Origin of the sequence: Pleomorphomonas sp. PLEO, from assembly GCF_041320595.1 — a bacterium.
In the GTDB taxonomy this organism is placed as follows: domain Bacteria; phylum Pseudomonadota; class Alphaproteobacteria; order Rhizobiales; family Pleomorphomonadaceae; genus Pleomorphomonas.
The window spans coordinates 1,692,832-2,535,000 of sequence record NZ_CP166625.1 but is presented as its reverse complement, the minus strand read 5'-3'; the positions used below and the strand labels follow the sequence as shown (position 1 = coordinate 2,535,000).

Sequence of the window (842,169 nt, the reverse complement as noted above, 5' to 3'; positions counted from 1 at the left end):
TCGACTTCGTTATCCTGTTCGTGCCGATCGAGCCGGCCTTCCTGGTGGCCATCACCCGCGATGCCGAACTGTGGCACCAGGCCTGGGAGAAGAACATCCTCTTGGTCAGCCCGTCATCACTGCTGTTCGTCGTCCGCATCGTCGCTCAGCTTTGGCAGAAGGAACAGCAGAGCAAGAACGCCCAGGACATCGCCAAGCGCGGCGCCGAGCTCTACGACAAATTCGTCGGCTTCGTCGAAGACCTGGAAAAGGTGGGCAAAGGCCTCAAGGATGCCCAGGGCGCCTATGACCGCGCCTACGGCAAGTTCGCCACCGGTCGCGGCAACGTCATCCGCCAGGCGGAGATGCTGCGCGCCCTCGGCCTCAAGACGGCGAAGCGGCTCGATGCCGGCCTGTTGGAATCCGCCGATACCGACGAGGAGACGGGCGCCCTGCCCGCGCCCGAGGATCAGTTGTCGTAATCGGGATCGGCGGCAAAGCGAGGCAGATCGTCGGCAAGGCACAGCCAGCTCGGACGAGCGCTGTCCCAGCCATGGGCGGCCGGCACCACCGCGTCCTTGTCGTCGAGCGTGCCGACGGTGACGCCGACCGAGCGCCCCTCGGCGTCGGTCATATAAAGCTGGCTGCCGCAGGCCGAGCAGAAATGCCGGATCATCTTCTCTGACGAAGCATAGGCCACCGCCTCACCGGCCGTGACGCGGAAGCGGCTCGGATGCACCTGCATCCAGGCGACGGTAGCGCCGCCCGTCGAGCGGCGGCATGTGTCGCAGTGGCAGTAGTCGACGATGGCGCCGTCGCGTTCCACCTCGTAGCGAACACGGCCGCACAGGCAACCGCCGACGATGAGCGCCATGGTCTCACTCCTCGCCCGCCGGCCGTTGACGGTCGCGCTTGACGGCGCCGCGCTTGGTCTTGGCATCGACGCGGCGCACCTTGCTCGCCCGCGTCGGCTTGGTGGCGACGCGCGGCTTCGGCGGCACCGCCGCTTCGGCGAGAATGGTCTTCAACCGCTCAATGGCATCGTCGCGATTGCGCTCCTGCGAGCGGAAGCGCTGGGCCTGGATGATGATCTCGCCGGCCTGCGTCAGCCGCGACGGGCCGGCGATGCGCGACGCCCGCACCTTGGTTTCCCAAGGAATTCCCGAGGCGTTGTAAAGGTCGTAGCGCAGCGCCACCGCCGTCGCCACCTTGTTGACGTTCTGCCCGCCCGGGCCGGACGCCAGGACGTAAGTGAAGGACAGGTCCTTCTCATCGATGTAGAGCCGGTCGGTCACGTAGATCATGGCGCGAAGATAAAGGGCGGCACCCGCATCTGCCAACCCTCTTCCTCACGCTTTCAGGAAGCGTCCGCTCACCGCCACGCCGATCAGCGATACCGAAACGATCAGGAAGGCGGTCGGCAGCGAAGCGACATGAGCGACGAAGCCGATGGCCGCCGGTCCCATCAGGATGCCGGCATAGCCGAGCGTCGTTATCGCCGGCACGGCAACGCTCTCCGGCATCAGCGTCTGCTTGCCGATGGCGCTGTAGAGCACCGGCACGATGTTGGAGCAGCCGGCGCCAACCAGCGCAAAGCCGACCAGCGCTGCGAGCACCGATGGCACCAGCGTTGCAACCAACAAACCTGACGCGGCGAGAAGCCCACCGACCAGAATGATCGTCGTGCGGCTGACCCGCCGGACGATGGCGTCACCCGAGAGGCGGCCAATAGTCATGGTCGTGGCAAAGGCGGCGTAGCCGAGGCCGGCATGAGCCGGGTCGGCGGCGCGCGTGGAAGTCAGGAACACCGCGCTCCAGTCGAGAATGGAGCCTTCGGTCAGGAAGACAATGAAGCAGAGAATGCCGATGAACAGCACCACGCCATGCGGCAGCGCGAAGGCTGGCCCCGAGGTATCGCCGCCATAGGTGAGAAAATGCGGGGCGGCCCACGCCAGCATCGCCGCCGTGAAGACGAAGGCGACGAGCGACACGATGACCGGCGAACCGCCAAGGCTGAGAATGACGGAGCAACCGCCGGCGCCTGCGATGCCGCCGACACTGAACAAGCCATGAAAGCCGCTCATCAGCGCCCGCCCGGCCGCCCGCTCGACGATCACCGCCTGAATGTTGATCACACAATCGACCGAGCCAACACCGGCGCCCAGCACGAACAGCGCGGCGGCGAGCAGCATGGGGCTCGATAAAGTGGCCAACGCCGGCAAGGCGACGCAGACCATCAGCGAGGTGGCGATCAGCACTCGGCGGCAGCCGTATTTTCCGGCCAGCGCCCCGGCAAGCGGCATGGCGATGATCGAGCCGATGCCGAAGGAGAGCAGCAACAGGCCGAGACCACCTGCCTCAAGGCCCGCCCGCGTCTTGGCAAACGGCACCAGCCCCGCCCAGACGGCGCCGCCGAAACCGGCAATGAAAAAGGCGACACGGGTCGAGAACTGTTCGGCGCGGCCGATGCTGTCGGACGTCAGGCTGGCGGCGGTGGACATGGTGAACGACGGCTCCTCACGAGAACGGCCGCCTTCTCCCCGGAATGACCCAAGACGACGCGGCAATTGATTCGATTCATATGGCGTTCGTCAAGGGGGAGCGAGCGCGCCGCGCGTTTTGCCGCCGGGCTGTGACATCGGCGCTCAGGGAGCAGCGGGCAGCGGGCAGAGCAACGTCCTCGCCCGTTTTCCGGAACCGGATGGTCGGCGAGGCGTTTTCGCTAGGAGGACAGGACGCAACGGCGAGCTACGCCTGGAATTTCGCAGGACAATTTCGCCCGTCGCCCCGTCAGCAGTCCCGCCCGGCGCCGGGACACGTCCAGAACGCCTGTCCGTACGGAGGCGAACGCATGCCCATCCTCTACACGACGCACCGGCCACCTTGGCTGGTCCTTCTCCTCGCCCTGGTGATTGGCCTGATCGGCCTCGTTCTGCTCATCGGCGGCGCCTATCTCGCCTATGTTGGCGGCTCGCCCTATTACGCCCTCGCCGGCCTCGGGCTTTTGGCGACCTCTTGGCTGCTTTGGCGCGGCAACGCGCTGGCGCTGTGGTTCTACATTCTCGTCTACGCCGCCACACTGGTGTGGGCGGTATGGGAAGCCGGCCTTGATGGCTGGGCGCTGCTGCCGCGCGTCGTCGCCCCCACGGTCATGCTGCTGTTCGTTGTGCTGGCCATACCCGCGCTATCCCCCCGACGCGGCGGCTGGCGGGTGGCGTTTCTCGCCGCCCTGGTGATCCTCTTCTCGGCGGGCATCATCGGCCTGACGCTGCCGAACGCCAATGTCACCAGTTACACCGGCGACCTGCCCCCGGCTGGCTCCGCCAACGCCATGGCCGACCCATCGTTGCGTCAGGCCGGCCCCGACTGGCCGACCTATGGCGGCAGCGAAAGCGCCCGCCGCTATTCGCCGCTCGATCAGATCACACCGGACAATGCCGGCAAGCTCAAACGCGTTTGGGACATCCACACCGGCGACCTGCCTCAGTCGGCCTTTGCCAAGGGCAAATACGGCGCCGAGACGACACCGCTCAAGATCGGCAACGCGCTCTACCTCTGCACTCCGAAGAACATCATCCTTTCGCTCGACCCGGCCACCGGCAAGGAGCGCTGGCGCTACGACCCCAAGGTCAGCGACGACTGGATTCCCTACACCGCCGCCTGTCGCGGCGTCAGCTATTACCAGGTGCCAAATGCCCCCGCCGATGAGGCCTGCGCCAGCCGCATCATCGAAGGCACGCTCGACGCCCGCCTGATCGCCGTCGATGCCAACACCGGCGTCCCCTGCCCCGGCTTCGGCGCCGATGGCGCCGTCGACACCAAAGCCGGCATGGGCGAAGTCAATCCCGGCATGCTGTCGATCACCGCCGCGCCGACCATCGTGCGCGGCGTTATCGTCACCGGCCACCAGGTGCTCGATGGCCAGATCCGCAGCGCGCCCTCCGGCGCGATCCAGGGCTATGACGCCGTCACCGGCGTGCTGCGCTGGGCCTGGGACATGAAGCAGCCGGATTTGACTGGCGTTCCGCCGGCCGGCCAAACCTACGCGCGTGGCACGCCTAACATGTGGACGGCGGCCAGCGGCGACGAGCAGCTCGGCCTCGTCTACTTGCCCTTGGGCAACTCGGCCGTCGACTATTGGAGCAGCCAGCGCAGCGACGTCGAGAACGAGTTCGCCAATTCGCTGGTGGCAATTGACGTCGGCACCGGCAAACCCGTCTGGCATTTCCAGACGGTGCACAAGGACGTCTGGGACTATGACCTGGGGTCGCAGGCGACGCTGATCGACTTCCCGGCCGACGGCGGCACCGTGCCGGCTCTGGTTCTGCCCTCAAAGCAAGGCGACATCTACATTCTCGATCGTCGCACCGGCAAGGTCCTGACGCCAATGGAGGAACAGGCGGCACCTACCGGCGGCGTCGAGCCCGAGCAGCGTTCGCCCACCCAGCCGCACTCGCTCTACCACACGCTACGCAAGGCCAACCTCACAGAGAAGGACATGTGGGGCATGTCGCCGATCGACCAGATGGTCTGTCGCATTCAGTTCCGCACGGCGAGCTACAAAGGCTACTTCACGCCCCCGGTGTCGGCCGGCCACAGCATCGAATATCCCGGCTACAACGGCGGTTCGGATTGGGGCGGCATCGCCGTCGATCCGGGGCGCGGCATCATCGTCGCCAACTATAACGACATGCCCAATTACGTGAATCTGGTACCCCGTGACGAAGCCGACCGCCTGGGTTGGGCACCGCGCGGCCAGGAGCGCGGCAAGATCGGCGGCGCGGAAGGCGCCGGCGATCCGCAGGCCGAAACGCCGTTCGCCGTCAACGTCAATGCCGGCTGGCGCCTGCCGTTCACCGGCCTGCTCTGCAAGGAGCCTCCCTATGGCGGCATCCGGGCGATCGACCTCAAGAGCGGCAAGACGCTGTGGGACCGGCCCTTCGGAACCGCCCGTACCAACGGCCCGTTCGGCATCCCCTCCTTGTTGCCCGTCGACATCGGCACGCCCAACAACGGCGGCGCGGTGGTGACGGCCGGTGGGGTGGTGTTCATCGCCGCCGCCACCGACAACCTCATCCGCGCCATCGACCTCAAGACCGGCAAGACACTGTGGACCGACACGCTGCCGGGCGGCGGACAGGCGACGCCGATGACCTACGAGGCGAATGGCAAGCAGTATGTGGCGATCATGGCCGGCGGCCATCACTTCATGGAAACGCCGATCAGCGACGAGGTGATCGCCTATGCACTGCCTTGATCGCGCATGAGAGTCTAAAATTCGGCCAGGTGCTTGGCATCCGGCCCACCGAGCCCCGCGAACCCGGTGGAGGCTAAACTGTCGCTTTTCCAAGTCTTCGCGCTGCTGATCGTCACCACCGCCGGCTTCAGTTGGCTGAACCGTCGCTTCATCGGACTGCCCGAGCATATCGCGCTGTTGCTGATGGGCCTCGGCGCGGCGGTTGCGCTGGTGCTGGTGGAGCGGATCGTACCGTCACTGTGGCCGGTCACCGCCGTCGAGGCGATGCTGCGTCAGATCGACTTCGGGGCGACGCTGCTGCAGGGCGTGCTCGCCTTCTTGCTGTTCGCCGCCGCCATCACGGTGGACTGGGAGGAACTCAAGCAACGCAGCCTTGCCATTGCCTTGCTCGCCACCATTGGCGTGGCGCTGTCGGCAGGGCTGGTGGCCGCCATGCTTTGGGGGGTCGCGGCATTGGCCGGCCTTTCGATTTCCTTCGCCTGGTGCCTGGTGTTCGGCGCGCTGATTGCCCCGACCGATCCCATTGCCGTATCGGCGGCACTCCAACATCTGGCGCTGCCGGATCGGCTGCGCATCGACGTCACCGGCGAGTCCCTATTCAACGACGGCGTCGGCGTTGTGCTGTTCACGCTGGCACTGTCGATGGCCACCGGCGACGGCCAAGCCGGTATCGCCATCGCCGGGGTGCATATGCTGTTCGAGATTGCCGGCGCCCTGCTGCTCGGCGTCGTGGCCGCCAGCATCGCCGTGCGCGCCTTCCGTGGCATCGACGACTATTCGGTTGAGATTCTGATCTCGCTGGCGCTGGCCATGGGCGGTTATGCGCTGGCTGACGCCATCGGCGTCAGTGGGCCGATCACCGTCGTCGCGTCGGGCGTGTTGATCGGCAACCTCGGCGCGCCACGCGCCATGAGCGAGCGCACGCGCGCCTATTTCTACGGTTTCTGGCGCCTGATCGACGACCTGCTCAACGCTGCCCTGTTCGTGCTGCTCGGCCTCGAAGTGCTGGTGCTGCACCTTCAGCTGGCGCCCCTCATGTTCGGCCTGATCGCCGTGCCGGTGGTGCTGATCGCCCGTTCGGTCACCGTCGCCGCCACGCTCGCCACGCTGGGAAGCTGGCTGCGCTTTGATCGCGGCGCCGGCATCATCCTCACCTGGGCGGCGGTGCGCGGCGCCATCTCGGCGGCGCTGGCCCTATCGGTGCCCTACGGGCCGGAGCGTGAGCTGATCCTGGCGGCAACCTACGCGGTGATCCTGTTTTCCTCGATCGTCCAGGGCTTGTCGCTGGAGCGTGTCATCCGCCTGACGACAAACGTTTCGTCGGCCGCCGTATCTCCAACGCAGCCGGCCGACCGGCAACCGCCACCGGTCGAAAAAAAATGATGCATTCGCCTGTGGTGCCCGGAGCCAACCGCGTCCTTCCGTGTTATTACGGAGGCGGGGGCTACGTGCGGCCGCGGGTTACCGCGCGCCGTGGGATGTTCGCATGTCTTATTTGAAGCATCGCCCTGAAATGAATTTCTTGTCCATTTTCAGACGCCTTATGCCCAGCGGACCCCGCTTCGCCCGTCTGCGTTCGGCCTCGATCCTCCTAGGTTTCACCCTGCTCTCGGCCGGGTGCCGGTTCGCGGTGCTGGACCCGAGCGGCCCGATCGCCGCCAAGGAGAAACAGCTCATCCTCATCTCCACGGCGCTGATGCTGCTGGTGGTGGTGCCGGTCATCATCCTGACGCTGGTCTTTGCCTTCTGGTATCGCGCTTCCAACACACGCGCCAACGCCATGCCCAATTGGGCACATTCCAACGCCATCGAGGTGGTGGTGTGGACCGTGCCGCTGCTCATCGTCATCACGCTCGGCTGGCTCGCCTGGACCACGACCCATGCCCTCGATCCCTACCGACCGATCGAAGGCAACGGAAAACCGACGCTGGAGATCGACGTCGTGGCGCTCGATTGGAAATGGCTGTTCATCTACCCGGAGCAGAACATCGCTTCCGTCAACGAGGTGGCCTTCCCCGTCGACACGCCGGTGCACTTCAAGATCACCTCCGACACGGTGATGAACTCCTTCTTCATCCCCGGACTTGCCGGCCAGATCTATGCCATGGCCGGCATGCGGACCGAACTCAGCCTGATCGCCAACAAGCCGGGCACCTTCGAGGGCATGTCGGCCAACTACAGCGGCGCCGGCTTTTCGGGCATGAAGTTCAAGGCGCTCGCCAGCTCGGATGCCGATTTCGAAGCCTGGACGCGCAAAGTCGCCGCCAGCGGCCATCCGCTCGATGAGCCCACCTATGCCGACCTCGCCAAACAGCGGGAGAACAGCCCGGTCATCTATTACGCGCCAGGCAATGCCGGCCTGCTGCGAAGCCTCATCGACAAATACCGCCATACACCGCCGCCGGAGCACACTGGCAGCCAGGTCAATGCGTCCGCCACAAAGTGACGGCAGCTGTGGAGAGCGCGACGTGAACCCACTTCTTGGAAAGCTTACCCTTGAGCAAATCCCCTACACCGAGCCCATCATCATGGGGGCCGTCGGGGTCGGCGCACTGTTGGTCCTCGGCGTCGCGGCAGCCATAACCTATTACGGTCGCTGGCAATGGCTGTGGTCGGAATATCTCACCTCCGTCGATCACAAGAGGATCGGCATCATGTATGTGCTGCTCGCTCTGGTCATGCTGGTGCGCGGCTTCACCGACGCCGCCATGATGCGCACCCAGCAGGCCCTCGCCTTCGGGCCCAATCCGGGCTACCTGCCGCCACATCATTACGACCAGATCTTTTCCGCGCATGGCGTCATCATGATCTTCTTCGTGGCGATGCCACTGGTCGTCGGCCTGATGAACATCGCCGTGCCCTTGCAGATCGGCGCGCGCGACGTCGCCTTTCCCTTCCTGAATTCGCTGAGCTTCTGGCTGACTTTTTCGGGCGCCATCCTGATCAACGCCTCGCTGCTATTCGGCGAATTCGCCAAGACCGGTTGGGCCGCCTACCCGCCACTGTCCGAACTGTCCTTCAGCCCAGACGTCGGCGTCGACTATTACATCTGGAGCCTGCAGATCAGCGGCATCGGCACGTTGCTCACCGGGGTGAACTTCCTCACCACTATTCTGCGCATGCGGGCGCCGGGCATGAAGATGATGCGCATGCCGATCTTCACCTGGACGGCCTTCTGCACCAACGTGCTGATCGTCGCCGCCTTTCCCATCCTCACCGTCACGCTGGCGCTGCTTGGCCTTGACCGCTACATCGGCACGCATTTCTTCACCAACGACGGCGGCGGCGAACAGATGATGTATGTCAATCTGTTCTGGGCCTGGGGTCACCCCGAGGTTTATATCCTCGTCCTGCCAGCTTTCGGGGTATTCTCCGAAGTCGTCTCTACTTTTTCAGGCAAGCCGATTTTTGGCTACAAGTCGATGGTATGGGCGACCGTCGCCATTACCTTCTTCTCTTTCGTTGTCTGGCTGCACCATTTCTTCACCATGGGTGCCGGCGCCAACGTCAATGCCTTCTTCGGCATCGCCACCATGATCATCGCCGTGCCCACCGGCGTGAAAATGTTCAACTGGCTATTCACGATGTTCCGGGGCCGGGTGCGCTTTTCGGTGCCCATGCTGTGGACCATCGGCTTCATGATCACCTTCACCATTGGCGGCATGACCGGCGTGCTGCTGGCCATGCCGGGCGCCGATTTCGTGCTGCACAACTCCCTGTTCCTGGTCGCCCACTTCCACAACACCATCATCGGCGGCGTGGTATTCGGCATGTTCGCCGGCATCACCTACTGGTTCCCAAAGGCCACCGGCATCCGCCTGCACGAGCCGCTCGGCAAGGCCGCCTTCTGGTGCTGGATCGTCGGTTTCTATGTGGCGTTCATGCCGCTTTACGTGCTCGGCTTCATGGGCATGACGCGGCGGCTCAACCACTATGACAATCCCGATTGGCACCCCTGGCTGCTGGTCGCCGCCGGTGGCGCGGCCATCATCGCGCTCGGCATCGTCTTCAACATCTTGCAGATCGCCTACAGCATTTGGAAGCGCGACGAACTGCGCGACCTCACAGGCGATCCCTGGAACGGACGCACGCTCGAATGGTCCACGTCGTCACCACCGCCGATCTACAATTTCGCCGAAACGCCGCGCGTCACCGAGATCGACGCCTGGGCCAATATGAAGGCGGACGGCGGCGGTATGTTCGTGCGGTCGACGCCCTATGACGACATCCACATGCCGAAAAACACAGCGGCCGGTTTCCTGATGGGTATCTTCAGCATCGGCCTCGGCTTCGGCCTCGTCTGGCATATCTGGTGGATGGTCGCCGCCGGCGCGCTCGCCATGTTGGCAGCGCTTATCTACCGCCTGTTCCAGGACGAGATCGCCTTCATCATCCCGGCCGCCGAGGTGAAGGATATCGAGATGCGCCGCATGGAAGGAGCCAGCCAGCCATGACCATTCTCGACCTTCCCGAAGCTCACTCGCTTCACGCCACGCAACACCCGGCCGCTTCCACGCACGACGCCGAGCTGACCGAGAAAACCGTCTTCGGCTTCTGGCTCTACCTGATGAGCGACGTCGTGCTGTTCGCAGCCTTGTTCGCGGTCTTCGCCGTGGTCGGCCGCAGCTACGCCGGCGGGCCGACCGGCCAGGAACTGTTCGACCTCGGCTATGTGCTAGCCGAAACCGGCGTCCTGCTCTTGAGCTCGGTTACCTTCGGCTTCGTCACGCTCGCCGCTCAAGATAACCGCAAGCGGGCAACCCTTGTGTGGATGGCGGTGACCTTCGCCATCGGCGCCGTGTTCATCGTCATGGAAATCTACGAGTTCCACCACCTGATCGCAGAAGGGGCAGGCCCCAGCCGCAGCGCCTTCCTGTCGGCCTATTTCACGCTTGTGGGTACCCATGGCCTGCACGTTGCCACCGGCCTCCTCTGGATGATCATCATGGCCTTCCAGCTCACCCGCCAAGGCCTCACAGCAACGGTGCAACGCCGCCTGGGCCTCCTCGGCCTGTTCTGGCACTTCCTCGACGTGATCTGGATCGTCGTCTTCACCGAAGTCTATCTGATCGGAGTGCTCTGACATGGCTGATCAAAAGACCGAGCACCTCCCGGGCGCCGGCGCCACTTTCCACCATTACTTCCGTGGCATGCTGTTGTCGGTCATCTTGACCGGAGCGGCTTTCGCGCTGGTGATGACCCATGCGCTGCCACGCAACGCCACCATCGCCGTCATCCTGGCGCTCGCCGCCGTGCAAATCTTCGTTCACATCGTCGACTTCCTGCACATCGACAGCTCACTCGAACAACGCTGGAACGTCTACGCCGCGCTGTTCGCGCTGCTGGTGGTCGGCATCCTGGTCGGCGGCAGCATCTGGATCATGTTCAGTGCCCACGCCAACATGGGCGTTGGCATGCCGGGCATGACCATGACGCCCGAGGCGTTCTAAGGTGACGACGCTCAGTCGCAACCCCTATGTCAGCCTTGTGAAACCCGGCATCGTCGGGGGCAACCTGATCTCCACGGCCGGCGGCTTCCTGCTGGCGGCGCGCGGCGTGGTGGATTTCAGGCTGTTCGCCGCCACGCTGCTCGGCGTGGCGCTGGTGGTGGCGGGCGGCTGCGTCGTCAACAACGTCATCGACCGCGACATCGACGCGCGGATGACCCGTACGGCACGCCGGCCGATGGTGACCGGCGCGGTCGGCGTCCCCATGGCCATGACCTACGGCGGCTTGCTGGCCGGCAGCGGGTTGCTGTTGCTCGCCCTGATCTGCGGTGCGCTCGCAGTAACGGTGGCCGCCTTCGGCCTCGTCATCTATGTCGGTCCCTACAGTATGTGGTTCAAGCGGCGCTCACCGGTCAGCGTGCTGGTCGGCAGCCTCGCCGGAGCGACGCCACCCGTCATCGGCTATTGCGCCGTCACCGGCCGGTTGGATGGCGCCGCCGTCATCCTGTTCCTGATGTTCGCGCTGTGGCAGATCCCCCATTCCGACGCCATCGCGGTTCTCCGCCGCCAGGATTATGCCGCCGCCGGCGTACCCACCTACCCGTTCCGCCACGGCATCGCCGCCACCAAGCAGCGCATCCTCGTTTCCATCAGTGCCTTTGGCGTTGTGTCCGTGGCACTGCCCTTCGCCGGCTTCACCGGCCTCGCCTATCTCTGCACAGCCGTGGCCTGCGGCGGCTACTGGCTGCATGTCGCCGCTTCCGGTCCGGCAATGGACGATCGCGGCTGGGCCAAGCGCATCTTCCTAGCCTCGCTCGGCTGCCTTCTGGCGCTCTGCGTGCTGATGGCCGTGGACTTCCGCTGATCCCAGTCAATTCTGCTCGGTCAAAGCCAGCTTGACGCCCAGCAACACGAAGGCGCCGGCGAACAGGCGACGCATCATGGCCAGCACCGAAGGCCGCGACAGGACCTGATCGCGCACGGTAGCAGCGGCAACCCCATAGACCACGAACACGGCAAACGTCATCGCCATGAACACGCCGCCGAGCTCGATGAAGCGCAGCGTCGGATGGGCGTCAATGTGCCCAACGAACTGCGGCAGGAAGGCGAGGAAGAACACTGTGAGTTTGGGATTGAGCAGGTTGAGCAGGATCGCCCTGATGGTGATATCGAGCGCTGAGGCATCGCGCCCGTCAGCCGCCACGGCCAGCGCGCCGGTCTCCTTCAGCGTCATCCAGGCCATGTAGAGCAGATAGGCGACACCGGCCACCCGGAGAATCTCGAAGGCGAGAACGCTGGTTTGCATCATGGCGGAGAGGCCGAATACGGCGGCGGCGAGATGCGGCAGGATGCCCAGCGTGCAGCCAAAGGCGGCGATCACCGAGGCGCGGGCACCGCGCCCGAGGCCGGCGCCGAGGGTGTAGAGCACGCCGGTGCCGGGCGAGGCGACGACGATCAGCGAAGTGAGGAGAAATTCGGGGGACATGAGAACGGACATCGAAGGGCTCCTGTAGGTTCGCCCTACCCTGCCGCTGCCCAATGGCTGCCGCCACCCGATTTCTCAGAGCAACCACGCCATGACTGCCCCGGCGCCGATATTGAGTGCCGACCGGAAAGCGGTGGGGCTAGACGCACTTATTGCCCAGGTGAGCGCTCCTCAAAACGAAACCGGGCGACCTTTCGGCCGCCCGGTTCATTCATTCAACTGCGACCGTCGTTCAGACGAGCGACTTGTAGACCGGCGACCACACCTTGGCCTTGATGGCGGCCTTGATGGCAGCATCGTCCATCTTCGGCGCCAGGCCCTCGGCCATCGCCTGCTTGGCAACGGCGACGGCGATGTGCGAGGAGACCTCGCGCATGCGGTCGAGCGTCGGCAGCAGCTTGTCGCCCGGCTTGGCCTTGGCCGGCGACAGCTCGGCGAGCGAGCGGGCAGCGGCCAGGAACATGGCATCGGTCACGCGCTTGGCGCCAACGGCCAGCGTGCCCAAGCCAACACCCGGGAAGATGTAGGAGTTGTTGGTCTGGGCGAAGTGGTAGGTCTTGCCCTCGTACTCGAAGGGCAGGAACGGCGAGCCCGTGCCGATGATGGCGCGGCCTTCGGTCCACTTGATGATGTCCGACGGCTGAGCCTCGACGCAAGAGGTCGGGTTCGACAGCGGGAAGACGATCGGCCGCTCGGTGTGCTTGGCGATCTCGCGGATGATTTCTTCCGTGAAGATGCCCGGCTGACCGGACACGCCGACCAGCACGGTCGGCTTGGCGTTCTTGATCACTTCATAGAGCGACGCCTTGCCGGCTTCGGCAACGTCCCAGCCGTCGATGAGCTTGCTGTCCTGGCGGAAGCCCAGCTGGAAGGTGTCGAGGTTCGGGGTCTTCTCGGTGACCAGGCCGTAGCGGCCAACGATGAAGAAGCGCTTGCGGGCTTCTTCGTCCGACAGGCCTTCGGCCACCATGGCCATGCGGATCAGGTCGGCGATGCCGACGCCGGCCGAACCGCCGCCGAGGATGGCGACGCGCTGGTCTTTCAGCGACTTACCGGTGATCTGGATGGCCGACAGCAGCGTGCCGGTGGCGACCGAAGCGGTGCCCTGGATATCGTCGTTGAACGTGCAGAGCGCGTCACGATACTTGTCCAGAAGGCGGTTGGCGTTGTTCTTGTGGAAGTCTTCCCACTGCAGCAGAACGTTCGGCCAGCGCTTCTTCACGGCTTGGACGAACTGATCGATGAAGTTGTCGTATTCCTCGCCCCGGATGCGCTCGTTCTTCCAGCCGAAGTACAGCGGATCGGCGATGCGCTCGGCATTGTTGGTGCCGGTGTCGAGCGTGATCGGCAGCACGGTGTCGGGGGCAATGCCGCCGCAGCCGGTGTAGATGGCCAGCTTGCCGACCGGGATACCCATGCCGCCGACGCCCTGGTCGCCCAGGCCGAGGATGCGCTCGCCGTCGGTGACGACGATGCACTCGACGTTGTCATAGCGCGGATTGGCGAGGATCTCGTCCATCTTGGCGCGGTTGGGATAGGAGATGAACAGGCCGCGCGGACGGCGGATGATGTGATGATACTGCTGGCAGCCGGCGCCGACGGTCGGCGTGTAGATCATCGGCAGCAGTTCGTCGAGATTGCGGGTGATCACCGCGAAGTAAAGCGTCTCGTTGTTGTCCTGCAGCTCGCGCAGGTAGACGTAACGGTCGAGGTTGGTCGGCAGCGCGCGGATGGTCTCGAGGCTGCGGCCGACCTGCGTGTCGAGCGTCTCGACTGCGTCGCCGAAATAGCCGTTGAGCTTGAAAGCATCGCGCTCGGCCTGGGTGAAAGCCGTGCCCTTGTTCAGCAACGGGTCTTCGATGAGGGCCTGGCTCGTGGGGATCGCCTTTACAGCGTCCTTGAGGATCACGTCGGTCATCTGCTGCTCCATCCTTCTCAGTGTCGAACCGGGCCCGCCATTTTGGCAGAACACCCGCGGGTGAGGCGCGGTCGCCGCTCCCGCTTTTCGGGGACTTAGTGCCTCTTTTGCGTCAGAAAATCTTCCGTAGAAACACGACGTCGTCTTTGCCCGCAGGAGCTTAATCGCGTAAATCCGCCAGTGAAGGGCTACTATATCGATGTAGTTGGCAATCCTTGTCACAAACGCGACATCGTTCTGGCGGGAATTGTCCAGTCGGCAGGGCGTCTTTCTTCAGGAAAACCCCGGATATCAAGGGCTCATCACGGCTTGGCAAGGTGATTGCACGTAACAGAGGCAACTCGACACGGATACCGGAGAGAAACCATGCCGCCCGGCGATCACCGCATCAACGACCGATACGTCACCTTCGAGGGTATCGACTTCGACGGCAACATGGAAGCGGTGCTCGCCCACCTCGGCCGCTACATCGACACCCCCGCCTTCGCCAACCCCTTCTGGGAGCGTTTCCGCCAGCGGCTCACTGACGCCGAGCTCTCGGAACGGCCAGCCGCCGACCGGCTGCTGTTGATGCACGCCCACGTCTACTACATGGCCGAACTGTTCGAGGACAATGAGGATGCCGATGCCCTCGCCGCGCTTCATCGCCTGGAAGAAGAATGCTTCTAAGCTTCATTAGCACTACAACTTACTGTCATCAAACACCTCAAAAGCCAACATAGGCAGAATCTTTCTCTTTGTATGTCATATAAAATTCATATGATTACTTAGGAGTATTTATTCCTCGTTAAGTCGAGATCGGCTTATTCAGCACGAAACGCGACAGAACTGAGGTTAATACGATGCGATCAGGCCAAAGCATCACCGCGCAGCTTTTCTTTTTCGCACTCCTGCTGGTCCTGCTCGCCGGTGCTGCCGGCGGAACCGGCTTTTTCGGCCTGATGCGCACCGGCGCTGCGATCGACGCGGTCACCGACGTGTCGACGGCCCTCACCGAGATCAACACCGCCACCGCCGCCATTCAGTCGCTCTATGCGTCCGGCAAGTCGGACGACGCCGACGCGGCGCTCGCAGGCATAACCGCCGTCGAGCAAGGCACGGTCGGTACGCTGGCCGGCGTCACCTCGGGTCTTGCCAACGCGGTCCGCGAACTCTCCTCCGGCTGGCAGGATATCAACACCGCCAGTGCCGACATCGAACGCGCTTTCGCAGCGCTTGCCGCCACCGCCGCCAAACTCGAGGCGCGCGCCGTCGAGGATCTCGGCAAGTCCGAGGACGATCTCGACACGATCAACGCCGAGCTGGACGGCACGCGCGCCATCGTGTCCGGTCTGACCGACGCCGAACTGCGGCTGAGCAGAGGACGGGCCGCCTTCGAAGCCTATCTGCGCACCGGCGATTTCTTTCAGCTGACGGCGGGCCAGAACGCGCTGTCCACCGCCGCCCGCCTCGTCGAGGATACCCGCGTCCAGAATGAGAACCCGGCCTTCGCCGAGGCACTCAAGGCCATCTCCAGCCTTGCCGGCGACCTCTACCAGACCGTGGCCCGCAAGGGCGACAACAGCCAGTTCATCGACCTCGCCGCCGAGTGGCCGCGCCTGTCGCCGCGTCTTGCCACCATCGACCAGCGCATCGACGCGGTGAACGCCGAGGCGCGCGCCAGCGCCGACAAGGCATTCAGTCGCGCCGCCGGCCTGTCGATCCGCCGCGACCACGCCGCCGCCTTCGGCGCGGCGGTTCGCGATTTCCGCACCGCCGCCTATGAACTGCTGCTCGCCACCGAGGACTACCGGCTCCGCCCGGATGCCGGACACGGCAAGGCGATCGACACTGCTCTTGATCGGGTAGGCAGCACCATCACCGCGCTCGGCGCCGACGCCGCCAAGGACGTGGCCGCGCCGTTTGCCGATTATCGCAAGGCCGCCACCGGTCTTCGTCGGGCGACGGAGGCGCTGGAAGCGGCCCGCGCCGACGCGACACGCTTGTCGGCCACCGCCGCCGACGGCCTGCATCAGACGGCCGACGACGTGGCGAACGCCGCGCGAGCCGACCGCGACCGCGTCAGCCTGATCGTCCTCTCGGTGATCATCGGCATTGTCGGCGTGGCCGTCGTGGTGACGCTGCTTCTCAACCGTCGCATCGCCCGCCCCTTGCGCGCCCTCACCCAGGTGATGCACGCGCTGGCCCACGGCGACCTCGATGTCATCGTTCCCGTACGCAAGGGAGGCGACGAGATCGCCGCCATGGGCGAGGCGCTTTTGGTGTTCCAGGCAAGTGGCCGCGAACGCGAGGACCTACGCCGTGCCGCCGAGCGCGATCATGCCCAGCGTGAGGAGCGCCGCGCCGCCCTGGAGACGGCGATCGCCGCCTTTGACGGCGCCGCCGCCGGCGTGATCAGTTCCGTCGAGGATCTGGCAGGCAAGCTCGGTCGCGGCACCGCCGATCTCTCCGGCGCCGCCTCGCATGCGGCGGAACTCGCCCAGCGCACCTCGCTTGCCGCCGGCAGCGCCGCCGAAAGCGTCCGCACCATGGCCTCAGCCGCCAGCGAGCTTGCCCGCTCGCAGGCCGTCGCCCGCGATCAGGCCAACGCCGCCGTCACCGTCGCCGGCAGCGGCACCAAGCACGCCCGCACCGCGAGCGGCGTCATTGCAGGCCTGTCGGAAACCACCTCCCGCGTCGGCGAAGTGGTCGACCTGATCGGCTCGATCGCCGCCCAGACCAACCTTCTGGCGCTCAATGCCACCATCGAAGCGGCGCGGGCCGGCGAGATGGGCCGTGGGTTCGCTGTGGTGGCCGGTGAGGTGAAGAGCCTCGCCAATCAGACGACCCACGCCACCGACGATATCCGCTCGCTGATCGACGGCATCGGCAACGCCACCCGTTCGGCGGTCGAACTCATCCGCCACATCGCAGCCTCCATGGCCGATATCGACACCGCCGCCGGTGCACTGTCGGAATCGGTGGTTGGCCAGGGCGACGCGACGGCCGAGATCTCTGGCAGCGCCGCCATGGCGGCCTCTTCCACCGACGACATGGCCGCCGGAACGAAGGATCTGGCGACCGCCGCCGACCACACGCGCGCCGTCGCCGGTGACGTCACCGCCACCGCCGGCACCATTCATGCCGAGATCGTCCGAATGCGCGGTCTGATCGAATCCTTCTCCCGCGACGCTCGCGCCGCGTGAGAAGGAGAGCGGATCAACGAGCGCGCGGCGGCCGACGCGTCTGTCCACCGGCCGATGCGCTGCCAAAGGTACCCTTGGTCAGGAACTTCTGCGTGCCGTTCTTGGCACCGACGCGACGCCCCTCGCCGCCGCCAAGCCCAGTGCCGGCCGGTTGGAACGTCGGGATCAGGTGATGCTTGCCGTTGCCGATCAGGTCGGCGCGGCCCATCGTCTTCAGCGCCTCGCGCAACAGCGGCCAGTTCTCCGGGTCGTGGTAGCGCAGGAAGGCCTTGTGCAGGCGGCGCTGCTTGAGGCCCTTCACCGTCTCCACCCGCTCCGAGCCGCCGCGCCTGACCGCCTTCAGCGGGTTGACGCCGGAATGATACATGGCGGTCGAAAGCGCCATCGGCGACGGCAGGAAGGTCTGCACCTGATCGGCGCGATAACCGTTCCTCTTCAGCCACAGCGCCAGGTTCAACATGTCCAGGTCGGACGTGCCGGGATGGGCCGCGATGAAATAGGGGATCAGGAAGTATTTCTTGCCGGCTTCCGCCGCCGCCGCGTCGAACAGCTGTTTGAAGCGATCGTAGGCGCCGATGCCCGGCTTCATCATCTTGGAGAGCGGCCCCTCCTCGGTATGCTCGGGCGCGATCTTCAGGTAGCCGCCGACGTGGTGGCGCACCAGCTCCTTGATGTAAGTCGGGCTCTTGACGGCAAGGTCGTAGCGGACGCCGGAGGCGACCATCACCTTCTTGACGCCCGGCACCGCCCGCACCTTGCGATAGAGCTGGATCAGCGCCTCATGGCTGGTGTTGAGGTTGGGACAGATATCCGGATAGACGCAGGACGGCTTGCGGCAGGCGCTCTCGATCTTCGGATCCTTGCAAGCGATCCGGTACATGTTGGCGGTGGGGCCGCCAATGTCGGAGATGATGCCGGTGAAGCCCTCGGTCTTGTCGCGGATCTTCTCGATCTCCTTGACGATCGAGTCTTCCGAGCGGTTCTGGATCACCCGCCCCTCATGCTCGGTGATCGAGCAGAACGAACAGCCGCCGAAGCAGCCGCGCATGATGGTCACCGAAAAGCGGATCATCTCCCAGGCGGGAATCTTGGCGTCGCCATAGGCCGGATGCGGCGCCCGCGCATAGGGCAGCTCGTAGACGCCATCCATCTCCTCGGTGGAGAGCGGGATCGGCGGCGGCGTCACCCACAGTTCGCGGTCGCCATGCCGCTGCACCAGCGGCCGGGCATTGCCGGGATTGCTCTCGCGATGAAGAACGCGACTGGCGCGGGCATAAGTCTCGGCGTCGGCCTCTACCTGCTCGAAAGCCGGCAAGCGCAGCACCGTGTGCGGTCCGAGCTGACGGGCGCCCTCGTCGGCGCTGTCGATGTCGTCGGCATGAGCTTCCGTCCAGCCGTCGGGCACCGCGTGCTTCATCAGCGCCACGCCGCGCACATCGTCGAAGGTCTGGGGATCGCCACCCTTGGCGATGCGGTGCGCCACCTCGACGATGGCCCGCTCGGCATTGCCGTAGAGCAGGATGTCCGCCTTGGAGTCGACCAGGACCGACCGGCGCACCTTGTCCGACCAGTAATCGTAATGAGCGATGCGCCTCAGCGACGCCTCGATGCCCCCGAGCACGATCGGCACGTCGCGAAAGGCCTCGCGGCAGCGCTGCGAATAGACGATGACGGCGCGATCGGGACGCTTGTCGCCCTCGTTGTTCGGCGTGTAGCTGTCGTTGTGGCGAATGCGGCGGTCGGACGTGTAGCGATTGACCATCGAATCCATGTTGCCGGAGGTCACGCCCCAGAACAGGTTCGGCCTGCCGAGCACCTTGAAGGCATCGGCATTGCGCCAATCCGGCTGGGCAATGATGCCCACACGGAAGCCCTGCGATTCCAGAAGACGACCGATCACCGCCATGCCGAAAGACGGGTGGTCGACATAGGCATCGCCTGTGACGACGATCACGTCGCAGCTGTCCCAGCCGAGCAAATCCATCTCGGCGCGGCTTTGTGGCAGGAACGGCGCCGTGCCGAAGCGGGCAGCCCAGTGTTTCCGGTAGGAGAAGATTGGCTTGATTACGTCCATCATGGCCCTGGCGTTAACAGATTTGCGGCGGCGAGGAAACGCCGACAACGCCTCGCCAATCGGCAGCGAGCGGTTGGCTGTCGGCGGTAAGTCGCTGGGAAACAGCCCTTCATAGGCAGAGACGGCTTACACGTAAAATCCCTAATAGGAAAAACATGCAAAAAATAACGTGCCGCGCGGCTGAAACCCTTTGTGCTGGCAGTCATCCTTTGGTATTATTAAGCCATGGTGAATTTTTAGACACCGCAATAGACATATTATAAAAAAGAAGTCGTTCAGGAAACGCCTTAGGCCAAACGAAACAGAAAAGAACGATACCAAAGTTCAAATTTCATGACGTAAAGCTAGACGCCCCGAGCGAGCATATATATTTTAGGTAATAGTGATAGAAAAGCCGGAACAGTTTTGTTCCGGCTTTTATTTTTGCCGATGATCTGCCCAGAAGAAGCGAGCGCGCATCGCGGCGGCGGCGAAGCCTGTCATCTTTTCAGTGAACCACGCATCAAAATCGGCCAATAGCCGGTCGTTGAGGGTGATCATACGCCAGGCCGATGCTTCGGCTTTGAGCAATCCCTGAGCCTGCGCCGCGTGAAGCAAATTCCACAGCTGGCTCTTCGACACGCAAAAGGCCGAGGCGGTGGTAACGACGTCGAAGGCAACGCGCGTCGAGCCGTTTTTCTGCCATTCCCGCAGCAGCTCCAGCAGCATCGAGTAGCCACCATCGTGCATGATGAAAAATCCGATGGTCGGGTGGCGTGCGACGAAATCGGTCACTTCGTCGGGTGTCACCGCCCAGGCGGCGCGGAACGCCAGCGCGAAATCCGGCGTCGAGCGCTCGGCTTCGGTCAGATGGAACAGCCCCAGCGGCCCCAGCGGCGCCAGCTGCGTCATCAGCCAGCGATGGTCCTCGATCACCATCTTATCGGTCGGCTCGAGGATGCGCTGTCGTCGATCGCTGGCCGGTCGCGTATCGAGAAAACCGAGCTTGCGTAATAGCAGCGCTTGCGCTGCCACCCGCCCGGGGCTCAAGCCACGATAGTCGGCCGACAGCTTCTGCAGGCGCGTGAGCGTCAGCGCCGGCGTGGAAGGATCGAAGGCATTCTGAGCATAAACATGCAAAGCGCAGCCGAAAATGACGTGGCGTGGGAGGGTGTTGATCGCCTTGTTGAGAAGACCGGTATTTCGATAGAGCGCGCTCGCTCCCTCGATATAGATGGCCCTCGCTTTCGCAAATCCCATGACCACCCCGCCAACAGCATCAGGCCTCATACCCTAGCTTAACGGTCATGTTTATCAAAGTGTATCCTGCATGTTTCAAAGCATGTCTATCATGCAGTTGCCTAGTCCGGCGGCAACCCTCTCGCAGATTCCGCTTGCACCGGCATGGCCGACGCCGCACATGCTCCTCTCTTGAAGAGGCGAGGTAGTGATGGTGGATGTGGCGATCGTCGGTGGCGGACCGGCCGGTCTGATGGCGGCGGAGATCTTGGCGACGGCGGGCTGCCGCGTTACCGTCTATGACGGTATGCCGAGCCTTGGCCGCAAGTTCCTTTTGGCAGGCAAGAGCGGCCTCAACCTAACCCATGCCGAGCCCTATGAGCGCTTCGTCACGCGCTATCACCCCTTGGCGCCGGCGCTGAGGAACGCGCTCGACGCCTTCCGCCCCGACGATCTTGTCGCGTGGGCCAATGGGCTCGGCGCCGACACCTTCGTCGGCTCGTCCGGCCGGGTGTTTCCCAAGGCGATGAAGGCCTCGCCGCTGTTGCGCGCCTGGCTGCGGCGGCTGGGCGGCCTCGGCGTCACGGTGAAGACGCGCCATCGTTGGACCGGCTTTTCGCAACACGGCCTTGTCTTCGAGACGATGGACGGCGCGGTCGACGTGTCAGCCGACGCCGCGCTGTTTGCCCTCGGCGGCGCCTCCTGGCCGCGCCTCGGCTCGAACGCCCAGTGGGTCGAGCCTTTCAGAGCGGCCGGCGCCGAAGTCGCCGACCTGAAACCGGCCAACGTCGGCTTCGATGTCGATTGGGACGCACCCTTTATCGAACGTTTCGCCGGCACACCGGTCAAGTCGGTGACCGCCACCTCCGACGCGGGAACCGCTCCCGGCGAGTTCGTCGTCTCTCGTCATGGCATCGAGGGCGGCCTCGTCTACGCCCATTCGGCCGCTTTGCGCGACCGCCTCGAGCGTGACGGCAAGGCCAACTTCGTGATCGATCTCGCGCCCGGACGCAGTGCCGAGCGTCTCGCCCACGATCTAGCCCGGCAGGACGCCAAGGCGTCGTTCAGCAACCGCCTGCGCAAAGGCGCCGGCCTCGACGGCGTCAAGGCGACGCTCGTCAGGCTGTTTTCGTCAGAAGAAGAGCGGCGCGATGCCCTGAGGCTTGCCGCTCGCCTCAAGGCGCTGCCGATCCCGCTCATCCGGATCCGGCCGATCGAGGAGGCGATTTCCTCGGCCGGTGGCATCCGCTTCGACAGCATCGACGACCGCTTCATGCTCAAGGCGCGGCCGGGCGTCTTCGTCGCCGGCGAGATGCTCGATTGGGAGGCGCCGACCGGTGGCTACCTCCTCAACGGATGTTTTGCCACCGGCCGCGCGGCGGCCAGCGGCATCATGGACTGGCTGGAGAGCCGCTGACCTTCACTTGCCGGCAGCGATCCGCCGGGCCGCCGAATCCAGCGTGTTCAGCATCAGGCAGGCGATAGTCATCGGTCCCACGCCCTTCGGCACCGGCGTGATGAAGCCGGCGACTTCCACCACCGATGCGAAATCGACATCGCCAACCAGCTTGCCCTTGCCGTCGACCTCGATGCGGTTGATGCCGACATCGATCACCACGGCGCCCGGCTTCACCCAGTCGCCCGTCACCATCAGCGGCCGTCCCACGGCGGCGATCAGCACGTCCGCCGTGCGGCAGAGGCCCGGCAGGTCGGCCGTCTTGGAATGGGCGATGGTGACGGTGGCGTTCTTCTGCAGGAGTAGCTGTGCCATCGGCTTGCCGACGATGTTGGAGCGGCCGATCACCACCGCATGCTTGCCAGCAAGGTTGGGCAGTACCCGATCGATCAGGATCTGCGAGCCACGCGGCGTGCAGGGCACGAAGCCCGGCAGGCCGATGGACAGGCGCCCGGCGTTGACCGGGTGGAAGCCGTCGACGTCCTTGTCGGGGTCGATCAGGCCCAGCACCTTGTCGGCGTCGATCTGCTTGGGCAGCGGCAGCTGCACCAGGATGCCATGCACCCCCGGATCGGCATTGAGCTTGCCGACCAGAGCGAGCAGATCGGCTTCCGAAGTGTTGGCCGGCAGGATGTGCTCGACGCTACGCAGACCGCACTCGGCGGTCGCCTTCAACTTGTTGCGCACGTAGACGCCGCTCGCCGGATCGTCACCGACCAGGACCACGGCCAGACCGGGAACGACGCCATGCGTCTCTTTCATCTCGGCGGCGCGGGCGGCGATATCCTGGCGGAGCTCGGCGGCGATGGCGAAGCCATCGATAATCTGTGCGACCATGGCGGTGTCCCCTCGTGGCTGGAGACCGGGCCTAACCAGATAAGCCCGGCAAATGCAAGCAGCTCAAAGGGATCAATCGATGAAGGTGACCTTATGTTTCCAGCGCACCGCCATCCTTCGCCGTTACCGAGCGCGTGTCTCCGACGATCTTCACCAGATCATCTCTCACGCGGATGGCGCGGGCGAGCACGCGGGTCAGCACCAGGCCCGACGCCACGGCATGCACCGGTACAACGGCCGAAAGGTCGCCCGGCACCGGGATCAGCTCGGCGATGAGTTGCCCCGCCTTGACCACATCGCCCGGCTTTACATGAAAGAAGACCATGCCGCCGACCGGGGCACGGACCATCTCGACATAGGATTGCGGCACGCCCTTGCCGGTAAACGGCCCCACCGGCGCCGCCGATGTGTCGGCAATCACCCCGCGCCCGACCAGGAAGCGATAAAGGCCATCGCCGTCCTTCGCCGCCGTTTCCGGTCCGACGTCTTGGATGCCCTTCAGCTCCACCGTCGCCACGACGCGGCGCTCGAAGTTTCCGGACGAAAGATGGGGGCGAAAAGCCGCCTCGTCGAAGGAGGCGTCGGTCCCGCCCTCGAAGGTCAGCACGGCGCCGCAGTCGAGCGCGGCCGCGAGATCGGCGCTGTGCGGCCATAGCTCGGCCGGCATGTAGAGATAATTCGGCCCGTCATTGTCGCAGTGGAGATCGAGAACCAGGTCGGCGTCGAGCGACAGTCTCTGCAGCGTTGTCTTCAGGCGCTTGTCGCAGGAAACGCCGTCGGCGTCGTCCGTCAGCAATGCCGGGTCGGGCCGGTCAATGAGCGCGAAAGCACGGTTGAAGTTGGTGCGGCTGCCGTAGAAGAAACGGCCCTGGTGGTCGTCCCACTGGAACTGGTTGAGGCCGATCGGATTGGCGAACGGCACGACGGTGACCGCCCCCGTGAGCCGGCCTTCCGCCTCGGCCGCCTTGAGCTTGGGGATCAACACGTGCAGCGCCGCGACACCCGGTAGCTCGTTGCCATGCAGCGCCGCCTGAAGATAGGCGGCGGGCGCTGCCGGGTCAGAACCGGCAAAGCGCAGTACCGTCAGGCAATAGCTGAGGCCCGGCATGTCACCGGGGATGGTCAAAATCGTCTTATCCATGCCGTCCGCCATCGTTGGAAAATGTGCGGGAGTCCTAACATCCCGGGCAGCGGCAAAGCGATGAAAAACAACAGCCTCAGGAGACGCTGACAGTCTCGGCTGGCGCGCCGACTGCCAGCGTTCCCGTCGCAAACACCTTGCCGATGCCGATCACCAGCGGCTGGTCGGTGGGCACCGAGCCGAGCGTCAGGAGGTCGGCGAGGCGATGGCGTTCGAGCCGTTGCCCTTTCTGGCCGACGCCAAAGCCAAAGGCCACCGGCGTCTCAGGCGCAAGCCCTTCGGCGATCAGTCGGGCGGCGAGCCGGCCGGCGGTGCGCCCGCCCATGTAGACCACCAGCGTCGTGTCGGGATCGGCGAGGCCCTTCCAGTCGAGCCCCTCGTCGAGTTCGCCGCTCTTGGCGTGGCCGGTGACAAAGCGCAACGAATGGGCGGCATCGCGATGGGTGAGTGAGGCACCAAGCGCGGCGGCCAACGCGATGCCGGCCGAGATACCCGGGACCACGTCGACGGCGATGCCCTCGGCAACGAGCCTGTCGATTTCCTCGCCGGCCCGGCCGAACACCATGGGATCGCCGGCCTTGAGGCGAACGACCCGCTCGCCGGCTCGCGCCAGCTCGACCATCAGGTCGTTGATGTCTTCCTGCTTGCAGGAGGCCTTGCCACCGCGTTTACCGACGACGACCCGCCGCGCCTCACGGCGAGCCAGCTCCAGCACATCGGGTGAAACCAGGTCGTCGTAGAGCACCACGTCGGCCGATTGCAGCGCCCGCACCGCCTTGAGGGTAAGCAGCTCTGGCTCGCCAGGCCCGGCGCCAACCAGGATCACCCGGCCGGTCTGCTCGCTCGCCCCCGGTGCGCCCTCCGCCTCGGCGATCAGCCTGAGAGCATCGCCCTCTTCCGGCGCCGGCCCGAAAGCCCGCTCTGCAAAGCGTTCCCAGAAATTGCGCCGCGCCGCGCCGGGGGCGAGGCGGGAGGTGACGGCTTCGCGGATGCGGCCGGCCAGCGCGCCCCAGGCGGCCAGTGTCGGCGGCAACAGCGTTTCGATGCGGCGGCGGATCGCCTGCCCCACCACCGGCGCGGCACCGTCGGTGGAGATGCCGATCACCACCGGCGAGCGGTTGACGATGGAGCCGAACAGCACGTCGCAGGCGGCGGGCTTGTCGATGACATTGACCAGGGCCGCTGCGGCATGACCCGCGGCTTGAAAGACGGCGATTTCTTCAGGATCGTCACTGTCCAGCACGGCAAGGACGCTGCCCGCGACATCCGCCTCGGTCCAGCCGCGCCGATGCAGCGTCAGCCGGCCCGGCGGCGTGCCGCGCTCCACCACGGCGACCAGTTCGACATCCGGCGCCTCGGCGAACACATGGACGTCGCCACCGGCCGCCGAAAACAGTTCCGCCTTCCAAGCCGCCGCCTCCGAAGCACCCGCGACCACCACGCGCCGTCCCGTCAGATCGACGAACAGCGGCAGCCGGGAAAGCGGCTGCATGCGGGCCGGGAATGTGCGGAGCGGGGCGCGTGCGTCGCGCTCGGTCATATCGGGCATCCTGGTCAGGGTTTTGGGAAGGGTCATCCCCTCAAGTATTCCATCAGTGGCCGTCCGGCAGAAGAACCGCCGTGCCAAACTCCGTCCATAACCGGATTTTCATTACCCGAATACTGGGATCGACAATCAGGTTTTTCTCGCCCCGCCAAACGTGGGTCGCCGGTGCCCGCCACCGTCATCAAAATTTCGCCGCCGGCTGTCGTCGCCCGGGAGACGGAGCGCCAATTGCCGACGGCGATGTGTTTGACCCAGTTGTTTGGGTCGGTTCCCTTGGAAGATGCGCCGTGCTCGGCCCACTCGCAGTCTTAAAAGCAGGAAGCGTGCCAGCCTCGGCGCCGGGCAATTTACCCGCGAAGACGCGCGACGCATAAAAACCGCCGCCTTCTTCACAGGCATTTGCCCAAAGATCAGACAGAAGCGCCCATCGAAAGGTCGGCCAGGAGATTCATGTCGATCAGCGCCCCACGCGCCTGGATCACGCGCGCCGCCACGGCATGGCCGTGCCGCGCCGCCTCGGCGGGCGAACGGCCGCCAGCAAGGCGGGCCGCGAGATAGCCGGCATTGAAGCTGTCACCGGCACCGGTGGTGTCCACCGGTTGATCGACGCGTTCGGCGGCCACCCAGCTGTCGACGCCGCCGGCCCGCACCAGTGTCGGATCGGCGCCGGCCTTGACGACGATCTCTGCGACGCCCAGGGCGGAGATGCGGTCGGCGGTACCCACCGCGTCGGCGTCGCCATAGAGGTCGGCATCGTCGGGCGAGGTCGGCAAGGCAATGGTCGCGGCGCGATAGCCTTCGATGATCGCCGCCGCCATGGTCGACCGGTCGGGCCAGAGGCGCGGCCGAAGATTGGGGTCGAACACAACGACGCCACCGCGCGCCCGCACCTTGGCAAGCGACATGAACAGCGTGCGCCGATGCTCCGACGACAGGATAGCCAGCGTGATGCCGGAGAAATAGACGACCTCGACGTCGGCGAGCGCCGCGTCGAGCCGGGCGCCAACCGAGGCGACGAGCTTGGCAGCCGACTCGTTTCGCCAATAGGTGAAGGAGCGTTCCGCGCCATGGAGCGTGATGAGATAGAGCCCGACGGTACGGTCGGCGATCCGCTCGATAGCCGAGGTATCAATGCCGGCGTCGGCGATGAAGCGGACCATCTCGTCGGAGAGCGTGTCGGTGCCGGCTCCGGTCACATATTTGACCAATGACTCCCGGCGATCGAGAAGCGCCCTCAGATACCAGGCGGTGTTGAGCGTGTCCCCGGCAAAACCCCGCCGATAGAGACCGCTCGCCTGCGGCGCCAGTTCGACCATGCATTCGCCGATGCTGGCAAAGCGTGCGGCCATCGTTTCCTCCCCCGAATGGACGGCAGACCCTATGTTGACGCCAGGATGCGATCAAGGTCGAAACCTGACGTATGGGGTCTGCTCAGCAATCCACAAGGAGAAATCTTCAAAAAACGGCGACGCGCCGGGCGGGGCACCCGGCGCGTCGATGGTCGGCATTAGGCGGGACGGGGGAGGAGTACACCCACCTCAGAGCACGACCAGCGTTTTTTCGATGTTGCCACGCGTCGCATGGCTGTAGGGGCAGACCACGTCGGCCTTCTTGACCAGATCCTCGACCACGGCGCGGTCGACGCCCGGCACCTTGATCTCGAGCTTGGCGGTGATGCCGAAGCCGGTACCGTCATCGCGCGGGCCGATGCCGATATGGGCATCGATCGACGCCTCGGCGGGAATGGTCACCTTTTCCTTGGATGCCACGAACTTCAGAGCGCCCATGAAGCAGGCCGAATAACCGGCCGCGAACAGCTGCTCGGGATTGGTGCCCGGACCGTTGTCGCCACCCAGCTCTTTCGGGCTCGACAGATCGACCTTGAGACGGCCATCGGAGGTTTCCGAATGGCCGGTACGGCCGCCGATCGTGTGGGCATGGGCAGTATATAGAACGTTCATGGCTTCCTCGCCTGGTTGGTGTTCCGTTACCTATATAAATTGCGCGCAATTTGATTTCGAGCAATTCACATTTGCGTGATCGTACGCGATTTCCACTGGGGAAATAGCTGCTGCGCCGTATATTGATTTCTGTGGTCGGCGAGAAAACGCCGAAGGCCACCAAAGGTTCCAACTTCGGATCGATATGACCAGCGCCCCAAAGCTCTCCGATCAGCTCTGCTTTGCCGCCTATTCCTTCACCCACGCCCTTAATCGCGCCTACAGGCCGCTGCTCGAGCCGCTCGGCCTCACCTATCCGCAATATCTGGTCATGCTGGTGTTGTGGGAGGCTGACGGGCAGACGGTGAAGGAAATCGGCGAGCGCCTGAAACTCGACTCCGGCACACTGACGCCGCTCCTGAAACGCCTCGAGGTGGGCGGCTACGTCACGCGCCGGCGCGGCAAGGAAGACGAGCGGCAGGTGATCGTCCATCTCACCGGCGAAGGACGGGCGCTCTCGCATCAGGCAGCGGGCATACCGGTCGAACTCGGCTGCGCCATGGGCGCCGAATTGGGCGAAATCGCCGAGCTGCGCGAGCGTCTCCTGGCGTTGCGCGATCGCCTGGGCGACACCGGCTGCGCGGTGGGCGAGCCGGAGGCGTGAAGGGCCATGGCAGCCTGAATCGGAATTCGAAATTGCCTTAGGCTTTGGTCCCCTCGTCGCTGCTGCGAAGCGCATTGGCGGGATCGGCTTTTGCCACCGCCGCCGACAGTTGCGATAAAAGCCGGCTGATATAGGCCGCGCTGAGGGGCGTACTCAAAACGCCATCGACTGACTTTTGTCGCTGCTCTTCCGCCGTCAGCGGCTTTTGGTAGTCGGGCGAGCTTTTCCACTCCTCCGCTGCCTTTTGAATGGCCTCTCGTACTTCCGCGGGAACTTTCTCGGGTGGAATAATCTTGAGGCGATCAGACGGTATCCGCCGGCCGACCAGAAAATCCTCGGGGCTGAGATGGTCTCGATCGGCGTCTGGGCGGATCATGTAAACAGGGTCGGAATCAGCGCTTTTTCCTTCAAGCGAACGGGTCCGCCGCAGGGTGCTTTCGGCCTCCATTTCGTCCTTGGAAAGAAAGCCGTCCCCGTCGACGTCGGCTCGCGCAAAAAGTGAATCGACGACGCGCTTGTCGTCCTCAGATCGTGTCGTTGCGTCCGCCTTGCCATATTCTTGCCAGTCGAGCATAGGTCCAAGCATTTCCACATCCAGCGGCGAGGACGGAAGCTCAGACGAGCTGAGATTCTGATCACCATCTTTATCAAACGACCGGATGATTTGCTCGATATCGGCGTTATCTTTAAAACCCGCCTTCAAAGTATCCAACTCAGCTTTACTCAGGTTATTATCTGAGTTGGTATCACCTTGCCGGACAAGGCGCTGCCAGATTTGGCTCGTGATACCGGAGGATCCCGCGGCGGAACTCATTTGCTAGCCTCACATTGAACGTCTCCAGCGCGCCGAAGCAGGATGCAGGCCATTTTCCCGAGCTTTACTGCATGCCCACGGAGAACAACGACACGATCGACGAACCGTCATGCCAGAAAGGCGTAAAGCCATGATTCAATGTGTCTTTCAACGACATCTATGGTCGGCGATCACATCTATTTTTGCCGGCGCCCAGAGAAATAAGCGTCCCTGCGATTGCCACGGTTAAGACAACGAGCGGAGCGAGGAAGCCAGAGGCCGGCAAAGGTTACCCGCAATTGTTTCCGCTAGGCATAAATTGTCACCCATGGTTACACAGGGCATCCAACACGCTCCGCCACAGCGCCTCCGCATGGCTCTCATGTCGTGCCTTGCCTTGACTTCCAGCGCTCTAGGCCTCATGTGAATAGTGAACGGGCGGCAAACCACCGCCCCCTTGCGGTCGCGTGAGCGGATCGGTTTCGATCCTTTGGCCGTTCCTCCCCTAAGAATTGGCCCGATCACGCGGGGCCGGTTGCCCCCGCGAACGCTACCGGCTTTTCCGCCGGCGGTGACGCTTGGTTTTGAAAGCAGTTTTCCTTTGACGTCCTTTTCCGATTTCGGCCTTGCCGAGACCCTGACCCGCGCGCTTGTCGACGCGGGATATGAAACCCCCACCCCCATCCAGACCCAGGCGATCCCCGACCTTCTGAAGGGTCGCGACCTCCTCGGCATTGCCCAGACCGGCACCGGCAAGACCGCCGCCTTTGCCCTTCCCATCCTGCAGCGCCTCGCCGCCGGCCGCCCGGCCCAGCCGCGCCGCGTCCGCGCTCTGATCCTGTCGCCGACCCGCGAACTGGCCACCCAGATCGCCGAGAGCTTCAAGACCTACGCTCGCTACATGAACCACATGTCGGTCGCCGTGGTGTTCGGCGGCGTCGGCCACCGTCCCCAGGAAGACCGCCTGAAGCGCGGCGTCGACATTCTCGTCGCCACCCCCGGCCGTTTGATGGATCACATGGCCGCCGGCATGGTCTCCCTTGAAACCACCGAGATCTTCGTGCTCGACGAAGCCGACCAGATGCTCGACATGGGCTTCGTCCAGCCGGTGCGCCGCATCGTCAAGACGCTTCCCAAGGCGCGGCAGAGCCTGTTCTTCTCGGCCACCATGCCGAAGGAAATCGGCCAGCTGGCCGGCGAGATGCTGTTCAACCCGGTCACCGTCTCCGTCGCGCCGACCGGCACCACCGTCGAGCGCGTCGAGCAGCGAGTGATCCACGTTGAGACCGCCGCCAAGCGCCGGCTGCTGCTCGATGTCATCGTCGCTGAGAAGCCCGAACGCGCCTTGATCTTCACCCGTACCAAGCACGGCGCCGACCGCGTCGTCCGCCAGCTCGGTCAGGACGGCGTCGAAGCGGCGGCGATCCACGGCAACAAGAGCCAGGCCCAGCGCGAGAAGGCACTCGCCACCTTCAAGGCCGGCTCGACGCCGATCCTCGTCGCCACCGACATTGCCGCTCGCGGCATTGATGTCACCGGCGTCAGCCATGTCATCAACTACGACCTGCCGAACATTCCCGAGAGCTACGTCCACCGCATCGGCCGCACCGCGCGTGCCGGCGCCTCCGGCGTCGCCATCTCTTTCTGCTCGGACGAAGAGCGGGCCTATCTCAAGGATATTGAGAAGATCACCCGCCAGAAGATCCCCGCCGACGATCGTCGCGGCACCATCGCCCTCAGCGAGAAGGCCGACAGCTCCGAGCGCGGCGAACGCCCGTCCGGCAAGCGGCCGCAGCCGCGCGGTCGTCGCCCTGCCCCGGCTCCGGTCTCGGCCGAGCAGCAGCGGCGCGACGTCATGCCCGCCGTCAAGGCGCGCCAGCCGGGAGCTGCCAAGCCCTCGCACGCCGCCCACGGCAAGCCGGGCCAGGCCAAGCCTTCCCAGCGCGCCGCTCATCGCGACACGGGCGCCGCCGAGGAGACCCTCGGTCGCGTTGGCTTCCTGGCAGGCGGCCGCGACGGCATGAAGCGTCGGCCGAGCAACGAAAATCGTGGCGCCCGCGACGGAAGGTAACTTCTTCTGTCAGGCATTATTGCCCCTCGCTCGCCTCCGGTCCTATAACCGCGAGGCAAGCGAGGGAGCGACAAGATGACCTATGAGGCGCGGACCAACCGTTACGACGAGATGATTTACCGCCGCGTCGGGCGGTCCGGCCTGAAGCTGCCGGCCATATCGCTCGGCCTCTGGCAGAACTTCGGCGAGAATGCCCCCATCGAGCGCGGCCGCGCCATCTGCCGTACGGCCTTTGACCTCGGCATCACCCACTTCGATCTCGCCAACAACTACGGCCCGCCGCCCGGCACCGCCGAGGAAGCCTTCGGCAAGCTCATCGCCAGCGATTTCCGGCCCTACCGCGACGAGATGATCATCTCCACCAAGGCCGGCTACGGCATGTGGCCCGGCCCTTACGGCGAATGGGGCAGCCGCAAATACCTGATCGCCTCGCTCGACCAGAGCTTGAAGCGGCTCGGCCTCGACTATGTCGACATCTTCTATTCCCACCGCTTCGACCCCGAGACGCCGCTCGAGGAAACCATGGGCGCGCTCGACCATATCGTCCGCTCGGGACGCGCGCTTTACGTCGGCATATCCTCGTATAATTCCAAGCGTACCCGCGAGGCTGTCGCCATCCTGAAGGCGCTCGGCACGCCCTGCCTCATCCACCAGCCTAGCTATTCGATGATCAACCGCTGGGTGGAGGAGGACGACCTGCTCGACACCATCGACGAACTCGGCGTCGGCGCCATCGCCTTTTCGCCGCTCGCCCAGGGCATGCTGACCGACAAGTACCTGAAGGGCGACGTGCCCGAAGGAAGCCGCGGCGCGCGCAAGGGGCCGCTGAAGCCCACCTTCCTCAGCGAGGACAACCTCGCCCGAATCCGCGCCCTTGATGCGATGGCGAAAGCGCGCGGTCAGAGCCTGGCCCAGATGGCGATTGCCTGGGTGTTGCGCAGCGGCCGTGTCGCCTCGGCGCTGATCGGCGCCAGCCGGCCGGAACAGGTGGCCGATTGCGTCGGCGCCCTCAAGAACCTGGAATTCTCAGTGGCCGAGCTGGCCGAGATCGACGCCCACGCGCCCGATCTCAACGTCAACATCTGGGCCGCTTCGGCGGAACTGCGGGGACCCTCGCGCTGACCTCAGTCAAAAGAAAGGCCCGGACGAACCGGGCCTTTCCCTCAAACCCCGAAGGGAATGATATTACCACACGCGGACGAGGCGGGTGACGGCGGCGAGCTGGTTCCAGTCGTTCTGAGAACCGTAATCGACTTCGCCCTGCAGGTTGAGGCCCGGAGCCAAGGCGTAGTTGACGCCGAGGTTGCCGTAAACGAAGTCATCGGCGACGCTGCCGGAAGCGGCATCGACCATCTGGTAACGAACGCCGGCGTAGACGGCCATCGGATCGGTGACCTGGTAGGAAGCGGCCAGAGCAACGTCGGTGATGTTCTCGGAAGCCTTGCCAGCAAGGTTGGTCAGGCGCGAGCCCTTGCCACCATCGGTATAGGCGGCCCAAGCGCGCAGCGACAGCTTGTCGACGAGCTTCAGGTTGGCAGTCGCCTTGACGCCGAAGACGTCGTTATCGTCGCGATCATAGGTCCGGTAGACACCCGACACGTCGAAGCTACCCCAGGACTGGCCGGTGATACCGACGATACCCGAAGCCTGCAGACCAGCCTGCGAACCAGCCGACCAGATGGTCGGGCGGCTGATGGTGTCGTCGTTGCCGTAAACGCCGGCGCCGACATAGAAGCCGCCACCAAGGTTATCAACCAGGACGCTGGCACCGGTGGACGTGAAGTCGCCGGGGCCCCAGGTCGAGTCGTTAATGCCATAGAGGCCGTCGCCATCGGCGACTTCGTCCTGACGGCCGACCGTCACGTAGCCGACCTGAATGAAGGCCTGGCTGATGGTGATGCCATTGGTCGAGTTAGTCTGGACTTCGAAATACGAACGAACGGTGCCGAGGTCGGAAGCCGTACGAGCATCGAAACCAACGTAGGCGTCGGCACGGAAAGCAACGTTGTCGGCGCCCGTATTCAGATTGCCACCATTGTTGGTGTAGGTCATGCTGGAACGAACGCGACCCTTGATACGCAGACAGGTCTCACTGCCGGGGATGTAGAAGAAGCTGGCGCCGTAGGCGTCGCAAACCTTCACGTAGTCAACGGCGGCCGGAGCAGCATCGCCCGGCAGGTCGGCAGCGTAAGCGCCCGTGGCGACCATCAGGCCGGCGGCGGTACCAAACAGAATGCTTTTCAAGTTCATTTTTCTCTCCAAAACCGTGAGCGGAGCCTCCCCCCGCCGGCAAGCAGCGTGGCAAGCGATCATCGCGGAATGACCCCGTTTACGACCGCACCCCGGCCGTCCGGCTCCCCAGCCCGACCTATCCGAAAGCGGCGGCGAGTTTCGCGTCAACGAAGCTCACCGCCGCTTGTTTACCCATCCAGACATAACCTGCAATGTCATAATTCACGAACCAACGTCACATTTTGAGTCAAATAATCCATGTTGTAAAAATACAACTTAAAGAGATTAGCCGTGAAACTTTCCCGGCGAGGAAGGCTAATCCATCAACTTGACGGCGCAACAGCGAGCCTACATTGAGAAATTCTCAATATACACACATCTACGTACGCGACATGCGCGCGAGATTCGGCAATATAATGGAGATATACATAAAATAAGAAGACGAAATCGCGCCTATTTTGGCGGATTCAGCCAATTTCGTCGTGTATCTATTTTTATATATTCGGAAGACATAGATCCGTATCCAGAGATACGGACACCTAGGATGACAGAAAAATCTATGTATTATTCTGCCGGGAATCGCACGGATTCCCTGGTCGCGCGACGCTCAACGCGCAGGCACGGCGACAGCAATCACCTGCCGTCGGTATGCCCAACAGGACTACCGATGGCAGACCGATATGACAGCCGCGTAACAAGCCGGGAGGAAAATTCCGCTTTCAACGCTTAATGTTGGCAAAACAAGCCAAGCGCAGCGAACAGGAGACGAAGATCGAGGTTTTCGGGCCTCATTCCGCGGCGAGCGACGTCCGCATGGAGGCGGTAGCCTCGATGAACCCGCCACCTAAAACGCGCGCCTCGTCGCCGGGCGCGTCATAGAGCACACAGGCTTGACCAGGGGCGATTCCCTGCTCGCCGTCCAAGAGCTCAACGGCAACCCGCCCATCCTGGCGGACGATCATCGCCGCCTGCGGCGGTCGCGACGAGCGCACCTTGGCAAATACCGTACGGCCGCTGTCGATCTCGGCGTCCAGCGTGGTGCTGCCGATCCAGTTGAGATCGCGCAACCCTAGACGATGGGTGATCAGCGCCTCGCGCGGCCCCACCACCACTTGGCGGCTCGCCGCATCGAGCCTGATGACGAACAGCGGCTCGCCGGTGGCAACGCCAAGCCCCTTCCGCTGACCGACGGTGAAATGGATGATGCCGGTATGCCGACCGAGCACCCGGCCGTCGACGTGAACGATATCGCCGGCGGCCACCGCTTCCGGCTTCAGCTTTTCGATGACATCGGCATATTTGCCCTGCGGCACGAAGCAAATGTCCTGGCTGTCATGTTTTTCGGCGACTTCCAGACCAAGGTCGCGAGCGACCGCCCGCGTTTCCGGCTTGGTCAGACCGCCGAGCGGGAAACGCAGGAAATCGAGCTGTTCCTGCGTCGTGGCGAACAGGAAATAGCTCTGGTCGCGATCGAGATCGACCGGCCGATACATGGCGCGATGACCATCCACCAGTCGAGACCGCACATAGTGGCCAGTAGCCAATGCCTGAGCGCCGAGATGACGCGCCGTATCCAGGAGATCGGAGAACTTGACCGTCTGGTTGCAGGCGACACAGGGCACCGGAGTCTCGCCGGCGATGTAGCTCTCGGCAAAGCGATCGATCACCGCCTCGCGGAACCGGCTCTCATAGTCAAGAACGTAATGGGGAATGCCGAGTCTTGCGGCCACGTCACGGGCGTCGTGAATATCCTGGCCGGCGCAACAGGCACCCTTGCGATGAACGGCCTCGCCATGATCGTAGAGCTGCAGCGTCACGCCGACGACATCATAGCCCTCGCGTTTCAGAAGACCGGCGACGACTGAAGAATCGACGCCGCCGGACATGGCGACGACGATACGGGTGTCCTCTGGGCGGCCTTCGAGATCGAGCGAATTCAGCATGACGTCTTTCCCGCGGAGGATTAGCACCGGCACTGACGGCCCGCTCCGCTCACAACTCGTTCCTAATAGCTGCTTTAGCCACCAAGCTCCAGAGCCGCGCCGGCATGGCAGGGTCAATTCTGCCGGGTAGCGGCAAAGCTTGCCGACCGGCTAGGCCACGTCTGTAACACCCACCCAAGGAGGTCGCGGATAAAATTCTTTCTTATGAATGACTTGGCTAGCATGCACTTAGGCCAAATCGTTGGCCTCATCTTTGCACTTCAACGGGTAAATGAGTTTGTCTCGCGTGTAACGGATCCGTCCATGGCCATTGTCGCTCCCGTTCTGTCGCTTCCCCAGACCGCCGCCTCGTCACAGGCGGCGAGTTCCAGCGTCGCCGTCGTCAAGAACGTCGGCAACGATTTCCGCGACATGGTGGCCGACGCAACCGACAACGAGCCATCTACCCAGTCGACATCCCCCCGCGACACCACCACGTCCCAACGGACCAGCAACGCCGATAGCTCCTCCGGGCGTCGCACCAACCGCGCCGATAACGCCTCTGACCGCCGCGCCGACCGGGCCGACGACGACTCCGATCGCAGCGCCGACCGTGGCGACGCCACCTCGACGCGCCGTGGAGGCCGGCGTGACCAGACCGCCGCCGATGCCGCTGGGGATGCCAGCACCGATACGAGCGATGCCGACCTTCAAGACGCTGCCCCCGATGAGGCCACCAAGGCCGACCCGGCCGCCGACGCCGACCTCGCCGCCATACCTCTCGACCTCGCCAATTTCTGGTCCGCCTATACCGGGCTGCAATCGGATGGTGGCGGCGATGCTGTCGCCGCGCTCAATGCAGCCGCCGCCACACCAGCAGTGGCGACACCGGCGTCCCAGACGCCCGCATCCGCCGAAGGTTTCCAGCAAGCGCTTGCCGAAGCCACCGCTGGCGCCGCGACCCCGCCGCAGCCGCAACAGGTCGCCGGAAACACCGACGCGGCGGCTGCGACGTCGGCCGCTGCCTCGATCGCCAACGCCGCCGCGTCCTCATCAAGTGATGACGCAGCCCTCGCCGCGCTCAAAGCCGCCATGACAGCCGCCGCTCCCCAGCAGCCGGCCGAGACGGACGCCCCTGCGACCCAGGCCACCACGGCGCAAATCAGCGTGCCACAGCCCACCGCGCCGCGTACCGAGACGACGCCGGCCGTGGCGATCCCCGCTGCGACCACGACAAAAGCCACCGATACCACTGTGTCGGCTGCCGTCACACCGGCCGTAGCCATGCCGGCCTCGTCCCCCGTCGACGACACAACGATCGCACCCGTTGCCGCCCCCAATCTCGCCGCCACGTCGGACACCGTCGAGACGCCCGTGTCACCGGCCGTGCCGCAGAGCACGACTGCGGCCTCGCGGTCCGGCACCACGCCGACGACGCCGACAGTCGCCATGACCGCGACGCGCGCACCTTCCACTCAAGCAGCCGCCCCTGCCCTCACCAAGCCATCCGACGACACGCAGCCCAACGCCGCGACACAGACAGCCACGGCCGCATCGACCGACAAGCCGGTTACCGACGCACCAAAAGCGACCGTCGCGCCGTCGGTCACCGCTTCGACCACCAGCGGCGCCGCTACCACGGCTGCCACCGCCCTGCCGGTCGTCGACGCCAATGCCGCCGCCGCGCCACGGGCGAACGTCTCCGACGCCTCTGCCAGTGTCATGCCGAAGCCTGTGACCGACACCGATAAGCCGGTGGCGGCAACGACAACCGCCGCGTCCACCGATGACAGCACGGCACCAGCCGACGACGCCAATCAGGCGGCGACGACGGCGCGCGTCGCGTTGCCGCAACAGCCCGCCAATATCGCATCGTCGTCTTCGATCGGCGCGACCGCCGCCTCTACCGATGTTGCCGCTAGCGATGCAACCGCCGCCGCTGGCGCGGTGGCAGCGGCCGCCAGCATCAAGCCGGCGAGTACCAAGGCCACCACGACCGGCACCTCGGCCCGGGCCACCGATGCGACAAGTGAACGCACTTCGGCCAGCGAAAACGGCACCGCGCCCAACCAGGCCGCCGACAACGGCCTTTCCAAGGCCAAGACGGTGAGCGGCGTTTCGAGCGCCGCCCGCGCCTTTGCCGATCGCCTGCGTGACGTCAATGGCAGTGCGACGCAGACCGACACGACCACCGGCACCCAGACCGCCGCTTTGCCCGCCGGTCAGACCAGCGCCACCGCCGCCACGACACAAACCGTCACGGCACCGACGACCGGCACAGCCGTCAAGCTGGACGACGTGGGGGCGACGATCGCCCGTCACGTCAAAGCCGGCGATACCAGCTTCTCGGTGCGGCTCGACCCGGCCGAACTTGGCAAGGTCGACGTCAAGGTCGACTTCTCCGCCGATGGCAGCGCCAAGGCCCATCTTGTCGTCGAGCGTAGCGACACCTTCGATGCCTTGTCGCGTGACCAGCGCAACATCGAGCAGACGCTGCGCGATGCTGGCTTCCAGGTGAAGGAAGGCTCGGTGTCGATGTCCATGCGTCAGGATGGCGGTCAGCAGGATCGCTCGGCCTCCTTCACCCGTCAGGACCAGCAACAGCAACAACAGCAGCAGCACCAGTCCCGCCAGACACAGACGGACAGTACCGTCAAGGTCAAGACCGAGGATGATACCCAGACGAGCATTCGACCGAGAGTCTATCGCCCGCGTGGCAGTAGCCATATCGACATCAGCGTCTGACGAGAGTTTTGGGAGACCATCATGAGTGTGTCCGGCACCGCCGCCTCCTCAAATAGCTCGAGCAGCTCGAGCAGCACCAGCTCAGCCTCTTCGGCAACCAGTTCGCTGACGTCAAATTACTCGACGTTCCTGACGCTGCTCACCACCCAGCTCAAGACGCAGAGCCCTCTCTCGCCGATGGACGTCAACAGCTTCACCCAACAGCTCGTTCAATATTCGTCGGTCGAGCAACAGATCCAGACCAACTCCAACCTCAAGTCGATGATGGATACGCTGACCTCAAGCGCCGCGCTCCAGCTCGTCAACTACGTCGGCAAGTCGGTCACCGCCTATTCCGACACCACTAAAATGGAAAGTGGCAAGGCCAACTGGACGGTCAACTCGTCCTCCGCCGCGCCGGGCTCCAAGGTGACCATCACAGATGAGAACGGTGGCGTGGTCTACCAGGGCAGTACCGACCTAAACGCCGGCAACAACACCTTCACTTGGGATGGCAAGGGCACCAACGGCGCCGACTACAGCTCGTCCACCGGTGCCTTCACCATCGCGGTCAACGGCACTGATAGCACCGGCAAGGCCGTCACCATCACCACCGAGATCACCGGCAAGGTGCAGGCGGTCGATACCTCCTCCCAACAGCCCTATATCAAGGTGAACGGCCGCCTGTTGCCGCTGTCGGCGCTGACCGAGGTCTCCGTCTGACCGGACACCACCTTTTTCGTCTTTTGAAGCCACTGCCGGCCACTGGAGCCTTCCGATCGGGTTGAAGAGACTCATCGGAGAGCCCCCGGCTCGACGGTGGCTTTTCGCCGTCGCCACAGCCGCCCGGCGTGCATATACGTATTTCTCCTTATGATTCCGCATTGATCCGCAACGGACCAGCGTGCCGCCAACACGCCGCCGCGATAGCTCCTTTGAGCGCGCCCGTTAATCTTTCAGGGCGAAAAGCGCATCATTTCCGGGGCGCGAGGGTCCAATTCCTAAAGCGCAGTAAACGGCGCACTTTCGGCAAGTCGTTCAAAATCTTACTGAATTCTTGCGATGAAGTTAGGCGTTTTTTAAACGGCTTGATTTAGGATGCTCTCCTGAAGGTCAGATTTGTGTGAGAGTAGAATGACCGAACAGATGCGTCCGCGCGTAAAGTACGTCATCGGGCCCGATGGGAGCCCGCTGACGATTGCCGATTTACCTCCCGAGGGCACCCAGCGTTGGGTGATCCGCCGGAAGGCCGAGGTTGTCGCCGCTGTCCGCGGTGGCCTCCTGTCGCTGGAGGAGGCCTGTAAGCGCTACACCCTTACCGTCGAAGAATTTCTGTCCTGGCAGCAATCCATCGACAAGCATGGGCTAGCCGGCCTCCGGGCGACGCGCGTCCAGCAATATCGCCCCTGAACGGGTCATATCTGGTTGCTATTTGAAGGGCGGTCGGTCCGAATGGATCGGTCGCCCTTGCTTTTTGCGACACCTTTTGGCCACGCCCGGCAAAAAATGCCGTGAATAATGCAAATCTTCATAAACCGGTTTTGGCGGTTTTCCGCCAATCGCTCCGGATGGGCCGCCGGGCGTTAATAACTTGTTTACCATAAGCGTGTGGAAATAATTGCCGCGTTGGTCCGCGGCGGCGATGACGATTCCTGCCGCGTCGAACAATGGGGAATTGGCGTGGGTGGATTTGGAGAATTCTTCAAAACTTTGGGGCCAAGCCGGCTGGCGGCGATGGGCGCCGTCGCGCTTGGCCTCATCGGCTTCTTCGTCTTCATCGTACTCCGCTTCTCCGCCATCCAGCAGGTGCCGCTCTATACCGGCCTCAGCATGGACGACTCGGCATCCATCGTTCAGCAGCTCACCTCGGCCAACACCGCCTTCACCTTGAAGGACAATGGCACCACCATTCTGGTCGACGAGACCAAGCTCGACCAGACACGCATGAGCCTTGCCCAGCAAGGCCTGCCCGCCGGCGATAGCGTCGGCTACGAGATTTTCGACAAGACCGACGCCCTCGGCACCACCTCCTTCGTGCAGTCGGTCAACGCGCTGCGCGCCCTCGAAGGCGAGCTGTCGCGCACCATCCGCACCATCCGCCAGGTCGATCAGGCGCGCGTGCATCTGGTGCTGCCGGAGAAGCAGCTATTTCGCAAGGACGAGCAGAAGCCCACCGCCTCCATCGTTTTGAAGACGCGCGGCACGCTCGATCCCGGCCAGATTCGCGCCATCCAGCATCTCGTCGCCTCGGCCGTTTCCGGCCTCGACCCGTCGCGCATTTCGGTGATCGACGAGACCGGCCGGCTGCTCGCCCAAGGCAACGGCGATGAGACCAGCGCGTCATACCTCGCCAGCAACGCCGACGAGCGCACCAACGCCTACCAGAACCAGGTGGAAAGCCGCGTTCGCGACATCGTCGAGAGCATTGTCGGAGCCGGCCGCGCCCGCGTTCGTGTCTCCGCCGAGATGGACTTCAATCGCGTTCAGGAAACGCAGGACACCTTCGACCCCAATGGCCAGGTCGTCCGCTCCACCCAGACGCGCGAGGAAAAGTCGCTGAGCCAGGACAACCAGGGCAACCCGCCTGTCTCTGCCGGCAACCAGATCCCCAACGCCAATCAGCAGCAGAACCCGAACGCGGCCCAGACCTCCGACAACACCCAGACCACCGACGAAACGGTCAACTACGAGATCTCCAAGACCAGCCGCACCCAGGTGACCGAAGTCGGTGGCGTCAAGCGCCTGTCCGTCGCCGTGTTGGTGGATGGCCGCTACACGCCCGACGCCAAGGGCGTCATGGTCTACGCACCGCGGCCACAGGCCGAACTCGACCAGATCACCTCGCTGGTGCGGACCGCCATGGGCTTTGACGACAAGCGCGCCGATCAGCTGCAGGTGGTCAATCTCCAGTTCGCCGACAGCCCGCCCAACCCGACCGACCTCGCCACCACGCCGACCTCGATGTTCGACTTCTCGCGCGAAGACATCATGCGCTTCGCCGAGATGGGCGTGTTGATCCTGGTGACGCTCTTGGTGCTGCTGTTTGCCGTCCGTCCGCTGATCCGCCGCATCCTCGGCTCAGACATCGACGCCGAGACGCTGCCGGCCATTACCTCCGCCCTCAGCGAGGCCGCCGCCGCCGGCCGCAACGCGGTAACGGTAATGCTCGATTCCTCCGGCAGGCCGGTGGTGATGGGCCCCGACGGCCTCGAGGTTCCCATTGAGGAGCCGGAGACCGTCATCCCCCAGGATACCCGCATCGAAAGTGCCAAGGCGCTGGGCGCCCTGCAGGTCGACCAGGTGCGTAAGGTGGGCGACCTCGTCACCGGCAATCCCAACGAGGCAGCTCTCATCATCCGTAACTGGCTATCGGAGGCCGCAGCATAAATGGCCATGTCCCCGACCGCGCTGGTTGCCAAGGGCACCGCGCTTACCATCTCCACCGACGGCGAAAACCGGGCGCTGAACGGCCCCGAGAAGGCGGCTGTGATGATGCTGGCGCTCGGCGACCGCTTCGGCGGGCCGATCTGGAAGCTGCTCGACGAGATCGAGATCAAGCAGCTCTCCGTCGCCATGTCCAAGCTCGGGCCGATCACCCCCAGCATGCTCGACGACCTTCTGGTCGAATTCGTCACTCACGTCTCCTCCTCGGGGGCGCTGATGGGCAATTTCGACACCACCGAGCGCCTGCTTCTCTCCGTGCTGCCGCAGGACAAGGTCAACGCCATCATGGACGAGATCCGTGGTCCGGCCGGCCGTAACATGTGGGAGAAGCTCTCCAACGTGCAGGAGAACGTGCTCGCCAACTACCTCAAGAACGAATATCCTCAGACCGTCGCCGTCGTCCTCTCCAAGATCAACTCCGACCACGCGGCGCGCGTCCTGTCCAAGCTGCCCGACGAATTCGCCCTCGAAGTGGTCGACCGCATGCTAAAGATGGAGGCGGTGCAGAAGGACATCCTCGAAAAGGTCGAGCAGACGCTGCGCGTCGAGTTCATGTCCAACCTCACCAATACCCAGCGGCGCGACGCCCACGAGCTGATGGCCGAGATCTTCAACTCCTTCGATCGCAACACCGAGGCCAAGTTCATCGCCGCTCTCGAGGAGCACAATCGCGACGCCGCCGACCGCATCAAGGCCTTGATGTTCACCTTCGACGATCTGGGCAAGCTCGACGCCGGCGCCATCCAAACCGTGTTGCGGCAGGTCGAAAAGGACAAGCTGGCCCTGGCGCTGAAGGGTGCCAAGGAGGGGGTGCGCGACGTGTTCTTCGCCAACATGTCGGCCCGCGCCTCCGCGATGCTGAAGGAAGACATGGAAGCCATGGGCGCAGTACGCCTGCGCGATGTCGATGAAGCTCAGGCCGCCCTGATCAATCTCGCCAAGGATCTCGCCGCCAAGGGCGAGATCATGATTTCCAAGAATAAATCCGAAGATGAGCTCGTCATGTGACGAGCATCTTTGCGAAGGAGTATCCGCTGATGGCGGCACCGGCCCGCTTCCTGTTCGACAACGACTTCTCGGCCCCGGCCTCGCGCGCCGACGGCTCGCCGACGACCGTGATGATTCCCGAGCCGGAGCATCTGGCGCGTCTCACCGAAGCAGAGGACGCCGCCTATCAGCGGGGCCTTGCCGCCGGACGCGAGTCCGCCGAGGCCCAAGCCGCCGACAGAACCGCCCGCGAAGCGACGCGCCTTTCCGACGAGGCCCAGCGCCTCGCCAGCGCCGCCCAGTCCATCCTCGCCGTTCTCGACACCGAGCGCGCGCGCATCGAGGCCGACGCCGTGCGTCTGGCCGAGACGGTGGCCATCAAGATCGCCGGTTCACTGGTCGATCGACAGCCGCGCGAGCGCATCCTCGGCCTCTTGGAAGACTGTTTCTCACCATTGCGCGCCGCCCCTCACCTCGTCATCCGCCTGTCGGATACCGACGCCGAGCCGATCCAGAGCGAACTGAAGCGCCTCGTCGCTGAGCGCGGCTTTGAAGGCCGCCTCGTGGTGCTGGGCGAACCCGGCATGGCGCGCGGCGACTGCCGTATCGAATGGGCGGATGGCGGCATCGTGCTTGACCACGCCGCCATCATCGCCGGCATCGAGGCGGCGATCGCCCGTCACCTGCCGGTCACCGAACCGACCAACCTCACGTCCAAGAGCGGAGCCACCACATGACCCCCGCCGACGAGCCCTCGGGCATCGACCTCGAGTCCCATGCCGCCGAGCGCCGGCGCGGTGGCGACGACGGCGAGGATCAGGCCATCACCCGCTCGGCGGCCGAGCTTGAGGCGGTGTTCGACGTTCCCGTGCGCGTCTCGGCCATTCTCGGCCGCGCCCGCCTCGGCGTCAGCGACCTCCTTCAGCTCGCCCCCGGCTCCGTTCTGGAGCTCGACCGCAAGGTCGGCGAAGCCATCGACATCTACGTCAACGACCGCCTCGTCGCCCGTGGCGAAGTGGTGCTGGTCGAAGACAAGCTCGGCGTGACGATGACAGAAATCGTCAAAGCCGAGCGCTGACCGGAGATAGACCAATGCGCCTTCTAATTGTCGGCTCTCTCAACGGGCAGCTCACCGCCGCTACCCGCATCGCCATGGACAAGGGGGCGTCGGTATTGCAGGCCGACACCATAGACACCGCCCTCCGGACGCTGCGTTCGGGGCGCGGCGCCGATCTGGTCATGATCGACGTGTCACTGCCGATCCAGCGGCTGATTACCTCGCTGGAAGAGGAACGCATCCACGTTCCCGTCGTCGCCTGCGGCATCGCCACCGACGCCAAGGCGGCCGTCGCCGCCATCCGGGCCGGCGCCAAGGAATATATCCCGCTGCCACCCGACGCCGAGCTGATCGCCGCCGTGCTGGCCGCCGTCGCCGCCGACAGCCGCGACCTCGTGGTGCGAGACGAGGCAATGCTGGCGGTGCTGAAGCTCGCCGACCAGGTGGCGCCCAGCGAGGCGTCGATCCTGATCACCGGTGAGAGCGGCACCGGCAAGGAAGTGCTCGCCCGCTACGTCCACCGCAAGTCGGCGCGCGTCGACAAGCCCTTCGTCTCCGTCAATTGCGCCGCCATCCCGGAGAACCTGCTGGAATCGGAACTGTTCGGCCACGAGAAGGGCGCCTTTACCGGCGCCGTCGCCCGCCGGATCGGCAAGTTCGAGGAAGCCACCGGCGGCACGCTGCTGCTCGACGAAATTTCCGAGATGGATGTTCGCTTGCAGGCCAAATTGCTGCGCGCCATTCAGGAACGGGTGATCGACCGCGTCGGCGGCGGCAAACCGGTGCCGGTGGACATCCGCATCATCGCCACCAGCAACCGCAACCTCGCCGACGCCGTCAAGGAAGGCCGCTTCCGCGAGGACCTGCTCTACCGCCTCAACGTCGTCAACCTGAAGATCCCTTCGCTGCGCGACCGTCCCGCCGACATCCTGGCGCTGGCCGAGCATTTCACCCGCAAGTATGCCGAGATCAACGGCATGCCGGAACGGCCGCTCTCCGCCGACGCCAAACGCGAGCTGATCGCCGCCCGCTGGCCGGGCAACGTCCGCGAACTTGAGAACACCATCCACCGTGCCGTGCTGCTCGCCAGCGGCCCCGAGATTGGCGTCGAGGCCATTCGCTTGCCCGATGGAGGCCGCATGGAGGCCGCGGTGCCGCGCTCGGCCGACCCGGTCGCCCGTGCCGCCCAGACGGCGGAAGCGGTGACGCGTGCGCTGGTCGGCCGCACCGTCGCCGAGGTGGAGCGCGACCTCATCCTCGATACGCTCGACCACTGCCTCGGCAACCGCACCCACGCCGCCAAGATCCTCGGCATCTCCATCCGAACCCTTCGAAACAAGCTCAACGAGTACGAGGCCGACGGCATAGACGTGCCCGATCCCGGCACCAGCCGAATCGCGACGGCGTAACCAGAGTGGGCGGCTCAGCCGCCCGTGCCTTCTTGCGTATCAGTCCAACGGGCAGGATGAAAACCAGGAAGGCAAGGCCTTATGACGCTGGATGAGCTTTACGTCACACTACCAAACGGGTTTCACGACGCGGAGATCAAGAGAACAGTTCTTGATTATGAAAACGGAACGGCCAGCCTGACGCTCGACATGTTTGTCGGCGCGGTAGACGCGAAGCCAAGCGAACGCGAACTCTATCGGTTGGCCGAGCTGACTCTCGAAGGTTTGGCTTTCTGGATCATTGAACCGCCGAGCTCCAACTACCTGTCATGGTATCCTGGGCCGGTCAGGATCGACATTCATGGCGCTGAGCACATTCCCTTGGCGATCCGCGAGCTTCCTGTTCCTGCTGGTTCTTTTTTGAATACGATCTATGTCTTCTACTGGAACAGCTTCATCTATCTAGCCGCTCAGAACGCTCGCTTCACCTGGTTGGCCGATGCCTCCCTAAGAGACTAGGAAGGCCCTGGGCCTTGGAACAAGTATTAGCGGGCTGAAAGCAGTCGAAGACACACACCGCCGCGCCTTTCGTCAGGCCCCCCGCTTGAGCTCGGCATTTTCCCGGTAGAGCGCCATAAGCTGGCTGAACGGCCCATCGACGTAGGCCTGAAATGTCGGCAACTGCTCCGGCGCCGGCCCACCGTCCTTGACGAAGTGGGCGATGATGTCATCCGACTCCGTCATGTAGGTGTTGCCCAGGCGCAGCGTGGGATAGCTGACCTTGGCAAGGTGAGGCGACAGCTCCGCCTTCATGGCCTCCTCCTCCTCGGGCGAGCGGCTTTCCCGCAAGGTGACGGTATCGATGAGGCCGGCTTCCAGAAGATAAAGGCGGACCTTCAGGCAGAACGGGCAACCGTGCTTGACGAACAGGACGGGATTTTCTGAAATCAGTGACATGCGGACCTCCGATTGCGGTTTAGCTTGAGGGAACCGTCTTGCCCTGTGGATGTTCCCGATCTCGCCGCTCATCCTTCATCCACGAGCGGAATCGTGATCGACATATTCGACGACCGTCCCATCGGCATGCTGGAAGCGGGTCTTGCGCCCCACCGGCGTCTTCTGGATCGGCTCCAGCTGTCGGCCGCCGGCCTTGCCCATTATAGTGATATAGGGCTCCAGCCGATCGACCTGGATCGTCAGCCGCGCCGCTTCAAACGGGGCGCGGCGTTCGGGTGGGCCGGCAATGATCAGCACGGAAAGTTTGGCCGAAGAAACGGCGGCAAGCTCGAGACCAGCCTCGGGATAGGCAAACCGCAGCGTTTCCTTGCCGGAAAGCAGATCGACGTAGAAGGCGATGGTTCGATCGAACGCGTCGCCGTCGACGAAGACGCGCGTAAAGACCTCCAAGATCACTGGACCGTTCCCTGGGTAGAAAGCCCCACCGTTTGAGAGGTCGCGACTGAATGCGCCTGGGAGACGACTGCCGTGGGCGGCAGCAAAAGGACAGCGTGCGGCTTGGGCGTGGCTGTCACCTGCGACTGTGCAACGGCAGCGGCCGGCTGAGACGCCTTGGGAGCGACCGTCGTCTGGGACTGTGCAACAGCGGCGGCCGCCTGAGGCGTCTTGGGAGCTACCTTCATCTGCGACTGGGCAACGGCAGCAGGCGGCTGAGGCGCCTTGGGAGCGACCGTCGTCTGCGACTGGGCAACGGCAGCGGCCGGCTGTGATGCCTTGGGAGCTACCGTCATCTGCGGCTGGGCAAGGGCAGCGGCCGGCTGTGATGCCTTGGGAGCTACCTTCATCTGCGACTGCGCGACGGCGGCAGGCGGCTGAGGCGCCTTGGGAGCGATTGTCGTTTGCGATTGCGCTACGGCAGCGGCCGGTTGAGGCGCCTTGGGAGCGATCGTCGTTTGCGATTGCGCTACGGCGGCGGACGGCTGAGTAGCCTTAGGCGCGACCTTCGTTTGCGATTGCGCTACGGCAGCGGGCGGCTGAGACGCCTTGGGAGCGACCTTCGTTTGCGATTGCGCTACGGCAGCGGGCGGCTGAGACGCCTTGGGAGCGATCGTCGTTTGCGATTGCGCTACGGCGGCGGGCGGCTGAGACGCCTTGGGAGCGACCTTCATCTGCGACTGTGCAACGGCGGCGAGCGGCTGAGATGTCTTCGGGGCCGGCGCCCCCGTGACCGTAGCCGACGGCTCGCCCATGAAATCCAGAATCGCCTTGAGATATTGCTTGGGATCCTGCGAATGGGCGGGATGACCGACATCCTTCAGCACGACGAGTTTGGCGCCGGGAATGATATGGGCGATGTGGGCGATGTGGTCGGGGCGGATGACTGGATCGTGGTCGCCGATAACGATCGCCGTCGGCACATGGATCTTGGCGAGATCGTCATCCGAATAGTTCGGCTCGGTCGCCCATAGCCGCCGAAACACGCGCTCGCGCGCCACCTGCCGATTGCGCGCCTTTTCAATCTCGGGATCCGCCTCAAAGGCCCCGCTGAGCGACAGATTGTCGGAGAGCGGCGGTGGATCGATATCGGGGATTGACGTCAAACCGCCCGGCGTGACGTTGGGGGCCTGCGCAAACAGCCGATCGAGCAGTTTGGGATGATACATGGCGATGTCGATGCCGATGATGCCACCGTCGCTCCAGCCGACCAACGTTACCCTGTCGATCTTCAGCTGGGCGAGCAGTGCCACATAGTCCTCTGCCATCCGGTGGTAGGTCAGCCAGGCAAGGCCACGCGTCGACCGTCCCTGACCACGGCTATCGGCAACGATCACCTCGTGGCTCTGGGCCAATGTCGGCACCTCGAAGCTCCAGACATCGCTGCTCGACATGCCGCCGTGGATCAACAGGATGGGCGATCCCTTGCCCTTGCCATAGACCGAATAGAACATGCTGATGCCGCGAACATCGGCAAAGCCAGTTTGGTCGGCCCGCGGCATGGGCGGCGGAGCCGGAAACTGCTGCCACTTCGGCAGCGCCTGCGCCGGCATGGCGACCACGAGCAGCAGGCAGATGGCTCCCAGGAAACGTCGCAACATCGACAAGGCTCCGTCTCGTTGAATGCCCTATTGAATGCCCAAAAGGCCGGCCTTGCAAATCTAGCTGCGACACGCTCGCAATGCTGATCAAACAATTGTCATCGACCACAGGAAGCGAGATCGCCGACGCGATGACTTCTCACCGCTGTTCGAAACCGGACATGAGCACACCCAGTGCAATAATAAATTCGAATGTTTACAACTTCGGCAAGTACTGGTCCGAATGAAAAGATCGTGCTAATTTTTCAATGATAACGCATGGTTGTGGGGGCAGCCTGCATGAGAACGTCTGCTCTGATGTTCCTGTTGGGCGTCCTGGCCGGGTTTTGTTGCGATCCCGCGCTAGCACACATGCCCTATTTTTCTCAGGCGGAATCCATCCCCACCACGGGATATGAAGCCGTCACACTCAGGCTTTTGCATGGCGACGGCATTTTCCTTTCCGATCCGGCAAGGGCGGTGGTCATCAGCGGGGACGGAAGACTGCTCGCCACGTCTCCCGTTTCGATGTCCCTGCGGATCATCTGCGAAGGGACCGATCTCCTTCGCAAATGCCAGGCTTATGACGATCTCACCCGCACGGTTTACCAGCCGGATGAGCGGCAATGGAGAGATAGCGGGCTCATCGAAAGAGACGGGCAGCTCCAGAACTTCCCTGCGGAATCGCCATCGGACTTCGGCTTTGTCGCGCGCCCGGCGACCCTCGGTGAAATCGTCCGGTTCGAAGTCACCGGCCTCATGACGTCATGGACAACGACCGGCGCCGCGCTGGCATGGTGGACCGCGTTCTGGCTGCTTCTTCTGCCAGTCGCTCGCTTTCTCGCTGGGCGCGGTAAACCCTCGACCATAACGACGCTGGTGGTGATGCTGCTCAGAACGGCCGGGGCGCTGTTGATGATCCCCATGACCGCCTATGCTTGGCTGATGGCGCCCTACTCCGCCCTCTATCTCGCCTTCGTCGTCGCGTTCGGCGCCATGGCCGCCCATCTGATGATGGGACGACGCCGGCAAACCACCGCGTAAGTCCCTTGAGGTTTCCGCCCCGGCCTCGCAGCCGGAGCGGATAGGTTCCTCACCGTTTCCCGGGCTTGTCTTTGAGGACCGAGCGCACCATCCGGCCGAAGGTCCGGTCGCGTCTGCGCCGATTGACGAGGCTCTCGGAGTTGAAGGCTTCCTCGCGCAACAGCTTCTGCCAGCGAAGCAGCCTTGGCTCGTCAACCTCGCCGGTGGCAATCGCCGCTCGCACCGCGCAGCCCGGTTCATTCTCGTGGCGGCAATCGCTGAAACGGCAGCCCGCCGCGAGATCGGCGAGATCGGAAAACACCTCGGCGATGCCTTCCGCCGCGTCCGCCAGCTGCAGCTCGCGCATGCCCGGCGTGTCGAGCACGGCATAGCCTTCCGGCAGGATATGCAGGTGCCGGCTGGTCGTCGTGTGCCGCCCTCGGGCGTCGTCCTCGCGGACAGCGCCGGTCGCCGCCGTCATCTGTCCGGACAGCGCGTTGACCAGCGTCGACTTGCCGACGCCCGACGAGCCGAGGAAGGCGACGGTGCGGCCCGCCTTGCACCATTGCGCCAGCTTTTCCCTCGGCTCGGACCCGAGCGCATCGAGAATGACGGTCGGCACCGCCACCGCCGCCGCCGCGACGGCGAAGGCATCGGGATCGTCAGCCAGGTCGGCCTTGGTCACCACGATCACCGGCTCGGCGCCGGCCTCGAAGGTCTCCGACACATATCGCTCAAGCCGCGCCACATTGAAATCGCGGTTGCAGGACGTGACGACGAAGACGGTATCGACGTTGGCGGCAATCAGTTGCACGCCGCGACTGGTGCCAGCGATCCGCCGGCGGAACAGGCTCTTGCGCTCAAGCAACCGGCTGGCGCCGGGGCTGACCGCGTCATAGAGCAGCCAGTCGCCGACCGCCACGTCGGCGCGTGGTGGCAGCGCCGCGACAACGCCGTCGCCCTCGGCGCGGAGACCGCTGCGCTCGATGCCGGTGACCCGGACAGGTGGCGTCCGAGCAAGATCGTCGACGCTCACCTGCTGGGCAAAGAAGGCTTGCCAGCCGAGCCGTTCAAGGCCGGAGGGCGTGGGGGTATTGAGATCGTCCGTAAGGGACGGCAGAAAGCGGGAATAGTCCCGTGCCATTGCAGTAGGCTTTCCAATTCGGCCGCGAGCGCATGACGCCCCGGCGGGGAAAAATTCGAAATTGAGGAAAACGCAAGCCACCAAGCACCCGCGATCAACGCCGGGCGGCGATTATGGACAGACTTGCGAGGGGAGGATCTCCGTCCTCCCCGCCTTACCGGGGCATACAGCCTCCTGAAGTGACAATTACAAAATACGCCTGGGGACGGCCGCTGTCAAAGCGCGCCCGTCGGCGCCTCGTTAACCATCCATTAACCATGCACCCGGCAAATTCTGCCGGGTGGCGCAGTGTGCGTCGCGCGACCGGCAACCCTGGAAACGATCGACTTGAGCGACCTCACCTCAGCCCCCGTGACCACGCCGTCCAGGATTCCCTTCGGCCTCAGCGTGCCGACCGGCGCCGACCTGCGTACCAACCTGCTGCGCGGCGACATCGGTTTGGCCGTCGGCATCATGGCCATCATGGTCATCCTGATTCTGCCGATGCCGGCCATGCTGCTCGACTTCATGCTGGCGGTGTCGATCATCTTTTCGGTGCTGATCATGATGACGGCGCTGTTCATCCAGACGCCGCTGGAATTTACCGCCTTCCCAACCATCCTGCTGATTTCGACGATGTTGCGTCTGTCGCTCAACCTCGCGTCGACGCGCCTCATCCTCAGCCATGGTCACGAGGGAACCGACGCGGCCGGCCACGTCATCGAGGCCTTCGGCGGCTTCGTGATGGGCGGCAACTTCGTCATCGGCATCATCGTTTTCGGCATCCTGGTCATCGTCAACTTCGTGGTCATCACCAAGGGTTCAGGCCGCATCGCCGAGGTGGCCGCCCGTTTCAACCTCGACGCCATGCCCGGCAAGCAGATGGCCATCGACGCCGACCTGTCGTCGGGCCTGATCAAGGAAGACGAAGCGCGGAAGCGGCGCAAAGACCTGGAATCGGAAAGCGCCTTCTTCGGCGCCATGGACGGTGCCTCGAAATTCGTGCGCGGCGATGCCATTGCCGGCCTGCTGATCACCTTCATCAATGTCGTCGGCGGCATCATCATCGGCACGATGCAGATGGGCATCACGCTGTCGGAAGCCGGCCACTCCTACACCATCCTGTCGGTCGGTGATGGCCTCGTCAGCCAGATCCCGGCGCTGATCGTCTCCACCGCCGCCGGCCTCTTGGTGTCCAAGGCGGGCGTCTCCGGCGCGGCCGACAAGGCGCTGTCCGGCCAGCTCACCGGCTACCCCGCCGCGCTCGGCCTGTCGGGCACGGTCATGGTCCTCCTGTCGCTTCTGCCGGGTCTGCCCTTCCTGCCGTTCGCCGCTCTCGGTGCCGGCGCCGGCGGCCTCGCCCTTTGGGCCAAGCGGGAAAATCTCAAGCGCCGGGTCGCCGTTGTCACGGCCAAGGCGGAAGCCGACGCGCCGCCGCCGCCGCCGGCCGAGGAGCCGATCGCCACTGCCCTCAAGATGGACGACCTGCGCGTCGAGCTCGGCTACGGCTTGCTGCCGCTGATCAACGACAACGGCAAGGGCGGCGGTGAGAAACTGTCCGATCAGATCAAAGCCCTGCGCCGGCAGATCGCCGCCGACCTCGGCTACATCATGCCGCCGGTCAGACTGCTGGATAATGTGCAGCTCGCCGCCAACGAGTATGTCATCAAGATCAAGGAAGTGGACGCCGGCAAGGGCACGCTGTACCCCGGCCAGTTCATGGTCATGGACCCGATGGGCGGCAAGGTCGCCATCCCCGGCACCCAGACCACCGAACCCACCTTCGGACTGCCCGCCACCTGGGTGGACGGGCGCCTGCGCGAGGAAGCCGCGATCCGCGGTTATACCGTGGTCGATCCGGCCACCGTTCTGTCCACGCATCTTTCGGAAACGCTGAAGACCAACGTCTCCGAGCTCTTGTCCTATGCCGACGTCAAGAAGCTGCTGTCCGAGGTGCCGTCCGACCAGGCCAAGCTGATCGACGAAATCGTACCGAGCCAGATCACCGTCTCCGGCATCCAGCGCATCCTGCAACTGCTGCTCGCCGAGCGCGTGTCGGTCCGCGACCTCGGCACCATCCTGGAAGGCATCGCCGAGGGCATCTCCATCTCGCACGCGACGCAGACCATCGCCGAGCACGTCCGCGCCCGCCTGGCTCGCCAGATCTGCGCCGCCAACCAGGCGCCCGGCGGCTACCTGCCGCTGATCAGCCTGTCGCCGGCCTGGGAGCAAGCCTTCATCGAGAGTATCGTCGGCGAGGGCGATGACCGCCGCCTGGCCATGGCGCCCAGCAAGTTGCAGGAATTCGTCGCCGCCGTCCGCGACCAGTTCGAGGAAGCGGCCAAGAAGGGCGAACTCCCCGTGCTGATGACCAGCCCGATGAACAGGCCCTTCGTCCGCTCCATCGTCGAGCGCTTCCGCGCCCACACCACGGTGATGAGCCAGGCCGAGGTGCACCCCAAGGTCCGCCTCAAGACGATCAGCTCGATCTAGGCATCCGCCCGGAAAGTTGTGCGACTTTTCGGATAAGCGGATGCGTGTGGCAAATATCCGCCCGAAAAGTCGTCGGCTTCTTGCCAAGAGCAGAAGCGTGAAATGGTTACCCCGCTCCTTGCTCGGACATGTTCTCTCCTGAACATCGCTCCACGTCGCGCCACCCTCCAGTCATGAAACTGTTTGAGCCCCCACCGGCAAGCTTTGGGGTTGACGGGCAAAGCCTGTCAAAGCCTACTTGTCATATGTTACGTTATAACATAACTTTTTCGGCGGGGCACGGGTTGAACCCAGAAGGACTCTCCGCATGATCAAACAGCTTTTCGGCGGTCTGCTTGCCGCGTCGGCCCTCCTCGGCGCGGCGAATCTCGCCGAAGCCAAGACGCTGAACGTCGTGGCAAGCTTCGGTGTGCTCGCCGACGTAGTGAAGAATGTCGGCGGCGACAGCGTCAATGTCGTCAGCCTGGTTCCGACCGGCGGTGATCCGCACGTGTTCGAACCGACGCCAACGGACGCCAGGAACATTTCCGGCGCCGACCTCGTCTTCATCAGCGGCTTCGGTTTCGAGGGCTGGATCGAGCGCCTTGTCGAGGCCTCCGGCTATAAGGGCAAGCCAATCGTCGTCTCCGAAGGCATATCGACGCACAAGATGGAGGACGACGGCAAGACCATCACTGACCCGCACGTCTGGAACTCGGCCGCCAACGTCGGCATCTGGATCGGCAATATCGAAAAGGCCCTGGCCAAGGCCGATCCTGAGGACAGCGCCGTCTTCCGCGCCAACGCCGAGCATTACGCCAAGGAGGTCGCCGACCTCGACGCCTATGCCAAGAAGGCCATTTCCGCCGTTCCCAAGGACCGTCGCAAGGTGCTGACTAGCCATGACGCCCTGGGCTATTTCGGCCGCGAATACGGCGTCAAGTTCCTGTCGCCGGTCGGCATTTCGACCGAGGCCGAGGCCTCGGCCGGCGATGTCGCCAGGCTGATCGACCAGATCAAGAAGGAGCACGTGAAGGTCTACTTCTTCGAAAACTCCAACGATCCGCGTCTCGTCCGCCAGATCGCCGACGCCACCGGCGCCCAGCAGGGTGGCGAACTCTTCGTCGAGGCCCTATCGCCGAAAGACGGTCCAGCGCCGGACTACCTCACCATGTTCAAGCACAACGTCGACCTGCTGGTCGCCGGCATGAACCTGTAGCATAGTGAGGGCGGCGGGGTTCTCCGTCGCCCTTCCAACTCATGGGCCCATCTGATCGCGAATGACATTGCCAAACGCCAGGACCCGCCGAATTCGTCGATCCTGGTTCGCCGGTTGTTTTCTGGCGATACCCCTCATCGGAGTCCTATGGACGCCTTCGCTCGGCCACGCCGCCGACGCCACCGGCGCGCAGAAGATCGCCGCCCAGCTGAACATTCCCCGGCGGGCCTGGACGATCTGCACCGTCAATGAGATCGGCCATGCCATTCAGGCTGAGCAAGCCACCGATGTCATGGCGATTGCCGACGGGGCGCTCGTCCACTGCGCCGGCGACGAGCAAGCCCTGCGGACGAAGGCAGTCGAATTGCTGGGCGCCAACGCGGCCGGACGCCTGATGGAAAGGCTTGTGGCCGAAGCGCGCGACGCACTGGTCGGCTCGGCCCGTACGCTCCAGGCCGCCAAAGCCAGCGGAAGCAGCGTCGATCCGGCATGGCCACGCGTTCTCGCCCCCACCCGCTGATCGGCGGGAAACAAGGCCGATGCTCGACAGGAGATGACATGATCATTCAGGCCTGCATCAATGGAAGCAGACACCCGGACTTCCACCCGCGCCTTCCGACTACCAGCGAGGCGATGGTGCGCGACGCCGTGGAGGTGGTGGAAGCCGGCGCGGCCGAACTGCACGTTCACCCTCGCGGCAGCGATGGCCGAGAGAGCCTCGCCGCCGTCGACGAAACGATCATCGCAATCCGCAAGGCCTGCCCCGGCACCCTGATCGGCGTATCGACCGGCGCCTGGATCGAAGGCGACGAACAGCGGACGCGCCAGACAATTTCCCAATGGAACGTCCGGCCGGACTATGCGTCGGTCAACCTCTCGGAAAACGACGCACCGGCCATCATGGATCTCTTGACGAGCAAGAGCATCGGCGTCGAAGCCGGCCTAGCAACGGCGGATGACGCCAGACGCTTCGTTGGCCTTCCCATTTGCGATCGCGCCTTTCGCGTGCTGATCGAACTCGACCACGAAAGAGGGTTGGGTTCAGCGCTCGACACCTATGATGAAATCATCGACGTGCTCCAGCAGGCGTCGGTCGCCCGGCCTATACTGCTGCACGGTTTCAACGACACGGTCTGGCCCTTCGTTGAACGGGCGCGCCAGCAACGCTTTTCGACGCGCGTCGGCCTTGAGGACGGCAAGCACCTGCCCGATGGCTCGGTAGCCCGCGACAATGCCGAGATCGTCGCGGCGGCGGTGGCGATATTCGGGCCTTAACGCAGTTACTCCTGTTCCGGCACCAAGTCCCAGCGACACCGCTTCCGCGGGGTTTAGGGTCCTAATCCGGGATCATGCCCGCCGTCAGGTTCACGTAGGCGGCCGTCATCGAGCGCGCCTTGTCGGACACGAGGAACGCCGCCGTCTGGGCGACATCGTCGAGCGTCGGCAGCCGTCCCAACAGGGTGCTCTGCGCGCCACCGCCGAGCCATTGCTCGACCGACAGGCCCATGGCCTCCGCCTTCGGCGCAAACAGTTCCGCCGTGTAGGAACCGGCCTGCGGCGCATCGGAAATGGCGTGCGGACCGAGGCAGACGACGCGGATGTTGCGCATGCCGAGTTCGGCCGCCAGCACGCGTGAGAAAGCCTCGACACCGGCGCAGGTCACGCTGTAGCCGAGATGCCCCGGCGTGGCCGCCCGGCCCGCCGGTGTGGATAGAGTCAGGATCACGCCCTGCCGCGACTTGCCCATATAGGGCACGACGGCCTTGGTACTGTTAAAAAGTGACCGCAGGAAATTGTCGATCGGGCTCATGAAGGTATCGAGATCGAGACCATCGATGAAAGTACCTTGGTCGTGCATGAAGCTCGTCGCATTGATCGCGACGTCGATTTCGTCGAGGCGCTCGGCAAGAGCCTCCACGGCCCGCCGGGTCGCGTCCTCATCAAGGCAATCGACGGAAAAGGCCTCGGCGATGCCTCCGGTTGACCTGACGGCCTCGGCGGCGGCCGCCAGTCCGTGACTACCGCGCGCGCCCAGATAAACCTTGGCGCCTTCCACCGCGAAGGCTTTCGCCATCGCCGTGCCGATGGCGCCGCTTCCACCCATGATCACGATGCGTTTGCCGCTCAGGAGCATGTCGGGTCCCTCCTTGAAGAATGACGGGGCGTGGCCTGCCGAGGCCGCCTTTATTGATCGCGAAGCCGATCGGTGCTATCCATCAACCAATCGGTTGACGACATAGTCTGTAACTCACATCAAAAGGAGCGTCAACCACTTGGTTGACGACTGTCGATGGTTTCTGCTGAAGAGCGTCTCGACGCGGTGTTTCACGCCTTGTCCAACAAGACGCGGCGCCAGCTGATCGCCGACTTGGCGAAGCACCCGGCCCGCGTCAACGAGCTGGCGCGCCCCTATGACATGTCGGTCAATGCCATCTCCAAGCATCTGTTCGTTCTGGAGAAAGCCGGGCTGCTGGAACGCCGCCAAGACGGCAACACGCAAAGCTGCGCCTTGACGCCTCTCGCCCTTTCCAGCGCTGCCGAATGGATCGAGCACTACCGGCAATACTGGACGAGCCAGTTGGACGCGTTGGCCAGCTTCGTCGAAGGGCACCAGGAATGAAGGCGACGGAGCTTTTCACCTCCCGCATCGTCAAGGCCGGGCGGGAGCGCGTGTTCGCCGCCTGGACGCTGCCAGAGCTGGTAAAGCAGTGGTGGGGGCCGCCGCCCTACACATGCCCGCATGCCGAGATCGACCTCAGGGTCGGCGGCGCCTATCGCTTGGCAAATCTGGGCCCGGATGGCGAGACCATCTGGATCAGCGGCGTCTTCATCCGCGTGGAAGCACCGGCCGCGCTCAGCTACACGTGGAAGCTCAGCACGCAACCAACCGAACCGTCGCTGGTGCATGTGTCCTTTGTCGACCACCCAGAGGGAACCGAGGTGCGTATCCACCATGAGCGCTTCGCCGATCCAGCGGTGCGCGACGAGCACGCCGAGGGTTGGCAAGGCTGCCTCGGCAAGTTCAGCGCCTTCGTCCTCGGTTAGCCGAGCGGCCAGACACCAAGATCAATGGAGTCGGCACATCGAGTACCACCCCCGGTTAACGTAAACCGGACCTTAAACCATCGCCTCTAAACTGAGGGTATGAGACCCTATCGTATTGCGTCCGGTCTGATCTCTCTCATCCTGTCCGCCACTCTGGCGGGCTGCGGCTTCTTCGAGTCGGAGGAGCGCGAGCCTTGGCGCGCCCAGGCGGAAGCCGCCTGTTACGCCCGCAACCTCGTCAAGCTGTCGCCGCTGATCCAGCCGGCCCATGCCATCGAGGGCAAGGGCATCTGCGGCATCGACCGACCGCTCAAGGTGAAGGCGCTTGAAGACGGCACCATCAGCCTCGGTTCCCGCTCGCTGGTGCTCTCTTGCCCGATGACGGCGGCGCTCGAACGCTGGGTCGCCCAATCCGTCATGCCGGCGGCGCTCGCCCGCTACGGCCTGCAGGTGGTCGAGATCAAGAATTTCGGCACCTACAATTGCCGGTCGCGCAACAACATCTCCGGTGCCCGCCTTTCCGAGCATGCCTTTGCCAACGCTTTCGATTTCGCCGGCATCGTCCTGTCCAATGGCTATACCGTCACGGTGAAAGCGGGCTGGAACGGCAACGCAACCGACCGTGCCTTCCTGCGGGAAATCGCACACGGCGCCTGCGGCACCTTCTCCACCGTGCTCGGCCCCGGCGCCGATCGCCAGCACGACAACCACCTGCACCTCGACCTCGCCCGCCACAACAACGCCGGCACCTATCGCTACTGCAAGCCATTCCCTCAGGTGCCACCGCTTGGCGCGCCGATGTTCACGCCCGACCAGAACGTGCCGATGGCGAGCAATCTGCCGGCCAATCCGGTGTGGCCTGCCGCCCAGCCGGCGCCCGCTGCGCCGACCTATGCCAACGGCAACCCGTCGTTCGACGCGCCATTGCCGCCCGCCCCCATCGGCAACGGCAATCAGCCTGCCTATCAGACGGCCCAGCCGACCTATCAGGCACCACAGCAAGCCTATCCCGCGGCACAACCCACCTACACCGACGCGCCGGCCGCCCAGCCGCCCGGTTGCCCAGCCGGCTACATCTGCACGCCGGTGGGCCAAGGCAACTACGTGCCGCCACCGACCGGCAGCGGCAACATCGGCTGGAGCGTCGGCGCCCAACCGGCCCAGAGCTACTCTCCGACCGATATTACCGGCTCGGTTCCGGGGCCCTACTCGGACGATTGAGACAAGTCCAGCTGACTTGCCTCAGCCGCCAAGCTTGAGGCATCATGATTTGTCATGATACATTTGCCTCTGACATGGAGGCACGCATGACGTCCCAGACCCGAAAGAAGTTCGCAACACAGGTCGACTCCGAGATTTTGTCGACCGTGCGGGACATTGCGAAGAGCGAGGGACGCCAGCTCCAAGCACTTGTCGATGAAGCCTTCTCTGATCTGATCGAGAAGCGCAAACACGGCAAGCCACGCCCCAATGTCATGGCCGTCTATCAGGCCAGCCATGAGAAATTCGCGCCGCTTTATAAAAAGCTGGCGGAATGATCGACTATCTGACCACCATTGAAATCCTCGCCATCCACCAAGACCAGTTGGAGCGATACGGCGGCATAGAAGGTGTCCGAGATCCTGGTTTACTGGAAGCCGCTCTGTTTCGCCCCCAGACCGGCTATTATGCCGACTTAATCGAGGAGGCCGCGGCTCTGTGGGAGAGTCTGGCGCAGAACCATCCATTTCTCGATGGCAACAAACGCGTCGCCTTTGCTGCGACCTATACCTTCCTGGCACTCAACGGAACGTGGATCACGGCTGGTGCCGATGAGACCTTCGCATTCATCAATGGTCTTCATCAGTCCGGGACCTTCGAATTCAGGCGTCTTGCGGCTTGGTTACGGACAAACACTGCAACCAGTTAGCAATCATATCCCTTCGTCTTAAGCAATTTCCCGATCACATTTTGCTGAGTCCGGCCGTTCGGGCTGGAAAAAATATCCCTGAAACGCTACAAGATTGGCTCAGGCAGGCCGCATTGATTTGCGCGTCCCGGCATTCTCCGGGCCCTGCTTCCAGCATTTTAGGTTTCATCATGACCACCACGACCGGGCTGCCGGTTCGCCAGGGTCCCGGCTTTGCCGAGACCGTCGCCCTCGTCGCCGCCCTTATGGGCCTGACGGCGCTTGCCATCGACACCATGCTGCCGGCACTGCCGGCCATCGGCGCCACCTTCGGGCTGGTGGATGCCAACGAGCTGCAGCTCGTCGTCTACGCCTATATGATCGGCTTCGGCATCGCCCAGGTGATCTACGGGCCGCTGTCCGACGTCTACGGCCGCCGCCCCCTGGTGATTGCCGGCCTCCTCATCCTGATCGCTGGCGCCATCGTATCGGCGCTGGCCACGAGCTTTGACCACCTGTTGATCGCTCGCATCCTACAGGGCATCGGCGCCGCGGCCCTGCGCGTTATCGCCGTCTCTATCGTCCGCGACCGTTATGCTGGCCGCGAGATGGCCCGCGTCATGAGCTTCACCATGATGGTGTTCATGATCGTTCCGGTTCTGGCGCCCACCTTCGGAACGCTGTTGCTGGCGCTCTCCGGCTGGCGGACGATCTTTGCCACCATGGCCGCCCTGTCGGTCGCCGTCGGCCTATGGTTCTACATCCGCATGCCCGAGACGCTGCATCCGGAGTATCGCCGCGCCCTGTCGGTGCGGTCGATCCTCGACGCGGCGCGCATCTGCTTCACCAACCGCGAGGCGGTCGGCTATTCGCTGGCCATCGGCCTGCTGTTTGCCATGCTGATGGGCTTCATCGGCTCGGCGGAGCAGATCCTCGGCTCCGATGGCTATCGTCTCGGCACGCTGTTCCCGGCGGCCTTCGCCTCGGTGGCCATCACCGGCGGCATCGCCGCCTTCGTCAACAGCCGCATGGTTCGCAGCTGGGGCATGCGCCGCCTGTCGCACGGCAGCCATTTTGCGCATGTCGCGCTGGCGGCGATCTTCTTCATCGTCGCCCATCTGTGGAACGGTATGCCGCCACTCTGGCTGTTCATCGCTCTGATGGTGGGAATGCAGTTCTTCTTTTCGATCGCCATTTCAAACTACAACGCGCTCGCCCTCGACCCGCTCGGCGAAGTGGCCGGCACCGCCTCCTCGCTGATCGGCGCTTTCACGACGCTGATCGGCACCGTTGGCGGCGCACTGATCGGCCAGTCCTTCGACGGAACGGTGACACCGATCTCGGCCGGTTATCTTGGCCTCTCCGCCTTGACGCTGCTGATCGTGTTCTGGACCGAGCGCGGCCGGCTGTTCCAGCCTCACCATGGCGGCGCCATGCCGGCTGTCGCCGAGTGAGCATTGCCGAAGGCTGAAAATTCGCTGGGGCGGGCAGAAATGTCCGCCCCAGTTGCGTTTCCGGGTCTTCACTGCCCGCCTCCCGCTTCCCATATATGAGGAGCCACGTTACGGGGTCCCCAGGCGGACGCCGATCAGGCGTTCGTCCGGGCACTCCGCGAGACAAAGGAGTTAGCCATGGACAAGAAATCCCTGATGCCCTTCGGGCGCGGAACGGCTCCCTCCCGCTCGCACGAGGACACGTTCCTGTCGCTGCGCCGCGAGATGGACCAGCTTTTCGACAGCTTCACCCGCGGCTGGGGCCTGCCTTCACTTGCAGGAAACGAGAGCTTCCTGAGCCCGCGTGTCGACATCGCCGAGACCGACGCCGGTCTCGAGATGACCGCCGAGCTGCCGGGCATCGACCCGAAGGCGATCGAGCTGGAGCTAGATGACGACGTTCTCACCCTCAAGGCCGAACGTAAATCCGAGCGCGAGGAGAAGGACGACAAGCGCCGCTATCACCTGACCGAACGGTCGAGCGGCACCTATATGCGCGCCTTCACCCTGCCCTTCACCCCGGACCGCGACAAGATCACAGCCGACTTCGACAAGGGCGTGCTGAAGGTCATGGTGCCGCGCTCGCCGGATCAGCCCAAGGCGACCAAGCGGATTGAAATCCACCCGGCCGCTTAAGCCTGACAGCCAAGCCAGCAACGATCACGGAGGGGCGCTTCGGCGCCCCTCTCATTTCAGCGCCGAGATGACCGCCTTGTCGGGATAGCAGGTGACGGGAAAGCCATTCTTCGCCTGCCAGCGACCGATCGCAACGCGGGTACGGAAGCCGACGAGGCCGTCGGTGGTGCCGACGTCGTGCCCCATGCCTTCAAGCCGCTTCTGCACCGCCCTGACATCGCTGCGCGTGAAGCCGCCCACCTTTCCCCAACCGCCCCGGATCGTCTGAGCCTTTTCCACACGATCGCCAACCATGCCGATGGTCAGCGCATAGACGTCGGATTCGTTATAGGCCTTCAGCACATAAAAATTGTCCGACACCAGGAAGGCCGGCCCCATCCGCCCGGCCGGCATCAGCAGATGCCCCACCGGGCCAACATCGCCGCTCGCAAGTGGCCGGCCGTCGGCACGCATCACGCCCGCCTTAGCCCAGGCCGACAGCGATTGCCCTTGGTCGGGACCCTCCAGGCTGCAAGCCACCGACGCCGGCAGCCGCACCTCGACGCCCCAGGGTACGCCGGCCTTCCAGCCGCGCGATTTCAGAAAATGGCCGATCGAAGCGAGCACGTCGGGCGTCGAATTCCAGATATCGCGGCGGCCGTCGCCATCGCCGTCGACAGCATCCGTGAGGAACTTGGTCGGCATGAACTGCGGCTGGCCCAGCGCGCCGGCCCAGGAACTCTTCATGGCGGCGCGAGAAATATGTTCCTCTTGCAGGATGACGAGCGCCGCCACCAGCTCGGGGAAGAACTCGTCGCGGCGCGAGCCCATGTAGGCTTGCGTCGCCAGCGTACGAATCGCGTCCTTCTCGATCTTGGCTGCCCCGAAGGCCGATTCCTTACCCCAGACGGCCAGCACGATGCCGGCCGGCACGCCGGTCGCCCGCGCTACCTTGTCGAGCACCGCCTTGTTGGTGGCGTATCGCTTCCTCGCCCCGGCGGCTAAACCATCGAGCTTGTTGTCGGCGAGATAAGCGACTGGGCTCTGGAACTCCGCCTGGAAAGCTTCGCCACCGCCGGTCGGCTTAAGATCGGGCAGGCGAAGATCGGGTTCCAGGCCGGCAACCGCCGCCTCGAAAGTGGTGCGCGTGACGCCGGAGGCCTGAGCCGCCGGCCAGACCTTACTGTCGAGCCAACGGGAGAAGGCGGCATCAGACGCCGCCGCGCCTTGCGTGGAAAGCGCCAGCGCGGTGGCGAAAAAGAGTGCGATTCGTTTCATCACCGGATGGAATCCTCCTTGCCGTCGGGGGTCAAGACCGGTTGGCTAGCGACGTCGGCGCGCAGTTTTCTCGCCCCGTCAAGCACTGCCGGCAAAGGGTGATTACGGGGGGTAATGGCGCTTGACAGCCCCCCTCCCCCGCCCTTATATCGGCGCACTTCCGCTGGCGCGCCGGCGGCGTGTGGCAGTGTAGCTCAGTTGGTTAGAGCGACGGACTCATAACCCGTAGGTCGGCGGTTCAACTCCGCCCGCTGCTACCATACATCCTTAGCTTGGCTTTCCGAGAGACCACTTTTGTGTCCGCCTTCTGTTGGAACTCGCGCGAAGCCAACATTCCTGCACCATCACTAGAATGTTCAAAGCCATCGCCACCGCCTCTTAACGGCCGTGGCGCTAGGGCTGTTTTGTCATGCCCTCCCCTCAAACAGGCGCTAAGTCCGCCACCATCCGCCAGGCCGCCAAAAATAAATGAGCCAGATAATCGATCGACGTTCCGTCCTGAAAGCCATCGCCGCGTCTACCGCCATGGGGCTCATCGCCAGAGGCGGCCCCGCTTTTGCCCAAGCCAAGGGCCTCAAATTCGGAGAGGCGCAAGCTTTTTCCTTCGAGACACTCAAGGCGACCGCCGAGAAGATGGTCGCTGAACCCTACGCCGGGCCGGCCATGCCGGCGCCCGACATCCTCGGCAAGATCGACTACGACGCCTGGGGCAAGATCACCTACGACACCGATCAGGCGCTGTTTGCCAACGGCCCCGGCCGGTTCCCGGTCACCTTCTTCCACCTCGGCATGTACTTCCGCAAGGCCGTCGACATGCACGTCGTCGAGGACGGCAAGGCGCGCCAGATCGTCTACGACCAAACCTATTTCAACATGCCCACAGACTCGGTCGCCCGCCAGTTGCCCGAAGGTGTCGGCTTTGCCGGGTTCCGTCTCCAGGAGCCGCGCGACGGTGCGCTCGACTGGCACAAGAACGACTGGGTGGCCTTCCTGGGCGCCTCCTACTTCCGGGCCATCGGCGAGCTTTATCAGTATGGCCTGTCGGCGCGCGGCCTGTCGGTCGACACGGCCGTTGCCGGGCGACCCGAGGAATTCCCCGACTTCACCAAGATCTATATCGAGACGCCTGCCGACGGCAGCGACAGCGTGACCGTCTGCGCCCTGCTCGAGGGACCGTCGGTGGTCGGCGCCTACCGTTTCGTCATGACCCGCGCCAAGGGCGTGATCATGGACATCGATCAGGTGTTGTTCCTGCGTCGCGACATCGAACGCTTCGGCATTTCACCGCTGACCTCTATGTACTGGTTCTCGGAAACCCAGAAGCCGACGGCCGTCGACTGGCGCCCGGAAGTCCATGATTCGGATGGCCTCGCCATGTGGACGGGCTGGGGCGAACACCTGTGGCGCCCGCTCAACAACCCACCGCATACCACCGCCTCCACCTTTTCCGACGAGAATATCAAGGGTTACGGCCTGCTGCAGCGCGACCGCATGTTCGACCATTATGAAGACGGCGTCTGCTACGAGAAGCGGCCGAGCCTTTGGGTCGAGCCGAAAGGCAATTGGGGCAAGGGCGCCGTCCACCTGATCGAGCTTTCCACCGACGACGAGATCCACGACAACATCGTCGCCACCTGGGTTCCGGCGGAACCGGCCCGGGCGGGCTCGAAATACGAACTGTCCTACCGCCTCTACTGGCAGGCCGACGAGCCGCATCCGACCGATCTCGCCCGCTGCGTCGCCACCCGCCTCAGCAACGGCGGCCAGCCCGGACAGCCGCGCCCCAAGGGCGTGCGCAAGTTTCTGGTCGAATTCCTCGGCGGACCGCTCGTCAACCTACCCTATGGCGTCAAACCCCAGATGGTGCTCACCGCCTCGCGCGGCCGCTTCACCGACTACCAGATGACGGAAGCCGTGCCGGATAGCGTGCCGGGGCACTGGCGCGCCCAGTTCGACCTCGCCGACGTCGAGGGCACGGACCCGGTGGAGATGAAGCTGCAGTTGAAGCTCGACGGCAAGATCATCAGCGAAACCTGGATGTTCCAATACCACCCGTTTTGACGGGCCGCCCCCATCGCCTGACATGTCGGGCAATCCTTGGGGGCCAGCCAGCCGATGGCGTGTGGCAGCTTGGCTCAGTCGGCATGAGCGATGGACTCATGACCATAGGTCGGCGGTTCGATTCCGCCGCTGCGACCGCTCCTGCCCTTGGATGACGAAATGGAACTCAATGTACGTCGAATCGAACGGCAGCTGGTTGCGATCCGCCCGATCAAGCGGCCCGGACGCCGCAACATCCAAAACGCAAGATGAGAGCCCTCATTCAGCCGGCCGACTGTCGCACGGCAATGCCATCAAGGATCAGTTCGAGCTTGCGGCGCCACCACGTCTTGGGTGATCCGGTGAGGGCGCCGGCCATCAGTTCGCCGTACTCCGTCCAATCGGCATGAGCTGCGAACTCAGACTCCAACGCGTGTCGCATTTTATCAGCGACCAGGGGGCCAGTGGCTGTGGGAGCCAATAGGCGGCGCCAGCCAACGGCGGAATCGTTGGTCATGTCCATGACGCTGTCGGCAGCCAGCACGGCATCGGCGGCGGAAAGGCCCGCCGTCCTGAGCTCGCCGCAGATGACGACGAAGGCGCGGATGACTGATGAGGGCATAGCGTCCAGCGTACGGATCGTCTCGGCAACGCCCGGATTGGCCTCGTAGACGTCCCATACCGCCTCGGCGACGCGGGCGAGATAGCCCCGCCAGTCATCGTCCGCATCGCGGTGCCAGGAAACGTCGTCAAGCGCCTGGTCGACCGCCGCCGTCATCAGATCGTCGCGGCTCCGGACGTGTCGGTAGAGCGAGGAGTGATCGACGCCCAGCTCCCGGCCGATCAGCACCAGCGTCGCCTTGTCGAGACCGATGCGCAGCGCGGCATCGGCGATCGTCGCCCGGTTGACGCGCGGCGGGCGACCGGCACCGCGCTTGCCGGTGGGGCTGTTGTCCGACATGGGAATCCCCGAGAGGAGGGCAAAGAACGCCAGCACCGTTCCGACAATGGGCCTGCTTCGTCAACCCGTCATTTGATGCGCCAGCCCGCCGCGCGGCTGCGCGTCTGCCATAGTCGATGGTAAAGCCCCTCCCCCTCGAGCAACTGGTCGTGGCTTCCCCGCTCGACGATGCGGCCGCCGTCGAGAACCAGGATCTGGTCGGCGGCACGGATGGTCGAGAGCTTGTGGGCGACGACCACCAGCGTCTTCTCCGCGACGAGGCGAGCCAGCGCCTTCTGGATGGCGAGTTCGTTCGTCGGATCGATCGCCGCCGTCGCTTCGTCGAGAAGGACGATCGGCGCGTCCTTCAGGATGGCCCGGGCGATGGAGATCCGCTGTCGCTCGCCGCCGGACAGCGTCGCGCCGCCCTCGCCGACCCTCGTCGCGTAGCCGTTCGGCAGGGCGGCGATGAAATCGTGCGCCTGAGCGGCGCGGGCGGCGGCTTCCACTTCGGCCCGCGATGCGCCGGAGCGGCCGAAGGCGATGTTGTCGAAAATGGTACCTGCGAACAGATAGACGTCCTGGAACACCACTGTGATCAGCGACGCCAGTTTCTCTTCCGAAATGGTCCGAATGTCGACGCCGCCAATGGAGATCGAGCCGCCCGATACATCCCAGAAGCGGGCGATCAGGCTGAGAATGGTGCTCTTGCCGGAACCGGAGGGGCCGACGATCGCCATCATCGACCGCTCGGGAGCCTCGAAGCCGACGGCAGATAACACAGGCCGATCCTCCCGGTAGGAAAAGTCGACGGCATCGAACTTGAGCGCGAACCCCCGGGGTTCCGAGGACACGACCGCCGTCGGCAACGGCCTTGCGGTCAGGATGCGATCCATGCGCGTCAGCGAAGCGTCGGCCATGCGGACGAGTTCCATCACTTGGCTGAGCCCGAGCAGCGGCGAATAGACGGCGAAGACGAGCACCAGGGCGGCGATCAGCGTCGCCATGTCAATGGCGCCCGCGCCGTGCCTCAGGCTGGCGACCACCAGCACAATCGGAACGCCGGCCATGACGGTGGCACCGAACAGCGCCATCGGCAGGGAGAGGCGCGCCACCATGTGAATGGAAAGGTCGCGGAAGGCCTCGAGCGCGGCCCGGAAGCTCTCCTCGCCCTTGGCGAGACGGTTGAAAGCGCGGATGGTGGCGATGCCTTGGACGAACTCGATCATGCGGGCGCCGGCCGCCGCCTGCAGATCCTGACGGACGACGCCAAGGCGAGCGAGCCGCCGGCTGGACCACAGGAACACCGGCAGCGCCGCTGCCATCGACGCCAGCATGGCAAGTCCGACCGCCCAATCGCGGCTGAGGAACCACAGGACGGCGACGATCGGCAGGCCAAAGGCCTGGGCGATGCGCCCCAGAGCGTCGGACAGGAAGCTCTCCAGCATCTGCATGTCGGTGGTGAGGGCCGTCACGGTGTCGCCGCGATGGCGCGACAGGTGGAAGCCCATCGGCAGCCGGCGCAAGTGGTCGAGGATGGAAAGGCGGAGATCGCCGGCCAGCTCGAAGCTCGCGAGCCAGCTGTCCCGCGCCGCGAGATAGCCGAACAGCAGCTGTCCGCACAGCGAGACGGCCATCAGCCCGGTCAATTCAAGAGCCCAGCCGACATCCATCGCCCGGCCCTCGGAAAGACCGGTCACCGTCCAGACGACACCACCAAAGGCAAGGCCCAGACTGAGCGACTGCAGGAAGCGGAAGGCGACGCCGCGTGCCACCTTGCCGCGCAACGGGCCGGCAAGGCGCCAGACGCGAAGCAGACTGGCAAGATCGGAATGGACATCGGCGGCGGCGGCTTCACCGACCGGAACGAGCGGATCGATGGCGGTCATGACAGGCATTCCTCATTGATTGTCTGATGGGAAATGCCGGCCGGCTTGAGAACGACATCACGCGCTTCGTTGTAGTCCCGCCACAGCCGGGCGTAGAGGCCACCGCTCTCGACGAGTTCATCGTGACGACCGGCCTCGGCGATGCGTCCGCCATCGACCACGAGGATCTGGTCGGCGGACATGATGGTGTGGAGCCGATGGGCGACGACGAGCAGCGTCCGCCCCGTCGTCAGCTCACCGATGGCCTCCTGAATGGCCGCCTCGTTGTCCGGATCGGCGAAGGCTGTCGCCTCGTCCAGCACGATGACCGGAGCGTTCTTCAGGATGGCCCGGGCAATGGCGATGCGTTGCCGTTCGCCGCCGGACAGCAGTTGCCCCCGGTCGCCGAGGCGGGTGGCATATCCGTCGGGAAAGGCCATGATGAAGTCGTGCGCCCTGGCGGCGCGGGCGGCGGCCTCCACGTCGGCGTCACTCGCATCGGGATTGCCGAAACGGATGTTGGCGGCGATCGTGTCGGAGAACAGGAAGCTGTCCTGGAAGACGAAGGCTACCTTGTCCATCAACTGCTCGAGGCCGATCTCCCGGAGATCGACGCCGCCGAGCATGACGCGGCCCGATCGCGGCTCCCAAAAGCGAGCGACGAGGCTCGCCACCGTACTCTTGCCGGCGCCGGATGGACCAACCAGCGCGGTGACCGAGCCGGTCCGGGCTGTGAAGCTCACCTGGTGCAGGACTTCTTCCTCGCCATAGCCGAAGGACACCTCGTCGAAGACCACGTCATGGGAGGAGAGTGCGACCTCTCGAGCACTGTCGGCCTGCGGCACGGCGGCAAGCGCCTCGGCGATCCGCGTCGACCCCATGGAAATGTGGGCCAGCGTATGAAACTGGTTGAACAGCTTCATCAGTGGCTGGCTGTAGTTGGCGCCCAGGATGACGAAGAGGACGAGCGTCGGCAGGTCGAGCGAGCCCGCCGCCACCAGGAAGGCCCCGACGGGCAGGATGACCACCACGTTGGTGAGTACCAGGGCGTGGAAGGTTCCGCCGAGCGGCAGATAGTCCTTTGCCCAGGCAGTCTCCACCTCCGCGTAGGCCCGCACGGCGCGGGCCGTTTCCGCGAAGCTCTCGCCGGTCCGGTTGAATATCTTGACCACGGCCATGCCGGCCAGGAACTCGACGACCGACGCATTCATGCGAGCGCCGGCGCGCTGGTAATCGGCCGCCCAACGAGCGCCCCTGGCCATGCCGGCGGAGATCAGAACGAAGGCGATCGGCGTTACCGCGACCGTGGCGAGCGCCATGCGCCAGTCTATCGCGAAGAGCCAGACGGACACGGCGAGCCAGCTGGCGAGCGCACTGGCTCCTTCGGGAATGCCATGGGCGAAGATCAGCTCCATGCTCTCGGGTTCGTCGATGATGAGCTTCTTGGCGTCCCCGCTCTTGCGGTCGGCGAACCAGCCGATCGGCAGCCGCGCCAGATGACGGGCAAGGGCAAGGCGTAGGCGGCAGAGCACGTCGAAGGCGACCACATGCGACAGACCGACCGCCAGCCCCATCAGCGCATAACCAACAACGACCGCGAGAAGAGCCAGACCGGCCGCGCCGATGAGATAGGCCGGATCAAGCATGCCGGACAGCGCCGCCATGACGACCTTGTAAATCACCAAGATCGGCGCCAGCTCGAAGGCGACGGCGGCGGTCGCGAGACCGAACGCCCCGACCATGGCGAGCCTCGATCCCGGAAGAAAACGGCTCAGCAACTTCAGGCTGGCGAGATAGTCGGGTCCGCCGGTCTCAGACTTGCGGCTCTCGTCGGCGCCATCCAGCAACGCGCCTTCGACGGAAATGTCCGTCATGTCGACATCCTCTAGCAACGGCCGCCTGACGGACGGCCACGGGCCGACGCTATTCGGTGTGACAATCATTAGCAACATAATGTTGCAAATTAGGTGTTGCTACGACGGCTTCCCCGGCAATGTCGCGCCGAAGGTGGAAAGCCAGTTTCAGACACCCAGCACGGTCGTTGGAGGGTCGAGGAAATCAGCAAAAGCCGATATCGCGTCGAGGTAGCCCACAATCCTCAGGCAAGCTGCCACGGACGAACCAAAGCGGGTCTCATGCCACTTACCTCGTTTATCCATTTGCCGCATTGCTTGCCTATGACAGGATGGTTGCGACAAAGGAGGATAAGATGCGCCATCAGGACGGCAGCGCCGGCGATGCCGATTACGGCCGGATCGGACAATCCTATAGCGCCTACCGCCAGCCCGATCCGCGCATCGCCGCCAGGATCGTGGAGGCGCTCGGCCCGGCTGGAACGGTGCTCAACATCGGGGCCGGCGCCGGCTCCTATGAGCCTGAAGATCGCGAGGTCACCGCCGTCGAGCCATCGGCTTCGATGCGGGCGCAGCGACCGGCACACCTCGCCCCAGCCATCGATGCCACCGCCGAGCACCTGCCGTTCGCCGACGACAGCTTCGACGCGGCCATGGCGAGCTTCACCATCCACCAGTGGACCGACCTAGCGGCCGGCCTGCGCGAAGTGCGCCGCGTCACCCGTGGGCCGGTGGTCATCCTCACCTGCGATCCTCAGGAGGTGGAAGCCTTCTGGTTGAACGATTACGCGCCGAAAGTGCTCGCCACCGAGGCACGCCGCTATCCCACGTTTGAAAGAATAGCCGAGGGCCTCGGCACTCCGATCGAACGCATCGCCGTACCGATCCCCTTCGATTGCCGCGACGGCTTCAACGAAGCCTATTACGGCCGGCCGGAGAAGCTGCTCGAACCGGCGGCGCGCCTGTCCTGCTCGGCCTGGAGCTTCATCACCCCCGAAGAGGCGAACGCCGCCGTCGCCACCCTCGCCGCCGACCTCAAGTCTGGTGCCTGGGACGCGAAATATGGCGCCTTGCGTCAGCAGCCCACCTACCTCGGCTCGCTCTACCTGCTGGTTTCGGCCGGCAAACCATAGCTCCGCTAGCCGGCTGCCCATTGGCTCGTCGAGGAAATAGTCAGCACCACGCGCAATCCGCCGCTAGCCGCCGGCTCCGCCGTCGCGGTGCCGCCGTGCCGTTCGATCGCCTGACGGGCAATGGCCAGCCCAAGGCCGTGGCCTGGGGTGGATAGATTGTCCGATGCCCGCGCAAAGACGCGGAAAATGCTCTCGAGTTCTTCCTCCCGGACACCCGGGCCATTGTCGCAAACCTCCAGTTTGAGACAGCCGCCCTCGACCGATGTACGGACCATGACCTCGGCATCCGGGTTGGAGAACTTGACGGCGTTGCGGATCACATTCTCGATGGCCCGATAGATCAGCTCGCCATTGACGTCGGCGATAAACGAGGCGACGCCCTGGTAAGTCACCGTGACGCCCCGAGCGCCCCCCTCAAAGCACGCATCCTCGATGATCTCGGTGACCAGATCGATGATGTCCAGTTTCTGGCGCGAAAGCCCCTTGCTGTCGGAAGCGCTGAGGCGCGCCAACGTCAGAATCTCCTCGACCAATTCGTCAAGCCGTCCGATTTCCCCTTCCATGCGATCGAGCATGTCCTCAAGGCGCGTCGGGCTCTTCCTCAGCACACCGATAACCGCTTGCAGACGCGATAGCGGCGAACGCAGTTCATGGGAGACGTAGTGGAACAATCGTTCTCTGCCCTGCTGGAACTCCTGCAGGCGGGCCGCCGTCTGGTCGAAATCGCGGCCGAGCATGGCCAGTTCGTCCCGCTGCTTGGGGTCGGGGGCGATGCGGCGGCTGAAGTCGCCACGGGCCAAGCCGCTGAGACCGTCGCTGAGCTTGCCGAGCGGCCCCATGAAGTATCGGACGATCCAGAAGGCCGCGCCAAGGCTGGTCAGGACCGACACCAAAAGTGGCGCCAGCTTGGGAATCTGCGCGGACAGCCAGCTCTCTCGCGGAGCATTCAACCTCAACCGCCAGCAGACATCATCGCGCAGGACCAACCGTTGAGCGGTTTCGTCGTCAACAGAACCGCTGCAAGCCGAAGGCAAAGCTTCCTGGGAGAGAACAAGGCGCACCGAAGGATCGACGGCTGCGGTTTGACGCGCAAAGGCAACCACCGCCCCTTGTCCATCGAGGACCAGAAGCTTGGCGGCCGTTGCCAGGACAAACTCCTGTTTTGCCAGGATTTTCTGGTCATTGGGAGGAAAGACCCCAACCGCGTAGCTAATCCCGAACACGAGGGCGGTTGCCAAGGCGGTGACCAGCCAGACGACGACCGAAAGCCTCAGGAACAATCGGCTCATTGGGGCAAACCGTCCTTGATCAGCTGATAGCCTTGGCCGCGAACGGCGCGAATCCACGACTGTCCGTCCGGATGCAACCCTAGCTTCTGGCGGACGGAGCTGATGTGAACGTCGATCCGCCGGTCGAACGGCGTCAGCGGCCGGCCGAACGCCCGTTTCGACAAATCCTGCTTTGACACCAACTGGCCGGCGCTGCGCGCCAGCACCTCAAGGAGGTTGAACTCCGCGCCGGTGAGTTCGAGCGGATGGCTGCACCATTCCGCCGTCCGCTTACCCGGCATGAGAATGAGCGGCCCGGCCCGAACGATCTCCACGGCATCCTCGTGCCCAGGGGACTGCGCCGTCCGGCGCAAAATCGCCCGAAGGCGAGCGGCGAGTTCGCCCGGCGAGCACGGCTTGGGCACATAGTCGTCGGCGCCCAGGTTGAGGCCGGAAATACGATCGACCTCGTCGCCGCGTGCCGTCAGCATCAACACAGGGACATTGCTGGTCCGGCGGATCCGCTGGAGCGCTTCTATACCATTCATGCGTGGCATCATCACATCGAGGACGACGATATCGACCGTTTCCGCCTGCAGAAAATCGAGGCCCTTCTTGGCATCCTCAAAACAAGTAACCTCGAAATCCTCGGCGCAGAGATAGTCTCTGAGCAAAGTCGTAAGCTCGTTGTCGTCGTCTATGAGGAGAACTTTCACCATGGCGGACCCGAAGTCATAACGCTTCCATCAGGTCTCGATCGTTTCCACCAGTGGCAGACGGAAACAGGATGTTCGACCGGTCACGACTTGTCGGGCCAAATCCTGCTCTGTCCGGGGCGGTCCCGATTGAGCGATAAGCGTATCATATTTCTCAGCGACAATAGCTGCTTCGCGGCCGCCGGTCGCAAACTTTACATATCTTTTCCTTGCCCTTACCGCACTTAACATACGCCCTGCTATCGGTTCGTCGCGACCTTATCGGGAATGAACCAAATGAAAATCGAGCTCGCCTGGCTGACCTCGGCTGCCCTCGTCGCAGGCTGCGCAAATCTGCCAATGGCCGAGCCGCCCAAATTGGACCTGTCCGCAAATTGGCATGCAACACTTCCCCACCAGGGAAAGACCGCTAACCTGGTCGCCTGGTGGGGAAGCTTCAAAGATCCGGCACTGACCGAGTTGATGGCGGTGGCCGAGGCTAACAGCCCGAGCCTTGAATCGGCTGTGGCGGCGATCGACAAGGCAAGGGCGACCGAAGCCTCGACACGCTCCGGCTTGCTTCCGTCTCTGACCGGCAGTGGATCGTTCGAGCGTAGCGGCACCAGCGGCTCGGCCGAAAACAAGATAGCGGCGTCGAATACGAGCAGCGGCGGTCTCGACTCCTCCTGGGAGATCGATCTTTTTGGCAAGACGCGCGCGCAAGCCTCGGCTGACCATGCCCGTATCGAGGAAAAGGTCGCCGATTGGCACGACGCCCGCGTTTCGCTGGCGGCGGAAATCGCCGACGACTATGTCCAATACCGCGGCTGCCGCCTTCTCGAGCAGGCCTATCGGCAAGAGCTCCAGTCTCAGCGGGAGACAATTTCCGCCACGCAGACCTCGACGGAATCGGGGTTCAAATCCACGTCCGACCTTGCCCTCGCCCGTGCCAGCGCGGCCAGCTCCTCGTCGACGCTGATCTCGCAACAGGCCGAATGCGACGTTCTGGTCAAGACGCTGTCCGAACTCGCCGCGGTCGACGAAACCAAGGTGCGCAAGATCCTCGGCTCGCAGACCGGACGCATTCCCACCCCACCCCACATCCAGGTGACCAGCGTTCCCGCCGATCTTCTGCGCCAGCGGCCCGACGTCGCCAGCTACGAGCGGGAGATGGCAGCCACTCTGTATGAGGTCGGCTATGCGAAGGCGGACCTCTATCCAAGCCTGTCTCTGTCGGGCGACCTGACGATCAGCCATTCCACCCTGACCGGCCAATCCATTCCGTGGTCGTTCGGCCCGTCGGTGTCCATTCCGCTGTTCGATGGCGGCTCCCGCCGCGCCGCCGTCAAGAGCGCCGAAGCCGCCTATCGCTCGGCGGTCGCCAGCTACAAGTCCGGCGTTCTCTCCGCCGTCGACGACGTGGAAACGGCGATGGTGCGGGTGGACTCCACCACCCGCCGCATTGGCGACAGCGCGAGCGCCGCCAGCAATTACCGAACCTATTTCAAGGCCATCGACGACAACTGGCGCGCCGGCGGAACAAGCCTTCTCGATCGAGAATCGGCGCGGCGCGACGCCCTGTCGGCCGAAGTGACGCTGATCGAGGTGAGGCGGGACGCCGTGCGCTACTGGATCGCGCTCTACAAGGCGCTCGGCGGTGGTTGGCAAAAGTCTCCCATCACCTTGGCTGCCGTGCCATCCGAGTCTCAAGGAACATCCGAATGAACCCGCGCGTCCTTGTTTCCACGTTGCTCGTCTCGATCGCGGCTTGTGGTCTTCTGCCCGCCGCAAACGCCCAGCAGGCCGACACCACCGCTTCGAGCAGCGCCCTCACCGTGCGCACGGTGCAGCCTCAGGTCATGCAGTGGGCGGAATCGGTGCCGGCCAGCGGTTGGCTCAAGGCCTGGCATGAAGCACAGATCGAAGCCGAAATCGGTGGCTACCGGATTACCGACGTTCTGGTGGATGTAGGAAGCGTCGTCACCAAGGGCCAGGAACTCGCACATCTGTCCCAGGACGCGGTTCTGGCCGATCTGCATAAGCAGGAGGCGGCCGTGGCCAAGGCCACCGCCGATCTCGCCAAAGCCAAGACCGACGCCGATCGGGCGCGCCAGGTAACCGGCACCGGCGCGCTGTCGGCCCAGCAGATCAACGAATACATCATCACCGAACAGACGGCCCAGGCGACTCTGGACTCCGAGAAGGCGGCGTTGGATAGCGAACAGATCAAACTCTCTCAGACGGTCATCCGGGCCGTTGACGACGGAATGATCTCCTCGCGATCGGCAACGCTGGGTGCCGTGGTTTCCTCGGGAACCGAGCTGTTCCGTCTCATCAGGCAGCAGCGGGTGGAGTGGCAGGCCGAGGTCGCAGCACGCGATCTTCTCAACGTTCACGCCGGCCTCGGCGCCCACATCGACGTACCCAACGGCACGAAGATCGAAGGGCGCGTCCGGCTGGTGTCGCCAACCGTCGACACCGACACGGGACGCTCGGTCATCTACGTGGAGCTGCCGGTCGACAATATCGCCCGGGTTGGCCTGTTCGCTTCTGGCGGCATCGATCTCGCGACGACCCCCGCCCTAACCGTGCCGGAGACCGCGCTCGTCTTCCGCGACGGGCTCAATTACGTCTTCACGGTCGATGGCAATCGCAAGGCGAACCGGATCCTGGTCGAGATTGGACGTCGGCAGCAGGATCGCGTCGAGATCGTCTCGGGTCTCGCGGCCGACGCCAACGTGATCGAGTCGGGCGGCGCTTTCCTCTCGGACGGCGTTGAGGTCGACGTGGAGAACAGCGGCAAATGAATATCTCCGCCTGGTCGATCCGCAACCCTGTTCCGCCCATCCTACTGTTTATCCTGCTGACCGCCTGCGGGTTGTTGGCCTTCGACCGGCTGGCCGTCCAGAAGTTCCCCGACATGGACCTGCCGACGGTCAAGATCTCGGCGTCCCTGGAAAGCGCGGCGCCAGCCCAGCTTGAGACGGAAGTGGCGCGCAAGATCGAGGACGAACTCGCCTCGCTCAGCAAGCTCGACCACATCACCACCACGATCACCGACGGCTCCGTCTCGATCAGCGTGTCCTTCCAACTTGAAAAGGACGGCGAAGAAGCCCTCAACGAGGTCCGAAACGCCGTCGACAGCGTCACCGACCTGCCCGCGTCCATGGAGACGCCGAGCGTTTCCAAGGTGACGGTCCAGAACTCGCCTCTCTTGGTCTACGCTGTAAAGTCGTCGAAACTGAACGAGACGGAACTTTCCTGGCTCATCGACAACGATTTCAAGAAGGCGCTGCTCGCCGTGCACGGCGTCGGCGACGTCAAACGGGTGGGTGGCATCGACCGCGAAGTCCATGTCGACCTCGATCCGGTGATCGCGGCCTCGCTCGGGGTGACGGCGTCCGACATTTCCGACCAGTTGAAGTCGGTCCAGGTCAATTCCTCCGGCGGACGCGGCGAGATCGGCGGCTTGCGCCAGACCATCCGTACGCTCGGCGCGGTCGCTTCGGTTCAGGAAATCGCCGCTCTTCCGATACCCTTAGCCAACGGCAAGCAGGTACGGCTCGACCAGATCGCAACGGTCAGCGACAGTTTCTCCGATCGGAGCTCGCTTGCCTATTTCGATGGCCAGCCGGTGATCGCGGTCGAGGTCTATAGATCGAACGGCTATAGCGACTACGGCGTCAACAATGACCTCGGCTCGGTGATCGCCGACTTTGCAAAGGCGCATCCGGAGATATCGCTCACCCCCGCCTACACGACGGTGACGCCGATCATCTCCAACTACGACAGTTCCATGGAGATGCTCTACGAAGGCGCCATCCTGGCCGTCATCGTCGTCTTCGCCTTCCTGCGCGACTGGCGTGCGACGATATTGTCGGCCGTCGCCTTGCCGCTGTCGATCATCCCGACCTTCCTGGCGATGTATTTCTTCGGCTACAGCCTGAACACGGTGTCGCTGCTGTCGCTGTCGCTGGTGGTGGGCATTTTGGTCGACGACGCCATCGTCGAGATCGAAAACATCTCTCGTCACTTGCGCATGGGCAAGAAGCCCTTTGACGCGGCAATGGAAGCAGCCGACGAAATCGGCATGGCGGTGATCGCCACCACCTTCACGCTGGTCGCGGTCTTCTTGCCGACCGCCTTCATGAGCGGCATCCCCGGCCTGATCTTCCGGCAATTTGGTATTACCGCCTCGGTGGCCGTCCTGGCCTCGCTGTTGGTTGCGCGCTTTCTGACGCCAATGATGGCCGCCTACACGCTCAAGCCCACGGCGGAGACCGAGAAAACCGGATGGGTGATGCACACCTATCTCCGCCTTGTGAAGGCCTGCCTGCGTTTTCGTTTTATCACCATGCTTGGCGTCGCCTTGTTCGTGGCTCTGTCGTTCAGCGCCATTCCGCTGCTCAAGACCGGGTTTATGACGGCGTCCGACGACGCGCAGACCAAGGTCACGCTGACCCTACCTCCCGGCAGCCGGCTCGAACAAACCGATAAGGTCGCCATGCTCGCCGCCGACCTTGTGTCCAGTGTCGCCGAGGTCCGGCAGGTCTTCGTCGCGGTCGGCACCGCCTCAAGTGGCGGCGGCCCGGATTCCTCGTCGACCTCCGATGTGACTTCGGCAACGCTGACGATCGACCTCACGCCCCTCAGCAAACGCAAACTCACTCAAGCACAGGTCGAAGACGAAGTGCGGCGCGCACTGAAACAGGTACCTGGCGTGCAGATCGAAGTGGGCAGCGGCGGCAGCGGCACCAAGCTTGAGCTGACGCTGGCCAGCGACGATTCCAGCGTTCTCGACCAGGCGGCGACCGAACTGGAAACCGAGTTACGAGGCCTCAAGGGCATCGGCGCCGTGACCTCCAGCGCCTCCCAGCAGGCGCCGGAAGTGCAGATCGTTCCCGATTTCGCTCGCGCCGCCAAGCTCGGCATCACCTCGGAGGCGATCGCAAAGGCAGTGCGCGTCGCCACCAACGGCGACTATTCGACCTCGATGTCCAAGCTCAATCTGCCGCAGCGGCAGATATCGATCCGCGTCCGCTTCGCGCCCAAGACGAAAACCGATCTCCAGTCGATTTCCCAAATCCGCATCGCCGGAACCAACGGTAAAGTAACGCTCGGCTCCATCGCTGCTATCCACATCGGCGGCAGCCCGGCGGAAATCGACCGTATCGATCGGTCGCGCAATGTCACGCTCACCGTCGAGCTCAACGGGCGGACATTGGGCGAGGTGAACACCGAGGCCAAGGCGCTTCCGGTCATGCGCAACCTTCCCACCGGCGTTCATCTCGTCGAGCAGGGCGAACTCCAGCGCATGTCCGAACTGTTCACCAGCTTCGGCACGGCGATGGCCATCGGCATCTTCTGCGTCTACGCGGTGCTGGTGCTTCTGTTCCACGACTTCCTCCAGCCCGTCACCATCCTGATGGCGCTGCCCTTGGCGCTTGGCGGTGCGCTTCTGCCCCTCCTCCTCACCGACACGAGCTTCTCGATGGCGGCGGTCATCGGCCTGCTCCTTCTCATGGGTGTCGTGACCAAGAACTCCATCCTGCTGGTGGAATATGCGATCGTCTCCCGACGCGGAGGCCTGGACCGGATCGAAGCCCTGGTCGACGCCTGCCACAAGCGAGCCCGCCCCATTGTCATGACGACCATCGCCATGGCCGCCGGCATGGCGCCAGCGGCCCTCAGCCTGGGCGGCAGCGACCCCAGCTTCCGTCAGCCGATGGCCATCGTCGTCATCGGCGGGGTGATCACTTCGACCATACTCAGCCTGATCGTCATCCCCGTTATCTTCACCTTCATCGACGATTTCCTCGGCGTCATCCGCCGGCTGTTCGGCAAGAAACAGACGGTATGAACTAGCCCGGTCGCGTAAGGTCGCCGTGTTGAAGTCGCGGCGACCTTACGCGACCGGCGGAAATAACCTGGCGTGGCCGACGGGGCGCCGTCCCGCTTGGCCCGCGGCCTCGCAAGCAGCGAACGCCGCCATCTCCTCGCCGAACTCAAGTCCGGCGCCTCGAATGCCGATCGCCGTGCCCTGACCCGGCAGCTCCCCGCCCCCCTGCCTCTTGATCTCCACCGGCAAAGCTGGCTGACGCGCGCGTGACGGGCCTGCCCGACGGCGAACCGGCTACGCATTTCAATGGCTTCGAGTTGGGGCCAGCCTGCACACGCAAGACGGCCATCCATCATGGACCGCCACGCGGGGCGCCTTCACGCCCCCCAATGCCGCCTAAGTGAAAATGCGAACGAATCGCAGTTGACAAGATATCGATTTCACGTACTCTGAAATCGATATCTGAGCGGGGTACACATGACAAACGCGTCTCCCTCCACCGTCAGCGGCGCCCAAGATTATCTCTCCGGAAAGCCTCGAGCCCTCGGTCGTGGCAAGCGTATCGGCATCACTTCGATCGTTGTTTTCGCAGTCGCCGCACTGGCCGCCTACATCATGACCAGCGGCGCCTTCAACTGGACGATCATCTGGGCGTTCCTCCTCCACCCGGCGATCCTGTCCGGGCTGGTGATGACGCTGGAACTGACGGCGCTGTCGATGATCGTCGGCGTCCTGCTCGGCGTCGCTCTGGCGGTCATGGCCGTCTCGCGTTATCCGGCGGTCTCGGCCGCTTCGATGCTCTACGTCTGGATGTTCCGAGGCACGCCGCTGCTGGTGCAGCTGATCTTCTGGTTCAACATCGCGCTGGTGTTCCCCACCGTCGGCTTCGGTGGCTGGTCGATCTCGGTCAATATGCTGGTGACGCCCTTCATGGCCGCACTGTTGGGGCTGGGCCTCAACGAAGCCGCTTACATGTCGGAAATCGTCCGCGCCGGCATCAGCTCGGTCGACAAGGGGCAGCGTGAGGCCGCCCAGAGCGTCGGCCTCGGGGGCGGACAGGTGATGGCGCACATCATCCTGCCCCAGGCATTGAAGGTGATCATTCCACCGACCGCCAACCAGACCATCGGCATGCTGAAGAACACATCCCTGGTCTCGGTCATCGGCGCCCAGGAGCTGCTGACCAAGAGCGAGGACATTTACGCTCGCAATTTCCAGGTTATCGAGCTCTTGATCGTCGCTTCGCTCTGGTACCTGGCGCTGACCACCATTGCCTCGGGCATCCAGTTCTGGCTGGAGCGCCGCTTCGGGGACGACCGGGCCATCCGACGTGTCGTGGGAGAACTGCCATGAACGCGCTGGCTCCCGCCATCACCGCCCGTACGGTCGACGCCCCCGTCATGCTGCGTGCCCGCGACATCACCAAGTCTTTCGGAGAGCATCTGGTTCTCAAAGGGGTTTCCCTCGAGGTCAAACGGGGCGAGGTCGTCTGCATCATCGGTCCCTCAGGCTCGGGCAAGAGCACGTTCCTGCGCTGCCTCAACTTCCTCGAAACGCCCGATCTGGGCGGCGTCTGGGTCGATGGCGAGCGTGTCGCCTGCCAGGAGATCGACGGCGTGCTCTGGGAAGTACCGGCAGCGGTGTTCGCCCGGCAGCGGGCGGCCATCGGCATGGTATTCCAGCGCTTCAATCTGTTTTCCAACCTGACCGCCGAGGACAACGTTGCCTTGGCACTGCGCTTGGTCAAGCGGATGCCGCGCCTCAAGGCCCGGGAGATCGCGCGATCGGTGCTGGCGTCCGTCGGTCTCGAACGCTTCATCCATCATCGTCCCTCGCAGCTGTCCGGCGGACAGCAGCAGCGCGTCGCCATCGCCCGCGCCGTGGCGATGGAACCCAAGGTGTTGCTGTTCGACGAGCCAACCTCGGCGCTCGATCCCGAACTCGTCCACGAGGTGCTGTCGGTGATGACCGGCCTCGCGCAGTCAGGGATGACCATGGTGGTGGTCACCCATGAAATCGGCTTTGCCCGCGAAGTCAGCGACCGCGTCGTGTTCATGGACGGTGGCGCCATCGTCGAGCAGGGCGTCTCGGGCGAGCTGCTCGCCAACCCAACCGAGCCGAGAACCAAAGCCTTTCTGTCGAAAATCAAGTGAATCCTCTTTCGTTTGGAGTGGCGAAGAATGGCCTCCAAGAGCATCGCAGTCGTTGGAGTTGGCGCCATGGGCAGCATGGCGCTGTGGCAGCTGGCCAAACGGGGATACCAGGTGGCGGGTTTCGACCGCATGGGCGTTCCCCACGACATGAGCGCCCATGGCGCCGAATCCAGGATCTTCCGCCTCGCCTACCGGGAGGGCCAACAGTACATCCCCCTGCTCAAGCAGTCGCTGGAGCTGTGGAAGGAATTGCAGGCCGGATCGGACCGCAAATTCCATTATCCCACCGGGTGCCTCTACATCGGCGATCGGGACGCCGACTGGCTCCTCGGCACCATTGAAGGCGCCCGCCAACACGATGTTCGCCACGAGGTTCTCGACGAGGCGGAACTGCATCACCGCTTCCCGCAGCACCGGCTGTCCGGCGGCGAGTTCGCGCTGTTCGACATCGACGGCGCCCTGCTTCGTCCCGAGTTGGGCGTTCGGGCGGCGGTCAAGGCAGCCAAGGCGGCGGGCGCCACCCTCACCGAAGGATGCGAGGTCGAGCGCATCGAGCCGGTCGCCGACGGCGTCGACATTACCGTGGACGGCACGACCCGGCGTTTCGACGCGGCGGTGGTCACTTGCGGCGCCTGGGGCACCCGGGCGATTTCCGTGCCGTCGCCGCGCTTCATCGCCCGGCGGCTGGTGGGAACCTGGTTCGGCGTCGACGATGTCAGAGCCTACCTGCCGGACCGCTTCCCGGTCTGTCTTCGGCGCACTTCAGAAATCGATTACTCAGGCTTTCCGTCGATGGACGGCTGGACGATCAAGATTATGCCGCCGGTCAATTTCCTGAGCAACATCAACCCTGACGAGGTCATTCGAACCGTCAGTCACGCCGACACGGCCATCATGCGCAAGGTTGCCCAGACACTGCTTGAAGGCGTCGATCCGGAGCCGGCCCGGTCCGGCGTCTATCTCGACGGCTTCACCACCGACGACCATCCGATCATCGATCACCACCCGGCAAGTGAGCGGATCGTCATTGCCGCCGGCTTCTCCGGCCACGGCTACAAGATGGCGCCCGCCGTCGGCGTTGCCATCGCCGATCTCATCGATGGCGGCGATGCCAGCTACATCAAGGCGCATTTCTCCGCCGATCGTCCCGCCCTATCGGCGTGATCGCGATCCAAAGACGATCGCGAATACCAAGAAATAAAAAAGGCCGCCAATAGGCCTGTCTACGCAGGGTCCAACAAAACCAGAGGAGAACGAAAATGCCAGCACTGAAATACTCGGCCGCCGCACTTGCATCCTTCGTCGTTTTGATGAGCAGCACCTACACGGCACTGGCCGAAGACTTGAAAATCGGCCCGACCGGCGAGACTCTATCCGTCGAAGCCTCTCCGGCCCTCGCCGAGAAACTGCCTGCCGATCTACGGGGCGGAACGCTGAAGATCGTCACCGATCCGAGCGCGCCTCCCTACACGTTCTACCAGGCCGACGGCTCGACGCTGACCGGCTCGGACGTTGACCTCGGCAACGCCATCGCCGCCAAGCTGGGGCTCAAGGCGGAATGGTCGACCGTCAAATTCCCCGGCATCATCGCCTCCATCGAGGCGGGACGCTTCGATCTGGCGATCACCTCCATGGGCGATACGCCGGCCCGCGAGCAGAAGGTCGACTTCGTCGACTATTCCACCGACGGCAATGCCATCGTCGTGGCGAAGGGCAATCCGCTCGGCATCAAGACCATCGCCGACCTCTGCGGCAAGAGCGCCGCCGTTCTCCAAGGCTCCGTCATGCAGGGGCTGGTCGAAAAGCAGAACGAGAAGTGCGGCGATAAGCCGATCAAGATCCAGGTGTTCCCCGACATCAACCAGGCCCTGCTTCAGGTGCGCACGCAACGCGCCGACGCCTCCATGTACCAGTACGGCGTCGCCGCCTACATCATCAAGACTTCGCCGGATGCGGCCAACCTCGAAGTTCTGTCCTTCGAGCAATACGGCAGCGGCTACAACGCCATGCCGTTCAAGAAGACCTCCACGGCCCTTCGCGACGCGGTCCAGGCCGCGCTCACCGAGATGAAGGCCGAGGGCAGCTACGGCAAGATCCTGGCCGCCTGGGGGATGGAGGCCAACGGCCTCGACAAGATCACAGTCAATGACGGTCTGCGCTTCAATCAGCCAAGCAACTGATCGGGCATACCGTCGCGCAGAGGAGAGTATATAATGGTAGTTCGCGTCCTGTACTGTGGAGATACCCAAGCCGAAACGCTGATCACGGCGAAAGGCATGGACACTTTCATCCACAACTACTATCGAGACTCGGCAAGAGTTCTGCGCGAGGCGCTCGCACCACGTCCGGGAATTGCGCTCACCCACATGCCGGCCGACAAGATCCGGGCTGATTTTCCGATGACGCCGGAGCAGTTCGCGCAATGGGACGTGATCATCCTCAGCGATGTCGGCTACAACAACTTCGCGCTTCTGCCCGGCAACCGGGAGCGCATCGTTCCCATGGGCCCGGACCGGGTGGGCAACTTCCGCAAGTGGGTGGAGAACGGCGGCGGCCTGATCATGGCCGGCGGCTACACCACCTTCTCGGGAATTGAAGGCAAGGGCATCTGGGGCGGCACGCCGATCGAGAAGGTCCTGCCGGTGCTCATCCAGCGTGGTATCGACGATCGCATCGAAACGCCCGATGGCGCCAAGCTCGACGTGCTCGTCACCGACCATCCGATCCTGAAGGACGTCACGTTCGACCCCGAACGCGTCATCCTCGGCTATAATCAGGTCGAGGCCAAACCCGAGGCGGACGTCCTGATGAAGGTGCGCGGCGACGTATTCATGGCCGTGGCCGAGTTCGGCAAGGGCCGGTCGATCGCCTACACCACCGACCCCGTCTATCACTGGTGCGGAAATCTCCACGAATGGGAGAATTACGGCCTTCTGTGGGAGCGGATGTGCAAGTGGGCGGCGCGTGAAATTTAGCGCCGGTTCTTGTAGAAATAGAATCGACCGGCCTTGATGGGGCCGGTCGATCGTTGATCTCGATCGCTGGGGTGAGGGCGTGACCGCCACAATCTACGACGTAGCCCGCCATGCCGGCGTATCGGTTGCAACGGTGTCGCGCGTTCTCAACGGTCTCAAGGTCCGCGAGGATCTGGTGGAGCGCGTCCAGGCGACGGTTTCCAGGCTCAACTACACGCCGAGCCGCACCGCGCAACGCATGCGAAAATCGACGTCGCACCTTTGGGCCCTGATCGTCCCGGATTTCGAAAACACCTTCTTCACCCGACTTGCCCGCGGTGTGGAGGAAATATGCCAGCCCCGCGACACCTGCGTGTTCATCGGCAGCTCCGACGACGATCCGGAGAAGGAACGCCGCTATCTGGAAGTGGCGCTGGCCGAACGGGTCGGCGGCGTGGTGATCGCCCCCTCCTCCGACACCACCGATCTCCAGCGGATTGTCGGTGCCGGCATTCCGGTGGTGGTGGTCGACCGGGCCGTGCCGAACGGCGCCTTTGACACCATCCTGACCGACAACACGGCGGGTGGACAGCTTGCCGCACAACATCTGCTCGCAGAGGGCTCCAAGGCTGTGGCTTGCGTGGTCGGCCCTGAAAATCCGACAAGTCAGGCCCGTCTGGACGGATTTCTCAGTTCCGCCAAGGCAAACCCACCGATCGAAGTCGTGAGAATAGAGCGCGGCAACAATCGCCTGGATGGCGGCTACCGGGCGATGCAGCGCATCATTCAATCGGGTGTGGCGTTCGATGCGATTTTCGTCACCAACAACCTGATGGCCGTCGGCGTCATCAAGGCGCTTGGCGACATGCTGCCCGAACGCAAGAACGACATCGCCATCGCCGGCTTCGATCTCAATGAGATCCCGTTGCTCAGCGGCGCCTATATCGCCTCCATCAATCAAGACCCCCACGAGATCGGCCGTATCGCCGGTGAGCGCATCCTGTTGCAACAGACCGGCGCACCGCCCGTTTGCTCGATTGCCCTTCGTCCAACGCTCGTGGCCGCCGCCGCCGAATTTGGCTGTCCGTAAAGCGGACGCGCAATTCATTCAGAGGCTCTCGCCCGACCCCAACCAGTTTTCGACTTTGAGCCCCTCAACCCGAGAGAACTCGCCGACATTGGCCGTCACCAGCACGGCGCCGAGCGTCAGCGCATGGGCGGCGATCAGCAGGTCGTTGGGGCCGATGGGGCGGCCAGCTTGTTCGAACTGGGCGCGGACGGCACCGTATTCGGCGTCAACAGGCACGTCGAGCGCCGCCACTTGCAAGCCGCCGAGGATTGCTTCGATCTGGGCCGTGAGCTTGGCTGAACCTTTCTTGGCGCAGCCATAACGCAGCTCCGCCGCCGTGATGATGCTGACGCAGATCGCGTCCGGCCCCACCGCCGCGATGCGTTCGGTCACAACGCCCTGCGGGTTGCGGGCAAGCTCGGACACGATGTTGGTGTCGAGCATGTAGATCACAGGTCGATATCCTTGACCGGCAGTAGCGTGGCATCGATCTCCGGGAACCGGTCGGCATCGGCAAGCGGCTGAAGCCCGGCCAACACGTCCAACAGGCTCTTGCGCGGCATCGGTTCGAGGATCAACCGGTCACCGTCGCGGTGGATCATGACCCGATCACCCGGCAGCTCGAAATCGGCCGGGATGCGTACGGCTTGGCTCTTGTTGTTGCGAAACAGCTTGGCCTCGCGAGGCGAAGCTGGTTCCTGGTGGCGCAGCTTGGACATACCGCCCCCTTTGCATATGCAAGTACATATACAAATTGCGACCGATATCGGCAAGCGATGCTTCCGTCTCGGCGCTTACTTCGGCACGCTGACCGGCTCCAGCGCGTAGAGGCTGACGTCGATCCGCCCAGTCCGGAAACCCGCCTCGCAATAGGCGAGGTAATAGGACCACAGGCGCTTGAAGGCGGCGGAATGGCCAAGGTCGGCGATCCTAGGCCATGCCGCCTCGAAGCGGTGCCGCCAGTCGGCGAGTGTCCTGGCGTAGGAGAGGCCGAAATCCAGCCTGTCGCGCAAGGCAAAGCCCGCCTCTTCGGCCACTTCGGCGAACACCGCCTTGCTGGGCAGCATGCCGCCGGGAAACACCATGGTCTGGATCATGTCGGGATGGCTGCGGTAATGCTCGAAGCGGTCGTCGGCGATGGTGATCACCTGCACCACGGCCCGGCCACCCGGCGTCAACGCCTCACGCAGCTTGTCGAAATAGCCGCGCCAATAGGCCTCGCCCACCGCCTCGAACATTTCGATCGACACGATGCGGTCGTATTGCCCTTGCACGTCGCGATAGTCGCGCAACTCCAGCGACACGCACTCGGCAAGGCCGCGCTCCTGCACCCTATCCTGACCGATGGCCAGTTGGGCCGGCGACAGCGTGATACCCTCGACCGACTGAGCACCGGCACCGACGAGATAGGCGGCAAGCCCGCCCCAGCCGCAGCCGATCTCCAGCACCGATTGGCCGCCGTCGAGCTGGAGCATGTCGGCGATGCGCTGAAACTTGCGCCTCTGGGCGGCTTCGAGATCGTCGCCCTGCTCGTAGAGCGCCGAGGAATAGATCATCTCCCGATCGAGCCACTCGGCATAGAAGGCATTGCCGAGGTCGTAGTGAGCCATGATGTTGCGCCGGCTGCCGCTCTTGGAATTGCGGCGCATCAGCATCAACAGGCGCTGGGTCAGCCGCACCGGCAGCGACGCCTCGGCAACCTTGACCAAGGTATCGAGATTGTCGGCGCACAGCGTGACGAACGCGACGAGATCGGGCGTATCCCAATCGCCGTCGACATAGGACTCGGCAAAGCCGACATCGCCGCCGGTCAGCAAACGCCCGACCGCCCGCCAGCGCAGGATCCTGAGTTCGGCCGTCGCCCCAGGCAGATGCCCGACCGCGGTAAGACAGGTGCCGTCGGGCAGCACGACCGACAGACGCCCGCGCTCGACCTTGCCAAGCATGCGCTTGACGAAGGCGACGCGCAGCGGGGTCGGTAACGCCAGGCTGACGATCGACGGGGCGAGCGTGGAGAGTGACGTCATCCGGAAGACCTTTCCGTGGGATTGAAGCCTTTGGGACCGCCACCGGGGCGGGGATGGAAGGGGACGCGCTTCAGCCACAGCTTCAGCGCCTCCCAGTGGATGCCGGCCACCACCTTCAGCGTCATCAACGGGAAGCGGACGAGCAGACGGGCGATGGCGCGATCGGTGAGGTCTTCGCGCCTCAGGGCCATCGAGGCGGAGAGCATCAGGCCCTCGCCATCGTGATCCTCGATGGCGACGGTGAAGCGCTCGGCCGGCGGCTTGACGTGGAAGCGGTAGTGCATCGCCATCGGCAGGAAGGGCGAGACGTAGAAATCCTTGGTCGCCGAATGATGGATGGTGCCGGCCGTATCAAGCCCGACGTTGGCGGCATAGTGGTGCATGCCGCCGAAGGTGTTGCGGACCTCGTAGATCAGCGCCGCCAGCCGACCGTCGGCGTTGCGGCAGAAATAGACGCTGAACGGATTGAACACGAAGCCGAGAAGGCGTGGCATGGCGATCAGCGTCAGGCCGGCGCCATCCCATTCGAGGCGATGCTCGAGAGCAAGACTCCGGATGCGCGCGGCAAGAGCGCCCTCCCCGGCCGGCCCGTGGTCGGCTTCGTGGAAGGACAGAATATTCCAGCGGTTGACCGACAGGAAGCGGCAAGCCCGGCCGAGATCGCCTAGCCGACGGAGATCGGCATGCAGCATGTAGACGCCGTATTTGAGGCTATGCGGCGCCGGGCGAAGCCGTCGATGAAAGACCTGGCCGGCGTAGAGGGCTGAGGTCATGCTGCCGCCTCGCCCCAAATGCCAGGACCCAAATGGATGCGGCCGGATTCGCTCTCAACCGACCATGGCCGGCGTACGCCGCCCATCGCCTCGGCGGCGGCAAGGCCCGCTTGCAAGCCGTCCTCGTGGAAACCGGCCCCGAAATAGGCGCCGGCGTACCAGACGTTGCCGACACCCTGGATCGTCCACAGTTGCCTCTGCGCCTCGATGGCCGGCTGGTCGAACAACGGATGCTCGTAGTCGAACTGGCAGTAGATCCGGTCGGGGCTCGGCTCAACGAGCGGGTTGAGCGTCACGAACAGCGGTACCGAGGGGTCGATATGCTGCAACCGGTTCATCCAGTAGGTGACCGACGGGCCGGACGAGTGGTCGCTGGTCGCCAGATAGTTCCAGGCCGACCAGGCGGCGCGGCGGCGCGGCATCAGGCGCGGATCGCCATGCAGAACGGCAAGGTTGCGGCTGTAGCGGAAGGCGCCGAGAACGCGACGCTCCACCTCGGTGGGCGCTTTGACGACCGCCAATGCCTGATCGGCATGGCAGGCGAGGAGCACCTTGTCGAACCGACGCTGGCTCGCTCCATCCTCGATCACCACGCCGGCGGCCGAGCGCTCGACGATCTTCACGTCGCGGCCGATCATCATCCGTCCGGTGAGCGGTTCGGACAGCCGCGACACATAAGCGCGGCTGCCGCCCTTCACCGTTCGCCATTGCGGTCGGTCGCGCAGCTTTAGCAGGCCATGGTTGTCGCAGAAGCGGATGAAGGCCTCGGCCGGGTAGGCGCCGACGTCGGCGGCGGGCGTCGACCAGATGGCCGCCGCCATCGGATAGAGATGATCCTCGCGGAAGGCGCGGCCATAACCGTTGGCATCGAGATAGGCGGCGAGCGTCATCCCGTCGAGCTGGTCGACATCGCGCGGCGCACGCCGGTAGAACCGCAGGAGATCGGCGATCATGGCGTAGAAGCGTGGCCGCAGAATATTGACAGGCTGGGCGAACAGGCCGGCAAGATCGGAGCCGGCGTATTCCAGACGGCCGTCGTCGATCGACACCGCGAACGACATTTCGGTCGCCTCCGTCTCGACGCCGAGATGGCGAAACATCGCCGTGAGGTTGGGATATGTCGGCTCGTTGTAGACGATGAAGCCGGTATCGACCGGGATGGAGGCGCCCTCGGTCGGGGCCAGCACGGTATTGCTGTGGCCGCCCAGCCGGCGGTCTACCTCATAGACCGTCACGTCGTGGCGGCTGGCAAGCAGCCAGGCCGCCGACAGGCCGGCGATGCCTGATCCAACGACCGCGATCTCGAGCCGTTTGTCGACTCTTGTCTCTTCGACCATGTGAACACCCGCTTGTCCCTGAATTTGCTGTACGATCCATTTTACGATGCTCCCACTGCGAGAGATCACCTGCCTGGAGACGAATTTTATCGGAAGTGAACCACGAGTGATCCATCGCCGCGGGCGACGCGTAGAAAAGGCATGAGACGTGGACGGGCAAATTCATTTCTTCTCAGGGCAACCGTTGAAACGGCGGTCAGTTCCATGAGACCGGCAGATGCCAAGACGCAGCCGCTCGATGGCGAGGAAGCCGCGCGCCTTGTGGCGGCCATCGCGGAGGCCGGCGACCGGCAGGCCTTTGCCCGGCTATTTTCCCACTACGCGCCGCGCCTCAAGACTTTCCTCAGCCGGCAGGGCTTCGGCGCCAGCGACTGCGACGACCTGATCCAGGACACCATGCTGGCCGTCTGGCGCAAGGCTGGGCAGTTCGACGCCAAATCCGGCGCCGTTTCCACTTGGATCTTCACCATCTCGCGCAATCTCGGCATCGATCGCCGCCGCCGGGTCGCCCGCCGCCTTCGCGACGATGATCTGCCACCCAGCGACGTCGACCCCAGCCCGTCGGCCGAAGGCGAAATCATCACCCGCGAGGACGAAACACGGGTGCGCCGCGCCCTCGACAGACTGCCGACCGAACAGGCGGACGTCATCGCCCTGTCCTTCTTCTCCCAATCGCCGCAGAGCGAAATCGCGTCAGCGCTTGGCATCCCGCTCGGCACCGTCAAGTCGCGCATCCGCCTCGCCATGAATCGCCTGCGCCAAATGCTCGACGAGTCGTCATGATTGCCAGCCGCCACCCAAGCCCCGAACTGCTCGCCCGCTTCGCGGCCGGATCGCTATCACCCAGCGCCGCGCTGGTGGTGGAGAGCCATCTCGCGCTCTGCGACAGCTGCGCCGCCGCTCATCGCGACATGCTGGCCCTTGGTGGGGCGCTCATCGAACGCCTGTCGCCCGCCGAACTCGACGCCCGCCTGTTCGAACGGACGCTGGCTCGGCTCGACGAAAAACGCCCCGCCCCCGCGCCATCGAGGCGGCGACCGGTGCATAATCTCGGTATCGATCTGCCCGCCCCGATCGCCGAGCGAGCAACCTCCGGCTGGCGCTGGATGGGGCCGGGCATGGCCTTCGCCCGCCTCGACGTCCCCGAGGATCGTCGCATCAGCCTGGTTCTGCTGAAGATCGCCGCCGGACAGCGCATACCGACCCATGGTCATTCCGGGGAAGAGTTGACGCTGGTGCTGCGGGGCGCCTTCGCCGACGAGCACGGGCGGGTTGCCGCCGGTGATCTGGCCGAGGAGGACGACGACACTCACCATACGCCGGTGGTGACCGGCGATGAGACCTGCATCTGCCTTGCATCGATCGAGGGGCGGCTGAGGCCGCACGGCCTGATCGCCCGCATGGCAACGGCATTGATAGGACTATAGCCATGCTGATCGGCGCCGGTCTGTCGCTCGTGATCCTGATGGTGGCCATGGCGGCGGCGTCGCTCATCGCCGAACGCACTCGCCGCTCTGGCTTCATCGACGGCATCTGGGCGCTGGCGACCGGCATCGCAGCGCTGGTGATGATCCTTCTTCTGCCGGGTCCTATCGAACGTCCGCTGATCGTTGCCTTGATGATCGCCGTCTGGGCGGTTCGCCTTAGTCGGCATCTCGTCGGCCGCACGCTGGGCGCCGGTGTCGATGACCCGCGCTATGCCGCCCTTCGTCGTCAATGGGGAGAGACCGCGCCACGCCGCCTGTTCCTCTTCCTGCAAATGCAGGCCATAGCCGGTTGGCTGCTGGCGCTGGCGGCCGCTGCCGCCGCCGCGCGCGTTGGCCCACTCGGCTGGCAGGACGCTTGCGCCGCCGCCGTCGTCCTGCTGGCGCTCATTGGCGAGTGGCATTCCGACCGCACCCTCGCCGCCTTCCGGCGCGATCGGCCGGGCGAGGTCTGCGATCGGGGGCTATGGGGCTGGTCGCGCCACCCCAATTATTTCTTCGAGTGGCTGTTCTGGGTGGGCATCGCCGTGATCGGCATCAACGGCCTGCATTGGCAGACCGCCCTCGTTCTCGTCGCACCGATCTCCATCTACTGGCTGCTGGTGCACGTGTCGGGCATTCCGCCGCTCGAACGCCACATGCTGGAAAGCCGGGGCGAGCCGTTCCGCGCTTATCAGGCGCGCGTCTCGCCCTTCTTTCCCTGGCCTCCCAAGATAGGTCAGGACAACCAGCGCGACAGCACCAGATAGCTGATCAGCGCGGCAAGACCGCTGGCCACCGTTCCCCAGGCGAGATCGACGACAGTGATCACCATCGGCCAGGCGCGAACGGTCGCCTGATTGGTGAGGTCGTAGGTCGCGTAGGCGACAAAGCCCAGCGCGGCGCCTGATATCAGTGCCGTCGACCATTTGCCCGACGCGAGCGCCGGCTGGATGGCGAAATAGGCGAGGCCGGCGGCATAGATCAGGTAGAAGATGACCGCCGGCACCGGCTGAAAGGGATCGGCGACGAGGTCACCCATCGCCGGCTTGTAGAGACGTGGCACCATGGTGCCGAGCCAGATGGCGTCGAGGGCGAGAAAGCTGATCAGTCCGGCCGCGTAGATGGCGATGGCGTTGGGCATGACGACCTCCGTTGTCTCATGTCAATACGCGCGAGGACGCCCTTCAGATCAGTGATGCCGCAAAGAAACGTGAGGGAACGATCGGCCCGGTGAACGGTTGTCCCTGGTGGCCGGCAGAGCCGGCCCAGCCCCGGACATCCCTATCGATCCCCATGTCTGGGATCACAAGGAGGCCGTCATGGACGACAACACCAAGGACACCGAACACCCCGAGCAGGACCCGGCCGAAGGTTCGCGCGAGGTCATCGACCGCGAACTGAAGCGCCAGGGCAACAAGACCGGGCGAGAGCCAACAGCCGGTCGCCCCGCCGATCGCCCGACAGGTGGCAGTCCGCAGAAATGAGGAGCCCATCCGCTCGGATGTGAATTGGCCTGGATGCCGCTCTTGGACAGGACCTTATGGCTCGGATTGGTTCAACCCGAGCCAAAAATCAGGCTTTCACATCGCCCGCGGTCATATCTCGCTCGATGCTGTCCAGGCACGCCTTGAGATCGTCGAACTTGGACGACGCGTGGGTTGCCTGGGCGAGCATCTGCCGCACCGTCATCAGCGAGAAGGCCAGGACGTAACGATCTTTATCGGCCAGCTGCAGATGTTCGCGGGAATAGTTCGCCAGCGCCCTGATCTCCGGAGACTGAACCGAGTCGGCCTCGTAGAGCTTGTGCTTGTTCACCAGGAAGCTGGGGCGGGAAATGTCGGTCTGCTCGACCGTCAGGCGAAGCTTGTAGCGGTACTTTCGCTCGCCGGATGCATCGGCCTGCGCCATCAATGGGCTCCACTGGTGTCGATCGGCCCCTTTGGTCGGGGCGCCAGCCACGGAAGCATGGCGGCAAAGACAAATACCACGGTTATCACTGAGAACATATCCAGCGTCGCCAGCAGCACGCTCTGCTGCTCGACGACGCGGGTGAGACTGGCGACGGCGACCTCGGGCGAGCTGCCGCCCGCCACCATGCCGGCAATCACCTGATCGCTGTTGTGCATGGCGCTGACCAGTTCGGTCTGGTTGACGCGCGCCGAGTTGGCCCAGCCGGTTTGCACCAGCGAGGTGGCAAAGGCGCCGGCCAGCGTGCGCATGAAATTGGAAAGGCCGGCGGCGTTGGCCTGTTCCTCCGGACTGACGCTGGCGATGGCGAGGCCGGTCACCGGCACAAAGAACATCACCATGAACGGCCCGGTAAGCAGCGTCGGCCAGGCCATCTGCGTGAACGTCACATCTGAATTGAAGCTCATGCGCCAGGCCGTCATGGCGCCAAGGCCGAGAATGCCAATCGACAGGATGGCGCGCGGATCAAACTTCTCCGTCGCCTTGCCGACGATCGGCGCCGATATGATGGCCAACAGGCCCATGATGCCGGTGGCATAGCCGGCCCAGGTGGCCGTGTAGCCCATATTCTGCTGCAGCCAGAGCGGCAGGATGACGATAGCTGCGAAGAAGGCCCCGAAGCCGCCGGCAAAGGTGACGGCCGCCGCCGTGAAACCGCGATGACGGAAGATCCTGAGGTCGACGATCGGCTGTGCCTCGGTCAGTTCGTAAATCACGAAGGCAATGAAACCGATCACCGCGACGACCGCGAGGATCCTGATTTCGTCGGCGGCGAACCAGTCGTGATTGCGTCCCTCGTCCAGCATGATCTGCAAGGCGCCGACCCACAGGACCAGAAGCGCCAGACCGATCTTGTCGATGGTGGCTTTGCCGGTCGGATCCGCCAGCCCCCTGGTGGTGAAGAAGACGATGATGCCGCCGACGATGGCGATCGGTACCTTCATGAAGAAGATCCACTGCCAGCCGATGCCGTCGCAGATGATACCGCCGAGAATGGGGCCGACGATCGGACCGATCAGCGATGTCATGGCCCAGATGATCGAGGCGATGGTCGCCTGCTTGGGCGGGAAGATGCGCATCAGCAACATCTGCGACAGCGGCATGATCGGTCCGCCGAACAGGCCGAGCAACACGCGCCCGCCGATCAGCATGCCGATGGATTGCGACAGGCCGCAAAGCACCGAGATGGCGGCGAAGGCGAAAAAGCAGGTGAGGAAGACGCGCATGGCGCCGAACCGCCGGCTGAGCCAGCCGGTGAGTGGCACCGTGATCGCCTCGGCCACGGCGTAGGAGGTGATGACCCACGACCCCTGGGACGTGGAGACGCCCAGGGAGCCGGCAATGGTCGGCACCGACACATTTGCGATGGTACTATCCAGCACCACCAGAAAATTGCCGGTACCGATGGCAAGCGCGGCCACCAGCAGGCGAGCGCCTGTCAGTGGCGCGGCGTGTTCCAATGCAGGCGCAGTCATCGTGTCACCTCAAGCAATTCCGGCAAAACCTGGCGATTTTGCTTCGGCAACCGCGGTGGGGAGAGAGCTTAGGCCGGTTCAGTTGGCGATCGCGATGTCAGTGGTCATCGACAGGCCGACCTGCAGCGGATGCGCCTTGAGTTCGGCCGGATCGAGCGCGATGCGGACCGGCAGGCGCTGCACCACCTTGATCCAGTTGCCGGTGGCGTTCTGGGCCGGCACCAAGGAGAAGGCGGCACCGGTTCCACCGGAGAAGCCGATCACCGTGCCGGTGAACGGCACGTCGCTGCCGTAGAGGTCGGAGACCAGCGTCACCTTCTGGCCAGCCTTGACGTGGGCGAGCTGCACTTCCTTGTAGTTGGCGTCGACGTAGGCATCCAGGAGCGGAACCACCACCATCAGCGTCATGCCGGGTTGAACGCGCTGGCCGACCTGCACCTGACGGCGCGAGATGACGCCATCGACAGGTGCCCGCATGACCGTGCGTTCCAGATTGACCTGGGCCTGATCGCGCGTCGACCGGGCGGCGAGCACTTCCGGATTATCGTCGATGCCGGCGCCGGAGATCAGGGCGGCGTTGGCTTCCTTGGCAGCGGCGGTTGCATCGCGGGCGGCGATGGCACCGGCGGCGCCGGCCACTGCGGACGCCATGCTCGCCTCGGTCGTCTTGAGCGCCGTCTCGACGGCGGTGACCTCGTCACCCGACACCGAGCCCTTGTCGGCCAGGGTCTTGCGGCGATCGAGATCGATCTTGGCCTTTTCAAAGTTGGCCTGGGCGGAGGCGAGCTGCGCCGCCGCCTGGGCCCGGTCGGCCTCGCGACCGGCGATCTGAGCGGTATACGCCTTGTCGTTGGCAACCAGCGCGGTCACGCGGCGGATGGCGCTCTGGTAGTTTGCCTCGGCCAGCGCCAGGGCCAACTTGGCGTCGGTGTCATCGAGGCGAACGAGAACGTCGCCCTTCCTCACCATCTCGGTGTCGGCGACGAGCACTTCCGTTACCGGCGCGGCCACCAGCGGCGTGATCGACGCCACGTCGGCGCCCACATAGGCGTTGTCGGTCACCGCGTGCTTGGACGCGTAGAGCGTGTCGTAGGCATAGTAGCCGCCACCACAGGCGGCCACCGCGACGAACAGGCCGAAAAACAGCGGACCGCGCTTCTTGGGGTTGACCGCGGCCTGGGTGACGTGGTCGGCGTCGGCATCGATCTTGCTCATGTCGTTCACGACTGCTTCTCCGTGCTGCGGAACCCGCCGCCGAGGGCGCGAACCATTGCAATGTCGAGGGTAAAGGCACGGGCCTGCAGAGTGGCAGTCGCCCGGCGGGCGGTGATCAGGGCGTCTTCGGCGGTCAGCACTTCCAGATAGGTGGCAAGGCCGCCGTTGTAGCGATCGCTGACAACCCGCCATGCCTTTTCGGCGGCGGCCATCGAACGCTGGGTTTCCGCCAGTTGCCGCGTCAGTTCGCGCTTGCTCACCACGGCGTCGGCCACCTGATGCAGGGCATCGGTCAGCGTCTGGTCGTAGGTAGCAACGGCGATTTCATGTTGCGACACGGCGGAACGCTCGCCGGCACGCAGGCGGCCACCATCGAAGATCGGCAACGAAATGGCCGGCCCGATCGAACCCAGCGTCGAACCGGAGTCGGTCAGCATGTTGAGCCCGAGCGCCTGCTTGCCGATCATCGCCGCCAGATTGACGTTGGGATAGTAGGACGCCTTGGCGGCATCGATGTCCTTGGAAGCGGCTTCGGCGGTGTAGCGGGCGGCCAGGATATCGGGGCGGCGCCCCAGGAATTCGATTGGCAGGCTTGAGGGAACGCCGATGAAGCGGCCGCCCCGCACCTTCGGCCGGGCGATGGACAAGCCACGATCCGGCCCGGCGCCGAGCAGCGCGGCGAGCTGGTTCTTGGCAAGGCCGATTCCCTCATCGATCTCGGCGAGCTGCGCCTCCGACCCGGCTTCCGCCGAGCGCGAACGTTCCAGCGCGCCCTCGTTTTCGAGGCCCTTGCCGTAGCGGTCGCTCATCAGCGACAGGGTCTGTTTGCGCACGCTGATGGCACTGACAGCGGAATCGCGGTCGGCATAGAGCGAGGCGAGTCGTCCATAGACGTCGGCGATGCCGGTCGAAAGGGCAAGACGGGTGGCGGCGGCTTCCGCCTCGGCGGCGGCGGCTTTGCCCTTGGCGGCGGCCAGCGCCGCCCGATTCTTGCCCCAGAAGTCGATTTCCCAATCGAACGACAGAGTGCCTACGCCCGCGTCTTTCCAACCCTTGGGAACAAAGTCCTTACTGATCAGGTAGTTATAAGACTGGCGTTCGCTATCGGCCTTGACCGAGGCACCGACGGTCGGCATCAGCGAGGCCTGGGAGGCGCCAACACCGGCATAGGCCAGCGCCACGCGCGCGGCGGCGATCCGCATATCGGACGCGCCATTGAGGCCTTCGGTGATCAGCGTCGCAAGCTGCGGGTCGCCATAGGCCTGCCACCAGTTCTCCGACGGCCAGGCCGCGTCTTTGGCGGAAGCGAGGCTCTTGTCGGACGCGTAGTCCGACATCGGCTTTGCCGAGGAGATGGCAGCGTTTTCCGGCAGCATGGCGCAACCGCCATAAAGCGCCGACACACAGAGCAGAACGCTGACGGAATAGCCCTTTTGACCCAGCCTCGAACGCATGCTGCACCCTTATAACCGTACGGTACGGTTTAATTATAAAGACCACTTGCGGGCGTCAAGCACGAAACCTACGTTGATGATCACGAATGGGAGAGTGGTATGCGATCGAAAACCGATGAGAAGCGGAACGCCATCATCGCGGCTGCGACGGCTGTTTTCGAAGAAGTCGGCTATCAGCGCGCCAGCATGACGATGATCGCGGCCCGGCTCGGTGGGTCGAAGGCAACGCTCTATGGCTACTTCCACTCCAAGGAGCAGTTGTTCGCCACCGTGGTGATCTCCGCGCTGGAGGAAACCGGCGAAGAACTCCAATCGTCTCTCGCCTCGCGGGGCGACGTCGCGACGGTTCTCGCCCGCTATGGCCGGATCTATCTGGCGCTTGTCACGCGGCCTGAAATCATGGCGATCCAGCGCACCGTGTTGAGCGAAGGCCAGGGCACCACCCTGGGCAAAGAGGTTTACGAACTTGGCCCCAAACGCGGCCTCATCGACCTCACCGAGTTTCTGCAAACGCGAGCCAACGCAGGCGAACTGGACCTCGCCTCGCCGGAGGTGGCCGCCTTTCACTTGAAGGGGCTTTTGGAAGCCGGCGTCACCGAACCGCTTCTTTTTGGCCTCACCGAGACGCGCGACAAGGACGAGTCAGTTAAAACCGCCGTCGCGGCGTTCATGCGGATCTACGGCAAGCCCTGATCGGCGGCGGCTACCGCCGTTTGCCTTGGTGGCGCCGAATGACTACATCTGACAAACCCTAGCATTCAACAGCGCCCGCCGCCCGGCAGCGCGAGACGCCCAGAAGCGCCCAGAACCGCCATGACCGAAACCGACGCGCCGCGACGCGGCATTCCCATGGGATCGATCGACGAGGACAGCATCCACGCGCTGGTCCACGGCTTCTACGGCAAGGTGATGGCCGACCCGGACCTTGTCTCCATTTTCGGTCGCGAGATCGACAAAGACGAGTGGCCTGCACATTTGGAAAAAATGTGCGCTTTCTGGTCTTCGGTGCTGCTGCGCTCCGGCCGTTACGAAGGCCGACCAATGAGGCCGCACCTCCAGATCCGCGACATCGAGGACAAGCACTTCCAGCGCTGGCTGACGCTGTTTGCCGAGACGGCGCGTCAGGTGTTCGACGCGCGCGACGCCGATGGCGTCATCGCCACGGCCGAGCGCATCGGTCACAACTTCCGCCTCGCCCGCGCTCAGAACCGGGGTTTGGACAGCGTCGGCCTTGAGATGATCCGCGCCGAGGCGGACAGCCTGCGGGAGAAAGCGATCTGGAGCCCGCCGCGGTAGACTTTCCAGACCGCGCTAACCACGGCCGCGATAAGTCGCGACGCCCTGATCGGGAAGCCAAAGATCCCTAGGTGGCGCGCCCGTTTGCCAGAAGACGTCGATCGGGATCCCGCCCCTCGGATACCAGTAGCCGCCAATCCTGAGCCAGCGCGGCGCCAGGCGTTCGACCAGCCGGCGCGCAATCATGATGGTGCAGTCTTCATGAAAGGAACCGTGGTTGCGAAACGACGTCAGGAACAGCTTCAGGGACTTGGATTCGACGAGCCACTGATCGGGAACATAATCGATCACCAGGTGAGCAAAATCCGGCTGCCCTGTCACAGGGCAAAGGGAGGTAAACTCCGGCGCGGTAAAACGAGCGAGATAATCGATATCGGGATGAGGATTGGGCACGCGATCAAGGATCGCCTCGTCAGGCGAAAGGGGCGTCGCGGTCGCCGTCCCAAGCTGATGAGCGCCCGTTGCATCACTTGTCATTTCTGAGGTCCCTTGAGCGATTTGGCTGTCAAATCGAGGAAACCGAACGCTAATCGAAAAGGGCTGGAATTCAAAATCTGGCTTCAGGTGTGGCTCCTGGCATCCGCCAACCCAAAGAGCGCTGCCCACGGTTCGACCTCGTGACGCCGAGCGCGTTGCGCCGAAAGCTAGGTCTCAGGCCACGTCCGTCAGAAAGTTGGAGAAAAACTCCAAGTCTTGCCGATCGGCGGGAACCCCTTCCACTCGGTTCCTGCCCTTTTTCTTGGCCAAATACATGCAGCCGTCGGCGCGCGCGAGGGCCGACACCGGACTATCGTCCGGCTTTGCCGTGGCATAGCCAATACTGACGGTGCAGATGCCATGGGGGGAGAAGAGATGCGGAATACCGATCTCTTCAATGGTTTTCCTCAACCCCTCCAAATGTTGCGATACCATCTGCCGATCCGTCTCCACCAGGATCAGGGTGAATTCCTCGCCGCCATACCGCGCCGCGATCTCGCCTGCTCGACAGGCAAATTTCCAGATCGTCGCGCCGATCGCCTGCAAAACATCGTCGCCAGTGCCATGCCCATAATGGTCGTTGAACAGCTTGAACTCGTCGATGTCGATCATGACGACGGTAAAGCCGACGCCTTGGCTCTTCAGCCGATCGAGACTATCTTGCAAGACCTTGTCGAGGGCCCGCCGATTGGCAAGGCCGGTCAGCGCATCGCTGTGAACGGACGCTTCCAAGCTGTCGAGCATCATGTTGACGGATCGCCCGACCAAAGCCAGGTCGGGCAAGAGGGATTTCTGGGTGATCCGGGAGGTCCAGTCGCCGGCGGAGACGCGTTCGGCAACGTGAACGACCTGCCTCAATCCCCGCAGCACCAGCCATTCGAGCAAGCCGAGCACGGCCGAGGCTATGCCGACAGCAACGATTGCGACCAGTATCAGCCGTTCAATCATCGCGTGGGTCGCGGCGGCGCGAATTTTATCGGTTGATATGGCAAAGCCAATTCGGTTGGAAATCCCCGGCAGCAAAGCGGCGCCGAATACATTTCCCCCCGCTCCATAGGTTCCAGGCATGACGAGCCCGGTTCCCAGCTCGGCCAGCCGCTTGGTGGTTATGTCGGAGAGCGAAACGTCGACCCCTGGCATCGCGCCACCGCCGAGCAACTTTCCATCGGCGTCCAAAAGCATGGCATAGGTCAGTGGAAACTCGAACTGATCGAGGACCATTTGGCGCAGGTAAGCCGTGTTGAGCGTGATCAGCAGCACAAGATCGACGTGATTGCCTGTCCGCAGGGCCTGGGCGGACTTCGTATTCACCGTTCCCGTGACGCGGCTTAAGGCAAAATCGCTCCAGACGACGTCCCTCGATGCAAGGGCGGCGGAGAAATAGTCCCTGTCGTCAATTTTGATGCCGATCGCTCTCGGATCCGTGGAGCAGTAAATCTCACCCTCGGGCGAAACCAGCGAAATACGCTCGATCTTTTGCTGAACGGCGAGGAAGCGCGACAGGCTTTCATTGCAAGTCGCCGGAGACATATGCCTGATGCCGTCGTAGAGCGCGATCGTCTCGGATAATCTTTCGACCTCAAGACGCGCCTCGACGAAAGCTTTCTGGCCGCGGGCAAGCGAAACCAGCATGCTCTTGTTGATGGCCTCGATCTGCCCCGCCATGTCGGCACGCGTGCGAACGAGCTCGCTGACCACAAAGGGTACCAAGCCGATAAAAACCGCGGCCAAGATGACGATGCGAATCTGCAGCAGCCTCAACATGGGATTCCGATTGGCGAGTTAGCCAAACAATATATCCCGCGATTTATATACAAATCTCTAATTGTATATCTTGTATATTGCTTTCTACATTTGCCTCTTCGCTCATGAACAGTGCAACAGCATTTTCTAATAAATATAGATCAAAAATAAACAATCGAAATACATCACAATCAATCTAAAGTTGATGCGACCGAATACTCGTCCACTAGGATTGAACAGGGAAGGAAACCTCAGCTGAAAGGCTCTGGTTCAGGGCTCCAGATCGAAATCGCCGAGTTCCTCATGAATGGCGGCAACGATCTCGGCCCGCTGTTCGGCGCCTTGCCCGCCGATCGAGGCAAGCGTCAGACACAGAAGGCGCAGCACGCTCGCCACCGCCGTATGCGACGGCCCCAGCGCGAAGCTCGCGGCATGGCACGGCAGAACCACCTTGGAATGCCGCTGCAATTCCAGCATCGACGAACGATCGGTCACCGTGACGACGTTGAGGCGGCTGGTGGCAGCGTAGGCGAGGATCGGCTTGAGCACCGCCTGATGCGGCGGCAGGGTGACCAGCAGCAGCGCGTCCTTGGGACCGGCCATGGCCAGATCCTCAGCCCATGAACCCTGGTTGATACCGAGGATCATCACCGAGTGCCGGAGGCGGGCGAGCAGCAGGCGGACGTAGCGGGCAAAGCCCTCGTCGATGCCGAGGCCGAGCACCCAGACATGCGGCGCTCGATAGATGAGTTCCGCCGCTTGCCGCACCTTGTCCGAGCGCATCTCCTCGAAGGTCCGGGTCAGGTTGCTGAGTTCCAATTCCAGATGCGTGCTGAGGCTGCGCCCCAGCGCCACCTCGGTCGACTGGGTGACCGACAGCTCGTAGGGCTCGGTGCGGTTGCGCTCCTCGCGCGATTGCAGGCGCACCTCGTTGAAATCGGTGTAGCCGAGATGCTGGAAGAAGCGCGCCGCCGTCGCCTTGGAAACCCCCGCCATCTCGGCGATTTCGGTGGCCGAATAGGCGAGGATGTCGTCGGAACGGTCGAGGATCAGCCGGGCGAGCTTCTGCTCGCCAGCCGTCAGGCGGGCAAAGCGTTCCTGAATACGTAAGACCAGCCTCGATGCCATCCCGATCCGCCTCCGATGTCGCGGCGTACAAAAAAACAATAGCACCCCACTTGCAATGATGAAACTGCTGTTTCATTCTTAGTGAAACAATGAAACTGAGGGGGTACGGCAGGTGCGGCAATCACGCCTCATCCGACAGCGGATCTGGGACCGGCTCAAGGAAGTCGCCGTTCCCGACGCCCGCTTTCACACCGATTTCTCCAGTTTCATTCCCGACTTCGCCGGCTCCGGCGAGGCAACCGAGCGACTGATCGCCCATGCGGCGGCCGCTGGCGACGGCCTCGCCTTCGTCACACCCGACAATTCCATGGCCGCCCTGCGCGTCGCCCTGGCTAAGGCGGGCCGTCCCTTCGTCGTCTCCACCTACAACATCAAGCGCGGCTTTCTGCTGCTCGAAGCCGGCGCGCTGACGCCGGAGCTCGCCTTCGCCGCTGCCTGGCTCGACGGCATCGAGCATTTCGCCCGCCCCATCACGCTGAGGGAAATCTGCGATTTCGAGCGCTTCGCCTTCCTCGCCACCGGCGCCTCGGCGGTTACCACCGACGGGCTGCGCTTCGGCAAGGGCCACGGCTACTTCGATCTCGAATGGGGCATGTTCTCCGACGTCGGCCTCGTCGCCGATACCACGCCAGTGTTCGCGGTCGTCCATGACGTCCAGGTCGTCGACGATCGGCTACCGCCCAGTGCCACCGATATCGCCGTCGATTTCATCGCCACGCCGAGCCGGCTTGTTACCGTGGAGCGCCAGCACCGCCGGCCGCGCGGCATCCGCTGGGAGCTGCTCGCGCCCGACGAAATTGCCGGCAATCCGCCGCTTGCCGAACTGGCGCGCCTCAGAGGCGTTGCCTGATCCCATCCCCTCCGGGGATGCCTGAGACAAAGAAAAACGGGGAACAAAACGATGACACCAGCTTTGAATCGACGCCACTTCCTGGCGCTTACCGGTGCCGCCGCCACGCTGCCGCTCGTCGGTCGCCGCGCCCTCGCCGCCACGCCATTCACCTTCCAGGCCTCCTGGATCAACGACGCCGAATTCACCGGCTATTTCACCGCCCTCGACAAGGGTTACTTTGCCGCCGAGGGCCTTGATCTCAATTATCTGCCGGGAGGTCCCGACGTCATTCCCGAGAGCGCGCTGATCGCAGGCAAGGCCGACCTGACGCTGACCACGCCCGACACCACCATTCAGGCGATCGTCGACCAGGGCGCGCCCTTCAAGATCATCGGCGCCCAATACCAGAAGAACCCGCTCGGCGTCGTATCGCTAGCCAAGAACCCCATCAACAAGCCGGAGGATCTGATCGGCAAGACGCTGGCCGTGCCACCGGTCAACGTCATTTCCGTCGAGGCGATGCTGAAGATCTCCGGCGTCGATCGCAGCAAGGTCAACATCGTTCCCTACGCCTACGACCCGACGCCGCTGATCAAGGGTGAAATCGACGCCTCGGTCGATTTCACCACCAACGTGCCCTACACCATCGAGCAATCGGGCGAGAAGGCGACCTCCTTCCTGCTCTACGATTTTGGCTTCACCATCTTCAACGACACGGTGGTGGTCACCGAGGAGACGCTGAAGACCAAGCGCAAGGAAATCGTCGCCTTCCTGCGCGCCAGCCGCAAGGGCTGGGTCGAGGCGCTGAAAGACCCCGCCGCCTACCCGCCGACCTTCAAGGACAGCTGGTTCAAGGGCACCGGCCGCTCGATCGACAACGAGGTCTATTTCAACACCGCCCAGAAGCCGCTGATCGACAGCCCGGCCGGCATCTTCGCCATGACCGAGGAGGCGATCGCCGCCAACATCAAGGCGCTCGCCGCCGTCGGCATCACCGCCAAGCGCGAGTATTTCGACACCACCCTCGCCCAGGAAATCTGATGGCGGGCTCGTCAGGCATCCATCTCAGCGGGTTGTCGCGCATGTTCACCATGCGCGGCGACACCGTCACCGCGCTGTCCGACGTCAGCCTCGACTGCCCGGTCGGCTCGTTCACGGCGCTGATCGGCCCCTCCGGCTGCGGCAAGTCGACGCTGCTGCGCATCGCGCTCGGCCTCGACGAGCCAGACGCCGGTCACGTCAGCCTGCTCGGCAAGCCGCCCCGGCAGGCGGCCAAGGAAGGGCTGACCGGCATCGCCTTTCAGGACAGCGCGCTGATGCCCTGGCGCTCCGTCGAAGGCAACATCGCCCTGCCCCTCGACGTACTCGGCCGCAAGCGCGCCGCATCGGCTGAAAAGATCGCCCATCTCATCGACCTCGTCGGCCTCAAGGGCTTCGAAGCGTCGCTGCCGGGCGAACTCTCCGGCGGCATGCGCCAGCGCGTCGCCATCGCCCGTGCCTTGGTCACCGATCCCTCCATCCTGTTCCTCGACGAGCCGTTCGGCGCGCTCGACCAGATCCTGCGCCGCCAGATGAACCTCGAACTGCAGCGCATATGGCTCGAAGGACGCGCGACCACGCTACTCGTCACCCACGGCATCGACGAAGCGGTGTTCCTCGCCGATCGCGTCGTGGTCATGCAAAGCAAGCCGGGCCGAATTTCCGAGATCATCGACATCCCCTTCGCCCGCCCGCGCCTGCCCAGCCTGTTCTTCGACCCCGCCTTCCATGCCCTCGAAGACCGGATCGCGGAGGCGCTGCATGGCCGCTGATCGCCGCGCGCGACGCCTCGTCCTCGATCTCGCCATGCTCCTCGTCGTCTGGGAGATCGTCGGCCAATGGAAGCTGGTGGCCGGCGGCGCCCTGCCCGCACCGAGTGCCATCGTCAGTCGCTTCATCGCCGATTTCGCCGACTATCCGCCGCATATCCTGGCAACGCTGGCCGGTGCCAGCGCCGGCTTCGTCATCGGCAACCTGATCGCCGTCGTAGCCGGCGTCGTCTTTTCCCTGTGGCCGCTCACCGCTCGATTGAGCCGAGGCCTCAACATCGCCCTGTTCGCGCTGCCGCCGATCGCCATATCGCCCATCCTGGTGCTGACGCTGTCGGGCATGGCGCCGCGCATCGTGCTCGCCGCCCTCGGCTGCTACTTCGTCACCATGACGGCGACGGTGACCGGCATCGGTCAGACAGACCGCCGCCTCCTCGATCTCGTCTCGGCCTATGGCGGGGGACGGCTCACCACCTTCCGCCTGGTACAGTTGCGCAGCGCCCTGCCGGTGATCGTCGCCGGCCTCAGGATAGCCGCGCCCAACGCCGTGCTCGGCTCGATCCTCGCCGAATTCGGCGGCGGCGGCCGCTATGGCCTCGGCGCCTATCTGATCGGTTCGCTCGGCCGCGCCGACCCTCCCCGCCTCTGGGGCATCGGCCTCTCCGCCACGCTGATCGCCGGCCTCGCCTACGGCCTGTTCGCGCTTCTCACCTGGAAGATCGCCGGCAACGGCGCCGCCGTCACCCTGTCGCCCAACGCGCCCAGCGATGAGCAAAAGCCGGAAACCGTGGGACAGCGGGCGCTGCTAGCCTTGGGATCGCTGGCCCTGCCCTTCCTCGTGTGGTGGCTGGTGCTCACCGCGCTCGGCGTACCCTCGATGATCGCCAAGACGCCGATCGGCCTGTTCGAATATCTGTTCCTGGCGCCCGCATCGCCAACCGCCCAGCATCGGTTGCTCGCCGCCTTCGGCCAGACGTTGCCGCTGACGCTGATCGGACTCACCGCCGGCCTTGGCTTTGCCTTCCTGCTGGCTCTTGCCTCGGTGCTGAAGCCGGCGCTCGTCCGCTCTTTCCTGCCGGTGGCGCTGGTCACCCAGACCATGCCGTTGGTGGCGCTGACGCCGCTGTTGGTGCTGATCCTCGGGCGCGGCCCGTCGGTGATCCTGTGGATCACCGTCTCGGTCACCTTCTTCCCCGCCTTCGTCACGCTGGCCCAGGGGCTGTCCATGGTGCCGCGCACCGCGCTCGACGTGCCCAGGGCCTATGGCGGCGGCCCATGGACGACCCTGCGCCTCGTGGCGCTGCCGGCCTCGTTGCCCTTCCTGTTCGCCGCCACCCGGTTGACCGTTCCGCGCGCCCTGCTCGGGGTGATGATCGCCGAATGGCTCGCCACCGGCACCGGCCTCGGCAACCTCCTCAACCAGTCTCGCGGCTATCTCGACTACGGCATGATCTGGTCGGTCGCCGTGCTGTCGGTGGTGGTGGCCGTCATCTTCTATCAGATCGTTCTGACGATCGAACACCGGACGCTCCGGCGTCTCGGCATGCCATCCGCCGGATGAGGGAGCACACCATGGATATCGTCGCACACAAGGCCGCCATCCGCGAGCGCGTCTGGGCGGAGCTGCGCAAGGTCGCCGTGCCCGACAGCCGCTTCCACTATAATTTCGGCGAGTTCATCGCCGACTTCGAAGGCGGCGAGAAAGCCGTCGACAGGCTGATAGACCATCCCTTCTACAAGGACGCTAACTTCATCTTCATCACGCCGGACAACTGCCTCGACCGGCTGCGCCTCAAGGCGCTGCAGGACGGCAAGACGGTGCTGATCACCACCTATTCGATCAAGCGCGGTTTCTGGATTCTCGACCCCAAGGTCATACCGCCCGACCTCTACCTCTATGCCGCGACGCTAGACGGCATGGAGCGCGTCGGCCGTCCGGTCAGCCTCGCCGACATCGCCCAGATGCCGACGGTCGACTACATGGTCACTGGCACCGGCGCCATCAATCTCGACGGCGTGCGCTTCGGCAAGGGCCACGGCTTCTTCGATGCCGAATGGGGCATGCTCTACACCATCGGCCGCATCACCACGGCAACCCCCTGCGCCGCCGTCGTCCACGACTGCCAGCTCCTATCGGAGAAACTGACGCCCGACGTCTACGACACGGTGGTCGACGCCATCTTCACGCCAACCCAAACGGTGGAAGTACCCGCCCCGCACAAGCCGACCTGCGGCATCCTGTGGGACCGCCTCGATACCGTGATGTTCGACACCATCCCGCCGCTTCAGGAGCTGAAGGCCATGGCGATCTGAGTACGAAAAGAGCCACCGCCCAAAGGGTTGGTGGCTCTTCCTCATTGTCTCACCACGATGGCAAAGGCTCAGGCGGCAAGCTCGAACCGGATCGGCTGCGCGCCCTTCCAAAGGCACATCTTGCCAAGTTCGGGGAGATGCTCCAGCCCGGAGGTGACCGTGATGAAATGGTTGCCGGCAAGCTGGCCGACCTTCGAGGCGAAGTCCACACCACCGTAGGCGAGCAGGATTTCCGTCTCGCTGATGCCACCGGGATAGAGGATGAACTGGCCCGGAGCCGGATGGCTGGTGTGGTTTTCATAGGTCACGCCGAAATCATAATCGCCAAGCGGAATCCACACGCCTTCGCCGGACCAACGCACGTGAACGATCTGCCCCTCGAAGGGCAGGCGCTGCAGGAAGGCGGCCGAAGTCTTCGGCGCCAGTTCGGTTTCAAGCCTAGCGTCGAAGGTGAACGGTCCGGCGGTGATCTTGAGCTTCATGGTCACAGGAACTCCCTGTCGAAAATCAGACTGTCCGTGCGCCTCAAGCATTCGATCGGCAATAACGCCATCGCCCTTCGTCCCACCAGACCGCCATCCTCTAGCATGACTTTGCAACCGAGTCGCACCATGCGCTGGTAAAAATCACGCGTGAGCGTCGGAAGCGGAGAAGCCCCCATCGGACGCAGCTGGGCAGTTTTCCACACGAGCTCTCAAGCCGCAAAAGTCGAGATTACCCGTTCCTGATGATCGACGAACAGCGCCGACATGCCCAAGCGACGGGCCAGCGCCACGCCCTCGTCAAGCCCGCGCACCAACAGCGCCGTCGCCCAGGCATCGGCCGCCATGCAGTTCTCGGCGATGACGGTGACGGCGGCGACGCCATTGTCGAGCGGCTCGCCCGAGCGCGGGTCCATGGTGTGCGACACGGTGCGGCCGCCCACCTCGTGGCAGTGCCGATAGCCGCCGGAGGTCGCCACCGCGACGTCCTCGAGTTCCAGCACGCCCATCAGATCCCGCTCACCGATAACAGGGCGCTCGTGGCCGACCGCCCATGTGCTGCCGTCGGGCTTGCGGCCACGCGCGCGCATCTCGCCGTCGATGCCGACCAGCCAGGATGTGACGCCGAACGTCTCCATCGTCTCGCCAAGCCGGTCGACGCCATAGCCCTTGGCGATGCCGGACAGGTCGAGCCTGAGCGGCGCCCGCTTGCGGGCCCGCCGGTTGGCAACGTCGAGATCGAGGGTCTTGAGAGCGACGGCCTGCAACGCCGAACCGCTGCCGTCGGCACCGTCGCGGGCACCGGCGCCGAAGCCCCAGGCGGCGACCAGATCGCCGACACCGACGTCAAAGGCGCCGCCCGAAGCCTCACCGATCGCCAGCGCCGCCTCGATCACCGCCACCGTCTCGGCCGGCAGGTCGACCCATATGCCGACCGGCGCCGCGTTGAGTCGGTTGAGATCGGAATCCGCCCGGTAGGTGGACATCTGCCGGTCGACCTCATCGACCGCCGCCTGCAAGGCCAGCTGCAAATCGTCATGCCAGCCGGGGAGATTGCCGTAGAACACCGCCGACCAGCGCGCACCCATGGTCGGGCCGCTGAACGCCAGCTTCACCAGAGCATCAGTAGACATCTTCGACATAGCGTCCATCCGATTTGAGGGTGGCAAGATCGATACCGAGCGGCCGCACGACGCCACCGAGCGCCTGGGTGACCGCGTCAGCCATGTCGCGGCCGCCGCACACCAGCACCTGGGCGCCATGGCGGATCAGCTCGCGCAGCTTGGGCGCGTCGGCGGCGAGCCGGTCCTGGATGTAGCTGCCATCCGGCCCACGCGAGAAGCTGGTGGTCAGCGAGGTCAGACGCTTCTCGGCCAGATGCTCGGCCAGCTCATGCTCGTAGAGGAAGTCCGACGACGGGCTGCGGCCACCCCAGTAAAGGTGCACGGGACGGCGGTCGTCGTTGGCGCGCACGAAACCGGTCAGCGGCCCGATGCCGGCGCCGGCGCCGATCAGGATCAGCGGCGCCCGACCCATGATCGGCCGGAAGCGAGCGTTGGTGCGAACGAAGGCGGCGATGCTCTCGCCCGGCTCCATGCCATGCAGGTAGGACGAGCAGACGCCCCCCTGACGCAGACGGACGCAGATCTCCAGGAAGCCGTCGCGTGCCGACGACGCCAGCGAATAAAAGCGCGGCATGGTTTCGCCCGGCGGCAGTACGCCCAGGATGTCGCCGGCCTCAAAGTCGGGCGACCGGCGGTCGGTGGCAAAGCGAAGGATCGCCACGGGGGCGCCGACCGCTTCGCCATAGAGCTCGCTCGACAACAGTTCGAACGGCGCGGTCTTCGGCAGACGGGCGCGATGGGAGAGTTCCAGCTCGTGGCCGAGCACCGTGCCGAGGTCGCGGCCCCAGGCGGCAAATTCCTGCGCCGACTGGCGATCGATACGCTTCAGCGCCATCATTACCGGCCAGCCCTTGGCGGCCACCGCTTCCGACACCTCTTGCCCGAAGCGGCTGAAATGCGGGAAGCCACGGTCGCCGAAGCCGAGAACGGCCACCGGCACGTTCCCTTTGAGACCGGCGAGGCGAGCCAGAAACTTGTCGGCCGAGGCCGGGGCAGCACCGTCGCCGTAGGTTGCCGTCAGGATCAGCATCCGCTCGGCGCCGAGATGAACTGAAGACAGAGCGTTCATCGGCGCGGTGTGGACGCGATGGCCAGCGGCGGTCAGGGCGGCGTGCAGCGTGCCGGCAAAGCCCCAGGTGGTGTTACCCTCGCTGCCGACCAGGATCACCGTGTCAGCCATGCGGGCAGCAACGTTGCCAGCGATCGCTGGCCGGCTCGACCGACGGCGCCACCACATCAAGACGCCAGTGACGCCGAGCAGCGGCACCGAGCCAGAGGCCGCGCCGAGCAGCAGGCCAAGCGCCCAGGCCCCGCGTCCGGTGTGCAGCATGATGATCGTTTCGCGAGCGCGGTCCCAGGCATTCGCCGGGGTAAAGGCCAGCACGGCACCGGTCGACGCATCGACGCTGGCCTCGCCCTGCGTGGTAACCGCCGTATAAACGTCAGTGGGGTCGTTCGGCGCCGGGAAAGTCAGCTCGCGGAGGTCGGCGACGGAGATCGATTGCAGGCCGAAAAGGCCGCCAACCGGCGCCACCGAGCCGCCGCTGCCCGACACCATGGCCGGCATGGCGCTGGCCGAGGGATCGGGAATGAAGCCGAAGGTATCGGCCGACATGAACAGGCCCGACAGCGACGACAGCATCAGACCGATAACGGCAAAGCGGCTGATCTCACCGTGCAGGCGCGTCAAGAGGTTGCCCCGGATCGGCGCGAAATAGCCGCGCCAGCCACCCAGCGAGCGCATCAGCAGTAAGATGCCGGACAGGCTCAGCGCCAGCATGGCGATGGCGGCGACGCCGGTGCCGATCTTGCCGCTATCGCCGAGGAACAGCGAGCGGTGCAGCTCGGTCATCCAGCGGACCGGCGCCGACAGGGGCTGAGGCGCACCGAGCGAGGCACCCGTGGCAGGATCGACCAGTTCCGTACCGGAAGCGCCGTTATCGGCATAGGACACCGTCACCGCGCCGCTTGGCCGCACCGAGATCTTGTCGATTTCCTGATGGCGCGCACTGACGGCCTCGGCCAGCGTGGCGACGCTGACCTCGGAGGAAACCGCCGGGTTCGCCAGCCGGTCGAGCGCCGGAGTAACCGACAGGAAGGCGCCGGAGACGGCGATCACCGTCAGAACAATGGCGAACACGACACCGGGCAGCGAGTGGATGCGACGCAACATGGCAGAGACCCCGGAACGCTGTCAGTAGGAAACGGTGAGCGACTTGACGTAGCCCTGCCCGGGCGCCGGCTTGCCAACCGACCCGGCAGCGAGCGGAGCGGCGGCGTCGGCCGTAAAGGCGTAGCCACCCTCGGAGGCCGTATCGATCTGCACCTTGTAGCCGGCGTCGAGCATGGCGTCGGCGACCTCGGCGGTCACCTTCAGCGTGCCGCCGGAACCGATGCTGGCACCGGTCAGGCCATCGATCGGGCCACGGGCACTGCGTGCCCAACCTGCGAGTTCACGGTAGTAGCGCGCCTTGGAGCCGGCGACGTGCAGCGTCTGCACCACCTTGCCCTGGGCATCGGTGATATAGACCGCCGCGTAGGCGTTGTAGCCGCCGTAGTCGGCGAACTGGGCCGTGACGGTGACCGGCTTGGCCATGGCAAGCGTCGGCAGCGCGACGGCGGCGACCAACCCAAGCGGCAGGGCATAATAAGGTTTCATGGCGAACACTCCTGTGGCGATGCGACAGGAGATCAATGCGCTGAGGACCTGACGGCTACCTGACAGGCGAGCGGAAAGCTGTTCAGCTGGCTGTCAGCTTCGTTAAGCGGACGTCTTGCCGGAAAGACCGGTGACGCGCACCGAGAAGCCATTCGGCCAGCCATCGACCGGCGAGGTGATCTTCAGTTCCAGCCCGGCGCCCCGGCAGACGGCGGCGACGATGGCAAGGCCGAGGCCGGAGCCGTCGGACCGGCTGGTCCCACGTTCGAACGGGCGCATCAGCCGATCAACCTCGTCGGCCGCCACCACCGGGCCGTGATTGCGGACGGTGAGGCTGTCGCGATCCAGCACGATCTCCACCGCGTCGTCGGGCGCGCCATGCTTGAGGGCATTCTCGATCAGATTGCGGGCCAGCACGGCAAAGGCGTCGGGATCGACATCGGACGGCACGCCCTCATCGGGAGTGGTCAGATCGATGCGGTCGTCCTCATCGCTCGATCGGCCGATCTCGTCGACCACCAGCGCCAGCACACCGGAAAGATCGGACGGCTGTTCGGCGAGCAGGCCGCCACCTTCCGCCTTGGCCAGTTGCAGCAGCTTTTCCGACAGGCGCGCCAGACGCCGGAGCGCGCTTTCGATGGAGCGGGCACGCTCGCGATTGGCGTCCGGCATTTCGGCGATCAGCCGCTGCGTCTGGGCCAGCGCGGCGGCGATCGGCGTTCTGAGTTCGTGGGCGCTGTTGGCGGTAAAACTGCGCTCGGCTTCCAGCGCGCTGCGCAGACGGGCCAGAAGCGCGTTGACCGAGCCGGCCACCGGCGCCAACTCGCTCGGCAGACCGCCGCCATCCACCGGCGTCAGGTTGCCGCGCCCGCGCTGCTCGATGGCATCGCGGAAGACGATGGCCGGCCGGAACGACAGGTGGATGCCCAGCCAGACCACCAGCACGGTGAGCGGCAGCAGGGCGACGAGCGGCCAGACGAACACCGTCGCGGCGTTGGCAAAGACATGTTGGCGGTGCGCCAGATATTCGGCCGTGGTGACGACGATGGTGCCCTGCACCGCCGTTTCCGTGTAGGTGCGCAGGGTCTCGGTGGTGGCAAAACCGGGAGAAAGGCCGGCGGGAATATGCATGTCGTCGGCTGAACTCGACCGTAGCAGCTCGCGGCCGCTGCCATCGCGCACCACATAGGAGATGAACTCGTGCGTGCCGACCGGCGGCAGGCGCAGGCCGCCGCTGCCGCCGTCCTCGTCGGCCAGCATCTGTTCATAGGCCAGCGGCAGGATCCGCTCGGCAACCTCGCGCAGGGCGCTGTCGAACACTTCGTCGGTCTCGTGGCGCAATACGTGTCCGGCGAACAACGAGGCGCCGATCCACAGCACCGCGAGGCTGACGGACAGACCGATGGCGAGCCGGACGCGCAGGCTTTTCGGCAGAAGGCGCGGCAAGACCATCAGCCCGCTCCCACCGGAACGCCCAGGCGATAGCCGAGGCCGCGCACCGTCTCGATGACATCGGACCCCAGCTTCTTGCGCAGCCGGCCGACATAGACCTCGATAGTGTTGCTCTCGATCTCCTCCGAGAAGGAATAAAGGTGTTCCTCGATCTGCGCCTTGGACAGCAGCACGTTGGGCCGTTGCACGAAGGCCTCGAACAGCGCCCATTCGCGAGCGGTGAGCCGCACCGGCTTGCCGGCCCGGCGCAGCGTGCGGGCGGCAAGGTCGATATCGAGGTCGCCGATCTTGACCAACGGATTGGGATTGCCGCCGTAGCGCCGGCCGACGGCGCGGATGCGGGCGGACAGTTCGAACAGGTCGAACGGCTTGACCAGGTAGTCGTCGGCGCCGGCGTTGAGGCCGGCAATGCGGTCGGAAATCTGGTCACGCGCCGTCAGGATGATCACCGGCGTCACGTCGCCGGCCACGCGGCGGGCTTTCAGAAAATCGAGCCCCCGTCCGTCCGGCAGCATCAGATCGAGCAGCACGAGATCGTAGGCGGCGGCCAGCACGGCGTCGCCAGCGTCCGCGATGCGCTGCGCCCAGTCGACCGAATGGCCGTCGGCGACGATCTGGTCGCGCACCGCCATCCCCAGCACCGCGTCGTCCTCTACCAGCAGAATCCGCATCGCCACTTTCCTGTCGCGTCAACGCCAAACGAATTGAGCGCGGAAGCGCCGTTCAGGTTGCCGTCAGATGGACATGGGATAATCTAGGACGGGAAAAAGTAAATCCCGCCCATTGAACGAGGAATTAGGTCGATGCCCCACCGCCTTGGTCTCGCCGCGACGCTTGCGGGCAGCCTGCTCTTCGTCCTGTCGTCGGGTATGGCGTGGGCCGACAGTGACGACTACGCGCGTTGCAACGTGCCGCTCAGCGACTGGAAGCCGCGCGCCGCCGTCGAAGAGGCGCTTCAGGCCAAGGGCTGGACAGTCCAGTCGATCCGCTCGGACGACGGCTGCTACAAGGTGAAGGTCATCACCGAGACAGGCGAGAAGCAGCGCATCAAGCTCAACCCCGAGACGCTGGAGCCGGTCGATGAGGCGGATTGAGCTGAGCCGCCCCAGAATTTGCAATGAGCCGACTCCATCCGCCGCTTGAGTGTCATTGCTGACGAGCCCAACGTTGCCAGGGATGCTCAGAAGTGCTTTGGTCGACTACCGTGGCAGTTGGGGGCGGTGGTGTGATGGCGGTTCTTGTGCAGGCTCTTCGAGTATTTTTCGCCGCCATCAAATGTTGTGCCGTTGAGATCCGTCACCCCCGATCCGTCTCTCGCTTGCTACTCTTGCCGCTCTTCATCGCCTTTACTTCCCCGGCCCTCGCCTCCACCGGCGGCCACGGTCTCGACGGCGCGGCGCTCGGCGTGGTGTGGGCGGCGCCTTTCGTCGGCATGCTCCTGTCGATCGCGCTGCTGCCGCTCTTGGCGCCGCGCTTCTGGCACCATCATTTCGGCAAGGTCGCCGCCGCCTGGGCGCTCGCCTTCGTGCTGCCCTTCACGCTCCTCAATGGCGAGGGTATCGTCGAGCCCCTGGCCGAAACGGCGCTGCTCGACTATCTGCCCTTCGTCATCCTGCTCGGAACGCTGTTCACCATCGCCGGCGGCATCCTGGTCACCGGCAATCTGCACGGCTCGCCAAAGACCAATCTGGCGCTCCTCACCATCGGCACGCTGCTCGCTTCGGTGATCGGCACCACCGGCGCCTCCATGGTGATGATCCGACCGCTGATCCGCGCCAACGACGGCCGTCGCCACAACGTCCACGTCATCGTCTTCTTCATCTTCCTGGTGTCCAACATCGGCGGCTCGCTGACCCCGCTCGGCGATCCGCCGCTGTTCCTCGGCTATCTCAGGGGCGTCGGCTTCTTCTGGACCACGCTGCACATGCTGAAGGAGACGGGCTTTGCCGCCGTGGTGCTGCTCGCCCTGTTCTGGCTCATCGACCGCAGGCTCTACCGCGACGACGCCGATTTCCGCGGCAAGTATGACCCGACGCCCGATACCGGCCGCGTCGGCGTCGAGGGGCGGCTCAACATCGCGTTGCTGGCCGTCGTGGTCGGCGCCGTGCTGCTGTCGGGCTCGTGGAAGCCGAGCATCGGCTTTCCTGTATTCGGTGTCGAAGTGGAGTTGCAGAACCTTTCCCGCGACCTGATCCTGATCGCCGCCGCGCTCGTCTCGCTGCGCCTGACGCCAAGGACGCTGCGTGCCCGCAACGGCTTCGAATGGGGGCCGATTCTCGAGGTGGCCAAACTGTTCGCCGGCATCTTCGTGACCATCATTCCCGTGCTGGCCATGCTGAAGGCGGCCCACGAGGGCGCCTTCGCGCCGCTGGTCGGCCTTGTCACCAGCGCCGACGGCGCACCGGTCAACGCCATGTATTTCTGGGCGACCGGACTGCTGTCGTCCTTCCTGGACAACGCGCCGACCTATCTGGTGTTCTTCAATCTGGCCGGCGGCGATGCCCAGCATTTGATGGGCGAGATGTCGACGACGCTGGTAGCCATCTCGGCCGGCGCCGTGTTCATGGGCGCCAACAGCTACATCGGCAACGCCCCCAACTTCATGGTCAAGTCGATCGCCGAGGGGGCGGGCGTGAAGACGCCCTCCTTCTTCGGCTACATGGCTTGGTCCTGCGGCATCCTCATCCCGCTGTTCCTGATCATGACGGTGCTGTTCTTCGCCTGAGACAGCGCGATGTCGCTGCCGGACCTCAGAGGGAGAGTTCGGCCGGAGCAACATTCCAGGCCTTGACCGAGAAGCCAAAGCCATCGCCGATGAGATGGGCAACGGCGCCGGTGTTCATCTTGGCCGCCGCCGCCGACAGGCCCAGGCTCTTGGCGATCAGCCGGAAGATACCGTTCGACGACACCACCAGCACGACGGAGTCGTCCGCGTTCTCCTTGCGGATACGAACGAGCAACCGCTTCCAGCCGGTTATGACGCCAGCCTCACCAGGTTGCCAGCCGCAGCCTTCCGGCCAGATCGAACGTTTCTGCCAGTCGTCGATGACCTGATCGCCGACCTCGGCGCGAATCTCCTCGTTGGAGCGCGCCTCCCAGCTGCCATAGTCGATCTCGCGCAGATCGTCGCTGAGAACGATATGACTGGCCTCAAGCCCGTGATCCGCTGAGATGATCTCGGCCGTCTGGCGCGTGCGCTTCAAGGGGCCGGCATAAATGCGCGACGGCCGCAGCCCGGCCCTGGCAAGACCGGCGGCGACGGCAGCCGCTTGCTCGCGGCCCTTTTCCACCAGATCGAGATCGGTGCGCGCACCAACCCAGACGACCTTGTCGGCGGGGCCGAAGGTGTTGCCATGACGAACCAGGATCAGATGCATCTTTCACCCCTCGTTATCAAACCAGCTCGCCCTCACGAGCAATCAGTTGCTCGACGACGGCGATGTCCTCCGGCGTGTCGACCGAGGCATGCGTCCGTCCCCGATAATCGACCTCGACGACGCGAACCGTCATGCCGTTTTCGAGCGCGCGCAGCTGCTCGAGACCTTCGGTGTTTTCCAGCGGCGACGGCGGCAGCGCGACGTAGCGCTTCAAGCCGGTGAGCGTGTAGCCGTAAAGGCCGATATGGCGGTAGACGCTGGTGAAACCCGGCTTGCGAATGAAGGGAATGATCTGCTTGGAGAAGTAGAGCGCGTTGTGATTGAGGTCGAAGGTCACGGTGGTGCCGCTGGAGGGAGCCTTCTCCTTGTGAACACGCAGTTCGGCGAGCATGTCGTCGGTCAGCCGCACCGCCGGCGTGACGATGTCGAAGCTGGCCGGCGAGGAGAACTCGGCGATCATCTCCTCAAGGATCCACGGCGGCGTCAGTACGGCATCACCCTGAAAATTGATCACGCCTTCTTCGACAATTCCGGCGGCTTCGATCGCCTCGGCCACCCGCTCCGTGCCGTTGCGGCAGCTCTCCGATGTCATCACCGCTTCCGCGCCGAAGCCACGGGCAAATGTCGCCACGCGCTCATCCTCGGTGGCCACCACCACGCGCGAGGCGCCCTTGGCTGCGCGGGCGATGCGCCAGACACGTTCCAACAGGCTGACGCCGGCGATGTTCAGCATCGGCTTGCCCTGCAGGCGCTGGGAACCGTAACGGGCGGGAATGACGATGGCGACTGACATGGTTGGTTACTCTCTCCAGGTGGCACCTCACTATTACAGCTTGCAACCTCTGTCGAGAAAGCAGGCGCCCTCTCGGATCTTAACAGAGCAGGTCGCAGGACGATTGACAGGCCAAGAAAAAGAGCCGGCAGGCGATGATGCCAACCGGCTCAACGGCGCGTCTGTCTGTTGCTGCTTTCACATCAGAAGGTTGGGCAGGAACAGCGATATCTGCGGGAACAGGATCAGGATTGCCACCAGGATCAGGATGGTCGCGATATGCGGCAGCGCCTCGACGAAATACTCGTCGATCGTGCAGTCCAGTAGGCCGCAGACGGTGAACATGGCGACGCCGACCGGTGGTGTCATGCCGCCGAAGGTAACCATGGTCATCATGACGATACCGAAATGCACCGGGTCGACGCCGAGCTGCAGCACGATCGGCAGGAAGATCGGCGTCAAGAGCAGCACCAGCACCGTCGCTTCGATGAAGCAGCCGGCAATCAGCAAGAACAGCACGATCAGGAACAGGATGGCGACCGGATTGTGGGTGAGGCCGAGCATGCCCGAGGCGATCGCCTGCGGCGCCTGATCGAAGATGATCGCGTAGCCCACCATGCCCGAGAACATGATGATCAGCACGATCAAGCCGTTGTCGGTCACGCCGTGCAGCAGCGCCTCCATGGCGCCCTGCCAAGTCAGCTCGCGGTGGAACAGCACGCCGACCACCACCGCGTAGACGACGGCAAAGGCGCCGACTTCCGACGGCGTGAACATGCCGCTGCGAATGGAAATCAACAGGGCAACGGGGAAGAACAGCGCCCACTTGGCGTCCCACACCGCGGCACCGATGGCTTTCCAGCTCGGCTTGACAGCGGTTGCCGAACGGTAGCCGCGCCGCCGCGACACCACCCACACCGTGAACATCAACCCGGCCATCATCATCAGGCCGGGAATGACGCCGGCCAGGAACAGGCGGCCGATGGAGACGTTGCCGACGAAGCCATAGAGGATCAGCCCCAGGCTCGGCGGAATGGTGGCGGTGATCAGCGAGCCCACCGCGATGGTGGCGGCGGTGAAACCCTTGGAATAGCCGTTGCGCACCAGATCCGGCCCGAGGATGCGCGCCTCCATGGCGGCGTCCGCCACGGCCGAGCCGGAGACACCGCCCATCAGCGTCGACAGCACGATGCACACCTGCGCCATGCCGCCCGACATCCAGGAGACCAGTACCTCCGAACAGCGGATCAGGCGCGTGGTGATGCCGGTCTTGTTCATCATGTGGCCGGCCAGCACGAAGAACGGCACGGCGAGCAGCGGAAAGCTCTGCGAGGCCGAGGCCACCTGCTGCACGCCGATCGACGCCGGCATCACCTGCGATATGACGAAGAAGGAAAAGCCGGAAATCCCGATGGCAAAGGCCACCGGCGCCCCGACGATCAACAGACCGAAGAACAGTCCGGCCAGAAGCAGCATCTCTCCCGTCATAGTTCGCTCTCCCCGGCGGCGGCGATCGCCTCTTGCTTGCTTCGGATCGGCGTGAAGATGAGGACAGGACTGCCGGTTGCCGTGCGCAGGGCCTGGAGAATTTGCCCCGACAGCGTGATGGCGAGCAGCAGGCAGCCGATGGGAACCGCGGCGGTGACATAGGCATAGCTGATGCCGCTGTCACCGAATTGCCGCTCGAGGTTGAGCATCACCAGCTTGTAGCCGAGAGTGCTGAGCGTCAGCAGGAAGGCGAGGATCAGCAATCCGGTGGCGATGTCGAGATAGACCCGGTAGCGCGTCGGAATCCAGCGCACGAACAGGTCGACGGCGATCAGGCCGCGCCGGCGCATCGCCATGTCGGCGCCGATGAACGAGGCCCAGACGAAGAGCAGTTGCGCCACGTCCATCGACCACACGAGTGGGTATCCGAACCAGCGCATGACGCCGGCCATGAAGACGAGACCGACCATGGCCGCGAGCAGAGCTCGGGCCACGACGGACTCCACGCGCATGATCAAAGATGACATAGCGCAGGCTCCAGTGTCTTGTTGTGGATTACTCGGCGAGAATGGCGTCGACTTGCTTCTTGAGGTCGGTGTAGCCGAGCTTCTCGTAGACTCCGGCGGTCGCTTCCTTGAACGGCGTTGTGTCGATCTCGTTGATGGTCATGCCGGCTGCCGTCATCTTGGCCTCGATGTCGGCGATGGCCGCCTCGGTGCCGTGCGACGCCACGTCGCCGGATTTCAGCGCCTCTTCCTTCAGGATAGTCTGAAGATCGGGCGGCAGCGCGTCAAACCAGGCAGCCGAGGTGACGAGGCCGGTGATCAGGTTGAAGTGGCCGGTCTTGGTCAGGTACTTTGTGACCTCATAGAGACGCGAGCCATAGGCGGCGGGGTCCTGTGCCTCAACGGCGTCGATCACCTGCGTCTGCAAGGCCGAGTAGACGTCGGCCCAGGCCATCGGTGCCGGAGTGGCGCCCATCGCCTTGACGGTCTCGGTCCATACCGGCGCCCCGGGCGTGCGCATGCGAACACCCGAGAGATCGGCAGGCACCTTGATTGGCTTGTTGGTGAGGAGATGCCGTTCCCCCTGCCACCAGTTGAACGACAGCACCTGAAGCTGGGCGCCGTCGTGCAGCTTCTTGGCCATCTCGTCGAGCAGCGGCGAGGTCACCACCTTGCGGATGCCGTCATAGCCCGAGGCGAGATAAGGACCGGAAAGAACGCCGAAATCCTTGACGTAAACCGCGAGGCGGCCACCATCGACCACCACGGCATTGCCGGCGCCGGCCCGCGCCTGTTCCAGCACGTCCTCGTCCTTGCCGAGCTGCGAGCCGGGAAACAGGCGGATGGCCAGTTTGCCTTCAGAGCGGGCCTCGACGTTTTTCCGCAGATCCTCGAGCCCCTTGTAGAGCGGATCGGACGTGGTGAGCGCCGTGTTGATGTTGAGCGTGTAATCGGCGGCCAAGGCAACGCCGAGCGACGAAGCAGCAAAAGCCAGCCCGCAGACAGCCGTCAATGCGGCCCGAGACATCAATCCCATGGGTTCCTCCCAAACGATACGGCGCGCGCCGTTCCTCCACCACGCGCCTCGTTGACGAGTAGTATGGTAGACGTCTAGAATGGTATCGGCAATCGAAAACTGAAGGCCGGCGTCCACTCGGAGGAGACAGGCCCACGGGCCGAGGACGGAGGAGCCTCCAGCAACCACAAGGATGGACCGACCCATTTGTGAATGGGCGGGGCGGTGAAAACCGTATTTGGTGCCGGAGAGGAAAGCAGTTGTCTCGCCGGTCCCAAAACGGCGAGGCAGGATGGGAGTTTGAGACCAATGTCCGAGGCGTTCACCCTTCACCCCGACCGGTTGTTTCCGGCAGACCCGGCGACGCGCGCCATCGCGCGCGATCTTTATGCCGGCGTCGCCAATCTGCCGATCGTCAGCCCGCACGGCCATACCGACCCATCCTGGTTTGCCGACGACCAGCCCTTCGCCGATCCGGCGACGCTGTTCGTCATCCCCGATCATTACGTCCACCGCATGCTCTATTCCCAAGGCATCCGGCCGGAACAGGTCGGCGTACCCCGCCTCGACGGCGGGCCGGTGGAGACCGACAAGCGCAAGATCTGGCGCATCCTCGCCGAGAACTTCCACCTCTATCGCGGCACCCCCTCCTATATCTGGCTGACCCACGCCTTCCAGACGGTGTTCGGCATCACCGAAGTGCCATCGGCTCACAACGCCGACCGGCTCTACGACACCATCGCCGCCGCGCTGGACAAGCCGGAGTTCCGGCCGCGCGCCCTGTTCGAGCGCTTCAACATCGAGGTGATCGCCACCACCGAAAGCCCGCTCGACGATCTCCGCCATCACCGCAAGATCCGTCAGAGCGGCTGGAAGGGACGCGTCGTCACCGCCTTCCGGCCCGACCCGGTGGTCGATCCGGCCTTCCCTAGCTTTGCCGACAATCTTCAAACGCTCGGCCGCATCACCGGCCAGGACACCTCGAGCTATCAAGGCTATCTCGCCGCGCTCGCCGACCGCCGCCGCTATTTCATCGAGGTGGGCGGAGCCACGTCGAGCGACCATGGCCACCCGACGGCCCGCACCGCCGACCTTCAGGCCGAAGATGCCGCCGCGCTCTACGCCCGCGTTCGCGCCGGTGGCGCATCGGCCGAGGACGCCGAATTATTCCGCGGACAGATGCTGACCGAGATGGTTCAGATGTCCACCGTCGACGGCTTGGTCATACAGATCCACCCGGGTTCTCGGCGCGACCACAACCCGGAGATATACAGCACCTTCGGCAAGGACAAGGGCGCCGACATCCCCGGCCCCACCGGCTATGTCGAGGAATTGAGGCCGCTGTTGGCCCGCTTCGGCAATCGGGCCGACCTCACCATCATCGTCTTCACGCTCGACGAGACGGTCTATGCCCGCGAACTGGCACCGCTGGCCGGCCATTACCCTGCCCTGCGCCTCGGCCCGGCCTGGTGGTTCCACGACAGCCCCGAGGGCATGCGCCGCTACCGCGAGCAGGTGACGGAGACGGCGGGCTTCTACAACACCGTCGGCTTCAACGACGACACCCGCGCCTTCCTGTCGATCCCGGCCCGCCACGACGTTTCCCGCCGCGTCGACTGCGGTTTCCTCGCCCGTCTCGTCGCCGAGCATCGGCTGGGCCTCGACGACGCGCGCGAAGTGGCGCACGACCTTGCGTACCGCCTCGCTAAAAAGGCCTATCGTCTCTAGACCATGTGAAGAGCGGGCCCCGCCGGGCCGCCACCACTCAGGACTCAATCAAATGTCCAGTTCCAAGCCGAAGCCTACCGCTGCCAAGCGCCTCGGCAATGCCCGCCTCGCCAAGCTTCCCGCCGCCGTCGCCCGTCCCGGTTACGACAGGAAGAAGGTGACGGCCGGTATCGTCCACCTGGGGCTCGGCGCCTTCTGCCGATCCCATCTCGGCGTCTATACCGATGATGTCTTGGCGCTAGGGGCCACCGATTGGGGAATCGTGGGCGTCAATTTCCGCTCGCCCGAGATCATCGAGGCCCTCAAGCCGCAAGACGGGCTCTACACGCTGCTGTCCCGCGAAGACGGCGTCGACAAGCTCCGGGTGATCGGCGCCTTCCTGGACGTCATGAGTGCTGGCGATCAGTTCGACGAAGTGCTGGCGCTGATGGTCAAACCCGAGATCCGCGTCGTCACCATCACCGTGACCGAAAAGGGCTATTGCTACGATCCGGCCACCGGCCGCCTCAACGAGGCGCATCCGATGGTCACGGCCGATCTCGCCGATCCCACGCGGCCGCGCAGCCTGCCCGGTCTGATCGCCGAGGCGTTGCGCCTCAGACGGAAGGCCGGCGTGCCGCCGTTTACCGTGCTTTCCTGCGACAATCTGCCGCAAAACGGCAAGGTCACCCGGGCCGTGGTGGCCCGCTTTGCCGAACTCAGCGATCCCGACCTCGGCGAGTGGATCGCCGACCACGTTGCCTTTCCCTCGTCGATGGTCGACCGCATCACCCCGGCCACCAACGATACCGATCGGGCCATTGTGACCGCCGGACTCGGCATGACCGACGCGTGGCCGGTGGTGGCCGAGCCGTTCCACCAGTGGGTGATCGAGGACAATTTCCCCAACGGTCGGCCGGCCTGGGATCAGGTCGGCGCCATCCTGACCGCCAACGTCCATCCCTTCGAGACGATGAAGCTCCGCTGCCTCAACGGCGCCCATTCGACGCTGGCCTATCTCAGCGTGCTCGCCGGCATTGAAACCGTCGCCGACGCCATGGCCGATCCGCTGCTGCCCAAGGTGATCCGTCACCTGTGGGACGACGACCTCATCCCCACCGTGCCGCCAGTGCCGGGCACCGACGTTGTCGCCTATACCGGCGACCTCGAGGCGCGCTTCCGCAATCCCGGCATCCGCCACCTCACCTTGCAGATATCGTCCGACGGCTCGCAGAAGCTCGGGCCGCGCCTGCTCGTTCCGGCAACCACGCGCATCGCCGAAGGCAAGGCGCCACGGGTGGTGCCGCTGACGGTTGCCGCCTGGATGGCCTTCCTGCGTGGGTCCGACGGCAACGGGCGGAGCTGGACGGTGGCCGACCCCATGGCCGCGCGCCTGACGGCGATCGCCGGCGAGCATGGCGACGACCCGGTGGCGCTGGCCGACGCGCTGTTCGCCATAAGCGAGATCTTCCCGGCCGCGATATCCGGCAACGCCCCGTTCCGCAAGGCGACGACCCAACACCTCAGAAGCCTTCTCACCCGTGGCGTACCCGCCACGCTCACCGCTTTCCTGTTCCGCTGATTTCAGGCGATCCGTTTTTCTGGAGGACCCCACCATGATCGAGACCTGGCGCTGGTTCGGCCCCGATGACCCCGTCAGCCTTCAGAAGGCGCGGCAGGCGGGCGCCACCGGCATCGTCACTGCCCTCCACCACATGAACCAGGGGCAGGTGTGGTCGGTGGACGAGATCGAAAAGCGCAAGGCCGTTGTGGAATCCGCTGGGCTCACCTGGTCGGTGGTCGAAAGCATCGGCGTCGGCGAGGAGATCAAGACCCGCACCGGCAACTACCGGGAAAAGATCGACAATTACAAGCAGTCGATCCGCAACGTCGCCCGGTCCGGCATCAAGACCATCTGCTACAACTTCATGGTCATCACCGACTGGAGCCGTACCAACCTGATGTTCAAGCTGCCCAACGGCGGCTTCGCGCTCCGCTACGACAAGGTGGATTTCGCCGCTTATGATCTGTTCGTGCTGAAGCGCAAGGCGGCCGAGGCGAGCTACAGCACCCACCTGATCGCCGCCGCCAAGGCACGCTTCGATGCCAAGAGCGCCGATCAAGTCGCCGAGCTGGAGCGCAACCTGATCGACTGGCTGCCGGCCCGCGACTTCGCCTACACCCGCGACAGCTTCCGCGACATGCTGGAACTCTATTCGGGCATCAGCCCCGACGACCTGCGCGCCAACCTCACCGAATTCCTGCGCGAGATCACGCCGGTGGCCGAGGAGGAAGGCGCCCGCCTGTGCATCCACGCCGACGATCCGTCCTTCCCGATTTTCGGCCTGCCGCGCGTCATGTCGACGGCCGAGGACGTCAGGGCGATGTTCAAGGCTGTGCCTCAGGAGGCCTGCGGCCTGACGCTCTGCACCGGCTCCTTCGGCTCCAATCTCGACAACGACCTCGTCGCCATGGCCAAGGAATTTGCCCCGCGCATCCACTTTGTCCACCTCCGCAACGTTACCCACGAGTCGGACGGTTCCTTCTACGAGGCCGACCATCTCGGCGGCGACACCGATCTGATTTCCGTCGCGGCGGCTATCCTGAGCGAGGAGGAGCGCCGCCGGTCGGTCGGTCGGACGGACGCCCAGATCCCCTTCCGGCCCGACCACGGCCATCTGATGGGCGACGACATCGGCCAGAAATCCAATCCCGGCTATTCCTTCGTCGGCCGCCTGAAGGGGCTCGCCGAACTCAGGGGGGCCATCAAGACCATCGAGGCCTTCCGCTCCGGCCGCGTCTCCTGACGCGGCGGAGGACGGCTGGCGTTTGTTCGGATTCCGATATTTGCCGAAGCGGTGTATCGAGCGGCGGCAGATATCGGCGACGACCATTGCCGGCTTTCGTCCCTCGCCGGTTTTGACCGTTATACCAACAGCTTCGCCGGCCTCCGCCCTATCGGCGCGATCCAGCTGGACGGCCTCCATGGCTTATGCCATGGTAGTATCTCAATGGAGAACGCACGTGCTGCCAACTGCCGCCGCCGGTTACGAGCTCGACCCCAAGCAGCCCATCGGGGCTCAGGTCTACAGCCTCTTGAAGCGGATGATCATCTGTCTCGCCTTCAAGCCCAACGAGGCCCTGAGCGAGAAGGAACTGGCGTTGCGCCTCGGCGTCAGCCGCACGCCGGTGCGTGAAGCGCTCATTCGCCTGGCCGACGAGACCCTGGTCGACGTTTTTCCGCAGCGCGGCACCGTCGTGTCGCCGATCAAGGTCGCCGAGGTCATGGAGGCGCAGTTCCTGAGGGAAGCCCTGGAGGCCGCCGTCGCCCGCCGGGCCGCCGAACAGCCTTCGCCGGCCCTGATCCGCGACTTGTCTCGCCTGCTCGACGCGCAGCATCAGGCTGCCACCGCCGGCCTGCCGGAAGACTACATGCCGCTCGACGAGGCCTTTCACCGCGCCATCAGCGAAGGCACCGGCATGCCCCGGGCCTGGCGCCTCATCCAGAGCGTCAAGGGGCAGATGGACCGCGTCCGCTTCCTCAGCCTTCCCAACAAGGCGCACCTTCTGCTGCTCACTGACCAGCACGCCGAAATCTTCAAGGCGATCGAAACGCAAGACCCCGACCGCGCCGAGGCGGCCATGCGCCATCACCTCAAGGAAGTGCTGAAGACCATCCAGGAACTCGCCGCCGAAATGCCCGCCATTTTCGCCTGAGCTATAGGTGAGCGAGAGGCGGGGCAGTGCCCCGCGCGCTCAGAACGAACGCGTCATACCAAGATGCATTGAAAATGCCTCTTGGTATTCTGCTTGCCGATTTCTCATGCCCCTGATGCAAATGAGAAATCGGCGATGGCTCAATGAGCGGATGCGTCAGCATCTTCGCGAATTGCTATCACACGTCCTGATACGACTTGGCCCAATCGAAGACGGCTTGCTGCTGTTCCCGCATGAAGGTCATATCGTCCTCGACCACATAGCCGAGGTCGGCCGCGGCGGTCACAAATCCCTTGCGCGCTGCCGGGTCCATCTCACCGCTTTTGAGCTTCTGCTGGTTGACGATGATGGCGCTGAGCAGCGGCCAGCCCTTGCGGTGCGAGAATTCAAGCAAGCTGATGAGATGCCCGGTCATGGCAGAGCGCTTTTTCGACCAATCGACGCCGCTCTCCTCGGCAAGCTGCGCGTAGGAAAGATAACTTCCAGCGCGCGCCGCCTTCAGCACGGCATGCATCGTCTTGTCGAATTCGAGGCCACCACCCTTGCGGCGTCCCTTGTCCTCCAGCGCCTGGAGATAATAGGGGTCGGAGGTCAGCTCCTTGCGACGATAGTTGTCGATGATGTTCTGAAGTTCGCTGTCCGTCCATTCGGCAACCGGCTTGGCCATCTTCGTCTCCGCTAATTACGAGACGGCGGCCTTCCTGAGGCTCAGGCGGTAATGCGCCGGCACGACCTCTTCAAATAGCACAGTATCGCCGACAACGGCGCCGGTTCGTTCGAAAAAGCTCTTAACGAAGCCATGCTCGCGAAAAAACTTGCGCGGCCGGCCATGCCGAGACTTCGGAATCTCGGCATTGACCTTGAGATCGTTGAATTCGAGGCGGATCGACTTCGGCATCGGCTTGGCCTTGGCCGGCGCGTCCGGCGACGGATCGCTTGCCGGCGGCGTCAGATGCCCGAGAATGGCCGTGATATAGATATGGTAATTCTTGAGGTTCCCCTCCGTAAGCTGGCTTTCGTAGACGGTCATGCTTCTATCTTCCTGGCTCACGCCGGCTTGGGTGCCACGCCCATTCGGCGCGGATGCGATCGAGCAGGATGCTGGCTGGTGCGTCGTTCAGGTTCTGGGAATGAATTCGCCAGGAAAGCCGTGGCGAGCACAGCCATGGCTGGAGCGACCGGAAGGGCATAATAGCACGTCAAAGCTGGGTAGAAGAGGGAAGCCAAAAATTTAGGTACCCATCCCACTCTTGACTTGGACCGGCCCCAACCACTTCCCAGGAGCCGCCGCGAACAGCTGTCGCGGGCAGCATAAGTGCCAATCGGCCGCCGTTCCCAGCCGCCGCCACATGGAAAGCCAGCGACGAGATATCAACCGACACAAGCGTTTACCGACATCGCCATCCGGAATTCCGCGTAATTGACTTGCCGGTCCGCGATCCGCCATTCATCGCTGATGCAAATAAGACGCAAAAGCAATCTGCGACCGACCATTCTGCCGCTGTCGGTGTTGATCATCTGGCTGGTCGCCTCCTCGGCCGGCATGACCAACGCCTACCTGTTGCCGTCTCCAGGGCGCATCGCCGAAGCGGCCGGCGAACTTATCGCCAACGGAGAGCTTTTCCGGCACATCGGCGCCAGTCTGTGGCGGGTGCTGTTCGGCTTTGCCCTCACCGCCGCCCTCGCCCTGCCGCTTGCCTTTCTGACCGGCATCTTCGCGCCGCTCGGCGGCTATCTCAGCTGGGTTCTCGAAGCGCTGCGCGTCACGCCCCCGCTGGCGCTGGTGCCGCTGCTGATTCTCTGGCTGGGCATCGGTGAGGCGTCCAAGCTCACCATCGTCGTGCTGGCAAGCTTCTTTCCCGTCTACATGAATGCTCTTGCCGGCATCCGCGAGGCCGACGGCAAGCTGATCGAACTGGCCCGCACGCTCGACCTCACCCGCCGCGAAACGGCCCTGCACGTCTTTCTGCCGGCGGCGTTGCCCGGCATCGTCAACGGCCTGAGGCTCGGCTTCGGCTACAGCTGGCGGGCGCTGGTCGGCGCCGAACTGGTCGCCGCCTCGGCAGGCCTCGGCTACCTGATCATCGACGCCAGCGAAATGGCCCGCACCGACCGCGTCTTCGTCGGCATCTTCGCCATCGCCGCGCTCGGCGCCCTGACGGACTGGCTGTTCCGCCGTGCCGCCGCCCGGCTGATGCCATGGCGAAGCGAAGCTGGCCAGAGCAGCGGGCTGGAGGGCTGAGCCATGTACGCCCTGACCATCGCCGGCCTCCGCCGCCGCTTCGAGATTTCCGGCCGGGCGATCGATGCGCTCGCCGGCATCGACCTTGCCATTGCCGCGGGCGAACTTCTGGCGGTGGTCGGTCACAGCGGCTGCGGCAAGACCACGCTACTGCACCACGTCGCCGGCCTGCAAAGCCCCGATGCCGGCTCGATCACCTTCCACGCGCCGGACGGCCCCACCCACGACGCCCGGATCGGCATGGTTTTTCAGGAGCCGCGCCTCATGCCGTGGAAGACGGTGCGCGGCAACCTTGCCCTGGCGCTGAAGCGCTTCGCCAGCGGCACCGAGGCCGAGCGGCGGATCGGCGACGCCCTCGATATGGTCGGCCTCGGCGCATTCGCCGACGCCTGGCCGCACCAGCTGTCGGGCGGCATGGCCCAGCGCGTCTCGCTCGCCCGCGCCCTCTGCCGCGATCCGGACATCCTGCTGCTGGACGAACCGTTCGGCGCCCTCGACGCGCTGACGCGCAGCCGCGTCCACGGCGAATTCGCCGCCATCCGGCTACGGCGCCCGCTGACCACCATCCTGGTCACCCACGACATCGCCGAGGCGGTGCGCCTTGCCGACCGCGTCGCCGTCATGCAGGCGGGCCGCCTCACCGCCGTCTTCGACATCGACCTCCCCCACCCCCGGCCGCTGGCCGCGCCCGGCCTTGCCGAGCAGGTGGCGGCGATCACCGCCGCCGTTCTCGGCGAACCCGTTTCATGACCGCCCCCCAACCACCAAAACCAAAAGCGCTAGGAGAAACGCCCGTGCTGAAATCCCTCGTCCGCCTCGCCGCCACGGCCGCCATGGCAGCCCTGTTCGCCGGCAGCGCATTCGCCGCCGAACCACTGAAGGAAATCAACATTTCCTATGTCGAGTCGCCCTTCAACCTGCAGACCATCGTCATGCGCAAGCAGGAGCTGCTGGAGAAGGAATTCGCCGCCGACGGCGTCAAGATCAACTGGCACACCATCAACTCCGGCGCCCAGCAGGCCCAGGCGATGGCCGCCGGCTCGCTCGACATCGGCGGCGTCATGAACACCACCTCGATATTGCTCGCCAATGCCGGCGGCAACCCGGTGCTGATCGCCGCCGGCGTCAGCCGCCCGGCCCAGACCTACGCCATCATGGGCAAGGCCGGCGGGCCGAAGACCATCGCCGACCTCCGGGGTAAGCAGGTGGTCGGGCCGCGCGGCACCGTGCTGCACCAGATCCTGGCCGCCGCTCTCGTCTCCGAGGGCATGACCCTCTCGGACGTCGAATTCATCGGCATGGACCTGCCCAAGGCGCAGGCGGCCTTGATCGCCGGCCAGACCGACGCGGCGCTGCTCGCCGCCAGCCTGAAGATCAAGGCGGAAGCGGCCGGCGCCACGGTGATCGCTACCGGCGACGGCCTCGTCAATCCGGTTCTGGTGGTGGGCGTTTCCAAGGCCTTCGCCGATGCGCACCCCGATGCCGCGGCCCGCGTGCAGCGCGTCAACAAGGAGGCGACCGCCTGGGTACTCGCCCATCTCGATGAAGCCACCGAGATCGGCGCCAAGGAACAGGGCATTCCGCTCGAGGATGGCAAGAAGCTCGCCGCCTGGGGCAACTTCACCGACACGCTGACCGAAAAGGACATCGCCAGCATCAAGGACGACATCAAGTTCCTCAACGACAACGACATGATGAAGGGCACGGTCGACGTCGAAGCGCTGATGCTGCCGGGCGCCCTCGCGGGGAACGCCCAGTGAAGACCTTTCTCGAAGTTCGCGAACGCGACGGCGCGTTCGCCATCCGCCACGACGATCTCTTGGCCTACACCGGGCCGTCCCAACTCATCGCCTGCACGCTGACATTCCTGCTGTTCGAGCGAGCCTTCGCCGACCTATCGCCAGGCGTGCCGCCGCGCCGCGACGACATCCGCCTGCGCACCGCCTTTCCCGGCGACGGTGTCCACGCCGCCATGGAAATGGTGGCGCGGGCTGTCACCGACGGGCGGCTCGTGGTCGACACGCGCCTCGGCCCGCCGGAGGCGCCGGCCGCCCCGGCCGGACGCTTCTATTTCGAGGTGGCCATCGGCGACGCCGCGCGGGCCTACTGGCCCAAGCCGGGCTTCTTCGATGCCCGGTTCATCGACATGGTGGTGAACTATCAGGAAGGTAGCGGCGGACCGAAGGCGCAGGCCGACTACCTCGCCTTCAAGCATGAGCTGATCGCCCGCCTGCGGGGCATGCCGATCGGCGAACTGTTCGAAAGCCGGGAAATCCCCGCCTGGACCGTTCCGCCACCGCCGGCGCCGATCGAGGTCATCGACCACGGCACGCTCTTGCGCGTCTCCTTCACCGATTGCCTCGCCTATCACGGCCGCACCAGCATCGGCGGTCTGGCGCTGGGATACCGGCTGTTGCAGCACGCCTTCGCGACACTCAGCCCCGGCAAGGCGCCCGACCGCGACAGCGTGCGCGTCTTCACCGCCTTCCCCGGTCCCGGCCTCAGGGATGCGCTGGAGCTGGTTACCCGAGTGGTGACACGCGGCGCCTACACCGCCGACCCGGCCGCCGACGTACCCGGCCCGGAGGGCGTCACCGGTCGCATGTATTTCGAGGTGGAGGTCGGCGACCGGCGATTGCGCCTCGCGCTCATCGATGGCGCCATCGAGCCGGAGTTCATCCGTCTCGGCCGCAAGAGCAAGGCCGGCGAGGCCACACCCGAAGACGAAGCCCGCTGGACCGAGCTCAAGGAAGCGCTCGCCGTCACCGTGCTATCGACGCCCGCCGCCGACCTGTTCGTCGAGCATTGAAAGACAAGGGTCGCGCGGTCAGGCCGCGCGGCCCACCCATCACGCTTCCGGCGCCAGGACTCCGCCCGTTCACCCCGCCGCGCGCTTCGGCTCGTAATTCAATATCGGCGCCAGCCACCGCTCCGCCGTCTTCACGTCCCAGCCCTTGCGGGCGGCGTAGTCGGCGACCTGGTCGGCGTCGATCTTGCCGACGCCGAAATACTGGCTGTCGGGGTGGCTGAAGTAGAGGCCGGAGACGGCGGCGCCCGGCCACATGGCGAAGTTCTCGGTCAGCTGGATGCCGACTTTCTCGGTGGCCTGAAGCAGCGAGAACAGCGTCGCCTTTTCCGTGTGGTCGGGCTGGGCCGGATAGCCGGGGGCCGGCCGGATGCCGCGATATTTCTCGGCGATGATGTCGTCGGTGGTCAGCGCCTCGTCGGCGGCGTAGCCCCAGAACTCGCGGCGCACCAGGGCGTGCATGCGCTCGGCGAAGGCCTCGGCGAGGCGGTCGGCTAGCGACTGGCTGAGGATCTTGGAATAATCGTCGTTGGCACGGGCAAAGCGCTCGGCCACTACGTCCTCGCCGAAGCCGGTGCTGACGGCGAAGCCGCCGATAAAGTCGGCGAGGCCGCTCTCCTTCGGCGCCACGAAGTCGGCGATGGCGAAATTGGCCCGTGCCGAGCCACGCGCCATCTGCTGGCGCAGGCTATGGAAGGTGGCGAGGCGTTCGGCACGGCTGTCGTCGGTGTAGAGTTCGATGTCGTCGCCGACGGCATTGGCCGGCCAGAAGCCGATCACCGCCTTGGCGGTCAGCCACTTTTCGTCGACCATCTGCTTCAGCATGGCCCGCGCGTCCTCATAGAGCGGCCGCGCCGCCTCGCCATAGACGGCGTCGTCGAGGATCTGCGGGAAATGGCCGCGCATCTCCCAGGTGGAGAAGAACGGCGTCCAGTCGATATAGGGCACGAGGTCGGCAAGGTCGTGGCTTTCGAACACCCGTGTGCCGAGGAAACTCGGCTTGGGCGGCGTGTAGCCCGTCCATTCCGGCACGAAGCGATTGGCGCGCGCATCGGCGATGGTAAGGCGCCGACGATCCTCGCGGCCGCGGGCATGCTCCTCGGCAATGCGGGCGTATTCGGTCCGGAGATCGTCGATGTAGACCACCTTGCGGTCCGAGAGCAGCGACGACGCCACGCCGACGGCACGGCTGGCGTCCGTCACATAGACCGCCTGCCCCCTGTTGTAGTTGGGATGGATCTTGACGGCGGTGTGGACGCGGCTGGTGGTGGCGCCGCCGATCATCAGCGGCAGTTCGAAGCCCTGCCGCTCCATCTCGGCCGCCACATGGCACATCTCGTCCAGCGACGGCGTGATCAGGCCTGATAGCCCGATGATATCCGCCTTCACCTCGCGCGCGGTGTCCAGGATCTTCTGCGCCGGCACCATCACGCCGAGGTCGATCACCCGGAAGTTGTTGCAGGCCAGCACGACGCCGACGATGTTCTTGCCGATGTCGTGCACGTCGCCCTTCACCGTCGCCATCAGAATGGTGCCGGCCGAGGAATCCTCGGTGATCCCCAGCTCTTCCTTTTCCTTCTCCATGAAGGGCATCAGCCAGGCCACCGCCTGCTTCATGACACGCGCCGATTTCACCACCTGCGGCAGGAACATCTTGCCGGCGCCGAACAGGTCGCCGACCACGTTCATGCCGGCCATCAGCGGCCCCTCGATGACGTGCAACGGCCGGGCGACGGAAAGCCGCGCTTCCTCGGTGTCCTCGGTGATGAACTCGGTGATGCCGTGGACGAGCGCGTGCTCCAGCCGCTTGGCCACCGGCAGCTGCCGCCAGGCGAGATCGACCACCCGCTCCTTGGCGCCGGTGCCGGCATAGCGCGCCGCCGCGTCGACGAGGCGCTCGGTGGCGTCCGGCCGACGGTTGAGGACGACGTCCTCGCACAGCTCCTTCAGCTCCGGGTCAAGCTGGTCATAGACGCCGAGCTGGCCGGCGTTGACGATGCCGAAATCCATGCCGGCGGCGATGGCGTGGTAGAGGAACACGGTGTGCATCGCCTCGCGCACCGGCTCGTTGCCACGGAAGGAGAAGCTGAGGTTGGAGACACCGCCCGACACGTGGGCGCCGACAAGGTTCTGCCGGATCCAGCGCGTCGCCTCGATGAAGTCGACGCCGTAGTTGTTGTGCTCCTCGATGCCGGTGGCCACCGCGAAGATGTTGGGATCGAAGATGATATCCTCGGGCGGCACGCCCACCTGTTCGGTCAAAATCTTGTAGCAGCGGGCGCAGATCTCGGTCTTGCGCTTATAGGTGTCGGCCTGTCCGACCTCGTCGAAGGCCATCACCACCATGGCGGCGCCGTAGCGGCGCACCAGCTTGGCATGGTGGATGAAGGCCTCTTCGCCTTCCTTCAGCGAGATCGAATTGACGATGCCCTTGCCCTGCAGGCACTTGAGACCCGCCTCGATCACCGTCCATTTGGAGCTGTCGACCATCACCGGCACACGGGCGATGTCCGGCTCGGCCGCCATCAGGTTGAGGAAGTTGACCATGGCCGCTTCGCTGTCGAGCAGGCCCTCGTCCATGTTGACGTCGATGACCGTCGCCCCGCCTTCTACCTGGTCGCGCGCCACCGCCAGCGCCGCCGGATAATCGCCCTCGCGGATCAGCTTGCGGAAGCGCGCCGAGCCCGTGACGTTGGTCCGTTCGCCGACCATGACGAAGCTGGCGGATGAGGCGGAAGTGTCGGTCATGGCAAGGATTATCCTTGGAAAGCGGAGCAGCGTGTCAGCATTAAGCGGTTCGGTCGGGGCCGGCTAGGCCCCGATCACCGTCGGCTCGAGGCCGGAGAGGCGCAGGCGCGGTTCGATCGTCGGCGGCACGCGCGGGGCAACACCCTTCACCGCCTCGGCGATCGCTTTGATGTGTGGCGGCGTGGTGCCACAGCAGCCGCCGACGATGTTGACGAGGCCGGAGCGGGCGAACTCGCCGACCAGCGCCGCCATCGCCTCAGGGCTCTCGTCATATTCGCCGAACTCGTTGGGCAGGCCGGCGTTGGGATAAGCGCAGATCAGCGTGTCGGAAACGCGAGCGAGATCGGCGATGTGGGCGCGCATCTCGCGCGCGCCCAGGGCGCAGTTGAGGCCGATGGACAGAAGGCCGGCATGCCGCACCGAATACCAGAAAGCCTCAGCCGTCTGGCCGGACAGCGTGCGTCCCGAGAGGTCGGTGATGGTGCCGGACACCGAGATCGGCAGCCGAATGCCGCGTTCCTCGAACACCTCCTCGGTGGCGAACAGCGCCGCCTTGGCGTTCAGCGTATCGAACACCGTCTCGATCATGATGATGTCGGCGCCGCCGTCGATCTGGCCGCGTACCGCCTCGGCATAGGCGCGGCGCAGGTCGTCGAAGGTGATCGCCCGGAAGCCAGGGTTGTTGACGTCGGGCGACAGCGAAGCGGTGCGGTTGGTCGGTCCCAGCGCGCCAGCAACAAAACGCGGCTTGCTCGGGTCCTTGGCTGTGAAGACGTCGGCGGCGCGGCGGGCAACGCGGGCGGATTCAAGGTTCAGCTCGTAGGCCAGCTCTTCCATGCCGTAGTCGGCCTGGGCGACAAAGGTCGAGGAGAAGGTGTTGGTCTCAAGGATGTCGGCGCCTGCCGCGAGATACTGGCTGTGGATGTCGAAGATCACGTCGGGCCGGGTGATCGAAAGGAGGTCGTTGTTGCCCTTGAGGTCTTTCGGCCAGTCCTTGAACCGCTCGCCCCGGAAGTCGGCTTCCGTCAGCTTGCAGCGCTGGATCATCGTGCCCATGGCGCCATCGATCACCAGGATGCGCTCGGAGGCGAGCTCGCGCAGGCGGCGCTCGGTCGGAGATGTCTCGGTCATGGCGGTTCTCCTTGGGTGTAGGTGTGGTCAGGCGGGGACGGCGACGGTCGGCTCGGTCTTGGCTCCAGAGCCTGTCTCGAAACTCGCTGGGGTGTGGCAGATAGCGACGAGTTCGAGAACCGGAGCGGAGCGAACTTACTGTTCGTGAGCACCGGAAGCGGAGAGCTCTAGGCTAGATGCCCGCCCCAGTAGAGTTTCGGGAGAGGCTCTGAGACCCATCATGTGGCAGATGGCGTACACCAGATCGGCCCGGTTCATGGTGTAGAAGTGGAAGTTGCGGAAGCCGCGATCGATCAGGTCCATCACCTGCTCGGCGCAGACGGCCGCCGCCACCAATTGGCGTGTCGCCGGATCGTTTTCCAGCCCATCGAAGCGGTGGGCGAGCCAGCCGGGCACCGAGGCGCCGGCCTTCTTGGCGAAGGCGGCCGACTGCTCGAAGTTCACCACCGGCACGATGCCCGGCACGATCGGCACGTCGATGCCGGCGGCGCGCACCCGCTCGACGTAGCGCTCGAACTTGTCGTTGTCGAAGAAGAACTGGCTGATGGCGCGGGTCGCCCCGGCCTCCACCTTGCGCTTCAAAATGGCGATGTCGGCGGCGACATCGGGGCTTTCGGGATGCTTTTCCGGATAGGCGGAAACGGAAATCTCGAAGTCGCCGATCGCCTTGATGCCGGCGATCAGGTCGGTGGTCGAGGCGTAGCCTTGGGGATGCGGCTGGTAGGCCGTGCCGAGGCCGCCGGCCGGATCGCCACGCAGCGCCACGATATGGCGGACGCCGGCATCGCGATAGCCGCGCACCACGTCGTCGATCTCGGCGCGGCTGGCGCCGACGCAGGTGAGATGGGCGGCCGGCTTGAGGTTCGTCTCGCGGACGATGCGGGCGACGGTGGCATGCGTACGTTCGCGCGTCGAGCCGCCGGCGCCGTAGGTGACCGACACGAAGCGCGGGCCGAGCGGCGCCAGACGGGTGATCGATGCCCACAACGCCTCTTCCATCTTCTCCGTCTTGGGCGGGAAGAATTCGAAGGAAACGCCGAGGTCGAGGGCGCCGATATTGTGACTGAACCGCATGATGGAATGTCCCGAAAAATCGTGTCGTGTCAGGCGATACGCTGAAGATTGGTCATGTCGACGCGGCGGTCGGCGGCAAGGAACAGCGACACAGTCAAGCCATCCGCCGTCTCCGGTGGCAGGTCGCGCACCGTGTCGAAGGCAAGGCCCGCCGCCTCGATCCAGCCGCGCATCTGCTCGTGGCTGAAGCCGAGCCGGCGGTGGGCGTGATCGGCGCGCAAGAATTCATGGTCGTGCGGCGCAAAATCGACGATCAGCAGACGACCACCGGGCGCCAGCGCCGCCGCCGCCTCACGCAGAGCCCGCGCCGGATCGTCGAGATAATGCAGCACCTGATGGATCACCACCAGATCGAAGCCGGCGCCGACCGACAGCGCCGTCACGTCGCCCTGGCGGACGTGGGCATTGTCGATGCCGGCCGCTGCCAGATTGGCGCGCGCCACCGACAGCATGTCGTGGCTCATATCGATGCCGACGGCGCGGCCGTAGCAATCGGCCAGCAACGTCAGCATGCGCCCGGTACCGGTGCCGACGTCGAGCATGTTGAAGATCGGCCGGTTGCCAACGGTGGCGCGGATCGCCGCCTCCACGTCATGCTCGGCGACATGCAGCGTCCTGAGACGGTCCCAGCCCTCTGCGTTCTGGGCGAAATAGCGCTGGGCCTCGGCGGCATGCGCCGCCTTGATGGCATCGAGCCGGCGCCGATCGGATTCCACGGCCGGATCGGCGGGGTCGATGGCGGCGATCAGCGTGCGCGTCAGCGCGGCCGCCGGCCCTTCGTCGACCAGACGATAATAGGCCCAGGCGCCTTCCGGCAGCCGCTCGACGAGCCCGGCCTCGGTGAGCAGCTTGAGATGACGCGACACGCGCGGCTGGCTCTGCGCCAGCACCTCGGTGAGATCCTTCACGGTGGCTTCGCCGAGCGACAGCAGCGCCAGAAGGCGCAGCCGCGTCGGCTCGCCAGCGCTGCGCAGCACCGACACCACATCGTCGAAGGAAGCAGCCGACACCTCGGCCATACGAACGCTAGACATAAAGATATGTTTATGTCGAATGGCAAAGCGTTGCAAGAGGCGCGATGGCCAGCGGCATCGAAAGCGCCATCAACGCCCCTCCGGCAAGCAGCGCCAGCGGCTTCAAGCCAGCCGGCGCCGACCGGTATGGACGATCATGCGTCCGTCTTCAGCCCTTCTTCTGGCTGAAGAGTGCGTAATATTCGTCGGCCATCTTTCTGAGCGAGCGTCCGATGGACGCATACTCAAACTCGTTGAGATTGGCGAGCGACGCCCGCCCGGACGGGTGCCGCGTTCCAAAGCCGCGCCCCGGCAGCAGCACGATCCCCGTCTCATCGGCAATCCGGAATAGAAGTTCGTTGGCGGTGAACGTCTTCTCCACCCATGCGGCGAATTCGGCGCCGTAGAGCTTGTGCGAAATCTTCTCGAGATCGAGCAGCGTGTAGTAGTCGACCGAATTGTCGTCGTCGGGCGTTTCGATGCCCAGTTCGGCATAGAGCGCGGCCTGACGGCGGCGAATGACGTGTTTCAGCGTTGCCTTGTAGCCGCCGTGCTCGTCCATCAGCGCAAACAGCGAGAACAGCACCATCTGGACCTGCTGCGGCGTCGACAGCCCGGCCGTGTGGTTCAGCGCCACCGTGCGGCTGTCGGCCACCAGACGGTCGATGAATTTCAATTTCGAGACGTCGGTGACGATCGACGCGTATCGCCGCTCCAGAAGCGTTTTGGCCACCATGGGCAACTTCGCCAGCGCGGTATCGAGGACATTGTCCTGGTGAAGCGCCACGGCGCCAAGCCGCCACCCCGTCGCGCCGAAATACTTGGAGTAGGAGTAAACCAGGATCGTGTTGTTTGGGCACACGGCAAACAGCGACCGGAAATCGTCGGCAAACGTGCCGTAGACGTCGTCGGTCAGGATGATCAAATCGGGCCGATCGTTCTTCACGATATCGGCGATCTTGGTCAGGCTGCGTTCGTCAAGCTTCACCGAGGGCGGATTGCTCGGATTGATGCAGAAGAAGATCTTGATCGAGGGATCCTTCAGCTTCTCCAGTTCGGCATCCGGATACTGCCAGCCGGCCTCCGGATCGGCATTGATCGCCACCTCCGTCAACCCATAGACGTCGAGCTCGGGGATCTCGATATAGGGAGTGAAGACCGGTAAACCAATCGCCACCTTGTCCCCTTTCTTGACGAGCTGGTTCTTTTTCAGTGTATCGAAGATGTAAGTCATCGCCGCGGTTCCGCCCTCGACGGCGAAAACGTCCACATCCGCGGCCGAAACGCGCCCGCCAACCATCTCCTTCATCAGATAATGACGGACGATCTGTTCGCTGATGCGCAGCATGCGCGGCGGAACGGGATAGTTGCAGCCGAGGATGCCCTCGACCATCTCGTGCAGAAAGTCAGAGGCCGAGAGGCCGAGCTGATCGCGGACAAAGCTCAGGGCGCGGCGCAGAAAGTCGACGCCCTCCTGCTCGTGGTTCTCGGTGGTGAAGCGCTCGAAGCGCCCTTCGATGCCGTCGATGCGCGGCAGCCCGCCGACCCCTTCCTGCATGTAGGAGAAGGAGAGTTCCGACTCCGCCACGGCGAACAGGCCAAGCCGGAAGAAGCCTCGGCGCGGAAGCGTTGCCAGGAAATTGGGATTGCCGCGCCCGGCATTCAGCATCGTCATGTCGGCCTTGCTGGATGCCAACTTGATGAGTTCATCCTTCAGCTCGAAGGGGCTCAGTTTCGCGAACTGGCTGTAGTTGTTCATTTCGGTCCTCGGATTTGGTCAGCGCAAATCCTGCAAAAGCGGATGCGGCTTTGCGTCAGAATGTGTTTAAAAACAAATAGATAGATTATCACGGCGAGCTTTTCTCGCCGCGATGGCCTTAGACGAAGGCGACGACGAGCGGGCCAAGCAGCGTCAGGAAGACGTTTGCCAGCGCGTAGGTGATGGCGAACGGTGTTGTCGGGATCGCGTTGCCGGCCTTGTCCAGAACTTCGCCGAAGGCCGGATTGGCACTGCGCGAACCGGCCAGGGCACCGGCGAACACCGCCACATTTTCATAACCCAACACATAGCGACCAACGAGCATGGTAATCAGAAGCGGCAGAACGGTCACCACCACGCCGATCAGGAAGATCGACAAGCCGCTGTGAATGATCGTCTGGATCGCCTGCTGTCCCGATTGCAGCCCGACCACCGCCACGAAGCCGGCAAGGCCGAGATCGCGCAGCAGCGTCGAGGCGGCCGTCGGCATGTTGCCCATGGTCATGTGCCGGCTGCGATACCAGCCGAAGGCGAGCCCTGAAAGAAGCGCGCCGCCGCCGGCGCCCAGAGTGAGCGGAATGGAGCCGATCCGAAGCACCAACAGGCCGATGAGCAGACCGACGACCAGACCAACCCCATGGAAGACGAAATCGGTCTTGTCGCTGGCGACGATGGCCGGGCCGACGTGGCTGGCAAGTCGCTGCAAATCCTCCTGCACGCCATGAACGGTGACCACATCGCCAGCCTCTATGACGGTGTCATTGAAGAGGTCGACCTTGGCACCGCCACGCGTGACGGCCAGCACGTAGATGCCATGACGCAGATTGCTGCTTGCGGCCAGAATCTGCCCGACCGTATGCCCGACGAAGTCCTTGCCGGTGATGGCCACGTCACGGGTCGTCACGACCAGTTCCATGCCGTCGGCGCCAGTCGACTCCGGGCCCAGCCTGTCTTCCAGGCCCACCACGCCCAACCGGCGACCGACAATCAGGACAAGATCGCCGGATTGAAGTTTCAGGCCGGGCTCCACGCCGATGATCTTGCCGCCGCGCTTGACCCGCTCGATGGTGATCATGCCGCCGGAAGCGGCAGCCTCGATGGTGGAAACCGTTTGTCCGGACGCGGCCTCGATCCTATAGACGCGGCCGACGAGGTCCGGCAGCGCCGGTTCCTCCCCTGCCCGGTATATCCGGGCGCCTTTCAGCATCTCCGCTTCGGCTTTCACCGCGTCGTCGCGAATGCCGCGCCCCATGAACCAGGGCAGGACGTTGACACAGATGATGATGGCGCCGAACGAGCCGAATATGTAGGTGACGGCATATCCGATCGCCACGTTCGCTTGCAGCCGCTGCGCTTCGTCGGCGCCCAGACCCAGCTTATCGATGGCGGAACTTGCAGTGCCGATAATCGCCGATTGCGTCAGTCCACCGGCCGCGATCCCCGCCGCAATGCCCTTATCCAGGCCGAACAGCTTGGCAAACACGATCACGGTGGCCAGGCCACTGACCGCCAGCACGACGGCCATCACGATCTCGCGGATGGATTGCCGGCCCAGTGAGCGCAGGAATTGTGGGCCGCTCTCGAAACCGACGGCATAGATGAACAGCGCGAAGAGGATGGCTTTGACGCCGTTGTCGATATGCACGCCGAACTGACTGATCAGCACGGCCGCCAACAGCGAACCGGCGACGCCGCCGAGCTGAAATGTGCCGAACTTGAATTTCCCGATCCAGTAGCCAATTGCCAGCGCCAGAAAGAGAGCGGCTTCCGGCGATTGCCGGAAGATGTCGGCGACGAAGGTCATGTTGCCTCGCTTGTTTGGTCGGCAACGGGACTGTCTCTGGCCCTCGGACGGCCGGACTCCGATGTCATCACGGCAACAATTCAGAACGTTCACGGTTCCCGCTGAAATACACGGTAGGTGATTGTGCATACCCTCTGATTGTCATCTCCCTATTTCGTTGAAGTGGGTGATGACGCTCGCTGAATGGCTGGTTCAGGCGATAATTTGGCCCGCCGGAAAGCCGTCCATAGCTCGCCCCCCGTTCTCCCCATCCGTTCCTCACACTGGAACGTGATCGCATCATTCTTGACCGATCAGTCCACAACGGCTACGTCTTCGGACATGGCAAGACCACGGGAGTTCGACAAGGAGGCCGCGCTGGCGGCGGCGATCAACGTATTCTGGGCCAAGGGCTTCGCGGCGACGTCGACGGAGGACTTGGTGCAGGCGATGGGTATTGGCCGGCAGAGTTTCTACAACGCCTTCGGCGACAAGCGTCGGCTCTATCTGGAAGCTTTGCAGACCTACCAACGAAACGCCACGAGCTGCCATCTCGAACGGCTGACCAAACCGGCCTCACCGCTGACGGGCCTTCTCGATCTGCTCGTCGGCCTCATTCCCGATGACGACAGCCTGCGCTGCATGGGCTGCATGGGTGTGGGTTCCGTTGGCGAGTTCGGCACCACCGACCCCGAGTTGATGGAGATGCGGGAGAAGATGATCGCGGTCTTCCACGCCAAGGTGGAGGAGCGCATCCAGGAGGGACAGAAGCTGGGAGAAGTCGATCCCAACGTCGATGCAGATCAGGCGGCCTCCTTTATCGAGATCACCATAAGCGGTTTCCAGCTCGCGGCGAGAGGCGGAGCGGGAGCGGCTGAACTGCACGCCCTTGCCGCCTTCGCGGTGGAGCGCCTCCGCGCAAAATAGCACGCAAAGTTGGCCCACGACCCTCTTCTTGATCAATTATGGACTAATCAGTCAAAAATGGAGAAGACAATGAGCGATGTTCGTAAAGTAGCGCTGGTGTTCGGCGGTTCGCGTGGCATTGGCGCCGCCATCGTCGAGCGGCTGGCCGAGGACGGGTACACCGTGCCCTTCACCTATGTGTCGCGAGAGGATGCCGCCAACGAGTTGGCCGGCAAGGTGGGCAACGCCGGTGGTCAAGCATTGGCGATCAAAGCCGACAGCGCCAAGCCGGAGGATCTCACCGCCGCCGTCGGCACTACAATCGACCGCTTCGGCCGGCTGGACGTCGTCGTCGTCAACGCCGGCGTGGCGCGCATGGGGCTGGTAGACACGGTCCCTCTTGAAGATCTCGACCTGCAGCTCGACGTCAACGTGCGCGGCGTCTTCCTCGCCATCCAGGCGGCCCTGCCGCACCTCAAAGAGGGCGGACGCATCATCACCATCGGCAGCAACATCGCGCTGCGCAGCGGCTTCCCCGGCGCCAGCGTCTATCAGACCACCAAGGCGGCGGTGGCCGGCATGGTCAAGGGCCTCGCCCTCGATCTGGCGCCGCGCGGCATCACCATCAACAACGTCCAGCCAGGCCCGACCAAAACCGACATGATCGGCGCCCTCGGCAACGAGGGAATGGACATGGTGATGGGCATGGTGCCGCTGAAGCGCATGGCCGAGCCGAAGGAAATCGCCGGCCTCGTCTCCTACATCGCGCGTGACGAAGCCGGTTACGTCACCGGCGCCAGCCTGACCATCGACGGCGGCTTCGCGCTCTAAAGGTGAACCGCTTTTACGAAAGCCAAATCGGACAGGGGCGCTCCGTAGCGCCCCTTCCTGCATGAACGAACCGAGATGGCCGCTTATGGGCGCCGTTGGTCCCGCTCACTTCGGCGGCGCGCATGAATGCCCGATCACCAGCTTCTGCTCGGCAACGTGACAGCGCCGCTCCCCTCCCGTGACCGCCTCCCCGCGAACATGCTCCATCATCCACAGTGAGGCGACACGGGCCAGTTCCTCGATGGGCTGCTCGACCGTGGTGATCCGGGGCATGACGAGGCTGCTCCACGGCACGACGTCGATGCCGGCGATGGATACGTCCTCCGGACAGCGGAAGCCGAGATCGGTGACCGCCTGCAACGCCCCGATGGCCATGTAGTTGTTGGCGGCCAGAATGGCAGTCGGCCGCTCGGCAGCCGACATCAGCCGAATGACGTTTTCATAGGCAAGCTCCGCGCTATAGTCGGCAACGATCTCCAGCTCCGGTTCGACCGGCAGCCCCGCCTGGGCCATGGCCGAGCGAAACCCATCCAGACGGCGCATGGCCACCCACATGCTCTTCTGGCCGCCGATATAGGCGATGCGGCGATGGCCGAGCCGCGCCAGATATTCGGTCAGCATCGCCGTGCCGCGATGATGGTCGGAGGTGACGAAGTCGAGGCGAGTGCCATCGACATCCTGATCGACCAGCACGACGGGAACGTCGATCTCATTGAGATAGGCGGCAAACTCGGGATCGTTGCGCAACGGCGTCATGATGATGCCCGCCACCCGATGGCGCTTCAGCAGATTGAGCGTGCGCAGCTCGCGATCCGGGTGCGAGTCCAGGTTGGCGACGATCAGCATATGCTCGGAGCCCGAAACATACCTGTCGATCGTGCCGAAAAGCCGGCCGAAGAACGGGTTTCCGGCATCGCCCAACACCATGCCGACCAGCTTGGACTGGCCGCGTTTCAGATTCTGCGCCATCAGGTTCGGCGAATAGCGCACCGCGGCCACCGCCGCCTCAATGCGGGCGCGCGTTTCCTCGCTGACCGGTCCCGTCCCGTTGAGGGCCAGGGAAACCGTGGAAATGGAGACGCCCGCGTGACGGGCCACATCCCTGATCGTCGCCAACTCGCTTGCCCCTTCCCGCCCAATCCAATCTATCGAACCGTTTTTATCAGCTACCGCTCCAGGTACGCATACGCGTGGTGGAACAGCGGCACAATCGCCAATTCGCTCTCATAGAACAGGTGAAATCAAGTCGAATATCGCTGTTCGATGATAGTTCGATGCTTGTCAAGCCAGAAAGACGATTATAGGGTTTAGTCGAAACGGTTTGATACTAATGCCCGGACGGGTATCCGCGCCAAGACGGAAATCGTTCTTCGTTTCGATCCAGAGGGTTAGGGAGATTTCTATGCAATTTCGGTTGAATGGAGAGTTGCGCCTGATCGCAGGCGCCGTTTTAAGCGCGGCCGTGCTTGTTTCTCAGGCACATGCCCAAGACATAGTCCTCAAGATGTGGACCCTCGACAACAACGGCTATAAGGAATTCATTGCCGAAGCCGCGCAAGCCTTCAAGGCGACGCATCCGGACGTCACCATCGATCACCAGATCTTCCCAGGCGATCCCTACAAGACGGCTCTGAAGGTGGCGCTTGTCGGCTCGGATGGTCCCGACGTGTTCTTCAACTGGTCCGGCGACCGGGCCAAGCAGTTGGTGAAGGACAAGCTGGCGCTCGACATCACCGACCTCGGCAATGCGCCCGACGGTTTTGCCAAGGTGCTTCCCGAAGGATGGCTCGACGCCTTCCGCTACGATGGTCGCCTCTACGGTGTCGCAATGGACGCCGTCTCGAAGTTCGTTTTCTATGACAAAGCCTACTTCACCGAGCACAAGCTTGAGATTCCGAAGACGCTCGGCGAGCTGGGCAACCTGTGCAAGGCGGTCCGCAAGATCGACCCCAACACCGTTCCGATGCCGCTCGGCAACAAAACCCGCTGGACCGCCATCCACTGGATGACGATGCTCAACGAGCGCGCCATGGGTGTCGCCGGAACCGCCGCCGACTACGACCTGTCGCGGCCGGCCGACCAGCTCTATACCGACCCCGGCTATGCCAAGGCATTCCAGGCCTTGGTCGATCTGCAGGACGACGGTTGCTTCGAGGATGCCCCGAACGCCACCGAATATGCCATCGCCGACTCCATGTTCGCCACCAAAGCCTCGCCGATGGAGTATTGCGGCACCTGGTGCACCTCCGGTCTCGATACGGCGGGCTTCACCGACTACGGCTTCTTCCGTCTCCCCGTGATGGATGGTGGCAAGGGCAGCGCCGATGCCAATTTCCTGGTGCCGGAGGGCTATCAGGTGTCCGCCAAGACCGCCCATCCCAAGGAAGCGGTGGAATGGCTGAGCTTCCTGGTTTCCGCCGAGCAAGGGCTGAAATTTGCCGAAAAGGTGCAGTTTCTCCCCTCCAACGCCAAGCTGATCGACCAGGCGGCGGGGCTTCCCCAAAGCTTCAAGGACATCGCGCGTGACGTCGGCACGCTGAAGCAGGGCGTCAACGTGCTTGATGCGCTGCTCGATGCCACGGTGGCCGACGCCTACATGAATGCCACGGTGGAAGTGCTGAACCGCACGCTGACGCCCGAGCAGGCGGTGGCCAAGATCCGCGAAACGGCGCTCGTCGCTCAGGCCAAGCAGTAACCCGCCCCCGCCCCGCTGGCCGCAGGCCGGTCGGGGCGGAGCGTCGCCTGACTCTCTCGTTCGATCCTTGTTGACCGGCCACCGACTGACGCGATGGCCGCTGGGGTAGCAACATGGCCTTCCCACCAATGTCCACGCCTGTCGCCGCGATGAAGCGGCCGGCCTTGCGCGCCGACAATGTTTCCGCCTCGGCCATGATGGCCCCGGCCCTCATTCTGGTCGGCGTCTTCATTCTGATCCCGGCCGTGGTCGCCGTGATCGGCTCGTTCTTCGATTTCTCAATGACGTCGAGCTCGTGGACCTTCGTGGGCGGCGCCAACTATCGGCACGCCGCCACCGACCCGCTGTTCTGGCTCGCCATCTCCAACAACATCTTCATCGTCATCGGATCGGTGATCTCCCAAGTCGGCGGCGGCGCCATTCTGGCGGCCATCCTCGATCGGGGCATCCGGCGCGGCAGCGTCGTCTACCGCACTATCATCTTCATGCCCGTCGTTATCTCGTCGATCGCCGTCGCCTTCGTCTGGATGCTGATCCTGGATCCCAACGTCGGCCCGCTCAATGCCATCGTCAAGACGCTCGGGCTAACGCCGCCACGGCTCGGCTGGCTCGGCGATCCCTCGATCTCGCTATGGATGCTGCTGCTCATCGCCGCCTGGCAGAACGTCGGCTTCCAGATGATGCTGATCCTTGCCGGCCTGCAGGCCATTCCCAAGGAGAACTACGAGGCCGCCTCGCTCGACGGCGCCCGTGGGCTCACGGCGTTCTGGTACATCACGCTTCCCGGCATCCGCAACGTACTGGTCCTGGCGACGCTGATCACCGTGATCGGCGGCTTCAAGGTGTTCGATCTGGTGTTCGTCACCACCGGCGGCGGCCCGGCCAACGCCACCCAGGTCCTGGGCACCTACACCTACACCCAGGCCTTCGCCTTCGGAAACATGGGCTATGCCAACGCCATGGCCGTCGTTCTGCTGGTCACCGCCGCGCTGCTCGGCTGGCTGCAGGTCCGGCTGTCGCACCGGGCGTAAGGAGCCAGAGGCCATGACCCCCAAATCCCGCACCATCGCCATCGGCCTGCACGCCGTCGTTTCGCTGTGGACGCTGTTCGTGCTGCTCCCCGTCTTCGTGATGGTCATCTCCGCCTTCAAGAGTCAGGCCGAGCTGTTCACACGCCCGCTCGCCCTACCCAAACAGTTCAGCTTCGCCGCCTTCGAGCGCGCCTGGGGCATCGGCATCAGCGGCTTCCTGGTCAATTCGCTGCTGGTCACCGCGCTGTCGGTGTTCATCATCATCCTCACCTCCAGCCTGGCGGCCTATGTCCTGGCCCGCTCGGAACGGCCGGTGATGCGGTGGGTCTACGTTGCCATCGTCGCCGGCTTCGCGGTGCCCTTGCAAAGCGTGATGGTGCCGCTCTACCAACTGGTCTCCAGCGCCGGGTTGCTCAACTCGCGCCTTGCCATCGCGCTGCCTTACGCGGCCTACGGCATCCCGTTCACCACCATGTTGTTCTACACGTTCTTCCTTGAGTTCCCGCGCGAGCTGGAGGAGGCGGCGCGTCTGGATGGCTGCGGCCGTATCGAGGTGTTCTTCCGCATCGTTCTGCCGCTATCCGGGCCGGCGATCGCCAGCGGCGCCATCTTCCAGGCCGTCTTCAACTGGAACGAATTCATCCTCGCCCTGCTGATGCTCACCCGGACCGATGTGCGGACGCTGCCCGTCGGCATCTACGGCCTGACAGGACAATACAGCGCCGACTGGCCGGCGCTGATGGCCGGTCTCGCCATCGCCACCGTTCCCCTCATCATCATCTTCCTGCTGGCCCAGCGCCATTTCGTGCGCAGCCTCGCCGGCCTCGGCAAATAGAGGTTCAGCCATGTCCCATCTCGAAGTTCGCGACGTCGTCAAGCGCTACGCCAAGTTCACGGCGTTGTCGGGCGTGTCATTTGCCGCCGAGCGCGGCGAGTTCGTCGTCATGGTCGGCCCATCGGGCTGCGGCAAATCGACGCTGTTGCGATCGATCGCCGGCCTGGAGGACATCTCCTCCGGCTCCGTCAGCATCGCCGGTCACGACATCACCCAGGCCGAACCGTCCGATCGCGGCGTCGCCATGGTGTTCCAGAACTATGCGCTCTATCCGCATATGACGGTGGCCCAGAACATGGGCTTTGCCCTCAAGGTGGCGCGCCGGCCAAAGAGCGAGATCAGCGCCGCCGTCACCCGCGCCGCCGAGATCCTGCGCATCACCGACCACCTGGCCAAATATCCCAAGGCCCTGTCGGGCGGCCAAAAGCAGCGGGTGGCCATCGGCCGCGCCATCACCCGCTCCCCCGAGGTGTTTCTGTTCGACGAACCGCTCAGCAATCTCGACGCCGCGCTCCGCTCGCAGATGCGCATCGAACTCAGCCGCCTGCATCGCGAGCTCGGCGCCACCATGCTCTACGTCACCCACGACCAGACCGAGGCCATGACCATGGCCGACCGCATCATCGTCATGAACGGCGGCAACATCGAGCAGATCGGCTCGCCGCTCGAACTCTACAACCGGCCGGCGACACGCTTCGTGGCCGGCTTCATCGGTTCACCGCGCATGAATTTCGTCGCCGCCTGGGTCATCGCCAATGCCGGCCGGTCGGTGAGCTTCTCCTTCGACGCGGCACTGCCGCCGATCCAGCTGGAATTCGCCCCCGGCGAGGCCCGCCCCTCCGTCGGCGATGCGGTCGTCCTGGGCATTCGGCCGGAGGCGCTCGGCGACGCCGGCGAAATCCACCTTGCCGACGCCGAGGTGGCGGTCGTCGAAGCGCTGGGGCGCGAAACCCTCGTCTATTCTGACGCCCATGCGCTGAGGACCACGGATTCCGAATCCCTCGACGGCTATTTCGCCCAGCTTGTGCCGAGCCAATCGGACAAGCGCCCCGGCCAGCCCGTCAGTCTGTGGGCCGACCGCTCGGCTTTCGTGGTTTTCGCCGCCGATGGCACCACGCTTCACGACGCCTCCCACGCCCTCGCCCCTCACAAGTGACGTGCCCCACCATGCGCTTTCGCCAGATCCATCTCGACTTTCACACATCCGGCCTGATCGGGGGCATTGGCTCCCGCTTCGATGCGCGGGACTTCGCGCGCGCCTTCAAAGCCGCCCATGTCGATTCCGTCACCGTCTTTTCCAAGTGTCATCACGGGCTTTCCTATCACCCGACCAAGATCGGGCGGATGCACCCCGGTCTCGATTTCGATCTGCTGCGGGCCCAGATCGACGCGTTGCACGCCGAAGGCATCGCCGCGCCGATCTATCTGTCGGCGGCCTGGGACGAGCATGCCGCCTTCACGCATGCCGATTGGCGGATCGTGACGCCGGACGGCCACCTGCCGCAGTCGCGCAATGAGCCCACCGGTTGGGCCTTCCTCGATTTCGCCTCCCCCTATCTCGACTATCTGTGCGCCCAGATCGACGAAGTCCTCGAACTCTATCCCGACGGCGACGGCATCTTCATCGACATCTGCAGCCAGCTGCCGTCGATCTCCCCTTACGCCAAGGCCAAGATGGAGGCGCGCGGCCTCGACTGGACCTCGACCGAGGACCGGACCCGTTTCGGCGCCGAAGCGCTGGAAATCTTTTATCGCCGGCTGACCGACACGGTGCGCGCCCGCGCGCCCGGCAAGTCGCTGTTCTTCAATTCGGGCCATATCCGACGCGGTAACCGCGATCATGTGCGCAAATATTACAGCCATCTCGAACTGGAGTCGCTGCCGACGGCCGGCTGGGGATACGACCACTTTCCCATCAGCGCCCGCTATGTCGATCCGCTCGGCATCCCCTTCCTGGGCATGACGGGCAAATTCCATTTCACCTGGGGCGAAATCGGCGGCTACAAGCGCCCGGAAGCGCTGGTCTACGAATGCGCCGCCATGCTGGCGCACGGGGCCCGCTGTTCGATCGGCGACCACCTGCATCCCACCGGCTTCGTCGACGCCTCGACCATGTCGATCATCGGCGCCGCCTATGATTGGGTGGAGAGGCGAGAGAGCTGGGTCGTCGATAGCGTCAACCGCGCCGAGATTGGCTTGCTCTCGCTCGAAGCGGCGCGACATAACGCTGCCGACATCGAGGCGCCGGCTCGCCAGCAGGCGACCGACGACGGCGCAACGCGCATGCTGCTCGAGGCTGGCCTGACCTTCGACGTCCTTGACCTCGAAAGCGATTTTACTCCCTACCGCCTGCTCATCCTGCCGGATGCCGTGCCGATCGGCGCCGACCTCAAGGGCAAGCTGGAAACCTACCTCGCCAACGGCGGCCGCCTGCTGATGACCGGCCGCAGCGGCATCGATGCCACCACCGGCTTTGTCCTCGACGTCGGCGCCGTCTGGGAAGGGACGTCGCCCATGGCCGGCGGCGACTACCTGCTGCCGACAGCCGATTGGCGGGCCGACGGCATCGACGAGCCGAATTTCATGTATGGCCCCTCCGAGCGCATCCGGGTGAGCGACGGCCAGTCCATGGGCAGCATCTACGAGCCCTATTTCGATCGGACGCCGCTGCACTTCTCCGGCCATATCAACGTGCCCCGCCAGCCCGACCCCAGCGGCTATGATGGCGGCAGCGCAAAGGGGCCGATCACCTATCTCGCCCACCCGGTGTTCGCCATCTACACGCAAGTCGGCGCCGTGCGCATGTTGGAAATGATCGAACGCGCCATCGCCAACGCCCTCGGCGGCGATCGGCTGATCAAGACGAACCTGCCGCGCGCCGGCCGGGTCACCGTCCGCCGCCAGCCGGCCCATAACCGGGACGTCGTCTATCTTCTCCACGCGACGCCGGCTCTGCGCGGCTATCTGTGGGACAGCAACATCCAGCCGATCCAGGATCTCGTGACCTTGCGCGACATCACCGTTTCGCTGGAGGCCGACCGCCCGGTCGACGCGGTGCGTCTGATCCCCGCCGGCCCCGCGCTGCCCTTCACCGTTGCCAATGGGCGCGTGTCCTTCACCGCGCCGGAAGTGACCGGCGTCGCCATGATCGAAGTCGCGTATCGGTCGGCACCGGCGGCGGACTGATCATGAGACAGAGGGCACCCAACCGTGCCCTCTGTTTCCCTAGGCAATTGGGCGTCAGGCTGCGCTTTCTTCTCGCTTATCCGCAATGAAAAAGCACCCTCCCGCCTCCATCAGCTTGCGCATGAGGTCGGTGTTCGGTGCTGCGTCACTGACCAGTTCGTGGACGTCCTCAAGGCCTCCCAGCTTCACCAGCGCCCGACGGCCGAACTTGCTGCTATCAACGGCGAGAATGATCGTTTCGGCCTGCTTCATGGCGGCCTGCACGGCAGCCACTTCGGCATGATCGTCGTCACCGATATCCCCCGCCGAGTCGACACCGCTCACCGAGATGATGGCGGTATCGAACTTGAACTTGCCGATGAATTCCGGCGTGTCCTGGCGGAACACGCCGCTGTCGACCCGCCGGACGAAGCCACCGGGTACCGCCACCGTGAAATCCGTGCCTTCGCTGAGGGTCGTTGCGACCCTGAGGCTGTAGGTCACGACCCTCAGTTCCTTATGCCGAAGCAAGGCCTTTGCGATGGCCTCGCAGGTCGTGCCGGTATCGATGAAGATCGCCGAACCGTTCCGGATTCGCCCCGCGACGGCTGCGCCGATGCGCTCCTTGGCGTCGGCATTTTCGACGCGTCGGGCACGCAGAACGCCGGGATCGATCGGATGCGCCGCCGTCGCGCCGCCATGCAGCCGGCGCACCTTGCCGGCCATCTCCAGCTCTTGAATATCCCGCCGCGCCGTTTGCGTGGTGACGGCAAAGCGCGTGGCGATCTCCTCCAGCGAGATGTAGTTATATTGTTCGAGATGCTGCATCAGGCTTCTTTGGCGGCGTGTCTTCTTGTCCATCGTCTTTTCCGGTTCCCCCGCCGGCCGGCCTGTGCCGATCTCTTTTCAGAGGGAAGCATATCGCCGGCAAAATGCAAGTAACCGGCGAGGTTGTCCAACGAACAACAACGGCGGGCCTCGACCCGCCGTTGCTTTCACGCTGACTGCCTCGGATCAGAACTTCAGCTTGAAGCCCGCGTTGACGCCATGGTCCGGCCCGCCTGAGGCAAACTCGCCGACATAGTTGACGAAGACCGTGGAGTCCTTGGTGAGGTCGACGTCGATACCGGCCTTGACCACCGCCGTGTCGCGGGCGGCCGAAGCGCCCTTGACGTCGAAAGCCGAACCGCCGGAAAGCGCCATGGATGTCTCAGGCGTCACGTCGCCGAAGGCATGGCGCCAGGCGGCTTCGCCCTTCAGGTGCACGGTGATGCCGTTGATATCCACGGACGTGGCCGCGCGCAGACCGATATTGGTGTAGGTCAGGTCGTAGCCATTGTCGTCGACCGAAAGCGCAGCCGCGCCGCCCTGTTCCCTGAAGCCATCCGTCGATACATGCACCTGGGCAAGACCGGCGAAGGGTTCGATCATCGCCTCGCCGAGATCCACCCGATAGGCCGCCTCGCCGAACAGCTGCGCCGTCGCCGCCGTGTAGTCTGAATGCAGGCTATCGGTGAAGCTGCTGAACGCGACGTCACGATCAGCCTTGATCGAGCTCAGGGCAAAGCTGCCACCGAAGCTCAGGCGCACGGCGTCGAGCGCCGTCGAGCCATAGAAGCCGAGGAGGTAGTTGTCGGCATTGGCCGACGCCGACGAGCCATCCTCGGAGAAGGAGGACCGGCCGTAGCCACCGAAGAAACCAAGGCGCAGCTTATCCGAAAGTACGCCGTCGGCACCCATCAACAGGCCACCGGTGCGGCGGTCGAGCGCGTCGACACCACTACCGTCCGTCGAGCCCTTGGAACCGAAGCCCTGGCTCCAGGCTTGATAGTCCGACGTGGCCTGCCCCGCTTGATCGGCAGCGCGAGCCACGGCTTTCGTACTGCTCAGCCGCTGTTCGACGGCATCGCGGACGAAGCGGCTATCCTCGGCCAGGGCACCGACGATCGAGGGATAAATCTCCCCGGAAACCTGACGGAAGGCTTGGTCGGCGGTGGCCGCGTTGAGGCTCAGGACGGCATCGTAGAGCGCATTGCCGCTGCCCAGACTTTCGATGCCGCCAGCGGCCGCCACACGGTTCCTCGTCGTACCGGCACTGGCAAAACCAAGACCGTTGCGGTTGACCTTGAAGCTGATGCCGGAAGCCGAATAGACGAGATCCGGTGAGAGGAAAGCGAAATCCGACACGATGCTGTCGAACTGACCGCTGACACCCGCCGGCGCTGACAGAAGCTCATAATTGGTGAACAGCCGATAATTGCTGTTCGCCGCCAGCGACAAGCGCGCGCCGCTGTCGATGGTGATCGAACCGGTCGCCTTGAGCAGATCGGCGTGGCCTGCGGTGTCGACTTCCGCCTCGTAGACCGAACCGTTCTGGAGGGTCACGTTGCCCGCCACGTTCAGCTGGCCAATGGAGTTGCCCGGAGCCACCTTGCCCCCGGACGCCACGACAAGATTGCCCACCGTGCCATTGCCGCCGAGCGTGCCACCATCGCCAACGGTTGTCAGCACGGAGGTCGCGATCGACCCGTTGACGGCCAGACGACCGCCCTCGACAAATGTCTGGCCGGTATAAGTATTTTGGGTTCCGGTCACATTCAGCGTGCCGGCGCCGGCCTTGGTGAGCGAACCGCTACCGGAAATCACCTGAGCCATCGTCACCTTGTTGGTGGCGTCGTCGACATCGATGGTACCGCCGCCGCTCTCCAGAACAACAGAGCGATCGAGCGCGGTCATGGTCGTGCCGGCAATCTTCAAGGTGCCATCGTCGAGGCGCAGGGCTGCCGCCGACGTACCAAGCGCGGCATCCTCATCGACGATGACCGTACCGCCGTCCTTGACCAGCGTTTCGCCGATGAAGCTGTGGTCGTCGATGCAATAATCCTGGATCGCCTGCTGGAAGCGCGGATCGCTGCTCTTGCAGTCGAGCAGCGTTTTCTTCTCGGTATCAGTCAGCCCGGTCAGGAGCGGCATGCCGTTATCGTCGGAAATCTGCCCGAGGTAGAGGTCGGTGCGCATGTTGTTGCGCGTGAGGTAGAACACCTTGCCCTTGTCCTGGAAGACAGCGGCCTCTGTGCCCCAAACGAGGCGCGTCTGATCGGCGGCGCCACCTCCAACGGCGTATTTTTCAAGCGCTGGCCCGATCCACTTCATGGTGTGGGCAACCGGCTCGTGGTCGGAAAGCGTGGTGGTGCCATCATTGGCGTAGCCAACCCCATCGAGAACGCCGAGATAAGGGTCAGAGGGGCTGTCGGCGAGCGTCCACCACTTTCCATAGGGGCGCGAGACAAGGAAGTGGTCGATCGTCACGCGATCCCAGCTCGTCCAGGTATTGGTCGCATCCTCGCCGCGCGACGGCCAGGTGGTGCTGCCGTCGCCAAGACCATGCGGCGCAAAGGGTTCACGCTCGCTGGAGTTCTGCAGCACCATAAATTGCTTCTTCAGAACGTTCAGCGTTTGCGGCGTGTTGGAGGCGACGGGATAGGTCTCGTCGTTGAAGGTCAGGCCTTGACTGGCCATGTCCTTGGCGACGATGTCCTCCCACTGGCGCCAGCTCATGTTGGAGATGCTATCGACGCCCGGATACTCGCTCCGGTGAGCATCGAAATAGGCCTGGATGACGTTGCGATAGTGGGCGCTGCCATTGTCGTCGACCACGTGCATGCTGTCGACATAGGCCTGGAATTCGGCCTCTCGGCCCGCCGGCGTATATTCGCTGGCAAGGTTCTGCCACAGGGACGAACTGCCGCTGTCGATGATGGTGCGCGCGTAAAGGTAGGCCTGTTGCTGGGCACTGTGCAGACCGCGCTCGGAGACGTCGCCGGCGTTGAAATCGCCGGTGATGATCAACGGCCCGCCGACGCCCTTCGCCCAATCGTTCAGCGCCTTGGCTTCAGCGACACGGCTATCGGATTCGTCGGCATAATCGAGATGCACCGTCCCGATCATCGTCTCGGGTAGCCCGGTTACACCCTGGACGGTCGTGGTGCTGACGAACCGACCCTGACTGTTCAGGTCCGGCATCGTTTGAGAGCCGAATGTGCCGGGAAGGCGAGATATGACGCCGACATCTCCGATCTGGGTGCTGCCGTAGGTACCAAGCCCGGCGCCGCTGAGGATACCCGGGATCTGAGCCAAATAGGTGCTGTTGCTCCTGAGTTCCTGGAAGGTCATGACATCGTAATTGCCATTGATCAGGAAGTCGGAAATCTGGGATGCGTCCGGCTTGAAGCGGTCGATCCAGGTGTTGAGCGTCAGAAGACGGAACGTCCCCGCATCGGCTGCCAGCACAGGGCTGAGTGAGGCGCTCAGAAAAGCCGCGCTACAAAGCAGTGCGCCAAAGCGACGTCGCAGATGAGGTGCAGATACATTCCCTGCGCAAAAATGATGTTTTTTTGACATTTTATCACCATGGCGAACTATTTTTTGACAAGAACTGGGCTTTCCCCTGTTCGCCAGCGGTTATTTCAGAGTCAAATGTAACCTTTGTGACATTTACGGATGTAACAGGCGACTTCGGGCGGACTGCTGGGTCCGCGCGCCCGCCGCCCCGGGCAGGCAAACCAACCGACCCGAAGGGTGTGGTCAGCAGACTGCCGAGGCTTGCCAAGACCTTCTTTTTTCAGACCGCGCCTTGCTGAAGTTTCGCCGACAAGCCTCGGCGTTGCCTTGAGGCGCGTCAGGCCCATCGCACGAAAAAGGGGGCGTCCGACGACGCCCCCTTTCAGGTCTTGCAAGGTAAAAGTAGCCCCGCCCCTCAGGCGATGGCCGCCGCTTCACGTTGCAGGTTTTCCGTGGCGGTATGGATCGACCGCACCGAGCGGCTGATCTCGCCCAGGGAAACGGCGATGCTCTCGACACCATGAGCGGCCGTCTGCATGTTGCCCGACATGTCCTGCGTCACGGCCGCCTGTTCCTCGACCGCGCTGGCGATCGACGACGAAACGCCGTTGATGCGGGTGATGGTCGCCGATATGCCGGCAATCGTCTGCACCGCCTCGGAGGTGATCGTCTGCACGCCGGCAATCTCGGCGGCGATCTCTTCGGTCGCTTTCGAAGTCTGGGCGGCCAATTGCTTGACCTCCGAAGCCACGACGGCGAAGCCCTTGCCCATCTCGCCGGCCCGCGCCGCTTCGATGGTGGCATTGAGAGCGAGCAAGTTGGTCTGACCGGCGATATTGTTGATGAGCTCCACCACCTGGTCGATCTTCTGGGCGGCGGTGGCAAGACCCGACACCACCTTGGTGGCGGTCTCGGCCTGCTTGACGGCCTCTTCGGATACCGTCAGCGCGACGCTCACCTGGCGACTGATCTCCGCCACGGACGCGGCGAGCTCCTCGGCGCCGGCGGCGACGGCCTGCACATTCGAAGCGGTGGTCCCGGCGATGCCGTTGGCACTCTCGGCCTCCTGGTTGGAGAGAGCGACCATGCCGGCCACCTCGTTCAGATCATTGATGATCCCGGTTTGCGCCGCCTGACGGGCCTGGCGGCGTATGACCACCGCGGTGATGTCGATCGCAAACTTGGTCACCTTGATCAGTCGGCCGTTCATGTCGAAGATCGGGTTATAGGTCGCCTGGATGTAGACGTCCTGGCCGTTCTTGCCGATGCGGCGGAACTCGTCGGATTTGAACTTCCCGGCCCTGAGATCGTCCCAGAAGGCTCTATAAGCCGGCGTGTTGCGCTCTTCGGCGGCGACGAACATCGAGTGATGCTTGCCGACGATGTCATCGAGACGGTAGCCCAGCGCCTTCAGGAAATTGTCGTTGGCATCGATCACCGTTCCGTCCGGCTTGAAGGAGATCACAGCCTGGGCGCGGTTGATGGCGGCGATCTGGCCACGAATGTCGGCGTCGGCCAGCTTGCGATCGGTGATGTCGGTGGCGAACTTCATCACACGGACGACCTGGCCCGACTTGTTGAGAATCGGATTGTAGGTCGCCTGGATCCACACTTCGCGGCCGCCCTTGCCGATGCGCTTGAACTCGGCCGACTGATAGCGACCGGCGGCAAGCTCGCGCCAGAAGGTAGCGTAAGCCGCGGTATTCACCTCGGAGGGATCGACGAACATCGAATGGTGCTTGCCGACGATTTCGCCGAGCTCATAGCCCAGCACTTTCAGGAAGTTACCATTGGCGGTGACGATCTTTCCATTCGGTTCGAACTCGATGACTGCCAGAGACCGATCAAGAGCTTCAAGCACGGCGGACGAGTGATTGGAAAACGGCCACATTTACTTGACTCCACCGGTGTTATTGTCGTTATCGAGGAAAAACAAAACAAATAATCTCGACGACGCTCTCAACTTCGACGCAGGATAGGATACAGCCATTAATAGAAGATGTACGTATACCAAACTGATCTTGTTATACGTTCATCGTTACCCTCGCATAATCACATAGATATTTCCCGCAATAGTAGAAATAAAAAAGAAAGGATAAGTCCATTGCACGCTTAGTGTGTGCCATGGCCCAGAACATCGGATCGCGGCGCTTACCAGGAAGCTCACCCGCCGGAATGAAATGAAGATCGAAACGAGGATGCTTTGCCAACAAATATTGGCCGCCGCGAAGGTAGCGCAGGCAAACATCGTCGACCGATCCAGCCTCGCTTGAAGCGGCTCGGCCACTGAAACAAAGCGGCGGCCCAACCGGATCTCCGGTGAGCCGCCGCTTCGACAAAAATCAGTCCCAGGCCTTAGCCGACCGAACGCAGACCGCGCGAAGCGGTGACGCGGGCGCGGGCAACGCGCGGATCGATCTGCTGGAAATGGGCAAGCGCGTCGTTGCGCTGCCAGTTGTCGAGCCGGTGCTTCCACGGCCCGCATTTCAGCATTTCCTGCACGGTGCCGAATCTCAGGCCGAGTGCCCGAGCCATCACCACGAAGGGTTCGGTGTCGACGCGGACCAGCCAATGCTTGGCTTCCTCGATATCGAGGTCGGTGAGCAGCGAGAAGGTCGCCACCACATCGGCGAAACGATCCTCCACGGCATATTGGCAGAGCAATTCTTCGGAGACGATGCGCCGTCCGCCCTGTTGGCCGATGCGTTCCCAGGCCGATTCGAAATCGTAGAGGCCGAGCCAGTAGGAGTTGGAGAGCCGTGCCTCGGCCAGCCGCGCCGCTTCGGCGAGATTGGCCTCAAGGTCATCGTCGGCTTGGCCCATCACCGTGCTGCGCACCTGGTCGACGGCCTTGCCGATCACCTCGGAGATGATGGAATCCGGCGTATCGGGGCGACGGCCAAGAATTTCGGCGGTGCGTGGATCGGACAGCGCCTGCTGCACGATGCAGGCAAGCGCGATCTCGCTGAGCCGGGCGCCATAGTTACCGGCCACCAGCCGGCGAACCTCGACGTTGCCACGACTGACGACGATATCGGCTACCCGCTCGCTCAGCACCGACCGCTGGGCGATCGCCTTGAGATGGTCGGGGCCTTTCTTCTCAGCGATCGCCGCGAGGTCATGATCGTTGAGCACCGGCGACTGTCGGAGCACTGGCGAGGCCACGGCAGGCGCATCGTCCTGGGCGAACTTGCGCACCGCCCGCTCCGGAGCGCGGCGGAGCGGAGCGATTTTTTCAGCGGCGAAGATGCGCGCCTCGATTTCGACCATCTCCGACAAGCGGGTGATGACGTCATCGTAAATCTCGATCTGCTCAAGCGTGCAGCGCTCGGACGTGAAAGCGAAGAGCGAGGAGACGCCCTTCAGAAGTTCGTTCTTGCGGTCGGGAGAGGGATCGAGCGCAAGACTCTTGAAATCAACCAGATTTGTTTCGAGCATTCCGGCACCACCCACAGAAAGCGTAGAATCCAACCTAGCCCCGATTGATGGAGATCGGTTTCACGAAATACCTACGATTTTATGGAATTTGCGATCTGGCCCTCGGAGATCTGACAAGGGAGGCTCGGTGCCAGGAACCGGTTAGGCATTCGATCCGGCCAATCAGACCTTCGGAGCTGATTTTGAAAACGCGCCCTCAGCCTTCGACCAAGGCGCCGTCATAGCCAAAAAAGCGGCCCGACGTTTCGAGCGTCAGGGCGTCGATCACACTGATAATGCCACGGGCGCTATCGGCAAGGCTGAGTGTCGCCTCCCCGCCATCGGGCGCCGGGCCGACCGCGCCGGGATGAATGAGCGCCACCGCGACGCCAGCCGACTTGAGGTCGCTGGCCAGCGATTGCATGACCCTCACCACCGCCGCCTTGGCCGCCTGGCGGGCGTCGGAATCGAGAAGGTCGAGGCTCCGGACGTCGCCGATCGGCAGGATGGTGGCGATCTTGCCGCCGCGCGTCATGTTGGACAACGCCGACTGCGCCACGAACAGCGGCCCGGTAGCATTGACCTGCAGGGTGGAACGAAGGCTGCCGCCGACAAAGTTGCCGGACGGCGCATAGCCGGTTCCCATCAGCATGCCGGTGTTGTTGACGAGGATGTCGATCCGCTCTGACAACCTCGCCGCCAAATTGACGACGGCGCTGGAGGCACGGACGTCGAGGGCGATCAGCCGCATGTGGTCGGCATGGGCGGCATAGAGCGCGGCCAGCGCGTCCGGCACCGTCGGTCCCGGCCGATGGATGGCGAGCACGCGGGCATCACGCGCCAGATAGTGGCGAACGAGTTCCAGGCCGACACCTCGGCTTGCGCCCGTAATCAGGACCGTCGGTGTCATCGTTCCTCCACTCAACAAGCCAAGACGACAGGCCAATGTTCCAGCCGTTCCCCGGGCATGAAACATCAACGACAAGACAGCCTGACGGCGCGATCGCCTGCCGTGGCAACCACCACGCTGAACAGGCGACTGGCATCATGGCGGGCTGCAATCGCCCGCGCATGAGTGGAAAGACTTATCGGAACATTACGATAGTGGAAGAAACGGAGGCTGAGGATTTTCAGCAACGGTCCCGCACCACTTCTGGTTTCAGGGCGCCGGCTCCTCATCCGCCGCGCCCCACGGCCACGGGCCGTTGGCGTCCCGGATGCGCTTGCGCGCGCCCTTCAGGATCTTGTCGAAATTGTCGTCGAGCGGCTCGTCGAGCGCCTGTTCCAAGAGAATCAGCACCGTGTCGAGCGCCCATACCTCGGCGTCGTCTTCAAGCGTATCCTCGATGCCCTCGGCGTTCTCGTCGTCAACGACGCGGGCCAGCCATTCGTGCAGCACGACGGCCTCGTCGCGACTGATGGTAAGCGTAACAGTGTCGGCCATGATCTACCTCGTCGCCACGATGAAAAGTCTCGGAAATCTCAGGAGCACGCCGCCGCCGGCAAGCGGCAGATAGGCTTCGGCCACCTTCTCGGTATAGGCGGCGAGGAAATCGGCCCGCTCGCCATCGTCGAGCGGATCAAGAAATGGCTTAAGGCCGGTCGAACGCACCCACTCCACCACCGCCGCCGCGTCCGTGAGCGGATGATTGTAGATGCTGTGCCAGATGTCGAGGCGGCGACAATGCGGCTTCAGCGCCTCGTAATAGCGCCTGACCGGCGGCAGCGGCGCGCGGGCGGCATCCCGGAGCTTGCTGGCCCAGCGCCCCGAGGCAGCCACTTCGCCCATCAGCCTGTGCGTCGGTTCGGCAAGATTGTCCGGCATCTGCGCGGCGAGGACGCCGCCGGGCGCCAGCTCATCGAGCAGGCGAACAAAGACGTCGATGTGATCGGGCAGCCACTGAAACACCGCGTTGGCGAACATCAGATCTGGCGGCATATCCGGCTTGAAGCTGGCGGCGTCGGCCTGAAGGAACACCGTACCCGGCAGCCGCGCCCGCGCCTTGTCCAGCATGGCCGGCGAGGTATCGATGCCGAGATGCCGCGCATGCGGGAAACGCTCCACCAGAAGTTCGGTGGAATTGCCCGGCCCGCAGCCGATATCGATCACCAGGGATGGTTCAGCAAGCGGGACCGCGTTGAGAAGATCACGAGCCGGCCGCGTCCGCTCGTCCTCGAACTTCAGGTAGGTGTCGGGCGACCAGTCGGCCATGCGCGTATCCTCATTGGAGCATCGGCGCTTCCCGCGCTGGTGCGTTTCAAGCACCTTCGGCTAACCCCCGTCATTTGTTTCGTCAACGAGCCTAGAGCAAAAGCCGTCTCCCACCAAGCCATACGCGCCGATATGTCCGTCGCCATTGGAGCCAGATATTGCCGAAGCGGACAAATGCCCTTACATTATAGGCGAACGCCCAAGGAGGTCCGATGTCAATCGAAGCAGTCAAAGTTGTTGAGATCATCGGCGGAGAGCGGACGGTTGGCAAAGTCATTCGAAACACGGGTGACCTGATTGCCGCCGTTCGGGCAGGGCTTCCGACTGCCACGGTCCAGCACTTCGTCGATGCCGGGAAGATGTCGCTCACGGAGATCGACTTCGCCATCATGCCACGAAAAACCCTGACGCGGCGCAAGAAGGCAGGGATACTGACGGCCGAACAGTCGGATCGCCTGGTCCGGGCTGCCAAGGTTATCGCCCTCGCCGAGGAGACCTTCGGCTCTCCGGAGAAGGCTACGGCTTGGCTCCGCAGGGAGACAAGCCCGCTTGGCGGCGTATCCCCAATGTCGCTCCTTGATACGACCGAGGGCGCGACGCAGGTGGAGCATCTTCTCAACCGCATCGCCTACGGCATCGCAGCGTGAGCCTCGTCTGCTGGCGCATCGCACGGGGTGTCCACGCCGATCTGAGCGGCTACGGAGCGCTGCTCACCGGAGGACGCTGGAACTCGCCCGGCCGGCCCGTCGTTTACACCGCCTCGGAAGCAAGCCTTGCCGTGCTCGAAGTCCGCGTCCACCTCGATCTGCCGCCGAACCTTCTGCCCGACGATTACGTTCTCATGCGAATAGAGGCCGCCACATCCCCCTCCATAGAGCGTGTGGATGTGGCACCCGCCGACCCCAAAGCGTTCGGTGACGACTGGCTTGCATCCGGCAGGACGGCCGCCCTCGACGCGCCGTCGGCCATCGTCCCCGAGAGCCGGAATCTTCTCATCAACCCGGCGCACCCTGAGGCCCGCGCCTTCTCGATTGTCGACAAGCGGCCGTTCGACTTCGATAGCCGCCTGTGGCTCGACGGCTAGAACTTCTTGTTTATACCAGCCTGCTTCATGATCTCGTTCGCTGTGTGCCGCGACAAGCACCCACGATCGACCGCAAAGGTGCGGTTGGTAATTGGACTGAACCAAATCTGATGATCACCTTTGCCGTTGCGCCTGAACGCGCAGCCGGCTTCGGTTAGGGCTGCCACTATATCGGCATAGAAGCCCCGAACCATTTATGCGGCGTGCCTTCCGTCAAGCTTGAGCTCGGAAAGAACGCACATGTTCACAACACCACCCGACAATTGTTCGTCATTGAGCAGATGCACGTTGTCTTCCAGAAGCTCCGGAACAACAGCCAGTATGCGTTCCCTCAGAAGATCGAGATTGGGCGCTTCCGTTACGAGACCAGGGATATCGTCGCTCGTTGCAACCCAAACTTCGGCCTCGTCGTCCCACGTAGCGGTAACGAGAAACTCGGTTTTCATGGGCGGCCTCTTACTCCGAACAGCACTCCAAACACAGTGTAGCCTATCATGTTTGTGCATCCTGCCTAGTGAACAAGGCGTGAATGTATATTTGAGCGCTTCATAGAGGTTACAGCTGGCGCGAAACACGCTCCCGAGCGAAAAAAGCTTGTCGCTGAAACGTCGCGATTGAATCCTCAATCCGAGGAAGAGGCTTCGTGCCGAACGATGGAGCACCTTCAACGAACGATGCCCGAAGCTCACCGCTTCTGTGGCTCCGGATCAATGATGTGTGCAAATGGTGGCCGAGCGATCCATAGGCCGGTGAAAAGGGCCCAGCCGTTCACTCAGAAAGCGCCCTTGGTCATGGGGCCCCTCACCTTTCATGATTGGCCCGCCACGCACATGCGGCGGGCCGATCTTGTCACCGCGTCAGCGGCTTGTATTTCACCCGGTGTGGGTTGACGGCGTCGGCGCCGAGGCGGCGCTTCTTGTCTTCCTCGTAGGAATCGAAGTTGCCCTCGAACCATTCGACGTGGCTGTCGCCCTCGAAGGCCAGGATATGCGTGGCGAGGCGGTCGAGGAACATACGATCATGGCTGATGATCACGGCGCAGCCGGCGAAATCCTCCAGCGCGTCTTCCAAAGCCGCCAGCGTTTCGGTGTCGAGATCGTTGGTCGGTTCGTCGAGCAGCAGCACGTTGGAGCCCGACTTGATCATCTTGGCCATGTGCACGCGGTTGCGCTGGCCGCCGGACAGCGAGCCTACCTTCTGCTGCTGGTCGCCACCCTTGAAGTTGAACGACGAGCAGTAGGCGCGCGAGTTCACTTCCTTCTTGCCGAGATAGATGACGTCGGCGCCGCCGGAGATTTCCTCCCAGACGGTCTTGTTGGGGTCGAGCGCATCGCGGCTCTGGTCGACATAGCCGAGCTTCACCGTCTCGCCGACGGCGATGGAGCCGCCATCCGGCGTCTCCTGACCGGTGATCATGCGGAACAGCGTCGTCTTGCCGGCGCCGTTGGGGCCGATGATGCCGACGATGCCGCCCGGCGGCAGCGCGAAGCTGAGATCGTCGATCAGCAGGCGATCGCCGTAGCCCTTGGACAGGCCCTGGACGGTGATGACATTGTCGCCGAGACGCGGACCGGGCGGAATGACGATCTGCACGTTGGAGACCGTCTGTCGCTCCTCGTTGCGCCTGAGCAACTCGTCATAGGACTTGATACGAGCCTTCGACTTGGCCTGACGCGCCTTGGGGCTGGCGCTGATCCATTCGCGCTCGTTCTCGAGCGCCCGCTGCTGGGCGGCCGACTCGCGGCCTTCCTGCTCGAGGCGCTTGGATTTGGCGGTCAGATAGGCCGAATAGTTGCCCTCGTAGGGGATGCCGCGGCCGCGATCGAGTTCCAGAATCCAGCCGGTGACATTGTCGAGGAAGTAGCGATCGTGGGTGACGATCAAGACGGCGCCGGGGAATTCGCGCAGGTGCTTTTCCAGCCAGGCGACCGACTCGGCATCGAGATGGTTGGTCGGCTCGTCGAGCAGCAACAGGTCGTGGTTTTCGAGCAGCAGCTTGGCCAGCGCCACGCGGCGCTTTTCGCCGCCCGACAGCGTCGACACGTCGGCATCGCCCGGCGGGCAGCGCAGCGCGTCCATCGCCATCTCGACCTTGCCGTCGAGATCCCACAAGTTCTTGGCGTCGATGATATCCTGGATCTTGGTGGCCTTCTCGGCATTCTCGTCCGAGTAGTCCATCATCAGGGCGTTGTATTCGTCGATCAGCGCCTTGTCCTTAGCGACGCCCAGCATGACGTTGCCGAACACGTCGAGGGTCGGATCGAGCTGCGGCTCCTGCGACAGGAAACCGACCGTGGCGCCCTTGGCGAGCCAGGCTTCGCCGGTGAATTCCTTGTCGAGCCCGGCCATGATCCTCAGCAGAGTCGACTTGCCCGAGCCGTTGGGGCCGAGCACGCCGATCTTGGCGTCCGGGTAGAACTGCAAGTGGATGTTATCGAGAACTTTCTTGCCGCCACCATAAGACTTGGTGGTGCCGTGCATGTAGTAAATGAACTCGCGCGCCATGGAGCAACCTTCGGGTGAGCGGGTAAGGGTTTAGCCGGGGTTCTAGCCCGCACGGCTCGCAAGGGAAAGCAAAAAAGCCGGACATCGGCGGATGCTCGGGGTCAAACCCCAACCGCTATGACAAATCCGCTTCAAACCACCGGCCCGCTATCCCTTCTGGACACCAAAGAGTCCGGACCGTAATAGTCGGATCGATTTTGCGCGCCCGCGCCATCAACCTATATAACGAACAGCTGCGATCCGCTTCAAAAGCCAGGCTTTGATTGAGAGTTTTGCGACAAGCGAAGCAATAAGGCGATGCCCTATGCCCTTTAGCGACCCTCTCGATCCCCTGTGGCAAACAGCCAATTTGCGTCGCGCCATCCACGCGGCGGGCGTCGCCTTGTGGGCATGGAACGTCAACGACGATCGCTTTACCATGGACGAGCAGGGCTTCAGACTTTGGGGGCTGGTGAAAGACGGAGAGGTCAAGTTCGAGGATCTGTCCGCTCATATTCACCCGGCCGACCGGGATCGCGTGCGTGCGGCCTTCATTGGTACGCGCGGCATTGTCGGGCCTTACGAAATCGACTTTCGAATCATGGCGGAAGAGGAGATCCGCTGGATCTCGGCGCGCGGCCTGGGTGACGACGTCGCCGATCGCGATGATCAGGTGTTTGGGATTTTCCTGGATGTGACCGGACGCAAACAAGCCGAAGAAGGCAACGAGTTGCTGGCCGGTGAAATGAGTCACCGGGTCAAGAACCTTCTGGCCATTGCGACGGGTCTGACCAACATCACCTCGCAGTCGACTACGACCGCCAAGGAGATGGCGCAAGAGTTGACCGGGCGCCTGGCAGCCCTTGGCCGGGCGCATGATCTGGTGCGGCCACTTCCCGGCGCTCAGGGACGGTCGGCCCTCCTCGGCGACCTTCTGTCGGTTCTGCTCTCCCCTTACGAAGACTTGGCAGCCTTCAGCGGTCGCATCCGCGTCGCGGTCCCGCGCATGGGCGTGGGCGATGCCGCTGCGACGACGCTGTCTCTCGTCATTCACGAGCTGGCGACAAATTCCCTGAAATACGGCGCGCTCTCCGTCGACACGGGAACGCTCGACCTTTCAGGCAACAGCGTTGGTCCTGACTTGGAACTCACATGGGTGGAACGCGGCGGACCACAGGTGGAACCTCTGGCAGCCGCGGAAGGCTATGGAAGCAAGCTGGTCCGCCGAAGCGTCTCAGGACTCGGAGGGACGGTCACCTACGACTGGTCCGCCGAGGGCGTGATCGTCGTTCTTAACCTGAAAGGCGACAGGCTGGCTGTTTAGGCAGATCGTTCACTTCACTCACCTCCTCTCCCCTCGCCGCCAAGCGAATGCTTGGGATCAGGATGGGTCGACCCGATTGGCTGTCTCGGTTGGTCCGACCGGAGCGATGCGAACGCGCGCTCAACAGAGGCGATCAGTCACAAATCAAACAAGATTTTCGCCACTCCAAGAGAGCAGGCCACAAGACAATTTCAGGTACTGCAAAACTGAAGCTTGACCGTCCTAACCAAATCGCCTATACAATCGCTCATCGATCTTTTGCTGCCGAGCTTTGGTTACAATGCGATTTCGATCGCGTTTTGAACGAATCCTCCCTTTAAAGCATCGTTATCACCCGCCGCGGCGCTTCTGCGCCACGGTTTTCAATCATGCTAGGAAAGGGTTCATCATGACCACTGGCACCGTAAAATGGTTCAACTCCACCAAGGGCTTCGGTTTCATTCAGCCGGATAACGGCGGCCCGGACGCTTTCGTCCACATCTCGGCCGTCGAACGCGCTGGCATGCGCGAACTCGTCGAAGGCCAGAAGGTCAGCTACGACATGGAAACCGACCGCAAGTCGGGCAAGATGTCGGCCAGCAATCTGCAGGCGGCCTGATATATCCGGGATCTGCTTTCCATTGACCACGGATATACTGGCATTGCCGAGAGCATGAGACCAAAACGAGGTCAGGCAATTTGCCTGGCCTTTTTTATTGCCACCCAACCGGTGAGCAGCCCACGAGGACTCCGATGACCGAGCAATACAGCAAGCCGCGTCAGCAGGCAGAGATCGCGTTCGGCAAGACACAGTCACAGTTCTTTGCGCGCGGACGCGCCTTCGAAGAGCTTGACTCGATCGCCGTCGCCCGCAACGAGAAGACGACGCGGTTGCGCGAGGCCCGTCTTGCCAAAGAACAGCAGGACAGCGTCGCCCTGGCAGCCAAGCCCGCCACCAAGCGAGCCGGCAGGTCCTGACCGCGTCGGTAACACCCTGAGACAGGACTAGATATTTGAAAACCGTCAAGAACAAAGACCTTAACGACCGTCGTAGCGCCGCCAAAGACGCCAAAGCGGCCCAGCTCGAGGCCTATCGCGCCGCCATCGCAGCGGCCGCGCCGGAGCGCGAAGCCAAGCAGGCCGAACGCCTGGCGATTGCCGAAGCCCGGGAAGCGCGCCGCGCCGAACGCGAGCGGATCAAGCTGGAAGAACAGAACCGCATCGCCGCTGAAGCGGCCGAGCGCGAAGCCGCCATCGCAGCGGCAGCCCGAGCCGAAGCCGAAGAGCGCGAAGCCACCAACAAGGCGCGTATCGCCCGCGTCTTCGAGGACGAAGCGGCCCGCAAAGCCGAGCGCGACCGGCGCTACGCCAACCGCAAAGCTCGTCAGGCCTGATACCCAGTTCGCCCGCCAAATTTCCGGATCGAAACCGCCGCGCTCACAGCGGCGGTTGCTCCGTCATGTCCCGCCGGAGGGCGATGCCCCCGCGTCGGTCCAGCTCGGCGGCACGCCGACTTCGTTGCCAATCGTCCCGATGAGTCCCGGGCTGCGGCCGAAAGCTTTGCAGGCGGCATATTTCGGGTCCTTGCCGAAGTAGGTGCCGATCTCCTGCATCGAAGGAAGGCTAGGCATCCCCTCAAACGGTGAGAGTCCGGTCACCAGCAGGGTGCCGAAGTCGCTGCCGAAAGCCCCGGCCAGAGTATAGGCGTCGCCGTTGTCGGCAACCGGGCCGGGATCGGTCAACGCATTGGCGCCCCGTGCCCAGACCATGCCGGCCAATTGCCTGCCCGTTGCATCCGTGGCCTCGGCTTCGAGAGACAGACTGCCCAAGCCAATGGGAATGCGGGGAATCGGAACCGGCACCTCGGGCAGCAGCACCATCGCCGCCACCGACGCGCCCTTGGAAAGGCCGGCGGTGACTTTGCCGGTCGGCGTCATATGGGTGATGGTGGCGTGAACGGTGACGTCCGCCGGCGCCGAGAGCGGGACGACCGTGAAGCGCTCGCTCAACCCCTCGCAAAGACTACGATCGACGGCATTGGCGACCAGTCCGCGCTGCTCGGCTGTAAACGGCGGCTCGCTATGGCTGGAAAAGGCCGTCGGCAGGATATTGACCGTCGTGGCGGCAAGGACGCGGGGCTTGTCGACGGAGATGAGCGACTTGGTCAGCAGCCCGTTTTCCTGTTTGAGATCGGCGTAGGATCGAAGATATCCCGCTTCGTCCAGCGTCGCGCTGGCGCACCCGGTCAGCAACAGGCCGGATGCCACCGCCAACATCGTCCGCCCGGCGATCCGCCCGCCCGGCAAATGCCGACCGGCTGACTTTTCCTGACGATCCGTTGCCTTATTCATCATGATCCATGCCCTCCGGGCGGGAAAGAGCGGGACGGAGGTCGTCTCCTGCTCTGGTCGGGGTCGATCGCATCGCAAGGCGCGCGGCTTGCCGCCGCTCACGGTGCGTCAGGAGGAAAGGAATGGCCGGCAGCAGCAACAGCGCCAACACGATGGCCGCCGTCAGCCCGCCAATCACAGCGAAGGGCATCGTCCCCCAGAAGATCTCAAGCGAGATCGGCAACAGGGCCAGGATGCCGGCCGAGGCGGTGAGCAAGATCGGCCAGCTCGCAGCCAACCGCCCTTCCTCACAATCTTTTGCCTCAGTCGCCTTCATGATGACTGCCTGATTGGCAACGGGCTGGGGGCACTCATGTCCTTTGGCCCTCGCCCGTTGCGTCGGCGGGCCTTGCCACCTTCGCCCGCCGCTGCTCGTAGCTCGTCAGGGCGAATAGAACCGCCGGCAGCAGCGTCAGCGTCAGCACGGTGGCCGCCGTCAAACCGCCGATCACAGCGAAGGCCATCGGGCCCCAGAAGGTTTCAAGCGAGATCGGCAGCATGCCGAGGATGGCGGCGAGAGCCGTCAGCAGAATGGGCCTGGAACGGTGGCGGGCAGCCCGTGTCACCGCCTCGCGAGCCTCGAGCCCGGCCGCCCGGTTGGTCTCAACTTCCTGGATCAGGATCACGGCGTTGCGGATGATCATGCCGGCCAACGCAATGACGCCGAGCTGGGCGACGAACCCCATGGCGCTGCCCGAGGGCAGCATGGCGCCAACCACGCCGATCAGGCCGAACGGCGCCATCAACAGGGCAATCGTCGTTCGCGTGAAGCTCCGGAGCTGCAGCATCAGCAGCGTGATCATGACGGCCAGCATCATCGGCACCACGGCGAGGATCGACTGGTTGCCCTTGTCCGCCTCCTCCACCGTGCCGCCCACTGCCACGTCATAGCCTTGCGGCAAGCCGGCGCGGAATTGCGCGATCGCCGGCCCCAGATCGCTCACCACGGTCGCCGCCTCGGCGCCGGCAACCGTATCGGCCTCAACGGTGATGATCGGCTCGCGCTGCCGCCGCCAGATGATGGGATCCTCGACGCCATAGGAGAGGGTCGCAATCTGCCGCAACGGGATGCTGCGGCCGTTGGCGCCGGTGATCTGCAGATTGGCGATGGTGCCGATATCGCGCCGGGCGTCCGGCGTAGCGCGCACCACCACCGGAACGAAGCGATCGCCGTCGCGCACTTCGGTCACCGTGGTGCCCGAGAAGATGACGGCCAGCGTGCTGGCGATATCCTGGGACGACAGCCCGACGGCACGGGCTTCCGTCTGGTTGACGGCAACCTGCACCGCCTTCTGCGGTTCGCCGGATGTCAGAGTGACGCCACGGCTGAGCGGACTCTTGGCCACGATGTTGGCAAGCTGCATCGCGTAATCGCGCACCTTGGCGATGTCCGGCCCGGTGACACGATACTTGACGGGCCAGCCGACCGGCGGCCCGAGTTCGAGCTGGCTGACGCGCGCCGTGATGTCGCGGAAATCGGCCTTGAACGCGGTCTCGAGCCTCGCCCTCAGCGCGTCTCTCTGCTCGGCGTCCTTGGCCACCACGACGATCTGCGAAATGTTGTCGTTATCGAGCAGCACATCCATCGGCAGATAGAAGCGGATGGCGCCCGAGCCGACGTAAGTGGAGAAATGGTCCACCTCGGGATCGCCGCGCAGCATCGCCTCGACGCGCCGGGTCGCCCGGTCGGTGGCCTCCAGCGAGGCGTTTTGCGGCAAGGTCAGATCGACCAGAAGTTCGGGCCGGTCGGAAAGCGGAAAGAACTGCTGCTGAAGCTTGGTCGCACCGTAGAGCGAGAGCCCCAGGAGAGCGATGGCGGCGATGCCCGTCGTCAGCCCATGATCGAGGAGCCTCTCGACGAGACGGCCGTAGAAGCGCCCGAGCCGCCCCTCGCCATGCCCGGCCCCATCGATCCGCTTCGGCAGCGCCCAGGTTCCGATCAGCGGCGAAAACACCACGGCGACAATCCAGGACGCCGTCAGCGAGATCAGCACCACCATGAACAGCGAGTAGCAATATTCGCCGGCGCTCGAAGCGGCAAAGCCGACCGGCAGGAAGCCGGCGATGGTCACCAGCGTGCCGGTCAGCATCGGGAAGGCCGTCGATTCATAGGCATAGCTGGCGGCGCGTGTTGGCTCCCAGCCAAGTTCGAGGCGCGACACCATCGCCTCGACGGTGATCATCGCATCGTCCACCAGAAGGCCGAGCGCGATGATCAGCGCCCCCAGCGAAATGCGCTGCAGGCCGATGCCGAAAAGCTGCATGCCGACGAAGGTCAGGGCCAGCACAAGAGGAATGGACAGCGTCACCACCAGGCCGGCGCGGGTGCCGAGCGACAGGAAGGACACGGCGAGAACGATGACGATCGCTTCGGCCAGCACCTTCACGAAGCCATTGACCGCCCCTTCCACCACCTTGGACTGGTCGGCCACCAGATGGACGTCGATGCCATAGGGCAGCTTCGCCTCGATGCTGGCCATGCGCGCCTTCAGGGCGGCGCCGAACTGGGTGATATTGCCGGTCGGCGCCATGGAAATGGCAAGGCCCAGCGCCTTCTCGCCGTTGCTGCGAAACAGCGGGGATGGCGGGTCGGTGGCAACGCGGGCGATGGTGGCAAGATCGGACAGCGGCACGAAACGGTCGCCGAGACGCAGCGTCACCGCCTTGAGACTTTCCTCCGAGGCAAAGGCGCCACTGACGCGCAGCGACACCTTCTCGTCGGGATAGCGGATGATGCCGGCCGGCGTCACGGCGTTCTGCGCGCTGAGCGCCGCCATGATCTTTTCCGGATCGAGCCCGTAAGCGGCGAGCTTGGCCGGTACGAAGGTGACATCGATCTGCTCCTCCTGGGCGCCGATCAGCTGCACCTTGCCGACATCCGGCGTCTCCAGGAGGGCCTTGCGGATCTCATTGACCCGGTCGCGAAGCTCGCGATCGGAAAAGCCCTCGGCGGTAAAGGCGTAGATGGTGCCGAAGGTGTCGCCGAACTCGTCGTCAAAGAACGGCCCGTTGATGCCGCTCGGCAGCGACGGCGCGAGATCGGCGACCTTCTTGCGCACCTGATACCAGATGTTGGCCACGTCGCCGGGCGGGGTTTCGTCGCGCAGGTTGACCATGACCACCGCCTCGCCGCCGCGCGTATAGCTGTCGAGGCGATCGAGCCAGGGCGTCTCCTCCAGCTTCTCCTCGATCTTGTCGGTGAGCAGATTGGCGGTGTCGGTGACCGTTGCGCCCGGCCAGGCCGCGGAGACAACCATGGTCTTGATGGTAAAGGGCGGATCCTCGTTGCGGCCGAGGTGGAGGTAGCTCCAGGCACCGGCGGCGAGCGTCATCAGCATCAGGAAGACGACGAGCGTCTGCTGCTGGAGCGCCCAGGCCGACAGGTTGAATCCGCCGCTGGCGCGCTCGGACGATTGCGGGTCGGTCATTGCGCGGCCCCCTCCAGCGAGACGATCTGGCCGGGTCTCAGCTTGCTGACACCGGCGATGACGACGCGCTCGCCGGCGTCGAGCCCTTTGGAAATCAAGACGTTGTCTTGACCGTAGCGGTCGACGGTCACCGGCTTCAGCGACAGGCGGCCGGTCGCCGTGTCGACCACGAACACCGCCGGTTTGCCGTCCACACCGCTGATGGAAGCTGCCGGAAGCTCGACCTCCGGAACCCCGGGCGCCACGATGGACCCGGTCACCGTGGCGCCGAGGTTCATCGCTTCGGGAGCATTCGGGAGGGCCACCTTGACCCGATAGGAACGCGTGGCGTCATCGGCCGATGGGCTGATCTCGCGCACCTTGCCCAGTGTCGACGCGGAGGCGTCGGCGAGCAGGGTGACGCGCACCGGCACATCGGCGGGGATCGTATTGATGACGCTTTCGGCCACGTCGAAGCTGGCGTCCTTGTCCGTGTCGGATGCGAGACGAACCACCATCTGCCCGGCACCGACCACCTGCCCGGCGTTGGCGCCGGTGGCGGTGACGACGCCCGATATCGTCGCCCGGAGATCGGCATAGCCAAGCTTGTTGCGCGCATTCGCCAGTGTCGCCGTCGCCGCGTCGCGCTTGGCAACCGCTCCCTTCCAGTCGGACTCGGCGGTCTCGACACTCACCTTGGCGACGATCTGGCGGTCGAACAGCCAGCGCTGACGATCAAGATTGCTTTGAGCGACAGTCGCGGCCGCGCTGGAACTGGCGACATCGGCCTCGGCCGTCTTCACCTCATTCAAGATATCGCTCGGGTCGATAGCCGCGATGAGATCGCCCGCCTTGATCCGAGCGCCAACATCGACGGCCCGACGCAGCAGCCGGCCGGACACCTGAAAGCCGAGATCCGTCTCAAGGCGCGGCGTCACCGTGCCCGTCTGCATCATCGTTTGGCGACCGTCGACGAACGCGACGGCAACCGTGCGCACCGGCCTTGAGCTTTCCGGACTGGCGGATTTTTCCTCGCACGCGGCGAGCAGCAGCAGGCCGAGCGGCAGGCTCCATACGAAAGCGGCTCGTCTCATTTGGAAGGTCCGGGTTGGGAAAGGCCGGCGAGCGTGGTTTGCGCCGCGAGATCGGCAAGGCCGGCGACATCTCCGAAATCCATCGGGTCGATGTTTTCCGCCAGCGTCAGTACGCCGTGAACGCTTGCCCAGAGGATTTGCGCGGCGATGTCGGGCGCCATCGGCTTCAGTGCCCCGGCATCGATGGCGGCAGCCACTTGATCGCGAAAGATGTGGAACGGTGCGAGGAGCGCTACGCTCCTGCCGAATTCACCGAGCTCGCCGTGGTCGTTCTCAAGGAACATGGTGCGAAAGCGCGGTCGATCTTGAAGGGCGAAGGCAACGTAGGCGCGGGCCATTTTCAGCAGGCATTCGCGCGGATCGGCAACGTCTCCGGCAATCTGCGACAGCTCCGACTGCAGCGCGCCAATCGACTCCGACCAGTACCCCACCAACAGTGCGTGCTTGGTCGGAAAGTAGCGATAGAGAGCGCCGGCGGTCAGCCCGACCTCCTTGGCGAGCTGCCGCATGGAGAAAGCGGCATAGCCACTCTCCGCCACCAACTTGGCCATCGCAGCCAGCAAACGGGCGCGTGTGGCATCGAGATCTTCATCGGACAAAGGGGGACGTGGCATGGGTGCCTCTTTCACTATACGCGTTCAATAAACGCGTTTACAAAAAGAGGCAAGAGGTCGCGATGGCCAATTTCGCGATGGTAAATAAAATGTGGCGGCGCCGTCCGCCGGCCTTGGGACGCCCTAGCCCCGCGGGATCTCCGCCAGCGAGGCGCTGCTTTGCTCGGCCTCCGACAGGTCGAGTTCGGCCTCGATTTCACTGAGATGATCGATCATCAGCGCCTTGGCGCGCACGGCGTCGCCGCTGCCGATGGCTTCGGTGATCAGCCGGTGGTGGTCGCCCGACAGACCACCGCCGGACTGATGGCGTTATGTCCCTGAGGTCAGCAGCCCGGCATAGAGCCCGGGCGCCGAGCCCTCGATCGGGATGGCACCAACGGCGCGACGATAGAAGGCCACCGGACCGGCACCGCCGATAACGGCATAGCCGTAGCCTTCGGCGCGCATGGCGAAAAGCGCCTTGAGCAGCAAAGCCTTCCCGATGCCCTGCCCACGCTCGCTATCCAGAACCCCGGTTGGACCGAAGAACCCGCGCGCGGTCGCGTCATGGCAGGCAAATCCGAGCAACTGTCGTCCCCGCACGGCGATCTGACAACCGACCGGCTGCCGGCAGATGGCGACTGTCGCCTCGCTGGCCCAGCCTTGGCCGAACTGCGCGACGATCCACTCCGTAACCAAGTGCAATTCCGGCGGCAGCGCCGGCCGCAGTGTGATGCCAGCGGCGGCGAGCCGTGCATCGAGGGCAGCGTCGGCGGTGAGGTCGTAGAGCTTGACCAGCAGATCCATGGTCAGGGGTGCCTCCTTGAAAGGTCCGAAGCGGTATCGAGGGCCGCGGGCCGGCTGCGGTCCGGATCCGGTACGGCGGCCAGCAGCGCACGGGTGTATTCATGGCGGGGATCGGCGACGATCGCGGCCGCCGGCCCTTCCTCCACCAACTCGCCCTTGTGCATCACGGCGATGCGGTCGGCGATGTGATGGGCCGTGGCGAGGTCGTGCGTGATATAAAGGAGCGCCACGTTTCGCTCGCGCTTCAGCCGCTGGAAGATGCCGAGCACATCGAGCCGCAGCGACACGTCGAGCATCGAGGTCGGTTCATCGGCGATCAACACTTCCGGCTCCGCCGCGAGGGCCCGCGCGATATTGACGCGCTGCCGCTGGCCGCCCGACAGCTGGTGGGGATAGCGCTGCATCATCTCAGCATCGAGCCCGACGTCGCCAAGCAGCTCGGCGACCCGCTCCCGCAGAGCGCCAGCGGATCGGCGTCCGTGATAGCGCAAGAGCGGTCGTGCCAGATGGTGATGGATGGTGTGGACGGGGTTGAGAACGGCGAAAGGGTCCTGAAACACAATCTGCACGGCGCGGGCGAACGTCCGCCGCGCTGCGAGACCGGAGGTGGCGTGCCAGTCCTTCCCCTTGAACAGCACTCGACCGCGCGTTGGGGCCTCAAGACCGGTCAGGAGGCGGGCGCAGGTGGTCTTGCCGCTGCCCGAACCACCGACCAGCGCCAGCGCCATTCCCGGCATGAGCGCCAGACTGACACCAGAGAGCGCCCGCACCGCGCGCGGCTCCCGGCCATAGACCTTGTCGACGCCATCCAGCGCGAGCAGGCTTGAGGTGATGGTCATCAGCGGCCTCCCGCCAAGAACGGGGGCTGACCAGACCGGGGCAAGCGCGGCAGCGACGCCCACAAGTTTTGGGTATAGGGGTGCTCCGGCGCACGGTGGATACGTTGCGCCGCCCCCTGTTCGACGATGCGTCCCTTCCGCATGACGGCGATCCGATCGCAATACTCAACCATCAGGCCGAGGTCGTGGGTGATGAACAGGATGGAAAAGCCGAAGCGGGCCCTGAGGTCGGCGATCTTGTCCAGGATCTCCCGCTGGACGATGACGTCGAGCGCGGTGGTCGGCTCGTCCATGATGACGAGGCGCGGATTGAGCGCCAACGCGATGGCGATGACGATGCGCTGGCGCATGCCGCCGGAGAACTGGTGCGGATAGTCCCGCAAACGGTCTGGCGCGATATCGACCAGCCGCAGCAGCTCGGCTGCCCTCTCGCGAGCGTCGGCCCGGCCGAGCCCGGCATGCGCGGCCAGCACGTCGCGGAACTGCGCCTCTATGGTGGTAACCGGATTGAGCGCGTTCATGGCGCTCTGGAACACCATGGAAATGCGCGACCAGCGGACACCGGCCATCTCCACGGGCGACAATTCGAGCAGATCGCGCCCCTCGAAGCGGATTTCACCGTCGGCGATCACCGCTGGTGCCTTGAGCAGCCGGCAGATGGAATAGGCGATGGTGCTCTTGCCACAGCCGGACTCGCCGGCCAGACCGAACACCTCGCCGGGAGCGATGTCGAAACTCACGTGGTCGACGACGGTGGTGTCCGTTTGTGGCCCGACATAGTCGACCGTCAGGTCACGGACGGCGAGCAGAGAGTCGGTGGCGTTCATGCGGCACCTCGTGCGCGCGCCAGGCGCGCCAGCCAACGGCGATGGACCACGCCGGTACGCAGGCGCGGATTGGAGATTTCATCGACGGCGAAATTGATCAGCGATAACCCGACACCGAGCAGGACCAACGCCGCCGACGGCGCCAACACCTCCCACCAGGCGCCAACGGCCATGGCGGCGGAATTCTGGGCGTTGTAGAGCATGGTGCCCCAGGACACCGCCTGCGGATTGCCCAGGCCGAGGAATTCCAGCGTCGCCTCGGTCATCACCGAATAAGTGATCGAGCCGATGAGATTGATGGCAACGATGGAGATCAGATTGGGCAGCAGTTCCACCAGCAGAATGCGCCAAGTGGGTTCGGCGCCAATCTCCGAGATGCGAATGAAGTCCTTTTCGCGCAAGGACATCACCTGAGCGCGTGTAACGCGCGCGCCCCAGGCCCAGGCGGTAGAGGCGATGATCAGCACGATCACGCCCGGCCCCACCGATCCGAGAAAAGCCGACAGAACCAGCAGCAGCGGCAGGTTGGGGATCACCAGCACCACATTGGTGGCGGTGTTGATGGCACCATCGACACGACCGCCGAAATAGCCGGCGACCAGACCGAGCAGCGTGCCGATCACAGTGATCAGCGTGCCGGCGGCGAACCCGACCGCGAGCGACGTGCGACTGCCGTAGACCAGCTGACTCCACACGTCCTGGCCCATGCGGGTGGTGCCGAGCAGATGGGCCAGCCCCGGCGCCTCGTGCGGATGACCAATGCGGCGCATGGGTTCGAAGGGGGCGAACACGGGCGCCGCCAGCGCCAGCAGGATCAGGACGGCGACGATGACGAGGCCGCACAGCGCCTTGCGGTTACGGACCAGGATCCGAAGCGAACCGTCCATGGTCAGGCCCTCCTCAGACGCGGATCGATCAGCACGTAGCTGAGGTCGGCGATGAAATTGGCGGCCAGCATGGCGGCGGTCATCACGATGAGCTGGCCTTGGATCAGGGGATAATCGCGGGCGAGGATCGCCACATAAAGCGTATTGCCGACGCCGGGGTAGTTGAACACAACCTCCGTCACCAGCGAGCCGGCGAACACTTGACCGATGGTAATGGCGAGATTGGTGACGGTCGGCAACAGCGCGTTGCGTAAGCCATAGCCGATCAAGATCTTGCGCTCGGACAGCCCCTTGGCCTCGGCCATCACCAGATAGTCGTCGCCGATCAGGTTGATGATGTTGTTGCGCATGTTGATGAGAAAGCCGCCGGTCAGCACGATCGACAACGCCGCCACCGGCATCACGGCGTGGGCGATCACGCTGCCGACAAAGGCGAATGACCAGGCCGGGTCGAGCGCCGTGTCATAGGCGTAGCCGGTCGGCAGAAGCCTCAGCGAGATGCCGAAACAGAACAGGATGAGCATCGCCAGCACGACCGCCGGAACGGCGTTGGCGATCACGCCCCAAGTGGTGGCGATCAGATCGAAAACGCCGTCGCGCCGCCAGGCGGCCCGGGCGCCGATCAGCGAGCCGATCAGAAAGCTCAAAAGCGTCGAGACCCCGACCAACAGCAGCGTCCAAACCAGAGCGTGGCCGAGAACGGTCGTGACCGGCGCCGGATAGAACTTGATGGACAGCCCGAGGTCGCCGGTGAGCACGCTTCTGAGATAGGCGAGATACTGCAGCGGCAGCGGGCCGTCGACGAAGCCGAAGGTCTTGCGCAAGGCGGCGATGTTGTCGGGCGACAGCCGGTCGCTTGAATGGGCGAACATCATCGCCACCGGGTCGCCCGGCATCAGGCGCGGCAGAAAGAAATTGACGGTGGCGGCAACCCAAAAGGCCATCAGGTAGTAGCCGAACCGCCGGAAGACGAAGGACATGGTGCCTCTCCTCGCAAGGATCCGCCGGGGCCAGAGGAACCCCGGCGGTCACGCGGGCCGAAAATTCCGGACGGGCGTGGGGGAGCCGCCCGGATACGGGCTCGGCTCACATTCCGGTCGGCTTCAACGCCAGCAACTGCAGCAGGCGATAATGCTCCGAATAGGACGAGGGATCGATCCAGGGGTTGTCCTTGTCGGCCCAGCCGGTGAAGTGGCGCGACGAATATTCGTACCAGATCGGGTTGTTGAACACCGGCAGGAACGGTAGCGCATCGGCGATCTTGGCCTGCAGCTGATGAACGATGTCATGCTGCTTGGCACTGTCGGCGGTCGCCTCATACGCCGCGAGCAACTGCTGCACTGCGTCGTCATGATACCGATGACCGGCGAAGCGGGTCTTGCCGATGCTCCCCTCGTTGAAGGCTTCGTAATAGGTGTAGAAGGGCGTCGCCCGGCTGTGCCAGGAATTGATCGCCATCTGGAAGCTGCCGTCGGCGATCTGGCTCTGCCAGACCGCGCTTTCTGGCGTCACCATCTTGGCGTCGATGCCGATGGCATTCATGCCCTCGACGGCGATTTGCACGGTGCTGACCCAGTCGGTCCAGCCGTTGGGGACGATGACGTCGAACTTGATCTTGCTACCATCGGGATTGTCGACGAAGCCGTCTCCATCCTTGTCCACGTAGCCAGCGTCGGCCAAAGCCTTCTTGGCCGCGTCGACATCATATGTCATCTCGGCCTTGTGCTTGTCGACGACGGCCTGATCCGTCCAGGTCGGGAAGGAAGCGCCGATGCCGCTCGCATCGGTGTTGGGCGTCGGATAGCCATAGGCGGCGACGTTGACCATGGCATCGCGGTCGAAAGCCATCGACACGGCACGGCGGAACTTTATGTCGTCGAAGGCTTTGCGGTTGCCGGGGTCGCTGCTTTCCAGGTTGAAGATGAAGCCGACCAGCGTGCCCGGCGGGAACCAATAATGGAAGTGATCGGGGTCGGCAGCGATATAGGTCTTTTGGATTTCGGGTATGAAGGCCGCGCCCCAGTCGAGATCGCCGCTGGCCAGAGCCGTCAGCATCTGGTCGTTGGTGCCGAGTTCGGGGAAACGCAGGCAGTCGACCTTGAGATTGGCGGCATCCCAGTAATGCGGGTTGCGGCATTGGTCGTAGGTCTGTTCGGTGAAGCGCGGGATTTCGGTCATCGGACCGCTGCCGACCGGGGTGTCGTTGGCGAAGGTCGCCGGATTGGCCACGTCCTTCCAGACGTGTTCTGGCACGATCGGCACGTCGTTGATCTTGGCGGCGGCGAGCGAACTCGGCGCCTTGAAAGTAAACTTGACCTGATCGGTCCCAACCGCCTCGACCGTGTCGAGCTTGGCCCAAATGCCGGTGGCGTCCAGCGCCGGCGTCTTCTTGATGAAGGCGTAGGTGAACAGAACGTCCTTGATGGTCAGGGGCTGGCCATCCGACCACAGGACGCCGTCGCGGAAGGTGAAGGTGACACTCTTGAGATCGTCTGACAGCGCATAGGCCGTGGCCAGCCGGTAAGTCACCTTGTCGTTCTGGTATTTGTTGAAGATCATCAAGGGCTCATAGATGAAGTCCAGCGTACTTTCGCGCGCCGTTCCCACCATGAACGGATTGAAATTGCGCACCCAACTGGTGGCATCCTCGATGTTGACGGTCAGCGGTCGGCTGTCGGCCAAGGCTCCACCGGCCAGAAGTGATAGAAAACTCGCGGCCAAGGCCGCTGTCTTGATCTGTTTCATAATGTCCCTCTCTGGTTATTATCGCCGACACTTGGTGGCCAGCGTTGTTCGCGGTCATGACACGCGCCGCTACCCGACGGCGCCGCGTCATCCCATGATTTCCGTCACTTGTGGCCGGAAGGTCCCTGCCCCCCGGACCAGCCTTCAAATGCCCGCGACATGGAAGATCGCTTCCACTTCCCGATGCAAACTGGTGTAGTCGACCTTGGTCTGGCCGCGCCGGGCGTCGGCCGCGGCCAGCCTGACGGTCGCCGCCTGCGTCAACGGCCGGGCCGCGGCGGCGGCCCTTTGCATCTCCGGCAACTCACCGTGGCAATGCAGGGCGATGTCGCAGCCGCCGTCCAGTACCTGGGTGACGCGCTCGTGCACTGGGCCTTGAAGCGAATTCATGAACACGCAATCGGATATCAGCACGCCGGCATATCCGAGCTGGCCGCGAATAACGTCGTTGATGATGGTCGGCGAGACCGAGGCCGGCAGGTCGGCGTCGAAGGCCGCGTAGACCACATGGGAAACCATCGCCCAGGGCGTATCGTTCAATCTGGCAAACGGGGCGAAATCGGTAGCTGTCAGCTCGGCGCCACTCGCGTTCACCACGGGTCGCATCTTGTGGCTGTCGCCAGTGGCGCGGCCGTGGCCGGGAATGTGCTTCATGATCGGCAGCACACCGACCTCCAGGAAGGCATCGATCACGACCCGGCCGAAGGCCGTGACAACCTCCGGATCGGGGCTAAAGGCGCGGGTGCCGATCACCGGGTCGGCATCGGGCATGCGCAGGTCGAGCACCGGCGAGCAGCCACTGTCCAGACCGACTTCGGCCATCATCTGGCCCATGGCCAGCGTCGATAGACGCATGGCCTGCAGCGCCACCTCCATGCCGGCCTTGTCGGCCAGCGCGCCGAATTCGGCGAACGGGCGAAACAGCGGCCAGGCGCCGGAGTCGAGGTGCGAAATCTTGCCGCCTTCCTGGTCGGTGAGAATGGGGGCGTCAGGCCTGCCAACCGCCTCGCGGAACCGGGCGCACAACTCGCGCGTCTGCTCGATGGTTCGCATGTTGCGGCGTGCCAGCAGCAGCCCGAGCGGATTGGCCTCGCGGAAGAAGGCAAACTCGTCGTCCGAAATTGCTGGCCTCTGAATGCCAAGCACCAGCGCTAGCGGCGGCCTGGATTCCGGTTGAGTGATGGCGGGCTGGCTTGTCACGACCTCGGCGCTCCTGTTCTCGACAACCTACGATGACCCGTTCGCGGACAGGTTATCCTGCCGACGTTCCGAAGCCCTCAAGGTGCGGGCCGATCAAATCTCGGAAAGTTTCATGTTTCTAAATTACATTTACCACAAAATTGGCGCCCTGCAAGCGACATTTCATGTTGCTTAATTACATTTGTGTTGAAAATCCTGACAAAGCTGGATTCTGCATATTGTTTAGGCTATCTGCGAAGCGTTCTGCCCTCGATCCAATATCGTCGAAATGCAGGAAAGTTTCATGCCGCTCCAGGGCGGCACTGGCCATTCCGAACCATGGAGCCGCGCGTGAGCGTTATCGTCGACATCGTCGCCCGGATCCGGGAGTTGGCGGAAACCGGCTCCCGTTCGGATCGCCGCATCGCCGCCGTGGTGCTGGCCGATCTCGACTGGGCAACCAACGCGCCGATCGCCGAGATTGCCGCCCGCGCCGACGTCAGCGAGCCGACCGTCACCCGCTTCTGCCGTACGCTCGGTTGCGACGGCATCCGCGCCTTCAAGCTGCTGCTGGCGCAGGCGCTTGCCGTGGGCGGCGCCTATCTGCGCGCGGACGCGCAGGAGCCGGCCCATAGCGACAGTTGGCTGGTTGAAAATGTTTGCGATGGCGCGGTCGAGGCGGTGCAGCGCCTGCGGACCACTCTCGATCCGGAAGCGCTCAAGCGCACCGGCAGTCTGATCGCCGGCGCCGGTCTGGTGCTGGCCTTTGGCTCGGGCGGCACCTCGTCGATGGCCGCCGTCGAACTGCAGAACCGGCTGTTCCGCCTGGGTCTGCACGCCGTCGCCCACGTGGACGGCGAGATGCAACGCATGACCGCCGCGTCCGGTAACAATCGGACAGTACTGGTGGTTTTCTCGATTTCCGGCGCGGTAAAATCGCAAAAGGACGCGGCCTGGATCACCCAGCAATACGGTGGCCGCGTGATCGCCGTCACCGCGACAGGCTCGGAACTGGCCGCGGGCTCGGATCTCGTCATTCCTTTCGCGGTGCAGGAGGACGGCGGCCTCTATCGCCCGTCGTCGTCGCGCTTCGCCATGCTGGCGGTGGTCGACATGCTGGCGATGGCGACCGCCGAGGCGATCGGGCCGTCGAGCCTCGAAACCCTGCGCCGGATCAAGCAGAATCTCAACGTCCTCAAAGTCGACGACCCGCGACTGCCGATCGGCGATTAACCGCGGCCGCCGCCGATCAGTCCATTCGGGTCGACAGTCCGAAGGTCCCGTCGTGAGGTCGCGCTCCGCAAAGCGGATGTTCGCCACGTCGCCGATGGTGAGGTCGATATCCTCCGACGACCTCGAAGCGCCCATCGCCGAGCCGGCGATGTCGGCCGCCTGTTCCTCGGCTAGCTTATTGGGCAGGGCCATAGCAATGGTCGAGATAGGCGTTGGCCACCCGCTCATCGATATCGCGCGGCACCGGGACGACGCAGCTCGTGGCATCGACGCGGCGCAGCGCCACCGCTTCAAGGCAGCGCGCCTGAAGGGCAAAGCCGAGGTCCATGGACTCGATGGAGTTGCCTAGGGGACGGGCGCCCGCCAGATTGAACATGTGTCCCTCGGCGATGATGTGGATGGTGCGGCCGTCCCTCAGCGTCAGGCTGGCGATGCCGTCGGAAAACACGTCCGTCGAGACGACCTCGGGGCTGCCGGTGATCGCGGCATTGTTGATCTCCGTCGGGAAATGACCGGCGTTGGCCAGGATGACGTTGCTCTTGAACAGCGGCAAGTCGCTGGCGCTCTGCACCTCGCCGCCACCGGTCACGGTGACGATGAAGTCGGCGCTGGCGATCGCCTCGTCCCGGGAGGGCGTGTCATAACCGTCGAGATGGGCTTGCAGCCGCTTGAGCGGATCCCGGTCGACGACGCTGACCTTGGCATGCGCGCCCTTGAAATTCTCCGCCACGCCGCGCCCGCAGGCGCCATAGCCAAACACGGTCACCCGTTGGCCATTGGTTACCCGGTTGGTGATGCGCATGTAGGACTCAAGAACGCTCTGGCCGACGGCGTGTTCGTTTTCCGCGAACTGCTTGATCGGGCTGTCGTTGATGACGAGGATCGGCAAGTTGAGCGAGGACCGCAGCGGCTCGAGGCGCGCCCTGCCCGATGTCGTCTCTTCCGTGCCGCCGAGAAGGTTGCCGTTCGGGTTTTGCCGCCACAGGTCGAACAGGTCGCCGCCGTTGTCGAGCAGAATGTCCGGCTTGCTCGCCAAAACTTCCTTGAGGAATCCCAGGTGCTTGATCGGGTCGCGCGTCGCTTCGCCGATGACGGTGATGCCGCGCTCGCGCAGATAGGCGACGGCGTCGGCCTGCGTCGTGTTGAGGTTGCCCGTCGCCACCAGCTTGGCGCCGCCCTCCTTAAGCGTAAGCAGGAGAGCCACGGTCTTCGGCTCAAGATGGATGCCGGTGCCGATGGTCATGCCGGCGAAGGGCTGTGTACCGCGAAATTCCTCGGCGATCTGCCGTAAAAGGCGGGTGTTCGAACCCACCCATTCGATCCTGGTTGCCATGGGTTTCCCTCCGAGTGTGCACTGGCGTTCGGTCCGATCCGATGCCGCCAAGGTTAGTCAAACGTATGACGCTAGTCAAACGTATGATGTGGCTGTTCACAAGCAGCCTATCCCTGCGCTATGTCTGCGAGACCGGGCATGGGAACAGGCGGCGGGCAAAGGGGACCTCATTTGGCCGGAAGCGACAAGACCAGCCCACTGGTGACCAGCCTCGACGTCGCCAGGGAAACCAACGTTTCGCAGTCGACGGTGTCCCTGGTCTTGAATGGCAAGGCCGAGGGCCGCGTGTCGCCGGCGACGCGCGAACTTGTTCGAGAGGCCGCCGCCCGTCTGGGCTACCGGCCGAACGTCTCGGCCCAGACGCTGCGCACGGGCGTTGGCAAAACGCTGGCCTTCGCCGTCCCTGATATCAAGCAGCCGTTTTTCGGTGAGGTGCTGGTCGCCGCCGAGATCGCAGCCCGCGAGCAAGGCTATTCGGTTCTCTTGGTCGACACGATGACCGATCCGCTGTGGAGCGAGCGCTTGGTCGGCATGATCCGTGGCCGGATGATTGCCGGATGCATCACCTACTCACCGGACGCGGAGGCGGAAGCAAGGTTTGTCGACGTGAGCGACCGCGTCGTCATGGTCGAGAGCGATACGCCCGCCCTGTCGGGTGTCGACCTGTCGATCGACGCGGCGATGAAATCGGTGGTCGGCCATCTTACCGACCTCGGGCATCGCAAGATCGGCCATTTTGCCGCCGAGTATCCAAAACTGACCTTCCGCAATCGCCGGGTGTCGTTCCTGGCGGAGCTCGAACGCGTCGGTATCAAAACCAATCCCCAATGGCACGTTGCCTCGACCTTCGACATCGACGCCGCCACCGAGGCGGCAAAGCGTCTGATCGAAACGGGCGTCACCGCCATTGCCTGCGACGACGATCTGCTTGCCGGAGCGGCCTACCGCGCGGCAAGGCAGCTTGGCCTATCCATTCCGAACGAGCTTTCAGTCGTCGGCTTCAATGATATCGAGTTCGCCCGCCTGCTCGCCCCAGAACTGACGACGGTCAATATTCCCGCCGACACGCTGGGGCGCGAGGCAACGCAGCGCCTTTTGAACAAGCTGGCCGGCAAAGCGGCGCCATCCAAGCGGACGGTGGTAAAGCTGCGCCTGATCGTCCGCCAGTCGACGGTGCGTCCGAGAACGACCGAATTCTAGATACTTTTTGGAAACTATTTCCTCTTAAAAATTGCACAACCTGCTATCGCTCGCCGAGGCTGTATAACCAAGCCCAACGCCAATTTGCCGCGTTACCGCATTCGCCTATCAGCCTCGATCACCAGATCGCCAAGTGAGCATCGCAAGTGCATTTGTCGGAGCGGATACTTTTCGCTCAGTTTTCAACGCCTTGAGCGACGGCGCTCTAGCTAGTTATTCATATCACCCTCCTGCGTATTCATTGCGTGAAGGGAAATTTTAAAATGCAGACGTTATTGAAACTTACGCAAAATGAAATTATAGGCGATCGACAAATATACTCAATGATCGCAATTTACATCCTATCCGCAAACATCATTCTGATTCCGGCCGGACATATATTTGAAAATCTTTTTATAGAATATACTATCAGCTTAGTGATACTCGATATAGTTACCTTACCGGCCATCATCATCGCCGGACTGCTGATACGATCCATATTGGCCGATCCACACCATCCAACGGATTGGCTCCGCTCCCGTATCGACAGAAGGCGTGCCGCGCGCATCTTGGCGGGCCTTGTGTTGCTTCTAGCCTTCGTCCCCTTCATGGCGACATTCACGGCGATGAAATCCTTCATCGGCCTCAGCGGATTCACGGCCGATGTCCCGCTCGCGGACCTCGATCGCTGGTTGCATCTAGGAGTTGATCCGGCGGTTTTCCTCCATCGCGTCTTTGACTATGGCGTCGTCTGGCGCTTTTTCGCGGCTATCTACGGACCCGGCTGGATGCTGTGGGTCGACGGCTTCGTCTTCTGGATGGCGGTGGCAGCCCCAACCCCGGACATCCGTAAGCGGTTCTTCATCGGCTACATTTTCGCCTGGGCGGTGCTCGGCAATGTCGTGGCATGGCTCGCCATCAGTGCCGGCCCGGCCTTCTTCGCACAAGTCACCGGTAACGCGGATCGCTTCGCATCGGTGCTGGCCGCCGTTGGCGCCCACACACTTCCAGACGGAAGCGGCATCCGCGACATACAAACCTATCTCTGGGACCTCTACGTTTCCCGATCGTCAGGCTTCGGCATGGGCATTTCGGCTTTTCCAAGCCTGCATGTAGCCATGGTGACGCTCTGCGCTTTGGTCGCCTTTGAGATCAGTCGGATCTTGGCCATTGTCGGTGTGATCATCGTGATCCTCATCGAAATGGGATCGGTGCTGTTCGGCTGGCATTATGCCATCGACGGTTATTTCTCAATCGCCGTCATGGCAGCGGTCTGGGGGATCCTTCGCCGTCCCTATCTGTTGGGTCGGCCTTCGATCGATCAGTCTCGCGCGGCTCTGCATCATCTTGCCGAGTACCCCGAGCCGGATCGTCGGCAGCCTCGCGGCGCGCCTGATACCAAGATGCATTGAAAATGCCTCTTGGTATTCTGCTTGTCGATTTCTCATGCCACTGATGCAAATGAGAAATCGACAATGGTTCAATGAGCGGATGCGTCAGCATCTTCGCAAATTGGTATGAGCTGCCTGATCCATGATCCCACTTCAATCAGGGACTGACGGACAAGCCTTCAGCGCCGACGACGTGCCGAAGATCTCGGATATTGCCGCTTTCTCGCATGCCGGCCAATGACAGAAAGCAAAAGGCCAGAGCCCTCATTGGCTTGCGGGTTCTGCCAGGTAAGCAGGTGCCGGCCATTGGCCGGTCCAACTCGATGGTAATCGGAAAGAAGCGCTCGTAGAGCGAATTGGGAGTTTGAGGCCCTGCTGACACAGGCGCCCCACTTGCTCCGAGACGGCATCAGCCGATGCCAATGCCGCGGGCGGTAGAACCGCTACTTCTGCGCCACCTTGGCCGTAAACGTGGCGACGCTCTGCCTCAGCACGCCCGCCTGTTCGACAAGCTCGTGCGAAATGGACGACACGCGCTCCGCCGAGCTGGTGGTCTTGTGGCCCGCGCTCACCAGTTCGCCGATCGCCGCGCCGATGACGTCCGAGGACTTGGAGACGCCCATCGCCGAGTTGGCGATATCGGCGGTAGCCGCCGACTGCTCCTCGACAGCGGCGGCGATGGCCGTGCCGATACGCGACACTTCCGCGATGGTGTCGGTGATGCCGGAGATGTCGTTGACCGATTGCTGCGTCGCCTGCTGGATGGCGGCGATCTGGCCGGTGATCTCCTCGGTGGCTTGCGCCGTCTGGGAGGCGAGCGACTTCACTTCGGACGCCACGACGGCAAATCCCCGCCCGGCTTCGCCGGCCCGCGCTGCCTCGATGGTGGCGTTGAGCGCCAGAAGATTGGTCTGGGCGGCGATGGAGGAGATCAGTTCCACCACCGAGCCGATCTTGTCGACGGCGTCGGAAAGTCCCTTCACCGAAGCGGCGGTCTGGCGAGCGCCTTCCACGGCCTTGGAGGAGACCGTCAGCGATACCTCGGCCTGACGGCCGATCTCGCCGATCGAGGCGTGCAGTTCCTCGGTGGCGGCGGCGGTGGTGGAAATAGCATTACCCGCGGCCTCCTGCGAGGTGCTAATGCTATCGCATCGAGAGGTCACCGCCGATGCCTGTTCCTCCAGCTCGCCGGAGCTGCTGCCGAGGTCGGATGTCATTTTGCCGAGCTTGCCGAGCAAGCAGTTGATCTGGGAATCGAAATCGCCGATCGCCTCCTGCACGCGCTGCTGCCGATCGGTGATCTGCTGGATCAGCGTCTCGCCGTAGACGGAGACGGCGATGTCCATGTCGAGCATCACGGCCTTGGTGACGGCGGAGATCATCCGTGCCGCCTTGGCGCCGGAGAAGCGGGCTCGCTGGCCCAGGATGGCCGAGATCTGCTCCAGCACATGATTGTAGCCGGAAATGTACCAGTGCGGCTCCAGCCCGATGCGGACGTGGGCGAGACCGACACGGTGCACGCTCTCGAAATAGTCGCGGTCAAAGCGCGCCGAGAACAGCCGCTTCCAGTGGTCGTATTGCGCCTTCTTGAGGTGATCGACCCGGCCGCGCACCAGGCCGGCCAGCTTCGGCTCCCGCTCCCAGCGCTGATAGAAGACGGAGAGAATGTCGCCCATCTTGGGATCGAGGATCGCCCAGGCAGCACGAAGTTCGGCGCTCGCCGCCTCATCGATCGAGTAGGCTTTCGTATGGCCCTGAAAGTCGTCCCACGCCGCCATTCGCCCCTCCGACATCCGTAACACAATTCATTTGAATCCTGACTCCGATCACTATCTATGCGGGTGGTTTACAAACCCTGAATTTGGCGCAGCCGCTTGTACACTTTTAGCCACATCCACAAGAAGACGACTGCAGGTTGTTTGCAGAAAAAGGGCGTTTCCTGCATGTTTTGACAGGAAGGGCAATTTTGACAGGGTTGGAAACCGGGGCTAGGCTGATCCAAGACCGACCAGCCACCGGATGTAGGGAGCTACACGCAGACATGGCAAAGATCGCCGCTATCCTCTACCCGCCCGGAACCGACATTGATGCGTTGCTGGCCGGTGTCGCGCGCGACCTCAGCGCCGCCGGCATCCGGGTCGGCGGCGTGGTTCAGACGCGCGATGTGGGGGGAGCCAAGGGCATGGCGGTCGTCGATCTCGGGGACGGCCAGATCAGGTCGATCGCCCAGAACCTCGGACCGCTCTCCACCTCCTGCAAGCTCGACACGGCGGCGATGGCTGAGATCGCCGGCGATCTCGAACGGCAGATCGACGCCGGCCTCGACCTTCTGATCCTGAGCCGCTTCGGCAAGACGGAGATCGATGGCGGCGGCTTCCGCTCGCTGTTCGGCCGGGCGATGCTGGCCGGCACGCCGCTGCTCACCGGCGTCCGCGACGAGCATGCCGCCGCCTGGGCGACATTCAGCGGCGGCCTCGGCGCCACCCTGCCGCCGGACAAAAACCGCGCCCTCGCCTGGGCGAAGGACGCGGCTGTCTGAGTTTTGGCTGCCCGTCAGGCGGCGTTCAGGTCGGCGATGAAGCTCTGCACCTGCTCGCGCAGCTTGGCCGACTCGCCGTTGAGGTTTTCCGACAGGCTCATCAGCTGCGTCGCGGCGGCGCCGGTCATCTCGGCGGCGGTGCCGACGCCGGCGATGTTCTGCGTCACATCGGTGGTTCCGCTGGCGGCGCGCTGCGTGTTGGCGGCAATCTCGCTGGTGGCCGTGCCCTGCTCTTCGACGGCGCCGGCGATCGCCTGGGACGTCGACTGTATCGTGCCGATCGTATCGACGATGCGCGAGATCGACTCCACCGCGACGCCGGTTGCCGACTGGATCTCGCCGATCTTGCTGCCGATCTCGCTGGTGGCCTTGGCCGTCTGGTCGGCGAGCTGCTTCACCTCGGCGGCGACGACGGCAAAGCCCTTGCCCGCCTCGCCGGCCCGCGCCGCCTCGATGGTGGCGTTCAGCGCCAGAAGGTTGGTCTGCGCCGCGATGTTGGAGATCAGCACGACCACCTCGCCGATCTGCTGCGCCGAAGACGACAGCGACTGGATATTGATGGCCGACGTTTCCGCCTCGTGCGCCGCCTCGCGGGCAATCCGGGACGAATGCTCCACCTGCTTGGCGATTTCCTGGATGGAGGCCGACAGTTCCTCGGTGCCGGCCGCCGCGGTCTGAACGTTGGCGGACGCTTCCTCCGCTGCCCCGGCCACCGATTGAGCCTGGCGGGAGGTTTCCTCGGCGGTCGCCGACAGGTTCTTGGCGGAATCGGCCACCTCGGTGGACGAGCGCGCAAAGGCTTCCGACAGGTGGCTCATGTCGGCGACGAACCGGTCGATGACGGTGGCGCGGCGTTCGACGGTCCGCCGGTCGCTGATGTCGCGCTGCTTCTGTGCTTCCTCGAGGCGGCGGCCGTCGGCCAGCTTGTCGCGCATGTAGACGACGCTCTTGGCAATCGCGCCGATCTCGTCCTGGCGCTCCGACATGGCAACCTGGACATCCAGATCACCATCCGCCAACCGGCGCACATCGACGGACAGTTCCCCCAGCGGCCGGGTGATCGAGCGGATGAAGAACAGGCCGACGCCACACAGGACCATGACCAGAACCAGGATGCCGCCGCCGATCGACACCAGCCGGTCGTAGAACGCGTTGTCGATGTCATCGACATAGACACCGGAAGCCACCACCCAGTTCCAAGGGGTAAACGGCGCATCATAAGTGATCTTCTCGTAGGGCGTCTTGTCGTTGCCCGGCTTGGGATAGAAATAGCTGGTGAAGCCGCCGCCCGCCTTGGCCTTGTCGATTTGATCGCGGATGAAGGCAAAGCCATTGGCATCCACCTCATTCATCCGCTGTTGGCCCTCAAGCTCGGGCTTTGTGCCGTGCAGCTCCGTCACGCCATTGTAGTTGTAAATGAAGAGGTAGCTGTTGCCGGCATAGCGCAGGGTATGCACGAGATCGGCCACGCGCTGCTTGGCTACATCCTCGGTGATCGCCCCCTTTTGGGTTGCGTCATAAAACCCCTGGATCTGGGATACTGCGCCCTCAACGACCTGCTGGATCGCTTGCTTGCGCTCGGCAAGCATAGAGGCGCGGAGATCGATAAAACAGATAACCGCAACCAAGACGAGTCCGAGTGAAAACGATACGATTTGAAGCGTTATCTTGGCCTTGATCGTCAATGAACGCATGCTCACTCCTCCGAGGACTTCGCTCCCTGACATCAGATCAGGTCGTGGTCCATTCCCCTTATCGAAGGAATTTAATGCACGTGTTACTTATCAACTCGTAAATAGCCGCTGTTAACATGTGAATTTTCTCTAGGCGTCCTCCACGCGCGGCAAATTCAGGATCGGAATGACGGGCGGTTCCAGCATTTGCCCCGCCCGATACCACCCTCAAACGAAAACCGCGCCCCTCACGTTAGGGAGGGACGCGGCCTTGAAGAGAGTCCTTGCGAGCCAGCCTCAGGCGGCGGCCGAGTTGGTGAGGTACTCCTCGACGATGTCGCCGAATTCGCGGATGCCCTGCCCCACCGTGTGGGCGGTGGCGTTGACCCGGTTGGCAACCGTGACTGTTTCCGCCGAGGCAGCTTCCACGGTCTCCACTTCGCCGGCCACCATCTTGGTCCCTTCGGCGGCGGTGGCGATCGACTGGCTGATTTCGCCGGTCGCCACGGCCTGCTGAGCCACGGCGGCGTCGATGGCATCGGCGAGCGCTTTCACCGAACCGATTTTGACCGTAATGCCCTGGATCGCTTCGACGGCCGTGCGTGTGCTGCTCTGGATCTGCGCCACCTGGGAAGCGATGTCGTCGGTCGCCTTTGCGGTCTGCCCGGCGAGGTCCTTGACCTCGGAGGCCACCACCGCGAAGCCCCTGCCGGCCTCGCCGGCGCGGGCGGCCTCGATGGTGGCGTTGAGCGCCAGCAGGTTGGTCTGCGCGGCAATGCCCCGGATCAGGTCGACGACGGCGCCGATACGATCGGCGGCCTCGCTGAGCGCGGCGATCTGCCCCGAGGAGGAGGCCGCTTCGGCATCGACCTCGGCGACGGCCTCAGTCGACTTGCGGATCTGATCGCCGATTTCCTGGATGGAGCTCGAGAGCCCCTCGGCCGCCTCGGCGACGGTGCGTACGTTCGACGACGCCGAGTTCGACGTCTCGCGCATCGCCTCGGCCCGGCGCCGGGTATCGCTTGACGTCGTCGACAACCCTTCCGCCGTCGCCTTCAGCGCGGTCATCTGCTGATCGACCGTACCCTGCATGCGGGTTGCTGCGTCATGGAACGCCTGCGACAGATCTCTCAATCGCTGGTCGCGGCTGCGATGCTGCTCGACACTCCGCCGCTGCTCGTCTTCGAGGCGCATCCGGTCCTGCACGCCGAGGCGCAACACCTCGACGGCGGCGGCAATCTCGCCGATTTCATCGGCCCGCCCACGGTAGGGAACTTCGAGATCCGAACGGCCACTCGCCAGCAAACCGATACTTTGCTTGAGCAAACCGAGGGGACGCGTGATCACCCGCCCCATGAAAATCAGGACGATGACGATCATCGCGACGGCGCCACCCAACAGCGACAGCGCAACCCGGATCGTCAGCGCATTGATATAGGCCGACAGAGTATCTGTGCGCCAGGCGACGACCAGATGCCCCAGCGGGCTGCCGGCCTTGTCCTTGCCAACCGGCGCAACGATCAGCACGGCGCCACTCACCACGCGAGATGACCTGTCGTTGGGGCTGGCCTTGATCATCTCGTCAGCCTGGGCGTCGAACGTGGCGGTGTCGGCATTGCCCGCGAAATCGGAAATCGCCGAGCCGTCAGCCGCCAGCACGCGCACGCGCAGCAGCGGTGGCGTCGGCTCTTGGATGAACTCGGCATAGGCCTGGGAAACGACGTCCTTCTTCTTCCATTTGACGCCACCTTCCGCCGCCGCCGCGATCAAGTCGGTCATCTGGAGGCGGGCGTCGGTGAACTCCTCGCCCATGATTGTGGTGGTGCTACGCAGCGACACCAGGGCCGTCGCGAGGATCACCAGCAGGATCACCGCCGTCAGGATGGCAGCAATCTTGGCCTTCAGCGAGAAATTGGAAAAAGTCCGCGGCATGATGGATTTCTTCTCCGCAACAGGGAGCGCGCCCCGCTGGCTCGGGGCGCATTCTTCTGGCTCGCACCGGCGGCGCAATCACGCGAGCGACTGCGCCTTGCCGATGCGGAGGCCTTTTCGGCCAACCAAGCGCTGGGTCAGAGACCGTCGACGTTCAGCCCGACGGTGATCGCGCCGATCGCCACGCCGGTCTTCGGGTCGGAGATGGTGGCGCTTACCTGCGTCTGCAGCTGCTGCGTCGACTCGTCCTTCTCGACGGCGTCGACGAAAATGGTGCCCGGACCGACCTGGAAGGACTTCTGCCATTTAGCTTCGTCGCCCTGCCAATAGTCCGACGTCGGATCGCTCTGTCCGACATTGAGCCCCTTGTTGTCGGTGATGAACAGCTCGGTGATCGCCCCACTCGACTTCTCCTCCTGCTCCTTCAGGAACTTGGAGAGGGGAGACGACAGCGCCTCGTTGATCATCGGCTTGTCGGCGGCATCAACCTCGGCCCGCCATTTCTTGTCGAGCGCATCGACATCGGCCTGCTGCAATCCGGCATACTTGGCGTTCTGCGCGTTGATCGCGTCGACCACCAGAGGATCGGACAGGAATGGAACCACATGCTGTTCCACGTAGGCCCGGGCGGCGGCGGCATAGTCGTCCCCCGCGAGGGCCTGATTCACCCCCGCCGAGGAGCATACAAGAAGACCAAGAGCTATATATCGGCCAATCGTCATGGCACCCTCCAAACAATTACCAGCAATCAATTCCACAACCCCGGTTACTGACGCGCTAACTTTTCTGACGAACGACGAAAAATACATCAGATCGGAAAGCATAATCTGAGATAATTAAACATATATATTTGACATCGATATTTTTAACTAGAGCATGCAAGAGCATAGACTAAGGATCTAGTCATTTTCGACAGGTGATCTGCGGAACGAGTGCCATGCCACGGCCCTCCGCGCAAAATCCGTGGACGTTTCATTGGCGCGCCGCCGACTTTGGCAGCCGCGCAAAACGATCGCCGGCGCAAATATCGGCGCCGCCCCAGTGGGAGGCCGCCGCTCTCAGGCAACGACTCCCGCCGAATACTCCCAATTCGCGAAGATGCTGACGCATCCGCTCATTGACGTCAGTGCCGATTTCTCATTTGCATCAGGGACATGAGAAATCGGCAAGCAGAATGCGAAGAGGCATTTTCAATGCGTCTTGGTATAATCCATCGCTTCGAGGTCCTCGATCAGACCGGGGCCGGCCGGCGTCCACCCCAGCCGCTGGCGGGTCAATTCGCTCGAAGCCGGCATGTCGAGGCCGGCAAAAAGAGCAAACCAGCCGAAATAGCCCGGCGCCTCATCGGGTGAGAGCGACTTGACCGGCACGCCAAGGCCGGCGCCAACCACTTCGGCCACTTGCCGCGCCGAGATGCCCTCCTCCGCCACGGCATGATAGCGCTCGCCGCGCCGGCCCTTGTCGAGCACCAGGGCGTAGAGCTTGGCGACGTCGCCAACATGCGCCGCCGACCAACGGTTGAGGCCTTCGCCGAGATAGGCGGCAAAGCCTCTTTCGCGGACAATGCCGATGAACGGCGTGATCAGCCCCTGCTTGGTCGTGTCGTGGACCTGGGGAAGACGAACGACGCGCACATCCACGCCGCTCTCAAGCGCGGCGTTGCCGGCCTGTTCGGAGGCGATGCGAGGATTGGCATGGGTGAGGTTGAACACCGTCTCGACAGCCGGCGCCCCATGCTCGCGCTCGCCCATGCCGACGCCCGACGTGATGATCAGCGGCCGATCCGAACCCTTGAGCTCATCGCCCAGCGCCCCGATCACCCGCCGATCCTTCTCGCAATTGTCCACGAACCGGCTGAAATCATGGTCGAACGCCGTATGGATCACCGCGTCCGCCTGGGCCGCGCCGGCCCGAATGCTGGCGACATCCTCCAGCTCGCCGCGATGAACCGCGACACCCGCCGCCGCCAGCGCCTCGGCGCCCTTGTCGGACCGGGTCATGCCCAGAACCTCATGCCCGGCGGCCAGAAGTTCCGAGATAACATGCGAGCCAATAAAGCCCGTCGCGCCTGTCAGAAATACACGCATGGCAGCACTCTCCACTGTTGTGATGCGGAGAGAGTACGCGGCGCCTCATACCTGTAAAAGTAGTGACCTTATAGGGGTATGAGATCTAACAGGGTGAGTGGGAACGTGATCGGCTCAATTCATCCGGCGCGTCTGAGGCGCGGGGCATACCGTCCGAGCCATATGAGCTCGCCCCGTAGGGTGAGCCCATAGGCGGAGCAAAATACAGGGACGAAGGCAGGCTACCATGCCGTCCACCCCCTCAATATGGCATCGCGTAGCCGATCGGATACAGCGGATGACGCGTATCGTGCGGGACATCGGATTTCTGCGCCAACACATCGGCCATCGAGGACGGCAGCTCGAAAGGTAGCTTGCCTTCCGCCTTCTGCTTTCCTTCGATCACATCGAACAGGGCTTCGTCGGCGGCACCGAAATTACCGATTAGGGCGCCGGCTTGGTCGGCAATGCCGGTGAGGATGGCTGGCCGCCCCAGATAGACGGTGACGATGGTCGGAACCTCTTTCGCGGCGCTCTTGAAGGCCTCGAAATCGGCATTGCCGTCCTTGAAGTCGAGATCGCCTTCCTGATGCCGCGAGCCGAAGAAATAGTTCATATGCGGCTGCTGATAGGGCGCATTCAGGCGCACCAGCGCAAAGTCGGCCTCGTGAGCGGTCTGAACGACCGTGAAGCCGCGCGCCGTGGCCACCTTCGGGTCGACACCGTAGAGGAACACCTTCTGGCCCGCCTTGACCGGCAAAAGCTTGGCCTTGTTGTCGAGCAGCACCATGGCGCGGGCCTGCGCGGCGGCGGCCTCAGCGGCGAAGGTCGGGTTGCCGACGATCGCTTGGGCCTTTTGCGGATCGACATACGGATTCTCGAACAGGCCTTGCTCGAACTTCTGGATCAGGATCCGGGTTGCCGATTCATCCAGGCGCTGCTCGCCGATCTTGTTCTGCTTGACGGCCTCCACGAGAAGATCCGACGAGGTCACGCCGCCGAACTGGTCGACGCCGGCATTGACGGCCTTTGCAAAGCGATCGACGCGGCTCATATCTTCGACACCCCAGGGCATGCCGAAGGTCTCTTCGTTCAAGGTCGGCTTCACGCCCGGCTTCTCGCCGTCAAGGCAGGCGCCTTTGCAGTCATTGGTGATCAGCCAGTCGGTGAGAACGACGCCATCAAAGCCATAGTGGCCGCGCAAGAGATCGGTCAGAAGCTGCTTGCTGTAGCCGGCGCCAACCGGCTCAAGCGGTTTGCCATCGAGGACGACGCCGTCGAGGATCGAATAGGTCGGCATGACACCGCCGACCTTCGCCTTGAAGGCGCCCTCGAAGGCAATGAGATGCTCGGCGAAATTGCTTCCGGGGAACGTGGCATGCCGGCCATAGGCGTTGTGGCTGTCATAGCCGTCCTTCGCCGCGCCGTAGCCGACCCAATGCTTGGCGACGGCGATGACGCTGTCACGGTTTATGCCGGCCTCGCCATTCTGGAATCCGGCCACATAGGCTTCGGCCATAGCCTTGGCTATTCCCGCATCCTCGCCAAAGGTGCCGTTGATGCGCGGCCAGCGCGGTTCGCTGGCCAGATCGATCTGGGGAGACAGCGCTTCCTGGATGCCGACGGCGCGGTATTCCTGCCGGGCGATATCGCCGAACCGCCGAACCAGCGCCGCGTCGCCGATCGCCGCGAAACCCAAGGTCTCCGGCCATTTCCAGAAGCCACCGGCCGCGACGCTTGCACCGAGCACGAACTGGAAATGGTTGCGCGGATCGGTGCTGATGGTCGCCGGAATGCCAAGACGACCCGCCTCGGCTATTTCCTGCAGCTTGTTGTTTTCACCGGCCAGAACGGCGGGGTCGCCACCAAGCCGGGTGATGAAGGTGACGACCTTTTTCCCGTCGATCATGTCCTTGGCGCGGTCGAGATCATAGCCGGAACCGACCCCCATGCCCGCGCCGGCGCCGATGGATGGAGCAGTGCCATGCATCATCAGCCCGGCCTTCTCCTCAAGCGTCATGCGCTTCACGAGATCGGCGGCGCGTTCGGACGCCGGCAGGCGCCAATCCTCATAAGGATCAAGCCCGCCGTTGCGATCGAGATCCTTGAACGACAACCCGTCCAACGCCAGCGTCTTGGCCACTTGGGCCGAGAGAATGGGCTGGTCCTGCGCCCAAGCCACCGAGGCGAGCAAAGATCCGGCTGTGCCGATGGCAACGAGGTATTTCATGACGTCTCTCCCCTCCCAAGGAATTTGCGCGCCGCCACTGAAAAGAGCCTACAGGGAGACGCTACGCCTGCCGATTGCAAAATGAATTGGCACATTTCCGGAGTCACCGGAAGTAAGGCTCTGGTTCATCAGTGTTTGAATATAGCCTGCCGATACCGAATGCGCTGGCAGCGGGTTTCGAGCGTGCGCTCTCGATGACCAACAGTCATTCACGGCGTGGGGCGTACCAGCTGAGGAGGACATGCTGATGAAGCGCATCCATCATGACGTCACGTCCATCTGCGCGTTTATTTCGACCCGCAAACTCGTCATAACCAAGATAAGAGCAGGAAAACAGAGATTTAAGGAAACAGCATCACCGCACGATTTGGCAGAAATGCTTGAAAAATCGAACACTCTATGGGGAACAAAACTGGATTATTTCTTCTTTGTCTCCGACGGGGATGCTCCAGACAATATCGATTTGGCAAACGTCGTAAGCTCCGTTGAATCGGGAGCCATCCCTGGGTTCATACTCGTTGCCTATCAGGATGGCGGAGTGATTTCCGTGTCGAACAAGCCGTATCCTTTTCAAGAGGATGCAGAGCCGGCCGCCTGGTGGTATGTTTTATAATCCACTACGCTGGGCTGTTTCCGAGATGACGAAATCAAATATCGCCGTAGCTCAGCATTACCCGACCGGTCCAAACGATGAGATCTTGGCCTGCGACTGGTGTGACGATGCCGGACTCATTGTCCTTGTCCGGAAGCAAGACACCTCGGTCGCCATCGTCTCAAGTGAGCGGACAATCCCAATCCCAGATGAGTGGCGTGAACACGTGTTTGATTTGGTGGCATTCTCCAGCGAGCGATTGATTGTTTCGCCGATCGAGGAAATGCGCGGCGAGCAGTGTAAGGTCGGCATTTTCGAGGGAGGATGCTGGTCGATCTCAGCCATCGGCATTCCCTTATACATAGCCTCAAATGACAAGTATCTCGCAGTTTCGTACAGCGAAGTACGGGTCTCGTATAAGGATGACGGAACTCTTCTTTCAGATATGTGTTCGATCTACGACGCCAGAACCATGACAAGGCTGTCAGGCGTTGGATCACAGGTACGCAAGGCAAATTACGAAGGATCACTTATGGAAGTGGAGGTTTGTTGTTTCAACGACCAACATGAGTTGTATTTTATACTCTACGACACCCCACACATTTGGTCGTATGATGTGATCGGCGACAGTGTGAAATTCGATCCGATGCCCGTGGCTCCAAGCTATGTTTGCGCGGTCACTGCCAAAGAAAAGGGCGTCCACCTCATCGTAAAGGACCAGGGCTCGCTCCGTGTCTATTCAAAACAGCATGGGCAGACGGAATGGACCGACAGACCTCTACCAAATTCAGATGTGCTCGGGGTGATGGAGATGAGCAAAGCAACTCTGCTGGGAAAACCCGGCGGAAAGCTCTTGGCCTATACTGAAAAGATAGCCGTAGTCCTAGACATCCGGCAGTTTCAGGTCTGACGGGCATTTGCCCAACGGTCACCGCCTGCCGTCACCATTCCCTGGGAATCCAGTTTATGCGGTTTTTAGTTAATACGTGGAGACAAAGCATGATTGAGTCTGACTGGGGGATGTTATTTTCTGAAATAAGGCAACGGTTCACCGAGCTTTCAAGTAGTGAATCCCGGCAAGAGAAATTCCTGTCTCACGTTCGTAACCTTGGCGCATGGGAGAACGATCCCATGGATTATCCCGATGCTGATGCCGATTTCCCGGAGTATGTTTATGTCTCTTATGCGGTTTGTCATACCGATTGTGGAACTCGCGAGTTAATCGTGGAGGGGAGCACCCAAGAATGCCAAACTTGCGGCCGGTTGATGTATCGGGTGGAAACTCATAAATATATTAGGTCGCCAGAGCAAGAAACTCACTCTTCTGATATTTGAGAATTATTTCAGAATAACGAAGTTGGCGGGAACGACGGTGGCGCCAACTATGACTGAGTGGCGACAAACCCTGCCAAGCGCGCGATGCGTCAAACCAGCCGCAACTGGCTTATTACACTGAGGGAGAGCGACTACTCGGTAGTTCGTCGTCATCGCTATTCTACGGCGTTGACCAGCTCGGTTCGGTGCGTCGGGTGTTCGCGAGCCCGACCAGCGCTCCCGCCTATGGCTACGACCCTTACGGCGTGCCGCAGCAAACGACTGCCCCGCTGACCGACTTCGGCTATGCCGACCTCATCACCGAGCCGGATAGCGGGCTGGGGTTGGCGACCTATCGGGCGTACGATCCAAGGGTTGGAAGGTGGATTAGCAGGGATCCGATTGGGGAAAGGGGAGATCCAGCGGGAATCTATACGCATATGTCCAGGGAGATCCGATAAACTCCATCGATCCGCTCGGTTGGTACCCCAGTTCTCCGACCAGCCTCACTATCCCGCCTGTCCCACCGCCGGGATCATCAAATTGCGGTAGTGCTCCGGTACAGGTGGCGGGAAACTGGGGTGAAAGGGTGTTGGCGTATCCAGGGGCCAATATGACTGCCGTTGCGATCTACGATTTTGGCACATTTCAGGTATCCGTACAATTTGTTCAGCGTATCCCCCCAGACGCTCTGCACTATACGAGCCCGTTGATCCAAGGAGGTTCTCTCCTAAACGACAACATGAGGAGATGAACATGTCCAACGATTTTCGGCTCTCCATTTCTGACGAGGCAAAGAATAAAATCGATAATCTAATTGCCGAGCATAAAATAAGATACAATAAGGAAGGTATTCCTGCGCTTGTTTGGATCGACTCGGAGTTCAATAATGGAATGGTCGAGTCACAGCCTGCGATTGGATTTTACTTAAATAGAGATGACATCGTTCCAGCTGATTTTCTTATTCTTGGTGGCATAGAGATCGCACTTACGGTTCCGGACGAATATATATCCCGATTTCAAGACAAGACCCTAGATTACGAGAATGATCGTTTTGTACTGAGGTAAGGCCGTCTCCGGCAACGGCGCCGAGACCTTCGCTTACGATGCCCTTGGCCGCCTGAGCGAACATGACAGCGACCTCGGCGCCTTTACGCTCAGCTATCTCGGCGAAACCGGGCAGCCGGTTCTGCGCAAGCTCGGCGGCACGGGCGCAACGCTCCAGACCGCCTGGGGCTATCTGCCGAACAGCGGCGATCGTCGCCTCGCATCAATCGGCAACACCGGCCTGACAGCCGGCCAGTATTCCAACTTCGCCTTCGACACGACGCCGGAAAACCAGATTACCGGCATCACCGAGACCAGCGACACCGCCACGGCCTATCCGCCGGCCGGCACGCAGACGGCGACCTACAATGCCGTCAATGAGCTCACCGACCTCACCGGGCAGGCCTTCACCTACGACGCCAACGGCAACCTGACCTCGGACGGAACGCGCAGCTATAGCTGGGATGCCGACAACCGGCTGATCGGCATCGCCTATCCGGCCACGCCCGGCAAGGCGACGACCTTTGCCTACGACGGGCTTGGCCGGCGTACAACCATCAGCCATACACCGGCCGGCGGCGGAGCGGCGGTTGCCAGCAACTACGTTTGGTGCGGCGACAAACCCTGCCAGGCGCGCGACGCGTCCAACCAGCCGCAGCGAGCCTACTACACCGAGGGCGAGCGGCTGCTCGGCAGTTCACCGGAGTCGCTGTTCTACGGCGTCGACCAGCTCGGTTCGGTGCGTCGGGCGTTCGCGAGCCCGACCAGCGCTCCCGCCTATAGCTACGATCCCTATGGCATGCCGCTGCAAACGACCGCTTCGCTGGCCGACTTCGGCTATGCCGGCCTGCTTAACGAACCGGATAGCGGGCTGGGACTGGCGACCTATCGCGCGTATGATCCGAAAGTTGGAAGGTGGATCAGTCGGGATCCTATTGGAGAAAGGGGAGATCCGGCGAGGAATCTCTATGGATATGTCGGGGAAGACCCGATTAATCACTTCGATCCGCTCGGCTTGTGGACAGTAAATATAGGCATTTCCGGGAGCATCAACATTCCGCTCTACGGTCCGGTCGGGATTGGTGGGGTGGGTTTTGGTGGAATTGCCTTTGATAGCAATGGCAACGTTGGGTGGTATTATGGTGGTGGAGGTGGGCCTGGCGGCGGCGCAGGTATATCAGGGGGCATTCAAGTCGGTGGTTCGAACGGAGCGACCATTTGCGATTTGCGTGGACCGTTTGGTGCCCTTGGTGGGGCCGCGGGTGAAGGCATAGTCGGCGGTGGTGATGTATACACTGGCAGCGGGGTCACTGGAGGAAACGTTTATTTAGGCCTAGGTGCTGGTACTCCGGTTTCTGGAACTGGCGGTGTAACATTAACTTATGTAAATTAATGGTAAATATACATCAGACAAACACTGGTATCAATATGAAAACACTTAGGCTACTCTCCGGTGTATTGGCACTTTGTTTCTGGTTCACATCATTTTTTGTTTGGTGGCACTTTGATACTCACTACGATAGAAACGCGTCTCCCGATAGTGGAAGAATTTATCCTCTAAATACTCACGGATCTGTTGTGTATTTAACAGAAAGTGAGAATTATTTCTTGTACGGCCTGATCTTTACTGGTACAGCATTTTTTTGCTGACTGCTATCCTGTTTTACTTAGGAAGCAGGCGTTCATAACTCTCGCGCCCCACCGAGTGATCTCCGGAACCGTTCACTGAATTAAATTTTTGGGCGCTTTGTTGTTGGCGTAGACTTTCTTCAAGCCGAAGCCCGCGTTCTTATGGATGGCTCCATAGGAGCGGTACTTTCCTAAAACCTGAAGAGATAAGCGTGTAGGTCTTGAGCTGTGGCTCATTTTCCTCACCCAACGAAAACCGCGCCCCTCACTTCCGTGAAGAACGCGGCTTCCTATTCCTTCCCACCCCATCCTCACTCGGCGGCGAGCGGCATCCCGTCGGGGCCGAGCAGCTTGGGACTAGGGCCCAGCGGCGCCGATGACGTCACGAGATGCGGCCGCGCCGGTGCTGGCGGCGCGTCGTGGGCGTCCCGAACCTCGTCCCTCATCTCGTGCTCATCCGACTCGTTCGGCGAGGCGAGCTTGCCGAACAGCCAGGCGGTGGCGCGGTTGAGGCGGTTGATCATCAGGTAGAACGAGGGGATGAACACCAGCGACAGCACGGTCGACACCAGAAGGCCGCCGATCACCGCGGTGGCCATCGGCGCCATGAACTCGGCGCCCTGGCCGGTGCCGCGCGCCGCCGGGTACATGCCGGCCACCATGGCGATGGTGGTCATGATGATCGGGCGGGCGCGTTTGCGGCCGGCGTCGATGATCGCTTCGGCTTCGCTGAGGCCGTGCTTCTGCCGCTCGACGGCGAAATCCACCAGCATGATGGCGTTCTTGGTCACGATGCCCATCAGCATGAGGATGCCGATGATCACCGGCATCGACACCGCGTAGCCGCTGACAAGCAACGCCACCACCACGCCACCGATCGACAGCGGAATGGAGCCCAGGATGGTGATCGGCTGGAACACGCTGTTGAACAGCAGGATCAGCACGATGAACACGATGGTCAGGCCGGAGATCATCGCCACCGCGAAGGCCTCGAAGATCTCCTGCTGGATCTCGGCATCGCCGGTGTTCTGGATGGAGACGCCAGCCGGGAAGGCCTTCACCGCCGGCAGCGCGGCAATCCTGTCGAGGCCCTGGCCCGAGGTATAGCCCGCCATCATATCGGTGCCCACCTTGACGAGGCGCGCCCGGTCATAGCGGTCGATGGTCGACGGCCCCTGGCCGAAGCCAATGTCGGCCACCGCCGACAGCGGCACCGGCGTGCCGGAGGCGGTGGGGATCTTCAAGGCGGCCAGCGTCTCGATGTTGCCGCGCGCCGCCGTGTCGAGCTCGACGCGCACCGGGATCTGCCGGTCGCCGTCGGTGAACTTGGCGAGGTTGGCATCGACATCGCCGACGGTGGCGACGCGCAAGGTCTGCGACAGCGCATCCGTCGACACGCCGAGATCGGAGGCGATGTCGGGGCGCGGCGTCACGCGGATCTCCGGCCGGGCAAAGGACGACAGCGCCGACGGGTTGGAGAACATCGGGTCGCCCCGCATGTCGTTCTCCAGCGCGGTGGCGGCCTTGGCCACGGCACCACCGTCCTTGCCGAGCACGCCGACGGTCGCCTCGCGGTCGCCACGCTCGTTGACGAAGAAGAAGCGGATGTCGGGGATGGTGCGCAGCACTTGCTGCGTCTTGTATTCCATCTGCTTCTGCGTCTGCGTGCGCTCATCGCGCGGCACCAGGTGAACGATGACGGCGGCGCGGCGCGTTTCCAGCGTACCGGTCGGCGAGGTGCCGCCCATCACGAACACGCTCTTCACTTCCGGGAGGGCGTGCATGCGCTGGCTGATCGTATCGGTCACGCCTTGGGTGTCGTCGAGCGTCGAGCCCGGCGGCAGTTCGATGGAGGTAACGATGCGCGCCTGATCGCCCGGCGCGAACAGCTCGGTCGGCAGCTTGGCGGCCTGCCCCATGGCGAACACGAAGGTGGCAAGGCAGGCGACGATGGTGACGGCCGGCATCACCGGCACACTCAGCACGTGGCCGCGCACTTTCACCCTCGGCGACCATAGCGTCACCTTCAGGAAAGCGGCATAGGCGCGCACGAACGGCCCGCCCTCGTGCTCTTCGGGGTGCGGCCGGGTGAGCCAGGCTGAGAACAGCGCGAAGAACACCACGCCGACAGCCACCCACAGCGCCGTCATCTCGCCGCCGGAATGGGTCAGGAAATCGACGCTGGCGTCGATGCCCTCGAAGATGCCGGACTTGTCGCCCAGCGGTCCGTGATCCCCAAGCCAGTTGATGCCGAGATAGGCGAGCACGCCGAGCGGCACGAACCAGATCAGCCGACGCAGCGCCGTGCGCACGAAGCCGCGATAGACGGGCCGGCCATCCTCGCCGTCGCCGGTGTAGGGCGTCTTCATGAAATAGGCGGCCAGCATCGGCGTGATCAGGCGGGCGGTCAGCAGCGAGAAGAACACCGCGATGGCCACCGTCAGGCCGAACTGCCGGAAATACTGGCCGGGGATGCCGGGCATGAAGCTGACCGGCGAGAAGATGGCGATGATGGTCGTCGAAATGGCGATCACCGCCAGGCCGATCTCGTCGGCCGCTTCCACGGCGGCGCGATAGGGCTTCTTGCCGGTGCGGATGTGGCGGACGATGTTCTCGATCTCGACGATGGCATCGTCGACCAGGATGCCGGTCACCAGCGTGATGCCGAGCAAGCTCACCATGTTGAGCGAGAAGCCCAGGATGTCGAGCGCAAAGAAGGTGGGAATGGCCGACAGCGGCAGCGCGATGGCCGAGATGATGGTGGCGCGCATGTCGCGCAGGAACAGCAAGACGACGATGACGGCGAGCAGCGCGCCCTCGATCAGCGTCTTCATCGAGTTCTCGAAGCTGTTGTAGGTCTGCACCGTGGAATCGTCGATGCGCTTCATCTGCACATCGGGGTATTGCTTGGAAAGCTTGTCGACCACCTTGCCCACGGCGACCGACACGGAGGCATCGCTTGCCCCCTTGGCGCGGTAGATGGCAAAAGCCACGGCCGGCCGGCCGTCGAGCCGGGCGAACGACTTCGGCTCGGCCCAAAGGTCGACCACCTTGCCGACGTCGGAAAGGCGAATGTTGCGGCCGTCGCTGAGCGGCAGCCGCGTCGCCGCGAGATCGGCGAGCGAATGGGCGCTGGCCAGCGTGCGCACGGCCTGCGTCTGGCCGCCCACTTCGCCCTTGCCACCGGACAGGTCGATGTTGACCGCCTTCAGCGCCGAATTGACTTGCGCGGCGGTGATGCCGAGCGCCATCAGCCGGTCGGGGTCGATCTGCACCTGGATCTCGCGCTTGACGCCGCCCATGCGTTCGACACGGCCGACGCCGGTCACTGATTGCAGGTCGCGGATCACCTTGTCGTCGACGAACCAGGACAGTTCCTCGGGCGTCATGGCCGGCGAGGCCGCCGCGTAGGTGATGATCGCCTGGCCCTCGACGTCGATGCGGCGGCTGATCGGTTCGTCGATCGTCCCCGGCAGATCGCTACGGATCTCTGCGACGGCGTCCTTGACGTCATTGAGCGCCCGGTCGGTCGCGACATCGAGGTTGAACTCGACCACCGTGGTCGACGCGCCATCGGTAATCGTCGAGGTGATGTGGCGCACGCCGCTGACGCCGGCGAGCGCATCCTCCACCGGCTTGGTCACCTGCGTTTCCAGCTCCGACGGCGCCGAACCGGAATCGGTGATGGTCACCGAGATCAGCGGCAGGTCGATGTTGGGCATCAAGGTGATCGGCAGCCGAGCGAAGGAATAGAGCCCCAGCGCGATCAGGCAGACGAACAGCAGGATGGGTGGAACGGGATTGCGGATCGCCCAGGCGGAAAAATTCCAGTTCATCCCTTCACTCCCATGCCCTCGACGATCTGAGGCTTCACCTTGTCGCCGCCCCTCAGGAACGTACCGGCCTTGGAAACCACCAGTTCACCCTCGGCGACACCGTCCTTCACTTCGACGAGGCCGGCATCGGTAAGGCCGGTCTTGACCTTGCGCGTATCGACGACACCATCTTTCACCACCTGCACCGTCGGCACGCCCTCTTGGTCGGTCACCGCCGTCACCGGCAGCACCAGTCCCTCGGTGTGGGCCACCTCGACCGTGCCGCGCGCAAAAGCGCCGACCCTGAGGCCCTTGCCGTCCGGCAGCGCGATGCGCGCCTTGCCAAGGCGGGTGGTGGCGTTGATCTCCGGCTGCACCAGGCGCACGACGCCGTCCACCGAGGCGACAGAGCCGGACGACTGCACCGCCACCTTCTGGCCGACGCTGAGCTCGGGCAGCAGCGTCTCGGTCACGTCGGCATCGAGTTCGATGTCGCCGTTCTCGGCAATGACGAACAGCGGGGTGCCGCTGGCCGCCGCCACCTGCCCAACCACGGCGCTGCGGCTGAGGATGAGGCCGGCGCGCGGCGCCTTGATTTCGGTCTTGGAGCGGCGCAGTTCGAGCTCGGCCCGCTGCGCTTCCACGAGCTTGCGCCCGGCTTCGGCGGAGGCCAGCGTCTCCCGGGCGACCAGCACCTGCGCTTTTGCCTGCGCGGTCGCCAACTGCCGCTGGTCGAAATCTTCCTTGGCGATGGCGTTGGTTTTCACCAAGTCCTGCCCGCGCTGGAAGGCCTGGGCCGTCTGGGTCGCCGACGCCTCGGCGGAGGTGATCTGGGCACGCGCCTGGGCGATCTGGGCATCGGCGGAGGCAAGCTGCGAGGTGTTCTGGGCCAGTTGCACGTCGATGGTATCGACGGCGAGGCGCGCCAGCACAGCGCCCTCCTCCACCCGGTCACCGGCGTCGAAGGCGATGCTCTCGATCTTCAGCCCCTCGATGCCCGGTGTCACCAGCACCTGTTCGCGCGCCACCAGCGTTCCGGTGACGACCACCTTCTGGCTGAGCGCCTGCCGGCCGGCTTTGACGACGCTGACGGTCGGCACCACCTGTTGGGTCGCCGGCGCGCCGACGGTGTCTTCGGCCAGCGCCGGCAACGTTACGATCGTGGTTGCCAGCAACGCGCCGGCCAGAGGCATGACCCAGAACTTCATTGGTGAACGTCCCCGTGACCGATCCGTGCCGGCCACAAAACATGAACAAAAGTTAATCCGCGAACACATGTGGCTTCATCCCCGGCTTTCCAAGGGGAACGGGCCCACCGACGCTTCATTTTCCAATACCGCCGTGACGACGCGCGACAGGATGGTCTCGGCGCGCTCCACATCGTAGTCGGGGTTGAGGCCCATGCGCAGGATGACGCCATCGGCAAAAGCGACCAGCGTCATCATGATGGTGTCGACATCGGCGTCGGCGGCGATCTCGCCCGTCGCCTTGGACTCGGCGAAGACGGAGTACATCAGCTTGCGGTTTTCCTCTTCGCACTTGGCAAAAAAGGCGCCGACCGCCGTGTTGCGCATGCTCTCGACATAGACCTCGAGCATCATCTGCACCGCCCGGCGGTCGCGCATCTGGTCGATGTAGGCAAGGCCGCAGCGCAGCAGGCGGTCGTGCAGCGTGCCCGGTTCCAGCATCACTTCCAGAATGCGCCGGCCGGCCCGCTGCTCCTCCTCGGCGATCGCCTCGATGATGGCGTCCTTGGAAACGAAATAGCGGTAGAGCCCGCCGGGGCTCATCTTCGCCTCGGCGCAGATCTCCTGCATCGACGTGCGATGAAAGCCGGCCCGCGAGAAGCACGTGCGCGCCGCGTCCAGAATATGGGCGCGTCGCTCGTCCTGCTGCGTGGATTGGACCTCGGATCGCTGAGGCGCAGTGAAGTTCATGAAGGCTCCCCCAAGAGCGCCCGAAAATGAGAACGAACGTTCGTTCGTATAAAATCGTGTCCAGATAACGTCAATGCAAGGGGATAGCCGGCTGATCGTTCACCCGGCATTGCCGATGAGGTGCGCTGACATCGGGCCGGCGTAACTTGAACGTTAACGGCTTGTGTCAGTTTGATTTATCGCCGCGGCCCCGCGATCGCACTCCGCCTAGCAATGGGTCTGATCGAATACGGATAACGACAGTCAGCTTTGCTTTTTGACTTGCAGCCTTTTGAAATCGGGTTCATGCTCCTGTTTGTCTGCAACAAACGAAAGGAGGTGACCGGTGAACTTACGCAATCGATCCTCGATTGAGGCAAGAATTCGCTGGACATTAACTTCCTTGAGTGACCTCCAGAACTGAAAATTGCCTGCCTGTCGTTGCGGTAATCCCATGAGCGCCGCACGAAGACTGATCGTCGCGCCCCCTTTATTTAGAGTGGGTCGCGTCATCGGGTCGAGGAAACGCATGCCTCGTTCCATCCCATCCAGATGGAGCGGGGCATGTTGTTATGGGCGGAGTAGCATTCAACTTCCCGTGATCGACTGATATCCACCGTGCCGTGGCTTCGCTATGAGCGCGCCCAACCGAGCGCGCCGTTGTGCGGCGGGTTGGCAAGGCGGGATCGCGGTTTACGCGCCGGCTATCGCCCGGCAGCGTTCGTTCGGGCAGATATCGGCGGATCTCCGACGACCAACTGCCCCACCCTCTACCCTTCTGTGATGCCACAGCCGGACGCCACACGCGGCAGGACGCACACCCGCAGCTATGACTGGCAGCTGACCTTGCGACTTCTACGTGCTGCCAATTGATAGGATGCGTCTTCGACGGAATGATCGCACACTGTCCGCGTTGTTTGTGTTGGCAGACGACGTCCCGCAAACGGTCGTTGGCGGGTGGGCGGCAGTAGAATTCCGCGATCATCCGGAAAAAATTGAGATTTATTCCGGAACGTCAAGTCACTCCAATACTGCGATGTGACCGACCGTCGCATCAACGCCCTCGCAAAACCCAAAAAGATCGGGAGGCCAATCATGGGTTTATATACAAAGAATGGACTTCCACTTCAGGAGGACGAGTTCTACATCTTCACCAGCTCCGGCATGGCGGTTGGCCAGCGTCGCGGTGACAAGGTCTTCGGCCCGCACGGCCGTTACGTCGGCACGATTGTGGACGACAGGCTGGTCTACAGACAGGCCGACAGCCGGTGCATCGGAGCACCGTTTTCGATCTCCGATCGTATGGGCTACGACGCCCAGCAGGCGGCAAGCTCGGCGACCTTGGGAGACGAGCCGCGTATTCCGCAATAGTCGTCATCGAAGGTGTGGTCCACCTTCAAGCATCGCCGAGATGAGTTCTCAGCGCTGCTCGAAGCCATTGAAAACGCCGGCCATCATGACCGGCGTTTTTTGCATTGGAATGAAACGACACTCCACCGGCTCTCAGTGCCCGACCCAGTAGAATTTCGAGACTGGCTCTCAGGGAAAAAACACCGCGTCGAGTGGCAGCATGGCGGCGCCGGCCGCCGCTGGATCGACATTGGCTTCCGACAGAACCAGTTTCGGCAGCGCCTGCGCCACGCCATAGCGCCAGCCGCCCCAGTGGGTCGTGCGCTCGATCAGCATCTGCCCCAATTCGCGCGGGATCTGGCCGCCGTAGACGATGGCTTCCGGATCCACCACGCCGGTAACCGCGTTCACGGCGCGATCGAGCTGCGGCATGACACGCTCGACCCAGGCCTCTACGCCAGGCCAAGAGGGATCAAAGCGCTCCTTGAGGTCGGCGACGGAATCGATCCGGATGCCGTTCCGGCGGAGTTCGTCGATCAGATACCTGAGGGCGGGCCGGTTCTCTCCCTCGTCGTCGGGGCGGTACATCCGCATCTCGCCGGCGTTGCGATGGGAGCCGAAATAGGGCTTGCCGTCCAGGATCAACCCCATGCCGAAGCCGTAGTTGAAGGAGAAATAGGCAAAGCTGCGCGCCCACAGTCCGGCACCGCGCATCTTTTCACCGATGGCGCCGGTGGTCGCGTTGTTCTCCACCCAGATCGGTAGCCGGAAATAGGCTTCGAACTCCGGCTTCAGGTCGACGAGCGACCAGTCTCGCAAGGGTTCCGGGGCATTAATACCCCCGTCGGGTACAAAATAACCTGATATGGCAAACCCGATGCCGATGATCCTCTCGGACGCCACCGCGTTGCGGCGCACGATGCGATCGATGGCATCCCTGATCGCCTCCAGCGACACGCCGCGGCTGAGCGGTGGTTCGCGCAGAGTGATCTGCTCCACCGTTCGACAGGCCAGATCGACCAGGCAGATGGTGATCGAATCGGTATTCACCGAGATGCCGATCGAGAAGACGGCATCACGCTGGAGTTCCAGCACCGCGCTCGGCTGGCCACGGCCGCGCTTCAACGGCGCCCCCGCCCGCACCAGCCCGCGCCCGACCAGCGTTTCGACGATGCGATGCACCGACTGCTGGGCCAGATCGACGTGTTGCGTCAGGTCGGAGCGGGCGATCGGCTCGAACCGCCGGATGACGTCCAGCACCCAGCGTTCACTGGAGGGCAGAGGAGATGGCGGACTGGCGACGCTGCTGATCACTGAGAGACTCGTTGGCTTTAGGACAAACTACCCGCGCCGGTGATTTATGTCACCTGCCACAGCGAGCCCTGCCAATGACGGCAAAATCAACCCGCGCCGCCAGCGATCTCACCCCATAGGAACGGCTCTTCACCGCCTCGGAAGAAGCGTCATATAAATATTACATACGATGGGTAGTAATCATCGGCAGCCGCCCAACCCACCCCGGGAGCCCACGATGAACCGTCTCACCGCCTTTGCCCTCGCAACCACCTGTTTGATCGCCACTCCGTCGCTGGCCGATGCCCAGCCCGGCCTGAAGCACGCCAGCCCCGAGCTGGCGGCCGTCACCCGCGACACCTTCTATGACGTGGTCGTTCCGCTCGCCAAAGCCGAGGGCACCGTTGTCATGTACAACTTCGCCGGCAGCTTTGCCGACACCTGGAATGAAGGTCTTCTCAAGCGCTTTGAAGCCAAATACGGCATCAAGGTCGTCTATTCCGACGTGAAGGGCGATCAGGCCGACCAGCAACTGATCGCCGTCCAGAAGGCCGGGCAGGACTCGCCGGTCGATGCCTATTTCGCCGGTGGTGGCGACTATCCCATCCTGGCGCCGTCCGGCGTGATCGGCAACGTCAACCTCGGCGCCATCCTGCCCAACCTTGCCACCGTTCAGAGCCAGTTCAAGGACGTGGTGTTCGGCGTCGATGTGCACGGCACCTACCCGATCGTTCATCGCAACCAGACCGCCATCGGCTACGACAGCGCCGTGGTGTCGGACGCCGACCTGCCCAAGGATTTCGACGCGCTGCTCGCCTGGTCGACCAGCCATCCGCACCAATTTGCCATGACGCTGCCGGCCAAGGGTGGTTCGGGCGGCGGCTTCCTGTTCTCGGCGGCGCTCAACTACACCACCGGCGACTGTCGGGCCCGCCTTCTCGACTACAGCAAGACCAAGGACGACAACGAGGATTTCGCCCTCAACGACACCTGCCTCACCCCGGTGTGGGATTATTTCGGCAAGCTGCTCGATAGCGCCGAGCTGACCAACGGCAACGCCGACACGCTCAACCTGATCAACAACAAGCAGGCTGCGATCGGCACCGTCTGGGAAGATCAGGTGCTGACCTTCCTGCGCGCCAAGCAGCTGCCGGAAAGCTTCCGCCTGACGCTGTTGAAAAACGGCCAGGTCGGCAGCGGCGATGCCTTCTTCGTTCCGACCAACGCCGTGCATCCGGCGGCGGCCATGTTGCTGATCAACGAAGCCTTCGGCATGGAGTTCCAGGCCTACAAGATGGAAACCAAGGCGTCGCGCTCACCACGCAACGATTTCGACGCCACCAAGGTATCGGCCGAAACGCGCAAGTATCTGTTGCCCGACGCGGTCTACCCGTCTCTGTCGGTGCCGGCCAACTGGCCGATGGCCAACGCGCTGGCCAAGGCGCTCGACGAGAAGATCCTGTCCAAGCGCTGACGTCGCCTTCCCCCTGAAGTCCCGCCAAACGGGATGGAGGCCATCGCCCCCATCCCTTCATGGCAATTTGAGACGAGACCCATGGCCGAGCTTCAGCTCCATTCCGTCGGCAAGCGCTTCGGCGACACCGTCGCCCTGCACCCCACCTCCCTTGAGGTCGAAAAGGGCGAATTCGTCACGGTCCTCGGCCCATCCGGTTGCGGCAAGTCGACGCTCTTGCGCATCCTCATGGGCATCACCGAGGCATCGAGCGGCGAGATCGTCCTCGCCGGCAAGCGCATCGACGCGCTGCCGCCCGACAAGCGCGACATCGCCATGGTCTTCCAGTCCTATGCGTTGTTCCCGCACATGTCGGTGCGCAAGAACCTCGCCTTCGGGCTGGAGATGCGCAAGGTGCCACGGGAGGAGCAGCGCCGCCGCCTCGAGCATGCGCTCGAAATCTGCAATCTCGCCGCCTACGTCGACCGCATGCCGCGCCAATTGTCTGGCGGCCAGCAGCAGCGCGTGGCACTGGCTCGCGCCATCGTCATGCAGCCGGCCCTGATGCTGCTCGACGAGCCGCTCAGCAATCTCGACGCCAAGCTGCGCGACAGCCTGCGCCACGATCTGGTGGCGCTGCATCGCCAGACCGGCTCGACCAGCCTCTACGTCACCCACGATCAGGCGGAGGCCATGGCGATGTCGGACCGCATCGTGGTGATGAACGCCGGTGAAGTGGTGGAGATCGGCACGCCGGTTTCGCTCTATCGCAACCCGCGCCACGTGTTCACCGCCAGCTTTCTCGGCCAGACCAACCTGTTGCCGGTTGACACCGCGAGCCGGCAGGCGCGCCTGCCCTGGGGCGACGGGGTGCCGCTCGACAGCGATCACCGGGGGCCGGCCGTCGTGTCGCTGCGCCCCGAGAACCTGGCGCTCGCCCCGGACGCCGGCGGACATGGCGAAATCACCGCCGTCTCCTTCATGGGCGCGCAGGCCAACTATGTGGTGCGCATCGCCGATTTCAACCTGAAGGCCAGCCGCTCCGGCGGCGAGGCGCTGTTGGAGATCGGCGCCCGCGTGGCCGTGAGCGTGACCGGACCGGTATCGCTTCTGGCCGAAACGGCGGGAGCGGCGGCATGATCGGCCTCCATCGCCGTCCGCGCCTTGAGCTCGCGCTATTGCTGCTGCCCGGCGCCGGCTTCCTCATCGCGCTGTTCGGATTTCCCTTGCTGACGGCGCTGCTGGGCAGCTTCGGCCTCGTCGGCGACGATCCGGCCCTCACCCTCAAGTTCTACGCCCGCATCTTCACCAGCGCGGTCTTGCTGCGCAGCCTCGCCACCTCGCTCTACTACGGGGTGGTGCCGGTCGTCGTCACGCTGGTGCTGGCGATCGGGCTGGCGCTGGCACTGCGACGGCATTTTGCCGGCCGAAAGCTGTTCAACGGCCTCTACAAGATCCCGATGGCGGTGCCCGGCATCATCGTCGCGCTCCTGGTGCTGACGCTGATCGAACAGGGCGGCTTTTTTGATCGTCTGCTGCTGCCGCTTGGCCTCAAGCTACCCAAGATGGTTCGCGACCCCTGGGGCATCGGCGTCATCGCCGCCACCACCTGGAAGCAGCTGCCGTTCATGACGCTGGTGATCACCGGCGCCTTCGCCGCCATTCCCGAGGACATCCGCCAGGCCGCTCGCACGCTCGGCGCCGGCTCGATCCGCACCTTCCTGCGCGTCGAGCTGCCGCTGGCCCTGCCGGGCATCACGGCGGCGGTGCTTCTGACCTTCATCGGCTCCATGGGCTCGTTTGCCATCCCCGACCTGGTCGGTGCCCCCAACCCGCTGCCGCTGTCGGTGCGCATGGTGCGCGCTTTCGCCGAGGGCGACATGGGCCAGGTTTTCGCCATCGGCATGGTGCTGTCGGCCTTCGCCTTCGCCGTTCTCATCGCCTACTACGCCCTGACCTCCAACGTCGGCGCGGCCAAGGGAGACAGTCGATGACCGACCGTTCGCCGACGATGGAACCCCGGCGGCCGCTGGTCGCCACCACCCTGTTCCTGGCGCTCGCCGTCACCGTCGCTCTGCCGGTAATCCTGCTGGTCGTCTGGAGCCTCTCTGGACGCTGGAGCTACCCCAATCTGCTGCCGGATACGCTCTCGCTCGACAACTGGCGACAGGTTCTCGGCGATGACGGCATCGGTCGCGCCACGTTCAACAGCCTGCTGATCGCCGTCGGCGTCACCCTTCTCACCACCGCCCTTGCCCTGCCCACCGCCTGGGCCATGGCCAAGACACCGATGCGCGGCAAGCGGGCGCTGGAACTATTCATCCTGGCGCCGAGCATCATCCCCGGCATCGTCGTCGGCGTCAGCGTCGGCCAGGTGCTGCTGACGCTCGGCATCGCCTACACGACCTTCGGGGTGATCCTGGTTCAGACCATCGGCACGCTACCGCTGATGATCCGCCTGATGACCGCCAGTTTCGAGACGCTGCCGGACGAGTTGATCCATGCCGCCCGATCGCTGGGCGCCGGTCCCCTGGCCATTCTCCACCGCCTGATCCTGCCGCTGGCCGTTCCCGGCCTGATGGCCGGCGGCCTCCTGTCCTTCGTCGGTTCCTTTGAGGAATTCGACAAGACCTTCGTCACCGGCGCGCCGGTCATTCAGACGCTGCCGACCAAGCTCTACACCTACCTCGACCCCTATTCGCTCCAGTTCCCGCTGGCCGCCATCGTGTCGCTCATCCTGCTGCTGCCGGTCCTTGTGGTGTTCATCGCCGCCGGCCGCATCATGCGCGACGATCTGATGGCCGGCGGCATGGGCAAACTCTGAGAGCCTGAGCGGAAATTCTACTGGGGCGGGCATTTGGCTTAGTCTTCTGCGCTTCCGGTGCTCACGGACAGGAAGTCCGCTGCGCTCCGGTTCTCGAAGCCGTCGCCACCTGCCGCACCCCAGCGAATTTCAGCTCAGGCTCTGAAACCTATCATCCTCCAACTAGCAAGGCTGTTTTCGCTCCCATGTCCGCACAGAATCCTTTTGTCGTCGAGCGCCTGATCGCCCATCGCGGCGCCAGCGCCCACGCCCCCGAGAACACGCTCGCCGCCATGCGCGAGGCCAAACGGCGCGGCGCCGAATGGGTGGAAATCGACGTCAAGCTGACGCGCGACCAGCGCCCCGTCATCATCCATGACGACACCGTCGACCGCACCACCGACGGCCACGGCCTTGTCGCCGGCATGACGTTTGACGAGATCCGCAAGCTAGACGCCGGCAGCTGGTTCGCGCCGGAATTTGCCGGCGAGCGCATCCCGACCTTCGCGGAGCTGCTTGAAACCGTGCTGGAAGAGGACCTGTCGTTGCAGGTCGAGCTGAAGCCGACGGCCGGCGACGACTGGGAGACCGCCGAGATCGCCTGCACTGAGCTCAAGCGGCTGTGGCCCGAGGGGCGCGGACGCCTGTTCATCACCAGCTTCTCGCGCGTCGCCCTGGCGCGGGCCGCCGAACTGCTGCCGGACGTGCCGCGCGCCTTCGCCGTGGTGGTCCCGCCCAAGGACCCCGAGGCGCTGCTCCGCGCCGTCAACTGCCAGATCCTCCATTGCACCAGCGACCTTCTGGATGCCGAGGCCCTGGCGCGCCTTAACGCCAGCGGCATCGAGTTTGCCACCGCAACCATCGACGACCTCGCCGAGGCGCGCCGTCTGATCGCCGGGGGCGTGCAGACCATTCTCTCCAACGTCGCCGATCTCCGCCCATGACCCGCCCGCTCTCTGCAAGGCACGCGGCGGCCAACGCGCTGATGGCCGAAGCCGGCCGGCGCGCCCTGCGCCTGTTTCAGGCCCGGGAAGACCTTAGCCTCTCCGCCAAGGCGCCGATGGACTTCGTCTCCGAAGCCGATCGCGACATCGAGCGCTTCTTCAAGTGCGAATTAAGGATAGCCTTTCCCGGTCAGCCGCTGGTGGGCGAGGAATACGGTGGCGAGGCGTCCGACGACTGCTGGGTGGTCGACCCGATCGACGGCACGGCCAACTTCCTGCGCGGCAGCCCGCTGTGGGGCATTTCGCTGGCCCACATGCGCGACGGCCAGCCCGACCTCGGCGTCATCCACTATCCGGTCCTCGGCCTGACGCTGTCGGCCGAGACGGGCTCCGGCCTCTGGGTGGACGGCAAGCCGGCCAGCCGCGACGCCCGCTTCGACGCGGCGCGCGTGGTCGCCGTCGGCGAGAACACCCGCTGGACGCCGGAAGCCATCGCCGAAGTGGAGCTTCATCTGCGCAAGGCGCGCTGGGGGGTGACCGGCTTCCGCTGCGCCTCAATCTCGCTGGGCTTTGCCGCCCTTGGCCGCGTCGATGGCTACATCGAGCGCTACACCAGCCTTTGGGATCTGGCCGGCGGCGTCGTCATTTGCGCCGAAGCGGGCCTCAACGTCCGCTGGGGCGGCGAACTCAAACCGCAGGGCCTCTGGGTCATGGCCGGCACCCCGGCCCTGATGGACCAGATCGCCCCCATTCAAACCTCAATCACGGACTGACGAAAATGGCGATTTCCACGGTAAAGCCGCTCGATGTCGGGCGGAAATTCCACGCGGACGGCAAGGTCCGCACCTATCCGGGCAGCACCATCGTCTGTCATGTCGCCGCCGAGCGGGCGCTGGTGGAAAAGCTCGACCGCCTCTACGACCGCCTGCGAGCGGCATCGGCATCCCACGCTTACACGCTGCTGCCGCCCTCCAGCTGGCACATGACGCTGTTCGTCGGCATCTGCGATCAGGATCGCCGCCCCGATCGCTGGCCGGATCGCATCGCGCTCGATGCCCCCCTCGATGAGGTGACAGCCACCATCGGCGAACGGCTACGCCAGGAACCATTCGGCGGACCACAGCGCTTCCGCATGCGTGTGGCGCGCTTCGCCCCGCTCACCGACGCCCTCATCCTGCGCCTCGAACCGGCCTGCGCCGATGACAATGCCGCCATCCGCCAGTTACGAGACAGGATCGCCGACCGCATCGGCATGCGCCTTGACGGCCACGCCGACTACACCTTCCACATCACCATCGGCTATTTCGTCGCCGAGCCGACCGACGATGCCTTCGTCGAACTGGCCGACCTCCTCGCCGAGGAACTCGCCGACATGCGCGCAAGCCTCCCGCCCTTCGAGGTCGGCCCCGGCGAGTATTGCCTGTTCAACGACATGTTCTGCTTCCAGCGGCAGTTCTTCCTGGAATAGCGGATAAGCGGACACCGGTTGTCGCAGCCGGCGTCCAAGCCTTTCAAGCCCAACCGAGCTGCCTTGCCTGCGAACCGCTGTCGCGCGGGCCATGGCGGCTTCCCGGCCGATTGGATCAGCGTGACGAACAGCGGAGCCTTGACCCAGCCCTGACGCATGACCGGTCCAGCAAACAGCGCCGCCTCAGGTCCCAACAGCCGATCGGTTTCTCAGTAAAAACCGCAGCAACACGATGAAGAGGCCCAGCGCCAAGACGCCGATTGAAGAACCGAACCACATGGTCGCCTGCGCATCGCTACACTGATGGCCAAAAGGGCAAACATGTAGCGAGTCAGCCCAGGCTGCCAACGCGGCTAGAGAGAATAGCGCCGAAACTGGCAACAGAACGCAACATGAAACACCTGCCACAAAAAAGCAGAAAACCTTCAGTGCGGGCGAAAATAGATCGAACGCGGATTCATAATCATCGTCGAACTGGTTCGCCGGTTTGTTCAAAAATGACCTCAGGGAATAAATCAGAGCCGAAAGCACGAGAACGGCAGCCAAAGCGTACAGCACTCGGACCCATGGCTGATTGTAGCAGGCCGTGCCAAAAGCGCCCGCCGTTCCTTCAGGATACTCTTCCAAACAGATGGCTTCCGCTTCGCTATTCTCCCCCGACCCCAGTGCGGCAAATGAAAACACGATGAAGAGCAGCAGAAGCAGCTCGTTGACCACGAACCGGCAAATTCCGACGAGGGCTTTCTTGTAGGTCGCAGCCTGCATGTTCCTAATAGCCTTTTTCACATCGCCGAGGCGGTGCAGCCGAGAAAGCAGGCGATGGACGAATAGCGACTATCTCTACCCTCCCTGGCGCGCACCTCAGCAATGCTCGTCAAGGCTGAACGTACATCGGCAACTTCATCGCGGGCAACATCAAGCTCGGCGCGCCCCCACTTTTGTCTTGAAACGCCATCATCCGTGGTTACGATGTCTTGGCCCCGCTCGGGCCGACCGAGGGGGCATTGTTGAATCGAGCCCGAGGTCCGGATGTCCAGCACCGCCAAGCCGACGCGTTTTTCCGTCAAGCCCCTGCACCTGTTGACCCGTCGCCTCGCCGACGTGGCGTCCGGCCGCGCCGATCCAGACATGGTGATCACCGGTGCCCGTGTCCTGTCCACCTATTCCGACCGCATCTTGAATGAACGCGAGATCTGGGTTTCCGGCGGCCGCATCGCCGCCGTCTTGCCGGCCGGCAGCTACCGGGGCGGCGCGGCAACGATCTATGACGCCCGTGGTGGCATCATCGGACCGGGCCTGATCGATCCGCATATCCACATCGAAAGCTCGATGGTGACGGCCTGCGCCTATGCCGAGGCCGCGCTTTTGAACGGCACCACCACCATCTTCTGCGACAGCCACGAGATCGGCAACGTGATGGACGTCGCCGGCATCGAGGCGATGATGGAGGATGCCCGCGAGGCGCCGCTGTCCATCTTCCATACGCTGGCCTCCACGGTGCCCGCCACCTCGCCCGAGATGGAAACGGCCGGCGGCGACCTGACGCCGGAGAAGATCGCCGCCCTGTTCGACAAGTGGCCGGAAGCGGTCGCCCTCGGCGAGAAGATGGACTTCGTGCCCGTCACCATGGGTGACGAGCGCAGCCACGCCATCATCGCCGCCGCCCTGTCGCGCGGCCGGCCGGTGTCCGGCCACGTCTACGGCCGCGAGTTCGTCGCCGCCTATGCCGCCTCCGGCGTCACCGACACCCACGAGGCCACCGACCGCGACATCGCCGACGACCTGCTGGAAGCCGGCGTCTGGATCTTCCTGCGCGGCGGCCCGCCGACCACGCCCTGGCACTCGCTGCCCGAGGCGATCAAGACGATGACCGAGCTCGGCGCCTCGCCGCGCCGCATCGCCGTCTGCACCGACGACCGCGACGCCGAGGACCTCCTGGCCTTCGGCCTCGACTGGGTGGTGCGGCAGGCCTACAAGATCGGCGTTCCACGCACCACAGCCTGGGCGCTGGGCTCGATCTCCGGCGCCACGCGCTATGCCATGGATGGCGAGATCGGCGGCCTCGGCGGCGGCCGGCGCGCCGACCTGGTGCTACTCGACGACGATCTGGTACCGCAGAGCACCTGGTACGGCGGCGAGCTGATGGTCGACCACCGCTCGATCACCCCGACGCTGGAAGCCAGCCTCGAAGCGCGCTACCGCTACCCGGACGCCGCTTACGCCACCGTGCATCTGCCGAAGACGCTGAAGCTGACGCCCGAACTGCCGACCGCGCCGCTCACCGCCAACGTCATCCGCACCGAGCTGCCGGGCATCGTGCTGAAGCACGTCAAGCTCGAGCTCGAGCCGGCCAACGACTGGCAGACGCTGTTCGACCGCCACGACCTCGCCTTCGTCACCGTCGTCGAGCGGCATGGCAAGTCGGACGGCAACATCGCCCATGGCCTGTTGCAGAACTTCGGCCTGAAGCACGGCGCCGTCGCCTCCTCGGTCGGCCACGACAGCCACAACATCATCGTCGCCGGCACCAACGAGGCCGACATGCGCGTGGCGCTTCAAGCCATCGAGGCCGAGCGCGGCGGCATCTGCGTCGTCCGCGACGGCGTGGTGACGGCCATGGTGCCGCTGCCGGTCGCCGGCCTGATGTCCGACAAGCGCGTGCATGTCGTCGCCGGCGAAGTGCAGGCGCTGAAGGCCGAGTGGGAAAAGGCGGGCTGCACCCTGCCCTACATGGGCTTCAACCTGATCCCGCTGTCGGTCATCCCGGAAATCCGCATCACCGACAAGGGCATGGTGCTGGTGCCGGAAATGACCCAGGTGCCGCTGTTTGAGGCGGCGGAGTAATAAGCCCCCGCTTCGATCGTGCCGGATCGCGACCGAAGCGGATTGTGTTGTTAAATCAGATATATAAACTGTCTTCCTCTGCGAAGGCAGAGGACCTCGGGCAGGATAGAGCGGGCGGCCGGTATAGATCTCCAGGGATGAGAACCCCCCTGTGATTACCCCGCGCCTCTTTCTGCCTGAGGTGGTCCGCCTTCGCGGACCATGACAGATTATATATATAGAGCAAACACATAGGCACGGCTCCACACATCAGGACCTTTGGAGGATAGAGGACGTCTCTATCTCCTGGCGTACACGGGATGGACTATGGAAGCGGTCGCGATTGCACTCGTCTTGTTGCTGGCCGTCGTCATCAGCGGTGTGCTCTCGCGCATGTCGCCCATTTCCCTGCCGCTGCCGCTCTACCAGATCGCGCTGGGCGCCTGCGTTGCCTCGGTGGCCGACCTGGGCGTCGAGCTGCAACCCGATCTGTTCTTCCTGCTGTTTCTGCCGCCGCTGCTGTTTCTCGATGGCTGGCGCATCCCCAAAGAGGGCCTGTTCCGCGACAAGGGCACGATCCTGGAACTCGCCCTCGGCCTTGTCGTCTTCACGGTGGTCGGCGTCGGCTTCTTTATCAACTGGCTGATTCCGGCCATGCCGCTGGCCGTTGCCTTCGCGCTCGCTGCCATCCTGTCGCCCACCGACCCCATCGCCGTGTCGGCCATTGCCAAGCGGGTGCCGATCCCCAAACGGCTGATGCACATTCTCGAAGGCGAGTCGCTGCTCAACGACGCCTCGGGTCTGGTCTGCATGCGCTTTGCCGTGGCGACGGCACTCACCGGCACCTTCTCGCTTCCCAGCGCTTTCGCCACCTTCCTGTGGCTGGCCATCGGCGGCATCGCCATCGGCACCGCCGTCACCTGGGGAACGACGAAAGCCAAGAACTGGCTGTCGAAACGGTTCGGCGAGGATAGCGGCTCGCAGATCCTGGTCAGCCTGCTCATTCCCTTTGCCAGTTACCTCCTGGCCGAGCATTTCCACTGCTCGGGCATCCTCGCCGCCGTCGCCGCCGGCATCACGATGAGCTACGCCGAGCAGTCCGGCCAAGCGCTCGCCGTCACCCGCGTGAGGCGCAGCGCCGTCTGGGACACCGTGCATTTCGCCGCCAACGGCATCATCTTCGTGCTGCTCGGCGAACAGCTTCCCCAGATCGTCGCCGGCGCCGCGCGGGTCGTCCAGGAAACCGGCCATCACGACCCGGCGTGGCTCTTTGTCTATATCGTGGCCATTAACCTGGCGCTGGCCGCCCTGCGCCTGTTGTGGGCCTGGACCTCGCTACGCTTCGTCCTGTTCAAGGCGGCGCGCCAGGGCAGAACCTTGGAGACGCCGAGCTGGCGCCTGGTGGTGGCAACCTCGCTGGCCGGCGTGCGTGGCACCATAACGCTGGCCGGCGTGCTGACGCTGCCGCTCACCATGAACGACGGGTCGCCCTTCCCGGCGCGCGACCTGGCCATATTGCTCGCCGCCGGTGTGATCATCGTGTCGCTGGTCGCCGCGAGCGTCGCGCTGCCGCATCTTTTGAAGAACATCAAACTGCCGCCGGAGCCGTCAAACCAGGAAGCTGAGGATGGCGCCCGCACGGCAGCGGCCGAGGCGGCGATCAAGGCCATCGAACAGGCCCAGCACGAGATGGGCGAAGGCCGCGCCGACGCCGATCTCTATATCGATGCCGGCGCGCGGATCATGGAGCTCTATCGGCAGCGCATCGACGGCCGCGCCAAGACCGGCGACGAGCGGGAACTGGCGCGCAGGATTGACGACATCGAGCGCAAGCTCCGCCTCGCCGGGCTGCACGCCGAACGCGACGAGATCTACCGTAAAGCCCGCGCTCGCAAGATTTCCGATGTGGCGGCCCGCAAGCTGGTCAGGGAAGTCGACCTCCTGGAAGCACGGCTCGGCGGCTCGACATAGATAGCTGGGTGAGCCAGGAAAGAGGCGAGCAAGATGCGCAGTCTATTGATCGCCCTGCTGTCTCTGATGACGATGGCCGGGCTAGCCGCCAGCTCATCGGCGAAAATGCTGCCGCCGTTCTCGCCGCGTTCGCCCAGCGATTTTGCCATTGGAAAAGAGTGCGCCGCGCCACCAGCGCCGGTCGTCAACCTTAAGGTCATCTCGAAATACGGCAACGACGGCCCTGAGCGCGACACGGTCGACCCTGAGGCCGATCGTGCGTTCCAGGCGCAGATGGCCCCCATCCGGGCGTTCTCCCAAACCGTCGTCAAGATGGCCAATCGCTACACCGAGCATGGCGGAGCCGCCGACGCGCGCTGCGCCCTCACATGGCTGCGGGCTTGGGCTGAGGGGCAGGCTCTGTCGCGGATGGACAACCCCAATGCCGAATTCGAACGGGCGCAAATCCTCGCCGGCCTCGGCATGGCCCTGATCCAGATTTCGCCGGCCGTCGAAGGGGACGCGCGCCTCGCCTCCGTCACAAAGTGGATGGCCGAGCTCGCAACCTCCACCGACACGTTCTTCGGCGCCACCCGCGACAAGCTCAGGGGATCGCGCAACAATCACGCCTATTGGGCAGCTCTTGCCTCGGCAGCGGTGGCCGTGGCGGCCGACGATCGGAAACTATTGGATTGGGCCGTGGAGACCTACAAAGCCGGTGTCCGCGGCGCCACCGCGCAAGGCGGCTTGCCGCTGGAGCTGGCGCGCGGCAAGAAGGCCCGCGAGTACCACCTCTTCGCCCTGAACGCCCTGGTGCCGGTCGCTGCCTTCGCCGAGGCCAACGGCATCCCGGCCTACAATGTCTGCGACGGTGCCTTGCACAAGATCGTGCACTTCACGCTGCAATCAATCGCCAATCCAGCCACGATGACCGCCGCCGCCGGCAAGGCGCAGGAGCCTTTCCCCAAGGGATTGCCGCCCGCCCAGAGCGTGGCGTTCCTGGAGCTCTATCATCGAGCCTTTCCGGGCACGGCACCGATGGAACCGCAACTTCTCGCCTTGCGCCCGTTCATCGCCACCAATCTCGGCGGCAACCAAACTCTTTTATATGGCCGATAATGTCGGTGGCCTGATCCTCGGACACCTCGCTCCTATGCCGTCCGCTCCTCTCTTAAAAACCGCGAGCGATACTCCGTCGGCGTCAGGCCCACCTTTTTGCGGAAATGATGGCGCAGGGCATGGGTGCTGCCGAAACCCACCGTCGCCGCCACCGCTTCGATAGCGTGATCGTCCGACGATAGCAGCCCCTTGGCCGCCTCGACGCGCTCGGCGATCAGCCAGTCGCCGGGGCTGCTGCCGGTGGCTTCCTGGAAGCGGCGCAGGAAGGTGCGGAGACTCATCCGGCAATCGCGCGCCATCGCCTCGGTGGTCCAGTCCTCGTCCAACGTCTCGCGCATCCGGTCGAGCAGCGGCGCCACTTCGCCGGTGGGGCGCTGGGGCACCGGCCGTTCGAGAAACTGCGCCTGCCCGCCGGAGCGATGCGCCGGCACCACCAGACGGCGCGCCACCGAGTTGGCGGCGTCGGCCCCGAAATCCCGCCGCACGATCTCGATCAGCAGGTCGATGCCCGCCGCGCTGCCGGCCGAGGTGAACACGCGGTCATGCTCGCGGTAGAGCGAGGCGGCGTCGACCGTGACAGCCGGAAAGCGCCGTCGCAGCGCCTCGGCATAACGCCAGTGGGTCGAAACGGTGCCGCCATCGAGAAGGCCGGTCGCCGTCAGCACGAAGGCGCCCGAGCAGATCGACATCAGCCGCGCGCCTCTGGCATGCGCCGCCCTCAGCCTATCGCACAGCGCTTGCGGCACCGGCACGTCGGCGCCCTTCCAGCCGGGAACGACGATGATATCCGCCTGATCGATCAGGTCAGGCCCCTCGTCGGGCATCAGGGTGAAGCCGCCATGCGCCCGGAGAGGCCCAGGCTCGATGGCGCAGCTGGCGAAGCGGTACCAGCCCGGCCCCATCTCGGGGCGGTAAAGGCCAAACACCTCGGAGACGATACCAAACTCGAAGGTGCAGAGACCATCGTAGAGCAGCGCCACGGCGAGCGGCCCTTGTGATGTGATGCGGGAGGGTTTGGCGTCGATTGGCATGATATTTACCTACATTGTCATTCACGCCAATTGCAAGCGCCGGAGGCCAACGGCAACATCCTGCCAACAGCCCAGGGCAGGAGACGATCATGAAATCAGGCGTTACCGAGACACCCGCCGCGCCGAGCGACATCGCCCGCGAGCATTTCGCGGCCGAGTTCACCTTCGAGACCGATTGCTGGGACGTGCATGACGCGCTCGCAAAGGGCGCCGACTTCGTGCTGCTCGATGTGCGCAGCCCAACCCTGTTCGGCAAGGGGCATGTGCCCGGCGCCATCAACCTGCCGCACGGCAAGATCATCCGCTCCAAGCTCAGCGCCTGGCCGGAGGAGACGCTATTCGTCACCTATTGCGCCGGCCCCCACTGCAACGGCGCCGCCCGTGGCGCGCTGCGCCTCGCCGATCTCGGCCGACCGGTGAAGATCATGGCCGGCGGCCTCACCGGCTGGATCGACGAGGGCTTTGAACTTGCCACCGGCGAGGCTTGACGGCGAGCCGGCCAGCACCACTTGCCGGCCGTTCACCGGCCTCTTCTCCGAGGCACGCGCAACAGCCCGCCCTCAGGGTCTCAGGCTGGCACGAACCGCCTCGGAAATTTTACCCGAGCGGGTAGTGCCGCTTGTGCTGGCGACGCGGTCGAGTTCGGACAACAGGCGCTCGTCCATGGTGATCTGCACGGGGACCGACTTGCCAGGCAGATCCACCGGCACCGCCGCGATGATGGCCCCATCGAGGTTCTCCGTCCGCCGGATATCATCGACCCTACGGATCACCGGAAAGGTCTCGTTATTCTCGACTTTGTGTTTAACGTGGGCGGCCAATGTCTTGGCGCCCCGGGTGATCACATCGTCCATATTGTAGGCTGCGGAGACGCACCCGGGGAAATCCGGAAACGAAATGCCCAAAATACCGTCTTTTTCTTCCCGAATGAGTGCGACGACGTAGGTCACAGGTGCCTCCTTGGCCCGATGCACGAACCGCTTTAGGCTTTCGTTCAAACGCATGTCGTTGGCGTAAAACCGCTTCTGAGCGTCTGCCCCATATGCTCAAGGGCAATTCCAGCAAAATTTGGTTGCGGCTTCACATTGCCAATCGCGCTCGAACAATGGGACGGGGCGCTTCCGGTAGCCCCAACTCCAACAGGACGCTCGCATGGCGACACAATAAAGGCGGAAGCCGTTTCCGCCCTTAGCTGGCACCGCCACCGATGATCTTCTTCAGAAGCTCCGGCGTGTAGGGATCGGCCAGCGCCGCGTCCGGCTGACTGACCGGCGTTTTGTCCGAGGTCATCTTGGACAGGCGCGAAGCGCCCTTGTCCTGGAGGATGGCGCGGAAGGCCGGGTGCATGCCGCCGTCGACATAGGACATGGCCGGCACGACGGGATTGGCGGCAACGATGGCAGCGGTGGCAGCGTCGTCCTTGGCAGCTTTCTCCGCGATGGCGGCGGCCAGCGCCGCGTCCGTCTCAAGTGGCGGGCAGGCGGCGAGCGGGTCGACCGTCGCGTCGAGATTGGCGGCGTTGAACACGTAGCGCGCCCCGCAATAGCCGACGCGCGGCTCCCGACGCGTCAGCTCGAAGGCGTCGCTACCCTCCTTGAGATTGCGCCAGAACGGCATGTTGGGATCGTCGCGGTGCAGGGCGAAGTTGGCCGGCGTCATGCGGAACGGCAGCGCCTCCACCTGGAAGGCCGGCTGGCCACCCCGGATGGCCTCGCGCGCCACGGAATAGATCTCGAAAGCCGCGTCGTCGGTCACCGCGTAGCAGCCGCGCGACGAGCAGGCGCCATGGATCATCAGGTAGGAGCCCTGATAGCCGAGCGCTGCCTCCAGGCGATTGGGGAAGCCGAGATTGAAGGAGAGGTAATAGCGACTGTCCGGGTTCATCTGCGACGGCGCGATGGAATAAAAGCCTTCCGGCGTCTGTCGGTCGCCCTCCACCTTCTTCGGTCCCAGCTTTCCCGACCAGCGGCAGATGGGATAGGTCTTCAAGAGCGCGTAACGGCCGTCGCGCCCCATCTTCCACAGTTCGAGTTCGCTCTCCTGCTTGAAGACCCGGATCAGGATCGGTGCCGCGAGGCCGAGCCCCCGGCTGTTCATCTCGGCGACGAGCTTGGGCGGCACCGGCCGCTCCGACCGCTTGAGATCGTAGCCGAACAGCGCGCAGCCGGAGAGAACCGCCATGGCGCTAAGGAGGAACGCGGCCGAACGCAATTTCACGGGGAAAGCCTTTCATCGAGCCGGGTGCGGGGACAGTGCCCCGCACCTATTGCCAAGGCGCTATCCCAATCGAGTGTGATTTGGCAACGGCCCTGACAACGGGCGGCTCGTCTTGTCGAGAGCCACTGATTTGACGGCCCCCTTTGGCAGAGAACTCCGGTCAGAGTATGACGCGAGGCGGGTTTGGCGCCTCACACCCTCAAGCTGGCGCGAATAGCCTCGGCAATCTTCTCCGAGCGGGTAACGCCGCTTGCCCTGGCGGCTTGATCGAGCGCGGCAAGCAGATGCTCGTTGATGGAGATCTGCACGGCGATGGATTTTCCCGGTAGATCCACCGGCACGGCGGCGATGATCGCCTCATGAATTTCCAGCGTCCGGCGGATATCGTCGATCGTCCTGAGCGCCGGCAGGGCCTGGTTATGCTCGCCCATGCTTTTGACATGGGCGGCCAGCGCCACGGCGGCCCGGGCGATCGCGTCGTTGAGGTTGGTCGCAGCCGAGCTGCAACCAGGGAAGTCCGGGAAGGAAACGCCAAAACTGCTGTTTTGTTCTTCGCGAATGAGAGCGACAGCGTGGGCCATGTCAGCCTCCTTGCTCTGATGCCGAGAGAGAGGACTTCCACGACTGGAAGGCTTCCAGGCATGAGCAGCCAATCATATAAGCCCCCCGTATGAACGGAGGCCCCCAAGTCGAATATGGCACGCCCTGTTTCGACCTAAGACAGTCGACGCTCGCAAAACATGGTAAACGAAATGTTAACATGAGGGGAAAAGTCATTTATTTTTGGCACGCCGCGAGGGCCTGAGCCGAAATTCACTGGTGTCAGGCAGATGGCGACGGGTTCGAGAACCGGAGCGGAGCGAACCCGAGCAAATCCAGCAAAAGTGCCATGCCGTTTTGCGCCCGCAGTTGCGCTGAGCAAAGAACAGTTCGCGAGCACGGCAAGCGCGGAACGCTAAGCCAGATGCCCGCCCCGGATGGTGCCCCGTGAGGGCCTGAGCCGAAATTCACTGGTGTCAGGCGGATGGCGACGGGTTCGAGAACCGGAGCGGAGCGAACTTCCTGTTCGTGAGTACCGGAAGCGCAGAACGCTAAGCCAGATGCCCGCCCCAGCGAATTTCCGGTCAGGCCCGGTCAGGCCCTCAATCCTTGGCACCGTAATAGGTCATGAACACATCGAGGCCGTTGTCGACGATCCGCTCGACACCCTCCTGCGTCGGCCGAAGCTGACAGCCGAACAGCGACTTCTTCATCAATTCGGCGGTGCACAGCGCCATGAAGTGCTGGGCGGCGACGGTCGGGTCGCAGGGCTTTATGCGGCCGTCCTTGATGGCTTGATCGAACACGTCGGTCAGCCGCGTGGTACCGCGCTCGGCACCGGCTCGAAAGAACATGGCGCCGACAGCGGGAAACTTTTCCACCGCGCCGACGACCATGCGGATCGATGACATGTGGCTTTCAGTGGTCAGAAGCTCATTCAAGTTGATGGCAAAGGCGCGCAGATTGTCGCGAAAACTCTCGGCCGAGGGTTGGAACGCGTCGAGGGCTGCGGCCAATTCCCGCTTCTCGTCGGCGATCAGCTCGGCGAACAGCTCGTCCTTGTTGGTGAAGTAGACGTAGAGCGTGCCCTTGGAAACGCCCGCCGCCTTGGCGATGCCGTCCATCGAGGCGCCCTCGTAACCCTTTGCGCGAAACACCTCGCGGGCGCCTTCCAGAATCTGCCGCCGTTTTTCGCTGTCATGCCCTTCCGGGCCAGCCCCTGCTTCGCTGGGCCGCGCCGCAATCTTGCTCATCCACCCCTGCCCTCGCGGCTATCTGTTGCCCGCGTTGTTTCATTGTCGGCGTTCAGAGCCACGCAAGCCATCCTGCCTTTTGGCGATCGGTCTTCACGCGAACTCGCGGACGATCACATTTTGCTGAGAGTGCCTCTGAACGGAGGGAATCGTCAACCAAGCGCCACTACGAGATATTGACCGAACGGTTCGGTCATGAGATAACACTTTCGACGATCAGGAACAATACTGACCCAAGTTTATTGCAAGGCGCTGACACGCGGCGCAGTCCCCTCCGGCAGGGCCGGCGGTGGATAGATGGAGATCAAAATGGCCAAGCGCGAAGCCAACGCCGCTCACGAGAGCGACGGCTCGGAAGCCACTGTTACAGCGATCCGTCCGGCCGCCGAGGCCGCGCCGCAGCGCGTCCATGAAGCGCCCGGCGCACCGCAGCACGCCGCCCCGGAAAGCAAGGCGGCTCCCGCCAAGAAGAAGAGCGGCATCGCCAGCCGTGTCATCTTCGTTGCGCTGCTCGGCGCCGCCGCCTGGTTCGGTGGCAACTACGGCTATTCCTGGTGGATCGACGGTCGTTTCCTGATCACCACCGACGACGCCTACATCGCCGCCGACATCACCACGCTGGCCGCCAAGGCGTCCGGCTACGTCACCGATGTGATGGTCGCCGACAATCAGGTGGTGAAGAAGGGCGACGTCATCGCCCGCATCGACAGCGGCGACTACACGCTGGCCGTTGCCCAGGCGCAAAACGCGCTCTCCGGCAACATCGCCACCATCGCCCGCATCGACAAGCAGATCGCCGCCGGCGAAGCGCAGGTGGCGCAGGCCAAGGCCGGCGTTGCATCGGCCCAGGCGACGCTGGAATCCAAGGATATCAACTTCACCCGCCAGTCGACGCTGGTCACCAACAAGGTGTCGGCGCAGTCGCAGCTTGACGACGCCCGCACCGACCGCGACGCGGCGCGCGCCTCCGTCGCCTCCGCCGACGCGGCCGTGGCTGTCGCAGAGGCCAACATCGAAGTGCTGAAGGCCCAGAAGGCCGAGTCGGAAGCCACCGGCAAATCGTTGCAGACCGCCCTCGACAAGGCCAACCGCGACCTGTCGTTCACCGAGGTTCGCGCGCCGATCGACGGCGTCGTCGGCAACAAGGCGATGGAGGTCGGCACCTACGTGACGCCCGGCCAGCAGCTCGCCTCGCTGGTGGCCACCGGCAGTGCCCATATCGAAGCCAACTACAAGGAAACGCAGCTGGCCAAGCTGGTTCCGGGCGAGACCGTCCGCATCACCGTCGATGCGCTGGGCGAGGAAGAAACCATCCTCGGCAAGGTCGACAGCCTGTCGCCGGCCACCGGCTCGGTGTTCAGCCTGCTGCCGGCCAACAACGCCACCGGCAACTTCACCAAGGTGGTGCAGCGCCTGCCGGTACGCATCTCGGTGCCCGCCGACGTAGCGGTGAGCGGCAAGCTCCGCCCCGGCCTGTCGGTGGTGGTCTCCGCCGATCCGCGCACCGCGCCGGCCAGCTGAAACATTGAACGGTCGATCCCTAGCGGATCGATCGCGCTCCCTTTTTCGACCGGCGCCGCGCGGACGTTCCCTCCGCGCCTTCGGCCGACAGAGCATTCCCATCCTCAAGACGCAATTCCGGACGCAAAACCGGACCCACTTTTGCTGGAATTGCTCCGAGATCGGTCACCGTCCATGTCCGCCATCGCCTCGCCCGCCGCCGCCGGCCCCACCTTTACCACGCGTCGGCTGTTCACCTTCATCTGCATGGTGTTCGGCATGTTCATGGCGATCCTGGACATCCAGATCGTCTCGGCGTCGCTGTCCGAGATCCAGGCCGGCCTCGGTGCCGCCAACGACGAGATCTCCTGGGTTCAGACATCCTATCTGATCGCCGAAGTGATCATGATTCCGCTGTCGGGCTACCTGTCGCGCATGATCTCGACGCGCTGGATGTTCGTCATCGCCGCCGGCGGCTTCACCTTCGCCTCGATGATGTGCGCCTTCGCCTCGACGATCAACGACATGATCCTTTGGCGCGCCGTGCAAGGCTTCATCGGCGGCGGCATGATCCCCACGGTGTTCGCCGCCGCCTACACCATCTTTCCGAAAAACAAGATGGGCCTGGTGACGCCGATCATCGGCCTCGTCGCCACGCTGGCGCCGACCATCGGCCCCACCGTCGGTGGCTATCTCACCGAGCTGTTCTCCTGGCACTGGCTGTTCCTGGTCAACATTCTGCCCGGCATCTTCGTGACGGTGACCAGCTACTTCCTGATCGACTTCGACGAGCCGGATTTCAGTCTGTTCAAGGTGTTCGACTGGTGGGGCCTCGCCGCCATGGCCGCCTTCCTGGGATCGATGGAATACGTGTTGGAGGAAGGCCCCAGCAAGGACTGGCTGCAGGACGATCGCATCGCCGTCCTCACCGCCGTGATGACGATCGCCGGCATCGTGTTCTTCTTCCGGGCGCTCACCCGTGCCAACCCGATCGTCGACCTCAAGGCCTTTACCAACCGCAACTTCTCTTTCGGCAGCGCCTTCTCCTTCTGCCTCGGCATCGGTCTTTACGGCCTTACCTACCTCTATCCGCTCTATCTTGCGCGCATCCGCGGCTTTTCGGCGCTGCAGATCGGCGAGACCATGTTCGTCTCCGGTATCGGCATGCTGATCGCCGCGCCGATCGCCGGCCGCCTGGCGACCAAGCTCGACCCGCGCGTCATGATGGGCATCGGCTTCCTCGGCGTCGCCACCGCCACCTGGCTATCGACCGGCTTTACCGCCGACTGGGATTTCGCCGAGTTGTTCTGGCCGCAGATCTTCCGTGGCGTATTCATGATGATCTGCATGATCCCCATCAACAACATCGCGCTCGGCACCCTGCCGCCAGCCGAGATGAAGAACGCCTCGGGCCTGTTCAACCTCACCCGCAACCTCGGCGGCGCCGTCGGTCTGGCCCTGATCAATCAGATCATGACCAACCGCTCCGACCTGCACTTCGACCGGCTGCGCGACGCGGTGAACATCACCAGTTCCACCGCCATGTCGACGATCAACGGCTTGGAACATAGCCTGTCGGGCCTCGGCAGCAACGCCCATATGGCCGCCATCTCCAAGGTGACCGGCCTGGCTCAGCAGCAGTCGACCATCATGGCCTTCAACGACATCTTCATACTCCTGACGGTCATCTTCGTTGCCCTCGTCCTCGCCCTGCCCTTCGTCAAGAAGCCGGCTGCCCAGGGTGGCGGCGGTGGCGGGCACTGAAGGCACGTGAAGCAAACCGCTAGAGCGCTTTTACCGGCCCGAAAGTTGAGAGACTTTCGGGCCGTTTTCATTGCGTCATAAATTAGTGCGCCGATCTCTGGCAGCATGTCCACCGCCCGTGCATCAAGGCCGATCTCGGAGTATGAGCATTTCGGAATAGGCATTTGAATACCCGCTGCTCGCTGGGCGCCCTTAGCTTTGCGGGCAGAGTTAGTCACCCCTCTTTCATGACCGACGGCAACGGCTTTGGTTGGAATTCATCGGGCTTCGGAAGGACTAGTATGTCAGGCACGTCTCCAGCCGGCCCAACCGTACCTCAGGGGCGCCCCACCGCGATCCTTGATCGCTTGCAGGAAGAGCTCGACGCCCTGCCAAGTGCGCTGGCGAGGATCGCCAAATACATTCTCGAAAATCCGGAGAAGGTCCTGCACCAGTCCGTCGCCCAGCTCGGCGAATTCTCCGGAAGTGGTGAGGCGAGCATCGTTCGCTTGTGCCGCCATTTCGGCTTTTCAGGGTTTCGCGATTTCAAGCTGGCTCTCGCCGCCGAGGTCGGCCGGCCCAAGATCGCCATGGCGAGCGCATCGAATCCTGATGCCGCCATCCAGGGCTTGCGCGAGCAGATACTGGAAAGCCTGAATTTCGCCCATGAGCACATCGATACGGGCGCCTGTCAAAAGATAGCGTTGGCGCTTCTCGGCAGCCGGCGCATCGACCTTTACGGGTCCGGCATGTCCGGCATCACCGCCGAACTGCTCGCTTATCGCCTTCTTCGCGCCGGGCTGACCGCGGTCACTTTCCGCAACGCCTACATGGCCCATGAACTCGCCAATGGCCTCGAACCGGGGTGTATTGCCATCGGCGTTTCCATTTCCGGCCTGAGCGAAGATACCATCCAGTTCCTGAAAGGCGCCCGCGCCGCCGGCGCGACGACCATCGCCATCACCAATCGCCCGCGCAGTCCGCTCGCCGCCGCCGCCGACCTCGTGTTGCAGGCCGGCGGGCTGCGGGATCAGCCGATCGGCGGCACGTTGACCGTCATGGCGGGAAATATCTTCGTCATCGAATGCTTGCTGCTGGCCCTCAGCCGCCTGACGAAGGAGACCCGAGCCGGATGAAAGCGCCCGCATCAAAGCTCGGCTTGGTCGACCAAGCGGCCCGGTTGGTCGAACGGGGCTCGCCGGCCATGGCGCGGGCGGCGTCCTTTGTCTCGCAGAACGCCGAGCAAGTGGTGCGCTCCTCCATCGCCGACATCAGCCGGGCCTGCGGGGCGGGCGAGTCGACCATCATCCGTCTGTGTCAGACGCTCGGTTTCGATGGCTTCGGCGCGTTCAAGCTGGCGCTGGCCGGAGAAATCGAACGCGAGCGGGTTCTGCATGTCGCCCGTGGTCCCTCACCGGAACCGCGCGCGCGGATGAAAGCTGCCGGAGACGCGCGGCTTGCCGACATCGCGGCCGAGCTGATCTCCACCGTGCAGAGTTCAGCCAGCCGCATCGATCCCGGCGAAATGGCAAAGCTGGCCGAGCTGTTGCGGCGGGCAAAGCGGGTCGTTGCCTATGGCATCTCCATCTCGGGCATCTGCGCGGAAGTCTTTGCCACACGCCTTGCCTATCGCGGGATCATTGTGCACGTCCCCCGCTCGGGCGACCTCGCCCATGCGGCGGCGGCCACATTGGTGGAAGGCGATGTCGCCATCGGCATCTCCTATAACGGGCTCAGCGAGGAGACCGTCGCCTTCCTGAAACGGGCCCATGATCAGCGCTGCCACACCTTCGCGGTGACGACGCAAAAGGAGAGCCCGCTCGCAAAGGCCGCGCAAACGGTCATCGAACTCTCCATTTTCGGAGCGTGGCCCAAGGAGGGCTCGTCGCGCCTGCTGCCTTCGATGCTGCTGCTGACCGAGTTCGTCGCCACACTCATCGAGCAGTGAAGCACGGCGCCCACGGGCGGTCAGCTCCTTTTGGAGTTTTGCTCCAAATGTCATCTATTTGAAATTTAGCTCCGATACATCCGTTCCAACGAAAGGTGGATCGGATGGCGGGCCTCTCAATATCCCTCAATGGCATTATCAAGTCTTTCGGCCGCGAAGCGGTCCTGAAATCCGTCGATCTCACGATCGAGGCGGGCGAACTCGTCTGCCTGCTCGGCCCGTCGGGCTGTGGCAAGTCGACCCTGCTGCGGATCATTGCCGGACTGGAGCGGGCGCAATCGGGCTCCATCAAGCTGGGCGGCGAATCGGTCGATGCGACGCCGGCCGGAAGCCGCGACCTCGCCATGGTCTTTCAGTCCTACGCGCTCTATCCGCACATGAACGTGGCCGAGAACATCGGCCTGTCGCTCGAAATGACCGAGCTTTCCTGGGACCAACGTCTGCCACTGATCGGCCCTCTCATGCCCGGCTCTCGCGCCGTCCGCCGGTCGATCGCCGAGCGGGTGGTTCGCACGGCCGACATCGTGGAAATCGGCCAGCTTCTCAAGCGTCGACCGGCACAGCTTTCCGGCGGGCAGCGTCAGCGCGTCGCGCTTGCCCGCGCCATGGCGCGCGAGCCCGGCGTCTTCCTGATGGACGAGCCGCTCTCCAATCTCGACGCCAAGCTGCGCGTGAGCATGCGCGACGAGATCATCGCCCTCAACAAGCGCCTCGGCGCCACATTTCTCTTCGTGACCCATGACCAGGCCGACGCGATCGCCATGTCGGATCGCATCGCGCTGATGTTCGAGGGAAAAATCCGCCAGATCGGAACGCCACGGGAAATCTACGGCGCCCCTGGCCATATCGATGTTGCGACCTTCATCGGGTACCCGGCGATCAACCTGTTCCCGGTCGAGATCGACGAAGCCGGCCGGATCAACGGAGAAGATGGGCGCTTCCCCTTCGTCGTCGACGGACCGGCCGTCGGCAGCGGGCAGCTTGCCGTCCGCGCCGAAGCGTTCGAGCCGATCCCCTCCGGCGTATCCGGGGGCGACTTCGCCCTGCCCGTACGCCTCGATCGCATTGAGCGCATGGGCCACGAAAGCCTTCTGCGCTGCCGCGTCACGACAACCGGCCGCGCCGCGACCTGCCGCCTGACCGAGGATCGTCTCGCCGACATGCAGGCGAGCGGATTGCTCGCAGGCGACTTCAGCCTCGCCGCTCACGGGCGCGGCGCGCATCTGTTCGGCCAAGACGGCAATGCGGTGCCCCTTCAGCCGCTGATGCGGATCGAATGCGAGGCGGCGCAATGAACTCCACCGTCGCCTTTCTCCAGGCACCGCTCCGGAGCGCCGGATTGCCGATGGCCATCTGCGTCATTCCGGCCCTGCTGCTGCTGATTGCAACGACACTCTTTCCGCTTCTGGCCGTCCTGTTGCTGTCGTTCTCCGATTACCAGCTTGGCGGCCTCAGCCTTCACTGGATCGGCCTCACAAACTTCGAGCGGATCGCGACCAGCGACACCGCCAGCCGGGCGATCGTCAACACGCTGATCTTCACGGCGATGGTGGTCCCCGCCTCGGTCGGCCTCGGGCTGTTGCTGGCGCTGCTCGTGCGAGGCCGCAACCGAACGCGCCGTCTCTACGAATTGCTGCTGTTTCTGCCGCTGACGGCGACGATGACCGTGATGGCCATCGTGTGGAGCCTGCTGCTGCATGAGCGGATCGGCCCGGTCAACGCGGTCCTGAAAGCGCTGGGGCTGGCGCCGATCGCCTTCCTGTCCGATGTCGAGACGGTCCTGCCGAGCCTGGCCCTGATCGCCATCTGGCAGCAGGCAAGCTTCTGCTTCGTCTTCTTCCTGGCCGGCCTCACCGCCATCCCCGGCGAGCTCTACGAGGCGGCCGCCCTCGACCGCGTCGGTAGCGGCTGGGAGCGTTTCCGCCGCATCACCTGGCCGCTTCTCGCCCCGACGACGCTCGTCGTCGTGCTCTTGACCACCATAAAAGCCTTCCAGGCCTTCGACCTCGTGGCGGTGTTGACCCAGGGCGGCCCGCAGGATGCGAGCCTGGTCTTGCTCTACGAGACTTATCTGGAGGCCTTCTCCTATTTCCGCATCGGCTACGGCAGCGCGCTCACCATGCTGTTCGTCGTCTTCGTCGGCGCCGTCTCCGCGCTTCAGATGTGGTCCGCTCGCCGGGAGATTGCCCGATGAATCCCCTGTCCCACTCGCTGTCGAGCCGCGCTCAAGCCATTCTGGCCCACGCGGTGATCTGGGCCGCCGTCGCCTTCGCCGCGCTGCCCTTCGCCTGGATGGTGCTGACCTCGCTGCGCGATCCGTCCGAGATCTTCGATACCTCCCGGCTGTTCGTGCCCCAGCATTTCGCGGTCGCCGCCAACTACGGGCAGGCCCTCAGCGGAACGCCGCTCATCCGCTTCATGGCGAACGGCGCCATCGTCTGCGGTCTGATCCTCTTCGCCCAGATCGTCACGGCGCTGCCCTGCGCCTATGCCATTGCCAAGCTGCCCTTTCGCCACAAGTCGTCGCTGCTGGCGCTGGTGGTCCTCGGCCTGCTTGTGCCGTTCCAGGCGACGGCGCTGCCGATGTTCCTCGGCCTCGCCTGGATGAACGCACTCGACAGCTACTTCGCGCTGGTGGCGCCGTTTCTCGTCTCGCCCTTCGCCATCCTGTTGTTCAGCCAGTTCCTGCGCGCCTTTCCCAACGAGGTGATCGAGGCGGCGCGGCTCGACCGCTGCTCGCACGCCACGATCCTCCTGCGCATCATCCTGCCGGCGGCGATGCCGGCCATCGCGGCCTTCGCCGTGTTCTCGGTCACCTTCCACTGGAACGACCTCTACTGGCCGATGATCGCCATCTCGTCGACGGACCTTGCTCCTCCGACGCTCGGCATCCTGTTCTTTCGCGGCGCGGACGGCGGCGACTCCTACGGCGCGCTGATGGCCGCCGCCACGCTGATCACCTTGCCGCTCGTGATCGTCTTCATGTTGGCCCAAAAGCGCTTCGTCGAGGGGATCACGATGGGCGCCGTCAAATGATGGTTTGTCCCGACCTGCCGCTGCAACGGCCGGTCGGGACCTCTTGCGCCTTGCGGCGCTTTTCACCAGGAGACCTGAAGTCCATGTTCAGTCGTACACTCAAGCAGCTCGGCTTGGCGGCCGCGCTCGCCTCGGCTCCCCTCGCCTCCGCTTTCGCGGACACAACGCTGGAAGTCCTGCACGCCTGGCCCGGCGACCACGGCAACTATCAGCCGCTCGCCGATGCCTTCATGAAAGCACATCCCGGCGTGAAGATCGAGTTCCGCGTTTCGCCGCCGGACTACAACGAAGCCAATCTCGTCGTCACGCGCAACGCGATGACCGGCAACATGCCGGATGTCTATTTCTCCGGCTTCTCGGTCCTGCGTCCGCTCATTGGGACGCTGAGCCCGCGCGGACAGGCCGTGCCGCTAACGCCCTTCATCGAGGCCGAGGGCAAACAGTGGCTCGACGAGAACTATTCGCCCGCCATCCTGTCCCTCGGTCAGGTTGACGGCGTGCAATACGGCATCCCGTTCAATGCCTCGACCCCCATCGTCTATTTCAACGCCGACCTCGTGAAACAGGCCGGTGGCGATCCCGAGCATTTCCCTGGGGATTGGGAAGGCATGATCGCGCTCGCCAACAAGATCAACGCTCTCGGCGGCGACGTCCGGGGCATGGACTATTCCGTCGCCTCGATCGAAAGCGACTGGCTCTGGCAAGCGGCCATCCAGGAGCGCGGCGGCAAGATGCTGTCGGACGACGGCAAATCCGTCGGCTACGATAACGCCCTCGGGCTCGACGCGATGAAGGCGCTACGCCATGTCGCCGAGGCGACCAAGATGGATGTCGCCAGCTCGGCCGATTCCTACAAGCAGGCCTTCTTTGCCGGCAAGCTCGGCTTCTACATCACCTCGCCGTCGGCCGTTCGCTCGTTCATGGAGACCATCGGCAGCCGCTTCCAGATGCGCACCGCCCCCTACCCGCTCGCCGACAAGGTGAACGGCCGCCTGCCCTCCGGCGGCAATGCCGCCGTCATCCTGGCCAAGGACCCGGAAAAGCAGAAGCTCGCCTGGGAGTTCGTCAAGTTCATGACCGGGCCTGAATCGGAGGCCACCGTCGCCAAGGGAACGGGCTATATGCCCACCAACAAGAAGGCGGCGGATGTGCTCGCCTCCTTCTACTCGGAAAACCCCAACTACCGCACCGCGGCCGGCCAGACCGGCATCGCCGCGCCCTGGTATGCCTATCCCGGCCCGAACAGCGTCGAGATCTGGCGCGCTCAGCGCAAGGTGATCGATCTGGTCCAGCGCGGCGAGCTGTCGCCCGAGGACGGCCTGAAGCGCATCGCCAGCGAGACGGCAAACCTCCTGAAATGAGCCATCGTCCGGCCCCTCGTCGAGGGGGGCCGGACCTTGCCCGCCAATATCCCCGATGTCGGTGAAATCCGCGCAGAAACGAGAACGTGCCATGCAGATCAAACTTGCGAGCTATAATATCCAGTACGGCGTTGGAAAGGACGAGCAACTCGATCTCGGCCGCATCGTCGCCGAACTCGGCGACGCCGACATCATCGCCCTGCAGGAAGTCGAAGCCAACAACCCGGCCAGGGAGTTGCTCGATCAGCCCGCCGAGATTGCACGCCTCTGCGGCCTCGATCACAGCTTCTACGGCAGCGGCATCGATCTCTACCTCGATGAAAGCCTGACCGGCGGGCGGCGCGGGCTGCGGCTCGGGTTCGGCAACATGATCCTGTCGCGGTGGCCGATCCTCAGCGTCACCAACCACACGCTGCCCAAGATCGGGCTTCACGGCACCTTGCATCTCCAGCGCACCATGATCGAGGCGGTGATCGGCACCCCGGCTGGCGCGCTGCGCGTCTGCTGTACCCATCTCGACCATGTCTCGCCTCTCAACCGCCTGCCGCAGGTCGAAACGCTACGCACGCTCATGCTCGATGCGGGCCGACGCGGCGGACCGTGGGGCGGCGCCCCGGCCGAACAGATGGGCTTTGCCACCCCGGCACCGGTATGGCCGCGCGGCGGCATCCTGATGGGTGACTTGAACTTCCTCCCCGGCACGCAGGAATATCAGCAACTCGCAGGCGACGTTTCGCCGATCCTCGGCCGGCGCGTCTTTCCCTTGGAGGGGCTGTTCGATGCATGGACCCTGACCGGCCACGCGGAGACCGAAGGCAGCACCTTCGACAAGAAAGGCAGGCCGATGCGCTTTGACTACTGCTTCGTCACGTCGGACTATCTGTCGTCCGTGCAGTCGATGTGGATCGATGAGCAAGCGGTCGGCTCGGACCACCAGCCGATTTTCGTCACGCTTGACCTCGCAGCTTGAGGCGCCGCCGGAATGAAAGAACATGGCGGACCCTTTTCCCTCAATCCACCCAAGTTGGTCATATTCGACTTCGACGGAACGCTGGCCGAAACCGAAGTGGTCGCCGCCCGCCTCATTTCTGACAGGCTGGCGGCGCTCGGCAGCCACCAGTCGCCGGCGGACATCGCCGCGACGCTGTCGGGCGTATCACGCGCGCGGGAACGCGAGCTGCTGGAAGATCTCACCGGCCTCAGTCTGAACGACACTTTCTTTGACGATATCTATGAAGCTTGGCGCGAGGCGATGCTTTCGGGCGTCTCTCCCACACCGGGCACCGTCGAGGTGCTGGAGGGCCTGACCGTGCCGTTCTGCGTCGCCTCGAATTCCTCGCGAAAGGATCTGATCCTGCGCATGAAGTCCGCCGGCATCTTCAACCTGATCGGGTCGCGGTTCTTCTCATCCCACGACATCGGCCTGCATAAACCCGACCCGGCGGTCTTCCTTCTGGCGGCGGAAGCCATGGGGGTCGCACCGGCCGACTGCGTCGTCATCGAGGACAGCACGACCGGACTTGAAGCCGCCCACCGCGCCGGCATGCGCTGCTGTGCCTTCGTCGGCGCGGCCCATCAATCCGAGCGGATGTACGCAGCCCTGGAGGGATGCCGACCCGACGCCGTGCTGACGAAAATGTCCGACCTGCTGCGCCTCGTTCAGGGTCGCGTCACGCCCCACTGACACCGCCCCAAGGGGGCTCAAGCTAGATCCTCGCCTTGGCCGAGACCATGGCGAGGATCGTCTCGATGTTGAAGCGAAGGCGGGCGGCAAAGGCCTCCGCCGTTGCCATGTCGCGCTCGTAGACGATGGACGCCGTGTAGCGGTTGGTCAGGTAATAGTAGCCGATGGCGCTGATGGTGATGTTGAGCTGCACCGGATCGATGCCGGGGCGGAACAGGCCGGCAGCGACACCGCGATCGAGGATGCGCGCCACCAGATCGAGCGACTGTCGGGCCTTGGGACCAACGGTTTCCGTCTGCCGGAAATGCCGCGCCGCGAGCAGATTCTCGTGGCTGAGCAGTGTCATGAACTCGGGATGGGCGAGGTAATAGTCCCAGGTGAAGGTGACGAGCCCGGCCAGCGCCGCGTCGGGGGACAGGTCGTCAAGATCGAGCGCCGCCTCGGCCTCCCACACATCGGTGTAGACGGTTTCGAGCACCGCCTGGAACAGCTCCTCCTTGCTGCCGAAATAGTGGTAGAGCATCCGCTTGTTGAAGCCCGCCCGCGCGGCAATCTCGTCGACGCGCGCGCCCGTCAGCCCCTTCTCGGCGAACTCGACAATGGCGGCCTGCAGCACCTTGGCGCGCGTGGCATCGGCGTCGCGCGGCTTGCCGGCCGGCTTGGCGCGTTCGGCCTTTTTCTCCTCGGTGGGCCGTCGCCGGATCTTGGGCCTCGGCGGCTTGGCAGCACGCCCGGAAGCCTCGCCGGTGAGGGTTGTCTGGTCGTCGCGCTCGCCGGTCATCCTGGCCTTACCTGATCAAGCGGAATGTCTTCCCAGCCTCGACCCCGGCTGAGGCGGCGAACTGACCGGAAGCCGGCCTTGGCGATCGCCTCCAGCGAGGCCGTCAACCCAACGCCGACCGTGTCGGGGCCGTGGCTGTCGTCGCCGAGCGTGACGCCGATGCCCATGCGGCAGGCTATCTCCAGCAGGGGGAGTTGCGGATAAGGCGCGCCATAGCCGTTGCGGACCGGCGCGCAGTTGACGTCGAGCGCCGACCCGGCCGCCCGCGCCGCGTCCAGCAGCCCCTCGGCGGCCCTGAGCGCGGCGGGGCTGAAGGCGAAGTCGGGCGGCTCGAATTTGCGGATGAGATCAATATGGCCGACCACGTCGGGCTTGAGAAGCCGCACCATGTCGGCCAGCCGCTCGAACCAGGTTACGTGCAGAGCCTCCGCGCCGAATTCGGCCTTCAGCTCATCCGTCATTGCCGGCTTGAAGTCGACCCAGCGGCCGTCGATGTCGTGCATGCTGCCAACGAAATAGTCGAACGGGTAGGACCGCCGGAGTTCGCGCATTCTCTCGGGCCAGATGTCGGGCGGCAGCGCCTCCGTTTCGAAGCCGACCAGCAGCTCGATCCGGTCGGCATAGCGCTCCTGAAGCTCGAACGCCGCGCGGGCGTAATCCTCAAAGGCGCGGATCAGTCCTTCGGTCCCCAGATGCTCTTCGCCGGGGAAAAGATCCTGCTCGCGATAGCGCGGCACGTGCTCGCTGAGGCCGTAATGGGTGAAGCCACGGGCGATGGCGGTTTCAACCACCTCTTCGAGGGTGCCCTTGGCGTGGGCGCAGAACGAACCGCTGTGCCCGCCGTGAAAGCTGAACCAGGTCATTTGCTCGGTGCCGGATAAAGAGTGCCGTTGAAGTCCTCGATATAGAAGGGTTCGAGGCCGGGTGCCGGATCGAAAGCGACGCTGAAGCCGTCGTCCGTCAGATCGAGATAGGTCACGCCAAGCATCTCGGCTCCGTTCTGGGGCGGCATCGACGTATCGCGCGTCAGGAAACTGGTGGCCGGCACCCAAAACAGTGCCGGCCCGTCCGACGATACGGCCGAAAGCGCCCGGTGCATATGGGCGCTGAGGATGGCCAGCGTGCCGGCGCGGGTCGTGAGCTCCAGAAGACGATGGCGCGCCGTGGCCACGCTCGCCCAATAGGGACGGTCGCCTTCCCGCCGGTGTTCGAGGAACAGCGGCTGGTGGGTGAAGACGATGGTGCGGCGATCCGTGACCAGGGCCTGTTCCAGAAAGCGCCACTGCTCGATTTCCTCGGGCAGCCCCGTTCCAAGGATTTGGGCATTGAGCCCGATCAGGCGCCAGCCGTCGATCTCGTCCGACACCCAGCGATCGGCGCCGAAGGTGCGCACCCAGCGGGCGAGCCGCTCCGCGTTGGCCGGCTGACGACTCCCCCGGTCGGTATCGCCGACGTCATGGTTGCCCGGCAGCACGAGACAGGGGCTCTTGAGATCGGCCAGCGCCTCCCTGGCAAAGGCGCAGTCGGCGTCGGAATTGGCGCCATCGAAAGTAAGGTCGCCGAGGATGACGGTGAGGTCCGGCCGGCGGTCGTTGACGCGCTGCGCGGCCCGCCGCCAGTTGTCGACGAAGTTCGGTTTGCTCACCCCGATATGGGTATCGGCAATCACGGCGATGCGGGTCAAAAGCCTTACTCCCTGTTGGGCCGCCATTGTCAATCGGCTCGTTCAATTTCGTATTTGTAACCAACTAGTTATTTAATAATCAAGCTGTTTTTTCTTTGTAATTCAAATGTTTGTTTCGCTTTTGTCATCATCCCTTCACAAGGCCGATGTTAGGGCATGGCCATGTTACCTGGCCAAGTCACCTCTCACGGAACCGCTTTTCCAGCGCTCCGCCCCCTTGTCGGTGAACAGCCGGAAAATAGGATTTGAAATGCAATTGCGCGGTCAATCGGTCAGCCTCACGGGCTTGCGGAAACGGTTCGGCAACCGGGAGATCATCCGTGATGCCAGCCTCGATATCCGTCCAGGCGAGTTCGTGACGCTGCTTGGCCCGTCCGGCTGCGGCAAGTCGACGCTGCTCAGGCTGATCGCCGGCTTCGAGGCGCCCGACGAGGGAACCATTGAAATCGGCGATCGGGATGTCCGAGCCGTCTCGCCCAAGGACCGCGACCTTGCCATGGTCTTCCAGTCCTATGCCCTCTACCCGCATATGTCGGTTGCCCAGAACATCGCGACCCCCTTGGTGATGCGGCGCTTGAGCTTTCTGCAAAGAGCGCCAGGCCTTGGCCGGCTGTTCTCCTCGACGCGCCGCGAGATGCGCGACATCCGCGCCGAAGTCGGCCGGGTGGCGGCCATGTTGGGCATGACCTCCATGCTCAACCGCCTGCCCTCGCAACTGTCCGGCGGCCAGCGCCAGCGCGTTGCCGTGGGACGGGCACTGGCCCGTTCGCCGGGCGTCTTCCTGATGGACGAGCCGCTGTCCAACCTCGACGCCGCGCTCAAGGAGCAGATCCGCGAAGAGCTGACCGAACTGCACCGCCGCACCGGCATCACCTTCATCTACGTGACGCACGATCAGGCCGAGGCCATGTCGCTGTCCGACCGGATCGCGGTGATTGAGGACGGCCAAATCCTTCAATACGGCACGCCGGAGGCGCTGCTCGATGCGCCCGAGTCGCTGGCCGTCGCCCGCTTCATCGGTACGGTCCCCATGAACATTGTGGAGGTCACGGTCAGGGCGGGCAGGCTGTTTTCAGGCGATCAGCCTCTCCGCGTCTGGTCACCCGAACTCGACGATGGGCGGTTCCATCTCGGTGTCCGGCCCGAGGCGCTATCGCCCGTCGCGCATGGAACGGGAGGCGGCCATTTCCGGCTGCCGCTGGCTCATATCGAGCGCAGCGGCTCGGGTGCGCTGTTGCGCTGCGATGGCACCGGGCTGGGCACGCCCTGGATCCGCCTGTTCCAGCCCTTGGAAAAATACCCAGCCTACCGGAGCCAACAGGCAGAGGGCGTCGAGTTGCCACTGCGCATCTCGCTCAGCGAGGCGCATGTCTTCGCCGCCGATGGCCGGCGGCTCGCGGTGTCTCTCCACGACGTGGCGGTCGAGGAGGTGCGTCATGGCTTTGGCAGCTGACGCGGCCTCCACCCGCCGAGGAGTGAGGCCGGCAAGCAAGCCCCTCGCCTATGCCTCCTGGGCCTATCTCTTGTCGGCGCCGGCCTTTCTGCTGACGGTGGCGACCATCGTCGCGCCGCTGATCATCGTCGCCGCCATCAGCCTGACCAACTACAAGTTCGGCCGCCCGACGATGAAATTCGTCGGCCTCGACAACTACGGCCAGCTGTTCTCCGATCCCGACTTCTGGAACGCGCTCAGGAACAGCGCCACCTATTCGGCCATCGTGGTTCCCGTGTCGGTGCTGCTGGCCTTCGTGCTGGCGGCGCTGGTCAAGAGCCGGACGCGGAGCAAGCGCTTCTACGAAATCGTGTTTTTCCTGCCGGTCGCCAGCACGCTGACGGCGATGTCGATCGTCTGGAGCTACATTCTCAATGGCCGGATCGGCCCCGTCGCCGACCTGACCGAAGCGATCGGTCTCGGCCGTCCGGACTTCTTCTCCGATCCGCGCCTGGCCCTTATCGGCTTGGCCATCATCGGCATCTGGCAGTTGCTCGGCTTCAACTTCATCCTGTTCCTGGCCGGCTTCACCACTATTCCCAAGGAGGTGGAGGAAGCGGCGGCGCTCGACGGCATCGACCGCTTCTGGGATCGCGCCCGCTACGTTTTCCTGCCGATGCTGGCGCCCACCACCTTCGTCGTCCTGCTGTTGAGCCTCATCCAGACCTTCCAGGTGTTCGACACCATCGCGGTGCTGACCAACGGCGGCCCCAACGGCGCCACCGACGTGCTGCTCTACAAGATCCAGCGCGACAGCTTCGTTTCGCTGAAGGTCGGCTACGGCAGCGCGCTGACCGTCGTCTTTCTCATCCTGCTCGGGCTATTCGCCGTCGCGCAGGGTCTCGCCAGCCGCAAGCGGGAGGGTTGATCATGACCGCTCTCCTCCGCTTCATCCGGCGCCTCGCCCCGCATGCCATCCTGCTGCCGGCCGCGCTCGCGATGGTCTATCCCTTTTTCTGGATGGTGCGCGCCTCGCTGCGCACCAGCGCCGAGGTGTTCGGCGCGGTGCCCGACGCGCCGCCGATCTGGCAGAGCGCCGCGGAGAACTACGGCCGGGCGCTGATCGAAAGCCCGGTGCTACAGTTCATCGCCAACGGGCTGCTGGTCACCACGATCATTCTCGGGTTGCAGGTCGTCACGTCGGTGATGACAGCCTATGCGCTGGCCAAGCTGCGCTTCCGGGGCGCAGGACTTCTGATGGCGCTGGTCGTGCTGGCCATGGCCATTCCGCCGCAGGTGCCGGCCTTCCCGCTATTCCTGACGCTGGCCAGGATGCGGATGCTCGACAGCTACTTCGCCCTGATCCTGCCCTACATGACGTCGGCCTTCGCGATCATCATGTTCCGTCAGTTCATCGTCGGCATCCCCGACGACATCATCCTCGCCGCCCGCCAGGACGGCATGAACGAGGCCGACATCGTCATGCGGATCGTGGTGCCGGCGTTGAAGCCGGCCATCGCCGCCTTCGCCATCTTCTCGGTCACCTTCCACTGGAACGATCTCTACTGGCCGATGATCGTCATCAAGTCGACCAACTTCGCGCCGCCGACCTTGGGAATTCTCTATTTCCGCAGTCAGGACGGCGGCAACGATTTTGGCCCGCTCATGGCGAGCGCAACGCTCGTCACCCTGCCGATGATCGCATTGTTCCTTGCCCTGCAAAGACAGTTCGTTCGCGGCGTAACCATGAGTGGCGTCAAATAAAGAGGGCGCGGAAAGCGGCAACTTTCCACACCCTCAGAATGATCGCAACACGCACAGGATAATGGCAATGCGCAAATCATATCGTTCGGTAGCCTTGGCGGCCACCCTTGCTATGACGTTTCCCGTTCTAGCTGAGGCGGCACAACCTGTCACCCTCAATTTCTTTCACGCTTCTGCCAGCACGGCCAACTTCCTTCGTCCGGTGGTGGCGAAGTTCATGGCGGCGAACCCCGACATCAAGATCAACATGATGGTGCCGGCCACCAACTATTCGGAAGCCCATCAGGCCGTATTGCGCGACATCGCCGCCGGTACGCTGCCCGACGTCTACCTCGCCTCCTATTCCTCGCTGGGTTCGCTGGTCAGCGCCCTCAAGGACAACGGCAAGGCCGTGGCTCTCGACCCGTTCATGAAGGGCGAAGGCGAGGGCTGGGTGTCCGCCAACTACGGCGAGGCGCTGTTGAAGCTCGGCCAGTCCGAGGGGACGCAGTATGGCATTCCCTTCAACGCCTCGACGCCCATCCTCTACGTCAACGAGGATCTGGTGACCAAGGCCGGCGGCTCGATGCAGTCCTTCCCAGTTAGCTGGGACGGCGTCGCCGACCTTGCCGCCAAGATCACCGCCGCCGATCCGTCGGTCGCCGGCCTCAACTTCTCGGTCGGCGGCCTCAGCGACGACTGGTACTGGCAGATGATGGTCATGTCGGTCGGCGCGCCGATGCTCAACGCCGAACAGACCGCCATCGGCTATAACGATGACAAGGGCCTCAAGGCCCTTGAGATGACCCAGAACATGGCCGTCAAGTCGAACATGACGGTCGACACCACGCCCGAGCCGTCGCAGCAGCAGTTCTTTGCCGGCAAGCTCGGCATGGTCGTCGGCTCGCCGTCCGATCTCTCCGACTTTACCAAGGCGATCGGCGGCCGCTTCCACCTTGCCACCGCTAAATTCCCCATGGCCGACAAGGAGCACGGCGGCCTACCGACCGGCGGCAACGCCATGACCATCCTCGCCCAGGACCCGGCGACGCAACAGGCCGCCTGGACCTTCGTCAAATACATGACCGGCCCCGAAGCTCAGGCCGACATCTCCAAGGCCACCGGCTACATGCCCACCAACAAGAACTCGGCGGCCACCCTTGCCGACTTCTACGCCGCCAACCCCAACTACCGCACGGTGTTCGAGCAGATGTCCTACGCCGCTCCCTGGTTCTCCTACCCGCGCGACACCGGCGCCGATATCTGGAAGACGCAGTCGGCGCTTCTCGACAAACTGCAGCGCGGTCAGGTCACCCCCAAGGATGCGCTTGCCGAAATGGCGGCGGATGCCGAACGCGTGCTGAAGGCGGAGTAACAGGTTCCGCGCCCGACAAGACGCACGCCGGACAAATCCCGGCGTGCGTTATCCGGCAACCACCGCCGGGAAACCCTCGTACCATTCGGCATGGCTGCCGGCGTGGTTGTCCATGCCGGGCTTGGTCAGGCAGCCCTTCTTGCCCGCCTTCTGCGGTTCGTCACAGAAGCCGTTGACGGCGCACGGCCGAAAAACAGAGCAGATACAATGAGGCGCGCACCACCTGCATGGCACCTCGTCCGGCAGCGCGCCGATCAAGTCTGACCGGCGGGAAACGCCCCAGACCCTCCCCCGAGAATGCTACTCCAAAGAACGAAAGGAAGTAATTCTCCCATATTTATTGACAGAAATCCGGTTCGCCTCAGCCATCACCTGATCTCTGTGCGTATTAATATTCTATTAACTAATAATTTCTCGCTTCTCGGCGAATTTAAAAAACCTTTCATGGTCTATAAACAAACATAGGCAATTATTCACCACGAATATCAACTTCGTGTGAAACGGTGGACCAAATTGTCATACGCCAATCTTTCACTCATGGCCAAGGTGGTCAGCCTGCTGATGCTGCTCGGCGTGGGCGCTTTGTTCGGCGCTGGCTACGCCGGCTACAACATGATCAAGATCGATACGGACTACAGTAATCTGATCGCCGGTCCGATGGATGCCTCGGTGAGCATGGTGCGGGCCTCCCGAAGGGTCTCAGAAATCAAAGCGAGCCTGTACTGGAACGCGTCGGCCACCTCGGATGAGGAAAACGCCACCGCCGCCAAAACCAGGGACGAGGCGCTGACCAGTTACGGCAAATACATCGACGAGGCGTTGGCCAACATCCCCGCCGACTTCAAGAGCGGGATCGAGGACTACCGCAATTCTATCCAGTCGGCGATGAGCGGGATTTGCGGCGACGTCGCGAAGATGTCGAGCTCTTCCGACCCGGCCGAGAATGCCAAGGCGCTCGTCAAGCTCAATGCCGAATGCCGGCCGCTTCTCGATTCGATCCAGGACAAAGCCACCAAGCTGAACAATGCCATCCTGGCGGACGTGGCGTCGCGCAGCGACCAGAACACCGCCGTTTCCTGGTCGTCGGTCTGGACAACCCTCATCGTCATCGGCTCCATCGTCGTCGCGGTGATCGGCCTTGCCGTCTGGCTGTTGCGCGGTGGCGTGACGGCACCGATCGCCAAGCTGATCGAGGCCATGAAGTCGATGCAATCGGGTCATTATAGCCTGACTATCGTCGGCATCGACCGCAAGGACGAGGTCGGCGCCATCGCCGGCGGCCTCGAATCCTTCCGCAACAGCCTGATCGAGGCTGAAGCGGCGCGCAAGGCGCAGGAAGCCGCCAAGGCAGCCGAGGACGCGGCGATACGCAAGCGCGCGGCACTTGCGGAGAGCTTCGTCTCTCGCATGGAAGATCTTGCCAGCGGCTTTGGCAAATCATCGGGCGAAGTCTCCGATGCCGCCAAGAACCTCTCCGCCACCGCCGAGGAGACGGCGCGTCAGGCGCAGGCCGTGGCCGGCGCTGCCGAGGAAGCGGCCACCAACGTGCAAACCGTCGCCGCCGGTGCCGAGGAACTCTCCGCCTCCATCCAGGAGATTTCCAAGCAGGTCAGCCAGTCGTCGTCGATCGCCCGCGATGCCGCCAGCGAAGCCGAAACCAGTGCGCAAAACGTTCAGACGCTATCGCAAGCCGCCCAGCAGATCGGCGAAGTGGTGGTGCTGATCTCCAACATCGCCGCGCAGACCAATCTGTTGGCACTCAACGCCACCATCGAGGCGGCCCGCGCAGGCGATGCCGGCAAGGGCTTTGCCGTCGTCGCGGCCGAGGTCAAGCAGCTGGCCGACCAGACCGCCAAGGCCACCGACCAGATCGGCCGCAAGATCGGCGAGATCCAGGCGGCGACCGGCAGCACCGTCGATGCCATCTCGCGCATCGTGCGCACCGTCACCAACATCCAGAACTCGTCGGCGGCCATCGCCAGCGCGGTCGAGGAACAGGGGGCGGCGACCAGCGAAATCGCACGCAACACCCAACTCGCCGCGACCGGCACCACCGATGTCACCAACAACATCTCCGGCGTCAGCACCGCCGCCGAAATGACCGGCGCTGCCTCGACCCAGCTGATGACGCTGTCGGATCGGCTGAACGAACAGTCGAGCACGCTGCAGAAGGAAGTGAACGCCTTCGTCTCGAACCTGCGCGCCGCCTGACGGCCGGCGCGCCGCCCAGAGACAGTCACCCTTCACGTAAATCGGCGGGCGCCCTTCTCGGCGCCCGTTGGCGTTTCAGGCGCCTGACAATAGCCGCGCGGCGAAGGGGCCTAAAACGCCAGCGAGGCGGCCTCGGGAAGGAGGTCCGCCTCGCATTCGACGCCGGGGGGCGTAAGGCGCGGGTGGGAAGCGTCCGCGCGTTCTCCGGCGGCGCGGGAGTTATCACCGCCGGAAACTGGGAAAGGATCAGGCGCGGCCTCGCGCTCAACCCCTTCGAATTCTGAAATCCTCTGCCTCTTTTATTTCCTCGAAACGATTCATTGACAAGGCGGAAGTCAAGCCGGGGAGATGGTTCCCCCGGCTACGTGGCTTTTTTGTCGTACTATTACGCGACGGCGCAGGTGCTCTCCATGCGCCACTTCTTCGGCAGCTTGCGCGTCTTGCCGGTGACTTCCACCTTGGTTTTCAGGCGGATGTCGGCGCTGGAGGCGCCGAGCTGCAACTCGTGTTCGCCCGGCTCGACGATGCGGTAGCCCTCGGGGCCGGTGAAGCAGAGCATGTCGACCGGCACGGTGAAGGTGACGGTCTTGGTCTCGCCCGGCTGAAGCTCGACGCGGCCGAACGCCTTCAGCTCCTTGACCGGCCGCACCACCGAGGCGAGCACGTCGCGGATGTAGAGCTGCGGCACGGCGACGCCCTTGCGGCCTCCGGTGTTCTTCACCTTGAAGCTGACGGCGATCTCGCCCGTCTCCACGTCCACCTTGTCGGATGCCAGCTTGATATCCTCGAAGGCGAAGGTGGTGTAGCTGAGGCCGTGGCCGAACGGATACTGGCTGCCGAAGTGGCGAGCGATCGGCGTGCCCGAGCTCTTGAGCTTGTGATTGTAGAAGTAAGGCGAGGCGCCGACGTTGCGCGGCACCGACAGCGTCAGGCGACCCGACGGCTCCACCTTGCCGTTGAGCACATCGAACAGCGCGTTGCCGCCTTCCTGGCCGGCGAAGAAGGTCCACACCTGGGCGGCCAGCTTGTCTTCCAAGCCGCCGAGATTGTACTGGCGACCGGCCGACAGCACCACCACCACCGGCGTACCGGTGGCAACCACCGCCGCGAGCAGCTGCTGCTGCACGCCCGGCAGCTCCAGCGTATCGGCGTCCGAGCCCTCGCCGACGGTACCGGTCTGGAAGATGCCCGAGAGGTCACCGACGCAGACGATGGCGACATCGGCCGCCTTGGCCGCAGCGACGGCGTCGGCGATCATGTCGGTGCGCGTGGAGACGTTAGACACCTGGGTGACCACCGAGGAGTCATCGACATCGCCGGGGAACACCGGCGCGCCGGACTTGCGCTCGTCGAGGATGTTGCAGCCACGGGCATAGATCAGGTTGGCGTTGCCGGCGGCGGCCTGGAAGGCGGCGCGCGGCGTTACCACCGTGGCGGCGCTCTCGTTGGAGTCCGACAGGATCAGGTGCACCGGGAAGGAATAGTCGCCGAGCAGCGCCAGCGGATCGTCGGCCGACGGGCCGATCAGCGCGATCTTCTTCTTGGGATCGAGCGGCAGGATGCCGTTGTTGTCGACAATGGTCACCGACTGCTCGGCCACCTTGCGGGCGAGAGCGATCGCCTCCGGGCTCTTCAGCCGGATCGCCTTGTCATCCGTATAGGGCTTTTCGAACAGGCCGAGACGGAACTTCTCGGTCAGCACGCGGGCCACGATCTCGTCGATCTTCTCCACCGTGATCAGACCACGGTCGAGCGCTTCGCGCAGATGGGTGGCGCAATCCTCGCCCGGCAGCTCCTGATCGAGGCCGGCGTTGAACGACAGCGCCGCCGCCTCGGCTTGGTTGGAGGCAATGCCATGGTGCTGATAGAGCAGGCTGACGCCGATATAGTCGGCGACGATCAGGCCATCAAAGCCCCAGTCCTCGCGCAGCACCTTGGTCAGAAGGTGCTTGCTGGCATGGCTCGGCTCGTTGTCGATGTCATGATAGGCCGGCATCACCGACCCCGCGTTGGCCTCTTTCACCGCCATTTCGAACGGCAGCAGGAAAATGTCGTTGAGTTCGCGCCAGCCAAGATGGATCGGCGCGTGGTTGCGGCCACCTTCCGAGAAGGAATGGCCGGCGTAATGCTTGAGGGTGGCCAGGAAATCGCGCTTCGGTCCCTGCATGCCGCGCACATAGCGAGTGGCCATGACGCCAACCAGATAGGGATCTTCGCCGAAGGTTTCCTCGGTGCGACCCCAGCGGGCGTCGCGGGCGACGTCGAGCACCGGCGCGAGGCCCTGATGGCCGCCGAGCGAGCGTACTTCCTCGCCGATGACCTTGCCGACCTGTTCGATCAGCTCGGGGTTCCAGGTGGCGCCATAGGCGAGCGAGGACGGAAACAGCGTGGCGCCGCGCGCCATCATGCCGGAGAGGCATTCTTCATGGCTGATCGCCGGAATGCCGAGGCGGGTCTCCTCGACCAGGAATTTCTGCAGGCTGTTCAAGGCCCGAACGCCTTCGGCCGGATCGATCGAGCGGGTGCCGAGCGGCCGGGTGATCTGCCCGAGGCCCTTCTTGAGCATGTCGTTCAGCGTCGTCTCGTCGGACTGACCGATGAAGGCGTCCTCGGTGCGCGGGCGATGCTTGCCGTGCTCGTCGAGCACCAGCCACATCGCGTGCATCTGGGCGATCTTCTCTTCGATGGTCATGCGCGCCAGGAGGTCGGCGACGCGATCGGCGATCGGCTTGCTGGGGTCTTTGTAGACAAAGGTCATGATGGGCTCTTTGCGGCCGTTCGGCCGTCCTGCTGAAGATCGGGAAGGATCAAAGGCTGGTGAGATGGGTGAGCGCGATGCCGTCGGCATCGAACAGGTGGCAGCAATCGATGGGCGCCAGATAGCTGGCGCTATCGCCCGCCTTGACGCCGCCATCGCCCGGCACCTTGGCGATCATCGGCGCCGGGGTGCCGCTGTCGAGGTAGACGAAGCTGTATTCGCCGAAATGCTCCACCGCCGACACCTTGCGCGTCAGCGTCTGAGCGGCCGGCGCCGGCACCGGGGCAAGATGTTCCGGCCGGACGCCAAGGGTGACCGGCGCGCCGGCGGCGAGCTTGGAGCCATCGACCGGCACCAGGATTTCCTCGCCGCCCTTAAGCGCCACGCGAGCGCCGCCCTGCTCCTGGGCAACGAAGGTCGCCGGCAGGAAGTTCATGGTCGGCGACCCCAGGAAGCCGGCGACGAACAGGTTGCGCGGCCGGTGATAAAGGTCGAGCGGCTTGCCGACCTGGGCGATCGAGCCGTGCTTCAGCATGTCTTTTCCGGCATGCAGCAGCACGATCTTGTCGGCCAGCGCCATGGCTTCCGTCTGGTCGTGCGTCACGTAGATCATCGACGCCGCCGGGAAGTTGCGGTGCAGCGTGGCAATTTCCGAGCGCATGTGGACGCGCAAGGCGGCGTCGAGGTTGGAAAGCGGCTCGTCGAACAGGAACACTTTGGGCTGGCGGACGATGGCCCGGCCGATGGCGACGCGTTGGCGCTGGCCGCCGGACAGCGCCTTGGGCATGCGCTGAAGAAGCGGTTCGATCTGCAGGATGCGTGCCGCCTCCTGGACGCGGCGCTCGATCTCGTCCTTGGGCGTCTTCGCCTGACGGAGGCCGAAGGCCATGTTCTCGTAGACGGTCATGTGCGGGTAGAGCGCGTAGTTCTGGAACACCATGGCGACCTGCCGGTCGGCCGGTTCCACCTTGTCGACCACCCGGTCGCCGATGCGGATCTGACCGGTGTAGGCCATCTCAAGGCCGGCCACCATGCGCAGCAGCGTCGACTTGCCACAGCCCGATGGTCCGAGAAAGACGCAGAACTCGCCTTCGTCGATCTTGAGATCGACGCCATTGATGACGGGGAAGTTGGCGCCGAAAGACTTGTTGACGCCGGAGAGAGTGATGCTGGTCATGAAAAGGATCTCCGAAGCCTCAGCCCTTGACGGAGCCGGCCATCATGCCCTTGACGATCTTCTCCTGCCCGAAGGCATAGGCGACGACGAGCGGCAGCGATGTGAGGGTGACGACGGCGAGGATCGCCGGGATGTTGGAGGAATACTGGCCCTGGAAGTCCCAGATGGCGAGCGGCAGCGTGCGGGTGCTGGTGGAAGAGGTCAGCACATAGGCGAAGATGAACTCGTTCCACAGCATGATCGCGTTGTAGATGGCGATCGTCGAAAGCCCCGGCCCCGACAGCGGGAAGAAGATCTTGAAGAAGATGGTGAAGGGACCGCAGCCGTCGAGCCGCGCCGCCTCTTCCAGCTCTTTGGGGATCTGCCGCATGAACTCGGTGAGGATGAACACCGAGATCGGCAGCGACGTCGCCACATAGGGGCCGACCAGCGCGAAGGGGCTGTCGTAAAGGCCCATGTCGCGCGTCATCAGGTAGATCGGCACCAGGGTGATGTGGATCGGCACGATCATGCCGGCGACGATCAGCCCGAACAGCGCCTCGTTGAAGCGGAAGCGGATGCGGGCGAAGGCATAGGCGGCCATGGCCGAGATGACGACGATCAGGATGACCGAGATCACCACCACCATCACCGAGTTCTTGAGGTAGGCGAGGAAGGGGCCGGCGAGCACATCGCGATAGTTGACGAAGTTCAAGCTTTCCGGCAGCGCCCAGACGGAGCTGGAATAGGACTCTTCCTGCGTCTTGAAGGTGGTCATCACCATGAACAGGAAGGGCACGGTGGTGACGGCCAGCCAGAACAGGCCAAGGACCGGGACGGCGACGCGGCCGGCGGCGCGGGTGACGGGGGACGATGCCATTGTCAGACCTCCGTCTCGTAGCGTTTGGAAAAGCGCAGCAGCACCGACGCGATGAGGATGACGACGATGAACATCCCCGAGGCCACCGTGCTGCCATAGCCGAGCTGGAACGAGGAAAAGACGTTGCGATACATGTAGGTGGCCATCAGTTCCGACGAGCCTTCCGGTCCGCCGCCGGTCATCACGTAGATCAGGTCGAAGTAGCGCAGCGCGCCGATGACCGAGAGCACCGCGGCGGTCCGCATGGTGCCCTTGAGGTGCGGCAGCTTCATCTTCCAGAAGATGGTCGCCTCCGTGGCACCGTCGAGCTTGGCGGCTTCCGAGATCTCGGCCGGGAAGGAGGCGAGACCGGCCATGAACAGCACCATGTAGAAGGGGATGTACTGCCAGCAGACCACAGCGATCACCGCGCCGAGCGAAAACCGCGTATCGCCGAGCCAGTCCTGGGCCAGGGCGCCGAGGCCGACATAGTCGAGCAGCGCGTTGAGCGGGCCGAAGTTGACGTCGTAGAAGTATTTGAACAGCACGCCCAAGGCGACCGACGACATCAGAAGCGGCAGGAAATACAGGATCTTGAGGATACGCGAGCCCTTGCCGGCATTGTCCAGCACCACCGCCAGCACCACGGCGATCGGCATCTGAATCACCACCGAGAACACGGCGAGCAGGATGTTGTTCCAGGCGGCTTCCCAGAACAGCGTATCGGTGGCGAGCTTCTTCCAGTTGTCGAGCCCGACGAACTTGGCATTGGCGCCGAGGCCGTTCCAGTCGAGCAACGACAGGCGGAAGGTTTCGACCAGCGGATAGAGCAGATAGACGGCCAGCATCAAAATGGCCGGGGCCAGGAAGATGGCCGGGGCCAGTTTTCTTAAAGACAAAGCCGTCCCTCCCGCTCCGCCGCCAGCGGAACGCGTCGATATATCGGTCACGGGAAATCTCCGGTCCTCAGCGCCTGAACAGAAACTCTACTGGGGCGGGCATCCTGGGCATCCGCTTGGCTCGAAAAGTCTGCAACTTTTCGGGCGGATGCCTGAACTTCGAGTTCTGCGCTTCCGGTGCTCACGAACCCCAAGTTCGCTCCGCTCCAGGTCTCGAATTCATCGCCATCTGCCTCACCCCAGCGAGTTTCAGATCAGGCGCTCAGCTCAAGCGCCCCGCCGGCTAATGTCGGCGGGGCTGTTCGCGGGAGGAGGTTACTTCAGCTCCGCCTTGGCGGCAGCCTCGAACTCTTCGGCAACCTGTTCCGGCGTCTTGGAGAGGCCGAACAGCGCCTGAGAGGTGTCCTTATGCAGCTCGCCCAGCTTCGGCGTCAGCTCCTGGTCCCACCACAGCTGCACGCTCGGCGCCTTGGCGGCCAGCGAGTAGACTTCGGTGAGGAAGGCGTTGTCGGTCTTGACGTTCTTGAGCGGCATGACGCGATTGTCGGCGATGCGGCCGGCAGCGGCCGTGTCGTCGGTCAGCGTCTTGATCAGCTCGACAGCCTTCTCCGGCTCCGGGCAAGCCTTGGACACGGAGATGTAGTTGTCGCCGAGCGTGCCGAGCAGCGCGTTCGGGTCGCCCTTGCCACCGGGCACCGACGGGAACTGGAAGAAGCCGAGCTTCTTGGCAAAATCCGGGTTCTCGTTGCCGATGGTCGAGGCTTCCCAGGTGCCCATCAGCTCCATGGCCGCCTTGTCGGTGTACAGCAGACGACGCGAGCCACCGACGTCATAGTCGAGGCCGTTGTAGCCCTTCTGGAAGGCGCCGGCCTTGACCAGCTCCTGCAGACGCTTGCCGGCTTCCACGAACACCGGATCGGCGAACGAACCGCCGTCCTTGCGCTGCGACGCCTTGGCGAAGGCCTCGGGACCGCCGATGCGGTCGACGAGGTAGCCGTAGAACATCGAGCCCGTCCACTTGTTCTTGTTGGCGAGCGCGAAGGGGGCGATGTCGTGTTTCTTGAACACCTCGATGACGTTGAGCAGCTCGTCCCAGGTCTTGGGCGGCGTCACGTTGTACTTGGCGAACAGTTCCTTGTTGTAGAACACCACGGCGATGGCGGTATTCTCGGCCGGCAGGGCGTAGATCTTGCCGTCGATGGTGGAGGCGCCGAAGCTCGCCGGCAGGAAGCGGTCCTTGAAGGCCGGATCCTTGTCGAGATAGGGCGTGAGATCGACCACCTGGTCGGACTTCACATACTCGCGCAGCGGCCCGCCGCCCCAGGAGCTGAACACGCACGGCGGCTCGTTGGCGCCAAAGGCGATCTTGATCTTGGTCTTGTAGGCATCGTTGAGGATATGGGTATCCTCAACCTTGTAGCCGGGATTGGCCTTCTCGAAGCGGTCGGCCGCGTCGCGGATGACCTTGACGGCACCGGCCGTCGTCTGAAGATCCCACTCGGTGATGGTCTTGTCGGCCGCGTGCGCCGCAAACGGCACGGCTGCGACCATGGCGACGCCGCAAGCGAGCGCCGAGAGTTTGGAAACGAAATTCATAGACACCTTCTCCTCCCAAGGATCACGTTGAGCCAGATGGTCGCATCGGATCCCCCGAAAACCGGAATCCACTTTTCAGCCGATGCTCTCAACGGGTGACAGCCGGACGTTAGCGCTAACGTTACGCGACGTCAACACGACCTGTTGGCTGTTGACGGTGCCGTCCCCAAGGCTCTTGCTAGGGCTGTGCATCTCGTCGCGTACTACCAGCAGCAGGCAGTTTTCCGCGCCTTTTCAAGGCACGATGGCCGCCAGCGCAGTTGACAGTCCGTGGGGCATCGGACAAACAGTTTGTAGCCCTGGAAACCATTCGACCAAATGATGAAGCGACAGTACCCCACGTTAGCCGAGGTCGCCAAGGTTGCCGGTGTCTCCCTGATGACGGCCTCGCGGGCGATCAACAACCGCCCCGGCGTCTCGCCCGAAAAGCGCGAGGACATCCTGCGCATCGCCGACGAGATGGGCTACGTCGCCAACCGCGCCGCCCAGAAGCTGACGGGCGCCCGCACGCGCATCATCGGCGTGGTGGCCGAGCTGCACACGCCGTTCACCTCCGACCTGTTGCTCGGCATGGGCGCGGTAGCGCGCGCCGCCGACTATGAAATGCTGGTCTATTCGCTGCCGGTCTGCGACCGCCGGCCGCCGGGCTCCATCATCGATATGCTGCGCCAGATCGCCGATGGCGTCATCGTCATCCTGCCCTATGAGTCCGACTATCTGGAATCGATGACCACCGCCCACATTCCCGTGGTGACCATCGAACAGGGCGTCGAGTCGGCCTTCCCTTCGGTCACCGCCGACAACTACCAGGGCGGCTGTTCGGCGCTCCGGCACCTCATCGAGCTCGGCCATCGCCGCATCGCCTTCATCTCCGGCAACGACCGCCTGACCTCGGCGCGCGATCGCCGCCGCGCCTATCGCGACGTGCTCGCCCAGGCTCGCCTGCCCCACGACCCGGACCTCGAAGTGGACGGCGACTTCCTGCGCAAGAGCGGTTTTGAGGCAGCGCAAAAGCTGCTGGCGCTGACCGACCGGCCCACCGCCATCTTCGCCGCCAACGACGCCTCCGCCTACGGCGCCATCGCCGCCATCCGCGAGGCCGGCCTCAGCGTGCCCGGCGACATCTCCGTCATCGGCTTCGACGACATCCCCATCGCCGCGCAGCTCCACCCCCAGCTCACCACCATCCGCCAGCCGCTCCAACAGATGGCCCGCGCCTCGGTGAACCTGCTCCTAGCCCTCATCGCCGGCCTCGAAGCCCCGTCCGAACAGATCGTGCTGCCGACGCAGCTGATCGTCAGGGAGTCGACGATGGCCCTGAAGGCGAAGAAGAGGAGGGAGGAAGGGGAGAAGGTGGGCGTGGGGAGGTAGGGTATTCGAGGCAGAGCCGCATTTCGATCAGGTTGATCAAACCTGATCTTCGGATACTCAGGTATCCGATGAAGATATTATCTCAACACGAGGCTCATCATCGGCGAGTGGCTCAAAGCGGGCTTTCAGCACTCGAAAGGTGTTTGGGCAATGAATAGGCTGCGACCTAGTGCGCGGTTCCGTTCGTCGATACGCTGCCACGCAACATCATCTGTACAGTTCAAATGACAAAGCATAGGCTCACCACCATGGCGAGCCACAAGTGCACGGATACTGTCTCGTTCTGCTCGGGACCATAACCCAAAATCCAAGACAACATTAACACCAAGATCGAGGCAGCGTGTCCATGTCTTTTGCATCACCGTGGATATACGCCGAGCGTATTCCTGGAAAAGCTCCTCGGGAGGATCATCGCCGAAGAGCTCATTCATCCATTCATCGTGCGTAAAGCGAACAGCATCGTGCTCGCTCTCCAACTTTTTCGCGAGTGTTGTCTTTCCTGTCCCCATGAAACCGTGGAGCAGAAAGGCCTTCGGTTTGGCGGTCATTCCCGTACTGTCTTCCAAACGTCTACTTGCGTCACTGGTAGGTCAAACGCCGGCAGGCAGCCCCGTCAGGCGCCAGACCGCGGCTCACACTACTCCGGCAGCTCCAGAAACGGGTCGATGAGCTTCACCGGAAACACCAAAAAATGCTTCGTGTTTCGCGTGAGCACGATCAAATTGTTTGCCGCCGCCGTGGCGGCAATGGCGGTATCGGGAAATCCCGGTGCCTGCCCCGCCGCCCTCGCCATATCCATGAATTCCCCTGCTTTACGGGCCTCCCGAAGCCCGAATGGCAGAATTCGAGAGCCGTAAAGATGCTCCACCCCGTTCCACCATGCGGAAAGCCCGCTAGCCTTGCTGGTGGAACCTAGCCGCCGGAGCTTGGCAATTCCCGCCGCGACTTCGGCCGCTGTTATGGCGGACAGGTAAAGCTCCGACGAGTGGCGGTCGAGCCACTCGACGAGGGCTGGGCGCGGAATCGGAACGGAGAGATCCGACAGTACATTGGTGTCGACGAGATACATCAGGCGCCGAAATCCCGCATGGGCGTGTCGTCGCGCTCCAGATCCCCGGAGACAAGGCCTGAGGACGCCAGAAGCAGGCCGAACGAGGGCACATTCGACAGCCGCTCATAATCGGCAAATGACAGGAGAACAGCCTCTTTGCGGCCATGCCGGGTGATGATCGCCGGCTCCCCCGCGACGGCCTGGTCGACGACGGCCGACAAGCTCGCTTTCGCGTCTTTCAACTGAATTTCGCGCATCTTGAAACCTCATATGACCATAGTAGTTATTATATGGTGACGGGAGAAGGCAATCAAGAGTCGCCTTCGTTTTGTCGTCTGCGCCCCAGGCACCCGCTTGACTTCGCCTCCGGCCTCTCTCAGAAATTGAGCATGGTCGAACAGGACACCCACATTGTCTCCCGGTTGGCCGGCATCCCCATGGCGGGCTGCCGGGACGTCGACCACGCAAGCTGAACCAGTGGATCGCCAACCCTGGCCTCGCCCTCGCGGACGAGGTTTTTGGCGTTGGGCACGTGCCTCGTCACACCTTTTTCCAAGGAGATGAAAATGGCACAGAATATCTACGACAATCCCGAGTTCTTTTCCGGCTACACCCAGTATCCCCGGCAGGTGATCGGCCTGGAAGGCGCCACCGAGTGGCCGCTGGTCCGCGCCATGCTGCCGCCGCTGGCCGGCAAACGCGTCGCCGATCTCGGCTGCGGCTTCGGCTGGGCTTCGCGCTGGATGCGCGAGCAAGGTGCAGTGTCGGTGCTTGGCTTCGACATTTCGGAGAAGATGCTCGCCCGCGCCCGCCTGGACACCGCCGATCCGGCTATCGACTATCGCGTGGCCGATCTCGAAACGCTGGAGTTGCCTAAGGCGGCGTTCGATCTGGTCTACAGTTCGCTGGCGTTCCACTACGTCAGGGACCTCAGGCGCCTGGTGCGCACCATTCATGATGCGCTGGCGGCGGGTGGCGACCTGGTGTTCACCACCGAGCATCCGATCTACATGGCGCCGGCCCACCCCCGCTGGATAACGGACGAAGACGGCCGCAAGACCTGGCCCGTCAACAGCTATTCGATCGAGGGCGAGCGCCACACCGAGTGGTTCGTGAAGGACGTGCTCAAGTACCACCGGACCATGGCAACCACGCTCAACACCCTGATCGAAGAAGGCTTTACGCTCCGCCGGATCGAGGAGTTCGGCCCGACGCCCGAACAGGTGCGTGAGGCGCCTGATCTGTCCGAGGAGGAGGTGGAACGCCCGATGATGCTCCTGATCTCGGTCCACAAGGCCTGATCCACTGGCATGGGGTCGCCCGCGTCCACATGGGCGGCTCCTCAAGCAAACCCATCCAGCGCCAATCGCATCTCACCATAGCACTGCGGGCCGCCGTGCCCCTCGGACTCCACGATCACTAGACAGCTGGCCGACCAGCGGCGGTGCAGTTCCCAGGCCGTGATCACCGGTGAGCTGATGTCGCGGCGGCCGTGGATCAGAACGGCCGGGATGTGTTCGATCGACGGCAGGCGGTTCAGGATTTCCGCGCCATTCCTGAGGAAGCCGTCGTTGGCCCAGTAGTGGGTCACCAGGGTCGCGAAGACCAATCCTCGCTCCTCGTCGAACCGCTGATCGGTCGGTACCCAATTGGGATCGAGGGAAATGTGGGTGGCTTCCCAGTCGTTCCAGGCATGGGCCGCCCGCAGGCGATCCTCCATGTCGGGCGACGCCAGGCGGCGCGCATAGGCGTCCACCACCCGCTCGCCGGGGCGACGGCCGGAAGCACGCTCGAACCGCTGCCACGCCTCCGGAAAGAACCGGCCGACGCCCTCGGTGATCCAGTCGACCTCAGCTCGGCTGGTGGTGGTCACCGCCGCAAGCACCAGTTCGGTCACCTTGTCCGGATGCGCCTCGGCATAGGCGAGCGACAGCGTCGCGCCCCAGGAAACACCGGCAACCAGCCAGACGGCGATACCAAGATGGCACCGCACCGCTTCGATATCTTCGATCAAAGCTTGCGTCGTATGGCTGGCGAGATCGCTGACCGCCTCGCTGGCCAGCGGGCGGCTGCGCCCGCACCCTCTCTGTTCGATGCCGACGACGCGATATTTCTGTGGATCGAAACGGCGGCGATACTCGCCCCGGCCAAGGCCGCTGCCCGGCCCGCCGTGCAGATAGAGCGCGGGCTTTCCGACGGGATTGCCGGATACTTCCCAATAGATGGAATTGTCATCGGAAACCGGCAAAAGCCCGGTTTCGTAAGGTTCGATCGGGGGATATAGAGTGTCGCTCATCGCAACAGCTTCAGACGGCGATGGCAGCGGCGTCAACCGGCGTCGCCAAGCCGCAACCGCAAACTCCGCCGATCGAGGATTAGCACCCTAGAGTTTTCACTCTATTGCCGGAAACGTTCAGAACGTATTTTACGCGGCGGACGCGTGGTGTCTGTGTGGGGGCGTGCGTGCATTTCGCCGGCTGTTTGCTTTGGTGTGCGTTGGGTGGGGGCTGGACGGCACTGTTCTGGCTGATCGGCGCCGCTGTCTTCTCGCTGACCACCTTTGGCCGGCCGCTGGCACGGGCAGCCATCGAGATGGCTGGGCTCAGCCTCTCTCCCTTCGGCAGGGATGCCGTGCACATCCGCGATCTCGGCGGGCAGGATCCGGTGCCCACAACAGCCATCGCAAGCGTACTCGGCTTCTTCCTCAATCCCTTGTGGATGCTGACCTTCGGGCTTCCGCTGTGCGCCGCCTATCTCGTCATCGGCATTTTCTGCTACCTGACGGTGCGTGGCCGCTCTCTGGGCCTTCAATGCTTCAGGATGGCCTACCTGTCGCTCTGGCCGGTCGGCCGGCGCGTCATCAGCACCGACCTCGCCACCGTCCCTTGCCAGCAGGCGGCGGTGGAGCGCTTCGCCCGCGTCCAACTGCGCAAGGCGAGCCAGAACGAACGGACCGACCGGCCGACAAGCGCGCCGTCGACCAGCGCGAGATAGGCCGAACCGGCCTGCAAAGTGGCGCATTGCCGCTCACAAACGACCAGCGGGTTGAGCGGCACGCAGATACGCGCGACGTGAGGGGCGTCAGTTCCGCGCCCGTTAGCCATAATCCAATTCTGATATTGGCCTTGATGGACACGGTTCGAGCGCAAAGCTATACGCAGCCCAGCCGAGCACGTAGGTGTAACAACCTACCTTCCCACTGATCTTCGAGTGCTCAGCACACCCAGCAACGAAACCAAGTCATCCTAGCGAACCAAACATGCCCTCCAGCCCGAATAGATTAAATGCGAGTTCGAAATGGAGAGTTCGAGCTGTATTTAATATCGGCGCGCTGTCTACGGCATTTCTTGGCACAACCTGGGGGATATACTACTTCGCGATAGGCAAAACATACCTCGCTTTCATTCACCTCGCCCTACCTTTCGTCGTCGCCGCGCAGCTTCTCATATTCAAGACTAGAGATCTGTATTTGGAGGGGAAATTCATATCGGGCACCCTCCCCGTGTTCGCGGCGGTCTTGTGCCTGTTCGACACGCCATTTGCAGGAACGTCGAGGTCGGTCCACGTCTATTTCATCCCGCTCGCCGTAGGGATATTTTTCATCTCGCAAGATCGCGGCATGGTTCGGAGATGTCTGATCCCGATTCTTTGCATCGCCGCGTACATCCTCTTCGGATCGACGGACATCGGGATCACCGACCCGAACATATTGCCGCCCCCTGAGCTCAGACTCTATGGCGTGTGGGCCAATCATATCGCGGCCATGGCGTGTCTGGTCGGCATGTTCGCCGTGATGCAAATCGACCTGACCAGCCGAAAAGCGCTCGAAAGGGATCTTCACCGTGCCCTGGCGCAGGGCGCATTCTTCCTTCAGTACCAGCCACAGGTGGAACAATCGGGCCACGTCGTCGGAGTGGAAGCTCTGCTGCGCTGGACGCACCCGACGCGCGGCGCCATTTCGCCGGACGATTTCATCCCGCTTGCCGAAGAAACTGGGCTGATCTTCCCCATCAGCGATTGGGTTCTGCGCGAGGCCTGTGCCCAGCAGGCCAGATGGGCAGAGGATCCACTCACCCAGCATTTGACCGTCTCGATCAACATCAGCTGCGAACAGTTTCGCCGAGCCGACTTCGTTCAGAGTATAGAGACCACGATCCGCGCCAGCGCCGCCGATCCGAAAAAGCTCAAGCTGGAGCTGACCGAAAGCATATTTGTGGATGATGCCGACCAGGCTGCCGCCAAGATGACCGAGCTGCTTCATCTCGGATTCAGCTGGGCGCTCGATGATTTTGGAACCGGCTTTTCTTCGCTGTCGGTATTGAAGAAGCTGCCGCTCGACCAGCTCAAGATCGACAAATCCTTCGTCCGCGACATTTCGCACAGCGCCAAGGGGCAGGCGATCGTCAAGGCCATCATTTCCCTCAGCGCCGAGTTGGGCATCACGACCATCGCCGAGGGCACGGAAACCAGGGAACAGATCGACTGGCTGCAAGCCAACGGCTGCACCGTCTACCAGGGCTTCTACTTCAGCCCTTCCCTCAATGCCCAAAACATACGCCAGTTCATCACCGAGGCCCGCCGGGCGATAGCCTGAGTGCAGGCGCAACCGTCAGGCATCTGATGAGGGGGAGCCAGCCAACCTCACCCCACCGCCGGACCACCGGCCACCGCCAGATAGGCCGAGATCGTCACCACCGACAGCAACGTCGAGGCAAGCACCACCCGCCCCGTGAGCCCCGCTTCCCGGCGGTAGAACTCCGCCAGCATGAACGGGCCGGTGCCGGTCGGCAGCGCGGCGAGCAGCACCACGGTGTGCGCGGCGAGCGTCGGCAGTTGCAGCAGCGGCACGGCGATCAGCCAGGTGATGGCCGGTTGGGCCACCAGCTTCAGCCCCACCAGCACGCCGGTGGTGGACAGCCGCTCGCCGAACTTGCCGGTCTTGGTGCCGGCCAGGAACAGGCCCAGCGCGATCAGCGCGCAGGGCGAGGCCGCCCCGCCCAGGAGCTTGGTGAAGGCGTGGACCGGCGCCGGCAGCGGGAAGCCGGACAGCATCACCAGCGCCCCCAGCGCCGGGGCGACCAGCAGTGGGTTCTTCGCCAGCGAGATCAGCGTCTTATAGGCGATGTCGCGCTTGCGGGTTTCCGATTGCAGCCCGCCCTCGACTAAGATGATGGCGAAGGCGAACAGGATGCACACCGTCAGGATGGTGGCAATCAGCGTCGCGCCCATGCCGGCATCGCCCACCAGCGATAGCACCAGCGGAAAGCCGATGAAGCCGGTGTTGGCATAGCTGGCGTTGAGCGCGTCGATGGCGGCGTCCGACAGGGGACGTCCTCCCGCCATGCGCCACCACAGCGTCACCCCGAAGATCACCGCGCAGCCCGCTATGAAGGCGGCGATGAAGCCCGGCTGCCAGATGTCCGAGAGCTTGGCATTGGCCATGATGTCGAACAAGAGCGCCGGCAGCGCGAGGTAGACGACGAGCCGATTGACCTCCCGCGTCGCATGCCCGCCCAGCGCGCCGGTTTTGCGGGCGATCCAGCCGGCGAGGATCAGGGCGAAGATCGGCAGAACGATGAGCAGGTTATTCAGCATGGCTAGGACTTTCGGTGAGGGCGAGGTTGTCTAGCTCACCAGATCGATATAATCCAATGTCACTTTGATGCTTGATTAATACCTTTGAGGTATCGAATGGATACCCGCCACATGCGCCTGTTCGTGGCCCTCGCCGAGACGCTGCATTTCGGACAGGCGGCGGCGCGCATGAACATGAGCCAGCCGCCGTTCAGCCGGCAGATTTCATCGATCGAGAAGACGCTGGGCGTCCGGCTGTTCGACCGCAATTCCCGCAACGTCAGCCTGACGCTGGCCGGCCGGCACTTTCTCACCGATTGCCGCCGTATCCTCGCCGACTTCGACACCGCCTGCCGCGACGTGCAACTGGTCGCCGATGGCGTGAAGGGCGAATTGCGGCTCGGCTTCATGATGCACGCCGCCCACAGCATCATTCCCGCCCTGGTGCGGCGCTATTCCGAAGCCAAGCCGGACATCCACCTGATCCTGGAAGAGAGCATCCCGACCGACATCGACGCCATGCTGATCGAGGGCAAGCTCGACATCGCCGTTACCTTCGGCAGCCCCTACGCGCCGCACCTCAGAACGCAGCTTCTGGCGCGCGATCGGCTCTGCCTGATCGTGCCGGCGGACCATCCCCTGGCCGCCGCCGATATCGTCGGTCCTCGCGACCTCCAGGGTGAAAAGCTGATCGCCGCCCCCGCCTCGGTGGTGCCGGTGCTGCGCGCGGCGATCGGCATCTATTGCGCCGCCGGCGGCGTGGTGCCGCATTTTGCCTTCGAGCCCCGGCTGCAACACACCATCATCCGGCTGGTCGAAGAAGGGCTCGGCGTGGCGCTGATCCCCCAGTCGCTCTGCACCGGCCTGGGACCCGCCGTGATCGCCAAGGCATTGGTCGATACTCCCGAATTCGATGTCGTGCTGTGTGCGCCGACCACCTCGAAAAACCCGGCCGTTGCGCCGTTTTTCGAGCTGGTGAAATCGTGGGGCGCAACCGGGTGACGTCCCTACCCGCGCGCAAGCCCCTCGCCGCCGCCCTTCTCCGCGCTTGCCGTCTCCCCTCGCGATCCCCACCTACCGCCTGACGGGATGTCCCGCCCTCACCCCAGGGGTCAGTCATGCGCTTTGCCGGCAACGTCATCTGGTTCGTCTTCGGGGGTGCCTATACCGCCCTGTTGTGGTTGCTTGGCGCGGCGGTGTTCGCGCTGTCGATCGTCGGCTTGCCGCTGACGCGAGCCGCCATCGAAATGGCCAAGCTCAGCGCCTTCCCCTTCGGCAAGGATGTGGTCCACGTCCGCGAACTGGACGGCAAGGGGCTTACGCCGACCACCGCCGTCACCGGCACCATCGGCTTCGTGTTCAACGTCCTGTGGCTGCTCACCTTCGGGCTGGCGCTCTGCCTCTCCTACCTGGTGCTCGGGGTGATCTATTGCATCACCATCATCGGCATTCCCTTCGGCATCCAGTGCTTCAAGCTGGCCGGCATTTCGCTGTGGCCGGTTGGCCGGCGCGTCGTCAGCGTGGAACTGGCGGACGCCGCCCGACGGCATGCGGCGGAGGGGAGCTACGCTCGGCATCGGACTGGCTGATCCTCAACCAGCGTTTGACCCAGCCTATTTCCGGAAATAACACCCCCTGCCCTTGAATTTTCGCTTTCGTCACCCATTTGTAATAATGTGAGCTTACAAGCTCCACTAACGCTTCTGATCTTTGACCACGGATGTACTGGCACTGGTTGTTGAGGCGTTGGAGAGAAAGCCGGGTTTGTCCCGGCTTTTTTGCTATCTGGCCCGCCCCGTTCGGAACGAACGCCCGTCGGCCGGCCCCTATCCTTTCCCGCGTCATGACCGAGGCCGCACAACCGGCACCACCCGCGCGTTTCCCCCGTATTGCCAGACAACCAGGACCACCTATGCTCCCGGCGAGAAAACTTGGGTTTTCAGCGGGGGCGCATGCGGTTTGCCGGGAATGCCATCTGGTTTGTTTTCGGCGGCGCTTTCACGGCGCTTGTTTGGCTGATCGGCGCGGCGCTGTTTGCCGTGTCCATCGTCGGCTTGCCACTAACGCGGGCGGCCATCGAAATGGCCAAGCTCAGCGCCTTCCCCTTCGGCAAGGATGTCGTCCATATCCGCGAGCTGGATGGCAAAGGCGTCACGGCGACGACGGCCGTCACCGGCACCATCGGCTTCGTGTTCAATGTCCTGTGGCTTGTGACCTTCGGTCTGGCGCTCTGCCTCTCCTATCTGGTGCTGGGGGTGATCTACTGCGTCACCATCATAGGCATCCCCTTCGGCATCCAGTGCTTCAAGCTAGCCGGCATTTCGCTGTGGCCGATCGGCCGGCGCGTCGTCAGCACCGAATTGGCAACCGTTGCCCGGCAGCAGGCAGCGGTGGAAAGGTTCGCCCGCCATCGCGGCCGAAAGCTCGAGCGCGACAATCGGCAGAGCCTATAATTCGCTCCAGCCGCGCAGCAGCGTAATGGCGGCGATCGCCACCAGCAGCAGGCCTGCCACCCGCCCGACCCAGATCGTCAGGGCGGGATTGGTAATCAGGCCGTCGCGGCCGCGCGCTGCCATCAAGGCCAGCCCGCCATAGACGACGAACTGCACGGCGACCGTCATCACCCCCATTACCAAGGCCTGCGGTACCAGTGGGCCATAGACCGGCGTCATGAACTGCGGGTAGACCGCCAGAATGAACAGCCAGGCCTTGGGATTGAGAAGGCAGGTGACGATGCCCTGCGCGAACACTGCCCGCGAAGAGCGGAGGGCGCCGGCGTCGACCGTGTCGATGACGATGGAACTGCGCGCCAGACTCACGCCGATCCAAGCCATATAGGCCGATCCGATCATCAGCATCGGGCCGTAAATCGCCGGTATCAGCTTGCTGAGGCCCGCCACCGCCACGGTGCCGAACACGGTGTGGCAGGCACCGCCGACCATCAGGCCAAAGGTGGCCGCCAGTCCGGCCCGCCGCCCCCTGGTCAGGGCGTTGGCCAGAACGAACATCATGTCCATGCCCGGCACCACGATGATGCCGGTGAGCAGCAGGAAGAACAGCCAGAGATTTTCCATATAGGTCATGTCAGTTGCCCGCCGCCGCGATTGTCGAGCGGTTGGAAGACCGCCGACTTTTCAATTCCTTGCAGCCGGCCGTATAAATGCTCAGCTGACAGGGATGTGTCAGTGGTCGTGGAATATCCACGTGACTGGCGGTGTGCCGAAAGGCGCGCGTCCTCATACCCCCCTCTTGCCCGAGCACCGCCACGCTCCTCTTTGCCGAGCAATTGTCGGCAAAGACCTGAGCGACACCCTACATAGGGGACGGCCGGGCTGTTGGGTCCGGCAACCGCGATACGGAGCAATCCAATGCAGAATATTGAAAACAAGGTCGTCGTCATCACCGGCGCCAGCAGTGGCCTCGGCGAAGCAACGGCGCGGGAATTGGCCCGCGATGGTGCCAAACTCATCCTCGGCGCCCGTCGGCTCGATCGCCTCGAAAAGCTCGCCAAAGAACTCGGCCTCGATGCCAAGGCCGTGGTGAAGACCGACGTTACCAAGGCCGCTGACGTCAAGGCGCTGGTGGATCGCGCCGTCGAACTGCATGGCCGCGTCGATGTCATCGTCAACAACGCCGGCGTCATGCCCCAGGCGCCGCTCGAACGGCTGCGGATCGACGAGTGGGACCAGATGATCGACGTCAACATCAAGGGCGTGCTCTACGGCATCGCCGCCGTGCTGCCGCACATGACCAAGCAGAAAAGCGGCCACATCATCAATGTGTCGTCGGTGGCCGGTCACAAGGTGATCCCCGGCGGCGTCGTCTATTGCGCCACCAAGCACGCCGTGCGGGCGATTTCCGAAGGCCTCCGGCAGGAAGTAAAACCCCACAACATCCGGACGACCATCATCTCTCCCGGCGCCGTCGACACCGAGCTGCCGAACAGCATCGGCGAGGCCGACGTCGCCGCCGGCGTCAAGCAGTTCTACGAGAAGTTGGCAATCCCCGCCGACTCCTTCGCCCGCTGCGTCGTCTTCGCCATGAGCCAGCCCGACGACGTCGACATCAACGAGATCCTGTTCCGGCCCACCGCGCAGGAGCTGTAAGCTCCGCCTCGCACCGCCGACGCCTTCGCCGACTGGCAGGCTTCCTCACCCAGTCGGCGAAAGCTCCATCTTTCGCCGACTAAACCACAGTCTCATTGGCGTGTGTTGGCGATGTTCCGACCACGGCAACGACATCTTTCCAGGCAGCCAGAAAAGCTGCGACGCAGTCTGGGTCGAAGTGCTTGCCGGCGTTGGTTTCGATGAGCGCGCGAGCGTCTTCAAGTGTCCAGGCGGATTTGTAGGGACGCACCGACGTCAAGGCATCGAAGACATCGGCGACGGCGGCGATACGCCCGCCCAGTGGGATGTCCTTGCCACTGAGACGATGCGGATAGCCCTCGCCGTCCCAGCGTTCATGGTGGCTCAAGGCTATTTCCGCTGCGATCTGGATCAGCTTCGACTTGGAATCCTTGAGGATTTCCCACCCCAGAACCGTGTGTTTTTCCATGATCCGGCGCTCTTGCGCCGTGAAGGCACCGGGCTTGAACAGAACCTCGTCCGGAACGCCGACTTTGCCGATGTCATGCATCGGCGCGGCGAGCTCCATCAGCAGACACTCCTCTTCCGACAGACCGAGCGCCTTGGCGATGAACCCGCTGATGCGCGCCATTCTGGAGATGTGATCGCCGGTCTCGCTATCGCGTCGCTCGGTGGCGCGCGCCAGTCGCCAGATGATTTCCCGCTCGCGATCGGCGAGGTCGAATGTCTTTTGCTCGACCTCGGCATCCAGTTGCTCGGCCAGGGTGGAAAGCCGCTTCTCGGCTTCCCGCAGACGCTCGGCCTCGGCAAGGCCTTGGCGCAGGATCTCCGAGGCGGCGGCGATTTCGCCCACTTCGTCGCGACGATCGGTGCCATCGATCCGCCCCACGGTTTCGCCGGACGCGATCCGTCGCAGCACGCCGGCCAGCGAGACGATCGGCGCGGCGATGGTCTGGCCGACGAGGATCATACCGATCGTCGCCGCCGCCGCGATGGAGATCGACGCGACGATCTGCCAGAAAAGCCCCGCCTTGGCGCGCTCGCTCAGGGCATTGGACAGATTGAGCGCCTCGGCCATCACCACCTGGCGCGGGATGGCGATGATGATCGACCAATGCGCGCCCGTACGCCCGATCTCGATCGGCGCGAACACATGCATCTGGTCGGAATTGTCCTCCTGAATCGCTGCTTCCTGGCCGCCGGCCACGATCTTGATATCGCTCTGCCAGTTGCCATCGATCTTGGACAGCGATTCACCGATGGCCGTTGGATCGAGGCTGGACGCCACGATCAGGCCCTTGTCGGTGACGATGGTCACCTCGCCCTTGCCGGAATAGGCCTTGGCCTTGGCGCTCTCGACCAGGTGCTGGAAGAAGGCCAGGTCGAAGTCGGTACCGGCGACGCCAGCGAACTTGCCGCCAATGATGATCGGCACGGAGATGGTGGCGAGAAAAACCGGTCGGCCTTGTACGATGTAGGGCAGCGGCGCCTCAAGGCTCTCTCGCCCGGTTTCGTGGGGGCCAATGAACCAGCCGCCCTTCATCACGCCGTTGGTATGGAAATCCTTGTTGTCGTAGTCGACGAGCGGCTGAAGCGCGATGTGGCCGGCGCTATCGCGGGTCAGATAGGGAAGCGCCCGCCCGGTGTCATCGGCGCCAACCGCCCTGTCGCCTTTGAACGCGCTGTCACGGCCGTCCAGGGCATTGGGCATCCAAGCGCTGTAGGTCCCGTTGAGCCTGGGGGTGTCGCGCAGAACCCGCTCGAGAAAGCCATTCAGCTGAGCCCGGCGCGCCTCGATCGGCGCCCCACCCTTATCCGGCGCCACCATCGTTGTCTCAAACGCCTTGGCCATGTTGCGCGCCGCGTCCCAAGCCACATTGAGCTCGGCGCTGACGACGCTCGCCTGCTGGCCGGCCAGACGCATGATCGACTCACGTCCGGTTTGATCGAGGAGTTCGCTCACTCGGTTCGAAACGAAGTCGGCGGTCCGCATTTCCAATTGCGTGTTGACGGCGATAATCGCCGTCGTCGCACCGATAATGCACAAGCCCGCAAGGCCCGCGATACGCACCCGAAGGGAGTAGATATTCATGAAGCGGACCCTTGCGGTGGCAGCCGAAAGCTCCCCTTGAGAGGTGCGACAGAGCACTCAGCTGTGACGTGCCGGAGTCTTGTCTAGCATGTTAGCATTGACAAACAGTGCGTTGCGCCAAAGCCCTCTCGGCATCTTTGGGATATGCAAGCGCCGGCCGGATGATTTCCATCCAGCCGGCGCGTTCCGCGTTCAATAAGGCAGGCCGATCAGCCCTTCTTGCCGGCCGGGGCCTTGGTCGGGCTAGCAAAGGGGTTTACCGGCGCGGCGACGGCGGCCTTGACCTGTTTGGGCTTCTTGGCTTCGCGATTACCGCGCTTTTGCTCTTTAGCCACGACCGAATGTCCTCTTGATCAGCATGGCCCTGGTGCCACCGGTCGACGACGCGGTCGCCCGCTCCAGGCTGTCCTGCGGCGCGACCCGCTCGTGGCGCTCTTCTTCGTTGCGGATGCGATATTGCGGCTGGCCATCGGCCGTCGGCAGCGTCGCCGTGATGCGATAGACGCCGGACAGGGAGGCATATTGGAAACTGGGCTTCAAGTGCACCGATTCGCCGATCCTGAAGACATGGGTCGAGGCGTCACTTCCCCTCTGAGGGCTCGAATGGCGGCGCGCGTCTAAAGTCGTCATGATGACTGCCTCCCTTGGGAATATGGCCGGACAGGCCGCGGATGGGCGAAGGGTTTGTTTGCGAAGATCGCCACGGATCTTTCGCCGGCGCGGCAAGCCTCGCCGTAAAGGCTCTCGCCCTTGCCGGTACACCTTGCGGGCGACCAACATATACGTGTTCTTGTTGACTTTCGCAGTCCGATGGGGAGGAAATACTTGCACCTCCAGTTCACTGCGTAAATTTTGCTATCGTCGACCCGAGAAAAAAAAGTTGCCATAGGGCAACGAAAAGCCAAATCTCGGTAAATCAACAGCTTTTATATATGCTCCCCGGCTAAAATAAAGACAAGGCAAGAAGCTGATTTATTTTCAAGGGGTGGTATTTTGACGTGAAACATCATAAAAGGCACGAGTGACGCTGAACAGGGGGCGCTATTTGGGAACCCTCTGTCTGTTCTCGAAACGCTTCTGGTTCGCCTCGCGACCTGCCGGCGCTTGGAAACGGAACCAGTCGATCGCCACCACAGGCCGGTGGCGTCTTGCTCTCCCAATGGATCGGAAAATCAGTGCAGGTTCTCGTTCGAGACAATAACGTCGATCAGGCTCTTCGCGTTCTTAAGAAAAAGATGCAGCGGGAAGGCATTTTCCGTGAGTTGAAGCAGCACCGCGCCTATGAAAAGCCGTCGGAAAAGCGCAAGCGCGAAGCCGCCGACGCCGTCCGGCGCTCTCGCAAGCTCGCCCGCAAGAAAGCCCAGCGCGACGGCCTGCTGCCGATGCCGAAGCCGAAAGAGCGTCCGGCGCGGCCGCGTCCAGTCTCGCTGTCTCTGACGGCGACGGAATAAGTCTTGGAGTTTTGCCCCCCTGAGCAACCCCGAAAACTTCGTTGAATTTGTCGGCGAATTGAAGGGGTCAGCTCAGCGGTCGGGCAATATTTCCAAGCGATCCTTGTAAAATAGCCCCAACCGGTATATCTATTATCGGGTCGATCTTGTTGACGAACGTTGTTTTAGCGCCGACCGGCACTTACGATCTTCCTTATCAATTTCGAGAACTACGGCGCACGGCACATTGCCGGGCGGCGAAAATCTATCTCAATTGAAAGGAATATCATCATGGCTAACGGAACCGTCAAATTCTTCAACACCGTCAAGGGTTTTGGCTTCATCGAGATCGGCAATGGCCAGCCTGATGTGTTCGTTCACATCTCCGCCGTCGAGCGCTCTGGCATGACCACGCTCTCCGATGGCCAGAAGGTCACCTTCGACATCGTGCAGGACAGCCGGACCGGTCGCAACGCGGCCGAGAACCTCAGCGCTGCCTGAGCTGCTTTCGAGCGGCAGGGAAAGACTTCCCAGGCAAACAACGGGGGCGAACACATTCGCCCCTTGAATTTCCGAGAATGTCACCCATCTGTAACAACGTGAGTTTAACACTCATCTGACGCTTCTGATCTTTGACCACGGATGTACTGGCACTGATCATCGAGGCGTTGGAGAAAAGGCCGGGTTCACCCGGCCTTTTTGCTATTCTGAGCCGCCCCGCATGGCGGCAGCGGCCTCACAGGCTCTAGTGGAGCGAATTTGACATTTGAGTCCCGCCTGACATGAAGCTCGCGGTCAAATGTCAAATTCAAAAGCTCCACTAGAAACAATAACTTGCTAGTGGTTCTTATGACTCCGACATTTGCTCCGAGGCCGATATCAGGCGGATGCAAATGTCGGAGTCGAACCACTAGATGCCCGCCCCAGGTGAGTTTCCGGGCAGGCTCTCAGAATGCGGCTCCCTCGAAGCCTCATCGCGGCTGACGGTCGACGTTCGGTCGATGCCACGCCAGCTGACGCGGTCGCGCCCGGCGTCCTTCGCCCGGTAGAGTTCGTGGTCGGCGGCGGCCAGGAGAACGTCGAGACGCTCCAGGCGCCCCTTGGTGGCGCCGCCGATGCTGATGGTCACGCCCGACCCGGCCTCGCCGTCGTTTTCGCCGAGCAGCGCGGCAATCGCCCGCCGCACTTCGTCGGCGACCCGCCAGGCCTCGTCGGCAACTGTATCCGGCATCAACAGCGCGAACTCCTCGCCGCCATAGCGGGCGACGAAATCGTCCGGCCGGCACACGGCAACCAGCGCGCTCGCCACGTCGCGCAGCATGCGGTCGCCGCCGGCATGGCCGACGCGATCGTTGAATTGCTTGAAAAAGTCGATATCGCACAGCGCCAGCGACAGCGGCTTGCCGTCCCGCCCGGCGCGTTCGAACTCTTCGGCGAAGCGCTCGTCGAAATAGCGGCGGTTGGGAATCTCGGTCAGGCCGTCGACATTGGCCAGCGTTTCCAAGAGGCGCTGCTGGCGGGCAAGCCTCAGGTGCACGTTGACGCGCGCCTTGACCACCTGGATGTTGAACGGCTTGGCGATATAGTCGGAGGCGCCCACCGTCAGGCCATGCGCCTCGTCTTCCGGTGTGTCGAGGCCGGTGATGAAGATCACGGCGATAGCCGCCGTGCGCGAGTCGGCGCGCAGGCGCCGCAGCACCTCGTAGCCATCCATCTCCGGCATCACCACGTCGAGCAGGATGACGTCCGGCTGGTGCTGCCCGGCCCGTTCGAGCGCCTGTTCGCCGCTCTTGGCCAGGATGACCGTATGCTCGGCCCGGAACAGATCTCCGAGCACCTGACGATTGACCGCCGCGTCGTCGACGATCAGGATTTTCTGCGGGTTTTTCCAGTTCACGGCTTGTCTCCGGCGACCAGCGTCGCAGTCGCTCCGGCCTCAATGTCCATGCCAAGGCTCGCTGCCAGGGCCTCTAGCAAGATCAATGCCTTGTCATATTCGACTTCGCCGATCTCGATGCGAACGGCTTCCATGCGGTCCGCATGCGCGGTGCCGCTCAGCATGGCCGACAGTTCGGCGGCGGCCTCTTCGGCCAGGCTGTCGTCGGCCCTCAGAAGGGCGGCCAGCCGCTGGAAGCGCCGCGCCAGCTTGGCAAGATCGACGGCGGCGGGATCGGCTGTGCGCGGCTCGGCATCGAAGCCGGCAAGCCCCTCCAGCAGGTTCGCCAGCGTCGTCGTCAGATCGGGGATCAGGGCGAGCGCTTCATCGACGGCGCCTCGCCTGAGGCCCTGCTCCACTTCCTTGGCGAGCCAGGCCATCTTGCCGGCGCCGAGATAGGCGCTCGCCGACTTGAGGCCGTGCGCCAACAGGCGGATGCGGTCGAGATCGCCCGCCGCGTTGGCCTCGCGCAGCGCCTCGACGGTATTGACGAAGTCGCGCCGATAGTTGTGCACCAGCTTGACCAGCAGGGCGGGATTGTAGTTGGTGCGGCGGAGCGCCGTCTGCCAGTCGACATCGGCGATCATCGGCAGTCCGCCAACCGGCAGCGCCGGAGCGGCGGGTTCGGCAGCCGCCTTCGCCGGCGCGGTGCCATCGGCCGGCTTTTCGACGCCCTCGACGTCGATCCAGTGCACCAGGGTCCGCAGCAAATGGGCCTGATCGATCGGCTTGGTCAGGTGGTCGTTCATACCGGCGGCAAGGCTCGCCTCGCGGTCGCCGGCCATGGCGTGGGCCGTCATGGCGATGATCGGCAGCTTCTGGAACTCCGGCTGCTCGCGAATACGCCGCGTCGCCGTCAGGCCGTCCATCACCGGCATCTGCACGTCCATCAGCACGAGGTCGTAATGTTGGGCGCGGACGGCGTCGATCGCCTCCTGGCCGTCTCCGGCGAGATCGACGGTCACCGGCGCCTCGGCCAGAAACTCGATGGCCACCTCGCGATTGAGGGCATTGTCCTCGACCAGCAGCACGCGGGCGCCAGCCAAAGCCGACAGGTCGGGGAAATCGTCGACGAAGCCGGCGATGCGCTCCAATCCATCGCCGTCCCGCTCGGGACGCAGGATCTTCAACAGACCATTGAACAGCAGCGCCGGGTTGACCGGCTTGGACAGAAAGCCGTCGATGGCGACGCCACTTGCCTGCCGGGTCATGTCCTCGCGGCCATAGGCGGATACCATCAAAATGGCCGGCGTCGCCGAGATCCGGGCATCGCTGCGGATGTGGCGGGTGGTCTCGATGCCGTCCCAGCCGGGCATGCGCCAATCCATCAGCACCAGCTCGATGGAATTGCCCGATTCCGACGCCTCCACCAGGGTTTCCAGTGCCCGGAGGCCGGAGGTTGCCGTGAAAACGTCGAGCCCGAAGCCGCGCAGCGTCTCCGACAGCACCTCGACGGCGACGTCGTTGTCGTCGACCACCAGAACGCGGCGGCCGTTGAGCGACACTTGGTCGGCCCGGTGGACGACGACCTCGTCGTCGGCGACCTCGAAACGGGCGGTGAAGCTGAAACGGCTGCCAACGCCGAGCGTGCTTTCGACGCGGATCGCCCCGCCCATCAGCTCGACCAGTTCCTTGGAGATCGCCAGGCCCAGGCCGGTACCGCCATATTTGCGCGTCACCGAGCTGTCGGCCTGCGAGAACGACTTGAACAGGCGCGCCTGCTGCTCGGCGGTCATGCCGATGCCGGTATCCTCGACAGCGAAGATCAGCTCGACACGGCCGGCGTCCTGGGTCTCGACATGGCTCTCGAAGATATCGACGCTGATGACGATCGTGCCGCGATCGGTGAACTTGGCGGCGTTGCCGGTCAGGTTGAGCAGCACCTGCCCGAGGCGCAGCGGGTCGCCGATCAGGTTGGGCAGGTCAGGCGCGACGCGGAACACCACCTCGACGCCCTTGGCTTCCGTCTTGAAGGCGATCAGGCTGGCGAGATTGTCGAGAATGTCGCTGAGGCGGAACGGCACGTGTTCCAGCGTCATCCGCCCGGCCTCGATCTTGGAGAAATCGAGGACATCGTTGACGATGCCCAACAGGTTCTCGGCGGCCGAGAAGATCTTGGTGAGATAGCCGTGCTGGCGGGGGCTGAGTTCGGTCTTGAGGGCGAGCCGGGTCATGCCGATGACGGCGTTCATCGGCGTCCGGATCTCGTGGCTCATGTTGGCGAGGAAGGTCGCCTTGGCGCGCGCCGCGTCCTCGGCAACTTCCTTGGCGGCGGCGATCGCCTGCTCGGCCCGCTTCTGTTCGGTAAGATCGACGTTGACGCCGATATCACGTGCCAACCGGCCTTCGGATGTCAGAATGATTTGGCCGACCGAGGAAATCCAGCGGATATCGCCATCCGGCAGAAGAACGCGATAGGTGACGCTGTAATCGGTGCGCTTGGCCTCGATCGCCCGCCTCACGGCCTCGGCCGCCGCTTGCCGATCCTCGGGATGAACGTGGGGCAGCCAGACATCGTCGCCCTGACCAAAGCCGCCCGGCGGCAGGCCGAACAGCCGCTCGGTCTGCGGCGACCGGTAGAAGACGTCGGAAAGATAATCCTTGTCGTAGATGCCGATGCCGCCGGCATTCTGCGCCAACTCGAGGCGCGCATTGGCAAGGCGGATCTCGGTCTCGATGTGCTTGCGCTCGGTGATGTCGAAGGCGGTCCACACCGTGCCCTTGGAGGGATCGCCTCGGTCGAGCGCCTCGCCATGATCGGCGACCCAGATCGGCGTGCCATCCTTGCGCACCAGCCTGGCGTCGCCGACGAACAGCCCCTCGGCAATCTGCCGGTAGTCGTCGCCGCCGGCTTCATGGGCGGCGTCGCTGTCGTAGAGGATGCGCGTCGACTGGCCGACCGGCTCGCCAGGGCCATACCCGAACAACCGTTCGAAGCCGCGATTGCAGGCGACGATGGTCCGGTCCTTGACCAGGCAGATGCTGACCTGGGCGCGGTCGAGCATGGCCAGCGCCTCGCCGACCGTCCGCTGGGCAGCTTCACCGTCCCGCCTGAGCCGGCGGACCGAACCCAGCAAATACGCGGCCGCGGCGCCGCCGCCGACAGCCACCCCCAGCCCGGCTCCCATGACGAAGGCTGCCAAGTCGATGGTCATCCGCCGCCTCTTCCTTCACGTGGAGCATCCGCCCGGGGATCGCGAAGGCGAAGGGCAAAGACGCTTGAACACCGCCACTTGGAGCGGCAAGTCCGTCTGGACGGATCGCTTGCGCTCCAGCGAGAGCTGCCGCCTATGGTAAGAACAGGCCGCACTATAGTTATAAATTACAGGAAAAACCTTTAATTTCTTATTCCCACATTCCAGAATTTGCAACCTCGGGCGAGCCCGCCTCGTGGCGCGGCATTGCCCGGCGGCTGAGGATCGCGCGTCTTCCTCGTCACAGCTAGACCATGGCCGGCAAGCGCGTCCTGACGCAAAGCCGATCCACTTCTGCTGGAATTACCGGATGTCGCCGACATGTCGGACTTTTGATTGGCTTTTGTGGAGTCCCAAGCTCAGGCTAACACGACTACGCCAAGAACCACCTACGCGTTAGGTATGAGGGAGAGACCATGCTTCACAACCGTATGCCGGCCCTTCTCGCCGCCGCCATCGTCAGCCTGCCGATCGCCGTGGGCCTTGGCTCGCCCGCTTTCGCCGAGGGCGGCAAGACCGATCCTGTTCGCATCCGCGGCGATATCGTCAGCTTCAACGATCCGGCGCTGACGGTGAAGACGCGCGAGGGCGAGACGGTCGATATCGCGCTGGCCCCGAAATGGCAGCTCTCCAGCGTTGCCCGCGCCGCCGTCACCGACATCAAGCCCGGCGATTTTGTCGGCATCGCATCGGCGCCGGCCAAGGATGGCGGCGACGATGCGCTTGAGGTGGTGATCTTTCCGCCAGCCATGAAAGGCACCGGCGAAGGCAGCCGCGGATGGGACCTGAAGCCCAACAGCACCATGACCAACGCCACGGTGGCCGACGCGGTCAAGAGCGTCAACGGCCAGACCGTGACCGTCACCTATCACGGCCAGGAGAAGAAGATCACCATTACCGAGGGCACGCCCATCGTGACCTTCGCGCCGGCCACCAAGGCCGACATGAAGCCGGGGGCGGTGGTCTTCGTCATTGCCGAGAAGGCGATCGATGGCGCCATCACCGCGCAACGCGTCGTCGTCGGCACCAATGGCGTCGTCCCGCCGATGTGACCCCTCTTCACCGGCCCGCGATTTTCAAAAGGCCAGCCTGATACCCGCCCTCACCTGTTGGCTGGCGACGCCGCCGCCGTCGGCCGACAGCTGGTATTCGAGCTCGAGGTTGAGGCCATCGAGCGTCGTCGCGCCAAGGCTGAGGCCGATGGTGGCGCTGTCCTTGGCCGAAGACTCTCCCGAGATCGTATAGCCGAAGCCGCCGACGTCAGCGTAGCCGAGGCCCTGCGTGAAACCGCCGTCAAGAGCATGGCGATATTCCAACCGGGCGCCGGGCGTCAGCGTGCCCCAGCTCATCGGCACCGCATAGGCGGCCTTGAGGCCAGCGACGCCGGCCACCGTCGTCGTATCCATCTCGTCATAAGCGAGCGCCAAGCCGCTGGGTCCGCTCTCGGCATAACCATCGAGCGCCACCTTGACGATGTCGAGGCGGCTGTAGCCGGTCAGCCTGAGGCTGGAGAAATCCTGCGCCGTCGATAGACCGACCGACCCGAACAGGTCGTGGCCATCGCGCGTGCCGTCGAATTGGTTGCCGCTCGACCATCGCTCGCTGTCGAACCTCAACGCTCCGTAGCCGCCGACGACATCGAGCCAGGTCCGCTCAGCCAGCTTGAGACTGGCGTAGATCTGGGCGGTATAGGCCGTGCCGTCGGACGAACTGTTCGAGCCCAAGGTGGTGTGATCGACGGCGAAGCCACCGGCGAGCCCCACGGTCAGGGCGTCGGTCATCCGGCGATCGAGGCCGACGGTGAAGCCGGACGAGGTGAAGCGGTCGTTGCCGTTCGAGTCCGCCCGGCCCCAGTCGACCGAGCCGCCGGACCACAGATGGAACGGCAGGCCGGCCTTGCGCTCGGCCACCTCGATGCCTCTCGACAGCTGGCTGACCGCCTGGCTGGCAGAGGAGTCCGTGCCGGTATTTTCCGATGACGCGCCGCTGCCATAGGCCAGCGCCGAAGCGGCATAGCTGGAGCGGGCGGTCTGGCCGCCGCCACCGTCCGCCGCGCTGGATGCCGGCTCGTCGTGCAGTTGTTCCAGACGCTGGACGGTGTTGGTGATCTGAGTCTGGCCGAAGCGGGCCGAACTGGTCGCCTGCGCGGTGACCATCGCCGTCACCGTCTGATCCTGGCTGGGGTCGGGTCGGACGGCGGCGCTGACGGTGATCGTCACCACCGACGAGGTGACCGCCGCGTTGTTGGTATCGCCCGCGTAGGCGGCGGTGATCGAATGGCTGCCGCTGGCAAGGGCCGAGGTGGCAAAGGACGCCGAACCGCCGGATATCGTATCCGTGCCGAGCGTCGTGCCACCATCCTTGAAAGTGACTGTGCCGCTCGGCGACGCGCCGCCGCTCAGCGTGGCCGTCAACGTCACCGATCCCCCCGAAACAACTGTGGTGGGCGAGGCGGACAGCACGATGGCCGGCGTGACGCTGGCAACCGTGACGACATAGGCCGCGCTTCCGGTATAGCCGCCGGCATCCGTCGCGGTCACGGTGAAATTGAAGGAACCGGCGGTGGCCGGCGTGCCCGACAGAACGCCCGACGTTGCATCGAATGACAGCCCAGCCGGCAAAGTGCCCGCTGTAACCACGTAGCTGTAGGGGGCAGTGCCGCCGGAGGCCGTCAGTGTCTGGCTATAGGCAGTGCCGACGGTGGCGTTCGGCAGGCTCGCTGGCGTCAGGCTGATGGTCGGCGCGCTGACAGTGACGGTCACCGCGCTCGAAGTGGCCGCGATGTTGTTGGTATCGCCGCCGTAGACGGCGGTGATCGCATGCGAGCCGGCGGCAAGAGAGCTCGTCGAATAGCTCGCGGCGCCGCCGGATATCGTATCCGAGCCGAGCGTCGTACCGCCGTCCTTGAAGGTGACCGTGCCGCCTGGTGATACCCCGCCGGACAGCGTGGCCGTGAGGGTTACCGACGTGCCGGCCATCACCGAACTGGGCGAGGCAGATAGCGCGATGGCCGGCGTGACACCGTCAACCGTGATGGCATAGGCCGCGCTTCCGGTGTAGCCGCCGGCATCCGTCGCGGTCACGGTGAAATTGAAGGAACCGGCGGCGGCCGGCGTGCCTGACATAACTCCGGTCGCGACAACGAATGACATACCGGTAGGGAAAACGCCCGTTGTAACCATGTAACTATAGGGGGCGGTGCCACCGGAGGCTGTCAGCGTCTGGCTATAGGCAGTGCCGACGGTGGCATTGGGCAGACTCGACGGCGTCAGGCTGATGGTCGGGGCATTGACGGCGACGGTCACCGCGCTCGATGTCACCGTGTCGTTGTTCGTATCGCCGCCATAGACGGCGGTGATCGTGTGCGACCCGGTGGCAAGCGAGTTCGTCGAATAGCTCGCAGAGCCGCCGGATACCGTATCCGAGCCGAGCGTCGTGCCGCCGTCCTTGAAGGTGACCGTGCCGCTTGGTGACACCCCGCCGGACAGCGTGGCCGTGAGCGTTACGGGCGTGCCGACGACAATCGACGCGGACGAGGCGGATAGCCCGATGGCCGGCGTCGCCAGGCCGACGCTGCCGCTATAGGCCCTCGTGCCGTCAAAGGCGTTGGCGTCCGTCGCGGTTATGTTGAAGTAAAAGGCGCCGACCGCCGTCGGCATACCGGAAAGCGTGCCCGATGACGTGAGGCTCAGACCAGCCGGTAAAGTTCCGGCTGTGACGCCATAGCTGTAGGGCCCCGTGCCACCGGAGGCCGTGATCGTCTGGCTGTAGGCACTGCCGACGACAAGGGCCGGCAGAAGTCCCGGCGACACACTGATCGTCGGCGCGTCAACGCGGACCGTCAATGTGTTGGACGTGGCCGTGTCGTTGTCCGCGTCGCCACCGTAGACCGCGCTTATCGCATGCGTGCCGTAGCTCAGAGAGCTGGTTGAATAGCTCGCGGAACCGCCCGAAATCGTTCCCGTGCCGAGTGTCCCGCTGCTATCGCGGAAGGTGACCGTTCCGCTCGGCGACGCCCCGTCGGACAGCGTCGCCGTGTAGGTTACGGTGTCGCCGTACGTCAGCACAGTGGGACCGGACAGCCTGACGGTGGGTGTCGCCACGGTGGGCGTCACCGCGTTGGAGTCGGCGGAGGCATTGCTCGTGCCGACCTCGTTGGTGGCGCTGACGGAGAAGGTGTAGCTGGTGCCGTTGGTGAGGCCAGTGACGGTGATCGGGCTCGCCGTACCCGTCGCCGTCTTGCCGCCGGGGCTTGAGGTGACGGTATAGCCGGTGATGGCCGATCCGCCATCGCTCGACGGCGCGGTGAAGGTCACGCTCGCAGAGCCGGTGCCGGCCGTCGCCGTGCCGATCGTCGGGGCATCTGGCGCGGACGCATATTTGAAGATGTTGTAAACCGATGTTTGTGAAAGCGGCGTCCAAATCATGACATTGGGGGTACCGGCGGGATGAGCCGGCGTGACCGCGGTGATCTGGGTGTCGGAATCGACAGTGAAGGAGGTCGCTGGATAACCGTAGTCGAAGCGGACGTCGTAGGTACCCGTCAAGTTCGTACCGGTAATGATGACCGTGGTCCCGCCCAGCGTCGATGCGACATTCGGCGATACTGAGTTGATCATCGAGATATCAGCTGCCTCGGCGGAGGAGACAGTCACCAACAAAAGCGCCGCCAAGAGCAGGCAGACGCGCCTAAAACCGCGCCCGAGCCACCCAAAGCCAGCCGATAAGACACAGCCGTATAGACGCGAACCAGCGCGCCGCGCCGTCGACAAATGAAGCCGCATGACCATGTACTCGGAAAGGAATCGTCGACGACGGAAAAGCTGAAATAAGTTATTTTACGAATGCACTAGATCGCTAGATCGCCCACGTCGCCCCTGAAGTCGAGCTTTATTTTCAATTTGACTCGTAATTTTTTACGACCGGGCTGCGAAAACCTACGCGAGCCTCCGCCAAGCGACCTTGGCTTGGTGGCGGGTCGGCAATGGCAAATCGCGGCGGACACGTAACTTTATACAATGTCGCACTTTCGCCAATGTCGCCGAATGAAAAAGCCATGAAGCTGTGTGACCTGTCGATCCTCCGAGGTTTTCTAAGGAAAACAAAATGGTCGACGCAGCTCAGATGCGGTATTCCGCCTCCAAAATGATCTTCTGGAAATGGGCCTTCGGCATTGGCGTCGGCGCCGCCTGCGCCGGCGCGGTCGTCGTGATCGAACGCGGCCCCTCGGTCCCGCCGCCCGTGGTCGTATCGCCGCCCCCGATCGCCGAGCTGTCGCCGCCGATTGAGGCGACCGGCACGGTAAGCATAGGCGGCACCCCGCTGACGACCGCCTCGGTCGACGTGGCGACGGGCATCGAAACGCCGTCGCCGGCGGCGACGTTGCTTCCCCCCGAAAAGCCCAAGAGCGCCGTCAGCAAGATCTTCCGGGTGCGCGAGACGACGCCGACCGGGGTCGCTCATTTCGACACCTGCCTGCCGTCTTGCGAAACGCGGGATCCTCAGGTGGTGGGCCAGGAACAGGCAGACCTTGCGCCGGAGCCGGCCCCCTCCGCCGCCGACATGCCGCCCGTCCCTGTTGGCCCCGTGCCGCCGGCTCTCATCCCGCCGGTTGCCGCCGTCATGCCACCGCCCGCCCCGCCGGTGCTGGAGCCCTTTGACGTGGCGCCTCTGCCACCGCCGAAGGACGTCGTCGGCGCCGCCATCGATGGCGGCAAGCACCTCATCAATCGGGTGGAGAGAACCTCCGACGCCGTCGTAGCCGGCACCAAGCGGGCGCTCGACGTGGCGGTCGATCTGGTGTGGTGACGATGGCCACCGGCGTCAGCCTGCGCGGCAGGGCGTGGGCTCTTTGAGCAAGGTGATCCGTGCGATGAGCCCCCTCGGCGCGCGGTCGATGAGATCCAGCCGGCCACCGTGGGCGTAGGCAATGCTACGGGCGATCGACAGGCCGAGCCCGAGACTGCCGGTGCTGGCGGCTCGCGCCGTATCCGCCTTGAAGAACGGCTCGAAGACCTGCTTCTTGAGATCGTCGGACAGTCCGGGTCCGTCGTCACACACGTCGATGACAATCGAGCCCTCGGCCTCGCCGAGCAACAGCTCGATTTTGCCGGAAACCCGCGAGGCATTGTCGATCAGGTTGGAGATCGCCCGGGTCAGGTTACGCGGCTCGCACATGCAGACGAGCCGTGACGGCCCTGAAAAGACAACGGGCACGCCGACGTCGGCATAATCGGATGCGATCGTCTGCAACAGGCTGCTGAGGTCGACCTTTTTCGGCGGGGCGCCTTCGCCGGGAGACGTGGTCTTCAGATAGGCCATCGTCTCGTCGATCATCGTCGCCAGCATCGAGATGTCGCGCAGCAGCAGCTGCCGCAGCTCCGGCTCATGCGAGCGCTCGACACGCATGCGCAGCCGCGTCAGCGGCGTCCGGAGATCGTGGCCGAGCGAGCGAAGCATGGTCGTCCGCCTTTGGGCCATGTCCCGGATGCGCAATTGCATGGTGTTGAGGGAGTCGCGCAGGCTGCGCACCTCCGAGGCGCCATCGGCCTTGAACAGCTCCTGCGAGTTCTCGTGCCCGCTGATCCGCTGGGCGTCCTCGGCGAATTCGATCAGCGGCCGGGTCAAGCGATGACTGAGGTAATAGGACAGAAGAAGCACCGGCAGGACGACCAGCAACGTCAGCCCCAGGACGTAGACGATCCCGAGAAAATCCGACGAAGCGGCTGGAAAATCGGGATGAAAGACGATGGCGTGGCTATCGTCGATACGAAGGACCACTTGCGCGCCCCGCGCATCGCCGTCCAGCCGCTGGTCGGCAAGCTGCACAAGGTCCCCAACGATGCGGTCGAAAAGAGCGGCATCGATACCGCGCGGCGGGCGCGGATCGATCTCCCGAGAAAACCGCCGATCCGTCAGCTCCACGGTGAGGCCGAGGCGCTTCGCCGTCTCGATCACCCGCGTCGCCTCGACGGGAGAACCGGAAACAAGAGTCTGCTCGGCGACCAGCAGGATCTTGCCCGCCTCGGCTTCCACCCAGGCCCGTTGCCTGGATGCGGTCTCCCGGAACGTGCCATGCACGGACGCGAACGCGCCCAGCAGGAAAATCGGCACCACGGCCAGCAGGAAAATCTGCGTCCGCATGGAGGCGAGGCCAAGGCGCGTGAACATCATGCCCTTTCGACGGCCGGTGTGAACAGGTAGCCGCCGAGGCGCACCGTCTTGATCAGAAGCGGCTCTTTCACATCGGGCTCGATCTTCTGCCGCAATCGGCTGACGTGAACGTCGATGCTACGCAGGATCGGCCCCGCCGCCCCGGCGTGCGTCAACCCCAGGAGCTGCTGGCGCGTCATCACCCGTCCGGGATGCTGGCAGAACGCCAAGAGCAGATCGAACTCGGCCGTCGTCGTGGAGATCTCCACGCCATCCGGATCGTAGAGCTGGCGCGTGACGGGATCGAGCCGCCAGCCGGCAAAGGTCAGGCTGGTAACCGCCTCGTCGGTCTCGCTGCCGTAGGATGCCCGCCGCAGCAGACCCTTGATCCGGGCCAGAAGTTCCCGCGAATTGAAGGGCTTGGTGACATAGTCGTCCGCCCCCAGCTCCAGTCCGAGGATGCGGTCGATGTCCTCGCTGAGCGCGGTCAGCATCAGGATCGGCGTCTTGCCGGTCGCGCGCAGCCGCCGGCAGATGCTGAAACCATCCTCACCCGGCAGCATGGCGTCCAGCACGATGAGGTCGGCGCCGCGCTGGCCGAGCAGGCGGTTCATCTCGCCGCCCGAAATGGCGACGGATGCCTGAAAGCCGCTCTCGGCCATCAGCTCCACCAGCATCTGTGCGATGTCGGGATCGTCCTCGACGATGACGATGCGCGGCGTATCGGAGAGATCGGTCACTGTGTTGGCAGGCATGGCCGCCATGTTTGGTCTCTGTTTCAAGGGTCATGTCGCAGATCGTCGTCAGTCTCACAGCATTTGCCGATCAGGACAGACTAAACCGCAGGCCCTTCAGTCTATGACCAACCGGCGCCTCGTTCTGTTATTTTTTGTTACATGGTTCAGCGACGAAAGAACCATGCCAGCACCACAATAAATCTAAACATTTCAAAACACTGAAAAACAATCGTCGGCCGTAGTCATTCCAACTGACGGACCGGGCACTTGCGTTGCCGTGTCTGGCACGCGCCACACGCTTTCCCACCAGGATCGGTGCGCCCGCCTCTCGACCTTGCATGGAGACACTTCGTGAAGACCGCGAACACCGGCCCCAAACTCGCTCTAGTGGTTCGACTCCGACATTTGCATACGCCTGATATCGGCCTCGGAGCAAATGTCGGAGTCATAAGAACCACTAGCAAGTTATTGGTTCTACTGGATCTTTTGAATTTGACATTTGATCGCAAACTTTATGTCAGGCGGGACTCAAATGTCAAATTCGCTCCACTAGCCCTGCTTTTCGTGATCCTGCCTGCTTGCGCCGGCATCACCCCGGTTGCCTATTCGGGCCTTCAGTCGTCGTCCTATCTTGCGCCCAACCCCAGTGATGATGATGGCCGCATGCCCTATCGCTATGCCGCTCCCGTCGACTGGCGGTCCTACAACAGCGTCATCCTCGACCCGGTGGTCATCTATCGCGGTCCCGACCAGCAATTCGATGGCGTCTCCGACGAAGACAAGCAAACCCTCGCCAGCACCATGCGCGACGCCTTCACGGCCGCGCTCAGCCGGCGCTTCGCCTTTGTCGGTGAGCCGACCCCCAATACCCTGCGCATTCGCCTGACGCTGACCGGCGCCAGCACCAGCACGCCGGTGCTCGGCACGCTGTCCCGCTTCGACCTGGCCGGTGGGGTCTACAACGGCGTCCAGGCGGCGCGCGGCGGCGAAGGCGCGATGACCGGCGCCGTCGTCTTTGCCGTCGAAATCTACGACGCTTCGACCAACACCCTGCTCGCCGCCTATATCGAGAAGCAATACCCCAACCCCTACAACATCTCCGCCAGCTTCGGCGCGCTGTCGGCCGCCAAGGTCGGCATCGAAAAGGGCGCCGAACACTTGGTGGAACGGTTGCGGTGAAGGCTCGGACCGCTCGGGCGATTATACCAACGCCTCGACCACAAGACCGGCATGGGGACATGCGATGACAAAACGCGCCGGAGCGACACTCGCCCTTTGCCTCATGGCGATGACATCATTGGCTCATGCCGCGCCCCCTAGCTTCGACTGTGACGGTAGCCATTCCCAGATCGATGCGATGATTTGCGGCGACGACGCGCTCGCCAGCCTCGACATGCAACTTGCCCGGAGCTTTGCCCGCGCCATGGCCCGGGCAAACGCCGACGAAGTCGCCGGTCTAAAAAGCGACCAACGGGTCTGGCGCGCCCAGTTGCGCAAATGCGGCGGCGTAGCCAGCCCTCGGGCCTGCGTCGTCGATACCTATGAAAGGCGGATCGCAGACTTGCCGACCGGCGCATCCCGCTGAAACGTCCGGCCGGTGATGTCGCTCCTACCCCGCCGACATTGCCTGAGGGCCGTGGGCCGCCACCCCGCCCCCGGTGGAGCCATCCACCTGTTTGCGGAGCATCGCCTCGAACGCCTCGGCCGGCAGCCCTGGGGCGTACAGGAAGCCCTGGGCATAATCGCAGCCGATCGCCTTCAGGATATCGCGCTGCCGCTCGGTCTCGACGCCCTCGGCCACCACGGAGAGGCCCAGGCGGTGAGCCATGCCGATGATCGCCTCGCAGATATCGAGGCCAGCGCCCTCAAGGTCGGACACGAAGGAGCGGTCGACCTTCAGCGTATCGATGTCGAACTTCCTGAGATAGGCGAGCGAGGAATAGCCGGTGCCGAAGTCGTCGATGGCGATCTCGATGCCGGCGTCGCGGAAGGCGATCAGCTTCTGCATCACCTGTGGCTCGGCATGGAGCAGCAGGCCCTCGGTGATCTCGATGCTGATGGCCTGGCCGGTCAATCCGTGCCGCGCCAGCTCGGCCATCCAGCCGAACCCCGAGAAGTCGTTGCTGCGGAACTGCACCGGCGACTGATTTACCGCGATCTGCAAGTCGGGAATGAACAGGTTGCGGCAGCGGGCAACCTCGGCGATCGCCTGCCGCGTCACCCAGTCGCCCAGCGGCACGATCAGCCCGGTCTCCTCGGCCAGCGGAATGAACGTGCCCGGACTGACCAGACCCCGCGTCGGGTGTTGCCAGCGGACCAGCGCTTCGGCCTTGGTGATCAGTCCGCTCTTGAGATCGATGACCGGCTGGTAGTGGACGATAAATTGTTCGTCGGCGATCGCCTGCCGCAGATCGCTGGCAAGTCGCATGCGAACGCTAGCTGCCCGCTGCAGCGCCGACGTGAAGAAATACAGGCAATTGCGGCCGGCCCCCTTGGCGGCATAAAGCGCCTGATCGGCGTTTCTGAGCAGCTCTTCCAGCGATTGCGTATCCTTTGGGAAGAGAGAAATGCCGATGCTGGCGGTGATGAACACCTGTTCGAAATCGACGGGGATGGACGTCTCGAACCGCCGCAGCACATCCTTGGCGATCGCCTCGACCTCGCCGGCATCCGAGATGCCGTTGAGGATCAGCGCGAACTCGTCGCCGCCGATGCGCGCGATGGTATCGCCGGACCGCTCGCACTCCCTGAGGCGATCCGCCACTTCGCCGAGCAGCCGGTCGCCGGTGGTGTGGCCGAGCGTATCGTTGACCTCCTTGAAGCGATCGAGATCGATCATCAACAGCGCCATCATCTTGCCGCTGTCGGCCGCCTGCCGCGCCCCTTGCGCCAACCGGTCGCCGAACATGTGGCGGTTGGGCAAACCGGTGACGCTGTCGTAGTTGGCTTGCCAGCGGATGAGGTTTTCGGCCGCCTTGCGCTCGGTGATGTCGGAAAACACGCTGACGCAGCTTTTCACTTTGCCGAGGGCGTCCTTGACCACCGTGAGGGTCGTTTCCCTGAGGTAATATTCACCGTCCTTGCGCTGGTCCCACAGTTCGCCGGCCCAGTATCCTTCCGCCTCCAGCGTCCGCCAGATCTCGGCGTAAAATGCCTCGTCGTGCCGGTCGGACCGGAACATGCGGAGATCGCGCCCCTCGACCTCGGCCTGCGACCAGCCGGTAAGGCGCGTGAAGGCCGGGTTGATGGCTGCGATTTTGTTGTCGGCATCACTGACCATGATGGCTTCCGACGTCGTCTGGTAGACCGTGCTGGCGATCCGCTCCTGTTCCTGCGCTTTCTTGTGCTCAGTGATGTCGAGAACATAGACCAGCCGGTCGAGTCGCCCGGACCCGGAGGGAAACGATGCCGAGTTCGACCAGATGATGCGCTTGCTGCCATCGCGCCGGACGACGGTCCACTCCCCGCCAAGATAAGTACCGTTGTCGAGAAAATCCTGGTGGCGCACCAGTACCGAGGCACGCGCTTCCTCGGGAAACACCATCAGAAAGCTTTCGCCGAGCATATCGGCGATGGTATAGCCATAAAGGTCGGCATAGGCTGGATTGACCGAAATATAGTGACCGTCATAATCGATCACGGCGATACCGACCGGTGCCCGGCTGAGGATCGCCCGCATCAGCCGATCTGGATCGCGGTCAAGTCCTTGTTTCATGTTTCAGACAGTGCCCCCGCTGCGCCTGAAAGCCTGACTTGAAGATACCAATATTCCGTTACGCGAACGAAGCTATCATTTCGGCTTGTTCAGAACCTGATGCCTATTTGTTTGATTCTACAAGGCTTGCGACTTTTGACCATTGGCTCGCTGTTTGGTGCAAGCGCGGGTTTTCACTGGCGAGTGGCCGCTCCGAACTGGCCGCGAGCATCGATTTCCATAAGCGGCGGCGCCCCTGTAGCCGGAAGCCCCCGATCCGACCGGAAGCGCGCCCCAAGTTGTCAGCGAGCCCGCTTAATCAGCTCCGCGCAGAGGCTTCTCCGCCAAACCATACGGACCCAATAATAATGACAATAATGACGTGAAATACGTGATCGTTCATTTCCAGATAATCAACAAATAGCGCATTATTGGCACTTTTTACAATACAATGATCTGCGTAGTTATAGTTTTATTAACTATAATTTTCCAGAATTAGCCAACCAGAACGAGACACCACCAAAAGGTGTAGTCTCAACTGTGAGGGCAGGTATTTTGTCTTACGCAAATTTGTCAATATTGGCGAAGGTCTCTTCGCTCCTCGTGCTGCTTGGCTTTGGCGCATTGGCAGGTGGCGGCTATGCCGTCAACCAGATGATCGCCATCGACACCAGCTACAGCGATCTCCTCACGGGGCCGTCGGCAGGCAGTCTCAGCTTTGCCCGCGCCAACAGGGCGGTGTCCGATTTGAGCACCTCTCTCTACTGGAACGCTGCCTCGACAACGGATGAAGGCAACCAGGCCGCCACGGCCGCCCGTAATGACGCGCTGACCTCGTTCGACAAGAACATGGATCTGGCCAAGACGGCCGCCTCGGACAAGAAGGCCGGGATTGAAGACATAGCGTCCAGCCTTCATCAGCTCATGGCCGGCGTCTGCGGCGACGTCGTAAAGCTGTCGCAAACGACTGATCCCGCTGCCAACGCCAAGGCTCTCGGCCTGCTTCAGAGCGATTGCTACCCGCAAATCCTCGCCTTGCAAAAGAAGTCGACGGAGCTGAACAACGCCCTGGTTGCCGAAACGAACGCGATAAGCGACGCCAACACGGAAACCTCCTGGGGCGCGGTGTGGATGACTCTCAGCGTCATCGGCCTGACGGTCGTCGCGGTGATCGGGCTGGCGATCTGGGTCCTGTCCAATGGGGTGACGCGGCCAATCGCCAAACTGCTGGAGGCCATGAGGGCCATGCAATCGGGCCATTACGACCTCAGCATTCTTGGCCTCGGTCGCAAAGACGAAGTCGGCGAAATCGCCGCGGGCCTTGAATCCTTCCGCGTCAGCCTGATCGACGCCGAGGCGGCGCGCAAGGCGCAGGAAGCCGCCAAGGCCGCCGAGGACGCGGCGATGCGCAAGCGCTCTGCCATGGCCGACCGCTTCGTGTCGCACATGCAGGACCTGGCCACCGGCTTCGGCGCCTCGTCCACCGAAGTGGCCGACGCCGCCCGCAACCTGTCGGCCACGGCCGAGGAAACCGCCCGGCAGGCGCAGGCCGTCACCGGCGCGGCCGAGGAAGCGGCCACCAACGTGCAGACGGTCGCCGCCGGCGCCGAGGAATTGTCGGCCTCCATCCGCGAGATCTCCTCGCAGATCACCCACTCCTCCACCATCGCCCAAGAGGCGGCAAAGGAAGCGGAAACCAGCTCGCAGAACGTTCAGACGCTGTCGCTGGCCGCCCAGCAGATCGACGAGGTGGTGACGCTGATCTCCAACATCGCCGCCCAGACCAACCTTCTCGCCCTCAACGCCACCATCGAAGCGGCGCGGGCCGGCGAAGCCGGCAAGGGCTTTGCCGTCGTCGCTGCCGAGGTCAAACAGCTCGCCGACCAGACGGCCAAGGCCACCGACCAGATCGGCCGCAAGATCAGCGAAATCCAATCGGCCACCGGCAGCACCGTCGATGCGATCTCCCGCATCGTCAAAACGGTGAGCAACATCCAGGAGTCCTCGGCGGCGATTGCCGGCGCGGTTGAAGAGCAGGGAGCGGCCTCCACCGAGATCGCCCGCAATACCCAGCGGGCGGCGGCCGGCACCACAGACGTTACCGCCAACATCACCGGCGTCAGCACGGCCGCCGAGATGACGGGCGCCGCCTCGACGCAACTGATGACCCTGTCGGACCGACTGAACGAGCAATCGACGGCGCTGCAGAAAGAGGTCTCCGAGTTCGTGCACAGCCTGAACGCCGCGTAATAGGAAGGGGCAGGCACGGCCCATCGGCACCTCTCAAGATATCGAACGAACCCCGTCGGTTTCCGGCGGGGTTTTGTTTTTAGGGCCTGCTTTGGCGGGCCTGAACCGGGCTTCAAGGGCCTCAGCGGCGGGTTTTCCGGCATTCCTGAAGATTTTTTAGACGAAAGTCGCATTGGTTTCGTGATCGACGGACCGGTTCGGCGCGGTCCGCTCGTGAGCGGCTCCGTCTCGGTTTGTCGCGGCACACCGCGCTTTTCCTCATCCCGCCCGCCATCGTTCAACTGACCGCACACGCTTTCGCGATCCGCTCTTCACTTCCCTGGCGCGCACTCGTCAGCGAGGGCCGGTTTCGCCGTGATCGAGCAAGGGGCAAATAACGGTCATCGGCAGCCAACAAGCGCTGCCCCTTCAAACAAACCAAACATGAAGACCGGAGTTTTGATCATGAACAAGTTCCTCGCCGCCGCCGCTTTCGCCGTCGCCCTCGTCCCCGCCATCGCCAATGCCGGCCAGGTCTTCTACGACCCGTCGGTCGATAGCGGCACCTCGCCCTTCATCGCCCTGCCCGCTCAGGTCAATCCCGCCAACGCAGCTGCCGCCGCCGCCGATGCTCAGCGTTACGCCACCGTGGCCGACAGCGCGGTGATCGGTACCCACGGCGTCGCCGCTCAGACGGTCACCGAATATGACCCGGGTGCCTCCGACGGCCAGTCGGCCTTCGTCACCAAGCAGGTCATTCCCGGCGCCACCGCTCCGGTCGTTCATTCCTCGACCGTCGCCTATGCCGACAGTGCCGACCTGATCGGCAACCGCGCCGGTTCCAAGTAACAAGCTCGGCAGTGGAGAGACCTCCCCCGCTGCCATTCCCCAACAAAGCTCCCTGAACACCTTCCGATTGGAGTTATCGAAATGAACAAGTTCCTCGCCGCCGCCGCTTTTGCCGTCGCCCTCGTTCCCGCCATCGCCAATGCCGGCCAGGTCTTCTACGACCCCTCGGTTGATAGCGGCACCTCGCCGTTCGTCGCCGTGCCGACCCAGGTCAACCCGGCCAACGCCGCCGCTGCCGCCGCCGATGCCCAGCGTTACGCCAGCGTTGATGGCAACGCGGTGATTGGTACCCACGGCGTCGCCGCCCAGCCGGTCACCGAATATGATCCAGGTGCCTCCGATGGTCAGTCGGCCTTCTCGACCACGCTGATCATCCCCGGCGCCACGGCTCCCATCGCCCACCCGCACTACGTGCCCTACGCCGACAACAGCGACCTCATCGGTTATTGATGGCGTCCCTTAGTCGCCACAAGCGAGCCACCACCAGAAAGGCCGCCCCCAACCGGGCGGCCTTTTGCCATGGCAAGCACCGGCTATTATCAGCCGTTCCGCTTCGCCAAGATGGCCGCCAAGGGGTTAGGCCGCGCCTCACCCACCCGATGCAGCGTGTTTTTATCCTGATGGGCGAACGGGCTGTCGCGTCCCTCCACCATCAGCTCGGTATCCGTGAGGTAGCTCCATGAGCCGTCGGCGTGGAAGCTGATGGTGATGCGGTAGCTGTCGGTGCGGAAGGCCTCATTGAGAAACGCCGTCGAGCAGATGCCGTTTTCGGTTTCGCCACGCTTGGATGAGACCACGATCTCGTCCGCGTCCGGCGCCGCCTGGCCCGATGCCAGCGCAACCTGACCACGTGGAATGGCGACCGTCTGGAGCACCATCCCGGTCGCCGGTTCCCACAGCCAGTAGCCGACCTGATCGTGGAAGGTGATATCCTCTTCCTCGGTGGTGATGTGAATATGGTAGCGCAGGCCGTAGAGAAGCTGCGGGCCATTGGCCTGTGGATCGATGGCCTGAAAATCGATGGTCTCGATGAACGCGCGCTGTTCCGGCCCGTCGGCTTTCGGGTTGACGTCCACCCCCTTGCGCGCGCGCCAACGGCCGGCAAGCCGACGCAAGGGCCCAAGATTGGCGAGGGTGTCGGGATCGACGTCGCTCGGCTCGGTGAAGATGTCACGGGCTGCTGGTATCACGGCCTACGCTCCCTTGGTTGAAACGACCTCACAAGCGCCCGCGCCTTGCCCGCCCCGAAACCGGGGAGCTTCACACCCATACCGTGTGGAGCCAAGACCGACGCGCGCTTGACCATTGGATAAGGTGACCCTCATACTAAGGTTATCCTGGCATCAGGGCGACCGACACCTCGCGTATGGTAGGCAGCCGATCACGGCGCGCAAGATCAACCGACAGGCACCCCTGCCTCGCCACCCAGGCGACCGGCTCGGCGGACAGGAGGATCAGATGAGCATCATCGAGACCCGTGCGAGCCAGATGTTCCCGGTGCTGACCGCCTCGCAAATGGATGCGGCGCGCCGGTTCGCCAGCGGCCCGGCGACGCGCTTCGATCCCAACGCAATGATCTACGAGATCGGCGGCCACGGCGCGCCAGCATGGCTCGTGCTCGCCGGCACGATCGACGTCGTCCGTCGCGATGGGCTCAGCGCGGAGGCGCCGATCACCACGCACGGCGTAGGCCAGTTCTCCGGCGAAGTGAACCAGCTCGCCGGTCGCCCCTCGATCGCCGCCGGTCGGGCCGGCCCGGATGGCTGCCTCGCCTTGCCCTTCGACGCCGCCCACCTCAGGGCGCTGATGATCGGTTCGGCCGATCTGGGCGAGATCATCATGCGCGCCCTCATCCTGCGCCGGGTCAGCCTGATCGAAGAAGGCGGTGCCGGCACCATCCTGATCGGCCGGCCGAACAGCCCCGACGTCGTGCGGCTGCAGAACTTCCTCAACCGAAGCGGACTACCGAACCTCGTGCTCGACGCCAGCTCGGATGAAGAAGGCCGCGAACTTATCGAACGGACCGGCGTTTCGGCCGAGGACCTGCCGCTGGTCGTCTGCCCCAGCGGCCCCGTGCTGCGCTGCCCCACCGACGAGGAGCTCGCGGCCTGCCTCGGCGTCGTCCCGGACATCGACCCCGACAAGCTATTCGATCTCGCCGTGGTCGGCGCCGGACCGGCCGGTCTGGCAACCGCCGTCTACGCCGCCTCCGAAGGCTTGTCGGTGATCGTCCTCGATGCCCGCGCGATGGGCGGACAGGCCGGGGCATCCGCCCGGATCGAGAACTATCTGGGCTTTCCCACCGGCATTTCCGGCCAGGCGCTGGCCGGGCGGGCGTTCAACCAGGCGCTGAAGTTCGGCGCGGAGATCGCGATCCCCCTGGAAGTCGAGCGGATGGCATGCGACGGGCCGCATCCCGTGCTGATATGCGCCGGTGATCGCCAGGTGACGGCGCGCTTCGTGGTGATCGCGTCGGGCGCGCGCTACCGGCGGCCCAATGTGCCGAACCTCAAAGAGCTCGAGGGGGCGGGCGTTTCCTACTGGGTGTCGGCGATCGAGGCCCGCTTGTGCGCCGGCGAGGAGGTCGCCCTGATTGGCGGCGGCAATTCCGCCGGGCAAGCGATCGTGTTCCTGGCGCCGCAGGTAAAGAAGCTGCATCTGATGGTCCGCCGCGACCTCAAAGAGACGATGTCGCAGTATCTGATCGACCGCATCGCCGCCCTCCCGAACGTCGAGATTCATGTCGGAGAGGAGCTCGTCGCCCTGGAAGGTGATCGAACGAACGGTCTTGCGGCGGCAACCTTTAAGGACAAGCGTGACGGTGGCCATCGTCGCCTGGCGGTGCGGCACCTGTTCCTGTTCGTCGGCGCCGATCCCAATTCCGACTGGGCGCGCGATTGCGTTCAAACCGATACACGTGGCTTTGTGGTCACGGGCGATGGTTCGCTTCCCTTCGAGACCACCATACCCGGTGTGTTCGCGATCGGCGACGTCCGCGCCGGCTCCACCAAGCGCGTGGCGGCGGCCGTGGGAGAAGGCGCCGCCGTCGTCTCGCAGATCCATGCCACGATCGCCGCGCGAGCCATGGGACAGCCCGTGAAGGAGACTGCATGATGGCCTGCGCTCACACCAGCACGATCCGCAAGGTGACGCCCAGCACCCGTGGATGCGAGGAGTGCCTGAAGATCGGCAGTCAATGGCTGCACCTCCGGATTTGCCGCCAGTGCGGGCACGTCGGCTGCTGCGACCAATCCCCGCACCGCCACGCCCGCGCCCATTTCCGCCAAACGGCCCACCCGATCATTGAAGGCTACGATCCGCCGGAGGGCTGGGGATGGTGCTATGTGGATGACGTCGAGGTCGAGCTGGAGGACCAGACGCCCCACGACGGACCGATTCCGCGCTTCTATTGAGCCAGGGCAAGCGCGCCGATCGGCCTTTCAAAGGCGGCTAACGCGCTTTTTCCAGCGTTGATCGAGAAATTTCGGGAAAATTGAGCCAGGGGCACCGCGCATTTCGTGATCGCGGGCAAGGCTCCGTTCACGCGCGTCGCAGCCTTGCGTGAGCAATTTTGCGCCGGTTTCCGGCGGCATACCGGGATTTTCCTTAGCCTCCTCGCGACCGTTCAACTCGCCGCACACGATTTCGCGATCCGCCGTTCAACTTCCGCACTCGCACTCGTCAGCGAGGGCCGGTTTCGCCGTGATCGAGCAAGGGGCAAATAAAGGTCATCGGCAGCGAACAAGAACTCCTCCTCTTCACCGCTGCCCCCCGACAAAGACCACCCCGACAGAAACCGACATCCCAATTCAAGACCGGAGTTACATCATGAACAAGTTCCTCACCGCCGCCGCTTTCGCCCTTGCCCTGGTTCCCGCCGTTGCCAGCGCTGCCACTTCGTTCGATCCGGGTGCTGACAACGCTTCCCCGACGTTCGTCACCGCACCGGCCCAGGTCAATCCGGCCAATGCCGCCGCCGCGGCCGCCGATGCTCAGCGTTATGCCACCGTCGCTGACAGCGCAGTGGTCGGTACCCACGGCGTTTCGCCGAGCACCGTCACTGAATATGATCCGGGCCTGGCCAGCGGCACCGATCTGGTGACCACGACCATCCTGCCGGGTGCCAGCGCGCCGATCGCTCAGCCGCACTACATCCCCTATGCCGCCAACAGCGATGTGATCGGCAACTGATCGCCAGACCAAGCTCAACTGGTCAGCGAAAGCTGACGTTTGTCGGGAAGGCCGCTCCACCGGGAGCGGCCTTTTCCGTTATTGCGGCCTGCATGATCGACGGCCAAAGCAACGATGACGAAGCACTTATAGCCGCGCGCGCTCGAAGACAGAGCTGAAGGCATTGCCCGGCGCAAACGCCTCCCCTTCGGCGTATTTTCAAAGCCGACTAACGCGCATTCTCCGGCATTCGTCGGGAAAATCTCACCCCGAGGCGACGGCCTTTCGTGATCGCCCCTGGGGTTCAGAACCGACAATCCGTGATCGCTCGCCGAACAGTTTCCCGGAGCAGGCCGGGGTTTTTTCGGCGGGTGCAAAAACCGTTCAACTCTCCGAACACGGATTTGCGATCCACCGTTCAACTTTCGCCCTCGCACTCGTCAGCGAGGGCCGGTTTCGCCGTGATCGAGCAAGGGGCACATAAGGGTCATCGGCAGCGAACAAGACCTCCTCCCCGCTGCCCCCCGACAGAAACCGACAACACAACAAGATTGAAGACCGGAGTTACATCATGAACAAGTTCCTCACCGCCGCCGCTTTCGCGCTCGTCCTCGTTCCCGCCGTTGCCAACGCTGCCTCCACCAGCTTTGACCCGGGTGCCGACAACGCTTCCCCGACGTTCGTCACCGCGCCTGCCCAGGTCAATTCGGCCAACGCCGCCGCTGCCGCCGCCGATGCCCAGCGTTACGCCACCGTCGCTGACAGCGCTGTTGTCGGTACCCACGGCGTCTCGCCGAGTACCGTCATCGAATACGATCCGGGCCTGGCCAGCGGCACCGACTTCGTGACCAAGACCATTCTGCCGGGTGCCAGCACCGCGAGTGCCCAGCAGCACTACATCCCCTATGCCGCCAACAGCGATGTGATCGGCAACTGATCGTCAGCCCAAGCTCAACCGGTCAGCGCAAGCTGACGTTTGTCGGGAAGGTCGCCCTGTCGGGGGCGGCCTTTTCCGTTATTGGCGGTCTGCGCGGTCAGATGGCAGCCGCTAAAAGCCTGCCTCGAAACTCGCTGGGGTGAGGCAGATAGCGATGAATTCGAGAACCGGAGCGGAGCGAACTTTGAGCAACTCCAGCAAAAGTGCCCGGCGGTTTTGCGTCCGGAGTTGCGCCGCGCAGCGCCAAAGCGTGCCTTCAAAGCCGGCTAACGCGCATTTTCCAGCATTCGTCGAGAAAATTTAGCACCTGCCAGCGGCCTTTCGTGATCGCTCCTGGGGTTCAGAGCCGATAATCCGTGACCGCGCGCCGGACAGTTTCCCGGAGCATACCGGGCTTTTTCCGGCAGGCGCCAAAACCGTTCAACTCCCCGAACACGGAGTTGCGATCCACCGTTCAACTTTCCCCCTCGCACTCGTCAGCGAGGGCCGGTTTCACCGTGATCGATCAAGGGGCAAATAAGGGTCATCGGCAGCGAACAAGACCTCCTCCTCACCGCTGCCCCCCCGACAAAGACCACCCCAATAAGATTGAAGACCGGAGTTATCACCATGAACAAGTTCCTGATCGCCGCCGCTTTCTCCCTCGTCCTGGCCCCCGTCCTCGCCAATGCCGCCGCTTCCTTCGATCCGGGCGCCGATAACGCTTCCCCGACGTTCGTCACCGTCCCAGCCCAGGTCAATCCGGCCAATGCCGCCGCGGCCGCCGCCGATGCCCAGCGTTACGCCACCGTTGCCAGCAATGTGGTGATCGGCACCCACGGCGTCTCCCCGCAGGGCGTCGTCGAATATGATCCGGGCGCGGCCTCGGGCGACTCGTCCTTCGTGGCCAAGCTGGTCCTTCCCGGCGCCGCCGCTCCGAGTGCCCAGCAGCACTACATCCCCTATGCCGACAACAGCGATGTGATCGGCAACTGATCGTCAGCTCAAGCTCAACCGGTCGGCGAAAGCTGACGTTTGTCGGGAAGGCCGCCCTGTCGGGGGCGGCCTTTTCCGTTATTGGTGGCCTGTCGGAAGCTTGCCCGGTCAATCTGCTTTAGAATTTATAGGCGACGCCCAACGACACCTTGTTCTGGTCGGCCTTGAATTCACCGATACTGCCGCCGAAGTCGACGCTGCCGAAATCGGAATAGCGATATTCGGCGCGGGCCAGGATGTTGTCCGTGATGGCATACTCGGCGCCGACGCCGGCCGTCCAGCCAACAAGAATATCCTCTTTCTTGGTGCGCCCCAGATCGACGCTTCCCGAGGCGGCAGCCAATCCGGCCGTTCCGTAGAACAGGACGCGATCCCAGGCATAGCCGACACGCCCGCGCACCGAACCATCCCAATCCAGCCCGACGGTCTCGCCATCGCTCCAATTATAGTTGACGTCGTTCTCCACACCGACAACGACACCCGAGTAGACAAAGTTGTAGCCGCCAAACATCCCGAAGGAACCGCTTTTCAGGTCCTCGCTATCTGTCAAGCCGATCTGATTGATTACATAGCCTGCCTGGGCACCGACATAGAGGCCGGACCAGTCGAAGGCGGTCGAAGGCAGGCTCGCCGGGTATTCCGGAGCATCAGGTGTGGGCAAGTCCGCCGCGGCAACGGGCGAAATCATAGCGAAATTCATGATTGAAAGTACCAGTACTCGGATGCGCATTGTCGGCCTCTATTGTTTTGTTGATGAGGTAACCTCAGTCACCTTGTCGGCTAGAGACCCAATCGTGTCAGATGGCGTCGTTGCGTTTCGTTCTTTGTTATGAAGTTATGTTGCGGCCGGTGCGCGCCGCCGGTTGAAAGCCCCGCTCCACAGCCGCCGACCCGACCGCATGGTCGGGTGAGAGCACTCCCGCAGAGGCAAAACCCGCTCAGGGCGCCCTTCAAAGGGCGGCTAACACGCTTTTTGCCGCGTTTATCGGAAAAAGTCGGCCTGCACGCGACGGCGTTTCGTGATCATACGTCCGATCACGGCCATCCGCCCGTGACCGCTCGTCGGACGGTTCCCCGCAGCATACCGGGATTTTCCCGACCCCCAGCAAGACCGTTCAACACGCCGCGCACGATTTCGCGATCCACCGTTCACCTTCCTCACTCGCACTCGTCAGCGGGGGCCGGTTTCGCCGTGATCGATCAAGGGGCACATTGAGGTCATCGGCAGCGAACAAGACCTCCTCCTCCTCACCGCTGCCCCCCGACAAATTCCACCCCGACAAAAACCACCCCCAATTCAAGACCCCCAATTCAAGACCGGAGTTACATCATGAACAAGTTCCTCGCCGTCGCCGCTTTCGCCGTTGCCCTGGTTCCCGCTTTCGCCAACGCCGCGTCCACCTTCGACCCGTCGGTCGACAGCGGCTCCTCGCCGTTCATCGCCCAGCCCACCAACGTCAATCCGGCCAATGCCGCCGCCGCTGCCGCCGATGCCCAGCGTTACGCCACCGTCGCTGACGGCGCGGTGATCGGAACCCACGGCGTCTCGCCGCTGACGGTCGTCGAGTATGATCCGGGTTCGGCCGATGGCCAGTCGGCCTTCGTGACCAAGGTGATCCTGTCCGGCGCCAGCGCGCAGGCCGCTCAGCAGTCGTTCGTCCCCTACGCTGCCAACAGCGAAGTGATCGGCAACTGATACGCCACGTTCATCGATCGTCGCGATATGACGATCATCGAAAAGGCCGCCCCCAACCGGGCGGCTTTTTTGTTGCCGGGCCCGTTACCGGCAAAGGTCGTCAATCACTTGCCGCGCCAAATGAATGCCGGCCATCCAAAGGCGGCTAACGCGCATTTTCCAGGCTTTATCGGAAAAATTCGGCCTGCACGCGACGACGTTTCGTGATCGCGCGTCCGATCAAGGCCGTGCGGCCGTGACCGCTCGCCGAACGGTTTCCCACAGCATACCGGGGTTTTCCCTAGGCCTCGCCGCGACAACTCAACGACCGCACACGATTTCGCGATCCGCCGTTCAACTTCCGCGCTCGCACTCGTCAGCGAGGGCCGGTTTCGCCGTGATCGATCAAGGGGCACATTACGGTCATCGGCAGCGAACAACACCTCACCGCTGCCTCCCGACAAAAACCGACAACACAAATTGAAGACCGGAGTTACATCATGAACAAGTTCCTCACCGCCGCCGCTTTCGCCCTCGCCCTCGTTCCCGCCGTCGCCAATGCCGCTTCGACCAGCTTCGATCCGGGCGCCAACAACGCCTCCCCGACCTTCGTCACCGCTCCCGCTGAAGTCAATCCGGCCAATGCCGCCGCCGCTGCCGCCGATGCCCAGCGTTATGCCACCGTCGCCGACAGCGCAGTAGTCGGTACCCACGGCGTCTCGCCGCTGACGGTCGTCGAATATGATCCGGGTTCCGCCGATGGCCAGTCGGCCTTCGTGACCAAGGTGGTCCTGTCCGGCGCCTCGGCGTCAACAGCTCATCAGTCGTTCGTCCCCTACGCTGCCAACAGCGAAGTGATCGGCAACTGATCCTCAGATAGACCCATCGATCGCCAAGAGATGACGATCATCGGAAAGGCCGCCCCCAACCCGGGCGGCTTTTTTGTTGCCCGGGCCGTTGCTGACAAAGGGCGTCAATTGCCTGTCGCGCCAAATGAATGCCCGGCCAGCCCTCAAAGGCGGCTAACGCACATTTTCCGGCGTTTATCGAAAAAACTCAGCCCTGGCGCGACGGCGTTCCGTGATCGCTCGCTGGGTTTAGCCCCCTCCTCCGTGATCGCTCGACCGACGGTTTCCCCTAGCATACCGGGGTTTTCCCTAGACTCGCTGCGACAGGCCAACACGCCGCGCACGATTTCGCGATCCGCCGTTCAACTTCCTCACTCGCACTCGTCAGCGGGGGCCGGTTTCGCCGTGATCGATCAAGGGGCACATTGAGGTCATCGGCAGCGAACAAGACCTCCTCCCCGCTGCCCCCCGACAAAGACCACCCCGACAAAAACCACCCCCAATTCAAGACCCCCAATTCAAGACCGGAGTTACACCATGAACAAGTTCCTCGCCGTCGCCGCTTTCGCCGTTGCCCTGGTTCCCGCCTTTGCCAACGCCGCGTCCACCTTCGACCCGTCGGTCGACAGTGGCTCCTCGCCGTTCATCGCTCAGCCCACCAACGTCAATTCGGCCAATGCCGCCGCCGCGGCCGCCGACGCCCAGCGTTATGCCACCGTCGCTGACGGCGCGGTGATCGGCACCCACGGCGTCTCGCCTCTGACGGTCGTCGAATATGATCCGGGTTCGGCCGATGGCCAGTCGGCCTTCGTGACCAAGGTGATCCTGTCGGGCGCCAGCGCGCAGGTCGCTCAGCAGTCGTTCGTCCCCTACGCTGCCAACAGCGACGTGATCGGCAACTGATCCTCAGCCCAATTCATCGATCGCCAACAGATGACGATCATCGAAAAGGCCGCCCAACCGGGCGGCCTTTAGCTTTTGGGGCGGCGTATAACGAGGTGACTTGACGGCTTGCGTGACCGGCGTCCGTTCGACGTCAGGTCCGCTGATGAATGCCGTCGCGGAGGGCATTGAGCCGAGCCCGCATGACCAGGGTCGCCTCCGTGTCGAGGCCAATGGCCTCGCCGACGGCGCGGGAGATCGAAGCCGCCCTTGCTCTCAGGCTGTTGCCCTCGTCCGTCACCGCCAGCAGCACCTGCCGTTCGTCTTTCGGATTGCGGCACCGCGAGATCAGGCCCGCCGCTTCCAGGCGCTTGAGCAGAGGCGTCAGCGTGCTCGAATCGAGGAACAGCGCCTCGCCAAGTTCTTTCACCGTGCGCCCCTCGCGGCTCCACAGAGCCACCATCACCAGGAACTGCGGATAGGTGAGCCCGATCTCCTCGAGCATGGGCCGATAGAGCTGATTGAAGGCGAGACCGGCCGAATAGATTGAAAAGCACAGGAGATCCCCAATCTGGGGCAGATCGGCATCGACCGTGGCGATCTCGGCGGGCATCGGCATCTCTCCAGAGCCGGCCGGCTTCGCCGACCCGCTCGATCTTCGTATTTTTGGCAATTCCAGCAAAACTTGCGCCGTTTTGCATCAGGAAACGCAGGTAAACAAGAGTGCTATTCCTGACGCGAAACCGCGGCTGGTCATGGCTTCGTCACGTGCCGTCATCAATAATTCGCACGCGATCAATTCGCAAGCGATTGACAGTGCCCTTTCATTCCGGCATATAAATCGTGTGCAAATTAATAGCACACGATGCATTTAACCAAAGGGAGATATCATGAGCCATTTCACCACCGCCGATGGCACCCGCCTGTTCTACAAGGATTGGGGCGCCGGCCAGCCCATCGTCTTCTCGCATGGTTGGCCGCTGTCTTCCGACGCCTGGGACCAGCAGATGCTGTTCTTCGGCCAGCACGGTTTCCGCGTCATTGCCCATGACCGCCGCGGTCACGGCCAGTCCGACCAGACATGGACCGGCAACGACATGGACCGGTACGCCGACGACCTCGCCGAATTGATCGAGGCGCTCGATCTCAAGGACGTCGTGCTGATCGGCCACTCCACCGGCGGCGGCGAAGTCGCTCATTATATCGGTCGCCACGGCACGGACCGGGTCGCCAAGGTCGTCCTGGTCGGCGCGGTGCCGCCGTTGATGCTCAAAACCGAGGCCAACCCGAACGGCACGCCGCTCGCCGCGTTCGACGGCATCCGCGAGGGCACGGCCAAGAACCGCTCGCAGTTCTATTTCGACCTGACAATCCCCTTCTACGGCTTCAACCGCGATGGCGCGAAGGTCAACGAGGGCCTCAGGGAGAACTTCCGCCGCATCGGCCTTCAAGGCGGCATCAAGGGCCAGTTCGACTGCGTGCACGAGTTCTCGGAAGTCGACTACACCAACGACCTCAAGGCCATCGACAAGCCGACGCTGATCATCCACGGCGACGACGACCAGATCGTACCGATCAAGGCCTCGGCCGAATTGTCCGCCAAGCTGGTCGCCGGTGCCACGTTGAAGGTCTACCCCGGCGCGCCACACGGCCTCGCCGAGACGGAAGCCGACCGCTTCAACGCCGACGTCCTCGCCTTCATCCAGGGCTGATCCCGGCGCTGCCGGGCTTCAGGCGGCGAACATCGCCGATCGACACCGATAGACCGGTTCGCGCAAGCGGACCGGTATTTTCGTCTTGTCGCAATAAGTCTTCGCGACCCCGCGCCAGTTTATCACGCGCCCTTACGCCCATGAATCTCCTAGCGTCAGCGACCGGGCTAGGATAAACATTCCATATTGAAATATATAAATATTTTTGTCATTCTTAGAATGCCTCCAACTCAATGGGATCCTGATGTTCAGCAATGTGGCGGCGGAAGATCTCGATCTGAGGGATCTGTTCAATGCGTCGGCCAACGCCTATGTCATTTTTACCCGTGAGCTGGTGATCGCCGGCTGCAATGATGCTTATTTGAAGACTGTTGGCCGCCAGGACCGGGACGAGATCATCGGCCGCCCGCTGTTCGAGGCCTTCCCCGCCGATCCCGCTTCGGACGAATATCGGATTCTGACGACATCGTTCGACCGGGTGCTGTCGACAAACCAGCCCGACCACATCGCGCTAATCCCCTACAACACCTCCCGGCCCGGCGAGCCACCGGTGGTCCGGTTCTGGAGCGCCACCCATACGCCGCTCAGAAACAAGCAGGGCGAGCTCGCCTATATTCTGCAGCACACCCAGGATGTCACGGAACTTCAGACCCTGCGCCAGCGCGATGCGCGCGCCAACATGGCCGAATCCGGCCTGCTGGCGCGGGCGCAAGCCGTGCAGGCGGCAAGCGAGAAGCTGTTCGGCGAAATCGCCCTGTTTCGCGATCTGTTCGAGCAGGCCCCCGGCTTCATCGCCGCGCTGATGGGGCCGACCCACACCTTCCAACTGGCCAACGAAGCCTATCGGCGGCTGGTCGGCCGCGACAACCTGATCGGCCGGGGGATAGCCGAAGCGCTGCCGGAGATCGTCGAGCAGGGCTTCATCGACGTCCTCGATCGCGTCAGGCTGACCGGCAAACCCTATTCGGGACAGGCCGTGCCGGTGCTGCTGCAAGGCGAGGGCAAGACACAGCCCGAACTCAGGCACGTCGACTTCGTCTACCAGCCGATCCGCGATGGCGGCGGCGAGGTGACGGGCATTTTCGTGCAGGGCTACGACGTGACGGAACGCTGGCGCGCCCAGCGCGATCTCCAGCGACAAACCGACTTGCTACAGCTCGCCCAGCAAGGCGGCGGCTTCGGCACCTACGATTGGGACCTCCGGAGCAACCGGGTGCGCGGCACACAGCTGTTCCGCGAACTGTTCCAACTGCCGGATACGCCCGAGGGCGTGTCGATGGACGACGTGTTGAGCCGCATCCACCCCGATGACGCCGTTCGCATGACCGGCCTGGCCAACGGCGTCAGCCCAGATATCGAGATACCCCACGAATTCAAGCTGCTGGTAGGCGATCGGGTCACCTGGATCGGCGCGCGCGGCACCATCGTACGCGATGCCTATGGCCAGCCCGAGCGCGTTCTCGGCGCCGTGCACGACCTGACGCAGAGAAAGCAGATCGAGGAGCGGCTCGATATGGTGGCGCGCGAGAGCGCCCATCGCGTCAAGAACATCCTGACGATCATGCAGATCATCTCCGAGAACACGCTGCGTCGCGCCACATCGCTGGAAATGGCCCGCAAGAGCTTGGTCGAACGCATTTCCGCGCTCAACCAGGCGCAGATGCGCATCCTGGCCGGCCCACAGGACAGCCGCCTTCAGACGATTGTCCGCGACACCTTCACCATCACCTACCAATTGGACGATCGGATCGTCATCGAAGCGGACGGCGACGCCGAGCTGGCGCCGCGCACCGGCCTCGGCGTCGCCCTCGCCCTGCACGAGCTGATCACCAACGCCCTGAAATACGGCGCGCTATCGGTGCCCGAAGGCCGGGTGTTCATCGGTTGGGACATCACCCCCTGCCCCGATCAGGGTGGCGCGCGGGTCACGCTCGACTGGCGCGAAACCGGCGGACCGCCGGTCAAGGATGCCGGCGGCAAGGGCTTCGGCTCGATGCTGATCCGCAACAGCCTCGCCCACGATCCGGCCGGCCGCGCCGACTGGATCGCCGCCCCCGACGGCGTACGCTGCCAGTTCGTCTTCACCGCCAAGGCGATCGTCTAGAGAATTTCCTGGAAAAGCGGGAGCCGGTTTTCCGCGCGGTACTCCAGGCCGGCAGCCGGATTCAGTTCTTGGCCTGGGCATCCATCAGCGCGTTCAGGTAGGCGAGCATGGCCTGCGCCTTGATGATGTTTGCCCGGATACGGGCGTAGCGGGCCGTCATGTTCGTCTTGTAGCTGTCGGCTCTGTCGGTGATGCGCTCGATCTGATTCTGATAGTCGCCATTCTTGTCGGTCAGGTTTGACAAGACCGTGTAGATGGAGCCGGAGCTGGCGTCGGTCGCTCCCTTGGCGGCGTTGAAGATTTGCTCGGCAATGCCGGCGGTCTGCTTGACCGTGACGGTCTGGCTGGTGCTGCCGCTGAACACCAAGGTATAGCCCTCATAGGCCGTCCCCGCCGCGCCTTTGAGGCCGTGCCCCGTGCCGGTGACCGTGAACAGCCCCCGCTCTCCATCGACGGTGACGTCGCTGATCTTGCCGTCGTCGCCAACCGTGATGCCGAGGGTGAAGGTACTGGGCGCCTTGCTGCCCCGATAGAGAATGCCAAGATCGCTCGACGAACTTTCAAATTTATAGGAGAACAGCTGCTGGACGATATCGACATTCTCGTTCAGTGCTTTGTTGAGTGTCGCTTCGTCATATTCCAGATAGTTGCTGCCGTCGAAGCTGAGACCGATCGACGACATGGAAACATCGTCGAAAGAGAAGGCCAGCGCCGAGCCGAGCTGCTGGTTGATGGCGCGAATGGTACTGTCGCCAAACAAAACCGCTTTGCCGGAAGCGCCGCCACTTGAGGCCGTCTCCTGCTGCGACAGCGCCCAGGCGCGATAGGCATTGTAGGCATCGGCGAAGGCCTCCACCGCGTTTTTGACTTCGGAAAGATCCTGGTCAATCTCCAGGTTGACCGCCTGCCCCGTCCCGGTCGTCCCGACGAGATAGAGGGTCAGCCCATCGATCACGTCGTCGACTTCGTTGGACGATCGGGAAACGGTCACCCCGTCGATGGTGAAGATGGCCGGCTTGCCGGCCTGCAGCTCCTCGCTGAAGGCGCCACGATCGTCAACGATGCCGAGATCGGCGAGGACGCCGTCGCCGTCGGAAACCGATAGCGTCTGCCCGGTTTCCAACGTCGAGACGATCAGCTGATAGCTCGCATCCGATACCTTGAGCACGCTTGCCCGCACACCGCTTGCCGCGCTGGTCTGGTTGATCGTGGCGGCGATCTGGGCCAGCGACATATCTTCGTTGATGGCGATCGTGGCGGCCTCCCCGCCTTCGACGCCAATGGCAAAACTGCCCGACAGACCAAGCGCCGACGCCGATGAGCTGAAATCGCCGCTGGCGACCTTGTGGCTGGTCGCCAGCTGATTGACCGCCAGTTCATAGGTGGCCAGCGCCGCGCCCGGCTCGGCGCTCACCGTGACAACCGAACTGGGGTCTGCTCCTCCCGTGCCGGTCAGGTAGGCACTGCGGCCCAGAAAAACGTCGGCGTTGCTGGCCGTCGAATCGGTGACCGCGCGCAAGGTGGACGCAGCGCCCCGCAGCGTCCCCAGCAAATCGATCGCCTCGTTGTAGGCGGAGATCTTGAGGTCGTTGACCGAGATCTTGTCGTCGTAGCCGGAAGTGGCGGAGAGCTTGGCGGAGTAAAGGTCATCGATCAGCCCGCTCCAATCGATCGAGCTTACATCGGATGAAGCGTAACTCGATGCCGACGAAACGGAGCTGATGACGCTGGAAGAAGTCGACATTTTGTATCTGTCCTAGCTCTCGTATGCCACTGAGGTCCCGCGTCCAAACCAATCCCACCACATCGAAATATGAAAATTCAGACTTCAATCTAAAATCATACAAATCAGAAAACATAAGAAATATTAACAGCTTATATGAAATAAAATCAGAAACACGAACCAAAAATGGACACTGATTTACGCATAGTAATCTGCCAACACTCAACACGAAACGCGCAAGAGCACGCCTTACTGTGGCATTAACGTCCACAACGCTTCGCCCCAGGCGAAATAGACCGATGCCACTCGATGGCGTTATTTAGAAAACGTTAATGAGCAGAAGCCGGCAAGGCAGGAGCGGCGCGCGGAGGCTGACGAAGAGGAGTGGCCAATCTCTGAAGCAATTTCCGATATTTGCGGCGGCGCGACGCTGTCATTCTTGGCGCGTTTAATCCAAGCGCAGCCGGAACGCTCCGCGCTGCGAATTGGGAAGGCCATCCGCACATAGCCAGCACGATCGCATTCAGGGATTGAGGATCTCTGGGATTTTACGCATAATAGCGCGGTGGCTATTGCAATCGGTTCCAGGAGTGGCGGTCTGGAGCGCATCTCCTATGCAACAGACCAACCACAGGAAATGGTATGTGACGGAGTGATAGATTTCTGGACCCTACCAGAGCCAAGCTGAAGGACAGGACTACTCCCTAAGACACAGGCCCAATTCAAACATATTTGATTTTTGCGTCGTCACACCAATGCGATATGTGAAATATACTAACCACTAGGAGCATGTAATGAAGGTTCTTATTGTCGCGAATATCCTTTTTTTGAGCACCACAGGCGCCCTTTTCGCCGCGGGAACATCGAACTCAAGCGGCGGGTTCGGTTATGTGCCGATCGGCACCGGACAGTGCCAAGTATTGGCCGATGCAAAATACGAAAAGCCGGTGTTTGAAACCAGCAAACGCGCCCCGCCTAAAGTGGTCATGATCGGCACAAAGACCGACTGCCCCGGCGAATATCAGGGCTTCAAGGTCAATCGGTTGGCGTCTGGATCTGTTGATGGCTTCATATTTAAAGGGCTGCAGGATTCCGGGCGGAAAGTATTCATATACCGCAAATTTGGATCGAGCTTCACTTTCGGGTACGGTCCGGCTCCCAAGAAATAAGGCGATCTAGCCTATAGCTTCGGCTGCGATACCACCAAGATTCAAGGCCTCCGATAAGAGGCCTTGATGACAGCTCGATCACACCCAGCCTCGCCTCCATGCCGGATCACGGATGGTCCTCGCTTGCCTTACGACCGCCTCAAAGTGGGGTGGAAATGTACACTTTCCCCCACGAAACAGGTGGAAACAAGCGTGGGAGCTGGCGGTATGTTCCATTCGATCAAGGCGAGGCTCGCCCTCCTTTTCCTTCTGCCGCTGCTGTTTTCGGCCCTTGCCGCCCAGGCCGAGACGACGATGCCGCCTCCGGCGGAGAAGGTGTTCGTGCTCACCGCCAGCCGGGAAGACGACGGATCGCTCCGCCTCGCCTGGACCGTGGCGCCCAGCACCTACCTCTATCGGAACAGCCTGAAGGCGACGATCGCCGGGCGGGATGTTGCCCTCGCCACGCCAGCCGGCGAGACCAAGGATGATCCCAACTTCGGCCCGGTTGAGGTCTACCACGACGATGTCGCGCTGACGGTGGCCGGCCTGCCGCCAAGCGGCGCGCTCGACGTTACCTACCAGGGGTGCGCCGAGTCCGGCATCTGCTATCCGCCGATCCGTAGCCAGGTCGATCTCGCCGCGCTGGCGGTGACGCCGCGACCGCGCGCCTCGCTGTTGATCGAGGAACCGCCCGCGCCGGACAGCCAAGGCCAAGCCGTGGACGCGACATCGGCGGATGCCGGGGCCGAGGCGGCGCTGTCCGGCAGCCTGCTCACCATCGTGCCCGCCTTCGTCGGCTTTGGCCTGCTGCTCGCCTTCACCCCTTGCGTCTTCCCGATGATCCCCATCCTGTCAGGGCTGCTGGTCGGCGCGGCGGGGCGTCCCTCGGCATGGCGCGGTTTTCGCCTGTCGGCCGCCTATGTGGTGGCCATGGCCTCGGCCTATGGCCTTGCCGGCCTAATCGCCGGCTGGAGCGGCGCCAATCTCCAGGCCGTCCTGCAAACCCCGCTCGTGCTGAGCCTGTCGGCCGCCGTCTTCGTCGCGCTGGCGCTCGCCATGTTCGGGCTGATCGAGCTGTCGCTGCCGGCCTTCATCGCCACCCGCATCGCCAGCCTGCCGGTGCGCGGCGGCTCGATTGGCGGCGCCGCCCTGCTCGGCTTTGGCTCGGCGCTGGTGGTCGGACCCTGCGTCACGCCGCCGCTGGCCGCCGCCATGCTCTATGCGATCGACACCGGCGACGCCGCGCGCGGCGGCGTGGCGCTGTTCGCCCTCGGCCTTGGCATGGGCCTGCCGCTGTTGGCGGCCGGCACGTTCGGGGCGCGCCTCCTGCCAAAGGCCGGCCCCTGGCTGGCCGGTTTCCGGCGAATTTTCGGCTTCATGTTCCTGGCCATCGCCATCATGCTGGGCACGCGGCTCACCCCTCCCCCAGCCGGACTTGCGCTCTGGGGCGTATGGGCCGTCACCTTCGCCGCCTTCCTGGGCGCCTTCGACCGGATCGAGCGGACGAGCTCTTGGCGCCCCCGCCTCGCCAAGGCGGCCGGTCTCTCAGTGGCGCTCTATGGCGCGGTGCTGATCGTCGGCGCGGCCGGTGGCAGCAGCGATCCCTTACGCCCGCTCGCCTTCCTGGCCGGCCGGCAGGCCACCGACACCGCCGCCTTGCACCTGACGCGGCCGGGCGATTTCGATCGAGCCTTCATAGCCGAGGCCGCCGACGGCCGGCCGGTGCTCGTCGTCTTCACCGCCGACTGGTGCACCGTCTGCAAGTCCAACGAAAAGATCCTCGCCCAGCCCGAGTTCAGCGACCGCCTCGCCAAAACACCCCGCATCGCCGTCGACATCACGGCGCAAACCGCCAACGCCAAGGAACTCATGGCACGCTTCCGCGTCGTCGGTCCGCCGGCCCTGTTCCTGCTCGATGCCAACAAGCGGGAAATCCCCGGTTCGCGGCTGGTCGGCGCCATCAGCGCCTCCGATCTGGCCGCGCGGCTCACCGCCGCCGGCGCCTGACAATTCCACGAAGGGATTCCCATGCAACGACGCACATTCCTTGCCGGCGCCACGGCGACACTGGCCGCCGTCCTCGGCATCGGATCTAGTCCGGCCCTCGCCGCGAAAGTGAGCCTTGACGACGTTCTCCACGATCCCGCCACCCCCGAAGGCGGCAATCCCAAGGGGGACCTCACCATCGTCGCCTTCGCCGACTACAACTGCCCGTTCTGCAAGAAGGCCGAGCCGGACCTTGATCGCGCCGTCCGCGAGGATGGCAACATCCGCCTCGTCTACAAGGATTGGCCGATCCTGACGCAGGCGTCGGTCTACGGCGCCCGCCTGGCGTTGGCGGCCCATTACCAGGGCGCCTACGAGCGCGCCCACCACGCGTTGATGACCATGCCTGGCCGCGCCGTGTCGCACGACGATATGCAGCAAGCCATCGCGGCGGCCGGCGTCGACATGCCGCGCCTAAACGCCGATCTGGAAGCCAAGAAGAGTGACATCACCGCTCTCTTGGCCCGCAACATGGATCAGGCCGATGCGCTCGGCCTTCAGGGCACGCCGACTTACCTGATCGGGCCGCTGATCACCTCGACGCTGGATTACGACGGCTTCCGCGCGGCGATCGCCGAAGCCCGCCAACGGCAAGCCTCATCGTCGGGAAACGGCAAATGAGATTTGCCGCGCCCCTCGGAGCCCGACGCGCTGAGGGGCGGCCGATGGCAGTGGGTTCGTCCGTCGGCGCCGGCACGGGCTACTCTACCGCGTAGGCGGCGAGAAAGACGTCGACGCCGGTGGTCACAGCGTGCCGGCGTTCGGCGTCCGACAGGGCCGCCTCGTCGCCCAGCATCGCCCTCAGCTGCAAATCGCCGCGCACCAGACCGATGAAGTGCTTGGCGGCGTCGCGACTGTCGCAACTGCGCAGGAGGCCGGCCGACATGGCCGTCTCGAACAGCGCCGCCAGCCGGCCGTTCAGCCGATCGGGCCCATTGTCGTAGAACAGCTTGCCAAGATCGGGAAACCGCCGGGCCTCGGCGCTGACCATCCGGTTGGACGCCACCGTGTCGGGCGACAGCAGCAGATCGAGCACGGCAAAGCCCAAATGCTCGAGCTTCTTGCGCAAATCCTCGGCGCCGACGCTCCCCGATAGTACGATCGACGAGAAGCGATCGGCGGCCAGTGCCCAGATCACCGCCGCGAACAGCTCATCGCGGCTGCCATAGTGGGAATAGAGCGTCGCCTTGCTGACGCCCGCCTCCTGGGCGATCGCCTCCATCGACGTTTCGGAAACGCCGTGGCTGAGAAAAAGCCGGCGCGCCGCCTCGAAGATGCGCTCCACCGTGCGCGCGCCCCTCGTCCGCACCCTGTCCACGCCCGCCATGCCCACCTCATCTCGCGTTCGTTATTGAACGTGATCGTTCAGTTGTTGACCTTCCATAGCTATACTCCTAGCTTCCTCGCAGACAAAACAAAACGATCCCGTTCGGTATTAAATTCGATACGGACCCGGCAAGGGGCATTGTCGGCGCCACCGGCGGCGCGGGCAGGAGAGCATCATGGGCAACATTATCTGCGACACGCTCGGCATCCGCTATCCGATCCTGCAAGGGCCGATGGCCTGGGCCTCCGACAGCCGGCTGGCCGCCGCCGTCTCGAACGCCGGCGGCCTCGGCATCATGGGCCTGGGCTTTTGCCCGCCCGCCGTCGTGGAGGCCGAAATCCGCGCCGTGAGGGCGCTCACCGCCGCGCCTTTCGGCATGAACATCATCACCTGCCTGCCCGACGCCGACAAGCTGATGGACATCGCGCTGCGCGAGCAGGTCAAGGTGATCGAGATCGAAACCTTCCCCGATTTCTTCCACACGCTGCCCCTGTATGTCGAAGCGCTGAAGCGCCACGGCGTTACCACCATCGGCAAGGTGGCGACGGTGTCGGAAGCGAAAATCTATCAAGAAGCCGGCGTCGACTTCCTGTCGGTCAAAGGCTGCGACGGCGGTGGGCATATCTTCGGCTTCACCGGCACCTTCTCGCTGATCCCGCAGGTGGTCGACGCGGTGTCCGTCCCGGTGATCAATTCCAGCGGCGTCGCCGATGGGCGCGGCGTCGCCGCCTCCTTCATGCTCGGCGCGCTCGGCGTCGAGGTCGGCAGCGCCTTCCTGGTGGCCGAGGAATGCCCCATTCATGCCAACTACAAGATCGCCATCGTCGCCGCCTCGGAGGGCGACACCGTCCTCACCGGCGTTGCCGCTGGCGACGGCGTGCGCGGCATCCGCAACGGCCTGACCGATACGATGCTGCGCATCGAGCGCGAGCTGCCGGAGGCCGAGGCGTCGGCGCGCATTCGCCAGATGGGCAGCGGTTCTCTTCGCAAGGCGGCCATCGACGGCGACACCGTGAACGGCAGCCTCGTCGTCGGCCAGAATCTCGGACTGCTGAGGACCATCGTGCCGGCCGGCACCATCATGGGCGATCTGATCGCCGGCTACCTGAAGATCGCCGCCCTGACCTGACGGTATTTTCCCCGAAACCTCTCACAGGAACACCATCATGAAGACATTTCAGCTCCGCATCTACACCCTGAAATCGGCCCAGGCCGCCGAGGCCTATCGCGCCATCTGGATCAAGCACATCGAAAGCCTCAAGGCATTCGGCATCACCACCCACGGCGTCTTTACCGTTCCCGACGCCCCCACGAAAGTCATCGCGCTCGTCAACTACCCGCAGGGTTCCGACCCAGCGATCGAAAGCGACCGTTACATGACCAGCGACCTGTTCAAGGCCGACATGGTGGGTTTTGATTTTTCCAACTTCGTGTCGGTCGAAACGACGTTGCTCGCTCCCGAGCCATGCTCGCCGCTGATCTGATCGGCACACGAGTACGAGCATTGACCCAGATATGAAAATGGCCCGGCGCATGGCCGGGCCAAATGATGATCTTAGGCGTTTCGGCGTCGATCAGGCGGCGCGCAGCGATTCCACGAACTGCTGGACTTCCGTCTGCAGGCTGGAGGCCTGTGTCGTCAGCTCGTCCGACAGCCGCATCAGCTCGACCGATGAGGCACCGGTCACCTCGGCGGCGCTGCTGACGCCAGAGATGTTGGCCGTGACATCGGTGGTGCCGGTCGCGGCGCGCTGGGTGTTCTGGGCGATTTCCGATGTGGCAACGCCCTGCTGCTCGACCGCCGACGCGATGGCTTGCGAGGCCTGCTGGATCGCCACGATGGTCTTGGTGATCTGCGACATCGATTCCACCGTGGTATGCGTGGCCACCTGAATCTCGCCGACCTTGCGGCCGATCTCCTCGGTGGCCTTGGCGGTCTGGTCGGCCAGTTGCTTCACCTCGGCGGCAACAACAGCGAAGCCCTTGCCCGCCTCCCCGGCGCGGGCCGCCTCGATGGTGGCATTGAGCGCCAGCAGGTTGGTCTGGGCGGCGATGTTGGAAATCAGGTCGACCACCTCGCCGATCTGGTTGGCAGCGGTCGCCAGGCTCTGGATGTTGTCCGCGCTCTGGCCCGCCGCGGTGGCCGCCTCCTGCGAGATGCGGTTGGAGTTGCTGACCTGGCCGGAAATTTCCCGGATGGAGGCCGACAATTCCTCGGTGCCGGCGGCGACGGTCTGCACGTTGGACGCCGCTTCCTCGGCCGCGCCGGCAACCGCCTGCGCCTGACGCGAGGTCTCCTCGGCGGTCGCCGACAGGTTGCGCGCCGCGTCGGCGATGGTGTTCGACGAACGGCCGAACGTCGTGGCGAGGGCCTCCATGCGGCCGACAAAGCGCTCGGCGAGGGTGGCGCGAGCGCGGATCGAAGCTTCGGCCTTTTCCCGGGCGGCTTCCTGCTGCGTGCGCATCTCGGCGGCACGGGCCAGTTCGTCGCGGAAGGCGCTCAGCGCCGCGCTCATGGCGCCGATCTCGTCGGCGCGATCGGCATAGGCGATCTTGACGGTGTAATTGCCCGCCTGCATGTCGCGCATGACATCGATGCTCTCGCGGATCGGCGCGGCGACGCGCCGGTTGAGCAGGAATGCCGAGGCAAGACCGATCAGAAGGCTGAGGAAGATCGAGGTAAAGGTCGCGAACGTGATGGTGCTCTGGGCCGTGCTCATGGCGGCGGCGCGGCTGTCGAGCAACGAGGCCTCGGCGGACTTGAATTCGGAAATGATGCTACGGATCTTGTCGAAGTTCTTCTTGCCCAGACCTTGGCGCTCGATGTCGCGCGCCGCCTCCTGCGTTTCGGGCTTGGCCATCAGCGCGATGGCCTTGTGCGACACGTCGGTCTGCCACGCCTGAACCTCATCGGAAAGGTCGGAAAGGCGCTTCTGCTGGCTCGCATTGTCGCTGGTGAGCTTCTTGGCCAAATCGAACGAGGCTTTGAAATCCGCCTCGCCGGCCTTGAGCGGCTCCAGGTTCCCCTCGTTGCCCGTCACTAGGTAGCCGCGCATGCCGGTCTCCTGATTGACCAGCGTGGCAAGGGTACTGTCAGCGGTTTGCATGACCTCGTAGGTATGGACCGTCCAGTCCACATTCTGCTTCAGGGTCTGGTTGGCCAATTGGACAAATAAACCGCTGCCGAGACCGCCAGCGATGACGACGCCAAATGCTAGCATCAACTGGCCACGAATCTGAAGACGAAACGCCATAAGCCCCTCCTGAGCGAACCAGATCAGGTTCGCACCCCTTCGGCGTCAACGGCGATGTCCGTTGGCACCTGCCCCGCCAACAGATCGGTTTTGTGCACCTTAATCGGTACAAGTCCCAAGCTTGGCCAGTTAGGGTTAACAATAAACAATTGATGCAAAATTAACGCTACGCACTATTAACATCAGCAATCTTTGGTGGTATATTTACTGAGCGCAACTACATCTAGAGCACATGCAAAAGTGGCTATATGTGCAACCCCAAGCAACCACCGCATGATGCCCCTCCCCACACCTTGAAATCCAAAAGGCAGAACAGCGGATCCGTCACCGCCCGATATCGGCAAGTATGGCCGGCGTAACCGAAAATTATATGCCTTCGGCAATAGTACCCCTTCAACACGATACGCTTGGAAACAGCGCTATTTTCAAGGCGGGTAGATCACCGCGATCAAGCCGGGGTTTCAGACATGCTGTCGATCAAGTTCCAGTTGAGATCTCTGCTCGTAGTCTTCACCACCCTTCTGCTCGTTCTATCGCTGGGAACCTGGTATAGCCTGACGTGGATCAGGACGCTTCAGGACGAGGGCGCGACCCTCTCCCTCCACGCCAACGAAGCAGCCGACGCCAGCGCCGTCGGTGCCCGTCTCTACCGCATCATCGCCGATACCGAGATCAACCGCGATCTCGATGTCAGCCGGCGCGACTGGGCCAAGGCCATCGAGTCCGAACGCGGCGTTATCAAGAACCTCAAAACCTGGATCGCAGATCCCGATCAGGCGGCGGCGCTGACCGCCGGCGAGAAGGCCCTCGACCAGTTGGCCTCCATATTCGAAACCGAGATGCTGCCCAAGCTCGACAAGTCCGCGGAGATGACCCAGGACGTTCGCGATCTCGACGGCAAGATCGATGACGTGGTCACCGAAATCGCCACGAATTTTGCCACCCTCAGAACGCTGGCCGAGAAGCAGGCGAAACTGGTCGATCAATCCTTCGACGCCATCACCGCCACTTTCCAGACGGTGACGATCTCCCTCCTGCTGGTGGCCTTCGTTGCCATCTTGATCTTCAGCTTCAAGATTGAACGGAGCGTTTCCAGCGGCGTCCGGACCATCTCTGGCTCGCTTCAGGCCATCGCGCGCGGCGAACTTACCACATCCGGCGACAGCGCCACCCGGCGCGACGAATTCGGCCAGATGGCCACCGAGCTCAGTGTCGTCCGGCGCAACCTTCTGGAAGCCGATCAGCTGCGCAACGACATGTCCAACCGGCAGGCGGTGGAGCGCGAACGCCTGGAGCGGACCGCCGCCCTCACCCGCGATTTCGCCGCCCGCATCGAGGCGCTATCCGACGGCTTCGGCAAATCATCCGGCGAGATGGCCAACAGCGCCCGCGACTTGTCGGCCACCGCCGAGGAAACCGCCATGCAAGCCCAGCAGGTGGCCGGCGCCGCCGAGGAAGCCTCGACCAACGTGCAGACCGTGGCAGCCGGCGCCGAGGAGCTGTCGGCCTCCATCCAGGAAATCTCCAAGCAGGTGTCGCATTCCTCGCAGATCGCCCGTGACGCCGCCGCCGAAGCCGAGACCTCGGCCAAGAACGTCGAGGCCCTGTCGGTCTCCGCCCAGGAGATCGGCGAGGTGGTGACGCTGATCAACAATATCGCCGCGCAGACCAACCTGCTGGCGCTGAACGCCACCATCGAGGCGGCCCGCGCCGGCGAGATGGGCAAGGGCTTTGCCGTCGTCGCCGCCGAGGTCAAGCAGCTCGCCGAGCAGACCGCCAAGGCCACCGGCGAGATCGGCCGCAAGATCGCCGAGGTTCAGTCGGCGACCAACCTCGCCGTCGAGTCCATCTCACGCATCGTCCAGACCATCGACACCATCCAGCACACCTCCGAGGCGATCGCCGGCGCCGTCGAGGAACAGGGCGCCGCCACCGACGAAATCGCCCAGAACACCCAGCGTGCCGCCTCCGGCACCTCCGACGTGACCAACACCATCACCGGCGTCGGCGCCGCCGCCGAACTCACCGGCACCGCCGCCACCCAGCTGATGACCCTCTCCGAGCAGCTCGACACCCAGTCGCGCGACCTCCGGCATCAGGTGCAGGACTTCGTGAAGGAACTGAGCGCGGCGTGAGGGAGCGTCACAATCCTTGAGGACGGGTGCTTCTGGGTTTCGAACTCTGCCAAATGCGTGGTTACCCATGACGCTTACGAAAGCTGAGACCCAGGAACTCCAAGGCAAATACGCCTATCTGACAAACTATGAGGCCGAAGAAGCAGACGCTCCAATCAACCCTCTCACCTATGTGGATTCCAACGGTGACACGTTGCTCCACATCGCAGCTCAGAGAGGAGATATTCGAACGCTAGAGCTTCTGTTGGAAGCCGGTGTCGACGCGAATAAAGCGGGCGACATGGGCAATACCGCCTTGCACTACGCACAAACGGAATATGTTGCCCGCATCCTGCTAAGCCACGGGGCGTCGGCTGACGCATGCAATGAGTTCGGCAAGACACCCTCCTTGAGTGCAGGTAGATAATCGCTCAGGTGCAAGATTTTCCGAAGGAAGTCGCCGCAGGCGAGAGGGCGATGACCTTCACCAGCGTCATGGCCTGGACCGCCCTGGGCGCATCCGTCGGCAGGCTCATGGGCTCGCCCCGCGCCGTTCGCATATTCAATCACGCCATGGCCGGCCTGCTCGTCGTCTCGCTTGTACCGATACTGTGGGAGTGAGGCGACGGGGGGCCGTGTGAACGCGGGAATGGTTCAGGCAGGGGGTCAGGGAGAAAGCGTACAGAGCCCTGCCCTGCGCGCTTCGCGGCAACAATGGGCCGTAAGCGGACAGTCTGGTTTCAGGACGACGGGCCAGATAACGGACCCGTGGGATCGGGCCCATTTCGTCAAAAGCAGCCGTCACTAACTGTTGGATTGTTGCCGCAATCTTAAGATGCTCGCTCGGCCGCAGCGTCTTACCCTTGATGGTCTCATCGGGGTAGTCATAATAAAGGATGACCGTGTCGACGCCTATGGACTTCATCCTGCTCATAAATCGATCCGTTAGCGGGTTTGAAAGGTCAACGGCCTTGTGCTGACCAGTCGATTTGCAATACCCATTCCGCAAAAGCGAGCCCGGGTATTAGAGCTCCAGTCCAAACGAGAGCGGCTAAGAGGAATTTTCTCACGAAGAACCTTCTCCAAATACCTTTCGTTTGTTGAACGGCCCCATTAGAGCATCGTCCGACCGGAGTGAAACGAGGATCGATAAGATGATGCTTCCAAACCAAGAACTTAGAGCGCCGATCTGATTCAATCAGATCGAATAGCGTTCTAAGCTTGCCGCCTATCTCAGCCATTCGCGCGACGTCAGACCTTAGTCAGCAAAAGACCATAGAAAAGGCCCTTTCCGGTGGCGGTCAGACCGGAGTCACTTTCAATCGAGCCGCCGAAGGCCGCCGTCAACGCTTTGAAGACCAGGCCCTTGACGTCCGCCGAAGCACCCTTGTTAAGCTGCACGGAATAGGTCACGTCGGCCCTGATGGCTTGCTGTGTTTGATAAGCCAGCGACCGACGGGAATATTCTCGAACGATGTTTTGGCATGCCGGGCCGAGCTGCGATCGAACGGCTTCAAGGTCGTCCAACGCCAGTTGCTCAACCGTAACGTTGCTCAGTTTTACCGTGATCGAACGGATGTAGGTGAGCTTGGCACCGAGCCCCAGCTTAGCCAGGGTCGAGACGTCCAGTTGGAACGAGCCGGTTAGCTTGCCCGAAGCCTCCGATGTGGCGGCATGGTCGATGATGGCTGGTGGGGCATGGGTAAAATCCGGCCTGCATAGATAAGTCAGCTTCAGCGGCGGCGTCAGGCCATTGCCTTTCGCTGACGTTACCAGGGAGCCCGGCCCATAGGCAGTGGAAGGAAGTGCCAGTGAATCGTAACCAAGGGAGTTGATTGTATCGTTGAGGCTTGCTGCCGATTCTTGCTTGGAGTTGTTTGTGCAAGCTGCAAGCAGCAAAGCACACTGAAGCAGTACAGCAAATTTCCTCATGACGAAAACCCCCGTGCGCTCGACTAGCCGTCGCTGCTTATTTGGTAGTCCGCATTAAAAAGAATTCTGGCTCAAGGCACTATTTCACCGACAGTGTGCACTTCAACTCGTGGGCGAGTCAACAGTAGGAAAGCACGTTATTTTAAATTTCTTCTCAAATCTGAGCGCTGTGAGTTCGGAAAGAACTTCGCTTGGAGACGCAGGCCTTAGGCATCATTGAAGACGGTCAAGCAGAAGAGAAAATGACTGGATCGTTTCAAAAGGTTTTTCACTGGGGTCGACGGCAAACTCTACACGCTGCGATAAGCCCCGACCCGAGTGTCGCTATTGGCAGGCGGCTCAACCCATTGCCGCAGCCCGCGACGTGGTGCACCCGTTGGTAGCGTGAATGTCGTGAAGCACGTTGTCCGTCAGCCGGTGAGGGCAAGGGACTTATCAAAACGTGAAAAGGCACCCAGTATGACGTCCATCAAGTCTTGCGGATTGGCCACTAGGCAAGAATGCGGGCGGGCACGACTTGAAGCTTCAGCCAAAGAACACGTTGGGATTCAGTCTCCGCGATATAGGTCGGTTGGACGCACCGAACAAAGCAGCACAGCGAGAAGGTCTGTTGCCCACGGAAGCCGCCCACCCCATGGCGCAGCCTCGACCTCTAACGCAGTCGTTGGAGAAGTCTGCTTTCGGGCAAGCGCAAGATTGAGCTCTACGACCAAAACGCGGCGCAAAGCTGACGTAATCCACCCCCCTCTTCCAACCCCGCTTCCTCATCCCACCGTCGCCGGCTTAGCCTCGCGCAGCAGGAAGACCATGAGGCCGGCGCCGACGGCGAGGCCGAGCGAGATCAGCCACACGCCCTCGTATCGCACGGTCAGGTCGAAGATGTAGCCGCCGGAATAGGCGCCCGCCGCCGCGCCCAGCGAGTGGCCGGCCGAGATCAGGCCCATGGCAAGGCCCATGGTGCGCAGGCCGATGTGGCTGGCGACGAGGCTGGCGGTCACCGGAACGGTGGCATAGTCGACGGCGCCGAACAGCATCGCGAACACCACCAGCATGTCGTAGCTGGCGCCGACCTTCATCAGAACGAGGAAGGTCAGCCCGCGCAGGATGTAGATCGAGCCGAGCAGCACCACCCGGTTCATGCGGTCGGTCAGCCAGCCGGCGCCGATCATGCCCAGGAGGTTGACCGCCGACAGCACGCCATAGGCCGCCGCGCTCGGCACCGGCCCGAAGCCGCAGAAGGCGGCGTAGGGCAGGAAATGCGTCTCGATCACGCCGGCCGTCGTGTAGCCGCACAAAAGGAAGCTCCAGAACAGCACGTGGAACGCCGGCGTCCTGAGGATCGCCAGGAGATCGTCTCTAAGCGAGGGGACCGGCAGATCGGCGGATGCCTGTTGCCGGGGCGGCTCCTTCGTCGAGAGCGCCCACCACAGGAGCGGGATGAGCATGAGGCAGGCAAGCCCGATGGCAAGAAAGCTCCACCGCCAGCTGAAGGCCGTCAGCACCGCCGCGATCAGCGGCACGATGAGGAATTGCCCGCCCGTTGAGCCGGAGGTGGCGATGCCGGTTGCCAGCCCCCGGTTCGCCTGGAACTGCCGGGCGATGGCCGTCGACACTACATGCGTCGCCACGATGCCGAAGCCGAGCGCCGACACTCCGCTGAAGGCCAGAACGAAGATGGCGGCATGACTGGTGGCCGAGACGACCAGGCAGCCGGACCCGACCAGCGCAAGGCCGAGCGTCAGCGTCGACCGCACGCCGTGCCGGTCGACCAGCCGGCCGGCGAACGGCGCCACCGCCGCCATCACCAGCAGCGCCACCGCCGCCGCCCCCGAGACGAAGCTGCGCGACCAGCCAAGCTCCTGCGACCAGATCGGCATGATCAGGCCAAGCGTTGCCCGCGCCGAGAAGGCGAGCGCCAGCGCCAGGAAGCCGAAGGCGACAACCGCCCATTGCCTGGGGGATGTAGATGATGGCCGCGTGTCCATGACGTGTCTCCGACTGTGGTCATGAGACACTTCCGCCAACGGGCCGCCTTCGACAAACGATGGTTTCATCGAGCAAGTTTACCTGTGCTAAACATGCTCGATGACGATCCCGCTGTTCCTCCTCGAAACTTTCGTCGCCGTGGCCCGATCGGGCCGCATGCGCGATGCCGCCCAATCCCTGTCGCTGACGCCGGGGGCGATCAGCCAACGGGTGCGGGAACTGGAGGACATGACGGGGCAGCGGCTGTTCGTCAGAACGGCCAAGGGCGTGAGCCTGACCGAGGCGGGGCAAGCGCTGTTCACCGCGCTCGACGAGCCCTTCCGCCGCATCGACGAAGCGCGGCGCGGGTTGAGCCAGCCGTCGGCGCATCGTGTCCGGGTCAGCGCCATGGCGTCGTTTGCCGTCAGCTGGCTGGTGCCGCGCCTGCCGCGCTTTTCGGCGCTTCATCCCCATATCGATATCGAACTGGAAACCGATAGCCGCGTCATCGACCTGAAGCGCGAGCCGGTGGACGTGGCGATCCGCCACGGCCTAGGCGACTATCCCGGCCTCGTCTCGGTGCCGCTGATTGCGCCCGAGCTGATCGTCGTCGCCAGCCCGCGCCTTCTGAACGACCGCGCGACTATTAAGACACCCGCCGATTGCCTGGCCTTCCCGCTGCTGCACGACCTTGAGCGGGCGGACTGGCGGCTGTGGTTCGCGGCGCATGGCGTGACGATCCCGGCGCAGCTCCCCGGCTCGGCCTTCTCCGAAGATCATCTGATGGTGCGGGCGGCCGTGGCCGGGCAAGGGCTGGCCCTGGTGCGCGACACCTATGCCGACGACGACCTGCGCGCCGGGCGTCTCATCCGGGCGCTGTCGATCCAGTGGCCGACCGCCTTCGCCTATTACGCCGTGAGCCGGCCGGAGGCCTTGCAGCGGCCCGCCGTGGCGCACTTTCGCGATTGGCTGGTTGAGGAAGCCGGCGCAGCACAAGGTTAGTCCAGCGGCGGATTGCCGCGCTTCTCTGGTCTTTCAGGACGAATTCCGCTGGCTTTCCCGGAAGGCCGCCGGCGGCACGCCATAGGCGCGGGCGAAGGCCCGGTTGAAGGCTGCCTCGGATGAATATCCCGCCGCCTCGGCGACAGAGCCGATCGACGGACTGCCCTGCTTCAGCCGTTCCCGGGCGAGAAACAGACGCCAGTCGCGAATATAGGAGATCGGTCCGGTCCCCAGCATCGTCGTAAAGCGTTCCGAAATCACACTCCGCGAAGCGCCTGCCCCGTCGATCAGAGCCCCGAGGCTCCAGGGCTTTCCGGGATCGTCATGGATGAGTTTCAGGCATCTTCCCAGGATCGGATCCCGGATCGCCGCGAGCCAGCCGATCTCACGGGTTGACTCCGCGCTGAGCTGCCGGCGCAGAACTTCGAGCAAGGCGATTTCGGTCAAGCGTTCCAGGATCGCCGTTCCCCCGCCCCTGGGCATGTCCACTTCGCGCACGATCTGTAAAACGACGCCCGACAGCCAATCTTCGTTCGCGGCTGTGGAAACGTGGATGAATTCCGGCAGCGCCTGGCGGAAGGGCAGAAAGTGCACCGCTTCGCAACGGACGTAGCCGCAGAGGATGCGAACCAGGCGATCGGCATTTCCAAAGCGCAGCATGGGGGTTTCGGGCCACGGCATCGGTGGCAGCGCGCCACCGGGATCGAACACCTGCCCGCCGCTGCCCGCGCCGAGGGTATGCGGCGTGCCGAAGGGGAAGGCCGCGATGTCGCCCTCGCGCAGTGTCGTTCGCCGGCCGCCGAACTCAAGCCAGCAGGTGCCGGTGGCCAGAATGTGAAACCCGATGCCGTCCTTCGGCCTGGACGCGACCGGTGTCGCGTCGGTCTCCCAATCCCCCGACGGCATGTAGCAATACTGCATGGCCTCGGTGATCCGAACGCGCCGCAGCACCTCCCCCAGAAGCGATTGAAAATTCGATTGCTCCACCTTTCGGCATCCCGCCCCAAACAGCCGTGCGTTCGGCCGGAACCTGACGTCCAAATCGAAATACGACCCCGACGAGGATGCCAGGACCAGTCCCGGACTTCCGGTCAAGCAATTCCGAAGCGCGGCCAAATACGCCGCGCGGCGAAGAGGTTATTTCCATCCCATCCGATAACTTAACAACGGAATACAACAAAATGACAGACAAAAAGGAACTCGTCGTCCTCATCACCAAGGGCATCGACAGTGAACTATCTTCCGTGGCTCTGGTGGTCGCCTGCGGCGGCATCACCGCCGGCATGAAGGTGTCGCTCTTTCTCACCTCGAGCGCCATCGATCTCGTCCGCAAACGCGGCGCCGCGATGACGCATGTGCCACCTTTGGAACCGCTCATGACCATGATGGCCGACTTCCTGGGCCGTGGCGGCGAGATATGGGCGTGCCCTCCCTGCGTGAAGGCGCGTGGCTATGAGCAGGCGGACTTGATCGAAGGCGTCGAAATCGTCGGGGCAAGCCGAATGCACGCAGCCATCATCCGGGGCGCCGGGACACTCTCGTTCTAGGCGGCCGGCCAGACGGTGAGAGGCTTCATCGCCCCTCGCCCTCCACGCATTTCCGAGCCAGGAACGCCTCGAAATCGAACGGCCGCGGCGCGCCGGCTCGCTCCGGCGTTCGGTGCCGCTTGCCAGCTCATCCCAGCGGCGGATTGCGGCGTTTGACCGGCTGCGATTTGACAATCGATGTGTTGGTTTCGGCCTTGTCGGCTATTCTGTCCAATATGCTGTCCAACTGCCCGATGGATCGGACATGGAGACGAGCGATGAAACAGTCATCGCCGGTGACCTTATCGCATTCGACGATTTCAGGGATTTCGGTGATCAGCTGCTGCACGATGTGCAGCTTGCCCGGCAACGTTCGAATGCGAACGATGGCTTGCAGCGTATAGCCTAAAGCCTCCGGCGACAGGTCGACGGTGAAGGCGGCAATGACGCCGCAAAATATCATCGAGAAAATCGCTGTTCGGCGACTGGCTTTTGCAACAACTTCGCGACGGTTCTTCGCCAGAAAGAGACGTCTCACCTGAGGCGATGTTCTCTCTCCACCACCACTGGCGGGAAATGCACGATGTCGGCGGCATCAAACACCACGGTAAACTCAGTCCGCTTCTGCTGGGCCCACTGTTTGGCTTCGCCTGCGCTAGCAGCCGGCACCCTTGTCGCCAAGCTACAGTGCGGAGTCCACCCGCCGACACGGTAGTGTTGTTCGCATATGGCCGGGTCGATGTGCCGATGGAGTCTCGCGTGAAGCTTTAGAAGATCATGATCGTCCCTCGGCCTCGCCCAGAGCACCAGAAAATCGTTTTCGAAATATCGGATCTCGACAAAGGGGATGCAAAGGCTGGGTTGCGAGCCGAAAACGTCGTCGAGCACCGCATCGACCCCGGCAAGATTTTCGGTGAGAACAGCCAGCGTGATGTGCGGCGGGTAATTAAGTTGCCTCATCGACGCGACAGACTCAAATGAGCTTGCCTCATCCCAGAGCTTCATGACGGGCGATGCCGTCTCATTGAGGCACTTGATGCTGATCCCCCGCGGCATCGTTCCAGCATCCTTCATTTCAAGGGCGGATCGAACGTTATGCGCAAGCAGATGAGGTTGTCGAGTGACCGCTTCTTTCCCAAAGCGGACATTCACCGGGGCGGTTCTAGAACTTCCCCGTCACCCCGACTTTCGCGCCGGTCGAGGTCTGGCCGTCGCCCTCCACGCCAACGAGAAGACCAAGGTCGAGGTCCCAGGCGTCGGTGGGGCTGTAGGCGATGCCGGCGGTGATGGTGCCGAAGGCGCCGGAGCCATCGAGGCCGGAGAAGCCGGCGGTGGCGCCGACCCGTGGCGTCAATATGCCGCCGTCGTCGAGCTTGATCTGGCGGCTGTAGTCGGCGCCGACGCTGATACGCAGCTGGTCGGTGGTGAAGCCCTTGAGCTCCATCACGTCGCCGTCGGCATTGTCGACCGAATAGTCCTTCACCTGTTCGGAGAAGTAGACGACCCTCAGCTTAGGCGACAGCTTGCCCTCGGCGAATGCCAGTTCGCCCTTCAGCGCCGTGTCCAGCATGTAGCGGCTGGTCTCGAACTCGCCGTCCCAGAAGCTGGCGTCGATGGTGTTCGACGAGCCGCCATAGAGCAGGCTGGTATCCCAGTAGATGCCGTCGGCCATCTCGAACGAGCCATAGGGGCCGGCCAGCCAGCCGTTGCCGGTCAGTTCGCCGTCCTCCTCGGTGGGATCGACCATCCGGTCGTAATGCAGGGATAGGCCGATCAGCGCGTGCTCGGTGAGCAGATAGTCGGCACCGGCCGACAGCATGCCGAAGCTGCCCCAGTTGCCGCCGTTCTCGTCGCGGTCGTGCAACATGAAGGTGCCATTGACCCAAGCATTGAAGTCCGACGATCCCGCCTCGACGCCATCGGCATGGGCCTTGGCCGCCTGAAGCTGCGTCAGGCTGGTGGCAAATGTGGTGGTGAGGCCGGTGTCGCCGGGCGACATCCGGCCAGTGATCGGCGAGCGCGCCTCGGCCATCTGTCGCCGATCGAGAAGCCCCGGCACCGCCACGGTGGTGGCGATCAGGTTCTGCCGCGTCTGCACGAAGCCGTGCACCAGCGTGTCGATGTCCTCCGCCACCTCGCCGGGTTCATAGGCGACGTTGTAGACGACGACGCCGAGGTTGGAGACGCCAAGCGCGCTGGTCAGGCGGTAGCTGACGGTGACCTGGCCCTTGTAGGTCGGGTTGGGGATGAACTTCAGATACCAGCCGAGTGTGCCTACCGGCCCCACCTGCGCGAACTCGCCGTTGACGATGGAGACTGTGCCGGCATTGGGCGGCGACACGCTGACGAGGTCGCTGGTGATGAACGGCCCGCCCGTCGCGCCCTGGGTCAGGTCGACGTTGAGCGGCGCGTCGCCGGCCGGCACGTTGACCACCTTGTCGGTCACCGCGACGGCGCGGGCCTTGACCTTGAGCGTGAAGGAAGCCGTGGCCGTGGCACTGTTGCCGTCGGTCACCTGAAGGGTGAAGCTGTAGTCGCCCACCGTGGCGCTGGCAGCGAGCGGGCCGGTCAGCGCGCCGGTGGAGACGTTCAGCACCAGGCCATCGGGCAGCGTGCCGGAAGCAAGGCTGTAGAGCAGCGAGCCGCTGCCACCGCTGGCCGAGATCGCCTGGCTGTAGTCCTCGCCCACCATGGCCTCGGGCAACGCACCACCCGATGGCGTGAACACGAAGCTGGCCGGCGCCGCGCTGATCGTCAGCGTGTAGGCACGGCCGCCGCTGACGGGGCTGCCGGCGCTGTCGGTGGCGGTCACGGTAAAGCTGGAGTTGCCACTGGCGGTGGGTGTGCCGGACAACACGCCGGCGCCGCTCAGGCTCAGCCCGGATGGCAGCGTGCCGGACGTGATCGCGAAGCTATAGGGCGCGGTGCCGCCGCTGGCACTCAGCGTCTGGCTATAGGCGCTGCCCACCGTCGCCGACGGCAGCGTCGCCGGCGCGACCGTGACCGTGACCGTGACGGCGGCGTCGTCGTTGCTGACGGTACCGGTGCCGGTGGCCCGGGCGATGGTCGCGTTGCTGGCACCGGATAGGTTGACGCTGAAGGCTTCGTCGGGCTCCACCGTGGTGTCGCCGACGATCGCCACCGTGAAGGTCTTCGTGGTGGTGCCGGGCGCAAACGTCAGCGTACCGGAGACGGCAACATAGTCGCTGCCGGCGACGGCGGTGCCATCGGCGGAGGCGTAACCGACCGAGACGGTCTGGCCGCTGGCCGAGCTCAGGCTCACCGTAAAGGTGGCCGTGGTGGTGCCGCTGTTGCCTTCGTTGACGCTGACGTCGTCGATGGACAGCGTCGGCGATCCGTCGTCGTTGACGATGGTGCCCTGACCCTGCGCATCGGCCACGCTGGCGCCGGAGACGTTGGTGACGTTGGCGAAAAAGGTCTCGTTCGGCTCGTTGAGCGTGTCGCCGCTGACCTGAACGGTGAAGGTGGCGCTGCTGGCCCCGGCGGCGATGGTCTGGCCGGCCTGGCTCGCGGCCACGTAGTCGACGCCGGCCGTGGCGGTGCCGTCGGCGGTGGCGATATCGAAGCTGACCCCGCCAGCGCCGGCCGGCTGGCTCAGCGATACGGTGAAGGTGAAGGCGCTGGTGCCGGCGTTGCCTTCGCTGAGCGAGACATCGTTGATCGACAACGACGGCTGCCCGTCGTCGTTGAGGATGGTGCCGGTGCCGGTGGCCTGGGCGATGGTCGCGTTGCTGGCGCCGGATAGGTTGACGCTGAAGGTTTCGCTGGGCTCGATCGCCGTGTCGCCATTGATCGTCACCGCCACGCCCTGCGCGGTGGTGCCGGGCGCAAACGTCAGCGTGCCGGAGCGCGCGACATAGTCGCTGCCGGCGGTGGCGGTGCCATCGGCGGAGGCGTAGTTGACCGAAACGGTCTGGCCGCTGGCCGCGCTCAGGCTCACCGTGAAGGTGGCCGTGGTGGTGCCGCTGTTGCCTTCGTTGACGCTGACGTCGTCGATGGACAGCGTTGGCTGCCCGTCGTCGTTGACGATGGTGCCCTGACCCTGCGCATCGGCCACGCTTGCGCCGGAGACGTTGGAAACGTTGACGAAGAAGGTTTCGTTCGGCTCGTTGAGCGTGTCGCCATTGACCTGGACGGTGAAGGTGGCGCTGCTGCTGCCGGCGGCGATGGTCTGGCCGGTCAGGCTCGAAGCCACGTAGTCCACGCCGCCCGTGGCGGTGCCATCGGCGGTGGCGATATCGAAGCTGACGCCGCCGGCGCCGGCCGGCTGGCTCAGCGATACGGTGAAGGTGGCGGAACTGGTGCCGGCGTCGCCTTCGCTGAGCGAGACGTCGTTGATCGACAATGACGGCTGGTCGTCGTTGAGGATGGTGCCGGTCGCGCTTGAAGGCGAACCGACGCTATAGCCGGAGCCGGCCGCCAGCGTCAGCGCCACGGTTTCGTCCGCCTCGACGGTGCCGTCGGCGGTCGGATTGATGGTGATCGTACCGCTGGTCTGGCCGGCGGCGATCACCAGCGGCGAGCTGACGGCCGCGTAGTCGACGCCCGAGGTGGCGCCGCCGCCGACGCTGAAGCCGACCGATGTCGCGCTCGTCGGCGTCTGGTCCAGCGTGACGGTATAAACCAGGTTCGTGGCGCCGTCCTCGGCCACGGAGGAGGGCGACACGGCAATCGTGGCGGTAGGCACGTCGTCGTTGAGGATGGTGGCGGTGGCACTGCTGGGGCTGCCAATGGAATAGCCGCTGCCACTGGCGACGCTCATGGTCACCGTTTCGTCGGCTTCCACCGTGGCGTCGGCGACCGGGGTGACGGCAAAGGTGGCCGTGCTGGTATTGGCGGCCACCACCACGCTGCTCACCGCGCCGGTGTAATCCGTGCCACTGGTGGCGGTGCCGCTGCGCGTGAGGTTCACCGTGGTCGACGAGGCGTTGGTCTGGCTGAGGGTCACCGTATAGGTAAACGCGGCGCCGCTGTCTTCGTTGCGGCTGGCCGGGCTCACCGCGATGCTGGCCGACGTCGCCGGGTTGATCGTGATGTTGAAGGTGATGGTGTCGCCATCTTCGTCGAAGAAGTAGAAGCTGTCGGACGTCGCGGTATCACCATTGTGGGTATAGGTGACTCTCTCCGTCCCTGCCCCATCTAATTGGCCACTGAGCGAACTTGTGCCGTGCGCCGGATGACTGCTATCCGAACCGAGTCCCACATTGGACGGCCCATCGCAGTTGGTGACGTCGAAGACGACCGAACCGCCCTGGTTCACGGTCGCGGTCTGGGTCGTACAATAGACCGAAGGCGCGGCATAAGCGCCGATCACCGGCATCAGCAGATACAAAAGCGCCGTGGCGATGGCGAGCTGAATGCGGCGAACGGTCCCGGAGACCCGCCGAACAGGTTGAAAAACCACGCCAATGCCCCCGAAGAAAACGCCCGATGAATCGCAAACCAGCGAATATTTTCCATCTAGAATTGCACTGACAACGCGCTGCTCCGCAATCATTAAAGTTGATGCAGACTAGAAACAATCTGAGATGTGGCTAAGTTACATCAATGTTACGGGGAATGGATATTTTATTTATAAATGTTAAATATATCCCCGAGGGCCACGTCAAAGCAGCCCGCATCGACTAGGCGAGACTATCTGATAGCCGCCAGATACCGTCAATGAAACGGGTCAGCTCGGAAATCCGGCCCTCCGTTTTACGACGTGCCCCCTTCGAACCACACCGCCGCGAAGCGCTCGCCCGACCTCTTGTCCGCGGCCCGCCCATGCATGGCGGCAGGCCACAGTCTTGCTGGATAACGGACTTCTTATTGGTATTGCAATGCAATGTCAGGCGATCGGCTTACGGCTAGAGGCGGGTGGATACAGCCACCCGCCCTACCGGCTCTCTCCCCTCAGGCGTCCTCTCGCTCGTTCTGCGGGAACATCGCCTTGCGGGACTGCGCATCGAGGTCGGCCTTGAAGGTGTGGGCCGCCTTCATGTCGAGCGCCCGCTGGATGGCGGGGCGAGCGGCCATGTCGTCCATGAAGCGCTGGACATGGGGGTAAGCGGCCAAACCTTCCGCCCCAAAGATGTATCCGGCCGATGCCGCCCAGCCCCACAGCGCCATGTCGGCAATGGTGTAGCTGTCGCCGGCCAGATACCGGGCCTGCCCCAAGCGCTCGTCTAGCACGGAATAGTGGCGAGCCACCTCTTTCACATAGCGATTGATCGCGTAGGGAAGCTGCTCGGGTGCGTAGTGCAGGAAGTGAACGGCCTGGCCGGAAAACGGCGACAATCCCGTCGCCACCAGTTGCAGCCACGACAACGTGCAGGCGTACGCGGCGCGGTCCTCCGGCACGAAGGCCCGGTGCTTGCCGGCCAGATAGATGAGGATGGCGTGCGAGTCGAAGACGGTTACGCCATCGTCGACGATCGCCGGCACCTTGGCGTTGGGATTGATCGCCTTGAAGGTCGAAGCGTGCTGCTCGCCCTTGAAAATATCGACCGGCTTGACCGTGAACGGCAGGCCAAGCTCCTGCAAGAGCACCGCCACCTTCATCGAATTGGGCGTCGCGTGAAAATAGAAATCGATCATCGTATCTGATCCTCGGTTTGGCCCTCCGCCGACCGGTTGGGCGGCGATCGCGGCTTGGCCCAACCTTGCCTTGCCGCGAGTGGCCCAAACAAATTGATGCTGGGCGTTGGTGCCATCGACCCAAAGAATGGCTGCCCAATCCCCCAAGCCATTAAGCCCGTCGATGGGTCGTATCGAGGATCGGAATTTCAGCCGCGTTTCCCGGTGCCCTAGATCATGGTCCTCGATGATCGAAAGGAACACCACATGATCCGCCGCACTCTCCTGGCCTCCATAGCGATGGCCACCCTGCTCGCCGTCGCCTCGCCGGCCCTGGCGCAGGACATCGCCTTCACCTCGGACAAGTCCTATCCCGAGAGCGTCACCTACTCACCGCACCAGGGCGTGTTTCTGCTGGGTTCGGTGACAGAGGGCCTCGTCGCCAAGCTCGACAAAGCCGGCGCCTACGCCCCGTTCATCACGGATGATCGTCTGGTTTCGACGGTGGGTCTGCTGGTCGACGACGCCAGCAACACGCTTTGGGTGACCAATTCCGATCCCGGCGCCGGCGCCCGCACCGCCGCCGCCACCCAAGGCAAGCTGGCGGCCATCGCCACCTATGACGCCACCACCGGCGCGCCCAAGGCCTACTACGATCTCGGCAGCCTTAGCCCGGGCGCCCATTTTGCCAATGACATCGCGCTCGACGCCGCCGGCAATGCCTATGTCACCGACAGCTTCGCGCCGCTGATCTACAAGATCGACAGCCACGGCAAAGCGTCGATCTTCGCCGAGAGTCCGCTGTTTCTCTCCGGCGAGGGCTTCAACCTCAACGGCATCGCCTGGCACAAGGACGGCTATCTGTTGGTCGGCAAGTACAACAGCGGCGAGCTGTTCCGCATCAGCACGGCCGACCCGACCGACATCCGCAAGGTAAAACTACCCGAGGCGCTGACCGGCGCCGACGGCATCCACCTGATCGACGGCGAGCACCTCTTGGTGGCGCAGAACCTGGCCGCCAACCGGACGGTCGAACTGACCTCCAGCGATGGCTGGCAGTCGGCGACCATCACACGCACGGAGGCCAGCAAGCTCTCCATGCCGACGGCCACTGTCACCGTGGGCAAAGACGTCTACGTCCTTAATTCCCGCCTCGACACGCTGTTCGACCCCAAGGCGGCCAAGGTCGGCGACTACCTGCTGCAGCAGTTCTAATCAGACGGGGGGCCGGGCAGCTTGTCCGGCCTTCCAGCCTGCCCGGCGCTGCGGAGCACTTGCTGGCGCAGCCAGGCGTGCGCCGCGTCGGCGCTCATGCGGGAATGCCAGAACAGGTTCATCTCGAACGGCGCCAGCTCGATCGGGGCGTCGACGAGATCGAGCAGCTGATCGAACCGCTGAAGAAAGCGGCGCGGCAGCGTACAGATCAGGTCGGTGCTGCCGAGGATCAGCGGCGCCAGCGCGTAGCTCTGCACAGAGACGCTGACGCGGCGTTCCCGCCCGATTTCCGCCAGCGCCTGATCGACCATGCCGGCAAAGTGGCCGCCGCTGGTCGAAATCAACAGATGATCGAGGGCGCAGAATTCGTCGAGGGAGAGCGGCCCGTTGCCCCTGGGATGGCCGCGCCGCTGGGCGGTGACGAAACGCTCCTGAAACAGCTTGCGCGCCATCAGCCCCGGCGCGCCATCCTCGGCGACGCCGATGAACACGTCGATCTCGCCCTGTTCGAGCGCTTCGGCGATGCGGGCTTTGTCGGGGCTGGTGAAAGCAATCCTGACCTCGGGCGCCCTAGACTTGATCAGCGGGATCAGGTCGGGCGCCAGGATCGACACCGGATTGTCGGTGGCGGCGATCCGGAAGACGCGCTTGCTGGTGGCCGGATCGAACACCTTGGCCGTGCCGATGAAGTCGCTCAACTGCTCCAAGAGCCGCGTCAGCTCGGGCTGAAGCGCCAGGGCATGCGGCGAGGCGACCATGCCGCGCCCCGAGGTCGAGGGAATGAACAGCGGATCGCCCAGCAACTGCCTGAGCCGCGTCAAACGGGCCGACAGCGCCGATTGCGTGATGTTCAGCCGGGCCGCCGCATGGGTGACGTTCTTGTCCTTGAGCAGGGCATCGAAGGTCAAGAGCAACCCGACATCGAATTCGGCCAGCAAATGGTTCACCGTGGACCCCATCCTCTTGAACGCCAGTGGCCTGAACCACAGTACATCATCCGATTGCCCGTCCGGCAGACCCGTTTTCGCCGCAAAGGCTCGGCACAAGCGCCGCGCCGACGGCCCGCCTTCGCGGACCGCGGCCCCGACGCGCGCGAAATCCTCTAACCTTTGGTCCGGATTTCTGGCAGATGTACGGGAATCCACGAGGACCCCCGATGATCGCAGCCATCCTCATCTTTGCAATGACCTATCTCGTCATGGCCGTCGGCAAGCTGCCCGGCTGGCGGCTCGACCGGGCCGGCGCCGCCCTGCTCGGCGGCAGCCTGATGGTCGGCTGCGGCGTTCTCACCCTCGACGAGGCCTATCGGGCCATCGACATGGAAACGATCACCCTGCTGCTCGGCATGATGATCGTCGTCGCCAACCTGCGGCTATCAGGCTTCTTCCGCCTGGTGAACGGCTTCGTCGTCCCCCGCGCCCACTACCCAATCGTGCTGCTCACCGCCATCGTGCTCACCACCGGCATCCTCTCGGCCTTCCTGGTCAACGACACCATCTGCCTGGTGATGACGCCGCTGGTGGTCGACGTCGTCCAGCGCCTCGAGCGCAACCCGGTGCCCTACCTGCTCGCCGTCGCCCTGGCGTCCAACGCCGGCAGCGTGGCGACCATCACCGGCAACCCGCAGAACATGATCATCGGCTCGCTGGCCCACATCCCCTACGGCACCTTCGTCAGCACGCTGGCGCCGGTCGCCGTCGTCGGCCTGCTCTTGACCATCATCCTCATCGCGCTGATCTATCGCTCCGAGTTCCTGACCAAGCAGAAGCTGGCCGCCGCCGCCCCGCAGCCGAGCCGCTACCACCGCGCCCTGGTGTGGCGCACGGTGCTGACGGTGGTGGCGATGATCGTGCTGTTCTTCGTCGGCCTGCCGATCGCCCAGGTGGCGATCCTGGCCGGCGCGCTGATGCTGGTCACCCGGCGGGTGAAGCCGGAGAAGGTCTATTTCGACATCGATTGGCCGCTCCTGGTGATGTTCATCGGCCTGTTCATCGTGGTCGCCGGCCTGGAAAAAACGGTGCTGACGCCCGACGCCGTGGCTGAGGTCGGCAAGCTCAACCTCGCCAGCCTGCCGATCCTGGCCACCGTGACGGCGGTGCTCTCCAACATCGTCAGCAACGTGCCGGCCGTGCTGGTGCTGAAACCCTTCGTCGCCGGCCTCGCGGACCCAGAGCGCGCCTGGCTCGCCATCGCCATGGCCTCGACGCTGGCCGGCAACTTCACCCTGATCGGCTCCGTCGCCAACCTCATCGTCGCCCAACGCGCCCGCCAACGCGGCATCATCATCGGCTTCTGGCCGTATTTCCGGGTCGGCGCGCCGCTGACGGTGCTGTCGATTGCGTTCGGGGTGGTGTGGTTGGGGTGGATGGGTGGCTAGGGGGAGGCGCGTTGAGAGGCTTTTCTGCCTAAGAACCACAATCTCAGGGCATAATCGACGTAATCCATCGCGAACCAACAGGCACTTTGCTCAATGTGCCAAACACTTGTTTGGAAGAGTCCGTATCGTCTAGCGTGGGCGTCAAATCTGGTATGAGTTGCCCAAACTAGTCGGCCCACGCGTGCAATTTTCCATCGCGTCACCGAACGTATTATCTCTATAAGTTATTATAAAAGTTGCATATCCGCCGGGTTCGCCGTTAAAGCAAAGGGCGAAAGCTCTTTCCTGGGGATGGCTCAAGTTGATGGAATCGCCTAGCAAAACTCGTCGCCGTTTCGATATTGCCGTCGTCATTCCACTCGAAGAAGAATGCGAGCAATTTACAGAAGCCTTTGATTTAGACGAAGATTTTTCGACAGATATACTATTCAGATCATCGGTCGTCATGCCGAACGATGACCTATCCATGATATTTGTAAAGCAAGAGGGCATGGGGCGAACGCACGCTGGCAACGCAGTTGCATCGCTGCTTACAGAATTTGACATCGGACTGGTCATATGCCTTGGAATTGCCGGGTCATTGACTGATGATCTATGCTTAGGCGACGTTTGCTACAGCACTCATGTTTTTGATGTTTTGGATAACGTTAAGGCTAGCGACCTAGAGAACGGTAACTTAAATTTGGAGTTTTCACCGTCTCATTATAAAGCGGACAGACCACTCATCGCCGCCCTAAATTTTATAAGGATGAAAAAAAATCTTAAGCCGCTCTATAAGGAGTGGCAAGCTGGGCGAGGAACATTTGCTGGAAAGTTGGTGCCCGGAGACGTACCCGGAAGAAACGGCCGAAAGGAGACTCTGACCGAGCCTAAGGCGGTAGAAGGTGTCATAGCTTGCGCGTTTGTTACAAAAAGCGAAGAATACAACAAAAAACTAAGAGATGTTGATAGGAAAGTAATGGCCGTTGAGACCGAAAGTGGTTCGGTCTTCGAGAGAGCTTCTCAACATTCAATTAGGGCCCTGGCCATACGCGGCATCTCGGATCACGCCGACACCTCCAAGAACCAGCTTGAATCAGTTTCGAAGGGTGCTGTGAGAAAGATCGCAGCATCGAACGCAGCGCACTTTTTGAAACTTCAATTGGCGAACCCTGAATTCGTTGGCTACGTCACGAAGCTGCGTGAAGGGCTTGGTATTGCGGCCGCGTCCAGTAAAGTTTCTACGGTTATCAAACGCCCTCTCCATGAAGCCTTTGAGGAGGCGGAGCAGGTTATCCGAAATAAGCTTAAGGAGCTCTGCCCCGAATATCAGCTACAACAGAAAGGCTACAGACTCCCAATTCCGAGAGTGCGAAAACTAGATACGGATAAACATATCGAGGAAAGCGACACAAATCAGCCAGAAGATATCGTTGAAATACTACAATCTAAAGATTCATTGATTGTAATTCTGCCTACAACCTATCCGGACGATAGTCTTTCGTGGGTGATCGCCGATCACCTTCTGGCGAACGGCATCGGGAAAGAGCAAGTTCTTCCAGCCGTCATTCATGGAAACAATATAAGCCCTCCAAAAAGCACAATTTCCCACCTAGCATCAAACAATGTCGATGACATCGCGCCTGATGATGGAATACAAGTTGTCTATATTATTGATGGATTACAATATTCATCCAGATCTAAAATGAATTTTCTTAAAGAGGAAATCAAATCGAAACCTGGCGCGAAATTTATTTTTGTTTGCCGAACCGATACGCAGATTGTGGAGCTTACTGAGTTTTCAAACGAGCAATCCGCAGACATTTATCAAATATGCCCGGTTTCATTTCGTGATATTGCCTTATTCTTACAAAAGAACTTTTCCATGTCTCCTCCCGAGGCGGAAGTGGTTGCCTATAGATTGAGCCGAACCTTTAATCAGTTCGAGCTCGCAGCTCATCCAAGCTACTTTGCGGGAATTCCGAGAGAAACACTATCAGCTCTACTGCAGGCAAATCGAAGATCAGAGCTGATTCAGCTTGCCGTTGACGGGTTTCTCACGTTTGTTGTTGCTGACGATAAGTCAGACGTGACATTAAGTCGAACCACAAGGTCTCGGTTCCTACGGAACCTTGTCATTGAAACTAATGTTGAAAAAAGGAATTTCTCGGAGTCGGAACTAATCGAATACACAAGTGAATTCTCAAAAAAATACGATTTTGCCATTACCCCGATACGGTTCATTCAAGGGTTCATTGACAAAGGTATCATTCATTTCGACAGCAGTGGATTCATGAAATTTTCTCTCCCCTTCGTGGAGAGCTATCTATTGGCAAGCGAACTAAGTCAAAAAGATAAATTGGCAAGTCAATATTATGACCTGAAATCGGAAGAATTTGACTTTCATTCATTCGATCTCTACTGCGAGATCGCCCCTTCTGATGCGCTGATCCGCGAATACATGGACACTTTGAAGAGTTTGCTCGATCAGTTTCAGATCCCCCCCGATGAAGAGCATATTTTACTATCCGACAAAATTCATCCGGTAATGTTAGGATCTCAGGATAGACTTCAAATGCTCCAAAAGAAGGTCCGGAAGGCGCAAGAAGATGTCGCTGACGGCAAGGGTGACGTGAAGGCGAAACAGCGCATCCTCGATATAGTAGACCACGTAAAAGTTTCTATCGCAGAGGAAAGTAAAATTGAGGAAGGTGAGCCACCAGAGGATAACGTTGAAGAGGCGGGTGATCAAAAAAACATAAACAGCCTTCAGCACGCGCTTGGTGTGTGGGCGCTGGGCGTCGTAATTCTTGGATCAGGCGCGGAACATCTGACAGGTGAGACAAAGCAAACACTGACAAATGACATTGTACGCCTTGGATCAATGCTGGTTCACAGGTGGACCAAGAATCGTCTTCAGATAGATTTCAAAGACATGAAGCGAAAACTAACTTCAGATGAGAATGTCAGTATTTTCTTCAACGAAAATGGGAAACACATTGAAGATCTAAACGAGGCTAAAAAATTAATTGAGATGATGGTGGACTTAATTGAGTATTACATGCTTTCTCAGCCGTTAAGACGAACACTTGGCCACCTTTGCGAGCAGGCACGGCAAAAGGTTCTAGCGGAAAGCGTGTCAAAGCCGAAATTTGAACACCCAGTGGAAAAGGTGATCCACAGCGCCTGGTTAACTGACATCGAGAGTGGCCGAGGAAAGGAAGCCTTGCATGAGGCCATCCGGGCGTTGCCAGCGTCAATGTTTCTTCGCATCAATCTAGCATCGCATTTTCTAACTCGCGTCCATTGGAATCATTGGAAAAAGGACGACAGACTCGTCTTGCTCGACATGGCTGAGGAAGCAATAAAGCCATTGTCAGTAAGAATTAGGAAGGGAGATATTATGCGAGCAATCGAGAAGGATGCTGAGAACGAGAGTGATAAGCCGCAGAAGCCCGCATAGAGGGATGCATGTGGCGAGTTTAGGCGGTTGTGAGCAAGACGACTGCTAAATAAGCACGGGCTGAAGAGGGGAGCCCAGCAAGCCCTCTTCAGCGTCAAGGCAGAGCTTAGCGATTGAAATGCGCTTCCCCCTACCCCAAATCCCGAAACCGATACCCCACCCCCGGCTCGGTCACGATCAGCCGCACCTCCCCATCGTCCCCCAGCTTCTGCCTTATCTGCCCCACATAAACCCTCAGATACTGCGTATCGCCCTGGTGCTCGTCGCCCCAGATGGTCGAGAGCAACTGCCTATGGGTGAGCACCGTGCCGGCGTTGCGGGCGAGCAGGGCCAGGAGGTCGAATTCCTTGCGTGCCAAGCGCACATCCTTGCCGGCCTTCAGCACTCGGTGGCGGGCGAGGTCGATTTCGAGGTCGCCGGTGGTGATCACCGGGCTTTCCGGCTCGCTGGTTCTCTGGCGGAGCGCCGCGCGCAGGCGGGCGAGCAGTTCGCCGACGCCGAACGGCTTGTTGACGAAGTCGTTGGCGCCGAGGTCGAGCGCCTCGATCTTCTCGGCCTCGCGGTCGCGGGCCGACAGGATGACCACCGGCGTGGTCCGGGTGCGACGGATTTCGGCGAGCACCGCCTTGCCGTCCATGTCCGGCAGGCCGAGGTCGAGAACGACGATGTCGGCCGGCGCCTCGGCCATGGCGTCGAGCGCCTGACGGCCGGTGTCGGCGCGGCGCACGGCGTAACCTTCCAGTTCCAGCACCGGCGCCAGGAAGCGATGGATGGCCGGCTCGTCGTCGACGACCAGTACCATCTTGTCGGGCACCGTCTTGTCGGTCATGTCAGGTCCTCGATCGGCAACGACAGAGTGATCCGCGTGCCGTGGCCGTTGGCAATGGGGCTTTCCGCCTCGGCCGTGCCGGCGTGCAGCTTCACGATGCCCTCGGTGATGGCAAGGCCGAGGCCGCTGCCATCGCCGCCATCGCCGGTGCGCGCCGCGCCGCGCACGAACTTGTCGAACACGCGCGGCAGAAGATCGGCGGCGATGCCGGGGCCGTCGTCCTCGACCACCAGCCGCAGCCAGCCGTCGTCCCGCCGCGCGCCGAGCACGATCGACACCTCACGGCCGCCATGGCGCGCCGCGTTGGCGACGACGTTGGCAAGCGCCTGCTCGATCAGGCTGGCGTCGGCCCTGACCAGCGGCAGGCCCTGGGCCACCGCCAGCTTGATCTTGCCGCCCATCCCCCGCCGTCTGCCCTGATCGACCAGCCGTTCCAAGATCTCGCCGATATCCACCCAGTCCTTGCGCAGATCGAGCGCGCCGGCCTCGAGGCGCGTCATGGAAAGGAGGTTGCGCACCATGCCGTCGAGCCGTTCGCTCTCCTCGCGGATCGAGGAGAGAAGGTCGGCCCGCTGGTCGGGGCGCAGCCGGTCGCCGAAGTCGATCAGGCTGGTCGACGCGCCGAGGATGGAGGCGAGCGGCGTGCGGAAGTCGTGGCTGATCGAGGCGAGCAGCGTGTTGCGGACGCGCTCGGTTTCCGCCTCGGTCCGCGCCCGGTCGGCCTCGCGCGACAGGGCGGCGCGGTCGATGGCCGAAGCCGCCTGCTCGGCCAGCGCATGCAGCAGCGCCACCTCGTCATCGTCGAGTGCGCCCTCATGGTCGACTTCCACACCAAGGACACCCACCGGCCGCCGGCCGATGGTGAGCGGCAGGAACATCCAGGCGCTGTCGCCGTGGAACGGGCTGCCGGCGCCGGCCACTTCCTTGCAGCCGAACGCCCAGTCGGCCGCCGATTGCGCGGTCTCATCGAGCTGCGTCTCGGGCGGCGACACCGCCCTCAGCGCCAGCCGTTCGCCCTCGCCAACCAGCACGGCGCAGCGCTTGGCGGTGATCGCCCGCACCTCGCTGGCCACCACCTCGGCCACCTCGACGCGGTCGGCGGAAAACGACAGCCGGCGGGTGAAGGCATAGAGCCGCTCGATGGCCCGCTCGCGCACCATCGCCACCCGCGCCCGCTCACGCGATTGGCCGGCCAGCGCCGCCGTTAGCACCGCGACCACCAGGAAGGCGACGAGCGCCAAGAGTTCGCGCGGCTGCGACACCGACAGCGTGTAGAGCGGCGTGAGGAAGAAGAAATTGTAGCCGAGGAAGGCGACCAGCGAACCGAGGACGGCCGGCCAGATGCCATAGCGGATCGCCGGGAACAGCACCGAGAGCAGCAGGATCAGCGCGATGTCGGTCAGGTCGAACCAGCGACGGGCGCTGTCGGCCAGGATCAGCCCGACGGAGACGCTGACCAGCGCCTCGACATAGCCGACCAGCGGCCCCGGCCGCAGCCACTCGGCCCGCGTCGCCAGATTGAGGTCGACGGCCGACTGGTTGGCGCTCCCCGGCGCCGGGGGCACGAAGCGTGGTGGGGTCTCGACAACCATGGGCGCGGCGGACTGCCTCCGAAGTCACTTTCAAGTCGTAGCTGGATTTGCTGGCCGCATCAACGAAGGATGGTCTTCATGTTTACTTGGCGCGCGAAAGCCTGACCACCGCTCTGCCGAACGTCCGTTCATTGCAGTTTGCCACGCAGGCCTCGCGCAGGGAACACGCCGTAGCCTTTGCTGGCATCGGCAAGCCCTTCGCAACTGTGCGCGCGGTGATCCGCATTCATTGGATCGCAGTAAGCATCATTCCGAGGTGAAAGAGAAAGGCGAAAGTTGAAACCTGCACGTTAAGCGATTTTTCAATCTTATCATACAAATAATGCGTTCAAATGGAGATCCTCAACATGATGACTGTGAGTAATTTCTTAAGACTGCTGTTTGGTGTGATGCTCACAGTTACCATAGGGGTGCTCAGTCAATCAGCCCTGAGATCGTGGAACGAGCTCAGCGATGCAAGGCGCATCGAAGCAGCAACCAGCGCCTCCTCCAGCCTGTTTGAGGCCATGGCCAACCTGCGCATGGAAGGATCGTTGACCCAGGGAATGCTGGGGCGCCCCGACCCCGCAACGCCGCTGCCCAACTGGGCGCCGGCCCGCGAGGCCCAGGTTAGGAGCATGACCCAGGCCATCGAGGCGATCAAGGGCGCCGACCTCGCCGACAGCGACAAGATCATCAAGCAGCTGCGGGATGAACTGGAAGCGCTGAAGGCACTGCACAAGGCCACGGCCGATGCGATCACCAAGCCAAAGGCGGATCGCCCGGCCGACCTGCAGCAGAAATACACCGATTTCACGACGGCGGCCCGCGCCATGCTGACCGATGTCGGCGGCAAGCTGCAGGCATCGATCATGCTGCAGGATTCGCTGGTCGACCAGTTCGTGTCCCTGCACAATCTCGGCTGGACCATGCGCTCTTCCTCCGGTGAGGCGCTGACCAACATCACCAACAACGTCACCACCATCGGCGATATCCCGGCCACCGCGCTGTCGGACCAGGCGTCCATGCACGGCCGCATCGACTTTATCTGGGCGACGCTCAACGACCGCCTCAAGGCCCTGCCCAAGTCCCCGGAACTGACCAAGGCCCTGGGCGATGCCGAGAGCCAGTATTTCGACCCCGCCTTCCGCGCCACGCAGATCGCCTTCCTCAAGCAGTTGATGGCCGGCCAGAAGCTGGACATGACGCGCGACCAGTGGGACTCGCAGGTCATACCGAGGGTCGCGACGCTGGCCAACGTTGCGCTGGCTCTGATCCAATCCGCCAGCCAGGCGGCCGACGCCAAGGCCGGCTCGGCCCTGGTCAGCCTTGAGATTTCCATTGGCCTGCTCGCGGCGTCGTTGCTCTTCACCCTGGCGGTGTTCCTGGCGATCAGCCGCCGCGTTACCAACCCGCTGCAGAACTTGACGAAGACCATGCAGACCATTGCCGACGGCGCATTGGAGACGGAAATCGTTGGCATCGGTCGCCGCGATGAGATCGGCGCCATGGCCAGCACGCTGGCGATCTTCCGCGACAGTCTCCGGCGCAACCGGGAACTGGAGATCGAAAGCGCCCACGGACGCGAGGCTTCGGAACGCGATCGCAAGGCCATGCTGGCCGATCTGGCCTCCAGGTTCGAAACGGTGGTCGGTGGCATCGTCTCCTCGGTGTCCACCTCGGCCAAGGAACTCGAAGCCGCGGCCAGCACCTTGCAGGATGCCACCGACGAAACCAGCCTGCGCTCCAACAATGTCGCCGCCGCCGCCGAGCAGGCCTCGGCCAACGTGGCCAACGTCGCCGGAGCCGCCGAGGAGCTTGGCGCGTCGGTGCAGGAGATCGGCCGGCAGATCACCAGTTCCGCCGAAATGTCACAGGCTGCCGTGAACGAGGCGCGGACCACCGCCGGACTGGTCAGCGAACTGTCCGAGGCCGCCACGCACATCAGCGACGTGCTCGGCCTGATCTCCAACATTGCCGGCCAGACCAACCTGCTGGCCCTCAACGCCACCATCGAAGCGGCGCGCGCCGGTGAAGCCGGGCGGGGATTCGCGGTCGTCGCGTCCGAGGTCAAGGAGCTGGCAACCCAGACCTCCAAGGCGACGGCGGACATCTCCTCGCAGATCGGCGCCATCCAGGACTCGACCGGCCGGGCCGTCACCGCCATCAGCGGCATCGCCGAGATGATCGGCAACATGAACCGCCTGACGCTTCAGGTGTCGGAGTCGATCGGTGCGCAGAACGCGGCAACCTCAGAGATCGTGCATTCCATCTCGCAGGCCAGCGTCGGCGCGAGCGATGTGACGCACAACATCACCGGCGTCGCGCAGGCGGCGCTGCATTCCGGCGCGACCGGCAAGCAGGTTCTGTCGGCATCGTCCCAGCTCACGGCCCAGGCCAATCAGATGCGCGATGAGGTCGACCGGTTCCTGAAGACGGTTCGCGCCGCCTAATCGCGACAACCGCCTCTGAAATCAGAGATAGCGAGCAGCCTGAAATCGCCCCTCGGCAACGATGGGGCGATTTTTCATTTTGCCGTCCGCAAACCGGCGCCAAGCCACCGCGAAAGCGGGAGAAAACGCGACAAAAAGCGGGCCTTAACAAGGCTTCTCCGCCGCGCTGACGAACTTCAGTTCCATTTCAGTTTGCCGACATATGCCTCGGCGCAGGAAACACGCCGAAGTTGGCCCCGGCTTCGGCAAGCAAGGTGAACTGCGTTCTTTATGGCTGACTTCCTCCCCTTTTCCCGCCCGTCCATGGGCGGGGACGAACTGATCGCCGTCGCCGACGTGCTGCGCTCCGGCTGGATCACCACCGGCCCCAAGACCGCCGAGCTGGAGTTCGACTTCGCAGCGCTGACCGGCGCCCGGCACACGGTGGCCGTCAGCTCGGCCACCGGCGGCATGCACGTGACGCTGATGGCGCTCGGGGTTAAGCCCGGCGACGAGGTGATCACGCCATCGCTCACCTGGGTCTCGACGCTCAACATGATCGAGCTCTTGGGCGCAACGCCGGTGATGATCGATGTCGACCGCGACACGCTGATGGTCACGGCAGAAGCCATCGAAGCCGCCATCACGCCGCGCACCAAGGCGATCGTTCCCGTGCACTATGCCGGCGCGGCGCTTGACCTCGACCCGATCCGCGCCGTCGCCCGTCGCCACGGCATCGCCCTGATCGAGGACGCGGCGCACGCCAGCGGCACGTATTACAAGGGCCGTCATATCGGCGCCCAGGGCACGGCGATCTTCTCCTTCCACGCCATCAAGAACATGACCTGCGCCGAAGGCGGCATGATCGTCACCGACGACGCCGATCTCGCCGCCCGCGTCCGTAGCCTGAAGTTCCACGGCCTCGGCGTCGATGCCTTCGACCGGCTGACGCAAGGGCGGGCGCCGCAGGCCGAGGTGATCCAGCCCGGCTTCAAGTACAATCTCGCCGACATCAACGCCGCCATCGCCCTGGTCCAGCTCAAGACGCTCGCCGCCCACAACGCCCGCCGCGCCGAGCTTGCCACCCGCTATGTCTCGCAATGGGCCGGCCTGCCGCTCACCCCGCTCGCCCTGCCCGCCTGGCCGCAACAGCACGCCTGGCACCTCTACATCATCCGCGTCGACGAAGCGCGCTGCGGCATCGATCGCGACGGGCTGATGGCGGCGCTGAAAGAGCGCGGCATCGGCACCGGCCTGCATTTCCGCGCCGCCCACACCCAGAAATACTACCGCGAGCGCTATCCGACGCTCTGGCTACCCAACACCGAGTGGAACTCGGCGCGCATCTGCTCGCTGCCGCTGTTCCCCGACATGCAGGACGCCGACGTCGACCGGGTGGTCTCCGCGCTGAGGGAGATCGTCAAGCCATGAACCTCTCGGATATGCCCCCGATCACCAAAGTCTCGGTCGTCATTCCCGTGTTCAACGAGCAAGAGTGCCTGCCCGAGCTGATCGCCCGCACCACCGCCGCCTGCAAGCTGCTCGACTGCGATTACGAGATCCTGCTGGTCGACGACGGTAGCTCCGACCGCTCCGCCGCCCTGATGACCGAGGCCGCCGAGGCGCCGGACAGCCGGGTGGTCGCCATCATCCTCAACCGCAATTACGGGCAGCATTCGGCCATCATGGCCGGCTTCGGCCACGTCTCCGGCGATCTGATCATCACGCTGGACGCCGACCTGCAGAACCCACCGGAGGAAATTCCCCATCTGGTGGACATGGCGGCCAAATACGACGTGGTCGGCACCATCCGCGCCAACCGGCGCGACAGCCTGTTCCGCAAGACCGCCTCGCGCATGATCAACCTGTTGATCAAGCGCACCACCGGCAAGGCGATGAGCGACTACGGCTGCATGCTGCGCGCCTACCGCCGGCCGATCGTCGAGGCCATGCTGAACTGCCACGAGCGCAGCACCTTCATTCCCATCCTCGCCAACACCTTCGCCCGCCGCGCCACCGAGATCGAGGTGCGCCACGCCGAGCGCGAGCATGGCACATCCAAGTACAGCTTCATGAAGCTGATCAACCTGATGTACGACCTGGTGACCTGCCTCACCACCACGCCACTGCGCCTGTTGAGCGTCGTCGGCTCGTTCATCGCGCTCGGCGGCTTCGCGCTGACCATCCTGCTGCTGGCGATGCGCCTGTTCCTCGGCGCCACCTGGGCGGCCGAGGGCGTGTTCACGCTGTTCGCCATCCTGTTCTTCTTCATCGGCGCCCAGTTCGTCGCCATGGGGCTGCTCGGCGAATACATCGGCCGCATCTACAACGACGTCCGCGCCCGCCCCCGCTACTTCGTCCACACCATCGTCGGTCAAGACCCGCGTTTTACCGCACAGGGCAACAAACCATGAAAGCTGTCGTATTCGCCTATCACGATCTCGGCTGCGTCGGCCTGAAAGCCCTGGTCGCCGCCGGCTATGCCATCGAGGCGGTGTTCACCCACGCCGACAACCCGCAGGAAAGCCAGTTCTTCGGCTCGGTCGCCCGCGCCGCCGCCGAACTCGGCATTCCCGTCTACGCGCCGGAGGATGTCAATCATCCCCTATGGGTCGAGCGCATCCGGGCGATGGCGCCGGACGTCATCTTCTCCTTCTACTATCGCCACCTCTTGAAGCCCGAGTTGCTGGCCCTGGCGCCCAAGGGCGCCTTCAACCTGCACGGCTCGCTGTTGCCGCGCTATCGCGGCCGGGCGCCGCTCAACTGGGTGCTGGTCAACGGCGAGGCGGAGACCGGCGTCACGCTGCACCGCATGGTGGCCAAAGCCGATGCCGGCGCCATCCTCGCCCAGAAGAAGGTGGCCATCGACGACAACGACACCGCGCTCAGCCTGCACCACAAGCTGAAGGGCGCGGCCAAAAGCCTGCTGACCGACGTGCTGCCCGCCATTGCCGATGGCACCGCCATCGAGGTCGAACAGGACCACGCCAAGGCGACCACCGTCGGCCGCCGTACCCCTGATGACGGGCGGATCGATTGGCGGAAACCGGCGCGCGACATCTACAATCTCATCCGCGCCGTCACCCAGCCGTGGCCCGGCGCCTTCGGCCAGGCCGGCGCCACCAAGTTCATCGTCTGGCAGGCCAAGGTGCGCGACGATTTCGCTCCGGCGCGGCCGGGCACGGTGCTCAGCACCGCCCCCTTCGTGATGGCCTGCGGCACCGGCGCGCTGGAGATCACCACCGGCCAGGGCGACCAGGGCGTCTACCTTCAGGGCGCACAGCTCGCCGAAAGCCTCGGCCTCGTCGCCGGCGCCGTCCTCGCCGATGCGCCGGCGGTCTCGGCCAAGCGGCCGACCCGCGTCTTGATCCTCGGCGTCAACGGCTTCATCGGCAATCACCTGACCGAACGGCTGCTCGCCGAGGATGGCTATGAGGTCTACGGCCTCGACATCGGCTCGGACGCCATCTCGCGCTTCCTTCACAATCCGCGCTTCCATTTCGTCGAGGGCGATATCTCCATTCACAGCGAATGGATCGAGTATCACATCAAGAAATGCGACGTGATCCTGCCGCTGGTGGCGATTGCCACGCCGATCGAATATACGCGCAATCCGCTGCGCGTGTTCGAGCTGGATTTTGAGGAAAACCTCAAGATCGTCCGCTACTGCGTCAAGTACAAGAAGCGGATCATCTTCCCGTCGACCTCCGAGGTCTACGGCATGTGCACCGACCCCAACTTCGACGAGGACACTTCCGATCTAGTGGTCGGCCCCATCAACAAGCAGCGCTGGATCTACTCGGTGTCCAAGCAGTTGCTCGACCGCATCATCTGGGCCTACGGCGAAAAGGAAGGCCTGCGCTTCACCCTGTTCCGGCCGTTCAACTGGATGGGCCCGCGCCTCGACACCCTCAACGCGGCGCGCATCGGCTCGTCGCGCGCCATCACCCAGCTGATCCTCAACCTCGTCGAGGGCACGCCGATCAAATTGATCGACGGCGGCGCCCAGAAGCGCTGCTTCACCGACATCAAGGATGGCATCGAGGCGCTGTTCCGCATCATCGACAACCGCGACGGCGCCTGCGACGGTCAGATCATCAACATCGGCAACCCCGACAACGAGGCGAGCATCCGCGAGCTGGCCGAGATGCTGCTCGACAGCTTCGAGAGGCACCCGCTGCGCCACCAATTCCCGCCGTTCGCCGGCTTCCGCGATGTCGAAAGCAGCAGCTATTACGGCAAGGGCTATCAGGACGTGGAGCACCGCAAGCCGAGCATCCGCAACGCCGAACGCCTGCTGAAATGGCGCCCGAGCATTGACATGACGCACACGGTCGGCGAAACGCTGGATTTCTTCCTGAGGACGGTGGACGGCGACCCTACCGCCAACGGGACGAACTTGACGCTTGACGCCGTTGAAGCAAAGCCGTCCGTTCGGATGGCACATTCAAAAGTCGCTTTTGCAACAGTCAGATGAAGCAAGTCGGCCTGCGTATTGATGTGGATACCTTCCGGGGAACGCGCGACGGCGTGCCCCGCCTGCTCGACCTGCTCGACCGGCACGATGTCAGGGCGAGCTTCTTCTTCTCGGTCGGGCCGGACAACATGGGCCGCCACCTCTGGCGCCTGATGCGCCCGACCTTCCTCAAGAAGATGCTGCGCTCCAACGCCGCCTCGCTCTACGGCTGGGATATCCTGCTCGCCGGCACCGCCTGGCCCGGCCGCTCCATCGGTAGGGCGCACGCCGACATCATCGCCAGATCGGCGGCGGAAGGCCACGAGATCGGCCTGCACGCCTGGGATCATTTCGCCTGGCAGACCTGGGCCGGACTCTGGGATCAGACCCGCATGGCGCGCGATATCCACAAGGGCCTGACGGCGCTGGAGTGCATCGTCGGTCGCCAGATCGACTGTTCGGCGGTTGCCGGCTGGCGGGCCGATCAGACGGCGATCGCGGCCAAGCAGGCTTTGGGCTTCCGCTACAACAGCGACTGTCGCGGCACCGGCCCGTTCCGCCCTCGCCTTGCCGATGGATCGCTCGGCACGCCACAGATTCCGACGACGCTCCCGACCTGGGACGAGGTGGCCGGGCGGCAAACCTCGGCCGCCGACTACAATGCCTTCATTCTCAAGAAGATCGCCGACGATACGGGCACGCCGGTCTACGTCATCCACGCGGAGGTGGAAGGCATCGCCATGGCCGACCAGTTCGGCGACCTCCTGAAGCAAGCCTCGCGGGCCGACATCACCTTTTGCCCCCTCGGCGATTTGCTGCCGGACGATCTCTCCACCCTGCCGGAGGGGTGCGTGACGCGCGGCGCCGTCGCCGGCCGCGATGGCTGGCTGGGCGTACAGCTGCCGGCGGAGACCCCCCGATGATAAAGCGCGGGCCGATGATCAAGCGCTGGCAGGCGTGGCTGTGGTTCGCCCTGATCCCGCTCACTTACGTCCTGCCGCTGCCCGGCCGCCGCCTCTGGCTGCCCGACGAATTGCGCTACGGCGAAATCAGCCAGGAAATGCTGGACGGCGGCAGCTGGATCTCGCCGCATTTCCTGGGGCTTCGCTATTTCGAAAAGCCGGCCGGCGGCCTTTGGGTCAACGCCGTGGGCATGGGGCTGTTCGGCGACAACAATTTCGGCGTCCGGGCCGGCGCTGTGTTCTCGACGCTGCTGGCCGCCGGGTTGGTCTACTGGCTGACCATGCGCCTCTGGCGCGACCGGCGGACGGCGTTTGTCGCCGTTGCCATCTATCTGTCGTCCTTCCTGGTCTACGCCGTCGGCACCTATGGGTCGGTCGATGCCGCCGTGACGCTGTGCCTGGTGGCCGCCATGTGCGCCTTCTGGCTGGCGACCGAGGCGGAGACGCGGAGCGGCCGGATCGGTGGCTACCTTCTGCTCGGCGTTGCCTGCGGCGTCGGCTTCATGACCAAGGGCTTCCTGGCGCTGGCCGTACCGGTGGTCGCCGTGTTGCCCTTCGTCGCCGTCGAGCGCCGCTGGCGGCAGGTGCTGACCTACGGCCCGCTGGCCATCCTGAGCGCCGCCGTGGTGTCGGCGCCCTGGGCGATCGCCGTGTGGCGCGAGCAGCCCGACTTCTGGCATTATTTCTTCTGGGTGGAACACATCCAGCGCTTCGCCGACAGCGCCCACGCCCAGCACAAGCAACCCTTCTGGTTCTACCTTCCGGTGCTCGTCGCCGGCACGCTGCCCTGGCTGGCGCTTCTCCCCGCTTCGCTCACCCTGGGTTGGACCGGCCGGCGCAAGGACCCGGCGCTGATCTATCTCTTGGGCTGGGTGGTGATGCCGCTCCTCTTCTTCAGCCTCGCCGAAGGCAAGCTGCCGACCTACATCCTGCCCTCAATGGCGCCGCTGGCCATGCTGATGGCCCGCCGCGCCGCGACGGCCGGCACGATGAGGCTGTTCGTCGTCAACGGCTGGATCAACCTCGCGCTCGGGCTGGGTCTTGCCCTCACGGTGCTCGTCCTCCTGTCGCCCTGGGCCATCGGCATCAGGTCTCTCTACGCGCCAAGCGAAGCCAACAAGGTGGCGCTCGCCGCCCTCGCCCTGCTTGTCTGGGGCGGCATCGGCTGGCTGTCGCTGAGAAAGCCGGAGCGGCGCTGGCACTGGGCGGCGCTCTGCCCGGTCGGCGTGGCGCTGGTGGTCGGCAGCGTGCTTCCCCAATCGGTCGTCACCGACAAGAACCCGCAATGGTTCATCTCGCAGGTGTCGCCGGAACTTCAGGATAGCAACACCATTCTCGCCTACGGCCCCGCCTGGGCATCAGCCATCGCCTTCGCCGAGGGGCGCGACGATGTGCTGATCTACAGCTGGCCGGGCGAAGTAGCCGACGGCCTGAGCTATCCCGACAGCTCCGACCGTCTCGTTTCCGCCGATGACTTCGAAGACTGGCTGGCCATCCATCGGCACAAGGGAAGCGTGGCGCTCGTCCTGCCGCTGGCAAAGCCGGACCAGCCGATGACCATGACACCGCCTCCCGACCGGGTCATCCGGCAGGGACGCATGGCGCTTCTCTGGTACAAGCAGCAATGATCGACATTCTCGCCGTCAACATCCTGACCTGCGCCGGCCAACTGGCGCAAAAGCAGGCGGCAAGCGGCGAGCCGACGCGAGGTTCCCGCCGCCGCCATGTTCTGATCTGGCTCGGCGTCAGCCTCATCTGCCTGGGGTCGGCCATGCTGCTCTGGCTCGCCGTTCTGCAGCGGGTGCCGGTGGGCGTCGCCTACCCCATGCTCAGCCTCAACTTCATCCTGGTGACGCTGGCCGCCCGCTGGTTCTGGCAGGAAACGATCACCCCGAGGCAATGGATTGGCATCGCGCTGATCGTGCTCGGCGTCATCTTCATGGGGCGCGGCGCATGAGCCTGCCCAAAGGCTCCGGCCCGGCGCTGCTCAGCGTGCTGCTGGCCAGTACCGCCCAGCTGCTGATGAAGGGAGGCATCGCCGCCCTGCCACCGATGGCCGACCTCGCGACCTTCGTTCCGGCGCTCTGGCACGTCTGGCCGGCAACGCTGGCCGTCGCCGCCGGGCTTGTCACCTATGTCGCGTCGATGCTGAGTTGGTATTTCGCCCTGAAATCGCTCCCCCTCAGCATCGCCTACCCGCTGCTCAGCCTCAGCTACGTCATCGTCTGGCTCGCCGCCATCGCCCTCCCCACCTTCCCCGACACCTTCACTCTCGGCAAAGCCGGGGCCATGGCGATGATCATGGCGGGGGTCTATTTGGTGTGCGGGAGGCCGAAAGGGGGATGAACGAACGGGCTGGCGGCATCATCAACCAAGAACGGCTAGATCTATTGCGCGAATAGTGAATTGCGTACCGGCCAGCTTCGACAGAAAATTGAGTTCCAGTCGAGACATCCCATCGGCAGCCAATACGGTGCAGAGTCATTGCTGTCAGAGATCATTATGCATATTCCCATGTCCCAAGGCGTCCGGCTCTCGCATGACATCCCTAGTGAAATAAAGCTCGCCATTGCCGACGCTGTGATCGCCTTTGGCCGTATAGAGCAAGAATTAATAGAAATTGCGTGGATAATTAGTGGCGCAGACTTAAAGCAACGCATTAAAATTGCACGCGCCCCAACGAAAGAAAACTTCACAGAAATCATAGATTCTTTTGAAAAAACACAGCCAGATCTAAAACTCAACGCTCTAAAAGATACCGTTCGGCAGCTTGCAGACGATCGAAACCTGGTGGTTCATGGCGCATGGACAATGGCTGACGACAAGCCCTGGGTAGTCTGGCACAAATTTGCCGAAGACACCGACAGCATAATCGGCGAGTATTTCGAGACGTGGCGTTTCGAAAAATTTATGATCAAAAGCCTACACCTTTTGGAAATGCTACGGCAGTTCCACAACACGCTTGAGGGGCAAACCGGGATAAAGACAACATCGGTTCCGCGTTTAGATCCGACATAATCCGAGCCTTCAGCTGTCCAGAAAACACTGCTCTCGTGGGCCTTCGGCCAAACTTAGCTAAAGCTTTCCGCTTATAAGCTTGGTAATCGTCCCAGCTAAGGCGGCTTCCTCGCCATGAAAGCTCTTCACCATGGCCGCGAGGAAGACATCGGGATCAAGCCCATCCAGGTTGGGGGGATGCCCGGCCTGTAGCGCCAAAACCGTGAAGAACACCAGTTGCGTCCGTCCGTTGCCCTCGCGAAAAGGGTGAACGGCGTTGAGATCGGCGAGGAAATGTGCCGCGCGTGCAGCGAAGTCCGCTGACGGCAGGTCGTGAAAGAAAGCCCCGGACTTAAGCTCACTGAAAAGCTTCCGCATTTCCGATGCGATGTGCTCCGGATAGCAGAACATGTTTCCGCCTTTGGATATCCGGACCGTCCGAAACCGTCCAGCCCACGAGTACACATCTTGGAAAAGATGCCAGTGAATCGCCCGATAATGAGTGACGCTCAACCGACCAATGGGAAGCGGCTCGTTAAAGCGCTGAGCTGTCAGCTCATGCTCAAAGGCATCCAGCTCCGCTTGATCTCTCAACCCCAGGCGATTTTTGAGTACCGTAGTTCCCGAATAGCAGTATGGATCGGGAACAGCATCGTAAAACACCTGGATCAGGCCTTCTTGGCGTGCTTTTTCAGAAGAATCCGACGACGCTCTTCAGCCGAAAGACCGTTTCTGTCGAATTCATCAAACATAGCTTCTGATTTTTGTGAAAGCTTTATACCTTCGACGGCACTGATTTTCCTGAATGCAGCTCGCCCCAGAACGATATTGCTGTTAACGGAAGCCACTGAACTCTTGGATGCTCTCTGTTTCATGCAAGCATCCTAGCACGGAATAGGCCTATTGCCATTCATTTTCGGCCTCAGCAGCGCCGGAGGCCTGGACGACCTCTCACAAGGAAGTATCCCGTACCGGCGCCTTGAAGGACGTCCGCTCGACTGCAAGATCCTTGAGAGGAGACGCCTGCAGCTCGGCCACCAGACGGCTACCGCCGCTCTCGATGCCGTCTTTCCAAGCCTGCTGAAGCCCACGAAGCTTCTCCGCCTCTTGACTATCCTGCCTCTCCAGGAGACGCAGCGCTTCCCGCACCACTTCGCTGGCAGAGGTATAGCGCCCGGAATCCACTTTGCTTTTGACGAACCGCATCAATTCTTCGGTCAGCGAGACATTGAGGTTCAAGGCGATCTCCCTTGGTCGCATCGGACGCGATCAGGTTGCATCCTAATAGGCTTCCAGATCAACGCAATGCGGCTCCCCGTGCGGCCTGCCCAGGGAGCGTCTTTATGTTTTCTTACTTCTCAACTAAAAGCAAATCTGCTTCAAAACCCACCCATCCTCCGTATAAAGAAAACATAAAGAAGATAAGCCCCGCCATAAAGCCAATTTTATTTGCGCCCAGCACAGCGGATATATATCTCCACGGCAAGGACAGTTCGGAGTTAGCCTTGTCATGTCGGGTTCTTCAGCACACGGCCAGCAGGTTCAGAGTTTTTGGGCCTTGGCGCTTGGGTCGATCGGCGTCGTCTACGGCGATATCGGCACCAGCCCGCTCTATGCGCTGAGGGAGTCGCTGAACCATGCCGCCGCCGACGGACTGACGCGCGCCGAGGTGATCGGCATCGTGTCGCTGCTGCTGTGGTCGCTGACGCTGATCGTCACCGTCAAATACGTGCTGTTCATTCTACGCGCCGACAACCGCGGCGAAGGCGGCACGCTGTCGCTGCTGGCGCTCGCCCAGGCGACGATCGGCCGGCGCACGCTGACGCTGACGGTGCTGGGCGTGGTCGGCGCGGCGCTGTTCTATGGCGACGCCATCATCACCCCGGCCATCTCGGTGCTCTCAGCCGTCGAAGGCCTGGAACTCGCCTCACCCGGCTTCAGCCGCTTCGTGCTACCGCTCACCGTCGTCATCCTGATCGGCCTGTTCGCCATCCAGGCGCGCGGTACCGGCAGCGTGTCCAGATGGTTCGGCCCGATCACGCTGGTCTGGTTCGTGGTGATCGCGGTTCTCGGCATCGAGCACATCGGCGACGACGCCTCTATACTCTGGGCGATCAACCCGTTGCAGGCCATCGGTTTTCTCGCCGATCACGGCTTCGGCTCCTTCGCCGTCATGGGCTCAGTGTTCCTTGCCGTCACCGGCGCCGAGGCGCTCTACGCCGACATGGGGCATTTCGGCCGCAAGCCGATCCAGTGGGCCTGGATCGCCGTGGTGTTCCCCTCGCTCGCCCTCAACTACATGGGCCAAGGCGCCATGGTGCTGGCGCACCCTGAGACCATCGAAAACCCGTTCTTCCTGATGGCGCCGCAATGGGCGCTGGTGCCGCTGGCCGTGTTCGCCACGATGGCGACCATCATCGCTAGCCAGGCCGTCATCTCCGGCGCCTTCTCGCTGACCCAGCAGGCGATCCAGCTCGGCCTGTTACCGCGCCTTGAGATCCGCCACACCTCGGCGGCGCAGGTCGGGCAGATCTATATGCCCAAGGTCAACTGGCTGCTGCTGGTCGGCGTCTTGTTCCTGGTGTTCACCTTCCATAGCTCCAGCGAACTCGGCAACGCTTATGGCATCGCCGTCACCGGCACCATGGTCAGCACCTCGCTGATGGCCTTCATCGTGTTCCACTATGCCTGGAAATGGCCGCTGTGGCGGGCCGTGACGATCATCGCGCCCATGCTGGCCGTGGAAATGGTGTTCCTGGCCAGCAACCTGATGAAGCTGTTCGATGGTGGCTACGTGCCGGTGCTGGTCGCCGGCGCCATCGGCTTGACCATCTGGTCGTGGATGCGCGGTACGCGGCTGACGCTCATCAAGGCGCGGGCCGAGGCCATCCCGCTCGGCGATCTCATCGGCATGCTCTCCCGCTCCTCGCCGGCCCGCGCCAAGGGCACCGCCGTGTTCCTGACCGCCGACCCCACCATCGCGCCCAGCGCGCTGATGCATAACCTCAAGCACAATCACGTGCTGCACGAGCACAACCTGATCGTCACCGTCGACTACGCCATGACCCCGCATGTGCCCGAGGACGAGCGGATCGAGGTGCTGCCACTGGACGGCGACTTCAAGCGAATCCACGTCACCTTCGGCTACATGGACGATTCCAACCTGCCGATGGCGCTGGAGAAGGCGCGCAAGTACGGCATCAAGATCGACATCATGTCGACCAGCTTCTTCATCAATCGGCGCTGGTTCCGACCGGCGGTCAACTCGGCGATGCCGCGCTGGCAGAACCGCCTCTACATCTCCCTGACCAAGTCGGCCACCAACGCCTCCGACTTCTTCCGCCTGCCTTCCAACCGGGTGATCGAGATCGGCCAGCAGTTCAGCATTTAGCTGCCGATGTCGGATAGTGGCCAACTTGATAATAGTTATTGGCCCATGCATATTGAGCGCACGGAGAGCATGGCCATGGCGCAAAGTGTCGATCTGGGAAATCTCGAAGGGGTCGTCACCGAGCTGGTGAAATCGGGGCGCTACAACTCCAAGAGTGAAGTCCTGCGGGAAGGCGTTCGCATGGTGCAGGAGCGCGAAATGAAACTCGCCGCTCTCGACACCTCAATCCGGCGAGGCTTGGCCGATTCCGAGGCCGGGCGCGTTAAGCCCGCCAATGAAGTCTTCGACCGCCTCGAAGCGAAATACCGAGCCATGGCGGACGCCAAGCGGCAATGATCGTCGTCATCACCGGCGAGGCGGAAGCCAACCTCGAACAAATTGGCGATTGGATCGCCGAGGATAACCCGCTTCGGGCCGTCACCTTTGTGCAAACCCTGCGGGACAAGTGCCTCGCCCTTGCCGAGGTGCCCTTGGGCTTCCCGCTCGAGCCTCGCTATGAACTCAGCGGCATACGCCGCCGCCCCTTCCGCGACTATTTGATTTTTTACCGCGTCAGAGGCGACGCCCTTGAAATCCTGCATGTTCTGCATGCCGCGCAGGACTATGAGCGGATATTGTTCCCGGACAAGTGACGCTCGCCATGTGGGCCGCCGCATGCCGCGTCAGCAACGCCCTTTGAGATAGGTCGCGCTCCACCGATCTTGCGGTTCACCATGCAATCAGCGGCGACTAACGCAGCCAGGCATCGCCCTCCACCTGATCGAGGACGAAGCGCGCCACGTCGGCCCGCGATATGCCGCCACCATGGAAGCCCGAGAGGTCGGTGAGCACGCGGATTTTATCGCGGCCGGGCTTGTCGCTCTGCACGGCGGGGCGAACCAGCATCCCCCTCTTTTTCTGGAGAGGTCGTCGCGTGGGACGGTCGTGAGACTATCCACCGAGCACCTGCCGGCGCAGGGCACCTTGAGTATTAGGCATTTTTATCAGTAAACATTCAAGTAATTACCACCACCTGAGTGGATCACACACGCAGATGTTGTGCACAACGACGCGATCAATGAAATCAGAAGCGTCGTTTAAGGGAAGTTCAAACAATATATGTTACAACACGCATGCCAGAGAAGAACTACAGAAAACGAGTATAATTTCTACTGATACACTTAACACCCAATTTGCCTTGGGGGCGTATATGGGGGCAAGCGGTTCAGAGGTTTCACAGGGCGGAAACCCCAATGAACGGCCGTATCGCCAGGAGATACGGGCCGAACAGCTGAACATTGCTCTCAACAATCTCCCTACGACCCTGATCGCCTCCATTTTGATATCCGTGTCGGGTTCGATCGTCCTCGATATCGAGTCCGGTTATTCATGGATCCCCTGGTGGCTGGCCGCCGTGATCGGCACATCGGTGCTGCGAGGCATCTGGCTCCTCGTGATTCGCCACAAGTCGGTGACAGTCCGCAATACCGAGAGATGCCTGCTCCAGCTGCGCCTTCTTGCCTTCCTGGCCGGCGTGCCGTGGGCCTGCATGCCGCTTCTGCAGATTGGCCACATCGAAACGCTGTCGGGGGCGATCACGGCGTTCCTCATGGCGGGCATATCCGCCGGCGCGCTCATTCAGAGCATGACCCTTGCCGATCAAGGCATCCTGTTCTTCACGCCCATCCTGCTGGCCACAGCCGGCACCTTCTTTGCCCAGGGTAACCTCGCCTGTGGCGTGATAGGGGCCAACACCCTGCTGCTGCTCACCATGATGGTTCTCCAGGCCCGGCGCGGTTCGGCGCGGTTCTGCAACGGGGAAGAAGCTCGCCTGAGTTCGCTTGCACTTGCCAAAACGATCAACGATTCCAACCGCAAGCTGGACTATCTCGCCAATCACGACAGCCTCACCGGTCTCTATAATCGGGCGGCGTTCAATGCGGAACTATTCGCTCGCTCGGGCAATGGTCCGGCAAAGGGCGCGGGGCTGGCGCTCGCCATCGTCGACCTCGACAACTTCAAGCTGGTCAACGATACGCGCGGACACCTCGTCGGCGACAAGGTGCTGATCGAGGCCGCCACCCGCATCTCCCACGCCTGCCAGCCGACCGAGTTCATCGCCCGGCTCGGGGGCGACGAGTTTGCCATCATCATCGGCTCCACCGATTACGAACAGCGGGCCGAAGCCCTCTGCGAACTGGTGGTGGCCGAGATGGAAAGACCATTTGCCACCGATGGCACCCCATTCGAGATCGGCGCGTCGATCGGCCTCGCCCTCTTCCCGCAGGATGCCGACGAGCTGTCCCAACTGTTCGCCGCCGCCGACATCGCCCTCTATGCGGCCAAGGGAAAGGGCAAGCACCGGGTATCGAGGTTCGACGCCGACCTCCGCGTCAAGCTCGAAAGAAGCCAGCGCATCGAGGCGGAGATTGGCGATGCCCTGGCTGAGGGCCGCCTCCACGTGGTCTTCCAGGGGCAGCACAACCTGATCACCGGCGCCGTCATCGGCCATGAAACCCTGATCCGCTGGACGCATCCCGAACTCGGCGCCATCAGCCCGGCGGAAATCCTGGCGGCGGTGCGCAATGCCGACATGGGCGACCGGCTGACGGAGTTCGTCGCCCGTCAGGCCTGCCGGCTGCTGCGAGCGCTGACCAAGGTGGGAGACGCCACCTCCACGGTGGCCATCAACATCTCGCCGGTCGAGTTCCTGACCGGCAACCCAGTGGGTATTCTGCTCGACACCATCAACCTGCTCGGCATCCGCCCCGACCGCTTCGAGGTGGAAATCACCGAGGACACGATCCAGGACCTGAAGGGCGTCAATGCCGAGCTCAACAGGCTGATGTCCTTCGGCGTCAAGATCGCCATCGACGATTTCGGCGCCGGACACTCCTCCCTCGTCAAGCTGGCGTCGCTCTCCTTCGGCAAGCTGAAGATCGACCGATCCCTGATCTCCGGCATCGACAGCCGGGAGAGAAATGCCCAACTGGTCAGCACCTTGATCAGCTTTGGCGAGCGACTGAAATTCCAGGTACTGGCCGAAGGCGTCGAGACGGCGCAGGAAGCCGAAACGCTGCGGCGCCTGGGCTGCGCCCAGGTCCAGGGCTTCCATTATTCCCGCCCGATGCCGGCACGCGACGTCCTGGCGCGAACCCGCGAAGAGACCACACGGGCAAATCACCTGCGTCACGTTTCCTGATCGTCGATGGAGGCGATCGATCGGCCTCACACCGCCGTCAGGTGCTCGAACAGGATGAACATCCCGAGCCCGCATAGCGCGATGCCAGCGACCACCTCGGCGATCCTGCCGAAGCGTTCGCCGATCAGGCGGCCGATCATCAGGCCGCCGGAGGACATGACGAAGGTGGCAAGGCCGATGGCGATGGCAACGACCATGATGTTGACGTCGAGGAAGGCCAGCGACACGCCCACCGCCATGGCATCCAGGCTTGTGCCGATGGCCGTTGCAATCAGGAGGGCGAGCGACTTGCCGGTCGGCGCCGCCGCGTCTTCCTTGCGGAAGGCGGCGTAGAGCATGTGCAGGCCGACGCCGGCCAGGAGCACGAAGGCGATCCAGTGATCGACCGCCTCCACGTAGCGGGCGGCCGCGAAGCCGGCGGCCCAGCCGATCAGCGGCGTCAGCGCCTCGACGGTGCCGAACACCAGGCCGGTGCGCAGCGCCTCGCGCAAGCGTGGCCGGCCAATGGCGGCGCCCCGCCCGACGGAAACGGCGAAGGCATCGACCGACATGCTGACGGCGAGAACGGCAATGGAAAAGGGCGACATCGATAGGCTCCGACGGACAACAGACCGGGCGCTCCAGCCCCGCTTGTCCGCACAAAGCAGGTGGCGCCACGGTCTTGCCGGGCCGATTTCTCGGCTGATCGTGCCATGCGCATCCACGCAAGCCTGTTGACACGATCCCGCCCAAGGGCGGTGACTACTCCCCGATGGGCGAGGCATGTAGCAGCCAGGGGAACTTTGTCAAGGTTTGCCCTGAGACAGGAATGGTATTAAGAAGCGTTTGCATTTAATATATCTGCTCATCGGCAACGAATAACGCGATTATTCCATGCCAAGACAGGCGATCAATCGAGAAAGTGTAGATTTTTCGGCAACTTATAGACGATTCACAGGTCGCGGAGGGAGCAAGAGACAATGTCTTACTTTGACTGTTACCTGATCCCGGTACCGGAAACCAAACTGGAGACTTACAGGCACTTCTCCAAGAAGATCGCCAGCGTCTATCGCGATTACGGCGCCGTCAGGGTGATCGACTGCGTCCTCGACCCCGACGCGCAGTTTCATGCCGACGAGGCACGGGCCGAGATTGACGCCGCCGCGCTGCGCGACTTCCGAGCCGCCGCCGCCACCAGCCCCGGCGAAGTGGTGGTTCTCTCCTGGACCGAATGGCCGAGCAAAACCGTCCGCGACGAGTGCCTGCCGCACGTCCTGTCCGACCCGCGCATCCAGCCGGAAGACGGCGAGGACGCCATCTTCGAAGGAAAGCGGCTGGTCGCCGGCGGCTTCTTCAAGGTGATGGAGGTTTGAGGCGGCACCGATATGCCACTTGCGTCTCAGACCTGCACCTATGATATATGACTACAGTGGTCATATGGAGGGTCGAATGCGCGAAATCCAGCTTCGGGATGCCAAGGCGTCGCTATCGGCCGTGGTCGATCAGGCTATCGCGGGCTCGCCGGCGGTCATCACCCGGCACGGACGCAAGGCGGCGGTCGTCCTCTCCTGGGAGGAATGGCAGAGGCTTTCGCAGGTGCCGAGTTTCGGCCGCCTGCTCATGTCGTCCGACCTGGAACAGGGCGACATCGCCGAACGCGATCAGTCCTTCCGGGACATCGATCTGTGAAATACCTTGTCGACACCAACATCCTGTCGAGCGCCACAGCGGCACAGCCCCGCCTCGACGTGGTGGAATGGCTGGACAGGCACTCCCCGGAACTGGCGCTCTCGGTCGTCACGGCGTCCGAGATCCTATCCGGCATCGCCAAGCTGCGGCGGGAGGGCGCGACGGCCAAGGCAGCGCGACTGCGGGACTGGTGGGCAACACTCGAACACCTCTACGCCGACCGCATCCTCCCCTTCGGCCTCACCGAAGCCCGGATGGCCGGAGAGCTTGCGGACCGAGCACGTGGCAACGGCCACGCCCCAGGCTTCGCCGACATAGCCATCGCTGCGACGGCGGCGGCGCACGAGCTGACTATACTGACACGCAACATCCGACATTTCGGTGTATTGGGCGTCGCATGCCTCGATCTGTTCGAGACGCTTCCAGCCGATTGAGGCGCCACATAGACAGAGGAGACGCTTTCAATCGAGGTGAGGCATGGGGCCTCCGTCCAGCGGTAAAGTCGCCAACGGCCCGCCGCGTGTTCTGGTTCCGGGTATAAATCGAGAAGAACTCAAGAATACATTAGGCGACACAATTGCCAGAGAAAGTAATGACTCTCGGCACCATTGAAATGGTGGGGACAGAGCTGTTTCAGGATCGCCCGACCTTTCGCCAGTCGATTTCGAACCCAACCTCCTCCAGTTCACGAGCGAGCGCATTGCGCCATCCGCCGCCTTCGTCCAAGGTTTGATAAACTATCCCTGCAAAATCTGACGGCAATTCAATCGCATCGCGCTTCAACACACAGACCTTCTGTCGCCCCAGCTTGGCGATGAAATAACCAAGTTCCAGGATGACGTTCTGACGTGCACGAGGTTTCTGCTCGCCGCCAACCGTCGCCCCCACATCGTCGGGTGTGAGAAGCACAACAGCAAAGTCGACATCGCCGTGCGTCTCAATTTTTTCGATAATCGTTCGTCCCTGGTTGGCTTGCTCATGAAGGATTATAGCCTCAAATCGGATACGCTCTAGAAATCTGGCAACTGTTTCAAGCGTAGCTTTATCGTGACCATGAACAACGAAGACTTTGCGGCTTGCGGAAATCTTGCGACTGACAGACGTGGGTCTAACGGTGGACGCGGAAGTTAACAGCTGCGCTGTGCTTTCATTATCACGCGAAAATATTACGTTTCCCGACTCCGAAACGTCATTCATGGTGCCCGCTGCGCTAGACGCTTTTTTGAAGGCATCTCTCTCCTTCTCACCGATGTTGTTCATGGTACCACTGCGATAGAGTTCACCTGCACGAGCAACAATTGCTGATTGAAGATATATGCCGTCCGGTGTTCGTGCTTCCGGGTTTTCGAGCGCGAAAGTCGCCAAGGACGTTGATCTCGCCGCTAACCCAGCCCCCAGACCGGCATTTGTCTGCAATAAATCGTATTCCAAGCGTAACGCTTCAAAGCCCGAATGCCCTTCGGCTTTGAGCATATTTGCGGCCGCAATAACTAACGCCCTCGACGGGAACGGCGGAAATTTCTTCGTTTGGATTTCGTCTCTCATATGCTCCCCCGCACTTTCACCAGACTCGGCGATCTGGCCGTGTCTAAAGCTATCTCCTATTGGAATAGGTTCGGTAGTCGGCCAGAAGTCTTCGTAGCGGCTATTTGCCCAGCGTTCGACAAACTTTCGCGCTTCGCCAGCGGACACAGGACGGAATGTGTCCACCACTCCAGCGTGATCAGCTTCCACCATAAAAAACGCGCCAGCAGGCGTTCGATAGAGACACCACGCCGCATCCGACAGCTCAGAATCATGGCTTCCACAACCAATCTCCTCCGCCTTGTCTGTGTCATACATGACCCCGTCAATCACCCGCCTCATCTGCCCCTCCAGTCACTGATAAAGGACATTATCAGAGATGAGATGCGGAGCCCGAAAGCCCGACGAAGGAGGTGGCCTTGCTAGAATCCAGTGCGAAACAAAAAAGGCGCCCCTTTTGCTGGTCGCCCCCGTCGTACAGGCAATGTGGATGGAAAAATGAAAATATAACCCGACGTCTTTCGCATCTCATCCCAGCCTTCCCTCGTCGTCGATCACCGTCAGCCGATACCTCCCGCTCTCCACCCACCGCCACAAGACGAGGTTGAGGTCGGTCTCCGTCGAGCCGCGGGCGAAGCTGCGAACCAGCAGCCCCGAGAATCCACGATCGACTAGATCGGCGGCAAAGCCCTGTGTTTTCGATCGGCCCGTTCCCCGCATCTCGTCGCGCCATGTCGTTGCCGCAAGATCGCCCACCGCCAGGCCGCGCTCGGCCAACGCTGCCGTGTCCCGGCTATCAAAGATATCGTCGATATCCGCCTCATAGGCGACCAGCGTCGTCGGTTGCAGGCTGCCGACCTGGTTGGCCTCGCGGATCGCCGAGAGCACGTCGAGCGTCAGATAGAGGGCCGGCGTGCCTTTGGCGTTGAAGCGGCCGCCATAGAGTTGTGCGCCTCGCCCCGACAGCGGCTCCCTGGCATAAACGGGATTGAGGGCGCGGTAGAGGGTACCTTGGAAGCGCATAAGAGCCTCAGGCAAAGACGCCGGCATCCACCGCGTCGATATAGTCGAGCACCTCACCCGCCCGGCCCTGCTGCGTCAGCGCCATCGCCGTGGCGCCGCCGAAGCCGGCAAGCGGCTCCGACCGGTACCAGGCATAGGCGATCAGGGCGGAGCCGAAGCGCGGCTCCACCTTGTTGACGATCTCCACCATCTCGCGCAGGCGCCGCTGGGTCTTGTCCGAGCGAAGGCGGTCGATGCGCAGCACGGCGTCGCGGCCAAGGCCGGCCGAGCGCGCCACCTCGTCCTTGGTCGTCATGAAGGCGTCGGCGATCTTGGTCGCAGCGAACAGGCCGTTGTCGGCATATTGAGCCAGTCCCATCCTTACACCTCGCGCCACATTTATTGACGTGAATATAGGTCGTTTCAAATGGCATAGCAACCATTCGCCGACCAGAAACGATCCGTTGCGGTTTCCAGATGGGAAACTCCATGCAGCCCTTCGCATTGAAAATCATTCGACTAACTACGCGTAATCGCTTACACGCCCCGATGTTTCCAGTTGTATCCTCACCCCAGCGACGGAGGCATTCGGCGGGAGGACTGCGCGCCGGATGACGGCGCGATCGGTACCCAACCCGGAGCCAAACCATGTCACACTGGAAAGCGGGCGCCCTGCTGGCCCTCGGACTCCTCGGCTTTATTCCCGCCGCCCTTGCCGACGCGACGCTGCCGACCAAGGACATCAAGGGCGCCGCCGACAATCCGCTGGTGCCGCGCTACGAGGGGTCGTTCATCGTCAGCTATGCCCAGCAGAAATTCACCGATTTCAATCTGCCGCTGTCGCCGCTGGAGGCCAACGGCAAGCTCGATGCCAGCAACAACAACGTCTACGCGCCCAAGCAATCCAAAGACCTTGAGGGCCAGTTGACGCGGCTCGTCTATATCGAGCCGGAGGATCGCTCGCCGCTCGAGGTGCTGCGCAACTATCAGGACGCGCTGAGGGCGGCCGGCGGCGAGGTGCTGTGGGAGTGCAAGGGCGAGGACTGCGGCGGCTCGTCCACCCGGTCGAGTTCGGGCGGCGGCGGCGACACCAGCCTCACCATGCACTTCTTCACCGAGAGGGACCTGAAGGATGGAGCCTTCTCCAACGGCGCCTGCGCCGTTACCTCATCGATCACCGACCAGCGCTATTTCTCCGGCCGGCTGCCGGGCGACGGCGGCGACAGCTTCCTCGCCGTCCAGACCTACACCATCCCCGATGGCAGCCCCTATTGCGGCGCTTTCAACAATCGCACCATCGCCATCGTCTACATTCTGGAGCCGAAGGCGCGCGAGCAGAAGATGGTGGTGGTCAAAGCCGAGGAGATGGCCAAGGATATCAATGCCTCCGGCCATGTGGCGCTCTACGGCATCCTGTTCGACACCGACAAGGCAACGCTGAAACCCGAGTCCGAACCAACGCTGACCGAGATCGCCAAGCTCTTGTCGGACAACGCCGACCTCAAGGTGGTCATCGTCGGTCACACCGACAACGTCGGCGCCTTCGACTACAACATCGACCTGTCCAAGAAGCGGGCGGCGGCGGTGGTCGGCGCGCTGACCAAGCGCTTCCAGGTTCCGGCCGACCGCATGAAGAGTGCCGGCATCGGCATGGTGGCGCCGGTCGCTACCAACGCCAGCGAGGACGGCCGCGCCAAGAACCGCCGCGTCGAGGTGGTTCGGCTGAACTGAACAACCCGCAAGTGGAGGGCGCCCACCAGCGCCCTTCCCCAGGGTGTCGCCTTTATAAGGCCGGCACCAGATCCTCATTGCGGCAGCCAGCTTGGTCATGGATCGCAGCCGTGCATGGCCGCGAGCAACATCTGCTTCGACAATGGCGCGACATCGCTGCCGTTCGCCGGTAAGCGGGCCTGAAATAGCCGCGAAAAGGGCCTATCGGTTCGCTCCTGACATATGCATCCCTCCGAGACCACCGGCGCGGATCAGGTGTCGGCATGACCGCCGCTCTCCTCACAACGCCCCTCAAGGGGCAGCGCCCGAAAGGCGATGGACAATGGATTTGGCAAACAAGACCTATGCAAATGCCATCCGCATGCTGAGCGTCGACGCCGTTCAGAAGGCGAATTCCGGCCATCCGGGCGCCCCGATGGGCATGGCCGACATGGCCGTGGCGCTGTGGGGCAAGTATCTCAGGCACAATCCCGCCGACCCCGCCTGGATCAACCGCGACCGCTTCGTCCTGTCCAACGGCCATGCGTCGATGCTGCTCTATTCCCTGCTGCATTTGACCGGCTACGACCTGACGATCGACGACATCAAGGGCTTCCGGCAACTGCATTCGAGAACGCCCGGCCATCCCGAATATCGTCAGACACCCGGCGTGGAAACGACGACAGGGCCACTCGGACAGGGCATCGCCAATGCCGTTGGCATGGCCATCGCCGAAAGAACGCTGGCCGCTCACTTCAATCGGCCGGGCCACGCGGTCATCGACCACTTCACCTATTGCTTCCTTGGCGATGGCTGCTTGATGGAAGGCATCTCGCACGAGGCCTGCTCGCTGGCCGGCACGCTCGGCCTCGGCAAGCTGATCGCCTTCTGGGACAACAACCACATTTCCATCGACGGCCGCGTCGACACATGGTTCTCCGAGGATAAGGTGGCGCGTTTCCGCGCTTACGGCTGGCACGTCGTCGAGGACATCGATGGTCAGGATGCCGAGGCCGTCGCCGCGGCGATCGAACTGTCTCATCGGGAAAGCGGCAAGCCGAGCCTTCTGTGCTGCCGCACGACGATCGGCTTCGGCTCGCCCAACAAGGCCGACAGCCATGATGCCCACGGCTCGCCGCTCGGCGTGGCCGAGGTGGCTCTGGTTCGCAAGCAGCTGGGATGGACGGCCGAGCCCTTCGTCATTGCCGATGACATTCTCAAGGCCTGGGACGGCCGCGCCAGGGGGGCCGAGCTCCAGAACGATTGGCAGCGGGCCTTCGACGCCTACGCCCGCGACTATCCCGATCTCGCCAGGGAATTGCTGCGGCGCTCGCACGAAGAGCTTCCCGAAAACTGGGCCGAACATAGCAACGCCTACATCGCCAGCCTGCAGGCCAACCCGGCGTCGCTTGCCACCCGGCAGGCGAGCCAGAACACCATCAAGGCTTTCGCCGAGGTGCTGCCCGAGTTCTTCGGCGGCTCGGCCGACCTGTCTCCGTCGAACCTGACACGGCTGACCAATTCGGTCGACGTCAACGCCGCCACCGCCGACGGCAACTACATCCACTACGGCGTGCGCGAGTTCGGCATGACGGCGATCCTCAGCGGCATCGCCCTGCATGGCGGCTTCGTGCCCTATGGCGGCACCTTCCTGATGTTCATGGAATATGCCCGCAACGCCGTCCGCATGGCGGCGCTGATGAAACTGCGGGTGATCCTCGTTTACACCCACGACAGCATCGGCCTGGGTGAGGATGGCCCGACCCATCAGCCCGTCGAACAGCTCGCATCCCTCAGGATGACGCCCAACGTCGAGACCTGGCGCGGCTGCGATCAGGTTGAGGCGGCGATCGGCTGGCAACAGGCCATCGAAAGAATGGATGGTCCGTCGGCCCTCGTCTTCACGCGCCAGGCGCTGCCGCAGCAGTCCCGCACGCCCGAGCAACTGAAGGCCGTGACGCGCGGCGGTTATGTTCTCGTCGATTGCGAGGGCGTGCCCGAGTTGATCCTGATCTCCAGCGGTTCGGAAGTCGGGTTGGCGGTCGACGCCGCCGCCGAGCTCAAGAAACGGGGCATGCAAGTTCGCGTCGTGTCGATGCCCTGCACACGGCGCTTCGACGACCAGGACAAGGCGTATCGGGACGCGGTGCTGCCGCCAACGGTGCGCAAGCGGGTTGCCATCGAGGCGAGCATCGCTTCGTTCTGGGAGCGCTACGTCGGCCTCGACGGCATGGTCATCGGCATGACCGGCTTCGGGGAGTCGGCGCCGGCCGATGTGTTGTTCGACTATTTCGGCTTCAGCAAGGAAAAAGTCCTGCGCAAGATCGACCAATACCTCGTTTGAGAAGCCGGCTCACGCCGGAAGGTCGCACCGGGATAGGCTCCGGTGTGACCAGAGCATCAATGCTCTCCCCCGCCCGCGTCAGGACCGCCGCCTCTTGCGGCATCCATCGTCGTGCTTACGCAATCGCAACGGACATTGGTATTTGTATCCAGACCTTAACGAAGGCGTTACTTCTACTACAGAATATAAACATTGATAAGAAGATGGAAGCCATGGGGCGGTGATACTGGGGTTTATATCGACGTCCGAGAACCCCCTCCCAAATGCGCGCTCCCATTCGCCGCTTTCATTCTGCCAGTACAGACGCGCGCACCGCCGTGCGGGAATTCCATGACGGCGTCTTCCAGCCCGACATGGCCCTGGTGCTGTTTTTCTGTTCCAGCGCCTATGAACTCGACGACATAGCCGACGAGATGACCCGCCAATTCCCCGGGGTGCAAGTGATCGGCTGCACCACCGCCGGCGAAATCGGCCCCGAGGGTTACCTCAACTATAGCCTCAGCGGCGTCAGCTTGCCCGGCGACAGTTTCGCCGCCGTCGGCCACCTCGTTGCCAACCTGCAGCGGTTCGAGCTGTCCTCGGCCCGCGCCCTCGTCCAGTCGCAGTTGCTGGAACTCGACACCAAGACCGACGCTTGCCCTGAGCTTGCCAACCGCTTCGCGCTGTCGCTGATCGACGGCCTGTCGATCCGCGAGGAACTGGTCTGCCGCGCCTTCCAGACCGCCCTCGACGACGTCTGCCTGGTCGGAGGATCGGCGGGCGACGACCTCAATTTCGTGCGCACCCATGTCTATCACGGCGGGCGCTTCCACACCGACGCGGCGGTGGTGATCCTGGTCGCCACCTCGCGGCCATTCCGTGCCGTCAAGATCCAGAACTTCGTGCCAAACGACGAACGGCTGGTGGTGACGGCCGCCGAGCCGGAGCGCCGCCGCGTGTTGGAGATCAACGGGCTGCCGGCCGCCGAGGAATATGCCCGGGTGATCGACGTCCCCCAGAAGAGCCTTGGCCCGGCCAAGTTCGCCGACGCGCCGATCGTCGTTCTGCTGGCCGGTACCCATTACGTGCGCGCCGTCCAGACGGCTCATCGCGACGGCAGCCTCACCTTCTACTGCGCCATCGACGAGGGTATGGTGTTCCGCATTGCCAGCATGACCGACGTCGTCGCCAACCTGAGCGCGGCGCTCGCCGAGATCCGCAAAGCAATAGGACTGCCCGAATTACTGATAGGGTTTGACTGTATCCTGAGAAAGCTCAATATCTCGAGTAAAACATTAACCAGGGAGGTCGAAAGCATTCTGAGCGAGAATAACGTCATCGGCTTTTCCTGTTATGGTGAGCAGTATAACGGCATTCACGTCAACCATACCCTGACCGGGATTGCGATCGGAGACTTGCCTGGGGACCAACAGGATGGTTGAGCGTCGACCTCTCGGGCCAGAGTCAGATCCCAAACTGCTGCTCCAGGAAATTGCCCGACAGAACAAGGTGATTCATGCGCTGATCAACCGGCTGGAGCGCAACGCCGCCGGTGACTACCGCAGCGAATTCGACGAGCTTCAGACCGCCGTGGCGCTGAAAAGCGAAGTGCGTCGCCGCACCGCCGCGCTGGAAACCGCCCTCGGCGACAACGAGTTGATGACGCGCCAATTGCGCGAGTCCGAATTCAAGCTGCTCAGCGTCGTCAACCAGCCGCTGGTCGGCATCTCCACCTCCGAGGACGGGAAATTCACCTTCGCCAACCAGAAGCTGGCGGACATCTTCGGCTATGAGGCAAGCGAGCTGATCGGCCGCGACATCCTCATCCTGGTGGCCGAGCAAGACCGGCCGATGGTAGCCGAACACACGCGCCAGAGAATGTCCGGCCAAGTGCCCGTCGCCGACTATACGTTTCGCGGGCTGCGCAAGGATGGCGTGGAGATCGATATCGAACTTCACGGCAGCCTGCACCACATTGGAGTGAAGCCGATCGCCGTCTCCGTCATGCTGGACGTCAGCAAGCGCAAGCAGGCGGAACGACGCGCCGAGGACCTGCATGCCCTGCTGCGCGAGCAATCGATCCGCGACGCCCTGACGGGGCTCTACAATCGCCGCTATCTCGACGTGGCGCTGGAAGAAGAATGTAGCCGGGCGCAACGCGATGGAGATGTGTTCAGCATCGTCATGTGCGACATCGACCACTTCAAGTCGGTCAACGACAAATACGGCCATCAGGCGGGCGACGACGTGCTCGCCATCATCGCGGCCCAGCTCGGCAAGCGCTGCGGGCCGGCCGATCAGGCCTTCCGCTATGGCGGCGAGGAGTTTCTCATCGTGCTGCCGGGCCAAACCGACGCCATGGCGGCCAACTGGGCCAACGAACTGCGCGAGACGCTGCGCGAACAGACCATCAAGCCCGGCCGGCAAGCCTTCCGGATCACCGCGTCCTTCGGCGTCGCCGCGTTTCCACACCATGGCCTGTGCTGTACCGAGGTCATCGGCTTTGCCGACAGAGCACTCTACGCCGCCAAGCGCGGCGGCCGCGATCAGGTGCGGATCGCCGACCCCGTGACGACAATACCCAGCCCCGCGCTCGCCCCCGCCAAGTGGCGGCTAGAGCATCGTCCGACCGGCGTGAAACGAGGATCGATAAGATGATGCTTCCAAACCAAGTACTTAGAGCGCCGATCTGATTCAATCAGATCGAATAGCGTTCTAAGGGCCAGCGGCGACGAGCTGGCGGAACGGTGAGGCGCAGCGCCTTGATCCGTTTCTTTCGCCAAACCGCGGCGCGTCGTTGTTGGTGTTGTCCTAACGATACCAGATAGGCCCGATCACGAGCCTATAGATGGAAAACACACTCAGCCCCAAAGCAATCGCCAGGGCCGACCAGAACAGAGTTTCAGCGCCGTGAAAACAGAGCGGAACATACAGGGCGATTGCCACAGGCAACAATATTCCACACACGGTTAGGAACAATGCGCCCCTGACTTTTCTATTGAAGTGTATGTATCCCTTTTCAGCTCCGCAGGAGCGGCATAGAATTTCTTTTCTTGGTACGTTATTTAAGCAATGTGGGCAGTGCGCCATTGTCGAACCTGTAGATTATTATATTGAGCATCCATAAGTCTCAGAAATTGGAGCCCTTCTTTCATGAAGATCTGTTTGTAATTTCCCATTGTCGAATATAGGTATACCAATCGATCTATACGTTTAGATTTATGCAGGAACTCTAGCAGAGCCCAATTTCATCCAAACCCAGGCGACATTGTTCCAATTTCTGCTGGCTTTCGACGGGACTCTCGCGAGAGGTCCACGGAGAGCTGAGCAAGAAACTAATGTACTTATCAAGAGCCGTAAGTTGTTTGATCAGCTCGCGGCGGGCGCGCATCCCTTCTTCGGAAACCACGGGAACCTCGATGACGTAACATACGCTTGCGTGGAACTGCTTCTCGAGGGCATCCGCCTCCCGCTCGCCAAGACACAATACGCCGGCCAGCCGAACACGCCGAGCCATGGCGGCCGATACGGCTTTAATTTCACTATCTATCTCGGCGCATTTTTCGGCGAGCACGCGCCCTCGCCTCTCGAAAATCTTTGGGTGCATAGCATCCTCAAAGCAATGATTGATCGAAATCTTCGAATGAAAACGACAAAAGAAAACGGGAATGAAATCAGCATAAAGCTTGAGATATCTGTCTGACGCGAAATTTCCGGTTATTCGTCTTTGATATCGGACTCGCCTGAATCTCGAATACTATTGCTCAATAGAATCATAGCAATGAGATGGGTGACATTGCGCGCGCCAACACGACGTTTCAGCGCTTCGATCCGATGTTCAACGGTTCTGGGAGAGAGGTTGAGTTCGCGGGCAATTTCCTTGGCGCCATAGCCCGCCGCGAGATATGATACGGTCTCAATCTCCCGCTCATTGAGATGTAGATCAATATCTGATATCATTTCTTTTCGTTTAGTAATTGATAGTAATACTCGTTCTAATATAAAAAAATGTATTTCTTTTCGAAAGAATATTTGATCAATGAAATCTGTTTGGTTCGGCGGTTTTGGCCGAACGGATTCATAGCTAATACCATGCGGCGCCAACGCAGGTGAAAGTTCGTCAGCAGCGGATGGCATATGACTTATCTTGGCTGAAGAAAGATCGATATGCCACTTGTGCCGAGCCATATCCCGGCTCGCGGCATCATATGGCCTGTGAGCCGTCAGCGCGTTTGCGCGACTGACAAAGCGAGCTTTTCGCGAGCTGGCGTCTTGCGCTGCTCTGGGTGGATCTTGGTCCCATTCATGTTTTTTGGCTTGCATGAAGCGACCCTTATTCCCCATTTTCTCGATTTGCCTCGAACAGGCACAATCGATTGCTCCAATAATGATGCAATCTGACTTCTGTGAAAGTTTGAAGTCAACCCATACAAGCCATAACGAAGCCCGTCAGGGGTATATTTACCTGACCGTAGCCGACCCTATACACCAAATATTTGCCGCCTTAGCTTTAATAGAGCATCCATAATACATATTCTGACGAAGATAAAATTCATATATACTTTATTTACGCTAGTAAGTGGGCGGATGTACACAGGGATAAAAATGGGTATTTTTACCTAAGTCAAAAGTATAAGAATCGGCGTTCAGAGCGCCTGCGCACAACCAATAATGATAAAATTTGTCATTGATAATGCATATGATTCGCATTTAGGACAAGCGGATCGATCGCCCCTCTCGTGAATTCGGCTATTGTGAGTTTCATATACCTCGCAAATTCCAGGCGCGACCGGCCGCCGCGCAGACGATAACCTTCAGAGCCCGACTCGAAACTCGCTGGTGGCTAGGTAGATAGCGACAAGCAGCAGAATGAGCATTCAACAATAATTAAGTATAATCGAGTGCCTCACAGCCCCCCGGGAGGCTCGGGGTAGATCTACCCCGTTGCAAACGGCTCTCATTTGACGCAAAACTACCTAGACAAAGACGAGCGCCGCGGGGGCGGTGGGAAGTAACCACAAAATATATTTCGGACTTTTTTTATAAATTTATCCTCGGAAGTTGACATCCGAGGGACTAGCCATAGTTAAAATAGGTCCGCCGTCGACGCCACACGACGGCGGACCATTTCCTGAACAGAAAAATACTTTAAATAGACGAAAGGGAGGATGCCGAGGGTATCCTCCCCCTTCGAAGGGATCAGTGACCACCAATGGGTTCGTCAATCATCCGTGGCGAGCTCGGAAACGATCGCGTTTACACCAATTCGCGAAGATGCTGACGCATCCGCTCATTGACGTCATTGCCGATTTCTCATTTGCATCAGGGGCATGAGAAATCGGCAAGCAGAATACCAAGAGGCATTTTCAATGCATCTTGGTACTAGCCATGCTGGTCGCGGATCATGTTGAGCCCGCGCGGCCCCTCGGGATTGCCGATCGCCGCCAAGGCCGAGAACACCCGCTTTGCCTCTTCCATGGAGCCAAGCTTGACGTAGGCATGGCCGCGCAACGTCATCAGATCCAAGGGCTCGGGCGCCAGAGCGGCCCGCTGATCGAGATAGAGAATGGCTTCCCGGAACCGGTTACCGTCGAAGGCGGCGATGGCCCGGTTGGCCAGAATGATCGTCTGCAGCGTCGCCGCCCGCTCGGGCGACATCGGCGTGCCGGTGGCGGCGATCGCCGCTTCGTCGGTCAGCCCCAGCCGCAGCAAGGCGAGCGCCCGGCCGTAGCTGGCTTCCTCGCGACGGCTGGCCGAGGCACGGGCGGCAACCGCCTCGAAGCTTCTGAGGGCGGACGCCGGCTGTTTGAGGTCCATATAGCACCAGCCCAGACGCAGAGCGGCGGCGTCGGATGTCGGCTGGGACTGCGACGGGGCCGTCACACCCTTGCAATTGCCCGCGCCCGCGCTACGCGGCGTCGAGGCGGAGGCCTCAACGCGCCTGCCTTTCGGTTGCGCCTTGGCGCTCATCGGAGCTGAAAAGGCCACCGTGGACACCGCCGGGCCAACCGGGGCTTGCCCGGCGGCCGGTATGGACCCGGTCACGGCGACATCCCCCTCGATAGCGGCCTTCCGGCCCGGGGCTGGGGCTGGGGCTGGTGCGCGCCCCAGGGCGGCGATGCGGGGTGAGCGATCGGCCCAGGCGTCCCGCAGGCGCGTGGCCGTTGCGACATCGCCGAGATCGAGGCGGGTCAGCGTCAGGCCAAAAGCCGAGGGCTCGTCGTCGGCGGACCAGGACAGCGCCGTCGAAAACCAGTCGGAGGCGGTTTCCAACTGGTGGGCCTGGCGGGCATACCAGCCGAATTGCTGGGCGGCGACGGCATCCCGTTCCGTCAGAACCGCCTCGGCCATGCGTTGCATCACCGCGGCGTCAATTGTTACCGGCGGATTTTGCGACAGAAGGTTGGCCGCCGCCGCCAGATAGGTGGCCATGGTATCCTTCGACGTCTGGCGCCAGCCGTACATGACGGCCTCCCCCTCGGCATATTGCTGTTTGGCAAGCAGCGTCAGCGTGAGACCGACGGCCGCCGACGCCGAATCCTGAAGGGTGCGCGCCCGTTCGAAATAGGCCTGGGCAGCGGGCGAGCGGCCATGCAGCCAGACGTACCAGGCATAATTGAGGACGTCGTCCACCGAACCGCCCTGGTCGGCCATGCTCTTCAGCCGCTCGACATAGGACGCGTCGACGACCAGCTTGGCATCGGCATTGGCATCGCCCACGAAACGGCGGGCAAGGTCGTCCTTGAGGGAGGCGAACTCACCGGTCCCCTCCGCGGCCAGCGGTTCGTCGGCAATCAGCCGCTGCACCGCCGCATAGGGCAACAGCTCCGCCGCCTTCTGGAGCGTGGCGCGGTGGATGTCGCCGCCGCCGCAGGTCTTGAGCACGTAGTCGTAGGCGTCCTCGCCGCGCTTGGCCCGGTCGGTGCGCACGAAGGACTCGGCGACCATCCAGATCACGTTGATCTCGGAACAGGACGTCAGATCCGGCGCGTTGGCGGCGGTTTCCACCACCCTCGCATATTGCTTGAGGTTGTAGGCGTTGGTCAGGCGGCGCCGCGCCTCGCCACGGTCCAGCATGGTCAGGAGGTCGGCGGGCGGTTGCCAGTCGGGCTCGCGCTCCTTGCGGGCGGCGATGGCGGCGCGCGCCTCGGGGAAATGGTCCTGGGAATAGAGCTGCCAGATGGCGTTGAGTTCCCGGTCCGGCGGCTCGGGCGCGTTGGCGGGATCGGTGGGCGGGATCCAATCGGGGTGGAGGGCCTGCAGACGGCTGATTTCCAGGTTGAGGCGGACGCTGTCGCCATTTCGGGCGAAATAGCGAAGCGCGCTGACGTCGACATCGTCCGCCGCCGCGTCGGTCGTCGGCGTCGGGCTGGCGGTCGGTTGCGCTAGATCGCCTGTCCGGTTGGCATCGGCGGCGGCCAGGCTGGTCGGCGCCACGCCCAGCCACAGGGCGGCGGCGACAACGGCGAGGGGGGAGAGTGGGTTCACAGACACTTGGGGTATTTCTCCCTGGCAATGGCCAAGCCGAGAAGTTGCAGCGTGGAGGGATAGTAAAGCGTGGGGGTGAAGGTCCGGCTGGGCTCGGACAGCCGACTGCCGTCGATCGCGCAGGCGGCAAGGTCGACGACCATGCGATAGCCCGGCTCGCTCAGCGAGGCGCGCACCCTGTCGCCGGCAAGATCGAACACCGCCGGATTGCCGTCGTCCGCCGTCATGCCCGCCTTGAGGCGCTTGAGGCGTTCCGGGTCGGTGATGCCGCCGCCGATCAGATAAAGCGGAATCCGGATCGAGTTGTAGCCGAACTCGGGAGGAAAGCCGTCGGCCATGAAATGATGCTCCGGCCCCAGGCTGACCCACTCGGACGGCAGGCGCCGGCGACCGAACTCGCTCTCGTCGATCAGCGCCACACCGCTGTCGCCGAGCGCCTTCCACAGCGGGGACGGCAACAGCTCGGTCATCGCCGGCAGCGCCGCGAACACCCAGTAGGACGGGTTCACCACCGGGCTGTTGTCCGGCCGGTCCTCCGCCGTAAAGCCGCTGGCGCCCGGCAGAAGATAGGGGCGCCCCTTCCACGTCACCACGCAGTGCTCGGCGATCGCGGTGGCGATGGTTCGGCCAAGGGCAAGGTAATCGGGGCGCTGCCAGGCTTTGCCGGCGCTCCACAGAGCATAGGCGATCAACAGATCGCCATCGGTGGCATTGTTGAGGTCCGGCGTGTGGGAACCGGCGCCGGGCACCCATTTCCACACCGACAACCCGTCGTCGCGCAGCAGCATCTCGGTGCGCGTGAAGGTCCAGATGCGTTCGAAGTCATCCGGCCGGCCAGCCAGATAGGCCAGCATCAGCCCGTAGCCCTGGCCTTCGCTGTGGCTGATGCCGCCGTTGCCGGTGTCGACGATGCGGCCCGACGGATCAAGGAAATGCTGCTTGTAGGCGCCCCACTCGGGCTCGGTGAGGGTGGCCCCTCGAACGACCTCGGTTCCCGACACCATGCAGGCAACCGACAGCGCCGCCAAGGCGATCACAGGCGCTTTCATCGATGCCTCCCGAACCGGCGGATCAGCAAGCCCATGCTGACGGCCAACAGGATGCAGAAGAAAATCTGCAGCCCCACATAGATCAGGATGTTGCTCGACAGCCAGTTGGCGGCGATCAGGCGGAAGTTGCCGACATCGAACCGATTGGGCAGCACCACCTCAGTGGAACGCGAGGCCACCGTGATCTTCTGATCGGCGGCGCGCAGGCTGGCGAGCCATCCGCCAAGCTGCCGCCAGTTCCCCTCCCGCGCGAGGAAGCCGACGCCGGCGCTCAATGCGTCGGGGGTGGGCGCGGCGACCAGCAGCCAGTCGGCGGTCGGGCTGGCCGCGACGAGGGTCGAGGTGCCCGGCTCGGGCGCGAAAGCCAGCCCGGCGTCGGACGGCATGTGGAAGAGATCGCCGCTGAGGCCGAAATAGGACGACAGCCATTTCTGGAACCGCTCGAGCGCGCCTGCCACGCCGTTGGCTGGCAGGCGTTCGCTCCAGGCGTCGATGTCGGCGCCCGACGGCGCGGGGGCGCCACGGCCGGTTGCCTCCGCGCTCCAGCGCGCCGCCAGATCGGCCGTCAGATCGAAGGTGGACAGCGAGGCCTCTGGGATTTGACCGCCCGCCGCCACCACGATGGCCGGCGCCTCCGGCTTCAGCTCGCTCACTGAGGTCACCGGATGGATCGCAATGTCGCGTCCGGCCTTGAGCGAGAGCTTGCCGAGCAGCGTGCCGGCCGCTGACAGCTCACCGGGCGCGATCTCGCCCAGCAGCAGGTCGACCGGTTCTTGGGTCGCGGTGAACGGATAGCCGATCTGGGTGAGCGCGGACAGATTGGGCCGTTGGCCGGCCCGGGCATAGTCGGGGAAATCGATGGTGGTGGTGTCGAACAGCACGAAATGGGTTGCCGTGTCGCCGGTATGGCCGGGCGCGCAGGCGACGTCTGCCTCGGTCAACAGGTTGGCCTCGAAGGTGATGATGTTCAGACCCGGCCGGAAATGCCGCATCGGCACCCGCACCGGCAGCTCGCGCATGACGCCGCCGCCGCGCACGTCGATGGGAATGGCCGCCGCCACCTGATCATTGACGAAAATGACCAGACCGCTTCCCGGGAGAACCTCCTTGGTAAAGGCGGTATCCAGGTGGACGACCATGTCGCCATAGGCGTTGGCGTAAAAGTCGCCCGGCAGGCCGACCGCCAAGTCGGTGCGCAGACGCCGGCCGGAAAACTCCTCGGTGCGATAGCCGAGATCGGCCAGCGCCAGACGGCTGTTGCCGGTGATCACCTTCGGTTCGGGCATCAGGAACGCCGCCGTCGGCAGGCTGGCGACAGCCGCCGTCGAGCGTGGCAGCAGGCCGTCGATGGCGACGGAAACCGCCCGCCAGTCCGACCCGCTGATCACTAGAGCCGAGGCGTCGCCGCTCCTGACCATCCGCGCGGCCGGGGTCGCGGCGCCGAGATCGGCCCCACCGGGCAGCAGGGGACGTAGCTCATCGGCTGTTCCGACCAGCACCGACAGATGCCCCGCCTGAGAGGCAGCAACGGTATCGGCGCTGAACGAGACGCTCTGGTTGGGCATGCCGGCGGCGAGCTGCAAGCGCCCGGCCAGGCGCAGCAGCGGCTCGACGGCCGCCATCCCTCTGAGTGCCGGCGCGGTGATCGAGAAGGTCGTCTGACCCTGGCTGTCGGCGCCGATAGAGCGAATGGCCTCGAGCGCATTGCCCGAACTCGACGCTTTCGCCTCGATGAAGGTGGTGGCCGGATCGAGCCGGGTCCACAGCTCGGCGGTGGAGGCGGGGCCGCAATCGGTCCGGTGGCGCTGGGTCGCCTCGATCGACACCCTGTTGCTACCCGGTTTGAGAAGGCCGGCCGGCAGGTCGAAGGACAGGCTCGCCGGCCGCTCGGAGGCTTTCAGCGACGTTTTGCCCACCGGCGTTCCGTTGATCGACAGCGTCAACGCCGAGAACTCCGGCGCCACCGCGATGGCATTCTGGTAGCCGAGCGAAACCGCCTGCCCGGCCTCGGCCTGCTCGGGCGAAAGATAGACCGACCAGGATCGCCTGACCTCCTCGCCTTCCAGCGACAGGGCGCCGGCCGGCAGCAGGTAGGCTCGCCCCGTGGCGGGCGCCGCCACCGGCTCGGCCGGCTTGACGGCCTGAGGTGTTTCGACCACCGGCGGGGTCGTTCTTTCCCCGCTCATGTCGAAGGGGGCCGCCTGCTGGGCGGCGAGCGTTGAGGGCGAAAGGGCGATCAGGCTCGCCAGAAGAAGGGACGAGGGCTTCATGGCGTCTGCTTCTCCACGCTTGCCGACCGCTCGCGGCCGCCGAGGCGACGCAGCTGGTAGCCGAGGCCACGGACGGTATGGAACAGCGCCAGATAGAGGAACCATGCCGAGCCCCTGATGATGCCGAGGTTCCGACGTCTCCCCATCTGGAATTCGGTCCATCGCGCCGAATTGGCAAACACCAGATCGGCAATGCCGCGTCGGTGCTGTGGCTCGCTGGGATCGAACTCGCAGCCGACGACGAACAGCTGGTTGCCCTGCGGGGTGGTGCGCCGAATGGTGATCGGCACGCTGACCTCTTCCTCGCTCTCATGCAGTTGGAAGCTGAGCATCGCCGTGCCGCCGGGCTTGGCTTCGAGCTTGCCGGGATGGAACACATGCAGGCCGGCGCCGAGCGTCGACACGTTGACGATCGATGCGTCGTACCACACGTCGTTCAGCCCGAAGCGGCAGCGCCGGTTGACGGAGACGCGCTGGGCCGCCTGGCGGTTGGCGCGCTCGGACACCACACCCAGGGTGCAGCCGGCAAGAACCAGGTTCAGAAGGTTCCAGCCGCCGACCGTCAGCGTCACGCCCGACTGATAGGGCTGGGTATAGAGGCGATAGATGGTGACGACGACGCCGATGGAGAGCACGCCGAACAGCACGAAGAAGGGTGTGCCGATCTCCGACAGCCGGCTGCTGGTGATGGTTTCGTCCTTGGCCGTCACCTTGAAGGTGGGTTTTCTCGGGTTGAACCAAACCGACACGATGGCCGGCAACAGATGCAGCGTCTGGGCGTATTCGTAGAGTTCTGAGATCCAGGGCCAGCGGAAGGAGCCGTAGAGATAGTTCTGCAGCATCAGGTTGGCGCCGAGATAGACCAGGATATAGGCCATGAAGTCGGTGCCGGAGGCGGCGAAGATCTGAAGATTGAAGAACAGGTAGCACAGCGGCGCCAGAAGGAAGATGGCGCGCGACAGCGGGAAGAACCAGAACAGCGTCGACGACATGTAGCAGATCCGCTGCGGCAGGCTCAGCCCCCGGCGGAAGGCCGGGAAGTGGAAGATCAGGATCTGCATCATGCCCTGCGCCCAGCGGCTGCGCTGGCCGATGAAGCTGGCGAAGGTGGCCGGTTGCAGGCCGGCGATCAGCGGCTTGTCGACATAGACGGAGTTCCAGCCCGCCGCGTGCAGGGCGAGCGCGGTTTCGCAATCCTCGGTGATCGACGAGCCGCTGAAGCCATCGGTGACCGCGAGCGCCTCGCGGCGCAGCACGGCCGCCGAGCCGCAGAAGAACGAGGCGTTCCACTTGTCGAGGCCGCGCTGGATGATGCCGTAGAACATTTCGTTCTCGCTGGGCATCGCATCGAAGGTGTCGAGGTTGCGCTCGATGGGGTCCGGGTTGATGAAGAAATGCGGCGTCTGCACCAGGAACAGCTTGGGATCTTCCTCGAAATAGCCGGTCGTCTCCTTGAGGAACTCGCGGGCCGGCGCGTGATCGGCGTCGAACACGGCCACCAGTTCGCCCGTCGAATGTTCGAGGCCGTTGTTGAGGTTGCCGGCCTTGGCGCGGCTGTTGAGCGGCCGCGTCAGATAGTTGACCCCCAGCTCCCGGCAGAGCGTTTCCATCTCGGCGCGCCGAGCAATGGCCGCCCGCGACTCCAGCACGTTGACCGACTGGCACTTCTGGTCGGTGGCGCCATCATCAAGCAGCCAGACCGTCAGCTTGCCGGCCGGATAATCCATCGCCTTGGCCGACGACAGCGTGTTGGCCAGCAGGCCGACATCCTCATTGTAGGACGGCACGAAAACGTCGACCGTCGGCCATTCCGAGGGGATCGGCGAGGCGCGCGGCGGCAAGGGGCTGGCCACCACGAAAAGGCTGAGCATCAGCATCAGCACATTGTACATTTCGGCCAGATAGAGCAGCAGGCCGGGGATGAAGTTCTCGAGCTGGCTGACCGGCGGCAGGGTCTGCGTCGTCCGCCAATAGACATAGCGCAGCACGATGACGACGCCGAGCGTCAGCGAGAAGAAGCGCCAGCCGCCCTCCGCCTTGATCTGCTTGAGGAGCGCCATCACCAGAATGACCGAAACGCCGGTGACCAGCTGCGTCTGCATGCTGATCGGCAGCGTGGCGACCGCCACGAAGCCCGCCACCGCGATCAGCCAAAGGAGAAACATGCCGAAGGTCTTCATGTCATTGCTCACCTAAGGCTGAGACGCCGAACGGGGAAGCCACAATGGGCGCTTGGCTTTCATGGGGGCAGGCCTTTCCATCACCCGGCGCGCAGTCGGCGCCGGCCGTCGTCTCATGCGGACGCAACGAACTTGGCAGGGCGGAAAGCTCGATCATCCGGGGCGGCTTGGGCGGAACCTCTGATGTCGCCGTCCCGCTGCCGGACGGAGCGCTTCCGGCGTCCTTGGCCTGAAGCGTCGGGCTGGCCAAGCCGCGGGGCGATGGCACCACCGCAACGGGCGCCGCCGAAGGCGAAACCGGCTGGCTGGACGCCAATTCGGAAGGATCTGGCACCGCTCCTAGCGCGGCTTGGCGCGTATCGGGTGCGGGGGCCTTCTTGTTCTGTGGCAACGGCGGCGACAGGGGTGAGGGAATGGCCTGCTCGAACGTCCGCGCCGGCGGCAGCGGCACCGAGCGCGGCGTGACGTCAAGTGAAGCAGGTTGGGGCGAAGTGGCTTGTGGCGCGCCGGCGCTTGCCGCCGCCAACCGGGCGGCCAACTGCGAGGGCGCGAAGATGCACTCGGTCGAGGGGGCAGCGCCCTGCGCGCAGACGGTCGCCCCACCGGCGGGCAGCACAATGCCATCGCCCTGCGGGCCCGTGGTTTGCGCAAAAGCCGCGGCGCCGTAAGGGTTCCACCCTTTGCTGTTGACGGCGGCCGTGATCGTGAAGCCGTACATGACCATCAACAGGTCATGTTCGCTGCGATGGGCGTCGCACATGCGGAAGCGAATCTGGATATCGCCGCGCGAGGTCACCGCCGACTTCTGATCGTCGGACGCCGCGATTTGCTGCCAGGCGTAAAGGCAGGTTTCCCCCGCCGTGCCCCGCCCGGAGGCATAGGAAAACGGGCCAAAGGCGTTTTGCAGGAAAACCGCCGACGGCACCATCGCCACCCCGGGGAAAGCGGCCCGGAGTTCCCGATCGAGGTCGGCCGCGGTCTTGATGGGGCGAGGATCGGGATCCTTGACGTTGGCCACCGCGCCCGAGGACAGGCGGATCTTGAAGTAGTTGTCGCCCGGCGTCGTTGAGGCCGTCGCCAGCATCACCGATTGCTGGAGACCGTCCGGATTGGTGCGTTGGAGCACGGCTGCGATCTCGGGACCACCCGGCGGCGGAAAGATCACCGCCTGCGACACGGCGACGCTTTCCACAGAGGCAAGGCGCACGATATCCGGCTGGCTCGCGCAGCCCGCCACACCCGCCGATACAACCAAAATGAGTAGTAATCTCTGTGTCATCGAAAAATCAATTCTAGGTTCAAGACTTCCACACGCAAATGTTTCAAAGAAACAATTGCAGCAACAAATGCGATATACATGACGAGAACTTGCTAATCATTAATACGAAATTACACTTAACACGACGTTAACCATACTGTTGATTATGGCAAAACGGTTCGCGAAAACTCACGCCGCGGCCATTCATCAGAAGTTGTTTCAAAACAAAAGGATAAGGCGCTTCCGGTGAACCCGTTTCACCAAAAGCGCCCCCATATTCATCCTGCATTCGGCAATAGCCCTGCTTTTTGTGCTGGACGGTCATCGGGTGCCGTCAGGCGGCGCCCCCGCGCGAGGCCGCCGACACGGAGCGCGAGGCGGATCCGGGTTCCCCGGCCGACGGCGCGAGCACCAACGGGCGGACAATCCAGTTTCTGGTGGCCTAAAAGCCAGTAGCGCTTCACATCGCCGAAAATCACCAATATGTCGTGGTTCTGGGTTGGGAGCGTTCACTCGACTCAACCAAGGGAATAAACTACCGCGTAAAAAAACTGCGAAATGCGGCAATTACCGAGGAATGAGGATGACCGAGGACCTTGGCCTTAGCGGACAGCGCTTTGTCCCGACGATTGGCGGCAACATCTTCCTCGAACATATGCATCGCTACCATCTCGCCCAAAATCTTGCCAAAGACAAAGATGTATTGGATATAGCGAGCGGCGAAGGGATAGGCTCCGCACTGCTGGCAAAGACAGCCCGCTCCGTCGTCGGAGTTGATGCGTCTCGCGATGCGGTCCTACAAGCCCAAAGTAAATATAAGAGTGAAAACCTATCTTTTGTGACAGGAGAGTATAGCTCCATACCCTTGCCAGAAAAGTCTATTGATACGGTCGTTGCCTTTGAGGCACAGCAATATATTGTAAATTATGACAAGTTCTTTTCAGAGATTAAGCGCGTTCTACGGGACGGTGGCGCATTGATCATATCAATTCCTGATAATTCCCACCGTGACAAGACAGATTCGCTAAACGAGCCAAGCGTAAGAGAATTATTCAAAGCCGATTTCGAAAAACGACTTCGCACGCATTTCTCTCACGTGACCATGCATGGTCAAAAAATTGGCTTTGGTTCCGTTATCGCCGCTGAAAATGAACCTAGTCTGTTTTTTGAAACCGATTCCAAGAACTATTCAACCACGGCGGGTGTGACAAATCCATCGGTCCTGATCGCGGTCGCATCGAACACTCCGGTACAGAGCGTAAGTGTCGGCGGACTATTCTCCCAGGATATCAAGGATTCCGAGCTGTTCTTGACAGCTCTGGACCTCGAGCGAGCCCAATGGTCCGACACCTTGATAAAAGACATCGACCAGATTACCGACGAAGTGGAGTTTTTGAAGCGAGAGAATTGGATGGGCCGTTCCTCTTTAGGAAGGCTCATCACTCACCTGATCTACGTTCAGTTTCTCTACACCCTATCGAAAATGCGGCTGGTTAGTTCCCGGCGACGGAAGAAATTGCTGAGATCGGCGGAGAAGAGAGATCCGATTTTGTTTTTACGCCGCTTGGATCAATTTTTTACCAACGTCCCCAAGAAAATTTCAAAAAATGAGGTTATCTCAGCGTTCCGTGAAAATATATTTTCGCGCCATGGATTGAGAGTGACGGCTATCGTGCCGAACTACAACCATGCCCGCTATCTCCCCCAAAGGCTCGACAGTATTCTATCGCAGACATATGAGTTGATAGACATCATCGTTCTCGATGATTGCTCTACAGATGACAGCAGATCGGTCATAGATTCTTATGTGGAGCGCTATCCGAAACGGATCCGAACCGTATACAATTCGGAAAACTCTGGAAACGTCTTTCGCCAATGGCAGAAGGGGCATGCGCACGCGACCGGCGATCTGATCTGGATCTGCGAAAGCGACGACTTTTGCGAGCCGACGTTCGTCGAGCGCATGATAGGCGCCTTTCGCGATCCCAGCGTGATGCTGGCCTTCGGCAGAATTCAATTCGCCGATAGTGAGGGGAATTTCATGGCCGGGCTGGACCGTTACCGCGAGGATAGCGAAGCCGGTATCTGGAACACGCCGATCGTTCGCCCCGCCGCGACTTGGTTTCGGGCCGGGTTTGGCGTGAAAAACGTCATTGCCAACGTGGGTGGCAGCCTGTGGCGCCGCTTTGATATTCCTGACCGGGTATGGGAAGAAGCTCGAAACTTCAGGATCATGGGGGATTGGTATCTCTATTCGGCCATAGCCGGTGGCGGCCAGATCGCCTATGAACCGAGCGCGACCAGTTCCTTCCGGATTCACCAGGGTAATACGTCGGGCCACGGCGCACAGTCCAAGCCGGAGTACTGCAAGGAATATTATCGGCTCATGGCGGCGCTGAAAGCGCGATGGGCCATCCCGGACGAAACGGTGGACCGGTTCTTGGCCTCTTGCCGCGGCGTTTTCCTGGCGGCCGGCGGGAGCAGCTCCGTTTTCGATGAGATCCTGGATGCGCCCACTCTCCGCGCCCTGCCCCAAAGCGACGTGCATGTTCTCATCGGAATTCTAAGCTTCTCTTTTGGTGGCGGCGAGATATTCCCCATTCATTTGGCGAACGCACTTCGCAGGCAAGGGATCATGGTGTCGATCCTGCAAATGAACAACATCGACTATCATCCCGACGTAAGATCAATGCTCGATCCGGGAATTCCCATTTACACAGCCAAGGATGTTCGCGAAGTCGGCGTCGAGCAGTTCTTGAAGAATGCCGGCATTTCCATCGTTCATTCGCATGTTGCCAGTGTGGAAGCGTTCCTGCTGGAGCAAAAAGGCGTTTCCATTCCCTATATCGTGACGCTTCATGGATCGTATGAGGCCATGAATATATCAGCGAAAAAGATTAGCCAGTGGAGCAGGAAGATCGACAAACTGGCTTACTTGGCGGACCGCAATCTCACTCCCTTCAAGGGCCTCAAGGTTGAGAGCAGCAAATTCCTGAAGGTGAGAAATGCGATGCCTGTCGATACCGTTCCTTTCCCTGGAGGCCGCCAGAAGCTGGACATACCTGAGGATGCCATTGTCTTTTCACTGGTCGGCCGAGGGGTGGAGGGCAAGGGCTGGGCGGAGGCCGTGAAGGCCTATCTTCTGCTGCGTCAACGGCGGCCGGAGGCGCGGATGGCTCTGCTGATGGCCGGCGAGGGGCCCTCTTCCGAGGCCGCAAGGCGCCTGGCCCAAGCGGATCCGTCGATCCATTTCCTCGGCTTCGTCAAAGAGATCTATGGGCTGTACCGCATGAGCGACGTAGCCCTGGTTCCGACGCGCTTTCCGGGCGAATCCTTCCCTCTTTGCCTGATACAGGCGCTTCAGGTCGGCGTGCCTTGCGTCGCCACGGACATTGGAGAGATCAAGACAATGTCTCAGATCGAGGGCAAGCAAGCCGGCATCATGATTTCAAACAACGCCGATGATGCCCAGTTCGTGGATGAGCTGACGGCGGCCATGGAATCGATATTGGATGTTGAGGTCCGTGCCGAACTTCAGGCCAATGCCAGGGCGCTCAGCGGGACATATGACATAGACGCCCTGGCGGGCGACTATATCGTGGAATATCGCTCTATATTAGAGCAGCGTTTAACTGCGTAATGTGTCGTAGACTAGAGCAATTCCAGCAAAAGTGGGAACCGGTTTTGCGTCTGGAATTGTGTAACAAAGAGACAGAGCTTTCCCCGTGAACTCATTTTCACAGGAGAAGCGCTGGTGGGAGTCCCAATGAAAATACTTGTGCTGGGAGGCGGCGGCTTCATTGGCTTCCATCTTGTCAATGACCTGGTCGCGGCCGGACATGTTGTCAAGGTTCTGGGCAGAAACCGGGTCCCATCTCGTCCATTGTTGCCTGACGTCCAATATATCTCGGGAGACTTGGCGGACAGCAAGCTTTTGCGAGACGCCTTGCAGGACGTCGACGCGGTGGCCCATCTTGCAAGTGGGACGGTGCCCGCCACAGCCGACAAGGATCCGGGCCGGGACATACAGATCAACCTTCTTGGCACCTTGAGCGTTCTGGACGACATGGCGGCGTGCGGGGTTAAGCGCCTGTTGTATGTGTCATCCGGTGGAACCGTTTACGGCAAGCCACAGGAAATTCCGATACCCGAAGGGCACATACTCGACCCGATCTCTTCCTACGGGATCGTGAAAGTCGCCATTGAATCCTACCTCAAGCTTTATGAAACAAAGTTCGGGCTGCGGCCGATCGTGATCCGTGCATCCAACCCCTACGGCCCCTACCAAGGCAATCTCGGTGTGCAAGGCATCATCGGCACCTATCTGAATCGGGCACTGAACCAACAGCCGCTCGAAATATGGGGCGATGGGTCGGCCATAAGAGATTACATCTACATCAAAGACCTTACGAGCCTTTGTGTCGCGGCGTTGGAAAGCGAAAAGATAGGTATCTATAACGGCGGCAGCGGGACAGGAACATCCGTGTCGCACATCGCCGAGGTTATTAGCGAAGTCGTCGGCAGTCCGATACCGATCATCTATAAACCCGCTCGTAGTCTTGATGTCCCCATCTCGGTTCTTGATATCGAGCGCGCCAAGCTGGACTTCAATTGGGATACCAAGATCGGATTGAGGGAAGGCGTAGCCAGTGTCTGGTCATGGCTGAAAGCCAACCATGCCGCTTCGTAGGGCAGTTGGAGGCCTGAACGGGCTGCGTCATGTGGGGCCATGGGCGTTCGCGCATCAATGGACATATTCGGCTGGATAAAACCGGGGCAACGGCGTGGCGGTCTTTGTTTCCGTGATAACGCTGATGAAAAACAAGTCCCTAACCAACTATGTATGCACACTGATCCAAAAGGGCGGATATGCTGGAAGACGGGTAGAGGCGAGCAACGATTTCCATCGGTGAAAGCGGTCAATCTATCTGGTCGATGTGGGGCAATCCTGGAGCCAACCATTCATGCAAATTGCGTCTTTTCCGATTTCTGGTCCGACCCTGATTGTCCATCATCGCAACGTCGATAGCCGTGGATATTTCTTGGAGACCTTTCGACTGGATCTATTTGAGCAAGTGGTCGGGCAGGTTGTCTTCGTTCAGGACAATCAGTCGATGTCAGCCGAGGTTGGAACGGTGCGTGGCCTGCATTTCCAGCTCAATCCGAAGGCGCAGGGCAAGCTTGTCCGCTGCCTTGCCGGCGCGGTCCTGGACATTGCCGTCGATATCCGCCGGGGATCGCCAACCTACGGCCAGCACGTCAAGGTCGAGCTGTCCGCCGAGAATGATCATCAGCTGTGGATACCATCCGGCTTTGCGCATGGGTTCTGCACCTTGGAGCCAAACAGCGTCATCGCCTACAAGGTCACCGATTACTACAGCCCCCAGCATGACCGCGGCCTGCGCTGGAACGACCCGGCGCTCGACATCGACTGGCCGGTGACCGAGGACAAGGCCGTTCTTTCGGCCAAGGATCGGGTGCAACCGCTTCTCGCCGAACTCGATTCCAACTTCGTCTTCGCCGGCTGAGTTCCCGCTGGCCTTTCTTATCTTTTCCTGAGGCAGGGTATTCTCATGCGCGTTCTCGTCACCGGCGGCGCCGGTTTCATTGGGTCAGCCGTCGTCCGCCATCTCGTGCTCGTCAAGGGCTACGAGGTGCTGACCGTCGACAAGCTCACCTACGCCGGCACGCTCACCTCGCTGCGGGCCGTCGACAATCATCCGAACCATCGTTTCCTCAAGGCGGACATCTGCGACCGTCAGGCGATCACCGAGGCCTACGACAGCTTCCGGCCGGACCGGGTGATGCATCTCGCCGCCGAGAGCCACGTCGACCGTTCGATCACCGGCGCGCGCGACTTCGTCGAGACCAACGTCATCGGCACCTTCACCATGCTGGAGGCGGCGCGCCTTTATTGGAATGGTCTTTCCGACGGCGAGAAAGCCGCCTTCCGCTTCCTGCATGTGTCGACCGACGAGGTCTATGGATCGCTTGGAGACGAGGGCCTGTTCACCGAAGAGACCTCTTACGATCCCTCTTCGCCCTATTCGGCGTCGAAGGCATCGTCGGACCATCTGGCCAAGGCCTGGCAGCGGACCTATGGCTTGCCGGTCGTGGTGTCCAATTGCTCCAACAATTACGGCCCCTATCACTTCCCCGAGAAGCTGATCCCGCTGATGATCATCAATGCCCTTGAGGGCAAGCCGCTGCCGGTCTACGGCAACGGCGCCAACATCCGCGACTGGCTGTATGTCGAAGACCACGCCCGCGCGCTCGACCTGATCGCCGAGCGTGGCCGTCCCGGCGAGACCTACAACGTCGGTGGCCGCAACGAGCGGAAGAACCTCGACGTGGTCCAGACGATCTGCGCACTGATGGATCGCCACCACCCGGCCGGCGCCCCGCATGACCGCCTGATCACCTATGTCGCCGATCGTCCCGGCCATGACGTCCGCTACGCCATCGACGCGACAAAGCTGGAAAGGGAACTCGGCTGGAAGGCCGAGGAGAACTTCGAGAGCGGTATCGACAAGACGGTGCGGTGGTATCTTCAGAACGACTGGTGGTGGGCGCCGCTGCGCAAAGGCTATGATGGTAGCCGCCTCGGTCTCCTCAAACCGGCAGAGACGAAGGCATGATCCGCCGCATCCTGGTGACCGGGACCGATGGACAAGTGGTCGGCTCGCTCCTCGAAAAAGCGGCGACACGGACCGACATCGAACTGCTGCCGATCGGCCGACCGGAGCTCGATCTCGCCGCCACGGACAAGATCGCCCCGGCGATCGAAGCGCTGAGGCCCGACGTCATCCTGTCGGTGGCCGCCTATACGGCGGTCGACGCCGCGGAAAGCGACGAAGCGACGGCGCTCGCCGTCAACGGCACGGCGGTCGGCGAGATCGGCAAGGCGGCGGCACGGCTCGGCGTACCGGTGGTGCATCTTTCCACCGACTATGTGTTCTCCGGCGACAAGCCTTCGCCTTATGTCGAGAGCGATCCCACGGGGCCGCTGTCGGCCTATGGCCGCACCAAGCTGGCCGGAGAACTGGCGCTCGCCACCGCCACGGCCAACCATGCCATTCTCAGGACGGCCTGGGTCTACTCGCCCTTCGGCAAGAACTTCGTCAAAACCATGCTGCGGCTTGGCGAAACGCGCGATAGCCTCGGGGTCGTTGCCGACCAGATCGGCAACCCCACCTCGGCGCTGGATATCGCCGACGGTCTTCTCAAGGTGGCGGGCAACCTCATCGCCTCGGGCGACCCGGCCCTGCGCGGCATCTTCCATATGACCGGCGATGGCGAGACGAGCTGGGCGGGCTTTGCGGCGGAAATCTTCCGCCTGTCGGCGGCCCTCGGCGGCAAGTCCGTCACGGTCGATCCGATCCCGACCAGCGCTTATCCGACGCCGGCAAAAAGGCCGGGCAACTCACGGCTCGACTGTGGCAAGATCGAGCGGCTGCACGGCGTTCGCCTGCCAAACTGGCAGGGCTCGACGGAACGGGTCGTCCGGCGGCTCGTCGCCGGCTGACAGAAGAATCATGAACTCGGCGCCACACGGGTTTCAGAGCCTGACTCGAAATTCGCTGGGGTGAGGCAGATGGCGACGAGTTCGAGAACCGGAGCGGAGCGAACTTGAGGTTCGTGAGCACCGGAAGCGCAGAAATCGAAGCTAGATGCCCGCCCCAGTAGAGTTTCGGGGCAGGCTCTCAGGCAGTGACTTAATGGGAGGTCGTTTGATGAAGGGGATCATTCTAGCCGGCGGCTCGGGCACGCGGCTGCATCCGATGACGCTGGTGACATCCAAGCAGCTGATGCCGATCTACGACAAGCCGATGATCTACTATCCGCTGTCCGCCCTGATGCTGGCCGGCATCCGTGACATCCTGATCATCTCGACGCCGCACGACCTGCCGAGCTTCCGCCGGCTGCTGGGCGATGGAGCGCAGTGGGGCATCTCGCTTTCCTATGCCGAGCAGCCGTCGCCGGACGGCCTCGCTCAGGCCTATATCATTGGCGCCGACTTCGTCGGCTCCGAGCCATCCTGCCTGATCCTGGGCGACAACATCTTCCACGGCCACGGCCTCACCGACCTGTTCGCCAGCGCGGCGTCGCGCTCGGAGGGCGCGACGGTGTTCGCCTATCACGTCACCGACCCCGAGCGTTACGGCGTGGTGGAGTTTGACGCGACAATGCGGGCGATGTCGATCGAGGAAAAGCCCGCCAAGCCGAAGTCCAACTGGGCGGTCACCGGGCTCTATTTCTATGACAAGGATGTGGTGGATATCGCCGCCAACTTGAAGCCTTCGGCGCGCGGCGAACTCGAGATCACCGACGTCAACAAGACCTATCTTGAGCGCGGCCGTCTCAATGTCGAGCTGATGGGCCGGGGCTACGCCTGGCTTGATACCGGAACGCCCGACAGCCTTCTGGAGGCAGGCGACTTTGTCGGCACGCTGCAGCGCCGGCAAGGCATCAAGATCGCCTGCCCCGAGGAGATCGCCTTCCGCAACGGCTTCATCGACCACAACCAGCTGGAGGCCCTTGGAAAGAAGCTCGGAAAGAGCGAATACGGCCGGTATCTTCTCAATCTACGCTCCGGGCTGATTTGACCCGAAATGTTTCCGGTGAACTGTTTCACCGGAAACACTCCCGCACGCGACCAGCACCCAATCTCCGACGTTTGAATCGACGGCGCGACGGCTAATGCCAAGGTGCCTTGAAAATAACCCTTGGTATTCTGCTTGTCGATCTCTCATGTCCCTGATGCAAATGAGAAATCGACAATGGTTCAATGAGCGGATGCGTCAGCATCTTCGACAATTGGTATAATCGTCGACGAAAGCAACGTATCTGGGGTATGCGGCCGAGCTTTGCCGCATCGATCGACCTTCTCCCATTCAAACACGCGTTGGCCGGCGCAGTTTGCGCCTGTTACAAACCCCTTCGCTCGCGGCAATTGCGAGCGAAGTGCACGCCTCTATCAAACCGTTCATCCACAGCCCTTGTCACAATCGCAAAATCTAAGCCCAGAGCGACCGATTCAGGCAACACAAGGTTGCGTTTGCGTTGCATTTTGGAAGAAGGAGTGAGAGAAATCGGACGGTGGGATATTTAACGAGTTGGCTTTGGGCGGTGGCACAGATTTTTCTGTCCAACGAGGCGACGAAACAGTTTGGAACAATTCAGCAGCGGAAAGCGTGTTCATCGCGGAAGCTGCAATGATAGCGTGCAAGGCCTATAGCATGATCAGGTAAAAACTAATGTCTCTGAGTATGAGGAATATTTCCTCACCCAGAGACAGCGTTATTCGGAACCTTTTCATATCGACAGCGGTTGTCTAGAGCGCCAGCTACGCGAGCTAAGACTGTTGCCATGCCCCTGGCGGCAACTCATGGAGAATATCTATTGCCAGACGTATGTTTCTCAGTTGTAACGGTGCTCTACAATAGCAATGCTGTTGTCTTTGACATGCTAAGCAGCATTCCGCCGGGAATCGAGATCATACTCGTTGACAATGGAAACGACTCGCCTGATCTATCGAAGTTACCCAGCGGGGCCAAGTACTTTAAAAGTGGCAAGAATATTGGGTTTGGACAGGCCTGCAACTTCGGAGCAGAAGCCGCAACTGGTGATTTTATTCTTTTCCTAAATCCAGATGCAATCCTGATGGGTGGCTTCTTCGATGCATTACGTATTGCTGTAAATAATTACGCTGACTGCTCAGCTTTTTGCGCAGCAACCTATGTACAAAGCCGCCTTCACTTCCAAAACATAACATGGATTGAGTGCAAGCTGAAAGGCGAGCGTCCAGCCATGATATTGGACACCAATTTTTCCGGCGACTGCTGTGTACGTTTTGCCAACGGGGGAGCGTTTGCCATCCGCCGGTCATTGTTTCTTGAGATGGGGGGATTTGATCCAAATATCTTCTTGTATTTTGAGGACGACGACTTGAGTTGGCGCCTCCTGCAAAGCGGCCAGCCTATTATCTTGGTCTCCGATGCCAAGGTTGAGCATGTCCTTGGTAAATCGACCCCCCCGAGCCGGTTCGTGGAATTCTTGCGCGGCTACGGAAAAGAAAGCTCAATAGCCTATCTGAGCTGCAAGTATGGCTTACAAGATAGAGCAAATTTTGTTCTTTTGAAAATCATCAAGAAAATAATCATATCCTCTCTAAGCTTCAATATGCGCCGGCTCTACCACCAGCTTGGACGGTTAAAAGCAAGAATTGAGCGACCGACAACTCAGGTTGATTGAATACGGAGAGCATCCGGTCGACGACCTTCACGTCGAGGTTCGGACGGCTGAGGGTCAGCTTTAGATGTTCGGCGGCTTCGACCGTCCCGGTGGCCCGCCTTAGTCGAGCTTCCTCGCAAAGCCACACGACACGCCGCCGACGGCTCCCAAGCCATCTCTTCGACGCGCATCAATGCCGCGGGTCGCCACCTCAGGAAACATCTCTGGCAAAGGTATAGAAGCGATGGCCGAAATAGCTGACAACGGCCGGCGCCAGCACGCCAATGACGTGAGCGACGTCTTCCGGGTGCCAAATGAACCCGATGGCGGGAAAGACGATTCTGGCCAAGGCAACGCTGATTGACCAGACCATGGCAAGGGACACGAGATTGACCATGGTGAAGCGCCACAATTCCGAGGCTAAAGACCGTCCAGAGGGTACGAAGACAAAGATCCTGGCCAGCACATAGGCGGTCAGCATGCCGAGCAGATAGGCAAGGACGACGGCAATCTCAAACCGGACGAAATAGCTCAGGCCATAGCGACTGCCGAGATTGACAATCGCTGCGACGCCACCGGTCATCAGGAAACGAAGGAACTCTCGCGAAAGCATGCAGGCCTACCCCCACACCGACGGATCGTCGATGGCCGCTGCCATCAACCGGCCATATCGTGCGCCTTCGGAAATGCCCCGGTCTTCCGGATAATAGAAACAAGTGTCGGCGATCTGCAATCCGGCAATGGAGGTCTGGACCGGGGGAATGTGCGCGGCGAACCCGGGCGGGCACACCGGTTGGGCATGGGTCAGCCGCCCGACGCGGGCGGCGATCAGATCGGCGTCGGTCAATTGCGGGTTGACCAGCTTGAGATAACCAAAGGCTTCGGCCAACAGTTCCTCATTCGACATTGCCCACTTCGGGTTGGTCACCGGCATATAATAGGGCACGTAGACGATGGTATCGCCGGTCTGGCGGAGATTGGAAAACTCGACGATGCCGGGGATGGCGATGCGGTTGTCGGTGATGTTGACCCAGAAGTGCGGCGTGACCGACCGCTTCAATTTGAAGATCAGGCAGGCGACGCCGATGTTCAGGATGGCCTCGTAGGCCGCCTTGCTCGCCGCCGGCAAGGTTGGGACAAGGTCCGGTATCAGGGAAATGGGCACGGTTGAGATCACCGCGTCGTAGGCTTCTTCCTGTCCGCCCGCGACCACGCCGGTGACACGACCGCCGATACTGACAATCTCCGACACTGGCGCCGACAGGCGTATTTCACCGCCGAGGCGCTCGATGGCGCCGACCAGCGCCGTCACCAGGGTTTCGCTTCCCCCGTCGATGTAGCCGAGTTCTTCCTGCATCAGGGACCGGCGCGAGGAGCCCACCCGCTTGATGCGGGTCCAGATCCATGCCGCCGAGACATTGTCGGCATATTGATAGAACTTCAGGTCGAACAGCGGCCGCCACAGCTTGTCGTAGACCCGCTTGCCGCACCAACGTTCGATCCACGACTTGGCGGCGGTGGTCTCCAGATTGCCCGGGCTTTTCCGCTTGACGGAAACAAACATCATCAAGCCATAGCGCAGCTTATCGATCAGGTTCAGCGCCGGAAAGCGCAACAAAGCGAGGGGGTTACCCCACTCGTGCAGCGCCCCGTCGACAAAATAGCCCATCGACGTCGGCACCCAGCGCATGCGATCGCCGATCCCGAGTTCCTCCATCAAGTCGAAGGTCGCCTGATCCGGCTTGCACACGAAGTGATAGTAACGTTCGATCGACAGGCCATCGAAATCGAAATGGGCGGCCATGCCGCCAGCCACCGCGTCAGCCTCGTAAACGGTGACGCGATGCCCGGCCTTGACTGCGTGATAGGCAGCGGCCAGCCCCATGGCGCCGCCGCCTATGATTGCGACTCGCTTCACGGCTCAAAACTCCAGCACGATGTCGGAATAGGTCGGATCCTGGAAGGTCTGATGCAGCGCATCCGCCAGAGGCGTCGCTTTCACGCCGAATATCCCCGGCCAGTCGATGACTTCGAACACGTCCGGTGTGACCAGCGCCTTGAGCTGCTGGGTGGTAAAGGGCGGATCGCGATCGACCAGAGCATAGGTCTTGAGCAGCAACCAGAATAGCGAATAGGGAATCCGGACAATGGGGGTCGAGGCGCGGATCGCCGTCTTCACCGCGCGGATCAGATCTATATAGTCGATCTTTTCCTGGCCCGAGATGTTGAACGCCTGGCCCGGTCGGGGCGTTTCGATACAGGAAATGATGATCTCGCACAGATCGCCGACATAAAGCGGCTGGCGCAGGTAACGCCCCGAACCTGGCACCGGGAAGATCGGAGAGCGTTGAATGAAACGGGCGAGCCAGCCGAGGTGCTTGCGATCGAACCAGCCGAACATCAAGGTCGGCCGCAAGACGCAGACCGGCAGGCCGCTGGCGACCACGAGCTTCTCCTGGGCCTTCTTGGATTCGGTGTAGAAGTCGCGGGCTTGCGAATTGACCACCGACGAGCTGATGTGAACCACGTTGGCGACGGCATGACGCAACGCCGCGGCGACGGCATGCTCGCTGGCAGTAATGTTGTTGCTGGTGAAGGGCCGTTCGTCCACCCCGCCGATCTGGGCGTGGTTCAGCACCACGGTGTCGGCCCCGGCGAAGGCGTCTTGCCAAGCACCGGCGTGGGCCATGTCGGCCTCGATCACCTCGACGCCGGGATGCAGTTTCGCCAGGATCGCCGTATTGGCGGGATGTTTGTCGATGGCGACGATATGGCCTATTCCGCGCGCCTCCAGCCGCTGGATCAGATTTTGGCCCACCAGGCCGGCGCCACCGGTAATAACGATCTTTCGCTCGCTCGAAATCGGCACAACAGCCCCCAGAGGTCAGAGTTTGGTCTTGTGGAAGATGGCCGCCGGAACGTTGCGGACAATTGCCATGATGAAGCGCCAGAAGGCTGGGGCATAGACGATCGGCTTCCCCTTGACCGCCGAGGCGACGATGATGGCACCAAGCGTCTCCGGCTTGGCCCACAACAGCCCCTTGCGGGTAATCCCCGCGGTCATCGGCGTGTCAACGAAGCCGGGCTTGATCAACACGGCACGGGCCCCACTGCCAGCCAGACGATGAGCGATACCCTGGACCAGCACGCCAAGGCCGGCCTTCGATGCACCATAAACATAGTTCGACCGCCGCCCGCGATCACCGGCCACCGAGCCTATGACAACAAGAACGCCGAAGCCCTGCCGTTCGAGAACCGTCGCGCCGGCCTGACACCAGGCGGCGGCACTGGTGAAGTTGGTGCGGAACAGATCGGCGGTCGCCTTGGGGTCCGTTTCGAATTCGGCCTGATCGCCGAGCGCGCCATAGGCCAGCAACAGCACATCTAGACCACCGAGCGTCTCGACAAATCCCGTCAACGACGCCACGGCATCGGCGGTGGCACAATCCAGACCGACGGTGGTCGCGCCAGCGGCGCCACGCACCAGCAAGTCCTTGGCGATCGCCTCCAGCCGGGTCACATCGCGTCCGACCAGGATCATCTCGGCGCCTTGCCCGGCCCATCGCCGCGCCGCGGCTTCCGCCATGGCCGAGGTGGCGCCCAGGATCACGATACGCTTCACAACATCAGTCATCGAGTGAGACCCTTCGCCAGAAATCGGAATTCATCTTGGGATCCTTCAAGCCAGCGAAGCGCTGCCAATCGGGAAAGGAACGCCGGAACATGTCGGCGGGCATGCGCCCGTCTTTCGCCGGATAGAGTGCGCCACCGGCATCGGCCACGATCCGGTCGAGCCGGGCCATCAGAGCCAGCGTCTCGACGCCGCGATTGGGAAAGTCGAGGGCCAAGGTGGCACCAGGGCGCGGAAACGACAACAGGCCGGGCGAGGCAACATCGCCGAATGTCTTGAGCACAGCCAGGAACGAGGCCTGACCCGAGCGCGATATTTCGTCGAGAAGAACGCCCATCACGGCGCGGTCGCTGCCGGGTGGAACGACGCACTGGTATTGCATCATGCCGCGCCGACCATAGAGGCGATTCCAGTTCAAGACGGCGTCGAGCGGATAGAAATAGGTCGCATAGTGCTGGCGCTGGTGGCGAGGCTTCATCTTGTGAAGGCGGAAATAGAACTCATTGAAGGCCGCGACCGAAAGGCGATTGAGCGCAAAACCGGGCAGTTCGAGCGGCATGCTCTTCCAGGTTCGGTCGGAATGGATGGTATACGCACCGTCGGAGGCCCAATTGGCGCGGGTGAAGACACCGCGTCCCGTCCGAGCGCCACGGCTCATGCAGTCGATCCAGGCGACGGTATGTTCGTGACTGACCGTGCTTTCGTCAGCCAGAGCCCAGAAGGCACCCAGATTGTCGTAAGGGATGGTTTCGACATCAAGATAGGCGCTGCCTACCCGGACCAGCTGCAACTCGACCCATTCAATCACGCCCGTCAGACCGAGACCGCCGATGGTCGCGGCGAACAAATCCGGCCGGTCGTTCGGGCCGATGGTCAGACGCGCCCCATCGCCGCTGATCAGGCCGAGCGATCGGACACTGCACCCCATGCTGCCGAAGCGATGGTGATTTTTGCCGTGGACGTCGTTGGCAACGGCGCCACCCAACGTAACGAAACGCGTTCCCGGAGTCGTCGGCAAGAACCAACCCTGCGGCACCACGACCTGCAGGATATGCGACAGGCTGATGCCGGCCTCGGCAACCAGTCGACCGGTGTCGCGATCGAAGGAGATGAAGCGATCGACGCCGGTCATGTCGATAAGAAGGCCGGGGCCGTTGAGACAGGAGTCCCCGTAGGATCGGCGCAGACCGGTCGCCAACCGACTGGGCCGCGTGGCGTCAACGGCGAGACCGGAGAGTTGATCGGCAAAGGTCGGATGGGCGAGCCGTTGAGGTTCGCGTCGTACCCTTCCCCAGGAAAAGACGTCGGTGCGGTCGGTGAAGCGGGGTATCGAAGATCTGAGCATGTATGCCTACACCATTGCCGCAACGAATAAGGCCGTCATTGTCGCGCCGTAGAAAAGGGAAACCTTATCCTTCAGCGCGTAGGCGACGGGGTCGTCGTGCAGATCACCCCGATGGCAGACCAACCAGATGCGAGAGAGAAACAGGAAGATGACGATCGGGAAGCCCCAGAGAAAATCGGGCCGATGATAAACCCCTGCCGGGAAGGCATCATCAATGAGATAGAGCACCATGATCAGCACCGTCGCCAAGGTGGATCCGACGCCCAGTGCTAGGACCAGTGGCGCATCGGCGGCTTCATAGCCGCGCCCCAAGGTTCGCTCGAGGCCGTGTTCGGCCATGCGCTTGATCTCGGTCAGACGCTTGGCCAAGGAAAGCGAAAGAAAGGTAAACATGGAGAACACGATCAGCCACGGCGACGGCTTGGCGTGGGTGATGGCAATACCGAGGGCCAGACGAAGACTGAACATCGTGGCGAGGAGAAAGACGTCGATGATCGGCTCGCGCTTGAAGCGGAAAGAATAGGCGAGGCTGATAACGAGGTAGAGCGACAAAACCCCGACCACAGCAGGCCCGAGCGCCAATCCCGCGGCCAGCGAGCCCAGGCCACAGCTGGCAATAAGGGTGACGCCGCCAATAATCGATAGCCGACCGCTGGCCAGGGGACGATTTCGCTTCGACCAGTGCTGGCGATCCTCGGAAAGGTCCCACAAGTCATTGAGAACATAGGTCGCCGACGCAAGCAGGCCGATGGCGATGAAGCCGATCAGCACACGCAGCCAATCCCAGGGGTCGAACAGTTGGCCGCTGAGAATCAACGGCACGAACACCAAGCCGTTCTTGACCCACTGATGCAGACGCAGACTGCGCCGCAGCACGGCAAGTAAGCCGCCGCGGCCCGTGGCGGTATGCAGCCATTGGCCATTTTGAGGAAGCGCCGCTTTTGGACCGGCCGTGGGTCCAACAACAATGGTACCGACGGCCGCTTTCCAGATGGCTGGATCGACCGAAGAATCGCCAGCATAGACAAAGCCTTCTGGAAATCGCTTGGCCAACAGGCTCGCCTTGTCGGCTCCCTTGAGACCGCCGCCTTCGTCGGAAGCGATGATCTCGGCAACGAAGGGGTAGTGCGCGGCCACCCGTTCGGCAATCGCCCGATCCGCCGCCGTCGTCAAGACAACGCGTCGGCCGAGGCTCGCTTCGCGTTCGGCAAAGGCGACGACTTCCGCCACCGACGGAAGATAGGCGATGTCTTCGGCGGTAAGAGATGACAGTATTTGGGTTTTGAAATACCCCCTCCCCCGCATCAACCAGCTAGGCGCCTTGAAAACAGCCAGCCCGCGTCGCCTGATGAAACAGACCACAGCTTCATGGAGCGTATCTGTCGCCAGAAGCGCCCCATCCATATCCAGGACGAGGGGAACAGATAAACCGAAATTCAGAGATGGAATTTTCTCTTCACCCGTTTCCACATCAAAGTCCATTTTACGGCTTTTCTTCTGTTCAGCCCGGCAATCTAAATACCGGATCATCAAAACCACAGGCTATGACTTGAAGTCACCTTGATAAGACGGATTTCGTTCAGAACGACGTCGCGAAATGACGCATTCCGCTTTTCGACTCGCCGAAATCAAGGTCGCTCAGATACCCACCCCAAATCGAATTTAGCGCGCCTTCACCGACGGAGCCACCGCGTTTCAGTTCCACGCCACATCGCAGCCGGAAACCACCGTCCTATTCATTCCAGCTAACAACCCAGTGAATCCAACACTGGAATCGATGAGGCTCTTTTGACCCGGCGGCGTGTCCGACTGACAGACGACGACCGCGCCGATCGGCAGCCCACCAAGGTACGGCTTGGGGTCTTCCAGAATATCTTTCAGACGATCGTCCTTCGCCCAAGACGGGACCATCAAGCTCCGTCTTTCCGCGTAATAGGAAAGCTCCGAGGACCAGTCATAACCAAACCCGATGATAACGCTATCCTGAGGCGTTTTTTCCTTGATGAATCTAGCCAGTTGCATCGTTTGGCTGTCTTGAAGACTAGCCCCGTTCCGCACGGCGTGAAAATAACTCTGGCCGCCGGCAAAGAATACAAACTCGCAACTGATCATCAAGACAAATAAAGAAACAACTCCGAGCAACGGTCGAACTCGTTCGACCTCATGGACAACAAAGGCAACCGCAAGGATCAGATAGATTGAAATGGCATATTGATAATAGTTATGAACAAAATGCAGGTTTGAAAATAGCAAAAGCCCCCCGAAAAATCCAGGGAGCACCAATAGAGCACTCTTCATGCACTTCGGCTTCAGAAAGAAAACAACTCCAAATAATAATATGACGACCTCTAGCGACGCAACGGTTTGTGGGAAAATTCTACTGTGAACCACCAGCCAGAAAGGCCAACTGACCCTTTGCGCCCAGGATCCAAAATTCCAGCTCGTCAAGGCTGCCGACGTAAGGCTGTCTCCGAATGAATTCAGCGCCTTGCTTTGATCGGACCATTTCAACCAAAATTCAAAAAGGACGATGGAGACGATAACAGGCAGTACAAGCGGAAAAAATCTGAATACTTCGAAAATAGCCTTTCGGAAGGTGCGTTCGCCTTCCAGTTTGCTCGGCACGATCCGCCACATATAATCCAGAGCGATAACGCCCGCGACGATCGCCGCGGGTAGGAAAGTTGTGATCTTCTGCAAAGCTGCGAGCGTGGCAAAAAGTGTGGCAAAGGCTAGCTTCAGCAAAGATGGCGCCTGAACCCAGCGGATGACGCACGCAATGAAGCTGAGAGAAGCAAAAAGCGCGACCGATTCAATCATGAAAGTCCGCGACCAAAACAGGTAAATTGGCGATATCAAAAATAATATGACCGAGATTAGAAACACATCGCGCGATTTATAAAAATATCCGCTGATGACGCGCAGGGGTATCAACGTAAGCAAGAAAAATGCATAGGAAACACTTCGGCCGGCCCCATCGAGCGGTAAACCGGAAACTCTGGACACCCCCAGGACCATCCACTGATAAATAGGAAACTCGAACGGAATTGCCCAGGGTGCACCGAGGACTGGCGTTTCATAATTGAGAAGCGCCCCTCCATGACCCATCCAGTAAACCGATAGTGCCGTCTGCGTTTGCCGGAATGCATGCGCATCGAGAATAGGATAAGAAAATCCGAGAATGAATATCCAGACAGACTGAACCGCGGCCAAAAAAACTAAAAAAAGCAAAAATGTCCTTGAGAGGCGCATTTTCAGAAAAAGATTCAGTACATAGCAAGCTTTCGTCCGCATTTATACCGCCTGATCCAGTTTATTTTATTTCGAAACTCTTCGAGATAGAACGAAGAAGACAGCTTGTAGCCACAGTAATATTGCGTAATAATCTCCGCCGAGTGTCACTGGCGAGTCACTATTGCGCATTGATATGTCTGGGTAAGTTAGAGGACAACGGTTCTCCCCTCAAGCGTGTATCGAGCGCGCAGCCCCCCGTAGCCGACACGCCGCCGTTGGTGAGCAAGCTCTGCATGCCACCTTTCGTTCATCCCTGGTTATGAGAGCGATGCCTTTTTCGAAACACACCCGCATTGTTGCGACACCGGAGACACTTTTCTCGATCTCCGGACCGCCGTGCGCGAATGTAGAGATTTCCGGAGTAACACCGAAAGCGCCGTTCAATCAAAGCAGTTGAAAGTGGTGGGCCCGGCAGGACTCGAACCTGCAACCAGACCGTTATGAGCGGCCGGCTCTAACCATTGAGCTACAGGCCCATCAAGTACTTAGCGGATCACCGACAGGTTTTGGACCGTTTATGGATCGCGCTCGTCCCCTTGGGTGCCCGCGTTTTGGCATCTGCGAGACCGTGAAGCAAGCCCCAAACCGATGGGCGAACTCTGCATGCGGCATCCTGGTCAATCAGAAGGCACGGACAACCGCAACGCCTCCTCCATCTGGGCATCACGACGGTTCTTGACGCGCGCCCTGAGGATGTACGTCTTGATGGTCTGGACGTCGCACTCCATGGCCACCGCCATCTCCTCGTATGACATTCCACGACTGCGGAGATCGAATGCCAGGGCCTCATGGTCTGAGTGGCTACCGTTGACAGCAATTGTCTCTCGCGGCCGTGGCGGAGCAAATGGCACGACCCTGATGGCATCGTCGTCGCTAAGGTCGATCAGCTCCAGGACGGCGCCTTCATCAGGACGATCTTCGAACAGCCGCATGACCTCTTCTGTCGGCCTATCCAGGATCACACGACAACCGATTCGGCGCGCTGATTGAAGCGCAGGCTCGGTATAAGCGGATACCACTACAATGGTGCGCCCGAATACCGATCGAGCCGCCCTCGCTATGATTTCTCGTACAGCACCACAACTAGAGAAAAAGAAAATCAAGCGACCACCACCATTAGGTTACGTTTGTAACCTTGATATTTTAGGCGGCTGGTAGTTAACTGGTCTATAAAGAATATATAAATACCGCTAGTTCTCTCAAGAAGATAATGCGCGATAAACGCGGGTTCTGTAACTGCGTATCTGTGGGGGAAGTAATTAACTATGTCTGGTGGTGAGGATAAACTAGAAGGTATTGTGAGCGATGCATTGATTATCGATGATTGCATCTGCATCATCGAAGGTATCGGTCGCATGAATATCGACGAGGAATGCTCTCGGGCTGTCCACCGGGTGATGAGGACATCCGTGGAGCGCATTCTCGTGTCGGTGGATAGGCAGCGAATTGAGCCAGCACGACCTGGGCCGGGCTGAAAACAAAAAGGCCGCCCACCGGTTCCCCGGCAGGCGGCCTACTTTATGACGATCGATGCTCAGTGGATCTTCAGCCCGCTCCGGATAGCCATAGCGATGACATCCCAGAAATAAGCAATGGTCGAAGCGATTATAGCCCCGCCTAAACCAACCAGGGCGAACATGCCCATGCCCATGGCCTTGATTTTTCGCCACTCGGCAATGTCTGGGGATATGTCCTCATCAAGGCGCTTCTCGATTTTCTTGGCATGCTCGCGGGCCTGCGTGCTGATCTCCCCGACTATGACGACATCCTCGCGGAGCTTGCCGATCTCGTCCGCATGGTCCTGGAGCAGGTGATATATGCTCCGACGCCAATCAGCCGCCGATGCGCGGTCCTCCTCGGCTGACTTAATCAATTGCTGCAGGGTACCTTCGACACGCCCGAGCGAGCGCGAGATTCCATCCGGCTCATCCATTCTTTCCCCCGCTCGGCTTGGCGAAGCTGCCCTGCACATCGTCATAGAAAGCTGCACAATCGGCCGTGCGGCGATCTTCATTGTCGGCGACTATCTCCCACCGGCCTTGAACAGCGCGCCACTTCTCGCCCGGCTGTGGCGTCACGCGTCCCATTTTGTCGCGGCACCGCGCCGGGAGCGTCGGGAGATCGATACCAGCATTCTGCCGGCCGATCTCACTTGACGCTGCCGACAGCCGCCCCTCGAGATTTCCGCAGCCAGTCAAGATCGACAGGAGAGACGCGGCAGCCATCATCGCCAGTGTCGGCCGCAACCGCAGCCTCATATTGCTTCCACGCATTGTCCGCCTCCTTACTGGCTGCATCGGCTCGCAATCGGTCACTCTGTGCCGCCGCCTCAGCGAGCTTGGACTGGCGGTTCATTTCATCGATCTGACCCTGGAGGGCCAACTTCTCAGAAGCTGCGACGAAGCCCTCCCGCGCCGCGGTGGCCACGGCCGGATCGTGGAACAACCAGATGTAGAGGCTCATGAGAGCGGCCGTCAGAAGCGCGCCGGCAACAACACCGGCGATAGCGGCAGCCGTGGTTCCGATCTTATCGAGAAGGCCGAACATCACTCATCCTCCCAATCCGGCAGGTCCACCGTCTGGGCAGCGGAACATCAGTCCGCCGCCTTCTACAGATCGCAGCTTGTTGCCGGGGAGGATCATTTCAGACCACTCACGCAAAGCTCGCCTTCGCCGATGCGCTGCGCATCGCCCATTTCGCGCCGACGAACCAGCCCGGTAAGGACTTCGCCACCGGCTCGGTTGAAGGCCGTCTGAGCTTGGCAGGCATCGCGGTAGCGGGCGGCGCGGATCATCCTGGCAGCCGTCGACCGACACCAAGCCACGACGCCGAAGTTGTAGGCGCCGGAGACCATGCTGGCCTGCACCGGGTCAGGGGCGCGTTCGAACCCGGCGGCGCACAGCGTCAGCGGAATGTAAAAGTCCTCGTTGACGCGGCGGTAAAGCATCGCCACGCATTCGCTGTGCGTCTTCTTCATCCCGAGATAGACGCCCTTGGTCTCGCCGAAACAAATCGTCGGAACGCGCACGCTATCAAGGTAGGCAATGAGGCGTTCTTGCTCCCACGGCTTGATCAACGTGTCCGCCGCCATAGTGACGGCTAGAGGATAGGTCTTGCCGTCAGGAGCTTTGGCTACCCAGACGCCACCGACCGACGCAGCCAGCATCATGGCGCCAGCGATCGCCGCCCGAGCCCGAGCGGACGAAACAAGTTTGCCCATGCGGGCCTCCTATGTGTTGAGATTGTCCTGTGCGACGATACGGGCGATCACCACGCCGGCATCGGCCAGATAAGCCAAAGGTTCCGTGATCGCCGCCAGCCAGACCCATTCGATGGGTGCCCAAGCGCTGATCGCCGGGCCGGCGCCGTGCAGCAATCCGGCTGCAACGGCAAAGCGGATCGACCACGCACGGCCCAGAATGGCGCGATGGTTCTCGACGAGCTTCAGGCGCATCGATAGTCCTTATGAGATAAACAGAGGGAAGCAGACGAAGCCGACGATTATGGCGGCGAGGTACAGCAGCCAAAAGGCGACCACCCCCACCAAGATGAAGGGATGCTCCATGGTCGCCTCATGAAAAAGCCCGCGCGAGGCGGGCGAACGTCAGGGAAAAACGGTGGGTTTTCCCGCCTCCGTCTCCCCTGCCTCAGCTATAGACCGCTCTCGCCAGCGTCCGTTCCCAGTCGGCATCGAGCACGCCGATAGGGTCGCGGCCGGTAATCCCAAGGTTTTCGATGAAGCCACGCCCGACTTTGAAGTTGCTCGCCGCCTGTTGCGCGGTGCTCCACACTCCGCCACTCTTCAAGGCATAGGCCCCCGCCGGCCCAAACTTGGGCGTCTTGGCCGCGAAATTAAGAGAGTTCGGCGCGACCGTCGTCGTCCATGAGGTGGAGATGGCCGCAGCGCCGGTTTCGAGGCGCTTGAGGCGGACAAAGAAACCACTCGGTGTAGCCCATGCCGCCAATTGGCACACAGCACCATAATCCGGTGTGGCGGGCGTTATGGCGAGGGTGACCCCTTGGGCTGCATACCCCTGTTTCGCGAACCGCAGAGTTTTGTCAGTTTGCTGTAAAACAGCCAACATGTCGGCATCGGTACCAAATGATTGATCATCATTAGAACACTGAAACAGGGGGAACCGATTGCCATTGCTTGTTTCAGCATTCCAATCCGCGTTGGTTGGCAGCTTGTAATACCCGCACCACAGCCAGAGTTGCGGTGACGGCACAATGACCACTGTCGGGGCGCTGGTGAACGTGGCCGCCGGAGAGGCCACAGCAGTAACAGCACCGCCAACCACCGTGCAGGCCGAGGAGACTGTCACCCCATTCGCCAAGCCACCGCCTATGAACACTGCCGTTGCTTTACCGGCAACGTAGGCGGCGCCTCCGGCCGTGACTGTAACAACGGCCGTGCTGCCTGAAAGAGCTGCCGTTGCCGTGGCACCACTGCCCGTTCCCCAAATCCCCGCTAAAACACTGGCCGGTCCTTGCACATAGCTGTTGCGGTACGTCAGGTCGGAGAAATCGAGCATCTTGCCGACATAGCCAAGCGACTGGCCCGAGGCCTGGACGATGGCACCATCCCCATAGGCGCCAGCTCCGGCTTGCAGATCCTTGACCAGGTCACCGCTATAGGGCGCGCCTTGGCGCGGAAAGCCATACTTGCTGGCGAGATCGAAGCCCCAAAAACCGGCATCGACCCCGTCAATCAAAGCATCGACCTTGGCAAGCGGTAAAGAGGTGTTCGTGGTGGCTGCGTCACTGATGAAACTCGTCGTCATAATGGTCTCCGATCAGGAATAGAGAAGGGCACGCAAGAAGCCCTCGCGAAGAATCTGGTCGCCATTGGTGGCGGTGTGGGCGTCATCGGTCGATGTGAAATACTGCCGGCCGGCATTGCCGTAGTCGGCCGGCGCATCACCGAAATACTGCTGAAAATCGAGGTGTGCCGCCCCATAGGCCTCGGCGAGCGTACGGGCGACATAGCTCCATTGGCTCATCGGCTTGGTCGGGAACGATTGTTGGATCTCCGGCGGTGACACTACCAAAATATCGCCGAACGGGCTGACGATGCGGAGGCGCCGAAGCAACTCGCCAAGCTCGGCGGTCCATTGGTCCAGTGTTCTCTCCGCGCGGTTATTGATACCCAGCATGACAACGTTAAGCGGGGCGCCGAGAGCCTGCATGGCGGCAATCCACGAGGCTTCGTTTTGCGACGTGAACTCCAATGCGCGGCAACCGCCAGACGCGCACTTATTGACGCGCACTCCGTTCTGCGTCTTGCGAGCATCCGGGCCGCCGATGACGCAGGTGCCGGATACGACTTCAATGGTCAGAGCCAACGCACCAGCTGGCGGCGTGGAAAGCGATTTGACCTGGGCACCGCTGCCATCAAGGGCAAGCGTTGTCCATGAACCAGACCCATAGCGGTATCGCACCACCCCATTGCCACCGAGATGATGCAGCGCAATGGAGTCGGCGCCACTGGACGCTGTCAGCGACAATTGGTCACCGGCCGTCGACGAGGTGTAGATCGAGAGGCTCGGGAAAGGCGCCGCGACAGACGGCGTGGTATGATTGGCTGCTTCCGCCACCCATGATCCCGTAGCGGCAAGAGTGGCATCGCCACCAGCCGAACCCTTGCCAGCCCCCACGTAGCCGATGCCGGCATCGCCGAAGGCCGCCTTGAGCTGCTGCGTCAGAGCTTGGCTAAAGTGCGAGCGGTCATCCATCCACGATTCGCCGATGAGGTTTATGGGCAACTGACTGGATGCGACGGAACCCTTGAGGGCCTGCAGCAGCCGCCTCGTTTCCCGCAGGCGCCATGGCGCCATCAGTGGCTCCGTCGTCAAACCGTCGCTACGCAGCGTTTTGTTGAGTTGCGCAGCTGCCGGGACCTCAGCGCCGCCGACCTTGAGAACACCGGCCGTCGTCAGCCCCATTATCCGCCGGCCCGTCGTGTCGACCCACTCGAAAAGGTACCCGCTCATCGCGCCAGGGCGAGTGTCTTGGCTGGCGATCTTCGCGAAGATGCCACCAACGTATTCTGGCAGTGTTTGCCCGAGGAATTCGAACACACCATCGAGCCGGATACCGGCGAGACGCTTCAGGCGCGTTTTGTCGAGCCACTCGAACAGATAGCCGGACGCTTCATCGCCGCCCTGGTCGATACGGGCATTTACCTCGGTTGTGGATGCCTTGGCAGACAGTCCCGTTGACCCAATCCGCAGCCAGCGCGTCCCTCCCCACCCGATGGCCCCATAGTATCTGCCGGCATTCGGAACTTCTGTCCCATCGTATCCGGTTGCCGTCCCGTCCAAGTGGGTGCCCGTATCACTGTCGAGCACCTCGGCACTTTCGCCTTCGACGGTCGCTGTTCGTATAACCAGATCAGTCCACGAGCCAAAAACTCTTGAGGATGCTTGCGCATTGGCGGCGGCAGTTTGAGCCGCATCCGCAGCCTCCTCGGCAACCGCGGCCTTGGCTTCAGCGGTTTGGCCAGCGAGCGCGGCGAGCGCGGCAGCGGCTACGGCCGCATCACGAGCAGCAGCGGCACCGCTTCCAGCGTCCGCGTCCGCCGCCTTCGTCGCCCAATGCCTGGCCGAGTAGAGACCGTCGGCGACAACCTGATCCTCGCCCTTGTTAGCAAAGTCCTTGGCAAGATCACGTGCCGCCTCAGATGCCGTCTGGATAGCAATCGACGTCGTGTCGGTGGCAAGGCGGAGAGTGCTCGCTCCAGCATCCACGCGGCCAAGCAACACCATGCCGGCAGTGATGGCGCCTTCGGACGGCTTCGCTCCACCGGCAGTCCGGATGGCATATGTACTGCCACCGACGACTTCCACCGTGACGTCTTCGGCAGTGTTCGCTTGGAAAGCAGCGAAGCTCACCACGGCGCCATCGGCCGGCAGCCTCGATACAGTGACCTTTATGGCATTTGCGGTGCCGGCCCCAGAGTCAACCGCCAGGATGATTTCATCGGGAAGCTCCGCGATCTTGGTCCATGCTCCTGCCCCCGTCCCTCCGGTAGAATTAGCGTAAAGCCCATTGTAGGCGGCCGTTGGATCTGCCCGCACTTCAGCCTTGGCGGGGAGAACCGCAAGCGCACCGGTTCTGGCGTACAGAGCGGCACGAATGGCAAAAAGCATGCTGCCGCTGTTCTGGCCTGTCTCAACGGCGGCCACGCGCTGTTCGACGATGGTGCCCGCCTGCCTGGCGAGACTCTTCTCGACATCTCCGCCAACCGGGGCGGCAGAGAACGCAGTGTCGAATGCCATTTTGATGCTGCCAGTCATGATGTCCTCACGAGATGGTTCCGGTCACTGGCCCGGCAGGAGTTGAGGTGACGTTGTATTCGTTGGCTGCGACCAACCACCAATCCCAGGCCCCGACACCAGGAGAGTCTTCGATGAAGACCGTCTGATTGGCAGTTGCGAGCACAGGGTCAGAGGCATCAACGGCGGCCTCAAAGTCAGACCCGGCTGGTGCGCGGTAAAGAACGAGGTGGTGGCAGTTGGCGCTATTCGGGGCCGTGCAGGTCAGCGAGGCCAAGCTGTCCACGATCGATAGCGAGTTGATGGTCGGAGTCCCTGGAGCTGTGCCAGTGACTGTGGTCGACACGATCACGTAGGGGTCTGTCCATGCCCCGAGATGTTCCCTCATGGCGACATGGATTGTCGTACCAGACGGCACGTCTGGCACCCTAAGCGTGATCCTTCCCGACACAGCTCCTGGTGGGCTGGAAAACGTCGTGTTGACCCATACCCCTGGAAATCCTGAACCGTCGTTCGCAAGCCGCCACCGGACTATATATTCAAGGTCAGACCGATTAGGGTTGTCGAAAGAGCACTTAAGGGATGTTATCTCGCTATCGGCAGTACTTGTCTTTTCAGCCACAACCTCAAAATCAGATATGACAGTTAGCTCATCATCTGAGTAGGATTGGGGATCTTGCGGCTTCAATTCATGGATAGCCGCCGAGTAATCATTTATCGTTTCTACGGGGACTACATTGAACTCGATTGATATTAGACCCTGAGTTGCGAGTCTGCGATACTTTGTGTTCCTGATCACCAGCCCATTTAGGAACTTTATCTTGTTCGACGAGATCAAAATATCTCGGCAGTCAATGGCGTTCTCTGCGTTCGCGCTCCACTTCCTGATATAGAGGACGCCGCGGATCGGGCTCTTTATGAACTCCATAGCCCCGTAAGATACCCGGCTCGCCTGTCCGTTGGATTGGACGCTTTTCAGCTCGAGAGTGGTAGATCTGATCTTCCCGGCCCGTGACTGGTTAGAGGCGTCGTCAAAGGGGCCTATCTGGACAGTCTCATAACCATGATCTGGCGATGAGTACGAGCACATAAGCCGATTGTAGCGCTCCTTGGCGGCTGTCCCTCCGTAGAAGGTGACGCCAGCAATGTCGGAGTCGGTGATCATGATCTCCGGCCCTGTATAGAGGCCGGCTCTGAACTTGGTGGCGCCATCACCGCGTTCATGCAGCCAGCCGTCGCAGGCCTTCAGCAGTTCGCGGAGGACGTCAACATTTTCGTTTTCAGTCGAGGCAACCCAAGACGCGTGGAACCTCGGCTCAGTGCCCCCGCTCTTTTTCGGGACAAGATCGTCGCAGATGTTAATCTGTTCGATCCAATCATCGAGCAATGGCAGGATGGCTGTCCGGTAGTCTTTCTGAGGCCCATATGGGCAGAAGCACCAGAACCAGATCAGTTGGATAGCGCAGTTCCGCGGTGCGTAGCTCCATGTGTACGAATTATTCGGGTCTTGGCTAGGCTCGCGCGGGTCCCACATCGGGGCGAGGTCGCAGAGCATGGAGAAAGGAGCGCTCGGGTTCAGGATCTCCTTATTGAAATTCTCAGAAGCAGGCTTGGTGATTACTAGGGCCACCGACGCCACACCATTCCCAAGGCATGAGCTATTCCAATAAGCACTGGATGTGCTGGAAGCCCCCCCACTGATCCTGCTGATTATCCAGGAGTACGGCGACTCAGACTCAGTACCGAGCCGCCAGTCAAAGCGGTATCGGCCATTATATCGGCCGTTATTCCCGGTAACCATTTTGTCGGTATATCCATCATCCCCTGAAATGCCTGGTGCTCCAGTCCACATCCCGGCAACCAGCGTTTGCTGTACTGAATCGACATAGGCTCCTGTGATCCCAGAAATCCTGTGGCCAAATAGAGCCCCAATAAAATAACTCCAGCCATTGATGACCTCATCAAGCACCGTAGCTTGGGGAGACATCAGGACAGATCCGGCGCCGTAAGTAATGGGTTGCGTCGATGATTTCCGCTGCATCTTCAGTTCATCTGATGTAGGCGTCTCCGCATTCTTTGCAAAAAGAGCAGAGACACCCCATGAAATCAGAGAGACTGTAAGAGACGTCGCGATCGACGTGGCAACGGCCGCAATAGTTGTCGTCCCGAAGAGGATTGCCTCTCCGAAGATGGCCGTGAAGATCGGGGTAAAAATGGGGTCTGCATGGGCAGAGAATGTCAGCGCGAAAAGGCCTAAGGCGGCGAGCGTGAGTCTGATCAGCAGATTTGCCATGCCAGAACAGGCCTCATTTCAAAGATGTGGTGGCCGGCTTCGGTTTTGATGCACCAGAGCGGTCCAAGGCAGATCGCGCCGACTAATGTTGAGAACACACGCCCATTCGCGGAAAGGTGCGTGGGAGCATCGACAAGGCCGACGTCGCCAGCCTCCGGGTAGGTCGTGAGTGGGAATCCGTGCTTACTCATCTGGCGGGAGATGAGTTCTGCCATGCCGCCATTGCGCTTGATGAGACGATGAGCGCTGCGGAGATCGTGGTATTTCCAGCGGATCTCTGCGGCAGGGTCGACGCCCGTCCTCTGCCATACCCAATTGGCGGCAGCGAGGATGCAATCGGGGCCATCGCCGCCCCAGCGCCAAGCCGCCGCGAGCTGCTGCTCAAGGTAGGTTTCAAGGTCAGTCATGGCTGCCAGATCTTGAGGCGGGTTTGGTTGTAAAGATGGGACCTGAAAAAGAACTGATCGCCCGGATATTCGATCTGCTGTTCGGCCTGCGTGAAAGCTGACTTTCTCGGCGTCCGTCTGGACTCGTTTCCGGTATGCGTGGTCAGCGCCAGTTTGAACCGACGCTGTTCGCCTTCCTTGACGGCCGCGATCTCGTAAGAGACATAGTCGCCCGTACCGGCCCACTCCGGCACGATACGCATGCGGGGCTGCCCACGATGATCCATTGGGCAATAGCCGAGCAGGATATCTGCTCCCTCGACGTTCGGGATCTCCTTGAGATATTCAGTCAGATCCTCAGGGATGCCGCTAATCGACCACTCGACCGTCTCGGCGATTCCATTGAGCAAACCATCGAAGTCAGGGATGTCGAGGATGCGGCCGGCGCCCTTGTATCTGGACCCTCCAGGATCAGTGGCAAAGCCGTATTCGACAGTGTTGATCCCGAAGAACAAGCGCAGGGTTAAGCCATCGCCTAGGACGCGGAAAAAGTAACCGATCGAGCCGGTCCCGCCATCCAGGTTGGCAACCATGGATGCCTCTTCGCTGGTCAGGACCGGCATGTCACCACCCCAACTTTTCGATGAACTTCATCGTTGGCCTGACATCACTGAGCAGAGATCCGCTCGTTTCGTAGAGCAGCTTCTCGCCGTCCTGAATGATGCTGGTGCAGAGGGGGCGAACAAAACGGGCCTCATCGCCTACCGCTACAGGGAAGAATAGCCCTGGCGAGATCCAGCATGTGTAGACGACGCCACCAGCCACGGTCTCCGCATTGTCGACCTGGACGATATCGTGAGGATGATGGCCGAGCTCAGTCGAGAACAGCGAGAACATCTCGCCGCCGACCAGTTGGCCTCCAGTGCTGACCTTTATCTTCAGCGTACCAGCACTGAGCAGCGCAGCCTCTGCTACGAACGCAACGATGGTTTCTCCGGCGAATAGCCCCCCATCAGAGAACGTCCCGCCATCGCTGAAAGATGACCTCGCCCAAACTGGCCCATTTTCGGTGAGCGTCGGGGCGAAGTAATCGGTGATGATTGGGACATGGACAGCGCGTACGCCGCCCTGAGACCATGACCGCATACGGTTATATGCAAGATGGCTTTCGCGCGACCAAAGCCGAATGCTGTCATAGGTGATGGTCATCCGGCCAGGCGAAAACATGACGCCGGCGCCGTCACCGTTTAGCGACTCCGGTGGACGTAGAGCAATCGGGGTTCTTCCGATCGACATATCCTTCGGTGGCAATAGCCGAAGGTCAAACAGGATCGGGGAAGCAGCCATCAGTCCCGCTCCTTCGACATGCCGTAGTAGGAGTTGAAGTTGCGAGCCACATCCCTTTTCGTAGCCGCTTGAGATTGCTCGATCTGAGCCTGCACCTTGGGCCAGATGTCCTCGGTGATGTTGCCCTGGATGACTGTATCGCCGCCGCGGTAGCTCATTGAGCTGCCGCCGCTCATCTTCGAGCCAGCCGCAACCTTTGCCATGGAGCCAATGCTGGCTGCCCAATTGTCGTTTGCACCGCTATTCATCGATACGCCGAGGCGGCCGGAGCTGTCCTTGGACAGCGGCATCACGGCCTCGGCACCAGCCTCGCCCATCACCCCGAAATTGCCGCCATTGCCGAACCTGAACATGGTGGGCGTGTTGACGATGGAATTAGTGAACGCGCCGCCCCCGGCAAATGCAGTCAGCCCGCTAGGCCCAAAGGCGTTTCCTTTGGCGTTGAACAGCGCGCTGAAGATGCTGCTGAAGATGCTGCCCGAATTTTTCACGACGCCGCTGAAAAGATTGCTTAGCGTGCTCCCAATTCCGGAGAAGATGTTCGTGAATAGGCCGGTGGTCCCCGTTGAACCACTACTGGATCCACTGGTGAACTGGCTGAGGTCGAGTGGGCCGCTCGACGCAGACTGCGATGCTGCCGCTGTTGTGGCCCCACCACCGCCAATCAGCGACGATACGCCCCCTGTCGTCGAGCCTCCTTTTATCGTCGAATCAAGCGAGTTTGCTACCTTGCCGACGGTATCATCCATATCGGACAACGAGTTGGTTGCCGTCTCGAGCTTCGAAGTGAACTTGGTGACATACTGCGACCCGGATGTCCCGAGGATGTCGGTAGCGTTTGATCCTGTCGCCATTGGCCGTCCGGTGAACCAGACTGACGCCGCATCGTTTGAATTGCCGTACTTGGCGAGCGAGTTTCCGAACTGCTTGTTGAAGACGGAATCCTGTGCCGACGGCGAGTTCAGGAACTGCTGCGACGACATCGACGTGCCCAAGGCGTCCTTGGTCCATGGGCCGATGTTGTTGCCCATGACCTGGTACTTGCCATAAGCGCGGTCGCCTGAACTTGTCTTGGGGCCGATCGCCGAATAGTCTCCCCCGCTCTCGATCGATCCGATTGCCTCGCGATAGGCAGCCAAGTCGATAACGTTGCTCGCCTGCGCCGAGGAGATGGCTTCGTTGGATGTTGAGCTCGACAGCGTCTTGGAGACCGTGGAGGCCACAGATTCCGTCGAGACAGTCGGCGTTTCCACACCAAGCACTGACGCAATCTTCGGGCCCGCCCACTTCGCCGCGGCATTGACCAGCAGCATGATCACTTCGGTGAGGACAGACTTCCAGTCCTTTGTTTTGGCCAGCGCCTGCCCGATCGACTGCCCAATGGAGGTAAACGCCTCGGAGGCGCTTTTTCCCATCTCCTCGGTCTTGGCCCTCAGCTTGTCGTTTGAGTCGGCAAGCACTGCCTGATCGGATGCGAGTTTGATGATCTCCTTGCGCTGCTCCGGGGTAACCTCGCCGTTCTGAGCCTGCACCTGGTTGAGCAGTTCGAATGCCCGGCGTAGCGCGTCGGCCTCAACAGTGGTGAGCTTGAGCGCTTGCTGCTCCATCTTGAGCTGAGCAGTGGTCTGCCCAGCATTTGCCATGGCAGCATCGTAGGGGTCGATGTAGGAGAGATCCTTGCGCGGGTCGGCGACCGGCCTAGGCGGCGTCGCGCTGTTAAGCTGTTCACGTTCGGCGATCAAGCGGGCCGTGTTGCGAGCGGCCTCTAGGGTGATGCCATTGCCCTGCGCCAGCGCTTCGTTGTAAAGCCGCTGCGCTTCGGCCTCGATGTTCGCCTCATCGGTCGGCACATTGGCCTTAGCCGCTTCACGATCGAGGAAGGCTTTCCCTTGTGCGTCGGCGAATGGGTTGCTGCCAGCGGCGGCAACGGTCGATGTGTCAGGCACGGCGCCGGCAAGCGCATTCGCCATGCGGAGATCTTCAAGATATTTTTGCCGTCTGGCAGCTTCCTCTGGGCTGAAAGGGTCTTGCAGCGCCGCGTTGATCATCCCGAGATTGCCAGAGCCGATCATCTTGTTGATCGTGGCAAACATCTCGGCATAGGCGCGCTTGGCCTCATCTACCGCAGTGGCGGTTTCCTTGGCAGCTACGGACTGCTCAGCAAGCGCGGCCGCAATTTCATTGGCCTGGGGACCAAGTGCGTTGCCGGCCTCCTTCAGGATGCGGGTTTTCTCAGCGAGGACCTGAGATTCCCGCGCAGTGAGCGCCAGTTCAGTCCGGTAATGGATGACATATTCGGCCATCGTGCCGAACTGCTGCGCCGACTCCAGTGCCGACTGCACCGCATCAGAATTGAAGACGCCAACCACCGGTGCCATCATCTGCGAGCGGAAGACAGAACCTTCTTCCTGCTGGAGCTTTTGCAGATACTCCGGGGCCGCCTTAAGCTGGTCGACCAGCTCGCGGGCCTTCCCCGCCATGACATCAAGACCGGAGTCGTTCGTGCGGGATAAGATCCCATCCAAGGCCGAGTTGAACGCGTCGGCGGTGACCTTCCCATCCCGGAAGCCATTGATGAGCTTCTGGAGTTCGGCATATGACGATGCGGCTGGGTTCTCTACCCCAGATATTCCGAACACTCCCCGGTAGTCGCCCATCGAAATGGCGCCGGCCGAATTGGCGATGCCGCCGAGTTCCCCCATACGGTTTCGGATCTGGCCTTCGGCGCCGCGACGCTCTTCGCGGATCGCTTCGATCCTGCGCTCCGATAGCGTCTTCAGCTTCTCGCCGGTCTCGGTAGCCAGCAAGCCCATCTCGCGGAGCTTCTGGTTGAACGCCTCACTCTCAGCGGCGGCGGCGGCGGAGCTTTCAGCCCACATGCCTAAGCCAACGAGCGCCCCGGTGATCGCGACGCCAGTCCAGCCCCCCATGAAGGCAAGTACGGAAGATCCGGCAGCACGAAGACTGTTGAACGCCAAGCCGGTCAGCGAGGCGGCCTTAGCGGCGGCATTGAGGCGCACCGTGGCGGCGTCGAGTTCCTTCGCCATGGCACCATAGGCCGATGTAGTGTCCTTGGCAGTGGCGCCAATGTTGGACCTGCCGCTTACCCCTACGGCGGTCGTGGCGGCCCCGTAGGACGTCCTCCGCGCCGCAATGGCCGCTTCCTGCTCCTCGAGCTGCTGGCGCTTCTGGATCATGGAGCGCGAAATGGCGAGGTGTTCGTTTACGGCGGCTCGATCGCGCTGGGAAGACAGCTTGGAGATCTGTGCTTCATAGTCGCCAACCTCTTTCGCCGCGACCTTTCTCTCGGCAGTGATCGACTTGAGCTCGCTGCGCGATTGAGCCGCCATGAGGCGGGCGTCGGCCATCCAAGCCTTACGCTCGTCTGCACTCGAGAAACTGACGTCTGCGGTCTTCACGTCCTTGCTGTAGAAACGGACATTGCCACGAGCTACCGATTCACGCTGCTGCAGAGCGATCAGGCGCCGTTCGGCCTCCGTCATCTTCGTGGTGAGCGCTACGGCCTTGGTCGACATCTGCGCCGAGGTTGCCATCGCATTGGAGCGTTGCACCTCGAGATTGGACAGATCCTTGACGGTCTGCTCGCGCGCGGCCAAAGCCTTGTTGAGGGCGGCCTCCTGGCGGGCTTGTTCCTTCACGACGTCGATGTCGGCGTACTTGGTCACGTTCATGGACGTGCCGTGCGCGACACCAGAGGTCAGCTGTGCCTTCTCGGCGGTGATGCGGGCGGCAGAGGTCTTCTCGGCCATCTTCGCAACGTCTTCGGTGACGCCGGCAAGCTCTTCCTTCGCCGCCTTGCGCATCGCGGAGAAAGCGGCGGTAAGGCGCACTGGACCGCGAGACACGCCAAGGGCGACGAGTGCAAGGCCGGCATAGCCAGCGGCAGCCCCGATCGTATCAAGGTTCTCGGAGGCGTAAACGATCGCATCGCCGAACTTGCGAGTGAACGCATAGCTCGAGTCGATGCTGGAGATGTATTGGGTGAGATTGTTGTCCGCTATCTGGAAGGCTTGGTCCATTGTCCTTAGGGACTTGGAGAAAGCCTCCTCCACTTCGGGAGCTATGCGCTTCAGGGCGCGGATAACCTGGTTGGCTGTCAGTTCGCCATCGGAGCCCATCTTGCGGAGCTGGCCGATGGTGACACCAAGACCCTTGGCCAGATAGCCACCGAGCGGGGTTTCCAAGACGGCGCGCAGTTCATCGCCAGCCAGCCTGTTCGAGGCGAGACCCTGGCTAAACTGGATCATCGCCGAGGCGGCTTCTTGCGCCGAGGCCCCTCCGAGCTGAAGCCCCTTCTGAATGGTAGAAGTGAGGCTGAATGTGCTCTCAGCGGACTCACTGCTCGACCGGCGAATGCGCGTGTAGAGAATGCCGAAGCTCTCAAGCCGGGCGCGGGCGTTATTGGCCTGCGCGCCGAGCTCCCCGAGTTGCGCTTTCAGATCGGCTGTCGATAAAGAAACCGTCTTGATCTGGTTTGATACCAGCGTCGCCGTATTGGCGTAGCGGAGCAGGACGTTGGTCGCCAGCGCAGTGCCTAGCCCACCCATGACGGCAGTGGTACCGAGCGCGGCGGCACGAAGAAGATTGACCCGATCGGCAGCATTCTCAAAAGCGCGAGATGCCGAGAGAATGCCGCCGAGACGGATACCATTTGGTCCTGTGGAGTGAGACAGGGCTTGGACGGCCCGATCGGTCAGTGCCAAGTCCCGACGGATAGCCGCCGTCGACTTGGCATTCCCCTGCTCGGCGCGGGCCATACCTGTCAAGAACGGCTGGATATCAGCCGTCAAGGAGGCATACATGGACCCGAATTGAACAGCCATGTCACGCCCCCTTGGTGCCAAAGACCTTGTCGAGGACGCGCGCTATCTTCTCTGCGCTCATAGGCTTTTCGCCGCCAGAGCCAGGGAATAGGTCGGATGCGCGTCTCGGGAACTTGTCGGCATCGATCCGCTGCAACCACGCGATTGCCCAGGCTTCCTCGAGGCGACGGCGCGTTGATGCGGAGATGAAAGCCAGGACCTCACACGGGGCGAGATCCCAGAACTCGTTTGGATGTAATCCTGCCCGGAATGCCTGAGCCCTTAGCGCTCCGACGAAGCCTCCGGGTTCCGGGGGGAACCGTCGTCGTCCTCGTCGTCAGGTTCGCCCTTGGCTGCCGCATCGGCTTGTGCCTTGAAGGCGAACTCGACCTGTTCCATGAAGGACCGACCGCAGTAGGCATAGAAATAGGCGTCGCGGAGTTTATCGCGGAGATCGATAAGGGTAAGGTTTTCGATGCCGCCGATATTGATCTTCTGCGACTTGCCACCCCTCTTACCGCCGAGTTCCGCGATAGCAGTGAGAACGTCGAAATCAAACTTGTCGAAGCCGTGATTGACCTTCTGCATCCAATCTTCGCCGAAGCGCGCCTGGACTTGCAGAAAGTCTGCCGTGGTAAGCTTGAGATAGACGTTGTCGCCGGCTTCCGGGAAGTCGACGACGCCAGTGAGTTGGGCTTCCGGATTGGTCACGCTGAATCACCCCACGTCGTGAGGCCGGAGAGGCGGAACGTGCACTCACCGGTAATCTTGCCGCTGGCCTCGCCGGAGATCTCGTTCGACTTCACGAAACCAACACCGGACAGCGTCTTCCCGACGGTGGAGGGGAACACGACCTTGAAGTTCTTCATGGCGCCGCTGGCCAGCCACGACTCAACCCCGGTGGCGCTGTCATGGGTCGCAATCGCCGGGTTGAACTGCAGCGACAGCGCGATCGAGCCAGGGTCGACGAAACCGGGCTTGAACTCCTTCATATCGGAAAGAAGGTGGGTGAACTCGATCTCATCGGCCTGGCGGCCGCTGATCTTGATGCTGGTGACGTCGGCGATTGCCGTGAAGACTTCGGTGGGGGTGCCGCCATCACCAACCTTGAAGCTCATACCTTTCGCGATGACGCCCTGAGTGGCAACCATGATCTCAACCTCCAGGTTTGGTCGCCGAGCAGGCATTCATGTGCCGGTCGGCTTCGGTTTGGACGAGGGTTTCGAAGCCGCACTTGCTGCAGCTCCAGTGCGGGAGACCTGACCAACGGCCCTCGGTCATTCCGCATTCGGGTAGGCCAGAGACAACTTCGCCCGCCGGAGGGGCGGGCGTTGTGGTCTGGGCCGTGATGTCTTGATCGGCGGGGATCGCCGTAGAGAGCTTGCGTCTCATCGTCTCGTCCTAGCGCCTCCAACCATTGAGAGCCTAAGGATCTGCCATGCGAACCGGCCGAGGCGCGAAAGCGTCTCTTCCTTGTTCTGCTCAAAGGCAGGGCGGGCGAACGGCTTGGGCCGGGCACCAGGATGCATCCAGCCGCCGCGATAGTTGGGTTGCCAGTGCGGCGCCGTGCCGTACTCGACCAGATGGGCGATCTTGCGGGCACGTTTGGCGAAGGTGAGCCAGTAGATCCGCTTGGCTCTGCTCCTCGACTTCGGGACAACCGCGACGCCTTGATCCAGATGGCCACCTCTTGGCGTCGGCCCGGGCACCCTAAGCCTGGTGGCATTCGCCACCGTCGCTTCCTTCATGGGCTCCAGCGATGCCACCATGGCGGCATCAAGGCCCTTGCTGGCCATCTCATCGGCCATGCGGCGCAATGCGGCGCGCAGATCCTTGTCTCCGGTGAGCCCGCTAGCCATTGGTCTTCCAGTCGAGGTTGTAATCGATCATCAGGCGGAAGATCGTGAGGTCATCGTTGCTATCCGGGTACTCCGTGCCTTCCTTCTGGAAGTTCGCCCAATAGGTCCCGATCACACCGGTGAAATCGTTCAGAGCGGCCTTGACCGCCTTGCCGATTTGGCGGGCAACAGACGGCGATGATGCGATGCAACTGACCGTCACCCTTGTCTGCGGGAACCCAGAGGCGCCGGATAGCATGTATCCCTCGTCCTCGTTTACCTCCTCGACCTCGATCTTAGATGGGGCTGCCGTTGGGGTGCCATCCTTGACAGAGATCTTGGTGCCAACCAACGCGGCGACGCCGGCATTGGCCTTGAGAACGTCAACTGTGATGGTGATGGCGCTCATGGCGTCCCGCCTTGCTGGGCGTTGTAGATCACGGCATCAACGATGGTGCTCTCATGCTTCATCAGATCCGGCAGGATGGACTTGATCTCGTAGAGCTGGCCATCGAAGTTGATGCGCATCGTGCTGTTGATGCCGTCGACATCCTCATAGCGGAACGTGAACACGGCCGTATCGGCGCTGTAGGAGACGCCATTCTTGAACTGCTCGCCGCCGCGCTTGATGAAGACACTGGCATTGGCCTCAATGAACACTGGCCAGGTAGTCGCAGGCACCCCGTACTCATCAGTAGTGCCTTCCTGCATGTGCAGGATCTGCACCTCAGCCCGGTTACGTCCGCTGCGCATCAGCCTTCTCCAAAGGGTAGCGGCCGGCGAAGCTGCGTGACGAGGAAATCGAAGCCGAAGATGATCTTCTGCGGGACCGAGGCATTCCCGGAACCACCAATGAACTCGGCTTCCCGGTTCTCGTACCAGGCCGCTGCGATCAGCTTGACGAGTCGTTTGAGGTTGTCAGGTACATCGGCTGCCAAGTAGCCAGCGGCAAACGTGATCTTCACGGCCCGGGGATCATCCGGATCTGTCGACGGCCAGTCGACATCGCTGCGCTTGAAGATCTCCGCCTCGATGCTGCCTCGGCGAAGCGTGTAGGCGCTGGAGGAAAGCGTCTGCTCGGTTCCCGCGGAGTCCTTGTAGACGATCGACGTGATGGACCGCACCGGCGGATAGGGCAGGTCGATCACCCCGTTGGGGAATGCCGGGAGGTAGAGGGCATATGTCGTCGGGAGGATCGTGAGATTGAGAACCCCGCTACGCCCGCCGAGAGAAGCGACCGTATCCTTGATCGCGTCTTCACAGTCGGCCAGCACATTGGCGCTGGAACTCGCGACGCGCATGTGGCGGCGCAGCGCATCAACGGAGAGCACATCGAACTCGGCATCCGTGGTAGGCGCCGTGGTGACTTCGATGTCGAGCATGATCTGATCTCCGATATTCAGCGGGTGGGACGATAGGAGCGCCGACCGCCCCACCCGCCTTCTTTCAGCGCGGAAGCCCATGCGCCGAAATCACTCCCAGGACTTGACGCTGTCGATGGCCTGAGTAATCGGCTGGCGATCAGTGCCAAACAGCAGCAACACAGCCGACCATTCGACGGTATCGGTACCAGAGGCGTTCAAATCGGGGGTAACCTGCGCCTGGATGAACTCGCGGGCCGCGGCCAGGTCTACATCGACCTCCACGGTGCCAGTCACCGTGCCGCCGCCGGCAGGACCGGTAGCAACAACCGTCGAGGCGATGGCGTCACCATAGTCGTCAGCGCTGGTGCCAGAGGAGTCCGTGGCATCGCGGAACTGCGCAGCGATGGCGAGCGTCTTCGTCGCCGCCAGCGTAGCCGTATACGCGATTACGAGCTTCGCCGACATGAAGGCGCCGGCATCGGACGGCTTGCGGTCAACCCAGGCGCCATCGACTTCCGTGGCATCACCAGTGCCAGCAGCAGTGGCGGTCTTGTTGATCGCCACGAAGGCGGAACGGCAATAGGCACCGCCATTGTGGAATTTCGGGTTCATGACTTCTCCTGATCTCCGGCTGGCGGCAGTGTCACTGCTCGTTGACCTTCCGGCGTTCGATTTCGGTGGTGATGATCTCGATCGCCCGCGCCTTATCCATCTTCGGCTCATCGGGCTTGAGCTTCTTGGCGAGGGCGATCTGCTGGAGGTGGTGCTCATCGCCCCACCCTTCCGGGATCTCGACGTCGTCGGGATTGACGGTAGGTTTGGGCTCTTGCGGCGGCTTGGGCGGCTTGGCCTTATTTTCCTCGACGGGGGCAGTAGAATCCGCCGTTTCGGTGGGGTCGACGGCGATCTTCTTGTCCTTGAGGGCCTGCGCGATCTTCGGGTCGAACCCGGCAACATTGCCCGGCATGTACGGGCCGTGGCATTTCACGAACCGCACCGAGACCAACTTTTCATCGCTCATGATTTTGCGCTCCTTTTGCCTGATCAGATCAGGCGTTGATCATCAGCCGCCGTACTTGACGGCCGTGAGGGTGTGGACCGCCGGCAGATGGCGCAGCGCGACATCGTGCTGCATCAGGCCGAGGATCAGGGTCTCGCCGCGCTGGAATGCCGACCGCATGGTGCCGCCGGCGTCGTAGTAGGCGGCCTGATCGGAGGCGCGGAACTCGAGCGAGGAAGCCTCGCCGAACAACACGTTGCCGAAGGCGATGAGGGCGATGACACCTTCATTGCTACCGGCGCCCAGGTTCTCGGGCAGGTTCGTGGTGTCGAGCACCGGGATACGCTTCAGCGTCGGGTTCGCGGCCTGCAGCGTCGGGAATACGAAGTTGCCGTTGCCATCGCGAAGGTCTTCCATGTAGCCGATCGTGCGGCGGCCGATCACCCATGCCGCCGACTGCAGCGATACATTGCGCGTGGTAAGATAGTTGATCGCCTTGCGGAGATCGCTATCGATGTTGGCCACAGTCGGGGTGGTCGAGTTTGTCGCGGCATTGGAGCCGATGCCGGGGATGTTGAACAGGCCGAGCGGTCGCCCCTGGAGGCCGTCACCACGGAACATATTCGAGTCCATGGTTTCGGTCAGAGCCTGACGCAGGTCCGCCTCCACGAAGGCGCGAGCGCCAGCAATGGAGAACTGCAGGAACTGGTTCGACATCGGGATCAGCGCCTTGAGCTCCTTGGCGACCATATTGATGTCGCGGAAGGTCTCTTCGGTCGCAGCGGCATTGGAAAGCTCGGTACCGTAGCTCGCCGAAGCCCCGGTGGCGCCGCCGGCCTGCGTGAAGGTGCCGTTCGGCATCGGTACGGGACGCGGGTTGCCGCGAAGGAACGCGGTCTGGGGGCGCAGGAACTCAATGATCTCTTCCGACATATTCTCGGGGATGAGAATTCCACCACCGACAGCCGACGATGCATTCAGAGCCTTCTGACGAGCGGTACTGGCGGAGAACTCATCGGCGAGACCGCCGTAGCCGCCCTTACGCAGAACCTCGAGCGGGTCGGATTTCCCGTTGGCACCCATCGCCGTGGCAATGGCCAGAAGGCCGATCTTGGCCTTGAAGTCATGCCTGTCCTTGACCACGGCGGGCTGCTGATTGGGCTGCTCTATCGACTGATCGGCCGGAGCAGACGATGTCCGGACGAGGGTCTGCTCGGCCTCCTCCAGGGTCTTGATCTGAGCCTCGATCTCCTTGATCTCGGTGTTGATCTCGCCGACCTTCTTGAGGTCTTCGAGCTCGAGCGCTTCCTTCGTGGTAAGCGCCTTCAGACCTTCGCCCAGCTCCTTGATCCGGGCGCGCAGCTTCTTGATCATGATAGTCTCCATGAAAAAGGGCACCTTTCGGCGCCCTGTCTCCCTCGGTTCGTGCCCGGTCGGGATTGGTCAGTCGGTGATGAGGCCAGCGTCCTTGAGCCGCTGGAGGGTTTCGTTCGCGGCCTTCTTCGCTGATGCGATATCGGCTTCGCTGGGAGGCGCCGGCGGTTCCGGCGGCTGAGGTTTCAGGATCTTCGTGATCGCCGTCACGATGCGATGGACGAGGCTATCCTCAGACTTGGCATCTTCGGCCTTCGGCTTGGGCTGGCAGCCGGCCTCATCCATCTCGGGCTCATCGCCCTCACCGCAGCCTTCGCCGCCGTCCTCTTCGCCACCGTCCTTCGCAGCGACTCCAGCCTCGCTGGACTGGTCACCACCCTCCTTGGCGTCGGTCGCCGGCGGAGGAGGAGGCTCATCCGCAGCCTTCGGGATGAGGTCGGCGAAGGCCTTGGCGGAGATCACCTTGTAGGCTGCCTCGTAATCCTTGCGGGGGGTCAGGAGCCTAGTGACCGGGTCAAGAGCCCACGAATCGAGGACTTCTTCGATCTCGAGTCTGGCAAGCTTGGCATCGTGATCCGCCATCTTGGCGAGTGCGCCCGGCTGAGCTGGGATGGTGCAGAGCGAGCACTCGACGAGCTCGCTTTCCGTGATCTCATACCCCGGCCAGTTGCTATCCTCGTCGCGTTCTCGCTGACGGAGCTTCTTCGGTAGAAACCCAATGGAGACCGCCTTGAGAGACCCGGCCGCAACATGGCGAGCACACCGATCGGCGTCTTCGTCTACCTCTTCGGCAAGGAAGTTGAGATCGCCCTCGGTACGCTTGGGCCGGCCGGCAGTGATCAGCGATAGCGCTGACCAGTTGCCGATCGGGAACTCGCTGTAGTGGCGATAGAGCGCCACAGGGTTTTTCAGGAAGTTGGTGAGGTCGATGCCGGCCTGGACGACGATATCGCGATCGCGATCCGGCTCCTCGGTCGACATGATGAAGCGCGCCGTGCGCTTCTCTGGGTCCCAGCTCGGCGGGGCCTTGAAGGCGACCGCCTTGAGCACCGTGCCATCGGAACGACAAAAGTCCTTCCGCTTCTCCCGGTACTCATCGGGGGAAATGATCTTCGGCATGGCGATGGCGCCCTCAGTTGATGGTGAAGGCGCGCACCGTCAGAGCCGCGTTGCCGCTGGCGTAGGCGATGGGGAGATTGCCGGCGGCGTTGCGATAAGCGGAGATCTCATCCGGCGTGAACACGAAGATGCCCGGCTCGCCGGCGGCCAGCACCAGGCTGCGCGTCGGAACGTCCACCTTGCCGACTCCCTCCACCTGGGCCGTGGTCCGCGTGGGGGCGGCCGATACGGTGATCGAGGACGAATGGCCGTTCTGAAACTCCACGACGAGCGTGCCGCCGCGGTAGATGATGACGTCGCCAGCGGGAGCGGAAGCCGCCCAGGCGAGCTCGTTACCGGCGTTATTGATCGCCGTAGGAGTAATGTTTGCCATGTCAGGTCAGCCCTTCACGAGATGGAGCTCAGTCTTCCCTGACTGAGCCGGTTGATCCGGCGCGGGAGTGGTGCCGGCATCGGAGCTTGGCTTGCTGCTGGCCGCCACGACCGTTCCATCCTCTTTGACGAGGGAATAGCCGGAGGGAAGGAGATAGACGTCGCCGTCAGGATCTGGGGAAAGCCCCATCTTCCCACGCGCTTCGTTCCGCTTGATCACCGACCGCTCAACCATCCTGGAAAGACGCTCGGTTTCGGCCTTGTAGTCGGTCAGCAGCAGGGCTTCCCGGTTGTGGCGGATGGTCAGCCCTGCGAGCCGGTCCTTGTCGGAGAGCAATGCGCGGTCGTATCGGCCTTCGTAGCGCTGCAGGAACGGCTCCATGGTGTCGCCGATGTAGCTCTTCTCCATGGTGTCAAGGTTCTCGTACTTGACGTTGACCAGATGGAACATCTTCTGCGGCGGGATACGGAGCAGGCGACCAGTTGCAACGATCTGCGCCTCGAACTGCTTGGTCAGCTCGGCATCCTGTGGATTGCTGGCAATCGGGGAGAACTTCAAGCCCTCCAGGATGATCGGCTCCTTGTTGCGGGAAAACCGGTTCATCATCAGCTTCAACTGCGAGCGGAGGCGGTTGAACACCTCCTCTGGCAGAATGGTGGCCCCGAGTTCCTTTTCGAAGACGCCGCGGATCTCGGCACCATCTGAAAACAGATCGTCGCGATAGGTCTCGATCGCCTCGCCGGTCTGAAGAGTCTTCCGACCAGCCATCATCGTCGAGTAGCCATCGAAGCCATTGAGGATACGGCTCCGGACATGGATCATGTCGCGTTCGGGGACCCGGAGGAATGATCCACCTAGCAGCGCGGCTTCCTGGATGCTTCCTGCTGTGACGTCATAAAATACCGCGCGCCCGGAAAGGATGCTGGACACGTTGCCGAACTGGACCGGGATCAGCTCGAGAGCATCACCATTGGGCGCCCGCTTCACCACCGCGTAGCTGTTCGAGGAGATCGCGCCCCAAAGGCCCATCATCTCCTTGAACTCGAACCATGTGTGCCGATAGTTCGGGTCCAGAGCAAGGAATGCCGCAGCCTCATGCTCCTTGGCCTCCATGACACGATAGGTGCCATTCTTCAGCCGCGTGCAGAGCTGCAGAGGGGCCTTTGCCATATCCTGGGCCAGGATGTCACAGCAGACGAGGAAGGCTGCCTGCTGGAGCGCCTGAGTGATGGAGAAGGCGCCCCACGTCTGCCCGAACGCGGCAACCATGTCCGTCATCGACATCCCGTCGATATCGGTCAGCGCCGAGCCGGAGCTGCCCTGCTTCTCAGAGAGATCCATTGCTCACAGTCTCCGCACCGAGCAGACCCCGCTTGAGGTAGGGGTCGACCACTTCCTTGGACTTCTTGCGCGCCTTGATGCCCTCGGCACCCATGCGCATGGCGTTCGCCATCACCGCGGCCACGAAGCCATCGATCTTGCGCTCGCTGTTCGGGCCGTCCTTCTTGGGTAGGATCGTTCCGTTTGCCCTGATATCGCCGACGGCGTTGAGCATGTGCCAGCGCAGGCACTCGCTACCGTCATGCACCAACTGCCTGCTGGCGATCGATGCCATCAGGTCCTCAGTGGGGACCGTCATCGTGGTTGGCCGGTTCGGGAAATCGAACACGTACTCGATGCCGTCGTCCTCATAGAGCGTCTTGAACAGCTCCGATCCGCCGGCGGCATGGTCGTAACCGATCGATTGGACGTCGAAGACCTCGCAGTAGACGAGGATGTCCCTCCGCAACGCATCGAGATCGATCTTGCCTGTCGGCTGGATGATCAGCTCGCCGCGATCGTGCCAATCCATCATCAGCGCATGCAGATTGGGGCTCTGCAGCGTAGGCGATGACTCCGGCAGGTAGAACCGCCCGAATATCGGGGTCTGATAGCCCAATTCCTCGAACAGGAAGACAATCGCCGTCATGTCCCGGTAATGGCTAAGGTCGACGCCGATCCAACACTTCCGCCCGACCATCGTCTCCAAAGTCACGGTCGGGTCGGCGCATTCGGCCCATGCTTGCGGGTCGACCAGCCCGGTTGCCGCGTTGCTCCAGATATTGAGGCGCGTCCGGAAGAACTCTTCCCTGTCGACCGGCGAGAACCGGGCCTTCTGCGCGAAACTCCTGACCGAGTCCGGATCGATCGAGACGCCCCACATCGGGTTCGCCTTGATCCAGATATCCTCATCGGTGAGAAGCCGCTTCTCGTCCTTCAGATCCTCGTCATCGACGGTGAAGATGAGAGCGAACATGCGATCATCAACGTTTTCGCCCTGCAGAACCCGAATTGCATTGGTTCGCTCCTCCCAGCCAAGCCCCCAGGCCTGCCGGCCTGCGGTGGTGATCTGGAACATGAGCTGGTTCGACCGGGCGCCCATTGCGGACTTGAGCACCTGGTAGAGGCCCGGGTTTTGCGAGTGCAGCTCGTCAAGGATGATCGTGGATGGGTTCCAACCATCCTGGTTCTTGGGGATCGTCGCGAGCTTCTGCATCAATCCCCGGTTCTTGCCGAACCGGATGATCTTCTGCGTCACCTCGATCTTGTGCGTCTCGGCGAGTTCGGTCTCTTCCGAGATGATGCGCGCCGCGGCGTTGAAGACGTACTTGGCCTGGTCCTCGCTCGCGGCGCCGATGATGATGTTCGGCTCTTTCGACAGCGTGAACAGGCCGTCGTAGAGCCCGATAACCGCCGCAGTCCCCGATTTATCGTGCTTTCGAGGGATTTCCAGGTAGACCCAATTTACCCAGCGAGATTGCCAGCGGTCTTTGCGGCGGAACCCATAAATCGAACAGCCGATGAAGACCTGAAACGGCTCCTTCTCGACGTAGTTTTCGCCCCGCCAGTTGTCGCCGACCGGGCACTTCTCCCAGAAGTCCAGGAAGTCGACCGCATGCGCCGGCGAGAAGGTGAACGGCGCATTCGGATCGGCCGCCCTGCGGAGCATCCGCAGATAGCGCTTGCACGCCAGCTTGACGTAGCGGCATGCCGGCTCGCGGCCCTCAACGACCGATTCTGCATAGGCCTTGGCTATGGCCGGGAAGTCAGTGAACTCCTCGACATCGCCATCCACATCGAGATAGATCGGCGGGAACCGGAAATCATCCCTCCTGAGATGACGCAACGGCGCGGATTGAGAAGCCGGTGCGCCGGAAGCGGTTCGACCTTTCTCCCGGGCTGGCAAGGACTGGCGCCTCCTCGGCGATCCGGAGGTCCCGAAGCATCCTCTCCAGCATAAGCGTGGTGGATACCGAAACCGACTTGCCGGCGGTCAGGCGCGAGAACTGCTGACCGTACTGCAGAGCGTATTGCTCGGCGGTCAGCACCGTCGCCATCGTCAGCTTGTTCTGGTCGAAGAGGGTCTTGGTGATCTCGTCGTATTTCTGCCGGGCGATCCCATCAAGCGGCAGGTTTGGCTCCGGTATGGATGACAACCAGGGGCCGGTGACCACCTTGGCGGCAGCCTCGACCTTGTAGACGTCGTCCGATCGGCTTGGCCTAAACGTGCCCTTGGCGATCTTCTCGGCGTCGCTAAGCCGGTTATGGCCACCTGACCCCTTACCACCCATGTTGAACCTCATATGGCTGCCGGCCGGGAGAGGTCAGTTTCCCGGCCGGCAGCACTGACGCGTTTCCAAGGGCTACGCTATCTCCAAACGGCACAGGAACTTACGGACCATCCGGGCACCACAACGCCGGCCTTCACGTAGTGGAATCAGGGTGCGTCTTCACCTGCCTCGGTTGACGTCTGCCGGCGTTATCAAGCCACCTCCGGCTGGGCTACCCGAACAAAGGCTTATCCTTGTCATCAACGGGATCGACATAGAGGACGCGCCGGCTCTTGAGATCGACAACCCGCGCCTTCTCCTGCTTCACGCGGAGGCCAAGATCATGCACCTCGGCATCGAAGCGGCGGCGGGCCGTCAGATGGCCAATCCCGACACCGGCAACAGATGCCAGCACCAGCGCCATGGGTGGGAATGAGTGAACGATGCTGGCCGCCGTGGATATCAGGACGAAACAGGAGATGGCGGCGCCAGCTACATGCCAGGTCTTCATGTCAGAGATCCACCACGGAGCCGTCGGCGAAGGTGATGCTCGCGACCTCGCGGAAATCGCCGTCGTGCGGGTGGATCATCTTGAACCGCGAGGATAGTGCGCCATCGATACCAACCTTCGATACGAAGATTTCAGCTTCGAGCGTTGGCGGCTGGCCAACGGCGAGAAGAAGGTTCGCACGGCGGATGCCTTGGATTGCAAATCCAGATGTTTCCTCAATGAACGATGGATGCCGCTGGCCTTCCGGCCAAGCAATTCGGACGGTGCGCATGGGCTTCGCTCCTTTGCAGGTTTTGGGCTGGTATTTGGCCCAGCATGAAGCCACGCCTACTGACCAGTTTCGCGTCCCCACGGCATCTAGGTTGGCGCCACTCTGCCGTCACGGCTGCGAGAATCTGCCGTCGCCGGCCGGGCCTCGGTCGCAGCACTGTACCCAAGATGCAGCCGGGAAAGCGCGTAAACCCTCCGAACCACCCGTAAGGGCCGGCCAGACGCTACATGGCCGCTTCGTCCGGTATCATGGCCGCATCATTCAATCAGCGAGGCCGGACTTGAAGCCGGCTGGCCCACGGACCAACACACTATCGTAGCTGTCGGGTGGCCGGGATGTGGGTCGCGCGCCCCACCGGTGCCGCGTTTGCTCTCCCTGCACGTCCAATCCGCGGTGCTCGCCGAGCTATTTCGATGCGGACCGGATCATCGCAAGCCCCGCGGCCGCTACTCGGATCTCCCGGCCATTTAACACCTCGCCGCATCGAATTCATCCTATGGTTGATGTATTGCCGTCTTTGGCACCACTACCTCAAATGACTACAACCACAGATCTAACCTAAATTGCCTCGGCCTCGTCTCGGGCCGCCTGCACCAGTCCGGCAACGCGCCCAACTGGCCATTGCCCCGGGCGAACGTCTCCATTCGGCCTTTCCAGCCGTGATGAAGGGTGCAAAGGCTCCAGAGGTTGGACCGCTCATGCACCAAATCCGGGCGATCCTGGACCGGCAGGATGTGGTCGACGACATCAACCAGCGTATCCCGGCCAATCTGCTCGCACGCCTCACAGAACGGATGCTGCCGGCGATATGCCCGCGAGATCCTGTCCCACTCCGCGTCGTATCCGCGATCTCTTGGTGATCCGCGTCCAAACAGGCTCTGTACGACCTTGCCTGCAGCCCGTGGAGGAGCCCAGGGCCGATACTTCGGCGGCCCGTCGGTTCCAGAGGCATTTTTGGACATTGACGTTTTCATGCCTGACGTCTGAGTCCCTGTCAAGCAATTCTCAGAAATGAAAATGAATATGACCAGCCGTAAGAATAGATGGTGCATATCGTCGCTCTTATGGACGAATCAAAAAGTCATTTGCTGCACCGTGAAAGAAATGAGGGCCGAAGCGGTCCCGTGTATCGCGCGCGCATTCGTTAAGCGCGGGGGGGCGGGGTCATACCTCACTGTGAAACACATGTTTCACGTCGTCGTCGACCTCTCGGCCCTCCTCGATGACTCTGCGAGGCGCGGCAAGCCTCAACACCTGGCCTCGATGGACTCTGCCCCTTCCTGCCGTTGCCTTGCGTCAATCGTGAGAATTCTTTGCGTATCTGCATTTTCATTCTTGAAAACGAAAATGGCGTGGCGTATATCGAGGTCATGGGTAGCCGTTGAGGCACCCGCCCCGCCCATCATGGGCAACCATTGAGGATGTCGAGATGTCCAACCTTTCACAGTCTGCCCGCCGCGCCGTCACGTCCGCCCTGATCGCTGCTGAAGCCTATGGCGATGTCGCAGCGGTCTCCCGTGAGATGGAAGGCGATCGCCGCGCCTTTGCCATGAAGTGGCTTGGCTCGTTCGCCGCTGGCACGTGGCAGGCCGAAGCGCTCGCCCGCGTCTGACGTTGCAGCTAGCGGGGCGGGAACAATCCCGCTGCCGCTGCCTCGAACGCCAGATCAACCCGCCCTGATGGGCAAGCACTGAGGCCCGCGACAATGACCTTCACCTCCCCGCTCGCTGCGACCAAGGCTTGGATCAAATTCCTTCGTGACTATTACGAGGGCTGCGAGAACAGCGTTTATCGCGTCGACGAGCCGGCGAGCGGCGGGTATCGCGTCGCAGTGCATAGCGCGACCACGGGCGCCTTTCTCACCTACGTCTGACCACTCGGCAAGGCGGCTTCCCGCAAGGGTGGTGAGCCTTCCCAAGGTGCCAGATACCGGCCCGATACCCCGCCCGCCGTGGGCAGTCTGAGAGGAACCGACCATGACCAAGCACCGCGACCTAACCGATGACGAAGTCGCCGCCCTGCAAGCCTTCGCAGCCGCGCACAAGCGAAAGGCCGATCGTTCGCGAGGCTGTGACAACTGGCGCGACGAATTGAGCATGATCTATTGGTACAACGCCCGCATCTGGATCGGCCCCGTCCCCGGTATGGGAACCCTGCTCCACGGGCTGCGTAACGAGTTCGGCCCCACTTGGCTGTACGACGAATGCAAACTCCCCAAATCGTCCTGACCTTCCGGCAAGGCGGGCGGCTGTTAGCCGCTGCGCCTTCCCTGAGTGTCAATCCCGCCCGCCATGGGCACTATCGAGGACATCCGGCCATGTTGCACTACATCGACGAAACCGCCGCCTACCGCACCCAAGTGCAAGCCACCTACCCGGACGCGAGACTTACCGTCCGCACGGCTCGCGGCATGCTCCAGGGCGGGTTTCTCATTCAGACCGAAGACGGCCACACCCTAGGCGCCGATACCGCCAGCGCCCGCAATGCGTGGATGGATGCCGCCATTCAGGTCTACCGGTCCCGCACAAACGCCCGTTTGAACTGAGGAACCTGCCATGAAAGTCTTTCTTCTCACCGCCGAGCACTTCTCAACCCCCGGCATCGTTATGGACGTCTACGCCAAGTTTGACCGGGCCGAAGATGAGGCAATCAAGCTCGTTAATATCATGCTCGACGACAGCGACAAGCCGCAGGACGCCGACACATCCAACTGGATGGCCAAGGTTGAGGCACTACAGGACGAACACGGCGCGGCTCATTGCTACGTCGAGATCTACGAGAAAGACCTGATCGACGAATGCGAGGAAGTGCCCGCCCCTGATGACGAGGCCTTCAGCCCCGAACAGACGGCGCGTGAATATGGCTGGCTGCCTGATCTGTCCAGCCCCACGCCCGGCGCGGTCTACAAGCGCGACCACGGCGAGACGTTCACCGCCGCCAGTTGGGCTGACGCATGCCACCTCGAATGTATTCGCTAACAGGTTGGCCGGCTACGGCCGGCCCCCTTCACCGCACGCCGGAGAGTCCGACGCGCTGCCAAGGGGGAAGATGATGATCAACAATGAGCTAGCTGAACTTGGCCGGCAGGCCATCGCGCAGCACACCGAAGCAGCCCGCATCGATGATGAGGGGTCGGCCGATATCGGCCTGTTTCACCTTCTCGTGTCGCTTATCGAATTCTGCGACGCCGAGCGCATCGACTTTGACGAGCAAGTGTCGGCCGTGCGCCAGCACTTCGTCGAGTTCGGCCACTGACGCCCCGGCAGGGCGGCCGGCTCCGGCCGGTGCGCCCTTCCCGAGCGCCAATGCTCAAACCCGCCCATCTGGGCAATTCTGAGGACTGAAGACCATGACCATCACCGCTGAAGACCTTGTCCGCCGGGAAGTGCACTACTGCATTTCGTTTCTGGTTTCGACGCTGGCCGGTGGCGACTATCCGCACGGTGCTGATGATCTAGGCGGGTTGATGGACGCCGCCGTTGAGCTTGTCTCCCCTATCCTCGACTACGAGGAAGCCGCCACGGAAGCCGGGTGGGAAGACGTCACCGACACCACCAAATTCCCGCCCAACAGCCAGTTTCGCGACTCCACCGACGGCCAAAGCTGGGCTTGCTCCGGCTGGCAGGAACTTTGCGAAGAATTCGACATCGAGCCGCACGAGTGGGAAGTTTTCGAGCATTGGATTGTGTCCGATTGGCTCGCCGATCGCCTCGCCGAGCATGGCGAGAAGGTCGACAAGGACTTTGCGGGGCTGACCGTCTGGGCTCGCACCTGCACCGGGCAGGGCGTCGCCTCCGATAGCGTGATCGAGAAGATCACCGCCGAACTCAACGCGGCACGGTGACGCCATGCCTCTTTTCCATTGGAACGACTGCCAAATAAACGCCAACTACGGCACCGGCAGCCTTATAGCCCATGGTCGAACGGTAAACGAAGCCCGCGACGCCATCCGGCGGACTGCCAAGACGGCAGAATACGGTTTCGGTCGGATCAAGGATCTTGCCGACACGATCAGCCAGCACGAAACAGCGCTCGCCGACCCTTCAACGTCCATCAGCTACCGCCAATGGATTGAAAGCGAGCTGCCAGACGAACGCCAAGAGTTGGCGGACGCGCTGGCAAAGCTCGAGGTCGACCTAGCCAAGGACCCACTAGTCATCCCGTACGGGGAAGCAATCGGCATCAACGGTTCGGAGTAAAAGCCATGACGCCCGCGGAATCCTGCCGGCTGTTCCTGTCGCTCGCCGCCGCTTGCCTTGCGCGCCGCGACCTCTCCAACGCCTTGGACGCGCTACGGCACGCCCTTGGCAGGGCCAACGCCTGCCACTCGGCACCGCATCGCCGGTTGATCCTGACAGCCATCAACCACACGCGCGCCGCCGCCAGGTCAGGAGGTGTCACGCCATGAGCTGGGCACTTCTCCTTATCCTCGCCGGCCATGTCTACGTGGTCGACCATGGGCTATCCGCCGAAGATTGCGGCGCCGCCCTCGAAACACCTGCTGCCGTTCGCGTGATCGTTGATCGCAACGGCGACGCCGTCCCCATGCCGGCGCCTTATGCGCTCCGGTGCGAACTCCAACTGATGGAGGAATAAACCATGGCAAAATTCACCATCACCCTGACAGAAACCGTAACTTATACGGTCGAGGTCGAAGCCGTCAGCCGTGATGAAGCCGGCGCGGATGCCTGCGAAATGTGGGCTCAGTCAGAAAACCCAACTGAAGATTTCAACGGGATAGGGAACGGTCTCATCGTGAAATCAGTGATGCAGAGGTAATAGCCATGTCGGCAATCACCATCCTTTCTGGCCCAGCCATTGAGCAGGCCATCAGCTCGCCCGCCGGGTTCCCCACCGTCGAAGTTGTCGAGCCGGTATGGCGCGAGGCCGGCGGCGAGAATAACCCGCGATGCGTGCTCAAGGGCATCTGGACCATCAACGGGCTTAGCCTGCACGTCGTCGCCCTGGAATGCCGCCTCATTCGTCCCGCCAGCCACGACAGCGAGACCCAAGAAGACGAAGTCCTTTCATGGGACGAGTTCGGCGGCATCGTTGATTTGTCGCCCGACGTCGAGGGCTACGACATCGGCTGGCTTTGGACCGCCCATGGCATGGAAGGCAACGCCGAGACCGCCATCATCGACGGCCGGCATTACCTGATCTTCGCCTCTCCCTTCTGCACCTAATCCACTTGCCCTCTTGCGATTGATCGCCCGCGCCCGGAGCCGCTTCAAGCGGTGGCCGGGCATAAGGGGGCATAGACGAGGACTTACCCGCCTTGGGCGCGGAGAGCGCGGGCGGAAAGGTCTCTGGATGAGGAGGAATATGGATGAAAGGGATATTGCCGGAGCTGTAGGACCGGCGTTTATCCTTTATATTCTTGGCTACGAATGCTCGTCACTGCCAGCCCGCGAAACCGGTGACGAGCGATCAACAAGACCACATCAAAGAGGAAACCACCATGTACATCACCAAGCACTATATCGCCGGCAACGTCGACCCCCGTTTCTCTCTCGGCAATAACGAGCGAGATGGCCACGCTGAGCTTTTTGAAGTCGAATTGCCTGATGGCTACACCGTCCGCGATACCATCCTCCGCGATCCGGACGGCTACGAGTGCGGCATCTACGTGGGTAAGGGCGGACGCCCGAAAATCAGCAGCAAGGCTGGGAGTTGCCCAGACGTTCAGTTGTGATTGACGGCCACGACTCTAGCCGGTGAATTTCATTTTGCTGCACGTGTGCAGCCCCGCCCGTGATGGGCAATGCAGGAGGATCCATGCCAAAACCTATGACCCCCGCGACGTTCTACGTCGCAAATACAATCCGCCATCAAAACATCCTGCGTGAAACTGTCGGATGGTTTGCTCAATGGGCGGCTCCTGGAATGCAGCCTAGATACATCATGGACGGAGCTACAGAGAAGATATTCCCAACGGAGGAAGAGGCGCTTCAGGCTGCGAGAGCTTGTCTTTTTGATGCACTAAACTCGCGGAAACGCAGCTCATGGAAAGCTGAGAGGGAATTTATGGGAGGAAACGAGCTCTCAAGGCTTTGCGGAGAGATTGGCATCGGCCCGGCCGACTTCGCACTGATCTTTGGTTCCCGCCATGATCGAGTCCTGGATATGTTCTCCGGATCTCGTGAACCGCCGTTCTCTGTTTGGTGGGCGCTGGAACTTTTCAAGACGCCATCGCTGCTCGACAAGGCGAAGAAGATCGCCCGCGAACATACCCGGGATCCACGCGACGAGGAGAACCACGATGTCGGTTGAGATCATCCTTCTGGGCGCCGCTAGCGCCATCCTCGCCCCCGCCATAGGTTGGGAGATCGCCAAGCGCTGGCCCCGTTCCCCGGCCAAGCGTGCAGCCTTCCTGCGCCAAGGGTTCATCAGCCGCCGGCGATCGGAAGGACTGCCGCTCGATAAGATCTTTTCGGAGATGAGCCGGTTTGAAACGCTTGCCCGGATCCGCCGCCGGGCCTCTGACCTGGCGCGGAAGGACGTCGACGCCACTGAGGAAGCTATTCGGGCCGTGGCCAAGGAAGAGCTGCTGAGCATGGCCGCCGCCGGCAACGTGGCCGAGGCGAAGGCAATGGCTAAGGCCGTCAACTCTCTGCGCCTGCAGGATCTCCTTGAGCCTGCCGTCTACGGCGCGTGGATCCACTATCGCCTATCCACGCTGCCAGACAACGTGCGCGGTGACCAGGAAGCAGTGGGGGACGCCATCAACGCCTACACCGGGCGGCTATAGTTCCGTGAGTTATTAATTGACATCACCGGTGATCGGCGGCTTTCGTCCTTGTGCGGCACATTGGCCCTGGGGGATGAAATGCGAAATATCTTGTTGGTAGTCACCGCCCTTGCACTTGCATCCTGCGGGACAGGAAACGGCTTGCTCCTATCCCAACAGGACGTTGGGGTGGTGACCGGCCCGGCCAGCTACCAGCAAACGGCATCCTGTTTATTCGAATATTTCCAGGGGCAATCTGCGCTTACCGATATCCGGAAAACAGATCTCGTCGCCCCGATGAGGTCGGTGATATCCCGCGAGCAGGGCGGCATAACGCTATGGACCATAATAGTCACGCCTGATGGATCTGGCAGCAAAGCGCGGATTACCCAGGCGAAATCAATCTTCGGTAACGGTGCCGGTGTCAGCGACAAGCGCGCCGCGGCTCAACGCTGCTCCAGTTGATCCGTTCACGAGAGCAGAGATCGCGTTGACCATGCGGTGGTAGGTGTCTCCCACAAGGTCGGCCCGGTGCCCGCCCTGGTAATAGGCCGCCGCGTGGGATGCCGCCCGCTTCAGGCGCCGCCCGAGCTCGTCGGTGACACCCCAGCCCTGCTTGTGCATCTCTTTGATGGTGATCCCGTGACCTGCCCATAGCACCAGCACCACCCATTCCTCTGGGTGCATGCCTTGCTCTATGCATCGTATGGTCTGGATTGCCTCGACCTGTGCCGTGTTCTGTGGTGATCGGCCGCCGTCGACATGGGGTTCAAGCGATTGGCTGCGGATTCCGCCCAGGGACAGTTGATAGTCATGTTCGAACCTCTGGCAGGCCTCGCCGAGTTCACGTTGCCACCCATAGCGCTTGACCATGAGGTTGAAGCGGCCGGAGATGCTATCGACCATCACCCTCTCACCGGAGAATGTCTGGGCCAACACCGGAGAGACTTTAAGGTTCGGCATATCGAGTTTGCGCCGGCGCTTCCTCTCCTTTGCCGCCAACTTCGCGGACTCCGCCTCCTCTTCGCGCTCTTTATCCCACCGATCGCTAACCTCTGGCCATGAGGCGGTTCTGCTATCAAGGATATTGAGGGCCTGCGCTTTAGCCAAGGCGGCGCGCTTTGTCACAAGAGCGTCCGCAACTATATCGACGTGTCCTTGGTGAGCGATCTCCTGTTCTCTGACTGCCATTTGTTCGTTATTCAGGTAGATGCGCTTCTTTTTCATGACAGCCTCACTTCTCGATTTCTCTGATGACGCTCAGACGGCCGTTGAATTCGAACTCGCGGATAATGCCATCTTGCCCGCGCCGGCGTTTCAATCCGCACATTTCCACCCGGCCTTTATGCCTGTTGTATTTTTCCCTCCACTTGGACCAATCGGCTTCAGATCCGTTGGTTGGCTCTCGGGTCTTCAACCAGCGGTCCCAGCGCCACATGCCGATTACCCAATCGGCATCCTGTTGAAGTGAACCGCCGCCCTCTGCATCTGTTAGCTGGAGAACAGGGCTATCACGACGCTGAGCTTGCTGGAGAACCTGTGAAAGCAGAACGAAAGTCACGCCTATATCTTTTCCAGCATCCTTCAACCCGCCTGTAATGATCGGGTATTTTTCAAACCGATCATGCATCTTTCCACGCACTTGAACTTTTCGCATATGGTCGATGAACATTGCATGGATACCATGCGAACGTTTGAGCGATCTTGCGCGAGAGATAATCTGGTCAATTGATTGGTTGGTACGATCATCAATGATTATTGGAAGATTGGCCATCGCCTTTACGGCAGCGTCTAGCCGTTCGGCAGCGAAGAAGTCGAAGGCACCCTCCTCAAGCTCTTCCGCTGACATGTCACTTTGTTGAGCCAGCTCTCGGCGGACCATATCGTCGCTGCCCATATCAAGCTGATCGAAAGCCACGGGGCCATAGAGCGCCGCGCGCTTCGCCAATTGGGCGGCAAGTATTGTCTTCCCGTCGCCTTGGGGGGCGATAATTGCCCCAAAATCTCCTTGGTGTATTCGCCCGATCACCTCATCCAGACTGGAGAGCCCTGTATCAAATCCAGGAACAACTCCACCATCGCGTGCGGCTTTACCAGATCGGGCTGCTTTGGCGGCGATCTCTCCTATCCATTGAACACGTTGCGCTTGGCTATTGGCCTCGATCGCCTCAAGACGCCCCTTCAGGTCGGTAATGAGATCGTCGGAGTTGACGCCGGCCTCGACGACTCTCTTCGTCGCCCACTCGACTTGCTCCTTGATCTGCCGCTTACGCCAGCCCTCGATTATGTCTTCAACGAAGGTCTGCCATACCCCGCCGCCTTCGCTGCGTTCCGCATCGTTCAGGAGCGCGCCGAGCAGCATGATGACGCTCTTGCCGTCGTCATACTCCTCGCCGATCAGCGCCACGAGCTTCTGCAAAGAAACCTTCTTGCCTTCGTCGCAAAGCTTCTTGATGGCGGAGAAGATCTTGGAGTGGATGGCGAAGGAGAAGTGCTCCGGCTTGAGCACGCTTTCCACGCTCCAATAGGCGCTATCGGAGAGGAGCAAGGCGCCCAGGACGGCCTTTTCTACGGTAGCGGATGGGGCAAGGGGGTTATGTGGCGCGTTCATTCTGCGGCCTCCAGGAAGAGCGGCATATCTTCTGATTGCCACTTGCGGGGAGCCTGGACGTCGCGCGGTCGGAAATTCGCAGCGACCAACGCAGCAGCCTCCGGCGGGCAGACGCTGTTGCCGCACATATAGCCCTGCTGCTCCAAGGTAAACCGTATGACGTGGCCTAGATCGTCGATGCCATGGTCGATGATGTAGTCGCGCCGGAAACCTTGAGCGTTGAAGCGCTCGCGCGGGGTTAACATGCGCAGGCCGATATCGACCAGCACGCAGGTCACGCCCTCCACCAAGAGAGTGACGAACTCGCCGCCATCCCAGCAGCCATGTGAGCGCAGAAACTCGGCGACCTGACGCGCCCGGGTGTAGTGCTCGGGAGAGAACGGCGGCGCGGCGGCCAGAACCTCGGCAAGACCGAAGCGGGGCTTGGCCGTCTCCGTGCGGCCTGGCTCATCAACGGAGGCCCCGTCATCGTCAGTGCCGTAGTAGACCGTCATCAGCGGCATGCCGATCAGGGCGTCGTGATTGCCTTTGGCCGACCCAGTGCGCGCGGGCTCATCAGCGCCGCTATCCCGGCGAGAGGAGCCACGTAGCGTCATCATCGACGCAGCAACCAAGGTCTGCTGCGAACCGGTGGTGGTGATCGTCGACAGGGGCTCTCTGGTGGGGCGCGAACAGGTGCCCTGGCGAGGCCCATCGTTCTGTTGCGCGATATAGGTGGCAACGAGCTGCGACTTCCCATCGCCGCCGGCCAACAGCGTCCCGCTTGGCGCGCCAGCGTCGTTGGACACCGAGTTACCGAACCGGCGCGCAATGTGCGCCATGATCAGTTGGTGCTGGTCCTTTGGGCTGGCCGTGATGGTTTGGCCCGGCGCATTGGCTGGCCGGTCATTACCGCCGTGCTGCGCATAGGCGATCAGCGGCGCCACCATGCCGAGCGGAGCAGCGCCGCCGCCGTGGTGCTCGCTTGAATGCGCCGTGATAGTGTGCAGCGGTTCCTCCATCGAATGACCGACGGAGTTGCTGCGGAACTTGGTGATGAAGGGCGTGACAATCGCATCGTCTCGCACGCCGGTCATTGCCGACAGGGGTGCGTCTATCGGCCGATCGCGGGCGTCGTCGCGTCGCGTGGTGCTGTGGCTGACCTTCACCATGAACGGCCGGGGCACGCCAAGCACCCGTCGTTTCACGCCCTTGGCAATGCGCGCCATGGTGTTGACGGCGAGCGGCCGCTTGGCGCGAATGCCGTACTTCGCCTTGATCTCTACCGACGTCTCGAAGATCGACGGGCAAGGTAGGCTGAAGTCTAGGCCTTCCGCGACGGTCACCCATTCACGCAACTCGCCGGCCGCGATCCGCGCCGCGTCGATCGGGTCGTTTGGGTTGCCGTGCGAGGGCTCCGGCCAGACGATCGGTTCGCCGTCGCGGCGCATGATCATGTACAGACGGTTGCGGATCGTGCCGGCGCCGGATTTCCATGCCCGCCGCTGACGCCATTCGATGTTTTTATATCCCAGCGCCCGCCACGCGGCGACGAACTGCTTGAAGGTTTCACCCTTGCGCGCCGGGTCGCGCTTGCCGTTGGGCAGCAGCGGCCCCCACTGCTCGTATTCCTCGACGTTTTCCAGGAATACGACGCGCGGACGCTGCCACATCGGCAGTGCTTTCACCCAGCCGACAATGGCCCATCCGATGCCGCGCGTTGTCCGGTCGGCGTCCCGCAGCGGCGCCGAGCCCTTGGCCTTGGAATGGTCGGTGCAGTCCGGCGACATCCAAAGCATGCCGATTGGCTGGCCATCGCAGAGACCGACGGCGTCAACCACCGCCACATCCTGAATAAGATGGTGAGTGCCGGGGTGATTGACGCGATGCATGGCGAGCGCCGCCGCGTCGTGGTTGACGGCGATGTCCGGATCCCGGCCAAGCGCGATCTTGATGCCTTCCGAGGCGCCGCCACCACCGGCGAAGCTGTCGATGATGAGTTCACGCATTGGCTTGGATCTCCTCGATACCGACGACGACTTGCTGTGCCGTCTGTGCCATGGCCACCACCCGGAACTCCCGGAACTGCCCGTCTTTTTCGAGAGAGATCTTCTCACCGAGGCCGGGGATGAAGATCAGCGCCTTGGCCAGATAGTCGACGCCGTCCAGACGGAACAGCACGTTGCGATATGCGCCACGCATCAGGTGCATCAGAGCAATCCTTTCAATGCCTTGAGAATGGTATTTCCGTCGCCGTGGATCGGCTGGTCGTTGATGACGGTCTTGATGCCCATGGCGCCGGTACGCGCTGCGCCAGTCTTGGCGGCCTTCAATCCCGGCGGTTCATCCACGTCTTCTGGATAGGCCTTCTTTTGATTAAAGGCCTTCGCTTCTTGTGAGCCGGCATTCTTGTCTTTGCCGCCTTTTTTAAATCGGCCAAGATCCCCGTCGGGGAAATAGTCGATGCGGTTGACGAAGATGGGGGGGTCGAAGCCGATTATTCCTGATGTCGAGAGCATGGCCCACATCGGATAGGCAAAGCCGTGGAGCACCCAAGTCGACAGCGCGGACTCCACGCCCTCAATGGCCCCGATGCGCGGCCCATCTCCGCCGATCCTGACAGCGCCGCCGCCGGCCGGTCCAAAGCCGAGCTTGGGTTCTGGCACAGCATCAGATTTGTCAGGCTTCACGTGGTCGAGATAGATCTTCCAGATCGCGATGACGGCACCAAAGGCATCGCGCACCGCCATTACAACGGCGGGGTGGCGGCCGAAGCCTTCGCGCTGGAGATCGTAATCAAGCGATGGGTGAAAGCGAATATCGTTTACAGGCGACCATGGCCACTCGCTGACTGGGGGGAGCCCACGCGCGACGACAAGATAGGATTCACCATGGCTGCCAAGAAGGGGAAGGCAGTTATCGAAGATGTCCAATGCGGTTCCCGAGCGCCAAGCGTCATACCGAGCCTTCTCCTTCGCAGCCGCTGCCTGCTTCCGCTCGCTGTCTTCCCGCTCTTTTTGCTGCCTGCGCTCGCGGGTAGCCTTCTCGTCTGGGGTCTCTTCTGGCCTGTCCGATCGGATGCCGAGGAATTCCCGGGCATAGCCGTATGCATCAGCCCAATCGGCCTTGCTTGTCGGGAGGTCACCATTGCGTTCCGCGTAAAAAATCAGGGCGAGTAGATGGCCGCCTTTATGTTGCGAGTGGCGATACCACTGTCCTTTATGTTGGCCGACGAGATCGACTTGAAAGCTGGAGGAAATAATCTTTCCCTTTTGCTTCGGGGTGAGCAGGGCCTTGGTCTTGTTCGGGTTGGTCATCCAGCCGGGGAAATACCTCGTGAGCAGCCCCTCAATGTTCTGCTCAAGCCCCCTCTGAATTTCCGCCTTGTCGTCCCGATACCTGCTCATTTTTGCCCACGCTCATACTTCTTGATGTCTTCGATCAGATTCTCGTTGCGCTTACGGAGGCCATAGATCTCCTGCTTGAGCTCGATATTCTGGAGTTCCATTTCCTCCAGCCATCGCTCGGCGGCGGCGAGGCGAACCGCGTCTTCAGGCTTGATATGCAACCAACACTCATCCGGCGTGTGCCGAGTTAAGTCTTTGTGCTGCTTAACCAAATGCAGTAGAGACGCGCGAACAACCGTAGGGGTGAGCCCTTCCCGAGGGTCCTTGGCCATTACCGGTTGCTCGGCTTGTCCGACTTCCGCATCATCCCGCGCTCAAACGGTCGCAGGGCGTGGGTGCTGGGCCGGGGGCTGCTTTGCGATGGCCGGTGCTGGCAGGCCCGATCGGAGGTGCCGGTATGGAACAGCGCGCCGCATGTGGTGCATTTGATGCGATCGGCGCTGACTTGGACGAAGTTGCATGGGAGCGCGGTCATGGGCGCGGCTCCCTGCTGGCCTTATAGGCGTCTAGGGCGGTATCGACCGCCTCGAACATTTCCCGCAGCCCGCCATAGTCGACGCAATCGCTGCAGGGAGGGTTTACGTGACAAGTGCAGTTCCGCTCCGGCGGTCTCTCGACATTGTCAAAGACTAGGTTCAGCGCCTCCGCCATCTGCTCCTTGACGGGGTCGGCCGACGGCCCAGCCTTCGCCTCGTCGATCATGTCGATGAGATCGCTGATGACCTCGCCATAGGTCTCGGCCGGGGCCCAATCGTGTAGCGGGCTTTCGGGATCGTCGACCTCGCGGCCGATAATGGAAACGATCTCGCGCCCGATCTCGGCATAGTCGGCGTCGCAATCAGCTACGTCGGCCGAGCTATTCGGGATTTCCGAAGCGCTGACGGGCGGCTCGGGAGCGGCGAGAAGCGCACCTTTCCAAAACCTCCGGAAAGCCTGCAGGAATGTGTAGTTGATGTCGTTGGCGGTCACGTCAATACCGACGACGCCAATTTGATCTACCTGCCTTTTTCCGTAATGGGCGCCCGCAGCCGCGTGGGCCATCTCTTTGGTGGGGATCTCCGGCACCAACTTCCACCCGGCGGGGATCATGTTGGTGACGTCACCGGAATGATCTGGGGTAGGAGCATCAACCAGCGCCAACCGGACGCACTTTTCATATTGGGCCTGTGCTTGGACCTTTTTCTGCTCAAGCTGGGGGTCGGCCGCCAGAATCTCTCGAACAAATCCTAGGCTTTCAGCCCTCAACCACCCATAGCCAGTATTGCGCCACCCCAGCGGCTTGATAGCCACGGCCGGCGCTGGCGGGGCGAGATATAGCTCAGTCCCCGGCGGGACCTCGTCCGCAGAGAAAACGGCTAAGGTATTAGCCGAAGTGCAGGTGATCTTCTTCGCCTTCCCGACAGGCTCATCCGAGTGTGCAGCGCGGGCGGCGAGAATGATGCCACCGATAACTTCATCGACGTAGTCGGGGTGAAGTTCAAAGTTGATCTTATGCGAACCGGCTTTACAGAGAGCGTTTAGGCCGGCTTCAATCTCAGCCTTCGATGGAGTGGTCATTTCAGATTCACCCTCCGCGCCATTGATGCGCTTGGAGAAGGAGCCCCAAGCTTCTCAGCCTGGGGCAAGTTTGGGAGGAAAGCCGCCGGCAGGGTCCGGCTCCCGCGTGTGGCCAGGGAGGAGAGTGGTCAGCCCGACGCGGTGGCGGATCTTCCGTCCGGCGTGGGCGGCAGATTGAAAAGGCTGTCGGCAGCGGCGAACCGCTGGGGGAAGAGTTCGCCACGCAACCACCAGGCCACGCCGATAGCCTCACAGGCATCAACGGAAGAAAACGCGATGCCGAGGCGCTTGCACTGTGCGACGGCGGCCTGCTTCGCGTCCTTGGGCGAACCATTGCCCAAGAAGGCCTTGCGCCACTCGCTCTGGTTCACCATGCGCGCCGGGATGCCGAAGCGGGCACAGACCGACAGGGCCAGGAATGACAGCCCGTAGAGCCGATAGATCGTCGCCATGCTGGTGATCGGAACGACCTCCGTCTTGATGGCATTGCCTGCAAATCGAGACGAGGTGTCGACGGTCGTTTTCTTGCGCTTGGCGTCGCTTCGCAGCGGCTGCTCGATCGCGACATACTCGACGCGGTTGTCGACCAGCCATGACCGAAGGTAATCTTCAAACGAACAGCCGATCTGTCCGCTATGGAGAGGGTCGATGTTCTTCTTCTCGTCGTCACCGAAGACGTAGCCCTTGCGCTTCGGCGCCTTCCATGTCGCGGTGATAGCCTTGTCTCCGTCGAGGATAGCGAGGCCAGTGGTGGAGGCGATATCAAGACCGGCGAGGATCATTTGTGCGCTCCGGCTTTTTCTTGGGCGTCGAGACGCTGATCGGTGACGATGGCGTTGATCATTTCGTTATTGCTGCAGTGGTTGATCGCCGCCTGCCACCTCACGAACGCCATGTTCTCCTTGGATAGCCATATGAAAGGGCGTCCACGCTTGGCGGAGAGCGTAATGTTGTTCTCCGCGGCGACTATCCGCACATAGGAGTCATGGACGCCAAGCAGCTCGCCGATCTCCTTGGAGGTCCGCGTATTATCCTTGCGCAGCTCTGCCAGAATGGCTGCTGTCTTTGGTGCTTGGCGTCCCGACATGATCAGAGCTCCGAATTATCCTGGGCCAGATGGCGAGGACGGAGATCGGCATCTTTGCCGGCACCATCGGGCCACTTGATGTCCGGGGCTGGCGCAAGGCCTGCCGGCTCCTCGCCGACGATCTCGATGCCGTTGACGACGCGGCCAGGGCGATCAAACGGGGCACCGTCAGTATCCTGATCGTCGAGATCATCTTCAGGACCAACATCCCCGTCGTCCGCCTCGGCGGCGAGAGCGGCATCAGCATCATCATCGTCGGCGCGCTGTTGCGTTTCGACGGGGCGCAGAATCTTCGTCTCGTTGTTTTTGAGGAAGACCTGCTTGAGTTGGTCCTGGCCCTTGTACCATGCGGCCATCCAGGCTTGGTCAAGCTCGCTGCCGGGATGATGCGGGCTTTGCGGGTTCTTCCCGTTGAGACCGGCGTACTCACCTTCTTCTCCGGCCTTCTCGAGCAAGGTCCTGCGGTCATCATCAAAGAGCGTGGCTTGCGTCCCAACGGGCAGACCTGCCCATGCGGCGCAACGCATCAGGTGCTCAATAGTCTGCTTGACGATCGAGTTGTTTCCGGCGCTGTCAATCTCGATCAGGAGTTTGATGTCCTTCAGCCCGGTGTCGCCGAGATCAGCCTTGATTGACTTGCATGCGTTCTTCAGCGCCGCATCGGCTTCCTTTTTCCTGGCAAGCGCCTCGAGGTAGCGCGTCTTGTAGTGCATGGTGAGAGCGCGTAGCTGCTGGTCGGAGTTGTCCCCGATCGTTCCCGCATTACCACCGCCCACCACGCGCAGCTCTGGCTTCTTGGTCGAAGCCGTCGATGGCTCCGACTTTGGTTTGTTCTTTGATCCACGCGGCCTTGCCATGTGTCGCTCCTTAGGGAAGAGCCTCGCCGAAGAAGTCGGCTGGCTTGATCTCGGCCTGGGCGGGGACCAGTGCCCGTTTGGGTGCTCGGGGCTGGTTGTCGAGGAGACCTGACTGGTTTCCCCATGACGTCCAGCCAGGGCGCGTCTTGCGCGAGAAGAGATCCAGGCGCCGACCATCGGGGCACATGCGCTCGGCCACCGCGTAAGCCTGTTCAGGCTTCACTGAATGGCCTCGTGCTGGGCCTTCGATGACCGTGCGGATGCTCCTCGACTTGATCTCAGGGCTGCCCATGGTAGCGAGCACGAAAGGCTCAGAAGCGCAGCGGAGCCAGTAGCCAGGGCCGAAAGCCAAATTCCCCGTGTAGCTGTTTCGCTTCACCCAGACGCCGGAGGTAACGAACCTCATGCCCCAAGCGGAGATCACCTTCATCTGGCGATCGAGCATAGGATGCGTCATCCAAATGAGGGCGATCGAGTCCTTGGCGAATAGTTGCCCGATCGGCATGTCGCAGGCTTCATCTACCGTCATGGTGTCGTAATAAGCCTGCGGGCTTTTCTCGTTTCCGGTCTCGCTCCAGAGATCAAAAGCCCATGGGAAATCGATCCAGCCGATATCAAAACCGAAGTATGGGAGATCTCCGAAGGGCCAGTTGGTGGACATCACCCTGCCATCCGAAGCGGCGCGCATTGCTGCACAGCACGGACAATGGCGCGATCATGCTCGAGCCTACGCTCCTTCTCGGAGATCTCCTTTTCCAGGGCCGCGGTGAGCTTGAATAGGTTCGACGCGGAGTCCGAAACCGGCTCGCAATACACGAGGCGCTTGAGCCAAGTCCCGAGCCCACGCTCCTTCGCAATATCGGCGATGGCACGCTCTCTGGTGGCCGCGCGCTCCATCCTCAAAATGATGGCGCGTTCGGCGATCGTCCGCATGAACTGGATTGCTCCAGCGGGCGAAGACATAACTTCCATTTTTAATGAAGGATTTTCCGACATTGTAATTTTTCCTAGTGGTAGGTTTTGTTCATCGGCAAACGGAGAACAGAAATGCACCGCTCGAGAGACCCACCATCACCCGGAAATGACGCCCTCTTGGGTATCTACCCAATCGGAACACGTCATCCAGCCACCGGTGAAAGCCTCGATCCTCAAGGCCAGCTCTAGGTCTGGAACACCATTTTCATTCAGCAAGCGCGTTACCGTCGAAGGGCTGCTCTTCACAGAAGAAGCGAACGTCTTCCTGTTGATGCCCTGCTGGATGAGCCAGTCGTTGAGGTTCTTTTTCATGGCTGCATTTTCAGATATGAAAACACGTAAGTCAACATGAATTTTCATTCCCGAAAACGAAAACCATCTCAGCCCTGGGATTTCCACGCCAACCAAAGGAGAATGGTCCGCCAAATTAGAAAGGCTTGACAATGTCAGAAACCGGGAAGCGGCTTGTGATGCTCCGCGCTGAGAGGGGATGGGATCAAACCGCGCTTGCTGAAAGAAGCGGCGTTTCCATCTCGACCATCAGCAGGTTTGAGACCGGCAAGAAAGAACCGACGCTTGAGCAATTGATGGCTCTCGGCCGCGCGTTCGGTGTCACGATCAATATGATCAACCCGACCATCAACCCGGCAAACTTCGACAAGTTCGTCGTCGACTCGATGGCGGCGCAGCAGCCCAAGTTCGCGATCCCTGATGCCAGGCCCGGCAGGATTCCGCTATTCATCCAGAATACGGCCGGACTCCTCGGCGAGTTCGCTCTTCCCGATGCAATGAGATCCGAGACTGATTGCCCGCCGTGGCTCGCCAACGTGCCTGGCGCCTTCGCCATCCAAATCCCCGACATGCACATGAGCCCGCGGTTCCGCGCCGGCGAGACGATTTTCATTCATCCCAAGGCGCCCGTGCGCAAATTTGATGATGTGATTGTTCTCTGGGATCAAATCGAAGGTGAGACCCCGCTGGTCTACGCAGGGCAATACCTCGATGTGGCAGAAGCAGAGTTCTCCGCAGACTTCGACGACTCTCCGAAGCGAGTCGAGCCGGCCTACATTCTCAAGCAGTTCGGTCAGACTCTTGAGCTGAAGATCCCTACCGTAGAGGCCAAGATCATGAAGATCGTTGGGGTTCTCTTGCCTTAATGGCCACTTTCGACATCTCGCGTGGGAGAATCCTTTCCTACCGTAGATCGATAGATCGTAGGTAGGGAAGGATCAGCCGAAGGCGCGCGGAGCGCCCTGCGCCGACCTATTGACCGAAGGAAGGGGCAAGGCGGTAGAGAGTATCTGTGTCTAAGCTATGTGTATCGGGTGCCACAGTGGCACCCTTTACGGTGCCAGACTGACACCCTTTCTCTTCAGAATGGGAGCAACTGAAGGCGATAGCGTCCAGTTCGTTTCAGCCCACCGCCGGGACGCTCATCGACGAGAAACCCTGAGGCTTCCAGCTCACGGAGAGTGCGCTGAACAGTTCTCTCAGAGAGCCGCGACATCTCAACAATCTTGGCAACTCCTGGCCAACAGACATCGCTTTTGGATAGCCCAAAATATTCGACTAATACGAACGAGACGAGGCGCGCGTTTGCGCCCAAGCTCGACTGCAAGATCTGGTCTTTCCACATGAAGCGCGCCTCCCTCTGTTTGGGGAAGTTGACGACGTTCGAAGCCTGTTTGACATCAAGAACACTGTGAGGCATAATTTCAAACGTTCCTTCAGAACACCCTTCGCACGGGTTTATAACCAAAGTTCAAGGCCGCTCCTGTTTGACGACAGGGCGGCCATTTTCTTGTCTTAGGTGGCCCAGCGCTTTTTGTGCTCTCGGCGGCGGGACACGTCAAACCAATTCTCCCACCTGAGAAAAAATTGCAGATCTGAAAATTTCCGCTTGACGACTGAAAATGCCCGGCGCAATATCTGTTGCATCGAACGACGGCTGATCTGCCAACGGCACGAAGACGCCAGAAGTCGAGTAGATCCAGCCCGCAAGGGCAACGAGAGCGGATCGCGTAAGTAGGGCTCCCTGCGGGTTATGCGACGGTGTGGCACCCGGCCCAAGACAGCCAACAGTATCTGCCCGATAGGGCTTCAGACACACAAACCGCAGGCCTTCCCCAACATGGGCTTTCCCGTGAACGGGTGGACTCTGTCCGGAGGTCAACTTGGATCTCATCACCGCCTTGCAGATCACGCCACCATATTTGGCGGCCCGGAGCGTAAAGCCTCCATGCGACGAGATCACCGAGCGCGTGCCTGGCGATGCCAGCCTGAATAGAGCATTGGCGCTGATCTTCGAGTTTCTGCTCGATCAGTCGACGATGACCGGCCGGCTCACCACCATGGACGTCGCACTCGATGCTTGGGGGCGCAACCATGGCCTTTTCTTCGATCGCATAACGAACGGAGAGCCAGTCCGGCAGAGCATGCATGGGTGGAACGAACTGCTCGCTGTGCTCCATCGCTGGCGGGATCAGATCGTGGATGAAATCCATAAACCGGTGCCGCGATCGCCCGTGGCGCCGTTCGTAGTCCCCAATCTTTTCGCGGTTTTCGAACCGGATATCAGTGTCGCCTGAGCTCTCCCCCCGAGCTTAGGCGTGTGGCCGGCTGACCTTCCTCCTCCCAGAGTTGGCCGGCCACATCTTTCCCTTCCCATCCGCGCAGTCCCCGCGCGGACCCGGCGGCGGCCGTCCCCCATGCCCCATTTGTCAGCAGTGCCGCCGCCGGCAACCCTTTTCCGCACATGAGGTCAGAACAATGAGCACGACCACCTTGGCTGACTTGAAAGCCGGCGACGTTGTATCGGCTGATGGCGGCTTTGACTGCCTCGCCGAAGGACCTCACGTCGTCGAGAAAGACGATCACGGCCTCTTCATCAAGTGCCGAGAGGGCAACCACTACCTCGATGGCCAGGAAGATGATGACGGCAACCTCGTCGGCATTTCCAAGCAGTAATCACCACCCCAGAGGTCAGCATGAAGATCATTTCGCTTCGGGCGGAGAACGTTAAGCGTTTGTCTGCCGCGTATATCGAACCGTCGGGCAACCTAGTGGAGATCACCGGCAAAAATGGAGCGGGCAAGACTTCCGTGCTTGATGCCCTGTGGATTGCCCTGAAGGGGCGATCGGTGGCACCACCAAAGCCGATCCGCGAAGGTGCGGAGAAAGCGGTGATCGAGGTCAACCTCGGCAAGTACACGGTGACCCGCACCTTCAACCTGAAGGAAGACGGGGATTACACGACGAGCGTCAAGGTCGAGAACCAGGAAGGCTTCTCCGCCAAGAAGCCACAGGACCTTCTGGACAGCCTGCTTGGACCGCTGACGATCGATCCGCTGGCCTTTGCCAGGATGCCGTCCAAGGACAAGTTTGAGACGCTGAAGGCCATGGTCCCCGGTGTCGATTTCGCGGCCATCGCGGCGGCGAACAAGAAAGACTTCGATGCCCGATCTGACGCCAACCGCCAGGCCGCCAGCTTCTCAGCGCAGGCGACGGCCATCCTGTTGCCCGAAGAGATCCCGGAGCCGATCGATGAGATTGCTCTGGTCGAGAAGGTGGCTGACGCTGCCGGGCACAACGCCGATATCGAACAGCGCCGAGCGCGCCGGCTGGCCGTACAGGCGGGCATCGACGCCAGGACACAACAGATCGCCAGCCTCGAGGAAGAGCTCGCCGAGCTGAAGCAGGCGAATGAGACCGATGTGGCTCGTCTTCAAGCAGCGCCGCCGTTGCCAGACCTGATCGACGTCAGTGATGTTCGTCTGCAGATCGACGCGGCCAGAGCCACCAACGCCATCGCATTCCGGGCCAAGCAGAAGGCGGATCTCCTCGAGAAGGCTGCGGCGCAGCAGAAGCTCTCCGACGAGCTGACGACGGCCATGGCTACCCGCACCACCGAGAAGACCAAGAAGATCGCCGCGGCAGAGCTGCCCGTGCCGGGGCTCACCTTTGGCGACGACGAAACCATCCTGCTCAACGGGGTGCCGTTTGAACAGGGCAGCGATGCCGAGCAGCTTCGCGCTTCCATCGCAATCGCCGCGGCCGTCAACAAGGATCTGAAGATCGTTCGTGTCCGCGACGGCTCTCTCCTCGACGACGACTCCTGGCAGATCCTCAAGGATTTTGCCGAAGCGAACGACGTGCAGGTGTGGGCCGAATGCGTCGACTCCAGCCGACCCGGGGCAATCGTCATCGAAGATGGCAGCGTGGCCGGAATCATCGGGGGCTGATTGATCCAGATGAGCGCCCTCGTCGACCTTACAGGTACTCGCTTCGGTAGGCTTGTTGCCGAGTCCCATACTCGAAAGCCGAGACCATCCGGTGGCTCGTACACTTTCTGGGTTTGCCGGTGCGATTGCGGGGACACCACAACAGTTCGGGCTTCATCTCTTACCGGTGGAGTTACCAAATCGTGTGGATGTCTTTGCAGTGAAGATGTCGCCGAGAGAAGCCGTAGGCATGGGGCATCGAAACGCGGAGAGCATTGGCCGGAATACCATGTCCATCGGTCAATGCTGCAGCGTTGCTACAATCCGAATGCCCACAACTACAGACTATATGGTGCTCGTGGCATCACCATCTGCGATCGATGGCGCTTCGGCGAAGATGGAATGACCGGCTTCGAGTGTTTCATAGCGGACGTTGGACGCCGACCCGCCGATGACCTGCAGATCGAGCGCAACGACAACAATGGCAACTACGAACCATCGAACTGTCGTTGGGCAACAGCGAAAGAGCAGGCCAACAACCGACGGACCAGCCGGCGCAATCGCGCAGCCACTTCGCCGTCGTCAATCGGCACACAAAGCGAGCTCCAATCATGATCAGCCACAGCGAAGTCCGCACCCGCATCCGCGCCGGCACCATCCTTGCCCTGTCCGTGCGCCAGCCGTGGCCGTGGTGCATGTCGATCCCCTGCGATGCCGCCAAGGACATCGAGAACCGGTCATGGCGGACCAACGTGCGCGGGACCGTGCTGGTCCACGCCTCGGGTGGCATGACGCCGGAGGAGTACGAGTTCTGCCTCGCCTACTGCCGTGAGGTAGCCCTCATCCGCCCGTTCCCGTCGGGCCTGACCATGCCGTCGTTCGGCGAGTTCCAGCGCGGCGGCATCGTCGGCGCCGTCGAGATCGTCGACTGCGTCAAGACCTCCGATAGCCCTTGGTTCATGGGGCCATGGGGCTTCGTGCTCCGCAACTACCAGAGCCTGCCGTTCATTCCCTGCCGTGGAATGCCGGGCTTTTTCAAACCTACCCTGACAGAGGCTCAAGCAGCCGAATGAGCACCCTCTTCATCTACGTGATCGGCCCCATCTGCTCGCTCATTATCCTGGCCGTGATGTACGCCGCTATGTCGGCCGGCAGTCGGGCAGATGACGAGAACGAAGCCCTTCACAAAGCCCCCAAGAAGGACCGCGACGAATGAGCATCACCCTGACACCTTGGCACGGCCAGAAGATCGATCGACCAGGTGCCTACATCGGCGTCCCGATGGAGGTCTACCACGGCGATCCATGCGTCGGCCCATCGATCTCCTCGAGCGGGCTGCGGCGGATCTTCACCGCCAGCCTGCGGCACTATTGGGACTCGTCGGTCTACAACCCGAACCGCGAGGAGATGACCTCCACCGACGCCATGGTGCTCGGCCGCGCCGCCCATCACCTCCTGCTTGGCGAGGAGAGCTTTTCCAGCCTCTACATTGTCCGGCCGGAGGAGGCACCCGACGGCCGCGCCTGGAACATGAACAATAAAACATGCAAGGAGTGGGTCGCCGCCCGCGAGGCTGAAGGCCTCACCGTCCTGAAGCCATCCCAGGTCGAGCAGATCCGCGGCATCTCCACAGCCCTCGCTGCGGAACCGATGATCCAGGGCGGCTGCCTGTCCGGCCTGATCGAGGTCAGTTTCTTCTGGCAGGACGACGAGACGGGCATTTGGTGCAAGGCCAGACCCGATGCCGTCCCCGAAGACAGCCTCTCCGTGTTTGACTTGAAGGTCACCGGCGAGATCGGCGACGACGAGCTGCAGCGCAACCTGAGCAACCACGGCTACCACCAGCAGGGCGCCCTGGTCGACGAGGCGTTCACAAAGATCTTCGGCCTCCGCATGACCGATTTCTCACTGGTCTACGCGGAGTCCACGCGCCCGCACTGCGTCCGCATCGAGCGCATCATCGACGAGGATATCGACCTTGGCCACAAGGCCAACCGCGCCGCGCTGCGCGCCTTCGCGTGGGCACTCAAGAACAACGAGTGGCCCGGCCCGAAGAGCCCCACCGGCGACGTCGGCAACATCCGCTTGGCGCCATGGGCTCGTACCCGCGCCGAGGCCCGCGCCACGCGCATGCTCCAGGAGTTCCCTGCATGAGTAGAGAAATTGAAACCTACGCGCCACCAGCGCGCGAGCCTGACGCGATGTGGCGCCCAGGTCTCGCAATCGACCCGGCCCGTCTAGAATACCTCTGGAAGCTATCAGAGCGCATTGCTAGAGCCACCGTTGTCCCCATGAGCCTTCGTGGCATAGGGACCGAAGGGAAGCCCGGCTGGGATCCATTCCAGCCTGAGACGGTCATCGCCAACGTGTTCGCCGTCGTCGAGCAGGCAGACCGCTGGGGCATGAGCCCGTTCTCGCTGCTGCTTTGCTCGGCAATCATCTACGGCAAGCTCGGCTTCGAAGGGAAAGTCATCAACGGCGTGCTCGAGTCCAACTACGGGATCAAGCTAAGTTGGACCTTCAGCGGCGCCGAAGGGACCGATACCCGGGCCATCGAGATGGTAGGCACCAACCCGCTCACCGGCGAGATCCTGCTCAATCACAAGGGCGAGCCGCTGGCCGTAAAGGGGACCGTAGCGGACTGGAAAACCACCGGTAACAATACCCCTTGGAAGCCGCCAACCTACGACAAGATGCTGGTCAACCGCGGCTCACGGGAGTGGGGTCGCATGCACAAGGCATCGGCGATCCTCGGCATCTACTCCTTTGATGAGCTGGAGAGTATCGGGAACGAAGCCCGCGCGCTGTCGGCCAAGGACAAGACGAAGAGCCTTGCCGATCGCTTCGCTCCTGGCGACGGCGCCCGCTCGGGGGGGTTTAGCCCGTCCAATATCAAGCAGCTCGAGGATGCGCGCGGCAGCCAGCAGCTCGCCGGTGCTATGGACCAGGAGCGTCCGAAGGAGACGGTTGCCGCCGGCAAGGGAAAGCCCGCCGAGCAACAGCAAGGCGAACAGCAGGAACGCCAATCCGAGGCTACAGACAAGAAGGTTGAGCCCGACGTCGAACGCCTGCCACGTGCCACGCACGACGATTTCTCAGCCGCGTTGCTGCGCGTGTCGAAGCCCGAGGCCATCAACAAGATGGCCGATGAGTTTTGGCCAACCAACGGCGGTTGGCCGCCAACATCGGTGGCGGACAAGAAGCTCGCCGTCCAGATCGCCAAGGCTCACACAAACCGCACCGAGGGAAAGATCTCCCTCGAGGACATGAAGGTCCACGTCGCCGAGCTCATCGCTGAATCCTACGGGGAGGGTCTGTGACATGGACCCGCTCGAGAACTACTTCGGCGCTCGCAACGCGCTCACCGCCAGCGAGGACCAGCTCAAGGCCAGGGCCGATGAGCACGGGCTCACCGTGATCGAGTTCATCATCCTCGCCATGGTCGGCCGCGGGCGGGATCGCTCCGGCATCATCGCGACGGAGACCGGATATAACCCGACGACGGTTTCCCACAACATCTCCGACCTTGAGGACAGAGATCTCCTGAAGCGGGAGCGCGTCGAGGGTGATGCGCGAGGCTTCAAGCTCTGCCTGACCGAGGCTGGCCGAGCCATCGTTGCCACCATCCCGGAGTCATTCTGATGCGCAGGAACCCACGCCCATTCAGGGCGCGCGATCTGCCACGTCTGTTTGCAGCAGCCATCGCCATCGTCGTCCTAACGGCTTTTGCTGATGCACTGAGCGGGCTTCGTCTCCGGCGGCATGCTGATGCTGTCTACGGTGTGGCAGAGCGCGTCTATGCATGGTCCGGCGTCAAGGCCAGGAGGGAACGGTAATGGCCGCGCTCGTCCTCGACTGCGAGACCTCCGGTCTGTGGCGCAAGGATCTCCAGCTCGGCGACGTCGGACAGCCATGGGTGGTCAAGCTCGCCGCTGGCCACTTCGGAAATGACGCCGCGCTGATAAACGCTTTCGACCTGACCGTTCGGCCAAATGGGCGCCGGATCAAGGAAGCCGCTGAGAAAGTCCACGGCATCTCCGCGATCGATGCCGAGCGCGTCGGGATCTCCGAGAGCTTCGTTCTGCTCACGTTGGCGGATATGGCCGGCAAGGTCGGCCGTGTGGTCACCTTCGGCGACTTCGACCCCATGGTGATCGAGCATCTGCTCGTTCAGCTCGAGCAGAAGACCAACCAGCGCAAATACGTCTGCCGCTGGCGGCGGCCCGGTCTGGAGTTCGTGAACATTCAGCACCCGGCCTGCCAGTTGGTCTGCAACCTGCCGCCGGCGTTCGAAGGTGGCGATCCCGCATGGCCGTCCCTCGATGTGGCTTGCGAGGTGATCCTCGGCATCCCGCCGCGCGAGGGCCACCACCAGCCTTGGGAAGATCTCCGCAGGACGAACCTGCTTTACCGCGAGCTGCTGCGCCGCGGTCATTTCGAGGGAGAGGCGGCATGAGCACCTTTCACGACGAACTCGCCGCCATTTGCTCGGAAGAGGCTATTCGTGCCGATCAGGCCAGCGACCGCCGACTTCCGTACGCCGATATGATTACCGATCTAGCGGCGGCGCTTGGCCGGACTATCGGTTTTGCCACAGGCGGGGACGCCGCCTGCATCGATCGCGTCTTGTTCACCGCGACGAGGAATGTCGCAAAGGAGGCTAAGACAACAGCAGCAAGGCTCAACCTTGCGCGGACAACGCCGGAGGGGCGAGCATGAAGCTCGTATCCCTCAAGGCCTCCTTCGCCAAGGAGTCCGACCTCTGCACCGCGTTCATAGCGGCGCTGCCGGAGGGTTGGACTCCTTATCCGGAGACCGACGGGTTTGACCTCATCCTGGTCAGGGATGATGGCGCTCAGGTCGGGATCGAAGCCAAGCTGGTCCTCAACGCGAAGGTGTTGATCCAGGCCGTCGACCACGTTCACCAGCGCTGGAACGGCGGCGTCGTCGGTCCAGACTTCCTCGCTGTGCTGATCCCGTACGGCCACAAGACGCCGGAAATGGTGACGATCGCGGGGTATCTCGGGCTCGCCGTCATCGAGCAGCATGACGCCGCAACCTTCGAGCAGCGATATCGCTATGAGCGCTTCAAGCTGAAGGCGCCGGATTGCTTCCCATTCAGCCCTGGTCTTCCAGACACCCGGTGGTCGGAAGATGGTTATCGCAATGGCTGGCGCGACCAGATGCCGGCGGAGCGGTGCAAGTTGCCGGCCTATGTGCCTGATGTCGTAGCCGGCGCCTCGGCACCATCTACACTGTCGGAATGGAAGATCAGCGCCATCAAGCTCTGCATCCTCCTGGAGAAGCGTGGAGAGATTACCTCCATGGACTTCAAGACGCTGCATGTCCATCGGCAGCGCTGGCTTGATGGCAAGTGGATCACTCCAACCGATCGGCGCGGTCACTACGTCGTTGGCTCCCGCCCGCTCAATCTCCGAGCCCAACATCCCATCAACTACGCCCAGATCGAAGCCGATTTCGAGAAGTGGGCGCCAGCGGCAGCTCTAGGAGCTACGGCATGAGCAACAAGATCAACGATGGCGGTATGGCCTTTCCTGATCCGAAACGAGTTCTCGTCGGTAGCCCTGTCACACACGATAGTGGCATGTCGTGCCGCGCTTGGTTTGCGGGAAATGCACTTCCGGCGGTGATCAGCCATTACGGCCCGGCTGACTCGGCTGTCGATGAGGCATATCGCCTTGCCGACAAGATGATCGCCCGTATGGACGCCCCTCGGCCTCCTCTAGACCTCGACACTATGGCTTTGGAGCTTGCCAGCGTGATCAACGAGATCCCGCCGGTTACGGCGTATCTCGGCGGAAGCGCGCAACGCGTTTCCCTTATTCAAACCAAGATCAAGAAGGTTCTGGAGGAGGTAGCGCGTGATGGCTGACCATCCCATCCCCCTCAAGGACTTCGAAGTCCGCGCCATCCTCGACGGCCGCAAGACGCAGAAGCGACTGGTATTGACGCCGCAGCCCCTCGATGCCTACGAGCGCGATGTCGATTGGTGGGCTTCCTATGAGCCTGGCACCGAGACGCCGCTTGTGACGCGGATCGCCGTCGGCGATCACCTTTGGGCGCGCGAGACGTGGCGTACGCTGCACACAAACGATTGCCTTGCACCACGGCATCTAGCCGATGACCGATCCAAGATTACCTATGAGGCCGATCCTGAGCGCCGCAATCCTCTGTGGTCTTTCGGCAAGCTCCGCCCATCAACTCACATGCCCCGCTGGGCGTCCCGCCTCACGCTGCTGGTGACCGAAGTTCGCATTCAGCGGCTTCAGGACCTCAGTGAGGCGGACGCCATTGCGGAAGCGCCTCCCTATCAGCAGGGCATGGGGACAAACGTCTCTGCTCAGGTTCGATGCATGCATCTGTGGGAAGCGGAAAACGGCCTAGGAGCATGGTCGAAGAACCCTTGGGTCGTGGCCTGCGCCTTCAGCGCCGCTAAGTCCAACATCGATCATGTCGACGACGAGGTGGAGGCATGACTGGCTTCTTCTCATCCCCGACGCCAACCGCCGTCGAGACGCCAAAGGCCGGCCAACGATACTATGCCGTGCATTTCATCGTCGGTGAAACTGTGCGGATCGATGGATGCGAGGGCACTCCTGGCGTCGTCACCTGTGTCAGCATCTCCTTCGGCATCAGCTACGAAGTCTCGTGGTGGAACGGGCATCAGGAGCAGCGCGCCTGGTTCTCGGTAGATCGGCTGGTGCCGGCATGATCACCCCCTCCGCTCAGCAAGACGCCGCTCTGAAGGCCGTCAGCAAGTGGCTGAAGAAGAACCGCGGCCAGAAGCCATGGTTCTACCTCGGCGGGTTCGCCGGCACAGGCAAGACGACGCTCGCCAAGCGCATCGCTGAAGACGTGAAGGGCAAGGTGACTTTTGGCGCCTTCACCGGCAAGGCTGCCTTGGTACTCAGGTCCAAGGGCTGCGAGCACGCCTCAACCATCCATTCGATGATCTACAAGCCGCGGGAGGATGTCCCCGGCGTGACCGAGTTCGTGATCAACCGGGAGTCTCATATCCGATCGTCGGCGCTGGTCATCATCGACGAAGTCTCGATGGTGGGCGAAGACCTCGGCAAGGATCTGCTGTCGTTTGGCGTGCCCGTGCTGGTGCTGGGTGATCCTGGCCAGCTTCCGCCGGTCAAGAGCGAAGGCTTCTTCACCAAGCACGAGCCGGACTTCATGCTCACCGATGTCCACCGGCAGGCCGCCGAGAACCCGATCATTCGCATGTCCATGGACATCCGCGAAGGGCGCGCTGTCGGGTTCGGCGCCTATGGCGAGAGTCGCGTTATCCCGACCGGCATTATCGGGCGCAAGGAAGTGCTCGCTGCCGACCAAGTGCTTTGCGGCCTCAACCGCACCAGGACCGAGAACAACCAGAAGATCCGTCGCCTCAAGGGTATCGACTCCTTTTGGCCAACCGTTGGCGAACGCATCGTCTGCCTGAAGAACAACCGCGATAAGGGGTTGCTCAATGGAGGCCTCTGGGAAGTGGCGAAGATCGTCGACTCCGACGATGAAGCCATCATCATGATCGTGCTGCCGATCGACGCGGGTATGGTCCAGCAAGGCGTCGAAGTCACGGTCCACCGCGCTTTCTTCGAAGGCACCGAGCGCGAGCTTCCCTGGTATGAGCGCGCCCGCTTCGACGAGTTCGACTTCGGCTATGCGCTCACGGTCCATAAAGCGCAGGGATCGCAGTGGGATGACGTCATCGTCTTCGATGAAAGTCGGTCGTTCCGGGCCGATCATGCACGCTGGCTCTATACGGCCGTCACCCGCGCTGCGGAGAAGGTGACGGTGGTTCGATGATCCATCTCTCCGAAACCCGCCGCATCGAGCTCGCCTTGCCTGCACGCATGCTGGCCTCGCTCTCCATGGGCAACAGCTTCTCCTGCCTCAACCGGATCGGCGGCGTCACGAACAAGCACGACTTCGCCAAGCTGGTCGAGGTCAGGCTCTGGCTCCACATCGCGTTCTGGGAGCCGTTCTCGGATTACGACGAGATGGAGTGCTATCGGGTTCGCCGGCGCCTCGCCAAGCTGCAGGATCTGGTGCTGGCCGAACTCCACGACCAGCCGGGCCTGAAGGCGCTGTATGCCATCCTCTACTGGCTCCAGAGCATCACCAGCGGCGAGAACCCCGTGCTGGTCCTGGTGGCAGGCTCCTATGCCGACAAGGCCGTGACGCGCCTTCTGGCGTGGGGAGAGGCACAAGGCGAGATCACCAAAGGCATCGAGAAGATCGACCGCTCCGCACAGAAGCAGGCGGCGAAGATCGGTGCCCTCCTCAACCACATGGGATTCTACCTTGGAGGCAGTAATGGCTAAGCCCCTACCACCGCGCATAGCGGCCGATATCGAACGCGGCAAGAAGACCGGCTGCCGAGCAGTTTCCGTCTGGATCGAAGATCTGGAGGCGATGGCCGATCGGGCGGAGCGCGCCGAAGCAACGGTGGGAACGCTCAACGGGCTCATCCATGACTTACTGCATATCTCCGTCAGCCTGACGAAGAGCCTCGAGATCTATGCGCCGGCTGTTGGGCAAAAGCTTCGCGCCGAGGCCGAAGAGATCTTCAAGCGGTGGATAGCCATCCGAGACGTTATCCAGCCGAGTGAGCCCGCGAAGGAGCCCACCGATGTCTGAGCCCATCTTCCGCGTCTTCACGACTATCGACGTCCGCGAGATCTCGACACCGACGCCGCGCGCCGCCCGCGATGAAGTCCGGCGCTTGGAGCCCATGGCGCTGATCGTCAAGGTCAAGCGCGTCGATGGCGAAGCGTCGAAGGAGAAGGAGAAAACATGACCGCCGCCTATCCTCTCTCCTGGCCCGACAGCTTCCCGCGCGCCACCCGCCGCGAGAAAGGCCAGTTCCGCACCACGCTCCCCGCCGCGCTGAAGAACGTGCAGGACAGCCTTCGCCTGTTTGGAACCGACAGCGGCAAACGCGTGGAGAACGTCGTGTTGTCGTCGAACGTCTCGCTCGGCGCGGATAAGCCTACCGATCCCGGCGTCGCGGTGTGGTTCGTCTGGGATGGCGAGCAGCGATGCATCCCAGTCGATCGTTACGATACGCCAGCCTCCAACCTGCAGGCGATCCACCACGTGCTCGAGGCACGGCGGGTCGAGCTGCGCCACGGCACTCTTGCCCTGGTGCGCGCCACGTTCCGCGGCTTCACCGCAGCACTGCCGGCGCCCGGAAATCGCGATTGGCGCGATGTCTTGGAGCTACGCACCGTTCCGGCACTCAACATCAGCACAGCGACTATTGAAAATGCGTATCGGACGCTCGCTCGCAAGCGCCATCCGGACGTCGGCGGCAGCAACGCGCTGATGGCAGATCTCAACGCAGCGCGCGATGCCGCTCTCGCCGCTCTGAAGGAGAGTGGCAATGGCTGAGATCTCCCTCATCCCCGACAACGTGCGAGATGTCGCGAAGGCCGCATACGAGGCTGGCACGTTTGAGGCGATTGCCAAAGCCATCCTTGCGGAGCGCGAGCGCATCGCGGCGGCCCTTGATGAGGAGGCCGATCTAATCCCATGCGCCGAGGATGCCATGGTCACCAGGAGCAATGCCCGGCTGGTGCGCGCCGACTTCGATTACGAGGTGGCCGACCATCTCGCCGAGGAGGAGGAACGTCGTGGCTGATCGCACCCACCTGGAACGCTTGACGGCGAAGCTCATCGAAGAAGGCCGGTTAGTTGAAGCCGGCTGGAATGGACTCCGCCTCGCCGCCATCCCGCTCAACACCCCAGCAGAGCGGCTCGAAGAGATGAGGGCGGCTTTCTTCGGCGGCGCCCATCACCTGTTCGCCTCGCTGATGTGCGTGTTCGATGAAGGCGATGAGCCGACGGAAGCCGACCTGCGCAAGGTCGATCTCATCGAGCGCGAACTCGCCGGCTTCATCCGCGACTACGAGATGAAGCACGTAAAGACCGAAGGGAGCGCTTGATCATGCAGATTGGCCGCGTCTCTGGCGCCACGCGCGTCCTCGGCAAGTCGCAGGGCTATCTCGGGCTCCCTGTCCGCGACGAAACCATCAATGACACCGTCAACGGTCCCGGTACGCCGTGCATGGTCACGGCATGGCTGCCAACGCCAGCCGAGATCCTTGCCCTCATGGGCGGAGCCCCGGTGCATGTCCGTATCCTCGGCGCCGAGCACCCGCCCATCATGGTCGAAGTCGGGGAGGTGCCAGATGCGTGAGCCCAAGATTCTGCGCGACCTTGCATGGCAACTGTCCAAAGTAGCCCAAGAGACGAAGCCCTGTCATTGGATATCAACTCCGGACGGCGACCAAGGTGACGATTGGTGCCCAGACTGCGGCAACTACAAGGTCAGGAACCTGCGGCGCCACGATCGCCGCCGCCGCCGGGAATACATCCTAGATGGCGGTTGGTGCACCGATCATGACTCCATGCCGTTCTGCGCAGGATGCGGGTCCATCCTGTCCGGCAGCCTCACCTCCTACGGGAGCGCTGAAGAACTTGCCTATTATCTCGAGAATGGGTTGTCGGAAACCCCGCGCGTTGATGCGATCTATCTGGCCGAGATCATGGAGGCGCTCGTCTACATAGAGATAGCAGATTGCGATCTCAGCAGAATAACCGAAATGGCGCGACAGACCATAGCTGCGGCTGGAGGTGCCAATGGCTGAGATCCTCACCCTGAAACGGTGGACAGCCACCATCGCCTACCGCACGGACGCCGGGCCGAAGAATTCCGTCTACGGCATCGAAGAACTTGGCGAGATCCAGGACATCGTCGAGCGCGGCCCCGACTGGAACTCGATCGACCAGATCACAATCAAGCTGGGCCGCCGGATGGAGCCTCCAACGTTCACCGTCGAGGATGGAGAGCGCAAGTGATGGCTGAGAATTTCTCTGGCGGCAAAGCCAAAATCTACATCGGCGATGAAGCCCAGGAGGTGGAGATCAGTGACTTCCACATGGAAGGCCAACCGCTATACGGCGGCGTTGATCTCGGCGGCGATGATCAAACATCTCTGGTCGCGTGGGGAAAGAGAATAGCAGGCGATCCAGAACTTAAGATCGCTTTCGTTGCGACAATTGATGCTGGTTATGACATCCGCCCGCTCGTCGAATGGCTTTCCGCGGAGATGGCTCGTGTCCTTGGTTGCTCTGTTGAGGAAGCCAGGCAATGCGTCACTACGGCTCTCGGGGTGGACTCCTACGATATTGACGTCGGCCACCGGTCGCCGCTCGGCGTTGGCAAGCTGATCGAGGATGCTCGCCAATTGAAGCCCTACAGCAAAGCCAGGGAGGAATACGTCGGCCCTCTCAAAGACGTCCGCTCCACCAAGGATGCGACTCCCTGGACGCACAAGCGCGAGCCATGGCAGGCGCACCGGCCCAAGAGGAGGAAGCGCTGATGGCCACCGTCCGCGTCCTCTTCCCCTACGGCGAGCGGTACATCCCGGCTCATGCCGATCGGCGCCACGGAGCCACCCTCGGCCACTACGCGCCTGATCCGATCGACGGCTGGGAGATCCTTGAGACGGTCCTCGGCTGGATAGCGATGCGGAAGGAGCTATGACCGATCGCATCCATTGCAGCGTCCCTTTCTGCAAGCGTACGCGCGGCCAGCGGAAGGGCGAACAACCCATCCAGGACGGCGAGCGTTGGGTCTGTGGCGACCACTGGCGCCTTGTGCCTTCCCACATGCGCCACCGACTTACACGGCTCCGCAGGACCTACCGCAAGGGCAAGCACAATCCTTTGCGTGTGGAGAGGATGATCGAGAACGCCTTCTTTCTATGCGAGCGCGCGGCGATCGAGACGGCAGGAGGGCTCCGATGACCGAGCAAGAGAAAGCGGTGATCAAAGCGACGATCGCTCTCTGGAACGCGTTTTGCGCGCTGCCTGTCGAACATCCGGACGATGCTCCCGAAGTTCGGAGCGCCATCCACCTTATTCAGGACAAAGTCCTCTCTCGGCCGGCGCGGCGGGAATGGAACAAGGAGGTAGGATGACCGACGATCAGGCCCTTGCCGAACTCTTCCATCAGGTCAAAGCCGGCGCAAGCATGTTCACGCGCCGTATGGCGATCACCCTTGCCGACATGTTTGGCATGGAGCCGCTGCCGATGGTCGCCAGACTGGAACGAGTGGGGCTACTGAAACCCGGCTCCGAGGATTGGTTCCGCATCCAGGGCGGCATCACGGCCGCGCACATCAAGCAAGTGCGAGAAGAAACCGCTGCCGCGCTGGAGAGGCGCCCATGACCGAGCGCCGCCGCCTCACCACCGTTGACAAGCTGAAAATCATCGTGCGCCAGGCCATGTGCCCGATCTGCGGCGAACGGCTTGGCGGGCTAGATGGTCTCGACTTCGACCATGAACACGCTTTGGCCCGCGGGGGCGCTGACACGATCGAGAACCTTCGGGCCGTGCATCGCGATTGCCATCGCGTCAAAACGTCGGGCGCGAAGGCCACCAGCCACGGCTCCGACATCCATGAGATCGCCAAGACCAAGCGGCTCGCCGCCGGGCAGGAAGAGTTTCGCCGCCGGCTGCTCACCAAAGAGCCGGGCAAAGAAAGTGAACGAAGCAGCAAATGGCCGAGCAGACCACTCGGCGCCAGCAAGAAGGGCAAGAAGAAATGAAGATCGATGGACGACTTGCAAATGGCAATTACCTCGTCTCGATGACCCAAGAAGAGATCGCCAACGTGGCCGGCTATAACTCTGGCTATTCCATTCCGAGCAACCTGCATGAAGATGGCCGAGTTAATGGGCCTCTGGTGCTGGGCACCGAATTTCGGGTCACAAAGGCCTTCCACCAGAACCGCGAGCTATTCGGGCAGGAGAAGAAGGTGCGCGATGCCGCCGGCATGCTCCGTACGCTCGCCGACATGATGGAGGCGGCCGGGCCAAGCGAGATCATCCCGCCCGCAAATGAAGCGCCGGCAGAGTCCGCATAAGGGGGCCGCCATGTGGATCTTCGATCAGCCGGCGCCGCATGAGCGCTTCGTCACCATCGAGCAGGGCGGCACCAGCGTCGTCAAGCTGCAGCCCATGCGCATCATAGCGGCGATCATTGGCGTCAAGACCGGCATCGTGGTCACGTCCACATGGCTGCCCAAGGATGGGCGCTGGGAGTTCATGATCAAGGGCGAGGAGCCGTTGGCGTGGATGCCATACCCGGAGTTCCCGGCGGCGGAGATCGCCGAGAAGGCCACGCCATCCCCTCACCCGATAGAAAATCATGTCTCCAATGGTTGAAATCGCGGATGACACGCCGTTGAGGCTTGCAGATGCCGTCAAGATCGCCTTCCCTATGGGCGGCATGACAGTATCCGGTCTCAGGCGCGAACGCGACGCTGGCCGGCTTGTCGTGAGCAAGGCAGCCGGCAAGGAATTTACGACGCTGGCGGACATCAGGAGAATGATGGAAGAATGCCGCGTCCGTCAAAAGGCCCCCAGCTCTACCTTCGCGCCCGCGCCGGGGCGGAAGCCGTCTGGTACATCAGGGACGGCAAGAAGCTCATCAGCACTGGATGCGCTGCTCGCGACCATCCAGGAGCAGAAAGAGAGCTTGCGAGCTACCTCGGGAAAAAGCACACGCCCACCAGAGGCGAACGGCGGCTCTGTGATATCCCTCTCGAGGACGTGATCTCGATCTATGTTCGGGACGTCATCCCCAAACAATCGAACCAGAAGGCCGCCCTTGGCCGTGCAGCGCGGCTCGGAGTGTGGTGGGCAGGGAAGACGCTGGCCGACGTCAACGGCTTCAATTGCCGCGCCTATGCCGACTCCAGGCCGTCAGACGGCGGTGCCCGCCGAGACCTCCAGGATCTCGCCGCCGCCATCACCCACCATCACAGCGAAGGCTATCACCGGGAAAAGGTGAAGGTGCCCCTGCCGCTGGCCGGGAAGCGCCGCGAGCGCTGGTTGACGAGATCCGAGATCGCCAGCCTCGTCTGGGCGGCATGGACAATGCGCGAGCAGATGCGGCGCTCCCACTCGGACAAGATGGCCGATCGGCTGCCGACGAGGAAGCGAACCGGCAAGCACATCGCCCGCGCCATCATCATGGCCTATTACACCGCCTCGCGCACTGGAGACGTCCTCAACGCCAGCTTCCATGCCGCGGCCGGCCGATCCTACATCGACCTGGACTCCGCCCTCTTCTTCCGCCTCCCCCCGACAAGGTCGAGACCGACAAGAGACAGCCGCCGGTGAAGATCGGGCGCAGGCTCATCTCACACCTCAAGCGCTGGCGCGATACCGGGCAATGCGCGTCGTTTGTCGTCGAGTGGGAGGGCAGGCCGGTGAAGTCCATCAAGAACGGATTTGCATCCGCTGTTGAGTCCGCCAAGCTGGGCGACGGCGTCACACCTTACACGCTACGGCACAGCAGGATCACCCACCAGGTCATGTCGCCTAAGGTGAAACTGTGGGACATCGCCGCTGCCGCTGGCACCTCTGAGGCGATGATCCGCAAGCACTATGGCCATTGGGCGCCGGACCATCTCGACGACGCCGTGAACGCCAGGTGACCACGGATCGTTTATGGATCGCAAACCCCGTGAACAAAACGAGATAAACGATCACGAGCGGCTTCAAAGCTGGCGGTTTTGTGCGGTTCTCAGGGAAGCGGCCACCGTTATGAGCGGCCGGCTCTAACCATTGAGCTACAGGCCCCTTTGGAAGAGAACGTGAACCGACACCCTTACGGCTGTTGGTCCACGCCCGGTTCCAGGGCGCCTGTTTCTGCCATCCCCCATCAGCGGAATCAAGGCCTTCATCAGTCAGGCAGCGCTTGCGGCACAAGCCGGTGAGCGTAAGCGCCCTATCGCCGATGGTCGTCCAACCCCTCGCCCCCTCGATCTGGGCCGCCCTCTCAGCCGCCGATCGGGATCGCAGAGCCGCAATGGCCTGGATGGAGGCGTGTCAGCGGCTAGCCGGGATATTGCGCATGGCGTCCGATAAGCCGAGCTTCACCTCATCATAGAAGGCAGCGCAGTCGCTGATCCTCCGATCCTCGCCGTCGGCGACGATCTGCCAGCGCCCCTGCACGGCGCGCCATTTCTCGCCAGTCTTCGGCGCGACGCGCGACATTTTGTCGCGACAGCGGGTTGGCAATGCCGGAATATTCACTCCGGCGCTCTGGCGGCCGATCTCACTTGACGCCGCCGCCAGCCGCCCCTCGAGATTTCCGCAGCCAGTCAAGATCGCCAGAAGAGACGCGGCAACCATCGTCGCCAGTATCAGCGGCAACGGCCGCCTCATATTGCTTGCCTGCATTGTCCGCTTCCCTGTTCGCCGCCTCGGCCCGTGCCCGCTCGCTCTCGGCCACCGCCTCCGCCAGTTTGAACTGGCGGCGCATCTCGTCGACCTGCCCTTGCAGCGCTTGCTTCTCCGATGCAGCAACAAAACCTTGCCGCGCCGCGGAGGCGACGGCCGGATCATCGATCCAGGCGTCGTAGAGGCCGAGGAGCGAGAAGGTGACGGCCGCGCCAACGATGAGACCGGCAATCGCCGCGGCGGTGGTGCCGATCTTGTCCAAAAGGCCGAGCATCACAGCACCCCCGAGGCGCAGAGTTCGCCTTCGCCAATGCGCGGGACGTCGCCCATGCCGCGCCGCCGGGCGAGGCCGACGATCATCCGTCCACCGGCCCGATTGAAGGCGGTGGCGGCCACGCAACTCTCCTGCCAGCGGCCGGCCCGACCCAGACGCGCGGCCGAAGAGCCACATGCGGCACCGGTGCCGATGTTCCAGGCGAGCGAGTTCATCATGGCGCGCCAGCCCAAAGGCGCCGCCTTCCAGTTGGGGATACAGCCCGTCAGTTTGGCCCGGTAATCGCGCATGATCTTCATGGCGAGGCGCTTGTCACAGCCGGCAGGCGTCTCCACCATGCCCGGCTTCACATCGGTGGTATCGCCATCGCAGATCGTCCAGACCGGCGGCTTGGCGATGGTGTCGAGATAGCCGGTGAGCGACCGCCCCTCCCAAGGCTTAACAAGGACCTCGATAGCGAGCGCCACATCATCGGGCACTGGCGCCGCACCGGGCATCAGCGACACCATGCCGCCGGCACCGGCTGCCAGCACCACGCCGGCGATCGCCGCGCGGGCTCGCTTGGTCGGCGTGAGCTTAGTCGTCGCCATCGTGCAAGGCCTCCTGGAGAACGTAACGGGCAATGAAGGCGGCGAACACCACGCCGAAAGCCACGAAAGGGAAGGCCGAGGGCGGGATCAGGTCGCCGCTGGCGAGATACGGCAGCACGGCCTCGGCGGCGGTGAGAAGGCCGCCGGCGATCAGGATGTGGGACGTGAAGGAATGCCGGAGCACCCTTCGGGCGTTCGGCACGAGTTTCGGTCGCTTCATCCGCTTTACTCCAGCGATTATTGTCGGAGATTAGGCGGAGGCAGGTTTCCGCCGTTACGCTCAGCCGATCCTGAGCCAGTGGCGGACCATCAGGGACGCCTGATCGGAAAACCATGTCAAAGCGGCGCCGACACTGACGCCGCCGAGGGCGAGAAAGCCAACAACGGTGAGGCCGGTCTTTTTCATGTCCCGCCAGTCGTCGACAGCCGGCAGCACGGTTTCCGTCTGGGTCTTGGCAAGGGCCTCGACTACCTGCCGGCTGAGCGCCAGTTCGGTCTTCACATCGGCAAATCCCTGCGCCTGCTCGTCGAGGCGGCGATGCACGGCCGCGCGATTGTCGCGGGCAGCGTTTTTCTCGTCAGCGAAGTCGCGTAGCAGATGCTCGACGCTGGCGCCGAGTTCGCCAAGCTTGATCAGAATTTCTCCGGTGGGATCAGTGTCCTGCAAGAGCGGCTTGGTCATGTTCCCGCCCTATGAGACCGACCAGCCGGCGGCGACGTCGATCGCGTCGAGCGCGGCGGCGTCCTCAGCCGCGAGAGCCGCGTCTTTCAGGTCGCGCCGGTGCTGGATGAGCGCGGCGTAGTAGTCGCCGACCAACGCAGCGAGAGCCAGGCCGGCGGCCGGCGTGGCGAGCGGGATACGGACATTCTCGATCGAGATCCAGCCGCGCGAGTAGCTTTCCGGCCAGGAGACGGCACCGCTGGCCGCCGCTGTGGCCGTGGCCGCCATGGCCGTCAAGTCTGCCCGGCTTCCATCGTCGAGGGCGATATGCAGACCGTCGGACACCGGCGCGCCAACCGAAAGAAGGGCACCGGCCGCCGCCACGATGGCGGCGAGCTTGGCGTCTCGCGCAGAGGCAAATGAAGACAAATGCAGCGCGATCACATTCCCCGCTGCGATCCACTCCGCCAACTGGCGACGGAGGTCCGTATCGGCGGGGAGCGAGGCGTCATCGGTCCACACCGCGCCGTCATCGAGAGTGATGTCGATACGGCTCCCCTCTTTTCCCGTGTACTTCACTTCCGTAATCATTTATACCCTCGCGTTTCCAAATATTCTTTCATTAATAGCAAGTGTGTCTCCACCGGCCGCGCTCACCATCTCCGCTAGGAAAGAGTCTTCAGTCTGGGTCGTATACACCAGACTACCAATATTTGACCTTGTCCCAGGCGTTATACTGATTGATGGATTAGTCCTCATAGTAACAGGAAAATATCCATTTCCGCTATGGACGTTATACGCGGAAGTACAATTAGCTCTGATGCTGAAGACCATTGAGGCATAGTACCTACGACATGCCATCAAATCATCAGCATAGGAACCTAGTTCCCAATCTGGTAATTCAACGCCCTTGTACAGGCCTATGTCACACACCTCGAAAACGTTGTTGATAGCGGACATGCTATTAGTTTGAGCGGATGTCGTAATAAAGTTCCCGGCATTCCACGCTCCCGGCGTCGCCGTTTGCCACGTTGTCCCTGCGGCAAAGCAAATGCGAGCAATTACGCCGGCCCCCGATGTATCTAAGACCCATGTTCCAGACGTATCACCAGGAACAACAGCCGTCACAAGGGTGTCAACGCCACCGGTCGCTATGGTGAACATAGTCACATAGGAGCGAGTAGCGGACTGGTTGTAAAACGACAGGCCGTAAGTACCAGCCGGAAGGTTCACCACTCCACGCCAGACAAAAGACTTGGCGTTTGCCGTACCAAACAATAGGTCGGCAATATTTACGCCTTCGATAGGAAATACGGCCGCATAGTTATCGCTGGCCGCAATCGCGGCGTCCGCCGTCGTAGCGGTGCAGCGTAGGCGGCACGGTGAACCGCCCGGCGATGTCTTCAATGCTTGCTGGCAGGTTAGAGCACCGCCGCCGGAGGCGAAAACGTATGCCCCATCGAATGCGTAAGCCGATCCCGAACTAATGACAGTACTTGCACCTGTCGCCCTGTCTTGACAAACCTGAAAAGCTGGGTTCAGGTGGCGATTGCGCTTGCTCGCCTTGGTCTCCGGCAGAACGGACAGCTTGAAAAGCCTGTTATTCGAGAGATCGGCGCTGCCAGCCTCAACCCCATCGATCATCAACCCTTTACCTACAGAGATGGTGACGCCGGTAGGCTCCGCAACAATAGCCCAGTAAGTTGTGTTCGTCGGCAGAACTGCCGTCGCAGCCTGGACGCAAAAATAGCTGCGGTTGTTGTAGGTGACGATGTCCAACGGCTCATAAGGCGCCGCGGCGCTCCAAGCGCCTCGATGAATGGGGCGGACACGTCCAAGGTCTGAAGTCGTGGTCATGCCGCGTCTCCGTAGCTGATTAGAAGATGGCCGGACGCGTCGCTGACATGGATGTCGCTGATGGCAGTCTCGGCATAGGTGACTTTGAGATGACCGTTGGCGTCGACTGAGAACGCACCGGCAAGCGTCGTCAGCGCGCCGGATAGGGCGAGAAGCGTCGTGGTCGCGCTTTCGGCGGATGAGTGAGCGGCGGCGGCCTGATTGGTTGCCTCGGCAACCGATCCACTGGTCGATACGGCTGCTGCCACCGAAACGTCGGCTGCGGTGGCAGCAGTGATGGCGTTCCCATGGGCCGCCACTACATCGTCCGCAATGTCCGCCACCGTCTGGATATCCGCCGAAATGCCAACCAGAGCCAGCATCTGGGACTGTATCGCTGATAGGGACAGGACGGCAGACGTCAGCGCCTCCGAGGTGATGGACGACGTGACTGGCAGCACCATGGCGCGGGCGATGAGTTCCTTCAGCTGCAGCGACATCTGCGTCTGGAGGTCGATCGCCCGCTCGATCGTTTCGGCGAAATAGGCACCCTGGTTTTCGAGATCGGTTTCCTGGGTAAACGGAACATTCAGGATCAGCGTCACCCGATAGCCCGACGCATAGGCGGTGGCCGTCTGAACAGCCCCGCCGCCGCTGTCGCCGACGCCGGACACGGTGTAGTCGGTTGCCAGCGCCAGCGTCGTCTCGATGCCCAGGGGATCGGTCAGGATGACGCGGATATGCGCCGCGTCGTAGATCCGGAACGCATATGGAAAATGGGTCGTCGCCCCGTTGCAGAGATAGGGGCCGGAGCGGTTTGCTTCGCTCGCAATAGTCATCGGCGGGCCTCACAAAAGCATCGTGCGGAAAAGGGAGAACCGGCTTTCTGCAAAACGATGCGACACCAGGAAAGAAAAGCGCCGCATTGCCTTCGACACAAAGCGCTGGTCCAGCTTTTGCAGACCCTATCTCGCGAGGGTTTGTTTCATTGCGCCGAACACATGTCCGATCGCCAGGGACGGCGGTGCATCGATCAGAAGCGCGGCGGTCATCATGGCCGATCGCGTTGTCTTTTCATCCCCCGCGCCCTCGATATCCTCGGCCAGCGGCGCCCACATGGTCGCCCGGGCCGCGCCGTCCGCCGGGTCGGGCGCGGCATCGCCGATGGCCGGCGCCGATCCGATCAGGCTGAAGCCGCCGTCCGCGCCGCGCGCCGCCGCCAGCATCGCCCGTTCGCGGGCAAACAGCAGGGAAGCGCCGAGGGCGCGCGTGAGGTCGCCCGCCGCGCTCGCCGCGTTGGGATGGGCGTGAAAGAAGGCCGCGACCATCGTCTTCACCGCCGCCTCGGCCTTGCCGCTTGGTGTCGTCCCTGCCCGCCGCGCCCAGCCGTCGCCCTCGGCCACGGCCTTGGCGTCGGTGCCGAACCGGGCAAGCCCTTCGCGGTAGCCGGCGATCCACGCGGGAACATCGATGAAATGCCAGCGGGCGCGACGGATCAGCCAGGCCGCCACATCCTCGAGCCCCGCCGCGCCGCGCTTGGCCGCCGCGGCCCGCCGCCCGGCCATCAGCGTTGACCGCTCGGCAATCCGGTCACCGACGCCGGGGACGAATGAGCCGCTGGCGCCCACCGCGAACGCCGCCTCGCCCAGGGCCGTCATCGCCTCGGGCAAACCGGCCGCCTCCATCAGCGCCGCCGCCATATCCCGCGCAAGCCGCAGGGCCAGGGGATCGCCCCCTTCGGCCGCCGCCATGCGCAGCAGGAAATCCGCCGGCTGGAGATCGCCGGCCGCGACGTCGTCGAGCCAGGCCGCCAGCGTTTCGAGGTCGTCCCCCCGGCCGTTGACGGTGAAAGCCTCGCGCGCCTGCCCCAGCAGTCGCCCGGCGTTGCTCAGCGACTCGGACAGCCAGAGATCATGCAGCAACCGATCGACAAAGGCGTGCAACGCCGTGAGGTCGAGATCGACGACCCCATCCGCCTCGCCACCCTGAACCATCGCCTTGGCAAAGCGGCCGGCCAGCACGTCGGCGGCAAAGTCGCCCTCCACAACCTGCGGATAAAAGCCGCCCTTCAGCGCCACGCCGCCCACGGTCACCGGCCGCGCGTCCCCCCACTTGGGCGACACGCCGGTTACCCGCCGCTGGCAAGCGGCGATCTCGCTCCGGAATCTGTCAAGATAGCCCCACACCGCCGCGATGAAGCGCGCATCCCGCCCGTCGAGCGCGGCAAGCACCATCGCCACCACCTCCGGCGTAAACCCGGCCTCACCGATCAGCCCCGCGTACCCAGCCTCGTTGCCGGCGTTGAGAGCGAGGACGATCATCTCCCAGCGCGACAGCGACCGCCCCAGCGCCGGCAGGAACCGCCGCACGCCCATCGCCCGCCGTTCCCGTCCGTCATAGGGCGCATAGAGCGCCGCGATGTCCGCCGCCGCCTGTTGCCGGCGCTCCTTCAGCGCCTTAAGAGCGGCATCGATAGGCGCCTTCAGCGCGGCAAAAGCCGGCCCGGCATCGCGGCCGTCGATCTCGCGCAACACCTCGGTGGCGGCGCGGCCGAGATCGACCGAGCGGCGCCCCACCCCGCCCTTCGCCCGCGCCAGCGCTTTGGAGATGCCCTTGGCCGCCGTGCCGAGGCTTTGCCGCCCGCGCGCATCCACCAGCGCGTCGTTGCGCCCCATGGCGTGTTCGATGTTGTCGATGGCAGCCACCACCGCCTTGAGCTTGCCGATCGGCAGTTCGCGATAGGGCTTGCTCTCACTATCCGCCAGCACGGCGTCGGCCAGCGCCAATTCGTTCTCCCGCCCCGCCGCCGTCATCGCCTTCACGAAGGCGGCCACCGCGCCACGCGGCGCGGGGTCATCGGTGCGGCGGAACTGATAGCGGTCGAGGATGGCATCGATGGCCGGCCAGCCGTCGACGCCGGTGGTCACCTCCGGCCGCTCGGGCCGGTCGAGACGGCGCACCATCTCCTCCGCCGCCTGGAGATCGTCGGCAATCCGCCGCGCTTCCGCGTAGAGCGCTACGTTGAGCAACTGCCGCCGCCGGGCATCGTAGATCTTCCTGGCCCTCTCCTGATCGTCGCCCGGGGCCGAGAGCTTGGCCACTTCCTCGCCGGCCCGCCGCTCGGCCACCAGATGGCGACGGGCATCAATGGCGTCGCGCACCGGCGTGTCGACCAGGGCATTACGGGCGAATTCCGCCGCCCCCTCGGCGGTGATGGGCTGTGCCTCGCCAGCCGGGCCGGCCAGCGCCTTCAGCTCGGCGGCCAGCCATTCCACCATGCGCCCGCCGTGAATGGCGGCCAGCGCCTTCTCCGGCAATGTGCCGTCAACCAGCGGATCGCCATGGCGCTCCACCATCAGCCGCTTGGCCTCGACCGCAATCGTCGCCTCGCGCTTCGGCACCAGGGCGATCGCCTGGATCATCTCGTCGCCGCTCGAAAAACCGAACAGCCCGGCCGCCTCGTCGGGGTCGACACCGCCCGTCGCGGCATAAGCGGTGAACCGCCCACGCGGCAGTGCGCCGAGCACCGCCTCGCCATAGCGCTCGACCAGAATGGGCCGCGACAGCCTGATCATCGGCAGTGCCGGCGGTTCCCCACCCAACCAGCGACGATTGGTCAGCCACTCGATCGCCCGATAGATCGGCAGCGCGTTGATCCGGCCCTCCGCTTCTCGCGTCGCGGCCGCCAGCTCCTCGCGATACCCCTTCTCCCGCGCCACCCCCACCGGCCGCATTATCTCCCGCGTCAGCCGATCCTCGGCCTCCTCCTCGGCCGCCGCCCGCTTTTCCTTGAGATCCGGCGACACCGGCCCGCGATCGCCGGCCGCCCGGCGTGCCTCGGCCAGCGCCAGCTCGACGGCCAGCAACCGGTCGAACACGTCGGCAACCTCGGGCTTCATGGCAACGCCAAGCCCGCGCATCGTCCGGTAGAGTTCCACCAGCCACGCCTGAAACGAGGGAAAAGCCTCGCGCTGGTCGTCGGCGGGCGTCTTGCCTTTCAGAAGATGGGCCTCGAAGGCACGGGCGAACGGTTCTCCCCTCGTCGCCTGTCCCGGCGCGTTCATGACTGTTGAGGCGAAGAAGTCACCCAGTTCGCCCAGCAACGTCGTGAGATCGGCGCGCTCGAACAACCTGACGATAGACCCATCATAGGCCCCGAACCGGCCGTGCTGTGTCTCAGTCTTCCCAGTGATTTCTGGGTCGTTCGGGGCCGTATATCGGGTTGAGGTCGACGCGCTTTTGGACGTCATTCATCGTCTCCGGCAGGACATTGGGGGGCGCCGCCTTGTCGCGCCCGTCGAGCGCCAGGTGCGAGGTGGAATTCATCAGGCTGTCGCTGTTGAGAGCCGGTATGTCGCTCTGCAGAAGCGCGTCGGGGCTGGCGGGAATGATCGGCGGCATCGGGCTCGTGCCGGCACGCGTGGCCATGGTCTTGTAGAGGGTCGAGCGCAACAGGGCTTCGCTGGCGGCGGCCTCGGGCGAATAACCGGCAGCGCTAAGCTCGGAGATCGTCCCGTCGTGAACCTCCTGGGTGGCGGCGTGGTACGTGTCGTCCTGTTGCGGTGAAGTCGCCTCCGGTGCTGTCGGGGCCGTGTCTGGTACACCCGGGGTCGCGTCCGGCGCTGTCGGGGGCGCATCTGCTGGGTCGACGCGCAGATGCGGCCTCAGCGCCACGTCCGCATCATCGACGATGCGCGTCGCATAGGTCGCCGTGGGGATGCGGAGATCGCCGCTGGCGGCCATCGCTGCAGCAAAATCGGTCCGAGAAACGCCAGTCAACGTATCGATGATCGTCAGCGGATCGATGCCCTGCGATCGGTAATATTGGTCGAACGTCGCGGCGGGAAGGTGAACGTATTCAATCGGCCCGTCCTTACTCAAATGCTTCAGAAAGGACTCAAAGGTTTCCGGAGCCCGCTCGCGTGTCGTCGACCCCGCTGACTCGTCTAAAATTGCCTTTACCACCGCCTGCTTATGCTCGGCGGTCCGAGCATTAGCCTCCCGTCCTGCAAATAATCTGAGCGCGGGTCCTACGGCATCAAACAGCCCAACGGCGGATGCTCCGCCCAAAAAGCTGTTTCCAACCTGGAAATTCCAGCTCCGGTTCGGATCGTAAGTGTTAATCGCAGCGGCATTTTGAAGCCACTGCTGAAAGGCGTTTTTTGTGCCTTCAGTTACGGGTCGTTTGCCGAACCATTCCAGAAAGCCTAGAAAGCGCTCCCCTTTGATGACGGGATCAAAAAGGAGACGCTCGAGAGGTAGCGAGGTAATCGCGCCTGAGAAAAAGCCGCCAGCTGCAGCTTTTGTTTGGGTGCGTTTGTCGGCCCTGGCTTCTTTCGCTTCATTGAGGCTTTTATCGCCGGTCATCATGCCGCCTAGCAAAGCAGCCGAACCAGCCCCTCCAAAAAACCCCGTGAGCCCTAACAAAGCTGCGGTGCCAATTCCGCTGCCAATGGCTTGGGAGATGCTGTTTTCGTAGCCCTCGCCCGTTGAGAAATGCTCGTCGGCAATCTTCTGGACTGTTCCGCCTGCCCGTTGCAGGTCTTTCCCCAACGTATCGAACGGGGAGTCCAGCCAGCGCTGCAAGGAGTCCAACGCCTCGGCTGACTCTATCGCGCCACTCTGCACCTTTTCCAACACCGAGCGTACGACATCCCTATCCGTTCCGGATAGGAGCAGGTCAATATCGCGGTCAATTGCCGCCAGTTCCCGCTTGGATGCAGTTTTCGCCTGACTGATACGCGGTGCAAGGGCGGCGCGCTTGGCAGCTTCCGTTTCTGTAACCTGATACGATAGACCGCCGAACATCGGCTGCAGGAGGTCGAAGGCATCTCTAGGCTGCTTGCTGCCATCCAAGACGTCCGACAGTATCCGTCGCATCATGGCAATCTGTGCGTCCTGCGCTTGCCCGAACGACATCACCCCGGAGGGAGCGTTCTGGGCAGCGAGCCGGTCAATGTCTTGATTGATCGCCTCCACCTCAGCCTGGGGCACATAGCGCGCCCGGCTGATACGTCGCGCGAGATCGAAGTGCCCCTCGACCGTTGGGTAGACAAAGCTGTCCGATAAGGCACTAAGCATATACCCCGCGAAATCGACAGACCCACCTATACCGTCCCCCACGACGGCTTTGAGAGCAGCCTTGCCGGTTTCGGTTAAGGGATCCGAGCTCGGCTGCAACAGGGCTAGTGCGTCCCTCGGACTCTTGCTGCCCTCCAGCACCTCGGACAATGTTCGGCGCATCATGACGATCTGTGCGTCCTGCGCATTACCAAACGACGTAGAAGCATAGGAGGCGCCGGCAGCGGCGAGCTTCTCTATGTCGCGTTTGATCGCCTCGACTTTTGCCTTCGGCATGTAACGCGCCCGACTGATGCGGCGCGGGAGGTCGAAGTTTCCCGAAGCGCTGGAAGAGCCGGTTTGGCTGGAAAGTCGAGAGAGCGGCCGTTCAGTAACCTCAGTCGTCTTGCCTCCTATCGCCGTCAGGTGCTTGACCCAGCCGTCGCGGGCCACCCTCTCGATCCTCGCCAAACTCTCAAGGTCGTCCTTAGATTGGGCGGCGTTGTCGGGATCGATCCACCACTCGGCAGTTTTCGGCGAAGCCGCGAGAATCTTCCGCGCTCGCTCCTGAGCGCTGAGCTGTTGAAAGTCGGTCCGGTATTGGCTGACGAGCGAACGCGGCACCCGATAGCCGGATGCCCGCGACAGTTCGCGGGCGATCCTGACGTCTCGCGCCGCCGCATCCGGGTCATCCCGCTCGGTGTCGAAAACGATCGCGGCGGCGGCGGGGAGTTTCCGGCGCCGCTCCGCGTCGAGCGCGGCAAGTTCGTCTAGGGTGGGCAAGGGCCTGTCTCCGCAAAAGGATCAGGCCGAACGCTAAATCCCCCAGGTTTCCGTGGTGTCCACCGCAAAGGCTTGCTCAATCGGTATTTACCACGACTCACTAAAAGGTTGCAGCCTGTTGCCGACTCGCCTTGGCGAAAGGCATAGTTGGTAACTTGCGGGGGACGGAAGACGACATGGCTTTTCAGGATGGAAGATCATGGATCGTCAGTGCGGCCGTTGCGGCGGCACTTCTGTCAACTCAGGCGGCCCAGGCGGAGAAGATCACGCCCAACGGCGCGTTCGACATGCCCATCGAGTGTCAGTCTCCCGACGACGTTGCCAAGGTCGTGAAGGGCGAAGCGGGCAAGTTCGCCTTTGAAATCCAGGACAGCACGAGCTGCAAGTTCGTCACCGATGTCACCGACAGCCTGATCTTCAAGGTCGAAAGCTGCACGGGCCCCGCGGCATCCGTCCTGTTCTTGACGTCGACCATGGAGTTCAGCCGGCACGCTTTCGTCATGTCGGTGCGCGTCATTCCTTTCCTGGAGGATGAGGTTCTGAAGGCGGCCTGCCGCAAGGAATATCTGGATTGGGTGAAGACCAATCGAAAACAACAGTAAATGAGTGGAGGTAGACGTGCAGGACGCAGCGCAAGAGGCAGCTCAACAGGTTGCCGCGCCAAAGGGCAGCGGCCGAAACAAGTGCATACTCACTCTGTTCGGCCTGTCACTGGTCATAACGGCGGTCATGGCCGTGGCGACAGGCCAGAGCATTCCAGATCGTCCGTTCGGAGTATCAAGGTTCATCGGCGAGCGGGTGGGCTTCACCGTAGGTCTGTTTCTCATCTCACTGCTCTTTTTCGCGATCGTCAGGCGCATGCGGAAGGCATCCGTGCCGACGGCCGGGCTCGGCACAGGCGTCGTCGTCATGCTGATATGGAGCTATCTCGTGTACGTCGGCGCTACGCACCCCTAGGCGTTCGGCTTCCTAGGCACACCGAGTTATTAAGCAAGCAGCGCCAGCCTGCCTGTCTTGAACAGGCTAAGCAGACAGGCGAGCTCTGGCCGGCGTGAAAGCGGGCAGCCAATCGAGACAGGTGGCAACATGACATTTGGCAAGGGAATGTCGGTTTGGAAAGTCGCGATGATGGTGACGCTCCTGTTCGTCAGCTCGGCGCCCGGCGTGCACGCTGACCCCGTCAGCGACCTTGAGAAAGCTCTTAAGGCTCCGAAGCCTCCTGACCCTTATGATCGCCTCCTCGAACTATCGAACGACGATTGGATCATTGCTCCAACCCCCGAGAATATGTACGTCCCGAAGAAATATACCCTGATCGATTATGCGGAGATATCGGCAGCCGGCATCGCCTTAATCGCCTTGATCTACTTTCTGAGGAACCTCATCAAGAAGGGGATCGTCGTCGTCTCCGTCTTCGTCATCAGGCACCTCGTGTCCCTGGTCATATCCATATACGGATACTTCAAGGACATGGTCTTGCAGATCCGGCAAGGAATAAGCAGCAAGAACACCTGAGCAGTCGCTCCGATATGCAGCCTGTCCCCTACCGCCCCTTGAGGGCGGCGTCCCGTCGGATACCCATAGCAACTTCCTCCCGTTTTCTTCGTGTGCCGGCAAAAGGCGACGGCTTGCCCAAAACCATCGCCGCATATTCCGCCCCGACCTGCTTATCGGTCGGCTCCCCATCAAGCTCCCACTGGAGTTCCTTGCGGATCCCGCCGCGCAGGTCGACGGGAATATCCTCCGGCAGGACGTTGACCTCGTAGGTCTGCCCGTCCTTGAGGTGTTTGGCATCGAACAGGCGAGCCGGCGTCTCGCTGTCCCACAGTACGCCGGGCGTCTTGATGAGGATTGGCAGCAACAACTTGTTGATGACCCACCGGAAATCGAGCGGATTGGGTACGTGTCCCGGCTTTTCTGCCTGAAGGGCGGCAATCTCCCCGTAGAGATCGTTCTGGAAGCGGGCCAGCCGCTGGCGGTCCTCTTCGGTTTGCTCCTTCTTGGGTTTCAGCATGCCGGCCGCATCGAGCTGCGTTTGCGCCATGTCGAATGCGGTGACGAGATCCGGCCCCTTCTCGCGCGCCGCGCGATCGTTCTCGATGATGCCGGCTTGCTTCTCGGTCATGTCCCGATAATCGCCGTCGCTCAACGAATGCCTGTAATCGCTGAGGTCGAGATTGGCGAAATACTGCGGCCTCGACGCAGCCGTGAGGCGCAGGTCACGCAGGATTACCGGATCGGTGACGATGGCCTGGTCCGCCAGTTTCTTGCTGTAATAGGTTCGCGCCGCCGTCATCGCATCCATGCCGGCCGCCTGGCGCACGTCGAAGGGAATGTCGTCCGGCGTCGCGCCGCTGTCGATCTGCCGCCACAGCTCGGCCTTGGCCGCCGACTGCCGCTCGCCCTCCTCGCGGCTGCGCAATTCCCAGGCATCGAGGATAGTCTGGCGGGCAAGCTCCCGGCGGCGCGGATCGGGAATGGTCTGGAGATAATCTTCGGCGTTGGCCAACGATGGCATTGCTGCGCGCGCCGACACGCCGTCGGACGCCGCCACCAGCCGCCCGCTATTCGGGTCCCCCGCCTGCAGCCCGATACCGGCGGGCAGACGCAAACCATATTTGCCGGCAGTGCGCAGCGCCCAGTCCTGCACGGCCGACGGCGCCGCATCGAGGCGGTCGCCGTTGAAGGTGAGGTTGGCGGCCCTCGGTGTGTTGGTGGGCGCGTCCGGCTGTCCATCGCCCGCACGGCCCGAGAATTCGAGGCGAAGCCCCGGCCGTATTTCCGCCGGCGCATCCTCGATGAAGGCCGAGAGGTTGCCGGCAAAACCGTTGTCGAGGCCCAGAACCATCGAAGGATCGGTTCCCGCGGCCGCATGATCGAGCAGCGCGGCGCGCTTCAGCGTCGGGCCGGGGCGCTGCGCGTCCGGCTGTTCGCTGTTTGCTGGAGACGGTGCAGCGGTCATATCCGGCGCGTCGGGCGACGCCCGCTTTCCCGATACGAAGGCCAGCGCGCCCCGCCGCGTTTCCTCATCGAGCGCCGCCGCGCCGACGCCGGCATCGAGCCTTTTGCGCGCCTCGTCGGTGAACATCGGCGCGTTTTCCTTGACGAAGGCCATCGCCCCAACCAGATCGGTCGTCGCCTTCTTGAGCGCAATATCCTCGTAGACGCCCGAAACGAGGCCCAACCCCTTGTCGGTCACCTCGCCTTCCGGCCAACCCATCAGCTTGCCGATCTCGCGATACTCGGTGAGCGCGGCGAGAGTGTTCTCGGTCACGGCATTGGGATCATCCCGCTGCGCGACGGCATTGCCCTGGAAGGCCGCGATCCGCGCCTCTCCGGTCTTCACCGTCCACGCCTTGCGCCCTTCCATGGCATGCGCCTCACCGGTGGCGAGCGCCCCCTGAGCCGTGGCATTGGCGGCATCCATGTATTTGGCGAGCGCCAGCGGCGACAACCCCTTGGCGCCATCCTTCACCGCCTGACGCACCGCCGCCTCGTAGCCAGTATAGCCCTCCACCGCGCTGCGGCCGGAGGTGCCGAGATAGCCACCCTCGCCATAGCCGAGCGCGCGCACCTGCTCGATCAGCCCGTTGTGGCTGTCCTTGGCCTCGTTGGTGGCATCGAGATCCTTCACCTCGGCCACGGCACGACCCAGGTCGCCGACACCCTGGCCGGCCTTCACCAGCGCCTCGCCCACCTGGGAGCCAAACATCTCGCCGGTGGCGTGGGTGTTGTCGCGGAAGTTCAGCCCCGGCTGCAGCGCAATGCCACGGTCTTGATAGGTCGGTACAACGGGCATCTCGTCCTCGCATCGCTGGCGCGCCAGGACGCCTGACCGGTCCGACGCTGTCGGCTCGACGCTAAGGATTCGAGGTTTCCGTGGTGGTCTGCGGCGGTGAGCCGGTCAGCAGGCGGCGCCCGAAGCGAGGCCCTGCCCCGCCAACTGGTCGGCATAAAGACGCGCCTGCTCGCCCGCCCGCCCGCCGGCGAACAGCGCCGCGCCCATCACCGCCAGATCGACGCCGAGGCCCGTGAGAAGCTGGAAATGGCCGGCCTCGATGCGCCCGTCGACGGTGGTCGGCAGATGCCGGGGTCGCTCGGCAAGGCGGATGAACGCGGTGTCGTCGAACGCCCCGCCGCCGAGCGGCGCCGTCATGAACAGGATGCCGTCGACGCTTTCCGCCACCTCATCGAGGCGGGCGACCGGCGTGGTGTGGCGGATAGCAGCCAACAGCCGGCCGCCGTTCGAGCGGACGATGGCCGCCGCCTCGGCAAAATCAGCCTCCCCCTCGATGTGAACGGCGATCGAGCGCACGCCCAGCTCGGCATAGCGAACAATGGCGCTACGCGGATCGCTCACCATCAGGTGGACGTCGAGCGGCCTGTTGGTCACCCGTGCCAGATCGCCGATCAGCCGGCCGCTCAGGCCGAACTCGGGGGCGAACACCCCATCCATGATGTCGAGGTGGAAGGACTCGACGTAAGCGGCCACCGCCTCGATCTCCTCGGAGAGGCGCAGCGGATCGGCGGCGAACAGGGAGGCGGACAGGGCCGTCATGCGGCGTGGGCCCAGGCGGCTTCGCGCAGCTTGCCGAGCGACCATTCGCCGATCGGCCTGGTCTCCCCGTCGCAGCGGCCTTGCCGGAAAATGGCGACGCGGTCGCACACCTCCATCAGCTCCTCCTCCTCGCTGGAAACCACGATGATGCAGCGGCCTTCGTCGGCGAGGCGCCGGATGATGTCGTAGATGTCCGACTTGGCGCCGATGTCGACACCCTTGGTCGGCTCGTCGAGCAGCACCAGATCAGCGTTCTGCTCGATGATGCGGCCGAGCAGCACCTTCTGCTGATTGCCGCCCGACAGCGAGCGCGCCGGCGCGTCGAACCGGCCGAGCGTGCCGATCCTGTTCAGCGTCGTCAGCGCCGAGGCATGCGCGCCGGCCACATTGACGAGCCCACCCGAACGGTAGCGGTGAAGCGTCGACAGCACCACGTTCTTCCAAGCCGACATCATCGGCACGAAACCGTCGATCTTGCGCTCCTCGGTCAGGAAGGCGATGCCCTTGGCGATGGCGCCCGCCGCGTTGGTCGGCTTGTAAGGTCGGCCGCCGAGTTCGATGCTGCCGGACAGCACCGGCTCCAAGCCGTAGAGCGAGCGGAGGAAACGGGTACGGCCGGCGCCGACGAGGCCATAGAGGCCGAGCACCTCGCCCCGGCGCGCCTGGAGATCGACGCCCTTGAGCCGCTTGCCGGCGAGCCCGCGCACCGAAACGGCGATCTCGCCCTCGGCAACGCGCCGCCCCGCCTTGGGGCCGGAGCGGGGATGGGCGGCATCGCCGACGATGGCATCGACGATCGCCTGCTTGTTGGCGGCGCCGCCCCGGTCGCGATAGACGACGCGCCCGCCTGAGAGCACGGTGACCTCGTCGGTGACCGGCAGCACCTCATCGAGCTTGTGGGAGACCAGCACGATGCCGATGTGCCGCTCCTCGGCGATACGGCGGACGCTGTCGAGCAAGTCCTTGGACTGGCGGCCGTCGAGCGCCGTGGTCGGCTCGTCGAGGAACAGGAAGCGCGCCTTGCCGTCGAGATTGGCGATCACCTCGATCAGCTGCTTCTCCGGGTGGGAAAGCTCTTTCACCGGCCGCGTCACGTCGATGGCAAGGCCATAGGAGGTCAGCAGATCGCGCGTGTAATCGTTCATGGCGGCGGCGTCTCGGAAGCCGCGCCGTACCCTTTCGCGGCCGAGGAACAGGTTCTCGGCCACCGTCAGGTTGGGGATGAGGCGAAGCTCCTGGTAGACGCAGCCGATCCCCTTGGCGAGCGCCTCGCGCGGCGAACCGAACGACAGTATCTCCTCGCCGATCGACAGCGTGCCGCGATCGAGCGGCTGGGCGCCGGCCAGGATCTTGAGCAGCGTCGACTTGCCGGCGCCGTTGTGGCCGAGAAGGCCGTGGATCGTGCCGGGCCGAACCTCGAAGTCGACGCCGTGCAGCACAACGACGCCGGCAAAGGCCTTCACGATGCCCTCCGCCTTGTAGCTGTTCGCCGTGGTCATGCCCCCGCCCCTCCTCTATCGCGATGATGGGCGCGCGGGCCCTGAGGTCCGCGCGACGCTGTTGCTGGCTCAACGTTTGTTTTGTTCAAAGCCTGGCTCGAAACTCGCTGGAGTGAGGCAGATAGCGATGAGTTCGAGAACCGGAGCGGACTATCTGTCCGTGAGCACCGGAAGCGCAGAGCTCGAAGCTAGATGTCCACTCCAGTAGAGTTTCAGGCGGCTCAGTAGGCTTTGTCGACTGTTTCGGCCGCATTATCCTTGTTGACGAGCAGCGGCGGGCTGTCGACCACCGGGGCCAGCTTCTCGCCAGCGAGATACTTCTTGATGTTCTCCACCTGGATCTGGGCGAGCTTGGCCGGTTCCTGGATGGCGCCGGCCTTCAGGATCGAGTTCTCCTCGATATGCTTGACGCCGAGCTTGTCGACGAAGGCGTAGAGCTTCACGTCCTCGCGGCCGATCTGCTGGATGGCGGCAATCGCGCCGAGGGCGGCCGGCTCGGTGTCGGAGTAGACCACGGTGATGTCGGGGTTGCCCTGCAGCATCTCGGTGGTCACCTTCAGCGAGGTGGTCTCCTCGACCTTGCCGTTGACCAGCGCCACGAACTTGACGTTCGGGTTGGAGGCAAGCGCTTCCTTAAAGCCGTCGTCGCGGGTGTTGGCCGAGACCGACGTCGGCTCGCCGACGATGCCGATGACGGCCTTGCCAGTCGGCCCGATATCCTTCAGCAGCTGCTGGCCGATGTAGACGCCGCCGGCCTTCTGGTCGGTCTGCACGGCCTGCACCACGGTCAGGTTCTGCGCCTTGAGGCCTTCCGGATCGGGCAACAGGTTGATGGTGAACACCGGGATCTTCGCCTGGTTCAGCTCGGCAACCGACGCGACGCACGGGCCGGACGACACGCAGTTGAGGGCCACGGCGGCGATGCCTTGCTGGGCGAAGGTCTGCACCTGCGACAGCTGCTTGGCCTCGTCGTTGTCGGCGATCAGCACGCGCACTTCGAAGCCCTGGGCGTCGCCGTTCTGCTCGAAGCTCTTCTTCATGGCGACGTAATAGGGGTTGGTGAGGTTGGGCAGGGCGACGCCCAACACTGGCTTGTCGGCCGCGTAGGCAGAGGCTGCGAACAGCAGCGACGCGCCGATGGCGGTCAGGGCGGTATTCCTCCAGAGGTCCTTCATCTTACTCCTCCAAGCTTGATGCGCTTTGGTTGTCTGGCGCCGGGAGGGCGCCATTTTCGGGCGGGGTTCATGCCCCGCCGGAAATCTTGCTCTTCAAAAGCCTCACCCAGGAGAGCGACAGGCGGCTCGAAGAGCGCATGGTGTCGAAGGTCACGCCCACCAGAATGATCACGCCGATCACCAGGGGCTGCCAATAAGCGTTGACGTTCAGCACGTTCATGAGGTTGGAAATGGTGGCGATCAGCGTCGCGCCGACCATGGCGCCGTAGATGGTGCCGATGCCGCCGAACAGGCTGACGCCGCCGACCACCGCGCCGGCGATCGAGAAGAACAGCTCGTCGCCCCGGCCGGCCGTCGGATAGCCGGTCATCAGGCGCGAAGCGTAGACCAGTCCGCCACAGGCGCCGCAGAAGCCGGAGATGGCGTAGACCAGCACGGTGATGCGCGAGGTGTTGACGCCGGCCAGCCGCGCCGCCTCGGCATTGCCGCCGACGGCCAGGATGTGGGTACCCGTCACGCTGCGCTTGATGAAGATGGCGGCGGCGGCGATGGCGATGGCCAGCGCGATCACCGGGAAGGGAATGCCGAAGAACCGAGCCTGACCGATCATGCGGAAGCCGAACTGCATGATGCGGATCGACTCGGCGCCGGTGATGATCTGCGGGATCGACGCGGCAACGCCCATCATGGCGAAGGTGACGATGAACGGCGGCACGCCGGTCTTGTCGATGATCAAACCGTTGACCGCGCCGGCCAGCGCACCGACCACCAGCACCATCAGCGCGGCCACCGGCCAGGGCAGGCCCAGCGTTTCCATGAACACGGCGGCCAGCACGCAGGTCATCGCCACCACCGACCCGCAGGACAGGTCGATGCCGCCGGTGAACAGCACGAAGGTCTGTCCGAGACACAGGAAACCGATCACCGCGCCGTTGAGCAGCAGCACGAAGATGTTGGACAGCGTCAGGAAATTCGGCGACGCCAGGGCCCCGCCCGCCAGCACGACCAGCAGCACGAAGGCAATGCCGGCTTCGGCGGGAATCCTGATGGTGTTGGCCGCCTTGGCTGGCGGCTGAATGGCGTTGGTCATAAGTCCTCCCTGGCCTATTCGGCAAGCCGCCGCGCCCGGCGATAGGCCGTCCTCACGCCTTCCGCCTCGGCGGTGGCGTCGGCCTTGGGTTCGGCGACGATCTGGTAGTGTGGCATCCATTCCTCGGCGACCGCCGATGCCGTCCGGCCGGTCACCGCCGCCGCGGCCTGAACGGCGGCGCCGGCCGCCGCCGCCTCCGGCAGATCGCAGGTCCACACCGGCCGTCCGGTGAGGTCGGCGAGAATCTGTCGGTAAGCGCGCGACCGTGAGGCGCCGCCGGTGACGATCAGCCGGCCGTCGGTTCTGAGCCCCTGCGACACCAAGAGGTCTCCTCCTTCCAGAAGGCCGCAGATAACGCCCTCCACCGCCGCGCGGGCCATCTGGCCAGGCGTCACATCGCTGCGCAGCCCGCTCAGCAAGCCGGTGGCGCCCGGCAGATCGGGCGTCCGCTCGCCGTCGAGATAGGGCACCAGCACCAGCCCGCGCGCGCCCGGCGGCGTTTCGAGCGCCAGGGCGTCGAAGGCGTCCACGCCGACGCCGAGGATGCGGCGGAAGGCATCGGTGACCTTGGCGGCGTTGAGCGTCGTCACCATCGGCAGATAGGCCTCGGTGGCGTCGGCATAGCCGTTGATGGCGCCGCTCTCGTCCTTGATGGCCATCGGCGTGCGGCCGTAAATGGTGCCGCTGGTGCCCAAGGAGATGACGAGGTCGCCCTCCTTGATGCCCATGCCCAAGGCGGCGGTCTGGTTGTCGCCCGAACCGGCGGCGGCGACGGCCCCGACCAGCCCGTCGATACCCGCGCAGGCCGCGACCGGGCCGGAAATCTCACTGGAACCGACGATGTCCGGCAACACGCGCTGCCAGTCGATGCCGGGGACGGCGGTATCGGCCAGCTCGAAGTCCCAGGCATTGCGGAACGGATCGAAATAGCCGGTGCCCGAGGAAACGCCCCGCTCGGTGGCGGCGCGTCCCGTGAGGCGGAACAGAATATAGTCGGACGGCAGCATGATATGCCGCGCCCTGGCGACGAGACCGGGATGGACGCGCTCGGTCCAGGCAAGTTTGCTGACGGTCAGCGCCGGCGCCGGGATCGAGCCGGTGCGGTCGGCCCAGGCCTTCGGCGCCAACCTGTCGCGCAGCCGCGCGGCATCGGGCGCCGCCTCGGTGTCGTTCCACAGCTTGGCGTCGCGCAGGGCGACAGCGTTCTCGTCGAGCAGGACGAGGCCGTGGCCCTGGCCGCCCACCGACACGGCGGCGATGGCCGGCAGGAAATCGGCGAGGTCGGCGAAGGCGGCCCGAAGCGCCTGCCACCAGGCCTCGGGCGCCTGCTCGCTACGCGGCGGCGTCGTCGGCGGATGCGGTTTGCGGGCCTCGCCGACCACGGCGCCATCGTCGAGCCGTCTCAGAACGACGGTGCAGGACTGGGTCGAAGAGTCGATACCGGCCACGAGATCGCGGGGCATGGCGTTACCCTCAGTTGCTGCCGAGCCGCTTCAAGGTCTTCTCCGCGTCGCGTCCAACCGCGCCGGAGGGGTGGGTGAACAACAGGTTCTCCCAGGGGTAGCCTCTGGCCACGCGCAGCATCTCGGCCAGCACGTCGGTCACCGCCGCGGCGGCCAGCGAACTGCCGGTGGCGACGACGCCGCCGAGGTCGCCGTCAACAGGCAGCTTCAGGACGATGACGTGATCGGCCATGGCGGCGAGCGGCGAGGCGGGGTCGGCGGTGACGGCGATCAGGCCGGAGCACAGCGTCTTGGCGCGGGCGCAGAAATCGTTGAGTTCGGCCGAGCTGCCACCCTTGGAAAGCGCGAGCACCACATCGTCGGCCTGCAGCACGCCGAGGCCGCCGTGCAGACCGTCGCCGGGCGACAGGTAGAAGGCCGGCGTGCCGCACACCGACAGGATATGCGCACCGCGTGAGGCCACGTTGCCCGAGGTGCCGCTGCCGGTCACCAGGATCTTGCCCCGGCAGGTGGAAAGACGCCGCGCGGCGGCGAGAAAGCTGTCGTCGACACTGTCGAGAATAGACGTGATCGAAGCCGCGTCGGCGCGAACGACGTTCCTGGCCCTGTCGAGCCAATCTTGATCTGACTGCATGTATGCCTCCCTTGGCATGGGTAGTCATACGTGCTCAGGCTTTTGTCGTCAAGTGAGTATATGACCGCTCATTTGAGCGGATACTAGGAGCGTGCTTCCTCCACCAGCCGCCGCGCCACGCTGCTGTCGGTGATCATGGTGGTGACCCAGCCGCCCTTCAGCACCGCCCGGATGGCGTCGACCTTTTCGAGGCCGCCACCGGCGACGATCCGTTCGGGAATGCGCCGCAGCTGTTCGGTGCTGAGGCAGAGACCGGCGGTATCCAGCGGGCTGGGAACGGCCCGCCCCTCGGGGTCGATCAGCGTGGCGCAGATATCGGCCAGCACGTTGTGCTTCAGCGCCTCGCGCCGCCAATCCTCGGGAAAACCGGAGCAAAGGCAGGATTCCTGGGGCCGCCAGGAGCCGACGCCGACCACCAGCGCGTCGATCTTGTCGTAGCGCGACATGGCGTCGGCAATCGACGGTTCGGCCCTCAGCTTGTCGATCAGGCCGGGATCTTCCACCCACATCGGCCCGAACAGCGGATAGGCTTGACCACCGGCGGCGCGGGCGAACCGGTGCACCAGTTCGGTAGGGTTCTGCGACAGATCAAGCCGAGCCGGGCTGCCGGCCGCCTGGACCACATCCACCTTGGGAAGGTTGGACACCGCCTTGGCGGCGGCCGCCAGCGTCCGCCCCCAGGACAGACCGAGCAGTTGCCCGTCAGTCAGCGTCTCCTCGAGAAAATCGGCCACCAGCAGCCCGAGCGGCTCGATCAGCGAGGTCGACGGCAGGTCCGGACCGTCGAGCACCAGCGCCACCTTGAGGCCATAGACCTCGCGCAGCCGCTCGGCCAGCTCGGTGTTGAGCTCGCTCTGGTCGCGGATCTCGATGTGAACGATGCCTTCCTTCAGCGCCGTCTCGATCAACCGCGCCACCTTGAAGCGGGAGATGCCGAGCTTGTCGGCGATTTCCGATTTGGTCTGGTTTTCCAGATAGTACCGGCGCGCCACAAGGGCGGCCTGGAGTTTCTGAAGGGGGCGTTTGGGCATCTGGAAGCATCTCCGCTCATTTGATCGGAACTGCTAGCATATTTGCAAAGCGCCGTGAGCCTTGAGGATGAAAGAAATTGGTCGATACAACCGACAAGTGCCACGCCCCCTATCGCCTTCGGAGCGCTATATCGGCCGATCGCCCCATCCTGCCTGAGGTTCTCTGCCTTCGCAGAGAATGACACTTTATGGGTAGGGGCGCGCCGCTATCTACCTGTTCCATAAATATAATCCTGTCATTCTCTGCGAAGGCAGAGAACCTCAGGCCGAAAGGGGCTCCATGAGCACTATCAGCCGCCCATGTCCTTGGAGCGTCATATCGGCCGATCGCCTCTTCCTGCCTGAGGTCCTCTGCCTTCGCAGAGAATGACACCTTATGGGCAGGTGAAAACGCCGCTATCTAACTGTTTTATATATATAATTCTGTCTTCCTCTGCGCAGGCAGAGGACCTCAGGCCGAAAGGGGCTCCATGAGCACTATCAGCCGCCCATGTCCTTGGAGCGTCATATCGGCCGATCGCCTCTTCCTGCCTGAGGTCCTCTGCCTTCGCAGAGAATGACACCTTATGGGCAGGTGAAAACGCCACTATCTATCTGTTTTATATATAATTTTGTCATCCTCTGCGCAGGCAGAGGACCTCAGGCCGAAAGAGGCTCCGAGGGCACTATCAGCCGCCCATGTCCTCGGAGCCCCGTATCGATCCGCCATCAACCGTCCCGAAGCGCTACGCCGCTTCTACGGCATGCGCTTCCACCAGCTTCCCCAGCGCCGCGAAATCCGTCTTGCCCGAACCGAGCAGCGGCAACCCCGGCACCACCAGCACCTCGCTGGGGACCATCAGTTCCGTCGCGCCGCGCCCGCGTGCGAAGGCCATGAAGGTGTCCCGGTCTGCCCCCGTCTTGTCGGTCACCAGGATGATGCGCTCGCCCTTCTTGGCGTCCGGAACGCTGGCGGCGGCCGAGGCGGCGCCCGGCCAGCAGCCGGCGGCCAGCGCGTCGATGGCGGCCAGCGACACCATCTCGCCGCCGATCTTGGCGAAGCGCTTGGCGCGGCCCTTGATGGCGATGAAGCCGTCGCCGTCGATCGCCACGATGTCGCCGGTGTCGTACCAGCCCTCCTCGGGGGCCTCGAGCACGCCGGGCTTTTCGGTGCGGAGATAGCCGAGCATCACGTTGGGCCCACGCACATGCAGGCGTCCGCCCGCCTCGATGCCGTCCACCGCCTCCAGCCGATGCTCGATGCCGGGCAGCAGGCGGCCGACGCTGCCGGCGCGGTTATACATCGGTGTGTTGAGCGCCAGCACCGGCGCCGTCTCGGTCACGCCATAGCCCTCCAGGATGCGCAGGCCGAACTTCTCCGAATAGAGCTTGCGCGTCGCCTCCTTCACTGCCTCGGCGCCGGCCACCAGCAGGCGCAGCGAGCGGAAATCGTAAGGGTGGGCCATGCGGCCGTAGCCGTTCAAGAACGTGTCGGTACCGAACAGCACGGTGGCGTTGGTCTCGTAGACCAGTTCCGGGATGATCCGGTAGTGCAGCGGTGTCGGGTAGAGGAACACCGACACCCCGGAGACCAGCGGCAGGATCAGCCCGGCGGTGAGCCCGAAGGAGTGGAAGATCGGCAGCGCGTTGAAGGCGGTATCGGGGCGCGAGAAATCTATGCGCGCCGCCACCTGCGCCACGTTGGCCAGGATGTTGCGATGGCTGAGCACCACACCCTTCGGCGTGCCCTCCGACCCCGAGGTGAACAGGATGGCGGCCGGCGTATCCGGGCCGGCATCGGTCTGCCGGCGCGACCAGTTGAGGAGGGCGTCGATCTTGTCGCCCCTGGTCACCGTGGCGCGGAGATCTTCCAGCCAGACGATCCTGAGCTTGTCACCGATGGCGGCGATCACCGGCTCCAGCCGGCCCTTTTCCACGAACACGCGCGAGGTGACGAACACCTTGGCTTCACAGGCGGCACAAGCGGCGAGAATGTTGGTCGGGCCGGCCGTGAAGTTGATCATCGCCGGCACGCGGCCGGTCGCTTGCAGCCCCAGGAAAGCCGCCACGCCGCCGACGGCGTTGGGCACCATCAGCGCCACCGCCTCGCCCGGTGCGGTCAGCGGCATGAGCTTGCGGCCGAGAATGCGCGCGCCCATCAAAAGGCGACGATAGCTGAGCTTGCCGACCACCGGGTCGCTCACCGCCACCCGGCCGGCGCCGTTCTGGCGGCCGGCGGCGACGATCGCCTCGAAAATGCTGAGGTCGGTGTCGGTGGTGCGGAACATCATGTCCGACATGATGCCGTAGAGCGCGTTGCCGGCCGCCTGCCGGCGCAGCTTGCCCTTGAGGGTGTCCGGCAGGCTGAGACGGGCCGGCGGGATGATGGTCACCGTCACCTTGGGGAACCAGCGGCGCTTCACCTGCAGCGAATTCAAACGGCTGAACACCGTCGATTCCAGGCCCGACAGCCGCACCGGCACGATCGGCGCCCCGGACTTCTCGGCGATCAGGCCGACGCCGTCGTAAACCTTCATCAGCGTGCCGGTGACGGTGATCCGCCCCTCGGGGAAGATGATCAGCGTCTCGCCAGCCTTGACGGCGGCGATCAGCGAGCGGGTGGCCAGCGGCCGCGTCGGATCGAGCGGGATGGCGCGGGTAAAGCGCAGGAACGGCTTCACCCACCAGGCCTCGGCGATGGTGTGGTCGATGGCGAACACCGGATCGCGGTCGAGCAAGGATATGGCGACCACGGCATCGAGGAAGCTGGTGTGGTTGAGGGCGATGATCGTCCCCTGCCCGGCCGGCGGAATGTTCTCCGTGCCGGTCACTTCCATGCGGAACACGGCGCGCAGCAGAATGGAGACGAGATCGCTGAGCGGGTTGGTCGGCAGCACGCGGAAAATCCACACCGCCGAACCGAGCGCCACCACGCCGAGCGCCACCAGCACCATCGGCACGGTCGCGCCCAGCATCTGCGCGGCGGCCACCGCGCCGGCGCCAGCCACCATGAACAGGGCCGTCAACGCATTGATGGCGCCGACCACCCGGGCACGGCGGGTCACCGGCGCCCAATGCTGGGCGGCGGCGAACGACGGCACGATGAACACGCCACCGGCGATCGCCAGGGCGGCGAGATCAAGGGCGGCATGGATGGCGCCGGGGTGGCTGAAGAATTCGCGGAGGCTGTCGGTGGCCGGAGCTGGGGCAAGGCCTGACAGCGTTGAGGCAAGATCGAGGGCGGCAAGGCCGATCGCTACCGAGGCGACCGGCACTGGCAACAGCACGATGCGGCCGGCCGACAGCCAGGCGCCGAGGCCGGATCCCAGGGCGATCGACACCGCGAACACCGTCAGATAGGCCGAAACCGCCGCCTCGCGGCCGCCGAGGATATCCTTCACCATGGTCGGCATCAGCGCCATCGCCACCACGCCGAACATCCAGAACAGACTGACCATGACGCCGGTGCGCCACAGGCGCGCCTCCGCCCACAGTTCGCCGATCAGCCGCACGGTGGAACCGAAAACGTTGGCATCAACAGCCGCTTCCGGGCTGGCGGCACCCACCTTGGGCATCGCCAGGGCGGCAAGCCAGCTGCCCACGGCCAGCGTCATCATGGCAACGCCGAACACGATAGGGCCGCCATAGGCGCCGGTGGCAAAACCGCCGGCATAGGTGCCGAGCAGGATCGCGACGAAGGTGGCCCCTTCCACCAGCGCGTTGCCGCGCGCCAGCTCCGAGGGGGCCAGAAGGTCGGGCAGGATGCCGTATTTGATCGGCCCGAACAGGGCGGAGATCACCCCGAACAGCACCAGCGCCGACATCAGCACGCTGACCGACTGGATGGCGAAGCCGAGAACCGCCAGGCCGGCAATGGAAATCTCGACCAGCTTCAACCATTGCGCCACGCGGGCCTTGTCATAGCGGTCGGCCAACTGGCCGCCCAACCCCGACAGGAAGATGAACGGCAGCATCAAGATGCCGCTGGCAATGGTCACCAGCGACTCCCCGCCCTGAACGCCCATCTGGAACAGGATCATGAACACCAGGGCGTTCTTCAGGAAATTGTCGTTGAAGGCGGAAAAGAACTGCACGAGGAACAGCGGCCCGAAACGGCGCTGGATCAGGAGCGACTTGCTCATGGGAACCGATGACCTCCGAGGCGGAAACGCCTGGCGACTGGATAAGGAAGCAAACGCCGCTGAAACGCAAATGACGGGCGGACGCCCACCCCATCAACGCGCTTCAGCTCCGATCGTTCCCGTGGTATGAACATTGTTCATGAGATTTATGTAGCCAAAAAATGAACATCGTTCAACACAAATAATGAACGTCGTTCAAATCGCATCGAAATAGGTAAACGCCGATGAATGCCCCCCTCTCCGAACGGCGTCACGCCCAGCTTTCCGCCCTGATCGACGCCGCCGAACGCCGCATTGCCGAGGGCGGCGCGGCAAGCCTCAGGGCGCGCGACCTCGCCGGCGACATCGGCATCGCCCTGGGTGGCCTCTACAACATCGTCGGAGATCTCGACGAGCTCCTGCTCCGCGTCTCCTCGCGCACCCTCGGCCGCCTCGGCGAGGCGCTGACCGCCACCTCCGATGCCCTGCCGCTCGAAACGAAAGACGACGCGGTGAACCGCCTCGTCGCCATCGCCCACGCCTACCTGCATTTCGCGCGCGACAATCTGCGGCTATGGCGCACCCTGTTCGAACTGCACTTGGCCGACGACATGGTGCTGCCGGCCTGGGCCGCCGACGATCAGCTCCGCCTGTTCCGCCACGTCGCCGCCCCCCTCGCCCTCCTCCTCCCCGACCTCGACGAAACGGCCCAGACCCTCACCGCCCGCACCCTGTTCGCCGCCGTCCACGGCATCGTCACCCTAGGACTGGAGGAGCGGCTGGTGGCGGTGCCGCTCGAAGCGCTGGAAGCGCAGATCGAGTGGCTGGTAAGGGCGACATGCCGGGGGCTGCGGGAGTAAGGGAGCCCGACCCTACCCATGAATTGTCATTCTCTGCGTGAGAAAGAGAACCTCAGGCAGGAAGAGGTGATCGGTCGATATGGCGCTCCAAGGACATGGGCGCCTGATAGTGCCCTCGGAGCCCCTTTCGGCCTGAGGTCCTATGCCTGCGCAGAGGATGACAATTTATATATAAAACAGATAGGTAGCGGCTTTTTCACCTACCCATAAGGTGTCATTCTCTGCGAAGGCAGAGAACCTCAGGCAGGAAGAGGCGATCGGCCGATATGGCGCTCCAAGGACATGGACGCCTGATAGTGCTCATGGAGCCCCTTTCGGCCTGAGGTCCTCAGCCTGCGCGGAGGATGAAAAAATTGTATATATAAAACAGATAGATAGCGGCGCGCCCCTACCCATAAACTGTCATTCTCTGCGAAGGCAGAGAACCTCAGGCAGAATGGGGCATGCCGCAACTATCAGGCTCCCGTGCCGATCCGATCCCTGCCGCCTTGTGAAGGCACTTCCCCCCCTATAACCGCCCCCCTGTTCTCCGATCGTCGCAAAGCGCGGCCTATCATCTCCGGAACGCCCCCCCTTGCCTTCAACGGAGATCGCCTTGCGCCACGTCTTTTTCATCACCCACCCGGAAGTGGTGGTCGATCCCGGCCGTCTCGTCCCGCGCTGGCACCTCGCCGACAGGGGCATCGCGCGGATGCGGGCTTTCGCCGCCTCGCCCGAGATGCAAGCCGTCACCTCGATATGGTCGAGCGATGAAACCAAGGCGATGGAAGCCGCCGGCATCCTGAGCACCACCCTCAACTTGCCCTCTCGCATCCACCCCGACCTGCACGAAAACGACCGCGGCGCCACCAGCTTCCTGCCGCCAGCCGAATTCGAAGACCTCGCCCACCAGTTCTTCGCCACGCCGAACGCCTCCGTGCGCGGCTGGGAACGCGCCATCGACGCCCAGCAACGGGTCCGCGCCGCCTTCGAAGCCATCATCGCGGAAGAAACCAAGGGCGACATTGCCATCGTCGCCCACGGCGGCGTCGGCACCCTGCTGCTCTGCCACCTGCTCGGCACGCCCATCACCCGCGCCCACGACCAACCCTTCCAGGGCCACTACTGGGCCTACGCCCCGGAAAACCAAATCCTCCTCCACCCCTGGCGCCCCATCGCGCCAAGGTAGGAAGCTTGCCCTCCGCCTTCGCTGAAGAAGACAGAATTATATATACGGAATAGACAGATAGCCGCCCGTGTGGCGTCCATACGTGCCCTTCTCTGCGTGAGAAAGAGAACCTCAGGCAGGATGGAGCAAGCGGCCGGCATGGCGCTCGCAGATCGGCAACCATGATCGGCAACCATGATCGGCAATATGTGCTGTAAGTTCCACCTAAACTATTGTATTATTGCCGTTCTAAGACCCACAGAGATCGGCAAAAATGATCGAGACTCCCGACCGCATCGAGCCTTGCTTCTTCGAGGACGACATTCCCAGGGTGTTGGCCGATCTCGCTATCGAAATCCAGCGGGAAGCCGATACCCTCGGCCGGGGATTGCATCCGGATTCCGCCGCTGAGCTGGCCGATCTCATCCGCGTCATGAACTGCTACTACAGCAACCTGATCGAAGGTCACAACACCCGCCCGAAAGACATCGAGCGGGTCCTCAATGGCTTCGATGTGGAGCCGGAGCGGCGGCCGCTGGCGCTCGAAGCTCGCGCCCATGTCATCGTTCAGAGGGAAATCGACGAACTCCACGCGCGCGGCGAACTGCCGTCGCCATCCTCGGCGAGCTTCATCGTCTGGATTCATCGCCGCTTCTATGAAGAGATGCCACCGGAATTCCGTCACGTGACGCATCCCGATGGCCGAATTTCTGAAATCGTGCCGGGCGCATTCAGGTCCAGACCCGACGAAGACGTGGAAGTGGGGCGCCACGTACCGCCGTCGTCGGAGCGCGTAGGCGCCTTCATCACGCATTTCGAGAGGCGTTACGGCGCCGCGGAAAAATGGGCGAGCACACGCATCATTGCCATCGCCGCGGCCCATCATCGCCTCAACTACATCCACCCCTTCGTCGACGGCAACGGCCGCGTCAGTCGCCTGATGTCCCACGCGATGGCCCTCAAGGCGGGCATCGGCGGGGGCGGTTTGTGGTCGATCTCCAGGGGGCTTGCCCGAGGGCTTCGCGATCGGGGCGAGTACAAGCGAATGATGGACTACGCCGACAGCCCCCGTCGCGGAGATCTTGATGGACGAGGAAACCTGTCGGCCCAGGCCCTGGCAGATTTCTGCGAATGGTTCATGTCTGTCGCCCTCGATCAGATCCGCTTCTCCCAGGCGATCTTCGACCTGCCGCGTCTGGAAAGCCGCATTCGAAGCCTCGTATCCGATATCGTCGCAGACCCGCGCGCCCCGGATCTCGCGGCCACCATCCTCAGAATGGGGTCGATGGATCGCGGCGACGCATCCCTTGTGCTCAGAACATCGGAACGTACCGCGCGCAATACGCTGACCGACCTCCTCAAGGCCGGTTTCCTGAAATCGAAAACGCCCAAAGCCCCCGTCAGACTGGCCTTCCCGCTCGACTACCGTGAACGGCTTTTCCCCAACCTTTTCGCGGAAGCCGAATTCACGCCGCCAGAGCCGCCGGCATACCGGGTGCCGTAAGCGAGATAACCGAGTTAGCCTTCGCCATCCCAATTCCAGCTATCGGACTTTTTGCATTGAGAATTCCGCACCCACGGTGGCAAATTTCCACAAGTAAATTTTTCACACTAGCAACTATTTACCAAGTTGCCCGTGACGGCAAAAAGAGGAGATCAAAGGCCTGCTAGGCCATCTCTCCTCCTCACGCTCTTAAAATAATGACCGTACCTTCGCCGCCAGCCTGACAACGTTGTCCAGGCGGACGCGGCCGGTATGAATATTGTCCGGCAGCTTATTTTTACGATGACAGGCGGGAAAGTGCTCAAAGTATCCTGAAGGATTCACGTTCCACAGAAAAGACAATAACGGAACATTGGCATTCCCAGCGCGACATAGATCAACAAATAGACAAATAGCGATGGAGATACACATCGAAAATGCGCGATTTGTCTAAGATGATGAGGCCGTCAGCTCATCCGTCCAGCTTATTGTCACATCCGCAGCAGCCGAAAGACACCGCGTCATAAGACCAATTCGTGCCGGAACAACACGTATTCTTTGGCGCACGAGCGGTTTTTATTAGTTAATTAACGCATTAAGTCACATCCCTTTCCAATGAGAAAAATGTCGGTGCGTCGTGCCGGAGGGCTGCCCCATGAACGTTAGGTCAATCAATTTCCGCATCGTCTCGTTGTCGATCGTCTGTCTTCTGGCGACCGTCGGCGCGGTGGTGGGCTATGGCATGTATTCAAGCCAGACCACCAATGAGGCGAACAATGCCAGCGTGTCCCAGCTGCTGGCGCAAGAAAGCCAGAAGGTTTTGCAGGGAACGGCGGCAACCCAGGCGGGACATATCGGCGAAGAGGTGGATACGGCCTTCAACGCCGCCCGCAACATGGCCAGAGCCTTCGAAACCATGATCGACGGCAAATCGGCCAGCACGCCCGACATCCGCCGCGCCCAGCTCAACGCCACCCTGGAACGCGTCCTGAAGGACAATCCGCGCTTCAACGGCACCTATAGCGCCTGGATGCCGGACGCCATCGACGGCAACGACGCCGCCTTCAAGGGCAAGGCCGAAGCCGGATCGGACCAGACCGGCCGCGCCCTGCCCTATTGGACGCGCGACCCGGCCGGCAAGATCGCCCTCCAACCGCTGGTGGAATACGACAGCAAGGAACTGCACTCCAACGGCATCATGAAGGGCGGCTGGTTCATCGGCCCACAGACCAACGGCAAGGAGAGCATGCTGGCGCCGCTGCCCTATATCGTCCAGGGCAAATCGGTCTATCTGGCCACCATCTCGGTGCCGATCACCGTCGACGGCAAGTTCTACGGCGTCGCCGGCGCCGACTTCAACCTCGACTTCGTGCAGAAGCTCGCCGAGGATGTCGACGCCAAGATCTATGACGGCGCCGGCTCGGTCACCATCGTCACCAAGGACGGCCTCGTCGTCGCCTCCAGCCTCAAGCCGGAAGGCGTCGGCAAGGCGCTGTCCGGCATCGACGAAGACTGGCAGGAAGACGCCAAGAGTGTGGCCGCCGGCACCGAGCAATATTACGTCGACAGCCAGCACGGCGTCATCAAGGCCTTCTTCCCCGTGACGCTCGGCCGAGCCGACTCCTTCTGGTCCATCCTGATCGAAGTGCCTCAGACTGTCGTGATGGCCGACGCCGCCAAGCTCGCCGCCGACACCGCGGAGGCGCAGAGCAATGCCACCGGCAAACAGACGATGGTGTCTCTGCTGGCCGTCCTGGCCGGCCTCATCGTCATGTGGCTGGTGTCGCGGTCGGTCAGCCGTCCCATCCAACTGCTGACCACCGCCATGGAGGGCCTCGCCGGCCGCAAGACCGGCATCGTGGTGCCCGGCACCGAGCGCAAGGATGAAGTCGGCGCCATGGCGCGCACGGTCGGCGTCATCCAGGACAACGCCGTGGTCGATGCCAGGGCGACGACCGAGAAGGCGGCGGCCGACGATGCCCGCGTCGCCGCCGAACGCAGCTCCGCCATGGCGGATATGGCCGACGACTTCGAACGCTCGGTCGGTGCCATCGTCGAGTCGGTGTCATCGGCCTCGACCCATCTCCAGTCCGCCGCCAAAAGCCTGACCAACTCGGCCGAGGATACGTCGGCAAGGTCGACCGAAGTGGCCCGCGCCTCCGAGGAAGCCTCGGCCAACGTCAACACCGTGGCGTCGGCCTCCGAGGAAATGGCCGCCTCCGTGCAGGAAATCAGCCGCCAGGTGGCCGAAAGCGCCCGCATGGCCGCCAGCGCCGTGCAGGAAGCGGCCGGCACCGCCCGCACGGTGAAGGAGCTGTCGGACGCCGCCCAGCGCATCGGCGAGATCGTCGATCTCATCGGCTCCGTTGCCGGGCAGACCAACCTTCTGGCGCTCAATGCCACCATCGAGGCCGCCCGCGCCGGAGAAGCCGGCAAGGGCTTCGCCGTCGTCGCCTCGGAGGTGAAAAACCTCGCCGACCAGACTGCGAAGGCCACCGCCCAGATCTCCGCCCAGATCTCCGCCATCCAGTCGTCCACCGGCACGGCGGTGTCGGCGATCGACAGCATCTCCGGCACCATCCAAAAGATGGACGAGATCGCCGCCATGATCGCCTCGGCCGTCGAGCAACAGGCGGCAACCACGCAGGATATCGCCCACAACGTTCAGAGCGCCTCGGCCGGAACCGCCGGCGTCACCCGCAACATCGAGATGGTGACCAAGGCGGCCTCGGAAACCAGCGTCGCCGCCGAACAGGTGCTGAGCTCGTCGGGCGAACTGTCTCAGCAGTCGGACAAGCTGAAAGTCCAGGTGGAAACCTTCCTCAAGACGGTCCGCGCCGCCTGAGTTCAGAAGAATGCGGCGTGTCCGGCCCCAAGCCGGGCGCGCCGACTGCTTTAATCAGAGCAAACAGCGTCCTGGAACGCGGCGCGCCTCAGCCCCCGCCCTTGGCAACCCGCACCAGCCACGCCCTGACCACTCCCTCCTCCGCCTCGCTCAATCCGTCCAAAAGCGCCCGCTCCAGTCGCTGCACCCGCTCGCGGCAGGCCTTCAGCAGCTCCCCTCCCCCTCCGTCAGCTCGATCTGTAGAATCCGTCCGTGCACGCTGTGCGGCACGCGGTGGATGCTGCCGGCGCGCTCCAGGTTGGCGATGATCACGCTCACCGTCTGCGGCGTCAGCACGGCGAGCCGGGCGACATCGGCGCTGGAGATGCCGGGATAGGCGTTCAGCATGGTCATCACCGCGAACTGCGGCGACGTCACGTCGACATCGGCCAAGGCGCGGTCCATCTGGTGGCGGAAGGCGCCCGCCGCCTGCCGCAGCAGATAACCGAGATGGCCGCCCTCGCCACGCTTGCCTTCGCCCGGTTCCGGCACGGACGCTTCATCAGGACGCTTGCGCATATTATCAGTGCTCTGATATGTTGTTCGTACTCTGATATACCGTACCGGGCGCTCCAGCGCCATCGCCTTGGAGAAATCCTCGTGAGCAGAACCATCTTTCTCGCCGGCGCCACGGGCGCCATTGGCCGCCGCCTTTCGCCGATCCTGGTGGCCGAAGGCTGGCGCGTCGTCGGCGCCACCCGTTCCAGCGACAAGCTCGCCGACCTCCGCGCCCTCGGCGTCGAGCCCGTCGTCGTCGATGTGTTCGACGCGGCCACGCTGACCAAGGTGGTCGCAGAGGCAAAGCCCGACGTCGTCATCCACCAGCTGACCGATCTGCCGCCGGCCCTCGATCCCATCCGCATGCCCGACGCCCTGGTCCGCAACGCCCGAGTTCGCGACGAGGGAACGCGCAATCTGGTGGCCGCCGCGCTGGCCGCCGGCGCCCGGCGCTTCATCGCCCAGAGCATCGCCTTCGCCTATGCCGAGGGGCCCCTGCCCCACAAGGAAGAAGACCCGCTCGCACCGGCGGCGGATGGGCTGAGGGGCGTGTCGGCGCGCGGCGTGGCGAGCTTGGAACGACAGGTGATGGAAGCGCCGCTCGACGGCATCGTGCTGCGCTACGGCTTTTTGTATGGGCCGGGCACCGGCTTCGAGGCGGCGGAAGCGCCAGGGTCTGTTCATGTCGACGCGGCGGCCAAGGCGGCGGCGCTGGCCGTCACGGCCGGCGCGCCCGGCCTCTACAACATCGCCGAGGACGGCGGCGCGGTGACGTCCGACAAGGCCAAGCGGGCCTTCGGCTGGTCGGCGGATTGGCGGAGCGGCGCGGGGCGCTAATCGCGAAGTCTAGGTGCGAGACGGGCGCCGCGCAGGTCTGGAGCGGGGCGGCAAGCGCGGATCACTTTGGATAATCGTAGACGCGGTACATCGTCTTTCCGCCGTTGTACGCGGCCGTCTTTGTGATTGTGCTCGAACCCGAGCTCGGGTTCATCTTCACCGAATTAGCATAAGCACTTCCGAGCCCGCTCACCGTCGTTCCCAGCGCCCCCAGAATCCCCGCCGTGCGGCTGTTCTTGGCCTGCGCGTCATAGAGGCTTGCCTGGTTGCGATAGCTGACGGCCTGGTTGCGCGTGTCGTCGTAATTCCGATAGGCGTTGGTGCGGATGGTCAGCGCGTCGATGGCGCCCTGCTTGGCGGTATCCACCATCAGGTCGAGCGGCGAGCCGAAGGTCACGTCGACGCCGTTGGCCGCCTGCGCCGCCTGCTGCTTGGCCATCAGCTGGCTCGTCTGCGCCTTCTGCTTCTGCTCGTCGCGCGTGCCGGCATCCAGCACATTCCTCGCCTGCCGGTCCGCCAGCTGGGCGTTCTGCCGCTGCACGTCGGCGTTATATTTGGCGGCCTTGGCCTCGGCATTGGAGCTGGCGATCTGGCCGGCTCCGCTCAGCAGCGTCCCACCAACCATCAGCGCTGTTCCGATGTCGCACATGTTATTTCCTCAGCTCAAAGAGAACGAACGGCACGCCGCGAACATCGATGGTGTCAGGGGCGAACTCGGCCCCCAGCCATGTCAGCCAGCGAACGGAAGCTTCGTTGTGGGTGGAGACGACGTTCCTCAACACCGAATAGCGCTCGAACAGTTTGTGCCGTCCCCTGACCGACGCCCGCAGGAACGCCTTGCGGTGAATGAGCAAATCGTCGGTGCCGAGCAGCCAGACGCAACCGACACCGGCGAGAACGTTGAGCGAGCGCGTGCCGAACATGGCCGCCGGCCGGCCGTCGAACAGCGCCGTCGTGGCGTCCGAATTGCGCATCGAATAGCGCAGCGCGCCGATCGGCGAGAACACGCCCATCGCCCGGCATTCCGCCGCGTCGGCCGCCCGCATGTGGCGGCCGATAGAACGGCAGTGCTTGCCGCGCGCTGGCACAAACTCGACGCTGACGCTCATCGTCCCAACGTCACCTCCGGCATGATGGCCAGGATCGACATCGGCAGCGGATCGAACTGTTTGACGAACATCGTGCCGGCGCGGTTCCAGTCGGCCGGCGGGCTCATGTCGATATCGCCGGTGTAAAGGCCGATCGCCTCGTTCCACGCCTCGGTGGAGCGCTGTTTGAACTCGACGATCTTGTCGCTGTCGCGCCCCTCGTCCCGGGGGCCGATGAAGATGCCGCGCGTCTTCTCAACGCGGAGCACCACCTTCGACACCGACTTGAATCGCCCCTGCACCGTGCCGAGATCGTTGACGGTGCCAAGGTCGAGATCCAGCGTCCGCAGTACCGCGCCATAGGGCAAGCCGATATGGATCTTGGCGGCTGCCACCGGCAGGCTCACCGCGCCGCCCTGAACCGTCAGGCCGCGCACCACGTTGCCATCGGCCAGCGCCACCACCTCTTCGCCTTCCAGATGAGACAGCCCGGAGAGATGACTGACCGCCGCGCCGGCGTAGGTCAGCCCGCAATCGACGAAGAAGGCATCCTCCACGCTATCGAACGCCCGGCTGTGCAGCCGCTCGATGTAGCGCTTGGTCTCACCGTTGATGGTCCGCTTCACTACGAAATACGGCACGTCCTCGCCGCCCTCGGCGATGCAGGTGACGTCCTCGAACAACGCCCCGGCGCCGCTGTCATGCCGCGTCCAGGCCCACACCTCGTGTTCCTTCATGTAGGTGAGCGACACCAGCGAGCCGTCGTCGAGCACCACCCAGACGATGGAACTCGGCGCCTGCGCATAGGCCCAGGCCTTGATCGACCGGTTCTCGAACAGGTGGCGGCTCATGATGGTCAGGTCTTTGCCCACCCAGGCGTCGTCGCCGTAGCTGTAGGAAAAGTCGCGGATCACCCCGCCGGAGCGCTGGGCAAACAGCACCGTCTCGCCGACGTTGATCGGCTGCACCGGCGCCGCGCCGCGATAGCCCTGGTTGGCGATGACGATGGCGCTCGGCGTGATGGCGTCCGACGCCGAGCCGCCCGTCACCACCCATTCGGCCGATGATGTCAGAAGCAGCAGGCCATAGCGGGCGGCCAGCATCGAGCGGACGATGTTCACCTGCCGCGCCCGCATGCGGAAGGTGATGGCGTCGCTATCCTTGGCTGGCGAGGCATAGCCGAAATTCTCGTAATTGGCCGTCTGCGACAGGTAGACCGCCTGCGGCTCATTATCCGTCGAGGCCAGCGCCAGCCGCTGCTGGATGAAGGTCACCGCCCTCGGATAATTGCCGGCGCCGGAGAACGGGTTGCGGCCGATCTGCGGCCCGTCGGCGGTGTCGGCGGTGATGTTCTCGTCGTCGAGATAAAGGTCGGTGGTCGAGCCGATATAGCCGAACGAGCCGTTGGAGAATTTATAGAGGACGTATTTGGAAGCGCCCGACACCGCCGACCAGCTGACATGGTTGATGCCGCCGTCGATCGACAGGTCGTTGACGCAGGAACCCTCCGACGACGGCAGGCTTTCCTCGCCGGTCGCCGCGCTCACCGCCGCCACCTTGTAGCGATAGGTGTGCGCCTTATAGCCGGTCTCGCCCGAGGTGCCGCTCAGCACCGCCGCCGTCACCGAGGCGGGCGCCACCATGGCCGGCGCGAATGTCGGCTCGGTCAGCGTCCAGTTGTTGTCGGCGTAGCGGGCGAGCTTCTTCACCGGGTAGTTGGGGTGGACGATGTACATCACGTCCGCTTCCTGGGCGAACACCAGCGCGTCGAGATCGTCGGAGGCATAGGGCGAGGCCAGTTCGTAGACGCCGCCGCCGGAGGCCAGGATCAGCCCGCCATTGCGCCAGAAGCGCAGGCTGCCGTTGCCGAATTCGATGACGTAGGCCTGATCCTCGTTGAACTGGAAGGGGATGAGGCGCGTGTGCTTGCCGCTGTCCTTCACCGCGCCGACAAACTCCAGGCCGGCGCGGTTGCTCGCCCCACCGTGGGCGTGGATGATGAGGTTCCGCGCCGTCTTGAGGCCGACGGAATAGTTCTTGGTGTCGACCCGCGCCCACAACGCCGGCGACAGCTCGCCGCCGACAAAGGCCGGCTGATAGGCCCGGAGCGTCATGCCCGCACCCGCTCGTAATCGGAGGTAAAGCCGCTGCCGGTCCGCTCGTCATTGGCGTCGGCCGCGCTGGCCGCCGCCTGCGTCTGCAGCGCCATCTGGAAGGCCGCCTGGCGCTGGTTGGCGTCGCGCGTCAGCGGCATGGCGAGCCGCGCGGCGAGGTGCCAGGACAGCGCCTCGACGAACAGCGGCGGAAACTTGGTGGGGTCGTCGACCCGGCGAATGTAGCTGAGGCTCACCGGCGACAGGTCGGTGAGCAGACGGTCGCCGAACAGCGCGTAAGGCGCGCCGCCCTCATCCCCGCCCATAAGATCGCCCGGCAGGATCGCACCGGAGAGCGTCCCATCGGGCGGCCGCACCTGCCGCACCCGCAGCAAATCCGCCGGCAGCGCGTAGGTGTGGGTCCACCGGCCGCCGGTAACTCCCGTCACCTCGGCCAGCACCGCCTCATGGCGGGCAAACCGCCACGGCGGCCCGGCGGCCAGCAGCGCATCGAGCGTCTGCGAATAAAAGCGATTGCAAGCGCGGGCCTCGGTACTCGCCTCGGTGAGCGCGTCGATCTTGTCGGCGCCGAGGTGGCCAAGGGCCAGATTGCAGATGGAAACTGTTGATGCCATGGACCACCCCGAAAACCGTGCCGCACTCTAGACAAGGGGTGGTTTGCACGGTGGCGGGGGCATCGGTCGCAGAACCGCCGCAGCGGATTTTCCGTCGCGGCGACCTATAAATTTCGCATCTGGACATCGAACGGCAAGGCGAATGAGCCTGGTTCGAAATTAGCTGGTGGCAAGGCAGATAGCGACGAGCGCGAGAACCGGGGCAGAGCGGACTTTGGGTCCGTGAGCACCGGAAACACAGAAATCGAAGCTAGATGCCCGCCCCAGCAGATTTTTCAGTCAGGCTCGCTAGATGCGTCCCATCACCATCAGCACGACGATGATCAGCAGGATCAGGCCCAAGCCGCCACTGGGGCCATACCCCCACCGCGAGCTATGCGGCCAGGTCGGCAAGGCGCCGATGAGAATCAGAACGAGGACGATCACCAGGATTGTTCCGAGCGTCATGAGCGGTCTCCATAACTCAAGGGGCGGCGCGGCGGGAGAAATCCCAACCGATGACGACCAGCCCACCAACAGCAAATTCGCGAAGGCCCTCAACGGTTCCATGCAGGTGACCGCGGGCTGCGTTTCGTTGCGGTGGGACATGGCGGGAGAGCCATCCAACATGACCCGGGGAGCCCGACATTCGCCCCTTGCTCTTTTCGGTCCGAGATCCTCTGCCTCACGCAGAGGAGGACATCCTATATAATTGTTTTAATTATATAATACCGTCACCCTCTGCGAAGGCAGAGGGCCTCAGGCAGGACAAAGCGGACGGTGAATATCACTCGCCACTTCGCCTTTCAGAACCCGACGAACAGCATGTCCAGCGCATTGCCGATCTCGACATCATGCCCGGCAAGGCTGGCGACCGGCGCTTTCAGGATCGCCACCGGCACCGCCGCCATGAATTGCGTGACCATGACGTGCGGCTCGGCTTCGATATCGAACGTGGGATTAAGCCGCTTGGCCGGCATTGGCGCCGTCGAGATCGACAACAGCGGCACGACGATCCTTGTATTCAAACCGTCGAGAAGATTGGCCTGGACATCCAGCAGGAAGCCGTTGCCATCAGGATTTGGGAAGACGTCGAACCGGGCCATCAGAACTGCCGGTAGCGGTCAAGCGGAAGTCCGTTCGTCTCCACCCAGCGGTTGGAACTGGCAAGCGCCTCGGCGTTGTCGCGCCGCCACTGCTCGGCCCGCGCCTCGGCGACCGCCCGCCGCACGCCAGCCTCGGCCGCCTGGGAGAGGTTCACACTGAGAGCGCGCGCTTCCCGGATGAGATCGGCATCCAGCGACAGGTTTGTCGCCTTGCGCGGGGACTGTTGCGTCGACATAAGGCACCCTCATATTCATGCGCACGGAGTATGCGCATGATATCGGGCGCGGCGCAATCCAGCCATCAGCCGCCCAGAGGCTGAGGCTGACCGAACCTCGAAGACTTCCTCCCTACCGCCCCTGCCTTTCGATAAACGTGCCGATGACCGGCGCCGCGATCAGCGCCACCGCGGCCCAGATCAGGGCCCATTTCAGGCCCTTGCGGCCACCGCGACGGTTTTTCTGCTGCTTTGGTAAATGCATGCCGAACTGGCGGTTTTCCGCCATCTCCTCACGTTACAAGCGCCGCCGAGCCCTCGCCCTGGCGCGTCATGACGACAATGTTTTGGCGCGCCGTCCGGTTCCGGGCGGTTCCGGAATTACATCCAGATTGTATCAAATATGTAATGGAGCTACCTTGAGTTGGCTACCTCACCCCCTGTGGTTGAGGAAGCGGATCGCGTTGGCCCCCATCAGGCCCTCCGCGACGCCAACCGACAGCGAGAGTTTTGAAATTGGCTCGAAACTACGTGATGTGTTGTGAGGCGCTGAAGCTCGCGGCCCGCGCATGGGACTCTCTGGGGGGCCGCGAGGTAGTCGACAAGCAAGAGGCCCTCGCCCTGTTCGCGGACTTGCAATCCGTCGACCGGAATTTCCACGACTACAACGTCTGCAAACTGCTGTTTCAAAAAGGCGACGGCGCCTTTGCTTCGTTTGGCGACCGAAGGTTCGGGCCAACGCAGTTCATCGTCGCGCAAGGCTATCGATTTGGCAGAGGCGTGGCGCCGGATCTCGATCTGGCAAAGCGCCATTACGCGCTCGGCGCTCGCCTCGGCAATATTCCCTGCGCGCTCGCCCTATACGGCCTGCTCCCCGCCCGCGCCAAGCTGGCCAACATTTTCCGAATGCTGTCCTGCTCCATCCGCTTCACCTACATAAACTCCAATTGGCACGACGACACGCGGATCATGTACTGAACCGCTGTATGTGATCTGTCAGAACCTGTAGCCTCAGAGTTCGCTATAACGTTCAACCGTCGCGACCGGAGCACCCGCCGATCAGGTTTGGAACCAGAGGCGGCTGCCGCGGCAAATGCTCAGGAGGGGACCGAGCATGGCAGTCGATCACGATCAAGCGGCGAAAGACGCTTGGCAGGCTACCCTTTATGACACCGTCTACGAGTTCTCCGTGGCGCTCAAAAAACTACATGAGACGAACCCGTGGCCGGAATACCAAGTCGTTCCCATGGCCATCGATACGCTGGCCACAGAGCTTTGGGATCGCTGTTTCAGCCTAACCGAGATTACCACCGCCTTCGTCGATGCTGCGGCCGATCTTCCGCGCTATGCCGGCGGCAAGGAAGTCCGTCCGTAAATGGATGCGGCGAGAGCGAGCCGTTACGTCCGGGCCGTGGCACCCTAAACGTGCGCTCGCTTCTTTTTGCTTCTTGCCCTCTCAGTGGTGGCAGTCCTCGCTCTCGGCATGATGGGCGCAGGTGTTGTCGGAGGTGAAGGCGAGCAGTCCGCCGCTCAGGAAAGCCTCCACCACGCCGCCCACCTTGCGGTGATCGCCGGCATAGAACGGCTGGATGTTCGAGGCGAGAAAGCCGGACAGCGGCCGGGCGCCCATGCCATAGGCGACGATATCGGTCACGCCCCGCTCGGCCAACTGGCGCACCGGCGCCAGGCAGTTGTCATGCGGAGCGGTCGGCAGGATGGCCGTCTCCACCACGCTGCCGCCCTCGATGCGGAACAGCGAGAAGGCATCGCAATGGCCGAAATGGCCGGAGATATCGGCATCGAAGCCGCCGGGGGCGTCGGAGGGAACGGCAAGCAGGGTCATGATCGGTCAGGTCCTTCGAAACTGTTGTTCGGCATATCCCCATCCTCGAAGCTGTCCTTCGGCCGATGACCACACCCGCCATCGCGCGGCCGCGTCACGGCGCCGCCCTCGATGCGCAAGGCCAGCCCACGCGTGAGGGCGGTGGCCGCCGTCCGCCGTGCCTCGGCGAGGATGCGCGACAGCGTCGACCGCGACACGTTCATCCGCCGGGCCGCCTCCTGTTGGTCGAGCCCCTCGACATCCACCAAGCGCAGAGCCTCATAGCCGTCAAGCGTCAGCACGATTTCACTGAGCGACACCAGCGGAATGCCCTGCGGCTTGAAGTAGCTGGCGGGCAGTTCGTCGCTGACGATGCGGGGCTTTTGCGGTCTCGCCATCCGGCCTCCGTTTTGGGAATACACCCATAATATGCGCCGCCGATCCTCGGCGCGACAGTCGGTTATGCACGTATACCCATAATATATGTCGTCGCCCAGGGCGAGAGTGCCCGGCTACAGCCCGCAATCCTCAGCAGTCACCGCCACCTTGCGAAGCGGATCACCGTTGCGGCTGTAGTAGGCCTCTTCGAGAACCGCGCCGGCTCGCAGCAGCACGATGTCCCCCTGGTCAGCGCAGAGCCTCTTGCTGACCGAGCCTGCCAGGTCGAAACCGGCCGGCAGGGTCTCGGCATCGACGACGAAGAACTTTCGATAGGTATCGCCCTCGGCCTCGTGGTCGAAAAGAACGAGTGCGTCATTTATCCGGGCGGGCAGCTTCAGCGTGTGCGTCAGAAACTCCAGCGTCTTCTCCAGGCCATCCTTGTTCACGAGATACTGCAGTTCGAGATCCACCGGCAAAGCACCCTCCTCGATGGCGGCCACCTTGAACCGCTCGACGAGCTTGCCGGTCGCAAAATGGCCCCAGCCCAGAACGCCCAGCCCGGCCAGCACATAGACAAAGCCAAGCCGCTGCCAGAACGGCCTGACGTCGCGAACCTCCTCCCGGGACGGGACCGCCATCAGCCAGACATTGATGAGCGGGATGAAGGCGACCACCGCCGCCTTGGCGTGGCCATAGGCGTCGCGCGATCTCGCCATCGCCAGACGCCAGAGAAAAAAGCCGCAGGCGGCCTGCGCGAGCGCCCAGCAGGCCACAAAGACCCAGACGGTTCCGCCCTCCACCGTCGCCGTCGACGGGATCAGCAGCGCCATGGAAAGCGCCGCCACGAAGACGATGATCGCATTGCCAAGGAAATAGGGCGCCCTGGTCATCAGCCCGGTCGACCGCGACACCAGCGCCGAGAACGCCCCGCCCACCATGCCGAGATAGAGGCTGCTCGACCACAGCTGATGGTCGCTCCGAACGATGAAATCGAGCGCGAAATCGTTGAGCACTTTTCCTCCAGATAACCCGACAGCCGCGATTATCTCTTGCAATCCCCGGCCTTCATGGCCACCGATCCGAGATCGATGCCGAGCCGACCGCGATAGACCTCCCGAATGGTGGCGCCGGCGTCGAGCAGCGCCAGATAGCCCTCGTCGGAACAGATATTCTTCCGGGCCGTGCGAGTCAGCATCGTCGGAGAAGCCTGCTCTATCCCGGCAAGACTCACCGTGCGCGTCAGAACCGCCCCGGCGGCCTCCACCTTCTGTAGAACAAGCCGTTCGTCAATCCTCGCGGAAGACACGGTCAGATGCGAAAGATACTCGAGCGTTCGCTCCATCCCCTCGTTGTTGACGAGATAGCGCATCTGGTCGCTGACGGGCAGCACCTCGCCCTCGATGATCGCCACCCGGATCCGCCGATCCGCCTCCTGGGCCAGCAGCCAGGCAAGCGCGACACATCCCAGCCCCGCCAGCACTGAGAGCCCGGCGCGCGGCGCGCCAGCCAAACGGATTCTCACGACCGCGCCGGGCTCCTCCTTCGGAGGGGCGAGCATCAGCCAGAGATTGGCGAGCGGAATGAACGCCAGCGCCCCGGCCAGCGCATGTCCCAGGGCATCGCGCGACCGCGCCGCCGCGAGGCGCCAGAGCGCGAAGCCGCAAGAAAACTGAACGAAGGCCCAGATCAGGAACCTCACGTTGATCGCCCCGGTATCGAGGACACCCGGCACCGGGATCAAAGCGGCCTCGGCCAGTACCGCCAGCACCAGGATGACGCCATTGCCGAGCACATAGGCCGGTCGCGCCATCCTCGACGTGGAGACGAACAGCAGTGCCGACACCGCGCCGCCCAGAACGGCGAAGCCGAAACCGACAAGGCGGATCAGCCAGTTGTCCTGAACGATGAGGCGCACGGCGAGACCATCCCGCGCCGGCCCTTGCGCCAGATCGGGTGCCTTGCCTTGCGGTGGCATCTGCGCCGTCGGCCCTTGGGCCGGCGTTTCCGGCTGGCTGAAGCTCAAGGCCGGAAGCTTCGACCAGAAGCTGATCGTCGGTGCCAGGCCGCAGTCATCGGCTCTCACGCCCGCCCTCACCATTTCCTGGCCATCGGCATCGTAATAGATGTGCACAAGCGTGGCCCCGGCTCGGAGCAATGGCGCGTTGAAGGGCGTGCTGCAAAGACCCTTCACCATATCGTCCCGCCTGATTCCGAGCAGCTTCATGATGCCGGCGACGCGATAGGTGCTGGTGAGCGTCGTTCCCTCGGCCGTGGCGCTGACCAGCGTCGTCGCCACATCCACCTGCAACGGCGGATCCAGGCCTTCGGCGATGAAAACCAACGTCTCCTCAAGGCCGATATTGTTGATCATGAACTGCGTGAACACGTCGCGCGGCACGTTCAGATCGGCGATGAAAGCCCGCATTCTCTGGTAGCCCATCTCGTACATCGCGGCGTGCGTCAGGCCGAAGAGAACGAATCCGGCAAGCACGCCGACAAATCCGCGCGTCAGCCACACCGTCCGCGGCGCGTTCCCCCGCGACCTGCGGAATTGGAGCCAGAGGTTGCCGAAGGGAATGAAGGCGAGAATGGCACCCCGTGCATGACCGAACGCATCGCGCGACCGCGCGGCCGCGAGGCGCCCGAGCCCAAAGCCGAAGGCCAGCCAGGCGAGCCACGAGGGCAGGATCAACGTCCAGGCCAGCCCGGCCTCGATCGCCCGCGGCGTCCATATTGCGGGCAGATGGACCAGGGAAACCAGAAACAGGCCGAAGGCCGAGCCGAAGAAATAAGGCGCCCGAGCGATGAAAGCGTTCGGGTTAGGAAAGACCACCGAGGCGATCGCCCCTAGGCCCATCAGAATGATGTAGGTACCAACAAGCTGCGTTGGCCCTTGAATGACATAGTTCGTCGCGAAGTCTTCCAGCACCAGTATTCCCCAACCCCTTGCCGCATCGAAACGATTCCGACCCCTCCGCCCTGCCTTAGGGCAAGGGTGAACCAGAATGCGGCAGCAGCCCACGGTAGCAATCTATGAGAGGGGGCATCGGATGGGCAATCGCAGTCCTGCGGACCCGCCGAAAAAGGATCGCGAATGCGGCTACGCGCCAGCCTCCCTCAAAACCTGTTGCGGCGCGATCCTCTGGTCCTGATCGCTCCCATGCGACCCGGCAGCCCACCGGATACGTTTGTTCGCACCATTTGCGTGTACCGCCCCCTTGAGCCGCGGGTGTTCACCACCGGCCATGGCAATCCAGGCGAGGGCCATCAGCGAGACCAGCAAGATCCGGCACGATTTCCGAAAAATGATCATTTACAATGGACTGGTCTGGATGACTGCGTAGCTGACATCGTTCGGCAGCAGTCATTTGCAAGGCAGCATTACCTCCCGGCGCTTCGTCGCCGTCGTCTCGCGAACTAAAAATACAAACGTTAAGGTTGAAATAATCTTCCCGGTGTTTCTAGTTGTCTCCTATGAGCGGGGTGGCGCAATCTGCCGTCCGGACACCTCTGGGGGATTTGAATCATGGCTCTCGTCGATGCGCCGCCCGTCGCCGCGGACGATCTTTCGCGCGCGTCCTTTACCGGCAGCGCCTCGGAATATTTCGGCATCTGGATCGTCAACATCCTGCTGACCATTCTCACGCTCGGCATCTACTCGGCCTGGGCCAAGGTGCGTCGCAAGCGCTACTTCCACGGCAACACCATGCTGCTTGGCCGGACGTTCGAATACCATGCCCGGGGCGGCCAGATCCTCGTCGGCCGGCTGATCGTCGTCGGCGTGCTCGTCGTTCTCAGCGTTCTCAGCCACATTCACCCGGCTTTCGGCCTGGTGACGTGGCTGGTCTACATGGTCGGGCTACCCTGGCTGATCCGCCGCAGCCTGCGCTTCAATGCCCGCGTCACCAGCTATCGCAACGTCCGCTTCGATTTCGTCGGCACCACCGGCGGCGCCTTCGTCGCCGTCACGCTGGGCGGCCTCGTCGCCTTCCTCACGCTCGGCATCCTGGCGCCGCTCGCCAGCCGCTGGCTGTGGCGCTACATCCTCAACAATCTGCGCTATGGCGACCGTGCCTTCAGCGCCGATCCGCGCCTCGGCGCGCTCTACCGAGCCTGGGTGCTGCCCTTCCTGCTGTTCGTTCTCGGCGGCGTCATGGTCGGCGGCGGCGTTGCCGCGATGATAGCCACGCAAACGCATACCTATGACATGCCTTCCGGGGTCGATGTTGCCATCCAGTTCCTACCCTTCCTGTTCCTTCTCTTCCTCGGCTTCATCGGCCTCGTCTATCGCATCGGCGTGCGCAACGTCGTCCTGTCGGCGGCGGTGCTCGATCTCCGTCATCAGCTTCTGAGCGACGTGCCCCGGCTCGGCTACGCCTGGGTCGCCATCTCCAACATCCTCGCCACCATGTTCACCATCGGCCTGATGCGCCCCTGGGCGGCGGTGCGCATGGCGCGCTACACCAACGCGCACACCGGCATCCGTATCCATGGCGACCCCGGCGATGTAATCTCCAATATCGAGGCAAGCGGATCGGCCATTTCCGCCGAATACGTCGACATGGAAGGCTTCGACTTTGGCTTCTGACGCGCCGATCGCCCTCGGCGAATGGCATCCGCCCGGCTCCAGCCACTCGGTTGTCGCCGGGCTTAAGGCGGACGACGACGGGCTGGCGGTGACGGCCGGCGACGTTGTCCTCTCCAGCGGTGAGACCAATCGTGTGGAGATCAGTCCGCGCGTCGGCTCGATCCCCCGCCGGCTGACCTTCCCCGACGGCTCGGTGTTCGAAACCGGCGACAACGACGGCATCGACGCCTGGCTCCGCCGGCACAAGGGCGCGCGCGCCGGGCTGATCCACGGCCTCGAAGCCTTCCGCCCCCGGCTGATCGTCTTCACGCTGGCCGTGGTGCTGCTCACCGTGGCGATCTTCCGCTATGCCGTGCCTGTATTGGTCGAGGTCGCGGTGTGGGTGACCCCGCCCATGGTGCCGGAGATGATCGGCTCGGGCGCCCTCTCCTCGCTCGACAGCACGCTGCTCGAACCCTCAAAGCTCCCAGATGACCGGAAGGCCACCATATCCCAGGAGTTTCAGAAGCTCGCCGCCGTATCCCAAGGCGGTGCCGGCGCCTATCGGCTGGAGTTCCGCGACGGCGGCCCGATCGGCCCCAACGCCTTCGCCCTGCCGAACGGCAGCCTGATCGTCACCGACGACCTGATCAAGCTGGCCGAAGGCGACAACGTCATGGTGCTCGGCGTGCTCGGCCACGAGATCGGCCATGTCGAGCACCAGCACACCCTCCGGCAGATCTACCGCATGGCTGGCGTCACCGCCCTGATCCTGCTGGTGGCCGGCGACGTCGGCTCCAGCGTCCAGGACATATTGACCCAAGGCAGCGCCATCCTGTCGCTCAGCTACTCGCGCGCCGCCGAGGCGGAAGCCGACCGGCGCTCGGTCGAACTCATGCGCGCCGCCGGCTACGACCCCACCGCCCTCGCCCGCTTCTTTACACGCCTCGAGGCGACCACCGGCAACGACAGTGACACCAGCATGCTCTCCACCCACCCCGGCACGCCGGAACGCCAGCGCGCCGTCATCGACTACGCCAACCAACTGGCGAACCGCGCCGGGAAGTAGCGGTAATGGTGATCGCTCAGGCGGAAGCGTCGATGTTCGGCCTCCCGTTACTTCCCCTGCTTGTCGATGTATTTGCCGACGGCCGGCGCCGCGAGAAGCGCCACCGCCGCCCAGACCAGCGCCCATTTCAGACTCCGGCGCCCGCCCCGCAGCCTTCGCAAAACCATGTCCAACATCGCGCCTCTCCCGCCGCCGCCGCTAGAGCAGTTCCAGCAAAAGTGGGAACCGGTTTTGCGCCCGGAACTGCGTCTGAACAATGAGATAGAGCTTTTCCGGTAAACCTGATTTCACCGAATAAGCTCCAGGCCATCGCGGCGTTCCAGGGGACATTGGTTTGGGCGTCGTCAGGTTCCCCTCAACCAACGTCGAGGGTGGATTTCGGCACCATCACTGGTTACACATATCCCACCCCACACGCCCCGCCAGCCCTAGGGTATGACATGCGAGAATTTGCCGCCGCCGCTATGTTCCTCTGCCTTGCCATCCTGCCGGCCGCCGCCAGCTGGGATCACCCGGACCCGTCGAGCCAGTTTCCCGGCTGGTTGTTCCAGATGAATGATGATGATGGGACATTTCGCTACACCTGCGCCGCGCCTCGGATCTGCGGCGAGGGCTCGATCGTCAGCTACCGCCTGCACGCCGCACCGGCGCCCACCGAGGCCGAGATCCGCTCAGCGCAAAAGGAGCCGCGCCTGCCGATCACCTGCCGGCGCATCGGCAACAAAGAGTCCTGCGAATATCCGAACGCCATCGACAGCAACGGTCGCCCTACCCACTGGCGGCCGGCCTCGAACCAGGGCTCGAAGGCCGATATGTTTCACAGCGGCTACCTGTACAAGCGCCTGCCGGACGGCGGGCATTTTCTCTTCACCATCTCCAGCTCGGCCCTGACCGACAAGCAGGCCCGCAAAAACTACGACATGATCAGGTCATCGCTGACCGACGCCAGTCACTAGCCGGCGCCGCAACCGTCACCACGCAGCCAGAAATCCGCGCGACGGCCCGCAATCTCCAGCCATCAGCGTAAGCTTCACCCGCTCGCGCGCGCCCTGGCCCGCTTCTTTGCGCGCCTGGAGGCGACCACCGGCAACCACGGCAACACCGGCATGCTTTCCACCCACTCCGGCACGCCAGCACGCCGTGATCGACTACGCCAGCGACCTGGCGAACCGCGCGGGAAAATAGGCCTGTAGCGGCGAGGCGCAACGCATCGCTCGTTCGCGGGAACCTTCACGATCCCCAAGCAGTTCTGGGCTTATCGCGACCATTTCGAGGAGCCAACCCTAATGACCGATACCCACGCCAGCACGGCAGACCGCGTTTCAGCCAACACCGACGAAGAGATCAACCGCCGCATCCGCCAGGAAACCGAGCGGCGCCTCGCCTATTACGAGCTCCACCCCGAGGAAATTCCGGCGCGATTGGCCGAGCTGGACGACGAATGGGATGTGGAGCGCGCCCTTCAGGCCAATGCCGCCGCTCTCGGCTTCACCGGCTTGGTGCTCGGCTCCACCATCGGCCGCCGCTGGTTCGCCCTGCCCGCTCTGGCCTCCGCCTTCCTGTTCCAGCATGCCGTGCAAGGCTGGTGCCCGCCGCTCACCATTCTCCGCCGCATGGGGTTCCGCACCGCCAAGGAGATCGATCTGGAACGCTATGCGCTGAAAGCGTTGCGCGGCGACTTCGAACCGATCGCCGTGGCAAGCAATAAACTCGCCGCCATCTGGAAAGCCGTCCGCCCGTCACGGTCCTGATGACGAAATGGGTTTACAAAGGTTCGCCGGCCGTCGCCAGGACGGAAGCCAACGAACTGGCAAGCGTGCGGGAAAAATGAGCCCCTAAGGCCATGCCTATCCATCATGCCGCCACCGGCGGCTACAGGGCGACGGAATCCAGTAACGTCCTTGCCGCTTGCCGCACTTCAGCAGAGGGATCCTCAAGGTAGAAAGCGACAAGAGGAACTTCTTGGGGCGTTGCTATTCCGTCCAGTTCGTCCAGCGCGTTCTCTCGGACGATAGGATCACCGTCGCGCAAATGCTCAACCAGTATTGGCAACGAGCAAGCTCCGAGTCTTGCCCTGGCAAACCTCAGAGCTGCTCCGCGCACATAGGCTGATGGATGGCGAAGGGTCGGCTCTATTTTTGGCCAATCGACCGAACCGATACGTTTGAGAGCATCAATCGCAGCCGCGACCACGAACGGATCAGAATCTCCGACATACCTGAAGACGAGGTCGCTGGTCCCATTGTCAGGCGATACTGCCATTCCAAGGCCGCAAATTGCCGCGCGGAGCCTTTTTCCTGACAGGCTTTGGAGTTCCCCCTCGAACCGCTGGCGATCCGCTTTTGCCAGATTGTAGGCTAGGACATCGTAAAAGTCGTCATCGTCGGCGACCTCACAAAGGAATAGCCCCCACAGCTCTTCAAAGGTCTTGCCAAAAATATTGATCGTATCGAGCATTGAAGATGAGTTCCCCGCAGAATCGTCTGCCCTTTGATCTTGCGAACCACTTCTAGCGCGAAGGTAACGACAGCGAGCAGGGCGGCGCGATCCACGCGCTCGCCTCGCCCAGCACCTCGCCAACCAGCCGCGCCACATACTCCGCCCCCGCTCCCTCGCGGCTGAACAGGATGCGGTAGATCACCGGCGCGATCACCCGGTCCATCAGCACCGCCGTGTCGGGTGGGCTGTCGCCCTGGGCGAGCGCCCTGTTGCGGATGATGTCGAGCTGTTGGCCGGTATAGGCCGAACAGGTGCAGGCGTTGTCCGCCCGGTCGGCCGAGAGCACGTCGCGCATCATGGCGCGGCCGGGGTCGGAGGCCATCTCCTCGGCATATTGCTCGAGCCATCCCCTGAGGTCGGCGCGCCAGTCGCCGGTATCCTCCGGCTCGGCATCGGGGCGCAACCGCTTGACGGCCACCTCGGACAGCAGCTCGGCCAACGTGCCCCAGCGCCGATAGATGGTCGACGGTGTCACGCCGGCCCGCGTGGCGATGGCCGGCACGGTCAGCTCCTCGCCCTCCTGCTTCAGTTCGTCCACCGCCTTGAAAATCGCGGCCTGAATGCGGGCGGCGCGGCCACCGGGGCGCGGCAAAGTCCGCGGCGGCGCCTGAGGTCCCCCAGTCATATCGGGTGGTTTTTGATCCATTTTCTCCAGACGTTCCCGATCAGTCACATTCCCGCGAGACTAAAAGCTAATTATTTGCTTTTAGTCTCGCCTCACTCTATAAACGCTAACTCTTCGCTTTTACCATAAGGACCAGACCATGACCATCCGCCCAGATACCAAGGCCGCCGACCCCGGCAAGCGCTCGGGGCTGGCGCTGCATGCGGTCACCCTCATCGCCTTTCTCGCCGCTTCCAGCGCGCCGACGCCGCTTTATCCGCTCTATCAGGCGGTCTGGGGCTTCTCGCCCTTCATGATCACCGTGATCTTCGCCGTCTACGCGGCGGCCCTGCTGATGACGCTGCTGTTCTTCGGCTCGCTGTCCAACCATTGGGGGCGGCGGCCGGTGATCCTCACGGCGCTGGCCGTCGAGCTGTTGGCCATGGCGCTTTTCGCTCTGGCGCAGGATGGCGGCTGGCTGCTCGCCGCCCGCCTCGTCCAGGGCTTTGCCACGGCGCTGGCCACCACCGCGCTCGCCGCCGCCCTGCTTGATCTCGACCACAAGGCTGGCGCCACCATCAATTCCATCGCGCCGATGATCGGCATGGGCGTCGGCGCCCTGGGCTCCGGCCTGTTGGCACAAGTCGCTCCCGCCCCCTTGCGCTTTGTCTACGGGCTGCTGATCGTCGTCTTCCTCATCCAGGTGCTGCGTAGCGCGCTGTCGAAGGAAACAGCGGCCACGCTCTCGGCCAAAAAATGGTCGCCGCGCCCACGCATCGAGGTGCCACAGGCCGCCCGCCAGGCCTTCCTACGCGTCGCCCCGCTCAACATCGCCACCTGGGCGCTCGGCGGCTTCTTCCTGTCGCTGATGCCGTCGCTGATCCGCGAGATGTCCGGCGGCGCTGCCACCTGGCTCGGCGGCGGCGCGGTGGCCGCCCTCACCTTTTCCGGCACCGCCGCCATTCTCGTTTACCGCAACAAGTCGGCCAGCGCCGGCCTTGCCACCGGCGGCCTGACCATCTCTCTCGGCACGGCGGTGATCCTCGGCGGCGCCTATCTCGGCAGTCCCGCCGTGCTGATGGCCGGTGCCGTCCTCTCCGGCATCGGCTTCGGCGCCGGCTTCCTGGGCGCCACCCGCAGCATCGTCGCCCACGTCACGCCGCAGGAGCGCGCCGGCCTGATGTCGGCCTTCTACTTCGAAAGCTACCTCGCCAACGCCCTGCCCGCCATGATCGCCGGCTACGCCGCCCGCCACATCGGCCTTCTGGAAACCGCCACGGCCTTCGGCGCCTTCATCATCGCGCTGGCGCTGCTGTCCCTCGCCCTACCCCTCCCCACCTGCCCGCAAAAAGTCGCTGAACAGGGGGCGTGAAAGAAGAGCGAGACACCCGATACCGGCGCCTCGCCTTCTTCGGCCTGAGATCCTCTGCCTTCGCAGAGGAGGACAACCTATCTATATGTTACGATTATATAAAACTGTCATCCTCTGCGCAGGCAGAGGATCTCAGGAAGGTAGAGCGACCGGCGATTATCGGGCGCCCCTAATCCAACGCGAGGCAGGGAGACCGCTTGGAGATTCGCTCCGGGGAGTCGGCTGGCGAGACTTTCGAGGCCCGTGAGCACCGGAAGCGCAGAAAGTCTCGTTAGACGGCCGCCGGAGTAGAATTTTAGCGCAGTCTCACAAGAACGCCGCCGCAACCGACACCACCAGCACCGCCGCGAACGTCAGGTTCACCGCCCTCCCCACCCTCGGGTTAGTCACGATGCGGCCGAGCAGAGATCCGGCGGCGAGCCAGGCGACGTTGACCGCGACGACCAGCGCCAGGAACAGCGCGCCCTTCAAAAGCTCGTCGGCCACCGGTTGGCCCGGCATCAGCGTGTAGCGCGACACCACCGCCGCCACCGACACATAGGCCTTGGGGTTGGTGAGCGACAGCGTCACCCCCGCCGAAAGGCCGGGCGCGCGGCCGGGCACCGCCGTCGCCCCCAGCGGCGGCGCCGTGGCGATCTTGAAGGCGAGGTAGATCAGATAAAGGCTGGCGGCCACCGTCACCACCGGGCCGACGCCGGGATAGGACAGCATCACCGCCCACAGGCCGGAGCCGACCAGCGCCACCACCACGACCATGCCGAGATCCAGCCCGATCATGTAGGGCACGCCCCGGCGCGTGCCGAAGGCGGCGCCGATCGCCGTGAGACTCAGCGTGTTGGGTCCGGGGCTGGCGACCAGGGCAAGCGAGGTCATGAGAAACAGCGGCGCGGCGTTCATGGGGCCTCCAGTCGCTCGGAAACCCAAGGTTTGATTGAACGGCCGCCGCCGTCAATGCCCAAAGACCGAGACGTCCTCGACGAAGGGCCCATCCGGCGGCCGGACCGGACGCAAAGACCGCCGGCCGCCGGCGTTTTGATCGCCCGCGACACCCGCCCAGCACGCCACCACGAACCCTGCGCGCATCGGAGCGGTTGCGCACAATTAACGATAAGACGGGGTATTTTGTAAAATTTTTGGATTAAGAGGCGTCACTTAAGATTGACATCGCACATATATTGCGCCAATTTTGCAGAAAATAAGGCTTTGCCCGGGTTTCGAGGAATCGCGAGTGGGGCTGTTATTTCAGGAGGAAGGGCGGGCTGCCCTGTCGCCGCACCCGGGTTGGAGCGTTGGTCAGGGCGGAGCTGACTACGCAACAGGTGCGCCCAGACAAAAGAGCAGCTCGTCTCAAGAGAAAAGCAGAGGGAGGATTTGATGAATGCGACTGCGTTGCCACAGGGGAGCGCCGAGATAAGGCAGCCTCTCCTGGAGATGGCGGGCATTTCCAAGACCTTCCCCGGCGTGAAGGCCCTGTCGGAGGTCAAGCTCACCGTCTACCCCGGCGAAGTGCACGCCTTGATGGGCGAGAACGGCGCCGGCAAATCGACGCTGATGAAGATCCTCTCCGGCGCCTATCGCGCCGATCCCGGCGGCGAGATCCGCATCGACGGCCAGCTCGCTCACATCGACGGCCCGCTCAGCGCCAAGATGCTCGGCATCGCCGTCATCTATCAGGAGCTCAGCCTGTCGCCCAACCTGACGGTGGCCGAGAACATCTATCTCGGCCGAGAACTGTCGACCGGTGGGCGGGTCGACCGGTTGCGCATGCGCGCCGAATGTCAGGGCGTGCTCGACCGGCTCGGCGCCACCTTCGGGGCGGCGACCGTGGTGTCGACGCTGTCGATCGCCGAACGGCAGATGGTGGAAATCGCCCGCGCCATCCACGCCAATGCCCGCATCCTGGTGATGGACGAGCCGACGACGGCCTTGTCGTCGCGCGAAACCGACAAGCTGTTCGCGCTCATCCGCACGCTGCGGGCCGACGGCCTTGCCATCATCTACATCTCGCACCGCATGGCCGAGGTCTACGAGCTGGCCGATCACTGTTCGGTACTGCGCGACGGCAGCTATGTCGGCACGCTGATGCGTGACGAGCTCAAGGCCGAGACGCTCGTCAAGATGATGGTCGGCCGCGACCTTTCCAAGTTCTACAAGAAGGACCACGACGCCAAGAACAGCCACGGCGAGGTCATCCTCAAGGTGCGCGACATGAGCGACGGCGGGCGGCGCGTCAACGCCTGCTCCTTCGATCTCCACCGGGGCGAAGTGCTGGCGCTGGCCGGCCTCGTCGGCTCCGGCCGCACCGAACTCGCCCGCCTGGTCTACGGCGCCGACCCGCACGCGACCGGCAGCGTCGAACTCGACGGCAAGCCGCTCGACATCGTCAGGCCGATCCAGGCGGTCAACGCCGGCATCGTCTATCTCACCGAGGACCGCAAGGGACAGGGCCTGTTCCTGGACATGACGGTGCAGGAAAACATCAACCTGCAGGTCGTCGGCCGCGACGCCGGCAAGGGCGGCCTGCTCGACCTCAAGAAGGCCAGGCAGAGAGCGGTCGAGGCGATCAAGGCGCTGTCGATCCGCGTGGCCGGCCCGATCGTCGAAGTCGGCTCGCTCTCCGGCGGCAACCAGCAGAAAGTGCTGCTGTCGCGCCTCTTGGAAACGCGGCCGCGCGTGCTGATCCTCGACGAGCCGACGCGCGGCGTCGACATTGGCGCCAAGTCCGAGATCTACCGCATCATCGACGATCTGGTGAAGGCCGGCGTCGGCGTCCTGGTCATCTCCTCGGAGATGCCGGAGGTGGTCGGCATCGCCGACCGCGTGCTGGTGATGCGCGAGGGCGACATCGTCGGCGAGGTCGGCGGTGCCACCGGCACCGAGATCACCCAGGAAAACATCATCGCTCTGGCCGCCGGTCTCGCCCATGCGAGCGCCGCCGCCTGACGCCATAGCCAACGCAATTCCAGCAAAAATGCCCCCGGGTTTGCGTCCGGAATTGCGTCTTAACAAAGAGATAGAGCCTATTCGGCGAACCTGAATTCGCCGGACAGGGTCTAGCAAGCCAAGAGAACCGTCATGTCCCAGGAAACGTCGGTCGCCATGTTCACCAGCGATAAGGCCGCCGCCAATCGCCAGTTCCGCATCCAGCAGATCATCCGCACCGTCGGCATGCTGCCGATCCTGATCCTGCTCGGCATCGGCTTCCAGCTGATGTCCGGCCGCTTCATCTCGCCGCAGAATCTGTCCATCGTCATGCAGCAGGCGTCGATCAATACCGTGCTCGCCTGCGGCATGACGGCGGTGATCCTCACCGGCGGCATCGACCTGTCCGTCGGCTCCATCCTCGCCGCCTCGGCCATGGCGGCGGTGATCGGCTCGCTGATCCCCGACATGGGCATGATCGGCATTCCCCTGGCGCTGTTCGCCGGCCTCATTTTCGGCCTGATCAACGGTTCCCTGGTCGCCTTCATCGGCCTGCCGCCGTTCATCTCGACGCTTGGCTCGCTGACCGCCGTGCGCGGCGTCGCCCGCCTGCTCGGCGCCGACACCACCGTGTTCAACTCGCAACTGTCGTTCGCCTTCATCGGCAACGGCCACATCCTGGGCATTCCCTGGCTGGTGGTGATCGCCTTCCTGTCGGTCATCGTCACCTGGGTCATCCTGCGACGCACCGTGCTCGGCGTGCACATCTACGCCACCGGCGGCAACGAGAACGCCGCTCGCCTGTCCGGCATCAAGGTTTGGGCGGTGCTGCTGTTCGTCTATGGCTTCTCGGGGCTGATGGCCGGCCTTGGCGGCGTGATGAGCGCGGCCCGTCTGTTCGCGGCCAACGGCACCCAGCTCGGCCAGTCCTACGAGCTCGACGCCATCGCCGCCGTCATCCTGGGCGGCACCTCGTTCACCGGCGGCGTCGGCTCCATCTGGGGCACGCTGATCGGCGCGCTGATCATCGCCGTGCTGTCCAATGGCTTGGTGCTCATCGGTGTCAGCGACATCTGGCAGTACATCATCAAGGGCCTCGTCATCATCATCGCGGTGGCGCTCGACCGCCTCAGGAGCAAAGGCGGCGCCCGTACCTGAAGACCGAGAACTTTGCGGGCGAGCCTTGCCGCCCGTGACGCCCCCAAATCCCACTCGTCTTCATCAAGTTCACGAACATGACGCCGCCGCCAGTCCCGCGACGAACGGTGAGTCACGTTCTGAAGAAAGCCGTCGCGGAGAGGAATCGCGCCGGAAAATCCGCCGTCCACCCGGAAAAACCGGGCGCCCGGCTTCCTTATGGAGGAGTATGACCATGTTGCTTCGTTCTATGCTTTTCGCCTCTGTCGCTCTCGCCCTCGTCGGTACGGCCAGCGCCAAGGATCTCACCAAGATCGGCATCTCCATCGGCTCGATGGGCAATCCGTTCTACGTCGCGCTGGCCAATGGCGCGGCTGCCAAGGCCAAAGAGATCAATCCCAACGTCGAAGTTACCGCCCTCGGCTATGATTACGACCTCAACAAGCAGTTCACCCAGATCGACAACTTCATCGCCGCCGGCGTCGACCTGATCCTGTTCACCCCGGCCGACGCCAAGGCCGTGGCCCCGGCCGTCGCCCGCGCCCAGGCCGCCGGCATCCCGATGGTCGCCGTCGACACCGCCGGCGAGGGCGCCGATGCCACGGTGACCACCGACAACGTCCAGGCCGGCGAGATCGCCTGCCAGTACATCGTCGACAAGCTCGCCGGTAAGGGCGACGTCATCATCCAGAACAGCAACCAGGTCTCGGCCGTCGTCGATCGCGTCAACGGCTGCAAGAAGGTGTTCGCAGCCAACCCCGGCATCAAGGTTCTGTCCGACGATCAGAATGCCCTCGGCTCGCGCGATGGCGGCCTGACCGTCATGCAGTCGATGCTGACGCGCTTTGAAAAGATCGACGCCGTGTTCGCCATCAACGACCCGCAGGCGATCGGCTCCAACCTCGCCGCCAAGCAGGCCGGCCGCGACAACATCATCTTCACCTCGGTTGATGGCGCCCCGGATATCGAAGCCGTCCTGAAGGACCCGGAAAGCCCGATGGTCCAGGCCTCGGCCAGCCAGGACCCCTATGCCATGGCCCAGCTGGCCATCGAGATCGGCGTCGACCTGATCAACGGCAAGGCGCCGGCCCAGAAGCTGACGCTGCTGCCCTCCAAGCTGATCACCCGCGACAACGTCGCCGACTACAAGGGCTGGAACGCGACCCGCTGAGCGCACTCCCCGCCAACAGCGTAGCCAATCCAGACCGACGCCCGGGACTTCATGTCCCGGGCGTTGCTCGTTGGGAGGTGCGAGGGGAAAGCGATGCGAGGATAGAAAAGATGATGCCCCGGCTTCTCATTCCGCTCACATATCGTGTCCCTTGTCCCAGGACGGAGGACACTTCATCGCAAACCGGATGTCTAGAGCCACTCCAGCAAAAGTGGAAACCGGTTTTGCGTCCGGAATTGCGCCTCAAACAACCAGATTGAGCGGTTTTTCGGCCCACAGCGCGATGCTCCGTATCCTCGAGGCAACGCACGTCAGGACGCTGTCCGTAAGTTCAGCTGGCAGCGTGTGGGGCAGACTGCTCACCATTGATGTAGCAGCCTTCTCGCCATTGTTCAGAAGCTGTTCGAGCTCGCCAATGAGCTTGGTTTTGTCAAAGGCGCATCGATCCGCGGTTTGCAGAAAGTGGCGTGGCGTGATGTCGTTGATCTTGTAATGGTTGTTCTTTCCCACCGACATCGCCAGCTTGAACTTGTTGATGCCGACCTGATGCGCGTCGACACTCGGCTGCGCTGTGAGCACGTCATAGAGCGGTGTAAGTTTGAAGCGCGTTCCGGGCATCAGGAAGACGCTGAAATTCTTGGCATGGCCATCCGTTGCACCGATAAGCCAGAAGATGAGCTGCGCCTTCAAATAGGCAAGCTGGTCATCTTCCGGATTATCGGCGCCTTTAAGCAGTTGCATGATGGCCTGATTGTCGGGCCCGCCGTCGGATTGGTATTTGCGGTTGGGTGGCACTGACAGAGCCTGGCACATATCCTCTTGCGGACGGCGCAGCAGGCGGCCATCGCGAGCCCGGATGCGATCGAACCGCTCGACGGCAAGAGCTTTGTTACCAGCGAAGTCCACGATGTCGACATCGGCCACATCGAGTCCGAAAGCCTTGCAGAGCTTCATGCAGAGATATTCGTTCTCGACGCTGTTGCTCAGGTCAATACCGCTAGGGATCTGACCGATCCGTGGCTTTATGATGTGCGTGGTCGGTGTCGTGCCAACCGGGATTTGCCATTTGCCGTCGTGGTAGAGCAGCGCCGTTTTTTCCTGCGCTCCGGCAATCGAAATCCGGAAGCCCTCATTCTCATCCATTCCGAGCGGCGCCGATTTCAGGTCGGCGATCTTCTTGGCGATATCCTCATCGCTGATTGGGCGCCCTTCGATGGCACCGACTTTTCCAACGTCGGCATTGTCCGGCAAGAACTGCAGCGCACCGACGCAATCGGCGCCGATCTTGCTGAGCAGGCTGTAGGCATCCGTACCGCTCGCCTGCACCTTTGCGGCGACGCGATCACGAATGATCTTGTTGTCGGGCAGCAAGTTCTCGAAGACGGCGAGCACCGGCTCGCCGATATAGCGATCCTCGCGCAACGGAAGCGAGAGTGACACCGGGATGGCGTTGTCCCATTCGAGCCATTCCGTCGCATACCGAAAGTCTATGGCGCCGCTGGAAGCGCGAGTCAGCAGGCCGACATCTCTGCCGTTGAGCAACACTCTCAGAGGGGGATTTTTCCTCGTGCGCGCCATCTAGAGCCACTCCAGCAAAAGTGGGAACCGGCTTTGCGTCCGGAGTTGCGTAAAAACAATGGGATAGAGCATGTTGGCGAACCAGAGTTCGCCGGACATAATCTAGAAAAGGTCCTCAATGTCACGTGACGATGTCGAGCGATCCTGGATCACCAATTCGAGGTTCAGTGCGGCCAGAACATCGGTCAACGTTTTGAGCTGAGCGCCGCCCTCGCCGCCTTCCAGCTGCGAGATCGTTGCTTGCCGCAGCTTGGTTTTCTCACCGAGCTGAGCCTGTGTCAGGCCTTTTAGTTTGCGCCGACGCCTGATGGCTGCGCCTATATGGGGCGGTGTACGGACAATGTCGCTCATGCAAGCCTCTCCTCGCATGAATATACGCCTTCGCGTATATATCTTCAATATACGGCCGAGCGCATATTTAGAAAGAATACGCTACAGCGTATAAAATCGAATTATACGCTATAGCGCATAATCAGGACAAGGCACTGCGGATGCAAGATCGCCCCGCGCCATTCACCGCGCCACGTGGACCCTGTCGCGGGTGCGGTCTTCGCCGCCGATCAGTTGCTCTTCGAACACCAGATGCGCGGCACCCAGGATTCCCGCGCGATCGCCGCTGCGCGCCATGACGATTTCCAGGCTCTGCGTGGCCAGCGGCAGGCAGCGCTGATTGACCAGTTCGCGAATGCCGGCGAGCAGGTGTTCGCCGGCTTCCGCCAGGGTACCGCCGACCACGATCAGGTTCGGATTGAGGACGCTGACCACATTGGCCGCCACCTCGCCGAACCCTCTGCCGGCGGCGCGGATCAGCTGGATCGCTTCGGGAACGTTACGTTTGACGATGCTGATAACGTCCCGCGCGTTGCGGGCCTCGATCCCCAGGGCGCGCAGATCGCGGGCGATGGCCCAGCCGGCGGAATAGGCTTCCAGGCACCCCAGCTTGCCGCAACGGCACAGCGGCGGATTGGGAAGGTCGAGCTGAATGTGGCCGATGTCGGCCGCCGCCCCTCGCCCGCCGCGATAAACCTCGCCGCGCGTGATGAAGCCACCGCCGATGCCGGTGCCGGCCTTGAGGAAGAAGAAATAGTCCTCGTCCGGCCAGTAGGTCTTGTATTCCGCCAAGGCCATCAGGTTGACGTCGTTATCGGCAAACACCTTGATCTGATAGCGATCCCAGAACCAGCCGCGAATATCGAGATCGTCCCACCGGTGCATCACCGAGGGACCGAACACGCGCGCATTCGTGTAGTCGATGCGCGAGGGAAGGCTCATCCCGATGCCGATGACATCGCCGATCGGTCGGCCGATCCGTGGCAGCAGACGTTCGGCGCAGGCGGCGATCTGCTCGAGAATGGATAACGGGTCGCCCTCGAGATCGGTTGGAAACACCTCTTCGACCAAGACTTTCGGCGTCAGGTCGGTCAAGGCCACCCGCGTCTGGCTTTCGCCGACATCGACCGCGATGATCAGCGCGAAATCCTCGTTCAGGCTGAGCAGCTTGGAAGGCCGTCCTCCCGTTGGCAGCACCTTCTCGGTCTCGCGAACCAGATTGGCGCTGAACAGCATGCCGAGCCGCGGAGCGACGGTGGTGCGCGAACTGCCGGACAGCTTTTCCAGCTCCGAGCGCGAAACGGCGCCGTTTTTGGCGATCAGCGACAACAGATCCCGGCTTTCCACCGGCAGATGGGTACCACTTGTATCAGTGATAATGTCCCTCGCACTCACCACGGCGTTTCCCTTTTCCAAAATGCTCTAGGCGCCTCTCGTCCCGTCCAGGAAACCGCCGGACCGACCGCATGCACCGGCCGGTTGCGCACCATAGCCGATCGCCTCCATCCGGTAAACGAACGAGCCCGAGGCCATTCTGCAACGGCGTGAATTTCAACGGAAACCACCGCCATTCCGTCCACCTACGCTCAATATACGACGATAAGCGTATTTTTTAGGCCTTTCGGTTATTTATTTTGACTTTTTTCGTACATAACTATAGCGTGTTCAGGCAATTTTCGGTCATTATAAAATTGACCAAGGGAACGCGAGGAGAGTCCACGATGCTGTCACCATTTCCGTCATCCACCGCGCTGGCCGATGCGATTCGCATCCTGACCATCGATGCGGTGCAAGCCGCCGGTTGCGGCCATCCGGGCGCCCCCATGGGCATGGCGGAAATGGGCGTTGCGCTGTGGACCCGTCACCTCAGCCACAACCCGGCCGACCCGAAATGGGTCAACCGCGACCGCTTCGCCCTGTCCAACGGGCATGCGTCGATGCTGATCTATTCCATGCTGCATCTGACCGGTTATGACGTATCGCTGGACGACATCAAAAACTTCCGCAAGCTCGGCGGCCGCCTGCCCGGCCATCCGGAATACGGCCACACCCCCGGCGTCGAGACCACCACCGGCCCGATCGGCCAGGGTCTGGCCAACGCCGTCGGCTTCGCGCTGGCCGAAAAGCTGTTGGGCATCGAGTTCAACCAGCCCGGCTTCCCCATCGTCGACCACTACACCTACGCCTTCGTCGGCGACGGTTGCCTGATGGAAGGCATTTCGCACGAGGCCTGCTCGCTGGCCGGCACCTGGAAGCTCGGAAAGCTGATCGCCTTCTGGGACGACAACGGTATCTCCATCGACGGCCGTGTGGCCGACTGGTTCAGCGACAACACGCCCAAGCGCTTCGAAGCCTATGGCTGGCATGTGATTTCCGGCGTCGACGGCCATGACGTCGAGGCGCTGGACAAGGCGATTCAACAGGCCAAGGCCGAGACCGACAGGCCGACGCTGATCTGCTGCCGCACGATCATCGGCAAGGGCTCGCCCAACCGCCAGGACACCCCAGGCGTTCACGGCAACCCGCTGGGCGACGCCGAAATCGCCGCAACCCGCGCCGCGCTCGGCATCACCTCCGGTCCGTTCGAAATCGCCGCCGACGTCCGCGCGGCGTGGAACGCCCGGGATGTCGGCGCACAGCGGCAGCAAAAGTGGCAGGCGCTGTTCGAAGGCTACCGCGCCGCCTTCCCGGCCAAGGCCGCCGAGTTCGAGCGCCGCGTCAACGGCCGCCTGCCCAAGAACTTCGCTGCCGAAACCGCCAAGCTCCTGGCGACCATCGACGCCGAGGCCAAGAGCGTCGCCACCCGCCACGGCTCGCAGCGGGCGCTCAATGCCTTGGCACCGCTGATGCCGGAGTTCCTGTCCGGTTCGGCCGACCTGCACGCCTGTACCATGACGGAGTGGGACGGCTGCAAGCATCTGCGCGCCGATGCGCTCGAGGAAGGCGGCAACGTCCTCGACTACGGCATCCGCGAGTTCGGCATGACGGCGATCGTCAACGGGCTGGCGCTGCACGGCGGCTTCCTGCCCATCGCCGCCACCTTCCTGGTGTTCTCCGAATATGCCCGCAACGCCATCCGCATGGCGGCGCTGATGAAGATCAACTCGATCTTCGTGCTCACCCATGATTCCATCGGCATGGGCGAGGACGGCCCGACCCATCAGGCGGTCGAGCAGACGGCAACCCTGCGTCTGGTGCCCAACCTCGACGTCTGGCGGCCCTGCGACTCCGTCGAGACCTTCGTCGCCTGGCAGGCGGCGATCGAGCATCGCGACAGCCCGACCGCCCTGGTGCTGACGCGCCAGCGCGTGCCGCATCAGAGCCGCGACGCCGCCCGGATCGAGGCCATCAAGCGCGGCGGCTACGTGCTGAGCGACTGCGCCGGCACGCCCCAGGCGGTGATCATCGCCACCGGGTCCGAGGTGAGCCTCGCCATGGGCGCGCAGGCCAAGCTCGCCGCCGAGGGCGTTGCCGTCCGCGTCGTCTCGCTGCCCTCGCACTTCATCTTCGAACGCCAGGATGCCGCCTACCGCGACGACGTGCTGCCGCGCGGCATCCCGCGCGTCGCCGTCGAAGCGGGCGTCACCGACTACTGGCGCAAGTATGTCGGCCTTGAGGGTGCCGTCATCGGCCTCGACCGGTTCGGCGAATGCGGCCCGGCGCAAGAGGTCTACGAGTTCTTCGGCATCACCACCGACAAGGTCGTCGAAGCGGTGAAGGGTCTCGTGTGAGGATCCCCTGAAAATAGTCGCCGACCGGGCCGAAATGTCCGGTCGGCGAGCGGTCTCGATCACGTTTGCTTGCCCTCTGGGAACCTTCGCCTTCGGCTATTGGTTGGGCAGTCACAGGTAGGCCTAAAGGCCTCCAACGTGAAAGGTGATCGGGCATGTCGGACCTTCCGAGAACTCCCGTGGAAACGCTCCACAACATCGCAACGCTCAGCGAGCAGATGGCCCAGCAGGCCCGGCACGGCGGCCTGCCCTTCATCGCCTACCTGCTCACCATGGCCAGCCAGGAAGCGCATGCCGAGCTGAAGAAGCAGGGCTTCCCCATCCTCCCAGACCGGGCCGCTAGCGGGTCGGATTTGGCGTTTGAATCCCAGCAGACATAAGGTCGAGATCAGCAGCCGGTTCGCAAGAGCTTGGCAATTGCCGGGGCAAGGTGAGCTTGTTCGCCCGCCATCTCGACCGAGATGTATTACCCCCCACTAAATATCTACAAGACTTTGCGCCTTGGCGTGGACGCCCCCGCCGAGCAGGCTGGTCGCTTTTTTAAAAAAATACTGTCACTAATGCGGATGTTCACGGAAAATATCCGCTGAGAAGATGTACATTGTGCAGTTCGTGTTTTATACCTTTGGGTAACCAACGGAGCGAGAAGCCGTTTTCAGCGACAAGCCTTAGTGGCTCGAAGTAAAGTGATAATGTTTTTGCGTTATCACGAGCAATTAGAGCCGACATATATTGCGGAAGTTGCATAAGAACCATGTGGTAGATCCTTTCGGATGAAAGCGTTTTCACCGGAAAAACCCATGAAAGTGAAGTAAATATACGTATATATAAATCCGGGACAAATCATAAATTGCTCAGCAAAAGCCCGATAAAACAAGGATTTATATATAAGGCAGCTTCACCCACTGAAGTTGCTATTTTAATCGTCGATGTATTTTTGATTTTACTTATTGCAACATCGATGTTTGCCGTGACCGCCAAATTGAAAGCCACGGCGATCGAAAGACAACTCAAGATACAAACGACGATTGCCGATGTGACGTCCGATGAAATCAACCGTTCGTTCCAGGCCATGGAACTCGTCCTGATCGGCGTGTCGGATTATATAAAATCCCAAGCCATTGAAGACAAAACCGCTCTGTCCGACGCGATGTCGACGGAGCCGGCAAACGATCTGCTCAGGGCGCGCATTTCCGGCCTCACCTTTCTCGATGCCCTGACCGTGATCGATGAAACCGGGCGCGTTCTGGCCACGACGCGCGTCTGGCCGACACCCGATTTCAATTTCGGCGACCGGCAATATTTCAAGATCATGAAGAGCATGCTCGGGGCGCCAACCTATTTGAGCCCGCCCCTCATCGGCCGGATCGCCGGCCGCCCCAATCTGGTGCTGGCCCATCGCTTGACCACCGCGTCGGGCAAATTTCTCGGCGTGATCAACGCCGCGTCGGAACAGGCGTATTTTACCACGGAGCTGTCAAACATCGATCTGGGCGCCGGCAGCGTCATCGCCTTCATCCTCAACAATGGGACGCTGATGGCCCAGTCGCCGTCCCCACCCTCCGGCCAGCCCCCCGAAACAAGGACTCCGCCTGTCTACGATACGGCAGCCCTGTTTGGCCTGCCAACCGCCGGTGGGCTGATCGCCGCTGGCGTTCTTGACGATCAGCAGCGCTACACGGCCGTCCGCCGCCTCGCCAATTTTCCGGCCGCCATCGTCGTCAGCGTCGCCGCCAAAACCGTCAACGATGAAATCCGCCGAACACTTCTTCCCCTGGTGATCGCTTGCCTGGTGGTGTGCGCGGCGATCGTGATCATCACGGTGTTCTGGAGCCGCCAGCTGCGACGAGATCGCCGGCAGTCCATTGTTCAGTACCATCAAGCGCGAACCGATATGATGACCGGCCTCCCCAACAGGCTGTGCTTCGTCGAGTGGATCGAGAGTCTCAACAAGAACAACCCGGTAAAGCCTTTCGTCCTCTATTTTGTCGATCTCGATTACTTCAAGACCATCAACGATACGCTGGGGCACGACGTCGGCGACAAGTTGCTGATGGCCGTCGCCGACAGGCTGGACGAATGCCTGGGCCCTCTGGACAGGGTCGCGCGCCTTGGCGGCGACGAGTTCGCGGTCATTCGCATGGGCGTTTCCGACGAAGGCGATGCTCTACGCTTCGCCGACATCATCGTTTCCGCCGTCAACAGACAATTCGTGATCGAGGGCCACCAGCTCAACATCACCAGTTCCATCGGCATTTCACTCTGTCCGCGCGACGGGCGCGACCTCGTCTCCTTGCTGAAGAACGCCGACCTTGCCCTGTTCAAGGCCAAGACGGACGGTCGTGGCTTGGCGCGCGCCTTCTCGAAAGATCTGGCCAATGTCGCGGACACCCGCCGCAAGTTGCAGATCGATCTCGAAGAAGCCTGGGAGCTTGGCCAGTTCTACCTGGTGTATCAGCCGATCTTCGAAGCAACCGGCCGACGTCTTTCCGGGTTTGAAGCCTTGCTGCGCTGGAAGCATCCCGAACGCGGCGAGGTGCGGCCGGATGTGTTCATTCCCGTTGCCGAGGAAACGGGCCTGATCGTTCGCCTGGGAGCCTGGGTGCTGGAACAGGCATGCAAGGACGCGATGCGCTGGCCCGCGACGCTGTTCGTTTCGATCAACCTTTCGCCGATCCAGTTTCGCGACAGCGTGGTTGAGGCGCAGGTCTATGGCGCCCTTGAGCGCACGGGATTATCCGGGGACCGGCTGGAGCTGGAAATCACCGAGTCGACGCTGATTCATAAGGTCAATGAAGTGCAGTCGGTCCTGCACAAATTCAGAGACTCCCACATCGCCATCGCGCTCGATGACTTCGGCACCGGCTACTCCTCCTTGAGCTATTTGGTCAACTTCCAGATCGACCGCATAAAGATCGACCGTTACTTTGTGGAAGGCGTGGCCGGCAAGCCGTCCAGTCAGGCGATTATCCAGGCCATCCTGGCATTGGCCTCGACCCTCGGTCTTCAATGCACCGCCGAAGGCATAGAGACCGAAGAGCAGGCCGAAATCCTGATCAACGGCGGCTGCAGCCACCTTCAAGGCTACCTGCTCGCCCGCCCCCTGTCGGCCGACCAAGCCCGCCAGATGGCAGAGGAGGCTGGCGAACGGGTGAAGGCCGGCTGAGCCGCGAGCAACCGCCTAACGCGTCTCGCAGATCTTGCCATTCTCGACCGCCAGGACGCGAGGGGGCGAGTCGTCTTGCGAGCGTATGAACATCGCCCACGCCGGCTGATCGTCCGACGTCATGAAGGACGTCACATAGCGTCCGCCGGACAGCGCAACCGACAGCTCCGGCAGATCGTCATTCTCGCGTGAGAAGAGGACCTCAGGCCGAAAGGGGCTCCGAGAGCACTATCGGCCGATCGCCTCATCCTGCCCCAGTCCCTCCGCCGGCACTGAGGAAGGCATTTTTATATTGAAGAAACAGAGGGGATAGCGCGCCGCCCCTCGCCTTGCTCCCGCCCCCATCAAGCTGTCCTCCTCTGCGAAGGCAGAGGATCTCAGGACGAGAAGATGCTGGGGGATGTATCGGGCTCCCAGTGTGCTTTCCGCCCTATATCGACCGATCGTTTCATCCTGCCTGAGGTCCTCTGCCTTCGCAGAGGAGGACAACCTTATATAGAGGAAACAGAGGGATAGCGCGCCGCCCCTCGCCTTGCTCCCGCCCCCTTCAAGCTGTCCTCCTCTGCGAAGGCAGAGGATCTCAGGACGAGAAGATGCTGGGGGATGTATCGGGCTCCCAGTGTGCTTTCCGCCCTATATCGACCGCTTGTTTCATTCTGCCTGAGGTCCTCTGCCTTCGCAGAGGAGGACAACTTTATATAGAGGAAACAGATGGATAGCGCGCCGCCCCTCGCCTTGCTCCCGCCCCCATCAAGCTGTCTTCCTCTGCGCAGGCAGAGGACCTCAGGCAGAATGAAACGATCGGCCGATATAGCGCTCCACTTCCCCTAACACCGGCAACGGCGGCAGCTTGAAGGTGGCCATCAGGTCGTCGATCGGATCACGCTGGGCGCTACCTTCAGCCACGTCAACGACGATCATTCGAAGGCGCGCGCTCGGCGCTCCCCTCTTTTCGTTTGTGGACATTTTCGCCGCCATGAGACGAAGCGTCTCAAAAAACCAGCGCCTGCTCTATGCGCCGCGCCGCTCGGCATGTACGCATTATGGTTGTCATCGGCGCGCGGCCCCGGTGCCCCGACGTTTTCCGGACACCGCTGGCCGCCGCTCCCCGCCATCGCCATCCGGCCGGACCGCCATCTGAACCACCCCATTGAAATAACGATCGGATTGGCCGTGGCCCTCCTTCCTTCCTGTGCACATGCGACCCAGTCTCAAAGCGGCAAGACGAGCGACCGGCCAGAACCGTCCCCACACGCCCTGCGTGAAAGCGACAAAACGTCTCAAAAACTGTTGCTAACCGAAAAAAGTGAGGTATTATGAAGCATAAGAAAACAACGAAAGTCGACACGACGAAAACGTCGGAGGCTTCGCAAGGGGAGGAGGGCGTCATGACCGACGCCACACCAGGGCCGGAGGAATCCGTGTCTCTGATGACTCGTCTGTCGCAGGCGGATCTCAGTTCCGCCGAAAAGCGACTGATCGAGACCCTCTTCTCCTTGGCCGACTACGAACTTGCCACGCTGACCTCAGCGGCGCTGGCGGAACGGGCCGGCGCCTCGAGAGCGACAGTGGACCGGCTAGCCCGCAGATTTGGATATGCGGGTCAAAAGGAAATGAGACACGCTCTCCTCAGGGAGAGCCGCGCCATGCGGGCCGGCGTCGACGAGATCGTGACGCCGTCCCCACAGATCGCGCTCGGGGATGGACCGTTGGAGATCGCCTACAAGGTGTTCAACAACGCGTCCGTCAGAGCGCTGAAGTTTGCCGAATTGCTGGCCCAGACCGACGTGCTGCCGCGCCTCGTCGCAGCGATGCATGGCGCCCGTTCGATCCAGCTGTTCGGTGCCGGCGCCTCGGCGGTGGTGGCCCTCGACATGCACCAGCGGCTGATCCGCCTGGGGTTGAGGATCAACATGGCCCAGGACGCCCACACCCAGATCGCCCAGGCGGCGCTGATGGGGGAAGGCGATCTGGCGGTGGCCATCTCGTTTTCCGGCATGACCCGCACCACGGTGGAAGCGGCGGCGACCGCCCGTTCGCGCGGCGCCAGTGTGGCGGCCATTTTGGCCAAGGCGCAGTCTCCACTCGGCGATATCGCCGACCTCAAGGTTCTGACGCCCCCCGGCGTCGGGTTGTTCGGCACGGACGCGTCGATGACGCGCATCCTTCAGATGATGCTGAACGAAGTGCTCTTCCACTGCTTGGCAGTGAAGGACGTCAGCCTGCTCGAAAACGTCAGACGGATCGACGCAGTGCTCAACAGCGAGAAAATCGGAGCCGGAGATTTCCGTCGCCGGCATTTAGGGAGCGAGAACCGTGACCGACCAGAAGGACATCGAGAAACTTGAGGCGTCGGCCCGACGAATAAGGGCGCATATCCTGACGCAGATCAACGCGGCCGGTTCCGGCCATCCCGGCGGCAGCATGTCATGCGTCGAGATCCTGACCGCCCTGTTTGCCCACCGCGCCGCCGCCGGCGCCACCTGGTTCGGCCGCAACGCCCGTGACCATGTAATCCTGTCCAAGGGCCACGCCGCGCCGGCCCTTTACGCCACCTTCGCCGAAGTGGGCATGATCCCCGAAGCCGAGCTCCTGACGCTGCGTCAGCTTGGCAGCCGCCTGCAAGGCCACCCCGACCGCACCCGTCTGCCGGAAGTGGAAATGTCCACCGGCTCGCTTGGCCAGGGTCTCTCGGTCAGCCTCGGTATCGCTCTGGCCCTCAAGCTGCGCAACGAACCGTTCTATTCCTACGCCGTCCTCGGCGATGGCGAGATCAACTCCGGCCAGATCTGGGAGGCCATCGCCTATGCCGGAACCAACAAGGTCGACCGCCTCGTCGCCATTCTCGACGCCAACGGCATCCAGAACGACGGCCGCATCGAAGAGGTGCTGGAGCTGCGCCCCTACGCACCGAAACTGGAAGCCTTCGGCTGGGCGGTGCGCGAGTTCGATGGCCAGAACATGGCCGAGGTGGTCGACGCCGTCGACTGGGCCTCGTCGGATGCGCCCGGCAACAAGCCGCGCTTCCTGATTGCCCACACCACCAAGGGCGCGGGCGTTTCCTTCATGTCCGATCGGGCCGACTGGCATAGCCACACGATCAGCGACGAACAATTGAAGGCCGGTCTCAAGGAGGTCATGGGCTGATGGCTGCTACCCCAACCAACGCTCCCGAAGGTTTTGTGTCGCTGCGCGACGTCTTCGGCGATGCCATCATGGCGCTCGGCGCCCGCGATCAGCGCATCCTGATGCTGGATGCCGACCTCGCCAGTTCCACCCGGACGATGAAGTTCAAGAAGACCTATCCGGATCGTCACTACAACTTCGGCATCGCCGAGCAGAACATGGTCGGCGCCGCCGCCGGCTTTGCCATCTCCGGCTACATCCCCTTCGTCAACACCTTCGCGTCCTTCCTGACGCGGCGGGCCTGCGACCAGATCGCCGTCTCGGTCGCCTATCCCAAGCTGAACGTCAAATTCTTCGGCTTCCACGGCGGCATCAACCTCGGCGAAGATGGCGCCACGCAGCAGGCGGTGGAAGATCTCGCCATCATGCAGGGCATTCCCGGCATCCGCTGCTACGCCCCGATCGACGGCAACGACCTGGCCCGCGTCATGAACGAGGTGGCCGATGTCGACGGTCCCACCTATGTCCGCCTGTCGCGTTTCCCCTCGCCGCTGGTGACGCCCCCCGTCGCCTCGGAAACCGAGCGCGCCGCCGCCTACCGGGTGCTCACCGAGGGCAAGGATCTCCTGGTGTTCACCACCTCGACGCTGGCCGCCAAGGTGATCGAGGCCGCCCAAGCCCTCAAAGCCGAGGGCATCGGCATCCGCGTTCTCGGCATCACCCGGCTGAAGCCGCTCGGTGACGAGATCGCCACCGAGGTGCGGACATTCGCCGGCAAGTCGATCGCCGTGGTCGAGGAGCATTCCATCCACGGCGGCCTTGCCGATGGCCTGTCCGCGCTACTCGACGGCGCCGGCATCAGCCACCGCATCGAACGGATCGGCGTGCCCGACCGCTTCGGCGAGTCCGGCCCTCCCGACGCCCTGCTCGAAGCCTTTGGCCTTGCCGGCGCGCCGCTCAGAGCAAGGCTGAAGGCAACGGCCAAGGGGTAAGGCGAACAGTTGAAGGGGTGAGGGAGAAGCACCTCCGACTGCCGTTCGACCCTGCGTTGGCATGAAGACGGCGGCCGGCCCGGAGCCGGCCGCTGAAAGAAAGGTTTTCCTATCGCCTGAATGAAGAGATCGGCGCGCGGCCGGAAAATCCGCGCATCCTTGGGAGGAACAAGACCATGAAAAAAGTGCTGCTATTGGGCGCGACGCTTCTGAGCGCCAGTATCCTGTCGAGTGCCGCCTTCGCGGCCGGCAAGGAAGTGACGGTCTGGTCCTGGTTCATCCAGAGCACCATGCAGAAGTCGATCGACGCCTTCGAGAAGGCGCACCCCGACGTCAAGGTGACCTACACCTATTACAACTACTCGCCGGAATACATTACCGCGCTGAAGGCCGCCGCCGCCTCCGACAGCCTGCCGGATGTCATCGGCCTGCAGCCGGGCTCGCTCACCCAGCAGTATCGCGACCATCTGTCGCCGGTCAACGATCTGGCCGCCAAGGAATGGGGCGCCGACTGGTCCGAAAAGGTGTTCCCGGTCAACCGCAAGCAGATGCTGATGGGCAACCCGGCGGGCGACGCCAACTATTACATGATCCCCCAGGAATCCCAGGTTCTCTGCGTCTGGTACAATCGCAAGACCTTCGAAAAGCTCGGCATCGCCGTGCCCAAGACCTATGACGAGTTGAAGGCCGCCGCCAAGAAGCTCAGCGACGAGGGCTATCTGCCGCTGTTCCAGGGCGCCGCCGACGGCTGGCAGAACGAGAACGTCTACCTGATGCTCGCCAACCAGTTCGCGCCCGGCCTCACCGACAAGGCCCAGGCCGGCGAAGCGCCGTGGACCTCGCCCGAACTCGTCTCGGCCATGAAGGCGTGGAAGGGCCTGTTCGACGACGGCATCTTCCAGAAAGGCGCGCTCGGCGCCCACGCCTATCCCACCGGCGCCCAACTGTTCGCCCAGGGCAAGGTCGGCATGATGGCGCTCGGCTCCTGGTGGATGCAGGAGAGCAAGTTCCCGCCGCCGCTGTCGCAATATGTCACGAACATGGACGCCTTCGACTTCTTCTACCTGCCGGCCGTGCCCGGCGCCAAGACGGCCAGCCCGCCGGTCGGCGGCGTCGACATCGGCTATGGCCTGACCAAGAACGGTGCCAAGAACCCGGAAGCGTGGACCTTCCTCGCCTCGCTCACCAACGGCGAGGGCTTGCAGCAGGCCTTGAACGACCTCAACGACCTGCCGGCCTTCGCCGGGCATGAGCCGCAAGGCGACGTGTCCGATCACGTCAAGGATCTCTACAAGCGCTTCATGGAAGATCTGCCGAAGGCCGAAAACCAGCGCTTCGCCATTCCGGCGATCAGCGAGGCCCTCGACAACGCCCTGGCGGCCGTGGCGGCCGGCAGTACCGAGCCCGAAGCGGCGCTGGCCACGGTGCAGGCGGCGACTGACAAGGCGCTCGGTAAGTAACTAGTGGTTCGACTCCGACATTTGCATCCGCTTGATATCGGCCTCGGAGCAAATGTCGGAGTCATAAGAACCACTAGCAAGTTATTGTTTCTAGTGGAGCTTTTGAATTTGACATTTGACCGCGAGCTTTATGTCAGGCGGGACTCAAATGTCAAATTCGCTCCACTAGCCTCCTCCCCGTTCCGGGGCGCTTTCCGAAGGCAGGGCTTTCAAGGCCCGGCCGAGGCAGGCGCCCCGGAAATGGTGAGAGGCGCCCGATGGGCGTTCGCCGGAAATAGTTGCGTTGGGAGAAGTCATGTCCGCCACATCAGAGCAGGCATCGAAGCGCCATCGCCGCTTCGCGGGGCCGGGAACTTATGTATTCCTGCTGCCGGCCGTCGCGCTGTTCGTCGTCTTCATCGCCTATCCCATCGTCTGGGTGATGGGTGAGAGCATCTTCAGTCAGGGCAATGACCGGATCAGCCGCTTCGTCGGCGTCGACACCTACCTGTCCGTGCTGGCCGATCCGGTGTTCTGGGTCGTCGTCCGCAACATGGTGCTCTGGGGTCTGATCACCATCCCCGTGCAGATGATCATCGGCGGCACCATCGCCTATTTCATCGAGCGGCACACCGACGCCTGGCGCGGCTTCTTCCGCACCATGTTCTTCCTGCCGGTCGTCACCTCCGTGTCGGTGATCAGCCTGGTCTGGGTGCAGATCTACGCGCCCTATTACGGCATCGCCCAACATTACCTCAGCTATGTCGGCGTCGAGATGGCCTCCTCGCCGATCGGCGATCCGTCGACGGCCATCTTCGCGCTGATCATCGTCAACATCTGGCAGTGGACCGGCTTTTCCATGCTGATGTATGTCGCCGGCATCGCCAACCTGCCGACCGAGGTGCTCGACGCGGCGCGCGTCGACGGGGCGCACGGCTTCAGGCTCGCCCATGGCGTCATCATCCCCATGCTGGCGCCGGTCACCAAGTCGCTGCTGCTGCTCGGCGTCATCGGCACGCTGCAGACTTTCCCGATCGTCCAGCTGATGACCGGCGGCGGCCCCAACCACGCCTCGGAAGTGTTCGGCACCTATGTGTTCCGCACCTCCTTCGTGCTGGGCGACACCGGACGCGGCGCCGCCATCTCGGTCATCGTGCTCTTGCTGGCGCTGGTCCTGTCGATCATCCAGATCGTCTATCTCGGCGCCAATCTCTCCCCCTCGGCCAACAAGGAGGAGAGAGCCTGATGCGCCGCCACCGCCCCGCCGTCAGCCGCATCGTCATCCATGTCGTCCTGCTCCTGGTGCTCGCCCTGTGGATGGTCCCCGAACTCTACATGCTGTCGATCGGCCTCAGGACGCCCGACCAAGCCTTCGACGCCACACTGTTCGCCTGGCCGCTGACCTTCGACAACTTCATCACCGTCATCCGCGACAACACCCTGACGACCTTCTTCCTCAACAGCCTGATCGTCACGCTGTCGACGGTGGCGCTGGTGGTTGCCATTTCCTCGCTGTTCGCCTTCGCCTGCGCGGTGTTGCGATTGCGCGGCTCGCTGACGCTCTACGCCACGCTGCTCACCACGCTGATGGTGCCGCTGGCCTCCCTGGTGCTGCCGCTCGCCATCCTGCTCAAGACCTTCGGCTGGGTGAACACCTATGCCGGGCTGATCTTCCCCTACGCCGCCCTCGGCGTGCCCTTCGCGGTGGTGGTGCTCAAAGCCTTCATGGAGGACTCGCCCAAGGAACTGTTCGAGGCGGCGCGGGTTGACGGCTGCAACGCCTGGCAGACCTACTGGCACGTCGCCTTGCCGCTGGTCCGGCCGGCGCTGGTGTTCGTCGGCATCTGGCAGTTCATTTCCACCTGGAACGAATTCTTCCTGGCGCTGATCATCCTCACGCGCGACGAAGTGAAGACGCTGACCATCGTGCCCATGCAATATTCCGGTCTCTACATGGCCAACCCCGGCGCCCTGTTCGCCATCCTCACCCTGATCGCCCTGCCGCTGATCCTGCTCTACGTCTTGGTGCAGCGCGCCTTCGTTCGCGGCCTGTTGGCCGGCGCCGTGAAAGGATGACCCGCCAATGACCCAAGCGATCAAGCTGATCGGCATCGACATCGGAACATCCTCGGTCAAGGCGGTGCGCGTCCGGGCCGACGATGGCGTCGCCGTCGAGGCGGCGGTCTCCAAGCCCTACGCCGCCGACGGCGCGCCGACCCGCGACCCTACCCTGTGGACGCGGCTCGCCGAGGAGGCACTCGACGAACTGACGCGCGGCGAAACCATCGCGGCCATCGGCTTCACCGGCCAGATGCATGCCATGGTCGCCGTCGCCGACGACGGTGCGCTGGCCGCCCCGGTGAAGCTCTGGCTCGACATGGACGGCGCGCCCGATCTCGACGCCTTCGTCGCCGCCTACCCCGGCAGCTTCGCCACTGATACCGGCAACATCCCCCTGCCCGACTTCACGCTGGCCAAGTGGCTGTGGGCGAGCCGGCTCGATCCGCGCCTCGCAAAACGCGTCGGCGGTCTTTACTGCGCCAAGGATTACGTCCGCGCCGCGCTCGACCCGTCCGCCCCCTTCGTGGTCGATCGCAACGAAGCCACGGGCATGCAGGTGTTCGACCCCTTCGCCGACCGCTGGCACGAGGGCATCCTCGAAAGGGCCGGCCTGCCCATGGCCGCCTTGCCGAAACTGGTGTCCGCCACCCAGGCGGCCGGCGCCTGGCGCGGCATTCCCATGGTGGTCGGCGTCGGCGATCAGGCCGCCGCCGCCCGGGCGATCGGCGCGCTGGTGCCCGGCGTCGCCTCCCTGTCGCTCGGCACCTCCGGCGTGCTGTCCATTCCGCTGATGAAATCCGCCCTGCCGGCCAGCTGGGATGGCGCCTTCCACCTGTTCCCCACCGGCTTTGACGACAATTACCAGGTGATCGGCACGGTGCCCGCCTTCGGCGCCACGCTGCGCTGGCTGCAAACCCTGTTCGGCCGCTCGATGGCCGAACTCGACGCCGCCGCCGCTGACCGGCCGATCGGCGAAGGACGGGCGCTGTTCGTGCCCTATCTGGCCGGCGCCGGTGCGCCGCACCCCGATCACGCCCTCGCCGCCGCCCTCTCCGGCCTCACCGTCGACACCGATCTCCCGGCGATCGTCCGCGCCGTCTACGACGGCATGGCGCAGGAACTCGCCGCCATCACCGAGGAAGCGGCAGCGATCGGCGCTCCCACCGACGCCATCCTGCTGTCGGGCGGCGCCACCCACCTGCCCGGCCTCGTCGCCACGCTCGCCGCCTTCCTGCCCTCGGAATGCCGGCTGGTCGACGCGGCGGAAGCCAGCGCCGTTGGCGCGGCGCTCGCCGGCCTCGATCACCTGCGACCGGCCAACCGCCTCAGCCTCACCACCACCGCCGTTCCGCGCGGCCAATCGCACGCCCTCCGCGACGACTGGCGCCGCGCCCGGCAAGCCGCGCTCGCCGGCCGCCATGTTCACCAGAAGGGCTGATCACCATGTCCAAGCTTGAGCTTCAGTCCGTCTCCAAGGCGTTCGGCGCCCTCGAAATCATCCCGCCGCTCGACCTTGCCATCGAGCATGGCGAGTTCTGCGCCCTGGTCGGTCCCTCGGGATGCGGCAAATCCACCCTGCTCCGGATCATCGCCGGTCTCGAACCGGCCACCACCGGCAAGGTGCTGGTCGATGGCGAGGACGTCACCGGCGCCGAGCCGCCCGAGCGCGGCGTCGCCATGGTGTTCCAGTCCTACGCCCTCTATCCGCACATGAACGTCTCCGCCAACATCGGCTTCGGGCTGAAGATCGCCCGCAAGACGGCGGGCGAGATCCGGAGCAAGGTTGGCGCCGCCGCCGAGAAGCTGCGGCTCGACGCGCTGCTCACCCGCATGCCGCGCGAACTGTCCGGTGGCCAGCGCCAGCGCGTCGCCATCGGCCGGGCCATCACCCGCGATCCCCGCATCTTCCTGCTCGACGAACCGCTCAGCAATCTCGACGCGGCGCTTCGCGGCGGCATGCGCGTCGAGATCGCCCGCCTGCGCCAGAACCTCGACGCCACCATGGTCTACGTCACCCACGATCAGGTGGAAGCAATGACGCTGGCCGACCGCATCGTGGTGATGAACAAGGGCCGCATCGAGCAGATCGGCGCGCCGATGGATCTCTACCACCACCCCGCCAACCGCTTCGTCGCCGGCTTCATCGGCTCGCCGCCCATGAACTTCTTTGCGGCGGACATCGCCGGCTACACCCAGAAGGATTGGCTGCTGCGCCTGCCCGACGGCACGGAGATCGTCGCCGACCAGGGCGCCGCGCCGCTGTCGGCCAACCGCGTCACCCTCGGCATCCGGCCCGAGCATATCGAGTTCGGCGACGGCATGGCCGAGGGCAACCGTGTCAGCGGCACCGTGCAGGTGGTCGAGCGCCTCGGCTGCGACACGCTGCTGCACATCGACCTCTCCGGCAGCCCGATGGTGATGCGCCAGCCGCGCGACCTGCCCAACATCCATGCCGGCGAACGCGTCACCTGCCGCTTCCCCACTGAGGCCTGCCACGTATTCACCGACTGACGACGCGGCGTGTGAGGAGACCAGACCATGAGCCGTCGCCAGACCTGCCGCATCGGCATGCATGCCAACCTCTGGACACCCAATTGGACGACAGAGGCCGCCGAGCGCATCCTGCCGGAGGCGGCCGAGCATGGGCTGGAGGTGATCGAAATCTCGCTCGCCGATCCCGACAGCATCGATGCCCGGCACTCCCGCGCGCTGTTCGACAAATACGGGCTGGAGCCCACCGCCTCGATCTGCCTGCCCGACGGTTTTGCCCCGGCGATCAACCCGGACGCCGCCACCGGGCTGCTGCTCAAGGCGCTCGAGACGGCGCATCAGCTCGGCAGCAAGCTGCTGACTGGCGTGTTCTACACCGCCATCAACACCCATTCGGGCGCCTGCCCGACGGCGGAAGAATATGACAGCGCCATCGCCGCGCTGCGGCCGGTCGTCGAACGGGCGCGCGCCCTTGGCATGACGCTGGGGCTGGAACCCTGCAATCGCTATGAGAACCACCTGATCAACACCGCCGCCCAGGGGGTGGAGTTCCTGGAAAAGCTGAGCGGCAGCCATCCCGAGGAAGACGACTTTGCCGATTGCGGCCTGTTCCTGCACCTCGACACCTTCCACATGAACATCGAGGAACGCGGCGTCGGCGCCGGCTTCCGCAAGGCAGGGCCGTGGTGCAGCTATGTGCATCTGTCAGAAAGCGACCGGGGACTGCCCGGCTCGGGCAACGTCGACTGGACCGACGCGTTCCGCGCCATGGCCGAAACCGGCTTTTCCGGCTATCTCGTCGGCGAGATCTTCGCCCCGGAAACCCCCGCCTACGCCGCCGAACTCAGCACCTTCCACGACGCCGTGCCAAGCCGCTTCGACGTGCTGACCAAAGGCGTGCCCTACCTCAAGGCCCTCGCCCGCCAGCACGGCCTTCTGTGACCCTCCGGCAGGCTGGAACCAGTGGCGAACCACCCGCCCAACTTGATTGAAGGCTCCACAATAGCGGCCATCGAACCGGCCATTCATGCGGAAAAAATCTCACGGCAAAATCTGTAAATATATGATAATCATGGGTTTTTATTGATGTCTGTGGCGACCAAGTAAGTGGCCACCGAGGGGTAAGTCGCAGCGACGCCCAAGCGATCCTTTGAGACGTCAATGCCAATATAGAAGAGCGTCCATCCTATCCTTGCGCAGGCGGGCTTGGCTGTGTGCGGCCCAAGCGACTGTTCGGGTTCGATGGAACGGCGGACGAGGCGCCTTGCTCACTCACGGGCTTGGTTTCCCTGAGGGGGCCGGTCTCACGTCCGCCTCCGCTATGCTCCCACCGCTACAATCGCCCGCACCACCAGCGCCACGCGTTCGCCGCGCGCGCCGGGCCTGATGCGGCCGGAGCGTTCGAGTTCGGCGAGCCCATGCAGAGCCGCCCAGAAAGCCTCCGTCACCACCTCCACCTCGGCGCGGAAGGGTGCAACCACCGCCGAAAGGGCATCGAACCCTGCCCGCAATTCCTCTCTGGTGTCCGCTTCGGCGAAGCGCAAATCGGTGGGCAGCACGAACATGGCCTCGTAGAGCGCCGGATGACCGAGCGCAAAATCGAGATAGGCCATGGCGACGGCTTCCACCGCCTGGGTCTGTCCGGTCGAAGCGCCGGCCGCCGCCCGCAGCATGGTGGCGATGTCTTGAAACCCCTCCACCGCCACCGCCGCGACGATCGCCGTTCTGTTCTCGAAATGCGAATAGAGCACCGGCTGGCTATACTCGATTTCCTCGGCGAGGCGGCGGATGGTCACCGCGTCCCAACCCTCCCGCTCGGCAATGGCGCGCGCCGCCGCGACGATGCGCTGCTCACGCTCGGCCCGCTCCCGGCCCTTCCGCTCGGCGATACCCAATCCTCATCTCCCGCTTTTCGAAGGCCGCATCATAGCGCCGTTTGACGTTCTAGCAATGCTAGATTATATAACTAGCGTTGCTAGACGAACTTACATCGCTAGATTGGAGAGTTATGATGCATTGGATGCCCCTCGCAATAGCGGCGCTCCTGGCCCTCGCGATCATCGCGATCGGCTTGCTCTATCTGCTGGCCCCGCTCACCGCGGCGCGCGGCTTCGGCCTGCCGTTTCCCGAGGGCGGCCCCACCATCCCCTGGTGGCTGCGCCTCAAGGGCGTGCGCGACATCACCTCCGGCTTGGTCGTGCTGGCAATGATGATGTGGAGCACGCCCCGCGAGGTCGGCATCGTCCTGCTGGTGGAAACCTTCATTGCCCTCGGCGACATGTCGGTCATTCTCGCCGCCAAAGGCTCGACCAAGGCCGCCCTGGGCATGCACGGTGTCACGGCGGCGGTGATGGTGGCGACCGCCACGCTGTTGATCCTTGGATGAAGCCGAGAGGGCGCCCCATATTTCCCTCGGCGCCTTCTCGTCCTGAGGTCCCCGCCTTCGCGGGGATGACAACTTGATAGAAGCACGCCGCTATCTGATTGTTTCATCTATATAATTCACCTGTCATCCCGGCGAAGGCCGCTTGAATTCACGTGTGAATTCAAGGTGGACCTCAGGAAGGTAGAGCGAGCGACGGATATAGCGCTCCCTCATCCCACCAACAGCATGGAGCGCCGACCCGGCCCAGCCAGATCGGCGCTCCAATGTTTGATAGCTAGCATCCAGAGCCTGAGCCGAAATTCGCTGGGGTGCGGCAGATGGCGACGGCTTCGAGAACCGGAGCGCAGCGGACTTCCTGTCCGTGAACACCGGAAGCGCAGATGACTAAGCCATATGCCCGCCCCAGTAGAATTTCGGGCTGGCTCCAGAGCCTGGATCGAAATTCGCTGGAGCGCGGCAGATGGCGACGGCTTCGAGAACCGGAGCGGAGCGGACTTCCTGTCCGTGAGCACCGGAAGCGCAGCACTCTAAGCTAGCTGCCCGCCCCAGTAGAATTTCGACCAGGCTCTAGCAGGCTGTTGAAAAAGGCCTCGCCTCGTCAATACTGGCATGATTCACTCTGTCCGAACGGTGATTTGGAGGGTGGTGGATGCGGGGTGGAGACGAGCGGAGCGGCGAGCTTTTCAGCTATGTCGATCTTGAGGCGCGGGTTCGGCGGGATCATCCGCTGCGGGTGATCCGGGAGATCGTGAACGCGGCCCTGACGAGCCTGGCAGCAGATTTTGCAGCGCTTTACTCGCCGATCGGGCGGCCCTCTATCCCGCCGGAGAAGCTGTTGCGGGCGATGCTGTTGCAGGCCTTCTATTCGATCCGCTCGGAGCGGCTTTTGATGGAGCGGCTGGAATACGACCTTTTGTTCCGCTGGTTCGTCGGGATCGGCGTGGACGATGCGGCCTGGGATCATTCGGCGTTCTCCAAGAACCGCGACCGGTTGCTGGCAGGGGCCGTCGCGGCGAAGTTCCTCAGGGCGGTTCTGGCGCAGCCCAAGGTGAACAAGCTTCTGTCCACCGATCACTTCTCGGTCGACGGGACGCTGATCGAGGCGTGGGCCTCGATGAAGAGCGTTAGGCCCAGAGACGGATCGGACACGCCGCCTTCGGGTGGTGGTGGCCGCAATGCCGAAGCCGATTTTCATGGGCACAAGCGGACCAATGATACCCATGTCTCCACCACCGATCCGGAGGCGCGGCTCTACAAGAAGGGCAAAGGCAAGGAGGCGAAGCTGTGCTTCATGGGGCACGGCTTGATGGAGAACCGCCACGGTCTTCTGGTCGATGCCAGCCTGACCCAAGCCGATGGCCATGCCGAACGGGTGGCGGGCCTTTGCATGGTCGAACTGCGTGCCGACCGGCCGGAGGCGATCACGCTGGGTGCCGATAAGGCCTACGATAGCGAGGACTTCGTCAACGAGTTGCGGTCGATGAACGTGACGCCGCACGTGGCCCGGAATACCAGCGGGCGAAGCTCGGCCATCGACGGGCGCACGACACGGCATGAGGGTTATGGTGTCAGCCTGCGCATTCGCAAGCGCATCGAGGAAGCCTTTGGCTGGATCAAGACGATCGGCGGGCAGCGCAAGACCAGGTTCCGGGGCATCGACCGCGTCGGATGGGCCTTCACCTTCTGTGCCGCCGCCTACAATCTGGTGCGGTTGCCCAAACTCCTGGCGGTACCCACATGAGCGTGCCAACGGACTGCCAGTTGATCGGCCGCTGGCGCATCATCGAAGCCGACATCTGGGATCGCGATTATCTCGATCTGTGTGGCCCGGCCACAATCACCATCGGGGCCAACAGCCGTGGCGAAATCGCCTTCGGCGCCATGCAGGCCAACCTCGAACTCGGCTGCAGCCGCTCGATGGTCGTCTTCACATGGGCCGGATCAGACGAAATGGACGAGGTCACCGGCGACGGTGACGCCGAATTGCTCGACGATGGCTCCATCGAGGTCACCTTCGCCTATCACAACGGCGACCAAGCCACCCTCAAAGCCATTCGGGTGACTTCTTCAACAGCCTGCTAGAAGAAGCCGAGCTTCTTGGGGCTGTAGCTCACCAGCAAGTTCTTGGTCTGCTGGTAGTGGTCGAGCATCATCGAGTGGGTTTCGCGGCCAATGCCCGACTGCTTGTAGCCGCCGAAGGCCGCGTGCGCCGGGTAGGCGTGGTAGCAGTTGGTCCAGACGCGACCGGCCTGGATGTTGCGCCCGAAGCTGTAGAGACGGTTGGCATCGCGGCTCCATACGCCGGCCCCCAGGCCATAGAGCGTATCGTTGGCGATGCTGAGGGCCTCGTCCTCGCTCTTGAAGGTGGTGACGGAGACCACCGGGCCGAAGATCTCTTCCTGGAACACGCGCATCTTGTTGTTGCCGTGGAAGACGGTCGGGTTGACGTAGAAGCCGCCTTCGAGATCGCCGCCGAGGTAGGCGCGCGTGCCGCCCGTCAGCACTTCAGCGCCCTCCTCGCGGCCGATATCGAAGTAGCCGAGGATCTTGTTCAGCTGCTCCTCGGAGGCCTGGGCGCCGATCATGGTCGCCGGGTCGAGCGGGCTGCCCTGCTTGATGGCATGAACGCGGGTGAGCGCGCGCTCGATGAACTGGTCGTAGATGCTTTCCTGGATCAGGGCGCGGCTCGGACAGGTGCAGACCTCGCCCTGGTTGAGGGCAAACATCACGAAGCCCTCGATGGCCTTGTCGAAGAAGTCGTCATCCTCGGCCAGCACGTCGGCAAAGAAGATGTTGGGCGATTTGCCGCCGAGCTCCAGCGTCACCGGGATGAGGTTCTGGCCGGCATACTGCATGATCAGCCGGCCGGTCGAGGTCTCGCCGGTGAAGGCGATCTTGGCGACGCGCTTGGAGGAGGCCAAGGGCTTGCCCGCCTCAAGGCCGAAGCCGTTGACGACGTTGAGCACGCCGGGCGGCAACAGGTCGCCGATCAGCTCCATCAGCACGAGGATCGAGGCCGGCGTCTGCTCGGCCGGTTTCAGCACCACGCAGTTGCCGGCGGCCAACGCGGGAGCCAGCTTCCATACGGCCATCAGGATCGGGAAGTTCCAGGGGATGATCTGGCCGACCACGCCGAGCGGCTCGTGGAAGTGATAGGCGATGGTGTCGTGGTCGATCTCCGACAGCGTGCCTTCCTGGGCGCGCAGACAGCCGGCGAAATAGCGGAAATGGTCGATGGCCAGCGGCAGGTCGGCGGCCGTGGTCTCGCGTATCGGCTTGCCGTTGTCCCAGGTCTCGGCCAGCGCCAGGCGCCCGAGGTTTTCCTCCATGCGATCGGCGATGCGGTTCAGGATGTAGGCGCGCTGGGCGACGTTGGTCTTGCCCCAGGCCTCGCGCGCCGCGTGCGCCGCATCCAGCGCCAGCTCGATGTCGGCGGCTTCGGAGCGCGCGACTTCGCAGATCTTCTGGCCGGTGATCGGCGACAGGTTGTCGAAGGTGCGTCCGCTCAGCGCGTCCTTGAACTCGCCGCCGATGTAGTTGCCATACTTGGCCCGGAACGGCAGGTCTGTCGCCTTGACGGTGCTCTGATAGGTCATGTTTCCCTCCCACATATGTCGCGCGTTGATCGCGCTGTCGGGAGAATTGCGTAGGAAACACCCGAAAACCAGCCGGCCAGACCTTGTGGAAGGTCGCCAGTGTCTCAGTTCTGCGACAGTCGAATGAAAGTATCTGACAGCCGGAGGCTCAACGCCGAGCCTGACCCGAAATTCGCTGGGGTGCGGCAGATGGCGACGCGTTCGAGAACCAGAGCGGAGCGAACTTAAGGTTCGTGAGCACCGGAAGCGTAGGGCGCTAGGCGGTAAACTCATAAATCCGCTTGGTATTTCACTTTTGTCGTAATTCAAACTTTTCGAACGAAGGAGCCTTGGGTGGCGCGTGGCCGCGAGGAACTCACCAACCACGAATGGTCCAGCATCTCACTGCTGCTGCCGAACAAGCCACGGGGCGTTTCCCGGGTCGGCCACCGCCGTGTGCTGAATGAGGTGGCCTGGGAAAACTGAATAGGCCGGATAGGTGGTTTTTGGCTTTAGAAAACGGCAAGCTTCCAATGGATAGGAGCCAAGATGACGCGACGTCCTCGCCGCAATCACAGCCCTGCGTTCAAGACAAAAGTCGCGCTGGCCGCGATCAAGGGCGGCAAGACGATGGTCGAGCTGGCGCAGGAGTTTGACATGCACGCCAACCAGATCAAGCAGTGGAAAGACTGGTTTCTGGAAAGCTCCGCCAGCAACTTTCCCACCCGCAGCTGGAAAGAAAGTTTACGGCAGGTTATAGCTTGCTTTCACTGTCTTAATGTCACCGGCGCTTAGATGATCGCGCTGCCCAAAGGTTGCTCCCATTTTGGATTCGATTGTTGGAAGACCATTGCAAGAAAATGCTGTTTTCTCATAATGCATAATGGAGTCAAAATCGTAGAGACCCGATTCTGTTTGCTGGGTAACGTGCTGTTGAAATGCATAGGCATATTTCGGCCAGATATTTTCAAAATTCACCTTCACAAATTTGGAGCGATCTGCGCGATTCTGCTCATGGGCAAGACCAATGACATGGCCAATTTCATGAAGAATCTGCCCTAGTCCACACCCACCAACCAAATCTACATATTGTCCCCCACCCTTCATCCCAAGCGCCTCGGAATAGCAGGCGTTCGGATCTGTGCCCCTTCGAAAAACAACATAATTGGGAAAGGTGATTGCGTTGGAATTATCCCGTTTTACAAATTTCAAACCAGTCTTGTCTTGCCAAATCTTCATCGCTTTGCGAACTGTATCGGCGTTAGGAGTGTCGGCATTGATCACGTAAGGAATCACTCCCGAACTCCAACGCCCGCCCTTATTGTTGAGAACGCGATTGACGACGAGCCCGAGCGTCAGCTTGGCTTGTTCCGATTTGTCACCCAGGCTTATGGGACCATCCTTCCCAAGTGCGTTAAGCTCTTCCACACTGCCAAGAACGATATCGCCCTCGAATATGGCACGTCCTCCACTATCAGTATAAAAGATGGTTTGAAGATCGCCCCCCTCCTCCACAAGCACATAATCAGCATTGCCTGCGGCCTGTTCAACGCCGAGAGTTGCGGCAACAACGTCCGGTGCCGGACTTTCGGGGCAGGCAGCGATTGCAGGCGAACTGAAGCTCGCAAATAGGCACATAGCTGTGGCTATCTTGTTTTTCATCTTCATTCATCCGAGCTGGAGAGTTTGACGGAAGCCGGACAAGCTCCCAGCGCCTCAGGGAGGAACATTTCGGGCACCCCATCCTCGTTGCGCCTTTGACCTCTCTTCAGACATTCGAGGGCTTCCTTACCCGTCAGCTTCGGCCGCATCATGCGAAACAGCTGAAAGCCGGCGGCGCAATAAGGTGCGGCCATTGAGGTGCCAGACATTCGCCCGTAAGAAGTTCGGGACAGCTTCTTATCGCTATCAAAAGCAACAACGCTCAGGATATCTACGCCTGGACAGGATAGATCCCCACCCACGTCCGAGAATGGCGCGCGCTTCCCATCCCTATCATGGGCTTCGACCACCACCGCACTGGACGGCTGCCCCGTTTCTCGGGCAACGATTGCGGCCCAGTTCATCGGACTGGAGTATTTTGCGCGAATTGGCGTTTGAAGGCCGGTACTATCGTTTCCTGCAGCGCTAAAGATAAACTTGTCGCGTTGGCTGGCAACGTTGAGCATCGAAAGGAGGATAACCCCCTGTGACTCGACGAGCGCTCGCCAGCCATCGGATTCAGGGGCGTCCGGGTTGATCTTAAAACTCGCCATCCAGTTATAGCCGAGACTGACGTTAAAGGTTTTGACGTCGTCCGCCGTTCCCACAAAATCCTGAAGCGCCGCAAGCACTTGACCGAATGTTACCAGCAACTGCAGTTGTGGCTGTCCCGAACCGGTGTGAGTTACCGAACTGCTGCGCGCCCGAATGAAACAGTTCGGAAGCACTCCATTGACACCCTTGGAATTGTGGCGAGCGCAGGCAATCCCCGCAACATGGTTGCCATGGTCGCTTGCCGCATCTTCATTGAAGTCCACGAAAGAAAGGTCTTCATGACGGCTGAACCCAGTGTCCATTACTCCGAAGACGGTACCGTCTTGCGTTTCCGCCAAATCCCAGTATCGGTCTGCCCCTATGTTGGTCACCCCCCAGTCTACTGTTTTCCCGTCGGACAGAGATTGGGCCCCAATTACACTTTGGGCCATTTCAATGGACTCATTCTCAGGTATGTCTTCCTGTGCTTTCAGGACAAAGTCGGGGGTTGCATTTAGCACCAACGGGTCCTGTTTCATTTCATTCGTGATATGAAGGTATTTCTCCAGGGCATCGGAGGTGGAAATGCTGTTGTTCGGCAGCGTACCGCTGAATTGTCCAAGATCAGTCTCTACCCTCACAGCGCCAATGGAGGGATATGTCTCAACCAGCGTCATATTGTACTTAGAAATATAGTTCTGAATTTCAGCTTGACTTGCCTGAGGCTTGAATTGAATGACAGCGGAGTCCTTACGGGCAATTGGAACTTCCGCCGGCACTTCACCCGCCGAAATGACCGGCGGCCCAGTAGGAACAGTCTCAAGTGCGTCCAAAGTTAGATCAGAGTTGCTCGGCGGAATGATCGTTTGTCCAATTCCGTCAATCGCCGTCTGGGTCTGCCGAGTTGAATCGTGAAATATATCCCACCCATAAGCATTGCTGATAATCAATGCCCAACTGGCAACGACAGAACAAGAATATGCGAGTGTCTTGATCATAACGTAGTCTCCCGATAACCGGTAAAATACGTATTCATGACTCTTATGGTGATGAATGCCTTTCGGCCGTAATTGTCAATACGGATTGCGTCCGACATATTTACAATTTTGAGTGGGATCTCACCGACACATGTGACCAGCCTCTGCCGCAGAGGCTGCCTTAGGCGGTAAACTCATAGATCCGCTTGGTGTTTCGCTTTTGTCGTGATTCAAGGCTCAGCTTATGAGCCTAAGGCCTAAGCTAGATGCCCACCCCAGTAGAATTTCCGGTCAGGCGGAGCTTGTTCAGCTTGCGATGGAGAGTGGCGCGGCTGATACCGAGAAACGCGGCGGCGTGCGACACATTGCCACGCGCCCGGGCGAGGGCCCGCTGCACCACCGCGCGCTCGCCGGCGGCGAGGTCGTCGGCTTCGCGCTCCCGGGCGATCAGGTCGCCGATCGGCGCGTGCCCGTTGATGTCCGCCGCGCTCAGCCCGAGCAACTGCCGGGCGGCGCGGGTGGCGCCGACGATCAGGTCGTCTCCGTCGACGGCCACCAGGGCATCGGCCCGCCCCTCGGGCGAGGGGGCGAGAAGGATGCGTCTCCCCGGGAAGGCGCGGCGAAACAGATCGCACTCGATGCGCCGCGCCGTGTCGATGACCGACTGGGCGATCAGCGTCAGAAAGCCTTCGGTCAGATCGGCCCGGCAGGAGGAAACGTCGATCACCGCCGCCAGTTGGCCGTCGGCGTCGTGGATCGGCGAGGATGTGCAGCTCAAGAGCGCGTTGCAGCTGAAAAAGTGCTGGTCGCGGTGGATGGTCACCGGGCGTTGCTCGGCGATCGCCGTGCCGATGCCGTTGGTGCCCTGGCTGCCTTCGCTCCACTGGGTGCCGACCCACAGGCCCCATTGGCTGAAGGTGGCGTCGTCGCCGGCAGCGCCCCGCCTTTCGAGCGGAACGCCGTTGCGATCGGCCAAAAGCACGCAGCAGCCGACGCCGCCGACGGCGGTGTGCAGGCGGTCCATGGCGCTGGTCGCGCAGGCGATCAACGGCTCCAGCGGCTGCCGGGCCAGCGTGATCTCCTGCTCGCTCAACCGCCAGACGGGCGGGCGCGGCGATGCCGGATCGAGCTTGTGCAACACCTGCGAGCGGTGCCACGACGCGGCCACGACCGAGCGGGCCGCCCCGTCGGCGGCCAGCGTGTCCCTGATGTGCCGTGCGTGAAGTTCATCTGACCTGTCCACGCTTTTCCTCCTCGAGAAGCGTTGGCCACGACGTTCTGAAAGTCCTCCTGCCCTGATCCGTCCTCCGCGTGAGTCACTTGGGGCATCAGCCTGGAGCGCCGATCCGCTTCCGTCCGATCGGCCGGCGCCCTACGGGTAAATCCCGATAGCTGGACAGTTCATAATCCTGTTTTCGGAGGTAGACAATTCGCCCAAAAGACTCGGGAGCGGCCCGCCAGCACGGCCTTGTGTGACCGCCCGGCGGGCCGGAACTGGTGGCGAACCGCCGGATGATCCCTGTCTTCCCTAGTCCCGATCGGCCGAGAAGGCGACGGCGCGCTGGGCTTCCAAGGCGGCCAGCCGCCGCGCCAGGGCTTGCGAGATCGAGGTGTACGCCGTGCTGCCCAGCACAAGCCGCAAGGGCGGCGCCGTCTCGTCGGCCGCCGCGATCATGGCCGCCGCCGTGCGCTTGGCATCGCCCTTCAGCACGAAGCTTCCGCTGGTAATGGCCCGCCTGATCTCGCCGGCCGGCGTGTCGTCATAGACGGCCATCGGCTTGGCGTGAACGAGGTTGGCGCCAAAGCCGGTTGCGGTCGCGCCGGGCTCGGCGATGATGAAGTCGATGCCGAACGGCGCGACCTCCTGGGCAACGGCTTCGATGAAGCCTTCAACGCCCCATTTGCTGGCGTGATAGACGCTGAAATTCGGATAGGCGACCTGCCCACCCTCCGAAGTGACCTGCAGGATCCGTCCGCCGCCTTGCCGGCGCAGATGCGGCAACACGGCGCGGATCAGCTGGAGGGAGCCGACGAGGTTTGTCGCCAGCTGCCGGTCGATCTCGGCGTCGGACACTTCCTCGCCCGCCCCGACAAGGCCGTAGCCGGCATTCTGGACGACAACGTCGATCCGGCCCAGGCGCCCGAAGGCGTCGTCGACCGCCGCGCGAACGCTGGCGATATCCGTCAGATCGAGCGCCGCCAACGTCAGGTGATCGCCGTACCGCCGCTTGAGATCGCCGAGGGTATCGAGGCGGCGGGCCGTTCCGACCACCTTGTCGCCGCGCGCCAGCAGCTGCTCGGTCATTTCCAGGCCGAGACCGGACGACGCGCCGGTGATGAACCATGTCTTGCTCATGAGGTGTTCCTTTCCTGATGGGAACAACATAAGTCCTGCCAATTGGTGCTATTAGTCATCCAATCTGGCATGACCACGTGCGGAAAACACACCAATGACCAAGCCGGCATTAAGCGACCTCGAAGCCTTCGCGGCGATTGCCCACCACCGCAGCTTTCGCAAGGCGGCCGACCAACTGGGCCTGTCGCGCTCCACCCTCAGCCACACCCTGATCGAGCTGGAAAAGACGCTGGGCATTCGCCTGCTGCATCGCACCACGCGCAGCGTCTCGCCGACCGATGCCGGCGCCCGGCTGCTGGAGCGCATCGGCCCCGTCCTCAAGGATCTCGACATGGCCCTCGACGGGCTCGCCGCCGATGTCGGCGAACCGAGCGGCCGGTTGCGCCTCAATGCCAACAAGAGCGCCGCGCGCTTCCTGCTGTCGCACGTCGTGCCGCCGTTCCTGCGGCGCTATCCGCAGGTGGAGCTCGATCTGGTCTCCGAGGGTCGCCTCGTCGACATCGTTCAGGAGGGGTTCGATGCCGGCGTCCGGCTGGCCGAAGCGGTGCCGCAAGACATGATCGCCGTACCCGTGGGCGGCTCCGTCCGCTTCGTCGCCGTCGCCTCGCCGGACTATCTCGGCGCGCACAGCCCGCCGCTGACGCCCGACGACCTGCAACGGCACGTCTGCATCCGCCAGCGCCTGCCGAGCGGCAAGCGCTACCGCTGGGAATTCATCCGCTCCGGCGCGGAGATGGCCGTCGATGTGCCGGGCGCGCTGACGCTCGACGACAGCGACCTGATGGTCGACGCGGCCAAGGACGGGCTCGGCATCGCCTATGTTCCCGAACCCATCGCGCGCCAGGCGCTGGATGCGGGACAACTGGTCATCGTCCTGCCCGACTGGTCGCCGCCGCTGCCCGGCCTGATGCTCTACTACCCGGCCAATCGCCACACGCCCGCGCCGCTCCGGGCGTTCATCGAGCTTTTGAAAGACACCAACCGGCGGCTCACCGGCTGAACAGCAGCCGTCCGGCCAGCGCCAGCAGCAGTGCGCCCATCACCGCGTCCATCCACCGTCGCGCCCGCGCATAGGCCCGCTGCACCGCCGGCAGGGCGAACAGCAGCACCACCGCGCTCCACCAGGCGACCGACACCAGCACCGCCGTCAGGATCGCACCGGCGAACACCGCCGACGGCGCGCTGGCCGGGATCACCACGCCGAACAGGCTGGCGTAATAGGCGGCCACCTTGGGGTTGGAGATGGTGGTGAGGAAGCCGGCGCGCAGCGCCCTTCCCCCTGCGAGTACCGGCCACGAGGCATCGAGCCCCACCGCCTTGCGCTGGAGAACGCCCTTCAAGAGCCCCCAGGCAAGCCAGGTGAGGTACACCGCGCCGACCAGCTTCAGCCCGAAATACAGCCAGCTGACATGGGCGATGACGCCGCCAAGGCCGGCCGCCGTCACGGACGACCAGACCAGCGTTGCCATCACCACGCCGGCCACCACCAGGAAGCCCGAGCGCCTACTACCGGCGACCGATTGGCTCATCACCACCATCAGCGTCGGGCCGGGGCTGGCAACGGCAAGCAGATGGATCACCGCGATGGTCGCGAACAGGCCGAGCGTGCTCATGGCCGCTTTCCTTCCACATGCCGGGCGAAATTGTCGAGGATCGCCTGCCAGCCGGCGCGCTGCTGCTCCTCGGAGTGGGTATCTTCGGCATCGAAGGTCACCCGCACCGTGACGCTGTCGGGCCGTGGGGTGAACGACACCTGCGCCGTCCGGTCGCCGAAGTCGTATTCGATGCGCTCATGCGGCACGATCCTGGTGTAGGTGCCGGCAAAATCGAAACCCATGCTGCCGTCTTTCGCCTCCATGCGCGAGGAAAACGCCCCGCCCTCACGGAGATCGACGCTGGCCGCCGTGGTGTGCCAGTCGTCGGACGCGGCATTCCACGCCTTGATGTCCTCGGGCGTCACATAGGCGCGCCAGACCTCGACGATCGGCGCGGCAACGGTCGTCTCCACAGTGATCTTCATGAAACCCTCCCCTCATATTGGACTAGTTCCAACATGCAGGTGGGACGGTTTCTGTCAGGAGCAAATGAGTCAGGCAGCGGAGCACGCCGATAGTTGTTCCGACGTCCATGCTTTCACCAGAATTCTCTAGTGCTCGATGGGCGAGAACAATCCGATGTCGGAGATGATCTTGAGCCGATCGATGACATGGTCTCGATCGATATCCAGACACAGCTTGTCTTTCGCCGCCTCGGCGGCCTCGGTGTTTTCCCACCTGACCACGCTGATGATATGAATGCTGTCGGCGCTGGCGGGTTGTTCCAGCAGAAGATCGCTGACGAAGCCGGGTTGCTGTCGCAGCGAGGCGTGGACTTGCCTGAGTTGGTCTGCGAACTCGCTGTAAACAGCGTGCGGCAATATGAACCTGTCCATCCGGATGATGGGCTTGTCGGAAATTGCCGGTGAGTTTTCCCGCATAGATTAAATCACAGCCTAAAGGTGGCAGGTCGGGGTTTATCAAGCGCGTCCCATGGCGTTTAGCCATGCCGAACTTCAGCAAGCAGACATCATCTGCGTGATAGCGCGTAAATCATCCCTGAATAAAAACATGCCATTTCTTGGAAAAGTGCAAAAAGCCAGGAATGAGAAGCACCTCGCGTCGGATGACGTGAATCATCTCTCAACGAAAACGCGCATTTCCTAAAAAGACGCCCACGATGGGGAACGGCTTGGCGCCCTATTCCTCCAGCGCCGCCAGGTAGCGGGCGAACGACTGAGTATAACTTCTCAACCACATACCGACCGCCTGCCTAATGTATCTCTGGAAACATGCCGTAGCGCCGTGGTCGCCTGATAAATCCGCTCCGATTGAACGCCTGCGTGGGCCGGAACATCTATCTCGGTTTCCCTAAGCCTCTGTGGAAAGGGACGTTTTCCTCAGCCGACGCTGGCAGCGATGTGGGCCTGCCAGACAATCTGGGCCATCGAGGCGTTGCTGTCGTTCAACCGCCTCACCCTGGGTAGAATCCGACGCTGCACCCCTGGTATTTTTCACAGTAGGCTTGTGTTTCAGCCGTCCACGGACGATGGCGCAAGTGTGGTTGCTATGTCAGACAAATCCCTCTTCCTGTTCCTCCGGCCGGACATCGCCAAGACCGAATGCCTGTTGGCGAAGGCCGCCGCTGCGAAAATCGGCGTTGACGCCATCTCGCTCTCCAAGGCAGCCGGCGGCGGATGGGATGAGCCGCTGATGATCGACAGCACCCTTGCCCCTCACCTGGCAGTGGCGCCATGACGGAAGCCCCCGCTCTTTCTCCGGCACCTGCTTCTCCGGCACCTGCTTCTCCGGCACCCGCTTCTCCGGCACCCGCTTCACCGGCACCTGCTCCCAAGCCCACCAAACGGACGCTTTCCGTTGTCGTCAAGGTGGCGGTCGTCGTGGTGATCATCGCGGCGGGCGCGGGAGCCTGGGGGTGGTGGAAGTATGCCAACCAGGATCCGCTGGCAGGCATTCTGACGGCACAGGTGACGCGGGCCGATATTGAGGTCAACGTGCTTGCCCAGGGCACCTTGCGCCCGACCAAGCTCGTCGCCGTCGGCGCGCAGGTTTCCGGGCGACTGACGTCGATGAAGGTTGCCGTTGGGCAGACCTTGAAGAAGGGCGATCTCATCGCGGAGATCGACGACGTCGCCCAGCAAAACGCCCTGAAGACGAACAGCGCGTCCTTGAAGACGTATCAGGCCTCGCTCGCCGGGACACAGGCGACCTTGACCCACGCGATGGCCGCCGTCGTGCGGGAGAAAATCACCGAAGCCGACAATGCAACCTCCACGGATGCGCTGGAGGTGGCTCAAACACTGGTGACGACGACCCAATACGAAATCGTCTCGTTGCAAGCCCAGATCCTCGTGGCCCAGATTGCGATCGATACCGCCAACGTCGATCTCGCCTATACCCGCATTCTCGCGCCGATCGACGGGATGGTCCTGCTGGTCGCCACGCAGGAAGGGCAGACAGTCAACGCGGCGCAATCCGCCCCCACCATCATCATCATGGGTCAGGTCGACCGGATGAAGGTGCGCGCGGAAATCAACGAAGCCGATGTCACGACGACCAAACCCGGTCAGCCCGTCTATTTCACCATCCTTGGCGATCTCACCAATCGGTGGGACAGCAAACTTGCATCCATCGACCCGGCGCCCGACGCGCTCAGATCGGATTCGACCATCGTGGCAACAACATCGTCGTCGACGAGCAGCAGCTCGTCCTCAACAACGTCGCAGGCCATCTACTATTACGGCAATTTCGACGTCCCCAATCCCGACGGCAAGCTCCTCACCTTCATGACCGCGCAGGTTCGCATCGTGCTCGGCAGCGTCAAGGGCGTGCTCAGCGTTCCCACCTCGGCCGTCTCCGATGCCAACGCCAAGGGTGAGCGAAGCGTCGAGGTCGTCGATGCCAATGACGCCATCACAAGCCGCGCCATCACCACCGGCCTTGATGACAAGGTGCGCATCGAAGTCCTCACCGGGTTGAAAGAGGGCGAGCGCGTCGTCTCGAGCCGCAAGTCAAATGTCGCGTCGACGTCCAGCGCAAGCGCCGGCCCGCCAGGCGGAGGCCTTTGACCGACATGGTGGATCTGAAAGCTCCCGCGCAAGCTCACGACATCGATCGCACGGCGAAAAGCAGTCCGTTGATCGATCTCGACGGCGTCACCCGGGCTTTCCCGTCGGGCGACGATGTGGTCGTCGTCCTGCATGGGCTCACCCTGTCGATTTCCACCGGCGAAATGGTGGCCATTATCGGCGCGTCCGGTTCGGGCAAATCCACCTTGATGAACATTCTCGGCTGCCTGGATCGTCCGACATCCGGCATCTATCGGATCGGCGGGCGCGAAACAGGCTCGCTCGGCCCGGACGAATTGGCTCAATTGCGACGGGAGCATTTCGGCTTCATCTTCCAGCGCTATCATCTGCTGTCGGAACTGACATCGATCGGCAATGTCGAGGTGCCCGCGATCTATTCAGGGGTGCCCGCCGCCAGCAGGATTGCCAGGGCCACCATGCTGTTGACGCGCCTGGGGATGGCCGACCGGCTGCGCTATGCCCCCGGCAAATTGTCCGGTGGGCAGCAGCAACGGGTCTCGATCGCCCGGGCGCTGATGAATGATGCCAATGTCATCCTCGCCGACGAGCCGACCGGGGCGCTCGACCACGCCAGCGGCGAGGAGGTTCTGAAGATCCTGACCGAATTGAACCGGGAGGGCCGCACCGTCATCCTGGTTACCCACGACATGGCGGTCGCCAGCCGGGCCAACCGGATCATCGAGATCGCCGATGGCCGCGTCATCTCGGATCGTCCTGTCGATCATTCGGGCGAGCAACCCGGCGCCGCCCAGGCGATGCAGCCCACATCAACGGCGGCGGCCAAGATCTCCCATGGCCCGTTCCGCGCATGGCGGGCGGCGTTCGACCGCTTCGGCGAGGCCTTCACCATGGCGCTGCTCTCCATGCGGGCGCATGGGCTTCGCACGTTTCTGACCATGCTCGGCATCGTCATCGGCATCGCATCGGTGGTCGCGGTGGAGGCGCTCGGCGAAGGGTCACGCGAGAAGGTTCTTGCCCGCATTTCCAGTCTGGGGACCAATACGCTGGAGATCTTTCCCGGTCTCAACTACGGCGACTTGCGCTCCAGCAAGGTTCAGACGCTGAAGCTCGCCGACGCGCTCGAGATCGCCCGGCAGCCCTATGCGGCGGGGGTGGCCCCAACCGTCAGCTTGTCGAAGACCCTTCGCATTGGCGCGCTGGAACTCAGCGCGCAGATCAACGGGGTTGGCGCCGACTATTTCTCGGTCAAAGGCACGAAGCTCGCCTCGGGCCGCTATTTTACCGGCGACGGCGTGACACACATGGCACAGGACGTCGTCATCGATGACAATACGCGCGCCGCCCTGTTTCCCAATACGAAGGCAAGTCCGCTCGGTCAGATCATCATGATCGGTGACGTTCCGGCGACCGTCGTCGGCGTCTTGCAGAAGCAAACGACCGGGTTCGGCAATGGCACCAGCCTGTCGGTCTATCTGCCCTATACGACCGTGCAGGCTCGATTTACCGGCTCAAACACGCTGCGCAGCATCCTGCTGCTTGTCTCCGACGACACCGATTCCACGCTTGCCGAGCAGGCAGCGATCAAATTTCTCACCGCGCGGCATGGCGTGCTCGATTTCTTCGTCATGAACAATGACGACGTCCGCCAGACCATCACCTCCACCACCGACACGATGACGCTGCTGATCTCGGCCATTGCCGTCATCTCGCTGGTGGTTGGCGGCATCGGCGTGATGAACATCATGCTTGTGTCGGTGTCGGAGCGGGTCAAGGAAATCGGCGTTCGCATGGCGGTCGGGGCGCGGCGCAGCGATATCCTGGAACAGTTCCTGACCGAGGCTGTCCTGGTCTGCCTGGTCGGCGGAGTGCTCGGCATTCTCCTCGCGCTTGCCGCCGGTCAGCTGTTTGCCGCGCTGGGATCCAGTTACACTTTCGTCTATTCGGTATCGTCGATCATCAGCGCCTTCGGAATTTCCTCCCTCATCGGCGTTGCTTTCGGCTACTTGCCGGCTCGCAGCGCAGCCCAGCTCGATCCGGTGGTGGCGCTGGCGCGCGACTAATTTTCCGCAATTCAGCGCGCGTGCAATTTCAGCAAAAGCGGGAACCGGTTGTCACCGGAAAAGCTCTGGAAAGGCGCCCACGATGGGGAATCGCTTGGCGCCCTATCCTTTCAACGCGTCCCGATAGCGCGCAAACGACGCGGCCACCCGCTCCATGGCGTCGCCGATGATCTCCCGCCCCTCGAACGCGCTATAGAGGTCGGTGAAGGCCAGTGGCCCGATCTTCGCCTCCAACCGGCCGAGCGCCTTGGGGCCCAGCGGGATCAGGTTGGGGTAGCTGCGCATGAAGCTGACGAAGCGCCGGTCCATCACCACATAGAGGGCATCGCCGGGGAACAGGCTGCCGCCGGGGCGCGGGCCGTTCTTCCACCACAGCCCGGTGCTGCCGGCAAAATGGCCAGGCAGATGCACCAAATCGAGGGCGCCGGTCAGCGTGAAATGCTCGCCATCCCAGAAGCGCAGGAAGGGGCTGTCGTGGCGCACCCATTCCTCGTCGGCCTCATGCAGATAGATCGGCACGCCGCCGAGCGCCGCGCTCCACTCGTGCATGGCCGAATAAAAATGCGGATGCGAGATGGCGATCGCCTGAACCCCGCCCAGGCCGGCGATCCGTTCCAGCGCCGCGTCGGTGACAGCGGGCAGGCATTCCCACATCACCATACCGCCCTCCTGCGGGATCAGGAAAGCGCGCTGGCCGATAGCGAACTCGGGCTGAAGCGCCATGGTCATCACGCCGGCCGCGTCCTCGAAGCGGATCTGATGGTCGGCGGCGATCTCCGCCGTCGTCGTCCAGCGCTGCCCGGCCCAGCCGACATATTGCCGTTCGTCGCGGCAGACCGGACACTCCGTCATCTGCTCCGCTTCGGGATATTGCGTGCCGCAGGCCACGCAGACCGGGGCACGCGAAAAGCTCGATCGGTCGACCCCGGGCATGACCTCATCTCCATCGCCATCGTTACGGCTGATTACCTCGATACTATCAACACAGGAAGGTCGTTTGGGTTCCGTCAGCGGGCCAAGCAATATCGTGATGAACGAGTGTGGTACGGGCGGGAGACAATAAGAGCGAGCCGTCGGTGCCTCACGACAGGGAGGCGACCATGGGCCAAGCGCGGCAACTCCGGAAATATGGAAAGAAGTCCTTTCAGCCAGCCTTTCGATTGGCTTCCATGTAGCGCCGCAGAACGCTGTTCATGCGGGTTTGGTAGCCACGTTGGCCTTGCGACTTGAACCATTCGACCACGTCGGCATCCAGCCGAATTGTAACCGGCGTTTTGAAGGGGTCGACAAGCTTCACCTTGGCCCACTCGTCATCGGTAAGAGGCAGGCCGTCCTGATCGGACAGCGCGGCGGCTTCGACCTGGTCCTCCGTCATGGCGTCCACACGGCCCCAATCGGAGTTACCCTTGAGGGGCCTCAAAACACCGTCAGGCAAGCTCTCATAGAGAGCATCGCCAATCTTTACGATGTTCACTTGTTTAGAGCTGACCATATTTCCTGGTCTCCCGGTCGTTCGCTTTTCGAAATGAGATGATGCGGACCACGCCAGCGCGGATTGTAAAAGTTACAGCAAAGATACGGTTATTGCTTTCTGCAAGCATATTATACCGCACCTCTCCATAATCTCTTCTGTCGTCTTCCCAAATTTTCCTCTCAACATCAAAAAAAGCAGGGATAGCGTCTTGAAAATCAAGGCCGCGCACCCTGATGTTCTCCGCGCATTTTGTTTCGTCCCACTCGAAGTTCATAGCGACATTGTGCGTAATGTACGTACAATTGTCAATACACCCCTTATCCCGACCACTCCTCCCCCCTAATCCTCGCTCCGCCCCTCGCTCTCGCGGTCGCGCTCGTAGCTGTGCTTGAGGGAGAGCGGTGGCAGCCAGGCCTCGCGGCGGATGGTCCACAGCTCGTAGGTCGGCTGGAACTGGTCGATGTGATCGAGCGTGCCGAGGTTGATCTCGATTTCGTCGTCGCTGCGTCCGAACACCGACGAGCCGCAACGTGGGCAGAAATGCCGCCCGTTGTAATCGGCCGTCTCGCCCTCGATCATCACCGCGTCCTCTGGGAAGATCGCCGAGGCGTGGAACAGCGCCCCGCTATGCTTGCGGCACTCAAGGCAGTGACAGATGCCGACCCGGTAGGGCCGCCCCGTTGCCCGAAGCCGCACGTCGCCGCAAAGGCAACCGCCCTTGACCTCAACCATATCAGCCTCCTTCCGGTGAGGCTTGGATGATCTGCCAACCGGCCCGTTCTGGCAACCGCCCGCTTTGGCGGTTCGTCAGTGTCCAGAAGCCGGCGACGCATATGGGCCAGCCATCCGAAGCGCTACCCCACCCCTCAGGTTTTCGCCCTCACGGCCGCTCCCCCTTCGGCGGCTGGCCCAACGCCCCGGCGATCAGCGTCGACGCCATCCAGCGCAGCACCGCCTCGCCCTCTTGCGTCTCCACCTCGCAGACGTCGCGCAGCACCACCAGCGCTTCGATGCCGGTGAGCAGCGCCAGCGCGTTGACGAGGCGTTCGAAGGCCGGGCGCGGCAGGGCCGGCTCCAGCGGCGCCAGCGCCGCCCTCAGCCAGCCGAGGCGCCGGCCGCCGCGCCGCACCGTGCTGTCGCCGACCGCCGAAGCGCCCAGCAGGGCGCGGAACAGGCTCTCGTTGCTGGTGATCATCTGGAACACGTCGGTGACCAGGCGATCGACCCGCGCCGCCGCCTCCGCCGGTCCGGCACCTTCCGGCGGCGGTTCGACGCGGATGGTGTTGGCGATGCCTTCCAGCACCGCCTCGCGGATGATCTCGTCCGGCGTCGAGAAATAGCGATAGGCGGTGGCGCGCGAAATGCCGGCGCGATCCGCCACCTCGGCGACCGACGGGCGCCCGCCCGCCTCCACGAGCTCCCGCGCGGCGCGCAGCAGCTCGATGCGGGTCCGCTTCTTCTGGTTGGTGCGTTCGAAGGATTTTTCTTGACTGTCCATTCTCGTCTCGTTATGAGAAAACCGTCTCATCAAGAGATGATTGTATCATCCGTTTCCCAAGGCGCAATCATGAATTCCAATCCAGCGGAGCCGATGACGCTGCATTTCCTCGGCAACATATTGACCTTCCGCGCCCGCACGGCCGCGACGGAGGGTCATTTTACCGTCATCGAGGTGCGCACCGCCCCCGGCGCCGGTGCCCCGCCCCACACCCAGACCGACCAGGAATCCTTCCTGGTGCTGGAAGGCGGCTACGAGATCGTCCGCGACGGCGTGGTGCTGACCTGCCAGCCCGGCGACTTCGTGCACGTGCCGCCGGGCATGGTGCATTCCTTCCGCAACCCGACGGACGCGGTGTCGAAAATGCTGCTGATCAACTTCCCCGGCGACCTGCACGAGAAGTTCTTCACGCTGGTGGGCGATCCGCTGGCCCCCGGCAGCACCGACTTCCCGCCGCCCGCCGCCCCCGACATCCCCCACATCCTGGAAGCCGGCCGCGCCTGCGGCATCGAAATCCTCGCCCCCTGATGGAGCCCCCGATGAACACCCTGATCGAACGCCTGACCGCCGCCCCGCCCTTCGCCCTCCTCGCCCGCATCGTGCTGACGCTGATGTTCTGGCTGAGCGGCATCGCCAAGCTGGCCGATTTCCCCGCCGCCATCGCCGAGATGCGCCATTTCGGCCTGGAGCCGGCCGTTCCCATCGCCGTGGCGGTGATCGCCGTGCAGTTGGTCGGCTCGGCGCTGGTCATCTCCGGCCGCCATGTCTGGCTCGGCGCCGGCATGCTCGGCGTCTTCACCGTGCTGACCATCCCGATCGCCCACGCGTTCTGGACGATGGATGGCGAACGCGCCTTCCTGGAAATGATGTTCGCCTTCGAGCACATCAGCGTCATTGGCGGCCTGATGGTGGTCGCCGCCTTCGGCGAGGCGCGGCGCCGCGCGGTGCCTACCAGCGCCCCAGCCTGATCTTGCAAGACGGAGCCACGCCGGCCCCGTCTTGCCCGCCGATCCCACAGTTTCAGGGCGCGCGGCCTATCGCTGATACCTAGCCCTGGGGCGAATGATGTCGCCGCTCTCAGCCTGCTCGATGGCATGGCCGATCCAGCCGGCTAGCCGGCCGGCAGCAAAGATCGTGAAGGCGGCATCCTCGGGCAGGTGGTGAACCATGCTCATCGCCGTCAGCGCCATGTCGATATTGGCTGGCAACCCAAGCCGCTGCGACAAGGCGCCCACCGCGCGCAGAGGCGCGGCGTCGGCCGGCAGGCGCTCAAGCAGCAACCGCGCCCTCGGATCGCCGTCCGGGTAGAGCGGGTGCCCGAAGCCGAAACCATAGGGCGACTGGTCTTGCCGCGCCTTGAGGAACGTCTCCGCCTCCCCGTCCAGCGCGGCCTTGAGCGCCGCCCGCGCCTGCGTCGCCGCCCCGCCATGGCGCGGTCCGGACAGCGTCGCCAGGCCCGACAGCAGCGCCGCCGGCAGACTGGCGCCCGTCGACGCGGCGATCCGCACGGCAAACGTCGATGGATTGAGTTCATGATCGCTGAGCAGCACCAGGGCGCGGCGGAGATCGTCAGCGGCGGCGTCGGAAGCCTGCCACGCCCGGCCAAGGCGCAGATGGATGGGTCCGCCGAGATCGCGGGCCAGCAGCGCGTTGGTCACGCCGGACATCAACCGGCCGCCCAGCGGCGCCCAATCGTCGGCGGCGCGGCTGTCGATTGCCGTCCCCTCCCCGGTCATGTGCACGAGAAAGTCCATCGCCCGACCGACAGGGGTCGACAGCGAACTTGCGCCGCTCACATCGGGACATTCGACCGCGTCGACCTGCCACAGATGCGCGGCCATCTCCTCCAGCGTCATCGTCTCCGCGCAATCCCCGACCGATCGCCCCCGCAGCCAGAGCATGCCCTGCCTGAGCTCGGAGATCGCGGTGACCAGCACGGGATCGCCCCATCGGATCGCCGCTTCCGCCACCTCGGCGCGGGCGCGCGGCCGGCGGTTCTGCTGGGCGAGGGCCTCGACATCCGCCTTGGCATAGAGGCTGCGCCGGCCATCCGTCGTGTCGGCCTGAACGCGCAAAAGCTTGCGGCTGACATAGGCATAGAGCGTCTGCGACCGCACCCCGAGCAGGGCGCAGGCAGTCTCGGCATCGATCCAATCGGCTGAATTCATATTGATTATATTGATCAAGATTTACGGCCGGTCAATCCGGCGCTTTCATCGGGGCAGGAACAGGAGACGGCGATGGCGGACAACTTTGACGGTGAGATCGGCGAGGCGCTCGGGCTTGGGACGACGCCGGCCTTACAGGTGGCGGAAAGCGACCCCGGCGAGCTCGCCTCCTGCTTCCGGGTGTCCGAGCTGGCCGTGGCATCGATGCGCGCCGCCGCCCGCCAGCTGGCCGCCTTCACCGGCACCAGCGAGGTGGCGATCAACCGACGGCGGACGCTGCTGTGGTTCGGCATGACCTTGCGCCCCATCGGCTGGTCGCTGCCATCGGCCTGGGATCCGATTGCCGGCGATTACCGGGCCGCCGATGGCTGGATCAGGCTGCACACCAACGCCCCCCATCACCGGGACGCCGCCCTGGCGGTGATCGGCTGCGCGCCGGAAAAGGCCGCCGTTTCCCAGGCGGTCGGCAGCTGGCAGATCAATCAGCTTGAGGAGGCGGTGGTGGCCGCCGGTGGCGCCGCCGCGGCGATGCACGACATCGACGCATGGGCGCGCCATCCCCAGGGCATCGCCGTCGCGGCGGAGCCGCTGATCGCCTGGCGGGAAACCGGCCACCGGCGCGGGCCGGCGACGCTCAAGGACATCAAAGTGCTCGATCTGACGCGCGTCTTGGCCGGCCCCGTCGCCACGCGCTTTCTGGCCGGCTTTGGCGCAAAGGTGCTGCGCATCGATCCGCCCAGTTGGAACGAGCCGGGCGTCGAGCCGGAAGTGACGCTCGGAAAGCGCCGGGCCGGGCTGGACCTCCACCGCGCCGAGGATCGCCAGACCTTCGAGGCCCTGCTCGCCGGCGCCGACGTACTCGTCCATGGCTACCGCCCCGGCGCGCTGGAGCGGCTCGGCTATGGCGAGGCCGAGCGGCAGGCCCTGTCGCACGGCCTGATCGACGTCAGCCTCAACGCCTATGGCTGGACAGGCCCTTGGACTTCGCGGCGCGGCTTCGACAGCCTGGTGCAGATGAGCACCGGCATCGCATCGGAAGGCATGCGGCGGGCGGCGGCGGAGCGGCCAGTGCCGCTGCCGGTGCAGGCGCTCGACCACGCCACGGGCTACCTGATGGCGGCGGCGGTGCTGAACGCGCTGCGCCGGCGACGGGAGACCGGCATATGCCATTCGGCCCGACTATCGCTCGCCCGCACGGCAGCGCTGCTGCTCTCCGGCGGTGCCAGTGAGTTCCAAGGTTCGGGCGTGAAAGAAACCGACGCGGATCGCAGCCCCCACATCGAACCCACCCCCTGGGGCCCCGCCCACCGCCTCGAATTCCCCGTGAGCCTCGATGGCCAGCCGCCGACATGGCGACATCCGGCGGGACCGCTGAGATCGGATGCGGCGAGCTGGTGAGAACGCAAGTCTGAGGCATAGCGGATTGGCGGGATGGGAGCGCCATATCGGCGGCGTGCCTTCTCGTCCTGAGATCCTCTGCCTTCGCAGAGGAGGACAGCGTGATGGCAGCGGGAGCAAAGCGAAGAGTGGCGCGCCATCCCTCTGTTCCCTCTATATAAAGCTGTCCTCCTCTGCGAAGGCAGAGGATCTCAGGCAGAATGAATCTCCCAGGCGATATAGCGCTCCAAGCGCCTCAGGCACCGGATATATCCCTCCGCGCCCTCTCGCCCCGAGATCCTCTGCCTTCGCAGAGGAGGACAGCGTGATGGCAGCGGGAGCAAAGCGAAGAGTGACGCGCCATCCCTCTGCTCCCATTATATAAATTGTCCTCCTCTGCGTGAGAAAGAGGACCTCAGGACGAGAAATTGATCGGCCAATATCACGCTCCCCTCCCCTCAACCCCGCACCCTCGGCCTGAGCACGATGCCGCCGATCTCCACCTCCAGCGGCTGATCGATGGCGTGGCCACCGCCTCCAGCAAACCGAGTAAAATCCGCCGCGTGACGACTTTCGCGACGGTTCGGCTGGATGCGCAGGTCGCTGCGATGGCATAGAGGAGTCGAGCGCGGCCCCTGAGTTGTTGTCGATCAGGGGGCGCCCCTCAAGCACCCGAGAGGAGCCAACGATGCCCACCCTGGCCGACCCCGCGCGCCCCTTCAAGCAACAGGCCGGAGAGCACGCGGCTGGCCTCGTGCAGTCCGGCATGGTGGTCGGTCTTGGCACCGGATCGACGGCGATCTTTGCCACCCGTGAGATCGCGGCCCGCCTTCAGGCCGGTGATCTCCGGGACATCGTGGCCATTGCAACCTCGCGCGCCACCGACGCCGCCGCCCGCGCGCTTGGCATCCCCATGCTGACCGACGACATCCCCCGCGAGATCGACCTCACCATTGATGGCGCCGACGAGGTCGATCCGGCGATGGACCTGATCAAGGGCGGCGGCGGCGCATTGCTGCGCGAGAAGATCGTGGCTGAGGCCAGCCGTCGAAACGTCATCGTCGTCGATGCGGGCAAGCTGTCGCCTCGGCTCGGCACCCACTGGCCGCTGCCGGTGGAGGTGCTCGAATTCGGCTGGCGCTCGCAGGCGCGGTTTCTGGAAAGCCTGGGCGCGGCCGTCACGCCACGGCCGAGCGACGGCGGCCTTTTCCGCACCGATCAGGGCAACCTCATCCTCGATTGCCGGTTCAAGCCGATCGACGACCCCCTGGGGCTGGCCGGCGAGCTTGAAGCCCGCGCCGGGCTCGTCGAGCACGGGTTGTTCATCGGCATCGCCTCCGACCTGATCGTGGCGGGAGAAGACGGGATACGCCATCTCCGGCGCGGCCAGGAGGTGGCGACGCGTTAGCGCGACGCCCCATGCCGTACCGCAGGAAGAACGCCCCGTCACCTCTTCCTGTCCGAGAAGGTGTACCGGCCGATTTGGCTGCCCTCAATCCTGCGCCGTCGGCCGGATGACGATGCTGCCGATCTCCACCTCCGGCGGCTGATCGATGGCATAGGCGATGGCTTTGGCCACCGCCTCCGGCGGCAGGGCGATCTCGCCCATCCGCGCCTCAATCGCCGCCTTCAGGGCCTGATCCCCCATGGAGTCGGCGAGGTTGGTCGCCACCATACCGGGCGAGATCTCCGTCACCCGCAGCTTGGCGCCGGCCTCCTGGCGCAGCGCCTCGGTCAGCGTCCGCACGGCGTTCTTGGTGGCGGCATAAACGCCCATCGTCGGCACGATCTTGAGACCGGCCGTCGACACGACGTTGACGATGTGGCCGCTCCCCTGCCGCTGAAAGATCGGCAGCACCGCCGCGATGCCATGGAGCACGCCCTTGAGGTTGACGTCGATCATGGCGTCCCAATCGGCCACCTTCACCGCCTCAAAGCGCGACAGCGGACTGACGCCGGCATTGTTGATCATCACGTCGACACGGCCGAAATGCTCGCCCCCCGCCTTCACCAGCGCCTCGACCTCCCCGGCCCGGCTGACGTCAGTGACGCGAAAGATCGCCTCGCCGCCCGCCGCCCGGATGCGCTCGGCCACCTCGGCGATCGGCGCTTCCCGCCGCGCCCCCAGCACCACCTTGGCGCCCCGCGAACCAAGATGCAGCGCCGTGGCGCGACCAATGCCGCTGCCGGCCCCGGTGATGACGACAACCTTGTTCTCGATGGTCATGACGGCGGTCCTTATCGCTGATAACGTGAGTATGCTATCTATGGTACGATAAGGGTGATATCAAGGATCCGATATCAACGATAAGCGGCCACATTTCGCGCTCCAAAGCGTGGGCCGGCGCGGATCATTCCGCCGGGAAATGCCGGGTGGGCATCGGCGGAATGTCGTCTTTGCCGGCCATCACGTTCCAGTAAGCCCACGAGCGGGCATCCATGATGCCGGGCGGGGCCTGTTCCAAGGCTTCCGTAAAGCCGTCCTCATCGACGTAGCGGCGCACCACGGCGAGGTCATCCAGCGTGCCATAGGTCATGACGTAGGCGAGAAACCGCACCGGGTCGGCCAGCGCTTTCTCCGGCGCTTCAAACCAGACCACGCGGGGTGCAACTGCCAAGAGATCGGCGGCATGGGGAAGAGGCTTCATCGCGGCGCGCCTGTAAAGTTACTTAGAACCGAAGCCTACCAATAGTCGAAAATTTTCTGTAATAATCATACCTATGGTTGCCCCGATTGTCATCGTTTGTTTGGTCTGAGCATAGCCTATCGTAAGCTGGAGGTTGCTTTGGATAGAGTTACAGCACGAATTGCCGAACACATATCTGGTGAAAAGCAATATCAAGAGTGCGCTCGGCGGGCCCTTCCCATCCTTGTGCGTCAAGCGGAGGCAGGAAATAGTATCTTCTACTCTGACCTAGCAAAAGAGCTTGGGATGCCAAATCCCCGCAATCTCAATTATGTTTTAGGGAGTATTGGGAGAACAATTGAGAATCTAAGAAAGGAATGGAAAGAGAAAGTTCCGCCAATACAATGCCTCGTCATAAACAAAAGAGAGCATTTACCGGGCGAAGGGATTGGTTGGTTTCTTATTAAGGAAGAGGAATTTCGCAAGCTACCCCCTGCACGGAAGCGGGCTCTCGTCGATGCGGAATTAGCCAAGGTCTATGGATATCCGCGCTGGCGAAAAGTACTACAAACTTTGAATTTGTCTCTTCCCCCTCAGTCATATGAAGAATTAAACAAAGCTGCGGCTAAACTAGGCGGAGGAGAAAGTCAAAGCCACAGGATGATGAAAGAGTTCGTCTCAAGGCATCCTTCTGTCGTAGGCCTTCCGTATTCAACGGGTGAAGGAGAGCTTGAGAAGCCACTTCCATCAGGAGACAGACTGGACGTTTCTTTCTCAACGAAGGCCGGATGGGTGGCGGTGGAGGTCAAATCTGAGATATCCGACGAAGTCGACATCACTCGCGGCCTATACCAATGCGTGAAATATATAGCAGTAATGCAGGCAGTCGAGGCATCAGAGAAACGTGAGATTAACGCACGAGCCTTGCTGGCCATCGCAGGAGAGTTGCCAGAAAAATTAATTCCACTAAGGAATACATTAGGAATAACCGTAGTTGAGAATGTGCCATCGAAGTAGAGAATCACGAATCTCTCTTCTCAAAGCAAGTGATCCCCCATCACCCCACCAGCGTCCCGTTCCACGTCCCCTCTCTCACCAGCCCGATCATCTTCTCCTTCATGACCTCCCCTGCGAACAGCGCCGCCCGCGACACCCGCCGGTCGCGCGGATAGCAGAGCGCCAGTTGGCGCACCGGCGACGGATCGGCGATCGGCGCCAGGGCGAACTGGCCTTCGCCCTGTTCGCGTTCGAAGGCGGTCGCCGGCATGATGGTGTAGCCGTAGCCGGCCCCCACTAGCTCCTTCAGCGAGCCGTAGCCGTCCACCTCCACCACCACGTCGATGTCGATGCCGGCCTGCCGCGCGCAGTCGTCGACCACGGCCCTGAGGTCGTGGCCACGGCTTGGCAGCAGAAAGGGCAGGTCGGCGAGATCCTTGAATTGCACCGGCTTGTCCGGGCTGAGGCCGGAACTGACGGGGCCGATCAGGAACAGGTTCTCGGACAGGATCGGCTCGGTTCTGAGCGCCAGCGTCGCCCGCGCGCTGTAGAGAATGGCGGCGTCGATATCGCCTCGGAACAGGCCGTCGAGCAGATAGCCGGTGTAGGAGGTGACGATGCGCACCCGCACCGCCGGATGGGCGCGGCGGAATTCGGCCACCAGCGGCACCGACAGCGCGTTGGAAATGGTCGGAGACAGCCCCACCGACACGTTGCCGACGATGGCGGCGCTCGGCCCGCCCACCGCCTGGCGCATGTCGTCCAGCTCGCCCAGGATATGCCGCGCGTGCGCCAGCGCCGCGATGCCGTGATCGGTCAGCGTCATGCCGCGCCCGTGCCGGTCGAACAGGCGCACGCCGAGTTCATCCTCCAGCATACGGATCTGTCGGCTCAAGGCTGGTTGGGCGATCCTGAGCCGCCCCGACGCCTTGTTGAGGCTACCGAGATCGGCAACGAACACGAGCGTGCGTAGCTGGGAGATATCCATGAGCTATTAAATATCGGCATAACTGAATGAAGTAAATTGCCGACGATCTATACCAACTAAAGGCGTAGGTTCCGCCCACCAACTGGAATGGGACCATGTCACTCGCATCCCCCCTCGAAGCCTTCCCGACCGACCTCCCCATCGAAAAGCCGCTCAAAAAGCCCGCCGCGCCGACCTTCGTCGTCAAGGGCAGCGCCGCTTACAAGCGCATCAGCCTGGCGCTGTTCCTGGCCGGTTTCTCCACCTTCTCGCTGCTCTATGCGATACAGCCGCTACTGCCGAGCCTGGTTTCCGAATACGGCGTCAGCCCGGCGGAAAGCTCGCTGGCGCTGTCGCTGACCACCGGCAGCCTCGCCATCGCCATCCTCCTGGCCGGCGCCTTTTCCGAAGGCTTCGGCCGGCGCGGCGTGATGTTCGTGTCCATGCTCGGCGCCGCGCTCTGCCACATCGGCGCGGCGCTGTCGCCCGACTGGCATGCGCTGTTGGCGCTGCGGGCGGCCGAGGGCTTCATCCTGGGCGGCGTGCCGGCCGTCGCCATGGCCTATATCTCCGAGGAGATCGAGCCGCGTTCGCTCGGCACCGCCATGGGGCTCTATGTCGGCGGCGTCGCCTTCGGCGGCATGGCCGGCCGCGTCGGCGTCGGCCTGCTGATGGAGTTCTGCTCCTGGCGCCACGCGCTGACGCTGATCGGCCTCATCGACTTGATCGCCGCCGCCGGCTTCGCCCTGCTGCTGCCGCCCTCGCGCAACTTCGTGCGCCGCAAGGGCATGTCGCTTTCCGCCCATTGCGGAACATGGCTCGGCCATCTGCGCACGCCCGGCCTGTCGCTGGTGTTCCTGTGCGGCTTTCTGGCGCTCGGCAGCTTCGTCGCCCTGTTCAACTACCTGACCTTCCGCCTCTCGGCCGCACCCTTCGGCCTGTCGCCGGGCTTCATCAGCGCCATGTTCCTGGTCTACATCGCCGGCGTCGTCGCCTCGCCCTGGGCCGGCATCCTCGCCGACCGCCACGGCCGCATGCCCACACAGCTGCTGGGTGTCGCCATCATGGCCGTGGGCACGCTGATGACGCTGTCGTCCTCGCTTGTGATGATCATCGTCGGCCTCACCGGCATCACCGGCGGCTTCTTCATCATCCATTCGGTTGCCAGCGGCTGGGTCGGGCGGCTGGCGCGCGGCTCCAAGGGCCACGCCTCCTCGCTCTATCTGCTCGCCTATTATGCCGGCTCCTCCAGCATGGGCTCAGGCGGTGGCTGGGTGTGGAGCCTCGGCGGCTGGCCGGCCATCGTCGGCCTGGTCTCGGCGATGCTCGGCCTGATCCTGGTGGCCACGCTCCGCATCGGCGCCTTGGCGGAGGGCGCAGCCGGCTAGCGGCGCTAGCGGCATGCCAATGCCGCTGATAATATGCCAGCCATGACCACCGATTCCGACGACAAATCCGTCCGCCACCGCATTCTCGAAGCGGCCGAGGCGCTGCTCCAGGCGGGCGGGCCGGCGGCGCTCACCACCCGCGCCGTGGCAGCGGCGGCCGGCGTGCAGGCGCCCACCCTCTATCGCCTGTTCCATGACAAGCAAGGCCTGCTCGACGCCACCGCCGACCACGGCCTTGCCAAATACGTGGCGGCCAAATCGACCCGCCGCCTGTCGGCCGACCCGTTGGAAAACTTCCGCCGCGCCTTTGACATGCTGATCGCCTTCGGCGTCGACAACCCCGCCCTGTTCGCCATTTTGACGACGCCGCGCGCCGCGCCATCGCCGGCCGCGAGCGGCTTCAACATGCTCCGCCACTTCGTCCGCGCCCTGGCCGTCGCCGGCCGGCTGAGGATGGAGGAAAGCCGGGCGACGGCGCTGGTCCACGCCGTCGGCACCGGCACCGTGCTGACGCTCAACGCCAGCCCGGCCGAGGCGCGCGATCAGGGCCTTGCCACCACCGCCCGCGAAGCGCTGATCGCGGCGATCACCGCCACCGGCACCGCGCCGGAGGACGGCCCGGCGGTGGCCGCCATCACGCTCCGCGCCAACCTCGACGCCCTCGACGATCTCAGCCCCGGCGAACGCCACCTGATGGCCGAACTGCTCGACCGCATCGCCGGCCGCGCCGGCTCGTCACCGGCGCCGGAGCGATCGGAACGCCCCCAGCCTCAATCGCCCATCGCGTCGAACTGAACCGCCTGATTGCCCTTACGCGCCGGCCATCCGCCGATCGAAGTCTTCGCGCGCCTTTTCCACCTCGGGCAGCTTCTCCAGCGTCCAGGCGTAGAGCGCGCCGAACGGTTCCACCAGCGTGCGGCCGAGCGGGGTGATTTCGTATTCGACGGCCACCGGCGACATCGGCATCACGCGCCGCAGGATCAGGCCGTTGCGCTCGAGTTTGCGCAGGCATTGCGTCAGCGCCTTCTGCGTCACGCCCTCCAGCTGCCGCTTGATGGCGTTGAAGCGGATGGGCCCGCCGCGCAGCACCGTCAGCACCATCATCGACCATTTTTCGGCGATCTGGTCGAACAGCACCCGGCTGGGGCAATCAGACGCGAAGTGGGCGACAGGGCAATCCGGCATGGCAGGTTTCCTCCGATATACCTGAGAGCTCGACCCGAAATTCGCTGGGGCGCGGCAGATAGCGATGAGTTCGAGAACCGGAGCGGAGCGGACTTGAGGGTCCGTGAGCACCGGAAGCGCAGAATTCGAAGCTAGGTGCCCGCCCCAGTAGAATTTCGGGCCGGGCTCTGGGTGATTTAAGGTGCCTCATTGACACCACGTATACGGATTATACCTTGGCTTTCCCTCAACGCAACGGGACCCTGCCTCATGACCTCCGCTGAGACCAGCACGCTGTTTCGCCCCTTTTCCATCAAGAACTTGACCCTGCCCAACCGCATCGTCATGGCACCGATGACCCGCTACATGGCGCCCGACGGCATCCCCGGCGCCGCCAACGCCGCCTATTATCGGCGCCGCGCCGAAGGGGGCGTCGGCCTGATCCTGTCGGAAGGCACGGTGGTCGATCGCCCCGCCTCGCGCAACATGCCCGGCATTCCCTTCTTCCATGGCAACGCCGCGCTCGCCGGCTGGAAGCAGGTGATCGACGCCGTTCACGATGCCGGCGGCCGCATGGGCCCGCAGCTCTGGCACACCGGCTCGACCCGCGCCGGCGAATGGCAGCCCGAGGCGCCGGTGGAAAGCCCCTCCGGCCTGTTGGCGCCCGGCACACCGCGCGGCGTGGCGATGAGCGAAGAGGATATCGCCGACACCGTGGCGGCCTTCGCCAAGGCGGCGGCGGCGGCCAAACGGCTCGGCTTCGACGTGGTCGAGATCCACGGTGCCCACGGCTATCTGATCGACGAGTTCTTCTGGTCCGGCACCAACGAGCGCGCCGACCGCTTCGGCGGCGCCACCATCCGTGAGCGGTCGCGCTTTGCCGGCGAGGTGGTGGCCGCCATCCGCGCCGCCGTCGGCCCCGACTATCCGATCATTCTGCGCGTCAGCCAGTGGAAGCAGCAGGATTACGCGGCGCGCCTTGCCCCGACACCGGCGCTGATGACCGACTGGCTGGCCCCGCTGGTGGAAGCCGGCGTCGACATCCTGCACTGCTCACAGCGTCGTTTCTGGGAGCCGGAATTCCCCGACGTCGACGGCGAGAACGGCCTCAACTTCGCCGGCTGGGCCAAGAAGCTGACCGGCGCCGCCACCATCAGCGTCGGCTCGGTGGGCCTGTCGGGCGAATTCTTCGGCGCCTTCCAGGGCGAAGGTTCGACGGTGGTCGGCCTCGATCGCCTGCTCCAGCGCATTGAGCGCGACGAGTTCGACCTGATCGCCGTGGGCCGCGCCCTGATCTCCGATGCCAACTGGGTCTCCAAGGTGCAAATGGGCGACTCCACCGGCCTGAAGGGCTTCGACCCGGCCGCTCTCAAAGAGCTCGTCTGAAGCGATTCGAACAACGCCGCCCGCCGAACCTCGACGGGCGGTTTGTTTTGTCAGGCGGACACCATGCAGAGAGGCCCCTCGCCTCTTTCAGTTCGTGGTCAATGACAGTTGATCGCGTTTTTGCATAAAAGGACGATGCGGCGCTCCTCTGCGAGGGCCGTCTTGTGGTAGGTCGTCTCTTGCTCCCGACAGAGCCGAGTTACACGAAACGGGGTGAGCCATGTCGATGAAAACAGCCAATCCGGAGCACGCTGATGTTCAAGCGTTCTGCCGGGCAATTTCGCCCTCCGCCCCTGTCTTTGTGAAGATCGCCCCCAAGGAAGATTGCACGCCGAAGGACTGCTTTGTGAATGTCCAGAAGCAGATCGACCGGTTTGGTGGGCAAATGCGCGTCGGCTGGTCAATCGGGAACTGGCCGGGCGCCTATATAGAGGCCGAGCATCACGCGGTTTACGATCCGGGAAACGGAGCCGCCTGGGTTGACGTCACGCCTTCCCTTGATGGCGAAAGCCACCGGCTTTTCCTGCCCGATGAAACCGCCACCTACAACGCGGCAAACCCAGGCGTTCGGCGCGACAACATCCGCAAAGCCCACACCAACGACCCGCTGATTATCGAGCTGTTCAAGGTTGCGGCGGAAAAAACGCGTCTGATGAACATGATCCCGGGCGTCGCCGCGGCTCACGTTCCGCCCGCGCTCAGACAGCCTCTGTCTTTCATCGGGCAGAGGCACGTGCAGCTCTCTATTGAAGTCTCAATGCGCTACACCTCGCGCAACGATCCTTGTTTCTGCGGAAGCGGCAAGAAATTCAAACAGTGCCACGGAGCCAAGTCCGCTTAGCTCGGCCAGCCTTTCCATCAGCACTCCCCCGCGGGCATGACCTCGCGCCAGAGGATAAAGGTCTCATGCGCCCCTCCTCCAGCTCGAAATGGCGCGCGCCCTCAAGCCGGAAGTTCTGCGCCGCGTAGAAGCCGATGGGTTCGTGAAGGCGGGGACCTCAGGACGAGAAAGCGCGACGGCACTATCAGGCGCCTTCCAACCCGAGCTGAAATGCAAAACCGCCCGTCGGGTCTCCCGGCGGGCACACCCACTCGCCCGCCAACAGAAGCGCCCTATATAAGCTGCTCGCTTTATTCTGCCTGAGGTCCTCTGCCTGCGCAGAGGATTGACATTTTATATAATTAGAACAAATGGATAGCTTAGCGATCGTGTCCCTTGGCGTGGTGTAGCTGGCGCTGCTGGTCACCGTTAAGTTCGGCTCGGGCCTGCTTGATCAGTTTGTCACTGCCGGCAAGCTGACGAAGGGATCATTGCCCATCTGCGCGATGGTTTCCAGCGTCATGTATCTAGCGCGTAGGACGGCCCATTCGTCGTTTTGTTCCAGCAGCAAGGCCCCGACGAGACGAACGATCGCTTCGTCATTTGGGAAGATGCCAACCACTTCGGTGCGTCGCTTGATCTCGCCGTTTAGCCGCTCGATCGGGTTGGTGCTATGCAGCTTCGCCCGGTGTTCTTTCGGAAAGGTCATGTAGGCCAGCACATCCTCTTCGGCGTCATCCATGATCGTGGCCAGTTTCGGGACTTTGGGACGGATCTGGTCGGCAACGGCACGCCATTGGGTACTGGCGGCCTCGGCGGTCTCCTGAGCAAAGGCCGTGGCGATGAAGGCAGAGACGACGCGGCGACCGCTCCTGCCGGCATGGGCCAGCACGTTGCGCATGAAGTGGACTCGGCAGCGTTGCCAGGTGGCGCTGAGCACCTTGGAGACGGCCGCCTTGATGCCTTCGTGGGCGTCGGAGATGACCAGCTTGACGCCCCGCAATCCACGTCGGGTCAGCTTGCGCAGGAACTCGGTCCAGATCGGTTCTGCCTCGGAAGTGCCGATCTCCAGCCCCAGAACCTCGCGCCGGCCATCGGTGTTAACGCCGATGGCGATGATGACGGCCACCGAGACGATACGCCCACCTCGGCGAACCTTGAGGTAGGTGGCGTCGATCCACAGGTAAGGCCAGTCGCCTTCAATCGGTCGATCGAGGAAGGCCTTCACCTTGTCGTCGATCTCTTCGCACAATCTCGACACCTGGCTCTTGGAGATGCCGGACATGCCCATGGCCTTGACCAGATCATCGACCGAGCGTGTAGAGATCCCCTGAATGTAGGCTTCCTGGATGACGGCCGTCAGCGCCTTCTCAGCCATGCGGCGAGGTTCGAGAAAGCCTGGGAAATAGCTGCCTTTGCGCAGCTTGGGGATACGGAGCTCGACCGTGCCAGCCCTCGTCTCCCAATCACGCTCGCGGTAGCCGTTGCGCTGGACGCGGCGTGACGGATCCTTCTCTCCATAGCCGGCGCCCGTCACGGTGCCGACCTCCAACTCCATCAGCCGTTCGGCGGCAAAGCCTATCATCTCGCGCAGAATGTCGGCGTCAGGGGCTTGTTCCACGAGGTCGCGGAAGTTCATCATGTCCTTGGTCATCGGTGGTCTCTTCGGTCTGGAGTTGGAGTTAGCAACCAGACCCTACCGAACATTGCCGGTGACCACCTCACTCAGGACCTACACCACGACTATGGACGGCATCTAGCTTAGCGCCCACCCGATCAAGCTGTGATCCCTATATATCAAGCTGGCCTCCTCTGCGAAGGCAGGAAACCTCGGGACGAGAGGACGCAGGGGCCCCTATCAGGCGCCATCCAACCCGCGCTGAAAGGCAAAGCCGCCCGTCGATCTCCCGGCGGGACACCCACTCGCCCGCCAACAGAAGCGCCCTATATAAGCTGCTCGCTTTATTCTGCCTGAGATCCTCCGCCTGCGCAGAGGATGACATTTTATATAATTAGAACAAGTGGATAGATTAGCGCCCACCCGATCAAGCTGTGATCCCTATATATCAAGCTGTCCTCCTCTGCGCAGGCGGGGACCTCGGGACGAGAAAGCGCGACGGCCCTATCAGGCGCCTTCCAACCCGAGCTGAAATGCAAAGCCGCCCGTCGATCTCCCGGCGGGCACACCCACTCGCCCGCCAACAGAAGCGCCCTATATAAGCTGCTCGCTTTATTCTGCCTGAGGTCCTCTGCCTGCGCAGAGGATTGACATTTTATATAATTAGAACAAATGGATAGCTTAGCGCCCACCCGATCAAGCTGTGATCCCTATATATCAAGCTGGCCTCCTCTGCGAAGGCAGGAAACCTCGGGCTGGATGAGGCACCCCGCCGATATCGCGCGCCCTCTCCACCCAGCGGCCTGAAAAGCAGAGCACCACCTAACCGATTGTCACCTCTATATAAATTGTCCTCCTCTGCGAAGGCAGAGGATCTCAGGACGAGAGGACGCAGGTGCCCCTATCAGGCGCCCTTCAGCCCGAGCTGAAAGGCAAAACCGCCCGTCGATCTCCCGGCGATGCCACGCGGCACCGCCTGCGATTAACGGCCAACGAAAGTTCCACCCCATGCGGCGCCTTCCAGTTTGATCTGGTCGTCAACAATGTAGGCCGACTGCGTGGAGGGCAGCGCCATCCTCGCCAGCATCGGGACATTGCCCGTGGCTTTGGTCTTGTCCAAGGTGATCTTTGTCTCGTTTCCAGAACGACAGACGGATGCTTCCCCGGTCAGCCATAGTTTACCGGCTTTGGTGGCTGAGTAGACCAGACCGTTGGCGCCGTCCGTGATGACAATGGTCAGTGGCTTTCCATCATTCTCGGTCGTCTCCTGCCAACTGGCTTTTATGCCATTGGCTTTGATCTCGCTGACGGATGTCAGGCAGGCGGCTTGAGCAATCGTGGGCCCGCCTAGAATGAATAAGCAAACAAGCAATTTGAATGTTGTCGGACCCATGTTCTCCTCCTGGGAGAGCGAACGGCGTGATATCGGTCAAAAAATCCACTGAGTGGCAACAAAGACCGCGTGCAGCCTTGAGCAAGCACAGCTTGATAACCTGCGGATGACAGCCTTTGTTCCTGAAGAATTACGCAATATCAATGAAATGCGAGGAAGAGTTGGCGGAGCAAGGATGGTGAAAATGGGAACTTGGAACGCGTTGTATCATATGTATTTCTAATGACGGCTCAGCAAAAGGCGGCATGATGCGCCCATAATCTTACCTAGCCATATCATTCTCAATTTCAATTTTGTTCAGTACTCAAATCTAGTAGGTAATTCGTCCACGCAAATCCTCAAAAGAAGTCATAATGTTCTCGCGATAAGCTGGAAGCCTTTCCAAATTTTGATACCAGGACATTACATTTGGCATCGATGGATACTCGATTCCCATCTCAAAGTAGCGATAGAGCATAGAACCAGCCGGTATATCGGCAAGACTTAGATCGTCTCCCAGAATATACGCATGGCCTTCAAGCCAACGGTCGAGAAGCTTAAAGTGCTGCGCACACCCCGCCATCTTCTGGCGGATCATAGGCCAGTCTCTTTGTGGCTCCGGCGTACGATAAAAGCCCCAGAACACGCCCATAAAATCTGGCTGCAAGCTGGTCTGCGCCCAATCCATCCAACGATCGGCAAGCGATCTTTCACCCGCATCCTCAGGCCAGAATTTGCTCTTGCCGTATTTTGCCGCAAGATAGCGAAGAATAGAGTGGGATTCCCAAACCACAGTTCCTTGATCGTCAAGCACCGGCACATGTCCATGCGGATTCATGGATAGAAATTCAGGCGTATCGAGGCCTCCATATTTGCCACCAGCGGGAATGGTTTCATAGGCAACGCCTAACTCAGTCGCAAACCAGAGCACTTTCTGAACATTTAGAGAATTGCTGCGCCCCCAAATCTTAAGCATAGTGCACCTCATGGATTGCTGTAGACTATGATTTATCACAATGCTGGCAGCGGTAGAGACACAATGAATTCATTGAGTCCAGAATGAATACCTAATTTATAGACATACTTCATAGCTGAACCCGCCCGCCTTCGCCCAATGGGCTACGTCGTCGCCCCCTTCCCTCGATGCGCGGCAATTTCCAACACGGCAAACCGGCATCAGGGCGTTTTGGGGCGCCCGACATTGGTATATTCTGACTCCGTAAAATTACCGAAAAGACCTGTGATGGCTTGCGGACTCGGCGCGGTTGGATTGTGATTGCCGAATGAGCGGAGGCACATTCTTGAACGGTTCGCAACGCCATCCTTTGTTGTCGCTGGCGCGGTGACCGTCTGGCCAGCAGGGTCCGGCTCGGGGGGAGCATGCGATTTTGCTTTTGGAGGATGACGGTCTGCCGTGCCGGAGGTGAGGACGCCGCATCATCGATCCGCGAAATGTTCAGGGTTGGATGCGGGCAAATTATAGCCAATAAAAACAATAGGTTGGGAGTGAGACACCATGGACGCTGTTGACAAGGAATTCGAGTTCGCCGGCAGTGACGGAGTTCCGATCGCCGCCTATCGCTGGGGGGCGGCAAAGCCGACCGCCGGGGTTGTCCAACTGTCCCACGGCATGGGCGAGCACGCGCCGCGCTACCGTTCGGTCATCGGGCCGCTGCTCGAGGCCGGTTATGTGGTCTATGCCAACGACCACCGCGGACACGGCCGGACCGCGCGCAGCGACGCCGACCTCGGCGACTTCGGCCCCGGCGGTTTCGACGCCCTGGTCGACGATATGGCCGTGCTGTCGCGGCTGATCCGGCGGGAGAACCCTGGGCTGCCCCTGATCCTGCTCGGCCACAGCATGGGCTCTTTCGCCGCCCAGCAGTATATCCTCGACCACGGCGACCTGATCGACGCCGTCGCCCTTTCCGGATCGGGCGCGCTCGACAAGCTGGTGGCGGTGATGCGGGCCGGCGGCGAGCAAGCCTTCGCTGCCTTCAACGCCCCCTTCGAGCCGGCGCGCACGCCGTGCGAGTGGCTGACCCGGGACGCGTCCATCGTCGACGCCTATATCGCCGATCCCCGCTGTGGCTTCGCGCTCAAGCCCGCGTCGATGGAGACCTTCTTCCAGGCCGGCGAGCTGCTGGCCGACCCGAGCGCCCTTCAACGCATCCGCCGCGACCTGCCGCTCTACGTCTTCTCCGGCGACGCCGATCCGGTCAACGGCAAGCTCGAATACACCGACCTGTTGCTGGCGCGCTACCGCAAGGCGGGCCTGACCCAGCTCGCCTCGACCTTCTATCCTCAGGCCCGCCACGAGGTGATGAACGAGACCAACCGCGCCGAGGTCTTCGCCAACCTCCTCGCCTGGATGGCGACGGTCGCCTCCCCGGGGAAGACGGCGAGAACGGCCTCAACTTCGCCGGCTGGGCCAAGAAGCTGACCGGCGCCGCCACCATCAGCGTCGGCTCGGCCGGCCTGTCGGGCGAACGCGTCTGAGAGCCGACCACCCCACAGCAAAACCGCCCGCCGATCACTCGGCGGGCGGCTTGTTTTAAGACTGGCTTACTTCTTCGCCGGTGGTGGGCAACGCTCTGACACAAGACGGTGGAACACCGCCTCGCTCCCCCCACGGAAGCGCCCTATATAGGCCGCTCGCTTTATTCTGCCTGAGATCCTCTGCCTACGCAGAGGAGGACAGTTTTATATAGGGCGAACAGATGGTTAGCGCGTCGCCCTTCGCCTTGCGCCCGTTTCCATCAAGCTGTCCTTCTCTACGTGAGAAAGAGGATCTCGGGACGAGAGGGCGCGGAAGGACGTATCAGGCGCCGGAGGCCCCCATCAAGCTGTCCTCCTCTGCGAAGGCAGAGGATCTCGGGACGAGAGGGCGCGGAGGGACGTATCAGGCGCCGGAGGCCCCCATCAAGCTGTCCTCCTCTGCGAAGGCGTGGGACCTCGGGCAGAACGGAGCACCCGGCCGATATCGGGCGCCCTTCGGCCAGCGCTCAACAACGTGAAACCGCTCGCCGGTCCAGGCGGGCGGTTTGATGTGTGAGTTGCTTTCCGCACCCGCAATAATCAGGGGCGGCGCATGTCAACGTTCGGTCACACATTGCCGGGACTATGGCGCCCACCCCATCAGCCGGCGAGTGCACAGTGCCCCACAGCCCCTTCCGGACCATCTCCGGCCGTTTCTTCCGTTCGGTACTCGCCGACCGGATCGACCACGTGCTCGATCCGCCGGGGCCGACCAGCGCCGGCCGTTATCACCGCCTCGGTCAGCCCACCCTCTACACCAGCGCCAAGCCGGAATGGGCGGTCATCGCCATATCCGGCTACATGCGCGAGGACGGCCGGCCGCGCGTCGTCGTGCCGCTTGTGATCACCGAGGCACAGGTGCTCGACCAGCACGATATTGACGCCTGCGCGGCGCTCGGCATCGACCGCGACCAGTCGAACCAGTCCTGGCGCGCGGCGCTCACCGAGGGGCGCGAGCCACCGTCCTGGCGCAACGCCGATCTGGCGCGCCAAGCCGGCGCCGACGGCATCATCGACCGCTCACGCGGCATACCCGGCGGCTGGCATCTCAACCTGTTCCGCTGGAACACCCTCGGCGGCCCCACCGTCGAAGTCGCTGGCGATCCCGTGCCATTCGAGCTGTCGGAGGGCGGGCCGAAATGGGGGCTGTAGAGCCTGGACTGCTTGCCCTCCACCGCCCCGTCTACTCATTGGCCGATTCAAAATGGCAAACGGGCGCCACAAGGGCGCCCGCCGCGTTTCTTGTCCAAGCCTATGTCAGGCCGCCCGCAGCGAGGTCACGAACTCCGAGACTTCCTTTTGAAGGGTGGAGGACTGGCCATTCAGCCGGTCCGATAGTGTCATCAGCTGGGTCGAGGCGGCGCCGGTCATCTCGGCGGCGGTGCTGACGCCGGAGATGTTGTTGGTCACGTCGGTGGTGCCGGCTGCCGCCAGCTGGGTGTTGCGGGCGATTTCGCCGGTCGCCGCCCCCTGTTCCTCGACCGCGCTGGCGATCGCCGCCGACGAACTCTGGATGTTGGTGACGGTGCGCACGATGCGCGAGATGGCATCGACGGTGCTGCCGGTCGCCGCCTGGATCTCGCCGATCTTGCGGCCGATCTGGTCGGTGGCCTTGGCGGTCTGGTCGGCCAACTGCTTGACCTCGGCGGCCACCACGGCAAAGCCCTTGCCGGCATCGCCGGCGCGGGCCGCCTCGATGGTGGCGTTCAGCGCCAGAAGGTTGGTCTGGGCGGCGATGTTGGAGATCAGCGTCACCACCTCGCCGATCTGCTGGGCGGCTTGCGATAGCGTCTGGACGTTCTGCGAACTGGTTTCCGCTTCGCTGGCCGCATCGCGAGCGATCGCCGACGACTGGGTCACCTGCTTGGAGATCTCCTGGATGGAGGCCGACAATTCCTCGGCTCCGGCGGCAACGGTTTGCACGTTGGCAGCGGCTTCCTCGGCGGCGCCGGCCACGGCCTGCGCCTGGCGCGCCGTCTCCTCGGCGGTGGCCGAAAGGTTCTTGGCGGCGTCCGCCACTTCGCCCGACGATTTGCCGAAGCCTGTGGCCAAATCTTCCATGCGCTTGACGAAATGCTCGGCCAGCCCGGCCCGCTTGCGAACGGCCGCGTCGTCGGCCGCTTTGGCGGCTTCCTGCGCCTTGCGAGCGGTTTCGGCGTCGATCAGGCTGGCGCGGAAGGCTTCGAGGCCACCGGCGATGGCGCCGACTTCGTCCTTGCGCTCGATACCGTGGATGGTCAGGTCATAGTGGCCCGCCTGCATCGACTTCATGGCCTCGATCAGCGTGGCGATCGGCGCGGTCACGCCGCTGCGCAACAGCCACACAGCAAGGCCGATCACCGCGACGACGATAAAGCCGATGACGGTGAGGGTCGTCCAGACCGACGACCAGGAAGCGGCGGTGTTCCGGTCGTTTCGCGCGGTCGCATCCGCCAGGATGGCATTGTTGAGCTTGGTGGCTTTGTCCTGGATCGAATCGAGAAGCGGCCGGCATTCGGTATTGAGTTTGCCGAGCGCCTTGGCGTTCTCAGCCGGATCGGTGGAGTTCGACATCTTCGCGACGTCGCCACAGATCCCGCTCATCGCCGATTGGAAGGAATTACGGTAGTCCTCGATACCACTCTTGAACTCGGCGGAGGCGTTGGTCGACGCCTCGTCGATGTACTTGCCGAAACTGGTCTGCGCCTCATCCCTGGCTTTCACAGCGGCGGCGTTTTCCTCATCCGAGGTCGCAGCCGCGTTCCAGTACATGGTCGCTTTGACTTCGGAAATCCTTCGGGAGGCGCGCACCATGCTCACCGAGGCATCCATCGGACCGGCGATCAGATTACTGTAGTCTGAGTCGATCTTGATCATGTTGTAGCCGGCGTAGCCAGCGCCGAGCAAAGCGCCCACGCCGAGCAGCGTCAGCAGGCTGACCACCTTGGCCATGAGTGAAAGATTTGTAAAAGACACGGTGTCGCCCTCCAAGGCCCATACCGCTTTTAACCAACCGGCAGGATGCAGCTCATCTGGCGATAGTTCCCTACATCATGGTTAATTGAATGTTAACATCCCACGTTCTTCACAGAGGCAAATAGTATTGAGCAATCAACACTGTCATTGCGATGACATTTATACGGACTCATTGCGCTGGGGCGACAGCGCGAGGGATGAAAAGACCAAGCAACCGGCCTCGCGGCGATCGAACCGCGTTACACTTTACGCCGCTGACTTTAGCGCCCTCTCCGCCGCTCCGCGTGAGGCTGGCGAAAAGGCCCTTGCTGGCTTGACCAGACAGAGTTCGGGAAAAGCACCTCTGGCAAGGCGGCACTGTCTGGCCGATCAGGACGGAAGCGAACATACTGGCCATTCAAAGCTCAGCGAACAGGAACAGTCATGACCATCAACGTTGCCTTGTGCGCCTGGGGCATGTCCGGCCGGGAGTTTCACCTGCCACTGATCGAGGCCGAACCGCGCCTGCGGCTCACCAGCCTGCTGCGCCGCTCGGGGCCTGATGGCAGCGAACCCGAGGGCGTCAGGTTCGTTGACGATTTCCAGGCGATCCTCGACGACCCCGAGATCGGGCTCGTCGTCGTCAACACGCCCAACCAGTTGCATTTCCGCATGGCAAGCGCGGCGCTCGCCGCCGGTAAGCACGTGGTGCTGGAAAAGCCCATGACCATCACCGAGGAGGACGCCCATGCCCTGACCGGGCAGGCGCGGGAAACCGGCCGCGTGCTGGCCGTCTTCCACAACCGCCGGCTCGACGCCGACTACCTGACACTCAAGCGCCACCTCGACAGCGGCGATCTCGGCGACCTGGTCGAACTGGAATGGCACTACGACCGCTACCGCGCCCACGTCACCCACAAGCAATGGAAGGAGGACGACCTGCCCGGCGCCGGCACCTGGTTCGACCTCGGCATCCACCTCGTCGACGGCATGATCAACCTGTTCGGCATGCCGCTGTCGGTCACCGCCGACATGGATTCCCTGCGCCGGCCCAATGGCGCCACCGACTTCTTCGACGTCCGCTTCCGCTACCCCGACCATCGCGTGCTCTTGCGCTCCAGCACCTTCGTCCGCGAGCCGGGGCCGGTGATGATCGCCCACGGCAAAATGGGATCGCTGATCATCCCCCATGACAGCGCCCAGGCCAAGGGCGAGGCGCCGATGGCGCTGCTGCGCACCGAACGCGCCGGCAAGGTGGTGCGCGAGCAGGTGCCGCTTGAGCCCGCCCGCCACTATGATTTCTACCGCAACATCGTCGATGCCATCTCCGGCGGCCAAGCCCTCGCCTTCGGCCCCGAGGGCGCCCTCGCGGCGCTCACCCTCATCCACAAGGCGATCGAGGCGGCGGGGGAGCGGGGCTTGGGCTGCGCCTGAGGAGCGCTATATCCGCCCCTTGTCATATCCTGCCTGAGATCCTCTGCCTGCGCAGAGGAAGACAGCTTGATAGCGGCCCTTGCGAGCGGCTATATATCTGTTTCATATATATAATTTTCCTGTCTTCCTCTGCGCAGGCAGAGGACCTCAGGACACGAAAGCGGGGGCGCCAGTATCAGGCTCCCATGAGCACGGTGGTCAGCGCACAGTCGCCACCGACGGCGTGAGCTCGCGGGTGAGGATGAAATTCTCATGCCGCTCGCCCTCCAGCTCGAAATAGTCGGAGCCTTTGCGCTCAAAATGCTGCGCCTGGTAGAAGCGGATGGCCGGCGCGTTCTCATGGTTGACGCACAGCCAGAAGCCTTTGAGGCCACGCCCTCGGCAGATGTTCGAAGCATGAGCCAGAAGGTGCGTGCCGATACCCTGCCGCGCGTGGTGCGCCCGGACATACAGCGTCGCGATCTCGGTCTCGAGCTCGGGGACCGTCGGACAGGGGGCGTTGAAGTCCATCCGGAGATAGCCGAGCAGATGGTCGCCGCGCTCGCACTTGAGAAAAGTATGGCGCTCGCTGGCGATCTGGTCGGCGAACCTGGCGGCGGTGAACTCGCGCAGGACATAGTCCGAAAAAGCCCGGCGGATACCCTCCCTGGCATAGGTGTGCAGCCAGACTTCAATGGAAAGCGCCGCCAGATTTGCCGCGTCGGCGACACCGGCCACGCCATAGCGAAATTCCATTCCGGTTATCCGATCCGACATAATCATCCACCACTTCGGGCATGAGCAGCGTTTGCGACCCATCTGTTCTCAATAAATGCTCCATGGCAACATATACCATGCGGCCAAAACATCCCCAGCCAACACGAAAGGAGAGCCGTATGCACCCGCAAGACCACATGAAACTCTATGAAACCAGAGTTAATCTGCGGCGCTTCGATGAGGTTGCCCCGCTGATATCAGCGGAGGCGATCTTCTGGTTTACCGACGGCACCTATCGCGGGCTCGATGCAATAAAGGCCGCGTTCGAACAAACGTGGCGCACACTTCAAAACGAGGTCTACTGGCTGGAGGACGTCGACTGGATTGGGGTGAGCGATACACTCGCAAGCTGCGCGTATCGCTTCCGATGGAAGGCCGATATTGACGGGAAAACTTACGAAGGCGACGGTCGTGGCACCACCGTATTGCGAAAGGAGGACGCGCAATGGAAGATCATCCACGAGCACCTCAGCCGCTTTCCAAAATGATCAAGCTGCTTTTGACACGGCTGCCGGATTTGGGCAGCAGCGGCAATGGCCGCAATGGTGCCCTATATCTGCGTCATCGTCTCTTTCTGCCTGAGATCCTCTGCCTTCGCAGAGGAGGACAGAATTATATAATAAAAACATATACATAGATTATCATTCTCCGCTTTCTCGCGCGGAAGATGGCAACCTGCGCCCTTTAGCTAAATATTTGTTTTATATATATAATTTACATGTCATCAACTCTGTTGGGCATTGAGGTCTCTCAGTCTTGCATTGAGGATGACGATGATCTTGCGCATGAGGGCTCCGATGGCGACGATTGGCTTCTTTCCGTTTTGAACAAGGCGTTGATAGACCTCACGTAATGGTCCCTTTGCGTGGCTTGCGGCCAGGGCTGCCATGAAGAGGAGACGACGCACCTCAGAGCGTCCACCGCGCATCGTCCTGTGTCCCTTGAACAGACCGCTGTCATTGGCGTGTGGGGCCACGCCGGCCAGCGAGGCCGCCTGCCTTCGCTGCAGGCTGCCCAGCTCTGGCATGTGGGCGAGAAGAGCGATCGCGGTCAGCGACCCGACACCGGGCAAGCTCTGCATTTCCCGGAAGGCAGCCTTGAGCTGCGGGGTTCTGTCGATCAGCGCCTTCGTCTCCGCCTCAATGGCTTTGATCTGGCGGACGATGGCCCGCAGGATGGCGTCACAGGACGCCTTGATCACCTTGCTGGCCGGCGCTCTTGCCCGGTTCTGCTCGGCCACCTTGAGGGCAACCAGGTCCTCGCGCCGGGCAACCAGATCGGTCAAGATCTTCTGGTCGGCCTCTTTCGGCAGGAAGAGGGAAAGCCGATCCCAGCGATCCTGCCCGTAGCGGGCCAGCGCTTCGGCATCGAGAGCGTCCGTCTTGGCCAGGGTGCCGAAGGAGCGGATAAAAGCCTTTACCTTCAAGGCATCCACCCGGTGGCAGGCAATGCCTGCGGCCATCAGTTCGGCCACAAGGACATGCTCATGGCCACCGGTCGGCTCGCAGACCGCAAGGTCTATCCGCTCAAGACTCTTCAGAAAGCGGCGGATGGCGGCGGCGGTATTGTCGATGACGCAAGGCTTCGGACAGGCAGACGAGGAAAGGGCTTGGAAGACCGTCAGCGTGTCCTGGGAGACATCGAAGCCCAGAACGATCTCGGGAGCCTTCTGCAAAAAGGTCATGATGTGCTATCCTTCCCAAGTTAGGCCACCATGAGCTTCGGATTGTTCTCGGGCGTGGGTCTGATCGGCAAGGGTCAGCCCCCAGAGACCCCATCAACTCTCCAAGCGAATGATGGAAGATGGCAGGGAGCCTTGATGACAACGGGTGAAAACCCGATCCTCCGCACGGTCGCCTGCCACCGGCCTCTCCGGGGTCGTCAAACCAACCGGCCGGAGAGGCCGCCTTCATCTTAAGACAACGCAGACGAACAATCCTCTGCGCAGGCAGAGGACCTCAGGCAGGAAGAGACGATCGGCCGATATAGCGCTCCATGGACATGGACGCCTGATAGTGCTCTCGGAGCCCCTTTCGGCCCTGGCGCCTCGCGCGATCAAACCCCACCAAGTCCGCATGGCCGCCAATGGCACCCTATATCGGCGTCATCGCCTCTTTCCGCCTGAGATCCTCTGCCTTCGCAGAGGAGGACAGCGTGATGGCAGCGGGAGCAAAGCAAAGGGCGACGCGCCATCCCTCTGTTCCCTCTATATAAAGCTGTCCTCCTCTGCGTGAGAAAGAGGATCTCAGGCAGGAGGAAGCGAGCGGGGAATATCAGGCGCCTTTCGGCCCTGGCTCGACGACGCCTCCCCCACTCACATCGCCGCTTTCAGCGCCTGTACCACCGCCTGCACGGCCGGCACGGCGTGAAGATCGGTGTGAACGGCGAGCCACACCTCGCGCCGCAGCGGGTCGCGCCCCTCGTCGATCGCCACCAGCCGGGGCTCCGTCTCGGCCATGAAGTCGGGGAGGATGACGATGCCGCCGCCGGCGGCGGCGACCGCCATCTGAAGCTCCGCCGAGCTGGCGAAGAAGCCGATAGGGCGGCCGGCCGCGAACTCCTTCAGGCGGCGCGATTGCGGCGCGTCGTCCATCAAGCCACCGTCATAGGCGATGAACTGCCAATCCGCTGGCGCGGCCGCTGCGAGGTAGCTCTCCGTCGCGTAGAAATGAAAGGCGACGTCGCCGATGCGGCTGATGGTCAGATCGCCCTTGTCGGGCCGCGAAAGCCGCACCGCGACATCGGCCTCGCGGCGATCCAGCGAGGCTTGCCGCGTTTCGCCGACGACGTGGATCGTCAGGTCAGGGTGGCGCTGGCGCAGCCGCGTCAGCGGGCCGATCAGCCGCGCCGCCGTCAACGCCGGTGGCGCGCTGATGGTGACCTTGCCGGAAAGGCCGGTGTGCGAGGCCGAGGCCAGACGCGCCGCGCCCAGGGCCTGCTCTTCCATGCGCAGCGCCACCTCGGCCATGCGCTCGCCGTCGGCGGTGAGCGTCACCTTTTTGCCCCGCCGATCGAGCAGGCGCAAACCGCAGTCCGCCTCTAGCGCCGCGAGCCGTCGGCTGACCGTCGCATGCTCGACGCCAAGCCGGCGCGCCGCTGCCGAGAAGCTGCCCTCGCGGGCCAGGACGGACAGAAAGCGCAGGTTCTCCCAGTCGATCATGTCAATTTTTTCCCATCCAATGATCGAATATAGGGAATTAATGATCAAGCCAAGCCATGCCAACCTGCCCGCCGAACCTCAAGGGAGTTTGAACCATGAGCCTGCGTATGATCGTCCGCCAGCCGGGCGGGCCTGAGTGCCTGATCGCCGAAACCTTCACCCCGCAACCGCCCGGCCCCGGCGAAGTGCTGCTGCGCCAGACCGCCATCGGCGTCAATTTCCTCGACGTCTATCACCGCTCCGGGCTCTATCCCCTGCCTCAGGGCATTCCAGGCGTCGAGGCGGCGGGCATCATCGAGGCGGTCGGCGACGGCGTCAGAGCCTTCTCCCCCGGTGACCGCGTTGTTTATGGCGGCCCGCCGGTCGGCGGCTACACGGAGACGCGGCTGATCAAGGCGGAGCGGCTGCACCTGCTGCCGGCCGACCTATCCGACGACGTCGCGGCGAGCACCTTCTTCAAGGCGCTGACCGCCCACATGCTGCTGACCCGCGTCTTCCCGGTGGCACCGGGAACCCGCCTTCTCGTCCACGCGGCGGCCGGCGGTCTCGGGGTGATCCTGACGCAATGGGCCAAGCTCCTTGGCGCCGAGGTGTTCGCCACGGTGGGCAGCGATGCCAAAGCGGAGCTGGCGCGGGAGGCCGGCGCCGACCACGTCATCACCGGCCGCGATGCCGACTTTCCGGCCGTCATCGCCGGCCTGACGGACGGGCGAGGCGTCGATTTCGCCATCGACGGCATCGGCGGCACCACGCTGGAAAAGACCTTCGCATCCCTGCGCAAATTCGGCACCGTGGCCAGCATCGGCCAGGCGGCCGGCCCCATTCCGCCCGTCGACGTCACCGCCCTCGGCCCCATCCGCTCCATCGCCCTGGCGCGCCCCAGCGTCATGGCCTACGCGGCCGAACCCGACACCTATCGCTCGGCCGGCCAAGCGGTGCTCCAGGCGATCGCCAGCGGCATCACCGCCACCATCGGCCAGACCTACCCCCTGAAAGACGCCGCCACCGCCCACGCCGACCTGGAAAGCGGCAAGACGGCGGGGAGTACGCTGCTGCGACCCTGACGCACCTTGAAAGGCATAGCACTAAGTGCTACCTGAAGACATGCGAGAGCGTACGTTCAAAACGGCTTGGTTCGCCAAGGCCGCCCGTAAGGCAGGGATCTCCGATCGGGAGTTGTGCAAGGCCATCGAGCAAGTCGCGCTCGGTCAGGCTGACGATCTCGGCGGCGGCGTATTCAAGAAGCGGCTCAACGAGAACCGTCATCGTTCGATCGTTCTCGCAAAGGCTGGCGAATTCTGGGTGTTCGCCTACCTGTTCGCCAAGCAGGATCGGGCGAACATCGAAGACGATGAACTGGAGGCGTTCCGCAGGCTCGCGGAGCTCTATCGCCGGAAGACATCTGGGGACTTGGAAGCCGAGCTGAAGGCCGGCGCGTTGATGGAGATTTGCCATGACAGGCAAGCGTAAGTTCAAGAGCGACGCCTTCGAGGCCATCCACAGCGCCGTCCAAGGCATGTACGCGGCGGGGACCATCGATAAGGAAACGATGAAGACCTTCGACGAGACGTGTCTTTCCGCCCCTGCCGCGCTCGCACCGGAAGAGATCAAAGAGCTGAGGGAACGCAACCACGTCAGCCAACCGGTCTTCGCCCGCTATCTCAACACCAGCGAGTCCACGGTGCAGAAGTGGGAAACCGGCGCCAAGCGGCCGAGCGGCCCGGCACTGAAGCTGCTCGGCATCGTCCAGAAGCACGGGCTGCGAATGCTTGCGTGAGCATGAGCGGCGGGACACCCTGCCCCGCCTCGGGTCACGCCACCCACAACCCCAGCCCCACCACATCCGCCGCCGTCGGCGCGCCGGTATCCGTGTCGGCGATGCCGGTGGCGACTCCCATTTGCTCTTGGGCCGACTATCATAAAATGATATAAATGAGGGCAAAGGAGATTGCCCCATGCCGTCCAGCTATACCCTCGGCGACCGCTTCGAAGGCTTCGTCAAGCAACTGGTCGCCAGCGGTCGCTATGCGTCGGCCAGCGAGGTGTTGCGCGATGGGCTGCGCCTCCTCGAGGAGCAGGAAAACCTGAGGCAAGCCAAGCTCGATGCCCTCCGGCGCGATATCGACGAAGGGCTCGGCAGTGGCCCGTCCGAGCCTCTGGATGTGGAAGCGATCATCGAGGAAGCGCGCCAACTCAAAAGGTCAGCAAAGAAGCCTTCACATTGCCGCAATTAGGGGCTCCAGAGGAACCCTTAAGATCATTTTCTATATTCAAAGACCAAGACTACGAGAAAATGAAAGATACATGAGCTTTTATAAAATAAATCGCCAAATTCAAATTTTTGAAATCTTAAGTACGTCGTTAAATAAAAGCCGAAATTCGCGACACCCATCGACGACTCTAGCCCACCCAACCTTATGTACCTTGCAAAATTTACTCCTCCTTAGAGGATTCTTATCAATATTATTGTAACTATCTTTCAGAGGCCTATTTTCGGAAATTTCAAGAGCCGACATAAATTCGTTCACAAGCTCTTCTTGACTAATTACTTCAAAATCTCTTGTTGGCGTCTTGAATGCAGCAACACACCACGTTTCTGTGGATTCAACCGCAGGTGCAAGTACGTGTCGAGAGATATCAGCCTCCGTCATCTCATCAAAACGCGACGAAACCTTTAATATTTTCCGAATTTCGTTGGCACGATCCGCCGACGATGTGGGGGCACTTACTGGGTATTTGTAGTTCTCATGAACATAGGTACAGAATGACAGTTCGCCAAGTATATCTGAATCCATCTGGATCAAAAGGCAGTCTAATTTCGTTCTACCTAAGTTTCCACCAAACAAACCTCCGCCGAAATAATTCCGAATCCGATATTCAGGTGGGTTGCGATCCAACCATGAGAATACATTTCCCCAACCCGCTGAGGGAAGGGTTTGATCCAGGTTCGGTTGAATGGGCTCGAACTCGACTTCAACACCTGACGCTATCAGCGCCTCACCAAGGAAGCCCTCAATGGCGTGGAAATCCGTTGGGCCTTCGCAAACAACCCCGATTCTCACTAAAGATCTCCTAGCGCACCTGGAATGTCCCCATCGAGCCAAATTTGCGAAAGGTTCCGCCCTTTCATCATTCTTTGCCAGTCCTCTCGCGTCGCCCCCTTACTCGGGCACAATCTATCCGCTGTCGTATGCCCCTTCTCATTGCGACGCACAACAAAAACTCTATGCTTTTCATCAAATAGATCAAAAGCATCTAGCGCTGTAGGATTGTGACTGGTAAGAAATACTTGCCTCGCACCAAGAGAAGCGCCATCTGCATTCGCCATAGACACAACACCAACTATAGCCTCGACGAGCTTCCTCGTAAGTCTCGGATTAAGCGCATTATCCACATTATCCAGAGCAAATATCTTTGGAGAATCTGGATGAGAAAGAATTATAGCTACGAATAATAAGAATAACGTCCCCTCACTACTGTCATACACTGACAACCTGTTACGCGCAGCATGCATGAATCGATCAACAAAATAAACAATGTCTTTCGAGACATCCGCCACATCGCGAGAGGTCAGATTAGGTGGGGGCCGGTGTGCACCAAATTGCGATGCCCAGCCTGGGAGCCACACGAGTTGAACGCATTTTTGAAGTATTTGCCACTCGACAGTTTCTCTAGAAGAGTCTTTCAGTGGCTTCGCGCTGTACCGCCTCCAAACAGAGAGGAAACTGGAAACAGCCTCGGAAAGTCCTTCTCCATGCAAACCAATGGGCGGCATGTCTACACGGCCACTCTGACGGCCACGCAGAAAATCGGTTTGTGGCGAGTAAATAACAAAACGAGAAAACTGAGAAAACGCACTGTCCATATCGGCAGGAATATCATAGGTCGCTTTGATTTGGTCCCAAATTCCCCGACCTTTATCTAGCCTGTCGGCATGCGAAACGCCAGTTGCACTGGCACCTCGATTGCTTCTTCCGAAAATTCGCTGGTCTGAAATATAGGAAGCTTCCGAAAAAAAGCGTAACAAAGGATCACTGACTCTGCTTTGAAGAACAGACTTGTAAGTAATTTCCCCAGAAAACTTAGCCGTAAGTTCCAGAGTCTTCGGAAGAACATCATTCTTAAATGAAGACTTCATAAGCTCGGGAGGAGTGATCCGCAGACCCTTCGATCCGATGTCTGGGCCGGAAAGCCCCCTACCTAGACAAGCCGATACAAGCCCAATAGCTTCAAGTATATTCGATTTACCAGAGCCATTTCCCCCGATGAATAAATTAATAGCCCCGAAATTGAGACTCATCTCTCTTATACTTTTAAACCGGACGATTTTAAGCTCTTCTAACATTCCGAGGCCTTCGGTTAGCCCAGTCGGTTACTTGAATGGGGCGAACGGTCAGCGCGCCCCTCAAACGCTAACAGACTTTGTAATCAGAACTTTTAACAGAAGGTAGCCAAACGGTACACAATGCGCGCTTTATTTGCCAAACTTCGTTGATTCTATGCAGAGGTGAGCGCGTAACCAAAGCCAGCGCTCTGGGCCTTGATCGGGTTCAAGAGAGGCTTTCAAATGTCCGCCCCAATCCCCCCTCACGCCACCCACAATCCCAGCCCCACCACATCCGCCGCCGTCAGCGCGCCGGTATCCGCGTCGGCGGCGCCGGTGGTCAGGGCGTAGGCGATGCCGGTGGAGAAATAGTGGCCGATCAGGCCGAGATCGATGTCGAACTCGCGCGATGGCGTCAGGGCAATGGTGACCACCGGCGCGTCGGTGCCCACCGTCGGCGCCGTGGCCTTGTTGTAGAGCTTGAGATAGCGAACCGTCGTCGCCGCGTTGTAGCCGTAGATCTTGTACAGCCGGCCGGCCGACGCCTTGGCCACGGTGGCGTTCACCGAGGCGGCGGCCGACGCCAGCCGGGCGACGGTCGCCAGCGCGCCGGAGCCACTGGAGGCCGCTCCGATAGCGCTCAGCGTGCCCCCGGACAGGGCGGGCGCCATATCCTGCATCATGGCGACGGGGATGGCGCGAATGTTCATCGTGCCCGAGGTGAACGCCGTGGCGCGGGCGCGGACGGCCAGCGCGCCCGGCGCGTAGATCTCATAGGCATTGGCCGAGGCAAGGCTCGAAACCGACGTCACCGGCGATCCGCCGGCGGCCGGCAGCGCCGAGATGGCAACCCAGGTGGTGAGAGAGACCTCGTAACAGGCCTCGAAAGCAAGGCTGATGCCGGAGAACGTGCCCCACCAGGCGAAGACGGCGCCATTGCAGGCGGCGGCCGAAACGCTGACCGACTGCCCGCTCGCCGTGATCGTCCCGATCACCGCGCCCGCCTGCGACGCATCCTCAAACGGCAGCGACCCGCGCGCGCCCATGTAGAGTTTGCCGATGGACTGCACCATGTGTGTCTCCTCAAAGGAAGGCCGAACGGCGCTCGTCGAGCGCGCCCGGAAAATTGATGGAGACAAACTAGGCGTGGGTGGTTTTCACCGTGGCGGCAACACGTCCACTTGCGCCATGAAAACCGGCGGCTCGGCGGCATTTTCGCTTCCCGGCGCCTTCAGCCACACGCGCGGGTTTTCCGGCGACTGAATGCTGGCGATCCTGACGTCCGATTTTTCCGCCGGCAGCAGTTCGTCGGTCAGGTTGTCGAGGATGTAGAAGTTCGGCCCGAAACTGACGACGAGAATGGCATGGAGCTGCCCGCCCTTGGCGACCCCGACGGCAACCCGCGCCCGGTCGCTGCCAAGGCCCGCCGCGATGAGGTCGTGGCGCTTGGTCATCGCGTAGTCCTCGCAGTCGCCATCCCGAGGTCCTATCGTCCAGACATCGGTTCCAGCCGGTTCAGGCTGTGGGCGGATATCCTTGTTGACCTGCCGGTTGATCCGGCTGACGTCGTTAAAGGTCAGGCTCTGGGTCTGGACGACGGGCTGGCACTCCGCCTGTTGCGCGGTGCACAAATCATAGAAGCCAGCCGGCCCTATCGTCTGAGCCGCGGTAAGCCCGGCGAGCAGCGCGAGAACAGAGGTCAAGGAACACCTCGCAAACACGTCGATAAGTGGACTCAGTGAGTAGACTTGACGCATCGCAGCCCTCCCAACACTCGGGAAGACAACGCATCCGGGGCACTACGAGCACCGGCGCATAGATGGTCCAGAGTCTTCTCCGGGCATGTAAATCCCGCGAGTGCCTCTTTGCGGCGCCTGTCGATTTGCGGGCTAGATTGCTTAATAGGTCGTTAAACAACCCTACCCCACCAACCGACCCGGCATTCTTTTCGAAATCAGATCGTCGAGTGTGTCCGTAATGCATGCAAGCATGGCGGATATACTACCCGCGCGACACGCAAAGGAGGTAAAGGCAGCGGAAGAGATCGCTTTCGGCGTCGCGACGGCGCGGCCAATTCCTGTTAGGAGAAGCATCCACCCAGGAGCTCCCGATGGGCCTCGACCTCGCCACCTCCAAGCTGCTCGTCCACGTCGTTTTCATCTCGTTTCACGAGGGTATATCGGCGGAAACGCGCCGCCGGTTTCTGGACCACCACCAATCGCTCGGCACCCGCTGCGGCGGTCCAAACGCCGGCATTTCCTATTGGCAGGTTAGCGAAAACCTCGATCAGCGCAAGAATTGGCACCTCGTCCAATTCTCCGTCTTCCGCGACCGGCAGGCGCTCAGCCAGTTTGCCGAACACCCCGAGCACATCAAGGCCGGCGCCGAGCTGCGCGCGATCGCCGACTGGGTGGTGGGCGATGTGGAGACGATCGGTGGCGCCGGCGCGTTGGGGTGAGTGGCCGGGGCAGGACGACGCGGTTTTCATCTACCGCTAGAGGACGCCCAATAGCGGAAACCAGCCAAACGAGTCCGAGCCGTCAGGTCAGGCCACGGCGGCCGAACGGCACCTTTTCGCGCGGGTAGCGGTGCGCTTCAAAGGGCTGCTGGCGCGGCTTGCGGTTGATGGGCGCCGGAGCTTCCACACGGTTCCGCCGGAAGACATCCCAACGCAGGTTCGGCAGCGGAAGTCCCGGAATGACGAAGGCAGAGAACATGTCCTCGCCGTCGCTCGGCGTGAACTGGAAGATCAACATGGCAAGCGTATTGATCGCGTAGGAAACGACGTCGAAGATCCTGGTCTCGAAGGCATAGGCGAGCATCAGGTTACCGACGTTGATCGCAAGCAGGATCGGAATGATAATGCCACTCTTCCAGCCGATGTCACGAACGCGCACGGCCTGAAGGCTCAGTTCGACCCAGGAGAACACCGCAAACGGCAGGATCAGGATTGTGAAAAACACTGGTTCGGACTTCCAAAAGCCAGAGCCGAACGCGGGGATCAAGAACAGTACGAGCCAGGACAGAAACAGGGCCAGGGGCACGAAGACCCAGCTCAACAGAAAAAACCTGAGACGCCCGATCCTTCCATAGAAAAAGAACAAATGACCGAGCATTGAGCGCCCCTCCACAACCTGTGGAAGAATGTCGTTCATTCCTTTCAGGCTGATGAAGCAGACCGTGACAATTTTAGGTGCCTACCGGATACCCTCCCCACAGGACAGCCGAGCTCGCCGCAGCCGGATATGAAAGAGTGGCCCGAGCCCACCGCCCTCGATTGGATCGGATGTCGGGAGGCGCCCCAGATCGCCCCCTCCGCCTCCACCCACGACGGCTTCAGCCCCTCCCCCATCAGCGCGTCGGGAAGATCAAACGCCTCCCCGGCGTCGCGGATCTTGCCGCCGAAGCAGCCCTTGCTGACCGTGGTGACGCGCATCAGCAGCACGTGCCCTCTGCGGGGCCGGTCAGTTGATCTGTTTCACTCGGCCGTTTGGCGGAGCCATTGGCCAAGGGCGTCAAGATCTGCCTGATCGGATCGTCCTCGGTCTTTCTCCCTGTGGTTTTCGACATACTTGCCGGTCCGGCTCTCCCATTCCGGTGCAAGGGCCACCCAAAGCGGGGTCGATGCTGCTTTCTGAGGCGAGACTGCGAACGGCCTCAGCAGCCGCAACATCATCGCGATCACGCCAGTGGCATTGTCGAGGAAGCCGGAGGCGACGAACCCGGGAGAGACTGCGTTGGCGACCACGCCCGCGCCCTCGAGCTCGCGACCCAGCATCCAGGTCATGAAGCGCAGTGCCTGCTTGGACTGCGTGTAGGCTTTGAAGCCGTTGTAGCGCCGCCGCTTCCATTCGAGGTCGTCGACATCGTAGCCACCCGTCGCAGCCGAGACGATGTTGATAATCCGCGATGGTGCGCCCGCGCGCAGCAGCGGGAGCAGGGATCGGGTCAGAACGTAAGGGCCGAGCATGTTCGTCGCCAGAGTCATCTCGTGCCCGTCGGGCGACAGTCGACGCTCGTTGAACCAGGCGCCAGCGTTATTGACCAAGAGGTTGACCGACGAATGCCGCTCGGCGACGCTGGCCGCGAACTGCCGCGCCGACGCCATGCTGGCTAGATCGAGCGGCAGGATATCGATACGCCCGCCTCCCGGCTCCCGGCCAAGCTCTGCCTGCACCATCTCGCCCTTGCGTGCATCCCTCACGCCGAGGATGACGGTCATGCCGTCGCGGACCAGCCCGCGCGCAATCTCGCGGCCCAGACCTCCGGTTGCGCCCGTCACCACCCCTATGCGGGGGCCGCCCCTATCAATCGACCGCGACATGGCCGAGCCCCCCGTCGATCCGGAGCAACTGGGCGACGGTGAAGGCCGACTCGTCCGAACCGAGATAGACAGCCGCCTTGGCGATCTCCGCCGCTTGGCCATTCCGTCCGATCGGAACCTGGCTGGCGAACTCCCGATACAGGGCTTCGCGCGTCGCCGGATCCAGGGCCCTGAGCGCGTTGGTGACGACCGGGCCCGGACTGATCGCGTTGACGCGAATCCCACGCCCCTTCAGCTCGTAGGACAAGCCGGCTGCCAGGGCCGTCAGACCGGCCTTGGCAGCACCATAGACGGTGGAGTGGCGATGCCCGATCAGGGCGGACACCGAGCCGATCAGAATGATCGAAGCCGGTCGAGCGAAGAACGGCAGCAGCGACTGAATAAGGAAGATCGGGCCTTTCAGATTGGTCGCAATGAGCTGGTCGAAGCGGTCAGGGGTCCATTCCTCCAGCGGCAACTGCGTGGTGTCGGCGGCATTGCACATGAGGATGTCGAGGTTCGGCCAGACACGGAACAGCTCGCCTGCCAGTGTCGCCTGCCCGTCGAGGTCCGACGCGTCGGACCGAAAGGTCAGGAGGGCGTCGCCGAGCTCCCCCTGGCGTGGTCCAGGCCCGCCTGGGTCCGCCCGGTGATCGCGACTTTCGCGCCTTCGGACAAGAACTGGCGCGCCGTTTCGAGCCCGATCCCGCTCGATCCCCCGGTGATCAATGCATGCTTTCCTGCAAGCCGGCCCATCTCGCCCTCCTGACTAGAATGACGACAGAGTAGGCAGCTGAGGCGGTCCGTGCTATGTCACAACGTACCGTATTTGTAGCAGATCGTTCAAAGTTGCGTCGTGGACCCGCTATCCGATCTCCTTCGTTTGCTCAAGATCCGCAGTTATGGAGCGGCCGGCCTCGACGCCGGCGGCGACTGGGCGATCCAATTTCCTGTCCATGACGGGATCAAGTTCTTCGCGGTCGTCGAAGGAATGTGTTCCTTATGGCTCGACGAGGAGGAATCGTCGGTCGAGATCCGAGCGGGCGAATGCTTCCTCGCCACCCAAGGCCTGCCCTTCCGCATAGCCGGCGGCATGGCAGTCGAGCCATTGAGTCTGGAGGCGGTTCTTCCGCCAGCCTTCGACGGGCGTGTCGTGACCATCAATGGCGGCGGCGACTTCCTCGCGGTGGGTGGATTCTTCGCCCTGGCGAGCGGGCAAGCCCATCTGCTTTTCGGCGCGATGCCGCCAGTCGTCCGCTTTCGTGAGGGACAGGACCGAGAGGTGATGGCCTGGTGCGTGGACCGCCTGGCATCGGAACTGCGCACCCCGCGCGCCGGCACCAGTCTTCTTGCCCAGCAGCTGGTGACGATGATGCTGGTGCAGGCGCTTCGCGCCTCGATCGCAGACGCCAGCCATCCACGGACCGGATGGCTCGCCGCCCTGGCCGATACGCGGCTGCGCGCAGCCGTCGGCGCGATGCACGCGGAGCCTCACCACCGATGGACACTCCAGTCGCTCGCCGTCATCAGCGGCATGTCGCGCACCAGCTTCGCGCTGAAGTTCAGGGCAGCGATGGGGATCGCGCCGCTCGACTATCTGACGCGGTGGCGAATGCTGCTCGCGCAAGATCGACTGGCGACGAGCCAGGAATCCGCCGCCGAGATCGGTCTTGCGATTGGCTATGACTGCGAACGATCGTTCGCTCGAGCGTTCAAGCGGATGCACGGCTGTTCCCCACGCCAGTACCGGCTGACTGCGCAGAGCACGCAGCCGACGACGCGGCAGTCGAGCATTTGACTGTCATGAGCCTCTGATGCGGCCATCCCATTTGACGGACCAACCGGGGAGGGCTGGCTGCTGCCGCGAGGGGCCGAGCTCTTCGAAGAGGGGGAACGACGGCGCTCTTTGAAAGCGCGGTTCTAGTGAGACTGCTTAAGTCAAAAACCTAGGCGGGCCGAGGCCCGCCTTTGTCAGTCGCTGATATTTCCCGGGATCCAATCCGGTGGGGGCCCGCCCAGGGCTTCGGTCAGGCCGTTGCCGGGAGGAGCAGGCTCTTCAGTCGAAGCCGCCTTCGGTTTGCGGCCGCGCTTGCGGGGTGTGGGCTCGCCGTCCGGCTCGGCCGAAGCACCACCAGCCTCTCCCTCCGCTTCCACCCACGACGGCTTCAGCCCGTCCGTCATCAGCGCGTCGGGAAGGTCGAAGACCTCCCCGGCGTCGCGGATCTTGCCGCCGAAGTAGCCCTTGCGGACGGCGGTGACGCGCATCAGATGCTCACCCCGTTCGACTGCACGCCGGCGACGATGCCGGCGGTGATCTTGCCGGTGGTGGGCGCCGTGCCTGATACTGTGTACTTCAGGCGGCCATACTGCAGCGTGATGCCGCGCGGCAGGTCGTCGCGGGCGATCTGCATGCCGGCCTTCAGCTGGGCCAGCGTGGCGGTGGCCAGCGGGATCACCTTGTCGGGCGTGAAGGTGGTGGTGCTGTCGAGCTCCAGGTCGATCTGCAGCGAGGTCAGGTTGTTGAAGTCTTCCACCACCTGCACCAAGAGGGCCACCTCGTCGCCCTTGCCGGCATCGAAGTTCTTGATGGCCGGCGAGATGGGGCCGAAGTCGAGGGTGTTGGTGGAGGCTGCCGTCGCGGTGATCGCCTGAGCGTCCGAGAACAGCGCCTGCGTGTCGAGGATCATGGGAGTGTCCTTGAAAAAGCGAGGAGAAAGGCGCCCGCCGGAGCGGGCACTTCAGGATCAACCGGCGTAGGCAGCCAGAGAGGCCTCGGTATTGAGAAGGGCGTCGGTTTCCCGAATGGGAATGCCGCGATAGGTCAGCACTTCCTTGCCCTCGATGCTGTCGCGCTTGAGGCCCGGCGCCGAGTAGTTGTAGCTGCCAGCGTTGGTCACCAGCGACCGGTCGGACGACTGGGCGTCCAGCACTTCCAGCACGTCGCGGTTCATGTAGATGGCGATGCGGCTGGAGGTGGCATTCAGCCGGCGCGACTGCAGGCGATAGTAGGCCTCGCGCAGCAGGCGCCACAGATCCACCGAACCCGCCATCATGTCGGACACGTCGATGTTGGCGATGCGGGCGTTGTAGCGCCAGTCCTTGACGAACATGCCGACGTGCCAGGAGAACAGCGTCGACTTGACGTAGAACTTGTTGCCGGCGGCATCCAGCGTCACTTCCTCGCCCTTGTCGGCCACCTGCACGCCGGTGGGAATGCCCTCGGGCGTCAGCAGCGACGTGGCGTGGTCGCCCCAGGTGACGAACCAGATGGAGGTGTTGTCGGCGCCGCGGCCGCCGCCATCCACCACCTGTCCGGCGGCGATGTTCGGCTTGGTGGCGTTGGGGCCGTCGTAATAGGCGTTGTAGCGGGCGGCGAGGCCCTTGAACTTCTCCGGCGTGGTGGCGACGTCGTGGTAGAAAATGCCGGTCGCCATCTCCTGGTTCATGGCTTCCAGGAACGGCGCGCTGTCGACGAGGCGCTGCTTGGCGGCGTCCTTGGCGAGAGCCAGCAGGCGCACGTCGATCTCAGAACGCGCCTCCAGGAAGCCGGTGGTGTCGTCCACCTGCTGCACGGTGGCTTTGGACTGCGGCACGCCCTTATAGAGGCGCCCCCAGGCGACCGACGGCAGGCCGGTGCGGATCATGTGGCGATGGATGGCCTGCTGGTTGCAGACGGTCACCATCGCGTCGTCCAGCACCGGATTCTGCTGCGACAGGATTTCGAGAACCGTACCCTCGGCGCTCTGCTTCTGCGCGTCGATCAGGTTCGGGTAGTAGGTGCCAACGGTGGCCATGTGTCATTTACCCCTTGGGCTTATCGCTGGGAAACAGCAGATGAGCGGCTTCAAGCGTCTGTCCCGCCCCGCTCCCGCCGCTCTCCGGCCGGTCGTCGGCGATCGCGTTGCCGACGCGCGCCATGAAGCGGATAACCTCGGGGTGGTTTCCGCCGCCACTTTCGGTGAGAAACGCCTTGAGGCCCGGCGTGCCGAAGCGGGCCAGCGCCCCCTGCGCGGTGGCCACCGATGCATCCCAGCGGGCACCGCCGATCTCGGAATCCTTCCTGGCCGAGTTGACCCATCCCGTCTGGATATCGGCCCATTCGCGGCCACCCGTCGCCGCTTCCGCCTGGCGATGGGCGGCCAGCGCCCCGGCCAAAGCCTGGGCCTGGCCCCGCGTCAGGCCAATATCCTTGAGAACCGGCGCCATCGCCTCGGCCAGCTTGTCGTCGAGCGCCATGCCCTCGGGCAGGTGGAAGTCGTAGCGGCCGTCCTCGGGCACTTCGTCGGCGGGATCGAGAGCGCCCGTGTCCGGAGCCTCACTCTTGGCTGCAGGCGGATTGGCATTCGTGCCGCCGCCATCGGGCGATGAGCCAGCTTCCGCCACAGGGGCGGCGTCGGTCGGAAACATCAGACTCTCAGGCGCGGCTTCGCCGCCACCCTCGACGCCTTCAGGCGCGAACACCACGACGCCGTGCATCCATCGATCAAGCATATTGGTCGTCCCCATCCTCAGTTTGGCGCGGCGCGTGGGCGGCCCGGGTGAGTTCCCTCGCCTCGCCGCGTTCGAGCAGCAGGCGCGGGTAGAGCCGGGCGTCGATCCGGTCGAGCTTGCCGAGAATTTCCAGGCCGATCGACTGGCGGCCGAGCCGGTAGCGCTCCATCGCCTCGTTGGTCTCAAACGCGCTGGCGTAGAGCCCCGTGCGTCTGAGCAGCCAGAACACCACCCGCTTGCCCTCGGCGGTGTCCATCAGCAGCCGGAGGGACTCGCGGATCTCGGCCTCCTCGCGGGCGGCCCGCTCCCGCGCCTCGGCGTCGCGCGCCTCGCGCGCTTCGAATTCGTCCAGCATCAGCCACCTATCTCATTGATTTCAAGCATGTTGTTCACGCTGCCGGGTGTCCGCTTTGCTCGGAAACGCTCGATATCCGCCTTGCGCCCCATTCTGCCTGAGGTCCTCTGCCTGCGCAGAGGATGACAAGAGATTGATATTTAAGAACAACCGGATAGCTGGGCGCCCTCTCCTATCAAGCTGTCGGATAGATGGGAGCCCGCAACCATCAAGCCGTCGGATCGGTGGGCGCCCCTTACTCTCAAGCTGTCGGATAGGTAGGCGCCCGCAACTATCAAGCTGTCATCCTTGCGAAAGCGAGGACCTCAGGAAGGTAGAGCGCAACGCCCGTATCAGATGCCCTTCGCTCAATCAGGGGCGGCAGTTTGATCGTTATGGGCGCCACCTATCCGATTGTTCCCAAATATAAACCTCCTGTCATCCTCTGCGCAGGCAGAGGACCTCAGGAAGGTAGAGCGGGCGGCCGATATCGGTCTCCCACCCCCCTACGAACCCCCGATCCCCAATTGTGAGAGCAAGGTCTGCACGGAGCCCGCATCGATGTTGCTGTCTTTGCCGGCCCGCACCACGTCGGCCCCGGCGGAGATGGCCGGCGCCACGGTTTTCGCCATCTGCGCCTGCTGTTGCTGCTGTTGCGCCTTGGCCCTGGCGTCGCGCGCCGCCTGCACCTTGTCGTCGGCCACCACGATGGCGGCCGGCGCGCCGATCATGTCGGCGTAGACGTCGATCGACTGGTCGGCGTCGAGCTTGTCCAGCACCTCCGGCTTCATCGCCGCCCACTGGCCGGCGAACGATACCAGCCGCTCCACCGCGCCGGTCGCCACCGCCTTCTGCGCCTGGGCCAGCGTCGAGATGTATTCGACGGACAGCCGCTCGTTCTGGATCTCGCGCGGCGGCGGCGGGAACAGGTTGCGCTTCAGGCCGATCTCGAAGGCGCGGTCGACGCAGGGCTCCAGCTGGTTGTTGTAGATGTTCTCCAGCACCGGCCCCAGCGCCAGCAGCTTCTCTTCCTTGCGCTCGGCGATCTCGAACTGGTTGCGCGGCTGCACGCCCTCCATGTTGGCCAGCATCAGGAACAGGTCGGCGTAAAAGCCGGAATTGATCCGCTGCCGCGTCTCGCTGATGTCCTGGAGCAGCGGCCCGATCTGCGGGCTCGCCTCCATCACCGGCCGCAATCCCTTGCCGGTGGGATCATCGACAAAGGTGATGGCGCCGGGCAGCAAGGAGGTCGGGTTGCCGGACAGCGACGTCGGCCCCTGCAAGGGCGGCCGCGCCAGCTTGGCGATCACCTCCAGCTTGTCGCGCACCATGGCTTGCAGCGATTTGACATCGCCGATCGAATCCATGCCGGGCGACTGCGCGTAAGCATCGTCGCCGCAGATCAGCCACGGCGGGCAGATGATCGGGTTGCTGTCAAAGCCGCTCTCTTCCAGCAGGCCATCAGCACTGTTGCCGTTGGCCTCCCAGTAGTTGGAGAGGAACGGCTTGTTGCGCTTGTCGAGCTTGCCGCTGTCGCGGTTTCGCCGGGGCTCGATGGCGTGCCAGATGTCGAAGGTCTGGTCGTAGCGGCCGGCGTCATAGGCCGAGCGGATGGCGTTCGACAGCGTCTCCAGCCCGAAGCGGCGGACGATCTTCTCCACCGACCAGCGGAGCATGCGGTAGAGCGTCGTCGCCCGGCCCTCGGCATCCCGGGCGATCCAGAAGCGGCCGTGCAGCAGCTGGATCATGTGCAGCGGCGCGTCCTCGCCCTCGATCAAAATGCCGCAGGACTGGCCGAACAGGCCGATGTCGCCATAGCCCTCGTGGAAGGCGGGGTAGACGTTGGAGCGCTGGAACATCCGCCGCTCGATGCCCTCCACCTCGTCCACCCACAGCTTCACCGGCCCCCATTCGCGCAGCTCGGGATCGGTGGTGGCAAAGCGGAACCACGGCCGCGCCGGCGAGGTCAGCCCCGAGTGCATGCCCGAAGCCAGCGTCCGCCAGGCAAAGGTGCCGGAGGGGTCGAGAATGCGCTTGCGCGAGATCGCCCGCTCGTCGGCGGCCACAAGGCGCAGCCGGTGCGGCGCGATGAAATCGGCAAGCCCGCTCCACGCCGCTTCCCACGGCTGGCGCACCCGCTTCAGCTCCTCGGCCCGGCGACGGTGATACTGGACCGGCGTTTCGTTGGCGCGCGTTTCCATCAAACCCCCAGCACTGTGGACTTTTGGGTGCTCGCGTTCTGCAACACCCCGTTGGCGTTGGTCAGAATGGTGGAAACGCCGGAGCGCAATTTGTCGGTCGCCCGCCGCGCCGCCGATGTCTGCACGGCGCCGTTATCCGGCTCCTGCGATTGCGCCGAGGTCTTGTATTGCTCCACTTTGGGAGTCGATGAGGAAAGGCACATGATCAAAGCCCCGCATGTGGGTCGTACCTGTCGGCAATAAGGCCCATCAGGTTTCCGCGCTGCGGTTGGCGGGGTTTGGGGAGCGGTGGGGTCGAGCGGCGCAGACGCACATCGCCGCCGCAGTTCGTCACTTCTGGCCGGCACGTCAGTCGGTCGCGCTTGCCGCTGAATGGTCCGGCACCAAGCAGAACGTCACTTTGGGCCCGAAGCTGAGCCGACGGCCACAATCCCCTCTCTGGACTGGGGATTGACGGAATACTTCAGCCCCCTTAGGCACGATGGAAGTCTCGTCCATCCACGGTTGGAGCACTGTAGTCGTGCGTTACATTGGACTGTTCTCTGGCGCGACGTGTGTTCTGGTAATGGCCGTTCTTTCGTTCACGCCGTTTGCTTGGCAGGCGATGGGGCGTCCAGATGAAACTTATCCAGAGTTGGCCTACTTGGTTTTTGGCTTGCCACTGGCGATACTGACCCTTGTCGCGGGCATGGCTATTGCATTTCACGGACCGTTCACCGGCATCCTCAAGGTCGCTCCATATGTTCAATGGGCCGCATGCGTTTTACTACTCCTTGCTGCTCTGTCTCCTTGGCTGAGCTAAGCTCTCGTTTGTCGGTGAGACTCTACTGTCTCTAGGTAGCTGGGTTTCGGGAGGGGCTGCGCAAATGACCAGTCAGAGATTTGCCAGCGTCTGGGACGCCATCGAGGACATGGCCGCCGAAGCCGAGAACATGAAGCTGCGGTCCGCGCTCATGGATGCGATCGAAGATGCGATCAAGGCGAAGGGTTGGACCCAGGCTGAAGCCGCCAAGGAGCTTGGCGTCACGCAGCCGCGTGTCTCCGCGCTGATGCGGGGCAAGATCAACATGTTCAGCCTGGACAGCCTGATCAACATGCTGACCGCGCTTGGCCTCAAGGTGGATATCCAGATCCGCCAAGCGGCTTGATCAAAGAACAGCCGATACGAACGCAAAGCGCCGCTGCCGGCTTCGGGGCGCAGTTTATGGGAGGAGCATATGGGGTTCTCTGGAACTGGAACGGAAGGCCTCACGGACCATGGAGAGGCGTACGGTCCCCGACGCTCTGGAATCCATGAGAAACTCGCACCCAAGACGTTGCTTGTCCTGGCGGTCGGCGCAGCCCTGTCAGCATGCATGTCGCACAGAAGTATCAACGATGGAAACTGCTCATCCACGCCGACCACGGCTGCCTTGCCGTATACTTTGGATATCGACGACAATTATATTTCAGTCAACAATGAATATACTTTAAAAATAAGCAAGAAACCGTCGCTGTTCTGTAAAAAGAAAATCGATAACACAGATATATACACCCTGATTTCCGACAAATATAAGATGTCAATATCTTACGAGCCTCATATTGGAAAAGAAAAACTAAATGAATACCTATCCGACGAGAGTGGTCAGCCGGACATGGGCGATATAATTCTGACTATAGTCTTCCTAAAATCGGGAGAAGACAGCTTAATCACAGTTCAGACAACGGAGTTCAGCCGATGACAGGGCAGGCAAGGTCAGCCTGGTCGAACCATATGTAGCAACTTCTCTGCTTGTATCGAGACTAAAGCCTGGACCTATACTTTTACCCATGGATCTGAACATGCGGCGAGGCCTGGTGCCGCAGCCCCCCCACGCCCCTCATCCTGCGGACTGTCATGACCGCCTGATGGCGCCGGCCTCTCACAGCCCCGCGTGCGGATCATACCGCTCCTCCACCACCCTTCTCCCACTCCCGCCCTGCCCCGCCCCGCCCTGCCCCGCCCCGCCCTGCCCCGCCCCGCGCTTCACCACCGGCTCGGCAAACGTCAGCGCCAGCGCATCCGCCCTGTTCGGCGAGGGAATCCCCCTCGCCTTCATGTCGGCCTTGCTTTCCAGCTGGATCTTGCCGTCGAGGCGGGGCACGGTTTCCGGGCCGATCAGGTCGTCGAACAGGCCTTGGTCCTGCGGGTCGATGGCGCCGCCGTCCTTCAGCCAGCGCTTGACGAGGCCCCACATCTCCGCCCGCTTGTTGAGATAGCCGGGGTCGATCGGCTTGCCGGCGAACCACACCAGGCGCCAGTTGCGCCCCATCGTCCGCCCGGCGCTGACGATGCCCGTGCCATAGCCGGCGTCGACGAACACCGCGTCGGCGCCCTCGTCGTCCTCCAGCCGGGCGATAAGGTTGGCCACCTCGACGTCGTTGTCGTTCCTCGGCATGCTCAAGAGGTTCCGCGTCATTAGACCCTGGCGCAGCACGATCTCCACAGAATCGGCGCCGGTCCACGCCGGGTCGACGCCGATGATCTTCGGCGCAAAGCCATATTGCTCGGGGCGAAGGTGCCGCGCCCGCGCCGCCTCCACATCCGCCTCGCCAATGAACTGCATCGGCGACTGGCTGGGGAACTGGCCGCGCACGCGGTATTTCGCCACGTCGCTATCCTCGCCGCCGGCATCGTCGACGATCGATTGCAGATAGGCCTTGTTGGTGCCCTCCACCGTTCGGCTGTCGATGTGGCGGGTGATCCAGCGGTGGCGGAATTTGCGGAAGCACTCGCGGAAGCGGCCGCCGTTGCGCGTCGGATTGCCGAAGGCCACCCAGATGATCACCGTATTCTCGTCGGTCAGCGCGCCCTCGGCCACTTCCCACACCTTGTCGGCGATGGCGCTGGCTTCGTCGAACAGCAGCAGGATGATGCGGCCCTGGTTGTGCAACCCGGCGAACGCCTCGGTGTTCTCGGCCGACCAGGTGACGAAATCGAGCCGCCAGCTGTCGCCGCGTTTGGGGTCGCGGCTTTTGATCGATTGCGCCTGCGCGTCGAACCAGTGCGCCGTCACGGCGCGGCGGAACCACAGCCCCACCTCCGGCGCCGTCTTGGTCTGCATCTGCGAGCGCGTGTTGGCGGTGACCACGATCTTGCAATCGGCCCAGCACGACATCGCCCAGTTGGACAACATCCCCATCTCGGCCGACTTGCCGATGCCATGGCCGGACGCGACGGCAAGCCGCAGCGGCGTGAAGCGCCTTTGGGGATCGGCCAGATGATCGCGGATCTGCCGGTTGATCTGCCGCTGCCACGCGCGCGGACCGGGGTGCGCGGCAAGATCGCCCTCGCCCCAATCATAAGCGGCGATCGACCAGCGATCGGGATCGTAGCGGCACTCGGCCGCGAGCCGGATGATGTCTTCGTTGGGATCGGGAGAGGCGGTCATGGGAGAGCGCTCCCGCGTCCTAAATAATTGATACAAATATCAAAACTGTCCTCTTCTGCGCAGGCAGAGGATCTCAGGCCGAAAAGGGCCCTCCGCCAATATCGGTCTCCCTCTCCACCCCCCACAGCAAACAGGCGCCCTATATGCCCCCCTCGCTCCATCCTGCCTGAGATCCTCTGCCTACGCAGAGGAGGACAGCTAAATATAGAGGAAAAACAACCGCGTAGCGCATCACACAGCCCCGCATCCGCGTACCCTCGATCATGCCTAAGGCGTTCACGATCCGCAGACATGGAGTGACGGCTTGATAGCAAGCGATCACCACCTAACCGATTGTCATCCCTATATATTTTACTGTCCTCCTCTGCGCAGGCAGAGGATCTCAGGCCGAAAGAGGCCCGCCGCCGATATCGCGCTCCCTCTCCACCCCCCGCAGCAAACAGCCGCCCTATATCTCCCCCTCGCTCCATCCTGCCCGAGATCCTCTGCCTACGCAGAGGAGGACAGTTTGATGGGGAGGGGAGACAGCTGGAGTGCGCGGCATGCCTGCTTGATACAGGATGATCGAGAAACACCACCGGATGACGGCTTGATATCAAGCGATCACCACCTAACCGCCTGTCCTCCCTATATATTTTACTGTCCTCCTCTGCGCAGGCAGAGGATCTCAGGCCGAAAGAGGCACACCGCCGATATCGGTCTCCTCTTCCACCCCTTGCAGCAAACAGCCGCCCTATATCTCCCCCTCGCTCCATCCTGCCTGAGATCCTCTGCCTGCGCAGAGGAGGACAGTTTGATGGGGAGGAGAGAAAGCTGGAGTGCGCGGCATGCCTGCTTGATACAGGATGATCGAGAAACACCACCGGATGACGGCTTGATATCAAGCGATCACCACCTAACCGCCTGTCCTCCCTATATATTTTACTGTCCTCCTCTGCGCAGGCAGAGGATCTCAGGCCGAAAGAGGCACACCGCCGATATCGGTCTCCCTCTCCACCACCCACAACAAAGATGCGCCCTATATGCCCCCCTCGCTCCATCCTGCCTGAGATCCTCTGCCTGCGCAGAGGAGGACAGTTTGATGGGGAGGGGAGACAGCTGGAGTGCGCGGCATGCCTGCTTGGCGCGGGATGATCGAAAAACACCGCCGGATGACAGCTTGATAGAACCGGGCGACCACCTAACCGCCTGTCCCCTCTATATAAATTGTCCTCCTCTGCGCAGGCAGAGGATCTCAGGCCGAAAGAGGCACCCGGCCAATATCGCGCTCCCTCTCCACCCCCCGCAGCAAACAGCCCTATATGTCCCCCTCCCTCCATCCTTCCCGAGATCCTCTGCCTGCGCAGAGGAGGACAACTAAATATAGAGGAGAAACAGCCATTTAGCGCGTCACCCAACCCGCTATCTGCGAGCCCTGGATGACCACCTGATGAGAGGGCGCGCCGAGCTATCCGATTGTTTTCATTATATATAATTCTGTCCTCCTCTGCGCAGGCAGAGGATCTCAGGCAGGATGGAGCACGCCGCCAATATCCGTCTCCCTCGATCGTCATTCCCCCTCCTCCGCCAATCTCTTCCGCGCCCGTGCCAGCCTTTCCCCCAAACCCTCCAGCCCCTTCACCCGCACGGTCTCCTCGAACGCTTTCACCCCGATGTGCTTGCCGATCAGCTCCAGCCGCTTCAGCCGGTCGCTCAGCCGGATCTTCTTGACAAACCCCACCTGCTCGCGGGCATTGCCGCGCCCCTCGAACCGCTCCTCGATCTCCACGCCCTGCACCAGGCCCTGCCGCCACACCTCCGGCCAGTCGGCGATCGGCTTCAGCTGGCCCTCGGCGTCGTAGAGGTCGGCGATGTCGGCGCTCGCCTCGTCGACCAGCCGGCGCAGCAGCCAGCCGGCATCCACAGCCTCTTTCCCCTTGCGCGGCACGTCATCCCTCCCCTGTCTCGCCCGAGACACTACCGCCCTCCGGTTTGCCGCCTTCACCGCCCGGCCCCAGCACCAGCTTGAAGCCGCGCTGATAGCCGACCACCTCGATGCGCACGCCCGAACCCTCGATGCGCTTCCGCAGCAGACACAGCTGCGTTTTGAAATACTTGCGCGCCGTCTCGTATTCCGGCCCTCCGTCCTCATCGTCGGCATACATCTCGCTGATGATCGCCTCGCCGGTCACCGGCTTGCCCCGGCCCTGCCAGACGCGGGCCAGGATCGCCTCCTGCTGCGGCGGCAGCTCATAGGCGCGGGCGATGAGGTTGGGCGACAGCACCGGCGCCATCGCACCGCAGCACGGACAGGTGACGCCCGTTTCCGCAACCGCCACCGCCGCGCCAAGGGGAACATCCGCCGCCAACCCCTCAAGGCGCGCCCCCAGCCGGATGTTCTCGACGCGGTCGTCCAGCGTGTCGCCATTGATCGGCAGCAGCACCCGGTCGGTGCCGCCAAAGTGCCAGTTCCACACGAGCGTACGGCGCATGTAGCGGGTGACGTTGGCGCGGCTGCCCAGCTGGATGGTCCAGATCGGCCCGGCATCCAGCCGCTTGCGATAGAACTCGCCGCCCGCCTCCGGCCGCCGCCGCCCCACCAGCTCGCGCCAGAACAGCCGGCCATCGGGCCGATAATCGAACAGCGCCCGCGCCGCCTCGCGGCTCATCTGCGCCGCCGAAAACCAGGTGTCGGGCTGCCCTTCCAGCGCGCGATCGGTCACCGTCTCCGGCCGGCCCTTCCAGCGGGGCGGCACCGCGGCCGAGGCATTGCCCGGCAACCGAGCCGCCCTCAGGCGATCACCGCCCGCGCCCTGCTCGATGCCGCCGAGCAGGCCACTGCCCGCAAGGACTCGGTTCAGAGGCAGGCTGACATGTTCGAACCCCCGCCCGCCGCCGGACGAATAATCACCGTCCCGCTCACTCTCATCCGCGCGCTCGCTGGCGCGCGCTGTCATCTTGTCTGCCATGTCGGCTCTCCATGTGGGAAGCCGACGCGGCGCATCGTGGGGCAAGAGCTAGGGTGACGGCGAAACGTTAATGGCGGAAGCGGACGGGAAAGGCGCGGCAGCGCCGGAGAGACGGGCCTGCCGAGGGCTGAACGGCGCCAAGGCATTAACGGCCGTGGCCGAGTTGAGGCGGCGCCAACAAACGGCCGCCCACCCCGAGCGACGAGCTACCGCCCTGTTCGCATTCCATAATTCGTCATTCTCTGCGAAGGCCGCTTGAATTCGCTCGCGAATTCAAGGTGAACCTCAGGCAGAAAAGGGCGCGGCGCCGATATCAGCCTCCGGCGCATCCGCACGCCGGCCGTCTGCTTTACGCGTGAGTATAGGGAATGGGGTGTTGGGACGGAGATTCATTTCAGGGGAGAGCAATAAAATGACTCGGATTCGGGGAGCCGACACACAGACGGATGTAGACGAGACGGAACGAGCAAACCTCCGCCGTCACGTCAAAAGACATTGAATTCCAAAGAGGAAAGAGAGGAACGGTACCTCTCTCATGCCTGCTGTCACGTCTCTCACCCCGGAGAAAGCTATGGCCGGAATGAAGCGGGTAAGCGGGGGAGACGGAAGATGAGGGAGGCGGACACGAACAAAACCCCGCCGAAGCGGGGCGGAAACTCCATCACCGTCTGAAGAACGACTAATTTCCTTCCAGTGAGCGCAGGCGCTGAGCCATTTCCTCAACGGGCAACCTCACGGTTGGATCATCCCGCCAGAGCTGAAGAGCAGTCGCCAAAACACCGTCGCCGCATAGCGACAGTCGTTTGAGCTCATCGATAACCCAAAGCACCCCGTGAACGCGGCGGCCATCTTGTATTGCGACGCCACGCAGTAGCGCATCACCCGTTAGGAGAATCGAATTCTGGTGGCACCGTGTCGTTACCAGGCAAAAACAGTCATTAGCGGAAAGCTTTGGATGAACCGCTTTGACGCCGAAAGCTTCTCCGACTTGGTCGGAAGGCAGATCAAAAATCTCAAGCCCTGAATCGAGGATGGCCCATTCTTGCGGCGTGAAAGAGATTAACTCCGACTCTCTCACAGGCAACGGAATAATGAGGCGATAGGGTAGCCGCACCAAAAGATGCAGAAGCCGCGCCTTTCGCAAGTCGATCAGACAGGAAGCATCATTAACAACAACGATCGGTGCGGCATCATCGGTCACGGTTCGCGCGGCCCCCGCATTTCTTCTTCCAGCTTGGCGAGAGGCACTTTGAGAAACTGCGCCGCTCGCACAGGCGATATCATCTCCTCGGCGAGTGCCTGATAAACTAGGCGCTCAAAGCGAAGAGGCTTTTCAAATGCACCAAGGCCCTGCCCATCTTCAATGGGAGCAGGCTCCTCGGTGCGCCATGCGCGCGCATAAGTCCGAAAGGCGTAGTCGACGGTAGTTTCCGGCAGAAGCCCAACATCCCTCAATCGGATCAACATGGCAGCTGCGGACATTCCATAAGACCGCTTCAACCTTATCAACTCATGATAGGTGATTCCATGTCGATTCTCGCCAACTTCCTTGCGGAGATGATCGGCTGGGGCAAGAAAAGCGCCCGCGAACCGATGCATCGCTTTTTCAAGCTTGATGGGGGCAGGGTCTGCCACCGCGCGAATGATCCGATGCGCCAACTCGTGCGCAAGGCTGAACCGCTTGCGCTCGACGTTGGTCTTGCTCGAGATAACCACCACCTCGGTGTCGGGCTTGTTATCGGTCCGCTTTACGGTACAGGCCAACCCATCGAACCGCTCCGGCAAGTCCGCCACGATGACCTTTATCCCCTTCTTCTCAAGGAGATCGATCATGCTGGGAATGGGATCGCTCCCCAACTCCCATGCGTCGCGTAGGTCTCGGGCCTTCCGTTCGATCTCGTCCCATGAAGCCACCGCCTCGCACCGCAAGTCGGCTATAGGATCGGTAGGCTCATCCAAACCGAGTATACTCTCGATAGCGAGATAATCTTCAAGCTTCTCAATCACCAGTGCTTCGGCGTGAGCTCGATCTTGGGCCGAAGTATCGGAATGCTTTCGAAACTCGATTCCGCATAGCTCCGCAACCTGCCCGCTCATCAGAAAATCGAGCGACACGCCAAGAGCCTTACCTAGGCCGACGAGAACCGACGAGGACGGCATCATCTTGCCGCTCTCGTACTTGCTGATGGCCTGGGCGGACACCGCGGGCGAGACCCGCTCGGATAAAGCCTGCAGCGACAGCCCGGCCTTTTTCCTTGCCAAACGAAGCCTATCTCCGAACATTTGGATCTCCCGGTTTCGCTGGTTGATAAACGCATTCATGTACAGTATATATCAACACACAGTTGACATTCAAGCCGCCATATTAGCTCAACGAGGTTTAAAATGTCGCATCAGAATCAGCACGTTGCATCGCATTCCGAAGGCTGGGCCGTGCGTGGCGAGGGTAATCAGAAAGTGACGTCCGTCCACCAGACGCAGTGTGAAGCGATCGAGGCAGGACGCGGCATCGCCCGCAATCAGGAATCTGAATTGCTGATCCACGGCGAAAACGGACAGATCCGCGAGCGCAACAGCTACGGAAACGACCCGTGCCCGCCCAAAGGCTGAGCTGATCGGCCGGCCGAAATGCTGGCGGGTTGAGAAGTCTGTGCGAATACCCTAAAATGAGTGAAAGGCGCGTGAGGTCGCGGGGTGACACCACCCTCATCGTCACCAGATCAAAGGGAAAAGCTCGCCTCAGGCGGGCTTTTCTCATATTTGGCGACCGAGCTTTCCGACGTCTTCACTCTGAGCCCCGGCGTTACGAATGCGCGAGCAAGCGCCAGCCTGCTCTTCATACTGGTATCAGGCTCGTTCGGGCTGTGCATCGGGATAAATCGGCAATATGTCCCTCTGCTCTGTTCCCCCATCCTTCACACCAGCGGCACACGCATCGCCTACACAGCGTCACCGTTAGCCGCACTGCCCCGGAAATTTCGTATTGACGCCAACCCCAGCGCCGAAGCGAAAATGCCGGGGAACTGGCCCCACCCACTTCCGGCGAACCATGGCCTCTCTCACCAGCCGTATGGTTGCACGCGACAAATGAGCATCTTTTGGTTACATTGAGGCAACGCGCTTTATAGGGCTGACAAATGCCGCTCGAGTACCTCTACCTAAATCTCGTCTTGTTTTCATATTTGGGCATTGTAGAGCCAATACTTGAGAAAATCTTGAAAAAAGAAATCATTCTGGAACATTACCTAATCATGCAGGGAATGAAACTATTCGGAGATCGGCTCACAAGGAAAGATTTTAAGCGCCTATTGGTGGCGCAATATTTGTTCGTCGCTTTTGCATCGGCTAGCCAGCTTTATTATGGCGACGGATATTTGCAAGGCATACACGAGCTTCGACCAAGCGAGTGGTCCATATACATTCCAATCCCGTTTCTTCTATATTTTGGGATCGTCGAGCCCATTCTGGAACGGCTCCTGAACGACGAGCTGATGCTAACGCACTTTTGGGTCTTTCCCAGCGAGGTCCTCACCGACCGACAACTGAAGCGCCGTTGGATCGCGACTTATCTCGGTGCGATCGTCATCCTCATGGCGATATCAGCTTTTATCGGTTCCTGAAGGCCGCGATACGCGCGACCGTCCGCAGCGCGTCTTCAGGCTCGCGCAGGCAATGGCTCCCCTCACCGCCTCCTCCCCACCATCACCGCCGCCACCGCATACACCGCCACCACGCTCAGCCACACCGCGCCCGGCCACGTCCCCCGCACCATGGCGTAGAAGCTCGAGAACCCCAGCGGCGCCACGATCGACGCCAGGCTCAGCGCCGAGGCCAATACCCCCTGGAACTGGCCTTGCTGGCTTTCGTCCACCTGCCGGCTGGCCATCGCTTGCAGGGTCGGCACGCCGAGGCCGCCGAGGGCGAACAGGGGCATGATGGCGAACACGATCCAACCCTTGGTGGCGAAGGCCATCACGGTCAGCGCCAGGCAGGCGCCGGTGAGGCCGGTGAGGATGGCGGCGCGCTCGCCCAGAAGCTTCACCGCCGGCCCCGGCAGGAAGGCTTGCGCCAGCGTCTGGCAGATGCCGAAGGTGCCGAGCGACAGGCCGATCATCAGGCCGTTCCAGCCGAAGGTGTCGCCGCCCCACAGCGCCCAGGCGGTGCCATAGGCCTCGCCGGTGGCTGAGAGCAGAAAGAAGATGGCGATGAGCGGCCACAGGCTTTTCACCTGAAATACCCAGCCGAACGGCTTCAGTGGGTTGAGCGCCGCGATATCCAGCTTCTCATGCGAAGGCTGCCGCGACTCCGGCAACATGAACAGCGCGATCAGAAGATTGACCCCGTTCAGCACCGCGGCGGCGATGAACGGCAGCCGCACCCAGTGATCGCCCAAAAGGCCGCCCAGCACCGGGCCGACGATGAAGCCGATGCCGAACATGGCGTTCATCAGGCCGAAGCGGCGGGCGCGCTGGTCCTCGGCGGTGATGTCGGTGAGATAGGCGGTGGCCACCGATATGTTGGCCGACGTCAGCCCGGCGATCGCCCGCCCCACCAGCAGCAGCGTCAGGCTGCCGGCGAAGGCGAGAAACAGGTAGTTGATGGCGGCGCCAAACAGAGAGATCAGCAGCACCGGACGGCGGCCGATCCGGTCGGACAGCGAGCCCAGCACCGGCGCGAAAACGAACTGCACCGCCGCGTATAGCGCGGTCATGATGCCGATATACGGCGCCACGTTGGCGGCGTGGGTCACCTCGGTGAGCAGCGCCGGCAGGATGGGAAAGATGAGGCCGATGCCGACGGCGTCGAGCAGGATGGCCGAGAAAATGACGATGAGCGATCTGTTCATGGCGGAATCCCAGGGGCGGCCGCGAAAAGCGACAGCCCAAGCACAAGGGGCCAGACGCAAAAGCGCCATGGCGGACGGATGGAGCCTGAGAGAGCCTGGCTTGAAATTCGCGGGTGGCTAGGCAGCTAGCGATGAACGCGAGGACCGGAGCGGAGCGAACGTAAGTTCGTCAGCACGGCAAGCGCGGAATTCGAAGCTAGATGCCCGCCCCAGTGAGTTCGGGTCAGGCTCGGTGGTTCAGGCGGTTAGGTCAGGAAAATCGCTGGTCGACCGGCGCTAAGCGGCGCTGATCGCTTGTGCATGACCGCCTGGACGATAATTCGTCCACCTGTTTACTCCGCCAATGGGCGGATCAAGGGAAGCGATCGCTTTGCGCGATAGCCGCCAGATACGCCAAAGCGGGCGCCAAGGCAAGATGGTTGTGCCCGGCGGCGCCGCGCGACGCGCCTTGCGCTGCCTTTGTCCGGATCGCGGGAAACAAGCGCCCCGCGCCGATCGTCAGCCCGCCGGGGGCGAATCTCCGCCCTGCGGCCCGAGGTGCGCGAAGGCACGCTCGAACAGGCTGTCCCACTCCTCCAGAAGATCGATCCGGTCCGGCTTGCGCAGCCAGCGCAGTTGCAGCCCATCCATCACCGCCAGAACCTGCCGCGCCACGTGGTCGGCATTGTCCACGTCCCGCAACGACCTTGCAAACAGCGACAAGGCCATGTCTTCCCGCTGTTGGAAATAGGCGTAGGCGGGGTGGGTGGGCTCCAGCGCTTCGGCGTTGAGCACGCTGTACAGCCGCACGATTTCCGGCTGGGCGACATTGCGGGTGATCAGCGCGGTGCACAGCTGGCGCAGGCTGGCGGGCAGCGGGTCGAGATCGATATCCGCCCGGCTCAGCCCCAACAGTTTGGCCAGCGCCTGAAAGTCGGCCTCGTCGCGATATTCCAGCACCGCGATCAACAGCCGCGCCTTGTTCTGGAAGTGATGCAGAACCCCCGCCTCGGTGATCCCGCACAACACGGCGGCATCCCGCAAGGTCACGCCCCAGAAGCCACGCTCGGCAATCAGCTGGGTCGCCGCCTCGATGATCTGCGCGCGGCGCTCGTCGGCCGATTTGCGCTCGCGGGTGAGCCGGGGCGGTGGTGAGAGGTCGCGGGACAAGGGAATCAACTCTCCTCGTAAATTCACGGATGGCCTTCTTATAGCACATCTTTTCGGGCCTGCGACCGTCGCATCCCGGCTTTACAGAATACCTAGTATGTATTAAGTAAGGCACATTGAGTTTTCGAGGGAGGACCAGAATGACCTTACACCGCCCCCACACGGAGGCGGCGCCCGACGCTGCGTCGCCGGCGCCCAAAACCTTCACCCAAGCCGTCGACCGGGTTCGCAAAGGCGCCGATCCCCAATCCGAGGCGCAGGCCCTTTACGCCAAGATGACCGTTTCCGAACGCCTCGGGCTGCTGGACGGCGACCAGCCTTTCTGGGAAGGCATGCTGAGTCTGGTTGAGGACGGCTACAACATCTACCCCTACGTCATGGGCGCGGTGGACCGGCTGGGCGTGCCCGGCGTGCGCTTTGCCGACGGGCCGCGCGGCTCGGTTCTCGGCCACTCCACCTGCTTTCCCGTTTCCATGGCGCGCGGCGCCACGTGGGATGTCGGGCTCGAGGAAAAGGTTGGCACGGCCATCGGCCAGGAAATCCGCGCCCTCGGCGCCAATTTCTTCGGCGGCGTCTGCATCAACCTGCCGCGCCATCCGGCCTGGGGCCGGGTGCAGGAAACCTATTCCGACCAGCCGGTGATCCTGGGTGAAATGGGCGCGGCGCTGACGCGCGGCATCCAGCACCATGCCATGGCCTGCGCCAAGCACTTCGCGCTCAACAGCATGGAAAACGCCCGCTTCTCGGTTGATGTCACCATCGACGAGGCCGACCTCCAGGAAACGTTCCTGCCGCATTTCAAGCGCGTCATCGACGAAGGCGCCTTCGCGGTGATGAGTTCTTACAACTCGGTCAACGGCACCTGGTCCGGCCAGAATGCCAACCTGCTGACCAACACCCTGCGCGACACCTGGCACTTCCAGGGTTTCGTCATCACCGACTTCATCTGGGGCATGCGCGACGGCGGCAAGGCCCTCGTCGCCGGGCTGGATGTCGAGGCGCCGATGCGCCAGCAGCGCGGCGAGCGTCTGCGGGCCGACCTTGACGCCGGCAAGTGCGGCTGGGCCGATGTCGAACGCGCGGCCTTGCGCATCCTGAAAACCCAGTTGCGCTTCTACGCCGAGCGCGAGCAAGCCGAGCCGGCCGCATCGGTGGTCGCTTCGGTCGAGCACGTCGCCCTGGCCCGCGAGGTTGCCGGCCGCTCCATGGTGCTGCTCCGCAATGAAAAGGTGGCCGGCAGACCGCTGTTGCCGCTCAACCCGGCCAAGCTCGCCTCGCTGGCCGTCGTCGGCCGGCTGTGCGACACCGCCAACACCGGCGATCTCGGCTCGTCGTCGGTGCGCGCGCCCTATGTCGTCACCCCGCTCGCCGGTCTCACCCAGGCGCTCGCCGGCTCCGGCGTTCTCGTCAATTCCGACGCCAGCGGCGATGTCGCCATGGCCGCCGCGCTGGCCGCCACTTCGGACGCGGCCGTCGTCGTCGTCGGCTACACCTCGGCCGACGAGGGCGAGTTCGTCGATGGCTCGGTGGCCAGCCGCGCCGATCTTCTGGCGCTTTATCCCGATGCCCGGACCGACGAGGAACGGCGCCAGCGCGCCAAGGTGCTCGCCGCGCTCGGCGGCGGCACCAGCGTGGTCGGCGGCGGCAAGGCCGGTGGCGACCGTCTCTCCCTGGAACTGCTGGCCGAGGATGTCGCCCTCATCAAGGCCGTCGCCGCCGCCAATCCCCGCACCATCGTGGTCATCGAAACGGCCGGCGCCGTCATCGTCCACGACTGGAAGGATCTGGTGCCAGCTATCCTGCTCGGCTGGTACGCCGGCATGGAAGGCGGCCACGCGCTGGCCGACATCCTGTTCGGCAAACGCAACCCCAGCGGCCGCCTGCCCTACCCCATTCCCGCCGATGCCAAGGATACGCCCTTCTTCGACCGGGACGCCAAGGCCATCACCTACGACCACTGGTACAGCCATCGGCTGATGGTGAAAAACGGCGTTGAAGCCGAATTCCCGCTCGGTTTTGGCCTGTCTTACGCGAGCTACCGGCTCGCCGACATGACCGTCGAGCCCTTGGGCCGTGACGGCGTCCGGGTCGGCGTCAGCGTCGCCAACACCGGCGCCAGGGCCGGCCACCACGTGGTGCAGATCTACGGTTCGCGCCGCGACGGCGACCGGGCGGACGAGCGCGAGCTGCTGGGCTTTGCCGTGGTCGAACTCGCCGCCGGGGAACGCAAGACGGTGGAAGTAACGGCCTCTCTGTTGCCGCTCGGCCGGTGGGATGGCGCCACCCGCCGCATCCGCGTCGCCGCTGGTTTGGTCTCAATCGAGGCCGCCGCCTGCTGGGGCGATCCCGATCGCCTGTCAACCACCGTCAAGGTCGCCGGCAACTAGTTCGAGCTCGCCACGAGCGCCTTGGCTTTTCCCGCCGCCGGGCCGTAGAGCCTGACTCGAAATTCGCTGGGGTGCGGCAGATAGCGATGGATTTGAGAACCGGAGCGGAGCGAACTTGAGGTTCGTGAGCACCGGAAGCGCAGAATTCGAAGCTAGATGCCCGCCCCAGTAGAGTTTCGGGTCAGGCTCTCAGAGCCCGACGGCGTGGTTGATCCCCTTCGGAGTTTTCCCATGACCCTTGTTTCGTCCCGACAGAGCGAGTCTGTCGCCGCCTGGTCGGCCTCCATCAGCGATGCCGAACAACCGCAAATCCCCTATCGCCTCGGCATTGCGCTGTGCGCCGGCGTGCTGCTCTGGCTCGGCCCCTACTTCGGCACCGCCACCGTGCTGCTGCCGGGCCGCGTTGCCATCATCGATCCCGGCAACAAGGCCAACATCATTGCCATGCTGTCGATCTCGGCCATGGTCGTCGCCACGGTCGCCAACATCCTGATCGGCGCCCTCTCCGACCTGACGCGCTCGCGTCTCGGTCGCCGTACGCCCTGGCTGATCGCCGGTTCCGTCGGCTCGGCGGCCATGCTCATCCTCATGGGCAGGGCGGAAAGCGTCACCATGCTGCTCGTCGAGTGGTGCATTTTCCAGGTGTTCCTGAACGCCATCGTCGCCCCGTTGCTGGCGGTGATCTCCGACCGGATCGCCCCGGCCCATCGCGGCACGATCTCGTCGATCTATGCCTTCGGCTTCACGCTCGGCATCTACGGCGGACAGTTCATCAATGCCCGCTTCCTCGGCGATCTCTCGACCGGCTTTGTCTCCATGGCGGTGCTGATCCTGCTCTCCGGGCCGCTCGCCGCGCTGATCATGCGCGAGGCATCCAGCCAGTCGATGCCGAGGCGTGTCCTCAACCGCGACATGGTCCTGGACAACTTCAGCATTCCCCGCCGCAACGCCCGTGATTACTACCTTGCCCTGTTCGGCAAGCTGATGATCACCACGGCAACCTTCGCCATCCAGGGCTATCAGCTGTTCATCCTCACCGACTATCTCAAGGTCACGCAGGACGAGGTCGGCCACCAGATCGAGCTGATCTCGATCATCCTGATGGTGACGGCGCTGGGCATGGCCCTGGTGGCAGGCCCGATCTCCGACAAGTTGGGTCGCAGGAAGGGGCCGGTGGCTCTGGCCGGCCTGTTGGTTGCCATCGGCGCGCTGGTGCCGTTCTTCTCCACCCAGCCGTGGACCATGCTGGTCTACGCGCTGATCGCCGGTATCGGCAGCGGCATCTTCAACTCGGTCGATCAGGCGCTCAACGTCGAGGTGCTGCCCAACGCCGAAACGGCGGCCAAGGATCTCGGCGTGCTCAACCTGGCCAACACCGGCGGGCAGATCCTCGGCCCGGCCATCGCGGCCATCGCGATCTCGGCCATCGGCTATCAGATGATCTTCCCCACGGTCGCCGTCGTCGCCCTCATCGGCGTCGCCATGATCGCCATGATCCGGTCGGTCCGCTAAGCCAACCCCGGCAGACTGTCCCGTCTTGCGTCAGGCGTTGGTTGAAAAAGGCCCCGGCGTCCTGGAAAATCCTGTCTTCCTCCAGGATGCCGTCGCCCCGCGAACCAGACCGGGAAGGGCCGCTCGCAAGAGTGGCCCTTCGCCATTCCCCGGCGCGGCGGCCAAGCAGTGGAGGACAGCTTGATGGGAGCGGGAGCAAGGTGAAGGGCGAAGGGCGAAGGGCGAAGGGCGAAGGGCGACGCACTATCCTTCTGTTCCCTCTATATAAATCTGTCCTCCTCTGCGGAGGCAGAGGATCTCAGGCAGAATGAAACGATCGGCCAATATAACGCTCCAAGCGCCTCGGGTGCCCGATACGTCCCTCCGCGCCCTCTCGTCCCGAGATCCTCTGCCTTCGCAGAGGAGGACAGCGTTATGGGAGCGGGAGCAAGGCGATGGGCGAAGGGCGAAGGGCGAAGGGCGAACGGCGAACGGCGAAGGGCGACGCGCTATCCCCCTGTTCCCTATATATAAAGCTGTCCTCCTCTGCGAAGGCAGAGGATCTCAGGCAGAATGAAACGATCGGCCGATATGAGGCTCAAAGCACCTTGGGCGCCTGATACGTCCTTTCGCGCCCTCTCGTCCCGAGATCCTCTGCCTTCGCAGAGGAGGACAGCGTTATGGGAGCGGGAGCAAGGCGAAGGGCGAAGGGCGAAGGGCGAAGGGCGACGCACTATCCTTCTGTTCCCTCTATATAAATTTGTCCTCCTCTGCGGAGGCAGAGGATCTCAGGCAGAATGAAACGATCGGCCAATATAACGCTCCAAGCGCCTCGGGTGCCCGATACGTCCCTCCGCGCCCTCTCGTCCCGAGATCCTCTGCCTTCGCAGAGGAGGACAGCGTTATGGGAGCGGGAGCAAGGCGATGGGCGAACGGCGAAGGGCGAAGGGCGAACGGCGAAGGGCGGCGCGCTATCCCTCTGTTCCCTATATATAAAATTGTCCTCCTCTGCGAAGGCAGAGGATCTCAGGCAGAATGAAACGATCGGCCGATATGAGGCTCAAAGCACCTTGGGCGCCTGATACGTCCTTTCGCGCCCTCTCGTCCCGAGATCCTCTGCCTTCGCAGAGGAGGACAGCGTTATGGGAGCGGGAGCAAGGCGATGGGCGAACGGCGAAGGGCGAAGGGCGACGCACTATCCTTCTGTTCCCTCTATATAAATCTGTCCTCCTCTGCGGAGGCAGAGGATCTCAGGCAGAATGAAACGATCGGCCAATATAACGCTCCAAGCGCCTCGGGTGCCCGATACGTCCTTTCGCGCCCTCTCGTCCCGAGATCCTCTGCCTTCGCAGAGGAGGACAGCGTTATGGGAGCGGGAGCAAGGCGATGGGCGAACGGCGAAGGGCGAACGGCGAAGGGCGAAGGGCGGCGCGCTATCCCTCTGTTCCCTATATATAAATCTGTCCTCCTCTGCGAAGGCAGAGGATCTCAGGCAGAATGAAACGATCGGCCGATATGGGGCTCAAAGCACCTCGGGCGCCTGATACGTCCTTTCGCGCCCTCTCGTCCCGAGATCCTCTGCCTTCGCAGAGGAGGACAGCGTTATGGGAGCGGGAGGACGGCTTGATGGGAGAGGATGACAGCAGGATGGCAGCAATCTCTAACCTCTATCCAACTGTTTCATTTATATAATTTACCTGTCATCCTCTGCGCAGGCAGAGGACCTCAGGCAGAATATGACGATCGGCCAATATAACGCTCCCCCATCGCCCCTACAGCCTGATCCCCCGCGACAGGATCACCGCCGACGAGGGGCACAGCCCCCTTGCCTGGCGGGTATCGAGGATGGCCGGCACCGTGTCGGCGCGCTCCACCTTCTCAAAACCGATCGCCTCGAAGAAGCCGGTCGCCCAGGTGGTCATCAGCCACAGCCGCCGCCCACCCTCGTCGAAGGCGCGGCGGGCCAGCCGGGCGACGATCGCCTTGCCGATGTTGCGGTCGCGCGCCGCCGGCAGCACCACCAGCGAGCGCAGGAATCCGTCGCCGCCGAACAGCTCGCGGCCGGCATAGCCGACGATCTGGCCCGACAGCGTGAAATAGGCATAAAAGCGCCGGCCGGGTTCGGAAAGGTCGTCGGTCGGCAGCCGCTCGGCCTCCAGCGCGGCGATGAGCCCCGCGTCATCGGCGGCGATCTCCCGGTCGCGCAGGCAGATCTCGCCGTCGTCTTTGGTAAAATCGGCCATCGGCGCGTCGGGCAACAGGTCCAGCACCATGTCGGAGGGCCGGCACAGCGCAACGCCGAGCGGGCTCACCACGATCGGCCGGTTGATCAGGATGGGGTGGGCCATCATGGCGTCGAGCAATTGGCTGTCGGTCAGCTTGGGGTCGCCCAGCTCCAGCGCGTCATAGGGGGTGCCCTTCACCCTGAGCACGTCGCGCACCGCCATGTCCATGCGGCCGATCAGCTGGGCCAGCAGGTCCAGGCTCGGCGGGCACATCTGGTAGTCGATCACGTGCGGCTCGATGCCGGCGTGGCGGATCAGCGCCAGCACATTGCGAGAGGTGCCACAGCCGGGGTTGTGGTAGATCACGACGTCCATGGTCAGCCTTCGTTAGAGCCCGATCTGAAACGCGCTGGGGCGAGGCAGATGGCGATGAGTTCGAGAAACGGGCGGACCTTCTGTCCGTGAGCACGGCAAGCGCGGAAGTCGAAGCTAGATGCCCGCCCCAGGTGAGTTTCGGGTCAGGCTCTCAAGCCAGCTTTTCGGCCGGGAAAAACCGCCGCGTCCACAGCGCCACGTTGACGAGGCCGATCATCACCGGCACCTCGACCAGCGGCCCGATGACGGCGGCGAACGCCGCGCCGGAGTTGATACCATACACTGCCACCGCCACGGCAATTGCCAATTCGAAGTTATTGCTGGCCGCCGTGAAGCATAACGTCGTACAGCGTTTATAATCGGTGCCGGCTTTCAACGACAGGATGAAGCTCAGCCCAAACATCACCACAAAGTAGATGAGTAGCGGAATGGCGATCCGCACCACATCACCGGGGATGGTCAGGATCAGCTCGCCCTTCAGCGAGAACATCACCACGATGGTGAACAGAAGCGCGATCAGGGTGATCGGCCCGATCTTCGGCACGAAGTGGCCGTGGTACCACTCCTTGGAAACAAAGCGCAGCATCACCACCCGCGTCAGCACGCCGGCGATGGCGGGAATGCCGAGGTAGATGAACACGCTTTTCGCGATCTCGCCGATGGAGATGTTCACCTCCGAGCCCGATAGCCCAAACAGCGGCGGCAGCACGGTGATGAAGAACCAGGCGAATACCGAATAGAACAGCACCTGGAAGATCGAGTTGAAGGCGACCAGGCCGGCCGCGTATTCCGTCGAGCCCTTGGCCAGCTCGTTCCACACCACCACCATGGCAATGCAGCGGGCAAGACCAATCAGGATCAGACCCACCATGTATTCCGGCTTGTCGGGCAGGAAGATGATCGCCAGCGCGAACATCAGCACCGGCCCGATCAGCCAGTTCTGCACCAGCGACAGCGCCAGCACCTTGCCGTCGGCGAACACCTTGGGCAGGTCCTCGTAGCGCACCTTGGCGAACGGCGGGTACATCATCAGGATCAGGCCGGCGGCGATCGGAATATTGGTGGTGCCCACCGACACCGAATTGATCGCCGCTTCCACGCCGGGCACGGCGTAGCCGAGCGCGATGCCCAGCGCCATGGCGGCGAAGATCCATAGCGTGAGATAGCGGTCGAGGAAGCTGAGCCGGCTGGCAACGGAACTCATTTGGCCTCTCCTGCCTTGGTGGTGGCGCCGTCGAGCCGGCCGATATCGCGCAGCTGGCTGGTCAGAGCCATGCGGTCGATGGTGGCAAGCGGCAGCGCCAGAAAGGCGGTTATCCGGTTTTTGAGATAGCGGGAGGCGGTGATGAACGCCGCCTTCTGCTGGAAATGCGTGCCGACGACGCGCGCCGGATCCTCGATGCCCCAGTGGGCGGTCATCGGGTGGCCCGGCCACACCGGGCAGCTCTCGCCGGCCGCGTTGTCGCAGACGGTGAACACGAAATCCATCTCCGGCGCGCCCGGCACGGCGAACTCGTCCCAGCTCTTGGAGCGCAGGCCCTCGGTCGGGAATCCCTCTTCCGCCAGCACCTCGAGGGCCAGCGGATTGACCTGCCCGGCCGGGCGGCTGCCGGCCGAAAAGGCGCGGAAGCGGCCGGCGCCATCATGGTTGAGAATGGTCTCGGCAAGGATCGACCGGGCGGAATTGCCGGTGCACAGGAACAGGACGTTGTAGACGCGGTCAGGCATGGCAGCGGTCCCCTGGGAGGGTGAGGTGGCACAGGCATCATCGGCCGCCACAGTCGAAGTGGCAGTCGATGTCATTTGGGTTCGCCTTCGGGGGCGTTGGAGTTGCAGGCGCCGGGCGCGCAGCTGTCGCTTCCATAATCGAAGCGGCGGCCAAGTTCCGGGTGGCCAGCGCAGCAGTCGTCCACCAGATAGCGGACGAGGCCGCGCACCGTCGGCACCACGGCGCGGTAGATGATCGACCGGCTGCGCCGTTCCGATGTCGCAAGCCCGGCGCGCACCAGAATGGCGAGATGGGTGGAGAGCGTGTTCTGCGGCACGCCCAGCTGATCGGCGATGTCGCCGGCCGCCAAGCCTTCCGGCTCATTGCGGATCAATAGCTGGAACACGTCGAGGCGCGTCTGCTGCGACAGCGCCGAGAGGGCATCGAGGGCTTGGGCTTTTTCCATAATTCGACGCTAGCCGAACTATCGATATAAGGCAAGATGCGGATAGCACACATCCCAATATTTCGATATTCGTCGAATTATCGCAATGTAGGACTCGAAGGATCGCTCGCATGAGCACATGCTGTTCTGACAAGGTTGCCGCCCCGGCCATCGCCGCCGCGCCCTGCTGTGGCGAAGCGGTGAAACCCACCTGTGGCTGTGGCGGCACTCAGCCGGCGCCCGCCACCGATCCGCGCCGCCCCGCCCGTTGGCTCGCCGCCACGGCCGCCGGCGCCATCGCCTGGATCGCCGTCTATCCCTGGCTGGAGCCGTTGGCCGAAACCATCGTCGCCCATTTGCCCGTTGACCGGCAAAGTCCCCTCGGCGACGCGCTGGCCTTCGTGCTCTACGATCTGCCCAAGGTGTTGATGCTGCTTGTCGCCATCGTCTTCGTCACCGGCTTTGTGCGCAGCTATTTCTCGGTGGAGGCCACCCGCCGCCTCTTGGCCGGCAAGCGCCTCGGCATCGGCAACGTCGCCGCCGCCACGCTGGGCGTTGCCACGCCCTTCTGCTCCTGCTCGGCGGTGCCGCTGTTCCTCGGCTTCGTGTCGGCCGGCGTGCCGCTCGGCGTCACCTTCTCCTTCCTGATCGCCGCGCCCATGGTCAACGAGGTCGCCCTCGGCCTGCTGTTCGCCCTGGTCGGCTGGCAGGTGGCGCTCACCTATCTCGCCTTCGGTCTTACCATCGCCATCCTCTCCGGCCTGATCATCGGCCAATTGCGTCTGGAAGGCTGGCTTCAGCCCTGGGTGCGCGACGTGCGCATGGGCGTCGCCACCCTGCCCGATCATCGCCTGACACTGACCGATCGGCTGGAAGCCGGCTGGGCGGCGGTCAAGGAGATCGTCGCCAAGGTCTGGCTGTGGGTGGCCCTCGGCATCGGCGTCGGCGCGCTGATCCACGGCTACGCCCCCACCCAGCTGCTCGTTTCCATCATGGGCAAGGACGCCTGGTGGTCGGTGCCGGCCGCCGTGGTGATCGGCATCCCCATGTATGCCAGCGCCTCCACCATCCTGCCGATCATCGAAGCGCTGATCGACAAGGGCGCGGCGCTCGGCACCGTGCTGGCCTTCATGATGGCGGTGATCGCCCTGTCGCTGCCCGAGATGATCATCCTGAAAAAGGTGCTCACCGCAAAGCTGATCGCCGTCTTCATCGCCATCGTCGGCACCGGCATCCTCACCGTCGGATACCTGTTCAATCTGCTATTCGCCTGACCTGGGAGACCATCATGAAAGACATCAAAGTGCTCGGCTCCGGCTGCGCCACCTGCCAGCGCACCGCCGACCTCCTGAAAGCCGAAGCCGAAAAGCTCGGCATCCCCATCACCCTCGAAAAGATCACCGACTTCGCCGCCATCGCCAACTACGGCATCGCCGCCACCCCCGGCGTGGTGGTCAACGGCAAGGTGGTGCACGCCGGAGGATTGCCAAAGGCGGCCGATGTGGATGGCTGGCTCACAGCCTAACCAGCTAATACGCTGCTCAAATTATATAAATTGTCCTCCTCTGCGAAGGCAGAGGATCTCAGGCAGAATGAAGCTCGCGGCCCATATAGCGCTCCAAACACGTGGGTGCCTGATACGTCCCCCCGCGCCTTCTCGTCCTGAGATCCTCTGCCTTCGCAGAGGAGGACAGCGTGATGGGGACCACGGGCGCCTGATACGCCTCTCCGCGCCCTCTCGTCCCGAGATCCTCTTTCTCACGCAGAGGAGGACAGCTTGATGGGAGCGGGAGCAAGGCGAAGGGCGACGCGCTATCCCTCTGTCCGCTCTATATAAAGCTGTCCTCCTCTGCGAAGGCAGAGGATCTCAGGCAGAATGAAGCTCCCGGCCGATATAACGCTCCAACCACCTCGGGCGCCCGATACACCCCTCCGCGCCCTCTCGTCCTGAGATCCTCTGCCTTCGCAGAGGAGGACAGAATGATGGCGGCCTCGGGCGCCTGATACGTCCCTCCGTGCCCTCTCGTCCCGAGATCCTCTGCCTCACGCAGAGGAGGACAGAATGATGGCAGCGTGCGCAAGACGAAGGGCGGCGCGCTATCCCTCTGTTCCCTCTATATAAAGCTGTCCTCCTCTGCGAAGGCAGAGGATCTCAGGCAGAATGGATCTCCCGGCCGATAGTGAGCCGCTGCGGCATTCCTATTTTTTGTTACTACAAAAATGTTGTGCGTCATCATTTTTTGTAGTAACAAAATTTCTATGTCGATCGAATTCGACCCCACCAAGCGTGTCACCAATCTGGCAAAACATCACATCGACCTCACGGAGGCCGAACGGGTGTTCGAGGGCGACACGCTGACGATCGAAGACGATCGCTTCAACTATGGAGAACAGCGCTTCATCACCATCGGCCGACTTGATGGGCGCATGGTGGTAATGGTCTGGACCCCGCGCGGCGCGGCCCGCCGCATCATTTCTTTGAGGAAAGCCAATGACCGCGAACAGGCCGCCTATTCCCCCCGGCTTTGATCCTGACGAAGCGCCTGACCTCAGCACGCCCGAATGGCAGGAGAAGTTCGCCGCCGCCAAGGCGCAGCGCGGCCGGCCGAAAGCCGATAGCCGGAAGGTATCGACCACCATCCGCCTCGATGCCGACGTGATCGCCGAATTCCGCGCTGGCGGTGACGGCTGGCAGTCGCGCATCAATACCGCACTGAGGGAATGGCTGGAAAAGAAGCGGGCGTGAGGCGACGCAGCCCCCTCGGGGTCGCCCTATATTTCCCCCGCGCCTTCTCGTCCTGAGATCCTCTGCCTACGCAGAGGAGGACAGCATGATGGCATGCGGGTACGAGACGAAGGGCGACGCGCTATCCCTCTGTTCCCTCTATATAAAATTGTCCTCCTCTGCGAAGGCAGAGGATCTCAGGCAGAATGAAGCTCCCGGCGATATAGCGCTCCAAGCACCACGGGCGCCTGATACGTCCCTCCGCGCCTTTCCGTCCCGATATCCTCTGCCTACGCAGAGGAGGACAGCGTGATGGGGGCGCCTCCCGGCCGATAGTGCGCTCCAGAGCGCCCAAGCGCCCCCCTACCCCACCATCGCCCCGCGTTCCCCCATCAGCAGCTTGCGCAGGGCGCAGTTATCCACCGGCGCCGAGAACAAAAACCCCTGGCCGATGTCGCAGCCGAGCGCGGCCAGCGCGTCGCGCTGCTCGGGCTGCTCGATGCCCTCGGCCACCGTCTTCAGGCCGAGGCCGCGCGCCAGCACCACCAGCGACTTGAGGATCACCATCGCCTCGGCGTCGTCCGGCACGCCGTCGACGAAGCACTTGTCGATCTTCAGCGTCGAGAAGGGGAAGCGGTGCAGATAGCCGAGCGAGGCGTAGCCGGTGCCGTAATCGTCGAGCGCCAGCGGAATGCCGCGGGCGCGCAGCCGGGCGAAGGCGTCGCTCACCACCGGATCGGCGCCGACGAAGGCGGATTCGGTTACTTCCACCTCGAAGCGGTTGGCCGACAGGCCGGCCTCTTCCAGGGCGGCCAGCGCCATGGCCGGCACGTCGCCCGATTTGAGATCGATGGCCGACACGTTGACCGACACGGGGATCGGCCGTGGCCAGGCGGCGGCGTCGCGGCAGGCCCGCTTCATCATCCAGGCGGTGAGATCGTGGATGAGGCCGGTTTCCTCGGCGATGGGAATGAACACGTTGGGCGGCACCGCGCCGAGGCTGGGGTGGCGCCAGCGCATCAGCGCCTCGGCGCCCACCACGGCGCCGGTGGTAAGGTCGAACTGCGGCTGGTAGGCGACGTGGATCTCGCCCCGGTCGAGCGCCGAGGCCAGCTCGCTCTGCAGCATCAGCCGCCGCACCAGGCTCGCCTCCATCGCCGCCTCGAAATGGGCGATGCGGCGGCGGCCCTGCTTCTTGGCGGCGTTGAGCGCCAGATCGGCCCGGCGCATCAGCACGTTGAGGTCGCGGCAGTCCCAGCCGGCGTCGGCCACCCCGAAACTGGCGCTGACGGTCAGCCGATGGCCGCCCACCACGAACGGCTTGGCAAAATCGCCCAAGAGCGCCGCCGCCAGCTCTGAGGCGACATCCAGCCCTTCCGGGCAGAACACGGCGAATTCGTCGCCGCCCATGCGCGCCAGCGTTCCGGCCGTGCCCACCCGCCCCCGCACCCGTCGCGCCACTTCGGCCAGCAGAAGATCGCCGGTCTTGTGGCCCAGGCTGTCGTTGATGGTCTTGAAATGATCGAGGTCGAAATAGACCAGCGCGCCGCTCGGCCCGCTCACCGCCTCGGCAAGGCCGGCGCGGTTGGCCACGCCGGTCAGCTCGTCGTGCAGCGCCATGTAGCGCAGCCGGTCAGCCACCCGCTGCCGCTCCGTCACATCGCGCAGCGCCACCGAAACATAGGTCTTGCTCGCCCCCTGGCGAAAGGCGCCGGCCTCCACCTGGAAGGTGGTGGCGGAGTATTCCAGCATGCGCGAGCCGGCGGGCGTCGCCAGCTCGGCCATGGCGATCAGGTTGGCCCGGCCGCCGTCTGCCCGCCGACGCACCGCCGCCACCGTGGCCAGCAGCGGATCGGGCAAACGCGGCGGCGCCGTGGACGGAAATTCCTCAAGGCCCAGCAGCCGCGCCGCCTCGCCGTTGAGCCGCACCACCACGTCGTGGTCGTCGATCAGGATGATGCCGTCAAAGCCGTCGTCCACCACCCGCTCCAGCAGGCGGCGGGCATTGATGGTCTCGCGCCGCGCCACGGTCAGCAGCACGCGGCGGAGGTCGTATTCCTGGACGAGCATAAGGCTCGCCACGCAGATCACCGTCAGATGCAGCGCCGCCGTGTCCAGCACCAGCGCCTGCGACAGCTGCAGGGCGGTGGCGGCGGCTTCCGTCAGGATCGACAGCCCGGCGAGCAGCGCCAGCGCCGGCCGCGTCGGCAGCAGCGATAGCAGAAGTGCCAACGCCATCAGCGGCAGCAGCACCGGCGGCGCCGGCACCCCGGCAAGGCTTCGGCCCTGCGTCAGCGTTTCGGCGGCCAGCGCCACGATGTCGGCGCCGGGCACCATGCCCCAGCGCGGCACCAGGAAATAGTCGTGCAGCTCCAGCGCCCGCGCGCCGATCAGCGCCGTCTTGCCGGCCACCGCCTCGGCCTTCACCCGCCCGTCGAGCACGTCGGCCACCGACACATGCGCCATGGCGTCCCGGTCGATGGAATAGTCGATGACGATGGAGCGCTTGCCGGAACGCTTGTCCTGGGCCGCCCCGGCGATCAGCGCCGGCAGGGCATCCAGCCGTTCGCCGTTGACGGTCATTTGCGCCGGAAAGCGCCGCGCCAGCCCATCATTGTCCATGGGCACGTTGACCATCGCCGGCCAGCCGCTGGTGAACAGCGGCCGGTTGAGCACGATGTCGGCGTCGTGGGCGGTCCGGCTCTGCCGGAAGGTGGCGAGGAACACCGGCACGTTGGCCTCGGTCAGCGCCTGGGCGAAGGTAGCGTCCGCCTCGGCGTTGGAGCGGGCGCTGAAGTCGATGTCGAAGGCGATCTGCCGGGCGCCGAGCCGATCCAGCGCCGCGATCAGCCGGGCGTCGATCGAGCGGTCCCATGGCCAGGCGCCGACGGCGGCCAGGCTTTTGGCGTCGATGTCCACCATGACAAGCGATTGCGTCGGCGGCCGGGTGTAAACGGAAAAGCGCAGGTCGGTCAGCCGGTTGTCCAGCTGCTCGAAGCCGCCGGAGAACCACAGCGCCATGGTGACGGCGCCCACCAGCGCGGCCCGAACCATCAGCTGTACGGCGCGCGACAGCGCGTCGGGGCCGAAGGCGGCGCGCCCCTTCTGGAGCGCAAATTCAAGCCAGGCTGGGATCACACTCAGTCCTCGTTGTCGTGGTCGGAATTGCCGCTTGCCGTTGCAATCTGCCAGTGCTCGGCCAGCGCCGCCGAACCGAGCCGGCAGCCGCCCATGGGCGCCGCCGTGCCGAAAACCCCGCCCCACCGCATGGCCGCCTCATTGTTTTACGTTGCGCGGAGCATCCGCCCTGTTGAGTTGCTTCCTCGTTAATGAAAACGATCAAATAACCCCCGCCAACAGGCAAAAACCGGTAACGACCGCCCTCCGCCAACCGCCGATCCGCGCCAAAACCGGCATGCTGACGGAAATCTGACCAAACTCAGCAAGTTTAACACCGGCATTAACGCAACGTTCAGTTGGTTGCCGTCAAGCTTGTATCGCTTCAACGGAGTTGTATGCATGTCGCTCAGCCGTCTTCTGTCCGCCTCTATCCTGTTCATCGCCCTGATCGCCTTCGCCATCGCCACCTCGGCGGCCCTGCGCCAGTACAGCGCGCTCAGCGCCGCCGAACAGGGCGCCGCTCGTCTGACGACGCTGCGGGCGGTCTCCGACATTCCCAACCGGATGAACGGCGAGCGCGGATTGACCACGCTGCTGGCCCAGAGCAAGTCCCCCGAGGACGTCAAGGCCTCCACAGACTTCACCGCCCTGCGCGGCAAGAGCGACGAGGCCATGGCCAAGGCCCGCGCCGCCGTCGACGCCGCCAAGGCTGACGGTCTCGACGGCGCCGAGGCGCTCGATCAGGCGATGACCGGCATCGAGGCCCTGTTCAAGGACGCCCGCGCGCTCGGCGACGGCAAGCTCGCCCTCTCCGTCGACCAGCGCGGTGACGCCGTGAAGGCGATCACCGAGAAATTCACCGCCGTCAACACGGCCGCCAACGCCGTCATGGCGACGCAAACGCGCCTGTTGTCGCAATCGAGCGGCGGCGCCTTCCGCTGGGCCTCCATCGCCTCCACCGTCTGGGACCTGCGCAACTACGGCGGCCGCTACGCCGGCATGCTGCAGACCGTGGTCGCCGCCGCCAAGCCGGTCACCGCCGAGCAGATGGTCGATCTCGCCCTGCTGCAAGGCCCCACCGATCAGGTCTGGTCGACGCTGGCCGCGCTCGGCAGCCTCGACGACACGCCGGCCGCCTTCAAGGCGGCGCTCGCCGACACCAAGAGCGGCTATGTCGATTATTTCGCCGGCATCAAGGCCGAGGTGACCCCCGGCTTTGCCGACGGCAAGTTCCCCTATGACGGCGCCGGCTATCGCGGCCGCACCGTTGCCATGTGGGACAAGGTGATCGCGCTGCGCGATGCCGCCTTCGATGCCGCCGGCGACGCGCTCGATGCCTCCATCGCCGCCAGCCGCTCCAATCTCTGGGTGTCGCTCGGTTCGCTGCTGGCCGCGCTGCTCGGCTCGGCCGTCGTGCTCTGGGTGGTGCGCAAGCGCGTCATCCGCCCGCTGTCCAACATGACCGTCGCCATCGGCCGCATCGCCGAGGGCGACCTCGACACCGCCATTCCCGGCGTCGGCAACCGCGACGAGATCGGCGCCATGGCCGCCTCGGTGCATGTGTTCAAGGATTCCCTGCTGCGCAACCGCGCCATGGAAGAAGAAGCCACCCGCGACGAGGCCACCCGCAAGGCAGACCGCCAGCGGGAAATGGCCCGCCTCGCCGACATGTTCGAACAGACCGTCGGCGGCATCGTCAGCGCCGTCGGCCAAGCGTCGGAAACGCTGAGCCTGTCCGCCAAGGATCTGGCCTCCAGCGTCGAGGATACGGCCGAACGCTCCAACACGGTGGCCGCCGCCGCCGAGCAGGCCTCCGCCAACGTCGCCGTCGTCTCGGCCTCCGCCGAGGAGCTGTCGAGCTCGGTCAGCGAGATCGGCCGTCAGGTGGTGCAGTCGGTGGAGATCTCCCAGACCGCCGTCTCCGAGGCCAACAGCACCGCCGGCATCGTCCAGCAGTTGTCGCACGCCGCCGGCAAGATCAACGACATCATCGCCTTCATCTCCAACATCGCCGCCCAGACCAACCTTCTGGCGCTCAACGCCACCATCGAGGCGGCGCGGGCCGGTGAAGCCGGGCGCGGCTTTGCCGTCGTCGCCGCCGAGGTGAAGGAACTGGCAACCCAAACCGCCAAGGCCACCGCCGACATCTCCGACCAGATCGGCGCCATCCAGTCGTCGACCAACCAGGCGGTGACGGCCATCAGCTCGATCGCCGGCACCATCCAGTCGATGAGCGACTATTCCTCAGCCATCGCCGCCGCCGTCGAACAGCAGGGCGCCGCCACCCACGAGATCGTCCGCAACGTCACCCAGGCGTCGGCCGGCACGGCGGAAGTCACCGCCAACATCTCCACGGTCGCCGCCACCACCCAGCACATCGGCGACGCGGCCAGCCGCGTCAACGAACTGGCCGGCGACCTCTCCTCCCAGTCGCAAGCCCTCTCCACCGAAATGACGAGGTTCCTGGCGACCATCCGCGCGGCCTGACAGCACCTCCAAGCGGAACACTGGGCGCGACTGAAAAGGTCGCGCCCTTTTTGTTTGGGCTCTCTCACACGGAGCCCGATACTTGTGGCGGCGCCTCTTTCGGCCCGAGGTTCCATATTGCCGTGACCGCCGCGAAACGGCTTCCGGCCAGCGCGCGAAATACATTGCGCGCCTCAGGATATGTGGTTCACTGGCCGAGCGCGCCCAGTCCGGCCACCACGTGCTTCATGCGGCCGGGAGCAACGACGAGGGCACCAGTATTTTCGATCAACGGAAAGGGCTCGGTGTGCAGCAGCGGGTTGCCGTCAAGGCCGTCATTATCGACAATGACAAGTGCCTTCTGGTCAAAAAGGAAGCCTCGCAAGCAGACAAGCAATTCAGCTTGTGGGAAATTCCCGGCGGCAAAGTCGAGATCGGCGAACCGCTGATTGAGGCCTTATGTCGCGAGGTCAGGGAAGAACTCGGGATTGAGGTGAAGGTCTACCAGCCACTTGCCGCTTGGGACTTCATTCAAAGTGAAGACGTGCAGCTGATTGGAATTACGTTTTTGGCCGAGCCGTTGAGCGTTGATATCAAACTGAGCCCTGAACATACCGATTACTTATGGCTGGGTGAGACGGATCTCGATTCCGTCGAGCTCCATGCACCGGTCCGCGCGGAAATTCTTGGCGGCTTCCAAGCCATCAAAACCAAACACTGAGACAGCTCGAAAAGACGCCCGCCCCGCCTAACCGACTTCGGCTTGGCGCTCGCCGTAAGTCTAGGCTATCGCGACGATCCGCGCGCCCTGACAGCCCCTCCAAGCGGGCTTTGGCGCGACTGACAAGGTCGCGCCCTTTTTGTTTGGGCTCTCTCACACGGAGCTACACGAGGGCGCAAAGAACGGCAGCGCAAAGTCTGCCGATTGCGCCCCTCTTTGTTTCGTTTGGGTCGGCCTATCCAACCTTCCGGTTAGCTTCCATGTAGCGCCGCAAAACGCTGTTCATGCGGGTTTGGTAGCCTCGTTGGCCTTGGGCTTTGAACCACTCCACCACATCGGCATCCAGTCGGATAGTGACCGGCATTTTGAACGGATCAACAAGCTTCACCTTTGCCCATTCCTCATCGGTCAGGGGCTGGCCATCCTTATCGGACAGCGCGGCGGCTTCCACTTGTTCCTCCGTCATGGCGTCCACGCGGGCCCAATCAGAGTTACCGTTGAGGGGCTTCAAAATACCGTCAGGCAAGCTCTCATAGAGAGCATCGCCAATTTTTACGATGTTCACTTGTTTAGAGCTGGCCATATTTCCTGGTCTCCCGCTTGTTAGCCTTTCGGAACGAAATGATACGAACGACGCCATTCCGGATTGTAAAAGTTACAGCAAATATGCGATTGTTGCTTTCGGAGAGCATATTATATCGCACTTCTCCATAATCTTTTCTATCGTCCTCCCAGATTTTCCTTTCAGCATCAAAGAAGGCAGGGATAGCGTCTTGAAAATCAAGGCCGCGCGCCCTGATATTCTCCGCGCATTTTGTATCGTCCCATTCGAATTTCATACTTGAAGCATGAGTGATGTACATACAATTGTCAATACATGCTCCTTGCTCTGCCCGCGCCGAAGGCGAAACCGAACGCGCGCGGCCTGACAGCTCCCCCCCAAGCGGACATTGGGCGCGACTCAGAAGGTTGAGACCTCTTCGTTTGGGGCTCTCTCACACGGAGCCCGATACTTGTGGCGGCGCCTCTTTCGGCCCGAGGTCCTCTGCCTACGCAGAGGAGGACAGCATGATGGGAACCTCGGGCGCCCGATACGTCCCTCCACGTCCTCTCGTCCCGACACCCTCTTTCTCACGCAGAGGGCCTCAGGCAGGAAGGAGCGAGCCGCTGGCATAGGGCTCCCCGATGTCAAATTCAAAAGCTCCAGGGCAACATGCGTCCTGCCGAACGCAAATTGCCCTAGGGCTTTGTTGTCGCATTGTTATTCTCGGAAAACCGGCTTCCCCTTTTCCAACGCACTAGCCGGTTTGCAGCGCTCCGAGGAAATAGTCGACCTGCTTGCGAAGTTCATCACCCTGTTTCGAAAGATTGGCGGAATAGGCGCCAATTTGCTCCGAGGCGGCGGCCGTCTGGGTCGCCGCCTCTGTGACGTTGAGAATGTTGGAGGCTATTTCCGCGGTGCCGTGCGAGGCATGAGATACGCTATCGCTGATGTTCGATGTCGCAGCCGACTGCTCTTGAACAGCGGAAGCAATGGCCGTGGAAATTTCATCGAGTTTCTGGATGACGCCACTGATATCATCGATCGCGTCGACGGTATTGGCTGTCGAGATTTGAATGCTGTTGACCTGGGCAGCAATCTCCTCGCTCGCCTGCGCCGTCTGGCTGGCCAGCATTTTCACCTCCGATGCCACGACCGCGAAGCCCTTGCCCGCCTCTCCGGCGCGCGCGGCCTCGATCGTCGCATTCAACGCCAGCAGGTTCGTTTGGCCGGCGATATCCTGGATAAGGCGGATAACGTTGCCAATCTTGTTGGCGGCCTCGGCCAGCCCACTGACAGTAACTCGGGTATTATTTGCCTGCCCAACGGCGCCGCGAGCGATGCTCGCAGAGACCTCGACCTGCCTGCCGATCTCCGAAATCGAGGCGCTCATTTCCTCCGTCGCGGCGGCCACGGTCTGTACGTTGGCAGAGGTTTCAGCGGTTGCCACGGAAACTGTCTCGGCTTGCTTGCTGGTTTGATTGGCCGAGTGTCGAAGATTGCCGGAAGCCGCCAGCATCTCGTTGGCCGCCGTGGCGACTGTGTTCACGATTCCCGAGACGGAGTCCTTGAATTCGTTGGCAATGCGGGCAAGATCCGCCTTGCGCTCCGCCTCCGACCGCTTGATGTTTTCGGCCTGTTCGGCTTCCAGAGCCCTGACCCTGATCGCATTCTGTTTGAATGTCTCAACCATACGCGCCATGTCGCCGACTTCGTCAACGCGGTCCACGCCTGGAATCGGCAGCCGCAGATCGGCATCGGATCCGCGGGCCAAGCCGGTCATCGTCGCGGTCAGACGCTTGATGCCGGTGGCGAGCGAACGCCCAACCAGGACCGCCGCCGCGACGAGCACGATGATCTGGAAGGCGCCCGCGCTGGGAAACACCCAACGGGCCGTCGTGAACCCGTTGACAAGCTCGTCGTGCGCTTGACCCGCGCTGGCGACGCGTTGCTTCAATTGATCCAAGATGCCATTGCGGATATTGACGATTTCCTTGGCCAAGCGGCTGGTGCTTTGGAAGCCGAGTGCCGGATTCTTTTCAAGGAGCAACAGTGCGCTAGCGGTCTTGGACTGAAGGAAGTCGATCTGCTCGGCGGAGATGAGCGTCGTGTCGCCGATGGATATCGCTTTCAGGCCTTCGATCTCGGCGGCGATGTCGCTCTTTATCTTGTTGGCGTCCTCAGGATTGCCCTGCATGAACAACCATGTGGTCAGTTTGAAGAGATCGGATTGCAAGGACAGCATGGTCGCGGACGCTTCCTGTCCACGGGCAATGGCTTCGATGGTCCGCTCCTGCACTGTCACCGATCTCAGTCCACCCTGGACCATGCTGACCGTGAGACCCACCAAAATGAGCAGCATACCGATACCGACGGCCGGGCCTAAGCTGATCTTGAACCCGATGCGATGCCAGGCGCGCTGCCTGGAGCCGTTTGCCGTGGCCATAGGGGAAACGCCTGAGACCATGATCTACCCCTGATTTTGGATGATCGCTAAAACAAATCGTGCGAGGAAATCCTGCCTTGCCGCCAGTCGGTTAACCGGGCAAGGCAGGGGTATGTCGAGAACGTTATTTCAGTTGATTAGCGCTCTTCGACCTCGGTCCAGCCGCACAGGATGTGATCTTGATCCACCAGCGCGCAGTAGCCTTCGGCGTGGCCGGCATGCGTGCTCTTGGGAATAGCGAAGCGAAGCTGGACGGCAACACCATCCGGAGACTTCTCGACAGCCTTGAGCACGGTCGGCCCAAGGGCCTTGCCGTCGAGATCGTCCACATCGTTCCACTTCATGCCGACCAGCTCCGGGAAGCCACTATCGGCTACCAAGGTGCTGTCCTTGAGCGTCACGGTGACGTGAAGGCCATACTGATCCTCGTACCACTTCTTCGGCGTATTGAAGTCCTTGAGGGCGGCCTCAGGACCCATTTGCTTGAAAACCGGCAGCGCTTTCTCAAAGTATGCCTTGGTGCTGGCCGCTTCCACAGAATAGTCGGCAGCAATAGCGCTCCCCGCGACAAAAACAAGGGCTGTAGTGGCACATACGATATGAACGTAACGTTTCATCGTTGTTTCCTTATTGATATTTTTTCGCATCTCGATTACTTGAGTTATACTTATATATATCGAGATTACAAAATATACGATGACCGTAAATAGTTTCTCATTGTTTAATATTATGAAATATACGCTTTTTGGTTTTTCTTGGACTTTTTTCAGTACCGTTTTTATTTAGAAAAACTGGCTCTAGAATGAAAAAGTTCTTTCCAACAGTGTGTTGGCGTGATTCCGTTTTCTTGTGAGGATGGAGTGGTACGGCGCGCGGCGCGGATGAAAGAGCGGCATCGTCACCCAGGCGTCGGCCTGCATGGCGGAAGTGACCGCCAACATCAGCACGGCCTGACAGCAGCCCAAGCGGACATCGGTCTCTCTCACACGGAGCCCGATACGTCCGTCCGCGCCCTCTCGTCCTGAGATCCTCTGCCTACGCAGAGGAGGACAGCGTGATGGGAACCGGCGCAAGGCAAAGGGCGACGCGCTATCCCTCTGCCCCCTCTATATAAAATTGTCCTCCTCTGCGAAGGCAGAGGATCTCAGGCAGAATGAAACGATCGGCCAATATAGCGCTCCAACGACGCCCCAACCCATCGCAACGAAAAAGGGCGCAGCCTTCTCGGCCGCACCCTTTCTTCGCATATGCAGATCTCGACACGAGATTGGCTCGAAATTCGCTGGGGTGCGGCAGATAGCGACGAGGCCGAGAACCGGAGCGGAGCGGACATTCAAGTCCGTGAGCACCGGAAGCGCAGGCCTCTAAACTAGCTGCCCGCCCCAGTAGAATTTCCAGTCAATCTCACCACTTCATCTCGCCTTTGGCCACCTTCGAGCCGATGTCCAGCGCAACGCCCATCTCCAGGCCGGGGAAGCGGGCTTCCATGGCCGCCTTCAGCGCGGCGGCGTCGGTGGCCTTGGACAGCTCTTCATCGAAGGCGAGGAGATAGGCCTTGGTGTGGGTGACACCCGTGAGGTCGGTCGGTGCATCCGCCACCATGTGCCCGGCCACCACGACGGCCGGCTTGCGGGCGGCGATCTCGTCGAGCGCGGCGACCCAGGCGGCACGCTGTTCTCTGGCCTGCGTATCGGCGGTCCAGACATGCACGCCGGAGAACACCAGCACGCCGCCGAACACCGCCTGAAGCGACGGCACCCAGAGATAGCGGCGGTTGTCGAGGCCCTTGGGCGTGACGATCTCCACGGTTTCGCCGTCAACGCTGAGGCTGGGGCCGTCGAAGGCTTCCGGCAGCACGATGTCGGCCAGCGTCCGCGGACCGTTCTCCTTGAGCATCGGCCCCCAGGTGGCCAGCTTGCCCTCGATGTTGCCCTTGATGGCGGCGAGCGTGGCGGAAGCGGCCAGCACCTTGGCCTCCGGGAACGCCTCGTGGATCGGCTTCAGGGAGAAGTAATAGTCGGGGTCCGACTGGCTGATGTAGATGGTGGTCAACCTCTTGCCGGTCGCCTTGATGGCGTCCACCAGGGCGCGGCCATCGGGATAGCTGAAGCCGCCGTCGATCAGCAGCGCTTCCGTCGGGCCGGTCACCAGAACCGGCGCCCGGAAGAAGCCGTTGGGGCCGGCCGGGAAATGCTTGAAGGCCAGCTTCGGCGCGGCGGCATGGCCGAGGCCGGCGGGGGCGAAGGTGGCGACGGCGCCAAGGGCGAGCGTGGTCTTCATGATCTGTCTCCGAGAAAGCATGGGGAATCTCCAAAAGCGTCGTGGGGGATGGTTGGAACCGGCCGGGTCAGGCGGCCCGCAGTTGGGCGGTCAGTTGGTCGAAGCCGCCGAACAGGGCGCTGCCCCTCAGCGGGCGTCGTCCGGCGCCGTCGTCGATGACCAGCGAGGGCACGCCCTCAAAGCCGAAGCGCTGCATGTCGGCGCGGGCGGCGGCGGTGCGCCGGTCGTAGGCGGCGATCAGACCGGCATCGAGCGTGCGCACCCGGCCGGCGGCGGCGGTGAAGCCGGCCTCGTCCAGAATGTCGGCGACGACGGCGCGGTCGGCGATGTCGCGGCCCTCCTGGTAGCGGCCGGCCTGCAAGCGCTTCAGCACGGTCAGTTCATGGCCGGCATCGTCGAGCCCGGCGGCGATGATGCCCAGCGTTGCCGGCGCGGAATCGAACAGGCCGCCGCTGGCGCCCAGCACCTGGCGCCGGTAGCTCTGGGAAAACGGCTGGCCGGTCAGCCGGGCGATGCGCTGGTCGTTCTGCCAGGCATAGGCGGCGAACGAGGCCTCCATCGGCCGCGCCCCGGCGCCAGCGAACAGGCCGGTCGGCGCCAGGCTCAGCGTGACGCCATCAAGGCCGGCGAGCCGCTCGAGGGCCGGGCCGGCGCCGTAGCACCAGCCGCACAGGGGGTCGAAAAGATAGGTGATCCGCATGGTCGTCTCCGAACTGTCTGAACGGAGAAATACCGGACGCGGCCATATCGATAAACGGCACTCAATCTGACATACTGTATGTCATTGACGCACAATTGAGCGAGCCGCCATGGAAGCCATCAACCTCAACCGCCTCGCCTACTTCGCCGCCGTGGTCGACACCGGCTCCTTCACCAAGGCGGCCGATCGCCTGGGCATCACCAAGACGGTGGTCAGCCAGCAGGTGGCCAAGCTGGAAGCCGAACTCAGGACGAGCCTCCTGGTCCGGACGACGCGCCGCGTCGCACCGACCGAAGCCGGTCGCCTGTTGCATGCCCGCTGCGTCATGATCCTGCGCGAGGCGGAGGACGCCGTCGAGGAACTGGCGGAGGCCAATGCCGAGCCCACCGGCCTGTTGCGCATCGCCGCGCCCAACGACTACGGCACATCGACCATCGCGCCGCTGGCCGCCAAATTCGCCCGGCGCTTTCCCGCCTGCGCCGTCGATCTCGTGCTGTCGGACGCCAAGACCGATCTCCTCGCCGACCAGATCGACCTGTCCATCCGGGTCGGCTGGCTCGACGACTCCAGCCTGCAGGCAAGGCGGATCGGCACCTTCCGCCAGCTGCTGGTCGCCGCGCCCGATATCGCCGCGACCATTGCCACCGACGAGCCGGAAGCCCTGGCGTCCCTGCCCTTCATTGCCAACGGCGCGCTGCGGGAGCCGCTGCTGTGGCACTTCACGAAAGGCGATTTCGACCGCCGCGCCGTCCGCATGCGCCCGGCCGTCACCATCAACACCTCACCCGCCGTGCTGGCGGCGACGCTGGTCGGCGGCGGCCTGTCGGTGCTGCCCGATTTCCAGGCCGCCGACCCCATCGCCGCCGGCCGACTCGTCCACGTCCTGCCGGCATGGACCCTGCCCTCGGGCGGCATCCACGCCGTCTACCCAGCCGCCCGCTTCCGCCCCACCAAAGTCACCGCCTTCGTCGCCATGCTGGTGGAGGAAATCCGAGGGGGCTGAGGCTTGCCCTCCCCGGAGCCCGATATGTCCCGAAGCGCCCTTTCCTGCCTGAGATCCTCTGCCTCACGCAGAGGAAGACAGCGTGATGGGAACGGGCGCAAGGCGAAGGGCGACGCGCTATCCCTCTGCCCCCTCTATATAAATTGTCCTCCTCTGCGAAGGCAGAGGATCTCAGGCAGAATGAAACTCCCGGCCGATATAAGTCTCAAAGCACACCGGGAGCCCGATACATCCCCCAGCATCTTCTCGTCCTGAGATCCTCTGCCTTCGCAGAGGAGGACAGCGTGATGGGAACCTCGGGCGCCCGATACGCCCCTCCGCGCCCTCGCGTCCCGAGATCCTCTGCCTTCGCAGAGGAGGACAGCTTGATGGCGGCGGGCGCAAGGCAACGGGCGACGCGCTATCCCTCTGTCCGCTCTATATAAAACTGTCCTCCTCTGCGAAGGCAGAGGATCTCAGGCAGAATGAAGCTCCCGGCCGATATAACGCTCCAAGCACCTCAGGCACTTGATACGCCCCTCCGAGCCCTCTCGTCCCGAGATCCTCTGCCTTCGCAGAGGAGGACAGCATGATGGCAGCGGGAGCAAGGCGAAGGGCGACGCGCCATCCCTCTGTTCCCTCTATATAAAACTGTCCTCCTCTGCGTGAGGCAGAGGATCTCGGGCAGAATGAAACTCCCGGCCGATATCGATCTCCCGATCCCACCAACGACAAAAGGGCGCGGCCCCCTAAGGTCGCGCCCTTTTCGTCAGTGGCTAAAGGCTGTCGGCGGAGCCTGACTTGAAATTCGCTGGTGTGAGGCAGCTGGCGACGGCTTCGAGAACCGGAGCGCAGCGGACTTCCTGTCCGTGAGCACGGCAAGCGCAGAAGACTAAGCCAGATGTCCACACCAGTAGAGTTTCGGGTCAGGCGGCGGCTTTGGCGGCGGCGCGGACGTTATCCGCCGACCAGGCACCGGCGCCGGCGGCGGCGATGTACAGGAAGATGAAGCAGAACAGGATGGCCGATTCACCCTTGTTGATGGCCGGCCAGAAGCTCGACGGCGCATGGGCCATGAAATAGGCGATGGCCATTTCGCCCGAGGCGATGAAGGCGGCGATGCGCGCATACAAGCCGGTGATGATCATCAGCGAGGCGATGATCTCGATGGCGCCGGCCACCGCGATCAGCGTTGGCAGCGGGCCATCGCCCATTCCCATCCCCGCCGGGAAGGCGAAGAACTTCATGGTGGCGTGCTCGAGGAACAACAGGGCGGTGATGACGCGGAGGACAGCGAGGGCGCGCGGGCCCCAGACGGAAGTATCAAGCATGGGAGGTCTCCAGGGTGGTTAGGCGGTCAAAATCTAAGACGGTGAGAGCTGCTGGTGGTGAGAGCCTGAGCCGAAATTCGCTGGGGCGCGGCAAAGAGCAACGGCTTCGAGAACCGGAGCGGAGCGGACATCAGGTCCGTGAGCACCGGAAGCGCAGAAGACTAAGCTATATGCCCGCCCCAGTAGAATTTCCGCTCAGGCGGATCCGAAGCGGAAACTGGAGGCGGTGAGCCCTCCAAAAAAGTCGGTCTGGTGATAAGTGATGGCGCCGGGCTCGCTTTCGGCGGCGCCCACCACCACCATCAGGGGGATCAGGTGGTCTTCGCGCGGATGGGCGGCGCGGGCGGCGGGGGCCTTTTCCCAGCCGATCAGCCGCTCGGTGCGCGTCTTGCTCGGCTCGTGAAGCAGCGTTTCCTGCAGCCAGGCATCGAAGCGGCGCGACGGCTCGTAGCCGCCGGTGCCGCGCATGGCCGAGAGGTTGTGATAGCTGAGGCCGCTGCCGACGATCAGCACGCCCTCATCGCGCAGCGGGGCGAGAGCCCGGCCCACCGCCAGGTGCTGCGCCGGATCGAGGTTTGCATCCAGCGACAGCTGCACCACCGGCACGTCCTCGTCGGGATAGAGCGGCTTCAGGATGGAGAAGGTGCCGTGGTCGAAGCCGCGCGTCGGGTCGAGTGTCGCCTCGACGCCGGCCGTGCCGAGCAGCTGCCGCACGCGGTTCGCCAGCTCCGGCGAGCCGGGCGCCTTGTAGGCGATGTGGTAGAGATAATCGGGGAAGCCGTAATAGTCGTAGACCATGCCCGGCTTCACGCCCGAGGAAATGGCCAAGCCGCGCGTTTCCCAATGGCCGGTGACCACTAAAATGGCCTTCGGCTTTGCGCCGAGCTCATGGCGCATGTCGACGAGCGACTGCTCCAGCACATCGAAATTGCTGCGGAATTCACCGGTCATGTAGGGCCATGGGCCACCACCATGGCTGATGAAATAGGTGGGAAGTCGGGAAGCTGTCATCGGATTGATCCCTCAGAAGCCCGCCGCGACGGCGCGGAGAGTGAGACCCTGTGGCAAGCGTGCCCGCCGGTCTCGTTGACAGGACATTGATCTTTTCCTCATCAAGGATCAATCTGCCGAATATTGAAGAACCATTTCCTGAGAGTTGATGATCCATGGATACGCTGGTCAGCCTCCGGGTGTTTTGCGCCGTCGCCGAACTGAAGAGCTTCACCGCCGCCGCCGACCGCCTCGGCCTGTCGCCAGCCATGGCCAGCAAGCACGTGATGCAGCTGGAAGGCCGGCTGGGCAGCCGCCTTCTCAACCGGACGAGCCGGCGCGTCAGCCTCACCGAGGCCGGCACGCTCTACTTCAACCAGAGCCGGCAGATGCTCGAAGGCCTCGACGAGGTGGAAGCGGCGATCGGCAACGCCACGCTGGCGCCGCGCGGCATCCTGAAACTCAGCGCGCCCGTGTGGATCGCCAGCGGCTTCTTCGTCGACCGGATGGCCGACTACAACCGCCGCTACCCGGACGTCTGCCTCGATCTCGACCTGAGCGGCCGCCTCGTCAACCTCGTCGATGAGGGCTTCGACCTGGCGCTGCGCGCCACCAACCCCGAGCGGCTCGACCCCGGCCTGATTGCCCGGCCGATCATGAACATCGAGTTCCGCCTGATGGCCGCGCCCGACTATCTGACACGCACCGGCCGCCCGCGCGACATCGACGACCTCAACGGCCACGCCATGCTGCGCTTCAGCGGCATCGCCCCCGGCGACAGCATGATGCTGAAAGGCCCGGACGGCCCGCGCAAGGTGACGTTCCGCATCGTCATGCTAAGCGAGAACGAAACCGTCCTCCACCTCGCCGCCCTTGCCGGCATGGGCCTCGTCTTCCTGCCCACCTGGATGGCCGCCGACGACATCGCCGCCGGCCGCCTCGAAATGATCATGCCGGAAGCCGCCAAACTCTCCCTCACCCTCTACGCCGTCTACCCCAGCCGCAAGTATCTCTCGGCCAAGGTGCGAACCTTCGTCGATTTCATGACCGAGAGCGTAAGGCATGGGACGGGGGTATAGCCGACGAATACGGCGGATGGGGAACGCCTCGGCCTATCCACTACAAACAAGCAAATTGCGATCGCAGTTTGGCTTCCAAGCTTGCTCGTTTACTTGGCGTTGTCTCGCACTCCCACATGACAACGACAGTCCAGCCCAATGCGCGAAGCTCGTCCATGACTTCGCGATCGCGGGCAACATTTCGTTCAAGCTTCGGGATCCAAAAGTCCTGGCGCGTTTTGGGAATCCGCGATCGCCAGCAAGTCGGATCACCGTGTTGATGCCAGAAACAGCCGTGCACGAAGATGGCCGTCTTGTACCTTGGCAGGACAATGTCAGGGCAACCCGGCAAATCCCGGCGATGGAGGCGAAACCGAAATCCCAGGCCATGTAAAAGCCGCCGGACGACCAACTCCGGTTTGGTGTCCTTCGAACGGACGAGGGACATTTGACGGCTTCTGGCAGGGTCGGTCACGGCGACGAAGATGCGTCCTCTGGCTCTTGCTCGTCATCCTTCACCGCCTCGGCCGCGATCATCGGGTCCTGTGAGAAGGAATCCATGAACGCCTTGATAAGCGCGTCGCGGTTATTGAACGGCGGATTGTTTTCGAAGTGAGCGGTAACGTCCGTCAGAATTTTCTCAGGCGGCCTTGAGTCCTCGAGCTTTTCCAACATGGCCCACTTTCGACCAGGATGGATCACATCCCAGGGACTGCGGGCGTTGTTGCGGCCCTCGGTATCGCCGTGCTTGGATATTCCCCAGCAAATCCTGGTCTCGGCGTTCCAAACCGGCTTGAACATAGAGATCAGGTGGGACTCGGCGTGCATCTGCGCATTCGATGCCGTCACGAGACGACGACATTCAAAATCTTCGATCCTCAGCGGGTTGGGAAGGTTATTCTCAAACGCATAGGCGGAAACAGTCCGGATCATCTTGCGGTGATCGGATAATCGGCCGTAAAGCTTTTCGCCCTGATCGCGAGGACGCCGAGCCATTGGCGTCTGGGGATCGGCTTTCCCAACATAGATTGGCGTTTCACTTGCCGATATTGGCGCGTAAAGCGGGTGATCTCCCACGTAATAAATGGCATAGACGCCAGCGCCATAGCTTCTTTGAATGAGATTCAAGGGAACACGTTGCTGTGAAATAAGCGCCGCGGCGACCAAGTTGCCGGCGGTGCGCTGATCGGCGGGATCGAACCAAAACCTTGGCTCAAGAACCGGATCAAGGGACGAGGCAAACTTTTCCATCTCTTCGAGAAGAGTGAAAAAATCGCGACGCACTCTGGTGTTCATCACCGTCGTAAGCGACGGCCCGAGGGCACCAAGCTCGTTAGCGGCATCACGCATCAGACCTATTAGTTCTTGGTATCGATGCGGCCGCTTTGCCATCTCAAATAACCCCGACGACCGCCCTCATCGCTTTCGCAACGGCCTCGGCCAATTGCACGGGGACGGCATTGCCCAACTGGCGCATGTTCTCCGACCACGAACCGACGAACTCGTAATCGTCGGGCAGACCTTGCAAACGCGCCGCTTCCCTCACCGTGTAGTATCTGATTCTACCGTCAGGCAACGAGAGGGTGTTTTCGCCGCCCGGCACACCGTGCACACCGGCCTTCAGGGCTTTGCTTGGGTAATCAAGTGGGCTGCCGGTATGTCCAGGATAGGAGCGCGCGCCCAGCTGCGGATCATGGTTCAAAACGCCTGGCGTACCAGGCGCCCCCAGATCGGCGATGGCGTCGCGTATCGTTCTCCACGGCAGTTCGGCTGGCTGGATGCCAGCCCGCTCCAGCCGACGCAGTGTCCCCGTATCGACCGCCATCGGACCAGCCGACGGCCGCTCGATGCCATGGCGCCGCCAATAGCCGCCGCTGACCCACTGATCCCAAAGCAGAGCCTCGCGAGAGTGAGTTGGAACGAGGACCGGCGGCTCAAGCCCGATATCCTTGCGAACACCCAGCACCAACACGCGAAAACGCTTTTGCGCGGCCCCGAAATCGGCGGCGTTGACCTGTTGAAAGCGCACTTGGTAAGTCGCCGTCCGCTTGAGCGTTCTGAGCCGTTCCAAGTGTTCTTGGCTGGTCTCTGCCTCGCGACGCTCGATATGGGGCATCGACAGCGACAAAAGAATCCATTCGAGATAGTCCGAGAACGCCGCCCGAGCTAGCCCACGAACATTCTCAAAGGCAAATCCCCGCGGCTTTGCTTCGCGCACCGCGCGGACCGCCTCCGGCCACATGTCGCGGTGATCATCATGACCACGATGCTTGCCGCCGATCGAAAACGGCTGGCACGGCGGACCACCCGCCACCAGGGCGAGACCGTGATACTGCGTCCAATTGATTTCACGCACATCGCGCTGTTCGATCGGCCAGTGCTCGACGTAGTCAACGCCGCGCCCTTTGTTGTGCGCCACATTGCCGACGGCGTGACGATCCCACTCGATCATCCGCTGGGGCTGAAACCCAGCCCTGGAAAGGCCCATCGCCAGACCACCGCATCCGGTGAAAAGCTCTACACAGCGCATCGTTCTCTCCCGCCAACGACACGAATTCACGCAATTCCGGTCCTGGCAATCGCAACGGCGTTTTGATCTGTGGATTTCGCCAGAGAATCAATTCGATCTGGAATAGATCATACCCTGCCCCGCGAGTTCGCACAATGTTCATGGGTAGTAACACTTATATCGCATACTCCTTCCTGACCGGCAGCCCACCCGCCGGCTTCGGCTCCCGCTGCCCACGCTAGCCTTCCGACGCCGCCACCCATCAGCTCTTCATGCCGGCAAGGTTCATCATCAACCGGAACATCATCGCCACGACGCCGAGCGCGAGGATGCTGCCCGCCCAGATGGCGACCAGCCAGCCGACGCGGCGGAGCCACTGGCGGCGCGGGGTTGTCTCGGCGGCCATCAATGATACCCCTCGCCGGCCTTCACCTTGCCGCGGAACACGTAGTAGGACCACGCGGTGTAGGCGAGGATGAAGGGGATGATGAACAGCGCGCCAACCAGGGCAAAGCCCATGCTCTGAGGCGGCGACGCGGCGGCCCAGATCGAGATCGACGGCGGAATGATGTTCGGCCACAGGCTGATCGCCAGCCCCGAATAGCCCAGAAACAATAACACCAGCGACAACAGGAACGGGCCAGCGTGGCTCTGGGTAGTCAGAGTTTTGATCAGCAGCCACGTTGCCAGGGCGACCAGCACCGGCACCGGCGCCAGGAAGAACAGGTTGGGCAGCGAGAACCAGCGCACGGCAATGTCCGGATGGCCGATCGGCGTCCAGATGCTGACCACGACGATCAACGCCAGCACCGCCAGCGTGATCGGCTTGCCGAGGGCACGCATGCGCCGTTGCAGGTTGCCTTCGGTCTTCATCACCAGCCATGTCGATCCGAGCAGCGCATAGGCGACGACCAGACCGAGCCCGGTGAACAGGCTGAACGGCGTCAACCAGTCGAAGACGCCGCCGGCATAGGCGCCGTCTTGCACGTTAAAGCCGTTGATGAACGCCCCCAGCGCCGCCCCTTGCGAGAAGGTGGCGATATAGGAGCCCCAGATGAAGGCCTTGTCCCAGAACGGCTTGTGGCCCTCGTCGGCCTTGAAGCGGAACTCGAAGGCGACGCCGCGCCAGATCAGGCCGGCCAGCATCAGCATCAGCGGCAGGTAGAGCGCGCTGAGGATCACCGCGTAGGCGATGGGGAAGGCGGCCATCAGCGCCGCGCCGCCCAGCACCAGCCAGGTTTCGTTGCCATCCCACACCGGCGCCACGCTGTTGACCATGGTGTCGCGATCCTCAGGATCGCGCACGAAGGGGAACAGGATGCCGATGCCGAGATCGAAGCCGTCCATGATGACGTACATCATCAGGCCGAAGCCGATGATGATCGCCCAAATGAGAGGAAGATCGATGCCCATGGTTTTTCCTCCTCAGTTGATCGACGGATCGATGTCGTCGGGCGCGGCCGACAGGGGGCGGGCGGGTCGTGGCGATTGGCCTGCATCATGCGGGGTGTGCTCGTCATCGCTGTCGGCCGGGCCCTTGGCGATCAGCTTCAGCATGTAGCTGACGCCGGTGCCGAACACGGCAAAGTACATCACCATGAACACGATCAGTGTTGCCGACAGCACCGGCGCCGAGTGGTTGGAGACGGCGTCTTTCGTGCGCATCACGCCATAGACGACCCAGGGCTGACGGCCGATTTCCGTGGTGTACCACCCGGCCAGGATGGCGATCAGCCCCGATGGCCCCATCACCGTGGCAAAGCGCAGGAACCAGGGCTGTGCGAAGAAGGCGCCGCGCCAGCGCAGCCAGGCGCTCCAGACGCCGAGCAGCAGCATCAGCATGCCAAGGCCGACCATGACGCGGAACGACCAGAACACCACCGCCGAGTTGGGCCGATCCTCTTTGGGGAACTCGCTGAGGCCCTTGTACTGGCCGTCGAGGCTATGGGTCAGGATGAGGCCGCCGAGCCGGGGAATTTCCAGCTTGTAGCGCGTCACCTCGCCGTCCATGTCCGGCAGGCCGAACAGGATCAGCGGCACGCCGGCGCCCGGCTCGTTGCGCCAGTGGCCTTCCATCGCCGCGATCTTGGCCGGCTGATGCTCCAGCGTGTTGATGCCGTGCAGGTCGCCGACGAAGATCTGCAGCGGCGTCACGATCAGCACCATCCACATCGCCATCGAGAACATGGTCCGGATGCGCGGCGTGTCGTTGCGCCTCAGAAGATGCCAGGCGCCGGACGCCCCGACGAACAGGCCCGTCGACAGGAAGGCCGCCACCACCATGTGGGCGAGCCGATAGGGGAAGGAGGGGTTGAAGATCACCTTCAGCCAGTCGACCGGCACCACCACGTTGTTGACGATCTCATAGCCCTGCGGCGTCTGCATCCAGCTGTTGGAGGCGAGGATCCAGGTGGCGGAAATCAGCGTGCCGATCGCCACCATGATGGTGGCAAACAAGTGCAGCCCCGGCCCCACCTTGTTCCAGCCGAACAGCATCACCCCGAGAAAGCCCGCCTCCAGGAAGAAGGCGGTCAGCACCTCGTAGGCGAGAAGCGGGCCGGTGATCGAGCCGGCGAACGAGGAGAAATAGCTCCAGTTGGTGCCGAACTGATAGGCCATCACCAGACCGGAGACGACGCCCATGGCGAAGTTGACGGCGAAGATCTTCGACCAGAAATGATAGAGGTCGCGATAGACGACGTCCTTCTTCCACAGCCACAGCCCCTCGAGTACCGCCAGATAGCTGGCAAGGCCGATGGTGATCGCCGGGAAGACGATGTGGAAGGAGATGGTGAAGCCAAACTGGATGCGGGCCAGTTCCAGCGCGGTCAGACCGAACATGACGAGCCCTCCTTCGGGGGTGAGAGGTGGATGAGGGCGGCTTTGAAGACACGCATGGCGAACATCCTGAAACTCAGAGCCGGGCTCACACGACGGCCTTGGTGCCGAGTGTCGGCTGGGAAATGAGGCTTGCAAGCTGGGTCAGCCCGTCTTCGAGATCACCCCGGTCAGGCGCGACGCCGAGCGATATCCGCACGGCCTCCTCGGGATTGGTGACGGTGGCGAAGGCGGAGGCCGGCACGATCGACACGCCGGCCCGGTCGGCATGCGCGGCAAAGTCGGCGGCGCGCCAGGGATCGGGCAGGCGCAGCCACAGGTGATGGCCGTGCGGATCGGCGGCATAGCCCGAGCCGCCCAGAATGGACGCCGCAAGCTTTTGCCGCTCGACGTTCTCCTCACGGATCGCCCGCGCGAGATCGTCGAGCGCCCCGTCGGCAATCCAGCGGCTGACCAGCGCCGACATCAGCGGCGGCGCCATCAGGATGGTGGCGCGCAACACGCCGGCGAGGCGCAGCGCGAGGGTGGAACTCGGCGCCACCACATAGGCCACCCTCAGAGCCGGCGTCGCGCATTTCGACAAGGTGGCGATATGCCAGGTGATGTCGGGCGCCAGCTCGGCGATCGACAGCCGGCGCTCCGGCAGCAGCGGCGCGTAAGGGTCGTCCTCGATGATCGCCACATCGTACTGGCGGGCGATGGATGCAAGCGCGCGGCGGCGATCCTCAGGCAGCGTCGCCGTCGTCGGATTGTCGATGCTCGGAATGACGTAGAGCAGCTTGGCCCCCCGCTCCCGGCAGGCCCTTTCGAAGGCCTCGGGCAGGATGCCCTTGTCGTCCATGTCGAGGGGGGCGACCACCAGCCCTTTCTGCAGGACCACGGCCTTCAGCCCCGGATAGGTCATCGCCCCGGCCGCCACCACGTCGCCGCGATTGAGCAGCAGTTCGCTCACCGCGAACAGCGCGCTCTGCGCTCCGCCCGCCACCACCACCCGGTCGGCCGTCACGCCCTCGATGCGCTGGGCCAGCCAGTGGGCGCCGGCATGCCGGTCGGGTTCCGACCCGGTGCTGTCCTGGTAATGAAGGCGAAGCAGGCCATTGGCATTGCCGAGAACGCCGGCGATGCCGTGCGGCAGCAGCTTGCGGAAATCGAACGCCGCCGGCTGCGGCGGAATGTTCATGCTGAGATCGATCAGCGGCTGGGCGACATCCCCGCCCTCCCCGTCCATCGCCTCGCGGATAAAGGTGCCCCGGCCGGCCTGCGCTGCCACCAGCCCCCGACGGCCCGCCTCATTGAAGGCCCGCGTCACCGTCGTCAGATCGACGCCCAGCGCCTCGGCAATGGCGCGCTGCGCCGGCAGCCGGTCGCCGCGCGCCACCCGTCCCGCGCGAATATCCGCTTCGAGAGCATCGACGATGCCCAGATATTTCGTCCGGGCACTCTCGATCAACCGCGGCTTCCACATGGCGCCCTCTTTCGTGTACGGCTCATAAGCATACATACGTATACTGTGTATGGCACCAAAAGGAAAGCGGCGTTTCGCCAAATCCGGCATTATCCCGGACTTTATCCGCGTATTGATCCCGGAGCGGCATCTTCAAATGTATGGCTATATCGCATACACAATGGCTCAGCCATGTATGGCGGCGGCCAGGCACCCGACGACCCGCCTGATCCGGCCGCCCCTTGCCGAAAGCGCCCCTAGCTCTCATCCTTGCCATGCAGGAGGATGCTGTCGCACTTGGCGCCGCCGAGCCGATGCACAACGATCGCCTGATACTCCGGCGAGCTGTACCAGGCGAGCAGATCGGCCTCGCTGGGAAAGCGGATCAGCACCGAGCGCGTATAGGGCCAGTCGCCCTCCAGCACCGTCGGCGCCGCGTCGACGGCGAGATATTCGCCGTTAAAGCGTGCGAACACCTCATCGCAGGCCTCGAGATAACGCTGGTACTCGGCGGGGTCGTCGATGCGGATCTGAGCCACGAAATAGGCGGTCATCATGTGCCTCGGAAGATGGACCCTCGCCGGACCAGCAGCGCGCTACTACCCAGCTGTTTCCTATATATAATTCACCTGACCGCACGCGGACGCAACGATCAATCCGCCATCCCGCGCAAGGGCAACCATAAAAACGATCAAGCCGTCACCCCCGCTTGAGAAGAGGACCTCAGGCAGGCTGGAGCCAGCGGCCACTATCGCGCTCCAAGCACGCAGGGAGCCTGATACCTCCCTCCCCACCTTCTCGTCCCGAGGTCCTCGCCTTCGCGAGGAGGGAAGGTGAATTATATATAGGAAACAGCTGGATAGCGCACCCGGACACGGTCGGTTAGTGGTTAGCTCCCGCTATCTATCAAGCTGTCTTCCTCTGCGAAGGCAGAGGACCTCAGGCAGGATGGAGCAAGCGGCCAATATCGCGCCCCAAGCACGCAGGGAGCCTGATACCTCCCTCCCCACCTTCTCGTCCCGAGGTCCTCGCCTTCGCGAGGATGACAGGTGAACTATATATAGGAAACAGCTGGATAGCGCACCCGGACACGGTCGGTTAGTGGTTAGCTCCCGCTATCTATCAAGCTGTCATCCTCTGCGAAGGCAGAGGACCTCAGGCAGGATGGAGCCGGCGGCCAATATCGCGCTCCAAGCACGCAGGGAGCCCGATGCCTCCCTCCCCACGGTCTCCTCCCGTACCCCATCTCAGCCGGCTATCCTCCGTCAACCGAAAGCAGTGGGCCCCATCCAAACCTGCGGGTCGTCACCAAGTTTTCGTGGAAGGTTGCTAGGCTAGCGCAGGGCCAGGGCGGCACGGCTGGATTGCGCGGCGTATCGGCGCAGAATTCGTTTTGAAACAGTACTTTATACATCTCCGACGAACCCGCGTTCGCCGGAGGCCTCAGGCGTGGTCGCCCAACCTTTCCCTGGATTTGGAGGCATCGATGTCGGACAGGCAGAAAACACGCGCAAGACCCAATGCACGGCGCGAATTCGGCGAAACCTATGGCGAGATCCTGGCGCGCGGCATCGAACGGCGCACGCTGCTGAAAGGCCTTGTCGCCGGAGCGGCGACGGCCCTGGTCGCCCGGCATGTCGGCATCCCCCAGGCGATGGCCGCCGACGGCAAGGGGCTGGACTTTGCCGAGCTCAAGCGGGTGCGCGACGAACACGACCATTGGCCGGACGGCTACCGCCGCCAGATCCTGCTGCGCTGGGGCGACGGCATTTTCCCCGACAGCCCGAAGTTCGATCTCGCCACGCTGAACGGCCCGGCGGCGGCGCGCCAGTTCGGCTACAACAACGACTTCACGCAATATCTGCCGCTGCCCTGGGGCACCGATAGTTCCGATCACGGGTTGATGGTCGTCAGCCACGAATATGCGACGCCCTTCCTGATGTTTCCCGGCCTCAACAAGGACGACTACCGGGAAAAGATGTCGGAGGATCAGATCCGCGCCGTGATGGCCTCCGTCGGCGTCAGCATCGTCGAGGTGCGCAAGGCCGGCGCCGAATGGCAGGTGGTCGCCGACGGCAAGTACAATCGCCGCGTCCACATGGGCACCGAGATGGCGATCTCCGGCCCCGCCGCCGGCCACGACGGACTGAAGACCAAGGCCGACCCGACCGGCACCAGCGTGTTCGGCACCATCTCCAACTGCAACGGCGGCATCACCCCCTGGGGCACCATGCTCTCGGGCGAGGAAGGGGCGATGGACGTGTTCGCCGGCGACTACAAGGTGCTCGCCGACCAGGAACTGGTGGAGCGCCAGGGCTGGGACGAGGACGAAAACGATATCTACGCCGCCGGCCGCGTCGAACCGCGCCTCAACTTCGAGACCGAGCCGAACGAGTGGATGCGCTTTGACTGGGTGGTGGAGATCGACCCCTTCGACCCCGAAGCCAAGCCGATCAAGCGCACGGCGCTCGGCCGCATGACGCACGAGGGCGCCCAGTGCTGCGTCGCCCCCGATGGCCGGCTGGTCGTGTTCATGGGCGATGACGACGATTTCGAATATCTCTATCGCTTCGTCACGCGCGATCCCTGGAACCCCACCGACCGCGCCGCCAACAAGAACCTGCTCGACCACGGCACGCTGTCGGTGGCCAAATTCTCCGCCGACGGCTCCATGCAATGGCTGCCGCTGATCGCCGGTGAAGGCCCTCTGACCGCCGCCGCCGGGTTTGCCAGCCAGGCCGACGTCTGCCTGAAGACGCGGGCCGCCGCCGATTTGGTCGGCGCCACGCCGATGGACTCCCCCGAGGGCTTCATCATCCACCAGGGCACCGGCAAGCTCTATGTCGCCATGACCGAAAACGAAAAGCGCCTCGCCTCGGGCGAAGGCGATGCGAAAAAGCAGGTCAACGTCGCCAACCCGCGCGGCCCCAACCCGCACGGCCATCTCCTCGAGATCACCGTGCCCCGCATCAGTGACAAGCCCGACTACGCGGCCGACCATCTTCAGTGGGATGTGTTCGTGCTGTGCGGCGACCCCGCCAAGCCAGAGGACGGCGCCATGTTCCATCCCGGCACTTCGGCCAATGGCTGGTTCACCGACCCGGACAACCTCGCCGTCGATCCGGCCGGCCGCCTGTGGGTGGCCACCGATGGCCCGCCGCCGGAAGGCATTGCCGACGCCGTCTACGTGATGGAAACCGAAGGCGCCAACCGCGCCCTGCCCAAGTGCTTCTACATCGCGCCGGTCGGCTCGGAATGCTGCTCGCCGACCTTCACGCCCGATGGCAAAACGGTGTTCCTGTCCGTCCAGCACCCCGGCGAGTTGCGCATGGCCGACAACGAGGACGCCACCTCGATCGCCGACGCCAGCACCACCTGGCCCGACCTCACCCCCGGCCAACCCGCCCGCCCGTCGCTGGTGATCCTCAGCCGTATTGATGACGGCATGATCTGAAGGCCGATCGCCCGTCCTCCCCCGCCCAAAGCGGGGGAGGATATATTATGTATATGTTTCGTATATATAATTCCGGCATCATGGATGCAGGTGCCACGAGGCCGTAATACAGAAGCCGCGGCGGTCTATTCCACATAGACCAATGTGTAGACGTAGGATTTCGAGCCTTTTCGGCTGACCCAGTCGCCTTCCGGGGGATGGTCAGCTTGTTGATGCGGAAGCGTATTCCATGGTCTTCCCATGCATGTGTCACTTGCGTGATCCCAAGCAACCCAGCCCCATTCCGGGCGATGGACGATCCACAGGTCTTGGTCTTGACGTTTGTAAGCAGCGCTCCCGTCATCAAACTGTTCGCGCACGAACGTGTAAACGAGATCATCGCTCTGTCGCCTTAGTTCAAATCGCTCCCGACTGCCGAATTGCCCAACCATCATCCGCCTTCCCCGGTTTCTCAATGCTATTACTCTACAGTCGAACTCGCCATTAAGTCGAGATTCTGCGCGGCTCACTCTGGCTGTCCCGGTGTTCTTCTTACGCGCAAGCATAGGACCTCAGGCCGAATGGGGCGAGCGGCCAATATCGATTTCCAACCGCAAGAAAGCGCCTACCCCGCGAGCCTCTCCCTCACGAAATCCGCCCGCTCCTCCCCCCCACGCACGGCAGCTCCACCACCTCATAGCCCAACCCCGCATAGGTCTCGGCCATCATCCGCCCCGTCGCCTCGGCCTCCTCGCGGTCCTGCTTGCGCTCGGCGTCCTGGGCAAAAATCGCCTCCCAATACGGTGCCAGGAACACCGTGCCGTTATAGCGCAACCGCCGCGCCGCTTCCTCGATATGGGCGGGCACCGGCAGGCCGATCAGCCGGAGATAGCCGACGATGTCGGGGATGCCGCGATCCATCACCACCGGCCCGGCCATCGCCTCGGCCTCGTGGTAGGACCTCAGCTCCCAGCCCAGCATCAGCTCGGCGTAAAGCGCCCGGTCGCCCCACGGCAGGGCTGGCCCGCCGATCGTAACTTGATCGCGGATGATCGCCCGCCCCGCCTCCGGCATGTGTCGGAAGCCGCGCCGCGCAAGGGCTTCGATCAACGTGCTCTTTCCCGTGCCGGGGCCACCGGTCACGACAAACAAATGGTCACACATGTGCCATCCTCAGATTAGCTTTGAAGGGGGAATGCGCCGGCCGACGCCCGCGAACGCGCGGGGGTCCTGTGCCAAGCACGAACCCAAGTTAGCCGAGGAACGGCAGAACGGCAACAGGTCGGGGCGGCGCAACGCAGCGGTGATCACGCAGCGCTGATCCAGTCCACAAGCTGCCGATTGACCGCCGCCGGCTGCTCGAGCGTGGAGCCATGTCCACAGTCTTCGATCACAACCAGCTTTGCCTGGGGTATGCCGGCGGCGATCTCCTTTGACAGTTCAACCGGGGTCAGCGGATCGGCGTCACCCACCAGAACCAGCGTCGGCACCGCGATGGCAGCAAGGGACGGCCGGGAGTCGACACGACCGATGATCGCCTCGGTCTGGCGTGCGAAGCCCTCCACGCCGACGCTCAGGCCCATCCGGACGTTGATATCCCGCAGCCCGGCATCGTCGCGGTGCGCCGGGTGCAGGAACGAGGTGGTGATCGCTTCGAGCAGCGCCGCGAAATCACCGCTCTTCGCCCGCTCCACCGCGCCGCGTCGCGCGGCGGTCTGCTCGGGCGTGTCGGGACGGGCGGAGGTATCCAGCAACGCCAGCTTGAGCACGCGTTCGGGCGCCTGCCGCAGGATCTCGAAAGAGATGTAGCCGCCCATCGAAATCCCCGCCAGGGCGAAACGCGGCGGCGCATCGGCCAAAATGGCAGCAGCGATGTCACGCATCGAGCGGCCATTGAGCGTCGATGCGATGGTGACCGGGCCGTAAGGCCACAGGGCAACGGCTTGCGGGGCAAAAACCTCGGCCGTGCAAACGAGGCCGGGAACGAGCAGGATCGGGGTCAAGCCATTGCTCCTTAGATATTGATGTCATTGAAAAAAGGCGCAACGCACGGGCGGAAGCGGACATGAGGCGTCGCCAGCAAATCCCGGCGATGCGGACGAGCGGAGCGACACGGACTGGTCTGGATCGCCACCTCGCCATGAATGCACAGGCAGTGACACTTTTCTGTCAGCAGTTGGTCGGCGTTTGTGTCATGGATACCAAACCGCCTCCCTCGCGACGGCGGGGAAGGGCAATGGCGGGATAGCGGCCGCCGGTTCAGTCGGCCGGGATGTAGCGAAGCGTGCCGGCCCGCCGCGTCGGCTTGCCGGTGTCGTTGGTGTGGTTGATGCCGTCCATCACCGGCACCTCCGGGAAATCGAACGGGCTGACGCCGTCGAGACAAGCCACGTTCACCGCGTAGAGGTTCTGGTCGGATCGCCGTTGATGGTGGGTGTAGATGCCGCAGCGCGAGCAGAAGAAGTGCTGCGCGGTGCCGGTGTGGAAGCGATAGGTGGTCAGCGCCTCCTCGCCCTCAAGGATCTTGACCCCGCCCATCTCGGCCATGGCGACGACGGCGCCGCGCATCCGGCAATAGGAGCAGGTGCAGCGGCGGATCGAATTGAAGCCGTCGCTGAGCGTCACCTCGAAATGCACCGCGCCGCAATGGCACCGGCCGGTCAGCACCTTCGTGTCGTCCGCCATGTCGCCTCCTGTCGGCCCAATGTTGCGCCATCCGCGCAAAAGGACAAGCCGAGACCTATCACCGCCATCGAACACGCGCCAACGCCGGGGCCGAACCGTCCGTCACTCCTCCCTATCTTGACAGTCTACCTACCAGAAGGTAGACAGACGGCATGAGCCAACTCAAGACCACCTCCGACGACATTCTCCGCTGCGCCCGCTCGCTCATCGTCACAGGTGGGTACAACGGGTTCAGCTACGCCGACATCGCCGAGGTCGTCGGCATTCGCAAGGCGAGCATCCATCACCACTTCCCCAGCAAGGTCGATCTGGTCCGGACCTTGGTGGCGCGCTACCGCGAGGAAGCCGAGGCGGCCGTCGTCGAGGTGGAGCGCCATCATCCCGAGCCGGCCGATCAGCTGGTCGCCTACACCGGTTACTGGCGGGCCTGCATCGCCGACGGGACGAGGCCGTTCTGCGTCTGTGCCCTGCTGGCCAGCGAAATGCCCGCCTTGCCGCCGGAAATCATGGCGGAGGTCAGGGCCTATTTTCGCCTGTTTTCCGCCTGGCTGACCTCCGTCATGCAGCGGGGCGCCCGGCAGGGGAGCATCGTTCTGTCCGGCACCGCCGGCGCCGAGGCCGAGGTATTCATGGCCACGGTGCATGGCGCCATGCTGTCTGCCCGCGCTTACGGCGAGCCCACGGTTTTCGCCGCCGTCACCCAGCCGCTGATCGACAGGCTGGTCCCGGCCCGCCGCTAACGGCGTGTCCGAACGCGTTCATTTGCGACCACAGCCTACCATTCAGTAGGTAGCTAAGCGATGCACCCCGATATCCAGGGGCATTCACGCCTCGAAACGACGGAGACCGTCATGTTTGGAATTTCACCGATCGGCTGGGTTCACACGCTCGGCAGCCTGCCCGCCATTCCGCTGGCCATCTACATGTTTGCCCGCCATGGGCGGATCGTTCCCCGCTCGGCACTCGGCGCCGCCTATTTCGTCTTCATGTTCGTCGGCGCGGCGACGGTGTTTCTTGTCGCTCATGAGCCGGTGAGCTACGTCATCGGCACGGTGACGCTCGCGCTGCTGCTCGCCGGATTTGGCGTCGGCCGCATCGCCGCTTTCGGGCGCGCCGGCAGATATCTCGAAACGATCTTCCTCAGCCTGACGGCGTTTTTGCTGATGTTGCCCACCATCACGGAAATCCTGCGCCGCGTTCCGGACGGCCATCCCCTCGTGACCGATCTGAGTTCGCCGCTCCTTCTCGGCTCGCAGGCCAGCCTCCTGGTCATGCTGATAGCCGGCCTGTCGGCCCAGATCTTCTATTTGCGCCGGCAAGGCAGGCTCGCCGTGCGCGTCGTGCCGGCAAGGGGCAACCGATAACGCGAGCGGCCTTCAGCCTTGAGGCGCTGGCCGGCCGGTCCATCGCCTCCGATGGACTTCCCCCCGTGTGCGTGCCATGTTTTGGCTAGGCGCCCCGCTTCCTTCCACTCCCCTCCCGAACCGGCCAACGTGTCCCAGCGCAACCTTCCTCTCGCCACGCTCAGGACATTCGAGGCCGTCGCGCGCCATCAGTCCCTGTCCAAGGCAGCCGCCGAGCTGCACCTCACCGATAGCGCCGTCAGCCACCAGATGCGCCGGCTCGAGGCGGCGCTCGACCAGGAGCTGTTCATCCGGGTCGGGCGCGGCATCGTGCTCACCGATGCCGGGCGCACCTTTGCCCGGGCGGTGACGGCCTCGCTGCGGTCGATCGCCGACGCCGCCGATCACCTCGGCGAAATGAACGAGCCCGGCGGGTCGCTCACCATCGCCTGCCCGCCGATGTTCGCCAACACCTGGCTGGCCAAGCACCTCAACGACTTCTGCGACACCCACCCGTCGATCGAATGCCACATCCGCCTGGTCGACAATCGCCTGGTGCCGGAGATCCCCGACATCGACGTCGGCATCGCCTTCGGCTCCGGCGGCTGGGCCGACCGGCGTTCGGCCCTTCTGGCGCGCGTCAACGTCACGCCCGTCTGCAGCCCGCAGCTGTTCGAGCGCCTCGGCGGCGCCATGACGCAGCCCTCCGACATCCGCCACACCCGCCTGCTGCATTGGGACGACGGCTCGGAATGGCGGCGCTGGATGGCCAAGGCCGGCGTGCCCGAGGTGGAAAAGCAGGCCCGCCACCTCTATTGCAGCGACCTTGCCATGGCCATCGACCTCAGCATCCACGGCACCGGGCTGGCGCTGGTCAGCGATCCGCTGTCGTCGATCGACTTCAAGCGCGGCCTGTTGATCAAGCCGTTCCCCACCGCCATCGATGCCGTCGGCGGCTGGTACACCATCACCACAACGGCCGGCGAACGACGATCGGCCACCGTGCTGTTCCAGCGCTGGCTGCTCGACCACTTCCGGTAAAATACTGACCGATTCTTGATGGAAAATCACTGGTTGGTGGTTATTCCGCGCGCAGTTTGCCGCTTATTGCCGCGTCACATGATCTCAGTTCATGTATGCGGTGAAAATTCATCATTTGCGCAAATTCGCGCCAAATGCATGATTGTCTCAAATTTAGGCACGCCCCGGCAGGCAGCGCCATGGGCAAGGCAGCGAAAGATCGAAATGCTGAAACTCAGCGTCAGCGACGTTCACAAGTCCTACGGCGACCATGAGGTGCTGAAGGGCGTCAGCCTCACCGCCGCCGCCGGCGACGTGATCAGCATCATCGGCGCCAGCGGTTCGGGCAAGAGCACCTTCCTGCGCTGCGTCAATTTCCTTGAGCGGCCGCACGCCGGCACCATCGCCGTCGACGGCGAGGTGCTCGCCACCCGCCGCGAGCGCGACGGCATGCTGCGCGCCAGCGACGCCGCCCAGCTCAGGCGCCTGCGCGCCCGCCTGGCCATGGTGTTTCAGAACTTCTGCCTGTGGTCGCACATGTCGGTGCTGTCCAACGTCATCGAGGTGCCGATGAGCGTGCTCGGCGTGCCGCGCGCCGAGGCGGTCGAGCGGGCCAAGGCCAATCTCGCCAAGGTCGGGTTGGGCTTCGACGTGCTCGACAAATACCCCTCGCATCTGTCCGGCGGCCAGCAGCAGCGGGTGGCCATCGCCCGGGCGCTCAGCGTCAATCCCGACGTCATGCTGTTCGACGAGCCGACCTCGGCGCTCGACCCCGAGCTGGTCAGCGAGGTGCTGCGCGTCATGCAGGCACTGGCCGACGAGGGCCGCACCATGGTGGTGGTCACCCACGAGATGGGCTTTGCCCGCCACGCCTCCTCCTCCGTCATGTTCCTCCACCAGGGCCAGGTGGAAGAACAGGGCACGCCGGACGCCATTTTCGATCGGGCCGAGAGCCCCCGCCTTCAGCAGTTCCTCGCCGGACGGCTGAAACACTGATCCGGATCAACCGGACATGACGACTGAGCCAGCAACCACGGAGCATCATCCGACCGGAGTGAAACGAGGATCGAAAAGATGATGCTTCCAAACAAGAACTTAGAGCGCGATCTCACTCAATCAGATCGAATAGCGCTCTAATTAGACCAGAGGGACCGAAACCAATGAAGACCACGATCAAGGGGCTTTGCCTCGCCCTGGCGCTCGCCGCCTTCGCCGGCCCGGTGGCCGCCGCCGACGGCAAGATCGACATCGCCACCGACGCCACCTTCCCGCCGTTTGAATCCATCGACGCCAACGGCAAGCTGATCGGCTACGACGTCGAGCTGATGCGGGCGATCTGCGACGCCGCCAAGCTCGATTGCAACATCTTCAACGCCGCCTGGGACGGCATGATCCCCGGCCTGATCGACGGCAAGTATGACGCGCTGATCTCCCAGCTGACCGTCACCGAGAAGCGCCGGCAGGTCATCGCCTTCTCCGACATCTACGATCACCCGATCTTCCGCTTCGTCGCCAAGAAGGGCACCACCGTCGACTTCACGCCCGAGGGCCTCACGGGCAAGACCATCGCCGTCCAGACCGGCACGCCGATGGATGCCTACGTCACCGCCCACTACCCCAGCGCCACCATCAAGCGCTACGACACCGGCAGCGCCCCCTATCTGGAGCTGACCGCCGGCCGCGCCGACCTGCACATCAGCTATCAGGCGCAGATCATCCACGGCTTCCTTGCCACCGACGCCGGCAAGGACTTCGCGCTCACCGGCCCCGAGCTGACCGGCAAGGACGCCAAGGAATTCGGCGAGGGTGTCGCCATCGCCGTCAACAAGAAGCACCCCGAGCTGGTGGAAGCCTTCAACAAGGGCCTCGCCATCGTCCGCGACAACGGCACGCTCAAGGCGCTCAACGCCAAGTACTTCAGCGAATAACAATACCAAGATGCATTGAAAATGCGGCTTGGTATTCCGTTTGCCGATTTCTCATGCGCTTGATGCAGATGAGAAATCGGCAATGGTTTCAATGAGCGGATGCGTCAGCATCTTCGCGAATTGGTATAGGATCTAATGGTCTCCGAGTTCATCATGACCATTCTGGCAGCGGGGTCGACGACCCTGCTGCTGGCGCTCGCCTCGCTGGTCGTCGCAACGGTGCTTGGCCTTCTCGCCGCCTTCGCCAAGCTGTCGCGGCACGGCGGGCTGCGCGCCGTCGCCTCGCTCTACACCTTCGTGGTGCGCGGCATTCCCGACCTCGTGGTCATGCTGCTGGTGTTCTACAGCCTGCCCGCTTTCGTCAACCAGACGTTTGACGCCCTCGGCATCGACGCCCGCGTCGAGTTCTCGCCGGAGATCGCCGGCACCGCCACGCTGGGCCTGATCTTCGGCGCCTACATGACCGAGACCTTCAAATCGGCCCTGCAGGGCATCCCCAAGGGGCAGATCGAGGCGGCCATCGCCTACGGCCTCAGCCGCCGCCGCATGTTCTGGCGCATCATCCTGCCGCAGATGATCCGCCTGTCGTTGCCGGGCTTTACCAACAACTGGCTGGTGCTGGTCAAGGGCACGGCGCTGGTGTCGCTGATCGGCCTGCAGGATGTGATGTTCCGCGCCAAGGGCGCCGCCGAGGCCACCGGCAAGCCCTTCACCTTCTATCTGGTCGCCGCCGGCTTCTACCTGTTCCTGACGCTGGCCTCGCTGGTCGCCCTGGGGCTGGTCGCCCGCCGCTACGAAATCGGCCACCGGGAGCTGACGCTGTGAACTGGGATGTCATCGCCGAAAATCTCGGGCTCTACGCCCAGGGCGCCCGCCTCACCGTCACGCTGACGGTGGCCTCGCTCGTCCTCTCCTTCGTGCTGGCGCTGCCGCTCGCCTTCGCCCGCAACAGCCGCCGCCCCTGGCTGCGCTACGGAGTGCTCGGCTACACGCTGATCTTTCGCGGCACGCCGCTGTTGGTGCAGCTGTTCCTGATCTATTTCGGCCTCGCCCAGTTCGAGCTGGTGCGAGCCAGCATTTTCTGGCCGTGGCTGTCGAGCCCCATGGTCTGCGTGCTCGCCGCCTTCGTGCTCAACTCCGCAGCCTACACCACCGAGATCTTCGCCGGCGGCCTGCGCCATATCCCGAGCGGCGAGATCGAGGCCGCCCGCGCCTACGGCATGTCCGACTGGGTGGCCGCCCGGCGAATTCTCATTCCAGCCATGCTCACCCGCTCGCTGCCGCTCTACAGCAACGAGATGATCATGATGCTGCACGCCACTTCGCTCGCCAGCACCGTCACGCTGTTGGAAACCACCGGCGTCGCGCGCAACATCACGCTCACCAGCTACATCCAGTTCGAGCCCTACGTGACGGCTGCCGGCATCTACCTCGTGCTGACCGGCGCCCTGGTCTCCGCCTTCCAGCTGGCGCAGCGCCGCTGGGGCAAGCACCTCACGACACGCATGGGCTGACCGCCCTTCATTTCCCGTTCCGCGGAGACTTATCTTGGACAGCAAGCCGAACCTCGGCGCCCTCTATGGCGCCGACAGCGAGACCACCAGCTTCCTCAACCTTTCCACCTGCGCCGACCTCGACGCCCTGACCGCCCCCATCGCCATCCTCGGCGCGCCGGCCGCCACGCCCTACGCCTCGGTCGGTGCCTATTGCCGCAACGCGCCCGATGCGCTGCGCCAAGCGACCGGCGTGCTCACCGCCAACGTCGACCGCCACGATTTCGACCACGGCGGCCCGGTGTTCCCGACGCCGGCCGTCCGCCCCGTCGATTGCGGCAACCTCTCCTTCAGCGAGACCGACAGCGCCGCCAACCGCGCCGCCATCCGCGACGCCGTCGGCCGCATCCTCGGCCGTGGCGCCGTGCCGGTGCTGCTGGGCGGCGACGATTCCGTGCCCATTCCGATGATCGAGGCGGTGGGCGACCACGCCGCCGGCCGCCGCTTCACCGTGCTGCAGATCGACGCCCACATCGACTGGCGCGACACCCACATGGGCGAGCGCATGGGCCTGTCATCGACCATGCGCCGGGCATCGGAAATGCCGCACATCGAGCGCATCATCCAGGTCGGCGCCCGTGGCATCGGCTCGGCCTCCACCGGCGATTACGAAGACGCGCTCGCCTGGGGCGTCCGCTTCGTCACCGCCGACGAGTTGCGCAAGCGCGGCGTCGAGGCGGTCATCGACCTGATCCCCGAGGGCAGCGACATCATCGTCTGCATCGACGCCGACGCCCTCGATCCCGCCCTGATCCCCGGCGTCATCGGTCGCGCCCCCGGCGGCCTCAGCTATTATCAGGCCGTCGACCTGATCAAGGGCGCCGCCTCGCGCGGCCGCGTCGCCGCCATGGACTTCGTCGAATTCATGCCCGAACGCGACGTCGACGGCATCGGCGCCTTCACCTTCGCCCGCCTCATCACCACCGCGCTGGGCGTGCTGGCTAGGCAGGCGGGGTGAAGTCGTTCCCTGAAAAACTTGGAACCTACATGCGGGGTGCGATATTCGCCGAATCTATTCAGCGAAATACGTTTTGACGAACTCGCGCCCCTTCGCGGTAATACGAAATCCACCTTTGGTGTCTTCCGCATAGCCCTGAAAAATGAAGTTGGTTTTGGCCGTTTTGTGCGACTTCAGGTTTCTGACGATCTGCGAGAACTTGTTGTCGTTACGACCTGTGAGGGCTTCTTGTGAGCCATCCGGTACGTGGATGTAATTCGGCAGTTCGGCGATGAGGTCGCTCGTGGAAATCACGCCATCCGTTCGCAACGCCATGACCAGCAACGCAAATTTCCAGAGATCTTTGCGCAGATCGATCGGACGATGGTCCTCGACCGGATCGGCTTCGACCGCAAGCGCAATCTCAACCTGGGAGGGCGCGGGGCTTGGTGCCGGTTCAAGAGGAAGCGGCTGAAGGGGACGGTCGGACTTAATCCGCTTTTCCGCATTCTTTATGTTATCGGCGACGGCGAGGTCCTCAGGCGCAATCCCGCTGATTTTCAACATAGCGTCGCGGACCTGCCGGCCGACAGCGTAATGCGTCGCATAGGCGGCATTCAGTCCTAGGATCTTATCTTTGCGAAGCTTTTCTTCCGTCTGTGTGACGCGGAAAAAGTTCGCGGCAAGCTCCGTACTGCCCATGCGGTCGAGAATGTCAGCGCTGGCTGGCAACCCTTTGTAACGCCGAATCTCCGGAACCGTTTTTCCATAGAGCCCTTGATAGCCCTTACTATGGAAAATCGCGAATTCCTGCGATGTAACCACACCGGCATCCTTCGCAGCGCTTGAAAGCTTGATGTTGTGTTCTTTTATTTGATTGCGCAGGAATACACGCTTTTCATCCTCGGAGGCGGGAACCGCGGCGGCCGCTTGATCGGAAAGCTCCTGACGGCGGGTCTGGATTGCAAAGTAGGTCTGTCCGAAGGCCACTGGCTTTTTTCGTGCGTCACCGTTCTGCGTGATCAGATAGCAGGCATAACGAGTTAGCCGCATATCATCGATTTCACGTACGGCGCCGCTACCTAATTCGACCATTTCGGTGACGTCACCGAAATGGTCTTCCGGTAGCTGGCCGGCATTCGCACAGGCGATTTTCGCCTTCTCGATGATATTGAGAAAATTCCTGTAATCCGAATATTCGAGCAAGCGCGAGAGCGTACGGGCGCTCCAAAACTCGAAGCCATCGTCGTCGAATTGTGAAGCATTCTCAAACTCGGCAATTAGCCGTTCGATCTCACCATCTTTCATGGACGCGTTGGAGAGAATGGCCACTTCTTGCGGGTCTGTCTGCGTTAGGCGTTGTAGCGCCTCGTCAGAAGGCATGCTGGACAGTTTGTCACTTCGTTTGTCTATCATGCGATCAATTCCTTGTAGGCCACACCGCCTTCAACACAGCAACCAGTTCGCTCAGCCCTGCGGGCGCTCACCCTGATTATCGCGCCCACGATCTAAATGTACACTGTTTGTTCTAAATACCACCAAAGGATGCATATCGCTAGACTTGGGGGAGACGTTTTCGACAGGCACCATCACGTCAGAGTGCGAAGGATCTCGGCAGCCTTTGGCAGTCGGGCAAGACTTGCTGTTATCCGTTCGCGCCAGCGCGGGCCGCGCGAAAGCGCATCTTCATAAGCTTCACGCAAGTCGTCGGGTCGGTCTTCAGCGAGTATTTCGATCAGAAACGCCGCCTGGCCACGATCCTTGCGGGACTTGGCGTGATCGGGGCCGCCCTGGCGACGGTCGGCAACGATCAGTTTGTGGATCGCGAAGCGCTCGGGGCGCGGAATCTGCACCAGCACACCTGATCGATAGAGTGCGATCGCGGGAATGGGTTCGGCGATCAGAAAGTTCAGATAGTTGAGAGCCTGCGCACTGACTCCCAGCGCGGGCAGAGGCTTGACCCTCTCATCACCAAAAGCCGGCGTCAGAAACTCGACCATCGCCGTGCCGCTGCTCTGCCGCCATTTCCAGACCTGCCGATCCGATATCCCGGGCACCGGATCGAACTTCAGCGCCCGCAAGATGTCTCCGGGGTTCTCTTCGACCTCGTCACCCAGGGCGACCGAAAGCCGTTCGAAGCTTGCAAAATCGATGTCGCCCGTTTGTGCCAACTCTTCGGAACCGAAGCGCACGCCCAAATCACCCTGAAGGAGGGCATAGGCGGCCGTTCCAATCAGCGTACCGCCCAAGCGGAAGACCCCAGAACGGGCAAAAGCCATCAGCAGGGAGCCGGTATCGCGGTCTGTGCCGATGAACCCCTCGGCGCGCAACACGCGGGCGAGCCGGGCCATTGTGCTGCGACGTTCCTCGCCCGCTACCTTCAGCTCGACGGCGCGGTTCAGGCGTGCGCGCAGCTCAGGCGTCCCCTCACCGAGATAGCGGCTCTTCATCTCCGAGCCGATGCGGAACTTGTCGTAAAGGTAGACTCGCCCGTTGCGCATCCGCTCCTCGATGCTGCCGATCAACTCGGAGGCGGACTCGTCGAGATGAAGACGCAGCAGATCCTGATAGGCAACCTGGGCGGCACGGGAATGGGAGATGAGGGCCATCGGATAATCTCGGTGTGTGCATCAAATATAAATAAGCTGCACGCAAGGGCAAGTGTGCAGCAAAAACATTTGTGATGCACTCAACGCCACGACAACAGCGACGCCCGCGACAAGCGCCAACCGCCGCCCCGAGGCGGATGAACACCCCCTCTCAATGCCGCGCCGTCAGATGCACCCCCGCCAGCGTGCAGCGCACCGATCCTCCCGCCCGCTCGATGGTGGGGATGTCGAGCGGTAGCAGCGTGGCGCTTTCTTCGATGGCGGCGATCTGCTCGGCGTCGAGGGCATCGCGCGCCGTGGTCGACAGCGCCAGGAGCCGCCGCTCCCGGCCTTGCAGTTCCAGCGCGTTGCCGGCGAAGCGGGCGATCTGGTCGTTGCGAAGGCCGATCACCCGCCGGCCCGACTGCTCCAGCCGGCCGACGATCTCCCGCCGCCGCGCCGGCTCGGTCATCATGTCGAGCCCGATCAGTGCGAAGTCGCTGGCGACGCACATCAACACGTTGGTGTGGTAGATCGGCATGCCATCGCCATCGCGCGCTTCGAACACCATCGGTTCGAAGTTGAACTGGGTGCAGAAGCGCTCCAGCGCGATCGGGTCGGTGCGGTCGGAGCGCACGGCGTAGGCCACGCGGTCGATATGGTCGAGCACCATGGCGCCGGTGCCTTCGAGGAACAGGCCATCCGGCTCCAGGCCGGAATAGTCGATCACCTCCTGCACGCGATAGCGGCTCTTCAGCATCTCGATGACGTCGGCGCGCCGCTCGCGGCGGCGGCTCGGCGCCTTCATCGGATAAATGGCCACGTGGCCGCCGGCATGGGTGGAAAACCAGTTGTTGGGGAACACCGAATCCGGCGTCTCGGTGCCGGTGTCCTCGAACAGGTGCACGGTGACGCCCGCCGCCGTCAGCTGCTCAGCCGCGCGGCTGATCTCGGCATGGGCCAGCGGCGCCAGCCCGTCGTCGTCGCCCGCCACCTGAAAGCGGTTGTCGGCGGCGGTCTCGGTGTTGACGGTGAAGTGGCGCGGCCGCACCATCACCACGGCGGCCGGCGCCTGCGGCGAAAGCCTCATCAATCGGGCCATGGTCATCGCGCCCTCTCGACCATGCCGAACAGATCGCGCGGGTCGTCGGGGTCGGCGATCATGTCGAGGTCGAGGTAGAGCTCGGTGCCGACGATCGCCTGCCGAACATAGCGCAGCGCCGAAAAGTCCTCGATGGCAAAGCCGACGCTGTCGAACAGGGTGATCTGCTCGGCCCGCTGCCGGCCGGCCGCCGCGCCAGAGATCACCTGCCACAGCTCGGTCACCGGGTGGTCGGCCGGCAGTTGCTGGATCTCGCCCTCGACGCGGGTCTGCGGCGGATATTCCACGAAGATATCCGAACGCAGGAGGATGTCGCGGTGTAGCTCGGTCTTGCCGGGGCAGTCGCCGCCGATGGCGTTGATGTGTACGCCCGACCCCACCATGTTGTCGGTCAATATGGTCGAGTAGCGCTTGTCGGCGGTGCAGGTGGTGATGATCTCGGCGCCCTCCACCGCCTCGCTGCCCGAGGCGCAGGCGATCACCTCCAGCCCGCGTCCCGTCAGGTTGCGGACCGCCTTGGCGGTGGCCGACGGATCGATGTCGTAAAGGCGCACCCGCGCGATGCCGAGCACCGCCTTCATCGCCAACACCTGGAATTCGCACTGGGCACCGTTGCCGATCACCGCCAGCGTACGGGCGTTGCGCGGCGCCAGATGCCGGGCGGCCATCGCCGACGTCGCGGCGGTGCGCAGCGCGGTCAGCAGCGTCATCTCCGAGACGAGCAGCGGATAGCCGGTCGGCACGTGGGCGAGCAGGCCCAGGGCGGCCACCGTCTGCAAGCCCCGGCTCTGGTTGCGCGGGTGGCCGTTGACGTATTTGAAGCCGTAGACCTCGCCGTCCGAGGTCGGCATCAGCTCGATCACCCCGTCCGCCGAATGCGAGGCCAGGCGAGGCGTCTTGTCGAACGACGGCCAGCGCCGGAAATCCGCCTCGATGGCATCGGCCAGCTCGGCCAGCATCCGCTCGACGCCGATCCGGTTGACCAGCCGCAGCATGTTGTCGACGCTGACGAAGGGCACGAAGGCCTTTTCCGAGGGTAACGGCGCATTCATCGAGGGGGCTCCACGGCTGTTCGGTTGCCCCATGCTATCGCTGTCACCACGCCGATCGAAATGTCAGTTCGTTGTCATTTAGCGGGCTTCATTATACAAATCGCTCAGCCTCATTGAACGAAACGCCAGAGCTTTGCATGGAACCGATCATTGCCAAATATTTGCCCGACGAACTCGATCGCCGGCTCATCGCACTGCTCAGGGCCGACGGCCGGGCGCCGCTTGCCAAGCTGGCCGATCTGCTGAAGGTGGCGCGCGGCACGGTGCAGAACCGATTGGAGCGCTTGCTGGAAACCGGCACGCTGCTCGGCTTCACCGTGCGGGTGCGCGAGGATTACGACGACCACGCCGTGACGGCGGTGATGATGGTCGAGGTGATCGGCAAATCCACCACCCAGGTGATCCGCCAGCTGCGCGGCTTCCCCGAGATCTCCTCGCTGCACACCACCAACGGCAACTGGGATCTGGTCGCCAACATCCGCGCCGCCAGCCTGTCCGACTTCGACCGCGTGTTGCGCGAAATTCGCCTGATCGACGGCATCGCCAACAGCGAAACCAGCCTGCTGCTCAGCAGCGTGTGAGGCGGGGAGCGCTGTACCCACCGCCGCGCCGTCTCGTACCGGGATCCTGCACCTCGCGCAGGACGGCGAAATGATGTAATCAAAACAGCCGGATAGCTGCCGGCCCTGACTCTTTTTCCCATCAGGCTTTTATCCTAAACCTTCACGCGGAATGACGAAATTACATTGATGGCACAAAGGGATAGGTTCCAGACCTGACTCAATTTCCCATCAGGGCGCCATTCCGCGCAAAGGCGATATCCCGTCACCCTGGCGCTTCAGCGCCAAGGGGAGCCGGATATGAACCTCGGCACCTTCTCGTCCGGAGGTCCTCTGCCTGCGCAGAGGAGGACAGCCTAATAGGGAGGTTCGCAGGCAGCCAAGCCTTTGATCCATCACATAATACTGTCCTCCTCTGCGCAGGCAGAGGATCTCAGGCCGAACGAAGCGAGCCACCGATATCGGTCTCCATAACCAAGCCCGCCCGCATCCGCCCCCTACCGCACCGCCCGCCGGATCACCTCCGCCACGAAGGCATCGGTCAGGGGTTCGCGGGAGAACCAGCGGCGGAAGAACAGCGGGCCGATCAGCGCGGCGACCAGCGCGGCGACGTCGGTATCATCAGGCAATTCGCCCCGGCCGACGGCTCGCGAAAGGACCGCCTCGAACGGCGCCGAATAGCCTTGCTGCAGGCGGCGATACATCTCGGCCATCTCGGGATCGCGCTCGCCGGCATCGATGATGGACGGCAGCACCGAGGGCCATTTCTCCGTGCTGAGCGCATGGGCGAGATCGCCCATCAAGGCGGCGATATCGCCGGCAAGGCCGCCGCTGTCCGGCGCCGCCTGGGGGGTGCCAATCGTCGAGCAGGCGTCGCGCAGCAGGTCGGTTCGGGTCGGCCAATGCCGGTAGATGGTGGTTTTCGCCACGCCGGACCGCCGGGCGATTTCATCGACGCTGGCGCCGGAATAGCCCCGTTCGAACAAGATCTCGGCCGTCGCGGCGATGACGGCCGCCCGTGAGCGGCGGACCCTTTCGTCCGTGCTATCGGCGGCTTGCTCGTCTCTTGGTGGCTTTTTCACCATGGTCCCCGCGCTCTCGACTTATTCGCTACGATACCGTATCGTAGTGCAAATGCCCACAGGCCTTATGACCCAGGGAGATCATCATGAAGTTCGCCTCCACCCGTCTGATCGCCGCCGATATCAAGGCCATGGTGTCCTTCTATGAGATGGTGACCGGCCTCGCCGCCGACTGGCTGGCGCCGGTTTTCGCCGAGATCGTCACGCCGGCCGGCACGCTGGCCATCGGCGCCGCTGAGACGGTCGGCCTGTGGCAGGAGGGCGCCGCCGAACCGGGCCACAATCGCACCGCCATTTTGGAGTTCCAGGTGGCCGACGTCGATGCCGACTACGCCCGCCTGAAAGACAAGGTGGCGCTGGTTCACGACTTGAAGATCATGCCCTGGGGCAACAAGACCTTCCAGTTCCGCGATCCCGAGGGCACGGCGGTGTCGCTCTATATGCCCGCGACCGAGGCCGCGAGACAGCGTTTCGGGTCGCGCTAAACGCGCTCGCCTTCCGCCACCGCCTTCGCCCTCGCCTCCATCTCGGCCATCGCCCTCAGCGCCCGCCGCCGCAGGGGATCGTCGACATCCGGGCTGGCATCGATATCGATGAACAGCTTGCCGTTGAGATGGTCGTTTTCGTGCTGGATGACGCGGGCCGCCAGCCCCTCGAAGGTCTCCTCGTGCGCCCCGCCGTCCATATCGCGGTAGCGCACCGTCACCTTGGGATGGCGCAGCACTTTGGCCGATCGCCAGCCGGGAACGCTGAGGCAGCCTTCCTCGCCAAGCACATCGGCGGCACCGTGAAACTCCACCTCCGGATTGACGAACACCGTCGAGGGCAGAATGTTGCTGGCCGCGCCGATGAACAGCCGCCAGGCGATGCCCACCTGCGGCGCCGCGATGCCGACGCCGCCCGCGTCGATCATGCACATCCACATTTCCTCGACGAGGCGGTGCAGCGTCTCCGATCCGAACATCTCCTCGGGCACCGGCTTGGCCACCATGCGCAGGATCGACTCCTCGATCTGCAACGTCGTCCGGCTGCCAGTGACGATCGATACCCGCGCCTCCCCGAAAGGAAAGTTCTCATCAAACCTGCCCATGGTCGTCATCCCTAGAACATCGCGTCATTCCCGCCCATTCTGACCGAGAAAACCATCGGACACCACAGGGGAAACCGACTACCTTAAGGCGAGTGGTAGATATCCCACACCGGGAACGCGGGGAGCCTGATACGACCAGCGATCATCGACCGTATCGATGGAATCACTCTCCTGGACGGCACGTACATCAATTTTTCTGGCGTTCACAGATGTTTTGGCAACATAACAATGGCACTCTGACTGAGTCTATCATCGGTCAATTCTTCCCAGTCCAGATCGAACTGACCAGGTTTATCCCACAAATGATTAAATCTATAACGGATTCCTTGCTTCATTGCCTTGAAAATAGGGTGATCAAACGAGGCCCTTCTTGGGCGAATATTTGGATTTACGCGATTTATTTCTTTCCTGGAAAAGAATGCCAGCATGTCTGCTACCTGTATAGCTCTGCAACTTCTTTTGTCGACAAACGTCAGTGAGCTGTGTGGTGGTAGGATGCCGGTTGGGTCAGCAATTTTTGAAAATAGCCGCTCTATGTTTCCGTTGCTTTTGTGCCCCGTTTCAATGAAAAACGATATGCCTTCGCTAATAGGATCTCCCCCATCAGGTGCCCTATACGCGATTGACCCAACTGTTGCCGAAAAGGCGAGGCCCAGAGCAGATAGGTTTTGGTACTCTAATCTACCAGAATCTTTTTCTCGTCTAAACCATTTCTTGTCTACGCAGGAAGAAACCCCCTGAATTACGCATCTACTCAATATAGTAAAAACAGCTTCGGTAAACTCTATTTTTCGGTTGGCACTCCAATTTTTGAAGCTACCTTTCCCATCAATAATGTCTTTTCCTCTCAAAACCTCGACATGAAAAGAAGAAAATACGGATGCGACCTCCTGCTCAAAGTGCAACCATTCTTCGAGCTTAGCGTAGTAGCCGCCAATACAAATGTTGCTGCCGAGATCAGTATCACTATCATCCAAATAACAGACAAACACTAATCGCCCCCCCCGCAGCTATTGCTCCCACATGCAAGCGCACATATTGAACACACCAACAGAGAGCATAGTCATCTAGCACCTGCCGATGGGCGATAAAACGGGAATAGAGGAATTCATTCCAAGGTATCATGCGACATCCAGGCATTGGTTCTTGCGCCCAGACGCATTGAAGGCACACGGACCTAAGATGGAGAGCGTTTTTTAAGCCCCCTCGACTACAGGAGCGCAACCACACCCGCTTTGTTGAGGCCCATGTACTGGTTATAGAGATGCGTGCCATCCTTCAGCATACAGGCTTGGATATCGCCATTGCCATCGACGGAAATGTCGTTGCGCCAGTGCAGCTCAGTCGAGTGTGTCGCAGAAATTCTAGCCTTGTCTGAAAGACCGCACCGCCCGTATCAGCATGTTAGGGCCAAGGGCAGCATCCCTTGGTGACGCCCGGCGAGTCATTGTATAGCTCGGTGATGCACATCGACGATCTCCCCATCACCGAGCCCCTCATCCGCGACCTGATCGCCAATGAGACGCCGCAATGGGCTCACCTGCCCCTGCACCACGTCAATTCCACCGGCACCGACAACGCCCTGTTCCGCATCGGCGACGGGCTCGTCCTGCGGGTTCCACGCCGCCCCTCCGCCGCCGTGGCGCTGGAGAAGGAACTCGATTGGCTGCCCCGCCTTTCCGGCCTGCCGCTTGCCATCCCCACCCTGCGCCATCGCGGCCGTGTGAACCTCGGCATCGACTGCCCGTTCGGCATCTTCGACTGGATGGACGGCGACATCGCCAGCCCGGAGAACCTGAGCGATCCCACCACCGCCGCCGTTGCCCTGGCCGAATTCCTGAAAGCCCTGCGCGCCAAACCCACCGAGGGCGTACCCGCCGCCGGTCCTCAGAACAGCCAGCGCGGCGTCGCCCTTGAGGAAATGTCGGTCGCCACGCTGATATCCATCGACGCCGTCGCCGATGAAATCGACGCCCCGGCCGCCGTGGCGCTTTGGACGTCGGCCGTTTCCGAAAAGCACGCCGGGCCGCCGGTCTGGCTGCATGGCGACCTCAAGGCCGACAATCTGATCGCCAGCCATGGCAAGCTATCCGGCGTCATCGACTGGGGCCTGTCGGCGGTCGGCGACCCGGCGGCCGACTACGCCTCGGCATGGTCATGGGTCGATCCCACGGCGCGCGAGCCGTTTCGGCAAACCCTCAATTTGAGCGACGGCGACTGGCTGCGCGGCAAGGCCTGGGCGCTCTACGGCGCGGTGATCGCGCTGAGCTACTATCGCGGCGGCAAGAACGAGCCGCTGTGTCAGCAATGCCGGCTCACCCTGACAAGGCTCGGCCTGCTGCGCTGACCAGCGGCGCGAACGTCCCCAGGTGAATTTCCGCGTCCACGCCCGCGAGGGCCTGAGCCGAAATTCGCTGGGGTGCGGCAGCTGGCGACGGCTTCGAGAACCGGAGCGCAGCGGACTTCCTGTCCGTGAGCACGGCAAGCGCAGAAGACTAAGCTAGATGCCCGCCCCAGGTGAATTTCCGGTCAGGCCCGCCACCATCGCTTCGCTGCGCTCCCACAGCTGCCACGCCACCGTCCCATCGTCCTTGAAGGCCACGCCCATCGGCTTGCTTTTTGAATAGACCTCACCCGTTTGCCAATCTTTCCCCGGCGTGCCCTCGATCAGCTTCACCAGCCGGCGGGCGCTGGTCTCCGGGCTGATGGTGGCGAGAAAGCGCAGCGGCGAGTGATAGAACCAGCGCATGAAGAAGGTGGTGTCCTCGGCGAAATTCGACCGCACGAAGCCGGGATGGAAGGCCACGGACGAAATGCCGTCGGCGCGGTGCCGCCGGTCGAGCTCGCGGGTGAACAGGATGTTTTCGAGCTTGCTGCGGCCATAGGCCGCCGTCGGCGAATAGCCGCGCTCGTTGTTGAGATCGGTGACGTCGAAATTGCGGCCCCAGACGTTGGCCGCCATGCTCGAGGTCTGGATCACCTTGGCGCGGCTCGAAATCAGCTTGTCCATCAAGAGTTTGGTCAACAGGAAGCCGGCGAGATGGTTCACCTGGAAGGTCGCCTCAAAGCCATCCTCGGTGATCGCGCGCGGCCCCATGATGACGCCGGCATTGTTGGCCAGCACATCGATCCGCTCATAGGCGGAAAGCTCCTCGGCCAGCCGCCTGACGTCGCTGAGCTTGGCGTAATCGGCGAGGTAGAACGGCGCCTTCAGCTCCTTGACCAGCGCTTCCGTCTTGGCCTTGGAGCGGCCGACCAGCACCACGTGATGCCCTCCGGCATTGAGCTGGCGGGCGGCGGCGGCGCCGATGCCATCGCTGGCCCCGGTGATGACGATGGTCTGCATGACGTGTCCTCCCTGCTGCCGCCAGTCTACGCCCTCACGGCACCGCCGTATCGGCCGGTGATCCAGGGGAACAGCGTTTGATACGTTTTGCCCGAGCGGTTGGATCACCATGGGGTGTTTCCCCTAGCCCTTCGCTCATGCTAGGCATTTTCATCAGTGATGGCGGGGGCTTTCATGCGGGCGCGGCATAAAACGGGGATCAGGTTCGCTCTGGCGGCGGTCGTCGCCTACCTGTTCTTCGTCGGCACGCTGCTGCATGTCGCCGCGAGCTATGCCGTCGACACGCCCTTCGGCACCATCATCTGCTCGGCCGATATGGGCGGCACGGGCCAAGGCGCGCCCGACGCCGGCCACGCCGACAAGACCGATTGCGCGCTCTGCGCCCAGCACCACGCCGCCGCCCTGCTTCCCGCCCACGAGGGCCGGCCGCCGCTGCCCGTCTTCCACGCGCTCGAGGCGCCCCTGCGCCCGGCCGACAGGTCGGCGCCGGCCATCGCGCTCGCCGCATGGCCGGCCAAGCCGAGGGCGCCGCCAAGGGACATGGTTCAAGCCTAGCCGGGCGATATCCGGGCGCATCCGCCGCCCGGCGCTCGGCCGCCTTTCCCGATCCATTTCCTTTTCATGCCGGAGCGGCTTGCTCCGGCCATACCGGATTCAGCCGCAATGACCGACCTCGCACAGGACTTTTCCAGTCCGGCCGCCGGCCGCAGCCCGTCGAGCCGCTTTTATTCCACCGTCTGGCGCTGGCACTTCTACGCCGGCCTCTATGTCGCGCCCTTCCTGATCATGCTGGCCGTCACCGGCCTGATCATGCTGTGGTCGGCCACCCTCACCGGCCGCAACGGCGAGAACACCGCCATATCCCAGGGGACCACCACCGTCTCCGTCGGCGCGCAGGCGATCGCGGCGGCCACCGCCGTGCCGGGCGGCACCGTCTCGACCTACATCGCGCCAAACGCGCCCAACCACGTGGCCGGCTTCCGGGTCGATCAGGGCGACAATTCCTGGATCGTGTTGATCGATCCCTACACCGGCGCCGTCGTCCACAAGGTCCAGCGCAACGGCGGCCTCTACGACATCGCCAACAAGATCCACGGCACGCTCTTGATCGGCACGCTGGGCGACCGGCTGATCGAGATCGCCGCCAGCCTGGGCATGGTGCTGATCGTCACCGGCGTCTATCTGTGGTGGCCGCGCGGCAGCCGCACCGCCGCCGCCGCGCTGAAGCTCGACCTCCGGGGCCGCCGCCGGCCGCTGTGGAAAAGCCTGCACCAGACCATCGGCGCCTATGCCACCCTTATCCTGGCGCTGTTCCTGGTGTCGGGCCTGTCCTGGGCCGGCATCTGGGGCGAGCGCTACGTGCAGGCCTGGAGCACCTTCCCGGCCGGCAAGTTCGACAACGTGCCGCTGTCGGATACCACCCACGCCGCGATGAACCACGGCGGCGAGAAGGAAGTGCCCTGGGCGCTCGAGGAAACGCCGATGCCGATGTCCGGCTCGGACGCCGGCACCATGGCCATGCCGATGGGCGAGGCCATCACCCTCGACAGCGTGGTCGCCACCGCCCGCTCGCTCGGCTTCGAAGGTCGCATGCAGGCGAACCTGCCGGCCGGCGACAGCGGCGTCTGGACCATCTCGCGCGACACCATGAGCAAGGATTCCCACGACGTCACCAACGATCGCACCGTGCATATCGACCGCTACACCGGCAAGATCCTCGCCGATATCCGCTTTGCCGATTACTCGCTGGCCGGCAAGGCGATGGCCGTCGGCATTCCCCTGCACGAAGGCGATTTCGGCTGGGCCAACGTCGCCTTCAACACGGCCTTCTGCCTGACGGTGATCTTCATCGCCGTCTCCGGCGTGGTCATGTGGTGGCAGCGCCGTCCCTCAGGCGCCGCCCGGCTCGCCGCGCCGCCGCTGCCGGCCGAGGTGCCCTTCTCCAAGGGCGCGGCGCTGGTGATTCTGGCGGTCTCCTTCGCCTTCCCGCTGGCCGGCCTGACCCTGCTCGCCGTGCTGGCCGCCGACTTCCTTGTGCTGTCGCGCGTGCCCTTCCTGAAGCGCGTGCTGAGCTGAATGAGATGGGGGCCGGTCATCCCGGCCCCTATCGCTGGAGCGATTCAGCATCGGTCGAAACCGATTTTCGCGCCTAAATTGCGCTGAATCAAAGAAAACTGGTCTTGCGCGGGAAGTACCAGAGCCGTCCCAGCAAAAGTGGGAACCGGTTTTGCGTCCGGAACTGCGCCTTGAAAAAGAGATAGAGCTTTTTGAGTGAACCCTAATTCACCGGAGAAGCTCTAGACATAGCAACCCACCAAAGGCTTAAACTTGGGAGTGTGCAATTTCCAAAAACACTCAGCTCATTTCTTGCTTTTGTCGTCGTAACAACCGCCGCTGACGTTGACTATGTTAGTCTGTCCGGACTCACCTGGGAAATCCTTGAACAAAGCATTGACCAGGCAGCGTACGGAGGGATCGAAGTGCGAAGACGGACCGCCGTTGAGGGCGGTGCCGTCGTAAATACGCGTCTTCGTTGCCTTCCCGTCAATCCAGACCCTCAGCTTTTTGGTGTAGAGCCAATGGTGATAGTTGGCGGTGCCGGGCCTGCCGAAGCTTTGGCTACTGTCGAGACCGTAGTCAAACTGGACGTCTACCGCCGGCTTGTCGGACTTCGACCAGCCTTTCTCGATCAGCTTTTGCGCGATCAGATCTGCGTAGGCGTTGGCCTCAAGGTTCCCAGCGACGGAGAGCGCCGGCCGAATGCTGAAGGTTTCCGGTTTTGTGACGTTATGGAACACCGTAACCTTATGCGTGACGGTGAGGCATCCGGTCAAAGCCAGGCACATGACGACAGGAACCAACGCGCGCAGACTCAACAGCATTTGCACCCCCTAGTATATTTTTTACATCTTCAGGATGGTGTGCCTTGTGTCAATGCGCGGAACTAGTGACACTTCCGCTGCCGTCTTGAATTCACATGCCAAGTTTCCAGGCAGGAATGCCCCCTGCGGCGGACGACACGCAACAAATCGCCCACCTCAGGAAATCAGCCTATCCGCTCCAGAAAAGTTTGGACTAGGCCGCTCTTGTCTCTTCAAGGACCCCCGCTTCTGCGGTGCCGATGGCACGGCCAGCAACACGCCCTCAGTTGAGCCATATAAAGGGGCCGGCCAGCCCTGCCCCTTCATCTCAGGCAGGATGGAGCGAGCAGTTGATATCGGGCGCCAAGCACCTCGGGAGCCGGATACATCCCAAGCCACCTTCTCATCCCGAGGTCCTCTGCCTGCGCAGAGGATGACAGGTAATTTATATATATGAAACAAGACATTAGCTGATTATGAGCCTTCACATCAAGCTGTCCTCCTCTGCGCAGGCAGAGGACCTCAGGCCGAATGGAACGATCGGTCGATATCTTGCTCATCACGCCAAAACCGCCTCACCATGTCCTCGCTCTTCTCCCACAGCGCCCGCGCCACCGTTCCATCATCCTTGAAGGCCACCGGCAGCGGCTTGCGCTTGTCGTAGACCGCGCCGGGCTGCCAATCCTTGCCGGGCGTTCCCTCGATGAGCGCCACAAGGCGCCGGGCACTCGCCCCCGAACTGATGGTGAACAAGTACTTGAGCGGCGAGTGATAGAAGAAGCGCATGAAGTGGTTGGTTTGCGAGGCGAAGTTCGAGCGCACCACGCCGGGATGGAAGGCCACCGCCGAGAGGCCGCTGTCGCGGTACCGTCGGTCGAGCTCGCGGGTGAACAGGATATTCTCCAGCTTGCCCCGGCCGTAGGCCTTGGTCGGCGTGTAATCGCGCTCGTTGCCAAGATCGGAGAGGTCGAAATCCTTGCCCCAGAGGTTGGCGGCCATGCTCGTCGTCTGGATCACCTTGGCACGGCTCGCCACCAGCTTGTCGATCAACAGCCGGGTCAGCAGGAAGCCGGCGAGGTGGTTCACCTGGAACGTCTTCTCAAAGCCGTCCGGCGTGATCTCCCGCGCGCCCATGATGCCGCCGGCATTGTTGGCCAGCACGTCGATCCGCTGGTAGGTGCCAAGCTCGTCGGCCAACTGCTTCACCTCGCTGAGACGGGCGTAATTGGCGACATGAAACGGCGCCCCGAGCTCGCGCGCCAGCGCCTCGGTCTTGCTCTTCGAACGGCCAACCAGCACCACGGAATGCCCACGCGCCTTGAGCAGCCTGGCCGCGGCGGCGCCAATGCCGTCGCTGGCCCCGGTAATGACAATGGTCTGCATGATCACCCTCCCTGCTCCCACGCCATCATAGGCCCGGCAGGGGCGTCTGTAATGACAGAGCCGCACCACAAGCGCGTTATGTGGGTGGAACAGGCAGAGCGCTTGCCCAGGGATCACAATCTGAAATAAGCTCAGCGAGACGAATACACCGTCCGGAATGGCAGATGATCGACCGGTCAGCGCGCGCCCAGCTATCCAAAAATCTCAGGCTGCTGATTTCGGGAAAGATCAGCAACGACCAATTCGAGGATACCGTCCCGACAACCGAAGACGCCGCGATCCAAGCAATCACCGAAATGGCAGGATTGCTCTACGGCGATATGAGTGAGCATCGGCTGGTCGGTCTTCACAGCATTGAGCCCAGTGACCGCCGGGAGGCACTGCGCTGGATCCTGTTTCTGGATAGCGACTTCGAATACCGCTGGCCCCAGATCCCGCTGCCTGGTCTCACACCCATGCGACGCACACGATCGACTTTTGCCAGGTGGCTGAGCAAAGTCGGGGCTCTCTCCCCGAAGCAAGCAGGCCGGTTTCTCGCATCGGGCGACCACCTCGCCTGGCCGTTCATTTCCCGAGCCGAGTACAAGCATGCACTGAGGCATCCCAAACGGCTGGCAGGGCTGAGATCGTAACTGCCCGAACGGCCGTGACAGGCTGAAGTGCCTGATAATCCGCTCTATGCAAAGTCCCCTCCCCGTCACCGCCTCATTGTGCGCCGCGTTGCACTTCGCTATTAAGAAGCACAGGCATGCAATTTTAAGGAGAGGAAGGGCCGCCAAGCGAGCACCCGCTGCTTGCCATGTCCCAGCCTTTTCTTTCGGGAAGCCAGCATGGATGAAAGCCTTCGACCGGCCTTTTCAGCCGAGGACATTCTCGCCCATCCCCGCTTTGCCGAGGCGCGCGCCGCCTACATGCGGGAAATTCTCGGCATGCACGAGAACAGGACGTCGCTTAATCGCGTGCTGATGGACGAGGGGCGGGCCTACGTCTTCTTCACCGTCATCACCATGCATGCCGGCTACCTACCGGAGGACCGGGCGAGCTGGCCGACGGTGCTGCGCCTCAAGGAACAGATCGAGGAAAACGGCATTTCAAGCGGACGCCGCGTCCACGACATCGTGCAGCGTCTGGCGGAAACCGGCTACATCAACCTGTTTACCGCCCCGACCGACCGGCGCGTGACGCTCTTGGAGCCAACGGAGAAAATGCTGGCCCACGACCAGCAGGCGCTCTTGGCCTACTACCGTCCGCTTGATGTGATGTTCCCCGACCCCGGCTACCCCGAGCCGATGCGGCGCGATCCGATCTTTCAGCGCATCGCGCGGCGGATCGGCTTCGGCTTCATCAAATACTCGCAAGCGTTCATCATGGCCAACCCGACCATCGCGCATTTCCTGCCCCGCGAGGCCGGCTTCATGATCCTGACCAAGCTGATGCAACTCAGCCTTGAACAGGGCGTGGACGCGCCGCTGGACATCTCGCTGACCGAGCTCGGCGACAGCTTCGGCGTCTCACGCAGCCACGTGCGCAAGCTGCTCAGCGCGGCCGAGGCGCAGGGGCTCGCCCGCCTTGAAAAGGGCCGCGCCACGCTGACCGACGCCGCCCGTTCCGGCTTCGACCGGTTCATCGCCGACACCAGCGTCGGCAACGACCTGGTCTATCGGCTGGCCATGCAGCAGCTCAGAACATCCGTCGCAGCCTGAGAGCCCGAGCCGAAATTCGCTGGTATCAGGCAGCTGGCGACCAATTCGGCAACCGGAGCGCGCGGCCTATATCGCACTCCAAGCACATCGGGAGCCTGATACATCCCAAGCCACCCTCTCGTCCCGAGATCTTCTTTCTCGCGCAGAGGGTGACAATCTATGCAATTGTTTTTATTATATAAATTACCCGTCATCCTCTGCGCAGGCAGAGGACCTCAGGCAGGATGAGACGATCGGCCGATATCGCGCTCCCCGTCCGAAGTGCTCCCAAGGTCTGAGCCGAAATTCGCTGGTGCCGAGGCAGGTGGCGACGGCTTCGAGAACTGGAGCAAGCGGCCGATGTCGCGCTCCAAGCACCTCGGGAGCCTGATACATCCCAAGCCACCTTCTCGTCCCGAGGTCCTCTGCCTGCGCAGAGGATGACAGGTAAATTATATATACGAAACAGTATGGTAGCCGCTTGCGAGCCTTCCCAGCAAGCTGTCATCAACTCTGTTGGGCATTGAGGTCTCTCAGTCTTGCATTGAGGATGACGATGATCTTGCGCATGAGGGCTCCGATGGCGACGATTGGCTTCTTTCCGTTTTGAACAAGGCGTTGATAGACCTCACGTAATGGTCCCTTTGCGTGGCTTGCGGCCAGGGCTGCCATGAAGAGGAGACGACGCACCTCAGAGCGTCCACCGCGCATCGTCCTGTGTCCCTTGAACAGACCGCTGTCATTGGCGTGTGGGGCCACGCCGGCCAGCGAGGCCGCCTGCCTTCGCTGCAGGCTGCCCAGCTCTGGCATGTGGGCGAGAAGAGCGATCGCGGTCAGCGACCCGACACCGGGCAAGCTCTGCATTTCCCGGAAGGCAGCCTTGAGCTGCGGGGTTCTGTCGATCAGCGCCTTCGTCTCCGCCTCAATGGCTTTGATCTGGCGGACGATGGCCCGCAGGATGGCGTCACAGGACGCCTTGATCACCTTGCTGGCCGGCGCTCTTGCCCGGTTCTGCTCGGCCACCTTGAGGGCAACCAGGTCCTCGCGCCGGGCAACCAGATCGGTCAAGATCTTCTGGTCGGCCTCTTTCGGCAGGAAGAGGGAAAGCCGATCCCAGCGATCCTGCCCGTAGCGGGCCAGCGCTTCGGCATCGAGAGCGTCCGTCTTGGCCAGGGTGCCGAAGGAGCGGATAAAAGCCTTTACCTTCAAGGCATCCACCCGGTGGCAGGCAATGCCTGCGGCCATCAGTTCGGCCACAAGGACATGCTCATGGCCACCGGTCGGCTCGCAGACCGCAAGGTCTATCCGCTCAAGACTCTTCAGAAAGCGGCGGATGGCGGCGGCGGTATTGTCGATGACGCAAGGCTTCGGACAGGCAGACGAGGAAAGGGCTTGGAAGACCGTCAGCGTGTCCTGGGAGACATCGAAGCCCAGAACGATCTCGGGAGCCTTCTGCAAAAAGGTCATGATGTGCTATCCTTCCCAAGTTAGGCCACCATGAGCTTCGGATTGTTCTCGGGCGTGGGTCTGATCGGCAAGGGTCAGCCCCCAGAGACCCCATCAACTCTCCAAGCGAATGATGGAAGATGGCAGGGAGCCTTGATGACAACGGGTGAAAACCCGATCCTCCGCACGGTCGCCTGCCACCGGCCTCTCCGGGGTCGTCAAACCAACCGGCCGGAGAGGCCGCCTTCATCTTAAGACAACGCAGACGAACAATCCTCTGCGCAGGCAGAGGACCTCAGGCAGAACGGAGCACCCCGCCGATATAGCGCTCCCCGTACGAAGGGCGCCCAAGGCCTGAGCCGAAATTCGCTGGGGCGAGGCAGATGGCGACGAATGCGGCTACCGGAGCGCGGCGCTCCGATGTCGCCCTCCAAGCACATCGGGAGCCTGATACATCCCAAGCCACCTTCTCGTCCCGAGGTCCTCTGCCTGCGCAGAGGATGACAATCTATGCATTTGTTTTTATTATATAAATTACCTGTCATCCTCTGCGCAGGCAGAGGACCTCAGGCAGAACGGAGCACCCCGCCGATATAGCGCTCCCCGTACGAAGGGCGCCCAAGGCCTGAGCCGAAATTCGCTGGGGCGAGGCAGATGGCGACGAGTGCGAGAACCGGAGCGGAGCGGACTTAAGGGTCCGTGAGCACCGGAAGCGCAGCACTCTAAGCCAGATGCCCGCCCCAGTAGAATTTAGGTCAGGCCGCTCGGACGGTTGCTAGAAACTGCTCCACCTCTCGCCGCAGCCGCGCCGACTGCTGGCTGAGTTCGGAGGCCGAGGCCAGCACCTGGGTGGAGGCGGCCGAACTCTCCGATGCCGCCCTGGTCACGCCGACGATGTTGGACGACACCTCGGAGGTGCCGGCCGAGGCCTGCTGCACGTTGCGGGCGATCTCGTTGGTGGACAGGCCCTGCTCCTCCACCGCCTCGGCGATGGCCGTGGCGATGTCGTTCATCTGGCGGATGGTGCCGGTGATGGTGCCGATCGCCGCCGCCGATTCCTGGGTCGAGCCCTGGATCTCCTCGATCTGCCGGGCGATCTCGCTCGTCGCCTTGGCGGTCTGGTCGGCGAGGTTCTTCACTTCGGCCGCCACCACGGCAAAGCCCTTGCCGGCATCGCCCGCCCGCGCCGCCTCGATGGTGGCGTTGAGCGCCAACAGGTTGGTCTGGCCGGCGATGTTGGTGATCAGGCCGATGATGTCGCCGATCTTCTGCGCCGCTTCCGACAGGCGCCCCATCTTGGCACCGATGGCGTCGGCTTCCTTCGCCGCCTCACCGGAGATCTGCGCCGAATGCTGCACCCGCTGGCCGATCTCGCCCACCGACGCCGCCAGCTCCTCGGCGGCCGAGGCCACCGTCTGCACGTTGGACGACGCCTGCTCGGCGGCGGCGGCCACCGCCGTCGACTGGTGCGTGGTTTCCTCCGCCGTCGCCGACATGGTCTGCGCCGCGCCCTGCAGCTGGTGCGAGGCGCTGGAAACGGCACCGATCACGCCCCCCACCGCCGCCTCGAAATTGTCGGCCATCTCGGTCATCGCCCGCCGCCGATGCTCTTCGGCGCTGGCTTTCTCGGCGGCCATCCGCCGCTCGAGCTCACCATTGTGGATCAGCTTGTCCTTGAAAAAGCCCACCGCCTTGGACATGGCGCCGATCTCGTCGCCACGGCCCGCGCCGGGAATGACCACCGAAAGGTCGTTGTCGGCCAGGCTGGACATCGCCTGGGTCATCTGGTTGAGCGGGCTGACGACATGCGTCCGTACCACCGCGAGGCTGAAGGCGGACAGCGCCAGGGCCAGCACCAGCATCGCCGTGTAGCTCATGAACAGCTGGTTCTGCGTGCCCGTCATCTCCTCAGCGCGCGACAGCGCCACGTCGATCACCGCGCTGGCCACGGCCGCCACCTTGCCGAGCGCGGCGGTCACCTGCGGCTTGAACGTCTCGAAGGTCATCGAGCTCTTGTCGCCGGCCGACAGTTCATTGATCGCCTTGAGATAGGCGTCGTTGAAGGCGCCGGTGAAATAGGCCTCGTCCGCCGCCTGCACGGCCGTGTCGAAAGTCGGCCCGAGGTTCTGGCTCTTGGCCAGTTCCTTCATGCTGGCCCAGTTGATTTCCGATTGCGCCCGCCCGGCAACGATGGCGCGCACGCCGTCGTCAGTCAGCTGCTTGCCGGACGACAGCGCCCCCTGCATCGTGATGGCCGGCGTGCCGGACACCGACCGCGCCGTCCAGGCCATCTGCTTGGTCAGCAGCAGTTCGCCGCTTCCGGCATCGAGCCGGCGAATCTCGGCGTCGAGCTGTTTGGAGGCGGTTTCGAACACCGTCAGAATGCCGGCCGACGTCGGCATGAAGCTTTTGACGAATTCGGCGTCCCGCTGCTCCGGCGCCTTGGTGAAATTGCCGTCGGCGGTGGCGCGCAGGCCCTTCAGCGTGTCGTAAGCCGAGGCAATGGCGCCGGCGCTGGTCTGCCAGGCCGGGAACGCGGCGAGGTTCTCGCCGGTGATGTCCGCCATGTTGGCGTCAACGATCTTGCGATAGCCGGCAATGCCGTCGATCAGCGCGGCCGTCTTGTCGGGGGGCATGGTCAGGCTGGAGCCGGTGTCGCCGCGCTCGTAGCGCAGGGATTGCAGCACGTTGAACACATGCTCATCCATCGTCGTCAGCGCGGTAACGGTCTTGGCCGTCTGCAACGATGAGTAGCTGCCCAGCATCAGCTTGGCACTGAGGCCGGTCACCGCCACGCACATCAGAACGGTGAAAAACCCCAGCACAGTCCCCAGACTGAATCGGCTCAGAATCCGGCCCATCTTGCCCTCCATATTTCACTTAACAGGGTAAGGGACAAATATTGAACAGTTCATTAAGGTAAAAGCGGAGGTAATCGCAGACCTATTCCGTTTTCCTAATTGCCGAACGCGAAAATAATTTCGGAAAATAGAAAATACAACGATTGGCGGTTACCCCAATACAGGGAGCGCAACCTGCGGGAGAGCAAATAAAACTTGGGTGCGCGACAGCTTTTATTATGTTTTGAGCCGTTCCAATCTAGAATTGACGGCCAGCCACACTGTTAATGCCCCGCGAAATCGGCAAACCGAGGCAAAAGTCACGGTAACGTTTCGAATTTTCATGAGGGGAGGTCAGCGCCAAATCCATCGACACCCCAGCCCCTTTGCCGGAGAAACTATCGAGGGAAACCATCGATATTGGAAAAGTTGACAGCGAAAACTATCGTTAAATTTAACAAGCCATTTGCAGCTTACCGCCGGCTAACACCTCGTTTCAGTGAACAGCGCCCTTGGGCAAGCCCACCCCCGTCCTGCCGCCGGGACATTCCATTTGCTACCAAAGTCGGGGTAAGGTGGGCAAATAACCGCCTGCCATCAACCGTCCGGTCAGTTCCTTGCGTAACGTCGTCTCCACCCTCACCTTCGCCGGCTTCCGCGCCCTCATCCGGCTGCGCCGCTATCGCGAGCTGGGCCTGTTGGCGATCGCCACGCTGGTCGGCTGCCTGGCCGGGCTCGTCGTCACCACCATGAGCTGGATCACCAACGCGGCCCATCAATGGCTGTTCCTGCTGCCGTCGGGCGAAAGGCTCAGCCAGCAGCCGAGCCTGTCCCATCCGGCGCTGGCCCTGGTGCCGGTGGCGGGCGGCATCGTGCTGGCGCTGATCACCTGGCTGCTACGCCGCCGCTTTGCCCGCCCGCCGGTCGACCCCATCGAGGCCAACGCCCTGCACGGCGGCCGCATGAACGTCGGCGAAAGCGTGCTGCTGGCCGTGCAGACGATGATCTCCTCCGGCTTCGGCGCCTCGGTCGGCCTTGAGGCCGGCTACACCCAGGCCAGTTCCGCCTTTGCATCGGCCATCGCCGAGGCCATACGCCTGCGCCGCCGCGACATCCGCACCCTGGTCGGCTGCGCCGCCGCCGGCGCCATATCCGCCGCCTTCGACGCGCCGATCACCGGCGCCTTCTATGGCTTCGAGCTGATCATCGGCACCTATTCGGTGGCCCTCGTCGCCCCGGTACTGGCCGCATCCCTGGCCGCCAGCCTGACGGCCGGCTGGCTGGGCGCCGTGCAAACCACCATCGAAGTCGGCCCTATCCCGGTCCTCACCGCTTCCGACCTCGCGCCTTTCGTGGCTCTCGGCCTGATCGGCGGCTTGCTCGCCGTCGCCATCATGCAGCTGGTCACCGGCGTCGAGCGCGCCTTCCGCTGGGCGAAGATCCCGAGCTGGGCCCGGCCGGCGATCGGCGGCGCGCTGGTCGGCGGCCTGGCGCTGATGACGCCGCACGTCCTGTCGTCGGGCCACGGCGCGCTGCACGTCGATCTCCAGTCCGACGCCGGTTGGCAGATGCTGCTCACCCTGTTCGCGCTGAAGGCGCTGGCCTCGGCGCTGTCGCTCGGCTCCGGCTTTCGCGGCGGCCTGTTCTTCGCTTCGCTCTATCTCGGCGCCCTGTTCGGCAAGGCCTACGCGCTATTGCTGGTCGCCTCAGGCATCCTGCCGCACCTGTCGCCGCTTCTGTCCTCGGTGGTCGGCATGTCGGCGCTGGCCGTCGGCGTGGTCGGCGGCCCGATGACCATGGCCTTCCTGGCGCTGGAAACCACCCGCGACCTCTCCATCACCGGCGCCGTGCTCGCCGCCTCCATCGTCTCGGCCGTGGTGGTGCGCGAAACCTTCGGCTACTCCTTCTCCACCTGGCGCCTGCACTTGCGCGGCGAAACCATCCGCAGCGCCCACGACGTCGGCCGCATGCGCTCGCTCACCGTCTCCAGAATGATGCGCTCCGACCTGCGCACCGTCTCGGCAACCCTCACCCTCGACGCCTTCCGCTCCATCTTCCCGCTCGGCTCCACCCAGCGCGCCATCGCCATCGACGGCAACGGAGCCTACGCCGGCATCATGGTGGTGGCCGACGCCTACGCCGCCGGCGCCACCGAAGCCCGAGGCGAAATCGCCCCCCTCCTCCGCCACCGCGACGCCATGCTCACCCCCGCCATGAACGTCTCGGAAGCCGCCGAACTGTTCGACACCGCCAAAGCTGAGGAACTCGCCGTCGTCGACAGCCTCCAGACCAGGCGGGTGATCGGGCTGCTGACCGAGCAGTATCTGATGCGGAGATACGCGGAGGAGCTGGACAAGGCCAGACGGGATCTGATGGGGGAAGGGTGAGGTTGGGTAGCGCAACCTAAATGGCCTTCACCCCCATGAGGCGCCCTATAGTTCCCCCTCGCCCTTTTCGGCCTGAGATCCTCTGCCTTCGCAGAGGAGGACAACCTATGGGGAGGAGGAAACCTTATGGGAAGGCGCGCGAACCTCTACCGTTTTGTTTCCTATATATAATACTCTCATCCTCGCGGAGGCGGGGACCTCAGGCAGGATGGAGTCATCGGCCCATATAGAGCGCCACCATCCGCCCGCATTGACACCCCTCCTAAATGCTATTATTTTATCACTAATCCTCAAATTCATAAATGAACGCTACCATGTTCGCACTTAAACTCACCTCGCCGGCAGAGATCCTCAACGGCGTCGCGGCGCGCATGAAGCGCCGGCGGCTCGACCTCGACCTGACGCAGCGCGAGCTGGCGTCGCGCTCCGGTGTGTCCTACGGCTCGCTCCGGCTGTTTGAGGAAACGGGCAAGGCATCGTTCGAAGCGGTCGTGAAGATCGCCTTCGCCCTGGAGGCGGAAGCGGAATTCGAGGCCTTGTTTCCGCCGCGTCCGGTGAAGACGCTGGACGACGTCGTGGGCCGCCCGGTGCGGCGGAGGGCGCGCAGCAAATGAAGTTCGTCCCCATCAAGAAAATGCAGGTCCTGCTTAACCTTGAGGGCACAGAGCGCGAGCTGGGAACGCTGGCGTGGAGCGCGGAGGAGAGGCGGGCCTATTTCGAATATGCGCCGGGCTTTATCGCCGCCCCGCTGCCGGTGTCGCCGTTCCGCCTGCCCGTCAGGGCCGGGCTGTCCGCCGCCAGCCCTGTCCCACGGGAGTTCGAGGGGCTGCATGGCCTTTTCAACGACAGCGTTCCCGACGGCTGGGGCAGATTGCTGCTTGATCGGCGCCTTGAAAAGATCGGCGCGAAGTCAGGCGACGTAAGCCCGATCGATCGCCTGTCGGCGGTTGGTGGCAACGGCATGGGCGCGTTGGTCTTCGTGCCCGAGCTGCCGAGCGGGGAACAAGGACAGGACGATCTCGACTGGTTCGTCGAGCAGGTGGATCGTGTCCAGGGTGAGATGGATACCGCCGAGATCGACGCCTTGCAGGCGGCTGAGGGCGGCTCGGCGGGTGCCAGACCGAAGATCATGATCGGCCTCGACGGCCGCAAGCAATCGTTCCGTCTCGACTACGGCCTTGGCATGCCCTCGGGGTTCGAGCCATGGCTGGTCAAGGGGCGCGCCATCGGCGACCGGGAGGACATCGGCGCCGAGGAGCATGCCTACGCCCTGATGGCGCGCGCCGCCGGACTGGAGATGGCCGAAACCTCTGTCATCAAAACTGCCAGAGGGCATCGCCTCTTCGCGACGAAACGGTTCGACCGACAGGCGAACGGCCGCCTTCACATGCACACCGCGAGCGGCCTGCTCAACGCCAGCCACCGCGAGGCATCGCTTGATTATGGCGCCCTTCACAAGCTGACCGCCGTGCTGACGCGCAACAGCCAGGACGTGGCGCGCATGTTCCGCCACATGACGTTCAACGTGCTGGCGCACAACCGCGATGACCACGCCAAGAACCAGGCCTTCCTGATGGGCGCCGATGGCCAATGGACCCTCGCCCCGGCCTACGACCTCACCTATTCGGATGGGCCGGCGGGCGAACATAGCGCGGCGATTGCCGGCGAAGGACGCCATCCAGGCCGGGACCATCTGCTCGCGGTGGCAAAAGAGGCCTCGATCCCCGAGCGCGACGCCCTGCGGGCTATCGACGAGGTACGCGCCGCGATCGCCAGCTGGCCGCGATGGGCTGACGACGCCGGCCTTGGAAAGGCGCGGACTACCGAGCTGGATCGCAAGCTGAACGGGACGGGGATGTGAACCCGCTCATCCGGATGGCCGTGGTAGTGCGCGAAACCTTCGGTTACCCCTTCTCCACCTAGCGCCCGCACTTCAGGGGCGAAACCACCTGCGGCGCACAAAGGCCCCGACCTCAAGGCCATCGCATCTGAGTTTTCTCGACGCGTGGCCGAACCCGTGCAATTCTTGCACACGTTGCGGCATATCGGATGGCCCACCAAGAACCACACTTCGCTAGGCGCCCTATATTTCCCCCTCCCCCCCTTCGGCCTGAGATCCTCTGCCTTCGCAGAGGAGGACAACCTATGGAACGGAGGACACCTTATGGGGAGGAGGACGCCTTCCGGGAAAGCGTGCGAACCTCTACCGCTTTGTTTCATATATATAAAACTGTCATCCTCCGCGCAGGCGGGGGACCTCGGGCAGAACGGAGCACCCGGTCGATATAGGGCCTCCCCGCCACGGTTGACGAAATCTGGCGCGCTGGATCAAATGGCTTGTCCCCAAACTGTGTTTCCGTTTTGATCTCATCGCCAACCGTGTTTAGACTCCCCCGTTCAACTGAGTCTGGGTGCCATGAGCGACGACCAAAACGAGCCAGTACATCTCGTGGAAGACGAAAGCACCGGAGACCGGTTCCTCGTCTACAGCACGCCAAAGGGGCTGCGGCTCGATGTCCGCTTCGAGGGCGACACGCTTTGGATGACGCAGGCGCAGATCAGCCAGCTTTTTGGTCGTGACGTGTCCACCATATCCAGACACATTGCCAACGTGATCGAGGAAGGAGAACTCGACGAGGGGAGCAATTTGCAAAAAGTGCAAATTGCTGGTTCGGCAAAGCCGGTCACACTCTACAGCCTCGATATGGTGATCTCCGTCGGCTACCGGGTATCCTCAACCCAGGCCACCCTGTTCCGCCGCTGGGCCACCGGCGTCCTCGTTCAGTACGCGCGCAAAGGCCCTGACCTCAAGGCCATCGCATCTGCGTTTTCTCGACGCGGGGTGGAACTCGTGCAATTCTTGCACGGGTTGCGGCATACCGGATGGCCTACCAAGAGCCCACACTTCGCCAGGCGCCCTATAGTTCCCCCTCGCCCTTTTCGGCCTGAGATCCTCTGCCTTCGCAGAGGAGGACAACCTATAGGAAGGAGGACACCTATGGGGCGGAGGACACCTTATGAGAAGGCACGGAAACCTATATCGCTTTGTTTCATATATATAATACTGTCATCCTCCGCGCAGGCGGGGGACCTCGGGCAGGATGGAGCGATCGGCCGATATAGGGCACCCTAACCGCTTCCACTACCGCCGCCGCAAGCACCCTGCTCCGGGCGAGGCGCCCTAGATCTGCCTCATCCGTCCATGAAAGAGGGAGCGGCGAAACGAGGCGACCACACGGCGGCCCCATCGCCTCTCTGCGACCAAGCACCTGATAACAGGCCGGACAAATGAAAATCGTGAAGCTCCTGCGCGTGCTGGCCGTCTCCCTCGCCGCTGTCGGCCCGGTAAAAGCCGAACAGGCCGCGCGCCCATCGAATTTCCTCTTTGCCTCATCGCAGAGCGTGGAGGAGCTGACCGGCCTGCTGGCCCGGCCCGATATCGAGGGGGTGCAGGTCGTCTATAACTGGAAAGCTCTCGAGCCGAGCCGTGGCGTCTACGACTTCTCTCAGATCCAGCACGACCTCGCCATCGTGGACGGCGTCAACAAGAAGCTGTTCATCCAGATCCAGGACCGGTTCTTCTCGCCCAAGGCGCGCAATATTCCCGATTATCTGATCGCGCCGGACTACGGCGGCGGCCTCGTCGCCCAGGTGGACAACGCCGGCGAAGGCCAGCCGGTGGGCGCCGGGTGGGTCGCCACGCAGTGGAACCCGCGCCTGCGCGATCGCTACCAGGGCCTTCTGCGGGCGCTGGCCGAGCAATTCGACGGCAAGGTCTATGGCGTGAACCTGCCGGAGACCGCCATCGACATCGACATGAAAGGCGATCGAACCGGGTTCAGCTGCGACGCTTACTTTAACGCCGAGCTGGAAAACCTCGCCGTCGCGCGGCAGGCGTTCAAGACATCCCATGTCGTTCAGTATGTGAACTTCTGGCCCTGCGAATGGAACAACGACCACCGCTACATGGAGCGGCTGTTCCAATACGCCGAGAAGAACGGCGTCGGCCTGGGTGGGCCCGATGTCATCCCCTACCGCAAGGGACAGATGAAAAACGCCTACCCCTTCTTCCATCAATACGCTGGCAAGCTGCCGCTGATTGCGATGGCCATTCAGGAACCGACCCTGACCTACAAGAACGCCAAGACCGGCAAGCCATTCACCCGCGACGAATTCGAGCAGTTCGCCACCGATTACCTGGGCGCCAACATCATTTTCTGGAGCCCGGCGACGCCTTGGCTCGGAAAAGCGCCATAGCGCGGGCAGGCTGTGTGAGAGGTTCGTTCACCGAGCTTTATCGTCTGCCCTTTTCATAGCCGCGCAGGCTTGGCGGAATGTTTGCCCAGCTTACCGATGAACTTACCCAACTTTGATAGGCCGGCTCGACAACAGCAGGGTCATCCAAGACACCGGCTTTAACATAGACTCGGTCTGGATGCCGAGGCGAGGAAGTAAACAATGGCGAACCGCACTCCGGGCAGAAGTGCCTTGTGAGTTCGTTGCCGCTATCTGCCGTTTTCGTGAAGGATTTGGGGCCACCAGATACGAGTTTGAAATTGGTTTGCAGCACAGGAATGCTGACCCCGAAGGCGCTTCCGGTGCATCTTCGGCAATCCGAACAGTGACAATACGCAGCGGCTTCAATCTCGCCGAATATTTCGAAACGGATTACACCACATAAGCATCTGCCAGTCGTTGCAATGCGGGCAGTTTCCTTATCCATATCTACAACGTCCTTCCACGTGATGGCGCTGGAGGCGAGTCCGTATCGTATGGTGTGTGTTGTCTTATGTCGTGGCATATCTTGGCGTTGCGCCAAGCGCCAGAAGGTAGGGCCTCTCCCTGAGCAATATCGGCCAAATCTTTCTCAAGCGTGACGATCCGCCCGCCCCCTTCGTCCCGGCTCGCTCTGATGCAGATAAACGGCGAAGGTATCCCACGGCAGCGATGCCGAGATCTGCCGCAGCAGCCGGCCCACTTCGCCGCGATGATAGCCGGCGTGCAGCACCACATGCGTCAGCATTTCCTCCCGCGTCATGCGGCCCTGGTCGCCATCGGTGAAGGTGAAGTCCACCGCCTCGGCGAGCGCCGCCGGGGAGACCTGCCGAACATAGTCGAGATACCAGGTGTCAGTGGCGGCGACGGCGGCCCGGAGGTCGCCGAGCGCAGGGGGTTGCTCAAGATTGTCGGACGTAAAGCCATGCGCTACGCCCTCAAGATGGCCGGCGAAAATGCGCGCCACCACATAAGCGTGGCTGATCAGGGCCAACATGGCCTGAAGTTCGTCCCGGTGGCGCTCGTCCTCTACCAGGGCGAGCTTGTCGAACAATTCGCTGTTGGCCCAGGCGTGGTAGCTATACAGCTGCTGAAACAAACGGGTCATGGACGCCGATCCTCCCAAGGTCTGGAGCAACGCGCGTTCTGACGAACGCACTTTGCTCCAGGTCTTTGTTGCCGCATTGTTTTTGCGGAAAACCGGGTTCCACTTTTCCGCACAATGCTCTAGGAATGTGAGTAGGTCATTCACATTTTCATCGGAGGCGGCCGCTTGTCTACTCGCATTGCCCGGCGGCCATCGGCCATGCGAAAGGCGCCGAAACAGGCCCGCTCGCGTGCCACGGTGGAGATCATCCTGCAGGCGGGGGCTCGCGTTTTGAGCGATGAGGGCTGGGCCGGGTTCACCACCAACAAGGTGGCCGAGCTTGCCGGCGTCAGCATCGGTTCGCTCTACCAATACTTCCCCGACAAGCTGTCGCTGGTCGATGCCATCCGCCATCGCCATCTCGACGACTGCATCGCCGTGATGCGCGGCGTCGGCGCCGACGGAGCCTCGCCGGCCGCCTTCGCCGGGGAACTGGTGCGGGCGATGATCGCCGCCCACAGCGGCTGTCCGGGGCTGCACCGCGTGTTGCTCGACGAGGCGCCCAGCTCCGATGCCTATCGCGACCCCCACAGCGATTTCGAGGTCGCCTATCTCGCCCGCTACGCCGAGGTCGTCGCCGCGTTTCGCTGCCGTCCGCCCGGCCCGGCCGATCACGTCGCCGCCCGGGTGATCTCCGATGCGATGGACGGCGTGATCCACAACGCGGCCCGGCGCGGCGCCATCGACGATCCGGTCTTGCAGACGGAGCTGACCCGCCTGATAAGCCTCTATCTGACAGACGTCCGTCAGAGCATGATCGCCCACCCGCAGCCATAAGCCGTCAAGGGACGGCAAGGGATCTGAGATGGCCAACACGATTACCAACCCCGAGCTTGTCGCCCGCCTCGCCGAGCTCGACCAGTTGACCAATTGGGAGCAGCGGCCGCGCGGCGGCATGCGGGTCGGCCTGGAGCCGATGCGCGATCTCGCCGGCCGGCTCAACGATCCGCAGCGCAATTTCCGCGTCATCCATGTGGCGGGCACCAAGGGAAAAAGCTCGACCTGCGCGCTGCTGGAGGCGGGCCTTGCCCGCGCCGGCCACGCGGTCGGCCGCTACAGCTCGCCACATGTCAGCTATGTCGGCGAGCGGATCACCCTCAATGGCAAGCCGGTGGGAGAGGCCGATCTGGCCATGGCGCTCGGCCTTTGCCTCGCGGCCTTGCGGGCGGCACGGACCGATGGCACCGCCGGCCGCGACGCCACCTGGTTCGACGTTCTCACAGCCACCGCCTTCGTCATCTACCGCCGGGCCGGCGTCGAATGGGCAGTGATCGAAACCGGGCTCGGCGGACGGCTCGATTCCACCAATATCGTGGAGAGCGAGGTGGCCGTCATCACCAACATCGAGCTGGAGCACACCGAAGTGCTCGGCAAGACCCGCGCGGCGATCGCCTTCGAAAAGGCCGGCATCATCAAGCCGGGCTCCATCGTCGTCACCCCGCTTGCCGAGGCCGACGAGGCCGGCGCCGTCATCGCCGCCCGCGCCCGCGAGCTTGGCTGCGCCCTGCTGCGCCCAATCGTGCCGGAAACGGCCAGCATCATGGCCGGCAACGCGATTGTCGCCGGCACGGTGCTGGACGCGCTGGGCGCCCGACACGGCAAGGCGGCCCTCGGCGCCTGGCTGCTCGACCCCGACACCATCAACGCGGCCCGCCTGCCTGGCCGCCTGGAACTCCTCACCGCCGAGGTGACGACGGACGCCGGCACCATCCCCGTTCCCGTCGCCCTCGACGGCGCGCACGTTCCCTTCAACCTCGCCGCCGTCATGGCCGACCTTCGCAAGCTCCCCGCCTTCGCCGGCCCCTGCGTCGCCGTCGTCTCCTTCGCCGACGACAAGGACGCCCTCGGCCTTTTGACCGTGCTGGCGCGCTACCCGGTGTCGATCATCTTCACCATCGCCAGCGCAAGATCGCGCCCGCCGGCCGACCTCAGCGCCATGGCCGAGCACCTGGGCCTGAAAACTCAGATCGAGCCCGACCCGCGACGCGCCTACGACAAGGCCCTCAATGAAGCCGCGCGCACCAACGCCTGGGTGCTGGTCACCGGCTCGCTCTACCTCGTCGGCGCCGTCGCGGCGGAGGGGCAAATCTCGTAAAAGCGGCAAAGGGTGTCAAGCAGCGCTACGCCCGGTGGCCTTGCCAAGCCCCCTACAGCCTCATTGGCGAGGGGGAGGCGGAAGGAACGGGGAAGCGCCCTGAACGCGACGGGCCAAGAATGGCGACCCGCCCAAGAAACAAATTACCCCGGCCGCATGCCTAGGGCAGAGACGGTACCGGGGTTTACGACTACAAATATACCCAGGGATGGGGCATAAATCAATCCCATGTGCCACATGAGTGCTGATGAGATCATACCCTACCCAGGCCTAGAGGACGGCGATTCTTGGCAAGGAGTATGAAAACCTCTGGCAGAAGACACTGAAAGACGTTTCCAGACGCGAGGATGGGAAAGGTCTTCGGCGCAAGGACTTCACAAGATCCTTGAGTGCTATCCGCGTGCTCCGCAATCGACTGGCACACCATGAGACAGTGCTTTCCTGGAATTTGCCCAAGCACCACGCCAGCATTTTGCAACTGACAGCTTGGCTGTCACCTGTCGCAGCGGACTGGTCCAGGGACAACTGCCGCTTCGAGCGCGTCTACCCCGAGAATGGGATTGATTTGGCCAAGGACGCTCCCGCCAACAGCGAAGCGACCGGCCCATCTGAGTGACGGCGCAAAGGCGGCGCTCCGCGACCTGATGGTGAGGGAGCCTGATATCCGCCAATCGCTCTACGCGTCCCGAGATCCACCTTGAATTCACACGTGAATTCAAGCGGCCTTCGCAGAGGAAGACAGTTTTATATAGATGAAACAAAATGATAGAGGTTCGTGCGCCTTCCCATAAGGTGTCCTCCTCCCCATAGGCTGTCCTCCTCTGCGAAGGCAGAGGATCTCGGGCAGGATGGGGCAAGCGGCTGATATAGGGCTCCCTCCCCCACCCTCGCTAAGCGACGGCCTTTGCCACCATCTCCGGATGGAGGCCGAACGCCCCCACATAGGCGATTGCGAAACCCGGCGCGGTGCCCCGTGCCGGTTCCCAGGCCGCTGCGGCACCCCCTCCAGACACGGCCCCTTACGCGTTGAACAAGGTAACGCGAGCCGCGGCTCGACAAGGCCTACCCGCGCACCCAGCGCGCGGCGGCCTCGGCGGTATCTTCCGGTCGCGTGTTGAACGCCATCGCCGCTCCGGGGGCGGCCTTGTGCACGAGGTTCACGACCTTTTCAAACATCACGAGCCCCTTCGGGGGCAGGCGCATGCCGCCGCCGATCACCACACAATCGTAGTTGGTCGACGTCAGCTGTTTCTCGAGCGTTGCGAGTCCCGCTTCGTCTGGCGAGATCATGCATTCATCCGCCTGCCAGCCACGCTCTGTTAATTTGCTCATGCCGACGGCGATGCCGGCACGAATTTTCTCCGCGTCAAAGCCTGGCGGCAACGCGGGGTCGGAAAAATCCACGGTCTCCGGGGTCTGCCCAACAAATAAAACACGGGTCATTGGATGGTCTCCTCTTGCAGGGGCCTTGCGGCCATGTCCGGTCGGTGGTTGTCACCAGGTGATCAGCGGCGTCTTCCGCAACCAGGTGTCAGTCGTGAGTTGCTGGACGACGAATTCGGCGACGTCGGCGCGCGCGATCGAGCCGCCGTGCACAGTCGTGAGATCGGTGACGGCCCGCACATGCCCTTGGGCCGGTTTGTCGTTCAGAATGGTGGGGCGGACGATCGTCCAGTCGAGCGCGCTTGCCCGGATGGCGTCTTCCTGGCGGTTCTTGTCGTCGTAGACCTTGCGCAGCAGCAAGGGCAGGAACACGCGGTCGAAGAAGAACCCGCCGTGTCCCCGGCTGTCGCCGGCGCCGAGACCGGTGATGCAGACCAGCCGCTGGACCTTTTGCGCCGCCATCACGCGGACAAGCGCCCGCGTGGCCGTCGACAGCATCGTCACTTCGGAAAATGGGCTGATGGCGGTGCCGAGCGAACTGATGACCGCATCGCAGCCGGCGATCGCGCGGGTCAGCGAGGCTTCATCCAGGGCGTCGCCCTCGACAAGATCGACACCGGTGAGGCCCACGGCCAGGGCCTTCTCCTTGGACCGAACCAGGGCAACGACGCCGTGTCCGGCGGCCAGAGCATCGCGGACAATAAGGCGGCCGGTAGCGCCCGTGGCGCCCAGAACGAGAATTTTCATGGTCGGCTCCTGTCATGTCGCGTGGGAAAAAAGCGCTTACTCGAGCTGCTCGGCAAGAAACGCGGCGATGGCATCGACGGACTGCTCCGCCGCGACAAGTTGACCGATCGACGACTGGAAGACGTGCGGCATTCCGATCCAGATCGACATGGCTACCTCAGCGCCCGCCGCGCGGGCTCGATCTCGGTAGCGAATTGAATCATCAAGCAGAACTTCATCGTCGCCGACGTCGATGCGGATGGGCGGCAGGCCCTCAAGGGGACCAAAAAGCGGCGATACCTTCGGATCGGCGGCATCGGCGCCGTTCAGGTAAGCGTCGGCGAAAGCCTTGAGCACGTCTTTGGTGAAGATCGGGTCCGCATCGGCGCGGGTCTCGAAGGTACTCCCCGTCAGCGTCAGGTCAAGCCAGGGCGACATGACGGCGGCGCCGGAGGGCTGCAGGGTTCCTTTGCCTTTCTCGGATGCGACGATCGACAGCAGTGCCAAGGCCAGTCCGCCGCCGGCCGACTCTCCGGTCACCACGATCCGCTCGGCCCCCTCAGCGGCCACACCGCGATAGGCGGCCACGGTATCCTCGATCGCCGCCGGGAAGGGATGTTCCGGTGCAAGCCGATAGTCCGGCACAAACGTGTCGGCGCCGACGCGGCTGGCAATCTGGCTGGCAAACGTGACAGCGGCCTGTGCCGAGCCAAGACTGTAGCCACCGCCATGCAGGTGGAGCATACGCGCCGTCGGCAATGCCTTGTCCGGTCGCAGCCAAAACCCGGAAATACCGCCGACAGTCGCCGGCTCGATCCGGACACCGGTGGCGGCGGGTGTCGCGGCCATCATGGCGTCGAATATCGGCCGCGCCTCAGGACCGAGCGGCTGGCCCTTGTGGGCGCTGGTGGCCTGACGCATGGCGGCGGCAAACGCGGCATCTTCAGGCACAAGAGGGTGGATCGTTGCCATTTGAAATCTCCTCGGAGAATTGGAAATCGGCAGCTCGAAATCGGCGGTTGGAAAACAGGCGCGTTCAGGCCTGAGCCCATTGGGCGGCGGCATCTTTTGCGAAGGCTGCGTAGGCGCATGGCCGAGCAGCTTGGTAAAAGGGGCGATGTCCTCGCCCGTCAGGCAGTCGGCACCATCAAGAGCATAGGTCTCGGCCTTGAACACCGAGAGGTACACAATACCCCTGATGATAACCGTTTCATTTTTATCGAGTAGATGCCAATCTTGGAATAGGCCGTTACAAAACTGGAACACACCATGGATCTGCGGGCCTTGTCCGACTTCAATCTGGTGGCTGCCCACGGCGGGTTCGGTCGCGCCGAGCGTGCCTCTGGTCGCTCCAAGGCGACGCTGTCGCGCCGGGTGGCCGAACTCGAACAAAGTCTCGGTGTAAGGCTGATCGATCGCGGATCGCAGAGCTTGCGCCTGACCGACGAAGGGCGGGCGCTGCACGAGCGAACCAATGGATTGCTATCTGAAATCGCCGAAGCGGGAGAGGCCGTGGCACTGGGCGCCTCGACGCCGAAAGGAAGCCTGCGCGTCAGCGCGCCCGTTGCCTTCGCCCATGTGGCGCTGGGCCGGCTCGGCGCCCGCTTTGCCATGGCCTATCCGGACGTCCAGCTGACCATCGTCGCCGAGGACCGTCTGGTTGATCCGATTGAAGATGGCTACGACCTCGTTATCAGGATCAACCCTTTGTCGGACCAACGCCTGGTTGGCCGCCATTTCCTCAACGACGAACGCTTGATCGTGGCACCCCCCGGCATGCCGCGCCCCGCCTTCAAGGCGGATGGCAACGAGATCGCCGTCAACGCCATTCTGCTCGCTGCGACGCTGCCAGCGGTCATCTGGCGGATGAAGGCGGACGCGGAGGCTGACATCCTGATAAAACCGCAACCGGTTCTGCGCCTGTCATCCCTGCTGATGGTCCGCGATGCCGTGCTGGCAGGCGCCGGCATAGCCTTGTTGCCAAAGCTTCTTGTGGACACGGACATCGCGGCCGGAAGGCTTGCCTACTGGGGAACCCAAGCCGGACCGCCGGTGGAAATCTGGGCCCTGCAAAGCTCCCGCCGCCTGATCGGCGCCAAGGTCCGCGCCTTTCTGGACGTCGTGGAGAAGGAATTTCCCGACAGAGTTTTCGTTCCGCCGACCTGAACACCGGGAGCAAGACGTGCCCCCGCGCCGTGCCGATGCTGCCCTCCTCGCGTGAGAAGAGGACATCAGGCAGGATGGAGCGAGCGGCCGATATAGGGCTCCTTCGCTAGGCGACAGCCTTCGCCACCATATCCGGGTGCAAACCGATCACCCGCACATAGGCGATGGCGAAATCCGGCGCCGTCGCTCGCGCCTGCTCCCAATCGCGCAAGGTGCCAACGGGAACGCGGAAGCGGCTGGCAAACTCCGCCTGCGACAGACCGAGCCCGGTCCGCGTCTTGCGGATCAGGCGGGCGCGCTGGCCCCGGTCCAGCGCCTCGACCGTCACATCGAAATCCTCGGCATCGGCGGGATCAACAGGCAGCGCGATAGGATCGTTCTTCACCCTTATTGCTCCTTCTCAAGATGACTGCGAAGAGTTCGTCGCGCACGACTATACGGGATTCCCGCATATCCTGGAATAAGGCGTGCCGCTCGGAGCCTGATATCCGCCCCTCGCCTTACTCCTCCCGAGGTCCTCGCCTGCGCGAGGATGACAGCATGATGGCAGCGATCACGAGCGGCTATATCTTTGTTTTATATAATTTACCTGTCATCCTCGCGAAGGCGAGGACCTCAGGCAGGATGGAGCGACACGCCGATATAGGTTTCCCCCTCCCCACCCCGCATCACCGCGAACTCATGGCGAAAGCCACCTGTCACTTCTCCCGAGGCGACGGCAACGGCGGGTGAGCGCACTGCCCTGCTGACGATTTCTGGTTGGTTGTTCTCTTTTTGTTCCAGCCGCATCCTGCGGCCCATGAAGCCGTTATCCACCATAGCCGAGGCGAAAGCGGCGGGCTGCACCCACATCGAAGTTGTGTGCGACGCCTGCAATCGCAGCCGGATCTGCCTGCTCGACGTGGTCATGCGAAAAAGCGCGATCCGCACGCGGACCGACGCCCAGAACGCCTTTCGCCGCCAGCGCTGCGGCGGCCGCCCCGATCAGGTGCTGTTCCTCAACCCCGACCAGAAACTGACCTATTTCGAATATGTCGTCGTGCTCTGGGACCACGGCCGCCAAGATATCGAGCAAGTCATCTTCGCCGCCCAATCCCTCGACGAAGCCAACCCAGCCTTCGACTCGGTCCGCCGCCGCCATCCGCAACGCTGGAAAGCCGCAACAACCGTGACGGCACAACAGCAATGGATGGAATGCGGCAAATAGTTGCCGGAAGAGGACAGGCAGCTCTTGGCTCGTCAGTCGGCGATGGCGCCCCGGACACGCCGAGGCACCTGCGTCGCCGCTCCTGACCGGTCAGCGCGTGGCCTTGCCGGCGCGTTTCCTTGGCTCTCTTGCCTTTCGGGGCCGACTAGCGGGGGCAATCAGCGTGAGGCTGCTAATGCAGGGGATCAGCATATGTAGCAAGCTGATCGGACCGGCGGGAGTCAGGGTCGGCCGGTTGTGCACCGTATCGAACCGCGCATGCGCCGGCGCCGCCGAGGAGGGCAAAGTGACGACGTCGCCCGCGCCATTGGCAACGCACAAAAGCTTGGCGGCGTGTTCCGGCTGCCGGATATAGTCCGCAAGCGCCGCCACTTCGTCCGCGAGCGGGCCGGGGTGAATTCCGCACATGACGCCGAACACGTGTCCGACGGCGTATTTTCCCTCAACGAAGCGGCTCACGCCGTCGAAGCAATATTGCCATCTCGCGCCGGTCGTACCGTCGAGCTTCTTGAACTCAATCACGAGATGGGGCGTACCCGGCGCGCCGAGGATCACGCGGATGTCGGCCCGCGCCAGCCTGCTGGTGGTGCCGTCGGCCGCGCGGCGCAGCTCCCACGTCTCTGCCTGGAAGTCGCAATCCATCCGGTGTGCCAGGCGGCGGTCCCGGTCGGCGAGCGCTTCGCAGAGATTGTCTGTGAGGGTCGGCTCATCATGCTGAAACGCCACAGCATCGGCATAGCTCGCGCGGAGCCAGTCCCAGGTCGTGCCCAGATAGTTGAGGACGTCAGGGATGCGCGGAGCAGGAAAGACGCTCAGCCAAGCGTCGGAAGGAGCCGCTGTCATGAGTGAACTTTTCCCCAGGCGGCCGCTTGAACCGTCCGCACGACATGATCCGCATCCGCGAGCGCGCTCCGGGAAAGCCAGAAGCGGCGGCGCATCGGCTTGACGAAGTAGAAGGCGTCGCCGACAACGACCATCGCATTGGGGATCTTGAACAGATTGTCGCGCTCGATCCCGTCGAGCTGGCTGCCGAGACCTGTTTCGATATCAGCCAGAAGATCCTGAAATGCCTTCTCCGTGCGGACTAGGCCACTAGTGTCGCGCCCGCGACCGCGCAGACCGATCCGGACCGCGCCGAAAAAGCCGTCGGCTCCATCGACGACGCCCTCGACGCTGAGCCCGCCTTGACCACCGATTCGGTTCCGCCACGTTCCCAGCTCGCGCGCCAACGTATCGACATAGGTGGAGACCTCATGCGCCGTCGGCCGATGGAGCAAAGGAGTCGCGAGCTTCGCGTAGTCCGCCGGCTGGAGCGAATTGGCGACAACGTCCACCATGTCGCGAACCAGCAGCCGGTCAGAAGCGGACAGCTGAAAATAGTCGAAGACCAGCTCGTCGATCGCGTGACGCGCGCTGGCATAGCCATGGTCGCGCTGCCATTCCGGTATGGCGGCAAGCGTGTCGATCGTCGCCGCGACCTCGGCGATGATCCTCGCCGCCGCGTCCGGGTCGGGATGCTTCTCGGGAGCGCAGAAGGAGAAGGCCTTCATGTCCTCGATCGCGATCCGCGGCCGCTCTCCAATCACCGAATAGCCGGTCATGATCAGCAGATAGGTGGCAATCGGAGACCGAAGATAGGCCGCTAGGAACTTGAGCAATGCCGCATCGGCCGTGTCGCCGCCGATCGCTCCGATCGACGAAGTGAACGCGAAGCTGATGTCGGTATAGACTGCGCGAACGGTATAATCGTCGGCTAGGCCGTCCGGCAGGATGACGCGGGGCCCGTCATAGAGGCGCGCATTCTTGCCGCCGGGGCTTGCCACTTCCGCGAAATGGTCGCGCACGCGATCGAGCTGCGCGTCGGTCGCAATCACCGGATAATCGCGCGGCATCCGGTCGGCCGGCAGAAAGGCTAGATTCTCGAGCGGACCCAGCGGCCGGCGCGGGTTGCTGAGATTGGGGGCGTGGAACCCCTTGCCCGACACCCACTGCGGTGCGCGCGTCGCCATCGTGCGGTCCAGCGACCCCAGCTTCTGCAGGCGGCGCAGAAGGTCGAGATCCCGCTGTTCCCCCCAATAGGCCGAGATCAGCAGATAGGGCTTGGCGTAGATGTCTCGCGCGGACAGAACCTTGCGGTCGACGGCATGCAGCGCCAGGCGCCCGAGCGCTAGGCTGACATCGGTTTTGGGAGCCCAGTATTCGATTTTTTCGTCACCGAGCGCGATGACGCCTTCGACTTGCGGACGCGGGCGGGCGCGCACCACCGCGCACGGATGCTTGGCGGCCGGAAATAGCAAGCGACGGACGTCGCCAAAATTGATAATGCGCTCGATGCGCGCGTCTTCAAGCCAGCGCTGCCTGAAATCGCAGGACTGCGAGGTCGCACCGATCACGAGGTTGAGCGGCATAATCAACGTCACAACGCCGCCGGGCTTGACGCTCTGCATCGCGCGATAGGCAAAGCCCGCAGCGATCTGGCGGCGGCCGATCGGATAGGGCGGGTCCTGCTCGCGGCACCAGGCTTCCCAAGTCGGCGCCTCGTCGTCATCGGACTCCCGCCAGGGCGGATTGCATAGGAATATGTCGAACCGCTTCTTTCCTGCGAACGGATTGCTCGCCGAGAAGAAGTCGCCGTGCTGCTGACCCTTCTGAATGTTTCGGCCCGCGCCGACAACATTGGGGAGCTTCAGATCCTCGTCCGACTGGAGCAGTGAAATATCGGCCGGATCCAGCCCTTCGAGCAGCGACAGATAGAGGCTGAACGCCGTGATCCAGCATGCCGTCTCGTCGAGATCGTTGCCAAAGACATTGCGCTCCATCAGGTTGACGCGTTCGGCAAATCGCAGCCGGCAGCCGCGCGCCACCTCAGCGTGCCGCAGCATCTTTCGGAACGCCGTGGTCAGCAGAATGCCCGAGCCGCAGGCGCCGTCATAAACGGTGCACTGCGCTGGATCGTCGAAATGCTCGAACGCCTGCTCGGCGACGAGGTTGGCGAGATGGCGCGGGGTGTAATAGGCGCCAAGCTTACCCTGCCGGTCCTTCAGCAGAGTCTCGTAGATTCCCGAGATCAGCTCGACCGGGATATGGCTGAAATCGTAGCGCCAGAATGAGCCCTGGCCAGTCTCGAAATCGACGGCTTCGAGGAAGAGCCTGACCGAACGGAACCCGGCCTTGCCGAGGTTTGACCATTGCGGCGCTCCGCCGTCCTTCGAGCTCAGGAAATCGCCATTGAAGTCAGCGCCGAGGCGCTTCAGCAGATTGTCGATCCCGGCGCCGTCCTGCTTCGACACATAGGCATCGAGCACTTCGAGGCCGTGGGTCTCGCGATAAGCCTTGCCAACGATTCCGCGCTGCTCAAGGTAGCAGAGGAAGATCACCTGGGCCATGAGCGCCTCGGCCTGGGTCTCGCTCAAGCCATCCCGGACAAGCGACTTCACAACTTGGCGAAGGTTTGCCAGCAGCCGCTGGTCGACGCGCGCATCGGGCGAGAACCAGTCGGACAGCCGGTCCTTGATGAAACCCGACTGGACTTCATAGGCCGACCAGGAGCCCCGGCGCGCAACGTCGCTGCGGGGCAGCGTGTCCGGCTCCGCCTCACGGTCGACGGCGGAATAGGCTGTCAGCGCAGCCGGATCGACGACCAGCACCACGGAAGCCAGATTCTGGTTCCAGACCTTTTGCCGGATTTGTTCGATCCGGCCTTCGGCATCGCCCGCGAGGCTTGCGGCATCGATGAAGCAAACGGTCGGCAACTCGCCGACGCAGAAAACCGCAGATGCGCCAATGCCGCGATCTGGCGCTAGCATCTCCTCGATCTCGGAGGCATAAGGCCGCGCCCCGGCGCTCGCACCGGCACGAAAGAGATCGTCCGAAAAGTCGGTATAGGCGAGCTCCGAGAGCCAGTCCTCAAGCGAGGTCATTGCCGCCCCCGCCGCGCCGGCTTCCGAAAGCCATGTGCGGGCCGAAGCCCGGCCGAGCGTTTCCTTGCACGCGCGCCAGCGCTCGGCAGTTGCACCGAGGCCATGATCATTTCTGCCGCTTCTTCTTCGAGAGGGCGTATCCCTCCTTGAGAAGCTCGGTCATGCTGAGCCCCTGCGACGCGGCAAATCCCTTGAATTCTCTTTTGAATTCCTCGTTCACTCTGAAGTTGAGCGTCTTTTCCCTGTCGCTGTCGGACGTCGATTCCTGTTCGGTCGCGTCGGTCTGCCGACTTGCCATAGGGCATCCTCTCGCAACGCGACCGCCCCTGTCCGGCCGCATGGACGTGACCAGCAATACAGATTTCCGACTCTCTGGCAATACAGTAAGCCGGAAATAATGAAATCTGGCTTGCGCATGGAATCATCTTGCGCCCTTTCTGTCCCTCTCCTCTATTAGAACAAAAAGAGAACGAGCGGTCAAATTGTTGCTCCGCATGGTCGCCACGCCGTGGCGCTTTATAAACGCATTTCTGACTCGCCAAGCGTGCCGATGCCTGCGGAAATGAACAGGGGGGCATGCCGCGCGCTATGGAGACACCATTGCCGGACGAGCGAAGGGTAGCTTTCGGGATTACGCGATGAAGAGTGAACGGCGGCAATGGTGCGCAAACCTGCCATCCGCTTCCCCCCTCACGCCCCCTCCGCTTCCCTCACCCGCACCCTCTCCCCCGCCGCGCTGAACGACGCGATCACCGCCTCGGCGATCGTCACGAAATGCGCGGACGGCCCGTTCGGCCCAACCGACCGCCTGTTCACCCTCGCCCCCTCCAGCAGCAGCCCCAGCGCGTCGGCCAATCCTTCGGCCTCGACAATCCCGGCGTCGCAGCACAGCGCCACCAGCTTCTCGCGCTGTTCGTGCTTGAAGGCTTCGACGACGAGGCGGGCTGGGTGGTTGGGTTCGGGGAGTTCGAAGGCGGCCGTCAGCAGGTCGCAGCCGCCGCCTTCCATGCTGGCGTAGGAGGCGACGCCGCGCACCCACTGGTGCAGCTTCTCCATCGGACTGGCGGAACTCTTCTCGAGATCTTCCCAGAATCCGTCGGCGCCGCTCGCGGTGTAGCGCAGGCACTCGGCGATCAGCTCGTCCTTGGAGCCGAAGTGCCGGTAGAGCGTCATCTTGTTGGTGCCCGCCTCCTCGGCGATCGTGTCGACGCCGACACCGCGGATGCCGTGCTTGCGAAACAAGAGCTGCGCCATTTCGATGATCCGCTGGCGGGGCTTCTTCACGCAGCAGCTCACCAATTCGTCATTAGCCATTTTTCCAACGCGCCTTGACGACGATGTTACCGATCTGTAACGTCCTGAATGTTACTGACAGGTAACACCCCATTTCCGAGACGTCAAGGCTAGCCCCCTCCCGGTGCGGCATAGCCCTTATACACCCTTCGTCTAGGGCGGGATGCTGGCTGTGAAGGAGACTTGCCATGAAAAGAGAACTCACGTTGGACGAGCTCCTTGCCGATCCCCTGGTGCTGACCGTCATGGCCGCCGACCGGATCCATCCTGAAAAGGTTGGCCGTCAATTGCGGCGGATCGGCGACCGGCTGAACAACAACGCCGACAGCAAATCAGTTCCCTGCTGGATGATCGCCAGTGGGCAAGAGCATCGCGCGGAAAAGTGGAATCCGGTTTTCCGCGCAAGCGATGCGCCCAAAAGAGAGAGCGGGCTGCGTTCTCTTGAACGCAACACGCTCGGCGAGGCCTGCACATGGTAAGTTTCTTCACCGGACGCCCGATCTTCGCGTCGGCCATCGCCATCATCATGGTGCTGGCCGGCGCCATTTGCTACGTGCTGCTGCCGGTCGCCCAATTCCCGGATATCTCGCCGCCGCAGGTGGTGGTTTCCGCCCATTACCCCGGCGCCAGCGCCCAGGTGGTGGCCGACACGGTGACCACGCCGCTTGAGCAGCAGATCAACGGCGTCGAAGGCATGACCTACATGTCCTCGTCGAGCTCCAACGACGGCTCGTCGACCATCACCGTCACCTTCAACGTCGGCTATAACATCAACACCGCCGCCGTCGATGTGCAGAACCGGGTGTCGCAGGCCTCGTCCTCGCTGCCGGCCATCGTCAACCAGTCGGGCGTTTCGGTCAAAAAGCAGAACCCGAACTTCGTGTTGATCGTCAACCTCACCTCGCCCGACGGCTCGGTCGATCCGGTGGCGCTCAGCAACTACGCCGCCCTGCAGATCCTCGATCCGCTGAAGCGCGTGCCGGGCGTCGGCGACGTGCAGGTGTTCGGCGAGCGCCGCTATTCCATGCGCATCTGGCTCGACCCCGACAAGCTCGCCAACCTCGGGCTGACGGCCGTCGACGCGCAGCAGGCGATCGCCGAGCAGAACGTGCAGGTCGCCGCCGGCAAGATCGGCCAAGCGCCCGCCCCGGCCGGCACCGCCTTCGAAATGCAGGTCAACGCCGTGGGGCGCCTCAGCGATCCGGCGGAATTCGGTGAGATCGTGCTGCGCGCCGATGGGCCGAGCGGCGCCGTGGTGCGCCTGAAAGATGTCGCCCGCATCGAGCTGGGCGCGCTGCAATATTCCTCCTCCGCCTTCTTCGGCAAAGACCCCACCGTGGCGCTCGGCGTGTTCCAGATGCCGGGGTCGAACGCGCTCGCCCTGCAACAGGGCGTCAAGGCCAAGATGGAGGAGCTCAAGGCCCGCTTCCCCTCGGGCATCGCCTACGCCATTCACTACGACACCACGACCTTCGTGCAGGCGTCGATGGATGACGTGTTGAAGACGCTGGGCGAGGCGCTGGTGCTGGTCATCGCCGTGGTCTTCATCTTCCTGCAAAGCTGGCGCACCACCGTCATCCCGGCCATCGCCATTCCGGTGTCGCTGGTCGGCACGCTGGTGGTGATGGAGCTGCTCGGCTTCTCGCTCAACATGCTGTCCCTGCTCGGCATGGTGCTGGCCATCGGCCTCGTCGTCGACGATGCCATCGTGGTGGTGGAGAACGTCGAACGCCAGATCGAGGCCGGCCTCAAGCCGCTCGAAGCCACGCGCAAGGCGATGAAAGAGGTGACCGGCCCGATCATCGCCACCACGGCGGTGCTGATGGCGGTGTTCATCCCCGTCGCCTTCATCCCCGGCGTCACCGGCCAGCTCTACAACCAGTTCGCGCTCACCGTGGCGATCTCCGTCGGCATCTCCGCCTTCAACTCGCTGACGCTGAGCCCGGCCCTGTCGGCCGCCTTCCTGCGCCATCAAGGGGCGACGCGCTTCCCGCCATTCCGCTGGTTCAACGCCGCTTTCAACGGCATGTCGCACGCCTATGCCGCAAGCGTCGGCGTGCTGGTCAAGCTGCGCTACGTGCTGCTGGCGCTGTTCGTCGTCACCCTCGGCGCCACCTATTGGCTGTGGAACCGCATTCCCTCCACCTTCCTGCCGGTGGAAGACCAGGGCTATTTCTTCGTGGTGGTACAGTTGCCCGACGGCGCCTCGCTGGAACGCACCAACGCGGTGGCCGAGCAGGTGCGCGACATCCTGGAAAAGACGCCGGGCGTCGACATCGTCGGCGCCATCACCGGCCTCAACTTCCTGACCTCGGCGGCCCAGTCCAACTCGGCCGTGGAGTTCGCCATCCTCAAGCCGTGGGAAGAGCGCGGGCCGGAGCAGAACGCCTCGCGCATCGTCGAGGAAGTCCGCCCCAAGCTGATGGGCATCCCCGACGCCTTCGCCCTGTCGTTCGATCCGCCGTCCATCCCCGGCTTAGGTGCCACCGGCGGCTTCGAATTCCAGGTGAAGGACCTCACCGGCCGTGGCAGCCAGGCGCTGAACGACGCGACGCAAGGCCTGCTCGCCGCCGCCCGCCAGCAGCCCGAACTCAACGCCCGGCAGATGTTCTCAAGCTTCGGCACCTCGACGCCGCAGTTCATCTACGACCTCGACCGCAACAAGGCCAAGCTGCTCGGCCTCAGCCTGCCGGACATCTTCAACACGTTGCAGATCTATCTCGGCTCGCTCTACGTCAACGACTTCAACCTGTTCGGCCGCACCTTCCGCGTCACCTTGCAGGCTGACCAGGACGCCCGCTCGGCGGCCACCGACCTGACGCGCCTCTACGTGAGGAACAACACCGGCGGCATGGTGCCGCTGTCCACCCTTGGCGAACTCAAGCCCACCGTGGGCCCGGAAACCGTGCCGCACTACAACTCCAACGCCTCGGCGCTGATCAACGGCGGCCCGGCCCCCGGCTTCTCCTCGGGCCAGGCGATCGCCGCCATGGAGCGGGTGGCAACAGCAACGCTGCCGCGCGACTTCGGCTACGAGTGGACCGGCATCACCTTCCAGGAGCTGAAGGCGGGCTCGGCGGCAACGGTGGTGTTCGGCCTTGCCCTGGTGTTCGTCTTCCTGATCCTGGCGGCGCAGTATGAGAGCTGGACCATGCCCTTCGTGGTGCTGCTCACCGTGCCCCTGGCGCTGTTCGGCGCCATGGGAATGATCCACCTGCGCGGCATGCAGATCGACGTCTACTCGCAGATCGGCTTCGTCATGCTGATCGGCCTTGCCGCCAAGAACGCCATCCTGATCGTCGAGTTCGCCCGCAAGCGGCGCGACGACGGGCTCGGCATCATCGCGGCGGCCACCGAGGCGGCTCGGCTGCGCCTGCGTCCCATCCTGATGACGGCGCTGGCCTTCATCCTCGGCGCGTTGCCGCTGATGTTTGCCACCGGCGCCGGCGCCGCCAGCCGGCAGTCGCTGGGCACCGCCGTGGTCGGCGGCATGCTGGCGGCCACCGTGCTGACGCTGATCTTCACCCCCGTGTTCTACGTGGTGATCGAGACCATCCGTGAGCGGCTGAACCCCGCCGCCCATCACGACGAGCCCCATCACGCCCCCCATCCCGTGGCCGCCAACGAGGTCGAAGACATCGATCTGGCCAAGGCAGCCGAGTGAACGGAGTTTCCGCCATGTCTTTGATCAAGAGACGACCTTTCAGCACCGCGCTCGCCGTCATCGTGGTCGGCGCCGGTGCCAGCCTGCTCCATCCCGCCGCGCGGAACTACGCGCTGAACACCCTGCACATCCAGGACTTCTTCGCCACCCCGGCCTCGGCCACCGCCGCCCCGCCGGCACCCCAGGCCATGCCGGTGCCGGTGGAAAAGGTCAGCAAGCGCACGCTGCCGGTGTTCCTCGACTATCCCGCCCGCACCGAGGCGATCCAGTCGGTGTCGCTGCAGGCCAAGGTCACCGGCTTCCTCAAGGAGCAGGCCGTCGCCGATGGCGCCGACGTCAAGGCGGGCGACGTGCTCTATCGCCTTGACGACCGCGACGCCCAGGCCGCCCTCGATCAGGCGAAAGCGCAGCTGCAGCGCGACACCGCCTCGGTCGACTATGTCCGCTCCAATCTGGCGCGCGGCGAGGAGCTGTCGCAGAAGGGCTTCCTCGCCAAGGACACCTTCGACCAGCGCACCAGTTCGCTGCGCCAGGCCGAGGCGGGCATCGCCATCGCCAACGCCGCCGTGCGCTCGGCCGAACTCGACATCGAGCGTTCGACCATCCGCGCCCCCTTCGCCGGCCGGGTTGGCCGCAGCGCCGCCTCGGTGGGCACGCTGGTCTCTTCGGGCAACACCGTGCTCAACACGCTGGTGCAGCTCGACCCGATCTACGTGACCTTCAACCCTAGTGAGAAGGAACTCGCCACCATCAAGGCCGCGCTTTCCAAGGGCGAGGTCTCCGCCGACATCAGCCTCACCGGCGAGGGAACGGGTGCCGGCAAGCACTACCCCGGCAAGCTCACCTTCATCGACAACCGGCTCGACCAGTCGACCGGCACCGTGGCCGCCCGCGCCACCATCGCCAACGCCGCCTTCGACCTGCTGCCCGGCCAATACGTCCACCTCCGCCTCAGCGTCGGCAGCGAGCCCGACGTGCTGATGGCCCCGCAAGTGGCGCTCGGCTCCAGCCAGCTGGGCAAATTCCTCTACGTGGTCAGCAAGGACAACACCGTCGAACAGCGCATGGTCGAAATCGGCCGCACCGACGGCGACAAAATCGCCGTCCTCTCCGGCATCACGGAAAACGACCTGATCATCTCGGGAAATCTCCAGAAGATCTGGCCGGGGGTTCCCGTGGCGCCGCTGCCGGAGAAGGTGGCGATGAAGTGAGAGGCTGAGCCTGAGCGCTTCGCTGGAGATTATGAACGACAGACCGCCGCCGCCTCGAGAGAGGTTGGCGGCGGTGGTGTTTTTTTGGGGTAGAGCGCTCTATATTGTCCCTCTCCCTTTCTGGCCTGAGCTTCTGCGACTACAGCTCAGGGCGGCTGATGATGGGAGTGGTCCGACTAGGCAACTTGGCCTAATTCCGTCACACCGACGCCGCTAAGATCGCCAACTTCTCCACCTTCGACGAAGGCGACCCGATCATCCTTAATAATCTCCGGGGAATCTGGCAGACGTCGTGGTGTCCTGCCGTTACTCAAGCAGGTGACGAGGCAGCGCGGAGATGAGGCTAACAGACCGACAATCCCTGCCGCGACTTTGCCGGCGGCCGCCGCCTTCGCAGCCCGACAAGTGCTGCATTCGTCTATTTTCCCATGGCATCGCAACGCGTAGCGTCAGTCCTGCACATCGCAATCATTGTCGAGCCCTGGAAGATCGCTACTGCAATCAAAGAGGCGGCAGATTCGCGTCGTGCGCCATAGTTAAAATCTATCCTAAATAAATACCTTCGATTCTTGTGTTCCCACACGCATATCACTAATAATGACGCGTCGTTCAATCTGCCGGCGAGCCCGAATGCGCTCGCATTTCAGGGTTCCATATGCCTATCGACGCAGAAGTTAGAAATCAGAAAATTGCAGTTTGGCTAAAAGACGACCACGGCGCACTTTACAACACGTGGAATGCCCTACTCGGTTTTTATAATGTCAAACTTCCAAACCTATTCCGGTTAACAACTTTATTCTCTATTTTAGTAACAGCAGCTACATCATGCTCGGCGCCTTTGCTCGCTCTATTCTATGGAACCATATCTCCTAAGCAAACCGTGATCGCCTGCGTCGCACTACTGACATTGAGTTGCGTTTCCGCATATCTGAAGTTTAGAACATCTATTTCAAAGGTTAAACTGGACGAGTATGCGGTCCTAGTCCGCCTTGGAGATCTCTTGGCATCACTCCCGCCAACCAAAAATCATCGAGGCGACACAGACAACCAAATACGCGCCTGCATGGGATTGATAGAGTCCCTGGCTTTGTCAGTAACAAATACTACACCCGGCTCCATTTCGGTCTCCGTTTTAAAATTTATAGGAACTGGTGAGGTACGAATGAAGGTATCCCACCGAAATCCGGGGAATTCACGCCCCATAAATAGAGATGTAATCGCAGATACGCTCATCGGCTACCATGTCTGCAAGGCAGGAGAGGGCCCAAGAACCCTGCATGACACGCGAACGCTAAAACGATACGTAACAAGTCCAACACAATCTGAGTTAAGCTATCGATCTATACTATTCATACCACTACGAAACAGGGACGCCAGCCCTAGATGCGCGCAGGGATTTATATCAATAGATTCGACTAGTCCGTATGCCTTTTGGGGCAAACGGGAACGTCGAATCGTGGTAACATGCACTCCAATTATCGATTACGTTGGGAAGGTTCTCTAGGAGAGAATTATGTCACCCTTACCCAAGGATACAGGCGCAGATCGCACCGCCGATGTTAAGCGCGCGACAGAACCGACTTCGCCACTTAGGTCACTAGAGATGGAGGTGCGCAAAATTCACACGCAGCATGCTGAAGGAAAAATCTCAGCGTCTGAGGCAGCAAAGAAGCTTTATAAGCTTGAAGATGACGGCGGAAGTTTTGTTCGTCGTCTACTCGGCTGAGGGCACATCTTTTGCGCGCTCGGTCAACTTAATCAGGACGTCGTCCTCTTTAAGAAAGCCTAGGTATGGGCGGCGACGACCATCCAGTAAGCTACTTGAAAGCTTACTTCCTTCCCATACGTTGTGAATGAATATCTGGCAAATTTTCATGCCTGGACGAATTTTTATAGGAACCTCGCCAACGTTTGCGAGCTCAAGGGTGAGACAACCATTAAATCCAGGATGAATGCCAGCCGCTGTCTCGATTATCAAACCGCGTCGCGCGAGCGAAGACTTACCACCAACATAGCCGCCATAGCTGGTAGGAAATTTTAGCCACTCTAAAGTTGCCCCAAGAACAAAACGACCAGGATGAAGAACGAACTCTTGTCCAAAGGGGACGTAATAGTACTTTGAAGCCTTCGATTCCGTCTTTTTATATTCATTTTCATTAAGACTATCGAAAAAAGGCTGACTTGACTGACGCAACGCCAGGAACCATCTGCCCAATCGCAGAGAGATCGAAGACTCGCCACTCGATCTTATCTCTTCGATGTTCGGCTCCGGTATGATTGCCAATCCATCCGGTTCAGCCCTGTTCCCAAGAGCTATTAGATCAGCCAGCTTCACGCAATCAAGCATTTCCTGACCGCCTCCTAAACTCCAGAACCTCAACGCTTTTGAGAACTAGCTCAGAAACCCAATCAGATAGGCTTCGCCTAGCATGGTCAAAGCTTTCCTCGTTATTTATAGTATACTTCCATCCGGCGTTTATTATATCAGCCAACGTTTTTGGGGCCCTAGCCGGAGTAGAATTCTCGAACATATGTAGAATATTATCTGTCTCCAAATCGCTCGGCATGTGCATAGAACATGTTTGAGCTACCATTTCTTGCGCATCTTGAAATATATGTTCGCCCAGAATCTCCACAATCGAATCTGCGCACCTAAGAATAAAAGAATCAGATCTATTTTCAAATTTAAGCGGAAGCTCACTAAATTCTGCTTCAAATGAGGTAAAATCAACCTTTGCTAGATCGTATCCACCATATTGTTCTATAAAGCGAGCGCGCACGCCTAGCTCTGGATATGACAGGCTACGCATCTGTCCGTGGCTTGGAGCAAGCAAATAGTGGAAAGCCAGCGCAAAGCTAGAACCGAATAAAGCTACGCCAATGGCGTCGCAAAAAACCTCCTCCACATGCTGAAGGCAAAGCGCAGTTATATCGTCGATAATTTGCATGAAAAACATGTTCTGCCGAAGTTGAGCGGCAATCGGCTGAAGATGGCTATGCTCAGGAAACGCAGACCGGAATTCATGCCACCTACTAGTTATATAGTTCCAAGCTAATTCATCCACACGAGTCGTGTAAACTTTCTCTAGATTTCGGTCCACCCATGCACAATGACCGAGCTCATGCCCCGCCAGCGGAAGTATAAGAGCATTCCCAGATTGGTAAGTGGGCATCCCGATCAGAGCAAAACCAGGAAGTATGGAAACATTCAATGGGTACGCTAGCGGTGACGCGTCCCATTCTGAAGACATTACCACTCGCGCTTGTGGTCCGATCAAGCTCTTCGCTATATGGACAATTGCGTCATAAGTCTCAAAGCTATTTCGAACGTTAGTTGACCGCAGAAGAAAACCTAAGATCGGTAAATATTGCGTTATACGTTCATTAAGCGTTACGCACACTCTGTTTAAGGATTCTGTGTCACCAGACCGAGCCGCCTTCTCAAGGCGCCCCCGGTGCTCTTCAAAGAAAGTCCGGACGATGCCTAAAGCGGTCTCAGAATCCGGGTGAGGAAAATCCGAGAGCATCAATTTGTCGATTTGGGCAATAATCGCATCCAGCTTACGCTGACTGCTCAGCTCAACTTTCATAGTTAAACAGCCAGGTACGAGACCTCTGGCGTGCTTGCATTGCGTCTGGAATCCGGCCAAACGCTTCCGCAGCCAGAGTGCGGTTCAACCCCAAGCAAAAATTTTTGATCTGTGCCAAACCCTCCTTAGGAATATTCGATAGATTCCCAGAGTCCACTTGAAGCAAAAGATCTATTATTGGCTCAAGTTGTTCGGCTTGATTTACAACTACACCCGAGGAGGCATAGGCCTCCCCATAGGCATAAGCTTTCCCATATAAGCTAGCAATTCTCGCCTTACCTAGAAGATCGTTCTTGCTATAGACGCCGCCGCCATTCGAGCCGATTAACGCTTCGACCAAGGATCTTAAAGCTGGAGACTCGACTTTTTCGCCCGAAATAACTTCCTGAATCTCCATGGCAGCATCCAGGCTTTGCTCAACAGCTAAATCCCGAGACATCCGGCTAAAGGCTATCGCATGCGTCATTTCATCCCCCGACATCCTGAAAAAAATGTGCCGCTTTCCGAATTTAATCTTTCTACATTAGCAAAGCTTTAACTTGCCTCTTGAGCATACTTGATTCTTATAATAGGGCGATAGCTAGGCGTAATTCCACATATTGTATTAGTGCCGCACTCCTCAAGAACCCTTTCCGACAGCAAAAGCTAGAGCTCCTTTTCGACGAGGCGCCAAAAGCTTACAGCGTGGACCTCGCGTAGAATTCGGTGATCAGCTTACCCATAAAGTGACGGTTCGCGAACTAGCATTACAAAGCCCGCTCCCTTCCTCCTACTTCCACCCCAGTTCATCGCGTATCTCCATGCTAGGGATCAGTCGTCGCCACCGTTCTGCAGGCGATAAGCGAGCGATAGGCGGTACGGCCCCCAACGTCCGCATCCGCTCGCGCAGGCTTTCGCAGGCCGGCGTCGATGAGGCGGACATGCAGGGTGGACCAGGCCGCGAGGATGGAGAGCGGCGAGGCGCTGCCGCCGAACACGGTGCTCTTGTGATTGATGTTGGGCGCGAGCGGGGCGGCAAGGGTGACGCCGCCGTCGGTGACGGACCGCACCGACACCCCCACCGCCTGGGAAAGGGGGATCTGCTCGTGCAGATAGCTTTCGAGGTCGTGTCGTTCCATCTCGGTTTGTCCACTCCGGCGCCGCGAGCTTTGCCGGGCAAGGCGCCGGGGCAAGCTACCCCAACGCCCTCTCGGGGGCAAAACACGGTCTATGAGGGGCGCTGCCGGCGCCCGATATATCCTTCGCGCTTTATCCTGCCTGAGGTCCCCGCCTGCGCGGGGATGACAATCTATACCCATGTTTTTATTATATAAATTTGTCATCCCCGCGCAGGCGGGGACCTCAGGCAGAAGGCACCAAGCGGTTGATATAAGGCCCCATCCAACTTAACCGGGCAGCGAAGCCTCCCCCTCCAACCAACATCCCCCATTGACGTCACAGCGTTTCACCCCGATACGGTCAGGCCAAAGACATGGCGGCCACCGCCACACAATCTACAGGAGCCAATTGTGAGCCAACCGACCGTAGCAGACGCCATCGAGCGGGTTTACGCATCTCTGCAGGCGGACAATGCCGACATCGACCTGCACATCGCCACGCTCAAGGCGGCGCTGGCGCAGGAGGGCACGAAGGAAGCCGTGTTCGATCCGGCTCGGATCCCACATGGCAACCGCTCCGGTCGGAAGCTGATGCAGGCTTACTTCCGCCAGCGCGGGGTGACGGTGAAGTTCTCGGGCGCCTGAGGGCTTACGGGGGAAGATCGCGTCCGGCGCCCGATATGTCGCGCGCGCCCCTTCCTGCCTGCGATGGCGAAATTATAGAGTAGAAACATATCGATAGATTGTCCTCCCCTGCGCGAGAAAGAGGGGCTCGGGCAGGACGGAGCGATCGGCTAATCACCCACGGGCGGACGAGCTCGGCGGCTGGCCGCTGACGGGGCCGGACGGCTGGCCCCACGCCGTCCCGGTCGCGGGAAATCTTCGCGTCGATCACAGCCTCGCCGCGCGGGAGGCGTTGCGAACCGTTCGCGACATCGGCCCTGTTCATCAACATGCTGATCGTGCCCGAACGCGCCAAGATCGCCCGCGCACGCCTGCTGATCGACGATCTGCACAATCAGGTGCGCCCTGCCGAGGATCGGCTCACGGCAGGCAGGCGAACGCTTTGTCTGCCTGCCTGCAACCTCCGGAAGATCTGGCCGGGTGCGCGGATTCAGCGCTCGCCGCGCGGAGGTGAACGGCACTGCTTTTTGGTGGCCGGCGGCGCTTGCAGGTGGGCAGCCAAGCCCCATGCCGCGTCTCGGCACCCGCCGTTATCCGCATTATTACCGAAGCGATAATCGTAGTGGGTGCACCGCTTTCGCGGACAACCTTAACCCGGCATCAACCTTAATTTGTAACCAGATACTTCGCCGGGGTTCGGAGCTGGGCCGGTCGACGCGAGCGTCGGGTCGATGACGGCCCTTGCGCGGGCTCGACGGTCAAGGCAGTCACCGACCACCTTGGGAAGGGGAAATTCATGCGTTTTGTTTTTGCTGCCGCGGCCGCGCTCTCACAATATCGGCTGCTTCCGCCGCGGATCTTGAAACGCTGCGGCCCAGTATTCCAGATGTACCGCAAACCACCCGGACGATCGATTGGACCGGTTTCGAGTTCGGCGCGACCGGCGGCGGCAATCTGATCCAAGCCGACGGCTCCAAGTTCTTTGGGCGTACCGAGGACTTTCGGGGAGCGCACGCCAGCATTTTCGCCGGTTACCAGCAGCAGCTCGGCAATAATGTGGTGCTGGGCATTGAAGGCGACATCACCTACACGGGAGACAACGAAAAGACCTTCAACACCTTCGACTTGACCAACACCTATATTGGCCAGGAAAAGATCAGTACCGATTGGTCGGGGTCCATTCGCGCCCGCGTCGGCTATGCCTTCGACAGGCTACAGCTCTACACGACCGGCGGCTGGGTGGCGACGCGCGTCGTCGACAAGGCCGATACGACCGTCGCGGTCGGCACCTTTCACGAGAACTTCCAAGGCGTGACGGTCGGCGCCGGCGCCGACTATGCCCTCACCGACAACATCTTCGCTCGCGCCGAATATCGCTACAACGCGTTCTTCGAGCGGCAATTCGGCAGTTTGGACGAGAAACTGGCGCAGCATGTCGTCAACGTCGGCCTTGGCATGAAATTCTGAGGCTGAGCGGTTTTCCTCGCAACATCGGGACCGGTCGGAGCAATCCGGCCGGTCTTTTCCTTGCTCGGGTGCCGCCGATGTCGCGCGCCCCACATCCGCCCCTCACCCTGAGCGACCGGGAACATCCTTGACAGGGTTCATGTGTTGTTCGCGCCTGTCAAGGAGCGAAGGGGCCGTAGTGGACGGCGGGAGGAGCGGCAGCTCCGACCAGAGACCGCCACGGCCCCTTCGCTTGGCGCCTTATTCGGCGGCCGTTGGCGTTTTCTCGGCATTGCGACGGCCCGGCCGCGGTGGGGTGAACGGTTGGAACCGTTCCTTCCGCGGGTCGATGATGCCGAGATCTATCCCGGCGAATCGTACGACGCTGTGGCCCGAAGCGGTCTCCGTGATGCCGACGGGTTCGCCGACAAGGGTCTCGGAGACGAAGTAAGTTCCTCCACGCCATTTAATCTCACCGCTGGTCCGCACCCGGCGAACCTCATGATTGGCGTCGTACCAGGGCTCTTCGACCCGGCTTGGCATCGACCGTGGCGACGACCGGTAATGGTCAGCCGGCGGAGTCTGATCCAGCGCCTCGTGCGGCCGTTCGGTATTGTAGAGGCGGCGAAACGCCTCGAAGCGCTGCTGCTGTTCCGCTGCCGTGTCGGCGGGCGGCTGGGTTGTGTCCTCCTTCAGGGTCTTGTGCATCCGCTCATGCTGGCCGTTTTGCTGGGGCTTGCCCGGAGCGATCCGCTCCAGCCGAAGACCCAGCTTCAGCCAATGAACCGACAATCGGCTTAGCCCAGCGGGACCGCTTCCTCCAAAGGGCGCCCCATTGTCACTTCGCATGGCGAGCGGCAACCCGTATTCGCTAAACAGGCAGTCGACAGCAACCCGCACAGCTTCCGTCTGCTCCGGCATGATCTCGCAGATCAGCAGGTAGCGACTGAAGGCGTCGGTCACTGTCAGCGGGTCGCACCGAGTGCCGTCGCGCGTCCTGAACCAGCCCTTGAAATCGATGCACCAAGTGTCGTTCGGCTGCTCGACTGCATTGAACGGGCGCTCCACGGCAATGGGCCGCCGACGTCGGCGCGTCTCTTCGATCAATCCTGCCCGTTTGAGGATGTCGCCAGCCGTGCTGACCGCTGGAAACACTATGCTCGGATGGCGTTTCCGCAAGATCGGCAGCAGTTTTTTCGGACCCCACCGGGGATGCTCTCGGCGCAAATCGACCAGCAAATCGACGATCATATCAGGCGTCGTCTGTGGTCGATGATGCGGCGCCCGAGACCGCTCTTCCAGCCCAGCAACACCTGAAGCCAAATAGCGCCGCTTCAGCTCATAACCCGTCTGCCGGCTGATGCCATGGCGCGCACAGATAACCGTCATCGGCTCTTCCTCCCGAAGACAGTCCGCGATGAAGAAAAGTTTCTCGTCCATCCTTGACGTTTCCTTCCACGGCATCGGCAGAGCCCTCCTCTGCCGACGTCGATAACTGTCAAGGATGTCGCCGGTCTACTCTGTCAGGGATGTCGCCGGTTCGTACAACCCCACCGCCCCTTCCCTCAGCACCCCCGGCACAATCGCCTCCGCCGTCCAGGCGCCGGAGATGAACGCCGCCTCGGCACCTGGGCCGATGTTGCCGGATCCGGCGACGTAGAGGCCCGACAGCGGCGTTTGCGGTCCCGCGAGGCGATCGGCGCGCGCCAGGCCGTAGATGGCGCCGCCGCTCGCCCGGTCGTAACGGGCGAAGGTGACGGGCGAGGCGTCTTCTCTCAGCACGATGTGGTCGGTGAGGCCGGGCACCAGGCGGCTGGCGGCGGCGATCATCCGGTCGCCGACGGCCGCCTTGCGGTCGATATAGGAGTTGCTGGTGCGCAGCGCCTCGAAGTCGGGATCGCTGGCATCCGTGCCGGCAAACCAGCTCGCCGCCTCGCTTTGCGGCACCAGGGTGAGCAGCGTCAGCGTGCCGTAGCCGTCCGGAGCGCCGGTCGGGTCGGCCACCGTCGCCGAGATCACGCCGACGGCAAGGCCATCCTCGCCAACGACCCTGCTCATCGCCGCGAGGTCGGGCTGCATGTCCAGGCCGAGATGCACCATGAAGGCCGAGGCGGCGGGCTCGGCCCCGAGCATGCGGCGCCGGAAGTCGTCGGGCAGCGCCCCTTCGGGCAACAGGTTGAGGCACGTCGCCTTGAGGTCGGCGTTGGAAATCACCGCCCGCGCCTTGATGCGGCGACCGTCCTGAAGCTCGATACCAGCGGCGCGACCGGCCTCCACCAGGATGGAGCGCACCGGCGCGCGCAGCAGCACCTCGCCGCCCCGCTGGCGGATGGCGTCGGCCAGCGCCTCGGACACGCTACCCGACCCGCCTTTGGGATAGAAGCCGCCGTAAAAATAGTAGCCGAAGATCGGCGCCATGTTGCCCACCGTCAGCTCGTCCGCCTTGTCGGTGAGATAGCCGGTGAGGCCGCTCAGCACCCGCCGGGCGCCTTCATCCGGAACGAAGGTGGCGAGCAGATCGCCAAACGGCTTGTTCATCCAGGCCATGGCGGTGGGGTTGTCGCGCTGGAAGGCCAGCATGGCCGACACGGTTCGCGGCGGCATCGGCACCGAACAATGGCCCTTGCCGAGGGAGCGCATCTCCTCGCTCACCTTGCGCATGGTTTCGAACACGGCCGCGATGCCCTCGGCGCTGCCGGGAAACGCCTCGCCGAGCTGGCGCGCATACTCCCGCCAGTCTTGCGGCACCGCAACGGACGCGCCGTCGCGCCAGTTGGAGTGGCCGATGCGCACCCAGTCGAGCGTGATGCCCAGCCGGGCGAGCAGGCCGGTGATCGCCCCGCCGTCGCGCACGCCGGAAAAGTCGTGCAGGCCGCCATCGAAGCGGAAGGCGCGCACGGCGCCGGCGTGGCGAACCTTGCGGATCCAGTGCTGGCAGTAGCCGCCGGGGACGACGTGCTGTTCGGCGACGATCACCTTCAGCCCGGCGTCGGCCAGCAGCGCGGCGGACACCAGCCCGCCGAGGCCGCCGCCGACCACGGCGACATCATATTCGCCGGGCGCCTTGCCCTCGAAACTCGGGCGCGGCCAGTGCTGGCGCTGGCGGGCGGCGATCGTCCGCCCGACGATCAGCCGGATCATCACCTTCGGGCCCCAGATGCTGAGGGCGATGCCGGCCACCGCGATCCCCGTCGTCCACCAGCCCTCGACATGCCACCAGGAGAGCGCCGCAAGAGCCAGGAACAGCACGATCCACAGCGTGGACAGGATGGTGTTGATCGCCTTGAAGGCCGGGCTTGCGGCGGCGTTCGGAAACTGGACGGAGGAATAGTCCGATGTCCACGGCCGTCCCCTCGCCGCGGCGTAGAGGCCGCCAACCGCTTGCCCCAGGAGCTGCAGGGCCACCGATTGATCGGTCAGATCATAGCCGAGGTAGGTGACGATCGCCGAGCCGGAGAGCGTCAGCAGCAGCATGGTTTCAAGCGGCCGGCTCCGCCCGCGCTCGACATTGCGGGCGACGAGGAGCACGGAAATCACCGCCGCCACATCGAGCGCCGCCAGGCGATAGCCGAGCGCCGTCAGGATGGAGAAGACAATAGCCGGCAGAAAGGCCAGCTTGACCAGGAGAAGCGTTTTCATGAAATGACCGCTCGAATAGGTTGGTACTACGTGGTACCAATCTCTATAACATGCTTTGGTACTGATGGGTACCAATAAAATGGAGCAAAAGAGACCGCCGTGACAAGCGACGACGAACGACGAACAGCCATCCTGGAGGCCGCGGCCGATGTGTTTGCAACGAAGGGCTTTTCCGGCGCGACCACGGCGGAGATCGCCAAGCTGGCCCGTGTCTCCAAGCGCGATCTCTACGATCACTTCGAGAGCAAGGAGGGGCTGCTGGCGGCCATGGTGCGCGCCTATTCCACCACGCTGCCCTTCGCCGACGACCTCGGCAGCCCCGATACCGTGGACGCTTTCCTCGACCTGCTCGGCAAGTTCGGCCGCCGCTTCGCCGCCGATCTCTGCCAGCCTTACAGAACCGCCCTCTTCCGTCTGGCCGCCTCGGAAGCCGGCCGCGTCAACGAACTCGGCAAGGCCATCCACGAGGCCGGCGCCGGGCCGGTGGGCGCCTCGGTGCGGACGTTCATCGGCAAGGCCATCGCGGCCGGCGTGCTGAAGCCTCAGGACGCCGACCTCGCCATGCGCGCCTTCTTCGGGGTGCTGGTCGGCGAAAGCCACGTCTGGCAGATCGTCGGCGCCACCAACGCGCCCACCGATGAGGAAATCGCAGTCAGCGCCGACATGGCCGTCGAAGCCGTCCGACGGATCATCGCCTCATGACGGGGGCGGCGGTCGGGGGCGCCCCCTCGGACCGCCCTGGCGGCGATCACAATAGAGCGATCGCCCCGGAAGACCTATCTTCATCGCCCATCGTGGCGCATCGTTATCGCCATCACCCCTCAGACCTGGCTCTCATCAAAAACTCGACCATCACCGAAGCCGCCCACGCCTTTTGTCGACGGAGATCCACCCGATGCGCGAACTCTACGAACTCACGACACTGGCGGCGCCGCTTCTGTCCATATCGGAGGTGGCCAAAGCGGCGCGGGCCTGGGTTTCGATGCCCGAGGCCGCCGGCACGCTTTTGGGTTGCTGGCGCACGGAGATCGGCCCGCTCGGGCGCCTGCTAGTCCTGCGCCGCTTCAATGACGCCGACACCCTGCGCCGGGAGCGGCAACGCGCGTTGTTGAGCGCCAATCCGTTCAACGGCGGCGGCGTGGTAACGGGCCTGGAGATGGACAGCTACAGCCCCTTTGCCTTCCTGCCGCCGGCGCGCGCCACCCATGACGCGGTCTACGAAGTCCGCACCTACAAGCAGAAGCCCGGCGGCCTGCCGGCGACGCTGGCCGGCTGGGAAGCAGCGATCGCGCCGGCCCGCGACTACACAGCGCACCTGCTGATCAACATGTATGCGCTCGACGGCCCGCCCCGCATCACCCACATCTGGGGCTTCGACAGCCTGGCCCAACGCGCCGCGCTGCGAGCCGCCGCTTACTCAGCCGGCCTCTGGCCACCCAAGGGCGGCCCGGACAACATCCTCGAGGCAACGTCGACCATCGCGCTGCCCGAGGGCGAGTGACGCCACCTCCGGCAGGTTTACGTCATCCCCCTCAACTGATCTGCGCCATCAGCTTCATGATGTTCATCACGCCCCAGTGGTCGGTGATGACGTCTGCCTTGACCCTCAACACGTCGATCACGTCGAACGTCACCGACCGCTCGGTCGGCGCGACGCCGAGGAACGCTCCCTTGTGGGTGGCGACATAGATCTTGCGTGTGGTGACGAGATCGCCCTCGGCGAGCTGGAACTCGATCGTCGCGGTCATGTCGGGAAAGGCCGCTCGGAAGACATGGTACAGGTCTCTCGCGCCGTCCTTGGTGGGTGCGAAACCCGGTGAGGGCGTGTGATCCACGAAATCGGGGTGCATCAGGGCGTCGAAGACCTCGAAGTCGCCACCGACCTGGACCTCCTCCACCAGCCTGCGGACGATCATCTTGTTATGCTCGCTCATCATTGGTGCCCATCCATGTCGGCTCAAACGGCGAACTTGCCGCGAAAGGCGGAGTCGGTGATTTGACGGCGGGGGCTTGGCACCTCGCGCTTTCGGAGCACCTCCGGAAGAGCATCGACGCTTCCCTTCTTGCCGATGGCAACGACAGCCTGCATGGCGTATCCATCCGGCATTCCGATGGCCTCGGCGGCGCGCGCGGCATCAAAACCGCCCATGGCATGCGAGGACCAGCCGCGCAAATGGGCCTGGACCGCGAAATAGCCCCAGGCCGCGCCTGCGTCGAAGCTATAGGACGGGTTGGGAACTTCCTTGTCGGCTCCCGGCGGGATCAGCGTCGTCTTGGCTACCACGGCGATCAGAGCCGAGGCGTTCTTCGCCCAAACCTGATTACCTTCCCACAGCGAGGCCAGAATCGCATCGAATGCGGCCTCGCCACGAAAGCTGTAGACGAAACGCCACGGCTGGGCATTGAGGCCCGATGGCGCCCAGCGTGCCGCTTCCAGCAGGCCCAGCAATTCCTGTTCCGATACCGTGTCCATCGCGAAGGCCCGCGGCGACCAGCGGGCGGTGAAGAAATCCTCGATGGGATAATCGGCGATGCGAGACGGTGGGTTTATGCTCATCGGAGAACCTGCTTCCTTTTTGTTACCATCTCATTCAAGCTATTGAGACGGCGCCAGTCACGCAAGAAAGGGAGCGAGATATTACCTGGTTACCGCGTGGTAACCGGGTTGATCGACACCAGCATGGAAACAATCGAAAACAACCTCGAAGACTGTCCGATCCGCGACGTGCTTCATCGGGTGTCGGACCGCTGGAGCATGTTGGTGCTCCTCTTTCTCGAGCAAGGAACAATGCGGTTCTCCGAGCTTCGGAGAAGCATACCCGACATCTCCCAAAGGATGCTTTCGCAAACGGTCAGACGGCTGGAACTGGATGGGCTGGTGAAGCGAACGGTCTATCCGGTCGTTCCCCAGCGAGTGGAATACACGCTAACACCGCTCGGCATATCGTTGCTCGTGCCGGTCAACCTGATGAAGGCGTGGGCCGAATCCAATCATGAGGCCATACGGCAATCGCGGTCCGCCGGGCGTCCCAGCGCATAATAAGGTAGGCGCTATCGAGCTGCGAAAAGGGATTTGGCTGCGCTGGCGGCAGTGTCGGCGCAATGTGTCTTGGATAGATCATCAAAGCCGCGCGCCATTCGGCGGCGTTTGCCCAGCCATGTCGCAGGATATCACGCTGTGGGACACGATCTCCGCCAATCTGTTTCCATCGCCAACCTTCATAAAAGCCGGCTCCTCATGAAACAGGCAAAGACCTGCTTGGAGAGCCCAAAAAATCACATTCTGCCAAAGTGTTGCAACAACGTGTTTCTACTTGCACGGGCCCATGCTCATTGCTAAATGTGCGGATAATGATTCGGTAACTATATTTGAAGGGGCGCTAACCCGATGGTCCTGAAACGAGGGCAGAGGGGCGTTCGTCGATTGGCTCTCTTGAGTATGGCGTCATTGGCCATGTCAGGCGGTCCGGTTTTCGCTACGTGCACGACGACGGGCAACGTGACGTCGAGCAACTGCGACGCGAATTCCATCCAGGTTCTGACTGGATCGGGCTCGTCGTCGCTGACGGTCTCCGACGAGACCACCAAGAGCATCGAAATCGCGCCGAGTTCGACGTCGGCGACGCCGACCAGCCAGACTCTGACGATCACCGGCGCGACGACCATCAACCGTACGGACTACAGCGCGGTCTATTCGGAGACCTTCGCCCCGGATCATACGCTGACGGTCGACATCGCCCCCACGGTGAACATCACCGCTGTCGGCGGCTTCGGCGCGATCTGGCTGCGCAACGACGTCTCCGGCGACATCTCCGTCACCAGCGCTGCCACGGTCACCGCCACCGACGGTCCGGGCATCACGGCGACGTCGAACCTCGGCCACGTCACCGTCGTCAACAATGGCGCCGTCACCTCGACCAATGATCGCGGCCTCTACGCGGACGGCAGCGGCACCACCGGTTCGCCGACCCTCGTGTCGATCACCAACAACGGCACGGTTTCAGCCTATCTCGCGGGCGCGCGCGCCATCGCCTACAACGGCACCGCGAGCGTTACCAACACGGGGACGGTCACGTCGGCGACCCGCCAGGGCTTGGTTGCCTGGTCAAGCGCCGGCGACGTCGTCATCACCAACTCCGGCACGGCCACGGCCCGCGACGACAACGCCATCCAGGCGCTGAGCGAAACCGGTAACGTCACCATCACCAACTCCGGTACGCTTCGGGCCTACGACGACACCTCGATCACCGATGCCGGGTCCGGTCACAATGGCATCCAGGCGATCGCGCAGACCTCCGGCGATGTCTCCGTCACCAACACGCTCACCGGCGACATCCTGGCGCGCGACGATGTCGCCATCTACGCGAAAACCGTGTCCGGGACGGTAACGGTCGACAACGCCGGCTCGGTCTCCGGCCTCGGCGGCATCAGTGCCACCAGCGCGGCCGGCAACGTCTCCGTCACCAACTCCGGCACCATCACCGCCACGGCGACGTCCAATCCGGTCGCGGTCGCGCTCTCCGCCACCGGCACCGGCTCCTTCAGCAATTCCGGCACCGTCAATGGTGGCTTCACCACCACGGGCGGCACCAACACCATCACCAACAGCGGAACGTGGAACCTGCTGCCCTCGGGCGTAACCGGCGCATCGTGGACGAGCACCGGCACCACCACCTTCACCAATACCGGCACCTTCGACGTCGCCGGCGGCAGTGCGACCATCTCCGGGCTGGCCTCCTTCGTCGTCGGCAACGGCGGCCTGTTGAAGGTCGAGAACGACGGCTCTCTCTCCCTCGGCAGCACACCGCTCACCGACGACGGCACGCTGCGGGTCGTCACCGGAGGATCGCTGACCACCGGCGCCGCCGGCATCGCCTCGACCGGTGGATCGAACGGCACGGCGGAGGTGGCGGGAGCCGGCTCGGCGTGGACGGTCGACGGTCGCCTCGGCGTCGGTGTTTCGGGCACAGGGACCCTCACGGTTTCGGCGGGCGCGACGCTCACCTCCGACAATGCCCTGATCGGTTGGAACGCCGGCAGCACCGGCACAGTGACCGTTTCCGGCAGTGGCAGCACCTGGACCAACGCCAACGCGCTCTATCTCGGCAACGGAGGCAACGGCACGCTCAACGTCGTCACCAGCGGTCAGGTGACGAGCGGTGAGACCTACATCGCCGCCGGCGCCGGCAGTACCGGTTCGCTCGTCGTCTCCGGCAGCGGATCCAAGTTTACCGATACCGGCATGCTCTACGTCGGATACGCCGGCTCGGCCACCGGTTCGCTGGCGATCTCCGGCGGCGGCACCGTCGTCGACACCCGCGCCAACATCGCCGACGGGATCGGCTCGTCCGGCTCGGCCACCATCGCCGGCAACGGTTCGACCTGGACCAACAGCGGGGCGCTCTATGTCGGTGGCGGCGGCGTCGGTACGATGACGGTCTCGGCTGGCGGCACGGTCACCAGCACGATCGGCGCCATCGGCAATCTGGCGTCGTCGAGCACCAGCAGCGTGCGTGTGACCGGCGCTGGATCGTCCTGGACGACGAGCGACGAGCTCTTCGTCGGCCTCTACGGCAATGCGACGCTGGCGGTTGATTCCGCGGGCACCCTCACCAGCGCCGGCGCGGTGATCGGCCGGCATTCCACCTCGTCGGCGACTGTGTCCGGATCCGGTTCTTCCTGGTCGACCGGCGCGATATCGATTGGCGGCGATGCGGCCGATCCCGGCACCGCGGGCAACGGCACGCTCGCCATCTCGACCGGCGGCACGGTCACCAGCACGACGGCGCGTTTGGGCGATGTCGCCGGATCGACCGGTACGGCCACAATCTCCGGCAGCGGCTCGACCTGGACCCTGTCGGATCGGATCGGCGTCGGCACATCGGGCACCGGCTCGTTGACCGTCTCGGCCGGCGGCACGGTTTCCTCCACCGGCGGGATCGTCGGCTGGAATTCGACAGGGACAGGCACGGCCCTGATCACCGGCTCGGGCAGCCGTTGGGCCAACACCGGCGTTCTCTACATCGGCAATCAGGGCGATGGCACGCTGACGGTCTCCGCCGGTGGCGCCGTGACCTCGACCGATGGCTATGTCGCGACCGAGAGCGGTTCGACCAGCAGTGCCACCATTACCGGAAGTGGCTCGGCCTGGACCATGTCCGGCGACCTCCTCGTCGGCCACAACACCGGTTCAAACGGCACGATCACCATCTCAGCCGGTGGCTCGGTGTCGAGCCTCCAGGCGATCCTCGGCGATCTCGCCGGGTCGAGCGGCACCATGGTGCTGACCGGTGAGGGTTCGAGCATGGTCGCATCGAGCGACTTCAACGTCGGCCGTTTCGGCACCGGCTCGCTCACGCTGACCGGCGGCGCAACGCTGTCGTCCAACCGCTCCTATCTCGGCAACGAAGCAGGATCTTCCGGCACAGTCGTCATGTCCGGGGCCGGCACGACCTGGACGACCACGGGCCGGCTGTTCGTCGGCACCGATGGTGACGGCACGCTGACCATTTCCGATGGCGCGACGATCGTCGCCTCGGGGCTGGTCATCGGTTGGGGCAGCACCTCGACCGGCGTGCTCAACGTCGGCGCGGCGGCGGGCGACGCAGCGGTCGCGGCCGGCACGCTCGACGTCCCGGCGATCACCTTCGGGTCGGGCAATGGCCGGCTGGTGTTCAACTTCACCGGTTCGGATACGGTGGCCGCCCAAATCTCGGGCGCGGGTTCGCTCGAACTCTATGCCGGTGCCCTGACGCTTTCCGGCGCCAACAGCTATTCCCGGGGCACCACGGTCTCCGGCGGCACGCTGACGCTGGGCTCCTCGACCGCCGCCGGCACCGGCACCATCACCCTCGCCGGCACCAGTACCCTCGCCTATACGGACGGCATCACCGTTGCCAACGCGATAGACGTCACCGGAACTGCGACCCTCACCATTGCCAGCGGCAGGGCGACCCAGAGCGGCGCGATCACCGGCACCGGCACCTATGTCGTCACCGGTGACGGCACCCTCTACCTCACCGGAAGCTCGGCCGGCTTCACCGGCACGACCAGCGTCGACAACGGCACGCTGTCGGTCAACGGCACCCTCGGTGGCGGCGTCGAGGTCAATAGCGAGGGCACCCTCAAGGGTTCGGGCACCGTGGCCAGTGTGACGGTCCAGAGCGGCGGCACCATCGCGCCGGGCAATTCGATTGGCACGCTGACCATCACCGGCAATTATGTTCAGTCGGCCGGATCGACCTATTCGGTCGAGCTCGGTGCATCGGGCGCCAGCGATCGCATCGTGGTCGGTGGCACGGCGGCGCTCGCCGGAAGCGTGTCGGTCGCCTCAACAAGCAGCGGCTATAGCATAGGCAGCCGCTACACGATCCTGACCGCAGCGGGTGGCATCAGCGGCGCATACACCTCGTTCAACGGTACGCTGTCTCTATTTGCGACAGCGGCGCTCGATTACGACGCCAACGCGGTCTATATCGACGTCACCAAGTCGCGGACCTTCGCCTCCGCCGCGGCGACCCGGAACCAAATCGCGACCGCCGCAGCGCTCGACACGATCGACCAGGGCGGCACGCTTGCAAGTGCCGTCGCGGCGACCCAGACCGTTGACGACGCTCAGCGAACCTTCGACCTTCTGTCGGGTGAACTCCACGCCTCCCTCGCCGGCCAGATGATCACCGACACTCGGATCGTCGAGAGCGTCGCCATCGATCGCATCCGGACGGCCTTCGACACGGTCGCATCCTCGCGTCCGGCGAGCACCGAGCCCACATCGACCGACTTGACCATGTGGTCGCGCGCCCTCGGCTCCTGGAGCCGCGCCAGCGGTGACGGCAACAGCGCAGGCCTTTCCAGCGCCCTCGGCGGTTTCCTGGTGGGTGGCGACGCTCCGGTGTTCAACGGTGACGTCCGCGTTGGCATCCTCGCCGGATATGCCCGTGGCCATGCTTCCGAGGACGGCCTGTCGTCAGAGGCCGATACCAACGACTACCATTTGGGTGTCTACGGTGGTCGGCAATGGGGTGCGCTCGGGCTTCGAACCGGCGCCACGCTGACCGTCCGCGACTTCGCGACCACCCGGTCGATCTCGACCTCCACCCTCGATGAAGAGCTGACCGCGCATTATACCGGTACCACCGGCCGTGTTTTCGGCGAACTCGGCTACGGCATCCATCTTGACGCCGCCAATTTGGAACCGTTCCTCGGTGCCGACTACGTGCATGGCGAAATCGGCGATCATAGCGAACAGGGCGGTGCCGCCGCGCTGACGACCGATAGTTGGAGCAGCGATCTCGGCTACACCACGCTCGGGATGCGCGCGTCCAAGGATATAACCGTCTCCGGCTCAGCACTGACTTTGCGCGGCTCGCTCGCTTGGCGCCACGCCTTCGGCGACACGACGCCATCTCTCGTTCAGCGTTTCGTGGGATCTTCGCCCTTCTCCGTCTCGGGTGTTGCAATCGCCCGCGATGCCTTGGCGGCCGATGTCGGCCTCGATGTCGAGGTTGGCCGCTCAGCGACGCTCGGGGTGTCCTACGGTGGGCAGTTCGGCAATCGGGTAACAGAGCAGACGGCACGCGCCGATTTCAAATGGAAGTTCTGAAGCGACCAAAGAAGCGACCAAGCTGCCGACGGGGAACCTTGAGTTCGCTTGTGTTGATCGCGGTCATGCCGGCTCAGTGAGGTTTTTTGCAATGAAGCGCTTTTCTGTCATCCTGTTTGCTGTGAGCTCGATCGCATGGGGAGGCGGCTGTTTTGCGCAGGAACCGCCGGCGGCTGCCAAGCCCCCGGCCGACCAAGCCAAGGCCCTCCCCGTCGGCGCCGAGCCGGGCTCCACCACCGCGACCTATGGCGACTGGACCCTGCGTTGCCAGCGGATCGGCGAAGACGCCAAAGCCGGTAAGGTCTGCGAGGTGGTGCAGATGACGCAAATGGAAAGTCAACGGGCGCCGACCACCCAGATCGCCATCGGCCGCCTGCCCAATGATGACGGCCTGCACCTGACAGCCGCGCTACCGGTCAACCTGAGCTTTCCCAGTGAGATAAAAGTGAGCATGCCGGGGGCGAAGCCGATCACTCTGACGCCCGAACTTCGTCGTTGCTTGCCGGTGGCCTGTTTCGCCGACATGGAGCTCAAGGCCGATCAACTGAAGATGCTGCTTGCTGCCGAGACCTCGGGGACGCTCAGCTTCCGCGATGCGAACGGGCAGACGATCGCCGTGCCAATCTCCCCGCGTGGCCTGCCGCAGGCCGTCGCCGCCCTCCAAAAGGATAACTAGTCCAAAAGGGACGGACGCCGTTCAATCGCAAAAAGACGAGCGGCGCCTGCGCGGTCTTCGGCCTGCTTCACGACGCCGGCCTCTGGCCACCCAAGGGTGGCCCGGACAACATCGAGGAGGCAACGTCGACCATCGCGCTGCCCGAGGGCGAGTGACGTTCCTTCGAGCAGGCCCCGAGCGCACGGCCTGACATTTTTTGGCGCCATCCTCAACCGTCACGTGTGCGTCATATACAAATAAGATATGATGTGGCGGTCGCCGGAGCGGACCTCGCTCGGCGCCATTGAGGTGGGGGCGATGCCATGCGCAATTTCGTCAGCCAGGGGCCTCTCAGCGTGCGGGTGATCGCCGGCACGCGCGTCGTATTTCTTGCCATCGATATCGCTCCCGCCGAACGGGCCGGTCTTCTCGGCTTTGCCATCGGCCGGGTGGATGGGACGGGTCATTGCACCTGGCTGGAGGGTCGCAAGGTCTTCCCCTCGGTTGTGCCCCACCCCGCGGCGAAAGACAGCTTCCCCAGCAACGTTCACCCGATCCAGAGCCTGATCTGGTCGGACCCCAGGGCGCATCCGGGCACCACCGCCACCTACCGGGTGCAGCCGATGTATGGAACGCCCGCCGCGCCACAGCTCGGCGCCGGGGTCGACGTGGTCGCCACCACAGAGGACCCGACGACGGGCAGCCATGGCGTCTATTTCAATCGCGGCGCCATCGCCTCGCAGGCGTTTTCCGAGCAGTTCAATAACCAGCCGCCCAAGGACGAGAACGATCCCAAGGATATCGAGGTGATCTCGCTGTCGCGCGGCGCGCTCGATGCCGCGCTCGACTACATCGCCCGCGCCCAGGCCGGCGATGCGCTGCGCGTCGCCGCTTACGAATTCACCTATGTTCCCATCCTCAAGGCGCTGAAGGCGGCGGCGGCGCGCGGCGTCGACGTGCGGATCGTCCACGAGGCCGGCACCGAGCAGGACAAGAAAACCAAGAAGCAGGTGCTGACCTCGGCAACCCAGTCGGCGGCGACCGCCATCCAGGCGCTCGGCCTTGACGGCCATCCCAACCTTACGCTGATCAAGCGCACCCGGCGCCGCAAGATCCCGCACAATAAGTTCATCGTCTGGATCACCGGCGGACAGGCCAAAGAGGTGCTGGCCGGTTCGGCCAACTTCACCCCGTCGGGCTTTCTCGGCCAGACCAATGTCGTCCATATTGTCCGCGACCCCGCCATCGCAGAGGCCTATCTCGCCTACTGGCAGCAACTGGCGACCGACCCGCCGACGCCCGAGCTTTCCACCTGGACCCAGAGGAAGACCCCGCTCGCCAAGCTCGACGAGCTGACCTCCGGGCCTGGCACCACCACCTTCTTCTCGCCGCGCAAGAACGACGACATGCTGAAGTGGTATGCCGCCCAGATCGACGGTGCGACGGATACGGTGATGTTCACCGCCGCCTTCGGCGTCAACCAGACACTGGCCGATGAGTTCGGCAAGCCCAGGCCCTTCGTGCGGTTCATCCTGCTGGAAGACGAACCCGACGCCATTCTCAAGAAGGCGATGGCCGCCGATCCCAATGTCTCGGCCGCCTACGGCTCCATCCTTGCAGACCATGCCAAAAGCAAGAAGCCGTTCCCGCTCACCGATCTCGACCGCTGGTTTCTGAGGGAAGACCTCTACCGCAGCGAAGGCTTCGTGTTCTTCATCCACACCAAGTTCCTGCTGATCGATCCGCTGGGCGACAACCCCTTGCTGTGCACCGGCTCGGCCAATTTCTCCTCGTCATCGCTCACCGGCAACGACGAGAACATGCTGCTGATCCGGGGCGACACCCGGGTCGCCGACATCTACCTGACCGAGTTCGACCGCATCTTCCGCCACTTCCTGGCGCGCCAGCAGATCAATGCAATCGCCGAGGAAGGTGGCTCGCTGACCGACGCCAAATTCCTGCGCGAGGACGACAGCTGGCTCACCGGCTACGTCACCCCCGGCCGGCTCAAGACCAATCGCCAGCGCCTGTTCTTCCCCAACTGGCCCCATTGAGCGGAGAAAAGCCATGCCTCTCCATCGCTATTCGGTGCTGAAGGGCCGTCCGATCCACAACCGCCTCGGCACCACCACCTCGCCCCACTATCAGGTGCAAGTGTCGACCGGCGAGGAGTTCTACCGCATCGCCGTCAACGTCCGCTCGGAAGACGGCTCGGAGGTGGAGTTCCTGATCCGCTCGCAGTTCGAGCATCCCGTCACCGCCGGTCTCGCCGGCCTCGATCAAGGCTGCCATGGCCTGGAATCCTCGCCCGGCGGGCTGGCGCTCGACTTCATCCGGTCCAACATCGGCCAGCCCTGGGAATTCGTGCCCTTGCCGATGAGTGCCTCCGGCCCCGACAACGATCTCAACGAAAAGATCGACGGCTACGTGCAGCGCGCCATGGCCGACGAGCACGCCATGCTCTACGCCTACGGCGACGTCTGGGGCCCCGAGGCAAAGGCCGACCCCTATTTCGGCTTCAAGCCGGGCCAGGGCATCCACGACATCCATTTCAACCAGGGCAATCCGCCCGGCAAGCACGCGGCGGACAACGGCCCCTATCAGGACGGCGGCTTGCTGTTCGAGTTCCCGGCGGATAGCGGCCCCAGCCTTTGGGTCGGCATCTTCCTCAAGTTCAAGAGCCAGGCCTGGCATTCGAGCGACGATGAGGGCGCCCCGATCATCGCCGCCGACCCCGCCGCTCCCGGCCGGCCGCACACGCCGATCGAGCGCGACGCCATCCCGACGCTGACCGTTCCCGATGGCCTTATCAGGATCGTCGGCGCGCTGGTCAATGACGTCCAATCGCCCGAGCGGGAAACCGTAACCCTGCTCAACACCTCCGACAACGACGTCGACCTCACCGGCTGGGCCATCCTCGACAAGGCCAAGCACCGGCAATCGCTGATCGGCACCATTGCCGCCGGCGAGACGCGCAAGATCGCCCTTGATGGCAGCCTGCCCAATGCCGTCCAGCTGTCGAACAAGGGCGGCCTGATCACGCTGGTCAATCAGGACGGCATCAAGGTGCACGGCGTCGCCTACACCGCCGGCCAAGCCCGCCAGCCCGGTCGCACCATTCCCTTCCAGCGTTGAAGCGCGCGAAAAAACAAAGAGATAGAACTTTTCCGGTGAACCGGATTTCACCGGAAAAGCTTGGGATCTTGCGTCAGGGTTTGCGCGAAACCTCGGCGGTCTCACGGGATCGGAGCACGGCCAGCCCGATCAAGACGAGCACCGCCATCGTGGTGGCGTAGCAGATCAGCGGCCAAGCCGTGTCTCCCCTCAGCAGCGTCACCGCCAACGTTCCGGCAACGCTGACGATCAGGCTTTGGACACAGAAGTAGAAGGCCACAGCCGACCCTGCGATGTCATCAAACTGTGCCAGAGCCCCATTGGCGGTCACCGACACCGTCAGCACGATGCCAACCGCCATCATCCACATCGGCAGGATGAAGCTGACGAACGATGGCGAACCGAATAGCTCGCCAATCCCCAGCAGTGCCGCGCCGCAAATCAGCAGCGCCATCCCGCGCGCCACGCATCCCGCCGTGTCCCATCTGGCGACCAAGGCCTTGGCGAAACGCGTTGTCGCGATCATGACGAGCGCGACGGTCGCGAAGGCCAGGCTGAAGCCGATCTCCGAGTAGCCGGCGTGGTCGATGAGCACGCGGGGGGCGGTCGAGAAGAACACGAAGAAGGTGCCCATGCCGGCGCTGAAGCCGATCGTGTAAACCCAGAAGGACGGGCTCGCAAAGATCGGCAAGACGGACCGACGGGACCTTGCTTGATCCACCGGCCGCGTTTCCTTCCACCTGATCCCGGCATTCAAGAGCGCCAGCGACGCCATAGCGGCCAGCGTGACGAAGATCGCCCGCCATCCAAAAGCAGCGGCGATCAAGGCCCCGGCGATCGGGCCGAGGGCGGGCACGAAGGCCAGCATCGAACTGAAAAGGCCGTAGATGACCACGCCCTCGGGCTGGTTGGCATAGACGTCGCGAACGGTCGCAAACGTCGCAACCAACGCCGCCGATGCGCCGATAGCCTGCAGGAAACGGAAACCGACCAAGGCCGTGGCCGTCGACGACCAGGCTGCTCCGAGTGAGGCGAGCATGAACAGTGCCGCGCCGACAAGCAGGATTGGCCGTCGCCCAACGCGATCGGACAGGGGGCCGAAGATCACCTGGCCCACGCCGAGCATCACCATGTAGAGGCTCAGCGTAAGCTGGATCATCGATGGCGTCGTGTTCAGGATGCCGGGCATCGCCGGAACGAGGGGAAGATAAATATCCATCGCCAGCGACGCGAGGATGTCGAAAGGCGCCATCAGCAACAATGATGCCGGCAGCGTGTAGGCCCACGTGGGGCGTGTGGTGGTCATGACGAATAAACCGCTCGATGAGGGATACCGGGCAGCGTCTGCGCGTCAGCAATCAGATGGGATTGGTCTTACAGAGCGCCGCAACAACAATTCTGGTCGTTGCGGCTTACTTGGCTGCGGACTTGGAACCCATGCCGATGACCCCACTCTTGAAGAGCAATGTTCCTGCCTATCCCATCCCTAAGCTTGACGCAACGCCACGTCCGACGCGGAATTCGGGGCGGAGCGCCCCACCGGCACCAGCTCGCCGGGACGAAAACCGCATTCACATTGCGGGCTATGCGAAGCCGACCCACCCCCGGAAGCTGAAGCCGGCGTAAAACAGCGTCACCTCGGAGAAGCCAGCGCGATAGAAAAGCGCTTCATCCTCGTCGGATGACAGAATGGGCAGACGCGCCATCATCGTCGCCGCGGAAGCGGATGCCTTTTCAAAATCGGCAGGCGCTCGATCCGCGAAGGCAACGGACCGCGTCAGCCAGGACAAGAGATCGCCGCCGATCGGACAACTATGGTGGGCAACCACAAGCGGGGCGCCGGGTTTCAACCGCCGCCTCAACGCCTTTAGAACGTGCAAGCGCTCCTCGGCCTCAAGGAAATGCAGGGTCAACAGGCAGGTTGCCCCGCCAAACGGGCCGTCCGGAGCATCGTCAATATATCCCTGCTGCAAGCTCACGCGTGGCGCGAAACCGCCGACAATCCGTCGCGCCAGATCGAGCATCTCGGCCGAAGGATCGACCCCGAGAAGCCGCCAATCCGGTTGTGCCTCGGCAAAAACCTTAAGTTCAAGACCGCCGCCGGCGCCCAGCACCAGGATCTCCGCATCCTGGGACGCGTGCTCTGCCAACAAAAGCATTGCCATACGGTGAAGATCGGCGAGACCTGGCACCTTGTATGGCGTTTCTTCGGCGTAGCGGGCAACCATTGTCGGATCGCTGAAGGGTGACAGCTTGTCCATTTCAGTCCAATCCCGTCTTGCCGGGCGCCCAATAGGCCTTGGTGACGATATGTGCCGAGGGAATGGCCTGTTGCCTCAGCCTTTGGCGCAGCCGCTGGATGGTGCCGGCCTTTCCGGTCAGCACGAAGCGGGCGCCGGCTTCGATCCCTGCGGCGAGGCTTTCCTCCAGCACGGTGACGTGTTGGTCATCCGCCCGCCGCCCGTAGAGGGTCGCCTTGAGGCCGAGTTTTGCCACCGCCTCGCCGCTCGCAGCCACGTCCTCCACCTCGAAATGGCATGAAACCGGCCGCGAGCCCGCCGCATGGATCGCCGCGTAGGCCAGCCCGATCGAGGTTTCATCGCCATAGATGGCCAGTGGCCCCACAAGGGCGCGCAAATCCAGCGACGAGCGCGGGCCGAACACATCGCAGTCCTCGCCCACCCGAACGCCGCTGACCCAGGCGCTGCCGGGGCCATCGCCATGGGCATAGCCGAGGATGCGGGTTCGGCCGGCCGCCGCGTCCCAGTCGATCGGCGTATAGGTGCGCGTGGTGAAGGCCGAGCCCATGGCGATCTGCAGCTTCTGCCCGGCGGTCCATTCGACGCCCCGCAGCTCCGGGCCTTCCAGCGTGATCAGCCGGTAGCGGTCGCCGATCGCTTCGCTCGCCGCCACCCTGGCGCGCCGCATGAACAGGCGGATCAGCGTCCGGCCCAGGCGGCCGGGGCCCTTGGACGCCAAGGGTTCAGGCAAGGGCTCGGAGACCATCACGCAACCCGCACGCAGAACACGTTGCCGCGCCCCGGATCGATCGGCAGCGGCAGCGACAGGTAGCCGTTGGCGGGATCGCCCACATAGGCGAGGAAATCCGCCGCGAAGGCGTTCTCCGCCAGCACCGGCGCGCCGGGCTTCAGCCAGGGTTCGATGAGCTTCAACACCGGCAGGTAGAGCGAGAAGGCGCCATCGAGCAGCAGCAGATCGACCTCGCCACCGACGTCCTTCAGCGTCTCCAGCGCATCGCCCTCGCGGATCTCCACCAGATCGCCCAAGCCCGCCGCGCCGAGATGAAACTGCGAGCGCACCACCTTGGAGGTCTCAAGCTCGCTGCCGATCAGCTTGCCACCGCCGTTGTCGCGGAGGGCGGCGGCCAGATAGATGGTCGACACCGCCATCGACGTGCCGAACTCGACGATCCGCCGCGCCCCGACCGAGCGCGCCATCATGTACAAAAAGCGCCCGTAGGCCGGCGAAACGGAGAGGAAATTGCCGGCGTAGCGATGGGAAACGCCTTTGTAATCGGCCTCATCCTCGGCCATCAGATCGGCGATCGCCTGCCCAGCCGTGCCGCTGGCAAAATGAGCCTTCCTGGCGTCTTTCAGCTCGCGGTCGGACGCTTCGGCAACCCGGTGGAGCCGCTGCAGCGCTTCGGCGGCGGGGGTTTTGATCAGTGCATTCATGGCCGTGGTCTCGCAAGTCTGGCTACTTGCGAATTAATAGCGAAACGAAGCCTTGGCGTCATTACGAAGCTGCGACAGTTTGTTATTCAATCTTGCCAAAACGGCGCCGATAGGCCAGCATGTCGCATGCCCATCCTGACCGCGCACAACAAGGCAAAAGACTGGATCGAGCCGGACCACGTGCCCCGGCCGGTCGTCACCTATGGTTTTGTGGCCGAGAAGTTCGACGGCCTCGAACTGGCCCCACACAGCCACGCCAAAGGGCAGATCATGCTGGTGCAGCGCGGCGTGCTCGGCTGCGAGGTGGCCGGCGGCCTATGGATCGTGCCGCCCCGCAGCGCCATCTGGATTCCCGGCGGCGCGCTGCATACCATCCGATTGAGCGGCGCGCTGGAGGGCTACAATGCCTTCATCGACCCCGCCGTCAGCGACGGGCTGCCGCGCACCTGCTGCGCCGTGTCGGTCACGCCCCTGCTGCGCGAATTGCTGACCCGCGCGGCGCGCCTTCCGGCCCACTATGAGGAAGGTGGCGCCAATTCGCGCCTGCTGTCGGTGCTGCTCGACGAGATCGCCAACGCCAAAATCGAGGATCTTCACCTGCCCATGCCCGCCGATCCCCAGCTGCGCCGGCTGGCCGATGCGATGGTGGACGCCCCCGCCGATCGCTCGACGCTGGATGTCTGGGCCAAACGCGCCGGCCTCAGCGAGCGGACGCTGGCCCGCCGCATCGTAGAGGAAACCGGCATGAGCTTCGGCCGCTGGCGCCAGCAGCTCGCCGTCATGCTCGCCATCCAATGGCTGGCCGCCGGCACCTCCATCCAAACAGCCGCCGCCGACCTCGGCTACGAAAGCGTGCCGAGCTTCGTGACGATGTTTAGGAAAACGCTGGGCACTTCGCCGGGACGGTACATGGCGGAGAGGTATGGCGAGGGGTGAGATAGGACACCCCGGCCGACTTCGCGGCAACCTTCCCACCCAGTCGGGCTCTGGCGCTCCGCCAGATAAAAAAGACTCCGCGCCGACGCCCGACGCCGCCGTCCGTCAGGACCAAACCGATGCCGGAAGCGAACTCGGAACTGGGTAGATCCTGGGGGCGACGTCACCGCGTGTCGACCATGTCGGCGAGCGCGTCTCAACTCACGGTCATGCCGTGAGTGAAAACCCTCTCCGGCGATCCCATGTTTGCTCACACCGCGCCGCAAGGCGTAAATCCAGTCAGCGCTAGACGCTGCTGGTTGAAACTTCACTGGCAGGTCGGGGCAGCGAAGGAGCAGTGAAGATGTTGAGCAATGCCCTGCAGAATGGCTTCAACGAGCAGATCCAGAAAGAGTTCTATTCCTCGTATCTGTATCTTGCGATGGCCGCCCATTTCGAAGCCGCGAACCTGCCGGGCTTCGCATCGTGGATGAAGAAGCAGTCGGACGAGGAACGCGGCCACGCCATGAAGCTGTGGGATTATGTCTACGATCGCGGCGGCAAGGTCGAGCTTTCGGCGATCGAGCAGCCGCCCGTGGCGTTCGGCAAGCCGCTGGAGGTGTTCGAGCAAGTGCTGGCGCACGAACAGAAGGTCACTCAGTCGATCAACGCGCTCTATGGGTTGGCGGCCAAGAACGCCGACGTGGCGGCCGAGATTTTCCTGCAATGGTTCGTCACCGAGCAGGTCGAGGAAGAGAAGTCCGTCACCGACGTGATCGCACAGCTCAAGATGTCGGGTGACAACGGCTTCGCCGCCCTGTTCGTGGACAAACACATCATGGGCCAGAGGTAACGGCAGCCAACCCGGCGTGGACCGCGCGCACCGAGCCAGAATTGACTGCGCGCGAAACCGCCGGACGATCCGTGCATGGCCAAGACCGGACACTTTCGGTGAAGACTTGAGCGTTGTGCGGAAAAGTGGAAACCGGTTTTCCGCAAAAAAACAATGCGACAACAAAAAACTAGAGCACCGTGCGTTCGTTAGAACGCACGGTGCTCTTGCCGGCCAACAGGCCGGCATTTCTTTAATGGCGCGTCCCCGGCGAGGCGCCTTCACCCGAACCAGCGTCTTCTTGCGGCGCCATCACGGCAAGAGCGGGAGCGGCTTTGCGTTGGCCGCCCCAGTTTCGCTCGATCACCTCTCGTCAGGCGACCGAGAGCCCGTTGAGCGTCACGGAACTCCGCTCGGCAAGGTCGCCCACGGTGGCCCGATAGGCCAGGAAATGCGGCGTGGCGCGGTGCGCGGCGACCGCCGCGTCATCGACATAGAGTTCATCGAGCACAAAGCGGGCGTCATTGCCCTGATCGACCCAGAGGTCATAGCGCAGGTTGCCGGGTTCGGCCCGGCTGGCGACCACCATCGTGTCGAGCAGGGCCCTGAGTTCGGCGGCCTTGCCCGGGCGGGCCGAAAGGATGGCCACGATCTTGATCGGTGCAGTCATCGTCTGTCTCCTTGGGAGTGGGGCGGAGCGCCGCGGCGCCGCGCTGGTCATGCGTGTTCTCAATGGCGAACTTCTAGCGCGTCGATCAGCGCCTTGGCGATCGGGTGGTCCGAGCGCGAGTTCTGGCCATCCAATGGCTGGCCGCCGGCGCCTCCATCCAACAAGCCGCCGCCGACCTCGGCTACGAAAGCGTGCCGAGCTTCGTGACGATGTTCCGCAAAACGCTGGGGACTTCGCCGGGGCGGTACATGGCGGAGCGATATGGGGAGGGGTGAGACCTCAGAGCCTGGCTCGAAATTCGCTGGGGTGAGGCAGATGGCGATGAGTTCGAGAACCGGAGCGGAGCGGACTTCCTGTCCGTGAGCACCGGAAGCGCAGAAATCGAAGTTCAGGCATCCGCCCGAAAAGTTGCAGACTTTTCGGGCCAAGCGGATGCCCGGGATGCCCACCCCAGTAGAGTTTCGGGTCAGGCTCTCGCGCCCCACTTCAGCGCCTTGTCCAGGGCGGCGCCGAAGAAGGTGAAATCGTGGCCGCCCTCCCATTCCTCGTAGCCGAAATCGAAGCCGAGCGTATCCATCTCCGCGGCAAAACCCCGGTTGTCGGTGAGGAAGAACGGGTCCGACAGGCCGCAGGCCGTGCGGATGCGCGGCTTGACGCTCGCTCCCTGAAGGCCGCGCGCCAGGGCCGGCACGTCCAGCCGGGGGTCGTAGTCGAGGCCCTCCCCCAACACGGCCTGGAAATCGTTGATCAGCCGCTCGCCCCATATCCCCTTCAGCGCCTCCACCGTCAGGCCGCGCGCCTTGAGGTCGAAATCCTTGCGGAGGTTGAGGCAGGGCGAGGAGAAGGCCGCGCACCAGCCGAACCGCTCGGGCCGCGTCAGCGCCAGGCGTAGCGCGCCGAACCCGCCCATCGACGCGCCGACCACCCCCGTCCGCTCGCGCGTGGCGTCGATGTTGAACAGGTCGGCGCACACCCTCGGCAGCTCGTCGGCCACGTAGGTGAAGTAGTCGGGGCCATAGCGCATGTCGGCGTAGAAGCTGCGCGCCACGTCCGGCATGATCAGGATGGCATCCCCCTCGGCGGCAAACGTCGCCAGCGTGGTGTAGTCGAGGAAGTCGCCGGACCGGCCGCACAGGCCATGCAGCAGATACACGGCGGCGCACTTGCCACCCGGCCCCCGGCCATTGGGGATGAACAGAGAAAGTCGCGTCTCCATCTGGAGCGCGGGCGAAAAATACTCACCGCGAAGGATCATGTTGCCGTTCCCGAAACCCCGACGGAACGGAGGGACGCCTCACCCGTCGATCGAACCCGTCTCGATAGCTGCCAAAGGCGCCGCGCCGGCTGCCCCGGCCCGGCGATACGCCCCCGTCTCTAACCCATCAAGCCGAAAAGGGAATCCGCATTTGGGTGATGGTGGGGTTTGGGGAGAGGGGGGAGAAGGGAGCTGCACGGTCAGCGACCTCCGCCGAGCATGATCCGCCGGCCACCGACATGGCGGAAGGCGCGGTCCCGGCAGGTCAGCAGGATCACCTGCATTCGCTCTGCGGCTTCGGTAATGATATCGATCATAATGTCCAGGCGTGCGTCGTCAGAATAGGCAAGTGGATCGTCGAGGATGAGCGACACCGGCCGCCTCTGATCGAGCAACATGTCGGCGAACGCGATACGGGTCAGCACGGCCAGTTGCTCTTGGGTCCCGTGCGAGAGGCTCACACAGTCTTCAGCCACGCCGCCGCGCACTACGCTCTCCAGAGCCAAGTCGTCCGAAAAGGACAAATCGCAGCCGGGGAGCAGCCGCTCGATATACCGCCGCGCCCGCCGCACGACCGGTCCAACATAGTTACGCGACGTCTCTATTCGGGCGGCCTCCAACGTTTCGCGAAGCAGCTTCAGCGTCGAGGCCTCTTGTGTGACACGTTCGAGATGTTTGCGTGCAGCTTCGGACTCTTCAACAGCGAACGCCACCTGTTCGGCCAACCCCTTGCCGCCTTCGCTATCCACCGTTCCCTCGAGGCGGGCGATGTCCGTCTCCAATCTGCGTTTTGTCTCTGCCGCCGCTGAACTCCGCGCATCGATCGCTCTGATCCGTCGCTCGATGTCGGCGGCGTCATGTGCGGATGCGTTACGCTCGGCCTCCTCCAGATTGACGGTCGCTTCAGCCGCCGCCTTGCGGGCACTATCGAGGGCCGCTATCAGTCCGGCAAAGTCGGCTCTACTTTCGATCGCGGCGAGCTGGCGGCGTGCATTCTGAAGTTCGCTTTCGGCCCCGGCCTCTGCTACTGCCAAAGGCCTGTCCTGCTCTTCCAGCTCTCGAAGCCCATCTATCGCACTTTCCTGCACGCCTTCCGCGCGAGCGAGCGCGACTTCGGCGGCATCCGCAGCCTGTCTGAGTGCCGCCATGTCGGGCAGCCCACCGGAGTCGTCTCCCTCCGTTTCCTCGAGCCCAGCTACGAACAATTTTAGCGATTCTGCGCCGGCAGAAAGTTCAAGTGCCGCATCCGCTTGCGTGATCGCCTCGATCTGCATCCGCAACGACCGAGCCTCGGCGGCAGCTTCGCGTGCGGCATCGTTCCTTGCGCGAGCAGCGTCGAGACTAACCACGTTCAGCTCGGCGAACTTACTTTCCTGCGTGGCCTTCAGGCGCGCCACTTCCGCTTCGGCGCTTCCGGAAACTGTCGGCGGCTTGATAACGAGCGCGGCCCCACTACCGAGATCAATCACGGTCTCATGTAAGAGCGTGTGTTCGCCGACGCTCATAGGCTCACCATCTATCGTGATGCCAGCGGCAGGTCCCTTCAGTTCGATCCGCGTCGAACCGGCAGCAAGCTCCGCCTGCGCACGCGCAAGCGATCGATCGATTTCCACAAGATCCACGAAAGCGGATGTGGGAATAAGTAAGGCGCAGGTGCGAGTGGCATCAGCCAACAACACCTCAAGGTCAACCAGTCGCTTATGCCTCTCCCGGGCTGCCCGAACAGACTCCGCCCGGTTATTTGCTGCGACGAGAGCCTCGCCCGTTGTGAGCGCTTTCCGCGCCTGCTGCCGGTTTGCTCTTGCCTGAATCAGTGCCTCCCGGGCGCTATCCACAGCAACCTTGCAGGCCTGAATATCTTCGACGATAGCGATCCGCCGTGTCTTCGCCTCAGTTAGCGCAGCTTCAGCGTCAATGAGCGCCTTGGCCGCCGCTTGGTGGCGGGACTTAAGATCCTCCTTGCCGCGGACGATCGCCGTCGCCGCCTCATGTTCCGCCCGGCGCGTGCTGAGCAGCATTGCCGCCGCGCGGGCAATCTCCAAAGTGCGGATGAGTTCGGCACGGGCCTCAACGTCGCGGGTATCAGCAAGCTCCTGATCAAGCAATCTTAGTCTGGTCCGAGACGATTCAAGATTTCCGAAGTTCTGTTCGAGCGCGACAAGGCGGCCCTGGATATCTCTGGCCTTGGTCTCGGCTGCTTCGGCACGTTCCTTCGCCTCGCTTTGCCGGCCACTCACGCGGCCGGTAGAAGTCCAATATTTAATGTACTCCGCATCAATGCGGCTACGCACTCGCTCATATGCCTCGCCGCCCATGATTGAGCCGACCTCGGCTTCGAGCGTCGAGCGAACGCCGTCACGAACGATTTGTCCCGGCGCCGCCACTTTCAGTGCCTCAGTCTGAGCTACCCATAGAAGCCCGAGCGCACCATAAGCAGCGACATCACCAGTCCGACTCGTATCGCGTTCAAATCCAAGAAGCCCTTGAAGCAACTCCTCTGCGGCGTCGCCCTGCGTCCGTCCGGTAGGTCCACGTACCTCGATCGACGGGCTTCTCAAGAACCGCTTGCTGATGCTCCATGCGTCGCCATCTAGTTCGAATCCAACCTCGATCTCGGGTGCGACGTTCTCCCCATGGGGCGCGAAAGAGCTCGCCAGTTGGTTGCGCGTCGAATGTCGCACGAAGAAGACTGCGCGCAACGCTTCCAGTATCGTCGACTTTCCTGCCTCATTAGCCTCGATGACAATATTTAGTCCGTCCGAGAGCCCCTGAATCGTAAGAGGTTCTCTGAACTTGCGGAAATTGTTTACTGTGATGTCGCGGATGCGCAGGTTCATGCGGTTTCACCGCGCCCAACTTCAACGAAGAGCCGTTCGAGTGCGCGCTTCGCGGTGGCAGAGTTCGCGCCACCTTCCTCAATCAGCGCGTTCAGCTTCCTTGCCGCATCGCCGAGCATCCCTTCAATAGCCAAAGCCGCGATGTCATCATCGTTGGGCGGCGCCACCAAGGCGTCGGCACGTACGTCAAGATAGCGCAACTGATGAGCAATCTCGTGCTCGAGGCTCAAGAGAATTGCGATGCGGTCGCTCAGCGCTGCGATACCGGTCAGGGTGAGCTGGAGAAGTGTGCCCGCTGGTTCCACAGCATTGAGCAGTTGCCTGCTCTGCGCTGAAAAAGAGGCGAGGTCATCAACTCGCCAGTCTCGGATCATCCACTGGAATTTACCGGTACGGACTGGTGTCACTTGCGGTGGCAGCCCGGGCTCAAGGTTAACGCACAGAGCCTGCCCAGGCTCATCCCGCTGGAACCGGTCTGCTTCGGGCGTACCCGAATACCAAGTGCGATCATCGATCTTCAATGTGCCGTGCCAATCACCGAGTGCGAGGTAATCGAGCGACGATGTGCGTGCCCTGTCAGGCGAGATCTGATTAGCCGTCTCGCCCTGCGATCCGAAACCTCGGATCGAACCATGAGCCAATCCAATCCTAAGCACAGCATTCGGAGTTGCCATCGTATCGAAAAGCGTTGTCGGATCTTCGAGATTGTGCCGGTGTACTAGCGGCGCAGGCAGCAGCCACGTCCCACTTTCAATTTCGACAGGTAGGGCTTGATCAACAACGGTGATATTGGACGTGCCCTTTGCCCGAACGCGATCCCAGAGACCACCGCTTCTCGTATAATCGTGGTTCCCGGGAAGTAGCCACCAACGGCAGGGTTGGCGTTGCATTCGCGAAAGAGCCTGAACGATGGTGCGATCCGACGGTCCATCTGTGTCGAAAATATCGCCCGCAACGAGCACATGCGCAGCGCCGTTTTCCGACGCTGCTTTTCCGATTGCGTCAATGGAGTCGAAACGCGCCTCTGTCAGCGCCGCGCGCACTTCCGGATCGAAACGGGCGAAGGGCTTGCCGAGCTGCCAGTCGGCCGTGTGAATTAACTTCATGTGAAGGCTGTCGACTGGTCGGAGGTGCGCGACGATCTAGACTTTAGCACTACTAGAGTTCACCATAAATGACAGCCATGACGCTGTCACCGTGAACATAGCCTGGGCGCGGTGCTTCCGACGGTGTCGCCGTGAGATGAGCTGCAGAAGCCTTATCGATAGTCATAAGCTTCCAGCCAACTGTCTCGCCGCTGGCGCTACCGCCGCCCACCTGAAAGACGCGCATGCAGATACTGCCTTTCTTGGTCTCGCCAACGGCGTGAACCTCCACTAGGCGTGGATAGCCATCATATTGTAGCTCAAGGCATACGCCGCTTTTCATAGCAGCCAAGGCGATATTGTGTGGCAAAGTATACTCCCCCCAATTGCAGAATCAGCCTGTGCGAAAATCAGCGCCGTCCGCCTTGCGATATTAGCATTAACAAGCAACTTTGGAGCGAGACTTTAGGCACAAAACACTCATGCCTCTCTCTACGCTTCAATTTTGCCATAAGCTCTAGGACTGGCGAACGCACAAGAAGCTTAGCGTGCAGGGATTCCGTAAGCTGATGTTCAAACAACAACCAATGTTTGCCATACGCTGCTGATAGGCGAAATCTCACCCGGTCCTCAGCCCACCACTACATTCGCCACTTCCTGTTTGAGCTGCCCCTCCCCCCACGCGAAATTCCCCCGCCTTTCGGAACTTGCCCGCTCCCGCCCAGTTATTCGTCGGGGCTGACAGCAACCAAAAGGTGACCCATGAATTACCGGACCATACTCGCCAGCGCAGCCGTGGCCTGCCTGATCGCCAGCCCCGCTTTCGCAAAGGCCGACAAGGCTTTCCTGCGTGATGCCATCCAGGGCGACAATTCGGAAATCGCCCTTGGCAAGCTGGCCGCCCAGAAGGGCGACAGCGAAGGCGTCAAGACGTTCGGCACCACCTTGGCGACCGATCATGCCATGGCCAAGGAAGCGGCCGCGACCGTTGCCACCTCCATGAAAGTGCGCGTCACCGACAAGATAATGCCGGAGGCCCGCGCGGAATTGAGAAAACTCAACAAGCTGTCGGGACCGGCCTTCGACAGGGAATTCGCCCGGTACATGGTGAGGGACCACGAGAAGGACGTCGCCGAGTTCAAGGAGAAGGCGGCGGAAGGCAAAACGGACGTTGCCAAGCTCGCCGCCAAAACGCTGCCCGGCCTTGAGGGGCATCTGAAGACGGCCCAGTCGCTGACCAAGAGCTGATCGCCGGGCCTGCCCTATCCGGCGAACCTGAATTCGCCGGATAGCTCTAAAGATGGGATCGGGTTCAAGGGCCCGATCCTCTCGAACAGCCCGTCCCATCCGGCGACACCCACGCCGAACCCGCGCCGACGATCATCCCCGCTGGCGCGCCAGCCAGACGGTGCGATAACCGCAGCTTGGGTCGTCTGCCATGTGATCGACAACATCAAAGCCGGCGGCGTCCAGCAAGGCGCGATATTCGTCGGCGCCGAGGCTGCCGTGGTACAGCGGCTCGCCCTCCAAGTCGCCGATCGCCTCCCCTTCGGCCTTGCCGCTGGTGAACATCAGCGCCGCCCCCGGCGCGGCATGGGCTTGAAAGCGGGGGAACACGCAGCGCTGATCGTTGGGCGAGAGATGGAAAAAGCTGTCCCACGCCAGCAAACCCGCAAAGCGCCGGCCCAAGGCAAGGTGGCGCATATCCTGAAGATGGCCCGGGGTAGCCGGCAGATTGCGCCGGAACAGCGCCAGCATGGTCGGCGTGCCATCCACCCCCGTCACGTCAAAGCCGCGCCGGATCAGGTCGCCGGCGATGGGCAGGCCGGAGCCGCAACCGATGTCGAGCACCGCCGCCCCCGCTGGAATAAGGCCACAGAAACGATCGAGCCACGCCCCCTCCGTCAGGCGGTCGCCGCGCAGCGCGGCCCAGGCGGCGCCGTGGCGCTGGTAAACGCCGATCACGCTGTCTTCAATGCGTTCGGTCATGGGGCCTCCAGAGGCGTGTCCGTCCCTTATGCCAATTTCTCATTTGCATCAGCGGCATGAGAAATTGGCAAGCAGAATACCAAGGGGCATTTTCAATGCATCTTGGTATCACAAGCTCTCGAAGATGGACGCTGCGACCGCCACCTCGGTTCCCGCCAGGCCAACCGAGCAGAACAAGGTGGTGTCATCGGCCGAGGCGCGGCCGGGCCGCTTACCCGCGACGATGTCGGACAGCTCCACCATGCGCCCCTCGTGGCCCGAACCGTCCAGGAAGAAGGGCGCCCCGTAGGCCCGGGTCTGCTCAAGGGAGTCGGTGGCGATGAGGCTTGCCGCGCCGGCGATATCGAGCCCCAGCTCGTGGGCGTCGATGGTCTTTGGCCCCACCGTATTGACATGGGCGCCCGGCTTCAGGTCGGACGCGGAGATCACCGGCCGAGGGCTCGACGTGGCGCAGAGAACGATATCGGCATCGCCCACCGCCTGTTGCGCGCTTGCCACCGGCGTCACCTCGATGCCCAGCGCCCGCTGCATCTCCGCCGCGAAGGCGGTGCGATGCGCCTCATCGCGGCTATACACGCGGGCCGCCGCAATCTGGCGCACGGCGGCGGCGGCGGCCAGCTGGGTACGCGCCTGAAGCCCGCTGCCCAACACGCCGACGATGCGGGCCTCCGGCGAACTGAGGTGGCGGATGGCGAGCCCGCCGATGGCGCCGGTGCGGAGCGCGCCCAGCCGCTGGCCAACGATCAGCCCCTTGAGCTTGGCATCATCCGCCGACCAGACGGCGACGATCTGGCTGTGCTCGCCGCCCTCGAACGTCTCGTAGACGCGAAAGCCGGCGAGCGGTCGTTCGCCCAGAACGCCGCCGACGGTGAACACCAGATCGCCTCGGCCGGGGAACGACACGTGATGGCGTGGCGGCGACACCGCCTCGCCACGCGCGCGGGCCAGGAAGGTTTTCTCCACCGCGCCGATCGCCACGGCCATCAAGGCATAGCCCTGGAGATCGTCGTCACTGAGGATGATCGTCACGGCAAATGCTCCCTTGGCGGCGGACAATTGCAACCCCAGGCGCCCCCGAGGTCAATAGCCCACCGCTGGCAGCCATCGTCGGAACAAGGAGAGTTGGCGCCCAAGCCACTGCGAGCACTCCCTGGGACGGCAATCACGCCTCCGAGCTGCCGGGTGCGCTTTGAGGATCTGGGTTTTGAAACCGCTCAAGCCCCGGCATCAAGACAGTATCCAGCAAATCGTTCAGGAACGCCTCGTCCGCCGGCTCGAACTTCACCGCCGCCTGATAGAAAATCATGGCTTGCGCCACCTCGTCGAGCGGACACGCATCCAGCGCTTCTGCCCGCAATGTCCCCCGGCGGACGGCACGCTCGATGACGCCGCGCCATCCTTCGCAGCGGAGCGCTTCAAGTTTCGTGGTGAACAGGGCCGCCAATTCCGGATCGCCCTGCATTGGCAAAAGCATTCCAGAAAGTATCCTGGCACGATCTTGATTGAGCGCTTCGGCCATTATCCTCAAAAAGGCGAGAATGTCACCGCGCAGCGATCCTTGATCGGCGATGAGCAACTGCATTTTTTCCAGATCGTCTTTGATCGCGGCCACAATCAGACTGTGCGCATCCGGATAACGCCGATAAATGCTGGTCGCCGGAATGCCGGAAAGTCGTCCGATCTTGGACATGGTCACGCTCTCCAGACCCGTTTGTCTGAGAAGCTCAAGCGTGATGCGGATGAGCGCCTCATCAAGGCTCTTGTCGCGCGGACGCCCCGGCTGTGGCGAATTTGAATCCTCGGATTTCGACATCACACCCTTAGAGCATCATCCGACCGGAGTGAAACGAGGATCGAGAAGATGATGCTAGCTAAACAATAACTTAGAGCGCCGATCTGATTCAATCAGATCGAGCAGCGCTCTAATTGAAACATTGCCAGTCAAAGCCCCCACGCGGCTCGGGCAAGAGCCCCTTGATCCGCGCATCGGGACGGCCTATGTATTTCGATATAAGGTTATAGCGAAAAGGTGCAAGATGAATTTTGCAAATTCTCGGTTCAGCCCGCTGTCGCAAACGGCGACCCGGCGTTCGCTGCTGGGTGGAGCTTTGGCACTTGGCGCCCTTGGCCTCACCGCGCCTCCGGTTTTCGGGGCGTCCAATGCGTCCCCAGGCGGTGCCGGGTCACCTCGTTTCATCTCTGGCGTGCCCCTTTATGTCGATCCCGCCAACGATCTGGCGCGCCATCCCTCATCGGTCCTGGAATCGTGGTACGTGAACGCCGCCTTCAAGAGCCAGGGCAAGGTCGTGGGCTTTGAATGGCATCAGGGCATCACACCGCAAGGCAGCATGACGGAATTCCTGCTGATGAACGGAACCGATGGGCTCTGGCGGCCCCATAACGCCTCGGAGCCCGCGTCGGACAAGGTCGGCGCGGCGACCGAGGAATGCCGCGTTTATTCAAGCTTCGGCACATTCAAAGGCGACCAATCGCAGTTCCAGCTGAAGCTGGGCGCGGGGCGCGATACCGTCGACGTGGTGCTGACGCCGCAAGGCCAGGAACTTTACAATGGCACCACCGGGTTACTCCCCTTTCTAGGTTCGGATTCCTATGAATACGCCTTTACCAACATGCTGGCGAAGGGATCCATGACGATCGACGGCGAGGTTTTTCCCGTCGATGCAAGCTCGGTCTGGTTCGATCGTCAGTGGGGCAAGGCTGAGACGGCGAGCCCGGAAGCGCTTATGAAAAAGGCCGCCGAAATCAATCAGGCGCACTGGACGTGGCTGGGAATGACCTTTGGCGAGGGCGACAAATCGGCGATCTCGTTCTGGGATGTCATGGAGCCAAACCAGCGGTGGACCTTCCTGACCTATTTGCGTGAGGACGGCGTTCAGATGAACGTCGGAGCGCAGGTGGACTATGATCGCGTCTGGACAAGTGGCGATACCGGACAACGCTATCCCGCCGTCGCGCATATCGTTGCCCCTGCGATTGATGTCGATATCGTGCTGACGGCCATGCTGGATCGTCCCGAGTTCGTTTACCAGCCGGGACAGGGCCACAGCGGATGCCAGTCCCTGTGCCAGGCCACCGGCAGAGCCGGTGCAACCAAGATCGACAAGCCCGTCATCTTCGAATTGATTGGCGGCATCGACGTGTAATACCGAGATGCATTGAAAATAACTCTTGGTATTCTACTTGCTGATTTCTCATGTCCCTGATGAAAATGAGAAATCAGCAATGGCCTCAATGAGCGGATGCGTCAGCATCTTCGGCAATTGGTATAATTTTGCTATCGGTCCGCGGGTATTTGTCCGGCATGCCGCGTTGTTGTGCCGGCCGCCGAAAGGGGGCCAGCTAACGAAAGGGGGCGATAGGTCCATCAATCCGGCGCATGTCCAGCGAGGGCCCGTGGGCCGATAATGTCGCACTCACCACCGGGTTGAGCGTCAAAGACATGCCCCGACTGCGCCGAGGCATCCACCTGGACAAGCCGCCTTCTCCGTCGTGACATGATAAGGCGCACGCCTGCGCGTAGAACCTCGGGCGGAAGGAAACAAGCGGAGTCCTCCCTCCCCCTGTCCCTACCCCTGCCGCACCACCGCGCCGATGGCGTTCACCACCAGCCGGGCGGCGGTCAGCGCCGACAGGCCGCCGACATCGGCCGCCGGATAAAGCTCCACCAGATCAAAGCCGGCGATGGTCGCACGTCTCCCAATGCCGGCGATCAAGTCGATGGCTTGGGTGTAGGTCAGCCCGCCGGGCGTTGGCGCTGCCACGCCGGGCATGAGGCTGGGGTCGAGGCCGTCGCAGTCGAGCGTGATCACCACCTTGGCGCCGGCCGGGATATGCCGGAGCGCAGCTTCCACGCCATCGGCGTGGATCTCCCGCGCCGTCACCAGATGGCTGCCATAGCGCAGGGCCGCCTCCATCTCTTGCGGGCGGGCGCTGCCGACGCCGCGCATGCCGACCTGTACGAGGCCCTGGACATGGCCCATCTCGCTCGCCCGGCGCATCGGGCTGGAATAGCCGTGGCGCTCGCCGTGGAGTTCGTCGCGCCAGTCGATATGGGCGTCGATCTGCAACACCCAGATCGGCCCGTGTTCGGCAAAGCCGTCAAGGAAGGGGATCACCACCGAGTCGTCGCCGCCGATGAGGATCGGCACCGCCATCGCGGCCAGCACCTCGCGCGTTTTCGCGGCGATGCGCGCCCGATTGCCGGCCGCGTCACCGGCGGAAGTGGCGATATCGCCAACGTCGACGCAGGTGATCGGCCCACCGGCGAACAGCGGCGCGCCCAGGTCAAAGTCCCAGTGCTCGATCAGCGGCGCATCGCCCTGGCTCGCCGCGCGGATGGCGGCGGGCGCCGAGGCCGAAAGGCTCTCCCGGCCAGGATAGGCGCTGCCGTGGCAGGCACTGAGGATCACCGCGCGCGGCAACCCGCCCTCGGCGAGGTGGCCCGGCAGGCCGAGAAAGGAAGGCGATTGGGTCATGTGTCGCTCCTCACGTCCCTGATGGGCCACCGTCGCATATCTCAGGGGAACCTCTGTCTGAAGACTAGGAGTATTATCTGATGCTGAAAACGGTGATATTACGAATGCTGGAAATGCTGGATTTGGTATGCAGAGAAGGGTGTTGATCTTGGAGTATAAGATAAATCCTCATCCTACCTCCGCCGATTTGAATCCTCTCTGGTCAGTTGCATGGGGAGCGCCTGCGCCAGCTTCGCTCGCTGATATTCTCTCACGGAGTCTGGGCCATATCGGCGTCTATGATGGCGATCTAATCGTTGGATTTGTAAATGTAGCATGGGACGGTGGAGTCCATGCTTTCATTCTCGATACGTGCGTTCATCCCGATTACCGCGGGCGCGGCATCGCAACTCGTCTGGTTGAGGAAGCAATCGCACTGGCTCGACAAAAAGGTTCGCATTGGCTCCATGTCGATTTTGAGCCTCACCTTGAGCCGTTTTATCGCAAATGCGGTTTCCGTCCAACGGCAGCGGGGCTAATTGCCCTTCAGTCACAGTCGTGCTGAAATGGTTTGAAACCCGGCTTCGGATTCCACAGTCTAAAGGCCTGCGATAGACTTTGCCACGGCTCACCTATCAGCAACAGGCCGCTCGCAATTGCTGGGCCTGCCGGAATCGGCGGACGATTACCTGGGGCCGGACAACCCGGCCCACTTCATCGAGGCCTTCGTGGACGCCCTCCAGGAACGTCCGCGACATCCCAATACGCCCGCCATCCCCCCCGGGGCCAGATGCCAGCCCCGGGTGAGTTCCGCGTCAGCTCTTACGGGCGCGGGGCACGCTCCATCATGGGATCCGGCTTTCCGCCGGGACCGGGCTTTCCGCTGGGGCCGGGCTTTCCGGCAGGGCCCGGCCGGTCGGGCGCCGGGGGCTGTCTGACGTGCCTGGGGGGCTTCTTGGGATGGCACTGCTTCCAGAACCCGGTGCCGGGTCTGGCCTGATCGCAGGTGACCACCCGGTGCTTGGACGGCGGCGGCGGGCCATCCGGCGGGGCGGCGTTGGCGGTGCCAACCAGCAGCGCACCGACGATAAGAGTGGCGATTGAAAGTCTCATGCCCTGGGTCTCCTTCATGATGCCTCCCAGACGACCTATCGGGCGACGCATGAACGATACCTGAACACTAGACACCTGTTTTGTTTCGCTATTTTTCTGGTGTTACAATCAGTGACGCGCGGGTTGCCGCCATCGCAGCGCCGGCCGCTTTCGGTTAGTGCCGGACAAACACACCGGGATAATCCAGCACCAAACCGGCCTCATCCACCTCGCAGACGCAATGCTCCAGGCCCACGCCATCCCACTCACGCCAGCGAACGACGGTTTTCATGACGCCTCCCCCTTGCGAGCCCGCTGAAAACCTAGATGACAAGGTCGTCGGCATAGATCGACAGAACCCAGTCTGGCAGGCGCGGGGCGGCCTGGGTCAGGCGTCCCTTGGCAAACACCAGAACCTGCCTGGGCGGTTGGTTGAGCCTTGAGTTGTCAAAGACCATGCCGCGATCGGCGAGCAGCACGGCCTCCCGGATCAACGGGCCTCCCCGATCGAAGCGGGCGCGAACCTTGTCCTCGGGCACGTCATGGCCGCCTTCGCAAACACGCTCCTTGACGCGGGCCACCGACAGATCGGGGCTGTCGACGCCGACATGCATGACGATGACGACATAGCCGCGCTGGCGCGCCTCCTCGATGATGTCCAGCTTCGAAGGGTGGGAGAACACCGTCTCGGTGGCAAAGCTCCTGCCCTCGGCCAGCATCTCGGACCGACGGGCGGCGGCGATCTCGGCGGCCTTGTAGGATGCGACGAGCGAGACGTCCTTCAGTTCGTCGCGCTGGATGGCATCGGCATTGATGAAGGGAGCGGCGAAAGACGGGGCGACACGCGTTTCGTACAGCGTCGACTTGCCGGCGCCATTGGGGCCGGCAAGCAGGATCAGGCTGGGCCTCATTCGGCCACATCATCCTTTGCGTAAATGAGATTGCCGCCCGCATCGAGACCAACGCCACGGCCGAGCTTTCCGCGTTGGGCGAACAGCGCCGCCTCGGTCGCCGTCGGTTCCGCCATCTTCGCGGTAAACTCGTCGAGCCAGGCGGCCTCTTCTTCCTCGCCGAGCTCCGTCGTGTCGAGCCCGGCCTCCAGCGCGGCGGTAATCCGCGCGTAGTCGAAACTGCCGGACCGCTCGATAGCGCGGCCGATCTTGAGCCAATGCGTGAGCTGCCCGGCAACCGATCGACTGTGAAGTTCAGCCTCGCGCCGGACGAGGGCCATGATGTCGTCGGCAAGCTTCACGGACTGAGCCATGGGTGCCTCCTGTACTGATATATAGGTAGCAAAATGCCACCCAAAACTCAAGATCGCGGAAACCAGCGGCCATTGGCGGCACCGGGCGTTCGAACGCCGCCCTTCGAAATCCCGCCTCGAATTTGCTAGCTTGCTCTGAATAATCGGCCGAACCAGCAACAGGCAGGTCATGACATGACGGACATCGCTTTCCGCTCCGCCGAGGCCAGCGACGCCGAGGCCATCGCCCGCCTGCATGTGGCGGTCTGGCGGCGGACCTATCGCGACCTCGCCCCAGCGGACGCCTTTGCCACGCTAGACGAGCCCTATCGCCTCAAAAGATGGCAGGAGAAACTGGCTCACCCGCAGCCCGATCAACTGGTCCTGCTGGCTGAAAGCGTGGGACGGCTGGTCGGCATCGGCGCGGCCGGCGCACCGTCGGAAGAAGCTTTCGATAGCCGGGGCGAAATCAAGTTCCTCTACGTCGACGGGGAATTCAAACGGCAGGGCATCGGCCGCCGCCTGCTAAAACGCCTCGCGCTCCACCTCAGCGCGCACCGCTATCCCGGCGCGGCGCTGAGCGTCGTCGAAGGCAATCACGCAGCCGCCGCGTTTTATGAGGCGCTCGGCGCGCGCGTCATCGGCCGGCATGTCGATGCCGGGCCGATCTGGCGCTCGCAAAACATCATCATGGCCTGGGACGGATTCGACGAACTGATCCAATAGCTTGCGCGTATTGTAAAGGCGACCAAGGCCACCGCCTCGCTCCGTCTTTATGGACAACAACAACAAGTCCACTCAAATGTCTGCATGCCCATTTTATTTGGCGTCAGACTGAATGTAACTGAAGTTATTCCCAGATCTAAGTTCGGCAGTCCCGTCCTCGTTAATGATTTTCACATAGCCATGCATGGATGTATCCTCGCCGTAGTACATTTCCATCGAAGCTACTTTTTTGCGAGTGATAATATTATACATTCCATTCTTTTTTATATCTTCAATCATCGCTAGAGAACGCACTGTCCTAGTCTCAAGCAGGGCCTTCTGCTTCTCTGACATGGCGGCCAAGGCATTTTCCTTCGCCAGTCGCTCGGCTTCGATTCTGGCGACATTTTCAGTTTTGATGCTGGTGACAAGCGCCTTGAGGTATGTCTTGTCATTGAGAACCAGATACTTCTCGGCGAGAGTATCATCGAGGGCCGGCGACATTTCGCAGATCTCAGCCGATGCGGCGGCAATCTCCGGATCAACCTGTTTCAACGTCTGCCATTTCTTCTTGTCAAATCTGGCCGTCTCGACAGGAGCGGCCGGAACCTTTGGCGACGAGTAAGTATCCTCATCCGCTGCTGCGGACGAAAGATTGTATTGTCTCCCCGAGGATCCCGCGCTGGATGACGTTTCTCCGCTGCTGAGAATGTCCTTAGCGATGAACAGGCCTCCGATCACCAGCAGCGCCAATCCAAGAGCGATGCCCATCGTGAACGCGCCATCGTTCAAGCATGTGGGCTCTTGAGTTGATATTCCGAACGAGGTCGCCTTTTGAGACCCGATAATTCGACAGGTTACGCCAAAGACCTCCACCTTCTGCAGGCTCAGCATATACATGAGCAGCACGGCACCAGCGATAGCGGACAAGTATTTCATCATAACCCCATGTATTTATATTACGAAATCAATAGGTTAATAGGTCGGCCATCGATGGCGCTCAGCTTCATGAAAGCGAGGACATCAATCCCCCGTCCTGCATTTAGATGACGATGTTTCCTTGTTCATCGCATGCTCCAGCTACGTATGGCCGAAAATGCGGATCGCCATGCCGACGCCCTCGACTGACAACCTATTGTTGTCATTTTGGTAGCAAATTTCGCATCGACAAGGAAGCGTCGGATACAATCATCCAAAAATTTTATGCAGTTTAAATATGCGCTTAGAGTCAAGTTTTCGGATATTGAGCAATCACCGCGTAAGAAGAACACAAATTATGCCGCAGCTTTTAGATGCATACTGCATATCTGACGGTGGCTTCGCGTTCCCACGGAAACTTCGCCGACAACGGGCATCGGCCGCCGCGTTTTATGAGGCGCTCGGTGCCAGGGTGATCGGCCGGCATGTCGATGCCGGGCCGATCTGGCGCTCGCAAAACATCATCATGGCCTGGGACGGATTCGACGAACTGATCCAATAGCTTGGCCGCATACCGCCAGCAGCGGAATGGTTTTTATCACCGCAAAATAGCATTCCACCATAAGTTCGCCCGATAGGCGTGGCTGTTCGTGCGTCCCGGAACCCGCACGGAGGTACCCATGCGCGAACTTCTTGTCCCGACCCGCCGCTCCTTCCTCGGCACCGCCGCCGCCACCGGCCTTGGCCTGATGCTTGCCGGCAAGGCGCTGGCCAAAGCCGACGACGACTTCGCCAAGCTCGAAAAGCAAAGCGGCGGCCGGCTGGGCGTTTCCGCCATCGACAAGGCGTCCGGCGCCACCATCGCCTATCGGGCGGACGAGCGCTTTGCCATGTGCTCCACCTTCAAGTGCCTGGCGGCGGCGGCCGTTCTCGCCCGCGTCGACAAGGGCACTCTCAAGCTCGACAAGGCCATCGCCTACGGCAAGGCCGATCTCCTCGCCTACGCGCCGGTCACCACGCTACACGTCGCCGAGGGCAGCCTGACGCTGGAGGCGCTGTGCGCCGCCGCCGTCAGCGTCAGCGACAACACCGCCGCCAACCTGATCCTGAAGGAAATCGGCGGCCCGGCCGGCTGGACGGCCTACGCCCGTTCGCTGGGCGACGCCACGTCCCGGCTCGACCGCGCCGAACCGGAGCTGAATTCGGCCGTCGCCGGCGACCCGCGCGACACCACCACGCCGGCCGCCATGCTGGCCAACCTCGACACGCTGTTCATCGGCGACGCGCTCACCGAGGCCTCGCGCGACAAGCTGGAGGAATGGATGGTGGCCGGCACCGTCACCGGCCCGCTGATCAAGGCCAGCGTGCCCGAAACCTGGCAGGTGGCCGACAAATCCGGCTCCGGCGCCAACGGCACCCGCAACGACATCGGCGTCATATACCGGCCGAACACCGCGCCCATCCTGGCGTCGATCTATTACACCGGCTCGCCGCTCGACCTGAAAGGCCGCAACAAGGTGATCGCCGACGCCGCCGCCCTGATCGTCGCCCGCTTCGGCAGCTGAGCGGCGCACCGGCTGTCGAAAACGCCGGGCAATCGGCGTTTTCGACAGCCATATCAAATTCTTACATAGATTGTTGCTTTGCCGGCAAATCATCTCGTATGGTGGCCGGCGCTTTTCGTCATCGGGAAAGTCAGGTGCGGGAGGCACCGCGCAATGGCCTTTGCGATCTCGCTTATCGACCTTGCCGGCTACATCGCCCTGCTGCTGTGGGGCACCCACATGGTGCAGACGGGGGTGCAGCGCGCTTTCGGCGCCAACCTGCGCGCCGTTCTCGGCAAGGCGCTGAAGACCCGTGGCCGCGCCTTCCTGGCCGGCCTCGGCGTCACCGCCATCTTGCAGTCCAGCACGGCCACCGGGCTGATGATGTCCGGCTTCGTCGCCGATGGCCTGGTCGCGCTGATCCCGGCGCTGGCCGTCATGCTGGGCGCCAATGTCGGCACCACGCTGATCGTCCAGGTGCTGTCCTTCGACGTCAGCGCCGTGGCGCCCGGGCTCGTGCTGATCGGCGTCGTGATGTTCCGGCGCGACTCCTCCAGCCAGTTCCACGATTTCGGGCGGGTGTTCATCGGCCTCGGCCTGATGCTGCTGGCGTTGCACCAGCTGGTGCAGCTCATGGAGCAGTTCAAGGATGCCCCGAGCTTCCGCCTGTTGCTGGGCAGCGTCGCCACCATTCCCTTCGCCAATATCATCATCGGCGCGCTTGCCGCCTGGGCCACCCATTCCTCCGTCGCCGTGGTGCTGCTCACCATGTCGCTCGCCGCCAATGGCGCCGTGCCGCCGGCCGCCGCCTTCGCCCTGGTTCTCGGCGCCAATATCGGCTCGGCGATCACCCCGGTCATCGAGGGGCCGGGCGGTGACGACCCCGCCCATCGCCGCCTGTCGATCGGCAATCTCCTCACCCGCCTGATCGGCGCCGCCGCCGCGCTGGCCCTGCTGCAACCGATCGAAGGGCTGATGACCGCCCTCGAGCCGGACGCCTCCCGCGCCGTCGCCAACTTCCACACGCTGTTCAATCTCTTGACGGCCGCCGCCTTTCTGCCGCTGCTCACGCCCTGTGCCGGCCTGCTGAATCGCCTGTTGCCCGACCGGGCCGACCCGGCCGATCCGGCGCGGCCGCGCTACCTCGACATGGCCGCCCACGAGGTGCCGATCGTGGCACTCGGCGCCGCCGCCCGCGAGGCGCTGCGGCTGGCCGACGTGCTGGCCAGCATGCTGGACGGCGCCCGCGAAGCGCTCCGGAACGGCGACCGTCGCCTGATGGTCGAGACGCGCCGCCGCGACGACATTCTCGACAGCCTCAACACCGCCATCAAGGCCTACCTGACGCGGCTCGACCCGGAGAACCTGTCGGGCGACGACCGGCGCCGCCTCAAGGAAATCCTGCAGTTCACCATGAACCTCGAACAGGCCGGCGACGTCGTCGATCTCAACCTGTTGCCGCACGCCGCCAAGCGGGTCGCCCGTGGCCTGGTGTTCGAGGACAAGGACCGCGCCGAGCTGATCGCGCTGATCGATCGTCTGTCGACCAACGTACGCACCGCCGCTTCCCTGTTCATGACCGAGGACGTCCGCGTTGCCCGCCTATTGGCCGAGGAAAAGGTGACGCTGCGCGAGGCCGAGGCCCGGGCCACCGCCGTCCATTTCGACCGCCTGCGCGACGGCCGGCCCGACGTGGCGCAGGCCAGCGCGCTGCACCTCGACATCCTGCGCGATTTGAAGCTGATCAACAGCTACATCGTCGCCGCCGCTGCCTACCCGGTGCTGGAGCGCACCGGCGAACTCCTGCCAAGCCGCCTCGCCGACGACGCCCGCCAGGGCGGGTGAGCCGGTCGGGACGCGAAAGCCGCGCGACTGAACGCGGCCACCGCATTGACCATATCTGAAAACAGTCATATATGACGTATTAGAGAAAATTATCCGTCATATATGGATGATTATCATGGGATCGCCCAAAACAAGGCCGGCCCTTGAAAGGCTCGGCCAGGACGTTCGAAACGCCCGCCTGCGGCGCGGCATCGCCGTGGCCGATCTCGCGGTGCGAGCCGGAACGTCGCCGAGTTCCATCGCCCGCCTTGAGAAGGGCGATCCGGGCGTCGCCATCGGCACGCTCGCCGACGTCCTGGTTGTCCTGGGCCTTGTGGAGCGTCTTGCCGACCTGATCGACGTTCGCAAGGATGACCTGGGCCTCGCGCTGGCGGCCGAGCAGTTGCCGCGCCGTGGCCGCTCCTTCGCGGCCAGATTACAAAAGCAGAAGGCCACGTCGGGCGCCGCGCGGGAGGAAAAGGACGTCGTCGATCCCGACGGCGCCGCCTTCTGATGGCCGACTTCACCGCTGAGGTCGCGCTTGGCGAAAGCCTTGCTCCGGTTGGCCGGCTCCGCTTCACGCAGGCCGGGCCGCGACAGTTCTCGACCTTCGCCTATGCCCCCGCCTGGCTGGACAACCCGCGCGCCTTCGCCGTGCAACCGGATTTTCCGCTGGAAGGCGGCCCCTTCCATACCTCGGCGCAGCCCGGACGCGACGCGTTGGCCGGCGTCTTCGCCGACGCGGCGCCGGACAGCTGGGGGCGTCGGCTTCTCGAACGCGCCTATGGCAACGGCCTCAACGAATTCGACTATCTGACGCTGTCCGACGATGCCTGCCGCCAAGGCGCACTGCGGTTTCTCGATGAGAAGGGAAAGATCATCCATGGCAGCGCGGCCGACGCGGTGCCGCGCCTCATCGATCTCGAAGCCATCACGGCGATGGCGCGCGCCTATGAAGCGGGCAAGGAGATCTCCGCCGAGGATCTGCGGACGCTGGCTGGTGCCGGCGGCTCGGGCGGCGCCCGCCCCAAGGCCAATGTCCGCGATGGCGATACGCTCTGGCTGGCCAAATTCACCTCCGTCCACGATCAGCAGCCGATAGAGCGCGTCGAGGTCGCCACGCTGGCCCTGGCCGAGGCCTGCGGCATTCGCACCCCCAGGGCGAGGCTGGAACTGACTGAGACGCCTTTCCCGGTGGCGCTGATCCAGCGGTTCGATCGACGCGGAGCCGCGCGCATCCCCTACATCTCGGCACGCACCGCGCTAGGCAAGGCCGGGGCGGAACCTGGCTCCTATTCGGAGATCGTCGATTTCATGCGGGCCTATGCCGCCGACCCACAAGCCGATTTCCGCGAACTCTTCCTGCGCCTGATCTTCACCATCCTGGTGTCCAACAAGGACGACCACCTGAAGAACCACGGCTTTCTCTATGTCGGCGCTGGCCGTTGGCGACTGTCTCCGATGTTCGACGTCAACCCGGCGCCCGATCGCAACCCGCATCTCGAAACGGCGATCCTGGAGGGCGGCGCGCATGATCGGTCGATCAATCTGGCTCTGGAGGCCAGCGCCTTCTTCGAAATCCCCGAGGCCGAGGCGCGGCGGATAATCCGCGACATGGCCCAGCGCATTTCGGGCCGATGGCGGGAAGCCTTGCGTCAGGTGGGTGTTTCGGGTGCGTTGGCGCGGGATTACGAGCCTGCCTTTGTGAACGATCAGACCGAAGTCGCATTGGTGTTTTGATCATATCTGATCATTAAATGCGTATTCCTTATCAGATATGAAGTGTTAATCCTGGAGTGGTCGCGCGCTTCGCCCCGAAAACGCCGATCATTTCAAAAGCCAGCCATTTGGGCGGGGTGGCAGACAAGCTCACCTCGCGCCTCGTTGTTGCCCGATTGCGGAGAAAGAACAGGCACACCGCAACGGAACAACGAGGCCTTGTCATGACGATCACGTGCGACGGCGAACAACGAATTTCGACAAAGAGGTTTGGCCGGACGGCCATTTACGCAGCCGCGTCGCTGGCGCTGGCCGCCGTCTGCCTCGCCTCGCCGGCTGAGGCCAGGGTGCCGCCCTTCGCCGCCGCCTGCCCCGGCCGCATCGATGTCCAGGCCGACAACGGCGGACGCATCCTCATCAACGGCCAGCCGGCCAGGGTGAGGGCCTTCAACAACCGCTCCTATGAAGCCCGGCTCGGCCCCATCGTCGTTGCCGTCAACGTCGGCCCCGGCGGCCGGCTCGACGTGTCCAGCCGTGGCCGCATGTGCCAGGTGAGGCCGCCCCGCATGGAGCCGATGGCCCCCGGTGGCGCCATGCCGCCCATGATGCCGGGAGACGGCCCCGGCCGCCCCATGCCGCCGATGCAGGGAGACGCGGGCGGTCGCCCCGGCGACAATGGCCCCATGGATCAGATGGCCGCCGCCTGCCGTGGCGAAGCCGCCGCCCAGTTCCGCGTCCGGCCCTCGGACATCATGACCAGCCTACCCGCCCGCGAGGGCCGACGCTTCGTCGTGCAGGGCAGCTTCCGCGATCGCGGTGGCCGAGACGCTCCGTTCGCTTGCATGTTCGACGGCAACGGCCGGCTGATCTCTGTGCGCTGAGCACCAAGCAAGAAGCGGGGCGGTTTGATCCGCCCCGCGCTTTATCTCGCCGATCCTGAGCGGCTCGCCCAACGAACGGGCGCCCCATATTTCCCCCTCGCCCTTTTCGGCCCGAGGTTCTCTGCCTGCGCAGAGAATGACAAATTATAGGGGCCGCTCCAGCACCCGTGCCACAACGTATCCATCTGTTTTATATCGATTTCCTGTCACCCTCTACGCAGGCAGAGGGCCTCGGGCGGAATGGAGCGAACGGCCGATATAGGGCTCAGTATGCCCCATCACGCATGAAGCGGCCGACATGAAGACCACTCGCCGCCACGGCATCCACCCCGGCCGGCAGGCGCATGGGGCATGACGGATCGGTCGCCACCCGCCACACCGCCACCACCACATCCCCCACGTGCGTCACCTCGCCCATCGGCGGCTTGCCCATGCGGCGAATACGCCCTCGGCGATTTCCCATAGGCCTCGGAGATACCGGCCGTCAGGCTGCTTCCGGCCCCTCATTGCCGAAAGCCACCCACCCGGCGTCATCCAATCACCACGCGCTCCTCGGTCACCATCACGCCAACGGAGTCATGATCGACAAAGGTCCGCTCATCGGGCTGCACGGTTTCCAGATAGTTTTTCGACGTGAAGAACGCATCGTGGTCGGCCCAGCTATCGAACCAGATCTCGGTCAAGCCGTCATAGGCCGGCGCGGGATAGTTGGGCGCGGCAACCGGATGCGAAATGGCATATCGGCGGACATATTGCTTGGCCTCGGGGATCGAGGAGAACAGCGGCGCATGTTTATGGCGATGATGATCGACGAACGCCTCGACGCTCATGCCTTCGACGCGGTTGATCAGATAGGCGAACTTTATCATCGACAGTCTCCTTGCAGCCGGGCGGGGGGCTCTGGCGCCGCGAAGATATATAATCTAAACCTAGGATCAATTACGCACCTGAAAGAGCCTAGATATGGCAGAGGATACCGCCCATCCAACCGACGCGCTGCTGGCCCAGGCGAGCGCCAACCGGCTGGTGCTCGGCCAGATCGCCGACAAATGGTCGATCCTGATCCTGACGGTGGTTGCCATCGAACCGACGCGGTTCAACGCGCTGAAGCGACGCCTCGACGGCATCACGCACAAGGCTTTGACGGAAGCGCTGAGGCGCCTAGAGCGAAGCGGCCTGATCTCGCGGCGCATCCTGGCGACCTCGCCAGTGGGTGTCGAATACGCCATCACCCCGCTTGGCCGCTCGCTGCGGGAGCCTTGCACGGCACTCGCCACCTGGGGCGCCACCCACGCCGAGCAAGTTGCCCAAGCCCAGAAGGCCTACGACGAACAGCAGTTAGGCAATCAGCCTTAGCGACTGACTCGAAATTCGCTGGTGCCTAGCAGATGGCGATGGTTTCGAGAGAACGCTTGGTCCGCCAGCTCGTTCAGCCTCAACGGTTGGCGTCGTAGCGCGAGCGATTGTCCCGGATGGCTCCGAGATGCCCGGCCGCCCATTCCGCCAACTGGCGCACCGGCTCGGACAGCGACCGCCCGAGGTCGGTCAAGGCATAGTCCACCTGCGGCGGCGTGGTGGGGCAGACCGTGCGCACGACCATGCCGTCGCGCTCCAGCGTCTTGAGGGTGCGCGTCAGCATCTGCTGCGAGATGCCGCCAACTTGACGCTTGAGGTCATTGAAGCGCCGTGGCCGGTCGCGAAGCGTGACCACCACCTGCATCGTCCATTTGTCGCCGACCCGGTTGAGTATCTCGCTGACGCCGCTGCAATCGGTGGCAGCGTCGGGCTGCGCGGGCACATCCATATGACCTGGTCCTGAAAATATGCGTTCTTGTGGCGCATTTTGTAGTCACATATCTAGTGCTGGTCAATATTTGTGACCGATAGATCCGGTCTTGCCGACCAGGAGAGCGACATGCAGCGCATCCAGTATCATCGCTACGGCGGGCCGGAGGTCATGCGGCTGGAGGCCTACGACCTCCCCGCCCCCGGCAAGGGCGAACTTCTGGTGCGCGTCAAGGCCGCCTCGATCAATCCGCTCGACTGGAAACTGCGCCAAGGCTTCATGAAGTTCATGATGGGCAGGCGCTTTCCTCGGGCGATGGGCATGGACTTTTCCGGCGTCGTCGAGGCGGTCGGTCGCGGCGTCACCGGCTTTGCCCGTGGCGACGAGGTGCTGGGCCAGGTGTCGATGATGAAGCCGGGCGCTTTTGCCGAGACGGCGCTCACCACCGCGAATTTGCTGGTCGGCAAACCGGCCGGCTTGTCCTTTACCGCCGCCGCCACCCTGCCCACCGTCGGCGTCACCGCCTGGCGCGCCTTGATCGAGGGCGGCAAGCTGAAGACAGGCCAGTCGGTCTTCATCAACGGCGCATCCGGTGGCGTCGGACAGGCGGCGATCGCCATCGCCAGGACATACGGGGCCGCCATCACCGGCCGCGTCGGGCCCGCCTCCGTCGCCGATTTCGCCGACAGCGGGCTGGCGCGGGTGCTGGATTACACCCAACCGCTGCCCGACGAGCTGAAAGGCGCCTTCGACGTCGTGTTCGACTGCCACGGCAGCCTGACCCCGGCGGAGGAAGATTTCCTGACCAAGCGCTCGGGCGTCGCGGTGGACATCGACCCGACCGCCGGCAACCTGATCCGATCGTTGATCTCCCGCCGACACAGCTTCGTCAGAGGCGTGCTGAACCCCGCCATCCTGCAAAAAATCGTCGACTTGGCCGTGGCGGGCCAGTTCACGCTGCCGATCAGCCGCACGGCGCCCCTGTCCGAGGCAATCGCCCTGATCGGCGCCCTCGAAGCGGGCAACCGGCTTGCCGGCAAATCGGTGATCGTGATGGAATGACCGGCGGCGGCGGCCGAAAGGGGCAACGGGTCATCACGCCGGCTCTGGCAGAGCGCTCTGAGGGGACCGCAGCATGCGTGAAACGGGCGGCCGTCATGCTCTCCCGCTTCAGTGTTCACCGCCCGATTACTCCGTCCGCCGGGCTCGTTAAGCCATCACGCGCTAGGCCGCCCTCTTCGCCGCCACGGCATCGACACCAGCCGGCAGGTGTATCGGCGTCGACGGATCGGTCGCCGCCCGCCACTCTACCTCAGCCACATCGGCGGCATACATCATATGCGTCACGTCTGTTACCACAGGCAACATTTCCAAGCGCGCCGTATGCTTATGGACGATCTTAATACGACATTGTCAGTTGTAGTCCGCGCGTCTAGATTGCTTCGGCAAACTCGGGGCACATCATGACTAATCCAGTAAACATAGAGCTCGAACACCTATTCAGGAATGCTCTTAGTGATGGGTATAATCTATTTATCGGGGCAGGTTTTTCAGTCCTGGCGTCTTCCAAAAGCGACAAGCTTCCGACAGGAGGACAGCTTTGCGAACGCTTAAAAAGCAAATTCAAAGACTTAAAACTGCCTCAGGCGATGGAACTTCCCCTACTATGCACTATAATTAAGTCAAAAAGGCTTGAGGAATTTCGAGACTATTGTACACGTTCGTTTACAGTAGTAAATTATGATGATAGATACAATTCCATAATAAGAACAAATATAGAAAACATATTCACGACGAATATAGACGATTTAATGTTCAAAGTCGTTGAAGCATCTGGTGAGAAATATATACACGATGTCTTCCTGACAGGAGCGAATCCGAACGACTCAAGAGTTATAAATTACTTTGCACTTCATGGATGCGTCCTACATCAAAATAGAGACTTCGTATTTGGAGCCACAGAGATCGCTTCAGCATTCGGCGCGGAGCCTCAATTATGGCACTATTTATCTCATCTACTTTCCGTAAAACCAACTCTTTTTTGGGGTTATGGTTTAAGGGATTCTGGAACGCTCCAAGCAATAAACAATGTTATAAAATCTCAAGGAAAATCGTCAAATAGAATGTGGATAATACTTGACCCGAATGAGATAGACAACGAAGAATATTTCAGAGCCCTTGAGTTCAATATAATATATGCCGATACTTCTTCGTTCCTGGAATTCTACCAGACTCTTTCTAGTACACCTACTAGATTAAATTCAGCGTCAAAAGGAATAGGTGAATTATTTAAAGAATACGTTATACCTTCTGCTGGACAGGTTCCAGTTCGCGAGTCTGTAATGTTTTACCAGGGTGCCGAGCCCACATGGTATGACATATTCCAGCGTAGGGCCGCGAACACCTCTCATGTAAAGATTCTTGAAAATATAATTGCTTCTGGCCGAAATATATTAATAAAGGGCGTACCTGCTTGCGGAAAAACGACTCTTCTGAAATTGCTGGCATGCACCCAAACCGACTATAGATCATCTGTACTATATGTTTCTGGGTATATGGATACGGCAAAGGCCGAGATACTTTCGAGATCGTGCTCTACCGGACACGTAAAAGTTTTTTGGGATAACGTCTTTGATTCTGCAGACTCGGTGGCTGTGATACAAGAAAACAAAAACATTCAATTAATAGCAGCAGACAGGGATTATTACTACGAGTTTGGGTTCCATAAGCTGAATATGGACAACTTTTTTGTGTATGATTGCTCAGACCTATCGCAAAGTGACCAACAGACTGTACTGACAAAGATCCCAGAAAATCTCGTTAGTCTTGATAAGACACGAGAAATACAAAGCAGGCACGATTCAGTATCGGTTTTTGATATCATCAGCTACTGCGTAACGGACGCTAATTTAACGGACCGAGTAAAAAGAATATTCTCCGATCTTTCTCGAGAGGATCACATATATGGGGAGCTATTTGTTCTCATTTCCTATTTCCATAGAAGCCGGGTACCTGCCGCATTTGATGCCGTGTCGTCATACTGCGGTTTGCAGGGGTTCAAAATCGAGCAAATATATGGCCTCTTAAGTCATTTGGGGGCATTGGTCCGGGAGTATTCAGGAGCATTCTCCTCAAGCGACCAAGACTATTTTGCCGTAAGGTCTCAAGTTTTTGCTGAGGCAGCCATAGACGAGTCACCTAGAGACGTTCTGAGGACTGTAGTCGAAAATGTCCTCCGGAACATATCAATGGTAAAAATACCCCATTATGATGTCTTCCAGAGAGGCGCTTTTCGGAACGAGATTTTTGCTAGAGCTTTCCCAAATTGGAAGGATGGTTTGCAAATATATGATGACTTATTTGAATTTTCACCACTCGAAAAGTCGAAGCCTTATATAAAGCAACAATGCGCACTATACCTCGCGCAGAAGGGAAAGTATAGGGATGCCTTTGACTGCATTGACCAAGCGGTCACCATTTCTGGCGGAAGGATTTTCACGATCCGGAATACACAAGCCCGCATAAAGTTCGAGGCCAATATCAACGTTTTTGAAGACGATGAAATATATGTCAGAGACTCCCTTTTCGATAGTATGAAAACGCTAGAAGTATGCCACAAATCAGACAGAAGAAAACAGTCTCATGCTGAGTATTATGCGAAATTTGCCATGAAGCTCGATGACAGATATGAAGATGACGAGACCTATGAAATGTTACAAAGAGCTAAGATTTGGCTAGAAGAAGAAGTTAAGAGGCCAGGAGCCGGACGCCGTTTGGTGAAGTTACTAGGTGACGTTCAAGCCAGGGTTTCTGCGGTTGGCAGAGCGACTGAATGCGAGCATTAATGAAAATATAGTTCGTATTGGTCCGCCTTTAATTACAAGCGGGGATGAGCTTCCCTGCAGAAATGATGTTCTCATCCGTGGTGGGAGCTTTCGAACTTCGTCGGTGGGTTTCGGCAGGGACTAGCCAGGAGAGGTGTCGCCGGCCGCTAACTACTTACGCCAGCACGTTCCCAGCCTCCCGCATCGCCGCGACGGCATCCACCCCGGCCGGCAGGCGCATGGGACAAGCCGGATCGGTCGCCGCCCGCCACACCGCCTCGGCCACGTCGCCGACATGGGTCACCTGATCGGCCGGATAGGTGCGCCACTCGCTGAACACGCCCTCGGCGATGTCGGCATAAGCTTCGGGGATGCCGAACTGCATGTGCTTGCGATGGTTCTCGCCGAAGGAGGTCTCCGGCGCCCGCCCCGGCAGCACGATGCGCACCCTTATGCCGAACGGCTCAACTTCCAGCGCCAAGCATTCGCTGAAGGCGTTCACCGCCGCCTTGGTCGCCGTATAGACCGACAGAAGGTGCAGCGGCTTCACCGTCACGGTCGACGTGACGTTGACGATGACACCCGACTTTCGCGCCCGGAACTGCGGCAGCACCGCCTTTGCCATGGCGATGGTGCCGAGCGCGTTGGTCTCGAAGGCAAGGCGCACCGCCTCCATTGGAATACCTTCGAGCGCGTTCAGCAGTCCAACGCCGGCGTTGTTGACCAGCACGTCGACCGGCCCGGCCGCCGCGACACAGGCGGCAATGCTCGCCGCGTCCGTCACATCCAGCGGCAGAATGCGCAGCCGCTCGGAGGCCGGCAGGATATCGGCGCGCGGCTGGCGCATGGTGGCCACCACGTTCCAGTCCCGCTCCAAAAAATACCGGGCGATCTCAAGCCCAAAGCCGGTGGAGCAGCCGGTGATCAATACCGTCTTCATGGAATGTCCTCTCGTTTTGCCGATGACAGGACAATAGACCGCCGACCCAAGACGATCTACAATGCATAGTCCGCATTCCTTTTGCAAAAGTCCTGAAATGACCGACCCCCTCGCCGAAGTCGTCACCTTGTTGCAGCCCAGCGCCTCCTTCTCCAAGCTGGCCAGCGCCGCCGGACCCTGGCGCGTGACCCGCTCGGATGCCGGCCGCCCCTTCTACTGCGCCGTGCTCGAGGGACGCTGCCGCCTCACCGTTGGCGACCAGCCGTCGATCATTCTCGAACAGGGCGACTTCGTGCTGCTGCCCTCGGCCAACGATTTCACCATGTCCAGCCTGGAACCGCCGCCGGCGGGCGAGCCGACCGGCCACCTGGAGCTGGGGCCGCGCCACTACCGGCACGGGCGGCCGGATGGGCCGGCCGACGCGCGCATGGCCGTCGGCTATTGCGCCTTCGGCTCGACCGACGCCGCCCTGCTGCTGTCGCTGTTGCCGCGCTTCATCCACGTGCGCGGGCAGGCCCGGCTCGCCACCCTGGTGGAGCTGGTCGACGAGGAAGCCCGCGCCGACCGCCCGGCCCGCGACGTCATCCTGGCCCATCTCCTGGAGATCCTGCTGATCGAGGCGCTCCGCGCCCTGCCCGGCGCCTCCACCACCCCCGGCCTCATCCGGGGCCTTGCCGACGAACGCCTCGCAACAGTGCTCCGCCGCCTGCACGAACACCCGACGCGCCCCTGGACGGTGCCGGAGCTGGCCAAGGAAGCGGGCCTCTCCCGCTCGGTGTTCTTCGAACGCTTCCGCCGCGTCGTCGGCGTCGCACCCATGGAATACCTCCTCGCCTGGCGCATGGCGCTGGCCAAGGACATGCTGCGCCGCGCCGACGGCGGCGTCGCTGAGGTGGCCGAACGCGTCGGCTACGCCTCCGCCAGCACGTTTACGATCGCCTTCTCAAGGCATGTTGGCGTGCCGCCGGGGAAGTATGCGCGGGGGGCGTGAGGCGCGGCGTTCGGCGATGACCTACGGCCGCTGTGCCCGCCTCTTCTGGCGCTCGGCGGCTTGAAGAGCGAGATAGTGCCGCTCGTCGAGGGTGGAAAACACAATGGCGATGACGATACCGACCGCCGCCCCCAGCAACGTATCGATGACGCGCTCGGCCGCCATTTCCGGCCCGGCGGCGCCAAGAGACGCCAGATGCACCATCAAGAGAGCCATCGGCGTCACCGCGATCTGCCCGAGGCCATAGTTGGTGCCGATGATCACCTCGGCGACGAACTGCAGCACCACCACACCCGCCATGACGGCCCAGGGCGACGGCGAAAATTGCAGGAACACCCAGGCGAACGCGGCGCCCACCACCGTTCCGACCATGCGCTGCAGGGCCCTGTGCATGTTGATGTGGAGATAGGCGCCCTGCATGACGGCGATCGTCCCCATCGCCGCCCAGACGGGGTGTGCGACGCCCAGTGCGTGGCTTGCGAAAATGGCGATACCGGCGCCGACGACAATGCGCAGCGCGGCAATCAGGCGATGCCCCAGCGGCCGGAGCTGATCCACCGGCAGGGCCGGCGCTTCCGGCGAATGGCGCCGCAAAGCCTCGCTTGCCGCGCAGATGCCCCAGGCCAGGATCGCCACCGCGCCCGTCGCGGCGGTTCGCCCGAGCACCTCGTGGAAGCCATCGGGCGGCGCCATGGCGGCACCGGCGGCAAAGGTAAAGATCAGCGCCCCCGGCGGGCCGAACCCGCCGGAAACCACCGCAAAGAAGAAGACGCCGCAGCCGAGCGAAAGAAGGGCGAGCTGCGCCGGCAGCGCCATCCCGGTCCAGGCGACGGCCGACATGACGAAGACCGCGAGGCTCTGGCAGAGCGCACACCACAGCAAAATCCGGCCACGCCGATTGGCCGCCGAGAACCGGCCGAACAGCGCCACCATCGCCCCGAGAGCGGCAAAACCGATCAGTTGCGGCCAGGGGGAAACATAGAAAATGGGAAGGGCCACCGCGCCGGCCGCCGCCGCCTGAAGGCCCGCCAGGGCCGAAATGCGCAAAGACGGTTGCTTGCCGAGGACGAGACTTGCCCGCACCTGATGCGGCCGCAGCACTTGGGTGAGCGCGGCGATGCGGCCCATCGGCGTGGGAGCGCCAAGATCGGGGACGGTCATTGCTCCGCAGCCTTCCGCTTGTCGTCCTCAAGGCGGGTCATGCGCCGGTCGATCGTCCGGAAATGCGCGAGCAGCGCCGAGAGGTCGGCGTCGGACATGTCGACCAGCATCGCCTCCTCCGCCCTCGCCAGCTCCTCTGCGATCTCCGTCACCCGTTGCTCGCCGGTCGGCGTCAGCGATATGCGCCGGCAGCGCCCGTCGCTCTCGTCGCGATGCCGTTCGATCAGCCCGCCATGCTCCAGAATGTCGAGAACACGCACGAGGCTCGAGACATCGACCCCCACCAGCGCGGCAAGCTCCTTGTGCGTGATGCCACCGCCGGATTGGCGAAGATGGATCAGCGGCACCCAGGTGGCATCCGTCAGGCCAACCTCGGCCAGATGAGCGTCAACCTGCCGCCGCCAGCGCCGAGCCAGCAGGGAAAAGCGAATTCCGAACACGGAACGAGGGGAGATCGTCTCTTTAAGCATGCGACTTTAGTAGCAATTATAGTTTGGTTTGCAAATCAAATTATAAGGATGAAGCGCAGCTGCCGGAGGTGCCGCCGCGTCGGACATGCCCGCCGGCACCTTCACCATCGCTTGCTCAAGGCGTGCTGGCGTGCTGGCGGGGAGGTACGCGCCGGGGGCGTGAGGGACTAGGTGGGTTGGGAGAGCCACGTCAGGCTGACCCTCGCTCCGATCTATTCCGTCGGACCTACAGGCAGCCTACAGAGCCGAAGCGACACAAGCCAGTCTCGTCTGTCCGCCCCACTTTTGGAAGGCATCCTTGGCGGCGGCATTCACGTCCGTCTCGCGATCTTGTTTGTACTTGATCGTGCCCCCCGTCTTGCCAAAGAACACCCAGACGACGCGCGGGGCATCGACCTGCCCGGCATATCGGTTGTTTCGGGTCACGTCGTCGGTGATTGGCAGGTTCGCCAAGGATCTGGCGAGCGCGGGCGTGGCTTCGCCGATCCTCGGGCCGAAATCCCCGACAATGAAAGGAACCGTTCGCTGCGTCTTCGGATCATATGCCACACCGAATGATCCCATGACGATGCCACGGCCGGACAGCTCCCGCTGGTTGCCGATCACCGCCGCCGGTACTCTCAAGGGATGCACGTAGCGCGACTGTACCGCCTGATCGTGGACGGTCTCATCGGCCAAGGTCGTTGGAGAAACGAAGAAGCCCGACCCATCTGCTTGTTCGACCGGCTTCACGCCCTTTACCTTCTGCCCTCCGACCGTCACGCTGTCCACGCCTAGAATACCAAACCATCGGATGGCTCCCACGTCCGGACTATTCCATTTCGCGGCCTTGATCTTGGCAAAGTCGGCCATGAACTTACCGGTACAAGTCGCGTTACTTTCCGACCCGTAATAATGCGTCCCATCAGGCAAGAACACTTCGCCGGCATTGCAGAGATGGATAAGCGCGCCCGCGCGCGCATTCTGAGGATGGTAAGCGCGCCCATATCCGTCAATGTTGATGTTGACCTTGCCTTTCCCCGCAAGCGAACCATCCGCCAGAGCATGAGCCTTCGCCAGGCCGCGAATTCCACTTACCGCCGGGCCGTCGCACGTCTCGGAACTCGCGATATCCGGCCCGCACAGCAACAGCACCGACGCCACGACGGCAACATTTAGTTTATAATGAGCCATGTCGACCTCCCCCAGTCGGCGTTTCAGTCGCCCGGAACGATTTCAGAGCAACGGCGACATCCCAAAGACGCACGAAAATTCATCAACATTATCTCGAGAGCCAAGAGGCACGGCGCTTGCCTCACGACGAAGTGACATGCACTCAGAAAACTCCGTGCACACCTTCGGCTAGATCTCTCTATGACTTTTGAACGCTTAATAGCTTCGACGTCACCGCCGGAAAACCCGGTTGGTTTGTCGATTGGAGAAACCAGTTGAAGAAAGGCTGGCCGCACCCTTCCACCGCCGAAGGCACTGAGAGTCACCTTGCTCTCGCCTCAAGAGGCGCAATCTTCTACCCATGGGAACTGCAACAACGCTACTGCCTCGCAATGTCACATACTCATGCAGCCTTAAGTTGTTCACTTTGTCAAGAAAATATTTCCGAAGCGCGTCTAGGGGGCCCACGTTCCGATACGCGTTCGCATCGAAACACATTCCGTCTATTTGGCACGGATCGGGCGCATTCCGCCCCTCGGGGACGCGATGCTATGCTGGTACCGCCGCGCGCAACGGAGGATCATCCATGACAGATCGGAACTCGCCGTCCGCCCGGGTTGACGCCAAGCTCACCCAGTTCGGCGACGGACGGGGCGAAGCGCTGCAGCGCATGCGCGGTTTGATCCGCGAGGCGGACCCCAAGGCCGTCTCGGCTCAAGCGCACTTGCGCGGCTCCTGAAGGAGTGCAACGCCTAGGCAGGGGCGCGGCGTTTCGCCCTCCCCGCGCCGGAGGTCACGACGCGCCCCTCTCCGGCGCCCAGCCCGACAGTGCGCGGTGAAGGAAGGGACGCATGAAGTCCATGATCCTGCCGGCACTCGGCGCCCTGATCGCCCTCGGCCTTGCCTCGCCCTTGCACGCCGAGGACAAATCCACGACTATCTTCACCTGCTCGATCGGCAAGAAGACCGCTTCCGTGACGCTGGCCGACGGACGGCTCACCTATCACTACGGAACCGCCACCCACGACGAGCTGTCGATCGTCGGCATCCCCGCCTCGGGAAACGTCTTCCAGATGACCCAGCGGTTCGCCGGCATGGAGTACCAGCTGCGGTTCACCAACAGCGACCACAGCTACATCGTCTATACAAGCGAGGGCAGCGGCCGAGTGGGTGCCACGGCGACGTCCGGCCTGGTGGTGCTGCGGGGCACAGAGCGGATTTCCGACCGTGCCTGTGAGAGATACACGGAGTTCTCCATCCCCCTCGATGACCTCGGGATTCCCCAGGACACCGAGGGCTATTCGGCGATGTAGATGGCCCGCCCCGGTAGAGGTCCGGGGCGGGCTCGTCAGGCGCCGGCCGCCTCGAAAAACGGCTCCGGGCTGTCCGTCTCAATCAGTTTCCGGCCGTCGATCAGCCAGAAGCGATTGCCGGTGGCGCGCACGAAGCTGCGGTCGTGCGACACCAGCAGGCAGCTTGCGCCGTGGCCCAGCAGTTCGCTTTCAAGCGCTTCCTGTCCGTCGATGTCGAGATGGTTGGTCGGCTCGTCGAGCAGGTAGAAGTTCGGCTCCTTGAGCCGCAGCACCAGCAGCCCGAGCCGCGCCTTCTGCCCGCCAGACAGCTCCGCCACCGGTCGGGCCTGCATCTCGATGGTCATGCCGGCGCCGGCCAGCAGGGTACGGGCGCGCTGGTCGCCGACATCGAAGCGGTGGGTGATGGTGTCGTGCGGGCTCTGCCGGTCGTCGAGATCGGCGAGCGCCTGGTCGCCGTAACCCAGCACCAGGGAGGGCGTGGCCTTGATGCCGTCCACCGACACGGACGGATCGGCGATCGCCTGGCGCAGCATCAGCACAAGCCGGGTCTTGCCCGTGCCGTTGCGGCCGAGCAGCACGATCCGGTCGCCCTGGCAGATGAACTTCTTGCCCGTCCGGAACAACAGCGTGCCGTCCGGGGTGGTCACCACCGCGTCGTCCAGGCTCACCAGCACCTTGGCGTGGGTGCCTCGATTGGCGAGCCGGATGACGCCGGCCGACCGCTCGAGATGGGCGGGCTTGGCTGCGTCTTCCAGCTTCTCGGCCCGCTCCTTCAACTGCTTGGTCTTGACCACCAACAGGTCGCTGCCGGAATTGACGCCGATGTTCTTCAGCTTGGCCGCCTGCCGGCGCAACTGGTCGGCGGTCTTGATATCGCGGTCGTAGCGCCTGGCATCGGCCGCGTCCGCCTCGTCAAGCGCCAGCCGCGCCCGGCTGTAGGACAGGGCGAACACCTGGGAATTCTGTGGTCGCAGAAACAGCGTGCGGTTGCACACCGCGTCGAGGAAGGCGCGATCGTGGCTGGCCAGCAGCACCGGCATGTCGCGCGGCAAGGCGTTCAGCCAGCTCTCCAAGAGCGCGATCTTGGCGAGGTCGAGATGGTTGGTGGGCTCGTCGAGCAGCAGCACGTCCGGCTCGCTCACCCAGGCGCGGGCGATCAAGGCCAGCCGCTGCCAGCCGCCGCTCAACGCCTTGAGCGGCCGCTCGCGCAGCGCCTCCGGCACCTCCAGCCCGTCCAGAACAACGTCGGCGCGCCAGCTTTCGCTGTGGATGTGGTCGGCCGAGAGCGCGTCAAGCACCGCGTCGCGGAAGGTCGCCGCCATCAGCGCCGGCCGCGCATCCTGTTCCACCATGCCGATGGTCAGGCCGCGGGCGCGGGTGATCTCGCCCTCGGTGGGGTCGCAAGTCCCGATGATGCACTTCATCAAGGTGGATTTGCCGCGGCCGTTGGCGGCGACGATGCCGATGCGGTCGCCGGCATTGACGGTCAGATTCAGTGAGGAAAACAGCGGGCTGGTAAAGGTCACGCCGAGATTGCGCAGGTTGAGAAGGCTCATGTCAGGTCTCTGGTCTTGAAGCCAGCACCAGGGCATCGCGGGCGCGCGGCCGATGCGATGCGTGATGCGCGGCGGATGGGAGATCGCAGCGGGCACGAGCGAAAGGCTCGGCGCTACGGCTCACAAAGGGCAGACCAGGAGATGATCGAGAAAAGGCCTCTGGTCAGCCCTGCAAACACATTTGCAGGGCAGAGACGGGACCATATGTCCGGTGTGACCGGATATGAAAAGCATGCATGTGACCCCTCCTTTCTCCTCAAGCACAGGGTCTGAATATCACCGCTTTTTTCTCAGCGCAATCAGAGGTGGCCACGGCCAACACGGCCACGAGCGGACTGTCGTTCTGCCACCAGCCGAAAGCGACCACGCTCGGGTGGTGCTCCAGCCGATCGAGCGGAGAAATATCGATCCTAAAGATATCGAATATCAATCTCGCAAGCTCAAGCAGCCCCGCTTTTGAGTGAGCGTAGTCGGATCGAGAATGAAGCTCTTGCAAGACAGCCCGTGTCGCGTCGCAAATGAAGACGGAAAGATATACCAAGCGTGAGGCACGAGAAGAGCCCGCCCTCACCCAAACAGCCTCACCCGATAATAAATCTTCTCCTGCTCCGCCCGATCCGAAGCATGTGCCCCCACATGAACCACTTCCCCGCCCACCCTCTCGATCACCACCTTTGAGGCCACGTTCTCCACGTTGCACAGGATCTGAAGCTCCCTCAGCCCCTTGGCTCCCGCGAGTTCCATCAGCGCCCTGAGCGCCGCCGTCGCGTAGCCCCTGCCCTGCTTCCACGGAACCACCGAATAGCCCACGTGGCCCGGAACGCTGTCGGGCACCGCGCCGGTGGCGGGCACGTAGCGCAGGTCGGCCTTGCCGGCGAATTCGCCGTCGGAGATCCAGAGCGCGTGGTTGATCAGCGCCGTTGGCGAGGGGGCTTGCCCCGGCGTCGGGTGCCCCAGGATCTTGTCGAGATAGCCGATCCGGTCTTTCCGGAGATCGCTGAGTTCGGCCTCGACATAGGCGGCATCACCCATGCGTCTCGGGTCCGGCGACCATCCCCTGGCGAGCGCGTCCTCATAGCCGCCGAGCCCTTCGAGCGTCGGCGTCACGAGAACCGGGACCTTCGCGGATGTCATCATTCGTGTTGCCCCATGGCTGCTGCGGCCGGGCGGACGCGGCCGAACGCGCGGCAGCGATCCGACCGGCATCGAACGCCAGATAGGGCCGTAAGGTCAACGGATGTCGGAAGGAAATAGCATAAGAAGCGGGGAGCCTTACGAGCCCCTCGCCCTTTTCGATCCGAGGCCCTTACCCCATCACGTGCTTGCCAAGATCCAGGCACCGGTTCGAATAGCCCCATTCGTTGTCGTACCAGGCGATCAGCTTGGTCAGGCCTTCCGAGGTCTGCATGCCGGCTTTCACGTCGAAGATCGAGCTGTGCGGGTTGCCCGTGAGGTCGGTGGAAACCACCGGGTCGTCGCACCATTGCAGGATGCCGCGATAGGCGCCGGAGGCCGCCTCGCGGATCGCTTCGGAGATCTCGGCGTAGGACACCTTGGTGCGAAGGCGACAGGTGAGGTCGACCATGGAAACGTCGGCCACCGGCACGCGCACCGCCATGCCGTTGATGCGGCCGTTCAGCTCGGGGATCACCTTGCCCACCATGCGCGCCGCGCCGGTGGTGGCGGGAATGATGTTGCCCAATATGCCACGCCCGAAGCGCCAGTCCTTGCGCGCCACGCCGTCGACCGGGTTCTGGCTGGCGGTGACCGCGTGCACGGTCAGCATCAGCGCCTCTTCAAGGCCGTAGAGGTCGTGCATCAGCTTGGCGAGTGGCGCCACGCAGTTGGTGGTACACGACGCGTTGGAGACGATCGCCTGCCCATCATAGCGCGTGGCGTTGACGCCCATCACGAACACCGGCGTGTCGTCCTTGGGCGGCGCCGACAGCACCACCTTCTTGGCGCCGGCCTTGATGTGGCCCTCGGCCGTCTCGGTGGTGAGGAAGCGCCCGGTGGAGTCGATCACCAGATCGACGCCAGCGTTGCCCCAACCGATGGCGGCCGGTTCCTTTTCCTCGAAGGCCACCACCTTGCGGCCGTCGACCAGAAGCGCGCCTGTTTCGGTTGCCACCTCGCCGGCAAAGGCGCCGTGCACGCTGTCGTATTTCAGGAGATAGGCGAGATGGTCGATCGGCAACAGGTCGTTCACCGCCACCACTTCCAGATCGTCGCGCCCCTCGGCGGCGCGGAAAACCATACGGCCGATGCGGCCGAAGCCATTGATGCCGATGCGAATTTTGTCAGCCATTTTCGATCTCCATTTTTCCTCTCACATTTTCATACTAGATCGCATAAAATGGAGCAGCAATTCATTTCTTGCGAAGCGGTACAAAATGAAAAGTAAACCCACCCGGGGCCGGCCCAGGGAGTATGACCCGCAAGAAGCGCTGGCAGCGGCGCTCGGCGAATTCCGGCGGCGCGGCTACACAGCGACCTCACTCGACCACCTGTCGGACGCCACGAAGATGGCGCGGCCGAGCCTTTACGCCGCCTTCGGCAACAAGCTGGAGATCTACCGCCAGGCCGTGAGGCACTATTCGGAACAATCGGCCGAGCGGCGGCGGCGCGCCCTGTTCGAGGAGCCATCGCTGCAAAAGGGCCTCAGCGACTATTTCGACGAGATCATCGCCGCCTATCATTCCAACGACGGCGAACCGCTCGGCTGCCCGGTGCTCAGCGTCATCTCCGGCGAAGCCGCCGCCGACCCCGAGATCGGCGCCGAACTGGCCGCCGCCGTCGGCAAGACCGATGCCCTGTTCCTGAAACGGATGACGATCGCCGCCGACGCCGGCGACATCCCACCGGGTGCCGATGTTCAGGGCTTCGCCGCCATGCTCGCCGCGCTGCAACACTCGCTGGCGCTCAGAGCCCGCGCCGGCACGCCAAGGCCGGAGTTGCTCGCCATCGCCCACGCCCATGTGGCGCTGGTGCTGAAGGCGGCGGGACATGCGTGAGAGTTTGGAGGGGTTGGCGGAGCCTTATAAAAGCCCCTTGCCCCTTTCGGTCCGAGATCCCCCGCCTGCGCGGAGGATGACAATCTATCTATTTGTTTTTATTATATAAATTACCAGTCATCCTCTGCGAAGGCAGAGGACCTCAGGCAGGATGATACGAGCGGATCGTATAGGGCGGCCTCCTTGCATCATACCCGGCTCGACACCAACGACAACGACAACGACACCCGATCTGATTGAATCAACGGACTATGCAAACCTGAATTTGTTTGGTTCATAGGTTGCCGCTGCGGGGGAAGCCGTGGATATGGCAGCCGTGGGGATCAAGTTCGGGGGAAAGTTCGTGGCTAAACTCGGTTTCACCGGCTTTGCGCTGGCCGGCTGTCTCGCGCTGACATCGTGCAACACGACGGGCGGCATTCACCTTGCGTCCGCCTTCGATTATCCGGAAGCCAAGACTTACATGAGTTGCTTCATCGATCACGCGAGGAAGCGGGCTATTTCCAACAAAAAGCAGTTGGAAAACGAGGGTATCGATTCCGTACTCATCGACACCTATGGCGACTGCGAGCCGATCCAGAAGGAGTTCGATGCGCACGCCAGGGCGAATGGCTTGTCCGATACCAAGATTGTCGACCTTTCAATAGAACTTCGAACGAAAGCTTCGGACCTCGCCTGGGACGAGATTGCTCGTATCCGTCTGGCGCAGCTCAAGGCCGAGGGCAAAGTCCGCTGACGCGTGCGCCGCGGCGGATATGGCGACCGTGGGGATCAAATTCGGGGGAATTTTCGTGGCTAAACTCGGTATCACCGGCTTTGCGTTGGCCGGCTGCCTCGCTCTGACATCGTGCGTTACGTCGCCCAGAATCCAACTGGCTTCGGCCTCCAAATATCCGGAAGCCCAGACCTACGTGGACTGCGCCGTCGATCACGCGCGAAAGCGGGCTTTTGACAACAAGGAATGGTTCAAGAACGACGACCTGGATGTGCCGATCCTTGCAGGCATGCGGGACTGCGAGGCAGAAGCATTGTTGTTCCAGATGCGCGCCAGGGCGGATGGCATGCCCGTTTCCAAAGTCGATGACTTTTCAATAGAACTTGGCAAGAAGATCTGGCGCCTCGCCTGGGACGAGGTTGTTCGTGTCCGCATGGAACGGCTCAAGGCCATGGGCGCAATCCGCTGACGCGGGGTGCGGAAGGGCCAAATGGGGGAGCACTATTTTGAGCCCATCGCCCCTTTCGGCCCGAGGTCCTGCGCCTGAAGCGCAGGATGACAACTTACGGGAAGCCACGCGAGCGGCTATGCATTTGTTTCATATATATAAAACTGTCTTCCTCCGCGAAGGCGGGGAACCTCGGGCAGGATGAAACTCATCGGCCTATATAGAACTCCACCACCCGCTTGCGCGACATCGTCCGCCATGCATGATTGAGCCGCGAGCAACGGAGCCCCCATGTTCGATATCCGACAGGCAACGCGCGACGACCTCCCGGCCATCGTCGGCCTGCTCGCCGACGACGATCTCGGCAGCGCCCGCGAGGACACCGGCACCCCGCTCAACCCCGGCTACCTCACAGCCTTCGAGGCCATCGCCCGCGACCCCAATCAGTTGCTCGTCGTCGCCGATGACCACGGAGCGGTGGTCGGCTGCCTGCAGATCACCTTCATCCCCGGCCTGTCGCGCAAGGGAGCGTGGCGCGGCCAGATCGAAAGCGTGCGCGTCGCCAGTCAGCGCCGGAGCGCCGGCATCGGCCGCGTGCTGATCGAATGGGCCATCGCCAAGTGCCGCGATCGCGGCTGCGGCTCGGCGCAGCTCACCTCCGACAAAAGCCGCGCCCGCGCCCACGCCTTCTATGCCCGGCTGGGGTTCGTTGCCAGCCACGAGGGCATGAAGCTGAAGCTCTAGTGGTTCGACTCCGACATTTGCATCCGCTTGATATAGGCCTCGGAGCAAATGTCGGAGTCATAAGAACCACTAGCAAGTTATTGTTTCTAGTGGAGCTTTTGAATTTTACATTTGACCGCGAGCTTTATGTCAGGCGGGACTCAAATGTCAAATTCGCTCCACTAGGGCTTAGCTGGCTGACAGAAGATTTACTCTGCCGGAGAGTGTTCCAAGAGACCGGTCGGAAATTCGCTCCGGCGAGTCGGCTGGCGTGACTTTCGAGAACCGGAGCGGACTTTCTGTCCGTGAGCACGGCAAGCACAGAAAGTCGCGTCAGACGGCCGCCGGAATAGAATTTATAACGGTCTCTAAACTCCCGGCCACATGCCGCCATCAAGCCTCAGGTTGGCGCCTGTGATGTAGCTGGCGCGCGGGCTCGCCAGGAATGCGATGGCATCGGCGATCTCCTCCAGCGTGCCGACCCGCCCCATCGGCACGTCGGCGAACATCGGCAGCACCGCCGTCTGAACCTCCGCCCAGGGCGCGTTTGCCGCCAGGCCCTGCCCCGCCGCCGCCTTGCGGAAGGCCTCGTCGAGCCGGTCGCTATGGATGGTGCCGGGCGAGACGGTGTTCACGGTGATGCCGTCCTTCGCCACCGCCTTGGCCAGCGAGGCGGTCATGGCGATCATCGCCGCCTTGGCCGCTCCATAGTCCGGTCGGCCGGCCGGCGGCATCACCCCCGCCAGGCTGGCGATATTGATCACCCGCCCCCATTTCGTCCGGCGCATGGCCGGCAGCAGGCCGGCCGTCACCCGGACCGCCGCCAGCACGTTGCGGTCGTAGCTGGCCGCCCAGGTGTCCGTCCGCGTCGTCGTCCAGTCCTCCGGCGGGCCGGAGCCGCCGGCGTTGTTGACGAGGATATCGACCTTGCCGGTGAAAGCCTGTGCCGCCGCCACCAGCCGCTCCACCTCATCGTCCCTGGTCAGATCGCCGATCACCGCGTGGGCGCGCCCGCCCTTGGCGATGATATCCTCCGCGACGGCCTCGGTTTTTGCCATGTCGCGGCCGTGGACGATGACGATCGCCCCCTCGCGGGCCAGCCCACGGGCGATCGCCGCGCCGATGCCCTTGCCGCTGCCGGTGACCAGAGCCACCTTGCCATCGAGTTCCAGATCCATCGCCCGATCCTCATGTTATTCCAGGGAACCGCATAGGAGACCACACCGATGACCGAGGCAATTACGCACCTGAAAGTGCCCATGGAGGAGCAGCGGCTTTGCCTTGGTCCCGATGGATCGGTGGCCCACGTCAGCCACGTGCTGGCCACGATCGGTGGCAGGTGGAAGCTGCCCATCCTGTTCCGCCTGTTCGCCCAGCCCGCATGGCGCCCATCGCAGCTGCTGCGCGACATCGACGGCATCTCGCAAAAGATGCTGACGCAGCATCTGCGCGACCTTGAGGCCGACGGCCTGATCGCCCGCCACGACTTCGGCGAGCAGCCGCCGCATGTCGAATACACGCTGACCGACGCCGGACGAGACCTGATGCCGGCGCTGATGGCCGTGCGAGATTTCGCCCGTCGCCATCAGTCATAGCGGGCAAGGCCATTGATGTTGCCAGGCCGCCGTGCAATTAAGGTGAGTGTTATTTCTATATTTTATTGGAAAAACCAATGATCAATCGAATTTATTTCTTGGGTCTTCTCCCCGTTCTCGGGATCTTCAACATGTCTATTCTCTCGGGAACGGCCAATGCCGAGGGCGCCATCAGCGCCGGTATTTACAAGGACGGCAAGCTGCTGATCGAGGAGCCGGCCGCCGACGAACCATCAAGCAAGCCAGCCACCAACCCCGACAGCAAGGACAGCAAGCCGTCGGGCCATCACCGCGGCGATTCCATCGACGATGGCCACGAGGGCGGCTGAGCCAAAGCCCGCTTCCCTCACTTCACTTCGATGCGCCCAAGCGGCTGCGCTTCCGCCGCCAGCGCCGCGCAAGCGTCCTGCCAGGATTGGTCGCCCGGCGTCAGTTCGGAACGCAGGAAAGCCGTGGTCATGCGCGCCACCAGCGCCACCCGGTCGGGGTTTTCATCCGTCGTCTCGGCGACGCCGTAGCCGGAAATGCCGCCGAGCAGATGCTCGCCGCCGAACAGGGTCAGCAGCCCTCGGCCGCCGGGGCTGAGGTGAAACGGATCGGCGAACCAGTCGGGGCCGCGTACCGTCAGCGGCGAGCGGTCGGCATCGCCCGCCACCACCAGCGTCGGCGTGCGCAGGCTGTCAAAGCTCGAATTGATATAGGGCGTGTGCGCGCGGGCAAAGGCGCTGAGGTCGTCGCCCCCCCGCCCGGCAGTGGCAAGCAGCACGCCTGCCTTGATGCGATCATCGGAAAAATCCTCGCCGGCTTCGCCGTCGGCGCCGATCATCCGCGCGCCCAGCAGAAACCCAGCGGTTTGCCCGCCAAAGGAATGCCCCGCCACCGCGACGCGCGTGAGATCGGCCCGCCCCGCCAATCCCGGAACCGCGCCCACCAGCCAGTCGAGGCGATCGAGGCAGAGTTTCAGGTCCATCACCCGCTGGCGCCAGATCAGCGGCCGTCGCGGGTCGTCCTCGGCAAGCTTCAGGCGCCGGGAATCGAGATGGGTCGGCTGGATCACCACAAAGCCGGCCGCCGCCCAGGCGTCAGCCAGCGGCGCGTAGCCGTCCCGCGACGAGCCGTAGCCGTGCGACAGCAGGATCACCGGCAGATCGCCACCGGCCACGGGCGCCGAAACCCGAATGTCGAGATCAACGCCACGACCGGGCATCGCGAGCATCATCGGCGCCACGCCGATCACCGCCGCGCGGTTTGGGTTCGCCCCTTGCACATGCACCATGGAATACTCCTTCTCCGGCCCCAACCATCGCTTGGAGACAGTCACTATTGTTGACTTGCTCTAGCTATGTGACCTAAGAAGCCCTGCCAAGAACGCATTTTTTGAGGACCAGGTCAGATGGATATGACCGAGACGCTCGACGTCCTGTCGAGCTGCACCGGCGTCACCGACATCCTGAAGCGGGTCGGCGACAAGTGGACCGTGCAAGTCATCGTGGCGCTGGTCGATCGGCCGCGCCGCTTCAACGAGCTGAAGCGGCACGTCGGCGGTGTTTCGCAGCAGATGCTGACGCGCACGCTGAAGACGCTGGAGCGCGACGGCGTCATCGAGCGGCGCGTCTTCGACACCACGCCGCCCCAAGTGGAATACGAGCTGACCGCCTTCGGCCGTTCGCTGGCCGACCCGGTGCGGCAACTGGCCGAATGGGCCGTGCGCCACCGGTCCACCATCCACGACAATCGGCTGCGCTACGACGCGAAACGCTGAAGCGGGCGCTTAGAGCATCGTCCGACCGGAGTGAAACGAGGATCGATAAGATGATGCTTCCAAACCAAGAACTTAGAGCGCCGATCTGATTCAATCAGATCGAATAGCGTTCTAAGGCGCCGCGGCGGTCAGCTGCTTCAGCCAGTCGACAAACCGGCTGGTCCGGCCGCCCTTCGTCTCCGTCCGGTCCACCACCTTGACCACGACCATGTGCTTTGCGGGGATGACGGCGATTTCCTGCCCGCCGAAGCCGGAGGCGAGCGCCGCGCCGGGGCCGAACACGTCGGGGTTCAGCGTCCACCACAGATAGCCGTAGCCCATGCTGCCGTGATCGGTGTGAGAATAGGCGGTGGTGGCCTCCTTCACCCACGACGCCGGCACCACCTGCCGCTCGCCCCAGCGGCCGCCATTAAGGAACAATTGCCCGAACCGCGCCAGGTCGCGGGCGGTCATGGTGAAGGGATAGGCCGGATGGATCGACGCCTTTTCAAGGACATAGCTGCCATCGGCCACCGAGAAATCCTCCATGCCGATCGGCGTGGCGATGCGCTGGGCAAAGCTGACGAAAATGTCCTCGCCGGTCCGCTGCCGGTAGATGGTGCCGAGGGCGTTGAAGTCCCAGTTGTTGTAGAACCAGAAGGTGCCGGGGGCGTGGCTGCCGCGCACCGGCCGCTTGCGGCGGATGTCGGCGGTTTCATGGGCGGCCTTGTGATAGACGCCGGAGCGCGCCATCAACAGATCGCGCACCGTCGCCTGCTTCTCGGTGGCGGTGAGAGCCGGCGGCTTGTCGTCGATGCCGAGATCGCCAAGCGTGCTGGTCAGATCGATCCGCCCCTCGGAGATGGCTATCCCGTAAAGCGCGCTGAGGAGGCTCTTGCGCACGGAGGCGACATTCACCTTGCGGGTCACGTCGCCCCAACTGGCGACCACCTTGCCATCACGCACCACCATCAGGGCCGTGGCATTGAGACCGACAACCTCATCGCGCGCCGCGTTCAGTTTCTCGGCCGACCACCCCGCCGACGCGGGATCGACGCTCTGCCAGGGCTCGGCCTCGGCGCCGCCGGCCACGACGCTCATCAACAGACAAAGGACGGCAACGACACGACGCATGATGAGGGACCTCGGAAGCGATCGCAGGAAGCCGATTTACGACCGTCAAATGCGGCATCAGCGCGGCGCCTCACCAGAGCGGCGGAGCGCCCCTCAACGGATAGCGCCGGCACCACTTTCGGCAGCCTCGAAAATCCCTATAGGTTGAGCCTCCAGGATTCGAGAGGGACACCCATGAGCGGTTCATCGACGCTGTTTGCCATGGCCGCCGATCAGGAATACGGCCCGGCGCTCCGTTCGCGCATTGCGCCGGTGATGATCGGCGTCGGCCCGGTCGAGGCCGCCGTCAACCTCACCGCCGAACTCAGCGCCCGCGCCCATCGCGGCGAGTTGCCCAAGCTGGTAGTCAGCCTCGGCTCGGCCGGTTCGCGCACGCTCGATCACTGCGAGGTCTACCAGGTGGCCTCGATCGCCTATCGCGACATCGACGCCTCCCCCTCGGCTTTGCCAAGGGCACCACGCCGCTGCTCGACCTGCCGGCCGTCGTGCCGCTGCCGCTGCGCATTCCCGGCGTGCCGGAGGCCAGCCTGTCCACCGGCGGCAACGTGGTCTCCGGCGCCAACTACGACCTGATCGACCAGGACATGGTCGACATGGAAACCTTCGCCGTCTGGCGCGCCTGCCAGAAATTCGGCCTCCCCCTGATCGGCCTGCGCGGCATCTCCGACGGCAAGGCCGAGGTCACCGAGTTCAGCCACTGGACCGAGTATCTCCACATCCTCGACGAAAAACTCGCCACCCTCGTCGACCGGATCCTGGCGGGGGATGTAGTGGATCAGGCGGGATAAAGCGATTGGCCGGCATGCCAGCCGAGACAAGCAATGTGCCTCGGTCGCGCCAGTCCTTAACCCGTCACTCCCCCAGCAACATCGCGATGATATCGGCCTTCATATTGGCAACACTGACTTTTTCGCCGCCCAAATCATTGAAAAACGAGTCATCCTTCAGAATGCTTCGAAAGGTCCGCGACAATATGTGAGGCTGCGCGGCCTTTTTTATCGTTCCGGCCTGCTGCCCTTGGTTGATCAGGTCCGCCAATCTTTCGGTAAGCTTGCTTTCAGCGGCCAGAACATCGTCATGGCCGAAAAAAGCCAGGGCTCCCGTGAAAGACGGCTCGCCATCCAGCCCAGACTGATTGTCGATGGCCCATTCGATCATCGCCCGCGCCGCCTCGCCGGGTGGCAGGACCGCCGCGAATGCCTCGACACGCGCCAGGGCCTTTTCCAAGCCCGACACGATCACCCGCACGGCAAGCGCTTCCTTGCTGGCGAAGTGGCCATAGAAGGTCGGCTTTGAAATGCCGACGGCGCCGATGACGTCATCGATCGTCGTTCCCTCATAGCCCTTCTGAACGAAGAGATGCCCGGCCGCCTCGATCAGCGCCGCCTCGCGCAGCAGCACCTGTTGCTTCTTGAACGAATGTTTTTCCGGCGCTTTGCGCTCACTGACAGGCTGCGGCATATCGTCCCTTGAAACTTTACTCACAGTAAGATAAATGAACTGACGGTAAGTGCAATAGGAATCCCTTCCGCCTCGTCGGTTTCCGCGGCCACTTCCCTCATGGAGAGTTCAAAACATGGCATCTCTACGGTCCTGGAAATTAGTGCTCCTCGCAAGCCTGTTCGCAGGCGGCTCCGTGGGACTGGCGCACGCCGCCAAGTCCGCCGCCCCCGACGCGGCCGCGCCGCTCTCGACACCGGCCGGCGTGGGCGCCCTTGTCGATGCGCAAAAGGATCTGCCCTTCAAGAAGGATTTTGCCGTCAATTCCTGGTTCATCACCGGACACGTCAAGACCGAAGGGCATACGCTGAGCTATCTTTACCACGTGATGATCACGCCAAGCCCCGACGGCAAGCCGATCATTCAATCGGTGACCTCGATCACCGACGAGACGACAGGCTGGTATCGCGCCGGCGACATCGTCCTGCCCTACACCGGACAGGGGGCAAGCGCCGACGGCCTGAACTTCACGTTCGACAACGGCGAAATGCGGGGCACCCGCGACGCGCTCCACGTGAAGGCGATGCTGAAGGACGCCTCGCTGGATGTTCAGATGCATCCGACCAGCCCGACGCTGTACAACGGCGGCACCGGCATGTTCCCGCTGCTGGGCATGGTCATTCAGGAATATTCGGTGCCGGTCCTGAAAGCGACCGGCACGATCACCATCGAAGGCAAGAGCTATAAGGTCGACGGCGACTGCTGGTTCGACCGTCAGTGGCAGAATCCGGCGGTCGCCGGCTCACCGATGGCGAAATGGAGCTGGATGGGCCTCCATCTCGACAACGGCGACGCCATCAGCCTGTGGTCGGCCTTCGATGGAGCGATCGGCAAGAACCGGGCCTGGGCGACGATCCTTCACCATGACGGCTCGCAAACCGTCACCGCCGTGGAACCGAGCCTGGGCGCGACGGACGAGTGGACCAGCCCACAGAGCGGCAATCGCTACCCGACACGCTGGTCGGTGAGCATTCCCGCGTTGAACGCCAAGCTCGGCGTCGTCCCCGCGCCCCGCCAACAGGAAATCATTTCCGTCGCCCCCTACCTCACCAAGTATGAGGGCGCCAGCAAGGTCTCGGGCACCTATGGCGGAAAGCCGATCAAAGGCTTCGGCTATGTCGAACTCATCGGTGCCTGGAAATAGACGTCTGGCCCCGGCGCGGGCGGCGCCACCGCCGGGGCCGGTTCTGGCTTTCGCATCTGCCTCCAGACTCGTCAGACCTCGGCGTCGCAGCCGGCAACCGGCGCATCGAAGTCGCGGTCCGGCCCGACGGGGACGATGCCGGTCGGATTGAGCCAGGGATGGCTGCCGTAGTAGTGCTTCTTGATGTGCTCGAAATCGACGGTCGGGCGGATGGCGGGGTGTTGGTAGAGCGCGCGCGTAGTGCGCCAGAGCGCCGGATAGTCGACGAGCGCCCGCCGATTGCATTTGAAGTGGCCGAAATAGACCGGATCGAACCGCACGAGCGTGGTGAACAAGCGGATGTCGGCTTCGGTCAGTTGCTCGCCGACCAGGAACCGCCGGTTCGTCAGTCGTTCTTCCAACCAGTCCATCGTCGCGAAGACGTCTGCCACGGCGGACTCGTAGGCGGACTGCGTGGTGGCGAAGCCGGCGCGATAGACGCCGTTGTTGAGGTTGGCATAGACCCGCGCGTTGACGGCGTCGATCTCATCGCGCAGCGCCGATGGATAGTAATCGCCCTCGGCCGCGCCCACCCGATCGAAGGCGCTATTGAACATGCGGATGATGTCGGCGGATTCGTTGGAGACGATCTTTCGCGTCGCCTTGTCCCACAGCACCGGCACGGTGACGCGCGAGGTGCAGGCCGGTTCGCCCAGCGTATAGAGCTGGTGCAGCCATTCAACGCCGTTCACCGTGTCCGGCACGACGCCGGGGCCTGAGTAGAACGACCAGCCATCCTCGCCCATCAGCCAGTGCACGACCGAAAGGCCGATGATCCCTTCGAGGCCTTTCAGCCTGCGCATGATCAGGGTGCGGTGCGCCCAGGGGCAGGCGAGCGACACATAGAGGTGGTAGCGGCCGGATTCGGCGGGAAAGGTGGTAATACCATCGCCCTTGCCGTCGACGATCCAGTTGCGAAACACCGACGGAGGGCGCCGCAATTCCCCGTCTTTCACCTCGGTCTCGATACCGTTGCGCTGCCACAGACCGTCTACGAGCTCACCCATCGGCTATCTCCAGACAAAAATATGGCCCGCGCACACCGCGCGGACCATAACAAGCAATTGGTGGCTTAATGGCCGATGATCAAGCGGCGAGCGCTTCGATCTGGGCCTTGGCCTCGGCGATCGCGGCGGCCTTCGGCTCGTCACCGAGGCTGAGGCCCTCGGCGCGGATGATCGTCACGTCGGTCAGGCCGATGAAGCCGAGCACGCCGCGCAGATAGGTCTCGTGATGCTCGAGCGCGGCGGCCGGGCTGTCGCCGGTGTAGACGCCGCCACGGGTCGAGGCGATGATCACCTTCTTGCCCTTCGGCAGCAGGCCCTCTGGGCCGTTCGCCGTGTAATGGAAGGTGCGACCGGCAACGCAGACGCGGTCGATCCAGGCCTTGAGCTGCGAGGGAACCGAGAAATTATACATCGGGGCGCCGATGACGATGACGTCGGCGGCGAACAGATCGTCGGCATAGGCTCCGCCGACCGCGATGTCCTCGCCCAACGCCGGGCTGTTCACCGCGCCGCCCTGGAACACGGCCAAATGCGCGTCGGACAGATGGAAAGCGGCGTCGACGACGAGGTCGCGGCGGATCACCCGCGCGCCGGGGTGAAGGGCCTGCTGCTTGGCGACGATGTCGGCGGTGAGCGTGCGGCTGACGGAATAGCCGCCGAGGATGCTGGAATCGATATGCAGGATCGTCGTCATGGGAAGAGTCTCCGAACCGCCTGCGCGAGGCGTCGTTTCGTTGCGGGTGAAAAGTTTTTTGAGGGCGTTGAACATGCCCTCGTAATAGTCATGATTACCAATACAGGAGTAGCCAGTATTTTTTTATGCTATCCATCGGGAATACCGATGGATTGGAGTTGCCATGCTGGACGGAATATCCCTGGATCAGTTGCGAACTTTCCTGGCGGCGGTGGACGAGGGCAGCTTTTCGGCGGCTGGCCGGCACCTGTCGCGCACCCAATCGGCCGTCAGCGAGGCGATTTCCACCCTGGAAACGCACCTGGGGGTGCGCCTGTTCGACCGTAGCAACCGCTATCCCCAACTGACGGGCGAAGGCCGCGCCCTGCTCGCCGATGCGCGCGAGGTGTTGTCCTCCGTCGATGGCATGAAGGCGCGCGCCAAGGGCATGGCCAGCGGCATCGAGCCCGAGCTGGCCGTCGTGGTCGACGTGTTCTTTCCCATCGAGGTGCTGGCGCTGGTCGCGCAGGAGTTCCGGCTGCGGTTTCCGGGAACGCCTTTGCGGCTCTATGTCGAGGCGCTGGGCGCCACCGTCGAGCCTGTCCTCGATGGGCGCGTGAGTTTCAGCATTTCGGGTTCCTTACCGTTGTTGCCCGATGGGCTCGGCAGCGAGCGCCTGACCAGCGTGAGCTTCTTGATCGTTGCCGCGGCCTCCCACCCGTTGGCGGCTTGGCAGGGTGTCATTCCAAAGGCGGAACTGGCGCGGCATATCCAGTTGGTCTTGACGGATCGGTCCAAACTCACCGCCGAGCGTGAGTTTGGCGTCATGTCCCCCTCCACTTGGCGCTTGGCCGATCTTTTCGCCAAGCACGCCTTCCTGTTGAACGGACTGGGATGGGGCGGCATGCCCAGCCATACCGTCCAGGCGGACCTCGACGCCGGTCGGCTCAAGGAGCTCAGCATTGAGGACGCCCCGGCGGGCGGGCTCGCTTTCCCCATGCTGGCCGTCTATCGAGCCGACGATCCGCCGGGACCGGCGGGCCGCTGGATGATCGAGCAGCTCAAACACTGTCGGGAGCATCGGGAATAGACCGGGCCTCGGCGCGACGGACGAAAGGAGCCGCCGAGCACGGCAAGCGCGGCTGAGGTGCCAGCATCACGGCGTTGGATTTGAAGATCGCGCTTCCTCAAGAAGCCAATTTGCGAAGACCTGGATTGGACCCTCACTCAACCGGATCGGCTCCGGCAGGATGAGGCAGAAGGTCTTGGAGATCGACTGCCCCTCGGGCCAGGGCGCGACCAATCGACCGTCCGCCAACTCGGTTTCGATATAAAGGCGCGGCACCAGCGCAACCCCGAGACCGGCCAACGCGGCTTCGATTTGCATCAAGTGAAGATCGTAACGGGCGCCAACGGCGGGATTGGTCAGCACGATCCCGGTCTCCTGCGCATAGCGCTGCCAGGCGTCCGGGTTCTGGCGTCGATGAAGGCGCGGCAGTTCGTCCAATGAGGCTGGCCCTTTGCCACCGCCAAGCAGGCCCGGATGGCAAACCGGAACCAGCGTCTCGCGCAGCAGTCGGTGCGTTCTCATGCCCGTCCATGCCGGATGCTCGAAATGGATCGCCGCGTCGAAGCCGCTGCCGGCAAGCACAAAAGGCTCCATGCGCTCGGCAAGATGCACGATGATATTGGGGTGCATCTCATGAAATCGCGCCAGCCGGGGAATGAGCCAGCGCACGGCAAAGGTCGGAATGGTGGCGATGTCGAGGCTGGCGCCGTCGCTGGGCTGGCCCATCAGATATTGGCTGTCACGCTCCAGCCGGTCGAGTGACTCGCGCACCTGAACCGCATACCGCTCGCCATTCGGTAACAGCCTGACACGATTGCCGACCCGCTCGAACAGCGTGACGCCGAGGAAGGCTTCCAGTCGGCCGATCTGGCGGCTGATCGCTCCTTCGGTCAGGGCCAGCTCGTCGGCGGCGCGCGCAAAGCTGCCGTGACGCGCCGAGGCCTCGAACGCCATCAGCGCGGAATGGCTGGGAATCTTGCGGCGCATGAGCGGCCCTCGCTGTGAGGATGCGGCATCCGATCCGCCGCCACCTTGATATTAGGTCACTGAAGCATGACCCAATATCGATATATAGGCGGATACCGGCAGCCTACCATGAGAAAATATCAACGAGAAACATGGCCGGGCGCTCCGCGCTCGCGGCCAAGGGTGATGCCATGATCTATACGGTGGAATGCAGCTTTGCCGATCCCGGCAGCGAAGCGGAATGGAACGACTTTTACAGCCGGGACAAGCTGCCGGCCCTCATTTCCGTCAGCGGGTTCCATACCTCGCAGCGTTTCAGGGCGTTGAGCCCTGGCTGCCCCGTCTATCTCGCCCTTCATTCGATTGATGGCCTCGATATTCTGACAGGCGAGGAATACCGCCAAAAGGGCGGCGGCAATTTCGCGCGCTGGCAACACCACATCACCGACTGGCACCGCAACCTCTATGACGGTCTTGAGCGCGCGCCGGCCATTGGCGAGGGCGAATATCTGGCATTGAGCGCAACCGGCCCCGAGCCGCTGATCCGGCTGGGCCTCACCCCTAGCGCGATGCACGCGGTCGCCATGGAAAAGGTCCCCGAATATCGCTGGCTCGCCAAGCTGGAGCGCGGCAAGACGCCCGACATCGACCATCTATCGGACGGCGTCCATGTCTATGCGCCGATGACGGCGCAATTGACGAGCGACGCTGCCCTCAGCAAGACACGGTAGGCCCCAATGCCGAATGTCACGATCTATATTCCGGCCGACAAGATGCCGCCGGACGAAGCCCTCGCCGAACTCACCGAGCAATGCAGCGACCTCTGCACGGGCGTTCTCCGGGCCGCCTTGGCGAATGTGCACATCGTCTATGTCGCCGTCCGCCACGGCCGGGGACACCCGGCCTTCGCGGAAATCCACTATCGCCTAGAACCCTTTCGCACGCCGCCGGTCATGCAGCGGTTCATGGAGGGGCTGGACGATGCCATAAGGCGGAACGCCGGCCTCACCGCGCGCATTCGCTGCTTTGGCTATCAAGCGTCGAGCCTCCACGCCCGCAATTGAGCCGACGCCCGGAGAACACCAATGCCCCCTCTCGCATTGCCCAGCCAACAAGTCGGTGACCTGACGATAAGCGCCGTCAGCGATGGCTATCTGCACGCCAGTTTCGACTTTCTCGCCAATATCGATCCGGCCGATGCCTGCCATATGCAGGAAACCGCCGGGATAACCGATCCCACCTCGATCCATATCAACGGCTACCTCGTGCGCGGAGGCGGCCGCGCGGTCCTGATCGACGCGGGCACCGGTGGCTTCAAGCAATGGGGTGGCCGATTGAAGAGCAACCTGTCGCTGGCCGGCATCCAGCCATCCGAGATCGACGCGATCTTGTTGACGCACGCCCATCCCGATCATGTCGGGGGGCTGATGGACGCTTCGGGAGAAACCGCCTTCCCCAATGCCGAGCTGGTCGTCCACCATCGGGAAGTCGCGTTCTGGCGCGATGATGGCAATCTGAACCGCGCGCCCGAGCGGGCCCGTGGCAACTTCCTTCTGGCGCGTCAGGTCTTCGAGGCCTATCGCGACAGACTGCGCACTTTTGAGGGCGGCGAGGTGCTTGCCGGATTGACCGCGATTCCGCTGCCGGGCCACACCGCCGGGCACACCGGCTATCGTCTCGACTCCGGCGGCCAGAACCTGCTGGTCTGGGGCGATATCGTCCATTTCCCCGAGATCCAGATTCCGCGCCCCGACGTGTCGATCGCCTTCGACCAGGATGCCCTTCTCGCAGCGGCAACCCGATCGAAGCTGCTGGATGTCGTGAGTTCGGAACGGCTGCCGATCGCCGGCATGCACCTCGGCGAACTCGGCTTCGCGCGTATCGAGAGAACGGGCGGAGGCTATGGCGTCGCTTATGAGCAATGCGTCGGAAGGTCCGCCGGCAATCGGCGGGGATAGAGCAGCTGTCGTGGGATAAATTCGCGCCATGGCGCGCAATCGGCGGGGCTTGTGGGCCACGCCCGATGATGATGAGAACTATATGTATGCTGTAGCCCTCTAGCACAGCACACCTTTAGTGATCGGCAGAACTCGAACGTGCGCTGTCCAATACCGCCTGGCCGGTCAAACGTAACGCTGCCTGCGCCACGAGGTGGGCGATACGGTCAGACAACTCCGGGTCCGATACGGCTCGAGCCAGCGTAACGCCTCCGCTCAACATGGCGAGCAGCACGATCGCCTGATCTTGTTGCGAACCGATGGGCGTGCCTGGGGCATCACTTTCCGGCAAACCTGCGGCGACCTCGTCGACGAGGCGCTTCAACTCCGCCGTATAAGCAGCGCGCGTATCGTCGTCGGCGCGCATCACGTCGGTGGACAGGCTCGGCAAGGCACAGCTTTCGCCGAGGTCGCAGGTCCTTTTGTACCCGAGATAGAATCCCACAAAGTTCGTCACCCAGTTGGTCCGGTCGCTGACTTTGAGCGCTGCAATCCCTTGCCGCAACTCTTCCAGCCCCGACAACACGGCGATGCGGAAGGCTTCGCTCTTGGATTTAAAGTGCCCATAGAAGGCGCCGTTCGTCACGCCAGCAGCCTTGGTCAGTGCTTCGATGCCACCGCCACCATAGCCTTCCTCCCGGAAAACCCGGCCCGCCGCCGCCACGATCTTGGATTTGGTCTCCTGTTTATGCTCCGGGCTGTAGCGCATAGCTGTCCCCATTAAGAGTGATCGCTCTTTATCTCTTGCATAGAGAGCGATCCATGTTTATGGATAGAGAGCGTTCGGTATATATCAAATGCCATTCCTGTTCAAATGAGGAGAACTCCATGCCCATTACGCTCACCGTGCCCGAAGGGCTGCTCTCGCCACAAGCGCAGGCCGAGGCCTTTTCCGGCCTGACAGACGCGCTCCTCGAAATCTCGGGGCTGACCGGCAATGCCTTCATGACGACCAACATCGTCGGCTCGATCAACGTGTTGCCGAGGGAACATATACTTGCCGGCGGCAAGGTGGCGGCGGCAGCTTTTGTCGAACTCAAGCTCCCCGAGATTGCGCTGGCGACGCCCGAGGCGAAAAGTGCCTTCATCGAGAAGGCAACGGATATCGTCGAGAAGGCCGCCGGAGGACGGCTGAAGCGTGAACATATCTGGTCGAACATCGTCTACGCACCCGAAGGAGCTTGGGGCATCGCCGGGCGCAGCTACGACAATGCTAGCTTGGTCGAGGCCATAGTGGGCGCCGGTGCCGTCTAGCGTTTCGCATCGCAAAATTCCTTAAGGCTGGACTGCGAGATACGAAGATTTTGCGGTCTGGCATCTTATTGAAGGCCATGCCATGCAGCTTGCCAACTATCTCTTTTTCACGACCCAGTGCGAAGCGGCGCTCAACTTCTATACCAAATGTGGCCTTGGTCGGGTCACGGCGCTCATGCGTCATGGCGACCACGGAATACCGCTCGCCAGCGAAGCCATGCGCGGCAAAATCATGCACGCCCGCTTCGAGGGACCTGGCCTTCTGTTCTTCGCCTCGGACAATCACGATGCCGAGCCGATGCGAGGCTCCGCTCACATGCTCATCATGGACGATCGCGCCTCTACAGACAGATTATTCACGGCGCTTGCCGATGGCGGCAAGATCACCACACATCTCGCAGTGCAGCCGTGGGGAAGCTACTACGGTAAACTCACTGATCGGTACGGTGTTCAATGGATGCTGGACTGCTTATCCTAGTCCGCCGTGTGATAGCCACGCGGTGACCGGAGTGTCATCATGGCGCTGCTGCGCAGAATATCGCGCCGTAGCGTAGAATCGGCGGCTCTGGCGGACGGAGTGGGATTCGAACTTACAGACGGCGCGCATCCGCGGGCTACTTTCGAGCCGCCGACGAACACCTCGCACCGGTTATTAAGCGAGCCGTCTGACATGCCCTTCGGCCAGGACAGCCCGATCGGCCGAGGGCACCCCAGACACATCCCATCGTTGCGCGTCCCCCTCCCCGTCTATATGTTGCCTCCCGCAAGGCGAGGACGACCTCCCCCCTCATTGGGTTAAGCGCTCAGGACGGCCTGGGCTTTTGGAGGTCTCTATGCGTTCCCTTCCCGACCGGATCCGCCATGTCGTCAGCTTCGAGATCTTCGGGCTGGCGCTGGTCACCCCGCTCGGCGCGCTGGCGTTCAGCCAGCCGATGCTGGACATCGGCGTGCTCAGCGCCATCATCGCCGTGGTCGCCACCTTATGGAACCTCGTCTACAACTACCTGTTCGACCTTGCCCTGAAGCGCCTCCGCGACACCACCGCCAAGGGCACGGTGATGCGCGTCTTCCACGCCATCCTGTTCGAGGCTGGCCTCTTGGCCGTGCTGATGCCGTTCATCGCCGCCTATCTCGGCATCTCGCTGTGGCAGGCGCTGATGATGGATATCTCGTTTGCCGCCTTCTACATGGTCTACGCATTTCTATTTAATTGGCTATATGATCGGCTGTTCCCGCTGCCTGAATGGCAGGGGCAACCCTGAAGCAGCCGCCATCTTTCGATCAGCCCCAGGCAACCGGACGGGCGGATGCTCTCATGCGTCTTGCAACGTCCTATTTTGCCACGCGGTCAGTGCAATTGCCGCCGCCCGGCTTGGTGCCGGGGACCGCGCTGAAACGATGGCGCTTTTCAGGTGAAAGGATTTCACCGAGGCGATCCGGGGAGATCTTTGAATGACCCAACGTGTCCTTCTGGCCGGTGGCACAGGGCTGGTCGGCGGCCTTGTCGCTGCCCTGGCTCGCCGCGCGGCCCGATGTCGATCTCGTCAGCCTCACGCGGCGCGGTTCGTCGGTAACAGGCCATCAGGTGGATTTCGAACAGCTTTGCCTGGCGCCCGCCAGCGTGCTGGGTCCGCTGGCGCCCGCCGGCATCGACGTGGCGATCTCCTGCCTCGGCACCACCATCCGCGCCGCCGGATCGGAACAGGCGATGTTCCGCGTCGACCACGACTACATTTTAGGCCTCGCCAGCGGCGCGCGGGCGCTCGGCGCGCGCCAATTCATCCTGATGACCTCGGTCGGCGCCGGCGGCCCCGGCTTCTACCTCAAGACCAAGGGCGCCATCGAAGAGGCAGTCGGCCATCTCGGCTTCGACCGGCTGGACCTGATCCGCCCCGGCGAGCTGGTCGGCCACCGCGCCGAACAGCGCCCCCTCGAAACGATCGGCCAACGCGTCCTCGCCGTCCTCGCCCCGCTGATGGCCGGCCCGTTCGCCCGCTACACCGCCATCCCCGCCGATACCGTGGCCGACGCCATCCTCGCCCTGATCGGCCAGCCGGAAACCGGCCGGCATGTGCACGAAAACGATGGATTGCGGCGAGACGGGACAGGAAATAGGTCAACGTCCGGCTGATCGCCCGAGAATAACGGGGGACGGAAGTTAAGTATAAATACTTGTCATCATATTGTAATAGAAGGAATATCTCGCGCTGGTTGTGTTTTTAGTGAAACATTATTCGTGCAACGCAGCCCTTCCCGCTAGATTTTCCCGATGTAATTATACTTCAGAAACTAATAAAAATCAGAAGTTTAACATTAAACAGCACGTCATAATCGCAAATATGACTAACATGTAAGCTTTTAGTAGCTTTCGAATTAGCATGTTGTTAATGGGGCGGAAGCAAACTCGATTTAGTACAGCAAGGCTGTCACTTCGATACGTTGCCTCGTGTGAAACGCCGTCCGGCGACCGCGATCGGGCAAGCTGATGCCGCCTGGTTCGACGTCGCCCGGCGGGCCGCGGCGGGGAAAGCGGGCGCTCCGTCTGCGCGCGGCAAGTCCCCGGTGGATGAGCGCGTCTCTCGTCAGTTACTCAAGAAGGCCGAAGTTGAAATGTTCAACAATCTGTCTATCACCTACAAACTGCTGCTCGGCTTCGGCGTACTGATCCTGATATCGATCGGGCTCAATCTCTACGTCTTTCATAACAAGCAAGCGCTGCAACAAACCGACAGCTGGACCGATCACTCCTACAACGTGTTGCAGCAGGCCGACGCGATGCAGGCCAGCATGGTCGACCAGGAAACCGGATTCCGTGGGTTTCTGATCACGGCAAATCCCGACAATCTCGGTCCTTACAAGTTCGGCTACGCGAACTTCCAGGCGGCCTTCGAAAAACTGAAGGCGATGACCTCGGACAACGCCGCCCAGCAGCGCCGCCTCGGCCAGATTGGCACCGCCGCCGCCGAGTGGCGTGCCAATGTCGCTGAAAAAGGCATCCACTTGATGGCCGACAACGCGACCCGCGACGCCGCTCTGGAACTGGAGCGCGACGGCGCCGGCAAGAAGTCGATGGACGACATCCGCGCCATCGTCAAAGACCTCAAGGACGCCGAAGAGAGCCTGCTTGACGACCGCGCGGCGGCCCGCGACAGCGCCTTCAGCTCCATCACCTGGTCCATCGCGGCCGGCGGCGTGTTGATGGTTCTGTTCGCCGGCCTGGGAATTGTCGTCCTCAATGGCATGATCTCCCGCCCGATCAAGACCATTACCGCCAGCATGGGGAAAATCGCCGAGGGCGAGCTTTCGACCGAGGTTCCCTACCTCCACCGCAAGGACGGGGTGGGCATGATCGCCGGGGCGCTGTCGCACTTCCGCGACAGTCTGGTCGAGACCGAGCGCCTGCGCACTGAAGCCTTGCAGACGGAGGCCCGGAACCACGAGACCATGACCCGCGCCCGGCTTGAGATCGCCAACCAGTTCGAAGCCAAGATGGGTGCCCTGTCCAGCGCCTTCGCCAAATCGTCGGGCGAAGTGGCGGACGCCGCCAAGAACCTTTCGGCCACCGCCGAGGAGACGGCCCGCCAGGCGCAGGCCGTGGCTGGCGCCGCCGAGGAAGCTGCCACCAACGTGCAGACGGTCGCCGCCGGAGCCGAGGAACTCTCCGTCTCCATCCAGGAAATCTCCCAGCAGGTCAGCCAGTCGTCATCGATCGCCCGCGATGCCGCCAGCGAAGCCGAAACCAGTGCGCAAAACGTTCAGACCCTGTCGCAGGCCGCCCAGCAGATCGGCGAGGTGGTGACGCTGATCTCCAACATCGCCGCCCAGACCAACCTTCTGGCGCTGAACGCCACCATCGAGGCGGCACGCGCTGGCGACGCCGGCAAGGGCTTCGCCGTGGTGGCCGCCGAGGTCAAGCAACTGGCCGACCAGACCGCCAAGGCCACCGACCAGATCGGCCGCAAGATTGGAGAAATCCAGTCGGCGACCGGCAGCACGGTCGATGCCATCTCCCGCATCGTGCGCACCGTCACCAACATCCAGAACTCGTCGGCGGCCATCGCCAGCGCGGTCGAGGAACAAGGCGCGGCGACCGGTGAGATCGCCCGCAACACCCAGTTGGCAGCAAGCGGCACCAACGATGTCACCAACAACATTTCCGGCGTCAGCAATGCCGCCGAGATGACGGGTGCCGCCTCGACCCAGCTGATGACCCTGTCGGATCATCTCAGCGATCAGTCGAGCACGCTGCAAAAGGAAGTCGCCAACTTCGTCACTAGCCTACGCGCCGGCTGACCGGCGACGCGCGGCGGCTGTGGGGAGCCCCGGCCCGCCGCGCCTCTACTCGCAGGCTTCGGCCTCGGCGACCCGGGCGCGGCTGGCAAAGCCGATCAGCGTGGCGCCAAGCAGCGCGCTGAGGCCGGCGAACATGAACACACCGGCCGCTCCCTGGGCCTCGACGATCACACCGCCGAGCACCGCGCCACTGGAAATGGCCACCTGGAAGGTGGTCAGCATCAGCGCGCCGGCGCTTTCCGCCTCATCGGAGGCCGCCTGGTTGATGAAGCTCTGCACGCTGACCGGCAGCGCGCCGAAGGCAAAGCCCCACAGGCCGGTGGCGACGGCGGCAACCACCGGCGAGCCGCCAGCAAAGCTCAGCACCAGCGCCATGACGGCAATGCCCCCGGCGGCCAGCGTGATCGACAATGGGGTGTTGCGCTCGGCCATGAAGCCGCCGGCAAAATTACCCAGAAAACCACCGATGCCGAAGGCCAGCAAAACCCGCGACACGCCGTCGATGCCGAAATGCGGCACGTCTTCAAGGAACGGACGGATGAAGGTGAAGCCGGCAAAGTGGCCGGCCACCACCAGAAGGATGGTCGCAAGGCCGAGACGGATGGCCGGACGGCGCAGTACGTCGGCCATGGTGCTGAGGTTGGCCGGGCCGGTGGACGGCATGGCCGGCAGCGTCAGCGCCTGGGCAACAAGGGTCAGCACGCCAAGGACGCCGGTGATGACGAAGGCGAACCGCCAGCCCATGACGTCGCCCACCCAGGCACCGACCGGCGCCGCGCAGACGGTCGCCACGGAGACGCCGCCCATGATGATGGCCATCGCCCGTGGCATCAGGTCGGCCGGCACGAGGCGCATGGCCAGGGCCAGCGACATGGCCCAGAAGCCGCCAAGGGCGATGCCAAGCAGGCCGCGCGCCAGCAACAGCATCGGCAACCCGCTGGACAAGGCGGCGATCAGGCTCGACAAAATCAACAGCGAGGTCAGCGCCAACAGAGTGTAGCGCCGATCGAAGCGGCTGGTGCCGACGACGATGGCCGGCCCGGCAAACGCGCCGACCACCGCCGTCATCGTCACCGATTGTCCGGCCGCGCCGATGCTGACGCCGAGATCCTGCGAGATCGGCGTCAACAGGCTGGCCGGCAGAAACTCGGCGGTGACAAGGCCGAACACGCCGAGGGCAAGCGACATCACGCCCGCCCAGGCCGGCTTGAGATGACCATGCCCATCAAGGGGGCTCGTCATGATTTGCTCGCTGCTCATAAGCTATTTCCTGTGACGATCGAGAAGAGAAAAGGAAATGTCACCGCCGCGCAGACTTGGCGGTGCGCGGCGACAATTCATCGCAACTGAACTGATGTCATCCGGCCTGCGGATACACGACTATCGCAGCCTGAAACCGGAATAATTTGTTATCATCGAAGGGAAGAAACGCCCGCCTACACTGGTAACCTTGCCGAACGCTTCATTGGGGACATGAAGCGCTTTTCAGCCAGATGACGCATGGCAAATATTTCTGTAGTGATCGTTACAAAATTTGTAGACGCGACGGCCTCAGCCCGTCAAGTGATTTCTGTATCGACCATAACATAAATCGGTGCCACTCACCTCTTCGTGAGCCGCGCCGTCTCGCACGTGGGATCGGTATGGGCCCGGCCTCGCGAAATGCCGCTCAGCCCGGAGCCCGTTCTCCGGGGTTGGTATACTTGTCCCACCCCAGCATGGCGACATCGGCCACCGACTTGAGCTCGGCGCAGCACACGTTATCCCGCGCCAGGATCGACATGCCGTTTTGCACGCTCTGGACAAAGCGCGCCAGGGCGTGGACATCGGTCGAGGCCGGTATCTCGCCCTCTGCAACCGCCCGGTCCAGCCGCGCCGTCAACCGGTCGAGCGTGACGGCGCGGCCCGTGCGGACAAGATCGCCCAGTTCGGCGTGGCCCTCGCTGCCAACGGCCGACAGCGTCATCATGCAGCCGCAAGGGATATCGGCCACGGTGCCGGTCAACGCCGCCGCCGAATCCAGAAGAAAAGCCTTGATGGCCTCGCGCGCCGTGCCGGCGGCAAAGAAATTGTCCCACACGAAAGCGTCGAAGTTTGCCTTGTAATAGTCGAGCGCCTCGGCATAGAGCCCTTCTTTCGAACCGAAGGCCGCGTAGAGGCTGGGCGAGCCGATCTTCATGGCCTCGGTGAGATCGGCGATCGACGTCGCCTCGAAGCCCTTGGTCCAGAACAGGCGCGTCGCCACGGCCAGGGCGGCTTCGCGATCGAACGCCCGTGGCCGCCCGCGACTGCGAGCCTGCTTGTCGGACAAGGATGGCGTTTCAGATTTTTGCATCGATCGTTATATAAATTCGTCGGCGCGCCGAAACAATGCCGCATAAGTCGGTATGTCGCGCACTACGGCATAGCAACGGAGGCCGCTCGGTGCCACAGACCATCCTTTACGCCGCCGTAACCCGGCCTCGGCTATGAAAGCCATCACACGAGGGGGCCACCATGTCGAACGGCTGTGCGGGCTGTCAGCGCGGAGAGGGATTCCCGATCGCCTTCTCCATGGCGTTTCAGCCCATCGTCGATACGCGCGCCGGCCGGGTTTTCGGCCACGAGGCCCTGGTGCGCGGCGTTCACGGCGAAGGCGCCGGCAGCGTTCTCGGCCGGGTCGATCAAGACAACCGCTATTATTTCGACCAGCAATGCCGCATCAAGGCCATCGAACTGGCGGCCCGGCTGTTTCCGGCCGGCGAGGACATCAAGCTGTCCATCAACTTCATGCCCAACGCCGTCTACGAGCCGCGCGCCTGCATCCGTCAAACGCTGGAAACCGCCGAGCGGGTGGGCTTTCCGCTCAAAAAAATCATTTTCGAATTCACCGAGAACGAGCCGCTCGACACCGGCCATCTGCTGAAAATCCTGACCACTTACAAACAGATCGGCTTCGCGACGGCGATCGACGATTTCGGCGCCGGCTATGCCGGCCTCAACCTGCTCGCCAAGTTCCAGCCCGATATCGTCAAGCTCGACATGGAGTTAGTGCGCGGCATCGACGCCGATCCCGCCCGCCGCGTCATCGTCAAGAACATCCTGGCCATGCTGGACGACCTCGGCGTCACGGCCCTCTGCGAGGGCGTTGAAACGGCCGGTGAATTTGCCGTCCTCAGCGATCTCGGCGCCCATCTGTTCCAGGGCTACCATTTCGCCAAGCCCTCGTTTGAGGCCCTCGGGGCGTGGTGCGCCACCGCCTGATATCCATTCGCCCTTTGGATGGCACCAAACGCCGCCAGCCGCGTTATCCTCTTTGGAGCCTGGCGCGAAATGCGCCGACGCATGGTCGACCCGCGCGCTGGCGGCGGCCGCCAGTGGAGACACCACCTATGACCCAACACATCGTTCTTGCCGGCAGCACCGGCCTGATCGGCGGCCATGTCCGCACCCGTCTCGCCGGCCATCCCGATGTCGGGCTCATCAGCCTGACGCGAACCGGCTCGTCCGCCCCCGGCCAACCGGTGGATTACGAACAGCTCCTCGCGTCGCCCAAGGCGGTGCTAAAATCGGTGGCGCCCGATGGCGTCGACGTCGCCATCTCCTGCCTCGGCACCACCATCGCCGCCGCCGGATCGCAATCGGACATGTTCCGCGTCGACCACGACTATGTGCTGGCGCTGGCCGAAGCCGCCCGGGCCATGGGCGCCCGCCAGTTCATCCTGGTGAGTTCGGTCGGCGCCGGTGGCATCGGCTTCTATCTCAAGACCAAGGGCGCCATCGAGAAGGCGGTGGACGGGCTGGGCTTTACCCGCTTTGACATCATCCGCCCCGGCCTGCTGCTCGGCGATCGTCGCGACGAGCGGCCGCGGGAAGTCATCGTCCAGCGGGTCTTCACCGCCCTCAGCCCCGTCATGGTCGGTCCGCTCGCCCGCTATGCCGCCATCCCCGCCGACACGGTGGCCGCCGCCATCGTCGCCCTCACCAATAAGGGCGGCGCTGGCCGCTACCTCCACGAGAATGCCGACCTCCGGGCACTGACCGGTATCGGGCAATAGCGGGCGCCGCCGCCGGGGCTCATTTGCCCTTGAGGCGCGTCCAGCCCATGTCCTTGCAGATGATGCCGGCCAGCACGCAGCCGCGCGTCGTCATCTGCTGGTCGCCGACGTTCAGCGTCATGCGATAGGTCAGGTCGCGCTGGCGATCGAAGGCCGTGCCGGACCAGTGGCTGGGGTCGTCCGGCTTCACGCTCATCACCAGAACGTCGCCGGCCTTCTCGCCCTTGGTGCCCTGGAGGATCCAGGTATTGGTGGCGCAAAGGTCGGCCCCGCAGCGCGCGACGCGCACCTTGGCCTTGCCATCGCCGCGCGCCCACAGGCCGAAGGGCGAAGGCTCGCCGGCCGCGACGCCGGATACCGGGAACAGGGGGACGAGCGAGGCGGCGATGAGCGCGCCGACGGCAAGGCGGTGGGTCATGGTCGTTCTCCTCTTCATAGGATCTGAGGAGAAATACGCACGGGGCGCCAGTTGGTTCAGACCGAAGGCGGAAAGCCGCGCTTTTTGTCCGAAGCGGCTCCATCCGGCCGGCCGCGCCGGGCCGCTGCCCGCGGGATGTTTTTCATTTCTGCATGCCGTGTTGCAATCCTGAAGGATTAAACCGCTGCGCCCCGGGCGATATCTAGACAAAAGAGCCAAGAGAAATACGCCGATCGCCGGACCATATATCAGCAACCCATGCAGAAACAGCCAAATAGAAGATCATTTCAAGACTAGAGTCGACATTTCAGCGATCATACCCCGACTTATTTCTGGCGCGTTACCAGAACGTCCAAGAAAACATGCATCACAACCTGCGCATGGGCTTCGGCTTCATCGCGCCTGCCCATCATTCAACACCTCGACCGATGGAGTTTGCCAGTGGAGACGATCAATCTTTGGAACGGCGTGACGGTGCCGCGCATGGGCCTTGGCACCTGGGCGGCCGGTGGCCTGATGATCTGGCCGGATGGTCCGGTCAGCTATGGATCGGTATCCCCCGATGACGCCATCGCCGGCATCCGCGCCGCCTATGACCTCGGCATTCGCCTGTTCGATACGGCCGCCGCCTATGGTGCCGGCAATTCCGAACTCCTTTTAGGCGAAGCGCTGAGCGATCGGCCCGACGCGGTCATCGTCACCAAATGCGGCTTTACCGGCGATCCGGCCACCCGCGTCATCGACCCGATCGACTTGAGCCCCGCCGCCATCCGCAAGGGCGTGGAAGGCTCCTTGCGGCGCCTGAAACGACCGGCGATCGACGCGGTGCTGCTGCACCACAACGAGCTCGATCTTGCCACCGCGCGCCCGGTGTTCGACACGCTGGAGGCGATGCGCGCCGAGGGGCTGATCGCTTGCTACGGCTGGAGCTCCGACCATGTGGATCTGGTGGCCGCCGTGGCCGACTATCCGGGCTTTCGCATCGTCGAGCACGATCTCAATGTGTTCGACACGGCGCCGGACATGCTGCGCTTGGTGGAACGGCATCAATGGTACTCGCTGGCGCGATTGCCGCTGGCGATGGGCCTGCTCAGCGGCAAATACAACGCCGGAACGGCCTTCGCCGCGACCGACGTCCGCGCCAGTTCGGCGCCCTGGCTGAAATATTTCAAGCAAGGGGAAGCCAACCCGAGCTATCTCACCATCCTGGACCGCATCACCCCTCTGCTGACAGCCAATGGCAGGACCCTGCCGCAGGGCGCGCTGGACTGGATCCTCACCGCCTCCGACCGGAGCATTCCGATCCCCGGTTTCACGTCGATTTCGCAAATCGGCACCAACGTCGGGGCGCTGGCGCACGGCACCTTCTCAGCCGAGGTGATGGACCGCCTGCGGGCGATCGTCTCGGAACAAACCTGACCCAGGATGAAAGGCTGCTGACAAACCGATGTCATGACAACCGCCCCGCGTCGACGGCGCCGACGCGGGATTGCTGGCGAACGGTAAAGCGCCCTTTACGCTTCGGTTGTAGATGGATCGTCAATCAGATTGACGAACCGGCCAATGACCATCGCGCTCGACCTGCCGACCATTCTCTTCGTGCTTCAGGCCTCCTACCTCGCCGGGGCCATGGCGCTTGGCTATGCGCGCTACCGCTCGCCGGACGCGGCCGGTGCCGAGATCATCGCCGTTGGCTTTCTCGTGCTGGCCCTCGGCGCCTTGATGGCCAGCAACGCCGAGTTTGGTAATCCGCTTTACGCGGCGCGCAGCCTTGCCAACGTTTCGCTCGGCACGCTCGCCTACGCGCTATTCCTGGCCGGAGCGATGGAGCTCAGCCGCCGCAGGCCGATCCGCCCGCTCTGGATCGTGCTGCTGCCGCCGCTTGTCACGGTGGCCGCCGGCATATTGACGGGCTTCCACACCATCAACTGGCTGCGCGCCATGGTGTTCAACGGCACCTCCGCCGTGGCGATGCTGACGGCGGCCTGGGTCTTCTACCGCGACGGCAGGACCGAGCCGCTGGCCGGCCGCAGGATCGTGGCGCTGGCCTTCGCCGCGACGGGCGCCGACAGCCTGATGATGGCCACCGAGTTCGCAACCGGCACATTCTGGCCACCGCTCGCCCTCTGCTTCGTGCTCCTCCTGGCCCTGAAGTTCGCCATCGCCCTATCGGTGATCATTCTCACCATGGAACGAACCATGGCGAAACTCGACCGCCTCGCCCACACCGACGCGTTGACCGGCCTCGGCAACCGCCGTTGCTTCTTCGAAGCCGTGCCGGCCAACCTTCAGGCCGGCGACGCCATCGTCGTCTTCGATGCCGACCGCTTCAAGAAGCTGAACGACACCTGGGGCCACGCGGTGGGCGACGACGCTCTGCAAGCCATCGCGCGGGCGCTCGCCGCGCATCTCCGCGACGGCGACGTGCTCGCCCGCCATGGCGGCGAGGAGTTCATCCTGTTCCTGCCGGCCACCGGCGAGGCCGGGGCGCTGGCCATCGCCGACACCATGCGCGCGGCGGTCGATGCCGCCACCATCGCCGACGTCCGCGCGACCATCAGCGCCGGCATCGCCATCTCCCCGGCCTCCGGCACCTCGCTCGAACACCTGATCCGCGCGGCCGACGCCGCGCTCTACGACGCCAAGGCGGCTGGGCGGAATACGTGCCGCGTCAGCCGAGGCGGCGAGCCCGGCGAGGCGGACGCCTCTCCGACGATCTGAGGCCCGCGCTGCCTTCAGGCCGGCGGTGTCTGCCCGGCCAGAACCATCGCCATGCGGTCGCGATCGATATTGCCACCGGTCAGGATCACCGCGACTTTCTTGGCCTTGAACCGATCGCGATGCCGCGCCAAGGCGGCATAGCCGGCCGCCCCCGCCCCTTCGGCGACATTGTGCGTGGCGCTGTAGAGCGAGCGGATGGCCTCGGCGATCTCGTCCTCACTGACGCTCACCACATCGGCCGCCCCGGCGAGCACGATCGCCACCGCCTCCTCCGGCGGTTCCTTGCAGGCCATGCCGTCGGCGAAGGTCGCGGCCTGCGTGCCGATCATCCGGCGCTTGTTCTGGAACGTCTCAGCATAGACCGGCGCCCGCTCGGCCGAAACGCCGATGATGTCGGCCTTCATGCCTAGGAGATCGCGCATGGCGATCAGCGAACAGATGCCCGACCCCATGCCGAGCGGCACGAACACGGCGTCGAGATCCGGGTGCTGGGAGAACAGCTCCCAGCCATAGGTCGCCACCCCGCGCACGATGTCGCGGCTGAACGACGACACATTGAGGAATCCCCGCCGGCTCGCCTCGCTGGCCGCCACCCGCCGCGCCGCGTCGAAATCCCGCCCGGAGATCAGAAGCTCGCCGCCGAACGCCTCCATGGCAGCGTTCTTTTCGCGCGAGTTGCCCTCGGGGACGACGATCACCGAGGGTATGCCGGCCTGCTCGGCGCCAATGGCGATCGATTGGCCATGGTTGCCCCGGGTGGCGGTGATCAGGCCCTTGGGCAGCCCGGCGCGCCGGAGCGCATCGACGAACACCAGCCCGCCGCGCGCCTTGAACGAGCCGGTCGGCGTGTGGTTTTCGTGCTTGACGATCACCTCGACGCCGGTCTCCTTGGCCAGCAGCGGCCAGGCATAAGCCGGAGTTGGCGGAACAACCCGCCGCACGATGGTCAACGCGTCTTCAATGTCATTTTCCGTGAACCGCATGGGAGCCTCCTGTGCCGCCAAGGCTAGCGGAGGCCACCTTCAGGGGCTTTCAAAAATCGAACATGAACGGATGGCCACGCGTGCAACCAGAGGCCCAACCCAGCAGAATTTTCGGTCAGCCCCTGAGGGCGCTGGGCGTGACGCCAACCCGCATCGCAAATTGCGATGTCATATGGGCGTGCGAGGAAAAGCCGCACTCCAGCGCGATGTCGGCCAGTGAATGGTCGGTCGTCTCGATCAACACCCGGGCGCGGCGCAGCCGGCACTCGATGATGTACTCGCGCGGCGACCGCCCCGTCGCCTGAAGAAAGGCGCGGGAGAAGTAGCGCACCGACAGGCCGAGCGCCGCCGCCAGATCGGTAACCAGAATGGCCTCCGACAACCGGGCATCGATCAGCTCATCGACGCGGCGCAGCCGTTGGGGCGTCATCCAACCGGGCACACGCTCCTGCCGCGCCTCGGCAACACCGGCGACCCGGTCCCGCAGGGCCAGCGCCAAGGCTTCGCAATCGAGCGCGTCGGCATGGGTGAGCAGCAGGCCCCGAAGCCGGCGGGCAATGCCGGCCGCCGCCCTGTCCATGAAGTCGCTGCGCGAGCGATCAACCTCGATATCCTCGGAGATCAGCCGCAGATACTCGCCGCCTCGGCGCGAATGGGAATAGATGTCGCAGCCCCGCGCCCGCACCGCCAGACTATTGGCCCGCACCTTGAAGAACGATCGCCGATCGGTGCCGATGGAATGCTCGCCGCTCTGGCAATCATAAGCAAACCCAATCTCGTTCTCCGCCACCACATAGCGCACGCAGTAAGGCGAAGCCGGCAACAGCTCCAGACGCCAATGCGGGGTGGCGATGGTTCTCAAGGGGGACTCCGGACACCGCTGATCGTCACTGCGATCGACGACAAGTTAGGCCAGAGGCCCATCTTGCCAAGATACTCTGTTGAGGACAATGACCGTCTTCGCGGGGCGAACGTATCCGCCCCGCGACATTCCGGTGGTCTCAGACCTTAGCCCTCACTCAGCCGGCACGGAGCCAACGATCTCGCCGTGCGGTTCGGAGCTGAGCCACCGGTAGGTTACCCCGCCGAAGATGCCACCGGCGATCGGTGCCAGCCAGAACAGCCAGAGCTGCTGCAAGGCCCATCCGCCGGCAAACACCGCCACGCCCGTGCTGCGCGCCGGGTTCACCGAGGTGTTGGTTACATCGATGCTGATGAGATGGATGAGCGTCAGCCCCAGCCCGATGGCCAAGGGCGCGAAGCCGGCCGGCGCCTTGCCATGCGTGGCGCCCATGATGATGAACAAGAACACCGCCGTCAGCACGAACTCGGCCACCAGGCAGGCGAGCAGCGAATATTGGCCCGGCGAATGGGCGCCGTAGCCATTGGAGGCAAAGCCGCCGGTGACGTCGAAGCCGGCCTTGCCGCTGGCAATGATATAGAGCACCGCGCCGCCGATCACCCCGCCGATCACCTGGGCGACGATATAGGGAATGACTTGGCCGGCCGGGAACCGGCCTCCGGCGGCCAACCCCACGGTCACCGCTGGATTGAGGTGGCAACCCGAGATATGGCCGATCGCATAGGCCATGGTGACCACGGTGAGGCCGAAGGCCAGAGAAACGCCAAGGTAGCCAATTCCCACGTTCGGCAGACCGGCGGCAATCACTGCGCTGCCGCAGCCGCCGAACGTCAGCCAAAACGTGCCGATCGCCTCGGCGGTATATTTCTTTGCGCTCATAGATAGCCCCCTCCAAGAACATCAGCGGGATACCCGGCTGGCATATTCCGTCCGGAGCCAGGCCCCTAAGAATGGGCGATTTCATCGGGGTCCGTTCGGTTACCAAACTGAACGGAGCCACATCTTCGATAAGTAGAATCGCCTAGCGCAAATATGCGCAAGCTTCGGCGGCTTATGCAAGCGACCGCGACAACCTGGGATGGGAGCTGGCAACACCCTCCCGCTGCCACCGTAAGCGCGAGACTATATAATCAAATCAGATATATGGATCGCCGACCTCCAAGACACGAGGCGGTACGGCCCGCTCGGCCCCCGATCAGCCCCGTGGCGCAGACCCGGCGCCGTCCGTCACGGCCCGATGCCGTCTCCGTACCCGCCCTTCCCACAGCCCGGCGCCCATCATCACCAGGGTGGTCAGCCAGCCCATGGTGAGGAGATCGGCGAAGGGCGCGGCGGCGAGCAGGGCCAGCAGCACCAGCGCTGCCACCAGATGCGAGGCGGGCAGCGCGCCGTAGACCACCTTCTTGTAAACGGCGCTGCCCATCAGGTAGATCGCCGGTCCGCCGCTGAGCGTCAGCGCATAAGCCACCTTCACCCCATCATGCGGGTGGGCCATCACCAGGTCGTTGCCGACGGCGGTGGCGATGATGCCACCCACCAGGATGGCGTGGATATAGTGGAAATAGGCGCCGATCCGGCCGGGGTCGGCGGCATGGGTGATCGCTTCGGTGGCATCCTTGCTCGACGTGCCGAAATAGAGCCACCACATGGCCAGCGTGCCGAGGAAGGTGGCCAGCATGGCCGAGAGCAGCGCCGGATTCCAAACCTCGATCTCGGCCAGAGTGGCGCCGGTGGCGAGCAGCGTTTCCCCCAGCGCCACGATGACGAACAGCTGGCAGCGCTCGGCCATGTGGCCGCCCTCGATCGTCCAATCGGCGGTGGTCGAGCGGCCGAGCCATGGCAGTGAAAAGCCGATCATCGGCGATACATACTCGCAGGCGACGGCGACGGCCCACAGCACGATGCGCGCCGGCCCCTCGGCGAAGGCGCCAGCGATCCAGAACACGGCGGCGATCGACAGCCAGCCGAGCATGCGCCGGTGGTTGGCCGTCAGCGCATGGTTGGGCCCCAGTTCCCAGACGATGTAGGCGGTGCGCCCCACCTGGATCGCCACATAGGCCAGCGCGAACACGAAACCGCGCTCCCCGAAGGCGCCGGGGATAGCCGACGACATGATGAGGGCCGCCAGCATCACGGTGAACAGCGCGCTGCGGATGCGCGGCGTCTCCGGGTCGAACCAGTTGGTGACCCAGCAGGTATATTGCCAGCCGAGCCACACCGCGAACCACAGGATCAGCGTTTCGATGACGCCTGACAGCGTCAGGTTATGCAACAGCTCATGGCTGAGCTGGGTGACCGCGAACACGTAAACGAGGTCGAAGAACAGCTCCTCGAAGGTGACGCGGGCATGGTGCCCGTCGCGGCGGCGCAGCAGCGGGTGGTCGGTGACGCTCATGCCGCCCTCCATGAGGCGCCCTCGGCATCGATTGTCTGCATGGCCGATCCCCTTTCGCGGCCAATCTATCGGTGTTTTTGCGTAGACGCCAGCATCGGCGGGCGGGCCGATCGCCACCTTGCCGCGCGCGCCGAACGGGATCGCCGGGGATTTGCGGCCCAGCCGCCCACGGTGCCGAGCAACAGGAAGCCATCCATCTGGCACCCTATATCCGCCGATTGCCCAATCCGGCCTGAGGTCCTCTGCCTGCGCAGAGGAAGACATGACAATTTATATGAGACGCTAAGTATTTGTTTCATATATATAATCATGTCTTCCTCTGCGCAGGCAGAGGACCTCAGGCAGGATGGGGCGGCCGGCGGATATCGATCTCCCGCGTATCGAGTGGGGTACTTGGCGCGGAGTGAGCACGCCCCCACGCGTCCTTCCCGTCCTCATTCGGCTGCCGCGCTTTGCCCTGCATCCAAGCTGAACAGCCCCAACCCCGCCCTCACCTCGCCCAGCGTCTCCTCCGTACGCGCCCGCGCCTTCGCCGTCCCCTGCCGCAGCACCTCCAGAACGTACCCCGGATCGGCCGCATACCTCGCCCTTCTCTCGCGGATCGGCGCCAGCAGGGCTTGGAGCACGTCTTCCAACTGGCGCTTCACTACCATGTCGCCGAGGCCGCCTTGCCTGTAACGCGCCTTGAGGTCCGCCACCGCCCCAACATCCTCGCAGAAGGCGTCGAGATAGGTGAACACGACGTTGCCCTCCACGCAGCCGGGGTCGGCGGCGCGGAGGTGGTTGGGGTCGGTGTACATCTGGCGGACGGCGGCGCGGATGTCGTCCGCCGAGGCGGAGAGCGGAATGGCGTTGCCCAGCGATTTGCTCATCTTGGCCTTGCCGTCGATGCCGGGCAGGCGGCCGACTTTGGGGATCATCGCCACCGCTTCGGGCAGCAGGTCGTGGCCGATCTGGCGGTTCACCCGGCGGACGATCTCGTTGGTCTGCTCGATCAGCGGCGCCTGATCCTCGCCCACCGGCACGACGGTGGCCTTGAACGCCGTGATGTCGGCCGCCTGCGACACCGGGTAGCAGAGGAAGCCGACGGGCACGTCGCGCTCGAAGCCGCGCAGCTGGATCTCCGTCTTGATGGTCGGGTTGCGCTCGAGGCGGGCGACGGTGACGAAGTTCATGTAGAGCATGGTCAGCTCGGCCAGCGCCGGCAGGGCCGACTGGACGCAGATGGTGGTCAGCGCGGGGTCGATGCCGACGGCGAGGTAGTCGAAGGCCACCTCCAGCACGTTGCGCCGCACCTTGTCGGGGTCATGGGCATTGTCGGTCAGCGCTTGGAGGTCGGCGAGCAGCAGGAATTGCCGGTGCGTTGCCTGCAGCGCCACCCGGCTTTGCAGCGAGCCGGCGTAGTGGCCCAGGTGAAGCGGGCCGGTGGTGCGATCGCCGGTCAGGATGACAGGCTTTTCAAGGCGTGAGTTGGACATGGGTGCTCCAAAAAAGGAGCCGCCGCGATCGGAAGAGAGGGGAGATTTTGTCCATATCTTGCCGCGTCACGGCGGCAAGGGTCAAACACGAGATGACGACTGCCACTCCTAGAAGGAGCGCCACCAAGTGGTACGGCTGAGGTTGGCCAAGTCGTTCATGGCAGGTGGAATGCCACCACCGGACCGTTGGCGCAAGGGCGAAATGCCACCATCGTCCCTCATTTTGACGCCTTGCCTGGGCCGGCAACGGCGGCCTTCCTCGGTTTCAGCCCGGCGCGCACCAGCGGCTTGATCAGTTCCAGCACCAGGAGCACGGCGACGCCGGCGCCCACCGTCACCGCCAGGTCGCTGGCGTGCAGCGGGCCGAAGCGGAACAGCTCCCGGGCCACCGGCCAGCCGAGCGTCAGGCCCAACATCGCCGTGACACCGACGAGCACGACGACAAGCGTGCGGTTGGGGCGGCGCACCGCCATGACCACCGAGGAGCTGAACGAGCGGTCGACCAGGATCAGGCCGATGATGACGAACACCAGCGAGAAGAAGGTCAGCGCCCGCACCTCGTCCACCGGCGTGTCGCGCCACAGCGCGATGAGATAGATCGCCGCCACCAGGCCAAAGCCCACCACGCCCTGGAACACGCCCCAGATCACCATGGTGCGCGAGAACAACGGCTCGGCGGGGTCGCGCGGTGGCCGGGCCATCACGTCGTCCTCCTCGGTCTCGGCCTCGAACACCAGCGAGCACACCGGGTCGATCACCATTTCCAGGAAGGCGATGTGCATCGGGCCGAACAGGATGGGCAGGCCGAACAGCAGCGGCAACAGCGCCAGCCCGGCAATCGGCACATGCACGGCCAGGATGAAGCCCATGGCCTTGACGAGGTTGTCGTAGATGCGCCGCCCCAGCCGCACCGCCTTGACGATCGAGCCGAAATCGTCGTCGAGCAGAACCATCGAGGCCGCCTCGCGGGCAACGTCGGTGCCGCGCCCGCCCATGGCGATGCCGATATGCGCCGCCTTCAGCGACGGCGCGTCGTTGACGCCGTCACCGGTCATGGCCACCACGGCGCCATCCGCCTTGAAGGCGTTGACGATGCGCAGCTTCTGCTCGGGCATGGTGCGGGCGAACACCGTCGCCGTCTTCACCCGCGCCGCCAGCGCCGCGTCGTCCAACTGCTCCAGATCGCCGCCGCTGACGACGTCGGCAGTGTCGATGCCGGCCGCCGCCGCGATGGCGCGCGCCGTCGCCGGGTAGTCGCCGGTGATCATCACCACCGAAATGCCGGCGGAGCGGCACTCGGCAACCGCCGCCGGCACGCTGGCACGCAGCCCATCGGCAAGGCCGACCAGGCCGAGGAATTCGAAGCTAAAGCCGGACTGGTCCTCCGGCCAGGGCTCGCTGGCACTCGCCCGGGCGACGCCGAGCACCCGCAATCCCCTCGCCGCCAGGGCGTCCACCTCGCCCTTCAGCGCGGTCAGCGCCCCCTCGTCGAAGTGGCAGAGCCGGGCGATCGCCTCGGGCGCCCCCTTGGCGGCCGCCAGCGCCGCGCCGCCCTCTTGCTCCCCGGCCCAGACGTTGGTCATGGCCAGAAGATCGGGCCGCAGCCCGTATTCCCTGACGAGATGGCTGGGGAGCGGCGGCGACGCGGCGGTCTGGGTTCGGCCAAGGTCGTGAAAGGCTTTCTCCATCGGATCGGTCGGCGCCTCGGCGCTGGCCAGCACGCCGACATCGACCAGCGCGCGGAAGGCTTGCGAAAGGTCGGGGCCGGCGGCCGCCGTCGTTCCGTCGGGCAGCCGCAATTGGGCGATCGACATGCGGTTTTCGGTCAGCGTGCCGGTCTTGTCGGTGCACAGCACGGTGGCCGAGCCCAGGGTTTCGATGGCGGCTGCGCGGCGGGTGAGAACGCGCGCCTGAGAAATCCGCCAGGCGCCCATCGCCATGAACACCGTCAGCACCACCGGGAACTCTTCCGGCAGCATCGACATGCCCACGGCGATGCCGGCGAGCAGGCCGTCGAGCCAACCGCCGCGCAGCGTGCCGTAGAGCACCACCACCAGAACGGTGACGCCGCCGCCGACCATCGCGAAGGCCCGCACCAGGCGCCCGGTCTGGGCCTGAAGGCGGGGCGCCTCGGTCTCCACGGACTGGAGCGACTCGCCGATCTTGCCGATTTCGCTTTTGACGCCGATGGCCGTCACCTCGGCCAGCGCGCTGCCACGCACCACCAGCGAGCCGGAAAACACATGGGCTACCGCCTCGCCGCCCGGCCGGGGCACTTCGCCGCCCGCCGCCGCCTCGGTCGCAACCTTGGCCACCGGCACGGACTCGCCTGTTAGCAGCGACTCGTCGGTCTCCAGATCGTGGCTTTGCAGGAGGATCGCGTCGGCCGGCACGCGGTCGCCCTCCACCAGCACCAGAACATCGCCGCGCACCACCTCGCGCCCGGCAATGCGCCGCCGCTCGCCGCCCCGGATCACCAGGGCGCGCGGGCTGGTCAGATCGCGCAGCGCTTCCAGCACCCGTTCGGTGCGGCTTTCCTGGACGACGGTGATCGCCACCGACAGCGTGGCGAAGGCGAGCAGCACCAGCGCTTCCGTCGTATCGCCCAGCAGCAGATAGACGCCACCGCCCACCAGCAGCAGCGCCAGCATCGGCTCGCGCAGAACCTCGACTATGATGCGCAGCGGTGTGCGGCGCTCCGCCCTCGGCAGCTCGTTGAAGCCCTCGGCCGCCGACCGGCGCGCGGCCTCATCCTCGGTCAGGCCGGCTGGAGCAGCCGTTCGCGGTTCGATGTTGGTCATTGTCGCCCTTCGCGGAGCGGACACCGGAGATGTCCACCCATCTCCAACGGAAGCCGAAAACGCTTCCAGATCGCGCCGCTAAACTATCACCTCGACAGCGCGGGCAACTATGAGACGAAGGGCAACCGGCGAGGTAGCTTCGGAAACTACCCAAGGCGAGGTCAACGGACGGCTGAGGCGCGCCGCCGGCCCGGCAAGCGACGTTCGAACCGATGCCCTATATCGGCCGCCCGCCCTACCTTCCTGAGGTCCTCTGCCTCCGCAGAGGAAGACAGCTTGATGTGAAGGTTCCTGATCGGCTAACATTCTGTTTAATATATATAAATTACCTGTCATCCTCTGCGCAGGCAGAGGACCTCGGGCAGAATGAAGCGCAACGCCGATATCGGTCTCCCTTAAGCGGGCGGCCCACTCACCAGCGGGCCGTTCGACAGCCGGCTCTCCCAGTTCTCCACCTGGCCGCTCGCGACGCGCTTGGCAAACAGCGCCCGGAAGCCGGGGGAGAGGTGGGGCAGTTCGCTCAGCACCCGCGCCATGTCGAAGTCGTCCGTGAGGTGGTAGAGGTAGTGCTGCAGCCGGGCGATCGGCCACTCGGGCAGCGGCCGGTCCACCACGGCAATGGTATCGCCCGCCGCCACCTCGCCGGGTTCGAGCACCCGGTAGAACCAGCCGGTGCGGCCGCTCTCTTGCGAGCGGCGGGAAACGCCGAGATGGCCGAAGCGGTGGTTGAGCTTGAAGCACGGCTGGCGCGATTCCGAAACCTGCAGCAGCGCGCTGCCGACGCGCAGGTAATCGCCGACGCAGACCGTCGCCTCCGACAGGCCGGTGCCCACGAAATTCTCGCCGAAGCCGCCCGGTTGGAAAGCCGAGGCGACATCGGCGAACTCCGCCTGCCAGACCGCGTAGTGGGCGCTGTCATAGTGCAGGATCGCCTTCTCAGGCCCGCCGTGGAAACGCTCGGCGTGCTGGTCGCCCAGGGGACCATTGAGTTCGATACGAACCGGCGCGTCCAGCGGACGCTTGCCGATCGCCGAGCGAATGCCGCTGTGCCCGATCTCCGCCACCGAACCGATGCGGATTTCAGACAGGACGGCGGCGGGCAAATCTGCTGACTGGGCCATGACAATCCTCGCGCAAGGCCGGCAGCTTACCTCACGTTCTCCAACCTGTCCTCCTCTGCGAAGGCAGAGGATCTCAGGCAGAATGAATCTCCCGGCCGATAGTGCGCTCCAAGCACCTCGGGCGCCGGATACGTCCCTCCGCGCCCTCTCGTCCTGAGATCCTCTGCCTTCGCAGAGGAGGACAGCATGATGGGAACCTCGGGCGCCTGATACGCCCCTCCGCGCCTTCTCGTCCTGAGATCCTCTGCCTTCGCAGAGGAGGACAGCATGATGGAAACGGGCGCAAGACGACGGGCGACGCGCTACCCATTTGTTCCCTCTATATAAAATTGTCCTCCTCTGCGTAGGCAGAGGATCTCAGGCAGGATGAATCTCCCGGCCGATATAGCGCTCCAACCACGTCGAGCGCCTGATACGTCCCTCCGCGCCCTCTCGTCCTGAGATCCTCTGCCTTCGCAGAGGAGGACAGCATGATGGCAGCGGGCGCAAGACGAAGGGCGACGCGCTATCCCTCTGTTCCCTCTATATAAAGCTGTCCTCCTCTGCGTAGGCAGAGGATCTCAGGCAGAATAAAGCTCCCAGCCGATATAACGCTCCAACCACGTCGGGCGCCTGATACGTCCCTCCGCGCCCTCTCGTCCTGAGATCCTCTGCCTACGCAGAGGAGGACAGCGTGATGGGAACCTCAGGCAGGATGAAGCTATCGGCCGATATAGGGCTCACCTTCCCCAATCCCTCCCCTCACCAGGGCACATCCTTGCCCTCGCGATCGAGATACCTGAGCCCCACCTCCCCCATCCGCCCCACCAGCGTCGCCACGATCTTGGGTATGGTCTCTTCCATGGTGAAGGGCGCGCCGGGGCCGCCGAGGTCGGTGCGGATCCAGCCGGGGGCCACCAGCACCAGCGCCCGCTCGGGCCGGCGGGCGGCGTAGCCGCGCATGTACTGGTTGAGCGCCGCCTTGCTGCCGCGATAGACCTCCAGCCCGCCCTTCAGGTTGTTGGCGATGCTGCCCTGCCCCGACGACATGACGCCGATCAGCCCCTCGGGCGACACGAGATCTTCGAGCCCCTCCACCACGCGCATCGGGCTCAGCGCGTTGGTCACCATCACCCGGATGAACTCCTCCGTCGCGGTCTCGCCGATGGTCTCCGAGGGGTTGGCGTTGGTGATGCCGGCATTGACGAACAGCATGTCGAAGCGGCGGCCGGACAGGCGGGTCTTGAGGGCGGCGATCTCCTCGGGGCGGGTGATGTCGAGCGCTTCGATCTCGACGCGGTCGGGGTGCAGGTCGCGGAGGTCATGCAGCTTGGTCCGGTCGGCGCCGCGCACCGTGCCGGTGACGTGCCAGCCTTTGGCGACGAACTCCGCCGCCATGGCGTGGCCGAGGCCGCGCGAGGCGCCGATGAGGAGGATGGAGTTGGAAGTCATGGCGATGCCTTTCGTGGATGTCCTTGAACGCATATGTGGCTTCCATCGATGAGGCGCCAGACGCACGCCATGCACAAAACCGTTGCGCCATACGCCATCTCAGGCATCCTGCCGGCATGGACGACATCGACCTCAACCTGATCCCGGCGCTCGACGCCTTGCTGTCCGAGGGCAGCGTCACCGGCGCCGCCCGTCGCCTCGGCCTCAGCGCCTCGGCCATGAGCCGCACGCTGGCCCGCCTGCGCGCGGCCACCGGCGATCCGCTGCTGGTGCGGGCCGGGCGCGGGCTGGTACCGACGCCGCGCGCCAGAGAACTCAGCGGCCGGGTGCACGATGTCGCCCGAGAGGCCAAGGCGCTGCTCAGCCCGCGCCGCGATGCGCTCGATCTCGCCGTGCTCGATCGCACCTTCACCCTCTGCGCCAGCGAGGGCTTCGTGGCAGTGTTTGCCGCGCCGCTGGTCGCCGCCGTCACCGAAGCGGCGCCGGGCGCGCGGCTGCGTTTTGCGCCCAAGCCGGTCAAGGATGCCGCGGCGCTCCGGGAGGGGGAGATCGATCTGGAAATCGGTGTCGTCGGCGCCGCCGCGCCGGAGATCCGCACCCAGCTGCTGTTCCGCGACAGCTACGTCGGCGCGGTGCGGGCCGGCCATCCGCTTCTGGAAGAACCGATGACGGCGGAACGCTATGCCGCCTGTCGCCACGTGGTAGTGTCGCGCCGGGGCGAGGCCGAGGGACCGGTTGATGAGGCGCTCGCCGCGCTCGGCCTCAGGCGGACCATCGTCGCCGTGGTGCCCGGCTTTCCCGATGCGCTGGCTATCGCTGCCCGTTCCGATCTTGTGGCGCTGGTCACCCGCGCCTGTCTCAGCCATGGCGACGCCGCCCTCACCCACGATCTCCTGGGCTTCGAGCTACCGGTGGCAACGCCGCCTATCGCCGTCTCCCTCCAATGGCATCCGCGCCTGGAGGCCGACCCGGCGCACCGCTGGCTGCGCGGCGTGGTAGCGGCGGTCTGTCGGGCGTGAGGCGGCTAGCCCGTCTTCTCGGCCTTCAGCACGGCCATGCGCATGCGGTGGAAGTGCAAGGCGCGGTCGGCCGATGGGCGGTCGATCTCGGCGTAATTGCCGGCCCAGGCCTCGGCGATCGACGCCGGCTGCCCCAGATGGGCGGCGCGCAATCGCGACAGGCTCAGGTAAGCCTTGTCGCCTATTCTGAGGCTACGGCAGACAACAGCGAGGCCGAAGTCGTTTTCATGATTGAGCACATTGGAGATATGCGCTTCCTCTAGACCGCCCACCTGGGTGAGCAGTTCGGCCACCGCCTCGATCCGGCCGTCGTGGGCAAAGCCGCCGATCGCCTCGTCGAGGGTGCCGAGCCCCTGCCCGATCCGCTTGAGCAGCGTTGAGATCTCCCGTTCGAGATCCTGCTTGCGCTGGCGGGCGATATCGGCCGCCTCGGTCACCAGGAGAACCGCGAAATCCGGCGACATGGCGACGAGGTTTCCCAGCTTGGCGCGCCCTTCGGCATCGAACGAGGCCATGGCCCGCGCCAGCCGCTCGGGCGGCATGTCGGCCCGCTGCGACAGGGCCAGCAGCACCTTGGGGTAATCGAGGCCGCGCGTCGTCAGTCGCTTGAGGCCAAAGTCGGAAAACAGCGCCGTGACGTTGTTGGTCACCCCTTCCAGAACCGCCGCGTCGCCACGGTCGGCCAGTATCTCGGTCACCGTTTCGCCGAGGCCCTTGCGCCGGGTGATCGCCAGAAGGTGGCCCTGGCTCAACGAACCGGCGATGTCGCGAAGGTCGGCGTCGGTCAACACCGTCGACTGCTCCAGCATCACGCCGGAAACTGCCAGCTCCTCGTCCGTGGCAAGGCGCAGCGCCACCGCGCGCGGCGTGCAGCTGAGCGGCGCCATCTGCTCGGAAAACTGAGCCCGCACATCCACCGAAACCTGATCGACCAGCCGGCAGAGCACGTCGCCGAACAGTCTGGTTTCCGCGTCGGTGTAATTGTCCGCGCCTTCGGTGAACAGCTCGGAGATCCAGATCAACAGATCCCCGCGCTTTTCGCTGGTTTTTTCCTGACTGAGAGCAATCAATCTGTCGAACATGTGGTGCCATCGCCCTTTTGGGGGGCATTCGCCGTCCACGGAAACCAATGCTGGTTCGACTGCTTCGGTGTCTTGCCGGGTCCGTATTTCCATCCTCGCGGAGAAAACCGTTGCCGGCGACGCCGTATGCACCGCGCACGAAATGCCAATAAGGGAATTTCCGATGGTAACCCTTAACGTAGTCTTGATCGTCACAGTTGCAGGAGGTTAACGGGCAGCATTTCCCGCGAGAAAATGCCCAAAACAGTTAGCATAGGCCTACCGGCATGCACCGGGGCTGGACCAAACCGGCCGATTTGGGCCATCTTCGCAGGTCGACGGCGACGGTCGCCGCCCGGCGGATCGAGGTGCCCGCGGCATGCGGATCTAGCCCCAAGGGGCGAGCCGCCGCTATAGGCCGCCACCGGCCGTCACGCTTCCGGCGTTGCCACATCGCTGAGCCGGTCCGGCAAGCGCGCCGCCGACAGGAAGGTGGCGGCATGCAGCGCTGCCAGCAGCAGGAAGGCCGCGCCATAGGCGGCCGGCACCGCCGGCCCGCTCGCCGCGCCGCCAAGCCGCCAGGCCAGGAAGGTGGCGGCGATGGTCGTCATGGTCGGGCCGCCGAGCCGTTGCACGATGTTGATCGAGGTGGTCGCCATCGGCAGCCTCGCCTTGTTGACCGAGGCATAGGCGGCGGTCATCGACGGCAGGCCCACCGCGCTCATGCCCATGCCGCGCAGCACGAGCGCCGGGATGAGCACGCCGAGGACAAAGCCCTGATGGGCAAGATAAGGAAAGGCCAGCGTCGACAGGCAGGCGAGCAGCGCGCCGCCCGCCGATGTCAGGCGGATGCCGAAGCGCTTGGTGAGCCAGCCCATCAGCGGATAGGTCACCATCATGCCCAGCCCCTGCGGCGCCAGCATCCAGCCCATTTCGCCGGGCGTGCGGCCACAGCCGGCGATCAGGAAGGCCGGGATCAGCATCTGTCCGGCGAACATGCCGCCGTTCGACAGGAATTGCGTGATGGCCGCCACCGAGAACGCCTTGGTCTTGAACAGGCTGAGATCGACCAGCGCGTCGCCGCCCTTGCGCCGCGCACTCCACAAAAAGACGGCCATCATGGCGAGGCCGAGCCCGAAGCTTATCCGCCCCATGCTGTCGCCGAGCTTGTCGGAGCCATAGAGAAACAGCACCAGACCGGGCGACAGCAGCATCAGGCCGACCCAATCGAGCTTGCGGGCCGTCGCCTGGTCGCGGTCGGCCGGCAGCAGCAGCACCGCCAGCAGCAAGGCCAGCGCCCCCACCGGCAGGTTGACCAGGAACAGCCAGCGCCAGGAGGCATATTGCAAGATGGCGCCGGCGATGATCGGCCCGAACACCGGCGCCAACAGCACCGGTAGCGCCATGATGCCGACGACGCGCGCCATCTGCCGGCCGGCCGCCCGGGCGATCATCATCTGCGCCATCGGTGCCAGCAGGCCGCCGCTCACCCCTTGCAACACCCGGAAGGCGATCAGCGATTGAGCCGACCAGGCAAGCCCGCACAGCGCCGAGGAGATGGTGAAAGCGGTGAAGCACCACAGATACAGCGCCTTGCCGCCGATCCGGTCGACCAGCCAGCCGTTGAGCGGCAGCACCAGCGTCAGCGCCAGCAGATAGCCGCTGGTCACCCATTGGATGGTCGAGAGCGTGCTATGGAGATCGGCGGCAAGGCTGGTCAGCGACACGTTGACGATGGTGGCATCGAGCTGCGACAGCAGCGAGCCGAGCAGCGCCACGGCGGAAATCTTCCAGACTTCTGGGCTCAACCGGTCGCTGTCGGGCGCGGCCATCGGCTCAGGCACCCGTCGGCGAATTGCCGCCGTGGAACCGCCCAAAGCCCCGCGCCGACACCAGCCCCATCACCAGCACGCCGAGGCCCACGGCACCCGCCTGATCGGCGGCGCGGATGTCGAAGCTGCCGACATGGGCGAGCAGCAGATAGCCGATGACGAGGTTCGCAAAGCCCCAGACGACGTTGACGGTGGACGACGACAGCCCCTCGCCCGGCGGCTTGGCGAACGGGCTCTGGAACGGCCGGCCCATCGCACCCGAGACGAAATGCGGGACGGCATTGGACAGGAAGGCACCGCCGAACAAATAGGCGAGATCGTAGAGCCAGCTCATGTCAGGCGCTCCTCGGGAGAAGATCGATAATCTCTTGCGTGGTGCCGGTCTCGCCGATGCGCGGGAACACCTGGGTGGCGCAATAGGCATGCGCCTCGGCGCGCATATCGGTCATGGCATCAACGGCCAGCGTCACGTTGAAACCCAGCTCGAAAGCCTGCCGCGCCGTCACCTCGACACCGTTGCTGGTGGCAACGCCGGCCACCACCACCTGCGTCACGCCCAGCCCTTTCAGGTGAGCTTCAAGGCCGGTGCCGGTGAAGGCGCCCGGCGTGTGCTTGGTCACCACATGGTCTCGCGGCTGCTGGTTCAATTCAGGAATCAGCTCGGTCCAGCCGGGCGGGAAGCCCTTGAGAGTGCGCGGCACCTCGGTGCGGCCCGGCGCGGCGCCGGCCACATTGACCAGCACCACCGGCAGACCATGCCGACGGAAGGCGTCGGCCAGCGCGGCGGCGTTGGCCACCACCTCGCCGATCGGCTGGGCGGTGGGCAGCGCCACAATGCCCTTCTGAAGATCGATGACGACAAGCGCCGTTACGGGGTCGATCAAGGTCATGGGGGTTTCCTCTGGCGATCCGGACAGGTGTCAGTCGGCCTCGCTCAGCCGTTTGATCAGGGGAATGGCCGACATCAGCAGCCGCTGCTCGTCGGCGTCGAGGCCGCTGAGGGCGGCCAGCAACCACTTCTGCTTGGCGGCGCTGCGCTTGCGCCGCGCCTCAAGGCCGGCCTCCGTCAGCGCGAACAGCACCTGCCGGCCATCGCTCGGGTGCGGGCGGCGCTCCACCAGCCCCTCGCGCTCCAGCTCGGCCAGCGTGGCGCCCATCGATTGCGGCTTCACGGCCTCGGCCCGGGCCAGATCGGCCGTCGTCGTCGGCCCGCCGCGCTCCAGCCGGGCCAGCGCCGTGGTCTGCGACCAGGTGAGGCCATCGGGATTGGTCTCGGCGCGCAAGCGGCGCAGCAGCTGACCGACGGCCAGCGTCAGCTCGGTGACGATCGTCTCGGGCGGCATGTCGAAGGGTGTGCTCATGACCGAGACATACATCTCGACAGGTAAACTTGCAAGTCTGACTGTCGATTTATCTTCGAGCGACCGTGAGATCACCCGCGCTTTGCAGACATCGAACCCGATACGCGCGCCCCACCCTTTTCGCGCAGGACCTCGGGCAGGAGGAAGCAATCGGCTCATATCGGGCGCCCAGCCTGTCGGCGGCGATTACGGTTTCGCCGGCTGCGCGGCAACCTCCCCTTCCCCTCCCCGCTCCGCGAGCCGCTTCAGCCGGCGCGACAGTCCGTCGACCGCGCTGTAGACCACCGGCACCACGACGAGGCTGAGGAGCGTCGACAGGGTCAGGCCGCCGATCACCACCAGCCCCATCGGCCGGCGGAAGCTCGGGTCGCCACCGGAGAGGCCGAGCACCACCGGCGCCATGCCGCCGATCATCGCCAGCGTCGTCATCACCACCGGCCGCGCCCGCTTGTGGCAGGCCTCCGTCAGCGCGTCGAACCGGCTGCGACCGGCGAGCTGCGCGGCGGCGGCATATTCGACGATCAGGATGGAGTTCTTGGTGACGATGCCCACCAGCATCAGCATGCCGATGGCCGTCGCCATGGAAAAGCTGGTGCCGGTGACCACCAGCGGCAACAGGGCGCCGCCGAGCGACAGCGGAATGGCCGCGAGGATGGTGAACGGCTGCAGGAAATCGTGAAACAGCAGCACCAGCACGCCGTAGATGCAGAGGATGCCGATGACGAAGGCGAACAGGAAGCCGGAGAACATGCCGTTCATCCGCTCCACCTCACCCTCGTCGACCAGGCGCACCCCGGCCGGCAAGCCGCGCACCGACGGCAGCGCCTTCACCTCGTCCATGACGGCGCCGATGCTGCGGCCGTTCAGCTCGGCGCTGATCGAGGCATAGCGTTCGCGGTCGAAGCGGGTGATGGCCACCGGTCCGGTTCGCATCGAAAGGGCGGCCACCGTGCCGAGATCGACGCTGCCACCCGTGCCGCCGACCCTGAGCGCGGCCAGCGTGTCCGGGCTTTCGGCCAGCCCGTCCGGCAAGCGGACGCGGATCGGCAACTGCCGCTCGCCGAGGTCGAGCTTGGGCAGGTTGACCGCATAATCGCCGGCCGAGGCGATGCGTACGATCGAGGCGATGGCGGCCGGCGTCACGCCGAGCGCGTCGGCGCGGGCAAGGTCCGGCACCACGGCAAGTTCCGGCGCTTCCAGCGCCGCCGTCGAGGTCACCGCGCCGAGCCCGGGGATCGTCCGCATCTCGGTCTCGACCGCCTCGGTGGCGCGGCCGAGGGCGGTGGCATCGTTGCTGGCCAGCACCACGTCGAGCTTGACGCCGTCGGCGCTGCCGCCGACCGCGACGCGCACCCCCGGCAGCACGGCGAGCGCCGCCCGGATATCCTGCTCGATGCGCTGCTGCGAGCGTTGCCGCGTTCCAAACGGCGCCAGGTCGACGGTGATCAGCGCCGACGTCACGTCGGCATTCGCCACGGCGTCCGGTCCGGCGCCGGCCACCGCGCCGGTGCCCACCCGCGTCAGTACCGAACGGACGTCCGGCACGGCGCCGATCAGCCCCGCCGCCTGGCGCGCCACCTTGTCGGTGGCGGTCAGCGTGCTGCCCGGCTGCAGCGTAATCTCCACGCTGGTCTGGGCGATGTCGGAGGGAGGCACGAAGGCGGTGTCGAGCAGCGGCATCAACGCAAAAGAGGCGCCGACGAACAGCAAGGCGGCGGCGAGCGTCGTCTTGCGAAACCGGAGGCAGCCACGCACGAACCTGAGGTAGGTGCGCATGACAGGGCCGTCGGCCGCCTCGCCGCGCGACTTACCGGGCTTGAGGAGGCGCGCGGCCATCATCGGCGTCAGCAGGCGGGCAACCAGCAGCGAGGCCAGCACGGCGGCCGAGGCGGTGATGCCGAACTGACGGAAGATGAGGCCGGGCACGTCGCCGATGAAGGCGGTCGGCAGGAACACCGCCACCAGTGTCAGCGTGGTGGCGACCACCGCGAGGCCGATCTCCTGCGTCGCCACGATGGTGGCCTCGCGCGGCGTGCCGCCGGCCCGAAGGTGCCGCTCGATGTTCTCCACCTCGACGATGGCGTCGTCGACCAGCACGCCGATCACCAGCGACAGCGCCAACAGCGACACCGCGTTGAGGCTGAAGCCGAACCACTCCATGGCGAGGAAGGTCGGCACCAGGGCCAGCGGCAGCGCCGCCGCCGCGACGATGGTGGCGCGCAGCGAGCCAAGGAAGGCGAAGACCACCAGCACGGCGAGGCCGATACCCTCGTAGAGCATATGCATCGACGCGCGATAGTCGCTCTCTGTCGCCGTCACCGTCGTCGTCGCCTCGGCGAGCCGCGCATCCGGCCGCGCGGCGGCGAGGCGGGCAACGGCGGTGCGCACGCCCTCGGCAACGTCGATGTCGGAATAGCCGTTTGAGCGCTTGATCTCGACGAGCAGTGCCCGGTCGCCGCCGTGGTAGGCAAGGCTGGTGCGCTCGGCATGGCCATCCTCGACCGCTGCCACCTCCGATAGCGGCACCGACGCGCCATTGACCAGCGGCAAGGCCAGCTTGCCGAGAGCGTCGACGGTTCCGGCCGCCGCTTGAAGGTGGATGCTGCTTTTGCTGAGCGTCGTCTCGACGCGGCCGCCGGAAGTGTCGACCTGCGCCGTGCGCAGCCGCTCGGCCACCTCGCCAATGGTCAGGCCGAAGGCGGCGAGCCGGGTCGGATCGACGGTGACCGTCACCTCCCGGTCGATGCCGCCGGTGCGGGCGACGTCGCCGACGCCGGGCACGGCGCGCAAGGCGCGGTTGAGGTCGTTGTCGACGAACCAGGACAGCGCCGCCTCGTCGAGCCCGTCGGATGTCGCGGCAAAGGCGATCAGCGGCGTATCCTGCGCGGTTTGCCGCGAGATGCTCGGCGCCTCCATGTCGGCCGGCAGGTCGGCGCGGACGCTGTCGACGGCGTTGCGCACCTCGTTGAGGGCGGCTTCCGGGTCCTTGTCGATCTGGAATTCGACGATGATCGAGGCGCGGCCGTCGTCGATGCGGGTGGTGATGTGGTTGAGCTTGCCGAGCGTCGCCACCTTGTCCTCGATCTTGCGCACGGCGTCGGTCTCGAGCTGGTCGGGCGCCGCGCCGTCGAGCTGGCAATCGATGAAAACCAGGGGAAGATCGAGGTCGGGAAAGCTCTGCACGGCCAACCGCGAGAAGGAAATGAGGCCGCCGACCAGGAGCAGCACGAACAGCAGCACCACCGGCACCGGATTGCGAACGGCCCAGGCTGAGACGTTCATGGCGTCACCTCGTTGGTGGCAAGGGCGACGGCGGCGCCGTCGAACAGGAAGGCGACGCCGCTTTCGGCCACCGCCGCATCGGGAGACAGGCCGGAGATGACGGCGATCCGGCCGTCGCGTCGGGCGCCGGTGGTCACGGAGAGCCGCGTCACCGTGCCCTTCGGGTCCACCACGAAAACGAAGCTGCTGGCATCCTTTAGCAGCACCGCGCTTTCCGGCAGGGTCAGAACCTCCCGGCGGCCGGTGTCGATGTGGCCGGCGAAATAGCCGCCGGGCTTGAGTTCCCCGACGGCCGGCAGGTCGACGTAAACGGTCGCCCGACCGGAGGCGCTGATCAGCGTCGGGCCGACCAAGCGCACGACGCCGATCGACAGGCTCCTGTCCTTTTCCGTCAGTGTCGCCGTCATGCCGGGCTTGATCCGGAGGGCGGCGTCGGCCGCTACCTCGGCCCGCCATTCGACCCGGTTCTGGCGGACGAGGCGATAGAGCTCCGTGCCGGCCGAGGCGACGGCGCCGAGCACGGCCGGTCGCACTGAAATGACGCCGTCGTCGGGCGCCACCAGCGTCGCCTTGGCAAGGCGCAGCCGGCGCGTTTCAAGTTCCGCCCCGGCGGCGGCCACATTGGCGGCGGCGACGCGTTCGGCGATTTCCGCCGCCTCCAGCTCGCGTTTCGACTGGCCGCCGGTCGGCCCCAGCAGCTGGGCGCGGCGGGCGTCCGACTGGGCGAGGTCATAGGCGGCCTTCGCACTGTCGAGCGCCGCTTCGCCGGCGGCGACCGCCGCCTTCAGTTGGTCGTCGGCGAGGCGGGCCACCACATCGCCTTTCTTGACGCTATCGCCGACATCGACGGCGAGGTCGTCGATCCGGTAGTCGCCGATTTCGGTGGCGATCGATGCCTCGCTCCAGGCGGCCACCCAGCCACCGGCGGCAACGCTGTCGGTCCAGGTCTGCCGCTCGGCGTGGATCGGCCGCACGGTGAGCACGGCGCGAACCGATTGGTCGGCGGCGGTTGCGAGGGGCAAGTTGCCCAGGGTGAAGGCGGCGGCAAGCGCCAGCCCGCTGATCAGATGTTTCATTTGGGTCACCGTTCAGTGCACCGGCTCGGCCGGGGCGGCGCGTGGCATCAGGCCGACCAGCGGCAGGCTGACGAGGATGGCCACCGCGGCGATGGCAAGGCAGAGGAGCAGCGCGCCATCACCGGCCAGCCGTGGCGCCTCGCTCAAGAAAGTCGCGCTCATGACGGCCATGCCGGTGCTGGCCGCCAGTTGCTGGGCGGCACTGAGCGAACCGCTGGCGCTGCCGGCCTCCTCGGTCGAAATGTCGCCGAGCGCGATGTCGTAGATGGTGCCGAAGCAGCTGCCCATGCCGAGGCCGAGCACAAACAGCGCGCCGGAAAGGGCAATCAGATGGGTACCGCCGCCAAGGCCGATGGCGAGCGCCAGCAAGCCGGTGCCGAACAGCGTCACGCCAAGCCCGATGACCACCAGCATCCGGCCAAGGCGCGGGATCAGCGCCATGCCGGCTGCCGAGGCGACGATGATGCCGAGCGTCATCGGCAACATGCGCAGCGCCGTGCCCCAGGGCGAGACGGCCAGCGTGTTTTGCAGGAACAGCGAGGTGATGAAGACGAGGCCGTTCACCATGGCAAAGAAGGCAAAGCCGACGATCAGGCCCGAGACGAACCCCCGGCTCCTGAACAGCGAGGCAAGGATGATCGGCGCCTCGGCGGTAGCCTGTCGCCAGGCGAAGGCGGCGAACAGCAGGAGCGAGGCGACGATTGAGACGCCCGCCCAGCCGAGCCATCCGGCTTGGGCTCCACCGATCAAGCCATAGATCGCCGTGAGCATGGCAAGGCCGAGCAGCAGCGAGCCGGGGCCGTCGAGGCGGACATCCGGCCGCGCCGGCACCTTCGGCAGTATCCACCAGGCGGCGGGCAGGCCAATAAGGCCGATGACGATGTTGATCAAGAACATCGGCCGCCAGCCAAGGCCGGCGATGTCGGCGTCGATGATCAGGCCGCCGAGCAGCGGCCCTGCCACCGCCGAAAGGCCGAGCGCCGGCCCGAACACGCTGAAGGCGATGCCGAGCTCGGCGCGGGAAAACAGGGTGGTCAGGATCGCCATGCCCTGCGGGATCAGCAGCGCCCCGAAGGCGCCCTGAACGAAGCGGGCGCCGATCAGCGTGCCCGGCGTGACGGAGAGGCAGCAGACCAGCGAGGCCAGCGTGAACCCTGCCATGCCCAGCAGGAACAGCCGCCGCTGGCCGAAGCGATCGCCGAGCCGCCCGCCCAGCACCAGGAAGACGCCGAGCGCCAGCGTATAGGCGGTGCCGAGCCAACTGATGAAACCGGCGCCGCCGCCGAGATCGCGGGCGATGGCCGGCGCGGCGATGCTGGTCAGCGTGCCGTCGACGAGGTCGAGCACGTCGGCGATCAGCACGACGGCGAGCACCGCCATCAGGCTCGGCCGGGGAATGGAAGAAGATTGCGAAGAAGACAAGGGGGTAGCCTTTCCACCGGCGCTATGCGACCGGCATCCGGAAAAACGGCAAGGATCGGGCGTTCGCGGAAGCAGGGGCTTCAGCGGGCCGAGATCCGATGAGGGCGGAAGAAGGCCGGCTTCAATCGCCGGCGATCAGCTTGGTTCGGTCAATCGCGTTTGAAGGCCAGCCGGCTGGTGTCCGGCGCCGGCGGCACCGCCGCCAGCACGCCGTCGATCAGCACGTTGACGGCCCAGGTGTAGCGCTCGATCCCCTCGCCGCTGAACAGCAGCAGCGGGTCGATCGCCGCGAGGTTGGGATAGAGGGCGGGGTCCGCTGCCTCGATGGCGTCCGCCGTGGCGGCGATCTTGCTTTCGTGCCGGTCGGAACTCTGCTCGGCCGCCGTGGCGGTGGCAAAATGCATCATCAGATCGATGGCCCAGGCGGCCGAGGCATCCGGCACGCCGCCCTGCCGCAGCAGCTTCAGGAGGGCATCGGCCATCCTCAGCGAATTCGGCCCGTTCGACCGGGCGAACAGCGACAGGCGGGCAATGGCCGGGTGGCTATAGAGCCGTTCGGTATAGGTCATCAGCAGGCCGATGAGCTGCCCGCGCCAGTCCGCCGCGCCGACGCTGGCGCCGGGACGCTCGGCCGCCGCCTCCGGAACGCCCGATATCAGCGCATCGAGCAACTGCGCATGCAGGTCCTCGGTGTTGCGAACGTAGACGTAGAGCGAGGCCGGGCCGGTATCGAGACGGCCGGCGATCGCCCGCATCGTCACCTTCTCGAGCCCCTCTTCGTTGAGGATGTCGAGGGCGGTGGCAACGATCAGTTCGCGCGTCAATGCCACCTTGGCGGGGCGCTCACGGCGGCTGACCACTTGGGTGGACGAATGGGTAACGGAGGACGGCGGCGTCTGTTTCATGCGCCACTTATAACGAACGTGTTCGTTACGATCAAGTTCGATTTTGCAAGGCGACATCCGCCCCTATTGGCAACCGGCGCGGCGCGTCCGGGCCAGCGCCGTGGTCTGCGACCAGGTGAGGCCATCGGGATTGGTCTCGGCGCGCAAGCGACGCAGCAACTGACCGACGGCCAGCGTCAGCTCGGTAACGATCGTCTCGGGTGGCATGTCGAAGGGTGTGCTCATGACCGAGACATACATTTCGACAGGTAAACTTGTAAGTCTACCTGTTTATTTCTACCCAGCCGCCCAGTGAAGCAGCCCGATATGCGCGGTGGATATAGGTCGCATCCGTTGAAGTCACGAGCTTGCGCCAGCGGGGCATCGCTCCCATCGCCTGATGATCATCCCGCGCAACCGATAGCCGACAAGGATCGTCATCTCCGTGGCCACCAGGGCGGCGGAAACCCAGAAGCCGACGTGCACCGGGTCGTGGCCGCCGCCGCGCAAAAGATAGCCAAGCGTCAGGAAAGGTGCGTTCCACAGCACGATGCCGAAGCCCGCGGCAACGACGAAGACAACCGGCTGGATGGCGAATACGCCGGCCGGCAGCGCCAGGTAGATGCGGGCGACGGGAATGGTCTGGCCGAACAGCGTCACCCAGAAATGGTTGCGCCGATAGGCGTTGGCGAGGTGCTGGTAATGCTGCCCGCTGAAGAACACATATTTGCCGAAGCGGGCGACGATGGCCTCGACACGCACCGCCCCGAACAGGCGCCCCACCCCATACCAGATAACGGATCCGGTCAGAGATCCGGTCGCCGTAGCCAGGATCGCCAGGACCAGCATGGCGCTGTTGGAAATGGTCATACCGATCAGCATCAGCAGGACGTAGGAGGGGATGATCGGCGTGAATTTTTCGGCCAAGGCGATGAACAGCAGGCCCGGCAGGCCGAAGCTCAACACCATCGCCACGAGGTGCGTCGCGTCCATCTCAGCCTCCATTCCCGGAACGCCGCTCGATCCGATAGACCGACGCCGGCGGAATATTCTGGAAAGTCCGGCCGACCCAGATCGCCTGCAGATCCAATGCGGCGAGCGTTGCATCCGGCACCGAGCAGCGCGCTCCATAGGTGAAGAGAAAGAAGGATCCGCCGGGGCGCACATAGCCGAACGCCCCCTTGAGGATCGCCCTGATCTTGTCCTCCGGCATATTGAGAAAGCCGAGGCCGCAGACCACCGCGCCGACCGGTGCGCCGTCGAACAACCCGTTGCGGTCGAGGCCGGCCGCGTCCATCCAGAGAACGCGGGCCTGGGGAAACCGCGTTTGCAACAGGCGCGCGAAATCGGAGCTGTATTCGATCAGCGTCAGGTCCTGTTGCCTGACGCCCCGCTTCAGCAAAGCCTGCGTGAACGCGCCGGTGCCCGGTCCGAGCTCGACGACGGGGCCGGTGTTCGCCGAAATTTCTTTCGTTATCAACGAGGCCAGGGCGGTCCCGGACGGGAAGATGGCGGCAACGCTGCGGGGATTGCGAAACCATTCGCGGATGAACAGCAGGGCGTCAGACAGCGACATGCCGGCCCTCCCTCGTCATGGCGAAGGACACGGCCCGATATTGGTCATTTGAAATTGGCAGCACGTTTAACATCCCACAGCACGAAGAAAAGAATTTGTTCTTTTCCGAAGTTCCATGCTGATCGATGTCTCACGTCTGCATGTCGGCAGTCTGTCGTTTTGCAATCCATTTAAAAAATCGAACACATTACGCCACGAGGCGCCGTATCTTCTCCGGATCGGGCATGGCGGCTGGCATCAGCTCCATAATAACGAACATAGCGCTCGGAGATGCGGTCGACCGGCAGCACGATCATCACGTCGGTGGTGCCGAACGGACGGTCGACGACGGCACCTTGGCCGACCATGGCGCCGAGCCGGAGATAGCCCTTGATCAGCGGCGGCATGCCGGCGAGCGCCGAGCGCATATCCACCGCCTCGATCGGCAGTCGGTTCATGGCGACGGCCCGCTCCGGCCGCGCTTCCACCCGCCAGTCCGCGTCGGCCGAGGCATGGTGGTGCAGGAAGGACAGCGGCCGGGCCAGCGCCTCGGGATCGGTGCCTTCGAAGGAGGCGCAGCCGATCATGGCGTCGATGCCGTGGTTGAGCACATAGGCCCAGATGCCCTGCCACAGCAGCTCGACGGTGCGCTTGCTACGATAAGGCTTCATGACACAGGAACGGCCAAGTTCCAGGAACTCCAGGCCGGCATGGCGAGCCAGCAGCGGCTCGATGGCAAATTCGCCGGCCGTGTAGAAGCCGCGATGCCGCTCGGCCACGCTCTGGCGCAGCAGACGGTAGGTGCCGACGATACGCGGCCGCGCCTTGCGGAACGGCCGGATCTCGATGTCATCCTGATCGAGCACCAAGAGATGATCGCAATAGCGATCGAAGGCATCGACGTCGCGGCGGCGGAGAAAGGTGCGCGGATCGGCCGTCGCCTGCATCTCGCCGTAGAACACGCGGTAGCGCAGCGCCTGGGCGGCGCGCACCTCGGCGGTGGAACGGGCGAGCCGCACCTCCAGCGCGCCCAGGCAACCGAGCGGCGCGCCCTCGCCGGCCTTAATCCCCCTCGCATGCGTCGCCGGAAAAGTGTTGGAAAGCCCGAACATGAGAACCTCTGCCAAAGGGATTTGCTGGAAATGCTTTGAAATGCAGCCCCGCTCCTCGCACGCCGACATGTCGGCAGTCTGTCGCGCGGCAAGCTGAAGGACGTGTGACAGCCCGGCGGCAAACGGATGAGGGCTCATTCAGACGCGGACCCTATATCGGCCGCGCCGCCTCATCCTGCCTGAGGTCCTCTGCCTTCGCAGAGGAGGACAGTAAAATATATAGGAAAAACATATACATAGACCATCATTCTCCGCTTTCTCGCGCGGAAGATGGCAACCTGCGAAATTTATCTAAGTATATGTTTCTTATATATAAATTACCTGTCTTCCTCTGCGAAGGCGGAGGACCTCGGGCCGAAAAGAGCAAGGGAGGAATATAGGGCGCCCCTTGTCCTTGGAGCCCTATGTGCGCCGGGCCGAAAAAATGCCGGAAACCCGGTTGTCTGGATTTTTTGCAAGGCTGCCGCCATGAAGAGCCGCTAGAGAGAATCCGAGCGGGGACTCAAGGAAACGCATTGATGCGCGTGTTGCTGGTCGAAGATGAGCCGGAGATGGCCTCGGCGTTGCGCGCGGCGCTCACCCGGCACGACATGATCGTCGACCACGCGCCCAACCTGTTCGAGGCCGAGGCCATCGCCGCGCTGGGCGGCTATGACGCCCTGGTGCTCGACCGTCAGCTGCCGGATGGCGATGGCCTCACCCTGATCCCCAAGCTCCGGGCGCGCGGCAATCTGGTGCCGGTGCTCGTCCTCACGGTGCGCGGCGATGTCGCCGATCGCGTCGCGGGGCTGGACCGGGGGGCCGACGACTATCTGGCCAAGCCCTTCGCCTTGGAGGAGTTCCTGGCCCGGCTGCGCGCCCTCATGCGCCGGCCGGCCAACGTGCAATCCGATAAGGTCCGCGCCGGTCGCCTGTCCTTCGATTTCGTCAACCGCGAGGCCAGCGTCGGCGATGTCGTTCTCGACCTGACGCGGCGGGAAATCCTCGTCCTCGAAGCGCTGCTGCGCCGGATGGGCCGCATGGTGCCGCGCGCGTTACTGATGGAGGCGGTGTTCTCGTTGGACGACGAGGTCCAGCCCAACGCCTTGGATACCCAGGTGTCGCGCCTGCGCCGTAAACTGACCGAGGCCGACGGCGGCGTCACCATCAACGGCGTGCGCGGCGTCGGCTATCTCCTCAGGGAAACGCAATGACCCCTTGGCGTCCCAAGTCCCTCAAATGGCGCCTCGTCGGCCGTCTCGCCGTCATGCAGGCCATCATGCTGCTTCTGCTCGCGACGGTCATTCTGGTCGTCGTCGGTTCCCTGTGGCGGAGCGGCATGCTGGGCGAGCGTTATCAATTCAGCACCATCGACGTGCTCGCCGAAGCGGTCGAGCGCGACGCCCTGGGCGATCTGACGCTGCGGCCGACACCCGAGTTGATCCGTCTGCGGGCGGAGAAGCCCGATCTCTGGTTCATCCTGCGCGACGCCCAAGGCCGGCGCCTCACGGAGGGAACCCCGCCGCCCGAGGTGGCGCCGATCGTCGATAGGCTCGATCGTCTCGGCGAGGCCAGCATTCGCTCGTCCCCGGACGACACCACGCCGATCGGCATCGTAAGATGGGTCGACACCCAAGCCGGCCGGCTGCAGATGCTGACCCCGGCCAGCGGCCGCGCCTCGGTGCGCAAGGTCATCGCCACGGCCGAGCCGCTGTTCCTCAACGTCGCGCTGCCGATCATCGGGCTGATGGCGCTCGCCACCCTCCTGGTCACGCCCTTCGTGGTGCGCCGCGCCATGGCCGGATTGGGACAGGCCGCCGCCGACGCCGAGCGCATCGACATCGACCGCAGCGGCGTGCGCCTGTCCATGGACAAGGTGCCGGCCGAGGTGGTGCCCTTCGTCAACGCGGTCAACCACGCGCTCGACCGCCTCGACAAGGGCTACGAAGGGCACAAGCGCTTCCTGGCCGACGCCGCGCATGAACTCAGAACCCCCATCGCCATCCTGACGACGCGCATCGCCTCGCTTTCCCCCGGACCGGAGCGGACGCGCCTTCTCGAAGACACCACGCGCCTGACCATATTGACCGGCCAGCTCCTCGACCTGCAGCGCCTCGACCAGCGGGAAATCGCCCTCGCGCCGGTGGATCTCGTCGCCATCGCCGAGCGGATCGTCCTCGACATCGCGCCGCTGGCGTTCGCCGCTGGCTACGAGATGACGCTGGAGCCGGAGGCCGAGCACGTCGTGATCTCCGGCGACGAAACGGCGCTCGACCGTGCCTTGGCCAATCTCATCCAGAATGCCATCGACCATGGCGGCCGGCGCGGCACCATCATGATCCGCGTCGCCCGCGCCGGCTGGATCGAAGTCTGCGACGAGGGCGACGGCATTCCGCCGGCCGAGCGCGAACAGATCTTCGAACCCTTCTACCGCCTCCGGCAGGGCGGGCGCGGCGCCGGCCTCGGCCTTGATCTGGTGCAGAAGATCATGCGGCTGCACGGCGGCCACATCGAAGTGGTCATCGGGCCGACCAAGGGCGCCTGCCTCAGAATGGTGTTTCCACTGCCCACCACAGCCTAACGCCAATCAGGCTGCCTATTCACACTCGAACGACGGCTGCCTGAAGCTCGTCACGTACCATTCGGCGCCGGAGAAGCGGGTGTAGAACGTGTAGTAGCATGCGGTCTGCTGGAGATAGCCGGGGGTCTCGGTCGCTTCGTAGCGCTCGCCATGCCGTGTCCGGCGCGTCTCGCCGGACGTACTGCCGGAGACGACCTGCGTCTTGTCCTGGCGCCACTGATAGGCCCGTTCGCCGGGGCGCATATCGTAGACGTTGTCGGGCGGGCCGTAGTCCAGCATGACGCTGTTGATCGGCGCGCCGATGTAGCTCTTCATGATCTGCGAGGCACAAGCCGTCAGCAGCAAGAGCGCGGCGAGCCCGATCGCGGAAAAGACGAGCTTCTGTTTCAGTCTACCTGGTGTCGTGGTCATTTAGGGGCCTTTCCCTGTGTTTTCAGGGCCTAGGCCTATGGTGCTCGGGTTACGGCAGCATTGCGCCAAATGGCCTCAATGCTATTTGGAATTTTCAGCCTTTCCCTTGTGACCGGGTGCCAAAACTTCGGGCGGCATCAGCGCTTTCAGGAGCAGGTTGGCGGCGGGGACGGATGCGCCATCGCCGGTGAGGGCGACCGCGACGATGGCCTTGTCGGCCGGCGAATAGGCAACGACCGCGCTGGCGCCGGGCGTTCCGCCGGCGTGTCCGATCCAGCGGAGAGAGCGGGCGCCATCGGCCACATCGAACACCATGAGGCCCAGCCCATAATAGGTCCCCGGATCGTACATCGGGTAGAGCGTCCGGGCCATCTCGCGCACCGTGCGCTCCGGCAACAGACGTCCGCCGAGCAAGGCCGCCCAAAAGCGGGTCATGTCGGCGGCGGTGCTGACGATGGGACCGGCGGCCCCGGCCCAGCTTGGGTCCATGGGCTTTTCAATCGCCGTCACCAGCGGCGCGACGCCGGCCGATCCACGGCCCGGCGCCAGGGCGCGCATCGAGGTGAGCCCAAGCGGGGTGATGATCCGCGCGGTGATCGCGTCATCGATCGAGCGATGATCGATCTGCCGGACGATTTCGCCCAGCAGATCGTAGCCGGTGTTGGAATAGTGCCAGTTTTCACCGGGGCAAAAAATGGCCCCATGCCGGCGCGCCACCGCAAGGTTGGCGGCCGGATCGCGATAGCGCGGATCGGCATGCACCTTGAAATCCTCATTGGCGCTGAACAGGCCGCCGGTATGGGCGAGCAAGTCACGAACCGTCGCCACATCGCCATTCGGCACGTCCGACACCCAGCGCGAGACCGGATCGTCAAGGGAGAGTTTGCCCTCCCTCACCATTTGCAGGATGACGACCGCCGTGAAGGTCTTGCCAACGCTGGCCCAAAACAGCAGCGGCGCACCGGCCGGCGCGTCGGTCCGTTGCCACAGGCCTTTTCCCGGCATGGCGACCGCCGCCGTCATCGCCGAAGCGGCGGTGACGGTTCGAATACGCTCGTAGGCGCCATCGAGGCGACCGGTGACAGCCTCGGGCAGCGCTCGGTTGGCAATGGGGCCGATCGGTGCGATGTCGAAGGCGGCATGCAGTGGCGCGCCGGCATAGGGAGCACGGGCGGCGCATTGAACCGGCCGATAGTCCGCCGCGTGGACCGGCGTGCCGATCGCCGCGAGGATGGCAAGGGCGATGGCCGACCTGGCGATGCAACGGGACATGAGAAGCCCTCCTGGTAGACGGTAAATATTGCCGGAAAACGGGCGGGCGCTTGAGCGCATCGCATGCATTGCGATCGCTTTTCCGGTGACATCTGGTTCACCGGAAAAGCCTTGTTTCGTTGGTCCTGCGAACCGGGATGCGAGACTGGCTCCCGGTTTGGCCGAACTTCTCTAGAAGCGGTAGTTGAGGCCCGCCTTGAAGACGTGGTCCTTGACGTTGGTCCTCGATATGCCGCTTGAGGTCGTGGCCTTCATGTCGTCGGTCGCCACATAGTCATATTCGAAGCTGGCGGAGAGGCCGCCGCCAAACGCCTGCTCGACGCCGGCGCCCAAAAGATATCCCTGCTTGAAACCGTCCGACACGTAGGTTCCGCCGCCGCCCTTGAGATTGGTCATGGTGAGGCCGGCGGTGCCGTAGACGAGCGTGTGGTCGAGGCTGATACCCGCCCTGGCCTTGGCCGCGCCGCGATAGTGCTCCTGCACCTTGCCGCCGGGAACACCGTGCTCGGCGTTGCCAAGATAGCTTCCCTCGACCTCGACACCCAGAACGGCGGGACCGGTCTGAAAGTTGTAACCCGCGTGAATGCCGCCCAACAGCGCCTTGTCGCCCGACAGCGGGTTGGCATGCGAGGTGGTGGCGCCGCCATGGACGCCGACATAGGCGCCATCCCATTTGAACGGTGCCGGCGCATCGTAGGAGGGGACATTTATCCCGCCCGGGTTGGAAATATCGGCGGCCGACGCGTTGCCGGCGATGAGGCCCGCGACGCCCACCACGATGACCACCGCTTTTGCATTGAAAGACATTGACCGCTCCATGACATGCACCCCGCGTGTTTGGATCATCCGCGGGCAAATGGGTTGTTTGAAAAGCCGCCTCGGCGGCCCGCTTCTCTCCGATGACGTGACAGTTGCCATCGGCAGATGAGGCTCATTTTGCCGGCGGAGATTGCGTCTACATTGCGCGGCGGAATAATAAGAATAAAATTGTCAGCAAGTATTGAGGGCTATCTCGCCCTTCATTAATGATTTTTTAGTATATTACCGATCGAGCCGCTAAGAAAAACCAGGCGAAAACAGGCCCCACCCTGCGGCGCATCTATGACCGACACGCTGCCGCCGTGGCGTTGCATGATATCGCGCACCAGATTGAGGCCAAGCCCCGCGCCGCGAGTCCGGGGGTGCAGGCGATGGAACGGCTCGAAAATCCGCTCCCGTTCGTCGGCGGGCACGCCCGGCCCCTCGTCGCTGATTTCAATGATGGCGGGCGTTGCCACTCTGATCAGGATGGTTCCACGCCCGCCGCCATGTTCGATGGCATTCTGGACGATATTGGTCAGCACCCGCTGCAAGGCACCGCTGTCGGCCCGGATGATGATCTCCTTCGCCGCCACCTCCAGCGACAGCTCGTAGCCATGGGCGATGGCGAGCGGGGCAAGGTCGGCGGCGGCTTCGCGACAGAGCCCCACCAGATCGACGTCGGCGAAGCTGTGGCCGCTGCTATCCAGGCGCTGCAGATCGAGCAGTTGCTCGGCCAGCGAGGCGATACGCCAGGCATCGGCCAACAGATGCGTCCTGAGCTGGCTTTCCGGGATGCCTTCCACCCGCGTCTGCAGGATGGCGACGGGCGTGCGCAGTTCGTGAGCGGCATCGAGGATGAAGCGCTGATGCCGCTCGTATCCTTCATCCAGCCGTTGCAGGGCGCCGTTGACCGCGTTGACCAGCGGCCGCACCTCATTGGGCACTTCCTCCAGCGGCAGGCGATAGCCGCGCCGGTCGATATCGATGGCTCCAGCTTCCCGGGCAATGCTGGACAGACTGGAGAAAGCCCGCCGCACGATCCACGGCACGCCGATGATCGTCACCGCCGCCAGCAACATGAGGATGGGCACCATCAGCAGATTGGACAGAAACAGGACGACGAAGGTGGTGCTGAACAGATTGCCCTTGCCGAGCACGGTGAACTCGCCGGCCGGACCGGACGCCCGCCGCACCACGGCGAGGTTGGAAAAAGGCCACGTCGTGTCGCGGATATCGGCGAAGGTGATCTTGTCGAGGTTGCGCGCCATGACGGCGAAGAGTTCGGGAACCGTGCCCGTCTCAACGATCTCGCCGCGATCGCTGCGCGCGACGAACCAGAAATCGCCGGTCATCCGCTTGAGCTTGGCCAACTCGGGCGTCTCGTTGAGCCGCAGGCTGCCGTCCGCCTGCCGTTCGATGGCGCGCGCCGCCACCTCGGCGAATTGTGGGCTGATCAGCACGCCGCCCTCGTCCTTCTGGACGAGATAGGCCACGAAGCCGATGCCGAACAGGAAGAGAATGCTGACCTGAAAGATGAGGAACTGGACGATGAGGCGCCGTTTCAGCGATATCGGTCGACGCGGTTTCATAGCGCCGGCCTGATCAGATAACCGACGCCGCGAATGCCGTGGATCTCGACCTCGGCCTCGGCATCCATCAGTTTTCGCCGCAAGCGCGATATGTGCGAATCCAGCGCATTGGACTGGATCTCGTCATCGAACGTATAGACCGCCTCCTCCAGCACGCTGCGCAGAACGGTCCGCCCTTGCCGACGGACCAGCGTTTCCAGCACGAGCAATTCGCGCCGTGGCAGATCGAGCAGGGTGCCGTCGATGCGCGCCTCGCGATTGTCGAGGCTGAACTCCAGCCGCCCGACACGCGCCACCATCGGCACCACCTTGGCCGGGCGGCGCATGACGGCCCGGATGCGCGCCAACAGCTCCTCCACCGCGAACGGCTTGGTGAGATAATCGTCGGCGCCGACGTCAAGGCCGTTGACGCGGTCTTCGATCGAGCCGCGCGCCGTCAGCACGATCACCGGCGTGGTGTCGCGGGTTCCGCGAAGATGGGTGAGAAAGGCCAGTCCATCGCCGTCCGGAAGCTGCAGATCCAGCAGAATGATATCGTGCAGGCTTTGGGCGATGGCCTCCCGCGCATAGGCGAGCGTCGGCGCATGATCGACGATGATGTCGAAGCGGTGCAGCGCCGTGGCCAGCGCATCCGCCATCTGCGGTTCGTCTTCAACAAGCAACAGGCGCATGTCTTCCCCACTTCGCCGTGAGCGCTATGCGGCGAACATTGCAGCAGCATTGCGCCTGACGGCAAATTGGGAAGATCGGCGTTGAAAGCCTTCCCGGAGATATCCCCGGAAAGGCGAGCGGCATCAAAGCGCCGCCAGATCCTTCATGAAGGTCTCGACCGACACCTTCAGGCTCGCCGCCTTCTGCGACAGCCCGTTCGACATGGTCATCAGCTGGGTGGAGGCCGAGCCGGTCATTTCCGCCGCCTGCCCAACGCCGGAGATGTTCTGGGTCACCTGGGTGGTGCCGGTCGCCGCCTGCTGGCAGTTGCGGGCGATCTCGTCGGTGGTGGCGCCCTGCTGCTCGATGGCGCTGGCGATCGCCGCCGATGCGTCCTTGATGCCGCTGATCGTCTTGATGATCTCCGACATCGACGACACCGTGCCGTCGGTCGCCGTCTGGATCTCCGACACCTTGACCTCGATCTCGCCCGTTGCCCTGGAGGTTTGATCGGCCAGCTGCTTCACTTCGGCCGCGACGACTGCAAAGCCCTTGCCAGCCTCACCGGCCCGGGCAGCCTCGATGGTGGCATTCAGCGCCAGAAGGTTGGTCTGGTCGGCGATGCCCCTGATAAGGTTGATCACATCGCCGATGGCGGCGGCGGCTGTGGCCAGTGTAGCGATCCGCGCGTTGGAAGCCTGCGCCTCGCGATAGGCGCTGTCGGCGATCGCCGCCGAATGGGTGACCTGGGTGGCGATTTCGCGCACCGACACGGCCATTTCCTCCGACGCGGCGGCCACCGTCTGCACGTTGGCGGCGGCTTCCTCGGCGGCGGCGGCCACGGCCTGCGCCTGGCGGGCCGTTTCCTCGGCGGTCGCCGACAGGCCACGGGCGTTGTCGGCTACTTCGTCCGACGTCTGGGCGAAGACGCTGGCCATGCCCTGCATCTCCGTCACGAAGCGCGTGCCCACATCGTTGCGGTGGATCATCTTCTGGCTGGCCACTTCCTCGGCCTTGCTGTGCTCTTCACGAACCGCCTTGGCCCGTTGAAGATCGGCCCTCAGCTTCAACAGCGCGCCGGCGATGGCGCCGATCTCGTCCTTGCGGTCGGTATGCGGCACATCGATGCTCAGTTCGCCACGCCCCAGCGATTCCATCACCTTGAGCGAATCCTTGACCGGGCCGACGATCGACCGGCGCGTGACCAGGATCGCCAGGCCGATCACGAAGAGCGAGCTGAGGATCATCGTGATCCCAGCCGTCAACTCCGCGTGGTAGGCGACGACGTCGGCCGACTTGTCGAGCTTGTCCTTCTCGGCAATCAGCGCGTCATTGAAAACGACGGCCTTGGCAATCGCCGCGTCGATTTCCGGGACGCAAATCCCCTGCATCGTCTTGGCAACCGGCGCGCCCGCCTTCACCTGATCGACCGCCCCTCGGCAGACGGCGTTGATGGCATTTTTCGCCTTGCTCAGCACGTCGGCGATTTCGCCGGCCCCTTGCGGATAAGCCTGGGCGGCGATGCCGTTCTGCTTTTCGTAGCTGGCCATCGCCTCGGTGATGGTGCCCTCGGCCGAATGGCTCTCGTCCGCGGTCGTGGCAGTCGCCAGCCCCCAGACCCCAGTCTCCGCCTGCCTGAGATCGCGACTGCTCCGCGCCAAAGCCGTAGCGGCGGCGGCGGGGCCTTCGAGGATCTCCGTATTGATCGTGTTGACGGTGTCGATCTGCACCCCGGCGTAGACGATCACCCCGAACGAAACGGCGGCTAGCAACGCCAGAAGGCAAATAACTTTCCACTGCAGGGCAAGATTTCTAAATGACACGACACACGCTCCCCGGCGGCGAACACGACTCCGCCAAGCAAGCAGCTAGCCTTAGCGTGTTAAATAAAACGTAAAACTCATCGGCAATATCTGCCGTCCAGTTCGTTTTATTCAGAATGCCTATTGTATTTCTTGCAAGCCAATGATCGGCACAACCTGCGGGCCGTCATTGGGCCATCGACCGTGCCAACCAGGAGGTGCTGATCAAATGGAGACTTGGCCCGGTCTCTCAATCGCCCAGCGACTGCTGCTCGCGCGCGATTGCGCAGGCAATGGAGTGGGTCAGCTTCAACATAAGCTGCCGGGCTCGAAGGCCTTGCTTGGAGTTGACGGGGTAGCTTTCGATCAAGGCGAGAGCCTCGCTGTATAAATCGGCGTAATGGGCGATGAGGTCCGACTCCATCGTCGCCTTGATCAAGTCGAATTCACGAGAAAAATTCTCAAGCGCCCGCGAAAGCAGGGCCTCGGCATGGCCGAAAAGTCGATCCCGGCTCTCCCCGGAGATCGGCAAGTGCGTGACTGACATCCTGTGGTCCTATGTTTCGACCGATAGGCATGGGCGAGGCCCGGTCAGCCGGCCCGATGAGAGGTTTCACCGCCTCCCCAAGATTCACGCCAGGCCACAGCGTGGCTCCCGAGGAGGCGGATCGCCCGGCCGTCAGACGGCGGCCAGGTCCGTGACGAAGGTTTGCACCGCGCCCTTCAGGCTCGCCGCCTTCTGCGACAGGCCCGACGACATGGTCATCAATTGGGTGGAGGCCGAACCGGTCATTTCCGCCGCCTGTCCGACGCCGGAGATGTTCTGCGTCACCTGCGTGGTGCCGGTCGCCGCCTGCTGGCAGTTGCGGGCGATTTCCTCGGTGGTGGCGCCCTGCTGCTCGATGGCGCTGGCGATCGCCGCCGATGCGTCCTTGATGCCGCTGATCGTCTTGATGATCTCCGACATCGACGACACCGTGCCGTCGGTCGCCGTCTGGATCTCCGACACCTTGACCTCGATCTCGCCCGTTGCCCTGGAGGTTTGATCGGCCAGTTGCTTCACTTCGGCCGCGACGACTGCAAAGCCCTTGCCAGCCTCACCGGCCCGGGCAGCCTCGATGGTGGCATTCAGCGCCAGAAGGTTGGTCTGGTCGGCGATGCCCCTGATCAGGTTGATCACATCGCCGATGGCGGCGGCGGCTGTGGCCAGCGTGGCGATCCGCGCGTTGGAGGCCTGCGCCTCGCGATAGGCGCTGTCGGCGATCGCCGCCGAATGGGTGACCTGGGTGGCGATTTCGCGCACCGACACGGCCATTTCCTCCGACGCGGCAGCCACCGTCTGCACGTTGGCGGCAGCCTGCTCGGCGGCGGCGGCCACGGCCTGCGCCTGGCGCGCCGTTTCCTCGGCGGTCGCCGACAGGCCACGGGCGTTGTCGGCCACTTCGTCCGATGTCTGGGCGAACACACTGGCCATGCCCTGCATATCCGTCACGAAGCGTTCGCTCAGATCGTGCCGGCGAACCATCTTCTGGCTGGCCGCTTCGTCCGCCCTGTTCTGCTCTTGCCGCGCGATGTGCGCCTGATGAAGATCGGCCTTGAGTTTCAACAGCGCACCGGCGATCGCTCCCACCTCGTCCTTGCGGTCGGCATAGGGAACGTCGGTGCCGAGCTCGCCCCGGCCGAGCGCCTCCATCACCTTGAGAGACCCGTTGATCGGGCCGACGATGAACCGGCGCGTCACGAGGATCGCCAGGCCGATCACCAGAAGGCTGGACAGCACCATCACCACGGTGGCGGTCAGTTCGGAATCCAGGGCAACCGCGTCGGCCTCTTTGGCCAGCCGGGTCTTCTCGGCGATCAGTTGTTCGTTGAAGGTGATGGCCTCGCCGATCGTGGCATCGATCTCGGCCACGCAGATATCCTGCATGGTCTTGGTGGCCGGCGCACCCGCCTTGACCTTGTCGATCCCCTGTTGGCAGACGACGCTGACGGCGGCTTTCGCTTTTTGGAGAATGGCGGCGATTTCACCGGCACCAGACGGGTAGGCCTGGGCGGCAATGCCATTCTGCTTTTCGTAACTCTCCATCGCCTTGCCGATTGTCGCCTCGGCGGCCGAGGTCTCGTCCGCCGTGGTGGCGATCGCCAGTGCCCAAAGCCCCGTCTCCGCCTGCCTGAGGTCACGGCTGGTGCGTGCCAGCGCCGTGGTCGCCGCGGCGGAACCGTCGATGATTTCGTTATTGATGGTGTTGACGTGGTCGATCTGTGTCGCGGCGTATACAACCACGCCCAATGCAACCAGAGCCAAAACCACAAGCAAACAAATTATCTTTAGCTGAAGAGATAGATTTTTGAATGACACAGGTCGTCCCCCCAAGGCGTTTTTCAACTGAATGACTATCGACGTACTTAAGATCCATATTGCGAACAGAAGACATCGACGATCTCCCCGTCGAGTTTTCCGGCGCGCGCCATTTCCCGCAAAATGTGCAAAGCGTCTTGCGTATGCATGGCCACCCGATAGGGCCTGTCCTCGGTCAGCGCGCAGAACACGTCGCACACGCTGACGCAGCGGGCCCGCCAGGAGATCTGCGGGGCGGTCAGACCCAGCGGATAGCCGGAGCCATCCAGGCATTCATGATGGTGGCGGATGATGTCGAGAACGGCGGACCAGCCGAAAACCCGCTTGTCGGCCACGCTTTCATAGCCAACTTCCGGATGGGTCCGTATTGTCTCGAATTCGCTGTTACGAAGACTTTCCGGCTTCTGCAGAATGGAGATCGGCACCCATAGCTTTCCAATGTCGTGCAGCAGCGCCCCGACGCAAAGAATGGCGTATTCCCCCGCCTCAACGTTCATTTTCCTGGCGATACGCACGGCAAAGCTCATCGTCCGCAGCGAGTGCGAGAAGGTGAAAGCCGAGTGGAGGCGAAGCTCCGTCACCAGCGGCAAGACGCCGGCATCCCACAGATAGCGATGAACCAGCCCGATGGTCGCCTCATCGCAGCCACTGCGTGCCAGGGCGGAATGGACGAGCAGCGCTGTTCTTTTTTCGGGGAAGCTCATTTGCCCCAGCAGGGGAGCATGATCGTAAGCGGCGCTCGTCCGCGAAGGAAAGGGCAGACGATCACCCGCAACATTCGTCTCGTCATTTGCAAAATGCCGCATGGATCAGTTGCCCCCAACCTTTCCACCCCGCGCAGCGATTAAATCGATCCACAGCGGCGGCAAAAGTTGACTAGAAAGACCGAAATTTTCCGAGCACCCCACCCCGAACCACGCCGACAAAGTCGATGGACTCGACAACACACGGCCTGTTCAGCGCAACGGCGCACGACCAGCTCAGCGAGAGACAGAGATACGGGGACCACCGCCCCACACTTCGCCCCGCCTTTATCCCCAATCTGAAAATATGGGAGAATTTGCTATGTTATTGCTAATGCGCATTTTGTGCAGCACGTCGCATTTTGTACTGATGCGCATCGCCACAGAAGCCGCTTTGACAGCGCTATGTTCAACCTAGCCGCGAGAGAACTAATGGCTTTTCCCGCCAAAACTTCTAATCGCTCCGTGTATTGAGCGATTAAAAAGGGGAAATTGGAAACTCCTGGTAGAGTGTATCCGGGTCTGTAATTGAAAAATTTCATGCGCTGCACCTGCCTTGACACCCGCTATGCATCGCCTTTTTTATCAAACACATATGAATTCTCGAATCACACCAAGAGGAGGCAAGGACCCGGCCATTTTTGCCACCCTTATCTGATATTCGAGTGTTAGTATGATTTATAATACTTATTAGATCAAAAATGCGGTGAGACATGGGCAGCATAAACCGAGAGTCCGGCCTGAAGAGCTTTAAAAGCATTTATCAAAATGTTGATGAACTGAAATATATTCTAGAGAATATTTATGGCTCCAAGGTTGAAATAGAGGGTGCGCCCAATACCGGTTTCAGTTTCAAAACATCCAACTTTGGAGACGATGCTTTCTCGCTCAGCGACGCCGATTTGAGCGGCGGCGAGAGTTATTCGATGAAGTCCGACAACGATGACATTCTCATCAAAACCCGGTCGCGCGGTGGGTTCGACATTCAGACCAAGAGCGGCGATTATCAACTCGGCCAGAGCGTCGGCTTTGTCTTTACGCCCAACCACGCTTTCCGCTATGCGACGGCAAAATCGACCGCGATGTCGGAGATCAAAATCAAAAGATCGATCTTCGATGCGACGGTTCAAAAATACACTGAAAGCAACCCCAGCGGTTGGTCGGGTATCGTCCGTTTCTCAACCGGCGATGGTTTTGGCCATCTCATGCAGGCCCTCGCCAATCGATACCGGGAAAATTTCGCCGGCCAGGCGGAGTATACTTATTCCGAAACAAGCCTGCGGCTTATCCAGGACGCCGCCATCGTCGCCATCGCCGAGCTGCTCGCTGCCGGGCTCGATCGGGGGACGGTCGAGAAAGTCACCGTATCCAAGCGCAACGTCATGCGCGCCGTCGACCTGATCAACGTGCAGACGGTGCCGCTGACCATCCACGACCTCGCCACCGCCCTCGGCATCAGCGTGCGTGCCCTGCAGGACGGCTTCCGCAAGCACCTCAACGCCTCGCCCCATACGCTGCTGAAAACCGGCCGCATCGAGGGCGCGCGACGCGACCTGATTTCCGGCAAGGCGACTTCCATCAAGGACGCGGCGGCCAAGTGGGGCTTCAGCAACATCGCCAGATTCAGCAACGAATATTACGCGATCGTCGGTGAGTGCCCCAAGGAAACGATGCGCATCTGGCGCGACGGCGACGACTGACGGTGCTGTCGGACCTCATCGCGCTGCTGATCGATCGGAAGGCGGGGTTGGGTTGGGCGGGGCGATCGATATATCCCGCTCGCCCCACCGTCCTGAGATCCTCTGCCTGCGCAGAGGAGGACAGTTTATATATTTGTTTTCATTAATATAAATCTGTCTTCCTCTGCGCAGGCAGAGGACCTCAGGCCGAAAAGAGCGGAACGCCAATATAGGTCTCCCACCCCTCCGGCCCGACGATCAAAGCCGCTCCAGCCAGCCTCTCACGTCTCAAGAATTGACGCGCCATTGCTGGCAATGATCCGCCGATAGTGGTGGAAGCTCTTCTTGCGGCGGCGCTGGAGGGTGCCCTTGCCGTCGTTGTCCTTGTCGACGTGGATGAAGCCGTAGCGCTTCTTCATCTCGCCGGTGCCGGCGCTGACGATGTCGATCGGGCCCCACCAGGTGTAGCCGATGACGCCGCAGCCGTCGGCGATCGCCTCGGCGAGTTGCTGCAAATGAGCGTCGAGATAGGCGATGCGCGCGTCATCTTCGATGCTGCCATCCGGCCCGACCTCGTCGACGGCGCCAAGGCCGTTCTCGACGACGAACAGCGGCTTGCGATAGCGGTCCCACACCTCGTTGCAGACATAGCGCAGCCCCTTGGGATCGATCGGCCAGCCCCAGGCGGACGCTTCGAGGTAAGGGTTCGGCTTGCCATCGATGCCGCCGGTGTTGCCGAGAACCGGCATGCCGTCGGCAAACGTGGTGGTGAAATAATAGCTGAAGCTCAGATAGTCGGCCGGGTAGGCCCGGAGGACCTCGAGGTCGTCATTGGCGATGTCGATCCGCGCGCCGGCTTCTTCCAGCATGCGCCAGATGAAGTTCGGATATTCGCCCCTGAGCAGCACGTCGGAATAAAACAACGAACGGCGGCGCACCTGCATGGCGGCGAACACGTCTTCCGGCTTGCAGGTGGCCGGATAGATGCCGCCGAGCTGCAGCATGCAGCCCATCTGGCCGCCGGGAACCAGGTCGCGACAGGCCTTCTTGGCCAGCGCCGAGGCGACGAACTGATGATGGGCGGCCTGAAACAGCCGCGACTGCCGGTCGGCCGGGGACAGGTCGTCGTCCAGCTCCAGCGCCGCAGCGGCGAGCGGGATGACCGGCGCCATGTTGATTTCGTTGAAGCCGATCCAGTAGCGCACCTTGCCGGCATAGCGGGCGAACACCGTGCGGGCGTAGCGCTCGAAAAAGCCGATCAACCGCCGATCGGCCCAGCCGCCATAGGTCCGGATGAGATGCAGCGGCGTTTCATAGTGCGACAGCGTCACCACCGGCTCGATGCCCTTGGCGAGCAGCGCGTCGAACAGACCGTCGTAAAAGGCAAGGCCCGCCTCGTTGGGCTCGGTCTCGTCGCCGTTTGGGAAAATGCGGCTCCAGGCGATCGAGGTTCTGAGGCACTTGAAGCCCATCTCGGCGAACAGCGCCACGTCCTCGGGATAGCGATGATAGAAATCGATCGCCTCGTGTGAGGGGTAATAAGCGCCAGGGTCGACCGCCGGATCCATCTTGTCGTGCAGCAGGCCGCCGCGCGTCAGGTCGGACAGCGACAAGCCCTTGCCGCCCTCGTTCCAGGCACCTTCCGCCTGATTGGCGGCAATCGCCCCACCCCACAGGAACCCCTTGGGAAAGCTCGGTGTCGTCATTGTCGGCTGTCCTGTCATTGTCGTCATGCTGCCCACCAACCGTCAGGACGCTGCTGTAGCGTCGCCGAGGTCGGCGCCGTTGGTGGCGATCACCTGGCGATACCAGCTAAAACTGTCCTTGCGGACGCGGCGGAGATCGCGCGTGTCGGTCTCGTCGCGGTCGATGTAAACGAAGCCGTAGCGCTTCTGATATCCGTTGAGCCAACTCAGAACGTCGGTAAACGACCAGGCGCAATAGCCGAGGAGATCGACGCCATCGGTGATCGCCAGCTGGCACTGCTCGATGTGTCGGGCGAGATAGTCGATGCGGTAGGGATCGTGGATCGCGCCGTCCTCGGCGATCTTGTCGAACTCGCCCAGCCCGTTCTCGGTGATCAGCATCGGCAGGCCGTACCGGCTGTTCAGCTTGCGCAACACGATGCGCAGGCCGACCGGATCGATGGTCCAGTCCCAGTTGGTGGTGGCGACGAACGGGTTGGGGCTGGTCCGGTAGAGACCGGGAACGCCGGCGGACGGCGTGGTGCCCCGCACGCCCGTGGTGTTGAAGGCGGCCTGGGTGACCCCGTCGCGGCCGTTGGCCTCGTAACAGAACGAGAAATAGTAATTGACGCCGAGAAAGTCGGGGCGGGACCACGCCATGATCTCCGCGTCGCCGGGCCGGATGTCGGGCGCCAGGCCCTCCTCCTCCAGCCACTTGAGGGCGGCCTTGGGATAGCGCCCGAACACGTAAGGGTCGAGCCACCAATGCTGCAGGAACTCTTCGGCGTCCTCGCAGGCGAGAACATCTTCCGGCCGGCTGCTGGCCGGATAGCCGGGGAAATAGGGAAAGACAGGACCGATCAGGCCGTTGGGCACCAGCTCGCGGAAGGAGCGGATCGCCGTCGCGTTGGCAAGATGGGCGATGTGCACCGCCTGATAAAAGCGCTCAGGCGAGGAAACGCCCGGCGGATGCATGCCGAGCAGATAGGCGCGCTGGAAATCGACGCTCATCTCGTTGAGCGTGCACCAGTATTTCACGCGGTCGCCGAAGCGCTCGAACAGGATGCGCGCGTAGCGGTCGAAATCGGCGATCACCTCGCGCGATTCCCAGCCGCCATAGGCCTCCATCAGCGCCTGCGGCAGATCCCAGTGATAAAGCGTCAGCACCGGCTCGATGTTGGCGGCCTTCAGCGCGTCGATCAGCCGGTCGTAAAAGGCAAGGCCCGCCTCGTTCACCTCGCCCCGCCCATCCGGCAGGATGCGCGACCAGGCGACCGAAAAGCGATAGGCGCTGAGGCCGAGCTCGGCCATCAGCGCCACGTCTTCCTCGAACCGATGGTAGTGATCGGCCGCGATATCGCCGTTGGACCCCTTGTAGGTCTTGCCAGGAATGTGCGCGAACACGTCCCAGATCGACGGCCCCTTGCCGTCGGCATCGAAGGCCCCCTCGACCTGATAGGCCGCTGAAGCGGCGCCCCAGAGAAAGCCCTCGGGGAAGGCGGCGAGTTGTTTGTGGTCCATGCCAGCGTATCTCGGTTGTGTCCAGATGGATCGGGAGAGCCGGCCGCCAAAGGCCTGGTTGCCCCGGCTGCCGGCTCGCGCCTTTCCCCCCGGAAGGCGATGCCTCCCGGGGGTCTTTGGTTGGCGGCTTACCGCTCGTCGGCCGGGAGGCCGAACAGATAGGTGCCGATGCTGGCAATCGAGAAGGAGACCAGCGCGCCGATCGCCGCGCCGATCACCGAGCCGTCGATACCGGTCGTCGGAATGAACGAGATGAACGACACCACGGAGGGCAGCAGGAAGGAGAAGGCGACCGTGTGGCTCGCCCCCACGATGGCGCTGCCGATGGCGCCGCCGACGCAGCCGCAGATGAACGGCATCTTGCGCGCCAGCGTGACGCCGTAGATCGCCGGCTCGGTGATGCCGAACACACCGGCGGCAAAGGCGGAACCGGCCATTGCCTTGAGCTTGACGTCCCGGGTCCGCATGAAAACGCCGGCCGTGGCGCCAACCTGCCCCAATACGGCGGGCATGAGCAGCGGCAGCAGCGTGTCCTGGTGAAACGCTCCGAGATTGTTGAAGATGATCGGAACGAAGCCCCAATGCAGCCCGAAGATGACGAACACCTGCCAGCAAGCGCCCATGACGGCGCCGGCAAGAATGGAGCTCGCCCCATAGATCGCCAGATAGGCCGACGCCAGCGCCGAGCCGATGGACGTGGCGGCGGGCCCGATGACCAGGAAGGTCGCCGGCACCACCACAACGAGGCAGACGAAGGGCGTCAGGAAGTTGCGCACCGCGCTCGGGAAGATCCGATCGAGCACGACTTCGAACTTGGACAGCACGAAGGTGGCGAGAATGATCGGGATGACCGAGCCGGAATAGTTGATCAGAACCAGGGGCAAGCCGAGGAAGGTCGGACTGCCGCCCGTTTTGGCCAGCTCGATGATCGACGGATAGATCAGCGCGGCGCCGACCATCATCCCCAGGAAGATGTTGCCGCCGAACTTCTTGGCGCTGGTGTAACCGATCACCACCGGGAAGAAGTAGAAGATCGCATCGGCGGCGGCGTAGAGGATCTGATAGGTCGCCGTCGTGTCCTGGATGTAGCCAAGAATGAGCAGCAGCGCCAACAGGCCCTTCAGGATACCCGAGGCGCCAAGGATGCCGAGAAACGGCGCGAAGATGGCGGAGACGATATCGACGAACGCGCCCTTGGGCTTTTTCGCCGGCTTGGACGAAGCCGCCTCGGCGCCCAAAGCGGACGCGTTGGCAACCGGCGCCTCGGCCTGCATGAGCTTTTCGACTTCCTCGTAGACCTTGCCCACCGTGTTGCCGATGACCACCTGGAACTGGCCGCCGGCCTCCACAAGCGCCAGGACGCCGTCCGTGGCCTTGACCCCGTCTCGATTGGCCTTGGCCCCGTCTTTCAGGTTGAAGCGTAGTCGGGTTGCGCAGTGGACGAGAGAAGCGACGTTCTGACTGCCTCCGACCCCGGCAAGTATCTGTTCTGCAAGCTGACGATTGTCCATTGGTTTACTCGCACCGCAAGGGGGCACGGTTCCTCCAGGCGTCACTCCCCCCGAATGCAAGCGACGTCCGCGCACCCATCGGCAGATGAGTGCGTGTTTATGTCCTCTGTTGCTCCCTCAGATCGCAGCCGGATCAGCTTCAGACGTGATAACGCTGTCAAACTGATCGCCTCATTGGCGCCACGAAACGACGAGATACAAACCAGAAGTTATCTCCGGATGATTCTTTTATCGTATTGATAAACGATACTTTTTAAAGATTCCCCTGCAAGACCCCCTCTTGAAAGGCAAGATATTTACGCTTGAGAACGTTGTCAAGAATTGTCACACTCAGGACGGCCGGGTAGGTGATGACCCCGAGCACCAGAGAGGTATCGCGACCGCGATGCATCAGCCATTCTTCGTTTTTCCCCGGCAAGGGTATAGTGTTGGCGTCCAATTCAGGCCGCCACCGCTTCCCGGCGGCGGCGGACGGCGCGGGCCAGAAAAACCAGCCGGCGGACGACGCCCCGCCAAGGAGTTGTTGGGCTTATGAGTGACAGCAGACCGGCGCCGACAGGACAGACGACGCTCTCGCAAGTCGCCGATCTCGCGGGCGTGTCGACCAGCACCGTTTCTCGCGTCGTCAGCAAGAAAGGCCGGGTTTCCGAGGAAAAGAAACAGGCCGTGGAAAGAGCGATCGAACAGCTCAACTTCACGCCGAATGCCTTGGCCCAGGGACTGAAGCGCGGACGCTCGATGACCATCGGCGTTGTCACGCCGCTGATGGTCGGCAACTCGTTCAGCGACACGCTGTATGGAATCGACAAGGAACTGTCCGAGTGTGGCTACGCCGCGCTGATCGTCGTCAGCCATTTCGACAAGAGCGAGGAGATGGACAGCATCCGCCTTCTGCTGTCGCGACGGGTCGACGGAATCATCATCCTGTCCTCGTCGACACCGCTTGAGAACGTTGCCACGTTTGCCCACCAGGTGCCGATCCTCACCTTCGGTCAGGTTCCCAACGAGCCCAACGCCCTGGGCATGACCATCGACAACGAGCGCGGCGGCTATCTGGCAACCCGCCACCTGATCGAGCAGGGGCACCGCCACATCGCCCACATCACCGGCCCAATCCAGCGCGACAGCGCGATCCGCCGTCTTTCCGGCTACCGGCAGGCGCTGGTGGAAGCCGGCATCGGCTTTGACCCTCGCCTGGTGGTCGAAGGCGACTACATAGAGCTGAGCGGGGTGGCGGCGGTGGCGCAGCTGTTCGAACGCGGCGCGGCCTTCAGCGCGATTTTCGCGGCCAACGACCAGTCGGCGAGCGGTGCCCTGCTCGCCCTGCACCGGCGGGGCATTCGCGTGCCGGACGACGTCTCCCTGGTCGGTTTCGACGACACGCGGGCCGGCCGCTATCTGGTGCCGCCCCTGACCACCGTGCATGTGCCGCTGTTCGAGATGGGCCAGCTCGCCGCGCGCGGCATTCTCGACCTTATCGAGAACCGGACGCCGTCCATCGCGCTGCCGCCCTTGAAACTGATCATTCGGGAATCGACGGCCCGCGCCTGAGAGCCTGCCGCGAAATTCTACTGGGGCGGGCATCTAGCTTAGTCTTCTGCGCTTCCGGTGCTCACGAACAGGGAGTTCGCTCCGCTCCGGTTCTCGAAGCCGTCGCTATCTGCCGCACCCCAGCGAATTTCGAGTCAGGCTCTGGGACGAACAGACGATCGGGGAAGAGAGGCCCATTGCCCCCTCCCCCTCCGTCCACTATCGTGGACGAATGAGCGAAGAAAATGACATCGACCGCCGCATCGGCGCCCGCATCCGCATCGAGCGGGAGAGCCGGGGCTGGTCGCTGACCGAGCTGGCCGAAAAGGCCTCCGTGTCGCGCGCCATGATCCACAAGGTGGAGCGCGGCGACAGCAGCCCCACCGCCAACCTCCTGGGCAAGCTATCCGGCGCACTCGGCCTCAGCATGTCCACGCTGATGGCCCGCGCCGAGGCGCCCGAGGGCCGTCTCATCCGCCGGGACGATCAGCCGCTGTGGACCGACCCGGACACCGGCTATCTGCGCCGGCAGGTGTCGCCCCGCTCCGATCTGCCGATGGAAATCGTCGAGGTGACGCTGCCGGCCGGCCGTCAAGTGCCGATGCCCGCCTCGGCCTACGCCTTCCTGCGCCAGCTGATCTGGGTGCTCGATGGCGATCTCACCTTCATCGAAGGCGCGGCGCGCCATGAGATGCACGCCGGCGACTGCCTGGAGCTCGGCCCGCCCGCCGACTGCGTGTTCAAGAACGACTCTCCCCACGCCTGCACCTACGCGGTCGCCTTGCTGAAGCAGCGCTGACCGCTCTGCCGGCGCCTGTCCACATCG

Annotated in this window: 808 protein-coding genes, 3 tRNA genes, 11 pseudogenes and 1 riboswitch (1 of these 823 only partly in view); of the genes and pseudogenes, 399 read left to right on the top strand and 423 right to left on the bottom strand. The window is 63.1% G+C overall.

All coding sequences use genetic code 11. From position 1 onward, the window contains the following. Positions 1-461, top strand: partial view of a DNA recombination protein RmuC gene (gene rmuC / locus AB6N07_RS11750; protein WP_370677985.1) — the final stretch only. Its footprint begins 1,207 nt before the window's first position; only the last 461 of its 1,668 coding nucleotides appear in the window; the start codon falls outside the window, past its left edge; it ends in the stop codon at positions 459-461. On the opposite strand, the gene AB6N07_RS11745 is transcribed toward rmuC, so the two are convergent. The 3 genes from AB6N07_RS11745 to AB6N07_RS11735 are packed head-to-tail and all read right to left on the bottom strand — an operon-like array spanning position 449 to position 2,480. Beyond that, entirely contained in the window at positions 449-853 is a 405-nt protein-coding gene (locus AB6N07_RS11745) for a GFA family protein (RefSeq protein ID WP_370677984.1), read from the bottom strand. The genes rmuC and AB6N07_RS11745 overlap by 13 nt on opposite strands. Positions 854-857: 4 nt before the next feature. After that, on the bottom strand, positions 858-1,283 hold the full coding sequence (gene arfB, locus AB6N07_RS11740; RefSeq protein ID WP_370678227.1) for an alternative ribosome rescue aminoacyl-tRNA hydrolase ArfB: 426 nt from the start codon (positions 1,281-1,283) through the stop codon (positions 858-860). Between the two features lie 45 nt (positions 1,284-1,328). Continuing rightward, positions 1,329-2,480, bottom strand: coding sequence for an MFS transporter (locus tag AB6N07_RS11735; protein ID WP_370677983.1), 1,152 nt, complete (start codon positions 2,478-2,480; stop codon positions 1,329-1,331). 350 nt (positions 2,481-2,830) lie between these two features. On the opposite strand from AB6N07_RS11735, the gene AB6N07_RS11730 reads away from it, so the two are divergent. The 7 genes from AB6N07_RS11730 (at position 2,831) to cyoE (ending at position 11,548) form a co-directional block, all read left to right on the top strand. Beyond that, the gene (locus tag AB6N07_RS11730) at positions 2,831-5,236 is read left to right on the top strand and encodes a membrane-bound PQQ-dependent dehydrogenase, glucose/quinate/shikimate family (protein ID WP_370677982.1); all 2,406 of its coding nucleotides are present in this window, start codon (positions 2,831-2,833) and stop codon (positions 5,234-5,236) included. Between the two features lie 66 nt (positions 5,237-5,302). After that, entirely contained in the window at positions 5,303-6,619 is a 1,317-nt protein-coding gene (locus tag AB6N07_RS11725; protein WP_370677981.1) for a cation:proton antiporter, read from the top strand. Between the two features lie 160 nt (positions 6,620-6,779). Then, a complete protein-coding gene (gene cyoA, locus AB6N07_RS11720; RefSeq protein ID WP_370677980.1) occupies positions 6,780-7,682 on the top strand; it encodes a ubiquinol oxidase subunit II in 903 nt (300 codons plus the stop codon). Between the two features lie 82 nt (positions 7,683-7,764). Continuing rightward, positions 7,765-9,690 (top strand): cytochrome o ubiquinol oxidase subunit I, encoded by a 1,926-nt coding sequence (cyoB, locus tag AB6N07_RS11715; protein WP_370678226.1) that lies wholly within the window; start codon positions 7,765-7,767, stop codon positions 9,688-9,690. Then, positions 9,687-10,319, top strand: coding sequence for a cytochrome o ubiquinol oxidase subunit III (gene cyoC / locus AB6N07_RS11710; RefSeq protein ID WP_370677979.1), 633 nt, complete (start codon positions 9,687-9,689; stop codon positions 10,317-10,319). The genes cyoB and cyoC overlap by 4 nt, the downstream gene beginning before the upstream one ends. 1 nt (position 10,320) lies before the next feature. Next, positions 10,321-10,686, top strand: coding sequence for a cytochrome o ubiquinol oxidase subunit IV (gene cyoD / locus AB6N07_RS11705; RefSeq protein ID WP_370677978.1), 366 nt, complete (start codon positions 10,321-10,323; stop codon positions 10,684-10,686). 1 nt (position 10,687) lies between these two features. Beyond that, a complete protein-coding gene (gene cyoE / locus AB6N07_RS11700; protein WP_370677977.1) occupies positions 10,688-11,548 on the top strand; it encodes a heme o synthase in 861 nt (286 codons plus the stop codon). Between the two features lie 6 nt (positions 11,549-11,554). Here cyoE and AB6N07_RS11695 read toward each other — a convergent pair whose 3' ends face one another. Together AB6N07_RS11695 and AB6N07_RS11690 are read right to left on the bottom strand one after the other, a co-directional pair. After that, positions 11,555-12,169 carry a LysE family translocator gene (locus tag AB6N07_RS11695; protein WP_370678225.1) on the bottom strand — a complete coding sequence of 205 codons (615 nt, stop codon included), beginning with the start codon at positions 12,167-12,169 and terminating at the stop codon, positions 11,555-11,557. 232 nt (positions 12,170-12,401) lie between these two features. Next, complete coding sequence (locus tag AB6N07_RS11690) at positions 12,402-14,087, bottom strand: NAD-dependent malic enzyme (protein WP_370677976.1); 1,686 nt, start codon at positions 14,085-14,087, stop codon at positions 12,402-12,404. Positions 14,088-14,453: 366 nt separating this feature from the next. Between AB6N07_RS11690 and cowN the strand changes: the two genes are divergently transcribed. Beyond that, on the top strand, positions 14,454-14,756 hold the full coding sequence (cowN, locus tag AB6N07_RS11685; protein ID WP_370677975.1) for a N(2)-fixation sustaining protein CowN: 303 nt from the start codon (positions 14,454-14,456) through the stop codon (positions 14,754-14,756). Positions 14,757-14,929: 173 nt separating this feature from the next. After that, entirely contained in the window at positions 14,930-17,272 is a 2,343-nt protein-coding gene (locus AB6N07_RS11680) for a methyl-accepting chemotaxis protein (RefSeq protein WP_370677974.1), read from the top strand. A 13-nt stretch (positions 17,273-17,285) separates the two neighbouring features. Here AB6N07_RS11680 and AB6N07_RS11675 read toward each other — a convergent pair whose 3' ends face one another. Together AB6N07_RS11675 and AB6N07_RS11670 are read right to left on the bottom strand one after the other, a co-directional pair. Further along, positions 17,286-19,346 carry a YgiQ family radical SAM protein gene (locus tag AB6N07_RS11675; protein ID WP_370678224.1) on the bottom strand — a complete coding sequence of 687 codons (2,061 nt, stop codon included), beginning with the start codon at positions 19,344-19,346 and terminating at the stop codon, positions 17,286-17,288. A 417-nt stretch (positions 19,347-19,763) separates the two neighbouring features. Beyond that, positions 19,764-20,585: a hypothetical protein gene (locus AB6N07_RS11670; RefSeq protein ID WP_370677973.1), complete on the bottom strand. Its 822-nt coding sequence runs from the start codon at positions 20,583-20,585 to the stop codon at positions 19,764-19,766. A 190-nt stretch (positions 20,586-20,775) separates the two neighbouring features. Here AB6N07_RS11670 and AB6N07_RS11665 point away from each other — a divergent pair, with 190 nt between their 5' ends. Then, positions 20,776-21,981, top strand: coding sequence for a TIGR03862 family flavoprotein (locus AB6N07_RS11665; protein ID WP_370677972.1), 1,206 nt, complete (start codon positions 20,776-20,778; stop codon positions 21,979-21,981). A 3-nt stretch (positions 21,982-21,984) separates the two neighbouring features. Here the strand turns inward: AB6N07_RS11665 and folD are convergent, their stop codons facing one another. From folD to AB6N07_RS11640, 5 genes are all read right to left on the bottom strand, one after another. After that, positions 21,985-22,857, bottom strand: coding sequence for a bifunctional methylenetetrahydrofolate dehydrogenase/methenyltetrahydrofolate cyclohydrolase FolD (gene folD / locus AB6N07_RS11660; RefSeq protein ID WP_370677971.1), 873 nt, complete (start codon positions 22,855-22,857; stop codon positions 21,985-21,987). A 91-nt stretch (positions 22,858-22,948) separates the two neighbouring features. Beyond that, positions 22,949-23,998: a succinylglutamate desuccinylase/aspartoacylase family protein gene (locus AB6N07_RS11655; RefSeq protein ID WP_370677970.1), complete on the bottom strand. Its 1,050-nt coding sequence runs from the start codon at positions 23,996-23,998 to the stop codon at positions 22,949-22,951. Positions 23,999-24,074: 76 nt separating this feature from the next. Then, the gene (cysG, locus tag AB6N07_RS11650) at positions 24,075-25,538 is read right to left on the bottom strand and encodes a siroheme synthase CysG (RefSeq protein WP_370677969.1); all 1,464 of its coding nucleotides are present in this window, start codon (positions 25,536-25,538) and stop codon (positions 24,075-24,077) included. A 416-nt stretch (positions 25,539-25,954) separates the two neighbouring features. Beyond that, the gene (locus tag AB6N07_RS11645; RefSeq protein ID WP_370677968.1) at positions 25,955-26,893 is read right to left on the bottom strand and encodes a sugar kinase; all 939 of its coding nucleotides are present in this window, start codon (positions 26,891-26,893) and stop codon (positions 25,955-25,957) included. Positions 26,894-27,082: 189 nt separating this feature from the next. After that, entirely contained in the window at positions 27,083-27,505 is a 423-nt protein-coding gene (locus AB6N07_RS11640) for an organic hydroperoxide resistance protein (protein ID WP_370677967.1), read from the bottom strand. Between the two features lie 184 nt (positions 27,506-27,689). Between AB6N07_RS11640 and AB6N07_RS11635 the strand changes: the two genes are divergently transcribed. Then, entirely contained in the window at positions 27,690-28,148 is a 459-nt protein-coding gene (locus tag AB6N07_RS11635; protein ID WP_370677966.1) for a MarR family winged helix-turn-helix transcriptional regulator, read from the top strand. Between the two features lie 37 nt (positions 28,149-28,185). On the opposite strand, the gene AB6N07_RS11630 is transcribed toward AB6N07_RS11635, so the two are convergent. Next, entirely contained in the window at positions 28,186-28,962 is a 777-nt protein-coding gene (locus AB6N07_RS11630) for a hypothetical protein (protein ID WP_370677965.1), read from the bottom strand. A 580-nt stretch (positions 28,963-29,542) separates the two neighbouring features. Here AB6N07_RS11630 and AB6N07_RS11625 point away from each other — a divergent pair. Both AB6N07_RS11625 and mgrA read left to right on the top strand, forming a co-directional pair. Beyond that, a complete protein-coding gene (locus AB6N07_RS11625) occupies positions 29,543-31,012 on the top strand; it encodes a DEAD/DEAH box helicase (protein ID WP_370677964.1) in 1,470 nt (489 codons plus the stop codon). 75 nt (positions 31,013-31,087) lie between these two features. After that, positions 31,088-32,134 (top strand): L-glyceraldehyde 3-phosphate reductase, encoded by a 1,047-nt coding sequence (mgrA, locus tag AB6N07_RS11620; RefSeq protein ID WP_370677963.1) that lies wholly within the window; start codon positions 31,088-31,090, stop codon positions 32,132-32,134. A 63-nt stretch (positions 32,135-32,197) separates the two neighbouring features. Here the strand turns inward: mgrA and AB6N07_RS11615 are convergent, their stop codons facing one another. Beyond that, a complete protein-coding gene (locus AB6N07_RS11615) occupies positions 32,198-33,262 on the bottom strand; it encodes a porin (RefSeq protein ID WP_370677962.1) in 1,065 nt (354 codons plus the stop codon). Between the two features lie 770 nt (positions 33,263-34,032). Beyond that, positions 34,033-35,187, bottom strand: a complete 1,155-nt coding sequence (gene mnmA, locus AB6N07_RS11610) for a tRNA 2-thiouridine(34) synthase MnmA (protein ID WP_370677961.1) — start codon at positions 35,185-35,187, stop codon at positions 34,033-34,035. A gap of 303 nt (positions 35,188-35,490) precedes the next feature. Here mnmA and AB6N07_RS11605 point away from each other — a divergent pair, with 303 nt between their 5' ends. From AB6N07_RS11605 to AB6N07_RS11565, 9 genes are all read left to right on the top strand, one after another. Next, complete coding sequence (locus tag AB6N07_RS11605) at positions 35,491-37,911, top strand: flagellar hook-length control protein FliK (RefSeq protein ID WP_370677960.1); 2,421 nt, start codon at positions 35,491-35,493, stop codon at positions 37,909-37,911. 21 nt (positions 37,912-37,932) lie between these two features. Beyond that, positions 37,933-38,613: a flagellar hook assembly protein FlgD gene (locus tag AB6N07_RS11600; RefSeq protein ID WP_370677959.1), complete on the top strand. Its 681-nt coding sequence runs from the start codon at positions 37,933-37,935 to the stop codon at positions 38,611-38,613. A 411-nt stretch (positions 38,614-39,024) separates the two neighbouring features. Then, complete coding sequence (locus AB6N07_RS11595; RefSeq protein WP_026784035.1) at positions 39,025-39,300, top strand: DUF1153 domain-containing protein; 276 nt, start codon at positions 39,025-39,027, stop codon at positions 39,298-39,300. Positions 39,301-39,570: 270 nt separating this feature from the next. Next, entirely contained in the window at positions 39,571-41,277 is a 1,707-nt protein-coding gene (fliF, locus tag AB6N07_RS11590) for a flagellar basal-body MS-ring/collar protein FliF (protein WP_370677958.1), read from the top strand. Continuing rightward, entirely contained in the window at positions 41,278-42,342 is a 1,065-nt protein-coding gene (gene fliG / locus AB6N07_RS11585; protein WP_370677957.1) for a flagellar motor switch protein FliG, read from the top strand. Then, positions 42,339-43,058: a FliH/SctL family protein gene (locus tag AB6N07_RS11580; protein WP_370677956.1), complete on the top strand. Its 720-nt coding sequence runs from the start codon at positions 42,339-42,341 to the stop codon at positions 43,056-43,058. The genes fliG and AB6N07_RS11580 overlap by 4 nt, the downstream gene beginning before the upstream one ends. Continuing rightward, positions 43,055-43,399: a flagellar motor switch protein FliN gene (fliN, locus tag AB6N07_RS11575; RefSeq protein ID WP_370677955.1), complete on the top strand. Its 345-nt coding sequence runs from the start codon at positions 43,055-43,057 to the stop codon at positions 43,397-43,399. Before AB6N07_RS11580 ends, fliN begins: the two co-directional genes overlap by 4 nt. Before the next feature lie 14 nt (positions 43,400-43,413). After that, a complete protein-coding gene (locus AB6N07_RS11570; RefSeq protein ID WP_370677954.1) occupies positions 43,414-44,787 on the top strand; it encodes a sigma-54 interaction domain-containing protein in 1,374 nt (457 codons plus the stop codon). Between the two features lie 81 nt (positions 44,788-44,868). Continuing rightward, a complete protein-coding gene (locus AB6N07_RS11565) occupies positions 44,869-45,285 on the top strand; it encodes a hypothetical protein (protein WP_370677953.1) in 417 nt (138 codons plus the stop codon). Positions 45,286-45,357: 72 nt separating this feature from the next. On the opposite strand, the gene AB6N07_RS11560 is transcribed toward AB6N07_RS11565, so the two are convergent. From AB6N07_RS11560 to AB6N07_RS11550, 3 genes are all read right to left on the bottom strand, one after another. After that, a complete protein-coding gene (locus AB6N07_RS11560; protein ID WP_370677952.1) occupies positions 45,358-45,723 on the bottom strand; it encodes a glutathione S-transferase N-terminal domain-containing protein in 366 nt (121 codons plus the stop codon). Positions 45,724-45,798: 75 nt separating this feature from the next. Then, the gene (locus AB6N07_RS11555) at positions 45,799-46,179 is read right to left on the bottom strand and encodes a VOC family protein (protein ID WP_370677951.1); all 381 of its coding nucleotides are present in this window, start codon (positions 46,177-46,179) and stop codon (positions 45,799-45,801) included. Next, complete coding sequence (locus AB6N07_RS11550) at positions 46,176-47,819, bottom strand: alpha/beta fold hydrolase (RefSeq protein ID WP_370677950.1); 1,644 nt, start codon at positions 47,817-47,819, stop codon at positions 46,176-46,178. Before AB6N07_RS11550 ends, AB6N07_RS11555 begins: the two co-directional genes overlap by 4 nt. Positions 47,820-48,098: 279 nt before the next feature. Between AB6N07_RS11550 and AB6N07_RS11545 the strand changes: the two genes are divergently transcribed. Further along, positions 48,099-48,842 (top strand): hypothetical protein, encoded by a 744-nt coding sequence (locus AB6N07_RS11545; protein WP_370677949.1) that lies wholly within the window; start codon positions 48,099-48,101, stop codon positions 48,840-48,842. 49 nt (positions 48,843-48,891) lie between these two features. On the opposite strand, the gene rsgA is transcribed toward AB6N07_RS11545, so the two are convergent. After that, positions 48,892-49,965 carry a ribosome small subunit-dependent GTPase A gene (gene rsgA / locus AB6N07_RS11540; RefSeq protein WP_370677948.1) on the bottom strand — a complete coding sequence of 358 codons (1,074 nt, stop codon included), beginning with the start codon at positions 49,963-49,965 and terminating at the stop codon, positions 48,892-48,894. A gap of 453 nt (positions 49,966-50,418) precedes the next feature. On the opposite strand from rsgA, the gene flhA reads away from it, so the two are divergent. From flhA to AB6N07_RS11520, 4 genes are all read left to right on the top strand, one after another. After that, complete coding sequence (flhA, locus tag AB6N07_RS11535; RefSeq protein WP_370678223.1) at positions 50,419-52,437, top strand: flagellar biosynthesis protein FlhA; 2,019 nt, start codon at positions 50,419-50,421, stop codon at positions 52,435-52,437. 307 nt (positions 52,438-52,744) lie between these two features. Beyond that, entirely contained in the window at positions 52,745-53,635 is an 891-nt protein-coding gene (locus AB6N07_RS11530; protein ID WP_370677947.1) for a metal ABC transporter substrate-binding protein, read from the top strand. 61 nt (positions 53,636-53,696) lie between these two features. Beyond that, positions 53,697-54,155, top strand: a complete 459-nt coding sequence (locus tag AB6N07_RS11525; protein WP_370677946.1) for a hypothetical protein — start codon at positions 53,697-53,699, stop codon at positions 54,153-54,155. 38 nt (positions 54,156-54,193) lie between these two features. Then, the gene (locus AB6N07_RS11520) at positions 54,194-54,910 is read left to right on the top strand and encodes a 3-keto-5-aminohexanoate cleavage protein (RefSeq protein WP_370677945.1); all 717 of its coding nucleotides are present in this window, start codon (positions 54,194-54,196) and stop codon (positions 54,908-54,910) included. Positions 54,911-54,971: 61 nt separating this feature from the next. Here AB6N07_RS11520 and AB6N07_RS11515 read toward each other — a convergent pair whose 3' ends face one another. Then, positions 54,972-55,769: an SDR family NAD(P)-dependent oxidoreductase gene (locus AB6N07_RS11515; protein WP_370677944.1), complete on the bottom strand. Its 798-nt coding sequence runs from the start codon at positions 55,767-55,769 to the stop codon at positions 54,972-54,974. A gap of 156 nt (positions 55,770-55,925) precedes the next feature. Here AB6N07_RS11515 and AB6N07_RS11510 point away from each other — a divergent pair, with 156 nt between their 5' ends. From AB6N07_RS11510 to AB6N07_RS11480, 7 genes are all read left to right on the top strand, one after another. Next, entirely contained in the window at positions 55,926-56,255 is a 330-nt protein-coding gene (locus AB6N07_RS11510; protein WP_370677943.1) for an ArsR/SmtB family transcription factor, read from the top strand. Then, a complete protein-coding gene (locus AB6N07_RS11505) occupies positions 56,252-56,680 on the top strand; it encodes an SRPBCC domain-containing protein (RefSeq protein WP_370677942.1) in 429 nt (142 codons plus the stop codon). Before AB6N07_RS11510 ends, AB6N07_RS11505 begins: the two co-directional genes overlap by 4 nt. Before the next feature lie 99 nt (positions 56,681-56,779). Further along, a complete protein-coding gene (locus AB6N07_RS11500; protein ID WP_370677941.1) occupies positions 56,780-57,901 on the top strand; it encodes an extensin family protein in 1,122 nt (373 codons plus the stop codon). A gap of 86 nt (positions 57,902-57,987) precedes the next feature. Next, positions 57,988-58,218, top strand: coding sequence for a hypothetical protein (locus AB6N07_RS11495; RefSeq protein ID WP_370677940.1), 231 nt, complete (start codon positions 57,988-57,990; stop codon positions 58,216-58,218). Beyond that, a complete protein-coding gene (locus AB6N07_RS11490; RefSeq protein ID WP_370677939.1) occupies positions 58,215-58,589 on the top strand; it encodes a type II toxin-antitoxin system death-on-curing family toxin in 375 nt (124 codons plus the stop codon). Before AB6N07_RS11495 ends, AB6N07_RS11490 begins: the two co-directional genes overlap by 4 nt. Before the next feature lie 170 nt (positions 58,590-58,759). Beyond that, complete coding sequence (locus AB6N07_RS11485) at positions 58,760-60,022, top strand: multidrug effflux MFS transporter (protein WP_370677938.1); 1,263 nt, start codon at positions 58,760-58,762, stop codon at positions 60,020-60,022. Between the two features lie 177 nt (positions 60,023-60,199). Continuing rightward, positions 60,200-60,697, top strand: coding sequence for an Hsp20/alpha crystallin family protein (locus tag AB6N07_RS11480; protein ID WP_370677937.1), 498 nt, complete (start codon positions 60,200-60,202; stop codon positions 60,695-60,697). Positions 60,698-60,748: 51 nt separating this feature from the next. Here AB6N07_RS11480 and AB6N07_RS11475 read toward each other — a convergent pair whose 3' ends face one another. Beyond that, on the bottom strand, positions 60,749-61,954 hold the full coding sequence (locus AB6N07_RS11475; RefSeq protein ID WP_370677936.1) for a lytic murein transglycosylase: 1,206 nt from the start codon (positions 61,952-61,954) through the stop codon (positions 60,749-60,751). Between the two features lie 183 nt (positions 61,955-62,137). Between AB6N07_RS11475 and AB6N07_RS11470 the strand changes: the two genes are divergently transcribed. The 3 genes from AB6N07_RS11470 to AB6N07_RS11460 all read left to right on the top strand — a co-directional run bounded on the left by AB6N07_RS11470 (position 62,138) and on the right by AB6N07_RS11460 (position 64,152). Then, positions 62,138-62,214 (top strand) — tRNA-Met (locus AB6N07_RS11470). A 208-nt stretch (positions 62,215-62,422) separates the two neighbouring features. Beyond that, positions 62,423-64,015 (top strand): glucan biosynthesis protein, encoded by a 1,593-nt coding sequence (locus tag AB6N07_RS11465; RefSeq protein WP_370677935.1) that lies wholly within the window; start codon positions 62,423-62,425, stop codon positions 64,013-64,015. Positions 64,016-64,076: 61 nt separating this feature from the next. Beyond that, a tRNA-OTHER gene (locus tag AB6N07_RS11460) sits at positions 64,077-64,152 on the top strand. Between the two features lie 125 nt (positions 64,153-64,277). On the opposite strand, the gene AB6N07_RS11455 is transcribed toward AB6N07_RS11460, so the two are convergent. The 3 genes from AB6N07_RS11455 to AB6N07_RS11445 form a co-directional block, all read right to left on the bottom strand. Next, on the bottom strand, positions 64,278-64,955 hold the full coding sequence (locus tag AB6N07_RS11455) for a TetR/AcrR family transcriptional regulator (RefSeq protein ID WP_370677934.1): 678 nt from the start codon (positions 64,953-64,955) through the stop codon (positions 64,278-64,280). A gap of 68 nt (positions 64,956-65,023) precedes the next feature. Beyond that, a complete protein-coding gene (locus AB6N07_RS11450) occupies positions 65,024-66,823 on the bottom strand; it encodes an ABC transporter ATP-binding protein (RefSeq protein WP_370677933.1) in 1,800 nt (599 codons plus the stop codon). Next, positions 66,820-68,676: an ABC transporter ATP-binding protein gene (locus tag AB6N07_RS11445; protein WP_370677932.1), complete on the bottom strand. Its 1,857-nt coding sequence runs from the start codon at positions 68,674-68,676 to the stop codon at positions 66,820-66,822. Before AB6N07_RS11445 ends, AB6N07_RS11450 begins: the two co-directional genes overlap by 4 nt. 335 nt (positions 68,677-69,011) lie before the next feature. Between AB6N07_RS11445 and AB6N07_RS11440 the strand changes: the two genes are divergently transcribed. Continuing rightward, a complete protein-coding gene (locus AB6N07_RS11440; RefSeq protein ID WP_370677931.1) occupies positions 69,012-69,788 on the top strand; it encodes a class I SAM-dependent methyltransferase in 777 nt (258 codons plus the stop codon). Between the two features lie 5 nt (positions 69,789-69,793). On the opposite strand, the gene AB6N07_RS11435 is transcribed toward AB6N07_RS11440, so the two are convergent. Both AB6N07_RS11435 and AB6N07_RS11430 read right to left on the bottom strand, forming a co-directional pair. After that, entirely contained in the window at positions 69,794-71,077 is a 1,284-nt protein-coding gene (locus AB6N07_RS11435) for an ATP-binding protein (protein ID WP_370677930.1), read from the bottom strand. Further along, a complete protein-coding gene (locus tag AB6N07_RS11430) occupies positions 71,074-71,775 on the bottom strand; it encodes a response regulator (RefSeq protein ID WP_370677929.1) in 702 nt (233 codons plus the stop codon). Before AB6N07_RS11430 ends, AB6N07_RS11435 begins: the two co-directional genes overlap by 4 nt. 273 nt (positions 71,776-72,048) lie before the next feature. Between AB6N07_RS11430 and AB6N07_RS11425 the strand changes: the two genes are divergently transcribed. From AB6N07_RS11425 to AB6N07_RS11385, 9 genes are all read left to right on the top strand, one after another. Then, a complete protein-coding gene (locus AB6N07_RS11425; RefSeq protein ID WP_370677928.1) occupies positions 72,049-73,476 on the top strand; it encodes an efflux transporter outer membrane subunit in 1,428 nt (475 codons plus the stop codon). Further along, positions 73,473-74,558, top strand: coding sequence for an efflux RND transporter periplasmic adaptor subunit (locus AB6N07_RS11420; RefSeq protein WP_370677927.1), 1,086 nt, complete (start codon positions 73,473-73,475; stop codon positions 74,556-74,558). Before AB6N07_RS11425 ends, AB6N07_RS11420 begins: the two co-directional genes overlap by 4 nt. Beyond that, positions 74,555-77,611 carry an efflux RND transporter permease subunit gene (locus AB6N07_RS11415; RefSeq protein ID WP_370677926.1) on the top strand — a complete coding sequence of 1,019 codons (3,057 nt, stop codon included), beginning with the start codon at positions 74,555-74,557 and terminating at the stop codon, positions 77,609-77,611. The genes AB6N07_RS11420 and AB6N07_RS11415 overlap by 4 nt, the downstream gene beginning before the upstream one ends. 456 nt (positions 77,612-78,067) lie before the next feature. Continuing rightward, on the top strand, positions 78,068-78,943 hold the full coding sequence (locus AB6N07_RS11410) for an amino acid ABC transporter permease (RefSeq protein WP_370677925.1): 876 nt from the start codon (positions 78,068-78,070) through the stop codon (positions 78,941-78,943). Next, positions 78,940-79,743, top strand: a complete 804-nt coding sequence (locus AB6N07_RS11405; RefSeq protein ID WP_370677924.1) for an amino acid ABC transporter ATP-binding protein — start codon at positions 78,940-78,942, stop codon at positions 79,741-79,743. Before AB6N07_RS11410 ends, AB6N07_RS11405 begins: the two co-directional genes overlap by 4 nt. A 27-nt stretch (positions 79,744-79,770) precedes the next feature. Continuing rightward, entirely contained in the window at positions 79,771-80,907 is a 1,137-nt protein-coding gene (gene solA / locus AB6N07_RS11400; RefSeq protein ID WP_370677923.1) for an N-methyl-L-tryptophan oxidase, read from the top strand. A 95-nt stretch (positions 80,908-81,002) separates the two neighbouring features. Continuing rightward, on the top strand, positions 81,003-81,923 hold the full coding sequence (locus AB6N07_RS11395) for an ABC transporter substrate-binding protein (protein WP_370677922.1): 921 nt from the start codon (positions 81,003-81,005) through the stop codon (positions 81,921-81,923). Positions 81,924-81,956: 33 nt separating this feature from the next. After that, positions 81,957-82,718, top strand: coding sequence for a glutamine amidotransferase (locus AB6N07_RS11390; RefSeq protein WP_370677921.1), 762 nt, complete (start codon positions 81,957-81,959; stop codon positions 82,716-82,718). A gap of 79 nt (positions 82,719-82,797) precedes the next feature. Then, positions 82,798-83,787, top strand: coding sequence for a LacI family DNA-binding transcriptional regulator (locus AB6N07_RS11385; protein WP_370677920.1), 990 nt, complete (start codon positions 82,798-82,800; stop codon positions 83,785-83,787). 18 nt (positions 83,788-83,805) lie between these two features. Here AB6N07_RS11385 and AB6N07_RS11380 read toward each other — a convergent pair whose 3' ends face one another. From AB6N07_RS11380 to AB6N07_RS11360, 5 genes are all read right to left on the bottom strand, one after another. Then, positions 83,806-84,210, bottom strand: coding sequence for a type II toxin-antitoxin system VapC family toxin (locus tag AB6N07_RS11380; protein ID WP_370678222.1), 405 nt, complete (start codon positions 84,208-84,210; stop codon positions 83,806-83,808). Positions 84,211-84,215: 5 nt separating this feature from the next. Beyond that, a complete protein-coding gene (locus AB6N07_RS11375; RefSeq protein WP_370677919.1) occupies positions 84,216-84,485 on the bottom strand; it encodes an antitoxin in 270 nt (89 codons plus the stop codon). A 75-nt stretch (positions 84,486-84,560) separates the two neighbouring features. Next, the gene (locus AB6N07_RS11370) at positions 84,561-85,793 is read right to left on the bottom strand and encodes a class I SAM-dependent methyltransferase (protein ID WP_370677918.1); all 1,233 of its coding nucleotides are present in this window, start codon (positions 85,791-85,793) and stop codon (positions 84,561-84,563) included. Further along, a complete protein-coding gene (locus AB6N07_RS11365; protein WP_370677917.1) occupies positions 85,790-86,566 on the bottom strand; it encodes a DUF1365 domain-containing protein in 777 nt (258 codons plus the stop codon). Before AB6N07_RS11365 ends, AB6N07_RS11370 begins: the two co-directional genes overlap by 4 nt. Further along, positions 86,563-87,903 carry an NAD(P)/FAD-dependent oxidoreductase gene (locus AB6N07_RS11360; protein WP_370677916.1) on the bottom strand — a complete coding sequence of 447 codons (1,341 nt, stop codon included), beginning with the start codon at positions 87,901-87,903 and terminating at the stop codon, positions 86,563-86,565. The genes AB6N07_RS11365 and AB6N07_RS11360 overlap by 4 nt, the downstream gene beginning before the upstream one ends. Positions 87,904-88,107: 204 nt before the next feature. Between AB6N07_RS11360 and AB6N07_RS11355 the strand changes: the two genes are divergently transcribed. The 3 genes from AB6N07_RS11355 to AB6N07_RS11345 are packed head-to-tail and all read left to right on the top strand — an operon-like array spanning position 88,108 to position 90,136. Further along, the gene (locus AB6N07_RS11355; protein WP_370677915.1) at positions 88,108-88,686 is read left to right on the top strand and encodes a sigma-70 family RNA polymerase sigma factor; all 579 of its coding nucleotides are present in this window, start codon (positions 88,108-88,110) and stop codon (positions 88,684-88,686) included. Then, positions 88,683-89,330 (top strand): ChrR family anti-sigma-E factor, encoded by a 648-nt coding sequence (locus AB6N07_RS11350; RefSeq protein WP_370677914.1) that lies wholly within the window; start codon positions 88,683-88,685, stop codon positions 89,328-89,330. Before AB6N07_RS11355 ends, AB6N07_RS11350 begins: the two co-directional genes overlap by 4 nt. 2 nt (positions 89,331-89,332) lie before the next feature. Further along, positions 89,333-90,136, top strand: coding sequence for a DUF1295 domain-containing protein (locus AB6N07_RS11345; protein ID WP_370677913.1), 804 nt, complete (start codon positions 89,333-89,335; stop codon positions 90,134-90,136). Here the strand turns inward: AB6N07_RS11345 and AB6N07_RS11340 are convergent. Then, positions 90,106-90,510 carry a DUF2177 family protein gene (locus tag AB6N07_RS11340; RefSeq protein ID WP_370677912.1) on the bottom strand — a complete coding sequence of 135 codons (405 nt, stop codon included), beginning with the start codon at positions 90,508-90,510 and terminating at the stop codon, positions 90,106-90,108. The genes AB6N07_RS11345 and AB6N07_RS11340 overlap by 31 nt on opposite strands. 178 nt (positions 90,511-90,688) lie before the next feature. Between AB6N07_RS11340 and AB6N07_RS11335 the strand changes: the two genes are divergently transcribed. After that, positions 90,689-90,853: a hypothetical protein gene (locus AB6N07_RS11335; protein WP_370677911.1), complete on the top strand. Its 165-nt coding sequence runs from the start codon at positions 90,689-90,691 to the stop codon at positions 90,851-90,853. Between the two features lie 88 nt (positions 90,854-90,941). Here the strand turns inward: AB6N07_RS11335 and AB6N07_RS11330 are convergent, their stop codons facing one another. The 4 genes from AB6N07_RS11330 to AB6N07_RS11315 form a co-directional block, all read right to left on the bottom strand. Then, positions 90,942-91,277, bottom strand: coding sequence for a hypothetical protein (locus tag AB6N07_RS11330; RefSeq protein ID WP_370677910.1), 336 nt, complete (start codon positions 91,275-91,277; stop codon positions 90,942-90,944). Continuing rightward, positions 91,277-92,812 carry a DHA2 family efflux MFS transporter permease subunit gene (locus tag AB6N07_RS11325; RefSeq protein WP_370677909.1) on the bottom strand — a complete coding sequence of 512 codons (1,536 nt, stop codon included), beginning with the start codon at positions 92,810-92,812 and terminating at the stop codon, positions 91,277-91,279. The genes AB6N07_RS11330 and AB6N07_RS11325 overlap by 1 nt, the downstream gene beginning before the upstream one ends. A 78-nt stretch (positions 92,813-92,890) precedes the next feature. Continuing rightward, complete coding sequence (locus tag AB6N07_RS11320) at positions 92,891-94,027, bottom strand: HlyD family efflux transporter periplasmic adaptor subunit (RefSeq protein WP_370678221.1); 1,137 nt, start codon at positions 94,025-94,027, stop codon at positions 92,891-92,893. A 5-nt stretch (positions 94,028-94,032) separates the two neighbouring features. Then, positions 94,033-95,481, bottom strand: a complete 1,449-nt coding sequence (locus tag AB6N07_RS11315) for an efflux transporter outer membrane subunit (RefSeq protein WP_370677908.1) — start codon at positions 95,479-95,481, stop codon at positions 94,033-94,035. 99 nt (positions 95,482-95,580) lie between these two features. Here AB6N07_RS11315 and AB6N07_RS11310 point away from each other — a divergent pair, with 99 nt between their 5' ends. Continuing rightward, positions 95,581-96,174 (top strand): TetR/AcrR family transcriptional regulator C-terminal domain-containing protein, encoded by a 594-nt coding sequence (locus AB6N07_RS11310; RefSeq protein ID WP_370677907.1) that lies wholly within the window; start codon positions 95,581-95,583, stop codon positions 96,172-96,174. Between the two features lie 120 nt (positions 96,175-96,294). After that, positions 96,295-96,777: a group III truncated hemoglobin gene (locus AB6N07_RS11305; protein WP_370677906.1), complete on the top strand. Its 483-nt coding sequence runs from the start codon at positions 96,295-96,297 to the stop codon at positions 96,775-96,777. A gap of 15 nt (positions 96,778-96,792) precedes the next feature. On the opposite strand, the gene queF is transcribed toward AB6N07_RS11305, so the two are convergent. From queF to AB6N07_RS11290, 3 genes are all read right to left on the bottom strand, one after another. Next, positions 96,793-97,254, bottom strand: a complete 462-nt coding sequence (gene queF, locus AB6N07_RS11300) for a preQ(1) synthase (protein WP_370678220.1) — start codon at positions 97,252-97,254, stop codon at positions 96,793-96,795. Between the two features lie 174 nt (positions 97,255-97,428). Next, the gene (locus AB6N07_RS11295; RefSeq protein WP_370677905.1) at positions 97,429-99,018 is read right to left on the bottom strand and encodes a diguanylate cyclase; all 1,590 of its coding nucleotides are present in this window, start codon (positions 99,016-99,018) and stop codon (positions 97,429-97,431) included. A gap of 249 nt (positions 99,019-99,267) precedes the next feature. Then, positions 99,268-100,125 carry a MurR/RpiR family transcriptional regulator gene (locus AB6N07_RS11290; RefSeq protein ID WP_370677904.1) on the bottom strand — a complete coding sequence of 286 codons (858 nt, stop codon included), beginning with the start codon at positions 100,123-100,125 and terminating at the stop codon, positions 99,268-99,270. A gap of 112 nt (positions 100,126-100,237) precedes the next feature. Here AB6N07_RS11290 and AB6N07_RS11285 point away from each other — a divergent pair, with 112 nt between their 5' ends. Genes AB6N07_RS11285 through AB6N07_RS11265 form a run of 5 tightly spaced genes read left to right on the top strand, consistent with a single transcriptional unit; the run spans position 100,238 to position 105,078 of the window. Continuing rightward, a complete protein-coding gene (locus AB6N07_RS11285; RefSeq protein WP_370677903.1) occupies positions 100,238-100,975 on the top strand; it encodes a 5-formyltetrahydrofolate cyclo-ligase in 738 nt (245 codons plus the stop codon). 51 nt (positions 100,976-101,026) lie between these two features. Then, positions 101,027-101,998: an ABC transporter substrate-binding protein gene (locus tag AB6N07_RS11280; RefSeq protein WP_370677902.1), complete on the top strand. Its 972-nt coding sequence runs from the start codon at positions 101,027-101,029 to the stop codon at positions 101,996-101,998. Further along, positions 101,998-102,768 carry an ABC transporter ATP-binding protein gene (locus AB6N07_RS11275; protein ID WP_370677901.1) on the top strand — a complete coding sequence of 257 codons (771 nt, stop codon included), beginning with the start codon at positions 101,998-102,000 and terminating at the stop codon, positions 102,766-102,768. The genes AB6N07_RS11280 and AB6N07_RS11275 overlap by 1 nt, the downstream gene beginning before the upstream one ends. Beyond that, on the top strand, positions 102,758-104,326 hold the full coding sequence (locus AB6N07_RS11270) for an ABC transporter permease (RefSeq protein WP_370677900.1): 1,569 nt from the start codon (positions 102,758-102,760) through the stop codon (positions 104,324-104,326). The genes AB6N07_RS11275 and AB6N07_RS11270 overlap by 11 nt, the downstream gene beginning before the upstream one ends. Positions 104,327-104,337: 11 nt before the next feature. Beyond that, positions 104,338-105,078 (top strand): 5-formyltetrahydrofolate cyclo-ligase, encoded by a 741-nt coding sequence (locus AB6N07_RS11265; RefSeq protein WP_370677899.1) that lies wholly within the window; start codon positions 104,338-104,340, stop codon positions 105,076-105,078. Between the two features lie 68 nt (positions 105,079-105,146). On the opposite strand, the gene AB6N07_RS11260 is transcribed toward AB6N07_RS11265, so the two are convergent. The 6 genes from AB6N07_RS11260 to AB6N07_RS11235 all read right to left on the bottom strand — a co-directional run bounded on the left by AB6N07_RS11260 (position 105,147) and on the right by AB6N07_RS11235 (position 111,466). Then, positions 105,147-105,560: a DUF3830 family protein gene (locus tag AB6N07_RS11260; RefSeq protein ID WP_370677898.1), complete on the bottom strand. Its 414-nt coding sequence runs from the start codon at positions 105,558-105,560 to the stop codon at positions 105,147-105,149. Between the two features lie 212 nt (positions 105,561-105,772). Then, on the bottom strand, positions 105,773-106,702 hold the full coding sequence (locus AB6N07_RS11255) for an FAD:protein FMN transferase (protein ID WP_370677897.1): 930 nt from the start codon (positions 106,700-106,702) through the stop codon (positions 105,773-105,775). Beyond that, entirely contained in the window at positions 106,683-108,857 is a 2,175-nt protein-coding gene (locus tag AB6N07_RS11250) for a PepSY domain-containing protein (protein ID WP_370677896.1), read from the bottom strand. Before AB6N07_RS11250 ends, AB6N07_RS11255 begins: the two co-directional genes overlap by 20 nt. 21 nt (positions 108,858-108,878) lie before the next feature. After that, entirely contained in the window at positions 108,879-109,343 is a 465-nt protein-coding gene (locus tag AB6N07_RS11245) for a DUF2271 domain-containing protein (RefSeq protein ID WP_370677895.1), read from the bottom strand. 102 nt (positions 109,344-109,445) lie between these two features. Next, on the bottom strand, positions 109,446-110,795 hold the full coding sequence (locus AB6N07_RS11240; protein ID WP_370677894.1) for an ATP-binding protein: 1,350 nt from the start codon (positions 110,793-110,795) through the stop codon (positions 109,446-109,448). Then, positions 110,795-111,466, bottom strand: a complete 672-nt coding sequence (locus AB6N07_RS11235) for a response regulator transcription factor (RefSeq protein ID WP_370677893.1) — start codon at positions 111,464-111,466, stop codon at positions 110,795-110,797. Before AB6N07_RS11235 ends, AB6N07_RS11240 begins: the two co-directional genes overlap by 1 nt. A gap of 132 nt (positions 111,467-111,598) precedes the next feature. Here AB6N07_RS11235 and AB6N07_RS11230 point away from each other — a divergent pair, with 132 nt between their 5' ends. Further along, a complete protein-coding gene (locus tag AB6N07_RS11230; RefSeq protein ID WP_370677892.1) occupies positions 111,599-111,889 on the top strand; it encodes a PepSY domain-containing protein in 291 nt (96 codons plus the stop codon). 233 nt (positions 111,890-112,122) lie between these two features. Further along, entirely contained in the window at positions 112,123-113,520 is a 1,398-nt protein-coding gene (locus tag AB6N07_RS11225) for a sodium:proton antiporter (RefSeq protein ID WP_370677891.1), read from the top strand. Between the two features lie 25 nt (positions 113,521-113,545). On the opposite strand, the gene AB6N07_RS11220 is transcribed toward AB6N07_RS11225, so the two are convergent. The 5 genes from AB6N07_RS11220 to AB6N07_RS11200 all read right to left on the bottom strand — a co-directional run bounded on the left by AB6N07_RS11220 (position 113,546) and on the right by AB6N07_RS11200 (position 117,974). Further along, a complete protein-coding gene (locus AB6N07_RS11220) occupies positions 113,546-114,172 on the bottom strand; it encodes a histidine phosphatase family protein (protein ID WP_370677890.1) in 627 nt (208 codons plus the stop codon). Between the two features lie 16 nt (positions 114,173-114,188). Further along, on the bottom strand, positions 114,189-114,965 hold the full coding sequence (gene kdsB, locus AB6N07_RS11215) for a 3-deoxy-manno-octulosonate cytidylyltransferase (RefSeq protein WP_370677889.1): 777 nt from the start codon (positions 114,963-114,965) through the stop codon (positions 114,189-114,191). A 177-nt stretch (positions 114,966-115,142) separates the two neighbouring features. After that, on the bottom strand, positions 115,143-116,432 hold the full coding sequence (locus tag AB6N07_RS11210; protein WP_370677888.1) for a TRAP transporter large permease: 1,290 nt from the start codon (positions 116,430-116,432) through the stop codon (positions 115,143-115,145). Next, positions 116,429-116,959: a TRAP transporter small permease gene (locus tag AB6N07_RS11205; RefSeq protein ID WP_370677887.1), complete on the bottom strand. Its 531-nt coding sequence runs from the start codon at positions 116,957-116,959 to the stop codon at positions 116,429-116,431. Before AB6N07_RS11205 ends, AB6N07_RS11210 begins: the two co-directional genes overlap by 4 nt. Positions 116,960-116,987: 28 nt before the next feature. Continuing rightward, positions 116,988-117,974: a C4-dicarboxylate TRAP transporter substrate-binding protein gene (locus tag AB6N07_RS11200; RefSeq protein WP_370677886.1), complete on the bottom strand. Its 987-nt coding sequence runs from the start codon at positions 117,972-117,974 to the stop codon at positions 116,988-116,990. A gap of 288 nt (positions 117,975-118,262) precedes the next feature. On the opposite strand from AB6N07_RS11200, the gene uxaC reads away from it, so the two are divergent. The 4 genes from uxaC to AB6N07_RS11180 all read left to right on the top strand — a co-directional run bounded on the left by uxaC (position 118,263) and on the right by AB6N07_RS11180 (position 123,377). Then, positions 118,263-119,681 carry a glucuronate isomerase gene (gene uxaC, locus AB6N07_RS11195; protein ID WP_370677885.1) on the top strand — a complete coding sequence of 473 codons (1,419 nt, stop codon included), beginning with the start codon at positions 118,263-118,265 and terminating at the stop codon, positions 119,679-119,681. Between the two features lie 52 nt (positions 119,682-119,733). Then, complete coding sequence (locus tag AB6N07_RS11190; protein WP_370677884.1) at positions 119,734-121,242, top strand: mannitol dehydrogenase family protein; 1,509 nt, start codon at positions 119,734-119,736, stop codon at positions 121,240-121,242. Between the two features lie 34 nt (positions 121,243-121,276). Then, a complete protein-coding gene (uxuA, locus tag AB6N07_RS11185) occupies positions 121,277-122,467 on the top strand; it encodes a mannonate dehydratase (RefSeq protein ID WP_370677883.1) in 1,191 nt (396 codons plus the stop codon). Positions 122,468-122,684: 217 nt separating this feature from the next. After that, the gene (locus AB6N07_RS11180; protein WP_370677882.1) at positions 122,685-123,377 is read left to right on the top strand and encodes a GntR family transcriptional regulator; all 693 of its coding nucleotides are present in this window, start codon (positions 122,685-122,687) and stop codon (positions 123,375-123,377) included. A gap of 178 nt (positions 123,378-123,555) precedes the next feature. On the opposite strand, the gene AB6N07_RS11175 is transcribed toward AB6N07_RS11180, so the two are convergent. Together AB6N07_RS11175 and AB6N07_RS11170 are read right to left on the bottom strand one after the other, a co-directional pair. Then, positions 123,556-124,044: a hypothetical protein gene (locus AB6N07_RS11175; protein ID WP_370677881.1), complete on the bottom strand. Its 489-nt coding sequence runs from the start codon at positions 124,042-124,044 to the stop codon at positions 123,556-123,558. Between the two features lie 15 nt (positions 124,045-124,059). After that, the gene (locus AB6N07_RS11170) at positions 124,060-124,407 is read right to left on the bottom strand and encodes a hypothetical protein (RefSeq protein ID WP_370677880.1); all 348 of its coding nucleotides are present in this window, start codon (positions 124,405-124,407) and stop codon (positions 124,060-124,062) included. Positions 124,408-124,833: 426 nt separating this feature from the next. On the opposite strand from AB6N07_RS11170, the gene AB6N07_RS11165 reads away from it, so the two are divergent. The 4 genes from AB6N07_RS11165 to AB6N07_RS11150 are packed head-to-tail and all read left to right on the top strand — an operon-like array spanning position 124,834 to position 128,428. Next, positions 124,834-125,619 carry an ABC transporter permease gene (locus AB6N07_RS11165; protein WP_370677879.1) on the top strand — a complete coding sequence of 262 codons (786 nt, stop codon included), beginning with the start codon at positions 124,834-124,836 and terminating at the stop codon, positions 125,617-125,619. A gap of 3 nt (positions 125,620-125,622) precedes the next feature. Further along, positions 125,623-126,369 carry an ABC transporter ATP-binding protein gene (locus tag AB6N07_RS11160; protein WP_370677878.1) on the top strand — a complete coding sequence of 249 codons (747 nt, stop codon included), beginning with the start codon at positions 125,623-125,625 and terminating at the stop codon, positions 126,367-126,369. A gap of 44 nt (positions 126,370-126,413) precedes the next feature. Further along, complete coding sequence (locus tag AB6N07_RS11155) at positions 126,414-127,379, top strand: ABC transporter substrate-binding protein (RefSeq protein WP_370677877.1); 966 nt, start codon at positions 126,414-126,416, stop codon at positions 127,377-127,379. Beyond that, the gene (locus AB6N07_RS11150) at positions 127,376-128,428 is read left to right on the top strand and encodes a hypothetical protein (protein ID WP_370677876.1); all 1,053 of its coding nucleotides are present in this window, start codon (positions 127,376-127,378) and stop codon (positions 128,426-128,428) included. The genes AB6N07_RS11155 and AB6N07_RS11150 overlap by 4 nt, the downstream gene beginning before the upstream one ends. A gap of 69 nt (positions 128,429-128,497) precedes the next feature. Here AB6N07_RS11150 and metH read toward each other — a convergent pair. The 5 genes and pseudogenes from metH to aspT all read right to left on the bottom strand — a co-directional run bounded on the left by metH (position 128,498) and on the right by aspT (position 137,954). Continuing rightward, positions 128,498-132,304: pseudogene (gene metH / locus AB6N07_RS11145) on the bottom strand (methionine synthase). Between the two features lie 135 nt (positions 132,305-132,439). Beyond that, complete coding sequence (metF, locus tag AB6N07_RS11140) at positions 132,440-133,378, bottom strand: methylenetetrahydrofolate reductase [NAD(P)H] (RefSeq protein ID WP_370677875.1); 939 nt, start codon at positions 133,376-133,378, stop codon at positions 132,440-132,442. Between the two features lie 29 nt (positions 133,379-133,407). After that, positions 133,408-134,412, bottom strand: coding sequence for an ArsR/SmtB family transcription factor (locus AB6N07_RS11135; RefSeq protein ID WP_370677874.1), 1,005 nt, complete (start codon positions 134,410-134,412; stop codon positions 133,408-133,410). A gap of 148 nt (positions 134,413-134,560) precedes the next feature. After that, positions 134,561-136,150 carry a bifunctional aspartate transaminase/aspartate 4-decarboxylase gene (locus AB6N07_RS11130; RefSeq protein ID WP_370677873.1) on the bottom strand — a complete coding sequence of 530 codons (1,590 nt, stop codon included), beginning with the start codon at positions 136,148-136,150 and terminating at the stop codon, positions 134,561-134,563. Positions 136,151-136,268: 118 nt separating this feature from the next. After that, entirely contained in the window at positions 136,269-137,954 is a 1,686-nt protein-coding gene (gene aspT, locus AB6N07_RS11125; RefSeq protein ID WP_370677872.1) for an aspartate-alanine antiporter, read from the bottom strand. Between the two features lie 321 nt (positions 137,955-138,275). On the opposite strand from aspT, the gene AB6N07_RS11120 reads away from it, so the two are divergent. Beyond that, entirely contained in the window at positions 138,276-138,860 is a 585-nt protein-coding gene (locus AB6N07_RS11120; protein WP_370677871.1) for a TetR/AcrR family transcriptional regulator, read from the top strand. A gap of 69 nt (positions 138,861-138,929) precedes the next feature. Beyond that, entirely contained in the window at positions 138,930-139,670 is a 741-nt protein-coding gene (locus AB6N07_RS11115; RefSeq protein ID WP_370677870.1) for a 3-oxoacyl-ACP reductase family protein, read from the top strand. Positions 139,671-139,775: 105 nt separating this feature from the next. Here the strand turns inward: AB6N07_RS11115 and AB6N07_RS11110 are convergent, their stop codons facing one another. Next, positions 139,776-140,786 (bottom strand): LacI family DNA-binding transcriptional regulator, encoded by a 1,011-nt coding sequence (locus tag AB6N07_RS11110; protein ID WP_370677869.1) that lies wholly within the window; start codon positions 140,784-140,786, stop codon positions 139,776-139,778. Positions 140,787-141,072: 286 nt separating this feature from the next. On the opposite strand from AB6N07_RS11110, the gene AB6N07_RS11105 reads away from it, so the two are divergent. The 5 genes from AB6N07_RS11105 (at position 141,073) to AB6N07_RS11085 (ending at position 147,417) form a co-directional block, all read left to right on the top strand. Continuing rightward, positions 141,073-142,365 (top strand): ABC transporter substrate-binding protein, encoded by a 1,293-nt coding sequence (locus AB6N07_RS11105; RefSeq protein WP_370677868.1) that lies wholly within the window; start codon positions 141,073-141,075, stop codon positions 142,363-142,365. Between the two features lie 113 nt (positions 142,366-142,478). Then, positions 142,479-143,396: a carbohydrate ABC transporter permease gene (locus tag AB6N07_RS11100; RefSeq protein WP_370677867.1), complete on the top strand. Its 918-nt coding sequence runs from the start codon at positions 142,479-142,481 to the stop codon at positions 143,394-143,396. A gap of 13 nt (positions 143,397-143,409) precedes the next feature. Then, entirely contained in the window at positions 143,410-144,231 is an 822-nt protein-coding gene (locus AB6N07_RS11095) for a carbohydrate ABC transporter permease (protein WP_370677866.1), read from the top strand. Between the two features lie 10 nt (positions 144,232-144,241). Beyond that, positions 144,242-145,387: an ABC transporter ATP-binding protein gene (locus AB6N07_RS11090; protein ID WP_370677865.1), complete on the top strand. Its 1,146-nt coding sequence runs from the start codon at positions 144,242-144,244 to the stop codon at positions 145,385-145,387. A gap of 11 nt (positions 145,388-145,398) precedes the next feature. Beyond that, the gene (locus tag AB6N07_RS11085) at positions 145,399-147,417 is read left to right on the top strand and encodes a beta-galactosidase trimerization domain-containing protein (protein ID WP_370677864.1); all 2,019 of its coding nucleotides are present in this window, start codon (positions 145,399-145,401) and stop codon (positions 147,415-147,417) included. Between the two features lie 54 nt (positions 147,418-147,471). Here the strand turns inward: AB6N07_RS11085 and AB6N07_RS11080 are convergent, their stop codons facing one another. The 7 genes from AB6N07_RS11080 to tam form a co-directional block, all read right to left on the bottom strand. Continuing rightward, a complete protein-coding gene (locus AB6N07_RS11080) occupies positions 147,472-148,257 on the bottom strand; it encodes a DeoR/GlpR family DNA-binding transcription regulator (RefSeq protein WP_370677863.1) in 786 nt (261 codons plus the stop codon). Positions 148,258-148,410: 153 nt separating this feature from the next. Then, positions 148,411-151,686: an autotransporter domain-containing protein gene (locus tag AB6N07_RS11075; RefSeq protein ID WP_370677862.1), complete on the bottom strand. Its 3,276-nt coding sequence runs from the start codon at positions 151,684-151,686 to the stop codon at positions 148,411-148,413. Positions 151,687-152,152: 466 nt separating this feature from the next. After that, positions 152,153-153,628, bottom strand: coding sequence for a PAS domain S-box protein (locus AB6N07_RS11070; protein WP_370677861.1), 1,476 nt, complete (start codon positions 153,626-153,628; stop codon positions 152,153-152,155). 464 nt (positions 153,629-154,092) lie between these two features. Continuing rightward, complete coding sequence (locus AB6N07_RS11065) at positions 154,093-155,175, bottom strand: DUF2336 domain-containing protein (RefSeq protein WP_370677860.1); 1,083 nt, start codon at positions 155,173-155,175, stop codon at positions 154,093-154,095. Between the two features lie 196 nt (positions 155,176-155,371). After that, positions 155,372-156,064 (bottom strand): SDR family NAD(P)-dependent oxidoreductase, encoded by a 693-nt coding sequence (locus AB6N07_RS11060; RefSeq protein WP_370677859.1) that lies wholly within the window; start codon positions 156,062-156,064, stop codon positions 155,372-155,374. 249 nt (positions 156,065-156,313) lie between these two features. Then, complete coding sequence (locus AB6N07_RS11055) at positions 156,314-156,598, bottom strand: hypothetical protein (RefSeq protein WP_370677858.1); 285 nt, start codon at positions 156,596-156,598, stop codon at positions 156,314-156,316. Positions 156,599-156,601: 3 nt separating this feature from the next. Continuing rightward, positions 156,602-157,366: a trans-aconitate 2-methyltransferase gene (gene tam, locus AB6N07_RS11050; RefSeq protein ID WP_370677857.1), complete on the bottom strand. Its 765-nt coding sequence runs from the start codon at positions 157,364-157,366 to the stop codon at positions 156,602-156,604. Positions 157,367-157,578: 212 nt separating this feature from the next. Here tam and AB6N07_RS11045 point away from each other — a divergent pair, with 212 nt between their 5' ends. Next, the gene (locus tag AB6N07_RS11045) at positions 157,579-158,013 is read left to right on the top strand and encodes an antitoxin Xre/MbcA/ParS toxin-binding domain-containing protein (RefSeq protein WP_370677856.1); all 435 of its coding nucleotides are present in this window, start codon (positions 157,579-157,581) and stop codon (positions 158,011-158,013) included. Further along, positions 158,010-158,450 (top strand): RES family NAD+ phosphorylase, encoded by a 441-nt coding sequence (locus AB6N07_RS11040; protein ID WP_370677855.1) that lies wholly within the window; start codon positions 158,010-158,012, stop codon positions 158,448-158,450. Before AB6N07_RS11045 ends, AB6N07_RS11040 begins: the two co-directional genes overlap by 4 nt. Here the strand turns inward: AB6N07_RS11040 and AB6N07_RS11035 are convergent. From AB6N07_RS11035 to ettA, 3 genes are all read right to left on the bottom strand, one after another. Continuing rightward, positions 158,447-158,644 (bottom strand): type II toxin-antitoxin system HicA family toxin, encoded by a 198-nt coding sequence (locus AB6N07_RS11035; RefSeq protein WP_370677854.1) that lies wholly within the window; start codon positions 158,642-158,644, stop codon positions 158,447-158,449. The genes AB6N07_RS11040 and AB6N07_RS11035 overlap by 4 nt on opposite strands. Next, positions 158,645-158,896, bottom strand: coding sequence for a DUF1902 domain-containing protein (locus tag AB6N07_RS11030; RefSeq protein ID WP_370677853.1), 252 nt, complete (start codon positions 158,894-158,896; stop codon positions 158,645-158,647). It lies immediately after the preceding gene. Positions 158,897-159,299: 403 nt separating this feature from the next. After that, the gene (gene ettA / locus AB6N07_RS11025) at positions 159,300-160,955 is read right to left on the bottom strand and encodes an energy-dependent translational throttle protein EttA (RefSeq protein ID WP_370677852.1); all 1,656 of its coding nucleotides are present in this window, start codon (positions 160,953-160,955) and stop codon (positions 159,300-159,302) included. A gap of 304 nt (positions 160,956-161,259) precedes the next feature. Between ettA and AB6N07_RS11020 the strand changes: the two genes are divergently transcribed. From AB6N07_RS11020 to AB6N07_RS11005, 4 genes are all read left to right on the top strand, one after another. Further along, the gene (locus tag AB6N07_RS11020) at positions 161,260-162,258 is read left to right on the top strand and encodes a sensor histidine kinase (RefSeq protein WP_370677851.1); all 999 of its coding nucleotides are present in this window, start codon (positions 161,260-161,262) and stop codon (positions 162,256-162,258) included. Positions 162,259-162,646: 388 nt separating this feature from the next. Further along, positions 162,647-162,856 (top strand): cold-shock protein, encoded by a 210-nt coding sequence (locus AB6N07_RS11015; protein ID WP_370677850.1) that lies wholly within the window; start codon positions 162,647-162,649, stop codon positions 162,854-162,856. Between the two features lie 134 nt (positions 162,857-162,990). Beyond that, complete coding sequence (locus tag AB6N07_RS11010) at positions 162,991-163,215, top strand: hypothetical protein (protein WP_370677849.1); 225 nt, start codon at positions 162,991-162,993, stop codon at positions 163,213-163,215. Positions 163,216-163,250: 35 nt separating this feature from the next. Continuing rightward, complete coding sequence (locus AB6N07_RS11005) at positions 163,251-163,631, top strand: DUF6481 family protein (RefSeq protein ID WP_370677848.1); 381 nt, start codon at positions 163,251-163,253, stop codon at positions 163,629-163,631. A gap of 63 nt (positions 163,632-163,694) precedes the next feature. On the opposite strand, the gene AB6N07_RS11000 is transcribed toward AB6N07_RS11005, so the two are convergent. The 5 genes from AB6N07_RS11000 to AB6N07_RS10980 form a co-directional block, all read right to left on the bottom strand. Then, on the bottom strand, positions 163,695-164,591 hold the full coding sequence (locus AB6N07_RS11000) for a DUF3313 domain-containing protein (protein ID WP_370677847.1): 897 nt from the start codon (positions 164,589-164,591) through the stop codon (positions 163,695-163,697). After that, positions 164,581-164,865, bottom strand: coding sequence for a hypothetical protein (locus AB6N07_RS10995; protein ID WP_370677846.1), 285 nt, complete (start codon positions 164,863-164,865; stop codon positions 164,581-164,583). The genes AB6N07_RS11000 and AB6N07_RS10995 overlap by 11 nt, the downstream gene beginning before the upstream one ends. Positions 164,866-164,938: 73 nt before the next feature. After that, entirely contained in the window at positions 164,939-168,055 is a 3,117-nt protein-coding gene (locus AB6N07_RS10990) for an efflux RND transporter permease subunit (protein WP_370677845.1), read from the bottom strand. Further along, positions 168,052-169,128, bottom strand: a complete 1,077-nt coding sequence (locus tag AB6N07_RS10985; protein WP_370677844.1) for an efflux RND transporter periplasmic adaptor subunit — start codon at positions 169,126-169,128, stop codon at positions 168,052-168,054. Before AB6N07_RS10985 ends, AB6N07_RS10990 begins: the two co-directional genes overlap by 4 nt. Further along, positions 169,125-169,742 (bottom strand): TetR/AcrR family transcriptional regulator, encoded by a 618-nt coding sequence (locus AB6N07_RS10980; RefSeq protein ID WP_370677843.1) that lies wholly within the window; start codon positions 169,740-169,742, stop codon positions 169,125-169,127. Before AB6N07_RS10980 ends, AB6N07_RS10985 begins: the two co-directional genes overlap by 4 nt. A gap of 159 nt (positions 169,743-169,901) precedes the next feature. Here AB6N07_RS10980 and AB6N07_RS10975 point away from each other — a divergent pair, with 159 nt between their 5' ends. Next, entirely contained in the window at positions 169,902-170,063 is a 162-nt protein-coding gene (locus AB6N07_RS10975) for a hypothetical protein (RefSeq protein ID WP_370677842.1), read from the top strand. On the opposite strand, the gene AB6N07_RS10970 is transcribed toward AB6N07_RS10975, so the two are convergent. From AB6N07_RS10970 to AB6N07_RS10940, 7 genes are all read right to left on the bottom strand, one after another. Beyond that, positions 170,052-170,528, bottom strand: a complete 477-nt coding sequence (locus AB6N07_RS10970) for a GNAT family N-acetyltransferase (RefSeq protein ID WP_370677841.1) — start codon at positions 170,526-170,528, stop codon at positions 170,052-170,054. The two genes, AB6N07_RS10975 and AB6N07_RS10970, sit on opposite strands and share 12 nt — an antisense overlap. Positions 170,529-170,530: 2 nt before the next feature. Continuing rightward, positions 170,531-171,367 carry an ABC transporter ATP-binding protein gene (locus AB6N07_RS10965; RefSeq protein WP_370677840.1) on the bottom strand — a complete coding sequence of 279 codons (837 nt, stop codon included), beginning with the start codon at positions 171,365-171,367 and terminating at the stop codon, positions 170,531-170,533. Beyond that, entirely contained in the window at positions 171,367-172,194 is an 828-nt protein-coding gene (locus tag AB6N07_RS10960; protein WP_370677839.1) for an ABC transporter ATP-binding protein, read from the bottom strand. The genes AB6N07_RS10965 and AB6N07_RS10960 overlap by 1 nt, the downstream gene beginning before the upstream one ends. Next, positions 172,191-173,081 (bottom strand): ABC transporter permease, encoded by an 891-nt coding sequence (locus AB6N07_RS10955; RefSeq protein ID WP_370677838.1) that lies wholly within the window; start codon positions 173,079-173,081, stop codon positions 172,191-172,193. Before AB6N07_RS10955 ends, AB6N07_RS10960 begins: the two co-directional genes overlap by 4 nt. A 2-nt stretch (positions 173,082-173,083) precedes the next feature. Next, positions 173,084-174,061 (bottom strand): ABC transporter permease, encoded by a 978-nt coding sequence (locus AB6N07_RS10950; protein ID WP_370677837.1) that lies wholly within the window; start codon positions 174,059-174,061, stop codon positions 173,084-173,086. Between the two features lie 106 nt (positions 174,062-174,167). Then, positions 174,168-175,817 carry an ABC transporter substrate-binding protein gene (locus AB6N07_RS10945; RefSeq protein WP_370678219.1) on the bottom strand — a complete coding sequence of 550 codons (1,650 nt, stop codon included), beginning with the start codon at positions 175,815-175,817 and terminating at the stop codon, positions 174,168-174,170. Positions 175,818-175,970: 153 nt separating this feature from the next. After that, positions 175,971-177,026, bottom strand: a complete 1,056-nt coding sequence (locus AB6N07_RS10940; protein WP_370677836.1) for a glycoside hydrolase family 3 N-terminal domain-containing protein — start codon at positions 177,024-177,026, stop codon at positions 175,971-175,973. 330 nt (positions 177,027-177,356) lie between these two features. On the opposite strand from AB6N07_RS10940, the gene AB6N07_RS10935 reads away from it, so the two are divergent. After that, complete coding sequence (locus tag AB6N07_RS10935; RefSeq protein WP_370677835.1) at positions 177,357-178,238, top strand: MurR/RpiR family transcriptional regulator; 882 nt, start codon at positions 177,357-177,359, stop codon at positions 178,236-178,238. 175 nt (positions 178,239-178,413) lie between these two features. Here the strand turns inward: AB6N07_RS10935 and AB6N07_RS10930 are convergent, their stop codons facing one another. Next, on the bottom strand, positions 178,414-179,571 hold the full coding sequence (locus tag AB6N07_RS10930; RefSeq protein WP_370677834.1) for an adenosylhomocysteinase: 1,158 nt from the start codon (positions 179,569-179,571) through the stop codon (positions 178,414-178,416). Between the two features lie 171 nt (positions 179,572-179,742). Here AB6N07_RS10930 and AB6N07_RS10925 point away from each other — a divergent pair, with 171 nt between their 5' ends. Both AB6N07_RS10925 and AB6N07_RS10920 read left to right on the top strand, forming a co-directional pair. After that, the gene (locus AB6N07_RS10925) at positions 179,743-180,771 is read left to right on the top strand and encodes a LacI family DNA-binding transcriptional regulator (RefSeq protein ID WP_370677833.1); all 1,029 of its coding nucleotides are present in this window, start codon (positions 179,743-179,745) and stop codon (positions 180,769-180,771) included. A 263-nt stretch (positions 180,772-181,034) separates the two neighbouring features. After that, positions 181,035-182,162: a phosphatase PAP2 family protein gene (locus AB6N07_RS10920; RefSeq protein ID WP_370677832.1), complete on the top strand. Its 1,128-nt coding sequence runs from the start codon at positions 181,035-181,037 to the stop codon at positions 182,160-182,162. A gap of 422 nt (positions 182,163-182,584) precedes the next feature. On the opposite strand, the gene AB6N07_RS10915 is transcribed toward AB6N07_RS10920, so the two are convergent. Then, positions 182,585-183,919 (bottom strand): protoglobin domain-containing protein, encoded by a 1,335-nt coding sequence (locus AB6N07_RS10915; protein WP_370677831.1) that lies wholly within the window; start codon positions 183,917-183,919, stop codon positions 182,585-182,587. 263 nt (positions 183,920-184,182) lie between these two features. On the opposite strand from AB6N07_RS10915, the gene AB6N07_RS10910 reads away from it, so the two are divergent. Further along, positions 184,183-184,680: a DUF2478 domain-containing protein gene (locus tag AB6N07_RS10910; protein WP_370677830.1), complete on the top strand. Its 498-nt coding sequence runs from the start codon at positions 184,183-184,185 to the stop codon at positions 184,678-184,680. Positions 184,681-184,694: 14 nt separating this feature from the next. Here AB6N07_RS10910 and AB6N07_RS10905 read toward each other — a convergent pair whose 3' ends face one another. The 5 genes from AB6N07_RS10905 to AB6N07_RS10885 form a co-directional block, all read right to left on the bottom strand. Then, on the bottom strand, positions 184,695-186,374 hold the full coding sequence (locus AB6N07_RS10905) for a methyl-accepting chemotaxis protein (RefSeq protein ID WP_370677829.1): 1,680 nt from the start codon (positions 186,372-186,374) through the stop codon (positions 184,695-184,697). Between the two features lie 276 nt (positions 186,375-186,650). Beyond that, the gene (locus AB6N07_RS10900) at positions 186,651-188,285 is read right to left on the bottom strand and encodes a methyl-accepting chemotaxis protein (protein ID WP_370677828.1); all 1,635 of its coding nucleotides are present in this window, start codon (positions 188,283-188,285) and stop codon (positions 186,651-186,653) included. A 137-nt stretch (positions 188,286-188,422) separates the two neighbouring features. Continuing rightward, on the bottom strand, positions 188,423-189,007 hold the full coding sequence (locus AB6N07_RS10895) for a hypothetical protein (protein ID WP_370677827.1): 585 nt from the start codon (positions 189,005-189,007) through the stop codon (positions 188,423-188,425). Positions 189,008-189,475: 468 nt separating this feature from the next. Further along, positions 189,476-190,372, bottom strand: a complete 897-nt coding sequence (locus AB6N07_RS10890) for an SDR family oxidoreductase (RefSeq protein WP_370677826.1) — start codon at positions 190,370-190,372, stop codon at positions 189,476-189,478. A gap of 241 nt (positions 190,373-190,613) precedes the next feature. Then, on the bottom strand, positions 190,614-192,581 hold the full coding sequence (locus AB6N07_RS10885) for a glycoside hydrolase family 3 N-terminal domain-containing protein (RefSeq protein ID WP_370677825.1): 1,968 nt from the start codon (positions 192,579-192,581) through the stop codon (positions 190,614-190,616). Positions 192,582-192,828: 247 nt separating this feature from the next. On the opposite strand from AB6N07_RS10885, the gene AB6N07_RS10880 reads away from it, so the two are divergent. From AB6N07_RS10880 to AB6N07_RS10860, 5 genes are all read left to right on the top strand, one after another. After that, positions 192,829-193,194 carry a hypothetical protein gene (locus AB6N07_RS10880; RefSeq protein WP_370677824.1) on the top strand — a complete coding sequence of 122 codons (366 nt, stop codon included), beginning with the start codon at positions 192,829-192,831 and terminating at the stop codon, positions 193,192-193,194. A 25-nt stretch (positions 193,195-193,219) separates the two neighbouring features. Then, a complete protein-coding gene (locus AB6N07_RS10875) occupies positions 193,220-194,083 on the top strand; it encodes a hypothetical protein (RefSeq protein WP_370677823.1) in 864 nt (287 codons plus the stop codon). A gap of 89 nt (positions 194,084-194,172) precedes the next feature. Beyond that, positions 194,173-194,508, top strand: a complete 336-nt coding sequence (locus AB6N07_RS10870; protein WP_370677822.1) for a hypothetical protein — start codon at positions 194,173-194,175, stop codon at positions 194,506-194,508. Positions 194,509-194,693: 185 nt separating this feature from the next. Beyond that, positions 194,694-194,948, top strand: coding sequence for an RHS repeat-associated core domain-containing protein (locus tag AB6N07_RS10865; RefSeq protein ID WP_370677821.1), 255 nt, complete (start codon positions 194,694-194,696; stop codon positions 194,946-194,948). A gap of 295 nt (positions 194,949-195,243) precedes the next feature. Then, a complete protein-coding gene (locus tag AB6N07_RS10860; RefSeq protein WP_370677820.1) occupies positions 195,244-195,555 on the top strand; it encodes a hypothetical protein in 312 nt (103 codons plus the stop codon). Positions 195,556-195,757: 202 nt separating this feature from the next. Here the strand turns inward: AB6N07_RS10860 and AB6N07_RS10855 are convergent, their stop codons facing one another. Further along, a complete protein-coding gene (locus tag AB6N07_RS10855) occupies positions 195,758-196,099 on the bottom strand; it encodes a hypothetical protein (RefSeq protein WP_370677819.1) in 342 nt (113 codons plus the stop codon). On the opposite strand from AB6N07_RS10855, the gene AB6N07_RS10850 reads away from it, so the two are divergent. Then, the gene (locus AB6N07_RS10850) at positions 196,013-196,927 is read left to right on the top strand and encodes an RHS repeat-associated core domain-containing protein (RefSeq protein WP_370678218.1); all 915 of its coding nucleotides are present in this window, start codon (positions 196,013-196,015) and stop codon (positions 196,925-196,927) included. The genes AB6N07_RS10855 and AB6N07_RS10850 overlap by 87 nt on opposite strands. 547 nt (positions 196,928-197,474) lie before the next feature. Here the strand turns inward: AB6N07_RS10850 and AB6N07_RS10845 are convergent. From AB6N07_RS10845 to AB6N07_RS10830, 4 genes are all read right to left on the bottom strand, one after another. Next, positions 197,475-200,999 carry an efflux RND transporter permease subunit gene (locus AB6N07_RS10845; protein WP_370677818.1) on the bottom strand — a complete coding sequence of 1,175 codons (3,525 nt, stop codon included), beginning with the start codon at positions 200,997-200,999 and terminating at the stop codon, positions 197,475-197,477. Then, positions 200,996-202,186, bottom strand: coding sequence for an efflux RND transporter periplasmic adaptor subunit (locus tag AB6N07_RS10840; protein WP_370677817.1), 1,191 nt, complete (start codon positions 202,184-202,186; stop codon positions 200,996-200,998). Before AB6N07_RS10840 ends, AB6N07_RS10845 begins: the two co-directional genes overlap by 4 nt. Before the next feature lie 75 nt (positions 202,187-202,261). Then, positions 202,262-202,915: a TetR/AcrR family transcriptional regulator gene (locus AB6N07_RS10835; RefSeq protein WP_370677816.1), complete on the bottom strand. Its 654-nt coding sequence runs from the start codon at positions 202,913-202,915 to the stop codon at positions 202,262-202,264. Positions 202,916-203,158: 243 nt separating this feature from the next. Beyond that, positions 203,159-203,425, bottom strand: coding sequence for a hypothetical protein (locus tag AB6N07_RS10830; protein ID WP_370677815.1), 267 nt, complete (start codon positions 203,423-203,425; stop codon positions 203,159-203,161). A 564-nt stretch (positions 203,426-203,989) separates the two neighbouring features. On the opposite strand from AB6N07_RS10830, the gene AB6N07_RS10825 reads away from it, so the two are divergent. Next, positions 203,990-204,265, top strand: a complete 276-nt coding sequence (locus AB6N07_RS10825) for a hypothetical protein (RefSeq protein WP_370677814.1) — start codon at positions 203,990-203,992, stop codon at positions 204,263-204,265. 168 nt (positions 204,266-204,433) lie between these two features. On the opposite strand, the gene AB6N07_RS10820 is transcribed toward AB6N07_RS10825, so the two are convergent. After that, the gene (locus tag AB6N07_RS10820) at positions 204,434-205,558 is read right to left on the bottom strand and encodes an ROK family transcriptional regulator (RefSeq protein ID WP_370677813.1); all 1,125 of its coding nucleotides are present in this window, start codon (positions 205,556-205,558) and stop codon (positions 204,434-204,436) included. Positions 205,559-205,775: 217 nt separating this feature from the next. Between AB6N07_RS10820 and AB6N07_RS10815 the strand changes: the two genes are divergently transcribed. The 7 genes from AB6N07_RS10815 (at position 205,776) to AB6N07_RS10785 (ending at position 212,205) form a co-directional block, all read left to right on the top strand. Continuing rightward, on the top strand, positions 205,776-207,011 hold the full coding sequence (locus AB6N07_RS10815; protein ID WP_370677812.1) for an extracellular solute-binding protein: 1,236 nt from the start codon (positions 205,776-205,778) through the stop codon (positions 207,009-207,011). An 81-nt stretch (positions 207,012-207,092) separates the two neighbouring features. Then, entirely contained in the window at positions 207,093-208,130 is a 1,038-nt protein-coding gene (locus tag AB6N07_RS10810) for an ABC transporter ATP-binding protein (protein WP_370677811.1), read from the top strand. Beyond that, positions 208,127-208,984 (top strand): ABC transporter permease, encoded by an 858-nt coding sequence (locus AB6N07_RS10805; protein ID WP_370677810.1) that lies wholly within the window; start codon positions 208,127-208,129, stop codon positions 208,982-208,984. The genes AB6N07_RS10810 and AB6N07_RS10805 overlap by 4 nt, the downstream gene beginning before the upstream one ends. Then, positions 208,981-209,814: an ABC transporter permease gene (locus AB6N07_RS10800; protein ID WP_370677809.1), complete on the top strand. Its 834-nt coding sequence runs from the start codon at positions 208,981-208,983 to the stop codon at positions 209,812-209,814. The genes AB6N07_RS10805 and AB6N07_RS10800 overlap by 4 nt, the downstream gene beginning before the upstream one ends. A 185-nt stretch (positions 209,815-209,999) precedes the next feature. Next, positions 210,000-210,737: a glycerophosphodiester phosphodiesterase family protein gene (locus tag AB6N07_RS10795; RefSeq protein ID WP_370677808.1), complete on the top strand. Its 738-nt coding sequence runs from the start codon at positions 210,000-210,002 to the stop codon at positions 210,735-210,737. Further along, positions 210,734-211,510, top strand: a complete 777-nt coding sequence (locus tag AB6N07_RS10790; protein WP_370677807.1) for an inositol monophosphatase family protein — start codon at positions 210,734-210,736, stop codon at positions 211,508-211,510. The genes AB6N07_RS10795 and AB6N07_RS10790 overlap by 4 nt, the downstream gene beginning before the upstream one ends. Positions 211,511-211,515: 5 nt before the next feature. Further along, positions 211,516-212,205, top strand: coding sequence for a DUF1868 domain-containing protein (locus AB6N07_RS10785; protein WP_370677806.1), 690 nt, complete (start codon positions 211,516-211,518; stop codon positions 212,203-212,205). A gap of 183 nt (positions 212,206-212,388) precedes the next feature. Here AB6N07_RS10785 and AB6N07_RS10780 read toward each other — a convergent pair whose 3' ends face one another. Further along, positions 212,389-212,970, bottom strand: a complete 582-nt coding sequence (locus AB6N07_RS10780) for a hypothetical protein (protein ID WP_370677805.1) — start codon at positions 212,968-212,970, stop codon at positions 212,389-212,391. Between the two features lie 264 nt (positions 212,971-213,234). On the opposite strand from AB6N07_RS10780, the gene AB6N07_RS10775 reads away from it, so the two are divergent. From AB6N07_RS10775 to AB6N07_RS10765, 3 genes are all read left to right on the top strand, one after another. Then, complete coding sequence (locus AB6N07_RS10775; protein WP_370677804.1) at positions 213,235-215,049, top strand: adenine deaminase C-terminal domain-containing protein; 1,815 nt, start codon at positions 213,235-213,237, stop codon at positions 215,047-215,049. Positions 215,050-215,355: 306 nt separating this feature from the next. Continuing rightward, positions 215,356-216,999 carry a Na+/H+ antiporter gene (locus AB6N07_RS10770; RefSeq protein WP_370677803.1) on the top strand — a complete coding sequence of 548 codons (1,644 nt, stop codon included), beginning with the start codon at positions 215,356-215,358 and terminating at the stop codon, positions 216,997-216,999. A gap of 33 nt (positions 217,000-217,032) precedes the next feature. Then, positions 217,033-218,097: an alginate lyase family protein gene (locus tag AB6N07_RS10765; RefSeq protein ID WP_370677802.1), complete on the top strand. Its 1,065-nt coding sequence runs from the start codon at positions 217,033-217,035 to the stop codon at positions 218,095-218,097. A gap of 32 nt (positions 218,098-218,129) precedes the next feature. Here AB6N07_RS10765 and ftrA read toward each other — a convergent pair whose 3' ends face one another. Then, the gene (gene ftrA / locus AB6N07_RS10760; protein ID WP_370677801.1) at positions 218,130-219,128 is read right to left on the bottom strand and encodes a transcriptional regulator FtrA; all 999 of its coding nucleotides are present in this window, start codon (positions 219,126-219,128) and stop codon (positions 218,130-218,132) included. Positions 219,129-219,217: 89 nt separating this feature from the next. On the opposite strand from ftrA, the gene AB6N07_RS10755 reads away from it, so the two are divergent. Then, positions 219,218-219,616 (top strand): rhodanese-like domain-containing protein, encoded by a 399-nt coding sequence (locus tag AB6N07_RS10755; RefSeq protein ID WP_370677800.1) that lies wholly within the window; start codon positions 219,218-219,220, stop codon positions 219,614-219,616. 72 nt (positions 219,617-219,688) lie between these two features. Here the strand turns inward: AB6N07_RS10755 and AB6N07_RS10750 are convergent, their stop codons facing one another. From AB6N07_RS10750 to AB6N07_RS10735, 4 genes are all read right to left on the bottom strand, one after another. After that, the gene (locus tag AB6N07_RS10750) at positions 219,689-220,078 is read right to left on the bottom strand and encodes a type II toxin-antitoxin system HicB family antitoxin (protein ID WP_370677799.1); all 390 of its coding nucleotides are present in this window, start codon (positions 220,076-220,078) and stop codon (positions 219,689-219,691) included. Positions 220,079-220,316: 238 nt separating this feature from the next. Next, positions 220,317-221,345, bottom strand: a complete 1,029-nt coding sequence (locus AB6N07_RS10745) for a L,D-transpeptidase family protein (protein ID WP_370677798.1) — start codon at positions 221,343-221,345, stop codon at positions 220,317-220,319. Between the two features lie 191 nt (positions 221,346-221,536). After that, positions 221,537-221,926: a type II toxin-antitoxin system HicB family antitoxin gene (locus AB6N07_RS10740; protein WP_370677797.1), complete on the bottom strand. Its 390-nt coding sequence runs from the start codon at positions 221,924-221,926 to the stop codon at positions 221,537-221,539. Between the two features lie 561 nt (positions 221,927-222,487). After that, positions 222,488-223,138 (bottom strand): TetR/AcrR family transcriptional regulator, encoded by a 651-nt coding sequence (locus tag AB6N07_RS10735; RefSeq protein ID WP_370677796.1) that lies wholly within the window; start codon positions 223,136-223,138, stop codon positions 222,488-222,490. Positions 223,139-223,447: 309 nt separating this feature from the next. Between AB6N07_RS10735 and AB6N07_RS10730 the strand changes: the two genes are divergently transcribed. The 10 genes from AB6N07_RS10730 (at position 223,448) to AB6N07_RS10685 (ending at position 234,410) form a co-directional block, all read left to right on the top strand. Beyond that, a complete protein-coding gene (locus tag AB6N07_RS10730; protein ID WP_370677795.1) occupies positions 223,448-224,659 on the top strand; it encodes an HlyD family secretion protein in 1,212 nt (403 codons plus the stop codon). 174 nt (positions 224,660-224,833) lie between these two features. Continuing rightward, positions 224,834-226,402 (top strand): DHA2 family efflux MFS transporter permease subunit, encoded by a 1,569-nt coding sequence (locus tag AB6N07_RS10725; protein WP_370677794.1) that lies wholly within the window; start codon positions 224,834-224,836, stop codon positions 226,400-226,402. A gap of 227 nt (positions 226,403-226,629) precedes the next feature. After that, positions 226,630-227,517, top strand: coding sequence for a MurR/RpiR family transcriptional regulator (locus AB6N07_RS10720; protein ID WP_370677793.1), 888 nt, complete (start codon positions 226,630-226,632; stop codon positions 227,515-227,517). After that, positions 227,514-228,329 carry a MurR/RpiR family transcriptional regulator gene (locus AB6N07_RS10715; protein WP_370677792.1) on the top strand — a complete coding sequence of 272 codons (816 nt, stop codon included), beginning with the start codon at positions 227,514-227,516 and terminating at the stop codon, positions 228,327-228,329. The genes AB6N07_RS10720 and AB6N07_RS10715 overlap by 4 nt, the downstream gene beginning before the upstream one ends. Before the next feature lie 104 nt (positions 228,330-228,433). After that, positions 228,434-229,624 (top strand): ABC transporter ATP-binding protein, encoded by a 1,191-nt coding sequence (locus AB6N07_RS10710; RefSeq protein WP_370677791.1) that lies wholly within the window; start codon positions 228,434-228,436, stop codon positions 229,622-229,624. Next, a complete protein-coding gene (locus AB6N07_RS10705) occupies positions 229,621-230,523 on the top strand; it encodes a carbohydrate ABC transporter permease (protein ID WP_370677790.1) in 903 nt (300 codons plus the stop codon). Before AB6N07_RS10710 ends, AB6N07_RS10705 begins: the two co-directional genes overlap by 4 nt. Further along, positions 230,520-231,365: a carbohydrate ABC transporter permease gene (locus tag AB6N07_RS10700; RefSeq protein ID WP_370677789.1), complete on the top strand. Its 846-nt coding sequence runs from the start codon at positions 230,520-230,522 to the stop codon at positions 231,363-231,365. Before AB6N07_RS10705 ends, AB6N07_RS10700 begins: the two co-directional genes overlap by 4 nt. A gap of 83 nt (positions 231,366-231,448) precedes the next feature. Further along, positions 231,449-232,726 (top strand): ABC transporter substrate-binding protein, encoded by a 1,278-nt coding sequence (locus AB6N07_RS10695; protein ID WP_370677788.1) that lies wholly within the window; start codon positions 231,449-231,451, stop codon positions 232,724-232,726. 91 nt (positions 232,727-232,817) lie between these two features. Next, positions 232,818-233,696 carry an endonuclease/exonuclease/phosphatase family protein gene (locus AB6N07_RS10690; protein ID WP_370677787.1) on the top strand — a complete coding sequence of 293 codons (879 nt, stop codon included), beginning with the start codon at positions 232,818-232,820 and terminating at the stop codon, positions 233,694-233,696. Between the two features lie 12 nt (positions 233,697-233,708). Next, positions 233,709-234,410: an HAD family hydrolase gene (locus tag AB6N07_RS10685; RefSeq protein WP_370677786.1), complete on the top strand. Its 702-nt coding sequence runs from the start codon at positions 233,709-233,711 to the stop codon at positions 234,408-234,410. A gap of 22 nt (positions 234,411-234,432) precedes the next feature. Here the strand turns inward: AB6N07_RS10685 and AB6N07_RS10680 are convergent, their stop codons facing one another. From AB6N07_RS10680 to AB6N07_RS10670, 3 genes are read right to left on the bottom strand one after another with little or no spacing between them, the layout of a single operon-like run. Next, positions 234,433-235,191, bottom strand: a complete 759-nt coding sequence (locus AB6N07_RS10680; RefSeq protein WP_370677785.1) for a TetR/AcrR family transcriptional regulator — start codon at positions 235,189-235,191, stop codon at positions 234,433-234,435. Beyond that, positions 235,188-236,054 carry a histidinol-phosphatase gene (locus tag AB6N07_RS10675; protein WP_370677784.1) on the bottom strand — a complete coding sequence of 289 codons (867 nt, stop codon included), beginning with the start codon at positions 236,052-236,054 and terminating at the stop codon, positions 235,188-235,190. The genes AB6N07_RS10680 and AB6N07_RS10675 overlap by 4 nt, the downstream gene beginning before the upstream one ends. Next, positions 236,051-236,875, bottom strand: a complete 825-nt coding sequence (locus AB6N07_RS10670; RefSeq protein ID WP_370677783.1) for a metallophosphoesterase — start codon at positions 236,873-236,875, stop codon at positions 236,051-236,053. The genes AB6N07_RS10675 and AB6N07_RS10670 overlap by 4 nt, the downstream gene beginning before the upstream one ends. A gap of 250 nt (positions 236,876-237,125) precedes the next feature. Between AB6N07_RS10670 and AB6N07_RS10665 the strand changes: the two genes are divergently transcribed. The 5 genes from AB6N07_RS10665 (at position 237,126) to AB6N07_RS10645 (ending at position 243,636) form a co-directional block, all read left to right on the top strand. Next, the gene (locus tag AB6N07_RS10665; RefSeq protein WP_370677782.1) at positions 237,126-238,328 is read left to right on the top strand and encodes an ABC transporter ATP-binding protein; all 1,203 of its coding nucleotides are present in this window, start codon (positions 237,126-237,128) and stop codon (positions 238,326-238,328) included. After that, a complete protein-coding gene (locus AB6N07_RS10660) occupies positions 238,312-239,235 on the top strand; it encodes a carbohydrate ABC transporter permease (protein ID WP_370677781.1) in 924 nt (307 codons plus the stop codon). The genes AB6N07_RS10665 and AB6N07_RS10660 overlap by 17 nt, the downstream gene beginning before the upstream one ends. Positions 239,236-239,237: 2 nt before the next feature. Then, positions 239,238-240,071: a carbohydrate ABC transporter permease gene (locus tag AB6N07_RS10655; protein WP_370677780.1), complete on the top strand. Its 834-nt coding sequence runs from the start codon at positions 239,238-239,240 to the stop codon at positions 240,069-240,071. Between the two features lie 67 nt (positions 240,072-240,138). Beyond that, positions 240,139-241,425: an ABC transporter substrate-binding protein gene (locus AB6N07_RS10650; RefSeq protein ID WP_370677779.1), complete on the top strand. Its 1,287-nt coding sequence runs from the start codon at positions 240,139-240,141 to the stop codon at positions 241,423-241,425. A 513-nt stretch (positions 241,426-241,938) separates the two neighbouring features. Beyond that, positions 241,939-243,636: a methyl-accepting chemotaxis protein gene (locus tag AB6N07_RS10645; protein WP_370677778.1), complete on the top strand. Its 1,698-nt coding sequence runs from the start codon at positions 241,939-241,941 to the stop codon at positions 243,634-243,636. A gap of 385 nt (positions 243,637-244,021) precedes the next feature. Here AB6N07_RS10645 and AB6N07_RS10640 read toward each other — a convergent pair whose 3' ends face one another. The 5 genes from AB6N07_RS10640 to AB6N07_RS10620 all read right to left on the bottom strand — a co-directional run bounded on the left by AB6N07_RS10640 (position 244,022) and on the right by AB6N07_RS10620 (position 250,904). Further along, positions 244,022-246,394: a glycoside hydrolase family 3 N-terminal domain-containing protein gene (locus AB6N07_RS10640; RefSeq protein WP_370677777.1), complete on the bottom strand. Its 2,373-nt coding sequence runs from the start codon at positions 246,392-246,394 to the stop codon at positions 244,022-244,024. A gap of 49 nt (positions 246,395-246,443) precedes the next feature. Further along, the gene (locus AB6N07_RS10635; RefSeq protein ID WP_370677776.1) at positions 246,444-247,571 is read right to left on the bottom strand and encodes an ABC transporter ATP-binding protein; all 1,128 of its coding nucleotides are present in this window, start codon (positions 247,569-247,571) and stop codon (positions 246,444-246,446) included. Positions 247,572-247,590: 19 nt separating this feature from the next. Then, positions 247,591-248,430: a carbohydrate ABC transporter permease gene (locus AB6N07_RS10630; RefSeq protein WP_370677775.1), complete on the bottom strand. Its 840-nt coding sequence runs from the start codon at positions 248,428-248,430 to the stop codon at positions 247,591-247,593. Between the two features lie 2 nt (positions 248,431-248,432). Then, complete coding sequence (locus AB6N07_RS10625) at positions 248,433-249,308, bottom strand: carbohydrate ABC transporter permease (RefSeq protein WP_370677774.1); 876 nt, start codon at positions 249,306-249,308, stop codon at positions 248,433-248,435. Between the two features lie 315 nt (positions 249,309-249,623). Further along, positions 249,624-250,904: an extracellular solute-binding protein gene (locus AB6N07_RS10620; RefSeq protein WP_370677773.1), complete on the bottom strand. Its 1,281-nt coding sequence runs from the start codon at positions 250,902-250,904 to the stop codon at positions 249,624-249,626. A gap of 318 nt (positions 250,905-251,222) precedes the next feature. Here AB6N07_RS10620 and AB6N07_RS10615 point away from each other — a divergent pair, with 318 nt between their 5' ends. Then, positions 251,223-252,275, top strand: a complete 1,053-nt coding sequence (locus AB6N07_RS10615) for a LacI family DNA-binding transcriptional regulator (protein ID WP_370677772.1) — start codon at positions 251,223-251,225, stop codon at positions 252,273-252,275. A gap of 125 nt (positions 252,276-252,400) precedes the next feature. Here AB6N07_RS10615 and AB6N07_RS10610 read toward each other — a convergent pair whose 3' ends face one another. The 4 genes from AB6N07_RS10610 to AB6N07_RS10595 form a co-directional block, all read right to left on the bottom strand. After that, positions 252,401-252,823 carry an AAA family ATPase gene (locus AB6N07_RS10610; RefSeq protein ID WP_370677771.1) on the bottom strand — a complete coding sequence of 141 codons (423 nt, stop codon included), beginning with the start codon at positions 252,821-252,823 and terminating at the stop codon, positions 252,401-252,403. Between the two features lie 89 nt (positions 252,824-252,912). Then, the gene (locus AB6N07_RS10605) at positions 252,913-253,344 is read right to left on the bottom strand and encodes a PIN domain-containing protein (RefSeq protein ID WP_370677770.1); all 432 of its coding nucleotides are present in this window, start codon (positions 253,342-253,344) and stop codon (positions 252,913-252,915) included. Next, complete coding sequence (locus AB6N07_RS10600) at positions 253,344-253,583, bottom strand: type II toxin-antitoxin system Phd/YefM family antitoxin (protein ID WP_370677769.1); 240 nt, start codon at positions 253,581-253,583, stop codon at positions 253,344-253,346. Before AB6N07_RS10600 ends, AB6N07_RS10605 begins: the two co-directional genes overlap by 1 nt. Before the next feature lie 119 nt (positions 253,584-253,702). Further along, positions 253,703-253,870 (bottom strand): hypothetical protein, encoded by a 168-nt coding sequence (locus AB6N07_RS10595; protein WP_370677768.1) that lies wholly within the window; start codon positions 253,868-253,870, stop codon positions 253,703-253,705. 22 nt (positions 253,871-253,892) lie between these two features. Here AB6N07_RS10595 and AB6N07_RS10590 point away from each other — a divergent pair, with 22 nt between their 5' ends. Then, on the top strand, positions 253,893-254,627 hold the full coding sequence (locus AB6N07_RS10590; RefSeq protein ID WP_370677767.1) for a class I SAM-dependent methyltransferase: 735 nt from the start codon (positions 253,893-253,895) through the stop codon (positions 254,625-254,627). Positions 254,628-254,668: 41 nt separating this feature from the next. Here the strand turns inward: AB6N07_RS10590 and pip are convergent, their stop codons facing one another. Further along, positions 254,669-255,622, bottom strand: a complete 954-nt coding sequence (gene pip, locus AB6N07_RS10585; RefSeq protein ID WP_370677766.1) for a prolyl aminopeptidase — start codon at positions 255,620-255,622, stop codon at positions 254,669-254,671. A 167-nt stretch (positions 255,623-255,789) separates the two neighbouring features. On the opposite strand from pip, the gene AB6N07_RS10580 reads away from it, so the two are divergent. Further along, entirely contained in the window at positions 255,790-256,320 is a 531-nt protein-coding gene (locus AB6N07_RS10580) for a YccF domain-containing protein (protein WP_370677765.1), read from the top strand. A 508-nt stretch (positions 256,321-256,828) separates the two neighbouring features. Then, positions 256,829-257,920, top strand: coding sequence for a putative bifunctional diguanylate cyclase/phosphodiesterase (locus AB6N07_RS10575; RefSeq protein WP_370677764.1), 1,092 nt, complete (start codon positions 256,829-256,831; stop codon positions 257,918-257,920). Between the two features lie 47 nt (positions 257,921-257,967). Here AB6N07_RS10575 and AB6N07_RS10570 read toward each other — a convergent pair whose 3' ends face one another. Beyond that, positions 257,968-258,921, bottom strand: coding sequence for an AEC family transporter (locus AB6N07_RS10570; RefSeq protein ID WP_370677763.1), 954 nt, complete (start codon positions 258,919-258,921; stop codon positions 257,968-257,970). Positions 258,922-259,017: 96 nt separating this feature from the next. On the opposite strand from AB6N07_RS10570, the gene AB6N07_RS10565 reads away from it, so the two are divergent. The 3 genes from AB6N07_RS10565 (at position 259,018) to AB6N07_RS10555 (ending at position 261,353) form a co-directional block, all read left to right on the top strand. Next, complete coding sequence (locus AB6N07_RS10565) at positions 259,018-259,902, top strand: LysR family transcriptional regulator (RefSeq protein WP_370677762.1); 885 nt, start codon at positions 259,018-259,020, stop codon at positions 259,900-259,902. 116 nt (positions 259,903-260,018) lie between these two features. After that, a complete protein-coding gene (locus AB6N07_RS10560; RefSeq protein ID WP_370677761.1) occupies positions 260,019-260,489 on the top strand; it encodes a YccF family protein in 471 nt (156 codons plus the stop codon). Between the two features lie 363 nt (positions 260,490-260,852). Continuing rightward, on the top strand, positions 260,853-261,353 hold the full coding sequence (locus AB6N07_RS10555) for a YccF family protein (RefSeq protein ID WP_370677760.1): 501 nt from the start codon (positions 260,853-260,855) through the stop codon (positions 261,351-261,353). Here AB6N07_RS10555 and AB6N07_RS10550 read toward each other — a convergent pair. Further along, the gene (locus AB6N07_RS10550; RefSeq protein WP_370677759.1) at positions 261,348-261,983 is read right to left on the bottom strand and encodes a LysE family translocator; all 636 of its coding nucleotides are present in this window, start codon (positions 261,981-261,983) and stop codon (positions 261,348-261,350) included. The two genes, AB6N07_RS10555 and AB6N07_RS10550, sit on opposite strands and share 6 nt — an antisense overlap. Positions 261,984-262,268: 285 nt before the next feature. Here AB6N07_RS10550 and AB6N07_RS10545 point away from each other — a divergent pair, with 285 nt between their 5' ends. Then, positions 262,269-263,006, top strand: coding sequence for an SDR family oxidoreductase (locus tag AB6N07_RS10545; protein ID WP_370677758.1), 738 nt, complete (start codon positions 262,269-262,271; stop codon positions 263,004-263,006). A gap of 79 nt (positions 263,007-263,085) precedes the next feature. On the opposite strand, the gene AB6N07_RS10540 is transcribed toward AB6N07_RS10545, so the two are convergent. From AB6N07_RS10540 to AB6N07_RS10530, 3 genes are all read right to left on the bottom strand, one after another. Next, positions 263,086-265,077 (bottom strand): HD domain-containing phosphohydrolase, encoded by a 1,992-nt coding sequence (locus AB6N07_RS10540; protein ID WP_370677757.1) that lies wholly within the window; start codon positions 265,075-265,077, stop codon positions 263,086-263,088. A 209-nt stretch (positions 265,078-265,286) separates the two neighbouring features. Beyond that, on the bottom strand, positions 265,287-265,412 hold the full coding sequence (locus tag AB6N07_RS10535) for a hypothetical protein (RefSeq protein WP_370677756.1): 126 nt from the start codon (positions 265,410-265,412) through the stop codon (positions 265,287-265,289). Continuing rightward, a complete protein-coding gene (locus AB6N07_RS10530; RefSeq protein ID WP_370677755.1) occupies positions 265,405-265,707 on the bottom strand; it encodes a hypothetical protein in 303 nt (100 codons plus the stop codon). Before AB6N07_RS10530 ends, AB6N07_RS10535 begins: the two co-directional genes overlap by 8 nt. 545 nt (positions 265,708-266,252) lie before the next feature. Between AB6N07_RS10530 and rpsU the strand changes: the two genes are divergently transcribed. After that, a complete protein-coding gene (gene rpsU / locus AB6N07_RS10525; RefSeq protein ID WP_370677754.1) occupies positions 266,253-266,528 on the top strand; it encodes a 30S ribosomal protein S21 in 276 nt (91 codons plus the stop codon). A gap of 270 nt (positions 266,529-266,798) precedes the next feature. Next, positions 266,799-267,008, top strand: coding sequence for a cold-shock protein (locus tag AB6N07_RS10520; RefSeq protein ID WP_370677753.1), 210 nt, complete (start codon positions 266,799-266,801; stop codon positions 267,006-267,008). A 409-nt stretch (positions 267,009-267,417) separates the two neighbouring features. Here the strand turns inward: AB6N07_RS10520 and AB6N07_RS10515 are convergent, their stop codons facing one another. Further along, positions 267,418-268,404 (bottom strand): diguanylate cyclase, encoded by a 987-nt coding sequence (locus AB6N07_RS10515; RefSeq protein WP_370677752.1) that lies wholly within the window; start codon positions 268,402-268,404, stop codon positions 267,418-267,420. Further along, positions 268,401-271,598 (bottom strand): response regulator, encoded by a 3,198-nt coding sequence (locus AB6N07_RS10510; protein ID WP_370677751.1) that lies wholly within the window; start codon positions 271,596-271,598, stop codon positions 268,401-268,403. Before AB6N07_RS10510 ends, AB6N07_RS10515 begins: the two co-directional genes overlap by 4 nt. A gap of 455 nt (positions 271,599-272,053) precedes the next feature. On the opposite strand from AB6N07_RS10510, the gene AB6N07_RS10505 reads away from it, so the two are divergent. After that, positions 272,054-272,689, top strand: coding sequence for a hypothetical protein (locus AB6N07_RS10505; RefSeq protein ID WP_370677750.1), 636 nt, complete (start codon positions 272,054-272,056; stop codon positions 272,687-272,689). A gap of 24 nt (positions 272,690-272,713) precedes the next feature. Here the strand turns inward: AB6N07_RS10505 and AB6N07_RS10500 are convergent, their stop codons facing one another. Beyond that, positions 272,714-276,256 carry an Ig-like domain repeat protein gene (locus tag AB6N07_RS10500; protein ID WP_370677749.1) on the bottom strand — a complete coding sequence of 1,181 codons (3,543 nt, stop codon included), beginning with the start codon at positions 276,254-276,256 and terminating at the stop codon, positions 272,714-272,716. A 487-nt stretch (positions 276,257-276,743) separates the two neighbouring features. Here AB6N07_RS10500 and AB6N07_RS10495 point away from each other — a divergent pair, with 487 nt between their 5' ends. Next, the gene (locus AB6N07_RS10495) at positions 276,744-277,445 is read left to right on the top strand and encodes a hypothetical protein (RefSeq protein WP_370677748.1); all 702 of its coding nucleotides are present in this window, start codon (positions 276,744-276,746) and stop codon (positions 277,443-277,445) included. A gap of 15 nt (positions 277,446-277,460) precedes the next feature. Here AB6N07_RS10495 and AB6N07_RS10490 read toward each other — a convergent pair whose 3' ends face one another. Together AB6N07_RS10490 and AB6N07_RS10485 are read right to left on the bottom strand one after the other, a co-directional pair. After that, positions 277,461-278,810, bottom strand: coding sequence for an ATP-binding protein (locus tag AB6N07_RS10490; protein ID WP_370677747.1), 1,350 nt, complete (start codon positions 278,808-278,810; stop codon positions 277,461-277,463). Continuing rightward, positions 278,807-279,544 carry a response regulator gene (locus AB6N07_RS10485; protein WP_370678217.1) on the bottom strand — a complete coding sequence of 246 codons (738 nt, stop codon included), beginning with the start codon at positions 279,542-279,544 and terminating at the stop codon, positions 278,807-278,809. Before AB6N07_RS10485 ends, AB6N07_RS10490 begins: the two co-directional genes overlap by 4 nt. A gap of 546 nt (positions 279,545-280,090) precedes the next feature. On the opposite strand from AB6N07_RS10485, the gene AB6N07_RS10480 reads away from it, so the two are divergent. Together AB6N07_RS10480 and AB6N07_RS10475 are read left to right on the top strand one after the other, a co-directional pair. Then, positions 280,091-280,705, top strand: a complete 615-nt coding sequence (locus tag AB6N07_RS10480; RefSeq protein WP_370677746.1) for a DUF3313 domain-containing protein — start codon at positions 280,091-280,093, stop codon at positions 280,703-280,705. A 64-nt stretch (positions 280,706-280,769) separates the two neighbouring features. Further along, positions 280,770-281,111 (top strand): lysozyme inhibitor LprI family protein, encoded by a 342-nt coding sequence (locus AB6N07_RS10475; protein ID WP_370677745.1) that lies wholly within the window; start codon positions 280,770-280,772, stop codon positions 281,109-281,111. A 24-nt stretch (positions 281,112-281,135) separates the two neighbouring features. On the opposite strand, the gene AB6N07_RS10470 is transcribed toward AB6N07_RS10475, so the two are convergent. Continuing rightward, positions 281,136-283,241, bottom strand: a complete 2,106-nt coding sequence (locus AB6N07_RS10470) for a putative bifunctional diguanylate cyclase/phosphodiesterase (protein ID WP_370677744.1) — start codon at positions 283,239-283,241, stop codon at positions 281,136-281,138. 558 nt (positions 283,242-283,799) lie between these two features. On the opposite strand from AB6N07_RS10470, the gene AB6N07_RS10465 reads away from it, so the two are divergent. The 3 genes from AB6N07_RS10465 to AB6N07_RS10455 all read left to right on the top strand — a co-directional run bounded on the left by AB6N07_RS10465 (position 283,800) and on the right by AB6N07_RS10455 (position 286,748). Then, positions 283,800-285,470, top strand: coding sequence for a methyl-accepting chemotaxis protein (locus AB6N07_RS10465; RefSeq protein ID WP_370677743.1), 1,671 nt, complete (start codon positions 283,800-283,802; stop codon positions 285,468-285,470). A 444-nt stretch (positions 285,471-285,914) separates the two neighbouring features. After that, positions 285,915-286,298 (top strand): hypothetical protein, encoded by a 384-nt coding sequence (locus tag AB6N07_RS10460; RefSeq protein ID WP_370677742.1) that lies wholly within the window; start codon positions 285,915-285,917, stop codon positions 286,296-286,298. An 81-nt stretch (positions 286,299-286,379) separates the two neighbouring features. Further along, on the top strand, positions 286,380-286,748 hold the full coding sequence (locus tag AB6N07_RS10455; protein ID WP_370677741.1) for a hypothetical protein: 369 nt from the start codon (positions 286,380-286,382) through the stop codon (positions 286,746-286,748). An 89-nt stretch (positions 286,749-286,837) separates the two neighbouring features. On the opposite strand, the gene AB6N07_RS10450 is transcribed toward AB6N07_RS10455, so the two are convergent. Then, positions 286,838-287,488 carry an FABP family protein gene (locus tag AB6N07_RS10450; protein WP_370677740.1) on the bottom strand — a complete coding sequence of 217 codons (651 nt, stop codon included), beginning with the start codon at positions 287,486-287,488 and terminating at the stop codon, positions 286,838-286,840. A 268-nt stretch (positions 287,489-287,756) separates the two neighbouring features. Here AB6N07_RS10450 and AB6N07_RS10445 point away from each other — a divergent pair, with 268 nt between their 5' ends. Both AB6N07_RS10445 and AB6N07_RS10440 read left to right on the top strand, forming a co-directional pair. Continuing rightward, entirely contained in the window at positions 287,757-289,412 is a 1,656-nt protein-coding gene (locus tag AB6N07_RS10445; protein ID WP_370677739.1) for an FAD-dependent oxidoreductase, read from the top strand. After that, the gene (locus tag AB6N07_RS10440; protein WP_370677738.1) at positions 289,409-289,711 is read left to right on the top strand and encodes a UBP-type zinc finger domain-containing protein; all 303 of its coding nucleotides are present in this window, start codon (positions 289,409-289,411) and stop codon (positions 289,709-289,711) included. Before AB6N07_RS10445 ends, AB6N07_RS10440 begins: the two co-directional genes overlap by 4 nt. Positions 289,712-289,738: 27 nt before the next feature. On the opposite strand, the gene AB6N07_RS10435 is transcribed toward AB6N07_RS10440, so the two are convergent. Beyond that, positions 289,739-289,891, bottom strand: coding sequence for a hypothetical protein (locus AB6N07_RS10435; RefSeq protein ID WP_370677737.1), 153 nt, complete (start codon positions 289,889-289,891; stop codon positions 289,739-289,741). A 235-nt stretch (positions 289,892-290,126) separates the two neighbouring features. Between AB6N07_RS10435 and AB6N07_RS10430 the strand changes: the two genes are divergently transcribed. The 3 genes from AB6N07_RS10430 (at position 290,127) to AB6N07_RS10420 (ending at position 292,380) form a co-directional block, all read left to right on the top strand. Further along, positions 290,127-290,489, top strand: a complete 363-nt coding sequence (locus AB6N07_RS10430; protein WP_370677736.1) for a hypothetical protein — start codon at positions 290,127-290,129, stop codon at positions 290,487-290,489. A 550-nt stretch (positions 290,490-291,039) separates the two neighbouring features. After that, complete coding sequence (locus tag AB6N07_RS10425) at positions 291,040-291,405, top strand: hypothetical protein (RefSeq protein ID WP_370677735.1); 366 nt, start codon at positions 291,040-291,042, stop codon at positions 291,403-291,405. Positions 291,406-292,014: 609 nt separating this feature from the next. Beyond that, a complete protein-coding gene (locus AB6N07_RS10420) occupies positions 292,015-292,380 on the top strand; it encodes a hypothetical protein (RefSeq protein WP_370677734.1) in 366 nt (121 codons plus the stop codon). 118 nt (positions 292,381-292,498) lie between these two features. On the opposite strand, the gene AB6N07_RS10415 is transcribed toward AB6N07_RS10420, so the two are convergent. Further along, positions 292,499-293,080, bottom strand: a complete 582-nt coding sequence (locus tag AB6N07_RS10415) for an outer membrane protein (RefSeq protein WP_370677733.1) — start codon at positions 293,078-293,080, stop codon at positions 292,499-292,501. 630 nt (positions 293,081-293,710) lie between these two features. Between AB6N07_RS10415 and AB6N07_RS10410 the strand changes: the two genes are divergently transcribed. From AB6N07_RS10410 to AB6N07_RS10395, 4 genes are all read left to right on the top strand, one after another. Beyond that, positions 293,711-294,076, top strand: coding sequence for a hypothetical protein (locus tag AB6N07_RS10410; RefSeq protein ID WP_370677732.1), 366 nt, complete (start codon positions 293,711-293,713; stop codon positions 294,074-294,076). 27 nt (positions 294,077-294,103) lie between these two features. Continuing rightward, positions 294,104-294,283, top strand: coding sequence for a hypothetical protein (locus AB6N07_RS10405; protein WP_370677731.1), 180 nt, complete (start codon positions 294,104-294,106; stop codon positions 294,281-294,283). 272 nt (positions 294,284-294,555) lie between these two features. Next, entirely contained in the window at positions 294,556-294,924 is a 369-nt protein-coding gene (locus AB6N07_RS10400; protein ID WP_370677730.1) for a hypothetical protein, read from the top strand. 516 nt (positions 294,925-295,440) lie between these two features. Then, complete coding sequence (locus AB6N07_RS10395; protein WP_370677729.1) at positions 295,441-295,806, top strand: hypothetical protein; 366 nt, start codon at positions 295,441-295,443, stop codon at positions 295,804-295,806. A 133-nt stretch (positions 295,807-295,939) separates the two neighbouring features. On the opposite strand, the gene AB6N07_RS10390 is transcribed toward AB6N07_RS10395, so the two are convergent. Continuing rightward, positions 295,940-296,398 carry a MarR family winged helix-turn-helix transcriptional regulator gene (locus tag AB6N07_RS10390; protein WP_370677728.1) on the bottom strand — a complete coding sequence of 153 codons (459 nt, stop codon included), beginning with the start codon at positions 296,396-296,398 and terminating at the stop codon, positions 295,940-295,942. 277 nt (positions 296,399-296,675) lie between these two features. On the opposite strand from AB6N07_RS10390, the gene AB6N07_RS10385 reads away from it, so the two are divergent. Together AB6N07_RS10385 and AB6N07_RS10380 are read left to right on the top strand one after the other, a co-directional pair. Beyond that, the gene (locus AB6N07_RS10385; RefSeq protein WP_370677727.1) at positions 296,676-297,497 is read left to right on the top strand and encodes an alpha/beta fold hydrolase; all 822 of its coding nucleotides are present in this window, start codon (positions 296,676-296,678) and stop codon (positions 297,495-297,497) included. Positions 297,498-297,741: 244 nt separating this feature from the next. Beyond that, positions 297,742-299,601 carry a PAS domain-containing protein gene (locus AB6N07_RS10380; RefSeq protein WP_370677726.1) on the top strand — a complete coding sequence of 620 codons (1,860 nt, stop codon included), beginning with the start codon at positions 297,742-297,744 and terminating at the stop codon, positions 299,599-299,601. Between the two features lie 61 nt (positions 299,602-299,662). Here AB6N07_RS10380 and fliD read toward each other — a convergent pair whose 3' ends face one another. Then, entirely contained in the window at positions 299,663-301,345 is a 1,683-nt protein-coding gene (fliD, locus tag AB6N07_RS10375) for a flagellar filament capping protein FliD (RefSeq protein ID WP_370677725.1), read from the bottom strand. Between the two features lie 773 nt (positions 301,346-302,118). Between fliD and AB6N07_RS10370 the strand changes: the two genes are divergently transcribed. The 3 genes from AB6N07_RS10370 (at position 302,119) to AB6N07_RS10360 (ending at position 305,142) form a co-directional block, all read left to right on the top strand. Beyond that, positions 302,119-302,493, top strand: coding sequence for a hypothetical protein (locus AB6N07_RS10370; protein ID WP_370677724.1), 375 nt, complete (start codon positions 302,119-302,121; stop codon positions 302,491-302,493). Between the two features lie 207 nt (positions 302,494-302,700). Further along, complete coding sequence (gene dsbD, locus AB6N07_RS10365) at positions 302,701-304,482, top strand: protein-disulfide reductase DsbD (protein WP_370677723.1); 1,782 nt, start codon at positions 302,701-302,703, stop codon at positions 304,480-304,482. A gap of 21 nt (positions 304,483-304,503) precedes the next feature. Further along, on the top strand, positions 304,504-305,142 hold the full coding sequence (locus tag AB6N07_RS10360; protein ID WP_370677722.1) for a DsbA family protein: 639 nt from the start codon (positions 304,504-304,506) through the stop codon (positions 305,140-305,142). 79 nt (positions 305,143-305,221) lie between these two features. Here AB6N07_RS10360 and AB6N07_RS10355 read toward each other — a convergent pair whose 3' ends face one another. Next, on the bottom strand, positions 305,222-305,848 hold the full coding sequence (locus AB6N07_RS10355; protein WP_370677721.1) for a TetR/AcrR family transcriptional regulator: 627 nt from the start codon (positions 305,846-305,848) through the stop codon (positions 305,222-305,224). Positions 305,849-306,023: 175 nt separating this feature from the next. Here AB6N07_RS10355 and AB6N07_RS10350 point away from each other — a divergent pair, with 175 nt between their 5' ends. Together AB6N07_RS10350 and AB6N07_RS10345 are read left to right on the top strand one after the other, a co-directional pair. After that, positions 306,024-306,977, top strand: coding sequence for an NAD(P)H-dependent flavin oxidoreductase (locus tag AB6N07_RS10350; protein WP_370677720.1), 954 nt, complete (start codon positions 306,024-306,026; stop codon positions 306,975-306,977). A 37-nt stretch (positions 306,978-307,014) separates the two neighbouring features. Next, positions 307,015-307,332 carry an NIPSNAP family protein gene (locus AB6N07_RS10345; protein ID WP_370677719.1) on the top strand — a complete coding sequence of 106 codons (318 nt, stop codon included), beginning with the start codon at positions 307,015-307,017 and terminating at the stop codon, positions 307,330-307,332. Between the two features lie 90 nt (positions 307,333-307,422). Here AB6N07_RS10345 and AB6N07_RS10340 read toward each other — a convergent pair whose 3' ends face one another. Then, positions 307,423-309,102: a methyl-accepting chemotaxis protein gene (locus AB6N07_RS10340; RefSeq protein ID WP_370677718.1), complete on the bottom strand. Its 1,680-nt coding sequence runs from the start codon at positions 309,100-309,102 to the stop codon at positions 307,423-307,425. A 467-nt stretch (positions 309,103-309,569) separates the two neighbouring features. Here AB6N07_RS10340 and AB6N07_RS10335 point away from each other — a divergent pair, with 467 nt between their 5' ends. From AB6N07_RS10335 to AB6N07_RS10325, 3 genes are all read left to right on the top strand, one after another. Continuing rightward, positions 309,570-311,237 carry a methyl-accepting chemotaxis protein gene (locus tag AB6N07_RS10335; protein ID WP_370677717.1) on the top strand — a complete coding sequence of 556 codons (1,668 nt, stop codon included), beginning with the start codon at positions 309,570-309,572 and terminating at the stop codon, positions 311,235-311,237. Positions 311,238-311,304: 67 nt separating this feature from the next. Next, entirely contained in the window at positions 311,305-311,643 is a 339-nt protein-coding gene (locus AB6N07_RS10330; protein ID WP_370677716.1) for an ankyrin repeat domain-containing protein, read from the top strand. A gap of 50 nt (positions 311,644-311,693) precedes the next feature. Next, entirely contained in the window at positions 311,694-311,837 is a 144-nt protein-coding gene (locus AB6N07_RS10325) for a hypothetical protein (protein ID WP_370677715.1), read from the top strand. A 630-nt stretch (positions 311,838-312,467) separates the two neighbouring features. On the opposite strand, the gene AB6N07_RS10320 is transcribed toward AB6N07_RS10325, so the two are convergent. Continuing rightward, positions 312,468-313,148, bottom strand: a complete 681-nt coding sequence (locus tag AB6N07_RS10320) for a hypothetical protein (RefSeq protein ID WP_370677714.1) — start codon at positions 313,146-313,148, stop codon at positions 312,468-312,470. A 764-nt stretch (positions 313,149-313,912) separates the two neighbouring features. Next, positions 313,913-315,133 (bottom strand): MFS transporter, encoded by a 1,221-nt coding sequence (locus AB6N07_RS10315; RefSeq protein ID WP_370677713.1) that lies wholly within the window; start codon positions 315,131-315,133, stop codon positions 313,913-313,915. A 100-nt stretch (positions 315,134-315,233) separates the two neighbouring features. Here AB6N07_RS10315 and AB6N07_RS10310 point away from each other — a divergent pair, with 100 nt between their 5' ends. Continuing rightward, positions 315,234-316,115 carry a LysR substrate-binding domain-containing protein gene (locus AB6N07_RS10310; protein WP_370677712.1) on the top strand — a complete coding sequence of 294 codons (882 nt, stop codon included), beginning with the start codon at positions 315,234-315,236 and terminating at the stop codon, positions 316,113-316,115. A 33-nt stretch (positions 316,116-316,148) separates the two neighbouring features. Here the strand turns inward: AB6N07_RS10310 and AB6N07_RS10305 are convergent, their stop codons facing one another. Then, positions 316,149-317,102: an AraC family transcriptional regulator gene (locus AB6N07_RS10305; RefSeq protein ID WP_370677711.1), complete on the bottom strand. Its 954-nt coding sequence runs from the start codon at positions 317,100-317,102 to the stop codon at positions 316,149-316,151. A gap of 194 nt (positions 317,103-317,296) precedes the next feature. On the opposite strand from AB6N07_RS10305, the gene AB6N07_RS10300 reads away from it, so the two are divergent. After that, on the top strand, positions 317,297-317,662 hold the full coding sequence (locus AB6N07_RS10300) for a DsrE family protein (RefSeq protein WP_370677710.1): 366 nt from the start codon (positions 317,297-317,299) through the stop codon (positions 317,660-317,662). A 127-nt stretch (positions 317,663-317,789) separates the two neighbouring features. Here the strand turns inward: AB6N07_RS10300 and AB6N07_RS10295 are convergent. The 4 genes and pseudogenes from AB6N07_RS10295 to AB6N07_RS10280 all read right to left on the bottom strand — a co-directional run. Further along, positions 317,790-318,092, bottom strand: a pseudogene (locus tag AB6N07_RS10295) (Lrp/AsnC family transcriptional regulator); the annotation flags it as partial. Between the two features lie 83 nt (positions 318,093-318,175). Then, positions 318,176-318,793 carry a 2'-5' RNA ligase family protein gene (locus AB6N07_RS10290; RefSeq protein ID WP_370677709.1) on the bottom strand — a complete coding sequence of 206 codons (618 nt, stop codon included), beginning with the start codon at positions 318,791-318,793 and terminating at the stop codon, positions 318,176-318,178. A gap of 10 nt (positions 318,794-318,803) precedes the next feature. Beyond that, positions 318,804-323,066, bottom strand: a complete 4,263-nt coding sequence (locus AB6N07_RS10285; protein ID WP_370677708.1) for a Calx-beta domain-containing protein — start codon at positions 323,064-323,066, stop codon at positions 318,804-318,806. 491 nt (positions 323,067-323,557) lie between these two features. Beyond that, complete coding sequence (locus AB6N07_RS10280) at positions 323,558-324,241, bottom strand: glutathione S-transferase family protein (protein WP_370677707.1); 684 nt, start codon at positions 324,239-324,241, stop codon at positions 323,558-323,560. Between the two features lie 246 nt (positions 324,242-324,487). Between AB6N07_RS10280 and AB6N07_RS10275 the strand changes: the two genes are divergently transcribed. Further along, positions 324,488-325,435 carry a hypothetical protein gene (locus AB6N07_RS10275; protein WP_370677706.1) on the top strand — a complete coding sequence of 316 codons (948 nt, stop codon included), beginning with the start codon at positions 324,488-324,490 and terminating at the stop codon, positions 325,433-325,435. Here AB6N07_RS10275 and AB6N07_RS10270 read toward each other — a convergent pair. Continuing rightward, positions 325,432-326,382 carry a LysR family transcriptional regulator gene (locus AB6N07_RS10270; protein ID WP_370677705.1) on the bottom strand — a complete coding sequence of 317 codons (951 nt, stop codon included), beginning with the start codon at positions 326,380-326,382 and terminating at the stop codon, positions 325,432-325,434. The genes AB6N07_RS10275 and AB6N07_RS10270 overlap by 4 nt on opposite strands. A gap of 209 nt (positions 326,383-326,591) precedes the next feature. Here AB6N07_RS10270 and AB6N07_RS10265 point away from each other — a divergent pair, with 209 nt between their 5' ends. Together AB6N07_RS10265 and AB6N07_RS10260 are read left to right on the top strand one after the other, a co-directional pair. Continuing rightward, the gene (locus AB6N07_RS10265; RefSeq protein WP_370677704.1) at positions 326,592-327,812 is read left to right on the top strand and encodes an SLC13 family permease; all 1,221 of its coding nucleotides are present in this window, start codon (positions 326,592-326,594) and stop codon (positions 327,810-327,812) included. A 304-nt stretch (positions 327,813-328,116) separates the two neighbouring features. Then, positions 328,117-331,254 carry a hypothetical protein gene (locus tag AB6N07_RS10260; protein WP_370677703.1) on the top strand — a complete coding sequence of 1,046 codons (3,138 nt, stop codon included), beginning with the start codon at positions 328,117-328,119 and terminating at the stop codon, positions 331,252-331,254. A gap of 130 nt (positions 331,255-331,384) precedes the next feature. On the opposite strand, the gene AB6N07_RS10255 is transcribed toward AB6N07_RS10260, so the two are convergent. Both AB6N07_RS10255 and AB6N07_RS10250 read right to left on the bottom strand, forming a co-directional pair. Continuing rightward, a complete protein-coding gene (locus tag AB6N07_RS10255) occupies positions 331,385-332,083 on the bottom strand; it encodes a response regulator (protein WP_370677702.1) in 699 nt (232 codons plus the stop codon). Next, a complete protein-coding gene (locus AB6N07_RS10250) occupies positions 332,080-333,675 on the bottom strand; it encodes an ATP-binding protein (protein ID WP_370677701.1) in 1,596 nt (531 codons plus the stop codon). The genes AB6N07_RS10255 and AB6N07_RS10250 overlap by 4 nt, the downstream gene beginning before the upstream one ends. A 347-nt stretch (positions 333,676-334,022) precedes the next feature. On the opposite strand from AB6N07_RS10250, the gene AB6N07_RS10245 reads away from it, so the two are divergent. The 9 genes from AB6N07_RS10245 to AB6N07_RS10205 all read left to right on the top strand — a co-directional run bounded on the left by AB6N07_RS10245 (position 334,023) and on the right by AB6N07_RS10205 (position 344,522). Then, a complete protein-coding gene (locus AB6N07_RS10245; protein WP_370677700.1) occupies positions 334,023-336,107 on the top strand; it encodes a methyl-accepting chemotaxis protein in 2,085 nt (694 codons plus the stop codon). A 270-nt stretch (positions 336,108-336,377) separates the two neighbouring features. Next, a complete protein-coding gene (gene arnB, locus AB6N07_RS10240; RefSeq protein ID WP_370677699.1) occupies positions 336,378-337,517 on the top strand; it encodes a UDP-4-amino-4-deoxy-L-arabinose aminotransferase in 1,140 nt (379 codons plus the stop codon). Then, the gene (arnC, locus tag AB6N07_RS10235; protein WP_370677698.1) at positions 337,514-338,500 is read left to right on the top strand and encodes an undecaprenyl-phosphate 4-deoxy-4-formamido-L-arabinose transferase; all 987 of its coding nucleotides are present in this window, start codon (positions 337,514-337,516) and stop codon (positions 338,498-338,500) included. The genes arnB and arnC overlap by 4 nt, the downstream gene beginning before the upstream one ends. Next, complete coding sequence (gene arnA, locus AB6N07_RS10230) at positions 338,497-340,563, top strand: bifunctional UDP-4-amino-4-deoxy-L-arabinose formyltransferase/UDP-glucuronic acid oxidase ArnA (RefSeq protein ID WP_370677697.1); 2,067 nt, start codon at positions 338,497-338,499, stop codon at positions 340,561-340,563. The genes arnC and arnA overlap by 4 nt, the downstream gene beginning before the upstream one ends. Beyond that, on the top strand, positions 340,560-341,465 hold the full coding sequence (gene arnD / locus AB6N07_RS10225; protein ID WP_370677696.1) for a 4-deoxy-4-formamido-L-arabinose-phosphoundecaprenol deformylase: 906 nt from the start codon (positions 340,560-340,562) through the stop codon (positions 341,463-341,465). The genes arnA and arnD overlap by 4 nt, the downstream gene beginning before the upstream one ends. Then, a complete protein-coding gene (gene arnT / locus AB6N07_RS10220; protein WP_370677695.1) occupies positions 341,462-343,132 on the top strand; it encodes a lipid IV(A) 4-amino-4-deoxy-L-arabinosyltransferase in 1,671 nt (556 codons plus the stop codon). Before arnD ends, arnT begins: the two co-directional genes overlap by 4 nt. Continuing rightward, a complete protein-coding gene (gene arnE / locus AB6N07_RS10215; RefSeq protein ID WP_370677694.1) occupies positions 343,129-343,461 on the top strand; it encodes a 4-amino-4-deoxy-L-arabinose-phosphoundecaprenol flippase subunit ArnE in 333 nt (110 codons plus the stop codon). The genes arnT and arnE overlap by 4 nt, the downstream gene beginning before the upstream one ends. Beyond that, positions 343,458-343,850, top strand: a complete 393-nt coding sequence (gene arnF / locus AB6N07_RS10210; RefSeq protein ID WP_370677693.1) for a 4-amino-4-deoxy-L-arabinose-phosphoundecaprenol flippase subunit ArnF — start codon at positions 343,458-343,460, stop codon at positions 343,848-343,850. The genes arnE and arnF overlap by 4 nt, the downstream gene beginning before the upstream one ends. A 60-nt stretch (positions 343,851-343,910) precedes the next feature. Further along, positions 343,911-344,522, top strand: a complete 612-nt coding sequence (locus AB6N07_RS10205) for a hypothetical protein (RefSeq protein ID WP_370677692.1) — start codon at positions 343,911-343,913, stop codon at positions 344,520-344,522. A gap of 57 nt (positions 344,523-344,579) precedes the next feature. On the opposite strand, the gene AB6N07_RS10200 is transcribed toward AB6N07_RS10205, so the two are convergent. The 3 genes from AB6N07_RS10200 to AB6N07_RS10190 form a co-directional block, all read right to left on the bottom strand. After that, a complete protein-coding gene (locus tag AB6N07_RS10200) occupies positions 344,580-345,164 on the bottom strand; it encodes a Fic/DOC family protein (protein WP_370677691.1) in 585 nt (194 codons plus the stop codon). 5 nt (positions 345,165-345,169) lie between these two features. After that, positions 345,170-345,376, bottom strand: a complete 207-nt coding sequence (locus AB6N07_RS10195) for a hypothetical protein (RefSeq protein ID WP_370677690.1) — start codon at positions 345,374-345,376, stop codon at positions 345,170-345,172. Between the two features lie 76 nt (positions 345,377-345,452). Further along, entirely contained in the window at positions 345,453-345,740 is a 288-nt protein-coding gene (locus AB6N07_RS10190) for a type II toxin-antitoxin system ParD family antitoxin (protein WP_370677689.1), read from the bottom strand. A gap of 271 nt (positions 345,741-346,011) precedes the next feature. Between AB6N07_RS10190 and AB6N07_RS10185 the strand changes: the two genes are divergently transcribed. The 3 genes from AB6N07_RS10185 (at position 346,012) to AB6N07_RS10175 (ending at position 348,524) form a co-directional block, all read left to right on the top strand. Beyond that, complete coding sequence (locus AB6N07_RS10185; RefSeq protein ID WP_370677688.1) at positions 346,012-347,892, top strand: potassium transporter Kup; 1,881 nt, start codon at positions 346,012-346,014, stop codon at positions 347,890-347,892. A gap of 75 nt (positions 347,893-347,967) precedes the next feature. After that, complete coding sequence (locus tag AB6N07_RS10180) at positions 347,968-348,228, top strand: type II toxin-antitoxin system ParD family antitoxin (protein ID WP_370678216.1); 261 nt, start codon at positions 347,968-347,970, stop codon at positions 348,226-348,228. Then, entirely contained in the window at positions 348,225-348,524 is a 300-nt protein-coding gene (locus AB6N07_RS10175) for a type II toxin-antitoxin system RelE/ParE family toxin (protein WP_370677687.1), read from the top strand. The genes AB6N07_RS10180 and AB6N07_RS10175 overlap by 4 nt, the downstream gene beginning before the upstream one ends. A 97-nt stretch (positions 348,525-348,621) precedes the next feature. Here the strand turns inward: AB6N07_RS10175 and AB6N07_RS10170 are convergent, their stop codons facing one another. Then, positions 348,622-348,777: an NAD(P)H-binding protein gene (locus tag AB6N07_RS10170; RefSeq protein ID WP_370677686.1), complete on the bottom strand. Its 156-nt coding sequence runs from the start codon at positions 348,775-348,777 to the stop codon at positions 348,622-348,624. Between the two features lie 172 nt (positions 348,778-348,949). On the opposite strand from AB6N07_RS10170, the gene AB6N07_RS10165 reads away from it, so the two are divergent. Then, positions 348,950-351,073 carry a putative bifunctional diguanylate cyclase/phosphodiesterase gene (locus tag AB6N07_RS10165; protein ID WP_370677685.1) on the top strand — a complete coding sequence of 708 codons (2,124 nt, stop codon included), beginning with the start codon at positions 348,950-348,952 and terminating at the stop codon, positions 351,071-351,073. Positions 351,074-351,099: 26 nt separating this feature from the next. Here AB6N07_RS10165 and AB6N07_RS10160 read toward each other — a convergent pair whose 3' ends face one another. Continuing rightward, positions 351,100-351,660 carry a manganese efflux pump MntP family protein gene (locus AB6N07_RS10160; protein WP_370677684.1) on the bottom strand — a complete coding sequence of 187 codons (561 nt, stop codon included), beginning with the start codon at positions 351,658-351,660 and terminating at the stop codon, positions 351,100-351,102. A gap of 2 nt (positions 351,661-351,662) precedes the next feature. Next, positions 351,663-351,835: riboswitch (yybP-ykoY riboswitch) on the bottom strand. Positions 351,836-352,032: 197 nt separating this feature from the next. Between AB6N07_RS10160 and AB6N07_RS10155 the strand changes: the two genes are divergently transcribed. The 3 genes from AB6N07_RS10155 to AB6N07_RS10145 all read left to right on the top strand — a co-directional run bounded on the left by AB6N07_RS10155 (position 352,033) and on the right by AB6N07_RS10145 (position 353,175). Further along, positions 352,033-352,425 carry a DUF1428 domain-containing protein gene (locus AB6N07_RS10155; RefSeq protein ID WP_370677683.1) on the top strand — a complete coding sequence of 131 codons (393 nt, stop codon included), beginning with the start codon at positions 352,033-352,035 and terminating at the stop codon, positions 352,423-352,425. 76 nt (positions 352,426-352,501) lie between these two features. Next, the gene (locus AB6N07_RS10150; RefSeq protein WP_370677682.1) at positions 352,502-352,741 is read left to right on the top strand and encodes a type II toxin-antitoxin system Phd/YefM family antitoxin; all 240 of its coding nucleotides are present in this window, start codon (positions 352,502-352,504) and stop codon (positions 352,739-352,741) included. After that, a complete protein-coding gene (locus AB6N07_RS10145; RefSeq protein ID WP_370677681.1) occupies positions 352,738-353,175 on the top strand; it encodes a PIN domain-containing protein in 438 nt (145 codons plus the stop codon). The genes AB6N07_RS10150 and AB6N07_RS10145 overlap by 4 nt, the downstream gene beginning before the upstream one ends. A gap of 199 nt (positions 353,176-353,374) precedes the next feature. Here AB6N07_RS10145 and AB6N07_RS10140 read toward each other — a convergent pair whose 3' ends face one another. From AB6N07_RS10140 to AB6N07_RS10130, 3 genes are all read right to left on the bottom strand, one after another. Beyond that, positions 353,375-354,607 (bottom strand): TIR domain-containing protein, encoded by a 1,233-nt coding sequence (locus AB6N07_RS10140; protein ID WP_370677680.1) that lies wholly within the window; start codon positions 354,605-354,607, stop codon positions 353,375-353,377. 186 nt (positions 354,608-354,793) lie between these two features. Then, the gene (locus AB6N07_RS10135) at positions 354,794-355,288 is read right to left on the bottom strand and encodes an RES family NAD+ phosphorylase (RefSeq protein WP_370677679.1); all 495 of its coding nucleotides are present in this window, start codon (positions 355,286-355,288) and stop codon (positions 354,794-354,796) included. A gap of 7 nt (positions 355,289-355,295) precedes the next feature. Beyond that, positions 355,296-355,646 carry a hypothetical protein gene (locus AB6N07_RS10130; RefSeq protein WP_370677678.1) on the bottom strand — a complete coding sequence of 117 codons (351 nt, stop codon included), beginning with the start codon at positions 355,644-355,646 and terminating at the stop codon, positions 355,296-355,298. 269 nt (positions 355,647-355,915) lie between these two features. On the opposite strand from AB6N07_RS10130, the gene AB6N07_RS10125 reads away from it, so the two are divergent. The 5 genes from AB6N07_RS10125 to AB6N07_RS10105 all read left to right on the top strand — a co-directional run bounded on the left by AB6N07_RS10125 (position 355,916) and on the right by AB6N07_RS10105 (position 363,003). Continuing rightward, the gene (locus AB6N07_RS10125) at positions 355,916-356,998 is read left to right on the top strand and encodes a DUF4892 domain-containing protein (protein ID WP_370677677.1); all 1,083 of its coding nucleotides are present in this window, start codon (positions 355,916-355,918) and stop codon (positions 356,996-356,998) included. 322 nt (positions 356,999-357,320) lie between these two features. Further along, positions 357,321-359,321 carry a transketolase gene (gene tkt / locus AB6N07_RS10120; RefSeq protein ID WP_370677676.1) on the top strand — a complete coding sequence of 667 codons (2,001 nt, stop codon included), beginning with the start codon at positions 357,321-357,323 and terminating at the stop codon, positions 359,319-359,321. Positions 359,322-359,584: 263 nt separating this feature from the next. Then, positions 359,585-360,742: an FIST N-terminal domain-containing protein gene (locus AB6N07_RS10115; protein ID WP_370677675.1), complete on the top strand. Its 1,158-nt coding sequence runs from the start codon at positions 359,585-359,587 to the stop codon at positions 360,740-360,742. Then, the gene (locus tag AB6N07_RS10110) at positions 360,735-361,958 is read left to right on the top strand and encodes a GGDEF domain-containing protein (RefSeq protein ID WP_370677674.1); all 1,224 of its coding nucleotides are present in this window, start codon (positions 360,735-360,737) and stop codon (positions 361,956-361,958) included. The genes AB6N07_RS10115 and AB6N07_RS10110 overlap by 8 nt, the downstream gene beginning before the upstream one ends. A 703-nt stretch (positions 361,959-362,661) precedes the next feature. Beyond that, positions 362,662-363,003 (top strand): hypothetical protein, encoded by a 342-nt coding sequence (locus tag AB6N07_RS10105; protein ID WP_370677673.1) that lies wholly within the window; start codon positions 362,662-362,664, stop codon positions 363,001-363,003. 14 nt (positions 363,004-363,017) lie between these two features. Here the strand turns inward: AB6N07_RS10105 and AB6N07_RS10100 are convergent, their stop codons facing one another. The 7 genes from AB6N07_RS10100 to AB6N07_RS10070 all read right to left on the bottom strand — a co-directional run bounded on the left by AB6N07_RS10100 (position 363,018) and on the right by AB6N07_RS10070 (position 373,870). Further along, positions 363,018-363,623, bottom strand: a complete 606-nt coding sequence (locus AB6N07_RS10100) for a response regulator transcription factor (protein ID WP_370677672.1) — start codon at positions 363,621-363,623, stop codon at positions 363,018-363,020. 1,059 nt (positions 363,624-364,682) lie between these two features. After that, complete coding sequence (locus AB6N07_RS10095) at positions 364,683-366,794, bottom strand: cellulose synthase (protein ID WP_370677671.1); 2,112 nt, start codon at positions 366,792-366,794, stop codon at positions 364,683-364,685. Next, the gene (locus tag AB6N07_RS10090; protein WP_370677670.1) at positions 366,785-367,837 is read right to left on the bottom strand and encodes a glycosyl hydrolase family 8; all 1,053 of its coding nucleotides are present in this window, start codon (positions 367,835-367,837) and stop codon (positions 366,785-366,787) included. The genes AB6N07_RS10095 and AB6N07_RS10090 overlap by 10 nt, the downstream gene beginning before the upstream one ends. After that, positions 367,834-370,107, bottom strand: a complete 2,274-nt coding sequence (locus AB6N07_RS10085) for a cellulose biosynthesis cyclic di-GMP-binding regulatory protein BcsB (protein ID WP_370677669.1) — start codon at positions 370,105-370,107, stop codon at positions 367,834-367,836. The genes AB6N07_RS10090 and AB6N07_RS10085 overlap by 4 nt, the downstream gene beginning before the upstream one ends. Beyond that, on the bottom strand, positions 370,104-372,287 hold the full coding sequence (bcsA, locus tag AB6N07_RS10080; protein WP_370677668.1) for a UDP-forming cellulose synthase catalytic subunit: 2,184 nt from the start codon (positions 372,285-372,287) through the stop codon (positions 370,104-370,106). Before bcsA ends, AB6N07_RS10085 begins: the two co-directional genes overlap by 4 nt. Before the next feature lies 1 nt (position 372,288). Continuing rightward, the gene (bcsN, locus tag AB6N07_RS10075; RefSeq protein ID WP_370677667.1) at positions 372,289-373,494 is read right to left on the bottom strand and encodes a cellulose biosynthesis protein BcsN; all 1,206 of its coding nucleotides are present in this window, start codon (positions 373,492-373,494) and stop codon (positions 372,289-372,291) included. A gap of 199 nt (positions 373,495-373,693) precedes the next feature. After that, positions 373,694-373,870, bottom strand: a complete 177-nt coding sequence (locus AB6N07_RS10070) for a hypothetical protein (RefSeq protein WP_370677666.1) — start codon at positions 373,868-373,870, stop codon at positions 373,694-373,696. 258 nt (positions 373,871-374,128) lie between these two features. Between AB6N07_RS10070 and AB6N07_RS10065 the strand changes: the two genes are divergently transcribed. The 7 genes from AB6N07_RS10065 to AB6N07_RS10035 all read left to right on the top strand — a co-directional run bounded on the left by AB6N07_RS10065 (position 374,129) and on the right by AB6N07_RS10035 (position 383,799). Beyond that, positions 374,129-377,185, top strand: coding sequence for a glycosyltransferase (locus AB6N07_RS10065; protein ID WP_370677665.1), 3,057 nt, complete (start codon positions 374,129-374,131; stop codon positions 377,183-377,185). A 126-nt stretch (positions 377,186-377,311) separates the two neighbouring features. Continuing rightward, entirely contained in the window at positions 377,312-378,235 is a 924-nt protein-coding gene (locus AB6N07_RS10060) for an NAD-dependent epimerase/dehydratase family protein (protein WP_370677664.1), read from the top strand. Positions 378,236-378,509: 274 nt separating this feature from the next. After that, entirely contained in the window at positions 378,510-379,073 is a 564-nt protein-coding gene (gene rfbC / locus AB6N07_RS10055; protein WP_370677663.1) for a dTDP-4-dehydrorhamnose 3,5-epimerase, read from the top strand. A 45-nt stretch (positions 379,074-379,118) separates the two neighbouring features. After that, positions 379,119-380,183: a dTDP-glucose 4,6-dehydratase gene (rfbB, locus tag AB6N07_RS10050; protein WP_370677662.1), complete on the top strand. Its 1,065-nt coding sequence runs from the start codon at positions 379,119-379,121 to the stop codon at positions 380,181-380,183. Continuing rightward, the gene (rfbD, locus tag AB6N07_RS10045) at positions 380,180-381,070 is read left to right on the top strand and encodes a dTDP-4-dehydrorhamnose reductase (protein WP_370677661.1); all 891 of its coding nucleotides are present in this window, start codon (positions 380,180-380,182) and stop codon (positions 381,068-381,070) included. The genes rfbB and rfbD overlap by 4 nt, the downstream gene beginning before the upstream one ends. A gap of 208 nt (positions 381,071-381,278) precedes the next feature. Further along, positions 381,279-382,151 carry a glucose-1-phosphate thymidylyltransferase RfbA gene (gene rfbA, locus AB6N07_RS10040; RefSeq protein WP_370677660.1) on the top strand — a complete coding sequence of 291 codons (873 nt, stop codon included), beginning with the start codon at positions 381,279-381,281 and terminating at the stop codon, positions 382,149-382,151. A 763-nt stretch (positions 382,152-382,914) separates the two neighbouring features. After that, positions 382,915-383,799 carry a glycosyltransferase family 2 protein gene (locus AB6N07_RS10035; protein WP_370677659.1) on the top strand — a complete coding sequence of 295 codons (885 nt, stop codon included), beginning with the start codon at positions 382,915-382,917 and terminating at the stop codon, positions 383,797-383,799. Between the two features lie 190 nt (positions 383,800-383,989). Here AB6N07_RS10035 and AB6N07_RS10030 read toward each other — a convergent pair whose 3' ends face one another. From AB6N07_RS10030 to AB6N07_RS09855, 36 genes are all read right to left on the bottom strand, one after another. Further along, on the bottom strand, positions 383,990-384,391 hold the full coding sequence (locus AB6N07_RS10030) for a GtrA family protein (RefSeq protein ID WP_370677658.1): 402 nt from the start codon (positions 384,389-384,391) through the stop codon (positions 383,990-383,992). 6 nt (positions 384,392-384,397) lie between these two features. Then, the gene (locus tag AB6N07_RS10025; RefSeq protein ID WP_370677657.1) at positions 384,398-385,696 is read right to left on the bottom strand and encodes an NAD(P)/FAD-dependent oxidoreductase; all 1,299 of its coding nucleotides are present in this window, start codon (positions 385,694-385,696) and stop codon (positions 384,398-384,400) included. A gap of 3 nt (positions 385,697-385,699) precedes the next feature. Beyond that, entirely contained in the window at positions 385,700-386,647 is a 948-nt protein-coding gene (locus AB6N07_RS10020) for an NAD-dependent epimerase/dehydratase family protein (protein WP_370677656.1), read from the bottom strand. A 15-nt stretch (positions 386,648-386,662) separates the two neighbouring features. Beyond that, complete coding sequence (locus AB6N07_RS10015) at positions 386,663-387,412, bottom strand: SDR family NAD(P)-dependent oxidoreductase (RefSeq protein WP_370677655.1); 750 nt, start codon at positions 387,410-387,412, stop codon at positions 386,663-386,665. Beyond that, on the bottom strand, positions 387,405-388,754 hold the full coding sequence (locus AB6N07_RS10010) for an FAD-dependent oxidoreductase (RefSeq protein WP_370677654.1): 1,350 nt from the start codon (positions 388,752-388,754) through the stop codon (positions 387,405-387,407). Before AB6N07_RS10010 ends, AB6N07_RS10015 begins: the two co-directional genes overlap by 8 nt. A gap of 6 nt (positions 388,755-388,760) precedes the next feature. Further along, on the bottom strand, positions 388,761-390,284 hold the full coding sequence (locus AB6N07_RS10005; RefSeq protein ID WP_370678215.1) for a UbiA family prenyltransferase: 1,524 nt from the start codon (positions 390,282-390,284) through the stop codon (positions 388,761-388,763). Positions 390,285-390,449: 165 nt separating this feature from the next. Further along, complete coding sequence (locus AB6N07_RS10000) at positions 390,450-392,048, bottom strand: hypothetical protein (RefSeq protein WP_370677653.1); 1,599 nt, start codon at positions 392,046-392,048, stop codon at positions 390,450-390,452. Between the two features lie 400 nt (positions 392,049-392,448). Beyond that, positions 392,449-392,524 (bottom strand) — tRNA-Ile (locus AB6N07_RS09995). A gap of 141 nt (positions 392,525-392,665) precedes the next feature. Continuing rightward, positions 392,666-392,980: a sigma factor-like helix-turn-helix DNA-binding protein gene (locus AB6N07_RS09990; RefSeq protein WP_370677652.1), complete on the bottom strand. Its 315-nt coding sequence runs from the start codon at positions 392,978-392,980 to the stop codon at positions 392,666-392,668. Positions 392,981-393,582: 602 nt separating this feature from the next. Continuing rightward, positions 393,583-394,062 carry a hypothetical protein gene (locus tag AB6N07_RS09985; RefSeq protein ID WP_370677651.1) on the bottom strand — a complete coding sequence of 160 codons (480 nt, stop codon included), beginning with the start codon at positions 394,060-394,062 and terminating at the stop codon, positions 393,583-393,585. 134 nt (positions 394,063-394,196) lie between these two features. Continuing rightward, a complete protein-coding gene (locus AB6N07_RS09980) occupies positions 394,197-394,595 on the bottom strand; it encodes a hypothetical protein (protein ID WP_370677650.1) in 399 nt (132 codons plus the stop codon). A gap of 92 nt (positions 394,596-394,687) precedes the next feature. After that, positions 394,688-395,269 (bottom strand): lysozyme, encoded by a 582-nt coding sequence (locus tag AB6N07_RS09975; protein WP_370677649.1) that lies wholly within the window; start codon positions 395,267-395,269, stop codon positions 394,688-394,690. A gap of 9 nt (positions 395,270-395,278) precedes the next feature. Continuing rightward, on the bottom strand, positions 395,279-395,503 hold the full coding sequence (locus AB6N07_RS09970; protein ID WP_370677648.1) for a hypothetical protein: 225 nt from the start codon (positions 395,501-395,503) through the stop codon (positions 395,279-395,281). Between the two features lie 193 nt (positions 395,504-395,696). Then, positions 395,697-396,833 carry a hypothetical protein gene (locus AB6N07_RS09965; RefSeq protein WP_370677647.1) on the bottom strand — a complete coding sequence of 379 codons (1,137 nt, stop codon included), beginning with the start codon at positions 396,831-396,833 and terminating at the stop codon, positions 395,697-395,699. Positions 396,834-396,845: 12 nt separating this feature from the next. Beyond that, positions 396,846-399,347: a hypothetical protein gene (locus AB6N07_RS09960; RefSeq protein ID WP_370677646.1), complete on the bottom strand. Its 2,502-nt coding sequence runs from the start codon at positions 399,345-399,347 to the stop codon at positions 396,846-396,848. 7 nt (positions 399,348-399,354) lie between these two features. Further along, positions 399,355-401,619, bottom strand: a complete 2,265-nt coding sequence (locus AB6N07_RS09955) for a hypothetical protein (RefSeq protein WP_370677645.1) — start codon at positions 401,617-401,619, stop codon at positions 399,355-399,357. Next, the gene (locus tag AB6N07_RS09950; RefSeq protein ID WP_370677644.1) at positions 401,604-402,026 is read right to left on the bottom strand and encodes a hypothetical protein; all 423 of its coding nucleotides are present in this window, start codon (positions 402,024-402,026) and stop codon (positions 401,604-401,606) included. The genes AB6N07_RS09955 and AB6N07_RS09950 overlap by 16 nt, the downstream gene beginning before the upstream one ends. Then, the gene (locus AB6N07_RS09945) at positions 402,023-402,628 is read right to left on the bottom strand and encodes a hypothetical protein (RefSeq protein ID WP_370677643.1); all 606 of its coding nucleotides are present in this window, start codon (positions 402,626-402,628) and stop codon (positions 402,023-402,025) included. The genes AB6N07_RS09950 and AB6N07_RS09945 overlap by 4 nt, the downstream gene beginning before the upstream one ends. Before the next feature lies 1 nt (position 402,629). Beyond that, positions 402,630-403,352: a hypothetical protein gene (locus AB6N07_RS09940; RefSeq protein WP_370677642.1), complete on the bottom strand. Its 723-nt coding sequence runs from the start codon at positions 403,350-403,352 to the stop codon at positions 402,630-402,632. After that, a complete protein-coding gene (locus AB6N07_RS09935; RefSeq protein ID WP_370678214.1) occupies positions 403,352-407,920 on the bottom strand; it encodes a tape measure protein in 4,569 nt (1,522 codons plus the stop codon). The genes AB6N07_RS09940 and AB6N07_RS09935 overlap by 1 nt, the downstream gene beginning before the upstream one ends. Before the next feature lie 537 nt (positions 407,921-408,457). Next, positions 408,458-408,886, bottom strand: a complete 429-nt coding sequence (locus tag AB6N07_RS09930) for a hypothetical protein (RefSeq protein WP_370677641.1) — start codon at positions 408,884-408,886, stop codon at positions 408,458-408,460. Then, on the bottom strand, positions 408,883-409,326 hold the full coding sequence (locus tag AB6N07_RS09925) for a phage tail tube protein (protein ID WP_370677640.1): 444 nt from the start codon (positions 409,324-409,326) through the stop codon (positions 408,883-408,885). The genes AB6N07_RS09930 and AB6N07_RS09925 overlap by 4 nt, the downstream gene beginning before the upstream one ends. 237 nt (positions 409,327-409,563) lie before the next feature. Continuing rightward, a complete protein-coding gene (locus AB6N07_RS09920) occupies positions 409,564-410,034 on the bottom strand; it encodes a hypothetical protein (RefSeq protein WP_370677639.1) in 471 nt (156 codons plus the stop codon). Continuing rightward, positions 410,027-410,422, bottom strand: coding sequence for a DUF3168 domain-containing protein (locus tag AB6N07_RS09915; RefSeq protein ID WP_370677638.1), 396 nt, complete (start codon positions 410,420-410,422; stop codon positions 410,027-410,029). Before AB6N07_RS09915 ends, AB6N07_RS09920 begins: the two co-directional genes overlap by 8 nt. Beyond that, on the bottom strand, positions 410,419-410,766 hold the full coding sequence (locus AB6N07_RS09910; protein WP_370677637.1) for a phage head closure protein: 348 nt from the start codon (positions 410,764-410,766) through the stop codon (positions 410,419-410,421). The genes AB6N07_RS09915 and AB6N07_RS09910 overlap by 4 nt, the downstream gene beginning before the upstream one ends. Beyond that, positions 410,766-411,395 (bottom strand): hypothetical protein, encoded by a 630-nt coding sequence (locus tag AB6N07_RS09905; RefSeq protein WP_370677636.1) that lies wholly within the window; start codon positions 411,393-411,395, stop codon positions 410,766-410,768. The genes AB6N07_RS09910 and AB6N07_RS09905 overlap by 1 nt, the downstream gene beginning before the upstream one ends. Positions 411,396-411,485: 90 nt before the next feature. Beyond that, positions 411,486-411,989, bottom strand: a complete 504-nt coding sequence (locus AB6N07_RS09900; RefSeq protein ID WP_370677635.1) for a hypothetical protein — start codon at positions 411,987-411,989, stop codon at positions 411,486-411,488. A gap of 31 nt (positions 411,990-412,020) precedes the next feature. Further along, positions 412,021-412,398 (bottom strand): hypothetical protein, encoded by a 378-nt coding sequence (locus AB6N07_RS09895; RefSeq protein ID WP_370677634.1) that lies wholly within the window; start codon positions 412,396-412,398, stop codon positions 412,021-412,023. Positions 412,399-412,440: 42 nt separating this feature from the next. After that, entirely contained in the window at positions 412,441-413,751 is a 1,311-nt protein-coding gene (locus AB6N07_RS09890) for a phage major capsid protein (protein ID WP_370677633.1), read from the bottom strand. 69 nt (positions 413,752-413,820) lie between these two features. Next, on the bottom strand, positions 413,821-414,870 hold the full coding sequence (locus AB6N07_RS09885) for an HK97 family phage prohead protease (RefSeq protein WP_370677632.1): 1,050 nt from the start codon (positions 414,868-414,870) through the stop codon (positions 413,821-413,823). Positions 414,871-414,883: 13 nt separating this feature from the next. After that, on the bottom strand, positions 414,884-415,243 hold the full coding sequence (locus tag AB6N07_RS09880; RefSeq protein WP_370677631.1) for a hypothetical protein: 360 nt from the start codon (positions 415,241-415,243) through the stop codon (positions 414,884-414,886). A 6-nt stretch (positions 415,244-415,249) separates the two neighbouring features. Then, a complete protein-coding gene (locus AB6N07_RS09875; RefSeq protein WP_370677630.1) occupies positions 415,250-416,584 on the bottom strand; it encodes a phage portal protein in 1,335 nt (444 codons plus the stop codon). After that, complete coding sequence (locus AB6N07_RS09870; protein WP_370677629.1) at positions 416,571-418,409, bottom strand: terminase large subunit; 1,839 nt, start codon at positions 418,407-418,409, stop codon at positions 416,571-416,573. The genes AB6N07_RS09875 and AB6N07_RS09870 overlap by 14 nt, the downstream gene beginning before the upstream one ends. Then, on the bottom strand, positions 418,387-418,854 hold the full coding sequence (locus AB6N07_RS09865; RefSeq protein WP_370677628.1) for a hypothetical protein: 468 nt from the start codon (positions 418,852-418,854) through the stop codon (positions 418,387-418,389). Before AB6N07_RS09865 ends, AB6N07_RS09870 begins: the two co-directional genes overlap by 23 nt. A 211-nt stretch (positions 418,855-419,065) precedes the next feature. Then, positions 419,066-419,344, bottom strand: coding sequence for a hypothetical protein (locus AB6N07_RS09860; RefSeq protein ID WP_370677627.1), 279 nt, complete (start codon positions 419,342-419,344; stop codon positions 419,066-419,068). A gap of 1 nt (position 419,345) precedes the next feature. Beyond that, entirely contained in the window at positions 419,346-419,615 is a 270-nt protein-coding gene (locus AB6N07_RS09855) for a hypothetical protein (RefSeq protein ID WP_370677626.1), read from the bottom strand. Positions 419,616-421,044: 1,429 nt separating this feature from the next. Between AB6N07_RS09855 and AB6N07_RS09850 the strand changes: the two genes are divergently transcribed. The 15 genes from AB6N07_RS09850 to AB6N07_RS09780 all read left to right on the top strand — a co-directional run bounded on the left by AB6N07_RS09850 (position 421,045) and on the right by AB6N07_RS09780 (position 426,366). Beyond that, positions 421,045-421,227: a hypothetical protein gene (locus AB6N07_RS09850; RefSeq protein ID WP_370677625.1), complete on the top strand. Its 183-nt coding sequence runs from the start codon at positions 421,045-421,047 to the stop codon at positions 421,225-421,227. Positions 421,228-421,320: 93 nt separating this feature from the next. Next, entirely contained in the window at positions 421,321-421,488 is a 168-nt protein-coding gene (locus AB6N07_RS09845; protein ID WP_370677624.1) for a hypothetical protein, read from the top strand. Between the two features lie 103 nt (positions 421,489-421,591). Further along, positions 421,592-421,843, top strand: coding sequence for a hypothetical protein (locus AB6N07_RS09840; RefSeq protein WP_370677623.1), 252 nt, complete (start codon positions 421,592-421,594; stop codon positions 421,841-421,843). 89 nt (positions 421,844-421,932) lie between these two features. Further along, a complete protein-coding gene (locus tag AB6N07_RS09835) occupies positions 421,933-422,160 on the top strand; it encodes a hypothetical protein (RefSeq protein ID WP_370677622.1) in 228 nt (75 codons plus the stop codon). Between the two features lie 10 nt (positions 422,161-422,170). Next, positions 422,171-422,593: a hypothetical protein gene (locus tag AB6N07_RS09830; protein ID WP_370677621.1), complete on the top strand. Its 423-nt coding sequence runs from the start codon at positions 422,171-422,173 to the stop codon at positions 422,591-422,593. Between the two features lie 70 nt (positions 422,594-422,663). Further along, positions 422,664-422,870, top strand: coding sequence for a hypothetical protein (locus tag AB6N07_RS09825; RefSeq protein ID WP_370677620.1), 207 nt, complete (start codon positions 422,664-422,666; stop codon positions 422,868-422,870). Positions 422,871-422,964: 94 nt separating this feature from the next. Further along, the gene (locus AB6N07_RS09820) at positions 422,965-423,459 is read left to right on the top strand and encodes a hypothetical protein (RefSeq protein WP_370677619.1); all 495 of its coding nucleotides are present in this window, start codon (positions 422,965-422,967) and stop codon (positions 423,457-423,459) included. Positions 423,460-423,463: 4 nt separating this feature from the next. Next, the gene (locus tag AB6N07_RS09815) at positions 423,464-423,814 is read left to right on the top strand and encodes a hypothetical protein (protein WP_370677618.1); all 351 of its coding nucleotides are present in this window, start codon (positions 423,464-423,466) and stop codon (positions 423,812-423,814) included. A 5-nt stretch (positions 423,815-423,819) separates the two neighbouring features. Further along, on the top strand, positions 423,820-424,023 hold the full coding sequence (locus AB6N07_RS09810; protein WP_370677617.1) for a hypothetical protein: 204 nt from the start codon (positions 423,820-423,822) through the stop codon (positions 424,021-424,023). After that, positions 424,020-424,211 (top strand): hypothetical protein, encoded by a 192-nt coding sequence (locus AB6N07_RS09805; RefSeq protein ID WP_370677616.1) that lies wholly within the window; start codon positions 424,020-424,022, stop codon positions 424,209-424,211. The genes AB6N07_RS09810 and AB6N07_RS09805 overlap by 4 nt, the downstream gene beginning before the upstream one ends. A gap of 3 nt (positions 424,212-424,214) precedes the next feature. Further along, a complete protein-coding gene (locus AB6N07_RS09800) occupies positions 424,215-424,394 on the top strand; it encodes a DpnD/PcfM family protein (protein ID WP_370677615.1) in 180 nt (59 codons plus the stop codon). Positions 424,395-424,399: 5 nt separating this feature from the next. Beyond that, positions 424,400-424,801, top strand: a complete 402-nt coding sequence (locus AB6N07_RS09795; RefSeq protein WP_370677614.1) for a hypothetical protein — start codon at positions 424,400-424,402, stop codon at positions 424,799-424,801. Between the two features lie 275 nt (positions 424,802-425,076). Further along, on the top strand, positions 425,077-425,310 hold the full coding sequence (locus tag AB6N07_RS09790) for a hypothetical protein (RefSeq protein ID WP_370677613.1): 234 nt from the start codon (positions 425,077-425,079) through the stop codon (positions 425,308-425,310). Between the two features lie 83 nt (positions 425,311-425,393). Continuing rightward, positions 425,394-425,888: a hypothetical protein gene (locus tag AB6N07_RS09785; protein WP_370677612.1), complete on the top strand. Its 495-nt coding sequence runs from the start codon at positions 425,394-425,396 to the stop codon at positions 425,886-425,888. After that, positions 425,878-426,366, top strand: coding sequence for a hypothetical protein (locus tag AB6N07_RS09780; protein WP_370677611.1), 489 nt, complete (start codon positions 425,878-425,880; stop codon positions 426,364-426,366). Before AB6N07_RS09785 ends, AB6N07_RS09780 begins: the two co-directional genes overlap by 11 nt. Positions 426,367-426,744: 378 nt before the next feature. Here the strand turns inward: AB6N07_RS09780 and AB6N07_RS09775 are convergent, their stop codons facing one another. The 13 genes from AB6N07_RS09775 to AB6N07_RS09715 all read right to left on the bottom strand — a co-directional run bounded on the left by AB6N07_RS09775 (position 426,745) and on the right by AB6N07_RS09715 (position 437,130). Beyond that, a complete protein-coding gene (locus AB6N07_RS09775) occupies positions 426,745-427,572 on the bottom strand; it encodes a hypothetical protein (protein WP_370677610.1) in 828 nt (275 codons plus the stop codon). A gap of 7 nt (positions 427,573-427,579) precedes the next feature. Next, positions 427,580-428,956: a replicative DNA helicase gene (locus tag AB6N07_RS09770; RefSeq protein ID WP_370677609.1), complete on the bottom strand. Its 1,377-nt coding sequence runs from the start codon at positions 428,954-428,956 to the stop codon at positions 427,580-427,582. Continuing rightward, positions 428,953-430,944: a DNA cytosine methyltransferase gene (locus AB6N07_RS09765; protein WP_370677608.1), complete on the bottom strand. Its 1,992-nt coding sequence runs from the start codon at positions 430,942-430,944 to the stop codon at positions 428,953-428,955. The genes AB6N07_RS09770 and AB6N07_RS09765 overlap by 4 nt, the downstream gene beginning before the upstream one ends. Continuing rightward, entirely contained in the window at positions 430,937-431,146 is a 210-nt protein-coding gene (locus AB6N07_RS09760; protein WP_370677607.1) for a hypothetical protein, read from the bottom strand. The genes AB6N07_RS09765 and AB6N07_RS09760 overlap by 8 nt, the downstream gene beginning before the upstream one ends. Further along, positions 431,146-432,342: a hypothetical protein gene (locus AB6N07_RS09755; protein ID WP_370677606.1), complete on the bottom strand. Its 1,197-nt coding sequence runs from the start codon at positions 432,340-432,342 to the stop codon at positions 431,146-431,148. Before AB6N07_RS09755 ends, AB6N07_RS09760 begins: the two co-directional genes overlap by 1 nt. After that, complete coding sequence (locus AB6N07_RS09750) at positions 432,339-432,614, bottom strand: hypothetical protein (RefSeq protein ID WP_370677605.1); 276 nt, start codon at positions 432,612-432,614, stop codon at positions 432,339-432,341. Before AB6N07_RS09750 ends, AB6N07_RS09755 begins: the two co-directional genes overlap by 4 nt. Before the next feature lie 199 nt (positions 432,615-432,813). Beyond that, on the bottom strand, positions 432,814-433,899 hold the full coding sequence (locus AB6N07_RS09745; RefSeq protein WP_370677604.1) for a hypothetical protein: 1,086 nt from the start codon (positions 433,897-433,899) through the stop codon (positions 432,814-432,816). 128 nt (positions 433,900-434,027) lie between these two features. Further along, positions 434,028-434,681 carry a hypothetical protein gene (locus AB6N07_RS09740; RefSeq protein WP_370677603.1) on the bottom strand — a complete coding sequence of 218 codons (654 nt, stop codon included), beginning with the start codon at positions 434,679-434,681 and terminating at the stop codon, positions 434,028-434,030. After that, the gene (locus AB6N07_RS09735) at positions 434,678-434,986 is read right to left on the bottom strand and encodes a hypothetical protein (RefSeq protein WP_370677602.1); all 309 of its coding nucleotides are present in this window, start codon (positions 434,984-434,986) and stop codon (positions 434,678-434,680) included. Before AB6N07_RS09735 ends, AB6N07_RS09740 begins: the two co-directional genes overlap by 4 nt. Before the next feature lie 2 nt (positions 434,987-434,988). Next, positions 434,989-435,843: a hypothetical protein gene (locus tag AB6N07_RS09730; RefSeq protein ID WP_370677601.1), complete on the bottom strand. Its 855-nt coding sequence runs from the start codon at positions 435,841-435,843 to the stop codon at positions 434,989-434,991. Between the two features lie 10 nt (positions 435,844-435,853). Next, positions 435,854-436,504, bottom strand: coding sequence for an MT-A70 family methyltransferase (locus tag AB6N07_RS09725; RefSeq protein ID WP_370677600.1), 651 nt, complete (start codon positions 436,502-436,504; stop codon positions 435,854-435,856). Next, positions 436,504-436,839, bottom strand: a complete 336-nt coding sequence (locus tag AB6N07_RS09720) for a hypothetical protein (RefSeq protein WP_370677599.1) — start codon at positions 436,837-436,839, stop codon at positions 436,504-436,506. Before AB6N07_RS09720 ends, AB6N07_RS09725 begins: the two co-directional genes overlap by 1 nt. 75 nt (positions 436,840-436,914) lie before the next feature. Further along, positions 436,915-437,130 (bottom strand): hypothetical protein, encoded by a 216-nt coding sequence (locus AB6N07_RS09715; protein WP_370677598.1) that lies wholly within the window; start codon positions 437,128-437,130, stop codon positions 436,915-436,917. A gap of 131 nt (positions 437,131-437,261) precedes the next feature. Here AB6N07_RS09715 and AB6N07_RS09710 point away from each other — a divergent pair, with 131 nt between their 5' ends. After that, positions 437,262-437,975 (top strand): helix-turn-helix domain-containing protein, encoded by a 714-nt coding sequence (locus AB6N07_RS09710; RefSeq protein WP_370677597.1) that lies wholly within the window; start codon positions 437,262-437,264, stop codon positions 437,973-437,975. Positions 437,976-438,190: 215 nt separating this feature from the next. Here the strand turns inward: AB6N07_RS09710 and AB6N07_RS09705 are convergent, their stop codons facing one another. Continuing rightward, complete coding sequence (locus tag AB6N07_RS09705; protein ID WP_370678213.1) at positions 438,191-438,454, bottom strand: helix-turn-helix domain-containing protein; 264 nt, start codon at positions 438,452-438,454, stop codon at positions 438,191-438,193. A gap of 538 nt (positions 438,455-438,992) precedes the next feature. On the opposite strand from AB6N07_RS09705, the gene AB6N07_RS09700 reads away from it, so the two are divergent. From AB6N07_RS09700 to AB6N07_RS09535, 34 genes are all read left to right on the top strand, one after another. Continuing rightward, complete coding sequence (locus AB6N07_RS09700; protein ID WP_370677596.1) at positions 438,993-439,406, top strand: hypothetical protein; 414 nt, start codon at positions 438,993-438,995, stop codon at positions 439,404-439,406. Between the two features lie 181 nt (positions 439,407-439,587). Continuing rightward, a complete protein-coding gene (locus tag AB6N07_RS09695; protein WP_370677595.1) occupies positions 439,588-439,785 on the top strand; it encodes a hypothetical protein in 198 nt (65 codons plus the stop codon). Between the two features lie 20 nt (positions 439,786-439,805). Beyond that, positions 439,806-441,059, top strand: a complete 1,254-nt coding sequence (locus tag AB6N07_RS09690; protein WP_370677594.1) for an AAA family ATPase — start codon at positions 439,806-439,808, stop codon at positions 441,057-441,059. Positions 441,060-441,649: 590 nt separating this feature from the next. Then, a complete protein-coding gene (locus tag AB6N07_RS09685; protein WP_370677593.1) occupies positions 441,650-442,111 on the top strand; it encodes a hypothetical protein in 462 nt (153 codons plus the stop codon). Continuing rightward, positions 442,108-442,254, top strand: coding sequence for a hypothetical protein (locus tag AB6N07_RS09680; protein ID WP_370677592.1), 147 nt, complete (start codon positions 442,108-442,110; stop codon positions 442,252-442,254). The genes AB6N07_RS09685 and AB6N07_RS09680 overlap by 4 nt, the downstream gene beginning before the upstream one ends. Next, the gene (locus AB6N07_RS09675; RefSeq protein ID WP_370677591.1) at positions 442,251-443,192 is read left to right on the top strand and encodes a hypothetical protein; all 942 of its coding nucleotides are present in this window, start codon (positions 442,251-442,253) and stop codon (positions 443,190-443,192) included. The genes AB6N07_RS09680 and AB6N07_RS09675 overlap by 4 nt, the downstream gene beginning before the upstream one ends. 137 nt (positions 443,193-443,329) lie before the next feature. Then, a complete protein-coding gene (locus AB6N07_RS09670) occupies positions 443,330-444,358 on the top strand; it encodes a hypothetical protein (RefSeq protein WP_370677590.1) in 1,029 nt (342 codons plus the stop codon). Between the two features lies 1 nt (position 444,359). Beyond that, positions 444,360-444,680 carry a MarR family winged helix-turn-helix transcriptional regulator gene (locus AB6N07_RS09665; protein ID WP_370677589.1) on the top strand — a complete coding sequence of 107 codons (321 nt, stop codon included), beginning with the start codon at positions 444,360-444,362 and terminating at the stop codon, positions 444,678-444,680. A 193-nt stretch (positions 444,681-444,873) separates the two neighbouring features. Beyond that, positions 444,874-445,494 carry a hypothetical protein gene (locus AB6N07_RS09660; RefSeq protein ID WP_370677588.1) on the top strand — a complete coding sequence of 207 codons (621 nt, stop codon included), beginning with the start codon at positions 444,874-444,876 and terminating at the stop codon, positions 445,492-445,494. Further along, a complete protein-coding gene (locus AB6N07_RS09655; protein ID WP_370677587.1) occupies positions 445,491-445,757 on the top strand; it encodes a hypothetical protein in 267 nt (88 codons plus the stop codon). The genes AB6N07_RS09660 and AB6N07_RS09655 overlap by 4 nt, the downstream gene beginning before the upstream one ends. Then, on the top strand, positions 445,754-446,560 hold the full coding sequence (locus AB6N07_RS09650; RefSeq protein ID WP_370677586.1) for a hypothetical protein: 807 nt from the start codon (positions 445,754-445,756) through the stop codon (positions 446,558-446,560). Before AB6N07_RS09655 ends, AB6N07_RS09650 begins: the two co-directional genes overlap by 4 nt. Then, positions 446,557-446,931 carry a hypothetical protein gene (locus AB6N07_RS09645; protein WP_370677585.1) on the top strand — a complete coding sequence of 125 codons (375 nt, stop codon included), beginning with the start codon at positions 446,557-446,559 and terminating at the stop codon, positions 446,929-446,931. Before AB6N07_RS09650 ends, AB6N07_RS09645 begins: the two co-directional genes overlap by 4 nt. Beyond that, positions 446,924-447,535 carry a hypothetical protein gene (locus tag AB6N07_RS09640; RefSeq protein WP_370677584.1) on the top strand — a complete coding sequence of 204 codons (612 nt, stop codon included), beginning with the start codon at positions 446,924-446,926 and terminating at the stop codon, positions 447,533-447,535. The genes AB6N07_RS09645 and AB6N07_RS09640 overlap by 8 nt, the downstream gene beginning before the upstream one ends. Then, entirely contained in the window at positions 447,532-447,771 is a 240-nt protein-coding gene (locus AB6N07_RS09635) for a hypothetical protein (RefSeq protein ID WP_370677583.1), read from the top strand. Before AB6N07_RS09640 ends, AB6N07_RS09635 begins: the two co-directional genes overlap by 4 nt. Further along, entirely contained in the window at positions 447,768-448,871 is a 1,104-nt protein-coding gene (locus AB6N07_RS09630) for an ATP-dependent RecD-like DNA helicase (protein WP_370677582.1), read from the top strand. Before AB6N07_RS09635 ends, AB6N07_RS09630 begins: the two co-directional genes overlap by 4 nt. Further along, positions 448,868-449,389, top strand: a complete 522-nt coding sequence (locus tag AB6N07_RS09625; protein ID WP_370677581.1) for a hypothetical protein — start codon at positions 448,868-448,870, stop codon at positions 449,387-449,389. The genes AB6N07_RS09630 and AB6N07_RS09625 overlap by 4 nt, the downstream gene beginning before the upstream one ends. Further along, positions 449,382-449,705: a hypothetical protein gene (locus tag AB6N07_RS09620; protein ID WP_370677580.1), complete on the top strand. Its 324-nt coding sequence runs from the start codon at positions 449,382-449,384 to the stop codon at positions 449,703-449,705. The genes AB6N07_RS09625 and AB6N07_RS09620 overlap by 8 nt, the downstream gene beginning before the upstream one ends. Then, positions 449,698-449,865 carry a hypothetical protein gene (locus AB6N07_RS09615; protein WP_370677579.1) on the top strand — a complete coding sequence of 56 codons (168 nt, stop codon included), beginning with the start codon at positions 449,698-449,700 and terminating at the stop codon, positions 449,863-449,865. The genes AB6N07_RS09620 and AB6N07_RS09615 overlap by 8 nt, the downstream gene beginning before the upstream one ends. Next, complete coding sequence (locus AB6N07_RS09610; protein ID WP_370677578.1) at positions 449,862-450,458, top strand: J domain-containing protein; 597 nt, start codon at positions 449,862-449,864, stop codon at positions 450,456-450,458. Before AB6N07_RS09615 ends, AB6N07_RS09610 begins: the two co-directional genes overlap by 4 nt. Beyond that, positions 450,451-450,708: a hypothetical protein gene (locus tag AB6N07_RS09605; protein ID WP_370677577.1), complete on the top strand. Its 258-nt coding sequence runs from the start codon at positions 450,451-450,453 to the stop codon at positions 450,706-450,708. The genes AB6N07_RS09610 and AB6N07_RS09605 overlap by 8 nt, the downstream gene beginning before the upstream one ends. Then, positions 450,701-451,012 (top strand): hypothetical protein, encoded by a 312-nt coding sequence (locus tag AB6N07_RS09600; RefSeq protein WP_370677576.1) that lies wholly within the window; start codon positions 450,701-450,703, stop codon positions 451,010-451,012. The genes AB6N07_RS09605 and AB6N07_RS09600 overlap by 8 nt, the downstream gene beginning before the upstream one ends. A gap of 2 nt (positions 451,013-451,014) precedes the next feature. Beyond that, positions 451,015-451,266: a hypothetical protein gene (locus tag AB6N07_RS09595; protein WP_370677575.1), complete on the top strand. Its 252-nt coding sequence runs from the start codon at positions 451,015-451,017 to the stop codon at positions 451,264-451,266. Continuing rightward, positions 451,259-451,717: a hypothetical protein gene (locus AB6N07_RS09590; RefSeq protein WP_370677574.1), complete on the top strand. Its 459-nt coding sequence runs from the start codon at positions 451,259-451,261 to the stop codon at positions 451,715-451,717. The genes AB6N07_RS09595 and AB6N07_RS09590 overlap by 8 nt, the downstream gene beginning before the upstream one ends. Continuing rightward, complete coding sequence (locus AB6N07_RS09585) at positions 451,710-451,928, top strand: hypothetical protein (RefSeq protein WP_370677573.1); 219 nt, start codon at positions 451,710-451,712, stop codon at positions 451,926-451,928. The genes AB6N07_RS09590 and AB6N07_RS09585 overlap by 8 nt, the downstream gene beginning before the upstream one ends. Continuing rightward, positions 451,928-452,452, top strand: a complete 525-nt coding sequence (locus AB6N07_RS09580) for a hypothetical protein (protein WP_370677572.1) — start codon at positions 451,928-451,930, stop codon at positions 452,450-452,452. Before AB6N07_RS09585 ends, AB6N07_RS09580 begins: the two co-directional genes overlap by 1 nt. Next, positions 452,452-452,616, top strand: coding sequence for a hypothetical protein (locus AB6N07_RS09575; protein WP_370677571.1), 165 nt, complete (start codon positions 452,452-452,454; stop codon positions 452,614-452,616). The genes AB6N07_RS09580 and AB6N07_RS09575 overlap by 1 nt, the downstream gene beginning before the upstream one ends. Then, positions 452,613-452,879, top strand: a complete 267-nt coding sequence (locus tag AB6N07_RS09570; RefSeq protein WP_370677570.1) for a hypothetical protein — start codon at positions 452,613-452,615, stop codon at positions 452,877-452,879. Before AB6N07_RS09575 ends, AB6N07_RS09570 begins: the two co-directional genes overlap by 4 nt. Further along, positions 452,876-453,052 carry a hypothetical protein gene (locus AB6N07_RS09565; RefSeq protein ID WP_370677569.1) on the top strand — a complete coding sequence of 59 codons (177 nt, stop codon included), beginning with the start codon at positions 452,876-452,878 and terminating at the stop codon, positions 453,050-453,052. Before AB6N07_RS09570 ends, AB6N07_RS09565 begins: the two co-directional genes overlap by 4 nt. Continuing rightward, positions 453,049-453,303 (top strand): hypothetical protein, encoded by a 255-nt coding sequence (locus tag AB6N07_RS09560; protein WP_370677568.1) that lies wholly within the window; start codon positions 453,049-453,051, stop codon positions 453,301-453,303. Before AB6N07_RS09565 ends, AB6N07_RS09560 begins: the two co-directional genes overlap by 4 nt. After that, on the top strand, positions 453,300-453,683 hold the full coding sequence (locus AB6N07_RS09555; protein WP_370677567.1) for an HNH endonuclease signature motif containing protein: 384 nt from the start codon (positions 453,300-453,302) through the stop codon (positions 453,681-453,683). The genes AB6N07_RS09560 and AB6N07_RS09555 overlap by 4 nt, the downstream gene beginning before the upstream one ends. Further along, a complete protein-coding gene (locus tag AB6N07_RS09550) occupies positions 453,635-454,000 on the top strand; it encodes a hypothetical protein (RefSeq protein WP_370677566.1) in 366 nt (121 codons plus the stop codon). The genes AB6N07_RS09555 and AB6N07_RS09550 overlap by 49 nt, the downstream gene beginning before the upstream one ends. Positions 454,001-454,010: 10 nt before the next feature. Further along, the gene (locus tag AB6N07_RS09545) at positions 454,011-454,301 is read left to right on the top strand and encodes a hypothetical protein (RefSeq protein ID WP_370677565.1); all 291 of its coding nucleotides are present in this window, start codon (positions 454,011-454,013) and stop codon (positions 454,299-454,301) included. A 174-nt stretch (positions 454,302-454,475) separates the two neighbouring features. After that, positions 454,476-455,261 (top strand): hypothetical protein, encoded by a 786-nt coding sequence (locus tag AB6N07_RS09540; RefSeq protein WP_370677564.1) that lies wholly within the window; start codon positions 454,476-454,478, stop codon positions 455,259-455,261. A gap of 89 nt (positions 455,262-455,350) precedes the next feature. Next, positions 455,351-455,578 (top strand): hypothetical protein, encoded by a 228-nt coding sequence (locus AB6N07_RS09535; RefSeq protein ID WP_370677563.1) that lies wholly within the window; start codon positions 455,351-455,353, stop codon positions 455,576-455,578. Positions 455,579-455,972: 394 nt separating this feature from the next. On the opposite strand, the gene AB6N07_RS09530 is transcribed toward AB6N07_RS09535, so the two are convergent. The 10 genes from AB6N07_RS09530 to AB6N07_RS09485 all read right to left on the bottom strand — a co-directional run bounded on the left by AB6N07_RS09530 (position 455,973) and on the right by AB6N07_RS09485 (position 466,530). Next, the gene (locus tag AB6N07_RS09530; protein WP_370677562.1) at positions 455,973-456,140 is read right to left on the bottom strand and encodes a hypothetical protein; all 168 of its coding nucleotides are present in this window, start codon (positions 456,138-456,140) and stop codon (positions 455,973-455,975) included. 61 nt (positions 456,141-456,201) lie between these two features. Further along, positions 456,202-456,600 (bottom strand): hypothetical protein, encoded by a 399-nt coding sequence (locus tag AB6N07_RS09525; protein ID WP_370677561.1) that lies wholly within the window; start codon positions 456,598-456,600, stop codon positions 456,202-456,204. Continuing rightward, positions 456,600-457,190 carry a lysozyme gene (locus AB6N07_RS09520; RefSeq protein ID WP_370677560.1) on the bottom strand — a complete coding sequence of 197 codons (591 nt, stop codon included), beginning with the start codon at positions 457,188-457,190 and terminating at the stop codon, positions 456,600-456,602. The genes AB6N07_RS09525 and AB6N07_RS09520 overlap by 1 nt, the downstream gene beginning before the upstream one ends. Continuing rightward, positions 457,177-457,410, bottom strand: coding sequence for a hypothetical protein (locus AB6N07_RS09515; RefSeq protein WP_370677559.1), 234 nt, complete (start codon positions 457,408-457,410; stop codon positions 457,177-457,179). Before AB6N07_RS09515 ends, AB6N07_RS09520 begins: the two co-directional genes overlap by 14 nt. A gap of 60 nt (positions 457,411-457,470) precedes the next feature. Continuing rightward, a complete protein-coding gene (locus AB6N07_RS09510; RefSeq protein WP_370677558.1) occupies positions 457,471-457,872 on the bottom strand; it encodes a DUF1515 family protein in 402 nt (133 codons plus the stop codon). Between the two features lie 9 nt (positions 457,873-457,881). Continuing rightward, positions 457,882-458,442 carry a hypothetical protein gene (locus tag AB6N07_RS09505; protein WP_370677557.1) on the bottom strand — a complete coding sequence of 187 codons (561 nt, stop codon included), beginning with the start codon at positions 458,440-458,442 and terminating at the stop codon, positions 457,882-457,884. Continuing rightward, positions 458,443-459,708 carry a hypothetical protein gene (locus tag AB6N07_RS09500; protein ID WP_370677556.1) on the bottom strand — a complete coding sequence of 422 codons (1,266 nt, stop codon included), beginning with the start codon at positions 459,706-459,708 and terminating at the stop codon, positions 458,443-458,445. Further along, positions 459,705-460,526 carry a hypothetical protein gene (locus tag AB6N07_RS09495; RefSeq protein WP_370677555.1) on the bottom strand — a complete coding sequence of 274 codons (822 nt, stop codon included), beginning with the start codon at positions 460,524-460,526 and terminating at the stop codon, positions 459,705-459,707. The genes AB6N07_RS09500 and AB6N07_RS09495 overlap by 4 nt, the downstream gene beginning before the upstream one ends. Before the next feature lie 126 nt (positions 460,527-460,652). After that, complete coding sequence (locus AB6N07_RS09490) at positions 460,653-463,937, bottom strand: hypothetical protein (RefSeq protein ID WP_370677554.1); 3,285 nt, start codon at positions 463,935-463,937, stop codon at positions 460,653-460,655. Then, the gene (locus AB6N07_RS09485) at positions 463,864-466,530 is read right to left on the bottom strand and encodes a hypothetical protein (protein ID WP_370677553.1); all 2,667 of its coding nucleotides are present in this window, start codon (positions 466,528-466,530) and stop codon (positions 463,864-463,866) included. The genes AB6N07_RS09490 and AB6N07_RS09485 overlap by 74 nt, the downstream gene beginning before the upstream one ends. Positions 466,531-466,706: 176 nt before the next feature. On the opposite strand from AB6N07_RS09485, the gene AB6N07_RS09480 reads away from it, so the two are divergent. The 3 genes from AB6N07_RS09480 to AB6N07_RS09470 all read left to right on the top strand — a co-directional run bounded on the left by AB6N07_RS09480 (position 466,707) and on the right by AB6N07_RS09470 (position 468,045). Continuing rightward, the gene (locus AB6N07_RS09480; RefSeq protein WP_370677552.1) at positions 466,707-467,132 is read left to right on the top strand and encodes a hypothetical protein; all 426 of its coding nucleotides are present in this window, start codon (positions 466,707-466,709) and stop codon (positions 467,130-467,132) included. Positions 467,133-467,148: 16 nt separating this feature from the next. Continuing rightward, a complete protein-coding gene (locus AB6N07_RS09475) occupies positions 467,149-467,487 on the top strand; it encodes a hypothetical protein (protein ID WP_370677551.1) in 339 nt (112 codons plus the stop codon). A 129-nt stretch (positions 467,488-467,616) separates the two neighbouring features. Then, the gene (locus tag AB6N07_RS09470; protein WP_370677550.1) at positions 467,617-468,045 is read left to right on the top strand and encodes a hypothetical protein; all 429 of its coding nucleotides are present in this window, start codon (positions 467,617-467,619) and stop codon (positions 468,043-468,045) included. A 28-nt stretch (positions 468,046-468,073) separates the two neighbouring features. Here the strand turns inward: AB6N07_RS09470 and AB6N07_RS09465 are convergent, their stop codons facing one another. The 9 genes from AB6N07_RS09465 to AB6N07_RS09425 all read right to left on the bottom strand — a co-directional run bounded on the left by AB6N07_RS09465 (position 468,074) and on the right by AB6N07_RS09425 (position 482,101). Further along, positions 468,074-470,329 carry a hypothetical protein gene (locus tag AB6N07_RS09465; protein ID WP_370677549.1) on the bottom strand — a complete coding sequence of 752 codons (2,256 nt, stop codon included), beginning with the start codon at positions 470,327-470,329 and terminating at the stop codon, positions 468,074-468,076. A 105-nt stretch (positions 470,330-470,434) separates the two neighbouring features. Further along, a complete protein-coding gene (locus AB6N07_RS09460; protein WP_370677548.1) occupies positions 470,435-471,088 on the bottom strand; it encodes a hypothetical protein in 654 nt (217 codons plus the stop codon). Beyond that, positions 471,085-472,587 (bottom strand): sugar ABC transporter ATP-binding protein, encoded by a 1,503-nt coding sequence (locus AB6N07_RS09455; protein WP_370677547.1) that lies wholly within the window; start codon positions 472,585-472,587, stop codon positions 471,085-471,087. Before AB6N07_RS09455 ends, AB6N07_RS09460 begins: the two co-directional genes overlap by 4 nt. Before the next feature lie 221 nt (positions 472,588-472,808). Continuing rightward, a complete protein-coding gene (locus AB6N07_RS09450) occupies positions 472,809-473,762 on the bottom strand; it encodes a substrate-binding domain-containing protein (protein ID WP_370677546.1) in 954 nt (317 codons plus the stop codon). Positions 473,763-473,829: 67 nt separating this feature from the next. Then, a complete protein-coding gene (locus tag AB6N07_RS09445) occupies positions 473,830-474,852 on the bottom strand; it encodes an ABC transporter permease (RefSeq protein ID WP_370677545.1) in 1,023 nt (340 codons plus the stop codon). A 14-nt stretch (positions 474,853-474,866) separates the two neighbouring features. Beyond that, the gene (gene xylB, locus AB6N07_RS09440; protein WP_370677544.1) at positions 474,867-476,315 is read right to left on the bottom strand and encodes a xylulokinase; all 1,449 of its coding nucleotides are present in this window, start codon (positions 476,313-476,315) and stop codon (positions 474,867-474,869) included. A gap of 10 nt (positions 476,316-476,325) precedes the next feature. Beyond that, entirely contained in the window at positions 476,326-476,949 is a 624-nt protein-coding gene (locus tag AB6N07_RS09435; RefSeq protein ID WP_370677543.1) for an SIS domain-containing protein, read from the bottom strand. An 83-nt stretch (positions 476,950-477,032) separates the two neighbouring features. Continuing rightward, a complete protein-coding gene (locus AB6N07_RS09430) occupies positions 477,033-477,980 on the bottom strand; it encodes a sugar-binding transcriptional regulator (RefSeq protein WP_370677542.1) in 948 nt (315 codons plus the stop codon). Positions 477,981-478,705: 725 nt separating this feature from the next. Next, positions 478,706-482,101, bottom strand: coding sequence for an acyl-[ACP]--phospholipid O-acyltransferase (locus AB6N07_RS09425; protein ID WP_370677541.1), 3,396 nt, complete (start codon positions 482,099-482,101; stop codon positions 478,706-478,708). A 224-nt stretch (positions 482,102-482,325) separates the two neighbouring features. Here AB6N07_RS09425 and AB6N07_RS09420 point away from each other — a divergent pair, with 224 nt between their 5' ends. The 4 genes from AB6N07_RS09420 to AB6N07_RS09405 all read left to right on the top strand — a co-directional run bounded on the left by AB6N07_RS09420 (position 482,326) and on the right by AB6N07_RS09405 (position 488,415). After that, the gene (locus tag AB6N07_RS09420) at positions 482,326-482,940 is read left to right on the top strand and encodes a TetR/AcrR family transcriptional regulator (protein ID WP_370677540.1); all 615 of its coding nucleotides are present in this window, start codon (positions 482,326-482,328) and stop codon (positions 482,938-482,940) included. A gap of 595 nt (positions 482,941-483,535) precedes the next feature. After that, positions 483,536-484,108: a histidine phosphatase family protein gene (locus tag AB6N07_RS09415; RefSeq protein WP_370677539.1), complete on the top strand. Its 573-nt coding sequence runs from the start codon at positions 483,536-483,538 to the stop codon at positions 484,106-484,108. A gap of 253 nt (positions 484,109-484,361) precedes the next feature. Then, positions 484,362-485,591 carry a Fic family protein gene (locus AB6N07_RS09410; protein WP_370677538.1) on the top strand — a complete coding sequence of 410 codons (1,230 nt, stop codon included), beginning with the start codon at positions 484,362-484,364 and terminating at the stop codon, positions 485,589-485,591. A 634-nt stretch (positions 485,592-486,225) separates the two neighbouring features. Next, the gene (locus tag AB6N07_RS09405; RefSeq protein WP_370677537.1) at positions 486,226-488,415 is read left to right on the top strand and encodes a methyl-accepting chemotaxis protein; all 2,190 of its coding nucleotides are present in this window, start codon (positions 486,226-486,228) and stop codon (positions 488,413-488,415) included. A gap of 88 nt (positions 488,416-488,503) precedes the next feature. On the opposite strand, the pseudogene AB6N07_RS09400 reads toward AB6N07_RS09405, so the two are convergent. Beyond that, positions 488,504-488,973, bottom strand: a pseudogene (locus tag AB6N07_RS09400) (MarR family winged helix-turn-helix transcriptional regulator). Between the two features lie 81 nt (positions 488,974-489,054). Here AB6N07_RS09400 and AB6N07_RS09395 point away from each other — a divergent pair. After that, positions 489,055-489,789, top strand: a complete 735-nt coding sequence (locus AB6N07_RS09395; protein ID WP_370677536.1) for an NAD-dependent epimerase/dehydratase family protein — start codon at positions 489,055-489,057, stop codon at positions 489,787-489,789. A gap of 61 nt (positions 489,790-489,850) precedes the next feature. Here AB6N07_RS09395 and AB6N07_RS09390 read toward each other — a convergent pair whose 3' ends face one another. The 8 genes from AB6N07_RS09390 to AB6N07_RS09355 all read right to left on the bottom strand — a co-directional run bounded on the left by AB6N07_RS09390 (position 489,851) and on the right by AB6N07_RS09355 (position 495,194). Beyond that, on the bottom strand, positions 489,851-490,438 hold the full coding sequence (locus tag AB6N07_RS09390; RefSeq protein ID WP_370677535.1) for a hypothetical protein: 588 nt from the start codon (positions 490,436-490,438) through the stop codon (positions 489,851-489,853). A 1-nt stretch (position 490,439) separates the two neighbouring features. After that, positions 490,440-490,898, bottom strand: a complete 459-nt coding sequence (locus AB6N07_RS09385; RefSeq protein ID WP_370677534.1) for a hypothetical protein — start codon at positions 490,896-490,898, stop codon at positions 490,440-490,442. Further along, positions 490,895-492,991 (bottom strand): hypothetical protein, encoded by a 2,097-nt coding sequence (locus AB6N07_RS09380; RefSeq protein ID WP_370677533.1) that lies wholly within the window; start codon positions 492,989-492,991, stop codon positions 490,895-490,897. The genes AB6N07_RS09385 and AB6N07_RS09380 overlap by 4 nt, the downstream gene beginning before the upstream one ends. Then, complete coding sequence (locus AB6N07_RS09375; RefSeq protein ID WP_370677532.1) at positions 492,988-493,605, bottom strand: hypothetical protein; 618 nt, start codon at positions 493,603-493,605, stop codon at positions 492,988-492,990. Before AB6N07_RS09375 ends, AB6N07_RS09380 begins: the two co-directional genes overlap by 4 nt. A 288-nt stretch (positions 493,606-493,893) precedes the next feature. Beyond that, positions 493,894-494,052 carry a DUF3309 family protein gene (locus tag AB6N07_RS09370; RefSeq protein WP_370677531.1) on the bottom strand — a complete coding sequence of 53 codons (159 nt, stop codon included), beginning with the start codon at positions 494,050-494,052 and terminating at the stop codon, positions 493,894-493,896. 338 nt (positions 494,053-494,390) lie between these two features. Then, entirely contained in the window at positions 494,391-494,690 is a 300-nt protein-coding gene (locus AB6N07_RS09365) for a CcdB family protein (RefSeq protein WP_370677530.1), read from the bottom strand. Beyond that, a complete protein-coding gene (locus AB6N07_RS09360; RefSeq protein ID WP_370677529.1) occupies positions 494,690-494,926 on the bottom strand; it encodes a type II toxin-antitoxin system CcdA family antitoxin in 237 nt (78 codons plus the stop codon). Before AB6N07_RS09360 ends, AB6N07_RS09365 begins: the two co-directional genes overlap by 1 nt. Before the next feature lie 112 nt (positions 494,927-495,038). After that, entirely contained in the window at positions 495,039-495,194 is a 156-nt protein-coding gene (locus AB6N07_RS09355; RefSeq protein ID WP_370677528.1) for a hypothetical protein, read from the bottom strand. Positions 495,195-495,421: 227 nt separating this feature from the next. Between AB6N07_RS09355 and AB6N07_RS09350 the strand changes: the two genes are divergently transcribed. Together AB6N07_RS09350 and AB6N07_RS09345 are read left to right on the top strand one after the other, a co-directional pair. Continuing rightward, complete coding sequence (locus AB6N07_RS09350; protein ID WP_370677527.1) at positions 495,422-495,883, top strand: hypothetical protein; 462 nt, start codon at positions 495,422-495,424, stop codon at positions 495,881-495,883. 136 nt (positions 495,884-496,019) lie between these two features. After that, complete coding sequence (locus AB6N07_RS09345; protein WP_370677526.1) at positions 496,020-496,280, top strand: hypothetical protein; 261 nt, start codon at positions 496,020-496,022, stop codon at positions 496,278-496,280. Between the two features lie 81 nt (positions 496,281-496,361). Here AB6N07_RS09345 and AB6N07_RS09340 read toward each other — a convergent pair whose 3' ends face one another. From AB6N07_RS09340 to AB6N07_RS09325, 4 genes are all read right to left on the bottom strand, one after another. Further along, positions 496,362-496,748, bottom strand: a complete 387-nt coding sequence (locus AB6N07_RS09340) for a NifB/NifX family molybdenum-iron cluster-binding protein (protein WP_370677525.1) — start codon at positions 496,746-496,748, stop codon at positions 496,362-496,364. Further along, positions 496,745-497,125, bottom strand: coding sequence for a DUF134 domain-containing protein (locus tag AB6N07_RS09335; RefSeq protein WP_370677524.1), 381 nt, complete (start codon positions 497,123-497,125; stop codon positions 496,745-496,747). Before AB6N07_RS09335 ends, AB6N07_RS09340 begins: the two co-directional genes overlap by 4 nt. Before the next feature lie 114 nt (positions 497,126-497,239). After that, on the bottom strand, positions 497,240-498,121 hold the full coding sequence (locus tag AB6N07_RS09330; RefSeq protein ID WP_370677523.1) for a hypothetical protein: 882 nt from the start codon (positions 498,119-498,121) through the stop codon (positions 497,240-497,242). Between the two features lie 29 nt (positions 498,122-498,150). Then, the gene (locus AB6N07_RS09325; protein WP_370677522.1) at positions 498,151-500,037 is read right to left on the bottom strand and encodes a hypothetical protein; all 1,887 of its coding nucleotides are present in this window, start codon (positions 500,035-500,037) and stop codon (positions 498,151-498,153) included. A 597-nt stretch (positions 500,038-500,634) separates the two neighbouring features. Here AB6N07_RS09325 and AB6N07_RS09320 point away from each other — a divergent pair. Then, positions 500,635-501,696, top strand: a complete 1,062-nt coding sequence (locus AB6N07_RS09320) for a YjgN family protein (RefSeq protein ID WP_370677521.1) — start codon at positions 500,635-500,637, stop codon at positions 501,694-501,696. After that, entirely contained in the window at positions 501,686-502,744 is a 1,059-nt protein-coding gene (locus AB6N07_RS09315) for a M48 family metallopeptidase (RefSeq protein ID WP_370677520.1), read from the top strand. The genes AB6N07_RS09320 and AB6N07_RS09315 overlap by 11 nt, the downstream gene beginning before the upstream one ends. A 47-nt stretch (positions 502,745-502,791) precedes the next feature. On the opposite strand, the gene AB6N07_RS09310 is transcribed toward AB6N07_RS09315, so the two are convergent. Next, a complete protein-coding gene (locus tag AB6N07_RS09310) occupies positions 502,792-502,920 on the bottom strand; it encodes a hypothetical protein (RefSeq protein WP_370677519.1) in 129 nt (42 codons plus the stop codon). 195 nt (positions 502,921-503,115) lie between these two features. Between AB6N07_RS09310 and AB6N07_RS09305 the strand changes: the two genes are divergently transcribed. Further along, positions 503,116-503,700, top strand: coding sequence for a hypothetical protein (locus AB6N07_RS09305; protein WP_370677518.1), 585 nt, complete (start codon positions 503,116-503,118; stop codon positions 503,698-503,700). Positions 503,701-503,715: 15 nt separating this feature from the next. Here AB6N07_RS09305 and AB6N07_RS09300 read toward each other — a convergent pair whose 3' ends face one another. Next, complete coding sequence (locus AB6N07_RS09300) at positions 503,716-503,865, bottom strand: hypothetical protein (protein ID WP_370677517.1); 150 nt, start codon at positions 503,863-503,865, stop codon at positions 503,716-503,718. Between the two features lie 165 nt (positions 503,866-504,030). On the opposite strand from AB6N07_RS09300, the gene AB6N07_RS09295 reads away from it, so the two are divergent. Further along, positions 504,031-504,495 (top strand): hypothetical protein, encoded by a 465-nt coding sequence (locus AB6N07_RS09295; protein ID WP_370677516.1) that lies wholly within the window; start codon positions 504,031-504,033, stop codon positions 504,493-504,495. Positions 504,496-504,616: 121 nt separating this feature from the next. On the opposite strand, the gene AB6N07_RS09290 is transcribed toward AB6N07_RS09295, so the two are convergent. Next, the gene (locus AB6N07_RS09290; protein ID WP_370677515.1) at positions 504,617-505,201 is read right to left on the bottom strand and encodes a HEAT repeat domain-containing protein; all 585 of its coding nucleotides are present in this window, start codon (positions 505,199-505,201) and stop codon (positions 504,617-504,619) included. Positions 505,202-505,253: 52 nt separating this feature from the next. Then, on the bottom strand, positions 505,254-505,889 hold the full coding sequence (locus AB6N07_RS09285; protein WP_370677514.1) for a TetR/AcrR family transcriptional regulator: 636 nt from the start codon (positions 505,887-505,889) through the stop codon (positions 505,254-505,256). Positions 505,890-506,007: 118 nt separating this feature from the next. Between AB6N07_RS09285 and AB6N07_RS09280 the strand changes: the two genes are divergently transcribed. Continuing rightward, on the top strand, positions 506,008-507,219 hold the full coding sequence (locus AB6N07_RS09280) for an MFS transporter (protein ID WP_370677513.1): 1,212 nt from the start codon (positions 506,008-506,010) through the stop codon (positions 507,217-507,219). A 306-nt stretch (positions 507,220-507,525) separates the two neighbouring features. Here the strand turns inward: AB6N07_RS09280 and AB6N07_RS09275 are convergent, their stop codons facing one another. Continuing rightward, positions 507,526-508,116 carry a LysE family translocator gene (locus AB6N07_RS09275; protein ID WP_370677512.1) on the bottom strand — a complete coding sequence of 197 codons (591 nt, stop codon included), beginning with the start codon at positions 508,114-508,116 and terminating at the stop codon, positions 507,526-507,528. 477 nt (positions 508,117-508,593) lie between these two features. Between AB6N07_RS09275 and AB6N07_RS09270 the strand changes: the two genes are divergently transcribed. The 3 genes from AB6N07_RS09270 (at position 508,594) to AB6N07_RS09260 (ending at position 512,449) form a co-directional block, all read left to right on the top strand. Further along, entirely contained in the window at positions 508,594-510,162 is a 1,569-nt protein-coding gene (locus tag AB6N07_RS09270; protein WP_370677511.1) for a sugar ABC transporter ATP-binding protein, read from the top strand. A gap of 132 nt (positions 510,163-510,294) precedes the next feature. Beyond that, positions 510,295-511,299 carry a ribose ABC transporter permease gene (locus AB6N07_RS09265; RefSeq protein WP_370677510.1) on the top strand — a complete coding sequence of 335 codons (1,005 nt, stop codon included), beginning with the start codon at positions 510,295-510,297 and terminating at the stop codon, positions 511,297-511,299. Between the two features lie 217 nt (positions 511,300-511,516). After that, positions 511,517-512,449, top strand: a complete 933-nt coding sequence (locus AB6N07_RS09260; protein WP_370678212.1) for an ABC transporter substrate-binding protein — start codon at positions 511,517-511,519, stop codon at positions 512,447-512,449. A 243-nt stretch (positions 512,450-512,692) separates the two neighbouring features. On the opposite strand, the gene AB6N07_RS09255 is transcribed toward AB6N07_RS09260, so the two are convergent. The 3 genes from AB6N07_RS09255 to AB6N07_RS09245 form a co-directional block, all read right to left on the bottom strand. Beyond that, positions 512,693-514,027 (bottom strand): type II toxin-antitoxin system HipA family toxin, encoded by a 1,335-nt coding sequence (locus AB6N07_RS09255; RefSeq protein WP_370677509.1) that lies wholly within the window; start codon positions 514,025-514,027, stop codon positions 512,693-512,695. A 102-nt stretch (positions 514,028-514,129) separates the two neighbouring features. Next, positions 514,130-514,378 (bottom strand): helix-turn-helix domain-containing protein, encoded by a 249-nt coding sequence (locus tag AB6N07_RS09250; protein WP_370677508.1) that lies wholly within the window; start codon positions 514,376-514,378, stop codon positions 514,130-514,132. Between the two features lie 162 nt (positions 514,379-514,540). After that, positions 514,541-515,686, bottom strand: a complete 1,146-nt coding sequence (locus tag AB6N07_RS09245; protein WP_370677507.1) for an ROK family protein — start codon at positions 515,684-515,686, stop codon at positions 514,541-514,543. A 392-nt stretch (positions 515,687-516,078) separates the two neighbouring features. Between AB6N07_RS09245 and tkt (AB6N07_RS09240) the strand changes: the two genes are divergently transcribed. The 3 genes from tkt (AB6N07_RS09240) (at position 516,079) to AB6N07_RS09230 (ending at position 521,254) form a co-directional block, all read left to right on the top strand. Further along, positions 516,079-518,088: a transketolase gene (gene tkt, locus AB6N07_RS09240; protein WP_370677506.1), complete on the top strand. Its 2,010-nt coding sequence runs from the start codon at positions 516,079-516,081 to the stop codon at positions 518,086-518,088. A gap of 155 nt (positions 518,089-518,243) precedes the next feature. Beyond that, positions 518,244-518,468 (top strand): hypothetical protein, encoded by a 225-nt coding sequence (locus tag AB6N07_RS09235; protein ID WP_370677505.1) that lies wholly within the window; start codon positions 518,244-518,246, stop codon positions 518,466-518,468. A gap of 470 nt (positions 518,469-518,938) precedes the next feature. After that, a complete protein-coding gene (locus AB6N07_RS09230) occupies positions 518,939-521,254 on the top strand; it encodes an EAL domain-containing protein (protein ID WP_370677504.1) in 2,316 nt (771 codons plus the stop codon). A gap of 783 nt (positions 521,255-522,037) precedes the next feature. On the opposite strand, the gene AB6N07_RS09225 is transcribed toward AB6N07_RS09230, so the two are convergent. Further along, positions 522,038-522,175 (bottom strand): hypothetical protein, encoded by a 138-nt coding sequence (locus AB6N07_RS09225; RefSeq protein ID WP_370677503.1) that lies wholly within the window; start codon positions 522,173-522,175, stop codon positions 522,038-522,040. A gap of 467 nt (positions 522,176-522,642) precedes the next feature. On the opposite strand from AB6N07_RS09225, the gene AB6N07_RS09220 reads away from it, so the two are divergent. The 9 genes from AB6N07_RS09220 (at position 522,643) to AB6N07_RS09180 (ending at position 532,304) form a co-directional block, all read left to right on the top strand. Continuing rightward, on the top strand, positions 522,643-523,602 hold the full coding sequence (locus tag AB6N07_RS09220) for a MurR/RpiR family transcriptional regulator (RefSeq protein ID WP_370677502.1): 960 nt from the start codon (positions 522,643-522,645) through the stop codon (positions 523,600-523,602). After that, positions 523,571-524,401: a transketolase gene (locus AB6N07_RS09215; RefSeq protein ID WP_370677501.1), complete on the top strand. Its 831-nt coding sequence runs from the start codon at positions 523,571-523,573 to the stop codon at positions 524,399-524,401. Before AB6N07_RS09220 ends, AB6N07_RS09215 begins: the two co-directional genes overlap by 32 nt. Further along, positions 524,401-525,372 (top strand): transketolase family protein, encoded by a 972-nt coding sequence (locus tag AB6N07_RS09210; RefSeq protein WP_370677500.1) that lies wholly within the window; start codon positions 524,401-524,403, stop codon positions 525,370-525,372. Before AB6N07_RS09215 ends, AB6N07_RS09210 begins: the two co-directional genes overlap by 1 nt. A 176-nt stretch (positions 525,373-525,548) precedes the next feature. Continuing rightward, positions 525,549-526,832, top strand: a complete 1,284-nt coding sequence (locus tag AB6N07_RS09205) for an ABC transporter substrate-binding protein (RefSeq protein ID WP_370677499.1) — start codon at positions 525,549-525,551, stop codon at positions 526,830-526,832. A gap of 295 nt (positions 526,833-527,127) precedes the next feature. Next, positions 527,128-528,057 carry a carbohydrate ABC transporter permease gene (locus tag AB6N07_RS09200; protein ID WP_370677498.1) on the top strand — a complete coding sequence of 310 codons (930 nt, stop codon included), beginning with the start codon at positions 527,128-527,130 and terminating at the stop codon, positions 528,055-528,057. Next, a complete protein-coding gene (locus AB6N07_RS09195) occupies positions 528,057-528,887 on the top strand; it encodes a carbohydrate ABC transporter permease (protein WP_370677497.1) in 831 nt (276 codons plus the stop codon). Before AB6N07_RS09200 ends, AB6N07_RS09195 begins: the two co-directional genes overlap by 1 nt. A gap of 7 nt (positions 528,888-528,894) precedes the next feature. Beyond that, on the top strand, positions 528,895-530,310 hold the full coding sequence (locus AB6N07_RS09190; protein ID WP_370677496.1) for an FGGY-family carbohydrate kinase: 1,416 nt from the start codon (positions 528,895-528,897) through the stop codon (positions 530,308-530,310). 5 nt (positions 530,311-530,315) lie between these two features. Next, positions 530,316-531,383, top strand: a complete 1,068-nt coding sequence (locus AB6N07_RS09185; protein ID WP_370677495.1) for an ABC transporter ATP-binding protein — start codon at positions 530,316-530,318, stop codon at positions 531,381-531,383. Between the two features lie 27 nt (positions 531,384-531,410). Further along, complete coding sequence (locus AB6N07_RS09180; RefSeq protein ID WP_370677494.1) at positions 531,411-532,304, top strand: sugar phosphate isomerase/epimerase family protein; 894 nt, start codon at positions 531,411-531,413, stop codon at positions 532,302-532,304. Between the two features lie 377 nt (positions 532,305-532,681). Here AB6N07_RS09180 and AB6N07_RS09175 read toward each other — a convergent pair whose 3' ends face one another. After that, a complete protein-coding gene (locus AB6N07_RS09175; protein ID WP_370677493.1) occupies positions 532,682-533,257 on the bottom strand; it encodes a WHG domain-containing protein in 576 nt (191 codons plus the stop codon). 116 nt (positions 533,258-533,373) lie between these two features. Between AB6N07_RS09175 and AB6N07_RS09170 the strand changes: the two genes are divergently transcribed. The 3 genes from AB6N07_RS09170 to AB6N07_RS09160 all read left to right on the top strand — a co-directional run bounded on the left by AB6N07_RS09170 (position 533,374) and on the right by AB6N07_RS09160 (position 535,830). Then, a complete protein-coding gene (locus tag AB6N07_RS09170) occupies positions 533,374-533,748 on the top strand; it encodes a DUF4267 domain-containing protein (RefSeq protein WP_370677492.1) in 375 nt (124 codons plus the stop codon). Positions 533,749-534,397: 649 nt separating this feature from the next. Further along, on the top strand, positions 534,398-535,489 hold the full coding sequence (locus AB6N07_RS09165; protein ID WP_370674004.1) for an IS5 family transposase: 1,092 nt from the start codon (positions 534,398-534,400) through the stop codon (positions 535,487-535,489). Next, positions 535,486-535,830 carry a hypothetical protein gene (locus tag AB6N07_RS09160; RefSeq protein WP_370674005.1) on the top strand — a complete coding sequence of 115 codons (345 nt, stop codon included), beginning with the start codon at positions 535,486-535,488 and terminating at the stop codon, positions 535,828-535,830. The genes AB6N07_RS09165 and AB6N07_RS09160 overlap by 4 nt, the downstream gene beginning before the upstream one ends. Here AB6N07_RS09160 and adh read toward each other — a convergent pair. Beyond that, on the bottom strand, positions 535,827-537,344 hold the full coding sequence (gene adh / locus AB6N07_RS09155; protein ID WP_370677491.1) for an aldehyde dehydrogenase: 1,518 nt from the start codon (positions 537,342-537,344) through the stop codon (positions 535,827-535,829). The genes AB6N07_RS09160 and adh overlap by 4 nt on opposite strands. 333 nt (positions 537,345-537,677) lie before the next feature. On the opposite strand from adh, the pseudogene AB6N07_RS09150 reads away from it, so the two are divergent. Together AB6N07_RS09150 and AB6N07_RS09145 are read left to right on the top strand one after the other, a co-directional pair. Further along, positions 537,678-537,800, top strand: a pseudogene (locus tag AB6N07_RS09150) (IS5/IS1182 family transposase); the annotation flags it as partial. Between the two features lie 72 nt (positions 537,801-537,872). Continuing rightward, positions 537,873-538,043: pseudogene (locus AB6N07_RS09145) on the top strand (transposase); the annotation flags it as partial. A 24-nt stretch (positions 538,044-538,067) separates the two neighbouring features. Here the strand turns inward: AB6N07_RS09145 and AB6N07_RS09140 are convergent. The 4 genes from AB6N07_RS09140 to AB6N07_RS09125 all read right to left on the bottom strand — a co-directional run bounded on the left by AB6N07_RS09140 (position 538,068) and on the right by AB6N07_RS09125 (position 542,891). Continuing rightward, positions 538,068-538,985, bottom strand: a complete 918-nt coding sequence (locus AB6N07_RS09140; protein WP_370677490.1) for a M12 family metallopeptidase — start codon at positions 538,983-538,985, stop codon at positions 538,068-538,070. 2 nt (positions 538,986-538,987) lie between these two features. Then, positions 538,988-540,556 (bottom strand): S8 family serine peptidase, encoded by a 1,569-nt coding sequence (locus tag AB6N07_RS09135; RefSeq protein WP_370677489.1) that lies wholly within the window; start codon positions 540,554-540,556, stop codon positions 538,988-538,990. 241 nt (positions 540,557-540,797) lie between these two features. Then, positions 540,798-541,778, bottom strand: coding sequence for a GAF domain-containing protein (locus AB6N07_RS09130; protein WP_370677488.1), 981 nt, complete (start codon positions 541,776-541,778; stop codon positions 540,798-540,800). Positions 541,779-542,063: 285 nt separating this feature from the next. Continuing rightward, positions 542,064-542,891, bottom strand: a complete 828-nt coding sequence (locus AB6N07_RS09125; protein WP_370677487.1) for an SDR family oxidoreductase — start codon at positions 542,889-542,891, stop codon at positions 542,064-542,066. 94 nt (positions 542,892-542,985) lie between these two features. Between AB6N07_RS09125 and AB6N07_RS09120 the strand changes: the two genes are divergently transcribed. After that, entirely contained in the window at positions 542,986-543,891 is a 906-nt protein-coding gene (locus tag AB6N07_RS09120; RefSeq protein WP_370677486.1) for a LysR family transcriptional regulator, read from the top strand. Here AB6N07_RS09120 and AB6N07_RS09115 read toward each other — a convergent pair. The 3 genes from AB6N07_RS09115 to AB6N07_RS09105 all read right to left on the bottom strand — a co-directional run bounded on the left by AB6N07_RS09115 (position 543,881) and on the right by AB6N07_RS09105 (position 545,307). Next, a complete protein-coding gene (locus tag AB6N07_RS09115; protein ID WP_370677485.1) occupies positions 543,881-544,504 on the bottom strand; it encodes a LysE family transporter in 624 nt (207 codons plus the stop codon). The two genes, AB6N07_RS09120 and AB6N07_RS09115, sit on opposite strands and share 11 nt — an antisense overlap. Beyond that, positions 544,501-544,911, bottom strand: a complete 411-nt coding sequence (locus AB6N07_RS09110) for an SRPBCC family protein (RefSeq protein WP_370677484.1) — start codon at positions 544,909-544,911, stop codon at positions 544,501-544,503. Before AB6N07_RS09110 ends, AB6N07_RS09115 begins: the two co-directional genes overlap by 4 nt. 126 nt (positions 544,912-545,037) lie before the next feature. Continuing rightward, positions 545,038-545,307 (bottom strand): antibiotic biosynthesis monooxygenase, encoded by a 270-nt coding sequence (locus AB6N07_RS09105; protein WP_370677483.1) that lies wholly within the window; start codon positions 545,305-545,307, stop codon positions 545,038-545,040. Positions 545,308-545,995: 688 nt separating this feature from the next. Here AB6N07_RS09105 and AB6N07_RS09100 point away from each other — a divergent pair. The 4 genes from AB6N07_RS09100 to AB6N07_RS09085 are packed head-to-tail and all read left to right on the top strand — an operon-like array spanning position 545,996 to position 549,557. Beyond that, on the top strand, positions 545,996-546,184 hold the full coding sequence (locus AB6N07_RS09100) for a hypothetical protein (RefSeq protein ID WP_370677482.1): 189 nt from the start codon (positions 545,996-545,998) through the stop codon (positions 546,182-546,184). After that, positions 546,156-546,434 carry a pentapeptide repeat-containing protein gene (locus tag AB6N07_RS09095; RefSeq protein WP_370677481.1) on the top strand — a complete coding sequence of 93 codons (279 nt, stop codon included), beginning with the start codon at positions 546,156-546,158 and terminating at the stop codon, positions 546,432-546,434. The genes AB6N07_RS09100 and AB6N07_RS09095 overlap by 29 nt, the downstream gene beginning before the upstream one ends. After that, entirely contained in the window at positions 546,328-547,515 is a 1,188-nt protein-coding gene (locus tag AB6N07_RS09090; RefSeq protein ID WP_370677480.1) for an efflux RND transporter periplasmic adaptor subunit, read from the top strand. The genes AB6N07_RS09095 and AB6N07_RS09090 overlap by 107 nt, the downstream gene beginning before the upstream one ends. A gap of 5 nt (positions 547,516-547,520) precedes the next feature. Beyond that, on the top strand, positions 547,521-549,557 hold the full coding sequence (locus AB6N07_RS09085) for a MacB family efflux pump subunit (protein WP_370677479.1): 2,037 nt from the start codon (positions 547,521-547,523) through the stop codon (positions 549,555-549,557). A gap of 102 nt (positions 549,558-549,659) precedes the next feature. On the opposite strand, the gene AB6N07_RS09080 is transcribed toward AB6N07_RS09085, so the two are convergent. The 5 genes from AB6N07_RS09080 to AB6N07_RS09060 all read right to left on the bottom strand — a co-directional run bounded on the left by AB6N07_RS09080 (position 549,660) and on the right by AB6N07_RS09060 (position 552,529). After that, complete coding sequence (locus tag AB6N07_RS09080) at positions 549,660-550,490, bottom strand: MBL fold metallo-hydrolase (protein WP_370677478.1); 831 nt, start codon at positions 550,488-550,490, stop codon at positions 549,660-549,662. A 211-nt stretch (positions 550,491-550,701) separates the two neighbouring features. Beyond that, positions 550,702-551,049 (bottom strand): BrnA antitoxin family protein, encoded by a 348-nt coding sequence (locus tag AB6N07_RS09075; protein WP_370677477.1) that lies wholly within the window; start codon positions 551,047-551,049, stop codon positions 550,702-550,704. Continuing rightward, positions 551,036-551,305, bottom strand: a complete 270-nt coding sequence (locus AB6N07_RS09070) for a BrnT family toxin (RefSeq protein ID WP_370677476.1) — start codon at positions 551,303-551,305, stop codon at positions 551,036-551,038. The genes AB6N07_RS09075 and AB6N07_RS09070 overlap by 14 nt, the downstream gene beginning before the upstream one ends. 65 nt (positions 551,306-551,370) lie before the next feature. Next, positions 551,371-551,763 carry a GFA family protein gene (locus AB6N07_RS09065; RefSeq protein WP_370677475.1) on the bottom strand — a complete coding sequence of 131 codons (393 nt, stop codon included), beginning with the start codon at positions 551,761-551,763 and terminating at the stop codon, positions 551,371-551,373. Positions 551,764-551,911: 148 nt separating this feature from the next. After that, positions 551,912-552,529, bottom strand: a complete 618-nt coding sequence (locus tag AB6N07_RS09060; RefSeq protein ID WP_370677474.1) for a TetR/AcrR family transcriptional regulator — start codon at positions 552,527-552,529, stop codon at positions 551,912-551,914. A gap of 69 nt (positions 552,530-552,598) precedes the next feature. Between AB6N07_RS09060 and AB6N07_RS09055 the strand changes: the two genes are divergently transcribed. Together AB6N07_RS09055 and AB6N07_RS09050 are read left to right on the top strand one after the other, a co-directional pair. Beyond that, entirely contained in the window at positions 552,599-553,057 is a 459-nt protein-coding gene (locus AB6N07_RS09055; RefSeq protein ID WP_370677473.1) for a cupin domain-containing protein, read from the top strand. An 11-nt stretch (positions 553,058-553,068) separates the two neighbouring features. Beyond that, a complete protein-coding gene (locus AB6N07_RS09050) occupies positions 553,069-553,497 on the top strand; it encodes a DoxX family protein (protein ID WP_370677472.1) in 429 nt (142 codons plus the stop codon). 66 nt (positions 553,498-553,563) lie between these two features. Here the strand turns inward: AB6N07_RS09050 and AB6N07_RS09045 are convergent, their stop codons facing one another. Next, positions 553,564-554,697, bottom strand: coding sequence for a citrate synthase family protein (locus AB6N07_RS09045; RefSeq protein WP_370677471.1), 1,134 nt, complete (start codon positions 554,695-554,697; stop codon positions 553,564-553,566). Between the two features lie 72 nt (positions 554,698-554,769). Here AB6N07_RS09045 and AB6N07_RS09040 point away from each other — a divergent pair, with 72 nt between their 5' ends. Next, positions 554,770-556,095, top strand: a complete 1,326-nt coding sequence (locus tag AB6N07_RS09040; protein ID WP_370677470.1) for a CoA transferase — start codon at positions 554,770-554,772, stop codon at positions 556,093-556,095. Positions 556,096-556,762: 667 nt separating this feature from the next. Further along, positions 556,763-557,482: a ribose-5-phosphate isomerase RpiA gene (rpiA, locus tag AB6N07_RS09035; protein WP_370677469.1), complete on the top strand. Its 720-nt coding sequence runs from the start codon at positions 556,763-556,765 to the stop codon at positions 557,480-557,482. Between the two features lie 84 nt (positions 557,483-557,566). Here rpiA and AB6N07_RS09030 read toward each other — a convergent pair whose 3' ends face one another. Beyond that, on the bottom strand, positions 557,567-558,301 hold the full coding sequence (locus tag AB6N07_RS09030; RefSeq protein ID WP_370677468.1) for an SDR family oxidoreductase: 735 nt from the start codon (positions 558,299-558,301) through the stop codon (positions 557,567-557,569). A 124-nt stretch (positions 558,302-558,425) separates the two neighbouring features. Next, entirely contained in the window at positions 558,426-558,722 is a 297-nt protein-coding gene (locus AB6N07_RS09025; RefSeq protein ID WP_370677467.1) for a hypothetical protein, read from the bottom strand. Positions 558,723-558,818: 96 nt separating this feature from the next. Between AB6N07_RS09025 and AB6N07_RS09020 the strand changes: the two genes are divergently transcribed. Beyond that, positions 558,819-559,718, top strand: coding sequence for a hypothetical protein (locus AB6N07_RS09020; protein ID WP_370677466.1), 900 nt, complete (start codon positions 558,819-558,821; stop codon positions 559,716-559,718). A gap of 40 nt (positions 559,719-559,758) precedes the next feature. On the opposite strand, the gene AB6N07_RS09015 is transcribed toward AB6N07_RS09020, so the two are convergent. Continuing rightward, positions 559,759-560,685: a LysR substrate-binding domain-containing protein gene (locus tag AB6N07_RS09015; protein ID WP_370677465.1), complete on the bottom strand. Its 927-nt coding sequence runs from the start codon at positions 560,683-560,685 to the stop codon at positions 559,759-559,761. Positions 560,686-560,780: 95 nt separating this feature from the next. Here AB6N07_RS09015 and AB6N07_RS09010 point away from each other — a divergent pair, with 95 nt between their 5' ends. Both AB6N07_RS09010 and AB6N07_RS09005 read left to right on the top strand, forming a co-directional pair. Next, positions 560,781-562,052, top strand: coding sequence for an MFS transporter (locus tag AB6N07_RS09010; RefSeq protein ID WP_370677464.1), 1,272 nt, complete (start codon positions 560,781-560,783; stop codon positions 562,050-562,052). Between the two features lie 42 nt (positions 562,053-562,094). Continuing rightward, positions 562,095-562,847 (top strand): TetR/AcrR family transcriptional regulator, encoded by a 753-nt coding sequence (locus tag AB6N07_RS09005; protein WP_370677463.1) that lies wholly within the window; start codon positions 562,095-562,097, stop codon positions 562,845-562,847. Positions 562,848-562,862: 15 nt separating this feature from the next. Here the strand turns inward: AB6N07_RS09005 and AB6N07_RS09000 are convergent, their stop codons facing one another. Next, positions 562,863-563,237, bottom strand: coding sequence for a winged helix-turn-helix transcriptional regulator (locus AB6N07_RS09000; protein WP_370677462.1), 375 nt, complete (start codon positions 563,235-563,237; stop codon positions 562,863-562,865). Between the two features lie 249 nt (positions 563,238-563,486). Between AB6N07_RS09000 and AB6N07_RS08995 the strand changes: the two genes are divergently transcribed. Together AB6N07_RS08995 and AB6N07_RS08990 are read left to right on the top strand one after the other, a co-directional pair. Continuing rightward, the gene (locus tag AB6N07_RS08995; protein WP_370677461.1) at positions 563,487-564,602 is read left to right on the top strand and encodes an NADH:flavin oxidoreductase; all 1,116 of its coding nucleotides are present in this window, start codon (positions 563,487-563,489) and stop codon (positions 564,600-564,602) included. 220 nt (positions 564,603-564,822) lie between these two features. Beyond that, positions 564,823-565,443, top strand: coding sequence for an SEC-C metal-binding domain-containing protein (locus AB6N07_RS08990; RefSeq protein ID WP_370677460.1), 621 nt, complete (start codon positions 564,823-564,825; stop codon positions 565,441-565,443). Between the two features lie 433 nt (positions 565,444-565,876). On the opposite strand, the gene AB6N07_RS08985 is transcribed toward AB6N07_RS08990, so the two are convergent. From AB6N07_RS08985 to AB6N07_RS08975, 3 genes are all read right to left on the bottom strand, one after another. After that, positions 565,877-567,076, bottom strand: a complete 1,200-nt coding sequence (locus AB6N07_RS08985; protein WP_370675511.1) for an IS256 family transposase — start codon at positions 567,074-567,076, stop codon at positions 565,877-565,879. Between the two features lie 946 nt (positions 567,077-568,022). Beyond that, positions 568,023-568,433, bottom strand: coding sequence for a hypothetical protein (locus AB6N07_RS08980; RefSeq protein WP_370677459.1), 411 nt, complete (start codon positions 568,431-568,433; stop codon positions 568,023-568,025). A gap of 310 nt (positions 568,434-568,743) precedes the next feature. After that, positions 568,744-569,388, bottom strand: a complete 645-nt coding sequence (locus AB6N07_RS08975) for a glutathione S-transferase family protein (RefSeq protein WP_370677458.1) — start codon at positions 569,386-569,388, stop codon at positions 568,744-568,746. A 540-nt stretch (positions 569,389-569,928) separates the two neighbouring features. Here AB6N07_RS08975 and AB6N07_RS08970 point away from each other — a divergent pair. The 3 genes and pseudogenes from AB6N07_RS08970 to AB6N07_RS08960 form a co-directional block, all read left to right on the top strand. Further along, positions 569,929-570,753 (top strand): annotated as a pseudogene (locus AB6N07_RS08970) (alpha/beta fold hydrolase); the annotation flags it as partial. A 47-nt stretch (positions 570,754-570,800) separates the two neighbouring features. Next, positions 570,801-570,902 (top strand): annotated as a pseudogene (locus AB6N07_RS08965) (NADH:flavin oxidoreductase/NADH oxidase); the annotation flags it as partial. Positions 570,903-571,568: 666 nt separating this feature from the next. Next, entirely contained in the window at positions 571,569-572,102 is a 534-nt protein-coding gene (locus AB6N07_RS08960; protein ID WP_370677457.1) for an RES family NAD+ phosphorylase, read from the top strand. Between the two features lie 105 nt (positions 572,103-572,207). On the opposite strand, the gene AB6N07_RS08955 is transcribed toward AB6N07_RS08960, so the two are convergent. Next, entirely contained in the window at positions 572,208-573,905 is a 1,698-nt protein-coding gene (locus tag AB6N07_RS08955; protein ID WP_370677456.1) for a methyl-accepting chemotaxis protein, read from the bottom strand. Positions 573,906-574,328: 423 nt separating this feature from the next. Between AB6N07_RS08955 and AB6N07_RS08950 the strand changes: the two genes are divergently transcribed. Beyond that, on the top strand, positions 574,329-575,318 hold the full coding sequence (locus tag AB6N07_RS08950) for a Gfo/Idh/MocA family oxidoreductase (RefSeq protein ID WP_370677455.1): 990 nt from the start codon (positions 574,329-574,331) through the stop codon (positions 575,316-575,318). Between the two features lie 198 nt (positions 575,319-575,516). On the opposite strand, the gene AB6N07_RS08945 is transcribed toward AB6N07_RS08950, so the two are convergent. Then, positions 575,517-576,053: an N-acetyltransferase family protein gene (locus tag AB6N07_RS08945; RefSeq protein WP_370677454.1), complete on the bottom strand. Its 537-nt coding sequence runs from the start codon at positions 576,051-576,053 to the stop codon at positions 575,517-575,519. A gap of 140 nt (positions 576,054-576,193) precedes the next feature. Between AB6N07_RS08945 and AB6N07_RS08940 the strand changes: the two genes are divergently transcribed. Then, complete coding sequence (locus tag AB6N07_RS08940) at positions 576,194-576,562, top strand: nuclear transport factor 2 family protein (protein WP_370677453.1); 369 nt, start codon at positions 576,194-576,196, stop codon at positions 576,560-576,562. A 236-nt stretch (positions 576,563-576,798) separates the two neighbouring features. Here AB6N07_RS08940 and AB6N07_RS08935 read toward each other — a convergent pair whose 3' ends face one another. After that, positions 576,799-577,758 (bottom strand): IS110 family transposase, encoded by a 960-nt coding sequence (locus tag AB6N07_RS08935; RefSeq protein ID WP_370676023.1) that lies wholly within the window; start codon positions 577,756-577,758, stop codon positions 576,799-576,801. A 630-nt stretch (positions 577,759-578,388) separates the two neighbouring features. Then, positions 578,389-579,234, bottom strand: coding sequence for a LysR family transcriptional regulator (locus AB6N07_RS08930; RefSeq protein ID WP_370677452.1), 846 nt, complete (start codon positions 579,232-579,234; stop codon positions 578,389-578,391). 95 nt (positions 579,235-579,329) lie between these two features. On the opposite strand from AB6N07_RS08930, the gene AB6N07_RS08925 reads away from it, so the two are divergent. From AB6N07_RS08925 to AB6N07_RS08910, 4 genes are all read left to right on the top strand, one after another. Next, the gene (locus AB6N07_RS08925; protein ID WP_370677451.1) at positions 579,330-580,298 is read left to right on the top strand and encodes a quinone oxidoreductase; all 969 of its coding nucleotides are present in this window, start codon (positions 579,330-579,332) and stop codon (positions 580,296-580,298) included. 40 nt (positions 580,299-580,338) lie between these two features. Continuing rightward, on the top strand, positions 580,339-580,704 hold the full coding sequence (locus AB6N07_RS08920) for a type II toxin-antitoxin system RelE/ParE family toxin (RefSeq protein WP_370677450.1): 366 nt from the start codon (positions 580,339-580,341) through the stop codon (positions 580,702-580,704). Continuing rightward, entirely contained in the window at positions 580,688-581,011 is a 324-nt protein-coding gene (locus AB6N07_RS08915; RefSeq protein WP_370677449.1) for a helix-turn-helix domain-containing protein, read from the top strand. The genes AB6N07_RS08920 and AB6N07_RS08915 overlap by 17 nt, the downstream gene beginning before the upstream one ends. A gap of 178 nt (positions 581,012-581,189) precedes the next feature. Next, positions 581,190-581,468, top strand: coding sequence for a type II toxin-antitoxin system ParD family antitoxin (locus AB6N07_RS08910; protein ID WP_370677448.1), 279 nt, complete (start codon positions 581,190-581,192; stop codon positions 581,466-581,468). 99 nt (positions 581,469-581,567) lie between these two features. Here the strand turns inward: AB6N07_RS08910 and AB6N07_RS08905 are convergent, their stop codons facing one another. The 4 genes from AB6N07_RS08905 to AB6N07_RS08890 all read right to left on the bottom strand — a co-directional run bounded on the left by AB6N07_RS08905 (position 581,568) and on the right by AB6N07_RS08890 (position 585,261). After that, on the bottom strand, positions 581,568-582,296 hold the full coding sequence (locus tag AB6N07_RS08905) for a hypothetical protein (RefSeq protein WP_370677447.1): 729 nt from the start codon (positions 582,294-582,296) through the stop codon (positions 581,568-581,570). After that, positions 582,296-583,579 carry an AAA family ATPase gene (locus AB6N07_RS08900; protein ID WP_370677446.1) on the bottom strand — a complete coding sequence of 428 codons (1,284 nt, stop codon included), beginning with the start codon at positions 583,577-583,579 and terminating at the stop codon, positions 582,296-582,298. The genes AB6N07_RS08905 and AB6N07_RS08900 overlap by 1 nt, the downstream gene beginning before the upstream one ends. Positions 583,580-583,821: 242 nt before the next feature. Beyond that, the gene (locus AB6N07_RS08895; protein ID WP_370677445.1) at positions 583,822-584,631 is read right to left on the bottom strand and encodes a hypothetical protein; all 810 of its coding nucleotides are present in this window, start codon (positions 584,629-584,631) and stop codon (positions 583,822-583,824) included. A gap of 84 nt (positions 584,632-584,715) precedes the next feature. Continuing rightward, entirely contained in the window at positions 584,716-585,261 is a 546-nt protein-coding gene (locus AB6N07_RS08890) for a transglutaminase-like cysteine peptidase (RefSeq protein WP_370677444.1), read from the bottom strand. Between the two features lie 407 nt (positions 585,262-585,668). Here AB6N07_RS08890 and AB6N07_RS08885 point away from each other — a divergent pair, with 407 nt between their 5' ends. Further along, positions 585,669-586,016, top strand: coding sequence for a Dabb family protein (locus AB6N07_RS08885; RefSeq protein WP_370677443.1), 348 nt, complete (start codon positions 585,669-585,671; stop codon positions 586,014-586,016). An 82-nt stretch (positions 586,017-586,098) separates the two neighbouring features. Here AB6N07_RS08885 and AB6N07_RS08880 read toward each other — a convergent pair whose 3' ends face one another. From AB6N07_RS08880 to AB6N07_RS08865, 4 genes are all read right to left on the bottom strand, one after another. Continuing rightward, on the bottom strand, positions 586,099-586,521 hold the full coding sequence (locus AB6N07_RS08880; protein WP_370677442.1) for a hypothetical protein: 423 nt from the start codon (positions 586,519-586,521) through the stop codon (positions 586,099-586,101). Positions 586,522-587,036: 515 nt separating this feature from the next. Beyond that, positions 587,037-587,882: an SDR family NAD(P)-dependent oxidoreductase gene (locus tag AB6N07_RS08875; protein WP_370677441.1), complete on the bottom strand. Its 846-nt coding sequence runs from the start codon at positions 587,880-587,882 to the stop codon at positions 587,037-587,039. After that, positions 587,866-588,456 carry an SDR family oxidoreductase gene (locus AB6N07_RS08870; protein ID WP_370678211.1) on the bottom strand — a complete coding sequence of 197 codons (591 nt, stop codon included), beginning with the start codon at positions 588,454-588,456 and terminating at the stop codon, positions 587,866-587,868. The genes AB6N07_RS08875 and AB6N07_RS08870 overlap by 17 nt, the downstream gene beginning before the upstream one ends. Next, the gene (locus AB6N07_RS08865; RefSeq protein ID WP_370677440.1) at positions 588,453-588,617 is read right to left on the bottom strand and encodes an SDR family NAD(P)-dependent oxidoreductase; all 165 of its coding nucleotides are present in this window, start codon (positions 588,615-588,617) and stop codon (positions 588,453-588,455) included. Before AB6N07_RS08865 ends, AB6N07_RS08870 begins: the two co-directional genes overlap by 4 nt. Before the next feature lie 100 nt (positions 588,618-588,717). On the opposite strand from AB6N07_RS08865, the gene AB6N07_RS08860 reads away from it, so the two are divergent. Next, the gene (locus AB6N07_RS08860) at positions 588,718-589,659 is read left to right on the top strand and encodes an AraC family transcriptional regulator (RefSeq protein WP_370677439.1); all 942 of its coding nucleotides are present in this window, start codon (positions 588,718-588,720) and stop codon (positions 589,657-589,659) included. Positions 589,660-589,832: 173 nt separating this feature from the next. Here the strand turns inward: AB6N07_RS08860 and AB6N07_RS08855 are convergent, their stop codons facing one another. The 7 genes from AB6N07_RS08855 to AB6N07_RS08825 all read right to left on the bottom strand — a co-directional run bounded on the left by AB6N07_RS08855 (position 589,833) and on the right by AB6N07_RS08825 (position 595,090). Beyond that, a complete protein-coding gene (locus tag AB6N07_RS08855; RefSeq protein WP_370677438.1) occupies positions 589,833-590,126 on the bottom strand; it encodes a hypothetical protein in 294 nt (97 codons plus the stop codon). Continuing rightward, the gene (locus tag AB6N07_RS08850) at positions 590,126-590,548 is read right to left on the bottom strand and encodes a Bbp16 family capsid cement protein (protein WP_370677437.1); all 423 of its coding nucleotides are present in this window, start codon (positions 590,546-590,548) and stop codon (positions 590,126-590,128) included. Before AB6N07_RS08850 ends, AB6N07_RS08855 begins: the two co-directional genes overlap by 1 nt. A 57-nt stretch (positions 590,549-590,605) precedes the next feature. Continuing rightward, a complete protein-coding gene (locus AB6N07_RS08845; RefSeq protein WP_370677436.1) occupies positions 590,606-591,655 on the bottom strand; it encodes a major capsid protein in 1,050 nt (349 codons plus the stop codon). A 7-nt stretch (positions 591,656-591,662) separates the two neighbouring features. Next, entirely contained in the window at positions 591,663-592,352 is a 690-nt protein-coding gene (locus tag AB6N07_RS08840) for a hypothetical protein (protein WP_370677435.1), read from the bottom strand. Next, a complete protein-coding gene (locus AB6N07_RS08835) occupies positions 592,345-592,707 on the bottom strand; it encodes a hypothetical protein (RefSeq protein WP_370677434.1) in 363 nt (120 codons plus the stop codon). Before AB6N07_RS08835 ends, AB6N07_RS08840 begins: the two co-directional genes overlap by 8 nt. Before the next feature lie 485 nt (positions 592,708-593,192). After that, complete coding sequence (locus AB6N07_RS08830; RefSeq protein WP_370677433.1) at positions 593,193-594,887, bottom strand: portal protein; 1,695 nt, start codon at positions 594,885-594,887, stop codon at positions 593,193-593,195. Then, positions 594,887-595,090 carry a hypothetical protein gene (locus AB6N07_RS08825; protein ID WP_370677432.1) on the bottom strand — a complete coding sequence of 68 codons (204 nt, stop codon included), beginning with the start codon at positions 595,088-595,090 and terminating at the stop codon, positions 594,887-594,889. The genes AB6N07_RS08830 and AB6N07_RS08825 overlap by 1 nt, the downstream gene beginning before the upstream one ends. A gap of 317 nt (positions 595,091-595,407) precedes the next feature. On the opposite strand from AB6N07_RS08825, the gene AB6N07_RS08820 reads away from it, so the two are divergent. The 3 genes from AB6N07_RS08820 (at position 595,408) to AB6N07_RS08810 (ending at position 596,608) form a co-directional block, all read left to right on the top strand. Beyond that, complete coding sequence (locus AB6N07_RS08820; RefSeq protein WP_370677431.1) at positions 595,408-595,689, top strand: hypothetical protein; 282 nt, start codon at positions 595,408-595,410, stop codon at positions 595,687-595,689. Positions 595,690-595,753: 64 nt separating this feature from the next. Next, positions 595,754-596,035 (top strand): helix-turn-helix domain-containing protein, encoded by a 282-nt coding sequence (locus AB6N07_RS08815; protein ID WP_370677430.1) that lies wholly within the window; start codon positions 595,754-595,756, stop codon positions 596,033-596,035. Between the two features lie 69 nt (positions 596,036-596,104). Continuing rightward, positions 596,105-596,608, top strand: coding sequence for a hypothetical protein (locus AB6N07_RS08810; protein WP_370677429.1), 504 nt, complete (start codon positions 596,105-596,107; stop codon positions 596,606-596,608). Between the two features lie 180 nt (positions 596,609-596,788). Here AB6N07_RS08810 and AB6N07_RS08805 read toward each other — a convergent pair whose 3' ends face one another. The 5 genes from AB6N07_RS08805 to AB6N07_RS08785 form a co-directional block, all read right to left on the bottom strand. Continuing rightward, a complete protein-coding gene (locus AB6N07_RS08805; protein ID WP_370677428.1) occupies positions 596,789-598,297 on the bottom strand; it encodes a terminase in 1,509 nt (502 codons plus the stop codon). Positions 598,298-599,846: 1,549 nt separating this feature from the next. Next, positions 599,847-600,224, bottom strand: coding sequence for a terminase small subunit (locus AB6N07_RS08800; protein ID WP_370677427.1), 378 nt, complete (start codon positions 600,222-600,224; stop codon positions 599,847-599,849). A gap of 1 nt (position 600,225) precedes the next feature. Further along, a complete protein-coding gene (locus AB6N07_RS08795; protein WP_370677426.1) occupies positions 600,226-601,245 on the bottom strand; it encodes a hypothetical protein in 1,020 nt (339 codons plus the stop codon). Between the two features lie 679 nt (positions 601,246-601,924). Next, complete coding sequence (locus tag AB6N07_RS08790; protein WP_370677425.1) at positions 601,925-602,446, bottom strand: type II toxin-antitoxin system VapC family toxin; 522 nt, start codon at positions 602,444-602,446, stop codon at positions 601,925-601,927. Beyond that, a complete protein-coding gene (locus tag AB6N07_RS08785; RefSeq protein WP_370677424.1) occupies positions 602,443-603,528 on the bottom strand; it encodes a helix-turn-helix domain-containing protein in 1,086 nt (361 codons plus the stop codon). The genes AB6N07_RS08790 and AB6N07_RS08785 overlap by 4 nt, the downstream gene beginning before the upstream one ends. Positions 603,529-603,630: 102 nt before the next feature. Here AB6N07_RS08785 and AB6N07_RS08780 point away from each other — a divergent pair, with 102 nt between their 5' ends. Beyond that, a complete protein-coding gene (locus tag AB6N07_RS08780; protein WP_370677423.1) occupies positions 603,631-603,855 on the top strand; it encodes a DUF2188 domain-containing protein in 225 nt (74 codons plus the stop codon). Positions 603,856-604,382: 527 nt separating this feature from the next. Next, on the top strand, positions 604,383-604,865 hold the full coding sequence (locus AB6N07_RS08775; protein WP_370677422.1) for a hypothetical protein: 483 nt from the start codon (positions 604,383-604,385) through the stop codon (positions 604,863-604,865). Between the two features lie 62 nt (positions 604,866-604,927). Here AB6N07_RS08775 and AB6N07_RS08770 read toward each other — a convergent pair whose 3' ends face one another. Together AB6N07_RS08770 and AB6N07_RS08765 are read right to left on the bottom strand one after the other, a co-directional pair. After that, a complete protein-coding gene (locus AB6N07_RS08770; protein ID WP_370677421.1) occupies positions 604,928-606,091 on the bottom strand; it encodes a TCR/Tet family MFS transporter in 1,164 nt (387 codons plus the stop codon). A gap of 498 nt (positions 606,092-606,589) precedes the next feature. Continuing rightward, positions 606,590-607,240 (bottom strand): TetR/AcrR family transcriptional regulator, encoded by a 651-nt coding sequence (locus AB6N07_RS08765; protein ID WP_370677420.1) that lies wholly within the window; start codon positions 607,238-607,240, stop codon positions 606,590-606,592. A gap of 140 nt (positions 607,241-607,380) precedes the next feature. Between AB6N07_RS08765 and AB6N07_RS08760 the strand changes: the two genes are divergently transcribed. Both AB6N07_RS08760 and AB6N07_RS08755 read left to right on the top strand, forming a co-directional pair. After that, the gene (locus AB6N07_RS08760) at positions 607,381-609,627 is read left to right on the top strand and encodes a beta-glucosidase (RefSeq protein WP_370677419.1); all 2,247 of its coding nucleotides are present in this window, start codon (positions 607,381-607,383) and stop codon (positions 609,625-609,627) included. A gap of 231 nt (positions 609,628-609,858) precedes the next feature. Continuing rightward, positions 609,859-611,139 (top strand): MFS transporter, encoded by a 1,281-nt coding sequence (locus AB6N07_RS08755; RefSeq protein WP_370677418.1) that lies wholly within the window; start codon positions 609,859-609,861, stop codon positions 611,137-611,139. Positions 611,140-612,890: 1,751 nt separating this feature from the next. Here the strand turns inward: AB6N07_RS08755 and arsN2 are convergent. The 5 genes and pseudogenes from arsN2 to AB6N07_RS08730 all read right to left on the bottom strand — a co-directional run. Further along, positions 612,891-613,286, bottom strand: a pseudogene (gene arsN2 / locus AB6N07_RS08750) (arsenic resistance N-acetyltransferase ArsN2); the annotation flags it as partial. Positions 613,287-613,313: 27 nt separating this feature from the next. Further along, positions 613,314-613,718 (bottom strand): annotated as a pseudogene (gene arsC, locus AB6N07_RS08745) (arsenate reductase (glutaredoxin)); the annotation flags it as partial. 151 nt (positions 613,719-613,869) lie between these two features. Beyond that, on the bottom strand, positions 613,870-614,922 hold the full coding sequence (gene arsB, locus AB6N07_RS08740) for an ACR3 family arsenite efflux transporter (protein WP_370677417.1): 1,053 nt from the start codon (positions 614,920-614,922) through the stop codon (positions 613,870-613,872). After that, positions 614,919-615,446 carry an arsenate reductase ArsC gene (locus tag AB6N07_RS08735; protein ID WP_370678210.1) on the bottom strand — a complete coding sequence of 176 codons (528 nt, stop codon included), beginning with the start codon at positions 615,444-615,446 and terminating at the stop codon, positions 614,919-614,921. Before AB6N07_RS08735 ends, arsB begins: the two co-directional genes overlap by 4 nt. A gap of 71 nt (positions 615,447-615,517) precedes the next feature. Further along, positions 615,518-615,892, bottom strand: a complete 375-nt coding sequence (locus tag AB6N07_RS08730) for an ArsR/SmtB family transcription factor (protein WP_370677416.1) — start codon at positions 615,890-615,892, stop codon at positions 615,518-615,520. A gap of 110 nt (positions 615,893-616,002) precedes the next feature. On the opposite strand from AB6N07_RS08730, the gene AB6N07_RS08725 reads away from it, so the two are divergent. From AB6N07_RS08725 to AB6N07_RS08710, 4 genes are all read left to right on the top strand, one after another. Continuing rightward, positions 616,003-617,145: a permease gene (locus tag AB6N07_RS08725; RefSeq protein WP_370677415.1), complete on the top strand. Its 1,143-nt coding sequence runs from the start codon at positions 616,003-616,005 to the stop codon at positions 617,143-617,145. Between the two features lie 14 nt (positions 617,146-617,159). Continuing rightward, complete coding sequence (locus tag AB6N07_RS08720) at positions 617,160-617,396, top strand: thioredoxin family protein (protein ID WP_370677414.1); 237 nt, start codon at positions 617,160-617,162, stop codon at positions 617,394-617,396. Between the two features lie 734 nt (positions 617,397-618,130). Then, the gene (locus AB6N07_RS08715; protein WP_370677413.1) at positions 618,131-618,400 is read left to right on the top strand and encodes a BrnT family toxin; all 270 of its coding nucleotides are present in this window, start codon (positions 618,131-618,133) and stop codon (positions 618,398-618,400) included. Further along, on the top strand, positions 618,363-618,617 hold the full coding sequence (locus tag AB6N07_RS08710; protein ID WP_370677412.1) for a BrnA antitoxin family protein: 255 nt from the start codon (positions 618,363-618,365) through the stop codon (positions 618,615-618,617). The genes AB6N07_RS08715 and AB6N07_RS08710 overlap by 38 nt, the downstream gene beginning before the upstream one ends. A gap of 342 nt (positions 618,618-618,959) precedes the next feature. Here AB6N07_RS08710 and AB6N07_RS08705 read toward each other — a convergent pair whose 3' ends face one another. Both AB6N07_RS08705 and AB6N07_RS08700 read right to left on the bottom strand, forming a co-directional pair. Then, entirely contained in the window at positions 618,960-621,734 is a 2,775-nt protein-coding gene (locus AB6N07_RS08705; protein ID WP_370677411.1) for an EAL domain-containing protein, read from the bottom strand. Positions 621,735-621,736: 2 nt separating this feature from the next. After that, complete coding sequence (locus AB6N07_RS08700) at positions 621,737-621,865, bottom strand: hypothetical protein (protein ID WP_370677410.1); 129 nt, start codon at positions 621,863-621,865, stop codon at positions 621,737-621,739. A 250-nt stretch (positions 621,866-622,115) separates the two neighbouring features. Between AB6N07_RS08700 and AB6N07_RS08695 the strand changes: the two genes are divergently transcribed. After that, on the top strand, positions 622,116-624,203 hold the full coding sequence (locus AB6N07_RS08695) for a methyl-accepting chemotaxis protein (protein WP_370677409.1): 2,088 nt from the start codon (positions 622,116-622,118) through the stop codon (positions 624,201-624,203). 82 nt (positions 624,204-624,285) lie between these two features. After that, positions 624,286-624,903 (top strand): NUDIX domain-containing protein, encoded by a 618-nt coding sequence (locus AB6N07_RS08690; RefSeq protein WP_370677408.1) that lies wholly within the window; start codon positions 624,286-624,288, stop codon positions 624,901-624,903. 235 nt (positions 624,904-625,138) lie between these two features. Here the strand turns inward: AB6N07_RS08690 and AB6N07_RS08685 are convergent, their stop codons facing one another. From AB6N07_RS08685 to AB6N07_RS08675, 3 genes are all read right to left on the bottom strand, one after another. Continuing rightward, positions 625,139-625,486 (bottom strand): BrnA antitoxin family protein, encoded by a 348-nt coding sequence (locus AB6N07_RS08685; RefSeq protein ID WP_370677407.1) that lies wholly within the window; start codon positions 625,484-625,486, stop codon positions 625,139-625,141. Next, positions 625,473-625,742: a BrnT family toxin gene (locus tag AB6N07_RS08680; protein ID WP_370678209.1), complete on the bottom strand. Its 270-nt coding sequence runs from the start codon at positions 625,740-625,742 to the stop codon at positions 625,473-625,475. Before AB6N07_RS08680 ends, AB6N07_RS08685 begins: the two co-directional genes overlap by 14 nt. 459 nt (positions 625,743-626,201) lie before the next feature. Next, positions 626,202-627,446 carry a methyl-accepting chemotaxis protein gene (locus AB6N07_RS08675; RefSeq protein WP_370677406.1) on the bottom strand — a complete coding sequence of 415 codons (1,245 nt, stop codon included), beginning with the start codon at positions 627,444-627,446 and terminating at the stop codon, positions 626,202-626,204. Between AB6N07_RS08675 and AB6N07_RS08670 the strand changes: the two genes are divergently transcribed. Next, positions 627,402-627,830 (top strand): hypothetical protein, encoded by a 429-nt coding sequence (locus AB6N07_RS08670; RefSeq protein ID WP_370677405.1) that lies wholly within the window; start codon positions 627,402-627,404, stop codon positions 627,828-627,830. The genes AB6N07_RS08675 and AB6N07_RS08670 overlap by 45 nt on opposite strands. 197 nt (positions 627,831-628,027) lie before the next feature. On the opposite strand, the gene AB6N07_RS08665 is transcribed toward AB6N07_RS08670, so the two are convergent. From AB6N07_RS08665 to AB6N07_RS08655, 3 genes are all read right to left on the bottom strand, one after another. Then, a complete protein-coding gene (locus AB6N07_RS08665) occupies positions 628,028-628,507 on the bottom strand; it encodes a hypothetical protein (protein WP_370677404.1) in 480 nt (159 codons plus the stop codon). Positions 628,508-629,294: 787 nt separating this feature from the next. After that, complete coding sequence (locus AB6N07_RS08660) at positions 629,295-630,191, bottom strand: MBL fold metallo-hydrolase (RefSeq protein WP_370677403.1); 897 nt, start codon at positions 630,189-630,191, stop codon at positions 629,295-629,297. Between the two features lie 46 nt (positions 630,192-630,237). After that, positions 630,238-630,870 (bottom strand): DsbA family protein, encoded by a 633-nt coding sequence (locus tag AB6N07_RS08655; protein WP_370677402.1) that lies wholly within the window; start codon positions 630,868-630,870, stop codon positions 630,238-630,240. A 109-nt stretch (positions 630,871-630,979) separates the two neighbouring features. On the opposite strand from AB6N07_RS08655, the gene AB6N07_RS08650 reads away from it, so the two are divergent. Then, positions 630,980-631,873: a LysR substrate-binding domain-containing protein gene (locus tag AB6N07_RS08650; protein ID WP_370677401.1), complete on the top strand. Its 894-nt coding sequence runs from the start codon at positions 630,980-630,982 to the stop codon at positions 631,871-631,873. A 905-nt stretch (positions 631,874-632,778) separates the two neighbouring features. On the opposite strand, the gene AB6N07_RS08645 is transcribed toward AB6N07_RS08650, so the two are convergent. Continuing rightward, positions 632,779-633,183 (bottom strand): DoxX family protein, encoded by a 405-nt coding sequence (locus tag AB6N07_RS08645; RefSeq protein ID WP_370677400.1) that lies wholly within the window; start codon positions 633,181-633,183, stop codon positions 632,779-632,781. A 195-nt stretch (positions 633,184-633,378) separates the two neighbouring features. Continuing rightward, positions 633,379-634,194 (bottom strand): class III extradiol ring-cleavage dioxygenase, encoded by an 816-nt coding sequence (locus tag AB6N07_RS08640; RefSeq protein ID WP_370677399.1) that lies wholly within the window; start codon positions 634,192-634,194, stop codon positions 633,379-633,381. 155 nt (positions 634,195-634,349) lie between these two features. On the opposite strand from AB6N07_RS08640, the gene AB6N07_RS08635 reads away from it, so the two are divergent. Next, entirely contained in the window at positions 634,350-635,252 is a 903-nt protein-coding gene (locus tag AB6N07_RS08635) for a LysR family transcriptional regulator (RefSeq protein WP_370677398.1), read from the top strand. Between the two features lie 40 nt (positions 635,253-635,292). On the opposite strand, the gene AB6N07_RS08630 is transcribed toward AB6N07_RS08635, so the two are convergent. The 8 genes from AB6N07_RS08630 to AB6N07_RS08595 form a co-directional block, all read right to left on the bottom strand. Continuing rightward, a complete protein-coding gene (locus AB6N07_RS08630; protein WP_370677397.1) occupies positions 635,293-635,706 on the bottom strand; it encodes a very short patch repair endonuclease in 414 nt (137 codons plus the stop codon). Beyond that, positions 635,703-636,581, bottom strand: coding sequence for an Eco29kI family restriction endonuclease (locus AB6N07_RS08625; protein WP_370677396.1), 879 nt, complete (start codon positions 636,579-636,581; stop codon positions 635,703-635,705). The genes AB6N07_RS08630 and AB6N07_RS08625 overlap by 4 nt, the downstream gene beginning before the upstream one ends. Before the next feature lie 43 nt (positions 636,582-636,624). Continuing rightward, the gene (locus AB6N07_RS08620; RefSeq protein WP_370677395.1) at positions 636,625-637,761 is read right to left on the bottom strand and encodes a DNA cytosine methyltransferase; all 1,137 of its coding nucleotides are present in this window, start codon (positions 637,759-637,761) and stop codon (positions 636,625-636,627) included. 241 nt (positions 637,762-638,002) lie between these two features. Further along, positions 638,003-638,146, bottom strand: a complete 144-nt coding sequence (locus AB6N07_RS08615) for a DUF2474 domain-containing protein (RefSeq protein WP_370677394.1) — start codon at positions 638,144-638,146, stop codon at positions 638,003-638,005. Next, the gene (gene cydB / locus AB6N07_RS08610; RefSeq protein ID WP_370677393.1) at positions 638,146-639,153 is read right to left on the bottom strand and encodes a cytochrome d ubiquinol oxidase subunit II; all 1,008 of its coding nucleotides are present in this window, start codon (positions 639,151-639,153) and stop codon (positions 638,146-638,148) included. Before cydB ends, AB6N07_RS08615 begins: the two co-directional genes overlap by 1 nt. Before the next feature lie 12 nt (positions 639,154-639,165). Then, positions 639,166-640,581 (bottom strand): cytochrome ubiquinol oxidase subunit I, encoded by a 1,416-nt coding sequence (locus tag AB6N07_RS08605; protein ID WP_370677392.1) that lies wholly within the window; start codon positions 640,579-640,581, stop codon positions 639,166-639,168. A gap of 85 nt (positions 640,582-640,666) precedes the next feature. Next, a complete protein-coding gene (locus tag AB6N07_RS08600) occupies positions 640,667-642,043 on the bottom strand; it encodes a PLP-dependent aminotransferase family protein (protein ID WP_370677391.1) in 1,377 nt (458 codons plus the stop codon). Positions 642,044-642,279: 236 nt separating this feature from the next. Then, positions 642,280-642,576 carry a DUF1330 domain-containing protein gene (locus tag AB6N07_RS08595; RefSeq protein ID WP_370677390.1) on the bottom strand — a complete coding sequence of 99 codons (297 nt, stop codon included), beginning with the start codon at positions 642,574-642,576 and terminating at the stop codon, positions 642,280-642,282. Positions 642,577-643,508: 932 nt separating this feature from the next. Here AB6N07_RS08595 and AB6N07_RS08590 point away from each other — a divergent pair. Further along, the gene (locus AB6N07_RS08590) at positions 643,509-645,476 is read left to right on the top strand and encodes a PhoX family phosphatase (protein ID WP_370677389.1); all 1,968 of its coding nucleotides are present in this window, start codon (positions 643,509-643,511) and stop codon (positions 645,474-645,476) included. Positions 645,477-646,100: 624 nt separating this feature from the next. Here the strand turns inward: AB6N07_RS08590 and AB6N07_RS08585 are convergent. The 3 genes from AB6N07_RS08585 to AB6N07_RS08575 all read right to left on the bottom strand — a co-directional run bounded on the left by AB6N07_RS08585 (position 646,101) and on the right by AB6N07_RS08575 (position 648,140). Continuing rightward, positions 646,101-646,619: an AAA family ATPase gene (locus tag AB6N07_RS08585; RefSeq protein WP_370677388.1), complete on the bottom strand. Its 519-nt coding sequence runs from the start codon at positions 646,617-646,619 to the stop codon at positions 646,101-646,103. A gap of 143 nt (positions 646,620-646,762) precedes the next feature. Beyond that, positions 646,763-647,458, bottom strand: coding sequence for an alpha/beta fold hydrolase (locus AB6N07_RS08580; protein ID WP_370677387.1), 696 nt, complete (start codon positions 647,456-647,458; stop codon positions 646,763-646,765). 256 nt (positions 647,459-647,714) lie between these two features. Beyond that, positions 647,715-648,140 (bottom strand): GFA family protein, encoded by a 426-nt coding sequence (locus tag AB6N07_RS08575; RefSeq protein ID WP_370677386.1) that lies wholly within the window; start codon positions 648,138-648,140, stop codon positions 647,715-647,717. A 152-nt stretch (positions 648,141-648,292) separates the two neighbouring features. Here AB6N07_RS08575 and AB6N07_RS08570 point away from each other — a divergent pair, with 152 nt between their 5' ends. The 8 genes from AB6N07_RS08570 (at position 648,293) to AB6N07_RS08535 (ending at position 654,942) form a co-directional block, all read left to right on the top strand. Further along, on the top strand, positions 648,293-648,880 hold the full coding sequence (locus tag AB6N07_RS08570) for a TetR/AcrR family transcriptional regulator (RefSeq protein ID WP_370677385.1): 588 nt from the start codon (positions 648,293-648,295) through the stop codon (positions 648,878-648,880). A 111-nt stretch (positions 648,881-648,991) separates the two neighbouring features. Then, positions 648,992-649,504 carry a hypothetical protein gene (locus AB6N07_RS08565; protein ID WP_370677384.1) on the top strand — a complete coding sequence of 171 codons (513 nt, stop codon included), beginning with the start codon at positions 648,992-648,994 and terminating at the stop codon, positions 649,502-649,504. Positions 649,505-649,633: 129 nt separating this feature from the next. After that, complete coding sequence (locus AB6N07_RS08560; RefSeq protein ID WP_370677383.1) at positions 649,634-650,524, top strand: LysR substrate-binding domain-containing protein; 891 nt, start codon at positions 649,634-649,636, stop codon at positions 650,522-650,524. Between the two features lie 204 nt (positions 650,525-650,728). Then, positions 650,729-651,499 carry an ABC transporter ATP-binding protein gene (locus AB6N07_RS08555; RefSeq protein ID WP_370677382.1) on the top strand — a complete coding sequence of 257 codons (771 nt, stop codon included), beginning with the start codon at positions 650,729-650,731 and terminating at the stop codon, positions 651,497-651,499. A gap of 164 nt (positions 651,500-651,663) precedes the next feature. Further along, positions 651,664-652,431 carry a transporter substrate-binding domain-containing protein gene (locus AB6N07_RS08550; RefSeq protein ID WP_370677381.1) on the top strand — a complete coding sequence of 256 codons (768 nt, stop codon included), beginning with the start codon at positions 651,664-651,666 and terminating at the stop codon, positions 652,429-652,431. Positions 652,432-652,584: 153 nt separating this feature from the next. Next, positions 652,585-653,256: an ABC transporter permease gene (locus AB6N07_RS08545; RefSeq protein ID WP_370677380.1), complete on the top strand. Its 672-nt coding sequence runs from the start codon at positions 652,585-652,587 to the stop codon at positions 653,254-653,256. Continuing rightward, positions 653,253-653,945, top strand: a complete 693-nt coding sequence (locus AB6N07_RS08540) for an ABC transporter permease (protein ID WP_370677379.1) — start codon at positions 653,253-653,255, stop codon at positions 653,943-653,945. Before AB6N07_RS08545 ends, AB6N07_RS08540 begins: the two co-directional genes overlap by 4 nt. A gap of 34 nt (positions 653,946-653,979) precedes the next feature. Beyond that, positions 653,980-654,942: an arginase family protein gene (locus AB6N07_RS08535; protein WP_370677378.1), complete on the top strand. Its 963-nt coding sequence runs from the start codon at positions 653,980-653,982 to the stop codon at positions 654,940-654,942. A 54-nt stretch (positions 654,943-654,996) separates the two neighbouring features. Here the strand turns inward: AB6N07_RS08535 and dinD are convergent, their stop codons facing one another. From dinD to AB6N07_RS08515, 4 genes are all read right to left on the bottom strand, one after another. Next, positions 654,997-656,337 carry a DNA damage-inducible protein D gene (dinD, locus tag AB6N07_RS08530; protein ID WP_370677377.1) on the bottom strand — a complete coding sequence of 447 codons (1,341 nt, stop codon included), beginning with the start codon at positions 656,335-656,337 and terminating at the stop codon, positions 654,997-654,999. Between the two features lie 173 nt (positions 656,338-656,510). Further along, on the bottom strand, positions 656,511-657,530 hold the full coding sequence (locus AB6N07_RS08525) for a GSU2403 family nucleotidyltransferase fold protein (protein ID WP_370677376.1): 1,020 nt from the start codon (positions 657,528-657,530) through the stop codon (positions 656,511-656,513). Between the two features lie 151 nt (positions 657,531-657,681). Next, positions 657,682-658,611 carry a citrulline utilization hydrolase CtlX gene (gene ctlX / locus AB6N07_RS08520; protein WP_370678208.1) on the bottom strand — a complete coding sequence of 310 codons (930 nt, stop codon included), beginning with the start codon at positions 658,609-658,611 and terminating at the stop codon, positions 657,682-657,684. Positions 658,612-658,613: 2 nt separating this feature from the next. Further along, complete coding sequence (locus AB6N07_RS08515; protein WP_370677375.1) at positions 658,614-659,663, bottom strand: ornithine cyclodeaminase; 1,050 nt, start codon at positions 659,661-659,663, stop codon at positions 658,614-658,616. Between the two features lie 137 nt (positions 659,664-659,800). On the opposite strand from AB6N07_RS08515, the gene AB6N07_RS08510 reads away from it, so the two are divergent. After that, complete coding sequence (locus AB6N07_RS08510) at positions 659,801-660,244, top strand: Lrp/AsnC family transcriptional regulator (protein WP_370677374.1); 444 nt, start codon at positions 659,801-659,803, stop codon at positions 660,242-660,244. A 476-nt stretch (positions 660,245-660,720) separates the two neighbouring features. Here the strand turns inward: AB6N07_RS08510 and AB6N07_RS08505 are convergent, their stop codons facing one another. After that, positions 660,721-661,305 (bottom strand): TetR/AcrR family transcriptional regulator, encoded by a 585-nt coding sequence (locus AB6N07_RS08505; protein WP_370677373.1) that lies wholly within the window; start codon positions 661,303-661,305, stop codon positions 660,721-660,723. Positions 661,306-661,391: 86 nt separating this feature from the next. Here AB6N07_RS08505 and AB6N07_RS08500 point away from each other — a divergent pair, with 86 nt between their 5' ends. Beyond that, entirely contained in the window at positions 661,392-661,790 is a 399-nt protein-coding gene (locus AB6N07_RS08500; protein ID WP_370677372.1) for a VOC family protein, read from the top strand. Here AB6N07_RS08500 and def read toward each other — a convergent pair. Together def and AB6N07_RS08490 are read right to left on the bottom strand one after the other, a co-directional pair. Next, entirely contained in the window at positions 661,787-662,395 is a 609-nt protein-coding gene (gene def, locus AB6N07_RS08495; RefSeq protein ID WP_370677371.1) for a peptide deformylase, read from the bottom strand. The genes AB6N07_RS08500 and def overlap by 4 nt on opposite strands. Before the next feature lie 203 nt (positions 662,396-662,598). Continuing rightward, positions 662,599-663,387: a DUF3800 domain-containing protein gene (locus tag AB6N07_RS08490; RefSeq protein WP_370677370.1), complete on the bottom strand. Its 789-nt coding sequence runs from the start codon at positions 663,385-663,387 to the stop codon at positions 662,599-662,601. Positions 663,388-663,824: 437 nt separating this feature from the next. On the opposite strand from AB6N07_RS08490, the gene AB6N07_RS08485 reads away from it, so the two are divergent. Continuing rightward, on the top strand, positions 663,825-664,742 hold the full coding sequence (locus tag AB6N07_RS08485; protein ID WP_370678207.1) for an aminoglycoside phosphotransferase family protein: 918 nt from the start codon (positions 663,825-663,827) through the stop codon (positions 664,740-664,742). A 153-nt stretch (positions 664,743-664,895) separates the two neighbouring features. Here the strand turns inward: AB6N07_RS08485 and AB6N07_RS08480 are convergent, their stop codons facing one another. Then, complete coding sequence (locus tag AB6N07_RS08480) at positions 664,896-665,741, bottom strand: SDR family NAD(P)-dependent oxidoreductase (RefSeq protein ID WP_370677369.1); 846 nt, start codon at positions 665,739-665,741, stop codon at positions 664,896-664,898. A 174-nt stretch (positions 665,742-665,915) separates the two neighbouring features. Here AB6N07_RS08480 and AB6N07_RS08475 point away from each other — a divergent pair, with 174 nt between their 5' ends. Both AB6N07_RS08475 and AB6N07_RS08470 read left to right on the top strand, forming a co-directional pair. Beyond that, positions 665,916-666,296, top strand: coding sequence for a DUF2946 family protein (locus AB6N07_RS08475; protein ID WP_370677368.1), 381 nt, complete (start codon positions 665,916-665,918; stop codon positions 666,294-666,296). 108 nt (positions 666,297-666,404) lie between these two features. After that, on the top strand, positions 666,405-667,817 hold the full coding sequence (locus tag AB6N07_RS08470) for a PepSY-associated TM helix domain-containing protein (protein ID WP_370677367.1): 1,413 nt from the start codon (positions 666,405-666,407) through the stop codon (positions 667,815-667,817). A 284-nt stretch (positions 667,818-668,101) separates the two neighbouring features. On the opposite strand, the gene AB6N07_RS08465 is transcribed toward AB6N07_RS08470, so the two are convergent. Both AB6N07_RS08465 and AB6N07_RS08460 read right to left on the bottom strand, forming a co-directional pair. Next, the gene (locus tag AB6N07_RS08465; protein WP_370677366.1) at positions 668,102-668,623 is read right to left on the bottom strand and encodes a DUF4136 domain-containing protein; all 522 of its coding nucleotides are present in this window, start codon (positions 668,621-668,623) and stop codon (positions 668,102-668,104) included. 501 nt (positions 668,624-669,124) lie between these two features. Then, positions 669,125-669,985 carry an SDR family NAD(P)-dependent oxidoreductase gene (locus AB6N07_RS08460; protein ID WP_370677365.1) on the bottom strand — a complete coding sequence of 287 codons (861 nt, stop codon included), beginning with the start codon at positions 669,983-669,985 and terminating at the stop codon, positions 669,125-669,127. 164 nt (positions 669,986-670,149) lie between these two features. On the opposite strand from AB6N07_RS08460, the gene AB6N07_RS08455 reads away from it, so the two are divergent. After that, entirely contained in the window at positions 670,150-670,617 is a 468-nt protein-coding gene (locus tag AB6N07_RS08455; RefSeq protein WP_370677364.1) for a hypothetical protein, read from the top strand. A gap of 198 nt (positions 670,618-670,815) precedes the next feature. Next, positions 670,816-671,688 (top strand): hypothetical protein, encoded by an 873-nt coding sequence (locus AB6N07_RS08450; RefSeq protein WP_370677363.1) that lies wholly within the window; start codon positions 670,816-670,818, stop codon positions 671,686-671,688. A 486-nt stretch (positions 671,689-672,174) separates the two neighbouring features. On the opposite strand, the gene AB6N07_RS08445 is transcribed toward AB6N07_RS08450, so the two are convergent. Both AB6N07_RS08445 and AB6N07_RS08440 read right to left on the bottom strand, forming a co-directional pair. Then, positions 672,175-673,134, bottom strand: coding sequence for an IS110 family transposase (locus AB6N07_RS08445; RefSeq protein WP_370676023.1), 960 nt, complete (start codon positions 673,132-673,134; stop codon positions 672,175-672,177). A gap of 734 nt (positions 673,135-673,868) precedes the next feature. Further along, positions 673,869-675,974 carry a methyl-accepting chemotaxis protein gene (locus tag AB6N07_RS08440; RefSeq protein ID WP_370677362.1) on the bottom strand — a complete coding sequence of 702 codons (2,106 nt, stop codon included), beginning with the start codon at positions 675,972-675,974 and terminating at the stop codon, positions 673,869-673,871. Positions 675,975-676,570: 596 nt separating this feature from the next. On the opposite strand from AB6N07_RS08440, the gene AB6N07_RS08435 reads away from it, so the two are divergent. From AB6N07_RS08435 to AB6N07_RS08415, 5 genes are all read left to right on the top strand, one after another. Then, complete coding sequence (locus tag AB6N07_RS08435) at positions 676,571-678,340, top strand: chloride channel protein (protein ID WP_370677361.1); 1,770 nt, start codon at positions 676,571-676,573, stop codon at positions 678,338-678,340. A gap of 314 nt (positions 678,341-678,654) precedes the next feature. Continuing rightward, positions 678,655-678,954 (top strand): XRE family transcriptional regulator, encoded by a 300-nt coding sequence (locus AB6N07_RS08430; RefSeq protein ID WP_370677360.1) that lies wholly within the window; start codon positions 678,655-678,657, stop codon positions 678,952-678,954. Then, positions 678,951-680,201 carry a type II toxin-antitoxin system HipA family toxin gene (locus AB6N07_RS08425; RefSeq protein WP_370677359.1) on the top strand — a complete coding sequence of 417 codons (1,251 nt, stop codon included), beginning with the start codon at positions 678,951-678,953 and terminating at the stop codon, positions 680,199-680,201. Before AB6N07_RS08430 ends, AB6N07_RS08425 begins: the two co-directional genes overlap by 4 nt. Positions 680,202-680,756: 555 nt before the next feature. Then, positions 680,757-681,473, top strand: a complete 717-nt coding sequence (gene rhuM / locus AB6N07_RS08420; protein ID WP_370677358.1) for a RhuM family protein — start codon at positions 680,757-680,759, stop codon at positions 681,471-681,473. A 164-nt stretch (positions 681,474-681,637) separates the two neighbouring features. After that, positions 681,638-682,597, top strand: a complete 960-nt coding sequence (locus AB6N07_RS08415; protein ID WP_370677357.1) for a hypothetical protein — start codon at positions 681,638-681,640, stop codon at positions 682,595-682,597. 37 nt (positions 682,598-682,634) lie between these two features. On the opposite strand, the gene AB6N07_RS08410 is transcribed toward AB6N07_RS08415, so the two are convergent. Further along, entirely contained in the window at positions 682,635-683,063 is a 429-nt protein-coding gene (locus AB6N07_RS08410) for a GFA family protein (protein WP_370677356.1), read from the bottom strand. 144 nt (positions 683,064-683,207) lie between these two features. Beyond that, a complete protein-coding gene (locus tag AB6N07_RS08405) occupies positions 683,208-683,723 on the bottom strand; it encodes a DinB family protein (protein ID WP_370677355.1) in 516 nt (171 codons plus the stop codon). Positions 683,724-683,888: 165 nt separating this feature from the next. Between AB6N07_RS08405 and AB6N07_RS08400 the strand changes: the two genes are divergently transcribed. Together AB6N07_RS08400 and AB6N07_RS08395 are read left to right on the top strand one after the other, a co-directional pair. Further along, positions 683,889-684,539: a TetR/AcrR family transcriptional regulator gene (locus AB6N07_RS08400; protein WP_370677354.1), complete on the top strand. Its 651-nt coding sequence runs from the start codon at positions 683,889-683,891 to the stop codon at positions 684,537-684,539. A 28-nt stretch (positions 684,540-684,567) separates the two neighbouring features. Further along, a complete protein-coding gene (locus tag AB6N07_RS08395) occupies positions 684,568-685,857 on the top strand; it encodes a folylpolyglutamate synthase/dihydrofolate synthase family protein (protein ID WP_370677353.1) in 1,290 nt (429 codons plus the stop codon). 1,062 nt (positions 685,858-686,919) lie between these two features. Here AB6N07_RS08395 and AB6N07_RS08390 read toward each other — a convergent pair. The 3 genes from AB6N07_RS08390 to AB6N07_RS08380 are packed head-to-tail and all read right to left on the bottom strand — an operon-like array spanning position 686,920 to position 688,938. After that, on the bottom strand, positions 686,920-687,300 hold the full coding sequence (locus AB6N07_RS08390; protein WP_370677352.1) for a hypothetical protein: 381 nt from the start codon (positions 687,298-687,300) through the stop codon (positions 686,920-686,922). Between the two features lie 51 nt (positions 687,301-687,351). Further along, the gene (locus AB6N07_RS08385; RefSeq protein ID WP_370677351.1) at positions 687,352-687,987 is read right to left on the bottom strand and encodes an NAD(P)-dependent oxidoreductase; all 636 of its coding nucleotides are present in this window, start codon (positions 687,985-687,987) and stop codon (positions 687,352-687,354) included. 36 nt (positions 687,988-688,023) lie between these two features. Then, positions 688,024-688,938, bottom strand: coding sequence for an alpha/beta hydrolase (locus AB6N07_RS08380; RefSeq protein WP_370677350.1), 915 nt, complete (start codon positions 688,936-688,938; stop codon positions 688,024-688,026). Between the two features lie 297 nt (positions 688,939-689,235). Here AB6N07_RS08380 and AB6N07_RS08375 point away from each other — a divergent pair, with 297 nt between their 5' ends. Continuing rightward, a complete protein-coding gene (locus tag AB6N07_RS08375) occupies positions 689,236-690,132 on the top strand; it encodes a LysR family transcriptional regulator (protein ID WP_370677349.1) in 897 nt (298 codons plus the stop codon). Positions 690,133-690,238: 106 nt separating this feature from the next. On the opposite strand, the gene AB6N07_RS08370 is transcribed toward AB6N07_RS08375, so the two are convergent. Further along, positions 690,239-690,517 (bottom strand): helix-turn-helix domain-containing protein, encoded by a 279-nt coding sequence (locus AB6N07_RS08370; protein WP_370677348.1) that lies wholly within the window; start codon positions 690,515-690,517, stop codon positions 690,239-690,241. 230 nt (positions 690,518-690,747) lie between these two features. Further along, entirely contained in the window at positions 690,748-690,933 is a 186-nt protein-coding gene (locus tag AB6N07_RS08365) for a hypothetical protein (protein WP_370677347.1), read from the bottom strand. Here AB6N07_RS08365 and AB6N07_RS08360 point away from each other — a divergent pair. Next, on the top strand, positions 690,932-691,339 hold the full coding sequence (locus AB6N07_RS08360) for a hypothetical protein (RefSeq protein WP_370677346.1): 408 nt from the start codon (positions 690,932-690,934) through the stop codon (positions 691,337-691,339). The two genes, AB6N07_RS08365 and AB6N07_RS08360, sit on opposite strands and share 2 nt — an antisense overlap. Before the next feature lie 90 nt (positions 691,340-691,429). Here AB6N07_RS08360 and AB6N07_RS08355 read toward each other — a convergent pair whose 3' ends face one another. From AB6N07_RS08355 to AB6N07_RS08340, 4 genes are all read right to left on the bottom strand, one after another. After that, on the bottom strand, positions 691,430-692,182 hold the full coding sequence (locus AB6N07_RS08355; RefSeq protein ID WP_370677345.1) for a hypothetical protein: 753 nt from the start codon (positions 692,180-692,182) through the stop codon (positions 691,430-691,432). Beyond that, a complete protein-coding gene (locus AB6N07_RS08350; RefSeq protein WP_370677344.1) occupies positions 692,179-695,259 on the bottom strand; it encodes a class I SAM-dependent DNA methyltransferase in 3,081 nt (1,026 codons plus the stop codon). Before AB6N07_RS08350 ends, AB6N07_RS08355 begins: the two co-directional genes overlap by 4 nt. A 106-nt stretch (positions 695,260-695,365) precedes the next feature. Further along, a complete protein-coding gene (locus tag AB6N07_RS08345) occupies positions 695,366-695,557 on the bottom strand; it encodes a hypothetical protein (protein ID WP_370677343.1) in 192 nt (63 codons plus the stop codon). Between the two features lie 392 nt (positions 695,558-695,949). Beyond that, on the bottom strand, positions 695,950-696,543 hold the full coding sequence (locus AB6N07_RS08340) for a TetR/AcrR family transcriptional regulator (protein ID WP_370677342.1): 594 nt from the start codon (positions 696,541-696,543) through the stop codon (positions 695,950-695,952). Positions 696,544-696,740: 197 nt separating this feature from the next. On the opposite strand from AB6N07_RS08340, the gene AB6N07_RS08335 reads away from it, so the two are divergent. From AB6N07_RS08335 to AB6N07_RS08320, 4 genes are all read left to right on the top strand, one after another. Next, entirely contained in the window at positions 696,741-697,031 is a 291-nt protein-coding gene (locus tag AB6N07_RS08335) for a hypothetical protein (RefSeq protein WP_370677341.1), read from the top strand. Then, a complete protein-coding gene (locus tag AB6N07_RS08330; protein WP_370677340.1) occupies positions 697,025-700,216 on the top strand; it encodes an efflux RND transporter permease subunit in 3,192 nt (1,063 codons plus the stop codon). Before AB6N07_RS08335 ends, AB6N07_RS08330 begins: the two co-directional genes overlap by 7 nt. A gap of 14 nt (positions 700,217-700,230) precedes the next feature. Continuing rightward, on the top strand, positions 700,231-701,427 hold the full coding sequence (locus AB6N07_RS08325) for an efflux RND transporter periplasmic adaptor subunit (RefSeq protein ID WP_370677339.1): 1,197 nt from the start codon (positions 700,231-700,233) through the stop codon (positions 701,425-701,427). Positions 701,428-702,940: 1,513 nt separating this feature from the next. Next, the gene (locus tag AB6N07_RS08320) at positions 702,941-703,153 is read left to right on the top strand and encodes a hypothetical protein (RefSeq protein ID WP_370677338.1); all 213 of its coding nucleotides are present in this window, start codon (positions 702,941-702,943) and stop codon (positions 703,151-703,153) included. On the opposite strand, the gene dcd is transcribed toward AB6N07_RS08320, so the two are convergent. The 4 genes from dcd to AB6N07_RS08300 form a co-directional block, all read right to left on the bottom strand. Next, on the bottom strand, positions 703,142-703,774 hold the full coding sequence (dcd, locus tag AB6N07_RS08315) for a dCTP deaminase (RefSeq protein WP_370677337.1): 633 nt from the start codon (positions 703,772-703,774) through the stop codon (positions 703,142-703,144). The two genes, AB6N07_RS08320 and dcd, sit on opposite strands and share 12 nt — an antisense overlap. Further along, positions 703,767-705,017 carry a hypothetical protein gene (locus AB6N07_RS08310; RefSeq protein WP_370677336.1) on the bottom strand — a complete coding sequence of 417 codons (1,251 nt, stop codon included), beginning with the start codon at positions 705,015-705,017 and terminating at the stop codon, positions 703,767-703,769. Before AB6N07_RS08310 ends, dcd begins: the two co-directional genes overlap by 8 nt. Further along, complete coding sequence (locus AB6N07_RS08305; protein ID WP_370677335.1) at positions 705,007-705,483, bottom strand: hypothetical protein; 477 nt, start codon at positions 705,481-705,483, stop codon at positions 705,007-705,009. Before AB6N07_RS08305 ends, AB6N07_RS08310 begins: the two co-directional genes overlap by 11 nt. 337 nt (positions 705,484-705,820) lie before the next feature. Continuing rightward, entirely contained in the window at positions 705,821-706,135 is a 315-nt protein-coding gene (locus AB6N07_RS08300) for a YiiD C-terminal domain-containing protein (protein ID WP_370677334.1), read from the bottom strand. Between the two features lie 387 nt (positions 706,136-706,522). Here AB6N07_RS08300 and AB6N07_RS08295 point away from each other — a divergent pair, with 387 nt between their 5' ends. Next, complete coding sequence (locus AB6N07_RS08295; RefSeq protein ID WP_370678206.1) at positions 706,523-706,759, top strand: hypothetical protein; 237 nt, start codon at positions 706,523-706,525, stop codon at positions 706,757-706,759. Positions 706,760-707,479: 720 nt separating this feature from the next. After that, positions 707,480-708,205, top strand: a complete 726-nt coding sequence (locus tag AB6N07_RS08290; RefSeq protein WP_370677333.1) for an outer membrane protein — start codon at positions 707,480-707,482, stop codon at positions 708,203-708,205. Positions 708,206-708,445: 240 nt separating this feature from the next. On the opposite strand, the gene AB6N07_RS08285 is transcribed toward AB6N07_RS08290, so the two are convergent. Both AB6N07_RS08285 and AB6N07_RS08280 read right to left on the bottom strand, forming a co-directional pair. Further along, positions 708,446-709,624, bottom strand: coding sequence for an integrase core domain-containing protein (locus tag AB6N07_RS08285; RefSeq protein WP_370677332.1), 1,179 nt, complete (start codon positions 709,622-709,624; stop codon positions 708,446-708,448). A gap of 75 nt (positions 709,625-709,699) precedes the next feature. Further along, positions 709,700-711,823 carry a phytoene desaturase family protein gene (locus AB6N07_RS08280; RefSeq protein WP_370677331.1) on the bottom strand — a complete coding sequence of 708 codons (2,124 nt, stop codon included), beginning with the start codon at positions 711,821-711,823 and terminating at the stop codon, positions 709,700-709,702. Between the two features lie 99 nt (positions 711,824-711,922). Between AB6N07_RS08280 and AB6N07_RS08275 the strand changes: the two genes are divergently transcribed. Both AB6N07_RS08275 and AB6N07_RS08270 read left to right on the top strand, forming a co-directional pair. Continuing rightward, a complete protein-coding gene (locus AB6N07_RS08275) occupies positions 711,923-712,525 on the top strand; it encodes a TetR/AcrR family transcriptional regulator (RefSeq protein ID WP_370677330.1) in 603 nt (200 codons plus the stop codon). Positions 712,526-712,718: 193 nt separating this feature from the next. Continuing rightward, positions 712,719-713,324, top strand: coding sequence for an NIPSNAP family protein (locus AB6N07_RS08270; RefSeq protein ID WP_370677329.1), 606 nt, complete (start codon positions 712,719-712,721; stop codon positions 713,322-713,324). A gap of 31 nt (positions 713,325-713,355) precedes the next feature. On the opposite strand, the gene AB6N07_RS08265 is transcribed toward AB6N07_RS08270, so the two are convergent. Together AB6N07_RS08265 and AB6N07_RS08260 are read right to left on the bottom strand one after the other, a co-directional pair. Then, positions 713,356-713,760, bottom strand: a complete 405-nt coding sequence (locus tag AB6N07_RS08265) for an ester cyclase (protein WP_370677328.1) — start codon at positions 713,758-713,760, stop codon at positions 713,356-713,358. A 20-nt stretch (positions 713,761-713,780) separates the two neighbouring features. Further along, complete coding sequence (locus AB6N07_RS08260; protein ID WP_370677327.1) at positions 713,781-714,380, bottom strand: nitroreductase family protein; 600 nt, start codon at positions 714,378-714,380, stop codon at positions 713,781-713,783. A 108-nt stretch (positions 714,381-714,488) separates the two neighbouring features. Between AB6N07_RS08260 and AB6N07_RS08255 the strand changes: the two genes are divergently transcribed. From AB6N07_RS08255 to AB6N07_RS08235, 5 genes are all read left to right on the top strand, one after another. Then, positions 714,489-714,863, top strand: coding sequence for a winged helix-turn-helix transcriptional regulator (locus AB6N07_RS08255; RefSeq protein ID WP_370677326.1), 375 nt, complete (start codon positions 714,489-714,491; stop codon positions 714,861-714,863). A 414-nt stretch (positions 714,864-715,277) separates the two neighbouring features. Next, positions 715,278-720,425, top strand: a complete 5,148-nt coding sequence (locus AB6N07_RS08250; RefSeq protein ID WP_370677325.1) for an autotransporter domain-containing protein — start codon at positions 715,278-715,280, stop codon at positions 720,423-720,425. A 91-nt stretch (positions 720,426-720,516) separates the two neighbouring features. Then, positions 720,517-721,101 (top strand): invasion associated locus B family protein, encoded by a 585-nt coding sequence (locus tag AB6N07_RS08245; protein ID WP_370677324.1) that lies wholly within the window; start codon positions 720,517-720,519, stop codon positions 721,099-721,101. 302 nt (positions 721,102-721,403) lie between these two features. After that, complete coding sequence (locus AB6N07_RS08240) at positions 721,404-723,134, top strand: phospholipase D-like domain-containing protein (RefSeq protein ID WP_370677323.1); 1,731 nt, start codon at positions 721,404-721,406, stop codon at positions 723,132-723,134. 13 nt (positions 723,135-723,147) lie between these two features. Beyond that, positions 723,148-724,215, top strand: coding sequence for a DUF2278 family protein (locus AB6N07_RS08235; protein WP_370677322.1), 1,068 nt, complete (start codon positions 723,148-723,150; stop codon positions 724,213-724,215). Between the two features lie 73 nt (positions 724,216-724,288). Here AB6N07_RS08235 and floR read toward each other — a convergent pair whose 3' ends face one another. The 4 genes from floR to AB6N07_RS08215 all read right to left on the bottom strand — a co-directional run bounded on the left by floR (position 724,289) and on the right by AB6N07_RS08215 (position 727,889). Continuing rightward, a complete protein-coding gene (gene floR, locus AB6N07_RS08230; RefSeq protein WP_370677321.1) occupies positions 724,289-725,500 on the bottom strand; it encodes a chloramphenicol/florfenicol efflux MFS transporter FloR in 1,212 nt (403 codons plus the stop codon). 277 nt (positions 725,501-725,777) lie between these two features. Then, complete coding sequence (locus tag AB6N07_RS08225) at positions 725,778-726,455, bottom strand: class I SAM-dependent methyltransferase (RefSeq protein ID WP_370677320.1); 678 nt, start codon at positions 726,453-726,455, stop codon at positions 725,778-725,780. Position 726,456: 1 nt separating this feature from the next. Continuing rightward, entirely contained in the window at positions 726,457-727,200 is a 744-nt protein-coding gene (locus AB6N07_RS08220) for a siderophore-interacting protein (RefSeq protein WP_370677319.1), read from the bottom strand. Beyond that, a complete protein-coding gene (locus AB6N07_RS08215; protein ID WP_370677318.1) occupies positions 727,200-727,889 on the bottom strand; it encodes an O-methyltransferase in 690 nt (229 codons plus the stop codon). Before AB6N07_RS08215 ends, AB6N07_RS08220 begins: the two co-directional genes overlap by 1 nt. A gap of 126 nt (positions 727,890-728,015) precedes the next feature. On the opposite strand from AB6N07_RS08215, the gene AB6N07_RS08210 reads away from it, so the two are divergent. Further along, positions 728,016-728,825 (top strand): helix-turn-helix transcriptional regulator, encoded by an 810-nt coding sequence (locus AB6N07_RS08210; protein WP_370677317.1) that lies wholly within the window; start codon positions 728,016-728,018, stop codon positions 728,823-728,825. Positions 728,826-729,168: 343 nt separating this feature from the next. After that, positions 729,169-729,657: a ferritin gene (locus AB6N07_RS08205; protein WP_370677316.1), complete on the top strand. Its 489-nt coding sequence runs from the start codon at positions 729,169-729,171 to the stop codon at positions 729,655-729,657. Between the two features lie 352 nt (positions 729,658-730,009). Here the strand turns inward: AB6N07_RS08205 and AB6N07_RS08200 are convergent, their stop codons facing one another. Further along, complete coding sequence (locus AB6N07_RS08200; protein WP_370677315.1) at positions 730,010-730,306, bottom strand: putative quinol monooxygenase; 297 nt, start codon at positions 730,304-730,306, stop codon at positions 730,010-730,012. Between the two features lie 119 nt (positions 730,307-730,425). On the opposite strand from AB6N07_RS08200, the pseudogene AB6N07_RS08195 reads away from it, so the two are divergent. Then, positions 730,426-730,581: pseudogene (locus AB6N07_RS08195) on the top strand (helix-turn-helix domain-containing protein); the annotation flags it as partial. Positions 730,582-730,772: 191 nt separating this feature from the next. On the opposite strand, the gene AB6N07_RS08190 reads toward AB6N07_RS08195, so the two are convergent. The 4 genes from AB6N07_RS08190 to AB6N07_RS08175 all read right to left on the bottom strand — a co-directional run bounded on the left by AB6N07_RS08190 (position 730,773) and on the right by AB6N07_RS08175 (position 735,853). After that, the gene (locus tag AB6N07_RS08190) at positions 730,773-731,561 is read right to left on the bottom strand and encodes an alpha/beta hydrolase (protein ID WP_370677314.1); all 789 of its coding nucleotides are present in this window, start codon (positions 731,559-731,561) and stop codon (positions 730,773-730,775) included. 200 nt (positions 731,562-731,761) lie between these two features. Continuing rightward, a complete protein-coding gene (locus AB6N07_RS08185; protein ID WP_370677313.1) occupies positions 731,762-734,398 on the bottom strand; it encodes an AAA family ATPase in 2,637 nt (878 codons plus the stop codon). Beyond that, positions 734,395-735,504, bottom strand: coding sequence for an exonuclease SbcCD subunit D (locus AB6N07_RS08180; RefSeq protein ID WP_370677312.1), 1,110 nt, complete (start codon positions 735,502-735,504; stop codon positions 734,395-734,397). The genes AB6N07_RS08185 and AB6N07_RS08180 overlap by 4 nt, the downstream gene beginning before the upstream one ends. A 52-nt stretch (positions 735,505-735,556) precedes the next feature. Continuing rightward, positions 735,557-735,853: a hypothetical protein gene (locus AB6N07_RS08175; RefSeq protein WP_370677311.1), complete on the bottom strand. Its 297-nt coding sequence runs from the start codon at positions 735,851-735,853 to the stop codon at positions 735,557-735,559. Between the two features lie 392 nt (positions 735,854-736,245). Here AB6N07_RS08175 and AB6N07_RS08170 point away from each other — a divergent pair, with 392 nt between their 5' ends. After that, positions 736,246-736,731, top strand: a complete 486-nt coding sequence (locus AB6N07_RS08170; RefSeq protein WP_370677310.1) for a DUF4142 domain-containing protein — start codon at positions 736,246-736,248, stop codon at positions 736,729-736,731. Between the two features lie 132 nt (positions 736,732-736,863). Here the strand turns inward: AB6N07_RS08170 and AB6N07_RS08165 are convergent, their stop codons facing one another. From AB6N07_RS08165 to AB6N07_RS08155, 3 genes are all read right to left on the bottom strand, one after another. Further along, positions 736,864-737,472: a class I SAM-dependent methyltransferase gene (locus tag AB6N07_RS08165; protein WP_370677309.1), complete on the bottom strand. Its 609-nt coding sequence runs from the start codon at positions 737,470-737,472 to the stop codon at positions 736,864-736,866. Positions 737,473-737,580: 108 nt separating this feature from the next. Further along, positions 737,581-738,501, bottom strand: coding sequence for an ornithine cyclodeaminase family protein (locus tag AB6N07_RS08160; RefSeq protein WP_370677308.1), 921 nt, complete (start codon positions 738,499-738,501; stop codon positions 737,581-737,583). Positions 738,502-738,634: 133 nt separating this feature from the next. Further along, complete coding sequence (locus AB6N07_RS08155; RefSeq protein ID WP_370677307.1) at positions 738,635-739,285, bottom strand: TetR/AcrR family transcriptional regulator C-terminal ligand-binding domain-containing protein; 651 nt, start codon at positions 739,283-739,285, stop codon at positions 738,635-738,637. Between the two features lie 223 nt (positions 739,286-739,508). On the opposite strand from AB6N07_RS08155, the gene AB6N07_RS08150 reads away from it, so the two are divergent. Further along, on the top strand, positions 739,509-740,636 hold the full coding sequence (locus AB6N07_RS08150; protein ID WP_370677306.1) for a lipocalin-like domain-containing protein: 1,128 nt from the start codon (positions 739,509-739,511) through the stop codon (positions 740,634-740,636). A 423-nt stretch (positions 740,637-741,059) separates the two neighbouring features. Here AB6N07_RS08150 and AB6N07_RS08145 read toward each other — a convergent pair whose 3' ends face one another. Then, positions 741,060-741,968, bottom strand: a complete 909-nt coding sequence (locus AB6N07_RS08145) for an agmatinase (protein ID WP_370677305.1) — start codon at positions 741,966-741,968, stop codon at positions 741,060-741,062. A 145-nt stretch (positions 741,969-742,113) separates the two neighbouring features. On the opposite strand from AB6N07_RS08145, the gene AB6N07_RS08140 reads away from it, so the two are divergent. Beyond that, positions 742,114-742,512, top strand: a complete 399-nt coding sequence (locus AB6N07_RS08140) for a GNAT family N-acetyltransferase (protein WP_370678205.1) — start codon at positions 742,114-742,116, stop codon at positions 742,510-742,512. 257 nt (positions 742,513-742,769) lie between these two features. Here the strand turns inward: AB6N07_RS08140 and AB6N07_RS08135 are convergent, their stop codons facing one another. The 3 genes from AB6N07_RS08135 to AB6N07_RS08125 form a co-directional block, all read right to left on the bottom strand. Further along, positions 742,770-743,060 (bottom strand): hypothetical protein, encoded by a 291-nt coding sequence (locus tag AB6N07_RS08135; RefSeq protein ID WP_370677304.1) that lies wholly within the window; start codon positions 743,058-743,060, stop codon positions 742,770-742,772. 302 nt (positions 743,061-743,362) lie between these two features. Next, on the bottom strand, positions 743,363-743,950 hold the full coding sequence (locus AB6N07_RS08130; protein WP_370677303.1) for a zeta toxin family protein: 588 nt from the start codon (positions 743,948-743,950) through the stop codon (positions 743,363-743,365). Then, a complete protein-coding gene (locus AB6N07_RS08125) occupies positions 743,947-744,303 on the bottom strand; it encodes a hypothetical protein (RefSeq protein ID WP_370677302.1) in 357 nt (118 codons plus the stop codon). The genes AB6N07_RS08130 and AB6N07_RS08125 overlap by 4 nt, the downstream gene beginning before the upstream one ends. Before the next feature lie 174 nt (positions 744,304-744,477). Here AB6N07_RS08125 and AB6N07_RS08120 point away from each other — a divergent pair, with 174 nt between their 5' ends. After that, a complete protein-coding gene (locus tag AB6N07_RS08120; RefSeq protein WP_370677301.1) occupies positions 744,478-745,008 on the top strand; it encodes an N-acetyltransferase family protein in 531 nt (176 codons plus the stop codon). 93 nt (positions 745,009-745,101) lie between these two features. Here AB6N07_RS08120 and AB6N07_RS08115 read toward each other — a convergent pair whose 3' ends face one another. Then, positions 745,102-745,926 (bottom strand): hypothetical protein, encoded by an 825-nt coding sequence (locus tag AB6N07_RS08115; RefSeq protein WP_370677300.1) that lies wholly within the window; start codon positions 745,924-745,926, stop codon positions 745,102-745,104. Between the two features lie 659 nt (positions 745,927-746,585). Between AB6N07_RS08115 and bla the strand changes: the two genes are divergently transcribed. From bla to AB6N07_RS08090, 5 genes are all read left to right on the top strand, one after another. Beyond that, complete coding sequence (gene bla, locus AB6N07_RS08110) at positions 746,586-747,470, top strand: class A beta-lactamase (protein WP_370677299.1); 885 nt, start codon at positions 746,586-746,588, stop codon at positions 747,468-747,470. 153 nt (positions 747,471-747,623) lie between these two features. Continuing rightward, positions 747,624-749,294 (top strand): Na/Pi cotransporter family protein, encoded by a 1,671-nt coding sequence (locus AB6N07_RS08105; protein ID WP_370677298.1) that lies wholly within the window; start codon positions 747,624-747,626, stop codon positions 749,292-749,294. A gap of 115 nt (positions 749,295-749,409) precedes the next feature. Next, a complete protein-coding gene (locus AB6N07_RS08100; protein ID WP_370677297.1) occupies positions 749,410-749,787 on the top strand; it encodes a helix-turn-helix domain-containing protein in 378 nt (125 codons plus the stop codon). Beyond that, positions 749,787-751,013, top strand: coding sequence for a type II toxin-antitoxin system HipA family toxin (locus AB6N07_RS08095; RefSeq protein WP_370677296.1), 1,227 nt, complete (start codon positions 749,787-749,789; stop codon positions 751,011-751,013). The genes AB6N07_RS08100 and AB6N07_RS08095 overlap by 1 nt, the downstream gene beginning before the upstream one ends. Positions 751,014-751,216: 203 nt before the next feature. Beyond that, entirely contained in the window at positions 751,217-751,873 is a 657-nt protein-coding gene (locus tag AB6N07_RS08090; protein ID WP_370677295.1) for a hypothetical protein, read from the top strand. Between the two features lie 265 nt (positions 751,874-752,138). Here the strand turns inward: AB6N07_RS08090 and AB6N07_RS08085 are convergent, their stop codons facing one another. Further along, positions 752,139-752,336, bottom strand: a complete 198-nt coding sequence (locus tag AB6N07_RS08085; RefSeq protein ID WP_370677294.1) for a hypothetical protein — start codon at positions 752,334-752,336, stop codon at positions 752,139-752,141. Positions 752,337-752,403: 67 nt separating this feature from the next. Then, positions 752,404-752,742, bottom strand: coding sequence for an EthD domain-containing protein (locus AB6N07_RS08080; protein WP_370677293.1), 339 nt, complete (start codon positions 752,740-752,742; stop codon positions 752,404-752,406). Between the two features lie 94 nt (positions 752,743-752,836). Between AB6N07_RS08080 and AB6N07_RS08075 the strand changes: the two genes are divergently transcribed. Continuing rightward, positions 752,837-753,229 (top strand): winged helix-turn-helix transcriptional regulator, encoded by a 393-nt coding sequence (locus tag AB6N07_RS08075; protein WP_370677292.1) that lies wholly within the window; start codon positions 752,837-752,839, stop codon positions 753,227-753,229. A 79-nt stretch (positions 753,230-753,308) separates the two neighbouring features. On the opposite strand, the gene AB6N07_RS08070 is transcribed toward AB6N07_RS08075, so the two are convergent. Beyond that, entirely contained in the window at positions 753,309-753,677 is a 369-nt protein-coding gene (locus AB6N07_RS08070) for a winged helix-turn-helix transcriptional regulator (RefSeq protein WP_370677291.1), read from the bottom strand. A gap of 72 nt (positions 753,678-753,749) precedes the next feature. Between AB6N07_RS08070 and AB6N07_RS08065 the strand changes: the two genes are divergently transcribed. Then, positions 753,750-754,721, top strand: a complete 972-nt coding sequence (locus AB6N07_RS08065) for an NAD(P)-dependent alcohol dehydrogenase (RefSeq protein ID WP_370677290.1) — start codon at positions 753,750-753,752, stop codon at positions 754,719-754,721. A 162-nt stretch (positions 754,722-754,883) separates the two neighbouring features. Here AB6N07_RS08065 and AB6N07_RS08060 read toward each other — a convergent pair whose 3' ends face one another. Then, positions 754,884-755,006: a hypothetical protein gene (locus AB6N07_RS08060; protein WP_370677289.1), complete on the bottom strand. Its 123-nt coding sequence runs from the start codon at positions 755,004-755,006 to the stop codon at positions 754,884-754,886. Positions 755,007-755,122: 116 nt separating this feature from the next. Between AB6N07_RS08060 and AB6N07_RS08055 the strand changes: the two genes are divergently transcribed. Next, complete coding sequence (locus AB6N07_RS08055; RefSeq protein ID WP_370677288.1) at positions 755,123-757,504, top strand: SIR2 family protein; 2,382 nt, start codon at positions 755,123-755,125, stop codon at positions 757,502-757,504. A 154-nt stretch (positions 757,505-757,658) separates the two neighbouring features. Here AB6N07_RS08055 and AB6N07_RS08050 read toward each other — a convergent pair whose 3' ends face one another. Beyond that, entirely contained in the window at positions 757,659-758,423 is a 765-nt protein-coding gene (locus tag AB6N07_RS08050; protein WP_370677287.1) for an SDR family oxidoreductase, read from the bottom strand. Between the two features lie 97 nt (positions 758,424-758,520). Between AB6N07_RS08050 and AB6N07_RS08045 the strand changes: the two genes are divergently transcribed. Further along, positions 758,521-759,414, top strand: a complete 894-nt coding sequence (locus AB6N07_RS08045; protein WP_370677286.1) for an AraC family transcriptional regulator — start codon at positions 758,521-758,523, stop codon at positions 759,412-759,414. Between the two features lie 21 nt (positions 759,415-759,435). On the opposite strand, the gene AB6N07_RS08040 is transcribed toward AB6N07_RS08045, so the two are convergent. The 3 genes from AB6N07_RS08040 to AB6N07_RS08030 form a co-directional block, all read right to left on the bottom strand. Continuing rightward, positions 759,436-760,575 (bottom strand): FUSC family protein, encoded by a 1,140-nt coding sequence (locus AB6N07_RS08040; protein ID WP_370677285.1) that lies wholly within the window; start codon positions 760,573-760,575, stop codon positions 759,436-759,438. After that, on the bottom strand, positions 760,572-761,045 hold the full coding sequence (locus tag AB6N07_RS08035) for a MarR family winged helix-turn-helix transcriptional regulator (protein WP_370677284.1): 474 nt from the start codon (positions 761,043-761,045) through the stop codon (positions 760,572-760,574). Before AB6N07_RS08035 ends, AB6N07_RS08040 begins: the two co-directional genes overlap by 4 nt. A 237-nt stretch (positions 761,046-761,282) precedes the next feature. Further along, positions 761,283-762,218: a hypothetical protein gene (locus AB6N07_RS08030; RefSeq protein ID WP_370677283.1), complete on the bottom strand. Its 936-nt coding sequence runs from the start codon at positions 762,216-762,218 to the stop codon at positions 761,283-761,285. A gap of 565 nt (positions 762,219-762,783) precedes the next feature. Between AB6N07_RS08030 and AB6N07_RS08025 the strand changes: the two genes are divergently transcribed. Together AB6N07_RS08025 and AB6N07_RS08020 are read left to right on the top strand one after the other, a co-directional pair. After that, positions 762,784-762,936, top strand: coding sequence for a hypothetical protein (locus tag AB6N07_RS08025; protein ID WP_370677282.1), 153 nt, complete (start codon positions 762,784-762,786; stop codon positions 762,934-762,936). 112 nt (positions 762,937-763,048) lie between these two features. After that, positions 763,049-763,510 carry a hypothetical protein gene (locus AB6N07_RS08020; RefSeq protein ID WP_370677281.1) on the top strand — a complete coding sequence of 154 codons (462 nt, stop codon included), beginning with the start codon at positions 763,049-763,051 and terminating at the stop codon, positions 763,508-763,510. Positions 763,511-763,545: 35 nt separating this feature from the next. Here AB6N07_RS08020 and AB6N07_RS08015 read toward each other — a convergent pair whose 3' ends face one another. From AB6N07_RS08015 to gap, 3 genes are all read right to left on the bottom strand, one after another. Then, positions 763,546-765,066: an ABC-F family ATP-binding cassette domain-containing protein gene (locus AB6N07_RS08015; protein WP_370677280.1), complete on the bottom strand. Its 1,521-nt coding sequence runs from the start codon at positions 765,064-765,066 to the stop codon at positions 763,546-763,548. 567 nt (positions 765,067-765,633) lie between these two features. After that, on the bottom strand, positions 765,634-766,203 hold the full coding sequence (locus AB6N07_RS08010; RefSeq protein ID WP_370677279.1) for a GNAT family N-acetyltransferase: 570 nt from the start codon (positions 766,201-766,203) through the stop codon (positions 765,634-765,636). Positions 766,204-766,372: 169 nt separating this feature from the next. Then, on the bottom strand, positions 766,373-767,374 hold the full coding sequence (gene gap, locus AB6N07_RS08005) for a type I glyceraldehyde-3-phosphate dehydrogenase (protein ID WP_370677278.1): 1,002 nt from the start codon (positions 767,372-767,374) through the stop codon (positions 766,373-766,375). Between the two features lie 85 nt (positions 767,375-767,459). On the opposite strand from gap, the gene AB6N07_RS08000 reads away from it, so the two are divergent. From AB6N07_RS08000 to AB6N07_RS07985, 4 genes are all read left to right on the top strand, one after another. Continuing rightward, positions 767,460-768,080: a TetR/AcrR family transcriptional regulator gene (locus AB6N07_RS08000; protein ID WP_370677277.1), complete on the top strand. Its 621-nt coding sequence runs from the start codon at positions 767,460-767,462 to the stop codon at positions 768,078-768,080. A 307-nt stretch (positions 768,081-768,387) separates the two neighbouring features. Then, positions 768,388-768,816 (top strand): hypothetical protein, encoded by a 429-nt coding sequence (locus AB6N07_RS07995; protein WP_370677276.1) that lies wholly within the window; start codon positions 768,388-768,390, stop codon positions 768,814-768,816. 19 nt (positions 768,817-768,835) lie between these two features. Further along, on the top strand, positions 768,836-769,264 hold the full coding sequence (locus AB6N07_RS07990) for a hypothetical protein (RefSeq protein ID WP_370677275.1): 429 nt from the start codon (positions 768,836-768,838) through the stop codon (positions 769,262-769,264). A 270-nt stretch (positions 769,265-769,534) separates the two neighbouring features. Next, positions 769,535-769,987, top strand: a complete 453-nt coding sequence (locus tag AB6N07_RS07985; RefSeq protein WP_370677274.1) for an N-acetyltransferase family protein — start codon at positions 769,535-769,537, stop codon at positions 769,985-769,987. Positions 769,988-770,334: 347 nt separating this feature from the next. On the opposite strand, the gene AB6N07_RS07980 is transcribed toward AB6N07_RS07985, so the two are convergent. After that, positions 770,335-771,144, bottom strand: coding sequence for an SDR family NAD(P)-dependent oxidoreductase (locus tag AB6N07_RS07980; RefSeq protein WP_370677273.1), 810 nt, complete (start codon positions 771,142-771,144; stop codon positions 770,335-770,337). Between the two features lie 48 nt (positions 771,145-771,192). Here AB6N07_RS07980 and AB6N07_RS07975 point away from each other — a divergent pair, with 48 nt between their 5' ends. Beyond that, positions 771,193-771,561 (top strand): winged helix-turn-helix transcriptional regulator, encoded by a 369-nt coding sequence (locus AB6N07_RS07975; RefSeq protein ID WP_370677272.1) that lies wholly within the window; start codon positions 771,193-771,195, stop codon positions 771,559-771,561. A 131-nt stretch (positions 771,562-771,692) separates the two neighbouring features. Further along, a complete protein-coding gene (locus tag AB6N07_RS07970; protein ID WP_370677271.1) occupies positions 771,693-771,890 on the top strand; it encodes a hypothetical protein in 198 nt (65 codons plus the stop codon). 17 nt (positions 771,891-771,907) lie between these two features. Here the strand turns inward: AB6N07_RS07970 and AB6N07_RS07965 are convergent, their stop codons facing one another. Next, on the bottom strand, positions 771,908-772,837 hold the full coding sequence (locus AB6N07_RS07965) for an alpha/beta hydrolase family protein (protein ID WP_370677270.1): 930 nt from the start codon (positions 772,835-772,837) through the stop codon (positions 771,908-771,910). Positions 772,838-772,954: 117 nt separating this feature from the next. On the opposite strand from AB6N07_RS07965, the gene AB6N07_RS07960 reads away from it, so the two are divergent. Next, positions 772,955-773,323 (top strand): winged helix-turn-helix transcriptional regulator, encoded by a 369-nt coding sequence (locus tag AB6N07_RS07960; protein WP_370677269.1) that lies wholly within the window; start codon positions 772,955-772,957, stop codon positions 773,321-773,323. Positions 773,324-773,434: 111 nt separating this feature from the next. Here AB6N07_RS07960 and AB6N07_RS07955 read toward each other — a convergent pair whose 3' ends face one another. Beyond that, the gene (locus tag AB6N07_RS07955; protein ID WP_370677268.1) at positions 773,435-774,436 is read right to left on the bottom strand and encodes a serine hydrolase domain-containing protein; all 1,002 of its coding nucleotides are present in this window, start codon (positions 774,434-774,436) and stop codon (positions 773,435-773,437) included. A 174-nt stretch (positions 774,437-774,610) separates the two neighbouring features. Between AB6N07_RS07955 and AB6N07_RS07950 the strand changes: the two are divergent. Continuing rightward, a pseudogene (locus AB6N07_RS07950) lies at positions 774,611-775,224 on the top strand (5'-methylthioadenosine/S-adenosylhomocysteine nucleosidase). A 64-nt stretch (positions 775,225-775,288) separates the two neighbouring features. Here AB6N07_RS07950 and AB6N07_RS07945 read toward each other — a convergent pair. After that, positions 775,289-775,837 (bottom strand): TetR/AcrR family transcriptional regulator, encoded by a 549-nt coding sequence (locus AB6N07_RS07945; protein WP_370677267.1) that lies wholly within the window; start codon positions 775,835-775,837, stop codon positions 775,289-775,291. Between the two features lie 175 nt (positions 775,838-776,012). Here AB6N07_RS07945 and AB6N07_RS07940 point away from each other — a divergent pair, with 175 nt between their 5' ends. Further along, complete coding sequence (locus AB6N07_RS07940) at positions 776,013-777,080, top strand: lipocalin family protein (RefSeq protein ID WP_370677266.1); 1,068 nt, start codon at positions 776,013-776,015, stop codon at positions 777,078-777,080. Positions 777,081-777,151: 71 nt separating this feature from the next. On the opposite strand, the gene AB6N07_RS07935 is transcribed toward AB6N07_RS07940, so the two are convergent. Together AB6N07_RS07935 and AB6N07_RS07930 are read right to left on the bottom strand one after the other, a co-directional pair. Further along, entirely contained in the window at positions 777,152-778,126 is a 975-nt protein-coding gene (locus AB6N07_RS07935; protein ID WP_370677265.1) for a glutathione S-transferase family protein, read from the bottom strand. A gap of 79 nt (positions 778,127-778,205) precedes the next feature. Further along, positions 778,206-778,820, bottom strand: a complete 615-nt coding sequence (locus tag AB6N07_RS07930; RefSeq protein ID WP_370677264.1) for an FMN-dependent NADH-azoreductase — start codon at positions 778,818-778,820, stop codon at positions 778,206-778,208. 163 nt (positions 778,821-778,983) lie between these two features. Here AB6N07_RS07930 and AB6N07_RS07925 point away from each other — a divergent pair, with 163 nt between their 5' ends. After that, positions 778,984-779,889 carry a LysR family transcriptional regulator gene (locus AB6N07_RS07925; RefSeq protein WP_370677263.1) on the top strand — a complete coding sequence of 302 codons (906 nt, stop codon included), beginning with the start codon at positions 778,984-778,986 and terminating at the stop codon, positions 779,887-779,889. Between the two features lie 66 nt (positions 779,890-779,955). On the opposite strand, the gene AB6N07_RS07920 is transcribed toward AB6N07_RS07925, so the two are convergent. Next, the gene (locus AB6N07_RS07920; protein WP_370677262.1) at positions 779,956-780,855 is read right to left on the bottom strand and encodes a LysR substrate-binding domain-containing protein; all 900 of its coding nucleotides are present in this window, start codon (positions 780,853-780,855) and stop codon (positions 779,956-779,958) included. Between the two features lie 131 nt (positions 780,856-780,986). On the opposite strand from AB6N07_RS07920, the gene AB6N07_RS07915 reads away from it, so the two are divergent. The 3 genes from AB6N07_RS07915 to AB6N07_RS07905 are packed head-to-tail and all read left to right on the top strand — an operon-like array spanning position 780,987 to position 782,792. Next, positions 780,987-781,565 (top strand): sugar ABC transporter, encoded by a 579-nt coding sequence (locus AB6N07_RS07915; RefSeq protein ID WP_370677261.1) that lies wholly within the window; start codon positions 780,987-780,989, stop codon positions 781,563-781,565. Between the two features lie 6 nt (positions 781,566-781,571). Further along, on the top strand, positions 781,572-781,898 hold the full coding sequence (locus tag AB6N07_RS07910; RefSeq protein ID WP_370677260.1) for a hypothetical protein: 327 nt from the start codon (positions 781,572-781,574) through the stop codon (positions 781,896-781,898). A 21-nt stretch (positions 781,899-781,919) separates the two neighbouring features. Then, positions 781,920-782,792, top strand: a complete 873-nt coding sequence (locus AB6N07_RS07905) for an MBL fold metallo-hydrolase (RefSeq protein ID WP_370677259.1) — start codon at positions 781,920-781,922, stop codon at positions 782,790-782,792. 115 nt (positions 782,793-782,907) lie between these two features. Here AB6N07_RS07905 and AB6N07_RS07900 read toward each other — a convergent pair whose 3' ends face one another. Next, on the bottom strand, positions 782,908-783,540 hold the full coding sequence (locus AB6N07_RS07900; RefSeq protein WP_370677258.1) for a TetR/AcrR family transcriptional regulator: 633 nt from the start codon (positions 783,538-783,540) through the stop codon (positions 782,908-782,910). Positions 783,541-783,659: 119 nt separating this feature from the next. Here AB6N07_RS07900 and AB6N07_RS07895 point away from each other — a divergent pair, with 119 nt between their 5' ends. The 5 genes from AB6N07_RS07895 to AB6N07_RS07875 all read left to right on the top strand — a co-directional run bounded on the left by AB6N07_RS07895 (position 783,660) and on the right by AB6N07_RS07875 (position 788,378). Beyond that, positions 783,660-784,085: a 4-oxalocrotonate tautomerase family protein gene (locus tag AB6N07_RS07895; RefSeq protein ID WP_370677257.1), complete on the top strand. Its 426-nt coding sequence runs from the start codon at positions 783,660-783,662 to the stop codon at positions 784,083-784,085. 82 nt (positions 784,086-784,167) lie between these two features. After that, positions 784,168-784,563 (top strand): VOC family protein, encoded by a 396-nt coding sequence (locus AB6N07_RS07890; protein ID WP_370677256.1) that lies wholly within the window; start codon positions 784,168-784,170, stop codon positions 784,561-784,563. A gap of 355 nt (positions 784,564-784,918) precedes the next feature. Beyond that, on the top strand, positions 784,919-785,347 hold the full coding sequence (locus AB6N07_RS07885; protein WP_370677255.1) for a PACE efflux transporter: 429 nt from the start codon (positions 784,919-784,921) through the stop codon (positions 785,345-785,347). Positions 785,348-785,547: 200 nt separating this feature from the next. Next, complete coding sequence (locus AB6N07_RS07880) at positions 785,548-786,216, top strand: hypothetical protein (protein WP_370677254.1); 669 nt, start codon at positions 785,548-785,550, stop codon at positions 786,214-786,216. A gap of 317 nt (positions 786,217-786,533) precedes the next feature. Beyond that, positions 786,534-788,378 (top strand): methyl-accepting chemotaxis protein, encoded by a 1,845-nt coding sequence (locus AB6N07_RS07875; protein ID WP_370677253.1) that lies wholly within the window; start codon positions 786,534-786,536, stop codon positions 788,376-788,378. Positions 788,379-788,423: 45 nt separating this feature from the next. Here the strand turns inward: AB6N07_RS07875 and AB6N07_RS07870 are convergent, their stop codons facing one another. Then, the gene (locus AB6N07_RS07870) at positions 788,424-789,638 is read right to left on the bottom strand and encodes an MFS transporter (RefSeq protein WP_370677252.1); all 1,215 of its coding nucleotides are present in this window, start codon (positions 789,636-789,638) and stop codon (positions 788,424-788,426) included. Positions 789,639-790,047: 409 nt separating this feature from the next. Beyond that, positions 790,048-790,713 carry a TetR/AcrR family transcriptional regulator gene (locus AB6N07_RS07865; RefSeq protein WP_370677251.1) on the bottom strand — a complete coding sequence of 222 codons (666 nt, stop codon included), beginning with the start codon at positions 790,711-790,713 and terminating at the stop codon, positions 790,048-790,050. Between the two features lie 161 nt (positions 790,714-790,874). Between AB6N07_RS07865 and AB6N07_RS07860 the strand changes: the two genes are divergently transcribed. Further along, a complete protein-coding gene (locus AB6N07_RS07860; protein ID WP_370677250.1) occupies positions 790,875-791,621 on the top strand; it encodes an EAL domain-containing protein in 747 nt (248 codons plus the stop codon). A gap of 128 nt (positions 791,622-791,749) precedes the next feature. Beyond that, positions 791,750-792,415, top strand: a complete 666-nt coding sequence (locus AB6N07_RS07855; protein ID WP_370677249.1) for an NAD-dependent epimerase/dehydratase family protein — start codon at positions 791,750-791,752, stop codon at positions 792,413-792,415. Between the two features lie 19 nt (positions 792,416-792,434). Here AB6N07_RS07855 and AB6N07_RS07850 read toward each other — a convergent pair whose 3' ends face one another. Continuing rightward, on the bottom strand, positions 792,435-792,833 hold the full coding sequence (locus AB6N07_RS07850; RefSeq protein ID WP_370677248.1) for a DUF2147 domain-containing protein: 399 nt from the start codon (positions 792,831-792,833) through the stop codon (positions 792,435-792,437). A 441-nt stretch (positions 792,834-793,274) separates the two neighbouring features. Here AB6N07_RS07850 and AB6N07_RS07845 point away from each other — a divergent pair, with 441 nt between their 5' ends. After that, positions 793,275-794,252: an aldo/keto reductase gene (locus AB6N07_RS07845; RefSeq protein ID WP_370677247.1), complete on the top strand. Its 978-nt coding sequence runs from the start codon at positions 793,275-793,277 to the stop codon at positions 794,250-794,252. Positions 794,253-794,396: 144 nt separating this feature from the next. After that, on the top strand, positions 794,397-795,554 hold the full coding sequence (locus tag AB6N07_RS07840; RefSeq protein ID WP_370677246.1) for a diguanylate cyclase domain-containing protein: 1,158 nt from the start codon (positions 794,397-794,399) through the stop codon (positions 795,552-795,554). 14 nt (positions 795,555-795,568) lie between these two features. On the opposite strand, the gene AB6N07_RS07835 is transcribed toward AB6N07_RS07840, so the two are convergent. From AB6N07_RS07835 to AB6N07_RS07800, 8 genes are all read right to left on the bottom strand, one after another. Beyond that, positions 795,569-796,537, bottom strand: coding sequence for a threonine dehydratase (locus AB6N07_RS07835; protein ID WP_370677245.1), 969 nt, complete (start codon positions 796,535-796,537; stop codon positions 795,569-795,571). A gap of 115 nt (positions 796,538-796,652) precedes the next feature. Next, complete coding sequence (locus AB6N07_RS07830; RefSeq protein ID WP_370677244.1) at positions 796,653-797,399, bottom strand: helix-turn-helix domain-containing protein; 747 nt, start codon at positions 797,397-797,399, stop codon at positions 796,653-796,655. A 153-nt stretch (positions 797,400-797,552) separates the two neighbouring features. Further along, positions 797,553-798,278 carry an aquaporin Z gene (gene aqpZ, locus AB6N07_RS07825; protein ID WP_370677243.1) on the bottom strand — a complete coding sequence of 242 codons (726 nt, stop codon included), beginning with the start codon at positions 798,276-798,278 and terminating at the stop codon, positions 797,553-797,555. Between the two features lie 316 nt (positions 798,279-798,594). Further along, positions 798,595-799,794 carry a low temperature requirement protein A gene (locus tag AB6N07_RS07820; RefSeq protein ID WP_370677242.1) on the bottom strand — a complete coding sequence of 400 codons (1,200 nt, stop codon included), beginning with the start codon at positions 799,792-799,794 and terminating at the stop codon, positions 798,595-798,597. A 434-nt stretch (positions 799,795-800,228) separates the two neighbouring features. Next, a complete protein-coding gene (gene trpS / locus AB6N07_RS07815; protein WP_370677241.1) occupies positions 800,229-801,272 on the bottom strand; it encodes a tryptophan--tRNA ligase in 1,044 nt (347 codons plus the stop codon). Between the two features lie 218 nt (positions 801,273-801,490). Beyond that, positions 801,491-804,073 carry a cation-translocating P-type ATPase gene (locus AB6N07_RS07810; protein ID WP_370677240.1) on the bottom strand — a complete coding sequence of 861 codons (2,583 nt, stop codon included), beginning with the start codon at positions 804,071-804,073 and terminating at the stop codon, positions 801,491-801,493. A gap of 395 nt (positions 804,074-804,468) precedes the next feature. Further along, the gene (locus AB6N07_RS07805; RefSeq protein ID WP_370677239.1) at positions 804,469-805,194 is read right to left on the bottom strand and encodes an MOSC domain-containing protein; all 726 of its coding nucleotides are present in this window, start codon (positions 805,192-805,194) and stop codon (positions 804,469-804,471) included. Positions 805,195-805,935: 741 nt separating this feature from the next. Next, positions 805,936-806,625: an SDR family NAD(P)-dependent oxidoreductase gene (locus AB6N07_RS07800; protein WP_370677238.1), complete on the bottom strand. Its 690-nt coding sequence runs from the start codon at positions 806,623-806,625 to the stop codon at positions 805,936-805,938. A 116-nt stretch (positions 806,626-806,741) separates the two neighbouring features. On the opposite strand from AB6N07_RS07800, the gene AB6N07_RS07795 reads away from it, so the two are divergent. Next, entirely contained in the window at positions 806,742-807,644 is a 903-nt protein-coding gene (locus tag AB6N07_RS07795; RefSeq protein ID WP_370677237.1) for a LysR family transcriptional regulator, read from the top strand. A 5-nt stretch (positions 807,645-807,649) separates the two neighbouring features. Here AB6N07_RS07795 and AB6N07_RS07790 read toward each other — a convergent pair whose 3' ends face one another. The 13 genes from AB6N07_RS07790 to AB6N07_RS07730 form a co-directional block, all read right to left on the bottom strand. Further along, positions 807,650-808,726, bottom strand: coding sequence for a DUF2336 domain-containing protein (locus tag AB6N07_RS07790; protein ID WP_370677236.1), 1,077 nt, complete (start codon positions 808,724-808,726; stop codon positions 807,650-807,652). Between the two features lie 410 nt (positions 808,727-809,136). Beyond that, a complete protein-coding gene (locus AB6N07_RS07785; RefSeq protein WP_370677235.1) occupies positions 809,137-810,537 on the bottom strand; it encodes a DHA2 family efflux MFS transporter permease subunit in 1,401 nt (466 codons plus the stop codon). A 4-nt stretch (positions 810,538-810,541) separates the two neighbouring features. Continuing rightward, a complete protein-coding gene (locus AB6N07_RS07780; protein WP_370677234.1) occupies positions 810,542-810,871 on the bottom strand; it encodes a hypothetical protein in 330 nt (109 codons plus the stop codon). Position 810,872: 1 nt separating this feature from the next. Then, positions 810,873-811,427, bottom strand: a complete 555-nt coding sequence (locus AB6N07_RS07775; protein WP_370677233.1) for an isochorismatase family protein — start codon at positions 811,425-811,427, stop codon at positions 810,873-810,875. A 30-nt stretch (positions 811,428-811,457) separates the two neighbouring features. Continuing rightward, on the bottom strand, positions 811,458-811,973 hold the full coding sequence (locus tag AB6N07_RS07770; RefSeq protein WP_370677232.1) for a MarR family winged helix-turn-helix transcriptional regulator: 516 nt from the start codon (positions 811,971-811,973) through the stop codon (positions 811,458-811,460). Between the two features lie 111 nt (positions 811,974-812,084). Beyond that, the gene (locus tag AB6N07_RS07765; RefSeq protein ID WP_370677231.1) at positions 812,085-815,180 is read right to left on the bottom strand and encodes an efflux RND transporter permease subunit; all 3,096 of its coding nucleotides are present in this window, start codon (positions 815,178-815,180) and stop codon (positions 812,085-812,087) included. Next, positions 815,177-816,256 carry an efflux RND transporter periplasmic adaptor subunit gene (locus AB6N07_RS07760; protein ID WP_370677230.1) on the bottom strand — a complete coding sequence of 360 codons (1,080 nt, stop codon included), beginning with the start codon at positions 816,254-816,256 and terminating at the stop codon, positions 815,177-815,179. Before AB6N07_RS07760 ends, AB6N07_RS07765 begins: the two co-directional genes overlap by 4 nt. A gap of 12 nt (positions 816,257-816,268) precedes the next feature. Further along, on the bottom strand, positions 816,269-817,678 hold the full coding sequence (locus tag AB6N07_RS07755; RefSeq protein ID WP_370677229.1) for an MFS transporter: 1,410 nt from the start codon (positions 817,676-817,678) through the stop codon (positions 816,269-816,271). Between the two features lie 149 nt (positions 817,679-817,827). Beyond that, entirely contained in the window at positions 817,828-818,583 is a 756-nt protein-coding gene (locus AB6N07_RS07750; protein ID WP_370677228.1) for a TetR/AcrR family transcriptional regulator, read from the bottom strand. 63 nt (positions 818,584-818,646) lie between these two features. Beyond that, a complete protein-coding gene (locus tag AB6N07_RS07745; RefSeq protein WP_370677227.1) occupies positions 818,647-818,808 on the bottom strand; it encodes a hypothetical protein in 162 nt (53 codons plus the stop codon). Positions 818,809-818,922: 114 nt separating this feature from the next. Then, the gene (locus tag AB6N07_RS07740) at positions 818,923-819,555 is read right to left on the bottom strand and encodes a DedA family protein (protein ID WP_370677226.1); all 633 of its coding nucleotides are present in this window, start codon (positions 819,553-819,555) and stop codon (positions 818,923-818,925) included. Between the two features lies 1 nt (position 819,556). Then, on the bottom strand, positions 819,557-820,138 hold the full coding sequence (locus tag AB6N07_RS07735; protein WP_370677225.1) for a class I SAM-dependent methyltransferase: 582 nt from the start codon (positions 820,136-820,138) through the stop codon (positions 819,557-819,559). Positions 820,139-820,308: 170 nt separating this feature from the next. Then, on the bottom strand, positions 820,309-821,229 hold the full coding sequence (locus tag AB6N07_RS07730) for a GNAT family N-acetyltransferase (RefSeq protein ID WP_370677224.1): 921 nt from the start codon (positions 821,227-821,229) through the stop codon (positions 820,309-820,311). A gap of 518 nt (positions 821,230-821,747) precedes the next feature. On the opposite strand from AB6N07_RS07730, the gene AB6N07_RS07725 reads away from it, so the two are divergent. Next, complete coding sequence (locus tag AB6N07_RS07725) at positions 821,748-822,422, top strand: response regulator transcription factor (protein WP_370677223.1); 675 nt, start codon at positions 821,748-821,750, stop codon at positions 822,420-822,422. Beyond that, the gene (locus AB6N07_RS07720; RefSeq protein WP_370677222.1) at positions 822,419-823,789 is read left to right on the top strand and encodes a sensor histidine kinase; all 1,371 of its coding nucleotides are present in this window, start codon (positions 822,419-822,421) and stop codon (positions 823,787-823,789) included. The genes AB6N07_RS07725 and AB6N07_RS07720 overlap by 4 nt, the downstream gene beginning before the upstream one ends. A gap of 15 nt (positions 823,790-823,804) precedes the next feature. On the opposite strand, the gene AB6N07_RS07715 is transcribed toward AB6N07_RS07720, so the two are convergent. The 9 genes from AB6N07_RS07715 to AB6N07_RS07675 all read right to left on the bottom strand — a co-directional run bounded on the left by AB6N07_RS07715 (position 823,805) and on the right by AB6N07_RS07675 (position 833,378). Then, positions 823,805-824,200 (bottom strand): hypothetical protein, encoded by a 396-nt coding sequence (locus tag AB6N07_RS07715; RefSeq protein WP_370677221.1) that lies wholly within the window; start codon positions 824,198-824,200, stop codon positions 823,805-823,807. 81 nt (positions 824,201-824,281) lie between these two features. Next, positions 824,282-825,472, bottom strand: a complete 1,191-nt coding sequence (locus AB6N07_RS07710; RefSeq protein WP_370677220.1) for a serine hydrolase domain-containing protein — start codon at positions 825,470-825,472, stop codon at positions 824,282-824,284. Between the two features lie 171 nt (positions 825,473-825,643). After that, positions 825,644-826,279 carry an outer membrane protein gene (locus AB6N07_RS07705; protein WP_370677219.1) on the bottom strand — a complete coding sequence of 212 codons (636 nt, stop codon included), beginning with the start codon at positions 826,277-826,279 and terminating at the stop codon, positions 825,644-825,646. Between the two features lie 215 nt (positions 826,280-826,494). Further along, positions 826,495-827,862 (bottom strand): sensor histidine kinase, encoded by a 1,368-nt coding sequence (locus AB6N07_RS07700; protein ID WP_370677218.1) that lies wholly within the window; start codon positions 827,860-827,862, stop codon positions 826,495-826,497. Continuing rightward, positions 827,859-828,533, bottom strand: a complete 675-nt coding sequence (locus AB6N07_RS07695) for a response regulator transcription factor (RefSeq protein ID WP_370677217.1) — start codon at positions 828,531-828,533, stop codon at positions 827,859-827,861. The genes AB6N07_RS07700 and AB6N07_RS07695 overlap by 4 nt, the downstream gene beginning before the upstream one ends. Before the next feature lie 123 nt (positions 828,534-828,656). Next, positions 828,657-830,336 carry a methyl-accepting chemotaxis protein gene (locus tag AB6N07_RS07690; RefSeq protein WP_370677216.1) on the bottom strand — a complete coding sequence of 560 codons (1,680 nt, stop codon included), beginning with the start codon at positions 830,334-830,336 and terminating at the stop codon, positions 828,657-828,659. 229 nt (positions 830,337-830,565) lie between these two features. Further along, positions 830,566-830,862: a hypothetical protein gene (locus tag AB6N07_RS07685; RefSeq protein WP_370677215.1), complete on the bottom strand. Its 297-nt coding sequence runs from the start codon at positions 830,860-830,862 to the stop codon at positions 830,566-830,568. Positions 830,863-830,994: 132 nt separating this feature from the next. Then, positions 830,995-832,674, bottom strand: coding sequence for a methyl-accepting chemotaxis protein (locus AB6N07_RS07680; RefSeq protein WP_370677214.1), 1,680 nt, complete (start codon positions 832,672-832,674; stop codon positions 830,995-830,997). 47 nt (positions 832,675-832,721) lie between these two features. Next, positions 832,722-833,378 (bottom strand): HD-GYP domain-containing protein, encoded by a 657-nt coding sequence (locus tag AB6N07_RS07675; RefSeq protein ID WP_370677213.1) that lies wholly within the window; start codon positions 833,376-833,378, stop codon positions 832,722-832,724. 965 nt (positions 833,379-834,343) lie between these two features. Here AB6N07_RS07675 and AB6N07_RS07670 point away from each other — a divergent pair. Then, positions 834,344-835,117: a helix-turn-helix domain-containing protein gene (locus AB6N07_RS07670; protein ID WP_370677212.1), complete on the top strand. Its 774-nt coding sequence runs from the start codon at positions 834,344-834,346 to the stop codon at positions 835,115-835,117. Positions 835,118-835,377: 260 nt separating this feature from the next. On the opposite strand, the gene AB6N07_RS07665 is transcribed toward AB6N07_RS07670, so the two are convergent. The 3 genes from AB6N07_RS07665 to AB6N07_RS07655 all read right to left on the bottom strand — a co-directional run bounded on the left by AB6N07_RS07665 (position 835,378) and on the right by AB6N07_RS07655 (position 839,813). Further along, a complete protein-coding gene (locus AB6N07_RS07665; protein WP_370677211.1) occupies positions 835,378-836,829 on the bottom strand; it encodes a glycoside hydrolase family 1 protein in 1,452 nt (483 codons plus the stop codon). 15 nt (positions 836,830-836,844) lie between these two features. Continuing rightward, positions 836,845-838,302 (bottom strand): glycoside hydrolase family 1 protein, encoded by a 1,458-nt coding sequence (locus tag AB6N07_RS07660; RefSeq protein ID WP_370677210.1) that lies wholly within the window; start codon positions 838,300-838,302, stop codon positions 836,845-836,847. A 128-nt stretch (positions 838,303-838,430) separates the two neighbouring features. Beyond that, complete coding sequence (locus tag AB6N07_RS07655) at positions 838,431-839,813, bottom strand: PTS transporter subunit EIIC (protein ID WP_370677209.1); 1,383 nt, start codon at positions 839,811-839,813, stop codon at positions 838,431-838,433. A 531-nt stretch (positions 839,814-840,344) separates the two neighbouring features. Between AB6N07_RS07655 and AB6N07_RS07650 the strand changes: the two genes are divergently transcribed. Then, positions 840,345-841,364, top strand: a complete 1,020-nt coding sequence (locus tag AB6N07_RS07650; protein WP_370677208.1) for a LacI family DNA-binding transcriptional regulator — start codon at positions 840,345-840,347, stop codon at positions 841,362-841,364. Positions 841,365-841,575: 211 nt separating this feature from the next. Then, entirely contained in the window at positions 841,576-842,142 is a 567-nt protein-coding gene (locus AB6N07_RS07645; RefSeq protein WP_370677207.1) for a helix-turn-helix domain-containing protein, read from the top strand. Positions 842,143-842,169 lie beyond the last annotated feature (27 nt).

Excerpts from the sequence above, each read along its gene's own strand:
- AB6N07_RS09280 (WP_370677513.1), top strand. The coding sequence starts at position 506,008 with ATGACCATCCGCCCAGATACCAAGGCCGCCGACCCCGGCAAGCGCTCG.
- AB6N07_RS09295 (WP_370677516.1), top strand. The coding sequence starts at position 504,031 with ATGACCGATACCCACGCCAGCACGGCAGACCGCGTTTCAGCCAACACC.
- kdsB (WP_370677889.1), bottom strand. The coding sequence starts at position 114,965 with ATGTCAGTCGCCATCGTCATTCCCGCCCGTTACGGTTCCCAGCGCCTG.
- AB6N07_RS11100 (WP_370677867.1), top strand. The coding sequence starts at position 142,479 with ATGGCCTTCCCACCAATGTCCACGCCTGTCGCCGCGATGAAGCGGCCG.
- AB6N07_RS10335 (WP_370677717.1), top strand. The coding sequence starts at position 309,570 with ATGCTGTCGATCAAGTTCCAGTTGAGATCTCTGCTCGTAGTCTTCACC.
- AB6N07_RS10060 (WP_370677664.1), top strand. The coding sequence starts at position 377,312 with ATGAAAATACTTGTGCTGGGAGGCGGCGGCTTCATTGGCTTCCATCTT.
- AB6N07_RS11455 (WP_370677934.1), bottom strand. The coding sequence starts at position 64,955 with ATGTCGGACAACAGCCCCACCGGCAAGCGCGGTGCCGGTCGCCCGCCG.
- AB6N07_RS08055 (WP_370677288.1), top strand. The coding sequence starts at position 755,123 with ATGACTAATCCAGTAAACATAGAGCTCGAACACCTATTCAGGAATGCT.
- AB6N07_RS11170 (WP_370677880.1), bottom strand. The coding sequence starts at position 124,407 with ATGACCGTCTACGAAAGCCAGCTTACGGAGGGGAACCTCAAGAATTAC.
- AB6N07_RS08950 (WP_370677455.1), top strand. The coding sequence starts at position 574,329 with ATGACCATCAACGTTGCCTTGTGCGCCTGGGGCATGTCCGGCCGGGAG.
- AB6N07_RS11010 (WP_370677849.1), top strand. The coding sequence starts at position 162,991 with ATGACCGAGCAATACAGCAAGCCGCGTCAGCAGGCAGAGATCGCGTTC.
- AB6N07_RS09745 (WP_370677604.1), bottom strand. The coding sequence starts at position 433,899 with ATGACCACTCCATCGAAGGCTGAGATTGAAGCCGGCCTAAACGCTCTC.
- AB6N07_RS11345 (WP_370677913.1), top strand. The coding sequence starts at position 89,333 with ATGCTGATCGGCGCCGGTCTGTCGCTCGTGATCCTGATGGTGGCCATG.
- AB6N07_RS10795 (WP_370677808.1), top strand. The coding sequence starts at position 210,000 with ATGTCCGCACAGAATCCTTTTGTCGTCGAGCGCCTGATCGCCCATCGC.
- AB6N07_RS09680 (WP_370677592.1), top strand. The coding sequence starts at position 442,108 with ATGAGCACCCTCTTCATCTACGTGATCGGCCCCATCTGCTCGCTCATT.
- AB6N07_RS08235 (WP_370677322.1), top strand. The coding sequence starts at position 723,148 with ATGCCTCTCCATCGCTATTCGGTGCTGAAGGGCCGTCCGATCCACAAC.
- cyoC (WP_370677979.1), top strand. The coding sequence starts at position 9,687 with ATGACCATTCTCGACCTTCCCGAAGCTCACTCGCTTCACGCCACGCAA.
- AB6N07_RS11485 (WP_370677938.1), top strand. The coding sequence starts at position 58,760 with ATGACCACCACGACCGGGCTGCCGGTTCGCCAGGGTCCCGGCTTTGCC.
- AB6N07_RS11380 (WP_370678222.1), bottom strand. The coding sequence starts at position 84,210 with ATGCTCGACACCAACATCGTGTCCGAGCTTGCCCGCAACCCGCAGGGC.
- AB6N07_RS08855 (WP_370677438.1), bottom strand. The coding sequence starts at position 590,126 with ATGCGCGTCACCGCCGTCCGCAAGGGCTACTTCGGCGGCAAGATCCGC.
- AB6N07_RS08010 (WP_370677279.1), bottom strand. The coding sequence starts at position 766,203 with ATGATGACATCCGCGAAGGTCCCGGTTCTCGTGACGCCGACGCTCGAA.
- AB6N07_RS08835 (WP_370677434.1), bottom strand. The coding sequence starts at position 592,707 with ATGCTGGACGAATTCGAAGCGCGCGAGGCGCGCGACGCCGAGGCGCGG.
- AB6N07_RS10030 (WP_370677658.1), bottom strand. The coding sequence starts at position 384,391 with ATGCTTTCGCGAGAGTTCCTTCGTTTCCTGATGACCGGTGGCGTCGCA.
- AB6N07_RS11090 (WP_370677865.1), top strand. The coding sequence starts at position 144,242 with ATGTCCCATCTCGAAGTTCGCGACGTCGTCAAGCGCTACGCCAAGTTC.
- AB6N07_RS09835 (WP_370677622.1), top strand. The coding sequence starts at position 421,933 with ATGTTGCACTACATCGACGAAACCGCCGCCTACCGCACCCAAGTGCAA.
- AB6N07_RS10140 (WP_370677680.1), bottom strand. The coding sequence starts at position 354,607 with ATGAGGCGGGTGATTGACGGGGTCATGTATGACACAGACAAGGCGGAG.
- AB6N07_RS08935 (WP_370676023.1), bottom strand. The coding sequence starts at position 577,758 with ATGACCTTTTTGCAGAAGGCTCCCGAGATCGTTCTGGGCTTCGATGTC.
- AB6N07_RS08865 (WP_370677440.1), bottom strand. The coding sequence starts at position 588,617 with ATGGGCCGGCTTGCAGGAAAGCATGCATTGATCACCGGGGGATCGAGC.
- AB6N07_RS08850 (WP_370677437.1), bottom strand. The coding sequence starts at position 590,548 with ATGATCCTCGACACGCAGGCGCTGTTCTCGGACGCTCAGGCGATCACC.
- AB6N07_RS08655 (WP_370677402.1), bottom strand. The coding sequence starts at position 630,870 with ATGCGGATCACCTATCTTTTCGACCCCCTGTGCGGCTGGTGCTACGGC.
- AB6N07_RS09195 (WP_370677497.1), top strand. The coding sequence starts at position 528,057 with ATGCGCCGCCACCGCCCCGCCGTCAGCCGCATCGTCATCCATGTCGTC.
- arnB (WP_370677699.1), top strand. The coding sequence starts at position 336,378 with ATGGCTGACTTCCTCCCCTTTTCCCGCCCGTCCATGGGCGGGGACGAA.
- AB6N07_RS09595 (WP_370677575.1), top strand. The coding sequence starts at position 451,015 with ATGCAGATTGGCCGCGTCTCTGGCGCCACGCGCGTCCTCGGCAAGTCG.
- AB6N07_RS09980 (WP_370677650.1), bottom strand. The coding sequence starts at position 394,595 with ATGTTCGGCCTTCTCGATAAGATCGGAACCACGGCTGCCGCTATCGCC.
- AB6N07_RS09410 (WP_370677538.1), top strand. The coding sequence starts at position 484,362 with ATGATCGAGACTCCCGACCGCATCGAGCCTTGCTTCTTCGAGGACGAC.
- AB6N07_RS11200 (WP_370677886.1), bottom strand. The coding sequence starts at position 117,974 with ATGGGATTGATGTCTCGGGCCGCATTGACGGCTGTCTGCGGGCTGGCT.
- cydB (WP_370677393.1), bottom strand. The coding sequence starts at position 639,153 with ATGGGCATCGATCTTCCTCTCATTTGGGCGATCATCATCGGCTTCGGC.
- AB6N07_RS10900 (WP_370677828.1), bottom strand. The coding sequence starts at position 188,285 with ATGCCGCGGACTTTTTCCAATTTCTCGCTGAAGGCCAAGATTGCTGCC.
- AB6N07_RS09530 (WP_370677562.1), bottom strand. The coding sequence starts at position 456,140 with ATGTCGCGCGTCGCGCCGAAGACTGGCGAGAAATGGCGCGCCGTGCAG.
- AB6N07_RS10915 (WP_370677831.1), bottom strand. The coding sequence starts at position 183,919 with ATGGCGGCGTGGGACGACTTTCAGGGCCATACGAAAGCCTACTCGATC.
- AB6N07_RS09670 (WP_370677590.1), top strand. The coding sequence starts at position 443,330 with ATGAGCCTTCGTGGCATAGGGACCGAAGGGAAGCCCGGCTGGGATCCA.
- bla (WP_370677299.1), top strand. The coding sequence starts at position 746,586 with ATGCGCGAACTTCTTGTCCCGACCCGCCGCTCCTTCCTCGGCACCGCC.
- AB6N07_RS08335 (WP_370677341.1), top strand. The coding sequence starts at position 696,741 with ATGAAAAGAGAACTCACGTTGGACGAGCTCCTTGCCGATCCCCTGGTG.
- xylB (WP_370677544.1), bottom strand. The coding sequence starts at position 476,315 with ATGCCCCGCGATCTCGTGGCCGGTATCGACTCTTCGACCCAGTCCTGC.
- AB6N07_RS10810 (WP_370677811.1), top strand. The coding sequence starts at position 207,093 with ATGGCCGAGCTTCAGCTCCATTCCGTCGGCAAGCGCTTCGGCGACACC.
- AB6N07_RS11445 (WP_370677932.1), bottom strand. The coding sequence starts at position 68,676 with ATGACGGACATTTCCGTCGAAGGCGCGTTGCTGGATGGCGCCGACGAG.
- AB6N07_RS09085 (WP_370677479.1), top strand. The coding sequence starts at position 547,521 with ATGGTGGATCTGAAAGCTCCCGCGCAAGCTCACGACATCGATCGCACG.
- AB6N07_RS11230 (WP_370677892.1), top strand. The coding sequence starts at position 111,599 with ATGCCCCACCGCCTTGGTCTCGCCGCGACGCTTGCGGGCAGCCTGCTC.
- AB6N07_RS09110 (WP_370677484.1), bottom strand. The coding sequence starts at position 544,911 with ATGAAGATCACTGTGGAGACGACCGTTGCCGCGCCGATCGTCGAGGTC.
- AB6N07_RS09135 (WP_370677489.1), bottom strand. The coding sequence starts at position 540,556 with ATGATCAAGACACTCGCATATTCTTGTTCTGTCGTTGCCAGTTGGGCA.
- AB6N07_RS11515 (WP_370677944.1), bottom strand. The coding sequence starts at position 55,769 with ATGCTCCTGAGCGGCAAACGCATCGTGATCATGGGTGGAAGCGGCGCC.
- cowN (WP_370677975.1), top strand. The coding sequence starts at position 14,454 with ATGCCGCCCGGCGATCACCGCATCAACGACCGATACGTCACCTTCGAG.
- AB6N07_RS10425 (WP_370677735.1), top strand. The coding sequence starts at position 291,040 with ATGAACAAGTTCCTCACCGCCGCCGCTTTCGCGCTCGTCCTCGTTCCC.
- pip (WP_370677766.1), bottom strand. The coding sequence starts at position 255,622 with ATGAGCGACACTCTATATCCCCCGATCGAACCTTACGAAACCGGGCTT.
- AB6N07_RS10405 (WP_370677731.1), top strand. The coding sequence starts at position 294,104 with ATGACGATCATCGAAAAGGCCGCCCCCAACCGGGCGGCTTTTTTGTTG.
- metF (WP_370677875.1), bottom strand. The coding sequence starts at position 133,378 with ATGCGGTTCAGTCACAATATCGGCGCCCTCGACCTCGGCGTTTCCTTC.
- AB6N07_RS11175 (WP_370677881.1), bottom strand. The coding sequence starts at position 124,044 with ATGGCCAAGCCGGTTGCCGAATGGACGGACAGCGAACTTCAGAACATC.
- AB6N07_RS08895 (WP_370677445.1), bottom strand. The coding sequence starts at position 584,631 with ATGGTGCAGTCCATCGGCAAACTCTACATGGGCGCGCGCGGGTCGCTG.
- AB6N07_RS08390 (WP_370677352.1), bottom strand. The coding sequence starts at position 687,300 with ATGACCCGTGTTTTATTTGTTGGGCAGACCCCGGAGACCGTGGATTTT.
- AB6N07_RS08500 (WP_370677372.1), top strand. The coding sequence starts at position 661,392 with ATGAAGTTCGCCTCCACCCGTCTGATCGCCGCCGATATCAAGGCCATG.
- AB6N07_RS08425 (WP_370677359.1), top strand. The coding sequence starts at position 678,951 with ATGAAGTTCGTCCCCATCAAGAAAATGCAGGTCCTGCTTAACCTTGAG.
- AB6N07_RS08200 (WP_370677315.1), bottom strand. The coding sequence starts at position 730,306 with ATGACTGCACCGATCAAGATCGTGGCCATCCTTTCGGCCCGCCCGGGC.
- AB6N07_RS07760 (WP_370677230.1), bottom strand. The coding sequence starts at position 816,256 with ATGAAACATCTGATCAGCGGGCTGGCGCTTGCCGCCGCCTTCACCCTG.
- AB6N07_RS08455 (WP_370677364.1), top strand. The coding sequence starts at position 670,150 with ATGATCGACCGGTCAGCGCGCGCCCAGCTATCCAAAAATCTCAGGCTG.
- AB6N07_RS09210 (WP_370677500.1), top strand. The coding sequence starts at position 524,401 with ATGGCTGCTACCCCAACCAACGCTCCCGAAGGTTTTGTGTCGCTGCGC.
- AB6N07_RS07700 (WP_370677218.1), bottom strand. The coding sequence starts at position 827,862 with ATGAAACCGCGTCGACCGATATCGCTGAAACGGCGCCTCATCGTCCAG.
- AB6N07_RS09925 (WP_370677640.1), bottom strand. The coding sequence starts at position 409,326 with ATGGTTGCCACTCAGGGCGTCATCGCGAAAGGTATGAGCTTCAAGGTT.
- AB6N07_RS08760 (WP_370677419.1), top strand. The coding sequence starts at position 607,381 with ATGACCTTACACCGCCCCCACACGGAGGCGGCGCCCGACGCTGCGTCG.
- AB6N07_RS11245 (WP_370677895.1), bottom strand. The coding sequence starts at position 109,343 with ATGAAACCTTATTATGCCCTGCCGCTTGGGTTGGTCGCCGCCGTCGCG.
- tkt (WP_370677506.1), top strand. The coding sequence starts at position 516,079 with ATGCTGTCACCATTTCCGTCATCCACCGCGCTGGCCGATGCGATTCGC.
- AB6N07_RS10835 (WP_370677816.1), bottom strand. The coding sequence starts at position 202,915 with ATGAACTTCACTGCGCCTCAGCGATCCGAGGTCCAATCCACGCAGCAG.
- AB6N07_RS10415 (WP_370677733.1), bottom strand. The coding sequence starts at position 293,080 with ATGAATTTCGCTATGATTTCGCCCGTTGCCGCGGCGGACTTGCCCACA.
- AB6N07_RS11365 (WP_370677917.1), bottom strand. The coding sequence starts at position 86,566 with ATGACCTCAGCCCTCTACGCCGGCCAGGTCTTTCATCGACGGCTTCGC.
- AB6N07_RS09525 (WP_370677561.1), bottom strand. The coding sequence starts at position 456,600 with ATGCTCGGCCTTTTGGACAAGATCGGCACCACCGCCGCGGCGATTGCC.
- rfbB (WP_370677662.1), top strand. The coding sequence starts at position 379,119 with ATGCGCGTTCTCGTCACCGGCGGCGCCGGTTTCATTGGGTCAGCCGTC.
- AB6N07_RS10130 (WP_370677678.1), bottom strand. The coding sequence starts at position 355,646 with ATGGGACTGGCTCAATATGCCGACAACGGCCTGTTCGCTGCGACCAAG.
- AB6N07_RS07800 (WP_370677238.1), bottom strand. The coding sequence starts at position 806,625 with ATGACTTCCAACTCCATCCTCCTCATCGGCGCCTCGCGCGGCCTCGGC.
- uxaC (WP_370677885.1), top strand. The coding sequence starts at position 118,263 with ATGTCCGAGGCGTTCACCCTTCACCCCGACCGGTTGTTTCCGGCAGAC.
- AB6N07_RS10410 (WP_370677732.1), top strand. The coding sequence starts at position 293,711 with ATGAACAAGTTCCTCGCCGTCGCCGCTTTCGCCGTTGCCCTGGTTCCC.
- AB6N07_RS09720 (WP_370677599.1), bottom strand. The coding sequence starts at position 436,839 with ATGTCGGAAAATCCTTCATTAAAAATGGAAGTTATGTCTTCGCCCGCT.
- AB6N07_RS09900 (WP_370677635.1), bottom strand. The coding sequence starts at position 411,989 with ATGAACCCGAAATTCCACAATGGCGGTGCCTATTGCCGTTCCGCCTTC.
- AB6N07_RS10195 (WP_370677690.1), bottom strand. The coding sequence starts at position 345,376 with ATGAAACAGAGAGCATCCAAGAGTTCAGTGGCTTCCGTTAACAGCAAT.
- AB6N07_RS09910 (WP_370677637.1), bottom strand. The coding sequence starts at position 410,766 with ATGCGCAGCGGACGTAACCGGGCTGAGGTGCAGATCCTGCACATGCAG.
- AB6N07_RS11635 (WP_370677966.1), top strand. The coding sequence starts at position 27,690 with ATGACCAGCGCCCCAAAGCTCTCCGATCAGCTCTGCTTTGCCGCCTAT.
- AB6N07_RS07965 (WP_370677270.1), bottom strand. The coding sequence starts at position 772,837 with ATGGTGCATGTGCAAGGGGCGAACCCAAACCGCGCGGCGGTGATCGGC.
- AB6N07_RS10125 (WP_370677677.1), top strand. The coding sequence starts at position 355,916 with ATGTCACACTGGAAAGCGGGCGCCCTGCTGGCCCTCGGACTCCTCGGC.
- AB6N07_RS11370 (WP_370677918.1), bottom strand. The coding sequence starts at position 85,793 with ATGACGTCACTCTCCACGCTCGCCCCGTCGATCGTCAGCCTGGCGTTA.
- AB6N07_RS09460 (WP_370677548.1), bottom strand. The coding sequence starts at position 471,088 with ATGACGGCCCTGTCCGCCTCCCTGTTCGCCGCCGATCCGCTGCGCCTC.
- folD (WP_370677971.1), bottom strand. The coding sequence starts at position 22,857 with ATGGTCGCACAGATTATCGATGGCTTCGCCATCGCCGCCGAGCTCCGC.
- AB6N07_RS08330 (WP_370677340.1), top strand. The coding sequence starts at position 697,025 with ATGGTAAGTTTCTTCACCGGACGCCCGATCTTCGCGTCGGCCATCGCC.
- AB6N07_RS11690 (WP_370677976.1), bottom strand. The coding sequence starts at position 14,087 with ATGACCGACGTGATCCTCAAGGACGCTGTAAAGGCGATCCCCACGAGC.
- AB6N07_RS11105 (WP_370677868.1), top strand. The coding sequence starts at position 141,073 with ATGCAATTTCGGTTGAATGGAGAGTTGCGCCTGATCGCAGGCGCCGTT.
- AB6N07_RS09270 (WP_370677511.1), top strand. The coding sequence starts at position 508,594 with ATGAATGCGACTGCGTTGCCACAGGGGAGCGCCGAGATAAGGCAGCCT.
- AB6N07_RS11310 (WP_370677907.1), top strand. The coding sequence starts at position 95,581 with ATGCGATCGAAAACCGATGAGAAGCGGAACGCCATCATCGCGGCTGCG.
- fliD (WP_370677725.1), bottom strand. The coding sequence starts at position 301,345 with ATGTCGACTTCTTCCAGCGTCATCAGCTCCGTTTCGTCGGCATCGAGT.
- AB6N07_RS08170 (WP_370677310.1), top strand. The coding sequence starts at position 736,246 with ATGAATTACCGGACCATACTCGCCAGCGCAGCCGTGGCCTGCCTGATC.
- dinD (WP_370677377.1), bottom strand. The coding sequence starts at position 656,337 with ATGATAGACAAACGAAGTGACAAACTGTCCAGCATGCCTTCTGACGAG.
- mgrA (WP_370677963.1), top strand. The coding sequence starts at position 31,088 with ATGACCTATGAGGCGCGGACCAACCGTTACGACGAGATGATTTACCGC.
- AB6N07_RS09420 (WP_370677540.1), top strand. The coding sequence starts at position 482,326 with ATGAATGCCCCCCTCTCCGAACGGCGTCACGCCCAGCTTTCCGCCCTG.
- AB6N07_RS08755 (WP_370677418.1), top strand. The coding sequence starts at position 609,859 with ATGACCCTTGTTTCGTCCCGACAGAGCGAGTCTGTCGCCGCCTGGTCG.
- AB6N07_RS09220 (WP_370677502.1), top strand. The coding sequence starts at position 522,643 with ATGACCGACGCCACACCAGGGCCGGAGGAATCCGTGTCTCTGATGACT.
- AB6N07_RS10720 (WP_370677793.1), top strand. The coding sequence starts at position 226,630 with ATGACCGACGGCAACGGCTTTGGTTGGAATTCATCGGGCTTCGGAAGG.
- AB6N07_RS10255 (WP_370677702.1), bottom strand. The coding sequence starts at position 332,083 with ATGACCGACAAGACGGTGCCCGACAAGATGGTACTGGTCGTCGACGAC.
- AB6N07_RS09430 (WP_370677542.1), bottom strand. The coding sequence starts at position 477,980 with ATGCCCAAACGCCCCCTTCAGAAACTCCAGGCCGCCCTTGTGGCGCGC.
- AB6N07_RS11290 (WP_370677904.1), bottom strand. The coding sequence starts at position 100,125 with ATGGCATCGAGGCTGGTCTTACGTATTCAGGAACGCTTTGCCCGCCTG.
- AB6N07_RS09120 (WP_370677486.1), top strand. The coding sequence starts at position 542,986 with ATGACCAAGCCGGCATTAAGCGACCTCGAAGCCTTCGCGGCGATTGCC.
- AB6N07_RS08885 (WP_370677443.1), top strand. The coding sequence starts at position 585,669 with ATGGGCCTCGACCTCGCCACCTCCAAGCTGCTCGTCCACGTCGTTTTC.
- AB6N07_RS10605 (WP_370677770.1), bottom strand. The coding sequence starts at position 253,344 with ATGTATCTCGTCGACACCAATGTACTGTCGGATCTCTCCGTTCCGATT.
- AB6N07_RS09865 (WP_370677628.1), bottom strand. The coding sequence starts at position 418,854 with ATGGGTGGTAAGGGGTCAGGTGGCCATAACCGGCTTAGCGACGCCGAG.
- AB6N07_RS08105 (WP_370677298.1), top strand. The coding sequence starts at position 747,624 with ATGGCCTTTGCGATCTCGCTTATCGACCTTGCCGGCTACATCGCCCTG.
- AB6N07_RS09675 (WP_370677591.1), top strand. The coding sequence starts at position 442,251 with ATGAGCATCACCCTGACACCTTGGCACGGCCAGAAGATCGATCGACCA.
- AB6N07_RS10150 (WP_370677682.1), top strand. The coding sequence starts at position 352,502 with ATGCGCGAAATCCAGCTTCGGGATGCCAAGGCGTCGCTATCGGCCGTG.
- AB6N07_RS08180 (WP_370677312.1), bottom strand. The coding sequence starts at position 735,504 with ATGAAGTTAATTCACACGGCCGACTGGCAGCTCGGCAAGCCCTTCGCC.
- AB6N07_RS08695 (WP_370677409.1), top strand. The coding sequence starts at position 622,116 with ATGTCGCTCAGCCGTCTTCTGTCCGCCTCTATCCTGTTCATCGCCCTG.
- AB6N07_RS08650 (WP_370677401.1), top strand. The coding sequence starts at position 630,980 with ATGGAAGCCATCAACCTCAACCGCCTCGCCTACTTCGCCGCCGTGGTC.
- AB6N07_RS08045 (WP_370677286.1), top strand. The coding sequence starts at position 758,521 with ATGACCGACCCCCTCGCCGAAGTCGTCACCTTGTTGCAGCCCAGCGCC.
- AB6N07_RS09695 (WP_370677595.1), top strand. The coding sequence starts at position 439,588 with ATGAGCACGACCACCTTGGCTGACTTGAAAGCCGGCGACGTTGTATCG.
- AB6N07_RS10065 (WP_370677665.1), top strand. The coding sequence starts at position 374,129 with ATGACCGAGGACCTTGGCCTTAGCGGACAGCGCTTTGTCCCGACGATT.
- AB6N07_RS08785 (WP_370677424.1), bottom strand. The coding sequence starts at position 603,528 with ATGTTCGGAGATAGGCTTCGTTTGGCAAGGAAAAAGGCCGGGCTGTCG.
- AB6N07_RS08125 (WP_370677302.1), bottom strand. The coding sequence starts at position 744,303 with ATGGCTCAGTCCGTGAAGCTTGCCGACGACATCATGGCCCTCGTCCGG.
- AB6N07_RS08130 (WP_370677303.1), bottom strand. The coding sequence starts at position 743,950 with ATGAGGCCCAGCCTGATCCTGCTTGCCGGCCCCAATGGCGCCGGCAAG.
- AB6N07_RS09100 (WP_370677482.1), top strand. The coding sequence starts at position 545,996 with ATGTCAGACAAATCCCTCTTCCTGTTCCTCCGGCCGGACATCGCCAAG.
- AB6N07_RS08035 (WP_370677284.1), bottom strand. The coding sequence starts at position 761,045 with ATGCTTAAAGAGACGATCTCCCCTCGTTCCGTGTTCGGAATTCGCTTT.
- AB6N07_RS09185 (WP_370677495.1), top strand. The coding sequence starts at position 530,316 with ATGTCCAAGCTTGAGCTTCAGTCCGTCTCCAAGGCGTTCGGCGCCCTC.
- AB6N07_RS11600 (WP_370677959.1), top strand. The coding sequence starts at position 37,933 with ATGAGTGTGTCCGGCACCGCCGCCTCCTCAAATAGCTCGAGCAGCTCG.
- AB6N07_RS09490 (WP_370677554.1), bottom strand. The coding sequence starts at position 463,937 with ATGACGTCCAAAAGCGCGTCGACCTCAACCCGATATACGGCCCCGAAC.
- AB6N07_RS09380 (WP_370677533.1), bottom strand. The coding sequence starts at position 492,991 with ATGACGCTCCGGGCCTATCAGCCGGCCTTTGTCGGCGGCGAGCTGTCG.
- AB6N07_RS08345 (WP_370677343.1), bottom strand. The coding sequence starts at position 695,557 with ATGGCAAGTCGGCAGACCGACGCGACCGAACAGGAATCGACGTCCGAC.
- AB6N07_RS09290 (WP_370677515.1), bottom strand. The coding sequence starts at position 505,201 with ATGCTCGATACGATCAATATTTTTGGCAAGACCTTTGAAGAGCTGTGG.
- AB6N07_RS08050 (WP_370677287.1), bottom strand. The coding sequence starts at position 758,423 with ATGAAGACGGTATTGATCACCGGCTGCTCCACCGGCTTTGGGCTTGAG.
- AB6N07_RS11410 (WP_370677925.1), top strand. The coding sequence starts at position 78,068 with ATGACAAACGCGTCTCCCTCCACCGTCAGCGGCGCCCAAGATTATCTC.
- AB6N07_RS09050 (WP_370677472.1), top strand. The coding sequence starts at position 553,069 with ATGAACACCCTGATCGAACGCCTGACCGCCGCCCCGCCCTTCGCCCTC.
- AB6N07_RS08220 (WP_370677319.1), bottom strand. The coding sequence starts at position 727,200 with ATGGTCTCCGAGCCCTTGCCTGAACCCTTGGCGTCCAAGGGCCCCGGC.
- AB6N07_RS11630 (WP_370677965.1), bottom strand. The coding sequence starts at position 28,962 with ATGAGTTCCGCCGCGGGATCCTCCGGTATCACGAGCCAAATCTGGCAG.
- AB6N07_RS09615 (WP_370677579.1), top strand. The coding sequence starts at position 449,698 with ATGTCTGAGCCCATCTTCCGCGTCTTCACGACTATCGACGTCCGCGAG.
- AB6N07_RS10955 (WP_370677838.1), bottom strand. The coding sequence starts at position 173,081 with ATGGACGGTTCGCTTCGGATCCTGGTCCGTAACCGCAAGGCGCTGTGC.
- arnE (WP_370677694.1), top strand. The coding sequence starts at position 343,129 with ATGATCGACATTCTCGCCGTCAACATCCTGACCTGCGCCGGCCAACTG.
- AB6N07_RS08040 (WP_370677285.1), bottom strand. The coding sequence starts at position 760,575 with ATGACCGTCCCCGATCTTGGCGCTCCCACGCCGATGGGCCGCATCGCC.
- AB6N07_RS11080 (WP_370677863.1), bottom strand. The coding sequence starts at position 148,257 with ATGGACAAGAAGACACGCCGCCAAAGAAGCCTGATGCAGCATCTCGAA.
- AB6N07_RS11655 (WP_370677970.1), bottom strand. The coding sequence starts at position 23,998 with ATGGATAAGACGATTTTGACCATCCCCGGTGACATGCCGGGCCTCAGC.
- AB6N07_RS10250 (WP_370677701.1), bottom strand. The coding sequence starts at position 333,675 with ATGGTTGTCGAGACCCCACCACGCTTCGTGCCCCCGGCGCCGGGGAGC.
- AB6N07_RS09115 (WP_370677485.1), bottom strand. The coding sequence starts at position 544,504 with ATGAGCACGCTCGGCCTGTTCGCGACCATCGCGGTGATCCATCTGCTT.
- AB6N07_RS09800 (WP_370677615.1), top strand. The coding sequence starts at position 424,215 with ATGGCAAAATTCACCATCACCCTGACAGAAACCGTAACTTATACGGTC.
- AB6N07_RS10180 (WP_370678216.1), top strand. The coding sequence starts at position 347,968 with ATGGCGCAAAGTGTCGATCTGGGAAATCTCGAAGGGGTCGTCACCGAG.
- AB6N07_RS08375 (WP_370677349.1), top strand. The coding sequence starts at position 689,236 with ATGGATCTGCGGGCCTTGTCCGACTTCAATCTGGTGGCTGCCCACGGC.
- AB6N07_RS08305 (WP_370677335.1), bottom strand. The coding sequence starts at position 705,483 with ATGACGCATGCGATAGCCTTTAGCCGGATGTCTCGGGATTTAGCTGTT.
- tkt (WP_370677676.1), top strand. The coding sequence starts at position 357,321 with ATGGATTTGGCAAACAAGACCTATGCAAATGCCATCCGCATGCTGAGC.
- AB6N07_RS10545 (WP_370677758.1), top strand. The coding sequence starts at position 262,269 with ATGCAGAATATTGAAAACAAGGTCGTCGTCATCACCGGCGCCAGCAGT.
- AB6N07_RS09805 (WP_370677616.1), top strand. The coding sequence starts at position 424,020 with ATGAGCTGGGCACTTCTCCTTATCCTCGCCGGCCATGTCTACGTGGTC.
- AB6N07_RS09470 (WP_370677550.1), top strand. The coding sequence starts at position 467,617 with ATGACATTTGGCAAGGGAATGTCGGTTTGGAAAGTCGCGATGATGGTG.
- AB6N07_RS08720 (WP_370677414.1), top strand. The coding sequence starts at position 617,160 with ATGAAAGACATCAAAGTGCTCGGCTCCGGCTGCGCCACCTGCCAGCGC.
- AB6N07_RS09785 (WP_370677612.1), top strand. The coding sequence starts at position 425,394 with ATGCCAAAACCTATGACCCCCGCGACGTTCTACGTCGCAAATACAATC.
- AB6N07_RS11680 (WP_370677974.1), top strand. The coding sequence starts at position 14,930 with ATGCGATCAGGCCAAAGCATCACCGCGCAGCTTTTCTTTTTCGCACTC.
- AB6N07_RS10310 (WP_370677712.1), top strand. The coding sequence starts at position 315,234 with ATGACGATCCCGCTGTTCCTCCTCGAAACTTTCGTCGCCGTGGCCCGA.
- AB6N07_RS10765 (WP_370677802.1), top strand. The coding sequence starts at position 217,033 with ATGCGCAGTCTATTGATCGCCCTGCTGTCTCTGATGACGATGGCCGGG.
- AB6N07_RS09820 (WP_370677619.1), top strand. The coding sequence starts at position 422,965 with ATGACCATCACCGCTGAAGACCTTGTCCGCCGGGAAGTGCACTACTGC.
- dsbD (WP_370677723.1), top strand. The coding sequence starts at position 302,701 with ATGTTCCATTCGATCAAGGCGAGGCTCGCCCTCCTTTTCCTTCTGCCG.
- AB6N07_RS08815 (WP_370677430.1), top strand. The coding sequence starts at position 595,754 with ATGACCAGTCAGAGATTTGCCAGCGTCTGGGACGCCATCGAGGACATG.
- AB6N07_RS11595 (WP_026784035.1), top strand. The coding sequence starts at position 39,025 with ATGACCGAACAGATGCGTCCGCGCGTAAAGTACGTCATCGGGCCCGAT.
- AB6N07_RS08145 (WP_370677305.1), bottom strand. The coding sequence starts at position 741,968 with ATGACCCAATCGCCTTCCTTTCTCGGCCTGCCGGGCCACCTCGCCGAG.
- cyoA (WP_370677980.1), top strand. The coding sequence starts at position 6,780 with ATGCCCAGCGGACCCCGCTTCGCCCGTCTGCGTTCGGCCTCGATCCTC.
- adh (WP_370677491.1), bottom strand. The coding sequence starts at position 537,344 with ATGACCTATCAGAGCACCGTCAAGGCGACAGACCTGCCGTTCCGGGCC.
- AB6N07_RS10990 (WP_370677845.1), bottom strand. The coding sequence starts at position 168,055 with ATGACCGACCCGCAATCGTCCGAGCGCGCCAGCGGCGGATTCAACCTG.
- AB6N07_RS07915 (WP_370677261.1), top strand. The coding sequence starts at position 780,987 with ATGGCCGGGCGCTCCGCGCTCGCGGCCAAGGGTGATGCCATGATCTAT.
- AB6N07_RS07935 (WP_370677265.1), bottom strand. The coding sequence starts at position 778,126 with ATGGGTGAGCTCGTAGACGGTCTGTGGCAGCGCAACGGTATCGAGACC.
- AB6N07_RS09495 (WP_370677555.1), bottom strand. The coding sequence starts at position 460,526 with ATGACTATTGCGAGCGAAGCAAACCGCTCCGGCCCCTATCTCTGCAAC.
- AB6N07_RS09320 (WP_370677521.1), top strand. The coding sequence starts at position 500,635 with ATGGCTCTCGTCGATGCGCCGCCCGTCGCCGCGGACGATCTTTCGCGC.
- AB6N07_RS10350 (WP_370677720.1), top strand. The coding sequence starts at position 306,024 with ATGGGCAACATTATCTGCGACACGCTCGGCATCCGCTATCCGATCCTG.
- AB6N07_RS08795 (WP_370677426.1), bottom strand. The coding sequence starts at position 601,245 with ATGGCAGACAAGATGACAGCGCGCGCCAGCGAGCGCGCGGATGAGAGT.
- AB6N07_RS11675 (WP_370678224.1), bottom strand. The coding sequence starts at position 19,346 with ATGGACGTAATCAAGCCAATCTTCTCCTACCGGAAACACTGGGCTGCC.
- AB6N07_RS10320 (WP_370677714.1), bottom strand. The coding sequence starts at position 313,148 with ATGAGGAAATTTGCTGTACTGCTTCAGTGTGCTTTGCTGCTTGCAGCT.
- dcd (WP_370677337.1), bottom strand. The coding sequence starts at position 703,774 with ATGCTTGATTGCGTGAAGCTGGCTGATCTAATAGCTCTTGGGAACAGG.
- AB6N07_RS09610 (WP_370677578.1), top strand. The coding sequence starts at position 449,862 with ATGACCGCCGCCTATCCTCTCTCCTGGCCCGACAGCTTCCCGCGCGCC.
- AB6N07_RS08190 (WP_370677314.1), bottom strand. The coding sequence starts at position 731,561 with ATGATCCTTCGCGGTGAGTATTTTTCGCCCGCGCTCCAGATGGAGACG.
- AB6N07_RS09725 (WP_370677600.1), bottom strand. The coding sequence starts at position 436,504 with ATGTCCACCAACTGGCCCTTCGGAGATCTCCCATACTTCGGTTTTGAT.
- AB6N07_RS11735 (WP_370677983.1), bottom strand. The coding sequence starts at position 2,480 with ATGTCCACCGCCGCCAGCCTGACGTCCGACAGCATCGGCCGCGCCGAA.
- AB6N07_RS11160 (WP_370677878.1), top strand. The coding sequence starts at position 125,623 with ATGTACGCCCTGACCATCGCCGGCCTCCGCCGCCGCTTCGAGATTTCC.
- AB6N07_RS09200 (WP_370677498.1), top strand. The coding sequence starts at position 527,128 with ATGTCCGCCACATCAGAGCAGGCATCGAAGCGCCATCGCCGCTTCGCG.
- AB6N07_RS09845 (WP_370677624.1), top strand. The coding sequence starts at position 421,321 with ATGACCTTCACCTCCCCGCTCGCTGCGACCAAGGCTTGGATCAAATTC.
- AB6N07_RS11465 (WP_370677935.1), top strand. The coding sequence starts at position 62,423 with ATGAGCCAGATAATCGATCGACGTTCCGTCCTGAAAGCCATCGCCGCG.
- AB6N07_RS10490 (WP_370677747.1), bottom strand. The coding sequence starts at position 278,810 with ATGATGTTCACGCGCCTTGGCCTCGCCTCCATGCGGACGCAGATTTTC.
- AB6N07_RS08240 (WP_370677323.1), top strand. The coding sequence starts at position 721,404 with ATGCGCAATTTCGTCAGCCAGGGGCCTCTCAGCGTGCGGGTGATCGCC.
- AB6N07_RS11320 (WP_370678221.1), bottom strand. The coding sequence starts at position 94,027 with ATGAGCAAGATCGATGCCGACGCCGACCACGTCACCCAGGCCGCGGTC.
- AB6N07_RS08780 (WP_370677423.1), top strand. The coding sequence starts at position 603,631 with ATGTCGCATCAGAATCAGCACGTTGCATCGCATTCCGAAGGCTGGGCC.
- AB6N07_RS08450 (WP_370677363.1), top strand. The coding sequence starts at position 670,816 with ATGGATGAAAGCCTTCGACCGGCCTTTTCAGCCGAGGACATTCTCGCC.
- gap (WP_370677278.1), bottom strand. The coding sequence starts at position 767,374 with ATGGCTGACAAAATTCGCATCGGCATCAATGGCTTCGGCCGCATCGGC.
- flhA (WP_370678223.1), top strand. The coding sequence starts at position 50,419 with ATGGCCATCATGGTCATCCTGATTCTGCCGATGCCGGCCATGCTGCTC.
- AB6N07_RS11615 (WP_370677962.1), bottom strand. The coding sequence starts at position 33,262 with ATGAACTTGAAAAGCATTCTGTTTGGTACCGCCGCCGGCCTGATGGTC.
- AB6N07_RS09755 (WP_370677606.1), bottom strand. The coding sequence starts at position 432,342 with ATGAGCAGGTATCGGGACGACAAGGCGGAAATTCAGAGGGGGCTTGAG.
- AB6N07_RS08620 (WP_370677395.1), bottom strand. The coding sequence starts at position 637,761 with ATGCGCTGTGTAGAGCTTTTCACCGGATGCGGTGGTCTGGCGATGGGC.
- AB6N07_RS08660 (WP_370677403.1), bottom strand. The coding sequence starts at position 630,191 with ATGCTTTCTCGGAGACAGATCATGAAGACCACGCTCGCCCTTGGCGCC.
- AB6N07_RS10870 (WP_370677822.1), top strand. The coding sequence starts at position 194,173 with ATGATTGAGTCTGACTGGGGGATGTTATTTTCTGAAATAAGGCAACGG.
- AB6N07_RS11030 (WP_370677853.1), bottom strand. The coding sequence starts at position 158,896 with ATGAAAACCGAGTTTCTCGTTACCGCTACGTGGGACGACGAGGCCGAA.
- AB6N07_RS11510 (WP_370677943.1), top strand. The coding sequence starts at position 55,926 with ATGGTTTCTGCTGAAGAGCGTCTCGACGCGGTGTTTCACGCCTTGTCC.
- AB6N07_RS10470 (WP_370677744.1), bottom strand. The coding sequence starts at position 283,241 with ATGAAACAAGGACTTGACCGCGATCCAGATCGGCTGATGCGGGCGATC.
- AB6N07_RS10100 (WP_370677672.1), bottom strand. The coding sequence starts at position 363,623 with ATGCAAGCCAAAAAACATGAATGGGACCAAGATCCACCCAGAGCAGCG.
- AB6N07_RS10805 (WP_370677810.1), top strand. The coding sequence starts at position 208,127 with ATGATCGGCCTCCATCGCCGTCCGCGCCTTGAGCTCGCGCTATTGCTG.
- AB6N07_RS08360 (WP_370677346.1), top strand. The coding sequence starts at position 690,932 with ATGAAGCCGTTATCCACCATAGCCGAGGCGAAAGCGGCGGGCTGCACC.
- AB6N07_RS09860 (WP_370677627.1), bottom strand. The coding sequence starts at position 419,344 with ATGAAGACCTGGCATGTAGCTGGCGCCGCCATCTCCTGTTTCGTCCTG.
- AB6N07_RS09355 (WP_370677528.1), bottom strand. The coding sequence starts at position 495,194 with ATGGCGGAAAACCGCCAGTTCGGCATGCATTTACCAAAGCAGCAGAAA.
- AB6N07_RS11525 (WP_370677946.1), top strand. The coding sequence starts at position 53,697 with ATGACATTGCCAAACGCCAGGACCCGCCGAATTCGTCGATCCTGGTTC.
- AB6N07_RS11475 (WP_370677936.1), bottom strand. The coding sequence starts at position 61,954 with ATGAAACGAATCGCACTCTTTTTCGCCACCGCGCTGGCGCTTTCCACG.
- AB6N07_RS08590 (WP_370677389.1), top strand. The coding sequence starts at position 643,509 with ATGTCGGACAGGCAGAAAACACGCGCAAGACCCAATGCACGGCGCGAA.
- fliN (WP_370677955.1), top strand. The coding sequence starts at position 43,055 with ATGACCCCCGCCGACGAGCCCTCGGGCATCGACCTCGAGTCCCATGCC.
- AB6N07_RS08100 (WP_370677297.1), top strand. The coding sequence starts at position 749,410 with ATGGGATCGCCCAAAACAAGGCCGGCCCTTGAAAGGCTCGGCCAGGAC.
- AB6N07_RS10825 (WP_370677814.1), top strand. The coding sequence starts at position 203,990 with ATGGGTTTATATACAAAGAATGGACTTCCACTTCAGGAGGACGAGTTC.
- AB6N07_RS09850 (WP_370677625.1), top strand. The coding sequence starts at position 421,045 with ATGTCCAACCTTTCACAGTCTGCCCGCCGCGCCGTCACGTCCGCCCTG.
- AB6N07_RS10665 (WP_370677782.1), top strand. The coding sequence starts at position 237,126 with ATGCAATTGCGCGGTCAATCGGTCAGCCTCACGGGCTTGCGGAAACGG.
- AB6N07_RS07655 (WP_370677209.1), bottom strand. The coding sequence starts at position 839,813 with ATGGACAATCGTCAGCTTGCAGAACAGATACTTGCCGGGGTCGGAGGC.
- AB6N07_RS11120 (WP_370677871.1), top strand. The coding sequence starts at position 138,276 with ATGGCAAGACCACGGGAGTTCGACAAGGAGGCCGCGCTGGCGGCGGCG.
- AB6N07_RS07900 (WP_370677258.1), bottom strand. The coding sequence starts at position 783,540 with ATGCGCTACAGCCCGGAGCATAAACAGGAGACCAAATCCAAGATCGTG.
- AB6N07_RS08565 (WP_370677384.1), top strand. The coding sequence starts at position 648,992 with ATGTTTGGAATTTCACCGATCGGCTGGGTTCACACGCTCGGCAGCCTG.
- AB6N07_RS11390 (WP_370677921.1), top strand. The coding sequence starts at position 81,957 with ATGGTAGTTCGCGTCCTGTACTGTGGAGATACCCAAGCCGAAACGCTG.
- AB6N07_RS07775 (WP_370677233.1), bottom strand. The coding sequence starts at position 811,427 with ATGACCTTGATCGACCCCGTAACGGCGCTTGTCGTCATCGATCTTCAG.
- AB6N07_RS09025 (WP_370677467.1), bottom strand. The coding sequence starts at position 558,722 with ATGAAGCCTCTTCCCCATGCCGCCGATCTCTTGGCAGTTGCACCCCGC.
- AB6N07_RS08700 (WP_370677410.1), bottom strand. The coding sequence starts at position 621,865 with ATGCGGTGGGGCGGGGTTTTCGGCACGGCGGCGCCCATGGGCGGCTGC.
- AB6N07_RS10330 (WP_370677716.1), top strand. The coding sequence starts at position 311,305 with ATGACGCTTACGAAAGCTGAGACCCAGGAACTCCAAGGCAAATACGCC.
- arsB (WP_370677417.1), bottom strand. The coding sequence starts at position 614,922 with ATGAGTTCCGTTGCCAGCCGGCTCAGCTTCCTCGACCGCTATCTCACG.
- AB6N07_RS10615 (WP_370677772.1), top strand. The coding sequence starts at position 251,223 with ATGATGAAGCGACAGTACCCCACGTTAGCCGAGGTCGCCAAGGTTGCC.
- AB6N07_RS08080 (WP_370677293.1), bottom strand. The coding sequence starts at position 752,742 with ATGATAAAGTTCGCCTATCTGATCAACCGCGTCGAAGGCATGAGCGTC.
- AB6N07_RS11495 (WP_370677940.1), top strand. The coding sequence starts at position 57,988 with ATGACGTCCCAGACCCGAAAGAAGTTCGCAACACAGGTCGACTCCGAG.
- AB6N07_RS11315 (WP_370677908.1), bottom strand. The coding sequence starts at position 95,481 with ATGCGTTCGAGGCTGGGTCAAAAGGGCTATTCCGTCAGCGTTCTGCTC.
- AB6N07_RS10785 (WP_370677806.1), top strand. The coding sequence starts at position 211,516 with ATGGCGATTTCCACGGTAAAGCCGCTCGATGTCGGGCGGAAATTCCAC.
- AB6N07_RS09445 (WP_370677545.1), bottom strand. The coding sequence starts at position 474,852 with ATGACCAACGCCATTCAGCCGCCAGCCAAGGCGGCCAACACCATCAGG.
- solA (WP_370677923.1), top strand. The coding sequence starts at position 79,771 with ATGGCCTCCAAGAGCATCGCAGTCGTTGGAGTTGGCGCCATGGGCAGC.
- AB6N07_RS09630 (WP_370677582.1), top strand. The coding sequence starts at position 447,768 with ATGATCACCCCCTCCGCTCAGCAAGACGCCGCTCTGAAGGCCGTCAGC.
- AB6N07_RS09405 (WP_370677537.1), top strand. The coding sequence starts at position 486,226 with ATGAACGTTAGGTCAATCAATTTCCGCATCGTCTCGTTGTCGATCGTC.
- AB6N07_RS07905 (WP_370677259.1), top strand. The coding sequence starts at position 781,920 with ATGCCCCCTCTCGCATTGCCCAGCCAACAAGTCGGTGACCTGACGATA.
- AB6N07_RS11420 (WP_370677927.1), top strand. The coding sequence starts at position 73,473 with ATGAACCCGCGCGTCCTTGTTTCCACGTTGCTCGTCTCGATCGCGGCT.
- AB6N07_RS09030 (WP_370677468.1), bottom strand. The coding sequence starts at position 558,301 with ATGACCATCGAGAACAAGGTTGTCGTCATCACCGGGGCCGGCAGCGGC.
- AB6N07_RS09950 (WP_370677644.1), bottom strand. The coding sequence starts at position 402,026 with ATGACTGACCTTGAAACCTACCTTGAGCAGCAGCTCGCGGCGGCTTGG.
- AB6N07_RS08265 (WP_370677328.1), bottom strand. The coding sequence starts at position 713,760 with ATGATGAGCGAGCATAACAAGATGATCGTCCGCAGGCTGGTGGAGGAG.
- AB6N07_RS10015 (WP_370677655.1), bottom strand. The coding sequence starts at position 387,412 with ATGACTGATGTTGTGAAGCGTATCGTGATCCTGGGCGCCACCTCGGCC.
- AB6N07_RS09655 (WP_370677587.1), top strand. The coding sequence starts at position 445,491 with ATGAGCACCTTTCACGACGAACTCGCCGCCATTTGCTCGGAAGAGGCT.
- AB6N07_RS11545 (WP_370677949.1), top strand. The coding sequence starts at position 48,099 with ATGAGAACGTCTGCTCTGATGTTCCTGTTGGGCGTCCTGGCCGGGTTT.
- AB6N07_RS09730 (WP_370677601.1), bottom strand. The coding sequence starts at position 435,843 with ATGGCAAGGCCGCGTGGATCAAAGAACAAACCAAAGTCGGAGCCATCG.
- AB6N07_RS10930 (WP_370677834.1), bottom strand. The coding sequence starts at position 179,571 with ATGGCAACCAGGATCGAATGGGTGGGTTCGAACACCCGCCTTTTACGG.
- AB6N07_RS07940 (WP_370677266.1), top strand. The coding sequence starts at position 776,013 with ATGGCATCTCTACGGTCCTGGAAATTAGTGCTCCTCGCAAGCCTGTTC.
- AB6N07_RS08445 (WP_370676023.1), bottom strand. The coding sequence starts at position 673,134 with ATGACCTTTTTGCAGAAGGCTCCCGAGATCGTTCTGGGCTTCGATGTC.
- AB6N07_RS11280 (WP_370677902.1), top strand. The coding sequence starts at position 101,027 with ATGACACCAGCTTTGAATCGACGCCACTTCCTGGCGCTTACCGGTGCC.
- AB6N07_RS09000 (WP_370677462.1), bottom strand. The coding sequence starts at position 563,237 with ATGCCGGATTGCCCTGTCGCCCACTTCGCGTCTGATTGCCCCAGCCGG.
- ettA (WP_370677852.1), bottom strand. The coding sequence starts at position 160,955 with ATGGCGCGCGAGTTCATTTACTACATGCACGGCACCACCAAGTCTTAT.
- AB6N07_RS08525 (WP_370677376.1), bottom strand. The coding sequence starts at position 657,530 with ATGGCCCTCATCTCCCATTCCCGTGCCGCCCAGGTTGCCTATCAGGAT.
- AB6N07_RS10390 (WP_370677728.1), bottom strand. The coding sequence starts at position 296,398 with ATGCCCGCCGAGATCGCCACGGTCGATGCCGATCTGCCCCAGATTGGG.
- AB6N07_RS10960 (WP_370677839.1), bottom strand. The coding sequence starts at position 172,194 with ATGAACGCCACCGACTCTCTGCTCGCCGTCCGTGACCTGACGGTCGAC.
- rsgA (WP_370677948.1), bottom strand. The coding sequence starts at position 49,965 with ATGGCACGGGACTATTCCCGCTTTCTGCCGTCCCTTACGGACGATCTC.
- bcsA (WP_370677668.1), bottom strand. The coding sequence starts at position 372,287 with ATGAAGACCTTCGGCATGTTTCTCCTTTGGCTGATCGCGGTGGCGGGC.
- AB6N07_RS09565 (WP_370677569.1), top strand. The coding sequence starts at position 452,876 with ATGACCGAGCAAGAGAAAGCGGTGATCAAAGCGACGATCGCTCTCTGG.
- AB6N07_RS10550 (WP_370677759.1), bottom strand. The coding sequence starts at position 261,983 with ATGACCTATATGGAAAATCTCTGGCTGTTCTTCCTGCTGCTCACCGGC.
- AB6N07_RS09935 (WP_370678214.1), bottom strand. The coding sequence starts at position 407,920 with ATGGGTGGGCTAGGCACTGCGCTGGCGACCAACGTCCTGCTCCGCTAC.
- AB6N07_RS10110 (WP_370677674.1), top strand. The coding sequence starts at position 360,735 with ATGGTTGAGCGTCGACCTCTCGGGCCAGAGTCAGATCCCAAACTGCTG.
- AB6N07_RS09590 (WP_370677574.1), top strand. The coding sequence starts at position 451,259 with ATGCGTGAGCCCAAGATTCTGCGCGACCTTGCATGGCAACTGTCCAAA.
- AB6N07_RS07665 (WP_370677211.1), bottom strand. The coding sequence starts at position 836,829 with ATGACGACAATGACAGGACAGCCGACAATGACGACACCGAGCTTTCCC.
- AB6N07_RS09480 (WP_370677552.1), top strand. The coding sequence starts at position 466,707 with ATGGCTTTTCAGGATGGAAGATCATGGATCGTCAGTGCGGCCGTTGCG.
- AB6N07_RS08470 (WP_370677367.1), top strand. The coding sequence starts at position 666,405 with ATGACCGACCTCGCACAGGACTTTTCCAGTCCGGCCGCCGGCCGCAGC.
- AB6N07_RS08685 (WP_370677407.1), bottom strand. The coding sequence starts at position 625,486 with ATGGCCAGCTCTAAACAAGTGAACATCGTAAAAATTGGCGATGCTCTC.
- AB6N07_RS10440 (WP_370677738.1), top strand. The coding sequence starts at position 289,409 with ATGATGGCCTGCGCTCACACCAGCACGATCCGCAAGGTGACGCCCAGC.
- AB6N07_RS09160 (WP_370674005.1), top strand. The coding sequence starts at position 535,486 with ATGAGCGTGCCAACGGACTGCCAGTTGATCGGCCGCTGGCGCATCATC.
- AB6N07_RS11490 (WP_370677939.1), top strand. The coding sequence starts at position 58,215 with ATGATCGACTATCTGACCACCATTGAAATCCTCGCCATCCACCAAGAC.
- AB6N07_RS10175 (WP_370677687.1), top strand. The coding sequence starts at position 348,225 with ATGATCGTCGTCATCACCGGCGAGGCGGAAGCCAACCTCGAACAAATT.
- AB6N07_RS10495 (WP_370677748.1), top strand. The coding sequence starts at position 276,744 with ATGGTCGACGCAGCTCAGATGCGGTATTCCGCCTCCAAAATGATCTTC.
- AB6N07_RS08480 (WP_370677369.1), bottom strand. The coding sequence starts at position 665,741 with ATGCAGACCATCGTCATCACCGGGGCCAGCGATGGCATCGGCGCCGCC.
- AB6N07_RS10635 (WP_370677776.1), bottom strand. The coding sequence starts at position 247,571 with ATGACCAGCATCACTCTCTCCGGCGTCAACAAGTCTTTCGGCGCCAAC.
- rfbA (WP_370677660.1), top strand. The coding sequence starts at position 381,279 with ATGAAGGGGATCATTCTAGCCGGCGGCTCGGGCACGCGGCTGCATCCG.
- AB6N07_RS09045 (WP_370677471.1), bottom strand. The coding sequence starts at position 554,697 with ATGAATTCAGCCGATTGGATCGATGCCGAGACTGCCTGCGCCCTGCTC.
- AB6N07_RS08715 (WP_370677413.1), top strand. The coding sequence starts at position 618,131 with ATGTCGATCGAATTCGACCCCACCAAGCGTGTCACCAATCTGGCAAAA.
- AB6N07_RS09690 (WP_370677594.1), top strand. The coding sequence starts at position 439,806 with ATGAAGATCATTTCGCTTCGGGCGGAGAACGTTAAGCGTTTGTCTGCC.
- AB6N07_RS09945 (WP_370677643.1), bottom strand. The coding sequence starts at position 402,628 with ATGCCGGTCCTGACCAGCGAAGAGGCATCCATGGTTGCCAACCTGGAT.
- AB6N07_RS07975 (WP_370677272.1), top strand. The coding sequence starts at position 771,193 with ATGACCGAGGCAATTACGCACCTGAAAGTGCCCATGGAGGAGCAGCGG.
- rfbD (WP_370677661.1), top strand. The coding sequence starts at position 380,180 with ATGATCCGCCGCATCCTGGTGACCGGGACCGATGGACAAGTGGTCGGC.
- AB6N07_RS10420 (WP_370677734.1), top strand. The coding sequence starts at position 292,015 with ATGAACAAGTTCCTGATCGCCGCCGCTTTCTCCCTCGTCCTGGCCCCC.
- AB6N07_RS07855 (WP_370677249.1), top strand. The coding sequence starts at position 791,750 with ATGACCCAACACATCGTTCTTGCCGGCAGCACCGGCCTGATCGGCGGC.
- AB6N07_RS08925 (WP_370677451.1), top strand. The coding sequence starts at position 579,330 with ATGAGCCTGCGTATGATCGTCCGCCAGCCGGGCGGGCCTGAGTGCCTG.
- AB6N07_RS09810 (WP_370677617.1), top strand. The coding sequence starts at position 423,820 with ATGACGCCCGCGGAATCCTGCCGGCTGTTCCTGTCGCTCGCCGCCGCT.
- AB6N07_RS10315 (WP_370677713.1), bottom strand. The coding sequence starts at position 315,133 with ATGGACACGCGGCCATCATCTACATCCCCCAGGCAATGGGCGGTTGTC.
- AB6N07_RS08605 (WP_370677392.1), bottom strand. The coding sequence starts at position 640,581 with ATGTTCGGTCTGACCGCGCTGGAACTGGCCCGCATCCAGTTTGGCTTC.
- tam (WP_370677857.1), bottom strand. The coding sequence starts at position 157,366 with ATGGCCGACTGGTCGCCCGACACCTACCTGAAGTTCGAGGACGAGCGG.
- AB6N07_RS10845 (WP_370677818.1), bottom strand. The coding sequence starts at position 200,999 with ATGAACTGGAATTTTTCCGCCTGGGCGATCCGCAATCCCGTTCCACCC.
- AB6N07_RS09170 (WP_370677492.1), top strand. The coding sequence starts at position 533,374 with ATGCATTGGATGCCCCTCGCAATAGCGGCGCTCCTGGCCCTCGCGATC.
- AB6N07_RS09825 (WP_370677620.1), top strand. The coding sequence starts at position 422,664 with ATGATGATCAACAATGAGCTAGCTGAACTTGGCCGGCAGGCCATCGCG.
- AB6N07_RS08215 (WP_370677318.1), bottom strand. The coding sequence starts at position 727,889 with ATGAATGCACTGATCAAAACCCCCGCCGCCGAAGCGCTGCAGCGGCTC.
- AB6N07_RS08770 (WP_370677421.1), bottom strand. The coding sequence starts at position 606,091 with ATGAACAGATCGCTCATCGTCATTTTCTCGGCCATCCTGCTCGACGCC.
- AB6N07_RS10300 (WP_370677710.1), top strand. The coding sequence starts at position 317,297 with ATGACAGACAAAAAGGAACTCGTCGTCCTCATCACCAAGGGCATCGAC.
- AB6N07_RS08600 (WP_370677391.1), bottom strand. The coding sequence starts at position 642,043 with ATGTGGAAGCCGCGGTTGATCGAGAGTGCCCGGACGAAATATCTGGGC.
- AB6N07_RS10905 (WP_370677829.1), bottom strand. The coding sequence starts at position 186,374 with ATGCGTTCATTGACGATCAAGGCCAAGATAACGCTTCAAATCGTATCG.
- AB6N07_RS08810 (WP_370677429.1), top strand. The coding sequence starts at position 596,105 with ATGGGGTTCTCTGGAACTGGAACGGAAGGCCTCACGGACCATGGAGAG.
- AB6N07_RS11405 (WP_370677924.1), top strand. The coding sequence starts at position 78,940 with ATGAACGCGCTGGCTCCCGCCATCACCGCCCGTACGGTCGACGCCCCC.
- AB6N07_RS09250 (WP_370677508.1), bottom strand. The coding sequence starts at position 514,378 with ATGAGCGACATTGTCCGTACACCGCCCCATATAGGCGCAGCCATCAGG.
- AB6N07_RS09650 (WP_370677586.1), top strand. The coding sequence starts at position 445,754 with ATGAAGCTCGTATCCCTCAAGGCCTCCTTCGCCAAGGAGTCCGACCTC.
- AB6N07_RS08460 (WP_370677365.1), bottom strand. The coding sequence starts at position 669,985 with ATGCAGACCATTGTCATTACCGGGGCCAGCGACGGCATTGGCGCCGCC.
- AB6N07_RS10265 (WP_370677704.1), top strand. The coding sequence starts at position 326,592 with ATGATCGCAGCCATCCTCATCTTTGCAATGACCTATCTCGTCATGGCC.
- AB6N07_RS10435 (WP_370677737.1), bottom strand. The coding sequence starts at position 289,891 with ATGCCGCCGGAAACCGGCGCAAAATTGCTCACGCAAGGCTGCGACGCG.
- AB6N07_RS09040 (WP_370677470.1), top strand. The coding sequence starts at position 554,770 with ATGGCGGACAACTTTGACGGTGAGATCGGCGAGGCGCTCGGGCTTGGG.
- AB6N07_RS11565 (WP_370677953.1), top strand. The coding sequence starts at position 44,869 with ATGACGCTGGATGAGCTTTACGTCACACTACCAAACGGGTTTCACGAC.
- AB6N07_RS10520 (WP_370677753.1), top strand. The coding sequence starts at position 266,799 with ATGGCTAACGGAACCGTCAAATTCTTCAACACCGTCAAGGGTTTTGGC.
- AB6N07_RS11000 (WP_370677847.1), bottom strand. The coding sequence starts at position 164,591 with ATGATGAATAAGGCAACGGATCGTCAGGAAAAGTCAGCCGGTCGGCAT.
- AB6N07_RS08095 (WP_370677296.1), top strand. The coding sequence starts at position 749,787 with ATGGCCGACTTCACCGCTGAGGTCGCGCTTGGCGAAAGCCTTGCTCCG.
- AB6N07_RS09510 (WP_370677558.1), bottom strand. The coding sequence starts at position 457,872 with ATGACCAAGCCGCTCTTGCAGGACACTGATCCCACCGGAGAAATTCTG.
- AB6N07_RS08805 (WP_370677428.1), bottom strand. The coding sequence starts at position 598,297 with ATGACCGCCTCTCCCGATCCCAACGAAGACATCATCCGGCTCGCGGCC.
- AB6N07_RS09060 (WP_370677474.1), bottom strand. The coding sequence starts at position 552,529 with ATGGACAGTCAAGAAAAATCCTTCGAACGCACCAACCAGAAGAAGCGG.
- AB6N07_RS07840 (WP_370677246.1), top strand. The coding sequence starts at position 794,397 with ATGACCATCGCGCTCGACCTGCCGACCATTCTCTTCGTGCTTCAGGCC.
- queF (WP_370678220.1), bottom strand. The coding sequence starts at position 97,254 with ATGACAAGTGATGCAACGGGCGCTCATCAGCTTGGGACGGCGACCGCG.
- AB6N07_RS09905 (WP_370677636.1), bottom strand. The coding sequence starts at position 411,395 with ATGCTCGACATCGAAGTCACCACGGCGCCTACCACGGATGCCGAGTTC.
- AB6N07_RS10010 (WP_370677654.1), bottom strand. The coding sequence starts at position 388,754 with ATGCTCAGATCTTCGATACCCCGCTTCACCGACCGCACCGACGTCTTT.
- AB6N07_RS10700 (WP_370677789.1), top strand. The coding sequence starts at position 230,520 with ATGAATCCCCTGTCCCACTCGCTGTCGAGCCGCGCTCAAGCCATTCTG.
- AB6N07_RS09715 (WP_370677598.1), bottom strand. The coding sequence starts at position 437,130 with ATGAAAAAGAACCTCAACGACTGGCTCATCCAGCAGGGCATCAACAGG.
- AB6N07_RS10875 (WP_370677823.1), top strand. The coding sequence starts at position 193,220 with ATGACGAAATCAAATATCGCCGTAGCTCAGCATTACCCGACCGGTCCA.
- AB6N07_RS10980 (WP_370677843.1), bottom strand. The coding sequence starts at position 169,742 with ATGCCACGTCCCCCTTTGTCCGATGAAGATCTCGATGCCACACGCGCC.
- AB6N07_RS09645 (WP_370677585.1), top strand. The coding sequence starts at position 446,557 with ATGAGCAACAAGATCAACGATGGCGGTATGGCCTTTCCTGATCCGAAA.
- AB6N07_RS08900 (WP_370677446.1), bottom strand. The coding sequence starts at position 583,579 with ATGTTAGAAGAGCTTAAAATCGTCCGGTTTAAAAGTATAAGAGAGATG.
- AB6N07_RS10890 (WP_370677826.1), bottom strand. The coding sequence starts at position 190,372 with ATGCGTGTATTTCTGACAGGCGCGACGGGCTTTATTGGCTCGCATGTT.
- AB6N07_RS09955 (WP_370677645.1), bottom strand. The coding sequence starts at position 401,619 with ATGGCAAATCTGCTGATCAGACTCACGCTCGCCGCCTTAGGCCTTTTC.
- AB6N07_RS10370 (WP_370677724.1), top strand. The coding sequence starts at position 302,119 with ATGAAGGTTCTTATTGTCGCGAATATCCTTTTTTTGAGCACCACAGGC.
- AB6N07_RS09515 (WP_370677559.1), bottom strand. The coding sequence starts at position 457,410 with ATGAAGCGACCGAAACTCGTGCCGAACGCCCGAAGGGTGCTCCGGCAT.
- AB6N07_RS08980 (WP_370677459.1), bottom strand. The coding sequence starts at position 568,433 with ATGGGTCCGACAACATTCAAATTGCTTGTTTGCTTATTCATTCTAGGC.
- AB6N07_RS09795 (WP_370677614.1), top strand. The coding sequence starts at position 424,400 with ATGTCGGCAATCACCATCCTTTCTGGCCCAGCCATTGAGCAGGCCATC.
- AB6N07_RS08945 (WP_370677454.1), bottom strand. The coding sequence starts at position 576,053 with ATGGAATTTCGCTATGGCGTGGCCGGTGTCGCCGACGCGGCAAATCTG.
- AB6N07_RS09580 (WP_370677572.1), top strand. The coding sequence starts at position 451,928 with ATGGCTGAGAATTTCTCTGGCGGCAAAGCCAAAATCTACATCGGCGAT.
- AB6N07_RS11035 (WP_370677854.1), bottom strand. The coding sequence starts at position 158,644 with ATGGTTCGGGGCTTCTATGCCGATATAGTGGCAGCCCTAACCGAAGCC.
- AB6N07_RS10430 (WP_370677736.1), top strand. The coding sequence starts at position 290,127 with ATGAACAAGTTCCTCACCGCCGCCGCTTTCGCCCTTGCCCTGGTTCCC.
- AB6N07_RS10985 (WP_370677844.1), bottom strand. The coding sequence starts at position 169,128 with ATGAGACGAGCCGCTTTCGTATGGAGCCTGCCGCTCGGCCTGCTGCTG.
- AB6N07_RS07970 (WP_370677271.1), top strand. The coding sequence starts at position 771,693 with ATGTCTATTCTCTCGGGAACGGCCAATGCCGAGGGCGCCATCAGCGCC.
- AB6N07_RS11415 (WP_370677926.1), top strand. The coding sequence starts at position 74,555 with ATGAATATCTCCGCCTGGTCGATCCGCAACCCTGTTCCGCCCATCCTA.
- AB6N07_RS08930 (WP_370677452.1), bottom strand. The coding sequence starts at position 579,234 with ATGATCGACTGGGAGAACCTGCGCTTTCTGTCCGTCCTGGCCCGCGAG.
- AB6N07_RS09665 (WP_370677589.1), top strand. The coding sequence starts at position 444,360 with ATGGACCCGCTCGAGAACTACTTCGGCGCTCGCAACGCGCTCACCGCC.
- AB6N07_RS10115 (WP_370677675.1), top strand. The coding sequence starts at position 359,585 with ATGCGCGCTCCCATTCGCCGCTTTCATTCTGCCAGTACAGACGCGCGC.
- AB6N07_RS09920 (WP_370677639.1), bottom strand. The coding sequence starts at position 410,034 with ATGGCTAGCGGGCTCACCGGAGACAAGGATCTGCGCGCCGCATTGCGC.
- AB6N07_RS10680 (WP_370677785.1), bottom strand. The coding sequence starts at position 235,191 with ATGACCGGCGAGCGCGACGACCAGACAACCCTCACCGGCGAGGCTTCC.
- AB6N07_RS08550 (WP_370677381.1), top strand. The coding sequence starts at position 651,664 with ATGAAGACCACGATCAAGGGGCTTTGCCTCGCCCTGGCGCTCGCCGCC.
- rhuM (WP_370677358.1), top strand. The coding sequence starts at position 680,757 with ATGAGCGACGACCAAAACGAGCCAGTACATCTCGTGGAAGACGAAAGC.
- AB6N07_RS11550 (WP_370677950.1), bottom strand. The coding sequence starts at position 47,819 with ATGTTGCGACGTTTCCTGGGAGCCATCTGCCTGCTGCTCGTGGTCGCC.
- cysG (WP_370677969.1), bottom strand. The coding sequence starts at position 25,538 with ATGACCGAGCGCGACGCACGCGCCCCGCTCCGCACATTCCCGGCCCGC.
- AB6N07_RS09390 (WP_370677535.1), bottom strand. The coding sequence starts at position 490,438 with ATGTGCGACATCGGAACAGCGCTGATGGTTGGTGGGACGCTGCTGAGC.
- AB6N07_RS08405 (WP_370677355.1), bottom strand. The coding sequence starts at position 683,723 with ATGACCCGTTTGTTTCAGCAGCTGTATAGCTACCACGCCTGGGCCAAC.
- AB6N07_RS08680 (WP_370678209.1), bottom strand. The coding sequence starts at position 625,742 with ATGAAATTCGAATGGGACGATACAAAATGCGCGGAGAATATCAGGGCG.
- AB6N07_RS09365 (WP_370677530.1), bottom strand. The coding sequence starts at position 494,690 with ATGGCCCGGTTCGACGTCTTCCCAAATCCTGATGGCAACGGCTTCCTG.
- AB6N07_RS08090 (WP_370677295.1), top strand. The coding sequence starts at position 751,217 with ATGACGATCACGTGCGACGGCGAACAACGAATTTCGACAAAGAGGTTT.
- AB6N07_RS10685 (WP_370677786.1), top strand. The coding sequence starts at position 233,709 with ATGAAAGAACATGGCGGACCCTTTTCCCTCAATCCACCCAAGTTGGTC.
- AB6N07_RS08225 (WP_370677320.1), bottom strand. The coding sequence starts at position 726,455 with ATGGACAAGCTGTCACCCTTCAGCGATCCGACAATGGTTGCCCGCTAC.
- uxuA (WP_370677883.1), top strand. The coding sequence starts at position 121,277 with ATGATCGAGACCTGGCGCTGGTTCGGCCCCGATGACCCCGTCAGCCTT.
- AB6N07_RS08570 (WP_370677385.1), top strand. The coding sequence starts at position 648,293 with ATGAGCCAACTCAAGACCACCTCCGACGACATTCTCCGCTGCGCCCGC.
- AB6N07_RS11165 (WP_370677879.1), top strand. The coding sequence starts at position 124,834 with ATGCAAATAAGACGCAAAAGCAATCTGCGACCGACCATTCTGCCGCTG.
- AB6N07_RS09575 (WP_370677571.1), top strand. The coding sequence starts at position 452,452 with ATGGCCACCGTCCGCGTCCTCTTCCCCTACGGCGAGCGGTACATCCCG.
- AB6N07_RS07650 (WP_370677208.1), top strand. The coding sequence starts at position 840,345 with ATGAGTGACAGCAGACCGGCGCCGACAGGACAGACGACGCTCTCGCAA.
- AB6N07_RS08645 (WP_370677400.1), bottom strand. The coding sequence starts at position 633,183 with ATGCTTGATACTTCCGTCTGGGGCCCGCGCGCCCTCGCTGTCCTCCGC.
- cyoB (WP_370678226.1), top strand. The coding sequence starts at position 7,765 with ATGGGGGCCGTCGGGGTCGGCGCACTGTTGGTCCTCGGCGTCGCGGCA.
- AB6N07_RS08515 (WP_370677375.1), bottom strand. The coding sequence starts at position 659,663 with ATGAATGCGCCGTTACCCTCGGAAAAGGCCTTCGTGCCCTTCGTCAGC.
- AB6N07_RS11190 (WP_370677884.1), top strand. The coding sequence starts at position 119,734 with ATGTCCAGTTCCAAGCCGAAGCCTACCGCTGCCAAGCGCCTCGGCAAT.
- AB6N07_RS07750 (WP_370677228.1), bottom strand. The coding sequence starts at position 818,583 with ATGAAACAGACGCCGCCGTCCTCCGTTACCCATTCGTCCACCCAAGTG.
- AB6N07_RS09960 (WP_370677646.1), bottom strand. The coding sequence starts at position 399,347 with ATGACTGGCAGCATCAAAATGGCATTCGACACTGCGTTCTCTGCCGCC.
- AB6N07_RS10395 (WP_370677729.1), top strand. The coding sequence starts at position 295,441 with ATGAACAAGTTCCTCGCCGTCGCCGCTTTCGCCGTTGCCCTGGTTCCC.
- AB6N07_RS09750 (WP_370677605.1), bottom strand. The coding sequence starts at position 432,614 with ATGGCCAAGGACCCTCGGGAAGGGCTCACCCCTACGGTTGTTCGCGCG.
- AB6N07_RS10860 (WP_370677820.1), top strand. The coding sequence starts at position 195,244 with ATGTCCAACGATTTTCGGCTCTCCATTTCTGACGAGGCAAAGAATAAA.
- AB6N07_RS08070 (WP_370677291.1), bottom strand. The coding sequence starts at position 753,677 with ATGGATGTGCCCGCGCAGCCCGACGCTGCCACCGATTGCAGCGGCGTC.
- AB6N07_RS10950 (WP_370677837.1), bottom strand. The coding sequence starts at position 174,061 with ATGTCCTTCGTCTTCCGGCGGTTCGGCTACTACCTGATGGCCTTTTGG.
- AB6N07_RS07740 (WP_370677226.1), bottom strand. The coding sequence starts at position 819,555 with ATGGACGCGACGCACCTCGTGGCGATGGTGTTGAGCTTCGGCCTGCCG.
- AB6N07_RS09275 (WP_370677512.1), bottom strand. The coding sequence starts at position 508,116 with ATGAACGCCGCGCCGCTGTTTCTCATGACCTCGCTTGCCCTGGTCGCC.
- AB6N07_RS08075 (WP_370677292.1), top strand. The coding sequence starts at position 752,837 with ATGGCAGAGGATACCGCCCATCCAACCGACGCGCTGCTGGCCCAGGCG.
- AB6N07_RS07920 (WP_370677262.1), bottom strand. The coding sequence starts at position 780,855 with ATGCGCCGCAAGATTCCCAGCCATTCCGCGCTGATGGCGTTCGAGGCC.
- AB6N07_RS10590 (WP_370677767.1), top strand. The coding sequence starts at position 253,893 with ATGGCACAGAATATCTACGACAATCCCGAGTTCTTTTCCGGCTACACC.
- AB6N07_RS09450 (WP_370677546.1), bottom strand. The coding sequence starts at position 473,762 with ATGAAGGACCTCTGGAGGAATACCGCCCTGACCGCCATCGGCGCGTCG.
- AB6N07_RS11015 (WP_370677850.1), top strand. The coding sequence starts at position 162,647 with ATGACCACTGGCACCGTAAAATGGTTCAACTCCACCAAGGGCTTCGGT.
- AB6N07_RS07955 (WP_370677268.1), bottom strand. The coding sequence starts at position 774,436 with ATGCGTCGTGTCGTTGCCGTCCTTTGTCTGTTGATGAGCGTCGTGGCC.
- AB6N07_RS10800 (WP_370677809.1), top strand. The coding sequence starts at position 208,981 with ATGACCGACCGTTCGCCGACGATGGAACCCCGGCGGCCGCTGGTCGCC.
- AB6N07_RS10630 (WP_370677775.1), bottom strand. The coding sequence starts at position 248,430 with ATGGCATCGTCCCCCGTCACCCGCGCCGCCGGCCGCGTCGCCGTCCCG.
- AB6N07_RS07865 (WP_370677251.1), bottom strand. The coding sequence starts at position 790,713 with ATGCAAAAATCTGAAACGCCATCCTTGTCCGACAAGCAGGCTCGCAGT.
- AB6N07_RS10570 (WP_370677763.1), bottom strand. The coding sequence starts at position 258,921 with ATGCTGAATAACCTGCTCATCGTTCTGCCGATCTTCGCCCTGATCCTC.
- AB6N07_RS08020 (WP_370677281.1), top strand. The coding sequence starts at position 763,049 with ATGAAGTCCATGATCCTGCCGGCACTCGGCGCCCTGATCGCCCTCGGC.
- AB6N07_RS08775 (WP_370677422.1), top strand. The coding sequence starts at position 604,383 with ATGCCGCTCGAGTACCTCTACCTAAATCTCGTCTTGTTTTCATATTTG.
- AB6N07_RS11450 (WP_370677933.1), bottom strand. The coding sequence starts at position 66,823 with ATGACCGCCATCGATCCGCTCGTTCCGGTCGGTGAAGCCGCCGCCGCC.
- AB6N07_RS11045 (WP_370677856.1), top strand. The coding sequence starts at position 157,579 with ATGTCAATCGAAGCAGTCAAAGTTGTTGAGATCATCGGCGGAGAGCGG.
- AB6N07_RS07820 (WP_370677242.1), bottom strand. The coding sequence starts at position 799,794 with ATGAGCGTCACCGACCACCCGCTGCTGCGCCGCCGCGACGGGCACCAT.
- AB6N07_RS10085 (WP_370677669.1), bottom strand. The coding sequence starts at position 370,107 with ATGAAGCCCTCGTCCCTTCTTCTGGCGAGCCTGATCGCCCTTTCGCCC.
- AB6N07_RS07805 (WP_370677239.1), bottom strand. The coding sequence starts at position 805,194 with ATGGCCCAGTCAGCAGATTTGCCCGCCGCCGTCCTGTCTGAAATCCGC.
- AB6N07_RS07850 (WP_370677248.1), bottom strand. The coding sequence starts at position 792,833 with ATGACCCACCGCCTTGCCGTCGGCGCGCTCATCGCCGCCTCGCTCGTC.
- AB6N07_RS09065 (WP_370677475.1), bottom strand. The coding sequence starts at position 551,763 with ATGGTTGAGGTCAAGGGCGGTTGCCTTTGCGGCGACGTGCGGCTTCGG.
- AB6N07_RS09570 (WP_370677570.1), top strand. The coding sequence starts at position 452,613 with ATGACCGATCGCATCCATTGCAGCGTCCCTTTCTGCAAGCGTACGCGC.
- AB6N07_RS08320 (WP_370677338.1), top strand. The coding sequence starts at position 702,941 with ATGTCACCCTTACCCAAGGATACAGGCGCAGATCGCACCGCCGATGTT.
- AB6N07_RS08985 (WP_370675511.1), bottom strand. The coding sequence starts at position 567,076 with ATGACCAAGGACATGATGAACTTCCGCGACCTCGTGGAACAAGCCCCT.
- AB6N07_RS11360 (WP_370677916.1), bottom strand. The coding sequence starts at position 87,903 with ATGGTCGAAGAGACAAGAGTCGACAAACGGCTCGAGATCGCGGTCGTT.
- AB6N07_RS11645 (WP_370677968.1), bottom strand. The coding sequence starts at position 26,893 with ATGGCCGCACGCTTTGCCAGCATCGGCGAATGCATGGTCGAACTGGCG.
- AB6N07_RS11305 (WP_370677906.1), top strand. The coding sequence starts at position 96,295 with ATGACCGAAACCGACGCGCCGCGACGCGGCATTCCCATGGGATCGATC.
- AB6N07_RS10385 (WP_370677727.1), top strand. The coding sequence starts at position 296,676 with ATGAGCCATTTCACCACCGCCGATGGCACCCGCCTGTTCTACAAGGAT.
- AB6N07_RS08730 (WP_370677416.1), bottom strand. The coding sequence starts at position 615,892 with ATGGAAAAAGCCCAAGCCCTCGATGCCCTCTCGGCGCTGTCGCAGCAG.
- fliG (WP_370677957.1), top strand. The coding sequence starts at position 41,278 with ATGGCCATGTCCCCGACCGCGCTGGTTGCCAAGGGCACCGCGCTTACC.
- AB6N07_RS08595 (WP_370677390.1), bottom strand. The coding sequence starts at position 642,576 with ATGACCGCCTATTTCGTGGCTCAGATCCGCATCGACGACCCCGCCGAG.
- AB6N07_RS10560 (WP_370677761.1), top strand. The coding sequence starts at position 260,019 with ATGCGCTTTGCCGGCAACGTCATCTGGTTCGTCTTCGGGGGTGCCTAT.
- AB6N07_RS10460 (WP_370677742.1), top strand. The coding sequence starts at position 285,915 with ATGAACAAGTTCCTCGCCGCCGCCGCTTTCGCCGTCGCCCTCGTCCCC.
- AB6N07_RS07685 (WP_370677215.1), bottom strand. The coding sequence starts at position 830,862 with ATGTCAGTCACGCACTTGCCGATCTCCGGGGAGAGCCGGGATCGACTT.
- AB6N07_RS08280 (WP_370677331.1), bottom strand. The coding sequence starts at position 711,823 with ATGAAAACGCTTCTCCTGGTCAAGCTGGCCTTTCTGCCGGCTATTGTC.
- arnF (WP_370677693.1), top strand. The coding sequence starts at position 343,458 with ATGAGCCTGCCCAAAGGCTCCGGCCCGGCGCTGCTCAGCGTGCTGCTG.
- AB6N07_RS09165 (WP_370674004.1), top strand. The coding sequence starts at position 534,398 with ATGCGGGGTGGAGACGAGCGGAGCGGCGAGCTTTTCAGCTATGTCGAT.
- AB6N07_RS10170 (WP_370677686.1), bottom strand. The coding sequence starts at position 348,777 with ATGCTGGTTCGCCCCGCCGTGCAGAGCGACAAGCCCGGCCGCGATAAA.
- arnA (WP_370677697.1), top strand. The coding sequence starts at position 338,497 with ATGAAAGCTGTCGTATTCGCCTATCACGATCTCGGCTGCGTCGGCCTG.
- AB6N07_RS08150 (WP_370677306.1), top strand. The coding sequence starts at position 739,509 with ATGAATTTTGCAAATTCTCGGTTCAGCCCGCTGTCGCAAACGGCGACC.
- AB6N07_RS08585 (WP_370677388.1), bottom strand. The coding sequence starts at position 646,619 with ATGTGTGACCATTTGTTTGTCGTGACCGGTGGCCCCGGCACGGGAAAG.
- AB6N07_RS08395 (WP_370677353.1), top strand. The coding sequence starts at position 684,568 with ATGGCCAACACGATTACCAACCCCGAGCTTGTCGCCCGCCTCGCCGAG.
- AB6N07_RS10155 (WP_370677683.1), top strand. The coding sequence starts at position 352,033 with ATGTCTTACTTTGACTGTTACCTGATCCCGGTACCGGAAACCAAACTG.
- AB6N07_RS11530 (WP_370677947.1), top strand. The coding sequence starts at position 52,745 with ATGATCAAACAGCTTTTCGGCGGTCTGCTTGCCGCGTCGGCCCTCCTC.
- AB6N07_RS10600 (WP_370677769.1), bottom strand. The coding sequence starts at position 253,583 with ATGCGCGAAATTCAGTTGAAAGACGCGAAAGCGAGCTTGTCGGCCGTC.
- AB6N07_RS09385 (WP_370677534.1), bottom strand. The coding sequence starts at position 490,898 with ATGAGCGTCAGCGTCGAGTTTGTGCCAGCGCGCGGCAAGCACTGCCGT.
- AB6N07_RS08910 (WP_370677448.1), top strand. The coding sequence starts at position 581,190 with ATGCCGTCCAGCTATACCCTCGGCGACCGCTTCGAAGGCTTCGTCAAG.
- AB6N07_RS11505 (WP_370677942.1), top strand. The coding sequence starts at position 56,252 with ATGAAGGCGACGGAGCTTTTCACCTCCCGCATCGTCAAGGCCGGGCGG.
- AB6N07_RS10005 (WP_370678215.1), bottom strand. The coding sequence starts at position 390,284 with ATGATCCGGTATTTAGATTGCCGGGCTGAACAGAAGAAAAGCCGTAAA.
- AB6N07_RS07705 (WP_370677219.1), bottom strand. The coding sequence starts at position 826,279 with ATGTCTTTCAATGCAAAAGCGGTGGTCATCGTGGTGGGCGTCGCGGGC.
- AB6N07_RS10245 (WP_370677700.1), top strand. The coding sequence starts at position 334,023 with ATGATGACTGTGAGTAATTTCTTAAGACTGCTGTTTGGTGTGATGCTC.
- AB6N07_RS09840 (WP_370677623.1), top strand. The coding sequence starts at position 421,592 with ATGACCAAGCACCGCGACCTAACCGATGACGAAGTCGCCGCCCTGCAA.
- AB6N07_RS11605 (WP_370677960.1), top strand. The coding sequence starts at position 35,491 with ATGGCCATTGTCGCTCCCGTTCTGTCGCTTCCCCAGACCGCCGCCTCG.
- AB6N07_RS10530 (WP_370677755.1), bottom strand. The coding sequence starts at position 265,707 with ATGACGACTTTAGACGCGCGCCGCCATTCGAGCCCTCAGAGGGGAAGT.
- AB6N07_RS09455 (WP_370677547.1), bottom strand. The coding sequence starts at position 472,587 with ATGACCACGGCGAACAGCTACAAGGCGGAGGGCATCGTGAAGGCCTTT.
- AB6N07_RS10770 (WP_370677803.1), top strand. The coding sequence starts at position 215,356 with ATGGAAGCGGTCGCGATTGCACTCGTCTTGTTGCTGGCCGTCGTCATC.
- AB6N07_RS08355 (WP_370677345.1), bottom strand. The coding sequence starts at position 692,182 with ATGACAGCGGCTCCTTCCGACGCTTGGCTGAGCGTCTTTCCTGCTCCG.
- AB6N07_RS09705 (WP_370678213.1), bottom strand. The coding sequence starts at position 438,454 with ATGTGGAAAGACCAGATCTTGCAGTCGAGCTTGGGCGCAAACGCGCGC.
- AB6N07_RS10660 (WP_370677781.1), top strand. The coding sequence starts at position 238,312 with ATGGCTTTGGCAGCTGACGCGGCCTCCACCCGCCGAGGAGTGAGGCCG.
- AB6N07_RS11435 (WP_370677930.1), bottom strand. The coding sequence starts at position 71,077 with ATGAGCCGATTGTTCCTGAGGCTTTCGGTCGTCGTCTGGCTGGTCACC.
- AB6N07_RS08915 (WP_370677449.1), top strand. The coding sequence starts at position 580,688 with ATGACAGGCAAGCGTAAGTTCAAGAGCGACGCCTTCGAGGCCATCCAC.
- AB6N07_RS09520 (WP_370677560.1), bottom strand. The coding sequence starts at position 457,190 with ATGGCGACGACTAAGCTCACGCCGACCAAGCGAGCCCGCGCGGCGATC.
- AB6N07_RS07960 (WP_370677269.1), top strand. The coding sequence starts at position 772,955 with ATGGATATGACCGAGACGCTCGACGTCCTGTCGAGCTGCACCGGCGTC.
- AB6N07_RS11745 (WP_370677984.1), bottom strand. The coding sequence starts at position 853 with ATGGCGCTCATCGTCGGCGGTTGCCTGTGCGGCCGTGTTCGCTACGAG.
- AB6N07_RS08465 (WP_370677366.1), bottom strand. The coding sequence starts at position 668,623 with ATGCTGTTGAGTCTGCGCGCGTTGGTTCCTGTCGTCATGTGCCTGGCT.
- AB6N07_RS11560 (WP_370677952.1), bottom strand. The coding sequence starts at position 45,723 with ATGTCACTGATTTCAGAAAATCCCGTCCTGTTCGTCAAGCACGGTTGC.
- AB6N07_RS08350 (WP_370677344.1), bottom strand. The coding sequence starts at position 695,259 with ATGACCTCGCTTGAGGACTGGCTCTCGGAGCTCGCCTATACCGACTTT.
- AB6N07_RS08635 (WP_370677398.1), top strand. The coding sequence starts at position 634,350 with ATGGATACGCTGGTCAGCCTCCGGGTGTTTTGCGCCGTCGCCGAACTG.
- AB6N07_RS10755 (WP_370677800.1), top strand. The coding sequence starts at position 219,218 with ATGAAATCAGGCGTTACCGAGACACCCGCCGCGCCGAGCGACATCGCC.
- AB6N07_RS07885 (WP_370677255.1), top strand. The coding sequence starts at position 784,919 with ATGCGTTCCCTTCCCGACCGGATCCGCCATGTCGTCAGCTTCGAGATC.
- AB6N07_RS11255 (WP_370677897.1), bottom strand. The coding sequence starts at position 106,702 with ATGTCGAAGATGTCTACTGATGCTCTGGTGAAGCTGGCGTTCAGCGGC.
- AB6N07_RS09225 (WP_370677503.1), bottom strand. The coding sequence starts at position 522,175 with ATGATCGTCGTTGACGTGGCTGAAGGTAGCGCCCAGCGTGATCCGATC.
- AB6N07_RS11065 (WP_370677860.1), bottom strand. The coding sequence starts at position 155,175 with ATGCTCGAAACAAATCTGGTTGATTTCAAGAGTCTTGCGCTCGATCCC.
- AB6N07_RS10380 (WP_370677726.1), top strand. The coding sequence starts at position 297,742 with ATGTTCAGCAATGTGGCGGCGGAAGATCTCGATCTGAGGGATCTGTTC.
- AB6N07_RS11070 (WP_370677861.1), bottom strand. The coding sequence starts at position 153,628 with ATGTGGCCGTTTTCCAATCACTCGTCCGCCGTGCTTGAAGCTCTTGAT.
- AB6N07_RS09545 (WP_370677565.1), top strand. The coding sequence starts at position 454,011 with ATGTGGATCTTCGATCAGCCGGCGCCGCATGAGCGCTTCGTCACCATC.
- AB6N07_RS09080 (WP_370677478.1), bottom strand. The coding sequence starts at position 550,490 with ATGCCCGGGGTCGACCGATCGAGCTTTTCGCGTGCCCCGGTCTGCGTG.
- AB6N07_RS10400 (WP_370677730.1), top strand. The coding sequence starts at position 294,556 with ATGAACAAGTTCCTCACCGCCGCCGCTTTCGCCCTCGCCCTCGTTCCC.
- AB6N07_RS08385 (WP_370677351.1), bottom strand. The coding sequence starts at position 687,987 with ATGAAAATTCTCGTTCTGGGCGCCACGGGCGCTACCGGCCGCCTTATT.
- AB6N07_RS08665 (WP_370677404.1), bottom strand. The coding sequence starts at position 628,507 with ATGAAACGTTACGTTCATATCGTATGTGCCACTACAGCCCTTGTTTTT.
- AB6N07_RS08995 (WP_370677461.1), top strand. The coding sequence starts at position 563,487 with ATGACCTCCGCTGAGACCAGCACGCTGTTTCGCCCCTTTTCCATCAAG.
- AB6N07_RS08115 (WP_370677300.1), bottom strand. The coding sequence starts at position 745,926 with ATGAAATACTTGTCCGCTATCGCTGGTGCCGTGCTGCTCATGTATATG.
- AB6N07_RS11500 (WP_370677941.1), top strand. The coding sequence starts at position 56,780 with ATGAGACCCTATCGTATTGCGTCCGGTCTGATCTCTCTCATCCTGTCC.
- AB6N07_RS08710 (WP_370677412.1), top strand. The coding sequence starts at position 618,363 with ATGACCGCGAACAGGCCGCCTATTCCCCCCGGCTTTGATCCTGACGAA.
- aqpZ (WP_370677243.1), bottom strand. The coding sequence starts at position 798,278 with ATGAGCGCAAAGAAATATACCGCCGAGGCGATCGGCACGTTTTGGCTG.
- AB6N07_RS10740 (WP_370677797.1), bottom strand. The coding sequence starts at position 221,926 with ATGGCCCACGCTGTCGCTCTCATTCGCGAAGAACAAAACAGCAGTTTT.
- AB6N07_RS08165 (WP_370677309.1), bottom strand. The coding sequence starts at position 737,472 with ATGACCGAACGCATTGAAGACAGCGTGATCGGCGTTTACCAGCGCCAC.
- AB6N07_RS11665 (WP_370677972.1), top strand. The coding sequence starts at position 20,776 with ATGGTGGATGTGGCGATCGTCGGTGGCGGACCGGCCGGTCTGATGGCG.
- AB6N07_RS10345 (WP_370677719.1), top strand. The coding sequence starts at position 307,015 with ATGAAGACATTTCAGCTCCGCATCTACACCCTGAAATCGGCCCAGGCC.
- AB6N07_RS11135 (WP_370677874.1), bottom strand. The coding sequence starts at position 134,412 with ATGTCTAGCGTTCGTATGGCCGAGGTGTCGGCTGCTTCCTTCGACGAT.
- AB6N07_RS09965 (WP_370677647.1), bottom strand. The coding sequence starts at position 396,833 with ATGACGACGAGTTTCATCAGTGACGCAGCCACCACGAACACCTCTTTA.
- AB6N07_RS08205 (WP_370677316.1), top strand. The coding sequence starts at position 729,169 with ATGTTGAGCAATGCCCTGCAGAATGGCTTCAACGAGCAGATCCAGAAA.
- AB6N07_RS09775 (WP_370677610.1), bottom strand. The coding sequence starts at position 427,572 with ATGAAAAAGAAGCGCATCTACCTGAATAACGAACAAATGGCAGTCAGA.
- AB6N07_RS09335 (WP_370677524.1), bottom strand. The coding sequence starts at position 497,125 with ATGGCGAGACCGCAAAAGCCCCGCATCGTCAGCGACGAACTGCCCGCC.
- AB6N07_RS08210 (WP_370677317.1), top strand. The coding sequence starts at position 728,016 with ATGCCCATCCTGACCGCGCACAACAAGGCAAAAGACTGGATCGAGCCG.
- AB6N07_RS11295 (WP_370677905.1), bottom strand. The coding sequence starts at position 99,018 with ATGTTGAGGCTGCTGCAGATTCGCATCGTCATCTTGGCCGCGGTTTTT.
- AB6N07_RS11055 (WP_370677858.1), bottom strand. The coding sequence starts at position 156,598 with ATGGCCGACACTGTTACGCTTACCATCAGTCGCGACGAGGCCGTCGTG.
- AB6N07_RS10340 (WP_370677718.1), bottom strand. The coding sequence starts at position 309,102 with ATGGCGTTTCGTCTTCAGATTCGTGGCCAGTTGATGCTAGCATTTGGC.
- AB6N07_RS08300 (WP_370677334.1), bottom strand. The coding sequence starts at position 706,135 with ATGGAACGACACGACCTCGAAAGCTATCTGCACGAGCAGATCCCCCTT.
- AB6N07_RS11085 (WP_370677864.1), top strand. The coding sequence starts at position 145,399 with ATGCGCTTTCGCCAGATCCATCTCGACTTTCACACATCCGGCCTGATC.
- AB6N07_RS10485 (WP_370678217.1), bottom strand. The coding sequence starts at position 279,544 with ATGCCTGCCAACACAGTGACCGATCTCTCCGATACGCCGCGCATCGTC.
- AB6N07_RS10090 (WP_370677670.1), bottom strand. The coding sequence starts at position 367,837 with ATGAAAGCGCCTGTGATCGCCTTGGCGGCGCTGTCGGTTGCCTGCATG.
- AB6N07_RS08830 (WP_370677433.1), bottom strand. The coding sequence starts at position 594,887 with ATGGAAACGCGCGCCAACGAAACGCCGGTCCAGTATCACCGTCGCCGG.
- AB6N07_RS09915 (WP_370677638.1), bottom strand. The coding sequence starts at position 410,422 with ATGAGCGCCATCACCATCACAGTTGACGTTCTCAAGGCCAATGCCGGC.
- AB6N07_RS10555 (WP_370677760.1), top strand. The coding sequence starts at position 260,853 with ATGCGGTTTGCCGGGAATGCCATCTGGTTTGTTTTCGGCGGCGCTTTC.
- AB6N07_RS07930 (WP_370677264.1), bottom strand. The coding sequence starts at position 778,820 with ATGACGACGATCCTGCATATCGATTCCAGCATCCTCGGCGGCTATTCC.
- AB6N07_RS07735 (WP_370677225.1), bottom strand. The coding sequence starts at position 820,138 with ATGTCGCTGTCTGACGCCCTGCTGTTCATCCGCGAATGGTTTCGCAAT.
- AB6N07_RS09640 (WP_370677584.1), top strand. The coding sequence starts at position 446,924 with ATGGCTGACCATCCCATCCCCCTCAAGGACTTCGAAGTCCGCGCCATC.
- AB6N07_RS08625 (WP_370677396.1), bottom strand. The coding sequence starts at position 636,581 with ATGCGTGATGCCGCTAACGAGCTTGGTGCCCTCGGGCCGTCGCTTACG.
- AB6N07_RS10505 (WP_370677750.1), top strand. The coding sequence starts at position 272,054 with ATGCTTCACAACCGTATGCCGGCCCTTCTCGCCGCCGCCATCGTCAGC.
- AB6N07_RS11260 (WP_370677898.1), bottom strand. The coding sequence starts at position 105,560 with ATGAAGCTCAAGATCACCGCCGGACCGTTCACCTTCGACGCTAGGCTT.
- AB6N07_RS10445 (WP_370677739.1), top strand. The coding sequence starts at position 287,757 with ATGAGCATCATCGAGACCCGTGCGAGCCAGATGTTCCCGGTGCTGACC.
- AB6N07_RS07765 (WP_370677231.1), bottom strand. The coding sequence starts at position 815,180 with ATGAACGTCTCAGCCTGGGCCGTTCGCAATCCGGTGCCGGTGGTGCTG.
- AB6N07_RS09125 (WP_370677487.1), bottom strand. The coding sequence starts at position 542,891 with ATGAGCAAGACATGGTTCATCACCGGCGCGTCGTCCGGTCTCGGCCTG.
- AB6N07_RS10275 (WP_370677706.1), top strand. The coding sequence starts at position 324,488 with ATGATCCGCCGCACTCTCCTGGCCTCCATAGCGATGGCCACCCTGCTC.
- AB6N07_RS08380 (WP_370677350.1), bottom strand. The coding sequence starts at position 688,938 with ATGGCAACGATCCACCCTCTTGTGCCTGAAGATGCCGCGTTTGCCGCC.
- AB6N07_RS07710 (WP_370677220.1), bottom strand. The coding sequence starts at position 825,472 with ATGTCCCGTTGCATCGCCAGGTCGGCCATCGCCCTTGCCATCCTCGCG.
- arfB (WP_370678227.1), bottom strand. The coding sequence starts at position 1,283 with ATGATCTACGTGACCGACCGGCTCTACATCGATGAGAAGGACCTGTCC.
- AB6N07_RS09585 (WP_370677573.1), top strand. The coding sequence starts at position 451,710 with ATGGCTGAGATCCTCACCCTGAAACGGTGGACAGCCACCATCGCCTAC.
- AB6N07_RS09075 (WP_370677477.1), bottom strand. The coding sequence starts at position 551,049 with ATGGTCAGCTCTAAACAAGTGAACATCGTAAAGATTGGCGATGCTCTC.
- AB6N07_RS09345 (WP_370677526.1), top strand. The coding sequence starts at position 496,020 with ATGGCAGTCGATCACGATCAAGCGGCGAAAGACGCTTGGCAGGCTACC.
- AB6N07_RS10165 (WP_370677685.1), top strand. The coding sequence starts at position 348,950 with ATGAAATCAGAAGCGTCGTTTAAGGGAAGTTCAAACAATATATGTTAC.
- AB6N07_RS10970 (WP_370677841.1), bottom strand. The coding sequence starts at position 170,528 with ATGGATCTGCTGGTCAAGCTCTACGACCTCACCGCCGACGCTGCCCTC.
- AB6N07_RS10735 (WP_370677796.1), bottom strand. The coding sequence starts at position 223,138 with ATGAGCAAGATTGCGGCGCGGCCCAGCGAAGCAGGGGCTGGCCCGGAA.
- AB6N07_RS10725 (WP_370677794.1), top strand. The coding sequence starts at position 224,834 with ATGTCCGCCATCGCCTCGCCCGCCGCCGCCGGCCCCACCTTTACCACG.
- AB6N07_RS11020 (WP_370677851.1), top strand. The coding sequence starts at position 161,260 with ATGCCCTTTAGCGACCCTCTCGATCCCCTGTGGCAAACAGCCAATTTG.
- AB6N07_RS11430 (WP_370677929.1), bottom strand. The coding sequence starts at position 71,775 with ATGGTGAAAGTTCTCCTCATAGACGACGACAACGAGCTTACGACTTTG.
- AB6N07_RS09885 (WP_370677632.1), bottom strand. The coding sequence starts at position 414,870 with ATGCCGAAGATCATTTCCCCCGATGAGTACCGGGAGAAGCGGAAGGAC.
- cyoD (WP_370677978.1), top strand. The coding sequence starts at position 10,321 with ATGGCTGATCAAAAGACCGAGCACCTCCCGGGCGCCGGCGCCACTTTC.
- AB6N07_RS10880 (WP_370677824.1), top strand. The coding sequence starts at position 192,829 with ATGAAGCGCATCCATCATGACGTCACGTCCATCTGCGCGTTTATTTCG.
- AB6N07_RS10885 (WP_370677825.1), bottom strand. The coding sequence starts at position 192,581 with ATGAAATACCTCGTTGCCATCGGCACAGCCGGATCTTTGCTCGCCTCG.
- AB6N07_RS08410 (WP_370677356.1), bottom strand. The coding sequence starts at position 683,063 with ATGGATAAGGAAACTGCCCGCATTGCAACGACTGGCAGATGCTTATGT.
- AB6N07_RS10500 (WP_370677749.1), bottom strand. The coding sequence starts at position 276,256 with ATGATCAACTCAGTATCGCCGAATGTCGCATCGACGCTGGGCGGGACC.
- AB6N07_RS08270 (WP_370677329.1), top strand. The coding sequence starts at position 712,719 with ATGCGCGAACTCTACGAACTCACGACACTGGCGGCGCCGCTTCTGTCC.
- AB6N07_RS08310 (WP_370677336.1), bottom strand. The coding sequence starts at position 705,017 with ATGAAAGTTGAGCTGAGCAGTCAGCGTAAGCTGGATGCGATTATTGCC.
- AB6N07_RS10565 (WP_370677762.1), top strand. The coding sequence starts at position 259,018 with ATGGATACCCGCCACATGCGCCTGTTCGTGGCCCTCGCCGAGACGCTG.
- AB6N07_RS09010 (WP_370677464.1), top strand. The coding sequence starts at position 560,781 with ATGTCACTCGCATCCCCCCTCGAAGCCTTCCCGACCGACCTCCCCATC.
- AB6N07_RS08825 (WP_370677432.1), bottom strand. The coding sequence starts at position 595,090 with ATGTGCCTTTCCTCATCGACTCCCAAAGTGGAGCAATACAAGACCTCG.
- AB6N07_RS09505 (WP_370677557.1), bottom strand. The coding sequence starts at position 458,442 with ATGATTACGGAAGTGAAGTACACGGGAAAAGAGGGGAGCCGTATCGAC.
- AB6N07_RS11335 (WP_370677911.1), top strand. The coding sequence starts at position 90,689 with ATGGACGACAACACCAAGGACACCGAACACCCCGAGCAGGACCCGGCC.
- AB6N07_RS11275 (WP_370677901.1), top strand. The coding sequence starts at position 101,998 with ATGGCGGGCTCGTCAGGCATCCATCTCAGCGGGTTGTCGCGCATGTTC.
- AB6N07_RS07995 (WP_370677276.1), top strand. The coding sequence starts at position 768,388 with ATGGCAGCCGTGGGGATCAAGTTCGGGGGAAAGTTCGTGGCTAAACTC.
- AB6N07_RS08285 (WP_370677332.1), bottom strand. The coding sequence starts at position 709,624 with ATGGACGAGAAACTTTTCTTCATCGCGGACTGTCTTCGGGAGGAAGAG.
- mnmA (WP_370677961.1), bottom strand. The coding sequence starts at position 35,187 with ATGCTGAATTCGCTCGATCTCGAAGGCCGCCCAGAGGACACCCGTATC.
- AB6N07_RS10830 (WP_370677815.1), bottom strand. The coding sequence starts at position 203,425 with ATGCGTTTCCTCGACCCGATGACGCGACCCACTCTAAATAAAGGGGGC.
- AB6N07_RS10135 (WP_370677679.1), bottom strand. The coding sequence starts at position 355,288 with ATGCGCTTCCAAGGTACCCTCTACCGCGCCCTCAATCCCGTTTATGCC.
- trpS (WP_370677241.1), bottom strand. The coding sequence starts at position 801,272 with ATGTCCAACTCACGCCTTGAAAAGCCTGTCATCCTGACCGGCGATCGC.
- AB6N07_RS10710 (WP_370677791.1), top strand. The coding sequence starts at position 228,434 with ATGGCGGGCCTCTCAATATCCCTCAATGGCATTATCAAGTCTTTCGGC.
- AB6N07_RS09375 (WP_370677532.1), bottom strand. The coding sequence starts at position 493,605 with ATGGCATCAACAGTTTCCATCTGCAATCTGGCCCTTGGCCACCTCGGC.
- AB6N07_RS10000 (WP_370677653.1), bottom strand. The coding sequence starts at position 392,048 with ATGCGGACGAAAGCTTGCTATGTACTGAATCTTTTTCTGAAAATGCGC.
- AB6N07_RS07675 (WP_370677213.1), bottom strand. The coding sequence starts at position 833,378 with ATGAGCTTCCCCGAAAAAAGAACAGCGCTGCTCGTCCATTCCGCCCTG.
- AB6N07_RS08845 (WP_370677436.1), bottom strand. The coding sequence starts at position 591,655 with ATGGCCACCGTTGGCACCTACTACCCGAACCTGATCGACGCGCAGAAG.
- AB6N07_RS07780 (WP_370677234.1), bottom strand. The coding sequence starts at position 810,871 with ATGAGCTGGCTCTACGATCTCGCCTATTTGTTCGGCGGTGCCTTCCTG.
- AB6N07_RS07985 (WP_370677274.1), top strand. The coding sequence starts at position 769,535 with ATGTTCGATATCCGACAGGCAACGCGCGACGACCTCCCGGCCATCGTC.
- AB6N07_RS09005 (WP_370677463.1), top strand. The coding sequence starts at position 562,095 with ATGACCACCGATTCCGACGACAAATCCGTCCGCCACCGCATTCTCGAA.
- AB6N07_RS08920 (WP_370677450.1), top strand. The coding sequence starts at position 580,339 with ATGCGAGAGCGTACGTTCAAAACGGCTTGGTTCGCCAAGGCCGCCCGT.
- AB6N07_RS09740 (WP_370677603.1), bottom strand. The coding sequence starts at position 434,681 with ATGATCCTCGCCGGTCTTGATATCGCCTCCACCACTGGCCTCGCTATC.
- AB6N07_RS10360 (WP_370677722.1), top strand. The coding sequence starts at position 304,504 with ATGCAACGACGCACATTCCTTGCCGGCGCCACGGCGACACTGGCCGCC.
- AB6N07_RS09830 (WP_370677621.1), top strand. The coding sequence starts at position 422,171 with ATGAAAGTCTTTCTTCTCACCGCCGAGCACTTCTCAACCCCCGGCATC.
- AB6N07_RS11060 (WP_370677859.1), bottom strand. The coding sequence starts at position 156,064 with ATGACACCGACGGTCCTGATTACGGGCGCAAGCCGAGGTGTCGGCCTG.
- AB6N07_RS09435 (WP_370677543.1), bottom strand. The coding sequence starts at position 476,949 with ATGCAGTCAGATCAAGATTGGCTCGACAGGGCCAGGAACGTCGTTCGC.
- AB6N07_RS09255 (WP_370677509.1), bottom strand. The coding sequence starts at position 514,027 with ATGGCGCGCACGAGGAAAAATCCCCCTCTGAGAGTGTTGCTCAACGGC.
- AB6N07_RS11570 (WP_370677954.1), top strand. The coding sequence starts at position 43,414 with ATGCGCCTTCTAATTGTCGGCTCTCTCAACGGGCAGCTCACCGCCGCT.
- AB6N07_RS07715 (WP_370677221.1), bottom strand. The coding sequence starts at position 824,200 with ATGACCACGACACCAGGTAGACTGAAACAGAAGCTCGTCTTTTCCGCG.
- AB6N07_RS10910 (WP_370677830.1), top strand. The coding sequence starts at position 184,183 with ATGGCAAAGATCGCCGCTATCCTCTACCCGCCCGGAACCGACATTGAT.
- arnD (WP_370677696.1), top strand. The coding sequence starts at position 340,560 with ATGAAGCAAGTCGGCCTGCGTATTGATGTGGATACCTTCCGGGGAACG.
- AB6N07_RS07695 (WP_370677217.1), bottom strand. The coding sequence starts at position 828,533 with ATGCGCCTGTTGCTTGTTGAAGACGAACCGCAGATGGCGGATGCGCTG.
- AB6N07_RS07730 (WP_370677224.1), bottom strand. The coding sequence starts at position 821,229 with ATGTTCGGGCTTTCCAACACTTTTCCGGCGACGCATGCGAGGGGGATT.
- AB6N07_RS08940 (WP_370677453.1), top strand. The coding sequence starts at position 576,194 with ATGCACCCGCAAGACCACATGAAACTCTATGAAACCAGAGTTAATCTG.
- AB6N07_RS09070 (WP_370677476.1), bottom strand. The coding sequence starts at position 551,305 with ATGAACTTCGAGTGGGACGAAACAAAATGCGCGGAGAACATCAGGGTG.
- AB6N07_RS07645 (WP_370677207.1), top strand. The coding sequence starts at position 841,576 with ATGAGCGAAGAAAATGACATCGACCGCCGCATCGGCGCCCGCATCCGC.
- AB6N07_RS11425 (WP_370677928.1), top strand. The coding sequence starts at position 72,049 with ATGAAAATCGAGCTCGCCTGGCTGACCTCGGCTGCCCTCGTCGCAGGC.
- AB6N07_RS10185 (WP_370677688.1), top strand. The coding sequence starts at position 346,012 with ATGTCGGGTTCTTCAGCACACGGCCAGCAGGTTCAGAGTTTTTGGGCC.
- AB6N07_RS09890 (WP_370677633.1), bottom strand. The coding sequence starts at position 413,751 with ATGATCAAGAAGCTGCGCGCCCGGATCAAGGAGCTGGGCGAAGGTCTG.
- AB6N07_RS08030 (WP_370677283.1), bottom strand. The coding sequence starts at position 762,218 with ATGGCTCATTATAAACTAAATGTTGCCGTCGTGGCGTCGGTGCTGTTG.
- AB6N07_RS08555 (WP_370677382.1), top strand. The coding sequence starts at position 650,729 with ATGCTGAAACTCAGCGTCAGCGACGTTCACAAGTCCTACGGCGACCAT.
- AB6N07_RS07795 (WP_370677237.1), top strand. The coding sequence starts at position 806,742 with ATGGACGACATCGACCTCAACCTGATCCCGGCGCTCGACGCCTTGCTG.
- AB6N07_RS10035 (WP_370677659.1), top strand. The coding sequence starts at position 382,915 with ATGCCCCTGGCGGCAACTCATGGAGAATATCTATTGCCAGACGTATGT.
- AB6N07_RS08260 (WP_370677327.1), bottom strand. The coding sequence starts at position 714,380 with ATGAGCATAAACCCACCGTCTCGCATCGCCGATTATCCCATCGAGGAT.
- AB6N07_RS11130 (WP_370677873.1), bottom strand. The coding sequence starts at position 136,150 with ATGAACAACTACAGCCAGTTCGCGAAACTGAGCCCCTTCGAGCTGAAG.
- AB6N07_RS08155 (WP_370677307.1), bottom strand. The coding sequence starts at position 739,285 with ATGTCGAAATCCGAGGATTCAAATTCGCCACAGCCGGGGCGTCCGCGC.
- AB6N07_RS10540 (WP_370677757.1), bottom strand. The coding sequence starts at position 265,077 with ATGAATATCTACTCCCTTCGGGTGCGTATCGCGGGCCTTGCGGGCTTG.
- AB6N07_RS10690 (WP_370677787.1), top strand. The coding sequence starts at position 232,818 with ATGCAGATCAAACTTGCGAGCTATAATATCCAGTACGGCGTTGGAAAG.
- AB6N07_RS09685 (WP_370677593.1), top strand. The coding sequence starts at position 441,650 with ATGATCAGCCACAGCGAAGTCCGCACCCGCATCCGCGCCGGCACCATC.
- AB6N07_RS07925 (WP_370677263.1), top strand. The coding sequence starts at position 778,984 with ATGCTGGACGGAATATCCCTGGATCAGTTGCGAACTTTCCTGGCGGCG.
- AB6N07_RS08430 (WP_370677360.1), top strand. The coding sequence starts at position 678,655 with ATGTTCGCACTTAAACTCACCTCGCCGGCAGAGATCCTCAACGGCGTC.
- AB6N07_RS09625 (WP_370677581.1), top strand. The coding sequence starts at position 448,868 with ATGATCCATCTCTCCGAAACCCGCCGCATCGAGCTCGCCTTGCCTGCA.
- AB6N07_RS10650 (WP_370677779.1), top strand. The coding sequence starts at position 240,139 with ATGCGCAAATCATATCGTTCGGTAGCCTTGGCGGCCACCCTTGCTATG.
- AB6N07_RS08325 (WP_370677339.1), top strand. The coding sequence starts at position 700,231 with ATGTCTTTGATCAAGAGACGACCTTTCAGCACCGCGCTCGCCGTCATC.
- AB6N07_RS10775 (WP_370677804.1), top strand. The coding sequence starts at position 213,235 with ATGTCCAGCACCGCCAAGCCGACGCGTTTTTCCGTCAAGCCCCTGCAC.
- AB6N07_RS11325 (WP_370677909.1), bottom strand. The coding sequence starts at position 92,812 with ATGACTGCGCCTGCATTGGAACACGCCGCGCCACTGACAGGCGCTCGC.
- AB6N07_RS09985 (WP_370677651.1), bottom strand. The coding sequence starts at position 394,062 with ATGAAGATCGCCGCACGGCCGATTGTGCAGCTTTCTATGACGATGTGC.
- AB6N07_RS09015 (WP_370677465.1), bottom strand. The coding sequence starts at position 560,685 with ATGGATATCTCCCAGCTACGCACGCTCGTGTTCGTTGCCGATCTCGGT.
- AB6N07_RS08250 (WP_370677325.1), top strand. The coding sequence starts at position 715,278 with ATGTCAGGCGGTCCGGTTTTCGCTACGTGCACGACGACGGGCAACGTG.
- AB6N07_RS09605 (WP_370677577.1), top strand. The coding sequence starts at position 450,451 with ATGGCTGAGATCTCCCTCATCCCCGACAACGTGCGAGATGTCGCGAAG.
- AB6N07_RS11240 (WP_370677894.1), bottom strand. The coding sequence starts at position 110,795 with ATGGTCTTGCCGCGCCTTCTGCCGAAAAGCCTGCGCGTCCGGCTCGCC.
- AB6N07_RS08185 (WP_370677313.1), bottom strand. The coding sequence starts at position 734,398 with ATGAACCTGCGCATCCGCGACATCACAGTAAACAATTTCCGCAAGTTC.
- AB6N07_RS10070 (WP_370677666.1), bottom strand. The coding sequence starts at position 373,870 with ATGACCGTCCAGCACAAAAAGCAGGGCTATTGCCGAATGCAGGATGAA.
- AB6N07_RS09770 (WP_370677609.1), bottom strand. The coding sequence starts at position 428,956 with ATGAACGCGCCACATAACCCCCTTGCCCCATCCGCTACCGTAGAAAAG.
- AB6N07_RS10640 (WP_370677777.1), bottom strand. The coding sequence starts at position 246,394 with ATGACCTTTGTCTACAAAGACCCCAGCAAGCCGATCGCCGATCGCGTC.
- AB6N07_RS08575 (WP_370677386.1), bottom strand. The coding sequence starts at position 648,140 with ATGGCGGACGACACGAAGGTGCTGACCGGCCGGTGCCATTGCGGCGCG.
- AB6N07_RS09310 (WP_370677519.1), bottom strand. The coding sequence starts at position 502,920 with ATGTTGGACATGGTTTTGCGAAGGCTGCGGGGCGGGCGCCGGAGTCTG.
- AB6N07_RS11205 (WP_370677887.1), bottom strand. The coding sequence starts at position 116,959 with ATGTCATCTTTGATCATGCGCGTGGAGTCCGTCGTGGCCCGAGCTCTG.
- AB6N07_RS09550 (WP_370677566.1), top strand. The coding sequence starts at position 453,635 with ATGGCCGAGCAGACCACTCGGCGCCAGCAAGAAGGGCAAGAAGAAATG.
- AB6N07_RS09635 (WP_370677583.1), top strand. The coding sequence starts at position 447,532 with ATGACTGGCTTCTTCTCATCCCCGACGCCAACCGCCGTCGAGACGCCA.
- AB6N07_RS08725 (WP_370677415.1), top strand. The coding sequence starts at position 616,003 with ATGAGCACATGCTGTTCTGACAAGGTTGCCGCCCCGGCCATCGCCGCC.
- AB6N07_RS11520 (WP_370677945.1), top strand. The coding sequence starts at position 54,194 with ATGATCATTCAGGCCTGCATCAATGGAAGCAGACACCCGGACTTCCAC.
- arnT (WP_370677695.1), top strand. The coding sequence starts at position 341,462 with ATGATAAAGCGCGGGCCGATGATCAAGCGCTGGCAGGCGTGGCTGTGG.
- AB6N07_RS10965 (WP_370677840.1), bottom strand. The coding sequence starts at position 171,367 with ATGACCATCACCTCAAGCCTGCTCGCGCTGGATGGCGTCGACAAGGTC.
- AB6N07_RS08510 (WP_370677374.1), top strand. The coding sequence starts at position 659,801 with ATGGAACCGATCATTGCCAAATATTTGCCCGACGAACTCGATCGCCGG.
- AB6N07_RS09855 (WP_370677626.1), bottom strand. The coding sequence starts at position 419,615 with ATGCGCACCGTCCGAATTGCTTGGCCGGAAGGCCAGCGGCATCCATCG.
- AB6N07_RS10620 (WP_370677773.1), bottom strand. The coding sequence starts at position 250,904 with ATGAATTTCGTTTCCAAACTCTCGGCGCTCGCTTGCGGCGTCGCCATG.
- AB6N07_RS10815 (WP_370677812.1), top strand. The coding sequence starts at position 205,776 with ATGAACCGTCTCACCGCCTTTGCCCTCGCAACCACCTGTTTGATCGCC.
- AB6N07_RS07745 (WP_370677227.1), bottom strand. The coding sequence starts at position 818,808 with ATGAGCACACCCTTCGACATGCCACCCGAGACGATCGTTACCGAGCTG.
- AB6N07_RS09710 (WP_370677597.1), top strand. The coding sequence starts at position 437,262 with ATGTCAGAAACCGGGAAGCGGCTTGTGATGCTCCGCGCTGAGAGGGGA.
- AB6N07_RS09140 (WP_370677490.1), bottom strand. The coding sequence starts at position 538,985 with ATGAAAAACAAGATAGCCACAGCTATGTGCCTATTTGCGAGCTTCAGT.
- AB6N07_RS09235 (WP_370677505.1), top strand. The coding sequence starts at position 518,244 with ATGTCGGACCTTCCGAGAACTCCCGTGGAAACGCTCCACAACATCGCA.
- AB6N07_RS08735 (WP_370678210.1), bottom strand. The coding sequence starts at position 615,446 with ATGCCTGACCGCGTCTACAACGTCCTGTTCCTGTGCACCGGCAATTCC.
- AB6N07_RS10730 (WP_370677795.1), top strand. The coding sequence starts at position 223,448 with ATGGCCAAGCGCGAAGCCAACGCCGCTCACGAGAGCGACGGCTCGGAA.
- AB6N07_RS11270 (WP_370677900.1), top strand. The coding sequence starts at position 102,758 with ATGGCCGCTGATCGCCGCGCGCGACGCCTCGTCCTCGATCTCGCCATG.
- AB6N07_RS07660 (WP_370677210.1), bottom strand. The coding sequence starts at position 838,302 with ATGGACCACAAACAACTCGCCGCCTTCCCCGAGGGCTTTCTCTGGGGC.
- AB6N07_RS08640 (WP_370677399.1), bottom strand. The coding sequence starts at position 634,194 with ATGACAGCTTCCCGACTTCCCACCTATTTCATCAGCCATGGTGGTGGC.
- AB6N07_RS09190 (WP_370677496.1), top strand. The coding sequence starts at position 528,895 with ATGACCCAAGCGATCAAGCTGATCGGCATCGACATCGGAACATCCTCG.
- AB6N07_RS08615 (WP_370677394.1), bottom strand. The coding sequence starts at position 638,146 with ATGGCCGCCGAGACAACCCCGCGCCGCCAGTGGCTCCGCCGCGTCGGC.
- AB6N07_RS11730 (WP_370677982.1), top strand. The coding sequence starts at position 2,831 with ATGCCCATCCTCTACACGACGCACCGGCCACCTTGGCTGGTCCTTCTC.
- AB6N07_RS08440 (WP_370677362.1), bottom strand. The coding sequence starts at position 675,974 with ATGGGCCGGATTCTGAGCCGATTCAGTCTGGGGACTGTGCTGGGGTTT.
- AB6N07_RS10895 (WP_370677827.1), bottom strand. The coding sequence starts at position 189,007 with ATGACGATTGGCCGATATATAGCTCTTGGTCTTCTTGTATGCTCCTCG.
- AB6N07_RS10675 (WP_370677784.1), bottom strand. The coding sequence starts at position 236,054 with ATGACCTGGTTCAGCTTTCACGGCGGGCACAGCGGTTCGTTCTGCGCC.
- AB6N07_RS11235 (WP_370677893.1), bottom strand. The coding sequence starts at position 111,466 with ATGCGGATTCTGCTGGTAGAGGACGACGCGGTGCTGGGGATGGCGGTG.
- AB6N07_RS07990 (WP_370677275.1), top strand. The coding sequence starts at position 768,836 with ATGGCGACCGTGGGGATCAAATTCGGGGGAATTTTCGTGGCTAAACTC.
- AB6N07_RS09875 (WP_370677630.1), bottom strand. The coding sequence starts at position 416,584 with ATGGATCTCTCTGAGAAGCAGGGCAGCTCCGGCTCGGCGCTGACCGAT.
- AB6N07_RS07890 (WP_370677256.1), top strand. The coding sequence starts at position 784,168 with ATGCAGCTTGCCAACTATCTCTTTTTCACGACCCAGTGCGAAGCGGCG.
- AB6N07_RS09620 (WP_370677580.1), top strand. The coding sequence starts at position 449,382 with ATGGCTAAGCCCCTACCACCGCGCATAGCGGCCGATATCGAACGCGGC.
- AB6N07_RS10355 (WP_370677721.1), bottom strand. The coding sequence starts at position 305,848 with ATGGCGGGCGTGGACAGGGTGCGGACGAGGGGCGCGCGCACGGTGGAG.
- AB6N07_RS10655 (WP_370677780.1), top strand. The coding sequence starts at position 239,238 with ATGACCGCTCTCCTCCGCTTCATCCGGCGCCTCGCCCCGCATGCCATC.
- AB6N07_RS08840 (WP_370677435.1), bottom strand. The coding sequence starts at position 592,352 with ATGCTTGATCGATGGATGCACGGCGTCGTGGTGTTCGCGCCTGAAGGC.
- AB6N07_RS07860 (WP_370677250.1), top strand. The coding sequence starts at position 790,875 with ATGTCGAACGGCTGTGCGGGCTGTCAGCGCGGAGAGGGATTCCCGATC.
- AB6N07_RS10705 (WP_370677790.1), top strand. The coding sequence starts at position 229,621 with ATGAACTCCACCGTCGCCTTTCTCCAGGCACCGCTCCGGAGCGCCGGA.
- AB6N07_RS09990 (WP_370677652.1), bottom strand. The coding sequence starts at position 392,980 with ATGCGGCTGTTCGAAGATCGTCCTGATGAAGGCGCCGTCCTGGAGCTG.
- AB6N07_RS10840 (WP_370677817.1), bottom strand. The coding sequence starts at position 202,186 with ATGAAGTTCTGGGTCATGCCTCTGGCCGGCGCGTTGCTGGCAACCACG.
- AB6N07_RS08975 (WP_370677458.1), bottom strand. The coding sequence starts at position 569,388 with ATGCTTAAGATTTGGGGGCGCAGCAATTCTCTAAATGTTCAGAAAGTG.
- ftrA (WP_370677801.1), bottom strand. The coding sequence starts at position 219,128 with ATGCCAATCGACGCCAAACCCTCCCGCATCACATCACAAGGGCCGCTC.
- AB6N07_RS10325 (WP_370677715.1), top strand. The coding sequence starts at position 311,694 with ATGACCTTCACCAGCGTCATGGCCTGGACCGCCCTGGGCGCATCCGTC.
- AB6N07_RS10455 (WP_370677741.1), top strand. The coding sequence starts at position 286,380 with ATGAACAAGTTCCTCGCCGCCGCCGCTTTTGCCGTCGCCCTCGTTCCC.
- AB6N07_RS07895 (WP_370677257.1), top strand. The coding sequence starts at position 783,660 with ATGCCCATTACGCTCACCGTGCCCGAAGGGCTGCTCTCGCCACAAGCG.
- AB6N07_RS09560 (WP_370677568.1), top strand. The coding sequence starts at position 453,049 with ATGACCGACGATCAGGCCCTTGCCGAACTCTTCCATCAGGTCAAAGCC.
- def (WP_370677371.1), bottom strand. The coding sequence starts at position 662,395 with ATGGGCAGGTTTGATGAGAACTTTCCTTTCGGGGAGGCGCGGGTATCG.
- rpiA (WP_370677469.1), top strand. The coding sequence starts at position 556,763 with ATGCCCACCCTGGCCGACCCCGCGCGCCCCTTCAAGCAACAGGCCGGA.
- AB6N07_RS11355 (WP_370677915.1), top strand. The coding sequence starts at position 88,108 with ATGAGACCGGCAGATGCCAAGACGCAGCCGCTCGATGGCGAGGAAGCC.
- AB6N07_RS09205 (WP_370677499.1), top strand. The coding sequence starts at position 525,549 with ATGAAAAAAGTGCTGCTATTGGGCGCGACGCTTCTGAGCGCCAGTATC.
- AB6N07_RS11220 (WP_370677890.1), bottom strand. The coding sequence starts at position 114,172 with ATGCATCTGATCCTGGTTCGTCATGGCAACACCTTCGGCCCCGCCGAC.
- AB6N07_RS10695 (WP_370677788.1), top strand. The coding sequence starts at position 231,449 with ATGTTCAGTCGTACACTCAAGCAGCTCGGCTTGGCGGCCGCGCTCGCC.
- AB6N07_RS07980 (WP_370677273.1), bottom strand. The coding sequence starts at position 771,144 with ATGGATCTGGAACTCGATGGCAAGGTGGCTCTGGTCACCGGCAGCGGC.
- AB6N07_RS09425 (WP_370677541.1), bottom strand. The coding sequence starts at position 482,101 with ATGAGCAAGTCGCTCCTGATCCAGCGCCGTTTCGGGCCGCTGTTCCTC.
- AB6N07_RS10260 (WP_370677703.1), top strand. The coding sequence starts at position 328,117 with ATGGAATCGCCTAGCAAAACTCGTCGCCGTTTCGATATTGCCGTCGTC.
- AB6N07_RS08545 (WP_370677380.1), top strand. The coding sequence starts at position 652,585 with ATGACCATTCTGGCAGCGGGGTCGACGACCCTGCTGCTGGCGCTCGCC.
- AB6N07_RS09880 (WP_370677631.1), bottom strand. The coding sequence starts at position 415,243 with ATGGCAAACATTACTCCTACGGCGATCAATAACGCCGGTAACGAGCTC.
- AB6N07_RS10715 (WP_370677792.1), top strand. The coding sequence starts at position 227,514 with ATGAAAGCGCCCGCATCAAAGCTCGGCTTGGTCGACCAAGCGGCCCGG.
- AB6N07_RS07720 (WP_370677222.1), top strand. The coding sequence starts at position 822,419 with ATGACCCCTTGGCGTCCCAAGTCCCTCAAATGGCGCCTCGTCGGCCGT.
- AB6N07_RS09765 (WP_370677608.1), bottom strand. The coding sequence starts at position 430,944 with ATGCGTGAACTCATCATCGACAGCTTCGCCGGTGGTGGCGGCGCCTCG.
- AB6N07_RS11340 (WP_370677912.1), bottom strand. The coding sequence starts at position 90,510 with ATGCCCAACGCCATCGCCATCTACGCGGCCGGACTGATCAGCTTTCTC.
- AB6N07_RS07810 (WP_370677240.1), bottom strand. The coding sequence starts at position 804,073 with ATGACCAACATCGAACCGCGAACGGCTGCTCCAGCCGGCCTGACCGAG.
- arnC (WP_370677698.1), top strand. The coding sequence starts at position 337,514 with ATGAACCTCTCGGATATGCCCCCGATCACCAAAGTCTCGGTCGTCATT.
- AB6N07_RS09735 (WP_370677602.1), bottom strand. The coding sequence starts at position 434,986 with ATGTCGGGACGCCAAGCACCAAAGACAGCAGCCATTCTGGCAGAGCTG.
- AB6N07_RS09500 (WP_370677556.1), bottom strand. The coding sequence starts at position 459,708 with ATGACCACGACTTCAGACCTTGGACGTGTCCGCCCCATTCATCGAGGC.
- AB6N07_RS08120 (WP_370677301.1), top strand. The coding sequence starts at position 744,478 with ATGACGGACATCGCTTTCCGCTCCGCCGAGGCCAGCGACGCCGAGGCC.
- AB6N07_RS07870 (WP_370677252.1), bottom strand. The coding sequence starts at position 789,638 with ATGAGCAGCGAGCAAATCATGACGAGCCCCCTTGATGGGCATGGTCAT.
- AB6N07_RS11115 (WP_370677870.1), top strand. The coding sequence starts at position 138,930 with ATGAGCGATGTTCGTAAAGTAGCGCTGGTGTTCGGCGGTTCGCGTGGC.
- AB6N07_RS11375 (WP_370677919.1), bottom strand. The coding sequence starts at position 84,485 with ATGTCCAAGCTGCGCCACCAGGAACCAGCTTCGCCTCGCGAGGCCAAG.
- AB6N07_RS08000 (WP_370677277.1), top strand. The coding sequence starts at position 767,460 with ATGAAAAGTAAACCCACCCGGGGCCGGCCCAGGGAGTATGACCCGCAA.
- AB6N07_RS08875 (WP_370677441.1), bottom strand. The coding sequence starts at position 587,882 with ATGTCGCGGTCGATTGATAGGGGCGGCCCCCGCATAGGGGTGGTGACG.
- AB6N07_RS11350 (WP_370677914.1), top strand. The coding sequence starts at position 88,683 with ATGATTGCCAGCCGCCACCCAAGCCCCGAACTGCTCGCCCGCTTCGCG.
- AB6N07_RS09340 (WP_370677525.1), bottom strand. The coding sequence starts at position 496,748 with ATGACCCTGCTTGCCGTTCCCTCCGACGCCCCCGGCGGCTTCGATGCC.
- AB6N07_RS11210 (WP_370677888.1), bottom strand. The coding sequence starts at position 116,432 with ATGACGGGAGAGATGCTGCTTCTGGCCGGACTGTTCTTCGGTCTGTTG.
- AB6N07_RS11640 (WP_370677967.1), bottom strand. The coding sequence starts at position 27,505 with ATGAACGTTCTATATACTGCCCATGCCCACACGATCGGCGGCCGTACC.
- AB6N07_RS08025 (WP_370677282.1), top strand. The coding sequence starts at position 762,784 with ATGACAGATCGGAACTCGCCGTCCGCCCGGGTTGACGCCAAGCTCACC.
- AB6N07_RS07790 (WP_370677236.1), bottom strand. The coding sequence starts at position 808,726 with ATGTTCGACAGATTGATTGCTCTCAGTCAGGAAAAAACCAGCGAAAAG.
- AB6N07_RS08085 (WP_370677294.1), bottom strand. The coding sequence starts at position 752,336 with ATGGGAAATCGCCGAGGGCGTATTCGCCGCATGGGCAAGCCGCCGATG.
- AB6N07_RS07725 (WP_370677223.1), top strand. The coding sequence starts at position 821,748 with ATGCGCGTGTTGCTGGTCGAAGATGAGCCGGAGATGGCCTCGGCGTTG.
- AB6N07_RS10780 (WP_370677805.1), bottom strand. The coding sequence starts at position 212,970 with ATGCAGGCTGCGACCTACAAGAAAGCCCTCGTCGGAATTTGCCGGTTC.
- AB6N07_RS08990 (WP_370677460.1), top strand. The coding sequence starts at position 564,823 with ATGTCGATGAAAACAGCCAATCCGGAGCACGCTGATGTTCAAGCGTTC.
- AB6N07_RS11330 (WP_370677910.1), bottom strand. The coding sequence starts at position 91,277 with ATGGCGCAGGCCGATGCATCCGGCGAGCGAAAGTACCGCTACAAGCTT.
- AB6N07_RS07785 (WP_370677235.1), bottom strand. The coding sequence starts at position 810,537 with ATGGCCGCGCCCGACAGCGACCGGTTGAGCCCAGAAGTCTGGAAGATT.
- AB6N07_RS10280 (WP_370677707.1), bottom strand. The coding sequence starts at position 324,241 with ATGATCGATTTCTATTTTCACGCGACGCCCAATTCGATGAAGGTGGCG.
- AB6N07_RS07670 (WP_370677212.1), top strand. The coding sequence starts at position 834,344 with ATGAAGTCCGACAACGATGACATTCTCATCAAAACCCGGTCGCGCGGT.
- AB6N07_RS09360 (WP_370677529.1), bottom strand. The coding sequence starts at position 494,926 with ATGTCGACGCAACAGTCCCCGCGCAAGGCGACAAACCTGTCGCTGGAT.
- AB6N07_RS09370 (WP_370677531.1), bottom strand. The coding sequence starts at position 494,052 with ATGACGCTCGGAACAATCCTGGTGATCGTCCTCGTTCTGATTCTCATC.
- AB6N07_RS10475 (WP_370677745.1), top strand. The coding sequence starts at position 280,770 with ATGACAAAACGCGCCGGAGCGACACTCGCCCTTTGCCTCATGGCGATG.
- AB6N07_RS09465 (WP_370677549.1), bottom strand. The coding sequence starts at position 470,329 with ATGCCCGTTGTACCGACCTATCAAGACCGTGGCATTGCGCTGCAGCCG.
- AB6N07_RS10790 (WP_370677807.1), top strand. The coding sequence starts at position 210,734 with ATGACCCGCCCGCTCTCTGCAAGGCACGCGGCGGCCAACGCGCTGATG.
- AB6N07_RS09555 (WP_370677567.1), top strand. The coding sequence starts at position 453,300 with ATGACCGAGCGCCGCCGCCTCACCACCGTTGACAAGCTGAAAATCATC.
- AB6N07_RS07910 (WP_370677260.1), top strand. The coding sequence starts at position 781,572 with ATGCCGAATGTCACGATCTATATTCCGGCCGACAAGATGCCGCCGGAC.
- AB6N07_RS11095 (WP_370677866.1), top strand. The coding sequence starts at position 143,410 with ATGACCCCCAAATCCCGCACCATCGCCATCGGCCTGCACGCCGTCGTT.
- AB6N07_RS09895 (WP_370677634.1), bottom strand. The coding sequence starts at position 412,398 with ATGAGCGATGAAAAGTTGGTCTCGGTGCGGTTCGTGAAATGCCACGGC.
- AB6N07_RS09760 (WP_370677607.1), bottom strand. The coding sequence starts at position 431,146 with ATGCACCTGATGCGTGGCGCATATCGCAACGTGCTGTTCCGTCTGGAC.
- AB6N07_RS09265 (WP_370677510.1), top strand. The coding sequence starts at position 510,295 with ATGTCCCAGGAAACGTCGGTCGCCATGTTCACCAGCGATAAGGCCGCC.
- AB6N07_RS11440 (WP_370677931.1), top strand. The coding sequence starts at position 69,012 with ATGCGCCATCAGGACGGCAGCGCCGGCGATGCCGATTACGGCCGGATC.
- AB6N07_RS08475 (WP_370677368.1), top strand. The coding sequence starts at position 665,916 with ATGCGGGCGCGGCATAAAACGGGGATCAGGTTCGCTCTGGCGGCGGTC.
- floR (WP_370677321.1), bottom strand. The coding sequence starts at position 725,500 with ATGACCACCACACGCCCCACGTGGGCCTACACGCTGCCGGCATCATTG.
- AB6N07_RS11670 (WP_370677973.1), bottom strand. The coding sequence starts at position 20,585 with ATGGGATTTGCGAAAGCGAGGGCCATCTATATCGAGGGAGCGAGCGCG.
- aspT (WP_370677872.1), bottom strand. The coding sequence starts at position 137,954 with ATGACCTTCGTCGCCGACATCTTCCGGCAATCGCCGGAAGCCGCTCTC.
- AB6N07_RS09970 (WP_370677648.1), bottom strand. The coding sequence starts at position 395,503 with ATGCGCCTGAAGCTCGTCGAGAACCATCGCGCCATTCTGGGCCGTGCG.
- AB6N07_RS11265 (WP_370677899.1), top strand. The coding sequence starts at position 104,338 with ATGGATATCGTCGCACACAAGGCCGCCATCCGCGAGCGCGTCTGGGCG.
- AB6N07_RS11480 (WP_370677937.1), top strand. The coding sequence starts at position 60,200 with ATGGACAAGAAATCCCTGATGCCCTTCGGGCGCGGAACGGCTCCCTCC.
- AB6N07_RS09180 (WP_370677494.1), top strand. The coding sequence starts at position 531,411 with ATGAGCCGTCGCCAGACCTGCCGCATCGGCATGCATGCCAACCTCTGG.
- AB6N07_RS09780 (WP_370677611.1), top strand. The coding sequence starts at position 425,878 with ATGTCGGTTGAGATCATCCTTCTGGGCGCCGCTAGCGCCATCCTCGCC.
- AB6N07_RS09660 (WP_370677588.1), top strand. The coding sequence starts at position 444,874 with ATGGCCGCGCTCGTCCTCGACTGCGAGACCTCCGGTCTGTGGCGCAAG.
- AB6N07_RS10610 (WP_370677771.1), bottom strand. The coding sequence starts at position 252,823 with ATGACCGCCAAACCGAAGGCCTTTCTGCTCCACGGTTTCATGGGGACA.
- rfbC (WP_370677663.1), top strand. The coding sequence starts at position 378,510 with ATGCAAATTGCGTCTTTTCCGATTTCTGGTCCGACCCTGATTGTCCAT.
- AB6N07_RS08245 (WP_370677324.1), top strand. The coding sequence starts at position 720,517 with ATGAAGCGCTTTTCTGTCATCCTGTTTGCTGTGAGCTCGATCGCATGG.
- AB6N07_RS10510 (WP_370677751.1), bottom strand. The coding sequence starts at position 271,598 with ATGACCATCGACTTGGCAGCCTTCGTCATGGGAGCCGGGCTGGGGGTG.
- AB6N07_RS10920 (WP_370677832.1), top strand. The coding sequence starts at position 181,035 with ATGCAGACGTTATTGAAACTTACGCAAAATGAAATTATAGGCGATCGA.
- AB6N07_RS08135 (WP_370677304.1), bottom strand. The coding sequence starts at position 743,060 with ATGAGACTTTCAATCGCCACTCTTATCGTCGGTGCGCTGCTGGTTGGC.
- AB6N07_RS09790 (WP_370677613.1), top strand. The coding sequence starts at position 425,077 with ATGTACATCACCAAGCACTATATCGCCGGCAACGTCGACCCCCGTTTC.
- AB6N07_RS09975 (WP_370677649.1), bottom strand. The coding sequence starts at position 395,269 with ATGGGCAAACTTGTTTCGTCCGCTCGGGCTCGGGCGGCGATCGCTGGC.
- ctlX (WP_370678208.1), bottom strand. The coding sequence starts at position 658,611 with ATGGCCCGATTGATGAGGCTTTCGCCGCAGGCGCCGGCCGCCGTGGTG.
- AB6N07_RS11250 (WP_370677896.1), bottom strand. The coding sequence starts at position 108,857 with ATGTTGCGTCGCATCCACTCGCTGCCCGGTGTCGTGTTCGCCATTGTT.
- AB6N07_RS08365 (WP_370677347.1), bottom strand. The coding sequence starts at position 690,933 with ATGGGCCGCAGGATGCGGCTGGAACAAAAAGAGAACAACCAACCAGAA.
- AB6N07_RS11695 (WP_370678225.1), bottom strand. The coding sequence starts at position 12,169 with ATGTCCCCCGAATTTCTCCTCACTTCGCTGATCGTCGTCGCCTCGCCC.
- AB6N07_RS09285 (WP_370677514.1), bottom strand. The coding sequence starts at position 505,889 with ATGGATCAAAAACCACCCGATATGACTGGGGGACCTCAGGCGCCGCCG.
- AB6N07_RS10855 (WP_370677819.1), bottom strand. The coding sequence starts at position 196,099 with ATGGCTGATGGTTGTACGCCGGCCAAGCCCGTCGTAGGCAAAGGTCGT.
- AB6N07_RS09940 (WP_370677642.1), bottom strand. The coding sequence starts at position 403,352 with ATGGCTGCTTCCCCGATCCTGTTTGACCTTCGGCTATTGCCACCGAAG.
- AB6N07_RS10160 (WP_370677684.1), bottom strand. The coding sequence starts at position 351,660 with ATGTCGCCCTTTTCCATTGCCGTTCTCGCCGTCAGCATGTCGGTCGAT.
- AB6N07_RS07835 (WP_370677245.1), bottom strand. The coding sequence starts at position 796,537 with ATGCGGTTCACGGAAAATGACATTGAAGACGCGTTGACCATCGTGCGG.
- AB6N07_RS09055 (WP_370677473.1), top strand. The coding sequence starts at position 552,599 with ATGAATTCCAATCCAGCGGAGCCGATGACGCTGCATTTCCTCGGCAAC.
- AB6N07_RS08015 (WP_370677280.1), bottom strand. The coding sequence starts at position 765,066 with ATGAGCCTTCTCAACCTGCGCAATCTCGGCGTGACCTTTACCAGCCCG.
- AB6N07_RS09540 (WP_370677564.1), top strand. The coding sequence starts at position 454,476 with ATGCCGCGTCCGTCAAAAGGCCCCCAGCTCTACCTTCGCGCCCGCGCC.
- AB6N07_RS11395 (WP_370677922.1), top strand. The coding sequence starts at position 81,003 with ATGCCAGCACTGAAATACTCGGCCGCCGCACTTGCATCCTTCGTCGTT.
- AB6N07_RS09815 (WP_370677618.1), top strand. The coding sequence starts at position 423,464 with ATGCCTCTTTTCCATTGGAACGACTGCCAAATAAACGCCAACTACGGC.